Raw genomic sequence first — 905,324 nt, forward strand, 5'->3', positions numbered from 1 at the left:
ACAAGTAAGGCAACCGTCTCGATTAATCCGGGCCGCCACTTCCACCGCTAGGACAACACCATGAATCCCCCGCACGCTTCCGGCCGCACCCCCGCCAAGGCCAGGCTGAGCAGGGAGGTCGTGCTGGCCAAGGCCCTGGAACTGGTTGATGCCGAAGGACTGGATGCACTGACCATGCGCCGCCTGGGGCAGGAGCTTGGCCGGGACCCGATGAGCCTGTACCGCTACGCCGAGAACCGCGCCGCGCTGCTGGACGGGGTTTCTGAGCTGGTGCTCAACCAGCTTCCGATTCATCCGGAGGACCCGGATTGGAAAGCGCAGCTGCGGAGCATCGCCCACAACCTGCGGATGCTGGCGCTCAAGCATCCCAACGTTGTCCCCCTGCTGGTGACCCGGCCCCTCTCCACGCCGCTGGGCATGCGTCCGCTGGGCACGTTGCGGCCATTGGAGCAGATCCTGACCCTGCTGGTGGCGGCAGGATTCGAGCCGGCTGATGCGCTGCACGTCTACCGCGCCTACTACGGCTTCCTCTACGGGCACCTCCTGAACGAACTGCAGGAGTACGTGGTGGACCCGGAAGAGAACGAGGTGCTGCTGCGGCTGGGGCTCCACCGGCTGCCCGCGAAGGAATTCCCCCGGCTGCGTGCGCTGGCGCCGGCGTTGGCTGACTACGACGGCGCCAAGGAGCTTGACCAAGGGCTCACCATCCTGCTGTCCGGGCTGGAAGCCCAGCTTTCACGGCAGGCGGCAGGCTCCAGCGCCTGACGGAGCGGCCGTGTAAAGGCGTGGTCGTTGAGCGGCCGCTATTCGAATGACGCCCGGCGCCGGTCCTGGAGGCGGGTGTTCCAGACGTCCGGGCGGTTCACCTGGAACCTGCGTCCGGTCAGCGCCTTGGCGTTCAGCCTGACGTAGTTTGCCTTTTCGCCGGGCTGCCACGGCTCCAGGCCAAGGCTGTCCACCGCATCTTTGACGGCCTGGTCTTCGATGATCCCGGTATTGCCCCGCGCCACCACGCTCCAGGCCAGTTCGGTGGTGGGGTCGTAGCCGTCGATCTCCAGTGCGGCAGGGCGTTCCATTTTCGCGTCCCACAGTTTTGAGCCGGGTGCCGTGCGGAAGACGATGCTGCGCAGGTGGACAACGTAGTTCACGGGGAAGATTTCCGGATGTCCGTCCACCACGATGGCCAGCCTGCCCACCGTGTCGGTGTCAAGGAGTTCCCAGCAGTCGTCAAAGGACAGTTTTTCGATCGGCAGCTTGTGCGAGTCCATGGTGCACACCTTACGGGTGATGCCGGGGCGGGAAAAGGGCCGGCCCTGCCTGTTGCGGGCTAATGGATGCCGGCGAAAAGTCCGCTCAGTTCTGTGGTCAGTTCCTTTTGCACAGACGGGGTGCCGATCTCCCTGCCGTCAATCCGGTTCACGGGCGCCAGCAGGCGGACACTGGAGATCAGCCAGACCGCGTCTGCGTCCAGGAGGTCCTGTGGCACCAGCGGCCCGTAGCCCAGTTCCCAGCCCGCCGCCTTGGCGGCAGCAAAGAGAGCCCCCTGTGACGTTCCAGGCAGGATGCCGCTGTCCAGCTGTGGTGTGATGAGGCGCTTCACTGTTGTGCCGTCGTCGGACTTCTCCACATGCGCCAGCAGCACCGTGGAGGTGGGCCCTTCCAGGACCCGGCCATCGGAGGACGTGAAGATGACGTCGTCGGCGCCCTGTTTATGCGCGTGGCGCAGCGCTGCCATGTTGACGGCGTAGGAGAGCGTCTTGGCGCCCAGAAGCAGCCAGGGTGCCCGTTCGGCCACGTCACTGTCGTAGCCGCGGTCAAGGAGGATGACGTCGACGCCCGTTTCCCGCTGGCGGCGGGCGGCAGCTCCGGCCGGTGAGGCCTGGACCCAGGCGGTGGGGGCGGGCGCGCCTTCCACGCCGCGGGTCACCACCAGTTTGACCACCAGTTCATCTGCCGCCGGGTCTGCCGGCGGGTTCTCCGAACGGTGCCGGGCAACGGCAGCGGCAATGGCGCGCCGCCACACATCCTGGTCCGGGATGTCCAGGTCCAGCGCCGCGGCGGATCCGGCAAGCCGGTCCAGGTGGGCCTGCATCTTCCGCACCGTTCCCCCAACCGCCAGCATGGTTTCGAACACGCCGTCACCGCGCGTGACGCCAAGGTCCGTGACCAGCAGCTGGGGCTGGGAGGCATCCGCCACCCTGCCGTCGGGGAAGGCGGGGTCAAGGAAAACGAGAACCACGGGGGCTGGAGAGCTCATGGCACCAGCTTAGTGCGGCACCGCGGATAAGCTGGGCAGAGCGCCCCGGCCGGAAACCGTTCCCCGGGGCCCAACCTCCCCGGGAGTTATTGACGTGTTGTGGCCTTTTTCGCTTGCCGGCACCGCGCCGACGTGGGTTGTGGTGCTCCTGGGCTTCGCCGACCTTGTCATCAGGGTCCTGGCACTGGGCATCATCCCCGGCAACAGGCGGCCCACCACGGCGATGGCCTGGCTCCTGGGCATCTTCTTTATCCCATTCGTGGGCATCGCGCTGTTCCTGCTGTTTGGAAACTTCCAGCTGTCCAGCCGCCGCCGCGCCCAGCAGGAGCAGGTCAACGACCGGGTGCGGGCCGGCATCACCGCCCTCTCGGACGTGGACAGCGACTACCCCGGCCCCGAGTGGGTCAAATCCGCCGCCGAGCTCAACCGCACCCTGGGTTCGCTGCCCATGGTGGACAACAACTCCGTTGACCTCATCCCCGGCTACCCGGATTCCATCCTGGCCATGACCCACGCGGTGCGGAAGGCGAAGAAGTTCGTCAACGCCGAGTTCTACATCATGAGCTCCGACCACGTCACCAACGACCTGCTCACGGCCATGGAAGAGGCCGCCGAGCGGGGCGTGGAAGTGCGGCTCCTGTTCGACCACATCGGCACGCTGCGCATCAAGGGCTACCGGAAGCTGCTGAAGCGCCTGAGGGCCGGCAAGATCCAGTGGAAGCGGATGCTTCCCCTCCTGCCCATCCATGGCCAGTGGCGCCGGCCGGACCTGCGCAACCACCGCAAGATCATGGTGATCGACGGCGAAATCGCCTTCACGGGGTCGCAGAACCTGATCGAGCCCTCCTACAACAACCCGCGCCACCGCAAGGCCGGCCGCGAGTGGGTGGAGCTGATGGCGTGCCTGCGCGGGCCCATCGTGACCACCCTGAACGTCGTCTTCGCCACCGACTGGCTGAGCGAGACCGACGAATCCCTGGAACACCAGTTGCAGCTCCCCGCGAATCCGGAGCCCGGCCACGTCACGGCCCAGGTGGTGCCCAGCGGTCCCGGGTTCATCACGGAAAACAACCTCCGGCTCTTCAACACGCTCATCTACTCCGCGCAGCACCGGATCTCCATTTGCAGCCCCTATTTCGTTCCGGACGATTCACTGCTGTACGCCATCACCACCGCAGCGCAGCGCGGCGTCGACGTGGAGCTGTTCGTGTCCGAGAAGGGCGACCAGTTCCTGGTCCACCACGCCCAGCGCTCCTACTATGAGGCGCTCCTTGAAGCCGGCGTGCGGATCTACCTCTACAAGGCGCCGTTCGTGCTGCACGCCAAGCACTTCACCATCGACGACGAGGTGGCCGTCCTGGGCTCCAGCAACATGGACATGAGGTCCTTCTCGCTGAACCTCGAGGTCTCCGTGATGCTCCTGGGCGAGGACATCGTGAACAAGATGCGGGCGGTGGAGGACACCTACCGGGACATCTCCCATGAGCTGAAGCTGGCAGACTGGCTGAACCGGCCGCTCGCCGCGCGCTATGTGGACAACGTGGCCCGGCTGACGGCCACGGTGCAGTAGGACGGCCGTACCTCCCTAAACCCGGGTCAGTCTTCGGGAAACTCCGCCCCCAGGGTGGAGAGCACCCCGTAGGCCTTGGTGCGGATCTCCTCATATTCGTCGTCCGGGTCGGAGTCCGAGGTGATGGCACCGCCGACGCCGAGCGACAGTTCCGCGGTTCCGTCGCCAGCCGTGCTGACCACCAGGGTGCGGATGGCGACGGCGAGATCCGCCGCCGCGTTGAGCGAGAAGTAGCCGATGGCGCCTGAATAGATCCCCCGCGGCCCTGCCTCCAGGTCGTCAAGGATGGCCATGGTGCTGATCTTCGGAGCCCCCGTCATGGAGCCGGCCGGGAAGCAGGCCGCCACCGCCTCTGCCCGTGGTGCTCCGGGCAGGAGGTGGGCGTCGATGGTGCTGACCATCTGGTGGACGGTGGCGTAGCTCTCGATGGCGCAAAGCCTGCTGACCGTAACGGAGCCAGGCATGGCAAAGTGGCTGAGGTCGTTGCGCAGCAGGTCCACGATCATGATGTTCTCGGCCCTGTCCTTGACGGAGGTGGCCAGGTCCGTCCGCAGGCGGCTGTCCTCCTGCGGGTCGGCAGCCCGGCGCCGGGTGCCCTTGATCGGTTCGGCGCGCATTCCGCCGTCGGACCCTATCTTCAGGAACCGCTCGGGCGAGGTGCTGGCCACGGCAACGTTTCCCAGCCGGAGGTAACTGGCGAACGGGGCCGGGTTCCTGCTGCGGAGCGACAAGTAGGTGGCCCATGGATCCAGCGAGCCGGCCGGGACAGTGGCTTCGAGGGTGGTGGTCAGGCACACTTCGTAGGTGTTTCCCTGGGCGATCTGATGCTGTGCGGCGGCAATCTTCTCCCGGTACCGTTCCCCGGTGTCCCGGCTGCGGAAAGTGGGCGGTGTGGTGGGACGCACGACGCCGGTGCTGCCGCCGGCTTCCTGCGTTGGGTCCGCGGCGGCTTCCACGGCTGCCCGCGCCTCCACCAGCCACCCGCCGGCGTCCGGTGCCTCCAGGGCCAGGAGCCAGGCCGTGCCTTCGGCGTGGTCCAGGACCACCGCTCGGCCCGCGAAGATCAGGGCTGCGTCCGGCGTGGGCGCGGAAAGATCGCTGCCGCCGGTTTCGCGTTTCAGCTCATACCCCAGGCAGCCCAGCCAGCCCAGGGTGAATTCGCCGGGGTAGCCCTCGGGGGTCCGCACCGCCCGGCGCCCCCAGACGGTGTCGAGCCAGCGGAAGAAGGGGCCGGGAACGTTGGCAGTGGACGAGCCGGCGCTGATCCGGCTCACACCGCCACGGTGCGTGACGCACTGGCCGAATGTGCCGCCGTCGTCCGCCATGATGCTGAACCGGCTGCGCTCTGCGGCAGTCCGCTGTACAGGATCCGTGCTGTCCGGTCCGCTGCCTGTGTTGGAGGAGTCCAGCCAGACGGCGTTGCCAGAGCCGCCATACAGTGAGTGGAACAGGGTGGGTGCGTCCGGGGCGGCTTCAATGCGCTCGGCGTGAAGGCGAAGGCCGCGGCGGGCTGACAACTCGGGGGCGAGGACCGGAGCCAGGGCGGGCAGGTAGGGGAGGAGTTGGAGGAGGTCCGCGGGGGCTGAGCCGTCGGCGAGGTTCCGGACGCGGAGGTCCGCGTGGCCGGGGACGTCGTCGCGGCCCAGCCACTCTTGCTCCTGGGCTGCCCACAGGTCCCAGTACGGTTCATATGTTGCGCCGTCGCGCTCCAGTGCCCGGGTCCGCCGGACGTCGTCCGGGGATTCCGCCCAGATCACCGCGCCCAGCATGGGGCGGGCGGCCTCGGCGGCGGCCCCCACTCCCTCAACGATGACGATCTCCGCAGGCAGCGTCACCCGGGCGTCGCCGTCGTAGTGGTTAGCCCAGTCCCAGCTGGTCCAGGAGGCCGCCTGCCCCCGGCTCAGCGGGGTGAGGACCGTGGAGACGTAGCGTTCAATGCCCGCCGCCAGTCCGTCCCAGCCCGGGTAGATGTCCTCAAGGTGGAACAGCGAGACCTTGTGGTGCGCCCGGAGCCGGGCCGCGAGCTCGACGGCGAGGGTGGTCTTGCCTGCACCGGAGCGCCCGTCGATGGCGATGATGACGGGGGCTGGGCTCATGGACTAGAGCGTACCGTTTTCCGTTGCACCCTTTCACCCGCGGGGCAGTTGCTGCGCCGATGCGTGACGGCCGCTGCTCAGGTGGCCGCCCAGGAACCCGCTCACCAGCAGCAGGACAGCCCCTGCCCTCGCCAGGCGGCGTTGGCGCCGGCATGCACGATGCCTGCACGCTTCAGGGCGCGGTCCTTGCCGGGCCATGTCGCCCAGCCGGAGACTCTGCCTCTTCCAGTGTGGCGAGGAGCCGTGCGTACTTGCCGGATGTGCTGGGAAGGCCGTCCAGGCAGCAAGAAAATACTCCTGGTGCCGCTGGATTGCACCGTCTCTTGAAGAGTTTTTGGTGCCTAGTGCGGCTGCAGCTGGGTGTTCCGAAGGACCGCGGACCTGATGTGCTGGACCAGGCCGGGCAGGGCTGCATGGATCTGGTGCCAGACGGCGTCGAAATCCGCGTGGCCGCCGTACCAGGGGTCCTCGATGCCCTGATCCAGGCGGTCCCGCTCCGCCATGGTGGGATCGAAGCTGCGGAGCATCCGGATCTTGTCCAGGGATTCCTGGTCCGGCGCCGCCTCGGTGAGCCACGCGTAGTGGTCGATGTCCAGGGCCAGGATCAGGTCGCGCTCGCGGAACCACCCGGGTTCCCACTCGCGGGCCACGTGGTGGTCCGAGGCCAGCTGGGTTGCGGCGAGCCGGCGGGCGGCGCGGGGATCAATGGGCCGGCCCGCCTCGTAACCGGTGGTGCCGGCGGAGTCCACCTCCACCAGGCCGTCAAGGCCCTCGCGTTCAAGCGCTGCCTTGAGCATGAGCTCGGCCATGGGGGACCGGCAGATATTGCCCGTGCAGACGGTGATGACGCGATATGCGCTCGACGCTGAGTTCATGCCCTAAGCATGCGCGCTTCCGAACGCTCTTGGCTAGCCGCCTGTTCACAAAGTTTTACGGGTTTGTAAAGATGCATGACTAACGCCCGAATGGGTACGTCACACGCTGGTGCCGAGTTTGGCGGGTACCTGGTTCAGTGGATCAGGGCCAGCAGGATACCCACACCCACGAACAGGACACCGAACACCCTGCTGAGGACCATTTGGCCCTGTTCCGTGTTGGTGAAGCGCTGGAATGACCTGGCAGCCGCCGCAAAGAAGAACCACATCACCAGGATGTCGATGACAACGATTGTTGCCGTCAACACGGCGTACTGGGTGAACAGGGGCAGGTCGGGCCGGATGAACTGGGGAGTGAAGGCGAGGAAGAACACGATCGCCTTCGGGTTCAACAGATTGACCCAGAAGCCGCGCCGGAAAATGGACCACGCGGGTTCGTTGCGAAGGGCAGCTGCCTGCTCCTGGGCCACCGTGGGCTTGCTCAGGAACTGGCGGATGCCCAGGTACACCAGATAGGCCGCGCCCGCGTAACGGATCACGTTGAAGGCAAGGGGGGAACTGGCCACCAGCACCCCGACGCCCAGGGCCACGATCAGGACGTGCACCATCAGCGCAGCCTGCTGGCCCAGGATTCCCCAGATGGACCGGCGGAACCCCGCGTTCAGCGAGTTGCTCATGGTGTTGATGGCCCCGGCGCCCGGGGTGAAGCTGATCAGGGCGCCGGCACCTGCCAGGGCCAGCCAGAGGGAAAATTGCACTCAACAATCCTACGGTGGCAATTGGCTGCCCCTTTTTCAGTCCCTGTGCTGCTGTCTGGGCAACCAGGGATCAGGCCCGGGCGATGACCTCACCGTTCGGGATCAGGAACCATCCGTCGTCCGTGGAGCCCCAGCGGTGCCAGCCTGCAGAGATACGGGCAAGGTCGGCCGGGTTGGCAAACCCGTACTCCAGCGCCTGCTCGGCGAAGGCTGAGTGGAGCACCCGCTCACCCCAGACGCGCGCCTGCCAGCGCCGCTGCTGCGAGGTGGCGTAAAGCCAGTTGCTGCTGGTGGGGGCGACGTCGGTGAATCCCGCAGCCTGTGCCCAGCTGACCAGCCGCCGCCCGGCATCGGGTTCTGCACCGTTCCGGCGGGCAATCCGCTGGTACAGGTCCATCCACTCGTCCAGTTCCGGAATGGCGGGGTACCAGCTCATGCCGTGGAAGTCGGCGTCGCGCACTGCCACGATGCCGCCGGGCTTGGCCACCCTCCGCATCTCCCTGAGGGCCTCAACGGGATCGGTCAGGTGCTGGAGCACCTGGTGGGCATGGACGACGTCGAACGTTTCGTCGGCGAAGTCGAGGTCGTAGATGTTGCCGGCAACGAATTCAACGTTGGGTACTTCCCGCTCGGTGGCGAGGGCCTGCGCCTGGGCGATGATGTCAGGTGAGCGGTCCAGGCCCGTGACCTTGCCGGGGCTGACCAGGGCGGCGAAGTCGCAGGTGATGGTGCCGGGGCCGCAGCCCACGTCGAGCAGCGACTTACCAGGCGTGAGGTGCGGGAGGACAAACGCCGCGGAGTTTTCGGCGGTACGGGCGGCATGGGCGCGGACCACCGATTCGTGGTGGCCGTGCGTGTAAACGTCGTCTTCAGGCTGCTGCGCACTCATAACCAAACGCTACCCCCAACCTGCATTGCATGAGCGGACGCCCGGTCCGCGTCATGCAGCCCCCGGAAGGCGGGCCCGAAGGTATGGGTGCTATCCCCGTATCCCCCTGCCTGCGGCCGGGAATACGATGGCCCTCCAGCCGGCGCCGGGCTCCTGACCTCGCTGGACGTTCCATGACACCGCCGTTGCCGCCGAACAGGTGCGGCAACCAGTATTGGGGAGGCAAGAGTGACGCTCAAATCGAGGTTGGCTGCCGCATTGACGGTGGGCGGACTGCTGTCCGGACTGCTCGCGGGACTGGGTGCCCCGGCGGCAAACGCGGCCGTGGCGCAGGTGAATGCGACGGTGGAAACTGCCCCAATGCACGGAACGGGGGACGCTGCGGACGACGCAGCGATCTGGATCCATCCCACCGACCCGTCGAAGAGCACCATCATCGGCACGGACAAGAGCACGGATGGCCACGGTCTGGTGGTCTATGACCTGTCGGGCCGGGAACTGTTCTATTACCCCGACGGGCGGATGAACAATGTGGACGTCCGTTACAACTTCCCCCTCGGCAGCAGCCGAGTGGGCCTGGTGGGTGTCAGCAACCGGGTCCGGAGCCTTGACTTCTACAAGGTCAACGAGGCCGACCGTTCGCTCACCAAGGTGGGCAGCTTTGCGCCGACCTCCAACATCGCCACACCCCGCGGGTTCTCTTTCTATCACTCGCCGGACACCGGCAAGTACTTTGCCTACGTCACTGACGTTGGCAAGGTCGAGCAGTGGGAGCTTGACGGCTCCACCGGATCGGTCACCGGCAAGCTCGTGCGCAGCTGGACCGTAAGCGGCCCCGCCCACACCGAGGGCCTGGTGGCCGATGACGAGATGAAACGGCTCTACATTGCGCAGGAGGATATCGGCGGAATCTGGCGGTACGGGGCTGAACCCGGGGATTCAACCGCGGGGACGAAGGTTGTCAGCACCACCGAGAACGGCGGGGACATCGTCCAGGACATCAAGGGCATCAGCATCTACTACGGCAGCGGGGGCGCCGGCTACCTGCTGGCAGCAAGCCAGGGCTCCAACCGGTTCCACGTCTACTCCCGCGACGACAACCGGCCATTGGGGGCCTTCGCCATCCCGGCCGGTAACGGAATCGATGCTGTCACGGGCATGGACGGCATAGACGTCACCAACTTCGGGGTTGGGGGCCCGTTCCCCCAGGGTTTCTTTGTCACCCAGGACACCAGCAACGACACCGGCAAGCAGAACTTCAAGCTCGTACCATGGCAGTCCATCGCAGCCGCCTACGTACCTGCCCTGCTCGTCGATGCGGCCTACGACCCCCGGAAGATCGGGGCCGGCACCTCCACTCCGCCTCCGCCGGGGGACACCACGCCGCCCGAGACAACCATCACTTCCGGACCGCCCGCGACAACGACGTCGACCAGTGCCTCCTTCGCATTCACCTCGAGTGAGGCCAATTCAACCTTCCAGTGCAGCCTGGACGGGGCGGCGCGGACAGCGTGCACCTCGCCACAGACGTACTCAGGACTGGCGGTTGCATCGCATAACTTCAGCGTGTGGGCCACCGACGCCGCCGGCAATACGGACGCCACGGCGGCCACGCAGGCCTGGAGCGTCACCTCCGGCAACACCGGCGGCGGCGGCACCATCGTCCGCGAGTCAGTGAGCCAGGCCGTGAACACCACGGCAACCACCACCCTCAGGATCCCCAAGCCGGCCAATGTCGCCCAGGGCGACCTGCTGGTCAGCTGCGTGTCCCTCACGGGCGGTACCATCGCAACGTCAGGTGTCCCCGCCGGGTGGACAGTGCTGGCATCGGTGACCAATATCGCGAACCCCAAGGTCTACGGCTACTACAAAGTCGCCATCGGGACCGAGCCGGCGGATTATGCCTGGACCACCTCTTCGACGACGAGCGGGGGAGGCATCGCCAGGTATTCCGGCGCCTCAGGGCCCGACACCGCTGCCACGTCCGGCTCGGGCGCGGCGGCATCGTCGGGAACCATTCCAGCGGTGGCCACCACGGCCGCGAACGCGATGCTTGTGGGATGCATGAGCGTCAACTCAAGCTCCGTGACCCTGACTTCGCCGGCCGGGATGTCCCAGGCAGTGGAAACCGGTGCGCGCCGCTTCGAAGTTGCGGATGGCATCCAGGCGGCAGCGGGGCCAAGCGGGGCGAAGACGTGGAACTTCAGTGCGGCCCGCGAGTGGGCCGGGTGGCTGGTGGCGCTTCGACCCAAGGCGCCTTAGTCCCCGGGCGCCGCCCTGATTGGGGGAAGCAGGAAGGGCCGTCTTCGGACATCCGAAACGGCCCTTTCCTGAGCCTTCCGGGAATGTCACCTAGCTATCGGCGGACTCGCTCCGGGCAGCCACCGTGGCCTCCACCATTGCGGTCATGAAGCGTGTGACTGTTTCCAGCTCGTCTTGCGAGAAGTCCGCCATGGCGCTGCCCATGTGCTGGGCCAGGGGAGCGAAGACAGCGCCCCCGTCCTGGAAGGCCTTGGGGGTCATCTTCAGCTGGACCTGGCGCCGGTCCGTGCTGTTCCGCTCGCGCACGATATGCCCCGAGTGGTCCAGTCGGTCGATGAGGGCGGTGGTGGCAGGCGAGCTCAGGTTCAGCTCTTTGCGCAGGACCCCGGGCGTCACCACGCTCCCGGCGGCCGTGTGCCGCATGATGACGGCGAGGGCATTCATGTCCGTGCGGTGCATGTCCTTCCTGCCGCCGGCGACATCCACATAGCGGTTGGCCTCCATGGTGAACTCCTGCAGGAGGCGGATCAGCGGGTGTGGCGGACCACCGGGAGGGCCGCCGGATGGTCCTGGTGCCGCGCCAGCTGACGTCTTGCGTGCCATGCCCACCTCCCTGCCTTCCTGGTTCCACGCCCACACTTCCGTCCGGCCGTACTGACGGATATTACTGCAGGCCCGGCATTCGTCCCCTACCTGCCGAAAAAAGCTTGGCAGCCACTTATCTCTATGGTGGAGATAATCTATGCTGGAACAAATACTACTCCGCCCGCTTATCGATGGAAGGCGCCATGAACCGCAATAAAGTTGCCAAGGAGCGAGTCCCTTTCTGGCTGCGCTGGCTGGTCCCTGTCGTCCTGGTGCTGATCTGGCTGGGTCTCGCCGGGGTCGGCGGCCCCACCTTCGGCCGGTTGGAGGAGGTCTCCTCCAACGACCAGGCGTCATTCCTGCCCGCCAGCGCCGAGGCCACCGAGGCGCAGGACTGGCAGGCAAAGTTCCGGGACTCGGATGAGGTCCCGGGGATCATCGTCATCGAGAAAAGCGAGGCTTTCACTCCCGCCCAGCTGGGGGAGCTGGCCACGCTCAAGACCAGCCTTGAAGACCTCAAACTGGGCAGCACGGTGATCGGCCCGATTCCCTCCAAGGACGCCAAGGCGGTGCAGTTCGTGGTCCCGGTGGGGTCCTCGGTTGAGCTCAAGGATGCGGTCAAGGAACTCCGCGGGACTGTCACAGAAGCGGCCCCGGCAGGTGCCCAGACCTTCGTGACCGGCCCCGCCGGCCTTGCCGCCGACCTCACCGCAGCCTTCGGCGGCATTGACGGCATCCTCCTGCTGGTGGCCTTGTCCGCGGTGTTCGTCATCCTCCTCATCGTTTACCGGTCCCTGCTGCTGCCCATCACGGTGCTGCTGACCTCCGTGTTTGCCCTGTGCGCAGCAATCCTGCTGGTGTTCGGCATGGCCAAAGCCGGCTGGATCCAGCTCAACGGCCAAAGCCAGGGCATCCTCTCCATCCTGGTAATCGGTGCGGCCACGGACTACGCCCTGCTGTTCGTGGCACGCTTCCGGGAAGCGCTCACCCACACCACCAACCGCACCGCGGCTGTCCTGAACGCCTGGAAGGCGTCCTTCGAGCCCATCCTGGCGTCCGGCGCCACCGTGATCATCGCGCTGCTGTGCCTGCTCTTCTCCGACCTGAACTCCAACAAGGCGCTGGGACCGGTGGCGGCCGCAGGCATCCTGTGTGCCCTGTTCGCAGCGCTGACCCTGCTGCCCGCGCTGATGGCCCTGCTGGGCCGGGCAGCCTTCTGGCCGTTCCGTCCCAAGCTCCTCCCTGCAGACCAGCGTGAACCCGAACTGGTTACGGGCCTGGAAGGCCAGAAGGGGCTGTGGCGTGCCACCGGTTCGCTGGTAGCGCGGCGGCCCAGGACCGTCTGGGTGGCTTCGGTCCTCCTGCTGCTGGTTGCGGCAGGCGGCCTGTTCCAGCTGAAGGCCAACGGCGTACCGCAGACCGACGTCATCCTCACCGCCTCCAACGCCGTCGACGGCCAGGACGCACTGGCCCGCCATTTCGACGCCGGCAGCGGGAGCCCCGCCGTCGTGATTGCTGACCAGGCCAAGGCCGCCGAGGTGCTGGACCGCGTGAAAGCGGACGACGGCGTGGGCGAGGCCTACCTGCTGGGACCGGGCAGCGTCCCCATCACCGGAGCCCCCGGGGCTCCCAGCGCCCCGGACGTCCGCGAAGGAAAGGTGATCATCAACGCCACCCTCAACGACGCGGCGGACTCGCTGGAAGCGGAGGAAACCGTCAAGGCGCTGCGGGCCGGAGTGAAGGCCGTCGATCCCGACGCCCTGGTGGGCGGCGTCACCGCTACGGCGCTGGACACCAACACCACCGCCCAGCACGACCTGGTGGTCATCATTCCGGTGGTCCTGGTGGTGATCCTCTTCATCCTGATGCTGCTGCTGCGCTCGATCGTGGCCCCGGTCCTGCTGGTGCTCTCCGTGGTGCTTTCCTACGCGGCGGCGCTCGGTGTGTCGGCCTTTGTCTTCAACAACATCCTTGGCTTCCCGGGCGCGGATGCGACGGTTCCGCTGTTTGGCTTCGTGTTCCTGGTGGCCCTGGGCGTGGACTACAACATCTTCCTGATGAGCCGGGTCCGTGAAGAGTCGCTCAAGCACGGCACCCGGCCCGGCATACTCCGTGGCCTGGTGGTGACCGGAGGGGTCATCACCTCCGCGGGCGTGGTGCTCGCGGCCACATTTGCAGCGCTTGGCGTCATTCCCATCATGTTCCTGGTGCAGCTGGCGTTCATAGTGGCGTTCGGTGTGCTGCTGGACACCGTCCTGGTGCGCTCGCTGCTGGTGCCGGCCCTGGCCTACGACATCGGACCGAAGATCTGGTGGCCCAGCAAGCTGGGGCGCGCGGACGGCGGGAATGCAGCCCGGCCGCGGGAGCCCGGCGTCGAGCCGTTGGAAGAAGTGCCCAGCCGCTGACCCTGCGCCAAAGCGCTAAACCTCGGAGCACTAACCCTGCTGCCGCCACCAGTCCACGGTGGCGGCAGCAGCCGTTTCCAGCGGAGTCGGACCGACTTCCAGGGCAGCCTGGGACGCGGCCGAGTCCATGATGAACGGCCGCTCAAACTGGTACAGCATCTCGGCCAGCTCGCGGGCGTCGGTTGAGAGCATCCCGGCGGTGCGGAGGGTCCAGCCGGGCAGGGCGCGCACCTTGGGCGCCGGCCGTCCTGCCGCGGCGGCGAAGGCGTGGGCCAGCTCCATCTGGGTAAGGGCCGGACCCGTGGGGGCGTGCCATATGGCATTCCAGGCGGAGGGCCTGTCCGCCGCCGCGATCATCGCCGTGGCCAGGTCCGGGACGTACGTGAACGAGTGCGGCTGCCGTGAGCTGCCCACCACGCTGACGTTCTTCCCCGCCAGGATGGGCACCACCATGCGCTCCCCGCCGTGCGCCATCCGGACGCGGGGACCAAAAAAGTCGCCTGCCACCACGCTCACCGTTGGCGTTGTGGCGGCCTCGCGGGCCCGGAGCAGCTCCGTCCGCACCCCGCGTTTGCCGCCCGCAGCGTGGCGCGGGCTGCCCTCCGTCATCACGCTGTCCGGCTCGCTGTAGGAGTAGAGGCTTTCCGGGAATACGACGACGGCACCCGCTTGGTGCGCCGCAGTGAGGACCGCCTGCTCGGCGGCGGGAAGCTCCGCCCGCCATGCCGCGGCGGTGTACGCCGAGCCGTGAATGCAGTGGAAGACGGCCCGGGCGCCGGCCAGGGCTGATCGCAGAACCTCGGGATCCTTCGCATCACCGGCGATGAGCTCGATTAGCGGGTGCTGTGGTCCGATGCCCGACCGCGTGAGGACGCGCACCTGCCGTCCCAGGTCTGCCAACTGTTCGGCCACCGTCCACCCCACCGGTCCCGCTCCGGTTACTACGTACACATCTGCCATTATGGCCTCCTTGTTCCTTTTCCGAGAGCACCGCTCTCGGAAAAAGCATGACCCCATAAGCCGGCTAAGTCAAGAGCGGTGCTCTCTTTTGATTCCGGCGCTCTCGTTTATGGCATGCTGGACCCGTGACTGACGTCGAAAAAACAGCCGGCACTGTTGTCCGCCCCCTCACCCCGCGGCAACGGGCAAGGGCGCAAACCGTGGCGGATATCGTCCGCCTGGGGCGGCAGCACCTGGCAACGCACGGTGCGGCCGCTCTCTCCCTGCGGGCGGTGGCGAGGGACCTCGGGGTGGTGTCCTCCGCGGTCTACCGCTATGTGGAGAGCCGGGACGAGCTCCTGACCTTGTTGCTGATAGACGCCTTCGGCGAGCTTGGGGACGCGGTGGACGCCGCCGTCGCCCAAGCGCCGGAGGATGACCACGCTGCCCGCTTCCGGGCGCTGGGCCGCGCGGTCCGGGAATGGGCCCTGCGCGAGCCTGCCAGCTACGCGCTCCTTTTTGGCAGCCCCGTGCCCGGCTACAGCGCCCCGGCGGAGCGCACGACGGGCCCGGGCACCAGGGTGATCGTCAGCCTCATCGGCATCCTGGATGCAGCTTCCCGGGCAGGGCAGCTGGCAGTTCCGGCCGAAGGCGCACCACAACTGCCGCCAACCCTGGGCAGGGACCTTGCCGCCATCCGTTCCGAGTTTGGCCTGGACCTTCCGGAGGAACTGGTGGCGAGGGGTGTCCTGGTGTGGAGCTCCCTCTTTGGTGCTGTCAGCTTCGAGGTGTTCAACCAGTACGGGCCGGATACCTTCCATGCGCCCGCTGACCTCTTCGACCATCACCTCGCCGTCCTGGCAGGCATCGCCGGCCTGCCGGCAGGGGCCTCCCGATAGGTGCCGGCGAAGCCCTGTTGGTGCGCGCGGGCCGTCGATAGACTGCCAGTGCGCCCGCATGGACGCGGAGCCTCGAAGGAGAGATGCACCATGACCGAGAACCCTGAAGTTGCAGCCGAGGAGCCCCGCAAGGGAAGCAGCGCACCCGGACTGGAGGGTGAGGGCGGGCAGTACGTGGATGGTGACTATGGCGATGCCGGAGCCGTGGAAAGGCCGGCGGGCGAACGGGACGACCAGTATCCGGAAGGCAACTACGGCGATGCCGGAACGGTTGGGGCCCCTGCCGGAGGTGCGGGCGAAGGCGGGCAATACGTGGACGCGGACCATGGCGCCGGCGGTACCGTCAACGGGCCCGGGCGGGACCTTGCCGACGGCGAATACGAGGAAGGCGACTACGGGGAGGCCGGCACAGCCGGCGGTGCCCGAACAGAGGAGGCCGTCCGCGAAGGGCTTACCGACCGCCAGGTCCAGGCGACGGCGGAAGAGCGCGGCCCGCTGCACGGCGACCGGGACACGGAGCGCTGAGTGGCCCGGCGCCGCGTTCTCCTAAAGCGAACCCGCCTTCCGGCGTCGTAATTCTGCGCGCAGAAGCCCGGAAATCCAAGGAATACCGCGGCTGTTATCCGGTGCGGCATCCAAAGTTGAGCGGACTGCACTCAACCTTGGATTGACATCGGTGGCGCCCTGAGTAAAGTTGAGTGCAGAACGCTCAACGCTTAGGGCGCCAACCAGTTTCCAAGGAAAGAAGGAAGCAACACATGTCACGTGCAGTAGGTATCGACCTCGGAACCACCAACTCCGTCGTCTCCGTTCTCGAAGGTGGCGAGCCCACCGTTATTGCCAACGCCGAGGGTGGCCGCACCACGCCGTCGGTCGTTGCATTCTCCAAGTCCGGCGAGGTCCTGGTTGGCGAAATCGCCAAGCGCCAGGCCGTCAACAACATCGAGCGCACCATCGCTTCAGTCAAGCGCCACATGGGCACCGACTGGAAGGTGGACATCGACGCCAAGAAGTACACCCCGCAGGAAATTTCCGCGCGTATCCTCATGAAGCTGAAGAACGACGCCGAGTCCTACCTGGGTGAAAAGGTCACCGACGCCGTCATCACCGTCCCGGCCTACTTCAACGACGCCGAGCGCCAGGCCACCAAGGAAGCCGGCGAAATCGCAGGCCTGAACGTCCTGCGCATCGTCAACGAGCCCACCGCCGCGGCACTGGCCTACGGCCTGGACAAGGGCAAGGAAGACGAACTCATCCTGGTCTTCGACCTCGGTGGCGGCACCTTCGACGTCTCCCTGCTGGAAGTCGGCAAGGACGAAGACAACTTCTCCACCATCCAGGTCCGCGCCACCGCCGGTGACAACCGCCTGGGCGGCGACGACTGGGACCAGCGCGTCGTTGACTACCTGCTGAACCAGCTCAAGGTGAAGGGCATCGACCTCTCCAAGGACAAGATCGCCCTTCAGCGCCTCCGCGAAGCAGCTGAGCAGGCCAAGAAGGAACTCTCCTCCTCCACCAGCACCAACGTCTCGCTCCAGTACCTCTCCGTCACCCCCGACGGCCCGGTCCACCTGGACGAGCAGCTGACCCGCGCCAAGTTCCAGGACCTCACCAAGGACCTGCTGGAGCGCACCAAGAAGCCGTTCCACGACGTCATCAAGGAAGCCGGCATCAAGCTCTCCGACATCAACCACATCGTGCTGGTGGGCGGTTCAACCCGTATGCCCGCCGTCTACGACCTCGTGAAGGAACTGGCCGGCGGCAAGGAGCCCAACAAGGGCGTGAACCCGGACGAGGTCGTCGCAGTCGGCGCAGCCCTGCAGGCCGGCGTGCTGAAGGGTGAGCGCAAGGACGTCCTCCTGATCGACGTCACCCCGCTGTCCCTCGGCATCGAAACCAAGGGTGGCGTGATGACGCACCTGATCGAGCGCAACACCGCCATCCCCACCAAGCGGTCCGAGACCTTTACCACGGCGGATGACAACCAGCCGTCCGTGGCCATCCAGGTCTTCCAGGGCGAGCGCGAGTTCACCCGCGACAACAAGCCGCTGGGCACGTTCGAACTCACCGGCATCGCCCCGGCACCGCGCGGTATTCCGCAGATCGAGGTCACCTTCGACATCGACGCGAACGGCATCGTGCACGTCTCCGCCAAGGACAAGGGCACTGGCAAGGAGCAGTCCATGACCATCACCGGTGGCTCCAGCCTCTCCAAGGAAGACATCGACCGGATGGTCCGCGACGCCGAGGAGCACGCAGCCGAGGACAAGGCGCGCCGCGAGGCAACCGACACCCGCAACACGGCCGAGCAGCTTGCCTACTCCGTGGACAAGCTGATCGCCGACAACGCGGACAAGCTGCCCGAAGAGGTCAAGACCGAGGTCCAGGCCGACGTCGACAGCCTCAAGAAGGCCCTTGAAGGCACCGACGACGCCGCTGTGAAGTCCGCGTTCGAGAAGCTGCAGGCTTCCCAGACCAAGCTGGGCGAGGCCATCTACGCCCAGGCCGGTTCGCCGGACGGCGCAGGCGCTGCAGGTGCTGCAGGTGCTGAAGGTGCCGCCGGAGCTTCGGCAGGTTCCAAGGACGAGGACATCGTCGACGCCGAAATCATCGACGAAGACGAAGCGAAGAAGTAACCCATGCCGCACCACGGTAACGAGGAAGAGCACAACACATCCGCAAGCCAGCAGAACACGCAGGGCAACGGCCAGGAGCCCGTCATCCGGGACAACCGCAAGGTTGACCCGGTGACCGGGCAGGCCCGGCACCCCGAGGGCGGCCAGTCCGCTCCGGGGGCCGGTTCCCGGGCCGGGGCAGCAGATTCCGACGGCGACGCGCTGGCCCAGGCCGAGGAGATTCTCAACGGCGTGGACGTGCCGGCCGAGGAATCCGTGGCCCAGGGTGCGCCCGCAGGGTCCGCCGGCGCCGAGGCAGCCGAACTGCGCAACGACCTGCTCCGCCTTCAGGCTGAGTACGTCAACTACCGCAAGCGCGTTGAACGCGACCGTGCCGTGGCAGGGGAAATGGCCGTCATCGGCGTCCTGAATTCCCTGCTCCCGGTTCTGGACGACGTCGACGCCGCACGGCAGCACGGTGACCTCACCGACGGCCCCTTCGCCGCGATCGCCACCAAACTGGAGAACGCGCTGAAGACCTACGGCCTGGTCCGCATCGACGAAACCGGCGTGGAGTTCGATCCCACGATCCACGAAGCCCTGATCCAGCAGCCCGGCGAGGACATCGAGGTTGACACCGTCAGCCAGGTCCTCCGCTCCGGCTACAAGTCAGGCGACCGTGTCCTCCGCGCAGCCCAGGTGATCGTGGCCGTCCCGGCTTAGTTGCCCCTCGCCTCCGCGGATGAGGGGGTCCCGCCCGGGCCCCCTCATCCGCTCCGGCGTTCAGCGGTAATCTCGCCCTAACGCTTTTGTACTTTGAAAGGAAACGCCATTGGCTAGCCAGGATTGGGTGGACAAGGACTTTTACAAGATCCTTGGTGTTGCCAAGGACGCTTCCGACGCCGACATCAAGAAGGCCTACCGGAAGCTTGCGCGGCAGCACCACCCTGATACGAATGCGGGGAACGCCGCTTCCGAGAGGAAGTTCAAGGACATCTCCGAGGCTTATTCGGTGCTTTCGGATCCGGATGAGCGCCAGCAGTATGACGCCATCCGGGCCATGGGCAGCGGGGCCCGCTTTGCTCCCGGCGGCGCCGGCGCCCCCAACGGCGGGTTCGAGGACATGTTCGGCGGCCTGTTCACCGGCAATACCGGACGGCACGCCGGTGGTTTCAATCCCTCCGCCGGCGGCATCCCGCCCGAGTTCGCCGACCTCTTCGGCGGCTTCGGCGGCGCCCCCGGATTCCAGCGTGCCCCGCAGAAGGGCGCCGACCGGACCGCGTCGACCAGCATCTCCTTTGCCGGCTCCATCCGCGGCACCACCATCGGCCTGCGTGAACCCAGCGGCGAGGTCATCGATGTCCGGGTTCCCGCGGGTATCAAGGACGGCCAGAAGGTCCGCGTGCGTGGCAAGGGCCAGCCCGGTCCTGCCGGCAATGGTGACCTGGTGGTCTCAGTGTCGGTCCAGCCACATGCGTTTTACACGCGCGACGGCGACAACCTCCGGATCCACGTCCCCGTCACCTTCCCGGAGGCTGCTTTGGGCGCGGACATCGAAGTTCCCACCATCGACGGCGACAAGGTCAAGGTCCGCGTCCCGGCAGGCACGCCGTCCGGCCGTACCCTGCGGGTCAAGGGCAAAGGCGTCAAGACGCCCAAGGCCACCGGCGACCTGCTGGTGACGATCGACGTCGCGGTTCCCAAGAATCTCAACAAGGACGCCGAAGCTGCGGTCAAGGCGTTCGCCGAGGCCACGTCGTCGGCGGACGTTCGCGAGGGCCTGGCAGCCAAGGCCCGGCTCTAGGCGCGGAGGTGAGCCGTGGACATCAATGCTGACCAGCCGATCTTTGTGATTTCGGTGGCGGCAGAGCTGGCGGACATGCACCCCCAGACCCTGCGGCAGTACGACAGGCTTGGCATCGTCAAGCCCAGCCGTGCCCCCGGAAAGTCCCGGCGCTATTCGCAGCGTGACGTGAACATGCTGCGGGAAGTGCAGCGGCTGTCGCACGAAGGTGTGTCGCTGGAGGGGATCAAGCGCATCCTGGAACTCGAAAACCAGGTGGCAGCCCTCCAGAGCCGGATCGCTGAACTCACCGAGGAACTCGGGCGGCGGCCGCGTTCCGTGGATTCGCGCATCTTCGCCGCCGGCGCCGCGGGCGATGTGGTGAGCCTGGCCCGTGGCCAGCGCCCCCGGCCCCGGTCACAGGCGGTCATGCTGTGGCGGCCCCGGGCGATCGGACAATAAGTGCGATCGGACAATAACGGGATGCCGGAGAGCAGGTAGCGTTTCCCGGTGCCCCGGACAAATATGAGTACCCGCTACTCGTGACGGAAAAGCCCCCTGGAATTTGAATGGAACCATCGCCGGATCAGCGGCGATGGTTCCGCAATTTCTGGGGGTTTTCGTGTTTAAGGTTCTCAGCGAAGCTGCTTCAACCCGGGTCCGGCCATGAGCCCGGGGATGGAATCCGTGGCCGCGTTCAGCAGCTCCTTGCCGGGGCAGATCCTGCTGGCCATCGGGCAGACCATTGTTGTGGTCTGCGTCTGCTTTGACATGGTCCGTGAATTGTCCGTCCCGCGGTCCCACCGGCGTTACGTGGCCAGCACCGTCTTCCGTACCCTGGCGATCCCGTCGATCGTGGCCAATGCCATGACCGTCTTCATCGCCCTGGTGGTGTCCTCCTGGGTGGACGTGGTGATGGGCATGTTTGTCCTGGTGGCCATTGTTTTCCGGTTCCACCACAACCAGGACGAGGACAACTGGTGGAAGGGCAAGGGCAAGAAACTTGCCCGGTGGGCCCGCCGGCAGTTCGCCGGCCGGACGTCCACGGCCCCGGCCATGGGGTAGCGCCGCGAAGCCCCGGGAGCCCGGCGCCGGCAACCTTGCGTGCCGGGCTCCCGCGTCAACATCAGCCGTTGATCACCTGCGGTACGCCCAGGGCCTTGAGGCCCTCCACGCCGAATTCCACGCCGTAGCCGGACTGCTTGGCGCCGCCGAACGGGATGCGCGGGTCCACGGCGCCGTGCCGGTTGATCCACACGGTTCCGGCCTGGATGCGGGCCGCGACCTCCCGGGCTGCTTCCAGGTTGGGGGACCAGACGGAGGCGCCCAGGCCGACGTCGAGCCCGTTCGCCTTTTCCACCGCCTCGTCGATGCTGCCGTAGCGGATGATCGGCAGGGCGGGGCCGAACTGTTCCTCGGCCACCAGCGGGTTGTCGTTGTCGATGTCCGCCACCAGGGTGGTGGGGTAGAAGTAGCCGGGCTGGCTGGTATCCGGGTTCCCGCCCAGCAGGACGCGTGCCCCGGAAGCCTTGGCCGCCTCCACGAGGGTGGCCACGACGTCGTACTGCGCCTTGTTCTGCAGCGGTCCCAGCACGTTGTTCTCGTCCAGGCCGTTGCCCATGGGCATCTGCTTGGCGACCGCCACGAGCTCGTCACAAACGGCGTCGTAGATGTCGTCGTGGACGTAGAGGCGCTTGAGCGCGGCGCAGGTCTGGCCGGTGTTGAGGAAGGCGCCCCAGAAGATGTCCGTGGCAATGGCCTTGGGGTCGGCGTCGGGCAGGACAATGCCGGCGTCGTTGCCCCCAAGTTCCAGGGTGAGCCGCTTGACGGTGTCGGCGGAGGACTTGATGATGGCGCGGCCGCCGGCGGTGGAGCCGGTGAACATGATCTTGCCGATCGCCGGGTGGTCGGTGAGGCGGGCGCCCACCTCGCGGCCGCAGGACACCACGGACAGGATGCCTTCGGGGAGTTCTTCGTTGAGGACCTTGACCAGCGCCAGCACGGAGAGCGGGGTGTTGCCGGAGGGCTTGACGACGACGGTGTTGCCCATGCGCAGGGCCGGCGCCAGCTGCCAGACGGCGATCATCATGGGCCAGTTCCACGGGCCGATCGCCCCGACCACGCCGATGGGCCGGTAATGCAGCTCAGCGCGGGTCTCACCGTCGTCCACGATGGTTTCCGGTTCCAGCGGCAGGCCGGCCGTGGCGCGGAGCCAGGCGACGCAGGCGCCCACTTCGAAGCGGGCGTTTGGACCGTTCAGCGGTTTGCCCTGCTCGCGGGAGAGCAGCTGGGCGAGTTCCTCGGCGGAGCGTTCGACGGCGTCGGCTGCCTTGAGCAGCGCGGCGGACCTTGCGTCGTGGCCCAGGGCAGCCCAGGCTGGCTGCGCGGCCACGGCTGCGGCCACGGCGCTTTCCAGGTAATCGAGGCTGTGGACGGGGGCTTCGCCTACCGGTTCGCCCGTGGCCGGATTGAGGATGGTCCGGCCAGTGCCGGCAGCGGGGGCAATGGAGGCAAGAAGTGCATCGTACGTTTCCAAGGGATACTCCACATCGAGTAGGCGAGGACGCCAGCCGGTCGGCGTAGCGGGTTACTCCCCAGTTTGGGTGAGTGCCCGCCCCCGCTCTTGTGTTTGTGCGCAGGACTGTTGGCGGAGAGGGAACGGCGTAAAAATCAGCCCGCCTTATTGTGAACTTGTCAGATTAAGCCTTAGGGTGGGGATCAGGCCGGCGAAGCCCTCGAGAACCGCCGGGTAACTCCTCCCCGGATCCAGGCAAACGACCCCGTCAAACGCCCAGCAGCGGTACCGCGGCCCTTATTGCGCCACGGCGCACAGGTGCTGGGTTTTGCGTCGTCGACGCCCCCGACAAGCAGGAGAACACCATGACCGTAGAGTCCGAGCTCACTGAAGCGCCCGCAACAGCACCTACCGACATCTCCCGAGGGGGCAGCTACGTTACGTTGCCACCCGGATCGGAGGTATCGCCGAAGCTTGAGGGCAGCTACGTCACGGGGCCCGGAGCCCTTCCCGGACATGGCAACAGGGCCCAGGGCACGTACGTGACACTTCCCGCGGCGCCGGCGGGGGCGACCGAGATCAGCTACACCCGCGTCGGCTGACCCGCGTCAAGAAGCACCTGCCACCCTTTCGACCAGGGCGGCAGGTGCTTCTTCCCCGCGGTTACCCGGCGTAGGGGTCGGCGATGCCGATGTATTGGGTGGTGGTGTATTCGGCGATGCCTTCGGAGCCGCCTTCGCGGCCCAGGCCGGATTGCTTGACGCCGCCGAAGGGTGCGGCGGCGTTGGAGATGACGCCGGCGTTGAACCCGACCATGCCGAATTCGATCTGTTCCGCGACGCGCAGGAGGCGGTTGAAGTCGCGGCTGTAGAGGTAGGACGCGAGGCCGTATTCGGTGTTGTTGGCGAGCCGGATGGCGTCTTCCTCGGTGCTGAAGGTGGTCACCGGGGCTACGGGGCCGAAGATTTCCTGGCCAAGGATCGCCGCGTGGTTGGGCACGTTGGCCAGGACGGTGGGCTGGTAGAAGTAGCCCGGTCCGTCCACCGGTGCGCCGCCGGTCACGGCCACTGCTCCGGCGTCGACGGCGGCGCTCACCAGTGCATGCACCTCATCACGGGCGCCTGCGTCGATGAGGGGTCCCACCTGGGTGGCCGCCTCGGTGCCGCGCCCGGTGTGCAGGGCGCCCATGGCGGCGGCGAACTTCCGGGTGAACTCCTGCGCCACGGATTCGTGGACCAGGAACCGGTTGGCCGCGGTGCAGGCTTCGCCCATGTTCCGCATCTTGGCTGCCATGGCCCCTTCGACGGCCTTGTCCAGGTCGGCATCTTCGAAGACGATGAACGGCGCGTTCCCGCCGAGCTCCATCGAGGTGCGCAGCACGTTCTGCGCGGCGTCTGCCATGAGGCGCTTGCCGACGGGGGTGGAGCCGGTGAAGGAGACCTTCCGCAGCCTTGAGTCCTTCAGGAGCGGGCCGGAAATCCCGGACGCGGAGGAGGATGCGACGACGTTGAGGACCCCGGCGGGAAGGCCGGCGTCGAGCATGGTCTGGGCGAAGTACTGCGCCGTAAGCGGGGTGAGCTTGGCGGGTTTGAGGACCATGGTGCAGCCGGCGGCGATGGCGGGGGCGACCTTGCGGGTGGCCATGGCGAGCGGGAAGTTCCAGGGGGTGATGAGCAGGCAGGGGCCCACGGGTTTGTGCTGGACCAGGATCTTGTTCCTGCCCTCCGGGGTGGTGAGGTAGCGGCCATAGTCGCGGACGGTTTCCTCGGCGAACCAGCGCAGGAACTCTGCCCCGTAGGTGACCTCACCGCGGGCCTCGGCCAGCGGTTTGCCCATTTCCAGGGTCATCAGCAGGGCGAAGTCCTCGGCCCGCTCGGTCACCAGGTCGAAGGCCCGCCGGAGGATCTCCGCCCGGGTCCTAGGTGCGGTGCGCGCCCAGGACGCCTGCACGGCGTCGGCTGCATCGAGTGCGGCAATGGCGTCTTCGCTGGTGGCGGAGGCGAGGGTGGCGAGCACCTCCCCGGTGGCGGGGTCGTGCACGTCGAACGTGCCGCCGTCGGACGCCTCGCGCCACTGACCGTTGATGAGCAGGCCGGTGGGGACGGAAGCCAGGAGCGAGGCTTCATGCTCCGGCGAAAAGGCAGGGGAGATCGCAGAAAGTGTCATGGGAAGTCCTTAGGAAGGGAAGGTCAGTAGCTGGCGGGGGTGTCGCCGTCGGCGTGGGGAATGTACTTTGCTGCGAGGGCCTCGGAACCGCGGGCGAGGAGTGCGACGTCGGCGCCCACCAGGATGAAGTCCGCGCCGTTGGCGAGGTAGTGCTCGGCCGTGGCGGGAGCGAAGGCGTTGACGCCCCCGGGTTTCCCGGCCGCCTTGGCAACGGACAGGCAGTGTTCGACGGCGGCGCGCACCTCGGGGTGTTCCTGCTGTCCCAGCAGGCCCATGGAAGCGGCGAGGTCGGAGGGGCCCACGAAGATGGCGTCCACGCCGTCGACTTTGAGGATGTCCTCCACAGCCTCGACGGCCGCCGTCGATTCAATCTGGACGGTGACGCTGATGGTCTCGCTGGCCCGGGCGAGGTAGTCCGGGACCCGGTTCCAGCGTGCGGCGCGGGCCAGGGCCGAGCCCACGCCGCGGGCGCCGTGGGGCGGATAGCGGGTGGCAGCAACCGCCGCCTCCGCTTCCGCCACCGAATTCACCATGGGGATCAGCAGGTTCTGAACCCCCAGGTCCAGGTACTGCTTGATCACCACCGTGTCATTCACCGGCGGCCGGACCACGGTGTGGACCGGGTAGCCATGGATGGCCTGGAGCTGGGCGAGGATGGACTCGAGGCCGTTGGGGCTGTGCTCCGCGTCCACCAGCAGCCAGTCCAGCCCTGCCCCCGCGCAGAGTTCGGCGACCAGCGGGCTGCCGGAGCACACCCACATCCCGGCGAGCGGGCGGCCTGCCTTTCCCTTCTGTTTTTGCGCAGCCAGGGCGGAGCGGAAGGTGTCTTCTATTCGAAACGGCATGTCACAGCTCCCAGGGGTCCGTAGTCGGCGTGGACGGTGTCGCCCTTGTACACCCACAGTGGGCGGGTGAACGAGCCGGCCAGGATGATGTCGCCTGCCTTGAGCGCGTCGCCGTGGGCGGCGATCTTGTTGGCCAGCCAGTGCACGCCGTTGGCGGGGTGGTCCAGCACGCCCGCGGCCACGCCGGTTTCCTCCACGGTCTGGTTCTTGTAGAGGATGGCGGAGACCCAGCGCAGGTCAACGGCGTCCGGCTTGACCGGGTTGCCGCCGATCACCATGGCGCCCATGGCGGCGTTGTCCGAGATGGTGTCCACGATGGTCCGGCCCTCCATCTCGATCCGGGAGTCCAGGATTTCGAGGGCCGGAACCACGTAGTCGGTGGCCTTCAGGACATCGAAGATGGTCACGCCCGGGCCCTTGAGTCCGTCCCTGAGGACGAACGCCAGCTCCACCTCCACGCGCGGGTGGGTGTACTGGTCCCACCGAACGGAGCAGCCGGTCTCCAGCACCATGTCATCGAAGATGGCGCCGTAGTCCGGTTCGGTGATGCCGGTGGCGGCCTGCATGGCCTTGGACGTGAGGCCGATCTTGCGCCCCACCAGGGTCCGGCCGGCGTCCTCGTTGCGGCGCCGCCACAGCTGCTGCACCGCGTAGGAATCCTCCACCGTCATCTCCGGGTACCGGGCGGTCAGGCGGGGGACAGGGGTGCGGGTCCGGCCGGCTTCCACCAGCTCGTCCGCGATGGCCTCAATCGTCGTGGGCTCCAGCATGGCTAGACCTGGACTCCCAGCTTGAAGCCCGTCCGGTCGCCTTCGGGCGAGCCGTCCTTGCGGGTGTAGGAGAAGCCGTCGGCGCCCACCGTGACCGCCATCTCGGACTTTTCCTCGCGGACGATGACCGGCTGCGGGTTGCCGTCCAGGTCCAGGACCAGGGAGGCCTCGGTGTACCAGGAGGGGACCACGGGGTTGCCCCACCAGTCGCGGCGCTGGTTGTCGTGGACGTCCCAGGTGATGGTGGGGTTGTCCGGGTCGCCGGTGTAGTAGTCCTGGGTGTAGATCTCAATGCGGTGGCCGTCCGGGTCCAGGATGTAGAGGTAGAACGCGTTGGACACGCCGTGGCGGCCGGGGCCGCGTTCGATCCGGTCGCTGATGCGCAGGGCGCCCATCTTGTCGCAGATCTGGATGATGTTGTGCTTCTCGTGCGTGGCGAACGCGACGTGGTGCATGCGGGGGCCGTTGCCGCCGGTCAGGGCGGTGTCATGGACGGTCTGCTTGCGGTGCATCCAGGCGGCGTAGGTGACGCCGTCGGCATCCTTGATGTCCTCGGAGACGCGGAAGCCCAGGTCCTCCAGGTACTTGCGGCCGCGCGGGACGTCCGGGGTGACCTGGTTGAAGTGGTCCAGGCGGACCAGTTCACCGGCGGAGTAGAGGTCATAGCGCTGGGTGAGCCGCTCCACGTGCTCCACGTCGTAGAAGAACTCGTACGGGAAGCCCAGCGGGTCCTCCACGCGGACGGAGTCGCCGATGCCTTTGGTGAAGCCTTCCTTGCGGCGCTCCACCCGGCAGCCGAGCTCCTTGTAGTAGGCCTCGGCGGCATCCACCTCCGCAGGGGACTTCACCCGGTAGGCGAAGGCGGCGACGGCGGCGATGGGTCCCTTGCGGAGCACCAGGTTGTGGTGGATGAATTCCTCCAGGGAGCGCAGGTAGATCGCGTTCTCGTCTTCCTCGGTGACGTGCAGGCCCAGGACGTCGACGTAGAACTCGCGGGACCTGGCGAGGTCGGTGACCACGATCTCCATGTAGGCGCAGCGGACGATGTCCGGTGCCGGGACGGTGGGGGTGGGAACGAAGTTGGTCATGATGGTCTCTCTTCTTTGAAAGGGGGCTTCTTCCCCAACTGACTGGCAGTAGTTGTCGTTTTGAGGCCTCAAAACGACAACAAATGCGAGCTGGTTGGGTTCAGGCGCCGAATTTGGGGGTGTGGACGGTGCCGAGCGTGATGTGCACGGCCTGCTGGTCGGTGTAGAAGTCGATGGAGCGGTAGCCGCCCTCGTGGCCCAGGCCGGAGGCCTTGACGCCGCCGAACGGGGTGCGCAGGTCGCGGACGTTGTGGCTGTTCAGCCACACCATGCCGGCCTCGACGTTCTGCGAGAAGTTGTGGGCGCGGGTCAGGTTCTGGGTCCAGATGTAGGCGGCCAGGCCGTACTTGGTGTTGTTCGCCAGGGCGAGGGCCTCGTCGTCGTTCTCGAACGGGGTGATGGCCACGACGGGTCCGAAGATTTCCTCCTGGAAGATCCGGGCATCGGGCGCGACGTCGGCGAACACCGTGGGTGCGATGTAGTTGCCTTCGGGCAGGTGGCCGGGGCGGCCGCCGCCGGCCAGGAGCCGGCCTTCGGACTTTCCAATCTCCACGTAGGAGGCCACCTTGTCGTAGTGCTCGGGGTGGACCAGGGCTCCCACTTCGGTCTTGGGGTCATGGGGGTCACCCACCACGATGTTCTTTGCCCGGGCGGCGTACTTTTCGCAGAATTCGTCGTAGATGGCGCGCTCCACCAGGATGCGTGAGCCGGCGGTGCAGCGCTCCCCGTTGAGGGAGAAGACCCCGAACAGGGCGGAGTCGATGGCGGCGTCCACGTCGGCGTCGGCGAACACGACGCAGGGGGATTTGCCGCCGAGCTCCATGGACAGGCCCTTGAGGTTGGCCGCGGCGTTGCGGAAGATCGTCTGGCCGGTGGTGGTCTCGCCGGTGAAGGAGATCAGCGGGACGTCCGGGTGCTTGACCAGGGCGTCGCCGGCCTCCTCGCCCAGGCCGTTGACCAGGTTGAAGACGCCGTCCGGCAGCCCTGCATCCTTGAAGATGGTGGCCCACAGGGAGGCGGACAGCGGGGTGAATTCGGCGGGCTTGAGGACCACGGTGTTGCCGGTGGCCAGCGCCGGGGCGAGCTTCCACGACTCCAGCATGAACGGGGTGTTCCACGGCGTAATCAGGCCGGCGACGCCGATGGGCTTGCGGTTGACGTAGTTGATCTGGGAGCCGGGGACCTTCATGGCGTCATCGAACTGGGCCACGATCAGGTCGGCGAAGAACCGGAAGTTCTCCGCAGCGCGGAGGGCCTGGCCCTTGGCCTGGGTGATCGGCAGGCCGGTGTCGAACGTTTCGAGTTCGGCGAGCCGGGCTTCCTGGGCCTCGACGGCGTCGGCAATCCGGTTCAGGACACGGGCGCGTTCACGGGGCTTCATCCGGGGCCACGGGCCGTTCCCGAATGCTTCACGGGCGGCGGCGACGGCGAGCTCGATGTCTTCCTTCTGGCCGGCCGCGGCGGTGGCGTAGTTGCGGTTGGACACCGGGTCCAGGACATCGAAGGTCTTGCCGGAGATTGAGTCCACGAACTGGCCGTTGATGTAGTGCTGGATGTGGCTGGGCAGGTCATCCGGAACGTAGTGCTTGGTGGTTTCTACTGAGGTCGTCATCGTTGAAGTCCTAACTGTGGTCTCTTCGTACAAGTGGTCGCGTCGTACAACTGGTCTTTTCGTACTAATTGGTTTGGGCGAGGTAAGCGTCCAGGGTCGCCGTGCGGTGCCGGCGGGCTGCCTTCTCGATGTCGTCGGCATCGGCACCGGACTCGATCAGCTTCAGGAGTTCCTCATGTTCCTCCACCGAGTCGCGGGCCCGGCCGGGGACGAAGCGGAAGGTGGAGGACCTGAGTGCGGCCAGCCGGTTCCAGCCGCGGTGTACCAGGTCCAGGATGTGCGGGTTGGGGCAGTGTTCGAACAGGACGCTGTGGAAGTCCTGGTTGAGCTGGGTGAAGCGCACCGGATCGAAGTGCTCCAGGCACTGGCGCATTTCCTGGTTCACGGCACGGGCCCGGGCAATGGCCTGGCCGTCGATCAGCGGTGCGGAGAGTGCCGTGGCGGCACCTTCCACGATGCTGAGGGTCTGCATGGTGTAGAGGTATTCGGTGGGGTCGATGCCTGCCACCGTGGCGCCGACGTTCCGTTCAAACGTCACCAGTCCTTCGGCTTCAAGCCTGCGGATCGCTTCCCGGACCGGAACCACGCTGAAGCCCAGGTCCTTCGCTATGGCACCCAGGACCAGCCGGTAGCCGGGAGTGTAGGTGCCTTCCACGATTCGTGCCTTGACGGCCTGGTAGGCCTGTTGGGACTTGCTGCCGGGAGTGGTTGCCACGCCGGCCACGGCGGTTTCAGTCATGGCGGTTGCCTGCCCATTCCTTGTACCGGGCCTGCCATTCGGCGTTCATCGGGTAGAGGCCGTCCACGCTGTTGCCCTGCTTGACCATCTCGAAGATGAAGGCCTCTTCCTTTTCCTGCTGGATGCAGTCCTCAACGAGTTCTTCGGCGATGGCGGGCGGGATGACCAGGATGCCGTCGGAGTCGGCCACGATGATGTCGCCGGGCTGGACGGTGGCTCCGCCGCAGGCGATGGTGATGTCCGTGTCCCACGGGATGTGCCGGCGGCCCAGCACGGCGGGGTGCGGGTTGGCGAAGTACGTGGGCATTTCCAGGCCGGCCACCGCGGTATAGTCGCGGACGCCGCCGTCGGTGATGATCGCTGCCGCGCCGCGGACCTGGGCGCGCAGGGCCAGGATGTCGCCCACGGTGCCGGTGCCCTTTTCGCCGCGGGCTTCCATGACCAGGATTTCGCCTTCGTTGACGGAATCGATGGCGCGTTTCTGGGCGTTGAAGCCGCCGCCATGGGTCTTGAAGAGGTCTTCCCGGTTGGGCACGTAGCGCAGGGTCCGGGCCAGTCCCACCACGCGCCGGTCCGGGCGGGTGGCCTGGAGGCCGTCGATGCTGACGTTGTTAAGGCCGCGCTTGCGCATCTGGGATGACAGGGTGGCGGTGGCGACCGACTCGAGCTTGGCTTTCAGTTCCGGGGTGAGGGCGCTGGCAGGAGCAGGGAGCCCTGCGGCTTCGCGGGATCCGTAGGCCTCCTCCCGCTGCAGGTCGTCAACCTTGGGCTGGGCGCCAAAGTCCGCGAACGCCGTCGTGCCTTGCTCAACGGTGGTGACCAGGCGTCCGGTGGTGAGGGTGCCATCAATCGTGCCCGCCTCAACCTCCAGGACGTCGCCCGGTGCGGCCACGGAGGCGCCGGCAGGGGTGCCGGTGAGGATGATGTCGCCCTCCTCGAGGGTGAGGAGCTGGGACAGGTCCGCCACCAGCCGGGCGAAGGGGAAGAGCAGGTCAGCGGTTGTGTCGTCCTGGACCAGTTCACCGTTGTGCCAGGTGCGGATGCGAAGTTTGGAAGGGTCGACGGCGTCTGCCGGAAGAAGTGCCGGGCCCACAGGGGTGAACCCGTCCCCGCCCTTGGACCGGAGGTTGGAGCCCTTGTCCGCGTAGCGCAGGTCGTACACGCCGAGGTCGTTGCTGGCGGTGACAGCGGCAACGTGGCTCCAGGCCTCCTCGACCGTGACGCGGCGGGCGGCCTTGCCGATGATGAGCGCAATCTCGCCTTCGTAGCCGAGCAGTTCGCAGCCGGCCGGGCGCTCCACGGGGCTTCCGCTGAGCGCCAGCGAGCTGGAAGGCTTGAGGAAGTAGGACGGTTGGGCCGGGGTGCGGCCACGCTGGGCGGCCCGGCTGGGGTAGTTGATGTGCACCGCGACCACCTTGCGTGCTGCTGCCAGGGTGTCGCCGTTGACCTGCTCCAAAACGTCTCCTCATCAGGTACGAAATCGTATACGATCACTATCCATAGATTTGCAGCTTCCGTCAACCCCCTTGTTTCGGCTGCTTTAGCGGCACTTCCGGAGCCACTTGTCGCCCGCGTCACAACCGGCGTACAGTGGAAAACAAGTTTAGAGTTTTCGATTATCGAATCTACTGTTCTGATATAGAACACGAACTGATGTGAATCATCCACAACGAAGTGAGGAAAGCCCGTGCAGTTCCACCACCACGGATACGTATCCGGTGACCCGCGCATCAAGCCGGCAGCCGGCGTCGGACTGAACCGCCCCGAGGAGCTCCCGGAGGAAGTGGACGTGCTCATCGTCGGCACCGGCCCGGCCGGAATGCTCGCCGCCGCGCAGCTGTCCATGTTCCCCAATGTCACCACGCGGATCATTGACCGCCGGCCGGGCCGCCTCGCTATTGGGCAGGCTGACGGGATCCAGGCGCGCAGCGTCGAAACCTTCCAGGCCTTCGGGTTCGCAGAGCGGATCATCGCCGAGGCGTACCGGATCACGGAGATGGCGTTCTGGAAGCCGGACCCTGCCAACAACGCCAACATCATCCGCGCCGCACGCGCCGTCGACGACGAAACAGGGATCAGCGAGTTCCCGCACCTGATCGTCAACCAGGCCCGCGTGCTGGACTACTTTGCCGAGTTTGCGGCGAACTCACCCACCCGCCTCAAGCCCGACTATGGCTATGACTTCCAAGGCCTCACCGTCGCCACCGAGGGCGACTACCCGGTCACTGTGACGCTGCTTCACACCGCCGGACCCAATGAGGGCCAGGAGCGGATTGTCCGTGCAAAGTACGTGGTGGGGGCCGACGGCGCGCGCAGCAAGGTTCGCCAGGCGATCGGCTGTACGCTGGCAGGGGACCAGGCCAACCACGCCTGGGGCGTCATGGACGTCCTGGCCGTCACCGACTTCCCTGACATCCGCACCAAGTGCGCCATCCAGGCCGAGAAGGGCAGCATCCTGCTGATTCCGCGGGAAGGCGGCTACCTGTTCCGCATGTACGTGGACCTGGGCGAAGTGGATCCTGCCACCCACCACGCCGTCCGCAACACGAGCATCGAGCAGATCATCCACAAGGCAAACGAGATCCTGCACCCCTACACCCTGGATGTACGCAACGTGGCATGGCACAGCGTGTACGAGGTGGGCCACCGCCTCACGGACAGGTTCGACGACGTCCTGCCCGCGGACCGCGGCACCCGCACCCCGCGGGTGTTCATCACCGGCGATGCCTGCCACACCCACAGCGCCAAGGCCGGCCAGGGCATGAACGTCTCGATGCAGGACGGGTTCAACATCGCCTGGAAGCTGGGGCATGTGCTGGAGGGCCGCAGCCCCGAGAGCCTGCTGACCACCTACTCGGAGGAGCGGCAGGTGGTGGCCAGGAACCTGATCGACTTCGACAAGGAGTGGTCCACCATGATGGCCAAGAAGCCCGAGGAGTTCGAGCACCCCTCGGACCTTGAGGACTTCTACGTGCGGACCGCCGAGTTCCCGGCAGGTTTCATGACCCAGTACGCGCCGTCCCTGATTGTTGGCGGCACCGACCACCAGGACCTGGCCGCCGGCTTCCCCGTGGGCAAGCGTTTCAAGTCGGCACCGGTAGTCCGCGTGGGCGACACCAACCCCATCCACCTGGGCCACCACGCCACGGCTGACGGCCGCTGGCGGATCTATGTCTTCGCGGATGCGGCCCAGCCCGGAAAGGACTCCACCACGGACAAGCTTGCCGAGTGGTTCGCGCACTCGCCGGAATCACCCCTGGCAGTAACACCCGCGGACGCCGACCCGGACGCGTGGTTCGATCTGAAGGTCATTTACCAGCAGCCGCACACCGCCGTCGACATCAATGCCGTCCCCTCCGTCTTCAAGCCGCAGGTGGGCCCGTTCAAGCTCACCGACTACGAGAAGGTGTACGCAACCGATCCCACGGCGGACATCTTCGACCTGCGCGGACTGGACCGCAACGGCGTCGTCGTGGTGGTCCGCCCGGACCAGTACGTGGCCAACGTCCTGCCGCTGACCGCAACCGCCGAGCTCGGCGCGTTCTTCGCGCCGCTGCTCAAGGCCGCGCCCGCACAGCCACGTCAGGCGGTGGCTGCCGCCGCCCGGTAGTCAGCCGCGGGGTACACGCCGAGGATCCGCACCTCGGTGGTGAAGAAGTCCAGTTCCTCGAGGGCCAGCTTCAGCGGCAGGTCCTCGGGGTGGCCCTCGACGTCGGCCATGAACATGGTGGCGGCAAACTCGTTGCCCACCATGTAACTCTCCAGACGCGTCATGTTCACGCCGTTCGTGGCAAACCCGCCCAGCGCCTTGTACAGGGCGGAGGGGACGTTGCGGACGCGGAACACGAAACTGGTGACTGCCGGTCCGGGAAGATCCTGCCGGGCCGGCAGTGCCGTTTCCCGGGCAAGGACCACGAAGCGGGTGGTGTTGGAGGGGTCGTCCTCCACGCGCGAGGCCAGCACCTGGAGGCCGTAGATCTCCGCGGCCAGCGGGGGAGCCAGCGAGAGCTTGCGGGGGTCATTCCACTCGGCCACCTCCCGGGCGGACCCGGCGGTGTCACCGGCGATGACCGGCTTGAGGCCGTGGTCGCGGATCAGCTTCCGGCACTGGCCCAGGGCGTGGATGTGGCTGTGCACCTCGGTGGCGCCCTCAATGGTGCTGCCCGGAATGCCCAGCAGGTCGAAATGGATGGGCAGGAAGTATTCGCCCACGATCTGCAGGTTGGACTGCGGCAGCAGGATGTGGATGTCCGCCACCCGTCCCGCGATGGAATTCTCGATGGGGATCATGGCCAGGTCCGCTTCGCCGCCGGACACCAGTTCGAAGGCGTCCTCGAAGCTGGCGCACGGGACGCTTTCCATGTCCGGGAACATCTGCTGACACGCGATATTGGAGTTGGCGCCGGGCTCACCCTGGTACGCAATCTTGGAGGCCATGGTCCGTATGCTTTCACGCGCGCGGGCCCGTTGCGAAAACGGGCCCGCGAGTGCTACGCGGGGGTGACGCGCAGCCAGAGGTACTGCCGGGGGAGGAGGGTGATGCCGTCGTCCAGTTGCAGGGTGGCTTCGGAGAGAAGGTCGACGGCGGCAGGGGAGTACCCGCCAAAGGTTTCCGCCGGGAGGGTCTGGGCGGAGTCGCTGAAATTGGCGAGGGCCAGGACGGTGCTGCCACCGTCCGGACCGCCCGGGCGCTGGTAGCCGAGCACCGAGTGGTTGTTCGTACTGAAATCCACCAGCGTGGTTCCGGCAAATTCAGGAGTGCCGGCCCGGACCTCGATCATGCGCTTCAATCCGGCGTAGACGGCCCCCTCGGGGGTGGAGGGATCGGCACGGCGGGCGTATTGTTCGGCGGGAAAGTGCGGCCGGTGCACCCAGCGGCTGTCCTCCTCGTGGCCGGGCTCGGACGCGTAGGAGTAGTCGTTGACCTGCCCCACTTCGTCACCCAGGTACAGCAGCGGGATGCCGCCGGTGCTGAAGGGCACCGAATGGGCCAGGAGGATCCGTTCCACCGCCTCCGCCGGGTCAACCTCCATCCCGCACAGGGACGCCGTCGTGCCGGAAATCCGGCAGTCACCCGTCTTGGGGTTGTCCTGGAAGGGGACGCCGCGGGCGAAGCTGCCCGGGAACCGGTTGACGTAGAAGGAGTTCAGGAAGCGGCGGTGGTCAAAGCCGTTGATGCCCAGCTCGGCCGCGTCCTCATCGGCGAAGGTCCAGCCGATGTCGTCATGGCTGCGGACGTAGTTCACCCATGCCGTACCGTCGGGGATGTTGTGCCTGCGCTCCAGCGCCTGTGACAGCAGGGACACGTCCCTGGTGGCCAGGGACTCCCAGATCAGGGCCATCTGCAGCGGGTTGTAGGAAAGCTGGCATTCCGCGGGGTCGATGTACAGTGCCACCTCGTCGGGGTGCACGATGGCCTCCGACTTGAACAGCAGCGACGGTGCCGCCAGGCGGCAGACCGCGTTGAACGCCCGGAGCAGCGTGTGCGCCTGGGGGAGGTTTTCGCAGGGCGTCCCCAGCTGCTTCCAGATGAAGGCGACAGCGTCCATGCGCAGGATATCCACCCCCTGGTTGGCCAGGAACAGCATCTCGGCGGCCATGGCCCGGAAGACGCCGGGGTTGGAGTAGTTCAGGTCCCACTGGTAGGTGTGGAACGTGGCCCACACCCACCGGCCGTCCGCCATCTGGATGAAGGACCCCGGATGGTTCTCCGGGAAGATCTCGCGGACATTCGCCTCAAAGGCGTCCGGCATGGTCCGGTCCGGGAAGATCCAGTAGTAGTCGCTGTACTCGGGATCGCCCGCGGCTGCCTTCCGGGCCCATTCGTGCTCGTCCGAGGTGTGGTTGAAGATGAAGTCCACCACCAGGCTGATCCCGTTGGCGCGCAGTTCGGCCGCGAGGGAGCGCAGCTGTTCCATGGTGCCCAGCTTGGGGTTGACCTCCCGGTAGCTCGACACGGCGTAGCCGCCGTCCGAATGCGGTTCGGGCGCCAGGAACAGCGGCATCAGGTGCAGGTAGGTGAGGCCCAGCTCCTTGAAATAGGGAATGCGGCTGCGCACTCCCTCCAGGCTTTCGGCGTAGCGGTCCACATAGCAGACGCCGCCCAGCATGCCGTTGGACTGGAACCAGTCCGGCGCCTCCTCGCGTTCGGCGTCCAGCGCCTTCAGCTCCGGGGAGCGCTCCTGCCACGACCGCGCGCTCTGCACCACCAGGGCGGACAGCTGCTCCAGCCAGTCCTGCCGGGCGCCGTAAAGCGAGTGGAACAGGCTGCGGAGGGTGGGGAAGTGCTCATCCAGCCGCCGGTCAAAGTCCGGATCCGCAGGGAGGCCGAGGTCCCGTTGCCGGGCGAGTGAAGCGATGACGGCCTGGCGCGCCTCTTCGTCCTCGTTAACGGTTTCCTGCATGCCACTGCCCCTTCCAGCCGCCGCCGAGATGTCCGGCCGCACATGTACTGAAGTATTCCATGTCACACATACTGAGCCTGTCCATCCTTGAGCCGCCTGCCGGCAAGGGCGGCGCCCACAACGCCCGCGGCGTTCTCGAGGCTGGCCGGAATGACCGGGGTGCGCAGTGAGAGGCGAGGGAGGTATTCGGTACTGCACGCTGAAATGCCCCCACCGATGATGATGAGGTCGGGCGAGAAGAGGAACTCCACGTGCGACAGGTACTGCTGCAGCCGGTCGGCGTACTCCACCCAGGTGAGGCCTTGGTTCTCCCTGACGACGGCCGATGCCCGGGACTCTGCTTTGCAGCCGCCGATTTCCAGGTGGCCCAGCTCGAAATTGGGAACGAGCCTGCCGTCCACCAGCAGTGCGGATCCGATGCCCGTCCCCAGGGTCAGGACCAGGACAACGCCGCGCTGGCCTTTCCCGGCGCCGTACAGGGCTTCCGCCGTACCGGCAGCGTCTGCGTCATTCACGACGCAAACGGATCGTCCAAGCCGGGACTCCAGGTAGGACTGGACATCAAGTCCCACCCAGCTGCCGTCCATGTTTGCTGCCGACAGCGCCACTCCGCGCTGGACAATCGAGGGGATGGCGACGCCGGCAGCCAGGTTCCCGTGCCCGGGGCTTTCGGATTCGAGCTCACTGATGAGCTGGTCCAGGGTGTCTGCCACGTCATCCACCCTGCCGCTGGACGGGGTCCGCAGGCGGCGGACACCGCCGGCCGGGATGCCGCTGCCCAGGTTGACGAGTGCACCCTTGATCCAGGTCCCGCCAACATCGATTCCTATTCCGAAATCCGGTCCGGAGCCGGCGTCGGCAGGGGCGCTCACCGCAGCCACGCCGTGGCAGCGCCGGGCAGCCGGCCGGCTTCGAGTGGCGAGCTGGAGACCAGCAGCTGGCCCGCGGGCAGCTCGAAGGGTTCGGTACCGAAGTTCGTTATGGAGGTCCAGCCGTTGGGGCGCCGGAAGGCCAGGACGTCATCCCGGCCGGTTTCCAGCAGCTCCAGCGCTTCTGTTGTTTGCAGCTGCGACCGCAGGGCGAGTGCCCGGCGGTAGAGGGACAGGGTTGAATCCCCCTGGCCCTCCTGGGCCTCCACTGAGCTGCCCGCGAACCATTCCGGCTGCGGCAGGTGGGAGCCGCCGGGGCCGAAACCGAATGAGCTGCCCGCCGAGGTCCACGGCAAGGGGACGCGGCAGCCGTCGCGGCCGATCTCCACGCCCTTGTTCCGGAAGAAGGCCGGATCCTGCCGGGCGGAGTCCGGGATTTCATTGCCGACTTCCTGCAGTCCCAGTTCCTCGCCTTGGTACAGGTACGCAGAACCCGGAAGGGCGAACATCAGCAGGGACGCGGCTCGGGCGCGGCGCAGGCCGAGTTCGGCGTCGACATCTTCCTGCCTGCCGCCGGCCAGAAGCCACCGCTTGCCCGCCTGCCCGGCCATGATGTCACCTCCGGCCGAAGGCTCGGACGCGGGGAGGCCGTAGCGCGTGGCATGCCGGACCACATCGTGGTTTGAGAACACCCAGGTGGACGACGCGCCGGATGCTTTGGCCTCTGCCAGGTTCTTGATGATCGTCTTCCGGAACTGGGCGGCGTCGAAGTCCGCCTGCAGCAGGTCGAAGTTGAAGGCCTGGCCCAGTCCCTCCGGGCTGGCGTAGCGGGCGCGGCGGTCGGTATGGACCCAGGCTTCGGCGACGGCGGTGCGCGGCGGGTTGTATTCATTGAACACGCGGCGCCACTCGGCGTAGATTTCGTGGACCTCGTCGCGGTCCCAGTACGGGTGCTGCCCCGTGAGGTACAGCGCCTCGCCCTGGGCCTCGAGGTCCGCCTTGGTGGGCAGGGTTTCTTCCAGGTTCTTCGTCAGGGCGTGGGCGACGTCGATGCGGAAGCCGTCCACGCCCCGGTCCGACCAGAAGCGCAGGGTTTTCAGGAAGTCTTCGCGGACTTCGGGGTTGTCCCAGTTGAAGTCGGGCTGTTCCTTGGCAAAGATGTGCATGTACCACTGCCCGGGGCTGCCGTCGGGTTCGGTGATGCGCTCCCAGGCGGGGCCGCCGAACACCGAGTCCCAGTCCGACGGCGGCAGCTCGCCTTTTTCGCCCAGCCCGTCGCGGAAGATGTACCGGTTGCGCGCCGCGGACCCCTTGGGCGAGGCGAGGGCTTCCCGGAACCACTGGTGCCGGTCCGACGAGTGGTTGGGCACGATGTCCACGATCAGCTTGAGGCCGGCGGCGTGCAGGGCGTTGGCCATCGCGTCGAAGTCCTCCAGCGTGCCCAGCAGCGGGTCCACGTTGCGGTAGTCGTCCACGTCGTAGCCCCCATCGGCGAGTGCGGAGGGGTAGAAGGGGCTCAGCCAGACGGCATCGATGCCCAGGTTTTTCAGGTACGGAACCTTGGCGGTGATGCCGTTGATGTCGCCGATGCCGTCGCCGTTCGAGTCCGCAAAGCTGCGGGGGTAGATCTGGTAGACGGAGGCCTGACGCCACCAGTTGGGGTCGGCCGTGGGGGCGGGGTTGCTTTGGGTTGCCTGGGTGGCGGTGGTGGGCAAGATTGCTTCCTTCAGTTTCAGCTGTATCAGGTGTGTGGGTCCGGAGTTACTTGACGGCGCCCTGGGTGAGGCCGGACATGACCCAGCGCTGGGTAAACAGGTAGACGATGATCGCGGGGGCCATTGCCATCAGGTAGGAGGCGAAGGCCACGTTGTAGCTGTTGCTGAACTGCGTCTGGAAGATCTTTTGCAGCACGGGGATGGTCTGCAGTTCAGGATCGGAAATGATGAGTGACGGCATCATGAAGTCGTTCCATGACGCGATGAAGGCGAAGATGCCCACGGTTGCGCTCATGGGCCCCAGCAGGGGGAAGATGAGCTTCCAAAACACCTGCCACGTTCCCGCGCCGTCCATCCGCATACTTTCCTCCAACTCCAGGGGGATCGAGCGGAGGAAGGCGGTGAAGAGCATGGTGTTGAAGGCCAGGGCGAAAACGATGTGCAGGATGGCCACCCCGAGCGGGTTGTCGAGTCCGACGAGTCCCGTGAGCTGGATCTGCGGCAGCGCCACCACGGGGAACGGGATGAACATTGCCGCGAGCAGGTAAAAGAAGGACCAGCGGAAGAGCCGACGGTCCCAGTTGCGGACGATGGCGTAGGCGGCCAGGGCCGAAACGATGATCTCCCCTGCAACGGCGATCACCGACACGAACACGGAAATTCCAAAGCCGCGGGGGAAGTTTGTGAGCGTCCAGGCCTGGGCAAAGCTGTCGAAGGTCAGGGGGCTTGGCAGGGAGAAGGCGTTGCCGTCCACTGCCTGGCCAGTGGTTTTGAAGGCCATGCTGACCGTGACGTAGAGCGGGACGAGCACGCTGAGCGTGCAGACAATGAGGATGATGGTGGCGGGCCACTGGATGCGTTCGGGCCCGGCGGGTAGGCGGCGGCCCTTGGCGGCCGCCGCGGGTTCTGCCTGGATGATGCTGGGTGCGCTGCTCATGCTGCGATCCCTCCCTTGCCACGTGTGAAGCGAAGTTGGACGAGTGCGATGACGATGCTGATGAGGAAGAAGATCACGGCGTTGGCCATCTGGTAGGCATAGTCGCCGCCTTCGAAGCCGCGGAAGATCGACATCGCGACGCTTCGTGTGGCCACGCCGGGCCCGCCGTCGGTGAGGCCGATGATGATGTCGTAGGCGTTGAGATAGTTCTTGAACCCCAGGACCGTGTTGATCACGGCGTACCCCGCAATGAGCGGCAGGGTGATGTGCCGCAGGTTCTGCCAGGGCGATGCCCCGTCGATGGAGCTCGCCTCGTAGACCTCGGCGGGGACCGTGAGGAGCCCTGCGATGTAGATCAGCATGGCACTCGGGATGGACTGCCACGCCGTGACGAAGACGATCGCAAGCCACGCGAGCTGGGGGTTTGCGAGAAGGCTGGTGGCCAGCGGCTCGATTCCCATGCTTTTGCCGGCAAGGGGCAGCGAGTTCGAGAAGAGGTACTGGAACACGAACGCGATGACGATGCCGGAGATCACCATGGGGATGACGAAGACGGTGCGAAGCGCGGCACGGAAGCGGACGCGGGACGTGAGGCCCAGGGCCAGGAGGAAGGCCACGGCATTCACGACGATGACGGTGACCAGCGAGAAAACGAGGGTGAAGCCGTAGGCGCCGAGGACTCCTTCATCACGGAACACCGCGATGAAGTTCCGGATGCCGATGAAATCGAAGTCACCGAAGCCCACGGAGTTCGTGAAGCTGTAGATGAACCCGAGAACGGCGGGCAGCGTGACGGCCAGCGTGAAGATCACCAGCGAGGGCAGGAGGAAAACATAGTAGAGCGGATCAACGCGGCTTTTGCGCACGCGTGTGGTTCCAGCCGCTGCCGGGGCCGTCACCTCCACCCTGGTGGAAGGTCTCGTCATTGATGACATGGATGGTCCTCGTTTCGTGCTTTGAGAGATCGAAAGTGTGGGTCTAAGCGCGGAAAGCCAGGCGGGCCCAGTCGGCGTCCATCCTGCGCAGCGTGCTCTCGGCATCGGCGCCGCCGATGATCGACTGGATGTAGTTGGCGGCCGGAATCGAGTTCGGAATGAACTGTGAGGCGCCCATGTAGAAGCGGCCCTCGTCGTAGTACTTCTGCATCTCGACGATTCGTGGGTCGGTCACCGGTGGCGCGTCCTTGGTCGTCCCGAAACCCAGGAATTTGGCGTTGTAAGGGTTCTGGATCTCCGGCCGCATCAGGTACTGCAGGAAATCGCGGGCACCCTGCTGCCCGTTGGCGACCTCGGGAACCCAGAGCGAGAGGTCGATGTTGACGCGGACTTTGAGATCTGCGGGATCACCGGTCATGGGCAGCGGGAAAGTTCCCAGATCCAGGTCTTTGCCGGCCTTTTCGATCTCGCCAAAGGCCCAGGGTCCCTGGAAGTACATGGCGGCCTGGCCCTGGGCCATTGCCGTGTTGCCGTCTCCGTAGCCTCGGCTCGCCGCATCGGGATTGACGTATTTGGTCAGTTGGACCATGCGCTTCACCGGTTCGAGCATCGTTTTCTGGAACGAAACTTCCGAATCCGGTCCGACGTTTTCGCCAATCCCATGCATTTTCTGATAAAAGTCGCGCACGTTGACCATGCCGCCCACCGTGTAGTCGAACAATCCCTGTGCCACGGTCCAGGGGTCGCGGAAAGTGCCGTATATCGGCGTGATGCCTGCTGCCTTGAGCACCTCGCACACCTCGATCAGTTCATCCCAGGTTGTTGGGACGGCCACCCCGTTCTCTTCGAAGATGCGGCGGTTGTAGATGACCGAGGCCGCCATGACCGAGTAGGGGATGACGCTGGTGCGGCCGGCATAGGTTGGATACCAGTTGGTGAGGTCCAGCACGTCGTCCCGGATGGAGGCCGCTGCCGGGAGGTCGGAAAGATCCGAGAGCGCCCCGCGCTCCATGAAGCGCGCCATCTCCAGGTTGTAGTTGAGGCATCCGAGGTCCGGGGGACTGCTGCGGACGAAGCTGGCAGAGAGATTTGTGGCCATGTCATGCAGGACGCGCACCCGGTCCTGCGAGTCGGTGAACTTCGCGGCCAGGTCCCGGAAGTATGGAACTGCCTCCGGCTTTGACTGGTGGAACGTGATGGTGGGCCTGGCACTGGCCGGGGCGCAGCCGGCCAACCCGAAAGCGGTGAGCGCACCTCCCGCAGCGGCAAGGAAAGTGCGCCGGGAAACGTGTCTCCCGGCGGACGTCAAAGGTGGCAACATCGGCTCCTCTTGGACTCTCGGATAATTTATATGGGTCTTATATTTAGGACCTATATGAGGATGGGGGACGCAGGGGCTATCGTCAAGGGGTGGACGGAAATACGGCGAGCTCGACACAACTGTTACGGCAGATCAACTCGGAGGCGCTGTTGCGCTTCGCCCTCCAGGAACAGGTGTTTACTGCCGGAGAAGCCATGGCTGCCACCGGGCTTACCCGCGCCACGGTGCTCGGGGTTTGTGACGGCCTGGTTGATGCGGGCTGGCTGGAGGAATTGACTGACGCCCGTACCGAGGCCGGCAGGCTCAAGGGCAGGCCGGCGCGGCAGTACCAGCTGCGCGAAGCTGCGGGTGTGGTTGTGGGCCTGGATGCCGGGGAGGGCTACTTCACAACCATCGTTGCCGACCTGCGCGGCCGCGAGCTGGGCAAGCGCCGCCAAAGCATTGATTCGCACGCGCTGGGACGCGCCGGCCGCGTGGCGAATGCACGGGAGCTGATCCGCCTGACCCTTGAGGATGTTTCATGCACCCCGGAGGATGTCCTGCTCACGGCCGTCGGCGTCCCGGCGCCCATTGACGCGAACGGCGCGTCTCCCGCCGGAGGAGAATTCTGGCAGTTGATGAATTCCGGCTTCGCAGGGCACCTTTGGGGCACTGTCATCGTCGAAAATGACGCCAATCTCGCCGCCATCGCGGAGCAGGCACAGGAGCCGTCAGCCAACGTGGCCACCTTGCTGTCGGGTGAGCGGTTTGGTGCCGGCCTGATTGTCGATGGGCGCCTGCTGCGGGGTCGCCAGGGGGGCGCGGGGGAGATGCGGTTCCTGGATGAGCTGGACAGCAAGTTCGTGCCGGATGAGGGGAGTTCGGACGGGTTCGGAGCACTTGCGCGGAAGTGGGCGCGTGCCCGCATCCATTCCTACGATGGCGAGACGGTGCTGCGGCAAATACCCGAGGAGGACATCAACGCCGAAGATGTCTTCCAGGCGGCCCGCGCGGGAGACCCGCTGGCACAGGACATCATCGCCAGGCTCGGGGTGCGGCTGGCGCGAATCGCTGTGGTGCTCTCCAGCCTTCTTGACATTGAGCGGGTGGTCATCGCCGGCGCGATCTCACGCGCCATCGAACCGGTCCTGGAGCACGCCCGCAGCCTGCTGCCCACGGATTCCGGCCTGCCGCTGCCGGATCTGGTTGCGAGCACTCTCGGGGCGGAATCCGTAGTCCGGGGTGCCATTGAGTCGGCGCTGATGCGGATCAGGCGTGAACCCTCAGCGTTCATTCCGCGGGCGCCCCGTTCCTGAAAGGCGGGCGGGCGGACAGCCTAAAGCACGCTGCGGATGGCCTGCTCGAAACTGGTCACGTGCTCAAGGGCCAGCTTGCCCGCCCGGTCCGAGTCGCCGTCGGCCACTGCCTCCAGCAGTTCCACGTGTTCGGCGATGTGCTCCGCCACTGACGGCACCTTTTCCAGCACCATGCACCAAATGCGGGTGGCCAGGTTGTCGTAACGGATCAGCACGTCCTCGAGGTGGGTGTTGGCGGCGGCCCGGTAGATGAGGCGGTGGACCTTGATGTCATACCGCATGAGGTCATAGGGATCGTCATCCGCCCCCATCCTGGCAATTGCCGCCGCGGTTTCCCGTATTTCCTTGCGCAGGGCAGGGGTTGCCAGCTTGGCGGCCCGGCGGGCTGCCAGGGGTTCCAATGACTCCCGGAGTTCGGAGACGTCCGCGAGTTCGGTGATGTCGACGACGGTGGCGAACGTTCCACGGCGGGGGTACGACACGACGAGGTGGTCACCTTCCAGGCGCTTGAGCGCTTCCCGGACCGGCGTGCGGCCGATCCCGAGCTCGGCGGCGAGCTTGCCGTCGTTGATGGCCTCACCCGGCCGGATGTCGAGCATGATGAGCCGGTCCCGGAGGTGCCGGTAGGCCTGCTCGGCGAGCGAGAGGTCGCCTTCTCCGGCCAGCTGGTTCTCTGTCATTACGCTCATTCCGAGCTCTCCCAAGGTAGCTATTGACTGCCGCGTGATCTACAACATACTATTACGTCAGTTCTAATATATCAGTTACAGATCAGTTATGGATCAGTAACTCCGAAGGGCCCCAGAAGGAGAACCATGCAGGATGTACTGAACGCCTCGCTCGCCACGGTTGACGCCGACGTCGCCGCCGCTGTGGCGCGGGAACTGCACCGCCAGCAGTCCACCCTTGAAATGATCGCGTCGGAGAACTTCGCTCCGTCAGCCGTGATGGAAGCCCAGGGCTCGGTCCTGACCAACAAGTACGCCGAAGGCTACCCGGGCAAGCGCTACTACGGCGGCTGCGAGCACGTGGACGTCATTGAACAGCTCGCCATCGACCGCGTCAAAGCCCTCTTCGGCGCCGAATTCGCCAACGTCCAGCCGCACTCCGGCGCGCAGGCCAACGCCGCCGCCATGTTCGCCCTGCTGAACCCGGGTGACACCATCCTTGGCCTCTCCCTGGCCCACGGCGGCCACCTGACCCACGGGATGAAGATTAACTTCTCCGGCAAGCTCTACAACGTGGTCCCCTACCACGTCCGCGAATCAGACCTCCGCGTGGACATGGCCGAGGTGGAAGCGCTGGCCCTGGAACACAAGCCCAAACTGATCGTGGCCGGCTGGTCCGCCTACTCCCGCCAGCTGGACTTCGCCGAATTCCGCCGTATCGCCGACCTCGTGGGCGCCTACCTCATGGTGGACATGGCCCACTTCGCCGGCCTGGTGGCTGCAGGCCTGCATCCCAACCCCGTCCCGTACGCCGACGTGGTCACCACCACCACCCACAAGACCCTTGGCGGACCCCGCGGCGGCGTCATCCTCGCCAAGGAGGAATACGCCAAGAAGATCAACAGCGCCGTGTTCCCCGGCCAGCAGGGCGGACCGCTGGAGCACGTGGTTGCCGCCAAGGCGGTGGCCTTCAAGCTTGCCGCTGCTCCTGAATTCAAGGAACGCCAGGAGCGCGTCCTGCAGGGAGCAAAGCTGCTGGCAGAGCGACTCCTCCAGCCGGACGTCCAGGCCGCAGGCATCTCCGTGGTCAACGGCGGCACCGACGTCCACCTGGTCCTGGTGGACCTGCGCCACTCCGAACTGGACGGCCAGCAGGGTGAAGACGCCCTCCACAAGATCGGCATCACCGTCAACCGCAACGCCGTCCCGTTCGATCCCCGCCCGCCGATGGTTTCCTCCGGCCTCCGGATCGGCACCCCCGCCCTGGCCGCCCGCGGATTCGGCGCCGCCGAGTTCACCGAAGTGGCCGACATCATCGCCTCCGCGCTGATTGCATCGGCCGGCACGGGCACCCTGCCCGGGGACACCGCCGTCGAACTCCGCGAACGCGTGACGGCCCTGGCCGAAAAGTTCCCCCTTTACCCGCACCTCACCGCCGACGCCGGCCTGGCCGACGCTGAAGCAGACCTGATTGGAGCCGCCCAGTGAGCACCCAGCACCTTCCGGAGCACCCGGACTTCCTCTGGCGGAACCCGGAACCCAAGTCCTCCTATGACGCCGTGATCGTGGGCGGCGGCGGGCACGGCCTGGCCACCGCCTACTTCCTGGCCAAGAACCACGGGATGACCAACATTGCCGTCCTGGAAAAAGGCTGGCTGGCCGGCGGCAACATGGCCCGCAACACCACCATCATCCGCTCCAACTACCTCTGGGATGAGAGTGCGGCCATCTACGAGCACGCCCTCAAGCTCTGGGAGATCCTGCCCGAGGAACTCGAGTACGACTTCCTGTTCAGCCAGCGCGGCGTGATGAACCTGGCCCACACCCTGGGCGACGTCCGCGAAAGCATCCGCCGCGTGGGCGCCAACAAGCTCAACGGCGTGGACGCCGAATGGCTGGACCCGCAGCAGGTCAAGGAACTCTGCCCCATCCTGAACATCCGCGACAACATCCGCTACCCCGTCATGGGCGCCACCTACCAGCCGCGCGCCGGCATCGCCAAGCACGACCACGTGGCCTGGGCCTTCGCCCGCAAATGCGACGAAATGGGCGTTGACATCATCCAGAACTGCGAGGTGACCGGCTTCCTGAAGGAGGGGGACCGCGTGGTGGGCGTCAAGACCAACCGCGGCACCATCAACACCGAAAAGGTGGGCCTCTGCGCCGCAGGCCACAGCTCGGTCCTGGCCGAAATGGCCGGCTTCCAGCTGCCCATCCAGTCCCACCCGCTGCAGGCGCTGGTGTCCGAACTGCACGAGCCCGTCCACCCCACGGTGGTCATGTCCAACCACGTCCACGTCTACGTCTCCCAGGCCCACAAGGGCGAACTGGTCATGGGCGCCGGCGTCGACTCCTACAACGGCTACGGCCAGCGCGGCTCCTTCCACGTCATCGAGCAGCAGATGGCGGCCGCCGTCGAGCTCTTCCCCATCTTCGCCCGGGCCCACGTGCTCCGGACCTGGGGCGGGATCGTGGACACCACCCTGGACGCTTCCCCGATTGTGGGCCTGACCCCGGTGGAGAACATGTTCGTGAACTGCGGCTGGGGTACCGGCGGGTTCAAGGGCACGCCCGCCGCCGGCCTGACCTTCGCGCACACCATCGCCACCGGCGCCCCGCACGCACTGAACAAGCCGTTCTCGCTGGAGCGCTTCGAAACCGGCGCCCTCATCGACGAACACGGCGCCGCCGCCGTGGCCCACTAGCCGCCGCCACCAGAAAAGGACTAACGCACATGCTGCTGATCCCATGCCCCAACTGCGGCCCGCGGGACGAAACCGAATTCCACTACGGTGGCCAGGCCCACGTTCCGTATCCGGAGAACCCGTACGAGCTGAGCGACACCGAATGGTCCCGCTACCTCTTCTACCGCGAGAACCCCAAGGGCATCTTCGCCGAACGCTGGGTCCACAGCACAGGCTGCCGCCAGTGGTTCAACATGCTCCGCGACACCGTGAGCTACGACATCCAGGCCGTGTACCCGATGGGCGTGCCGCGGCCGGCCGCGCCCGTCCCGCCTGCAGCCGATACCGGCACCGCAAGCACCGGCCCGGCGAGCACCACCCCTCTCAGCCCCAGCACCGCCCCGGAAGGAGCGACCAAGTGACTTCCCAGAACGCCCGCCTGGCAACCGGCGGCCGCATCGACCGCACCATTTCCTGGCGCTTCACCGTTGACGGCGAGGAGTTCACCGGGCACCCCGGCGACACCCTGGCCTCGGCACTGCTGGCCAACGGCCACATCGCCGCAGGCAACTCGCTCTACGAGGACCGCCCCCGCGGCATCATGTCCGCCGGCGTCGAGGAAGCCAACGCCCTGGTCCGCGTGGAGGCCCGGTTCCCCGGCCACGTCGCCGAGTCCATGCTCCCTGCCACCACCGTCTCGCTGGTGGACGGGCTGCAGGCCACCCTGCTGAACGGCCTGGGCAAGCTGGATCCGGAAGATGACCGCGCCGAGTACGACAAGAAGTACGTCCACACCGACATCCTGGTCATCGGCGGCGGCCCTGCCGGCCTGGCCGCGGCCCGCGAGGCAGTCCGCAGCGGTGCCCGCGTGATGCTCCTGGACGACCAGCCCGAGCTCGGCGGCTCCCTGCTCTCCGGCTCCACGGCCCCGGGCGTGGCAGAGACCATCGAGGGCAAGCCCGCCCTGGAATGGGTGGCCGACGTCGAAGCCGAGCTGGTGTCCGGCGCGGAATCCACCGTGCTGAACCGCACCACCGCGTTCGGCGCCTACGACGCCAACTACGTCATCGCCGTCCAGAACCGCACCGACCACCTGGGCAGCCCCGCGGCTCCCGGTGTGTCACGCCAGCGGATTTGGCACATCCGTGCCAACCAGGTGGTCCTGGCGCCCGGCGCCCACGAACGTCCCCTGGTGTTCGAGAACAACGACCGCCCCGGCATCATGCTGGCATCGGCCGTCCGCACCTACCTCAACCGGTACGGCGTGGCCGCCGGGAAGCGCGTGGTCATCAGCACCACCAACGACAGTGCCTACGCCGCCGCAGCCGATCTCGCCGCCGCCGGCGTCAAGGTTGCCGCGGTGGTGGACGCCCGCCCTGCGCTGACCGCCGTGGCAACTGCCGCCGTCGAATCCGGAATCCGGGTGCTGATCGGCAGCGCGGTGGCCAACACCTCTGCCGACGCATCCGGCCGGCTGGACGGCGTCACCGTCCGCAGCATCAACGACGACGGCGAGCTCACCTCCGGCATCGAGCAGATCGCCTGCGACCTGCTGGCGGTGTCCGGCGGCTGGAGCCCGCTGGTCCACCTGCACTCGCAGCGGCAGGGCAAGCTGCGCTGGGACGACGAGCTGGCAGCCTTCGTGCCCAGCACCGAAGTGCCCAACCAGCAGACCATCGGCTCCGGCCGCGGCTCCTTCGCCACCGCCGACTGCCTTGCCGAGGGCGTCTCCGCCGGCGCGCGGGCCGCCATCGCCGCGGGCTTCGAATCCGCCGTCGAGCCTTCCGTTTTCGCTGAGCCCAAGGCCGCCGCCCCCACGCGCCAGCTCTGGCTGGTGCCGGGGGAGAACGGCACCCCCGACGACTGGCACCACCACTTCGTGGACTTCCAGCGCGACCAGTCCGTGGCTGATGTGCTGCGCTCCACCGGGGCCGGCATGCGTTCCGTGGAGCACATCAAGCGGTACACCTCCATCAGCACCGCCAACGACCAGGGCAAGACCTCCGGCGTCAACGCCATCGGCGTGATCGCGGCGGCCCTCCGCACGGCCGGCGAGGCCTCGCGCGGCATCGGCGACATCGGCACCACCACCTACCGTGCACCGTTCACCCCGGTGGCCTTCGCGGCACTGGCCGGACGCCAGCGCGGTGAACTGTTCGACCCCGCCCGCATCACCTCCATCCACCCCTGGCACGTCGCCAAGGGCGCACTGTTCGAGGACGTTGGACAGTGGAAGCGGCCCTGGTACTACCCCCAGGGCGGGGAGGACATGGACGCTGCCGTGCTCCGCGAGTGCGCCGCCGTCCGCGAATCCGTGGGCTTCATGGACGCCACCACCCTGGGCAAGATCGAGATCCGCGGCAAGGACGCGGGGGAGTTCCTGAACCGGGTCTACACCAACGCGTTCAAGAAGCTCGCCCCGGGTTCGGCGCGTTACGGCGTCATGTGCACGCCGGACGGGATGATCTTCGACGACGGCGTGACCCTGCGCGTGGACGACGACACCTACTTCATGACCACCACCACCGGCGGCGCCGCGAAGGTCCTGGACTGGCTGGAGGAGTGGCTGCAGACCGAGTGGCCCGAACTGGACGTGCACTGCACCTCGGTGACGGAACAGTGGAGCACCATCGCCGTCGTGGGACCCAAGTCCCGCGAAGTCATCGCGAAGGTGGCTCCGGAACTGGCTGCCAACGGTGGCCTGGAGGCCGAGGCGTTCCCGTTCATGACCTTCCGCGAAACCATCCTTGCCTCCGGCGTGCGGGCCCGGATCTGCCGGATTTCGTTCTCCGGTGAACTGGCCTACGAAATCAACGTGCCGGCCTGGTACGGACTGAACACCTGGGAAGCCGTGGCCGCCGCAGGTGCTGAATTCAACATCACCCCCTACGGCACGGAAACCATGCACGTGCTGCGCGCCGAAAAGGGTTACCCGATCGTCGGCCAGGACACGGACGGCACCGTCACGCCACAGGATGCCGGGATGGAGTGGATTGTCTCCAAGGCCAAGGACTTCATCGGCAAGCGCTCCTACTCCCGGGCCGATGCCCAGCGGGAGGACCGCAAGCACCTGGTGAGCGTCCTGCCCGTCGACGGAACGCTCCGGCTGCCCGAAGGCACCCAGCTGGTGGAAAAGGGCCGCTCAACCAACCCGGCCTACGGCCCGGTGCCGATGGAAGGCTTCGTGACTTCCAGCTACCACAGCGCAGCGCTGGGCAGGTCCTTCGGCCTGGCCCTGATCAAGAACGGCCGCAACCGCATCGGCGAGACCCTGGTGGCCGCCGCCGGCGACCAGCTGGTTGACGTGGTTGTTGCAGAAACAGTGCTTTTTGACCCAGAAGGGACCCGTAAAGATGGCTGAAACAGCAGCATCCCCCACCGCCGCAGACAAGAATCTCGCAGCCCGCGTCAGCCCCGCCAGGCAGCTCGCGGAGGCCTTCGCGGCAGGCTCCCTGGCCGGCACCGTCGAACTTAGGGAGCTGCCCTTCCTCACCATGGTGGGTCTCCGGGCCCAGGCAGGATCGGACACCGCGCAGCGCCTGGCCGCCGTCACCGGCGGACTGCCGGCCGGCGTCAGCGCCGTGGACAGCTCCGGCGACACCTCGGTCCTCTGGCTGGGACCCGGTGAATTCCTGGTGGTGGCACCCACCGAGGCACACGAGTCCCTGGGTGGCGGCCTGATCCCCGCCCTCCGGGACGCGCTGGGCGACGGCGCGGGCCAGGTGGTGGACCTGTCCGCCAACCGGACCACGTTCGAACTGTCCGGCCCCCGTGCCCGGGCGGTCCTGGAAAAGGGCTGCTCGCTGGACCTGCACCCCCGGGTGTTCAAGGCCGGCACCGCCTACTCCACGGAGATCGCCAACATCCCCGCCATCCTGTGGAAGACCGGTGAGGACTCCTTCCGGATCTTCCCGCGGGCATCGTTCGCCGAGTTCCTGGGCCGGTGGCTGCTGGACGCCATGCGGGAGTACGCCTCGCCAGAGGTCCCCTGATGGCGCTCAGCGTCCTGGACCTGTTCTCTGTTGGCATCGGGCCCTCGTCATCACACACGGTGGGCCCGATGCGGGCGGCCAAGCTCTTCGCCGATGGCCTGAAGGGCGACGGCCAGCTGGCATCCACCGTGCGCGTCCAGTCGGAACTGTTCGGTTCCCTGGGCGCCACGGGGCGCGGCCACGGCTCCGACAAGGCGGTGGTCCTGGGACTGCAGGGCCTGGAACCCGAAACGGTGGATACGTTCACCGCGGACGACCAGGTGGCGGCCGCGGCCCTCAACGCTGAACTGCACGTCGCCGGCTCGCACCGCGTGGACTTCAACTGGGAAGAGGACGTGGTGCTCCACCGCCGCAAGTCCCTTCCCGCGCACCCCAACGGCATGACCTTCCGGGCTTTCGACCACACCGGAGCCGTGCTGAGCGAGCGGAGCTTCTACTCGATCGGCGGCGGGTTCGTGGTGGACGGCGACGCGGAAGGCGCGGACAAGGTGGTGGCGGACGACACCGTCCTGCCCTACCCGTTCTCCACGGCGGACGAGCTCCTGCAGATCTGCAGCCGCGAAGGCATGTCCATCTCCGACGTCATGCTGGCCAATGAGCTCACCTGGCACAGCGAAGCCGAACTGCGGGAGAAGCTGCTGGGCCTGTGGGCCGTGATGCGCGAATGCGTGGAGAACGGCTGCAACGCCGAGGGCATCCTGCCGGGCGGCCTCAAGGTACCCCGGCGCGCACCTGCGCTGTTCCGCACGCTGACTGCCTCCGCAGCATCGGCTGAGGCGTCCGCAAAGGCGGCGGCAGCAACGCCGTCGCCCGTCCAGGCGCCGGCGGACCCGCTGCTGGCGATGGAATGGGTCAACCTGTTCGCGCTCGCCGTCAATGAGGAGAATGCGGCCGGCGGGCGGATCGTCACCGCGCCCACCAATGGCGCTGCCGGGATCGTGCCTGCCGTGCTGCACTACTACGTGAAATTTGTTCCGGGAGCAGACGACGACGGCGTGGTCCGCTTCCTGCTGGCGGCTGCCGCCGTCGGAATCCTGTTCAAGACGAACGCCTCCATCTCCGGTGCCGAAGTGGGCTGCCAGGGGGAGGTGGGCTCCGCCTGTTCGATGGCGGCGGCCGGGCTCTGCGAAGTGCTCGGCGGCACGCCCGCCCAGGTTGAGAACGCCGCGGAGGTGGGGATCGAGCACAACCTGGGCCTCACCTGCGATCCGGTGGGCGGCCTGGTGCAGATCCCCTGCATCGAGCGGAACGCGATCGCCAGCGTGAAGGCGATCAACGCAGCCCGCCTGGCCCTGCACGGGGACGGCAGCCACAAGGTCTCGCTGGACAAGGCCATCAAGACCATGCGCGACACCGGAGCCGACATGAAAACCAAGTACAAGGAAACCTCCAGAGGAGGACTCGCCGTGAATGTGATCGAGTGCTGAGCCATGACTGTTACTGAGACCCAGATGCCCGCCCCGAAGGCGCCCACCACCGTGGAACACGTCCTGACCCTCGACTGCGCCGAGGGCCCCGGCATTGTGCATGCCGTCTCCGGCTTCCTGCTGGAACACGGCTGCGACATCATCGACAACAAGCAGTTCGGTGAGCGCTCCGAGGGCCACTTCTTCATGCGCGTCCACTTCGTGTCCGAGGGGGACGAGTCCACGCTGGATACCCTGCGGAAATCGTTTGCTCCCGTGGCGGACAAGTTCGGCATGCGGTGGCAGCTTGAACGCCACGGTTCAAAGCGCAGGGTGCTGATCATGGTGTCCAAGTTTGGGCACTGCCTCAACGACCTGCTGTTCCGGGCCCGCATCGGCGAACTTCCCGTTGACGTGGTGGCGGTGGTGTCCAACCACCGTGACCACCAGGCCCTGGTGGAGTGGCACGGCATCCCGTTCCACCACATCCCGGTCACGGCTGACACCAAGCCCGACGCCGAGGCCAGGCTCATGGAACTGGTTGATGGGCTGGAGGTGGAACTGGTGGTGCTGGCCCGCTACATGCAGGTGCTCAGTGACGACCTGACCCGGAAGCTGGACGGCCGCGCCATCAACATCCACCACTCGTTCCTGCCAAGCTTCAAGGGCGCCAAGCCGTACCACCAGGCCTATGCACGTGGCGTCAAGACGGTGGGCGCCACCGCCCACTACGTCAACGCCGAACTGGACGAGGGACCCATCATCGCCCAGCAGGTGGTGGAGGTGGACCACACCTACGGGCCCGAGGACCTGGTGGCCGCCGGCCGCGACACGGAATGCAAGGCCCTCTCCAACGCGGTGAAATGGCACTGCGAGGGCAGGGTCCTGCTGCAGGGCAACCGGACCGTGGTGCTGCGGTAGGCCGGTACAACTAAACATCACCGGCGCGGCCGGCTGCCCCCAAGGGCGGCCGGCCGCGCTTTGGCGTGCCCGGGCGGTGGCGGCCGCTCACGCCTCCCGCCGCGAAAGCACAACCCGGTGTACCTCCTCAAGGGCCGCGGCAATCTGGTCCCGCCCAACCCCGGCCAGGTACTGCAGCACCAGTCCGTCCAGGGCCGCGAAGAGCGTGCGGGCAACGATGCGGACGTCGCCCTGGACGCCAAAAGCCTGCAGCCCCTCGGCAAGTGCGTTGACGTAGTTTTCGTACAGTTCCGCCACCGGGCCGGCCAATTCGGGGCGCCTGCGTGCTTCCAGGATCATCTCGTACTGGAATACCTGCAGTCCGGGATCCTCCAGCAGCAGCTCCAGCAGTGCTTCGGTGAAGCTTCCCTCCTGCTCCGCTGCCTCCCGCAACCTGGACGCGGCGATGGATTGCTCCGAGGCCCATCGCAGCGCGGCGGCAATCAGCGCATCCCGGGACCCGAAGTGGTGTGCCACCAGGGAATTGTTCACGCCCGCGGCCTCCGCCACTGCCCGGTAGGTAAGCCCGCGCAGGCCCTTTTGCGCCACCACGTCCACCGCGGCGCGCAGCAGGGCTTCACGCCCTTTGCCGTACCCGGGTGTCGCCGCGGGGGCAGTTGAAGCAGTCATGACGACGAGTCTAGCCAGCACCAGGCCGGTTCAAATCCCCTATTGACTTAAAACTAAGCAATTGCTTAGATTGCTTCCATCGGGTGATGCCCATCACAGGCGAACCTGTTCCGTCCCGTTTTCCGGTGACCGCCCCGGCAACAAGCCGGCCCTTCCCTTGGAGCACTTATGACCACAACGACTGCATTCACCACCTCGTCCTCCTTTGACCCCGCCAGGAATGAGCCCTTTGAACTTGGCCGCGTCCAGTGGATCCGCCGCTTTGGCGAGGGCGGCCGGCCTGCCCTCGCCTGCGGCTACTGGCACGTCGACCCCACAGAGGCGCCCGAGCCTTTCGATCTCGTTATGGAGGCGGACGAGACCATCCACATCATCGAGGGCCACCTCCGCATCGAAGTGGAGGGCGGGGATGTGTATGAGCTCACCGCCGGCGGTGCCGCATCCTTCAACAAAGGGGCACGCACACGCTGGGCCGTGCTGGCGCCCACCGTCGAATTCTTCGTCTACTCCTAGGCCGCCCCATGGATCAGGAACGCAGCGCCGTGGAAAACGACGGCCTGGACGTCATTATCGTGGGGGCCGGGTTCGCCGGCCTGACCGCTGCCCGGGAACTGAACCGGCAGGGGTTGTCCGTGCACATCGTGGAAGCCAGGGCCCGCATAGGAGGCAGGACCTGGCTGGACCACCGGCTGGGCCGGGACCTTGAGATCGGCGGAACGTGGGTGCACTGGACCCAGCCTTACGTTTGGGCCGAACTGAAGCGCTACGGCATCGGCACGGTTCCGAGCCCGGAGCCGCAGCAGGCCTTCTGGTGGGCCGACGGCGCCCGCCGGGCAGGTGCCCCCGCCGACCTTCTGGAACTGATCGGCACCTGCAATGCGCAGTTCGTCCAGGACTCGCGCCGCTACTTCCCCGAGCCCTTCAGTCCGTTGGCCAGCGATGACTTCAAGGAGATCGACCACATCGCGGTCCAGGACCGGATCCGGGAGCAGTTCCCCGCGGGGACTGCGCGGGACATCCTGGAATCGTTCTGGGCATTGAACTTCAATGGTCCGCTGGAGGACGCCGCCCTGACCCAGGCGCTGCGTTGGGTGGCCCTGACCAACGGTGACTGGGCCGTCAACTTCGAAGCCTGCGCCACCTACAAGATCCAGGGTGGAACCGCGGCCCTGGCCAACGCCATCCTCCAGGACACACAGGCGGGCATGGACTTCGGCTTCACGGCGGCGGGGATCGTCGACGACGGACATTCCGTGACCGTCCGCAGCACCGGCGGCCGGACGGTGACCGCAAAGACGGCCATTGTGACGGTGCCTATGCATGTCCTCCCGGGAATCGTGTTCGAGCCGCCGCTGCCACCGGCCAAAACGGACGGCGCCCGGCGCGGGCAGATCTCCAAAGGCGTCAAGGTATGGATCCGGCTCCGGGGCGAACGTGCACCCTTTGTCGCGCTGGGGAACGCCGACTGGCCGTTGAACTTCTTCCAGGCTGAATACACGCTCGACGGCGACACGATCGTCGTCGGCTTCGGCCCGGACGCGTCGAAGATCGACGCCGCTGACAGGGCCGCAGTGCAGGCTCAGCTGTCCCGGCTGGTGCCCGGCGTTGAGGTGCTGGAGGTGGCCACCCACGACTGGGTGGCGGATCCGCTGGCAGGCGAGACATGGCCGATGCACAGGACAGGCTTCCTGGCCAACCACCTGGCCGCCCTGCAGGCGGGGCACGGAAACGTCCTCTTTGCCGGCTCTGACATCGCCAACGGCTGGGGCGGCTTCATTGACGGTGCCATCGAGAGCGGCATGGAGGCCGCGCTTGAAGCAGCATCGATTGTCAGCGGCCGGCCGGCACTGCGCTGACGGACAACAACTCATCGCTGGTGGACAAAGCAGCAGCGGGCGCCGCTGCCAAGCTGGATCCCACAGCAATTTTCCCGAACTCATGACCGTTAAGAAGGATCCAATGAGTATTTCGAATTCCGAGGCCCGGACCACTGACGCTCCGGCAAAGGAGCATTCCACGGCCCTCCGCGCCGGCAGCATCGGCGTGCTGGGCATCCTGTTCTTCGTCCTGTCCGCCCAGGCACCACTGACGGGGATCGTCGGCGCAGCGCCGCTCGCCGCAGCGCTGGGCAACGGCGCCGGCGCCCCGGGCGCCTACCTGATCGTGGGCATCGTCATCGTGATCTTCGCCGTGGGTTTTGTGGCGATGAGCCGGAAGATCCAGGCCAACGGCGCCTTCTACGCCTACGTGACGGCGGCATTCGGCAGGCGGACAGGAGCCGGCGCGGCCTGGCTGGCACTGCTGGCCTACAGCACTGTCCAGGCTGCCATGTACGGGCTCTACGGTGCGGCCTTCTCCGGGCTCCTTGCCTCTGCCGGGCTGGACATTCCCTGGTGGTTGCTGGCCCTGGCCACCATGGCCGGCGTCCAGGTACTGGGCTCCCTCAACATCGAACTCGGCGCCCGCGTGCTCGCCGTGCTGGTGGGGCTGGAGGTGGCCATCCTCCTGATGTTCGGCTTCACCGTGCTGTTCCATGGCGGCGGCCCGGAAGGCATCAGCGTGGCCGCGTCCTTCTCCCCGGAAGCCATCGGCGCAGGAGCTCCCGGTGTTGCCATCATGTTCGCGGTGGCCTCCATGTTCGGCTTCGAGTCCACGGCCATCTACTCCGCCGAGGCCAAGGATCCGCACCGCACCGTGGCCCGGGCAACCTACCTGTCCGTCGGCGTGATCTCGGTGTTCTTCGCCTTTATTTCCTGGATGCTGGTCAGCTATTACGGCCCCTCGCAGGTGATGGACGCCGCGGGCGCCGCGCTCGAATCAGGGGATGCCACGTCCTTCGTCCTGGGCCCGCTCGTGGAACTGTTCGGCCCCTGGGCGGGCATCGTGGCCGGCATCCTGCTGGTCACCTCGCTTCTCGCCGGCATCATCGCCTTCCATAACGGCATCAACCGCTACCTCCACTCCCTGGCGCTGCGTGGTTCCATGCCCGCCGTCCTCGCCCGGACCAACCGGCACCGGGCACCTGCCGTGGCAGCCTGGGTCCAGTCCGCCACCGCCGTCGTGCTGGTGGCGCCCTTCGCCATCCTGGCCCTGGATCCCGTCCTGACGCTGTTTTCCTGGTTCAGCGGCCTGGCCGTGGCGGCACTGCTGGTGCTGTACATGCTGTGCTCCGCGGCCGTCGTCGCGTTCTTCCGCCGGGAAAGCGCCGGCGCCCAACTGTGGCAGACCCGCGTCGCTCCCGTCCTGGCGGCGGTCCTGCTGGCCTGGGTTTTGTCCCTGGTGGTCAGCAACTTCACCGCCCTCATCGGCGGCAGCGCCGAGACTGCGACGGCCCTGCTGGTGGCGGTCCCGGTGGTCTTCCTGGCCGGCGTCCTGGTGGAATCGGCCATCCAGCGCCGCCACCACATTGCCACCCTGGGCCACGCGCTCACTTAGCCGGCAGGGACTTCCCGGCACTGGCCCGGCGCGGAACATTCTGTCCGCGCCGGGCCAGTGTGCGTGCTGCCACGAACAGGCCCGCCAGGAGCAACGCGGCCAGCCACGCTACGGCGTCCGATCGCGGCCAGAGGCTGGCCAGGCCAAGAAGCGCCGGAACCGTGGCCGACGCCTGGCTGGTGAGCACCAGGGCCCAGCCCGTGAAGGGTTCGAGCCGCACTGCGTCGAGGGCCATGCGGGCGAACAGCAGTGCCCACAGCGCGGACCAGCACAGCCAAAGAACCGCGAGCAGCGGGTCAACGGTCAGCCAGGCGGCCGCCAGCACCAGCCCGCAGAATGCCACCATCCCGCAGAACCAGCCCAGGCCACGGCCCCCGAGTGCCAGCAGCAGGTCCAGTCCCGAGTACAGGTAGGTCACCGCGAACAGGAACATGCCGGCGGCCGTCATGAGCATCGCCGGAGCGTCCCCGGACGAGGAAAGCTGGACGACGCCGAGCGCCAGTTGGGTGCCCCCGACGACGAGGCTGAGGACGGCGGCGTCGCGGCGGGGGAGGTGCCCAAGGGTGGCGAGGCCGTTGACCAGCAGGGCGGCGCCCGAAAGGAGGAGGCAGACGTACGGCATCAGGGCATCCTGTCCCGGCCACGTGGCTGATGAAATCTCATATATCGGAAAGTTGCTGTCACAATGTGGAGATTAGCGCACGTGGGTGCGCCCGGCTAACGGCGCCCGGTCGCAATCCGATAGGTTGAAGCGTAAACCTATCGGGGCGATGTTGCCTGCCTGGCGGTCGCTCCTGCCCCGGCGCAACGGTAAGGAAAAAGTTCATGGACGCACGGCTGGAAGCCATTAGGGACACCGTCCTGGCACGGAACCCGGGGGAAACAGAATTCCACCAGGCGGTGGTGGAGGTCTTTGAAAGCCTGGGCCCGGTGCACGACCGCCACCCCGAATTCCTGGAAGCCGCGATCCTGGAGCGCCTCTGCGAGCCCGAGCGCCAGATCATCTTCCGGGTCCCCTGGACGGACGACTCCGGCCGCGTGCGGATCAACCGCGGCTTCCGGGTGGAGTTCAACTCCGCCCTGGGCCCGTACAAGGGAGGCCTGCGCTTCCACCCTTCCGTATACCTCGGGATCGTCAAGTTCCTCGGCTTTGAGCAGATTTTCAAGAACGCCCTGACGGGAATGCCCATCGGCGGCGGCAAGGGCGGTTCCGACTTCGATCCCCGCGGCCGCAGCGACGCCGAAGTCATGAGGTTCTGCCAGTCCTTCATGACCGAGCTCTACCGCCATATCGGCGAATACACCGACGTCCCCGCCGGCGACATCGGTGTGGGCGGCCGCGAAATTGGCTACCTCTTCGGCCAGTACAAGCGGATCACCAACCGGTATGAGTCCGGGGTTCTAACCGGCAAGGGCATCTCCTGGGGCGGATCACTGGTGCGGCCGGAGGCCACCGGATTTGGCACTGTGATCTTCACAGAGCAGATGCTCCGGACCCGCGGGACGTCCTTTGATGGCCAGCGCGTCGTTGTCTCCGGATCCGGCAACGTGGCCATCAACGCCATCGCCAAGGCGCAGTCGCTCGGCGCCACCGTGGTGGCCTGCTCCGATTCCTCCGGTTATGTGGTGGATGAGGCGGGCATCGACGTCGGACTGCTCCGCGAGGTGAAGGAAGTGCAGCGGGCGCGGCTCAAGGACTACGCCGAGCGGCGGGCGGGCGTTGCCTACGTGGACGGCGGCTCGGTCTGGGACGTGGACGCTTCGGTGGCGCTGCCGTGCGCCACCCAGAATGAGCTCGACGGCGGTGCTGCCGCCCGGCTGGTGCGCGGCGGCCTGATGGCCGTCGGGGAAGGTGCCAACATGCCGTCCACGCGCGACGCCGTGGCGGTGTTCCAGGACGCCGGGGTGCTCTTCGGTCCCGGCAAAGCGGCGAATGCGGGAGGGGTAGCCACGTCGGCCCTGGAAATGCAGCAGAACGCCAGCCGGGACGCGTGGTCCTTCGAGCATACCGAGGCGCGGCTGACGGACATCATGGTGGGCATCCACGACCGGTGCGCGGCAACCGCCGAGGAATACGGCGAACCGGGCAACTACGTGCTCGGCGCGAACATCGGCGGCTTCATCAAGGTGGCCGACGCCATGTTGGCGCAGGGCTTGATCTAGCAGGGCTTTTTCAAGCAGGGCCTGATTTAGCCGCCGCGGCGCCACTGGGTGGGGGAGACCCCGAACGCGTCCCGGAACGTGCGGCTGAAGTGGGCGGCGTCCAGGAATCCCCAGGCGGCGGCCACGGCGCCCACGGACTTTCCGGCGTGCAGCGGGTCCCGAAGGTCCCGCCGGGCACCGTCCAGGCGCTGGCTCCGGATGAAGCCGGCAACTGTGCTGCCGGACTCGTGGAAGACGTTGTGCAGGTGCCGGGTGGAGATGAAGTGCGCCGCGGCGATTCCCGCCGGTGACAGCAGCGGATCGGAGAGGTTGGCCTCGATGTACTCCCGGATCGACACGGCCAGGAGTGCCTGCGGCTTCATCCTGTCCGGGGAGATGTCCATTTCCGCATGCAGCATGGTGGACACCAGGTCCAGGGCATTCGTGGCCAGCCTGGATCCGCTGGGCCCGTTTAGGACATCCAGGTTCGACGACAGCTGCCGGATGAACTGGCCCACAATGCCGCTGAGGCCGCTGCTGCCCATCCGTACCGCCGCAAGCTGGCCGACGTAATCCGTGGGCAGGGACAGCGCGTCGCAGGGAAACATGAGCACCATGATCCGGGTATGTTCCTCGAAGGCGAGGGTATAGGGCCGGTTGGTGTCGTAGATGGCAAGGTCCCCGGGGTGAAGCACCGCTTCCCGGTTGTCCTGGATCAGCAGGCCCGTTCCCTCCAGCTGCAGGTTCAGCTTGAAGTAGCGCTCGTGGGCCTGGGCGATCAACGCCGGCGTGCGGTGGACCTCGTGGGAGCTGGCGGTGACTTCAACGATGGACATCCGGTCCAGCACCCGCGAACGCATCTGTCCCCGGAAGCCGTCCACGTCGTCGGTCCGCGCTGTGAGGGGCACGAAGGATTCGGCCACCAGGTGCTTCCAGTGGTCGAACGAGCCGGCCACCCTGGAAACAAGGTCCTGCGGTGCATGTCCGGACGTTGCCCGGGTTGGAGCTGTTGCTGGCATGGTGTTCCTCGTTACGTATGCAGCGTGACGTTCCCCCGGCTGTGTCGTGGGACACAGTGAGTCCAGATTAACCCCGGCTCCGTCTTTTTTCAACAGTTGGCGAAAATAAAACTGCGGCTCCGCGCTGGGTAAATTAGGCACGCGCTTCACAGGTGGGCTGCAGCCTCCCGTGGCAGGATCGAGCCATGGACGGAGCAGCTGCCCCCGGGGGCGTCAAGCGGAACTTTAATTCCCCTGCGCACCACTCGCGGCTCAGGATGCTGGTGATGCTGGGCGTGGGCCTGGCTGCCGCCCTGCTGGTGGGCTTTTGGGGCAATTGGGCATACGCACCCGCTCTTGGCTGGGCTGCTGCGTCCGTGACGTACCTGCTGTGGGTGTGGATCGTCATTGGGCGCCTGGGGCCCGCCGCCACCGCGGCCCATGCGTTGCGTGAGGACCCGGGCCGGGTCTTTTCGGATGCGCTGGTGCTAACGGCCACGGTGGCCAGCTTTGCGGGCGTGGGGCTGATCCTGGTGGATGCTTCCAATGCCCAGGGCTACACCAAGGACGCAACCGTGGCCATGGCCCTGGGCAGCATTGCCTTGTCCTGGTTCCTGGTCCACACCCTGTTCACCCTGAGGTATGCGGCCATTTACTACCGGGACGGGACCGGCATTGATTTTAACGAGGAGACCCCTCCCCGGTACGCGGACTTCGCCTACCTGGCCTTCACAGTGGGGATGACGTTCCAGGTGTCCGATACCGACCTCAAAACCAACGCCATCCGTTCCACCGTCCTGCGGCAGGCACTGCTGTCCTACCTCCTTGGTGCGATCGTGCTGGCCACCACCATCAACCTCGTGTCGGGTCTTATCCACTAGCCGCGCCGCCGGGCTGGCGGGACATAGTCTGGGTCCATGGCGGACATCAGAGTCAACTGGCACCGGCGGCACAAGGAAGGGCTCACCCCCGGCGAAAGGGCCGCGGACACCCTCCGGAACGGGATGGGCAGCTGGCCCTTCGTGGGCATCTTTTTGGCTTTCATGATGCTGTGGGCTGCCCTGAACTCCTACGTCCTGGCAACCAGTGCGTGGGACCCCTATCCCTACATCCTCCTGAACCTTTTCCTGTCCATGCTGGCCGGCCTGCAGGGGGCCATCCTGCTGATCGCGGCCAAGCGCCAGGATGCCATTGCCTCGGCGATGGCGCAGCATGACTATGAGACGGACGTGAGGGCGGCGGCGCAGATAGAAATGCTCATGAACATCAATGCCGAACAGTTGAAGCTGCTGCAGGAACTGCGGGACATGAGGAACGGGCCGCCCGCCGAAGGCGCCGGAGCCGAATTCCCCTGAAAACGACAATGGGTGCAGCTCCTGCTGGAGCTGCACCCATTACGCGAGCGTCGATTAATCCTTCTTGAACGCATCCTTGACGTGCTCGCCGGCCTGCTTGAGGTCCGACTTTGCCTGGTCTGTCTGGCCTTCGGCCTTCAGGCTTTCATCGCCTGTGGCGTTTCCGGCAGCTTCCTTGCCCTTGCCGCCGAGCTTCTCTGCTGCGTTGCCAATCTTGTCATCCAAACCCATGGAGATGCTCCTTACAGTTCGTGCTCGCTCCGGTGTGAACCAGAACCTGACCCCTCAATAGTAAGCATACTTTCGAGTATGGCGCTCATTTGCCCGCGGGATTTTTGCCGAGCAGCGCAAGGTAGCCCTCAAGCTGGGCGGCGTGTCCGAAGTCCGTCCTGCCCTCCGGCGCAAGGGCAGCCTCAATCTGCGCGCCGAGGAGCATGTTCAAAAGTTGGCCGGCCAGGACGTGGTCGTCGACGGCGGCGGTCACGTCCCCGCTGTCCCTCGCCTCCGCCAGGTAGCGCCGGATGGCAGCCAGCCATTCGTCCATGGAGCGCTGGTGGATCCCGGCTTTTTCGGCATCGTTGACCGCCCTCTGCCAGAACGGGATAACAATCCGTGCCTCGTTGACGCGCTCCTCATCCAGGGGGAGCACTTCAAGGCAAAAGGCCCGGAGTGCGGCGAGGCCGGACTTGCCCTGCGTGACCTCTGCAATCCGCTGGTTGGTGCGGTTGAACACGTGGCTGAATGCGAACTCCAGCAGTGTGTCCTTGGTGGGGAAGTAGGGTTTCAGTGCGCCGTTGGCGAATCCTGCCTCCATGGCAATCTCCCGCATGGTGGCGCCTTCGAGACCCTGCCGGGCAATGATCCGCCAGGTGGCATCCACCAGTTCCAGGCGCCGCTCGTCATGGTCAACAATCTTGGGCACTGCGGCCACTCCCCGAAAAAATATTGGTCCAGCCTCTTGTGAGCCATGTTACGGACGTTTATTCTCTACAACTATAGAAAATAAACCCAGTGGCCGGAAACGGCCCGGACAAAGGTTCACCCCCATGACGCTTGCCCCAACCGAAACTGTCTCCGCCTTTGGCCTGGCAACCGCCGCCGAAATCCTGCAGGTTCGGGCCATCCTGCAGGCGGAAGGCCACCTGGGCCCGCAGCACAGGATCGCCTACCTTGGCCTGCTCGATCCCGCCCGCGGCGCGGCTCCGGAAACCGCGGACCGCCGCTTCCGTGTGTTCATCCACGACGTCTCCGGCGCGGCCCCCCGCGACGTCATTGTCTCCGCCACGCACCAAAAGGTGGCCTCCGCCGTCGAACTCGACACCGCGGTGACCGGCGAACTGCCGGTCCTGGAGGAGGAATTCGAAGTGGTGGAGTCCCTGCTGGCCACCGATGAACGGTGGCTCAAGGCGCTGGCGGACCGCGGTCTCGCCGTGGAGAAAGTCCGCGTGGCTCCGCTGTCCGCCGGTGTCTTCGAATATGCCGGGGAGAAGGGCCGGCGCATCCTGCGCGGGCTGGCATTCGTCCAGGAGTTCCCGGAGGACAGCGCCTGGGCGCACCCCGTGGACGGCCTGGTGGCCTATGTGGACGTGGTCAGAAAGGAGGTCACCCAGGTGATCGACCTCGGCGTGATGCCCATCCCGGCCGAGCACGGCAACTACACGGATCCGGAACTGACCGGGCCGCTGCGGACCACCCAGAAACCCATCAGCATTACCCAGCCGGAGGGGCCCAGCTTCACGGTGACGGGCGGCAACCACGTGGAGTGGGAAAAGTGGAGCGTGGATGTGGGGTTCGATGTCCGCGAAGGCGTGGTCCTGCACAACCTTGCCTTCCAGGACGGCGGCCGGAAGCGGCCCATCATCAACCGGGCGTCCATCGCCGAGATGGTGGTCCCGTACGGTGACCCGTCACCGGTCCGGTCCTGGCAGAACTACTTCGACACCGGCGAATACCTGGTGGGCCAGTACGCCAACTCCCTGGAACTGGGCTGCGACTGCCTGGGCGAGATCACCTACCTGAGCCCCGTCATCTCCGATGCCTTTGGCAACCCCCGGGAAATCCGCAACGGCATCTGCATGCACGAGGAGGACTGGAGCATCCTCTCCAAGCACTCGGACCTCTGGAGCGGCGTCACCTACACCCGCCGAAACCGGCGCCTGGTCATTTCCTTCTTCACCACCATCGGCAACTACGACTACGGCTTCTACTGGTACCTCTACCTGGACGGCACCATCGAATTCGAGGCCAAGGCCACCGGCATTGTCTTCACGTCTGCCTTCCCCGAGGGCGGCTCGGATAACATTTCGCAGCTGGCACCCGGGCTGGGCGCGCCCTTCCATCAGCACCTCTTCAGTGCCCGGCTGGACATGGCCATCGACGGGTTCACCAACCGCGTGGAGGAGGAGGATGTGGTCCGCCAGCCCATGGGACCCGGCAATGAGCGGGGCAATGCCTTCTCCCGCAGGCGCACCGTCCTGGCCCGTGAATCACAGGGTGTCCGGGAGGCCGACGCGCGCACCGGCCGGACCTGGATCATCTCCAACCCGGACTCCCGGAACCGGCTGGGCGAACCCGTGGGCTACAAGCTGCATTCCCACAATCAGCCCACCCTGCTGGCGGATCCCGGCTCCTCCATCGCCCGCCGGGCCGCGTTCGCCACCAAGGACCTGTGGGTCACCCGCTACGCCGAGGACGAGCGCTACCCCACGGGCGACTTCGTGAACCAGCACGCCGGGGGAGCGGGTCTGCCGGCCTACGTGGCGCAGGACCGCGATATCGACGGGCAGGACATCGTGGTGTGGCACACCTTTGGCCTCACCCACTTCCCCCGCGTGGAGGACTGGCCCATCATGCCCGTGGACACCGTGGGCTTCAAGCTCCGTCCCGAGGGCTTCTTCGACCGCAGCCCGGTGCTGGATGTCCCGGCCAATCCGAACATGCAGGCTGCGGCCTGCCACACCGAGGGCGGCAGCGGTGGCTCCTGCCACTGACCTCCTTGCGCCGGCAGGGAGCACGACGGCGGCAGGACGGGCCGGTGCCAGGGGTCCGGTCCTGCATCCGCGGCTGGTGGCCGTGGTCACCGCCGTCTGCTGCGCGGCACACCTGTGGCTGGCCGCTGCCGGCCGTCATGGGGTGTGGCTGAGTGTACTCATGCTGGCACTCGCCGCCATCTGCATGCCGTGCGCGGTCCACATCTGGCGGCACAACCGCGTGGGCGCCCTGCACCAGGTCACCGCCGCTGCAGTGGCCATGGCCGCCGTGCACGCCGTCCTGCTGCTGGCCGCCGGCGGTGCGGGGCACGCCCATGCCGGCGCCCCGCCGTCGTCCGTTGCCCCTGCGGACGGCGCGGCGGAACTGCTGCTGGTCATCGCACTGGAATTGGCGACAGCCCTGCTGGCCGCCGCGCTGGTGGCACGGCTCCGGCGGGTGCCCGTTTAGCGGGTGCCGCCCGGCCGGAGTCAGCCCGCGGGGACGCCCAGGGGCCGGGCGACGTGCAGCCGCTCATGCTCCACCAGCCATTGGATGGATTCGAAGACGGCCTGCTCCGGCTCATACCGGGGCGCATAACCCAGCACGGACGCGGCCTTTTCAATGCTGAAGCAGTGGCTGCGGTAGAGGTGGCCCCAGCTGGACTCGGCGTAGTCCCGGGAGGTGTTTTCGCGGAAGCGGTCCCACGTCACCGTCTCCAGCACGGCGGCGTGCCCGAACCAGGCGGCCGCGATGTCCGCGTAGCCACGCACGGTCAGGGCCGTCGGGGCCACGATGTTGAAGTCCTCGCCGGCGGCCGCCTCCCGCTGCGCGATGGCCTTTTCGAAAGCCTGGGCGACGTCGTCGGCATGCACGTGGTGCATCAGTTCCGCGCCGCTGCCGGGGATCCGGAGGGGTTGGCCGGCGGAGAGCGTCTGCCAGACGGACGGATCCAGGTTTCCGAGCGGGCCAACGGGGTGCCACCCCGGACCGACGATGTGGCCGGGGTGCAGCGACGTGGTTGCCAGGCCTCCGCTGGCGGTCTCTTCCTTGAGCATCAACGCGATCCGGTTCTTCTGGATGCCGTAGTCGCCAAAGGGTGCTGCGGCGGAATCCGAACCTTCCCGGATGGGCAGCTTCAGGCTTTGCCCGTAGCGCCAGATGGAGCCGCAGTGCAGCAGGTGCCCCACCTCGCCGCGCAACCGGTGCACCAGCGCCGCCGCAGATTCGAGGGTGAAGCAGACCAGGTCCACCACGGCATCCGGCTTGAGCGCGGACACCCGCTCGGCGAACGTTCCGTCCCGGTCTTCCTCCTGCCGGTCCGCGGTGACCTGGTGGACCTGTTGCCATTCGGGCGTGTCCGTGTAGGGGGCGCTGGTGCCGCGGCTGATGTTGGTGACTTCGTGGCCTGCGCGGACCAGCCGGGGGACCAGGAACGAACCGATGTGGCCGCTGCCGCCGATGACGGTGACTTTCATTGCTCTCCGATCGTCGTGTTCCCCTCAACGGTAGGGCCCCGGCGGCAGGAAAGGGAGGTCTGGGGGACCTCCCTTTCCTGCCGGTTCGCCGTGCTTCCGCAGAATCAGGCGGGCTTGGCGTACTCGGCCGCGCTGATGACTTCATACCCAACGAACGTCTCGCCGCCCTCCACCCAGGCGTCGTGCCCGGCCGGGATGGAATAGGCGTCACCGGCGTGGATGGTCTTCTGCGTTCCATCGTTGAGCTGCACCGTCAAGGTGCCGCCGGTGCAGAAGCCCAGATGGTTGTTCTGGCAGCTGTCCGTCTTGACCACCGTCTTCACGGTTTCAGACCAGCGCCAGCCGGGCTCGAAGGTGAACCGGCCAAGGGTGGCGCCGCCAATGCTGACCACATCCACCTGGGTCTTGGGTGGGCGGCGCTTCTCATCGGGCTCGTCGAAAGATTTGGTTGCAAGGTCCGTGACCGTTACTGCGGGCATTTCTGGCTCCTTCATAAGGAGTGGTTATTGAGTTCGTCCGGGGCTGTGTGCGCCGGGAAAGGGGACCGGCAGGGCGGGATGTGCCCGTCCAGAACCTGCCGGTCCCGTGTGCGACGCTCCCAATGTGCTCCCGGACGGACCCGATGTCAATGACGCTTCTCGCAGATCAACCTACTTTTCGCCAGGGCCCAGGTCCGGGGCGCCGGCGAACCCCACCAGCCGTGTGGAGCTGCCGTGCAGTTCCAGGATGGCCAGCTCATTGAGCCCCTGCCGGACGAGCGGCCCGGGTATGTAGAGGGTGCGCTGCGGGCCGCGGCTCCAGTAGCGTCCCAGGTTGACCCCGTTGATAAAGGCGTTGCCCTTGGTCCAGCCGTCGAGCCGGAGGTATCGGTCGCCGGGACCGTCGGCAGCAAACGACCCGAAGGACACGGATGGGCCCGCAACGCCGCCGGAACCTTGGAGTTCCCCGGCTTCCTGCCGGAAGTCACCCAGCGGGGCAAGGTCCACCGGCCGGAGGGCCCAGTCCAGAACCTCTGCGCCATCCAGTAGCGCCGGTGCGATCAGGCCCTTCGCTTCGCCGATCCTGGGCCCGTAGTTGACCCTGCCCTGGTCCTCTACAAGCACCTGCAACAGCCCTTCCCGGGGGATGACGATGGAGCGCTCGCCGAGTTCGCGGCTCAGCGTTCCCAGCGGAAAGCCGTCCAGGAAGAACTGCGCCCGGTCACGTACGTCGGTGAAGGAGAGTACACCGCTGCGGGCAAGGACCTTTTCGTAAAGGAAGAATCCGCGGTATTGGCCGGTGGCTTCGGCGGCTGGAACCGCTCCGGCCACCACCTGGGCCGGACTGCCCAGCCATGAGACATCCAGCAGCGGTACGCTTTCCGTCAATTCCACCCCGGCCTGGGCGGCAACAGGCCGGCGGCCTGGTACTTCGGCCGGAACCGGGAAGTGCTTGGCGATGACACTGCGGAACGCGAAGTACTTTTCCGTAGGGAAGCCGTCTTCGGCCAGGGGGGCGTCGTAGTCGTAGGACGTAATGGTGGGCTCGTAGATGCCCTTGTCATTGGCGCCGTTGGTGAAACCGAAATTGGTGCCGCCGTGGAACATGTAGATGTTTACCGATGCCCCGGCGGACAGCAGGGCGTCCAGTTCCGCTGCAGCGGCGGCAGCATCGGTGGTGTGGTGGTGGGTTCCCCAGTTGTCGAACCAGCCGTTCCAGAACTCGGCGCACATCAACGGCCCCGTGGGCTGCCGCTCCCGCAGGAAGGCCAGCCGTTCATCCGCCCTCGAGCCAAAGGTGCCGGTCTTGTGCAGCCCGGGGAGCGAACCGTCCTCGATCATGGTGCCGAAAGGCTGGTCACAGGTGAACAACGGCACCTCCACGCCCGCCCGCTTGGCAACGTCCACGAGGTGCTGGAGGTATTCCTTGTCCGCGCCGTAGGCTCCGTACTCGTTTTCTATCTGGAGCAGGATGACGGGACCGCCCGTGGTGACCTGCCGTTCAACCACGATGGGCAGCAGCTGGTCCATGAAGGCATCCACGGCGGCCAGGTAGCCGGGCTCACTGCTGCGCACGCCGATGGTGGGATCCGTGAACAGCCACGCCGGCAGCCCGCCGTTGTCCCATTCTGCACAGATATACGGGCCGGGCCGGACGATGGCACGCATGCCCTCGGCCGCCACGAGGTCCAGGAAGCGGCCAAGGTCCAGGCTGCCATCAGTCCGGAAAACGCCTGGGCTGGGGGCGTGTTCATTCCAGGCCACATACGTTTCGATGGTGTTGAGCCCCATCAGCCGTGCCTTGCGGATCCGGTCTGCCCATGAACCCGGGTGCACCCGGAAGTAGTGGATGGCGCCGGAAAGGATTCGAAACGGCTCGCCGTCCAGGAGGAAGTCGCGCTCGCCGATGGCAAAAGAGGTCAATGGGTATCCTGGGGAGTGCGGAGTGCAGCGGAGAAGGCATAATCGGAGTTGCTCCACACCACGAACAGCAGCGGCGCCGGGGCCAGCGCCACGCCGAGGACCGGCTGGAGCAGGGCGGCGGCAGCGATGATTCCCAGAAGCACCAGCATGGCCAGGCTCAGGTACCAGCGCTGCACGGACACGTATAAAGCGGCCTTGACCAGGCCCTTGAGGCCGGCGGCCGGGAAGAGTGCGACGCCGGCAACCGCCATCACGGCAACGGCCACCGTTAGGGCTGCGGCCACCGCGATCACCGGCACCAGCAGCGCCGCGGCCGGCATGGACTGGACGATGGCCAGGTCCACGCCAAGGAACAGCAGTGCCGCCACGGCGGCCAGGCCCAGCAGGGCCGAGCGCCGGAAGCCGTGCCGGTAGCCCCGCAGGAAGGAGGCGACCGGCTTGACCGCAATACCGTCGTCGTTCAATGCCTTGAAGGCGGCGAACAGGCCGGAGAGAGACGGCGGGACGGTGGCCGAAAGTGCCAGGAAGAACGGCCATGCGGCAACAGGGTCCGCTACCAGGGCCAGGCACAGCACCAGCGGGGCGTTGGCCGCAGCCATCAGCACGTTCCCGGCCAGGAACGTATAAACGAACCCGAAGATGCTCCCAAAGGTGTCAAACCCGGGACTCGGAATCCGCCCGGCCAGTCCGCGCCGCGGTGCTGCTTGCTCCCGCACTGCACTCAACCCTTCATGCCGCTCGTTGCGATGCCTTGGATGAAGTACCGCTGGCCAACCAGGAAGATCGCCAGGATGGGGATCACCGAGATGACCGAGCCGGTCATGATCATTGCGTACTCCGCGTCGAACTGTCCTACGAATGAACGCAGTCCCAGCTGGACCGTCCAGAGCCGGTTGGACGTGAGGTAGATGAACGGCCCCATGTAGTCATTCCAGGTGTTCACGAACGTCAGCAGTGCCAGGCTGGCGAGCGCCGGCTTGGACAGCGGCAGGATCACCCGCGCCCAGATGCCGTACTCGCTCAGGCCGTCAATCCGGGCGGCCTCGCACAGTTCATCCGGGATGGTCATGTAGTACTGGCGCATCAGGAACACGCCGAACGCGCCGAACGCCTGCAGCAGGATCAGGGCGTTAAAGCTGTTGGTGAGCCCCAGGTTCTGCATCATGATGTACTGCGGCACCATGTAGGCCTGCCACGGCACAGCGATGGTGCCGATGTAGGCCAGGAACAGGACATCCCTGCCTGGGAAGCGGACCTTCGAGAACCCGTAGGCGGCCAGGGAACCCGTCAGCACCTGCAGGCACGTGATGATCACGGCCAGGTACAGCGAATTCTGCAAGTAGCCCATCATGGGAATGCGGGTCCAGATGTCCGTGTAGTTGCTCCACACGAATTCGCTGGGAATCCACTGGATGGGAACCGTGAGGACCTGGTTGTTCTCCTTCAGCGACGAGGAGACCATCCAGATAAACGGCACCATGAGTGCCACCACCAGGACGGCGAGGACGGAATAGATGACCAGGTCACTGGTGCGCTTTTCCCGCTCCCGGGTCGAGCGTCTGCGGTCAATCCGACGGCGGTCTTCCGTGGCAGGTGCCAGGCCGGCGAGGGGAGCTTCGGTCTTGAGGTCTTCGGCCATGTTGGTCATCAGCGTTCCCTCCGCTGTTGGATCTTGAACTGCAGGACGGTGACCGTCAGGACGATGAGGAACAGCACCAGGGAGATGGCGGACGAGTAGCCGAACTTTCCTTCACCGATGCCTTCCTGGTAGATGAGCTGGGACAGCACGGTGGTGGAGCGTCCCGGTCCGCCGTTGGTCATGACCACGATCAGGTCGAAGACCTTGAAGCTGGAGACTGTCAGCATGACCACCACGAAGAAGGTGGTGGGCCGCAGGGACGGGATGGTGACGTTCCAGAAGCGCTGCCACGCACTGGCGCCGTCCACCTCTGCCGCTTCATACAGTTCGGTAGGGATGGCCTGCAGCCCGGCCAGGTACAGGACCATGTAATAGCCCATATCCCGCCAGACGCTGGTGATGATGACTGCGGGCAGTGCCCAGTCGGAGCTGGAGGTCCAGCCCGGCGCATTGGCGATGCCAATGGCGTGCAGGAACTGGTTGATGGGGCCGTTGTCCGGGCTGAACAGCATGTTCCAGACCACTGCCACCGCCACCAGGGAGGTGATGTAGGGGAAGAAGATGGCCACCCGGAAGAAGCCAATGCCCTTGAGTTTGCGGTTCAGCAGCATGGCCAGCAGAAGGGCCAGGGCCATGGTGAGCGGAACGTGCCCGATGGCGTAGACCACGGTGTTCCGCAGTGCCACCCAGAAGGAATCGCTGGCGAACATCCGCTGGAAGTTGGCCAACCCCACCCATTTGGGGGCGGTGAAGGAGGTCCACTCCATGAAGGAGAGGGCGAATGCTGCCAGCACCGGAATGAGCGTGAAGGCCAGGAACCCCAGGAAGTTTGGCAGGATGAACGTCCAGCCGATCAGGGTGTTGCGCCTGGCCTGCTTCCGGTTGCCCCGGCCGGCGGCCGGGGCAACCTTCGAAGGAATGGTTTCAGTAGTCATGCTGCTGTTACTGACCGAGGACTTCGCTCTTGACGCGCTTGCCCATCTCGGCAATAGCGTCGTCCACCGGGCGTTCACCCACCATGATGAGGTCGTGCTCCTGGTTCAGGACCTTGTCTGTCGCAGCGGACTTGTCGCTGACCGGCATTTCCAGGGCAATCTGGTCCGGGGTGAAGGCCTTCTTGGACAGGTCGTCCGTGGGCATCCCCTCGAGCTTGAAGTAGGCGTCCTTGACGGCATCGTTCTGCAGGGCCGGAACAACGCCGATCCTGGAGATCGCCTTGGCGCCCTCCTCACCGGCTGCCCATTCAATGAACTTCCTTGCCTCGTCCGAGTGCGCAGCGTTCTTGTTTACGGCGAAAGCCGTGGGGGAGCCGAACGTGGTAACCTTCCCGCCCTCGCTCTTCTGGGGCATGGGAGCCAGGCCCCAGTTTACGTTCGTCTTTCCGTCCTTCTTAGCCTGCAAAACTCCTGCGATGTACCAGGTGCCCATGGGCATCATGGCAGCCTGCCCACTTTCAAACATGGTGCGGTAGCTGGTCTTCTGGCTCTTGGCCGTCCCGAAATCCAGTGTGGCGCCGCTCTTCTGGAGGTCCAGTGCGGTGTTGTACTGGTCCTTGAAGAAGCTGTAGTCGCCGCTGTTCTGGTCGGCGTTGTTCTGTGCGGCGGCGATGGCCTGCACCACGGAACGCCAAATGTGGTGGTAGGTGCCGTACACCTTCTTGCCGCCCGCTTCGGTGGTGAGTTTCTTGGCAAGCGCGGTGTACTCGTCCCAGGTCAGGTCCGCCGGGTTCTCCACGCCGGCGGCCTTGAGCAGGTCCTTGTTGTAGTACAGCAGCCAGAAGTCCTGCCGGTACGGCGCGGCGAAGTACTTGCCGTTGATATCGAACGCATCAATGCCGGCCAGGTTGTCCTTGCCCACCTTGTCCACCACAGTGTTTATTTCCTGCAGCTGGCCGTTGTTGGCGTAGCGCGCGTAATCAATGACGTTCTTCATGGTCAGGACGTCCGTGGTGTCGCCGCCGGCCAGCATGGTGGTGACCTTCTGGGGGTAGTCGTCCGCCAGGATGTCCACGGGTTCAATGTCCACCTTGGGGTTGGCGGCCTCGTAGCTGTCGAACAGTGCCTTGAATTCGGGGGTGCCTTCGTAGTTCCACACGGACACGGTAAGGCGGGTCTTTCCGTCCTGGCCTTGGGGTTCGGCCGGGCCGGCTGCCCCGGCGCAGCCGGTGAGTCCAAGGCCGGCAGTCACTGCCAGGGCGATGGCGGCGAGGGTTGTGCGCTTCATTGCGGTCTCCTTACTAGGTTTTCAAATGGGCCGCGGGCTGCGGCGGTTACGTTGTCAGGCGCTGAGTGAAAGGTCCGCGGACACCACTTGCGCGGCCAGCTGTTGTCCGGTGAGGTACCGTTCGAGGTCGTTCAGGGCGGCGTCGGACATGCGGCGGGTTTCGGTGCCCAGCGACCCTGCAATGTGGGGGGTGATCTGGACATTCGGGAGGTCGTACAGCACCGAATCCGCCGACAGCGGTTCGGGCTCAGTCACGTCCAGCAGGGCCTGGATGCGCCCGGTAGCGCACTCGGCTTCGAGGGCCTTCGTGTCCACGAGTGAGCCCCTGGCCGTGTTGATCAGCGTTGCGTTGTCCTTCATGGCCCGTAGTTCGGCCGCGCCGATCATGTGTTTGGTCTCGGGTAGGGCAGGTGCATGCACCGTCACCACGTCCGATGCGGCCATCAACTCCGGGAGGGACACCAGCTGCCCTCCCTCCGCGGCCACGGCGGCGGGATCCGCGTAGGGATCGCTGACTAGGCAACGGACATCCTGCAGTTGCTGGACCAGGTGCACTACCCGGCGTCCAATGCGGGAGAACCCGATGACGCCAATGACCCGTCCAATGTTGCCCAGCTCACCCCGTTTCGTGGTGTAGTTCCAGTCGTCCCGGAAGACCCGGGCATCATTGGCCAGCACGTGTGCCTTCTTTCCAGCCAGCACGATGGACGCAAAGGTGAACTCCGCTACCGGGATGGCATTGGCGTCTGCCCCGTTGGTCACCAGGATGCCCCGCTCCCACAGTTCCGGAGTGACAAAGCTGCGCACGGTGCCTGCGCAATGGAATATTGCACGAAGCTTTGGCATGCGTGCGAGGGCGGCACCGTCGAGCCGCGGCACGCCCCAGCTCGTCAGCAGGATTTCAACATCGGCCAGGCGCCCGGCAAGCGCAGGCCGGTCAAGGGACGCGGTCCAGGGTTCCGGGCCGAGATCTACCAGGCGCGCCAAACGGTCAAGCCGTGTGGAATCGAACTGGTCAGCAAATGTTTTCTGGTTCATGACCAGCAGGGCCTTGGGTTTCCGCGCCACTCGGGCCTCCTTTCCTCCGTGAAGTGAAATGCGGGAATCCGCGTTCCATGTCTTGCATCACATCTAACAATCAGTAGATACTCATGAACAAGACAGAACATTCAACATGGTCATGGTCGTCCTAAAACGATCGTATTCGAACAAGAGAACCGGTTTCTGCATGACAACCACCACAGGCCATTCCGACGCGGAGCGTCCGGCACCGCTCATCTCCGCATGGTGCCAGGCCGCCACCGCTGCGGAGTTGGTCACGTCACTTCAGGGCGCAACTAAGCGACTGTCCGTCCCGCCCGCTGAGGCGTCCGCATGGAGTGCAGTTCCGGCTGACGCCCTACGCATGATCAGGGAGCAGGCCGGCACGGAACGGGGAACTCCGTGGCCGCAGCCCCTGGTGTCCCATTACGCGCGCTTCTTCCGCGACGGGAACCGTACCGCGTACGAAAGCCTGGTGCGTGCACGGCAGCAAAGGCTCACCCGCGCGGTGGTCATGGCCCTGACGTCAGCGGACCGTGAGGCCACCGACCTCTGGCTCGACGAATCTATCGACGGTGCCTATCTCCTGTGCGAACAGAGTTCCTGGAGCTGGGCGGCCCACGATGATGTCTACAGCCGCTCTGGAGAAGTTGTCCCGGACCTGGCCCGGCCCTTCCTGGACCTGGGCGCCGGCGAGGTGGCTGCCCAGCTGGGCTGGCTGGACCACGTGCTGGGCAGTGAACTCGACGCGCGAGCCCCTGGCCTGCGGCGGCGCCTGCGCGATGAGGCGGCTGCACGCGTCTTCCAGCCGTTCCTTGAACGGCTGGACTGGCACTGGCTGGGCCTGGACGGGGACGTCCACAACTGGAACCCGTGGATCCACTCGAACCTGGGCGCCGCCGCACTGTTCCTGGTGGAGGATCCCCACCTCCAGGCACGGATCATGGAACGGTGCATCGAGGGCCTGGACCGCTTCCTGGCCTCAATCCCGGTTGACGGCGCCATCGATGAAGGATTCGCCTACTGGTGGAACGGCGCGGGGCGGGCGCTGGAGGGGCTCAAGCTGCTGGAGGAGGCCACCGGAGGAGCCGTCGACGCCGGACTGCCAGTCGTCCGTGAACTGGTGGCCTTCCCGCACCGCATGCACATCGGAGGTTCCTGGTTCCTGAACGTGGCAGACGGGCCGGCGCGGGCGGCGGACGCCCTCCCCTGGGACATGCTGCACGGCTGGGCGGACCGGCTGGGGGACCAGGATGCAGCGAACCATGCCGCGTCGATGCTCGCCCGGGAGCCGGATGCCGCTGCCGGGCTGGGCCGCGTCCTGCACTCGCTCCTCGCCACCTCACCGAGGCCCGCAGGGATCCCGCCACTGGTTTCCTTCAGCTATCTCCCGTCCGTCCAGATCATGGTGGCCCGCCAGAAGGCCGGGTCTACGGAGGGGCTGCTCCTGGGAGCGAAGGGCGGCCACAATGGCGAGCACCATAACCACCAGGATGTGGGTTCTGTGGTGGTGGCGGTGGATGGTGTTCCCCTCCTGGTGGACGCCGGCCAGCCCACCTACACGGCGAAAACCTTCGGCCCGGAGCGCTACGGCATCCGCGCCATGCAGAGCGCATGGCATAGCGTCCCGGCGCCATGGGGGCTTGAGCAGGGCACGGGCAGCGAATTCACCGCCCAGGTCCTTCGGCAGCCCACGGTCCACCAGCCCCGCCTGGAACTTGCCCTCGGCGCAGCCTATGGCCTCGATCCCGGGCAGTGGGTTCGAACTTTCGATCTCGACAGAAACACCGGCCGCGTCACCATCGGGGACCGCTGGGAGCTTCCGGAGTCCGCGGCACCGGGGACGCCCGACGTCGACATCACCTACCTCACGGCCGGTACCCTGCGCCGTGGACCGGACGGGGCGGCCACTGTGCATCCCGCCGGAATCCCCACCGCCGCAATCCCGGGAAAACCATCGGGCCGCGGAGCCGTGCTGCGCTGGGAGCCGGCCACCGCCGTCGTGCTGGTGGATGAATGGCACCTGGATGATCCGCTGCTGGCGGACATCTGGGGACAGTCCCTGACCCGGCTTCGCTTCCGCATGCCCGCAACAACCGGTGCCGACGGCGCATTCACCCTCACCGTGGAGGCAGCATCATGAGTCCTGACCAACCCGCCGAGCCCGCAGGAAAATCCCTCTTCTCGCTTCAGCGCAGGGAGCGGCTCATGGAGGAGCTGCGCGCCCACGGCGCCATCACCGTCCGGGACATCGCCGGCAAGCTGGGCGTCAGTGAACTCACCATCCGCCGCGACGTTAATCTACTGGCAGATGAGGGCCTGGTGTCCCGCGTGCACGGCGGGGCCACGCTTCCCAGCCCGCTGGACCGGACCGCCGCCGGGCGCGCAGTAACCCACAGCTACTCAATCGGCATGGTGGTGCCGTCCCTGGATTACTACTGGCCGCAGGTCATCAGCGGCGCCCGTGCCGAAGCGGAAGAGCAGAACCTGCGGATCATGGTCCGGGGTTCCACATATGACGCCGCGGACAACCGCCGCCAGGTACAGGCCCTGCTGGACACCCAGAACATTGACGGGCTGATCGTGGCACCTGACATGGGAGGGGAACGCGGCCAGGAACTGCTGCGGTGGCTGAACGCGCTTCCCATTCCCGTGGTGCTGGCCGAACGGCGCGCACCCGCAGAAGTCCCCGCCCACCGCCTGGAATGGGCGGCAACGGACCACGCGTTCGGTGCCGGCATGGCCGTGCGCCACTTGTGGCAGGAAGGGCACCGGCGGATCGGCTGCCTGACCGACTCGTCCAGCCCCACCAGCCCGCACGTGGTCCGCGGTTGGCAGCAGGCCCTGGCGGCGCTGAAAATCCCACTCCAGGAAACCGTCCACGAGGATTCGGTCAAGCAGGGGGACGGCGGGCGCAGCGCCCACTTCGATCATGTCCTGGAGCTCTGCCGCAAAACCGGCACCACGGCCATGCTGGTGCATTCAGACACCCAGGCGGTGGCGTTCGTGCAACATTGCGTGGACCGGGGGCTGGCAGTTCCGGGCGACATCGCGGTAGTGGGCTACGACGACGAGGTAGCCTACCTGGCAGAGCCGGCCATCTCTGCCGTCCGTCCGCCCAAGCACTACGTGGGCAAGGTGGCTGTGCAGCTCATGGCAGCTCGGCTTGCCGAGGGGCGCATGCGCCCGGTGCACCGTGTGGAACTCAACCCCGAACTGATCCTGCGGGATTCCTCAATAGGCGCTCCGCGGCTGCCTGCCATGGGCGTACTCGAGGATTCCCGGTGACCGCCCCGCTGGGCGGTGCGCCCACCGCCCTGCTCCTCACCGGCGAGGGACGGTATGCGGATCCGTGGCACCCGTTCGCTGACACCTCGCATGCGTTGGCAGGCCTGTTGCGGGACACGGGCTTCGACGTCGTCATTTCCGGCGATGTTGACGAAGCGCTGGCCGACCTTGCACATGCGGACGCCGCTGGCCTTCCTTCGGTACTGGCCGTGAACGTCGGCCTGCCCCGTGACGGCCGCCCGTCGCCGGGAACGCCGGATGCCTCGGCAGGGCTAGTGCGGTGGCTGGGCTCGGCCCGGCCAATGCTGGTGACCCATTCAAGCTCCACCAGCTTTGTTGACCTGCCTGCCTGGGAGGACGGGCTGGGCGGCCGCTGGGTCAGGGGCACGTCCATGCACCCGGATTATGGGCCGGCTGCCGTCCGTCTCCTTCATGACTCCGGGCCGGTGGTTGCCGGCATCCCGGATTTCGTGCTGCCGGATGAGCGCTACAGCTATCTCAGCACCTGCCCGGACATCACCGTTCACGCCACCCACAGGCACGACGGACGCGACCATCCGCTGATGTGGTCCCTGCACCGGGGGACCGGCACGGGCGGCAGGCGGGGCCGGACCTTCTATGACGCCCTGGGCCACGACGCCGCCTCGTATTCGTCCCCTGAACACCGTGCCATCCTGCTGCGGGCCATCGCCTGGCTCGGTGGCAACTGAGACAACCCAAGGAATCCATGACCACCTCTGCACTCCCTGCTGCCCTGGTCCTTCCGCCACTGGACCGCGAACTCTCCCCGTTCACCGGCTTGACCCGTGAGCACTGGTGCGCCTGCGCCGACCACCTGCTGCGGTCCGCTCACCGTTACGCCACCGGTGATCACGCCAACTTGTACCTGCCCGGCGCCACCAGCAACTATGGCCCTCGCAGCGACTCCCTGGAGGCCTTCGCCAGGACATTCCTGCTGGCGTCTTTCCGGATCGCCGGCAGCCCGGAGGACACCGGATGGCTTGTGGATTGGTACGCGCAGGGGCTTGACGCCGGAACCGACCCGGCCAACCCTGACCGCTGGCCCACGCCGGGGGAGCTGGGCCAGGCGAAGGTGGAAGCCGCCTCGCTCGCGGTGGGCCTGTCGCTTACCCGGGAGCTGCTGTGGGACAAGCTGCCGCAGCGGGTCCAGGAGCAGCTCATTGCCTGGTTCGAGACCGTGATCGGCGGCCAGTACCCGCCCATCAACTGGGTGTGGTTCCAGATCGTCGTGGAGATGTTCCTGGCCAGCGTGGGAGGCCAGTTCTCCAACGCCGACATCGACGCCGGCCTGGCCATCCACGACTCGCTGTACCGGGGCCATGGCTGGTTCGCCGACGGCCCGGAGCGGGCTTACGACCACTATGTGGGCTGGGCATTCCAGGTCTATCCGCAGCTGCTGCAGCTGATGGTACCGGAGGACCCGCGTGTCCAGGCCAGAACTGCTGTTGACGGGGAACGGCTTGCCGATTTCCTTGATGACGCCGTGCATCTGGTGGGGGCTGACGGCGCCCCGCTGGTCCAGGGCCGGAGCCTGATCTACCGGTTTGCGGCGGCTGCGCCCTTCTGGTCAGGGCAGCTCTTGGGCCATACCCGGCTCAGCCCTGGCCTCTCGCGGCGGGCCGCGTCCGGGATCCTGGGCTATTTCCTGGAACGCGGGGCAGTGAACCGCGACGGTTTGCTGACTATCGGGTTCCACGGCGAGTTTCCCGGCATGAAGCAGGCCTACTCCGGGGCCGGCTCGCCCTACTGGGCGGCCAAGGGGATGATGGGCCTGGCCCTGCCGGCAGACCATCCCGTTTGGACCGCGGTGGAGGAGCCGTTGCCGGTGGAGGTTGGAGACACGCAGCGCTTCATTGTTGCGCCGGGCTGGCAGGTGGACGGGACTGTGGCAGACGGCATCGTCCGGGTCCTCAACCATGGGACCGACCACGCCAACCCCGGCGTCCAGGTGGCCGATTCGCCGCTGTATGCCCGCTTGGGCTATTCCACGGCCACCTTTCCGGACTTGGAGCCGGAGTCGCTCGATAACGCGGTGGTCTTCGAAGATGCCGGCGGCCGGCTGACGCACCGCACGGGATTCGAATTCTTGGGGCACTTCACGCTGGACGGTATTCAGGTGGGAGCCTCCCGGACCGCCACCAGCTGGATCGCCATTGATCCCGACTGCGGTCCCGACCACGGCAGCGGCGCCGCCGGGACCGCAACTCCAGGCCCCGAGGCCACAGTGGTGTCCCTGACGCGCGGTGCCGTAGAGCTGCGGCTGGTCCGCGTCCGTGGCGGGTCCAGCCTTGCCGCCAGGATGAGGATCGGCGGGTGGCCCATCGAGGCAGGCTCCGCGCTTGCCTCCGAGGTCAGGCCCGTCCCCTGGGGAGGGAAGCTCGACGACGGCGGAACCTGGGGACGGCAGGCGCCGTACCCTATGGGATCACACCTGACCATCCCCTGGATCGGCACGTCGGGTGGGGTTGCAGACGGCGACTATGCCGCCGTCGTCGGACTGGGCGGGCAAGGCCTGCATGTGGAACTGGACGGCTCGCACGTCCTGCCGGACGGCCGTTTTGCCTTCGTCGACGGCAGCACAGTGGATCCCATCGACGTCTGGGCCCGGCTCGGGCTGTAGCCGTTTGCGCCTACTACTCCTGGAACCACTCCCGGGCAGGGTTGGTCACCGCCGGGGCTGAACGGGCCAGCTCCGGCTGGGCGGCCCACTTCACGCCGTTGGCCAGGACCCGCTGGATCTGCGGGTGGTGGTACACCGGGTACTCCTGGTCGCCGGGGCTGAAGTAGAAGATGCGGCCCTTGCCCCGGGTGAAGGTGACGCCGGAACGGAACACCTCGCCGCCCGCGAAGGAGCTGATGAAGATGAGGTCGTCCGGCTCCGGGATATCGAACAGCTCGCCGTACATCTCCTGTTCGGGGATGACGATGGGACTGTCCACGCCTTCGGCGATGGGATGGGACGGCTTGACGGTCCAGACCAGTTCGCGCCCGCCGTCGTTGCGCCAGGCGAGGGAGCAGCTGGTGCCCAGGAGTTTGGTGAAGATCTTCGCGAAGTGCCCCGAATGGAGCACAATCAGTCCCATGCCGCCAAGCACGTGCCGGTGGACGCGTTCGACGACGGCGTCGCCCACCTCGGCGTGGGCCATATGGCCCCACCAGAGCAGGACGTCCGTCTCCGCAAGCACCTCCTCGTCAAGGCCGTGCTGGTCGTCGGTAGCCAGGACCGCCGTCGTGATGTCAGCGTCCGGGAAGTAGGAACGAAGTCCTGCCGCAATGGCACCGTGGATGCCGTCAGGATAGATCTCCCCGATGTGCGACGGCTCGTTGATGGCCTCGTGGACGCCCTCGTTCCACACCCGGATCCTCAGTTTGCCGTTCATTAGAGACGAACCTCCCTCTGCTCAAGTGCGGACTGGTAGCACGCGTCGATGATCTGTGCACGGTAGAGCGCGAGGGAGCCGTCATGCCCGGCCCAAACGGCGTCGCCGCCGCGCACTGCCGTAACGAAGTCTTCCACTACTGCGTCATGCGCGCGGCCCGGGAGCACAGTTGGCACGTAGTCTGCGGATTCGCCGTCCTTGTCGGTAAACACCCGGAGCTGGCCGACCGGCGGGAAGGGTGCGCCGTGTACCTTGAGCTCCGCGCCGCCGTCGGTGCCGTAAACCGTGAAATCGAGCAGGTCGTCCTGTTCCCGGTAGGTGGCCCAGCCCGCCTCGATCAGCAGTGTGCCGCCGCCCTCAAGCCGGAGGAACGCTGACGCGAAGTCTTCCACCTCGAACGCGTGGCTGGTGGCCTGGGCCGTATACCGGCTGCCGCCGCCCCTGCCCTGCGGGCCAAGCTCCGAGTGGGTGGCGGCGGAGACAGCCAGCACCTTCGGTTCGCCCAGGAGGTGGAGGGCGTAATCCAGCGCGTGCACCCCGATGTCCGCCAGCGGTCCGCCGCCGGCAAGTTCGGGGTTGGTGAACCAGCTTCCCAGCGTCGGGATGCCGGAGCGGCGCAGCCAGGAAGCCTTGGCGTAGTAGGGCCGGCCCAGCCCGCCGTCGTCGATTACCTCCTTCAACGCCTGGATGTCGCCGCGCCGGCGGTGGTTGAAGGCGACGTCCAGGACACGGCCTGCCTTGCGGGAGGCGTCCACCATGGCCTGGCCCTCGACGGCGTTGCGCGCGATGGGCTTTTCGCTCAGCACGTGGATTCCCCGCTCCAGGGCGGCGATGGCGATGGGTGCGTGGAGGAAGGTGGGCACTGCCACACTGATGGCGTCCAGGCCGCCGTGGTCCAGCATCTCTTCCCATCCGGCGAAACCGTTGGGGATGGCGTACTCGGCCTGCAGGGAGTCACGGAGCTCCTGCTCCATCCCGGCCAGCGACACGATGCGGACACCGTCCAGCTCGGAATAGGCCTTGAGGTGCTGCTGGCCGGCCCAGCCAATGCCCACCACGCCCACGCGCAGTTCCGGGTTTCCTCCTGGCGCTGGCGGCTGCTGGACGGGGGTTTGCTGGTTGTTCACGAGGTTCTTTCCTTTTCCGGGCGGCGTTGGGGTGAGGGTCATGGAATCGATTCCAAAATGGTTTGGGGGTGGATCGAAGAGGTTTTGGAATCGATTCCAAAATCCTTTCAGATACTGCCCCGGGGCGTCAACCCCTGTCAGTTCTGTGTGGAATCCCGGATGACGAGCTCGTGCGGGAGGAACGTCCGGCCGCGGCGGTGGGCCGGGCCGGTCATTCGTTCGAGGAGTGCTTCGAAGGCCACGCGGCCCAGGTCGTACGCCGGTTGCCGGATGGTGGTGAGCTCCGGGACGCACATCTCCGCCTGGATGGAATCGTCGAAGCCGGCAACCGCCACATCGTCCGGCACCCGCAGGCCGGCGTCGATGATTTCCCGGACGCAGCCCGCCGCCACCGTGTCGCTGCCGCAGAACACGGCATCGGGCAGGCGGTCCATGGCCAGCAGTTCCCTGGTGAGGCGGCGGCCGGCGTGGAAATCGAAGTCACCGTTGGCGAACAGGCCCTGTTCCGCGGCCAGGCCCGCCTCGGACAGGGCCTCCCGGAACCCCTGTTCGCGCAGCCTGCCGGAGCGGGCAGCCCGGTTGCCGATGATGGCAAGCCGCCGGGCGCCTGTCCCGATGAGGTGCCGCGTAATGTCGTAAGCGGCCTGCCGGTCGTCAATGGATACACCGAACGCTGCCTCGGAATCGACGATCTCGCAGACCTGGACAACGCTCAGCTGCTCAGCCAGCGCTTCAACGTCGCCGTCCGGCATGGTGGGGGAAAACAGGATCAATCCGTCCACGGACCCGTTGCGCAGCATATCCACGAGCTGCTGTTCCCGCTCGAGGTCGCCGGACGTCGGGGCGATCAGGCTGACATAGCCGGACAAGGCCGCGGCGTCACCGAAGCCACGGAACGCTTCGCTGATGACGGGGGACTCGAGGTTTTTCGAGAGCGCCAGGATGCGCATGGTGCGGTCGCGGCGCAGGTCGCGTGCGGAGGCGAGCGGGCGGTAGTTGAGCTGCCGGATGGCACCGGCCACCTTTTCCCTGCTTGACGCGCTCACGGCCGGGCTTCCATTCAGCACGCGCGATACCGTGCCGACGGACACTCCCGCCGTTTTGGCGACGTCCTGCACAGTTGCTCGAGCCATTCCGATTCGTCCTTCCGCGGCCACTGGCCGAAGCCGCCCTCCACCCGGTGGTTGCGATTTTCAGCTTAGCCGCCGTTGCGGGTGCGGCGGGCCGGCTGCTGCGGCCCCATCATGCCCATCCCTTCCCGTCGGCTGAAACATGCATTTAACCTTCCTGTCCGACGCACGAAATCACTCCTTGGCTAATCTGGTGCAACAAGGTTTACTGATAGCTAACGCCAACCCTGACAGGAATGTTTCGATGACGAGTGTCGCAACCCCTGCTGTGACCCCAATGCCAGAAGGCGGGCTGAAGGCGCCCGCGCCGGCCGAAGAACCAACCATCTCCCTGGCCGATATTGCGCGTGCCCACAACGTCCGCTTCCTGCTGGCCACGTTCGTGGACATGACCGGGAAGCCCTGCGCCAAGCTGGTCCCGGTGGAGGCCGCGGCTGAACTCGAGGACGGCGCCATGGGGTTCGCGGGCTATGCCGCGGGCCTGATGGGGCAGAAGCCGCAGGACCCGGACCTGATCGCTGTTCCCGATCTGGCGTCCTTCACCCCGGTCCCCTTCATCAAGGAAGGCCTGGCCATCATCCACTGCGACCCGCATGTGGGCGGGAAGCCCTGGCCCTACGCCCCGCGCGTCATCCTGAAGAACACGTTGGCCGGCCTGGCGGAGAAAGGCATGCAGGCCAAGGTGGGCGCCGAGGTGGAGTACTTCCTGGTGAAGAAAAACGACGACGGGACGCTGAGTACCGCCGACGACAGGGACGATTCGCCCCGCCCCTGCTACGACGCCCGCGGCGTCACCCGGATGTACGACCACCTCACCTCCATTTCGGAGGCGATGAACTCCCTGGGCTGGGGCAACTATGCGAACGATCACGAGGACGCCGCCGGCCAGTTCGAGCAGAACTTCAACTTCACGGACGCGCTGACCACGGCGGACCGCGTGGTGTCCCTCCGCTACATCCTGAATATCCTGGCCGGGCAGCGCGGCATGACCGCCACCTTCATGCCCAAGCCGTTCACCGACCGCACCGGCACCGGCCTGCACTTCCACTTTTCGCTGTGGGCAGGTTCCGATCCGCTGTTCCCCAGTGAGGGAACGGACGACGGCGGCCGCGGCCTCGGGCTTTCCGGCCTGGCTTGTTCGTTCATCGCCGGGATCCTGGAACATGCTCCTGCGCTGCAGGCCTTCCTCGCCCCCACCGTGAACTCCTACAAGCGGACCGGCGCCACCACCAGCTCCTCGGGTGCCACCTGGTCGCCGCGGAAGGCATCCTTCGGCGGGAACGACCGCACCCACATGATCCGGGTGCCGGACAACAAACGGATCGAACTCCGCTCCGGCGACGGCTCCGCCAACCCGTACCTGGCCATCGCCACCGCCCTTGCCGCCGGGCTGGACGGCGTGGAGAAGTCCCTGGATCCGGGCCCGCCGTCCGGGCCGGGAGAGTCCAAACCCGACGCGCATCTCCTTCCGGCCACGCTGCTCCACGCCGTGGAAGCACTGCGGAAGGACCCCGTGATCCTGGCCAGCCTCAGCGGGGATCCTGCCGTCGGCGGCTACTACGCGGACGCCAAGGAAGAGGAATTCCTCAGCTGGCACAACCAGGTCAGCGACTGGGAAATCCGCATGTACCTGACCTCGATTTAGCAACCCACACATCCAAGAAAAGGACTTTCCATGTGCGGAATCGCCGCGCTGCAGCTGCGCAATCCCTCGCTGCACCCCCAAATGGGCGCCCTGCTGTCCTCCATGCTCTGCCAGATCGTGGACCGCGGACCGGACTCGGCCGGCCTGGCCGTCTACAACACCCCGGGCCTGGTTTCCCCCGGAACCTCCACCCTCAGCCTCCTGGGCAAGGACCAGGGAATGACGCCGGCGGCCATCACCGCCGGCGTGGCCGGCCTCCTCCCGCTGGACGCGGCAGCAGCCGTCCGCGTGGTGGGTGACACCACCCTGGTGAGTGCCGGCGTCGGGACGGACCTCCTGGTGAAGGCCGTCGGCGAAACCCTGCCCGCCGCCACCATCATTGGCCGTGGCGAACACGTGGCCGTGATGAAGAGCGTGGGCCATCCCATGGAGATCGCCGCCGAGCACGGACTTGAGGCGATGGCCGGCAGCCAGGGCCTGTCCCACACCCGGATGGCCACCGAGTCAGCCGTCACCGCCGGGGGCTCGCACCCCTTTTCCGTGGCCGACGACCTCTGCCTGGTGCACAACGGCTCCTTCTCCAACCACGCCACCGTCCGCCGGGAACTCAAGCGCGAAGGCGTGGTGTTCGATTCCGAGAATGACACCGAGGTGGGCGCCCGATACGTAGCCTCCCGCCTGCAGCAGGGCGACACCCTCGAGGAAGCCCTGGTGAACCTGGGTAAGGTCCTGGACGGCTTCTACACGCTGGTGGTCACCACGGCGGACAGCATGGCCGTGGTCCGCGACCCCATCGCCTGCAAGCCGGCCATCATCGCCGAAACGGACGACTACGTGGCCATGGCCTCCGAATACCGTGCCCTGGCCGGGCTGCCCGGCATCGACAACGCCCGCATCTTTGAACCGGAACCCGGAAAGGTCTACACATGGTCACTCTGACGGCCCCCGAAACTTTCGCCCCGACGGCCGCCCCCGATGCCGGGCAGGCAGTGGTTGACCTGGCCATCAGCTCTGTCCGGGAACTGAACCAGGCCATCCACGACGCCGAAGACGGCCAGTCCTGGACCGTCACCAACCCCGGCGGGAAGCACAGCCTGGCCGTTGGCATCGACGCGGACATCGCGGTGGCCATCGACGGCCATGCCGGCTACTACGCAGCCGGGATGCACCAAAAGGGGAGCGTGGCCATCAACGGCAATGCCGGCGTCGGGCTGGCGGAAAACATCATGTCCGGGAAGGTCCATGTGACGGGGGATGCGTCCCAGTCCGCCGCGGCCACCGGGCACGGCGGACTGGTGGTCATCGACGGCAACGCCGGAGCCCGCTGCGGGATCTCCATGAAAGGCGTGGACATCGTGGTGGGCGGCAACATCGGCCACATGTCCGCCTTCATGGCCCAGGCCGGCCGGCTGGTGGTCTGCGGCGACGCCGGTGACGCCCTGGGCGACTCCATCTACGAGGCACGGATCTACGTCAAAGGCACGGTGGCCTCCCTCGGCGCGGACTGCGTCGAAAAGCCGCTGCGCGAAGAGCACCTTGCCGAACTGGCAGAACTGCTCGCCGCCGCCGGGCGTACCGACAACCCGGCCGACTTCAAGCGCTACGGCTCAGCCCGGAACCTCTACCACTTCCACGTCGACAACTCGACTGCCTACTAGGAGGCCCCCATGACCATCACCTCCGTTCCTGCCGCGGGCGCAGCACCTATCCAGGACATTTCTGAACTGGGCCTCCGCGAGTCCGCCACCTTCGACCGCGCCACCATCGCCGACATCCAGCGCGCGGCCGCCACCGGCGTGTACGACATCCGCGGCTGGGGCGCCAAGCGCAAGGTCCCGCACTTCGACGACCTGCTCTTCCTCGGCGCCTCCATGTCCCGCTACCCGCTGGAGGGCTACCGCGAAAAGTGCGATACCGACGTCGTCCTCGGCGACCGGTACGCCAGCCGCCCGCTGCACCTGCAGACCCCGGTGACCATCGCCGGCATGAGCTTTGGCGCCCTCTCCGCCAACGCCAAGGAAGCGCTGGGGCGCGGCGCGTCCGAGGTGGGAACCTCCACAACCACGGGCGACGGCGGCATGACGCCCGAGGAGCGCGGCCAGTCCAGGCACCTGGTGTACCAGTACCTGCCGTCCCGGTACGGCATGAACCCTGACGACCTCCGCAAGGCGGACGCCATCGAGATCGTGCTCGGCCAAGGCGCCAAGCCCGGCGGCGGGGGCATGCTCCTGGGCCAGAAAATCACCGAACGCGTCGCCGGGATGCGCACCCTGCCGGTGGGCATCGACCAGCGCTCCGCCAGCCGCCACCCGGACTGGACCGGCCCGGACGACCTGGAAATCAAGATCGGCGAGCTGCGTGAAATCACCGACTGGAAAACCCCCATTTACGTCAAGATCGGCGCCTCCCGGCCGTACTACGACACCGCCCTGGCAGTGAAGTCCGGCGCGGATGTGGTGGTGGTGGACGGGATGCAGGGCGGAACCGCCGCCACGCAGCAGGTGTTCATCGAGAACGTGGGCATCCCCACCCTGGCCGCCATCCCGCAGGCCGTCCAGGCCCTCCAGGAACTCGGCGTCCACCGCAAGGTCCAGCTCATCGTCTCCGGCGGAATCCGGACGGGGGCCGACGTCGCCAAGGCCATGGCCCTGGGTGCCGACGCCGTGGCCATCGGCACCGCGGCGCTGATCGCGCTGGGCGACAACGATCCCCGCTACGCTGCCGAATACTCCGCGCTGGGTTCCGCCGCCGGCTTCTACGACGACTTCCAGGACGGCCGCGACCCCGCCGGCATCACCACCCAGGACCCCGAATTGTCCTCCCGGCTCGACCCGGTGGTTGCCGGCAAGCGCCTGGCCAACTACCTGCGCGTCCTGACCATGGAGGCCCAGACCATCGCCCGGGCCTGCGGAAAGTCGCACCTGCACAACCTGGAACCGGAGGACCTGGTGGCACTGACCATCGAGGCGGCCGCCATGGCCCGGGTGCCGCTGGCCGGGACCAGCTGGATCCCGGGGGCAGGCCAAGGGGGCTTCTGATGACCGAGGCTTCCGACTATGTGGTGGTGGGTGCCGGCCTGGCCGGCGCCGCCACCGCCTGGCAACTGGCATCCCGCGGCCACCAGGTCACCCTGCTGGAACGCGACATCCCCGCCGCGCACGACGGCAGTTCCCACGGATCCGCCCGGATCTTCCGCTACGCCTACCCGGACCCGTTCTACACACAGGCGGTGCTGGACTCGAAAGTCCTGTGGGACAGGCTCGCCCTGGATGCCGGCACGGAGCTGATCACACCTTTCGGGGCGGTGGACCACGGGTCCAGGCGGCAACCGGACCTGCTCGCCAAGGTGCTCGCCGACGTCGGAATTGACCACGAACTCCTCTCCGCCGCGGACGCCCGGAAGCGGTGGCCGCAGATCGCCTTCGACACGGAGGTCCTCTGGCACCCCGCTGCCGGCGTGATCGACGCCGAAACCGCGGTCAACGCCATGGTGTCCCTCGCCGTCAGGAAGGGGGCGCGGCTACTGACGGGCTGGCACCTGGAGAGCATTGAGCGGGACGGCACCGGCTACCGCCTCTTCTCCTCCATCGGGGAAACGTTCGACGCGGGCCACGTGGTGGTCAGCGCGGGCGGCTGGCTGCCGGAGCTGCTGGGCTCCCTGTCACTTCCGGCGGGCTTCCTGGCCGCGCTCCCGGCGATCACCGTCCGGCAGGAGCAGGCGTTCCACTTCCGGTACAGGGACCACGACGGCGGCGCAGCCCCGGGTGCGGGCCCCTGGCCGACGTTCATCCACAAGGCGGCGGACATCCAGGCCTACGGTCTGCCCGGGGGCCGGGATGCCGGGTTCGCGGGCCAGAAAGTCGCCGAATACAACGGCGGCAGGCTCATTCCTTCCGCGGCAGGCCAGACGGGCCGGGTGGACCCGGCCAACCGCGCACGGGTGGTGGACTACGTGCGCCGCTGCCTGCCCGGCCTGGACCCGGAACCGTACGCCGAAACCACCTGCCTGTTCACCAACACTCCAAACGAGGACTTCCTCATCGACCGCGTGGACAACCTCACCGTCGTCTCGCCGTGCTCCGGGCACGGGGCAAAGTTCGCACCCCTGATCGGCCGGTGGGCAGCGGACGTGGCCACCGGCAGCGGGAATGTTCCGGACCGGTTCCGGAGCGCCTCTTCCACAGCATTCACCACCTAGAACGGACACCGTGAGCATTTCCCAGACAGCACCGGCGGCGGAGGCCCTGCCCTCCGCCGCAGCCGGCACATCCACTGTTACCGGCCTCCTGCAGGACATCTCCACCGTCGGCAGGGATGCCTCCCGCGGCGGCTACTCCCGCCCGGTATTCTCCACCGCCGAGACGGACCTCCGCAGTTGGTTCATTGAGCAGGCGGCCCGGCGCGGGCTGGACGTGCACACGGATGCCAACGGGATTATCTGGGCCTGGTGGGACACAGCAACGGGAGTGCGGAAAGACGCCGTCGCCACCGGAAGCCACCTCGATTCCGTCCCCGGCGGCGGGGCGTACGACGGCCCGCTGGGGGTCGCCTCGGCACTGGTCGCCGTCGACCTCCTCAAAGCGCGGAACTTCCGGCCGCGGCGGCCGCTGGCGATCGCCGTCTTCCCGGAAGAGGAGGGGTCGCGGTTCGGCGTGGCCTGCCTGGGCTCACGGCTCCTCACCGGGGAACTGGAGGCCAACAAGGCGCGCAACCTCAAAGACCCGGACGGCAACACGTATGCGGATGTCGCCGCGGCAAACGGCCAGGACCCGCGGCTTATCGGCGCGGACTACAAGACCCTGCAGCAGCTGGGGATGTTCGTGGAACTGCACGTCGAGCAGGGGCGGGGGCTGATCGACCTCAACCAGCCGGTGGCCATCGGCTCGTCGATCCTGGGCCACGGCCGCTGGAAGCTGAGCATCACGGGGGAGGGGAACCACGCCGGCACCACGCTGATGAAGGACCGCCGGGACCCGATGATCGCCGCGGCCAAGGTGATGGTTTCCATCCGGGACACTGCCCGCAAATACCGTGACGCCCGTGCCACCGTGGGCCGGCTGCAGCCCGTTCCCGGCGGCACCAACGTCATCGCCTCCCGCGTGGACCTGTGGATCGACGTCCGGCACCCGGAGGACTCGGTCACCGCGGCCCTGGTGGAAGCCATCGGGCTCAACGCCCAGGTCCTTGCCGCCGAGGAAAACTGCACGGCGAGCCTGGGCACGGAGTCCCTGAGCCCCACAGTGCATTTTGACGGCGGGCTGCGGGACCGGCTGCGGGAACTGCTGCCTTCCGCGCCGGTGCTGGACACCGGCGCCGGCCACGACGCCGGCGTGCTGGCCGCGCACCTGCCCACCGCCATGCTGTTCGTCCGGAATCCCACGGGCGTCTCGCATTCACCGGACGAACTGGTGGAGGACTGGGACGCCGAAGCCGGCGCGCTCGCCCTGGCGGACTCACTCTCCGGCCTGCTGGGTGAGGCACGGGCGATCGGCTAGCGCCGCCGTCGTCCGTCCACCCGCCTAAGATGGCTGACATGACCGAACAGGCCCGGGACCGCGCAGAAGACCAGCACGCCGGCGACGGATCTGCAGAGGTAGCCGGGCGCCTGGAACAGGTCATCGCGGCGCAGGTGCGGCACTACCGCACGGCCGCAGGCCTGTCGTCCGCTGAGCTTGCCGCCCGCACCGGCCTGTCCAAAGCCATGATTTCGCGGGTGGAAACAGCCACCACATCCTGCTCGCTCACCACTTTGCAGCGGCTGGCGGACGGACTGAAGGTTCCCGTGACCGCGCTGTTCCGCGGCGCGGACACGGACCGGGACGCCACCTTCACCAAGAGCGGCCAGGGAAGCCTCACCGTCCGCAGCGGAACCCAGCATGGCCACGAATACCGTGTCCTGGGCACGCTGAAAGGGCGCACCGACGCCATCGAACCCACGCTGGTCACCCTCACCGACGCCTCCGACGTGTTTCCCCTCTTCCAGCACCCGGGCACCGAGTTCATCTACATGCTCTCCGGCAGGATGGTGTACGGCCACGGCTCCTACGAATACGCCATGGAAGCGGGCGACTCGCTGCTGCTGGACGGCGAAGGCCCCCACGGACCGCTGGAGCTGCTGGACCTGCCCATCCAGTTCCTGGCGATTTCCGCCAAATAGCTTCCTGTTGCCGGCTGTTTCTGCAGCAACTCCTGCGTGCGGCGGGACGCCTGAAACTCGGTGGCGGATGACCGAAACGATCATTTAACACGCCGGAAACCCACCCAGAAACAGCCGCCATACAGTTGGAACCAGACGGCAACAGCCGCCCCTCCGCTGAACGTGGTCTCTCCATCCGCGTCCCTCCACGGAGCGGCTCTGACGGCAACTTACCGTTCTCTCTTCGCATCTTGAAAGGGGTTTCCCATGGATTCGGGAAATGTCGCTTGGATTTTGGCCAGCTCGGCGCTGGTTTGCATGATGATCCCCGCCCTGGCCCTGTTTTACGGGGGCATGGTGGGGTCGCGGCGCATCCTCAACATGATGATGATGTGCTTTGGCGGCGCCAGCCTGGTGGCCGTGCTCTGGGCATTGTTCGGGTACTCGATGGCGTTCGGCAACTCGGTTGGGGGGCTGGGGCTGATCGGTGACGTCACCGAGTTCCCCGGCATGGGGCAGATGCTGGCAAAGGATGACGCAGCGTCCATCCCGGTCATCCTGTTCGCCGCATTCCAGCTGTTCTTCGCCTGCGTCACCACGGCACTGGTTGCCGGCGCGGCGGCCGGGCGCATGAAGTTCGGCGCCTGGATGCTGTTCGCAGGCATCTGGGCCACCGTGGTCTACTTCCCCATCGCGCACTGGGTGTTCGCATTCGACTCGGCGGACGGCAGCACGGCTGGCGGCTGGATCGCCAACGGCATCAAGGCCATCGACTTCGCAGGCGGCACCGCGGTCCACATGAACGCCGGTGCGGCCGCTCTGGCCCTGGCCCTGGTCCTCGGCAAGAGCTCCGGCTGGCCCAAGGTGGAACACGCCAAGCCGCACAGCCGGCCGCTGGTCCTGGTGGGCGCAGGCCTGCTGTGGGTGGGCTGGTTCGGCTTCAACGCCGGTTCCGCCCTCTCCGCCGGCCAGTCGGCGTCGGTGGTCTTCCTCAACACCGCTGTGGCCGCATCCGCCGGCCTGCTCGCCTGGGCCCTGGTGGAGCGCGTCCGCCACGGTGCCGCCACCAGCATGGGCGCCGCCTCCGGCCTGATCTCCGCTCTCGTGGCCATCACCCCCGCCTGTGGTGCCGTCAGCCCATTGGGCGCGGTGGCCATCGGCGCCATCGCCGGCGCTGTCTGCTCCCTGGCCATCGAGCTGAAGTTCCGGCTCGGCTTCGACGATTCCCTCGACGTCGTCGGTGTCCACCTGGTGGGCGGCATCCTGGGAACCCTGCTCATCGGCCTCTTCGCCACCGACGCAGCACCCAACGCCGTCAGCGGCCTGTTCTACGGCGGCGGGGTTGAACTGCTGGGCGTCCAGGCCCTGGCCACCGTCACGGTCCTGGTCTACTCCTTCGGCATCACCTGGGTCCTGGCAAAGATCCTGGACAAGACCATCGGCCTGCGCATCAAGCCAGAGGACGAACTGCGCGGCATCGACCTCGCGGCCCACTCCGAGCTGGCGTACCTGACGGACGAGGACCCGGTGGAGCTGGGCTCGCCGCAGCGCGTCTCGTAAAAGCTGCCGGGCGCCCGCCTGCTGGGGGCGGCGCCCGGTGCAGTGTTCACGCGGAGTGTCCCACGCGCCCCAGCGCACGAGTCAGGGCCAAACCTTGGACCGGTGCCGGCAGCCGCCGGCTTATAGTTCCGGGGTTTGGCCCTTCTGTGTTCAGTGTTCCGTGCAGACCAGGATGCCGTCGCGCACCTCAAGCACCGCGGCCCGTATGTGGCTCAGCCGGGTGCGCGGGTCCGGCGCCATGGTGCCGATGTCCTCGCCGTTCCAGTGCGGGTGCGTGAAGTAGACCAGCAGTGCCCGCTCCGCGCCGCCGTCGCCAGAGTCCCCACCCTCAAGCGAGACCACGTCCGCGTGGCGTCCGACGACGGCCCGCCCGTCCACCGATTCCGGCGCCGTGAGGATCAGCCCGTCCAGGTGCTCCTGCCGGGTCCAGTTTCCGGTAGCGTCGCGGGAGCGGTAGACGCCCTGGCCTCGCCATTCGTCCACGATCATCCAGTACCAGCCGCCCAGCCGGAAGACCTTGGGCCCTTCGTGCGGCCGGCCAGGGATCGCGACGCCCTCGCGGACCCAGGATGCTGGATCCGCCGGGGTCTCCGTCACGGCGCTGTAAGTATTTGAGCCTCGGGTTTCGTCCTTGTACCAGAGCCGGTACCGGCCGTCCCCGCACCGTGCCACGGCGGCGTCGATGACCCGCGGTGAGGCCAGGTCCACGGCGCCCAGGTACTCCCAGTGCTCCAAGTCGCGGCTGGCGAGCTGGACGATTCCGGCCGTCCCGGTCCAGTCGGTGCGCCTGCCGCCGAGGACCGAGAGGTACATGATCCACCGGTCGCCGATGCGTACGACGTCGGGCGCCCAGAGGGTTGCCGGAAGGTCCGTTCCGGGCGGGATAAGTCCTCCGGCGGTGCCTTCGTAGCGCCAGGTGGCGCCGCCGTCGGACGACCTTGCGACGCCAATCCCGGTGCCGTGCACCCATTCAACCCCCGTCAGCCCCGGAGCGGTGGCGCGGCGCTGCGTGTAGAAGAGGACCCACTCGCCCCGCAGGTGGTCCGCCACCAGGACGGGATCTGTGGGGCCGTCCCACACCGGGTCGCGGTACGGGGTGGCAAAGGCGTCAGGACGCAGGTGGGGGAGGGCCGGCGGTGCAGTCATGTGCTGGGACACAATTTCTCCAACGTTGTAGTTTGCGTTGGGCACCAGCATAGGCGTCGATTTTCGACGCGCAAACGCACTTGCGCTGCGCGGATTCGCTGGCGCTACCAAGATGTGGGCCGCGACAGTGAAGATGCGCGTCGAAAACCGGATGCGCGTCGGTAACGACGGGACCTACTCCTTGAACAGGCCCGCCAGGTCCTCGGCCGTGATGGCCCCGCCGGACAGGGCATCGCCCTCCATGACGTCGGCAAACAGCTGCGACTTCCGGGTCTTCAGCGCCATGACCTTCTCCTCGATAGTGTCCTTGGCCACCAGCCGGTACACCATCACGTTCCGGGCCTGCCCAATCCGGTGCGTCCGGTCAACAGCCTGCGCCTCGGACGCCGGGTTCCACCACGGATCGAGCAGGAACACGTAGTCGGCCTCCGTGAGGTTGAGCCCAAAACCGCCGGCCTTCAGCGAAATCAGGAACACCGGCGCGCTGCCGTTCTTGAACTCACTGACCACGTCGGCGCGGTTCCGCGTGCTGCCGTCGAGGTAGCAGTACTCGATGTCCTCCTCGTCCAGGCGCTCCCGGACCTTGCCCAGGAACCCGGTGAACTGGCTGAAGATCAGCGCGCGGTGCCCCTCGGCCACGAGGTCCTCGAGCTGTTCGAACAACACATCCAGCTTGCTGGACCGCACCGCTGACAACGCCGGGTCCACCAGCGACACGTCCAGGCTCAACTGCCGCAGCAGGGTCAGCGACTGGAAGATGGTGAACCGGTTCTTGTTGACGTCCTCGATCAGTCCCAGGATCTTCTGCCGCTCGCGCTGCAGGTGCGTCTGGTACACCTTCTGGTGCCGCGGGTTCAGCACCACTTCAAGGATCTGTTCCTGCTTGGGCGGCAGGTCCTTGATCACCTGGTCCTTGGTTCGGCGCATCATCAGCGGGCGGACCCGGCGGCGGAGTTTTTCCAGCTGCCCCTTGTCGCCGTTCTTTTCCACCGGCTTCTGGTAGTACTCCGCGAAGCGCTTGGGGCTGGAGAACAGGCCGGGGGCCACGATGGAGGTCAGCGCCCAGAACTCCATGAGGTTGTTCTCCAGCGGAGTGCCCGTGATGGCGAGCTTGAACGCGGCCGGCAGCTTCCGTGCACACTGGTACGCCTTGGACTGGTGGTTCTTGACGAACTGCGCCTCATCCAGCACCAGCCCGTTCCAGGTGCGGGAGGCGTAGGCCTCGTAATCGATGCGGAACAAGGCATAGGAGGTGATGACGATGTCGGCACCGTCAAGGGCCTCCGCCACCTCCTGGCCGCTCTTGGCAAAGGTCTCGCCGACCGTCCGAACGGTCAGCCCCGGCGCAAACCGGGCCGCTTCGAGGGCCCAGTTGCCCACCACGCTGGTGGGCGCCACCACCAGGAAAGGCGCGACGGCGGCGGGCCGGCTTTCAGCGGCAGCGGCAGCACCGGCGTTGGTATTCCCGTCGTCGGTGTTCCCGCCGTCGGTATTCCCAAGGGACGAAGCAGCCGCGGCGGCCAGCTCCTTGGCGGCGCACATCAAGGCCAGGGCCTGCACGGTCTTGCCCAGGCCCATGTCGTCAGCCAGGATGCCGCCCAACCCGTGCTTGTACAGGAAGCTGAGCCAGTTGTAGCCCTCCAGCTGGTACGGCCGCAGCTCCGCGTTCAAGGTGGGGGGCAGCGGCAGCCCGTCCGTGCCGCCCTCCAAGAGACCGCCCACGGCGGACCGCCAGGCCGCGGCCTGTTCGTCCACGATTCCCAACTGTGCCAGTTCATCCCAGAGCCCCGCCTGGAACCGGCTGATCTGCAGCGGCGCATCCTTGTTGTCCTGCAGCGCCCTGGCTTCCTCGATCAGGGCCCGCAGCTGGTGCAGTTCCGGGAGGTCAAGGGAGAAGTAGGCGCCGCTGGGCAGCAGCATCTTGGTCTGTCCCGCGGCCAGGGCGGAGAACACGGCGGCGAAGGAAACAGGCTGGCCTTCCAGGGAAATCTGGATGCCCAGGTCGAACCAGTCGCGCTGCTCAGTTGCCTTGGTGGAGATGGACACCACCGGGGCTTCTTCAGCCTCGCGGTAGTCGGCGATGTCGCCCACCGTCTCCACGTCAACGTCCGGCGCCTCCCGCAGCCGCGGCAGCACTTCCTCGGTGAAGGCCAGCGTGTCCAGGCCCGTCAGTTCGGCCGACGCGGCCAGCCGGGGAGTGCCCCAGCCGCCCGTGGCGGACTCGCCCAGCGCGGGCACCACGTCCCACGGACGGCCAATGCCCTCAAGGATGCGGGACTCCGCCGTGTCATCGCGGTAGCCCGCATCGCCGGGGTGCCGCCACAGAGGTTGCGCGGTGACCAGCTTGCCGGTCTTGTAGTGCCACTCCCAGTGCAGCCGCACCCGGTGGTCCGCCCCGTAATTGGCCAGCAGCGACAGGGTGGGGACGGCCAGTTCGGGCAGTTCCACCGACTCGTCGCGGGCCGTCACCCGGGCCGCCTGCTTGAGCTTTGGATAAAAGCCCGTGAGGAAGCGTGACTCGTCCCTGGCAGGTATGTGCAGGGTGCTTGCGGTCGTGACGAACGCCAGCAGTTCCTCGCTGAGCCCGTTCTCCAGCGGCGCCAGGGTGATGGTTCCGTCGGGGTCGGGGACGCCGGGCAGCGCGGCCTCGCCGGATGTGAAGAACAGCCCGTGCGCCGGCCGTCCGATGGTGCCCACCGACGCCGGATCAACCTCAGCGCCCTCCACGGTGATGGTAGGCGACAGCTCCAGCCCGCCGTCGGAGGTCCCGGCGGTGGTGCCGGCCTCAGCGGCGTCCGCCACCGGAGTGCCGTACCGGCTCAGGGAAAGCCCGACGGCGGCAGGGGCCTCGGCCAGCCGGACCGGCCCGGTGCCGCGCGAGTGGACGAGGGCGAGCCCGATCTTCCCGGCCTCGGACAGCAGGCTCCACAGGTTCTTCCCCGAGTAGGAGTTCAGGCTCAGCCACAGTCCCGCGGAGTTGTGCATCCGGCTGGCGGTAGAGGAGTGGCCGGCGAGGAACTCCTGCAGCCATTCCACGTGCGCCTGGTTGGATTCGCGCCGGAAGTTCAGGTAGTTCAGGGTGTTCCAGGAAACGTCGCCGCGGATCCACTTGCCCTTGGCCCCCATGATGACGGGCCGCGCCTTGAGCTGCCGCACCCCGCGCACCGGGTCCCGGCGCCCCGTGTAGGAGAAATGCGGCGGCGGTTCCTCGATCTCGAACTGCAGGGCCAGGGGAACGCCGCTGGTGGAAGGGGCTGAACCGGGCTGGGAAATCAGCGGGCTGAGGGCCTGTTCCCAGTCGGACAGGACCGCCGAGGGTGCGCGGGATACCTGCGTGGAGGTGGACGGCGCCAGCAGCTGCACCCGGATGGACGGGTTGTCCTCAGCCGCGAACAGCAAGGCCGCCACGTGCTTGCAGTCCTTGCGGACCGGGCAGCTGCACACTCCCACGGTGCAGCTCCAGCCGCCCGCCTTCCGGACCAGCTTGGCCGTGGTGGAATAAGGGACCTCCGCGCCGCCCCGGACCTTTCCCAGCATGAGGCCGGTGCCGCCGTCGAACGATATTCCCGAGACCCTGCTCGCCATGGCATAGGCCAGCCCGGCCGCCAGCGAGCGGTCGTTGATGGCGGGTGTCTGTATTGCCAGTTCCGCACTTTCGTCCGGTTGGGATGGCATGTACGCGCTACTTTCGGCAGGTCACGGCGGGGCCGGGTCCGGTGGGTGGTTATCTGATCCATCTTAGTTCGCCCCGCGGCACGCCCATGCCGGGCGCCTTCCCGGCCGGCCCCGAAAACTTCGCTTGACGTTCATTTGTCCGCCGATCCTGCCGTGGCCCGGCCGCCGTAGCGTGAAGGCGTCCGGCGTACCACCACCCCAGCAAGGAGTGCCATGACCACCAGCCAGCAGCCCGTCGTCCTGACCAGCAGCAGCATCGAAGGCAGGGACGAGGAGGTGGTGGAGGCCAACGTGGCCATCATCGATGCAATGCACAACGCCCTGCTGGCCACGGAGGACATGTCCCCCGTGGCCGTCCGCAGCTATTTTGTGGACTTCTACCTTTGCCAGGCCCTGGAGGGCGGGTTCGCGCAATACGCCGTCATGGCGGCCGCACGGTCCGCCATGGACACGCTGGTCCGGGAGGGGATGGCCGGAATGGGCGCCGGCGCGCACCTGGACCTGTTCAACCGCGCCGTGGACGCCTACGACGCACTGACCGCCGAAACAGCTGCCGCCTACCTGGACGGCATCGATGGCATCGGTGCCGTGCCCGACGGCGTCTTCCGGATGGAAGAGCTCGACGGCGAGTATGAAGAGCTGCTGGAACGCGAAAACATCACTGCCCTCAATGCCCGCTGGCTGCGCGCCCAGGCGGACCTTCTGGTGCTGGACGATGAGGAAGTGGGCCCGTATATCCAGCGCCTCGCGGCAACCCTGGTTCCCAGGGAGAAAGAAAATTCGAGGCGCCCGTAACCTTTCCGCAACCGGAGGCGATGTAGTCCGTGATGGGTCCGCCCGGCGGACCCGATCCGATGTGTTGTCTAGGTTTGGAGAAGTTAGATGTCTGTGTTCACCGTTCTCGCCACCAGCAAAGTCGCCGCCGGAGTCCTGGCTGCAGGAACCCTGGCAGTGGGAGGAACCGGCGCCGCCGCCGTCTCGGGCGTCCTTCCCACCCAGGCCCAGCAGACCGCCCACGAGCTCTTCGGCGCACCTGCCCCCAAGCTTGCAGCCGAAGCAGCGGCTGACGCCCAGGCCACCCCGGCGCCCACGGCGACCGAAGCTGTGACCGGTGCCCTGAAGACCGCCGACGCCGATGCTTCCGCCACGGCTTCCGGTTCGGCTGCGGCCTCCGACGACAAGGTCACCGCCGGTGCGACTGCTTCCGCGGCAGCCAACACCGCCGTTGACGCCGCCGGCCCGGCGGCCCTGGGCCTGTGCACCGCCTACACCCACGGTGGCGTGGACGCTTCCTCCAAGGCGTTCTCCTCGCTGTCCATCGCAGCCCAGGGTGAGGCGAACATCGAGGGCTACTGCACCGACGTCGTGGCCAAGGCCGATGCCGCTGCCAAGGCTGCGGCCGAGGCCAAGGGCTCCGCTGCCGTCGAGGCTGAGAAGCCTGAGCTTCCGTCCGCTCCCGCCGTTCCGGCAGTTCCTGCCGTCCCGGGTGCCGACGGCGCAACCGCTGTTCCTGCCGTTCCTGCCGTTCCCGCCGTGGGCGGCGACACCGTGCACGCTCCGTCGGTTTCCACCCGCTAAGGCACGTTGGCTAGTCTGGACTGCGGCCGCCGCTCCGGCTGCGGCCGCAGTCCAGGCAGCCGGCCGGGCGCGCACGCCTTTGGAAGTGCACCCCCGCCAGGCCTGCAAAGAGGCAGCTGGAAGGCCACGGAGACTGGCAGTCCGTACCGGAAACCGGGACAGGGCGCGGGCCGGATCCCGGGATGGAGGAGCCGCTGGTGCTAGACACTTTGGTCCAGGAAGAGATCGACATATTCGACAACGCGGCCGGAACCGATCCGGCCGTGTTGTTCGCGGCTGCCTATCGAACCTTCGCGGGGCCGGTGCACGGCTACCTCAAGGCCCGCGGCCTGGATGATCCCGAAGCTGTCACCCAGGACGTCTTCCTGGCCTTTTATCCCAAAATCGGCAGCCTCACCGGCGGTCTGGCGGGCGCCAAGTCCCTGCTCTTTTCCATCGCGCATGCCCGCATGGTGGACCACTACCGCCGGCTGGAGCGCAGGCCGCAGCTGACACCGTACGATCCCCAGCAGGACGGCCGCACCTCGCCGTCCGCGGAGGACCACGCCGTGGAACTGACCGCCGGGGCCGCGGCGATGCTGGAAGGCCTCAGCGCGGAACACCAGGAAGTGCTGGCCCTGCGTGTCGTGGCGGACCTGTCCATCGACCAGGTTGCCGACATCATGGGCAAGAGCGCCGGAGCCATCAAACAGCTCCAGCGCCGCGCCCTGCAGAACCTCAAGGCCCAAACGCTCAAGAGAAACCAGGCGAACCATGAGTGACACCGCAGGATCCCGCAACGACGGGACCGTTGACCAGCTCCTGCTGGAGGCCGGCGTGGACGACGACGGCCAGCTCCGTGATGCCCTGGTCAACCTGCGCGCCCTCGCGGCAGGCACCCCTGAGCCCTCCGCCGAAATCGCGGCCCTGATGGCGGGAACTTCCACTGCCGGCCCCGCCCCCACCACCGTGCTCTCCGCCGCCGAACCTGCGGCACCGTCCACGCGTCCGGCCGGCCGCCCGGCCGATGAACTCGCCGCGCGCCGCAAGGCCAAGCGCCGGATCACGCTCACCACCTTGTCTGTGGCCGCTTCGCTCGCGGCAGGTGGTGCCGTTGCCGCTGCTTCGGACCAGGGGTTCCGGGAATCCTTCACCCAGCTGAACCACGCCGTCACGTCATTCGTGACAGGGTCCACTGCGGCACCCACCGGCCACGACATGCCGCAGGTGCCCGCGCCACAGCCTGCGGCGCCCGCCCCGCAGGCAACCAGCGGCCCGGACGCCGTCCCGGCGGCACCGGCCCCGGCTTCGGCACCTGCCGGTGCGGCGCCGTCGGGTGTTCCGGCACACGGAAACACGCCCAGCCATGGGGCTGCCACGCAGCAGCCCGCGGCTACGGAGCCGTCACTGCCCGCCACCGTTACGGAGGATGTCAGGAAGGGCCTGGAACCAAGCTCCAAGCTGCCCGTTCCCGTGCCCACGGAAGTCCCCCTCCCGGGCAAGGTCCCGGACGTTCCCCTGAAGTAGGCCCGACCAGTGGGCCTGCAGGCCTAGTAGCCCTGGCCGGCTGCCTTGATCATCGCGCCCGACGGGTCCGACAGGTACCAGACGCCGCCCACACCCTGGCCCAGGATGTCGCCCGGCTTGGTGTCCTTTGCGAAGTAATAGAGTGGCATGCCGTTCAGTGTCACCTGCTTCTTCCCGTCAGGGGTGCTGATGGTGCCCAGCTTGCCGGTCACGCCTTCGCCCGCGGGGGAGCCCGAGGTGGTGGTCAGCGGCGGCCACTGGACCAGGCAGGAGCCGGTGCAGGCGCTGGTGCCGGAGTCCTTGGTGTCCTTGGTGAAGAAATAGAGGCTCATTCCCTTCGCATCCACCACAATGCTGCCTGCGGATGAGGATGCCGTTTTGAGGTCGATGGCGGCGCCCGCCTGGGTCGATGACGCGGAGGCTGAGGCGGTGCCGGACGAAGAAACCGTGGCGGACGCGGTGCTGGAGGCACCCGTGGCCGGGCTGGTGGCCGACGGAGTGGTCCCGGTGCTGCTGCCGCAGCCGGTGAGGGCTGCCGCCAGGGCCAGGATGGCAAGGCCTGGCCCGACATGGTGCTTCATGATGTGCTCCTTGGCTGGTGTTTCCTGCTGATGCTGGTGCAGGCGCCCGGAGCTGAATTGCCGGACGCTAACCCCTACGACGCTTCCAGGTAAAGAATGGTTCACAGGCGCGCTCCGGAGCCGCCCGGTTGAACCTTTTCCTGCTGCCCAACGTGGTAACAGCCGGGAGCGCAGGATGCCGTGGCGTTCCACGCTGTGCAGTGATGTGAACGGGCAGGGACGGGGGAAGCGGGATGCCGCTTGACGACAAGGTGGTGGAAGCCATCTACCGTGAACACGGCGGCGCCCTGCGCCGGTTCGTGCTCAGCGCCATCCGGGATCCGCAGCTCGCGGAGGACGTGGTGCAGGAAACCGTGCTGCGCGTCTGGCAGCATGCGCCGGACATCAACGGCAGCTTCCGCAGTTATCTGTACCGCACGGCCAGGAACATCATGATCGACAATTACCGCCGGAGCCAGCGCCGGCCGAACGAGGCGCTGGAGAGCAGCCTTACCGACCCCGCCGCAGTGATGGGCCGCGTTGACGAGATGCTCAACCGGGTCCTGATGGAGGAAGCGCTGCTGCGGCTGAGCAAGGAACACCGGGACGTCCTGGTGGCCCTGCACTACCGCAGGTTCACGGTCAACGAGGCGGCCGTCCAGCTCAACATCCCCAGCGGAACGGTCAAATCCCGCGCCTTCTATGCGCTTCGGGCACTGCGCACCATCCTGGACGAGATGGGGGTGGAGCGGTGAACACCGACCTCCACCACCTGCTGGGTGCTTACGTCCTGGGCGGCCTGGATCCCGACGACCTCGCACTCTTCGAGGCACACCTCCAGGACTGCGGCGCCTGCCGCAGGGAACTGGCGGTGCTGGAGAAGGTGCCCATGCTCCTTGACTCCCTTCCGGTCCCCGACGCCGTGGCGCTGACCGCCGTCCCCGGCGGCAGCGGGGGTGCCGGCGCCACCCCTGCCCGCCTGCTCGACGAACTGGGCCGCCGGCGTCGGACATTACGACGGCGGTGGGCGGCGCTGGCAGGTGCCCTTGCCGCCGCGTGCCTGGCCGTGGGACTTGCGGTGGGTCCCCTGCTCGCCAGGCCGCCGCATCCGGACGCCACCTACTCGGTGGCATCCGGGGGAGGGCTGCAGGTCAACATCGACATGGCCCGGAAGACGTGGGGAACCGAGCTTGCGGTGAGCGGCAGCAGCCTCCCGGCGGAAGGGACCCTTTCACTGTGGGTGCGCGACCGCGCCGGCGGGGAGGACCGTGCCTGCGCCTGGACGGCCACCCCGAGCGGGAAGGTCAAGGTCACCGGGGCAACCCCCATCCAGCTGGGCAGCATCTCAAGCGTGGAACTGCGCGACGGCGCCCAGCACGCGGTGGCGGTCATTACCGTTCCCTAGGGTGTGAGTCCCCTGAACTCCGCGACCAGTGACTCGTCCTCGCAGGCGCGGGCGAAGGCCTCGATCCGCCGTTCGATCTCGTAGCCCAGCAGCCGGCTGCCGATCCGTTCCATGAGGGGCCGGAGCGCAGCCGGGCGGCACGAAAAGGTGTATTTCCAGACCGCCCGGGTGCCGCCGTCGTCCGCCGTGAAACGCCAGCCGCCGCCGAAGTTGGTGAAGAACCAGGGGCCGGAGACCATGGTCATGCCCACGTTGCGGGGCGGCGCATAGGAGACATACTGGCTCACCATCGCCAGGCCAAGCCGGGACCTGGTGCGGGTGCGGACGCCTTTTCCTGGCGCATGGGCGCCGTCAAGGAAGCCCTGGGCGGAGATGAAAGGGTCCCACTTGAGCCGGAAGTCCCCGGTGGTTTGGGAGAGGGCGAAGGCAGTCTCCGGATCGATGCGGATCAAGCGTTCGGCACGTACCTGGGGCATGCCTCTACCTAACCATGCTGATTGACGGCTTACTTGGTCATTTTGGCCAGCCGCGCGCGCATGATCATGTATGCGCCGTAGCAGACCAGTCCGGCTCCCACCGCGGCCAGCAGGTAGGGGCCCAGCGGCTGGTCGCGGAGGGCCCGCAGCCCGCCGTCCAGGCCGGTGGAATCCTCAGGGTGCTCCTTGAGCGTGGCGATGGCGATAAGCAGTCCGGCCAGCAGCAGCACGGTTCCCTTGGCCAGGTAGCCCGCCACCCCCAGGGCCGTCACCGCTGTCCTGGCCGGGCCGGGGGAAGGCATCCGCAACTGCTTCTCAAACGATTTCTTTGGTCCCCGGATGCCGTACGCCACGCCCGTGACTGCCACCGCCACGCCGATCAGGACGAGCAGCGCCACCCCGCCAGGGGCCTGCATCATGGAAATGGTGAAGTCGCTGGCGGCCTTCCGGTTGTCATCGCCCGTCCCCGTGCCCATGGCGAAGTGCCACAGGGTCAGGGCCAGGACGGCGTACACGATCGCCTGCAGGGCGGCCTTGGCCTTGTTCTTGATCTTCTTCCTGGTGGGCTGGTGGTTGAAGTCGAAGATGGCGTCGCCGGTCTGCCAGAGGGACAGTGCGGCGCAGGCGGCGAAGCTTCCCCACAGCAGGAACGGCCCCACGGGCATGGTGGCAAGTTCGGCAACGGCGCCGCTGAAGTCGGCGTGGCCCGTGCCGCCCATGGCCAGGCGGATGGCGATGGCACCCACCAGCAGGTGCAGGATGCCGCTGGCTGCGAATCCGGACCGTGCCAGGATCTCGAGGACGCGCGAATTGGTGACGTCCTCTGCCGTGTCGACGGCCTGTTTCAGTTCTTCTTTGATCGTCGTTCCTTTGGACAGGCGCGTTGTGCGCCGCTGTGCGTGCCCTTCTTACACGGGTAATCGTGCCATGCCGGCCGGGCCCGGAACAGCCGGCCTGGAACAGCCGGCCCCGAACAGCCGGCCCGGAGCAGCCGGCCTGGAACAGCCGGCCCGGAACAGCCGGCCTCGAGCAGCCCGCCCGGCACGGCTCCACAGGAGACCGGCCACCCGATGCCCGGTTGCACAGGCATCCGCGGGCGATGGGGAGGGATCCCCATCGCCGGGCCCCGGCAGCCTGTGCAACCATAAGGACCAGCGATTGACACGTACCGCACCTTTCCCGGGGGAACCATGACTTTTTACGGCGCAGACACCAGCCAGTTGCGGGCGCTGGCCAAGGCGGCAGACCAGGCAGCGTCGCTGCTGAGCAGCCGGGCAGGGTCACTGCACAGCCAGATCCAGTCCGCGCCGTGGAAGGGCCGGGACGGGGACCGCTTCCGCCAGGAGTGGAGTGCCAGCCACCGGCCCAGCCTGGACAAGGTGGTGGCCAGCCTGCGGGAGAACTCGAAAATCCTGATGAAGCATGCCGACGAGCAGGAAAAGGCGTCGGCCGCCGGCGGGTCCGGCACCAGCGCTTGGGACCGGCTGACGTCGCTGGCCGCGCAGGCCAGGGAATGGCTCAGGGAAAAGGCCGAGGCAGCCAGGGCGGCGGCAGAACACCGCCGGGAGCTCGAGTCCGGGCTGGACCGGATGCTTAACGCCAGCCCGGAAGAGCAGGCGAAGTGGTGGGCCGCCCTCTCCGACGCGGACCGGAAATACCTGATTGAGGGCGAAGGCAGCGACGGCCCTTTCGCCGAGGACCTGATGCGCATGGATGGCGGCATTCCCGCCGCCGCCCAGCAGCTGGCCAAGCAGCACCTGCAGGAGCTGGCAAAGGCGGACATTCCGGTTTACTCGGAGACCGGGAAGGCCTCCATCGAGGCCCGGGTGGCCTGGGTCCATGGCGGTGCCGAGGTGGGGACCGAAGTGGTGGAGAACGCCGATGGTTCCGCCACGATGAAGGTTTACGGAAACATGGGCCTGGGCGTCAACGACACCACCGGTACGGCGGGGGCAACACTGACCGGGGAGGTCTCCCGCGAGTACACGTTCGCCAGCGTTGAGGAAGCGATGGCGGCGCGCCAACAGATGTACCGCGACCTCCCGCCGGACAGCATCGGCGAGATCAAGGACGTGGCGGGCAACCCGCCCGGATACATCCTGGACACCATCAATGATGCGGCGAAGGACAACGGCTCCACAGGGCAGACGGACAAGGCCAAGGGCACGTTTTCGCTGGCTGCCGAGGGTGAGGCCGGCACCGCGTCCGGCGGGGCAAAGCTTGACCTTGCGTACGAGCGGAACCTCACGGACGGTACCTCCACAGCCAGCGGCGAGGTCTCGGCGCAGGGCAAGCTCAACCTGGACGGCAGGGTCTTCGAGGCCTCCGGCAAGGGCGGGCTGCAGGTCACCATGGACAAGGGCAACAACATCGAGTCAGTCTCCGTATCCATGGACGGCACCGTGGCCCAGGGGGTGACCTCCGGCGTGAAATCCGAGGCCGCCAAGTTCGATTCCACCGTGACTGCCGGAACGCAGGGGACGGTGAAGATTGATGTGGACTACTCACCGGAGAACCGGCCCGTCATTGACAGCTACCTTCGCAACGTCGCCCTGGGGAATGAGGCGGGCGCCGCCCGCGACGCCGCCCGCCTGTACGAGGCCGGCTCCGCCACCATCCAGGTGAACTCCGTGCTGACGGCCACCAACGAGGCAGGGTTCGACGTCAAGGTGGGTGAGGTGGAGGTCAAGACCGAGAACCAGTCCACCACCAACGTGTCCACATACTACAAAGTCCCCAATGACACCAAGCTCGAGAGGCTCTGAAACCAATGTCAGTGCACATCGAATCCCCGCTGGGCTTCACCGCAGACTTTCCCGAGCACACCCAGGTTCTGGATGATTCCACGGCCGGGCCCAACAGCGAGCAGTACGGCCTGCTGGGCGGCGTCCTGGTCACGGTGATCAAGGACGATACCTCGGTGCAGGATGCACCGCAGGCCACCGGCTGGGCGCACCTGATGTCAGGGTTCTACCTTGAGGAACGCGGCGGCACCCTCCTGGCGGAGGGCGGGCTGAACCTGCCCGGCAAGGCCGCCTATGCGGTGGTTGTGGGATATGACGACGACGGCGGGCCGGCCAAGGTGGCGGCCACCGTGGGCGTGTGGGAAAGCGGGCGGTTCATTGGCGTGGTGGTCATCTGGCCCTACCTGAACCCGGAGGCCGAACCCCGGCTGGATATGCTCAAGGAGATCGTGGCCTCGATCAGCGTGGCCTGACTGCCGCCCGGCACCCCTCAGCGGCGGCGGTAGCAGAGATCGAAGATCAGGCGGCCTGCCTCGTGGGCCTTCGACTCGAAGCTGGTCCGGATCCTGCCCTCGAAGCGGGGAGCCCAGCCGCCCGTTTCATCCACGCCTTCGTTGGGACCGGTGTGCTCCGTGCTCACCGGTGCGCGTCCCTCGCGGACGGGGGCGCCGCCCACCACCGATTCGACGCCGGACTGCCATACCTGGGTGAGCGGGCTTTCGGGTCCGCGGCGCTCTCCGGTGTGCAGGTTCTCGAAGTCCGCTGAGCCTGCCATGACGTCCCGGACGTGGACGGCATAGTTGGACCAGTCGGTGGCGATCCGGAACAGGCCGCCGGGCTTCAGCGCCCGGGCCGCCAGCTTGGCGAACTCCGGCTGGATGAGCCGGCGTTTGTGATGCCGCGACTTATGCCAGGGATCGGGGAAAAAGACCCACAGTTCGCTGACCGAGCCTTCGGGCAGCATGGTTGCCAGCACCTCCGGGGCATTTGCCTCCACCACCCGGACGTTGTCCAGGCCGCGGCTGTTGATCTTGATGATCGTGTTGGCCAAGCCCGGGGTGTAGACCTCGACGGCCAGGAAGTTGGTGTCCGGGTTCTGTTCGGCCGCATGGCAGATGGCGTCGCCAAGGCCGGAGCCGATTTCGACGATAAGCGGGGCCTCCCGGCCGAACTCTGCGGCCGCGTCGAAGGTGTAGTCGGGGTGGACCGAGGTGTTGGCCACGTGACGTGGAACGTTGACGGCCCAGCGCTCGGCGTGCTCTGCCCAGGCAGCCTGCCGCCGGCCCTGCAGCCTGGTGCCGCGGCGCACGAAGCTGACAGGCCGGCCGCCGTAGGTGCCAAAGGAGGCCTGGGTCCCGGGCGTAACGGGCCTGGGGACATGCGGCTGCTGGGGGTTTTCAGGGGATTCGCTCATCCCTTCCAGAATAGCGCCGCGGGGGCAGCGGAAGATCAGGGCGGTCAGAACAGGCCAATAGCGTCGAGTGCCGGGCCCAAGGCCAGGGCGAAGACCAGGCCGCAGATGCAGAGGGAAACTGCCGCGGCAGACCAGTTGCCCGATCCCCGCGGGGACCCCTTCAGGGCGGGCAGTGCCAGCCGCAGCGCCAGTACGGCGAAGAGGAGAGGCAGGCTGAACAGCACCATGGGGGTTACCCACGGCCTTGGGGACGGCCCTTCGTCCGGGTAGGTCATCAACATGGCGAACATGGACAGCGGCCCGGTGAGGAACATGCTCGCTGGGGCAAGAATCGCCAGGACCAGGCTGTTCGTTCCCTTGTTGCCTGGCCCTGCATTTCCTGTTCCTCCGTTGCCTGTTCCTCCGTTGCCTGGCCCTCCATTGCCGTGCACGCCCGGGGGCAGGGGAGGGTGGGGGTCCTGTGATGGCGTCGTTTCCATGATGCTCCCTCAAGTTGGTGCGGCTTGTTGGTCCAGCCATTTGCCGGCCTGCGGCTGCTTACAACCTATGAAGCTGCAGGGGGTGCGGGAAGGTACCCGGCGTCGTATGTGGAAAACTCCCGGCGGCGCTTCCCTGCAAGAATGGGCGCATGACGGACGCAACGAATGCCGAAGCGAAGAAGCAGCGGCGGGGGGATGCCTCCGCCGACGCCCGGGGAAGGGCCCGGACAGGCAGCAGCGTGGTGGACACCAGCACCCTCGTGGACGCAGAAATCGATGAGCTTCCGGCAGCGGAGCCCACCCGGGTGGGCAGCCGCCGTGCCCTTGCCTATCTGGGGGTGTGCCTGGTCCTGATCGGACTGAACCTGCGCAGCGTCTTTTCCAGCCTTTCCGCGGTCCTTCCGGAGGTGACCTCGCAGGCCGCGCTGCCGGGTTGGTCCGTGGTGGTGCTGACCACCGTTCCCGTCACCCTGCTGGGTGTGTTCGCGCCGCTTGCGCCGGTCCTGGCCCGCCGGTTCGGTGCGGAGCGGGTACTGCTGGGGGCCATGGCCCTGCTGACTGCGGGGCTGCTGCTGCGGCCAGTGGACACCGGTGCTGCCCTGGGCGGCGCCGGCCACCTGCCTGCCCTCCTGGTGGGCACGGCAGCCTGCGGCGCGGCCATCGCATTGTGCAACGTGCTTCTTCCGGGCCTGGTGAAGCGCGACTTCCCGCACCGGCTGGGACTTATGGGCGGCCTCTACACCACCGCGATTTGCGCCTCCGCCGCGCTCGGTGCCGGCTTTACCTACCCGGTCTACACCGCGACGGGGGAGTGGACCAGGGCGCTGTGGGTCTGGGCGGTGCCCGCCGCCGTCGTCCTTCTGTTGTTCCTTCCCGTGGCCGTTCGGCAGGGGACCGTCCGGCACCAGGCGGTCAGGGACGGGGTCAACGTGTGGCGCTCACCCGTCGCCTGGCAGGTGACCATCTTCATGGTGCTGCAGGCCATGATGTCCTTCAGCGGCTTCGCCTGGCTGGCCCCCATCCTCCGCGAGAGGGGTGTTGACGGGGCCACCGCGGGGCTGGTCGTTGCCGTGTGCATCGTGCTGCAGATGCTGGGTTCCCTGTTCGCCCCCGCACTGGCCGCCAGGTTCCGGGACCAGCGCGCCATCAACACGGTGGTGGCGCTGATGACCGGCAGCGGGTTCGTGCTGAGCATCCTGGGCCCGCTGGACCTGGTCTGGGTGTGGGCCGGGCTGCTGGGGCTGGGGCAGGGAAGCCTTACCGCCTGCGCGCTGACCCTGATCATGCTCCGCACGCGCGACGGGCATACCGCCGCGCATCTTTCGGGCATGATGCAGGGTGTTGGCTACGGGGTGGGCTCCACGGGAACCCTCATGGTGGGCCAGCTGCACCAGGCCACCGGGTCCTTCATTCCCGCCGGAGTCCTGTTCATGGTGGTCGGCCTGCTCGCGGCGGTCTTCGGCTACCGCTCCGGCCGGGACCGGTACGTGGGCTAGGGAACGCTGTGCGCGACTCCACCCTCCCGGCCGCCCATCCCGCCACCGGGATCTTCCGGCCCCCGTACTTCTGGGTCACCATCGGCACCTGCGCGCTGGTGTTCCTGGCCGCCTTCGAATCCCTTGCCGTGACCACCATCATGCCCCTGGTCAGCCGGGAACTGAACGGCGGAAGCCTCTACGCCCTGGCCTTTGCGGGACCCTTGGCAACCGGCGTGATCGGCATGGTGGGCGCGGGCAACTGGTCCGACCGCCGCGGCCCGGCCATGCCGCTCTACACCTCCGTGGCACTGTTCGTGGCCGGCCTGCTGATCGCGGGCACCTCAAGCTCCATGCCCGTGCTGGTTGCCGGCCGGCTGGTCCAGGGGCTCGGCGGCGGCGCCCTCACCGTGGCGCTTTACGTGCTGGTGGCGCGGTTCTTTCCCGGGCCGCTGCACCCCAGGATCTTCGCCGCATTCTCGGCCGCGTGGGTGGTTCCCTCGCTGGTGGGGCCCTTCGCCGCCGGCGTCGTGGCCCAGGTCTTCAGCTGGCACTGGGTGTTTCTGGGTGTGGTTGGCCTGGTCATTCCGGCGCTGGCAATGATCGCCCCGGTACTGCGGGGGCTTGCAGAGCGCGAAAAGACAGGAGCGCCGGATAACACTGCTCCGCCCTGGGCCCCCGGACGCCTGGGGTGGGCGGCGCTGGCCGCGCTCGCCGTGCTGGGCCTGAACCTTTCCGCCGACGTCAGCATCCCCGCTTTTCCCGCCGCCACGGCACTCCTGGCGTCCGCCGCCGTCGTCCTTGCCTTGGTGGCTGTCCGGCCCCTGGTGCCCGCCGGTACCCTCACAGCCCGCCGCGGGCTGCCGAGCGTGATCCTGGCGCGGGGCCTCGCCTCGGCGTCGTTCTTCGGCGCCGAGGTCTATCTGCCCTACCTGCTGATCGACCGGTACGAATTCCCGCCCACCCTGGCGGGCCTGACCCTCACCGGGGGTGCGCTGGCCTGGGCCGGTGCCGCCGCTGTCCAGGGCCGGCTGGGCTCCCGGCTCCCGGATCTCCGCGCCGTCCGGGTGGGGTCGCTCATGGTCCTGGCGGCCGTGCTCCTGGCCCTGGCCACCACCGCGCTGCACTGGCCGGCCGCCGTCGCCATCGCCGGCTGGGTCCTGGCGGGCGGCGGCATGGGCCTGCTCTACCCGCGCCTGAGCGTGATGACCCTGGCGCTGTCCACCAAGGAGAACGAAGGCTTCAACAGCTCCGCCATGTCCATCTCCGATTCCCTCGGCGGGGCATTGTCGCTCGCCACCACAGGGCTCGTCTTCGCGGCCTTTACGACGGCGGCCCAGTCCTTCGCGGGCGTCTTCGCCTTCACCGCGGCCATCGGCGTCGCCGCGGCACTGGTGGCACCCCGCGTCACCGCCGGGAAGCCCGCGGGGAACTAGGGCAGGCGGGTGGCGCGCAGGACGACGTCGGCAATGGTCGCCTCCTGCCCCTCCGGCCCGGTCACCGGCCGCTCCCTGCTGGTGAGGACCTCGATCTGCCACCCGGGGCCGTTGAGCTTCAGTTCGCGGACCACGTCATCACCCGTGTAGAACATGTCCAGGTGCTGGTGGTGGTCGTTGCCCCAGGGCGGCAGCCGGTGCGGGTGGTGGCCCACCACCAGCAGGGTTCCGCCGGGCTTGACGGCGGAGGCAGCCGTGCGCAGCGGGATCCGCCAGTCCAGTTCCTGGGAATGCAGGAACTGGGACGTCACCAGGTCATAGGAAGTGCCGGGTTGCCACTGCGTCAGGTCCGCCAGTTGCCAGGTGATCCGGCTGGCGATGTCGCCATTGGACGCGCGTACGCTTTCCCGCGCCAGCTCCGCCAGTTCGTGGGAATGCGCCCGTTCCAGGGCGACGGCGGAAACGTCGACGGCGGTCACGGACCAGCCCTGCTGGGCAAGCCAAATGGCGTCGGCGCCTTCGCCGCATCCCAGTTCCAGCGCCTTGCCCGGACGCAGTCCGCCGGCTTCCCGGACCAGCTGCGGGTTCGGCTTTCCGCTCCAAAGCCGCGCCTTGGTGCGGTACCGCTCGTCCCATGCCGCTGCGGGATCGATGCCGCCGCCGCCCCCTTCCGGCGCGCCGCCGCCGTCGTTCCCGTGATGCCGGTGGGTCTCCTCGTGCTGCGTCTCCTGGCGTCGGCCCGGCTGTTCGCTCATGCCTCAACAGTGCCCCGCCGGAGCCCCGAAGGCAACGCCGGGGTCGGTTACAGGGCCGCGGGGTGCTAGACTGGAGGAACTTGATGTGCAGTGATGCCGCCTGCTCCTGATCTGGAGAACCTTTCCAGGGAGTGGGCTTTCTTCATGTGAGAGGCACATCCTGCGTCGATGAACGCGTTCCATTTGGTCCCTGCCGGCTGTCCTTATTTGCAGCGGCACGGTTGATCACCTGACTTTTCTTCGGCGAACCCCTGGTCCAACCGGCATCGGGGGCCGATATCCGCATGGATACCGCCTGAAAGACCGTAAAAACTACATGACAACTTTTGCTGCCCTCGGTACTCCCAAGGCCCTTGCAGACACCCTTTCCGCCCAGGGAATTGTTGAACCGTTCCCCATCCAGGTGAAGACCCTTCCGGACACGCTGTCCGGTCGTGACGTCCTGGGCCGCGGCCGGACCGGATCCGGCAAGACCATCGCTTTCGCCATCCCGCTTGTAGCAAGACTCGCTGAGCGGGAAGCCAAGCACTTCCGCAAACCCGGCCGCCCCATGGGCCTGGTCCTGGCACCCACCCGTGAACTGGCAACCCAGATCAACGCCACCATCGAGCCGCTGGCCAAGGCCGCCGGCCTGAACACCACCGTGATCTACGGCGGCATCTCCCAGGCCCGCCAGGAAAAGGCGCTGCGTGCCGGCGTCGACATCGTCATCGCCTGCCCAGGCCGCCTGGAGGACCTGATCCGCCAGCGCATCCTGACCCTGGAGGCAGTGGAGATCACGGTCCTGGACGAGGCCGACCACATGGCCGACCTCGGCTTCCTGCCCGTGGTCAAGAAGCTCATGGACATGACCCCCAGCCAGGGCCAGCGCCTGCTCTTCTCCGCCACCCTGGACAACGGCGTGGACAAGATCGTCCAGCGCTACCTGTCCAACCCGCTCACCCACTCTGTGGACGACCCGCAGGCCGCGGTGACCACCATGGAGCACCACGTGCTGGTGGTCAACGACCAGACCGTCAAGAAGCAGCTGATCGTTGAGCTCGCTTCGGGTGCCGGCCGCCGCGTCCTGTTCATGCGGACCAAGCACCACGCCCGCAAGCTGGCCAAGACCTTGACCGACGCCGGCATCCCCGCCGTCGACCTGCACGGCAACCTGTCGCAGAACGCCCGCGACCGCAACCTCGCCGAGTTCTCCAACGGCGACGTCCGCGTCCTGGTGGCCACCGACGTCGCTGCCCGCGGTGTCCACGTCGACGACGTCGAACTGGTCATCCACGTGGACCCGCCCACCGAGCACAAGGCGTACCTGCACCGTTCCGGCCGCACCGCGCGTGCCGGCTCCGACGGCACCGTGGTCACGCTGACCCTCCCGGAGCAGCAGTCCGACGTCAAGAAGCTCATGAAGGCTGCCGGCGTCGACGTGAACTTTGAGCGCGTCACGGCAAACTCCCCGCTCGTGGCCGACCTGGTGGGCGAGATCGCCGACAAGGTCGACCCCCGCACCCGCGCCGCTCTGATGGCCGCCAAGGCTCCCCGCCAGGGCGGCGGCACCTCCACCGGTGCCAATGCTGAGCGCAAGCGTGCACGCCGCCAGGCTGCACCGTCTGCCGGTGGGCGCGGCGGCCGGGGCGGACGCGGCAAGGTTTCGGCCGAACCGGCCCGCACCGATGTTCCCCGCGCCGAGCGCCGGGCCGTGGCCTTCGAGGGCCGCACGGAAGCCCGCGCGGCATTCGACCGCAATGCCGAGCAAAATGAGGACCGCGCGGTGGCAGCAGCCGCTGCCCGCCGCAACGCCCGTGGCCGTGGTACCGCTTCGACCCACCGCAACGACGTCCCCGCAGCAGGTGGCCGCTCATCGGCCGGCCGCGGTTCGGACGGCCGTGCAGCAGAGGGCCGGGGCGATTCCCGGATCACCCGCAGCGACGCACCGCGCGGCGGCACCGGCCGTCCGGCTTCAGGCGGACGGCCCGCCGGCGGCGGCCAGCGCAGCGGCCGCCCCGCAACCGGCCAGCGTGCAGCAGCGGGGGCATCCGGCCAGCGCTCAGGTGCGGGTGCAACCGGCGGCAGCAAGGCTGTCTGGTCCTCCAACACCGGTGGAACCTCAGGCGGCTCCTACAGTGCAGGCAATGGCGGCGGCTCCGGCCGTCCGGCCCGCAGCGGCCCGCGCCGCGCGTCCGCCCCGGCGTCGAACGAACGCCGCGGCCGCTAGCCAATGAACTAGCCAATGAAAATGGCGGGCTCAACCACACGGTTGAGCCCGCCTTTTTTGTATTTGACGTACCTACCAGCCGCGGGCGCGCCACTCTTCCAGATGCGGCCGCTCGGCGCCCAGCGTGGTGGGCTTGCCGTGCCCCGGGTGCACCACGGCGCTGTCCGGGTAGGCATTGAACAGCCGCTCCGTGACATCGGACAGGAGCTGGGTGAACCGGCCGGGATCCTTCTGCGTGTTGCCCACTCCGCCCGGGAACAGCGAGTCGCCGGAGAAGATGTGGGCGGGGCCGTCCGGATCCTGGTAGACAAAAGCGATCGAGCCGGGCGTGTGCCCGCGCAGGTGCACGGCGGTCACGTCGAAGCCGTCGAAATTGCCGACGTCCCCGTGGCCAAGCCGCACGTCCACGGGAACCGGCAACGCATCGGCGTCGTCCGCTCCGGCGGCTGTCCGCGCGCCGGTGGCCTCCACCAGCCCCTTGAGCGCCCGGACATGGTCCCAGTGCTGGTGCGTGGTTGCGACCAGCGCCAGGCGCGGAGTGGCCGATGTGTCCGCAGCGCCGTCCGCGAGCAGCTGCTGGATGGCAGGGAGATCGTCAGCGGCGTCAATCAGCAGCTGTGCCCCGCTTTCCTTGGCGGTCAGCAGGTACACGTTGTTGTCCATCGCACTGACGGAGATGCTGCGGATGGTCAGGGCCGGCAGGTCGTAGCGAAGTGATTCCATGGGCTTTGTTCCAGCCACGGGCTACAGGTCCAGCGGCAGGGTGGTCGAGTAGACCTGCTTGGATGGCGGCGCGGCCAGGACCTCATGCAGCGCGCTCTTGCCTTCCGGTGTTCTCCGCCAGGCCGCGTAGTCGTCATGGTCCTGCGTGGTGGCCCAGGTTTCCACCACCAGGATGTGGCAGGGGTCGGCGTCATCCACCAGCGCTTCGATGCCCTGGTTGCCGGGCCACGCCCGGGTGGCGGCCAGCGTTTCGGACAGGTACTTCGCGGCGTTCTCGCGGTGGGCGGGGTCGATCTGGACTTCGAAGTGGACGATGGCAGGCATGGGGCTCCTTGGGCTGGGTGAGGGACGGGTTTTTGGAGAGCGGCGTTATTCCCGGCCTTCGGACACCCAGGCGGGGTCCGCTGAACGGGAGCCGACGACGGCGTCCGACGCTGCGTCGAGGGCCTCCAGGTGCGCCGGGGTGAGGTCCAGGGCAAGCGCGCCAAGGTTTTCGTCGATGCGTGCGGCCTTGCGGGTGCCGGGAATGGGGACGACCGGCAGGCCGAGCCGCTTGCCCTGGGCGAGCAGCCAGGCCAGGGCCACCTGCGCCGGCGTGGCGGCCAGCTGGTCCGCCACGGCCCGGACGGCGTCCACCACCGCCTGGTTGGCGCTTGCGGCGTCCGGCGCAAAGCGGGGGATGTTCCGCCGGAAGTCCTTCTCGCCCAGGCTTGCGGTATCGACGGTTCCGGTGAGGAATCCGCGGCCCAGCGGCGAGTAGGGGACGAATCCCACTCCCAGGGCGGCTGCGGCGGGAACAACATTGCGTTCCACGTCCCGGCTCCAGATGGACCATTCGCTCTGGACCGCGGCGATCGGGTGGACCGCTGCCGCGTCCTGCAGCTCCTGCGCCGTCACTTCTGACAGGCCCAGGTGCTTGACCTTGCCCTGCTGGACCAGTTCCGCCATGGCGCCCACGGTTTCCTCGATGGGCACCCTGACGTCCCGGCGGTGCATGTAGTACAGGTCGATGGCGTCGGTGCCCAGCCGCTGCAGGCTCCGCTCAACCGCCTGGTGCACGTACCCGGCGTCGCCACGGATGTCCGTGTAGCCGTCAGTCGGCGTGCCCACCAGCGCGAACTTGGTGGCCAGCTGGACCTCGCCCCGCCGGTCCTTGAGCAGCCGGGAAATCAGTTCCTCGTTGCTGCCGCCGCCGTAGATGTCCGCGGTGTCGATGAAGCTGACGCCGGCGTCAACGGCGTGATGCAGTGTCCGCAGTGCCTCGGCGGGGTCAACCTCGCCGTATACGGGGGTAAGGGCCATGCCCCCGAATCCAAGGGGGCTGACGGCCAGGCCGTCGCCAAGCTGGACGGTGCCGCGGCGGTCGGTGGGTGCGTTTGCCATGGGTGCTCCTGTTCGTTTCCTGCTCTTGGAATTGGTTGGCTAAAGCCAGGGGATGATGCGGTCCGCGGCCGGGCGGGTGGCCTGGATCAGCCGGGCATTTGCTTCATCGGGTCCGCCGGCCCAGGCCACCGCAGCCTCCCGGTCCATCCCGAAGGATACGTGCCGGTCCACCAGCCGCTGCAGCCGCAGCGCGGGCGGGGTCTCAAGGAACCAGACCTGGTCCAGTTGCGCCCGTACCTCCTTCCACGGTTCCTGGTCCGCCAGCAGGTAGTTGCCCTCCGTGATGACCAGCGGGACGTCCGCCGGCACGGCAATGGAGGCCGCCACCGGCTCGTCCAGGGCGCGGCGGAACTCCGGTGCGTAGACGACGGCCTCGTCCCGGCGCACCAGGCGGCGCAGCAGCGAAAGGTACCCGCCGGCGTCGAACGTATCAATGGCGCCTTTACGCTGCCGCAGCGGGGTCCCCTCGATGATGGCGTTGCCCAGGTGGAAACCGTCCATGGGAACCACAACCGACATTCCCGGGCCGAACTGCTCCTGCAGCCAGGCGGCAAAGGTGGACTTCCCGGAGCCCGGCGCCCCGGCGATGCCCAGGATGGTCCGCGTTCCGGGCGCTACCCGGTGCCCCAGGGCGTCCAAGGCGTCAGTGATCTCGGGGGAGTCCATGGCAAAAGCCTAACCGCCGGGATCAGCGGCGGCTCGACTCCACGGGATAGTCAGCGGCGGCGTGGTCCCTGGCCGGCAGCGCCTTGAGGCCGGCCGCGCAGCCCACGATGCCTGCGATGAACAGCAGTTTCACCACGCTGAACGGTTCCACCCCGGTGGCCATCGCCCAGCCCACCGTCAATGCGGCGCCAATGCCCACCCAGATGGCGTAGGCGGTGCCGAGCGGAATGCTGCGGATGGACATGCCCAGGCCCAGCATGCTCAGGGCGGCCGTAACGGCGAAGACGAGCGTGGGCAGCGGCCTGCTGAAACCGTCGGACAAGCCCAGCGCCGTGGCCCACACGGCTTCCAGGACAGCGGAGGCCAGGAGCACCAGCCAGGGAAACGGGCGCTTCATCATCACGCCACCACCTTCAGGCCAACCACGCACGCGGCGATGCCGGACAGCAGCAGCAGGCGCGCCGCCGTCGGACGTTCAACCTTGCTGGCCATCGCATAGGCGGAGGTCAGGACCACGCCCACCCCCACCCAAACCGCGTAGGCAGTGCCGGTGGGAATGGACTGCATGGCCACGGCCAGTCCGCCGGTGCTGGCGGCAACGGCCACAAGGAACAGGGCGGCAGGGGCCACGCGCCGGCGGCCGGAAGCCCGGGAGGCGTTGTGCAGGGCGGCTGCCCAGACGGCCTCCAGCGCGCCGGAAAGAAGAAGGATTAACCACGCCATGACCAGATCCTTTGGCCAGTCTTGTCGCGTGCCGGGTACTGAACCGTCGTCCGGAGGCTCGGGGTGGAGCCTTGGATCCCAGCGTAGCAACGCACGACGGCGGGCGGCCACGTTGGTGCCCAACCTCACCACCCGCGGTGGCCGGCCGGATCAACCGGCGCTCTCAGCCGGCGCGTTGCGCCAGCAGCTGTTCCACCCGCTCCGGCGCGTAGAGGCTCTCCTCCACCAGCCGGCACAGGCCCACTGCGGTGGCCTTCCGGCTGTCAGCAGGGACGATCTCCAGATCCACCAGCGAGGGTTCGAAGGCATCGGCCAGGATTTGCTGCCGGCAGGCCTGCAGGAAACCAGGGAGGACCCCCACCAGCCCGCCCACCGCCACCCGGCCGGGGTTCAGCGTTCCCACGATGGCGGCGAGGACGCGTCCGAGCACCCTTCCGGCGTCTGCGACTGCGGCACGGACGTCCGGATCGTCGTCGGCCGCGTCAACGAGCCGCCGCAGCGACCCGTAATGCGCAAATTGCGGGGCGGCAAGCAGCGCGCGCCCGGAGGCCACCGCCGCCAGGCAGCCGTCCCTGCCGCACCGGCACCGGCAGCCGGCGGCTTCCGGGATGCGCACATGCCCGATGTCACCGGCGGCCCCGTGGGCGCCGCGCACCAACGAGCCCCGGACAATGATGCCGGAGCCGATCCCGGTGCTGACCTTCACCGCGACGAGGGAGTCGAGCGGGCCGCGGACCTCCCCCACCGCCATTGACCGGGTGTCGTTTTCCAGCAGGACCGGGCAGTCGAGCCTGGATTCCATGGCCTCCTGCAAAAGCTGCAGGTCCCAATGGGCAAGGACGGTCCGCTCCAGGCCCAGGCGGTGGAGGGGGTCAACGGGGGCGGGCAGTCCCACTCCTGCCCCTACGGGTTGCCGGCCGTCCAGCAGCCGCAGCGCCTCACCCACCACCTGGTCCACCACCACCTCCTGCGCATTCCCGATCTCCACAGGGATGCGGACGGAAGCCACCACCTCCCTGCTCAGGGACAGGAGATGGATTCCGGCGTGCGTATGGCCGATTTCCAGGCACACCACCAGCTTGTCGCGGTCATCGAACCGGAGGGAGCGGGGCGGCCGGCCCCGCTGGGCGCGCAGGGGAGTGGACTCGTAGACAAGGCCCGCCGCGAAAAGTGCATCGAGCCGCTCGTAGAGGGTGGATCGCGCCATTCCGGTGATCTCCAGCAGGTCCGCCCGGCTGTACCCCGCGGTGTTGGAGCGCAGGAGCTGGAGAAGATGCCCGGCGCTGGTGGCCGGCCCCGGCGACGGCTGGGCGGTCTCGCCCACCAGCGTCCTCTGCTCCGTCATGCGGCAGGCTTCCTTTCAACTGCGGGCGCGGGTATGGCCCGTCCATCATTGACGCGATCTGTATCACACAATTATGATCGATCATCAGACAAAATACCTAGCAGCCCTTCACCCCAGGAGGCTCTAATGTCCGTTTCCGCCCACCACGACGTCAGCCGGCGAGCATTGCTGAAGGGGGGCCTGACGGTTTTGGCGGCCGGTCCGGTCCTTGCAGCCTGCGGGGTGAATACCAGCGGGAGCGGAGGCAAGGGTTCGGTCAGCTTCCTCTCCACGCAGTTCTCCCCGGTGGAGGAACGCCAGAAGTACGAGGCCACGCTCAAGAAATTCGCGGGGGACATCAGCGTGGCCTACAACCCCGTTGACACGGGCGTATTCAACACCACGCTGAAATCCCAGCTGGCAGCGGGGAAAGTCGAGGTGGGAATCGCAGGCGGACTGCACGGTGACCTGGCCCCCTTCGCCTCGCAGCTTGAGGATCTCAGCTCGCTCATGAACGACCTCTCCTCGGCGGGCTACTCCAAGGACGTGACCGAGCTGGCCAAGCTGGGCACCGACGTCCCCCGGTACATCCCCTGGATCCAGGCCACCTACGTGCTGGCCATCAACAAGAAGGCGCTGCAGTGGCTGCCGTCGGGAGCTGATGTCAACAAGCTCACCTACGACCAGTACCTTGCCTGGGCCAAGGCCGCCAAGGACGCCAACGGCCGGCCCGTCTTCGGCCTTCCCGCCGGCCCCAAGGGACTCCACCACCGCTTCTACCAGGGCTTCCTGCTGCCCAGCTTCACGGGCGGGCAAATCACCACCTTCCGCAACCAGGACGCCGTCAGCGCCTGGACGTACATGCGCGAGCTTTGGGCCAACACGAATCCGGCGTCCACCAACTACGACTTCATGCAGGAGCCGCTGGCCAACGGCGAGGTCCTGGTGGCCTGGGACCACGTGGCGCGCCTCATCACGGCCGTCAAGGACAAGCCGGACGACTGGCAGATGGTTCCGGCCCCGTCCGGGCCCAAGGGCAGGGGCTACCTCCTGATCGTGGGTGGCATGGCAGTGCCGAAAGGTTCCCCCGAGAAGGACAAAGCCTTTGAGCTCATCAAGGCCCTGTCCAAGCCCGAGGCGCAGATCGAGACACTGAAATCCAACGCATTCTTCCCTGTGGTGAAGACGGACATCGGCGGCGACCTGCCAGGCGGCATCGCCCTTGAAGCGAAGGCCGTCAAGGCACAGCAGGAGGCTTCCGACGCCCTGCTCGCCCTGCCGCCCGTGGGCCTGGGCGACAAGGACCCCCAGGTCTCCCAGCTGTTCAAGAACTGCTTCCAGGAGATCTGCCTGAACAACTCGGACGTCAAGGCCACGCTGGACAAGCAGGGCGCGGAACTGGCCAAGATCATGGACACCCTCAACGTCCCGTGCTGGGCGCCGGATCCCAAGACATCCCCCTGCAAGGTCGCGTGATGGCCGCACCGGACGCGCCGGCGGCAGCCAGGCCGCACGTTCCCCCTGCGGGGCCCAAGGTCCGTGCCCCCAGAAGGAGGGGAAGCTCCGCGGCCCTGCTCCTGATCGCCCCGTCGATCGTGTTCATGACGCTGCTCTTTGGCTGGCCGATGGTCAGCGGCGTCCTGCAGGCATTCGGCGGCCCCGAAGGCTTGACGACGGCGAACTTTACCCGGATGTCCCAGGACCCGTACTTCTGGTCCTCCGTGGGCAACACCCTCCTGCTCATCGTGGTGATGATCCCCATCCAGTTCGTCCTCGCCCTGGCGATGGCCCTGCTGATCCGGGCCAAGCCCCGGGGGGCGTCTGCCTACTTCTACATCTGGGCCATCCCGCTCGCGGTCAGCGACCTCGCCGCCGGCCTGGTGTGGCTGACGGTCTTCACGGACCGCGGCTACCTCAACTCGCTCCTTGCATCCATGGCCCAGCAGCCCGTCTCCTGGCTCGCCTATGACAACTACCCCTCCATGTTCGCGGCGGTGCTCATTGCGGAGGTGTGGCGTGCCACGTCGCTGGTGTTCGTGATTGTCGTGGCCGGCCTGCAGTCCATTCCCAAGGATTACGAGGAAGCTGCCGGGGTCTTCGGGGCCAGCTTCTGGAACCGGCTGTGGCACGTGACCCTGCCGCTGCTGCGTCCCAGCCTGCAAACAGCGTTGATCCTGAGGACCATCCTGGCCTTCCAGACATTCGCCGTTGCCCTTGCCCTCACCGGCCAGAACTTTCCGCTGGTGGTGGGCGAGACCTACCGCTGGTACACAGGCCTGCAGGATCCCAACGTGGCATCGGCGCTGGCGCTGGTGGTCATGTTCGTCTCCATGGTCACGGCCGTGGGCTACCTGAAACTCCTGAGGGACCAGACGGAGGCGGCGCGATGAGCCATGCAACGACGGCCAGGACCACTGCCGGTGCCGACCGGCCCGAACCCGAGGTGGACCGCCGGCCCCTGGCCCGGCAGCGCCGCAACCGGGTGCTCCTCCAGGTGGCCTGCATCCTGATCACGCTCTTCATGGCACTGCCCATCTACCTGATCGCCCTGGCCGCGATGTCCAGCCGGCAATCGCTGCAGAAGTTCCCGCTCAGCTTCATCCCTGACAACTTCTCCACCGAGACCATGCAGACATTCCTGCAGTCCACCGGCATCCTGGGCGGCCTCATCAACTCCGTCCAGGTGGGCGTGTTCACGCTTGTGCTGTCGCTGCTCATCGGCGTTCCGGCAGGATACGCCGTGGCGCGCTTTGCCTTCCGGGGCAGGGAGCCGTACCAGCTCTTCCTGCTGTTCACCCGCGCCCTGCCGATCGTGGTGCTGTCCGTGCCGCTGGCCCAGCTCTTCCTGCAGACGGGGCTGTACGACAGTGCGCTCGCCGTCGTCCTGCTCCACTCGGCGCTGGCCCTGCCCACCACCATCCTGATTACGGCCTCGGTGTTCCTCGGTGTTCCGCGGGACGTGGAGGAAGCGGCGCGGATCTTCGGCTGCAGCCCGGTGCAGGCCTTCCTCAAAGTGGTGCTGCCCATGGCCATACCCGGCATCGCGGCGGCCTCGATCTTCACGTTCGTCATGTCCTGGAACGAGGTCCTGGGCGCGTCGATCCTGACCCTGAACCAGCGCACCCTACCTGCCCAGGTCCTCAGCTCCCTCGCCGAATCGCCACTTGCCTACCGCTTCGCCGGCGGCTTCCTGCTGGTGGTCCCGGCACTGGTCTTCATCTTCTTCATGCGCCGCTACCTCACCAACATGTGGGGCTCCACCATCCGCTGATTGCGTCCCAGAGAGGCCGTCCCATGGCTGACATCTCCATCAAGGGTCTGCACAAGACCTACCCGGGCAGCACCGAGCTGGCCACGAACAACGTCTCCCTCGAGGTTGCCGAGGGCGAGTTCATGGTGCTGCTGGGACCCTCCGGCTGTGGGAAGACCACCCTGCTGCGCATGGTGGCGGGCCTGGACTTCCCGGACCAGGGCAGCATCTCCATCGGCGGGAGGGACGTGACCTACCTGCCCCCGCAGGACCGCAACCTGTCCATGGTCTTCCAGTCCTACGCCGTCTTCCCGCACCGGAACGTCCGCACCAACATCGCGTTCGGGCTGATGATGAAGAAGGTCCCCCGGGAAGAGCTGGAACGGAAGGTGGAATGGGCGGCGGACCTGCTGCAGCTGAGCCCGTACCTGGACCGCTACCCCGCCAACCTCTCCGGCGGCCAGCGGCAGCGTGTCGCCGTTGCCCGGGCCATCGTCATGGACGCCGATGTGCTGCTGATGGATGAGCCCCTGTCCAACCTGGATGCCCTTCTTCGCCTCGACTTCCGCGCCGAGTTGAAGAAGATCGTCCAGCAGCTGGGTTCCACCACGCTGTACGTCACCCACGACCAGGTGGAGGCGATGAGCCTCTCGGACCGGGTGGCGGTGATGAAGAAGGGCCAGATCGCCCAGCTCGGCCACCCGATCACGGTGTACGAGGAGCCGGCCGACCGCTTTGTGGGCGGATTCATCGGATCCCCGCCCATGAATTTCCTGGACGGCCGGATCACCCCGCAAGGTGGCCTGGAAGTGGGCGGCCAGAGCATTGCGGCGCCCGAATTCCTGGCCCGGGCAGCGGCCCGTACCGGCGGCACGGCGGTCATGGTGGGCATCCGGGCCGAGAACATTTCGCTGGAGCAGCGGGGCGCGGAGGGTTCCCTGGATGCGGCCGTGGAGGTGGTGGAACCGCTCGGACACGCCACCTTGCTGACCGTGGACCTGGGTGGGCAGACCGTCAAGGTCCAGGTTCCCTCAACAGCGCGGGTTTCGGCGGGGGACACGGTGGGACTGCGTTTCGAGCAAAGCGCCCTCCGCTTTTTCGACACGGAAACCCAGTTGGGGCTGACGGCGTGAGCGCCGAAGCGGACGCGACTGGTTTTCCGCTTCGGGACCTGGCGGACATGAGGCAGCGGGCCAGGGATGTCCTGGCCGCCAATGACCTGGGCACCATGGTCACCGCCGCGCCGAATCTCTATCCGCACATGTGGAGCTGGGACGCGGCCTTCGTGGCCACCGGCCTGTCCACGGTGAGCGTGGCCCGGGCGCTGCAGGAGCTGGACTACCTTCTCGCGGCGCAGTGGAAAAGCGGGATGATTCCGCACATCGTGTTCTCCGACGTCCCCGGCTACTTCCCGGACGTGGAGCGGTGGGGAACGCGCGGAGCATCGCCCGAGGGGGTGCAGTCCAGCGGCATCTGCCAGCCGCCCGTCCACGCGACGCTGCTGCGCCGCATCGTGGAGCGCGCGACGGCGGCGGGCGGCGAGGACGCCCGGCTCGCCGAAGAGTTCACCCGGCGGACGCTGCCCCAGTGGATCCGCTGGCATGCGTGGCTGCGCACCAGCCGCGGTGGCGACGGCTCGGGCCTGCTCACGATCTACCATGGCTGGGAGTCCGGCATGGATAACTCGCCGCGGTTCGACGGACCATACTCCAGGGTCCATCCCGGGCCGATGGAGCCCTTTGTCCGGACGGACACGCAAAAGGTGACCGACCGGAGCCAGCGGCCCAGCGACGAGGAATACAGCCGCTACCTCTGGCTGGTGCAGCAGATGGCCGACGTCCGGTTTGACGACGCCCGGCTGCCGGAAGTGATGGACTTCCAGGTCAAGGACGTCTTCATGTCGGCGATCTTCGCCGCGGCCAACGAGGACCTGGCCGTGTTGGCTGAACACATCGGCCTGCGCGGGGATGTGGCCCGGTTGCGGGAGTGGGCGGAGGAGTTCCGGGAGGGCGTGGACGCCACCGTGGATGACCAAACCGGGCTGGCGCGGGACCGCGATGTGCTGGCCGGTGAATGGATCGGGTTGCCCACGATGGCCGGTTTCGCCCCGCTCATCTCCACGGCGGATGACTCCCTGTTGCGGCGGCAGCTGGACATCTTCGAAGGACCGGACTGGACCGGCGACCCGCGCCTGGCCTTCCCGCTGCCGGCATCAACCTCCACCACCTATGAGGGCCTCAAACCCCGGCAGTACTGGCGCGGACCGGTCTGGCCGGTGATGAACTGGTTCCTGGCGGGCTGCCTGCGCAGGCGCGGTGACGGGGAACGGTACCTGCGGCTGCGGGACGCTTCCCTTGCCCAGCTGATGGAGGGCCACTTCGCCGAGTACTACGAACCGTTTACCGGCGAGCCGCTTGGCAGCATGGACCAGTCCTGGACGGCGGCCGTTGCCCTGGAATGGCTCGCCGATCCTGACGCCGGCTGACCCGTGGAGGCGCCGCCGTCGTCCCTTCCAGTAACCGCACCACCGGTGCGCCTCCTCATTGCCGGCGCCGGTGCACGGGGTTCCGCCTATGCCCGTCTTGCCGTGGATACCGGCCGGGCCGCCGTGGTGGGGATCGCGGAGCCGCGACGGCACCTGCGCGAAGCCATCGCGGCGGAGCTCCACGTGCCGGCGGAGCGTGTCTTCGAGGACTGGCAGGCCATGCTCCGCAACCGGCTGCCTGCCGACGGCATCATCATTGCCACCCCGGACCGCGACCACGGAAGGCCGTTTGCGGCCGCCGCAGCCCACGGCTACCCGGTCCTCCTGGAGAAGCCCATCGCGCCCGACCCCGCCGGCTGCGCGGAGCTGGCGCGCCTGCAGCAGGAATCGGGAATCAGGGCAGCCGTCTGCCACGTCCTGCGCTACACGCCGCTGACCACCCTGCTGCGGCAACTTCTCTCCGCCGGGGCAGTGGGCCGGGTCATCTCCGTCCAGCACCTGGAACCCGTGGGCTTCTGGCATTTCGCGCACTCCTACGTCCGCGGGAACTGGCGGCGTGAGGCGGAGTCCAGCCCCTTCCTGCTGGCCAAGTGCACGCACGACGTCGACTGGCTCTCCTTCATCATTGGAAGCCGGCCCCTTCGGGTGTCCTCCTTTGGCAGGCTGTCGCATTTCCGTCCGGAGGAAGCGCCGGAAGGCGCGTCAGGGCGCTGCACGGACTGCCCGGCGGAAGCCCGCTGCCCCTATTCGGCCCTGCGCATCTACGCGCCGGGCCGGCCGCCGGACGGTGCCCCTGCGGACCCCGGCAGGGCCTATTTTGCCGACGTGGTGGACCCGGGCGGCACACCGGAATCGCTGTGGAAGGCGTTGGCAACGGGGCCCTACGGGCGGTGCGTCTACTCAGGAGGCAACGACGTGGTGGACCACCAGGTGGTGAACATCGACTACGAGGACGGCACCACCGCCGCCTTCACCGCCACGGCCTTCACCGCCGCAGGCCCGCGCCGCACCAGGATCTTCGGGAGCCACGGAGAAATCTCCATCGAGGCAGGCAGCATCTCGGTCCATGACTTCCTGACCGGGACCACCACCGCCTACCCCGCCCCCGCCGCTGCCCCCACGGTGCCCGGCGAAAAGCATGAAGGCGGCGACCGGGGACTCGTGCAGGCCTGGGTCGCTGCCCTGGCCGGCGGTGACTGGTCCGGAGTGGTGTCGGGGCTGGAGGAGTCATTGGTCAGCCATGCGGTGGTTTTCGCGGCTGAGGAGGCGCGCCGGAGGGGCGCCGTGGTACCGGTGGAAGGGTTCAGTTCCCGGCTGTAACCGGATCGAGCGACACCACGGCCAGGAAGCCGCGGCCCAGGACCTCGGGCGAGTCGGCGTCGGAACCCACCACGGCGTCGTACCTGCCCAGCTCCAGCGGCTCGGTTCCGCTGTCGCTGACCGTCGCCTGCCCCTGCAGCAGCACCGCAAGCTGGCCCTCAAGCACTGGGTGGGCGCGCTTCTTGGACAGCTCGATGATGGACGTGTAGCCCTTGAAGGCGGCCGTTCGCGTGATGACGTTCAGGTCCCGGATGTCACCGGTGGGCAGTTTGGCCACGGTGGCGGCGCCGCCGTCGAACCTGAAGGGACGGTACTTCTCCAGGGGCTGTTCCGCCCCGTCCACGGTGAGCAGCAGCAATTCCCCCTCGATGACCGTCAGGACCCGCTCCATGCCGGGGAACGCGGAGAAGTCCCCGGCCTTGGCCACGTCTGCGATGCTCACACGCCAGTCCCAGCCGCCGTCGGCCGCGCCCTGGCGGGCGATTTCCCTGGTCACCCCGCCGCCGTTGCGCCATGGTTCGGCCTTGAGTTCAGCGAAGCGGATGATCTGCATCAGCCCAGCCTAGTTCGCTGCGGTGGTCACGCGTCGCAGCCCGTACCCTGTCCCTGCTACTCTCCTGCGGGGGGTCATCACGAAAACAGCCTGAAGGAGCCGGGAATGTTCGTTAAAGTGTGTGGTCTCAGCACGCCCGAATCGGTGCGTGAAGCGGTGGATGCCGGCGCGGACGCCGTGGGGTTCGTCCTCACCGCAAGCCCCCGCGTTGTCTCGCCGTCGCAGGTGGCCTCCCTGCTGTCAGGGGTCCCCAAGGGTGTTTCCCCGATCGGGGTCTTCCGGGATGAGCCCGTGGCGGACGCCATCGCCATTGCCCGGGCCGCAGGCCTGGAATGGATCCAGTTGCACGGCCAGCGGTCGCGTGCGGACGTGGCAACAGTGCACGACGCCGGCATGAAGCTGGTCAGGGCCGTCACCATGGGTGCCGCCCAGGATGAGTTCGACGACTGGGGCGAGGACCTGCTCCTGATTGACGCCGCGGTGCCGGGCTCAGGGGAATCCTGGGACTACGCCTCCGTGGCGGACCTGCCGGTGCTGCAGGGACGGAACTGGCTGCTCGCCGGCGGACTGGACGCTGCCAATGTTGGCCAGGCATCAGCGGCCGCGCATGCCTGGGGAGTGGATGTTTCCTCAGGCGTGGAGGCATCCCGGGGCGTGAAGGACCCTGCCAAGATCCGCGCCTTTGTCCACGCCGCAAAGTCGGCCGCCACGGTGTAGGCGCCGCAGCCCGGCCGGGGATCAGGGCAGGATCAGGGGAGTCCCCCAGCGCCGCGTGGCAGGGGCTGGGGGCAGAATGGGTGCATGAAGACACTTCTGAACATCATCTGGCTGGTTTTCGGCGGCCTGTGGCTGGCCCTGGGCTATTTCCTCGCGGGCGTGGTCTGCTGCCTGCTGATCGTCACCATCCCCTGGGGCATCGCCTCGTTCCGGATCGCCGCCTACACGTTGTGGCCGTTCGGCCGGATGGTGGTGGACAAGCCCGGCGGCACCGGTGTCTTCTCGCTGCTGGGCAACGTGATCTGGCTGCTCGTGGCCGGCATCTGGATCGCCATCGGCCACGTGGTGACCGCGTTCGCCATGGCCGTGACCATCATCGGGATCCCGCTGGCCATCGCCAACCTCAAGCTCATCCCGGTATCCCTTATGCCGCTGGGCAAGCAGATCGTGCCCACCAATACGCCGTTTGTGAGCAACTACCCCGTCAGCCGCTACCGCTAGGCGGATCCGTCCGGGCGCATCGCCCGCAGCACGCAGAACTCGTTGCCGTCGGGATCAGCCATGACAACCCAGGTTGCCGCTGCCCCCTGTCCCACCGAGATTTGCCGGGCGCCCAGCTCTTCCAGCCTGGCCACCTCCGCGTCCTGGTCCTCCGGGCGGAGGTCCAGGTGAAGGCGGTTCTTGAGTTCCTTCTGCTCCGGGACCCTGAGGAAAAGCAGGTCCGGCAACACGCCGTCCCCGGCGCTGCCTGCCGGCGGCTCCAGCACGATCTCGTCGTCCTCTTCATGGGTGCGGCGCCAGCCAAGCGCTTTTTCCCAAAAGGCAGCAGGAACCCGGGGGTCGGTGGAATCAATGGCAAGGGCTTGGATGCGCAGGCTCATCCGTGCAGTTTTGCATCCGGTTCCGGCATCCGTAAACCCGTGGAAGCCGCAGCCCCTTAGAGCGGCCGGAACGCCCCGTTGCGCAGGAGGGCCACCGAATCGCTTTGGTCCAGTTCCGCGGCGATGTCCACGTCCTCTGGGTAGCCGGCCCCGGTCAACTCGCGGCCGCTGGAACACAACTGGAGCATCTCACGCAGCCGAGGTTCGGCGGCTTCGAAAACGGCCATGGCAGCTACCGCCTCCGGCGCGTAGCCGTGCCTGCCGTCCCCGGCTTCGTAGCCGCCCCTGCCGGCGGCCGCCAGCCCGGCGATGAACGCGCCCGCCCCGATCTGGTCCTCCACCGCAGGCCGCAGCGTGCCGTCCGGCCAGCGCTCCCCGGCAGCAACCACCGCCAGTACCGCGTCCTCCGGAAGGTTCGCCGCCACCCAGTCGGCCGTGGCTGCGGCGTTCCGGAGGCACACTGCGGCCACCAGCGGTACGTCCCCGGCCAGCGCGTGGCAAAGTTCCGACCCGTTGGGGGAGGGCAGGACCACCTTTCCCAGGGCTTCTGCCGCGCGGAGGCTTGCGGGGGAGAGGCTCAGCCCGCCACCGCCGCGCGGGCCGGCCAGCTGCGCCTGGTGGTGGGCGGCGAAGTCTTCGGCGCTGGTGTCCCGCCACGGGTAGGGAAACACCTCCGCGCCGCGGTCCAGCGCCACACTGACGCAGGTGCTGAAGGAAAAGACATCCACCACCACCGCAATGTCGGCGCCGGACGCCACGGTCCCGGCTCCATCAAGGCCCCAGTCCAGCCTGACCGTGAACGGAAGCTGGCGGTGCGCGGCATTGGCGGAGTGCGTGTGCCGTGAACCGGAGCCCGGGGCGTTCATGCCAGTTCACCTTTCAGGTTCAGGTGCGCGGCGTCCTGCCACAGTTCCCGGGCCCGCGGGTGGTGGAAGAGCGGGTCCAGTTCCAGCAGGTGGCGCACGACGGCGGCCCTGCCGGCTGCGAAGTCGGCGTCACCGATGTGCGCGTAGTCTTTGCGGACAGCGGCAAGGTAGCGGGCGTATTCCTCAGGATCGCCGCCGAGGACCGAGAGGTCCGCGTCGCAGAGGAGGGCGCCGTCGTGGTCCCCTGGTTCGGGCTGGTGGTCCGACGTGAGCCGGACCAGCCGCGCCACTTCCGCCACCTCGTCCGGCGGCAGCCCGGTCCCGGCCAGTCGGCTTTCCGCCAGCCGGGCGGACTCCTCCTCGTCCCTGCCCGCCGCGCCGCGGTACACGGCATCGTGGAACCAGGCCGCCAGCAGCACGGTCCGCGGCGCCTCGCCCGGTTCGGTGAGCAGGTCCAGTGCCTCCAGGACGGAGAGCAGGTGGGTGCAGCCGTGGTAATGGCGGTGTGGTTCGCTCCATCGGTCCAGCAGGTCCAGGAACAGTGCGTCACGGCCCGGCATGATGGCTTCCCAGCGGGTCAGCAGTGGGACCTTCAGCGACTTGTTCCGCCGGCGTGCCGGGATCCGGAGCCCGCTGGCGATCAGTTTGCGGACCAGCACCCTGCCCTCCACCCGGACCGCGCCTGCCGCCACCAGCTCCTCAATGCGGCGTTCCGGCACATCGTAATGGTCGCCGTCGAACGCCCGCTCCGGGATCCCCGCGGCAGCTGCGAACGCATGCAGCTCATCCAGCGAAGAGTCCGAGACCAGGTGCGAGAAATGTGTTCCGTGTGCAGGCCACAGCGGCGGGTCGATGTAGATGGCCATGGAAGGAGTCTAGTGCCGCCCTTCGGGCAGGGGACGCGCAGCCACGGGGCACGCAGTCATTTTGCATATGCTCCCAGAAGCGGAGGCATAATCCGCATCTGCGGACTAGAATCAGGGAATGACCCTTATCCGCGTTTCTGAGGCTGCCCGTCTCCTGGGCGTAAGTGACGATACCGTCCGCCGCTGGACGGAGCATGGAACACTTACCCCGCTCCGGGACGGTTCCGGCCGGCTCGCCGTCGATGGACTCGAGCTGGCCACGCATGCGCAAAAGCTGGCCCAGCTGCCCGATGACCCCAAGAGCGGGAGCAGCTCCGCCCGGAACCGGTTCGTGGGCCTGGTCACCAACGTCATCACGGACAAGGTGATGGCACAGGTGGAACTGCAGTGCGGGCCGTTCCGGGTGGTCTCGCTGATGAGCAGCGAGGCCGTGCGGGAACTGGGCCTGGAACCGGGCTCGGTGGCCACGGCGGTGGTCAAGGCAACAACGGTCATCATCGAATCCCCGAAGGGCAGGGCCACCGCATGACCCGGACCTCCACGCGTACCGCGGTGTCCGCCTCCCTGGCGCGGCTCCTTTCCCTTGCTGTCCTGCCGGCCGCCGTGCTGCTGCTGGCCGTCCTCACCGGCTGCGCTGCGGGCGGAGCGGCCCTGGGCACAGGCCCTGGCGAGGACAACAGCGCGGGCAACAGCGCGGGCAACAGCGCAGCCGGCTCAGGCGCCAAGCCGGAAGGCACCATCACCGTCTTCGCGGCCGCCTCCCTCAAAGGCACCTTCACCGAACTCGCCCGCACCTTCGAGGCGGAAAACCCCGGCACCACGGTTGCCCTGAGCTTTGCAGGGTCCTCGGACCTGGCCAGCCAGATCAGCCAGGGGGCGCCGGCGGACGTTTTCGCGCCGGCGGACCTGGCCAACATGAAGAAGGTTCAGGACGCCGGGCTGGTGGACGGCGCCGCCAGGAACTTCGCCACCAACACCCTCGCCATCGCAGTAGCGCCGGGCAACCCGGCAGGAATCACCGCACTGAAGGACCTTGCCCGGCCGGGCCTCAAACTGGTCACCTGCGCAAGGCAGGTTCCCTGCGGGACTGCCGCGGCCACGGCCGCGGAGGCGGCCGGAGTAGTGCTGAATCCGGTCAGCGAGGAGAACGCGGTCACGGACGTCCTGGGCAAGGTGGCCTCCGGGGAGGCCGACGCCGGGCTGGTCTACGGCACGGACATCAAGGCCGCCGGGTCCAAGGTGGCCGGGATCCAGTTCCCGGAATCAGGGAGTGCGGTCAACACCTACCCGATCGCCGGCGTCGCCGGCGGCCGGAACAAGGCCGCCGCCCGGGCTTTCCTGGACCTGGTCACCGGTCCGGAAGGCCGGCGCGTCCTCGCTGCAGCGGGGTTTGGGCCGGCCGGCGCCGGTGACGGAAGCGTCAAGTGACCCGGAAGCAGGCAGCAAGGCGGCAGCCCTTTCTGCCCATGGTGCGGCCACGCACCCCAAGCCCGGCCTACTCCGGCATCCCCGGCTGGGTCCGCGTGCTGGCCGTCCTGGCCGCCGTCGTCGTCGTGCTTCCGCTGCTGGCGATGGTGCTCCGCGTGGACTGGCCGCGGTTCCTCCCGCTGGTGACCTCCGGGCCGTCGCTGACCGCGCTGGGGCTGAGCCTGCGGACCTCGGCCGCCAGCACCCTGCTGTGCATTGTGCTGGGCGTACCGCTGGCCCTGGTCCTTGCCCGGGGCACCTTCCGCCTGCAGGGGCTGCTGCGCTCGCTGGTGCTCCTGCCGCTGGTCCTTCCTCCTGTGGTGGGCGGCATCGCGCTGCTCTACACGTTCGGCCGGCAGGGGCTGCTGGGGCAGGCGCTGAACGTGCTCGGCCTGCAGATCGCCTTCTCCACCACCGCGGTGGTCCTGGCGCAGACGTTCGTGGCGCTGCCGTTCCTGGTGGTGAGCCTTGAGGGTGCCCTGCGCACGTCGGGCTCCCGGTATGAGGCGGTGGCGGCGACACTGGGTGCCCGGCCCGGCACGGTGTTCCGTCGCGTCACGCTTCCGCTGGTGCTCCCGGGGCTGGCGTCCGGCGCGGTCCTCGCCTTCGCGCGGAGCCTGGGCGAGTTCGGCGCCACGCTGACGTTCGCGGGCAGCCTGCAGGGGGTGACGCGGACCCTGCCGCTGGAAATCTACCTGCAGCGCGAAACGGACCCGGACGCCGCCGTCGCCCTGTCCCTGGTACTCGTGGCCGTCGCCGTGGCGGTGGTTGCCCTTGCATACCGGCGCCCGGCACCGGGCCGTTCCGGGTCAGGCAAAAGGACGACGGCGCCGGCCCCGGCGGGAGGGGGTGTCCGGTGACATTGTCCTTCCACGCAGTGGTGGCCGGGCGCAGCTTCGACGTGGCCCTGAGCGTCCGACCGGGCGAAACCGTGGCCGTCATGGGGCCCAACGGTGCCGGTAAATCAACCCTGCTGGCCGGCATCGCGGGCCTCCTGCGGCCGGACAGCGGGCGGGCCGAACTCAACGGCAGGACCCTCTTTGACCTCGACGGCGGAAAACGTACGTGGGCGGCTCCGCACCGCCGCGGCACCGCCCTGCTGGCCCAGGAACCGCTGCTCTTCCCCCACCTGAATGCCCTGGACAATGTCTCGTTCGGGCCCCGCAGCGCCGGAGTTTCCAAGCGGAATGCGGAGGAGCAGGCGCTGCACTGGCTGGCCGAGGTGGAGGCCGGAGAACTGGCCGGGTGGCGTCCCGCCCAGCTGTCCGGCGGCCAGGCCCAGCGCGTGGCCGTGGCCCGTGCGCTCGCCGCCGACCCCGCCCTCCTCCTGCTCGACGAGCCGCTGGCAGCCCTGGATATCCACTCCGCGCCGCTGCTGCGCCGCCTGTTCAAGCGCGTCCTCGCAGGCCGGCAGGCCATCATCGTGACCCACGACGTACTGGACGCGCTGGTGCTCGCGGACCGGGTGGTCATCCTGGAAAACGGTCGGATCGCGGAGGAAGGCCCCACCCGGGCGGTGCTGGAGCGGCCGCGCAGCTCCTTTGCCGCCGGGCTCGCCGGGCTGAACTTCATTCCGGGCATCCTCGACAGGGCGGGGGTGCGGACCAGCCACGGCCTGCGGATTGCCGGCCACGACGAGGAAGCCGTCCCCGCCGCGGCGTCCGGGGAGCCTGGCCCGCTGCCCAGGGCGGGCGGTCCCGGCGTCGCCGTGTTCCCGCCGTCGGCCGTTTCCGTGTTCCTCGACGATGCGCACGGCAGCCCGCGGAACTCGTTTGCCGTCACCATCACGGACCTCGAGCCGCACGGCGACCAGATCCGCGTCCGGGCCGGCGGCCTGGCCGCGGACATCACCCCTGCTGCCTCCGCCGACCTGGGCCTTGTCCCCGGCATGACGGTGCACTTCGTGGTCAAGGCCGCGGCCGTGTCCGTGTACGGGACCTAGGCGGAGTATGTCCCGGCAGCCGATTGTCCAAGCAGGCCCGGCGGGACCTCCGGCTCTGGACAGCTGTTTCGCCGTGGGCAAACATGGCTAGTGGACGTCGCCGTCCAAAGTTGAGCGTAGTAGACTCAACTTAGTCAACAAGCCCCCGAAAGGAGCTCTCTTTGGACGTCAAATTCACCACCAAGAGCCAGGAGGCTCTTTCCGCCGCGGCAATGAACGCCTCGACGGCCGGCAACCCCCAGGTGGAACCGGCCCACCTCCTCAAGGCGCTGATGGACCAGCGTGAGGGCGTCGCCGTCGCGCTGCTTCGCGCAACCGGCGCCGATCCCGATGCCGTCAGCGTCCAGGCCAGCAGTGCCATCAAGGCACTGCCCGCCACGTCGGGCGGCTCCAGCCAGCAGGCGCAGCTGTCCCGGCCCGCACTGCAGGCCATCCAGCACGCCAAGGAGGAAGCGGACCGTCTGGGCGACAGCTTTGTCTCCACCGAGGTGCTCCTGGTGGGCCTCTCCACCGGCAACGATGCCGCCGCCCGCCTGCTGCGCGACGCCGGCGCCTCCCGCGAGGCACTTCTCGCCGCCCTGCCGGGCGTCCGCGGCGACCGCAAGGTGGACAGCCCGGACCCCGAGAACACCTTCCAGGCGCTCGAGAAGTACGGCACCGACCTCACCGCCATGGCCCGCGCCGGCAAGCTGGACCCCGTGATCGGCCGGGACGCCGAAATCCGGCGTGTTGTCCAGGTCCTGTCCCGCCGCACCAAGAACAACCCGGTGCTCATCGGCGAACCCGGCGTGGGCAAGACCGCCGTGGTGGAAGGCCTGGCCCAGCGGATGGTGGCCGGCGACGTCCCGGAGAGCCTGCGGGGCAAGACCCTCATCTCCCTTGACCTCGGCTCCATGGTGGCCGGCGCCAAGTACCGCGGCGAATTCGAGGAGCGGCTGAAGGCGGTCCTCGAGGAGATCAAGGGCTCAGACGGCCAGATTGTCACCTTCATCGACGAGATCCACACCGTGGTGGGCGCCGGCGCCACCGGCGATTCCTCCATGGACGCCGGCAACATGCTCAAGCCCATGCTGGCCCGTGGCGAGCTGCGGCTGATCGGCGCCACCACGCTGGACGAGTACCGGGAGAACATCGAGAAGGACGCAGCCCTGGAACGCCGCTTCCAGCAGGTGTACGTTGGCGAGCCCAGCGTGGAGGACACCATCGGCATCCTCCGTGGCCTGAAGGAGCGCTACGAGGCGCACCACAAGGTCTCCATCGCCGACTCCGCGCTGGTGGCGGCAGCCACGCTGTCCAACCGCTACATTTCGGGCCGCCAGCTGCCGGACAAGGCCATCGACCTGGTGGACGAGGCCGCGTCCCGGCTGCGCATGGAGATCGACTCCGCCCCGGAGGAGATCGACCAGCTGCGGCGCCAGGTGGACCGGCTCACCATGGAGGAGCTCGCGCTGGAGGGCGAGACCGACGCTGCCTCCGTGGAGCGGCTGGCTGCGCTCCGGGCCGACAAGGCGGACAAGGAGGAGGAGCTCTCCGCGCTCAACGCCCGCTGGGAGGCTGAAAAGGCCGGCCTGAACCGGGTGGGTGACCTGAAGGCCAAGCTCGATGAGCTGCGGTCCGCCGCGGACAAGGCCCAGCGCGAGGGTGATCTGGAGACCGCCTCGCGGATCCTCTACGGGGAAATTCCGGCGCTGGAACGCGAGCTGAACGCCGCTGCCGAAGCGGAGGCCGCCGTGACGGACAAGTCCGCGCAGATGGTGGCGGAGGAAGTGACGGCAGAAGACATCGCGGAGGTCATTTCCGCGTGGACCGGCATCCCGGCCGGCCGCATGCTGCAAGGTGAAAGCCAGAAGCTGCTGCACATGGAGGAGGAGCTCGGCAAGCGCCTCATCGGCCAGGGCAAGGCTGTAGCCGCAGTCTCAGACGCCGTCCGGCGCGCCAGGGCGGGCATCAGTGACCCCAACCGGCCCACGGGTTCCTTCCTGTTCCTGGGCCCCACCGGCGTAGGCAAGACCGAGCTGGCCAAGGCCCTGGCGGACTTCCTGTTCGACGACGAACGCGCCATGGTGCGGATCGACATGTCCGAGTACGGCGAGAAGCACAGCGTCGCCCGGCTGGTCGGGGCCCCTCCGGGATACGTGGGCTACGAGGAAGGCGGGCAGCTGACCGAGGCCGTGCGCCGTCGTCCCTACTCGGTGGTGCTGCTGGACGAAGTGGAGAAGGCGCACCCCGAGGTGTTCGACATCCTCCTGCAGGTGCTCGACGACGGCCGCCTCACCGACGGGCAGGGCCGTACCGTGGACTTCCGCAACGTGATCCTGGTGCTCACCTCCAACCTGGGCAGCCAGTTCCTGGTGGACCAGACGCTGGACGCCGAGGCCAAGCGCAATGCGGTCATGGCCACGGTGAACGCGTCCTTCAAGCCGGAGTTCCTCAACCGGCTCGATGAAGTGGTGCTGTTCGATGCCCTCACGGTGGAGGAGCTGGCGCACATTGTGGAACTGCACGTGGCGGAACTGGGCCGCAGGCTGCACGAGCGCCGGCTCACCCTCGATGTGACCGACAGCGCCAAGGCCTGGCTGGCGCTGTCCGGCTACGACCCCGCCTACGGCGCCCGGCCGCTGCGCCGCCTGGTGCAGCGCGAGATCGGCGACCGGCTGGCCAAGTCCATCCTCGCCGGTGAAATCAGCGACGGCGACACCGTCCTGGTTGATACCGCGCCGGACTTTGGGGAACTGACCGAAGGCAACGTGGACGCGTTGACGGGCGCCCCCAGTTCCGGACTGTCGGTGCGGCGGAAGGACTAGCCGCAGGGCCTCTGAAGCGGGCCGTGCTGCCCTGGCGGGCTGACCGTCAGGGCAGCACGCTCGCGTTAATCACATTGCCGGTGTCTGCCGTGACGTAGCAATCAACCCTGCGGTCGCCGGATTCCCAACTGGTGCTGCTGGGGAAGCTGCGCTGGTAGTTGAGCTGGAAGTTTTTCGCCGCCGGGCCGAGTTTCGCCGCCTGGCAGACTTCCAGTGCCTTGGCCTTGAGCGGCTCCGCCCCCGGGTACTTGGCGCTTTCCGGATATGTCAAGGTGGCCACCAGCTGGGCCGAATGGCCCGTATCGCAGGGCACCAGCGTGGACGTCAGGGCCTGGGGATCGAAATCCTTGAAGCAGTCACCCAGTGCGTACGCCGGGGGTGCGACCCCTTCGCGGGGAAGGGGTTGGGGAGTGGCCGGCGGCGTGACCGCGGTTTGCAGCACGCCCTGTGCGTCATTCTTTGCCGCATCGGTGCCAGGCGAGGAGTTCAACCAGACGGCAAGCCACACCAGTGAGCCGGCAACGGCGAGGGTGACGACGACCAGAAACGCCTTCCACAGGGCAGGCTTCCTGTTGGTGTGTTTTTCCGGCGCAGGATCATGGCGCGGCTGGGACCAGGTAACGGATTCCGGGGCGGGGGCTGAACCGGTCCCACTGTGGATCTTCGGCAGGCTTCCGGTCCGCGGAGGCGAAGCGGGTTTCGGCGGGATGTCCTGGTGGTTCACGGGTGCGCATCCTCCTGGGTTTTGGTGCCACGGCTCGCCAACGGCCAGATAAAATCGGCAGTTCTTAAGCGACTCTACCGAAGAAAAATGCCGGAATCCCGCGGGAGGAGGTGCATCATGGTACCCCACCCGGCCGTTCGGGGCGCCGGGCGGCAAGCGGGGCCCGCCGAAAGCATGTAATCTAGGTGTACGACAAATTGACCAAACATTCCGGGGCCTCACCGATCGCCAAGGTGACCACCTCCGGTCCAAGTACAAAAGGGGGTCACGCCATGGGGCGCGGCCGTCAAAAGGCAAAAGCTACCAAGCAGGCTCGGGACATTAAGTACTACTCCCCGAACACTGACTACTCGGCACTTCAGCGTGAGCTGACGGGCCCTGGAAGTCGTTCAACGAGCCATTACTCGAATGAACCGGTCGAACCGGACTATTCGGCTTATGTGGATAAGTACGCGGATGATTTGGATGACGATGACGACGAGGTAGACAACCGTCGCATCGGCTAGTTGTCGCAAGCCTGCTGTGGCCCCCGGCCCGGCTGCTGTGGCGCCGCCTACGTCATGGAGCCCGCTGCCCCACCGAATTACCGGCAGGGCAGCGGGCTTTCCGTGTTTGGTTGGTAACCTGACCGCATGACTGTTCGGACCACGTACGCCAGCGGCGAGCCCTGCTGGGCGGATCTCCAGACCCCCGATGTTGATGCCGCCAAAGATTTCTACGGCCGCCTGTTCGGCTGGACCTACCAGGACTTCCCCACTCCGGACGGCCGCAGCTACGCGCAGGCCTTTGTCCGCGGGCAGTTGGTGGCCACCATTGCGCCGCAAAATCCCTTGCAGCTTGAGGCCGGCACCGCTGCCGAGTGGAACGTCTACTTTGCGGCCGCAGATGCCGCGGACCTGCTCCAGGAAGCGGGCCATGCCGGCGGAACCGCCCAGTTCGGGCCTGAGAAGGTGGGCGACACCGGGGTGCTGGGCTTTTTGGCCCCTCCCGGCGGCGGAACCACCGGGATCTGGCAGGCAGGTACCCACTTCGGCAGCCGGCTCTTCAACGAGCCGGGCGCCTTGGCCTGGGCTGAGCTCTTTACACCCGAGCCGCAGGCCGCCATCGGCTTCTTCCAGCAGCTTTTCGGCCATGAAGTCACCGAGTACCCCCAGGACGACGGCGGCAGCTACAGCACGCTGCTCATCGACGGCAGCGAGGTGGCCGGCATCGTTCCTGCCGACGAAGGCGAGGAAGCGGACTGGCAGATCTACTTTGGCGCGGCAGATATTGCCGCGGCGGCAGCGGCCGCCCTGGCAGCAGGCGGCGAAGTCCTGGTGGAGCCGGATGACCGTCCCACGGTGGGATCACTGGCCACCATCGAGGACCCGCAGGGCGGTGTGCTGAACCTCATCCAGGTCGCTTAAAAGTGGAGGCTCCCCACCGCGTGCAGTGGGGAGCCTCCAGCAGTTGGCTAGGCGTAGGCGTTGACCAGGCGGACAGCGCCGCCGTCCACGCCCTTGGCGCCCTGGACGTAATCCGGGCCGGACTTCAGGATGGAGTCCGAATCCTCGGTGACCGTGCCCATGATCCAGGACGGCAGGCCCCGGTCGTTCAGGCGGGCAACGGCGGCGTCGGCAGCTTGGGGCGACACGATGGCCACCATGCCCACGCCAAGGTTCAGGGTGCGCTCGAGGTCCGCCAGGGGCACGTTGCCCAGCTCCGAGACCAGCTTGAAGATGGCCGGCAGTTCCCAGGTGGCGCGGTCCACGGTGGCCACGAGGCCCTGGGGGAGGACGCGGGCCAGGTTGGCGGCCAGGCCGCCGCCGGTGACGTGGCTGAAGCCGTGAACAGCCGCTTTGGCGCTGACCGGGAAGGTGCGGGCCAGGTCCAGGCAATCGGCCGCGTAGACGCGGGTGGGTTCCAGGAGTTCCTCACCCAGGGTGCGGCCCAGTTCGGACACCTGGCGGTCCAGGGCCCAGCCGGCGTGGTTGATGACGCGGCGGACCAGCGAGTAGCCGTTGGAGTGGAGGCCGGAAGAGGCCATGCCGATCACGACGTCGCCCGCACGGACGCGGTCCGGTCCCAGCAGGGCATCGGCCTCGACCACGCCGGTGGCTGCGCCGGCAACGTCGTATTCGTGCTCGCCCAGCAGGCCCGGGTGCTCGGCAGTCTCGCCGCCCACCAGGGCGGTGCCGGCCACGGAGCAGGCGGCCGCGATGCCGCGGACAATGCCCGCGATGCGTTCCGGGACCACCTTGCCGCAGGCGATGTAGTCGGTCATGTAGAGCGGCTCGGCGCCTACCACCACGATGTCATCCACCACCATGCCCACAAGGTCGAACCCGATGGTGTCGTGGATGTCCATGGCCTGGGCGATGGCAACCTTGGTGCCCACGCCGTCGGTGGACGTGGCCAGCAGCGGCCTCTTGTAGGTCAGCAGCCGGGAAACGTCGTAAAGGCCGGCGAAGCCGCCCACCCCGCCGATCACCGAGGAGTTGTGGGTTGCCTTGACGGCACCCTTCATGAGCTCGACGGCGCGGTCCCCGGCTTCAACGTCCACGCCTGCGGAGGCGTAGGTGATGCCGGAGTTGTTTGCGGCGGGGCTAACGGAAGTCATACGGACTCTTTCTTATCGGCGCTGGTGGCGGCGGGTACGTCGGGCACAAGGTCGGCTTCGGTCAGCAGGTTCTCGAATTCTGAGTCCGGGCCCGGATCACAGCCGGTAGCCCCGGCCTTCTCAGCGGGGTCCTCGGTGGCGTCAACGGCCAGGGCGGCGGTTTGGCCGGGAAGCGCGGACGGGGAGGGCTTCAGGCCGCCCAGGTCGGTGCGTTCCAGGAGGTTCTTTCCCAGCTTGTCCGCATCCGGGAGCTTGATGGGGTACTTGCCGGTGAAGCAGGCGGTGCAGAGGCGTTCGCGCGGCTGGCGGGTGGCACCGATCATGCCGTCCTCGGAGATGTAGGCCAGCGAGTCTGCGCCGATGGCTTGGGAGATCTCCTCAATGGTGGCGCCGTTGGCAATCAGTTCGGCCCGGGAAGCGAAGTCGATGCCATAGAAGCACGGCCACTGCACAGGAGGGGAGGAAATCTTCACGTGCACTGCGGCGGCGCCGGCTTCCCGGAGCATCCGCACAATGGCGCGCTGGGTGTTGCCGCGGACGATCGAATCATCCACCACCACAACACGCTTGCCGCGGATCACGGATTCAAGGGCGTTGAGCTTGAGCCGGATGCCCAGCTGGCGCAGGGTCTGGGAGGGCTGGATGAAGGTACGGCCCACGTAGGAGTTCTTGACGAAGCCGTGCGCGAACGGGATACCGGATTCTTCGGCGTAGCCAACAGCCGCGGGGGTGCCGGATTCCGGCACGGGGATGACGATGTCCGCCTGCTGCGTGTTTTCGCGGGCCAGCTGGCGGCCCATCTCCACGCGGGACTCGTACACGGAGCGGCCGGCGATGGCCGCGTCCGGGCGCGCGAGGTAAACGTACTCGAAAACGCAACCTGCCGGCGTCGGCTCCGCGAACCGCTTGGACCGCACGCCTTCCTCGTCGATGGCAATGAACTCGCCCGGCTCGATCTCCCGGATGAAGCTGGCGCCCACGGTGGCCAGGGCGGACTGCTCGGAGGCAACCACCCAGCCGCGCTCCAACCGGCCCAGGACCAGCGGGCGGATGCCGAAGGTGTCACGTGCAGCGTAGAGCGTGCCCTCGTCCATGAACACGAAGCAGAAGCCGCCCTTGATCTTGGGCAGGAGTTCGGTGGCGGTTTCTTCCAGGGTCTTGCCGGGCTCGCCCTCCAGCAGGGCGGTGACCAAGGCAGTGTCAGAGGTGTTGCCCTGCTTCATTTCGCCGGTGAGGTGGCCGCCGTTGCGCTCGGTGATCATGGCATTGAGCTCGGCGGTGTTGGTCAGGTTGCCGTTGTGTGCCAGGGCCACCGTGCCGGTGGCGGTGGCGCCAAGGGTGGGCTGCGCATTGGCCCAGTGGCTGGCGCCGGTGGTGGAGTAGCGGCAGTGGCCCACGGCCAGGTGCCCGGTCAGGGTGTTCAGCGTGGTCTCGTCGAAGACCTGGGACACGAGGCCCATGTCCTTGTAGACGTTGATCCGCTTGCCGTCGCTGGTTGCTATGCCAGCCGACTCCTGACCGCGGTGCTGCAGTGCATACAGCCCGTAATAGGTAAGTTTTGCTACCTCTTCGCCTGGGGCCCAGACGCCGAAGACGCCGCAAGCGTCCTGCGGGCCTTTTTCGCCGGGGAGAAGATCATGGGAAAGTTTTCCATCGCCGCGTGCCACTGGTCGATTATCTCACGATATGGGGTATGACTTTTCCGGCCGCCCGTTTGTGACTTGCTACGCCTGGGGATCGGTGTCCGGCTCCGAGTCGGGAACGGCCTCCACGACGGCCCGGTCCTGCCGCTTCAGGCTGCGGCGGTCCAGGACCAGCGCCAGTGCGGCGCCCAGGATTGCGCCGCACGCGGCAAACATCACCAGGAAGAATCCGAAGACAGCGCCGGGGTCGAACGTTGCATCGCCCGGTACCGCGTAGGCAACCACTGCGGCTGCAGCAACACCCACCAGCGCACCCAGGACCAGGAAGGGAACGTACTTGGGTGCCCGGCGGACGGTTACTTCGCGCCGCTCGGCAGCGGATTCTTCAAAAGCCATGCCATCAAGCGTACTGCCGGAGATTTTGGGGACATAACGGGGCGGCCGCCGCCATTGAGCGCCCCGGGCGACCAAAAACGCCCAGGCGGCCAATGCCGGACGCCTATCGCCCCGCTGCCCTGCAACTGATATATCTATTGACACGGGGTGTGGCCGCTGTCATATTGCTAGGTAGCGCTATGTGCATTCTGTTGTGCATTACGCAATTGTTCAGGGGTTGGTAGGCCCAAGATCCCGTCCTTGAACAGCTGCGTCAGCTAGATTGGCACACGTCGCCGACTTACCGGACTGCCAAGGTCCAGGAAAGGAACACAAGAACAATGGTCCACAAGGTTCAAGCTGTCATTGTCCGGGAGAAGGACGCTCCGGTGTCGCTGGAGACCATCCTGGTGCCGGATCCGGGGCCGGGGGAGGCCCTGGTGGACATCCTGACCTGCGGCGTCTGCCACACCGACCTGCACTACAAGCAGGGCGGTATCGGAAACGACTTCCCGTACCTCCTGGGCCATGAAGCCACCGGTGTGGTCAGTGCTGTCGGCCCGGATGTGACCTCGGTGGCCCCCGGCGACCGGGTCATCCTTAACTGGCGTGCCGTCTGCGGGCAGTGCCGTGCGTGTGCCAAGGGCCAGCCGCAGTACTGCTTCAACACGCACAACGCCACCCAGAAGATGACCCTGGAGGATGGAACCGTGCTTTCGCCGGCCCTGGGCATCGGCGCCTTCGCCGAGAAGACGCTGGTCGCCGCCGGGCAGTGCACCAAGGTGGACCCGGACGTTGACGCAGCCGCCGTGGGCCTGCTGGGTTGCGGCATCATGGCCGGCATCGGCGCCGCGATCAACACCGGCGAGGTCAAGCGCGGGGAATCCGTGGCCGTCATTGGCTGCGGCGGCGTGGGCATCGCTGCGGTCGCCGGGGCCAGGCTGGCCGGTGCCACGACGATCATCGCCGTGGACATCGACGACAACAAGATCGACATGGCCAAGTCGCTCGGTGCCACCCATGGCGTGAACTCGCGCCAGGAGGACGCTGTGGAAGCCATCCGTGCCCTCACCGGAGGCCACGGAGCGGACGTGGTGATTGACGCCGTCGGCCGCCCTGAAACCTACAAGCAGGCCTTCTACGCCCGCGACCTTGCCGGCCGCGTGGTGCTGGTGGGTGTACCGACGCCGGAGATGACGCTGGAACTGCCGCTGCTGGATGTTTTTGGCCGCGGCGGCTCGCTGAAGTCGTCCTGGTACGGCGACTGCCTTCCGTCCCGTGACTTCCCGATGCTCGTCTCGCACTACAAGCAGGGCAACCTGGACCTCGATGCCTTCGTGTCCGAGCGGATCACCATCGACCAGGTGGAGGAAGCGTTCGGCAAGATGCACGAGGGCAAGGTGCTGCGCTCCGTCGTCGAGGTCCAGCCGGCCGGGGCGTCCGCATGAGCGTCACCATCGAAAACCTGGTCACCTCCGGCACATTTTCGCTCGACGGCGGCACCTGGGACGTGGACAACAACGTCTGGATCGTGGGCAATGACGAGGAATGCATCATCATCGACGCGCCGCACGACGCCGCCGCGATCATCGCCCAGGTCCGCAGCCGGAAGGTGAAGGCCATCCTGCTCACGCACGCGCACAACGACCACATCGGTGCCGCACGCGAGGTCGCCGATGCCCTGGGCGCTCCGATCCACCTGAACAAGGAGGACCTGGTGCTCTGGGAGCAGGTCTACCCGGACGCCAAACCGGACCACTACCACTCCGATGGCGACGTGTTCCAGGTGGGCGGGGCAACCCTGAAGGCAATCCACACGCCGGGGCACTCGCCCGGGTCCACCTGCTTCTACCTGGAAAGCGAGGGGACGGTCTTCACCGGGGACACGCTGTTCAACGGCGGCCCAGGCGCCACCGGACGGTCCTACAGCGACTACCCCACCATCCTGGCGTCCATCCGGGGGAAGCTGCTGACCCTCCCGGCCGACACCGTGGTCCGCACCGGCCACGGCGGGAACACCACCATCGCCGCCGAGCAGGAAACGCTGGCGAAGGTAGCCCAGTAGCGCGCGACATTCAGTAAGGTGACGTGCCGGAGAAAGGCGCGCCGGGAGGCCCGGCGCGCCTTTCACTGGCCCTCGAACACCACTCGCCTTCGAACACCACTCACCTTCGAACAACACAGGCCGGTAAGGAAGTTGGAACGATGAAGTTCGGTAAGCAGCCCGCCCCCGTCGCGGACATCAATGAGGACAACCTTGAGGTCCACAAGCCCAAGACCGAGGCCGCCGGCGTCAAGGCCGTCATGGTTGCCCTGGAGCGTGCAGTCGCCCAGGCAGGGGTGGCCCGCACGGCGCAGTCGCTGCTGCGGTTGAACCAGCGTGGCGGCTTCGACTGCCCGGGCTGCGCGTGGCCGGAATCGGACAAGAAGCGCAAGACGGCCGAGTTCTGCGAGAACGGCGCCAAAGCGGTGGCCGAGGAGAACACCCTGCGCACCGTAGGTGCGGAGTTCTGGGCCAGGCACTCCATTGCCGAGCTTTCCACCAAGACCGAGTACTGGCTGGGCAACCAGGGCCGGCTTTCCGAACCGGTGGTGATCCGGGAGGGCGAGACGCACTACTCGCCCATCTCCTGGAATGAGGCGTTCGAGCTGATCGGGGAGCACATCCGGGCCAGCACCCCGGACCGCTGCGTCTTCTACACCTCCGGACGCACCGCGAACGAGACTGCCTTCCTCTACCAGTTGTTCGCCCGGTCCATCGGGACGAACAACCTGCCCGACTGCTCCAACATGTGCCACGAGTCTTCCGGCTCGGCGCTGAACCCGACCATCGGCATCGGCAAGGGCACGGTGTCCCTGGACGACATCCACGACGCCGAACTGATCTTCGTCGTCGGCCAGAACCCGGGCACCAACCACCCCCGCATGCTGTCCGCGCTGAAGGAATGCAAGGACAAAGGCGGCAAGGTAGTGGCCGTGAACCCGCTGCCAGAGGCGGGCCTGTTCAACTTCAAGGACCCCCAGACCGTCTCCGGCGTGGTGGGCGGCGGCACCCCGCTCGCGGACGAATACCTGCAGATCAAGGTGGGCGGGGACCTGGCGCTGTTCCAGGCGCTCGGCCACCTGCTCCTGGCGGCTGAAGAAGCCAACCCGGGCACCGTCGTCGACCATTCCTTCATCGCCGCGCAGACGGACGGATTCGACGCCTACCGTGAAGCCCGCCGGACTCTGGACTGGGACGAGACCGAGCGGGCCACCGGCCTGTCCCGTGGGCAGATCGAGAAAGTGGCGTCGATGCTGGTGGCGTCCAAGGCGTCCATCTTCTGCTGGGCGCTGGGCGTGACGCAGCAGCCACACTCGGTGGACACCATCAAGGAGATGGTCAACGTGCTGCTGCTGCAGGGCAACTTCGGCAAGCCCGGCGCCGGCGCCTGCCCGGTCCGCGGGCACTCCAACGTCCAGGGCGACAGGACCATGGGCATCTGGGAGAAACCCAAGGAATGGCTCCTGCAGGCCCTGGACAGCGAGTTTGGAATCACCTCCCCCCGGCACCACGGCTACGACGCCGTGGAATCCATGGAGGCGTTCGAGCGCGACGAGGTGGACGTGTTCGTCTCGATGGGCGGCAACTTCTCGCTCGCCTGCTCGGACACCGAGGCCCTGGAAGCCGGGATGCAGCGGATCGGCCTGACCGTGCACATCAGCACCAAACCCAACCGCTCCCACATCGTGCACGGCCGCACCTCGCTGGTCCTGCCCACACTCGGCCGCACCGACAAGGACGACAAGCACCCCAACGGCGCACAGTTCCTGTCGGTAGAGGACTCCATGTCCGTGGTCCACTCCACCCAGGGCCGCCTGACCCCCGTCTCCGAACACCTGCTCGCCGAGCCCGTCATCGTGGCGCGGATGGCCGAGGCCACCTTCGGCCCGGACCACCCCGTCAACTGGAAGGCCATGGCCGAGGACTACGACGTGATCCGCGACCACATTGCCCGCGTGCTGCCCGGCTTCGAGGATTTCAACGCCCGGGTCCGGACCAAGAACGGCTTCGTGCTGCCCAACGCGCCCCGCGACACCCGCTCCTTCGCCACCGACATCGGCCGCGGCCGGTTCACCGTCAGCCCGCTGGAATACCTCACCCCGCCGCCGGGGCACCTGGTCCTGCAGACCATCCGCAGCCACGACCAGTACAACACCACGTTCTACGGCCTGGATGACCGCTACCGCGGCATCTCCGGCGGCCGCCGCGTGATCCTCATCCACCCCGACGACCTCGCCGAGCAGGGCTTCCAGGACCGGGAACTCGTGGACGTAGTCAGCACCTTCCAGGGCGTGGACCGCCGCGCGGACAAGTTCCGGTTGGTGGCCTACCCGACTGCCAAGGGCTGCGCCGCGGCGTACTTCCCCGAGGCCAACGCCCTGGTCCACAAGGAGAACGTGGCCCGCATCTCCAACACCCCCGGCTTCAAGGCCATGTTCGTCCGCTTCGAGCCGCACAAGGGCGAGGACGCGGTGGCCGAAGAGGCAGGATTGCTGCAGGCCAGCGTGTAGATGGCGCGACAGAGCGCCCCTGCGTCCCCGGCTGGATAACAGCGGGGAGGCGGGGGCGCTCTTCCGTCGTTTACGGCCTAAACAGGGTTGTTTCCGTGGGGCTCGGCCTCCGGATCCAGGTCCTTGCCATAACCGCTGGCCGAGGCAAGCCCCGACACCTGCTGGCCGGCGTTCGTTTGACCGGGGGCAAACTGCCCGTCCTGTGGGTCCTGGGCTTCCCCCTCCGACCCGGGTGCGACATCCTGCCGCAGGTGCTCGTCGGAAGGAACGTTCTTGGATACCTCTTCATCAGCCATGCCAACAGCCAAACACTTGGGTCATAACGGCGGCAAGGGGTAAACGTGGGCCGCGTTCCGGCCATGCTCCCGGCATACAGTCCGCCCAGTAGAACCGTGGGGCACGTCCAAAACAGACCGGGGTGCAGCAGTCCTCATACGGGGGCGTGGAGGAACCGTTCCAAGGCTTCTTCTCCCGGGGACAGCGGAATGAACGCAAGGTCCGGTGGGCCGCCGAGTGACCTTCCGGGGGGTCCCACTATCCGTTTGAGCCACTGGGGCCACCATGGTGGTTCCCAATCCTGGTGTTCGGACGTGTAATGGCGGCCGGTGGGTGAGGTCCAGCCGGGTGGTTCGTTCCTGGTGGCCGGGGTGGGTGTCCAGCCGGTGCTGTGCCGGAGTTTGTGGTGTTTTCGGCAGGGTTGTCCCAGGTTTGAGATCCCGGTGGTGCCGCCGTTGTTCCAGGCGAGGATGTGGTCGGCGTCGTTGTCGAGTGAATTGTTGCTGCAACCGGGGAACGGGCATTTTCCGTCCCGCAGCCGCAGCCAGGCCCGCATCGCGCCCGTGACCCTGTAGCTGGTCCGCCCGATCTCCAGCGGCGCCCCGTCCCGCGGATCCACCAACACCCGGTAGAACGAGCTGGCGCCGTTGGCGACGAGTTGCCTGGCCATGGACGGCGGGATGGGCCCGTAGCCGTCGAGCATGGCTGGTTCATCGGTCAATCCCATCAGCGAGGACACCGGGACGGTGACCAGCACCTGCGCTTGGATCCGTGGCGATGGGACATGTGCTGCTTCACCGTCTTCAACATTCCCGGTTGCGGTGCCGCTGCCCAGAATCGCGTCGGCGAAGGTGTCGGCCCGGAGCTGGGGCATGCTGCGGGGCTCGTCGGGGCCCTGCATGCTCCGGGCGAGGGCGGTGAGCCGGTTCCAGCCGGCCAAGGCTTGGTGGGCGGGCAGGTGTGCGGAGAGCCAGGCCATGCCGTCCTGGTCCGGCCGGAACTCCACCCGCCGATCCGCCACGGACTTAGCGTGGCGTTTTTCGATGCTCTCGGCATGGTGGCGTTCCCGCCAAATCCTTGCCTTGGCCCTGAACCGGTGCGCGGGCATCTGCCCGGCCGGGCAGCCCCGTGCCGGGTCCGGGGCGCCCGGGTCCAGGAAGTGCCCTTCCAGTGCGGCGGCACCGGCGGCATCAAGGCTGGCCGTCTCGTCAACCATGGCCAGGGCATGCTGCCACGACAGGTCCCCGGCTTCCAGTGCCGACAGCGTCCGGGGCAGCGTGGTGGCCAGGGCGTGGGAGGCGGCCAGGAACGACGACGCGGCCCGCGGCCCCAGAGACAGCACACACCCGACCTCAGCCGCGACAGCCATCTCCTGCGCCTGCACCGAAGCATCCGGCCCGGCAACACGATGGGCGCTGTCCGAGTACGTCACCGCGGCCTTCGCCTTCAACGCCGCGAACCCTGCCTCCACCTGACGGGCCCCGGCAAGAATATCAAGGCAACCATCGGCGAGCCCCGCCAAGGGATCAGCCGGCGAGAACGGCTCGGGACCGTGCCCCTCCACCTCGGCATGAAGCACAGCAAGGGCACCACGGATATCCGCATATGCCTTGGCCACCGCTGCTTTCCCCATGAACTAATCATCGGGGGAGGGTCTGACATTAAGAGGAGCGGCCGGACTTTTCACCGGCAGGGGAGATCGGAGCTAAACGACGGCTCCGTCATGGCGCTGCACCCGGCGGGAACGGCGGGGGAGGCGCCAGGCCCAGTACGCAATCATGAGTCCTGCCGTCGCTGCCCCTCCCGCGTATGTCGACGGCGAGGACCAGGACCCTTCGGGGATGGGAACGGCAAAGGCAACCACGACGGCGGCCATGGCCAGGATGACCTCCACAGCCGCCTGCAGCCGCCTCGCCTGGTACCCGGGATAGGCCAGCCGGACCAGGGGAATGATCGGGAGCAGGAACAAGCCGAGGCTGAAGACCGGGTAGATCACGTTGAACGTGAAGATTGCCAGGCCCAGCACCAGCAGGCCCAGGAACTTCAGCAGGTCCAGGGCGCGGAGCCGGTTCTCCGGCGTCCATCGGCTCAACAGCAGCCCCCACGCCGGAAGCCCCAGGAGCCAGCCGCCTGCCCAGAAGCCGACGTTCAGCAGTGCCAGCGGCGCAAGCAGGGCGCCTGGCAGCAGGAACACGACCGCTTGCCGGAGGGACGGCACCTTTCCGGGCGGCCCGAAGATGCACGCCCCGATCAGCAGGTACGCCGCAGCATACGAGGGCAGCAGCTGGATCACTGACCCAGGAGCGGGAGGACCCAGGGACGGGCCGAACAACAGGAGCGTCAGCGAGGTCACCATCACGCAGACCGCGGCGAACGTCCAAGGGCGGCGGCCCGGGCGCTGCTGAATCACGGCAGTGACGCCAGAATGTCATGTGGCCACACCCTGGTCAGCACGCTGTTCCCCCAAACACCTGTTCCCTCAAATTTGTTGTTGCTCCGGTGAGTCTACGTCGCGGTTTTGCCGCGCGAATCAGTGCCCTCCCCGAGGCAGCAAAAAGGGTGGTTGGTCCTGCCGGTCTCAAGCAGGTCCACCCACCCTTTGGGCGGGGCAGGTCAGCCGCGGAGGCGCTCCATGCCGGGATCCACGAGCGGCTCCGCGGTGACGGTGGCGGCCACCCGCCGGCCGAAGTACTCGATCTCCACAGAGTCCCCGATCTCGACGGCGGACGGCAGCCAGGCGTAGGCGATCGGCTTGCGCACGGTGTAGCCGTAAGCGGCACTTGTCACGTACCCAACGGCTTCCCCAGCCACAAACACCGGTTCCTTGCCCAGCACCACGGACGTGCCGTCGTCGACCGTCAGGCAGCGCAGTGTCTTGGCCGCCGGCTGTTCGCGGAGCGACGCCAGGGCCTCGGCACCAACAAAGCCCGTCTTGTCCTTGGCCACGGAGAAGCCCAGGCCGCACTCGTACGGGTGGTGCTCGGACGTCATGTCCGTGCCCCACAGCCGGTAGCCCTTCTCAAGGCGCATGCTGTTGAAGGCACCGCGGCCGGCGGCGACGATGCCGTGCTCCTGGCCCGCCTCGAACAGCAGGTCCCAGAGCTTCAGCCCATATTCGGCCGTGGTGTAGAGCTCCCAGCCGAGCTCACCCACGTAGGAGAGCCGCATGGCCGTAACGGGGATGCCCCCAACGGAGATTTCCTTGGTGCGGAAGTACTTGAGGCCGTCGTTGCTGAGGTCGTCCCCGCTGACCTTGCCGATGACCTCGCGGGCCAGCGGGCCCCAGAGCCCGATGCAGCAGGTGCTGCCCGTGATGTCGGTGACGTGGACCCACTGGGCAGGATCAGCGGCCGACTGCTTCCGGGCCTCCACCCGGAGGTAGTCGAAGTCAACGTTGCTGTTGACGCCCAGCTGGAACTCCTCCTCGGCGAGCCTGGCGACGGTCACGTCACTGCGGATGCCGCCGTCGTCCGCCAGCAGCAGGCAGTACGTCACGGCACCCGGCTTTTTGGCGATATTGCCCGTGCTCAGGCGGTGCAGCAGTGCTTGGGCGCCGGGGCCGGCGACGGAGAGGCGCTTCAGCGGCGTCATGTCGAAAAGTCCGACGGCGGTGCGCGTCTTCCACGCTTCGGCGGCGGAAATGGGGGAGTGGAACATGGCGGACCATTCGTCGCGCCCAGGAGCCCGCCATTCTTCCGGCAGTTCGGCCAGGAGTCCGCGGTTGGCTTCGAACCAGTGCGGGCGCTCCCAGGCGGCGGACTCCAGGAAGAAGGCCCCGAGTTCCTTCTGGCGGACGTTGAATGGGCTGACGCGCAGGTCGCGCGGGGATTCGCGGGGCTGCAGCGGGTGCAGGACGTCGTAGATCTCCACGAAGTTCTGCTGCGACGTCTCGCTGACGTACGCGTCGGAGGTCTGCACCTTCTCGAAGCGTGTCAGCTCGCAGCCGTGCAGGTCGGTCTGCGGCTGGCCGTCGACGAGCAGTTCGGCCATGGCCTTGGCGACGCCGGCCGAGTGCGTGACCCACACTGCCTCGGCCACGAAGAAGCCGTCGAGGTCCGGCGCCTCGCCCATGAGCGGGCCGCCGTCAGGGGTGAAGGAGAAGATGCCGTTGAAGCCGTCCTGGATTCCGGTGCTGCGCAGTGCCGGCAGCAGGTCCTGGCTGTCCTCCCACGCGGGCACGAAGTCTTCAAGGGTGAAGTCCAGGCGGGAGGGCATGCGGTGGTCGGACATCTCCCCGGCCGGGACCTTGGGCAGTGCAGCCATGTCCACGGGCATGGGACGGTGGGCGTAGCTGCCGATGCCAATGCGGTCGCCCCACTCGCGGTAGTACAGGTCCTTGTCCTGGTAGCGCAGAATCGGCTTGCTGGCACCCTTCGGAAGCTCGTTGACGCCCTCAAGTTCGGCAAGGGGCGTGGTGACCACGTACTGGTGGGCCAGCGGCAGCAGCGGCACCTCCAGGCCCACCATCCGGCCGAGCTCACGGCCCCAGAACCCTGCGCAGGACACCACGATGTCGGCTGGAATCACACCGGAGGAGGTCTCGACGCCGGTGACCTTGCTGCCCTCCCGTGCGATGCCGGTGACGGTGGTGGAGCCGAGGTAGGTGACACCGAGTTCGCGCGTCCGCTCGATCAGCAGCTGCACGGCCCGGGCCGCCAGGGCGATACCGTCGGTGGGGATAAGCAGGCCGCCCAGGACCTCGCGGCCGTCGGTAAGCTTGCCGGTGTTCAGCAGCGGGTAGATTTTTTCGCATTCGTCGGCGTCCACGATCCGGCTTTCGACGCCCCAGGAGGTCATCAGGCCCATCTTGCGCTTGAGGTCGGCCAGGCGCTCTGGGGTGGTTGCCAGTTCCAAGCCGCCCACTTGGTTGAAGCAGGACTGGCCGTCCTTGGTCAGGGCGAGCAGCTTGTTAACGGTGTAGGTTGCGAATTCCGTCATGGTCCTGGACGGGTTGTTCTGGAACACGAGGCCAGGGGCGTGCGACGTGGAGCCGCCTGCGAGCTCCAGCGGGCCCTGCTCGACGACGGTGATGTCGTTCCAGCCGCGGCTTGCCAGCTCGTCGGCGAGGTTGGTGCCGACGATGCCGGCTCCGATGATGACGACGCGGGGTGATGCGCTCATAATTCTTGGTTCTCCTGGTTGGTGCTGAAATCCGCCTGGCCGGGGTGATGGAGTTCGCTTCGCTATGAGCAACGCGCATCACTATATGCAACAGGGTGTCTCAGCTCACATAGGATGTCAAGGGTTTCCTGCTTTGTTGCGGGGATGGGCGGTGCTGTGATCACAGGCGGCAAAGAGGCCCCCGCCGCTGGTGCGGCGAAGGCCTCTTTGGTGCAGCTCCGGTTATCCGGCGGCGTGTGTCCGTGCGGTCCCGGTGTCAGTGGGAGAAGTCTGCTGAAATCTCGGCGAGGGTGCGCCCTTTCGTCTCAGGCGCGAGCCATTGCGAGAGGACTGCGCCGAGTAATGCGACGGCGGCGGCTACGACCATGGTTGCGCCCATGCCGATATTGGCGATCGCCCATGGCAGGGCGAAGGTGCCGAGTGCGGCTCCGATCCGGCTGAAGGACGCGGCGAAGCCCATGCCGACGCCGCGCAGGTGGCCGGGGAATACCTCGGCCGGATAGACCTGGGTCATCGTGGTGTAGCCGGCATTGAAGTAGGAGAAGGCGAGAAACAGGACGAGCACGAGGATCGCTGGTGCGTTCCCCCATACTCCGATGACCAGCAGGATGCCCGCGCAGAGCCACTGCCCGGGCACAGTGAGGATTCGGCGGCCGAGCTTATCAATCAGAAGTACGCTGGTGACAACGCCCGCGACCGCAAGTGCGGATAGGCCGACTCCACCGGCCCAGCCGCCGCCGAAGCCGAATTGGTTGAGTACCTCGTCGGCGAAGGTCGCGATCGCGAAGTACGGAGTGACCGCGCAGAACCAAAAACCTGCAGTGAAGACAGTGGCGCGCCAGTACTGCCTCGAGAACAGCATTCCGAAGGAGGCGTTCTTGATTTTGGTCCCACTCTCCGCGGCTTGGGCCTCCTGGAGCATCCTCAGATCCATCTCTCCGGTGATGCTGTCGTGCATCTGCGGCGATTCGACATATCGGTGTGCGATCTCGAGTGCTTCCTTGTGCCGTCCCTTAGTAATGAGCCAGCTCGGCGATTCGGGGAGGCCCATGCGGGCGAGGAACAGAACGAATGCCAGTATCGTGCTCGTGCCGAGTACTAGGCGCCATGGGGTGCCGGCGTCGTGCAGGAGCGTGCCGATGATGAATGCCATCATGAAACCGACGTACCAGGCGATCAGGGTCAGCCCGAGCAACCGCCCGCGGAGCTTGGGTGGGGAGAACTCTGACAGCAGTGGCCCACCGATTGAGTACTCGCCGCCGATCGCGACGCCCATCATGAATCGGATGATGGCCAGCTGGATCACGGCGCCGTCTCCAGAGGTTACGAAGAATTGGGCTCCTGAGGCGACCAGGAACAGGCCCATGTCCACCAGGAACATTGGCTTGCGTCCGAACTTGTCAGTAGCCCAGCCAGCCAGCGGGGAGCCGATGAAGATACCAGCCAGCGGGCCTGCAGCGATCATGCCCAGCGATAGTGCGTCGAGCTGTAGATCTGACCGCATGGATCCGGTGACCGGGCCGATGATTCCGAGGATGTAACCGTCGAGGAACATCCCGCCTATGAAGACCGCTACAAGCCGCATCATGAAGCGGCGCTTGAACTTGGAGCTGGTCTCTTTTGATGAGGAGGTGTCGACGGGGGCCGTCGTCTTGGTTGGATTGATCATTGAGATTCGTTCCCTTCCGGCTTCAGCGCAAACCGCTGAAGGTGCCAGAGCGCTGTTTCCTGGACCCACGGACAGGCTTCGGCGTCGTTCCCCGGTTCCGGCGCCCCGCGCTGCTTAGATCGATGGTGCTGCCATCCCTGATAGTCATAGACAGTTTCCTTTGGTGATCTGGCGCTGCCGCATGGATACTGGCAGCGTTGTGCGGCCGATGCGCGGGCCAGGGCCCCTTTCGGATCGGCCATCATGAATTCGTTCGTCTGTTCCCCAAAGTCATCACGGGTGGAGCCGGGGGACGGGAGGAGCGTATCCGGGCGTGCTCGTTCCGTGATGATCAACAACCTTCGCTGTATGCAACAAAATCGTGCGCTAGCTCACATTCAATGTCAAGAGTGTGACCCCCTAAAGGCAAAGTGTGTAGGCGCTCCTGCTGGGGACTCCGGGTCACACCAAAGGCCCTGACCGCTGGGACAGGGAGACCTCTGCCATATCGAGTGCCTGGTGAGGGGGTAAACAGGGCAAACCTGTGCGTCAGGGTGGGATGGTGGCCTCCGCTCCGGGTGTCCTTGTGGTTTCTGGTGCTGCCCACGGAAGCGGGAGCACGGGAACGGGTCCCCCGGAATCAACACCCTGGGGTGGAACGGCCATGACCGCGTCCGCCCAGGCAAGCCCGCGCATCATGCCGGGCCCGGTGTGCTGGACTGGGAACGCAAGGCCGGACAGGAACCGGCAAGGGACCAGGCGTGTCCTTCCCGGATCGCCCTCGAGGTCGCAGCCGGACATCACGAGCTGCAACGGAGGCAGCTGCGCGCCCCCAAGCGAGGCCATCAGCGGTGCGCCCAGGGTGAGGAGGGCCATCATGGCCGCCAGGGGATTGCCGGGCAGGCCAATGACGAACCGGCCGCCGGGAAGCGCGGCGAGCACTGCCGGGTGCCCGGGACGCATCGCGATGCCGTCCACCAGCAACTGCCCGCCCATGGCGTCGACGGCGGCACGGAAATGGTCGGTGCCGGATTTTCCGGTGCCGCCGGTGGTGATGAGCACGTCTGCGTGCCCGCCATGGGGCATCACCGGGTTCTCCAGGGCAGCCAGCCAATCGCTGAACGAGTCACCGATTCTTTGCGGGCTGTCCGCAACACCGCCGAGCAGGGAAACCACGTGTCCGAGCTGCGGGCCAAAGGTGTCCCGGACCTGTCCCGGGCCCGGAATTCCTTGCGTCACCACTTCGGCGCCGGTGAGTACGACGGCGGCAGCGGGCCGGGCGCGGACCTGGACGGTGTCGTGCCCTGCCGCCGCAGCCAGGGCCACGTGCGCGGGATTAAGGACGGTGCCGGCAGGGATGAGTACGTCCCCTGACCGGGCTTCCTGCCCGGCAGGGCGGATGTGTTGGCCGCTGCACGGCTCACCGGGCTTCGCATCGGCACGCAGCGCCAGGATGTGGTTGCCGTTGGGGTCCCGCACGGCCAGGCCGCTTTCCTTGCGCAGGACGGCGTCGGCGCCGTGCGGTACCAGGCCGCCGGTGGCAATCACGGCGGCACTGTTTGCGGATAAAAATCTGTTGCCCTCACCGGGCAGGGATCCATGCTGGCCGGCTCCGGCCAGCAGCCATGGACCAGGCCCGTTCACGGCCCAACCGTCCATGGCGGACGAGGCATAATGCGGGAGGTCCTGGAGGGCGGTGACATCCCGGCTCAGCGTGCGTCCATTGGCTTCAGCGAGCGGGACTGCCACGGGCGGGAGCGGACCGGCGGAACCGAAGGCCACATGGCGCGCTTCGGACCACGGTATGCACCCGCGTTCCGGGACGGGACCCGGCGCAGCCGTGCTCCTTGAAACGCTGGCTGTCAATCCATTGGCAGGCATCCGGGGCCCCTCCTTGTTAAGTCACCGGCACCATGCCGGTTGCGGGGTCCCGTTTTCCGAAAACGGTGCTTCGATGAGGAATACCTCCCCAGGTCTTAGGCCCATCGAAGCACCTTTCACGGAAAACGGGACGCCCGTTGCTAACGCTGTGCCTTTCCTAGCCCGCGGCTTCCAGGACCTGGGACTCCAGGGGCCCGGCCGCCAGCGGCAGGGAAGACACTTGCCTGCGTGCAGCCTCCACGGTGTGAAGCAGCAGCAATGCCGTGGTCACTGAGCCCACGCCGCCGGGAACCGGGGTGAGCGCCGCTGCCGTCCCGGTGACGCCGGCTTCGTCCACGTCACCCACCAGCGAGCCGTCGGGAAGGACGTTCGTGCCGACGTCGACCACTACCGTCCGGGAGGAGACATGGCTGCCGGTCAGCAGGCCGGCGCGTCCGGCGGCGACCACCACGACGTCGGCATCCTTCGTGTAGCGCTCAAGAGGGCCCGACCTGGAATGGCAGACCGTCACGGCGGCATCGCGTGCCAGCAGCAGGAGGGACAGTGGCTTGCCCACCACGGCGGACCGGCCCACGACCACCACGCCCTTGCCCGCCAGGGGAACCTGGTAATGATCCAGGATTTCGACGACGGAGCGCGCGGTGGCGGGCGCAAAGGCCGGCTGCCCCACGGCAAGGCGACCCAGGCTCAACGGATTTGCGCCGTCAATGTCCTTTTCCGGGGCGATAAGGCCCACCAGGTTGTCCGTCCGGACACCGGGCGGCAGTGGAGTTTGCAGGATGATGCCGTTCACGGACGGTTCGGCGCTCAGGTCCCGCAGGACGCTGGCCAGCACCGGTTCCGTTGCGTCATGGCCCAGGTCGATGATCCGGCAACCCACTCCTGCCCGCTCCGCTGCCCGCTCGATGGAGCGGACGTACCAGTGCGTTGACTCATCGGCGGTCGCCATGACCACCGCCACGACCGGGCGGACGCCGTCCAGTTCAAGCGACCGGACCTGCTCCTGCACTTCCTTGTGGAACAAACCGGCCAAAGGCTTTCCGGAAAGTACTGCGGTGCTCAACCAAGGATCCTTTCCCGCACGCGGGCCGAGAGGGCCTCAGCCGCCAGGACTACCTTTTCCTCAATACCGTCCGTCTGCCGGGCAAGCAGCGCGCGTGCCTCCGGGTCCTTGACCGCCACGACGTTGATGTCGATGTTGACGCGCGCGGTGGCGGCAGCTGCGCGGGCGGCATCGGCAGCCGCTGCCACGTCGCTGATGACGTTCGCGTTGGCCACGTCGAACAGCTCCGTGGCGAGGTCCACGATGTCGCCTGAGACCTTGATGAGCTGGGCGGGTGTCTGTGCAGCCTGGATGAGTGCCGACTGGATCCCGGCCGCGCGCGCGGCCTTGGACTCATCCGTGTCGGACGGCAGCCTGTAGGAGTCGATGACTGCCTGGAAGGCCTGTTCGTCCGCGTCGGCCAGGCGCAGTGCCTCGGTAATGAGATTGTCTGCTGCCTGGGTAATGCGCTGCACCTGGGGTGCGTGCTGTTCGTACCTGGCGCCTGTGGTGTAACGCGCCACCATGGCCACCAGGGCTGCACCCTGGGCCGCATGCAGGGCCGCGGCTGCACCGCCGCCCGGCGTGGGCTGTTTTGCGGCCAGGCGTGTGAGGTAGCTGCTGACTGTCTCTGAGCTGATCATGGCACTACCCGCGGAGCCGGGTCATGGTGGGGTCGTACAGCGGGTCCTGGGTCACCGTGGCAACGATCCGGCGTCCGAAGTACTCGATCTCCACGGAGTCGCCGATCGAAACTTCGGCGGGCAGGTAGGAATAGGCGATCGGTTTCCTGACCGTGTAGCCATAGGCGGCGCTGGTCACGTAGCCAACTGCCTGGTCCTTGTAGAACACCGGTTCCTTGCCGAGCACCAGGCTGCGGCCGTCGTCGACCGTGAGGCAGCGCAGGCGCCGCGCGGAGTTCTCCTCCGTGCGGCCTTCCAGGGCCGCCTTGCCGACGAAGTTGTCCTTGGCCATCTTCACCGCGAAGCCCAGGCCGGCCTCGAAGGGGTCGTGCTCGGTGGTCATGTCCGTGCCCCAGGAGCGGTAGCCCTTTTCCAGGCGGAGCGAGCTGAACGCGGCCCGCCCGGCAGCGATGACGCCAAACGGCTGGCCGGCCTTCCACAGTGCATCCCAGAGCCGCTGTCCGTTGTCGGCGCTGGTGTACAGTTCCCAGCCCAGCTCACCGACGTAGGACAGGCGCATGGCGGTAACGGGGACGCCACCGATGACCACCTTCTTGGCGCGGAAGTATTTCAGGCCATCGTTGGAGAAGTCATCACTGCTGACGGTGCTGACGAGGTCGCGGGCGAGCGGGCCCCACAGGCCGATGCAGCAGGTGCCGCCGGTGGTGTCGCGGACCTGGACCCAGTCGTCGGCGCTGCCGCTTGCTGTCTGGTGGCGGGCTGCGCGTTCAAAGTAGGCGGTGTCGATGTTGCCGTTGGCACCGAGCTGGAAGGTGTCCTCGCTGAGGCGGGCCACGGTGATGTCACTGCGGACCCCGCCCTGCTCGTCCAGGAGCAACGTGTAGGTGACGGCTCCGGGCTTCTTGTTCATTTCCGCGGTGGTCAGTTCCTGCAGCAGCTTCAGGGCGCCCGGTCCGGAGATTTCGAGGCGCTTGAGCGGGGTCATGTCGTACATGGCGACGGCGGTGCGCGTCTTCCATGCCTCGGCCGCGGCAATAGGCGAGCTGAACATGCCGGACCAGGAATCACGGGCCGGCGGCTGCCAGTCAGCGGGCATCTCCTTGAGGAGCTCGGCGTTGGCCTCGAACCAGTAGGGCCGTTCCCAGCCGCCGCCTTCCAGGAAGTAGCCGCCCAGCTGCTTGTGCCTGGCATGGAAGGGGCTGACGCGCAGGTTGCGCGGGGAGAGCTTGGGCTGCAGCGGGTGCAGGACGTCGTAGATCTCCACGAAGTTCTGCTGCGAGGTTTCGCTGACGTATTCGGGGGTCAGCTGCACGTCCTCGAAGCGGTGGATGTCGCAGTCGCCCAGGTCGATGGAGGACTTGCCGTCCACCAGGAGTTCGGCCACAGCGCGCGCGATGCCGGCGGAGTGGGTGACCCAGACGGCTTCGGCCACGAAGAAGCCGTCGAGTTCCCTGGACTCGCCAACGAGGGATCCGCCGTCGGGGGTGAAGGAGAAGATGCCGTTGAAGCCGTCCTCGATCTCGCTTTCGCGCAGGGCGGGCAGGATCTGCTTGGTGGCTTCCCACGCGGGGAGGAAGTCCTCGAGGGTGAAGTCCAGCCGGGACGGCATGTTGTGCTCGCTGATCTCATGCGGCTTGAAGCTGCCGAGTTCGTCGAGGTCCACGGGCATGGGCTTGTGGGCGTAGGAGCCGATGCCGTAGCGGTCGCCGTGTTCGCGGTAGTAGAGGTCCTGGTCCTGGTGCCGGAGGATGGGCAGCCGGGCGCCGTTGGGCAGTTCGTTCTTGCCCTGCTGTGCCGGAACCGGGGTGGTCTTGACGTACTGGTGGGCCAGGGGCAGCAGCGGCACGGACATGCCGATCAGCTCGCCCACCTTTGCACCCCAGAAGCCGGCGCAGGAGACCACGATGTCTGCCGGGATCACGCCGTCGGGCGTCTGGACGCCGGTGACCTGCCTGCCGGACTGTTCGATGCCGGTCACAGTGGTGTTGCCCAAGTACTTGACGCCGGCCGCTTCGGTGCGCTTGATCAGCAGCTGCACCGCCCGCGCCGCGCTGGCCAGGCCGTCGCTCGGGACGTGCAGGCCGCCGAGGATGTCCTCATCGTTGATGAGCGGGTAAAGCTCCTTGCATTCTGCCGGGGAAAGAATGGAGCCTTCGATGCCCCATGCCTGCGCATAGCCGAGCTTGCGCTTCAGGTCCGCGAGGCGGGTCTCGGTGGTGGCAACCTCCAGGCCGCCCACCTGGTTGAAGCAGCTGACGCCGTCTTCGGTGAGGGACAGCAGTTTCTCCACGGTGTACTTGGCGAACAGCGCCATGGACTTGGAGGGGTTGGTCTGGAAGACCAGTCCCGGGGCGTGCGAGGTGGAGCCGCCGGGCATGTTGAGGGGTCCCTGGTCCAGGACGGTGATGTTGTTCCAGCCGCGCGTGACGAGTTCATCCGCGAGGTTGGTGCCGACGATGCCGGCTCCGATAATGACAATGCGTGGTGACGATTCCAAGGAAGTCTCTCCTGCTGCTTTACGGGTTAGGTCTGCGGACGAGGGCTGCTTACCGGAACACCACGGTGCTGGTCTGGTCCAGCAGCACGCGGTGCTGGCAGTGCCAGCGGACGGCGCGGGAGAGGGCCAGTGCCTCGGCGTCCTGGCCCACGGTGGACAGCTGCGCCGGGCCGTAGCTGTGGTCCACGCGGATGACTTCCTGCTCGATGATGGGACCCTCATCCAGGTCCGCCGTGACGTAGTGGGCGGTGGCGCCCACCAGCTTGACTCCGCGGTCGTAGGCCTGGTGGTAGGGGCGTGCGCCCTTGAAGCCAGGGAGGAAGGAGTGGTGGATGTTGATGGCCCGGCCCTCCAGCGCCCGGCAGAGATCGTCGGAGAGCACCTGCATGTAACGGGCCAGGACCACGAGGTCGGCCTCGTACTCCTCCACCAGCTCCAGCAGCCTGCGTTCGGCGTCGGCCTTCGTGTCCGGTGTGACGGGGACGTAGATGAAGGGGAGCCCTGCGGCTTCCGCCATTGCACGGTGGGTCTCGTGGTTGGAAACGACCGCTACCAGTTCGCCGCCAAGGCTGCCGCCGCGCCAGCGGAAGATCAGGTCATTCAGGCAGTGCCCGAACTTGGACACCATCACCAGAACGCGCGGCTGGGTCTTGTCGTGGAAGCTGAAACTCATGTCGAACCGGCCTGCAATGGATGCAAATTCTTCCTCGAGCATCGCCGGCGTGTAGTTGGGGGAGCCGGAGAACGCTGTGCGCAGGTGCAGGGTCTCACGCAGGCTGTCATCGAACTGCTGGTGTTCCTCGATGTTGAAGCCACGCTCGAAGAGGAACGTGGTCACGGCCTGCACAATCCCTGCCTGCTCGCGGCAGGACAAGGTCAGCACGAACTTCTGCGCCTGCTCTTCCTTGAGCGCCGGCAGGGTAGCGGTTGCTGAAGCTGTTTCAATGAGGGTCATGTCCCTCCTCCTTCTAGATATATTCAAAAGCTGCGGACTGATATATTAGATTGGGTGTCAGCGTATACTGGTCTCGAGGCGAGGTCAATAGTTTTTTTTCTGGTTGGGAAGAAGGGGCTCAGCATGGCATTCGAAGCTTTGGCGGTGGCGGACGACGCCGGCAGGAAGTCGCTGGCAGACGTCGCGTACGAGAGCATCCGCGACTGGTTGCTGACCCTTGAAATCAAGCCCGGCGAGCTGCTGAATGACGAGCTCCTTGCCAAGAACCTGGGCGTGGGGCGGACTCCGGTGCGCGAAGCGCTGAAGCGGCTGGAGCTGGACCGGCTGGTGAAGACCTACCCCCGGCGGGGTACCTTCGCCACCAGGGTGGACGTGACCGACCTTTCCTTCATCTCGGAAATCCGGGCCCAGCTCGAGCCCCTTGCTGCCGCACGTGCTGCCCGGGTGGCATCCCCGGCGGTTCGGGACGGGCTGCGTGCCACGCTCGAGAAGGTCGAGGCATTCGATGTTGCCGCAGCAACCGTAACCGAGACGCTGCAGCTGGATGCCCGGGTGCACCAGGGCATTTACGCCGCCGCTGCCAACCCTCACCTGGAGGACATCCTGATCCGCTATGACAACCTGGCAACGCGGATCTGGTGCATGGTCATCGACCGCCTGCCGGACCTGTCCCACCACGTGCGCGAACACCTCGATCTGCTCCGCGCCGTCATTGACGGGGATGAGGAGCGGGCCTCCGAGCTTGCCAAGGCCCACGTGAGTGGATTCGAGCATGCGGTCCGGGAGGCCCTCTTCAAGGCTTAGTCCCGGCCGGTCTGCGCGTCTGTTGACATCGGGTGTGACCTGCACCATACTCTGAATCCAGATTGATATATCAATCAAATATCAGAGTTGGATTCCCATGAGCGGCGATGGCGCCGGCGAACGGAGCGACCAGTGAATTCCCAGGCAACCCTTGAAGCCCCGCGGAGAGCCACCGGCCTTGACCTTCAACAACGGTGCCAGGGCGGCGGCACGTCGAAAAAGGCCCTTGGCCTCCGGACTGACTGGGCGCGCCTGCCTGGCCGCAATGTCGAGGTGTGGCTACTGGGGGAGTGCGTGGCCAGCGGGGTGGTGGACCAGGCTGCGGAGGATGGATCGGTGCTCTGGATAGCCGCCGAGGGCATTAGCACGCGGCGCATCTTCGACAAGCAATCGGGCTACCAGATCTGGGTGTGACCGTCATTAGCCCCGACGCTGCAGGTCCTAACGCAGTCCGTGGCTGTGGGCCAGCGCAATGGCTTCGGTCCGCGAAGCCACGCCCAGCTTCCTGAACAGGTTCCGCACGTGGAACTTGACCGTGTTCTCGCTGATGTTGAGCGCGGCGGCTATGCTTCGGTTGCGTTGGCCCGCAGCCAGCAGTTGGAGGACCTCGAGTTCCCGGGCCGCGAGGTTCCAGCCCGAGACGTCTGCCGGAGAAGCAGGCGGGTCCAGGGGCAGCGTGACGGAAATGTCCGCGCCCCACCCCGGCATGAGATCGACTTCCATGCGGCCGTCCAGTGCCTGGACCCTGCGCTGCAGCCGTTCCATGTTCGGGGCGTCAGCCGAGAGTCCGCCCCGTCCGTCGTCCCGGACATTGATCAGCAGGTTTTCGCCGTCGCAGTCCCACTGGGTCCGCACCCTGCGGACTTCCGGTTGCTCCATCATGGCCAACAGCAGCCCGCGCACTATGGCCCGCGCCGCGATGGCTACCTCGCCGGGCAGCGCCCGGCCATTCAAGGGGGGTTCGATGAATTGCACGTCGATCCCACTGAACCGGGTCAGCGGACGCAGATCCTCGCGAAGCCGTTCGAAGGCGGTGGTCACCGGTTCCTTCACCAGTTCTGCCGTCTGGTCATTGTGCGTGCACAGTTCCACCAGCGCCTTGGCCGCGGCGTCACTGACGGTGGCCCGTGCCGTTGCGTCATCCAGGGAGCCTGACCGTGCGGCCGCCAGGATGGTTTCCAGGGTTGTGGAATGAAGGTCCACCAGCTCGCCCGTGACCCTGATCCGTTCCGCGGATGCTGCCCGTGACTCCAGCAGGTAGGACGGCGGCGCATCCTTCACCTTCTCCTGGATCCGGCGTGCTGCCATTTCCCAGAGATAGGACACGAGGTCCAGGTTCTCCATGTCCCCGGCCTGCTGCCGGCCCCCGGCCGTCCCGGGATAGGTAATGACCAGCAAAGCGTTGCTGGGAGCGTACCTCAGGGCGAAGGCCTGCCGTTGCCTGCCTGCGATTTGTGCCGTTCCCGCCCAAGGCCCCTCAACGGCCACCTGCTCGCGCAGCTGCTGGAGTTCGCTGATCGATACCCGGGCCACCACCTCCCCGTCGCCTGACTTCTTCTGCGGGCGTCCTGTGCATTCCTCGGTGAAGATCACCAGGGCGTCGCCGCCAGTGTAGGGGCGGACAGCTTCGTGCAGCCGTTCGGCAATGGCGGAGAGGGGCGCCTCCGCGATCCGGGCCACCGCGCGGAGCAGGGGCCAGGGCAGGGCGGTTCCGGGGAAGTCCGTAACCAGCCGAACGGGCGGGGTGCTCTCAATCATCTCGACAGATTACGCGAAGAATCCCGTCCTGAACTACCCGAACGGGTGGTTAAAACCATCCCGAATTGGCGTATCACCTACCCGCCCGTCTCGGCACGATGGATGCCAGATACACGATGAAGGAGGAGATATGGACTCAACCGTTCTGACCGCTCCCGCGGTGGAAGCAACCGGCGCGGCCATCACGGGCAATATCTCCCTGGTGTTAAGGGAGATCGCAGACACCGCGGCCCGCATCAGCCCGGACAGGCTGCGCCAGGCGGTCTCGATGCTGGAGAACGCCGACCGCGTCTTTGTGGCCGGGGCAGGCCGCAGCGGCCTGGTGCTGAGGATGGCAGCGATGCGGCTGATGCACCTCGGCCTCGTGGTCCACGTGGCCGGGGACACCACCACCCCCGCCATCCGGAAGGGTGACCTTCTGCTCGTCGCATCGGGCTCCGGCAGCACGTCGGGGATCGTGAAGGCCGCCGAGACCGCCGCCAAGGCGGGGGCCCGGATCGTCGCCTTCACTGCCAACCCCGGTTCGGCACTCGCAGGACTGGCTGACGCCGTCGTGCTGCTCCCGGCCCAGCAAAAGACCGACCACGGCTCGGGCGTCTCCCGCCAGTACTCCGGGAGCCTCTTCGAACAGGTGCTCTTCGTGGCAACGGAGGCGGTGTTCCAAACACTCTGGGACAACGCCGACGTCCCCGCCGAGCAGTTGTGGCTGCGCCACGCCAACCTCGAATAGACCTTTCCCGACTTTCCAGTCCTTTGGACAAAACCCCAACAGAAAGAAGAAGCAATGAAACTTCAGGTAGCCATTGACCTCCTCACCGTCGAGGACGCCCTCGAGCTGGCCGGCAAGGTCGCTGAATACGTGGACATCATCGAACTGGGCACGCCCCTCATCAAGGCTGCGGGCCTCTCCGCCGTTACGGCCATCAAGGAAGCCCACCCGGACAAGCTGGTTTTCGCCGACATGAAGACCATGGACGCCGGCGAACTCGAAGCCGACATCGCCTTCAAGGCGGGCGCCGACCTGGTCACCGTGCTCGGCTCCGCCGATGACTCCACGATCGCGGGCGCCGTCAAGGCCGCAAAGGCACACAGCAAGGGCGTCGTCGTTGACCTGATCGGCATCGCGGACAAGGCCACCCGGGCCAGGGAAGTGCGCGCCCTGGGTGCGAAGTTCGTCGAGATGCACGCGGGCCTGGACGAGCAGGCAAAGCCCGGCTTCGACCTGACTGGACTGCTACGCGCGGGCGAAGAATCGCAGGTGCCCTTCTCCGTGGCAGGCGGCGTGAACGTCAGCACCATCGCAGCCGTCCAGGCCGCAGGAGCCGACGTGGCGGTGGCCGGCGGCGCCATCTACGGCGCCGCAGATCCGGCTCTGGCCGCCAAGGAACTCCAGGCTGCCATCAACTAGGCCCTGGCATACGGCGGCGGCTCCACCTGGACCGGGGTGGGGCCGCCGCTGTGCCATGCCCTCATCGAGCCCATTCCGTGGCGGACGAACCTGGAGAAGGCCATGATCGTTAACCTGCCCGACACCACTACCTCGAAGGTGTCCAAGAAACTCATGGCCCTGCGCGAGCAGGGCGGCGTGATCGCGCTGGGCCGGGTCCTGACCCTGGTGGTCGTGACCAAGTCCGGGCTCGAGGAAGAAGCGATCGAGGCCGCGAACGACGCCAGCCGGGAACACCCCTGCCGGATCATCGTCCTCGCCGACGCCGGGAAGGACGCCGAAGACCGGCTCGACGCGCAGATCCGGGTCGGCGGGGACGCCGGCGCCTCGGAAGTGATCGTGCTGCGCGGCTATGGCCAACTGGCCCACGAGTCCGGGTCCCTGATGGCCGCGCTGCTGCTTCCGGACGCCCCGATCGTGGCCTGGTGGCCGCACGGCGCCCCCGCGAACGCGTGCGAGACCTCCATCGGCGCGATCGCGCACCGCAGGATCACCGACTCCGCGAACGAACCCGACCCCCAGGCCGCACTGGAACGGATCCACCGCACCTACAAGGCCGGCGACACCGACCTCGCCTGGACCCGACTGACCAACTGGCGGATCCAGCTCGCAGCAGCCCTGGACCAGGTCGACCCATCCTTGGTGCTTGCCGCCGAGGTGGAGGGCGCCCCGGATTCCCCCAGCCCGCTGCTGATGGCTGCCTGGCTCAAGCTCGCGCTGGACGTACCTGTGAACAAGGTTGCAGGACCGGCAGGATCGGGCCTTGGCCGAGTGAGCCTCACGCTGGCCGACGGTCGGATTCAGCTTCTCCGCCCCGGAGGCTTCGTCGCCGAACTCACCCAACCCGGCCACCCTGCCCAGCGGATCCCGCTCCCACGCCGCAGCCTCAGCGAATGCCTCGCCGAAGAACTCCGCCGCCTCCAGCCGGACCCTGTTTTCGGTGAGGTGCTGGCCACCGTGGGGCGTTTGTGCGCGGACAGGCAAGTGCAGCCGGTGCCTGAGGCCGGTTACCAGCTGCAGGGTTGCATGGTGGTGGCCTAGCCGCAGGGCCATTAAAGGATTTGGCCCCGGCGCATGATGCGCCGGGGCCAAATTCGGGTGTTTACCTAACGTGTGGCTGCCTTCTCCAGATCCTGCCCCTTGCCCGGGCACCTCTGGCCATCGGCGCACTCTTCTGCGCACTCGTGCTTTGTCACAAGGTCGAACTGCGCGCCCCGGTGTTGCTCCACGCCCGCCCGGATAGCCCGTTCCACCACAGAGTCCGCCAGCCGGCGGCGCAGGGAAAGGGGGTCCCTGCGCAGGTCCTTGGTGATGGCGAAACAAAGCAACAGCATGACGATCACGAAGGGCAGGGCAGCGACGATGGTGATCCGCTGCAGGCCCGACAACGCTTCGGAGGGCTGGTCACCGCCGGCCAAAAGCATGACGGCGGCCACGGCGCCGGTGAGGGCGCCCCAGAAGATGACCAGGGCACGCTTGGGGTCGGAGCTGCCGTTGGAGCTCAGCGACGCCATGATCAGGGAGGCGGAATCAGCACCGGTAATGAAGAAGATTGCCACCAGGACCATGGCCAGGACAATTACGGCCGCAATCATCCACTCCGGCAGGGGGAGGTTCTTCACCAGGTTGAACAGGGCGCCGTCAAAATCGATGGTTGCCTTGCCGTCGGTGACGGTCATTAGGCCCGGCGTGCCGGCTTTGTCAGCTTCCTGCTGGATGTGGAAGGCCGTACCGCCGAAGATGCCAAACCAGATGACGCTGACAATGCTGGGGACCAGCAGTACGCCGGTGACGAACTGCCGGATGGTCCGGCCGCGGCTGATCCTGGCGATGAACATGCCCACGAAGGGCGTCCAGGAAATCCACCAGGCCCAATAGAAGATGGTCCAGCCGGACATCCAGGTCCGCAGCGCCTCGTCGCCAACGGCCTCGGTGCGGGAGGACATTTCGGCCAGGTCGCGCAGATAGTCGCCCACCGCCGAGGGGATGAGGTTGAGGATGAAAAGAGTGGGGCCCGCCACGAAGACGATGGCGGCGAGGACCACTGCAAGGACCATGTTGACGTTGGACAGCCACTGGATTCCACGGCTGATGCCGGACACGGCGGAGGCGATGAAGCACGCTGTCAGGATGGCCACGATGGCCACGAGCACGGGTGTTCCGATCTCGCCTGTCCAGCCGTTCGAGGTGAAGCCGCTGCCGATCTGCAGGGCGCCAAGACCCAGTGACGCGGCGGTACCGAAGAGGGTGGCGAAGATGGCCAGGATGTTGATGACCTTGCCCACCGGCCCCTCAACGGTCCTGATGCCGAACAACGAGGTGAAGGCGGCGGAGATCAGTTGCCTGCGTCCCAGCCGGTAGGTGCCATAGGCCATGGCAATGCCCACCACCGCATACATGGCCCAGGGGTGCAGGGTCCAGTGGAAAATCGAGGTGGCCATGGCAGTCTGGATGGCTGCCGGGGTGCGCCCGTCAACCGTTCCGGGCGGGGGAGAAACGAAGTGGTACAGCGGCTCGGCCACCCCATAAAACATCAGGCCGATGCCCATTCCGGCGGCGAACATCATGGCGATCCATGACACCGTGCGGAATTCGGGTTTCTCACCGTCCTTGCCCAGCGGAATGTTGCCGAACTTGCCCATGGCCAGCCACAGGACAAACACGACGAACAGGGACGCCAGGACCATGAAGAGCCAGCCGGTGTATTCCATGACCCAGTCCAGGGCGTCCTTGGAAGTGGTGGCCAGGCTGTCCTTGTCGGCAAATCCCCACACCACGAAGGCAAGGGCAATGGCGCCGGTGATGCCGAACGTGGCCTTGTCCAGCGTCAGCTTCCGGTCGCGGCGCTGGGAGACGGCCTGCTCCCTGTTACTCAGCCGCAGTTCCGCCAGAATCTGCTTGTGTTCGTTGACGGCGGGAAGGGCCGCTGTCGATTCCTCTTGGTCGGTGTCCAGAGGCTCAGGGGGAGCGCCATCTGAAGGCGGCACTTTTGGCTTGGCGGAGGTTAGATCACTATTAATGGCCATGAAAGCGGGTCCTTTGGCTAGTCCATGGGCTTGCGTTTAGTGCTGGGAATCGGGCAGAGCAATCCGGGGGTGAATTGCCGCGTGGCCGTTCGCCAGCGGTGGCAGGGCCTTGAGCCCCATGGGGAGGTGTTCCGCAAAGATCAACAGAGTTCGCGCTAAGCAACAAGAGTGCTGTACGTCACTTTGAAAGTCAAGGATGCCAGGCAGCATGAACCTCTTGGGGCGCATTGTGTCGCCGGACCGCGCTGTTGCATATTGCGATTGTTGTTGCGCTCCAGCACCCGGGGGTTAGTGCACCGGCAGTGGCTCCCGCATAAGGGAAAGGGCAGGCCAACTGTTTGGGGACACAACAATGGCCCCGGGCACTGCCCGGGGCCATTGTTGTGTCATTTCCGCGTGTACCCCATATTGGCGCTGACCTGGAGCCCGGCTTCCTTGAGCGATTCGAGCAGGCCGGGAATCTTCTCGGGGTCGAACCGGAAGGCCGGGCCGGAGATGCTGAGGGCGCCAATCACGGTGCCCTGGTGGTTGTAGACCGGCACCGCCACGGCATTCAGGCCGATCTCGAACTCCTCGTGCACCACGGCGTACCCCTTGGCGGCTACCTCGAGCAGCTGTGCGTCCAGTTCCTTGCGGCTGGTGATGGTGCGGGCAGTCCGGGCAGCAAGGCCCGTCTCCTTGAGGATACGGTCCCGGTCGTCCGCCTCCAGGGCAGCCAGGAGGACTTTGCCGCTGGACGTGGCGTGCAGCGGGGTGAGGCTCCCCACCCAGTCGTAGGTGGCCAGGGTGGACGGGCCCATGGCCTGGTCCACATTCACCGCGTAGTTCGAGCGCAGGACCGCGAGGTTGACGGTTTCCTTGAATTCGTCGGCCAGGCTTTCCAGGACGGGCCGTGCCTCGCGGACCAGGCTGAGCCGCCCGGGGATGGAACTGGCCAGGCGCAGGATTCCAAAACCGAGCTGGTACTTGCCCCGCTCGCTGTTCTGGTGCACCATCTCGCGGGTCACCAGCGATCCCATCAGCCGGGAGACGGTGGACTTGTGGATCCCCATTTCCTCGGCTATTTCGCTCACGCCCGCGTGCCCTTCCCGGGCGAGGATCTCCAGGACTGTCAGGGCGCGCTCCACGGACTGCACGCCGCCGGACTGGCCGCCTTCGGCATCGGTATCGGATTCAGGGTCTCTATTCGAAGCCATACTTCCTGATCCTATGCCGGAAACTGTGACGGCGGTGACATTGGGTTAACGCGCTTGACACCCGGGCGCCCCCAGGCCGGCCTAGCTGCCGCGGTAGGTGGAGTACGCGAACGGGCTCAGGAGCAAAGGAACGTGGTAGTGCTCCGGGCCGGTGACTTCGAAGACCAGGTCCACTTCCGGGAAGAACGTCGCGGTCTGCAGGCCGGCGTAGTACGTGCCCGTGGCGAAGTTCAACTTGTAGTGCCCGGGCTCCAGCTGTTCAGGCCCCAGGTCCTTCGCCCGGCCGTCGGCGTCCGTGCTGGAGGTGGCCAGCTCGCGCCAGGTACCGCCGTCATTCTTCAAAAGGACGACGGCGACCCCCGCCGCCGGGCGCCCGGCGCCGGTGTCGAGGATGTGGGTGGTCACGTGGGAAACGCTCATTCGCTGATCAGTCCTTCAAGCCGCAGTACGGCGATTTCGCGCAGCTGCTGGGCCACGATGGTGTCTTCCTCCTGCGGGGAATTGCCGAGCCGCTGGTTCAGGGCCTGCAGGATTTCCGGAGCGGTGCGTCCGGCGGCCCGGATCAGGAAGACGCGGCCGAACTTCTGCTCGTACTCGCGGTTCCCCCGGGCCAGGGCTTCTGCTGCCGCAGCATCGGCCGGATCCACCCCGGCCTGCTCGGAACGGGACATGGACGCCTCGGTGCTGGCCGCCGTCGGACGTTCCCCGATCCTGGGGTGGTGGGCCATGGCGGCGTCAACCTCCGCAGGAGTGAAGGGGTTGGCTGCCTGGGCGGCGAACTCCAGCAGCTGGTCCCGGCTGGCGAACGGCCGGGCTGCTGCCACCGCCTCCACCCAGCGGCTGACGTCGATGCAGGGCCGGAGGGTGGCCTGGGCCGCGGCGGAGCCGGCGGCGTTGAATTCGGCAAGCTTCATGCTGGCGTATTCCTCGATGGTCATGCTGGCATCCATGGTGACGGCTATGCGGATGCCGGAGAACCCGGCGCCTGTTCGGGGATTTCCCCAAACAAGGCTTCCGCATCATGGAACTGTTATTTCAGCATACGTAATATTCAAGAACAGCCGCGTGGCCGTGTCAAGCGGCGGCGCGCAGCTCCGGCAGGGGCAGTCCTAATCCTGGGAGGACGTCCTGGAAAGGACCCAGGTGTTGGTGGCACCCTGGCGCTCGAAGGTCACCGTGGTGACCAGCGCCTCGATCAGCGCCAGGCCGCGGCCCGACTCGGCGTCGTCGCCGGGCGTGGCCGGCTCCATGGGGCCGTACGGTGGCTTGGCGTTGTAGGCACTCACCCGGGCCTGCAGCAGCGTGGGCTGCACGGTGGTCTCCACCCCCAGTTCCACCTCCCGGTCCCCGGCGGGCCTTGCGTGCTGGACGATGTTGGAGGCGGACTCGATGACGGCGGTGGTAAACGTCATCTGGTCCATGTCGTTGACGAACGGAACGTCCAGCCAGAGGCTGTCCAGGTCGTTGTGGACCGCTTCGATGGCGTCCTCGGCAGCAGGCCCCCGGAAGCTGCGCGAGGCCAGGACCTCAGTCATTGCCGAACGCCACTTCGGCTGTGGCATACGCCGTAAGGACCTTGTCCATGCTGGTGAGCTTCAGGACCATGTTCACCTGGGGCTGCACCGCCGCGATCCGCAGGTCGCCGCCGGCCTGGCGGGCCGCCTTGAGGCAGCCGATCAGCGCGCCCAGCCCGGAGGAATCCATGAAGGCGGTGTTTTCCAGGTTCACCACGATCCGGTTGGACCCGCCGGCAATGACATCCGTGACGAACTCGCGCAGCTTGGGCGCGGAGACCATGTTGAGCCGCCCGTCCGCCTTGACTTCCGCGTACGAATCTTTGACCTCGTAACTGAACTCCATCAGGGTTCCTCTCTGTTTGCAGGTTCTGCGGCCGGTTCGTACCCCTTGTAGAGCACGGCGCGGACCAGGATGCTCATGACCACCAGGTCGAAAACCACCCAGACAACATTGACCAGGGTGCCCAGCGGTTCCGCCAGCCCGGCGGCAAGGCGGATGATTCCGACGACGGCGGCGACGGCAAGCAGGATGGACACGACGATCTGGGGCCGGATGAGGCTCCAGCTGGGTCCGCCGCTTTGGCGCGCCTTGGGGGTGACCGCGAACCCAAGGGGACGGCCGAACCACACGTTACGGGCCGCCGTCGTGCATGCCTTGATCCAGGTGGGGAACAGCGCCAGGCTGTACTGCTGCCCGCGCCAGGTGGGGATTCCGCGGCCGGCCACGGCGAACAGCAGCTGGTTGACCACCATGAACGGGATGAAGCGGATGAAGAAGTCCCAGCTCAGGCTGCTGACCGGCAGGATGCCCAGCAGCAGGTAGATGATGGGGGCCGCGAAGTAGATGACCGCGGCGAACCCGCTGAGGTAGGTCCACATGGTGGCGAAGTACATCAGGCGCTGGCCGAGCTTGAGGCCCTTCTGGACCAGCGGGTTTTCGCGGAGCAGCACCTGGATGGTGCCCTGCGCCCAGCGGAGGCGCTGGGTGAGCATGGTCTTCAGGTCCTCCGGCGCCAGGCCGTAGGCCAGGATCTCGTGGTGATAGACGCTCTCCCAGCCCATGGCGTGCATGCGCATGGCGGTGGCCATGTCCTCGGTGACGGAGATGGTGGCCAGCGGCATTACCGGCTGGGCCTCGTCGCTGCGCTCCACGGTCAGCGCGTCCAGGACGGCCTGGACGGATTCCAGGGCGCCCAGCGGCGACCAGTCACGGGCGGACATGCGCTGGACGGCGTCGTCGGCCACCACCGGGACGCCGGACTCGCCCACGTGGGCCAGTTCCATGGCGGCGATCTCTTCGAGGTCGGCCTGCAGGGCAGCGACGTCGGCCTGGACCAGGGTCTGGACGGCGGCATCCACGCGGCGGCGGACGCGGTACGTGACCTCGCTGAGGGGCCTGCCGGCGTCCACTTCCTCCTGGGCCTCGCGGGTGGCTGCCTCCACCTCGTCGAGGACCTCGGCCACCAGGGGAGAGTCCACGTCCGCCGACTTGCGGGCCTGCTTGATGGCTGCCCGGGATGCGGCCAGGGCACGGCGGATACTCTTCTCGGTCTCCTTGACGTAGCCCACCAGGCCCAGCTGCATCAGGGCCTCGCGGCGAAGGATGGCGTTGGAGCCGCAGAAGAAGGCAGCGTTCCAGCCGTCCTTGCCCTGCTGGATGGGACCGTAAAACAGGGGCGCCTGGCTGCCTAGCGGATCATCGGCCGGCACATTGCTGAAGTATTGGGGGGTTTGGACCAGGGCCACCCGGCGGTTGTTGAAGTAGCCCAGGGTCTTTTCCAGGATGTCCGGCTCCGGGATCTGGTCCGCGTCCAGGATCAGCAGGAACTCGCCGTGGGTCACCATGAGGGCGTTGTTCAGGTTCCCGGCCTTGGCGTGGCGGGGGAGGTCCTTGGTCCAGTCCTCGCTGCGGGTGACGTAGCCCAGGCCATGCTGTTCGGCCAGGGCCTTGAGCTCGGGCCGGGCGCCGTCGTCCAGGATCCACGTGCTGTGCGGGTGCCGGATCTTCTGGGCCGCCAGTGCGGTGGTGAGGACCATGTCCAGGTCTTCGTTGTAGGTGGTGATGAAGACGTCCACGGTTGCATCGTGCGGCGGCGCGGGAGCGCCCTTGCGGATCCTCAGTTTCCATACGGTCATGCCGAAGAGCATGACGTCGATGAGGCTGTAGGTTTCGGCCACCACCAACGGCAGGGCGATCCACCAGGCGTCCCAGTTGAGGGACGCCATCCAGCGCCACGCGATGTAGTTCAGGCCGGTCAGGACGGTCAGGACAACCACCACGCGGGTCCAGAAGCGGATCAAGCCGGCACCTCCACGGGCAGGCGGCGGACCACAACCACCGTGACGTCGTCTTCGGCGGTTTCTGCGGGGGCCAGGGCCAGGATGGAGTTGCTGGCTTCCTGCGCCGTACCTGCGGACTGCGTTGCGTGCTGCACTGCCTCGGTGAAGTCCTCCACTGACCCGAACACATCCAGCACTCCGTCGCTGACCACAACCAGCGAGTCACCCGGGGCCAGCTCCAGGCCCGCCTGCGGCCACTGGGTCCCCGGCCAGGCGCCAACCGGTGGTCCGCCGGAGGGGAGGCGGTCCGCCGGTCCGGCCGGCTGGACATGCAGCGCAAGGCCGTGCCCGGCGTCTACATAGCTGACCTTGCCTGATGCCGCGTCCAGGCGGGCATGGAACAGGGTGACAAATGAGTTGGAGGAGTCCAGGTCGGCGGCGATCGCCTTGCTGGCGGCGCCGAACCCGGCGTCGAGGTCCTGCCGCAGGCCCGTGGAACGCATCACTGCGCGGACTGTTGCCGCGATCAGCGCCGCCCCCATGCCTTTGCCCATGGCATCGGCGAAAGTGAGGTGGAGCCCGTCCGGCGTCTGGTACCAATCGTAGAAGTCGCCGCCCACGCTTTGGGACGGGCGGAAGAGGCCCGCCACGTCGTAACCGTCAACCCGGATGTCTTCCTTGGGCAGGAGGCTTTGCTGCACTTCGGTGGCGCGTTCCAGCTCGCCCCGGGCGGCGGACTCCGCCGCGGCTGAGGGCCGGCGCCGGAACAGTGCATTGATCCGGGACTGCAGTTCCCGGGGGCTGAACGGCTTGCTGATGTATTCGTCGGCGCCGTTGTCCAGGCCGGTCAGCTTGTCGAGTTCGTCCGCACGGGCGGTGAGCATCACGATGAACGCGTCCGAGAACTCGCGAAGGAGCTTGCAGACCTCCAGCCCGTCAAGGTCCGGCAGGTTCAGGTCCAGGGTTACCAGGTCCGGCCTGGTGCGGCGGACTTCCTCCACCCCCGGGAGCCCTGCCCCGGCCTGGGTGACGTCGAAACCCTGCTTCACCAGGACGCGGACCAGGAGCCCGCGGATGTCGGGGTCGTCTTCGATGACCACGGCACGGCGGGTTTCGGGGGGAGAGACCATAGCTCTACTTCTACAGTATTAAGGCGCACGGGGCATGTCTTAGGCTCCACAGTTTCCGGTGACTTCGCTGACAGAAACGTTGTATGCGGCCCCCTCAGCAGATCTTGCGGAAATCTTGGCATCTGCTTGCCGGGACGTTGAGGAACGGACGTCACACTCGAAGGAACGCAGCAGCGTGCAGGCGGAAAAGCCCGACGACGGGCCACGCGGCGGGCTGCATGGTTGCGGAGAGCGGGGAAGCAGCATGGAACAAGTCAAAAAGAGGGGAGCGGACAAGGCCAAGGCATTGCTTCGCCTCTATTTCCACTCACGAAAAGTGCGGGCAGCGGCCAGGGAACTGGAGAACGCGCTGGCCGAATCGCGGGAAGTTTCCAGCTGGCCCGGAGACCGGCTCCCCGTGGGGGAGGAGATGTCCCGGCACGTGGAGAAACTGACCCGCCGGCTCAAGCTCGAGACCGAGGCGCACCACAGGCTGGGAATCCTTTTCAAGACTGCGGGTGGAGGGCATTCCGTAGCGGCGCTCTAGGTGCCACACTTAGCAGCAATCGATTGGCTGGGGATAGTCAGGAGATTGCTGTGAGTTTGTTTGTCGGTTGGTCGTACCTGATGGCTGGACTCATGACCATGGACGCGATGCTGCTGGCGCTGTGGGCCATGGAAGTCGATTGGCGAAAGTACTGGCACCGGAAGTAGCGCAGTTATTCCAGTTGCAGCCGCATCAGCACCCGGGGGAAGCCGTTGAGCACCGAGGTGGTGTCCGCAGCCTTGGTGAAGCCAGTATCCTCGAACAGCTTCCGGGTGCCCACGTAGGCCATGGTGAGGTCCACCTTGCGGCCGTTGTTGTCCACCGGATAACCCTCGATGGCCGGGGCCCCATAGGAGCGGGCCATCTCCACGGCGCCTGCCAGCAGGACGTGCGAGATGCCTTTGCCGCGGTGGCCGGGACGGACGCGCAGGCACCACACCGACCACACGTCCTGGTTGTCCACATGCGGGATCTTCCTGTTGCGGGCAAAGGCCGTGTCCGCCCGCGGATGGACCGCTGCCCACCCAACGGGTTCGCCGCCGTCGTACGCCACAATGCCGGGCGGGGGATCCTGGGCCACCAACTGGCGGACCAGCTCCCCGCGTTCCCCGCCACGGAGGGAGACGTTCTGGCGGGACGGGATGCGGTAGCTCAGGCACCAGCAGACGGTGGCATCCGGCCGTTTTGGCCCCACCAGTGTCTTCACGTCCTCGAAAATTGTTGCCGGACGAACCTCGATCGCCATGGAACTATCCTGACACCCACGCGCGAAACAGGGGGGACCAAAAGGCGGGCGCCGTCACTACACTGGGACGCATGACCGAGCAGGACCCGGGCAGGGCGGCTGCGGATTCCGACTCCACCGGCACCTTCCTGCGGAGCCCGGCAGAGCGCTCCCGCACCTTCACCGGCATCCTGGTGAACACAGCCCTGGCCAACATCACCACCAGCTATTTGTGGTTCGCGCTGACTTTTTGGTTGTACCTGGAGACGCGGAACGTGATTGCCACCGGGGTGGTGGGCGGCGCGTACATGCTGCTGATTGCCCTCTCCAGCATCAGCTTCGGCACCTTCGTGGACCGCTGCCGCAAGCTGGCCGTGATGCGCTTCGCTGCCTGCTTCACGCTGGTCATGTTCGTGCTGTCCGGGGTGATGTTCCTGCTGGTGCCTGCCGCGTCACTGCTGGACCTGGGGCAGGCATGGTTCTGGATCTTCACTCTGGTCATCCTGGTCGGCGCCGTGGTGGAGAACCTGCGGAACATTGCCCTGTCCACCACCGTCACCATCCTGATCGAACCGGAGCGCCGTGCCAATGCCAACGGGCTGGTGGGGATGGTGCAGGGGCTGATGTTCATTGTCACCTCCCTGCTGTCCGGATTGTCCGTCGGTCTGCTGGGCATGGGCTGGACCATCGCCGTCGCGCTGGTGCTCACGGCGCTGGCCTTCGCCCACCTGCTGACCCTGCGGATGCCCGAGGAGGTGCGGCCCGCGGCAACAGACGCCCGCGGCGGGTTCGACCTGAGGGGCTCGCTCGCGGCAGTGCTGGCCATTTCGGGGCTGTTCGCGCTGATCCTGTTCTCCACGTTCAACAACTTCATCGGCGGCGCGTACATGGCGCTGATGGATCCGTACGGGCTGGAAATGTTCTCAGTGCAGATGTGGGGTGCTGTCTTTGCGGTCGGATCCACCGGGTTCATCATCGGCGGCGCCTTGATCGGCAAGTTCGGGCTCGGCGCCAACCCCCTGCGCACCCTGCTGGTTGCGGTGGCGGCCATGGGAGTGCTGGGTGCGGTCTTCACGCTGCGGGAGTGGGCGTGGCTCTACATCCTGGGGATCTGGCTGTACCTGGTGCTGGTCCCGTTCGTGGAGGCGGCCGAGCAGACCGTCATCCAACGGGTGGTGCCGTTGGAGCGGCAGGGGCGCGTTTTTGGCTTCGCCATGGCATTCGAGTCCGCTGCCGCACCGGTCACCGCGTTCGTCATCGCGCCCATTGCCCAGTTCTGGATCATCCCGTACGCACGGTCAGCGGAAGGTGCAGCCCGACTGGACCCGCTGCTTGGCGGGGGCACCTCCCGCGGAATCGCCCTGGTTTTCCTGGTGGCCGGCATCATCATGATCGCAGCCGCCCTGCTGGCCTTCCTGACTCCCGTTTACCGCCGGGTTTCGGCTTCGTATGCCCACGTGGCGGCGGAAGCGAAGGCAGGTGGTTAAACGCCCGGACGCTCCCGCAGCACGTGCGGAAGCGTCCGGGAAAACCCGCAGCAGGTGATGGATCGTCCTAGACGCCCAGGGCCTCCTTGAGGCGGGCGACGTGGCCGTCGGCCTGCACCTGGTACTGGGCCAGGGTGACTTTGCCTTCGGGGTCCACCACAACGGTGGAGCGGACAATGCCTTCGTGGATTTCGCCCTTGACCAGCTTCTCGCCCCAGGCGCCATAGGCCAGGGCAACGGCATGGTCGGGGTCCGAGAGCAGGGGGAAGGTCAGGGAGAAGTCGCCGCTGAAGCCGGCCAGGGCTTCCTGGGCATCCGGGGAAACCCCGATGACTTCGTAGCCCTTGCCCTGGAGGGAGGCAAGGCTGTCGCGGAAGTCGCAGGCCTCGGTGGTGCAGCCGGGGGTGGCGGCCTTCGGGTAGAAGTAGACAATGACGTTCTTGCCACGGTAATCGGCCAAGGAGGTCTCCCGGCCCTGGGCGTCCCGGAGGGTGAATTCAGGAGCCGGGGTGCCGGGCTGAAGCTTGGTGGTCAGGGTGGGGCTCATGGCGTTCCTTTGTAAGACTCGGTCAGTGATGGCCAAACATCAAGTGAAGCGGGTTGCCGCTTACTGATACAAACCAGCGCGTCATATGCAGTATTCCGCCGGTCCACGAACTGCAGCGTGCGGACCCGGCACAAACTGGTACCCGCCGCCGCGGACAGTTGCCACGGCATGGCGGGCGTTGCCCAGTTTCTTGCGGATCCTGCCCACGTAAACGTCGATGGAGCGTGCCGTGGCGCCGGGGAAATCGAGGGACTCCAGGAACTCCTGCAGTTCCTCGCGGTCCACCGTCCGTGACAGGTGGGTCACCAGGTAGCGCAGCACTTTGTATTCGACGCCGGTCAGGGCCACGGGCCTGCCGTCCAGCAGGACGGTGTCGGCGGCGAGGTCCACGGCGACCCGGCTGACGGGGCCGGCCGACGGCGGCAGGCGGGTGCCGCCGTCGTCATCAGTTGCGCCGGGGTTCTCCGCCGCGGAGGGAGCCGGAGAGGAGTCGGCTGCGGCTCCTTCCGCGGCGGACGTGGGGGCTCCGGCGGCAGGCCAATGGACTTCCGCCTCCGGAGCAGTTTCGAGGGCCCTTGCCAGGACCATTTGGGCGGCGTGGCGCAGGAGTTCCGGGCTGGTTCCTTCGGCCGGAACCACCCACACCGCGAGACCGCGGGCGGCGGCCTTGCGTGAAGGAAATCCCGGCCGCGCCCCCGCCCCCGGATAGTGCGCTTCCACTGCCATGGCGTCTCCCTAGACGCCGCCGCGGCGGATCAGCCTGCCCGTGGGGGTCTGGCCGTCCACTACGGCGCCGCGGAGGAAGGTCTTGCGCACCACGCCGGACAGGGCTTTGCCGTCGTACGGGGTGATGGGGTTCTTGTGCTTGAGCTTGGACACGTCCACCACGAAGGCCTCGTCGGGCGCAAAGACGGCGAAGTCGGCGTCGTAGCCCAGCGCCAGCTGGCCCTTGTTGGTGAGGCGGGCCAGTCCGGCGGGCTTCTCCGCCATCCAGGACACCACCTGTTCCAGCGGGATGCCGCGGTGCCGAGCCTCGGTCCAGATCAGGGACAGGCCCAGCTGCAGCGAGGAGACGCCGCCCCAGGCCACGGCGAAGTCCCCGTTTTCCAGATCCTTCAGGTCCAGCGTGGAGGGGGAGTGGTCAGAGACGATGCAGTCGATGGTGCCGTCCAGGAGGCCCTGCCACAGCAGCTCCCGGTTGGAGGCCTCCCGGATGGGTGGGCAGCACTTGTAGGCGGTGGCACCGTCCGGGATCTCCTCCGCCATCAGGGTCAGGTAGTGCGGGCACGTCTCCACGGTGAGCTTGACGCCGTCGCGCTTTGCGCTGGCGATCATGGGCAGCGCGTCCGACGACGACAGGTGCAGGATGTGCGCACGCGCACCGGTCCAGCGGGCCCGTTCGATGACCTCGGCGATGGCCTTGTTCTCGGCGCCACGGGGGCGGGAGGCAAGGAACGTGGAGTAGTGGTCGCCGCCGGGGTGCGGGGCGCGGTCAATCGCGTGCGAGTCCTCGGCGTGGACGATCATGAGGGAGTCGAAGGACTTGAGCTCGGCCATGTCCTCCTCCATCTCGTCCGCGTCCAGGTGCGGGAACTCGTCCACGCCGGAGTGCAGGAGGAAGCACTTGAAGCCGAAGACGCCCTCATCATGCAGGGGGCGCAGATCGGCCTTGTTGCCGGGGATGGCACCGCCCCAGAACCCGACGTCGATGAACGCCTGGTCTTCGGCCACCTCGCGCTTGAGCTTGAGGTTTTCCACCGTGGTGGTGGGCGGAACGGAGTTCAGGGGCATGTCGATGATGGTGGTCACGCCGCCCGCTGCCGCGGCCCGGGTGGCAGAGGCGAAGCCCTCCCACTCGGTGCGGCCGGGCTCGTTGACGTGGACGTGGGTGTCCACCAGGCCCGGGAGCAGCGTCTCGTCGTCGGCGAGGTCGATGATCTCGGCGCCGGCCAGGCCGTTGCCGAGCGGTTCGAGGGCCACGATCTTGCCGTTGCGGACGCCCACCTCGCGTGGCGCGATGCCGGCGGTGGTCAGGATGCGCCGGCCCCGGATGACGAGGTCGAAACGTTCTTCAGACACGGAGGTCCTCCTTGGTACTTGCGGCGGCAGGCCTGTTGGCTGCCAGCCCCGCACTGATTTGGGTGCCCAGCTGCTCCAGCAGCGGCCCTGCCTCTGCTATGCACCTGTTTACATCGGTTTCGAGCGCCGTCAAAGCGTAAACATCCTCGAATCCTGCGGCCGCTGCCTGGCCCTGGTCCAGGGTGGTCCGGCCGCAGACGGCGATGACCGGAACGCCCTGCGCCGCAGCAGCCCGGGCAACACCCATGGGGGTCTTGCCCAGCAGGCTTTGCTCATCCAGGCTGCCTTCGCCGGTGATCACCAGATCGGCGCCGGCCAGCCGCTGCTCCAGTTCCGTGAATTCAAGGACGACGTCGATCCCCGGCCGCCGCGTGGCGGCCAGGACGGCGATGGCGGCGTAGCCCACGCCGCCGGCTGCCCCGGCTCCGGGAGCCTCGGCAGCCTTGACGGCGCGGAATCCGATTTCCCTGGCCAGGACTTCGACAAACCTGGCCAGGGCGGCGTCGAGCATGCCGACGTCCTGTTGTGTGGCTCCCTTTTGCGGGCCGAAAACCGCCGGGGCGCCCTGGGCGCCCAGCAGCGGGTTGTCGACGTCGGATGCCAGCACAAAGCGGGTGTCCACCAGCCGGGGCTCGAAATCGGTGAAGTCGATGCTGTGCAGGTTTGCCAGCGCAGCCCCGCCCGGTGGAAGTTCGTTGTTCCTGCTGTCCAGGAACCTGGCACCAAGCCCCTGCAGGAGCCCCGCGCCGCCGTCGGTGTTGGCGCTGCCGCCCACGCCCAGGACGATCCGCCGGCAGCCGGCGTCCAGGGCGGCCCTGATGAGCTGGCCCGTGCCCAGGCTGGTGGCTGTGGTGGCGTCAGCCGAGCCCGGCCTGCCGCCGTTCCGGACGCCCGGCATCAGCGCGAGCCCGGATGCCGTGGCCATCTCGATGACGGCTTCGTGCCCGCGGACGGCGAAGTCCGCATCCACGGGCTGCCCGCTGGGACCGGTGACCGTTGCGCTCCGGCGGGTGAAGCCGGAGCCGACGGCGGCGTCGAGGGTGCCCTCGCCGCCGTCGGCCACCGGAATCCGGACCACGTCAAGGTTCCCGCCGGCCCCGCGCTGCAGGCCCCGCTCCAGGTGGCTGCAGACCTCCGGCGCGGACAGCGAACCCTTGAACTTGTCCGGGGCGATAACCACGCGCATGGTTATGCCTGCAGGGCCAGGATGGCGGTGGGTGCGTCTGCGGCGGTCTCGGCCAGGGCCTCGAACTCGTTGACGGCGTTGATTTCCACGCCCATGGAGATGTTGGTGACCTTTTCCAGGATCACTTCCACCACCACGGGAACCTGGAACTCGCCCATGAGCGCCTTGGCCTTGTCGAACGCGGCGGCGAGGTCGTTGGGGTCCTCCACGCGGACGGCCTTGCAGCCCAGGCCCTCGGCCACCTTGAGGTGGTCAACGCCGTAGCCGCGGGTGTCCTCGGACAGGTGTGCGCTGTTGATGTTCTCGAACGCCAGGGACACGTTCTGCTCCATGTTGAACCCGCGCTGGGACTGGCGGATCAGGCCCAGGTAGGAGTTGTTCACCACCACGTGGATGTAGGGGAGGTTGAACTGGGCGCCCACGGCCAGTTCCTCGATCATGAACTGGAAGTCGTAGTCTCCGGAGAGGGCCACCACGGTCTCATCCGGCTTGCCACGGACCACGCCAAGCGCTGCCGGGGCGGTCCAGCCCAGCGGGCCTGCCTGGCCGGCGTTGATCCACTTGCGGGGACCGAACACGTGCAGCATCTGGGCCCCGGCGATCTGCGACAGGCCGATGGTGGACACGTAGATGGTGTCGCGGCCGAAGGACTTGTTCATCTCCTCGTACACGCGCTGCGGCTTGATGGGGATGTTCCCGAAGTGCGTCTTGCGGTGCAGGGAGGCCTTGCGGTCCTGGCACTCGCCAACCCAGGCGCTGTAGTCCGGCAGGGACCCTGCCGCCTTGCGCTCTTTGGCGAGCTCAACCAGCCCTGCCAGCGCCGCGCCGGCGTCGGACGCGATGCCCAGGTCCGGGGAGAACACGCGGCCGATCTGGGTGGGCTCGATGTCGATGTGCACGAACTTGCGGCCGGCGGTGTAGGTGTCCAGGCCGCCCGTGTGGCGGTTGGCCCAGCGGTTGCCGATGCCGATCACGAAGTCGCTCTGCAAATAGTTCTCGTTGCCGTAGCGGTGGCTGGTCTGCAGGCCCACCATGCCGGCCATCAGGCGGTGGTCATCCGGGATGGTGCCCCAGCCCATCAGGGTGGGAATGACCGGAATGTTGAGGGTTTCGGCCAGTTCCACCAGCTGCGCGGAGGCGCCGGCGTTGATGATGCCGCCGCCGGCCACGATCAGCGGGTGCTTGGCCGCGGTCAGCATGTCCAGGGCCTTTTCCAGCTGCTTGCGGGAGGCCTTGGGCTTTTCGACGGGAAGGGGCTCGTAGGTATCGATGTCGAACTCGATCTCGGCCATTTGAACGTCGATGGGCAGGTCCAGGAGAACCGGGCCGGGGCGGCCGGAGCGCATCAGCTGGAAGGCCTTCTGGAAGGCGCCCGGAACCTGGCCGGGCTCCAGGATGGTCATGGCCATCTTGGTGACGGGCTTGGCGATGGATTCGATGTCCACGGCCTGGAAGTCTTCCTTGTGCAGCTTGGCAACCGGGGCCTGGCCGGTGATGCAGAGCATGGGGATGGAGTCTGCCCAGGCGGCGTAGAGGCCGGTGATCATGTCGGTGCCGGCAGGGCCGGAGGTGCCGATGCAGATGCCGATGTTGCCGTCCTTGGCGCGGCTGAAGCCGTCGGCCATGTGGCTGGCGCCTTCAACGTGGCGGGCCAGGGTGTGGCGGATGCCGCCGTGGGCGCGCATTGCGGAATAGAAGGGGTTGATCGCGGCGCCTGGCAGGCCGAACGCCTCGATGGCGCCTTCCTTTTCCAGGATGGCCACCGCTGCATCAACGGTACGCATCTTGCTCATGGGGTGCTCCTTGAAAGCTTGGGAAGTCTGTTTTTGGGTGTGCTGAAGGAAGGCCCGGCGGTCGCGGGGCACTTTGGGAGTGTCGGCGTCGTAAATTACGACGGCGGCCGGCGTGTCCGTGTCAATGTGCCCCGTTTTCGGGGCGGCCGGCTGGGCTGCGTGAGGGTTACTTGCGGCCGCTGAGCTGGAGGACCTGCTTGAAGAGTCCGGAGTGGTCCAATGCGCCGTCACCCTGGTTGACGGTGGCGGCGACGAGCTGGGCGACGACGGCGCCGAGCGGGATGGCCACGTTGGCTTCGCGGGCGGCGGAGGTGACGATGCCCAAGTCCTTGTGGTGCAGGGCCAGGCGGAAGCCGGGATCGAAGTTGCGGTCCAGCATCTTCTGGCCCTTCTGCTCCAGGACCTTGGAACCGGCCAGGCCGCCGCCGAGGACCTTGAGGGCGGCGTCGGTGTCCACGCCGTAGGCCTCGAGGAAGGCGATGGCTTCGCCGAGGACTTCGATGTTGACCGCAACGATCAGCTGGTTGGCTGCCTTGACGGTCTGGCCGGATCCGGAGGGGCCCACGTGGACGATGGTTTTGCCGACGGCATTCAGGACGTCCTGGGCGTCGTCAAAGTCAGCCTTGTCCCCGCCCACCATGATGGAAAGGACGGCGTCGATGGCGCCCTGTTCGCCGCCGGAAACCGGGGCGTCGAGGGGGCGGATGCCTGCTTCCCTGGCCTCCGCCGCGAGGCGGACGGCGACGTCGGGGCGAATGCTGGAGGCGTCGATCCAGAGGGCGCCCTGCTTGGCGTTGGCGAAGACACCATCCTTGCCGCTGACCACGCCCTCGACGTCGGGGGAGTCCGGCACCATGGTGATGACGACGTCGGCATCCTTGACGGCGTCCGCGATGCTGGTGGCGCCCTTGCCGCCTTCGGAGACCAGCTTGTCGATCTTGTCCTGGCTGCGGTTGAAGCCGGTGACGGTGTGGCCGGCCTTGACCAGGTTGATGGCCATTGGCAGGCCCATGATTCCGAGTCCGATGACTGCAACGTTGCTCATGATGGTTCTCTTTCCTGAAAAGTCTGTTCGTGGTTTCCCAACTGACTCGCATTTGTTGTCGTTTTGAACGCTCATAACGACAACTACTGCGAGTTAGTTGGGCGGGTGGGGACTACTTGGCGATGCGTTCGCGGATGGCCCAGCTGAAGGCCGTCTCCTGCGGTTCCTTGTACTCGAGGCCGATGTAGCCCTCGTAGCCGAGTTCGCGGCTGCGGGCGATCCATTCGCCGAGCGGGAGGGTGCCGGTGCCGGGGGCGCCGCGGCCGGGGTTGTCGGCGATCTGGATGTGGCCGAAGTCCTTGGCGTGGTTTTCGATCACGGCCGGGACGTCGTCGCCGTTGACGGCCAGGTGGTAGTAGTCGGCGAGGAGCTTGATGTTGCCGGCGCCGGCCTCGGCCTTGACGCGGGCAATGACCCTGAGTGCGTCGTCGGCGGTGAGGAGCGGGTACCTGGGTGCGCCGCTGACCGGCTCCAGGAGGACGGTGCCGCCGATGCGGGCAACCCCTTCTGCCGCTGCCGCCAAGTTCCTGACAGCCAGTTCATCCTGTTCTTCAGGGGTGAATTCGTCCTGCCTGTTGCCGTAGAGGGCGTTGAAGGCCTTGCAGCCCAGGCGCCCGCCGATGCCGGCAACAACGTCCACGTTGTCCTTGAACTCCGAGCAGCGTCCCTTCCAGGAGACCAGGCCCCGGTCGCCGCCGGGCATGTTGCCGGCGTTGAAGTTCAGCCCGGTGAGCTGGACGCCGGCGTCCATGATGGCGTTCTCGAACTTGGTGATCTCGCTGTCCGCCGGAACGGAGGTCTCGAAAGGCCACCAGAACTCGACGGCGTCAAAGCCGGCTGACTTTGCCGCGGCAGGGCGCTCGAGCAGGGGAAGCTCCGTGAGGAGGATGGAGCAGTTCACTGTGTACGTCATCGTAGGTCCTTCCGAGGAGGGGCTTTGATCTATCTTCCCTTGCTTCCGGCTCCCTTGCGGTTTCCGCTTTGTGGAATTTAGATTCTGCTTTATGAAAAGTGTAGGGAAGGTGGGGTGGGGTAGTCAAGGGGAGCCGGGGGCAGGAGGCTGGTATGAGGTAAGCCCGCTCAACAGGAATGGACTCGAGCGATGACCACCGGTGCCCGCCTGCGTCTCCTGGCCTGGCTCGTTGCCCTGGCCGGATTCCTTGCGGCCTGTGTTCCCGTGGCGGGCCTGCAGGAGACCGCCACGGCTCCCGCTCCGGCTTCGGCCTCCGCGGAGACTGGCCTGCCGGGGGGCGCTGCAGGTGGTGCGGCCCTTACTGCCCCGCCTGTTTCCAGTGATCCGGCGGCTCCGGTCCAGGCTTCCCTCCCCACCTCGGAGCCTTCGCCGGCACCGGCACCCGTCCCTGCTCCGGTGCCGCAGCCGTTCGCCCTGAACCTCTACCGGGAGGGTGACTTCGTTCCGCAGTGCAGTTTTGACTGGTGCGTTGCCGCGAGCATCCAGATGGCGCACAACCTTATTGACGATACGGGCGGGGGCACCTGGGCTGACCGTGCGCAGCAGAATGAACTGTGGGAGATGGCGCGCGCCCGTTCCTCTGATTCGTTCAACGGTGCCAACCCCTTTGGCTGGGCCCAGGTGCTCACCGAATCGGGAATGGGACCGTATCGGGTGGTAAGCATTCCCGACTATCCGGAAGCGGTGAGGACGGCGGCCCGGGCCATTACCGACACGGGCCGGCCGGTGGGACTGGTCATGTGGAGCGGCAGGCACGCCTGGGTGATGAGCGGGTTCGAATCCCTCGGCGACCCCCGGCAATTCTCCGACTTCGCCGTGACCGGCATCCGCGTCCTGGATCCGCTGTACCCGTACGGCAGTGGACAGTGGGGCCCGTCGCCTGTTCCCAACAGCCTGCTGACCCCCGAGGAGCTGGCCACCCAGTTCGTGGTGCGGGAGCCGCGCCGCTGGAGCAGCGGGCTCCCCACCGGCTATCTCCTGGTGCTGCCGGTCACTGCCTGAACCTGCAGGCGGCTTCCCGGGACTTCTTTCTTGGGACTTCTTTCCCTGGACGGTTCTTCCGCTGTGACACTTGACACCTTTCCCCGGTGAAACCTAAAGTAAATGCCAAGTCGTTTTGGCAAAACGATTTTTCACCCCGATAGTCTCTCCGTTTCCGTTCAAGAGAAAGTGAGTCGACAGCGATGTCCACTCGTAAAAACATCAACAGGCTCGCCACCATCGGCGGTATCTGCACCGTCGTCGCCCTGGCTGCCTCCGGGTGCGGCGCAGGGGGCCCGGCATCATCGTCCGGGAGCGCCGGCACCAGCACCGTAAACGTCCTGGTGGAAGCCGGCGGCCACGCCGAGCTGACGGGCGTCGCGGAACAATGCAAGAAGGAAACCGGCGTCGACGTCAACTTCGTCGAACTGCCCTACGACGGCATGTTCAACCGTCTCTCCAGCGAATTTTCCTCCGGCACGGTCTCCTTCGACGTCGCCGCCCTGGACTCCGTCTGGCTGCCCAGCTTCAAGGACGCCGTCCAGCCCATTGACGAACTCTTTACCGATGAGGCAAAGAAGGACATCTTCCCGGCGTTGGTCAAGGAAGCCAACGTGGACGGCCATTTCATCGGGATGCCCGCCTGGACCAACGCGGAAATCATCCTGTACCGCAAGGATCTGTTCGAGGACGCCAAGAACAAGGCTGACTTCCAGGCCAAGTACGGCTACGGGCTCGCCGCCCCTACAACATGGAAGCAGTACCAGGACATTTCCGCGTTCTTCACCAAGGACGGCATGTACGGAACCGACGTCAAGGGCGGTGTGGAAACCGAATGGCTTGCCCACGTCCTGCAGGCCGGCTCGCCCATGGTCCTGGATGCGAACAACAAGGTGGTCATCGACAACGCCGCCCACAAGGAAGCCCTGGACTTCTACACCAGCCTCGTCAAGGACGCGCCCTCGGGTGCCGCACAGGTTGACTGGGCTGCCGCGCAGAACCTGTTCAACCAGGGCAAGACGGCCATGACCCGTTTCTGGGCCCACGCTTACCGCCAGATCCCCAAGGACTCGGCAGTGGCCGGCAAGGTTGGTGCTGCACCCATGATCGCCGGTTCAGCCGGCGTCGGCGGCGTGCCAGGCCCCTGGTACCTGTCCGTACCGAAAGCCACCAAGAACGCGGACGCCGCCAAGAAGTTCGTCAAGTGCGCCTACGACTACAACGACAAAGGCATCGAGTCGAATCTTGGCCTGGCCGCACGCATCTCCGCCTTCGAGAAATACCAGGACAAGCCAGGCTATGAGAGCTTCAAGCCCCTGATCCAGACCCTTAACGGCAAGGCCACGGCCACGCGCCCCGCTACCGAAAAGTGGCAGCAGATCGTGGACACCGTGCTGGTGCCCATGCTCCAGAAGGCTGTCGCCGGCGGTGACTCCACAACACTCCTCGCCGATGCCAAAAAGCAGATCGAGGACCTCCTTAAGTAAGACCCCCGCGGCCGGCGCCTGACTCACCGGCGCCGGCCGCGGCCCCAACCAGCGGAAGAGAAAACCGTGCGTATCTCCGATCGCCGCTTCGCATTGTTCCTGATGACACCAGCGGCGCTGTTCCTGGCAGTTTTTGTGGCCTTTCCGCTGTTCCGCCTGGTGGCGGACAGCTTCTTCAAGATTTCCCCGATTGCCGGCGGCCCCCGCGAGTTCGTAGGCCTGGACAACTACGTCAGGGCCTTCGCCTCGGAGGCCTTCACCGGCGCAGGGTGGCGGACACTTGCCTACACCCTGGTGGTGGTCACGCTGGAATTCGCGCTGGGCCTGGGCATGGCGCTGCTGTTCACCATGCTGGGCAAGAGCTCCCAGATCTGGCGGACCGTCTTCATGTATCCGCTGATGATCGCCCCCATCGTGGCCGGCCTGCTGTGGAAATTCCTGATGATCGACAACTTCGGCCTGATCGGAACCCTCCTGCACCAGGCGGGGATCCTGTCCGACCCCAACCAGATCGGCTGGCTGTCGGACCCGGGCATCGTGCTCTACTCGGTGGCCGTCCCTGACATCTGGCTGACCACATCGTTCATGTGCCTGGTGCTCTTCGCAGGCCTGCAAAACATCCCCGGTGACCTGATCGAGGCAGCACGGCTGGACGGTGCACGCGCACCGGCACTGCTGTTCCGGATCATCCTGCCCCTGCTGCGGCCGGTCATCGCCGTCGCCCTGGTGGTCCGCGGCATCGACGCAGCCCGCGCCTTTGACACCATCCTCATCCAAACCAATGGCGGCCCGCAGTCCGCGTCGGAAACCATGAGCCTGCTGATTTACCGGACCATGATCCGGTTCGGAGACCCCGGGCTGGCAAGCGCCATGGGCACCCTCTACCTGCTGGCCATGCTTGCCGTCGCCTTCGTGGCGGTATCCACCATTTGGCGGCCAGGGAAGGACAACTGATGAGAACCGCAGAAAGAGTCAGGCACGACGGCGGGGCCACGGCCCTGGCGCCCGGGGCACCTTCGGCGCCGGTCGCCACAGGCAAGGAACGCAAGCGCCGCGGTGTGAACCGGGAAGGCCTGGAAGCAGGCCGGCGGGGCACCCGTACCCTGCTGTGGGTCCTCCTGGCGGCAGCGATGGTGCTGTACGGGTTCCCGTTCCTGTACCTGCTGTTCACGTCCTTTAAGACGCCGATCGACACCATCGCGGTGCCGCCCACCATCCTTCCCCGGGAGTGGACGCTGGAGAACTACGCCAATGCGCTGGGCCGCAGCGGCGTGCCGGCGTCGTTCATCAACAGCATCCAGACGGCCATCATCAGTACCGTGCTTTCGCTGGTGCTGGCGGTGCCGGCGGCATACGGCATCACCCGGTACAAGACCCTCAGCGGCCGGATCTTCATCATGGCCGCGCTGGTGACCCGGATGGTGCCGCCGGTGGCCATCGGAATCCCGCTGGCGTCCATGATGGCCTCAATGGGGTTGGCCGACACTCCCATTGCCCTGTCCATCGCCCACACCACCATTTCCTTGCCGCTCTCGATCTGGCTCATGTCCAGCTTCTTCGAAGCGGTGCCGAAGGACCTGGAGGAAGCGGCCACCGTGGACGGGTGCAGCCGGCTGGGAGCCCTGTGGCGCGTGGTGATCCCGGTGGTGTCCGGCGGCATCGCGGTCACAGCCATCTTCGCCTTCCTGGCCTCCTGGAACGAGTTCCTGTTCGCGCTACTGATGACGGCCATCCGCTCCCAGACAACGCCCGTGGTGATCGCGAACTTCCAGACGCAGTTTGGCCTGGACTGGGGATCCATGACGGCCCTCGCCGCCGTGTATTCCATCCCCGTCATCCTCCTCACGCTGCTCCTGCAGCGCAGGATCGTGGCGGGCATGACCCTCGGCGCCGTCAAGGGCTAGATCACCAGCAACGAGTAGCCTACTGGTAGCCCCAGGGGCATCACTGACCATAAGGACGTGGGAGACAGATGAGCAACAAGAACATCGGCATCAAGGACGTGGCCGTGGCCGCCGGCGTGTCCGTCACCACCGTCTCCCATGTCCTCAATGACGTCTCATACGCCAGGGTGAGTCCGGAAACCCGGAACAAGGTGCGGTCCGCCGCCGAGCAGTTGGGGTACGGGCCAAACCGCCTGGCCCAGGCGCTGCGCACGCAGAGGACCGGCATGCTGGGCCTGGTCAGCGAGGATATCGCCACCACGCCGCACGCCGGGCGGATCATCCTCGGCGCCGACGAGGCCGCCAAAGCACGCGGGTACAACCTGATGATCATCAACACCTCCGGCTCGGCCAGCCTGGAGTCCCGGGAGGCCGACGTCGAGGCCCTCCTGGACCGCCGGGTGGACGGAATCCTCTACGCCACCATGTACCACCGCAACGTGGAACTGCCACCCAACCTCGGCAGCGTGCCCTCCGTGCTGGTGGACTCCGTGGCCACCGGCGGAAACATCACCGCAGTGATCCCGGATGAGGAAGGTGGTGCCCGCGCGGCCGTGACCGCGCTCCTCGAAGCGGGCCACACCCGGGTGGGATTCATCAACAACACTGACGACGTCCCCGCGACCCGTCAGCGGCTCCGGGCCTTCCGGGCCACGCTGACGGAAGCAGGGCTCGACGGCGACGCGGCACCTGTCGAGTCCGAGGTTTCCGAGGTGCATGGCGGCTATGAAGCGGCCCGGCGCATCCTGGCAGGCGCCCACCGGCCGACGGGCCTGTTCTGCTACAACGACCGGATGGCCATGGGCGCCTATCGCGCCGCTGCCGAACTGGGCCTGTCCATCCCGGCCGACCTTTCGATTGTCGGCTTCGATGACCAGGAACTGATCGCCGCCAACCTTTATCCGGGCCTCACCACCGTGGCCCTGCCGCACTACGAGATGGGTGCCTGGGCCACCGAGCACCTGATCGACGCCGTCGAGGGGAAGACGGACCTTTCCCTCATGGCCCTTCACCCGACCATCCTGAGTTGCCCCCTGGTGCGCCGCGACTCCATCGCGGCGCCCCGCCAGTAGGCAGCCAGCTCCTTCCACTTCCCAAGGGGAACACCAGACATGTCCAGTTGCCTTGATGCCGCCCGCCCGGAAACAGCTCCGGCAGAAATCTCCAGGTTCCGGCCTGCCATCCACTTCACGGCAAGGGATACCTGGCTGAACGATCCCAACGGCCTGGTGTTCCACGACGGCCTGTACCACCTCTTCTACCAAAACAACCCCTATGGCAGCGTCTGGGGCAACATGTCCTGGGGCCACGCCACCTCCCGTGACCTGCTGCACTGGACGGAACACCCGGTGGCGATTGCGTGCGACGAGACAGAGGACATCTTCTCCGGCAGCGTCGTGGTGGACCGCGGCAACACGGCCGGCTTCGGCACGGCGGACGCACCCGCCCTGGTGGCCATCTACACGAGCGCCTACAAAGCCGCGTCAGAACTGAACGGCACGCAGGCCCAGTCCCTCGCGTACAGCACCGACGGCGGCATGACGTGGCAGAAATACGACGGAAACCCTGTCCTCACCAGGAATTCGGCGAACTTCAGGGATCCCAAAGTGTTCCGCTACCAAGGGGAGCTGGGCGCGTACTGGGTCATGGTCGCGGTCGAAGCGCATCACCAGCAGGTGGTCTTCTACCGTTCGGATGACCTCAAGTCGTGGGATTTCCTGAGTGATTTCGGCCCGGCCAACGCCGATGCCGGTGACTGGGAGTGCCCCGATCTTTTTCCCCTCGCAGTGGACGGGGACCCGGCCAACACCAAATGGGTCCTGATCGTCAACGTCAACCCCGGCGCAGTGGCTGGGGGATCCGGCGGCCAGTACTTCGTGGGCCAGTTCGACGGCGCCCGGTTCGTTCCGGACGCAGGTTCCCTCGTGGCTCCGGTCGGGCTGCGTACCGTCCCGGACCCCTCGGAGGCTTCGGCCGCGCTGCGGCAGTGCCTGTGGCTTGACTGGGGACGCGACTGCTACGCCGCCGTATCCTTCACCGACGCCCCGGATGACCGGCGCATCATCATCGGCTGGATGAACAACTGGGACTACGCCAACGAACTGCCCACAGCCCCATGGCGCTCCTCCATGACCCTGGCCCGCGAACTGCGTCTCACCGCAGTCGATGGCTGCGCCCGCCTGGTCCAACAGCCGGTCCTGCCGCAACCCGGCACAGGGGGAGCACTGCCCGCCGCAGGGGAGCACCTGACCGTGGAAACGGTTGAGCTACGGAACGAAGCCCTCCGCCTGCCGGACCCCGTACCCGGCAGTGCCCAGGTCATCGAGGCTGACATACTGCCCGGCACGGCGGACCGGATCGGGTTCCAATTCTTCGGAAACAGCGACGGCACCGCCGGCGCCATCCTCAGTTACGACCCAGCAACTACCCAACTCATCCTTGACCGCAGGCAGTCGGGAAACACTGGCTTTCACGGGAAATTCGCTTCGGTTGAGTCCGCGCCGGTCCACCTTGAAAACGGTGTCCTGAAGCTGCTGATTGTCGTGGACCACTGCTCGGTCGAAGTCTTCGCCCAGGGCGGCAGGACGGTCCTGACCGATCTCATCTTCCCAGGCCCCGGCAACACGGAGAACCGGCTGACGGTCGACGGAGGCCCGGCAACAATACTCAAGCTCGCCGTCAGTGAACTTGCTTAACGGTTCGCCCTCGCCCAACGAAAGGTCCAAAAAGATGCCAACAGTCCAGCAGACTGCCGACCCAAGGCAGGGCATCGACGTGGTTGTTGTCGGTGAAGCCCTCATGGACATCGTGGTCACGCCGCGGGGCACCGCGGAGCATCCCGGCGGGTCGCCGGCCAACGTGGCCTATGGGCTCGGGCGGCTGGGGGCAAGCACGGCATTGTTCACCTCGATCGGCGACGACCACCACGGCGCCGCCATCGAACAGCACCTCCAAAGCGCGGGAGTCCAACTCCTGCCGGGTTCCCGGGTCCGCGGCGCAACCTCTACGGCCACCGCGGTTCTGGCGTCCGACGGTTCCGCCCAGTACGACTTCAACATCCGGTGGGACCTCCCACGGACCGCCCCGGCGGTCCTTCCCGAAATCCTGCACACCGGTTCGATCGCCTCCTTCCTGGCACCGGGAGCGCAAGGAGTCAGGGAGCTCCTTGAGCAGTCCCACGAGCGCTGCGTGGTCACCTACGATCCCAACATCCGCCCAGCCCTGCTCGGCAGCCACTTTGAGGCAAAGACCGTCTTCGAGGAACTTGTTCCGTTCACGGAGGTGGTGAAACTCAGCGATGAGGACGCCCGCTGGCTCTATCCGCGGCTGGCCGTGGATGAGATCGCACAGCGAATCGTTGGGCTTGGGGCCGGTCTCGTCGCCGTCACCATGGGCGCGGAAGGATCCCTGCTCACAACAGGTGGCGCACGGGTGGAAGTACCGTCCGTCAGGTCGGCGGTGGTGGACACCATCGGGGCCGGCGACTCGTACATGGCTGCCCTCATCTACGGACTGCTTATGCGCGGAGCAGACGGGCGGGCACCGTCGGTGCTGGAGTCCCTGGGCCGCATGGCAGCCAAGGCAGCGGCCATCACGGTGCGCCGCCCAGGGGCCCACCCTCCAACACTGGAGGAACTGCGGGAGGACCTTCCCGAGCATCAGCCGGTGGCCCCATGAACACCACAACACAAAGGGAAGAAGCCATGTCCAGCAACAACTACTACGACGTGACGACGTGGCCTGCCGGCGACCCGTTCGAGGACGTCGGTGAAGTCATCAACAGCATCATCGATGACATCAAGCACCGGCAGGCCGCCACCGATGCGAACAGCGGCGGAAAACCCGGCGCGGTGATCTACATACCGCCGGGGGACTACCGGCTGCGTACCCAGGTGCTGATCGACATCAGCTTCCTCAAGATCCAGGGATCGGGACACGGGTTTACGTCCTCCAGCATCCGGTTCAACGTTCCCGAAGACGACTGGCCCAACCTGCACGAGCTGTGGCCCGGCGGCAGCCGCATCCTGGTGGACATTCCCCTCAGTGGCGGCAGCGGGGAATCCCAAGGCGCCGCCTTCTACGTGGAGCGAACCGGGAACCCGCGGATCAGCTCGGTGGAGTTCTCCAATTTCTGCATTGACGGGTTGCACTTCAGCCCGGACGGCTCGGGGATGCATCCGGAGAACACGTACGTCAACGGCAAGACTGGCATCCATGTGGCGAACGCGAATGACTCGTTCCGCGTCAACGGCATGGGATTCGTGTACCTCGAGAACGCCCTGACCATCTACAACGCTGATGCGCTTTCCATCCACGACAATTTCATCGCCGAATGCGGAAGCTGCATTGAACTGCGCGGGTGGGGGCAGGCGTCAAAGATCACTGACAACCTGATCGGGGCAGGCTTCAAGGGCCACTCGATCTACGCGGAGAAGCATGGCGGCCTCCTGGTCACCGCAAACAACGTCTTCCCCCGGGGTGCCAGCAGCATCCGTTTCAACGGCGTCACGCGCTCAAGCGTCACCAACAACCGCCTGCATTCGTTCTACCCCGGCATGGTGGTGCTCGAAGCGAACAGTTCGGAAAACCTCGTGGCCACGAACCACTTCCTGCGCGACCATGAGCCATGGACCCCGTTCCAGGGAGTCGGGAACGGACTGGACGACCTCACAGGGCTTCTCTGCGTCAGCGGCAACAGCAACTCGGTGATCGGGAACCACTTTTCCGAGGTCATCGACGCGCACAGCGTCCGGCCGGCCGGCGCCACGCCGGTCATCATCCGGCTGATGGAGGGGGCGGGCAACTTCGTTTCCAACAACCATGTGGTGGCCCTTGACGTTAATGCCTCGTCGAGTGACTCCTGCTTCGAGGCCCAGGTGGGCGCCCTGCTGGCCACTGGCGCTGCCGACGGCCTCGCCGTGACGGCCGTCGTGGTCGATTCCGCGTCAACGCGGAACACCATCCTTGATTCCGGAACTGACGCCCAAATCAGCGCTGACAGGGCCGCGAATGCCGTCAGGGCCACCCCAACGGCCGGCTGACAACGACAAGAGGTCCCCGGCGCCGGAATGCTCGCCGGAGACCTCTTGGCAGCGGGACGGTCAGTGCGTCAGGTCCTTGCCCTTGGTCTCAGGGATGGTGAACACAAACGCCGCGCTGACCACCAGCAGCAGCACTGCGTACGCATTGAACACCTGCGGCGCGCCAAGCGAGGAACCCAGCCACTGCTGCAGGTAAGGGGCGGTGCCACCGAACAGGGCCACGCAGATGGAGTAGGGGACGCCCACGCCTACGGTGCGGATGGACGTTGGGAACAGCTCGGCGTACACGGCGGGGACGATGGCTGCGCTCGCGGCGATGAACACCAGCATCACGGACATGGACACCGCCAGCTGCCAGGCCGAATCCTTCAGGAGCCAGGTCATGGGGAAGTGCAGCACTGCCGAGCCGATGGCGCCGGCCCAGAGGACTTTCTTGCGGCCGATGCGGTCGGACAGCTTGCCCCATACCGGCAGCGCGGCGATGAACACGATATTCGCGATGACGCCGGCCCACAATGCCTCGCCGCGGTCGATCTTCAGGGCGGTGGTGGCGTAGCTCGGTGCCACGACGCCCCAGATGTAATAAATGACCGTGAGGCCCACGGTCAGGCCGATGACCTGCAGCGCCTGCTTGCGGTAGCGGACAATCTGCGGCCAGATCCGCGCGCGCTTTTCGGTGACGGCTTCGCCCTGGAAGGCCTCGGTTTCGTGCAGCCGCGACCGCATGATCAGCGCGTACAGGCCCATGGCGGCACCGATGAGGAACGGCACTCGCCAGCCCCACGCGTTCATCGCCTCGGTGCTCAGGGCCATGTTCAGCACGGCTCCCAGCAGCGTGCCGAAGAGGATGCCCACCGTCCCCGACGTGTAGATCAGGGTGGCCCAGAAGCCGCGGTGCTCCTTGGGAGCCATCTCGGACAGATACGTTTGCGACGACGGCAGCTCACCGCCGTGCGCCAGGCCCTGCACCAGCCGGGCCACCAGCAGCATCAGGGAAGCGAACGCCCCGACGCTGGCAAAGGTGGGGGCGACGCCGATCATCAGGCTGCCCAGCGACGCGAGGCCGACGGCGAGCGTCATCGACGTCTTGCGGCCCACCCGGTCGCCGATCCAGCCGAAGAGGAAGCCGCCGAAGGGCCGGGCCACGAAGCCCACGGCGAAGATCGCCAGCGTGGACAGGACGGCCGATGCCGGGTCCGCTTTGCTGAACAGCTGGCTGGCAATGAACGGGGTAAACGTGGCGTAGATGGCCCAGTCGTACCACTCAACGGCGTTGCCGATGCCGGTGCCGACGACGGTCTTGGCGGTGGACATGCGTCCAGTCTGTGGCTTGGTTGCTGCAACGGACATGGTCTTCTTCCTGGTGGGTTGGGGCATGGTGGCGGTGCTGCCGGGCTAGGAGGCCTGCGAAAGGGCGGCCAGCCGGGAGATGGCGAGTTCCGCATAGAGGGCGGCCCCGTCAGCCAGCACGCCGTCGTGGAACGTTGCGTAGGGTGAATGGTTGAACGGCGAGGTTGCCGGATCGCCGCCCGGGGCCACGGCGCTGAGCCCCACAAAGGTGCCCGGTACCTCTTCGAGGACCCGGGAGAAGTCCTCCGAGCCGCTGAGGGGGGTGGCCCAGCGCGAGAGGCGGCGCTCGCCGAAGAGCTCGGTGATCACCTTTTCGGCGGTGTGGGTTTCGTCCTCGCTGGTGATGGTAAGGGGATACTCCTGCAGGTAGTCGACGGCGATCTCCACCCCGTGCGCGGCGGCGATTCCCTTGAGCAGGCGCGGCACGGCGTCCATCATCTTCAGGCGCGATGCTTCGGAGAACGTCCGGATGGTGGCCTCGATGCGGGCCGATTCGGGGATGACGTTCCGTTTGGTGCCGGCATGGAGCACGCCCACGGACAGGACCACGGGATCGAACATGTTGAACTGCCGGGTGACCATGACCTGCAGGGCAGTCACCATCTCTGCCGCCACGGTCACCGGATCCTTCGCCGAGTGCGGGGCCGAGCCGTGGCCGCCGGCGCCCAGCACCGTGACTTCAAGCCCGTCGGAGGCGCTGAGCATGACGCCGGGCTTGGTGCAGAAAGTGCCATGCGGTTCCAGTGAGGAGAACACGTGCATGCCGTAGGCCGCCTGGACGCGCGTGCCCGCGGCGTCCAGGACACCTTCCCGGAGCATGTAGCTGGCGCCGTCGAACCCTTCCTCACCCGGCTGGAACATGAGGACGACGTCGCCACGGAGTTGGTGCCTCTTCTCGGCCAAAAGGGTGGCGGCGCCGGCGAGCATGGAGGTGTGCAGGTCGTGGCCACACGCGTGCATGGCACCGTCAGCCTGGGAGGTGAAGTCCACGCCGGTCTTCTCCTGGACAGGCAACCCGTCCATGTCGGCGCGAAGCAGGACGGCGGGGCGGACCGCGCTGTCCCCGGCATGGCTGTCCCCGGCACTGCTGCCGCCGTTCCCCTGCTCCCCGCCCGGGTGCCCGCCGCGCAGGACCGCGGTGACCGACGTCGTGTCCTTGCCCAGCGTGATCTCGTAGGGAAGTCCGTCCAGCGCCTGAAGGACCCGCTCCTGGGTGCGGGGGAGGTGCAGGCCAATTTCCGGCTGCCGGTGCAGGTCGTGGCGGAGCCGGATGAGGTCTTCCTGCAGGTCCTTGGCGTCGTCGGTTATGGGCACGTGTCACTCCTTGGAAATAGGCATCAGGGCTTGTGGACTATTCTGAAGTGGCGTGGTTCACATCAGACGAAAGCGCTGGAATTATTCGTGGAATGCCGTTTGCTGGCAGAATTCGCGCGTCCAAGAAAGGTGGTCCGATGGAGCTCAGTGAGGATGACCTTGCCCTGATCCAGGTCCTGCAGGCCGCGCCGCGCCTGGGGTGGACGGACGCTGCCAAGGTACTGGACGAGCATGCCACCACGCTGGCGGCCCGCTGGGAGCGCCTGACGGAAAGCGGGGCGGCGTGGGTGACGGCGCACCTGGCGGGTGACCCGAAGCAGATGCTCCTGGCCTACGTGGCGGTGGACTGCGAAATGAACCGCCGGGACAGTGTCACGGCGGAACTGGCTGCTGTTCCCGAGATCGTGACGGTGGAGGAGGCGGCCAGCAACCGCGACCTGATGCTGACCGTCATCACACGTTCACTGGAGGAGTTCAGCGACAAGATCATTACCCGCCTCAAAGCGGTTGAGGGGCTCACAAAATACCAGGTGGCCCTGTGCACCCGGCTGCACAGCAGTGGCGACGACTGGCGGTTGAATGTCCTGAGCCGTTCACAGTTGGCCACGCTGCGGACGCTTGGCTCCCCGGCTGCTCCGGATTCCGCTCGGCCCGGCCACCTTCCGCAGAGCCACCTCGACCTGCTGCCGTTCCTTGCCAGGGACGGCCGCGCGACGGCGGCTGGGATGGCCCGCTCCCTCGGACGGCACCCGGCAACCGTGCAGCGTCAGTTGAACCGCGTGCTGGCAAGCGGCATCCTGTCGTTCCGCTGCGAGATCGCCCAGCGGTATTCGTCGTTTCCGGTGACCTGCCAGTGGTTTGTCAACGTACCAGCGGGCCAGCATGAGGCGGCTGCCGCCGGGATCCGCACCATCAGCAATGTCCGGTTGAGTGCCTCCACCACCGGGCCCACCAACTTTGTCATCATCATGTGGCTCCACACGCTGGCGGATGTCATGTCCGCCGAACTGGCGCTGCAGCAGAAGGTGCCGGGCATCGAGATCGTGGAAAGTGCGGTGATGCTGCGCACCGTCAAGCGGGTGGGCTGGATGCTGAAGGAAGACACGACGGCGAGTGGCGCCGTCGTGCATGCCGGAAGCCTGGGTGCCGCGGAGTGAGCGGGCATTGCGCCGCAACAGCGCACACGTCCCCTGGATAGCACGCTTCATCTTTAATAGTTCCGCATTACGGATTTATCTTTCCGGAAACATCCGTTTCCTACCGTTGGGGTGATCCTGCGGCGTCCGATGGCGCCGCCGTCCGAAGCAGGCGTCCTCCTGGATGACGTCCTCCCTAACGAACAGGCACCCCGCATGAAGACCACCGCGCCCGCACCGCAGCCGCAAGTTCCGGCATCCGCGCCACGCACGAAACCGCTGTACAGGTCCCTCTTCGTCCAGATCCTCGCGGCGGTGGTGGCGGGTATCCTGGTGGGCCACTTCTGGCCGGACCTCGGCGCAGGGCTCCGTCCGCTGGGCGACGGCTTCATCCAGCTGATCAAGATGATCATCGCGCCGCTGATTTTCCTGGTCATCGTCACCGGCATCGCCGCGGTCAGCGACGTGAAGGCCGTGGGCCGGGTGGGTATCAAGGCCCTGGCCTACTTCACGGGTGCCACCCTGTTCGCGCTGGTCTTCGGGCTGGTGGTGGGGAACCTGGTGCAGCCGGGAGCCGGGCTCAACATCGACCCCGCAACCCTGTCCCAGGATGCCCTCAATGCCAAAACCGCCACCGCCCCGCCCAAGGATGCCGGAGCCTTCCTGCTGGGCATCATCCCCACCAGCGTCATTGGCGCCTTTGCCGGCAACAACCTCCTGCAGGTCCTGTGCTTCTCCGTGTTCTTCGGGGCGGCGATCGTCGTCGTCGGACGTGAACGCTGCCTGCCGGTGATCACCCTGATGGAAACGGTGCTGGAACTGTTCTTCAAGATCATGGCCTGGGTGATGCGGGCAGCGCCGGTGGGTGCCTTCGGTGCCATGGCCTTCATCATCGGCCAGTACGGCCTCGATTCCCTGGGGACGTACGCTGTGCTGATTGCGGCCTGTTACGGCGCCGCGGTGGCATTCATCGGGCTGCTGTTCGTGGTGGCGTGGGCCTACCCGCGGGTGCCGCTGTGGCAGTTCATGAAATATACGCGCGAGGAGTTCCTCCTGGCGCTGGGGACGGCGTCCACGGAGTCCGTACTGCCCCGGATCATGACCAAGCTGACCAACGCCGGCTGCTCGCGTGCCACCACCGGGCTGGTGGTTCCCACCGGCTACTCCTTCAACCTTGACGGGGCCGCCCTGTACCTCTCCATCTCGCTGCTTTTCCTGGCGCAGGCATTTGGCTACAGCCTGGACCTGGGCCAGCAGTTGGCGGCCCTGGGAGTCCTGATGCTGACATCCAAGGGCATGGCGGGCGTTCCCGGTTCCGCCTTCCTGGCCCTGTCCGCCACTGCCGGGGCGCTGGGCATCTTCCCGGTGGCCGGCGTCGCGCTGCTGCTGGGCGCCGACCGGCTGATGGACTCCATGCGCGTCGTGGTGAACCTGCTGGGAAACTGCGTGGCCACCTTTGTCGTGGCCAAGTGGGAAGGGCAGTTCGACCGCGCCGCCATGCTACGTGCATTTGCCGGTGAAGGTACGACGGCGGAAGCGGCCGGGCAGCCAGCCCCCACCAAGGTGCCGGAAGAGGAAGCGCCGCGCTCCGCCGTCGGGCCTGCCCACCAAAGCGCCGTGTCAGGCGGCGTCCCTGCGGAGCCCGCCGCGCCGGCGGTGGTCCCGTAAGTTCACCACCTCCTTCAACCCCATGCTGCACAATGTCCCCATGACGTTTGCCAATGTGGGACTTCTTGGAACCAAGCCAGGCCAGCGCGACGCCCTCGTGGCCATCCTGCTCCGGCCCAAGCCCGGGATGAAGGAAGCCGGCTGCCTTCTCTATGAGGTGGGCATCAACGATGACCTGCCGGACACCGTCTTTGTTTCCGAACTCTGGGAATCCGCGGAAGCGCACCAGGCGTCGCTGGAACTGGCCAGCACGCGCGCCGCAATCGCCGAGGCGATGCCGCTGCTCTCAGGGGAGATGGGAGGCCACCGGTTTGCCGTTGTGGGGTCACCCCTGCGCTGACGGCGCCGGAGGCAGCCTGCCCAATAAACGGGTCTCCTGGACAGGGTGTTCTGTGATGAGTGGATTGCGGCGATTGGGGTAAGGGAGGACACATGAAACCGTTGCCCGCACTTGAGCTTGTCACCCGTTTCGAAGATGCCGAATGGCTTGACCCGTTGGCCAGGACTGTCCGGAAAGCCGTCAAGAAAGTCATCAAGCCCCAGTGGGCCCGGGACATCCTGCACGGCGTCCCCATCGGCCACCCGGTCCACCCCCTCGCTGTCCAGGTGCCGATTGGCGCCTGGGTCTCGGCGGGCGTGCTTGATGCCGTTCCCGGTGGCGAAAAAGCTGCCAGGTTGTTGATCGGTGTGGGCACCGCAAGCGTGCTTCCGTCCGCGCTGGCCGGGCTCATGGACTGGTCGCAGCTGCACCCGCAGCAGCAGCGGGTGGGCCTGGTGCACGCGGCGGCCAACGTCACGGCAACCGGCCTCTACATTGCATCACTCGTCCAGCGGGCCAGGGGCGGCCAGGGCGGCGGCAAGGTACTTGCGTACCTGGGGCTCGCCACCGTGGGCGCCGGCGGGTTCCTTGGCGGGCACCTGACGTACCGCCAAGCCGCAGGGGTCAACCACAGCGAGGAGATTCCGCACCGTTTTCCGTCCGGCTGGCATCCGCTGTCCCCGCTGGCCGAACTGCCGGAGGGCGGCCTCCATAAGCGCGTCGTGGCCGGTATTCCGCTGCTGGTCCACCGCGAGGGCACCACCATCAATGTGCTGTCCGATGTCTGCAGCCACCTTTCCGGACCGCTTCACGAAGGCAAGATCAAGGACGTCGGCGGGGACGCATGCGTGGTCTGCCCCTGGCACCGGAGCACGTTCGCACTGCGCACGGGCGAAGTGAAGGCCGGTCCCGCCACGTCCAGGCAGCCGGTCTTCGAAACGCGCGTCACCGGGGACACCGTGGAAGTGTGCCTGCCCGGGGCCGACGGGTAGTGCGGGCGGACGGGTAGTAAGGACATTCGGCCCTACTGGCTGCTGTCACGCCGGGGAAAACTGGCTCCATGGGTTGGCTGCGTGTACGGTGAGTGACCTCCGGCAGGACATTGCGTCTCTCTACAAAACCCGCAAAGGAACTGTCGACTTCGTGGACGTTCCTCCGCTGCTCTTCGCTGTCGTCCAGGGTCAAGGGGACCCTGATGGGCCAGCATTCGCCGGGGCGGTGCAGGGGTTGTTTACCGTCAGCTACGCGGCACACTTTGGTCTTAAGAAGCAGTCCGGTGAGGTGACAAAAGTGATGCCCCTCGAAGCCTTGTGGTGGTTCGAGGACCCGGATCACACGGAGCCGACGGAAGCCGTGAGCGCAGGCTTCACGGGACTCGGGGGCTTTGCCCGGGAGTCATGGCGCTGGCAGGCCATGATGGTGCAGCCTGAACCGATCGATGAAGCCCTTCTTGAGCGGGCCGTGGAAGAAGCCCGTCCCAAAGGGCTTCCCGGTTTGGAGTTGGTCCGCTTCGAGCGTTGGGAAGAGGGCCGCTGCGCGCAGGCGCTCCATATCGGTCCCTACGCGGATGAAGGCCAGACCATCGCCCTTCTGGACGCGGCCATCACGGCCGCCGGATTGAAGGTCCGGGGGCGGCACCATGAGATCTACCTCGGCGATCCGCGACGCAGCGCACCGGAAAAGCTGCGCACTTTGCTTCGCCACCCAGTGGTGTGATTCATGATGGTGCGGATTTCAGAACCACGGGAGATTGCCTCCGGAGTGGTCCTCATGACCACCGGTTCAGGGCCCATGGCCTCAAATCTCTACCTTGTGAGGTCAGGTTCCGCGTGGGTGATGGTTGACTGCGGATGGGCGGCCAGTGCGGAGCCGGTCCGCAAGGCTGTGGAAGACATGCTCGGATCCGGGACTGCGCCCGCAGCCATCTTCCTGACGCACATCCATCCCGACCACTCGGGCGCTGCCGGGGCCCTGGCACGGCGGTGGGACATCCCGGTGTTCGTCCACCAGGCTGAATTGCCCATGGCTGCCGGGCGGTACATCCCTGAGTTCTCCATGCCGTTGGACCGGTGGCTCATCGCCCCGTTCCTGTGGTCCCTGCCTGCCCGTGCACGCCGGCGGGTTGAAGCAGCCGGCGACATCACCGACGTGGTGCAGAGCCTGCCCCGGGATGGAAAAATGCCAGGTTTACCCGAGTGGGTCGCCGTCCCAACGCCCGGCCACACTGCCGGACACGTGGCCTACTGGCGATCCCGCGACGGTGTCCTGATCACTGGTGATGCTGTTGTGACGGTCAACTTGAACTCGATTCGCGGGCTCCTGCCGGGAAGACAGGATCTGTCCGGGCCTCCCTGGTACACCACGTGGAACTGGAAGCTGGCCATGGAATCAGCCAGGCGCCTGGCGGAGCTGGGCCCACGGTTGCTGGCACCCGGGCACGGACCGCCCCTTGCTATGGGGGTGGTGCCCCGGCTCCGGGCCCTGGCCGCCAGGGAGCGTGCCTTGCGGATTCCACTTCGTCGCCGCCTTGGGGGAGCGCCCGAGGCTGCATAGCCACATGGGCGTCGGCAGTAAACCAGGCATGCGTAACCGCTGCTCCGCCGCAGCCTGACAGTCAGTCTCAACCTACGTGGCCAGTCTTAGACGGCGAGGCGCTCCAGGAGCGCTTCCTCTAGGAGGCTTCGTTGCCCCGGGAGGGTGCCTGGCGGCCAGTGGGTTGGTTCGGGGTCTTGGTGTTCGGGGTTGTAGTGGCGGCCTGTGGGTGAGGTCCAGCCGGGCGGTCCGTTGTTGGTGGCGGGGTCGGGGGTCCAGGTGCGGGCGTGTTTCAAGCGGTGATGTTTGGGGCATAGCTGGGCCAGGTTCCGGACGGCTGTTCTGCCGCCGTGTTCCCAGGCTGTGAGGTGGTCGGTGTGGTTGTCGGGGGTGTGGTTGGTGCAGCCGGGGAAGGTGCATTTCCGGTCCCGCATGCGGATCCATTGTTTGATGATTTCGGGGAGCCGGTAGCGGGTGCGTCCGATCTCCAGGGGTGCCCCGTCGCGGGGGTCGACCAGGACCCGGTAGAACGACTCCGCCCCGTCCGCGACAAGCCTCCGCGCCATCGACGCCGGGATGGGGCCCAGGCCGTCCAGCACGGCCGGCTCATCGGTGAGTCCGAGCAGGGCGAAGACCGGGACGGTGACCAGGACATCGGCCCGCGGGGTGGGAACCTTTCCAACACCACCGCTACTCCCGGTAGTTGTTCCCGCAGGATCACCCGTGGCCGTGGCGTTTCCGGTGCCGAGGAGGAGTGCTGCTGCGATGTCGGGGCGGAGTTGGGTGAGGGTGCGGGGCTCGTTAGGGCCTTGGAGGCCGCGGGCGGTGGCGGTGGTGCGGTTCCAGATGGCGCAGGCGGTGTCGCCGGGGAGGTAGAGCGAGAGCCAGGCCATGCCGTCGCGGTCCGGGGTGTATTCCATCCGCCGGTCCGCGACGCCTTTGGCGTGGCGTTTGGCGAGGGTTTCGGGGTGGTGGCGTTCCCGCCAGGCGCGGACCTTGGCGCGGAACCGGGCGGGGACGAGTTCGCCGGGCGCGGCGCCGCGGGCGGGGTTGGGGGCGTCGGGGTCGAAGAAGTGCGCCACCAAGGCAGCAGCCCCGTCGGGGGTGAGCCCCTCGGTTTCATCGGCGACAATCCTGGCATGCTGCCACGACAGGTCACCGGCTGACAGGGCGCCCAGGAGCGGCGGCAGGGAACACACCCGGCGGGATTGTTCCACCAAAGCACCCGCGGCCGCCGAACTGATGCTCAGGACACCGGCGATCTCCTCCACCGTTGACGTCTCCGAAAACATGCGCTCATCCACCGGGGCGTCGGGGGCAAGGAGTGCCTGCTGGATTTCGACGCACTCCGCCACATCGCGCGCCTTCACCGCCGCGAGCTGAGCCTCCAACCGCCACACAGCCGCCAACCGCTCCAGACACAACTCATACCGCCGCTGCAACACATCAACAGCGGCACCTGCGACGGCCCCCAAACCAGCTGAGTCGAGGGAAGCGTCTTCCAGAACCAGTACATCCAACGCAGCAACGGAGGCACGAACGGCCTCCATCACCGCCGCCAGGTCAGTACTGATTTCCATAAAAACATCGTCCTACGAGGCACTGACAATAATAGGTCGTGGGTAGGCCACGGCAGCAGACGCCCATCGCCGCAATGCAGCTCAGCCGGGTGCGGTGACCCATTCGCCGCTTCGCAGCACTGCCTTCAGGTTCAGGTCCTGGTCAAGAACGACGACGTCGGCCTGCATTCCGGCGCGCAGGTCGCCCGCATGCGCCGAGAGACCCAGCAACGATGCCGGGACTGCCGACGCGGAGGTGACGGCATCCCGCAACGGAACTCCGGCAGCAACGCAGGAGCGGATGACGTCCAGCAACGTGCTGGTGCCGCCGGCAATGGCGCCAGTGGCGTCAACCCGGGCTACGCCGCCAGCAACTGTGACGGAGAGGGACCCCAGCCTGTACTGTCCGTCCTTCAGCCCGGTGGCGGCCATCGAATCGGTCACCAGCGTGATGTTGTGCGGCCCCACAAGGTCAAACACCAACTTCACGGTTTCCGGTGCCAGATGCACGCCATCGGCAATCAGCTCCACCACAGCCTGCCCGGCCTTGGCTGCGCTGAGGCTCGCCGATACTGGCCCGGGGGAGCGGTGGTGAAGCGGAGGCATGGCATTGAACAGGTGGGTTACCGTTGGGCGGTTCCTGCCGGTGGAATTGCCGGCCGAGTCCAAAGCCGCGGCCGCGCGCGCCAGGAAGGCTGCCGCCGTCGCATGGTCCGCGGCGGTGTGGCCCAGGGATGGGATGATGCCGCGGGCCGCAAGCTGGGCGGCAAGTTCGGAGGCGCCGGGCAGCTCGGCCGCCAAGGTCATGGAGGCCAGGGTTGGCCCTGCCGCGGCCAGCATGCGGGCCACCACCTCAGGATCCGGTTCCAGGAGCAGGACGGGATCGTGCGCGCCACACTGCTGGCCTGAGAGGAATGGACCTTCCAGATGCGATCCGGCAATCAGCCCCAGGCCTGCCAGCTCCCGCAGTATCTCCAGGTTCCGGACCAGGTCCCCGGGCTCTCCGGTAACCAGGCTGGCCAGCAGCGTGGTGGTCCCACGGCTGTGCAGGTAGCGTGCCGCCCGCTCGGCGCCGTCGGGATCGCCCTCCGAGAAATCCGAACCGTAGGCGCCATGGCAGTGCACGTCCACCAGTCCGGGCACCAGGATGCGTCTGGCGGGTGCGTCCGGCGGAAGTACCCCGGGGAAGTCCTGCGCCGGGCCCGCGAAGGTGACCAGGCCGCCGTCGGCCGCCACCACCCCGTCCGCAATATCCAGCGAGGCGGTGACGATGCGGCCGCGAAGAAACAGTTCCTTGCCCATCGTTTACCGTCCTTCGTTCGTGGGTTGGGGCAGCGGCACGGCCGCCACGGCGGCAGCCATGCGGGCGGCCAGTCCGTGGTCCGCGGCGCCGGCGCGGTCCCCGCCCGCCCCGCCCCCTTCCCGGGGCCGCGCCGAGGTGTGCACGGCATGGACTCCCGCTTCAAGGAGCGACGGTACCAGCGCCAGGGTGACACCCCCACCGGCCATGATCTGGACCGAGGGAGCACTCCGGCGTCCCTGCCGCACAATCCTGCGCAGCATCTCCAGCCCCGCGGCGCAGTCGGGGGCCCCACCACTGGTGAGGACCCGGTCCACCCCTGCGTGCTCCAGCCGGGAGAGCGCCCCGGCAGGGTCCAGGCCGGCGGCCAGGGCTGCGTCGAACGCGCGGTGGAACGTGACTTCGGCATCCGGCCTCACGGCCCGCGCTGCTGCCACAATGTGCCGGATTGCCTGGACATCCGGGCCGCCGTCGGATGCCAGGACACCAACCACCACGCCCGCGGCTCCGGCACCCAAAGCCGCAGCGGCATCGCGCTCAATGACATCGAGCTCGCCGGGCGAATAGGTGAAGTTGCCCGGCCGCGGACGCACCAGGACATGGACGGGAAGGCCCAGGCCGCACGCCTGCCCGATGGTGCCGATGCTTGGCGTGACGCCCTCTGTCTCCGCCAGGGCGGCGCACAGTTCAACCCGGGCCGCGCCCACGGCGGCGGCCAGCCGGACGCCGTCGGCATTCTCCACGGCCAGCTCAAACTGCGGCGCGGTGCATTCCACGGACACAAGCCTGCCGCTCAGAGTCCCTGCCATGCCGGCTTCCGGCCGAAGGTGTCCTGGTAATACTCGCGGTGGGCGAGCCGGGAGGCTGCGGCCTCGTCCACCAGTACCGAGACGTGCGGGTGCAGCTGGAGGGCCGACGCCGGGCAGATGGCCGCTACGGGACCTTCGACGGCGGCAGCCACAGCCTCTGCCTTGGCCTCCCCCATGGCCAGCAGCAGCAGGTGCCGGGCCTCACGGATGGTTCCCAGGCCCTGGGTCAGCACATGGTCCGGCACCTCCTCCGGTGCATCAAAGAAGCGGGCGTTGTCCAGGCGCGTCTGCCGGGTGAGCGTCTTGATCCGCGTACGGGAGGCCAGCGAGGACATGGGTTCATTGAAGCCCACATGGCCATCCGTCCCGATGCCCAGAATCTGGATATCCACGCCGCCCGCGGCGGCGATCCGGGCCTCGTAAGCGGCGGCCTCCGCCTGCGGATCCCGGGCCATGCCGTCCAGTCCGCGGACCGCGCCGTCGCCGAAGTCCACGCTGGTCGTGAATTCCTCCCGGATGACCGAGTGGTATGACTGCGGATGCCCGGCAGGCAGTCCCACGTACTCGTCCAGCAGGAACGCCTGGGCCTGCGCGAAGCTCAGGCCGCCGCTGCGGTGCCGTTCGATAAGTTCCTGGTAGGTGCCCAGCGGGGTGGACCCGGTGGCCAGTCCCAGGACGGACGGGCCGCGGCGGACCTGGTCCTCGATGGCATCAGCGGCCGTGCGGGCCACGTCGTCAGGGGTGGGAAGGATGATGATTTCCATGCGCTCTGGGTGCTTCCGGTTGCAGTTGCGGGAGATGGGGATGAAATAGGTGGCGCTACTTGGCGGCGTCGGTCTCCACGGTGACTTCGTCGTCCTCGCGGCCGGGGGTGCGCAGATTCCAGCGCTTGATGACGAAGGAGAAGAGGAAGTAGTAGATCGCCGCGTAGCCAAGTCCTATGGGGATGAGCAGCCAGCCGTTCTGTGATTTGCCGAAGTTGAGGACAAAGTCGATCAGGCCTGCAGAGAATGTGAACCCGTGATGGATTCCCAGCGCGTTGACCAGGGCCATGGACGTTCCGGTCAGGACGGCGTGGACGATGTAGAGCGGGAAGGCCACGAACATGAAGGAGTACTCAAGCGGTTCGGTGATGCCGGTGAAGAAGGCGGTCAGTGCGGTGGAGAGCATGATGCCGCCGACGATCTTCTTCTGCGAGGGCTTGGCGTGGCGCCAGATGGCAAGCGCTGCTGCAGGCAGGCCGAACATCATGATGGGGAAGAAGCCGGTCATGAAGATGCCTGCGCTGGGGTCTCCGGCGAAGAAGCGGTTGAGGTCACCGCGGACCAGGTGGCCCGAGGCGTCGGTGTAGTCGCCGATGAGGAACCAGACGCCGGAGTTCAGGATGTGGTGCAGTCCCGCGGGGATCAACATGCGGTTGGCGAAGCCGTAGATGCCGCCGCCGGCAACAGCATTGCTGGCCACGGCCTGGCCCACCGCGGAAAGGCCGGCGTTGAAGAGCGGGTAGGCCAAGGCAAGGACGACGCCGGCTACCAGGCTGGAAACGGAGGTCAGGATGGGCACCAGGCGGCGGCCGCTGAAGAATCCAAGGAAGTCCGGCAGTTTTGTGCGGTAGAAGCGCTGCCACAGCGATGCGGAAAGCAGGCCCACCACAATGCCGGCCAGGACGCCGTAATTGATCATCGCCTGCTTGCCGGCCGGGTCAACCTGTCCTGCCAGGACCAGCGGGGACATGGCCTTGAAGACGCCGTCGATCACCATGTAGCCAACGACGGCGGCCAAAGCAGTGGAACCATCGGCCTTCTTGGCCCAGCCGATGGCAATGCCCACCGCAAAAATGAGCGGCAGCCAGGTGAAGACCGCATTGCCGGCTGCGGAGATGACGGCGGCGCCGCCTTCGAATCCAGGAACGGCGCCAAGCAGGTCGGCCTGGCCAATGCGCAGCAGGATGCCTGCGGCGGGAAGAACGGCGATGGGCAGCATCAGGGTGCGGCCAAGGCGCTGCAGTGTGGCAAACGCCTTGTTTGGCTTCTTTTCGGGAGCCAAGGCGGCGGTCTCGGATGTTGACATGGTTGCACCTCTGCGGGTTCGGGTGGGGCTTGTAAAGGAGGGGTTCCAGCCGGTACTGTCTGGTTATGACCAGTTCAGTGTGATTCATCCCACGAGTACCTGTCAAGGCAATGGGAAATCCCGCCGGGCCATTCAAAAGGCCGGTGGTGGAAGCCATAATTGGTCGCACTTGGGCCGCCGGCCCCGGTGAGGAAGCAGTGCTCCCAGCGGGCACCATCAGAAAGGGCAACCATGTCCAAAGCAGAAAAGATCATTGAAGGACTGGGCGGCGCCGGCAACATCGTGGAGATTGAAGCCTGCATTACCCGCCTTCGCACGGAGGTTAAAGATGGTTCCCTCGTGAACGAGGCCTCCTTGAAGGCCGCCGGAGCCCACGGCGTGCTGACCTCCGGCACGGCTGTCCAGGTCATTGTTGGCCCGGAGGCCGACAACCTGGCCGAAGACATCGAGGACCTCCTCTAGTGGGTCAGTCCCTGGTGGTGCTGGCACCCATCGCGGGTACGGTAATTCGCCTTGCCGAAGTCCCGGACCCTGTGTTCGCCGGCCAGATGGTGGGTTCCGGCGCCGCAGTGGAACCGCCGGCGGGCGAGATGTTCGACGTCGTGTCCCCCGTGGCGGGAAAGGTGGTCAAGCTGCTGCCGCACGCCTTTGTTGTGGTTGAGTCCTCGGGGCGCGGCGTCCTCACCCATGTGGGCATCGATACGGTCAAGCTCAAAGGCGAAGGCTTTAAGCTTCTGATTGCCCAAGGCGACACTGTCGACGCCGGCGCTGCCGTCATGCGTGTCGATCCCACCGCCGCCCTTGCGGCAGGTTACTCGATGGTGAGTCCCGTCGTCGTCCTCGATACCAAGCCGGACGTGGCAACGCTTACTGGAGCCGGCACCGTCACCGCCGGCCAGGAGCTGTTCTCGCTGGACTAGGGATTTGCTTCTAGAGCCGGACTTCCATGTTCAGCGAGTAGCGGTCGGAGCGGTACCACGAACGTGAATGTTCGATGGCAAGGGGGCCTGAATAGGACACCCGGTCGAAGGCCAGCACCGGCGCCCCCGTGCCGGTTCCGAGGAGCGCCCCCACATCCGCGGGGGCGCCCTCGGACCGCACGCTCTGCCGTGCCCTGTCGATCTGGTGCCCGAACTGCGCGGCGAGGGCTTTGTAAACCGAGCCGGTCAGGTCGATGTCCAGAAGGCCGCGGGCATGTTCGGGGTTGTACCAGGCGTCATCCACGCTGACCGGCCGGCCGTCTGCCAGGCGGAGGCGCTTCAAGTGGATGGCCTCGGAGCCCGGCGGCAGGCTGAGCGCCTCTGCCGTATCCGTGGGGGCAGCGCCCGCTTCGGCCACCAGCACCACCGTACTGGGCACGTGTCCCATCGCCTCCATTTCCTGCGTGAACGAGGCCAGGTGGAGTGTTGACTGCACTGGGGAATCCGCCACGAAGGTACCCTTCGCCGGAACCCGGACCAGGTGCCCCTCGTTGACCAGGCGGCCGATGGCGGCGCGGACTGTAATGCGGCTGACACCGTAGGAGTCCATGAGCGTCCGCTCGCTGGGAAGCCGGGCGCCGGGCTCCAGTTCCTCTTTGGCGAGCTTGAGTATGATCAACCGCAGCTGCTCGTGCTTGGGGACCTGGGTGTTATTGATGGCCTTGGCCGCCGCTCCGGCGGTGCTCCTTGATGTGGCGGACAATTGAGGCCCCTCCTGCTGCTGGATAAGTCCGGTCCGGACCACCTGCTTGGATTATTCCACAGGCGCGGGCCGCGGGGGGCCGCCCGGCCACCTTTGTTGCCGGGCCGGGCGTTAGCGCACCAGTTCCGCATCGCGGGGCGCGGCAGGCTGCCGCACTGCCCTGGTGCGCAGTGCGAGCATGAGCACCGCACCCAGCAGGGCGGGCGCCGCGAAGGCAATGGCGGCTACGGGGACGCCGCCGCCTAAGCCCACCAGCAGTGCGCCGTAGGTTGGGCCCGCGATGGCTCCGATGCGTCCCACAGCAAGTGCCCAGCCAAGGCCGGTGGCGCGGGTGGCGGCAGGGTAGAACTGGGCGATGTAGTCGTTGATCATGTTCTGCGTGCCCAGGCCGCCGAAACCTGCGACGGCGGCGAGCACCGTCATGAGCGCGGCCGGCGGGTTGGCGGACATCAGGAGCAGGGCTGCCGCTGCACCGGCGAACCCCACCACCACCAGCGGCCCGGGCCCGAACTTCTGGCTGGCCACAGATGCGAGGACGGTGCCGACCACGGCACCCACCGAGTAGGCCAGCAGGAATGACACAGAGGATCCGACGCCGAACCCGGCAGTGCGCATGATCTGCGGCAGCCACGTGCTGACGCCAAAGATGGTCAGCAGGCTCAGGAGAGTGATGCCCCACAGCAGGACTGTGGTCTTGCCGGTGCCGTTGGCGAATAGGGCGCGCGTGGGAGAGACCCGCACGGCTGTGGCCGGGACTTCCGTGGTGCGGGGCAGCCCGTAGGCGGCCTCGATGCTGTCGGCCTCTGCGGTGCGGGACCGGGTCCGCAGGAACGACGGTGACTCCGGCAGCAGGAACCAGGCGAAGGGAACGATCAGCAGCCCTGCGGCACCGATCGCGTACACCGGGCGGAAACCACTGGACTCCAGGACAGCGAGGGACGTCAGCGAAGCGGCAACAGTACCCGTTGCCGGCCCGGTCAGCACCGCACCGAGGACCAGTGACTTCTTCCCGGGCGGAGCGAATTCATTGGTGAGAGCTACCGCCGTCGGCAGCAGGCCGCCCACGCCGAAGCAGGCGATGAAGCGGAACGCTGCGAAGAGCTCCCAGCTGGGTGCCATGGCGCAGGCGAGTATGGCCAGCGAGAACAACGCCAGGGCGGACACAAAGATCCGGCGGCGGCCAAGCCGGTCCGTGAGCGTACCCACGATGAGTGAACCGAGCAGCATCCCCACCAGCGCCAACGAGCCCACCGCGCCTGCCGCGGCGGGCGTGACATTGAAGGGCGGCTGCCCGATAAGGGCGGGGAGGGTGGCGCCGTAGACGTAGAGGTCGTAGCCGTCGGCGAGCAGGCCAAGCCAGCACAGCACGAAGATACCGGCCAGGGATTTGCTGGGGGCATTGGAGTTCATCATTGATTCCAATCGGGTCAAGGGACGCTGGCTGTATGCCTGCGGGACGTCCATCAGCTTGGCCTGCTGCAGCAGCCCTGCGAACGGTCTTTTCACTGGGTGAAAAGCCACTTTGTGGCGGGGCCCACACAGCCCAGGCTTGAAGGACGCAACGGATGGAGGCGGAGATGGCGGGAGCGGGCAGGACGGCAGCCGCCGTGCCCACAGAGGCCGCCGCCGGTCTTCCGGGCACGCCCGTACTGGTGCGGGCTCTGAGCCTGCTTGCCCAGTTTACGGAACAGCGCCGTGCCCTGAATCTGTCCGAACTGTCCCGCCAGGCCGGACTTGCCCCTGCCACGGCCCTGCGGCTGGTGCGGCACCTGACGGAGTGGGGCGCGCTGGAACGCCTCGAGGACGGCCGCTACGTGGTGGGTGTGCGCCTCTGGGAAATTGCCTCGCTCTCGCCGCGGGGCCACGGGGTGCGGCAAATCGCCCTGCCTTACCTTGAGGATCTGTACGAGGTCACCCGGCATCACGTGCTGCTTGCCGTCCGCGAAGGCACGGACGCAGTCCTGATCGATCGGCTCTCTTCCCGGACCGCGACGGAGGTGGCCTACCGGGTTGGCGGACGCATGCCGCTGGGGACCACCGCCGTCGGGCAGGTCCTGCTGGCCCACGCCGCTCCGGAGCTGCTGCAGGAACTGCTTTCGCAGCCGGCGCCCCCAGGGGTGCCGGGCAGTGTTTCGGATGCCGGGAGTCTCCCGGTGGCCCGGCTTCGCGGTGTCCTGGCAAACGTAAGGCAATCCGGGGTCGCAGTGGTTCGGCGGGACCACCCCTCCCGCACTGTCTCCCTCGCCGCACCCATTCATGGGGCTGCCGGCGATGTAGTGGCTGCATTGTCCATTGTGGTCCCGGATGCCCAGACGCCGGCGCATGAGCTGGTGCCGCTGGTCAGGGCCGCCGCGCGGGCCATCTCGCGAAGCCTCGGCCACCAGGCGAAGGCCAGCGGAGCATGGCGGCACCCGCAGCTCCAGGAGCCGGGCCACCCCCCCGGCCTGACACTTGGCGTCCTCCCGGCGCTCGCCAGTCCCGCCGGTTTTGAGACCGTTCCGTTATTTGCGTCCCGCCTTTCACCCTTTACGCTTGAAACTACTAAGCATGCTGTCTATTTCGGAGGTTAACCCTGATGCGAAAAGTTTCTGCGCTTGGAGTGGTAACTGCGGCGATGCTGGCCTTGGCCGGCTGTTCGGGAGGAGGCGGCGGAACTGCCAGCCCGTCAGGCACGGCAACGACGTCGGCATCCGCCTCTGCCAGCCAAACCGCCAACGCCAAGGTGTACTCGGAGGACGAGCTCCGCGACCTCATTTCGGGCATGAAGGACGCTGACGGCAACGAACTCAAGCTGTACTCCAAGGAGCAGGTTGACCAGGGCGGAAACATTGCCAACCTGCTCATGAGCACGGCAACCATCGACCCCAAGGACTGCAAGGACATCGCCACCGCCGGCTTGCTGGACAAGGTGGAAAGCGGCGACGTAGCCGTGGCCCTTTCCGAGGGCAACCAGCCGCGCACGCTGTCAGCACAGTCCGGCAGCCAGGGCCCCGACGCCGTCAAGACACTGAGTGACATCAGCGGCAAGATGAACCAGTGCGCCAAATTCTCGGTCTCCGCCCTTGGCCAGAAGTACGACGTTTCCAGCCAGGAGCTGAAGGCGGACACTGACGCTGATGAGACCTTCGCAACCGTCAGCACCCGCAGCGGCGACAACCAGCAGAAGCTGATGCAGGTTTCCGCTGCCCAGGGGCGCCTGTTGGTGGTTGCCACCAAGGGCGGCACCGATCTGGGCGACAAGGACCAGAAGGAGCTTGAGGAGCTCATTAACGACGTGTTGAAGAAGGCCGAAGGCGGCGCAACGTCCAGCCCCACCTCCACTAGCTCGTCCGGTTCTTCCGGCACGTCATCGCCGGGCAGCTCGGCGTCGTCCACCGCCTCGTCCACCTCGTCGGCGACGATGACCTCGGGCAGCGGTTCCTCGTCGTCGGCCTCCCCGACGGCATCGCGGTAGCGGCACCAACTCCGCAATATTGAAAAGGGGCGGGCCAGGACAATTACTGTCCTGGCCCGCCCCGTTCTCTCGTTGCCCGGCGCCCTACTTGGCTTTGCCGCTCAAGCCGACGCTGGCGCTTGTGTTTACCGGCAACTCGGAGACGACCTCCCGTGTTGGTGCGCCCCGGAACTTCGGTGATGGGTCCTGTCCCGCTGTAAGCCGCTGCAGCTCCTGCCCCTCAAAATCCTCTTCCTTGCCCAGCAGGATCGCAGAGTCGTGGTTGGTGATCTCACCCTTGAAGGCGCGCAGCATGACGCTGCGGTCAAACTGGCCTTCCCACTTCGAGACAACGAAGGTGGCAACACAGTTGCCCAGCAGGTTGACTACGACGCGCATTGAGTCCATGAGCCGGTCTGCGCCAAGGAGCAGTGCCACGCCGGCCACCGGGAAGATACCCAGTGCTGCAGCAGTGGCGGAAAGCGCGAGGAATGAGGAGCCGGGAACCCCCGCCATGCCCTTGGATGTCAGCAGCAGTACGCCAAGGGCGGCCAGCTGTTGGCCAAGGTCAAGGTGGTGGCCGAAGGCCTGGGCCAGGAACAGCAGGGAGATCGAAAGGTAGATCGCTGCGCCATCGAGGTTGAAGGAGTAACCGGTGGGCACCACAAGGCCGGTGGTGGCACGGGAACAGCCCGCGTTGGTCAGTTTGGTCATGATCCTGGGCATCACCGCTTCGGTTGATGCGGTGCCCAGGGCCAGGAGGAACTCCTCCCGCGTGTACTTCAGGAACTGCCAGAGCGGCACCCGGGCAAACCCCCAGGCCACGACGAACAGCAGGCCGATGAAGACCAAAGCGGCGCCGTAGCAGGCTGCGATCAGGACCGCGTAGGTGCTCAGGGTATCCAGCCCGTACTGGCCGATGATGAATGCCATGGCGCCGAAGGCGCCCAGCGGGGCGACCTTCATGATCCATGCCATGATCTTGAAGATCAGTTCCAGGATGGTTTCCATGACGTTGATGACCGGCAGGCACTTTTCGCGCCCGATCACTACGATGGCAGCACCAAAAAACACTGAGAAGAAGAGCACTTGCAGGAGGCTGTTGCTGGCAAATGCGCCGATGACGCTGGCCGGGATGATGTCCAGAATGAAGGACGCTGCATCCTTGGGTGCCGCGGACCCGGTCTTTGCGTCCAGGTCTGCCTGGGAGAGCGTCGACGGGTCGATGTTCAGGCCGGCTCCGGGCTGGACGATGTTTCCCACAATGAGTCCGAAGACCAGGGCGAACAGGGTTGCTCCCGTGAAGTAGAGCAGGGCCTTTACCCCAACCCTTCCGACCGCCTTGACGTCGCCTACGGCTGAAATTCCGGTAACGATCACCAGGAAGATCAGCGGCGCGATGATCATTTTGATGAGTTTGATGAAGCCATCTCCGAGCGGCCTCAGTTGTGATCCAAGGTCCGGCCAGAAATGCCCGATGAGGACACCTGCCACGACGGCGATCAGAATCTGGAAGAAGAGCGACTTGTACAGCGGCTTCCTCTTCGCGGGCACCGAACTCGCCTTCAGTGCCTCAGGGTTTGGGATCTTCATTGACCTTTGCCTATCAATCGGGAACAGCCCGTTTTCGGGGCCGTTTCCAACGTAATCCTCGTCACACTAATTCCGCAAGAGGAAAACCAAATTCCGCTATGTGGAATGTTAAATAGTGTTTGTGACTGCGACCCCGTCGAGTCGTGAGCGCAACTCGGCCATCAACTGCTGTGCGGGGACGGAGGCGTCCAGCTTCACGAAGCGCGCGTACTCCGGCAGGTCCCGGTATCCCGACTGGAATGCGGCGAGGTCATCAAGGCTCTCTGAGTCAGTGCCCCGGACAATGATGCGGTGGTGCGCCTCGACGGGGTCGATGTCCAGATGGAAGATGGCGTCCGGTTCCGGCAGGCGGGCCAGCAGCCACGGAAGGAACCGGCCGCGTGGCAATCCGTTGGCGGTCCGCAGTGCCAGCTGGCAGTGGAGGTGCCGGTCCATGATTACCAGGCCGTCGAACCGGCTGGCGCGCAGGTGCGATACCAGTACGTTGCCCACCCGGAGGGCGGTTTCGACGGCGTCGGCCAGTTTGGCGGGCAGGCGCACTCCCAGCCTGGCGGACAGCAGGGACATGACCCGCCGGCCCGCGTGGTTGCTCAGGAGCAGCGCACGGCCGCCCTCCGCCCGCACCGACGACGCCAAGGCGCGGGCCGCCGTCGACTTCCCTGATCCGTCGATACCCGTCAGCACAATGATCATCCGGCCTCCTCCCGCCGCCTTGTTCAACGCCGGGGGAGGGCGCAACGTCCCGGGTGAGCTGCAATTCACAGCTGGGGGACAGAGTCCGGGGCGGCAGGTCAAGGAAGTGAACAGCAAAGCGGGCCGCTAGATGCTGACGGGCCGCCTGATGGTGGAAAAGGACCTACATGATGCCGGTGGGTACCAGCAGGGCCCACGCCAGTGCCGGTGCCACCAGCACCACGCCGCCTGCGTAGAACATCAGCTGCTTGTAGACGCGCTGCCGGTCGTCGTCGCGGGCGTTGGCCACTACGAGTGCTCCGTCCGTGGAGAAGGGGGATACGTCGACGACGGTGGCTGCGATGGCCAGCGCGGCCACGGTTCCGGAGGCGCTGAGCGAGCTGGTGGCCAGGAGTGGGCCGGCCAGCGGGATGAAAGCGGTCAGCAGGGCGGTGGAGGACGCGAAGGCCGAGCCGACACCGATCACGTAGCAGAGGACCAGGGCGATCAGCAGCGGAGCCCCCAGGGCCAGGGCGTGCTCGGCAAGCGTGTCGATGACGCCCACGTGCGCCAGCAGGGATACGTACGTGATCATGCCTGCCACCAGCAGGACGGTGGACCAGGAGATGCCGCCGATGAAGGTCTTGTGTTCCTTGATGTTGATGAACGCGAGCAGGAGGCCGGCGGAGAGGGCCACGAAGCCGATGGGCATGTGGAAGCCGAGGGTGCACACCAGCATTGCCGCGATCAGCGCCAGCGTCAGAATCTGCTGGCCGTGCGGGCGTCCGGCGGAGGAAGTGTCGATGTCCACGTGCAGCCCGCTGGCACCGTCGCGCAGTTTGCCGATCAGGGCGAACAGGACGATGGTCAGCACCGAGAGGATGAGGTTCAGGGCGAAGCTGGCAATGAACAGGCCGCCCTGGGAAATCGGGAAGTCGTTCTTCAGTGCGATGTTGTGGACCAGCACGCCGGCCACTGACAGCGGGGAGAATCCGCCGGCGTGTGCGCCGTTGATGATGAAGGCGCCCATGACCACGGGGTGGATGCGCGATTCGTAAGCGAACCCGATCGCGGCCGGTGCCAGCAGCGCGATGGCGGCCGGGGAGAACGTTCCGAGCGAGGTCAGCGCGGCGGCGACCAGGAAGAACACCCACGGCAGCAGCATCGTCTTGCCGCGGACAATCCGCACACATCCCTTGACGATGATCTCGACGGTGCCGTTGCGCTGGGCCATGCTGAAGAAGTAGGTGACGCCGATGATGGTGAGGACGATGGTGGCCGGGAACTCCTCGAGGATCTGCTTGTCAGACATCCCGAGCATGAAATAGCCGACGCCGAATGACGCGACTAGTCCCATCACCCCGATGTTCAGCGGCCATTTGGTGGCCACGACGAACATCACCACGAGGATCACCAGCGGGATGATCTGGACAGCGGTCATGGTCGGCTCCGGGTCCGTGGCGGCCGCCTGGTTGAACATGCCGCCGGCAACGAGGGCAATCACGCCCAGGATGGCCAGGCCGGCCACCACCCACAGCAGGATACGACGGCGGAGGTTGCCTTCCACTCAACACTGCTGGAAATCGCGCGGGAACGGGCCGGCGACTACCTCCAGACCGTAGGCTGGAAGCCGGTCGGGGGTTCCCCGGCCGGTACAGCAGTTCCCAGGTGAAAGGCAGGACCATGACCGTTTCCAGCGACGATCCCCAGAACACCGCAGACCTCCGCGGGCCGGGCGACCCGGACGGGGCCAAGGACGAAACCAAGGACGACGTCACCAAGGCCCCGCAGTCCGGCCAGCACCTGGAACAGCCGGGAGCATCCAACATCCGCGAGGAACAGCAGGGCCATGCTGCCGGAACGGTCCCGGCATCGTATGTGGGCGGCGAAGAGGCCGACCCGGAACAGAAGCCCGAAGAGGCGCTGGCGGAGCCGGGCACCTGGGATGACGAAGTCTGACAATGATCACCCGCGCTGACATCGACCAGGCCGCGCAGCGGACAGCGGGCCTTGTCCGCAGGACCCCCGTCCTGCAGGCGGATGCGGGCACCGCCGCCGGCCCGGTCTGGTTCAAATGCGAGTTCATGCAGCACACGGGCACGTTCAAGGCCCGGGGCGCGCTGAACCGGATCCTGGCCAGCAAGGAACGGGGTGAACTGCAGGCGGACGTGGGGGTGGTTGTTGCATCCGGCGGGAACGCGGGCCTGGCCAACGCCTATGCGGCGGCCCAGCTCGGGGTGCCTGCAACGGTCTTCGTTCCTGAAGCGGCACCGGCCGTCAAAGTCGGCAAGCTCAGGGCCATCGGTGCCACCGTGGTCCAGGGCGGTTCAGAGTACGCGGCCGCCTACCAGGCCGCCATTGCGCACGCAGAGAAGACCGGCGCCATCTACTGCCATGCCTACGACCAGCCGGAAATTGCCGCCGGCGCCGGGACGGTGGGCTCCGAATTGCTGGAACAGGTGCCGGACGTGGACACCGTCCTGGTGGCCGTGGGCGGTGGCGGCCTGATGGCGGGAGTAGCCGCCGCCGTCGAAGGCTTTGCCAAAGTGGTGGCTGTGGAACCGGAAACTGCGCCCACCCTCCACGCCGCCCTGGCGGCAGGGGAACCGGTGGACGTCCCGGTATCGGGCGTCGCCGCGGACTCCCTGGGTGCCCGTAGCGTTGGTGACATCGGCTTCTCCGTCGCGGTCCGCTGCGGCGTCGGGAGCGTCCTGGTCTCCGATGAACAGATCATCGCCGCCCGCTCCGCGCTGTGGAACGACTACCGGATCGTGGTGGAGCACGGTGCCGCAGCCGCCTACGCCGCGCTCGCCTCCGGCGCCTACGTGCCCGGAAAGGACGAACGCGTTGCCGTCATCCTTTGCGGCGCCAACACGGATCCGGCCACGCTCTAGGCCGGAGACAGAGATAGGCCGGAGACAGAGAAAGGACCGGCCGCCTGTCCCGCAGGCGGCCGGTCCCTTCAGAAGATTGTCTAGCCGCCGGCCTGGCCGCAGAACTTGCTGTAGGTGCTGCCGGCTTCCTGGTAGCCCGACTGCAGATCGGCCAGCTTGTCCTTGTCCGGGTTTTCCTTGGCCTGCTCGTCCGTGTACGCCAGGATCGAGGCCAGGGCGGGCTTGAGATCGTCCGAAGCAACGGCGTGGATGGGTCGGATCTGGTTGGCGAGGTTGTTCATCCCCGTCTTGCCGGCGTTGTTGGCGGGGTTCGACACAACGGCCTGGATCCGCTCGCAGGTTTCAGCGGTGGACAGTTGGTGCGTGGCGGAGCAGGCCGTGGCGGAGGCAACGAGGCCGGCGGCAAACAGGGCTGTGGCGAATTTCTTCATGGGTCCCTCAGTAGTGGTCAGAGGTTTCGATTGTAAGCAGATTGGGTAGGCCGATGCCTTCGCAAGCCCAATACATGCGCTTAAACTGGCAGCACCAATCGTGCGGAGCTTCCGCAGATGGGCCCCGCGCGCATCGACCCAGACTAAGGAACCAGCATGCGCCATCCAGTACGCCACGGTGCCGCCGCAGGGCTCGTGGCCTCTTTTTCATTGCTTCTTCCCACTGCCCTTCCGGCGTCGGCTGCTCCACCGTCCGGGGAGATAGTGCTCGACGGCGCCACCTCCGCCGAAGGCATCGCGGCAGGGGAGGGCAGGACTTTCTATGCAGGGGAACTCACCACGGGCGATATTTTCCGCGGCGACATCCGCAAGGACACGGCAACCCGCTTCATCGATGCACCGGCCGGCCGCGCCGCCGCCGGGATGAAGGCCGATCCCTGCCACCACCTGCTGTTTGTGGCGGGAGCCAACACCGGCAAGGCATTCGTCTACAACACCGACACGGGCAAGCCGGTTGCCGATATCCGCCTGGCCCAGGGATTCATCAACGACGTCACCCTCACCAGTGACGGGGCCTGGTTCACCAACTCAGCCGCCGCGGAGCTCTACTTCCTGCCGGTCGGCGGGGACGGGGAACTGGGCAAAGTGAAGACCCTCAAGCTCAGTGGCCCGGCGGCGGACGTCAAACAGGGGTTCAACCTCAACGGCATTGCGGCCGTGCGGGACGGCAAAATGCTCATCGTGGCCCACTCCCTCAACGGAGCCCTCTACACGGTGGACCCCAGGACCGGGGATAGCGCTGCGATCAAGGGCGTCAAAGTTCCTTATGTTGACGGCATCCTGGTGCGCGGCGACAACCTTTGGGCCGTCCAGAACCAGCTGAACCAGATAGCGCGCATCGACCTCTCCGGCGACCTGGCTTCCGGCGAGGTACGGGACACGATCAAGAGCAGCGACTTCAATGTGCCTACAACGGTCGCCTTGTTCGGGAATACGCTCGCCGCGGTCAACGCCCAGTTCAACCAGCCGCCCAGCCCGTTCGAAGTGGTGCTGGTACCGGCCTGGAACCGTTAAACACAGAACTGGCTGGCAGTAGGCACTGCCAGCCAGTTGTCGGACGGGACGAATCAGAGAGTCCGAGTAGCCTTTTCCAGGTTGTCCTTCAGCTCAACGGCGTTCTGCCTCTTCACGTAGGCAGGACGGTCCCGCTCCACGCGCCAGCTCTCGGACAGCGGCCCCACGTTAACCGTGTCGAAACCGAATTCGTCGTACAGCCGGGTCACCAGGTCCGCGGCTTCCTGGTAGTCGCTGGCGGTGGCCAGGGCGCGCCGGTTTTCCGTGCCGTCCGGAGTTCCGTCCGTGGTGATGTCCTTTGCCATGATGTGGTTGAAGCCCTTGGCCACCTTTGACTGCGGGAGGTGCTCCTGCAGCAGACCGGAGGTGGTGGCTTCGCCGTTGTCCAGGGCGGGGATCCTGCCGTCCCGCTCCCAGTAGTAGTTGTTGGTATCGATCACGATCTTGCCGGCCAGCGGCTCCACCGGGATGTCCTTGTAGTTCTTCAGCGGCACCGTGACCACGGCGAAGTCGCCGGCCGCTGCTGCTTCAGCCGGCGTGGCGGCCCGCGCCCTGGGGCCAAGTTCCGAAACCAGCTCCTGGAGGGTTTCGGGCCCACGGGAGTTGCTGATGACTACGTCGTAGCCCAGCTCCACGGCCTTCCGTGCAACCTGGCTGCCAATATGTCCTGCACCGATGATTCCGATTGTTGTCATATGGGCGGCAACGCAGGTCCCCGCGCAGATATTTCAGCGGCCTGCAGGGAATAAAAAGCCGGTAAGCCGCCTACTTTCCCAGGTACCGGCCCGGCCGGTGGTTCAGGGCGAGGACCAGGTTCAGGAGGGTGGCGCCGGCCGCGGACAGCAGCACCGTCAGGGGCGGAACGAGTGCCAGGGCCGCCAGGACGATGGCCACGTCCAGCACCATCTGCACGTACCCTGCGCGCCATTTCAGCTTTTCCTGCAGCAGCAGGGCCAGGATGTTGAAGCCGCCCAGGCTTGACTGGTGCCGGAACAGGATCAGGAGGCCGACGCCGGCGAGCAGGTTTCCGCCCAGCACGCCATACACGGGGTCAATGTGCAGGGACCCCAGGGCCGCCGGGTGCAGGCTGGCCATCACGGACACCAGGGAGATCGCGGCGCCGGTGCGGAGGGCGAAGTTCCAGCCCTTCTTCCACACTGCCAGGGCGAAGAACGGCAGGTTCACTGCGAAGAAGATGACGCCAAACGGCAGTGCGACCGAATAGCTGAGCAGCAGTGCGAGGCCGGCGGTGCCGCCCGTCACGGCCCCGCTCGACTTGAGCAGGAACAGCCCCAGCGACGCCGCGAAGGTGCCGGTCAGGATGCCCAGGACGTCCTCAACCACGGAATGACGGACGGCCGACGGCGGCGCTGAAGGTGCCGCCGTCGGCCCTTCCATGTGCCGGGCTGGGGCAGGGGTTGCGGCAGCCGGTGTTTCTGTTGTGGTGCTCACTGGGCCGCGGCCGCCTCACGCAGGAACCGCCCGCGGTTGGCCAGGACAGCAAGGACCCTGTCGTTGGTGGCCCGGTCCGCCAGCGTGATGCGGACCCCGTCCACGGCGTAGCCGCGCACCAGGATGTCGGCGTCGGCCAACGCGTCCAGGAGCTGCACACGCAAATCATCGTCGGCACGCAGCCAGTAGAAGTTGGCCTGGCTGTCCGGCACATCCCAGCCATAGTCCCGTAGCGCGCCGATGACCCGGGTGCGTTCCCGGGCCACCGCCTCGGTCCGCTCAAGAATTTCGTCCCCGGCGGCCAGCGAAGCAACCGCGGCCGCCTGCGCCATCCTGTTCACGCCGAAGGGGACGGCCGTCCGGCGGAGGCCCTCAGCAATTTCCGGCCGGGCAATGGCGTATCCGATCCGCAGGCCCGCCAGCCCGTATGCCTTGGAGAAGGTGCGCAGAATGCACAGGTTGGGGTGGCGGCGGTAGAAATCGAGCGAGTCGACGCCTGGTCCGCGCTGGAATTCGACGTAGGCCTCGTCCAGTACCACCAGCACCCGCGGCGGAACGGAGCGGAGGAACTCCTCAAGGTCCGCGGGGCTGATGGACACACCCGTGGGGTTGTTGGGCGAGCACAGGATGACCAGGCGAGTGCGGTCCGTGATCGCGGCGGCCATGGAGTGGAGATCGTGCTGCTCGGTGGCCAGCAGCGGCACGGGGACCGAAACGGCGCCCGCCACTGCCACCAGGATGGGGTAGGCCTCGAAGGAGCGCCACGCGTACACCACTTCGTCGCCGTGGCCGCAGACTGCGGAAATGATCTGCTGCAGGACGCCGGAGCTCCCCGGTCCGGCGGCGACTTCCCCGGCGCTGACGCCGAACTGCTGGGCAATGGCGTCCCGCGCCTCCACCGCACCCATGCTTGGGTAACGGTGGATCCTGCCCGCCTCGGCCGACATTGCCTCAATGACGGACGGCAGGGGAGCAAAGTGGCTTTCATTCGAGGCCAGGGCGGCGGTCAGGTCAGACTGCGCGCTCTTGCCGGCCACGTAGGCGGGAAGTTGGGCGACGGCGGTACGGACCTCGGGTGCCTGGGTTTCGGGAAGGGTGCTGGTCATGGAGAGCATGCTCCCGGAGCGCAGGACGTTTGCGCAACACAACTGTGTGCAGGAGGACAGATCCGGTGCTCAGGGACTGCAGGGGTGGCAAAATGCTCAGTATGCACCGCATTGATGCCCTTGACGCTGAGATCCTCCTCACACTTGACCGGGATCCGCAGGCCACGGTCCTGTCCCTCTCCAGGACGCTGGGCGTTGCCCGCAATACGGTGCACGCCCGGCTCCGCCGGCTTGTCAACGACGGCAGCCTGGCGCCCTTCAGCCAGCGGGTGCGAACGGAAGCGCTGGGCCTGCCGCTGATTGCCTTCATCTCGATCTCCATCAGCCAGTCCGCCAGCGACATTGCCGTGGCGGCGCTGCAGACCATTCCGGAAATCATCGAGATGCATGCCACCACCGGGGACGCGGACCTGCTCGCCAAGGTGGCCGCAAGGGACCCCGCCGACCTGCACAGGATCACCAACGCGATGCTGGCGATTGACGGCGTCGTCCGCACCAGCACGGCCATGTCCCTGGTGGAAGTCATGCCCACCCGCACCCTGCCGCTGCTGCAGGCGGCGACGGGGAAGCAGTGAATCCAACGAGATGGGAAACAAACGCAATGAAACAAAATCTCCCAATTACTTACGTCACACTATTGACCATATTTGTCATGCGCTGATAAACCTAAAGGGCAGAAAGCGTTTCCCCGCAGCTTCCATCCCTCCTCCACATCACTCGGGAGGGAGATCCTTGGCGTGAATGAAACGTTCCAAACTGACGTGCGGCAGACTCAGCTGCCGCCGCATCAAAGGAGATGTTCTTTTGGCACAACCCTCAATGTGTTCCCCGCAATCCCCAGCGGGCAGGGCCTGGAAGGCCGCGCCGGCCGCAGCGGCGGCAACGCTCGCCGCAGCACTGGCCTTCACTGGCGTCCCGCTTGCTGCTGCTGATCCCGGCCAGGCCGGGCCGGCCGCCCAGGCCAGCCCCGCCGCCCCGGCACCGTCCGGGCCCACCCGCCAGGTGGAAACCCTGGACCGTGCCCCCGTGGCTGTGCTCACGGACCGGGGCGTCACCCTGGGTTGGCGGATGCTCGGCCTGGACAAGGACAGCGTGGGCTTCCACGTCATCCGTGACGGCGTCCAGATCACCGACGAGCCCATCCGCAGCACCACCACCTATGTGGATCCTGCGGGAACGGCGGCCTCGAAGTACGTCATCAAGACGGTCGGGAACGGCAACGGGCAGGACAAGCTCAGTGCCGAATTCAGTCCGCTGGCGCAGAACTACCTGCCCATCAAACTGGACAAGCCCGCCGACGGCGTCAGCAGGGACGGCAAGCCGTACACCTATACGGCCAACGATTCGAGTGTGGCGGACCTGGACGGCGATGGGGCCTACGAAATCATCCAGCTCTGGAACCCGTCCAACGCCCAGGACAACTCCAAGTCCGGCTACACCGGCAATGTGTACGTGGACGCCTACAAGATGGACGGCACCAAGCTTTGGCGAATCGACCTTGGCCGCAACATCCGTGCCGGCGCCCATTACACCCAGATGCTGACCTATGACTTCGACGGCGACGGCACAGGCGAAGTGGCCTTCAAAACTGCGGACGGCACCACCGATGCGGCAGGGACCGTCATTGGCGATGCTGCGGCTGACTACCGCAACAGCGCCGGCTACGTCCTGTCAGGGCCGGAATTCCTCACTGTGTTCAACGGTGCCAGCGGCACCATTATGGATACGGTTCCCTATGATCCGCCGCGCGGGAGCGTAGCCGCCTGGGGTGATAGTTACGGCAACCGCGTGGACCGTTTCCTTGCCGGAGTGGCGTACCTCGATGGTGAGCACCCGTCCATGATGTTCAGCCGCGGCTACTACACCCGCACGGTCCTGGTCACCTACGACCTGGTCAACGGCAAACTGGTCAAGCGGTGGAAGTTCGATTCCGACGTGGCCGGGGCCGAATACAAGGGCCAGGGCAATCACAACCTGTCTGTGGCGGACGTGGACCAGGATGGCAAGGATGAGTTCGTCTTCGGCTCCATGACGATCGACGACGACGGCACGCCGCTGTACAACACCAAGCTGGGCCACGGCGACGCCATCCACACCGGCGACCTTGACCCCTCGCGGCCGGGCTTTGAGACGTTCGCCGTACACGAGAGCATGTCCGCGAGCGGCAATCGCGGTGCCACCTTCCGCGACTCCGCCACCGGTGAAGTGCTCTGGAGCATTCCCGCTGTCAAGGACACCGGCCGAGGCGCCACCGGCGACATCGACCCCCGGTTCCCAGGCTCGGAAAGCTGGGCCGTGGGCGGTGACGCTGCCTGGAACTCACCGGCGGGGTTCCTGATGTCGGCCAAGGGCGAGCGGGTTTCGGACAAGATCCCGGCGGCCAACTTCATGGCCTGGTGGGACGGCGACCTGCTGCGGGAAATCGTTGACCACGACTTCAATGCCGAGGCAGGCGTGGGCGTACCCACCATCTCCAAGTGGAACTGGGAAACCGAAACCAGCGACCGGCTCCTGACAGCCACCGGCGCTAGGACCAACAACGGCACCAAGGGCAACCCGTCACTGCAGGCCGACTTGCTGGGTGACTGGCGCGAGGAACTGGTGTTCCCCTCCGCCGACAGCACCGAGCTGCGGATCTACACCACCACCTCTCCCACCGAGGTCCGGCTCCGCACCCTGATGCACGACCCCATGTACCGGACCGGCGTGGCCCGCGAGACGGTCGGCTACAACCAGCCTCCGCACCCCAGCTTCTTCATCGGTGAGGGCATGCAGACGCCGGCCTCACCGGCTGTCTTCTACGCAGGCAAGGCCAGGTAAGCCGCCGGACTCCGGCGAAGTCATCATGCAGATGCAGCCTGATTAAGGGCTATATGGAGGATCGGGAAGGGCGCGCTCAGCTACTCGGGGCGCGCCTTTTTCATGTCGTCGATCGGGAGGCCAGAGCCCAAAGATTTGGCGCTGCCATAGGTGCGGAGGGGTGCTGTGGGACGACGACGGGCCCCCGTTCCGACGCAGTGCGCTGGAACGCGGCGCGTGCTTAAGCGTCTGCCCGTCTGGCGGCGGGGGGCGCAGTTGTTCCCGGCTCGCGGCAAGGCGGCCACGGCGGGGCACCAATAGCCGCCGGAATGCTTCACGCTAGTGAGGATTCTTCATCTCGTCGACAAACTCCTGCGCTATCTGCGACATCAGGGTCAGTGCCTCTTCCTCAGTTATCGCCGCACCTGTGTTGGCACCCATGTCCAGAGACACCGTTCCGGCAAGGACGCGGAGCCCCGACCCCAACAGCGTTGCCGTCGAAGGATTCCTTGGTCAGGTACGCCTTCTCACCAATGTCCGGACCAGGGAGAAGTTGAATGGTGAACCTCTGGGGTCCATTGGCTGAGGAAAGTGTCTGGTCAAACATGGCGCAGCGAGCCATCAGCTCCGGGCTGTAGTCAAAGTCCGCTTTGGCGAGCGTCTCCCGAGGCGCGCTCCGCACATCAAAGAGAACCATGCCCATGCCTCGATTGCCGGCGTTGAAGATCTCGGCCAGCGCGAAGCCCATGGAGGGATCCAATTGCGCCTCGTGCTGCCACGACCTGTGGAAGACGTTGCATTCACCTGGCTCGGTCGGACCGAGGATCGGCGGAGTCGATCCAGACGCCGGTGGTTGGGTGATCAAGGCATAGGACTTGCGGACCATGGCTGTGTCTTCGGCCCTTCCGCCGTAAGGCTCCAGCACTTTGCTGCTGGCTTCTGGATGCATCGGGGTCCTCCTCCTGTTGGTTTCCGTCCCAGAGCTTGTTGGGGCGGGCAGGGGCTGTCTCAGAAGTCGATCCCCTTGACCAAGGTGACGAACTGTTCCTTAACCTGCTCTTCGGTGGGTCCAGCTGGTGAGATCAGGATCTCTGCGACGAATATGGCCATGTTCTGGCCGCGGGCCACCATCAGTGACATGTAGGTAACCGGTACATCACTTGGCGGCCGGAGAGCCTTGGGTCCGCCCGGGTCTGATCGGATTAGCAGGATTGCTTTGTCTCCAACGCCTTCGATGCTTTGGCCATCAGGCGGCATAGGCCCCGAGAGCGCGGACGCACCGCCTTGATGGAGCTCGATGGCGAATTTGAGCGAGTCCGCCCCGGGCGTACCCAGAGCACCAAATTGGTACCGACAGTTACCCTCACCCGGGAGAACCTGCGCCTGCGTTGTGGTGCCAAAGGCCTGCTTGAGCGCGTCTACGCTTACCAAGGCACATACGGGATTGTTCGTCTCAGTCTGGGGACCGACGGGCGGGGCGGGCGGTACACGGAGTTCAGCCCCGTTGCCCCACCCGCCCTCGACAAGGGCCTGGGCAAGTGCGCGCGCCGCGGCGTCGCCGTCCGGTCCCGGGGTGTCCGGTGACATTGGCGGCATGGCCACGATCCGCAGGTCGAGCGACTCGTTGCCGCGGACAGCCTTGAGCACCGTGTTTGCCGACGCCCCGCCGGACTCGCCGCGGAACCAGCCCGACCACTGCATGCATGCGAAATCACCGATGCCCTCAATGACCGAGCAGTCCGGTGTCTTTTTCGTTTCGGCGATCTCCGCCGCCGACGCGGGTGAGGTCAGTGAAACGGTGAGCGCAAGGACCTTCTCCGCCTTGCTCATGTAACTGCACACATACCCCTGGCTCCCCGCCGGTTTGCCCCCTGGGCCCATTTGGGCCAAACCAGGATCGATCTTTACGGCGATCTCGGGTGTGATCAGGTCACAGGCCGGACTGCCCGACTTGGCTGAAGCTGACCGCGTTGGTCCGGACAAGGGGGACTGCATTGGTTCGGATGAGGGCGACGCTGTTGGTGACGGAGGCGCACCGCCTTGCGCGCACCCTCCGAGGAGAAGGGCCTGTGCCGCGACAAGCGCAAGACCTTTCCACGGGGAAAGTTTCCGGTCAGCGCTCATTGCTTTCCCCTCCACCTCCAAAAAGCTGCCAAGCATCCGGCTGTTCTAATGCGCTGATGCTATGGGTGTGAAGGGCGGGTCGAAAGAGGCTAAGGACCCGCTGAAAAGAGAAGACGTGAACCGCTGAACATCACCGTGAGTTGTTCCGATGAAGCCGCGCGCACATCAGTACCGATACACCGGCCACCCACCTGAACGACTACCTCTGCCGGTCCTATCATTGGGCAGCTTATGAACTGGGCCGCGGGTGCATGATCCGCATCTGGTCCCAGGTGCGTTCCGAAGCCGCGATACTCCGCGTCGACCGATCGCGATCCAAGGAAGCGAGCTCAACAGCCACAGCCTGCACCGCCGCCACTGCGCCCGTCAGGGAGGGGAAGAAGCCCGCACTTTCGGCAGGCACCACAATCCGGTCCGTTGCATGTTCCGCAACCGGTGAGCTGGCGGTGTCCGTGATGGTAACGATCCTGGTGCCGAGACTGTGTGCGATGTCCACGGCCCGGACGGTGCTGTCATAGACGCGCCAAAGGCTGATGGCAATGACCAGATCGTCCGGCGTCAGGCGAGCCACAGCATTGGTCAGTGCCGCCACGTCGGCGTCGAACAGCCTGACGTCGTACCCGGCAATGATGGCGTTGTGTTCCAGCGCCTTACCCGGAATGGCATAACTGCCGGCAGCAATAATGAGGGTTTGCCGCGCACCTGCGATGGCCTCGGCAACCGCATGGACCACGCCCGGATCCACGGTCCGCTCCAGGTGCGCCAGGTTGGACCGATCGGTGGTCAGCGAGGCCTGCGCCGGGCTGCTGACGTGGCCGTTGTGTTCGGCGGCGATTTCGACTGCGCTCAGCGATGCGAGGAACCGGGAGCGGAGCTCGAATTGAAACTCAGCCCACCCCTTGAAACCAAGCGTTTGGGCGGTGCGGGTCACGGTCGACGCGTTCGACGATGCCGCGGCCGCTATGTCGCTGACTGAACCGTAGGAGGCCAGCCGGGGCTGGGATCGAAGGACACCCAGTACCTGCAGCTGCCGGGCTGCAAGCTTGCGTCCCTGGGCCTGGCCGTCGAGCCATTCGGTCAAGGTGGCGCTGTTAACTTCTTGTTTCACCTATTGACCTCCGCAAGTGATCCACGTAACTTCAATCTACATGCACGGATCTGTGCAAATTCTAAAAACTGTACAACTTGGCCCACTTCGGCAGGATTCCCATGTCTCTAACAGCTCGCCTGGACCGGCTCCCACTCAGTCGTCCACACTACAAGCTTCTCCTTATCGGAGGGCTTGGATACTCCTTTGACGGCATGGACGGCGCGGTCGTGGCTTTCCTGCTGCCCCGCATCCAGGAACTCTGGGGCCTCAGCACGGCGTCCCTGGGCCTGGTTGGCTCCGCTGCGCCGCTGGGCTTCTTCTTTGGCGCTATTCTTTCCGGCTGGATGGGGGACCGGTTCGGGCGCAAGAAGGTCATGCTGTGGGCCCTTGCCTTCTACTGCGCCATGTCCGTGGTTGCTGCCATGGCGCCCAATTTTGAAGTCTTCCTCGTTGCACGTGTCCTTGCAGGGCTCGGCGCTGGAGCGGAAAGCGTCATCATCGCCCCGTTCCTCTCAGAGTTCATCCCGCCCAAGCGGCGTGGCTGGTTCATCGGGACGCTGGCCGGGTTCTTCTCCTTCGGCTTCGTTGCCGCCGCATTCATCGGACGGTTCGTCGTCCCCGTGGGCGACGACGGATGGCGGTGGGCGCAGGTCATCACGGCAGTTCCCATCCTGCTGCTCCTCTGGTGGCGCCGCAGCCTGCCTGAATCACCCCGCTTCCTCATGAGTCAAGGCCGTGCGGCGGAAGCCCAACGCGTGGTTGAAGGCTTCGAGCAGAAGGTCCTCCGCGCAACAGGCAAGGAGTTGCCGGCAGCGGAGGAAGGCGTCGAGGATATTGCCAAGCATGGGCAAAAAATCAGCATTTGGAACGCCCTGAAGGTCATGTGGTCGCCTGCCCTCCGTCGCAGGACCGCCGTGATCTGGCTGATTTGGTTCGTCATCACCTTCTCCTACTACGGATTCTTCTCCTGGATCCCCACCCTTCTTGTGGGGCGCGGAATCACGGTCACCAAGAGCTTCGAATACTCCATCATCATTTACCTGGCCCAAATCCCCGGCTACTTCTCCGCCGCCTGGCTCTGCGACCGCGTCGACCGCAAGAACACCATCGCCCTGTACCTGGCGGGCTCGGCCCTCAGCGCGTTCTGGCTCAGCCAATCCAGCGATGCCGGGATGATCCTGGTGGCGGCAGCAACGCTTTCCTTCTTCCTCAACGGCACCTACGCCGGCGTTTACGCATACACGCCGGAACTTTTCCCCACGTGGATGCGGGCTACCGGCGTAGGGCTGGCAAGTGCCGTTGGCAGGGTGGGAAGCATCCTGGCCCCGTCCATCATCGGTGTGTTCGCCGCAACCCTGGGCTTCGGCGGTGTCTTCACCATGACCACGGTGGTCCTGGCAGTCGGCGTTCTGGGTGTGGTCATCTTTGGAACGTCGACAGCGGGCAAGTCCTTGGAAGATATCAACGCCCGCACTGAACCGGAGCGCCCGGCCGCAGTGGGAGGCGGCAAATGAACGGATCGAAAGTCGACGCAGCACTCCAGGCCGTCTACGGAGAATTGCGCCAGGATCCTGGAGTCATCCTGTTCACCGCACTCCGTTGGCTGCAGGCAGACTCCGTATTGCGGCGTGTGTTCACCAGCCATCCAGAGGAGTACCCGCTGGGTGCTGAAAAGTCAGTGGAAATCTCTGCAGGCTGGCTGGAAACCGTCATAGCTAAGCAGCAGCCATTCCTGGCACCCGATCTGGAGTCGCTGGCCGAAGTGTTTACTGATGTTGCCCTGATTCAGTCCCTCGGATGCGGTGCGGTCATCAATATTCCCGTGGTCTCCGGCGGTGCGGTGGTGGGTGTGTTGGCACTGCTTGATGCCGAAGGAAAGTACACCGATCGGAGCCTCAGCACCGCATCAGCAGTTGTGTCCGCTGCGACCGAAGAGATCGCATCGGCCTTTATCAATTCAGACCAAACCGTCTTTACCGGAAAGGAAGCAGTCCGCCCGTGACTCAATCCACCCAACCACTTGTCATTAGGAACGCCAGTGTCCTGGACGTTCACGGCGGCACCTTCTCGGTCGCCGACGTAGTCACAGCAGGCGGAAAAATCAGGAGCGTAGAGAAGGGTGCGGATGCTCCGGAAGAAGCGCAGATCATCGACGGAACGGGCAAATATGTCATCCCGGGCCTCATTGACGCCCACGTGCACGTCGTGGCCTCGAGCGCGGACTTCCGTTCGCTGACCTGGACTCCGCCCTCCTATGTGTATGCGCAGACCGCCCGAATCATGCAGGGTATGCTGCGGCGGGGCTTCACCACCGTCCGTGACCTTTCAGGTGCAGATTTCGGCCTGGCGAAGGCGCAGGCCGAAGGGCTTCTTGAGGGTCCCAAGCTTCACTTCTGCGGGCGGGCCCTCAGCCAGACGGGTGGCCACGGCGATATGCGCCTTCCCGGCGAGGACCATGAGCCCAACCGCAAAGGCTGCTGCGGGATCGGCCGGGTTGCCGATGGTGTGGACGCCGTGCGCGCCGCGGCCCGTGACGAGCTCCGCAAGGGAGCCCACCACATCAAAATCATGGCCTCAGGAGGGGTATCGTCCCCCACCGATCGCATCGACTCCACCCAGTACTCGCGCGATGAAATGCGGGCCGCCGTGGAGGAAGCGGAGGCGGCCAACCGGTACGTCGCCGCGCACGCCTACACTGCCCGCGCCATCAACCGGGCCCTGGAGGCAGGAGTCAGGTCGATCGAACACGGCAACCTTCTTGATGACGAGAGCCTTCGTCTCTTCCTGGAAAAGGACGCCTTCCTGGTGCCCACCCTGGTGACATATTGGGCCCTGAAGGAAGAAGGCCGGGAGTCCGGGCTGACGGAGGAGATGTGGGCCAAAGTGGATTCTGTCCTAAACAGTGGACTTGAAGCCATTGCCCAGGCCCACGAAGCAGGCGTGAAGCTGGTCTACGGTTCAGACCTGCTGGGCGGCATGCATCGTCACCAGAACGAACAGTTCAGGCTGCTGGGAAAGGTCCAGCCGGCCATCGACGCTATCCGTGCCGCGACCACCACGGCCGCCGAGTTGCTGGGAAGGCCCGGTGAAATTGGAATTATCGCGCCCGGAGCGGACGCCGACATGCTCGTCCTGACGGCTGATCCGGTACAGGACATTGCTGTGCTTGCCGACATGGCTGACCATCTTGAGTTCGTCATCCAGGACGGCGCCGTCATCCCGGGGGCCGCAAACTAAGCAGTGACGGCAAAGCGCCGCCCGCCTTTGGGGGAAAGGCGGGCGGCGCTGGTTCTTCGGTTGGGACGGGTCAGTGGCCGCCGAGGTTGCCACCCACAGGCGGAAGGCCGCCGTCGGCGTTGCGGTCGTCCTCGCGCCGTTCGCCGGCGCTCAGGTTTTCGCCGGCAACCGTGTCATCGGACTCGCCGGTGGTGTCCACGAGGCCGTTGGTCTGGTCAAAAGCGTGGCCGATCCTGTCATCGCCCAGGTCGGCGACCGAGCCGGTGGAGCCGGCCCCCGACGTCGTGCCTGGGGTTGTGGTGTCAGTTGTCCCCGTGCCCGGGTAGGCGCTGCCGGTGGTGGCGCCGGTGGTGAGGGGCTCCGCGGGCACAACCGGTTCTGCCGGGACCGCGGGAGTGGTCTGCGTAACCGTCACGTCACGCGTTTCGGTGTCTTCCTTGTTGCCGCTGGCAGCCATGGCCGCTGCTGCGCCCGCAGCCGCTGCGATGCCGACGCCGGCCGCAACCTTGCCGGAGACGCCGGCCTTGCCGGAATCGCCGCGGGAGCCCCCTGCATGTTCAACACCGGGCGTGCCCACAGCTGAGCCGGCATTGACGGATCCGCGCCAGGCGCCGCTGGCGTAGCCTTCGTCCTCAATAAATTCCTTGAACTTCTGCAGGTCCGATTCCGCCTGCCGGTCCACGACGTTGAGCTTGTCGCCCACCTTCTCGATCAGGCCTTCGGGCTCGTATTCGAGGCTCAGCCGGATGGAGGTCTGGCCGCCTCCCACGTCCTCGAACTCCACAGCGCCGGCGTTCGTGGCACCTTCGGTCGCGGCCCACGCAACTTTGCGGTCCGGGACCTGCTCCAAAATCTTGGCTTCCCATTGCCTGCGGACGCCGCCGATCTCGGCCACCCATTCCAGCCGGTCGTCACTGAGCTGGGTCACGCTCTTGACGCCGCCCATGAAGTGCGGGAATTCCTCGAACTGGGTCCACTGGTTATAAGCGGTGCTCACCGGTACGTTCACCAGAATGCGTTTTTCCACCTTCGTGCTCATAACGTCTCCTTCGCTTTGCTACCGGAAACCAATGACTCGGGAAGAATCATCAGCATGCTTACTAACATACCTTTTGATCTTGGATGTTTCCAGAGTCCAACTTGGTCATGGGGGAAAACGGACGACGGCGGCACCCGGCCAGGTGCCGCCGTCGCGGTTTTGTGCCACGCAGGAGTGTCAGTCCAGGTACCGGCCCACGAGCGCCAGGTTCTGGATGACTGCCAGCCCGAACTGGGCGGTGTCATTGGTGGACACCGTCGGCGCCTCGTCCACGGGCGCCAACACGTGGGGCGGCTCGATTTTCCGCAGGGTGAAGGCCGATTCGTGGTTCAGGTGCTCCCCGCCTTCGGCAAAGCTTTCCCATGCCCGGGCTGCCAGTTCTGGGTCCTGCAACCTTGCCGCCGCGTAGGCCGTCAGCCTGCTGTGGGCCTGGGTGAGATGGATGCCGTCGAGCGGCTGGCCCACGGCTTCCACCTGTTCCTCCTTCGATGCCAGAAAGAGCCGGCAGTACTGCAGCCAGGACCGCTCGAACTCCGGGTCCGGCACCAGGTCCACCAGCTCGCTGCAGATTTCCACCAAGCCGAACACCGCGCTGAGGTGTGAGACCTGGATCTGCTCGCGGCCGGAGTCGAACCGGCCCTTGTCCAGGTCATACAGCGCTTCACCGGTGAGGAAGCCGTACTTGAGCGCCCCGATGTCCGCCATGGTGCCCAGCAGCCGGTCGCGGGAACGCGGGTTGCCGGTGCGTTCCCAGTCCGTCAGCCAGGTTGCGGCGAGGGAACCCCAGTCCGTCCCCAGCCCCACGCCAAGTGCGCCGCGGTTGGGGCGGTAGGTGTCGGCATCCGTGCGGACCTTGCGCACGGGGTCAAGACCCAGGAAGTTCTGGTCGCTGTCCACCAGTTCGGTCAGCAGGTCCCCGGTGCGCTCGTCCGCCGTCAGGTAGTAGTAGAAACGCCGGTAGGCCGGCGTGCTGATCCGCAGCTGCTTGGCGCTGCAGCCCCAGTGCTGGACGTTGTGCCGTGAGCCGAGCCCCTTCCAGGGACCCAGGTGGTAAACGTCCACTTCTCCCGTGTGCCGGGTCATGGCCTCGGCAAAGCGGAAGACTTCCGCCCGGCCGGAGCGCAGGTAGGAGTACCAGAGCCACAGGTCGGGGGACAGTTCCGAATTGTCCCAGGCGTAGCCGCCCACGTCGTACCGCCACACGTGCCGGTCAAAGTCGTAGGTGTGCATCACGTCGCCGTAGTTCCAGAAGCCGTACCAGCGCCGCTGTTCCACCTGGCCGGCGTAGAAATCGAACAGGAAGTCCAACCGGTCTTCAAGCACGGCCCGCGCGGGAGTGCTCCGGTCCACCGGATCCCAGTCGCCAAAGACGCCCGCCGAGTGCAGATACTCCGGTGTGGCCTGCAGCAGGGCCGGGGTGGCGGCGGAGGCGGCGTCGGCCGCGAGGGTTTCGGTGGGCGGGGTGGCATCGTAGGCGAACAGGGTCAACTCGTGGGTGCGGGCAATTCCCGTGGGGTTGCCGAAGCCCGGCTCATAGTCCTCATACGTGATTTCCAGGCCGTCGAGCTGTTCCTCGAACGTTTCCTGGCCCAGGCCGTCGTGGTAGAAACGCAGGTCCATGGGCTGGGCCTCGGGGGAGAACAGCCACGCCGTGAGCGAGGCCTCGCCGGTGGCGGCGCCGCGGATGTCCAGCTGGCCCGGGTGGGACTGCCAGAAGTCCTTGATGCCCACCCCGAGTCCGCCGTGGGTATCGCTCAGGGAGCAGAAGCCGCCGGCGCGGGTGCCGCCGGTGATTCCCACCCAGCCGTGGCCGGCGGCGGTGCGCTTGCGCAGCTCGAATCCGTCGGCGCTGAGCTGGCTGAGGGTGTAGTCGCCCCACGTGGGAACCAGGTGGAGGCGGGTCGAGACGTCAGGGTTCCAGGTATCCGGCGGGGGAGTGGGGCGGCCGTTAATCTGCGCCTCCCGTACGTCCTCGCCCGGGTCGCGGCGGAGTCCGGTGAGGCCGCGGACTGCCTCGGCGAGGAACCCGCCGTCGGCTCCGGCGATGCGGATGTGCCGGTTGTGCAGCTCCGCCGCCAGTGGCACCGTGAACCGCACGCCCAGTCCTGCCAGGAAGTCCTGGTCCGCGTCTCCGTCCCAAATGAAAGAGTGCACCATCCGCACGCTGCGGGCGTTGGCATGGAAGTAGAAGCGGACCACAAACGGCAGCCAGTCCCGCTTTCCGCTTTCTGGAGTGTCCGGACGGTGGTTGCCTTCCAGCCGCACCACCGCCCGCACGGGGCCGCTTTGTTTCAGGACGACGGCGGTGACCCCGCCGGTGAAGGCGTCCCGGCCAACCGTTCCCGCGCCCTCGGGGACGCTGTCCTGCAGCAGGCTGACCAGCCGGGCGTCCCGGGCAACTTCCCGCCCGTTCCGGGAAAGGGTGCTGAACAGGGTGGAACCGCCGCGGTTGATCACCATCTGCAGGACGCCGGTGTCCACGGTGAGGGTGTCGGCACTTTCGGTGACCGTGACGGACGCGCCGGCCGACGACGGCTGGCTGGGTTCGGCGGCCGTGCCGCCGTCGGCCCTCACCTGATAGGTGTCCGAGGGCGTGTCCGTTGCCGGCAGCGCAATGCCCGCCCACTTCAGGGACCCGTCCGGCCAGGTGGCCAGGGGCCAGGCCTGGCTGGGGACCGGCGTGCCGCTGCCGTCCGCAACTGACAACGCCTCCACACCTTGCGCGGTGCCGCGCGGGAACGGCATCCCCCACGTGGTTCCGCCGCTGATTTCTGCGGGTGCCTGCCCGTCGATCCACCTGATGAGGGTGTTGTCCGTCATGTCATCCAATTCCACTGGTGATTGCTGCGCGCGGAAGTCCCGATAGTGGGAAAGCGCTTTCTCGATGACCTACAACGTAGTAGACAGGTGGCGTGCGTGCAAGGGGATTTTGCCAGGCGGGACGGTTGGCTGCTGGGCCGGGGCTGGCGTCCGGGCGGCTATTTCCTGGCGGGGTCCCCGTCGTCGTCTGCTCCCTCGGCGGGGTCCTGGGAGTGGACGCGGATGTCGGCAGGGTCGGCGTCCGGATCGCCTTCGGCGGGCGATTCAGCGTGGACCCGGTCGTCGTCGTCGTTCCGTGAGCGATCTTCAGTCATGGCTGCTCCTCGTGGCGCTGGTTCGCGGTACCCCTCATTCAGCGCTCCGCTCCATGACGTGTCAAGGACCTCCCACGCACTCTGGCCGCAGCAGGGCTTGTGTGCTGGACTGGTGAAGCAGTGAGCACCAACCGCCGTTTCTTCGCCCCTCCGGGCTGCTGGGACGGCGCCATTTCCAACCCAAACCGACCCAGCCGGCGCGGCCCGGCTGTTGGAAAGGACCACTCATGGCAACGTACAAGATCGGATATTTCGTGGGCAGCCTGGCCAGCGGCTCCATCAACCGGGTTCTGGCCAAGGCCCTGATCAAACTCGCGCCCGGGGAACTGGAATTCACGGAGATCCCAATCAAGGACCTCCCGCTGTACAGCTACGACTATGACGCCGATTTCCCGCCGGAGGGCCGGGCCCTCAAGGAAGCCATTGAGGCCGCGGACGGGATCCTCTTCGTGTCCCCGGAATACAACCGCTCCATCCCGGGAGCCCTCAAGAACGCCATCGACTGGGGATCCCGGCCCTGGGGCACCAACTCCTTTGCCCGCAAGCCCACCGGCATCATCGGCGCCTCACCTGGCAGCATCGGGACGGCCGTGATGCAGTCCTCCATGCGGGCCGTCCTGAGCTTCCTGGACGCACCGCAGCTGAATGCGCCGGAGGCCTACGTCAAGTACGATCCCAAGGTTTTCGGCGACGACGGCGAGGTCAAGGACGGGTCCACCGCCAAGTTCCTCAGCCACTACATGGAAGAGTATGCGGCCTTCGTGGCACGGGTCCTGGCCGCCAACGCGCCCGGTCACATCGGCGACCTGGAACCGGACGCCGCCAAGCTTTCCCGCTGATTCCCTGGCGGGTCTTCATAAGGCGTACGGATGCCCGCCGTCCCAGCAACGGCGGGCATCCGAGTCTTTATGCCGGCATCGCGAGCCGGCGGGTCAGTCCAGCGGCAGCGTCACCGTCACGCTGGTGCCCTGGCCGGGGCTGGAACTGATCTCCACTGCGCCGCCCGCTTCCTGCACGGCGACCGCCATGAGCCGCAGGCCGTAGCCGTGGTGCCGCCCGCTCTTGGCGAGGATGCTGTCGAAGCCCGTGCCGTCGTCGGCCACTACCAAGCGGATGCCGTGGTCAACAGCCGCCAGCTGGATGCTGAGCGTGGACGCGGACGAGAATTTGAACGCGTTGCTGAGCGCCTCCCGGGCCGACTGGTACAGGAGGGACGCGCAGTCCGCCGGGATCTCGACGCCCCAGTGCGGAGTATCCCAGTGGACCGAGGTCCCGCGCTGCCTCAGAGGGGCGGTAAGCCGGTCAATGCACCCGGCCAGTCCCAACGTGTGGAAATCCAGCGGCTGCTTGTCCGTCAGCACGCCTCCCACGGTTGTGACCTCGTTGTCCAACGCTGTTCTGCTTCCCATGACTTCCTGCTCCCCACAAGCTGGTTTGGTCCTATGGCTAAAGCGTGGACCTGCAATGTCTAGGGATGGCAAGGTTTGCCTCAAGATCCCATCAATTCTGCGCGTGGAGGGTGACCGGGTGCACTGCTGCCCCTTGTTTCATTGCCGCCGCGCTGGGGACGGAAGAGGTATGCCTACCTGGTTGATGTCACTTGTATGGGGCACCGGTGCCGGTGCTGCCCTGGTCCTGGGAGCTGCCGTGTCCTGGCGGTGGTCCATCCCCTCCAAAATCGTCTCGACGGTCATGGCTTTCGGCGCAGGTGTGCTGATCTCGGCCCTTGCCTTTGAACTGGTGGACGAGGCGGTCAAGGGCGGTGGCCTTTGGCCCACGGTGGCGGGCTTCCTGGCGGGGGCAGTGGTGTACGTGGGCGCCAACGTGCTCCTGGCCAGGGCCGGCGCCAAGCACCGCAAGCGGTCCGGGGACCAGCAGCCCTCCGAAAAGGACAATCCGGGCAGCGGCACCGCCATCGCCGTCGGTGCACTGCTGGACGGCGTCCCGGAATCGGTGGTCCTGGGCGTCGGCCTGCTGGCCGGCGGAGCGGTGAGGTCCTGCCATGCTGGCAGCCGTCTTCATCTCCAACGTGCCGGAGGGCCTGTCCGGCACCGCCGGCATGAAGAAGGCGGGCCGGAGCAGGGGGTACGTGTTCGGGCTCTGGGGCGGCATTGCGCTCCTGAGCGGAGTGGCAGCGCTGCTGGGATATGTGGCGCTGGAGGACGCCCCGGATGAGCTGGTCGCATTCATCACCTCCGTTGCCGCCGGCGGCATCCTGGCCATGCTGGCGGACACGATGATTCCCGAGGCCTTCGAGGAGCACCACAACCTGACCGGACTCACCGCGGCCGTGGGGTTCCTGACGGCGTTTACGGTGCACCACCTGGGGTGAGGACAGGGGCCCCTACGCCCCCGTCAGCACCGGCGCCGTCAGCCTGCCGTCCCGCATGGTGGCCACCACGTCCGTCAGCGGCACGAACTCGGTGTCATGGGTGACCATCACGGTGGCCACCCCGAACCCGGTGGTTACCTGGCGGAGGAGCCCGATGATCGAGGCGCTGCGTTCATGGTCCAGAGCGGCGGTTGGCTCGTCCACCAGCAGCACCTTGGGGCTGCCCATGAGTGCCCGGGCGATGTTCACCCGCTGGCGCTGGCCGCCGGAGAGCTGGTGCGGCAGTTTCCTGGCGCTCGCGGAGAGGCCAACGACGTCCAGCAGTTCCGCGGCCTTCGTCCGAGCCGCCTTGGCAGGCTTTCCGCGCAGGTGGTCGCTGATGATGAGCTGTTCGACGGCGGTGAGCGAGGGCAGCAGGTTGGGCTGCTGGAAGATGATGCCCACCTTGTGCCGGCGCAGCGCGGTGAGCTCCTTGTCCCTGAGGCCACCGGTATCGGTGCCGTCAATCATGACCTGCCCGTGGGAGGGGCGGACCAGGGTGGCGGCGACGGCCAGGAGGCTTGATTTGCCGGAGCCCGAAGGGCCCACGAGCGCAACCAGCTGGCCGGCCGGGGCCGTGAGGCTGACCCGGTCCAGGGCGGTGGTGGTTCCGCCGCCGTCCGGATATTCGAGGGTGACGTTGACCAGGCTCAGGGGAGCGGGGGTGGGGGAGGGCATGATGGCGTTCCTTTCGTAAGGGTGGATTAGTTGCCGCCGAGCGCCAGGAGCGCGTCGACCTTGGTCACGCGGCGGACCGCCAGTGCGGCGCCGGCCAGGCCCAGGGCAACAATCCCGACGACGGGAAGCACCGTGGTGCCCGCGTTCAGCAGGAACGGGGCAGCCTGGGCGGCAAGGGAACCGGCCGCGACGCCCACGGCTCCACCGACGGCGGCACCGGCGGTGAGGACGATCGCGGCCTGGGTCAGGGCGTCCCGGAGGATGTAGGCACCGGGCGCACCCATGGCTTTCAGCACGGCAATGTCCCGGGTCCGCTGGATGGTCCATACGGTCAGGAATGCCACGATCACCAGTGACGAGATCCCGTACAGGAACGCCTGCATCAGGGTCAGGGACCCGTTCTCGCTCTTGAAGGAGCCCAGCGCCTGGAAGGACCCGGCGCGTGAGGCGCTGACTGTATGCACGGCTGCGTCGACGGCGGCGCCGTCCACCGTGGCCCCCGGGGCGTAGGTGACGGCGACGACGGTCGCCAGCTGTCCGCCGTCGGACACGTGCGCTGCCCTGGCCCACGCCGGCAGGGCCGTCCACACCACGCTGGTATGTGCGTACCACTGATCCGGCACCACCGCGGCGACGGAAAGCTCCACGCCGCCCAGGGAGACTTTGTCGCCTTGGCCGGCCGACAGAGCCTCCGCAACCGAGGTACCCAGCACCGCGGTGCCGGCGGACACCTCAACGGGTGCCAGCGGGCTTCCCGGGGAAACGCCGAAAACCGCCACGTTGGCCGTGCCCGACCCCTTGACGGTCTGGGCCCGGGTCTGGGTAATGCCCAGCGGCTCTGCGGACCTGACGCCGGGCTGGTTCTTCCAGCGCTCCACCTGGGCGGCCGTCACGGAGCTTTCCGTGTAGGACGCCTTGGGGGTGGCGGAACCGGGAGCGCCGAAGACGATGGTATCCACCGGCCTGGTGCCGGCCGCGCCCAGCTTGTCGATGGCCGACGTCGACTGCTCGGCCAGGCCCGCTGTCAGGCCTGACAGCATGACCAGCAGGAGGGTGATCAGGGCTACGACGCCGCCCATCATGGCGAACCGGCCTTTGGCGAAGCGGATATCGCGGATTGCCAGGAACACGTTGTTTCTTCTCTCAGCAGGGGTGGATTCTTGTGTCCTTCCACTCTCCCGGGGGCTGCCCCCGGCGGCATCGCGGGGACGGTTGATCCTCCGGGATGGAAGGGTTGAGCCGGGAGTCAACCGTTCGGTTGATCCCCTGCAGGCGGTCCCGGCATAAGCTGGGGAAATGCCTGCCACGCCCCTGCCGCAACCACCGGAGAAGGCCGGCGGCATCCCCGCGAAGGGGCCGTTGAATGCGCTGGAAAACGCATCGTCGGCGGCAATCCTTCGGGTCCTGCGGGTCACCCTGCACACGGGGTTCGCGGTGCTGCTGGCCGTGGCCCTGGTCCGGATGCTGATGTCCGGTGGTTCCCTGCGCTGGCTGTGGGCGGGCGCCGCCGTGGTCCTCGCTGCTGTGTACCTGGCCGGAACGGTCCTCGAAAAGCGCCACGCGGAAGCCCGGATCGGCTTCAACCCCCGCCGTTACGGCCTGCTCTGGCTGACCCTGGTCACGGGCTTGTGGGCGTTGCTGCTTGCCGGGAGTGCGGACTTTGCGTGGCTGGCGTTCCCCATCTTCTTCCTGCACCTGCACCTGCTGCCCCGGCGGGCTGCGCTGCTGACCATCGCGCTGATGACGGTGGCGGTGGTTGCCTCCCAGTGGGCTGCCAGCGGCGCCCCGGTGCCGCACGCCGCGGCCGTGGTGGGCCCTGTGCTGGGTGCGGTCTTCTCGGTAATCACCGGGTTGGCGTACGCGGCCCTGTACCGCGAGGCCGAAAACCAGCGGCGTGCGGCCGACGAACTGCGCCGGACGCGGCAGGAGCTGGCCAGGTCCCAGCACGACGCCGGGATGCTGGCGGAGCGGGAGCGGCTGGCCCGGGAAATCCACGACACTCTGGCCCAGGGCCTGTCCAGCATCGTGCTCCTGGGACGGGCGGCGGAGCAGTCCCTCGCCGACGGTGATGCCGCGACCGCATCCTCACGGCTGGCGCTGGTGCAGCAGACCGCCGCCGACAACCTTGCGGAGGCGCGCAGCTTCGTCCGCGGCCTGTCCTCGCCACAGCTGGAGGGGACCACTTTGGTGGAGGCCCTGCGCCGGTTGTGCGGCAAGACGGAGGCAGGCGCCGCGGCCGCTGGGGTGGCGCTGCGGTGCCGGCTGGAGGTGGACGGTGAGCCGCAGGATCTGCCCCAGCCGGTCCGCGTGACCCTGCTGCGGGCGGCTCAGGCGAGCCTCGCGAATGTCCGCGAACACTCCCGGGCAGCGAACGCCGTCGTCACCCTTGCCTTCCTGGGCACCGAGGTGACCATGGACATTTACGACGACGGCACGGGCTTTGATCCCGCCGCTGCGGCCGGTGCCGCGGACGCAGCGGACGGCAGCGGGTTCGGGCTGCGCTCGCTGCGGGAGCGGGTCACCGGATTGAACGGGACGCTTGCACTGGAGTCCGCGCCCGGCGAGGGCGCCGTGGTGGCCATCCGGCTGCCGCTGGACGGTGGTCCCCGTGGGTGAGGTGCGCGTCCTGCTGGTGGACGACCACCCCGTGGTCCGTGCCGGGCTGCGTGCCATGCTCACCGGAATCGAGGGCATCTCCATCGCCGCCGAGGCCGCTGACGGGGCCGCTGCGCTGAAGGAACTGGCCCGGCTGACGGCGCTGGGCGAGGCGCCGGATGTGGTCCTCATGGACCTGCAAATGGGCGAGGGGATGGACGGTGTCACGGCCACTGCCGAGATCCGCAAACTTCACGCCGCTCCGCCGGTACTCATCCTCACCACGTACGACACCGACGCGGACATCCTGGCGGCCGTCGAGGCGGGAGCCAGCGGGTACATGCTGAAGGACGCGCCGCCGGACCAGCTCCGGCAGGCGGTTTTGCAGGCGGCTGCTGGCGGGACGGCCCTGGCGCCGCGGGCGGCTGCGCTGCTGATGGACCGGATCAGCAACCCCGGCACTTCGCTGACCCCCCGGGAGGTGCAGCTGTTGGAGCTGCTGGCCACGGGCCTGTCCAACCGCGCCATCGCCAGGCAGGTCTTCATTTCCGAGGCGACGGTGAAGACCCACCTGGTGCACATCTACGGCAAGCTCGGCGTGGACAACCGCACCGCCGCCATCGCGGCCGCTGCCCAGCGGCGCATCATCAGGCCGCCGGGCGCCAGGGGCTGACCTGCAGTACGTTTATTCCACTGCGTTACAGAGGCCGCTGTTTCCAGGTGCCGCTGTTCCAGGTCACATTGTTCAAAGGAGAATGAATGTCCCGTCCGGTCCCAGCCGTTGATGCCCTTCTTTCCACCTACGGTGCGGCCGACGCCTGCGCGGCCGAACTCCTGTGTGACAGCCACGATCCCAACGCCGTTGCCTTTACGGTGGTTGCTGCCGACCTCTCCGCCGAGGACATCACCTACGGCGAGCTCCGGGAACGCTCGGAACGGGGAGCCGCCGCCTTGGCGGAGTTGGGAATAGGTCCGGGAGATGCGGTGGCCACCCTGATGGGAAAGTCGGCGGACCTGGTGGTCATGCTCCTGGCTATTTGGCGCCGCGGTGCCGTCCACGTGCCGCTGTTCACCGCCTTCGCGTGGCCGGCCATCGAGCTTCGCCTCACAGCCTCCGGCGCAAAGGCTGTGATCACCGACGCCGACCAGCGGGCGAAGATCCACGAAACCGAGGCCGCCGTCGTGGTTGCCGGCGCAGAAGCATCCCTGCCGGACCTGGCGCTCACGCCGCTCCTTGCCAGGCAGCAACCGGGGATCGCGGCCGAAGCTGTGGGAGGTGACGGTGATTTGGTGCTGATCTTCACGTCCGGAACCACCGGTGCACCCAAGGGCGTACCGGTGCCCGTCCGGGCGTTGGCCGCGTTCCGCCAGTACGTCGAGCTGGGCCTGGACGTCAGTGACGAGGATGTTTTTTGGAATGCCGCAGATCCCGGCTGGGCCTACGGCCTGTACTACGGGATCCTCGGTCCCATGGCGGCAGGGCGGCGGAACCTCCTGCTGCGCCCGGGTTTCTCGCCGGAACTCAGCTTCAAAGTGCTGGAGGCGTTTTCCGTCACCAACTTCGCGGCTGCCCCCACCGTGTACCGCACCATGCGCGCGAAAGCCGGCGCCGGAATCAGTCCTTTCCACCTTCGGCGCGCCTCGTCCGCCGGCGAACCGCTGACCCCGGAGGTGATCAGCTGGGCCCGGGAGGTGCTGGGGGTTCCGGTACGGGACCATTACGGACAGACCGAACACGGGATGATGATCATCAATGCCTGGCATGACGACGTGCGGACGGAACTCAGGCCGGGTTCCATGGGCCGGCCCCTGCCGGGGTGGAGCTGTGCGGTCCTCAAGGACAACGCCGACGAGCCGGCCGCGCCGGGTGAACTGGGCCGGGTTGCCGTCAATGTGGCAGACAGCCCCATGATGTGGTTCAAGGGGTACCAGGACGCACCGGAAAAGACGGCGGAAAGATTCAGCGCGGACGCCAAGTGGTACCTGACCGGCGACGCGGGCACGGTGGACGCGGACGGCTACTATTTCTTCTCCTCCCGTGATGACGACGTGATCATCATGGCCGGCTACCGGATTGGCCCTTTCGATGTGGAGAGCGTCCTGGCCACCCATCCGGCGGTCCTGGAAACTGCCGTGGTGGGCGCTCCCGACGAACTGCGCGGAGAAGTCCTGGAGGCTTATGTTGTCCTGGCGGAAGGGACCACCGGCAGTGATGCCCTGGTGGCCGAACTGCAGACCATGGTCAAGACGCAGTTCGCCGCACACGCCTACCCGCGCCGCATCCACTTCGTTGAGGACCTGCCAAAGACGCCGTCGGGCAAGCTGCAGCGCTACATCCTGAGGCAGCAGCGGGCCGCGGAACTGGGCCGCTGACTTCAGGAGATGGCCGCCTTCCGGCGCCTTTTGGGTCGGGGGCTGTTAGCGTGGAGGCCCAGCCACAGAAGGAGGAGCGATGTCCATCAATTCACCTGATTCACTGCCCGGGGATGAGCCGCAGGAAGGCTCGGCGGCCGGCAAAGGCAATGCCGACGGCGGGATCCCCGGTGGTAAGGACGGCGTCGGGATTTCCGACGGCGCCGAGCCCAACACCTTTGAACCGGAAGAGGATCCGGATGCCGCGGCGGGGCCAACGGACTGAGTTCCGATGAGATCGCGCAGTGAGCTCCGCTCAAGGTTGGCTCAAGATTGGCCGAAGGTGCCGGTTTTGGGCATTTAGGCAGGCTACCGACCGGTAATTTCTTAACTGCTTCCACGTCAGTTCCCCGGCAGGAAGCATTGGAGGCCCCTGCGCTGGAGCTAGACTCGCGCGGGGGCTTCCCCCCATGGGCTAGGCGTTCTCTATCCAATAGCGGCGCTTGCCGTTGCGCGTGTCTTCGTACTGCCCGCCATTTTTTTCAATGGTGGCCCTCGATCCGGCATTGGCCTCGTCGCAGGTCAGGAGCACCCGTTCGATCCCCAGCGTCCGCGCCACGGGAAGCGCGTCTGCCAACGCTTTCGCTGCATGGCCGCGCCGCCTCGCGGAGGGCCTGACGCTGTAGCCGATGTGCCCGCCTTCGTTGAGGAGGTAGTCGTTCAAGCTGTGCCTGATGGCCAGCGAGCCGAGGAACGTGCCGCCGTCGACAATCCACAGGTAGGTGCAGGGCACGTAGCCGGGCTTCCGCACCGTTTCCGGCCTGGCGTCTTTGATGAGGACGTCAACGAACCGGCTGAACGCCTGTGCACCGATGAGATCGTCCGGGGACCAGCTGTCTGCGCCCGCACCGTCCTGCCGGGCACCGGCAAACTCTGCCGCTGCCTCAAGCCAGGATGAGTGGAGGCTGACGTCTGGTGCGATGAGCTGGGCCATGAGAAGATCCTATGCTGCGGATGTGCCTGCGTTCCGGCCGTGCACGGTGAGCGCGTTCCCGGGAAATCGCTGCTGGCCTGTACTATCGGCCCCGGACCCAAATTTGCGGTCTGAAAGGGGACAATTCATGGCGCGCACTCAGACGGTAACTGCAGCTCCCGCGGATCCGGCCGGGCGGGACGAACTGCTGCAGGAATACGGGTTCGCCTTTGCCGCTGACGAAGGATCCACGCACACCCCTGACGAGCTGTCTACGGAACCCCTGAAGAACCTGGTTCAGTTGGCCGCCAAACTTTGCGGCGTCCCCTTCGGCGTGATCAATGTTGTCACCTCCGATCAGCAACAGCAGGTGGCGGCCGTCGGCTTTGAGGCCGCCGTCTGTGCCCGCGAAGATTCCATGTGTTCACAAGTCTTCCTTTCGGGGAAGCCAACCGTTGTCCCCGACGCATCCCTGGACCCCCGCCTCGCATCGAATCCGTTTGTGACAGGGGAGATCGCCTCCGTGCGGTACTACGCGTCGGTGCCCCTGGAGACCGCGTCCGGGTTCGTGCTGGGCTCCCTCTGCGTCTTCGCCAATACCCCGGGCACCCCTGGGAAGGACCACCTGGGCATGCTGGAGATCCTGGCCCGCCAGGCCGTCCAGCTCCTGGAACTCCAGCGGCGAACCCTCCAGCTGAACAGCGCCCTCAGCGAGGTGCGCGAAAGCAATGCCAAACTGGCGGAGTTCGCGGGACGTGTCAGCCACGACCTGCGCGGACCCCTCACCACCATGCTGGGCTACGTGGAGATGGCCGGGGACGAGGTGGACGGCGACCACCCTGCGGCCGAGTACCTGCAGATCATCGATGCCAGCGGGCACCGGATGCTCGCCATGCTTGAAGACGTCCTGACCTACTCCCGGATGGGCGGTGCCCTCCAGCGGCAACGGGTCTCCCTCCAGACGGTGGCAGCAGAGGTCGCCAAGGATCTGGGCCTGTCCTTCGGCAGTGGCGCCGTCCTGGACGCCGAGGCTATGAAGCTCCATGTGGATCCCGGCCAGCTGCGCACGCTCCTGCAGAACCTGGTGGCCAACGCAGTGAATTACCGGAGCCCGGACCGGGACCTCAAGGTCCGCATCAGCGGTATTTCCAACTACCACGGAACCACGGTGTTTGTGGCGGACAACGGCAAGGGGATCGCCCCGGAGGACCGGCAGCGCGTCCTGGAACCCCTCGTCCGGCTCCACAGGGACGGTGACGGACACGGCTCGGGTCTGGGCCTGGCAATCGCCCGGCGCGTTGTGGAAGCCCACGGTGGAGAGCTGAGCCTGAAAGAGACGCCGGGCGGCGGCACCACCGCGGTGATCAGCTTTCCCGCCGGACCCTGACAATCGCTTCAAAGGAGTCAGGGCCGGCTGCGGTATGCAGCCGGCCCTGACTTAGGGGTCTAGTTCAGGTCGAAGCGGTCCAGCTCCATGACCTTGGTCCAGGCGGCCACGAAGTCGTTGACGAACTTCTCCCGGGCGTCGTCGCTGGCGTAGACCTCGGCGAGGGCGCGCAGTTGCGAGTTGGAGCCGAAGACCAGGTCCACGGGGGTGGCCGTCCACTTCAGCTCACCGGTGGCGGCATCGGTAATTTCGTAGACATTTTCCTCCGACTCGGACGCCTTCCATTTGGTGCCTGGTGAGAGAAGGTTGACGAAGAAATCGTTCGTCAGGACCTGCGGCCTGTCCGTAAGCACGCCGTGGCCGGCGCCGCCCACGTTGGTGCCCAGGGCACGCATGCCGCCCACCAGCGCCGTCATTTCCGGCGCGGAGAGGTCCAGCATGTAGGCCTTGTCCAGCAGGAGGGTCTCTGGCTGGAGCTTCAGGCCGGCCCGCAGGTAGTTGCGGAACCCGTCAGCCCGCGGCTGCAGGTACTGGAATGATTCGACGTCGGTCTGCTCCTGGGTGGCGTCCGTGCGGCCGGGCCGGAACGGCACAGTCACGGGGAACCCTGCGTCGGCAGCGGCCTTTTCCACCGCAGCCGCGCCGCCCAGGACGATCAGGTCGGCGAGGGACACCTTCTTGCCGCCTGCCTGGGCTGAATTGAACTCATCCTGGACACGCTCAAGGGCCTGGAGCACGGTGGACAGCTGCTCCGGTTCGGAGACGTCCCAGCTGCGCTGCGGCTCCAGCCGGATCCGGGCACCGTTGGCGCCGCCACGGCGGTCCGTCTTGCGGTAGGTGGCAGCCGAGGCCCAGGCCGTGCCGGCCAGTTGCGGGATGGTCAGGCCGGAATCCAGCAGCTTGGCCTTCAGGGAGGCGACGTCCTGGTCGTCAATCAGTTCATGGTCGACGGCGGGAACAGGGTCCTGCCACAGTTGCGGCTCCGGGACCCACGGGCCCAGCATGTGGGGCCCCACCGGGCCCATGTCGCGGTGCAGCAGCTTGTACCAGGCCTTGGCGAACGCCAGGGCGAACTCGTCCGGGTTCTTGAGGAAGCGCCGTCCGATAGCCTCATAGACGGGGTCGAAGCGCAGCGACAGGTCCGTTGTCAGCATGGTGGGCCGGTGCTTCTTAGCGGGATCGTGGGCGTCCGGGATGATCTCGGGGGCGTCCTTGGCCACCCACTGGTGGGCGCCACCCGGGCTCTTGACCAGTTCCCACTCGTACTCGAACAGGATCTCCAGGAAGCGGTTGCTCCATTGCGTAGGCCTGTCCGTCCAGGTGACCTCAAGGCCCGAGGTGATGGTGTCGCCACCCTTGCCGCTGCCGTAGGTGCTGAGCCAGCCCAGGCCCTGTGCCTCAAGGTTGGCGGCTTCCGGTTCGGGACCCACATGAGCATCGGCGGGGCCGGCGCCATGGGTCTTGCCGAAGGTGTGGCCGCCGGCGATCAGCGCGAAGGTTTCTTCGTCGTTCATTGCCATCCGCTTGAAGGTCTCGCGGATGAACGCGGCAGCGGCCACCGGGTCCGGGTTGCCCTTGGGGCCTTCGGGGTTGACGTAAATCAGGCCCATTTCGGTGGAGCCGACCTCTTCGGACATCTGCCCTTCGCCGACGTAGCGCTCGTCGCCGAGCCAGGCATCCTCCGGGCCCCAGAAGATCTGCTCGGGCTCCCACACGTCCTCCCGGCCAAAGGCAAAGCCGAAGGTCTTGAAGCCCATCGATTCCAGGGCAACGTTTCCGGCCAGGACCAGCAGGTCGGCCCAGGAGAGCTTCTGGCCGTACTTCTGCTTGACCGGCCACAGCAGGCGCCGGGCCTTGTCCAGGTTGGCGTTGTCCGGCCAGCTGTTCAGCGGGGCAAACCGCTGGCTGCCGTCACCCGCTCCGCCGCGGCCGTCCTGGACGCGGTAGGTGCCTGCGGCGTGCCAGCTCAGCCGAATCATGAGGCCGCCGTAGTGGCCGAAGTCCGCCGGCCACCAATCCTGCGAGGTGGTCAGGACCTCGGTGATGTCACGCTTGAGTGCCTCCACGTCCAGCTTCTGGAATTCCTCGCGGTAGCTGAATGACGGGCCCAGCGGGTTGCTCGCCTGGCTGTGCGCATGAAGCACGGAAAGGTCCAGCTGGTTGGGCCACCAGTCCTGGTTGGTCCGTGGCCGGTGCCCCTTGGGCTGCGGCGTGTCAATCGCCGGGTTTTCACTTTCGCTGCCCTGGGCCGTGGCGCTGCCATGGGCTACGGGGCACCCACCCTCAACCTTCTGGTCCAGGCCCTGTGCGCTCCCGGGCGTGGGGACCGGGGGATGGTCTTGGGGTTCGGTCATGTGCTTCTTCCTTCCGTTGGGCCGAGGCCGCGGTTGGACTCGGGCAGCCGGTGCAACCCTCCTATTGGAACATAGACGCGGGGGAGGGAAACCCCTCTTTTCCAGGAGGGATCCGTTCTCCAAGTGAGGGAACGTAATAGTTGGTCAACCGGTTGGGAGGCTGCCGCTGCCCCCAGCCATAATCAAAGTGCGGGTCCTCTCTCAGTAAGTCCGCACTCTCCATTTCTTCCCACCCTTTTGCGTGGGACTTTCGAAATTTCAGGAAACAACTTCATGGACGGTTCAAGCCTTGTAGCCCTCTTCCTTGCGAGGAGCGACGACACTGCCACCAGCGCGCTGCCGCGTGCGCCCAAGAGGGTTCGGGTAAAGAAGCCCGGCCTGTCACCCTGGTCAATCCTGCGGGGCCGGACGGCAAGTGTGCTGCACCGCCTTGCGTGGGCGATTGAGCCTGACACGGAGGGCAGCTTCTAGCCCCCTCCGCCTACACCTCGACTGAGCGGCGGAATATCTGCCTGACGCTGGGGCTTGTCGCAAGGGGGCGTCGTCGGACAACCCTGCAGCAGAAGGAGCACTATGACCATCGGTTCAGGAACAGCAGCGGGTTCAGGATCAGCAGCGGGCAACGGGCGGACTGCCCTGGTGGTGGGTGCCACCGGCATCGCGGGGTCCGCGCTGGTGGATACTTTGGTTGGCGAAGGCTGGGCTGTCCTTGCCTTGTCCCGCAGGCCCGGAGCTGAGCGCCCTGGCGTCCGGTGGCTCTCGGCGGACCTGACCTCAGCTTCCTCCCTGGCGGCTGTGCTTGGTCCGGAGAACCCCTCCCATGTCTACTTCACCGCGTGGTCGCGCCGGGCCACCGAGGAAGAGAACATCGCCGTCAATTCGGGCATGGTTCGTGATCTCCTCTCAGCACTGCAGGGCAAGGCCGTGGCCCACGTTGCCCTGATGACCGGACTCAAGCATTACCTGGGACCGTTCGAGGCGTACGCCGCCGGGGAAATGCCGGACACCCCCTTCCATGAGGAAGAACCGCGCCTTCCGGTGCCGAACTTCTATTACGCCCAGGAGGACGAGCTGTGGGCGGCAGCGGCCCGGCAGGGGTTCACCTGGTCCGTGCACCGCGCCCACACCGTCATTGGGCATGCGGTGGGCAACGCCATGAACATGGGCCTCACGCTCGCTGCGCAGGCCACCCTGTGCCGGGACAGCGGGCAGCCGTTCGTGTTCCCGGGATCCGAGACGCAATGGAACGGCCTCACTGACATGACGGATGCAGGCCTGCTGGCCGAGCACATGCTCTGGGCCTCCACCCCCCCGGAAGCCGCAAACCAGGCCTTCAACATCGTCAACGGTGACGTGTTCCGCTGGAGGTGGATGTGGCCGAAACTCGCCGCCTACTTCGGCGTGGAGTGGGAGGGTTATCAGGGAGAGCCCCGTCCCCTGGAGCAGTCCATGGCGGGGCGCGGGGACCAGTGGCGGCAGCTCGCCGCCCACCACAACCTCAGCGAGCCGGAGCTGGACCGGGTGGCATCCTGGTGGCACACGGACGGTGACCTGGGACGCGGCATCGAGGTGGTGACGGACATGGGCAAGAGCCGGGACGCCGGCTTCATGGGATACCGGCGGACGCTGGATTCCTTCACGGCCCTGTTCGACCGCTACCGCGCCGATAGCCTGATTCCCTGATCAATGAGGCCCAAAGAGCTGTTCGGAGGGCCCGCGTACGCCGTCAGTGAACCCTGAAAGTTCTGGCTCGAACCCCCGGTTAAGTCCCAGCCTCCGGACGTACACTGACCTTCGCACCACGTTTGTGGACACTCCGTCAGGTGAGGGCTTGTACGTATGCTCTGGAAGTTGCTTGTCGAATACCTGCGGCCGCACCGGCCGCTGCTGGTCGCCGTCGTGGTTTTCCAGCTGGCGCAGTCCATCGCGTCGCTGTACCTGCCAACGCTGAACGCGGACATCATCGACCAGGGTGTGGCCCGCGGCGACACCGCCTACATCATGTCCACGGGCAGCGTCATGCTGCTCATCACCCTCGCGCAGATTGCCTGCGCCGTGGTGGCCGTGTACTTCGGTGCCAAGGCCGCGATGGGCCTGGGCCGGGACCTGCGCGGCGCCATCTTTGACCGCGTGGGCGAGTTTTCCGAGCAGGAGGTCACCCGCTTCGGCGCCCCGAGCCTGATCACCAGGTCCACCAATGACGTCCAGCAGGTCCAGCAGCTGGTGCTGATGTCCGCCACGCTTCTGGTGGCCGCGCCCATGCTCAGCATCGGCGGCGTGATCATGGCCATCCGGCAGGACGCCCAGCTGTCCTGGCTCATTGCCGTGTGTGTCCCGGTGCTGCTGATCGCCGTCGGGCTCATTGTCACGCGGATGGTGCCGCTGTTCCGCAAGATGCAGGCCCGGATCGACACCGTGAACCGCGTGCTGCGCGAACAGCTCGCGGGCATCCGCGTGGTGCGGGCATTCGTGCGGGAGGACATGGAAACGGCGCGGTTCGCCCAGGCCAACACGGACGTCACGGACGTTGCCCTCCGCGCCGGACGCCTGATGGCGCTCATGTTCCCCACCGTCATGCTGATCCTGAACGTATCCAGCGTGGCGGTTATCTGGTTCGGCGCCTTCCGGATCGAGGACGGGTCCATGCAGGTGGGCACCCTGATCGCGTTCTTGAGCTACCTGATGCAGATCCTCATGTCCGTCATGATGGCTACCTTCATGGCGGTGATGATCCCGCGCGCGTCGGTGTCCGCGGACCGGATCGGCGAGGTGCTGGGCACCAGTTCCAGCGTCCTGCCGCCGGAGAACCCGGTCACCAGCGCGGCGTTCGCCGGCAGGCAGCGGCGCGGCGAGTTGGAGATGCGCGACGTCGGATTCGCCTACCCGGGTGCCGACCAGCCGGTCCTGTCAGGCATCAGCTTCACCGCCCGCGCTGGGCAGACGACCGCGATCATCGGCAGCACCGGCTCCGGCAAGACCACCCTGGTGAACTTGATGCCGAGGCTCTTCGACGTCACCTCCGGCGCGGTGCTGATGGACGGAGTGGACGTCAGGGACCTGGACCCGGACCTGCTCTGGGGGCACATCGGCCTGGTGCCACAACGGCCATACCTGTTTTCCGGCACCGTGCGCAGCAACCTCCTGTACGGCAACCCGGACGCCACCGAGGACGAGCTGTGGACCGCGCTGGAGATCGCCCAGGCCCGGGACTTCGTGGAGCAGATGGAGGATGGGCTGGACGCGGCGATCTCGCAGGGCGGCACCAACGTCTCCGGCGGGCAGCGGCAGCGGCTGGCCATCGCCCGGGCCCTGGTGAAGCGGCCCGAGCTCTACATCTTTGACGACTCGTTCTCGTCCCTGGACACCGGCACCGACGCCCGGCTGCGCCAGGCGCTCAAGCGCAGCACTGCCGGTGCCACCATGGTCATCATCGCCCAGCGCGTGTCCAGCATCGTTGACGCGGACCAGATTATGGTGCTCGACGACGGCAGGATCGTTGCGCACGGCACGCACCATGAGTTGCTGGAGACATCCGAGACGTACCGTGAGATTGTTTCGTCCCAGCTGGCAGCGGAGGAAACGGTATGAGCACCCAACACCCGGGGACCCGTCCCGCTCGCGGCACCAAAACCGGGCCCGGCTCCGGAGCCGGCCAGGCCGACGTCGTACGCATTCCCCGGCCGCGCGGCGGCCCAGGGCACGGCGGACCGTTTGCCGGGATGAACGTCCCGACAGAGAAGGCGATGAACTTCAGCGGTTCGGCCAAACGGCTGCTGGGCACCCTGCGGCCGGAACGGCTCTGGCTGGTGCTGGTGCTGGTCATGGCCGTGGCGGGCGTAGTGCTGCAGGTGATTGGGCCGCGGCTGCTCGGCGAGGGCACCAACCTGATTTTCGCCGGTGTGGTGTCCAAGCAGCTGCCGCCGGGGATGACGCAGGCGCAACTGATTGCGCAGCTGCGGGCGGCGGGGGAGAACCTGAAGGCGGACATGCTCGGCGCCATGACGCTGACGCCGGGTGCGGGGATCGACTTTGCGGCGCTGGCCAGCGTGCTGACGTGGGCGCTGGTGCTGTACGTGCTGGGGTCGGCGTTCATGTGGGGGCAGGCGTATGTTCTGAACGGCGTGGTGCAGCGGACGGTATTTGGGCTGCGCGAGAAGATCGAGGCGAAGATCAACCGGCTGCCGCTGCGGTATTTCGACTCGATCCAGCGCGGTGAGCTGCTCAGCCGGGTGACCAACGACGTCGACAACATTTCGCAGAGCCTGCAGCAGTCCATCAGCCAGGCGGTGACGTCGTTGCTGACGGTGGTGGGCGTATTGGTGATGATGTTCATCCTGTCCCCGACGCTGGCGCTGATCGCGCTGGTGACCATTCCGCTGACGCTGGGGATCACGGCGCTGATTGCCAAGCGCTCGCAGAAGCTGTTTGTGCAGCAGTGGAAGAACACCGGTGAGCTGAATGGGCAGATTGAGGAGACCTACACCGGGCATGCACTGGTAAAGGTGTTCGGCCGGCAGCGCGAGGTGGGGGAGCGGTTCCGGCAGAAGAACGTGGAGCTGTATGAGGCGAGTTTCGGGGCGCAGTTCATTTCCGGGCTGATCATGCCGGCCATGACCTTCATCGGGAACCTGGTGTACGTGGGGATTGCCGTGGTGGGCGGCCTGCAGGTTGCGTCCGGGGCCATGCAGTTGGGTGACGTGCAGGCGTTCATCCAGTACTCGCGGCAGTTCACCCAGCCGCTGGCGCAGCTCGGCTCGATGGCCAACCTGCTGCAGTCCGGCGTTGCGTCGGCTGAGCGGGTGTTCGAGTTGTTGGATACGGAGGAACAGTCTGCCGATCCTGTGGGTGCTTCTTTGCAGAGTCCTGATGGTGCCGGGCGCGGGCGGCTGGTGTTCGAGGACGTGTCCTTCTCGTATTCGCCGGACAAGCCTCTGATTTCCGGGTTGTCTTTGGTGGCGGAGCCGGGGCAGACGGTGGCCATTGTGGGGCCGACGGGGGCGGGCAAGACCACGCTGGTGAACCTGATGATGCGGTTCTACGAGCTGGATGCCGGCCGGATCACGTTGGACGGCGTGGACATCACCACCATGACCCGGAACGACCTGCGCTCGCGGATGGGGATGGTGCTGCAGGACACGTGGCTGTTCGGTGGGACCATCCGGGACAACATTGCCTACGGCCGGCCCGCTGCGTCTTCTTCGGAGGTGCTTGAGGCCGCGCGGGCGACGTACGTTGATCGCTTTGTGAAGTCCCTGCCCGAGGGATACGACACCGTGCTGGACGACGAAGGGTCCAACGTGTCCGCCGGCGAGAAACAGTTGCTGACGATTGCCCGGGCGTTCCTGGCGCGGCCCTCTGTTTTGATCCTGGACGAGGCGACGTCTTCGGTGGACACCCGGACCGAGGTGCTGGTGCAGAAGGCCATGAGCGCCCTGCGGTCCGACCGTACATCGTTCGTGATCGCCCACCGCCTGTCCACGATCCGCGACGCCGACCTCATCCTGGTGATGGAGGCCGGCCAGATCGTGGAGCAGGGGACCCACTCATCACTGCTGGCCGCCGGCGGGGCTTACGCACGGCTGTACGAGGCGCAGTTCGCGGCGCCGGTTGCGGAGGTTTAGGACAGCGTGCCTCCCATTTTGGGACACAGCCGTCATTGAATCTGACCCCATGCCGGCGCCCATGACCGACCGGAGTGCAAAACCCTGGCGGGTGGGGAACCGAAGCGGGCGCGATGACGGATACTCGGTTCTGCTGTGGGTGGAACTCGAAATGTCAGACCCCAGTGACAGCATTTGGGTATGGAAACCGGAGCGGTTGTGGACGCGGGACGCAGGGCCGGGTTGCCGGCCGCCGTCACCTCCCTGGCCGGACTGGTGAACGAGTTGGCCGGAGTCCTTGCCCGTTCCTCGGAAGCGTCGGCTCGTGGAGACGGACTCTCTGGCCATGATCCTCTGCGGGAACTTTCCGAGTCCTGCCTGGACGGCCTGGCGGTGGTGGCCCGGATCGAAGCTGCCACAGCCGCGGCGAAGGTCCAATTGCTGGCCGGTTACGCAGAGGCGTCAGATGCGTTGGAAGGGCCGGCGCAAAGTGCCTATGAATCGTCGGCGCGGGAAATGAGCATGGTGGCAGAGGTTGCCTGCGTCCTCACCATCGGTGAACGTGCCGCGTCTGCACTTTTGGGGGAAGCCCAGGCGCTGACCAGCTCTTTGCCGTCGACGCTGGATGCGCTGCAGGACGGAAGCATTTCCTGGCAGCACGCACGGATCCTTGTGGACGAAACCTCTGGCCTCAACCCCGCTGCGGCCGCTTCATTGGAGGCTCACTTCCTTGACCCGGAGGCACCGAACGCGGCCAGGGGAGCCGCTGCTGGCGAATTGGTGCCGGCCCGCTTTCGTCGGAAAGTCCGTTCCTGGCGGGAACGGCATCACCCGGAGTCCCTGGATTCGAGGCACGCGAAGTGCGCAGGGGACCGGCGGATGGAGTACTCCCTGGACCGGGACGGAATGGCATGGGTCTCGCTGTACATGCCCGCGGACACGGCATGCGCGGTCTGGAACAGGATGTCCGCCATGGCCCGCGGCCTGCAGGGCCCGGATGAACCGCGGACGCTTGCCCAGCTCAGGGCGGATGTGGCTGCGGGGTTGCTGTTGGGCAATCCAGCCCAGGCAGTTGGCGCGGCGCCCTCCCTTAAAGCCGACGTGCTGGTCACCGTGCCGGTGTTTTCACTCCTCGGAACCGCGGACGAGCCCGCAGAGCTTGACGGTTACGGACCCATCCCGGCGTCGATGGCCCGAAGGCTCGTCACGGAAGGTGCCGGCTCGTTCTACCGGGTCCTCGTGGATCCCCGGGACGGGGCACCGCTGGAAATCAGCCGGACCAGCTACCGCCTTCCGGAATCACTGAAGCGGTGGTTGCGGATGCGCGATGGAAAATGCACTTTTCCCGGCTGCAGCAACGCCAGCCTGGATAATGAATCAGACCACCTCACAGCCTGGGAACATGGCGGAACTACCGGAATCAGCAACTTGGGTCAGCTGTGCCCCAAGCACCACAGGCTCAAGCACCGAACGGGCTGGAGCCCCGGACCAACCGCCAGGAACGAACCACCCGGCTGGATCTCGCCCACCGGGCGCCAATACAACGCCGAACAACCGGACCGGGAACCGCCACTGTGGCCGCCGGGCTTCCTGCCCGGAGAAGGAAGCCTCTTGGAAGCAGTATGCGTGGATTATCTGGCTGCGTCATAGCCGGGGTATTCATGCTCTCCGTCGGCGTGCTCCGTTGGTGTGCGCCCCGGCACAGCCAGGACCGCGTCCAACCACGGCGCCACGTGCAGCAATCATCCGTGCCGGTCTTGGAAGTGAAGTAGACATCCGTGCCGGTCTTGGAAGCAGGCTGCCGGTCCTGTAGGGACCGGCCTGTTGTTCCCTTCCGTTTACCCACCATCAACCAAAGCGCTCCAAACCGTTCCAGCAGGCACAGCAAGCTGTTCGGGCACCCTTCCGCCCGTCACACCCCGGCCGGGCAGACATCCCCGACGCACCAGGAGTACTCCGTGTTCGTGAAAAGCACCCTCGCCACCGTCGCCATCCTCGCTTCCCTTGCCGGGACAGCCGTAGCCCCCGCCCAGGCGCAGACTCAAGCCCCGGCTGAGGCACCCAGGCCGGCTCCCGTCGTCGTCGGCCAGCCGCTTGCCGGGACACACGCCCACAATGATTACGAGCATGACCAGCCCCTGTTCGACGCCCTGGAGCACGGCTTCACCAGCGTCGAGGCGGACGTGTGGCTTGTGGACGGCGAACTGCGGGTGGCCCACGACCTCGCCGACGCCAAGCAGGGCGTCACGCTCGAGAGCCTCTACCTCGACCCGCTCCAGGACCTGGTCCGCAGCCAGCCCGGCCACAGCGTCTACCCCCAGTGGGACGGCAGCCTCCAACTCCTGATCGACATCAAGAGCGAAGGCGAGGCCACCTACGCCGCCGTCGAACAGGAACTGTCCGAGCACCGCGGCATCATGAGCCGCTACACCAACGGCAACGTCAAGACCGGCCCGGTGACCGCCGTCATCAGCGGCAACCGCCCACTGGCCACCATGCAGGCACAGACCCAGCGCTTCAGCTTCTACGACGGCCGCTCTACGGACCTCGCCTCAGGTCTCCCCGCCGCCCTGATGCCCCTGGTCAGCGACAACTGGACCAAGCTCTTCACCTGGCAGGGCGTGGGCCCCATGCCCGAATCCGAGCGGACCAAGCTGCGCGCCTTCGTTGCCACGGCCCACGCCAACGGCTACCGCGTCCGCTTCTGGGCCACCCCGGACCACCCCGGCGCCGCCCGCGACGCCGTCTGGACCGAACTGGCCGACGCCGGCGTGGACCACATCAACACCGACGACCTCGCCGGCCTCCAGCAGTTCCTCACCGCCCGCGGCGCCTAGGCATTTAGCAGAAACAGGAGCAATCACATGCCCACAAAGACTTTGAAAATAACGACGGCGGCACTCACCCTGGCGCTTGGCCTCCTTGCGTCCCAGCCCGCATTCGCCGGAACACAGGCTGCGGACAGCAGCAGCGACAACAACCAGGCCTTCACCTTCGCCGCGATCGGCGACATCCCCTACGGCGCAACCGAGATCGCCAAGTTCCCGTCCCGCATCCAGGACCTCAACGCCGACAAGGACCTGAAGTTTGTAGCACACGTGGGCGACATCAAGAACGGCTCCTCCGTCTGCTCCGACGGGTACTTCTCCTACATCCGCTCCCAGTTCGACACCTTCACCCACCCGCTGGTCTACACGCCTGGCGACAACGAATGGGTGGACTGCCACCGCGCCAACAACGGCGCCTACAACCCGCTGGAACGTCTGGACAAACTGCGGGAGGTCTTCTTCAACCAGCCCGGCAAGACACTCGGCGCCACCATGCCGGTGAAGTCCCAGGCGAACCTGGGCCTGCCCGAGGACGTCCGCTTCACCAAGAACCGGTGGCCTTCTCCGTCCTGAGCGTCCAGGGCAGCAACAACTCCCTCCTGCCGTGGACGGGCCTGGGCAAGACAGAACCCACCCCGGAGCAGCTGGCGGAGGTGGAGCACCGGACGGACGCCGTCATCACCCAGATCCACCAGACCTTCGCCGACGCCAGGCGCAGCAATGAGCGCGCGGTGGTGCTCATGCAGCAGGCCGACATGTTCGACCCTTCCCTCCTGGCCGACGCCACCGCCAATCCCGAAACCGTCTCCGGCTTCCGCGGGATCGTGCAGGCGATCGTCGAGGAAACCAACCACTTCGACGCACCGGTCTACCTCATCAACGGTGACAGCCACGTCTTCGCGGAGAACCAGCCCCTCGCCGCGGGATCGCCGTGGCTGGGCATCTACGGCTCGGCCCCAGCGGACAACCTGCGGCGCATCACCGTGGACGGCGCCAACAACGCCGTGGACTATGTGCGCTTCACTGTGGCCGGCAACAGCGCCACGGGTGAGGACGTCCTGAGTTGGGAAAAGGTCGCCTTCAGCGGGTAGGCACCAACCGGAAGCGGACGACGTCGGGCGCCCACCCGCCGTCGTCCGCTTGGGAATTCCAAGGCTCTGGACACAGATAGCTGCCGGACTTATCGTGCTGGGGTGGCGGCTGCCTGACTGGCAGGAAGGCCAGTGCTGCCGGTCTGTCGCTGCGGCCGTCCGTCATAGGGAGGAAGCAGATGGAACACTTCGAAGAGGTTGAAGAGACCGTTGAAGTCGCCGTCCCGGTGGGTACCGCTTACAACCAGTGGACCCAGTTCGAATCCTTTCCGCGGTTCATGTCCGGAGTGGAATCGATAACCCAGCTGACGGACACCACCAACCACTGGGTTACCAAGGTGGGTGGCGTCAGGCGGGAGTTCGACACTGAAATTGTCGACCAGGAGCCCGATGACCGGATCGCCTGGCGCAGCGTCGACGGCAAGTCGCATGCCGGTATCGTCAGGTTCACGCCGCTGGACGCTACTCACACCAAGGTCAAAGTCCATTTCGAATGGGCCCCGGAAACCGTCACCGAAAAGGCAGGCGCGGCGCTGAAGATCGACAAGATGCAGGTCAAGGCGGACATGCGCAAGTTCAAGGACTTCGTTGAATCGCGCGGCACCGAAACCGGAGGCTGGCGTGGCGAAGTCAAGGACAGCGGCCCCACCGGCCAGTTGTAGACCTGGCAAACAGAAACGTACGACGGCGGGTGCCCACCCGGCGTCGTACGTTTCCTTGTTTTTGTGGTTGTGGTGCGGGTCAGGGCGAGAGTTCCTCGAGGACCCGGCCCTTGGTTTCGATGGCGAAGAAGATGGTGACCAGTCCACCGATGAGCGCGACTGCGGCGAAGACCGTGAAGACGTAGCTGACCCCGTAATTGTCCACGATCCAGCCGACCAGGATGGGCCCGATCGCGGAGCCTGCCCGAAGCCAGGCACTTCCGAATCCGGTGCCGATGGCGCGGAGACGCGTCGGGTAGAGCTCGGCCGAGTAGAGGTAGAGGGAAAACGAGATGGTCTGGAGGATGGCGTAGGCGATGCTGGCGAACACCACCACCTGCGTGGCGGAGACGGCGCCGAGGGCGGTGAGCACTACCAGCGGGACCGTAGCGGCGAGGAATGCCCATGAGTACCAGCGCTTGCGGCCCACGCGGTCGATGAGGAGCGCGCACAGGATGGACGCCACGACGCCTACTGCCGATGTCACCCAGCCGTAGGCAAGGCTGGCCTGAAGCGGGAGGTTGAAGGTCTGCTTATAGAGCGTTAGGAGCCAGGTGATAAGGCCGTTGTTGACCATGTAGACGCAGATCCAAAGCATCCAGATCATGAGCGTGCGTTTGCGGTAGATGCCTGAGAAGAGTTCGCGCCAGTCGGTCCGGGCGGTCGCTTTCGGGTCCACGGGGCGCACAACGGGCTCGGAAAGGGCGTGGCCTGCTTTTCGGGCTTCATTTTCCAGCATGGTGACAACCATGTCAGCCTTGTTTACGTGTCCCCGGGAGGCGAGCCAGCGGGGGGATTCGGGCATCAGCCAGCGCATGGGAATGGTGAGCAGGGCGGGGACGATGCCGACGATAAACATCGCCTTCCAGCCCACCACCGGGACCAGGAAGTACCCGGCGATGCCGGCGAACATGAGGCCCACGGGGAAGATGACCTCGTAGAGGAGGAAGAACCTGCCGCGCTTTTTCGCCCCAACGAATTCGTTGATGTAGGCGCTGGCCACCGGGACCTCACCACCGGTTCCAATGCCCTGGATGAAGCGGAAGACGATCATCGACGCGGCGCCCCACGCGAACAGGCAGGCGACGTCCATGGAGACGAAGAGCAGGATGGTGATGAGCAGGACGGGAAGTCTGCCGATCCTTTCGGCCAGCTGGCCAAAGAAGAGTGAGCCGAAGATCTGGCCGACGTATCCGGCTGACAGGATCATCCCGATCTCCCCGGCCGTCAGGTGCCATTCCGTGGACAGCTGCGGCATGGCGAAGGCGATGGCCAGGACGGTATAGGCGTCGAAGAACGTGGCGGACCCGATGATCACGCGGATCAGGGTCAGGCGCCGGGTGAGCGGGAGCCTTTCGAGACGGGCTACGAGCTCTGCATTTATCCGGGCGGCGTTGGGGCCGCCAGCCATGGTGGTGGTGTTGTTCGGCTCGCGCATTGCGAGTCCTCCTTCTCCAGCGCGGTGCTGGGGTCCTCATTGACCAAGAGTGGAGATGGCAAAAGCCTAGGGGAGGATGGCGGGAGTTGTCCCCGCCATCCTCAGGATCCGTGGATCAGACAGTGGCGGTGACCTTGCCGATGTTTGCGGCGGCGAAGGCTTCCGCAATTTCGGTCTCGGCGCCTTCCGGCAGGGGCAGGAGCGGGGTGCGCACTGTTGCGTGCTCGAGGATACCGCGGTTCACCAGGCCCCACTTCAAGGCGACGGTGCCCTCCATGTGGGAGCCGCGGTGGTAAACGTTCTTGGTCACTGGCAGCAGCCGCTCATGAATGGCGTGGGCACGCTTGTAGTCCTGCGCCTTGCCGGCCTCGATCAGTTCGACGAGCAGTTCGGGGGCGATGTTGCCGTAGCCGACGAGCAGACCGTCGACATCGAACATTGTCGGGAGCAGGTACTCGTCATGGCAGGACAGCACCTGCAGCTCGGGGTACGCGGCGCGCAGTGCGGGAATCTCGGTGTACCACCGGCGCATGTTGCGGACACCGTTCTTCGTGGCAAAGACGCCCTCCTGGCCGGCGATCTCCAGCTGGGTGTCGAGGTCGTAGGTCGCCTTGGTGTTGTCGGGGTACTGGAAGAGGATCAGCGGCAGGCCGGACTCTTCGTAGATCTCCTGGTAGCGCGACTGCGGGGCACCCTTCTGGTATCCGAAGCGCAGCCACCCGTGCGAGGGGTAGACGAGACCAGCTGACGCGCCGGCCTCGACGGCCTTCCTGGCCTCGAGGGCCGCGGTCTTGTTGCCCTCCTTCGTGATGCCCGCCACGACCGGAATGCGGCCGTCGGTGGACGCCACGAACGCGCGGATGACGTCCAGCTGCTCCTCTTCGGTAAGGAACGTGCCTTCGCCGGCGTGGCCCAAGACGACGAGACTCTTCACGCCCTCAATCGATCCGAGCCACGAACCCAGACGCTGGATTGCAGCGAAGTCGACAGCGCCATCTTCGGTGAACGGGGTGACAGGTGCGGGGCTGAGTCCGCGGAGATCGAGTGTCATTACAGCTACCTTCTTCTCTTCTTTGATAGTTGGCAGTTCCGCTAGTATGGGAACGTTTGCAGGAACGTTTTCAAGTTTGCACGTGTCGCAGCTCACTGTCAAGGGAACGTTTGCAAGTTGGAGGAATAGAGTGTCTGTTACACCCTTGCTGAAGAGGAGAACCGCGATGGAACGGGCCTTACCGGCTGAGATCGTTACCCTGAAGGACGTCGCAGCTGCCAGTGGCGTCAGCATCTCCACGGCCAGCCGGGCCCTGGATGAACGCATCCCGTCCCGTTCAGCGGCCGCAATACACGTCCGGAAAATCGCTGAGGAGCTCGGCTATCGGCGGAACTCCTTCGCCTCAAGTCTTCGCCGCGGCGAGACCCGGACGTTGGGTGTCTTGGTCCCCCGCCTGAGCGACACCGTCATGGCCCTGATGTTCGAAGAACTCGAAAAGGCCGCCTCTTCCCGCGGCTACTTCGCCATGGTCGCTACCAGTGGGGATGACCCTGAGGATGAACGACGCGCAGCCGAAACACTCCTGGACAGAAACGTCGACGGGTTGATTCTCGCCACGGCACGCCTCGATGACGAACTCCCCCGGCGGCTGCGTGAGCGCCGGGTAGCCCATGCGCTGGTGCTGCGCACCGACGGTATCAGCCCCTCCGCGCTCGGAGACGACGAGATTGGTGGATACCTCGCCGTACGCCACCTCATAGACCTCGGTCACCGTGACATTGCTGTTGTTACCGGTCCCGCCTTCACATCAACCGGAACCGCACGCCTGGCAGGAGCCCGGAAAGCACTGGGCGAAGCAGGGATACAGCCGCGCGAAGAATGGCTGATCGCAGCCGGATACGGCATCGAGAATGGATATTCGGCAGGTGAAACCCTGCTTGGACACACTGCGGGAAACCGACCCACAGCCATATTCGCAGCCAATGACAACATTGCCATGGGGGTCATTGCCGCGGCGCACCATCACCGGATCGAGATAGGGAAAGACCTGGCCCTCGTGGGCTATAACGACATCCCCCTGGCTGCCAGGCTCTCCACGCCCCTGACGTCCGTGCGGGTACCCCTGGACCAGATCGCCGCCACCGCGATCGACCTCATTATGAATCCCGGAAAGGAACCGCGCATACGGAAATCCCTTCCAACGCTCATTCCCCGCGAATCCAGCGGCGCCCCCAAACACTTTCCGCGGTAAGGGGGCGTCTACGCCTGGAGCCTCAGCTCCATGAACACGCTGTTGGGGTCCAGGACATAGTCGGCGAAGGGCGGGCACTCGGTGAAACCGTGCCGGGCGTAGAGACGCCGTGCGGGCGCGAAGTAATCCTCTGTTCCGGTCTCCAGGAAGACGTGCCCAAGGTTCCGGGCACGGGCGTCCTCAAGGATATGCCGAATCATGAGGGTGGCCACACCCCGTCCCCGCGCCGTTGCCGTGGTGCGCATCGACTTGATCTCGCCGTGCCTTGCGGCGCCGGCGGGGGAGGGCAAAAGTTTGAGGGCGCCGCACCCCAGCAGCGCGCCGTCCTCGCGTGCGGTCCAGAACGAGATGGACGGCGCGGACAGCGCGGAATGGTCCAGCGCGTGGACGCTTTCAGCGGGCGAGGTGGCGAACATGTCCGCCAGGTGCTCGCTCAGGAGCAGACGGACGTCATCACGCGCGGGGCTGTCCCGCTCAATCAAAATCATCGCTACAAATTTACCCGTTGCGCCCGGCCCCGCAGGTGTGCCAAGATTCCCATGATCGTGACCAGGCCGCAGGAGGTGAGACCCATGAATGCTGTATCCGCAATGGGTGCTCCCCGCAGTCCACGATCGAGCGGCTGAACTAGTCGCCACCGGGAGCGCCGAATCAGGCAATTCGCGAAGGGCGACTCCCATGAACTCAACACCTTCTTTAACTCCGCACGGCACCTTTGCGGTGTCTTCCGGGCGGGCACTGGTCCTTGGCGGCGGCGGCTCAACAGGAAATGCATGGCTGATCGGCGTCCTCGCCGGGCTGGCCGATGCCGGTTTGGACGTGGCCGGCGCCGAGCTGGTCATCGGCACCTCCGCCGGGTCAACAGCTGCAGCCCAGATCGCCGGCGCCCCTCCCGCCGAACTCTATGCGGCCGTCCTTGACGCTGCGCCGCAGCAACGAACGGCTCCGGCCGGAGCAGCTGCTGGGGTGAGTCCCGCCAGGCCGGTGTCCGACCACCTCGAGCGGACTGACCGGATCATCGCCTCAGCTGCAGATCCAGCCGACATGCGCCGCAGGATGGGCGCGCTGGCGCTGGACCTCGCTTCCGCGCATGACGCCACCGGGCGGTGGCGCGAAACCGTCGCCAGCCGGCTGCCAATCCGGGAGTGGCCGCAGCACAGGCTGCTCATTACGGCGGTCGATGCCCGCACCGGCGAACCGGCCGTCTTCGACCGCAACAGCGGCGTGGACCTGGTGGACGCCGTCGCCGCCAGCTGTGCCAGCGGGTTCGCCTACGGGATCGGGGACAGGCGCTATATCGACGGCGGCTACCGGCGCAACGAGAACGCCGACCTTGCCGCGGGGCACGGGCGCGTCCTGGTGCTTTCGCCCTTTGGCGGCAGGACCCGGATGCCGCTCGAATGGGGCATGCAGCTCACCGCGCAGATGGCGGAGCTGACCGCAGGTGGGAGCAGGGTGGAAACGGTCTTCCCGGACAGCGGTTCCGAGCACATGTTTGGCGCCAACGCCATGGATCTGTCACTTCGTCCGGCCGCGGCCCGGGCTGGGTTCAGCCACGGTGAAAAGCTGGCCCCGCAGCTCACTGAATTCTGGCTTTGAGTGGGTGGTTTTCCTGCGGCAATTTCGGAAATTTCGGCGCCATGCCCAAATCAGCAGAATCATCAATTTAATGTTTTTGTACTCCGCTCCGAAAAATGATTTGACCCCGCCGCAGGGCAGGCGGAGGCGGCTGCGTGGGGCGATTTTGGGAGGGCTGGATAAATATATAAAACGGCGTAGGGTGGCGGGTATCGCAAGCAAGGAAAGGCGTGATTCCGATGTCCGGAAAATCTCCCAGGGGCTCCGCTGCCAAAAAGGTCGGCAAGTCGATTCTTGAAAAACGGGCCGACAAAAAAGCGAAACATGAAAGCGGCGTACTCAACATCGTGAAGCCGCGCAAGAACCAGCGCTGACAGGCCCGCGGGCGGCCGGAACTCCTAGCCCGGCCGCCCGCTGCTGACGGCCGGGATCAAAGCAGGAAGGGCGACGGCGGGTGCCTACCCGCCGTCGTCCTTCCTGCCTGACTGCCAGTCCTCGATGGTGACGCCGCGCCAGAAGGTGTTTTTGCCGCTCTCCCGCAGGTAGCCGGCGTTGACAGTGTCGCGCGGGAAGTAGTGGTGCCGGCGGCGGGCTTGTTTCCGGTGACGGCGCTATCGCGGGCTTTTGTCGATGACGCAGAACCGGTTCCCGTCCGGATCCTCCAGGACCACGAAGTCCGGGTCATCCGGGTACAGGTCCCAGTCCACCCGCTGGGCGCCCAGCGAGACCAACCGGTCAACCTCCGCAGCCTGGTCATCCGCGTAGAGGTCCAGGTGGATCCGCGGGTGGTCCTGGACGGGCGTTTCGCTGAGCTGGAGGGACAGTTCCGCGCCAGGGCCCGACGCCGGCACGAGGGTCACCCACGTGTCGTCGCCAGGTTCCCGCGGGACGTAGCCGATGGCGGCGTTCCAGAAGTTGGCGGCGGCGGCAACGTCGTTGACGCCGAGGACGATGGTTCCGATGGTCAACATCCGCCCAGCCTAAACCCGGTCCTTGGGGACCGGCCAGGTTCCTGCGCATGGGGGAGCGCCGGTGTCTGCGAAAGCTGCGCGTCCACGGCAATAGGCACGAAAGAGTAAATTCTGAAGATATGACAGAGATCCGCTGGCTGGAAGCATTTGTTGCGGTTGCCGAAGAACTGCATTTCGGCCGTGCCGCACAGCGCCTGCACACTTCGCAGTCGCCGCTGAGCCAGACCATCCTGAAGCTGGAGGCGGACCTGGGGACGCGTCTCTTTGAACGCAACACCAGAAGCGTAGCCCTCACACCGGCAGGGTATGCCCTGCTGCCGCGGGCGTACCGTGTGCTCCATGAAATGCGCCTTGCCCGGGAGGCGGCCCAGACCGAGGAGGCGGGCATCCGTGGCAACATCAGGATTGGATTCTCAGGTGCTGTAAACCATCTCACTCTTCCGCCGCTCACCCGCGCCGTCCGGCGTCGCTATCCCGACATCAAGATGGACCTCACCAGCCGGGTCCGAACGGCTGATGGACTGGCCAGCGTCGCGAAGGGCGCTCTCGATCTTGCTTTCGTTGGCCTTCCCGAATCCCCGCCAGCGTCGGTGATGACCAGGCTGGTTGCCAGTGAGGAAGTCGGCGCGGTACTTCCTTTGGACCATCCGCTGGCCCAGGAACAGTCCATCCCATTGAAGTCACTGGCAACCGACGACTTCATTTCCCCGCCGCTGGATGGCTCATCGTCAATGACCGACGTGATGCTCGCGGCCTGCCAGGCGGCGGGATTCCGTCCCCGCATCGTCCAGGAGTTGTCAGACCCCTACATGGTGTTGACCTTCGTCGCCGCCGGTGTGGGGGTCACCCTGATGAGCAGCGGGATAGCGGGCATCATTCCCTCCGGAGCCACATACGTGGCCCTGGATGACCCGCCGCATTTCATGAACGCGTGGTCGGCGGAGAACGATTCAGCCGTCCTGGCCGCTGTGCTCGGAGTTGTCGAAGAGATCTTTCCGGAGATCCCCGCTGACGGCACCTAACTCCACTTAGTGGAATAGCAGCATAGTGATAGATCATTTTAGTCGTGGACTAGCTAAGTGATGACAGCCACACTGGATGGAGCAGCCGCATCAAGCGGCGAACCACAAGAAAGGGAACTCCATGTCAGTGTCGACATCGGCTCCAGCACGCCCCAAAAACAACGCGAAAATCGCGGCCGTATCCGGCTTCGTGGGCAGCGCACTTGAGTACTACGACTTTTTCATCTTCGGCTCCGCGGCAGCGCTGATCTTCGGCAAGCTGTTCTTCGCGCCCGGCCCCTCCGCCATGCTGCTGTCCTTTGCAACGGTGGGCGTCGCCTACATCGCCCGCCCGCTCGGAGCAGTGGTCTGCGGGCACCTCGGCGACAAGTTCGGCCGCAAGCGGGTCCTGCTCCTGACCCTGCTGCTAATGGGTACCTCGACCTTCCTCATCGGCTGCCTGCCTACCTATAGCCAAATCGGGATGGCAGCGCCCATCCTCATCGTGGTTCTTCGCCTTGTGCAGGGACTTTCGGCGGGCGGCGAATCACCCGGATCAAGCTCACTGACCCTTGAGCACGCCCCTGACGGGAAGCGCGCCTTCTACACCAGCTGGACGATGAGCGGCATCATGTTCGGCATCGTGCTTTCCACCCTCGTCTTTATTCCGGTGGCATCCATGCCCGAAGACCAGCTGTTCTCCTGGGGCTGGCGCATCCCCTTCCTCGCCAGCGCAGTAGTCACAGTCATCGCCTTTATCCTCCGCCGCCTCCTCGAAGAGCCTGCCGTCTTCGAGGAAGTCAAAGAGCACGACGCAGTGGTCAAGGTACCGCTTGTTACGCTGTTCCGGCATCACTGGGCAACCGTCATCCGCGTCACGGCAATGTCGCTGTTCACCATCATCAACACCATCATCAACGTCTTCGCCCTCTCCTACGCCACCTCGGTGGTCGGCGTGGAAAAGGGACTCATGCTGACGGTGATCGCCGTCGCGAACCTTGCCGCCGTCGCCATGGGTCCGCTGGCAGGCATGCTGTCGGACCGGATCGGCCGCAAACCCGTCTTCGTCTCCGGGCTGCTGCTGCAGATCGGCATGATCTACGTGTTCTTCATGGCCCTCTCCGCCGCGAACGTCCCGCTGATCTTCCTCACCGGCATCCTGCTGATCGGTGTCGCCTACACGTCCACCAACTCCATCTACCCCGCCTACTTCCCGGAGCAGTTCCCGGTCAGGGTCCGGTACTCGGGCATGGCCATCAGCCTCATGTTCGGACTGCTCCTGGCCGGATTCGCCCCGGTCATTTCCGAGCTGCTGATCGGTGGGGACAAAGCCAACTGGGTGCCGGTCGCAACCTTCGCCGCGGTGGCCTGTGCCATCTCCGCGGTCGCTGCGCTGATGGCACCCGAGACCTTCAAGACTCCAACTGCCCAGCTGGGACTCAAGAAGTCTGACCTGGCGCGCCACCCGGCGTCGTCCGCCATTCCTGCGGCAGCCACCGCCAAGGTGCAGGCATGAGCCAGCTCGCGCTGCCTGGCCTGTGGTCATTCCAACCACGTGAAGCCGATACCGGCCACCGGTTTGTCGTCGGACTGCTCGGATCGGGGATCGGCGGCTCACTGACCCCGGCCCTACATGAAGCGGAAGCCGATAGCCTGGGCCTTTCCTACACGTACCGAGTCATCGATCTGGACGTCATCGGAGAACCCGCAGAGCGGTCCGCGGCACTGGTGCGGCGCGCAGCAGACCTCGGATTCGACGGCCTGAACATCACCCATCCGAGCAAACAACTGGTGCAGGACGGCCTCGACGAACTCTCACCCGAAGCCCGGATCCTCGGTGCCGTCAACACCGTCACTTTCCACAACGGAAGGGCGGTGGGCCACAACACGGACCACGTTGGCTTCATCGGCGGTCTCCGGGCCGGCCTTCCGACCGCAACGACCGGCTCGGTGGTTCAGATCGGTGCCGGGGGAGCCGGTGCGGCAGTGGCCTTCGGGCTGCTCAGCGCCGGAACCAGGAACCTGGTCATTGCTGATATTGAACCGGCAAGGGCCGAAGATCTCGCCGCCAGGCTCGCCCGGCACTTCCCGGGCAGCCAGCTGTCAGTGAGCGGGACGGATGCCATCGCCGGAAGCCTCCGGGAGGCCGACGGGCTGGTGAACTCCACGCCCATCGGCATGACAGGCCACCCCGGTACACCGGTGGATCCGGACCTCATCCACCCCGGCCTGTGGGTGGCGGACGTGGTCTACCGGCCGCTCGAAACCCAATTGATCAGGGCAGCGCGTGGCAAGGGCTGCGCTGTACTTGACGGCGGCCGCATGGTGGTTGGCCAGGCAGCCGCCGCCTTCGAACTCTTCACCGGGATTCCCGCAGACGCTGACCGCATGCTTGCCAACTTCCGACGGGCGGTTAGCCGATGACACGCCAGGCACCGGCCACCATCACCGGGTCCCGCTGCCTGGTGGTCGGGGCAGCCAGCGGCATCGGGCGTGCGACGGCGTCATGCCTTCGGGCGTCCGGAGCGGCGGTGGTCGGCGCCGACCTGCCCTCGGCAACCTGGCCCGGAGAAGCCGGGACCTCGTCACTGGCCATGGACGTCACCAACCCGAAGTCCGTTGCTGCGGCCGTGTCCGCCGCAACGGAGGACATGGGAGGGCTCGACGCGGTGGTGAACTGCGCCGGCATCCTGGGTCCCGTGTCCCCTGCGGCGGACATGTCCGTGGAAGACTTCGAACGCATCATCAGGATCAACCTGACCGGGGCGTTCATCGTCTCCCGGGCCGTCCTGCCGCGAATGGCAGAAGCAGGCTACGGCCGGCTGCTCCACATTTCCTCGACAGCCGGCAAGGAAGGCGTGGCCAACATGGCCGCCTACTCTGCCAGCAAAGCCGGGATCCTGGGCCTGGTCAAGTCCCTCGCCAAGGAGTTTGCGCTGTCAGGGGTCACCGTCAACGCCCTCGCCCCGGGCAATGTTGTAACCCCGCTCTTCGCCGAAGTTCCGCAGGAACAACAGGCAGCCCAGGCCGCCAAAATCCCGATGGGCAGGTTCGGCACGCCCGCCGAGGCGGCCTCGCTCATCCAATTCATCATTTCGCCGGCGGCCTCCTACACCACTGGCTTCGTTTTCGACCTGTCCGGCGGCCGCGCCGCCTACTAGGCCGGAACCAGCCGGCCGCCCGGACCCACACACTTTCCCACCGCACCAGAAAGACGGCACCAGTCGATGAACACCGCACCACCTCCCACCGCCCGCCCTCTCCGGATTGGAATCGCAGGATGCGGCGCAATCTCCCGCAACCACCTGGAGGCCTTCCGCGCCCTTGACCACGTCACCATCGCCGGGGTCTGCGACATCGACCTGGACCGTGCGCGTGGCACTGCCGGGGCGTGGGGGATCCCGGCGGCAGTGAACACCGTCCGGGAGCTCCTGGACCTGGGCCTGGATATCATCTCCGTCTGCACGCCGCACCCCACCCATGAGGATGTGGTGTTGCAGGCCGCTGCGGCAGGGGTCCATGTTCTTTGTGAAAAGCCCATCACCATTGAGCTGGCATCGGCTGAGCGGATGGTGAAGGCCTGCGGGGATGCCGGTGTGAAGTTGGGCGTCCTCTTCCAACGCCGGTTCTGGCCTGCCGCGCAGCGCATCCGTGCAGCGATTGACGACGGCACGCTGGGCCGGCCCATCATGGGCCAATGCTCGGTGATGTTGTACCGCGAACCGGAGTACTACTCCCGGGATGCCTGGCGCGGAACGTGGGCCAACGACGGCGGCGGCGTCCTGATGACCCAGGCCATCCATTACATCGACCTGCTGCAGTGGTTCATGGGAGATGTGGCAGAGGTCTACGGGAAGATCACCACCTACAAGCACGGCGGGCACATCGAAGTGGAGGACTCAGCGACGGCCGTCATTACCTTCACCTCCGGTGCCATGGCCACCCTTGAAGCGTCGACGGCGGTGTCCCCGAGCCTTGGCGTGCAGGTCCGGATCACGGGGGAGACCGGTGCCTCCGCGTCCCTCACCGAATTCCCGGAAGGCAGCGACGGGCGGGTGGACCTGTGGGCAGTATCCGGGACGGTCAGCACCGAGCCTGCCTACCCGGAAGGAATGCAGGGGAACGTTCCCCTGGAAAGGATCAATGGCCAACTCATCCCCCACCACACCTCCCAGGTCAAGGATTTTGTCCAGGCCGTCCGTGAAGGAGGCGAACCGGCCATCACAGGCCGGGACGCCACGAAGGCCCTGCGGATCCTGCTGGCGGTTTACGAATCGTCCCGTACCGGCAAACCCGTCCACTTCACCCAACTGCCGTCAGATACCCTGCCCCGTGTTCGGGTTGGAGGCTAAGGAACGTCATGGAATCCAACGCACGCCACGCCGCCCGTCCGCTCACCCTGGGCCGCAACGGCCGCACCCCAAAAACTCTCCGTAACCGCCTCGCCTCCGCTCCCATGGAACGCAATTACGGAACCGCCGACGGCCGGATCACCGAGCAGTACATCGACTATCTGGTGACCCGCGCCAAGGCCGGGCTGGGGATGGTCACCACCGAGGCCACGTATGTCCGCGCCGACGGCAAGGGCCGCACCCACCAGCTGGGCCTGCACAGTGATGCCATGATCCCGGGTTTGCGCAGACTCACGGACGCCCTGCACGCGGAAGGCGCGCTGGCCGCCGTCGAACTCAACCATGGTGGGCGCACCGCCCAGGCCGCCGTGTCCGGTCTCCGGAACGTGGCGCCCTCACCGGTGGCGTGCGAGGTGGCCGGCGGCGAGGTTCCGCGTGAACTCACCGTGGAAGAGTGCCACGAACTGGCGGAAGCCTACGCCCACGCCGCCCGCCGGGCGGTCCAAGCAGGGTTCGACGTCATCAACATCCACGGCGCCCACGGCTACCTGATCCATCAGTTCATGTCGCCCATTTCCAACCACCGCACGGATGAATTCGCCGCCCCGGAACGTTTCATGAACCTGGTCATCGATGCAGTGCGGGCGGCTGTCCCGGACACCATTGTGGGCATGAGGGTGTCAGTTGTTGAAGGTCCAGCGGACGGCATCACCGCCGAGCAGCAGGTGGCCATCATCGCCAGGGCCCACCTGGAGCACCTGGACTTCCTGGACCTCTCCGCCGGCAGCTACGAAGCCGGCGAATGGATTGTGCAATCCGGCGAATGGAAACCTGGAATCCTCGCTGACTACGCCAAGGCGTACCGACAGTTCGGCCTGCCCCTTGGGATGGCGGGGCGCCTGAACTCCCCGGCCATCATCGAAGAAGTACTCCGGGAGGAAACCTGCGATTTCGTCAGCCTTGCCCGCGCCATCCACGCCGACCCGGCTTTCGTCGGCGGCGTCCTCCAGGGCGGCCGCTACCGTCCCTGCATCGCCTGCAACGTCTGCATCGACAACCTGGGGCTCGGCCAGGTGACCTGCACCGTTAACCCGGCCGTGGGACGTTCCCGCGTTCCCGTTCCCACACCTGCCGTTCGCGAAGGATCCCGCGTTGTCGTGGTGGGTGCCGGCCCTGCGGGCCTTACGGCAGCCCGGGAACTTGCTGAAGCGGGAGCGCAGGTGACCGTCCTCGACGACGGCGCCCGCGCGGGCGGTCAGTTCGCCCTCGCCGAGCGGATGAAGTCCACGCCGGACTTCCACCGTTTTGCCGAATGGTCCGCGGAGGAGAATACACGGCTGGGCATCGATGTCCGGCTGGGGGTCCACGTGAATACCGGCCGCCTGGACGACCTTGTCCGCGGCATGGAAGCAGACGCCGTCGTGCTGGCAACGGGGGGTCTCCGACCCGCGGCAGGATTCACCGGGGCAGACTCCGCCAACGTTCTGGATGTCCGCGAGTGGCTCGCCAAGCACCCGGAGGTTCTCGGCGCCGGTCCGTCAGACAGTGAAGTCCCTGATGCCGTGACCATCTGGGGAGCGGACTCCGTCGCCATGAGCGTCGCTGACACTTTGGCCCACAGGGGGACGGCTGTCCTGCTGGTGGGCCCGCAGGAGGCCATCGCGCCGGAATCCGGGCGGAGGGCCAAGATCCTGGCCGTGCCCCGGCTTGAGGCCAACCCACGGGTACGGATCCGGCTTGGCTCGACGATTGAAGAGTACGACGGCGGCCGGGTCCTGATCAGCGGTCCGGGCCTGGCTCCCGAGGGGGAGTGGCTGGACGCGCCGGGACCGCTCCTGGTTTCGCGCTCCGTGGTTCCGCTTGACGGGTCCGTCCCGGCGCGGATCCGGGACGGAGAGCTGGGCCGCCAGGCCACCGTGCCGGTGACGCTGGCCGGGACCGTGGCGGACCAGGCCCCGGCCATTGCCTCCAACGCCGTCAAGAGCGGCTATGACGCAGCGCAGAGGATCGCCGGGCTGCTGGCGTCCAGCGCCGCCGCAAACACCGAATTGAGCCTGAACGGAGCATCGTCATGACCGGAAATGCGCACAGGCCCATCGGCCTGGCCCAGCTGTCCCTGCTGAACACGGCCCCGCCTGAACTTGTGGGCGTGGCAGCCCGGGCGGGCTTTGATTTCGTCGGCGTCCGGGTCCGGCCCGTAACGCCGTCCGAACGGCGTTACGATCTGCAGCCCGGTTCACCGATGCTGCGCGAAACGCTGGCCCGGATCAAGGACACGGGCGTCGGCGTACGGGACATCGAATTCCTGCTTCTTGACGGAAGCGACCAGCGCGACGCGTGGCTGCGGATGATGGAAGCCGGCCAGGCACTCGGTGCCAGTTCCCTGACGGTGGCCGGCGGCGATCCGGACAGCACCCGCCTGACGGACACACTGGCGCGGATGACCGAGGACGGTCGAGGTTTCGGCATCACACCCACCCTGGAGGCGATCTCCTACCAGCCGGTCGCCTCCATCGCCCATGCAGCTGGCATCGCGCGACAGGCGGGCTGCGGGATCGTGGTGGATACCCTCCATTTAAACCGCTGCAGCGGTCCGGGCGCGGCCGCCCAGTGGAAGGAGCTGCGCGCCAACGCGGACCTCGTGCCGCTCCTGCAGTTGTGCGACGGGCCGGCAGCACAGCCGGTCAGCCGTGAGGCGCTGGTCTTAGAGTCGCGGTCTGAGCGCGGGATTCCCGGCGAGGGCGGGTTCGGCCTTGCGGAGGCGGTTGCCGCGGTGCCGCCCGGACTTCCGGTCAGTGCGGAGGTGCCCTCGGACCGGCGCGTGGCGGAATTCGGCGAGCTCGGCTGGGCACGCAGGCTCAAGGCAGGCGTTGACACTGTGCTGGCGCAGGCCGGCAGCAGGCAGTCGAACAGCTCTGTCCGCGCGGCGGCCGCGACATGAGCGCCACCACAAGCGAGATCACGACGGCGGAGCTTACGCCGGGTGTGCGCATTCCGCTCGTCGGCCTGGGAACATGGCCCTTGACTGGTGAGGGCGCCGCAGCGGCGGTGCAGCAGGCCATCGGCAACGGCTACCGGCATATCGATACGGCCGAGAACTACGGCAACGAAGAAGCGGTGGGGGAGGGGATCCGCCGCAGCGGTATCGGGCGCGGAGACCTTTTCCTCACCAGCAAATTCAACAGCCGGTGGCACAGCCGCAGCGGAGTGCGTGATGCCTTCGGCGAGGCTGTAAAGCGGCTCCGCGTCGACTACCTGGACTTGTTCCTGGTTCACTGGCCCAACCCAACCCAGGGGAGGTTCGTCGAAGCCTGCGAAGGACTGCAGGAACTTGTCAATGACGGCTCCATCAGGGCCTGGGGCGTCTCCAACTTCAAGCCGGCGCATCTACGGCTCGTTCAGGACGCAGGCCTTGCCGTCCCGCTGAACCAGGTCCAGGTGGACCCCGAGCACGGCCAGCCGGCGCAACTGGCCTGGCACCGTCGGCACGGGATAGTCACTGCCGCCTACAGCCCGTTGGGCCGCAACGGTAAGTTCCTCGGCCATCCTGCGGTGACCGGACCGGCGCGGCAGCTCGGCAAAACCCCCGCCCAAATTGTCCTGCGCTGGCATGTCCAGCAGGGCCGGGTGGCGGTGCCGAAGTCCGCGGACGGCCAACGCCAGCGCGAGAACCTGGACGTTTTCGGCTTTGCCCTGGCACCGGAACAGCTTGAGGCCATCGACGCCCTGGAGACCGGCGCGCCGCCGCGCCTGGACTCCGACACCTTCTTCCATTAAGAAAGCACCGAAATGACTGCATCATCAACAACACCTTCATCTGCCCTGCCGACGATAGACTGCGACGTCCTGGTAGTCGGCTCCGGGGCCGGCGGCCTGTCCGCCGCCGTCACGGCTGCCTACCACGGCTTAAAGGTCATTGTGGTGGAAAAAGCCGAGGTCTGCGGCGGGGCCACATCATGGTCCGGTGGGTGGGCCTGGACGCCCGGAAATCCATTGGCCAAGGCCGACGGCGTCGCCGAGGACCGGGAACTGTTCCGTACGTACCTGCGCCACTGTCTCGGCCGGAATTATCAGGAGGAGCGGGTAGAGGCCTTTCTGGAAGCGGTCCCGCACATGGTTGGCTTCTTCCAGAACAAGACAAGCCTCCAGTTCGTGCCGGGAACCAAGATCAAGGACATCTACGGCAACACCCCGGGCGCGGGCGCCGGCCACCGCTCAGTGGGGCCCAAGCCAATGAACGCCCGCCGGATCAAGCCAGAGCTGCGCGCCAAGATGCGCCACCAGCTCTACGAAACCTCGTTCCTGGGAATGGGGATCATGGCGGGTCCTGACCTGACCAAGTTCCTCTCCGCCTCCCGGGGCAACATCAGGGGCATCGTCCATGCAGGTTGGCGGGTGGGCTTCCACCTCCTGGACCTCCTCACACACCGCCGGAACATGCAGCTTGTCAACGGCACGGCCCTCACCGGGCGCCTGCTGAAGTCGGCAGATGACCTGGGGGTGGAAATCCGCGTCTCCAGCCCAGCCAAGCACCTGCTTACCGACGGTTCCGGCACGGTGACGGGCGCCGTCGTAAGTTCCCCGCAAGGTGAGCTGCAGATCAATGCCTCCCGCGGCGTCGTCCTGGCCGCAGGCGGCTTCCCCAATGACATCTCCCGGCGCAAGGCGCTGTTCCCCGGGAACCCCACGGGCCGGGAGCATTGGACACTGGCACCGAAGGAAACCACCGGGGACGGCATCACCATGGCCCAGGCCATTGGGGCACGCTTCGAGACCGATGTCGCGTCGCCCGCTGCATGGTGCCCGGTGTCGCTGGTCCCGTACCGGAACGGACGGACCGGTACGTTTCCGCACATCATGGACCGTGCCAAGCCGGGCAGCATCGGAGTCCGCCGGGATGGCAAGCGGTTCGTCAACGAGGCAAACGGCTACTACGACTACGTTGAAGGCCTGCTCAATGCGACCCCCGAGGGTGAGCCCGTAGAGGCGTGGCAAATCGCCGATGCCGCGTTCGTGCGGAAGTTCCCCCTGGGCATGGCGAAACCCCTGCCGGTGCCTCTCTTCCCGTACATACGGTCCGGCTACCTCAAGAAGGGCAACACCATTGAGGAACTGGCGGCAGCATGCGGGATTGATCCACAAGGGCTAACGGCCACAGTGGCAGCCTTCAACGCCAATGCCCACCTGGGCATCGACCCCGACTTCAACCGCGGAGAGACCGAGTTCAACAGGTACGGCGGCGACCCCGGAAACACCCCCAACCCTTCACTGCGTCCCCTGGAAAAGGGCCCCTTCTACGCAGTGAAAATTGTCCCCGGATCCTTCGGTACCTTTGCCGGACTCGCAGCCGATCATCACGCACGGGTCCTGGATACGCAGGGCCAGCCCATCAGCGGCCTTTACGTTGCGGGCAACGACCAGGCCTCAGTCATGGGTGGGCACTACCCGGCTGGCGGAATCAACCTGGGCCCCGCGCTGACCTTTGGGTACATTGCGGGGCGCCACCTCGCGGACGCTACGGAGTATGAAGACGACAACACCCCCGAACCGGGAGTACAGGGGAGCCAAGTTCATCCAGGCTGAGAGACGTGCAAGCTGCGAGAGCCCGGCTCCCCTGCCGGAACCGGGCTTTCCCGTCCCGGGACTAAACGGCAGGCACCACGCTGCAATCCGCCCTTGAACCAGCGAGCTGCGGCGCCCACCCGTCACTTCCCTGCAGGTAGGTCCTGGTCGTGTACTTGGCCGCCTCAGCCGCGGGCAACTGCGGACGGTCGGGGGTAACCTGCGCGCCGGGGCCGTGGTTGTTGTACTCATGGAACCGCGCCTCGCGCCAGGAGAAACCGCTCATGTCCGTCCACGGCGTGCCGGAGATGTGGGCGCCAAGCCAGGAGTCCCGCACCAGGACCTGGGCAACGGCTTTCGGGTCGCCGCTGGGATGCCACGGCCTGCCGAGATGGACGGTGTCCCTCGCCGCGTCCGACACCAGCCGGCACTGGTCGAAGAGGTAACCGTGCGGGATGGACAGGTCCTGGCTGCCCGCCGTCACGTAACCGTTGTTGGTGGCGGAACCCCGATCCAGGGATTTGATTTCGCAGCCTCTGAAGACGGCCGTTCCGCGGCCGAAGATGAAGTCCACGTCGCCTTCCACATAGCAGCCGTCAAAGTAGAAACGGGCCTGGACGCCTGCAGCCGGTGAGTTGACCAGCAGGGTGTCCTGGTTGCCCAACAGCCTGATGTTGGACAGCACCGACCGGTCCGCCGTGATGTGCAGCGCCACGGCCTGGCGGTCCTTCATCCCCGTGTTGGCTGCCTCGTCGAAATCGTTGCTGATGGTCAGGTTCCGGGCCACAAAGTCCGGCCCGTCGATCCGGACGGACGCGCTGCCGGAGGTGCCAAAGTTCCCGCTGCCACCCGGCTTGGGGGTGCCGGACGCGTTGTTGAAGACCAGCACCACCTCCTCGGGACGTCCGCCCTGGCCGATGAAGGAGATCCGCGGCTTGTCAGCCGGAACCCGCACGGCTTCGCGGTAGGTGCCGGGCTGGATCCTGATGACGGCCCGCTGGAGGCTCCCCGCAGGCGCGGAATCCACGGCGGCCTGTACGGTAGCGAACGTCCTGCCGGGTCCGACGTCGAGCGTCATCGGGACGTCGATGGGCCGCTCGGCCGGCCAGTACATGTCGAGCAGGGGTTCCGTGACGGCATCGATGTTCTGGAAATAGCCCGGCGGGACGATCTCCTTGGACTGCAGTTCACGTGCCACGAGGCGGGCCACCGCCACCGCGCCGGCGGCCTGGAAATGCGTGTTGTCCTCCGAACCCTGAGGGTACTGCGGGTGCTCGCCGGGAGCCAGGAAAAGGAACTGCGACTTGGTTCCTTCCGGCCCCAGCTGCTGCCAGAGCTGCTTCGAGGACGCGGTGAGGTCCACCAAAGGAGTGCCGGACGCGGCGGCAAGCTCCCGGACAGCCTGCGGATACGCTCCGTGGGAGTCCTTCGCATTGCCGAACGAGTCGAAGCGGCGGCGTTCCACCGGGGTGACCAGCACAGGTTTTCCCCCGCGTGCCCTGGCCCCGTCGATGTACCTGCCCAGGTACTCCTTGAACGTGGTGTCCGGGAGCGTTCCGCGCGCTGGGTCCGCCACCTTTTCGTCATTGTGGCCGAAAGAGACCAGCAGGTAATCGCCCGCCTGCATCAAGGTCAGCACCTGGTCCAGCAGCCCGGCGTCGGCAAAGCTCTTCGAGGAGGCGCCGGACCATGCGTAATCAAAGACGGTTGCCTGCGACCCCAACAGGAGTGGCAGGGCCTGGCCCCAACCGGCGCGGGGGCGCTCGGACTGCTGGTAGGCCGACGACGTCGAGTCCCCGACCACGAAGATGACCGGCCTGTTGCGGGGTTTCGTGGGGTCGGGGCCAGCTTGGGCGAAGGCCGCCGCCATGCCCGTTCCAGGGAAGGCTGCGGCGCCGGCGGTGAGTGCCAGCGCTGTCAGGACGCTGCGGCGGCTGGGCAGGATGGCAGCCATCAGAGGTCGCCTCCGGCCGTGAAGACCGGGCCCGTGGAGTCCTTGAGCAGTGCCGGCACGGCCTGGGCCGGGTGGACCTGGGTGCGCAGGGCAGGTATCCAGGACGTGTCCTCGGCCAGCTGGTCTGCGGGCGCCGCGGCGGCGTTGTACTCGGCGCGAATGTCGGTGATCTTGCCATTGACTGCATTGGCGGTGGTGGTAATGGCCGTTCCCTTGTAGCGGCCGATGATCTCCGCCGCATCAACGCCGGCTGGAAGCGTGAAGGCGTTCGCCTCCGCGTAGAGGTGTGAGCTGAACCCGGCGCCCAGGCTGTATTCGTAGGGGATGGCGCTGTCTTCGGTCACCTTAAAGTGGTTGTTGTACACGTCCACGTGGCCGAACCGGACGCGTGGCGCGCGCTGGCCCACATTTTCAAAGACGTTGTGGTGGATGGTGACCCGCAGTTTGCCGGGGTCCCCGCGCGTGGGCGAATCGGTGGAGCCGATCAGCAGCAGCTTGTCGTGGTCGGAGAACCGGTTGTAGGACATGGTTACCAGGTCCGATCCGTTGGTGACATCGACGGCGCCATCATGCACCTGGTAGGGGCGGCCGAAGTAGAGCGGCTGGGAGCTGTCGAGATTGGGGGCGTCCGTGAAAGCAGAGTGGTCGATCCAGACGTGCGTGGCCTTGTTGATGACTTGCAGCAGGTCGTATTCGCTGTTCCAGTTCCCCTCAGTGCCATCTGTGGGATCCCACGCGGGAAAGCAGTCGGCAGCGTCCCGCAGGGTGAGGTTACGGACGATGACATTGCTGGCTCCGTTGATGCGGAGGGCTGCGCCGGTGATGCTGCTGCCGGGAGTGGCACCGACGATGGTGGTGTTGCCTGGGATGTCCCACCGGATGGTCTTCGCCTGCTTTGCGGCGGCCAGGCGCCTCGCGTCCTCCTGCGGGCCCTCCGGCTTGCGGTCCCGGCCGTAGGTTGCCGGATCAAAATCCTCGAGGTACTGCGCCAGGCTGTAGTTCGTGCCGCCCGCGTAGCTTTCGCAGGTGAGTGGCGAACCATCCGCGGCAGTGTTGGCGTCGATGCTGCCGTGGACACGGACAATCTTGGGCTGGTTGCCGCCGGTGGCGAATGCACCCAACAGTTCCGCCTTTGTGGAGACGTCGTAAACATTGGCGGCCTTTGCTGCCGAGCCGCCGGTGGTTCCAGTACCTTCGGATGCCCAGCCGTTTCCATTGGGAAGAATCTGGCGCTCAAGCGGCGTCTGGGCGGTCTGGGCCGTGGGATCCGCCACTGGAACTGGGGAAGCTCCTGCCGGTCCGGCAACGAGGAGTGCTCCTGCAATGGCAATGGCTGCAGACATGGACAAGTGCGTACTGCTTTTTCGCATGTTCTCTCTTCCGTCATTGGAATGAACTGCGCCCAGGACCGGGGGGCCACTATGCCGCCGACATTTGTGAGCGCTGACAAGGACCATATCCAGAAAACGGTTTCTCGGCAATAGTTCTACTCCGGCTAGACTCGCCTGCATGGGGGAGAACAACATGCCTGACGAGCGCCAACCGTCCAAACGCGGCAAGCTTCCAGCCGCCGTCGTGCCAGTGCTCGGTGCTGCGGCGGTGATGCTTGGCTGCCTGATCGCGTACCTGAACCGGAACTTCACCGGCTGGTCTGCCTATGCGCCGCTGAGCAAGACGCCCTTCAGCGCCAACGGCGCGGCCTTCGTCACCCAAGGGACCCAGATAGGCCTGGCCATCATGGCCGCCGGGCTGCTGGTGCTCGCATTCTGGGCCGGCTACCGGTTGGGACGGCGGGCGAAGCCCGGACGCTAAGGCGTCGCCAGACCCGAGCCAGCGGAGCCGCCCAGCGGAACCCGCCTTGATACGTCGGGAAATTCCGACATATACTTTGGGTGTGCTTCCCGATGTCTTTGCCGCCGTAGCCAACCCGGCACGGCGCACCATCCTGGACGAGCTTCGGCAGGGACCGCGGACGGCAGGTGAGCTTACCGGCCTGCTGGACCTCAGCCGCCCCGCCGCGTCCGAACACCTGGCCGTGCTTCGCGAGGTGGGGCTGGTCCGCGAGGAGCGGCAGGGCCGGAACCGGGTGTACCACCTCCAGCCTGCCGCCCTCGCCGAGGTCGGCGGCTGGGTAAAGAACTTTGAGCACTACTGGAACCGGCGGCTGGACGCGCTGGCAGACCTTTTGGACGAGGAGAATCCGTCATGACCGAGAATGCCATCCGGCTGGAACGCCACTACCCGCACCCTGCCCCGGCGGTGTGGGCTGCACTGACCACACCGGAACTGCTGGCGCGCTGGTGGGCGCCCGGCGATATTGAGCCCGTGGCGGGACATCGTTTCACCATGGACATGGACGCCTGGGGCCGGCAGCAGTGCGAGGTCCTTGCCGTGGAGGAGGGCAGCTCCATCAGCTTCCTCTTCTCCGAAGGCCAGCTGGACACCACCATCACCTGGCGGCTCGAACCGGTCGACGGCGGTACCGTCCTCCACTTCGAACACGCGGGCTTCCAAGTCGATACCCCTATGGGCCGCCATGCCATAGAAGGCATGGGCAACGGCTGGCCGGGCCTGCTGGCCCGCATTGACGGGATCCTCGCCGAAGTCTCCTGACGCCTAGGGGGAGCGGACGACGGCGGGACGCGCCCGCCGTCGTCCGCTCCCTTCGGCGCCTTCCGCAGGTTTACCGCCCGAAGGAGAAGGGTAACGATGGAGTATGACTGATTCAGGAGCGGGCGGCGCCAACGACCCCTTTGACGGCAGCGACGGGATCGTGGCCGGAACCGAGCACCTTGAGACGCCTGAAAGCATCGCCGAGGATGTCCGCCACGACATCCAACTGGGCCACGTCCAGGACGATGTTACCCACGTCCTTGAGGAGCGGTTCGAGGAAGCAGGCATTGAGGCCCGCCCTGAGGAAGTGGATGACCTCGCCGAAGAAATCGAGCGGGACGCATCAAGCTAAAACCCCTGGCATCGACGCCAAGGAGCAGGTGCTTCACCGAGCAGGACGGGCCTGAAACGGCAGGTAACAACCTGGTCCAGTGCGCTGGCCGTGTTGGGCGCATGGCTTGAAGGAGTCATACCGGTGGTCCAGGTGGCCCGCCCCTCAACAGGGTGGTTGCGGCTTAGGGCCAATCGGCCCGGGTGAAGCGTATGGGGCTCCGCAGTGTGAGAAGGCAATCGGATGTCCACTCGGCGACATTGCCTTGTGAGTCCTGTGCATTGGGCGCTGCGACCTGCTGCACGTCCTGGTTTGCAGCGTCTTGAGGACCATCGGCGATGCTTTTCATTTATCCCCCTTGGCAAGCGTGTGTGCCCACCCTAGGCACCCCGGAATGCCAAAGGAAGAGGGTTAATCCACCAGCGGGATAAACTGCGCAAATCTTGAGTATCACGCTACTCGGCACCAGGAACGGTCCGTGTTCGCGCTGTGGTTGCTGCCTTCCAGGGCCCCGCCCCGGCGGCAACCAGCGGCGTGACTTCCAGCCGGGTTCCCGGCCCTGCCACCACCAGGACATGCTGGGCTGCCACGCCCTCCAGGGCGGCAGCCACCTGCGGGACGATGTCCTCCACCCCGGCAGGAAGGACGGACGACGGCGGAAGTCCGGAGCCGCCGTCGTCCGCCCTCAGCCACGTGGTCACCTTGGCGCCGCCGGTGGCATCAGCGATGCCACGTGCCAACGCCTCCGGGTCCACGGTTCCCGGCGCGTAGCCGCTGATGAGCGTGACCCGCTCAATCACCCGTTTATGGATGGGTGCGGCGGCGGCAAGCAGGGCCCGGTCATGCCGCCACAGCCCAAAGTGGTAACCCGCCACCAGCCCGGCCGCCACCAGGAGGCCCAGCGGGGCCCGGATCCGGTCCAAAAGGCTGCCGCCCGAAACGTCACCCAGGAGGAATTCGAAGAGCCGGTAGCCAATGACCAGCAGCGTAATGAGCGCCACCACCGCACTGACACCGAAAAACGCCACCAGGTAGACGCGCCGGCCGGGAGGGATATCGGCTGCCGTCCGCGGCTGGTGCCTCGGCTTCCAGGCCTGCCACCAGACCGGGCCGCCGACGGCGAGGGAACTGATGCCGCCCAGGAGCAGGGTGCGCGTGGCACCACCGGCCAGTGGCGATACCGCAGCGGCCAGCAACGCGTTCACCACCACCCCGATGCCGGACGCGGCCGCGGCAAGCGCCACGGCCGACGTCACCAGGAGACTGGCGCGGCGGGTCCGGGGTGATCGGTGGACGGACGTGGTGCGGTGGTACCGCCACACCAGGGCGCCGATGACGGCGGCCGCAATGGCCGGGGCGAGCGGTTCGAGCAGGTCGTTCAGCGGGTCGCTCCGGTCAAACGCCAGCCGCAGGAGGACAAACAGGATGACACCCAGCCCGCCCAAAGCGGAGATCCCGGCGACGAAGATGCCGACAACGATGATGGTGACGTCCACCAGCCCCGTTTGGTAGCGCCGGCCACCCTCCCGGAACCAGTGCCACCACCACACCACTGCTCCGCCGGCGGCCCAAATGAGGGACCGGAGGGCGTCGACCCACCACGGCTCAAAGGTGGCGGTGGCCGTGAAACCGCGGATGGCGACATCCAGCAGCGTACTGAGCGCGGCAATCGAAGCGCCGGCGGCCAGCAACAGGCCAAAGACGAAGCCGACGACGGCGCGCACGTCCTCAAGGTGCGATGACGGTTTGCGGGGGTGCTTCCACATCCACCGGTGCCACCACCAGATAGCTGCCCACACAAGGGCGTTGGCCAACGGGGACTGCCACTGGCTTTCCTTCGCATCAACAAAAGATGAGGCGAGGTCCAGCAGCGATGTGGTGCCGATGATGAGCGAGACCGCGTACATACCGGTCAGGTAGAGGCCCCACCCGGGCGCAGTTCGCTCCGATTCGTCGTCGAGCCTCCGCCACACGAACCACCAGAGAAGCAGTGCCAGCGGTCCGCCGATCAGGGTGAAGGCCAGCGACAGGGCCAGCCCGGCCACGTCGCCCGCCGCCAGGACGGACGCCGTTCGGAACAGCCGTTCCAGCAGTCCGCTGAGGCCTGACGCCGTGATGACCACCAAGGCAAACAGCAGAACGTACAGGATCAGGCGGCGAAGTGTGGCCAGGCCGCTGGCGGGAGCGGGAGCCAATGGTGCTGCCGGCGCCGTCATTGCTTCACCGGCGTCACGGTGCAGGCCATCAGGGGGTACGGCGGCTGGTCGATCATCCATGTCCCGTTCACCTTGAGGAGCGAGAAGGCGTCCTCCATCTCATACTCTGAGGGGCCGAACGGTCCGCCCTGTGACGACCGCACGATCGAAACTTTGATGGTGGCTGAATCGGTGCGCTCCGTCGTCGAAATCAACACCACCCGGGCAGGGCGCGGTTCGCCCGGATAGGACCCACTGCACCTGCTCCGGGCACCCTCGGTGAGGAAGGACTGCGCGGTGGGGATGTCGCCGTCGATCACGGCTTTGCTGTACTGCTGGACCACTCCGGCGGGGCTCGCCTTATCCAGCGGTGCCGGCTCACCCCGGGTAAATACCACGGCCAGCGCAACCACCACCAGCACCACCACAACGCCCGCCAGCGCGAGCAGGATCCGGTCCGGTTTTCGCGCTGCGTCATCCATGGCGCAAGTATGCGGCAGGGCGGCGGCTTTCGCCCGTGCCTTAGGACCTGATTTTCCGCCGCCACTCCAAAACTCAACAACGTTGCGCCTCACGCAACGTCCTCGGGCATTGCTGGCCGATTGCGTTCGTCCTGCGACGGCGTTGCCACTCCCTGGAATAGGCTAAGAAACTTTATCGGCGGCTATTGACTGTGGCACGCGTCACGGCCTATCTTGAAACAACCATGTTGCAACAGCTGCAACTCCTACTTCTACTGGTGGTTCCATGAGTAACGAATCAAACTCACCCGTCGCAGGAGTCATTGCCAATGACGTTGATGCTCCTTCCGCGGCAGGCCACGGCGCGGACAACCCGGTGGCCAGCAAGGACGTTCGACGCCGGGTGGTCACGGCGAGCTTCATCGGCAACTTCGTCGAGTGGTTCGACTACGCCGTGTACGGCTATCTCGCGGCCGTAATTTCCTCGGTATTCTTTCCCGAAGCCGACCGGCAGACCGCGCTGCTGGCAACCTTCGGCGTCTTTGCCATTTCCTTCTTCGTCCGGCCCCTGGGCGGCTTCTTCTGGGGCCACATCGGCGACAAGCTGGGCAGGCGCAAAGCCCTGTCGCTCTCCATCGTCATCATGTCCGTCTCCACCTTCTGCATCGCCCTCATTCCGGGATACTCAACCATCGGCATGCTGGCTCCGGTCCTGCTGCTCCTGGTCCGCGTGGTGCAGGGCTTCTCGGCAGCCGGCGAATACGCAGGCGCCTCAGCCTTCCTGGTGGAATACGCCCCGGCCAACCGCCGCGGACTCTACGCCGCGGTGGTCCCGGCCAGCACCGCAGCGGGCCTGCTCCTGGGTTCCCTGATCGCTGCGCTCCTCAGCTCTGTGCTCAGCACCGAACAGCTGCACGAGTGGGGCTGGCGGCTGCCGTTCCTCCTGGCGGCCCCCATGGGCCTGATCGGCCGCTACATCCGCACCAAGCTGGAGGACACACCCGCCTTCCGCGCCCTGGCCGACCAAGCCGAATCAGCGCCTAAGGCTCCTGCGCTGGACATGTTCCGGACCTACCGCAAGCAGCTGATCATTGCCTGCGGGGCAGTGCTGCTCAACGCCGTCGGCTTCTACGTCATCCTCAGCTACATGCCCACCTACCTTTCCGAGGAACTGGGCTTCGGGCCCACCGAATCCTTCCTGGCCACCACCATCGCCCTGGCCAGCTACATCGGATTCATCTTCCTGACCGGCATCGCATCGGACCGGTTCGGCCGGAAGAAAATGCTGATCACCGCCTCCGTGCTGTTCATCCTCCTGACCGTCCCCGCCTTCATGCTCCTGGACACCGGCAACTTCCTGGTCATCGTCCTGGTCCAGATCCTGCTGGGCGGCATGCTCACCCTGAACGACGGCACCCTGCCCAGCTTCCTTGCCGAACTGTTCCCCACCAAGGTCCGGTACAGCGGATTCGCCGTCAGCTTCAACCTGTCCAATGCATTGTTCGGCGGCACCGCACCCTTCATGGCCACACTGCTGATCGGCCTGACGCAGAGCAAGCTGGCCCCCGGCTGGTACCTGGTGGCGGCCTCTGTCGTATCCCTGGTGGCCGTGCTGTTCGCCGCCGAAACGTCGCGGAAGCCCCTTAAACACCTCTGAGCGACCAGAGGTCCCTCAACCAACCCCTCGCACAAACAACACCAACTGCAGCGCAATCACCTGCCGCGGCATGCCCTGGCAGCAGCTGCATCCATTAGAAAGGCACACCCGTGACCATCACTGCCGACAACGCCTCATCCATCACCGAGCTGGAACGCCTCAAGGTCCTGCACAACGGCACCAAGGGCAAGCTCACGTTCTCCGACGCAGAGTTCGAGCGCCGCCTGGGCGGGCTCCGCCGGATCATGGCCGCCAAGGACCTGGACGCTGTCATCCTCACCAGCTACCACGGCATCAAGTACTACTCCGACTTCCTGTACACCACGTTCGGCCGCAACTACGCCCTGGTGGTCACCGCTGACGACTCCGTCACCGTCACGGCCAACATCGACGCCGGCATGCCCTGGCGCACCTCCTACGGCGAGAACATCGTCTACACCGACTGGCGCCGCGACAACTTCTACTTCGGCCTGCAGGAGGCACTGCGCCAGCGCGGCGTCAAGGCCTCCCGCCTGGGCGTCGAGGACGACTTCCTCCCCGGCCTGACCCGCGAGAAGATCGCCGCCGCCTTCCCCGGAGCGGAACTCCTGGACGTTTCGCAGGACGCCATGCGCCAGCGCATGATCAAGTCCGCCGAGGAGATCGAGGTCATCAAGCACGGCGCCCGCATCGGCGACCTGGGCGGCGAAGCCATCCGCAACGCCATCCGCGAGGGCATCACCGAGTACGAGGTGGCCCTGATCGGCACCGAGGCCATGGTGCACGAAATCGCCCGCACGTTCCCGCACCGTGAGGTCCGCGACACCTGGGTGTGGTTCCAGTCCGGCATCAACACCGACGGCGCCCACAACTGGGCCACCACCCGGAAACTGCAGCAGGGCGACATCCTCTCGCTCAACTGCTTCCCGATGACCTCCGGCTACTACACCGCCCTGGAGCGCACCCTCTTCCTGGGCCAGCCGGACGAACGCTCCCTGGAACTGTGGAACATCAACGTGGAGGTGCACCGCCGCGGCCTGGAACTCATCAAGCCCGGCGCCGTCTGCAAGGACATCGCCGCCGAGCTCAACGAGATCTACATCAGCCACGGCCTGCTGGCCAACCGCACCTTCGGCTACGGACACTCCTTCGGCGTCCTCAGCCACTACTACGGCCGCGAAGCCGGCCTGGAACTGCGCGAGGACATCGACACCGTCCTGGAACCCGGCATGGTGGTCTCCATGGAACCCATGATCACGGTGGCGGACGGCCTGCCGGGCGCCGGCGGCTACCGCGAGCACGACATCCTGGTCATCGGCGAGGACAACACGGTGGAGAACATCACCAAGTTCCCGTTCGGCCCGGAACACAACATCATCCAGGCATAACCATCACACTGGGAGGCGGCGCCACGGACACGTGGCGCCGCCTCTGCCGTCCATGAGGAAAGATGGTGTCCACCATGACTCCTGCAAAAACCTCCGACAGCAACGGCAACGGGACCGGCACCAACGGCGGGACGGACGCGAAAGGCGCCTCCGTCGTCGTCAATGCCATCGCCGTCCTGCGCACCTTCACGGCTGACGAACCCCTGCTGGGCGTCACCGAAATCGCCAACCGCGTAGGCATGCACAAGAGCAGCGTCTCCCGGATCCTGGCCACCTTCGAGCAGGAAAACCTGGTGGAACGGGACCCCGAAACCAAGCGGTTCCGGCTGGGACTGGGACTCATCGCCGTCGCCGGCCCGCTGCTGGCCGAGATGGAGGAACGGCGCGTGGCGTACCCGGTCCTGCGGCAATTGACCGAGCAGACCGGGGAAACCAGTGCGCTGATGCTCTGGAACGGGGATGAGGCCATCTGCGTGGAGCAGATCGCCAGCCACCATCAGATCAAGCACACCACGCCTTTGGGGGCGCGCTACCGGGACGCCATGAGCGCCTCCGTCCAGGTATTCCTCTCCACCCTCCCGGCCGAGCGGGTACGGGAGCTGCTGCGCAGCGGAACCATCACCTTTCCAGGACTGGACGACGCCGGACTGACAGCTTACGAAGCCAGGCTCCAGGATGTGGCGGAGCGGGGATGGGCGGGAAACTACGGCGAATCGTCCATGGACGAGGTTGGCGTCGCCGCCCCCGTCCGGGACCACCGCGGCGACATAGTGGCCGCCGTCCTCATCCCAGCCCCCCGCTTCCGGGTATCGAAGGAACAGTTCGAAAGCCTGGGGGAGGCCTGCGTGGCCGCCGCCGCCAAAGTCACCACCCGCCTGGGCGGGCGCCCCACAACCTGAAGCGGCGTGGCGGTGTTGTGCGTCTTTTAGCTGGGGTGTTCGAGCGAGATGGTTTCCAGGTGCTCGGGGACGCGGGCTTTCCAGCCAAGTTGGCGCTTGATGCGGGCCCGGAGGGTGTCTGCGGCGTCCGGTTCACCATGCGTGACGTAGGTCATGGCCGGCGCCTGGGAAGCGGTCTTCATCCATTGGATCAGCTCGTCGGAATCCGCATGGGCTGACAGTCCTTCCATTTGGATGACTTCTGCTCCGATTTCAACGTCCTGTCCGTAGATGCGGAGGTGTTTTTCACCCGCGGCGAGCGATGCTCCGCGCGTGCCTCCGGCCTGGTATCCGCTGAGGATGATGGCGTTGCGCCGGTCCGGCCCGTAGGCCGCGAGGTGGTGCAGGATCCTGCCGCCAGTGAGCATGCCGCTGGCGGAGATGATGATCATGGGTCCGCCGCGAAGGTTGAGCAGCTTGGATTCGTCAGCGCTTCGGACGGGCGTAGCCACTTTGTACATGCTTTCGAATTCGTGCTGTTTGAGCCTGTGTTCCTCGCGGTGGCGCTGGTACATACCGGAGGCGTCAATGGCCATCGGGCTGTTGAGGTAGATCGGGATGGAGGGGATGGCATTCCTGGCCAGAAGGCGTGAGAGGTGCAGCAGGACTGTTTCGGCCCGGCCGACGGCGAACGCAGCGATCATGATGACGCCGCGTCGTTTGGCCACCCGGCTGATGATCTCGCCCAGTTCGGTTTCAGGGTTCCCCGCGGGATGTGCCCTGTTGCCGTAGGTGGATTCGGTGACCAGTACGTCCACGGGCTCAAGGTCACGGGGCGGGTACATCAGCGGGTCGTGGGTGCGGCCCAGATCCCCGGTGAAATGGATCGTCCTGCCGCCGAGTTTGAGGTGCACCTGTGCGGCGCCCAGGATGTGGCCGGCGGGAAGGAATGTCGCTTCGATGCCCCCGGGCAGGGAAAACGGGGAGTCGAAGCCCTGGGTCCTGAAACTGTTGAGCGATCGGACGGCGTCTTCTGCAGTGTAGAGGGGCACTGGCGGATGATGTGTTGATGATGCTGTGCGGTTCGCATACCGGGCTTCCTCTTCCTGGAGGTAACCGCTGTCGGGAAGCAGCAGTGAACACAGTTCTGCCGTACCAGGGGTCGCATAGACAGGGCCGTTGAAACCGTCGCGGACCAGGGCAGGAACATACCCGGTGTGGTCCAGGTGGGCATGTGTGAGGACAACGGCGTCGATGTTCGCGGGGCTGACCTGGAACGCTACCCGGTTACGGTCGCGGAGGTGTTTATAGCCTTGGAACAGACCGCACTCGATCAGGACCCGGTGGCCGCGTGAACGGATCAGGTACCTGGAACCCGTCACAGTGTCGGTTGCACCGAGGAACTGCAACGTCGGGGGATGCTGGTCCCTTGGCTGGGGCACTGCCCGTTACCCGCGGGTGATGGGAAGTTTTTTCGGTTCGGTGGGTTGGGCCTGCTCGGGCAACGGGGTGCGGACTTCCAGGACCCCGTTGGTGTAGGTGGCTTTGATGTCTTCTTCCTTGACCCCGTCAGGGAGCGGGATGTTCCGGCTGAAGGACCCGTAGCGGAACTCTGACCGATAGCTGCCTTTGTCCTTGTGTTCTTCCTTTTCCTGGCGTTCAGCGCGGATCCGCAGGAACCCGTCATCCATTGTCACTTCAATGTCTTTGTCAGGATCGACGCCGGGCATCTCGGCACGCACCACAAGGGTCTTGTCGTCGACGAACTCTTCGACCCTGATCGGGGCAGGGCTGGCCGGTGACTCAAACATGCGCTCTATGGAGTCCAGCAACTCCGCCGGGGAGCGCAGGGCAGACGTGAAGGGGGAGGGCCACCGGGAGGCTGCGAAGGGGGACCATTTGAGCAGATCAGACATGACAAAAACTCTCCAGATTCGGTGCGGAGGACGCCCGGAAGGGGCCGTATCAATCCAGTAAATACCCGTGCAGCCGGGGCTGGCAGGGGCAAAAGACCCGCCCGCCCGGAGCCCTCACGCACAGCCCTGAAATTCATGGATACCTGAGGACTAAAGCCTCTGAAGGCAAGACGCGCCCGGCTCGAAGCTGGAACCATAGGGAGGCTTGCCCCACCCCGGCAGCCGAACTTAAACACAACAATTTCCCTCCCCGCGTACAAGGAAGCAAGCCATGTCTGCATCATCAGCACATCCGGGCGTAGGCGCACGTCACCACCGCACGGCCATCGAAATGACTGCCCTGGCGGCGGGAGCAGTTTTCGCCCTGGTGGGCGTTCTCGGTTTCATCCCTGGAGTCACCACGAACTATTCGGAACTAAGTTTCGCCGGCCCCGACTCCGGCGCGATGCTCCTGGGTGTCTTCCAGGTATCCATCCTGCACAACATTGTTCACCTCCTCTTTGGAGCAGCCGGCCTGCTCATGGGCAGGACCGCCTCCCAGTCGAAGTACTACCTCATCGGCGGCGGCGCCCTCTACCTGGTTATTTGGCTCTACGGACTCCTGATTGACCAGGCATCCTCGGCCAACTTCATCCCGGTGAACACCTCAGATAACTGGCTCCACGTGGTGCTGGGAGTCGTCATGCTCGCAGTGGGGATTGTGCTTGGCCGCGGAACCGGCCCGGCGAAAGCACCCTGATCCCTCTGACCCAGTACGGCTCGGGGCAGTGAAAGGAAAGACGAATGACCAGCACTGGTCCATTCCTGATTGTTGTCGGCTTTGACGGTTCCGAACCCTCCCAGGCAGCACTGGACTGGGCGATGGATGAGGCCCGCCAACGCAATGGCCAACTCCGCTTCGTCACCGCCTGGAACAAGCCGCCAATGGCGTGGTATCCGGCTGTCCTGGAAACGGCCGCAGGTGAAATTGCCGCCGAAGAGTCTCCGGAGCACATCGCCCGGACGCTCCAGAGTGAGGCGCTGAAGGCCGCCGCAGATGGCGGCGTGACCGCTTCGGGGCAACTCGTAGACACCCATTCACCTGCTTCGGCGATTCTTGACGCCGCCAAGGACGCGGATCTCATTGTCGTCGGCTCCCGGGGCCATGGGGGATTTCCAGGGCTGCACTTGGGCTCCGTATCCACCCAGGTGGTCAACCACGCCCCCTGTGCTGTCCTGGTGGTCCAATCCAAGGCGTAATGCCCCTGGAGCCTGCTCAGCTGGGCCCCGTCAGCCGCTGCAGCTGGGCGCGTGGAGGGGACGCACACCAAAAGTTCAAGCGGAATGCGCTCTACCTCTGGTGGAGTGCCGGGGCCGGTCGTAGAGTGGAAGTGCCTGCAGGTAACCATCAGATGACGCCGGGTTGTTCAGGACATGAGAATGTCCGAGCCGTCTCTTAGCGAGATCGCGAAGGTACCTGCAGGTTCTGCGTTTAAACACTTTTCTCCGCTGGAAATTTGGCTCTTGCGTCCCCGCAAAACCAGGCGTAACACTGTTAATACGTTCTTCGAAAGAAGGGCGGGAACGGACAACAGGGAACCCTGGAACACACCGTGGATCTGATCCAGGTGGTCTGCCGGTGACGAGGCAGGAAGCACCAGGATTCCCGCAAGTTCGGGAGATGATGTTCGTCATAACGGAATCAAAACAGTCGAAGCCCCTTCAGCATTGCTGGTGGGGCTTCCCCTATGTACTGCCAGGTCAGGGCAGTCCGGCCATCCGGGCCGCCAGGTGCAGTGCCGCCAGCCGGCCCGTGCCGCGCGGATCACCGCCGCACAGCTCGAAAATGCGCTGCAACCTGTGGTGCATCGACTGGCGCTCCAGGTGCAGTTCCCGTGCAGACTGCGCTGTGTTGCAGCCTGAGTCCAGCCACACCTGCAGGGTCTCCAGCAGCTGGGACTGCCGCTGCGCATCATGCTCAAGGACCGCCCGCAGCTGCCGGTTGACGAACGCCTCCCGTGATGAGGCATCAAGGCAGGTCAGGGACAGGCTCTCCACGGCAGCGTCCTCCGCATCCACCACCACCAGGCCGCGGGCCGGATAGCGCCTGCGCGCCGACGCGTTCCTGCGCCGGATCTGGCGCACCTCCAGGGTGCGGCGGGCTTCGGCCAGGGACCAGGCGGCTTCCGCCACGCCGCCGGCCAGGGGACCGACGGCGATCACCGCATCATGGTCCCCTTCCAGCCCCTTCAGCGATTCCACTAGCTGCCGCCGTTCACCGACAGTGTCAGCGCAGGGCAGGCCGATCATCACCACCAGTTCGGCATCATCCAGATAGGCGGCGCACGGAATGCGCCGTGAGCTGAGGAAGCTTTCGACGGCGCCACGCAGCTCCTGCGGTGACGCGGCGTGGATTGCCGCCACCACGGAGGGGGAGTCCGTGGGGAAGCCGGCACCCGGGGCCAGCTGCTCAAGGCGCCACTCCGGAGCTGCGTTCAGGACTGCCCGCATCAGTTCGGCGCCAGCCAGGGCATGCAGTCCGGGAGGCGTGTGCTGCAGCAGCGCCAGGCCCAGGATGTCCACGGCGCGTTCCCCCGCCACCTGCGCCAGGGCCACGTCCGCGGCATCCGGAACCCGCACCTCCAGGCGGCCCATGAGGACACCCCGCACGGGAATGTCCACGGTGATCACCGTTCCGCCGGCCCTGCCGTGAAAGCCGCCGTGCCCGCCCGGCCCGGAGCCGCCGTCGTCCGCTGTATCGCCAGCTGCCGCCGCCCCGGCTTCCGCGCCAATGTCACCGTTCCAGCCCTCGGGCATGGCGCTGCCCATGGTGACTCCCCAGGGGGAGGTGAGCTTCACCGCGGAGCTGGTCATGCCGGCCAGTACGCCCAGGATCTTGTCGAGTGAAGCGCCGTGGGCCAGCTCCGCCGCCATGGCCCGGGTGGCAGCGTCAGCCTGCTGGAGGTGTCCCACGGACTCGCTCACAAGCAGGGAATTGATGGCCTGCATGACGCCCACGAACGGCACCACCTTGCGCAGCTCCACCACCGGAAGGCCATATTCCTCGGCCTTTTCGAGCATGTTGGCCGGGATCTCCGGCAGGGCGCCACCGGTCTCGATGGCGAGCGCTGCAATCCCGCGCTGGGCCAGTTCGCGCACGTAGTCCTCGCGCTTGGCAGGCGTGGCCGTGGCCAGGGTGATCCCGCCGCACAGCAGCAGTTCGCCGCCCCGGAGCAGGGGTGCAATGTCAAGCACTTCGCTGGAGTGGACCCAGCGGACCGGTTGCGCGTCGGCCGCCACACCCAGGGGGTGGACCACGGGATCGGCGGCGGCGAGGGCGGGGTGGGCGAGTATTTCGCCAAGAAACACTGACACGACAGTCCGTAACGTAGTAGGGGAATCTGTTCGACACATCGTATCTTGTTCCTTGTGATGGGGGCCACATAGCCTTTTGGTACTTATCCACCTCACGGAGGCCCCCATGCAAGAAAAGCTTTCACCAGCCACGCACGGCCAGCCCGGCCAGGCCACGCAGGACCACAACGCCGTGGACCACGAAGCCTGGCTCCAGCCCATCCCCGAATCAGCACGCACACGCAAGGTTTCCGGCCAGTTCTGGATCTGGGCGGGCGCCAACCTGGCACCCATCAACTGGGTGCTGGGGGCACTCGGGATCCAGCTGGGACTCGGGTTGGCGGACACCGTCACCGTCCTGGTCCTGGGCAACCTGATCGGCATGCTGCTCTTTGGCTGCTTCGTCCTCCTGGGCCAGAAGACCGGCGCCACTGGCATGGTCCTGGCCCGCGCCGCATTCGGACGGCGCGGCAATTACCTCCCGGCCGCCATCCAGGCCCTCCTGGTCATCGGCTGGTGCGCGGTGAACACCTGGATCATCCTGGACCTGGTCATGGCGCTCTTCGGAACCCTTGGGTGGGTTGACCCGGAAGCCCCCAACTACGCCTGGAAGATCGGCGTCGCCACCTTCATCATGGCCCTGCAGGTAGCCATCGCCTGGTTCGGCTACAAGGCCATCGCGGCCTTCGAAAAATGGACCGTACCGCCCACCATCCTCATCCTGGCCGTCATGTCGGCCGTCGCCTGGTTCGGCATGGACATCGACTGGGGCTACGCCGGACCGGCCGGCGCCATCCTGGAAGGCTCGGAGCGGATCGCCGCCATGAGCGCCGTCATGACCGCCATCGGCATCGGCTGGGGCATCACCTGGTTCACCTACGCCGCGGACTACTCCCGGTTCGTCAGCACCAGCGTCCCCAAGAAGAAGGTCTACCTCGCCTCGGTCCTTGGCCAGTTCATCCCGGTGGTCTGGCTGGGTGTCCTGGGCGCCAGCCTGGCCACCAACTCCGGGGAGATCGACCCCGGCAAGCTGATCGTCCTCAACTTCGGCGCCATGGCGCTGCCGGTGCTGCTCATGGTGCTCCACGGCCCCATCGCCACCAACATCCTCAACATCTATACGTTCTCCGTCGCAACCCAGGCACTGGATATCTCCATCAGCCGCCGCAAGCTCAACCTGTTCGTCGGCGTCTTCTCGCTGGCCGCCGTCGTCTTCTTCATCTTCCAGGAGGACTTCGCCGCGGTACTCGACGCCTGGCTGATTGGCCTGGTGGCCTGGGTGGCCGCCTGGGGCGGCATCATGCTGGTGCACTACTTCTGGCTGGACAAGCGCTGGCCGGGCGAGCCGGAGCGCCTGTTCGACGCCGTGGGCACCAAGCGGCTGCCCGGCGTCAACTGGGCCGGTGTCATCTCCCTGGTGGCCGGGATTTTCGCAACGTGGCTCTTCATGTACGGCCTGATCCCCATCATGCAGGGCCCCATCGCGGTGGCGCTGGGCGGCTGGGACCTGTCCTGGCTGGCCGGTGGACTGACCAGCGCCGGGGTGTACGCCATCCTCGGGCCGCGGCAGCACATCCGCTACCTGGCCCTGCAGCCCCGCATCAAGGAGGCGGCGGACAGCGCCCCTGGAGCGGACGGCAAGGCAGCGGACAGCGCGCCCGCCCTTCCCGCCCTCTAAACGGCCCTGCCCTTCTTCCCCAGCACCTGGCGGGCGCACTGCGCCCGCCGAAAGGATTTCCCATGAACCAGCCCGCCATCGCAGACCCGCTGCACCCCATCATCTGGCCCGACGGTGCCAAGGCCGCCGCATCCTTCACCTTCGACGTGGACGCAGAGTCCTGCACCATCGCCCACAACCCCACCAGCACCCGGCGCATGTCCCTGATGAGCCACCAGTCCTACGGCCCCAAAATCGCGGTGCCGCGGCTCCTGGCCATCCTGGCGCGCCAGGACATCCAGGCCACCTTCTTCATCCCGGGCTTCACCGCCGAGTCCTACCCGGACGTGGTGCGGCAGATCGTGGACGGCGGCCATGAAGTGGCGCACCACGGCTACCTGCACGAACCCATGCAGGGCATCGACGCCGCCACCGAGGCAAGCTACATCGACCGGGGCCTTGAGGCCCTGGCCACGGTGGCCGGAGTCCGGCCGGTGGGCTACCGGGCACCGTGGTGGGAGCTGAACTGGCACTCGCCGGGTCTGCTGGCCGACCGCGGCTTCCTCTACGATTCCAGCCTGCTCGACGGCGACGCCCCCTACCGCTTCGCCGTCGCCGCCGATGATCCCCGGGACATTGTGGAGATTCCGGTGGACTGGACCCTTGACGACTGGGAGCAGTACGCGTTCTATCCCGGCGTGACGGGCAGCGGGGTGATCGAGAGCCCGGCCAAGGTCCTGGAGATGTGGACCCTTGAAGCCGAGGCCCACCACTCCCAGGGCAGCTGTTTCGTGCTGACCAACCACCCGTTCATCTCCGGCCGGCCGTCCAAGGCGGTGGCGCTGGAGCAGCTGATCGAGCGGGTTAAGGCGATGGACGGCATGTGGGTAACCACCATGGAACAGATTGCCCGGCACACCAAGGAAACCGTGACGGAGGTCCACACCCACGCTCGGATCGACGTGCCGGTATTCCCGGGCGCGGGTGCACAGTTCCAGCCCGCCTTGGTGCGGCAGGGGGTGCTGGCCTAGCGTCCTGGGGTAGCGCCCGGGGCAAGCGTCCCGGGCGAGGAAAGCGGCCGACGGCGGGAGTTCCCGCCGCCGGCCGCTTTCGGTTGTTTACGACTGGTCAGCCGTGGTCATCAGGGACTGCATCTGGGCTGCGGCGCCGCTGCCCGGGGCGGGCGTGTAGACAACGATGTGCAGGTCCGGCCGGTCCGAAGGCGACACTTGGTGGTGTTCCAGCTGGAGGACTCCGACGGCGGGGTGGTGGAAGAGCCGCTCGCGGGATTCGAAGCCCAGGATGTCGTACAGGTCCCAGCCCTGGCGGAACTCGGGGCTTGCCTCCTTGAGCCGTTCCACCTGGTACTGGATGTCCGGATCACCCAGCCGCTGTCCGGTTTCGGCGCGGAATTCGGCAAGGAAACGCTTGCTGGTGGTGTCCCAGTCCGGGAGCAGGTCCCGGACGTAGGGGTCGGTGAACACCAGCCACAGCAGGTTCCGGTCCGCCGGGGGCACGGTGGCGATGTTGGGGTACAGCGCCGCATAGGCCTTGTTCCAGCCGGCTACGCCCCAGTCCGGGAACAGGGCAAAGGACGGATTGGGATCAAGTGCATCCAGCAGCCGCTGGATGTGGGGCGGAGCAGTATCGGCGGCGGGGCCCGAGGGCGCCGCGGACGCATACCCGCCCAGGGACAGGACATAGCCAAGGCCGGTGGTGGAAAGATGCAGCGCGCGGCTGACGGCCTCCAGGACCTGGCGGGAGGGGCTGATGTCCCTGCCCTGCTCCAGCCAGGTGTACCAGGTGACGCTGACACCGGAGAGGAAAGCCACCTCCTCGCGGCGCAATCCCCGGTCGCGCGAGCGGCCGATCGGCGGCAGGCCATAGTCGGCCCGCAGCGCCTGGTCGCGGCGGGCGCGCAGGAAGAGGCCAAGTTCCCTGCGCCGTCCGGGATCACTCACCCGGAAATACTATTACTCTGGTACTCCTACTACTAGTAGCAAGAGCGTCTTCCACCCCGCCCTATGAGCCCGCAGGATGGTAGGCATGCCTGCACTTCGCTCTAAAACAGTCACCCATGGCCGCAACATGGCCGGCGCCCGCGCACTGCTGCGCGCTTCCGGCGTCGCCAATTCGGACATCGGAAAGCCGATCATCGCCGTGGCCAACTCCTTCACCGAGTTCGTCCCCGGCCACACCCACCTCGCCCCCGTGGGCCGGATCGTCTCCGACGCGATCCTCGCCGCCGGTGCCGTGCCGCGCGAGTTCAACACCATCGCCGTGGACGACGGCATCGCCATGGGCCACAGCGGCATGCTCTACTCGCTGCCGTCCCGCGACCTGATCGCCGACTCCGTGGAGTACATGGTCAACGCACACTGCGCCGACGCCCTGGTATGCATCTCCAACTGCGACAAGATCACCCCCGGCATGCTCATGGCCGCGCTGCGCCTGAACATCCCCGTGGTCTTCGTCTCCGGCGGCCCCATGGAAGCAGGGCGCGTGACCCTGACCGACGGCTCCGTCCGCTCCCTGGACCTGGTGAACGCGATTGCCGATGCCGTGGACGAGTCCATCTCCGATGCCGACATCAACCTCATCGAAGAGAACGCCTGCCCCACCTGTGGCTCCTGCTCCGGCATGTTCACCGCCAACTCGATGAACTGCCTCACCGAGGCCATCGGCCTGTCCCTGCCGGGCAACGGGTCCGTGCTCGCCACCCATACCGCACGCAAGGCCCTGTACGAGAAGGCCGGCGCCACCGTCGTCGAACTCGTCAAGCGCTACTACGACGGCGACGACGATTCCGTGCTGCCGCGCTCCATCGCCACCGCGAAGGCCTTCGATAACGCCATGGCCCTGGACATCTCCATGGGCGGCTCCACCAACACCATCCTGCACCTGCTGGCCGCCGCCCAGGAGGCCGGCGTGGACTACGGCCTGGCCGAGATGGATGCCAAGTCCCGCCAGGTGCCCTGCCTGGCCAAGGTGGCTCCGAACGTGGCCAAGGACAAGACCTACTACATGGAGGACGTGCACCGCGCCGGCGGCATCCCCGCCCTGCTGGGCGAGCTGAACCGAGGCGGCCTCCTGCACAAGGACGTCCACTCCGTGCACTCCGATAACCTGGACGGCTGGCTGGATGACTGGGACATCCGGGGCGGCAAAGCCACCGAGGAAGCAAAGGCCCTGTGGCACGCCGCTCCCGGCGGCGTCCGTTCCTCCACCGCGTTCTCCCAGTCGAACGAGTGGACCTCCCTGGACACCGACGCCGCAGAAGGCTGCATCCGCTCGGTGGAGCACGCGTACTCCAAGGACGGCGGACTGGCCGTGCTCCGCGGCAATGTGGCCATCGACGGCGCCGTGGTGAAGACCGCCGGCGTGGACGAGTCCATCTGGACCTTCTCGGGCCCGGCCGTGGTGTGCGAATCCCAGGATGAAGCCGTGGAAAAAATCCTGAACAAGACCGTCAAGGAAGGCGACGTGGTGGTCATCCGTTACGAAGGCCCCCGCGGCGGCCCCGGCATGCAGGAAATGCTCTACCCGACGTCGTTCCTCAAGGGCCGCGGCCTGGGCAAGAAGTGCGCCCTCATCACTGATGGCCGTTTCTCCGGCGGCACGTCCGGCCTGTCGATCGGGCACATCTCGCCGGAGGCTGCCTCCGGCGGCGCCATCGCCCTGGTGGAGGACGGTGACATCATCAGCATCAACATCTCGCAGCGTTCCATGCAGCTTGAGGTCTCGGACGAGATCCTGGCCGAACGCCGCGAGAAGCTGGAGGTCAACGGCGGCTACAAGCCCAAGGACCGGGACCGCCAGGTCTCCGCTGCACTGCGCGCCTACGCCGCCATGGCCCTGTCCGCGGACAAGGGCGCAGTACGGGACGTGTCGCTGGTAGAGCGGTAAGGCGTCCACGGCGGGAGAGGGGAGAAGCAGGTCCTCCGGCCCTCCCCCGCCCGGGCCCGGCGCGCCACACTTGAAGGGTCATCGGCAGGCCCAAAGGAGGGTGTGGTGCGCAGGCTCATCACGGCGTTTTCGGCAGCGGCCCTGGCAATGCTGTTCCTGGCCGGCTGCTCACCGCAGCCGGGAAGTCCACAGCCCTCGCCATCCACGGCGGGCTCTGCCGCCACGTCAGCAACGGCCACCGGTACGGCCGCCGGGCCGACGCCGTCGAGCGTCCCTTCCACACCAACAGCCGCGCCCGGCACTTCTGCGGCCGGTTCTGCCGCGGCTGCCTGGACCACGTTCACGACGGCGGATGGCGCCATGGCGTTCGACTTACCTGCCGCCTGGAGCGTCAAGGATCCGGCAGGGGAGTTGGCGGAGGGCGGAGGGGCCTTTGCGGAGGTGCGGAACCAGGCCGGAAAGGTGATGGCCACGCTGCGGACCAACATGGCCACCGGCTCCACGTGTACCGAGAGGTACCCGTATGAAGTCCTGGACAGCGCGGACATCCCGGTACTGGTCCAGGGCGGAGTGGTGCCGCAGTTCGTGTTCGAGACCCGCGCAAACGCCGCGGCGCCGGGCATGTACCGCACCCCGGCGGCCGGCTACGGCATTACGTCCGGCCCTCCGCCGAGCGGTCCCGACGCCTGCCCCATCTTCCAGTTTTTCCGGTGGCCGCCCAACGCTGCCATGTTCGGCGCCTCCTACGACCCGGAAATCAACGCGACACCCGGCGACCAGTCACTGCCGTACCTTGAGCTGGCGCGGAAATACCGGGACACGGCCGAGTACGCGGACATCAAGAGAATGATCACCTCGCTGCGGCCGGTAAACCGCTGACCGGACGATACGTGGGCCTGGCCCCTTGTCAACGGGCCAAAGGACCGGTCCTGCCGTCCTGCCGTGACGGTACCCTGTTGACATGGTGCAGGAATTTTCCGACTACCGGGCGGAAGGCATCCTGCTTGCTGGGGCAGGGCGGGCCATACTGCTGCAGCTTGCCAATCCGGCCATTGGCCGGGGCGTGGCGGAACACAGCACGTTCACTGAGCGCCCCGTCAACAGGCTCAAAGGCACACTGACGTATGTCTACGCGGTCGTCTATGGAAACGACGCCCAGGTTAACGAGGTCCGCCGCAGGGTTAACCGGGCTCATGTTCCGGTGCACGGCACTGCGGACAAAACGTCCGCCGGGTACAACGCCTATGATCCGGAACTGCAGCTCTGGGTGGTGGCCACACTCTACGACACCGCTCTGACCATCATCGAGAAGATCTACGGCCCGCTGGACGATGCAGCTGCCGACGCCATGTACCTGGACTACGCGCGGATCGGCACCGCGCTGCAGCTTCCGCCGGGCATGTGGCCCAAGGACAGGGCGGAGTTCGGCCGCTACTGGGCCGAACACGTCTCCACCCTGCACGCGGAGGCCCCCGGGGTCCGCGTTGGACGCGGCCTGCTGTTTCCCAAGCACACAGCCCTGTGGTACCGGGCCATCATCCCCCCTGCCAGGTTCCTCACCGCCGGACTCCTTCCCCACCAGTTGCGGAAAGACTTCGGCCTCGGCTGGAGCGACCGGCACGAACGGCGCTTCAACCGCACCTTTCGCATCCTGGCCGTTGCCTACCCGCGGCTGCCGCGGGGCATCAGGTACTGGTTCAAGAACTACTGCCTGCGCGAACTCGACAGGGACCTGAAGAGGAACACCCGGCCAAGCCAGCGCCAGGGGATCAGTGCCTAGCCCCAGACGCGGTTCACCACCGGTGGAGCAGCGGATCGACGAACGGGCCAGGAGGTTCCTGGCAACTGCTCCGGCCGGCGGCGGCAAAACAAGACTCACTGAGTTCGTGGTCTTTGGCCTCAAGCAGGGCTGGGCCTGCATCTTCGGCGCGGCGCTCCTGGCAGTGCTCATGGCCGCCAGGATCTGGTATCCGGACACTGCCGGCCTGGCGCGCAACGACTTCCTGACGATCGCCGCCGTCGTCATCCAAATCCTGATGGTGGCGTTCAAGCTGGAAACCCTGCGGGAACTGCGGGTCATCGTCCTGTTCCATCTGGTGGGGACCGTCATGGAACTGTTCAAGACGGACGTGGGTTCGTGGTCCTACGATGCCCAAGGCTTCCTGCGCATCGGGGCCGTGCCGCTCTTCAGCGGGTTCATGTATGCCGCCGTGGGCTCGTACATGGTGCGCGTCTACCGGCTGTTCGACCTGAAGTTCGCCGCCTACCCCCGGCGCTGGATCACCGCCGTCCTCGCCGCCGCGATCTACGCCAACTTCTTCACCCACCACTACATCTGGGACCTGCGCTGGGTGCTGCTCGCCGCCGTCGTGCTCATCTACGGCCGGTGCGTCATGCACTTCCGCGTGTTCCGCCGGGAGTTCCACATGCCGCTGCCGGTCTCTTTCCTGCTGGTGGCGCTGTTCATCTGGCTCGCCGAGAACATCGCCACCTGGTCCGGCGCCTGGCTCTACCCCAGCCAGGTGGACGGCTGGCACCCGGTGGGCCTTGAAAAACTCGTGGCTTGGTTCCTGCTAATGATCATCTCTGTGGTGCTGGTGGCCTGGGTGTACAAGCCGCAGCCCCCGGTGGCGGCCACGGGAGGGCGGCGGGAGGCCCCGTCGTCCGCTGTGCTGCGGTAAGGGGGGTCTGCCAAGACCCGTTTCAGCAGGGCCCTCGCTAGGGCTTCGGAAGCGCGCTTTGATGGAGGCTATGGCCTCCGAAACAACCGTCATCAACACCAGCGGGCAGCAGCGACCAGGCATCCCCGGGCACCAGCAGGCCCACTGGGGAGGCGTCTTCGCGATGTCGCTGTGCGTCTTCGCGCTGATCGCCTCCGAGTTCATGCCGGTCAGCCTGCTCACGCCGATGGCCTCGGAACTGCAGGTTTCCGAGGGCATGGTGGGACAGGGCATCGCGGTCTCCGGCGTGCTGGCCGTCCTGACCAGCCTGTCCGTGTCCACTCTGGCCGGCGGCATGAACCGCAAGACCCTGCTGCTGGGCCTGACGGCGCTGATGGCCGCCTCCGCGGCGCTGGTGGCCACGGCCCCGGGGTACCTGCTCTTCATGATCGGCCGCGCCCTCATCGGCGTGGTGATCGGGGGGTTCTGGTCCATGTCGGCAGCCACCGCCATGCGGCTGGTGCCGGCCCACCAGGTGGCGCGGGCCCTGGCCATCTTCAACGGCGGCAACGCCCTCGCAACCGTGCTGGCTGCACCGCTGGGAAGCTACCTTGGCTCCGTCATCGGCTGGCGCGGGGCGTTCTTCTGCCTGGTGCCGGTGGCCGTGCTCGCGCTTCTCTGGCAGTGGATCAGCCTGCCGTCCATGAACGTCCAAAGGCACGCGCGTGCAGCGGGAAACATCTTCGGGATCTTCGCCGCGTTCAAGAGCCGGCCGATTGCCTGGGGCATGGCCGCCTGCGGCGCCTTCTTCATGGGGCAGTTCGTCCTGTTCACCTACGTCCGCCCGTTCCTGGAAACGGTGACCCGCGTCGATGCGGGCATGGTGTCCCTGGTGTTGCTGGTCATCGGTGCGGCGGGATTTGCAGGCACCCTGCTGATCGGCCGGTTTCTCGGCACCGGACTGTACCGGACGCTGGTCTTTATTCCGGCGCTCATGGCGGTCCTTGCCGCAGCGCTCGTTCCCTCCGGCGGGTGGATCGCCGCCGTCGTGGTTCTCCTGGGCCTGTGGGGCCTGATGTCCACGTCCGCGCCGGTGGGCTGGTGGAGCTGGATTGCGAAGGCGATGCCCCACAACGCGGAGGCGGGCGGCGGCCTGATGGTGGCCGTCATCCAAACATCAATCGCCATCGGATCCACGCTGGGCGGAGTGCTGTTCGACTGGGCCGGCTACCGCGTCACCTTCCTGGTGGCCGCAGCGGTCCTTGCGGCGGCGTCCGTCCTGGCCTTCGTGACGTCCCGGGCCACGCCTGCCGGCCCCGGGCAGACAGCATGACCAACGCACACCTTCCCATCTACCCGAACCACCAGGAGGAGAACATGAAGTACACCCAGAGCGGCGGCCAGACGGCGGCCGGGCCCACGGAATGGTTCACGGGTACGGTCCAGATCGACGGGATCCGGAATCCGGATGAACAGTCAGCCATTGGCTGCGCGCACGTCCGGTTCGCGCCCGGCGCCCGGACCGCCTGGCACCACCACCCCATGGGCCAGACCCTTTACGTGACGGACGGCATCGGCCTGGTGGCCCGCCGCGGCGGCGAGGTCCAGGAAATCCGCCCCGGCGATGTGGTCTACATCGAACCCGGCGAGGAGCACTGGCACGGGGCCACCCCTGAGCGGTTCATGGCACACATCGCCATGCAGGAAGCCGACGGGAACGGACAGGTTGTCACCTGGCTCCGCCACGTGACCGATGAGGAGTACGGGGCGTAACTGACCGTTGCGCAGAAGGAGGGCGGACGACGCCGGGAGTTCCCGCCGTCGTCCGCCCTCCTTGTGTGTGGGGCAGGTCAGTCCTCGTACGTGTTCGCGATGTAGACATCGCAGGGGGCATTGTGCGCCACACTGTTGGCGACGCTGCCCAGGAGCCGGCCGATGCCGCGCATCCTGCGGTTGCCCACCACGATCAGCCGGGCATCCAGGCGGATGGCTTCCTTGATGAGGGAATCGGCCGGCTTGCCGCGGGCAGCGAAGTGGGTAATCTCCACTCCCGGCCGCGAGGCGCCGAGCGACTTTGCCACCATCTCCGAGCTGTCCGCGTTGGAGATGCGCACCTTGTCCGAGCCCACCCCGAAGGTTTCGGCGTTCTCCATTTCAAAGGCGGTCACCACATGGAGTGTCGCTCCCAGCGACTCCGCCAGCCCCAGCGCCACTTCCGCAGCCTTCCGTGCGGACGGGCTGGCGTCCACACCTACAACGATTACACCGCTCATGTCCTGCTCCTTCGTCCAGTCCTGGCCTTAATGTTCACTGCCAGTCTAGGGACTACCCCTCCCGGGCCCTCGTATCACACGGTCTGGGGCACCGTCTCATGGATCCCGGCAGTCAGAACGCGGATCCAATCGAGGCAAGGCCGGCGGCGGACGCCCCCGCGTACCGGTTGGCCGGCCGTGGCAGGCCGTAGTGCTCCCTCAGGGTCCGGCCCGTGTATTCGGTCCGGAACAGGCCGCGCTCCTGCAGGATGGGCACCACCTGGTCCACGAAGGTTTCCAGCCCGGACGGGAGCACCGGCGGCATGATGTTGAAGCCGTCCGCCGCTCCGCCGTCGAACCATTCCTGGATGGCGTCCGCCACCTGCACCGGGGTGCCGGTGAAGGTGCGGTGCCCGCGGCCGCCGCCCAGGCGGCCGATCAGCTGCCGCACGGTGAGCTGCTCCCGGCGCGCCAGCTGGACGATCAGGGTGTAGCGGCTCTTGGCGCCCTCGATCTCATCCTCGCTGGGCAGGTTGTCCGGCAGTTGCCGGTCCAGCGGCAGGTCCTCCGGGTCCACGCGCAGGGTCTTGGCCAGCTGGATCCGGGCGTATTCGGGTTTGATCAGCCGGTCCAGCTCGCGCTCCAGCTCCTGGGCTTCCTCCGCTGTGGCACCAATGACCGGCACGATGCCCGGCAGGATCTTGATGGCCTCCGGATCACGGCCGGCGGCCGCGGTGCGGGCCTTCAGGTCGCGGTAGAACTCCTGCGCATCGGCAAGGGTCTGGTGGGCGGTAAAGACGGCGTCCGCGTACCGGGCAGCGAGGTCCTTGCCGTCCTCGGACGAGCCCGCCTGGACGATCAGCGGGTGCCCCTGCGGTGAGCGGGGAACGTTCAGGGGACCGCGGACCTTGAAGTGCCTGCCCTCGTGGTCGATGGCCCGGATCTTGTCCGCGTCACCCCACACGCCTTCGGCCTTGTCGGCCAGCACGGCGTCGTCCTGCCAGCTGTCCCACAGCTTCTGCGCCACCTCGATGAACTCTGCGGCGCGCTCGTACCGGACAGCGTGGGCGGGCTGGTCGTCCACGCCGAAGTTGCGGGCGGCGTCCGGGCCGGCCGTGGTCACCACGTTCCACCCTGCCCGTCCGCCGCTGGCCCAGTCCACGGACGCGAAGCGGCGGGCCAGGTTGAAGGGCTCGTTGTAGGTGGTGGACGCGGTGGCGATCAGCCCGATCCGTTCGGTGGCGCCGGCGATCGCCGTCAGCAGCACCGTGGGCTCGAGCTTGCCGGCAGGACGGCGGCCCACCTCGCCGAACAGGACGGGGGAGTCGGCAAAGAAGATGGAGTCCAGCTTGCCGCGCTCGGCAGTCTGGGCGAGCAACTTGTAGTGCCCAATATCCGTGCTGGCCTGCGGATCGCTTTCCGGCAGCCGCCATGAGGCCTCGTGGTGGCCGGTGCTCATCAGGAACGCGTTCAGGTGGAGCCGGCGCCGGGGAGGGTTGTTGGAAGTCATGGGTAGTCCTTCGGGTCTGGTGGTTCAGTGGGTGGCGCCGACGACGCCAAGATCGGTGAGGAGGCCGCGGCGGAGGGCTTCATGCCCGGCCGCATCGGCGGAGGATCGGATCTCCGGCGTTACCGGGCGGACGGTGGCGATGCGGCCGTGGTCCAGGACCACGATCCGGTCTGCAAGCGCGATGGCCTCGTCCACGTCGTGCGTGACCAGCAGGACGGCTGGGCGGTGCGCGGCCACCAGGTCCTGGAGCAGCCCGTGCATCCTGATCCGGGTCAGCGCATCCAGGGCGCCGAACGGCTCGTCGGCCAGCAGCAGCTGGGGTTCGCGGACCAGTGAACGGGCCAGCGCCACGCGCTGCTGTTCGCCGCCGGACAGCTGGTGCGGCCATGCTTTTTCACGTCCGGCGAGCCCCACTTCGGCGAGGGCCTTGCGGGCGCGGGCTTCGGCGTCGTGCTCCCGGACGCCCAGGGTGACATTGCCCAGCACGCTGTCCCAGGGCAGGAGCCGCGAGTCCTGGAAAACCACGGAGACGCGGTCCGGGACGCTGATCACGCCGCTGCCCCGGACGTTGTGGTCCAGGCCGGCCAGGGCGCGCAGCAGGGTGCTTTTGCCGCAGCCGCTGGGTCCCAGCAGGGCCACGAACTCGCCGGGGGCGATGTTCAGGTCAACGCCGTTCAGGACACTCTTGGTACCGAAGCTGCGGATAAGCCCGCGGACTGAAACGGCGGAACGTACGGGACGTGCGGGGCCGATGGCGGTCAGCCCGCCAGGGTGCGCTGCCATGAGAGGGCCTTTCGTTCGATGAAGCGGACAATGCCGTCGGAGAGGAGGCCAAGGATGCCGTAGACGGCCAAGCCCAGGACGATGATGTTGGTCTGGCCGTAGGTGCGGGCGAGCTCCATCATGTAGCCGATGCCGCTGGTGGCGTTGATCTGCTCCACCACCACCAGGGACACCCAGGCGCCGGTCACGGCGAAGCGCAGGCCCAGGAAGAACCCGGGCAGGGCACCGGGGAGGACCACCTTGCGGATGAAGCCGGCCCGGCTGAGCCCCACGGTCTGTGCGAGCTCCACGAAGCGCAGGTCGATGCCGCGCAGGCCCGCATGCGTCTGCAGGTACACCGGGACAAAGACGCCCAGGGTGATGGTGAGGACCTTCATGGTCTCGTCGATGCCGAACCACAGGATCAGCAGCGGGATCAGGGCCAGGCCGGGGATGGCGCGCTTGATCTGCACGGGCCCGTCGATGAGGGCCTCACCCACCCGGCTCAGCCCGGACAGGAGCGCCAGGACGGCGCCCACCAGGATGCCGAAGAAGAGCCCCAGGCCGGCGCGCTGGGCGGAAATGGCCAGGTTCTCCTGGAGCCGGCCGTCCGCGATGAGCTCACCGGCGGTGGCCACCACGGTCCAGGGTTCGGAAAGGATGCGCGGGTCCAGGAGCCCTGTTGCGGAAGAGACTGTCCACAGCAGCAGCAAGGCGGACGGGCCCACCCAGGCGAGCTGCCGGCGTCGTCCGGGCCCCAGCCGCTTCCCTGCGGGCCGCACATCCGGCCGCCCTGCCGGTGCCGGATCCTGGTGGGCTGCCACCACGGGCCGGTCCAGTACGGCGCTCATGCGGCACCTGCCTTTCCGGCGGGCGCAAATGCCGTGCCGGCGAGGGCTTCAAACCTGCTGTCGTACAGGTCGGCCGCCGTCAGCTGCGGCTTCTTCTGCTCGCGGGCCAGGAGGTCGATGGTTTCCTGGTGCCTGGCGATCGCTTCGGTCCAGGCGGTGGGCAGGTCGCGCTTGCCGGTTGCATCGATCAGGTATTGGCCGTCCTCGCGGGACAGCCCCTGGTCCTTGACGTAGTAGCCGTCAAGCCACTGCGCCGGGTGGTCTTCGATCCAGCGCTGCGCCTTGCCCCAGACCTTCACGTAGGCGGCCAGGGCGGCGGCCTTGGCCGGATCGGCCAGGACCTTGGCGGGGGAGTAGAGGAGGCTGGGATCATCGCGCAGCCCGTGGCGGATGGTGGTGGCGCCGTCGGCCTTGAACTTGGCCAGGTAGCGCTTGATCTGGACCCCGCCCAGGGGAGCGGCGTCCACCTGTTTGCTGGCGAGTGCCGTGGCATAGGCGTCCCCGGTGCTGGGCAGCTCCACCAGCTTGACGTCCTCCTGCCTGAGCCCGGCCTTGTCCAGGATCCGCAGCACCAGCGCACCCTGCGCCTGGCCCGGGCTGTAGGCCACTTTCTTGCCGCGCAGGTCTTCCAGGCGGCTGATGCCCGCTCCCGGGGCGACGCCCAGCTCATAAATGGGATGGTTCACGGCATCCTGGCGGTAGCCCGCGGCGATGATGCGGACGTCGAGGCCGGTCCAGGTGGCGTGGATGGGCGGGATGTCCGCCACGGACCCCACGTCCAGGGCGTTCGCCCGGAACGCCTCGGTTGTCTGCGGGCCGCCGGAGATGTTGGCGAACTCCACCGTGAAGCCGTCCAGGTCCTTGATCAGGCCGGACAGTTCCAGCGCCACTTTGATGCTGGGATCGCCCACCTTGATGGTGGTCCCGGCGGGCACCGAGGCAGCCAGCGGTTCCAGGGCGCCCTGGCTGATGCGGGCGCCGCCTGCGGTGGCGGTCCCGCCGCAGGCGGACAGCAGGCCGACGGCGGGAATCGCCAGAAGTGCGCCCAGCGCACGGCGGCGGGTGAATGCCGGGGAGCCGGGGCTGGAGTGGGGCGGGGGTGCTGGGAAGGACATGGTGTTCCTTTCGGGGAAAGATTCCGGGTACGACGACGGCCCCCGGGGTGTGTGCCCGGGTGGACGTGTGAGGTGGGTGGGGCCGTCGGCGCGGCGGCGTGCCCGCGCTTTGGGCTGGTGCTTACGGCCTGGCCGGTGCCGTGAAAACACTCAAGCACGGTCCGCAGGGCGTTGGCCAGCAGCACGCAATGGAGGCTAAACGCTGCGAAACGGCGCTACTTATGGCGCCATCCGGCCGACAAACGCGGACCAATGGGGACAAGCCAGGCAACGCGGAGCCACGAACCGCAACGGAGGTTAATGTGACTGGACGGCAAGGCGCGGGCGAAGGCCGGCGGCCGGTGAAGCCCTGTGGCCTAGGCGCGGACTTGGCCCTGGGCCATGTCCGCGATCTTTTCGGTGGCCGCCCAGGAGGCCAGGAGCTTGAGGGCCTCCTCGGAAGGGCTGCCGGGAGTGGCGGGATACACGGTGAGCGTGTGCCCGGGGTCCTCTTCCAGGCCCAGGACCTGGTAGTTCAGTTCCAGGAGGCCCACCACGGGGTGCTGGAAGAACTTGGTCCCCGCGTAGTGGCGGCGGACGTTGTGCGCTGCCCAGAGCGTGCGGAACTCGTCACTCCGCATGGACAGCTCACCGATGAGTTCGGCGATGCCCTTGTCATGCGGGTTGCGGCCCGCCTCGCGGCGGAGGATGGCCACATTGGTGTTGGCGGCCCGGTCCCAGTCGGTGTAGAAGTTGTGGGCCCGGGGGTCAAGGAAGATGAACCGGGAGTGGTTGGCCGGCCGTGACGGGGCACGGTACATGTCCGAGTAGAGGGCGTAGCCCAGGGTGTTGGCGGCCACGATGTCCATCCGGTTGTTGCCGATGAACGCAGGTGCCCCGGTGATGGTGTCCAGGAGGTACTGCAGCTCGGGCCGCACTTTCGAGGGCGCGGACCCGCCTGCGCCCGCAGCCCTCTTCCGGCCCGACGTGTTGGCCGCCCGGGCCAGGTCGTAGAGGTGGTCGTGTTCCGCGCGGTCCAGTTCCAGGGCACCGGCAATGGCATCCAGGACACTGTCCGAAACGCCGCTGAGGTTCCCGCGTTCCAGCCGGGTGTAATAGTCCACGCTGACGCCCGCCAGCCGGGCCACCTCCTCGCGGCGCAGCCCCGGTACGCGCCGCCGGCCGCCGTACGGTTCGATGCCGGCCTGCTCAGGGGTGATGCGCCCACGGCGGGAGGACAGGAACTGTCGGACCTCGGCTCGGTTATCCATGGGGACCACGTTACGACCATCGGCATCGCCCTAAGGAGGTTCTGCCAGAACCAGTTACAGCAGGGCCCTCGCTAACGTTCCCCGGGCCGGGTTTGATGGGATTGTCCGTTTTCAGCTTTCCACCCCTTGGAGGACCCAGCATGCGCGCAGCCATCATGCACGCCCCCGGAGACGTGCGCGTCGAGGACCGTGACAAACCCGCCATCAGGCAGCCCAGCGACGCGGTCATCAAACTCGTTGCCGCCTGTGTCTGCGGGTCCGACCTCTGGCCCTACCGGGGCGCAGACAAACTGGCCAAACCCATGCCGATGGGCCACGAATACGTGGGAATCGTCGAAGAAGTGGGCGCCGACGTGAAGAATGTCCGCCCCGGCCAATTCGTGGTTGGCTCCTTCTTCGCCTCGGACAACACCTGTGAGATCTGCCGCTCCGGCTACCAAAGCGGCTGCGTCCACCGGCAGGGCGTGGGCGGTGCGCAGGCTGAGTACCTGCGCGTCCCGCTGGCGGACGGCACCCTGGTGGCCACGCCGGAGATGCCCGACGCCGGCATGGTTCCGTCGCTGCTTGCCGCCTCCGATGTCCTGGGCACGGGATGGTTTGCCGCCAAGGCGGCCGAAGCGGGACCAGGCAAAACCGTGGCGGTGGTGGGCGACGGCGCCGTGGGGCTTTTGGGGATCCTGGCCGCACAGCAGATGGGCGCCGAACGCATCATTGCCATGTCCCGCCACGCCGACCGGCAGGCCCTGGCCCGCGAATTCGGCGCCACCGACATCGTCGAGGAGCGCGGGGACGCAGGCGTGAAGAAGATCAAGGAACTCACGGGCGGGCTCGGCGCACACTCGGTCATCGAGGCCGTTGGCACGCAGGAATCCATGCTGCAGGCAATCCACGCCACCCGTGCCGGCGGCCATGTGGGCTTCGTCGGTGTCTCCCATGACGTGGCGCTGCCAGGCCGGGACCTGTTCTACTCGCACGTCCACCTGCACGGCGGTCCCGCTCCGGTGCGGCAGTACCTTCCCGAGCTGATCGACCTGATCCTCCGTGGCGACATCAACCCCGGAAAGGTGTTCGACCTCGAACTCCCCTTGGACCAGGCAGCAGAGGCGTACAAGGCCATGGACGAACGCCGCGCCATCAAGGTGCTCCTCCGGCCCTGACGTTTCACCGGCTTGGCCAGGCTGCAGAGGGTAGGACTGCCAAGACCAGGTACAACAGGGCCACGCTGGCCCCACCTTTTCCGGGGTTTGATCCGAACAACCCCGGTAGCATTTCAGTTATCCCCCAACAGATCACAGGAGAACCATGACTACCGTCAAGGCTTATGCATCCCCGTCCGCCACGGAGGACCTGGTGGCAACCACCATTGAGCGCCGCGAGGTGGGTCCCCACGACGTCATGATCGACATCAAGTTCGCCGGCATCTGCCACTCGGACATCCACACTGTCCGCGGCGACTGGGGCCCGCAGCAGTACCCGCTGGTTCCCGGCCACGAAATCGCGGGCATCGTTACAGAGGTGGGCTCCGCGGTGACCAAGCATGCCGTTGGCGACCGTGTTGGTGTTGGCTGCATGGTCAACTCCTGCAAGGAGTGCGCCAACTGCCAGAAGGGCGAGGAACAGTACTGCCTCAAGGGCAACGTTGGCACGTACGGCGCCGTTGACCGCGACGGCACCATCACCCAGGGCGGCTACTCCACCCACGTTGTGGTGACCGAGGACTTCGTGGTGACCATCCCCGAGGGCATCGAACTCGATGTGGCCGCACCGTTGCTGTGCGCCGGCATCACCACCTACTCCCCGCTGCGGCACTGGGGCGCCGGTCCCGGCAAGAAGGTCGCCGTCGTCGGCCTCGGCGGCCTGGGCCACATGGCCGTCAAGCTCGCCCACGCCATGGGCGCCGACGTGACTGTTCTGTCCCAGTCGCTGAAGAAGCAGGAAGACGGCCTGCGCCTGGGCGCTGACAGCTACTACGCCACCAGCGATCCCGCCACGTTTGAGGTGCTCGCCGGCTCCTTCGACCTCATCATCAACACGGTCAGCGCTTCAATCGACATCAGCTCCTACCTCGGCCTGCTGAAGCTTGACGGCGCACTGGTCAACGTTGGTGCTCCTGCCGAGCCGCTTCCCGTCAATGCGTTCGCACTGATCGGCGGCCGCCGCTCCTTCGCCGGTTCCATGATCGGCGGCATCCGCGAGACCCAGGAGATGCTCAACTTCTGCGCCGAGCACGGCCTGGGCGCCGAGGTCGAGGTCATCCCGGCTGAGAAGATCAACGAAGCCTACGAGCGCGTCCTTGCCTCGGACGTCCGCTACCGCTTCGTGATCGACACCGCCACCCTCTAAAGCACCACCGCCGCGCGGCGGGCCGGCTCCGAAAGGGGCCGGCCCGCCGTCGTCCGTGGCAGAAGCAGCAGCCGTGGCAGAAGCATCAACCCGCTACGGGGCGAGACTCTTGAGGATTGCCGCCGCGGGGCCGTCCACGGCATGCCGGTAGTTGATGCCGGCCCACAGGTTCAGCCAGTCCGGCTCGCCGGCGGCTGCAGCCGCTGCCCGCAGGGGAGTGGTCAGGTGGTGGATCTCCGGGTAGCCGTAGGGGGCATCGGGGTCGTGGCGGCGCATGAATTCGTTGTAGAGGCCGCGGGCGTTGCGGCCCGAGAAGGCGCGGGTGACGGCGGTGGTGGTGAACCGCTCCGATGACGACAACGCGGCCCGGTGCGCCGCCTTGGTTCCCGCTTCATCCGCGCGGAGGAAGGCGGTTCCGGCCTGGACCGCCGCGGCACCCACGCCGAGGGCAGCCCGCGTGTCATCGGGCGTGGCAATCCCGCCGGCCGCGATGAGCGGCACCTCAAGGTCGGAGAGCTCTTCGAGGATGCCATGCAGGGGCACCTCGGGAGGCGGAACATCCGCCTTGAACGTCCCGCGGTGGCCGCCGGCTTCCGGGCCCTGGACGCACAGGGCGTCGGCGCCTGCTTCAAGCGCCTGAAGCGCTTCGCCGCGGTCCGTCACCGTGGCGACCACATACACACCCTGCTTTTGGAGGGCCTGGACCACCCCGGTAGCGGGAACGTCGAAGGTGAAGGACACAACGGCCGGCGCGAGCTCCAGCAGGACCTCGAGCTTTTTGTCCCAGTCGTCATGGTCATGCCGTGGCTCGCCCAGGCTGACACCGAAGCGCTCGGCGTCAGGGACCAGGGACGCCGCGTACTGCTGAAGGGACGCCGGGCTGATGACCGACGGCTGGGGAACGAACAGGTTGACCCCGAACGCCCGGCTGGTGAGTGAGCGCACCGTCTCAATCTCGGAGCGCATCGCCGCGGCGGTCTTGTATCCGGCCGCGAGGAAGCCGAGGCCGCCGGCGGCAGTGGCGGCCGCCGCGAGCTGAGGTGTGGAGGGCCCGCCAGCCATCGGCGCCTGGATGACCGGCACTGCCAGGGACCCGAGGCTGAACCGGCCGGGCTTTTGCTGGGTATCCATGTTTCCTCCCCGTCCTGCTGCGCGTACCTCACGAATGCTACGCCGTTCCGCGCTCCCGCTCGACGGGGCAGTGGGAACCGCCCGCGTCAGGGTGACCCGGCTTCGACCAGGAGCTTTAGGTTCTCAAGCGTCTGTTGGCGTGCCCGTTCCTGCATGCGCTCGATGATGAGTTCATCCGCAAACTTTCCTATTGCGCTCCCGGGCACGTTGTAGTCGAACTCAGCCGTCACCAGCGTTCTGCCGCTCCCATCGGGGGCGTAGTCCCACGTCTGCCAGCCCTTGAGGGGGCCATCGAACTCGAGGCGCACCCGCTGTCCACCGTCCGCGGTCTGCTCCCTGCCGGTTACCCGCGTGGTGACGTGGAAGGGAACGCCGGCCATGAGGTATTTGTGCTCGACGACCGTGCCCACGCCGCCGTCGCCCTCGATCTTTTCGGCCTCGCCCAGGTTGACCCACCACGAGGCCCAGTGCCTGGGGTCGGATGCCACCTCCACGACGCGCTCCACGGGTGCTTGAATCGGCATGCTCACCTTGATATGCCCCATCGGATCCTCCTCGTGTTCTCTGCCGGCTTGTTTGGGGATGGCCAGGTGCCGCTGGCGGCCCCTGGCCATCGACGCTATAGGTGCCGTGCGGGGGCGGCTAGGGGCCTAAGCCCTGGGGCTTGCACATCTGCGTGGTTGTTCCGTCGCTGAATTTATGCGATTGGTGCCACTGCTGCTGCGGGCAGCAAAAAAGGCGCGGACGACGGCGGGTGGTTCCCCGGCGTCGTCCGCGCCCCCTGGTGGTGGGAGTGCCTAGAGGGCCAGTGCCGCCTCGTCGCCGCGCACACTCAGGGTGAAGGTGTTGGGCCCGCTGCACGTGACAGCGATGCGGCAGGTGGTGGTGTTGTGGCGCGACGACAGGTCGCTGACCGCGGAATCGAGGGTCTCGTGGAGTGAGGTACGGTCCCAGATCTTCAGGGTCACGGATTCGGCAGTATTAAACGTCATTGTTCAGACTTTCCTGTATCAAGCCGGCGCTGCGTCCGGTCAATTGGCCTGTCCGCGCTCAGAGGATCGGTGGCCGGTGCTCACCGGTGGGCCTCATTGCGTCACCAGGATGTCGAGGGCCGATGTGTCCGGCCCTGCCCTTCCATAGTGCCCATGACGAAAGTGCCTGCTCAACCAGAATGCCCTATTATTGCGAGTGATTCTCATCACTTGTGAGCGGGCGCACAGTCCGCTCCGGCGTTTACGGAAGCGCAGTGCTGCTCCACGCCTTTGCTCGTCGGCTTCGATCAGCTGGTCCGGCCCCCGGTCCATTTGGCATTCATCTTTTACCCCCACCCGGATCGGCATTAAGGCTGCCCCTCGCCACGATCTCCTGCGCAATCTCCTGGATCCGGCGGTTGCCGGATGCGGCAGCGGCCTGGAGGAGGTCCAGTGCGCCGTCCCGGCCGCCGCGGGCCTGGAGCATAACCAGCGCAATGGCCGCGTCAACCACCGCGCGCGACTTCAGTGCGGCCCGCAGGTCCTCGGAAAAGACCTCAGGGGCGTGGAGCCGCAGTGCGAGCCGAAGGATGCGGGACATCGACGCCGCCTGGTCCTCCACCAGCTTGACGGTCTCGGGGTCGAAGGCATGGACAGCATGGGCGTAGCAATTGAGGGCCGCTTGGGAAAGGGGCTCCGTGCGGATGGGTACCGCCAAAACCGAGCGCACACCCAGCTTTGCAACGGCATAGGTGTACGGTGCCCACCTCTGGTCAAGCTGCAGGTCGTCGATCAATACGCTGCGCTGCTCCCTGAGCGCGGCGAGGCATGGGCCTATGCCAAAGGCGTACTGGGTCTCGTCCAGCCGGCGGCCCTCTTCGCTGCTGTAGGCAAACGTGGACAGGGCGCCGTCGCGCTCCACGGTGACCGTACATGCCACCGGCGCCCCGTCGCCCCCCAGCTGCGACGCGGATATGGTCGCAAGGCCCAGGAGGAACTGCGAAAATTCCGGGGTGTTGAGCAATAAATCCTGATACTGGTCTGCGGTGGTGACTGCATCGTTGTTGGCCATAAGGCCTCAATCCCTAGTTGCGCCAGTGATCCTTTATTCGACACTACGCCTGTAAAGGGGATTCCGAACAGGGTTTGATGCCCGTCTCACTGATGCTGCTTCAGGGGCCTGGCGCGGCGGCGCCTGGTTCGCTGCCGCCGTCGTCATCCCCTTCCGCATCCCCATCCGCATCCTCTTCCCCGTCCTCCGGCCTGGATGTGAAGTCATTGGAGTAGGGCGCACGGGGCCGCGGCCGCTCGTCAATCAACTCGTTCGCCGCAAGCGCCAGCAGGTCGCGCTGGATCGGCGGCAGCGAGAGAAGGCCCTGCAGGTAGGCCTCCACCTCATATTCGCCTGCGTCTCCGGACATGCCAAAGTACTTCAACCACAGCTCCGACACGGAGATATCCGCTGCCCTGAGGGCTGCACGGAGCCGGCGCCTTTGTTCCGGTTCGTGTGGATCGAAACCCATCCGCGCTGCCTAAATCCCGGACGCCGGCGTCCCGGCCAGAATGGATTCGCTGATGTTCAGCAGGGTGGTGCGCTCGTTCCGCGCCTGGTTCATCAGCTGTTGCAGCGCCGCCTTGTGCGTCGTGCCCAGGCGTTCCATCACCACACCGCAGGCGCGGTTGATGACATCCCTGCTGTGGAGCGAAGTCTGCAGCCCTTCCGTCATTTTGCGCGGAGCTTCGCTTCCTTGGACGTGCGACAGAAGGGTCGCGGCCGGCCCGGCGAACAGTTGAATCAGCCGCACGCTGGTTTCGTCGTAGCCGGACGGTGTGGCGGCATACAGTTTGAGGGCGCCGATCGCTTCCTTGCCGGCCATCAACGGTGCACTCACCACTGACCGGATGGGCAGTTCCCGGACCGAGTCCCGCCATAGCGGCCACCGCATGTCGTCGTGGAGGTCCTGGACCAGGACGGGAATCTCTGCCGCCCAGGCTGTCAGGCAGGGACCTTCGCCATGGCGGTACTGTTCGGCGTCAGCCTGTTCCACCACCCCGTCGGTGTAGCCGCTGCTGGTCCGCCGGCCCCGGGAGTCAAGCAGGGACACGCCAGCACCGATGGTGCCCGGGACTGACTCCTTGGCGGCCCGCGCCAGGAGGCTGACCGCGGTGCCCACCTTTTCCTCTGTCAGCAACAATCCCTGAATCCGAGCAATCACAATGCTGAGCTCGTCAATGGGCAGGTGCTGGGGCATCTCTCCAGCATATGTTAACCACTTGGCGTCTCCACGCGCCGCTTGGCTGCAACAGTAGGATTGCAGCATGTCGACATCAGCAGATAACGAGTCGGTCCGTCAGCTGCAGGAAATCCTGGTGGGCGCGGAGGGCATTGTGGATTTCCTGTCCGGGCTGTCGGGCATGGCTGCCGCAGCGGTCTCCGAAGCTGCGAACGACACGATCGAGTGTGCTGTCACCCTCAAAGTCCGGCGGCGTCCTGCCACTGCAGCCGGCAGCAGCGACCGTGCGCTGGAGCTCGACCACATAGAGCAGCTGTTGGGCGACGGGCCTTGCGTCCGTGCCCTCCGGGAGATGACTCCGATCATGATTGACGACGTCGCAGAAGACCCGAGATGGCCGGACTTCAACAAGAAGCTGGCCGAACACAGCGTGCGCAGCAGCCTTGGCGTGCCGTTGGTGATAACCGGTGATGCAAGGGCGGCGTTGAACTTTTTCGCCGCCAAACCCCACGCGTTCACCGCTGATGTATACGATAAGGCAGTTGGTTTCGCTGGTGCCGCCCACAACACCATGCAGCTCTCCGTGCGCATCAACACGAGCGAAAACCGGGCCGACGACCTGGAAGCCGCCCTTGAGAGCAGGACCGCCATCAATCTGGCCTGCGGCGTGATCATGGCGCAGAACCGGTGCTCGCAGGAAGAGGCGATGGAGATCCTCACCAAGGTCTCAAGCAACCGCAACCGTAAGCTCCGGGATGTTGCCAAGGAACTGATTGAGCAGTTGTCCGGCACCAGCGTCCGCACGCACTTCGACTCGTAGCCGGCAGGTTGCCAACCTGATCCCGGCCCGGTCAGTATGCAGATCTTACGGATACGACGGCGGTCCCTCCGCTTCGGTGAACGTCCCAACAGTGGCCGCTGCCGATGACGTCGTAGTCCCCGTCGCCCAAGGCCGCTAAAACCACGGCTGTTTGCTCGTCAATGGCCACCGTCCTTTCCACCAGGCCAGCTGCCACGGCGCCCACGGCACGGCTCAAGGTCCCGGCCTGGGCGGCATGGACATCCACGGAAAACCCGGCCAGCCCCAGACCCTCGCGGATATCCACTGAGTCCAGGCCCTCCGAGCACTCTTCGCCGCAAACTTCCACTCCGTTGACCTTGTATCCGCCAACCAACGCCCGCCGGGGTGCCACCATGGCGCCGGCGGAAAACCCCAGATAGGGTGCGCCGTCGGCAACCAGGCGCCGTATCGTTGCGGCCGCGGGGTGCAGGGCCTCCCAATAGGCCGGTGTGAGACCGCCGCCCACCACCACCGCATCGACTTTCGCGAAAGCGCCGGGGTCGGCAGGCTTGCCGTCTGGAAGCGGTACGGCAGCAATTTCGCACTCGATCCTGGCCTGGAGGGGTTCGGCGCAGGCGGCCACGAGTTCCTGCAGGTTGCCGCCGCGTTGGTGCACGGCTACGGCGATGCGGGGAGTCCGGCGGCCGGCATGTTCCCGGACGTCGAGTGCGAACCGGTCGAAGACCTCCTGGAATGCCAGCGGATCCGGGCCCGCCCCGGCGAGGAAGATGCTCATGGCCTTCAAGATACCGGCACGGCCGGGGTGCCCACGGCAGGACCATTGACGCACGTCCAACTGAGGGCTAATCTACAACCAAATGGTTGTAGATACGCTGACTGAGACTGAACTGGACCGCCTCTTCCAGGCGTTCGCCGATTCCACCAGGCGGGACATCGTCCGCCGGGTGACTGTCGGCGAGTACTCCGTTTCCGGCCTGGCAGCGCTTTATGCCATGAGTTTTGCGGCCGTCCAGAAGCATGTGGCGGTGTTGGCGCGGGCATCCCTGGTCACCAAGGAAAAACGCGGAAGGGAGCAGATCGTGCGGGGCAATCATGAAGGACTGCGGAAAGCCCGGCAGCTGCTCGACGAATATGAACAAATCTGGCGGCAGCGCGCCGCCAGGATGGCAGACATTCTCGCTGAAGGTTAGGAAGGCATTGCCATGGCAGTCATCACTATGGACAAGAACCCGGAGGCGCTGACCCTCACCCTGGTCGCAGAGTTCGACGCCGGCGTCGATCGTGTGTGGCAGCTGTGGGAGGACCCCCGCCAGCTGGAGCGCTGGTGGGGCCCACCCACTTGGCCGGCCACATTCCACAAACTGGAATTCGTCCCCGGCGGCCGTGCCAACTACTACATGACCGGCCCGGAGGGGGAGAAGGCCCACGGCTGGTGGGAATTCACAGCGATTGATGCCCCGCGGACGCTGCAGTTCGACGACGGGTTCGCGGACGACGACGGCAATCCCACCGGCGACCTGGGCGTCACCCACGCCACGGTCACGTTGGAGCCGCTGGGGGAGCGTACCCGCATGACCATCCAATCGTCCTTTGAATCCGAGGAGCAGTTGGAGCAGATGGTGGCCATGGGCATGGAGGAGGGCCTGAAGGGAGCCGTGGGCCAGATCGACGGCATCCTCGCCGAGCACGCCAACGCCTGACTGCACGGTTGCCACGACGAACTCCCGCCACAGCATCTGGTGGGCGGACGACGGCGGGACGTCCCGCCGTCGTCCGCCCACCTTTGCCGTTGAACAAGGAAGCCGCCCGTTGAAATACTTGAAGGTGGTTCAGGCCGAGGGAAGGCGGTGGCAGCAATGAGCGGCGGGACAGGGGATTTCCGGAAGCGCCTGGAGAGGGCAGTGGAGCTCCGTTCATACCGCGGCGCCGGCATCAGTGCCGAGGAGGAAGCCGCGCTGGACGCCCTCGACGAGAGGGAGCGTGAGAAGCGGAGGAAAGTCAGTGATGCCGCCCGCGCCGAGTACCTGGTCCGGGACGCCATGGCACAGGGCAAGTTCGACAACCTCAAGTACGCGGGCAAACCGATCCCCGGCCTGGGGGACTCGTACGATCCCGACTGGTGGGTCAAGGGGCTGATCCAGCGGGAACATATCAGCGGCCTGGGCCCGGCTGCCATCCTGCTCCGCGCCGAGGACGCTGAGCTCGAAGCCAAGCTGGATACCCAGTACACCGAGCAGCAGGTCCGGGACCTCCTTCAGGATTTCAACCGGCGCGTGATCGATGCCCGCCGCCAGCTGCAGGGCGGGCCGCCGGTGGTCACCAAGACCCGTGACGTGGAGGAGGAAGTGGAGCGCTGGCGCAGCCGGCGTGCGGCGCGGAGTGTGGAAGTTCCTGCCGAACCGGAGCCCCAGCGTTCCTGGTGGAAGCGGTTATGGAAGGGGACGGGCCAGGAATAAGGGTTCCACTGCTCATGGAGCCGACTGGCAGATGGGGGGACAGTTAACGGCGGTCAGCTGGTTTTCCACATAGGGCTTTTGGGTGGCTGTCGCTGTCGGACCCTGAGGTCTGCCGCTCCGCTGAAGCCAGGGCCTACGGCTTCGGGGTAGGGCTGGGACCAATCATCGAAGCGGGAGGCGGCGCGAACGGGGTTGCGGGATAAAGCGGCGCCACCTTGAGCATGTAGTTGGCCCACTGTGGACCGGCGATCATGTATCCGTCCAGCCGGGGGTAGAAGGTGCCGTTGATGGTCACGTTTTGTCCTGGCCGCTTTTGGCCTTCCAGGGCATCCCCGAAGAAGGAAGCGGTGACCATGCCGGTGGTGTATCCCACCACCCAGGTGGAACCGTTGTTGTTCGAGGTCCCGGTCTTGGCTGCGGTGGGGACCTTGTCATGGACCTTCGGGTTGATCCAGACACCGGAGCCCTTCTTCAGGACATCCTGCAGTACCGAGTTGACGCCGCGGGCTACGTCCGGTTTGACGGCATCGTGGCAGTCCGGGGCCTGGGCGGGCAGCTTCGCCCCGGCTGCATCCGTGACATCAACCAGTCCAATGGGTGCGCAGAAGCGGCCGTCCGTGGCGAAAGTGGCAAAGGCATTGGCAAGGGTAAGGGGGGCAACGCCGGTTCCGCCCAGCAGGTTGCCCAGCTGGTGCATGTTGACCGGGGTGCTGTCGAGGCCACTGTGCAGCCCGACGGCATCCACCATTTTCTGGATGCCGCAGAAGTCCAGCTGTGCCGCCGCGGCGAAGGTGGCGGTATTGATCGAGTTGTACAGGCCGTAGTTGACGGGCATCGGCCGGTAGAAGCCGTCCTCGGCATTCTGCAGGTCGTCGGCAGCACCAAGGGCGGGGTTTGCCTGCGCGGTGCTGTAGGCTCCCAGCACCTTTCCGCAGCTGTCCTTCCACGGGAACCCCAGGGGATAGACGCGGCGTGAGGCGTCCACTTCGGCGGTGATCGACTTTCCCTCGTTCAGCCACTCCGCAAAGGTGAAGGGCTTCATGGTGGACCCGGGCTGGAAACCTCCGGCGCCGTTCAGGTCGTTGCCCTGGGCGTCCTTGGCATCCACGTTGAAGTTGAGGTTGGTGTCGAACTTGCCGGGTTGCGGAAGGAACACCGTGTTTTGGGCCATCGCCAGGATCTTGCCGCTGCCGGGCTGGATGGTTAGCAGCGAAGCTGCCCACCGGTCAGGATTTGCGCCTGCGGTTCCGTCAACCTGGGCCTGTGCGGCGGCCTGAAGCCTGCTGTCCAGGGTGGTGACGATAGTGAGCCCACCCCGGTACAGCCTTCGTTCCCGCTCAGGTTCCGTCGGGCCGTAGGCAGGATTGTTGAGGATCAGGTGCGAGATGTAATCGCAGAAGTACGGCGCGATGGCCGCATTGGCGCAACCCTGCTGCTGGGGCGTGATCTTCAATTCAATCGGAGCGGCCACGGCCTCGTCATGCTGGGCCTGGGTGATCTTGCGCAGGCGCAGCATCTCGGACAGGACCTGGTTGCGGCGCACAATGGACTTGTCCGGGTTGGTGGCCGGGTTGTACAGGGTTGGGCTGTTGACCAGCCCGGCCAGCAAGGCTGCCTGGGGAAGGGTGAGGTCTTTCGCGCTGGTGCTGAAGAAGTAGCGTGCCGCGGCTTCAATTCCGTAGGCGTTGCTGCTGAAGAACACGATGTTGAGGTAACCCTCAAGGATCTGGTCCTTGGTGTACTTCTTCTCCAGCGTGATGGCGAGCTTCATTTCCCGCAGTTTGTCGCCAAGGGTCTTCTGCCCGTTCAGCACCACCGCGTCCGGCCTGTCCTGTGAGAGCTGTGCCTCGTTCAGGACGTTGGTGACGTACTGCTGGGTGATGGTCGAGGCGCCCTGCTCGCCGCCCTTGGTCAGGTTGGACACCATCGCCCGCAGGATCCCCTGCGGATCAACACCCGCATGGTCGTAAAACCTGCTGTCCTCGATGGCGACAATGCCGGTCTTGATGAAGGGCGACATCTGGTCCAGCGGTACCCGCACACGGTTCTCCGCGTAAAACGTGGCGATCGGTTGCCCATCGGCGGTCAGGACCTTCGTAGCCTGCGACGGCGGCTGCACCGTCAATTCCGCCGGCAGGCTTTCGAAGAAGCCAATGGAGGAACTGACGCCCATCCCGGCGGCTGCCACAGCCGGAACCACCAGGCTGGCTGCCAGCACGCCGCACATGACGCTCGCTGCAAGGAACCCCAGGATCCGTCCCAGGGCCGCGCCAAAACCGCCCCTGCGCTTCCGCTTCTTCACCATTCCTCAGCCCTCGTCCTGTGAGGTGGGAACAGGATACGCCCCTGCCAAGGGCCGAAACAGTGGCGGAAGGTCAGGATTTGGTCACACCAAACCATTGACCGAGCGATAGTTACCGACATATCGTTAACTATCGCTGAACAAAACAGCGAGCTTCTGAAAACGAAAGGACCATGCCACCATGAAAGGCATATTTGATGACAGGAATCCCGGCCCGGAATTCGGCAAGGGCCGCTTCGAGCGGGGGAGGGGCCACAGGGGACCGCACGGGCACCGGGGTCCGGGCTTTGGTCCCGGTTTCGGACCTGGTTTTGGACCTGGTTTCGGACCCGGATTCGGGCCGGGCTTTGGCCCGGGTTTCGGGCGGGGCGGCCGGCGGGCCAGCCGGGGCGATGTCCGTGCAGCCATCCTCTCGCTCCTTGCGGAGGCGCCATCCAATGGTTACGGACTGATCAAGACCATCGCCGCAAAGACCGGCGGAATGTGGCGGCCAAGCCCGGGATCCATTTACCCCACGCTCCAGCAGTTGGTGGATGAGGGCCTGATCGAGGCGCTCAGTGAAGGCCGCGGGACCGAGTTCGCACTCACGGACGCAGGCAGGGCCTATGTGGCAGAGCATGCCGAGGAGATGGAGAACGCCTGGAACGCCGAACCGGACAGCGCCGACAGGGACTTCCACCAAAGCATCGGCAAGCTCCTGGGCGCCATCCATCAGTTCCGCACCGGCGTGACCCAGGAACAGCGTGCTGCTGCGATCGAGAAGATGGACGAAACCCGCCGGGCGCTTTACAAAATCCTTGCGGACTAGATCCTTAGGCCGCGGCTGCGGAAGCTACGCGAAGGAGTCTTCCCGGGCGTGCCGCTCCGCGGGAGCAGCAGCGGTTGGGATGTGCGCAGCTGCCTGGCGCAGGGGGTTGAAGCCTGCTCCGATCTCGCCGAACGCGTAGGCGGTCTCGGCGTGCTCGGACAGGTCCACGCCGGCGGTCTCGGCCTCGTGGCTGACGCGGAAGCCCACCGCCTTGTTGATGACCCGCGCAATGACCGCCGTGCCAAGTCCGGACAGCAGCAGGGTGATGACGACGGCGGCTGTCTGGGCGATGAGCTGCTGGACACCGCCGCCGTAGAAGAGGCCGCCGCCCTGGCCGTTCACGGGGAGGGCGATGAATCCCAGGGACAGGGTGCCAATGAGGCCGGCCCCCAGGTGGACGCCCACCACGTCCAGGGAGTCATCAAGGCCGAACCGGTACTTGAGGTCCACGAATACGCAGCATGCCGCTCCCGCCACCAGGCCCAGGCCGATTGCTGCCACCGGGCTGACGTTGGCGCAGGAAGGGGTGATGGCCACAAGGCCGGCCACAACGCCGGAGGCGGCGCCCAGGGAGGTGGGGTGCCCGTGGCGGATCTTTTCGGTGATGAGCCAGGTGAGCATGGCCGCGGCGGGGGCCACCAGCGTGTTGATCCAGATGAGGCCGGCCTGTTCAGCGCTGGTTGCGGCGCCGCCATTGAAGCCAAACCAGCCGAACCACAGGATGGCCGCGCCCAGCATGATGAAGGGCAGGTTGTGGGGGCGGTGATTGGGGTCCTTAGCGAAGCCGTGGCGCTGGCCCACGATGATGGCCAGCACCAGCGCGGCAGTTCCTGAACTGATTTCCACCACGGCGCCACCGGCGAAATCGATGACCTGGCCGAAGATTGCGGTGACGGCCCCGCCTGCACTCATCAGCCCGCCACCCCAGATCATGTAGGCGAGAGGGCAGTAGATCAGGGTGATCCACACGGGAACGAACAGTGCCCATGCGCTGAACTTCGCGCGGTCGGCGATGGCGCCGCTGATCAGGGCCACGGTGATGATGGCGAAGGTGGCGCTGTAACCGGCCTTGAGGAGGTCCGGCGAGCCCATCAGGTTCTGCAGGCCGAAACTCGTGAAGGGATTGCCGAAGAGCCCCAGGATGCCGTCTCCGGTAGTCATGGAGTAACCCCAGAGAACCCACACCACGCCCACGATCCCGGCGGAGATGAAGCTCATCATGATCATGTTCAGCGCGGCCTTGGCGCGGGTCATGCCGCCGTAGAAGAGGCCGAGCCCAGGGGTCATCAGCAGTACCATGGCGGCCGAAATCATCAGCCAGACGTGTTGGGCAGTGATTTCCACCGGTGGGTCCCTTCGCAACGTGATCTTGGTCCGGGGCCCGTTTTGGCCCCAAGCATTTCCCCCGGGATCCATTTTTGGCGTCGCGTGTTTCAGTCAATGCCGCTTAAAGTTGCAGGCACGTTACACAAATCGCTCCCGCGTGAAGTTCACGTATCCGGTATGTTTCGGGAATGTAAACGGCTTCTCTGGCCGGAGCCACCCACGCTGGCACCTTCCCAAAACTTCCCCGCCGGCACAGGCGACGCAGCGCACCTAAGGTGAGAAACGCCGTCGTACCCTGCTTGGCCTTCTGTTTCAGAGCTATGAACGGCAGCTCACAGGTCAGAACCTGCGCGCGTTGGCCAGGACCGGCAGGTTGGCCCGTACGTCGGCCACCGTGGCGGGGTCAATATCGACGACGGCGAGTTCGGGTTTTCCGCCAAGGGTCACCAGCGGTTTGCCGAGTGGGGTCACAACCGCGCTGTGGCCGATTCCCGTGGGTGCTGTTCCGGCGGGACCAGCGCCGACGGTTTCGGGATCCCCTTGGCCGCAGGCAATCACGAACGCGGTGCTGTCCAGCGCCCGTGCGCGAACCAGCAGGTCCCACTGCTCGGCCTTGCCCTCCCCGGCGCCCCAGGATGCGCACACGATGTTCACCTGCGCCCCCGCGTTCGCGTTTGCCGTGAACAGGCCGGGAAAGCGCACGTCGTAGCAGGTGGCAAGGCCGAAGACGGTCCCGTCGAGTTCGAACGTAACCGGCCCTTCCCCTGCGTCCACTGTCTTGGACTCCGTGAACCCAAAGGCATCGAAGAGGTGGATCTTGTCGTAGGAAGCATCCACACCGGGTCCGGTGACCAGCAGCGTGTTGCGGACGCGGCCGTCCTTCCCCGGCGTGAACATGCCGGCCACAATCGTGATCTCCAGCTCCCGGGCCATCCTGCGGACCTCGCTGGCCCACGGGCCGTCGAGGGGCTCGGCAATGTCCCTGAGGGAGTGCCCGAACGCGCGCATCGTCGCTTCGGGAAACACAACCAACTGCGCGTCCGCATTACTGGCCTGCGCGGCGTAGTCCCACATCAGTTCAAGGTTGGCGGCGGTGTCTGCACCGCTGATGATCTGCGCTACTGCAATACGCATTACTGCCGGTAGCCCTCAACCTCGCTGATGGGGCGGGCCTCGGCGTCGTTCGGGTTCTCCCCGGAATCCTTCTTGGCCCGGCGCTGGCGCAGCAGGTCCCAGCACTGGTCCAGGCTTTCTTCCACGTACTTCAACCGCGCCGGGTCCGGGGCCTGCCCGCTGCCCGATCCCTCGCGCAGCGAGTGCTCCTCCTCCACCAGGGCCTGGATGTGCGTCAAAATGTCCTGATCATTCATGGCTTCCCCTAACTCCGGACCGGTCACCTTCAGCGTACGGATCAGGTGCTGAAGCCACCAGTCCCCGCGCGGTACCATCAACTTCATGCCCACTGCGCTCGATATGGCAGGTCCCATCCTGGAAGTGCTCACCTGGTTGTGCCTGCCCGCCGGGCTGGGACTGCTTTTCTACACCGGCTTCCTCCGCCGCTTCGTGCACCCCTGGGACGTGGCCGAGGCCGTGGTGTACTCCGATTCCACCGGCGTGGGGTTCCGCTGGTTCGACCGGAAGCACCAGGTCCACAACGCCCCCATGTCTCCCTACGACATCAGGGACATGGCGGCGGGAGACACCCTCCCCATCTATTACCACCCCAAGCGCCCAACGCAGTGGCAGACCACCGCGCCGGAGGAAGCCGGCAGGACAGCCTCGGTCCTGGGCCGCTGCCTGACGGCGATCGGCTCGGTAGCGCTCCTGGCCGGCTTCGTCCTGCCGATGTTCTAGGAACCGGCTGTGTTCTACGGACTGATCAGGACCACAACAATGCCAAGTCCGCCAAGGACCACTCCGGCGAGAGCGGTCCAGAGCACGGCAGGCAGGTCCGCTTCGATGCTTTCGCCTGCCAGGCCATGGGACCTGGCCCGGTACCGGCGGCGCTGCGTGAGGTAGATGGCAAGGGCGGCGCCGCCGGAAATCGCCGGCAGCATCAGGATGGGTAACCCGTAGACGGGTAGCCAGCGCAGGAAGAAGGCGCTCGCCGTCACCAACGCCAGCATGGTGCGGCCCCATGCCAGGGCGGTCCGCTCGGGCTGGAGGCCGGGATCGCCGTGGGGGCTGGGAGCATGGGCTGCCACAGGCTCAGCGCCAGAGGATAAAGACCAGGACGACGGCGGCAGCCAACGCGCCTGCCCCGGCCAACAGGGGCACAAAAAACGGCAGGGGCAGCGGGGCCCTGGTGCGCATGCTCCGCTCCACCCGAAGCCACCGCACCGCGGCACCACCGCTGAGCATCATGCCCAGCAGCAGCAGGAGGACGGCGAGGCCTTTACGGACAGGCTCAACAAAAAGTCCGGACGTGAACGCCTCAACGGCAATGCCGCCTGCCAGCAGCGCCAGCGACGTGCGGATCCAGGCGAGGAAGGTGCGCTCGTTGGCAAGCGTGAAGCGGGGGTCCGGTTCCTCGCCGCCGGGGAGCAGCCGTTCGGCCATTTTTCCGCGCGGGGGCGGGCCGGGCGGCTGCTCACTGTTGGTCACCCGGCCAGTTTAGCCGCCGCTCCGCGGGGCAAACATGATCACGGCGACACCCAGCAGGCAAACCAGGGAGCCTGTGATATCCCACCTGTCAGGGCGGAAGCCGTCAAAGACCATGCCCCATGCCAAGGAACCTGCCACAAACACCCCGCCATAGGCCGCCAGGATCCGGCCGAAGTGCGCGTCCGGCTGCAGGGTGGCCACGAAGCCGTAGGCGCCGAGCGCGACCACGCCAAGTCCGGCCCACCACCAGTCCCTGCCTTCGCGGACGGACTGCCACACCAGCCAGGCGCCGCCCATCTCCGCTGCCGCGGCCAGCACGAACAACACAATGGCCTTGAAAATACTGACGGTTTCCTCCGGAATGCCCACGGAGCCATCATTCCAGCCGGGAATGCCACCGGTATCCGGACAGTTGGGCAAGGTATGCAGCGCATAGGATTCCTTTCATTCGGCCACTGGGGCCCCGGCCAGGGCTCGCGCACCAGGACGGCGGCGGACGCCCTGCTCCAGGGGATCGAACTGGCGGTTGCCGCTGAAGAACTCGGCGTGGACGGGGCATTCTTCCGGGTCCACCACTTCGCCAGGCAGCAGGCATCACCTTTCCCACTCCTGTCAGCCATCGCCGCCCGCACCCGCCGGATCGAAATTGGCACCGGCGTCATCGACATGCGCTACGAAAATCCCCTGTACATGGCGGAGGAGGCTGCAGCGGCAGACCTGATCAGCGGTGGCAGGCTGCAGTTGGGCATCAGCCGCGGGTCACCCGAGCCGGCCCGGGAAGGCGCGTCGGCATTCGGCTACCGGCCGCAGCCGGGGGAGACCGACGCCGACATGGCCCGGCGCCACACCGCCGTCTTCCGCAAGGCCATCACGGGTGCCGGCATGGCTGAGGCGGACCCCAGGTACGCCGGCGGCGCCACCGGCCTCCTCCCCGTCCAGCCCCAGTCCCCGGGCCTCGCGGAACGGATCTGGTGGGGCGCCGGCAGCAGGAAGACCGCCGTCTGGGCCGCGGAACTGGGCATGAACCTGATGAGCTCCACACTGCTCACCGAGGACACCGGTGTCCCCTTCCATGAACTCCAGGCCGAACAGATCCAGCTGTTCAGGGACGCGTGGGCGGCAGCAGGACATACCCATGCCCCGCGTGTTTCGGTCAGCCGCAGCGTCCTTCCCATCGTGGATGAAGAGGACAACTACTACTTCGCCGGCAGCGCCCTTCGTGACGGCCGCGACCAGGTGGGCGTTATCGACGGACTGACTGCCAGGTTCGGCAAGAGCTACGTGGGCGCGCCGGACCTCCTGGCGGAACAACTCGCAGCCGATGCGGCAGTGCAGGCAGCGGACACCCTGCTGCTGACCGTTCCCAACCAATTGGGCGTGGACTTCAACGCCAAGTTGCTGGGAAACATCGCCGGGCACGTCGCCCCGGCCCTGGGCTGGAGCCGCCAATAAGGTGCGGAAACCAGGTGCGGGAACAATTTGTGAGACCGAACCGTTACTCTTATAGTGCGGCGTGGGGGCTTCGCGCCCTTAACTAGTGTGTGACTGCGGAACGGTCATATGACGGAGAGAGAGATATATGGCTCGCACCGCTCTAGGCTTAACCGTATGATCCGGCTACGTCAGCTGGCCCAGGCGGCCTCAGTGCTTACCACCCCTTTGGCGCCGGAAGACATTCTGGCACTTTTCAACCCTGTCTATTCAGCCAGGCAACTGCGCGGCGTGGTCACCCGCGTGGTCCAGGAGACGGCCCAGTCGGCCACGATCTTCTTCCGCCCCGGCCGCGGCTGGAAGGCGCACCTTGCCGGTCAGTGGGCCCGCATCGGCGTCGAACTGGACGGCGTCCGGCACTGGCGCTCCTATTCGCTCAGCGCTCCGGCAGGCAAGGATCCTGCCATCACCGTCACGGACGTCGGCGCCGTGTCCGGCACGCTGGTGCGCACCACCAAGCCCGGCGATGTCCTGTTCCTGGCTCCGCCGCAGGGCGACTTCGTGCTTCCGGAGCACCCCCGGCCCCTGCTGATGGTTACGGCGGGCAGTGGCATCACCCCGGTGATGTCCATGATCCGTACGCTTGTGCCGCGGCGTCCGGATGCCGACGTCGTGCTGGTCCACTCCGCACGCACCCCGGGCGACAGCCTGTTCCGTGAAGAGCTGGCCGAGCTTGCGGACCAGTTCCCCAACTTCCGCCTGGCCCACTGGTACACCGGTGAACAGGGGCGGATGGACTTCTCCAGCACCAAGGAGTTGGACGAAATCTGCCCCGACTGGAAGGACCGGGCTGCCTACGCCTGCGGTCCGGACAGCTTCCTGGACGACGCCGAGGCCCTCTGGAAGCGCGCTGCGCTGACCACCCGGGCGCCGGGGACCGACGTCGCCGTTGCCGGAGACGCCGGCAACCTCATGATCGAGCGCTTCAACACCACCTTCAACGCCGGTGTAGGGCACGACGGCGGCTTGGTCACCTTCGAAGCCTCGGACCGGGAGGTGGAGGCCGACGGCGACACCCCCATCCTGGACATCGGCGAGGACGCCGGGGTGCTGATGCCCAGCGGCTGCCGGATGGGCATCTGCCACAGCTGCCTCACACCGCTCCTGGCCGGCCAGGTCCGCGACCTGCGGACCGGGGAAATCCATGGCGAACCAGGCCAACTTATCCAAACGTGTGTCTCGGCAGCCGCCGGACCCGTCAACCTCGAACTCTGAGGAGCAGTACCGTATGACTGTCATCTCACCCACAAAGACCACGGCCGCCGGAGGAGCCAGCGCCGGCACCTCACGGACGCGCCCGGGCAAACTCGCCGAATCCGGCAGCCCCACCGTCCGCCCGCCGGCCGCCGCGCACCTCAGCGACGAGCAGGTAGCTGAACTCGGCCGCGAACTGGACGCCATCCGGGACGAGGTCCTGGCCAAGCGCGGGGCCGAGGATGCTGCCTACATCCGCCGGATGATCAAGATCCAGCGCGGCCTGGAGATTTCCGGCCGCGCCGCCCTCCTGGTCAGCAAGAACAAAGCCGCCTGGGTTACCGGCACCACCCTGCTGAGCCTGGCCAAGATCCTGGAAAACATGGAGCTGGGCCACAACATCCTGCACGGCCAGTGGGACTGGATGCGGGACCCGGACATCCACTCCACCACCTGGGAATGGGACTTCGTCACGCCCTCGCGGTCCTGGCAGCACACCCACAATGACCTGCACCACCGCTGGACCAACGTGGTGGGCAAGGACAACGACGTCGGATACAACCTTCTGCGCATGGACGAGAACCAGCCGTGGAAGCCCATCAACCTGGCCAACCCGCTGTTCAATGCCATCCTGGCGCCGGTTTTCGAGTGGGGCATCGCCATCTACGACCTCGAGCTGACCGAGTACAAGGAAGGCACCAAGTCCAAGGAAGCCCTGCTCAAGGACCTCAAGGCGCTGGGCAAGAAAGTCGTTACCCAGTTCACCAAGGACTACGCGGCCACTCCTGCCGTCGCCATGCTGACCGGATCCGGCAAGCAGGCGCTGTTCGGCACGATCACTGCCAACGCCGTCCGCAATGTGTGGGCCCACGCGGTTATCTTCTGCGGCCACTTCCCGGAAGGAACCGACACCTTCACCGAAGAGATGGTTGACGGCGAAACCCGCGGTGACTGGTACGTGCGGCAGATGATCGGCTCGGCGAACATCTCGGGCTCCAAGTTCATGCACCTCATGACCGGCAACCTCTCGCACCAGATCGAGCACCACCTTTTCCCCGACCTGCCCTCCAACCGGTACGCCGAGGTGGCGCCCAAGGTCCGCGAGATCTGCCAGCGCTATGGCCTGAAGTACACCACCGGCCCGCTGCTGAAGCAGGTGGGTTCGTCCTGGGCCAAGGTCTTCAAGCTGGCCCTGCCCGGCAAGGCTGCGCGGGCCTAGAAGCCTCAAAGCAAAACCCGGGAAGTGACCCGGCCGGCGCTGCCCGGCCGGGTCACTTCTGCGTTGGCGGCCTTTAGCGCCGGGTGCCTGGAACCAGGAGCACGTGGTCCAGCTTGGGCAGTGCATGACGCAGTCGGTGTTCGGCGCTTTCAAGGACCGCTTCCGCCCGGGACAATTCCGTGTCCGCCAGGTCAATCCGTGCCGAGCCCTGCAACCGGTGCCCGGACCACCGCAGCTGCAGGTGCCGGACTGCCAGGACGCCCGGCGTCGCCGCCAGCGCGGCTTCGGCACGCGACACCAGGTCCGGCTCGATGCCATCCATGAGCCGGCGCCCAATGCTGCGGACCGTTCCCCACAGCAGGACCATGATGGCAGCGGAGATGATCAGCCCGACGATCGGATCAGCCAGCGGGAAACCCAGCATGACCCCCACCGCTCCGATGACCACCGCGAGCGAAGTGAAGCCATCCGTCCTGGCATGCACACCGTCCGCCACGAGCGCCGCGGAACCGATCCTCCGGCCAACCCGGATGCGGTAGATTGCCACGGCCTCATTCCCGGCGAAGCCGATCAGGCCGGCGGCGATGACCCAGCCGAGGTTTTGCAGCGGCTGGGGATGGATCAGCCGGTCCACGGACTGCCAGCCGGCCACCACTGCGGAGAGGGCCACCACGGCCACGATGAACAGTCCGGCCAGGTCCTCAGCCCTGCCGTAGCCATACGTGTAGCGGCGGGTGGCGGCCCTGCGTCCCAGGATGAAGGCCACCCACAGGGGCACCGCGGTCAGGGCGTCCGAGAAGTTGTGGATGGTGTCCGCGAGCAGGGCCACCGAACTGCTGAACAGGACCACCAGGAACTGCAGCGCCGTCGTGGCCAGCAGGACGAACATGCTGATCTTCAGCGCCCTGATGCCCTCGGTGCTGGCCTCCATGGCATCGTCAATGGAATCAGCGGCGTCATGTGTGTGCGGAACGAAGAGCTCGAACAGCCAGCCCTTGAAGCCGGTGTGGTGATGATGCTCGTGGTCGTGGTCGTGGTCGTGGTCGTGGTCGTGGTCGCCGTGGTCCGTCCCGTGCGGGTGGCCGTGGCCGTGCGTTGACCCGCGGTGCGGGCCGGTCACGACGCGTTCCCCTGTCCGGTGTGGACGAAGCCCTGGTCGTGGGGGACCTGCTTGTGGGGAGCGCGGTGGTGGGCAGGTTCGCCGCCGAGTGCATGCTCGGCCTGGAAGATGGCGTCCGCCACCAACTGCCGCGCGTGTTCATTTTCCAGCCGGTAGAGCACCCGGGTCCCGTCCTGCCGCGTGGAAACCATTCTTGCCAGCCGCATCTTGGCCAGGTGCTGGGACACGGCGGCGGGGGACTTGCCCACCACGTCCGCCAGGGCACCCACCGCCATCTCGCCGTCACGGAGGGCCAAAATGATCCGCACCCTGGTGGCGTCCGCCAGCATGGCAAAGACCTCCACGGCCAATTCCACGTACTGGCTGTCCGCCTTCAGTGAGCAAGCATTACTATCTGCATTCATGCGCATATAGTGTCACACTACTTCACAGCAGCGCATCCAGGCCGCCGCGGGCACCGAACGGCGCGACGAATCGAGGCTGCTGGAGCGGGGGCCGCCCCCTAGAGTAGGAGGTGCAGGGCCGGCGTTCCGCCGGGCTGCTCCGATCAGATCAGTCTCGAAAGGAACTTGCCTCCATGGCTTTCATTACCGTAGGTACCGAGAACAGCACTGACATCGAGCTCTACTACGAGGACCACGGCTCCGGCCAGCCCGTCGTGCTGATCCATGGCTACCCGCTGGACGGATCATCCTGGGAAAAGCAGACCGCCGCCCTCCTGGATGCCGGGTACCGTGTCATCACCTATGACCGCCGAGGCTTCGGAAAATCCAGCAAGCCCACCGAGGGCTACGACTACGACACCTTCGCAGCGGACCTCAACACCCTGCTCAACACCCTGGACCTGAACAACGTGGTGCTGGTGGGCTTCTCCATGGGCACGGGAGAGGTGGGCCGCTACCTCGGTACGTACGGCTCGGCCCGCGTGGCCCGCGCGGCGTTCCTCGGGTCCCTGGAGCCCTTCCTGCTCAAGACCGATGACAACCCCGACGGCGTACCGCAGGACGTGTTCGACGGCCTCAAGGAAGCGGTCACCGCCGACCGCTACGCCTTCTTCACCGAATTCTTCAAGAACTTCTACAACTCCGACACCTTCCTGGGCACCCAGCGGCTCAGCCAGGAAGCCGTCAACGCCAGCTGGAACCTGGCTGCCGGCGCCGGAGCGCATGCTTCTGTTGCAGCGCAGCCCACCTGGCTTACGGATTTCCGCCAGGACATCCCCAAGATCGATGTTCCGGCGCTGATCCTGCACGGCACCGCTGACAACATCCTGCCCATCGATTCCACCGGCCGGCTGTTCGCCAAGGCCCTGCCGAGTGCCGAGTACGTGGAGATCGAGGGTGCACCGCACGGCCTGCTCTGGACGCACGCCGCGGAGGTCAACGAAGCGCTGCTGGCCTTCCTTTCGCAGTAGGGGGTCAAACGGACAAACGGCGACGACGGTATGCCGCCGTCGCCGTTTGCTCACCACCGCGGTCCGCTGAGGTGTCATGCCTCATGTCCAGGAGGCGAACTTAGCAGGCGGGTTTGCCCGTTATGTGCGGCTCCTGGGAAACCGGCGGCGGTGTCACCAGTTGTACGGCGAGATCCCGGAGCTCCTGCGGACGGAAAGGCTTGGTGAGGTACCCCGCGGCCCCCGATGCCATGCCGGCCAGCACATCGTCCTGCTCGGAACGGGCCGTGAGGAACAGCAGGGGCGCGCTGGTAAGGGCGCGGAGGGCGCGGGCCACCACGTACCCGTCCATATCCGGCAGCCCAACGTCCAGGGTCACCAGGGCGATGGCGGGATCAGCCGCGGCGGCAATGGCCTCGGCCCCCGTGCCCACCATCCTGACCTCAAAGCCCGCGCGCGACAGGACCACTTCGATCAGTCCGCGGATATCGTCGTCATCCTCCACGACAAGGCAAACACGCTGCTGTTCCATCAAGCCCCCCGGCGAAAAGTTGGCACCAGTCTACCTGCGGGAACGCTGCCGGCATGACCGACGCAAAAGATGGCCGCTATCCGTCGTAATGCGTGCGCGCCGGGCCCTGGCCCAGGGCGTTGACGACCGCCGCGGCCACATCATGCAACTTGGTGTTCCGGGTGCTGGAAGCGGTCTTCAGGATGTCGAAGGCTTCCTGCTGGCTGCACCGGTTCTGGGCCATGATGATGCCGACAGCCATGTCAATGACCGTGCGGGACTCAAGGGTGGCCCGAAGGTTCGCGGCCGTTTCGCTGTAGTGCGCGAACCGCACCGCAAGGCGGAGCGCCAGCGAGGTCTGGCTGACGAAATCCTCGGCAAACTTCAGCACGCGGCCCTCGAACCGGTGCGGGCGGCGGGAGTACAGCAGCAGCGATGCCTTGGTTTCCCCCTCAAGCCGGAACGGAACTGCCGCCACGGAGCGGATCCCCTCGGCAGTCGCGGCGGCGGCGTACTCAGGCCAGCGGCCATCCGCGGTGAGGTCCGGAGCGTGCACGATCTCCTGGGCCGTGGAAGCCGTGAGGCCCGGGGTGTCGCTGTACCTGTGTTCAAGCCGTCCGATGGACTTTGCATCCGGGCTGCTGCTGGCGACCGTGGCGGCCTTGCGTTGCCGGAGGAGGGTGATGGCGCACAGCATTTCGTCGCCGGGCTCGGAGAGATTGCGTGCGGAGACCTGTGCCAGTTCATTAAGGAAGTCCTCAACGTCGGAGCTGTTGAGGACAAGTTCATGCAGGTGCTCAGTGATGGATGTATCGGTTTTTGCTGTTGACTCGCTGGCCACGATTTTCTGGTGCCATTCGCTCAGGTCAAAACGAGCCGGCAACACGCCAACACCCCGCAACTGGGCGGGGAGCCGGTGATGGTCGCTGGATCGACGAACTTTCCAACGGCCTGCTGCTAAACCGATAACCAGAAGTATATACATCCCCGTGCCGCCCAAAGCGTCATATATGGCTGCCCCGGAGCGGGCAAAGGCTGGCGCGGGGCCGGGCATACCGGCACAATGAAGCAGGCGCCGGTGCTGCTGCGGGCTGGCCGCGGGACCAGGGGCTGCTCAGCGGCGGAGGGACAGGAACATGACCAGGCTGCTCATCATTGGACCACCAGGGTCCGGCAAGGGAACCCAGGCCGAACACCTCGCGCGGCACTTCCGGGTCCCTGCCGTTTCCACCGGGGATATTTTCCGGAGCAACGTCAGCCAACAGACCGACCTGGGGAACCAGGCCGCCCGGTACCTGGATGACGGCCATTTCGTACCGGACCACCTCACCAACGCGCTGGTCAAGAACCGTCTCCTCGAAAGCGACGCGATGCACGGGTTCCTGCTGGACGGCTATCCGCGGACAGCTCAACAGGTACTGGAACTCGACCGCATGCTTGAGGCACAGGGGCATGCGCTGGACGCCGTGATCGAACTGCAGGCGCCCGACGAGGAACTGGAGCAGCGGATGCACCGCCGCGCCCTGGAGCAGGGGCGCACGGATGACACCATCGACGTCTTCAGGCGCCGGCTGGACCTCTACCACCGCCAGACGCATGAAGTAGTCTCGGTGTACGCGGGCCGGGGCATTCTTGTGTCCGTCAACGGCAGCGGGGACCCGGGCGGGATAACTGCACTGGCAATCGCCGCCGTCGAAAAGTTCCTTGCAGCCCCGCAACCCCCGTCCTGACCGAAAACACCGCACGGTGAACGCACTCGAGCAAAAGGAAACAGTGATGAGAATTGCCGTTACAGGCGGAAGCGGAAAACTGGGGCGGCACGTGGTGCGCCGGCTGACAGGCGACGGCCACCAGGTCCTCACCCTGGACCGTGCGGGTGCCCGCAGCCCGGAACTGCTGGTGGTTGACCTGCGCAACTACGGCCAGGTGGTGGACGCGCTGCTGGGCGTTGATGACCGGCATGACGGGTTCGACGCCGTGGTGCACCTGGGTGCCATTCCCGCCCCGGGCATCCTTCCGGACGCAGCCACCTTCGAAAACAACATGCTGTCCACCTACAACGTCTTCCAGGCGGCGCGGCGCGCCGGCATCAAGAAGGTGGTGTACGCCTCCAGCGAGACGGTCCTGGGGCTGCCGTTCGACATCGACCCGCCCTACATCCCGGTGGATGAGGAGTACCCGCCGCGGCCGGAAAGCACCTACTCGCTGGTGAAGACGCTGGAGGAGCAGATGGCTGTGGAGATGACGCGGTGGGACCCCGAACTGAGCATCACCGGCCTGCGGTTCTCCAACGTCATGGACGAGGCCGACTACGCCAAATTCCCCTCCTTCGACGCCGACGCGACGCTGCGGAAGTGGAACCTGTGGGGCTATATCGACGGCAGGGACGGCGCGCAGGCCGTGGTACGTGCGCTGGAGAACGCCAAACCAGGGTTCGAAGCCTTCATCATCGCCAACGCTGACACGGTGATGAGCCGGTCAAGCGCCAGCCTGGCGGAAGAGGTCTTTCCCGGCGTCAAGGTCACCAAGGACCTGGGAGAGCACGAAACGATGCTGTCCATCGACAAGGCGCGGCGCCTGCTCGGTTTCGAACCCGAGCACAGTTGGCGTAACCACGCGGCGGCCGGCTCCAACACGGTGGAAAGCCAGCGATAACCACCGGTCCGCAGGAATCGCCGAGGGTTCGCGAAGGATCATCCAAGGAGCCGGAAGCCGTGTGCTTCCGGCTCCTATCCTTTTGGTATCCCCCCTTGCCCCGCCACCACAAGGACCCCAAAATTCGTACCCGATTCTTCGTGCTGCCGGCCCTCACGGCGCTGCTCTCCGCCGTCGGCCTTTCCACCGTGTCCCTGCCGGCGGCTGCTGCTCCTGCCCCCGCCGCCGCAACCGGCCGTTACATCGTGCAGTACGCCGCCACTGCCGACCTCGCAGCCGAGGTGTCCGGGCTGCGCGGCCAGGGCCTCGCCGTCGGCCGTACCTTCGAGCATGCAGTCCGCGGCGCCGTCGTCACGGCCAACCCCGCGCAGGCGGCAGCCCTTGCCAGGTCCGGGAAGGTGCTGTCCGTGGAGCCCGACGCCCCCGTCAAGGTTTCCGGGACCGAGCAGCCCGCCCCCTGGGGCCTGGACCGCGCAGACCAGCGGACCCTTCCGCTCTCCGGTTCGTACTCGTGGACCGCGGCGGGCGCCGGGGTGACCGCCTACGTGGTGGACACCGGCATCCTGGCATCGCACACCGACTTCGGTGGCCGGGTTGCGGCAGGCTGGACAGCGGTGGCGGACGGCAACGGCACCACCGACTGCAACGGCCACGGCACCCACGTGGCCGGAACCGTGGCCGGAGCCACGTATGGCGTCGCCAAGAGCGCCACGCTGGTGCCCGTGAGGGTGCTCGACTGCAGCGGGTCCGGCTACAACTCGGACGTGGTGGCCGGCCTGGACTGGATCGCCGCCAACCATGCGGCCGGAACCCCCGCCGTGGCAAACCTCAGCCTGGGCGGAGCGGCCAGCAGCACCGTGGACGCCGCCATCCAGGCAGTTCTTGACGACGGCGTCACCACAGTGGTTGCCGCAGGAAACTCCGCCGTGGATGCCTGCACCGCTTCGCCCGCCCGCGTCCCCGGGGCTGTCACGGTGGCAGCCAGCGACTCCGCCGACAAGCAGGCTTCGTTCTCCAACTTCGGGTCCTGCGTGGACCTGTATGCGCCCGGCGTCGGCATCACCTCCGACTACTACACCTCCACCACCGCCACCGCATCCATGTCCGGAACCTCCATGGCCGCGCCGCACACCGCCGGAGCAGCCGCCGTCCTGCTGTCGCAGAACCCTGCCCTGGCACCGGCCGACGTAGCAGCGGCACTGGTAGCCAATGCCACGTCCGGCGTCATCGCCGGCGCCTCCGCGGGAACCCCGAACCGCCTGCTGTACACCGGCGCAACGGCACCTGCACCTGCGCCTGCCCCTGCACCCGCTGTCACGTCTGTTTCACCGGCCGCCAAGGCCACCGCCGTGGCAGCTGGAACGAACGTCACGGCCACCTTCAGCACCGCTGTTCAGGGCGTGAGCGCCGGGACGTTCGTGCTCAGGAATGCAGCCGGCAACAGCATCGCGGCCACCGTCACGTACAACGCCACCACCCTGGCCGCCACCCTTGACCCGGCAGCAAGCCTTGCCCCCGATGCCAGCTACACCGCAATCCTGACAGGAGGAGCCTCGGCCATCCGCGATGCCGCAGGTACCCCGCTGGCGTCCACCAGCTGGACGTTCACCACTGGCCCCGCGCCCACCGTCACCAGCTACTCGCCGGGCAGCAACGCCCTCCTGGTCCGCAGGAGCAGCAGCATCAGCGCCACCTTCAGCGAGGCGGTCCAGGGCGTTAACACCACCACGTTCACCCTGAAGAACCCGGCCACCGGCGCCGTGGTGGCAGCAACGGCCTACCGCAACGGCACCACCAACCAGTGGATCCTTGACCCCCGGGAGACCCTCGCCGCCAAGACGCGGTACACCGTGACCCTCACGGGCGGGACCAGCGGCATCCGGGACCTGGCCGGCAACCCCCTCGCCAGCCGGAGCTGGCAGTTCACCACCGGCTCCTTCTAGCCGCCTGATGGAGTGAATGGGCCGTGGCCGGGATAATCTTCACCCTAGGCATTCATCACGGCACGCATCTTCCGCGGCGTAGGGACGGGCAGCACATTGGCACAGAAATCAGCAGGTTCCGCAGTCTCTGAACGGAAAGCGGGAAGGTGGCACGCCTTCCACGAGAAGTTCGTGGTGGAGGAACGCTACGTGGACCCTGCCGACCGGCGGGGCCTGTACCGCGCGTCGATCATCCTGGCCGTCGTGGGGCTGGCACTCTTCATTGCCACCCTGGTCAGCGTGGTGCAGGCCGACGGCCTTTCCGTTGCCGACACTCCCGTGCATGACTGGCTGCTGACCACCCGTTCAGCGGCCGTCACTGCCATCATGATCTTCCTGGCGGTGATCTTCGGCCCCATCGCGCTGCCCATCATCGTGCTGGTGGTGATCCTTGTCTGGGGATTCGCAGCCAAGCACGCCTGGCGCCCCATCCTGCTCGCCTCCGCGATGCTGACCGGAGTGATCATCTCGCAGATCATCCTGCACATCGTCCAGCGCTCCCGGCCCCCCGTGGACCAGATGCTGTTCGGCGCGGACCAGACCTTCTCGTTCCCGTCCGGGCACGTCCTGGGGGCCTGCGACTTCCTGCTGGTGGGCGCCTACCTGATTTTCTCCCGGCGCCGGAACCCGCGTGCCGCGGTGTTCGGCTTCATCGGGGCCGGGATCGGCATCATCCTCGCTATCGCCAGCCGGTTGTACCTTGGCTACCACTGGCCCACGGATGCGTTGGCGTCGTTCGCGCTCTCGCTGCTCATCCTCTCCGGGGTCATCGCGCTTGACACGTGGCGGACGGCCAGGATTCCGGGGGAACCGATCACCGGAGAGCTGTCAAGGGCCGAATCCACCGGAGAGTAGGAACTTACCGGGAGCAGTCCAGGAACCGGATCCCGCTTACTGGGCCGCTTCCTGGCCCACTTATTGCGGCCGCGATTTTGCCCGCTTGAGTGCCCGGTGCAGCTTCACGATGGCTGCCTCCAGCTCCAGTACCTTCGCAACGCCCGCCAGGTTCAACCCCTCCTGCAGGAGTTCGCCGATCCGCAGCAGTACGGCAATATCGTCGTCGCTGTACTGCCGCGTGCCGCCCGCCGTCCGCGAGGGCGTCAACAGTCCCTTGGTTTCGTACAGCCTGATGTTCTGCTGTCCGGTTCCCGTGAGCTCCGCCGCCACCGAGATGGCGTACAGGGCCCGTGAACCGGGGGAGCGGCCAGCCCGACCTGCTTCAGGATCCGCCATTCTTTCTCCCAAAGATCGCTTCCGCTGGTACCTTGCTTCAGTTTTGCACGAGTGCTATAAAAAATCTATATCCACCACCATAGATTAAAGGAGATGGTGGGTAGCTGCAGATCCAGCACCTGGAAGCTAAAGGAGTGGGAAATGATGTTGATGCGTACGGACCCGTTCCGTGAGCTGGACCGGCTCACGCAGCAGGTCTTTGGAACCTCCGCCCGCCCGGCAGCCATGCCCATGGACGCGTGGCAGGAAGACGGGGAATTCGTGGTGGCGTTCGACCTTCCCGGTGTGAACGTGGATTCCCTGGACCTGAACGTTGAGCGGAACGTCCTGACCGTCCGGGCGGAGCGCAAGGACCCCACGCAGCCCAACGTGGAGCTCGTGGCCTCTGAGCGTCCCCGGGGCGTGTTCAGCCGCCAGTTGATCCTGGGTGACACCCTGGACACCGAGCACATCAAGGCCAGCTATGAACAGGGTGTCCTGACCCTGCGGATTCCGGTTGCCGAGCAGGCCAAGCCGCGCAAGATCGAGATCCAGACCCAGCAGGGCGAGAAGCACCAGATCGGCAGCTAGGACCATGCTTTCGTGCCGGCGCCCCTGACCCTCCGGGCGGGGCGCCGGCGAAACAGGAGGCAGGATGACTGATCTCCCCGACTACTACGCCATCCTGGGCGTAGGCCGGGACGCCGGCCGCCAGGAAATCTCGCATGCCTACCGCGCCCTCATGCGCACCCACCATCCGGATATGGACGGCGGGCGGGCTTACGAAGGCATGGAGACCATGGGGGATACGACGGCGGAGAAGGGCAACACTGCACAGGGGGAGGAACTTCTCCGGATCATGCAGGCGTTTAACGTGCTGCGTGACCCCGGGCGCCGCGCTGACTACGACAGGAAGCTGGCGGCAGCTGCGCCCACCATCATTCCGGTCCGGAAAGTCCGCAGCCGTGGCGGGCAGTCCGGACCTCCCATCCGCGTCACCCCGGTGCGGTGGGAAAGCGGGCCCTGGTCCTGATCCAGGCCCTGGGCCATTGATCCAAGGAGGCGGAAAACTGCATGGGCGACTGGCGGCGCTACGATTCACACCTCATTCCTGCATTCTTCGAACGCTTTGAGCAGCGGTGGGGCGAGGGAACCGCGCCCTTCCTGGACCCGGAGGCGCACGAACAGCCTCTGCCGCGGGCACAGTGGATCAACCCCACTACGGGTGCTGCGCTGGCGGTGGTTCCGGTATGGACCGCCGATGAGAGGCAGCAGCGTTCCTTCGGCGTGTTCTACCTCCCGCCGGGCGGGGACATCTGGGTCCTGCGGCCCGGGTACACCGGCTACCTGGAGCCGTCCGACGACGACACGGAACACCTGGTGACGCTCCGGAATGATGCCTTCCGCAAGGCAGTGGCGCACGCCAAGGAGTTCCTGTTCGGCACCCAGTAGTTGCCGGCGCAGGGAGCGGAGTTACTGCTCGTCAGCCGACCTCCGCTGTGACATTCTGGGACGTACCCTAACTACCGTGACCAAAGGCTGGACCCCAATGCACATCACCGCCAAGGACCTCGCAGCGCTCATCCCCCCGGGGTTCACGCTTGGCGTCGCAACCGCAGCATTCCAGATCGAAGGGGCGCTGGACGAGGATGGGCGGGGACCGGCGGGCTGGGACAGGTTCGCTGCCCGGCCCGGTGCCATCGTTGAGGACCACAGCCCGGTGGTGGCCACGGACCACTACCACCGGATGCCGCAGGACGTGGCCCTCCTGAAGCAGCTCGGCGTTGACTCCTACCGGTTCTCTTTCTCCTGGCCGCGCATCCAGCCGGGCGGCACCGGCCCGGCCAACCGCGCAGGCATGGCGTTCTATGACCGGCTCCTGGACGAGCTCCTGGCCAACGGAATTTCGCCCATGGCCACCATCTACCACTGGGATACGCCCCTGGAACTGGATGAGGCCGGCGGCTGGATGAACCGGGACACCGCATACCGGCTGGGGGAGTACGCAGCGCTGGTGGCGGATGCCTTCGGTGACAGGGTGGCCCGGTGGGTCACCATCAACGAGCCGGCAACGGTGAGCGCCAACGGCTACTCGCTGGGGCTGCACTCCCCAGGCAAGGAGTTGGCCCTGGGTGCCTTCCCCACGGTCCACCACCAGCTGCTGGGCCACGGGCTCGCCGTCCAGGCCCTTCGCGCGGCGCGGGTGCCCGGCGAAATCGGCATGACCAACGTCTACTCACCCATGGTGCCCAACTCCATCAACCCGCTGGACAAGATCAGCGCGGGACTTATGGACCTGGGGCAGAACCGGCTCTACGCGGACCCTGTCCTGACGGGCAGGTACCCGGACCTCATCCGCGCGGCCAAGTTCTTCAGCTCCTTCGAACATCCCGAAGAGGACATGGAGATCATTTCCCAGCCCCTCGATTTCTACGGGCTCAACTACTACATGCCCACCAAGGTGGCCGTTGGGCCGGGCAACGGCGCCGTGCCGGCCAGCATGGCCGAGGCCATGGGCAGCGACCTCAGCGCGGCCGGAAACGGCGCTACGCCCTTCCACGTGGAGACGTGGCCGGAAGCGGACGTCACCGCATACGGCTGGCCGGTCAAGCCGGAGTACATGGCCGTGGCCCTGAAGGAGATGGCGGAGCGGTACCCCAACCTGCCGCCCGTGATCATCACCGAGGGCGGAGCCAGCTTCGAGGACATCATTGTCCGGGACAAGTCCACCAACACCAGGTTCATCCCGGACGAGCGGCGGCTGAAGTACATTTCAGACCACCTTGAAACCGCGCTCCGGGCCACGGCGCCCGGTGGGGTGGCCGAATCCGTGGACCTGCGCGGCTACTACGTGTGGTCCTTCCTGGACAACTTCGAGTGGTCCGCCGGCTACAACCAGCCGTTCGGCCTCCTGCACGTGGACTTCGAAACGCTCGACCGCACACCCAAGGCGTCCTACTTCTGGTTCCAGGAGCTCATCGAGGAACGCGACCTGGCTGCCGCGGCCGGGGCGGCCATCGCGCAGGCAGCGGTTCCGGAGCTGTTGGACAGTGAATTGCCCGACGACGGCGCACCCCTGGGTGCCAACGCGCAGTAAGGCTGCGCAGCCGGGAGCCGTTCAGCCCCGGAGCAGGTCCAGCATGGCCAGCTGCTTGGCGATGCCGGCGCCGTCGGGCGAGTAGATCCACGGCACGCGGGAGGTGGTGTGGTCGCCGTCCTCGGAGTGGCCGCCGGCGAACACGGATTCGCTGACGGACAGTTGCCGGATGGCGATTGCTGCAACCTTGTCCGGGTTTTCGGCGGCAAAGGCGGAGTAGATGGCCTCGTCATGCTGTCCGTTGTCGCCGATCAGGAGCCACCGCATGTCCGGGAATTCCTGGGCCAGCCGCTCCAGGTTGCGGTGCTTGTGGTCCTGGCCGCTGCGGAACCAGCGGTCCTGGGTGAGTCCCCAGTCCGTGAGCAGCAGCGCGCCCTTGGGGTACATGTTGCGGGTCAGGAACCGTGCCAGGGTGGGGGCCGCGTTCCAGGGGCCGGTGGACAGGTAAATGACCGGGGCTTCAGGGTGCTCGATGGTCAGCCGGTCCAGCAGCACGGCCATCCCCGGAGTGGCCATGCGCGCCCGTTCGCTGAGCACGAAGGTGTTCCACAGGGCCAGGAAGGGCCGGGGCAGGGCGGTCACCATGACGGTGTCGTCGATGTCCGAGACGATGCCGAACTGCACGCCCGGAGCGATCACCTGGATCAGTGCCTCCGCCGGCTCGGTTCCCTCGGCCCGCAGCACGGCAGTGTGCCAGCCGGGGGACAGCTGCACGTCCACCTCTGTGTCGATCAGCCCGCCCCGGTCCGCCGTGACGTGGGTGACCACATCACCGATGGTGATTTCGACGTCGGAAAACTGCAACGGCACCCCCGTGAACGCCCGCCAGCCGCGGATGTTCTGGTTGCCGTTCCTGGCCGCGTGCTCGGCCTTGCTTCCGGGCGGCGGCTTCTGTGTCAGCAGTACCCTGCCCAGGACGCGCACCCGGGTGGTGGAGCCATAACCCTGGTACGCGATGGTCTGCGGCACGAACTTCCACCGCTTGGCGAGCTGGATCCGGACGTCGTTGACCGCGTCCGACAACCGGTGTGCCAGCCGGAAGAACTGGCTTCCGGACAGGGCGGTGCGGCCCTTCGTGTTCCGCCGGGGTGGGCGTGCCGTGTCCTGGTCGGGGTTCTGCGGGGCCGAGTCCATGCCACCACTCTGCCACAGGGCGGCAGCGGGCATCAGCCGTTGCCGAGGATCGCGCGCAGGGTCCGGGCGTTCCACACGGCGTTCCCGCCGCCGTCGTTGTTGAAGTACGCGTAGACATCGATGCCCGCGCCGTCCCACTCACGGATCCGGTCGGCCCACCAGTGGAGGTCGGCGTCCGAGTAGGAGCCGCCGTAGAGGTGCTGGTGGTCGGGTCCGTGCAGCCGGACATATGCGAACGGGGCGGTGGTCCGCAGGATGCAGGGCAGGTTGGCGCCGCTCATGATGCAGTAGGCGGCCTGGTGCCGCTCCAGCAGGGCAAACACCTCAGGGCAGTCCCAGCTGGGGTGCCTGAACTCCACGGCAACCCTGATCCACGGCGGAACCGCAGCGAGGAAGTAGTCCATCCTGGCGTCGTCGCGCTCCAATTGGGGCGGCAGCTGGACCAGGAGCACGGCACGTTTGTCCCCCAGTTCGTGCCAGCAGCGGGCAATCCGCTCCACCCAGACTTCCGGTGAATACAGTTTCCGCGCGTGCGTGAGTCCCCTGGGAGCTTTGACGGACATGGCGAACCCGGGCGGCAGGCGCCTGTTCCATCCGGCGAAGGTGGTATCCCTGGGCCAGCGGTAGAAGCTGGCGTTCAGTTCCACCGTGCTGAATTCGGCGACGTAGCACTGGAGCCGGTCCCGCACGGGCAGCCCGGGCGGGTACAGGACGTTCTCCCAGTGGTCGTAGCTCCAGCCGGAGGTGCCGATGTGGATTCCCATTTGCCTCAGGCTACACCGGGCTTCCCCTTCCGTTCGGGCCCGGGTGTGGCAGGGTAATGTCATGGCGCGAATCGAAGATTATGCGGTTGTTGGCGACCTTCAAACCGGAGCCCTGGTCAGCAGGGAAGGCTCGATCGACTGGCTCTGCCTCCCGAGGTTCGATTCCCCTGCCTGCTTCAATTCGCTGTTGGACACGCCGGACTCGGGGCGCTGGCTGCTGGCTCCGGAAAGAGGGGGCGAATGCACCCGCCGGAGCTACCGCGAGGGCACCCTCATCCTGGATACGGAGTGGGAGACGCCGGACGGAACCGTGCGCATCACCGATTTCATGCCGCCGCGTGATTCCGTCGCTGACATCGTCCGGATTGTGGAAGGCATCAGCGGCAGCGTCAGGATGCACGGCGAACTGGTCCTGAGGTTCGACTACGGGCACATCATTCCGTGGGTGCGCAAGGACAAGCGCGGGCTGCACGCGATCGCCGGTCCGGATGCCGTCTACCTGGTCACTCCGGCACCCCTGCATGGCGAGAACATGCACACTGTCAGCGACTTCACCGTGAATGCAGGCGAAAAGGTACCTTTCGTGCTGACCTGGGCGCCCAGCCATGTGGGACGCCCGGTATCCGTGGACGCGGAAGTAGTCCTTGACAGCACCTTTGCATTCTGGCGGGGCTGGTCCTCGCAATGCACCGTCAAGGGCAAGTACCGGGAGGCCGTGGTCCGTTCCCTGATAACGCTCAAGGCGCTGACGTATGGCCCTACCGGCGGGATCGTCGCGGCCGTCACAACGTCGCTGCCGGAGCAGCCGGGCGGCCAGCGTAACTGGGACTACCGCTACTGCTGGCTGCGGGACGCCGCCATGACGCTGCAGGCGCTGCTGGCGGCCGGCTACACCGCGGAGGCCGCGGCCTGGCGGGACTGGCTGCTCCGGGCCGTGGCCGGCGACCCCGCCGACCTGCAGATCATGTACGGGATCCATGGCGAGCGGCGGCTGCCGGAAATGGAGTTGCCGTGGCTGAAGGGTTACGAGAACTCGGTACCGGTGCGGATCGGGAATGCGGCGGCTGAGCAGTTTCAGCTGGATGTATGGGGTGAGGTCCTTGACTGCCTGGCGCTGACCCGGAACTCGCTGCTGACGCATACGGACGAGGCCTGGGACGTGCAGATTGCGCTGATGGAGCACCTTGAAACCATCTGGGACCAGCCGGACAACGGGCTCTGGGAGATGCGTGGGCCGCGCCGGCATTTCACCCACTCCAAGGTCATGGCGTGGGTGGCTGCGGACCGGATGGTGAAGGGTGTGCGCGAGTCCGGCCTGCCGGGCCCCGTGGAGCGCTGGGAGCTGCTGCGGGACGAGATCCGCAAGGACATCATGGCCAACGGCTTCGACGCGGAGCGCAATACGTTTGTCCAGTCCTACGGCCGTCCGGAGCTGGACGCCAGCCTGCTGTTGATTCCCAGGGTGGGGTTCCTGCCGCCCGATGATCCCAAGGTGGTGGGAACCATCGAAGCAATCCAGCGGGAGCTGACCCAGGACGGGTTTGTGCTGCGGTACCGGCCGGAGCAGAGCGACGACGGCCTGCCGGGCGACGAGGGCGTCTTCCTGGCGTGCTCGTTCTGGCTGGTGGAGGCGCTTTTGGGGGCGGGCCGCCATGAGGAATCCCGCGAACTCTTTGAGCGGCTGCTGGAACTGCGCAACGACGTCGGGCTGCTAAGCGAGGAATGGGCGGTGAAAGCCAAGCGTCAGCTGGGCAACACGCCGCAGGCGTTCAGCCATTTTGCCCTTGTGACTAGCGCCCTGGAGCTGCATCAGGATACGGTTCGGCGCAGTGACAGCCCCATTCCGCCTGAAGGGGTGGATTCGCGCTGAGGCGGCGCGGACCGGGGCTGGAACTTCTCCTTCGCAGGATAGATAAGTATACTTACTAATACCTCATGGAGTGCCCCCAAGCACAGCGCCGTGATTGATGGAGGAGTGATAGTTATGGCCGGATATTTTGAGCTCGTTGATGCCCCCGACGGCGGGTACCGGATCAGGATGATGGACGGAAGCGGGAACCTGATGGCCATCTCGGTAACCTTTCCCACCAAGAGGGCTGCTGTGGCGGGCGTCGCGATGGCCCGGGAAATTGCCGGCACCGGCCTGATCCGGGACAAGAGCCTGGACGGGGCCGGATCGGTCATCCGCGACCGCGTGCGGCCCGTCAACTCCCCCAAGGAGGAGGCGGCCCGGCGGAAGAAAGCGCCGGAGGCACGACGGGCAGCGGTGAGCTGATGCCGGGTTCCACTCCACCCCCCGGCGGCCCGCGCCGGGGGGTCCTCTTTGACGTTGACGGGACGCTGATCGACTCGTCCTACATCCACACCGTCGCCTGGTGGGGGGCGTTCCGCCAGTACGGCCACGACGTGCCCATGGCCTCCATTCACCAACTCGTTGGCATGGGTGGCGCCCGGCTGGTGGACAATCTCCTGCCGTCCGGCCGCGACCGCGGCGAGGATGAGGACATCATGGCCAGCCACGGCGCGCTGTATGCCTCGCACTGGCCCTCCCTCCGCGCCCTCGACGGGGCCAAGGAACTGTTAGGCCGGTGCCATGCAGGCGGGCTGGCCGTGGCCCTGGCATCCTCGGCGAGGGACCGCGACCTCCAGGTGATGCGGTCCGTCCTCGACGCCGACCCCTTCATCGATGCCGCGACCAGCGCGAATGATGCGGAGGAAAGCAAGCCTGCGCCGGACATCCTGGAGGCGGCCCTGGCGGCCACCGGCCTCGATGCCGCAAACGTTGTCTACGTCGGGGACGCGGTATGGGACATGAAGGCGGCGGCGGCGCTGGGGATCCCTTCCATCGGCGTGACCTGCGGTGGAATCCAGGCCGGCCAGCTGCGTGACGCCGGCGCGGTGGAGGTCTACCAGGGACCGCGCGACCTGCTGGAAAACCTGGGCTCAAGTGCCATTGGCCGGCTGCTCGCGCTCCAGCCGAACGCCTGACAGCACCCCGCTTGACGGCACCCACGCCTGGCGGCGGTCATAACGGCTGGCCGCCGGGCACCGAATCCTCGTTGCCGGCGACGGCGGGCTTCGTCCACGACACCACCACCTTCACCGAGCCGTCGTCATTCCGCTCGATGTCAGTGGCCACCTCTGCTGCGGGCGCGCCCATTTCCGCGATCCGCGCGCGGTAGGTGCTGACCAGCTCAGCCAGGCTTTCTTCCGTCCATTCACCCGGACGCATGCGGGTGGAGATCTCGACTGGTTCCGGCTGGTACAGCGACATGGCATTCCTCTTTCCCGTTGTCTTTTGCCTGCCCTTCCTACGCTAGGAGCAGTCGACGGCGGTCACAAGGTTTTCATCAGCATGCTTACTTTTTTCCCCTAAAACAGATAGCGTCGAAGAAAGGGTGCCTGCAGGCGCCCTCCGCACGCACCCGGAGAGAGCCCGGCGGCAGGACAGAGTGAAAGGGAGACTGTGAAAGCACTGACGTGGCAAGGAAAACGGTCGGTAAGCGTTGAAGAAGTACCCGATTCCGTCATCCAGGAACCGACGGATGCGATCGTCCGGATCACCTCCACAGCCATCTGCGGCTCGGACCTGCACCTCTACGAAGTCCTGGGGCCATACATGCACAAGGGCGACGTCATCGGCCACGAGCCGATGGGCATCGTGGAAGAAGTGGGAAGCGGCGTCACCAACCTCCGCAAGGGCGACCGCGTGGTGATTCCCTTCAACATCTCCTGCGGTTCCTGCTTCATGTGCAGCCAGGGCCTGCAGTCGCAGTGCGAAACCACACAGGTGAAGGAGAAGGGTTCCGGCGCGGCACTGTTCGGTTTCTCCGAGCTGTATGGATCCGTACCCGGCGGGCAGGCGGAATTCCTTCGCGTCCCGCACGCGGATTATGGCCCCATCAAGGTGGGCAGCGAGCTACCGGATGAACGCTACCTGTTCCTTTCCGATATCCTGCCCACGGCGTGGCAGGGCGTGGAGTACGCCAATGTCCAGCCCGGTGGCACCTTGACGGTTTTCGGGCTGGGGCCCGTAGGCCAGTTCGCCACCCGGATCGGGATCCACCGCGGTTACCGGGTCATTGGTGTGGACCCGGTCCCGGAGCGGCGTGAAATGGCCGCCCGCCACGGCGTGGAAACCCTTGACTACAGCAAAGGCGTTGCCGACGAACTGCGGGAGATAACAGACGGCAGGGGCCCGAACGGCATCGTGGACGCCGTCGGTATGGAGGCGCACGGTTCCCCGGTGGCCGGCTTCGCCCACCAGGCCCTTGGCCTCCTGCCGGACAAGCTCGCACAGAAAGCGATGGAGACTGCCGGCGTGGACAAGCTGGCCGTGCTGCATACCGCAATCGACGCTGTCCGCCGCGGCGGCACCCTGTCGCTGAGCGGCGTCTACGGCGGCGAAGCCAGCCCCATGCCACTGATGACCATGTTCGACAAGCAGCTCCAGCTGCGCATGGGCCAGTGCAATGTCCGTAACTGGACGGACCAGCTCATCCCGCTGGTGGAGGACGACGCCGATCCGCTTGGCGTCATGGACCTGGTCACCCACCGCTCCGGCCTGGAGGGTGCGCCCGCCCTGTACGAAAAGTTCCAGAAGAAGGAAGACGGCTGCATCAAGGTGGTCCTCAACCCCGGCGCCTGATGCCCGGGTGTCTGTACACACAAGCAGGGGCGGTTACGGAAATCCGTAACCGCCCCTGCTCCTGTCCGGACAGGCCGGAAAACTCCTAGGTGAGCTTCACCTGGCGGTTCATGTCCTTGTAGAGCAGGTAGCGGAACTCACCCGGGCCGCCGGCGTAGCAGGCCTGCGGGCAGAAGGCACGCAGCCACATGAAGTCGCCGGCCTCCACCTCCACCCAGTCGTTGTTCAGCAGGTACATGGCCTTGCCCTCCAGGACGTACAGGCCGTGCTCCATGACATGGGTTTCCGGGAACGGGATCACGCCGCCCGGCTGGAAGGTCACGATGTTGACCTGCATGTCATGGGCGAGGTCGCTGGAGTCCGTGAAGCGGGTGGTCTTCCAGACGTCGTTGGTGTCCGGCATGGACGTGGGCGCCACGTCCTTTTCGTTGGTGACGAAGGACTTGGCCTCATAGCCTTCCAGGCGCTCGTAGGCCTTGCGGATCCAGTGGAAGGACACGATGTCGTCGGAGATGTTCTCCAGCCCCCACTGCGCGCCGGCCGCCAGGTAGGCGTAGCCGCCCTCCTCCAGCTGGTGCAGCTCGCCGTCGAGGGTCAGGTTGACCGTGCCCTTGGTGACGAAGATGACGCCCTCAACGCCTTCCTCGAACTCCGCCTTCGGCGCCCCGCCGCCGGGAGCGATTTCCACGATCAGCTGCGAGAACGTGGTGGCGAAACCGGAGATGGGGCGGGCAATGATCCAGGAGCGGGTCTTCGAGAAGCCGGGCAGGTTGGACGTGACGATGTCCGTCAGCACGCCCTTGGGGATGACCGTGTAAGCCTCGGTGACGATGGCGCGCTCGGTGGTGAGGTGGGTCTGCGGCGGCAGGCCGCCTTGCGGGTAGTAGTACTTGCCCATGAACGAAGGTCCTTTTCTTAGGAGTTTGACGTGGTGGCGAGCCGCGGGTGCGCCAGCGCGGTGAGCTGCGGAATCCCGACGCCGGCAAGCGCCTGGACTTCATCCGCACCGACTGCGCCGCACTGGACGCCGCGGAGCACGAAGGCGGCCAGGGCCCGTGCGGTGGCGGGCTCGTCCATGACGCCGCCTTCGGTCCGCTCCACATAGTTCCGCAGGCGGGCGGCGGCGGCCGGCAGGCCCTCGCGGTAGAACGCATAGGTGGCGGCAAACCGGCTGGGAAGCTGGGCCGGATGCAGGTCCCAGCCCTGGTAGTAGCCGCGTTCCAGCGACCGGCGGACCAGGCGCCCGTGCAGCTGCCAGGCGTTCTCCACGTTGTCGCCCACCGGGATGATGTTGGTGGACCCGTCGGAGAGCCTGATGCCGGTGCCGGCGACGGCCAGCTGCATGACCTCCTTGGCGAAGTCGGCCACCGGGTGCTCCATGGACTGGTACTCGGCAGAGATCTGCAGCGACGCCGAGTAGTCGTAGGTGCCGTAGTGCAGCCCGCTGATCCGGCCCGGCACGGCATGCGGCAGCTGCGCCACCGGGGAGGTGCCGTCGGGGCCGAGGATCAGCTGTGGCGTCTCCACCTGGACCTCGAAGCGGAGCCGTCCGGCGGGCAGCGAGTGGACTTCCTCCAGCCGCGACACCGCGTAGTCCATTGCCTGGACCTGGGCCACGGTGGTGACCTTGGGCAGGGTCAGGACCAGGCCCTCCGGCAGTTCGCCGGCGGCGGCGAGGCCGGAGACAAACAAGTCCAGGGTGCGCAGCCCCCGCGCACGGGTGGCCGCCTCGAAGCACTTGAAGCGGATGCCGATGAACGGGGGAGCGGACCCGGCCGAGACGGCGGCGGCCACCGCGGACGCCGCGGCAACCGCGGCGGCGTCCTCGGCGTCGTCGCCCCGGTCCCCGAAGCCGTCCTCAAAATCGAGGCGCAGGTCCTCGATAGGTTCGCTGGTGAGCTTCGCTTCCACGCGCCCGGCGACTGCTTCGGCGAGGCTGCCTTCCTGGCCCAGGAGCCGGCCCAGTGCTTCCAGGCCGCCGTGGGCGTTGGGCACAGCCAGCGCCTGGGCGCCCCAGTCGGCAGCGAACGACGGCGTGAACCGGTCCGCGGGCACGTAGACCGTATGCACGGGCTGGCGGGAGCCGTCGTCGCCCGGGTAGTTGCGCTCCAGCAGCCGGTCGGTGGCGGCCAGCTGCCCGTCGATGTGCGCGAGGTCCCCTGCGGACAGCGAGGGCCTGGATGCTGCGGCCATGCCTCAGCCCACCAGTTCGTAGGCCGGCGTGGTGAGGAAGTCCGTGTAGTCGTCGGAGAGGCAGATGTCCGCGATCAGTTCGCTGGCCGGCTGGTAGTAGCGGCGGAACGCTTCGTCGCCGAACTCCGTGCGGAGCCGTTCCGTCTCCTCGGCCAGGATCCGCTCCACCAGTTCCCTGGTCACGGTGTTGCCGGTGTCGGCCAGGACGGACTTGTTGCGGATCTGCTGCCATACCTGTGAGCGGGAGATTTCCGCGGTGGCGGCGTCCTCCATCAGGTTGTGGATGGCCACGGCACCGTTTCCGGACAGCCAGACGGCCGTGTAGGCGACAGCCACGTAGAGGTTCAGGCGCAGGCCGGCCTCTGTGACCTGGCCGTCGGCGGAGGAAACATCCAGCAGCTGTTCCGCCGTGACCGAGACGTCCGGGCGCTGCTTGTCCACCTGGTTGGGCTTGTCGCCCAGCACCGAGTCGAAGACTTCGCGGCAGGTGGGGACCAGGTCCGGGTGGGCAACCCAGGAGCCGTCGAAGCCGTCGTTTGCCTCGCGGGTCTTGTCCGCCCGCACCTTTTCGAAGGCAGCCTCGGTGACTTCCGGGTGGCGCCGGTTGGGGATCACCGCGGCCATGCCGCCCATGGCGAAGGCGCCGCGCTTGTGGCAGGTCTTGACCAGGAGTTCGGTGTAGGCACGCATGAACGGCGCGGTCATCACCACGGAGGCGCGGTCCGGGAGGACGAATTCCTCGCCGGCGTCCCGGAAATACTTGATGATGCTGAACAGGTAGTCCCAGCGGCCGGCGTTCAGGCCGGAAGCGTGGTCCCGCAGTTCGTACAGGATCTCGTCCATCTCGAAGGCGGCCGGGATGGTCTCGATCAGCACGGTGGCGCGGATGGTGCCCTGGTGCAGTCCCAGGAAGTCCTGCGCGAAGACGAACACGTCGTTCCACAGCCGGGCTTCAAGGTGGCTCTCCATCTTGGGCAGGTAGTAGTACGGCCCCTGGCCGTTGAGCACCAGCTGCTTGGCGATGTGGAAGAAGTGCAGGCCGAAGTCCACCAGCGCACCTACGGCCGGCTCGCCGTTGACCAGCAGGTGCTTCTCCTGCATGTGCCAGCCGCGGGGGCGGGCCACCACCACGGCGAGCGGCGCGTCGGTGCGGAGGCGGTACTCCTTGCCTTCCTCCGAGGTGTAGCTGAGGGTGCCCTGGGCGGCGTCCCGGAGGTTCAGGATGGCGTCGATGACGTTGGCCCAGGTGGGTGTGCTGGCGTCCTCGAGGTCCGCCAGCCACACCTTGGCGCCGGAGTTCAGGGCGTTGATGGCCATCTTCGCCGGCGAGGCGGGCCCGGTCATCTCAACCCGGCGGTCCTGCAGGGCTGCCGGTGCGGGCGCAACCTTCCAGTCGCCGTCGCGCACGTCCTTGGTTTCCGGCAGGAAATCCAGCTTGCCGGTTTCTGCCACCCGCTGCCGCTTGACGGCGCGGGCCGCCAGCAGCTCGTTGCGCGTGCCGGCGAACCGATTGTGAAGTTCCTCCACGAAGGCCAGTGCCTTGGGCGTGAGGATCTCCTCTGCGCGTGCGATGGGCCGGGGGTCTGTGACGGTGATGGCCATTTCTGGTCCTTTCCTTTGGCTGGACGTCGGGCGGTCAGGCGGAAGCCAGTGCTGCTGCTGGTTCCAAGGCGGAATCGGCCGGTTCAGCCGTTGCAACGTGTGCGGACCGGGCGGCCGCGGCCACCGCTGCGGCAACGTCGGCAGCCACATGGGGATCGAAGACGCTGGGGATAATGTAGCTGGCATTCAGCTCATCGTCAGCCACGCGGTTGGCAATGGCCTCCGCGGCGGCCACCAGCATGTCCGGTGTGATGTCCGAGGCTCCGGCGTCCAGCAGGCCGCGGAAGAAGCCGGGGAATGCCAGCACGTTGTTGATCTGGTTGGGGAAGTCGCTGCGGCCGGTGGCCACCACGGCGGCGTGCCGGGACGCGATGACGGGATCGATCTCGGGCGTGGGGTTGGCCATGGCGAACACGATGGCGTTCTCCGCCATGGCTGCCACCTGCTCCTCGCCGATCACGTGCGGTGCACTGACGCCGATGAAGACGTCCGCGCCCACGAGGGCCTCGTGCAGGCTACCGGCAAAGCCTTCCCCGTTGGTGTTCGCGGCGATCCACCTGCGGTGCTCATCCCCGTAGGTCTCGCCGGAGTGGATGGCACCGGAGCGGCCGGCGGCGATGATGTGCCGCGCACCCTGGGCTTTGAGGAGCTGGATGATGGCGGAGCCGGCGGCGCCGACGCCGGAGACCACGATCTTGACGTCCTCCAGCTTCTTGTCCACTACGCGCAGGGCGTTGACCAGGGCTGCGAGCGTGACGATGGCGGTGCCGTGCTGGTCATCGTGGAACACGGGGATGTCCAGCTCCTCGCGGAGCCGGTTCTCGATCTCGAAGCAGCGCGGGGCGGCGATGTCCTCAAGGTTGATGCCGCCGTAGACGGGGGCCATGGCCTTGGCGATCATGATGATTTCTTCGGTGTCCTGGGTGTCCAGGCAGACCGGCCACGCGTCCACGTTGGCGAACTGCTTGAACAGGGCAGCCTTGCCCTCCATTACGGGGAGGGCTGCGGCGGGGCCGATGTTGCCCAGGCCCAGGACGGCCGAACCGTCGGTGAGGACGGCGATGGTGTTGCGCTTGACCGTCAGGTTGCGGGCTGCCGCGGGATCCTCGGCAATCGCCAGGCAAACGCGGGCGACGCCGGGCGTGTAGGCGCGGGAGAGGTCGTCCCGGTTGCGCAGGGCTACCTTCGGGACGACCTCGAGCTTGCCGCCCAGGTGCATCAGGAACGTGCGGTCCGAGACGTGCTGGACCGTGACGCCGTCGAGCGCGTCCAGGGCGTCCTTGACGCGGGCGGCGTGGGCGTCGTCGGTGGTGTTGCAGGTGACGTCCACCACCAGGGTCTCGTGGTGGGATTCGCTGACGTCCAGGGCGGTGATTGCTGCGCCTGCGGCTCCCACGGCTGCGGCGAGTTCGCTGGTGGCGCTGAAGCTTGACGGTGCTTCCACGCGCAGGGTGATCGAATTTCCGGGGCTGGGGTTCGCCATTGAATGTCCTCCTGTTGGGCCTTGGGCCGGCTGCTGCTCGGATCCGAATGTTTTCGTATTATGGATATTATTATCTACTTTATGGAAACACAACCCCTCCGATTGCGACCGGAGGCCAACGTCGCCGTGGAAACCCGCGTGCTGTATCTTGGGTGTTCTAAGCAATTCTTTTCACGATGCGGATAAGAGTTGTCGGATTCCGAGCCGTAGGAGACAACGGAATGGCAGAAAAAGCCTCTGGTGGGGTGCAGTCGGTGGAGCGCGTCTTCGAACTGCTGGAACTCATCACCGATGCCGGCGGCGACGTCACGCTCAGCGAGCTGTCGTCCTCCACGGACCTGCCGCTGCCCACCATCCACCGCCTGCTGAGGACCTTGGTGTCGCTGGGCTACATCCGGCAGCTGCCCAACCGGCGCTACGCCCTTGGTCCCCGGCTCATCAGGCTGGGGGAGGGTGCCAACAAACAGCTGGGTGCCCTGGCCCAGCCGCAGCTGAAGATCCTGGTGGACCGGCTGGGGGAGACCTCCAACATGGCTGTGCTGGACTCGGACATGGTGATCTACGTGGCCCAGGTGCCGTCGCTGCATTCCATGCGCATGTTCACCGAAGTGGGCCGGCGCGCCCATACCCATGCCACCGGCGTGGGCAAGGCCATCCTGGCCCAGCTCGACGACGACACGGTCCGCGGCATCGTGGCCAGGGCCGGGATGCCCACCCCTACCGCCAAGAGCATCGGAGACGTGGACGAACTCCTGGCGGACCTTAAGCTCATTCGCGAGCGGGGATACTCCATTGACGAGGAAGAGCAGGAACTGGGTGTCCGCTGCTTCGCCATGGCAGTACCCAACGCGCCCACCCCCACGGCGATTTCCGTATCCGGTCCCGTGTCCCGGGTGGACGAGGACTTCGCCGACAAGGCCGTGCCGGTCCTCCGCGAAGCGGCCGAGGCCATCTCCCGCGAGCTCAACCGCACCTGACGCACCTGCCCTGCGCGGGCGGTGCCAACCACGCGCGACGGCGGCCCCTCCTTTCCGGAGCGGGCCGCCGTCGTCGTTTGCGTGGAAGGTCAGTGCTCTGTTGCCTTGCCGGCTGACTGGATGGGGACTTCCTTACCGTCGCAGTCGATGAGCTTGCCGTTCTCGAAGCGGTCGCCTTCGGCCAGGCACCGGAGGTCCTCCGAGCGCACCAGCCGCTCCGTGCCGGCCACGAAAACGGACTGGTTGTCCGAATTTCCGGCCCGGAGATGGTTGAACAGCAGGTTCAGCAGGATGGCCATCACGGCGGCCGAGCTGATGCCGGAGTGGAAGATGGTGCCGAACCAGGACGGGAACTGGTCGTAGAAGGCCGGGGCGGCGATGGGGATCATGCCGAAGCCGATGGAGGCGGCCACCACGATCAGGTTCATGTTGTTCTTGTAGTCCACCTTGGACAATGTCCGGATGCCGCTGGCCGCAACTGTGCCGAAGAGCACGACGCCGGCACCGCCCAGGACGGGGGTGGGCACCGCGGCCACCACCCGGCCAAGGACCGGCAGCAGGCCAAGGACCACCAGGATCACGCCGCCGGCGCTGACCACGAACCGGCTCTTGACGCCGGTGATGGCCACCAGTCCCACGTTCTGCGCGAAGGCGCTCTGGGTGAAGGAGTTGAACAGCGGGGAGACGGCGCTGGACAGCATGTCCGCCCGCAGGCCGTTGCCGATCCGCTTGGAGTCCACCTTGGTTCCAACGATCTCGCCCACGGCAATGATGTCTGCGGAGGTCTCGGTGAGGGTGACCAGGATGACGATCAGCATGGAGATGATGGCGGCGAGTTCAAACGTGGGCGGTCCGAACGCGAAGGGGGTGGGGAAGGCGACGATCCCGCCCTGGCCCACCTTGGAGAAGTCGGCCATGCCGAACGCGACGGCAATCAGCGTGCCCAGGACCATCGCCAGCAGGATGGACAGCCGGGAGATGGCGGCGCTGCCCACCTTGCTCAACAGCAGGACGATGCCCATGGTGGCTGCTGCCAGGCCGATGTTCGCAACGCTGCCGTAGTTGGGCGCCTTGTTGTTGCCGCCCATGGCCCAGTTTGCGGCAACCGGCATCAGCGTCAGGCCGATGGTGGTGATCACCGTGCCGGTGACCACCGGCGGGAAGAACCGGATGATCTTCGAGAACAGGGGGGTGATCAGCAGGCCGATCAGGGAGGCCGCGATGACCGAACCGAAGACGGCCTGGATGCCCCCGCCGCCGTGGACGATAGCCACCATCGTGGAGACCCCTGCGAAGGAGACGCCCTGGACCAGCGGCAGCTGCGAACCGAAGAAGGGGACGCCGACCGTCTGCAGGATGGTGGCCAGGCCGCCGACGAAAAGGCAGGCCGCAATGAGCAGGCCAATGTCCTGGGAGTTCATGCCTGCGGCCGCGCCGATGATCAGGGGCGGGGCAATGATGCCGCCGTACATTGTGAGGACGTGCTGGAAGCCGTAGGCAAACATGCTTCCGATCGGGAGGCGCTGGTCCTCGGGGCGGGCGGGCCGTGCGCCTTTTTCGGCGGCTGCAGTGGCCAGTTTCTTCTTGGTGTTCATGGCAGACTTTCTTGGTTCATGGCAGACGTCATCGTCTGGCTAACGTTGTCTGGCTAACAGGTGAAGCTGTGGGGTGGCCTCGACGGGCCCAGCCGCCAATGGTGGTTGGGCCCGTCGAAACCTGTTGTCGTGCTTTAGCAGAAGCCGGCGATACCCGACCAGGCGGCCGGGGCCGCCGCAGCGTCCTCGCGCTGGACGGTGGCCTCGATCAGGCCGTACGGGCGGTCGGCCGCGTAGAAGACCTCATTGGGGTTGTCCAGACCGAATGGGGAAAGGTCCACCAGGAAGTGGTGCTTGTTGGGCATGGAGAACTTGATCTCGTCGATTTCGCTGTGCGCCTCCAGGACCTTGGCGCCCATGTCGAACAGGGTCTGCTGCAGTGCATGGGAGTACTTTTCCGTGAAGCCTTCGAGCAGGAGGCCCTTGACGTCGTCGTAGCTCTTGTTGAAGTCCAGCGCGCTGAAATCGGTGCCGGTCTTGAAGCGCCAGCGGGCCGAAACGTCCGTTGCAAGGATGCGGTCGGTGGTCTCGGGAAGCGTGGTGTAGCGGTCCCGGGGGTAGCCGACAAAGCCGGACTGGGTGGACTTGAGGACGGTGAGGTCCTTCAGCCCGGAAATCAGGTGGCTGGTGGCCCCGTCACGGACCAGGACGGCGGTCCGGACTTCCTGGCCGTTGCGGACGAACGAGTGGTCGTGTTCGCTGCCGTGGGCCTGGATCCGGTTCCATGCGTAGGACTCGGCTTCCCAGCGGCCCCCGGTGACCCAGTCGAAGCTGGACGTGAAGTGCTCGCCGAGGCGCAGCAGGAACGCTTCCGGCGAGCCGATGCCCTCACGGGCGAAAGCGTAGATGGTGTTTTTCTGGGTGTCCGTGGCCACCACGTGGGCGTTGTCGCCCTCAAGGTGGGCCGCGGCAAAGTCGCCCCGCAGCTGCGAGGTGACGTTCAGGTCCTCGATCTCGTGGCGGTTGGTGTCGCGGGTGATCTTGACGACGCGCACTTCTGCCTTGCCGTACTGGTTTTCGCCGAGGATGATCTTGCTGCTCATGGTCTTTTCCCAACTTCCGGTAAGTGGAACCTAGGTTCCATCACTGAAATTAAGCGCGCATTTCATGCGCGTTTCCGATGGAGCCGACCCAACAAAAAAGAGCCGGCATCCGTTGATGCCAGCTCATTACGACCCTGCCTGCTGCTCCCAGGTTACGTGACGTGCGCCACGAGTTGCCTAACAGCGTACCTCCGCAAACCGGTGGTGTACATCACAAGGCCAAAAATCATTTTATGACTGCCGTATGCCCAGCCGGCCCCGGAGCGCCATTGACGGCACCGTTGACGGCAAGCTGCTCCACTACCTACACTTTTCATATAGCAATAAATAAATTCCGAGATACGGAAACGCTATAGGAACAGGAGGAGCAGATGAACCCCCAGGAACAGAACCAGGTTGTGGAATTCCCGGCGCCGGGCCAGGAGTTGTACCTGCCCTTCGGAGCCAGTGATCCCGACTTCTACATTCCGGCCGACCACGAGCGGCGGTCCGGAGGCATTTCACGCTGGCTCCGCGCCCTTCCGGTGTTCGGGCGCCGCTGACCCCGGCCGCCGCTGACCCCTGGCCGGGCGTCAGGAGCCGGGGCCTCCGGGCCACTGCTTGCCCGCCCAGGGGTCGTAGTCCGCGACGAGCTCCTCCTGGGGCGGCCGGTCCGCCTCGGGTACATGCTGCAGGTTTACCCGCACCCGGTACCAGAGCGAGCTGGATCCACGCATCCCGTCCACAAGGACATCGGCGGGCTGAAGGGCCGCCACGACTCCGGCGTGCCGGGACCTCCATTCATCGAGCGCGGCGAGCGCCTCGGGCTTGGTCCTGGTCCGGGCCACTTCGATGAGCGGCATCACCGACTGCCGGCGTCCGGATCCGTTGCCGCCGCGCGGTGCCTTCTCTGCGGGACCCAGTTTTTCGGCAAGGGCCAGGAGTCCATCGAGCCTGCCCACCGCGCCGTCAATACCCGCATGCGGATCGCCGATCTCGGCGAACCGCTCCAGGACGGTGGGCACCGTGAACTGTTCCGGCCTGGCGGTGCGCACCTCTTCCCAGGTAAGCGGCGCCGAGACCCGGGCATCGGGCAGCGGCCTGACTGAATAGGCGGAGGCCACGGTGCGGTCCTTGGCGTTCTGGTTGAAGTCCACGAACACGCTCTCGCCGCGCTCCTCCTTCCACCACCGTGCCGTGGCGAGTCCGGGAGCGCGGTTTTCCACCTCCCGGGCCAGGGTTTCCGCAGCGAGCCGGACATCGCGGTAGGACCACTCCGGGGCAATGCGCACCAGGATGTGCAGCCCCCGCGAACCGCTGGTCTTCGGCCACCCCTCCAGGCCCACGTCCGCCAGGACCTCCTGCGCCACGTAGGCCACGTCCACGATCTGCGGCCAGTCCACTCCCGGCATGGGGTCAAGGTCCACGCGGAGTTCGTCCGGGTGTTCCAGGTCCTCTGCCCGGACCGGGTGCGGGTTCAGGTCAAGGCAGCCGAGATTGATCACCCAGGCCAGGCCGGCCGCATCGCGGATCACTGCCTCCTCCGCCGAGGTCCCGGACGCGTAATGCAGCGTGGTGGTGTCAATAAAGGGCGGGTGGTTTTCCGGGACGCGCTTCTGGAAGAACGGCTCCGCGTCGATCCCCTTGGGAAACCGCTTGAGCACCATCGGCCGCCCTCCCGCACCCCGCAGCGCTCCGTCCGCCACAGCCAGGTAATAGCGCACCAGGTCAAGCTTGGTCAGCCCCGGCTGGGGGAATACCACCTTGTCCGGGCTGGAGATCCGGACCTCAACACCCTCGATATCCAGGACTTCGGCCGGCGTCTTTGACGGAGTCATGCCGCCACGGTAGCAGCGGCCAGTATCCCTGTCAGCCGTTTATCAGGCGCCGTGCCGCGGCGGAGTGCTCCGCGATGAGCCCCGCCACGTCCAATCCCGGAACCTGGCCGTCCACCACACGCCACTGCCCGCCGACCATCACCCGGTCCGCCCGGTCCGCGGCGCACAGGAGGAGGGCGGCCACGGGATCGTGGCTGCCGGAGAAACGCAGGTCATCGAGCCGGAAGAGTGCCAGGTCCGCCTGCATCCCGGGTGCCAGCTGGCCCAGTCCGGTTCTGCCCAGGACCGCGGCGGATCCGCGGGTGGCCCAGCCCAGGGCCCGTTCCACCGGTACATCGGCCCCGTACCGCAGCCGCTGGAGGTAGAGGGCCTGCCGCGCTTCCAGGATCATGTTGGAGGCGTCATTGGATGCCGAACCGTCAACGCCCAGCCCCACCGGAACCCCGGCGTCTTCCAGTTCCAGGACCCGGGCGGTGCCTGACGCCAGACGCATATTGGAGGTGGGGCAATGCGCCACCGCGGTCCCCGCGGCACCCAGCCGGGCGATCTCCGCGTCGCTGAAATGGATGCCGTGGCCCAGCCAGGTGCGGTCCGTCAACCAGCCGACGCTGTCCAGGTAGTCCACCGTCCGCAGCCCGAACATCTCCCGGCAGAAGTCCTCCTCGTCGAGGGTTTCTGCCAGGTGGGTGTGCAGCCGGACGTCCAGCCGCCCGGCGAGGGCCGCGCTTTCGGCCATGATCTCCTTGGTTACCGAGAACGGGGAGCACGGCGCCAGCGCAATCTGGATCACCGCGTCATCGCCGCGCTCGTGGTACCGGCCCACCAGGCGCTCGCTGTCCGCCAGCACCACTTCCGGGGCCTGCACGGTGGACTGCGGCGGCAGGCCGCCGTCGTCCGTTCCCAGCGTCATGGACCCGCGGGTGAGGGTGGCCCGCATGCCCAGCCGGCGCACCGCCTCCACTTCAATGTCAATGGCGTCCTCAAGGCCCGCGGGAAAAAGGTAGTGGTGGTCGGCAGCGGTGGTGCAGCCCGAGAGCAGCAGTTCGGCAAGGGCCACCGTGGTGGCCAGTTCCAGGTCTTTCGGCGTCAGCCGGGCCCACACCGGATAAAGGTTCTGCAGCCACGGGAACAGCGGGGCGTTGGCCACCGGACCCCAGGCCCGGGTGAGGGTTTGGTAGAAGTGGTGGTGCGTGTTGACCAGGCCCGGCAGCAGGACGTGGCTGCCGGCGTCGAACGTTTCGGTGCAGGGCGCGGCCGGCTTCTGCCCCGCTGCCAGGACTTCTTCAATCACTCCGCCGTTGACCACCACGCCACCCGAGGCGTCAAGAGTGTTGGCGGTGAAGGCGGCCAGGGGGCTCCGGATCCACAGGCGGGAGGCGGGCGCTGGATGGGGCTGGGGCATGGGATGTCCTGTTCTGGGCGCAGTGGCAGTTGTTCCAGCTCAGTGAGGCCCTGTCTGCTGATCCAGGTGCCCGCCACCTGCGAGCAGGACGGGTGGGATCAGACTAGGAAAACGCCTCCACCTGCGTCAATGGAAGTGATTGTGACTGCGTGGCGGCATCCGACGTGAAGGCGTCGAAACATGGATTTCACATTGCGAAATTAAATTTCCAGAAAACTATGGCGCAGCCCACAAAGCGGTGCTAATCTCGATTCTGCCAAAGGCGGGCGCCCCTCCTCGGGGAAGCTATCTACCAGGCGCAACTTAACCTTCACAGCACATGCTGAAGCCTGGTAACCGTTCGCACCTGGTTCTACTGGTACTGCACGGCATCAAGCTTCCCGGCAAAAGGAAGTCGCATCATGAGTACCACCGTCACGGCCGAACAATTTCTGGCCCGCTCCATCCGGCTGGCAACGGCCAACGTCCTTAACAGCGGAGGCCCGTTCGGCGCCATGATCGTCACGGCGGACGGCCAAACGTTCGACGGCGTCAACCGTGTCACAGCGGACAACGATCCCACCGCCCACGCCGAAGTCACCGCCATCCGCACCGCCTGCCGCGAACTGGGCACCTTCGACCTCAGCGGCGCAGTCCTGTACACCAGCTGCGAGCCATGCCCCATGTGCCTGGCGTCCGCACTTTGGGCCCGGGTGGGCCGCGTGGTCTACGCCGCGGACCGCCACGACGCCGCCTCCGTCGGCTTTGACGACGCCGTCTTCTACGAATACTTCGAAAACCAGGACAGGGACTCCCTGATGCCGGTATCCAAACTGGAGCTGGGCGATCCCCAGGCCCCGGCACCACTGGAGCCGTTCAACACCTGGAACACGCTCGAATCCAGGATCGACTACTAGGCGGCTGGGATGACCATCCTGGACCATTCCCACGAGGAGCATCCGGCTCCAACCACCAGCACCTCCCGGCGGGCGCCGCGCACTTCGGCACAGGGACCGCACGTCCCGCTGCCGCCGGCCCCGGAATCCTTCCTGGACCGCTTCTTCCAGGTCACCCGGCGCGGCTCAACCCTTGCCCGCGAATTCCGCGGGGGCCTGGTCACCTTCTTCACCATGGCGTACATCGTCATCCTGAACCCCCTCATCCTCGGCGGGTTCAGCGCGGACAACGCCCCCACCGACGTCGCCGGGGGCTGGCTATCCGCAGCCCAGGTGGGTGCCGTCACCGGCCTCACCGCCGGCGTCATGACCATCCTCTTTGGCCTCATCGCCAACCTGCCCTTCGGACTTGCCGCCGGCCTGGGCATCAACTCCTTCCTGGCGGTCTCGGTGATCCAGGAAGTCACCTGGCCCGAGGCCATGGGCCTGGTGGTGATCAACGGCATCCTGATCGTCCTCTTCGGCGTCACCGGCGCCCGGACCGCCATCTTCCGGGCAGTGCCCAAGGAACTGAAGGCCGCCATCACCGTGGGCATCGGCCTGTTCATCGCCTTCATCGGCTTCGTGGACTCCGGCTTCGTCCGGCCCACGGCAGGCGGTCCGCCGGTCCAACTGGGCGACGGCGGCTCCATCACCTCGGTACCCACGCTCGTCTTCGTCATCGGCCTCCTTGCCATGGGGATCCTGGTGGCGCGCAAGGTCCAGGGCGGCCTGCTCATCGGCATCGTCGGCACCACCGTGCTGGCCGCCGTCGTGGAAGCCGTCCTGAAGCTTGGCCCGGCCAGCGCCACCAACCCCGGCGGCTGGCACCTGAACACCCCCGTCCTGTCCGGCCGGCTGGTCTCGGCACCGGACCTCGGTTTGGTGGGGCAGTTCGACCTGTTCGGCTCGTTCGCCCGGATCGGCGGCCTGGCCGCCACCATGCTGGTGTTCACGCTGGTGTTCACCAACTTCTTCGACGCCATGGGAACCATGACCGGCCTGGCCAGGAGCGCCGGCGTCGCCCACAAGGACGGCACGTTCCCGCGGCTGAAAGCGGCCTTCATCGTGGAAGGCTTCGGCGCCGTGGCGGGCGGGGCAACCTCCGGTTCCTCCAACACCGTGTACATCGACTCCGCCGCCGGCATCGGCGAAGGGGCACGGACCGGCCTGGCCTCGGTGGTCACCGGCGTGCTGTTCCTCGGCTCGATGTTCCTCACCCCGCTCACCAGCGTGGTGCCGCTCGAGGTCGCGGCCGCCGCCCTGGTGGTGGTGGGGGCGATGATGATGGCGCAGATCCGGGAGATCAAGTTCACCAAGTTCACCGTGGCCCTGCCGGCATTCCTGACCATCGTCACCATGCCGCTGACCTACTCGATCGCCAACGGCATCGGTGTTGGCTTCGTGAGCTGGGCCGTCATCGGGGCTGCGTCAGGCAAGGCGAAGAAAATCCATCCGCTGATGTGGGTGGTGAGCATCGGGTTCCTGGTGTACTTCGCCCGCGGTCCGATCAACCACCTGCTCGGAGGCTGAGCTTGCGCCAGCCACACCGGGGGCCGGGCCAACCCTTGGCCCGGCCCCTGCCAGGACCGACAATGGACACCACCGCCGCGCGGAAGAAGGAGTGCCGCCATGCTTGACCTGATCCCTTCGCTGGGCCCGTGGCTGCACCGGCTTGCAGACGGGCAGTTCGCCGTTGCCACCATCGTGGCGGCGTCCGGTTCCGTGCCCCGGCCGCTGGGAACATCCATGCTGGTCACCGAATCCGGCGAGGTGCTGGGCAGCCTCTCCGGCGGCTGCGTGGAAGGCGCCGTGGTGGTGCTCGCCCAGGAGGCAATGGACGACGGCGGCCCGCGCCTTGAGTCCTACGGGTTCAGTGCCGCCGACGCCTTCGCCGCCGGGCTCACCTGCGGGGGACGGCTGGACATCCACATCCAGCCGGTGCCCGCCGCGGTTCCGGGCGAACCCGCCCATCCGCTGCGCACTGCCCTGCTGCAACTCGCCGAACCCGGCCCGGACCAACCCATGGCCCTGGTACGGCTGCTGGGCAGCCCGGGAGGCGCCGCCGTCGTACTGCACCACCCCGCCACGGCCGGCGTGGCCGCATCCCCGGAGCTGTCCTTCCTCCAGGGGGAGGCGGCACTGCAGGTGGAGGCCATCCTGCGCCTCGGTGGCACCGGCCTGGTCAGTATTCCCGGGGCAGGGGACTGTCTGTCAGACCGGACAGGGCAGCCTATGGACGGGTCCGCCGTCCTCGTGGAGTCGCGGCTGGCCCCGCCGCGGATGCTGGTGTTCGGCGCCAACGACTTCGGCGCGGCACTGGTACCGGCTGCGAAGCTGCTGGGCTACCACGTGACCCTGGTTGATGCCCGGGCCGCCTTCGCCAGGCAGCCCCGTTTTGCCGCCGCCGACCAGGTGGTGGCCGAGTGGCCGCACCGGTACCTGGCGGCGGAAGCGGCTGCAGGCAGGACGGACCACCGCACCGTGGCCGCCGTCCTGACCCACGATCCGAAGTTCGACATCCCGTTGCTGGAAGCCGCGCTGGCCCTGGACCTCGCCTACGTTGGCGCCATGGGCTCCCGCCGGAGCCACCTCCAGCGGGTGGGCGAACTCCTCAGCGCGGGTGTCCCGCCGGAGCGGATCGCCCAGCTGCACTCACCCATCGGGCTGGACCTTGGTGCCGCCACCCCCGCCGAAGTGGCGGTGTCCATCACCGCGGAAATCATCGCAGCCCGCAACCGCGCCGCCAGCTGCCTGCCGCTGCGCGAAACCTCCGGCACCATCCACCCCCACCCCGCGCCCACGCCGGCGCCTACAGACTCTGACAAGCAGGAGATCGCATGGACATGAACACCATTGAGGCGGTGGTCCGCACCACCGACCCCGCGGAATGGCGCGACGGCGACGCCTGGCTTGCCGGCGGGACGGTCCTTTTCTCCTACGGCAGCTACGCCTTCGGGCCCCAGCCGCTCAAACGGCTCCTGGACCTCGGCGCCGCAGGCTGGCCGCCGATCACCGTCACCGACGACGGGATCGAGCTTGCCGCCACCTGCACCATCGCCGGGCTGTACAGCCTTCCCGGGCTTCCGGACGTGTCGGACCGCGGCTGGCCGGCGCTGGACCTGGTCCGGGCATGCTGTGACTCCTTCGTGGCTTCCTTCAAGGTGTGGAACATGTCCACCGTGGGCGGCAACCTCTGCACCTCGCTGCCCGCCGGCCCCGTCATTTCGCTTTGCGCCGGACTGGACGGCACAGCCACCCTCATCGCACCGGATGGCGGCAGCTGCACCCTTCCGGTGGCGGACTTCATCACCGGCGACGCGAAAAACGCCCTGGCACCCGGTGAGCTGCTCCGCAGCGTCCACCTCCCGGCGTCGGCCCTTTCCGCCCGCGTGGCGTTCCGCCGCCTGTCCCTGAGCAACCTGGGCCGGTCCGGCGTGCTGCTCATTGGAAGGCTCGACGGCGGCACCTCCCTGGTGCTGACCGTCACCGCCGCCACCAAGCGGCCCGTGCAGCTGCGCTTCGACGCGCTGCCGGACGCGGACCGGCTGGCGGCCGGACTTGATGACCATATTCCGGCGGAGCTCTACCACGACGACATCCACGGGCTGCCCGCCTGGCGCCGCGACATGACGTACCGGCTGGCCGAGGAAATCCGCGGCGAGCTGGCAGCGCCGCAGGGAACGCCGGGACTGGCTGTGTCCGGGGACTTCTGGCCGCCCCGGACCGGCGGGATGCCGGGGCCCGGGCCCACAACTCTTTCGAAAGGGGCCTGAGCATGGCCATCGAGATTAACGGAATTTCCGCGGACGCGGCACCCCGTCCCGGGCAGTGCCTGCGCACGTTCCTGCGGGAGCAGGGAAACCTTGGGGTAAAGAAAGGCTGTGACGGCGGCGACTGCGGTGCCTGCACGGTGCACGTGGACGGCACCCCGGTCCACAGCTGCATCTACCCGGCTGTCCGGGCGGAGGGCCATGCCGTCACCACTATCGAGGGGCTCGCGGGTGCCGGCGGCCCCGACGGGCAGCTCCACCCGGTGCAGCAGCAGTTCCTGGAGCGCCAGGGCTTCCAGTGCGGCTTCTGCACGGCCGGCATGATGATGACGGCCGCCACCTTCACAGATGAACAGAAGGAGAACCTGCCCCGGAACCTCAAAGGCAACCTCTGCCGGTGCACCGGCTACCGTGCCATCGCGGATGCCGTCTGCGGGGACGCCGGGCACCCGGATCCCCAGGGGCCGGGCTCCGGCATCGCAGGGGACGGGCAGCCGGATCCGGAGCCGGGCCGGCTGGGCGATGACGTCCCGGCGCCGGCCAGCCGCGCAGTCGTCACGGGCGCTGCCCGGTACACCCTGGACGTGCCGCCGGAGCAGCTGCAGGGGCTGCTGCACCTGAAGATCCTCCGTTCGCCCCATGCCCACGCGCGGGTGGTGTCCATCGACAAGGCTGCGGCGCTGAGGGTTCCCGGCGTGGTAGCCGTCTTCACCTCCGAAGACGCCCCGGAACAGCTGTTCTCCACCGCACAACACGAGCTGTTCACGGACGACCCCGATGACACCCGGGTGCTCGATGACGTGGTCCGGTTCATTGGGCAGCGGGTGGCCGCCGTCGTGGCTGAATCGGTGGGCGCCGCGGAAGCTGGCGTCCGTGCCCTCCGGGTGGACTATGAGGAACTCCCGGCGGTCCTCTCACCGCAGGATGCACTGCTGCCCGGCGCCCCGCTGGTCCACGGTGGCAAGGATGCTGCAGGCTCCCGGATCGCCCGGCCTGATCGGAACGTGGTGGCGGAGCTCCACTCGGAGCTGGGCAGCGTGGCCGACGGTTTCGCTGCCGCCGACTTCATCCACGAAAAGACCTACCAAACCCAGCGGGTCCAGCACGTGGCACTGGAAACCCATGCAGCCATCGCCTCGGTGGACGCTGAAGGACGGCTGCAGGTGCGCACCTCCAGCCAGGTCCCCTTCCTGGTCCGCCGCACCCTGTGCCGGATCTTCGGCCTGGAAGAGGACAAGGTGCATGTGGTGGCCGGCCGCGTGGGCGGCGGGTTCGGCGGCAAGCAGGAAGTGCTCACCGAGGACCTCGTGGCGCTCGCGGCCCTCAAGCTCGGGCGGCCCGTCCAGCTGGAACTGACCCGCACCGAACAGTTCACCGCCACCACCACCCGGCACCCCTTCACCATCAAGCTGAAGGCCGGAGCCAGCAAGGACGGGAAGCTGACGGCCCTGGAGCTGGACGTGGTGACCAACACCGGCGCCTACGGAAACCACGGCCCCGGCGTCATGTTCCACGGCTGCGGCGAATCGCTGGCGGTCTACAACTGCGCCAACAAGAAGGTGGACGCGCATTCTGTGTACACCAACACCGTGCCGTCCGGAGCTTTCCGCGGGTACGGGCTGAGCCAGATGATCTTCGCCGTCGAGTCCGCCATGGATGAGCTCGCCGCCGGGATCGGCATGGACCCGTTCGAGTTCCGCCGCCGGAACATGGTCCGGGAAGGGGACCACATGCTGTCCACCCAGCCGGACCCGGAAGAGGACGTCCATTACGGCAGCTACGGGCTGGACCAATGCCTGGACCTGGTCAGGGACGCGCTGGACCGCGGCCGCGAACGCTACCGGCAGGCCGGCCTTGAGGACCTGGGGCCTGACTGGATGGTGGGTGAAGGCACGGCCCTGTCCATGATCGACACCGTGCCGCCGCGCGGCCACTTTGCCCATTCAAGGCTCCGGCTCCTGCCGGACGGAACGTACCAGGCCGACGTCGGGACCGCCGAGTTCGGGAACGGCACCACCACGGTGCACGCCCAGCTTGCCGCTACCGCCCTCTCCACGGAAGCGTCCAGGGTGGCGGTGCGGCAATCGGACACGGACCTGGTGGAGCACGATACCGGCGCCTTCGGCTCGGCCGGCACCGTAGTGGCCGGCAAGGCCACCCTCGCCGCAGCAGAGGAACTGGCCGTCCGGATCCGTGCATTCGCCGCCGGCATCCGGCAGACCCAGGCGTCCGCCTGCGTCCTTGAGGACGACGTCCTGGTGGTCGACGGGACTCCCGTGGCACTGTCTGAACTGGCCCAGGCCGCGGAGAGTGCCGGCGTCGAACTCGCCGCCGAGGGGCGCTGGGGCGGGACTCCGCGCTCCGTCGCATTCAATGTGCACGGCTTCCGGGTGGCGGTGAACCGCGGCACCGGCGAGCTGAAGATCCTGCAAAGCGTGCAGGCGGCCGACGCCGGCGTGGTGGTCAACCCGCGGCAGTGCCGCGGCCAGATCGAAGGTGGGATCGCCCAGGCCCTTGGCGCCACGCTCTACGAGGAGGTGGTGGTGGACGACGCCGGAAAGGTCACCACGGACATCCTGCGGCAGTACCACATCCCTACTTTTGCGGACGTGCCGCGCAGCGAGGTGTACTTCGCGGACACCAACGACAAGATGGGGCCGCTGGGGGCCAAGTCGATGAGCGAAAGCCCCTTCAACCCGGTGGCGCCGGCGCTGGCCAACGCCATCCGCAACGCCACGGGCGTGCGCTTCGCGTCGCTGCCAATTGCCCGGGACCGCATCTACCTGGGGCTGAAGGAGGCGGGGCTGGTGCCCAAGCTCGAGCACGCCCGGTCATAACCCCGGGGCCCTGCCCGCACCGTGCGTGCGGAAGGCCCAAAAGGTGTTCGCAGCGGGGCAACCTGACTGCGGGTTGCATCGTTGCATATAGTCAGGGGATGGAACAGCGGATTTTAGGCAAGACCGGACGGAACGTCTCCATCGTGGGGCTCGGCACCTGGCAGCTCGGCGCGGACTGGGGCAACGTGGACCCGGCACAGGCGCAGGCCATCCTCGCCGCCTCCGTGGAGGCCGGGGTCACCCTCTTCGACACCGCAGACGTGTATGGCGACGGCAAGAGTGAGCAGGCTATCGGGAAGTTCCTGGCGGACAACCCGGGCCTCGGCGTCACGGTGGCCACCAAGATGGGCCGCCGGATGGAACAGCGGCCGGAAAACTACACGCTGGCCAATTTCCGCCAATGGGTGGACCGCTCAAGGAAAAACCTGGGCATGGACACCCTGGACCTGGTCCAGCTGCATTGCCCGCCCACCCCGGTCTACAGCAACAACGAGGTCTACGACGCCCTGGACACCCTTGTGGCCGAAGGCGCCATCCGTAACTACGGCGTCAGCGTGGAGCGGACGGACGAGGCCCTCGAAGCCATCCGCCACGAGGGAACTGCCTCGGTGCAGATCATCCTGAACGCCTTCCGGCTCAAGCCGCTGGACGAGGTGCTTCCGGCCGCCAAAGCGGCGGGGGTGGGCATCATCGCCCGCGTGCCGCTGGCGTCCGGCCTGCTGTCCGGGAAGTACTCGAAAGAGACCACCTTCGCGGAGAACGACCACCGGAACTACAACCGCAAGGGCGAGGCGTTCGACGTTGGCGAGACTTTCTCCGGCGTGGACTACGAACTGGGCCTGAAGGCCGTGGCGGAGTTCGAACAGCTGGTGCCGGAGGGCGCCACCACCGCGCAGGCGGCCATTGCCTGGATTGCCGCGCAGGACGGCGTCACCTCGGTGATCCCCGGCGCGCGCAACGTGGATCAGGCCAGGGCGAACGCCGCTGCGGCCACGGTCAGCATCAGCGAAGAGTTCGACGCCGGCGTCCGCTGGATCTACGACCACTACTTCCGTGAGGCCATCCACCCCCGCTGGTAAGGCAGCACCTGTGGGCGGCAGGGAGTTGAACGATGACCAAGACGTCGGACTACCGGGCGGTCCTGGAAGCGCTGCCGTCGGCGCAATGGGAGGCGTACCTCCAAGCCGAGTCAGGATTGCCGGGGCCGCGCGGCAACCTTGAACTGGTTGCGGCGTTCGCCGACGTGGCGGATCCCGGCCTCATCCGACGGCTCGTTGACAGTCCGGACGAGTACCTTGCCATGTGCGCAGCTGTCGGCCTCGGCCGCCTGCTTGCCGCGGGTGACCAGCGCGCCGCGGAAACACTAAGGGTCTTAGCGGAGGACGGGCGCTGGCGGGTTCGTGAAGGTGTTGCCATGGCCCTGCAGCGGCTGGGAGACGCGGACATGCGGGCACTGTGGGCGTTGGCCAGGGAATGGGTGGACGGGAAGCCCCTGGTCCAACGTGCCCTTGCAGCCGGGGTCTGCGAACCACGGCTGCTCCGCGTACCGGAAGATGCAGCCAAGGCAGTGGAAACCCTCGACCGGATCACGGCGTCGGTCGAAGGAACCGGCCCGGAATCGCGGAAGCTGGATCAATTCCGCGTGCTGCGCCAGGGGCTCGGCTATTGCTGGAGCGTTGCCGCGGCCGCTTCCCCTGCCCTGGGCTTCGCGCGGCTGGAGCGGTGGGCAGCCAGCCAGGACAAGGATGTCCGCTGGATCGTGCGCAAAAACCTTCGGAAAGCCCGGCTGTCCCGCGCGGACGCACCGGCAGCGGAACGCGTTGCGGCGATCCTGGACCACTCCGGCGGATGACAGCGCCAGCAATTCAAGCCTTCGTTGAGCGGCTGGCCGCCGTCGAGGCCGGGCCGGCCTGCAACAACTTCTTCAACCGTTCCGTCCCGGCGAATGAGCTGCGCCGGCGCAACCTTGAGATCTACCTGCAGGAAATGCTGGACCGGCGGACCAGGGTACTGCTGGTGGGGGAGGCCCCGGGCTTTAGGGGCATGCGGATCACGGGCGTGCCCTTCACCAACAGGACCATCATCGAAGGTCCCGTCAACAGGTTTGGACTCTTTGGCCCCGGCAAAGGCTATGTGCTGCCGCCGGACGCCGCGGGAATAGCCGCCGAACCTACTGCAACGGTGCTGTGGCAAGTCCTCGAAGAAGTGGACTTCGTACCGCTGCTCTGGAGTGCTTTCCCCTGGCACCCCCACCAGCCCGGCAAGCCCTTGTCCAACCGCACACCAAAACCCTCGGAAACTAAGCTCGGAACATCCTTCTGGCAGGAGCTCGCGGAGATCTTCGGGATCAGCTCCATCGTGGCAGTGGGAAATGTGGCCCAGCACAGCCTGCAGCGCAGCGGCCTGGCTGCCCCTAAGATCCGGCATCCTGCCCATGGCGGCCGGTCCGGCTTCAAGCGGGGACTTGAGGAGTTGCTTGAGGGAAGGCTGCAGGATTGACCTGACTCTTCACGGCCAGAATGTCGGACCCCCTTGTCATGATGGGTTTATGGGGAAAGCGGCGGTGGTGAGGGCGTTCGAGGAGATCCGTGCTGCCCTTGCTGTGCTTCAGGCTGAGGTGGATGGGGAGGGTCTGGAGGCGTTCGCGGATGCTGATGCGGTTTCTGATCCGCTGGCCGGTCTGGCCGATGGCTGCCTGGAGATTCTTGCAGGGGCCCGGGAGGTGGAGGCGCGGGTTGCGAGGGTGAAGGCGAAGGCTGCGGTGGGGTACGCGGAGGCTGCGCATGCTGTGGCGGGCCCGGATGCGCCGGTGGTGGCGCAGGAGATGGCGGTCGCGGCGGAGATCGGGTGCGTGCTGGCGTTGGGTCCGCGGGCCGCCGGGTCGTTCCTGGCCACGTCGCACGCCCTGACCAGCAGCTTGCCGCGGACTTTGGAGGCGTTGCAGTCCGGGACCCTGTCATGGCAGCACGCGCTGGTGCTGGCCGACGAAACGGCGTCCCTTGATGCGGCCGGGGCGGCGGCGTTGGAGGCGCATTTCCTGCCACCCGATACACCGGACCCGGACGCCCCTAACCCGGCTCGCGGCTGCCCGGTTGGGGAGCTGCCGGCGCACCGGTTCCGGGTCAAGGCCCGGACCTGGCGGGAACGCCACCACGCCGAATCGATGGAGAAGCGGCACGCCAGGGGTGTGGCGGAGCGGCGGGTGGAGTTCCGGCCGGACCGGGACGGGATGGCGTGGCTGGGCGCGTACCTGCCCGCGGACCAGGCCATGTCTGGGTGGAACCGGCTCACCGCTGCCGCGCGGAGTTTGCAGGGGCCGGGCGAGGACAGGACCATGCCCCAGCTGCGCGCGGACAGTTTCGCCGCAGCCATCCTCGGCAGCGGCAACACCCGGGGCGGCAGCACCAGTCTCACCAGTGCCAGTGCCACTGCCAGTGCCACTGCCGGCGTCCTGGCTGCTGCGGGGCCGGGCGCCGGTGCCGGTGGCACTGACGGCGCCGGGCCGGGACACTTGCCATCGGTCCGCGCCGAGGTGCTGGTTACGGTTCCGGTGTTCGCGCTGATGGGTTTGACGGATGAGCCGGCGATGCTGGACGGGTATGGTCCGGTGCCGGCGTCGATGGCGCGGCGACTGGTCGCGGACGGGGCGGGCTCGTTTTACCGGGTGTTGGTGGACCCGCGGGACGGGGCGCCGTTGGAGATTGGCCGGAAGAGTTACCGGGTTCCCAGGGCGATGCGGGCCTGGCTGCGGATGCGGGACGGGAAATGCCCGTTCCCGGGCTGCAGCAACACCTCCCTGGACACGGAGGCCGACCATCTTCTCGCCTGGCACCACGGCGGCACCACCGGAATCAGCAACCTGGGACAGCCCTGCCCGAAACACCACCGGCTCCGGCACACCACCGCCTGGAAACCCACCCCGGCCAGCACGAACGAACCACCGGGCTGGACCTCGCCCACCGGCCGCCACTACACAAGCGAACACCAGGACTGGGAACCACCAAGGTGGCCGGAACGACCACGGCCGGGCAGCATCGACATCGTTCACCACGGCACGTCCCCCTGGGAGGATGCCCTTGAGAAGTTCCTGCACGCCCATGCCTGACCACCCTCGGTTGCTAACGGAGAAGCCCCAACTGGTCCGGGGTATCCACATCCTCACCCGTTGATTGGTCGCTGCAATCCACCTCATCCACCAGTTCCGGATGCGCCCGCAGGAAGCCGCGTGCGCCGGCGTCGCCCTTCACTGTTACACACACCGCTTCCCGCAGGGACACGTCGATGAGCAGGGGATGGCCGCGCTGGAGTTCAGCGTCCCCGCCCTCGCCGGGGCCGTCGCGTCGGCGATAGGCGGCAGCGGTAATCCGTCCGGGGCGGTGGCGGTCCAGCAGCCGCTCCACGGTTTCGGAGGTCAGGCCCGGCTGGTCCACCAGCGCAACCAGCAGGTGATCCTGCGGAGCCGCGGCCTGGTTCCCGAGCAGGAAGGAACTGCCCATGCCTGACTGCCATTCCACGTTGGTCAGCACGCGGCACTGGTCCAAACGGGCAGCAGCCTCAACATCAGCTGCTCCAGCCCCCAGGACCACCACCACTTCCCGGCAACCGCCGTCGAGCAGCCTGCCTGCGATGGCCTCAACCAGTGGCCGACCACGATACGGCAACAGGGCCTTGGGGCCCAAACCCAGCCGTGTCCCGCCTCCGGCTGCCAGCACAATGCCCGTCACCCCGGGGCCAGCCGATTCCGTTCCGCGGGCATCCATGCTCGTCATAGCTGCACTGTAGTGCTTCCGAGGCGGTGGCCTTTTACACACCAAGTTCCCGGGCACGCCGCAATGCGCCAACGGCTCCAGCCACGAGCTCCTGCACGATCCCTGCGGCCGGGAGAATGCTGCTGACCAGCCCCGCGGACTGGCCGGTGAATGGTACATACTCCTCCATCCGCCCCTCCCGGATTCCCGTTCCAATATCTTCCTGGAGCCGGGCCGACTGCTGCACCGCTCCAGCCCGGTTGGGTTGCCACTGATCTATGAAAGGGGTCCGCAGGGCGCGGGGAACCACATCGAAGGCACCGCTCCCCGGTTTCGTGAAGATATCGTCCCAGACCTCCACCTTGACGGCGTCCTGGGCTTCGGCGGCTACCAGGGAGCGTTTCCAGCCTTCGCTGATCGATGCTTCTGTCGACGCCAGGAAACGCGTCCCCATATTGGCTCCCTGGGCGCCCAGCATGAGGGCAGCCGCCAAGCCCCTGCCGTCTGCAATTCCACCCGCAGCCAGAACCGGCAAGGGATTCACCGCATCCACCACCTGCGGCACCAGGACCAACGTGGAGATACTCCCGCCGAACCCGCCGGCTTCAGCTCCCTGGGCAATGATCACGTCCGCGCCGCGGTCCGCAGCCAGCCGGGCCTGCTGGACAGTGTGGACCTGCTGTACAAAAAGGCCACCCGCTGCATGCACCTTTGCCGGGAACCCGTACGGATCGCCCAGCGCCATGGAAATCACAGGCGCCTGCATCTCCACAGCTATGTCGAAGGACTCGGGGTGGCCCCGCAGCCAGGGCTGGGTGAAGTTCACCGCGAAAGGCCGCCCGGTGAGCTCCCGGATTCGCCGGATGCTGCCGCGAAGATCCTCGGCGGTGCGAAGTGCACCGCCGAGGCTGCCCAAAGCGCCTGCGTTGGAAACAGCAGCAGCCAGTGCTGCATCGCTCCCGAAGGGCCCCATTCCCGCCTGCATGATGGGGTAGTCAATTCCGAGGAGTTTACAAAAAGACGTCCGCAGCATCGAACTCCACCGCTGCTCCTTCACACAACAGGGACGGGCTTACAGGGCAAGTACAGACCGCAGCTGCACCGTCGTCAATAGGCCCAAAGGCCTCCGGAATTTGGCGCGGTTCCCCGTCTCAGGCGTCGCCGCCCGCGCCACCGGTGGTGCCGGCGTTGACGTCCAGGAGTTTGTAGCGGTCCAGGGCATACGACGGCGCGCCCTCCTCAACCTCGCCCCTCGCCGCCAGCATTTGCAGCACTTTCACCACGATGGAGTGGGTGTCGTTCTTGAAGTAGCGGCGCGCTGCTGCGCGGGTGTCGGAGAAGCCGAAGCCGTCGGCGCCGAGGGTGGCGAATTCGTTGGGGACGAACTGCCGGATCTGGTCGGGGACGGCTTTCATGTAGTCGGAGACGGCGACGATGGGGCCGGTGGCGCCTTCGAGTTGCTGGGTGACGAACGGGGTGCGGGCGGGTTGGCCGGGGTTGAGGAAGGCTTTTTCTTCGGCGGCGAGGCCGTCGCGTCGCAGTTCGTTCCAGGAGGTGACGGACCAGACGTCGGCGGAGACGTTCCAGTCGTCGGCCAGGACGCGCTGGGCTTCGATGGCCCAGGGCACGGAGACGCCGGAGGCGAGGATCTGGGTGCGGGGGCCGTCGATCTTTGCCGGTGCGAGCAGGTAGATGCCCTTGATGACGCCTTCGATGTCGAGGTTTTCGGGTTCGGCGGGCTGGACGATGGGTTCGTTGTACACGGTGAGGTAGTACATGACGTTCTTGTCCGTTGAGTCCGGCCCGTACATGCGTTCGAGGCCGGAGCGGATGATGTGGCCGATTTCGTAGCCGTAGGCGGGGTCGTAGGTGAGCACGGCGGGGTTGGTGGAGGCGAGCAGGGGGGAGTGGCCGTCGGCGTGCTGGAGGCCTTCGCCGGTGAGGGTGGTCCGGCCTGCGGTGGCGCCGATGATGAAGCCGCGGGTCATTTGGTCTGCTGCGGCCCAGAAGGCGTCGCCGGTGCGCTGGAAGCCGAACATGGAGTAGAACACGTAGACCGGGACCAGGGGCACGCCGTGGGTGGCGTAGGAGGTCCCGGCGGCGGTGAAGGCTGCCACGGCGCCGGCTTCGTTGATGCCGGGGTGGATCAGTTGCCCGGCGGGGGATTCCTTGTAGGCCAGGACCAGGTCGCGGTCCACGGAGAGGTAGTTCTGGCCCTCGGGGTTGTAGATCTTCGCGGTGGGGAAGAACGCATCCATGCCGAACGTGCGTGATTCATCCGGCACGATGGGCACAATCCTGCCCCCGAACTTTTTGTCACGGAGCAAATCCTTGAGCAGGCGGACGAAGGCCATGGTGGTGGCCGCCTGCTGCTTGCCAGAACCCCGCCTGGCTACCTCGTAGGACTTTTCATCCGGAAGCTCCACAGCACTGTATCGGCTGCGGCGCTCGGGAACCGATCCGCCCAACGCCCGCCGCCGTTCAAGGAGGTAGGCGATCTCGGGTGCATCCAGGCCCGGGTGGTAATAGGGAGGCCGGTATGGGTCGGCGTCCAGTTGTTCGTCCGAGATGGGGATCCGCAGGTAATCCCTGAAGTCCTTGAGATCCTCGACCGTCAGCTTCTTCATCTGGTGCGTGGCATTCCTGCCTTCAAACCGCGGTCCCAGGCCGTAGCCCTTGACGGTGTGGGCGAGGATGACGGTGGGTTTGCCCTTGAATTCGGTGGCGGCTTTGTAGGCTGCGTAGACCTTGCGGTAGTCGTGGCCGCCGCGTTTGAGGTTCCAGATCTGGTCGTCGGTGAGGTCCGCGACGAGGTCTTTGGTCTGCGGGGTTTTGCCGAAGAAGTGTTCGCGGACGAACCCGCCGGATTCGGCTTTGTAGGTCTGGTAGTCCCCGTCGACGGTTTCGTTCATGATTTTCACCAGGGACCCGTCGGTGTCGCGGGTGAGCAGGTCATCCCATTCCCGGCCCCAGACGACCTTGATCACGTTCCAGCCCGCGCCGCGGAAGAACGCTTCGAGTTCCTGCATGATCTTGCCGTTGCCGCGCACCGGCCCGTCCAGGCGCTGGAGGTTGCAGTTGATCACGAAGTTCAGGTTGTCCAGGTTTTCGTTAGCCGCCAGCTGCAGCAGGCCGCGGGATTCGGGTTCGTCCATTTCGCCGTCGCCCAGGAACGCCCAGACCTGCTGGTCGGAGGTGTCTTTCAGGCCACGGTTGTGCAGGTACCGGTTGTTCTGGGCCTGGTAGATCGCGTTCATCGGGCCGATGCCCATGGACACGGTGGGGAATTCCCAGAAGTGCGGCATCAGGCGCGGGTGCGGGTAGGAGGACAGGGCGTGGCCCTCGCGGGACTTTTCCTGCCGGAACCCGTCCAGGTCCTCCTCGGAGAGGCGTCCTTCCATGAACGCCCGGGCGTACATGCCGGGGGAGGCGTGGCCCTGGAAGAAGACCTGGTCCCCGCCGCCGGGGTGGTCCTTGCCGCGGAAGAAGTGGTTGAACCCGACCTCGTACAGGGTCGCGGCACCGGCGTAGGTGGAGATGTGCCCGCCGACGCCGATATCGGGCCGCTGCGCCCGGTGGACCATGACCGCAGCGTTCCACCGCATGTAGGCCCGGTACCGGCGCTCGTACTCCTCGTTGCCCGGGAACTGGGCTTCCTGGTCCACCGGGATCGTGTTCACGTAATCGGTGGTGGTCACCATCGGCACCCCGACGCTCTGCGCGCCGGCGCGCTGCAGCAGGCTCCGCATGATGTATTGGGCACGCTCGGTGCCCTGTTCCCTGATCAACGCATCCAGGGACTCAACCCACTCGGCAGTCTCTTCCGGATCACGATCAGGCAGCTGGTTAGTCAACCCGCTGAGGATATGGGAGGTATCTTCTCCTGCAGCCACGGCAGCCTCTTTTCATCTTCGAATGCTCGGCTTAAGTTTTCATATTACGAGAAAACATTATTGCTAGATGAGATTAGTCAGACGCGGGGGTATGGTCAATGTGACCGGTGCCCCTGAGCCCGCAGAGTGCGCAGGCCGGGAGGAAGAAACAGTTTGTGACTGCCCGCCCATGCTGGCATTGCTTGACGCCCCCGTGACGCAGGTCATACTCTTATTTCACTATTCAATATCTCGATTCCGCAATGTGGAATAACAGAAACGACCCAAGGTCGGCCTCACCACGCGGAATCCACCAAAGAATTGAGACCCCTATGCAGACCCCTCCATCGGCGGGCGTTGACGCGGACCTGGACCTGACAGCGCCGTCAGCCGGGCCGGTCCACCCGGCCGGCAGTGTCGAAGCCCTGTGCGAATCGGCCAGCGCGGCTTCCGGCAAGAGCATCAGCCCTTCCCTCTACAATGCAGACCTTGCCCCCACCAAACGCACGGGCCGCAGCTGGACGAGCTACAGCATCTTCACCCTGTGGGCCAATGACGTGCACAGCCTGGGCAACTACGCCTTCGCCATTGGGCTGTTCGCTTTGGGGCTGGGCGGGTGGCAGATCCTGATGGCACTCGGCATTGGTGCCGCGCTGCTGTTCGGCCTCCTTACCCTTTCCGGCTTCATGGGGGTGAAGACCGGCGTCCCCTTCCCGGTCATGAGCCGCATCAGCTTCGGCATCAGGGGCGCCCAGATCGCCAGCCTCCTCCGCGGCGCGGTGGCCGTGGCCTGGTTCGGCATTCAGACGTACCTGGCGTCCGTTGTCTTCCGCGTCATGCTCGTGGCCATGTTCCCGGGCCTCCACGACCTGGACCAGGACTCCCTCCTGGGGCTGTCCACGCTGGGGTGGATGGCATTCGTGGCCCTCTGGGTGGTCCAGCTGGTCATCGTCAGCTTCGGCATGGAGATGATCCGCAAATACGAGGCCTTCGCCGGCCCCGTCATCCTGGCCACCATGGCCGCAATGGCTGTCTGGATCTTCGTGGAGGCCGGCGGAAGCATCGCCTGGTCCTCCAACAAGGCCCTGGAAGGGCCGGAAATGTGGCTCACGATCTTCGCCGGCGGCGCCCTCTGGGTTTCGATCTACGGCACCTTCGTCCTGAACTTCTGCGATTTCACCCGCTCAGCCGTCTCAAAGAAGGCCGTGGTCCGCGGAAACTTCTGGGGCATCCCCATCAACATGCTCGTGTTCGGCGCCATCGTGGTGGTCATGGCCGGTGGCCAGTTCAAAATCAACGGGACCATCATCAAGAGCCCCTCGGATATCGTCCAGACCATCCCCAACACGCTCTTCCTGGTCCTTGCGTGCCTTGCCCTGCTGATCCTGACCATCGCAGTGAACCTCATGGCCAACTTCGTCGCCCCTGTCTACGCCCTGACCAACCTGTTCCCCCGGCGGTTGAACTTCCGCAAGGCAGCAATGGTCTCCGCCACCATCGGCCTGGTCATCCTGCCCTGGAACCTCTACAACAACCCGCTGGTCATCGTGTACTTCCTGGGCGGCCTCGGTGCCTTGCTCGGCCCGCTGTTCGGCGTCGTCATGGCTGACTACTGGCTGATCCGCCGTGGCAAGGTCAACGTCCCCGAGCTCTACACGGCATCACCGGAGGGCGCGTACTTCTACAGGAAGGGCGTCAACCCCCGGGCGATCATCGCCATGGTTCCGGCCGCCGTCCTTGCCCTGCTGATCGCCTTCGTACCGGCACTGGCTGCCGCGGCACCCTTCGCCTGGTTCTTCGCAGCGGGCATTGCGGCGGCACTGTACTTCTTCATCGCCGACCGCAACCAAAGGCTGGACGACCACGACGGGGAAGCCATCGCCGTCGTCAGTACCCACTGAGCCAGTCACAAGCAAGGACCTACCCAATGCGCATACTTGTCGCCAACGTAAACACCACGCAATCAATGACGGACTCCATCGCGGCCTCGGCACGCAGTGTTGCCGCTCCCGGCACGGAAATCGTGGGAATCACCCCGAGGTTCGGCGCGGACTCCTGCGAAGGCAACTTCGAAAGCTACCTGGCTGCCATCGCCGTGATGGACGCCGTCACCTCCTTCCCGGGAACGTTTGACGCCGTCATCCAGGCCGGCTACGGCGAGCACGGGAGGGAAGGGCTCCAGGAACTGCTGGACGTGCCGGTGGTCGACATCACCGAGGCTGCCGCCGGCACAGCCATGTTCCTGGGCCATAAGTACTCGGTGGTCACCACGCTGGACCGGACGGTTCCCCTCATCGAGGACCGGCTGAAGCTGGCCGGCCTGGACGCAAGATGTGCTTCCGTCCGTGCCAGCGGAATGGCGGTCCTGGAACTCGAGGAGGAACCGGAACGCGCCGTTGAGGCAATCATCAACCAGGCCATGCTGGCCGTCACTGAGGACAAGGCCGAGGTGATTGTCCTTGGCTGCGGCGGGATGGCGGGGCTGGACGAACAGATCCGGCAACGGGCAGGCGTTCCCGTAGTGGACGGTGTGGCCTCGGCCGTAACCATCGCCGAATCGCTGGTCCGGATGGGCCTTTCCACCTCCAAGGTGCGGACCTTCGCTGCGCCGCGTCCCAAGACCGTCATAGGCTGGCCGCTGAACAAGCCGGCCGTGCCGGTGCAGTTTTAGGCCAGGAGACCGCATGACCACTTCCCTTCCCACAGCACGCGTCGCCGTAGTGACCGGGGCCGGCTCCGGCATTGGCCGGGAGGTTGCCCGGCAGATGCTGGCCGACGGCTACCGCGTGGTGCTGGCCGGCCGCCGCGAGGCCCAACTTGCTGAAACGGCGGACGGCCACGCGGACGCCCTGGTGGTGCCGTGCGACGTCACCCGGCGCGACGACGTCGAACGGCTTTTCGAGGCAGCGCGCCGGAAGTGGGGGCGGGTGGACGTCCTGATCAACAATGCCGGCGTGTTCGGTCCCGCCGCCGGGGTGGATGAGATCAGCCTGGAAGACTGGAACGCCACCCTTGCCGTGAACCTCACCGGGTCCATGCTGTGCGCCGCCGCGGCGGTAAGGACCATGAAATCGCAGGAACCGCAGGGCGGCCGGATCATCAACAACGGCTCCATCTCGGCGCATTCACCGCGGCCGCGGACGGTGGCGTATACGGTCACCAAGCATGCCATGACAGGCCTGACCAGGAGCATCGAACTGGACGGCCGGGGCTACGGCATCACCTGCGGGCAGATCGACATCGGCAACACCGCCACCGACATCATGGACACCATCGGCGTCGGCTCGGGGGCCCTGCAGGCAGACGGCAGCCGCAAGGTGGAGCCCATGTTTCCGGTGGCGGACGCGGCCCGCGCAGTACTGATGATGGCCAACATGCCGGCCTCGGCCAGCGTGGGGTCAGTAGTGGTCACCGCTGCGGGCATGCCCTTCATCGGTCGCGGCTAAGGCTTCTGCCGGGCCGGAGCAGCGCGAAGGGCCGGAGGGGCTAGAGGGGCAGCAGGGCTGACAGGTCCGCGCGCAGCCCGGACGCGGCCACCTTGCCGGCGCTGACTGCGTCGGCCCACTCCATCTGTCCCGTCACCATCGCAAGCCAGGTGGCGGCGTCGCACTCAATCACGTTGGGCGGGGTGCCGCGCGTATGCCGCGGGCCCTCAACGCACTGGGTGACGCCGAACGGCGGGACGCGCACCTCCACGGAGTTTCCCGGTGCACGCGCCGTCAGCTCCTCCAGCGAGTACCTGACGGCAGTGGCCAGGACGGTTCGCGGCAAGGGAGCGTCCGACGACGGCTGGGCAGCTTCCAGCCATGCGTTCAGTGCTGCTTTGCCTTGCTGGACGTCAATACGACGGCGGGCTACGGCCATGCGGTCAGCCTTCCTTTGATGTCTGGTGTGGGAAGGGGTGTCAGTCCAGGAGGGCGGAAACAGCAGGGCCCAGGCGGATTTTCCCTACCGGCCGTCCGCCGCCCATCACCGGTTCCACCACCTGCTCCAGGACGCTGGCAACTCCCGGGATCTCCACGGCCCCCGCCGCGGCGAGCAGCGTCAGGGCCACCAGCGAGGTGGCCCTGATGTTTCCGTCCAGGATCTTGACGGCCACGGACACGCCCTGCGGAGTGGCCATGGCCAGCACCCCCTCTGCCCCGATCTTGGCGATGATCTCCAGCTCGTCCATCACCAGGGTGTTGGCCTCGCCACGGCCCTGTACCGCCCATGGGTAATCGAGCATCGAAGTGGCGATGGTGGCGGCCCTGGCGCTGAAGCTCTGGTCCCCGGGAGCCTTGGCGAGCTGGGAGTAAGCCCTGGCCAGGCCTTTCAGGGAGACAGCCGCCACGGGGGCGCCGCAGCCGTCGATCCCCAGGTGGGCGATCTTCTCACCCGTGTATTCCTCCACAACGGTGCGCACGCGCTGCTGCAGCGGGTGGTTCGGCTCCAGGTAGCTGTGCGTGTCCCACCCGTTTTCCGTGCAGGCCCACAGGAAAGCGGCGTGCTTTCCGGAGCAGTTGTACGCCAGCCGCGACTTGCCCTTTTCGGAGCGCACCAGCCAGTTCCGGGCCGTTTCATCCTGCGGCCAGGCCTCGGGGCACTGCAGCTGGTCTTCACGGACTCCGGCGGCCTTGAGCATGCCCGCCACCACGTCCATGTGGTCCAGGGAGCCCGTGTGGCTTCCGCAGGCAATGGCCACCTGGGCGCCCCGCAGCGGAACCCCGGACTGCATGGCGGCCAATGCCTGGAACGGCTTGAGCGTGGACCGCGCGAAGATGGGCGTGTTGATGTCTCCGAGTTCGGTGACCACCGAGCCGTCGGCGGACAGGAGCACGGCGGAACCGATGTGCCGCGACTCCACAAAGCCGCTGCGTTCGATCACGGCCAGTTCGACGGCGGAGTCAACAGTGAAGGTGGCATGCGGATTATGCGGCATACTGCCAGTCTATGGGCCAGCCCCGCAGAAGCCCGGGCACTCCGGGCTGCGGCCTACTGCACGGTGACCATTATCGACTGCCAGCCCGACGCACCGTCAGGCACGGGATCTGCGCGCTGGTCGGTTTGGACCGCCCCGGTCCCGTCGGTTGCCCGTACCTTGATGTAGTGGGGGCCGGGCGTGGCGTCCCACTCATAGGACCACTGGCGCCAGGTAACGGTGGACGCTTCGGCGGAGAGGGTGGCTTCCGCCCACCCGCCGTTGTCGATCTGGATTTCCACTTTGCTGATGCCGCGAGTTTGGGCCCATGCGGTGCCGCCCACCGCGACTTTCCCGGCCGGCACCTTCGCGAAGGACTTGGGCACGTCCACGCGGGCCATCGTCTTGATGGGGCCGCGCTCGGACCAGCCGCGCTCGGTCCAGTAGGCCTTGCTGTCCGCGAAACGGGTGACCTCCAGGTCCACCACCCATTTGGTGGCGGACACAAACCCGTACAGTCCGGGGACCACCATCCGCACGGGGTAGCCGTGCTCCAGCGGAAGCGGCTCACCGTTCATGCCGATGGCCAGCATGGCGTCCCTGTCATCCTGCAGGACCTCAAGGGGAGTGGAAGCGCTGAAGCCGTCGATGGACTTTGACAGCACCATGTCTGCTCCGTCTTTGGGCTTGGCGCGCGCCAGCACCTCACGGATGGGCAGGCCCAGCCACTTGGCGTTTCCGGCGAGGTTGCCGCCCACTGGATTGGACACGCAGGTGAGCGTGACGTGGGATTCGATGAGCTCGGCGTCGAGCAGGTCCTGGAAGGTGAGCGTCACTTCCTGCTCCACCAGCCCGTGAACGCGCAGTTCCCAGTCGTCAACGTTGATTTCCGGCACGCTCAAAGCCGTATCGATCCGGTAGAACTCGCCGTTGGGCGTCAGCCACGGCGGGACGCCGGGGACCGTGGACTGGACCCCGCCCGGTACGGCGGCTGCAGCTTTCGCCGGCGTTGGCAGGCTCAACGCTTCACGGGCCTGGGCCACATTGCTGCGCGCCGCAGCCAGCAGCCGCCCACCGGTGGCGGCGATGCCCGCGGCTACGGCCGTGATCCCGGCAGTGGCGAAGAAGCGCCGGCGGCTGGTGCCTTCGCCCCCAGGCCGTTCGCCGCCGTCGGACGCTGTATCCGCCGGCGCTTCCGGCCACGCCTTCAGCCCCCACAGCGGCACCATCAGGCGGTGCAGGACCACCAGTCCGGCCAGGGTTCCCAGCACCGAAGGGATGGCGTCAGCGGCGCCGACGCCGGCGCGGGTCACCACGCTGGCCACGATCACGGCCCCCATGAAAAGTACACCCAGGACGCCGAGGGCCCATTTCCGGTAGGCCACCACGCCCAGGATGCAGGCGAGCACCGCAATGGTCAGGCCCATGCCCACGAATAGCGCTGTCTTGTCGTTGGTGCCGAACGTGGCGATCGCAAAGTCCTTGAGCCACGGCGGCGTGAAGTCGATGAAGGTGGACCCCAGGGCAAAGAGGGGGGTGGCGCGGGCGGTAAAAAATGCGCCAATCAGCTCCGCAACGGCAAGTACGACGGCGGCTGCCACCACGCCTGCCAACGCGGCCATGGTTCCGGCGCCTGTCATCCTGTTTCGCAGCTTTGTCATATGTATGGTTCGGAGCGGGCGGGACTCCGGATTGACCAGGCGGGGGAGGACACAGCTTAGGAGCGGGGAGGGTGCACAAAGTACCCTTGGACACTGTGAAGGTACTCGTCATTGGCCCCGGAGGCCGCGAACACGCCATTGTCCGCTCCCTGCTCGCCGACCCCAACGTGTCCGAGGTCCACGCGGCACCTGGCAATGCCGGCATCAGCAAACTGGTTCCCACCTACGACATCAACGGAAACGATCCCGACGCCGTCGCCGGGCTGGCCGCACGGCTCGGTGTGGACCTCGTGGTGGTGGGCCCGGAAGCTCCGCTGGCCGCAGGCGTATCGGACGCCGTCCGCGAAGCCGGGATCCCCGTCTTCGGACCCAGCAAGGCAGCAGCCCAGCTGGAGGCCTCAAAGGCCTTCGCCAAGGAGGTCATGGCGGAAGCCGGCGTCCCCACGGCGATGGCCATGGTGGCCACCAACGCCGAGGAAGCAGCATCGGCACTGGACACCTTCGGCGCCCCCTACGTGGTGAAGGACGATGGACTCGCCGCGGGCAAGGGTGTTGTTGTCACCCGCAACCGCGATGAAGCTTTGGCGCATGCCCAGTCCTGCTTCGACGCCGGCGGCTCCGTGGTCATCGAGGAGTTCCTGGACGGCCCGGAGGTTTCCCTGTTTGTGCTCTGCGACGGGCAGAACACGGTGGCGCTCTCGCCCGCCCAGGACTTCAAGCGCATCTTCGACAATGACGAAGGGCCCAATACCGGCGGCATGGGTGCCTATACCCCGCTTGAGTGGGCCCCCGAGGGGCTGGTGCAGGAAGTCCTTGAACGCGTGGCCCAGCCCACCGTCAACGAGATGGCCCGCCGCGGCACCCCTTTCGTCGGCGTGCTGTTCGTCGGCCTGGCCCTCACGTCACGCGGCACCCGCGTGATCGAGTTCAACGTCCGCTTCGGCGACCCGGAAACCCAGGCCGTCCTCGCCCGGCTCAAGACCCCCCTCGGTGCGCTGCTGATGGCCGCCGCCAAGGGCGAACTGGACAAGGCTGAGGAGCTGCGGTGGTCCAAGGAGGCCGCCGTCGCCGTCGTTATTGCCTCCGAAAACTACCCGGACACGCCCCGCACCGGTGACCGGATCCGTGGCCTCAAGAAAGTGGAGGCGCTCGACGGCGTGCACGTTATCCACGCCGGAACCGCCCTGGACAAGGAAGGCAAGGTGGTGTCCGCCGGCGGCCGTGTCCTGGCGGTTGTCGCCCTGGGCAGTGACCTGGTGGAGGCGCGCGAGAAAGCGTACGACGGCGTGGAGCTGGTCCAGCTGGACGGGGCGCAGTTCCGCACCGACATCGCCCGCAAAGCCGCCCGTGGCGAGATCAAGGTTCCTTACGGCGCCACCGGTTCGATGCCCATCGTGAAAGCAAAGGCCTGACATGACTGAAAACCGAGAGAACCGCGGCTACGCCACCAAAACACTGGATCTTCCCGGCTGGACCCACGTCTACTCCGGCAAGGTACGCGACCTCTATGAGCCCGCCGACGAATCCATCCTGCAGCGCGTTGGGCAGGACTGCGTGCTCATGGTGGCCAGCGACCGCATCAGCGCCTTTGACCATGTGCTGTCCAGCGAAATCCCGGACAAGGGACGCATCCTCACGCAACTGAGCCTCTGGTGGTTCGACCAGTTGGGCGTGGAACACCATGTGCTCGGCTCCACGGTGGAGGACGGCGTCCCGGCCGAGGTTGAAGGCCGGGCCATGATCTGCAAGAAGCTGGACATGTTCCCGGTGGAATGCATCGCCCGCGGCTACCTCACGGGCTCCGGCCTGCAGGAGTACAAGGCCTCCGGAACCGTATGCAACATCCCGCTGCCGGAAGGGCTGGTGGACGGATCCCGGCTGGAGCACGCCATCTTCACGCCGTCGGCCAAAGCGCTGATCGGTGAGCACGATGAGAACATCACCTACGACGCCGTAGTGGCGCTGGTGGGCGACGACATCGCGGGCCGCCTCAGTGAGTTGACGCTGAAGATTTACACGACGGCGGAAAAGATCGCCCGGGAGCGCGGCATCATCCTGGCGGACACCAAGGTGGAGTTCGGCTACGACGCAGCCTCCGGGTCGATCACCCTGGGCGACGAGGTGCTGACCCCGGATTCCTCGCGTTTCTGGGACGCTGCCACCTACAAGCCGGGCCAGGCCCAGCCGTCCTACGACAAACAGTATGTGCGGGACTGGCTGACATCGGCGGAGTCCGGCTGGGACAAGGCCTCGGACACGCCGCCGCCGGCGCTCCCCGCTGAAGTAGTGGACCGGACCCGCAGCCGCTACGTCGAAGCATACGAGAAGATCACGGGGAAGGCGTTCTCCTAGAACAACCGGAAGCCAGGTAAGCCCGCACTGCGGGTTTACCTGGCTTGGTCAGCTGGCTTTCGCAGCCGCAGCGGCGGCGCGTTTCTGCGCCAGCTTAATCTCGAGGATCGCGTCCAGCGCCTGTTGAACCCGGTCCTGGGCGCCGGCAGTGGCGAAGGCCTTTTGGGCTTCCTCGAGATGCACCAGTGCTTCGTCCGTATCACCCGCGGCCTTGAGGGACTTGCCCAGGAGGAGGGAAACTTCACCCGCGGTGTGCTTGGCGAGCTCCGCGCGTTCGGCGTGGATTTCCCGCAGCTTTTCGACGGCGGCCACAATGTCCCCGGTCAGGTACAGCCAGCGGGCACGGATGAAGGCGACCTCCAGCTGATCGGACTTGTTCCCACCCACAATCGACAAGGCCAGTTCGGCACGTTCGATTGCCGACAGGGTCTCCGGCTCCACGATGCCCGAGGAAAGCCGGACGGCTGCGGAGGCCTTGTTGAACCGTGCCCACAGTTCGATGTCATTGGCGGGGGAGAGCAGGCGTGCTGCCCGCTCATGGTGTTTGACGCCTTCCGTGTAGTCATGCCGCATGAACGCAACGTTCCCCACAACCCAGGCCACCTCGCCGGCGAGCTGCGTCATGGAAAGCTCATCCACGTGGTCGATCATGGCCTGGCAATACTTCCAGGCCTCGTCGAGCCGCCCGCTTTCTGCAAGCGCCCCGATCAGCGCGTGATGGGCGTTGATGATCAGGGTGGATCCCTTGGGAAGCTGCCTGCAGAGGTCCACTGCCTGGATCCCCTGGTCCACGGCAAGGCTCAGCTGGCCTTGTCCCTGGTAGATACCCGCCAGCATCTGGTGTGCCCGTACGGCAAGGCCGGCGGATTCCCTGGCCATGGGGTGCTCCAGCAAGTGCTCCATGATCTTCTGGGCTTCGCGCCAGTTTCCCTGTTTGATGAGGCATTCGGCCTGCATATAGGTCATGTTCCACCAGGCGCTGGTGTTCCGCCCCTCGAGGGCAATCTTCGCGGCCGTGGCAGCGTGGCTTGCCGCCAGTGGATAATCACGAAGGTCCCACGCCTGGCGGGCATAGAGGCCTGCCAGCACGTACTCGGCGTCGCTCACGGAAATTGGCTGGCTCCAAGCCTCCAGCGCCTTGGGGGCCAGTTCCAATCTGCGTGCCAATTCTTCAATTACTTCGGCTGTCGGCTCCCGGCGGCCGGTTTCCAGCAGCGAAATGTAGCTGGGTGAATACAGGTCCTTGCCCAGTTCGGCCTGTGTCAGTCCACGCTCCAGGCGCTCCGCGCGGAGCTTTTCTCCGAACCCGTTGCCCACGCGTTTCCTCCTTCTGGACACTTGGGCTGCCGAATGCTTGACAGTCCCTGTGGAAAATATTTTACAATGTGTGTCAACAAGGACAGTGCTGGCTTTGTAACGAATCCGACTCGTATTGAGGAACTTATATGTTGAAGAAGATCGCAACCGCGGCCATCCTGGCTGGGGCCCTGGCTTTTTCTGCGGCGGCTCCGGCCGTCCTGGCTTCAGGTTCCGTCGCCGATAATTCGGGTGTGTCGGTAGCTGTTGGTAACTGGCCTGATCCCGCCTCAGCAAAGGTGAAGAAGGACAAGAAGACCGATACTACCTACACAACGTACGTGGGCAACTGGCCTGATCCCGCTTAAACAGCTTCCTCACACAGGAGGCGGGAGTGGCCCCGGAGCAACAGCTCCGGGGCCACTCGTTTTAACCCCGGTGTGCCGGGCCGTGACCACATCGAGACAAAAAAGAGGGCCTCCGCAAGGAGACCCTCTTTTCGTTATGGTCGGGATGACAGGATTTGAACCTGCGACCTCTTCGTCCCGAACGAAGCGCGCTACCAAGCTGCGCTACATCCCGATCCGCTGCAAAAGCAACTTTACAAGGATAGCCGATTCCGGGTCCCGATGCGAAATCCTGCCCGGTCCGGGGCGGGACGCGGGTCAGACCAGGGAGTCCTTCCACGCCCCATGCAGGTCGGCGAAGCGTCCGCCGCCGCCGATCAGTTCCTCCGGCGTGCCGTCCTCCACGATCCGCCCGTCGTGCACCACCAGGACACGGTCCGCCGTCTCCACCGTGGACAAGCGGTGGGCGATGATCAACGCCGTCCGGCGTCTGGCTTCCGTGCCGGCCAGCAGGCGGGCCAGTCCGGCCTGCACCAGGCGCTCGGACGGGATGTCCAGTGAGGAGGTTGCCTCGTCCAGGATCAGCACGGCCGGCTGCGCCAGGAACGCCCTGGCAAAGCTGATCAGCTGCCGCTGGCCGGAGGAGACCCTGCCGCCGCGCTTGTTGACGTCGGTGTCGTAGCCCTCGGGAAGTTCAAGGATGAATTCGTGGGCGCCAACTGCCTTGGCGGCCTCTTCGATTTCGGCGCGTGATGCCTCCGGCCGGCCCAGGGCGATGTTGTCCGCCACCGAGCCGCTGAACAGGAAGGCCTCCTGGGTGACCATGACGATGTTCCGGCGGAGGTCGGTGGTGGCCAGGTCGCGGAGGTCCACGCCGTCCAGGGTGAGCGTTCCCGAGGTGACGTCGTAGAACCGGGCGATGAGTTTGGCCAGGGTGGATTTTCCAGCGCCCGTTTGTCCCACCAGCGCCACTGTCTGTCCGGCCGGGATGTGCAGGTCCAGGCGCGGCACCACCAACGGACCGTCGCCATAGCGGAACTCGACGCCGTTGAAGTCGATGCGTCCCGTGGCGCTGGGCAGGGCCACCGGGTTCCTGGGTGGCCGGACCGTGGGAACCTCTTCGAGCAGTCCGGACACCTTCTCCAGTGCTGCCTGCGCGCTCTGGAATGAGTTGTAGAACATGGCCATCTGGTCCACCGGCTGGAAGAACCGCTTGGTGGACAGGATGAGGGCCAGGAGCACGCCCACTGCCAGGCCGCCGTCCAGCACCCGGAATCCGCCGAAGAGCAGGACCACGGCAACGCAGACGTTGCCAATCAGCACCAGTCCCGGTTGGAAGATGCCGTTGAGGTTGATGGAGCGGACTGTGACCAGGCGGTAGTCCTCGGCGAGTTTCCCGTAGCGCTCCGAGTTCTCCTTCTCCTTGCGGAAGGCCTTGACGGCGCGGATGCCGGTCATGGTCTCCACGAAATGCACGATCAGCCGGGCGGAGACCACGCGGGACTCCCTGAAGGCAATCTGCGAGTGCTTCTGGTACCAGCGAGAAAGGAAGAACATCGGCACGCCGGCGGCCAGCACCAGCAAACCGCTCCGCCAGTCCAGGGCAAAGATGGTGACGGCGGTGAAGGCCATGAAGAGCATTCCCGAAGCCAGTGAACTGACCCCCGAGTCGAGGAGTTCGCGCAGTGCTTCAAGGTCTGAGGTCTGCCGGGCGATGATCCTGCCGGAGGTGTATTTCTCGTGGAACTCCAGGCTGAGCCGCTGCGTGTGCCGGAAGACGCGCACCCTGAGGTCCAGCAGCATCGCCTGGCTGAGCCGCGCCGTGGAGGTGACGTACAGGGCGGTGAGTCCCGCCGTCGCAATGGCTGCCAGAAGGTAGGCGACGCCGGTGAACACCAAGGGGGCGTTGTTGCCGGCCTGGAGGGCGGGAAGGGCATGGTCGATCCCGAACGCGATCAGTGCCGGGCCGGCCACCCGCGCGGCCTGGGACAGGACCACCATGGCGATGGTCAGCCAGAACCGGGCCCGCACGGGACGGATCAGCGATCGCAGCAGGGCAAGTGAACGCCGTCGTACTGCCCGGCTGTCGCTCTTGCTGAGGTGGGCATTGTCTTCATTGGCGGTGCCGAACGTTGCAGTGCTCATCGGGACACTTCCTCAGCATTGTCTTCAAGTGCCGACAGTTCAGAGTCCAGGTCCCGCGGCTCCCGGTCCAGGCTGGCGATGACGTAGCGGTAGTGCTGGTTATGGGCCAGCAGTTCGGTGTGCGTTCCGACGGCGGCGATGCGGCCGTCCTCCAGCAGGGCCACCCGGTCCGCGAGGGCCACGGTGGACGGCCGGTGGGCCACGATCAGGGTGGTGGTGTCCTTCAGGACCTCGCGGAGGCGGGCCTCCACCAGCTCCTCGGTGTGGACGTCCAGGGCTGACAGCGGGTCGTCCAGGACCAGGATCCGCGGACGGGCGGCGATGGCACGTGCCAGGGCGATCCGTTGCCGCTGGCCGCCGGACAGGCTCAGGCCTTCCTCGCCGATCAACGTGTCCACACCCCCGGGCAGGGAATAGGCGAAGTGCGCCTGCGCCACATCGAGGGCCTCGTCCAGGACCTCCTCTGTGCGGGCCGGGGCGCCGAGCAGGACGTTGTCCCGCACGGAATTGGAAAAGAGCGTGGTGTCCTCGAAGGCCACCCCCACGATCCGGCGCAGCTCCTCCACGCCGAAGTCCCGGATGTCGACGCCGTCGATGGTGATGGCGCCGCCGGTGACGTCGTACAGGCGCGGCACCAGCTGGATCAGCGCACTCTTGCCGCTGCCGGTGATGCCCACCAGGGCCATGGTTTCGCCGGGCCGGATGTCCAGGTTGATGTCCTTGAGAATGGGCTTGTCCGGGGCGTCCTCGAAGGCGAAGGTTGCGTTGTTGAAGCGCAGTGCCCCGGCCAGCTCAGCCGGCCGGCGGGGCTGGGCGGGACTGGTGATGGTGTTTTGCGTGTCCATCACTTCGTAGTGGCGGTCGACGGCGGTCTTGGCGGTGAGTGCCATGGCCAGCAGCATGCCGGAGAATTCCACGGGGGAGGCGATGACTGCCGCGGTGGCGAAGAACGCCACCAGGGAGCCGATGCTCAACTGGCCGCTGGCGCACAGCATGACCCCGACCACCAGGCCGGCTCCCAGGGCGAGTTCAGGAAGCAGGGTGACCACCATGGTGAACGTTGCCTGGTGGCGTGCCTTCTCGATCTCTGTCTGGCGCAGGCCTTCTGCCTGCTCGTTGAAGTTTTCCAGGGCTTCCCGGCTGCGTCCGAAGGCCTTGAGCACGCGGATGCCGTGGACCGATTCCTCCACGGTGGTGGCAAGGTCGCCGGCCTGGTCCTGGCTTCGCCGCGCCACCTTGCTGAACCGGGTGCGGAACCGGAAGCTGTTGATGGTGATGGGAACGGCGGCGGCCAGGAAGATCAGGGCCAGCTGCCAGCTCATGGCGAACATGGCCACGACGCCGATGATCACCGTCAGGGTGGTGACCACCAGCATGATGGCGCCAAAAGCCATCCAGCGGCGCAGGAAGTTCAGGTCCGTCATGGCCCGGGACAGCAATTGGCCGGATCCCCACCGGTCGTGGAAGGAGACGGTCAGGTCCTGCAGATGGTTGTAGAGGGACACCCGCATGCGGGTCTCCACGGTGGTGGCGGGGTTGATGACGAACTGCCGGCGCAGCGCCACCAGTCCGGCTTCAGCGATGCCCAGGACCAGGATGACGGCAGCCGACACCCAGACCGCCTCCGGCGTGGCCCCTGGCTGCAGCGCGGTATTGACCAGGACCCGCAGCACCTGGGGGATGGTCAGCGCCACGACGCTGGCGAGCAGGGCGCACAGGAGTCCCAGCAGGAGCCTGGGGATGATGGGCCGGACGTGCGGATAAAGACGGCTGATGGATCGGAAAAATGGAGTCTGCTTGGCCATGCCCGCTTCTCAAGCTCTAAAACGAATGTAGTTTCCTCTAGCAACTACCCTATGCCATTGGCGTGAGGCGGTTCACAGGGATTTGCGGTGCTGGCCGGCTGCTTGCCCAGTTATTGCAGACCGTAATGCTTTCGGTTCAGTTGGGGGAGGTAAGGGTCAGCAGGACGGCCTCGGGTTTGCAGGCGATCCTTACCGGGGCGAAGCGTGAGGTGCCGATGCCGCCGGACACGTTGACCGGCGTCGTGCTTCCGTTGCTTGTCCAGTCGTTGAGGCCCTTCGCCCGCCAAGTGGGGAGGTCGCAGTTGGCCACGAGGGCGCCATACCCGGGGATGCACAGCTGGCCGCCGTGTGTGTGGCCGGCCAGCAGGAGGTCCGCGCCGTTTTCGGTGAAGTGGTCCAGGACCCGCTGGTACGGTGCATGGATGACCGCGATCCTGAGGTGGTCCTTGGCATCCTGGCTGACCGTTCCACGGGGCCAGCCGGCGTACCGTTCCCGGTTCAGGTGCGGGTCGTCGACGCCGGAGAAATCGAAGCGCATGCCGTTGAGGACCAATGACTGGTGGCGATTGGTCAGGTCCACCCAGCCGCTCATGCCGAAGCCGGACCGCAGGCGCGGCCAGTCGAGGGCAACCGGCTTGGGCTTCGCCTTGGACGGCCCCAGCAGGTAGGACGCAGGGTTCTTTGGGCTGGGCGCGAAGTAGTCGTTGGACCCGGGGACAAAGACGCCGGGGAACTGCAGCAGCGGTTTCAGGGCATCCAGCAGCGGGTCCACAGCCTTCACGTGGCTGAGGTTGTCGCCGGTGTTCACCACCAGGTCCGGCCTGAGGTCCGCCAGGGACCTTAGCCAATCAGCCTTCTTCCGCTGCCCCGGCACGAAGTGGATGTCGCTCAGGTGCAGGATGCGGAACGGACCGCGGCCGGGAGGGAGGATGGCCAGGGTTTCCTCCCGGAGGACGAACTGGTTCTTCTCCCACAGGCCGTAGCCGAAGGCTGCCATTCCGGCCGCGGCCCCGGCGCCTGCAGTGACGGCAAAGCCGCGCCCGATTGCGCGGGCGCGGCCTGCCAGGCTGTCGATGCTCATGCGTGCTTAGCCGTTGCCCTTTCCATTCCCGTTGCCATTGCTGGTGGGGGCGGGGGCCGGCGCCTGGGTGGCGGGCGCCTGCGTTGCCGGCGTGGACGGTACGGGAGCCTGGGTGGCCTGCGGGGTGGTCCTTCCAGGCGAAGTAGTGGTTGTTCCGTTGACCATGTTGCTCGGCGGTGCCGGGAACGGGTTGGTGCCGTATGCCGGGGCGATCTTCGCCATGTAGCTGGAGAACATGGGACCGGCGATCATGTAACCATCGATGCCTTTATAGAACTTGCCGTTGACCGTGATGTTCTGCCCTGCACGGTCCTGTGCTCCCAGCGGGTCGCCGAACCAGGCGGCCGTTGCCAGGCCGGTGGTGTGCCCAACAACCCAGGTGGAGCCGTTGTTGTTGGACGTACCGGTCTTGGCGCCAATGGGGAAGCTGGTCTTGGTGGAAATCCGGGGCTGGATCAGCGAACCGGAGCCCCTGTTCAGCACTTCCTGGAGCGCGTAGTTCACGCCGCGTGCAACCTCCGGTTTGATGGCGTCACGGCAGCTGCTGGACTGTGCCGGGAGCTGCTTGCCGGTGGCGTCCGTCACCGAGGTGATGGCGATGGGCTCGCAGTACTTGCCGTCGTTAGCGAAGGTGGCAAACGCGCTGGCCATGGTCAGCGGAGAGGTCTGCGTGGACCCCAGCAGGTTGCCCAGCGTCATCATGTTCACCTTGGGGTTCGGCTCGCTGCCGTCCGCTGAGGGCAAGCCGCTGTGCAGTCCCACCGCATCGGCGATCTTCTGGATGCCGCAGAAGTCCAGCTGTGCCGCGGACGCAAACGTCACCGTGTTGATCGAGTTGTAAAGGCCCTCCAGGACCGACAGCGGCTTGTACCACTGGGGCTCGGCGTTCTGGAGGTCGTCTGCCGCGTCCAGGCCCGCGTTCTTCTGCGCCGTGCTGTAGGCACCCTGGACCTTGCCGCAGGTGTTGCGCCACGGATAGCCGATCGGGTAGACGCGCTGGGCCGCGTTGACCATGGTGTTCATGGACTTGCCCTCGTTGAGCCACTCGGCAAAGGTGAACGGCTTCATGGTGGACCCGGGCTGGGCGCCGCCCATGCCGTTGAGGTCGTTGCCGTCCTTATCCAGCTTGTCCACGTTGAAGTTGAGCTGGGAATCGAAGCCCTGGCCGGGCAGGAATGTGGTGTTCTGGGCCATTGAGATGATCTTGCCCGTACCCGGCTGCACCGACACCATGGAGGCGCCCCACTTGTCGGGGTTGGCGCCGGCGGCGGCATTGGCCTGCTCCTGGGCCGTGGCCTGGGCCTTGGGGTCCAGTGTGGTGGTGATGGTCAGCCCGCCGCCGTAGATCAGCCGCTGGCGCTCCTTGACGTCCGCGCCGTAGGCAGGGTTGTTCTCCAGCAGGTGCAGGATGTAGTCGCAGAAGTACGGGGCCGAGGCCGCGTAGGCGCAGCCCTGCTTGGGCTGGGTCACCTTGGGCTCCACCGGAGTGGCGACGGCCGCGTCGTGTTCCGCCTGGGTGATCTTCTTCTGGTCAAGCATCAGTCCCAGCACCAGGTCCCTGCGCTGCTTTGACTTCTCGGGATTGATGATGGGGTCAAAGGCGGAGGGGCTGTTCACCAGGCCGGCCAGCAGCGCTGCCTGGGGGAGCGTCAGGTCCTTGGCGGTGGTGCTGAAGAAGTACCTGGAAGCGGCCTCGATGCCATATGCATCACGGTTGAAGAACACGATGTTCAGGTAGCCCTCAAGGATCTGGTCCTTGCTGAACTCCTTCTCCAGGGCGATGGCGAGCTTCATCTCGCGGAGCTTGTCACCAACACCCTTGTTGACGCCGTTCAGCTTGATCTGGTCCTCCTCGCCGGCGGCGGCGAGGTTGGCGTTGAGAACGTTGTTGACGTACTGCTGCGTGATGGTGGAGGCACCCTGCTTGTTGCCTCGGATGGTGCTGACCAGCGCGCGGAGGATACCGGTGGTGTCCACGCCGCCGTGGTCATAGAACCTGCTGTCCTCGACGGCGAGGATGGCGTTCTTCATGTTCGGTGAAATCTGGTCCAGCGGAACCTTGGTGCGGTTCTCGGTATAGACGCTGGCGATCTCGCTGCCGTCGGCAGCCAGGATCCGGGTGGTCTGGCTGGGGGGATCTACCTTCAGCTCCGCCGGAAGGGAATCGAAAAAGTCGATGGAACCGCTTGCCGCGCTGCCGGAGACGGCCGCGGCAGGCACCAGGAGGCCTGCCACGAGGACACCGCAAATTGCGCTCACACCAAGGAAAAGAAGGATCTTACCCAGTGTGGTGGCAGTGTCGAATAAGGGGTTCTTGCGAGTCGCCATGTTTTCCACTTTACCGGCAAGGGCTACGCTTTCTTTCATGACCAAATGGGAGTACGCGACGATTCCGCTCATTATCCACGCCACAAAGCAGATCCTGGACCAGTGGGGAGAGGACGGCTGGGAGCTCGTCCAGGTAGTCCCCGGACCTGACGGCAACGGCCTTGTCGCCTACCTCAAAAGGGAGAAGCAGTAGCATGAGCACCCCCGCAGAAGCCCAGTCCAGCGCCGCAGCGGCGCCCGTATCCGCCGTCGAGCAGCGCCTCGCGGAACTCGGCATCACCCTGCCCGAGGTCGCCGCCCCGGTGGCCTCCTACGTTCCCGCCGTCGTCTCCGGAAGCCATGTCTACACCTCGGGCCAGTTGCCGTTTATTAACGGCAAACTCGAAGCTACGGGCAAGGTGTCCGCGGGCACCGAAGGGTACGCCGACGAGCCCACCGTTTCCCCGGAGGACGCGCAGCGCTTCGCAGCGGTGTGCGCCGTCAACGCCCTGGCTGCCGTCAAGAGCGTCATCGGGGACCTGGACCGGATCACCCGGATCGTGAAGGTGGTGGGATTCGTCGCTTCGGATCCCTCGTTCACGGGCCAGCCCGCCGTCGTCAACGGTGCCTCGGAACTGCTGGGCCGCGTCCTCGGTGACGCCGGGCAGCACGCACGTTCCGCCGTCGGCGTTGCCGTTCTTCCGCTCGACTCTCCCGTAGAGGTCGAGCTCATTGCCGAATTCAGCTAAGACCGGACACTTCCCTTGCCGCACCTCGCACGACGCCTTTTTGCACTTCCCCAAGACCTTGAAGGGGCGGCGCAAAGCTGGCTCGAACACGGCGAGCGCACCCCCCGGGCCGCGCGCTACGCCTCATCCGTAGTCCTCCTGCGTGATTCACCCACCGGCCTGGAGACTTGGCTGGGTTACCGGCCCGGCTCCTCGCCGCTGGGCGTCCTGGCGTTCCCCGGCGGGTCCCTTGACCCGGCCGACGACGACGCCATGGGTTGGCTGGGACCCTCACCGCAGCATTGGGCCGAGCAGATGGGAACGGACGATGTCGGGCTGGCCCGCCGCCACGTGGTGGGCGCCATCCGGGAACTCTTCGAGGAGACCGGCGTGCTCCTGGCCGGTCCCGACATGTCCAGCACGGTGGAGGCCACGTCCACGTCCGAGTGGATGCGGGCACGCGTGGCGGTGGCCGACCAGGAGAAGACGCTTGCCCAGGTGCTGGGCAAGCGCGGGCTCTCCCTGCGCACCGACCTGCTCAAGTCCCTCGTCAACTGGCGCAGCCCCGACTTCGCGCACCGCCGCTTCGACACCCGCTACTTCGCCGCCACGGTGCCGCTGGGCCAGGAACCTTCGCTGCTGGACGGCAAGGGCGTGTGGGGCAGGTGGGTCAACGCCGCGCAGTTGATCCAGGAGCGGAACTCCACGGCGCTGGGCGACGAGGCAGGCCAGGAGAACACGGTGGGCCGCCCGCTGGGCGAACTGCTGGTCCCGGGTTCCGAAATCATGCTCGAGAAGATGGCCGCGGCCAACGGCTGCATTGCCTACCTGAGCTACAAGCGCAAGCCCCACGTTTACCAGCCAACCCTGGTTGAAGAGGACGGCAGGCTCATGCTCGAAGTCGAGGCTGCCAAGACCGTCGCGGGGGACCACCAGCGCGAACGCTGACGCTCCACGGAGCCGGGTAAAATCTTCACCAAAGCCACACCGGGAGCAAGGGGGCGCCTTTGCGCGCAACGGTCAAGGACGTAGCGCGCCTCGCAGGGGTTTCGCCAAAGACCGTCTCGAACGTCATGAACGGCATTGTTCCGGTCAGCGGCCCCACCAGGATCAAGGTGGAGCAGGCCATGGCGGAACTGGACTACGTTCCCAACCTCTCTGCCCGGGGACTGCGCAACGGAAGGTCGGGCGTCATCGCCCTGGCCCTGCCCGATCTGGCCACGCCGTACTCCGCCGAGATCGCACACAGCGTGGTGGAGGTGGCCCACGAGCAGGGGTGGAGCGTGCAGATCGAGGAGACGGGGTCCGATCCCACGCGCGAATACGAGCTGATGTCGCGGGCGCGGTCCAACCTCATCGACGGGCTCATCCTCAACCCCGTGGTTTTGGACGAGAGTGCCGTGAAGGTGGGGGTTGCCCTGCCTCCGGTGGTCCTGCTGGGTGAGGTGACGCAGAAACTGGCTGACCGTGTATGGGTGGACAGTGTTGCCGCCGCACGGGACATGACGCTGGCGCTGGGCAGCACCGGCAGGCGCCGTATTGCCGTGCTGGGGGCCGCGGAAGGCAGGGGCTCGGCGGCGGCCGTCCTCCGCACCCGTGGGTACCAGGCTGCACTCGAAGAACTTGGCATTGGCTGGGATGACTCACTGATCATCCCCTGCGAAAAGTGGAGCCCGGATACGGCGGCGAAAGCGCTGTCCACCTACCTTGACTCGCATCCCCTGCCCGAGGCCTTGTTCTGCTTCACCGACTCCATGGCCATCGGGGCCCTCAGTGTGCTGTGGAAGCGGGGCATCAGGGTGCCCGACGACGTGGCCGTTGCCGGCTTCGACGACATCGCCGACGCCAGGTATGCAGTGCCGTCACTGACCACCGTTTCCTTTGACAAGCGCCAGGTGGCCAGGGAGGCCTTGCGCCTCCTGACCGAGCGCATGGCCGACCGTGAGGGCCCGCAGAAGGTAGTGGCCATCGATTACCGGATCGTGGAACGGCAGAGTACCTCCTAGGCTCCTGCCCTCCGACCGGGATCCTGGCGCGGGAGCCCTAATCGAGAGTGGCGGGTCACTTTGCGAACGCTAACAATTATCCATTGCGGTGGCCATTACATCGATGTAATGTGAGGCGTGCGTCACACCGGGGCCCCGCGGGGCATGGCTGCCCAGCATGCGGCAGCAACGGTTTGTGGCGCGGGAATGACTTTCAGCGGACCCATCCAAAGGAGTGACGGGTGAAGCAGTTTGATTTTTTCGCAGGCAGGCAGCTGTCGAGACGGCAGCTGTTGTCGGGAACCGCAGCAATGGGCAGCGTCATTGCTGCGGCGGGCCTGGCAGGGTGCGGTGGGAATGCCTCCGCAGCGGCCGCCAGGGACATCCAGTTCTGGCATCTGTTGTCCGGCGGCGACGGCATCAAGATGCAGGCCATGATCAACAAGGCGAACGAAGCCAACCCCGGGTTCAAGGTGCACCCGACCGTCCTTGCGTGGGGCCCGCCCTACTACACCAAGCTCGCCATGGCCTCGGCCGGCGGCCGGCCGCCGGAGTTGGCCATCATGCACGCCAGCCGTGTCCCGGGCTACGCCCCGGGCGGCCTGATTGAGCCCTGGGACCTCTCGCTGCTGGCAGAGCACGGCGTCACCGGCGCCGACTTTGCCCCGCGGATCTGGCAGAAGAGCCAGCAGGACGGCAAGGTGTTTTCCATCGCCCTGGATTCGCACCCGTTCATCATGTTCTACAACACGGACGTTGCCCGCAAGGCCGGCGTCCTGGGTGGTAACGGGCAGCTGCAGGAGGTCACGTCCCCGCAGGGGTTCATGGCCATGGCCAAGGAAATGCAGAAGGTCACGCAGGCCCACGGGTTGTCCTTTGGCTACCTCGGCAGCGGATCCCAGATGTGGCGGCTGTTCTACACGCTCTACAAGCAGCACGGCGCCGACATGACGCTGACGCCGGGCCAGCCGATGAAGGTTGACCGGGACGCCGCCATTGAGTCGCTGGAATTCATGGCATCGCTTTTCGACGACACCATTGCGGCAAAGAGCGGCGACATCAGCACCGGCATCGCGGAATTCGCCCGCGGCGGCTCGGGCATGCTGTTCAGCGGCGTCTGGGAACTGCCGACCATGAAGAAGGCAGGCCTCCCGGTGGACGCTGCAACGATCCCCACGCTCTTTGGCACCCCGGCCGCGTACGCGGACTCGCATTCCTTCGTCCTGCCACGGCAATTGAACGTGGACGATACGAAGCGGCGCGATGTCTACAAGTTCGTCAGCGACATCCTCAAAGGATCGCTGTCCTGGGCGGAGGCAGGACACATCCCCGCCTACCAGCCCGTGGTCCAGTCCCAGGCGTATAAGGCCCTCACACCGCAGGTGCATTACGCCAACGCCGCGGACGTCATTGCCTACGATCCCGAAGCCTGGTTCAGCGGCTCCGGTTCCGACTGGCAGACCTACTTTGCCGAAAACGTCCAAAACGTCCTCCTAGGCCGCGACAAGGCAGCGGCCGGATGGGACGCCTTCGAAAAGCGCACCAACACCCTTCTTTCCCGGCCAAATCCGGTCTAACCGCCCGAGCGACAAAGGAGTCCTTCATGAGTTCTTCACCAGCAGCCCGGCGCAGGACCGGGAGCCTCGCCAGGAGCAACCTCAGCGGTTGGGGGTTTGCGGCGCCCTTCCTGGCTTTCTTCGTCGTCTTCCTGGTGTGGCCGGTTCTTTACGGCATCTATATGAGCCTCACCGGCAAGTCCCTTACCGGAGCCAACGACAGCGTGATCGGTTTCGCGAACTACGCCGAAGCCTTCGCCGATGCCGACATGTGGCGTTCGCTCGGCAACACCCTCTACTTCACCGTCATCAGCACGGTCCCGCTGGTGCTGGTCGCTTTGGTGATGGCGGCACTGCTCAACGCCGGCCTGCCGGCGCAGTGGCTGTGGCGCCTGTCCTACTTTGCCCCGTACCTGCTCGCGTCCACCGTCGTTTCGCTGTTCTTCAGCTGGATGTACAACCCGCAGCTGGGCCTCATCAACGATTCCCTGTCCAGGATCGGCATCCCCAAAGTCGCCTGGCTCAACGACCCCAACGTGGCCATGTGGGCCATCGTCATTGCCACGCTGTGGTGGACGGTGGGGTTCAACTTCCTGCTGTACCTGGCGGCCATGCAGAACATCCCGCAGCAGCACTATGAGGCGGCATCCCTCGACGGCGCCGGAGCCTGGCGCCAGCTCTTCTCGATCACCTTGCCGCAACTGGGCCCCACCACCGTGATGATCGTGCTCCTCCAGGTCCTTGCCTCGCTCAAGATCTTCGACCAGGTGTACCAGATGACCGCCGGCGGGCCCGGAGGGTCCACCAGGCCGGTGGTGCAGTACATCTTCGAAACCGGGTTCACCGGCTACCGGCTGGGCTATTCCGCAGCCATCTCCTACATCTTCTTCGGACTGATCGTGGTCGTCTCGGTCATGCAGTTCGTCATCACCCGCCGCAGGAGTGCATAACCATGGCAACCCAGACCATCAGCCGGCCCCGGCCGGGCACCAACACCAGCCAGGAATCCCGCCAGCCCCGCAAGACGATGACCCCGGGCAAGATCGCCACCCTGGTGGTGGCCGCGGCCATCGCGGTCCTGTGGCTGGTCCCGTTCGCCTGGGCCACCGCCACCGCCTTCAAGAGCGAGACGGATGCCGCAGCTCCGAAGGTCAGCTGGCTGCCGCCGTCGGGCTTTACTGCCGACGCATTCGTCAAGGTCTTCCAGGACGGAAACATCCCGCTTTGGACGTGGAATTCCCTCTATACCTCGGCCGCTATCACGGCCATCACCCTGGTGATCTCGGCGCTCGTGGCCTACGCCTTGTCCCGGATCGACTTCAAGGGCAAGAAGGTGCTGATGACGGTGATCATCGCCTCCATCATCGTCCCGCCGCCGGTCCTGATCATTCCGCTCTTCTACCAGATGCTCGCCCTGCACATGGTGGACACGTCATGGGCCATCATCCTGCCCCAGGTCATCCACCCGGCCATGGTGTTCGTACTCAAGAAGTTCTTCGACCAGATTCCCCGCGAACTTGAGGAGGCCGCGGTGATGGACGGTGCCAGCCGCATGAGGATCTTCACCCAGATCATCCTGCCGTTGTCCCGGCCCATCCTGGCCGCCGTCGCCATCTTTGTGTTCATCGGCGCATGGAACAACTTCCTGTGGCCGTTCATCGCCACCAACGACGCCTCGCTGCTCACCCTCCCGGTGGGCCTGCAAACCATCAAGAGCGCCTACGGCATCCAGTACGCGCAGAACATGGCGTCCGCCCTGCTCGCGGCGCTGCCGCTCATCCTCGTGTTCCTTTTCTTCCAGCGCCAGATCATCAAGGGCGTCGCGACGACGGGCCTCGCCGGAACCTGAGCCGGCACCTTCCGCCCATCCAGACCCACACCTGCGAACCAACCACAACCAAGGAGATGTCCCACATGTCCCGCGCACGGATCACCCTCGACCGCGACTTCACCATCGGCGAAGTCCCCCGACGCCTCTTTGGCTCCTTCGTGGAGCACATGGGCCGCTGCGTCTACACCGGCGTCTACGAACCGGGCCACCCTGAAGCAGATGAGCACGGCTTCCGGCAGGACGTCCTCAAACTCGTCAAGGAACTCGGCGCCACCGTCATCCGCTACCCGGGCGGCAACTTCGTCTCCGGCTACAACTGGGAAGACGGCATCGGCCCCCGCGAAAACCGGCCCCGCCGGCTGGACGGCGCCTGGCACACCGTGGAGACCAATGCGTTCGGCCTCCACGAATTCGTGGACTGGTCCCGCCAGGCCGGCACGGAAATCATGGAAGCCATCAACCTGGGCACCGGGGGAGTGGACGCGGCCCGCGAGATCGTCGAGTACGCCAACCACCCCGGCGGCAGCTACTGGTCCGACCTCCGCGCGAAGAACGGCCACAAGGATCCGTTCAACATCAAGCTCTGGTGCCTGGGCAACGAGATGGACGGGCCGTGGCAGATCGGCCACAAGACCGCAGAGGAATACGGCCGTCTGGCCCAGGAAGCCGCCAAGGCCATGCGTTTCGTGGACCCGGACATTGAACTGGTGGCCTGCGGAAGTTCCAACTCCGGCATGCCCACCTTCGGCGCCTGGGAGCAGACTGTCCTGACCCATGCCTACGACGAGGTGGACTACGTCTCCCTCCACGCCTACTACCAGGAGCACGACGGCGACGTGGGCAGCTTCCTCGCCAGCGCAGTCGACACCGACTATTTCATCGAGTCAGTCATCGCAACCGCCGACGCCGTCCGGGCGAAGGGAAAGCACAAGAAACACATCAACCTTTCCTTCGACGAATGGAATGTCTGGTACCAGCGCGGCCGGGACACCGAGGACCAGCTGCGCAACGTCGCCAAGGCCGGCTGGCGCGAGCACCCCCGGCTCATCGAGGACAAGTACAACGTGACGGATGCCGTGGTGGTGGGAACCCTGCTGAACTCGCTGCTCCGCCACGGCGACCGCGTCAAAATCGCCAACCAGGCGCAGCTGGTCAACGTCATCGCCCCGATCTTCAGCGAGGAGAACGGCCCGGCCTGGCGCCAGACCATCTTCCACCCGTTCGCCCGGATGGCAGAGCTGGCCAAGGGCCAGATCCTGCGGTTGTCCGTGGACTCGGACCAGTACGCCAACAGCCGGTTTGGTGACACGGACCTGGTGGATGTCAGCGCCACCTGGAACGAGGAAACCGGCCGCGTGGCCCTGTTCCTGGCCAACCGCGGCCTGGAAGAGGCCGCGGACGTGGAGGTCAGCCTGCGGGGCTTCGACGCACGGCGGGTGGTCAGGGCCGAGGTGCTCGAGATCCCGGAAGGCGGCGACCGCTTCACCATCAACAACCAGGAAAAACCCGACCGGGTGGGCCTGAAGCCGCTTGAGGGAGCCAAGGCAACCGGATCTGAGCTCCGGCTGGGACTTCCCGCCCTGTCGTGGGCTGTGGTGGAACTGGACGTGGCGAAGAACTGACCCACGTTCCAGGCACAAAAGGTCAGGCACAAAAGGTCAGGCACAGGAAAGGCCGCCCCGAGTGAACTGCTCCCCGAAAGTTGGACTGAGAAATCAGTTCTGACTTTCGGGGAGCAGTTTTATGCATGGAAGAAGTTCGTTGTCCGAGGAACAGCGCGAGGCCGCGGTGGCGCTGTTTGAGATCGGGTGGGGCTCCAGAGCTGTAGCAACCAGGCTCGGGGTGGGTCGGAAGCCGATCCTCCGGTTGCACGACAGATGGCGCGTTCGTGGAGATACTGCTCTTGTGACCAAACCAGGCAACCGCGTGTATTCATTCGAGCTCAAGCTCAACGCCGTGCAGCGATATATCTCCGGCGAGACCAGGGTCGCACTGGCCAAAGAGCTCGAACTATCCTCGCCACACCTGATAGCCGTGTGGGCGATGCGGTACCGGGCTCAGGGCGAGGAAGGCCTCCGTCCGAAACCTAAAGGCCGCCCAAGGAAGAACCCAGATACCCCGCCGCAGCAGGAACCGGAGCTGCAGCGGCTGCGACGTGAGAACGAACGCCTTCGTGCAGAGGTTGCTTTCCTGGGAAAAGTAAACGCCTTGAGGGACAGGGAACAGCGCTAAAGGTTCGCGCTGTCATCGCTCTCAAGGCTGAGCACCGATTAGAGGTTCTGCTGGACGTGGCCGGGTTAGCCCGGTCCACGTTCTTCTACCACCAAGCCAAACTCAATGGCCCCGATCCACGGGCGTCCCTGAAGGCCGCTGTCACTGACATTTTTACGAAGAACCACGGCCGGTACGGGCATCGCCGGATCCATATTGAACTGTTGAAGCAAGGATGGACGGTCGCCAAGAAGACGGTTCTGAAGCTGATGCGTTCCCTCCGGCTGGTCTGCAAGGTCCGAAGCAGGAAGCGGTACAACTCCTACCAGGGCGAGCATGGCATCGTGGCCCCGAACCTGCTGAAACGCCAGTTCGACGCGGACGCCCCAGACCAGAAGTGGGTTACCGATGTGACCGAGTTCAGCGTCGGCGACAGGAAACTCTACCTCTCACCGATCATGGACCTGTTCGACCGGCAGATCATCTCCTACGCCATTGGGACCTCGCCCAACCTGGAACTGACCAACTCCTCATTGCGCGGCGCCTTGGCCACGCTGGAGAACGGGGAGAAACCCTTCGTCCACTCAGACCAAGGGTTCCAGTATCAGCACAACTCCTGGCGCACACTCCTGGAGAACGCCGGCGCCGTCCAATCAATGTCACGCAAAGCCAACTGCTACGACAACGCCGTCATGGAGAACTTCTTCGGACACCTGAAGGAAGAGCTCTTCCACCGCGTCCGGTTCCTCAACACCGACGCACTCGCATCAGCGCTGCACGCATACATCAGCTGGTACAACACCGAAAGAATTTCCACCAAGCTCAAGGGCTTGAGCCCGGCACAGTACCGTGCTCAGATGCTTGCGGCTTAGGTCCCAATTAGAAGCACAGCTGGACTAGGGTCCCCCCATTAGACCGCAGCCGAACGCGCCCTTGCCTGTCTGCACGACGATAAACACTCTGGCTTCGGCAGAAGGCTCCTGAGCAAATATCTCGCCCCCTCCGGCTGTCCTGCCTTGAGAGGTTAGGGCGGATACATCGTGTTCGGCGGGCTGTGGGTTGGGACCACAGTTATATTCGCGGTCGGCAAAGTGCACTTTGGACGGAACTTCCTTGGGCGACAGGACCCAGTCCGATGTCTGTTGATGGACGTTCCATAGCCGGACGCCGGCAAAAATGCCCGCCAGCACCAACACGGAAACCATCAAAGACAAAGCGATTCGCGTCCCCCGGCTCATGGACCAAACGATCCACGAATACGGCATGAAGGTCAATGAACGGGCTAAACCCAGGTGCAGCTCTCGTACCCCTTCGCTTGGCAGGTAGTACAAACACGCAGAAGTCCCCGCCCCAAATGAACTGCTCCCCGGAAGTTGGACTGAGAAATTCAGTTCCGACTTCCGGGGAGCAGTTTTATGCATGCACGTAGTTCGTTGTCTGAGGTTCAGCGTGAGGCCGCTGTAGCGTGGTTTGAGAAGGGCATCGCGGATAGTGCGGCGGCGACGTTGCTAGGGGTGTCCCGCCCGCCGATAAGGGTTCTCTATCGGCGGTGGAAGATCCATGGTCGAGGAGCGCTGGTGGCCAAGCCGACGAAACAGGTGTACTCGTTCGAATTCAAGCTCGCGCTGGTTGAACGGTTTATCGCCGGTGAGACTGCCCCGGATCTCGCGGCGGAGGTGGGTTTGTCCTCGCCCACGCTACTGAAGACGTGGGCCCGGGCGTATCGCCGCGAGGGCCCGGACGCATTACGTCCCAAGTCCAAGGGCAGGCCTAAGGCACCTGATGCCCCGCAGCCGGCCGAGGTATCGGAACTGGAGCGGTTACGGCGGGAGAACGAACGGTTGCGGGCGGAAGTGGCTTACCTGGGAAAATTGCGGGCCTTGAGGGCGCAGGAACGACGGTGAAGGTCCAAGCCCTCATCGCTCTCAAGGCTGACTTCCCGCTTCCGGTCCTGCTGCAGGCAGCATCTCTTGCCAGATCGACGTTCTTCTATCATCAGGCACGCATCCAAGGCCCTGATCCGCAGGAGTCCATCAAGGCCGCTGTCAGGGAAATTTTCGAGAAGAACCATGGCCGGTACGGGCACCGGCGGGTCCACACCGAGATGGTCAAGCAAGGGTGGACGGTCGCGAAAAAGACCGTTCTGAAGCTCATGCGGTCCCTGAATCTGGTGTGCAAGGTCCGGCGGAAGAAGCGTTATAACTCCTACCAGGGCGGGCAGGGCCGGGTTGCTCCGAACGTGTTGAACCGGGAGTTCGAGGCTGATGCCCCGAACCGGAAGTGGGTAACGGATGTGACGGAGTTCAGCGTCGGCGACCGTAAGCTCTACCTTTCGCCGGTTATGGATCTTTTCGACCGGCAGATCATCTCCTACTCGATCAGCCCGTCTCCGAATCTGGAGCTCACCAATAATTCGCTGCGCCAGGCCCTTGCCTGCCTTGAGGATAACCAGCAGCCACTCGTGCATTCGGACCAGGGCTTCCAGTACCAGCACGTCTCGTGGCGAAAACTCTTACAGGAAGCCGGCGCGAGCCAGTCGATGTCACGCAAGGGCAACTGCTACGACAACGCCGTGATGGAAAACTTCTTCGGCCACCTTAAGGAAGAGCTCTTTCACCACGTGCGATACCTCAGCACCGACGCCTTGGCAGGGGCACTGCACGAATACATCCGCTGGTACAACACCGAAAGAATCTCGACAAAGCTCAAGGGCCTGAGCCCGGTGCAATACCGGACCCAGACCCTCGCGGCTTAGGCTCTTATTTAGTCAGTCCAACTTCCGGGGAGCAGTTCAAAATGGGACGGGGACTTCTGCGAAGAGCCGATCGCTGGCCGCTAAGGTGGATACATCGCATTTGCGAGTCCAACTTTCGGGGACCAGTTCAGAGGGGCGGCCTTTCCTGTTGGGCCTGGTTTTTGTTGGGCCTGGTATTTCTTGGTTCTGGTTTTTGTTTGTCCTAGCGGGAGCGCTGGCGGAGGCGCTGCATGTCCAGGATGACCACCGCGCGGGCTTCGAGGCGCAGCCAGCCGCGCTGGACGAACTCGGCCAGGGCCTTGTTGACCGTTTCGCGGGAGGCGCCCACCAGCTGCGCCAGTTCTTCCTGCGTGAGCTCGTGGGCCACCAGGACGCCGTCGGTAGCCGGCCGGCCGAAGCGGTCCGCCAGGTCCAGCAGCGCCTTTGCCACGCGGCCGGGGACGTCGGAGAACACAAGGTCCGAGAGGGAGTCGTTGGTGCGGCGCAGGCGGCGGGCCAGGGCCTGCAGCAGCTGGGCCGAAACCTCCGGGCGGGTGCGCAGCAGGGCGTTCAGGCTCTCGTTCTTCAGCCCGGCCAGCCGGGTTTCGGAGACCGCGGTGGCGGTGGCGGTGCGGGGGCTGGGGTCGAACAGCGCCATCTCACCAAAGAGCTCGCCCGGGCCGAGGATGGCCAGGAGCGATTCACGGCCGTCGGGCGAGGTGCGGCCAAGCTTTACCTTGCCGGAGACGATGAAGTACAGCTGGTCACCCTGGTCACCTTCGCGGAACACCGAAGCGCCGCGGGACAGGTCCACCTCGGTGAGCTCGTCCGTCAGCAGCCGGAATGCGTCGTCGTCGAGCGTGGCGAAAAGGGGTGCTCGGCGCAGTACCTCGATGTCCATGAAATCTCCTGAGTAAAAGTATCGGCTGTGGCGCTTGTGCCATTGTTTCAGAATTTTCAACGTTCTGTGACGAACTTGGCAGCCGAAACGCCTGCGGGCAACCGAATGCAGGTCTGCCGGAGGGCGGTGCACGCCACAGAAGATTGTCAGCGTCCGCCACTAGAATGGGGGTTCAACTGTAAATAAGGAGCCTTTGTGGTCGGCCTGACTGTCCTGGACATCGTCCTGATCCTGGCGCTGCTGTCATACCTGATCTATGGCCTCCGCAACGGGTTCCTGGTCACTGTCGGCGGCCTCGCCGGGTTTGCTGCCGGTGCCATCGCCGCATTCTTTGCCGTCCCCCTCGTCAGCACCTTTGTCGAGGACTCCGGGTGGAGGCTTACCGCCATCATCGCTGCCGCCGTCGTGCTGATGGCCGTGGGACATGGCCTGGGCACCATGGCCGGGCGGCAACTGCGCGGCGTGGTGCGGATCCGTCCCTTGCGGGCGGTGGACCGGCTGGTGGGCGGGGCGCTGAACCTGGTGGTCTCCGCGCTGGTCATGTCCATGCTGGCGTTCAGCGTCAGCTCCCTGGGCGTGCCTTTCGTGTCCCAGCAGCTGGCCGAGTCCAAGGTGATCCGCTTCATCGACGGGCTCACCCCCACCCCCGTCAAGGCCACCATGGCGCAGCTGCGGTCCACCGTGATCGGCAACGGCATTCCCACGTTGATCGAAGGGCTGGACCAGGGCCAGGCGGTCCAGGTGCCCAACACCAGCACCAACACTCCGGCGCTGAACAAAGCGGCGCAGTCCGTCCTGAGGATCGCCGGCACTGCCTACGAATGCGGCCAGAACCAGACCGGCAGCGGCTTCGTGGTTTCCCCGGACCGCGTGGTGACCAACGCCCATGTCGTTGCGGGCGTGTCGCAGCCGGTAGTGGAGATGCCCGACGGCGGTGCGATGCCCGGCCGCGTGGTCTACTTCGACACCAAGCGGGATCTGGCGGTCCTGGCGGTGGACAACCTGCCGTCCCGGCCGCTGCCGCTGAGCCGCGACCTGCCCGGCGGCAGCCAGGCCGCGTTCGCCGGGTACCCGCACGGCGGGCCTTTCCAGTCCAAGCCCGCCACCGTGCAGGACATTGCCACGGTCCTGGTCCCGGACATCTACGGGAACAACCCGTCCCCGGAGGACATCTACCGCCTTGCCGGGGACGTGCAGCCGGGAAACTCGGGCGGCCCGCTGCTGACCACTGACGGCCAGGTGGCCGGGGTGGTCTTTGCCAAGGCAACCTCTGACGCCGAGGTGGGGTTCGCCATCACCATGAACGATCTTGACCCGGTCGCGGAGCAGGCACCCGCATTGTCCACACCCGTCTCCTCCGGGCAGTGCATCCAGAAGTAGCGGCTCCCGGCTACAGGACCTCGGCCAGGTAGTCGATGGCAAGTTTGTAGCCGAACACCCCGGCACCAACGATCACCGCCGCGCAGACCGGCGACAGGTAGGAGTGGTGCCGGAATTCCTCGCGCTGGTGCACGTTGGTGATGTGCACCTCGACGGCGGGCACCTGCACCGCGGCCAGGGCGTCACGAAGAGCAACGGACGTGTGCGTGAAGGCGCCGGCGTTCAGGACAATGCCCACCGCGGTGGCCCGGGCGGCGTGGATGGTGTCCAGCAGGACGCCTTCGTGGTTGGACTGGACGCACTCCACTGCGAAACCGTGCCGCTCTCCGGCGGAAGCGGCCAGCCGCTCCACATCGGCAAGGGTGGAGGTGCCGTACTTCTCCGGCTCCCGCGTACCCAGCAGGTTCAGGTTGGGGCCATTGATGACCAGGATGGTGCCGCGGCCGGCTTCGACGGTGGAGGAGGCTTCAGTCATGCCTGCAAATCTATCGGTTGGCCCTGCCCGCCGCGCATTCTTACGTCCGGATGCGCGGCGGGCAGGGGGTCCAATGGCGGTTTAGAGGGCCGTCGCCTTCAGCAGCAGGGCATGCTCGGGGTTCAGCACCGGCATCGGCAGCCCTACCTCCGCCAGGAAACGGCCGTTGGCAACGGCTCCACCGGCAAGCCACACCGGCGGTTGCGCCTGGGTGAAGGTGTGCGCGTAGTCGGCGTCCTCCTGGACGGGGGCGAGGACCTCAACCCGGTAATTCCGCTCCGGCTCCAGGCCGGGGAGGCCCATGCGTCCGGGCTGCTCCGCGGCAGAGGTGCGCGTGCCCACGACGGCGAACAGGGCCGCCGTCGTGCTGTCCGCGATGGACCCGTCCGCCACCACGCCGTGCAGCAGGAAGGCATCATCGGCGACGTCCGCGTGGACACGGCGGCCGCTGTGGATCAGGTCCCGGTGTTCCTTGTACAGGCCCACGATGCGCCGAAGTTCGTCGCGCTCCTTGCCCTGGACGCTCCGGACGTCCCATTCCATGCCAAAGTGGCCGAACAGGGCGGTGATGGCCCGGAAGGACAGGTCGTGCGTGCGGGCGGTGGTGTGCGACGTGGTGGGGCCGATGTGGCTGCCCACCAGCTCGGGCGGGACCACCGCGCCGGTCCAGCGTTGGATGGTCTGCCGTTCCAGCGCATCGTTGCAGTCCGAGGCCCAGATCCGGTCGGTCCGCTCCAGGATGCCCAGGTCCACGCGCGCGCCGCCGGAGGAGCAGCTTTCAATCTCCACGCCGGGGTGTGCCTTGCGGAGCTCGTCGAACAACCGGTACGCGGCGAGGGTCTGCGCGTGGACGGAAGGGGCGCCGGCGTGGCCGTGTTCCACGAGGTCGCGGTTCTGGTCCCACTTCAGGTAGCTGATGTTGTTGCCGGACAGGAGCCCGTCGATCCGGTCGTAGATGTACTGCCACGCGTCCGGGTTCACCAGGTCGATGACGTGCTGGTTGCGCCACTCCAGGGGCAGCCGGCCGCCGTCCTTGTGTGCCTTCGCCGACGGGCCCACGATCCAGTCAGGGTGGGCGCGCGCGATGTCCGAGTCAAGGTTGACCATCTCCGGTTCAACCCACAGCCCAAACTCCATGCCGCGGGAGGTGACGGCGTCGATGAGGGGGGCCAGGCCGTTGGGCCACAGGGTTTCGTCCACGTACCAGTCGCCCAGGCCTGCATGGTCGTCCCGGCGGCCGCGGAACCAGCCGTCGTCGAGCACGAAGCGCTCCACGCCGAGGTCGGCGGCCGATTCCGCCAGTTCGGTCAGGATGTCCAGGTTGTGGTTGAAGTAGACGGCCTCCCAGACGTTGAGGACGACGGGCCGCGGCTTGCCGGCGGGCAGGCCGGTGGACGCGGCGGGCAGGACATGGTGGGGACGGGAGCGGAACCAGCTGTAGAACGCCTCGGTAATGCCGTCCAGGCCGTGGTCGGAGTAGGCGGCGAACAAAGCGGGGGTGGTGTAGCGGGCACCTGGTTCAAGGATGACTTCGGCGGGACCCAGCAGCTCGGAACCGCCGATCATGGTCCGGCCGTCGCCGATGGTGTCGGCGAACTGTTCATGGTTGCCGCTCCAGGCCAGGTGGGTGGCCCACACCCTGCCGTGCCGGTTGCCGAAGCCCTTGGTGCCGGCGGCGAACAGCAGGGAGGAATCGTGGCCGGTGCGGCCGTGCCGGCCGGTGCGAACCCAGGTGCCCTGCTGGATGGGGCGGCGCTGGGGATGCCGCTCGCGGCACCAGCGCCCGGTCAGGTCAAGGAGTTCGACGGCGTCCGGTGCCACGGGCAGGACGGTCGCCAGCTCGTCCACCTGGAAAGGCGTGGTTCCCTCATTGGTGATGGTGTGGCGCAGTTCCAGCAGGCCGCCCGCATGAAGCGCAAGGGACGTGGCGACGCTCAGGCCCGTGTCGCCGTCGGCCTGCACGATGGTGGCGCAGGATCCTTCGGTGCTGACGGAGGTGACGCGGAGGCGGGAGGAGAAGTCCAGGCCGGCGCCGCTGTCCGTGATCCTGTGGCCACGCAGGGCCGGGCGCCCGCGCCAGGCCGAGGAAGCCTGGGGGAGGAGGCCCGCGGGAACGCGGACGTCGATCGACGAGGGCGGCACCGCAGCCGTGAGGATGGCCAGGTCCGGCAGGTCTGCGCCCAGCTCGGCGCCCCAGTGGATGACTTCGGCCTCTCCGCTGTCGAAGCTGATCACCAGGCTGGTGCCGGCGGAACGGAGGTGCAAGGGATCCATAGGGAAGTCTCTTTCAGTGTTCAGGGATTGCGTCGTCACGAACGCGCAAAAGGAAAATCACGGGAAGGGGAGGCCGGGTGCCGCCGCCGCGAGGAGGGGACGGCGGCACCCGGCCGGGTGGCTGCGACCACATACGCAGCCACGTGCGGGGGTTACTTGAAGAGGGCGTTGACCTGGTCGTTGGCGGCCGTCAGGGAGCTGGCCTTGGATTTGCCGGAGACCACGGAGTCCATGGCCGGCTTCATGATGCCGTCAACCTTCGCGGCGTTGTCAGCGATCGGGTAGAGGAACGTGGTGCCGTCCTTGACCTGCTGGCTGAAGGGGGTGACGTCCACGCCCCTGGCCTTGAAGGCTTCCACGGCCTTGTCTGCGGAGGTCTTGATGGCGGGGAAGACGACGGCCTTGGAAGCCACCACGTCCTGGCAGGCGGCGGAGCCGAGGTATTCGACCCACTTGATGGCGGCTTCGGGCTTCTTGGTGCCGGCGTAGATGGAGTCCGCCAGGCCGTTGTACATGCTGGCGCGCTTGCCGTTGACACCCACCGGGGTGGGGGCGATGCCCACCTTGACGTCCTTGTAGCCGGTGTACTGGCCGATCATCCAGGAGCCGTTGGCGTTGATGACGGACTTGCCGGCGGCGAAGGTATCGGCCATGCTGGCGCCCACCGTGGTTTCGAGCTTGGGCATGTAGCCCTTCTCCACCAGCCCGGCGAACCAGTCGATGCTTTCCTGGAACTTGGGGTCGTCGTAGTTGAAGTGCTTGCCCCACGGGTTCTTGTCCGTGTGCGTCCAGCCGGTGGTGCCGGTCAGGTAGCTCCATTCGGTCTGGCCCTGGCCGGAACCGGAGCCGTTGAGGCCGAGCCCGTAGACGGCAACGTTGTTCTTGTCGAAGCCGGGCTCGTCGCCGCGCTTGCCGTTCTTGTCCACGGTCAGGTGGGCGATGGTCTTTTCGTACGAACCGCCGTCCTTCGGATTCCACGTCAGGTTGGCCATCTGCTCCGGGGTGACGCCGGCGTCCGCGGCAAGTTTGGTGTTGTAGAACAGCGCGATGGTGTCCCAGTCCTTGGGAAGTCCGTAGCGCTTGCCGTCCTGGCCCACCCAGAGGTCCGCCAGGCCGGAGTTGTAGATGCCGGTGTCGATGTTGTCCTTCTTGACGGCGTCGTCCAGGGCGAGCAGCTGCTTGTTCTTGATGAATTCGGGGTACTTGCCCAGGTGGTCGGTGAAGACGTCCGGGGCGGTGCCTGCCACGAATCCGTTGGTCAGGGTGCCCCAGTAATCGTCCCAGCCGCGCTGGGTGACCTTGACGGTGATGTCCGGGTTGGCCTTGTGGAAGTCGTCGGCGCACTGCTTGTAGGCGGGGAGCTGGTTGGCGTCCCAGAGCCAGTAGTTGATCTCGCCCTTGCCGGCTTCCGCGGAGCCGCCGCCTCCGCAGGCGGAGAGGGCCAGGACTGCTGCCGCGGCTGCTGCGAGGGAGCCGAGTGCTTTCTTGTTCAGGTTCATGGGGGTCCTTTCAGGGTGCTTCCGGGCAGGCCGCCGTGGCGCGCGCCGGGAGGGGGAATTTCGAGGGAAGGGGTGATTACTTGATGCCGGAGAAGCCGATGGAGTTGACGATTTTCTTGCCGAAGATGGCGAACAGGATCAGGACGGGAAGGGCGGAGACCAGCGTGGCCGCCATGAGGCCGGACCAGTCCGGCGCTCCCTGCGGCGATTGGGACTTGAACACGCCCAGGCCCACCGTGAGGACGCGGACGGACTCCTCCTGGCCCACCAGCAGCGGCCAGAAGTACTCGTTCCACTGGCCGATGAAGGTGAGCAGGGCCAGGGTGGCGATGGGGGCTGCGGCGTTTGGCAGGATGATCTGGAAGAAGATCCGAAGGTGCTTGGCGCCGTCGAGCATTGCCGCTTCCTCCACCTCGCGGGACATGTTCAGGAAGAACTGCCGGAGGAAGAAAATGGCGAACGGGGTCATGAAGATGTAGGGGAGTACCAGCCCCGCCATGGTGTTGAGCAGGCCCAGGTTCTTGATCAGGAGGAAGTTGGGCAGCGCGGTGAAGATCGGCGGCACCATCATGGTGGCCAGGAACAGGCTGAAGACCAGGTTCCGTCCCCGCCACCGCAGCCGGGCGAAGGCGTAGGCGGCCATGGCGCTGAAGAACACTGCGCCGGTGGTGGTGATGGAGGCAAAGAGCACGGAGTTGCGCAGGTAGATCCAGAAGTCGATTTGCGCGCCGGATCCGCCCTGGGACACTGCCTCTTCGGGGGACTGCAGGCCGAAGACGCGCTGGAATGCGCCCAGGCTGAATTCTGCGGGCAGCAGGTTGGTGGCGTTGCCGGCCAGGGCCCCGTTGGTGGACAGTGCCGTCCGGAGGATCCAGTAGAAGGGGAGGACCGAGACGGCCACGGCGATGGCCACAAGGAACCAGGCGGCGGTGCGGCGCCAGTTGAACGGACGACGGCGGGTGGCGGGCCGGGCGGGTGCGGAGACTTTTGCGGTGGTCATGGAAGTGTCCTTAATCCAGGTCTGATTCGTTGCCCTTGAGGAACTTCATCTGGATGAAGGCCACCAGGGCGAGGATGACGAAGAGGATGACCGCCAGGGCGGAGCCGTAGCCGAAGTCCGATTCCGTGAAGGCCTTTTGGTAGATGTAGAACTGCAGCACCCGGCTGGCATTGACGGGTCCGCCCAGGGTGGTGACGGCAACGGTGTCGAACACCTGGAAGGAACCGATGACGGTGACGATCAGGACCAGCGCGAGCACCGGGCGCAGCAGCGGCATGGTGATCTTGCGGAATGTTTGCCAGGGTGAGGCGCCGTCCAGGTTGGCCACTTCGTAGACGTGGCTGGGAATGGCCTGCAGGCCGGCGAACAGCAGCAGGGCGGTGTAGCCCATGTGCCGCCAGGTGTTGATGAGGGCCTGGGTGGGGATGGCCCATTCCTCGCTGCCGAAGAATGCCACCTTGGGCAGGCCGATGGCGTCGATGAAGTAGTTGACGATGCCGATCTGGTAGTCCAGAAGCCAGAACCAGAGGAGGGCGGCGATCACGTTCGCCATCAGGTACGGCAGCAGGAGCGCGCCGCGGATCACGGTTGATTTGGCTACCCGGTGCATCAGCAGGGCAAGCCCCAGCGCGAGCGTGGTCTGGAGGAGGATGTTGATCAGGACGTACTGCCCGGTGACAGCCAGCGCATTCCAGAACAGGGGGTCCTTGGCGATGGCCTCGTAGTTGGCGGCACCGATCCACGTCGGGTCGCCGAGGATGCTGTATTCGGTGAAGCTGAGGTAGATGCCCCGCAGGGTGGGCACCAGGTAGAAAACGATAAATCCGATCATCGCCGGGGCTATGAAGAACAATGCGATCTTCAGGTCGCTCTGTCCCCGGCGCTTCAGCGGCCGGTGCGCTGCGTGCACTGCCGGGCTGGCGTTCCTGGTAAGGGTGGTCATCGTCGACCCTTTCCTGAGTGTGATGGAAGTAACAGGCTGGAAAGAAATCTACACGAGTAGATATTGGACGGCAAGGGCTTATTTCAATGTTTCAAAACCAGGGCAATTACGCCAGTGACTGGATATTGACTCGAGTAGATGCGGGTGAAACACTCGGAGAAACTTCAATCGGAAGGCAGACAATGACGTTCTCCATCGGCATCGTGGGCGCGGGCCAGTTCGGCAGCCAGTTCGCACACCTGTTCAACCTGCATCCCGGCGTCAGTGCGGTCTATGTTGTGGACGAGCTGCCGGAGCGGGCTGAATCCGTGGTCCGAAGGCTGGATCTTGCCGGCGTCGTGCCCGACTTTGACGCCCTTCTGGCCTCCGACGTCGACGCCGTGGCGGTCTTCACCCAGCGCTGGACGCACGGACCCCTGGTGGAGCGTGCTCTCCGCGCCGGCAAGCACGTCTACTCAGCCGTGCCCATGGCGGTTGCCGAAGAGGAGATCGCCCGCATCATCCAGGCCGTCCGGGACACCGGCAAGGTGTACATGATGGGTGAGACCAGCTACTACAACCCCGCCACCGTGTATGCCCGCGAACAGCAGGCGGCCGGCAGGTTTGGCCGGGTCTTCTACTCCGAAGGCGACTACGTCCACGACATGGACCTCGGCTTTTATGACGCCTACCAGTACAGCGGGGGCGAGCGGTGGAAGGAGACGGCAAGCTACCCGCCAATGCTCTACCCCACCCATGCGATCGGCGGGGTGCTGGGGGCCATCCCGACGCACGCCGTCAGCGTCAGCTGCGTGGGCGTCAAGGACCAGCGGGATGACGGGGTATTCGACAAGGACGTCAGCATGTTCGGCAATGACTTCTCCAACGCCACGGCGCTCTTTGAACTGAACGACGGCGGCGTGATGCGCACCAACGAGATGCGCCGCGTGGGCTATCCGTCCCACATCCGCGAATCGCGCTTCCGGTTTTTTGGCACGGAGGCAAGCTTTGAACAGCTCGCCAGGGTCACCGTCTGGCAGGACAAACAGAATGTCCACGACATCTCCGAGCAGATGGAAACCCGGCCCAGCATGTCCCTGGACGATCCCTCACTGGCCAACGTGGCCCCGGAACTCCGGGACGCATTCGTGTCGGGACTCGCTCCCGTCCACGACGCCGGACGGTTGCCTGAGGAGTTCCGCGGCGCACCGAACGGGCACGAGGGAAGCCACCATTTCCTGGTGGACGACTTCGTCACGGCGGTCAATGACGGCACACTGCCGCCCGTGAATGCGTGGGTGGCCGCCCGCTTCACCCTCCCGGGCATCGTGGCCCACCAGTCCGCCCTGCAAAACGGCGTACGGCTTCCCATCCGTGACTTTGGGGATGCGCCGGGTATGAGTGGTTAGCATGGACAGCATGACTTCCCCGGCCGCGCAGGCCTCCCGCGGCGGCCCGGTGACCCGCAAGGATGTGGCGCGCTATGCCGGCGTCAGCACCGCCGTCGTCAGTTACGTGGTCAATGGCGGACCCAAGAAAGTGGCGCCGGCCACCGAAGCCAAGGTCCAGGACGCCATCCGCGTCCTGGGCTACCGGCCCAACGCCGCCGCGCGGGCGCTGAAGCTCGGCTCAAGCGAGACCCTGGGGCTTATCGTCCCGGACATCTCGAACCCGTTCTTCTCACTGTTTTCGCACGCCGTGGAGGATGCCGCCGCAGACCTGGGGTACGCGCTGGTGCTGAGCAACTCGGACGGAAACCTGGCCAAGGAACGCCGCAACATCCGGAACCTCGCCGCCCGGCAGGTGGACGGCGTCCTGCTGGCCAGCGTCCTTTTCGAACCCGATCTCGAGGCGCTGGAAACGGCGGACATCCCGTCCGTGCTGCTCAACCAGGAACGTGACGCCCCGGGCTTCAACAGCATCGGTGTGGACCTGGCGGCCGGAGCCAGGATCGCGGTGGAACACCTGATCAGCCATGGCCACACCAACATCGGCCTGGCCATGGGAACCAACGTCTCCGGGGAGACCGACGGCCGTGAAGTAGGTTGGCGGCAAGCGCTCCAGGAAGCTGGTCTGCCCGAGGGGCCCATTGCCTACAGTGCCTTCACCCGGCCCGGAGGGTACGTGGCCGGGCAACGCCTCCTGGCGTCAGTGAACCGGCCAACGGCCGTCTTCGCCACGTCCGATATGCAGGGGATTGGACTGCTGCGGGCCATCCATGAAGCGGGACTGTCTGTTCCGGGCGACATTGCCGTGGCGTCTTTTGACGGCTCGGCCGACTCTGAATACTCCTGGCCGCCGCTGACCACCGTTGAGCAGCCGGTGGCGGCCATGGCGGAGGCTGCCGTGGCGGCACTCGTTGGAGCCAGCCGGGGGGAGGACCCGCGGCACCGGATCTTTCCCACCAAACTGCACGTACGCCAATCCTGCGGCTGCCCCTAGCCGGCCGACTGCATGGCGGGCAGGCGCAGCCTGGTCCGCTCCTGCAGGACCCGCCGGGCCTCCGGGCCAAGTCCGGAATCGCTGATGACCTCATCCACGTCATCCAGGGCGGCGATGGAACTGATGCCCAGCATTCCCCATTTGGTGTGGTCGGCCAGCACCACTGTCTTGCGCGCTGCTGCCATGAAGGCCCGGTCGGTTTCGGCTTCGAGCAGGTTGGGTGTGGTGAAGCCCGCCTCGGCATCCATCCCGTGGACGCCCAGGAACAGCACGTCCAGGTGCAGTTGCTTGAGGGCGCCCGTTGCGATGGGCCCCACCAGGGCGTCTGAGGGCGTGCGCTCGCCGCCCACCAGGATCACGGTGGAGGAGTAACGGGCCGAGCCGGACGAGGCAGCGTGGTGGAAGAGGTCCGCGATCCTGACAGAGTTGGTGACCACCGTGATCCGCGGCCCTCCAACCAGTTCCTTGGCCAATGCCCACGTGGTGGTGCCGGCACCCAGGCCGACCGCCATGCCCTCGTGGACCAGGGCGGCCGCCTCCACGGCGATGGCGCGCTTCTCCGCGGTCAACTGCGTGGACTTCAGCTCGAAACCGGGCTCATGCGTGCTTGCATCCCCCGGCAGCTTGGCGCCGCCGTGGATTCGTTCCAGCTTGCCGCCCTCCTCGAGCAGCTCGATGTCCCGCCTCACCGTCATCAACGAGACGCCAAGCTGGGTGGCGAGGTCCGAGACCCGGACCACCCGCTCCCGCTGGACGGCATCCAGGATTGCTTGGTGTCGGGCGGCAGGCAGCATGGAGGCGGATCCTTCAACGCGGGTGGCAAGGGTGCTCCCAGCATACGGCGACGGCGCCTCCCCGGCTGGGGAAGCGCCGTCGCCGTATTGCTACTTCCGGAGGCTGGCCGCGATCTGCTGCATGATCGTGGGGTCGGACAGCGTGGTGGCGTCGCCCGGGTCGCGGCCTTCCGCCACATCCTTGAGGAGCCGGCGCATGATCTTGCCGGACCGGGTCTTGGGCAGTTCGGGCACCACCAGGATGTTCTTGGGCTTGGCAATGGGCCCGATTTCCTTGCCCACGTGGTTGCGCAGCTCCTGTACGGTGGCGTCGCCGTTGTTCACGGCATCGCCGCGGAGGATCACGAACGCAACCACGGCCTGGCCGGTGGTTTCGTCCGTGGCGCCCACGACGGCGGCCTCCGCCACGGCGGGGTGGCTCACCAGGGCGGATTCGATTTCTGTGGTGGAGAGCCGGTGCCCGGAGACGTTCATGACGTCGTCCACGCGGCCCAGCAGCCAGATGTCCCCGTCTTCGTCCTTCTTGGCGCCGTCCCCGGCGAAGTACATGTTTTCGAAGCGGGACCAGTAGGTGTCCTTGAACCGCTGCGGGTCGCCCCAGATGCCGCGCAGCATGGCCGGCCAGGGTTCGCGGATCACCAGGAAACCGCCGTGGCCGTTGGGGACGGACTCGCCCATTTCATCCACCACATCCACGGCGATACCGGGCAGCGGCACCTGGGCGGAGCCGGGCTTGGTGGCGGTGACCCCGGGAAGCGGGGCGATCATCTGTGCGCCGGTTTCGGTCTGCCACCAGGTGTCCACGATGGGCGCCTTGTCGCCGCCGATTACCTTGCGGTACCACATCCAGGCCTCGGGGTTGATGGGCTCGCCCACCGAACCCAGCACCCGCAGGGAGGAAAGATCGTACTTCGCCGGGATCTCCGCGCCCCACTTCATGAAGGTGCGGATGGCGGTGGGAGCGGTGTACAGGATGGAGACCTTGTACTTTTCCACGATCTCCCACCAGCGGCCCTGGTGCGGGGAGTCCGGCGTGCCCTCGTACATGACCTGCGTGGCGCCGTTGATGAGCGGGGCGTAGGCGACGTAGGAGTGGCCGGTGACCCAGCCGACGTCGGCCGTGCACCAGTACACGTCCGTTTCCGGATGCAGGTCAAAGACCGCCCTGTGGGTGTAGGCGGTCTGGGTGAGGTAGCCGCCGGTGGTGTGCAGGATGCCCTTGGGCTTCCCGGTGGTACCGGACGTGTAGAGGATGTAGAGCGGGTGCTCCGAATCGTGGCCCACTGCGGTGTGCTCTGCGCTGGCCGTCCCCACCGTGTCCGCCCACCAGTGGTCCCGGCCCTCGTGCCAGTCCACGTCCTGGCCGTTGCGCTTGACCACCACCACGTTCTGGACCGTGTGGCCATCGTGGGCCAGGGCATCATCGACGGCCGGCTTCAGGGGGCTCGGCTTGCCTCGGCGGTAGGTGCCGTCGGCGGTCACCACCAGCTTGGCTTCGGCGTCGTCGATCCGGGACCGGAGGGCCTCCGCCGAGAATCCACCGAACACCACCGAGTGGACCGCGCCGATGCGTGCGCATGCCAGCAGCGTGATCACGGCCTCCGGGATCATGGGCAGGTACACCGCAACCCGGTCACCCTTGGCAACGCCCAGGGACTCGAAAGCGTTGGCCGCCTTCTTCACTTCCTCGGTCAGCTGGGCGTAGGTATAGGTGCGGGTGTCGCCGGGCTCGCCCTCGAAGTAGATGGCCACGCGGTCGCCGTTGCCGGCCTCCACATGCCGGTCCAGCGCGTTGTACGCCGCGTTGATTTCGCCGCCAACGAACCACTTGGCGAACGGCGGATCAGACCAGTCCAGCGCCTGTGTGAAGTCCTTGGACCACGTCAGCAGCTCCCGGGCCTTCTTCGCCCAAAACGCGGGCCGGTCGGCGTTCGCCTCCCCGTACTCGGCGGCGGTGACAACGGCGTCGGCCGCGAATTCCGGGGAGGGTGGAAAGGCCCGCGTCTCATGCAGCAGGTTCGCGAAGGCGTCGCCCTGGTGGCCTTGCTGTCCTGCCGGCTGGGCGGAAGCGGACGGAACGGTAGCCGTGGAGCTGGGAGTGTCCTGGGACATGTGAACCTCATCATTCATCGATCTTTGCCGCGCGGGACGCCGCCACCGCATGGCCCGCCGATCGCACGGCATTGGGCTCCAGCCGGGGGCGGGCATACCGCAAAGAGCTGTTCCGCAACCAAGCCTAATGCTTACGGTGCATCCGCTGTGTGCCCCGTCACATACGCGGCCATGAGCGGCATTTTTTATGCGGTGAATGGTCTCTTCATGACTCGCCAGGCACCGCCGGAGGCCTGCCCCAGCTAGTGATCGGCCGGGCCGTTGACTAGGCTGAGATGGAATTGTGACTTCACTTCGGACCTCTCCGGCCGGGCGCAAACAGCGCCTTGCCGGGCCCGGACCGCATGTCAAGACGGCACAGTTTTCGGGTCCGGACCGGGCCCGGTGCCGCCACGCTAAGGAGAGCAGAATGAACCAGCAGAGTTACGGCCAGCGAACGGGTCCGGACACCAAGGCAGGGCCAGGAGCCTCCGGGCCTGCCGTGGGAGGATCCGCGCACGCGACACCGGCCGGCAACGCCGCCAAGGGGCAGGCTGCAGGGCAGAAGGCCGGCTCCGGGAAGATCGACCCGAACGCCAACCAGGCGGTCCTCGGTCCGTTCACCGTGCGCGACCTGGCCGTCTTCGCAGGCACCCTGATCCTCTTTGTCGCGTCCCTGCTTCCCCTCTTCGGCGCCCGGTACAACCTGTGGAACCTCAACAACCTGTTCTTCCTGGGACTGGGCATCGTCCTGCCGCTGATCGCCAGCGCATTGTTCGCGGCGCGCCGCCTGGCACCCGCCACAAGGATCCGCGTGGGGTCGCTCTCGATCGACCAGTTCGCCTCCGTTGTGGCCTCCTTCGCCCTGGCCTTCTTCTTCCTGTCCGTTGCAGGCGGCTACGTCACCAGCCTGCTGGTGGGCCTGATCGGCTCGCTCGTCCTCTTCGCCGCCACCGTGCTGGGCCGGTTCCTGCCGTACCTTTCCGGTGACTTCAAGGACCGGCCAGAGACGCCGGCGCACATTGTGGCCCGCGAGGCCGCGGTCCCGCTGCGGAAGCCGCGCACCCCCAAAGCCCCCAAGCCGGAGTCCGGCTCCAACCAGTCAAAGGGCGGCTTCAAAGGTGCCACCCTGTTCGGTGGGGCCGGTGCAGGTTCCTCCGCCGTCGAGCCGGGATCTTCCAGCCCCAACCCTGCGCCGGCGCGTTCCACCCACACGCCCGCCACTGCCGCCGTCCCCGTGGCCAATGCCGGGGCTGCCGTTGCAGGGACCGGCGCTGCAGCTGCCGGCGCTCCAGCTGCGGGCACCGTCGCGGGTCCGGCTGCCTCGACCCCCGCGGCGCCAACCGCCCCTGTATCAACCAGCCCTGTATCAACCAGCCCTGTATCATCCACCCCTGTATCAACCGCCCCCGAAGCCGCTGACCGGGATGCCGGCACACCGCATGTGGACGCCGGGCCGCCCACCCAGGCGGCCGACGTCGTCCGTCCTGGCTCAACCCCGGCCCCGGCAGCCGAGGAGACCCAGCACGGTGCCGTCCCCGCCGCGGGCGCTCCGCAGGCAGCGTGGGAGCCGCCGGCCGCCACCGCTGTCCACCAGCAGGTCCGTTCCGAGCAGCCCATCGGCGCGACGGTGGACCCGTCCACCCGCCATGACGAGACCGACGGGCAGCCCATCCATGAGGCATTCTGGTTCGCCGTCGCCCAGCACCGCACCGCCTACGACCCCCGCACCGGTGCGCCTGCCTTCGTGATCGAGCCCGGCGGCTGGGTACTGGCGCTTGAGGACCGGGGCCACGAATTCCTGGTCCAGCACACGGACGGACGGCTGGGCGTCCTGCGCGACCTCAGCAACATCGAGCGCGGCTGACGCCGTGGCCGGGCCACGCAGCAAGAACGGGCAGGCCGCGGGGATGCCCGTGGTCTCGTCCGAATCCGTCCTGGCGCTGAAACGGCGGGCACGGCGCATCCACCGGGCCCTGGCCGAAAAATATCCCTACGCCCACGCGGAACTGGACTTCCGCAACCCCTTCGAACTGCTGGTGGCCACCGTGCTGTCCGCCCAGACCACCGACGTCACGGTCAACCAGGTCACCAAAGTGCTGTTCGCACGCTGGCCCAATGCCCGGTCCCTGGCCGAGGCGGACCCCACGGAGCTTGAAACCATCCTCAAGCCCACGGGGTTCTTCCGCGCCAAAGCGAGGAACGTCCTGGCGCTGTGCACCCGCCTGGTGGATGACTTTGACGGCGAGGTCCCGGGGCGGATGGAAGACCTGGTCACCTTGCCCGGGGTGGGCCGCAAAACCGCCAACGTGGTGCTGGCCAACGCCTTCGGCATCCCGGGCATCTCCGTCGATACCCATTTCGCCCGGCTGGCCAAGCGGTTTGGGTGGACCCAGTCCGAGGACCCTGTGCAGATCGAACAGGACGTGGCGGAGTTGTTTGACCGCAGGGACTGGACCATGCTGTCCCACCGTGTGATCTTCCACGGCCGCCGCGTCTGCCACGCCCGGAAGCCCGCCTGTGGTGCCTGTCCCGTGGCTAATTGGTGCCCGAGCTATGGCCTGGGGGAGACCGACCCCGTCAAAGCAGCCAAGCTCCTCAAGTATGAACTTGCGCCCGGCAGCGAGGCGTTGCTGGAGCAGTACCTGTCTGAACAGCAGCGGGCTGCGGAGATCCGGATGGCCTCCCAGGCGAGGGCCACGTGAGCGCAAGGGAAGACCTGGCCGCGCTGGTCCAGCGGGCGGAAGCCGGGACGGCCGGGCCCCCTGATCCACGCTGGGCTGCACTGACAGTAGATGCCTCCCGCGCCCGCAGGGCCGCGGTCCTGATGCTTTTCGGGGTGCTCGACGACGTCCCGGCCGCGTCCGGCAAGCCACTGGCGCCGGCGGATCTGGACGTCCTGCTCCTGGAGCGCGCCCACACCCTGGGTTCGCATCCAGGGCAGGTGGCGTTTCCCGGCGGCAGCATCGACCGGGGCGAAACGCCGGTGGCGGCTGCGCTTAGGGAAGCCGAGGAGGAAACCGGACTGGACACCGGCGGGGTGGAAGTCCTCGGCACGCTCCAGGAACTGGGCCTGGCGCACAGCAACTTCCTGGTGACGCCGGTGCTCGGATGGTGGCACTCGCCGTCGCCGGTACGGGTGGTGGACTACGCCGAATCCGCCCAGGTATTCCGCGTCCCGGTCAGGGACCTCCTGGACCCGGACAACAGGGTGATGGCCACGGTGCACCGCGCAGGCCGCACGTTTGACAGCCCTGCCTTCACTGTCAACGGCGTGGTGGTGTGGGGCTTCACCGGCATTGTGCTGAGCGGCCTCTTCGACCAGCTCGGCTGGTCCGTTCCATGGGACCGTACCAGACTGCACCCGATCGGGGTCTAGTTTTCAGGCCTGCTGGTGGCGCAAATCCACCACGATTCCGGTGGCGGCATTCTCGCGCATGGCGTTGATCCCGTCGCGGAGCAGGCTGAGGGACCTGAAGGTTGGTGACACCGCAACGATATTGCCTTCGGCGTCGGTCAGCCGCAGCCGGTACGACTCATCGCCTGCACGGTGAATTTCAAATCTTCCCGCCATGGACGGGGACCTCCCTGGTATGCGTCGTTGCATCAGCGTGTGGACCGGTCTGCATCAGCCCCGCTTCGACTGTAACGTCCGTCACCGGGCGCGCATAGCTACCGCCGGGTAGATTACTTATCGTCTCGACGACAGTAAAAGAGGCAGCACGGGATGCCCTCCGCCCTATTTGGCGAGGTCGTAGGAGTCCACCACGGCCATGCTGACGGGGAACTCCACGGGGATGGGACCGAACAGCAATTCCTTGGCGGCCTTGGCCGATTCCTCGATTGCCGCGATGCAGGCTTCGACGCGGTCCGAGGGCGCGTGCACCATGACTTCGTCATGCAGGAAGAAGGCGAGTTGGGCCCCCACAGGTCCGCCGCTGCCGCCGGTTCCTGCCGGCCGCAAGGCGCGCAGCCGCCGTCGCAATTCTGCCAGCCAGCAGGCCGCCCAGTCCGCTGCCGAGCCCTGGACCACGAAGTTCCGGGTAAACCGCCCGCGGGACCGCGCGATCGACTCTGCCCTCCGCTGCTCCTCCGCCGTGGCCGAGCGCTGGCTGAGGAACCACTGCCCGGACGGCGGAGGGCTGCTGCGGCCCAGCCTGGTGGTGACCGTCCCGCCCGCTTCGCCCGCCCGTGCCGCCCGCTCCACAAAGTCCACGGCACGCGGGTAGATGCGGGCCAATTGCGGCATGAGGCGGCCGGCCTCGCCGGAGGTGGCGCCGTACATGGCGCCCAGCAGGGCCATCTTCGCCTTGGCCCGGTCGCCGCCAAATCCCTTGGCGGCGATCCCGGCGTACAGGTCCTGGTCCCGCGCCGCCTCAGCCATGGCCGAGTCCTGCGCCAGGGCCGCCAGGACGCGCGGCTCCAGCTGCGAGGCGTCCGCAACGATGAGCTTGTGGCCAGGGTCGGCGTGCACCGCGCCGCGGACCTGGCGCGGAATCTGCAGCGCCCCGCCGCCGCGGGATGCCCAGCGGCCCGACACCACGCCTCCCACCACGTATTCCGGGCGGAACCGGCCGCCGTCCACCCACGCGTCCAGCCAGGACCAGCCGTTGGCGGTGTGAAGGCGGGAAAGCCTCTTGTACTCCAGCAACGGCTCGATGGCGGGGTGGCTGGACTCCCTCAGCTCCCACTTGCGGGTGCTTTTGACCTCGATCCCGTTGCGGTGCAGGGCGCGCATCAGGTCCTGCGGGGAGTCCGGGTTGAGCCCGGGTGAGTTGAGCATGACGCGCAGCTCCGCCGCCAGCGCCTCCAGTTTCACGGGACGCTGCCCGGCGGGCGGGCGGGGTCCCAGATGGCCGGCCAGGATCTGTTCGTGCAGGTCTTCCCGCCAGGGGACCCCGGCGTGCTGCATCTCGGCGGCCACAATAGCTGCCGCCGACTCCGCCGCGAGCAGCAGCTGGAGGCGGTTCCGGCGGTTTTCCTCCGTGCCCACGCCTGCCAGCGCACTCTGTTGGGCTGCGTATTCGGAACGGAGTTCCTCGAGCGGCGCCCCCGGCGGCGGCCCGGTTGCGGGATCATCGAACAGCGCGCCCTGGTCTGCAGGGGGACGCGGCGGCTGCAGCGACTTAGGCGGAAGAGCGGGATCCTCCACCGGTACCCTGTCCGTGTTCCGGGCGTAGTCGGTGTGCGCGCTGAACTGCGAGAAGGCCAGGATGTTGCCGCACAGGGTGAGGTCGTAGCAGCGCTCCACCTCCACCCCGGATGCGAGCAGCGCCGGGTACCAGTCCTGGGTCCGGTGCCATATCCAGCGGGGCGGTTGGCCACCGGGGCGCCGTGCCTCCAGTTCGCGGACGACGGCGGCAAGGTCGGTGAGTGCCACAACGCGGGGTTCGGGATTGGCCGGCTGGGCGAGGCCCGCCAGCGTCAGTTCCTGGAGCGCCGCGCCGCGGGGGTGGGCGGCGAGCAGCAGGTACATGTTCCCATTGTGCCTTGTTGGAGGCTGTGCCTCGTTGGAGGGTTGGGCCTTGTTGAGGTGTCCGCGCTGCAGGTTGTCCACATACGGGACTTGCTCCCTTAACCAGGCCGCACCGCCGCGGCAGAGTGGCTCCATGAGCAGGCACCAGCTGAACGCATCCACATCCGGTCCGGGACCGGCCTCCGGCTCCTCGTGGCGGCCAACGAACACGGCGCCACCATCCCGCGGGGGTCCTGTTGCGGACAGCGGGGAAGCGTCCGAAGCCGCCTGGCTGCCGGAGCATTCAAGGCCTGTCGGTTCAGGGCTAAGGGGTTCAATGCCTGGGGGTTCAATGCCCGCCGGGATTCGGCCGGATGGTGCAGGAGAGGTTCTGCTGGTGACCTCCTCCGGCGTCCTCCGTGCCGAAGTGGAGCGTATTGTGGCAGCCGCCGGCGCGCACCTGCACGTTGTCCCGGACGCAGTGGAGGCAGGCCGCTACTGGGAGGCGGCAGCTGCCGTCCTGGTGGGCAGTGACGTGCGTGAACTGCCGCCCCGGCGCAGCACGCCTGCGGTCATGGTGGGCCTCGACGGCGAGGGCGACAGCCTCTGGCACCTGGCGGCGGCCCTCGGGGCAGAGCGTGTTGCTGTACTGCCGGATGCCGCCGCCTGGCTGGCTGACCATCTGAGCCGGTCGCGGTCGCCGGGCCCGGGCGGAATGGTCCTTGGCATCACGGGCGGTTGCGGCGGTGCAGGAGCCACCACTGCCGCCATCTGGATAGCGCAGGCGGCAGCAGGGCTGGGGGTACGGGTCCTGCTGGTTGACGGCGACCCATGGGGTGGCGGCCTGGAGCTGGCGCTCGCAGCAGAGGAAGCCCCCGGGCTCCGATGGCCGGACCTCGCCGAGGCCAGGGGAAGCATCGACCCCCTGCAGCTCTCGGATTCCCTACCCGTTGCGGGAGGCTTTTCCTTCCTGTCCTGGCCTGCCACACGGGAGCAGACCCTTCCCGTTGCCGCCGCAGCCGCAGCAGGTGTGCTTGATGCTGCGCGCCGTGGCTATGAACTGGTCCTGCTCGATGTGGGAAGGGGGGCAGAGCCGCTCCATACGGTGGCCTGGGACTGCGACCGGATCATGATGGTGGTACCCGCACAACTGAAGGCAGCAGTGGCGGCCGTACGCCTGATGCAGGAGCTTCCGCCGGTGGAGGCGGCCCTGCTGGTGCGGGGCCGGCCGGGCTCCGCGCTGGACAGTTCGCTGATCGCTGACGCCGTGGGACTGCCGGTCCAGGGCCGGATACCAGAACTCCGCGGCGTCGGCGGAGCCATGGAATCCGGCCGGCTGCTGGACCTGGGGAAGCGCCGGAACATCCGGCGCTTCGCTGCATCTGTGCTCGATTGGCTTGGCGATGACCTGCCGGCTGGAGAGTTGGCATGAGCCCGGCGCCGGGTAATCCGTCGGCTCCGGCCGGGAAAGCGGGCAGCGCAGCGGGGGCGGGAGGCCTGGGCTCACGGCGCAGCGTCCGCATCCTGGAAGCAAACCAGGCAGGCCGCCTGAGGCGCAGCAGGGGAAGCGCCGGCAGCGGCAGGACCATCGATTCAGGGCTGCTGGAATCCGTCCGCGAATCGATGATGGCAGAGGCCGGTGCCGTGACGCCGTCTCGGGTTGCCGCGGCAGTCCAGGCCACCGGCAAGCTGTTGGGCACCGCAGGATCCCTTGCCGCCGTAGAGCGGATCAGTGCCGAACTCAACGGGCTGGGGCCGCTGCAGGAGCTCACCCGGGATCCCGCCGTCACCGACATCTTCGTCAACGCTCCCCACTCCGTCTGGGTGGACCGGGGCCGCGGCATCGAGCGGGTCCCCGTCCTGTTCGACGGCGAGGCACAGCTGCGGGCGCTGGCCTGCAGGCTCGTCGCTGCAGGCGGGCGCCGCCTCGATGACGGCTCGCCCTGTGTCGATGTCAGGCTCGCCGGCGGCTACCGTGTCCATGCCGTGTTGCCGCCGGTTTCCACGTCCGGGACGCTGCTGAGCGTCCGGATCCGCAGGGAGAAGGTCTTCAGCATGGAGGAGCTGCGCGCCGGGGGCATGTTCGGCCCGGGAGTGCAGGCGGTGCTTGAGAAGGTCGTGGACAGGAGGCTGAGCTTCCTGATCAGCGGTGCCACGGGTTCCGGGAAGACCACGCTGCTGTCTACGCTCCTGGGATTGTGTGCGGCGGAGGAGCGGCTGGTCCTGATCGAGGATGCGTCCGAACTGAATCCTGTCCACCCGCACGTGGTCGCGTTGGAATCACGGCACGGAAACCTCGAAGGCGGCGGGACAGTGGACCTGGGGGAACTCGTCAGGCAGGCACTGCGCATGCGTCCGGACAGGTTGGTGGTGGGCGAGTGCCGGGGCGCGGAAGTCCGCGAGCTCCTTACCGCGATGAACACCGGGCACAGCGGCGGTGGAGGAACCATCCACGCCAACACGGCAGCAGCAGTCCCCGCAAGGCTCAACGCCCTGGGCGCGCTCGCCGGGCTGGGACCCGAGGCTGTTCGGCTCCAGGCTGCCAGCGCCCTTGACGCTGTGATCCACGTGGGCAGGACGTCCCGGGGGAGGGAAGTCCTTTGCATCGGACTGATCGGCGACGGCCCGGAGGGGCTGACGGTGGAGCCGGCGGTTGAAGAATCGGGGGTGGCAGGTCCCGCATGGCCGGCGCTGGCTGCCCGTTTGGGAATGGACTCCGGGGTCACCCTGTGACGATCCTCCTCATCGGAGTCCTGGGCGCCGCTGTGGTGCTGCTCCTCAAGCCGCCCCTGGATGCTGCGTCCAGGTTGCGTGCAGCAGGCGGCAGCAGCCAGAAGGCACCGGGATCCCGGCAGGGCCGGATACTGCGCTGGGGCAGCGCAGGCGGACGGGACCCGGCGAAAGTGCGGGGCCCTGGACTGACCCTGGTGGTGCAGCAGCTGGCGGCGCTGCTCAGGGGCGGCCGGACACCCGGGCGGCTGTGGGACGAGCTGTGGACCATGTACGGCACGCCGCAGGACGGGCAACGGCATGACCACGCCGCGCTCCCATCCCCAGCGCTGTCAGAGGGTTCAACTGCCGTCCTGGCTTCCGCACGAGCGGCCGCGGCAACCGGAGCCCCTGTCTCGGAGGCCATCCGGCGTGCGGTTTCCACGGCGTTGCCTCACAGGGACCGGGAGGCCAGGACCTGGTCTGAGCTTGCTGCCTGCTTTGACATCGCCGAAGCCAGTGGATGTCCGCTCGCCGACGTGCTGACCCGGTTCGTGGCCCAGCTGGAAGCGGAGGATGATGCGGATGCAGCCAGGCAGACCGCCCTCGCCGGCCCCAAAGCCACGGTCCGTCTTTTGACCTGGCTTCCATTGATGGGTCTTGGACTGGGTGCTGCCCTGGGCGTGGATCCATTGGCCACCCTGCTGGGAACACCCCTGGGACTGGCCGCATTGTTCAGTGGCGCGGTGCTCACGGCAGCAGGAAGGGCGTGGTCCGCCAGGCTTGTTGCGGCGGCCGCAGGGACAGGAGTGCCATGACACCGGGTTTGGCTGCAGGCTTTGCACTGTTCCTGCTGCTCGCCGCAAGTGCCTGGCTTGCCTGCTCCGGCTCTAACCGGTCGCATCACCGGCTCCGCCATCTGTTTCATGCCGGCCCGGGGGCGCAGCAGGTGGCCGAAGCCGAGTGGCCCGCAGGGAGCCGCGGCGAAGGCCTGAAGGACACTGCCATGATGCTCGAACTCGTGGCGGCGATGCTGGATGCCGGAGCCGGCATCGGGCGATCGCTCGAACTGGTGGCTGCCTCGGCCGCGCCGCAGTACAGGGACTCACTGCGGCCGGTGGTCTCGGCGCTGGCCATCGGGGCCGACTGGGAAACAGCGTGGCGCAGCTCCGCCGTCCGGCTCCCCGAAATCCTGGAGCTCCGGGATGCGCTGGGCTTCGCCGCGCTCACGGGGGCGCCATCGTCTGCAATCCTCTACGCCCAGGCAGCAAGGCTTCGCCGGGAACGGTTCCGGGCCGCGGAAAAGCGGGCCGCTTCGCTTGGCGTGAAGCTGGTGGTTCCGCTGGGCCTGTGTTCACTCCCTGCCTTTATCTGCCTTGGCGTCGTCCCCGTGCTGCTTGCCCTGGTTCCCACCGGGTAACCTGCCGCTGCCGTGGCCACCGCGAAGGCCGATCCCTTCCTCCACAACACCGGGACGGCCCACCTTTTCCACTTAGCGCATCCCCTCCCTTACCTGCTCCCGTTGGGCGGGGAAGAGTCAAGACAGCCGGGAAACCACCGGAAACCAATGGAAAGGAAAACCACATGTCCATCCACCACCGCCGTCACTACACGGCAGGAACCTCCGCGTTCGCCGCGTCCGGCCAGAAGCCCACGAAAAAGGACGGCGCCCCGCGCAGCACCAGCAGCATCCCATCCGCTTCCGCCCCTGCCTTGGGCCCAAAGACTTCCCTCCCGGAGGCAGGCAGGATCGTCGAACTCCACCCTGGTTCGGGAAGTCTCCGGCCCAAGACATGGCGCCCCACGGGGCTGCTGGGTTCCCAGGCCGGCATGGCCACCGCGGAATATGCCATTGCTACCCTGGCCGCCGTCGGGTTCGCCGGGCTGCTTGTGTTCATCCTCCGCAGCGACGAGGTACGTGGTTTCCTGCTCAACCTCATCCGCACCGCGCTGGCGCTGCCGTGACACCTCTGCCGGCGGGGCTGCGAATTCATGGACCCCTCACGGCCGTCGTCGGCAGCAGCGCCGGCGGCAACGATGACCGGAAGACGGCGGACGCCGGTGCAAACGCCCGCGGCGCGGTTACCGCAGAGTTCGCCGTGGCACTGCCTGCCGTACTGGCATTGCTGGCCATGCTGCTTGCAGCAGCCGCCGCGGGGATGACGCAACTGCGCATCGAGGAGGGAGCCAGGGCCGGTGCCAGGGCGCTGGCCCGGGGTGATGACACCGCGGCAGTGGAACGGACGGTCCGGACGCTCGCCGGCGGTTCGGCGGCTGCGTCAGTTGCTGCAGACGGCGAGTGGTTCAACATCACGGTCACGGACCGCGTGCCTGGGCCATTGGGAGCATCCATCCCGTGGACCCTCACCGCGCGGGCGTCAATGCGGAGCGAAACAGCCGGGACGGGAGCCGGCATCGGCGCCGGTGCCCTCAGGGGCTCCACGCATGGCCAGGCCGCCAAATGATGGCCGATGCCGGACGGCCCCACCCTGCCGCCGCCAGGCGCCACACCACCAAGGGCCGGCGCGGGGCGGGAAGGCATGACGGCCGCGAACGCGGTTCGGGCACAGTCCTGGCCGCAGGGCTGGCCCTTGTGGTCATGACGGCCATGGCCGTCATGCTGCTGCTGGCCCAGTCCGCCGTGCTGGCCAGCAGGGCGGCAGCGGCTGCGGACCTGGCGGCCCTTGCCGCAGCGGATGCGCTCCGCGGCATCACCACGGGCGAGCCCTGCAGTGTTGCCGCCGAGGTCGCCGCGCGGCACGCCGCCACGGTCCTTAGCTGTACCGAGGGCGCGGGCCAGACCATTGAGGTGCGGACCCGGCTCGGCGAGCGCCCGCTGCTGGGAGCCGCAACCGGACATGCCCGGGCAGGGCCGCCGCCATAGCGATGACGCCGGCCTCGGGCGTCAGCTCCTCGCCTCCACATCCACACGGGACGTCTCGGAGGCATCCTTGAGCAGGACATCCAGCAGGGTCACCGCGGCGGCCTTGTCCAGCGGATTGTTCTTGTTGCCGCACTTGGGGGACTGCACGCAGGACGGGCAGCCGGACTCGCACTCGCAGGCCTTGATGGCGTCCCGGGTTGCCGCCAGCCACACCATGGCCTTGTCGAAGCCCCGTTCGGCAAACCCCGCCCCGCCGGGGTGCCCGTCATACACGAAGATGGTGGGCACCCCGGTGTCCGCATGCAGTGCCGTGGAGACCCCGCCGATGTCCCAGCGGTCGCTGGAGGCGACGAGGGGCAGGAGCCCGATCGCGGCGTGCTCGGCGGCGTGGAGGGCACCGGGGAACTGGGCTTCGATGAGGCCGGCCCCCGTCAAGGAACGGTTGTCCACCACGAACCATACGGCCTTGGTGAAGAGCTCCCGGGCACCCAGCTCAAGGGGCTCCTCACCCAGGACTTCGTTGGAAATCAAGGCCTTGCGCTGGAACGAGACAACCTGCGTGGTGACCTTCACATCGCCGAAGTGGACGGTTACATCGCCCCATTGCATGGTCCGCACCGTGTCCAGGACCTCGATCTGGGTCACGTCCCGTGCTGTGGTGTAGTAGTCGGGGTTTGCCCGGCGAACCATGACAGAGTGGTCGTCTTCGTTCAGGTCCTCCACCACGTAGGTGTCGCCCTGGTGGACGTATACCGCGCCCGTGTGGGCCTGGTAATGGGTCTGGGGCGAGTCCATGGTCCCCAGCAGCGAGCCGGTCTCGGCGTCAACGATGCTGACCGGACCGCCGCCGTCGGCCCGGAGATTGACCATGGCCGCGGCGCTTTGCGAGTGGGTCCAGAACCAGCCGGCGGGACGCCGCCGCAAATATCCCTGCGCCACCAGACGGTCCAGGAGCTTTTCGGCAGTTCCGCCAAAAAGGTCCAGCTCCGCCGGTCCCAGGGGGAGTTCCGCTGCCGCGGCGCAGAGGTGTGGTCCCAGCACATAGGGGTTGGACGGGTCGAAGACCGTGGCCTCCACCGAGACATCGAAAATCGCCTCCGGGTGGTTCACCAGGAAGGTGTCCAGCGGATCATCGCTGGCCACAAATGCGGCGATGGCATCCTGGCCCGCCCTGCCGGCGCGGCCAATCTGCTGGAACAGGGAAGCCCGCGTCCCGGGCCAGCCGGCCACCAAGACCGCATCGAGACCGGAAATGTCGATTCCCAGCTCCAGGGCGGACGTGCTGGAAACGCCCAGCAGCTGGCCCGACCGCAGCGCCTTCTCCACCGCGCGCCGCTCTTCCGGAAGGTATCCGGAGCGGTAGGCGGCCACCCGCTGCGGGAGGCTGGGGTCCACCTCGTCAAGGAGCCGCTTGGTGATGGCGGAGATGGTCTCGGCGCCGCGGCGGGATTTGATGAAGGCAATGGTCCGGATCCGGGCGGACACCAGGTTGGCGAGCAGGTCAGAAGTTTCGGCCACTGCCGTCCGCCGCTCCTTGGCCCCGTTCTCGCCCCGGACCTCGGTCAGCGCCGGTTCCCAGAGCGCCACGGTGGTGGCCCCGTGGGGCGAGCAGTCCTCGGAGACCGCCTTCACGGGGGCGCCGATGAGGCGTGAGAAGGAGACATCAGGCTCGGAGGCGGTGGCGGAAGCCGCGATGAAGACCGGTTCGGGGAACGAGGTGCCCGCGCCGTAGTACGCGCAGATCCGGCGGAGCCGGCGCATCAGGTTAGCAACATGCGATCCGAAGACGCCACGGTAGCTGTGTGCCTCGTCCACGATGACGTAGCGCAGCCGGCGGAAGAACCCGGCCCACCAGGCATGGTTGGGAAGGATGCCGAAATGCAGCATGTCCGGGTTGGCCAGGATGAAATTCGCGTGGTCCCGGATCCACCGCCGGGCGGCCGGATCCGTGTCGCCGTCGTACGTTTCCGCCCGTACCGTGGGCAGCCTCAGGGCCCGGATGGCGTTCAGCTGGTCGGCCGCCAGCGCTTTGGTGGGGGAAAGGTAAAGGGTGACGGCACCGTCGTCGTGGATCTTTCCCGGCTCCGCCAGCACGCGCAGCTCGGAACGGTGGATCGCATCCAGCGCCGGCAACTGGTACGCCAGCGACTTCCCGGACGCGGTTCCGGTGGCCACCACAACGTGCTTCCCGGCATATGCTGCATTGGCCGCGTCCACCTGGTGCCGGTACGGCTCGCGGATGCCAAGCGACCCGTACGCCCCGAGAATGTCCGGGTGCACCCAGGCCGGCCACGGCGCGTGGATTGCCTCCCGCGCCGGGATCCTGCGGACATGACGGAGCTGTTCCGGGTCCGGGCCGCGGCCCAGCAGAGGAATCAGGGAGTCATGGGGGTTCACCCCACCATTCTTTCATCCGATGCACCGCGGCAGGCCACGGGTCACCAACGGGAACCCCGCAGCCCGGCTCCGCCGGACGGCCCGGCTCAGCTCAGCGACAGATCCGATCCGTCATGCGATGCCGAAAGCATCAGGACCCGGGCAATGGTGCTCCAGCCGAGGTGCGAATAGAGCTTCTGCCCGTCCACGGACGCCAGCAGGAGGCCGGTCCGGATGCCGCGGCCGGACGCCTGCGCCGCCAGCGCCCGCATGATCAGGCTCCCCAGGCCCCTGCGCTGGAATGCCGGCTGGGTGATGATCTTGTCAAAGACGGCGGTATCACCCACCACGAAGGCCCGGCCGCCCGCCGCGACCGCGTCCCCCGAAAGGACTTCGGCGTAATACACGCCGTCCCTTTCGTACGTGGAAAGTCTCAGGTCGTCATCGGAAAGCCACGGGTCCTCCGCGTCCTGGGTTTCCATGTCAACGATCATCATCGCCTGCGAATCCGAGGTGACATTCAGGCCCTGCCGGCCTGCCATTGCCGCATAGCGGGAGGGGTCATTGGTAAGGATGGTCAGCACCCGCGCGGGGGTTTCTGCGGTTCGGGCGGCCAGCGTGGCGAACTCGTCATCAGTAGGTTCTGAGGCGAAGACTTCCCACTCGCCGCTGGTATCAGCACGGAGTGCTGCCGGGAAGCGGCCCTCCTTGGCGGTCTGGTAACCGCGACACCCGGCCCAGCCCGCAACCCACACCTCAAGCAGGCCAGTGATGTCTTCAACTGCGGTTTCCGGACTCATGGCAAGAAGACTATTCCAGCCCGATCGCCAGCAACAGGGGGTAGGGAATCGCTTATGCAATCGTAATGAGGCCCTCCTCAGGGCATTGTGAAGCAGGACCAGGGCGCCGCTGCAGCCGGTACCCTTAAATGCGTGGCTTTGAACAAAATTGTGCTTTTCTACGGCTTCACCCCCATCACCGATCCGGACGCCGTCCGGCTCTGGCAGCGCGCCCTCTGCGAGAAGCTGGGCCTTACGGGCCGCATCATCCTCTCCAAGGACGGAATCAACGCCACCGTGGGCGGGGAAATCGGCGCCGTTAAGCAGTACGTCAAGACCACGCGCGAATACGCCGGGTTCCGCGGCATCGACGTCAAGTGGTCCGACGGCGGAGCAGAGGACTTCCCCCGGCTCAGCGTCAAGGTGCGGGACGAGATCGTCTCCTTCGGCGCACCCGGAGAACTCAAGGTCGACGCCAACGGCGTGGTGGGCGGCGGAAAGCACCTCAAACCCGAGGAACTCCATGAACTGGTGGATGCCAGGAAGAAGGACGGCGAGGACGTCGTCTTCTTCGACGGCCGCAACGCGTTCGAAGCTGAGATAGGCCGGTTCAAGGACGCTGTAGTCCCGGACGTGGCCACCACCCACGACTTCATCAAGGAACTGGACTCCGGCAAGTACGACTCCCTGAAGGACAAGCCGGTGGTCACCTACTGCACCGGGGGCATCCGCTGCGAGGTGCTCTCCAGCCTGATGGTGAACCGCGGCTTTAAAGAGGTGTACCAGCTGGACGGGGGCATCGTGCGCTACGGCGAAGCCTTCAAGGACCAGGGACTGTGGGAAGGCTCGCTCTACGTCTTTGACAAGCGCATGCACCTGGAGTTCAGCGACGACGCCAAGACCATTGGCCAGTGCGCCCGCTGCTCCGCGCCGACCAGCAAGTTCGAGAACTGTTCCAATCCCAGCTGCCGCACGCTGACGCTGTACTGCACGGAGTGTGCCGCCAGTCCCGAGACGTTGCGCTGCCCCCAAGGCTGCACCGCCGCCTGAGGACGGTGCCGCCCCGGACGGAGGTGCCAAGCCAGGGTGAGGCCCCCGCCGGGACAACCCCGGCCGTCAGAGCCGGTACACGCGGAACGCATAGTTGGCCGCGGTCCTGGCCTCCACCCTGACCGTCAGGACGCTGTCCGTGGACAGGTAGATGACGTTTTCGCGGTTGATGCCGCACCGCAGGCCCAGGTCCACCAGTGTGAGGGTCTCAGTGCGCACCGTGAAGGTCACCCGGCGCTGGCTCCTGCAGGCGATGGCCAGGGTGTAGGTTCCGGTCTTCAGGACCGGTGAGGAGATGGTCCGCACTTCCGCGGGGGCCAGGAGTCCGGCATCGGCCTGGACCACCGGACCGGTGCCGTCGGGGAGCGCCCGCGACACCCAATCGCCCAGTTCCGCCTCGCTGACCGGGTCCTGCTGCAACGGGTCACGGGTGAAGGCCGGCACCGGGGCGGCGCTGGCGGTTCCCTGCACGGTGCCGGTCCGGGCGTCGTCGTACGTATATTCGCAGCCGGCCAGCGCACCTGCCGCAAGCACCAGCCCAAGGGCGACGGCGGCGGCGGGCTTCGGTGCCAGCGGCGCCCGTGCTCTCCCTCGGGGAAGGGGCGCGGAGATTCTCCGCACACTGGGCATAGTCAGACTTTATGCCCGCAGCGGGCGGCGGACCATAGCCCGAGCGGGCGTTATTGGGCCGGTACCAGCTGGTAGGCGTAAAGCAGCGGAGCGTCCACGCTGGAGCTGCTGATTTCTACCCGTCCGGCAGCCGGCAGGCTGATTTTCGTGGTCTCGCGCCGGCCGTTGCAGGCGGCCCCGGCTTCCGCCACGGGCTTGCCGTCCAGCGTCACCGCGAAGAAGGCCTTCCCCGTCCCGTCACAGACTGCCGTCAGCGTGTAGCTTCCGGCAGGCACCCTTGCGGCCGCCTGCACGATCCGGTCGCGATTAAGGATCTTGCCCGAGTCCTGGAGCACAACGGCCGCTGAGGAAGAGGGCAGGGCCGTGGCCCGCCACTTGGGGACATCCGCATTCTCCACGGAGGTCCCGGGCGAACACCCCGCAACGGCCAGGGCGAGGACCGCGGCAAACAGAGTCCCCGGCAGCGGCCGGCGCACCGCAGCGGCTGCCATGCGGGCGCGCGGAAGGAGGGCAGGACGTGAAGGCATGGCTCCACCGTACCGCGCAGGCAGGCCGGACTAAACTTGAGCGGTGCCTAGATCCCCTCACGAGTTCACCGCCGGCAACACCCCCGACGCTCCCCGCAGCGACCTTCCCGGCCTGCTGGCGGCGCTCGCCGCAGACCTCCGCCGCCTCGATTACACGCTCGACGGCGTCGCCCGGCTGCTTGGCCCCACCGCCTCCGCGGCACTGAACCGGGACCAGATCATCCCCGCGCTGCTCGCTGCCGAGCGGGCAGTGCGGCAGGACAACCAAGCAGCGCCGCTTGCCGCCGTCGTCCGTCTGTGGCTCCTTGCCGAGCCCCAGGAACGGGAAACGCTCGACGCCGCCCTGCCGGGCACAGGCGTGGAAGGCCTCCTCGAGCTTGGGCTGGTGCAGCCCGTTCCCGGCTCGGGCCTGCTCACCGCCAAGGCCGACCTGCGGCCGTACGGATGGGACAGGAATGACGACGGCAGCGGCGGCGCCGAGCTGTGGGTGGCCAGCGACCTTGCCGCCCACCAGCAGGCCGGGGTGCTGCGGCACGACCACGTCCTGGGCATCGGGCAGGCCTCCACCACCCTGGTGCAGACCACCATCCGCCGCCACACCGAGCGCGCCCTGGACCTGGGAACCGGCTGCGGCATCCAGGCCTTCCACCTGCTCCACCACTGCCAGCACGTGACCGCCACCGACATCTCCGAGCGAGCCCTGGCCTACGCCCGGTTCAACATCCTGCTCAACGCAGAGGCGCTGTCCGTCGATCCCGACCGGCTCGAGGACAGGGTGAGCCTGCGCCTGGGTTCCCTCCTGGAGCCCGTAACCGGTGAGGAATTCGGGCTGGTGGTCTCCAACCCGCCGTTCGTCATCACCCCGCGCAGTTCCGGCGAGGATGCCGCGGACCAGTTCACCTACCGCGACGGCGGCCTCCCGGGCGATGACATCGTCGCCTCCCTGGTGGCAGACCTGCCCGGGATCCTGGCCCCCGGCGGTTCGGCACAGATGCTGGGCAACTGGGAAGTCCCGGCCGGCTCTGGCTGGGACGAGCGGCCAAAGTCGTGGGTGCGGGCGGGAACTGACGCATGGTTTATCCAGCGCGAGCAGGTCAGCCCGGAACAATATGCCGAAACCTGGCTGCAGGACGCCTCGGAATCCCGGGACCGGCAGCACTACCGGGACGCGTACGCCGCCTACCTTGACGACTTCGCCTCCCGGAACGTGGCAGGGATCGGTTTCGGCATGGTGTGGCTGCGGCGCCCCGCCCACGGCGGCCCGGCCGCCATCAGCCGTTTCGAGGAAATCAGCTACCCCGTCGAGCAGCCCATCGGACCCCACCTGGGTGCCGCCGTCGAACGCAGCGACTGGCTGGCCGCGCATGATCTTGCCGGCACGCACCTGCTGGTGGCCGACGACGTCACCGAGGAGCGCCACCAGCGCCCCGGCGCCGAACACCCGGGCGTGATCCTGCTCCGGCAGGGTGCCGGGCTTCGGCGCACCAACCTGATGAGCACCGAGCTGGCGGGCTTCGTGTCCGCGTGCGACGGCGACCTCACCGCCGGTCAGATCGCCGGTGCCCTGGAGGCCCTCCTGGGTGGGGCCCTGGACGCCGGCGGGGACGGGGAGGAAGGGTTCGACGCCGGATCCTTCCAGGGTGCGCTGCTCGCCGACGTGGCCAACCTGGTCCGCGACGGCTTCCTCATTCCGGCAGGGAGCCCAGCCTGACGGGAGGCCCCCTAAGACGCTCGCCGGAACCCCGTCTTTTCCACATGAATGCGCACGATTCCCCAAAATATGGTGAACTAGGCGAACATGGGCTCATCTGCCCCAGCAACCTTTTTCTGTAGGAGCACAGTGCCAAGCAAGGCCAAAACCGGCAAGAAACTCGTGATTGTGGAGTCTCCGGCCAAGAGCAAGACCATCGCCAAGTACCTCGGCGAGGGCTTCATCGTTGAGGCCTCCATTGGTCACATCCGCGACCTGCCGCAGCCGTCCGAACTCCCTGCCGAGCTGAAGAAGACCTCGGTGGGCAAGTTCGCCGTGGACATTGAGCACGACTTCAAGCCGTACTACGTGGTGTCCCCGGACAAGAAGAAAAAGGTGACCGAGCTCAAGGCTGCGCTCAAGGACGCCGACGAACTCTATCTCGCAACCGATGGGGACCGCGAAGGCGAAGCCATCGCGTGGCACCTGCTGGAAGTGCTGAAGCCCAAGGTCCCGGTGTACCGGATGACGTTCGGCGAAATCACCAAGGAAGCCATCCAGCGCGCCATGGGCAACCTGCGCGACGTGGACCAGGACCTGGTGGATGCCCAGGAAACCCGCCGCGTGCTTGACCGGCTCTACGGCTACGAAATCTCCCCCGTGCTGTGGCGCAAGGTGGCGCGGGGACTGTCCGCCGGGCGCGTGCAGTCCGTGGTCACCCGCATGGTGGTGGACCGTGAACGCGAACGCATGGCCTTCAAGGCAGCCTCCTACTGGGACCTGACCGGCCAGTTCGGTGCCGACTCCGGCTCCTTTAAGGCCAAGCTTGCCGCCGTTGACGGCGCCAAGGTGGCCACGGGCCGCGATTTCAACGACAACGGCGAACTCACTTCCCGGAACGTGGCCCACCTCAACGAGGAACTGGCAACGTCCCTGGCGGCAGGGCTGCAGGATGCGGAGTTCCGGGTCCGCTCCGTTGACACCAAGCCGTACACCCGGCGTCCCGCGGCGCCGTTCACCACCTCCACGCTGCAGCAGGAGGCGGGCCGGAAGCTGCGCTTCTCCTCCAAGAGCACCATGCAGATCGCCCAGCGGCTGTATGAAAACGGCTACATCACCTATATGCGTACGGACTCCTCCGCGCTGAGTGACGAAGCCATCACCGCTGCCCGCCGGCAGGCTTCGGAGCTGTACGGCCCCGAGTACATCCCGCAGTCACCGCGCGTGTACACCGGCAAGGCAGCGAACGCGCAGGAGGCACACGAGGCCATCCGCCCCGCCGGCGACTCGTTCCGCACCCCGGCCCAGGTGGCCAAGCAGCTGTCGGGCGACGAATTCCGTTTGTACGAACTGATCTGGAAGCGCACCGTCGCCTCCCAGATGGGCGACGCCAAGGGTTCGACGGCGACCATCCGCCTGGGTGCCGTGGCCACCGACGGGCGGGACGCGGAATTCTCCGCCTCCGGCACCGTGATTACCTTCCCCGGCTTCCTCGCCGCCTACGAGGAAGGCAAGGACGAGACGCGCGGCGACGACGACTCCGACGAAGCGCGCCGCCTGCCCAACGTGGCCAAGGGCGACTCCCTCACCGCTGCGGACATCCAGGCCGTGGGCCATGAGACCTCCCCGCCTCCGCGCTACACCGAAGCATCCCTGACCGCGGAACTGGAAAAGAAGGGCATCGGCCGCCCGTCCACCTACGCCTCCACCATCTCCACCATCCAGGACCGCGGCTACGTCCGGAAGCAGGGCTCCGCGCTGGTGCCCAGCTGGATCGCCTTCTCGGTCATCCGGCTCCTGGAGCAGCACTTCTCCGACTACGTGGACTACGAGTTCACCGCCGACATGGAAGGCGATTTGGACAAGATCGCCAACGGCCAGGAAGCCGGCGCGTCATGGCTGCGGCACTTCTACTTCGGCGAGGACTCCGACCCCGGCCTGCTGAGCATCGTGAACAACCTGGGCGAGATCGATGCCCGGGAAATCAACTCGATCCCCATCACCGACGACATCACCCTCCGGGTGGGCAAGTTTGGCCCCTACCTGGAAAGCTCGGCGGCAGTGGTGGACCCGAAGACCGGCGAAATCGTCGAATCGGCGCGCGCCAATGTGCCCGAGGACCTGGCCCCCGACGAGCTCACCGCCGCCAAGGCCATCGAACTGATGGAGACGGCGGCGCCGGAGGAACGCGTGCTGGGCACCGACCCGCACACGGGCCACACCGTTGTTGCCAAGAACGGCCGCTACGGAGCCTACGTCACCGAAATCATCCCGGAGATGACCGAGGAACAAATTGCGGCGCAGCCGGTGGAGTACTACAAGAACGGCAAGCCCAAGCCGCCCAAGAAGCCGGTCAAGGCCAAGCCGCGCACCGGTTCGCTGTTCAAATCCATGACCGTCGAATCGGTCACGCTGGACGAGGCGCTGCAGCTCATGAGCCTGCCCCGCGTCCTGGGCGAGGACGCCGAGGGCAACCTCATCACGGTGCAGAACGGCCGGTTCGGCCCGTACCTGAAGAAGGGAACCGACTCCCGGTCCATCGGCTCGGAAGAGGAAATCTTCACCATCACGCTGGAGCAGGCGCTGGAGATCTACTCCCAGCCCAAGCAGCGGGGCGCCCGCGCCGCGGTTCCGCCGCTGGCAGAGTTCGGCCCGGACCCGGTGTCCGAGAAGAACATCGTGGTGAAGGAAGGCCGGTTCGGCCCCTACATCACCGACGGGATCACCAACATCACGGTTCCGCGGGCCACGCCCCTCGAGGAACTGACGCGCGAACAGGCCGTGGAACTCCTGGCCGAGAAACGCGCCAAGGGTCCGGTCAAGCGGACCGCCACCCGCAAGGCTCCGGCCAAGAAGAAGGCAACGGCGAAGAAGTAGCCCGTGGCCGGCGCGTTTGCGCCGGCCACCGGATCGTGATCGGCTAGTCGTATGACTGAACAGCCAGCGCACACGGACCTCCAGCCGCTCAACGACCTCGAAGAGAAGCTCGCCACCGGCGGACAACCCGACGCGAACCCTGTGGACGTCATCCTGTCGTTCCTGAACAGCGAGGTCTACATCATCAGCTCGGACACGGTTGAGGGCATTGACTCCCAGGTGGAGCCCCTGGTCCTTGCCAACGCCGACGGCGACCCCGTCCTTGCCGTGTTCTCGCACCCGAGCCGGGTGGACCAGCAGTACCTGGAAGCTGCACCCAACGTGCTGGGCACCCAGGGCGCCGCCATCATCGCCAACCTTGGCGATGAACTCGGCATGGTGATCAACCCCGGTGCTGCCTATGGTTTCGAGATCAACCCCGAAGGCGTGGCCAACATCAGGCGCGACTTCAAGCGCGCTGACGAGCAATAATGTCCCCATGCGTCTAGGCGTCCTCGATATCGGTTCCAATACTGTCCATCTGCTCCTGGTGGATGCCCACCCCGGTGCGCAGCCGGTCCCGTTCGCGTCCCACAAGCGGCCGGTGTCCCTGGTCCAGTACCTGGAGCCGGACGGCAGCATCAGCGACGAGGGCCAGCACGAGCTGACCGAGTTCGTGCTGGAAGCGTGGGAATTTGCTGCCCGGCACAAGGCCGAGGACCTGCTGGCCTTCTGTACGTCAGCCATCCGCGAGGCCACCAACGGCCCGGCAGTGCTGGCCCGGGTCAAGCACGAAACCACGGTGACCCTCCAGGAACTCACCGGAAGCGAGGAAGCGTCCATGACGTTCTTCGCGGTGCGGCGCTGGCACGGGTGGGGCGCCGGACCCATCCTGAACCTGGACATCGGCGGCGGTTCCTTTGAAATGGCTTTCGGCCAGGACGAGCTCCCCGAAGTGGCCACGTCCGTGCCGCTCGGCGCAAGCCGCCTCACCCGGGACTGGCTCGCCGAGGATCCGCCGTCGGCCAAAAGCGTCAAGGAACTCCGGCGCTATATCAGGGCGACGCTCAAGCCCGCCGTCCGCGGGTTCGACGGCCTGGGCCGGGCCAATGTGGTGGCCGGCACCTCCAAGACCTTCCGCTCCCTGGCCCGGATCGCCGGGGCTGCCCCCAGCGCTGAGGGCCCGTACGTCAAACGGGAACTGCACGCCTCGGACCTGGGGATCTGGACCCAGCGGATCTCGGCCATGAGCTCGGAGGACAGGCTGCACCTTCCCGGCGTCTCCGAGGCGCGGGCCCATCAGCTCCTGGCCGGCGCGCTGGTGGCCGAAGCCGCGCTTGAGATGTTCAAGTTCAAGAAGCTCCGCATCTGCCCCTGGGCACTGCGTGAAGGCCTCATCCTCCGGCGCCTGGACCAGCTGGTATTTTCCGGTCCGCTGGAGCCGGCACCGCATGTGGCCGCTTCCCGGCCGGTGGAAGCACCGGTCTAGGGGCCCAACGCCCCCGCTGCCGCGGCCGTTAAAAGCGGAAGCACCGGGGCGGGCAACAGGAAAATGGGGGAAAACCTGTCGCCGCGCCGCCGGTGCCCTGGCAGGCATCCCCATGCCTGCCGCATCACTCGCACCCTCAATGAGGTAATAACTACGTTAGGACCGCAAGTTGTGTGCTGCCTGCGGTGAAGATGGGAGTTGCCTGTGAATGCCTGCCTCCTGCAATGATGGAGGCATGAGCAACCGAATCGCATTCCTTGGCTGTGGATCCATGAACGAGGCCATTCTTGGCGGCCTGCTGGAGGCAGGGACGGATCCCGGGGATGTGGTGGCCACTGTCCGCCGCGCGGAGCGTGCATCCGAGCTGGCCGAGCGCTACCCGGGGATCACTGCCATTGCCGGCGAGGAGGAACCTGACAATAACAGGCAAGCCACCAAGGGGTCCGCCGTCGTCATCCTTGGCGTCAAGCCGGTGGGCATCGCGGACCTTGCCCGGGAGATCAGCCCGGCACTTTCGCCGGACACCGTGGTGGTCAGCGTCGCCGCCGCGGTCTCGATCGCCCAACTCGAGGCAGCCCTCCCGGAAGGGCAGCCGGTCATCCGGACCATGCCCAACACGCCGGCAAAACTGGGGCGCGGCGTCGTGTCCGTCTCGCCAGGAACCCACTGCAGCCCTGGGCAGCTCCAGAAGGTCAAGGACATCCTCCAGGGAGCAGGCACCGTGGTGGAGGTCCCGGAGGAGCAGGTGGACGCGCTCTCCGCCATCAGCGGGTCCGGCCCGGCCTACGCTTTCTACCTCGCAGAGGCCATGGCGTCCGCCGGGGAGGAACTGGGCCTGGACCGGGAGTTGTCCCTGTTGCTGGCGCGCGAAACGGTTGCCGGTGCGGGCCTCATGCTCGCCCAGCCCGGAGCGGACCCGGCAGCGCTGCGCAAAGCCGTGACCAGCCCCAACGGCACCACCGAACGCGCCATCGCCACCTTCGACGAACAGGGCATCCCGGCCATCATTGCGGCCGGTGCCCGCGCGGCAGCCGACCGGGCAGCGGAGATTACCAGGCAGCTCGGCTAGGGCCGCGCGGCGAACCGTTCGAGCAGGTCCACGTGGCCGGAGACGATGAGCATGTCGCGGGAGGACACCTTGGTCTCGGGCCGGGCATAGGTGAAGTCCTCGCCGGGGGACTTCACGCCCACAATGGTCACGCCGTACTTGGAACGGACCTTTGACTCGTCCAGGGTGAAACCCACGGTTTCGCGCGGCGGGTACATTTTCACGATGGCAAAGTCGTCGTCGAACTCGATGAAGTCCAGCATGCGCCCGGAGACCAGGTGCGCGGCGCGGACACCGGCGTCGGCTTCCGGGTAGATCACGTGGTTGGCGCCGATGCGGGTCAGGATCTTGCCGTGGGAGGGCGTAATGGCCTTCACCCACAGGTGCTCGATGCCGAGGTCCACCAGGTTGACGGTAATCAGCACGGAGGATTCGATGGAGGTGCCCACACCCACGACGGCGGAGCTGAACTCCTGGGCGCCGAGCTGGCGGAGCGCATCGATGTTGGTGGCGTCCGCCTCCACCACGTGGGTCAGGAGGGGCGCCCATTTCTGCACCAGGTTCCGGTCCCGTTCGATCGCGAGGACTTCCCGGCCCTGCTTCACCAGCTGTTCAGCCGTGGATGATCCGAAGCGGCCCAGCCCGATCACCAGTACAGGGGCATTGTGGGCGGGGCGCCGGGGGGCGTCTGTGGAACTAGCCAATGATCGGCCTCTCTTCGGGATAGTGGTACAACTGGCTGCGCTGGCGCAGGGCCAGGGCAGCGGCGAGGGTAACGGTACCCACGCGGCCCGCGAACATCAGCGCCGTGAGGACGTAGACGCCGGCGGGCGGCACCTCCGCGCTGAGGTTGGTGCTGAGTCCCACCGTGGCGAACGCGGAGATGGTTTCGAACAACACACGGTCAAGTGACTGGCCGCTGATGTGCAGCAGCAGGAAAGCCGACACGGAAACCAGGGTGGCGCCGGCGACGATCACAGAGATGGCCACCCGCATGCTGCCCTGCGGGATGGTCCGGCCGTAGACCTTGACGTCGGCGTCGCCACGGGCCTCGGCGACGATGGCCAGGAACATGACGGCGATGGTGGTCACCTTGATGCCGCCGGCCGTGGAGGCGGAGCCGCCGCCGGCAAACATCAGGGCATCGGTCAGCAGCATGGTGGTGGAGTCCATTTGGTTCTGGTCCACCAGGTTGAATCCGCCCGAACGCGTCATCACGGACGCGAAGAGCGCGTGGGTGATCTTGTCGCCCACGCTCATGGTGCCGATGGTCCGGGCGTTGTCCCACTCCATCAGCGCCCACAGGAACGCCCCTGCCGCCAGGAGGATCAGGGAAACCTGGATGGTGAGCTTGGTGTGGAGATTCCACTTCTTCCAGTTCAGGCCGTTCTGCTGCAGGACCATCACCACGGGGAATCCCAGGCTGCCCATGAAGACCCCCACCATGAGGGGGATCAGGATCCAGAGGTCCGTCTCGTAGGGCACGATCCCGTCCGAGTGCGGCGTGAAGCCGGCGTTGTTGAACGACGAGATGGCATAGAAAATACCGTGCCACACCGACTGCCAGAAGGGCTCACCCAGGGTGAGGAACCGGGGGACCAACGCGAGCGCCAGGACACCCTCGATGACCACGGACGTGGTGATGACAATCCGCAGCAGGGTGCCCACCTCGCCCAGGCGCCCGGCGTTGTTCATGGACTCCGCCGCGATGATCTTGCCCCGGACACCCAGCCGCTTGCTCACCATCAGTGCCAGCAACGACGCCAGCGTCAAGGTGCCCAAGCCGCCGATGAAGATGCCCACCAGGATCACCAGCTGGCCGAAGAAGGACCAGTGGACCGCCGTCGACACCACCGTGAGCCCCGTGACGCACACCGCAGAGACCGCGGTGAACAGCGCCTGGTGGATAGGCGTGGGGGTTCCGTCAGCTGAGGAGACCGGCAGGGACAGCAGGAACGTGAACACCGTGCAGACGGCGGCGAACGCCGTCAGCGCCAGCCGTGCGGGTGTGGTGTTGGCAATGTCGTCAATGAAGTCGCGCAGCCGCGTGAGGACCCGGAGGCCCTCCCGCTCCTGCGCCGGGGGGTGCCAGGTGGCCGGCGTCCGGGGCCTCGACTGGCTCTGGGTCATGTGTGGCTTTTCCTCGGTTGTAACGGCTTCCCCCAGTAGTAAACCACTAAAGCCCGCGTCATGGCCGGGTGGGCGGCCGTGCGGGCTCGGGTAGCCTGTGATTGATGACATACCTGCCCGGCCTCAGCCAGCCCGCGCCGCCAACGATGGTGGCGTGGAGTCCTGACATGACAGCCTACAACTTTGGTCCGGGCCACCCCATGGCGCCGGAGCGGATGGACCTGACGGCCCGCCTTGCCCGCAGCCTGGGTCTGTTCGACCTGGACCATGTTGACGTCGCGGCGCCGGAGGTGGCCTCGGACGCCGACCTGCAGTCCGTTCACTCGCCGGAATACGTGGCGGCGGTCCGCCGTGTCAGCACGGACCCCTCCCGGCCGGACGAGTCCCGGGGACTGGGAACTGAGGACGATCCCGCGTTCGCCGGCATGCATGAGGCCGCGGCACGCCTGGCCGGCGGATCCCTGCTGGCGGCATCGCGCGTGCTGGAGGGGTCGGCCGTCCACGCCGTCAACTTCGGCGGCGGCATGCACCACGCGTCCCGGGACCGTGCCAGCGGATTCTGCATCTACAACGACGCAGCGGTTGCGGTGCAGAAGCTGCTCGACGGCGGCGTACGCAAAGTGGCCTACATCGACGTGGACGCCCACCACGGTGACGGCACCCAGAACATCTTCTGGGATGATCCCCGGGTCCTCACCCTCTCACTGCATGAGACAGGGCTGACCCTCTTTCCCGGGACAGGGTTCGCCAACGAGATCGGCGGCCCGGCGGCAGAAGGAACCGCAGTGAATGTAGCCCTGCCTGCGGGCACCGGTGACGCCGGGTGGCTCCGCGCCTTCTACGCCGTGGTGCCGCAACTGGTGGGCGCCTTCGAACCCGAGGTGATCGTGAGCCAGCACGGCTGCGATTCACACCGCAGCGATCCCCTGACGCACCTCAACCTCAGCGTGGACGGACAGCGGGAGGCAGCGAACGCCGTCGGGCATCTGGCCGAGCGCTACTGCGGTGGCCGGTGGATCGCCACCGGCGGCGGCGGCTACAACGTGCTGGACGTGGTGCCGCGGGCCTGGAGCCACCTGGTGGCCATCGCCGCCGGACGGCCCGTGCCGCTGCGGACGCCCGTGCCCGGGGACTGGCGGCAGTATGTGACGGAGAAGTTCGGCAGGGAGGCGCCGGCCCTCATGGGGGATGACGTGGAGCTGTGGTGGCGGTCCTGGGAAGTGGGCTTCGACCCCAACGACGCCGTGGACCGCACTGTCATGGCCACCCGCAAGGCAGTGTTCCCGCTGCACGGGCTGGACCCCTGGTTCGACTAGGCTCCCTGGCGGCCGAAATAGTTGATGCCTTTCGGGGCATATGTCGCTAGGGTGGGAGGCATGGTGACAGACGACGTATTTGCCGTCATAGCGGAATCCACCCGGCGGGATATCCTGGTGGCCCTCCGGGCAGGAGACAAGGCCGTGGGGGAGCTGGTGGAGGAACTGGCGGCGAGCCAGCCCACCATTTCCAAGCACCTGAAAGTCCTTCGTGAAGCACAGCTGGTCAGCATGCGGGCCCAAGGCCAGAAGCGGTACTACGCGTTGAACCGCGGGCCGCTGGAGGGCATCGCCAGCTGGCTGGAGACGTTCGACGTCGGCCCTGGAGCCAAAGCCGCCACGGCACCGCGTGGCCATCATCAGGAAATCCCGGATCAGGCAGTCCCGGCCCAGGCGGGCAGTGCCACAGCGGGCGCTGCCCACCTGACCGAAGGCGTCGCCGCCGCGGCCCCCTCCCTGTCCCGGGCCGCCGGCGCTGCCGGGCCAGGCACGTCGCAGACCCGGGAGGAAGTCCCGGCGCCCGTCCTGGTGCGCGAAGGCGCCGAGCTGAGCCCCGCCGTCGTGATTCCCGGCGGGACGGCCGCCCCGTTGAGCGATGACAGCGTGCCCCAGCAGATCGGCAGGACTGTTGGCCGCGCCGCCACCAAGGCCGCCGACCTGCTGGCGAACCTGCCCAACCTCCCTAAGTTCGGCCGCAAGAAGTAATCCCTGCGGAGCGGTAAGCGCAGCGCAGCCTACTTGGCCAGCAGGCGCACGTGGTCCGGGGTGAGTTCGGACACCTTGCTGACGCCCAGCAGCGCCATGGTCCGCGCCATGTCCTTCTCGAGGATCTGCAGGGTGCGGTCCACTCCCGCCCGTCCGCCGGCCATCAGGCCGTAGAGGTAGGCGCGGCCGATCAGGGTGAAGTCCGCGCCCAGGGCCAGGGCGGCCACGATGTCCGCGCCGCTCATGATGCCGGTGTCCAGGATGATGGCGGCATCGCGGTTGTCCGCGGTGAAGGCCTCCTTGACCCCGGGGAGCAGGTGGAACGGGATAGGTGCCCTGTCGAGCTGGCGGCCGCCGTGGTTGGACAGGACCACGCCGTCCGCGCCGTGGTCCACTACCTTGCGGGCGTCCTCAACGGTCTGGATGCCCTTGACCACCAGCTTGCCTTTCCAGGTTTCGCGCAGCCAGTCCAGGTCCTCGAACGTGAGGGTGGGATCGAACATGGAGTTGATGAGATCGGCCACGGTGCCGGTGTAGCGGGAGAGCGAGGCGAACGTGAGCGGCTCGTGGGTGAGGAAGTTGAACCACCAGGCCGGCCGGTAGGAGGCATCCAGGACGGTCTTCACCGTGAGCGCCGGCGGGATGGTCATGCCGTTGCGGACGTCGCGCAGGCGGGCGCCGGCCACGGCAGTGTCCACGGTCACCATGAGGGTGTCGTTGCCCGCCCTGGCTGCGCGCTCGATCAGTTCCAGCGACCGGTCCCGGTCCGTCCACAGGTACAGCTGGAACCAGTTGCGCCCGTTGGGTGCGGCAGCGGCGACGTCCTCGATCGAGGCGGTGCCCATGGTGGACAGGGTGTAGGGGATGCCTGCGGCCTCCGCTGCCTGAGACCCTGCGTATTCGCCCTCGGACTGCATCATCCGGGTGAACCCTGTCGGTGCGATGCCAACGGGAAGCCGCGAAGGCTTTCCCAGGATCTCCGTACTGAGGTCGATGGCGGAGACGTTCCGCAGGATGCCCGGCCGGAACTCGATGTCCAGGAAGGCCTGGCGGGCGCGGCGGAGCGTGATCTCCTCTTCAGCCGCGCCGTCGGTGTAGTCGAAAGGCGCCTTGGGGGTGCGGCGCTTGGCGATGTCGCGGAGCTCCCAGATGGTGCTGGCCCGCTTCAGCCGCGCCTCCTTGCTGAACTCCGGCTTCTTGAACTGCATCAGCGGCGCCAGGTCCGAGTACTTGGGAATGCGGCGCTTCAGGGCTGCGGGCAGCGCGGACGACGACGGTGCCGGGGCGGGTGCCGGCGCTGCGGGGATGTCGGTGGTGTCCGGCGCCGGGGTCGCCTCAGGGTTGTTGGGCTGGATGGTATGCGTCATGGGTCCTCCTATGGTCCAACCACACTCTAGGTGATGTGGTCCAACCACATCAAGTACCATTGGCCTATGCGTACCCATCAGCTGGTCCTGTCCTGGATCGAGGACCAACTCTCGGCCGGCCGGTTGGCCGTGGGTGGAAGGCTGCCGGCGGAGCGCACCTTGGCCGAACAGCTCAAGGTCTCCCGCACATCGGTCCGCGAAGCGATCCGGATTCTGGAGGCAATGGGAGTGGTCCGCGCGGGCGTCGGGTCCGGGCCGGAAGCCGGGACGGTGGTGATTTCGGACCCCACCGCGGCGCTGGGCTCCGCCCTGCGGCTGCACGTGGCCACCCAGCACCTGCCCGTGGCGGACATCGTGGAAACGCGGGTCCTGCTGGAGTCATGGGCTGCGGCGAAAGCCCCGCAGGACGCACCCGAACTTGACGGGGCGGCCGCGCTCCTGGCGGCCATGGATGCCCCGGACGGACTCTCGGCCAGCGATTTCCTGGCCCTCGATGTCCGGTTCCACCTGGCCCTGGCCAACGCCGCCGGCAATGCGGTGGTCAGTGCCATGATGGGGTCGCTCCGGGAAGCCATCCAGGGCTACGCTGCCGAACTCACGGCCACCTTGCCGGACTGGGAAGCCACAGCGTCGCGCCTGCGCACCGAACACCACGCCATCCTCGCTGCGGTCAGGAATGGCGACGGCGCCCGGGCCGCGGAACTCGTGGCGGCCCACATCGAGGGATTCTACAAAGAGGCCGGGCTGGGCGCGGGATAAACCTGGGCGGAGCGTACAGAAAGGCTCAGCCGTGGACCGTGCTGCGCGGCGCCTTGGCCGGCCCGGTGCTGGCCCGCACTTCCAGCCGCGGCTGGTAGCGGCTGCCCGTGGACGCATTGCCTTCCTTCCGGATCAGCGCCCGGAGCTGGTGCCATGCCTGCTCGCCCAGTTCGGTGATGGGGACCGCGCCGGTGGTGAGGGCCGGCGTCGTGTACCTGGCGAAGGGGATGTCATCGAAGCCGGTCACTGAAATGTCCCCGGGGACGTCCAGGCCGCGCTCATGCAGTCCGCTCATCAGGCCCATTGCCACCAGGTCATTGAATGCCAGGATGCCTGTGGCCCCGCTCGCCAGGACGGCATCCACCGCTTCGTGCCCGGTGTCGAAGTCGGAGCCGCCCTCCAGCATGGTCACCTCCACCTCGGGGTGGGCGGCCCTGAAGGCCTCCAGGCCCTTGAGCCGCATCTCATTGGAGGCGCTGCGGGGCGGGCCCGCGAGGAAGGCCAGGCGGGTGTGGCCCAGTTCCACAAGGTGCCCCGCGATGTCCTGGACGCCCTGGCCGTAGTCCACCACCAGGCTGGGCACGTTCGGAGTGGAGGTGGTGCGGTTGATCAGCACCAGCGGGTGCAGCGAGGGTGCGATCTCCTCCAGTTCCGCATCGGACATGCGCGGGGCGCACAGGACCAGCCCGTCGCAGCGCCGGCGCGCCTCGCCCGCGAGGATGGACTCCTCGCTGGACACTTCGAATGAGTCCGCGATGAGCACGCGGTAACCGTCCTGGGCGGCTGCCCGGCTCAGGCCGCGGAGGATCGCCTGGAAGGTGGGGTTGGCCAGGTCCGGCACCACAATGCCGATGGTGTCCGTCTTGCCCAGGGCCAGGCTGCGGCCCACGGGATTGGGCTGGTACTTCAGTTCGGCGGCCGCTGCACGGACCCTGGCGGCAATGTCCGGGTCCACGGTGAAGTTTCCGTTCATGACACGCGAAACGGTGGCATGGGAGACTCCCGCCTTCACGGCGACATCTGCGATGCCGATCCTGCCGCTTGCCGATTTCCTGGCCATGGGGAACCCTTCGTTTGCGCCGTCCGCCGGAGCTGCCGCGACCGGTTGGTGCCCGGGCGGCCGGCCGTGATGGCAACCTGCTTTGAAAGACAGCATATACGGGCGCAGGAAAGCGATTTCTATGCTTTTCCCAGCCGTTTTCCCGGACCGCCGGCAGATGTCCTGCGCCGGGAGCGAAGAAAGCGCTTTCCCTCAGCGCGGGAAATGGTTGACGAATGCCCCGCGGGGTTGGTACAACTTTTATAGACAACTGAGAAAACGCTTTCTCGCCTGCTTTTCCAACCGGTGCAGCAGAGTGCCGCCGCTGATCCACAGCCGCCGTTCCCACGGCCGTTCAATGAGCTTTCGAAAGGGACCCCATGGTCAACACAGCCGAGACGACGTCGGCCGCAGCTGCCGCCCAGGCCACTGCCAAGGACGGCGGGAAGACCCGCATCGCCCTGATCGGCACCGGTGGCCGCTCCGAGATGTACATCCGGGCCATCTTCGGCAAGCACGCCGATACCGCCGAACTGGTGGCGTTCTCCGACGTGAATCCCGGACGCGTGGAGTTTTACCAGAAGCTCATCCAGGAACTGGGCGCGCCGGGACCGGTGGCGTCCTTTGATCCCGCGGACCTGACAGCGTTTATCCAGGCCAACGGCATCGACCGGATTATTGTCACCACCCCGGACTACACCCATGCGGACTATATTGTTGAGGGTCTTCGTGCCGGAGCGGATGTCGTGGTCGAAAAGCCACTGACCATCGATGCCGAAGGCTGCCGCCGCATCACCCAGGCCGTCCAGGAAACCGGCCGGAACGTGGTGGTCACGTTCAACTACCGCTACTCGCCCCGCAACAGCGCGCTCAAGGAAATCATCCAGAGCGGCGTGATCGGCAAAGTCACGTCCGTCGACTTCAGCTGGGTCCTGGACACCGTCCACGGCGCGGACTACTTCCGCCGCTGGCACCGTGAGAAGAAGAACTCCGGCGGGCTGCTCATCCACAAGGCGTCGCACCACTTTGACTTGGTCAACTGGTGGATCGACGACGTCCCGGAGCGGGTCTTCGCTTCCGGTGGCCTGAAGTTCTATGGCGACAAGAACGCTGCCGAGCGCGGCCTTGGCCCACGCCCGGAACGGGGAACGCCCGACGCCGATGCCCCCGCCGGCGCGAAGGACCCCTTCGCGCTGGACCTGCGCGAGGACGAGCGGCTCAAGGCACTGTTCCTGGACAACGAACACTACGACGGCTACCGCCGCGACCAGGATGTCTTCACCGCCGGCATCACCATTGAGGACAACCTGGCCCTGGTGGTGGAATACCAGGGTGGGCCGCGCCTGAGCTACTCGCTGAACGCGCACAGCCCCTGGGAAGGCTACCGGGTGGCGGTCAACGGCACCGAGGGCCGGGCGGAGCTTGAAGTGGTGGAACGCGCCGCCGTCCTGCACAGCACCGACCAGAAAACCGTCGTGGACCCTTCCGCGACACCGGTGGAGGAAGAGGACGCCGTGCGCCGCAACGGCGAGCGGCTGGTGGTCCAGCGCCACTGGGAGGCCGCCTACGAGGTGCCGATCGTCAACGGCGAAGGCGGGCACGGCGGCGGTGACGAACTGCTGCTGTCGGACCTCTTCAACGGACCGGGCGAGGACCCCCTGGGCCGTCCCTCCGGTTACCTGGACGGCCTGCGTTCAGTGTCCGTGGGCATCGCAGGCAACCGCTCCCTGGAATCGTCCCTGCCCGTCCGGGTCGAGGACCTGGACCTCGGCGTCGACCTTCGCCGCGCCAAGTAGAGGAAAAACCATGAGCAGGATATTCGTGACCGGCGGCGCGGGCCGCCTTGGCCGCAGCGTGGTGGCGGGGCTGGCCCAGGCGGGCCATGAGGTGGTCTCGGTGGACCGTGACGCCGTCCCCGCCGGGCTCCTGCCGGCCGGCGTCGTCCAGGAGACCGCGGACCTCCTGGCGCCGGGCGAGGCACTGCGCCTCCTTCGGGCTGCAAGGCCCGACGCCGTCATCCACCTTGCGGCGATCGCGGTACCGTTCAGCGCACCCGAGGACGTCATTTTCGCCACCAACACCCGGCTCGCCTTCGCGGTCATCAGCGCCGCAACGGAACTGGGCGTTGGCAAAATCATCACCGCCAGCAGCCCCACGGTCCTGGGCTACGGATGCCCGGCAGGGTGGCTGCCGCCGTCGTTCCCGTTGGACGAGCGCACGCCGCCCAAGCCCTGGAACGCCTACGCGCTGTCCAAGCTCATCGCCGAGCAGACCATGCAGATGTTCGCCACGGCGCAGGGAGAGAAGATCCGGTACGCGGCGTTTCGCCCCTGCTTTGTCATCTCGCCGGAGGAATGGGACGGTGCCCCCACCCAGCAGGGGCACACGCTCGCCGAACGCCTGGCCGACCCAGCCCTCTCCGCTCCGGCGCTGTTCAACTACGTGGACGCCCGGGATGTGGCTGATTTCCTGGACCTGCTGCTGCAGAAAATGGCAGACATTCCGAACGGGGAAACCTTCTTCGTAGGGGCAGCCGACGCACTGGCCACCGCGCCCCTGGCGGAGCTGATGCCAAAATTCCTGCCGGGAAGCGAAGCGCTCAGCGCCGGCCTCACCGGAACCAACCCGGCGTTCACCATTGCCAAGGCCCGGGAACTGCTCGGCTGGCAGCCCAAGCGCAGCTGGCGCACAGAACTCAAGTCCCACCCAACCCTCAACGACGAGGCTTCCACGCTGGTTACCGCCAGCGCCGGAGGCAAGGAGACATCATGAAATTCGACGGCGTACTGTTCTTCCCCGTCACCCCGTTCACGGCCGAAGGTGCCGTTGACGTGGAACTGCTCAAGGAACACATCAGCTCCCGGCTGCCTTTCGGCCCGGGCGGCGTCTTCCCCGCCTGCGGCACCGGCGAATTCCACGCCCTCAGCATCGGGGAGGTCCGCACCGTGGTGGCGGCCGCCGTCGAGGTCGTTGCCGGGCGAGTCCCTGTGGTGGCCGGTGCGGGCGGACCCCTGGGCCACGCCCTCGCAGCCGCCCGGGCTGCCGAGGAAGCAGGCGCCGACGCGCTGCTGGTGCTTCCGCCGTACCTGGTCACCGGCCCCGCGGACGGGCTGGTGGCCTACATCGAGGCCGTGGCCAACGCCAGCAGCCTGCCGGTCATCGTGTACCACCGCGGCAACGCCAAATTCACCGCGGCGTCAATGGCCAAGCTCGCCGCCAACCCCAAGGTCATCGGTTTCAAGGATGGTCTTGGCGACGTGGGCCTCGCCCAGGAAATCGTGTCCGCGGTCAAGGCAACGGGCCGCAAGGACTTCGCCTTCTTCAACGGCCTGCTCACCGCCGAACTGACGCAGGGCGCGTACCGCGGTCTGGGCATCCCGCTGTACTCCTCGGCGGCTTTCGCCATGGCCCCGGAGATCGCCAAGGCCTACTATGACGCCTACGCTGCCGGAGACGAGGAACGGCGCAACGCCCTCCTTGAGGGTTTCTACGCACCCCTGGTACGCCTGCGGGACCAGACCCCCGGCTTCGGCGTTTCCCTGATCAAGGCGGGCCTCCGGCTGGGCGGAATGCCGGTGGGTTCCGTCCGCCCGCCGCTGGTGGACCCCACGGAGGAACAGCTCGTGGAGCTCAAGGCCATCCTGGCCAAGGGTTACGAGCTGGCCGGGCACTGATGGGCGCACCGGCGGCCGAAGCCGTCCGTACCGTTCCGCGCATCACCGGCCTGTCGACGCGGCTCCTCACCGTTCCGCTGCGCCGCAGCTGGGGCGCAGAGGCGCCGGAGAACCACGTGATCGCCACGGAGGTTCACACGGACGACGGCGGCACGGGCTTTGGTTTCTCCTGGACGCCCACCATCGGTCCCCAGGCAGTCAAGGCGCTGCTTGATCACGACATCGCCCCTTTCATCGCCGGTCTGCCCGCCACCCCCGAGGGGGTGTGGGACGTGCTCTGGAAGCGGCTGCACGAGGCCGGCGGCGGAGGGCTCACCACCATCGCCATGGCTGGTGTGGACCTGGCGCTGTGGGACCTGCAGGCCCGCCGTGCCGGGACGTCGGTCACCGGCCTGCTGGGCCAGCGGCAGGAATCAGCCGAGGTTTACGGCTCCGGCGTGAACCTGCACTACACCCTGGACGAGCTGGTGGCGCAGGCTGAACGCTGGGTTGCCGCCGGCCACCAGGCAGTGAAGATCAAGGTGGGCAAACCGGACCTCCGCGAGGACCGCGAACGCGTTGCCGCCGTCCGCTCCGTCCTGGGCCCGGACCGCAGGCTCATGATCGACGCAAACCAGCGGTGGGACCTGCCCACCACCTTCCGGGCCCTCGATGTGCTGGCCGAATTCGGGCTGGAATGGCTGGAGGAACCCATCCGCGCGGACGATCTCTGGGCCTACCGCAGGCTCCGGAAGCACTCGCCCGTGCCCATCGCCCTTGGCGAAAACCTGCACACCATCTACCGGTTCCGCGATTTCATAGAGGCGGAGGCGGTGGACATCATCCAGCCCAACATCATCCGGGTGGGCGGCATTACCCCGTTCCGGCGGATCGTTGAGCTGGCACGGACCAACAGCATCAAGATCATGCCGCACCTGCTGCCCGAACTGTCCGGGCAGCTGGCCCTGACCCTGGCGGAGCCCACCATGGTGGAGGACGTCGAGGAGGCATCCTTCGAACAGTTGGGGATCCTGGCCGGCCCGTCGCCGGTGCGGTTCGCCAACAGCAGGGTGGCCCTGGCGGACCGGCCCGGACTGGGCTTCCGCTTCCGGGAAACCCCGCAGCCATGAACTTCCATACGACGAACAGGTACCTGACGTGACAACTGCAACGCTTTCCCTGACAGAGCTCACCGCTGCGGCCACAGCAGCAGCCAGGATCTCGGCCGCAGCCCCTGACGCAGAGCGCGCCGGCTGGCTGAACGCGGTGGCTGACGCCCTGGACGCCAATGCTGCTGAACTGGTGGACATCGCGGACGCCGAGACCAGCCTGGGTGCCCCGCGGCTGACGGGGGAGGTGGCCCGCACCACCGGCCAGCTGCGCCTGTTCGCCCGGGTGATCACTGAGGGTTCCTATCTTGAAGCCATCATCGACCACGCGGATCCCGCTGCCACCCCGCCCAGGCCTGACCTCCGCAGGATCCTCAAGCCCATCGGCCCTGTTGCCGTCTTTTCCGCCTCCAATTTCCCGTTTGCCTTCTCCGTGGCAGGCGGTGACACCGCCTCGGCCCTCGCCGTCGGGTGCCCGGTCATCGTCAAGGCACACTCAGGCCACCTGCGGCTGTCCGAACGCACGGCGGAGATCGTGGCGGAGGCGCTTCGCGGCGCGGGTGCACCGGACGGCCTGTTCGCCCTGGTCCACGGCCGTGAAGTGGGAACAGCCCTGGTCCAGGACCCCGCCATCAAGGCCGTGGGCTTCACCGGGTCCATCCCCGGCGGCCGGGCCCTGTTCGACCTTGCCACCTCCCGCCCCGACCCCATCCCGTTCTACGGGGAACTGGGGAGCCTGAACCCCGTGGTCATCACCGCGGCGGCACTGGAGGCACGCTCCGCGGAACTCGCCGCCGGACTGGCGGGCTCCTTCACCCTTGGGGCGGGCCAGTTCTGCACCAAGCCGGGCCTGGTGTTCATCCCCGCGGGGACGCAGTTTGCCGGGGCCGTGGCGGAGGCCAGCAAGGACAAGCCAGCCCTGGGCATGCTCACCAGCCGGATCGCGGAAGCCTACCCGGACGGGTTGCGCGCCTTCGCGTCAGTCGACGGCGTGGAGGTGGTCAGCGGCACCGTGGACCAGGACGCGGCCGCCAACGGCGCCGCTCCGGTGGTCTTCTCCACCACCGCCGCCAAGGTGCTGGAACGCCCGGAGCAGCTGCTGGAGGAGTGCTTTGGCCCCACCACCATCCTCATCGAATACACGGGCCAGGACGAACTGTCCGCCGTCCTGGCCAAGGTCCCGGGGAGCCTGACCGGCACCCTGCACGCCCAGCCCGGTGAGGACATCGCAGGCCTGGTGGAGCAGCTGTCCGGACTTGCAGGACGCGTCCTGTTCGAAGGCTGGCCCACGGGCGTGGCCGTCAACTGGGCCCAGCAGCACGGTGGCCCGTACCCGGCCACCACGTCACTGTTCACCTCGGTGGGCGCGACGGCGGTCCGCAGGTTCCAGCGGCCGGTGGCCTACCAGGACGCCCCGGAGGCAGTGCTGCACCCGGCACTGCGTGAGGACAACCCCCTGGGCATCCCGCGCCGCGTGGACGGTGAACTGCAGCTTCCGTAAGCCAAGGGCCGGCAGGACCATCAACTAAGCCCCGGGACCGCAAGGTCCCGGGGCTTACGTGATGCCTGCAGAAGCGCCTTACAGCTGCAGCGTCACCGGCCGGTCCAGCCCATTCACGGTGGCCACAGGCCAGCGCGGGTCCACGGTGAGCACTCGAAGTCCGGATTCCGTGAGCTGTACCGTGTCTTCGATCTTGACGCCGGGGCCGGAAGGGTTCCAAGTGAAGGCCTGGTCCAGCACCACAGTGTCGGTGGCTTCGGATGTCACCCGCGGGTCACGGCCCGCGTAGCCGGCCGGACCACCCTGGTGGTGCTGCTCCCACTGGTCCGCCCCGAAACCGTGCCGCACGTAGGATGCCTGGATCTCGGCGAAAATCCTGTCCAGCCCGACTCCCGGGACGGTGGCGTCAAAAACATCCGCTTCCACTGCCGCGATGCGCGCCTCGGCGTCGCGCTCTTCCTGGGTGCCGGCGTCGAACCTGATCCAGCGGGTGATGTTGGCAACCAGGCCGTCGCGGCGGGCGCACACGACGGCCATGGCACGCCTGCCGAGGGGGGAGTGCGTGGCCAACGGGTGCCGGAAGGTGGTGCGGGAGCTGCCGTTGCACAGCAGGACCAGCGGCTCCGCGCCGGCGGCCACCACCCGGCCCGCCAGGGCCGAAACCAGCTCGAATTCCGTGGTGTCGGGGCGGGCGGCAGACAGGACATCGGTCATCATGGCGGCCAGTTCCGCGCTGAGGGTGGAATAGCGGGCGCTTTCAGCGGGAAGGAGCCGCTGGCGGGCGGCCCGCAGCTGCGAAGAGACGTCCGCTTCCGCCAGCGGCCGGGAGCCGTTTCCGACGGCGGCCGCGGCCTGGTGCAGGTTCCCGTACCAGGGCACGGTGTGCAGGTTGACGCCGCCGGGAAGCTCCTCGGCCGCGATCCTGCCGGCTTCGTTGTTGAACGTGACCAGGTGGTCGCCGTCCCGGTCCACCAGCAGGGCGGCGATGGGATCGCCGGCCAGGCTGATGTGGACGCGGCTGCCGTCCAGGTACCACGTCAGGGCGGTGTTCGTGGTGAGAAGCACGGAGTCATGCCCGGCGGCGTCGAGAATGTCCAGGACACGCTGGCGCTTGATGGCCCGGTCCGTCCTGGACCCGGGAGCCACCCGCGCCTCCCGCCCGGAAACGGCTGATGTTGTTGTTTGGCTCATGACGGCTCCCCCTGCTGGTTGGTCAAATCTTCGATGTCGGTTGTGGACAGGATTCCGTCGGCCACAAAGACGGTGACGCGCCGCCGCACGGGACTGCCCGGCCGGGCCATCACGGGGGCGTCCCATGCCAGGGACTGGCCCACTCCGGGGTAGCCGTCCACCCGGACAAACCAGGGATCCGTGGACCCTTCCGGTGCGACGAACACCAGGGTGGCGGGCCCGCCGTCGAACTTTCCTGACCAGGCGAGCCAGGGCGTGACGCTTCCGTGGGTCTCCGCCTCGCCGGAACCGGCGGGCGTCCAGACCGCGGCGTCACCGCAAGGGGGCAGGCGCCAGAAGAAGCCACCGTAACCGCCCTCGAAGCGTCCGTTCGATCCCGGGCTGCCCAGGCTGACCGGCTTGTCACCGGCGGGGGACAGCGCGAAGTCGAGGGACAGCCGCCAGATGGAGGGCGCGACGCCGGACCACGCCCAGGAGCGCTCCTCCACCAGGATGGGGGCACCGTCGGGCCCGTTCCAGTCCAGGGTTTCCTGGAGCTTGCCCGCACGCCCTTCGCCGGCGTCGGCCTGCACCGCCGTGGTGGCGGTGCGGACGATGCTGCCATGGTCAGGACGCCAGACGTACTGCCCGGCTTCCCGGGTATAGGTGCGGCCGCCCCAGAAATTCACCCCGTCCACGTCCTGCAGCGCCACCCCAACCCCCAGGTGCCACACGTGGTCCAGCGGCTGGTGGTCCGTCACCACGGTTCCGGCCAGTGTCCGGACCGGGTGCAGGTAGGGGCGGGGGGAGGACACTGCACGGATGTGGCTGCCGTCCTGGTAGTCCGCCACCGGGTGCCCGTCCAGGGTCAGGGTGCGGGCGGGCGGCAGGGTGCGGGCCCAGGGGACGCCGAGTTCGGCGAACGTTGCCTGCGCCTTGACGGCGCGGGCCATCAGGTCGGTGATGCCCGGGACCACGGGGTGGGCGTCGTCGCCCCCGCCCTCCCAGGAGACGTACCGGGCGTCGATCGGGGCCGGTGCCGGAGAGGTGCGGATGGCCTCCAGGACGGCAGTGAACGCGCCGGTGTCCTCAAGGGCGCAGAGCAGGGGAGCCCCCGTGGCCCGGGCCTCGAGCAGGTTCTCCAGCAGGTCCGTCCGCGCGTAGGTCTCCCGGCGCTCGCCGTCGGGCGTGGTGATGACCACCTCATCGCTGGTGTAGGAAAGGGTGATTTCACCCAGGGTTCCGTGCACGGTCACGGTGGGGTCCAGCTGTTCCGGGGCGCAGAGCGTGAGGGCGCACAGCAGCGTGGTTCCCTGGGAAGTGCGGACGCGCAGCACGGAGGTGTCGTCGCTTTCGGTCTGGTTGGCCCGGTACAGGTCCGTTTCCACGGAGGCAATGTCCGCCAGGGTGGGTGCCCCGGCCAGATGCAGGGCGGTGGCCACTGCGTGTGCCAGGGCATTGGTGGCCACGCCGTCCACCACGTCCACGCCGTCGAGGCTGCGCTTCCCGGCCCAGCGCGAGCGCTTGAAGTATGCCGTGGTCCGGAGCCACTGGCCGGTGGCGCTGATGCCCAGGACGGTGCCGATGTCCCCGGCGGCCACCAGGTCCCTGATGGCGGGCAGGGCGTGCGATCCCAGGCTCTGGAAGCCTACCTGGACCAGGCGGCCCGCTTTCCCGGCGGCTGCCAGCACGTCCTGGAACTGGGCGAGGGATGCTACCGGCGGCTTTTCCACATACACGTCCTTGCCCGCTGACAGGGCGGCGAGGGCCAGGGGAGCATGGGTCTGGATGGGGGTGGCAATGATGACGACGTCGACGCCCGGCTGGGCGGCCAGCAGCCCGTCCATGTCCGGGTACACAGCCACCGAACCGGCCAGGCTGCCGGGCTGCGGCGGGTTGGGATCGGCGACGGCCACCAGTTCAAGGGCGCCTGCCTGTTCAAGGCGGGCCAGGTTGGCAAGGTGCCGCTCGCCGAAGCCGTGCACGCCCACCAGGGCCACCCTGGGGAGGTCTGTGGACGGGGGCTGCCGGTGTGTGGATTCCGCCGAATGCTGTGTGGTCACGTGGGTCCTTGGGGAGGTTGTGGAAGAGGGTCAGAAGGCCAGCGTCTTGGCCAGGAACTCAAGGGCTTCGTCCTGCATGGGCGCGGTGAAGACGTGCCCGCCGGGCCAAAAGCTGCCCGTGTACCTGTCGGTGCCCCCGTACAGGGATTCCAGTATCCGGTGCGCCTGGCGCATTCCGTCTTCCGGAAAGAGATCGTCGGCCAGGGCGTACTGCACCAGGAACCGGGCGGCTCCTGCGCGGGCGGTGAGTTCGGGCCAGTCGCCCAGCTTCCACAGCCCGGGAGTCTGCAGCAGCCACGAATGGGCGTCCAGGTAGGCCGGGAGCAGGGACTCGAAGGTGGTCATCATGCAGGACACCACGGCGGCCCGGATACGCGGACTAAGGACTGCCAGGGCCAGGGAACGGCCGCCGCCGCCGGAGAATCCGATGCAGCCCAGCCTGTCCTGGTCGACGTCCGGCAGGGACGCCAGGATGTCCAGCGCGGCGAGGTCGTCGTGTGCCACCATGCCTGCCAGGCTGCTGCCGAGCAGCCCTGCGGCCTTGGCCACCGTGTCCTCGTGAAAGCCCGCAGCAGCGTTGTAATCGTCCGCGTCGGAAGGTACGACGCCGTCCTCCCGCCATTGTGCCCGCCGCGCGTCCAGTGCGGCGGAAGTGCGCCAGGGGGGAGCAGAAAGGTCGAATTTGCGGCTGCCCCAGGCGAAAGAGTCATGGGCCAGCACAGCGAAGCCGCGGCGAGCGGTGTCGGTGGCCAGGGCGTGGCCGTCGTAGTGGCCGGCGCGGGCTGCCGCCGCCGACGGATGGTTGTCCGGCAGTTCCACCAGCCGGTCGGCGCCGCCGAACTTGTTGCCGCCGTGGCAGTGCAGCGCCAGGACCCCCGGCAGGGGCCCGGAGCTTCCGGCCGGCCGGACCAGCCAGCCCGTGGTCCGTGGGCCGAAGCCCAACTGCCAGCTGAGCTGGGAGGTGGTGGCGCCGTCGTGCGTTTCCTCCCAGTGCACGGTTAGTCCGGAAGGTGCGCATGCGCCGGGAACACCCAAGGCGTCCGAGAACTCCTGCGCAGGAGGGGCCGAGGCCTGATGCCGTGGATGGTTCCGGACGTAGGCAGGCCAGTCTTCATAGCCGGCAATGGCACTGGGGCGTGCTGTCGGGGTCATCCAGCCTGCCTCCTTTCGGCGGTGATTCTGCTATTACAGCGCGGTCGGTCCGGTTCACGCGAGGTTCTGATTAACCTCGGAGATCATGCCCTTGGCTGCGTCCCTTGGGGAGATCTTCCCGAAGAGTACATCCGTGTTGTAACGGTTCAAAACTTCCAGGGTTGCGGATGATCCTGCCGGGAACGGCTTGGGGGCCTCGACCTTCAGGGCGGCGATGCGGTCCAGGTACGCTGCCTCCTTCTGCTGTGTTTCCTTGAGCAGGGGAGTGATGCCCGCCTTCAGCTCGGTGTTGGCAGGCATGCCCCGGTCGCTCTTGATCTTGGACGCTGCATCCATGTTGTTGACCAGGTAGTTGATGAAAAGGGCCGCTTCCTTGGGCTGCGCGGACTTGGACGAGATGGCGTATTCCATCGAGGACCGCAGCCAGGCGCCAGGCTGTTTGCTCTCACCCGGCAGCTTGGCCATGACCAGGGGTGCACCCGAGTAGGACGTCATCTGGTTGCTCCAGGAAATCTTCATGCCTTGTTTCCCCTGTCCCATCAGCGTCAGTTCCGGCTGCGCGGAACCGTCCTCAACGGTCTGGGACGCGGAGGGGGCGCCTCCGGTTTCCATCAGCTTCTTGTTGAGCTCAAACCACTTGGCGAGCGTGTCCTCGCTGATGCCCATTTTCTTGCCGTCGTCCGTGTAGAGCTCCTGGCCATTCTGGCGCGCCCAGACGGCAAGGAAGGAGTCGTTGGCCATGGGGGTCGTGCCGAAGGTGCCGGCGGGCGACTTTTTGGTGATTTCCGCGGCGATCCGCGCGTAGTCGTCCCAGGTCCAGGTTTCGTCGTCCGGCAGCGGCACCCCGGCGGCCTCGAAGACCTTGGGGTCCAGGACCATGGACATGGAGTTGACGCCCGCCGTAATGGTGTACTGCTTTCCGTTGATCTTGCCCAAGTCAACGGTCCCGTCGGCGAACTTCGAGGTGTCGATCTGGTCCTTGACCTTGTCGAGGTCCAGGAGGACGCCGCGGCTGGAGTATTCGCTGGGGTAGGCGCCGCTCATGGCGATCACGTCCGGGGTGGTTCCGCCGGCGATCTGGGTGGCCATCTTGTCCCAGTAGGAACTGAATTCGGTGTTCTCGCCCTGGACCTTGATGGTGGGGTTGGCGGCTTCGAAGGCTTTGATGACCTCCATGGTGGTCTTTGCCCTGGAGTCGTTGCCCCACCATGCGAACCGGATCGTGACGGGATCCTCCGCAGTCCCTACTTTCCCGGCCTGCGGGCTGTTGCCGCAGCCGGTAAGAACCATAGCCAGTGCGGCGGCGGCGCCGGTGATTCCCATTACCGATTTCCTGAGACCAAACCTCATTGTTGTCCCCTCATATTTGGTAGTCACGTCCCCCTGCCACATGTAACAGAAAACGTTTTCTCAAAACTAACAAAGGGCTGTACAGGAGTCAAGAAACCGTTTACTTTGGTACGGAGCCGCTTTCTAAAACGACGCTCCCGGCGGGCGGAACCGCTCCAGCCCTGGCGGGCATGCAGCGGGCCCGCAAAGGGAGTCCCGATCCCCCATCGCCTGGCGATGACCGAAACGTGGAGGCCACGATGACCGAAGGAGACCACATGGCCGCAAAACATATTCCCAGGACGCGCCGTCCGGCCCAGTTGCCGGCGGCAGCGTGCCTGCTGTCCGTGACGGAGCAGCAACCGTGAGCGCCATCAGCGAACTGTCTTCGCTGAGCCGGCGGAAGGGCAAAGCCACCGCTGAGGAGAAGAAGGCCAACAGGCGGGACAACAAGGCCGCCTACATCTTCCTGCTCCCGTGGCTGGTGGGCCTGGTGGCCATCACCATCGGCCCCATGTTGATGTCCCTCTACCTGTCCTTTACGGACTACAACCTGCTGCAGCCGCCTGAATGGACGGGGCTGGACAACTTCACCAGGATGCTCAGCGATGCCCGGCTGCACAACTCGTTGCGGGTTACGTTCACGTACGTCCTGGTGGGTGTTCCACTGCAGCTGGCTGTTGCACTGCTGATCGCGCTCGTCCTGGATAAGGGGCTCCGCGGCCTTCCGTTCTACCGCTCGGTGTTCTACCTTCCGTCGTTGCTGGGCGGTTCGGTGGCCGTCGCCATCCTGTGGAAGCAGATTTTCGGTACCACGGGCTTGGTCAACCAGGTGCTGGCCATGTTCGGGATCCAGGGTCCCGGCTGGATCTCGGATCCCAGCACCGCCCTGGGATCCATCATCCTGCTGCACGTCTGGACCTTTGGCGCTCCCATGATCATCTTCCTCGCGGGGCTGCGACAGATCCCAAATATGTACTATGAGGCGGCCAGGGTGGATGGTGCCACCACGCTGCAGCAGTTCTGGCGGATCACCATGCCGATGCTGAGCCCGATTATCTTCTTCAACCTGGTGCTGCAGATCATCGGTTCGTTCCAGTCCTTCACCCAGGCGTTCATCGTCTCCGGCGGCAACGGCGGACCTTCCGACTCGACGATGTTCTTCACCCTGTACCTCTACCAAAAGGGCTTCGGCCAGTTCGACATGGGCTACGCCTCAGCCATGGCGTGGGTGCTGCTGCTTATCATCGGCGTTTTCACTGCCATCAACTTCATCGCTTCTAAGTATTGGGTTTTCTATGACGACTAAGCTTGAGACGCTGCCCACCCCGGAGAAGAAGTCCGGGGGCGCCGGCAAGCCTACGAACCGCAAGCCCAGGGTCCGCGAGTCCCGGGGAACCCTGGCCTTCAGCCGTGCCCAGCGCAGCAAATCGCTGATGAAGCACGGCATTCTGATCCTCGCCGGCACGCTGATGATCTACCCGCTGCTGTGGATGGTGGTGTCCTCGCTGCGCCCGAACGAGATGATCTTCCGTGAACCGGGCCTGTGGCTGAACAGCCTGGAAATGAGCAACTACACGTCCGGATGGTCGGCCCTGACCCATCCGTTCGGCCACTACATGATCAACTCCGCGATCGTGGTGATTGGATCGATCCTGGGCAACCTGGTCTCATGCTCGATGGCTGCCTACGCGTTCGCCCGCCTGCAGTTCACCGCCAAGAAGCTGTTCTTCGGCATCATGCTGCTGACCATCATGCTCCCGTTCCACGTGGTGATCGTTCCGCAGTACATCCTGTTTTCGCAGATCGGCTGGGTGAACACCTTCTGGCCGTTGATCGTCCCCAAACTGCTCGCCACGGATGCGTTCTTCGTCTTCCTCATGGTGCAGTTCATCCGCGGCATCCCCAAGGAGCTTGACGAGGCCGCCAGAATCGATGGAGCCGGCCACCCGCGCATCTTCCTTCGCGTGATTCTGCCGCTGATGGTGCCGGCCCTGGCCACCACCACCATTTTCACCTTCATCTGGACCTGGAACGACTTCTTCGGCGCCCTGATCTACCTCACGGACCCGGACATGTTCACGGTTCCGGTGGCCCTGCGGGCCTTCGTGGATTCGCAGTCGGCCACGAGCTGGGGCTCCCTGTTTGCCATGTCCATCGTGTCCCTGCTGCCGGTTTTCCTGGTCTTCCTCTTCGGCCAGCGGTTCCTCATCAAGGGCATCGCCACCACCGGAATCAAATAACGGCAGGCCTCGCCCGTCGCCGCGCTACCACCCTGCACTATCTGTTCGAACGGCCCGTCGCCAGCGACGGGCCGTTCGTGCGTCACAGGACGGGCGCAGTTCGTCCGCATCTTGTAATACAAGTAATGAACTTGTAGCATTAGGTACAGAAAGCGCTTTCGCGGACTGTGGCCGGCCTTCGAAACCTCGACGGCTATGCCACCGGCCAGCCCCAACATCACCGCACCTGGATCAAAGAAGATCGGAGTCAAACAGTGCCGCTATTTCCCCGTCCTGCATCCGCTGCCAAGCAGCCGGCAGGGGTACCACCTTCACGCCCATTGCGCCGAACCCGTACAGCAGGTGCGGTCGCCGCTGCCGTCGCCGCCGTCCTTGCCCTCAGCGCCTGCGGCGGGGGAGCCACTCCCCAGAACGCTGACGGAACCGTTGAGCTTCGCTTCTCCTGGTGGGGCGGCGACAAACGCGCCCAACTGACGCAGGAAGCCATCAAGCAATTCGAAGCCGAAAATCCCAAGATCAAGATCAAGCCGGAGTTTGGGGACTGGAGCGGCTACTGGGACAAGTTGGCCACGCAGGTGGCAGCCAACGATGCCCCGGACATCATTCAGATGGACGAGAAGTACATCACGGAGTACTCCAGCCGCGGCGCCCTTCTTGACCTGTCCAAGTACGACATCGACACGTCCAAGCTGGACGAGGCAGCACTCAACGCAGGCAAGGGCGAGAAGGGGCTGACGGGGATTGCCGCCGGCATTAACGCGGCCACCATCCTGGCCAATCCTGCCGTCTTCCAGGCTGCCGGGGTTCCGCTCCCGGACGATAGCAAGTGGACCTGGGACGACTTTGGCCGCATTGCCGCTGAGATCACCGCCAAGTCGCCCAAGGGGACCTACGGCGCTGCAGCCTATGGAACTGACGAGGCGTCCCTGGGTGTCTGGCTTCGGCAGAACGGCAAATCCCTGTATACCTCCGATGGAAAGCTGGGCTTCGAGCCGAGCGATATCGCCGAGTGGTGGGCATTCCTGAAGCAGCTGAGCCAGAAGAAAGCAGTCCCATCCGCGTCCGAGGTAGTGGAAGCCGAGGCTGCCCCGCTTGACCAGAGCGGATTGGCAACAGGCAAGAACGGAATGGCCTTCTGGTGGTCCAACCAGGCGCCGGCCCTGGAAAAGGCAAGCGGCGGGGACCTGAAGATCCTGCGGTTCCCCACCAAGACCGGCTCTGCCGCTGATGCAGGCCTCTGGTACAAAGCGTCGCAGTTCTGGTCAGCTTCCTCGCGCACCAAGCACCCGCAGGAAACGGCCAAGTTCATCAACTTCCTGACCAACAATGTCAAAGCCGGCGAGGCCCTCCTCGCTGACCGGGGTGTCTACCCCAACTCCGACGTGCGGGCCGCGATCCAGCCGAAACTCACCCCGGCCGATGTCAAGGTGGTCAAGTTCATCGACCAGATCAAAGACGAGCTCGGCGAGGCGCCGGCGCCGCCGCCGAAGGGAGCCGGTGCCATCCAGGAGATCATCAAGCGTTACACCTCTGAGGTCCTCTTCGAGCGCTTGTCCCCGGATGATGCCGGCAAGAAGGCCACCGACGAGATGAAGTCGGCCATCAGCAAGTAGGACTCCACACCGCCAACACGGCTCCGGACAACATGGGTGGGTGCCTCCCCACCCAGATGTCCGACGGCGGGTGGCAGCTCCGCCCCGGCGGGAACCGATGGTTCCTTTCCGGGGCGGAGTTGTTTAAAGCGCAGTTGTACGGCTGCCGGCTTGCTGCGCCTGGCTTTCAGCCACCACTGCGACGCCGCCGGCAGGAACTGTACCCGGAAACTGCTCACCGGTCAGCAGGTCCACACCGGCGGCTGTGACGGCGGCATCCGCCCGCGTGTGGTTGATCGCGAAGAGGAAGCTGCGCCCGTCGGCGGACCGGCGTCGCACCACTTCCACCCCGGGATCGGCAGTGGCAACGGCGGATACGCCTGATTCGGCCAGCAGTTTGTCAACCAGGGCCTCAATCCCGTCGGCATCGGGGAACGTGGCCAAGTACCAGGCAGCCCCGGAACCCACGGGCCGGCGGGTGAGGGAAGGGATGCCCTCCAGTGGGTATTCGGTGAAGGTCTGGATGGCCTCGGCGCCGGCAAGGTGCAGGTGTTCGCTCCAGACGGATGACACAGTGCCGTCGCCCAGCTTCAGCTGCGCCCCGGCCAGCAGCGGATGGAACTCCTCCACGCTTACGCCCAGGAGCTCACGGAAGGCGCCCGGATAGCCGCCCAGCCGCACATGGTCCTGCATGTCCACGATCCCGCTGAAGTAGCTGACCAGCACCGTTGCGCCGGAGTCGGCCGCAGCGGCGACATTGTCAGCGGACTCATCGGACACGGCGTACAGCGTGCACACCAGCACCAGGTCGTAGCCTTGCAGTGACGTTGACGGATGCACCAGGTCCACGGAGACTCCGCGCAGGACCAACGACCGGTGGAACGCCCGCAGCAGGTCCAGGTACTTCACGTCGATGCTCGGCTTGGAGTCGATCTCAGTGGCCCACCAGGCCTCGTAGTCGAACACAATGGCGGTACGCGACTGGACCCGCGAACCGCGCACGGGTTCGAGGCGTTTCAGTGCCGCGCCGAGCTCCACCACCTCACGCCACACCCGCGTGTCCCGTCCGCCGTGCGGGACCATCGCTGAATGGAATTTCTCGGAGCCCACATAGCTCTGCCGCCATTGGAAGAACATCACGGCGTCGGCCCCGCGTGCCACGTGCGACAGTGAATTGCGCAGCATCTCGCCGGGCATCTTGGGCTGGTTGCGCGGCTGCCAGTTAACGGCCGACGTCGAATGCTCCATCAGGATCCACGGGTCGCCCCCCGAGATACCACGGGTGAGGTCCGCGCTGAACGCGAGTTCCAGGTGGCGTTCCGGGTCCGCGGCCACAAGGTAGTGGTCGTTGGCGATGACGTCCAGGTCTTTGGCCCAGCTGAAGTAGTCCATGGATTTGGTGGCACTTGAGGCCATCAGGTTGGTGGTGCAGGGGATGTCCGGGGTCACCTCGCGAAGGACGGCCACCAGCTCCCGGTAGTAGTCCATCAGCGCCCACGAGTTGAACCGCTGAAAGTCCAGTTGCTGGCCCGGGTTCAGGGTGGACGGGGCGACGGCGGGCGGCAGGATTTCGTCGAAGGAGCCGTAGTTCTGGGACCAGAATGCCGTGCCCCAGGAGGCGTTCAAGGCATCGATGCTCCCGTACCGGCGTTCGAGCCAGGCGCGGAAGGCGGCTGCGTCCTCTTCCCCGTAGAACTCCGAGACGTGGCAGCCCAGTTCGTTGTCAACGTGCCACAGCGCCAGCGCGGGGTGGTTCTTGTACCGTTCGGCGAGTGCGCGCGTGATCCCGGCGGCGTAGCGGCGGTACACGGCCGACGACGGCGTGTAGTGCCGCCGTGAGCCTGGTCCCAGCACGGTCCCGTCAGCCGTTACCGGCAGGATTTCCGGGTGTTTGCGGACCAGCCAGGCGGGAGGCGCGGCGGTGGCGGTGGCCAGGGCCACTTTTACGCCGACCCCGGCGAGGTTGTCCATGACTTCGTCCAGCCAGCCGAACTCGTAGTGCCCTTCCGCGGGTTCCAGCAGGGCCCAGGAGAAGATGCCGATGCTGAGGAAATTCACGCCCGCTTCCTGCATGAGTTCCAGATCCTCCAGCCGGACACCCGCGGGCCATTGCTCGGGGTTGTAGTCGCCCCCGAATGCGATGCCCCCGACGTTGCTCCAAACTTTGGACGGGCGGGTGCTTTCCTGCTGTGTCATGGGACTCCTTTGTCGACTGAGGTGCTGCCTTACAGTGAGGAAACGCTTTCTTGGAAAACGCTTGCCTGTGGGCTTGGAAAACGCTTGCCCATTGCTCCGAATGCAGCTATTGTATCGTTTCAGACGCCATGTTAGCCAGCTCACTACTTACGTTGTAGACCGAGCCGGGCCAGGCACCCGTAGAGCAAGGAGGCTCCCGTGATCAACAGAAGGCATTTCCTCACAACCGTGGCCATCGGCACCGCATCTGCCGCAGCCCTGGCAGCCTGTGGGAACGGAGGCAGCTCGTCCGGCCAGACCGGATCCGCTGAAAAACCCGTGACCATCAACTACACCTGGTGGGGCAACGACGACCGCGCCGAGCGGACCCGCAAAGCCATCGCCCTGTTCGAGTCGAAGAACCCGGACATTAAGGTCAACGGCAACTTCACGGACTTCGCCGGCTACTGGCAGAAGCGCGCCACCGAAGCGGCAGGCGGCGGCCTGCCTGACGTGATGCAGTGGGACCTGTCCTACCTGCGCGATTACGGCCAGCGCAACCAGCTCCTGGACCTGGGCACAGTGAAGATCGATACCTCCGCGTTCGAGAATTCACTCCTGCCGTCCGGCCAGATCAAGGGCAAGACCTACGGCATCCCCACCAGCACCAACGCCTTCGCGGTCTACTACGATCCCGCCAAGCTGGCTTCCCTGGGCATCGCCGAACCCACCGGTAAGTGGACCTGGTCCGAATTCCAGGCATTCCTGAAGGAAGTTGGGGACAAAGGCAACGGCACCCTGTACGGCTCCACGGACTTCACCGGCGTGTGGTGGCAGTTCAACATTTGGCTCCGGCAGAAGAACATCCAGGCTTTCACCAGCGACGGGAAGCTGGGATTCAGCAAGGACGACCTGAAGACCTGGTGGAACCTCAACTCGAAGCTGCGCGGCACCCAGGCCCTCGTGCCGGAAGACCGGGTAACCCAGCTCAAGCCCAAGTCGCCGTTCGGCTCCAACGTCAGTGCCGCCGAGGTTACCTGGGACAACTTCATGGCCGGATACCTGGCCGACAGCGGTGCCAAGCAACTCAAGCTGGTACCGGTACCCTCGGACGACCCGAACAACCTGGGCCTGTTCCTGAAGCCGTCCATGCTGATGGTGGCCAGCGCCAAGACCAAGTTCAAGGACGCTGCCGCACGCTTCATCGATTTCATGGTCAACGACCCCGAGGTGGGCCAGATCTTCAAGACCTCCCGCGGCGTTCCGGCCTCCAAGACCCAGCGCGACGGCACCACGTTCGATGGCGCCGACAAGCTGGTGGTTGATTACGAGAAGTCCATCGAGCAGTACCTCAAGGACGCACCCGAGCCGCCCATCGTTGGTTTCGGCACGCTCGAAGCGTCGTTCGGCCGGATCGCCTCCGACCTCAACTACGGCAAGCTCACCGTTGACGGTGCCGTCGACGCGTGGTTCAAGGAAGCCGAAGACCTCATCAAGCAGAATGCCTGATCCGGCCAGTGCCGATCGAGTGTTCACGACTGACGGATTGAACTCGTGACTCAAAGCCCAACCCTGAGCAGGCGCCAGGGGCACTCCGGTACCGCGCTGCCGCGCAAGTCGCGGCAGCGCGGGGCGGATGCCCGCGCCGGTTACACCTTCCTGCTGCCCTGGCTGCTGGGTTTCATCGCCCTGACGGTCGGGCCGATGATCTCCTCGCTGTACCTGTCGTTCACCAACTACAACCTGTTCGAGCCGCCCAAGTGGATCGGCTTCGACAACTACGCCACCCTCTTCCAGGACGAGCGGTTCCTGCAGTCCGTGGGCGTGACCCTGTCCTACGTGGTCTTCGGCACCCCGCTCAAGCTCGCCGCGGCCTTGGCGGTGGCGATGCTGCTGAACAGCAAGCGCCGCGGCCAGGGCTTCTACCGGTCGGCTTTCTACGCCCCGTCCCTGATTGGGGCCTCGGTGTCCATCGCGATCGTCTGGAAGGCCATGTTCGGCGATTCCGGACCCGTTGACCAGGGCCTGTCCTTCTTCGGGATCAACATCGGCGGCTGGGTGGGGAATCCGTCCATGACCATGCCCATGATGATCCTGCTGACCGTGTGGCAGTTCGGCGCCCCGATGGTGATCTTCCTGGCCGGCCTGAAGCAGATCCCGGGCGAACTCTACGAAGCAGCATCGATGGACGGTGCCGGTCCTGTCCGGAAGTTCTTCAACATCACCTGGCCCATGCTCTCCCCGGTGATCTTCTTCAACCTCCTGATGGAAACCATCCACGCGTTCCAGATCTTCGCGTCGGCGTACATCATTTCCAACGGTGAAGGCGGCCCCGCCGGATCCACCCTCTTCTACACCCTCTACCTGTACCTGCGGGGCTTCAGCGACTTCCGGATGGGCTACGCCTCAGCCATGGCATGGTTGCTGGTGATCGTGGTAGGCATCATCACCCTGATCTTCTTCCGCACGTCCAAGTCCTGGGTCCACTACAGCGGTGATGCAAAATGACAACCACGGCAACCCCCGTCCAGCCGGCCCCGGGCGCCACCGCCCCGGCCTACAACCCGAAATCCGAATCCAGCAGCGCAAAACGCGCCAAGAGCACCATCTTCCACGCCGCAGCGCTCGTGCTGACCTGCGTGGTGCTCTACCCGGCCCTGTGGATGATCGCCTCCGCGTTCAAACCCAACTCGGAAATCGGCGGCCAGAACACCTCGCTGTGGTCCAACAACTTCAGCCTTGACAACTTCGCCACCGCGATGGACGGCATCGGCGGGGTCTCCACCCTGCAGTTCTTCACCAACTCGCTGATCCTGGCCGTCGGCGCCGTCGTGGGCACCATCCTCTCAGCGAGCGTGTCCGCCTACGCCTTCGCCCGGATCAAGTTCCCCGGACGCAGCGTGTTCTTCGGCATGATGATCGCCACCTTGCTGCTGCCGTTCCACGTGGTGATCATCCCGCAGTACATCATCTTCCAGCAGCTCGGACTGGTGGACACCTACGTCCCCCTGCTCATCGGCAAGTTCCTCGCCGGAGACGCGTTCTTCGTGTTCCTCATGGTCCAGTTCATGCGAAACCTCCCCGCCGAACTCGACGAAGCAGCCCGCATCGACGGCGCAGGGCACGTCCGGATCTTCACCTCCATCATGCTGCCCCTGATGAAACCGGCCCTGATCTCCACCTCGATCTTCTCCTTCATCTGGAGCTGGAACGACTTCCTGGGCCCGCTGCTCTACCTGAACACCCCCGACAAATACCCGCTGCCCCTGGCCCTGCGCCTCTTCGTGGACCAAACCCAGTCTTCGGACTACGGCGCCATGATCGCCATGTCCGTCCTGGCCCTGCTCCCCGTGCTGATCTTCTTCCTGATCTTCCAGCGGTACATCGTCGAAGGCGTTTCCACCCAGGGCCTCAAGGGCTAACGGTCAACGGAGAGAAAAATGAGCATCATGGACAGCACCACACCGGCAGCCCACCAGCACGAGCCCATCCCGGTGAACAGGTTTGCCCTGTTCTCCGAAACCCTCCTGGCAGGACTGCTGGTGCTGGTGCTGTCCATCCCGCTGGTCACCATCCCCGCCGCCTACGCCGCCGGCATCGCCCACCTGAAACGCCACCTGGCGGGCCGGGATGATTCGGTCCGCGGACTCTGGAGCCTCTTCAAGGAGGCCCTGCCGGGCAGCTGGAAGCTGGGCCTCACGACGGCGGCAGCCGCCGTCGTGATTGTCCTCAACCTCCTGCTGGCCTGGGTGGGACAGCTTCCCGGCCGTGGTGTGGTGCTGCCTGCCACCCTGGTCCTGGCGGCCGGGGCGGCGATCGTGCTGCTCCGCACCGCCTCCGCCTGGTCCGACGGCCAGCCCACCGGCGCCACCGGCAACAACATGTGGCACCAGGCCCTCCGTACCGGCAAGGACATCTCCCTGCGCGACTGGACCGGTTCGCTGCTTCTTGCGGCCGCGCTGTTCTGCGCAGTGGTGTTCGTCTGGATGCTTGCGGCGCTCTTCGTGGTGGTCCCCGGCACCCTGATCCTCGCCGCGGCCGCAGTCAAACTCCGTTCCCACCGCACCCTCCGGTAGCTGTGCCTTCCCGACGAACCCGTTCCGGACCCGCCGCCAGTCCCGGTACCACCCGGGCCCGCTGGTACCACCCCCTCAGCCAACACAATTACCGTCTGTTCCTGGCCATGCAGCTGGCCGGGAGCCTTGGCGTGTGGATGCAGCGGCTGGCGCAGGACTGGCTGGTGCTGCAGCTGACCGGAAGCCCCGCGGCGGTGGGGGCCGCCGTCGCCCTGCAGTTCCTGCCCATGCTGGTGGTGGGCCCGCTGGCCGGACTGGTGGTGGACCTCTTCCCCAAGCGCCGGATCATGATGGTGTGCCAGTCCGTCATCGTGCTTCTGGGCCTTGGGCTGGCGGCATGGGCGGCAAGCGGCACCCTGACCGTCTGGGTGGTCTACGGCAGCTGTATCGCCCTGGGCGTCACCGCCGCAGTGGACCAGCCCACCAGGCAGGTCTTCGTCAATGAAGTGGTGGGCGACGCCGCCCTGCGCCCGGCGATCGGACTCAACAACGCCCTGTCCCAACTGGGCGCCATGGCCGGGCCTGCGCTGGGCGGCATCGTGATTGCGCAGGCAGGACCGGCGGCCGCGTTCGCTTTGAATGCGTTGATCGGGGTTGTGGTGCTCGGCCTGATTGCCGGCATCCGGTTGCACGAACTGCACCCCGGCGCACCGGCCGAAAGGGGCCGGGGCCAGGTCCTTGCCGGCTTCCGGTATGTCCGGGAGAGGCCGCGCCTGCTGCTCCTTATTGTGTTGGCCGGGCTGCTGGGCGCCTTTGGCATGAACGGGCCGGTGGTCCTTGCCGCCTTTGCCGAGCGGGTGTGGCACAACGGGGTGGAAGGCTTTGGCCTGTTCAACACGGTCAGCGCCTTGGGCGCACTGGCAGGCGCACTCCTGGCGGCACGGCTGGGCAGCATGGGCCGAAAGGGCATCGTGGCCGCGGCGGCCCTCTTCGGGTTGTCCCAGCTGGTGGCCGCGCTCATGCCCACCCTGGTGCTGTTCGTGGCGATGCTGCTGGTGGTGGGTGTGATGACGCTGCTGTTCCTGACCTCCGCCGCCACGGCCGTCCAGCTCGAAGCCGGTCCCGCTATCCGCGGCCGGGTGATGGCCCTGTATTTGCCGCTCCTGCTGGGCGGGCATGCCTGCGGCGGCCTCCTGGCCGGCTGGCTGACCGAGCAGTTCGGTGTCCGGGCCGGGCTGGTGGTCACCGGCTGCCTGGGCATGCTGTCCGCCGTGGTCATCGGCTTCCTGCTCTGGCGGCACGGGCGGCGCACCCGTCCTCCCGTGGCAACTACCGGGCCGTAAACGTCCAGGTGCCGGTGTGCACGCGGAATTCCCTGGCGGCGCCGGCCGCTGCGAGCAACGGGACGGAAGGTACGACGACGGCATCCGCGGAGGGCCCCTTCACCCCGTAGGCGCCGTCGGGCAGCCGGACGATTGCCGTGGTTCCGGGTGGAATGGTGCATTCCAGTTCCACCAGGCCGCCGCGCCGGTGCCAGCCGGCCTGAACGTATCCGTTGCCGGTAGGGACGCTGCCGCGGGCATGCTCCAGCCGGCAGAGCGGTGGTTCGACCACTACTTCGGTGCCGCCGGCCACGGCGTACCGGATGCCGAGCAGGTGCTCAAGGATCTCCTTGAGCACGGACGCGGACCAGGCATGCGACTGGCTGTAGTCGCTGCCGTCAACCAGGTCCCACGCCTCCCACGTGAAGGTGGCCCCGCGGTCCAGGAGCCGTGCCCAGCCGGGCTGCCCCTTGCCGGAGAGCAGGTCCAGCACGGCGTCCGTCATGCCCTGGTCCACCAGCGCGCGGACCAGCCGGTGGACCGTCATGGGTCCCTGCCGCATTCCCATTCCGGCAATCCGGGCGGCATCCGCAGCAGCATAGGCGGGGTCAGTGATGCCGAGCGACAGCGGGAAGGACGTGGCGTGCTGGGCAGCGTGGGAACTGGGTGTCCCGTCCTCGTGGAGCCCGTCCACCATCACCCCGCCAACGCGCAGCCGGCTGCGGATGGCCGCTGCCAGCGAACGGGCGGCGGTGGCGTAGCAGACGGCTGAGTCTTCCTCGCCGGCCGCGCCGCAGAGCCGGGCGGTGGACACCAGGGCCGAGTAGGCCTGGGCGTTGACGGTGGTTTTGGCCGCGCAGTCCATGTCGTAGCCGAACCGGCCGGGCGCCGGCCAGTCGACGATGCCGTGCAGGTAGGGTCCGGAGCCGCCGCCCAGCCTGGTGACCAGTCCCGCCGTCGGGCCCTCCGCCGGAATGTACCGGAGCGCATAGTCGGCCGTGTCGCGCAGGTGCGGCAGCAACTCCCGGACCAGGGCAAGGTCACCCGTGCGCAGGTGATACTCCTCCGCCCATTCCGGCAGCATCAGTGAAAAATCGGGGATGTCGCGCTTCCCGTCGCCGTTGGGATAGACAGCGTTGTAGCGCCCCTTCTCTTCCCCGTCATGCCAATAGCGGCAGGCTGACCAGGCGAACTCCCGGAGCGCCTGCGCCGTATAGGCGTGTTCGCCGAACAGCGCCATGGTGGCATAGGAAATGTTCGCGGCGTCGGCCAGGAACTGGCCTTTTTCCCGGGTGGGAGTGTCCACGAACTGTTCCTGGATGCCATGCAGCGCAGAATCGCGGAGCAGGCCGAACACCGCGTCCAGGGTTGGGTCCGAACTGCTGAAGCTGCCCTCGGCGGGGTGGCTGGCATGGACGGTAGCGGCGCCAACGCGTGAGACTTCCGCGGCATCCACGCCGGGAAGCTCCAGGTAACGGAAGCCCAGATGCACTGAGGCCCGGTACTGCTGGGGCCCGGAAGCCTGGGTGTAGGGGAAGGACATGTCGGTGTTCTGGCTGGCGGTCTTCCCGGCGTCCACCCTGCCATCGGGGCGCAGGACGTAGCCGGCCCGGAGCATCACGGTGCGCCCGGGCACCCCGTCCAGGAAGTCCACCTCCGGCCGCGCGGCGATGACCTGGCCAAAGTCGGCAACCATTGTGCCGTCGTCGGCCATCAGGAACTGCCGTGGCGCCACGAACCCGCCGGCAAGGAAGGTCCTGCGGGGGTGCAGCCGGGGAAAGTCCGACGACGGGTGGCCGGCAATGGGGATGGCGGCCGGCAGGTCAAAAGCCGCGTCAAGGGACGCGGCTGCCTGTCCGTCGAGGTGCTCGACGGGATCGCCCTCGTCGTTGCGGTAGCCGGCCTGGCGGTACGGCGCCTCGCCGGCGGACCAGCCAGGGCCCGAGGTAAGGATTTCCCGGCGCCCGTCGTCGTAGTCCACGGTGAGCCGGATCAGGAGGCCGGGGATGCCGGCGGCGCGGCCTTGGCCCGGGCCGTACCAGTGAAGCAGGGCCGTCACCGGCACGGGCGTGTCCGTGGGGTGTCCGGCGAGGAGCTCCGTAAGGTCGGCGGCGTCGTAATAGCCCTCGCCGGGGTAGCCGAACGAGGTGGTGCTGAGGCAGTGCGTTCCTGCCACGGAGAACTGGGCGTGATGGTGGGCTGCGGCGTAGAGCCGGGCACGCCGCACGGTCCCGCCGAGTGTGAAGGTGGTCCGGAACAGGGTCCACTCATCCGGCTGGCGGTGAAGGGTGGTTCGGGGCCAGTGCGCCAGGCATGCCAGGGCCTGGTCAGCGTCCGTGTCGAAACGGTGGTCCAGCAGCAGGTTTTCGCGTCCACCGGCAGTCCCGGCGACGCGCAGGGAGGCGTACTCGGCCTGGCTCCGCGGGCCCTGGTGCAGCGCAAGCATGGCTGCGCCGCCTTCGTCAACAGGGAGGTCAACCGCCAGCAGTTCGGCGCCGTCCACGGCGACGCGGATGATCCGGCCATCATCGCTGACCGCAAGGTTCCGCCAGGCGCCGCCGGACGCCGCGTTGGTGGCCTGGGCGCTGGCTATTAATGCCGTCTCCGGAGCCGCGGGGGAGGGGATCTCCCATGCCGGGGCGTGGCGGAGCACCACTTCCCCCGTGGCACCCAGTTCCAGCAGCAGGCCGGTTCCGGGGCAGCTGCTGCGCAGGAGCAGGCCGGCCCGGCCCATCACGGGGCGTACCCGGGCCTCAAGCCGGAAGCTGGGCAGCGCAGGGCAGGGAACAGGGAGGAAGGGGGAACCTGCCACCCGGAGTGCGTGGTCGAGCACTTCCAGCGGGGCCCGTCCACCCGGGGCCCGTCCCATCCAGCCGGCCCGCCACGAACTGTCCGTGAGGCCGGTGCTGAAGGGCTGGAGGGCGGACCAGGGACCGGGGACACCGGTGGCGTCCCGGATGCGCACGCGCCAGGCGTAGTCGGTGTCCTCGTCAAGGCGGGAACCGCCGTACGGAACGCCACGCTGGGAGGAGGCCGGCACCTGCCCCGAGTTCCACAGCACGGCGCCCAGGGCATCCTGGACCTCAAGCTCGTAGCCGGTCTGCCGCGCAAGGGCGGGATCGCCGTCGTCGTCCTGCCCCAGCTGCCAGCTGAACTGAGGTGACAGTGCGGCGGTCAGGCACGAGGCAAGCCCGTCCGTCAGGAGGTTGATGGCGTGGAGCTGCCCTGCGTCTTCCGAAATCGCTGCGGCCTCGCGGTCTGGGGCTTCCTCCACGCCCCTCATGAGGCCGGGATTTCGAAGAAAGTTGGTTTGGCGGCAGCCCAGGGGAGGCCAAGCTCACTGAACGTGGCATGCTGCCGGCCCGCGCGCTCCAGGGCGTCCTCGATGCCAACCACCACGGCATGGGCTGCATCGCCTTCGCCTTCCCATCGGACATGCGCTGGATCGATGGGAACGGGAAGCGGTGCTGTCCTGACGGCCTCAAGCACCAGCATGAACGCCCCGCTGTCCACCAGGCTGCTGATCAGCGGAACGCCGTGGGCCCGGTGGGCCAGGAGGTTCTCCGTCAGGTCGTCGCGGCCGTAGGTCTCCTCCGTGCGCCCGGACGCCGTCTCGATGGTGAGCCGGTCCTCGGTGTAGTGGAACACCGCACTGCCGGCCGAGCCCTGAAGGGTGACATAGGGCTCCACGGATTCCGACGCGCAGATGGTCAGGGCGCAGGTGATCGGCAGGCCCGTAGCGGTGCGGATCCGGATCACGGACGTGTCATCCGACTCGATGTCGTTGGCACGGTACAGCTCGGTCTCCACGGAAGCGAGGTCCGCGGTGGTGCGCGCCCCGGCGATCCGCAGCGCGGTTGCCACGGCGTGCGCAAGTGGATTGGTGGCAACACCATCCACCACGTCCACCCCATTGATGCTCCGTTTTCCCGCCCAGCGGGAGCGCTTGAAGTAGGCCTTGTCCCGCACCCAGCGGCCGGTGGCGGAGATGCCTTCCAGGGTTCCGATGGTTCCGGCGGCAACCAGTTCTTCGATGGCTTTCAGGGCGTGCGAGCCGAGGCTTTGAAAGCCGATTTGTACCTCCCGGCGCGGTTGCGATGCCGCCGAACACAGCCGGTTGAAGTCCACGAGGGAGGCCACGGGAGGCTTCTCCAGGTACAGCTCAGCGTCCGTTGAGAGGGCGGCCAGGGCCAGCGGGGCATGGGTCTGGATGGGCGTAGCCACAATGATCAGGTCCAGGTCCCGGGTCGCCTCGAGGAGGTCATCGAGCCCCTGGTAAACAGCGGCCGCCGGCGGGACGGCGCCGGGTGCCGGCGGCTGCGGGTCCGCCACGGCCACCAGTTCAACGCTCCCGGCCGCCTGGAGGCGTTCGAGGTTCCGAAGGTGATGGGTGCCAAAGCCGTGCACCCCCACCAGGGCAATCCTTGCCGCAGCAGGTGCGGTGACTGTCCCGGCGCCGCCGCCGGCGGCTTCCGTTGCTGTTCCCAATGGTTCTCCGTTCTGCCCGGGCACCGGCCTGCGGGTACCAGCATCGAGGTGCGCAGCAGTCCAGCAAGCGCTTTCCACCTTTTAGTGTGCGGTATGCAGGCGTCCCCCGTCCAGCTATGTAACGATTCAAAATTCCGCTTGACCCGGGTGTGGAGGGAGGGCTAGATTTTCGAGGAACCGATTACTGGCGTGATGCGGACCACTTTCCGCTTCGCCTCTGCAACGATGGAGAAGGGGGATTGCGGCATGCTGTCCGGAACCTTGAGTGCGCGCGCCTACTCATTTTTTGACACGCTCGTATGGATAGCCTGCCTCAATCTGCTGTGGATCGCCTTCACCGTTCTGGGTCTGGGGGTCTTCGGTGCTGGACCGGCTACTGCCGCCGCCCAGATTGCGGTGCGCAAGCGGGCCGCTGGGGACGCCGCTCCTCTGCTGCGTGGCTTCACCGCCGCATACTTCCGGAGCTTCCCCAGGGCGAACATGCTTTCACTCCCGGTCATGGCCATCGCAGCGGCGCTTGTCCTGAACTGGAACTACTTCTCCCGGGGCGCAGGCCTCTTTTCGCAGCTCATGGCGGCCGGCATTTTCGTTGCGGCGATCTTCGTGGCCGGTGCCGCCTGCTATGTGTTCCCCATGTATGCGCGGTATGAGCTCCCAATGGCGCAGTACCTGCTGGTGTCCTCCCGGTTTGCGGTGCGGCACCTGGCGGGAACGGTGATCCTGCTCTTTGTTTCGGCCGCGGTGGTTTATGCCAGCGGCAGCCTTCCGGGCCTGATCCCGTTCTTCAGTATCGGCGTCTGGCTCTACCTCACCGGCTGGTTGTGTGACCGCTTCTTCACCGCCAATGACGCGGCCGTAGCAGCTGTGGCGGAACCAGCCGTCCCGCCAGCCCTCCAGCAGGCCTCGACTGCCTGACTTCCCCCGGGCAGCCGGCCGCTTGCATTGATGTGGCCCAGACCTGCCCGGACACGTGACTGAAACGTATCAACAAGGGGCGGAACAACCCCCAAGTACCCCAACGAAGTGGAAAAGGAAGAATATGATCCGCAGGAAACTTTCCCTGGCCGCCGCCGTCGTCACCGCCACGGCACTGAGTCTCACGGCCTGCAGCGGGAGCAACACTCCCGCTGCGGACCTCACCTCGGTCTCCATCATGGCCCCGTTCCTGGAGGCGCAGCCGCCAGCAGCGGACGGCGCGGTCCAGAAGAAGCTGGAAGAACTGACCGGCAAACAGGTCAAGATCAACTGGGCCCCCAACGCCTCCTATGAGGACAAGACCAACATCACGCTGGCCGGATCCGACATCCCGCAGGTCATGGTGATCCAGGGCAAGACACCCGGCTTTGTGAAGAACGCCCAGGCCGGCGCCTTCTGGGACCTCACGGACAAGCTGGACAAGTACCCCAACCTCAAGACAACTCTTCCGGACATCCAGAAGAACGCCAGCGTCAACGGCAAGGTCTTTGGGGTATTCCGGGGCCGCGCCCCCATGCGTACGGCCGTCATGTTCCGGCAGGACTGGCTGGACAAGCTGGGTCTCCAGCCGCCCAAGACCGCGGAGGACCTGTACAAGGTGGCCAAGGCCTTCACCGAGCAGGACCCGGACGGCAACGGCCAGAACGACACCTACGGCATCACCATCCCTAAGTGGGGTGCGCTGGGCACCAACAGCCCCTACGACGTGATTGAGGAGTGGTACGGCGCGGGGAACCGCTGGACGGAGCGGGACGGGAAACTCATCCCCAGCTTCGAAACGGACGAATTCCTCGAGGCGGACCGGTTCATCAAGAAGATGGTGGACGAAAAACTCATCAACCCGGACTTCGCCACCTTTGACAGCACCAAGTGGAACGAACCGTTCTTCAACGGAAAGGGCGGCATCATTGTCGACGTCGATTCCCGGGTGAGCGTGCTGATCAACCTGTTCAAGCAGGCAGACCCCAACAACTTCCAGAACAAGGTGGGCTTCGTGGGCAACCTCGAAGGACCCGACGGCGAACTGCACGCGCACCCCACCGACGGCTACTCAGGATTCCTGGCCATTCCCAAGGCCAGTGTCAAGAGCGAGGCCGAGCTGGGCAAGGTCCTGCAGTTCCTGAACACCATGAACGGCAAGGACGTGGCCGTCCTGCTGAACAACGGCATCGAAGGCGTGAACTTCACGGTGGAGGACGGCAAAGCGGCCACCATCAAGCCCGAGACCGCTGAGGGCAAGGCTGTGACCACCGATATCAAGAGCTACGCGCAGCTTGGCATGAATGTGGCGGGCAACCAGTTCTACCCGGTCAAGCAGCCCACCGACTACGAGCAGCAGGTGTTCGACAAGCGCACCGAAGTGATGGCGGAAGACTTGAAGAGCGCCGTCTACAACCCGGCCGCCCCCTACGTCTCAGAAACCTACGTTGCCAAGGGTGCGCAGCTGGACAACATTGTGGCCGATGCGCGCATCAAGTACCTCGCCGGCCAGATCGATGAGCAGGGCCTCAAGGACGCCATCAAGCTGTGGGGCACCAGCGGCGGCAACAAGGTCAAGGAAGAGATCAACAAGCTGTGGCAGGACAACAAGTAAATGGCAGCCCCTGTCATTGACACCCTCGCCGGGGAGCAGACGCGCGGGAATGCCACCGCTCCCCGGACCGGGGGCAGGTTCTCTGTCCATTTCGCCCACTACAAGTGGCTGTACCTGCTGCTCCTGCCCGGTGTGGTGTACTTCGCGGTGTTCCGCTACGCCCCCATGTACGGGGTGTCCATCGCGTTCAAGGATTACGTCCCGTTCCTTGGCGTGAACGGCAGCCCCTGGGTGGGATTCCGGAACTTCGAGGACTTCTTCGCGAACCCCGACTTTCCCCGGCTGCTGGGCAACACCCTGATCCTGGCCTTCCTGAACCTGGGCGTGGCCTTTCCGCTGACCATCATCCTGGCGCTGCTGCTCAACGAGGTCCGGCTGTCCATCCTGAAGCGTACGGTCCAGACGCTGGTGTATATCCCGCACTTCCTGTCCTGGACCATCGTGGCATCGCTGAGCTTCCTGCTGTTCGCGTTGGATATTGGCCCGCTGTTCCAGCTCCTGAACAACGTCCTGGGCACCCACATTGATTTCCTGTCCGACCCCGCGTGGTTCCGGCCCCTGATCGTGCTGCAGGAAATCTGGAAAAACACGGGCTGGGGGACCATCATCTTCCTGGCGGCTCTGTCCACCGTGGACCAGGACCAGTATGAGGCGGCGATCATCGACGGCGCCGGCCGGTTTCGGCGGGTCTGGCACATCACCCTTCCCGCGATCCGTTCCACGATCATCGTGATGCTGATCCTGGCCATCGGGCAGATGCTCAACACGGGCTTCGAGCAGATCTACCTGATGACCAATGCCCTGAACCGGGAAGTGGCGGATGTCTTTGACACCTACGTCTACTTCGTGGGCATCACCCAGGGTGCCTACAGCTACTCCACCGCGGTGGGCCTGTTCAAATCCCTGGTGGGCATTTTGCTGATCTTCGGCACCAACGCCCTGGCCAAGCGATTCAACCAGAGCGGACTGTTCTAGCCATGAAAATCCACAACACCCGCGGCGGCCGCGTCTTCGATGCCGTCAACTACGTCTTCCTGTCCCTGATCGGCATCATCACGCTGTTGCCGTTCGTCTACGTCTTCGCCGGGTCCTTCGCCAACGAAGCCGAGATCACCCGCCGGGCCTTTTTCGTGTGGCCGGAGCAGTTCACCCTGGGCTCCTACGAATACATCTTTGCCACCCCGGCGTTCATCCGCGCTCTGGTGACCACCATCCTGGTCACCGCGGTGGGCACCCTGGTCCAGCTGGCCTTCACCGTGACCATGGCCTACCCGCTGGCCAAGAAAACCCTCCGCGGCAGGAACGTCATCCTGTCCCTGGTGGTTTTCGCAATGGTCTTCTCCGGCGGCATGATCCCTACCTTCCTGCTGGTCAAGGACCTGGGCCTGCTCAACACCTACTGGGCCCTGATCCTGCCCGCGGCCATCAACCCGTTCAGCCTGATCATTATCAAGAACTTCTTCCAGGAACTCCCCGCGGAGCTTGAGGAATCAGCCAAGATGGACGGCGCCACCGAGATTGGGATTCTCTGGCGGATCCTGCTGCCGCTGTCCAAACCGGTCCTGGCAACGTTCGCGCTGTTCTACGCCGTGGGCATCTGGAATGACTTCATGTCGCCCCTGCTCTACCTCAGCGACAACTCCAAGTGGACGCTCCAGATGTACCTCCGCCAGGTCACCGCCGCCTCGGACCTGCTGGGAACCGGCAACGTGGACCCCAACTACATTCCGCCGGAACAGGGCATCAAGTTCGCCGTGATCGTCGTGGCTACTTTGCCCATCCTTATTTTCTATCCGTTCCTGCAAAAGCACTTCGCCAAGGGCATGCTCATCGGTTCCGTGAAAGGCTGATCCGCCCGTTGAGGAAAGACACCATGAAGATCCTGCTGGCCGGAGATTCCACCGTGGCCAACTGTCCCACCCATGAGTTCCCCATGAGCGGCTGGGGTGCACACCTGCCTCCGCTCACGTACAGGTGGGGAGCGGTCCACAACTTCGCCAAGGGCGGGGCCAGCACGGAGTCCTTCCGCGATGACGGGCTGTGGGCGGCGCTGCTGGCGGAGGCCGGTGAAGGCGACGCGGTGCTCATCCAGTTCGGCCACAACGACCAGAAGAAGCAGCACCTGGCCGCCCGGACCGGCTACGCGGCCAACCTGCGCGCCATGGTGGGGGAGGTCCGGGACCGGGGCGCGGCTGCGGTGCTGTGCACCTCCGTGGAGCGGCGGCACTTCCTGGACGCGCCGTCGTCGGACGCTGTCCTGGCGGAAAGCCTGGAGGACTATCCGGAGGTGGTCCGCGAACTCGGCCTGGAGCTGGCGGTCCCCGTCGTGGACCTGAATGCCTGGACCCGGCGCCTGTACCGCCGGCTGGGGCCGGACAGATCCCGGGAGCTCTTTTGCCACTTCGGGCCCGGGGAGCACGCACATTGGCCTGCCGGCCTGGCGGACAACACCCATTTTTCCCAGTCCGGGGCTGCGTTGGTGGCGGGGGAAGTGGCCCGGCAGCTTGGTTCGCTGGGATACGGCGCGGCCGGCACCAAAGAGTTAAGTACGACGGCGGGACGCGGCTAGGTGGGCACGACGGGCTTGGAGACGGGCATCCTCTACAGCAACCCGCTGGCAGGACCGGATGACGTGGCCGGTTGGGTGGCGGAAGGGCCGCTGCGGATGGGGAGCCATGAAGGAGCCCTGGAGCTGTCCGGCGCACTGGACGACCAGGAGTTCGGCGACCACGCGCATTGGACGGTCTGGTGCCCCCGGGACTTCCCGGACGGCATCCGCATCAGCTGGGACTTCCGGCCGCTCGCGGAGCCCGGCTTGGCCATGCTGTTCCTTGCAGCCACAGGACAGGCCGGGCTGGACCTGTTCAGCCCGGCCCTTGCGCCCCGGACGGGCTTCTATCCCCAGTACCACTCCGGCGACATCAACACCCTGCACGTCTCCTACTTCCGGCACAAGCACCCGTCCGAGCGTGCCTTCCGTACCTGCAACCTGCGCAAGAGCGCGGGATTTGAGCTGGTGGCGCAGGGTGCGGACCCGTTGCCGCCCGCGGAGGATGCCGCCGGCTTCTACCGGCTGGAGGTGGTGAAGGACGGGCCCCGGGTGGCATTCTCCATCAACGGCCTGCTCCTTTTTGAGTGGGACGATCCCTCGGGAAGGGTGCTTGGCGGCGGCCGGATCGGCTTCCGGCAGATGGCTCCGCTCCGGGCTGCCTACCGGAACCTGGTGGTGGAGAGGCTTTAGGGACAGCGCAAAAACTTGGGGGGACAGCGCAAAAGCGGACGGCCTCGAAGGGCCGCCCGCTCTTGGCAATACCTGGTTGTTGGAGTGCTGGGAGACTACAGTCCCAGGACCCGGTTGAGCAGGTTGGCCAGGCCGCTCAGGCCGGTCCCGCCGTCCAGGAGTCCGGTGATGGCGCACAGGAGGTTGCCCACCAGCTTGCCTGCGCCGGACTGCGCCACGATGTCCAATACCACCTGGTTCAAGTCGACGTTGAGTCCCAGGACATCGAGGTGAAGCGGGCCGAGGACAAGGTTCACCACGTCGCAGCCGCCACCGCCGCCGCCGGCCATGGTGGTGGGTGCAGCAGCGGCGGTTGTGGTTACCGTCTGGCTCACCTGGGTGGCCTTGCCGGCGAGGTCGGTGAAGGTGCCCTGCACCAGGCCGGTGACCATGAGCTGGCCGTCCTGGGCATCGAAGCCGGTGGGAGTGAAGGAGCCCGCAAAGCTGCCTACGCCCTCGATGGTCTGGTTGATGGTGCCCGTAACGCCGGCAACCTTTGATGACTGGGAGGCGGCAGAAGGAGCCGCGGGTGCTGCTGCCGTGGCCGGGCCTGCCATGCCAAAGAGCATGGCGCCGGAGAGGGCGAGAGCGGTGATTGAAGCTGAGACCTTGGTTCGCATTTTCGGTAAATCCTTTCAGCGCCGGGTGGCGGCGCAATGAATCCTCCGAGGCTCCGCCCCCATGGAGAACCCCGGCGGAACTGTTTATTTCAAATGCAGTTCATTTCAAATGCAGCCCTGGCGGGCCGCGACACGTGGCGTTTGACTGGTGATCCAGGCCACGGGCACGTCGACCAACCTATTAGTAAGCATGCTGATCAGTCAAGCCCGTCGGAGGGCAGGCCCGTGGTCCGGGGAGTGGCGCGCGCCTGGCTGTCCATGCGTGGGGCAAGATAGAGGGGTTCAGCAACTGCCCACTGGAGGGAGGCGGCGTCATGGAGCCCGTAACGGTCGACGGTGGCAAGGGCACCGTGGAATTGCGCACCGATGGCATCATCCATCTCATTTGGGAACCTCGTGTCCGGATAGAACTCCAGGATGCGCAGGCGGCCATGGCGACGGTGAACCGGATAGCCGGGGATGGCAGCTACCCCATGCTGGTGGATATGGCCACCACGGAGGCCGTCAGCAGGGATGCGCGGTCGGTCTTCTCCATTCCATGTGCGGCCAACCGCATCGCGCTGCTCGGGGCAAGTCCGGTGGACCGGATCATCGCCAACTTCTTCCTGGGAGTCCATATTCCACCTTGCCCCACCCGCTTTTTCACTTCGCGGGATGAGTCCATGAAGTGGCTGCAGCAGGGCGGAAACTAGCCTGGCCGGTGGGGTTGTCAGCCGGCGGTCGTTGCCGTGCTCTGCCGGATGACAAGCTCAGGCGTGAAGACCACTGACCGGTGGACGGGGTTCTGGGACTCCACTTCTTCGGCCAGCAGCTCGATGGCTGTCCGGCCCAGCAGCTCGGTGGGCTGGCGGATGGAGGAGAGCGGCACCACGGCGGAGACGGCAAAATCGATGTCGTCGTAGCCGATCAAGGCCACGTCCTCAGGAATGCGGAACGTGTGCGTCATGGTCAGTGACTGCATGACACCCAGGGCCAGAAGATCGTTGGCGCAGAAGATCCCGTCCGGCAGTTCCGCCCGGCCGCGCTGCACCAGCATGTCGCCCACGCTGCGTCCCGCAAGGACCGTCTGCCCCTTTGAATCCAGCACCTCCAGCGTGGCGTCCGGCTCCTCCTTCACGGCCCGCCGGGCACCCTGGAGGCGGTCCGCCACCTGCCGGATGGAGGTGGGGCCGCCAACGAAGGCGAGCCGGCGGCGGCCGGTGTCCAGCAGGTGCCGGGCTGCGAGGTACCCGCCGGCGTCGTCATCCACTGCGACTGAACTGAACTTTGATTCGTCAGCCAGCCGGTCCACCAGCACCGTGGGCACCCCGCGCTCGCGGAGGAGGTCCAGCCGCTCCGTGATGTCCCCCACCGGCGAAATCAACAGGCCCTGGACACGCTGCTCCTGAAAGAGGTCGATGTAATTGGCCTCCCGGCCGGCGTTGTGGCCGCTGTCGCCCAGCAGGACGGCGCTTCCCTGCAGTGCGGCAGCGTCCTCGGCGGCGCGGACCACGGAGGTGAAGAAGGGGTTGCCGACGTCCAGGACAATGAGTCCGATGGTGCGGCTGTGGCCCGCGCGGAGTTGCCGGGCGGCGTCGTTTCGGACAAAGCCAAGTTCATCGATGGCGCGCAGGACCCGTTCCTTGGTCCGTGCCGACACCCGGTCCGGATAATTCAGGACGTTCGACACCGTCCCCACGGCCACGCTTGCATGGTTGGCCACGTCCTTGATACTGGCTGTGCGGTTCATCGATTCTCCGTGCTGACTTGCCCGCTGCAGGAGGTTCCGTGCGGGAGATCAAAAGTTCCTGTCATTGCTTGACAGCTGCTCAAGTCCAAGAGTACTTTGAATCGTATTAATGAAACGATTCAAAGATCAACGTTTGAAAAAGGAGTCCCAATGAGGGTGTGCTTCCGTTCCTCGGTGCAGCCGGCGCTGATCGATGAATACCGTCGCCGGCACGCCGCGGTGTGGCCGGAGATGCTGCATGCGCTCAAGGAAGCGGGATGGCATAACTACTCCCTCTTCCTGGCGGAGGACGGCCTCCTGGTGGGCTACGTGGAGTGCGACGACTTTGACGCCGTCCGCGCCCGCATGGCCCTGACCGAAGTCAACGCCCGTTGGCAGGCGGAAATGGCAACCCTCTTTGCAGATTCCGGCCAGGCGCCCGACGAAGGGTTCCAGGTCCTGGAAGAAGTTTTCAACCTTGACAGCCAGTTGGCCGCACAGCCCTCGGCGGGCTGACGGGCTGAAGCAGGCAGCCCGCCGTCGAATCCGTCGGGCACCACCACCAGCACGGCTCCAGCAGCGGGGCACCCATCCACAACGCATCAGACAGACGCTCAGACACCGGAAAGAACCATCATGAATGACGTAGCAAAGGCGCTGGGCAGGCTCGGGGAGCTTGCCATCGAGGTCCCATCGTGGGCTTATGGAAATTCAGGCACGCGGTTCAAGGTGTTTGGCACACCCGGTACGCCGCGGACGGTCCAGGAAAAGCTGGCCGACGCCGCGAAGGTCCACGAGTTGACCGGGCTGGCTCCCACCGTGGCCCTGCATATCCCGTGGGACAAGGTGGACGACTACTCCGCACTGAAGGATTACGCCGCCGGACTGGGGGTGGGGCTGGGCACCATCAACTCCAACACCTTTCAGGATGATGAGTACAAATTCGGTTCACTGACCTCCTCCAACGAGTCGGTCCGCCGGCGGGCCATTGACCACCACCTGGACTGCATCGACATCATGCACGCCACGGGTTCGAAGGACTTGAAGATCTGGCTGGCGGACGGCACCAACTACCCGGGCCAGGACGACATGCGCGGCCGCCAGGACCGGCTGGCCGAGTCCCTGCAGGAAATCTACGCGGCCCTGGGGGATGGGCAGCGGCTGGTACTGGAGTACAAGTTCTTTGAGCCGGCTTTCTACCACACCGATGTTCCGGACTGGGGCACTTCCTACGCCCAGACCCTGGCCCTGGGTGAGAAGGCGTTTGTCTGCCTCGACACCGGCCACCACGCGCCGGGCACCAACATCGAGTTCATCGTGATGCAGCTGCTGCGCCTGGGCAAGCTGGGTTCCTTCGACTTCAACTCGCGCTTCTATGCCGACGACGACCTGATCGTGGGTGCTGCGGACCCGTTCCAGCTCTTCCGCATCATGTGCGAGGTGATCCGCGGTGGCGGCTTCGGCAAGGATTCCGGTGTGGCCCTCATGCTGGACCAGTGCCACAACCTGGAGGAGAAGATTCCTGGCCAGATCCGTTCCGTCCTGAACGTCCAGGAAATGACCGCCCGCGCCCTGCTGGTGGACACCGCGGCGCTGGCCGAGGCGCAGCGCGCCGGCGATGTGCTGGCCGCCAACGGCATCTTCAACGATGCGTTCTACACCGACGTCCGCCCGGTCCTTGCCGAGTGGCGTGAATCCCGCGGCCTGCCCGCGGACCCGATCGCTGCCTTCAAGGCCAGCGGCTACCAGAAACAGATCAACGAGGACCGCCTTGGCGGCCAGCAAGCCGGATGGGGCGCATAACCAGCCATGAGCAACAAGACTGTTGAAGACCTGATTTCCCGTTCCAACCGCCTGGGTGCGGACAAACGGAACACCAACTTCGCCGGTGGCAACACCTCCGCCAAGGGCACGGAGAAGGACCCGGTCACGGGCGAGGATGTACAGCTTTTGTGGGTCAAGGGTTCCGGTGGTGACCTGGGCACGCTGAAGGCACAGAACCTGGCGGTGCTCCGGCTGGACCGGTTGACCGCCCTGAAGAACGTGTACCCGGGTGTTGAGCGTGAAGACGAGATGGTGGCGGCTTTCGATTATTGCCTGCACGGCAAGGGCGGCGCCGCTCCGTCGATCGATACGGCGATGCATGGTTTGGTGGACGCCGCGCATGTGGATCACCTGCACCCGGACTCCGGCATCGCCATTGCCACCGCCGTTGACGGGGAAGCACTGACCACCAAGATCTTCGGCAACAAGGTGGTCTGGGTTCCCTGGCGCCGTCCCGGATTCCAGCTGGGCTTGGACATCGCCGCCATCAAGGACGCCAACCCGCAGGCCATCGGCACCATCCTGGGCGGCCACGGCATCACCGCCTGGGGCGCTACGTCCGACGAGGCCGAGCAGAACTCGCTGTGGATCATCGACCAGGCGGAGAAGTACATCCGGGACAACGGCAAGGCCGAGCCTTTCGGACCGAAGCTGCCCGGCTACGGCGCCCTGCCCGAAGCTGAGCGCCGCGCCAAGGCCGCAGCCCTGGCGCCTGTGATCCGCGGCCTGGCCTCCACGGACAAGCCGCAGCTGGGGCACTTCAGTGACGACGCCGTCGTCCTGGACTTCCTCGAAGCCGCCGAGCACCCGCGCCTGGGCGCCCTGGGCACCTCCTGCCCGGACCACTTCCTGCGCACCAAGGTCAAGCCGCTGATCCTGGACCTTCCGGCCGACGCCTCCATTGAGGATTCGATTGCCCGGCTGCAGGAGCTCCACGCCGGCTACCGCGAGGACTACCAGGCCTACTACGACCGCCACGCGGATGCCGATTCGCCGGCGCTGCGCGGCGCCGACCCGGCCATCGTGCTCGTGCCCGGCGTGGGGATGTTCTCCTTCGGTGCCAACAAACAGACCGCCCGGGTTGCCGGCGAGTTCTACATCAATGCCATCAACGTCATGCGCGGCGCCGAGGCCATCTCCACCTACGCACCCATCGAGGAATCCGAGAAGTTCCGGATCGAATACTGGGCGCTGGAGGAAGCCAAGCTGGCCCGGATGCCCAAGCCCAAGTCGCACGCCACCCGCATTGCGCTGGTGACCGGCGCGGCATCCGGGATCGGCAAGGCCATCGCCACGCGCCTCGCCGCGGAAGGCGCGTGCGTGGTCATCGCCGACCTGAACCTGGAGAACGCGCAGAAGGTCGCTGAGGAACTCGGCGGCCCGGATGTCGCGGTCGGCGTCCAGGCCGACGTCACCGACGAAGCCCAGGTCGCCGCGGCGATCGACGCCGCCGTGCTGGCCTTCGGCGGCGTGGACCTGGTAGTCAACAACGCCGGACTGTCCATCTCCAAGCCGCTGCTGGAAACCACCGAAAAAGACTGGGACCTGCAGCACAACGTCATGGCCAAGGGCTCCTTCCTGGTGGCCAAGGCCGCCGCCAGGGTGATGATCGCCCAGGGCCTGGGCGGGGACATCATCTACATCTCCTCCAAGAACTCCGTGTTCGCCGGCCCCAACAACATCGCCTACTCCGCCACCAAAGCAGACCAGGCCCACCAGGTCCGGCTCCTCGCGGCCGAACTGGGGGAGCACGGCATCCGCGTCAACGGCATCAACCCCGACGGCGTGGTCCGCGGCTCCGGCATCTTCGCCGGCGGCTGGGGCGCCAAGCGCGCAGCGGTCTATGGCGTTGACGAGGAGAAACTGGGCGAATACTACGCCCAGCGCACACTGCTCAAACGTGAAGTCCTGCCCGAGCACGTAGCCAACGCGGCCGCCGTCCTCACCAGCAACGAACTGTCCCACACCACCGGCCTGCACATCCCCGTGGACGCCGGAGTAGCCGCAGCCTTCCTCCGATGAGTGCGGCTGTGATTGCCGCCGTCGACATCGGTGCCTCCTCCGGGCGGGTCATGCTGGGCCGGGTCTCCCCGGACTCGGGGGTATCGCTGGAGACCGTCCACCGGTTCCCCAACGGTGTAGTGGAGCTCGACGGCGGCCTCCGCTGGGACTTCGACGCCCTGTTCGCGGAGGTCCTTGCGGGCCTCCGCGCCGCGGCTACGGCGGCGGCGGCGCAGGGCGAAACAATTGCCAGCATCGGCATCGACACGTGGGCCGTGGATTACGGCCTGGTGAACAAGGCCGGCGAGCTGGTGGCACAGCCCTTCAGCTACCGCGATGACCGGAGCAGGGCCGCCGTCGCGCCGGTGCACGCCAAGCTGGACCCTGCACGGCTCTACCGGACCACCGGGCTGCAGTTCCTCCAGTTCAACACCATCTACCAGCTGGCCGCCGAGCGTAACCTGGCCGGGCTGAAGGCCCTGTTGATCCCGGACCTGATCGCGTTCCTGCTCACCGGGGTGCGCCGGACCGAGGCCACCAACGCCTCCACCACAGGGCTGTTCGATGCCGTCGCGGGGGAGTGGGCCACCGATTTCTTCACCGCCCTCGGGCTGCGGAAGGACCTGTTCCCGCCGCTGATCCAGCCCGGGGAACCCTACGGGTACCTCCTGCCGGACATCGCCGCGGCCCTGGGACTGCCGCGTGAAACCACGGTGGTGGCGGTAGGTTCGCACGACACTGCGTCCGCCGTCGCCGCAGTCCCCGCGCAGGGCGAAAACTTTGCCTACATCTCCTCCGGCACCTGGTCCCTGGTGGGGCTGGAGCTGCAGCAGCCCGTCCTGACCGAGGCCAGCCGGGAAGCGAACTTCACCAACGAACGCGGCGTGGACGGCACCATCCGCTACCTGCGCAACGTGGGCGGACTCTGGCTCCTGAGCGAGTGCCAGCGGACCTGGGCGGGCGAGGGTTTCCAGCCTGACCTGGCCGCGCTGCTCTCCGCTGCCGCAGCCCTGCCTGCCGGCGGTCCCCAGGTCAACGCCGACGACCCCTACTTCATCGCCCCGGGCGATATGCCCGAGCGCATCCGGGCAGCAGTCCGGCGAACCGGGGACGTCCTGCCCAACGAGCCCGCGGCGATCACCCGCTGCATCATGGACAGCCTCGCAGCTGCTTATGCCAGGACCATCACCACGGCCGAACGCCTGGCAGGCCGTGAGGTGGACGTGGTGCACGTGGTGGGCGGCGGCTCGCAGAACACCCTGCTCTGCCAGCTCACCGCCAACGCCACCGGCCGCCCGGTCATCGCCGGTCCGGTCGAAGCCACCGCCCTGGGAAACGTGCTCATCCAGGCCCGCGCCGCCGGGGCTGCCACCGGGGGCCTGCCACTCCTGCGCGGAATCATCGCCGCCGGAACGGACCTTCGACGGTACGAACCCCAGGAGCTGACACTGAACGCCGCCAGGAATTGAACTCCTGGGTGTCCACAGGCCCAGGCGGCGGGATGGCGTCATCGTGCGCTAGAAATAGAGGAGCGTCCCGCTGGGGCGCCAACAACCGAAAGCAGGACGGACAACGATGCCCCTCTTCGACCTACCCCTGGCCCAGCTCCGCAGCTACACCTCCGACGTCACCCCGCCGGAAGACCTGGATGCGTTCTGGGATGCCACCCTGGCGGAGGCCCGTGCCTTCCCGTTGAACCCCGCGTTTGAGCCGGTGGAGAACTACCTGGCACTGATCGACACCTTCGACGTCACGTTCGCCGGCTTCGGCGGGGCACCGGTCAAGGGCTGGCTGCACCTTCCCGCCAACCGGGACGAGGGGGCCCGGCTACCGGTGGTGGTGAACTACATCGGCTATTCCGGTGGCCGCGGCCTGGTCAACCAGGACACGCGCTGGGCGCAGGCCGGGTACGCGCACTTCATCATGGACACCCGCGGCCAGGGGTACGGCGGCACCCTGGGCCACACCGCGGATCCCCACCCCTCGGCGGGGGATGTGGCGCACGCAGGCCTGATGACCCGGGGCATCGCGGCCCGGGAGGAGTACTACTACCGCCGGGTCTACGTGGATGCCTTCCGGGCGGTGGAGGCGGCCCAGGCCCACCCCGCGGTCGATCCGTCCAAGGTGGTGCTGGCCGGAGTCAGCCAGGGCGGCGGCCTGGTGGTGGCCACGGCAGGGCTTACCGCGGGACGGCTCGACGGCGTCATCGCCGCGCTGCCCGACGTCCCCTTCCTCCAAGACTTTCCCCGCGCCATCGACATCACCCCGCGCGGGCCGTACCCGGAGATTGCCCAGTTCCTGGCACGCCACCGGGACCGCTATGAGTCCACCCTTGCCGTCCTCAACTACTTCGACGGCGTCAACCTGGCCGGCCGCGCCACCGCCCCGGCACTGTACTCCGCGGCGCTGATGGACGACATCTGCCCGCCGTCCACCGTTTTCGCCAGCTTCAACGCCTACGGTTCCGGATCGGGCGCCTCCTCCGCCAGCGGGGCGGACAAGGAGATCGAGGTGTACCGGTTCAACAACCATGAAGGCGGCCAGGAACATCACTGGATCCGGCAGCTCCAGTACCTCCGCAAACTCCTCGGCTGAGCCCGGGCACTGGGCCGGAAAAGCCTAAGCTTGTTCGCGGATCCGCACCTTGTGCGTCCGGATCCGCGAACAAGCCCGGGATGGAATGTGACGGAAGCTGATTTTGCTCCCGCGGCGGCCCGGGTTTATGGTCTTTTCCATGACTAACCGTTGGTATGCGTATTTTTCGTTGGCTCTGGAGGGGCCCGCGTCTAACTGACACGCATCCAGCATTCCTTCAGAGCCAACAGGGCAGAGATTATTCTCTGCCCTTCGCCGTTTCTCCGGCGGGTTCTGAAATCCGGGCCCGCTTCCCATCTGGAACAGGACCCGAACATGAGCACCGCAACAGCACCGGCACAAACCACCTCAAACCAGCGCGCCAGCGACACCAAGTCCACGTCCAACCTGCGCGTCAGCGAGTTCACTCCGCTGCCCACTCCTTCCGACCTTCTCGCGGAACTGCCGCTGGACGCCCGGGCCGCTGCCGTCGTCGAACGCGGCCGCGACGAAGTGCGCGCCATCATGGACGGCGTGGACGACCGCCTGCTGGTCATCGTGGGTCCCTGCTCCATCCACGACCCCAAGGCAGGGCTGGAATACGCCCGCCGGCTGGTCAGCCAGGCGGAGAAGCACAAGGAAGACCTGCTGATCGTCATGCGGACGTACTTCGAAAAGCCGCGCACCACCGTGGGCTGGAAGGGCCTGATCAACGATCCACGGCTGGACGGCACCCATGACATGGTCACCGGCCTCCGCACCGCCCGGCTGTTCCTGCAGCAGGTCACCGCGCTGGGCCTCCCCACGGCAACGGAGTTCCTCGAACCGATCAGCCCCCAGTACATGGCGGACCTGATCTCGTGGGGTGCCATCGGTGCCCGCACCACCGAGAGCCAGATCCACCGGCAGCTCGCCTCCGGGCTGTCCATGCCCATCGGCTTCAAGAACGGGACCGACGGCGGCCTCCAGGTGGCCATCGATGCATGCGGTGCCGCGGCGGCGGCGCAGGCCTTCCTGGGGATCGACGGCGACGGCCGGGCTGCGCTGGTGGCAACGGCTGGAAACCCGGACACCCACGTGATACTGCGCGGCGGCCGCAAGGGACCCAACTACTCAGCGGCCGATGTGGAACGCGCCTCCGGTGAACTGGCAGGCAAGGGGCTGAACCCGCGGCTGATCGTGGATGCCAGCCATGCCAACAGCGGCAAGAGCCACCACCGGCAGGCTGAGGTGGCCCTGGAGATTGGCGCGCAGCTGGAGCAGGGCGGGGCTGCCGCGCGGTCCGTGGCCGGCGTGATGCTGGAAAGCTTCCTGGTGGGCGGCGCGCAAAACCTGGATGTTGCCGAGCACGCGGCCGGACGCGCGGAGCTGGTGTACGGGCAAAGCGTCACGGATGCGTGCATGGACTGGGACGTTTCCGCGTCCGTCCTTGAGCAGCTGGCGGCATCGGCACGGAAGCGGCGGCAGTCAGATTAGGGGCTGAAATAGGGGAAGCACTACTTTCACATCTGCCACATGAACATCTAGAGTATCTTTTTAGGTGGTTGGTGGATGGCTCAGCATCGTAACACCGCATTGGCACGTACCTGGGGTCACTGTTGTCCATCCGTCAGCAAAGGAAAATAGGGAAATGTCGGCAGAACAGAACTTCTCCAACGCGAAGTTCCTGACCGTGGCTGAAGTAGCCGAGGTCATGCGGGTCTCCAAAATGACTGTTTACCGGCTGGTCCACTCCGGCGAAATGCCGGCGGTGCGCTTCGGCCGCTCCTACCGGGTCCCCGAAAACGCCGTCGAACAGTACCTCAGGGGTGCTGTCGTGGAAGGCCACACCGAAACCGCCTGAGACTGCCTGTCCTGAGCGGCTCCCGATAAGCGGTACCCTGTTAAGGAACGTTTTACGTCATTGTAAGAATCTGTCAGTTGTTCAGTTCGTAGCTTTGTCCACGGACATTCTCCATCAGACAGGTACTGCATCTAGTTTGTAAGGAACTTTCGTGGGTTCAGTTATTAAGAAGCGTCGCAAGCGTATGGCCAAGAAGAAGCACCGCAAGCTGCTTCGCAAGACCCGTCACCAGCGCCGCAACAAGAAGTAGCGATACTTCAAGCAGCGTGGAAATGCCCGTCGCCTTCCAAGGCGGCGGGCATTTCGTTTAACCCGGCAAGAGGTAAGAATTATGCCCGCGGGCCGCGGATGCGGGCGAAGCCCTTCCAGAGGCCGTAGATGGCCCCGCCGAAGGTGGCCGCCTTGAGTCCCAATGTCGCGGCACGGCGGCCTGCGCGGAAATCGTAAACCGGCCAGTTGCGGTCGCGGGCGTGGCGTCGCAGCCTGGCGTCCGGATTTATGGCCACCGGATGGCCCACCAGCGACAGCAGCGGGACGTCGTTGTAGGAGTCGCTGTAGGCCCAGCAGCGCTTGAGGTCCAGGCCCTCATCATCGGCGATGGCCTGCACGGCCACGGCCTTGGCCGAGCCGTGCAGGATGTCTCCCACCAGCCGCCCGGTGTACAGGCCGTCCGAGACCTCCCCCACGGTCCCCAGGGCTCCGGTCAGTCCCAGCCGGGTGGAGATTACGGTGGCCACTTCGATGGGGGTGGCTGTCACCAGCCAGACGCGGCGGCCCACCCTCAGGTGCTGTTGCGCCAGCGCTTTGGTGCCGGGCCAGATCCGGGACGCGATCATCTCGTCATAGACTTCTTCGCCCAGCGCCTTGATGTCATCCACACTGATGCCTACGGCCAGGGTCAGGGCCGAGTCCCGGACGGCATGGACATCGTCCATGTTCTCGCCGCGGGCCACAAACTTGAACTGCTTCCAGGCCATACCCGCCGCCTGCCTCAGGGTGAAGGCTCCCCGCTGGTGCATCTTGCGGGCCACATGGAACAGGCTGGCACCCCGCATCAGGGTGTTGTCCACATCGAAGAACGCCGCCTCGCCGGGCTGCGGCGCAGCAACCGGCCGTGTGACTACGGCGACGTATTTCTCCTGGGGCATGGAGTTGAGTCTAGTCAATCCACTGGCCCGCCGCCGTCGGCGTCAGCCTCACGCCGGGAACGGCGATACCGTTAAGCCATGGCTACACCCCGCGTCGTCCTGGTCACCAAAGCTGACTGCCACCTTTGTGAGGAGGCGCGCGACGCCGTCGGCCGGGTCACTGCCTCATTGGGCCTTACCTGGAGCGAAGAGCTGGTGGACAACCAGCCTGAACTGCGGGAGCGCTACGCCGAAGAGATCCCGGTGGTCCTGGTGGACGGCGTGCAGCGCGACTTCTGGAAGATCGACGAGGTCCGGCTGGCACGCGTGCTGCAGCGCGCCATGGGCCGGTAGGGCAGTGGCGGCAGTTTCTGATGGTCCTGGTTTTGAAGGCATGAGCGGCAGGGACCTAGAGTGGACTCACAACGCGACGCAAGGGAGGTGCGGGTGACATCCCTGGGTTCTTCGCCCCAGTCTGTCCCGGACCTTCCGGATGCCACGGGCGCATTGACCAAGCAGATACCTCCTGCCGCCGTGGCCCGGCTCACCATCTACCTCCGTGCCCTGAACACATTGCTGTCCGAGGGCGTGGAGCGCGTTTCCTCCGAATCCCTGGCAGAAGCCTCCGGCGTCAGTTCTTCAACCCTCCGCAAGGACCTCTCCCATGTGGGGTCCTATGGCACCAGGGGCGTCGGTTATGAGGTGCAGTACCTCAGCCGCCACATCGCCGCCGCGCTCGGACTGACCCACGACTGGAAAGTGGCCATTGTGGGCGCCGGCAACTTGGGCAAGGCGCTGGCACGCTACGGCGGCTTTGAGTCGCGCGGGTTCGATGTGGTGGCCATCTTCGACGCCGACCAGATGGTGGTGGGCAACGAGGTGGGATGGCTGCGCGTCAGCGACGTGGCAGACCTGGAGACCGTCCTGCACCGCACCGGGGCCAACATGGTGGTCCTGGCCCTTCCCGCGGCCGTCGCGCAGGGCGTTTGCGACCGTGTGGTGGCGGCAGGCGTGCGCAGCGTGCTGAGCTTTGCACCCGTGATGCTGCAGGTTCCCGAAGGGGTCAATCTTCGCAAGGTGGACATGGCCACTGAACTCCAGATCCTGGCCTACCACGCCCAGCGGGCCCAGACGCCCGGGCAGACGGCCTAGGGTTTCCCTGGAAGTTTTCCCCCGGCCCAAGTCTTGGCGGACCCGTTAAAGCAGGTGGCCCGGGATGCGAATGATGCATCCCGGGCCGCGTGCAGTGTCAGCGGGCGGAGTGGCTACCGCCCGTAGGGGTTGCCGAAGCCGCCCGAATAGGGGTTGGCGAAAGGCTGCTGCTTCCGGAAGTACGGGGCGGCTGCCGGAAGGTAGAGCAGCACGATGGCCGCAATTCCCAGGAGCGTTCCGATGGTGGCAAAGCTGGGGGGACCAAAGAGTCCGAAGACGGACAGTGCAGCGAAGACCGTTCCCAGGATGCGGGCCCAGTTCTTGCCCTTTCGGACGAAGAAGGCCACCAGCAGGTAGAGGGCCACGCCAATGATCGCGAACACCACCAGGGTGCCGGCGATGACCCCCTTAATGTCGTCATAGGTGACTCCACTGGCGCCTCCGGCCGCCATCTGGTCCTCGAATGTCCGCCGGAACACCGGATCATCCAGCTGCGTCAGCCCGGTCAGCAGGGAGATCACGAAGATCACTGCCGACGCGATCAACAGCCAGAACGAGATGTTCACCAGCTGCGGGACGCCGTTGCCTCCGGCCGGCTGCGGCTGCTCCGACGGGTACTGGCCGTAGGGGGACTGCCCGTAGGGCGGCTGGCCGTACTGGGGTGCATTCTGCCCGAACTGGGCGCCATACTGCGGCGGGTTCTGGCCGTAGCCCGGGGCCTGCGGCGCATTCTGGCCGTACTGGGGCTGGTTTTGGCCGTACTGCGGCGCTGCCGGCGGCTGGTTCTGGCCGTACTGGGGCGCGTTCTGCCCATATTGCGGGGCGTTCTGGCCATACTGCGGCGCATTCTGCCCGTAGCGGGGCTGCTGCTGGTCTCCGGACTGGGGGCTGCCGGCCTGTTCATGCCCCGGCTGGTCGTTGCTGGGGTCTTGGGGCGACGGGGGCGGGACGGGAGGAGTACTCATGGCGTTCCTTCTGCAGGTCGGGATCCGGGTAGGCTGCCGGGAATCAGTCCTCTGCCTTCCCCCAGCATGGCTTAAGTCCACCGTACCCCCGGCGGGCGGCGTTGTGGGTGATTCAGCGGGTATTGGCGCAGGTGGTTGCCGTTAAACAGGGAACCCCGGCGCCAGGCCGGGGAGGCCTGGCGCCGGGGTTGTGCCCTGGCGGGCGGAACTACGCTGCGGGGGCGATGAAGGCGAGTTCAAGGTTGATGGCAACCTTGTCGCTGACCAGCACGCCGCCGGCTTCCAGGACGGCGTTCCAGGTGAGGCCGAAGTCCTTGCGGCTGATGGTGGTCTCGGCGGAGACGCCGGCGCGGGTGTTGCCGAACGGATCAACGGCAACACCGTTGAATTCGGTTTCCAGGGTCACCGGGCGGGTGACACCCTTGATGGTCAGGTCGCCGGTGAGCTCGTAGCTGTTGCCCTTGGCCACCAGGCCGTTGGATACGAAGGAGATCTCGGGAAACTTCTCCACATCGAAGAAGTCCTCGCCCTTGACGTGGCCGTCGCGGTTGGCGTCGCCGGAGTCGAAGCTGGCGGTCTGGATGGTGGCGTTGATCCTGGACTCAGCCACATCCTGGCCCAGGTCCAGCGTGGCGGCGGCCTCTTTGAACTGGCCGCGGACCTTGCTGATGCCGGCGTGCCGGACAGTGAAGCCGATCTCGCTGTGGGAGTTGTCCAGGGTCCAGGTGCCGGTGGTGACGTCTGCGGGAAGTGCCATGATGTTGCTCCTTGTAAAGGTGTATGTACTGAGGTCCTGCCGTTGAACCTTCATCTGTTGAAGCCTCAACTAACTTGCTGCATCCAGTATAAACATGCATTTGCATGTTTTGTTCCCGTCCACGGAACATTTCTTCAAAAACTTAAGTTCTACTCTTTGTAGAAGGAGCGGCCCGAGATTTCGGATCGCACGCCATCTTTGAGAAACTGGTAAACATGCCCCAAGCCACTGTCCATCTGCTCCGCCACGGCGAGGTCCATAACCCCGAGGGCGTTCTCTATGGACGGCTTCCCGAATTCCACCTCTCCGAACTGGGGCAGGAGATGGCCCGGACGCTCGCCGAATACTTCCGGCAGCGCGCCGAACGCGGCGCCCGCATCACCTACCTGGCCGCCTCACCACTGGACCGCGCGCAGGAAACGGCACGGCCGACGTCGGAGGCCCTGCAGCTGCAGATCCACACCGACGAGCGGATCATCGAAGCGGAAAACTACTTTGAGGGCATGAAGGTCACCAAGGCCGAACTCCGCCGGCCCAGGCACTGGCCGCACCTGGTCAACCCGCTGCGCCCCTCCTGGGGCGAACCGTACAAGGAGCAGGCCGCGAGGGTGGCGGCCGCGGCGCAGGACGCCCGGCTGCGGGCCATCGAGCTTGCTGCCGGCGACTTCGGTGCCCACGGCCCCGAGGCGATCCTGGTGAGCCACCAACTGCCGATCTGGGCTGCCCGGCTCAGCGCCGAAGGCCGGCCCCTGTGGCACGACCCACGCAAGCGCGAGTGCACCCTGACGTCCGTCACGTCCCTGGTGTTCGACGACGACGGCTCGCTTTTGCGGGTCGAGTACAGCGAACCCGCGGCGTCCCTTCTTCCCGGTGCCGCCAGCACCCCTGGAGCCTAGAAGTGAGCAACAACAACCTCCCCTCCCGCCGCAGCATGCTCGCCGCCGGCGGCATGGCCCTGACCGCACTGACCCTGGGCCTCTCCGGCTGTGCCCAGGAGGATGCGCTGGCCAAGCAGGCCAAGGCGGGGGACAACAAGAACTATGTGGCCGGCGACGGCTCCGTGACAGAGTTCGCCGCCGGGGACCGCAAGGAAGCCGTGCAGATCCAGGGTGCGCTTTTCAACGGCACTGCGGTAACCCCGGCCGACTTCCAGGGCAAGGTGAGCGTCCTGAATTTCTGGTTCGCCGCCTGCGCGCCGTGCCGCGTGGAAGCTCCCCTCCTGGAAGCGCTGCACCAGGAGTTCAAGGACCAGGGCGTGCAGTTCTTCGGCGTCAACCTCCGGGACGAGAAACCCACGGCGGAGGCGTTCGAAAAGACCTTCAACCTGACCTACCCGAGCTTTGACGACAAGGACGGAAGCGTCCTGCTGTCCGTGTCCGGCCTGGTACCGCCCGGCGCCGTGCCCACCACCCTGGTCCTGGACAAGCAGGGACGGGTGGCCTCGCGCGTCCTCGGCGAGATCGAGAAGGGCACCCTGAAAGCCCTCATCACCGCCGCCGTGGCCGAGTAGGGCGGGCCGGGACCATGAACAGCCCCTTCGCCGAAGCCATCCTCAGCGGCTCCATCCTGCTGGCCATTCCGGTGGCACTGCTTGCCGGACTGGTCTCCTTCCTTTCCCCCTGCGTCCTTCCCCTGGTTCCTGGCTACCTGGGTTACGTCACGGGCCTGAGCGGCGTGGACCTGCAAAAGCAGAAGCGCGGCCGGATGCTGGCCGGGATCGGGCTCTTCGTCCTGGGATTCTCGGTGATCTTCGTCCTGCTGGGCGGCGCATTCGGCCAGTTGGGCACCCTCATTACCGGCAGCCAGAATGCCTGGATCACCCAGCTCCTGGGGGTCCTGGTGATCATCATGGGCATTGTCTTCATGGGCGGCTTCAGCTGGCTCCAGCGGGACGCAAAGATCCACGCCAAGCCGCCCGCCGGGCTCTGGGGAGCACCGCTGCTGGGCCTGACCTTCGGCCTGGGCTGGGCGCCGTGCATCGGCCCCACCTACTCGGCCGTGCAGCTCCTCAGCCTTTCCGGCGGCTCCTCGGCCGCCAAGGGCGCCTTCCTGGCATTCGTCTACAGCCTGGGACTGGGCATTCCGTTCCTGTTGATCGCGCTGGCCCTGCGCCGCGGAATGGGCGTCATGGCGTTCTTCCGCAAGCACCGCCTTGCCATCCAGCGGACCGGCGGCGGAATCCTGGTGGTGCTGGGCCTGCTGATGGCCACCGGCGTATGGGGAGCCTGGGTAACCGGGCTGCAGTACTGGTTCCAAACCGACGTGAAGTTGCCGATCTGATGAGCGAGCGTGTGAACGTAAAGAAGAAGCAATCCGCCCCCGTAGCGGAGGCAAAAGCCCAGGCCGCCCTTCCGGCCCTGGGCCCCAAGGGCATGCTGCGGTGGGCCTGGACCCAGCTGACCAGCATGCGCACCGCGCTGTTCCTGCTGCTGCTCCTCGCCGTCGCCGCCGTCCCCGGATCCCTGTTCCCGCAGCGGCCCGCCAACCCGGCCGTGGTGACCCAGTACATCAAGGACCATCCGGACTACGGCAAGCTGCTGGACTCCCTGCAGCTCTATGACGTCTACTCCTCGGCCTGGTTCTCGGCGATCTACCTCCTGCTGTTCATCTCGCTGATCGGCTGCGTGGTGCCGCGTGCCATCGCCCACTACAAGGCCATGCGCTCCCAGCCGCCACGGACGCCGCAGCGCCTGTCCCGGCTGCCGGAATACGGCACCCTGGTGATTCCCGCCCGCACCGGCATCCCGGCGTCGGAGGCCATCAACAGTGCGGCCGGACTGCTGCGGAAGCGCGGCTACCGGGTGGAGGTCAGGGACGCCGACGGCAACCGCCCGTCCCTGGGGGCCGAGCGCGGCTTCCTGAAGGAAGTGGGCAACCTCGTCTTCCACACCTCGCTCATCGGCGTGCTGGTGGCCGTGGCCGCAGGCGGCCTGTTCGGCTACAGCGGCCAGCGCATCCTGGTGGAAGGCGACACGTTCGTGAACACCCTGGTGGGCTACGACCAGTTCAACCCGGGCACCAACTTCCAGTCCAGCCAGCTGCAGCCGTACTCGCTTCAGCTGGACAAGTTCAACATCACGTTCGACCGCGAATCCAGGGGCAAGTTCGGCCAGCCCATCGACTTCGCCGCCACGGTGACCACCAAGGAAAACCCGGACGCTCCAGCCAAGCAGGAAATCCTGAAGGTCAACGATCCCGTGACCCTGGGCGGCACCAGCATCTACCTCACCGGCAACGGCTACGCACCGGTGGTGACCGTACGGGACGGCGCCGGCAACGTGGCCATGCAGGGCCCGGTGGTGGCCAAGCTGCAGGGCGATAACTACTACTCGTCCGTGGTGATCAAGGTTCCGGACGCCCAGCCGGACCAGCTGGGGTTCGTGGGCTTCTTCCTCCCCACCGCGTTCGTGACGGACAAGAACGTTTCGTTCAGTGCCGACCCCGAACTGTTCAACCCCCAGCTGACCCTGAACTCCTACTACGGGGACCTGGGCCTGAACACCGGTGCCCCGCAGAACGTCTTCGAACTGGATGTCAAGAACCTGACGCCGCTCAACGCCAGGAACCTCGCGGCCGGCGGCATCACGCTGGCACCCGGCTCCACCTTCACACTGCCGGACGGCAAGGGCACCATCAGTTTCGACGGCGTGAAGCGGTACATCGGCGTGGACATCCACCACAACCCCGGGCAGGTCTACGCCCTGGTCTTCGCTTTGCTGGCCGTGGCCGGCCTGATCCTCTCGCTCTACGTCAATCGCCGGCGCGTCTGGGTACGGACGGGCACCGCCGCGGACGGCCGCACCATGGTGGAATACGGACTCCTGGCCCGCGGCGAGGATCACCGCCTCGCGGGCGAGGCGGCAGCGCTCCGGAAACTGTTTTCCGCCGAGTGGCAGTTGCCGGAAGACACCGAAGACACGGGCCAGTCCCAGCAAACTCCCAGCCGGCGGGGCGATAATGTCGCAGGCTCCGCCGCTAATGCCGCAGGCTCCGTCACCACCCCAGCAGGCCCCACCGGGCCCGAAAAGGACCAGTAATGCCATTTGGAATCAATGAAACCATGGGCCAGTACAGCGAACTCTTCATGCTGCTGGCGGCGGGTACCTACACGGTGGCCTTCATCGCCTTCGCCTGGGACCTGGCCAAGAGCAGCAAGGCGCTGCGCGCTGTGGACCTCAAGGCCGCGCAGGCCGGTGCTGGCGCCAAGGTCCCCGTAACCGCCGGCGTTGCTGCCGGAGCAGGGGCGCGCGAAGGATCCCGCGGTGTTGAGGCCCGACTGGACGGGCCGGCCGGACGGGCCGAGCGCCCGTCGTCGTCCGCCGCCAAAGCCAGCGGTGCAGGAACCGGAGGCTTCATGACTGCCGACGGCGACATGAAGTACGCCGCCGAGCGCCGGGTTCCGGCGCGTGTTGCGGTGGCCGTGACCACCCTTGCTGTCGTCATCCACGGCGCCGGCGTGGTCACCAGGGCCCTGGGCGCAGGCCGGGTGCCGTGGGGCAACATGTACGAATTCCTCACAACCGGCGCCTTCCTGGTGGCGGCCGTGTTCCTGCTCTCGCTGATTCGCCGCGACCTCCGCTTCCTGGGCACCTTCGTGGTGGGCCTGGTGATCATCATGCTGGTGGCTGCCTCGGTGGCGTTCTGGACCCCCGTGGGACACCTGGTTCCCGCCCTGCAGAGCTACTGGCTGGTCATCCACGTTTCCATCGCCGTGCTCTCCTCGGCGCTGTTCACCCTGACCTTCGCGATGTCCGCACTGCAGCTGGTGCAGACCCACCGGCAGAAGACCGTGGCCGCCGGCGGTGCCGACAAGCTCGGCTTCATGCGCCTGGTGCCCTCCGCGCTGAGCCTGGAAAACCTGTCCTACCGCATCAACGCCATCGCCTTCATCGGCTGGACCTTCACCCTCATGTTCGGTGCCATCTGGGCAGAAAAGGCCTGGGGCCGGTTCTGGGGGTGGGACACCAAGGAGGTCTGGACCTTCGTGATCTGGGTTGTCTACGCCGGCTACCTGCACGCCCGGGCCACCCGCGGCTGGACCGGAACACGGGCCGCCTGGCTGTCGATCGTGGGCTACCTTTGCGTGATCTTCAACTTCACCATCGTCAACCAGTTCTTCAACGGACTCCACTCCTACTCCGGCCTTTAAACAAGGGCCTTTCGGCCCCTAAAACGGGGGTTTCCGGGTCCTAAAACCGGGGGCGCAGTCGAGAGACGGCAACGGTCCGATAAATAACCATTCGATGTAGCAACAGGGGTGTTCCCCGGTCCTTCGGAAATGCTACGTTGGTGACGTTCCCTGTGATGAAGCTTGCAGGTGGACCACCAGCCTTTCGAGGTACCCCAATGAGCTACGCTCTCGCCGTTGACGTCGGGACCAGTTTCACGGCAGCTGCCGTGGTGCGCTTTAACCAAGGTCCCAACGCCGTGCCCGAATGCCTGCCCCTGGGCACGCGTGGAGCGTCTGTGCCCTCCGTGGTGTACTACCCGGAGGAAGGCGCGGTCCTGGTGGGGGAGGCGGCAGAACGCCGAGGACTGGACTCTCCGGAACGCGTGGTCCGGGAATTCAAGCGCCGGATTGGCGACGACGTACCCTTCGTCCTGGGCACCCTGGTCCTGCGGCCGGAGGACGTCTATGCCACCGTTGCCCGCTGGGTGGCGGACCGGGCCACCGAGCGTGAGGGGGGCCCGGCGTCGGCCATTTTCCTGACCCACCCCGCAGCCTGGGGCAACCACCGGCTTTCCGTCGTCCGCGACGCCCTCGCCGCGCATGGCCTGGAGAACGTCACGCTCCTTCCCGAACCCGAGGCCGCAGCCCTGCATTACGCCTCCCAGGTGCGCGTGGAGGAAGGCAGCACCATCGCCGTGTACGACCTCGGCGGCGGCACGTTCGACACCGCCGTGCTGAGGAAGTGCGGCAGCAGCCGCTTTGAGCTCCTGGGGCACCCGGAGGGCATCGAGGACCTGGGCGGCGCCGACTTTGATGCCGCAGTGTTCCGGTACGTGGCTGCGCACACCGGGAACGCCCTGGACGATCTGGACACTGGTGACCCGGCGGTGCTGGGGGCCCTCACCCGGCTCCGCCGCGAATGCGTCGAGGCCAAGGAAGCACTCTCCGCGGACAGCGAATCCACCATTCCGGTGCTCCTGCCCGGCATCCAGCAGCAGATCCGGCTGGTCCGTTCAGAATTCGAGGCGCTGATCGAAGAGCCCGTACGGGAAACAGTGGAGGCGCTGGAGCACTCCCTGGCCCAGCTCCACCTGGTACCGGCAGACTTGTCCACGGTGCTGTTGATCGGGGGATCGTCCCGGATCCCCCTGGTGGCCCAGGTGGTGTCGGAGGAGCTGGACCGGCCTATCGCTGTGGATGCCGATCCCAAGTCCTCCATCTGCCTGGGGGCGGCAGTGGCAGCCGTCCTCGCCCACACGGCCGCAGTGGCGGCAGCAGCTGACCCGGCAGAAACTGAAGCGGACGCCCGGGAGGCGCCGGCCGCCGTCGTACCCTCCGACGTGCCGCCCGCTCCAACCGGCCCGGGCAGGCCCAGTTGGTCGCGGAAATATACGACGGCGGCAGGCGCCCCGGCAGGGCCCGTCGCCGTCCGCGGTGCCCGGCGCGGGGCGCGGGGCGCGCACGCTCCGAAGCCCACCGTCCGCGTGACCGCCGTGGCCGCGGCTGCTGCGGTCCTGACGGTCCTCACGGCAACGGCCGCGCAAAGCCCGGACGGTTTCGGAAGCCTGACTGCCATGTTCGTGCCGCAGGCCGGTGCCAGTACCACGGGAGGCTCCGCCGGCACCGATGCGGGCGGTTCGGACGCCGCCGGTGCAGGGGAGTCAGCAACCCCGGCCGCGGTGGCCCAACCACTCGCGGGCATCGAGGCCAGCGCCAGGAAACCCCTTGCTCCAGGGACCGGACTGGAAGCATCTGCCACGCCCCCCGGCGGGCAGGCGGCCGGCAACGACGTGCCGGCGGCTGGAAGCAGCGCGATTGCCGACGGACCCGTCGTGGCAGCGGCGGCAGCCCCCGATGCGCTCGCCGGCTCCGGGGGGACAACGGGCGGGTCAGGCGTTGCCCCCGAGGCCGTTACGGTAGTTCCCACGCCCGCTTCCGACACCCCGCAGGCAGGCGGTTCCGCCGACCCCACACAGAGTGAAGGCACCCCAACGCCCACCGACTCCGGGACGGCTGACCCGACGACTCCTGCGGCGACTGATTCGCCCACGGCAACTGAATCGCCTACACAGGACGACACCAGCCAGCCCACGCAGACAGAGAGCCCAAGTGCCACAACTGCCCCGGATCCCTCGATGACACCAACGGAGGTGGCCGTGGAAGCTACCGGCAGCCCAGCGCCGCAAGTAACACCGCTTGAACCCGAAACCACGTCCGCCGCAGCCGCCGTTGAAACGGCCACGACCGCCGCTCCGGGGGCCTGAGATGGACGGGCAGCTTCAGGACGGACAATTCCAACGGGAGGAACAACCCGGGGCGGCGTCTACGGGACCGGACCACCAAGGGCACCCGCTGCACGCTGCCGAGCAGATGGCCAAGCAGCTGAAGGGTGCCAACGCCGTGGTGCGGGAACTGCTGCTGGCGCTCTCGGTGGGCTTCGCCTTGCCGGGGCCGCTGCCTGCGGACCTGCAGCAAAAGTTCGGCAGCGGCGGGGCGGAGGACCTCGATGTCCTGGTGGACCGGGCCGAGGCCGCGGGACTGCTTGGGCCGGACGGCACCGTGGTGGGGACGGCGCAACACGCACTGCTGGCTGCCACACCTATTGCCAAGGTGCACGCGCTGCAGCGTGAGCTCGTGGGCGTCTACACGGCCGCCGGACAGCGGTTGGGTAATCTCGCCCGCGAGCTTGCCCGCGGCGGGCTCACCGACCCCCGGGTGGCTGCTGAACTGGAGCTGGCCGCGGACAGTGCGTTGGAGCATAACCCCCGGCTCGCGTCGCAGCTTTACGAGGAGGCCCTCCTGGCGGGCGCCGATCCGGTAGCGACGGCAGCCCGCCGCGCGCAGGCGGCGGCCGGTGATGGTGAGCTTGATGCGGCTGCGCGCATCATTGACACCCTCCTGGTCAGCGCCGACCCGCGGGATGTGCGCCGGGGTGCGGATGTGGCCGCCTCCGTTTGGGCGCAAAGGGGCATGCTGGCCCGCGGGGCCGATGTTTACAACTGGTTGGGCCCCGAGCGTGTGGGCGTATCAGCGCCCCTCGCCGCCGTTGTCCTGATAGGAGTCGGAGACCGGTCTGGGGCGGAGGCGTTCTTCCAGCCCGCCGCGCCGGCAGCTTCCCCCACCCTGCTTGCCGCCACGCTGGTCCAGACGGGGCAGGGGGTCTTCGCATCCCTGGGGGAGAAACCACAACAGGGCATCTCCGTGCTGATCCATGCCTCGGACATGCTGAACTCGGCAGGCATATCGCTTCCGCTGCCGGAAACGCCGGCTGCGCTGGCAGCCCTGCTGGCCCTGCACACCGGTGAGCCGCACCTGGCGGAAACCGTCTGCCGGGCAGCGGCCGCTGCCGGGCAGGGAGGCAATGCCGCACAACCCAGGCTCCTGCTGCTGCAGGCCTGGGCGGAGATGATGCAGGACAAACTCGAGGATGCCCGGCTTGCCGCCACGGAAGCCGCCAAGGCCAACCATTGGCCGCTGGTCCCGCGCGACGAGTTCATGTGCGCTGCACTTGAGGTGGGGCTAGCCCGGCGGAACGGTGACGTGCCGGAGCTCCTCAGGGCGTGGGAGCGGGCCCGCGAGGCCATGCTCCATACCTCGGTGGACCTCTACAACCTCCTGCCGTGGGGGGAAATGCTGATTGCTGCTGCCCGCCTGCGCGAAACGCGGCGCGTGGCGCACTACCTGGAAGAAGCCTGGAAGCTGCTGGGGCGCCTGGACGAACCCGCGCTGTGGGCCGTTCCCCTGCACTGGGCCGGCGTCCAGGCCGCACTGCTGAATGAAAGCCCCGCCGATCTTGCTCCGCATGCCACTGCACTGGCCCGGGCCTCCGTCCACAGCCAGCTTGCCGCAGTCTTGGCCACCGCGGGAAAGGCCTGGGTTTCGGTGCTCGCCGGCCGCTTCCGTACTGCCGACGTGGAGGGCGCGGCCCGGCTGCTGGGCGCTGTAGGAATGCCCTGGGAGGGTGCAAGGCTGGCCGGCCACGCTGCCGCACGTGCTGACGAGCGGCGGGACATGATGCGCCTGCTGTCCTGCGCCCGGGACCTCCACCCGCAGGGCAACCCGGCCGGTGCCGCGTCAGGGGCCGCCATCCAGGCAGGAACCCCCGCCGACAACGGCGGCAGGGCGCACCAGCCGGACGGCTCCGGACTGAGTGAGCGGGAAAAGGAAGTTGCCAGGCTGGTGCTTGAGGGCAAAACCTACCGGGAAATCGGTGAGGCCATCTACATCTCGCCCAGGACGGCAGAACACCACATTGCCCGGATACGCCGCCGCCTGGGCGCCGAAAACCGGTCTGACCTGCTGGCCCGTTTACGGGTGGCCTTGGGCGTTGAGAATTCCCAGCACATGAACCCGCAACAGGAGTAGTCCCTAATGCCCCTAGCCGCGGACCCGGGAGCACCCCGGTACGGCTTCCACCGGTAGGGGGAATGCGCCCGATGCCCAGTCTCCGGCAGCGAACCTAGTTTTGAAGCAGCCAGACACGTTCCGCCGGATGATCCGCAACTCGACGAAGATGTGAGGACCACTCATATGCCAACACTCGCAAACGACCTTGTTCAATTCCTGATGCACCTCTTTAACAGCCGCAAGGCAATCCAGGCGTTCCTGGACAACCCGGAGAAGACGCTGGCCGAACACGGCCTGGGCAACGTGTGCTTGGCCGACGTTGACGCTGCAATGCCTGTTGTCCTCGACTACGCTCCCATCACCGTCAACGCCTCGTCGTTCGAACGCGAATACAACACAGGCGGCAGCAGCGCATGGGCGGGCGCAGGTGCGTCGGCTGGCTCTGTGTCAGCGGGTTCTGTGGGGGGCGCAACAGCCATCCACGCCGGAAGCCAAGGAATGGTACATGGCATCCCGAACTACGACCAGGACGACCACGCCCACGCAGTACAGCAACTGCACAACGTGATAAACCACTTCTCCTACACCACCAGCACCACCACGGTTGACGACCGGGACACCATGACCGACCAGTCCGTCAACCAGAACATCTGGGCGCACGGAGACGTGGAGCAGTGGTTCGACAACGACGCCGTGGTGGCCACCGGGGACCGGGCCGTCGCCGCCGGCGATGACGCCGATCTCAGGGACTCGAACAACATCAGGGATTCCTACAACACCGATAACTCCACGGATAACTCCACGGACAACTCCATCCACGCCGGCGGGGACGTCGGCATCGGCAATGAGGAGACTGACATCTCGGACTCCTTCAACACCGACGTCGGCCTGGATGTTGACGACTCCTTCAACGACAACTCGGACAACTCCGACTACTCGGACCATTCGGACCACTCCGTCAGCACCGATACTGACCTCGATGTCCGCGACTCGTTCAACGACAATTCCGACAACTCCACCCAGGCCTCGGTGGAGGTGGAGGACTCCTTCAATCAGGACAGCTCCAGCACCACGACGCTGGAAGATTCGTTCAACCAGGACAACTCCACCGCCAGCACAGTGGATGTCAACGTGGAGGACTCCTTCCAGGACAATTCGGCCACGAGCATCGTGGAGGACAACGTGGTGGTGGCAGACAACCAGTTCGATTTCACGGAGGACAATTCCAGCCACACCGATATCGACCAGGACTACCACACCACCATCGACGATTCAGTGGTTGACGACTCCACCGTCCTGTAACACGCTGTTTCCGGGAGGCGAACCGCCCGGCAGGAGGCATCCCACCTTCTGCCGGGCTCTTCCCGTATTACCGAAGGCGCACTGGACACATTTTCCGCACTGGAACGAGGGGCACGCTGTGGCAGAAGCAGGACCGGCAAGGGCAGCGGGGCCCATGACGGCCGGCCAGCTGGTGAGGCTTGTTGACGAGGGCCTGCAGCTGGTGGGCGGCGGGGAGCGTGCGGACCTGCGCAGGAGGCTGGAGCAGGCCATGGCACGGCTGCAGGATCCCAGCATCCGGGTGATTGTGGTGGGGGAGTTCAAACAGGGGAAGAGCAAGCTCATCAATGCCCTGGTGAACGCGCCGGTGTGCCCGGTGGATGACGATATTGCCACCTCGGTTCCCACCATCGTCCGCTATGGTGAACCGGCCTCGGCCGCCGTGCTGGTCCCGGCAGCTGAAAAGGCGCCCGGGGAGGCTGCCGCCGACGGCCGGGAAGGAAACGTTGAGCGCCGGCCCGTCGACCTGGCAGAACTGCCGGCCCTCGTCTCGGAGCAGGGCAATCCGGGAAACAGCCTGAAGCTTGCGGCCGCGGAGGTCTGCCTGCCCCGACGGATCCTCACCGGTGGGCTCACCATCATCGATTCCCCTGGGGTGGGCGGCATGGGCTCCACCCACACCCTCACCACCCTTACCGCCCTTCCCACCGCGGATGCCATGCTGCTGGTCTCGGACGCCTCCCAGGAATACACGGAACCGGAACTGCGGTTCCTGCGCCAGGCCATGCGGATTACGCCCAGCGTTGCAGCCGTCCTTTCCAAGACGGACCTCTACCCGGACTGGCGCCGCGTAGGGGAACTGGACAGGACACACCTGGACCAGGTGGCACCGGACATTCCCCTGTTTCCCGTCTCCGCGGACCTCCGCCTTGAGGCCTCCCGGCTCCAGGACAGCGAGCTCAACGCGGAATCGGGCTTTCCCGGCCTGGTGGCCCATCTGCGCAACGATGTGGTGGGCAAGGCGCAGCGCATCCAGCGCCGCTCCGTCAGCCAGGACCTGCTGTCCGTGACGGACAACCTGCGGCTGTCCCTGCAGTCCGAGCTTGAGGCCCTGGAGAACCCTGCGGGTACGCCGCAGATGCTCGCGGACCTTGAGCAGGCGAAAACAGAGGCGGACGACATGCGGAAACGGTCTGCGCGCTGGCAGCTGACCCTCAGCGACGGCATCAACGACCTCATTGCCGACATGGAATACGACCTCCGGGACCGCCTGCGCCGGATCCAACGGGAAGCCGAGTCGGCCATCGACCAGGGCGATCCCGGGCCGGTCTGGACGGAATTTTCCCAGTGGCTCGAAGATTGCGCCGCCGCGGCGGTGTCGGACACCTTTGTCTGGACCAGCGAGCGGTCGCAGTGGCTGGCGGCGCAGGTGGCGGAACATTTCGCTGCCGACGAAGTATCGCTGCCCGTCCTGCACGTTGCCGATTCAGGGGACGCGCTGGATCCGGTCGACCAGATGGCGGAACTGGACCCGGGCCGGGTCAACCCAATCCAGAAAGTCCTGATCGGCATGCGCGGCTCCTATGGCGGCGTTCTGATGTTTGGCCTCCTCACAGGTATTTTCGGGATGGCCCTGATAAATCCCCTGTCGGTGGGCGCCGGACTGCTGCTGGGGCGCAAGGCCTACCGGGAGGACAAGGAAACGCGGCTCAAGCGGCGCCAGGGCGAGGCCAAGGCGCTGGTGAGGCGCCAGCTCGACGACGTGACGTTCCAGGTGGGAAAGCAGCTCAAGGACAGGCTGCGCCTGGTCCAGCGGACCATCCGGGACCACTTCACCGACATCGCGGACGAGTACCACAGGTCATTGTCGGATTCGGTGGCCGCGGCCCAGAAGGCCGCCAAATCGTATGCCGAGGAGAGGGAAGGGCGGATCCGGGAGATCAGGGCCGAACTCAAAAAAGTGGATGCGCTGCACCGGGCCGCGGAAGCCGTGGCCGCGGAGGTCATGGCCGCCGGGACCCGTGCCGGGGCGGGCGTTGGATGACGCCGTCCACCACGGCCGGGGCATCCGGACTGATCCGGGAAGCACTGGAGGTCTACGGCGACGACACCCAGGCTGCCGAAGCGCTGCGCGGCTACGCGCGGCGGCTTGCCGAGCCATTGCGGATTGCCATTGCCGGCATGGTGAAGGCAGGAAAGTCCACGCTCCTAAACGCCATCATTGGTGAGGAGATCGCGCCGACGGACACCGGCGAATGCACGCGGATCGTCACCTGGTACCGGCACGGCCACACTCCCCGCATCACGCTCCACCCCGTCACTGGGGAGCCCCGGAACCTGCCGTTGAAACGCGTGGACGGGCGCCTGGTCTTCGCCCTCGACGGCGTCGAGGCGGAGGAAGTGGAACGGCTCGACGTCGAATGGCCTGCGCCGGCCCTGCAGGCCATGACGCTGATCGACACCCCCGGCATCGCTTCCGTGTCCCAGGACGTGTCCGCACGGTCCATACGTTTCCTGACTCCGGAGGATTCGGCGTCGGAAGCTGATGCCGTCATCTACCTGATGCGCCACATGCACGCGTCCGATCTGAGGTTCCTGGAATCCTTCCGCGACACCGCGGCGGGCCGCTCGGGTACGGTCAACGCCATCGCGGTGCTGTCCCGTGCCGACGAGGTGGGAGCCGGACGGATCGACTCCCTGTTGTCCACCGGCAGCATCGCGGAAAGGTACAGCCGGGACCCCAACCTCCGGAAGCTGGCACTCGGCGTTGTCCCGGTGGCCGGACTCCTGGCCCAAAGTGCCCGCACCCTGCGCCAGCCGGACTTTGAAGCCCTCCAGTTGCTGGCCACCCTGGACCGGGCCGCGCGCGAACGGATGTTGCTGTCCGCCGACAGGTTCCGCCGGTCCAGGGAACCCGTGGCACTGACGGAAGAGGCACGGTCCTCACTGCTGGAGCGCTATGGGCTTTTCGGTATCCGGCTGGCCGTGGTCCTTATCCGCAATGGCTACCCCGAGCCAACGCCCCTGGCCCATGAGCTGGCCCGGCGCAGCGGCCTGGATCCGCTGTTGGAGGTGCTGGACCGGCAGTTCCAGGCGCGGGCGGAAGCGTTGAAGGCCAGGACCGTGCTGGTGGCGGTGGGGAACCTCCTGGACAGCCGCCCCCGCGAGGGAACGCAAGAGTTGGCGGCGTCCCTGGAGCGCGTCCAGGCCAACGCGCATGAGTTCCGCGAACTCCGGCTGCTGGCGGCCCTGCGCACTGCCGGAGTGGACCTGGCCCCCGAACTGGCGGCGGAAGCTGAACGGCTCATTGGCGGCCGCGGCGCGGCGGCATCCCTGCGGCTCGGCATGGCGCCTGACTCCGGTCCGGACGTGCTGGCCGCTGAGGCGCGGCGCTGCCTGGCGCGGTGGCGCAGGGTTGCTGAAAGCCCGCTGACGGCCAGGTCCGCTGTTGAAACGTGCCGGGTGGTGATCCGCAGTTGCGAGGGTGTCCTTGCGGATTTCGCAGCCAGGGACGCCCAGGCGCAGTCAGCGTAGGGCTCAGGCCTGCGTGGCCTCCCGCTTCAGCCAGGAGCCGGCGGACGGCAGGAACAGAAGCACCAGCCCGGCGAACGCCAGGAGCAGGCCGGCACCCCACAGCATCACCACGTAGCTGCCGTCGGCGCCGTTTGGGACCAGGAAGGCGGATGCCAGGAGCAGGACGGGAAGGTGGGCGGCCAGCAGCAGGACCAGGACCCAGCGGGCCCAGTTTTTGCGGCCCAGCGCCGCGGCCAGGACAGCAGCTTCAAGCACGGTCACCAGCAACAGGGCGCCGATGCTCCCCCAGAAGACGATCTCCGCCGCGGTCCCTACTGACCCGGCGTCGCTGCCCGCAGCCATGTCCGCCACTACGCCACGGAGCCGCTGCAGGTTGGAATCCCGGGCCACGAAGGATCCCAGCAGGACGGCCAGGCCCGCCACGAAGCTCAAGATCCAGAGCGTGCGGGCCGTCCGGACAACCTGGGGTACCGGGGGAGTGACGGGGATGGGCGGCGGCGCGGAGTAGGACAGGCCGGGCCTCGGTGGGGGAGCCGGCACGCGCCGCTCTTCTCCGCCGGGTTGGAACGCCATAAGCGTTATTTCAGTCCGTCGGTATCGTGTTCATCGGTGCCGCGCTGGCCTTTGCCGCCGTCCTCCTTGGCTTTTGCGTCCAGCTCGTCCCGGAGTTTCTTGAGGCGCTCCGTTTCGGCCTGCTTGCGGCGCCGTGCCTCAAGGTTGCGGAGGAAGTCCGGGTCATCGTCCGGAGCCACGGGATGCGGGTAGCTGGGCCGGGGCTGCTCAGTACCGCGCGGCCTGCCAATCAGCAGCCACAGGATGGCTCCCAGGACGGGCAGGACAATCTGGACGATGATCCAGGCCGGTTTGGAAATCCCGCGGGTCAGTCGGCCCTCAGTGCGAATCACGTCCACCAGGCCATACACGAAGATGACGAGGACTGCGACGGCCAAAGCCACACGGAAGAGCATGCCATTAAGTCTATCGTCAGGACGCGCAGGGGCCGCTGGCGGAGGCGGCTAAACTTGAATAGTGGCCTTTTTGAAATATTCCCTGATCCGGCTGGCAATCTTCGTGCCCCTGTTTGCCCTGTTCGCGCTTCTGCAGGTGGGGGTGCTGATGTCCGTGATCTGCGCCGCGCTCATTGCCTTTGCCATCAGCTACCTGTTCTTCCAGAAGCAGCGCGACGCTGCCGCCGCGGCCCTGCAGCACCGCTTCTCCGGGAAGGCCAAGCCGCTGCGCTCCGCCGGCGAAGTCCAGGACGCCAACGCCGAGGACGCCCTGCTGGACGCCAACCCGGACATCACCATCAACAACGCCAAGGGCAGCAACAACAACAAGCGCTAGAACCCGTGGCTGAGGATCAGCCCCAGTGAGAACAGCACGCTGTAGCCAAGGTTGATCAGGCCGGTCTGCTTCAGGACCGGGATCAGGCTTTTGCGCTTGCGCCCGTTGATCATCAGCCAGGCCGGCATCAGGCAGGCCGGAATGAGCAGCAGCACGATCAGGATCCACGGCCGGCCCGGTGCCAGGATCACCACCAGCAGGATGGCGACGGCGAGCATCAGCACGTAGCTTTCCCGCGCATGCTTGTCGCCCAGCCGCACCGCCAGGGTCTTCTTGCCGGCCTGCATGTCGGTGGGGATGTCCCGGACGTTGTTGGCCATGAGCAGCGCCGTGGCGATAAGGCCGGTGCCGATCGCTCCGATGACCGCGGACAGGCTGATGTGGCCCGCCTGCGTGTAGGTGGTGCCCAGGGTGGCCACCAGGCCGAAGAAGACGAAGACAAACAGGTCGCCCAGGCCCATGTAGCCGTAGGGGTTCTTGCCGCCGGTGTAGCCCCAGGCGGCCATCACACAGCCGAGCCCCACCAGGATCAGCCACCAGGCCTGGGTGAGGACCACCAGGACCAGGCCGAACACCATGGCCAGGGCGAACGTTCCCAGCGCCGCCCACTTGACGTGTTCAGGCTTGGCGGCGCCCGAGCCCACCAGCCGCAGCGGTCCCACGCGGTCGTCGTCGGTCCCGCGGATGCCGTCCGAGTAGTCGTTGGCATAGTTCACGCCCACTTGGAGCAGGAGCGCCACCAGAGCCGCAAGGATGGCGTTGGGCAGGAGGAACGAGTCCATTTCGTAGGCGGCGGCGGTGCCGATCAGCACTGGCGCGATCGCTGCCGGCAGCGTCCGGAGTCGGGCGCCTTGGATCCATTGGGCGGCTGTTGCCACGGTTAGTACCTCGTGTTGTTTCGGTAAGACGGCAGGATGGAACGTGCGCACCCGCCGCGGTGGTGCAGGTCCAACTCTACTTTCCCCCGTGCAGGGCGCTGAGTTCGGCGGTCATGGCGAGCCGGTCCGGTTTGCCGTTGGGCAGCATCCGCAGGGCCGGTGCGGTGAGGACGGTCTTGGGCGCCAGGACGCCCAGTTGCTGCTGCCACAGTTGTTGGAGCACGACGGCGGCGTCCCCGGCTTCCTGCCCGGACGCGCCTTCGGGGGTGAGCGCCACGTAGGCGGCCACGGCCTGCCCCCACTCCGCGGACGGCACACCGGCCACGAAAGCCGCGGCGACGGCGTCGGATTGTTCCAGCTGCTCCTGGACGTGCCCGGCGGAGACCTTCACGCCGCCGGTGATGATGACGTCGTCGGCCCGGCCCAGCACGGTGAGCCGGCCGTCGTCGTCAATGGAGCCCAGGTCGCTGGTGCGGTACCAGCGCACGCCGTCCTCCTCGAAGAACGTCCCGGTTTCCTCGTCCGGCGCCTCGATGTAGCCTGCGGCCACCGTGTCCCCGCCCAGCAGGATCCGGCCGTCCTCCGCCACGCGGACCGAGACGCCTTCAAGGGGGTAGCCGTCGTAGACGCAGCCGCCGGAGGTCTCTGCGGAACCGTAGGTGGTGATGACCCTGGCCCCGGCGTCCCGGGCGGCTGCCAGCAGGGCCGGCGGGGCCGGGGCGCCGCCCAGCAGGATGGCATTGAAGCGGCGCAGCACGGCGAGCGTGTCCGGTGACGGGTGGTCCAGGAGCCGCTGCAGCTGGGTGGGAACAAGGGAGGTGAACCGGATTTTGTCCGTCAGTTCCAGCGCGGCGGCCGTGAACGCCTCCGGGGTGAAGCCGCCGGACATGTCCATGACCCAGGGCCGGGTGCCGGCGAACAGGGAGCGCACCAGCACCTGGATGCCGGCCACGAACTGGACGGGCAGCGCCAGCAGCCACTGGCCTTCGCCCTTGAGCCGCAGGGCGGTGGCCATGGAGGAGGCCGCCAGGGATTCCACGGTCAGCACTGTTGCCTTGGGTGTGCCGGTGGAACCTGACGTGCGGACCACGGCTACGGCGTCGTCGCAGCCCGGCGTCTCCACGTGGCCCACGACCAGGCTGCCGTCCGGGCCCAGGGACAGTTCGACGGCGGGGCCCTCACCATGGAGGGCGGCCGCGAGGGCTTTCAGGGCGGGTTCGATATTCAGTGGCCCGGTGGGGACGGGCGCCGGTGTTGCTTCGCTGTTCATTGCCGTCCTGCCTTAGAAGTAGTGCGGGAAGCGTGACCAGTCGGGGTCGCGTTTTTGCAGGAAGGCCTCCTTGCCCTCCACGGCTTCATCCGTCATGTACGCCAGGCGGGTGGCTTCGCCGGCGAACACCTGCTGGCCGGCCAGGCCGTCGTCCGCGAGGTTGAAGGCGAACTTCAGCATGCGGATGGCCTGCGGGGACTGGCGGGCGATGTCCGCGGCGTACTCCAGCGCCACTTCCTCGAGCCGCGCGTGGTCCACGGCCTCATTCACTGCACCCATGCGAACCATGTCCTCTGCGGAATATTCGCGGGCCAGGAAGAAGATCTCCCGGGCTGTCTTTTGCCCCACCTGGCGGGCCAGCAGCGCGGAGCCGTAGCCGGCGTCGAAACTTCCCACGGTGGCGTCTGTCTGCTTGAACTTGCCGTGCTGCCGGGAGGCGATGGTGAGGTCGCTGACCACGTGCAGTGAATGTCCGCCGCCGGCGGCCCAGCCGTTGACCACCGCGATGACCACCTTGGGCATGGTGCGCATGAGCCGCTGGACTTCCAGGATGTGGAGCCGGCCGGCGCGGGCGGGGTCGATGGTTTCCTGCGTCTCGCCGTCGGCGTACCGGTAGCCGTCCCGGCCCCGGATCCGCTGGTCGCCGCCGGAGCAGAAGGAGTGGCCGCCGTCCTTGGGGGAGGGGCCGTTGCCGGTGAGGAGCACGGTGGCCACGTCGGGGGTCATCCGGGCGTGGTCCATGGCGCGGTAGAGCTCGTCCACGGTACCCGGCCGGAACGCGTTGCGGACCTCGGGCCGGTTGAATGCGATGCGGACCGTGGGCAGGTCACGCACCCAGCCGCCGTCGGAATCCCGCTCCACCTGCCGGTGGTAGGTCATGTCCTGGAAGTCCTCGAAGCCGGAGACCACCCGCCAGCGCGTGGGATCGAAGACGTCGGACACCGGGGCGGGGATCTGGTTGCTCACCGTCCAAGTCTAGTAATCGGCATCAGCTGATGCAGAACTCGTTGCCCTCGGGGTCCGCCATGGTGTGCCAGGAATGGGGCCCCTGCCGCGCCGACCACAGGAAGGAGGCGCCGCGGGCCTCAAGCTCGCGCCGCACTTCGTCCTTGTCCCGGCCGTCCAGCCTGACGTCCCAGTGCACCCGGTTCTTCACCGTCTTTCCCTCCGGGACCGACTGGAACAGCATGCGCCGCGCAGGCGCCTTGGCCTCGATCTCCTCCGGCGGCCGGATGGCAGCGCCGTCCTTCCACACCAGGTTCCCGCGGTGCGTCATGGTCTGGTCCTCCGTGGCGAAGCCCTGGTCGATCATGGAGCGGATGAACCCGGCGTCCTGCGGTTCCACGGCCCACTGCAGGGTTTCCGCCCACCAGTCGGCGAGCTCGTGCGGCCTGGCGGAATCAATGACTATCTGGATATTCAGTCCCATCCGTCCACCGTAGAGGCGCCCGGGGCGGTGCGGAAGATGTTGTGGAGCGGGCCTATGCCTGGATGTTCTGCATCTGCTCGAAGAGTTCCGGCGGGATGGCGTAGACCAGGATTACCGCCAGCAGGTTCTTGGCGGCGTGCACGAAGTAGGAGAACATCACGTTCTTCCCCGTCCACACGTAAACGAACACCAGCGTGGCGCCCATGGCCAGGTAGGGGAGCAGTGCGGTGAGGGTGATCGCTTCCTGCCCCACGATGTGGAGCGCTGCGAACAGCAGGACGGACAGGGCACAGCAGATCCAGATGTTGAGGCGCCTGCTGAGCTTGCCGATCAGCAGGTGGCGGAAGATGTATTCCTCCACGAACGGGCCCACCACCACCAGCAGCGGAACCATGAGCCACGCGGGAACCTGCTGCATGAGCGCCTGCAGGCCTGCCTGGTTCGCGGAGGTCTCCACCTGCCCGTTGGCGGCCACCACAATTGCGGTGAGGATCATCATGGCGATCACGGCCGCCGGCACCATCAGCAGCGTGAACCAGGGCCGGGTTGCCAGGACCTTGAGGTCCCGGACCACCACTTTGCGGGCGGCCAGCAGCGCCAGTATTCCCACCGAGGCATAGAACAGCAGGTTCACGGCGTAGGTGGCGGCGGCGGGGGACGGTGCGATCTGCCGGACGAAGGGAACCACCAGATCGCCGGCAACCGCGAAGAACCCTGCGATGGCAACGTAGAGGCACAGCGTGGCCAGGTCCATGGGGGAGAAGCGGTACAGCTGGGGCTGTGGCGCGGGCGGTACGCGGTGGACTGTTGCCATGCTTTCAGCCTATCCCCCAACCAGGCAGCAGCAGGTGCCGGTATCCGGGCTGACGGAACGGTGAGAATCGCGTAAAGCAGTCTTTACCGGGGGACCGGCGGCCGGAAACATCGGCGGCGGAAGATGGACCCATGCCCGTCTTTCCGCCGGCCGAAAGGATCTGTCCGTGATCACCAAGAACCTTTTCCTGCAAGGCATTTACCACTTCCAGGGCGTGGGAATGGAGAAGCCCGTCCCCCTGCACAGCGAACTCTCGCACTACGTCCCGGACGGGGTGATCAACCAGGCGCTGTACTTCCGCGGCGGCAACTCAAGCAGCGAACTGATCGCCGTGGTGCTCATGCGCAACGGCGTTCCGATGCGGTACTTCCCCATCGGAGCCAGGAACGAGGTCCATGTTCCGCTGCGCGTGGTGGAGGACATCGACGGCGGCTCGGTGATTGAGCTGTACCTGGCGGCGCCCGAGGGAGTCCACGGATCCGTGGTGATCGACCTGGGGATGGTGGAACACTGATGGGCAGCATGGCGGAGCAGACGCAAACCGGGGCGCAAGCCGCAGCCCGACCCAGGCCCCGGTCCCGCGCAGGGGACAGCCGCCGGCGCCTCGTGGTCATCGGCAACGGCATGGCCGGCGCCCGGGCGGTGGAGGAGATCCTGGCCCGGGGCGGTGCGGAGCAGTTCAGCATCACCATGTTCGGGGACGAGCCGTACGGAAACTACAACCGGATCATGCTCAGCCACGTCCTTTCGGGCGAGGAGAGCGACGCGGACATCTTCCTCAACCCCCTGTCCTGGTACCAGGACAACGGGATCACGCTGCACGCGGGCGTCCGGGCGGACAGGATCGACCGGTTCGCCAAGCACGTGTTTTCCAGCGACGGCCGGGTGACGCCCTACGACACGCTGATCATCGCCACGGGAAGCCGCTCCCACCTTCCTCCCCTGGACGGCCTTCACACCCCCGGCGGGTCGGTGAAACAGGGCGTCTTCGGCTTCCGCACCATCGATGACACCCGCAAAATGGCTGCCCACGCACAGCAGGAACACCACCGGCACGCCGTGGTGATCGGCGGGGGCCTGCTGGGGCTGGAGGCCGCTGCCGGGCTGCGCAGCTTCGGGCTGGGCGTGGACGTGGTCCACTCCGGCGGCCACCTGATGAGCGCACAGATGGGGCCCGACGGCGGTGCGGTGCTCCGCCGGAGCGTTGAGGCCCTGGGCATCGGGGTACTGACCGGCTGCCGGACCACGGCCGTCCTTGGCAGGGAGAGGGTGACCGGCGTCAGCCTCCGCGGCCGGCCGGACATTGCGTGCGACATGGTGGTGGTGGCGGCCGGGATCCGTCCCAACGTGGACCTGGCTGTCCTCAGCGGGCTCCCGGTGGAGCGGGCCATTGTGGTGGATGACAGCCTGCGGGTCCAGGACGAGGACGACATCTACGCGGTGGGGGAGTGCGTCCAGCACCGCGGTGAGGTGTACGGGCTGGTGGCCCCGCTGTGGGAGCAGGCGGTGGTGCTGGCCAACCATGTGACGGGGACGGACACGGGCGCCGCGTACCTGGGCTCGCGCACCGCCACCAAACTGAAGGTGGCCGGCGTCGAGGTGGCTTCCATGGGCCTGCACGGGCCGGAACTTGAGACGGACGAACACATCGTCTTTTCCGAGCCCAGCCGCGGGGTCTTCAAGTCCATCGTGGTGCGGGACAACAAGATGGTGGGCGCCACGCTGCTGGGGGACAGCCGCAAGGTGGCCTACCTGACCCAGGCGTTCGACCGCGGGCTTCCGTTGCCCGAGGAACGGCTCGGGCTGATGTTCGATCTTGGCGCGCCCGGGGAGGAGACCGGAGTCGCGGAGCTCGACGGCGAAGCACAGGTCTGCAACTGCAACGGCGTCAGCAAGGAAGACCTGGTGGGCGCGGTGAAGGGCGGCTGCACCTCGGTGTCCGGGGCCATGGAGGCCACCCGTGCCGGCAAAGGGTGCGGCTCCTGCAAGCTCCTGGTGCGGCAGGTGGTGGAGTGGGCGGCCGACGGAGCGGTGGAAGAGGATCCCGCTGCCGGCTACTACGTTCCCGGCATCCCCCTGGACAAGCAGGCCCTGATGGCAGAAATCCGGGCACGCGGCCTGCGGTCGGTTTCGGCCGTGTTCCAGGCGCTGGCGCCGGGCGGCGCCGAGGATGCAAAGTCGAAGATGGGGCTCGCCTCGCTGCTCAAGATGATGCTGGGGGACCGGTACATCGACGAACGCGACGCCCGCTTCATCAACGACAGGGTCCACGCCAACATCCAGCGGGACGGCACCTTTTCCGTGGTGCCCCAGATGAAGGGCGGCGTGACGTCGGTCCAGCAGCTGCGGCGGATCGCAGATGTTGCGGAGAAGCACAACGTCCCGCTGATCAAGCTCACCGGGGGGCAGCGCATCGACCTGCTGGGGATCCGCAAGGAGGACCTGCCGCAGGTGTGGGCGGACCTGGACATGCCCTCCGGCTATGCCTACGGCAAGAGCTTCCGCACCGTGAAAACCTGCGTGGGAAAGGACTTTTGCCGTTACGGCACCGGCGACTCCACCAAACTGGGCATCGAGATCGAATCCCGCTTCCAGGGCCTCGAGGCGCCCGCCAAACTCAAGCTCGCAGTCTCCGGGTGTCCCCGGAACTGCGCCGAATCGCTGGTGAAGGATGTGGGCGTGGTGGCAGTGGAGGGCGGCCGCTGGGAGATCTATGTAGGGGGAGCCGCCGGTGCCCACATCCGCAAGGGAGACCTGCTGGCCACCGTGGACGATCCGGAAGAGGTGAAGGTCCTTACCGGCCGTTTCATGCAGTACTACCGCGAACAGGCCAACTGGCTGGAACGGACCTATGCCTTCGTCCCGCGCGTGGGCATCGAGCACCTGCGGGCCGTGATTGTGCAGGACGCAGAGGGGATCGCCGGACGGCTTGACGAGGCGGTGCAGGCCTCCGTGGACAGCTACGTTGATCCGTGGCAGGAACGCGATGACCCGCGAACGCCCGGCCAGTTCAGGACTTCGCTGCCCCTGACCGTCCTCCCTCAGGTGCCGGTCCGATGAGCGGCGCCGGAACAGGTGCCGGCGCCCATGTCCTGGGGCCGGTCGACCAGATTCCCCTGGGCGAGGGAAGGGCCTTCGGAGTCGGGAGCGAACAGGTGGCCGTCTTCCGGCTGCGGGACGGTTCGTTGCGGGCGGTCTCCGGGGTCTGCCCCCACCGCGGCGGCCCTGTTGCGGACGGCACCGTGGACCGGCAGGTGGTGATTTGTCCGCTGCACCAGCACGCGTTCGACCTCACGTCGGGATGCTCCACCACCGGAGCGGAACCCCTGCGGACCTACCGGATTTCCCTGGATCCGGAGCAGAATCTGGTGCTGGAGACGGCTGAGATGTAGTGCGCGTCACGTACCACTCCGGACTGTCTTGTAGGATGGTCAGGTCGCGTGAAGCTTCGGCAGTTCGACGATCCGCCCACACATCTGCAGGTTCAACGGCCCAGAGGCCGAATTTTGTGAGCTTGATCATACGAAGTCCGGATGCGGCCAACCCCCAACCCACAAGGAATCGTTGTGCCTCAAAGTACCCCCACAGATCTCGAGAACCGCACGGCCCCACCCGTCGCCGTCGACTCATCCCTCAGCGCCGAGGGCTACAGCAAGACGCTCGGCCGGCGCCACGTCACCATGATCGCCATGGGCGGCGCCATCGGCGTCGGCCTCTTCATGGGAGCCGGCGGCCGCCTCGCCTCCACCGGCCCGGCCCTGATCTTCTCCTACGCCATCGCCGGCGTCATCGCCTACCTGCTCATGCGGGCCCTGGGCGAACTCATCATGTACCGCCAGACCTCCGGCTCCCTGGTGAGCTACTCCGGTGAGATGTTCGGCCAAAAGGGCGCCTACCTGTCCGGCTGGATGTACTTCATCAACTGGGGCATGACCGGCATCGCCGAGCTCATCGCCATCGGCCTGTACTTCCAGTTCTTCTTCCCCAATGTCCCCGTGGAAGCGTCGGCCATCGCCGCCCTGGCGCTCCTGGTGGCCGTCAACCTGCTGAGCGTCAAAGCGTTCGGCGAGTTCGAATTCTGGGCCTCCTGCCTCAAGGTCGGCGCAATCGTCATCTTCCTGGCCGTGGGCACCTTCATGGTGGTCACCAACGCCAAGGTGGGCGACGGCCACGCGTCCGTGTCGAACCTCTTCGCGGCCGAGGGCGGCATGTTCCCCAAGGGCGCGCTGGTGATGGTCCTGGTCCTCAATGCCGTTATCTTCGCCTACAACGGCATCGAACTGGTGGGCGTCACCGCCGGCGAGATGGAAAAGCCGGAACGCGAAGTGCCCAAGGCGATCCGCGCCGTCGTGCTGCGCATTGTGGTGTTCTACGTAGGGTCCGTCCTGCTTCTGGCCATGCTGCTGCCGTCCGACCAGTACAAGGCCGGCACGTCCCCGTTCGTGACCGTCTTCGGCCAGATGGGCCTGGGCTGGGTGGGCGACGTCATGAACATGATCGTCATCACCGCCGCCCTCTCCTCCTGCAACTCCGGGCTGTACTCCATCGGCCGGGTCTTCCGCACCATGGCCAACAACGGCCACGCCCCGCAGTGGCTCACCAAAATGTCCAAGCGGCACGTCCCGTATGCAGCCATCCTGGCCATCGCCGCGTTCTACCTCGTGGGCATCCTGCTGAACATCTGGCTGGGCGGCTCGCACGCGTTCGACCTGGCGCTCAACAGTGCCTCCATCGGCGTGATCTTCTGCTGGGGCTCCATCTTCGCCAGCCAGATCGTGCTGCGGCGCCGCAAGGGCGTCACTTCCACCCTGCCCATGCCCGGCTCGCCGTGGACCAGCTGGGCGGGCATGCTGGGCCTGCTCGCCATCACCGTGCTGATCGGGTTCGACACCATGACCAGCAAGGACGGCGAGGTGTTCTACCTGGGCCTGTGGACCCTGGCCACCATTCCGTTCTTCGCGCTGGTCCTGTGGCTGGGCTGGCAGAAGGTCAAGAACAACCAGCCCAAGAGCCAGCTCTTCAGCTAGCCCTTCCGGCCCCAGCAGCACGGACGACGGCGGGACTCCCCTTGGCGGGAGACCGCCGTCGTCCGCGTTTGGGCCACGTGGCCTCGCTCCGTCCAGCCAGGCGGCCCGTCAGCCGCGAAGGTACCTGGCGAAGTGGTCCTCAATGCGCTGCCAGGCTTCGGGCGAGGACTCCGGGTCCGGTCCCACGCCCATGACGCGCATCAAGGGCCGGAGGAGGACCGGACCCAGCTCTTCATCATTGAGGAACGCGTGGCCGGCCGCAGGGAATTCCTTGACGCTGTGCTCGATGCCCAGCTGGTCCAGGGCTGACTCCAGCCGTGCTGCGGCTCCCTTCAGTGACTTGTCAGCACCGCCATAGTTGGCCACGATCGGACAGGCTCCGCGCAGCGCTTCCACCAGGTCCTCCTGCTGCTTTCCCGGAAGCCGGCCGTAATTGACGGAGGCGGCATCGAACCCGTCACGGGCCACCAGCAGGGCGAACCCGCCGCCCATGCAGAAGCCGATCACCCCTGTCCTGCCGTTGCCGAGTTCCGATTCCGCAAGCCATTTCCGGGCCGTGGCGATGTCGATGAAGGGCCGGCCCCTGCGGGCCGCCATGGCTCGCATGGTTCCCACCAGGCACCGCCGCCGTCCGCCGTCGCTGAACAGGTCCAGGGCAAGTGTGAGGTAGCCGGCGCGGGCCAGCCTGTCCGCGTGCCGGCGGGTCTGGTCATCCAGGCCGAACACCTCGTGGATCATGACGACGGCGGGAAAAGGGCCTTGGCCTTCAGGTACCGCCAGATAGCCGCGCAGGCCGGGGGAGCCGCCCGCGGCGGCGCTCCCTGGGCCCAGGTCAACGATGGTCATCGGCCAAGGCTAACCGGCCGCCCCGGGGAAATCCCGCCTTTTGCGTTCCAGCCCTGAAGGGATGCGGGAAAGATGGCCTGCGGCGCCCGGCCGGGGCAGACTGGGCATGTGAGCGAACCATGGGTGCTGCATGTGGACCTGGACCAGTTCATCGCTGCCGTCGAGGTGCTCCGCCGGCCGGAGCTTGCGGGCAAGCCGGTGATCGTGGGCGGCCGCGGTGATCCCACCGAGCGGGCGGTGGTGTCCACGGCGTCCTACGAGGCCAGGGCCTACGGCGTGGGCTCCGGCATGCCGCTGCGCATCGCCGCGCGGAAAGTGCCGGACGCGGTCATCCTTCCCGTGGACCACGAGGCGTACCTGGAGGCGTCGGAGAAGGTCATGGCAGTGCTGCGCTCGCAGCCCGGGGCAACGGTGCAGGTGCTCGGCTGGGATGAGGCGTTCGTTGGCGTCGAGACGACGGATCCGGAGGCCTGCGCCCGGCAAATCCAGCAGGCCGTCCTGGCGGAAACGCGCCTCCACTGCAGCATCGGGATTGGCGACACCCTGGTCCGTGCCAAGGTTGCCACCGGATTTGGCAAGCCCGCCGGCATCTTCCGGCTGACGGAAGGCAACTGGCTTGACGTCATGGGGGGCCGTCCCACGATTGAGCTGTGGGGCATTGGTGCAAAGGTCTCCCAGCGCCTGGCCAAGCTGGGCATCAAGACTGTCGAGGCGCTCGCAGCCGCGGACCCCGGTGACCTGGTCCCCGAGTTCGGTCCCAAGATGGGTCCCTGGTACGCCCAGCTTGGGCGGGGTGACGGCGCGCGGGTGGTCGACGATACTCCCTGGGTGGCCCGGGGGCACAGCAGGGAGACCACCTTCCAGCGCGACCTGACGGATGCGGCGGAAATTGACGACGCCGTTAGGGAGTTGGCCGCGCGGGTGCTGGAGGATGTTGCTGCCGAGGGGCGGCCGGTGATTGGCCTGACGTTGAAGGTGCGGTACGCCCCGTTCAGCACCACGACCTACGGACGGAAGATCCCCGCGACGTCCGATCCGGGCGAAGTACTGGCCCGGACCTTCGACCTCCTGGCGAAGATCGAGCCGGGCCGGCCCATCCGGTTGCTCGGCCTCCGGGCCGAGATGACCATGCCCGAGGATTCGCGAAAGGGGCACACGCCCACCCGCAGTGGATGGTGAGGGCTGGTGCAGCACGCCGTTCGCTGCGGCCGCACCAGCAAGGAACTAGTCCCGCTTGAACTCGTCCTTCACACTCTCGCCGACCTTCTTGGCATCGGCTTTGACCTGGTCGGCCTGGCCCTCTGCCTTCAGCCGGTCATTGTCGGTCGCGGTTCCTGCAGCTTCCTTGGCCTTGCCGCCAAGGTCCTCTGCCGCGTTACTGATCTTGTCTCCGAGGCCCATGGTTCCGGCCTCCTTTCGTTTCCGTCGATCAACCGTGCTCTCTCACAATATGCAAAGCTTGCTTACTATTTCAAGCCCCTGGCCCTGGGCGTGCTGTTCCTTGTCGGTGCCGGCCGTTAGGCTCGGGCCATGGATAAAGTGCGAGGCAAGGGGGTGGCCAAAGTGGCGCCGCCCCGGCTCTCCCCGGTGGAACTGCAGGGTCTTGAGGACCGCCCGGACCTCGAGTTCCGGCGTGGCGGGAGGCATGAGAACGCCCGGTTCAGCCGTCCCGCCGCCGACGGCCTGGACCTGGGCGGTGCCGTCTTTTCCGAGTGCGTCTTCGAGGCCGCGTCCTTCAATGAGACCCAGCTTCGCGGTGCCTCGTTCCGCGACTGCATCCTGGCCGAACTGTATGCGCCCGTCTTCCGGGGCGCGCGGAGCACCTGGCAGGAGGTGGAGTTCCGCAATCCGCGCCTGGGCTCTGCCGAGCTCTATGAAAGCGGCTGGCGGTCCGTCCGGATCGACGGCGGCAAGCTGGACTTCCTCAACCTCCGCGGCGCCAAGCTCACGGATGTGCTGATCACCGGCTGCATCATCAATGAACTTGACCTTGGTGCCGCCGTGGCAACCCGCGTGAAGCTTGTGGACTGCACGGTGGGATCGCTGGACCTGGCTGGAGCCAAGCTGAAGGACTTTGACCTCAGGGGCACGGAATTCCGCAAAATCAGTGGACTCGGCAGCCTGGCCGGCATGGTGATTGACGATTACCAGCTGGGACTCCTCGCGCCACTCCTTGCCGCCCACCTGGGGGTGACAGTCCTGTAACTGGATGCGCATGCACAGCATCGCCGTGTACCATTTACAGAACGAACGGTCGGTAAGTGGAGGATTCCGCTGTGCCGGCCGCCGATGACAGTGCTGTTTATCGCGTGAAGGGTGTTTCCATGGCTGCAACCGCAGGTCCGCAGGCTTTCCTTGTTGGCGGGGTCCGAACGCCCGTGGGCAGGTACGGAGGCGCGCTGTCCGCCGTGCGCCCGGACGACCTCGCCGCCCTGGTGCTCCGCGAGGCCGTGGAACGCGCCGGCCTGGATCCCGAGAGCATTGACGAAGTAATTCTCGGCAACGCGAACGGCGCGGGGGAGGAGAACCGGAACGTGGCCCGGATGGCCACCCTGCTTGCCGGGCTGCCGCTGCACATCCCGGGCATAACGGTCAACCGGCTCTGTGCCTCCGGCCTGAGCGCCATCATCCAGGCCAGCCATATGATCAAGGCCGGCGCCGCGGACATCGTGATTGCCGGCGGGGTTGAGTCCATGAGCCGGGCACCCTGGGTGCAGGAGAAGCCCACCGCCGCCTTCGCCAAGCCGGGCCAGATCTTTGACACCTCCATCGGCTGGCGGTTCACCAACCCCCACTTCCAGCACGGCGGGCTGTCCCGCGACGGCAAGATGACCTACTCCATGCCTGAAACGGCAGAGGAAGTGGCCAGGGTGGATGGCATCTCCCGCGAGGACGCCGATGCATTCGCCGTCCGCTCGCACCAGCTTGCCCTGGACGCCATCGAAGCCGGCCGCTTCAAGGACGAGATCGTTCCCGTGACCGTCAAGACACGCAAATCCGAAACGGTGGTGGATACGGACGAAGGCCCGCGCCCCGGCACCAGCATGGACGTTCTTGCAGCGCTGAAGCCGGTGGCGCACGGCGGATCCGTGGTGACGGCCGGGAACTCCTCGTCCCTCAACGACGGCGCCTCGGCGATCATTGTGGCGTCGGAGGCAGCCATCGAGCGGTTGGGCCTGACACCCCGGGCGCGCATCATCGACGGCGCGTCTGCCGGCTGTGAACCCGAGATCATGGGCATTGGTCCCGTCCCCGCCACCCAGAAAGTACTCAAGCGCAGCGGCCTGGGCGTCGGTGACCTGTCCGCCGTCGAACTTAATGAAGCCTTTGCCACGCAGTCCCTGGCCTGCATCCGGCGCCTGGGGCTGGAGCCGGAAATCGTGAACCGCGACGGCGGAGCCATCGCCCTGGGGCACCCGCTTGGTTCCAGCGGCTCACGGATTGCCATCACCCTGCTGGGACGGATGGAGCGTGAGGACGCCCGAATCGGCCTTGCCACCATGTGCGTGGGCGTCGGCCAGGGCACCGCCCTGCTGCTGGAGAAAATCTGATGGCGGCCTGGGTGGACTTGGCGGCGGAAGAGTTCACCGCCCTTTTGGTGGAGGAGCGGGACGACCGCGTGGTGGTGCTGCTCAACCGGCCCGAGGTGAAGAACGCAATTGACCAGCAGATGGTGGATGAGCTCCATGTTGTCTGCACAGCGCTGGAACAGAACCCCAAGGTGCTGATCATTGCCGGCGTGGAGGGTGTCTTCGCCTCCGGCGCGGACATCGCGCAGCTTCGCGAAAGGCGTCGGGACGATGCCCTGCAGGGGATCAACTCCACCATCTTCGTCCGGATCGCCAAGCTGCCCATGCCGGTCATTGCCGCACTGGACGGTTACTGCCTGGGCGGCGGGGCGGAGCTTGCCTACGCTGCGGACTTCCGGATCGGCACCCCCAACGTGCGGATCGGCAACCCGGAAACCGGGCTGGGAATCCTCGCCGCGGCCGGTGCCAGCTGGCGGTTGAAGGAGCTGGTGGGCGAACCGATGGCCAAGCAGATCCTCCTGGCCGGCCTTATCCTCGGCGCCGATGAGGCCAAAGCGGCCAACCTCATCACCGAAATCCACGATCCCGCGGAGCTTTTGGATGCAGCCCACGGCCTGGCCAACAGGATCGGGCGGCAGGACCCGCTGGCCGTCCGCATTACCAAATCCGTGTTCCACGCCCCTGCCGAGGCGCATCCGCTGATCGACCAGCTGGCCCAGGGCATCCTGTTCGAATCCCAGGCCAAATTCGACCGGATGCAGGCGTTCCTGGACCGGAACGCAGCCAAGAAGGCCAACGCCGCCTCCGCCAATCCAGCCGACGGAAAGTAGACCATGAGCAACATTGAAGTCCCCGCCAACCTTCCCACTTACGTGGGAGTGCTGGGCGGCGGCCGCATGGGCGCCGGTATTGCCCACGCTTTCCTGATTAAGGGCGCCGACGTGCTGGTGGTGGAGCGCGACGACGTCTCCGCCCAGGCCGCCCGGGAACGGGTGGAGTCTGCGGCCGCGAAGAGCATTGAGCGCGGCGGTGTGGACGCCAACTTCGAAGAGCTGGTGTCGCGGCTCACCGTCAGCACCGACTACGACTCCTTTGCAGGCCGTCAGCTGGTGGTGGAAGCCGTCCCCGAAGACTGGGACCTCAAGGTGACGGCGCTGCGCGGGATCGAGGAACGGCTGACGGAGGATGCCTGCATCGCGTCCAACACCTCGTCGCTGTCCGTTAACGGCCTGGCCCGTGAACTGAAGCGGCCGGAGAACTTCCTGGGCCTTCACTTCTTCAACCCCGTGCCGGCCTCCACCCTCATTGAGGTGGTGCTGGGTGAGCGCACGTCTCCCGAACTTGCCGCCGCGGCGAAAACGTGGGTGGAGGCACTCGGCAAGACCGCCGTCGTCGTCAATGATGCCCCGGGTTTCGCGTCATCCCGGCTTGGCGTGGCCATCGCCCTCGAAGCCATGCGGATGGTGGAGGAAGGCGTGGCGTCCGCTGAGGACATCGACGCCGCGATGGTGCTCGGCTACAAACATCCCACCGGACCGCTCAGGACCACGGACATCGTGGGCCTGGATGTGCGGCTGGGCATCGCCGAATACCTGCACTCCACCCTGGGCGAGCGGTTCGCGCCGCCGCAGATCCTCAAGGACAAGGTGGCCCGCGGTGAACTGGGACGCAAGACGGGCAAGGGCTTTTTCGACTGGCCCAGCTAGAAACGCTGCCTAGTCGAAGAAGCCCACAATGTAGCCGATGAAGTACAGGAGGCACAGCAGGACCACGACGCCGATAACGGCGATCCACAGGAACTGCGTGCCCTTCCCGGGCCCGCGCTCCTCATGGCCCTGCGGGCCGACGGTGGATGCTTCCCCCGGCGGAGTTTCGCCCGGCGGAACCCCGCCGCCCGGCTCCAGGCCGGTGATCTTGTCGTCCTCGGGATCCGGGTTGGTTCCTGACACAGTAACTCCCTCGCTCGACGCCGTGGTGCTGCCCCCAAGCGTAACCCGCCTGCCGGCGGCCCTAGGCTGGTGCAGTGACTTTCCTTGAACCCCTTACCCTGACCGGCCGCTACGTAATCCTGGAGCCGCTCGCGGAGGAGCACCACGACGGCCTGGTGGATGCGGCCAGTGACGGCGAGCTGTGGAAGCTTTGGTACACGTCTGTCCCGGCTCCGGACGCCATGGCGGCGGAGATCCGGCGCCGCCTGTCCCTGCAGGAGCAGGGATCAATGCTCCCCTTCACCACCCGTGTGATCGACGCCGCCAGCGGCGGGCCGGGCCGCATCATCGGCATGACCACCTACATGAACATCGACCCCGCCACGCCGCGCGTGGAGATCGGCTCCACCTGGAACGCCGCCTCCGCGCAGGGCACCGGCACCAACCCGGACTCCAAGCTCCTGCTGCTTCGGCACGCCTTCGAGGTGGTCGGTTGCCCGGCCGTGGAGTTCCGCACCCACTGGCTGAACCACCAGTCGCGGGAGGCCATCGCCCGGTTGGGCGCAAAGCAGGACGGCGTGCTGCGCAGCCACTCACGGACCAGCGACGGGAACCTGCGGGACACCGTGGTGTTCTCCATCCTGGACCATGAATGGCCTGCCGTCCGTGCCGGGCTGGAGTACCGGCTGGCCCGGCGGACGTAGGGCGGGATGGCTACCGCACGAGTTGGCCGAGCCTCACCGACGCGAGTAATGCAGAGGCATAGGCCCGGTGTCCGGCCTTGTTCGGGTGGAAGCTTCGCGGATCAAGCTGAACCGTGCCGGTTGAATCGACATAAGCGGCAAAGAAGATCCAAGGATCCCCGGAATTGACCTCGTGCCCGGCGAACCGGTCAGTCACGTCAACGTAAACGGCGTTCGTGCCGTAGTTCACATTTGCGAAGTTCACCGCATCCATAATCGCCCCATTAATGGCCAATGTTCCGAGGTTGATTAGCTCCTGACTCGTCAGGGGGATGGGGAGTGGAACAACCGGGTCAGTTGTATCGAACAGTTGCGGGTAACCCAACACGACCACCGTCGCATGCGGTGCGGCTGCCTGGATCGCCTTGTATGTGTCTGCCAGCGCCAGGGTGAGGGCACCGAGGCTGGCCTCTGAAGTGGCCGCAGTGACGGCATTCCTGCAATCCGTCGGGCTCAAGGTCGCGCAGATTCCGATTATTTGTGCAAAACCCAAATCGTTCGCGCCTGCTGTGATACTCACCAGTTCGGCATCCGCCAAAGCGGCCTGCGTCTTGGGGTCGCTTAGCTGTGCGGCCACGCTTGTTGGCCCGCCAGTGAGCTCCGCACCGCTACAAGCGGCGTTCACGAGCAGGTTCACACGGCCTGTCTTAGCCACAATGTCCACATAGCCGCCGGGGGTCTGGATGCAGGTTTTGGTCTCGTCATAGGGCCCGGCGCCAATGCCAGCGGTATAGGAATCTCCCAGCGCGACATAGTCGATTGGGGGAGGCGCTGCCTGCGCCGGAATGGCCGCAAGGCCCAACGCCATGGCCATGCTGGCAAGGCCGGCCGCTATAGCCGGGAGTCGGCGTCGTAGTACAGCATTTCCCACTGGAGTCCCCTTTGAACATCAGTCACATGAAGTAGCTAGTGCCCGCAACAGTATTGCCCAGCGGGTGGAAGCCAGGAGGCCTTTGTACCCTTCCCTGTTGTGACCTTTTGTGCTGCAGCATTCAGGAGCTTGTGGTTAGCTGTGCGGATGAGTGAGCGTGGCAGGCCCATGGACTGGGACGGAGCTGTCAACGCGTGGCACGTTTCCGGGGGCATCTACCGGATGGGCCGGCGTGAATGGCTGACCGGGGCGGGATGGAAGCAGGTGTTCGACGACGGCGTCCGCACGGTGGTGGATCTCCGTAACACCGCCGAGGGGCGGCGCCGGGACAACGACCCGGTGGTGCCGGAGGAGGCGTGGACGGGGATCGACATGGTGCAGGCACCCACGGAGGATCCGGATGACCCGCGCTTCACCGCGATTACCGGACTCTACCTGAATGATCCCGCGCATTACGCCGCGAATGCCCGTTTTTTCCCCGAGAAGCTGGTGGGCGTCTTCCGGAGCATCGCCCTGGCCGCGCCCAAGGGGAACGTCCTGCTGCATTGTGCCGCAGGCCGGGACCGCAGCGGGCTGGTGGCCGCCATGGTCCAGGACCTCGCGGGGGACTCCGACGACGCGATCGCCGAACGGTACCGGCGGGCTGCCCGCGGCATCAACGAGCGCTACCGCACGCACGGTCCGCCGCACAGCCGGGAACGCTGCCTGCCCGAATCGGAACTGGCTCCGCTGCTGGAGCAACGCGGGCTGGCGGTGGTCGCGTTTGTCCGCGGCCTGGACACCCGGAGCTATTTGCTGGCGAACGGATTGAGCCCTGCGGAATTGGATGCCGCTTCCGGCCTTGCACGCCAAAAGGATACTCTTGTGACTTGAGTGACAGGTGTGGTTGCTGTGACCTGTGCGACCGCGCCGTCATCCCAGCGCGTGTATACGCAGATGCGGACGAGCGGAACGGCGATCCCAATGAAAAGAATTACTGCCACAGGAACGGTAGCCGGCGTGGCACTGGCCTTGGGCCTCGCTGCCGGGCCCGCTGCGGCCTTCCCGGCACCCGCCGGCTCCGAAAACCCGTCGCCGGCTCCGGGAACCTCCGCAGGGACGTTCACGTCTTCCGGTGCAACACCAGGCGCGGGCACAACCACCCTGTCAGAGGCAGCGCTGGACGATGCGGTGCAGCGGGACCTCAAGCTGACTCCCCAGCAGTTCGAGGCCGCGGGCGAGTTGGGTGCGCAGGCGGCTGCCGCGGCTGTTCAGTTGCGCCAGGTCCCGGGCTACGCAGGAATCCGGATCGACGGCCGCACCATCATCGTGACCGGATCCGGCGATGCGCTTGGGAGGGCGGTTGCCGCCCTTGCCGGCAATACATTCCCCATGTTGCTCGAAGCACCCGCGGCGGAGCCGCCCACGGCGGCGCCGGCTCCGTCACCCTCGACGGCTGCGGACGGCTCCAGGGCACAACTGGCAGTGAACACGGAGCAGCTGTTCCAGGCATACCTCCGCGACGTCGGCCCGCAGGGTTTGCAGGCCGTCATGTCCGCGGGGGGAAAATTCGTGATCCGAACCGGCGGAATCAACACGCCGGAGGCGCTTTCCGCCGTTTCCCCCGCAGCCGGGGCAGACGCAGCCGGCAAGAGCACCGGCAAGGTTTCCCCTGAACAGTTTGTGTCCCGTTACGCCAACGTGGAGCTCGACGGCGGGACTCCGCTGAAGCCCGAGGCGGACGTTCCCGGCGGCATTGGATACCAGACGGACATCGGCTTCGTCTGTTCCACAGGCTTCTCGGCATTCGACCCCGCCGGGCTTCCCACCGTCCTGACTGCCGGCCACTGCGCATCGGATGGTGCCGCCAAGACAGCAACCCTGGAATTCCAGGGGGTACCGGCCGGGCCCCTGGGAAAGTTCGGCTTCAGCCAGTTCGGTGGCCCGGGCAACTCACCGGTTATTGATCCCAGTATGCCTTCAGGCCCTGATTACACCGCCATCACAGACCCCGGGAATGTCGGAACGGACATATCTGTCATCCAGTCACTAAGACAGGACATCGATCCGCTTCCTGCTGCCAGTACCTGGGGCGACCCTTCAGCGCCCGGGCCGGACGTGAAGATCGTTGGTTCGGCGGACCCGGTGGTTGGGATGCCTGTTTGCCGGTCCGGCAGATCCTCAGGCTGGTCCTGCGGAACCGTCGACGCAGTGGGGATCTTCCTGGTGCCAGGACCTGACTATAAGAAGAACGCCAACGACATCCGGGCCTTTGATGGATTTCTGTCCTACGGAGTACAGTCCAGCGGCGGGGACTCCGGCGGACCATACCTCAGTGGGAACTACGCCCTGGGCACCCACTCCGCGGGGGATACGCCGGATGCGAATGGCAATGTGGTGCAGAATTTTGCTGTCGCAGCAACCCTGCGGGACAGCCTGGCTGTGCTGCCCGGCTACCAGCTGGAAGTGTTCCTCAACAAGCCTGCCATCACGGCACCAGCGCCCGGCGAAACCTACAAGCCCGGCCAGGTCCTTTCCGGCCAGGTTCCTGCCGCGCCCGCTTCGGCCGTCGCTGCCGGGTCCAGCGTCAGGATTACAATCCAAGGGAAGGACCCGTTCGACGTGCCCGTGGACGCGGCCGGAAAGTGGAGTTTCACGGCTCCGCAGGGTGCGGACACGCTACGGTTCACCGCTGAGACGGTCAATGGGTTCAGCCGGTCCGGGGTCAGCAGTTTCGAGTTCGCGGCCGCCACAACGGGACCGCCGACTCCAACGCCAAGCCCGACGCCGACTGCGCCGACAGCGAGCAATCCAGTGCCAAGCAGCCCTGGCCCTGCTCCAACCACACCTGCTCCCATCGCCCCTGCCCCCGCCGACCCGTCGCCTGCCCTGCCGACTGTAACGGCCGCCGTCGTACCTCCGACGGCGGCCAGCCCGACTCCCAGCGCACCACCTGCGGACCTTGCCAACACCGGTGGACACGATGATCGTGGCGCCGGCGGCCTGGCCTACACCGGAGCGTCCGGGTTGATTACCGCAGCGGCCTGGGCGGCGGGAGCCCTCGCCGTCGGACTCCTGCTCATGGTCCTTGTCCGCCGGCGGAACAGGCGTGCATCACGGTAACCGGACCCGGGCAGGGCCCCGCCAGGGGGCCTGCCCGCAGCCATAGCGCTGTGGATGGTAACTGCGTGGTTAGTCGTGCTCGTCGCACTTCTCCTTGCCGCCAACCACCTGGACGGCCAGTTTCAAGGTGTTGTCGGCCAGGCTTCCCCACGCGTAGACGATGGTGTTCTTCCCGGCTTCGACGGTGATGTCCGCTGGGCCGATCACGGGATCGGTGGTTCCGGCGGCGGCTACCGCTGCTGAAATGGTCCCGGCCTTCAGCTTCAGGGTGGCCTCGTCCGGGTTGCGGAGGTCCTCGATCACTGCCGATCCGCCGGCCAGCACATCCACGGCGGGGGCTGCGGCCACGTGCCGGACCGTCAGCTTGCCCTTCTTGTCGTTGCGGGGCGCCTTGGTGTCGTTCGTGAAGAGCGATGCGGTGGGTGCCCCATCAGCGCTGAGGTGCGCCACGGCAGTGTAGTTGCGGCCCTCGTCGAGTTCCACGTCGACCGGCCCGATCACCGGGTTCTCCGCACTGGTGGCATCCGATGCCGTGATGGCGATCCGGTAGTCACCGGCAGCCAATTCCAGCGGGCCGGCCAGGGTCCCTGGTGTGAAGTCATCGAGGGTGAGCTCGCCGTTCACCCACACGTCGACGGTCAGGCCGGGAACCCCGTGCAGGACGGACAGCAGGGCGGGATCGTCATGGTGGTGCCGGCCGCCTGCCTGGGCGGGGGCGGCGAAAGCCAGCGAAGCGGCAAGGGAAAGCGCTCCAGCGGCGTAGGTCATTTTGCGCATGTCGAACTCCTTGAGGGAAGCCCGGTAGCCGGGCAGAGGATGCTTACGCGCTTACTACCGCCGCAACACCGTCCCTGGATGCACGGCCCGGCATCTTTTTTAGATCAGCTTTTTCTTTTCATCAGCAGGTTGGTGATGCGCAGGGTGCACAGCCGCTGGCCCGCCTCGTTGGTGATCAGCACCTCGTGCGTGGCCAGGGTGCCGCCCAGGTGGATGGGGGTGGCGGTGATGGTGATCTGGCCTTCGCGTGCGGAGCGGTGGTGGGTGGCGGAAACGTCCACGCCCACCGCCGTCTTGCCCATGGTGCTGGCGTGGATGACGGCAGCCCAGGATCCCACGGCCTCGCCCACGGCAAGGGAGGCGCCGCCGTGCAGCAGTCCGAAGGATTGCCTGTTGCCCTCCACCGGCATGGTGGCCACCACGCGTTCAACGGACTCCTCCAGGATCTTCACGCCCATCTTTTCGTCCAGCTCGCCGAGCGTGATCTTCCACAGCTCGTGCGCATCGGGCTGGTTCCCGGCAGCATCCATGGGGGTTGGGGCGCTCATACGTTCTCCTTTGGGTGGCCGAATTCAGTCCCGGCCTTCTAGTGTGCAGCACGGCACTTCATGTATGGTGAATATATTACCGAACGGACGGTCAGTAATGACCCGTCCTGTTTGCCTGCCCCCTTGTTGGAAGGACCGTCAACGATGACCACCACCGCCACAGCTCCCCAGGCCACGGTCGACACCGTGGAGACAGTGCCCAGCTTCATCATGGATGCATGGTGGACGCCCGACGCCGGGTCGTCGGCTTCGGCAGTCCCCGTCCGTGATGCGAGCACCGGGGAGATCCTGGCGAAGGTGAGCACGGAGGGCCTGGACCTGGCCGCCGTCGTGGACTACGGCCGCACCACCGGCCAGGCCGAACTGGGCAAGCTGACCTTCCACCAGCGGGCGCTCAAGCTCAAGGAGCTGGCGCAGTACCTGCACGCCCGGCGCGAATACTTCTACACCTTCTCGGCCCAGACCGGTGCCACCAAGGTGGACTCCATGATCGACATCGACGGCGGCATCGGCGTCCTCTTCACGTTCGGGTCCAAGGGTCGGCGTGAACTTCCCAATTCCCAGGTGGTGGTGGACGGGCCCATGGAGGTGCTGTCCAAGGACGGCTCCTTCGCCGGCGAGCACATCTACACCCGGATCCCCGGCGTCGCCGTGCAGATCAATGCGTTCAACTTCCCGGTCTGGGGCATGCTCGAGAAGTTCGCGCCCGCCTTCATCGCCGGCGTGCCCACCATCGTCAAGCCCGCCACGCCTACCGGCTACGTGGCCGCGGCCGTGGTCAAGGCCATCGTCGAGTCGAACATCCTGCCCAAGGGCTCGCTGCAGCTGGTCTCCGGTTCGGTCCGCGGGCTGCTGGACGTCCTGGACTACCGCGACCTGGTGGCCTTCACCGGCTCCGCGTCCACCGCACTGTCGCTGAAGTCCCACCCCAACGTGGTCCAGGGCGGCGTCCGCTTCACCTCGGAAACCGACTCCCTCAATGCCGCCATCCTTGGCCCCGACGCGGTGGAGGGCACACCGGAATTCGACGCCTTCGTCAAGTCCGTGGTCACCGAGATGACGGCCAAGGCCGGGCAGAAGTGCACGGCCATCCGGCGCGCCATCGTGCCGCAGGAACTCGTTCCGGCCGTCTCCGCCGCCATCGGCAAGCGCATCGCCGAGCGCGTCGTCCTCGGTGACCCCCGCGCTGACGGCGTCACCATGGGCGCCCTCGCCTCCGTGGAGCAGCTGAACGATGTGCGCGCGGCCGTGCAGTCCATGCTCGACGCCGGCGGTGAGCTTGCGTACGGAACGCTGGATTCGCCGTCGGTCACCTCAGCCGACGGAACCACCGGCGTGGTGGAGGGCGGGGCATTCATGGCGCCCGTCCTGTTGAACTGGCAGGACCCGGAAGCGGAGGAAGTCCACTCTCTGGAGGCCTTCGGTCCCGTTTCGTCCGTGATCGGGTACAAGGACATTGCCGACGCCGTCCGCCTGGCCGCCCGCGGCAGCGGCTCGCTTGTTGCCTCGGTGTGCACCAATGATCCTGACGTGGCTCGGGAACTGGTCACGGGAATCGCAGCGCACCACGGACGTGTCCTGATGCTCAACCGCGAGGACGCCCGCAGCTCCACCGGGCACGGTTCGCCCGTGCCGCACCTGGTGCACGGCGGTCCCGGCCGCGCCGGTGGCGGCGAGGAACTGGGCGGCATCCGTTCGGTGATGCACCACATGCAGCGCACCGCCATCCAGGGTTCGCCCAACATGCTCACCGCCGTCACCGGTGTGTGGCACACGGGCGCGGACCGCAACTTCACGGTGGAAACCGAGGGGACGCACCCGTTCCGGAAGTCCCTGGAGACGCTGCGGATCGGTGATGCCGTCCGCTCGGACCTGCGGCAGGTCACCCTCGAGGACATCACTGCTTTCGCCAACTCCACGGGCGACACGTTCTACGCCCACACCAACCGGGAAGCCGCCGAAGCCAACCCGTTCTTCCCGGGCATCGTGGCCCACGGCTACCTGCTCCTCGCCTGGGGCGCCGGACTGTTCGTCGAGCCCGCCCCGGGCCCGGTCCTGGCCAACTACGGGCTGGAAAACTGCCGCTTCACCACCCCCGTGGCCGCAGGTGATTCGATCCGGGTGACCCTGACCGCCAAGAAGATCACTCCCCGTGAAACGGACGAATACGGCGAGGTGGCCTGGGACGCTGTGCTCACCAACCAGAACGACGAGATCGTGGCCACTTACGACGTCCTCACCCTCGTGGAGAAGTAGCCTCCAACGCCCAATCACCTGCTGCGGGTTTTTCCCCAACGCCCCATCACGTTCCGTTAGGAGGTGATGGGGCGTTTTGGGTTTTGGTGCGGGAGGTGATGGGGCGTTTGGGGGAGGGTCTTTTTCGGCAGCCCGGGCGTAAGATTCTTCCCGTAGGAGGTGGCCCACATGAACCTTAAACTGAGCACAGCCACAACCATCCTGCCCGTCGATGATGCAGCCCGCGCCCGCAGTTTCTACACAGAAAAGCTCGGGCTCCCGCACCGCGGCAAGGCGGACGACGGAAGCGAATTACTCGGCACCGGCGGCGGCCCCCTGCTGCAGCTGATGCCGGTCGCGGACGGCAAGCACTCCGATCACACTGCGCTGAGCTTTGAGGTCCCGGACATCGAGGCAACTGTCAGGGACATGGAAGCCAAGGGTGTGGTGTTCCAGGACTATGACCTGCCTACGCTGCGGACGGAGAACCACATCTGCACCACGGACTCGGAGAAGTGCGCCTGGTTCATGGACACGGAGCACAACATCCTGTGCGTCCACCAGAACCTCGGCAGCGCCCTCGAGTACCAGGTCTAGGCGAGTACCAGGTCCGGGCGCGGCAGCTGCAGGCAAGCCCAAACTGAAGCAGCAGAGGTGTCCCGGTCGGATCGGGGCACCCCTGCTGCTTGTCTTGGTTCGCCGGCGTCAGCTTTCGGCGCCGCCGTGCAGGCTGTCGTCGCTGCTGTCATCCTCGCGGCCGGTGCCGTGGCCGTCCTCGCTGCGGTCGGAGAGGTCCATGTTGCCGCGGGCCTCGTCCATGGTGGGGCCGCCGGAGGGAATGCTGTAGGTGTCCGGGCGGACGCCGTGCGACTGTTCCTCGATCAGGGCCTGCTCCTCGCTGAAGCGGATCACGTTGGCCTCGTCGCCGGCGTCGCCGGGAACGTCCTCGCGCATTTTTGAGGGGTCCGGGATGATGAATCCTGCGTCGGGCTCTTCCTTGGGGTGGCTCATATTCTTTTCCTTCCTATCGGGTGGTTGTGCTGGCAGGCCGGTCGCTCAGGTCCACCTTGATATCCAAACTTTGATCGCCGCGCTTGACCTTGAAGCCTACGGTGTCCCCTGGGTTGCGCTTGCGCAGTTCCGCCAGGAGCTTCTCCGGGGTGGTCAGCTCCACGCCCTCCATGGACTGCAGGACGTCGCCCGGCCGGATCCCCGCGCGCCCGGCAGGACCGTCACCGTCGGCAGCGAGCACCACGACGCCGGCCCCTTCCTGGATTCCCAGTTGGTCCGCAATCTGGGCCGTCAGCTCGCCGGGCGTCAGCCCCAGGTAGGCGTGTTTTGCGGTGCCGTTGGCCAGCAGTTCTTCGGCGACGTCCACGGCGGTGGCGGCCGGGATGGCGAAGCCAAGGGAGACCGCGCCGGCTGACGGCGGGATGTAGGCCTCGCTGATCCCGATCACCTCGCCGCGCATGTTGATAACGGCACCGCCGGAGTTGCCGGGGCTGATGGGTGCGTCCGTCTGGATGAGGTCCACCAGGGAGAGGCTGTTGGACGCGGAGCCGGGGATGGAGCGGTGGAGTCCGGAGATGATGCCGGCGGTGGCCGTGTTTTCAAAGCCGAGGGGTGAGCCCAGGACCAGGGCGCCTTCGCCCACCTTGGGCAGGTTGCTTTGATAGGTGGGCTTCGGCAGGCCGGTGCGTTTGGCCTGCACCAGCGCAAGGTCCGTCACCGCGTCGCTGGCCTTCACCGTTCCTTCCACCCGCTGACCGTCCGCGAACCCCACCTCAACCTTGGTGGCGCCGCGGATCACGTGCTCGTTGGTCAGGATCAGGCCGTCGGCCGAGTACACCACCCCGCTGCCCAGGCCGCCCTCCGTGAAGATGGTGACAACCGACGGCGACAGGTTTTCCACGAGTTGCGGCAGGTTTCCGGCCGCTGTCCCGGAGTTGCCGCCTTCCGTCCCGGTCGAACCGGAGGTGGGGGGAGCGGGCGTGGAGTTGGCGGAGGCCGACGGCGACGCCTGGCTTGGGGAGGTGCCGCTGGGGGCCGGGGGGCTTGGCGTACCGGTGCAGCCGCTGAGTGCCAAGGCGGCCGCCAGGGCGCCGCCGGCAAGCACTGTCCGGGGGCGCCGTGAACGCCGTGGATCTGTGGCCTGGCCCATCGGTACCTCCCTGCGGATGCTGGTTTTCTACCACCGTAGCCGGGGAGCAGGAAAATACCAAGCACACTTATTATTGATGCCTGGGCCGGCCCGGCTGCCGCCTACACGTCAGCATGCAGGCCGTCGAACGCCATGGTAATGACGTCGTCAGCCAGCCGCTGCGGGGACAGGGAGCCGCCGGGCTTGTACCACTCGACGATGGAGTTGATCATGCCGAACAGGAGCCGTGAGACGGTCCGCGGGTCGATGTCCTGGCGGAGCGAGCCTTCGTCGCGCGCGGCGGAGATCAGGGCCGCCACCTTGTGGTCGAAGGTGCGCCGGCGCTCCAGCGCATCCCGTTCGATGTCCGTATTCCCGCGGAGGCGCAGGAGCAGCGTGACGAAGGGCAGGCGGTCCACCAGCACCGCCACGGTCTGCCGCAGCACAAACTCCAGCCGTGCGTCGGCTGCCCCGGAGGTAGCCTGGGGCTGCTCCAGGATGGCCTCGAGGCCGCCCAGGGCGTGGTCCAGGGCAAGCTTGAGGAGGTCGCCCTTGGACGGTACGTGGTGGTAGATCGCAGACTTGGAGATGCCCAGGTTCTCGGCCAGGATGCCCATGGAGGTGGCATCGTACCCGTGGCGGTTGAATACGTCGACGGCAATCAGCAGCACCGACTGCTGGTCATACCCGGGCCGGCCGCGCTTTGCAGGAGCATCTGTGGAAGACATAGCCGCCATTTTCTCATGAACGTTCGGTAATCGGCCGGAGCCCGGCCGCCGGGTCCGGCAGCGCTGGAGCCGGTGGCAGCGGCCCCGGCCGACCGTGGAGAACTGACTCCTAGCCCTTTGGGCGCAGGTCGTAGATCCGGCGCAGCTTGCCGTTGGACCGCTCCAGCGACCCCGGCTCCACCACGTCCACCGTGCACGAAGAACCCACGTGGATCTTGATCTGCTCCTTCAAGGTGCGTGCCGCCGTCGTGCCCTGTTCAATGCTCACCGCGTCGCGGCGCTCGATGCGCACGGTCAGCTGGTCCATCCGCTGGCCTTCGGGGCGGGTGAGTTCGAGCTGGAAGTGCGGGCTGAGCTCAGGGATCCGCAGGGCGATTTCCTCGATCTGGGACGGGAAGAGGTTCACGCCGCGCAGGATGATCATGTCGTCGCTGCGGCCGGTGATGCGGCCCATCCGGCGGTGCGCTGGGCGGGCCGTGCCGGGCAGCAGGCGGGTGAGGTCTTTGGTCCGGTAGCGGATGATGGGCAGCGCTTCCTTGGTGAGGGACGTGAACACCAGCTCGCCGTGTTCGCCGTCGCGCAGGACGTTCTCCTTGCCCGCCACCGGGTTGAAGGGGTCGATGATTTCGGGGCGGAAGTGGTCCTCCCAGATGTGGCTGCCGTCCTGGGTCTCCACGGCCTCGCCGGCCACGCCCGGGCCCATGACCTCGGACAGCCCGTAGATGTCGCATGCCTTGAGGTTCATGGTGACCTCAAGTTCATGCCGCATCTCCTCGGTCCACGGCTCGGCGCCCAGCACCGCATACTTCAGCGATGTGGAGGCGGGATCGATGCCCATGTGGGCCATGGCGTCGGCGATGGTGAGCAGGTACGTGGGCGTGGCCAGGATGGCGTCCGGCTTGAAGTCCTGGATCAGCTGGATCTGGCGTTCGGTCTGGCCGCCGGAGATGGGGATGACGGTGCAGCCCAGGGCTTCGGCCCCGGCGTGGGCGCCCAGGCCGCCGGTGAACAGGCCGTAGCCGTAGGCGTTGTGGACCTTCATGCCCGGGCGGATGCCGGAGGCGCGGAAGCTGCGGGCCACGAGCTTCGCCCAGTCTGCCAGGTCCTGCTTGGTGTAACCCACCACGGTGGGGCGGCCCGTGGTGCCCGAGCTCGCGTGGACGCGGGCCACTTCGTGCTGCGGTACCGCGAACATGCCGAACGGGTATTCCTCGCGCAGGTCGTCCTTGGTGGTGAACGGGAAGTTGCCCAGGTCGCTCAGTTCACGCAGGTCGTTGGGGTGGATGCCGGCGTCGTCGAACTTGCGCTTGTACAGCGGCACGCGCTCGTAGGCGTAGGCCACCGTGTGCTGCAGGCGGCTGAGCTGGAGGGCCTCGAGCTCATCGCGGGAGATGGTTTCCTCGCGGTCCAGGCCGGGGTCGATGCCGGCAGCGGCGGGGGTTTCGGGGGCATGCAGGGTCATGGTTTCCTACTTCTTGGGAATGGTGCGGCTGCGTCCGCGGAACTCGGCGATGAGCTCGCCCGGGGAACTGGGTTGGGTTTCGGAAGCCGGCGCGGCGGCGTCGGCCGCGAAGATCTGGATGTCGTACAGTCCGCTTCGCCCGGCACTGGAGCGGCGGTCTGCGACGGCGGTCAACACCTGGCCGCGGAAGGCGGGCTTGAGGAAGTTGATGTCGACGCCGGAGGCCACGGTGATGGTGCCTTCCTCGCCGGGTGCAGGGCGGATGGGGTTGCACGCGAGGGCGAAGGCGGTGTCCCCGAACGCGAAGATCATTCCGCCGTGGGCCATCCCGAAACCGTTGAGCATTTCCTGTCGGAGGGTCATCCGGATGGTTGCATGGCCGTCGCTGAGGGCGAGGACCTGGATTCCCATCCATTCGGAGGCGTAGTCGTTTTCCAGGATGGGGTGGGTGGCCCCGGAAAGTGTTGCTTCAGCCATGCGTCATTGCCTCCAGCTTTATTTACCGAATGTTCATTAGGTAATCCCATGAGGGGGTCCGGTGTCAAGGGCAGCGTGCGTAGGCCGGGAGGGCATCCGGGGTGGAATGCCCGACGGCGGCGCGCGCCACGGGGCCTGAAGTGCAAGGATGGGAGGACACGCACCAGCAAGAACAGCAAAGGGCGGACCATGGCCAAAGGCATCTACGTCAGCGCAACCACCCCCGGCTCGGGCAAGTCCCTGGTAGCCCTGGGCCTGGCGGACACCCTGCACCGGCACGCGGACCGGATCGGCTTCTTCAAGCCCGTGGTCCACGGCCCCTCGGCAGCCGAGGACCCCATGGTGGCGCTGATGAAGTCCCGGTTCGCCCTGGACGATGACCGGTGCCGCGGCGGCCTGACCTACGCGGAGGTCCGCACGCTGCTCGCGGAGGGAAACCGGGCCGAGATCGATGCCAGGTGCGTGGAGATCTTCGCCGACATCGCCCGCCTCTGCGACGTGGTGATCGTCGAAGGCACAGACCTGGTGGGCCAGGACTCCGCCGTCGAATTCGACCTCAATGCCCGGCTTGCCAACAACCTGGCCACGCCCGTGGTGGCCGTTGTGGGCGCCAAGGGGCGGACCGTTCCGGAGACCGCTGCAGCCGTCGAAGTGGCGCGCAAGGAACTTGCCGCGGAAAAGTGCTCACTCCTGGCCATCATGGTCAACCGGGCAAACGCTGATGACCTGGACGCCATTGCGGCGGCCCTGAAGCCCGGTGCCTCCGGCCGGCCCGTGTACATCCTGCCGGAACTGGAGGAGATCGCCCGGCCCACCACCGGGGAGGTGGCCATGGCGCTGGGCGTGCGGCAGATCGCCGGCACGCCGGACATGGAACGCGACGTCAGGGACATCAAGGTGGCCGCCATGAATGTGGGCAACTTCCTGAACGTGCTGGATGAAGGCGCCCTGGTGATCGTGCCGGGGGACCGGGCGGACGTGATGGTGGCCTGCCTGGCATCCTCCTTCTCACCCGAGTTCCCGGTGGCGTCGGCGCTCATCCTCACCGGCGGCCTGGCCCCGGATGCCAACATCTACCCGCTCCTGGCGCAGGCACCGTTCCCGGTGTTCGCCACCGGAGATGACACCTACCAGACCGCCCGCCGGGTCTCCGAGGTCCGCAGCGAGATCTGGTCCGGGCACCGGCGCAAGGTGGCCTCGGCCTTGGGGCTCTGGTCCCGGCGGGTGGATGAAGCCGAACTGGTGGAACGCCTCCACCTGCCCAGGCCCGAGCGGATGACCCCGCTGCGGTTCCTGCACGACCTCATCGAGCGGGCCCGGTCGCAGCGCCGCCACGTTGTCCTGCCGGAGGGAACCGATGTCAGGATCCTGCGCGCAGCCGAAATCCTGCACCGCCGCGATGTCTGCGACCTGACGCTGCTGGGCCCCGAATCCGCCGTCCGGGAACTGGCCGCCGCGAACGGCATCGACCTCACCGGGATCAACGTCATTGACCCTGCCACCTCCGAGCTTCGTCTCACGTTCGCGGGGAAGTACGCCGAACTGCGGGCGCACAAGGGCGTGGACCTGCCCAAGGCGCTGGAGATCATGCAGGACGTGAGCTACTTCGGCACCATGATGGTCCAGCTGGGCGTGGTGGACGGGATGGTCTCCGGCGCGGCGCACACCACGGCGCACACCATCCGGCCGGCCCTGGAGTTCGTGAAGACCCGGCCGGGCGTGAAGATCGTGTCCTCGGTGTTCCTGATGCTCATGCCGGACCGCGTGCTGGTCTACGGCGACTGCGCTGTGAACCCGGACCCCAACGTGGAGCAGCTGGCGGACATTGCCCTGGCCTCGGCCGAGACCGCCGCCCAGTTCGGCGTGGAGCCGCGGGTTGCCATGCTCTCCTATTCCACCGGAGGCTCAGGATCGGGTGAGGCGGTGGACGAGGTGCGGCAGGCCACCGAGCTGGTCCGCCGGCGCCGCCCGGACCTCGCCGTGGAGGGCCCCATCCAGTACGACGCCGCCGTGGATGCCTCCATTGCCGCGTCCAAGATGCCCGGCTCCTCGGTGGCGGGGCAGGCCACGGTGTTCATCTTCCCGGACCTGAACACCGGCAACAACACGTACAAGGCGGTGCAGCAGAGCTCGGGTGCCGTTGCCGTGGGCCCCGTCCTGCAGGGGCTGCGGAAGCCGGTCAACGACCTCTCCCGCGGCTGCACGGTGGAGGACATCGTGAACACCGTGGCCATCACCGCCATCCAGGCGCAAAGTGCTGCGAAAGCCCAGGTGCAGGAACAGGCGCAGGTCTCTGCAGAGGCACCGGCCTCCTAGGGCACCACGCAGAAAACGTACGACGCCGGCACTTTGGTAAGTGCCGGCGTCGTACTTTTGCCTGGCGGCTGGGAAGGCCTAGGCGGCTGCCTTGACCTTCAGCGGCTCGATCTTGCCAATGACGAACAGGTAGTTGGCTGCGCCAATGAGGGAGATCGCGCCGATGACGGCCAGCGGCGCCACGAAGGATCCGGTCTGGTCCACCAGTACGCCGATCAGGATCGGCGTGAAGATGCCGGCCAGGTTGGAGGCGAAGTTCTGCAGGCCGCCGATGGAGCCGACGTGCCGTGAACTTGGGGCAACGTCCGCCGGCAGGGACCAGATTCCGGTTGCCGCCACGGTGAGGCTGGAGTAGGCGACGGACAGGAGGGCAAGGGCCATCCAGGCTTCCGGGACCAGTGCGGCAAACATGATGACGGAGCCGCCTGCCAGGCCGCCGGCGATGGCCGTTTTGCGGACCTTGCTGACCGGGGACCCGGCGCGCACGGCACGGTCGGCCAGGTAGCCACCCAGCCAGCCGAACAGGACGGCGCAGATGCCGGGGATGGCGCCGAAGAAGCCGAGCTTGAGGAGGTCGAAGCCGCGTTCCTTGACCAGGTAGCTGGGGAAGAACGTGATGAAGAAATAGATGGCGCTGTTCAGGCAGAAGAAGCCGAACATCATGCTCAGGATGGTGCGGTACTTGAAGAGCGAACGCCAGGGGAGTTTGGCCGCGCTTTCGTCGTCGCTTGCCGCGCCGCGGGCGCCGCCGTCCTGGATGTAGCTGACTTCGGCGGCGTTGGCGCCGGCGTGCTCCTCCGGGCCGCGGTAGTACTTCCACCACACGGCGGCCCAGATGATTCCAAGGACACCGATGATGATGAACACCGCGTGCCAGGAGGTGAAGGCGACGATCAGGGTGACGATCGGCAGGGCGATGACGGCCCCGACGCGCGAGCCGGAGTCCCAGATGCTGGTGGCGAAGGCGCGTTCGCGGACCGGGAACCAGGTGGCCACCACCTTGGCGGCTGTGCTGGGCGCCGGGCTTTCACCCACGCCGAGGAGGAAGCGCGCCGCGAAGAGGGACCAGAAACTGGATGCGGCGGCGGTGACCATGGTGAAGACGGACCACCACACGGCGGCCAGTGAGAACGAGCGGCGCGGGCCTACCTTGTCCACGTACCAGCCCGCTGCGAGCTGGAAGAAGTCGTAGGCCCAAAAGAAGGCGGCAAAGATCAGGCCCTGTTGGGTGGCGCTGAGTTCAAAGTCCTTGCCCATGAAGGGCAGTGCGACGCTGAGGCTGGAACGGTCCAGGTAGTTGATGCTGAGGCCTATGAAGGCAAGCCAGATGATCACCCAGCGTTTGCGGGTCATCAGGCGGGGCTGCCGGGCTGGAGTGCCAAGGGTTGTTTTACTTCCGAGCGTAGTCATGCGGTCTCCTTCGACATATACATGGCTTCGGGTGCGGTGCGCACGTGCGGGAGGGGGAGACGCGGAAGATATCTGCGCCAAAATCATATAGGAATCGGGTTAATCATATAGATTTTGTGATCCAGATCAAGTGTTGCTTTTGGAAAGCCTGCGGAGAAGCTGCCGGCGGCGGGTGGCTTATGATTCCCCCAGCAGCTTCACTCCAACCGGCGCCCGTGCAACCGGGTGCCCCGGTTCAACCCGGTCCACTCCAGTTCAAGAGGTAATTGCGTGCCCCCACGTCAACCATCCGAAGTTCCGCGCGGCAAAGCAGCCGTTCCCGACGTCTACACGGCCATGCGCGCCTCCATCCTGGACGGCGGGATTGCTCCGGGCACCCGCATCAACATTGATGCCGTGGCCCGCAGCCTTGGCGTCTCGCAGACCCCGGTCCGTGAGGTGCTCCAGCGGCTCGAGGGCGACAACCTGGTGGTGTACAACCCCGGCCGCGGCTACAGCACCACCCCGCTCCTGGACCTGCCGGAATTGCGCTCGCTGTTCGAGTTCAGGCTCCTCGTGGAGCCTTGGGCGGCACGGGCGGCGGCGGTGGACCGCCTTGCCAATCCGGCCGCCGCGCTGGAAAAGGAGCTGGCGGGCTTCCGGGGCACCATGAAGCGCAGCAAGGACCTGAGGCAGGATCTGGTGGCGCACGACACCCGCTTTCATGACACCATCCTGGCCGCCTCCGGAAATCCTGTGGTCCGGCACGCCTTTGCCCAGACGCACTGCCACCTGCACACCTTCCGGCTCTACCCGGCAGATGTGGACGGCGCCATCACGGTGGCTGAGCATACGGCCGTGCGTGAGGCGATCGAAGCCTGCGATCCGGAGCGGGCCGAGGCGGCCATGACCACCCATATCCGCAACTCCTTCGACAGGTTTGCCCAGGCCTTCGAAGGTGAACTTGCCCCCCTGGAGGACAGCGGCCCGCCGCGCAGGCGGATCATCACCGGCTAGCCCAGTGCGGCGCAGCCCCGGCCCTGCAGGGCCGGGGCTTTTGTGTGCCCGGGCAAGCGAATGCCTGCCGGGCAGGTCTTGACCTGGATCACATGTCCTATATGATTTTAGAAATTCGTATAGGAATCGAATCTTTCCCCTCCCAGCAGTCGTAAACCGAAAGTTGAGTTCCATGCCTTCCATCACGTCCATCAAGACCCAGGACGTTCGTTTCCCCACATCCCTCGAACTTGACGGTTCCGATGCGGTCAACGTCGACCCTGACTACTCCGCCGCCTACGTTGTCATCCGCACCGACGCGGGCGATGAGGGCCACGGCTTCATCTTCAGTTGCGGCCGCGGCAATGAAATCCTCACGTCCGCGATTGACGCCTACGCACGCCTGCTGGTGGGCCGCGACATCGACGAGCTGATTTCTGACCTGGGCGGCGCGTCCAGGCTCCTGGTCCACGACTCCCAGCTCCGCTGGCTGGGACCCGAGAAGGGCGTGACCCAGATGGCCTGCGGCGCCCTGGTCAGCGCTTTGTGGGACATCCGTGCCCGCCGTGAAAACAAGCCGTTGTGGCTCCTCCTTGCCGAAATGACACCGGAGGAACTGGTCAGCGTGGTGGACTTCACCCACATCCGTGACGCCCTCAGCCCCGAGGAAGCCCTGGAGATCCTCCGCGCCGGCCAGGAAGGCAAAGCCCAGCGCATCGAGTCGCTCCGGAACAACGGGTTCCCCGCCTACACCACCTCCCCGGGCTGGCTGGGCTACAGCGACGAGAAACTGGTCCGGCTGAGCAAGGAGGCGGCCGCGGAAGGCTTCTCCATGATCAAGCTCAAGGTGGGCGGCGACATCAACGACGACCGCAGGCGCATGGCCCTGGCCCGTGAGGCGGTGGGCGCCCTGCCCATCGCCATTGACGCCAACCAGCGCTGGGAAGTCTCCGAGGCCATCGAGTGGGTCAACCAGCTGGCCGAATTCAACCCCTACTGGATCGAAGAGCCCACCAGCACGGATGACATCCTGGGCCACGCCGACATCCGCAAGGGTGTCACCCCCGTACGGGTGGCAACCGGAGAGGCCGTGGCGAGCCGGATCGTCTTCAAGCAGCTCCTCCAGGCCGGCGCCATCGACGTCCTGCAGCTGGACTCCACCCGTGTGGCCGGTGTCAACGAGAACATCGCCATCCTGCTGCTGGCAGCCAAGTTCGGGGTCCCCGTCTGCCCGCACGCCGGGGGAGTGGGCCTGTGCGAACTGGTCCAGCACTTCTCCTTCTTCGACTACGCCGTGGTGGGCCGCAGCCAGGAAAACCGCATGATCGAATTCGTGGACCACCTGCACGAGCACTTTGCCGAACCCGTCCGGATCATCGACGGCCGCTATGCCGCCCCGGCACTGCCCGGCACGGGCGCCGAGATGCTCACCGCCTCCCGCGCCCGCTGGGAATTCCCCAACGGCGCAGGCTGGCAGGAAGTGGGCAACCGGGCCGCCGTCACCGGCGGATCCCTGGCCGCGGCGGCAGGAGCCGGCCGATGACCGCGGCCCCCCACGCAACGGCCGTCCTCGCCGGACCCACCACCGCAGGGGAGCTCGACGCCGCCGTCGGCGCCGCCCACCGTGCCTTCGAACAGGCCCGTTTGGCGGACCCGCACCGGCGCGCCGGCTGGCTTGAAGCCATTGCCGCCGGCCTGGAGCAGGACGCTGCGGGACTTGTGCAGACCGCCGTGGCCGAGACACACCTCGGGACGGCCAGGCTGGAAGGGGAACTGAAGCGCACCGTGTTCCAGCTGCGGCTCTTCGCGGCGGAAATCCGCCTCGGGGAGCACTTCGACGCCACCATCGACCACGCCGACCCCAACTGGCCCATGGGCCCGCGCCCGGACCTTCGGCGCTACAACGTCCCGCTCGGCGTCGTGGGCGTCTTCGGCGCCTCCAACTTCCCCTTTGCGTTCAGCGTGATGGGCGGGGACAGCGCGTCGGCCCTGGCGGCCGGCTGCGCCGTCGTCCACAAAGCCCACGACGCCCACGCCGGGCTTGCGGCCCGGACCGCGCGGACCGTGATCGATGCGCTGGAAGGTGCAGGTGCGCCGTCGGGCCTGTTCTCCATGGTGACCGGGCGGCAGGCAGGCGAGGCGCTGGTGGACCACCCCCAGGTGAAAGCCATCGGTTTCACCGGCTCCACCGCGGGCGGCCGCGCCCTGCTCGACCGCATCGCTGCCCGCCCGGAGCCCATTCCGTTCTTCGGTGAACTGGGCGGCATCAACGCCGTCTTCGTCACGGGCAGGGCCTGGGCCGCGCGGCGGGCGGACATCCTCGCCGGCTATGCTGCCTCGTTCACCCTGGGCATGGGCCAGTTCTGCACCAAGCCCGGGCTGCTGTTCGTCCCCGCGGGGCAGGCCGATGACGTTCGCCGCGCACTGGCGCAGGCCCTGGCAGGTTTCACGCCCGCCCGGCTGCTCAGCCCCCGCCTGCACGACGGGTACAGCGATGCCGTCAGCCGGCTCCGGGACACCGACGGCGTGGACGTCCTGGTGGAAGGCGACTTTGCCGAGGAGCCGGCCCCCACCGTCCTGCTCACCACTGCCGACGAGGTCCGGAAGAATCCGGAACTGCTCCGCCAGGAGATGTTCGGGCCGGCCAGCATGGTGGTCGCGTACGACGACGAATCCGGGTTGCCGGCCCTGGCCGGGCTGCTGGAAGGGCAGTTGACCACCACGCTCCAGGCGGAAGCGGACGACGACGTCGCCGCGCTCGCTGCCCGGCTGGCGGACATCAGCGGCCGGGTCCTGTGGAACGGCTGGCCCACCGGAGTTACCGTCAGCTACGCCCAGCACCACGGCGGGCCATACCCCGCCACCACCTCGGCCACCACGTCGGTGGGCACGGCGGCGGTCCGCCGGTTCCTGCGGCCGGTGGCATACCAGGACTTTCCCGCGGACCGGCTGCCCGAACCCCTGCAGGACAGCAATCCCTGGCAGGTTCCGCAAAGGGTGGATGGCGTCTGGCAGCGCCCATCCGCCGCCGCAGCCGGGGTTGTGGCCACCCAGGAGGACAAGCAATGAACGCCACAGGCCCGGAAGACGTCCACGCCATACTCCCCGAGGACGCGGACCAGGCCCTGCTGATCGGGCGGGTCTGGGATGTGGAGAGCGGGGGACCACGCGTTGTGGCCGTCAGCGGGGGCAGCGTCTTTGACCTGCACCGCCTGGCCGGAACGGTCGCGGATCTCCTGGAGCTGCCCGATCCCGCTGCCGCCGTCCGCTCAGCCCTGGCAGATCCCGGCCTGGCGGAACCGCGTTGGGACACGGCCGGCGTCGTCAAGGCGTCCCTGGAGGGTGGCAGCACCCGGACCCGGTTGCTGGCCCCCGTGGACCTCCAGGTCATCAAGGCCTGCGGCGTCACGTTCGTGGACAGCATGATCGAGCGCGTCATCGAGGAGCGCTGCGCCGGCGACGCCGGACGCGCGGCCGGGGTGCGGGAACTGGTGGGCCGCGCCCTGGGTGGAAGCATTTCCGCCCTGCGGCCGGGATCGCCGGAAGCCGCCGAAGCCAAACGCGTCCTGATCTCCGAAGGCCTGTGGTCGCAGTACCTGGAAGTGGGGATCGGTCCGGACCCGGAAGTCTTCACGAAGGCCCCGGTCCTCTCCTCGGTAGGCCTGGGCGCGGGCATCGGCATCCCGGCCTTCTCGTCCTGGAACAACCCGGAGCCGGAGCTGGTCCTGATCGCCACCTCCGGCGGCACAGTGGTGGGTGCGACGCTCGGCAACGACGTGAACCTGCGTGATGTTGAGGGCAGGAGCGCGCTGCTGCTGGGCAAGGCCAAGGACAACAACGCCTCCAGCGCGCTGGGACCGCTGATCCGGCTGTTCGACGGCCAATTCACCCTGGATACGCTTCGCGGCGAGGAGATCCTGCTGCGCGTCGAAGGCCCGGACGGCTACCTGCTGGAGGGCCGGAACAGCGTGTCCCGGATCAGCAGGCCCTTCGAGGAGCTCGTGGCGGCGACGCACGGGAAGCACCATCAGTACCCGGACGGATTCGCACTGTTCACGGGGACCCTGTTTGCGCCCACACAGGACCGCGACGTGCCCGGACAGGGCTTCACCCACAAACACGGTGACCGGGTGACCATCCGCAGCCGGCACCTGGGTGCCCTGATCAACCGGGTGGGGCCCTGTGAGGAACTGCCGGAGTGGTCATTCGGCCTGCGCCGGCTGTTCGCATACCTGGCCGCGCAGCAGCAGGAGGCGCGGGCCTAGCTGTGGTGCAACAACGTACGACGCCGGCACTTTGGTGAGTGCCGGCGTCGTACGTTGTTCATGGGGTGCTTTGGTGCCTGCGGTGCTTAGCTGTTGTCCGGCTTGGCCAGGCTCTCCTGATCCTCTTCCTTGGCAGGCTCGTCGGAGAGGCCCTGCGGGGTGAGGTCCAGGTCCTCCCGGTTCTCGGGCGCCTCCGGCGCTTCCCCGGTCTCTGCGGCCTTGAGGTTGCCGGTGTCGTCCAGGGCCGGATTGGCGCCCTCCACTCCCGTGGGATCACCCTTGCCGCCGGATCCCGTTCCGGCGTTAAGCGGGGCGGTGCTGCTGGATCCCGTGTTGGTGGGGTCGTTCTCGTCGATCGAATTGGGCTCGTTCGTCATGGAATTGTCCTCTCGGCGTGGTCCAGCCTTGTCCGCCGACCATAGGCACAGCGGGGCCTGATCCGCAAGGAAGGGCCCGACCCGACGTTCCCCTCGGCTAACATCGCTGGCATGCCCGGTACAGCCATCACCACTGCCTTCATCCCTGTCCGCAACCCACACGCCGCGGCCGACTGGTACCGCCGGTTTCTTGGACTCAGCGTCGCGGAGGCGAACACCTTCTCAGCAGTCCTCACCGCTGCGGGAACCGCGTCCGTCACGCTGATGGGCCCGGACAGCGGCATCAAGGCCGCCCCCGGGCTGGCGTGGGCAACCTGCAATTTCATGGTGGACGACCTGACTGGAACGCATGCCGTGCTGGCGGAAAGCGGTGTTCCGGTCGGTGCCATCGAGGGGTCTCCGGAGGTATGCCTCTTCTTCACGGCGCAGGACCCGGACGGCAACACGCTGCTGCTCACCGACCGATAGCGGCTCAACCTATAGTGGGGGTTGAACTGCAGACGCCAGGCTGAGGAGGCCCCGCATGCTCGTGCTCGTCATCAACTCCGGTTCGTCCTCCCTGAAGTACCAGGTCCGTGACGTGGCAGCCGGAACGGTCCTCACCGAGGGGCTGATCGAGAAGATCGGCATGGGCAACGGCGGCGGCGGGGACGGCGAGATCGAGGGCCCGCGGGACCACGCGGAGGCGCTGGAGCAGGTGGACGCGGCCATCCACCGGGAACTGGGCGGCCTTGAGCTCGGTGCGGTGGGGCACCGGGTGGTCCACGGCGGCGAGCGGTTCGCCGAACCCGTCCTGGTGGACAACGAGATCACCCGCGCCATCGAACGCCTCAACCCGCTGGCGCCGCTGCACAACCCCGCCAACGTGCTGGGCATCCGTGCCATCACCAAAAAGTGGCCCAAAATGCCGCAGGTGGCCGTGTTCGACACCGCCTTCCATCGCACCCTGCCCGAGCACGCGTGGCGCTACGCCGTCCCGGACGAGCTGTACACCAACCACGGCATCCGCCGCTACGGTTTCCATGGGACCTCCCATGAGTACGTGGCGCGCCGGTCGGCCGCCCTGCTGGACCTTCCCGCTGAGGAGTTCGACGGCGTCATCGCGCACCTGGGCAACGGTGCCTCCGTGACCGCCATCAGCGGCGGGAAGTCGGTGGACACCTCCATGGGCTTCACCCCGCTGGAGGGCCTGGTCATGGGCACCCGCTCCGGCGACCTTGACCCTTCCATCCTGGTGTTCCTTGGCCGCGCCGGCTGGACGCCCGAGGACATCGACACCATGCTCAACCGGGAATCGGGGCTGAAGGGCCTGGCCGGCAACAACGACATGCGCTCGGTAGTGGAAGCCTCCGAGTCCGGGAACGAAAAAGCCACGATGGCGCTCGCGGTGGCATCCTACCGGCTGGCCAAATACATCGGCGGCTACCATGTGGCAGTCGGTGGGGCCAAGGCTCTGGTGTTCACCGCGGGGATCGGCGAGAACTCCTCCCAGTTCCGGGCGCAGGTGGCGGACCGGCTGGGCGCCCTGGGCATCGAGCTCGACGGCGGCCTGAACTCCCAGCGGTCCAAGGAACCGCGCGTCATTTCCACGCCCTCGTCCGCGATTCCCGTCCTGGTGGTCCCCACGGATGAGGAACGCGCCATCGCAGAGGCAACAGCCGCCGTCGTCTCCGCCGGCCGATAAGCCCCATGCCTGACATTTCCCTGCCGATCCGCACCGAACGGCTGGTACTCCGCCGTTTTGACGGCGGTGACCTTGAAGCCTTCCACGCCTACCACTCGTTGCCGGAGACCGCCCGGTTCCTGCCCGGCCCGGCCAAGAGCTACACCCAGTCGATGGAGCGGGTGGGCCGGTACGCCAACTTTGCCTTCGAGAAGGAGGGCGACTGGGTGGCCCTCGCCATCGAGGCAGCGAATGAGCCCGGGCTGCAGGGGGAGGTGGTGCTCAAATGGCTGCCGGGACTCGGCCAGGGCGAAGTCGGGTGGACACTGGCGCCCGGAGCACGCGGCAAGGGTTACGGCACGGAGGCCGCCCGGGCCATGCTCCATCTGGGCTTCGGGGAACTGGGCATGCACCGGATTGAAGCCCGGCTGGATGAACTCAATGTGGCGTCGGCGTCAGTGTGCGGCCGGCTGGGCATGCGGCTGGAGGCGCGGCACATCGACAAGTGGCATTACAAGGGCCAGTGGGCCACCGAGCTCATCTATGCCATCCTGGCCGATGAATGGCGCATCGGTTCCGGCGGTGAGCTTTAGGCCCTGCCCTTGAGGATCAGGTTCCAGTAGATCTTCGGGAACAGGTCCCGGTCCACAACCCATGACAACTTGCTTTCGTTCCAGGTGGGCACCCGCGGAATGGTGGGCATGGGGCGGTAACGGTCATCGAACTCGGCGAACACCACCGTGTCCCGTGACACCGTGAACGGGCACACCGAGTAGCCGTTGTACTTCGCCGGCAGCCGCTTGCCTTTCCGGGCTGCCACCAGGTTCTTGGCCACCACTTTGGTCTGCTTGCGCAGCGCCCCGCCGGATTTGGAGTTGGTGGTGCCTGCGGCATCGCCCAGGGACCACACGTTGGGGTAGCGGAGGTGCCGAAGGGTCTGCCGGTCCACCTCCACGAAGCCGCCCGTGTCACCGGCGGCCGGCAGGTCCGTGGCCTTGAGCCAGTCCGGGGCCGACTGCGGCGGGACGGCGTTGAGGACGTCGTAGTGCAGGTTCTCCACGGTATCGGCGGCAAGATCCCGGATGGTGGCTGTTTGGCCTGCAGCATCCACGCCAACCAATTCGCTGTTGGTCCGCAGTTCGATGCCGTACTCCGCAATCTTGCGGTCCAGTTCGCGGTCCACCTCCGGGACCCCGAAAACGGTGGGGCAAGGCTGGACCATCACCACGCGGATCCGGTCCAGGAGGCCCTGTTCCCGCCAGTAGTCGCAGGCCAGGTACATGGGTTTCTGGGCAGCGCCGCCGCACTTGATGGGGCCCGCCGGCATGGTGAAAACGGCGGTGCCGGACGTCATGCTGCGGAGCAGCGTCCAGGCCTTGGACGCCAGTTCGAACTCGTAGTGCGAGGCGCCGGAGGGCGAGTGCACGGCCTCGGCCAGGCCCGGTACCGCGTCCCAGTCGTATTGCAGCCCGGGGCACACCACCAGCTGCCCGTAGGCCACGGTGGAACCGGACGCCAGGGTGACCGTGTTGGCGGCGGCGTCAATGCCTGCGGCGGCGTCATGGATCCACGTCACGCCCTGGGGCGTCACGGATTCCTGCGAGCGGATGGCTTCCTGTGCCTGGGCGCGGCCTCCTGCGATATGCGAAAACAGCGGCTGGTAGAGGTGATGGTCCTTGGGCTCGATCACAGCCACGTCTTTAACCCCGTACCGCTGCAGCCGGGCCGCCAGGGAGATGCCGGCGTTTCCGCCGCCGATGATGACTACCTCGTGCTGGGCAGCCACGGCGCTACTTCTTCTCGGTCAGCGCGGATGCCTTGTGCGCCGCCCGGGCACCCGTCTTGTCCGACTCCACCACATACTGAGGTTCGTCCTCACTGGCGCGGTGCGTGTTGCCGTCGAGTTCAAAGTCGCTGGTCTTTTTTTCGACGATTTTGCCGTGCGTCTTGCCCTGCGAAGTGTTCCACTCCACGTGCGTTCCCTTGCTCAATGACATGCCTGCTCCTCTGGGATCCCTGCGGAAAACAAGTGCCCCCCAATAGTAAGCATGGTTAGCTTATGGGCGCATTGACAGGGAATTTCTCTGTCACCGCCTCTGAGCAGGTGGGCGGTGGTCCCGTCGCGAAGGGAACCAGCCCTGAAGCAGTGCCTGCCGCAGGGCTGGCGAAGGAAAGCGTACGACGGCGGGACGCGCCCGCCGTCGTACGTTTCAGTCCTGCTTCAGGCCGGCTCCGGGCAGCAGTTCTGTTGCGCCCAGGGAATCGGCGATGAAGGCGTAGTCCCAGGCCCTCTCGCGCCACTGGACGTACCGTCCGGACGCGCCGCCGTGGCCACCGTCCATCTCGATCTTCATCACGATAGGTTCGGACCCCGTGGTCTTGTTCCGCAGTTCCTGCACCCACTTGGCCGGCTCCACGTACAGGACCCGGGTGTCGTTGAAGGACGTCACCGCGGCGATCTTGGGGTAGGCCACCGCCCGCACGTTTTCGTAGGGGGAGTAGGACTTCATGTAGGCGTAGGCCAGCGGGTCCGTGATGGGATTGCCCCACTCCTCCCACTCCAGCGCGGACAACGGCAGGTCCGGATCCAGGATGCTGGTGAGCGGGTCCACGAACGGCACCTGCGCCACGATGGCCGCGTACTTCTCCGGTGCCATGTTGGCCACGGCACCCATCAGGAGTCCGCCGGCCGAACCGCCCAGGGCGGCGATGCGGGAGGGATCCACCCAGCCCGAGTCCGCCAGCCAGTCGGTGGCGTCCACGAAGTCGGTGAAGGTGTTCTTCTTGGTGAGCTTCTTGCCGTCCTCGTACCAGTGCCGGCCCAGCTCGCCGCCGCCGCGGATGTGGGCGATCACGAACACCACACCGCGGTCCAGCAGGGACAGCCGTGCTACTCCGAAGCCGGGGTCCATGCTCATCTCGTAGGAGCCGTACCCGTACACCAGGCCGGCCGCCGTCGAATCCTGTTTGACGGCCTTGTGACGCAGGACCGACAGCGGGATGCGCGTGCCGTCACCTGCGGTGGCCCATTCCCGGGTGGCCACGTAATCGCTTCCGTCATAGCCACCCAGCACGGGGCTCTCCTTGCGGAGCAGCAGTTCGCCGGTGGGCTGCTCCGGGGTGGGCAGGACGAAGTCGTAAATCCGGGACGGCGTGAAGTAGGACGTGTAGCCCAGCCGGATCACGGGTGCCTCGTAGTCCGAACCGCCCACCCCCGCCGTGTACAGCGCCTCGTCGAACGCCGGCTCCACCGGCGCCTGCTGCGCAGGCGTGCCCAGCCCGGCCAGCCCCATCACCTGGACGCGCTCGATGGTGTCCTTGCGGATGGACACGACCAGGTGCGTGGCGGTGACACCGGCGCCGTTGACGCGGACGTCGCCGGAATGTTCCACGACAGTCTGCCAGGTCTGTTCTGCCAGCGGCTTGTGGAGTTCTTCCGCGTCAGCCAGGGAGACCATGGAGTTGATGGCGCCGTGGTTGTGCGTGAGCAGGATTTTCTCGGTTTTCCCGTCGGGGCCGTCGAGCAGGAAGGGCTCGGCCTCATACAGGATGCGTTCATCCCGCGAGATCACCGTGCTGACGGTTCCGGTGGGGTCGTCGAAACGGAGCAGCCGGGTTTCGCTGTACTCCGAGCATCCAATGCCCAGCACCAGGTAGCGCCGGTCCGCGGAGAGCTCGAAGCCCAGCCACATGGCGGGGTCGTCCTCCTGGTACACCACAACGTCGTCGGCCACGGGTGTGCCCAGGACGTGCGCCTTCACCTGGTACGGGCGCCAGGACTCGTCCACCACTGTGTAGAAGATACGGGTGCCGTCCGGGGAGAACGCCACGCCGTAGAAGATGTTTTCGATGGCATCCGGCAGCAGTTCACCGGTGCGGAGATCCTTGATCCGGAGGGTGAAGCGTTCGTCTCCGGAGTTGTCCACTGCGTAGGCATAGAGGGTGCCGTCAACCGTGACGGCGGTGCCGCCTATGGAGAAGAACGGCTTGCCTTCGGCTTCCACGTTGCCGTCCAGCAGGATTTCCTCGCCGGGGATCTGCAGGCCGGGTTCCACGGCGGGCGGAGTCCAGTCCGCCACCTTGTCTCCGGTGTCCTGCGCCTTGACCCGGCAGTGGATGCCGTATTCCTTGCCCTCCGCGGAGCGGCTGAAGTACCACCAGCCGTCCTTGCGGTGTGGAACGGAGAGGTCTGTTTCCTGGGTGCGGCCCTTGATCTCCTGGAAGATGGCCTCGCGGAGCGGCTCCTGGTGCGCGGTGACGGCTTCCTGGTACGCGTTTTCGGCCCGCAGGTGCTCCACGACCTCCGGCGATTCCTTGTCCCGCAGCCACTCGTAGTTGTCCACGAACGTCTCCCCGTGGTGGGTGCGTTCGGTGGGGATCTTCTTGGCAACCGGGGGCGCCGGGGTGGCAGTGCCGGTGGAATCCTGCAGGGAGGTGGAGGTCATGGATTCAATATATAGACCAGCCCGGACAAGTCGGCAGGCCGTTCGCTACCGGGGGAGAAGGGACGCCCCGAATGGGGCGAAAGACTCTGGGATCCTGCCCGCGGTTCCCGGCACCCTGAAAGGGTCCTGCAGGGAAAAGGAGAAACCATGACCCCCGAATCCGGACCGGCTCCCCGCGCCAAAGCATGGCTGGCGGTGACCCGCTGCATGGGAACGTCGTGCGTGATGCTGGTCCGCAGGCAGGTGCATCTTCCCAAGGAAAACGTGGGCCGGGTGCTGCGCTTCGCTGACGGCAGCACCTCGCGGGTCTACCGGGAGACCGCCGTCGACCGGCAGCCCGGTGAGCCCTGCATCCTGGTGGTGGCCTTCACGCTGCGCCTGGTCCGGGGCCGGATGCACCGCCTTTTCGAGGCGGAAAGCCTGCTGAACACCCCGCTCTTCGTCGGGTTCCCGGGCTTTGTTTCCAAGCTGTGGTGCGCCCACGACACCTTCGGTGCCTACCGCGGCCTGTACGAATGGGACGGTGCCGAGCGGGCGCGAAGCTACGCTGCGGCCCTCTGGCGGGTCCTGGAACTGGTCAGCGTCCCCGGGTCCATCAGCTACAAAGTGGTTCCCGGGCTGCGCCGCGACGAGGTGCTCGCAAACCCCGCCCGGATGCAGGAAGCAGCAGCCGCCCAGGACCACGCCTGGTGGCGGCTTCTCGGCCAGGCATGACGGCCGGGCGGGTATGGCAGGCAGGCAACGCACGACGGCGGACACCGACCTTCTGGTGGTAGGCGCCGGTCCCGCCGGGCTCACCACGGCCCTCCAGGCGCACGCCCACGGAGCCACGGTCCGGGTGGTGGACCGGCGCGAACACCGTGTCCGGCCGTCCCGGGCGATGATGCTGCATGCACGGGCACTGGAGGGCCTTCGCCCGCTGGGCGTGACCGACGCGTTGCTGGACCGGGCCGACACCACGCCCCTGGCACGCATCCACTTCGGCCGGCGCGTGGTCGAAGCCCGGTTGGGCCACGCGGACCTCCCGGATACCGCCTTTCCGCACCTGACCCTGGTCCGGCAGGCCGACGTCGAGGACGTGCTCTGGCAGGCACTGCAGGCCAGGGGCGTGCCGGTGGACTGGGGCGTGGAGTTCTGCGGACTGGGACCGGAGGGCACCCTGGATACCGGCGGTGGCCCGGGGCCTGGCCTGGTGCATGCAGAGCTTCGCGACGCCGGGGGCGGAGCCGGCGGCCACACTTCCCGGTTCCTGGCCGGATGCGACGGGCAGTCCAGCACGGTCCGCGGCTTCACTGGCGCGCAGTGGCGGGGTGCCCCGTACCGGGTGGAAGCGGTCCTGGCAGACCTGGAGCTTGATGGCGCCCTGGACCCTGGCCTGCTGCACGTGGCCGTCGGGACCGGGGGACTGGCCTTCCTCTTCGCGCTGGGCGAGGGCGCCACCTGGCGGATGCTGGCCACCCGGCCGGCGCTGCGGCAATCCACCGCCGGCTTCGGACAGCTGGGTCCGCCCGTTCCGCCGGATGAAGTGGCCCGCCTGCTCCGGGAGTCGGGACTGGGTGCTGCCGTCCGGGACGTGCGCTGGTCGGCCCAGGTCCCGCTTCAACACCGCCTGGCCAGTACGTTCGGAAACACTCCGCTCTTCCTCGCCGGCGACGCCGCGCACGCCCACTCGCCTGCGGGCGGGCAGGGCATGAACAACGGCATCCTGGACGCCCTCAACCTCGGGTGGAAGCTCGGTTTCGCCTCGACGGCAGGCGGGCCGCTCCCGGAACTGCTGGCAACCTATGGGCACGAGCGGCGGCTCGCGGCCCGGCGCGTGCTGGCGCTGACGCACGTCATCTTCTTCGGCGAAGCCTCGCCGCACCCGGTGGCCCGCCTGGCCCGGAGCCTCCTGCCCGTCTTCGCTCCGGTCCTGCCGGTGCTGCTCCGCCGGCAGTGGCTCACCTCCCAGGGCATCAGGCTGTTGTCCCAGCCATTCGTTCGCTACCGGAACAGTGCCATCTCCCTGGACGGCACGCCGCGCGCGGCCGGGTGGCCGAGGCCCGGCGAGCGGCTGCCGGATGCGCCCGTGACGGTCGGCGGGCGGGCGGCCCGCCTACACGAACTGACCGCCGTGCCCGGCGTCCACCTTTTGCTGGAACGCGACGCCGGCACTGGCACCTTGGGTGAAGACCCCACCCTGCGGGCAGGGGCGGGACCCGGTCCCCTGCTTCATGTCCACCGCCTCGACAGCCACCCGGGCCGGGGCGTTGTGGCCGTCCGCCCGGACGGATACGTCGGTTTCCGCTGTGGGGAGGCAGGCTCCGCCCAGGTCAGCGCCTGGCTGCGGCTGGTCGGCGCCGTCCCGGACCAATCAGCGCTGTACTAAACGGGGCCTGACTGGAGGGTAGTTGCCGGCGGGCCGCAGGCGTATTCTGTTCAGTTCAAGGCACATCCGCCCAGCGTGAGAGGGGAAGTTCCATGACCATCCCGCCAGTGCACGAACCCGAGCCGTTTCCGCCCGAACCCGGTCCGGAGCCCACATCGCCGGATCCCACCCAGCCGCGCCCGCCCGGCCCGCCGTCTCCCAATCCGTTCCCCGCACCGGCGCCCCCAGGCCCGCTGCCCGTCCCGGATCCAGGGCCCGCACCGCTGCGTCCGGACCCCACCAGGGACTGACCGGAGAAGCCAGAACCTAGTCCGGAAGGGGCCGCTTGCACAGCAGGAGCTGTGCAAGAGGCCCCTTCCGTGCGCCCGGGCCAAGGCGGAAATCCGAAGCCTGCAGGACCCAAAAATTCTTCAGGAATCGGCACCCAACCCCTTGCGGACCTGCTTCCACGGTGCTAAAAAATCTATGTCAGCGAATATAGATCGACTGACGTGGATGTTGGATCAACTCTCACGAGGAGGGAAGCCATGTTGATGCGAACCGATCCGTTCCGCGAGCTGGACAGGCTAACCCAGCAAGTCCTCGGAACCACTGCACGTCCGGCGGCGATGCCGATGGATGCATGGCGCGAGGACCAGGAATTCGTCGTGGCCTTTGATTTGCCGGGTGTCACGGCGGACTCGGTGGACCTGGATGTCGAACGGAACGTCCTGACGGTGCGGGCGGAGCGTCCCGATCCCGCTGGCAAGGATACCGAGCTGATTGCCGCTGAGCGGCCGCGCGGCGTCTTCAGCCGCCAGCTGATTCTTGGCGACACCTTGGACACAGAGAAGGTGAAGGCCAGCTATGACGCCGGTGTCCTGACGCTGCGGATCCCGGTCGCCGAAAAGGCCAAGCCGCGCAAGATCGAAATCGAAACGAAGGGGGAAAAGCAGGAAATCGCTGCCTAGACCTTAAGGACCGCGAGGCGGCCATATCTGTTGACTGCCTTTTTGGGGCGAATCGCCATTCTGTGCACGCCACAGCGCCAAACAGCGCAACGGCAGCGTAGGCCCTGACCTCCCGACACGGCGGCCCCCGGCTTTGGCCGGGGGCCGTCCGCATGTCCGGGCGGTCCACGTCAAGGGTCAGGTGCCCAGTTCCAGCATCAGCGCCGGCAGTTCGTCGGCAAGTTCACGGGCCAGGAACCCCAGCGGGCCCAGCCTGCTGGCCAGCCTGTCTGCCGCGGCTGCGTGCAGGTGGGTACCCCAACAGGCTGCCTGCGCGCTGCTGGTTCCCCGGGCACGAACCCCGGAAATGGCCCCGGCCAGCACGTCCCCGCTGCCGGAGGTGCCCAGTCCGCCGTACCCCGTGGTGATCTTCCACAGGTCCGGCTCGTCGGGGTTCAGCCCTGGCGGCTGGGTGATCAGCCCCTGGCAGCTGACTACGGCGTCGAACCGTTCGGAGATTTCGGCCAGGTCCTTCTCGAGGTCATCCGTGTCCCGCCCCAGCAGGATGCCGGCCTCCGTGGGATTCGGTGTGAGGATGAGGCGGCCGCGCCACGGGTCCAGCTGGTCCTCCAGGTGTACCAGCGCGGCCAGCGCGTAGGCATCGAGGACGACGGCGGCGCCTTGCCTGCTGCCGGCGCCACCACCGGGGTTGCCGCCACCGCCGTGGCCGCCGCCGGCCTCGCGCTTAAGCAACGCCTCCAGCAGTTCACCGGCAAGGTCGGGGTCGTCCAGGCCGGGCCCCACCAGGAGGGCATCCGCCTGGTCCACGTAGGAGTGGATGCTGTCCAGTTCCGGTTTGACCGAGCCGCCGGCAGTCTCCGGCAGGCCGATGGAACCGCACTCGGGCAGCGCGACCCCCAGCTGGACGGCCACCGACCCGGCAACGGCCAGGGTCAGCTTTCCGGCGCCCGCGCGCAGCGCTGCGGTGCCGGCCAGCAGGGCGGCGCCGGGGGTGGCCCGGGCACCGCCCACCACCAGCACTGAGCCACGGGAATACTTGTCCGCGCCCGGTGCCGGCAGCGGCCAGTCCCGCAGGAGCGACGGCGTCACCAGGGTGGCGCCGGAGGATTCACCGCGGCCGGACACTGGTGTCTCGGGCATGCTCGGTGACGGTGACGCCCTGCTCGGCCAGGTGGTCGGCAACGTTGAAGCTCTCCAGCGTCCACGGCCCAACGCCGGAGGGGCGGACGAACCGGGTCACCGAAGCGTTGAGGATGGCCTCCGTGGCTGCCAGGTCCAGCAGTTCCTTCTCGCTCAGCCCCTCCAGCACGTACCGGAACAGCATGATCACGGCGTCGTGGCACACCAGCATCACCCGCTGGCCGGTGCCCAGGCCGTTCAGCTCTGCCAGGACGGACCGCAGCCGCAGCGCCACGTCCGCCCAGGATTCCCCTCCCGGCGGCCGGTAATACAGTTTTCCCAGCCAGTCCCTGCGTTCGGATTCCTCGGGGTAGCGGCTCTCCACGCCCAGCCGCGTGAGCCGGTCCAGGATGCCGAGTTCGCGGTCGCGGAGCCGCTCGTCCGTGCGCACCTGCAGCGGCCAGCCGGCTGTTTCCACCGCAATCTCAGCGGTCTGGCGGGCACGGGCATAGGGGGAGGACACCACGGCGTCAGGGCGGAACTCCCCGGCGGTCCGGCCCAGGGCGATACCCAGCGCCTTGGCCTGTTCCCTCCCGGTTGCCGACAGGTCCACGTCCGCATCGCGGGCCGGAACCTCGATGACTTCCACTCCGGCCGCACGGGCCTCGGTGGCCGCCACGTTGCCTTCGCTCTCGCCGTGCCGGACCAGGAGCAGCTCCACGGCCCCGGCCTGCTGGACGGCCTCCGTCAGGCCGTCGTCTTTTGCTGATTCACCCTTCAAGAAACCACCCCGTCCTCGCCGTGCCCGAATGCCGTGCCGATTTGCAGGAACACTACCAACGGCGTACCCAGGGGGCGGCGGAAAATAACGGCCGCCGTCGGCGCAGCAACAGTGCCGCGGGGGACCTGAAGCTACGGCTCCGGCGTCAGGACCTTGGAGAACACCGTGGCTCCGTTGGCGTTGCGAAGGCTCACGGTGAAGCTGTTGTTCGCATCCAACTGGACGTGCCCGAAGAACTGGTTTTCGCCGCCGCGCGGGGACTCCCCGGCAAAGCGCCCTGCCTTGGAGAACACCACCTCGGGCCCGAACGTGCCGTCCATCGTGTTGGGGCCGAATGATCCCGCGGCGATGGGCCCGGCCACGAACTCCCAGAACGGATCGAAGCCGGTGAAGGCTGCCCGTTCGGGGGAGTAGTGGTGGGCGGCGCAGTAGTGCACATCGGCGGTGAGCCACACCGTGTTCTTCACGCCGTTGCGCTTGAAGGCGCTCAACACCGCGGCAATTTCCAGCTCACGGCCCAACGGGGCGCCGGCGTCGAGGTTGGACAGGCTCTCCTGGTTGACCGGGCCGTCCGGCACCACGATGCCCAGCGGCAGGTCCGCGGCGATCACCTTCCAGGTCGCCTTTGACTTCGAAACTTCGCGGATCAGCCAGTCCACCTGCTCCTGGCCCAGGATGGAGGTGGCGTAAGGCTCCTTGCCGTCCGTGTTGGGCGATTTGAAGGTGCGCATGTCCAGGCAGAAGACGTCCAGCTGCGGTCCGCGGCTGATTTTCCGGTAGATCCGGGCGGGCTGGTACTGGCCGGCGTCGTCGAACGTTCCCGGGCGCCAGACGGCCGAGCTGTCCGCGACGGGCATGTTTTCCTGCCATGCCTGCCGGCCGCGGGCAGCCAGGGTGTTGACGTCCCGCACCGTGTAGCGGGAGTCATCGATGATCTGGCCGGGGTACCAGTTGTTGTGGGTCTCGTGGTCGTCCCACTGGGCGATCACGGGGACGTCAGCGAACATGGCCCGCATGTTGGCGTCCATGGAGTTGTACCGGTGCCGGCCGCGGAACTCGGTGAGCGTTTCGGCCACCTTGGAGACCTCCTCTGTCACCAGGTTCCGCCACACCTGGCCGTCCTTTTCCACCACGCTTTCGGCGATGGGCCCGTCGGCGTAGATGGTGTCGCCGGAGTGGATGAAGAAGTCCGGGCGGGTCTGGTGCATGGCCCGGTAGCCGCGCATCCCGCCGATCTCCTCGTTGATGCCCCACCCCTGGCCAGCGGTGTCGCCGGTCCACACAAAGCTTTGGGCAGACGACGCCGGGACGTCGCCGCCGCTGCTGGTGCCACCGGTGCGGCCCGTGCCGTTGATCGTTCCGGCGTCCGGCGCCGTGCGGAAGCTGCCGCGGACCGTCTCGCCGGCCGCCCCGCCGTCGTCCTCGAAGCTGATGTCCAGTGCGAAGCGGGTGTTGGACGGCAGGTTTCCCGCATGGATCTTGGCGGTGAAATCGGACGCCTGGGTGGCCCGGGGCCCGCGGAGCACCCGCTCAAAGGCGCCGCGCCCGCGCAGGACCTGGCCGCCGTCGTCCACTGCCCGCAGGACTGCCGTCATCCGGCCGGCGCCGGACGCGCGGGACCACAGGACGGCTGAATCGGAGGTGACGTCGCCGGTGGCGATGCCGCTGGGCAGGGTCAGGCGGTTGCGGACCAGCGCGACGCCTGACGGTGTGGTGCCCGCCTGGGCAGCGGCCGGGACGGATGCGAGCGCGGCGGCCAGGACCGACCCCTTGACGACGGTGCGGCGTGAAACGGTGGCGCGGGAGTTCTCAGTCATGCCCTCAGGTTCGCTCCGGCGGGCGCACAGACTCTGTCCCGCTGGTGAACCCCGGGTAAGCCGCTGCTGAACAAGGCGTGGCGGCCGCGTCCGGAGCGTATTGCCGCAGTGGCGACGCGCAAATTCCGCTGCGACGCCCAAAGTCATCGGCGCACCCCAAATATTGCCGCGCCGGGGAATATGCGCGTCGCCAGTGACTAAGCGTGTCGCTGGCGTGCCCTAAGGCCTCGCGAAGTCGCCGATCCGGCCCTCCCGAAGTGCCGCCCCCACGGCCGCGATCCCTCCATAGTCGGGAAACAGCACGGACTGCCCGGCAACGAAGCCGGAGCCCGCCGTCGGAAGCGTCATGGTGCCGATGGCGTTAGTATCCAGATTGCGCAGGCTGTAGGCCAGGATCGCTGCCTGGACGGGATCGAAACCCTTGTCCACGGTGAGGCAGCAGGAGGCGAAATCAACCAGCGACCGCACCGCGTTCACGTCGTTCAGGGCACTGCCCCCGGTGAGGCGGGCCAGGATGGCACGGAGCATGATCTGCTGGTCGCGGACCCGTTGGAAATCGCCGTCGGAGAACGCGTAGCGCTCGCGGGAAAATTCCAGGGCGGCTTGTCCGTCCAAGTGGTTCATGCCCTGGGTGAAGACGTGCTGGGTTTCGATCGAGGACTGGAAGGACATCGGCACATTGACGTCGATGCCGCCCAGGCCGTCCACCAGGAGCTTGAACCCGCCAAAGTCGAGCATCAGGGTGTGGTCGATGGTAATTCCCAGCAGCTGCTGCACCGTGGCGGTTTGCAGGTCGATCCCGCCATACTGGAGCGCGGAATTGATCTTGGCGCTGCCGAAGCCGGGGATGTCCACCCAGTTGTCGCGGTTGATGGAGACGAGGTAGAGGTTCCGGCGGTCGGCAGGGACATGGACCACCATCAGGGTGTCCGCCCTCTGGTCTGAGGGTTCACCGGTGGCTGCAGTGTGGGCGGCGGCGTCGCGTGCGGGAGTGTCACGGATGTCGCTGCCGATGACGAGGATGTTCATCGGGGTGGCGGGCAGGTCCGGGATCGGGGCAGGCGGCGGTGGGGGAGCAGGAGCGGGCGGGGGAGTTTCAGTGGGGGCCGGGGTGGGCGTGGGCGTCGGCGTCGGGATGGGCGACTCGGTTTGGGTGGCTGCAGGCTGTGCTTGCTGGCCGGAGCGGCTCAGGCTGAAGACCGCGACTCCGGCAGCCACCACAAGTGCCAGCACCACCAGGGCGGCGACCCAGCGGCGGCGGCCCAGAGCCGCCAGCCAGGCCGGCCGGTGGGAACCGGAGGAACCCGGCGGCAGGGAACCGGAGTTCCCGGAGTTACCGGGCCCGGATGGATCAGAACCGCCTGGGATGCTCATGACGCCTCCACCTCATTGTGTTTGGTGGGTTCAGTGTGCGTCGGGCACGCCCCGGTTGGCTACAAGGTTATCCAAACTGTCACCTGCGAAGGTTCCATCCGGTTCGGCGTCGAGCTGCTGTAACGCTGTTCCGCTAGGGCGACTGGGGCGCGGTCCCGGGGACCGGGGCGTTGAGGCGGGCATGGCGCAGGATGGAGACAATGGCGGGGGCCAGTTGGTCCTCCATCTCCCGGTACACCTCCGGCGCACGGCGGTACGGGTCCACGATGTCGTTGTCTGCGGAGTCGGCGGGGAGCGAAAGGTGGCGCACCCCGGCGGCCCGTGCCGGCAAGCCGCGCCACAAGGCGGCGTTGGCAGCCAGCCGGGCGTCGCCGTCGGACGCGTCGCCGCCCGGAAGCGCACCTGGGGAAGATTCGACGGCGGCCCGCTGGGCATCTGTCCCGGAGGCCCGTTGGGCCAGGACATCAAGCATCCGGGCGAACTCGCGGATGGTGAACGTCCGCTTGAGCAGGGAGGCATCAAGCTGCAGGACCTCGCCGCGGTGCCCGGACGTCATGGTGAGCACCAGGTCAACGCCCCGCAGGATCCTGGGCGTGAGCTGCCGTGCCGCGAACCCTTCGGGATCACCGCCAAAGGTCCGCACGATGTCCGCTGAAATGGGCTGCATGGGTTCGCCCACCAGGGCGCGGGTGCCGGCGCTGGACACCTGGAAACCACCCGGCACCACCTGGTCGAGTCCTGCCTGCAGCAGCCGTTCGGCCACCGGCGAGCGGCAGATGTTGCCGGTGCAGACGGTCAGGATTCGTACTGGTGCGGAAGTGTCCAAGGAGATGTCTCTTTTCCCAGCTGCTGGCGGATCCGGTCCGGACCCGTGCCTTTCAACTTAACACGCAACGGCGCGGCGGCGGGCTCCCGAGGTCAGGTGCCGCCGCCGCGCCGCAGGACTGCCCGGCGGCCGGAAGTGCCGGTTACAGGGTGGTCAGCAGCTGCTTCATCTGCGTGATTTCCGCCTGCTGCGCGTCCACGATGTCGTGGCCCAGCTTCACGGCGTCCGGGAATTTGCCGGCGCTGATCTCCTGCTGGGCCATGTCGATGGCGCCCTCATGGTGCCCGATCATCTGCTCGAGGAACAGCCGCGCGGCCTCGGTACCGGTGGCAGACTTCAGCTTCTCGATGCCGTCGTCGTCCACCATGCCGGTCATGCCGTGTCCGGAGTGGTCGCTCATCATGGTGGGCACGTTCCACCCGCTGAGCCAGCCGGTCATCTGCGCGATCTCCGGTGCCTGCGCCGCCTTGATCTTGGTGGCGAGCGCGGTCACCTCTGCCGGCATGTCCGGCTTGGCCAGGATGATGCCGCTCATCTCCACCGCCTGGGTGTGGTGCGGGATCATCATCTGGGCAAACATGATGTCCGCCTGGTTATGGTCGGCGTTGGCGCTGGGCATGGTGCCGGCGCTTGGCATCGTGCTGGACATGGGGTTGGAGCTGCCGTGGTCCATGGGCATGCCGTTGCCGGAGCCGGCATTGGCCGCGCATCCTGCCAGGCCGAGGGAAGCCGCCAGGGCAGCAGCAATGGACAGGGTTTTGATAGTGGTGTTCATGGGTCCTTCAGGGATGTAGTGGAACTGGGCCGGGGTACAGGGCGCAGTCCGGTTTACGTCCGGCTGATGGAGAGGTCGCACGGTGATGGGCTGGGCGGCAGGTACCCGTAGGAAGAGCCTGGGTTGCCGGCCGCCGGCAGCAACGGAAGGACGGCAAGGGTTGCCTGCGGCGGGAGGACCGTCACGGGGCCGCCGGGGACCGACGGCACGCAGGGCGCCCCCGACTCCTGCGCCCCCGGGCAGGAGTTGCCGCAGGTGCCCGGCGCCAGGGCCGGCGGGTCGGTGGAAGCCGGGGCGGCCGCGTGGCCGGGATGGTCCCCAACCGCGGAATGCACGACGGCGGCGGCCCCGGCCGGTGCCGCGGGGGAGTCAGCGCTGTGGGAGGCCATGCTGTGGGAGGCCATGCTGTGCGACGCCGCGCTGTGCGTATCCATGCCCTGGGCAACAGGCCCGTGCGAAGCATGCCCGGCGGTCAGCACGTGCATGCCCAGCAGCCCGGCGATGACGGCCAGGGTGGCGGCCAGCAGCCAGGCTGCGCGGAGGAAGGACGCCACGGCGCGGGTGGTCATGGCTGTCCCTCCTTCCGATCTGTCCATGCTGTTCAACGTACCTCAGACGGGTTCAGTTTCAGGCGCCGGAGCAGCTGGGCGTTCAGGGCCACCACGATGGTGGACGCGGACATCATCACAGCCCCGGCAGCCGGGGACAGAACCACCCCGGCGAACGCCAGGACGCCCGCGGCCAGCGGCACGGACAGGATGTTGTAGCCCGTGGCCCACACCAGGTTCTCCCACATCTTGCGGTAGCTGGCCCGGGACAGGTCCACCATGGACAGCACTGCGCGCGGATCGTTCCCCGCCAGCACCACGCCCGCCGATTCCATGGCGACGTCGGTTCCGGCGCCAATGGCGATGCCCACCTCCGCGCGGGCCAGCGCCGGCGAGTCGTTGACGCCGTCGCCCACCATGGCCACCTTCAGCCCGCGGCCCTGCAGCTCGGCCACCTTCTTGTCCTTGTCCGCGGGCAGGACCTCGGCGAACACTTCGTCAATGCCCAGGTCCGCCGCCACGGCCTGCGCCACCTGGTGCGCATCACCGGTGACCATGGCCACCTTGACGCCCCTCCGTTGCAGGGCGGACACAGCCTGCCGCGACTCCGGCCGCACCGCGTCCTCCATGCTCACGGCACCCAGGACTGTGCCGCCGTCGACAACGTGGAGCACGGCGGCTCCGCGGTCCATCCACGCCCGGGTGCTTGAGGCCAGGGCCTCGGGTTCGACGACGCCAAGCTCGCGCAGGAGCGCAGGCCCGCCCACGTGCACGGTGCGGCCGTCCACGCTGGCCCGGACGCCCCGGCCCGGCAGCGAGGTGAAACCGGTGGCTTGGGGCAGTGGCAGGCTCCGGGCCCTGGCGGCGCGGACGATGGCCCGCGCCACGGGGTGCTCGCTGTCCGACTCGACGGCGGCGGCGAGGGCCAGCACGGCGTCCGCCCCGACGCCGCCGGCCACGGCAACGTCCTTCAGCTCCGGCTCACCGGTGGTCAGCGTGCCGGTCTTGTCGAACAGGACCACGTCGATGGTGCGCATCCGTTCAAGCGCCATCCGGTTCTTGATCAGCACCCCGGCCCGGGCCGCCTGCTCCGTGGAAATGGCGATCACCAGGGGTATCGCCAGACCCAGGGCGTGCGGGCAGGCGATGACCAGGACGGTGACGGTGCGGGTGACGGCGTCGGGAACGCTTCCCAGCAGTGTCCAGGCGATGAAGGTCAGGACACCGGCGCCGGCGGCGAAGTAGAAGAGGAAGGCCGCTGCGCGGTCTGCCAGTGCCTGGGCACGCGACGACGACGCCTGCGCCTCTTCCACCAGCCGCTGGATCCCGGCCAGGGCGGTCTGGTCGCCCACGGCGGTGACGCGCACCCGGACACTGCTGTCCGTGGCCACGGTTCCGGCCACCACCGGGTCGCCGGCGCCGCGTGCCACGGTTTTGGATTCCCCCGTGATCATGGACTCGTCGAACTCAGCCTGCCCGTCCACCACGGTTCCGTCCGCGGGCATGCGGGCGCCGGGGCGGACCAGGACCAGGTCGCCGGTCTTGAGGTGGGAAACGGGGACGGTTTCCGTGCCGCCGTCCGTAATGCGTTCGGCCTCGTCCGGGAGCAGAGCCGCGAGGGCATCCAGGGCGCCCTGTGCCGACCCGAGGGCACGCATCTCGATCCAGTGGCCCAGCAGCATGATGGCCACCAGCAGCGCCAGCTCCCACCAGAAGTCCAGGTCGAAGCCGCCGATGCGCAGGCTGGTGACCCAGGAAGCGGCAAAGGCCACCGTGATGGCCATGCCGATCAGCAACATCATTCCCGGAGCGCGGTCCTTGAGCTCCTGCAGGCCGCCTTTGAGGAACGGCTGGCCGCCGTACAGGAAGATGACGGTGCCCAGGACCGGCGGGATCCAGGCGGAACCGGGGAATTCGGGCGGCATGTAGCCCAAAAGGTCGCCCATCATGGGGCTGAAATAGACCACGGGAACGGCCAGGACCAGCGTCAGCCAGAACCGGTCCTTGAACATGGCTGTGCTGTGCCCGGCGTGCTGGCCGTGCGTGTGGACGGCATGGTCGTCGTCGCTGTGGCCGCCGTGTTGTCCATGCCCGGCGCCGTGCGCCGGCGGCTGGGTCAGGGTTCCGCTGGGTGGCTGGTGATGGTCGTGCGGGCCGCCCTGGTGCTGCATGTCGTGATGGTCCTGCATCATTCCTCCTTCGAGGAAGCCGCTGCCAGGCGATCGGAATTTCCGACGGCGGCAGGGCGCTTTTGTGCCTCAGGCGCGGGCAGGGTGGTGGCCGGTTCCGCGGCGCCGGCAGGGGCGCAGCAGCTGCAGCCGGAGGAAGCGAGGGGGAGCTCGGGGCGGTTCCCGGTGTTCATGTCAGTTCCAATCCGTTGAGGGAATCAAGGGGCGCTGGGGTTGAACGGCTGTGAAGGCCGGTGTGGGCACCAGCCGGGACATACCACTTCACTGACAACACCACCAATATACCCCCTAGGGGTATAAGTGGCAAGGGTCCCTACTCTATGTGTCCGCTGCATCCATAGGGCATCCCGCCCTACCTTCCGGCGCGTGGGGCGACCATACTGGGAGTAGTGACGAGAGCCCGCTCCCACAGGGGGGGCTGGCCGGTGTGCGGGAGGGTGGACCTGTGATGGAGCTCAGCGATCTATACACGTATTCGAGTGCGCTCGGAGACAGTGAAAGCGATGCGGGCATCTTCAGGGTGGAGATGGGGCCTGCAGGCCCAACCTTCCACTGGTCGGACGGGATGTTCCGGCTGCACGGCTACCAGCGCGGCGATGTTGTCCCCAGCATGGAACTGATCTTGTCCCACAAGCACCCGGATGACCGGGAGCGGTGCGAGGAGATCCTGGCGCAGGTATCGACCACCGGCGGGTTCTTCTGCATGTACCACCGGATCGTCGATGCCCGCGGCCGGACCAGGCGTGTGCTCACCTCCGGCGAGGCGATCCTGGCCGCTGATGGAACGCTGGCGGCGTTCGAAGGCGTGACGGTGGACCTCAGCCGGACGCTGCAGCGCGAAACTGAAGAGGCTGCGCGCGAGGCCGTGGTGGGTGCCACCGCAACCCGCACGTTGATCGACCAGGCCAGGGGCATCCTCATGGGGCAGCTGAAGCTCGGCTCCGACGACGCCTTCCAGATGCTGGTCAGCACCAGCAGCCACCGCAACGTCAAGCTGGTGGTGGTGGCAGCGGAGTTGGTGCAGCTGGCCAACTCCCCGGAGGCGCGAACTTACCTCGACCGGGCCGTGCGGGCCATCCAGTTGAACGGCCGGGCAGAACGCATGAACGGCCGGGCAGACCGCACTGGAGGCCGCCGCGCCGGGTAGCCGGTACCCGGTAGGATATGGGGAGGTGCGCCGGGAAGTCTGGTCGGCATGGATTTGCCGAACCCGGATTTAAGGACGCCTTCATGACCTCCACCCCGCCCACGCCCAGCAGGAACAAGTTTTTCGGCTCCACCGTCTTCGCCCGCGGCAGCTACGCCGAAGCCCTGCGCATCGGGGAGATCCTCCGCAAGGAAACCGTGGGTGGAGCCCTCCTGGTCCTGGCTGCCGTGATTGCCCTCATCTGGGCCAACTCCCCGGCGTCGGACAGCTACTTTGCCCTCCGGGATCTCAGGGTGGGCTATGGGCCGTGGCACCTGGACCTGAGCCTGGGGGCCTGGGCAGCGGACGGGCTGCTGGCCATCTTCTTCTTCCTCGTGGGCCTGGAACTCAAACGCGAATTCGTTGCCGGCGACCTGCGGCAAGTCAGCAAGTCCATCGTGCCCGTGGCGGCCGCCGTGGGCGGCGTGGCTGTCCCGGCGGTGATTTACGCCGTCGTCAACCTCGCCAGCCCGGAAACTCTGCGCGGCTGGGCCATCCCCACCGCAACGGACATTGCCTTTGCCGTCGCTGTCCTGGCCATCATCGGATCCCACCTCCCCAGCGCCCTGCGGATCTTCCTGCTGACGCTGGCCGTGGTGGATGACCTGATTGCCATCACCATCATCGCGTTCTTCTACTCCAGCGACATCCAGGCCGCGCCGCTGCTCCTGGCCCTCATCCCGCTGGCCGTCTACACCTTCCTGGCCCAGAAGTACCGCCGGTTCTTCGGCCGCCACGCAGTTGCAGCCTGGCTGATCCTGCTGCCGCTGGGTGCCGCGACCTGGGCGCTGGTGCACGCCTCCGGAATCCACGCCACCGTGGCCGGGGTACTCCTGGGCTTCGCCATTCCCGTGATCCGGTCCCGGGCCTCCGGCGGCCCGGAGGCAGGGCCCGGACTGGCCGAGATCTTCGAACACCGGTTCCGTCCGATTTCCGCCGGCGTGGCCGTTCCCATCTTCGCGTTCTTCTCCGCGGGCGTGGCCGTTGGCGGGTGGGAGGGCCTGGGCTCGGCCCTGACGGACCCGGTGGCGCTGGGTATCATCCTGGGCCTGGTCCTGGGCAAGCCGGTGGGCATCATGGGCACCACGTGGATCCTGACCAAGGCCACCAGGGCCAGCCTGGACAGCTCCTTCAAATGGATCGATGTGTTTGGCGTGGCGCTGCTGGCAGGGATCGGGTTCACCGTGTCCCTGCTGGTGGCGGAGCTCAGCTTCGGCCATGGCAGCCTCCATGACGACCACGCCAAGGTGGGCATCCTGGCTGCGTCACTGATCGCCGCGCTGCTGGCCACGGCTGTGCTGCGGACCCGGAACCGGCAGTACCGGGTCGCCGAAGAGCTTGAGAGGGTGGATTCGGACCACGACGGCGTCCCGGACGTCTACCAGGAACGCACCTGACCCTTCGCCGGGCTTCAGGCGGGGGCGAGTGGTTTTGCCTGGGTCTTGGCTGATACCTGGGTTCCCGTTTCGGCAGGGGCTTCCACGTGGCGGATCTCCAGGGCCTCGGGGTCCAGCAGCTTGCGGGTGCCGGTGCGGGCGTCCAGGATCCAGAAGAGTTCCAGGTGCGGGACGACGTCCGTCACCCGTCCCTTGTGGAAGAGCCTGCCGCGGTGCCATGCCTCAATCTGGTCCCCGATGCGGAGCTGGGCGGTACGTACTCCTTGTGCCTCCATGTGGGCTGCCTCCTGCTGTTGTATCCCCGTAAGCACAGCTTGCCCTGACGAGGTTGCCGGAGTGTTTCCGCCCGGTGTTTTTTCTGTGTCAGCAGGGGCGGGCGCACCGATCAGAAGCTTGTTCGTCCATCTGTGCCCTGTAGCTTCGGATGTGCGGACTAGCTTCTGATACGCCGCTGAGCGCGGCGGGCCGGAGCTCATTCCTCGATCGTGAACGCGACGGCTTCGCCCACAACCCGCAGGCACAGCTCCATGCCGGGCCGCGCGATCGACGCGTTCCAGTGCCGGATGGTGATCACTTCGCCGCCGCCGGGGTAGCGGTGGTCGGCGTGCTCTGCCACTTCCTGGGGCACGTTCAGCTTCAGCCGCACCGTGGTTTCGGGCCCGAAGTAGTCGGTGTCCACCACCACGCCGCGGATGGGGCCGTCTTCGGCGATGCGGATCTGTTCCGGCCGCAGCATCAGCTGCACCCGTCCCTGCGCCGGCGGCCTGCGCACCGGGATGCCGCCCAGGGAGCAGGTGGCCAGGGACCCTTCCAGCCAGGCGTCCAGGATGACGGCGTCGCCCAGGAATTCTGCGGTGGCGCGGTCCGCGGGGCGGGTGTACACCACAAAGGGGTTGCCGATCTGGGCCAGCTTGCCGCCGCGCATCACGGCCACCTGGTCGGCGAAGGAGAGGGCCTCCGCCTGGTCGTGCGTGACCAGGATGGTGGTGACGCCGGCCTCGGCCAGCACCTTGGCCACGGCGCGGCGGGTGGCCACGCGGAGCCCGGCATCCAGGGCGGAGAAGGGCTCGTCCAGGAGCATCAGCTCCGGCTCACGGGCCAGCGCCCGGGCCAGGGCAACCCGCTGCTGCTGGCCGCCGGAGAGCTGGTGCGGCCGGCGCTTGGCCATGGCGGCATCCAGGGACACCATTTCCAGGAGTTCGGCAACGCGTGCTGCCACGGCCCGCCTGCCGCCTTCAAGCTTTGCCGCATCAAGGCCGAAGGCAACGTTCTGGCCCACGGTGAGGTGCGGGAACAGGGCACCGTCCTGCGCCACGTAGCCGATCTGGCGCTTGTGCGCCGGCAGCCAAGCGCCCTCACCCGCCACCAGGGTCCCGTTCAGCGAGATGCTGCCGGTGTCCGGATGCTCAAACCCGGCGATCAGGCGCAGGAGCGTGGTCTTGCCGGAGCCTGACGGTCCCACGATGGCGGTGGTTCCGCCCTTGGCCACGGACAGGTTGACGCCCCTCAGGACCGCCTGCGATCCGAAGTTCTTGGTGACGTCCGTGATCTGCAGGTGGCTGTTGGTGGTTGCGGCCACTGAGGGTGCCACCCGCGGCTCGGGCAGCCTGCGGGTCGATGGTGCTGTCACTGTCCGGCTACTTTCTTGGACTGTTGGAAGAGGAGATAGGTCATGGGTGCGGAAAGCAGGATCATCAGCAGGGCATAGGGTGCGGCGCCGGCGTAGTCGATTTCGCTGCTCTTGCTCCAGAACTCGGTGGCCAGGGTCCGGGTGCCGTTGGGGGACAGGAGCAGCGTGGCGGTGAGTTCGTTGGCGATGGCCAGGAACACCAGGGCAGCCCCGCCCGCGGCGGCCGGAGCCGTGAGCCGCAGGGTGACACGGATGAAGGCCAGCAGCGGCGGCTTGCCCAGCGCCTGTGCTGCCTCGTCGAGTTCCTTGGGCGCCTGTGCCAGGCCGGCCCGGAGGTTCACCAGGGCCCGCGGAAGGAACAGGAGAACATATGCGGCCACCAGCACTCCCGCCGTCTGGTAGATCCCCGGTACCAAGCGGATGCTGACGGTGACGAAGGCCAGGGCCACCACGATGCCGGGCATGGAGCTGGTGACATAGTTGGACAGTTCCAGGGACTTGCTGAACCAGCCGGGCCTCCGGACCGCGAGGTAGGCCATGGGGAAGGCGACCACGATGGTGGCTGCGGCGCCGAGGAGCCCGTACCAGAACGTGGCAAGGAGTGCGGGGAGGAATTCGGTGGCGGTCCAGGCCTCGGCCCCGCCGGCCAGGATCCACTTCAGCACGTAGAACAGCGGGAGGCCGAACGCCAGGGCGGTCAGCGCCAGCAGGAAGAGCTGGGCGGGGACGTGGTAGGCATGCAGGGGGAGCCGCAGGGCCTTGGCCTGCACGCCTGAACCGATCCTCGCGTAGCGTGCCGTGCCGCGGCTGCGGACTTCGGCCACCAGCAGCAGCAGGCAGAAGAACACCAGCACGCTGGCCAGCATGTTCCCGGCGGCGCCGTTGAACGTGGACCGGTACTGGGTCATGATCGCGGTGGTGAAGGTGTCGAAGCGGATCATCGCGAAGGCGCCGTATTCGGCCAGCAGGTGCAGCCCCACCAGCAGCGCGCCGCCCGTCAGTGCGATCCGCAGCTGGGGGAGCACCACCCGGAAGAAGGCCCGCCAGGCGCCCAGTCCCAGCGCGGCGGCCGACTGCTCTATGGCCGGGTCCAGCCGGCTCAGGGTGGCTGCCGCCGGAATGTAGACCAGCGGGAAGTAGGAGAGGGTGGAAATCAGGATCCCCGAGCCCAGGCCGCCCAGCGACGGGATGGCCGACACCCAGGCGTAGCTGTTCACGAATGCCGGGACGGCCAGCGGCGCGGCCAGCAGGACTGCCCAGATTCGGTGGCCGCGCAGTTTGGTCCGTTCCACCAGCCACGCCCCCGCAACGCCAAGCAGCAGGCACAGCGGGATGGTGGCAGCCATCAGGAGCAGGGTGTTCAGCAGCAGTTCGCCCACCCGGGGGCGCAGGATGAGGCCGACGGCGGTGTCCCACCCGGTTGCCACCGTCATGTAGGCCACGTACCCCAGCGGGATGAGGGAGAAGAGGGCGATCAGCACCGCCACGACGGACACCGCGGAAACGCCGAAAGGCGGGCGGGGGCGTGTGCCCCGGCCCGCCGTCGTCGTGCTCCGCCGTGGGGGAGCCGATAGATCGGAGGTCACGGAATTACAGTAGTCCTGCCTGGGTCATCAGATCGCTGACCTTCTGGGAGTTGAGTTTCGCAGCGTCCACCTTGGGGGCCTGCAGGTCCTTGATGGGAACCAGCTTGTCGTTGGCAGGCACATCAGAGCCGATGGCGTACTCGAAGGACGTGCCGTTCTTCAGGACTTCCTGCCCCTTCTTGCCGGTGATGAACTTCAGGAAGGCCTGCGCGGCTGCAGCGTTCTTGGACGACTTGAGCACGCCGCCGCCGGAGACGGACAGGAACGCGCCCGGGTCCTCATTCTTGAAGTAGTAAGGCGTGACGTTGTTGGAGTTCTCGCCGGTCTTGGCCTGGTCGCCGTAGTAGTAGTAGTGGTAGATCAGCGCGGCATCCACTTCACCGGCGTTGACTGCCTTCATGGCCGTGCTGTTGCCTTTGTACGCCTTGGAGTTGTCCTTCATGGCCTTGAGCCAGTCCTCGGTGGCGGACTCGCCCTTCAGTTCCAGCAGTGCGGAGACAATGGCCTGGAAGTCCGCGCCGGTGGGCGACGCAGCCCAGCGGCCCTTCCATTCGGGCTTGGCCAGGTCAAGCATGGACTTGGGCAGCTGGTCCTCGGTGAGCTTGGTCTTGTTGTAGACCAGGACGGTGGAGCGTGCGGCGATGCCCGTCCACTTCCCGGTGGAGGGGGTGAATTCGGAGGGGACCTGGGCCAGGGTGTCCTTGTTGACGTCGGCGAACAGGCCGGCGTTCTCCACCTGGGTCATGGCGGGGGAGTTTTCGGTGAGGAACACGTCCGCGGGGGACGCCTGGCCTTCCTGGATGATCTGGTTGGACATCTCCGTGTCATCGCCCTGCCGGAGGGTAACCTTGATGCCGGTTTCGGCCGTGAAGGCATCCACCCATTCCTTGGTGAGGCTCTCGTGCTGGGCGTTGTACACCGTAATCCCGCCCGCGGCGGCGCCGCCGGAAGCGGAAGACGAGCCGTTGCCGGCGGGGGTGGCGCCGCCGCAGGCGGTCAGGCCAAGAGCGGCGGTGGCGGCGAGTGCGATGCCGGCCAGCGCGCTGTTGCGGATCTTCATTGAGGCTGCTTTCGGTGGGGAAAAAGTCTGCTTGAACCTAAGTCCTGATGGGCGCCGGTAAACGGTGCCTATGTCAGGAAACTGTAGGGTAGGCAAACCTAAGCTCCAAGCCGGAAAGCGCTTTAAGTGATGAGGTTCACATCAATTACGCAAACAAGGCGTGACGTAATTCTGATGGTCCGCTAGGTGTTCGGGTTGGGGTCGTGGACGTCGTGCTCCCCGATGTCCGCGGCACCCAGGAGGCTCTCCCCGGGGGCGTTTTCGGACGGGTGGAGCCGGACGCTCAGCTCCGGGTGGTGCAGGTCCAGGGCGGGACGTTCCGAACGGATCCGGGGCAGCGAGGTGAAGTTGTGCCGCGGCGGCGGGCAGGAGGTGGCCCACTCCAGCGAAGCGCCGAAGCCCCAGGGATCGTCCACGGTGACCTTCTTGCCGGCGCGCCAGGTGATGTAGACGTTCCAGAAGAACGGGATGAGGGACGCGCCCAGGAGATACGACCCGATGGTGGAGAACTGGTTCATTCCGGTGAAGTTGTCCTCCGGCATGTAGTCCGCGTACCGGCGGGGCATGCCCAGGACACCCAACCAGTGCTGGATGAGGAACGTGGCGTGGAAGCCCAGGAACAGCATCCAGAAGTGGATCTTGCCCAGGCGCTCGTTGAGCATGGTGCCGGTGAACTTGGGCCACCAGAAGTAGAACCCGGCGAACATGGCGAACACCACCGTGCCGAACACCACGTAGTGGAAGTGCGCCACCACGAAGTAGGTGTCCGAGACGTGGAAGTCCATGGGCGGCGAGGCCAGGATAATCCCGGTGAGGCCGCCGAACAGGAACGTGGCCAGGAACCCCATGCTCCAGAGCATCGGCGTTTCGAAGGTCAGCGACCCGCCCCACATGGTGCCGATCCAGTTGAAGAACTTCACGCCGGTGGGCACCGCGATGAGCATGGTCATGAAGGCGAAGAACGGCAGGAAGATCGCGCCGGTGACGTACATGTGATGGGCCCACACCGTCACGGACAGGGCTGCGATGGCGATGGTGGCGTACACGATGCCCTTGTAGCCAAACAGGGGTTTGCGGCTGAAGACCGGGAAGATCTCCGACACGATGCCGAAGAACGGCAGCGCAATGATGTACACCTCCGGGTGGCCGAAGAACCAGAACAGGTGCTGCCAGAGGATGGCGCCGCCGTTGGCCGGGTCGAAGATGTGGGCGCCGAACTTGCGGTCCGCGCCAAGCGCGAACAGGGCGGCGGCCAGCGGCGGGAACGCCATGAGCACCAGGATGGCGGTGACGAGGGTGTTCCAGGTGAAGATGGGCATCCGCCACATGGTGAGCCCCGGGGCGCGCATGCAGATGATGGTGGTGATGAAGTTGACGGAGCCCAGGATGGTGCCGAAGCCGGACAGTGCCAGGCCGAAGACCCACAGGTCCCCGCCGATGCCCGGGGTGAACGTCGTGTTCGACAGCGGCGCATAGGCGAACCAGCCGAAGGACGCTGCGCCCTGCGGGGTGATGAAGCCGGACACCGCGATGGTGGAGCCGAACAGGAAGAACCAGAAGGCCAGCGCGTTCAGGCGCGGGAAGGCCACGTCAGGGGCGCCGATCTGCAGCGGCATGATCACGTTGGCGAACCCGGCAAACAGCGGGGTGGCGAACATCAGCAGCATGATGGTGCCGTGCATGGTGAACAGCTGGTTGTACTGTTCCTTGGTCTGCAGGATCTGCATGCCGGGCTCGAACAATTCGGCACGGATCAGCAGGGCCATCACGCCCCCGGCGCAGAAGAACACGAAGGACGAGATCAGGTACATGTACCCGATGGTCTTGTGGTCGGTGGAGGTGATCCAGTTGACGATGATGGTGCCTTTGGAGCGCCGGACCACTGCCGGTGCGGCCGTGGCTGCGGTTCCGCCCATTCTTTGGCCTGTGGTGGTCATGTTCGGTGCCCTCCTTTACTGTGCTGCGTCCGGGGCCTGCGGTGACGGGGCCGACATCGGTGCCCTGTTGTAGTCGGCGCCCAGGTTGCCCGTGTTGCCCTTGGCCTTCAGGTCCGCGATGTGGCTGTCATACTCCTGCTGGCTGACCACCCGGACCTTGAAGAGCATCTCGGAGTGGTACTCGCCGCAGAGTTCGGCGCACTTGCCCATGTATTCGCCCACGCGGTTGGGGGTGATGTTGATGTAGGGGTTGTACTGTTCGTGGCCCGGATACAGGTCGCGTTTCTGCAGGAAATCCACCACCCAGAAGGAATGCTGCACGTCGCGCGACTGCAGGTGCAGTTCCACTTTCTTGCCCACCGGCAGGTAGAGGGTGGGCAGCCGGTCGGGGGTGCCCCAGTCGCCGGTCAGGTGGGCCTGCTGTCCGGCGTCCTCGTGGACCTGTTCCTTGACGTAGTTGAAATCCCAGGACCACTGCTTGCCGAAGACGTCGATCACCACGTCCGGGTTGGGGTAGCGTGCATCGATGGCCCGCTGTTCCCGGTCCGTGAAGACGAACAGGACGCCGATGACGATCAGCGGGATGGCCAGGTAGAACACTTCCAGCGGAAGGTTATAGCTCAATTGCGCGGGGAACCCTACGGTGTTCTTCCGGCGCCGGTAGGCAACGATGACCCAGATCATCAGTCCCCAGGTGATGATGCCCACCACCAGTGCAGCGATCCAGGAGTTGACCCACAGGTCCGTGATCAGCGCGGTGTTGTTGGTGGTGTCACGGTTCCCGGGCAGGAAGCCGCGGGACACTTCGGCGGAGCAGGAGGCCAGCAGCGGCAACACACCAAGGCCAGCGCCCAGTCCTGCCAGGCGCCGCATGCTTTGGTTTTTGAATGGTTTCCTACCCACCTGTGGTCCCTCCGGCATGCTCCAGAAGCCCAACTGCATGAGCCCACTGCTGGCCCCGGGACCAGCAGTTGTGTGCCCCACCCTACGCCGGGGCGGATGGTGATGGGAAGAGGTTTTCGGGGGGGCTGCGCTAGCGGCTGCCGGCCCAAACGGACACTGCTCCCGAATGGCCGGTCACGATGCTTTGGTACACCAGGAACAGTCCCGCCAGTACGCCCAGCACCGAGGTGGCGGGGAGCAGCCAGCGGGACTCCAGGAGCCCGCGGAGACCGTGGAAGGCGGGCCGGCGTGTCAGGAGCGTGGGGAAGGCTGCGGTGATCTGGGCACCCACGGCCACCAGGAACAACACTGTGACGTAGCGGAGGAAACTCCCCTGGTGGGCGTGCTCCTCAACCAGTTGTGACGCGCCCCTGGCCTTTTCCAGCTGTTCCCCCGCTTCGGCGGTAAGGACGGACAGCGGAACCAGCAGCAGTGCCAGGACTCCCATGGGCCAGGCCAGGTAACGCCTGGTGCGCCGGAGCAGGGCGAAAACCACTGCCGAGACCCCGGCCAGCGGAGCCAGGACCACCACGCCGTGGATCAACAGAATATGGGCCGGAAGGCCGGCGATCTCCAGCACGGGAAACTCCTGATCAGTAGCGGGCAGCGGAATGTGGGAAGTGGCTGGGTTCGAGAAGGGCTAGGCGATGCCGGTGGTGCCCAGGAGGCTTCCCACTGCGAACGTGAAGGCCATGGCAAGCGCCCCGCCAACCACCAGCCGGATGGTGGCCTTGCGCTTGGAGCTGCCGCCGATTTTGGCGCTGACGGTGCCGGTCAGCGCGAGCGCCAGGATGACGGCGACGAACGTGACCGGGATGCGCGCCCCTTCGGGCGGGAAGATGATGGCCAGCATAGGCAGCACGGCGCCGACGGTGAACGCGATGGCGGAGGCGAAGGCCGCGTGCCAGGGGCTGACCACTTCCTCTTCGTCGATGTTCAGTTCGGCAGACAGGTGTGCCTTCAGTGCGTCCTTTGCCGTCAATTCTTCGGCAACTGTCCGGGCCGTGGCTTCGCTGAGTCCCTTTGCCTGGTAGATGTGCGCAAGCTCTGCCAGTTCGCCGTCGGGATCGTCCCTGAGCTCCTGGCGTTCCTTTTCGATCAGTGCCCGCTGGCTGTCGCTTTGGCTGCTCACGGAAACGTATTCGCCCAACGCCATGGACACGGCGCCGCCCACCACCGCCGCGGTGCCTGCCACCAGGATTGGCGCGAGGTCGTTGGTCACCCCGGCCACGCCCACCACAGTTGCCGCCACGGAGACGATGCCGTCGTTCGCGCCCAGGACACCGGCCCGCAGCCAGTTCAGGCGGGATGCCACGCTGCTGTCGTGCGGTTCGTTGCGGCTCAGCTTGAGAGTTTCAGACATGCTGGCAGTAAAGCACTGCAGGGACCCCTCTGCCACGAAGGTTTGCATCCCCTAACCACACGGGCATGCCTGGTGCAGACCCTGTACCAACTGCAGTCCTGGGCGTACCTTAAAACAAATAAGTTTACTTACTAGTCCTGAAAAGGCAGGATCCAGGCCTGGACGCTCCATGAGCAGGCAACGGGAGAAGGACGACGGCGATGGACACCTACGGCAATGACGGCAACGGAGGCGCGGGCGCAGGCAGGCGGACGTTCGGCGTCGAGGAGGAGCTGCTCCTGGTGGACCCCGCAAACGGGGAAGCCGTGCCGATGGCCGGAGCACTCCTGAACCTGTACGTCCGCCCCCTGCAGGCCGGAGCCGGGCCCGTCCTGGCCGCTGAGTTCCAGCAGGAAATGATCGAGGTGGTCACCCCGCCCCACGCCACCCTGGCACGGCTGGAACAGGACATCATTGCCGGGCGGGGTATCGCCCGGCAGGCGGCAGGGGACATCGGCGTCAGGGTGGCCGCGTTGGGCACCTCGCCGCTCCCGGCCGACCCGCATCCCGTACAGCTCCGGAGATTCAGGGCAATGACGGAGGAATACGGGCTGACCGCCAGGGAACAGCTCACCTGCGGGTGCCACATCCACGTTTCGGTGGAGTCGCCGGAGGAAGCCGTGGCCGTGCTGGACCGGATGCGTATCTGGCTGCCGGTGCTTATCGCGCTCAGCGCCAACTCACCGTTCTGGCACGGCCAGGACAGCGGCTACGCCAGCTACCGCTCCCAGGTCTGGAACCGCTGGCCCTCGGCCGGTCCGCTGGACATCCTGGGGACCCCGGACGCCTACCACCAGCTGGTGCACGACATGGTGAGCACCGGCGTCGCCCTGGACGAGGGCATGGTCTACTTCGATGCCCGCCTCTCGCGGCACTACCCCACAGTAGAGATCCGCGTGGCCGACGTGTGCCTGCGGCCGGAGAACACCGTCATGCTGGCGGGAATTGCCAGGGGCCTGGTGGAAACGTCCGCGCGGGAATGGCGCGAGGGCATCGAGCCGGTGTCGGCGCCCTCGGCGCTGCTTCGGCTGGCCGCCTGGAAAGCAAGCCGGTGGGGGCTGCGGGGAGAACTGCTGGACCCGCACACGCACCGCCCGGCGTCCGCGCTCGCCGTCGTGAATTCCCTGCTGAACCACATCCGTGGGGCGCTGGAAGACATGGGTGACCTGCCCCGGGTGGAGGCCCTGGTGGACGCGGTACTCAACACCGGCACCGGCGCCGTGCGGCAGATGGAGGTGCTGCACCGCACCGGCGACCTGGAGCAGGTAGTACAGGATGCGGCTGACTGCACTGCCGGCTCCTCCTGGGAGCCGCGTCCTGGACGCAGGCGTCAGTAGGTGGTGGCGTTGGGCAGGATCAATGGCGGCAGCGGTGTCTGGTTGAAGTCGAAGGCGTTGGCCAGATCGCCCAGTTGCGGGTTGTTCTCCCGGACCCCGGGGCGGTTGTCGGGCCGGCCGTCGGTGGCGGGGTCGATCCTTTCGCCGCCCAGGAAATCGTCCTCGATGAATTTGAAGTAGGCGTCCTGGCTGAGGATCTGATGGTCGATGTAGCCCTTCTTCGCGTAGGGGCTGATGACCATGGCGGGGACGCGCAGGCCGTAGCCGCTGTTGTCCACCGCAGGTGGCTGGACATGGTCATAGAACCCGCCCCAGTCGTCCCAGTTCAGGAAGATGGCGGTGCTGTCCCAGTCCGGGCCGCTCATGATCGCGTTGACCAGCCCGGCAACATACTGCTGGCCGGTGCTGACCTTGGCCGGGGGATGTTCGCTGACCTCGTCGCTGGGTGCCACCCAACTGACGGCCGGCAGCCTGCCCTGCCTGGCGTCGTCGTAGAAACCGGCAAGCGGTTTGATGTTGCCTTGCTCGCCGTCCTCCTTGACCGTGTCGAAGTACGGCAGCGGATTCCACCGCCCCGGCGTTTCGGCATCCTGCTCAACGGGGGCGCACGTGGCGGCATCGTTGCGGCAGTCCGGCTCGGTGCCGCTGAAGACGTAGTAGGCCCACGGCACATTGTGTTTGTGGAGCAGGTAGGTCAGGTCGGTCCAGGCGTAATTGGGCTGTTTCAGGTTCTTGGCTGCTGCTGCCAGCTTCTCCTTCAGCGCGGCCGGGAATGGTGCTGCGTCGACGGCGGCCTTGCAGGTGGCGTAGGAATCGGTGCGTTTGCAGCTGGCCGTTGCCAGCTGCTGGGTTTGGACGGCAAGGTCGGGGCCACTGCCTGCCTCCCCGAGGGCGTCGCGGCAGGTCTGCAGGTCCTGGTCTGCCTGGCATTCGCCGATCAGGCTGTCATCGAACTCCGCCTTTTCAGGTTCATTGTCCAGGCCATCCAGTGCATCCACGCACGACGACGGCTCCCCGGGCTTCGTGCACTTGGCCGACCACTCGGACACCATGTAGAGGTGGGCCTGCAGGCTTCCGGCTGCGGCGGAGGTGAACATGTGGTCCTGAAGCACGAAATTGTCGGCGTATGTCCAGTAGGTCGGCAGCTGTTTTCGGTCGTGGTAGCCCATCACGTCGGTGCGCCTGGTCTTGTACGTGCAGTCGGTGGCGGTCGCCTCGCAATGGGCAATGCCCTTTTCCGCCTGGGCCACGAACCCGTCCATGGCACCGTTGTTGATGTCAGCCGCCGCGTCGGCCGGACTGTGCGGGCCGCCGTCGTTGCTGTCTGATGAATCGTAGAACGGCGCAACGCAACCTCCGCGCGCCGGGTCCGGCAGGCAAACGGCAGGCTTGCCGTCCTGCATGGGAATGCCGTCGGCACCCGGGTAGGTGCCGAAGTAGCTGTCGAAGGACCTGTTCTCCTGGGTAATGATCACCACGTGCTTGATCTTGGAGATCCCTCCGTTGGTTCCGGACGAGGTCCCGGGGCGCAGGGCAACGGGAACCACGACGGCGAGCAGCACCAGGGCCGCCACGGTCAAGGCGGCGGCCGGGACACCGGGCCGTCGTCCCTGCCCCGGGAAGCCCATCTTAGGAAGCCTGCCGGAAGACATCGCCGCCAAAGGCCTGCACGCCCGGGTCGCCGGCCATCCCGAGCCGCGGCAGGTGGAAGATGTCCTCCATGGTGGCCAGCAGGCTGTAGTGGTTGTACGGCTGGTCCGATGTGGCCCCTGCCGGGCTGAACGGGGACAGCACCAGGGCACCCACCTTGCCGCCGGCTGCACCGCCTCCGGGGCTCCCGGCGTCTCCGGCGGACGGCCCGGCCGTGTCGCCCTCGGCCTCGTCGAAGGTGATGACCAGCACGCCGTCCTGCTTGTATGCGGGGGAGGACAGGATGGCCGGCACATGGGCCTTAAGCCACGAGTCCACGGCCCTCAGTCCCCCGCGGGTGCCGTCGGCGCAGGATTCGTCATGCCCGTCGTGGCAGAGGTTGGGCGTGATGTAGGCAAGGTTTGGAGTGGTGGCTGCGGATTTCAGGTCTTTTGCCAGCGCCGAAAAGTTCACCACGTTCTTCACGCAGTCCGGGGACGACGTGATGGCGTGGAAGTAGACGAAGGGGTTGTGGTGCGTGGAGTACATCTCATCGGCGGTCGCCCGGATGTGGTTGTCGGGTTCGCCGGGGACAGGGTGCTCACAGGGCTGCTGCATGTCCTCCATGTACCCCTTCCACGTCTTGCCAGACGCGCTCAGCTGCCCGGCGATGGTCTGCGCCTGGTCCGGGTAGAGGCAGCCGTTGCCCTGCAGGGTGCCGTCCCCGTCGCTGCCCGTGGTGTTGAACTCCGTGTAGGTGCGGCAGTCCTGCTCCGTATTGTCGTTGGGCCGCTGGCCGGAAATCTGGGCCAGGTAGTTGGGCAGCGAGTTGTGGGCGATGCCGTAGTAGTTCTGCAGCAGCACGCCCTTCTTCCGGAGGGTTCCGGACAGGTAAGGCGCGGCGGAGTTGCCACCCCACACGGAGTCGTAGCTCTTGTTCTCCAGGTTGATCACGAATACGTGGCCGGGGGCTCCGGCGGCCGTGGGGGTGCCCTGCGGATCGACGGCGGTGCCTGGGGTCTCTGTGGGTGTTGGGTCCGCCTCGGGGCTTTCGGATGGCGTGGCGCTTTGGGAATCGGGAGGCGATGCCGGTGCTGGACCCTGGCAGGCCACGAGCGCGAACAGCAGCAGGGCCAGCAGTGGCAGCAGCGCGGGTGAGGGCCGCCGCCGAACAGCGGTTGAGCGGGCTGATATTCGGTACACACGCGGCCCCTGTCGTCGGTCTCTACAGCGCCCCAGCGTTGACGCCACTCTTGCATACAGATGCCGAGTTGTGCAGGGGCAATCGCTGTGAGTTGGCAGTGAATCAGGTTCCGGGTTGCCGCCGGTGCCGGGTTCAGGTGAACTTTCGGCGGTATACGGCGGCGGCGACTGCGCTGGCTGCCACGAGAAGTCCCGCCAGCCAGGCCAGGGCCGTCCAAATGCCGCTGCCCACGGCTTCCTGCGCCAGCAAGGCACGGATGGCATCGACGATGGACGTCACCGGCTGGTTCTCGGCGAACCAGGCCACCGGGCCGGGCATGGAACCGGTGGGAACAAAAGCGGAGCTGATGAACGGCAGGAAAATCAGCGGGTAGCTGAAACCGCTGGCCCCGTCCACGGTTTTCGCCAGCAGCCCGGCGATCACGGCGATCCAGGTCAGTGCCAGCGTGAAGAGGGCGAGGATTCCGACGACGGCGAGCCAGGCGGCCACGGAGGCTCCGCTGCGGAATCCCATCAGCAGCGCAACGCCCACCACGGCGGCCAGTGCCCCGAAGTTGGCGGCCAGTGACGTGAGCACGTGGGCCCACAGGACGCTGCCCCTGGCCACCGGCATGGAGGTGAACCGTTCGAATATGCCGCCCTGCAGGTCCAGGAACAACCGGTAGGCGGTGTAGGCGACGCCGGACGAGATGGTGATGAGCATGATCCCGGGGAGCAGGTAGTTGACGTACGGGCCGCCGGAGCCGGTGTTGATCGCGCCGCCGAACACGTAGACGAACAACAGCATCATGGCCACCGGTGTGACGGCGGTGGTGATGATGGTGTCCGGGCTGCGCAGGATATGGCGGAGCGAGCGTCCGGCCAGGACCCGTGTGTCGCTGAGGATATGGGTGGTCATGGCATTTCCTTTCGTGCGCCGGTGGTGCTTTCGGAGCCGTCCTTGGCCGGGTCCCCGACGAGGGCGAGGAAGACGTCCTCCAGCGAGGGCTGCTTCTCGACGTATTCCACCGTGGCGGCCGGAAGCAGCCGCTTGAGTTCGGCCAGGGTTCCGTTCCTGATGATGGTGCCCTGGTGCAGGATGGCTATCCGGTCGGCCAGGTGTTCGGCCTCCTCGAGGTACTGCGTGGTGAGCAGCACCGTGGTTCCGCGGGCAGCAAGTTGGCGCACGGTCTGCCAGACGTCAAGGCGGGCCTGCGGGTCCAGGCCGGTGGTGGGCTCGTCCAGGATGATGACCGGCGGGCTGCCAACCAGGCTCATGGCGATGTCCAGTCTCCGGCGCATCCCGCCGGAGTAGGTGGACACCCTGCGGTTCCCGGCCTCGGTGAGGGAAAACCTGGCAAGGAGCTGGCCGGCAATCTCCCCAGGGCTCCGCAGGTGCCGCAGCCTGGCCATCAGCACCAGGTTCTCCCGCCCGGTCAGCACGTCGTCCACCGCGGCGAACTGGCCTGTGAGGCTGATGGAGCCGCGCACGCCCTCCGGCTCCGCGCCGGCGTCGTACCCGTTCACCATGGCGGTGCCCGCATCCGCCCGCAGCAGCGTGGACAGGATGCGCACCAGCGTGGTCTTTCCGGCGCCGTTGGAGCCCAGGAGCGCGAAAATGCTTCCCGGCGGCACGTCGAAGTCGACGCCCCGCAGAACGCGCAGGCCCTTGAACGACTTTTCGATGCCCTGTACCCGGATGGCGGGTGCCGGGGCCTGGTCATGGGTCATGGCCGGTCCTTTCCCTTGGCGGTGGTCAGGCGCCGTCGGCGGCGGCCCTGTTGATGGAGTCCGTCAGGCGCTGCCGCTCCTTGTTGATCCACTGGCCGTCGGAGTAGTTGCTGATGAAGGTTTCGGCGAACTCCACCGGATCGTCCCCCACGATGTCCCGAATGGCCGTACCGTCAGCGGCGGCCCCTTCCACCAGGTCCGCCAGGTCTTCGAGCATTTGCATGAGGACGTCGCCCTTGACGATGGCCCCGGCATAGGTGAAATAGCGCTCAAGGGCGTCAATGGTGGTGCGGTAGCTGCCGGGCAGCTGCTCTTTGCGCGCCTTGTACTGGCGCCAACGCTTTTTGTCGTCGAACGGGCCGGTGACTTTCTCGATCCATCCCTGCGTCATGGTTGTTCTCCTTGTTCCTGTGGCTGGTTTTTGTTGTGGTGGAGGTGCTCTATCCGTTCGGCGATGAAGCTCCAGGTGCTCCAGAACTCGTCCAGGTAGGCGCTGCCTGCCGTGTTCAGTGTGTAGACCTTGCGGGGTGGCCCCTTTTCGGATGGGACCTTTGCGACGTCCACGAGGCCGCGCTGTTCTATGCGGACCAGCAGCGCGTACACCGTGCCCTCGACAATGTCGGCGAAGCCCTCCTCCCGCAGCCGGGCCGTTATTTCGTACCCGTAGGCGGGCTGCGCGGCGAGGATGGCAAGGACGATGCCCTCCAGGGTGCCCTTGAGCATCTCGGTCATTTGCTTGCCCATTGGGGACTCCTCATTGCTACTTAGTGCTGCTGACTACCAGTAGATAGTAACACTGAGTACCAGGACCGCAAGGGCCTCGTAGGTCTTTCTGCCCTAGCACCCCGCTGTTGCCGGGCGTTGACTTAAACCGCGGGAAGCTGGGGCCTGCGGGGCGGACACGCACAGGGCGTGCCGCCCGCAACAGAAAGGAAAGTTCAGTGAAAAAGTGGTATCGGTGGCAGGACTACGTAACAGTCGCCGCCGGTCTCTTCACCGCTATTGCGGTCCTGTGGACGCGGCAGCAAAGCATGTCCACCACGCTCATGCTCCTCTTCGGCGGGCTCCTGGTGGTCAGCGGCGTCATCAACCTGGCCATGCCGGGAATGCCGGCGATGGAATGGGCACAGGCCGTGCTGGCCGCTGCGCTGGTCCTCTCGCCGTGGGTGGGGTCCTACACGGGCGCGACGGGCGCTGCATGGACATCGTGGATCGCCGGGGCAGTAGCGCTGGTGGTCACCGCGGTGGCCATTAAGCCCAGCACGGAAGCCCATCACAATCTCCGCATCTCGCATTAGCGGAGGCATCCGCCATGACTGAAGTGCTGCGTTACGAAGTGGGCTCCGGAACAGTGCTGGTTGAGACTGCGGACGACAGCTACGGCGTGGACCATCCTGCCCGCAATGAACAGGGGATCCTGGACACAGGCAGGCGGCTGGAAGACGCTCTTGCCAGCGTCCGCCCGGCCGCCCGCGCAGCACTGGAGGCCATGGCGGAACTCACCCCCGAACAAATAGAGATCGAGTTCGGGGTGAAGCTCGCGGGGGACGCAGGGGCGGTGATTGCAAAGAGCAGTTCCGACGCCCATTTTGTCCTTCGAATGTCCTGGAGCCCGGCGGCTGGAGCCCTGCCCGGGGAAGAAATCACGCATAACGGGTGATGGCTATGGTTGCGTTTCATGACAGGTCCGACGCCGGGCGGCGGCTGGGTAAACGGCTCGCCCCCCTGCGCGGAAAGGACGTTGTGGTGCTGGGACTGCCCCGGGGCGGCGTCCCGGTGGCGTTCGAGGTAGCCAAGGCCCTGGACGCGCCGCTGGATGTGATCGTGGTGCGGAAACTGGGGGTTCCGTTCCAGCCCGAGGTGGCCATGGGAGCCATCGGGGAGGGCAATGTCCGGGTCCTGGATCCGCGCACCATTTCCATGGCCCGGGTGACCCAGGAGGACCTGCAGCAGGTTGAACGCCATGAACGCGCCCTGCTGGAAAGCAGGGTGGCGAGGTTCCGCCAGGGGCGCCGGCGCATCGACCTCACCGGCCGCACGGCCATCATCGTGGATGACGGCATCGCCACCGGCTCCACCGCCAGGGCGGCCTGCCAAGTGGCCCGGCAACTCGGTGCGGCAAGAGTCATCCTTGCCGTTCCTGTTGCCCCTGCCCGCGCCGTCGTGGAGCTCAAGGAACCGGACGACGTCGTCTGCCTGCTTTCACCCCAAAACTTCCAGGCCGTGGGCTACTACTACCACGACTTCTCGCCCACGGAGGATGGCGAGGTGGTGCAGCTGCTCGACGCCGCCGCGTCCCCGCCCCGCCACCGCGCCGAGGAAGGGGAAGACGGGAGCCTGGAAGAGAATGTTGAGATTCCGGCGGGAACGGTGACACTGCGGGGCAGCCTCTACCTGCCCGCCAGGTGTGACGGCACGGTCCTCTTTGCCCACGGCAGCGGCAGCAGCCGGCACAGCCCGCGCAACCGCTTCGTGGCCTCCGTCCTGCATGGGGTTGGCCTTGGCACCCTGCTCCTTGACCTGCTCACACCCACGGAGGAGGTGAACCGGGCCAACGTGTTCGATATCGCCCTGCTGGCCCAGCGCCTCTCCTCCGCCACCCATTGGCTGGAAGCGCGCCACGACGGGTCCGCCGGCCGGATCGGCTACTTCGGCGCGAGCACCGGGGCCGGCGCCGCTCTGTGGGCTGCAGCCGAGCCCGGCGCCCAGGTTGAGGCCGTCGTCTCCAGGGGCGGCCGGCCGGACCTTGCCGGGCCGCGGCTTCCCGCCGTGAAGGCCCCCACCCTGCTGATCGTGGGCGGGGCGGACACCCAGGTGCTGGCCCTCAACCGCCAGGCCATGGCGCAAATGCATGCCCCCACGCGGCTGGAGATCGTTCCCGGGGCCACCCACCTGTTCGAGGAACCGGGCACCTTGGCCATGGCGGCCACCCTGGCCGCGGACTGGTTCCGGCAGTACCTCCTGCCGTCCCCGGTGGGGCGCGCCCGGCCGGAGACCAGGGAATGACGGCGGCCCAGGGCCACCGGGATGAACACGGCGGGGAACGGGCGGCGGGAGCCACGAGGACCTCCTCCACGAGGCGCTGGGCGAACCGTCGGTGCTGGTGTTCGGTCCGGAACGGGCCGGGCGGTGGCTGACGTCCTGGCGCGGGCACCGGGCCATCGGCGTGGTGTACAACCCACGCCGGGAGAGGGGCAACTATGTGCCCACCCGGATGGGCGACCGTTACGACGCGCTGTTCTGGCATCCGCGGACCGAGGCCCTGCGGCCGCTGCACCACGAGTACCAGCCCGGCGAACCGGAGCTCGAAACCGAGCCCTCGGGGTTCTAGCCCACAGCGGTTCCACCCATAACAAAGGAACATGATGGACCAGAGGAGCACCATGGCCACCGGAACCGAGGGGTCCACGCGCTGGCCTGCCATCACCAAGGACGTGGCAGCCTTCCCGGTCCAGCCCAATTTGGCCGATTATGATGCCGCCCGGCGGGACTTCAGCTGGGACCAGGCACGGCAGGCGCTGGCTGGGCTGCCCGGCGGCCGCGGCCTCAACATTGCCTACGAAGCCATTGACCGCCACGTTGCGGAAGGCCGCGGCGGCAAGGAAGCCCTGCGCTTTGTGCAGGCCGACGGCGGCACCCGGTCCCTGAGCTACGGCGACCTTGCGGACCAGACCAACAGGTTCGCCGCCGTACTTCGAAGCCTTGGGGTGGGGCGGGGCGAGCGGGTCTTCTCGCTCCTGGGCCGCAGCCCCGGGCTGTACGTGGCCGTGCTGGGCACCTTCAAGAACGGCAGCGTCTTCTGCCCGCTCTTTTCCGCCTTTGGCCCCGAGCCTGTCCGGCAGCGGCTGCACCTGGGGGCCGGCCGGGTACTGGTGACCACCAAAACGCTCTACCGCAAAAAGGTTGCGCCGCTCCGGGACACCCTTCCCGAACTCCGCCACGTCCTGCTGGTGGACGCGGACGGCAGCCCCGAACCGGGAACCCTGGACCTGGCCCGGCTCCTGGCTGGGGCTGACCCAATCGACGCGGTCGCGGACACCCAGCCGGAGGACATGGCCCTGCTGCACTTCACCAGCGGCACCACGGGCACGCCCAAGGGTGCCATCCATGTCCATGGCGCCGTCGCGGCCCACTATGCCACCGGCCTCTACGCGCTGGACCTGCACCCCGATGACATCTACTGGTGTACCGCCGATCCCGGCTGGGTGACCGGCACGTCCTACGGCATCATCGCGCCGCTGGTGCACGGGGTCACCGCCATCGTGGACGAGGAGGAGCTGGACGCCGACCGCTGGTACCGCATCCTCGCGGAGCAGCGCGTCACCGTCTGGTACACCGCCCCCACGGCCCTGCGGATGCTCATGAAGGCAGGCGCGGAACGAGCCGCCGGCCATGACCTCTCCGCGCTGCGCTTCATCGCCAGCGTGGGGGAGCCGCTGAACCCCGAGGCAGTGGTGTGGGGCCAGGACGTGCTGGGCCTGCCGGTGCACGACAACTGGTGGCAGACCGAAACGGGCGGGATCATGATCGCCAACTACCCCGCCATGGACATCCGTCCGGGCTCCATGGGCCGGCCACTGCCCGGCATCGAGGCCGCCCTGGTGGCCCGGGACGCCGACGGCAAGCCCGTGCTCCGGGACGGCAAGGCGGTCCTGGTTACCGAGCCGGACGCCATGGGTGAGCTGGCGCTGCGGCCCGGCTGGCCGTCCATGTTCCGCGGCTACCTCAACGAGGAGGAACGGTACCGGCGGTGCTTCGCCGGCGGCTGGTACCTCACCGGGGACCTGGCAAAGCGCGACGGCGATGGCTACTTCTGGTTCGTGGGCCGCGGCGACGACGTGATCAAGTCCTCCGGCCACCTGATCGGGCCCTTCGAAGTGGAAAGCTGCCTGATGGAGCACCCGGCCGTCGCCGAAGCGGGCGTGATCGGCGTGCCGGACCCCGTGGCCGGCGAAGTGGTCAAGGCCTTCGTGGAGCTCAAGCCTGGCAACGAGCCCACGGAGGAGCTGCAGCTGGACATCATCGGGTTCGCACGGAAACGGCTCGGCGCCGCCGTGGCACCCCGGCTGCTCGACTTCACCGCCACCCTGCCCAAGACCCGCAGCGGCAAGATCCTGCGGCGGCTCCTCAAATCCCGCGAGCTGGGGCTGCCCGAAGGCGACACCTCAACACTCGAGTCACCGGCAGGACCGGCCATGACACTGAAGGACCAGCCGTGAGTACCCTCAAGAACCAGGCCGTCCCGGACGCGGAGCATGCCCTCCACCTGCTGCGGCAGATGCTGCGGGTGCGCCGGCTCGAGGAAAAATGCATCGAGCTGTACAGCGCCGCCAAAATCCGCGGCTTCCTGCACGTCTACATCGGCGAGGAAGCCGTGGCGGCCGGGGTAATGGAAACCCTGGCACCCGAGGATGCCGTGGTGGCCACCTACCGGGAACACGGGCACGCCCTCCTTCGCGGCGTCTCCGCCGGAGCCATCCTGGCCGAAATGTACGGCCACGCGGAAGGATGCTGCCGCGGCCGCGGCGGATCCATGCACCTCTTCGACGCCGCCACCCGCTTCTACGGCGGAAACGCGATCGTGGCAGGGGGCCTGCCGCTTGCCGTCGGCCTGGCGCTCGCGGACCGGATGTCCGGGCGCCAGCGGGTCACCGTCTGCTTCTTCGGCGAAGGCGCGGTGGCCGAAGGCGAGTTCCACGAAAGCATGAACCTGGCAGCGCTGTGGCAGCTGCCGGTGCTGTTCTGCTGCGAAAACAACCTTTACGCCATGGGAACCGCGCTGGGCCGTTCCGAGTCCCAGACGGACATCGCGCTCAAGGCCGCCGGGTATGAAATCCCCGCCTGGGCCGTGGACGGCATGGACGTGCTCGCGGTCGAGGAAGCAGCCAGGCGTGCCGTGGACGCCGTCCGGTCCGGCGGCGGCCCGCACTTCCTGGAACTGCGCACGTACCGCTTCCGCGCCCACTCCATGTTCGATCCGGAGCTGTACCGGGAGAAAGCCGAGGTGGCGCAGTGGATGGAACGGGACCCCATCAGCCTGCTGCAAGGTGCCATGCGGGCGGCGGGACGGCTGCCGGAGAAAGACTGGGCCGCACTTACGGCGGACGTGGACGCGGAGATCAGCACCGCCGTCGGGTTCGCCGAGAACGGGACGCCGGAACCGGTGTCCGAACTGGCACGGTTCGTGTACAGCGACCGGGCCGAAAGCGACAGTGGCAATGTCAGTGCCGGCGACGGGGCCGGGAAAGGCAGGGCGGAAGGATGAAAACCACCTACCGGGAAGCCATGCGTGCCGCGCTGCGCGAGGCCATGCAGCGGGACGAACGGGTGTTCCTCATGGGCGAGGACGTGGGCCGGTACGGCGGCAGTTTCGCCGTGAGCCTGGGGCTGCTGGAGGAATTCGGGCCTGAACGGATCCGCGATACCCCGCTGTCCGAGTCCGGCTTCGTGGGGGCAGGGATCGGGTCTGCGCTGGGCGGGATGCGGCCCGTCGTCGAGATCATGACCGTCAATTTCAGCCTGCTGGCGCTGGACCAGATCATCAACAACGCGGCCACCCTGCTGCACATGTCCGGCGGCCAGTTCAACGTGCCCATCGTCATCCGGATGACCACCGGCGCCGGCCGTCAGCTCGGGGCCCAGCACTCGCACAGCCTGGAGGGCTGGTATGCCCACATTCCGGGGCTGCGCATCCTTGCCCCGGCCACCCTGGCCGACGCCCGCGGTATGCTCTGGACCGCGCTGCAGGACCCGGACCCGGTGCTGATCTTCGAGCACGGTTCCCTGTACAACGTGGCCGGCGAGCTCGACGACGATGCCGGCGCCGTGGACATCGACAAGGCGGCGGTCCTGCGGCAAGGGAACGGAGGCGGGCAGGGCCTGACGCTCATCACCTACGGCGGCACCTTGCCCATGGTGCTGGACGCGGCCGGTCAACTGGCCGGGGAAGGGATCGACGCCGACGTCATCGACCTCCGCTCCCTCCGCCCACTGGACATGCACACCGTCCTCGCCAGCGTGGAAAAGACGCACCGCGCCGTGGTGGTGGACGAAGGCTGGCGCAGCGGCAGCATCTCGGCCGAGATCGCGGCCAGGATCGCCGAGCAGGCCTTCTTCGACCTGGACGCGCCGGTGGAGCGGGTGTGCAGCCTGGAGGTCCCTGTCCCGTACGCCAAGCACCTGGAGCAGGCCGCGCTGCCGTCCGTGGAGCGGGTCATGGCCGCCGCGCGAAGGGCCGTGGGCGCCGGTGGCTGAGTTCCGGATGCCGTCACTGGGCGCGGACATGGAACACGGCAAGGTGGTGGAATGGCTGGTCAAGCCCGGGGACTACATCCACAAGGGTGACCTGGTGGCGGCCGTGGACACCGACAAGACCGTGATGGACATCGAGTCGTTCCAGGAAGGCGTGCTGGCCGAGTTCCTGGTGGACATCGGCGACACCGTGGACGTGGGCACCCCCATCGCCCGGATCACCGCCACGCCCGCCGAACTCCCGCCAGCCCCGCCCGCGGACCGCGAGGCAAAGGCAGCACCTCCGGTCCGGCACCTTGCGCACACGCTGGGGGTCGACGTCGGACGCATCAGCGGCAGCGGCACGGACGGCGAGGTGACCAGGGCCGACGTCGAACGCGCCGCAGCGGCGTCCGGCACCAGGGCGCCGGAGCCGGCACCAGCACCCGAAGCGCACCGCATCCGGTCGTCGCCGCTGGCCCGGCGGCTGGCCGCCGAACTCGGCGTCCAGCTGTCCGCGGTCACGGGGACGGGCCCGGGCGGTGCCGTCACCGAGGAGGACGTGCTCGCCGCCGTTCCGCCCCGGGGGCGGCCAGCTAAGGAAGCCGGCGCGGAAAAGCCCGCGGCAGCACCGCCGTCGGAAGCCCAACCGGTGGAAGCCCCAACCGTGGAAGCGCCGCGCGGAACCCCGGAGGAGGAGCAGCCCGGGCGGAACCGGACGACGGCGGCGGGCGGCAAGGCGGAAACCCTGCGGCAGGCCATCGGCGCGCTGATGTCCCGCTCCAAGAAGGAAATTCCGCACTACTACCTGTCCACCACCCTGGACCTGGCGGCGGCGATGGCGTGGATGCAGGCGGCGAACCAGCAGCGGCCCGTGTCATCGCGGCTGGTGCCGTCGGCCCTGCTGCTGAAGGCCACCGCGCTGGCGGCGAAGGAAGAACCGGACATGAACGGGTTCTTCACCAAGGGCGCGTTCCATCCCAGCAGTGCCGTCCACCTGGGCGTCGCCGTTGCCCTGCGGCACGGCGGGATCGTGGCCCCGGCGGTGCACCACGCGGACACCCTCAGCCTGGACCAGCTGATGGACCAGCTGCGGGACCTGGTCGGCCGGGCCAGGGCGGGGCGGCTTCAGCGCGCGGAGATGGCCGATCCCACCATCACAGTGACCAACCTCGGGGACCTCGGCGTGGAAAGCGTGTACGGGGTGATCTACCCGCCGCAGGTGGCCATGGTGGGCTTCGGCAAGGTGCTGGAGCAGCCGTGGGCGCACAACGGGATGCTCGGCATCCGGCACGCCGCCATCGCCACCCTGTCCGCGGACCACCGGGTCAGTGACGGGCTGCGCGGCGGGCGTTTCCTGGCCCGCATCGACGAACTGCTTCAGGCGCCGGAAAAGTTGTGAGCAGCGGGAGCCGGACGGATGAGGAGCCATGAACGAACAGGATGCGCGCCAGGCGGTGGAGGCCGCCATCGGCAAAGTGGCGCCCGACGTGGGGCCCGAAGACCTGGAGGGCAGCGCCAGGCTGCGCCAGGACCTGGAACTGGACTCGCTGGATTTCCTCCGCCTGGTGGAGGTCATCGCGGAGGGCACGGGAGTGGACATCCCGGAGGCCGACTACCCTGCGGTGGCCACCGTGGACGGCCTGGTCACGTACCTGGCAGGGCACGGATGAAGCTGGGGTTTGTCATCCCGCAGCGTGGTCGCTGCCGCGCATCCGGACGGCAACCACGGCGCCGGAGGCTGCGGTAAGGATCGCGACGGCGGCGATCGCGGCGGGGATGCCGTAGAAGTCGGCGAGGACTCCCGAGAGGAGGGCACCGACGGCGAATCCGCCGTCGCGCCACAGCCGGTAGACCCCCACGGAGCGGGCCCGCCAGGCCGGGTGGGCCACGTCTCCGATGGCGGCCAGCAGGGTGGGGTAGACCATGGCGGTACCGAGGCCCAGCACGACGGCGGCGGCGAGCCACGGCCCGAAGCTGTGCGCTGATGCGACCACTCCCAGTGCCACGGCCTGCACCAGCATGCCGGCCGCGATGAACCATTTCCGTCCCCACCGGTCCGACGCGGCGCCGGTGGCCAGCTGGGCGGCACCCCAGGCGGCGGGGTACGCGGCCGCCAGGATGCCGATCTGGCCGAGGTCCAGGCCTGCGCCGGCGAACAGGACGGGGAAGAGGCCCCAGGCCAGGCCGTCGTTGAGGTTGTTGACCAGGCCGGCCTGGCTGGCTGCCGAAAGGGATCGGTCCCTGAAGCTGGTGAGGGTAAACACCTGGCCCGTGGAGAGGCCGGCATGGGCGTTGCTCTGGACGCCGACGTGTTGTGAGGCCTCGGCCATGGCATGGTGGTGGGTCTCCCGGACGGCCACGACAGTCAGGCCCAGTCCCAGGGCAATGAACGCGGCACCCAGCAGGAACGGGGCCGGGCGGAGGCCGTAGGCAGTTGCCAGGTAGCCGGTGGCCAGCGCGGTGGCGGCGACGCCCAGGTAGCCCGCCGCCTCGTTGAAGCCCATGGCCAGGCCACGCTGCCTGGGGCCGACGAGGTCCATCTTCATGATCACGGCCGTGGACCAGGTGAGGCCCTGGCTGATGCCCAGCAGCACGTTGGCCGCCACGATCCAGCCCCAGGACTGGGCGAAGATGAGCATCAGCGGTACGGGCACTGCCACCAGCCAGCCCGCCACGAGGACGGGTTTCCGGCCGTACCTGTCCGAGAGCGTGCCGGCGAAGTAGTTCATCGCGGCCTTGGACAGGCCGAAGGCCAGGATGTAGGTCAGCGCGCCCGTGTACAGGTCCAGGTGGAACGTCCGGGATGCGAGCAGGGGCATGACGGTGCGTTCCTGGCCCAGGGTGCCGCCCACCAGCGCGTTGACAGCCACCAGCAGCATGAACTGGGCCAGGTTCTGCCGCAGGCCCAGCACGGCACCGGCTGTTCCGGTGGCATGGCGGGGGAGGGTCCTGCCCGGCATGGGGTGCTCCGTTCGTGGGGACGTAAGGTGGCCCGGGCGTGCGGGGGCACGCCCGGGCCGGGTCCGGACGCGCGGGGGACGCGCCCGGACCTGAACCCGGGCACGAGGGGGGGGGTCCTGCCCGGGTGGTCTTGGGTGGAGTGGCTAGGCGGCGGGGACGCTGTTCTGCCAGGCTTTCCAGGCGGCGTAGCTGCCATCGAGTTCGACGACGTCGTACCCGGCCCGGCGCAGGGCGCTGGCGGCGACGGAGTTCCGGACGCCCGACTGGCAGTAGGACACGATGGTGCCGCCGGCCGGCAGTTCATCCAGGTGCCACATGAGGCGGCCGCCGCTGAGCTGGTACGCGCCCGGGACATGCCCGGCCTTGTACTCGGTCTTGTTGCGGACGTCCAGGAGCATCGCGGCGTCGAACTTCCCGAGTTCCTCCGGCTGGATCAGCTTGGGAGTGAAGGTGGGCAGGCCGTCCATGCCGGTGACGTAGCCGGCCACGTTGTCGATGCCCACCCGGACCAGATGGTCCCACATGTCCTGGGCCTGGTCCCGGTCCTTGGCAAGGAGCACCAGCGGGTTCTTGTCCGTTTCCGGGTTGACCACCCAGGCGCCGTAGCTGGCCACGGACTTCCCGGCGGGGACGTTCAGGGACCGGGCCACAGTGCCGCGGTGCACTTCGTCATTGGAACGGGTGTCGATGAACGTCAGCGTGTCCTCCGCCAGGCCCTTGGCCACGACGGCGGTGTCCAGTTCCTTCAGCGGAGCGCGTTCGCCCACGACGGCCGGCCCCACGCGGTTTTCGCGCTTCATGCGGCCGAAGTAGGCGTGGGCGTCGGGCTGGCCGTCCAGGAGTTCATCGATGAAGCCCTGCTCGTCATTGGCGGCGAGGTACGGGCCCCACCAGGCGTAGAGGCGTTCGTAGCCCACGGTGGAGGACGGGATGGCGCCGAGGGCCTTGCCGCAGGCGCTGCCCGCGCCGTGCGCGGGGTGGACCTGGACGTAATCCGGCAGGGTCAGGAACTTGTCGCGCAGGCTGGCGAAGAGCTGCCTGGCGCCCACGAAGCGGGTGTCCACGCCGCCGGCTGCTTCGTCCAGCAGGTCAGGCCGGCCCAGGTCGCCGGAGAACACGAAGTCGCCTGAGAGCAGGTAGCCGGGCTGGTTGCTGAACGCGCCGTCGGTCACCAGGAAGGACAGGTGCTCCGGGGTGTGGCCCGGGGTGTGGACCGCCTTGATGGTGATGTTGCCCAGGGTGATGGTGTCGCCGTCGTACAGCCGCTCGCCGTCGAATTCGTACTGCCAGTCCGGGCCGCCCTCGCCGGAGACGTAGATCCTGGCGCCGGTGGCAGCGGCAAGTTCGCGGGTGCCGGAGAGGTAGTCGGCGTGGATGTGGGTCTCGGTGACGGCCACGATCTTCATGCCGTTTTTCGCGGCGAGGTCCTGGTAGACGGCGATGTCGCGGCGGCCGTCCACCACGATGGCTTCACCCTTGGCCTGGCAGCCGATCAGGTAGCTGGCTTGGGCCAGGTCTTCGTCGTATATGCGTTCGATAAGCATCTGGTGCTCTCCTTCGGGTGAAAGGGGATGGAGGGGGTTCTGAATCAAGTATAGATACCCCCCGGGGTATAACGCAACGAGGGGAACAGGACTGATGTGCCGCCGGTGGCTCAGGCGTGCTGGTGGCCGGCTTTGGCGCGGAGTTTGGCCATGTCCAGGTTCTTGACGGCCTGGATGACTTCCTCGAGGCCGGTGGCGTTGAGTGCTCCAGGCTGGGAGAAGACGAGGGTCTTGTCCTTGAAGGCCATCAGGGTGGGGATGGAGGTGATGTTTGCTGCGGCGGCGAGGGCCTGTTCGGCTTCGGTGTCCACCTTGGCGAAGGTGATGTCCGGGTGGCGTTCGGCGGCGGCGCCGTAGGTGGGGGCGAACATGCGGCAGGGCCTAGGTGGTGGGGAGTCCGGCGCGGGTCCACGCGGTCATGCCGCCGGCCATGGTGTCCGCCTTGTAGCCGACGCCGTTGAGGGCTTCAGCGACGGCGGCACTGCGGTTGCCGCTGCGGCAAATGGCGATCACGGGCACGGCCGGGTCCAGTTCGGACAAGCGGGCCTGCAGCTCGCCCATGGGGATGTGCAATGCGCCGGGGATCATCCCTTCGGCGACTTCGAAGTCCTCGCGGACGTCAAGGATCCGGGCGGTGGAGCGGCGCTGGTCGGTTTCGGTGATGGTGATTTCAGCCATGGTGGTTCTCCTTTGAAGTGGTTTCGGCTGGGTTGCCGGGTGGTGTTGCTTGCCTAGCGGACGGGCTCGCCGGCTTGGCGCCATGCGGCCATCCGCCGCGTACCGAGTAGGCGTCGTACCCCCTGGCGGCCAGGAGGCGTGCTGCTGAGGCGGACCGTACTCCGGAGGCGCAGACGGCGATCACGGGGCGGGTCTTCTGGATCCCGGCGGTGCTGGCCTGCAGCCGGTCCAGGGGGACGTGCTTGGCCTGCGGCGCCCGGCCGGTCCGCCATTCCTGGGCTGACCTGACGTCGATCAGGGTGGCCCCCGAGCCCAGGAGTTCCTTGGCCTGCGCCACGGATACCGTCTTGTAGGGCTTGCTGAAGGCTTTTTTGAGGGAATCGATGAGTCCCATGGTGTTCTCCTCTTGGTGGGTCAGGCGGTGACCGTGCCGGCGGTGACCCATGCCGCGACGGCGAAGATGAGTACCGCGAATGAGATGCGGATGTGCTTGTCATGCAGGCGGCGGGCCAGCCGCGCGGCGACGACGGATCCCAGGATTGCCGGGACCGCGAACGCCAGGGTGGTGGCCCAGTCGACGGTGTAGCCGGCGGCGTGGGCGCTGAAGCCGGCAGCGGAGTTGACCACGATGATTGCCAGTGACGTTCCGACGGCCTGCTTCATGCGCAGGCCCAGGAAGATGGTCAGCGCCGGGGTGATGAGGAAGCCGCCGCCCACGCCGAGCAGCCCGGTGAGGAACCCGACGAGCAGGCCAACGCCTACGGCCTTCGGGGCGCAGGAGCGGAACGCCCGGTGCGGCCCCGTGCTGCAGGACCCTTCGGTTTCACGGGGTTTCATCAGCATCCGGATGCCTGCGGCCACCATGATTCCGGCGAACGCCAGCATCAGGAGGTTCGGGTCCAGCAGCTTGCCCACGGCCGCGCCGGCCCAGGCCGCCGGAATCCCGGCGCCGCCGACCAGGGCGATCACGGGCCAGTTCAGGCCCTCCCGGATCCTGGGGAGCAGGGCCGTGAGCGAGGATACGCCCACCACCAGCAGCGACGTCGGAATCGCCTGGGCGGGGCTCATGCCCACGCCGTACACCAGGGCCGGAACGGCGATGATGGAGCCGCCGCCGCCCACGACGCCCAGGACGATGCCGACGACAAGCCCCAGGCCCAGGGCCGGAATCATGCCGCGGCGTCCTCTTCTGCTGCCGGAACGGGAAGCTGGAGGATGGCGCTTTCGCGGGTGGGCTCCTTGGCGGCCTTGTTCCACGGCATGGCCGAAAGGGCCTTGCCCATGGCGCAGGTGTTGGTTGCGGCCGAGAACGTCAGGCCGGTTCCGATGGCGCCGGCAAGCATGCGGACCTTGGGGGAGACGAACTTGCCGCCCACCAGGCCCAGCATCACCAGGGAGCCGGCGGCCAGGCGGACCTGGCGCTCCAGGTCCCAGCGGTCCTTGCCCTTGACCACGTCGCCGCCCGCGGCGGCGAAGCCCGGAACGCCGCCGGTGAGGACGTAGGCGGTGTCGAGGCCGACGGTGGCCATCCGCTGCCGGGCCTGCTCGGCGCGGACGCCGGACTGGCAGACCAGGACCACGCGTGAACCCAGCCGGGCGGCGAGCTCATCGGTGTGCTCCGAGAGCAGCGGCAGCGGCACGTTGTAGGAGCCGCGGATGTGCATGGACTCGAATTCGGCGGCGGAGCGCACGTCGATGACCACGAGGTCCTGGTGCTCCGTGAACCAGGACCGGAGGGTTTCGGGGGCAAGCGCTTTAACGGCGGTTGCTTTTGAAGGGGAAGTCATTGATGCCTCTCGGAAGGGATGGGCTGGATACCCCACCGAGTATCACAGATACCCCCGGGGGTAGTCAAAACACCCGGAGGGGTATACAGTTGACGGGAGCACCCCATCAATGGAGACCCTTCTTATGGAACTGAACCCAACCGAACTCACGCCCGTGATCAACCGCCTCAAGCGCGCCCAGGGACAGCTCGCCGCCGTCACCCGGATGCTTGAAGAAGGCCGGGACTGCAAGGACGTGGTCACCCAGCTGGCCGCCGTGTCCAAAGCCCTCGACCGCGCCGGCTTCGCCATCATTGCCACCGGGCTGGAGCAGTGCATCACGCAGAAGGACCAGACCATGGACCGGAAGGACCTGGAGAAGCTCTTCCTCTCCCTGGCCTAATCAGCCTGCATTATCAGCGGACCGTCGAATATCCCGAGGAGCACCATGACGTACACCCTGGCCACCACCGTGTCCCTGCCCTGGGCGGAAGCGCTGGAGCGCACCCGCGAGGCCCTTGCGGCACAGGGCTTCGGGATCCTGACGGAAATCAACGTCCGGTCCACCTTCGAAGCCAAGCTGGGCGCCGAGGCCGCGGACGCCGTCGGGGATTACGTCATCCTGGGCGCCTGCAATCCGGCCCTTGCCAGCCGTGCCCTCGCAGCCGAGCCGGAAATGGGTGCGCTGCTGCCCTGCAACGTGGTGGTGCGGCGTAAGGCCGATGCCACCGAGACCACCGTCGAGGCCATTGACCCGCAGACCATGGTCCAGCTCAGTGACGCTGCCGCGGTCAAAGAGGTTGCGGACGACGCCGGCGCGCGCCTTCGGAAGGCCCTCGCCAGCCTGGGGTGAGGCAGGGGAAGTCCGCACCAGACTTCTTGTGGCGACGCGCTTGAACACCTGCGACGCGCATATTCCCTAGCGCTCGGGCTATTCGGGCAGCGCCGGGGAATGTGGGTGTCGAAAGTGAGCGTGGGCAGCGGGAAGCTCTCGGGAGCGGTGGCGGATCTCCAGCTGGACCACATCGCGCGTGAAGGAATACGTGAGCAGCGCCAGCGCCACCGCCGGGAAGGCGGCAGCCCACGGGATACCAGGGACAAGCGCCACCAGCAGCGCCAGCGGTTGGAAGGCCCCGATGGCCTTGCGGGAAACACTGGGCGGCAGCGGCTCACGCAGGTGCGGCCGGAAGAATCCCGTGGCCGTGAACACGTAGTACATGCCCCCGATCGCCAGTGTCCACGTGCCCGCCACCGCCGCGGCCGCGATGGACAGCACAAGCACCAGCGCGGCGTCGGTGGCGGCATCGAAGCGTGCCCCCGCCGGGGATGCGGTTCCGGTCCGCCGCGCCACGGCGCCGTCCAGCCCGTCCAGCAGGAAGGCGACGCCGCCCAGGGCCGGCACCAGGAAACTGCTGCGCCCGGTGAACAGTTCCGGGACGGCCACCACGGCGCAGAGTGCCACCAGGACGGCACGCAGCAGGGTGACGCGGTCTGCCGGAGTTGAGAGGCGCGGGATGCGCCGCAGGACAGAGCCGACGGCGGCCGCGGTCACCAGGGCGCCCGCACACAGGCCTGCCATTTGGAGGACCGGTCCGGAGGCGGACAGGGATGACAGCCACAAGGCCGGGAGCGCGTAGGCGGCCAGGGTTGCCACCGCGTCAGGCATCGCGTGCCCGGACATCGCCCATCCGGCTGCGCCCATCTGCCACCTCCCCCGCATGCTGGCAACTGACCCGGCGATCGTCACGGCCGGCGACGCCCGGCACGGACCCCCGTGCCGTCGTCGGCCCTTCTCCCGCGGCCGCTACGGACCAGGCCCGCCAGAGCCAGCAGCGATCCCGCCCCTTCGGCGACGGCGCTGAGGGTTTTCGAGAAGAACCATACGGGATCGTACATTGCCGGAATCGGACCTATGGCCGGGATGTCCACGTATCTGTAGAGCATGACGGCGGCGAAGGCGCTCAGTGCCACCGCCAGGGCGAGTGCGTAGGCGGCGCGGCTGCCGCGGACCAGGACATAGAGGCCGGCCACCAGGGCCGCCGCGGCTTCGAGCAGGAACAGGGTGCCCTGGCTGATGGTGCCCGGCTGCGCGGCCTGGTAGCCCGGGGCCAGGAAGAGATGGACGCCGGCATCGATGAACAGCGCCAGGGCGGTCAATAAACGTAGAGCCACGTCTATGTATACGCCCGAAGTTCCCTCCCGGTTCACCCCGGACCCTTATATCTGCGGGTTTTATGGGGAATATTTAGGGGCATCCGCAGTCTTGCCCCTGTAGCGGGCAGCGAAGCCTGCGGCCCTACGAGTAAGGAGAATGACAATGACCCTTCCCCAGGAACTCACGCCGGGAACATGGCTCCTGGACATGTCCCACAGCGAGATCGGCTTCAGCGTCCGACATGCCGGAATCAGCAAGGTCCGTGGCCGCTTTACCCAGGCCAGCGCCGAAGCCAGGGTGGGGCGGTCCCTGGAGGAGTCCTCGGTGCATGCCACGGTGTCCACGGCAAGTTTTGACTCCGGTGACGCCAACCGTGACGCGCACGTGAAGGGCGCGGACTTCTTCGACGTCGAAAAGTATCCCGAAATGACGTTCCGCGGCACCCACATCGAAGGGGACGGGGAGGAATACACCCTGACGGGGGACCTGACCATCAAGGGCGTGACCCGGCCGGTGGAGCTTGAGGTTGAGTTCACCGGCGTCGCCGTGGATCCCTTTGGCGCCACGCGGGCAGGATTCTCCGCGGAAGCCGAAATCAGCCGCAAGGAGTTCGGGCTCACCTGGAACGCCGCGCTGGAAGCCGGCGGCGTGCTGGTCAGCGACAAGGTCAAGATCAACCTCGAGGCGGCTCTGGTCAAGCAGGGCTGACAGGCCGGACCGCGGCAAGGCAACGTCAGGCAACCGCCGTGGACCTCCGCCTGGTCCCCCGCGTGCTGTTCCTCCGGGCTGCGTGGCGGAAACGGGACCGCTGGGACGCCGCCCGGATCGCCGCACACCAGGACCATGCCCTGACGGAACTGCGCCGGGCGGCCTACGCCGGCTCGGAGTTCTACCGCCGCCACCATGCCGGCCTGCACGACGCTCCGCTGGACCGGCTGCCGCCCGTGACCAAAGCAGACCTGATGGAGCACTTCGATGAGGCCATCACCACCCCGGACCTGACGCTGGCGGAAGTGGAAGGCCATCTGCGGTCGCTCGTCGAGAGCGGTGGAGACCCCGGACTGCCATGGAAGGGCCGCTGGTGGGCGGCGGCGACAGCCGGGACCACCGGCCGGCGCGGAACGTTCGTCTGGAACCGCGCGGAGTGGGCTACCGTCCTGGCCTCGTACGCCCGCGCGAACGACTGGGCAGGGTTTACCCTGGGGCAGACCCGGCCGCTGAAGGTGGCCCTGGTCAGCTCGCGGGTCCCCACCCACCAGTCAGCCGTCGTCGGCGCATCGGTGCGCTCCGGAGTGGTCCCCACCCTTCGCCTGGACGTCACCGCACCCATGGAGGAGAACGTCGCCGCCCTCAACCGGTTCCAGCCCCGGGTCCTCGTCGGTTACGCCTCAGCGCTCAAACCCCTGGCCGCGGAACAGCTGGCAGGGCGGCTGCACATCGCGCCGCAGGGGGTGATGTCAGCCTCCGAGGTGCTCAGCGCCCAGGCCGCAGCGGAACTGGAATCCGCGTGGGGCAGCGCCCCTTTCGACGTCTACGCCGCCACCGAAACGGCGGGGATCGCATCCCCCTGCACCTACCGGAACCGCCACGTTTACGAGGACCTCCTCATCATCGAACCCGTGGACCAGGCCGGCAACCCCGTCCCGGCGGGGACAACCGGGTCCAAGCTCCTGGTCACCGTCCTGTTCTCCCGGACCGTGCCGCTGATCAGGTACGAGATGTCGGACACCGTAAGGCTCGGCGGCAGGGGCTGCCCCTGCGGACGCAGTTTCACCGTCATGGAGGATATCGAGGGGCGCATCGAGGACGTCCTGCAACTGCCGGGCAGGACCGGCACCGTCAACGTGCACCCGAATGTCTTCCACCAGGTCCTGGACCAGGCGGCCGTCGCAGGCTGGCAGGTCATCCAGGAACCGTCCGGGCTGCGGGTGCTGCTGGCCGGACTCGCACCCGGGCAATCCGAGGAAGGCGTCCGGGCTGCGGTGACCGCCGCCCTTATGGCTGCCGGCGCGGCGCACATGCCCGTGGACATCCGGCTGGTGGAGCGGCTTGAACGGACCGCCCTGGGGAAAGCACCATTCGTGCGCGCCTGGAAAAACCGGCCGTAAGGTGCCCCCGGACGGAGGCAACCGGCCCGTTGACGCCCGGCCTACACCGGTTCCGGCCGCACCTTCACGTTGCCCAGCGAGCGGATCAGAGCGACGGCGGTGATGGACCCGGCCGCCATGATCGAGGCCAGCACCACCACCTGGAACCGGCCGGCCTCCAGGGGTGAGGCGCCGCCGAAGATCGCGCCCACGAACGCGCCGGGAAGGGTGACCAGCCCGGTGGTCTTGGTTTGGTCAGTGGACGGGATCAGGGCCGAGTGCACTGCCTGCCGCGCCTGGAGCAGGGTGGCCTGCCGGGGCGTCGCCCCCAGCGCCAGCCAGCCCTCCACCTGGTCCCACTGCTCCAGGACGGCCTCGAAGAAACGGCGTCCGGCCAGGGTGGCGATGGTCATCGAGTTGCCGATCACGATCCCGCCCACGGCCAGCAGGTACCGCGGCGCGAATTCGATGGCGCCCGTTCCAAACACGACGGCCACCGTCACCAGGATGCCGGCAGCCATGGTCACCGCCACCAGGGCGAAGCGGCGCCAGGACCAGCTGAGCCTTCGTGTTGCCGTCACGGACGCCACGGTGAACATGACCAGCAGGGCCACCCCCACCCACAGCGGGTTGCTGATGACGCCGCCCAGCACCAGGCTGATGGCAGCGAGCTGGGCTGCCCCGCGGAGGATGGCCAGGGCAGGGGAGAGGTACGACGGCGTCCGCGCGCCCCAGAGGATTCCCACCGTGAGTGCCGCCAGGATGGCAAGGGCCACCAGGGTGGGCAGCAGGGCGGAAAGGGCGGGCATGCCGCCAGCTTACTGAGCTACCGCGGCTGCCCCTGCCACGCCCGCTCACACCCGGCAGGTTTTGCTCGAGCGCCCGCCCACGTCTGACCCGCGGAGGCAGCGGGTTGGTCAGTATGGCCGGAGGGGATAAGACTGTGGGTATGGCACGGGGAACGCTTCGGATCTTCCTGGGTGCGGCCGCGGGGGCCGGCACCACGTACTCCATGCTGCGCGAGGCGCACCAGATCCTGGCCGGCGGCAGGGACGTCGTGGTCGGCATCGCCGCCGCGCACGGGAGGCCTGACACCGGGCAGCTCCTTGACGGGCTCGACGTCGTGGCGCCGCGCCTTCTGCCCGACGGCAACGGGGCGGAGGTACCCGAGCTTGACCTGGACGCTGTGCTGGCAAGGAAACCGGAGGTGGCCGTCGTCGACGAGTATGCGCACGTCAATGCTCCGGGCAGCAGGAATACCCGCCGCTGGCAGGACATCGAGGAGCTTCTGGCGGCGGGGACGGACGTGCTCACCACGCTTGCCGTCCAGCATGTGGCATCGCTGAAAGACGTCGTCGCCGCAATCACCGACGAACCAGACGGGGAACCGGTCCCGGACGCCGTGGTGCGGCGGGCAGACCACATCGAGCTGGTGGACATATCGCCCGAACTCCTGCGCCAGAGGGTTGCAGACGGGAAGGTTGTGCCCAGGGACAGGATCGACGCTGTCCTGGCCAACGAATTCCGGCTGGGCAATCTCATTGCCCTGCGTGAAATCGCCTTGATCTGGCTGGCGGACCGGGTGGACGAAGGGCTGGCGGGCTACCGGAAAAGCCAGGGGATCACCGCCACCTGGCCGGCCCGCGAGCGGGTTGTCGTCGGACTCAGTGGAGGCCCCGAAGGGGAGCTGCTCATCAGGAGGGCGGCCCGGATCCTGTCCCGGGTCAACGGCGGGGACCTGCTGGCGGTTCACGTCCGGCGCGCCGAAAGCACGGCCGCGACGCGAGGGCAGCTGCTGGACGCGCAGCGGCGCCTCGTCGCCGACCTCGGCGGCACCTGCCATACGGTGTCCGGCGAGGACGCAGCGGGGTCCCTCCTGGAATTCGCCCGCAGCGTCAACGCCACCCAGATCGTCATCGGCGCCTCACCAGGGACGCTCCGGAGCAGGATCCTCGGTATCGGTGCAGGCGCCAAAGTGGTCCGGGGCTCGGGCGATATCGACGTGCACATCGTCTCCCTTCCCCAGGGCGGCCCTGGATTGCCGGGGCCATCTCCCGCGGCGCTCAGCGGCAGGCGCACGCTGATCGGCTTCGTCCTGGCTGTGGTCCTCCCGGTCCTGGTAACGGCGGCGCTGTCCCGCAATCCGGAGCTCAACCTCGCCACCCACGCACTGGTCCATCTGACCGGGGTGATGGCCGTGGCGTTCATCGGCGGCCTGTGGCCTGCGGTGCTCGCCGCCGTCCTGGACTCGCTGCTGCTGAACTACTTCCAGACGGACCCGGTGGGAACGCTCAATATCAGCGACCCGCAAAACGTCTTCGCGCTGCTGGTCTTCCTCAGTGCCGCGGTGGCCGTGTCACTGGTGGTGGGCCTGTCCGCAAGGCGCGCCCGGGAAGCCGCACGGGCCCGCGCGGAAGCCGCCACCCTCGCGGACCTCGCCCACGATGCCCTCCTGGCCGATGACACCGTTGCAGCGTTCATGGGCAAGGTCCGGGAAACCTTCCAGGTCCGTTCGGCCGGGCTCTTCACCACATCCGGGGACAAAGACGCAGCATGGGAGCTCCAGGCGTTCTCCGGGGAGGCGCCTCCTCCCTCCCCGGACACGGCAGGGTTGACGGACAGCGTGGAACTCGCCGACGAACGGACAGCCCTGGTCCTCTCCGGGCGAACCCTCACCGCCGGGGACCGGCTCCTCCTGTCCGCCCACGGCGCCCACCTCCTGTTGCTGCGCCAGCGCCATGCCCTTCAACGGACACTGCAAAGCACCGCCAAAATGGCCGAGGGCAACAACGTCCGCACGGCCATCCTGCGGGCGGTCAGCCATGACCTGCGCACGCCGCTGGCGGGGATAAAACTGGCCGTAACGGCCCTGCGGCGCCAGAGCCGCAGGCTTCCCGATGAGGTGCAGGCCGAGATGCTCGAGACCGTCGAGTCCTACACCGAGCGCCTGGACGCCCTGATCGCCAACCTCCTGGACATGTCCCGGATCTCCAGCGGTTCGGCTGCGCCACTGACAGCGCCCGTCACGTGGCGTGATGCAATCGAGGACGCGCTGCGCGGCCTCCCGGCGGACCGGATCCGGGTGGAGCTTCCCCCGGACATGCCTGCGATCTATGCCGACCTGGGGATGTTGGAGCGGGTCATCGCCAACATCGTGGAAAACGCGCTTAAATACGCGCCGGCGTCCGACGTGGCCATCGTCGGCGTTTCGACGCGAACCAGGGGAGTGGTCGACGGCGGCGCCCCCTTTGGCGAGTTGCACATCGTCGATCACGGGCAGGGCGTGCCCGCTGCCGCCGTCGAGGGCATGTTCCAGCCCTTCCAGCGCCTCGACGACGCCCCCGCGGGACTCGGGATGGGGCTTGGCCTCGCCGTCGCGAAAGGCTTCACCGAGGCCATGGGCGGTCACCTGCTGGCCGAGCCGACCCCGGGCGGGGGACTGACCATGGTCATCCGCCTGCCCCAGGTTGCCGCACCGGACGTTTCCACCCCTCGCCGGAAAGCAGGCACCAGCACCTCATGAGGACAGTATTGATCGTTGACGACGAGCCGCAGTTCCTGCGTGCCCTCCAGGTCAACCTGGAGGCTGAGGGCTACCGGGTGCTGACCGCCCTGGACGGGGTGGCCGCCCTGAAGCACGCGGAAGGCGGCCATCCGGATGCCATGGTGCTGGACCTCGGACTGCCGGACATCAACGGCGTGGACGTGATCACCAGGATCCGCCGCACCAGCAGCATGCCCATCATCGTGCTTTCCGCCCGGCACGGGTCCGTGGACAAGGTCCGGGCCCTGGACGCCGGGGCGGACGACTACGTCACCAAGCCGTTTGGCCTGGACGAACTCCTGGCCCGGCTGCGCGTTGCCGGCCGCCGGAGCGGCACGCTGGACGTGGCGGACGGCGGGGCCGCCATCGATGTGGGTGACTTCCAGGTGGACCTGGCCAACCGGAAGGTGACCCGGGCGGGGGACCCGGTCCGGCTCACCCCCCGCGAGTGGGCCATCCTGGAAATGCTGGTGCGGAATCCCGGCCGGCTGATAACGCAACAGCAGATGCTCGCCAGGGTCTGGGGTCCCGGCTATGACAACGAGACCCACTACCTGCGCGTCTACATGGGCCAACTGCGGCGCAAACTGGAGGCGGATCCCGCCCGCCCCCGCCACCTGCTGACCGAGGCCGGCATGGGCTACCGCTTCGAGCCGTGACCTGCCGCCGGACCGCTCCGGCCGCCGTCGAACATCACGCGTAAAGGAAACATCAAGAATTCCCTTTCTGGCGCTTCCGCCAATTTCGCCGGTGCTAGCTTCGCAATGATCGCGGTGCAACGGGCAGCGCGGAAAGGCAGACATGACCACGTTGAGCAGGCCCCCGGCGGATCCTTCCGCCACCCACCCGCACGGAAGGGAGGCGCTGAAGGACTGGCTGCTGTTCGGGCTGCAGGACAGCAAGGGCACCCACCAGGGCCCCGGCGGTGTTCCCACCCAGCACGAAAAAAAGCACTCGTGGTGGCAGGTCATGTGCCTTACCGGCGTGGACTACTTCTCCACCCTGGGCTACCAGCCGGCCATCGCCGCGCTGGCAGCCGGTGTCATCTCCCCGCTGGCCACCCTGGTCCTTGTGGCCGTGACACTGTTGGGTGCCCTGCCGGTCTACCGCCGGGTTGCCGGTGAAAGCCCCCGCGGTGAGGGCTCCATTGCCATGCTGGAGCGGCTGCTGCCCCGCTGGGGAGGAAAGCTCCTGGTGCTGGTCCTGCTCGGGTTCGCCGCCACCGACTTCATGATCACCATGACGCTCTCGGCCGCCGATGCCACCGCACACCTGATCGGCAACCCTGTTGCCCCCGGTTGGCTCCAAAACCAGAACGTCCCCGTAACGCTTTTCCTGCTGGCCCTGCTGGCTGCCGTCTTCCTGCGCGGGTTCAAGGAAGCGATCGGCGTCGCCGTCTTCCTGGTTGTCCTGTACCTGGGCCTTAATGCGGTGGTGGTGGTTGCCACCCTGATGCAGGTGGTCTCCCACCCGGTGGCGATGGGCGACTGGTGGACGAATCTGTGGGTGTCCCACGGCAACCCCCTGATGACAGTGGCCATCGCACTGCTGGTGTTCCCCAAACTGGCGCTGGGCCTGTCCGGCTTCGAAACCGGCGTTGCCGTGATGCCGCAGGTCCGCGGAGCGGCGGATGACACGGAGGAGAACCCGGCCGGCCGAATCCGCGGAGCCCGGCGCATGCTCACCACGGCTGCGGCGATCATGAGCGTGTTCCTGCTGACCACCAGCTTCATTACCGTTGTCCTGATTCCGGAACAGGAATTCCAGCCCGGCGGCCAGGCGAACGGGCGTGCCCTGGCCTACCTGGCGCACGAATACCTGGGCGTGGGCTTCGGCAGCGTCTACGACATCAGCACCATCGGCATCCTCTGGTTTGCCGGTGCCTCGGCCATGGCCGGCCTGCTGAACCTGGTTCCCCGCTACCTGCCCCGCTACGGCATGGCCCCGGAGTGGGCCAAGGCTGTCAGGCCCCTGGTGCTTGTGTTCACCTTGGTCGGGTTCCTCATCACCTTCATCTTCAACGCCGACGTCGACGCCCAGGGCGGTGCCTACGCCACCGGCGTCCTGGTGCTGATGACCTCCGCCGCGGTGGCCGTCACGTTGTCGGCGCGCCGGCGCGGGCAACGGAACCTCACCTTCGGCTTCGGTGCCATCTCCGTGGTGTTCGCGTACACCACGGTGGCCAACATCTTCGAGCGGCCCGAAGGCATCCGGATCGCGGCGATCTTCATCCTGGGCATCATCGTCATCTCCCTGCTGTCCAGGGTCCGCCGGTCCTTTGAGCTGCATGCAACCCGGGTGCACCTGGACCAGCAGGCCCTGGAGTTCATGTCCAGCACCCTGGACGGCCCCATCGCGATCATCGCGCACGAGCCGCTGCGGATGTCTGCGGAGGCATACCGGGACAAGCTTGAGTCGGCCATCGAGGTCAGCCACCTCCCGCTGGCAGGCGATGCCCTGTTCCTGGAAGTGATCGTGGATGACTCCTCCGACTTCGAAACGGAACTGTACGTCCGTGGCGTGAACCGCCACGGGTACCACATCCTGGAAGTCCACGGGCCGGTTGTTCCCAATACCATCGCCTCGGTACTGCTGCATATCAGGGACGTCACGGGGCTCATGCCGCACATCTACTTCCGCTGGACTGAGGGAAATCCCATCACCAACCTGGTGCGGTTCCTGTTCCTGGGCGAGGGCGAAATCGCGCCCGTGACCAGGGAGGTGCTGCGCGAGGCCGTCCCGGACGTCACCCAGCGCCCGTGGGTCCACGTCGGCTGACCGGGGGATACGTCGTCGTCCCGTCCCTGTGCGCAGGGGCAGCCACGTGCGGCACTGTTGCCGCCACCCGCGCGGCGTCCGCCAGGCTGACCGGGACGTCCGCGCGGAAGGCGGCCTCGGCGTCGTCCTCCCGCACGCCCGCCGCCAGCACTATCACATGCACCATGTCGCCGTAGGAATCGTTGCAGGCCAGGATGTCGCCGGGCACTCTGTGCCCCTGCCCGCCCGTCGAGGGCCACGGCTGGAAAATGACCCACCACCCCTCGCCGTCCTGGTCGGGGAAAAGGTAGCCGCCGGCCGGGTGGAGGGCGCGGCCGTTCAGTGCGCGCCCGCCGTAGCCCTCCACGGCCTCGGCTGCCGCGGCAAACCTGACCCTGCCACGGTCATCAGGCGCCTCATCCCACCGCATCTCCGCTCCTCGCCGTCGCGTGCATGTGCTGACCTGCCTCCATCAAAGGACGGTGCACGCGCGGCCGGGGCGGCAGGGCCGTTTTATTGACGGAATATTTACAGCCTGTCCCGCCGGGGAGGTGCCTGGCCCACCACCGCCGTGGTCGGCCACCATAATGGAACCCATGCACAGCCCCGTCACCATCCGCCCCATGTGCCCCGAGGACTGGGACGCCGTCCACGCGATCTACGCCGCCGGCATCGCCACGGGGGAGGCGACGTTCGAGAGCGAGCCGCCCACCTGGGAGGCGTTCGACGGCGGCCGGTTGCCCGGGCACCGGCTGATCGCCGAGGACGCGGGCCGGGTTCTGGGCTGGGCCGCCGTGACGTCCGTTTCGTCCCGGGAGGTCTACCGGGGCGTCGTGGAGCACTCCATTTACGTGGCGCCGGAAACGCACGGCCGGGGCGTGGGCAGGCTGCTCCTCGGTGCACTGATCGATTCCACGGAGGCGGCAGGAATCTGGACCATCCAGTCCAGCATCTTCCCGGAGAACACGGCCAGCCTGGCGCTGCACCGGAAGCTCGGCTTCCGGGTGGTGGGAACCAGGGAACGGATCGCGCGGATCAGCCACGGACCCAAGGCCGGGCACTGGCAGGACACCCTGCTCCTGGAACGCCGCAGCGCGGTGGCCGGGACGGAGTAAGGCCTACCTCGAAGGCAGCGTCAGGATCTCGGCTCCGTCCTCCGTGATGGCGATGGTGTGCTCGGTGTGGGCCGTCCTGCAGCCGGTGGCGCTCCTTAGCGTCCACCCGTCGTCGTCCGTCACCAGCTGGTCCGTGTCCGCCATGATCCATGGCTCCAGCGCGAGCAGAAGCCCGGGCCGCAGCTTGAAGCCGCGGCCGGGCCGCCCGGTGTTGGGCACGTGCGGGTCCTGGTGCATGGTGGAACCGATGCCGTGGCCGCCGAACTGCGTGTTGACCGGATACCCCGCATCAATGAGGACGCGGCCGATGGCGTACGAGATGTCCCCGATCTTCGCTGCCGGCCCTGCGGCGGCGATCCCGGCTGCCAGGGCGCGTTCGGTCGCCTCGATCATGGCCACGCTCTCCGCCGGCCGTGATTTGCCCACGATGAAGCTGATGGCGGCGTCCGCGGCCATCCCGTTCTTGACGACGGCGAGGTCCAGGGTCAGCAGGTCGCCGTCGGCCAGTGCGTAGTTGTGGGGCAGCCCGTGCAGCACGGCATCGTTGACGCCCGTGCAGATGTAGTGGCCGAAGGGACCCCGGCCGAAGGACGGCGCGTAGTCCACGTAGCAGGATTCCGCCCCCGCGTCGGTGATCATCTCCTTGGTCCACTGGTCGATGTCCAGGAGGTTGGTGCCGACGGTTGCACGGCTTTTCATCGCCTGCAGGATGTCAGCCACCAGGGCGCCGGTCTCCCGGGCGCGGGCCACCTCAGCCGGGGTGAGGATCTCGATCATGGTGCGCCCTTCGTGTGCGGCGGTTAGCTCCAGGTGCCATCCTATTTGCCCGTGCGCAGAAGGGTGCAAGGGGCTCTTTCGTACAGCGGAATGTTGGGGTTGCCAAAGACATAGATGAGTGTAAATATTTACGTGTGTCTATGTCTTTGGAGTTGACCCCGGTCCAGGCGGTGGCGTGCTGCGCGCCGCTGGCCCGGGAGCCTTTGTCCCTGCCGGAAGCTGAAGGGATCGCCCCCTTGCTGAAGGCCCTGGCGGATCCGGTCCGGCTGCGGCTGATGTCCATGGTCGCCTCGCATGAGGGCGGCGAAGCCTGCGTCTGCGACCTCAACGATGCCTTCGAGCTGTCCCAGCCCACCATCAGCCACCACCTGAAGATCCTGCATGAGGTGGGTCTGCTGGAGCGGGAAAAGCGCGGCGTGTGGGTTTACTACCGGGCCCGCACCGAGGCCCTGCAGAACCTGGCCGCCCTGATCGGCGGGCAGGCCGCATGACCGGTCTGGCCCGGCGTGCCACGGCAGAGTTTCTCGGCACCGCGTTCCTGGTCATGGCCGTGGTCGGCTCGGGCGTGATGGCCTCCAGGCTGTCACCGGACGACGTCGGCCTGCAGCTTTTGCAGAACAGCCTCGCCACGGGTGCCGCGCTGGTGGCGCTGATCATGGCACTGCAGCCGGTGTCGGCGTCGTTCAATCCGGTGGTGACCCTGGTGGAACGGGCGCTGGGGATGATCGACACGACAACGGCGGCCGGCCTGGTTGCGGGGCAGATCCTGGGCGGCCTGGCCGGCACGGTGGCCGCCAACCTGATGTTCGGGCTGGACGCCGTCAGCTGGTCCACGCACCAGCGCACCGGCGTCCCGCTCTGGCTGGGGGAAGTCATTGCCACGGTGGGCCTGCTGCTGGTCATCTTCGGCACCGTCCGGTCGGGCCGTGCTGACCGCGTGGCGTTCGCCGTCGGCGGCTACATCACGGCCGCCTATTGGTTCACCAGCTCCACCAGCTTCGCCAACCCTGCGGTGACCATGGCGCGCACCGTCACGGACACCTTTGCCGGCATCGCGCCGCCGTCGGCCCCTGCCTTCATCCTGGCGCAGCTGCTGGGCGGCGCCGCCGGTTTCCTCCTGGTCCGCTTCCTCTACCCCTCCTTTGCTGCTGTTTCCGCCGCCCCGGCGGCCGACCGAAAGGTGCTCTCATGAGCCACAAGGCAAGCTCCGCATCCCTCCCCGTGGCCGTCATCGGCGCCGGGCCCGTCGGCCTGGCCGCGGCCGCGCACCTGATGGAACGCGGACTGGAACCCATCGTGCTCGAGGCCGGGCCCACGGTGGGTGCCGCCATCCGCGAGTGGGGCCATGTGCGCGTCTTCTCCACGTGGAAGTACAACCTGGATGCCGCCGCCGTGCGCCTGCTGGAACGGGCCGGCTGGGAAGCGCCCCGCCCCACCGCGCTGCCGTACGGCTCCCAGATCGTCTCCGACTACCTGGAACCGCTGGCCGCCACACCGGAACTCAAGGACCGGATCCGGACCGGGGCGAAGGTAGTTGCTGTCAGCCGGCAGGGCATGGACAAGGGCCGCAGCCAGGGCCGCGACGCCGCCCCATTCCTCCTGCGCATCCAGGACGGCAGCGGGGAAACGTCGGAGCTCCTGGCCCGCGCCGTGATTGACACCTCCGGAACCTGGACCACGCCGGCGCCCTTGGGAGCTTCCGGCCTGCCCGCCCCGGGTGAGGCGGAAGCCCGGGCCGCCGGGCTGGTCACCGGGCCCCTGCCGGACGTGACCGGCGGCGGATTCGCCGGCCGCCGCACCCTTGTCATCGGCTCCGGACACTCCGCCGCCAACATGGTCCTGGACCTGGCCCGCGTGGCCCGCGCCAACCCGGGAACGGAAGTCTTCTGGGCCATCCGGGCCGCCACGCCTGCCCGTGCCTACGGCGGCGGGGACGCCGACCAGCTGCCCGCCCGCGGCCAGCTGGGCGCCCGGCTGCACACCGCCGTCGACACCGGTGCCGTCCAGCTCCTCACAAACTTCCACACCGGCCGCCTCGAAACCCGTGACGGCAAGGTCACCGTGCACGCAACGGATGGCCGCAGCCTCACCGTGGACAGGGTCATCCCGGCCACAGGGTTCCGGCCAGACCTGTCCATCCTGTCCGAGCTGCGGCTGGACCTGGATCCGGCCGTCGATGCCCCCAAGGCCCTGGGCCCGCTGATCGATCCTGACTTCCACAGCTGCGGCACGGTTCCGGCCCATGGCGCCAGGATCCTGGAACAGCCGGAAAAGGACTTCTACCTGGCCGGCATGAAGTCCTACGGCCGGGCGCCCACCTTCCTCATGGCCACGGGCTATGAACAGGTCCGCTCCATCGCCGCAGCCCTGGCAGGTGATACCGAAGCCGCGGACGCCGTGGAACTCGAACTGCCGGAGACCGGGGTGTGCTCCACCAGCCTCCCTACCGAGGCCGGTGACGCCGCCGACACCGCCGGGGACTCCTGCTGCGGAACGTCCGCGCCGGTGCCCGTGACCATCGGCTTCGCCACGGGCCTGCAGCACGGACGCACCGCCGAACCTGCCAGCCTATGATGTGACCACCGGCTGATGCCCAAGGACGGGAGGCCCCGATGACGGAACCGGACAGTGACCCAGTGAAGGCGGACCTGCTGTGGATCGCGGCCGACTTCCGGAACATCGTCCTGGGCGCCAGCGATGACGAGCTGGACCTCCCGTCCATCGGAACGCGGTGGACCAACCGGCAACTGCTCTTCCACATGGTCCTCGGCCAGAACATCACGCTGGCGGGCATACCGCTCCTGGGGCTGTTCTCGCACCTGCCGCCCCTGGCCTCCCGGACCTGGAGCCGCCTCCTGGATTCGTTCGCCCGCCCGTACAACTGGGTGAACTGGGCCGGGAGCGCCGCCGGGGGCCGGGTCCTGAAGCCGGCCGGCATGCTCCGGATGATGGACCGGACTACGGCGGTGATCGTGAACTGGTACGGCCACGCCAACCAGGATGCGCTGGGCCGCGGCATGACGATGCCCACCGCGTGGGACCCGTATTTCATGCCGTGGATGAGCCGCCGGGACGTCCTGGAGTGGGCGCCCAAGCACTACCGTCACCACCGCGCGCAGCTCAGCCTGACCACGCTGCCGTCCCTGCCCCCAGGTAGGTAGCGCGAACTCACCCTCGCACCGGGCCTGCGCCGTTTTGCTGCGACGCGCCTCTTCATTTCCGACGCGCACATTCCCCTTCGCGGCCCTGATTTGGGCTGCGTGGGGGAATATGAGCCGCGAAGATGAAGTTGCGCGTCGCTGAAGCCAGCCCGGCCGGTGGCTGACCGGCTCAGTCCGTGATGTCGGTGCTGGTGCTCAGCTCCTGCCACTGCTCCAGCTCGGCGCGCTGGGCTTCCGCCACCTTGCCGAACGCGCCGAAGGCGTCGGTGCCCAGGACCAGGAGGCCCGGCGGGTTGGCGGATTCGACGACGGCGATGATGGCCCGGGCGGCCTTGTCCGGGTCGCCGGGCTGGTTGCCGTGGGCGGTGTCGTGTTCCTTGCGGCGCTTGCCGGCCGTGTCCGCGTAGTCGTCGATCGCCGTCGAGGACTGGGTCAGCGAGCGGCCCGCAAAGTCCGTCCGGAAGCCGCCTGGTTCGATGACGGTGACGTTGATGCCCAGCGGTTTCAGTCGTTGCGCAGCGACCCTGACATGCCCTCCAGCGCCGCCTTGGTGGCCGCGTAGTAGCCGGAGCCGGCGGGGGTGATCCGGGCGCCGATGGATGAGATGTTCAGGATGGACCCGGCCTTGTTGGCACGCATGCCCGGGAGGACTGCCTTGATCATGTCCACGGCCCCGAAGAAGTTGGTGTCGAACAGGCGGCGGATGTCGCCGTCGTCCGCTTCCTCCACGGCGGCCCGGTAGCCGTAGCCGGCGTTGTTGACCAGCACGTCGATGCTGCCGAACTTTTCCTCCGCCGCCTTGACCGCCGCGCTGATCTGCGCCTTGTCCGTGACGTCCAGCGGGAGTGCCAGCGCGGTGTCCGGGAAGCCGGCCGTGACCTCCTGCAGCGTTTCCACCTTGCGGGCGGTGACGACGGCGTTGTGCCCGGACGCGAGCACGGCTTCCGCCAGTGCCCGGCCAAGTCCGGTGGAGCAGCCTGTAATGAGCCACGTTGCCATGGTTTTTCCTTTCATAGGGGGTTAGAGAGTGAGGCGGGCGCCGGCATTTAAGCCCGGTGCCGCCGTCGTGCCTGTGCCGTCAGTTCATGGGCGCCGTAGCTGTTGTCGTCCGGGTTGACGGTGACGCCGGGCGCCACCAGCTGGTCGATGCGGTCCAGCACCTCGGGCGCCAGCTTGGTGTCCGCCGCGGGGAGGTAGGACTCCAGCTGCTCCATGGTGCGCGGACCCACGATGGCGGAGGTAACGCCGGGGTGGTTGATCACGAACGCGATGGCCAGCTCGATCATGGTGACGCCGGCCCATTCGGCCACCTGGGCGAGCTCCTCCACGATGTCCAGCTTGCGCTGGTTGGCGGGCTGGGTCATGTCGAACCGGGCGCTGGGACGGGCACTGGAAGTGGGCCTGGATGCCGAGTCCTTCCGCCACCGGCCGGAAAGCCAGCCGCCGGCCAGCGGGCTGTAGGTCAGTGTCCCCATGCCGTGCCGCTGCACGGTGGGCAGCACATCCTCCTCGATGCCGCGGGTCAGGATGGAGTACGGCGGCTGCTCGGTGACGAACCGCTCCAGGTTCCGCTCGCGGGACGCCCACTGCGCCTCCACGATCTGGGAGCCGGAGTAGGACGAGGAGCCGATGTAGCGCACCTTGCCCTGGCGGACCAGGTCGGTGAGGGCGCCCAGGGTTTCCTCCACGTCGGTGTCAGGGCTGGGCCGGTGCACCTGGTACAGGTCGATGTAGTCGGTGTTCAGCCGGCGCAGCGAGTCCTCTACCGCGCGCATGATCCAGCGGCGGGAGCCGCCCCGGCGGTTGGGGCGGTCCTCATCCATGGGCATGAAGAACTTGGTGGCCAGGAAGACGTCATCGCGGCGGCCGGCCAGTGCCTCCCCGACAATCTCCTCGGAGGCCCCGGCGGAATAGACGTCCGCGGTATCGACGAAGTTGATGCCGGCATCCAGGGCGTGGTGGATGATGCGGGTGGCGTCGGCGCGGTCGTTGTTGCCCCACGGGCCGAACATCATGGCACCGAGGCAGAGGGGGCTGACCTGCACACCGGTGCGGCCAAGCGGGCGGTATTCCATGCTGGTTCCTTCTCTTCTTGGGCTTCTAGGCTTCGGGGATGACCATGGCGAACCGCTCGGGGCGGGCCACGTCCGGGTCGGGACCGCTGCGGACGCCGGTGTCCAGGGCGTCGATGGCGGCGAGCTCGGCCGCGGAAAGCTCGAAGCCGAACACGTCGAAGTTCTCCGCGATGCGGGCCGGGTTGGTGGACTTGGGGATGGCGGAGCGGCCCTGCTGCAGGTGCCAGCGGAGCATCACCTGGGCGGGGGTCTTGCCGTGGGCCTGCGCGACGGCGGCGATCGCCGGGTCCCGCATGACGTTCTTCCGGTTCTCGCCCCAGCCCGGGTAGAACGTGATGCCGCCGATCGGCGACCACGCCTGGGTGAGGATGCCGTGCTCGGCGTCCGCGGCCTGGACGTTCCGCTGGGCGAAGTAGGGGTGCAGTTCGATCTGGTTGACGGCAGGGACCACGTCGGTTTCCTCGAGCAGCTGCGCCAGGTGGTGAGGCATGAAGTTGCTGACGCCGATGGCCCGCACCCGCCCGTCCTTGAGCAGGGTCTCCAGCGCCTTGTACGCGGCGATGGTCTTCTCGAACCGGTCCGGGGCGGGCTGGTGCAGGATGAACAGGTCCAGCTGCTCCACGCCCAGCTTGCCGGCGGCCTTGTCCCAGGCGTGCAGGGCCCGGTCGTAGCCGTAGTCGCTCACCCAGATCTTGGTCTCGATGAACACGTCGGCCCGGTCCAGGCCGGAGCGGCGGATGCCCTCGCCAACCTCCCGCTCGTTGCCGTAGGCGGCGGCGGTGTCGATGTGCCGGTAGCCCACCTCGAGCGCTGTCTGGACCGCCGCCGTGGTCTCTTCCGGGGGACTCTGGAAGACGCCCAGGCCGAGCGCCGGCATTGTGATTTTGTTGTTGAGCGTGAGTTCCATAACCATGCCTTTCACGGTATTGGGGTGGACGGGTTTGTGGGAGGGGCTGGCAGTCCCTCCCTTGGGATATTTGCCCGGCGTAGCGTGGGAGCCATGACGAACAGCGATGACGTGCGGAAGTTCCTGACCTCCCGCCGCGCCAGGATCACACCGGACGACGCCGGGCTGCCCGCGTACGGCGGCAACCGGCGGGTTAAGGGCCTGCGCCGGGAGGAGGTGGCCATGCTCGCCGGAATGAGCATCGATTACTACATCCGGCTGGAGCGGGGAAATCTGTCCGGAGCGTCGGACAGTGTCCTGGAGTCCCTGGCCCGCGCCCTGCAGTTGGACGACGCCGAGACAGCCCACCTTTTCGACCTGGCCCGCGCGTCCACGGCTGCTCCGCGGGCACGGCGCAAGCGGAGCCCGCAGACGGTGCGGCCCAGCGTGCAGCGGGTGATCGATGCAATTACGGCGGCGCCGGCCTGGGTCCGCAACGACCGCGGCGATGTGCTGGCGTCCAATGAGCTGGGCCGGGCCCTGTACCTGGAGATGATGACCGACGGCGGCACCCCACCCAACAGCGCACGGTTCACCTTCCTGAGCCCGAAAGCGCGGGAGTTCTTCGCCGACTGGGAGCGCGCCGCTGACGACATCGTGGCCGTGCTGCGGTCCACGGCCGGGAAGAACCCGTACGACAAGGACCTGTCCGACCTGATCGGGGAGCTCTCAACGCGCAGCGAGGAATTCCGCGTCCGCTGGGCCCGGCACGACGTGAAGTACCACCGCACCGGCCGCAAACGACTCCACCACTCGATCGTGGGGGACCTGGACCTGGCCTACGAGGCGATGGAGCTCCCCGCGGATCCCGGGCTGCGGATCAACATCTACACCGCCGAGCCAGGCAGCCCGTCCGAGGACGCGCTGAAGGTCCTCGCCAGCTGGGCGGCTACGCAGGCGGCGGCCGGGGTTCCGGCCCAGGAGAAGGCCACCTGAGCCAGCCTGCGCTGCGCAAACCCGTTCTCGACGCGCATATTCGGTTGCGCTCCCCACATCCGTCCTCGACGCGCATATTCGTAAGCGCACCCCATATTTGGGCCGCGCCAGGGAATGTGCGCGTCGTCAGCGGCTTTGCGCGTCAGGACTGCGCGTTGATGAACCCAATGATGATCGCCGTCCACCAGCAGAGCTGCGAGACCACCAGGCATGACATCAGGTGGACGCGCTGGCCAGTGGATAAATCCTTGAACGCAGTCCTGGCAGGGAGCCGCGCGAGCCGCCGCATCAGGGGGATCAGCATGATTCCGTTCAGGCTGAGCACCAGGACCGCCGCGAGCTTGACCTCTGTCATCGGGCTGTCCAGGTGCGGACTCAGGAACACCCCGGTGGCAAGCATGCCGGCCAGGCCACCCCAGATTAACGGTGTTGCTGCCCCATCGAGTCGAATGATTTCACCGAGTGTCCGCCGGCCGATCAGCCACAGGAATCCATGCAAGTCGACCAGGATGATGGCGCCGAATGCCACAACGAGGAAAAGGTCATGCACCACCAGATCGACGTCGTGGACGAAGCCGTCAACGCTGACCGCGGCTGACAGCAACACGGACAATAGCCACGCCGCGATGGCAACACCGGACAGGGCAGCAACAAGGCGCCGCGTGGACCGCTCGGATTCACGGTGCAGCCTGATGGTGCGTCTGCTGACGGGGACATAACTCATGACATACCTCTGCGAGACCTGTCAGCGATGGCCGTCCCAGCCGGGCCCGGGCGTAGCTCCAACATAGCCCCGTCGCGTGGCCGTCAACAAGGAAAAATCACCCGCTGATGCACCGCCCGCTCCTGGCCCCGCTTCGGTGCACGGCCGCCGTTTTCGACGCGCATATTTGTCGCCGCCACGCATACTCCCTTGCGACGCTCGTATACGGGGCGCGGGAAGGGATATGCGCGTCAGAGGCGGTTTTGCGCGTCGATAACGGCGGAGCGAGTACGACGGCGGCCCACACCTGCCGCCGCCAGCTTCCGTTCCAGCGTCCCGGGCACCTTGAGGTCGGCCCAGTCCCAGCGCACCACGTTGCAGCCCAGGGCGCGGATCCGGTTTTCGCGCTGCTTTTCAGCCACAACAGCCTGGGATGCGGTCAGGCCCTTGAGGAACTCGGACTTGAGGTACTTTTCCTCGCCGTCGAATTCGCCAACAACCCTGGACTCCTTCCAGTGGAAATCCGAGTAACCAACCAGCCCGTCCGCGTCGGAAAACCGCTGTTGGAGGACCGGGGGTTCGAAGCGGGCCGCATGGATCAGCGCCCGGCTCCAGGACTCCCCGGCCGAGCCTGAAGCGGGATCGGCAAACTCGATGGCCGCCCGGATTCTCCGCGTGGCAGCGGCGGAGTAAACCGATCCCATCCCGCTCTCCAGCTCAGCCTTGGTGATGGCAGGCAGCTGCCGGCGCGGATCCGGCCGGAGCACATGGTCCAGCGGCACAACGGCCTCGGCGAAGGGGCTGAAGGCCGCCAGGTCCAGGACGGTCCGGATGCGGTCGGTGACCAGGAGGCCCTCCAACCGGACCACCTTCAAATCCGCCCGCGCCGCAAAGTGCCGGCTGACCCCGGCACGGGACCGGCCGCCGTCGTTCTTCAATGTGAGTGCCTGGACCGGGTGATGAAAGCCGATGGTGGGGATTTCCCACACGCTTGCCGCGGAATGGCGGCCGAAAACTGTGGGCTTCTCGAATGCTTCCGCGGCCGCCTGGATGCGGAGCCGGTACTGTTCCCACGGCTTCATGGCCCGCCACGCTGGGCCGTCGATGTAGATGCCGTGCCGCACCCGGACCAAAGCGCCGGACCGCACGCGTTTGGCGAGATCGTTGGCACTCAACCCGTGCAGGTTGCGGTCGCGCGACAACAGCAACGGTGGAAGATCGGTCATGCAACCACATTGCCCGGCACACCTTCGCTGCAGGAGTGGAGAGTGCCGCTATGTGGAAAAGCCCCGGCGACGCGGCCGCCCATTTTCGACTCGCATGCTCCCCGGCGCACGCAACATACGGTCTGCGCAGGGGAATCTGCGCGTCGAAAACCGGTCTGCGCCCAACCCGCTACATAGCGGCCGGCTCAACCGAGGCGCGGGAGAGGGACCGCCGCCGCTTGATCCACCGTTCCGCCGCACCCATGGCCCGGGCGGCCCCTGCCCAGTAGAGGACGCCGCAGACCAGGGACGCCAGCACGGCCAAACCTTTGTCCGCCCGCTCGAAGAGGTCAACGGAATCAAACAGGGGATACACCAGCCAGTGGGTGACGTAGATGTAGAGCGAAGCGCTCGCCAGCAGCGCCATGATCCGGTGGAGTCCCCGGGGCACCCGCAGCGTGGGCAGCCAGAGCAGGATGAGGCATCCTGCCAGGATGGTGGCGCTGCGGTACGGGTTGTCGAAGGAGGCCGGAGCCGCCAGGACGGCGAGAACCGTAACGGCTGAACGTTGCCACAGGGTGCGGGACGCGGCGGCCGCCCAACCCAGCCCGAACAGCCACAGGACCGGCCCCTGCCCCGGGTACCGGCTCTCCACCAGGCCAAAAAGCAGGGGCAGATCCACCAGGACCAGGGCCACCCCAAACGCCCACGGCCAGCGCCGCACCGCCCGGTCAACGGCCGGTACCGCCAGCAACAGGGCCAGGCCCAGCAGGATGTGGACCAGGACCTCCACGAACCAGAACCGCGAGTAGTCGCTCCACCCCGCCGGCCCCACCAGTGAGTTCAACAGGAAAACGTTGTGCAGGGCGTACTTGTCCGTCACGGCGAAGGCCAGCGCGATCACGGCAACGCTCGGCACCAAGATCCGCGCGACGCTGCGCAGGTGCCGCCGGAACCGTTCCGTTCGTTCCCCCGACAGCTGGAAGCGGGCGAAGTTGTAGCCGGCCACCGCCATGAGCACGTGGGCCGTGCCTTGCCAGTGGAAGAACCCAATATGCGTGGAGACGATCGCGATGATGGCGACGGCGCGCAGCACTATCCCGGTCTCCATCGGCGCGAGCAGCCTCCGCCGGGCCCTGCGCACCCAATTGCCGGAAGCAGTGCCGGAAGGCCCGGCAATTCCGGAAGGCCCGGCAATTCCGGAAGGCCCGGCACTGCCGGGAGGCGCGACGGCGGCGGGCACCACGTGCGGCGATGGCGACAGTTCGCAGACCGGCATCAGGTGCCAGCCCCCGGGAAGGTAGCCCAGGGCCCGCTCCAGCCGGACGGACGCCGCCACATAGGACAGTGAATCGCCGCCCAGGGACACGAACGAATCGGTCCCGGCAACCTCGTCCACCTCCAGCACCTCGGCGAAGATGCGCCGCACGTCATCCGAGCCCGCGTCCACAACCCCGGCCGGGCCGCCGTCGTCCGCTTCTCCTCCACAGGCGAGCGCGGCGACGGCAGGATAGTCCGGCTTTCCGTTGCCCAGGCGCGGGATGGCTTCCACCGGGTAAAGGTCGACGGCGGCGCGCGGCAGGCCCAGGCCCTGCGCAAGGGTTTTGGCGAGCAGCGCTACGTCGTGGTCGCCTTCGACGGCGGCCACCACCGCGTCGTCGGAGCCTGCGGCCGCAGCCGTCACCCCGAGGTCGGCCAGCATCCGCTCCACCTGGCCCAGATCCACGCGGAGCCCAACGATCTTCACGAACCTGCTGCGCCGGCCCACAATCTCGTAGAGCCCGTCCGGGCCGCGGCGCGCCAGGTCGCCGGTGCGGAGGTCGGTGACCACCCGGCCCAGGCCGAGGTCCGCCGGCTGTTCGGCGTACCCCAGCATCACGTTGGGGCCGGAGTACACCAGCTCGGACGCGCCCAGGCCGGGCGCCGGCTCAAGCCGGAAGGACCCGCCCGGGATGGGCACGCCGATGGCCTCCGGGCGCTCCAGGGCCTGGTCCGGCGGCAGGTAGGCCATGCGGGCGGTGGCCTCGGTCTGCCCGTACATCACGAACAGGTCCCACCCCTGCCGCCGGCCCAGCTCAGCGTAGGCGCGCACGCGGTCGGGGGCCAGCTGTCCGCCGGCCTGGGTGATATACCGCAGGCTTGGCACATCCATGTCCTTGAAGCCCGCCCGGTCCAGCAGGTCGAAGGTGTACGGCACTGCCGCGAAGGATGTCACGTGTTCCCTGCGGACCAGGTCCCAGAAGCAGGGGTCCACCACCGAGAGGTCGGTCAGCGCCAGGGATGCGCCCGCCAGGAGGTGGCTGTTCACCACGCTCATGCCGTAGCAGTAGGAGAGGGGCAGGGTGGTGGCCGCTGTGTCGCTGGGGCGCAGCTGCAGGTACTCCGCGATCGCGGCGGCGTTGGCCTGGATGCCGTCGGCGGAAAGCCGGACGAGTTTGGGGGAGCCGGTGGACCCGGACGTGCTCAGCAGCAGCGCGAGTTCCGGGTGCAGGTCGTGCCGGGTCTGCTGCCGCCGGACATCCAGGACCGCTTCGCCGTCCGACGCGCTGACAACAACGTCGGGGTCGTAGGCGGCCACCAGTGCGGCCGCGGCTGAGTCCCCCGCGGGCAGGATCAGTAACGGATTGCCGGAGGACAGGGCCGCCAGGTACGACACCAGGGCCGGCAGGGTGTTCCCGGCTTCCAGCGCAATGAGGCGCCGGCCCGGCCCGAACGCCCGGACCATGTCCTCCACCTGCCGGGCCAGTTCCCGGTAGCTCAGCGACCGGCCGTGGGCGCTGACGGCTTGGCGGTCGCCGAAGCGGGCCAGGTCCGCGGCGAACGGAACCCCGGCGAGCTTTGTCTCTGTAGTCACCGGAGAACCATAGAAGGGTAACCTAACCTAACTCAAATGGATTAGGAAAGATTTTTGTGCCGTAAAGCCGTCGGTTAGTGGTGTTCCACCCAGCAGGCCAGGATCGTCGTCGAAAGCTGGTAGGCCAGGGCGTTGCGGGTGATGCTGTCCGGCCCCAAGGTGGGGGGAAGACCCGACGCGTCAACGTGCAGCACGAAGCTGTCCTTCTGGAAGACGGCGGATCCGTCGGCCGTTTCGTATGCCGGAAAACCAAGATTTGCCAGGCCGTCGATGGGTGTTGCGCCTTTTGCGAGGGCCTGCATTGCGGTGAAGTACTTGAGTGCCGATGCCTTGTCCGCCGTTTCCTGGACAGAAATGACAAGCGATCCCTCGGCCAGATGGTAGGTGCAGGTGAAGGTGCTGTCCGCCCAGCTGTCCACGGTGTGCGGGTTCGTAGCCAGGTCCAGGATGGACCGCAGCCTCTCCTTCGGCTGGTCGCCGCAAACCATCAGGGCAGCAGCGCTCGGCCCGCCCGCCGGCGGACCTGGGGATGCTGACCCCTGGGCGTGGTGGCCGCCGCCGTCGTGGCCCACCGCCGGTGACGTTGCCGGTGGGGCCGCCGTCGAACTGCCTGCTGCGGTGACGGATCCCGCCGCTGTTGCACAGCCGGAAAGCAGCAGGGTGCATAGGGCCACGGAGGCCAGCAAGGACTTGTGCTGTTTCATGGCGCATCCAATTCTGCCGGCCCCTGGGAGTGGGGTGCGCGGCTGTTGTCAGGCTTTGAGCTTGGCGTAGATCACGTAGTTGTCATCGAAGAGCCCCGTTGCGGGGTCGTAGCCGTCGCAGGTGATGAGCCGAAGCTCTGCACCGGCAGTGTTGCCGTAAACCTCGAGGGTGGGGAATTCGTTTTTGGAGTAAAGGGCCCCGTGGTCGACGGTGAAGACGGCAGTGCTGCCATCGGCCCGTGAAACGTTGACCTCGGCACCGGGCCCGAGCTTCCGGAGGTCAGCAAACACACCCTTGTGCCCTCCGAGGGCGTTGACGTGGCCCAGGATCACCGAGGGGCCCCGTTCGCCGGGCGTGGGGGAACCGTTGTACCAGCTGGCCGGTGCGCCGTTGCCCACATCCTCCGGCACTTTCAGCGAACCGTTCTCCTCCAGTCCCAGGTGGAGAAGGTCCGTCCGCACCCCGATGGAAGGAATGCTCAGGACAGCAGGAGGCGAGGCATCCAGCACGGCCGGCGGCTGCGGCGCAGCCGGGGCCTCAGGTGGAGAAGGGGCTGCTGGTGGAACAGGGGGCGCCGGTGCCGTTGATGTAACCGCGGGGGAAGCCACTTGTGGTGCGGAGGCGGAAGGGGAAGGCCTGGGGTCTGAAGTAGTGGCGCTCCCGGCGGCACAGCCCGCCAGGGAAAGCGCGAGCAGAACCCCGGCCACCGCAGAGGCCCCGGGACCTCCACGGCGGCCGAAATTCCTTGATGTCACAGAATTGATCCGTTCAGCCTTGGCTATGCTGCCGCGTTCCGGCGGCGGACGGCGTAAGCTCCGCCTGCGAGGGCAACCAGGGCCAGGCCGCCGCCGATGGCGAGGGCGCCGGTGTCGGTGCCAGAGCCGGGTTCAGAGGGGATGCCGGTGTTGGCGCCGCCTGCAGGCATCTTCATTTGGCCGGCCGTAAGCGTTCCGCACAGGGCGGGGGACGTAGCCGCCAGCGGCAGTGATGGAACCAGGTCACTCTTGGCGGCCTGGCCTGCGGCGCTGAGGGTGGCGGGGTCAAGGCCGTGGACCACAACCACTGCCGTTCCGGATTCCAGGGCCGCCTTGGTTTCGGCGTTCAGTTCGAACGTGCGGTCCACCGTATAGGAAGCGCCCTGTCCGGCGACCTTCAGGTCAAGGCCTGCTGCCTTACTGGTATCGCCGCTGGTGGAAAGGGTGGTGACGATGCCACCGTATGAGGGTGCGCCCTCGGTGGTGGAGATGACTTTGTCGCCGTCCTTGTCCGCAGAAGGGTCGGGGCAGACGCCCTTGGCCCCGCCGTGGATGTGCTGGACGTGGGGGTACGGCGCATCCATGAAGGTGGCGGGCAGGCCCGACACCTTGAGGACGACGTGGGCCTGGTTGCCCATGACATCAACTGTTACGGTGCCTGATCCGGCGCTGCCGTTGATCTGCTTCAGCGTTGACTGGTACGAGCCGTCGGCGGCCATTGCAGGTGAACCGGACAGGGCGAGTGCGGCGAGGGCAAGGGTGGGGACTGCCATAAAGCGAAGTGACTTATTCATTCGGAAAATCTCCTCATTCACGTCCGTGTGATGGTGGCGTCCCCAGACAGGAGACACCGGTACTTCGCGGCGGCACCATCAGCGGATGGGTGTGGACGTGGCCTGATTCACTTTTTCCGTGTGGTCAATGCTCTTTTGGTGGAGGCTGTGGCGGTCACTTCACCGTCAGCGTTCCCGTCATTCGGGAATGGAAGCTGCAGACGAACCCGTACTCCCCGGGTGAGTCGGGCGCTTTGAAAATTGCGGTTTCACCGGGATCGACCGCAACGTCGAACCCACCATTGTCCTTTGCCGTCACCGTGTGCGGGGCGCTGTCGGCGTTCGTCACCGTCACCATCGATCCCGGTCTGACCGTGGTGGGGACCTCGAACTTGAAATTCCGTATCGTGATCACCGAAGTGGCGGCTTGCGCCGATCCCTCCGCCGACGATCTGGGGGAACCAGCTGAAGGCGCGGCAGGAGTATTCCCACTCCCGGCAGCGCACCCGGTGATCCCGACCAAGGCGATGGCCATAGTGACGGCCCGGATCCGAGAAGAAGCTTTCATGGCAATCCCTTTCAGGAGGGATGCGTCCGTTGCCCGCCGGATGGCGGGCCTTCAGGAAACTACCCTGTGCGCCCTATTCGTTGCCCCCGGCCTCCAGGATGGGGGGTCAGTTCGCCACCGTAAAGGGCACAACCATCACCCCGGAGTTGGTGGAGCCCAGCTTGTCGTCCCGGCAGGACGTCCGGAGGTGCAGCTTGTGCACGCCGTTGGCCAGGCCACGGGTGTCGATCGCGAGGGGAGCGGCCCCGAAGGGCTCGGGTCCGAAGGCGCCCGCCGAGTCCCAGAGGACCAGCCCCGGGTTGGCCGGAACCGCGTGGAAGTCCGGGTCTACCGAGATGAAGGAGTGGGTAGCCGGCCGCGAGCCGTCCGTGTGGCTGGTCAGGCCCACGAGGGGAGCCCAGACTCCCGACACCGGTCCGTCGGGAAGGGGCAGGCTGCGGACCGAGGACTCGCAGTATCCGGCGTGGGTGTACCAGCCCTTGCCCCGCAGGAAGGGGTCCCTGGTCACATCGGAGGCGGACTTGCCGTTCTGGATGTTGACCTGCCAGTTGAAGTTGGCCCTCATTTCGTTGCCGTCCGGCTCGGAAACGAACCCGCGGAAGCGGACCTCCTGCGTGCCTGAGTGGTTGAAGCCGGAGATGGGTGCGGAGAAGGTGAGCCAGCGCTCGCAGGTGCCGGTGCACGTGAAGTCGCCCCCGCCGGCGCCGGCCGGCCCCGGGCAGCTGAAGTCCGGTGCCGCGGCCCGCAGGTAGCATTTCTGGACGGTGGTTTCCCGGTCCGAGGTTTTGAACACCATGGCCACGTAGTCGGCGGTGCCCGGGTTGTCGTGAAGGATCACCCGGACGTTCACGGTGAGGTTGCCCGAGCTGATCGTTTCCCGTTCCGGGACGCAGGCCCCCAGGTGGAGGTGGCCGGTGTTGGTGACGGAGTTGTTGGCCTGGTCAGCGTCCGGCATCCACCACGACTGCGTATCCACGAACTGCCGGGTCTCCGCGTACACGGTGCCGTCGGCAGGCGGCGCACCCATGCACAGCCCGGCCGCAGCCCTGGCGGTACCGGGACTCAACCCGGTCATGGCAATGAAGGCCAGCGCAACAGCAGATACCAGGGCAAGGAACCGTCTCAAGAGCATCCATCCTTCACGGAGAAACTGCGCGCATTGCTGTCGCCGGCATCGGAACGCCGAACCATGGGATGTTTCGTTATTTGGGCCCGGTAGGGCGTGGAAAGTATAAGACCGGACTCATCGCCAAAACCAGAGTTGACAGGCCATTACGACGGCGGCACGCACCTTTTGCGGGACCTGATGGGGCGTTTGGGGAAAGGGTGCAGGAAGTGATGGGGGATCGCGGGAAAGGGGGCAGGAAGTGATGGGGCGTCGCGAGGGGGAGGGGGACGCTTGACGAGGTCCGGCGCTCCCGCATATCCTGAACGAACGGTCGGTAAATAATTCGGCACGTCCCAGACGGTCTTTGCATAGGAGCAACCATGGCAGCGCAGAACCTGCAGTCAGTGCCCGCTGAGCTAACCCCGGAAGAAGAAGCCGCAGGCCAGGCCCACTTCGACCGGATCATCGCCGAGGACTCGCGCATCGAGCCCCGCGACTGGATGCCCGCGGCCTACCGCAAGACCCTGCTCCGCCAGGTGTCCCAGCACGCGCACTCCGAGATCATCGGCATGCAGCCGGAAGCCAACTGGATCTCCCGCGCCCCCAGCCTGAAGCGCAAGGCCATCCTCATGGCCAAGGTCCAGGACGAGGCCGGCCACGGGCTCTACCTCTACTCCGCCGCCGAAACCCTGGGCCAGTCCCGGGACAAGATGATGGACGACCTCATCGCCGGCAAGGCCCGCTACTCCAGCATCTTCAACTACCCGGCCCTGACCTGGGCGGACATGGGCGCCATCGGCTGGCTGGTGGACGGCGCAGCCATCTGCAACCAGGTCCCGCTGTGCCGCGCCTCCTACGGACCCTACGGCCGCGCCATGGTGCGCATCTGCAAGGAGGAGTCCTTCCACCAGCGCCAGGGCTTCGAGATCCTCCTCGAACTCTCCAACGGCACCCCCGAGCAGAAGCAGATGGCCCAGGACGCCGTGAACCGCTGGTACGCCCCGGCCCTGATGATGTTCGGCCCGCCGGACGACGATTCCCCCAACTCCAAGCAGTCCATGGCCTGGAACATCAAGCGGTTCAGCAATGACGAGCTCCGCAGCCGCTTCGTGGGCATGATGGTGGAGCAGGTCAGGGTCCTGGGCCTCACCCTCCCCGATGACCAGGTCCGCTTCAACGAGGACACCAAAAAGTGGGAGCACGGCCCGCTGGACTGGCACGAGTTCCAGGAAGTCCTGGCCGGCCGCGGTCCCTGCAACGCCCAGCGCCTTGAGCGGCGGAGGGCAGCGCACGACGACGGCGCCTGGGTCCGCGAGGCAGCGGCGGCTTACGCAGCAAAACAGTCAGCAAAGCAGCAGAAGGAATACGCAGCATGAGCCCGCACGGCAACCCGGAAACCCCGGCCAGCTCCGCCACCGAGATCAACCGCGAAGCCCCCAAAGCGTCGCCAGCCCCGCAGGAACACCATGACAAGAGCGCGTGGGGCCTCTGGGAGGTCTTCGTCCGGTCCAGCCGCGGCCTGAGCCACGTCCACGCCGGATCCCTGCATGCCCCGGATGCCGCCATGGCCCTGCGGAACGCACGGGACCTCTACACCCGCCGCAACGAGGGCGTCTCCATCTGGGTGGTCCCCGCGGACGCCATCGCCGCCAGCGATCCCGACTCCAAGGGCTCGTTCTTCGAGTCCCCGCAGGGCAAGGACTACCGGCACGCCACGTACTACACCAAGAGCGAAGGGGTGAAGCACCTGTGAGCAGCGCCCACACCAGCCCCGAAACCACAGGCCACGGCGACATCTCCACCGGCGTGGCCGGCGGCGACTCCAACGCCTCCGCCACCCGCATCACCCCCGGCAACGCCCTGCGCCCGGAGGACATCGCGCTCGAGGTCCGCACCGGCCTGGTCAAGCCCTCGGAGGACATCGCCGAGTACGCCCTCCGCCTGGGCGACGACGCCCTCATCCTCGCCCAGCGCCTGGGCCACTGGATCTCCCGTGCCCCCGAGCTTGAGGAGGACATCGCCCTGGGCAACATCGCCCTGGACCAGCTGGGCCACGCCCGCAGCTTCCTCACCTACGCCGGCGCCGCGTTCACCAACGAGGACGGCTCGGCCAAGTCCGAGGATGACCTGGCGTACTTCCGCCGCGAGCACGAGTTCCGCAGCGTCCAGCTGTTCGAGCAGCCCAACGGCGACTTCGCGGCCACCATCGCCCGCCAGTTCGTGGTGAGCTACTACCAGTACGAGCTCTACCGCCGCCTCACCGGATCCACCGACGCAACCTTGGCAGCCATCGCCGCCAAGGCCGTCAAGGAAGTGGACTACCACCGGGACCACAGCGCCCAGTGGGTGCTGCGCCTGGCCGGCGGCACCGAGGAATCCCGCAAGCGGATGATCCACGGCCTGCGCCTCATGTGGCCGTACGTCAACGAACTGTTCCAAGACGATGACCTGACGCTGCGCCTCGCTGAGGTGGGTGTCGCCGTCGCGCCTTCCTCGCTGAGGGAGGACTTTGACCGCCTCACCGCGGAAATCCTCACCGAGGCCGAACTGGAGGTCCCGGACGTGCCCGCAGCCCCGGGCGGCGGCCGGTACGGCAAGCACTCGGAGTACCTGGGCTACATCCTTGCGGAGATGCAGGTGCTGGCCCGCGAGCATCCCGGGGCCAGCTGGTGACAGCCATGTACGTCTCGGACTTCGAAACCCGCACCCGGACCCCGCAGCAGCGGGCCTGGGACATCGCCGCCACCGTGGTGGACCCGGAGATCCCGGTGCTCACCATCGCGGACCTGGGCATCCTCCGCAACGTGGACGTGCAGGGCAAAAGCGTCACCGTGACCATCACGCCCACGTACTCGGGCTGCCCGGCCATGGATGCCATCCGCGACGACGTCTACGCCGCCTTCAAGAAGGAGGGCTACGAGGACGTGCACGTGGACCTGGTCCTGGCCCCGGCGTGGACCACGGACTGGATGACAGAGGCCGGAAAGCAGAAGCTGCAGCAGTACGGCATCGCCCCGCCCACCGGGCACAGCAACGCCGGGGGCCACTCCGGCCCGGTCCGGCTGAGCCTGGCCGTGAAGTGCCCGCAGTGCAACAGCCTCAACACCAAGGAACTCACCCGCTTCGGTTCCACGTCCTGCAAGGCGCTGTATGTGTGCCAGGACTGCAAGGAACCGTTCGACTACTTCAAAGTCCTGTAAGGAAGCCCCATGCCTGTTGTCCGCCAGACCGCCGCCGAAGAGGCTGAGCTGACCGGCCGCCGTCGTCCGTCCTTCCACACCCTGGCCGTGAAGGAGGTGCGCCGGCTCACCGACGATGCCATCGAGGTCAGCTTCCATGTGCCGGCGGAGCTCGCCGGCAAGTTCGACTACCTGCCCGGCCAGTACGTGGCCCTGCGCACCACGCTGCCGGATGAGAACGGCGAGCCCAAGGAGATCCGCCGCAGCTACTCCATCTGCGCCGAGCCGCGCAGCTTCGCGGACGGCACCAGCGAAATCCGCGTGGCCATCAAGAAGGACCTGGGCGGGCTGTTCTCCACGTGGGCCAACGCCGAGCTGAAGGCGGGGGACACCCTGGACGTGATGAGCCCCATGGGCGCGTTCGTGTCCAAGCACGGCCGTGACGGCGTGGCCGTGGAGCAGAACGTCATGAACTCCATGAACCACCCGGAGGACCTGGCGGGGGAGCCGGGGAACTTCGTGGCCATCGCCGCCGGTTCCGGAATCACCCCGGTGATCGCCATCGCCCGGACGCTGCTGGCCGCCAACCCGGACACCCGGTTCGACCTGATCTACGCCAACAAGGCCGCCATGGATGTGATGTTCCTGGAGGAGCTGGCGGACCTGAAGGACAAGTACCCGCAGCGGCTGGCCATCCACCACGTGCTCTCCCGCGAGCAGCGGATCGCGCCGCTATTGAGCGGCCGGATCGACGCCGAGAAGCTGCAGCAGCTGCTGGGCACCGCCCTGCACGCGGACGATGTGGACGAGTGGTTCCTGTGCGGGCCGTTCGAGCTGGTGCAGCTGTGCCGGGACACCCTGGCCGAGCGCGGGGTGAAGCCGGAGAACATCCGGTTCGAGCTGTTCACGTCCGGCAAGCCGGACCGTCCGGAGGGGCAGGCCGGCCGTCCCGTGGTGGTGGACGAGTCCAAGGAGACGTACAAGATCACGTTCAAGCTGGACGGCCTGCAGGGCGAGGTGGCCAGCCCCACGCACGCCCGCGAGTCCATCCTCAACGCGGCCCTGCGGGTCCGCCCGGATGTGCCGTTCGCGTGCGCCGGCGGAGTGTGCGGCACCTGCCGGGCCAAGGTGGTCACCGGCAGCGTGACCATGGACGAGAACTACGCGCTGGAGCAGGATGAGCTGGACAGGGGCTACGTGCTGACCTGCCAGAGCCACCCCACCAGCAAGGAAGTCACGGTCGACTTCGACGTCTAAGTTGTTACTCACTAAAGGAGCCCCATGATTTCCCTTTCCATCAGCAACGGTGTTGCAGAAGTCGTCCTGGACGCACCCCACAAGCTGAACTCGCTGGATGAGCAGGCGCTGCGGGATTTAGCACAGGCGTACGACGACGCTGCTGCCGCCGCCTCACGCGGTGAGGTGCGGGCGCTGCTGCTGAGGGGGGAGGGCCGCGCCTTCTGCGCGGGCCGGGACATCGCGGGCGTCACCCCGGAGAGCGACGACGCCGCCGCCTACCTGGGCGGGCTGGTGGAGCCGCTGCTGAAGAAGATGGCTTCATTTCCCGCACCCACCTTTGCCGCGGCGCAGGGCGCGTGCCTGGGCGTGGGGCTGGGCCTGCTGCTGGCCACGGACGTGGTGTACGTGGCGGAGAACGCCAAGTTCGGCTCGCCGTTCGCCAAGCTGGGGGCCACGCTGGACTCGGGCGGGCACTGGTACTTCACGGAGCGGATGGGCATGCACCGGACGCTGGACCTGATCTACACGGCGGACCTGATCTCCGGTGCGGAGGCGGTGGCGCAGGGGATGTTCAGCCGTGCCATGCCGGCCGCCGAGCTGCTGGACTCCACGCGGGCGATCGTTTCGCGCGTTGCTGCCGGTGCCACCGAGGCGTTCGTTGCCTCGAAGGAGCTGGTGGCGCACATCCGCGACCAGCGGCTGGGTCTGTGGCAGGCCATGCAGGAGGAGAACGAGGAGCAGGCTCGCCTCTGCAAAACCGACGACTACGCGGAGGGTTTCCGGGCCTTCCAGGAGAAGCGCGAGCCGAAGTTCACGGGGGGCCACTGATTACACCTCCTCGATTGGTCCGCAACTGTCCTTTCCGGGGCCGAAAACGGCAGTTACGGAGCAATCGATGAGGCTGGAGGTCCGCCGCCGCATTGGCGCCGGGCCTCCAGCCGTCTAACGGTTGAAACCGCCCAGGCAGGTACCCCTACCGGGCCGCCATCTCCGATTCCAGTAGCTCGTAGGCCGGTGTGGTGAGGAAATCGGTGTAGTCCTCGGACAGGCAGATCCGGGAAATGATGCCGGATGCCGGTCCGTAGTACCGGTTGAACAGATCGTCGCCCACCTCGTTCCGGAGCTTTTCCGTTTCCTCGACCAGCAGGCGCTCAACCAGTTCGCGGGTTGCCGTGTTCCCCGTGTCGGCGAAGACTACCCCGTTGCGGATTTGCTGCCAGACCTGCGACCGGGAGATTTCCGCCGTCGCGGCATCCTCCATCAGGTTGTGGATGGCAACTGCCCCGTTCCCGGACAGCCACACTGCGGTGTAGGCGACGGAAACGTACAGGTTCCCGCGAAGACCGGCTTCGGTGGCGTCGCCGGGTGCCGACTCGATGTCGAGCAGTTGTTCGGCGGTGACGTGGACCTCTGGGCGGGTCCGCTGCACCTGGTTGGGGGCATCTCCCAGGACCTGGTCGAATACCTCCATGCAGATGGGAACGAGGTCTGGGTGTGCAACCCAGGAGCCGTCGAATCCGTCGTTGGCCTCGCGGGTCTTGTCTGCCCGTACTTTTGCGAACGCCTCTTCCGTGACTTCGGGCTCGCGGCGGTTCGGAATGACTGCTGCCATGCCACCCATAGCAAACGCGCCGCGCTGGTGGCATGTCTTGACCAGGAGTTCGGTGTAGGCGCGCATAAAGGGAACGGTCATCGATACCGCTGCACGGTCAGGCAGGGTGAATTTCGAACCGGAATCGCGGAAATACTTGATGATGCTGAACAAGTAGTCCCAGCGCCCCGCGTTGAGGCCGGAGGCGTGGTCCCGCAGTTCATACAGGATCTCGTCCATCTCGAAGGCCGCGGGAATGGTTTCCACCAGGACGGTGGCCCGGATGGTTCCCTGCGGGATGCCGAGGGCGTTCTGTGCGAAAACGAAGATGTCGTTCCACAGCCGGGCTTCAAGGTGGCTTTCCATCTTCGGCAGGTAGTAGTAGGGGCCGTGGCCGTTCTCAAGGAGCTGCCTGGCGTTGTGGAAGAAGTGCAGTCCAAAGTCCACCAGGGCGCCGATGGCGGGCTTGCCGTCGAATTCCAGGTTCCGCTCCTCCATGTGCCAGCCGCGGGGGCGCATGATGACGACGGCGGTGGGCGCGTCGGTTCGAAGGGCGTACGTCTTGCCCTCGGGGGACGTGTAGGCCAAGGTTCCGCGTGCGGCGTCGTACAGCGAGAGTTGGCCGTCGATGACGTTGAACCAGGTGGGGCAGCTGGCGTCCTCCAGGTCTGCCAGCCATACTTTTGCCCCCGAATTCAGGGCGTTGATCGCCATCTTGGCGGGGGAGCAGGGGCCGGTGATTTCCACCCGGCGGTCCTGGAGGGCGGGCGGCGCCGAGGCAACGGTCCAGTCGCCGTCGCGGACGGCTGCTGTCTCCGGCAGGAAGTCCAGGGTTCCGGTCTTTGCGGCTTCTGAACGGCGCTCCTGCCGTGCAGCAAGGCGGGCATCGCGTTCGGCGGCGAAGCGTCCATGGAGTGCGGCGAGGAACTCCAGGGCTTCCGGTGTCAGGATTTCGGCGGCGCGGTCAAAGGGCAGGGCAGCGGTTCGGGTCAGGGGCATTGCTTGGTCCTTTCGAGGAGTTTCACGATACGGACATTATGTTCTGCCAGATGAAAAAACAAGAGCTTCAGAATAATCGGTCAGACCATTGACTAGCGGTCAGACCAATACATACAGTTTGTCCACGAGGCAATATCTCAATCTCACATTGTGGAATTCCCGCTCGGCGTTTCTTATCCCATTCATCGCGCCCCACCCTCCCCGCTCCAAATACAAAGGAGTTTTTTGTGAGCACTTACCAGCAAGTCGTGGACCCCCTCTGGGGTTCACTCGGCCTGTCCGCGCTCTGCGCGGCGTTGCCGTTGATTCTCCTGTTTGTCCTGCTGGGCGTCTTCCGGGTGAAAGCGGCTATAGCCGCGATCGCCAGCCTGGCGCTGTCCATCCTCCTGGCCCTGATGGTCTGGCGTATGCCTGTGGACCAGGTCTTCAGCGCCACGGCAGAAGGAGCCTTCTACGGCCTGTTCCCCATCCTGTGGATCCTCATTAACGCGCTCTGGCTCTACAAACTCACGGTGGCCACGCCTTGGTTTGATGCCCTGGGCCGGACCATCCGCTCCATCTCCAACGATCTGCGGATCCTGTCGATCCTGATTGCGTTCTGCTTCGGCGCGCTCCTCGAATCACTCGCCGGTTTCGGCGCCCCGGTTGCCATCACCTCGGCGATGCTGATGGCCGCCGGCATGAAGCCGCTGAAATCCGCCATCGTCTCGCTGTTGGCCAACACCGCGCCGGTGGCCTTCGGTGCCATGGCCGCGCCCATCATCGCCCTGAACGGCGTGACCGGCCTGTCGCTGCACGACCTGTCCTCGATGGCCGGCCGCCAGACCCCCTTCATCGCCCTCATCGTGCCGCTGCTCCTGGTCTTCATCGTGGACGGCAGGCGCGGCCTCAAGCAGACCTGGCCCGTTGCACTGGTGGCCGGCGCAGTCTTTGGCATCTTCCAGTTCATCACGTCCAACTTCATCGCTGTGGAACTGACCGACGTCGTGGCTGCGGTGGCTACCGTGGCCGCCGTGCTGCTGATGCTCCGTGCCTGGCAGCCGCGGGAAATCATTGATATGTCCGGGCAGTCCGGCGGGTCGGGCGATCTTGAGGAAGGACGTCCGTCCGGCCCGTCATCCTCCAGCCGCGGTTCGGCAAGGATACCGGCATCCGCATCGGTTACGGAGGCTGTCTCCGCGGCTGCGACCACCCGGGTCGCGGTGCGGCCCAGCGCCACGGAGCGGCCCGTCCGCCGGGAAATCTGGATGGCTGTGGCGCCCTACCTGATCATCATGGCCGTCTTCTCCATCGCCCAGATCCCCGCAGTCAAGGACTGGCTGAGCGCCAACGGAAGCGTCAGCTTCGCCTGGCCGGGCCTGGACGTCGTGGACGCCGGCGGGAAGCATGTTGCCGCGCAGAAGTTCAAGTTCGACCACCTCAAAGCCACCGGAACCCTGCTTCTGGTCTCCGGCCTCATCACCATGATCCTGTACCGCCTGTCGGCAGCCCAGGGCCTGCGCATTTACTGGGAAACCCTGAAGCAGCTGCGCTGGACCATCCTCACGGTCACCACCGTCCTGGCCCTGTCCTTCGTCATGAACCTGTCCGGACAGACCACCTCCCTGGGCCTCGCCCTCGCGTCCGCCGGCGGCTTCTTCGCCTTCCTCTCGCCGCTGATTGGCTGGATCGGTGTTGCCCTTACCGGATCGGATACCTCGTCCAACTCACTCTTCGGGCAGATGCAGGCCACCGCCGCCGCGCAGACCGGCCTCCCGCCGGTGCTGATGGCTGCCTCCAACTCCTCGGCCGGCGTGATGGGCAAGATGCTTTCGCTGCAAAACCTGGCCGTCGCCTCAGCGGCGGTGGGCCTGGAGGGCGCCGAGGGCACGCTGTTCCGCAAACTGATCGGCTGGAGCCTGGGCCTGCTGGCCCTGATCACGGTGCTGATCGTCCTGCAGTCCACCCCGGTACTCGGCTGGATGATCCCCTAGCCGGCGCCACCCTTGCACACCGGGAATACGGCCGGGCGGAGCGGTTCCGCCCGGCCGGGTGCCCAAAGAACCCACCTAGAAAACAAAGAGGTTTCCTTCCCATGAGTACAACTACAGCTGTCACAGCATCAGCAGCGCTTTTGGCTGCAAGCGCTCACACCTCCACAGACCTGGATGAGCGGGTCAGGGTAAGCACGGACCGTTCCGGCTACGTTCCGCCGAGCCTGCCCGATGGCGTCGTTTATGCCACCAGTGCCGAAGAAGTTGTGGCAACCATGAAGCTTGCCGCGGCCCACAATGTCCCGGTGGTTCCCCGGGGAGCCGGAACGGGCCTTGCCGCCGGAGCTTCCGCGCAGGCCGGGGAAGTAGTCCTTGACCTGGCCCGGATGAACCGGATCCTGCACATCGATCCCGTGGAGCAGTTGGCCGTGGTTGAACCCGGCGTCCTCAACGCGGAGGTGAATGCGGCCGCGGGGGAGCATGGACTCTTTTATGCACCGGACCCGGCCAGCACGGCAATCTGCTCCATCGGCGGCAACATTGCCACCAATGCCGGCGGAATGTGGTGCGCAAAATATGGGGTTACACGGGAATCCGTGCTCGCCCTCCGCGTGGTCCTGCCCGACGGCCGGGTGCTGCGGACCGGGCGGAACACCATCAAGGGCGTCACGGGATACGACCTGAACGCGCTGATGATCGGCTCCGAGGGAACGCTGGGCGTGGTGGTCGAAGCTACGCTCCGTCTGCGGCCCAAACCCATCCAGACCGCCACCGTCGCCGCCTATTTCCCGGACGTGGACGCCGCCGCGCTGGCAGCATCCGCCATCATCGCCGCCCGGCTGCAGCCCTCGGTGCTGGAACTCATGGACGGCCCCACGCTGGAAGCCGTCGATACCGTGCATGGCACCAACCACCGGTCCAAGGGCGGCGCCTTCCTGCTGGCGCAGACTGACGGGTACGGCGCGTTCCTAGAGCAGGACGTCCTCCTCAAAGCCATTGAACCCTTCGCCAGTCACGTCGAGAAGGCAGTGGACACGTCGGCTGCGGACGCGCTCGTGGCCACCCGGCGGGAAGCGATTCCCTCGCTTGAGACGTTGGGCCGCGTGTCCATTTGCGACATCGGCGTGCCGCGGAACCGGCTGGCAGATGTCTTTGCGGGGCTGGAGGACATCTCCCGGAAGACGGGGGTCCGGATCTTCAATGTGGCCCACGCAGCGGACGGCAACCTGCACCCGATGATCGTCGTCAACCCCGACCAATCCATCACGGAAGGACCGGCCAAAAAGGCCCTTGGCGACATGTTCTACCTGGCACAGCGCCTGGGCGGCACGCTGACCGGGGAACACGGCGTCGGCCTGCTCAAGCGCGATTGGCTCGAGGATGAGCTCGGCAGCACCTCGCTGGAACTCCAGCGCGCCATCCGCAATGTCTTCGACCCCCAGGGAATCCTCAATCCCGGCAAGGCAATCTGAGCCGGACAACCCGTCCCACGGTTCCTTGATCCGCTTCTGTCCTGCTGCGCCGGTTTTCGGTGGCGCAGCAGGACAGGACAGGACAGGACGCAGGTGCTGGTTGTTAGGGCAGGATGGATCCATGACCAAACCTTCGGTGGCACCGGGATCCAGGCGGACGTACGACGTCCTGGTAGAGGATATTGAGGCGGGGCTGCGCTCTGGCCGGTTCAAAATCGGGGATCAGCTGCCAGGTGAACGGATACTGGCGGAAACCTACGGCATTTCGCGCGCTTCAGTGCGCGAAGCCATGCGCCTGCTGGACGCCATGGGGGTCCTTCGAAGTTCCAACAGGTCCGGCCCCAAGTCTGGCTCGGTCATCGTTTCCGAGCCGTCAGCCGGCTTGTCCGCCACCCTACGCCTGCACATTGCCAGCAGCCGTCTTCCGGTTGAGGAGATCGTCGAAGCCCGGATTCTTCTGGAAACCTGGGCAGCCAGGACGGCGGCCCTGCACGACGACCCGGCCGGGATCCAGCGGGCCAGGGAACTGCTCGAGGCCATGGATGCCCCGGACATCGATCCGGAAACATTCCACGCCCTCGACGCGGAGTTCCACCTGGCCCTCAGTGCCATGGGCGGTAACACGGTTATCGAAACGATCATGGAGTCGCTCAGCGGCTCAATCCGTGGCTACCTCAAGGACGCCCTGGATGCCCTTGGGCAGTGGCCCATAGTGCTGGAGCAGCTGAGGGCCCACCACCACGGGATCTTCGATGCTGTGGAGGCAAAGGACGCCGAGCGCGCCGCGGAGCTGCTGCGGAGCCATATCGCATGGCTGTACGAACAGACAGCTGACAGGGTGCGCTGAGTTACTGCCGCACCGGCATGGACGGCAGGTCCGCTTCCGGGCCCGCCTCGCCGCCCATCGCGGCCACCAGGCGCTCGCGCGCGCGTCCCAGGTGCTGGTCCAGGAGCTGGGCGGCCTCTTCGCCTTGTCCGGCCTCGATCAGCTTCAGGAGCTTTTCGTGTTCAGCCTGGATCAAAGTGGTGTCCAGGAGGTGCAGCGACTGTACCCGGGACATGCACAGGCGTACTTCGGCCACGAGGGACGAGTACATCCTGCTGATCCGCTCGTTCCCCACGGCGTCGATCAGGCTGGTGTGGAACCGCATGTCCGGTTCCACCACGTCCAGCGGCGCTCCGGTGGCCAGCGCAGCGATATCCCGGTTGGCCTGTACCGCCCCAGCGGGCACTGTGCGTGCGGCGGCGAGCCGGCGAAGCACTTCGCTCTCCAGGTACGCCCGGGCCAGGTAGATATCCCGCACCGATTCCGGTCCCAGGTCCGCCACCCGGGCGGTCTTGTGCGTGCCGCGAACCAGCAGGCCCTCGGCCACCAGCTTCTCGATGGCTGCCTTCGCGGTGGGGCGAGCGACGTCGTAGGACGTAGCCACGTCCGTCTCCGTCAGCGCGTGGGCGGAGGGTAGCTCACCGGAGAAAATGCGGAGCCGCAGGTCCGAAGCCACCGCTTCCACAATCGAGACAGCTGCAATACGGCCGGCCACAGATCTCCGTTCCAACAAACAAGTTTCGAGCAAACAAGGGCGTCTCCATCCCATTTTGCCAGACAAGTATTCATCGCTCTTGACGGACATGTGTACTTGTTAGACAATCGATGAGTCGTCACGCCGATGTGGCGCTGCTCACCATCTGGAGTCCAATGTTTCAGCAGATCCTTGACCCCATCGCCGGGTCCCTCCTGCTTTCCGCCCTGTGCGCGGCCCTTCCCCTGGTCCTGCTGTTCGTCCTGCTGGGCGTCTTCCGGGTCAAAGCCGCCAAAGCTGCCATCGCCAGCTTGGTCCTGTCCTTCGTCCTGGCCGTCGCAGGCTGGCAGATGCCCCTGGACCAAGCCCTCAGCGCCACCGCCGCGGGCATCTTTTACGGGCTGTTCCCCATCCTGTGGATCCTGGTCAATGCGCTCTGGATCTACAAGCTCACGGTGGCCACGCGCTGGTTCGATGCCCTGGGCCGGACCATCCGCTCCATCTCCAACGACCTGCGGATCCTCTCGATCCTGATTGCGTTCTGCTTCGGGGCTCTCCTCGAATCGCTGGCAGGCTTCGGCGCGCCCGTCGCGATCTCCGCAGCCATGCTGATGGCCGCCGGCATGAAGCCGCTCAAGTCCGCCGTCGTCTCGCTGTTGGCCAACACCGCCCCGGTAGCCTTTGGCGCCATGGCCGCGCCCATCATCGCCCTGAACGGCGTCACCGGCCTGTCGCTGCACGATCTCTCTTCAATGGCGGGCCGCCAAACCCCCTTCATCGCCCTCATCGTGCCGCTGCTCCTGGTCTTCATAGTGGACGGCAGGCGCGGCCTCAAGCAGACCTGGCCCGTTGCACTGGTGGCCGGCGCCGCGTTCGCCGCCGCGCAGTTCATCACGTCCAACTTCTTTGCCGTGGAACTGACCGACGTGGTGGCCGCGGTGGTCACGGTGGCGGCGGTGCTGCTGATGCTGAAGGCCTGGCAGCCGAAGGAGTCGGTGCGCGCGGAAGGGTCGGTACAGGATGTGTCAATTCCAGCCATGGCCGGCCGAAAGAGTGCGGTCGGTAACGGCACGCAGGTAAGCACGACGGTGGGTGCCCGGCAGGGGAGTGTTCCGGACCGTTCCGGAGTCCCCACGGACAATTCCCGCCCGGCGCCCCGTGAGGTGTGGCTCGCCGTCGCGCCCTACCTGATCATCATCGCCGTGTTTTCCATCGCCCAGATCCCGTTCATCAAAACCTGGCTGGGGCAGGTGGGCACCGTGACGTTCGCCTGGCCCGGCCTGCACATTGAGGACTCGGAGGGCAAAGCGGTAGCGGCCACCAAGTTCAAGCTGGACCACCTCAAATCCACCGGGACGCTGTTGTTGCTCTCCGGCCTGCTCACCATGGCGCTGTACAAAATCCCGGTTGGCAAAAGCCTGCGCGTCTATTGGGAAACCCTGAAGCAGTTGCGCTGGACCATCGTCACGGTCACCACCGTCCTGGCCCTGTCCTTCGTCATGAACCTGTCCGGACAGACCACCACGCTGGGATTCGCCCTTGCCTCGGCCGGCGGCTTCTTCGCCCTCCTTTCGCCGCTGATCGGCTGGATCGGCGTGGCCCTCACCGGCTCGGACACATCATCCAACTCCCTCTTTGGCCAGATGCAGGCCACCGCCGCCGGGCAGACCGGACTCTCCCCGGTACTGATGGCCGCCGCCAACTCCTCGGCCGGCGTCATGGGCAAGATGCTCTCCCTGCAGAACCTGGCCGTCGCCGCCGCCGCGGTGGGGCTGGAAGGCGCAGAGGGAACCCTGTTCCGCAAGCTGATCGGCTGGAGCCTGGGCCTGCTGGCCCTCATCACGGTACTGATCTTCCTGCAGTCCACCCCCCTACTCGGCTGGATGGTTCCCTGATGCAGAAACTCGAATTTTTCCGGCAGGCCGTGGCCGATCCCGCACAGGTGAAGACCCGTGCCATCGACCTGCACGCCAACGCCCATGACGCCTCGCACTTCCTGCTCATCCCCCAGGCGGTGGCCGTGGCCAAGGACGCCGCGGAGGTGGGCGCGCTGCTCCGGGCCAGCGCGGCGCAGGGCGTTCCGCTCACCCTTCGTTCCGGCGGCACCAGCCTCAGCGGACAGGCCGTCACGGACGGCGTGCTGGTGGACGTGCGCCGCAACTTCCGGGATGTTGAAGTGCTCGACGGCGGTGCGCGGGTCCGCGTGCAGCCGGGAGTCACGGTGCGGGCCTTGAATGCGCGGCTGGCGCGCTACGGGCGCAAGTTCGGGCCGGACCCGGCCAGCGAGGCCGCGTGCACCATCGGCGGCGTGGTGGCGAACAACTCCTCGGGCATGAACTGCGGAACGGTGGACAATGCGTACCGCACGCTCGAGTCGCTCACCGTGGTGCTGCCGTCCGGGACGGTAATTGACACTGGGGCGATGGACGCGGACACCCGGCTGCGGACGCTGGAACCGGAACTGTATGACGGCCTGGTGCAGCTCGCGGCAAGGGTGCGGGGGAACAGCGATTCCGTGAACCGCATCAGGCAGCAGTTCAGCATGAAGAACACCATGGGCTACGGCCTGAACTCCCTGCTGGACTATGAGCGCCCGGTGGAAATGCTGGCGCACCTGATCGTCGGCAGCGAAGGCACCCTGGGCTTCGTGGCAGAGGCGGTGTTCCGGACCATCCCGCGGCTTTCGCACTCCGCCACCGGCTTGCTTGTCTTCCCGGACCTGCAGGCCGCCAACGCCGCATTGCCGGCGCTGGTGGACACCGGCGCCGCCACGGTGGAACTCCTGGACGCGCTCTCGCTCAAGGTGGGCCAGGCGCTGAAGGGAACTCCCGCCGTCGTACGCGACCTTGCGGTGCACGAACACGCGGCGCTGCTGGTGGAATACTCCGCCGGGCAGCCGGATCAGGTTGCGGCACTGCGTGAGGTGGGCGAACGCGCCCTCGCCGGCCTCAAGCTGGCTGCCCCGGCGCAGTTCACTGCTGATGCGTCCGCCCGCGCCCAGCTGTGGCACCTGCGCAAGGGCCTGTACGCCTCCGTGGCGGGTGCCCGGCCGCAGGGGACCACGGCACTGCTGGAGGACATTGTGGTGCCGGTCCCGGTCCTGGGCCGCACGTGCCGTGAATTGATAAGGCTGTTCGACAAGTACCGGTACGAAAACAGTGTGATCTTTGGGCATGCGAAGGACGGCAACGTCCACTTCATGCTCACGGACGGCTTCGCCACGGCGGAGGAGCTGGACAGGTACAGCGCGTTCACCGAGGACATGGTGGACCTGGTCCTGGGGGAGGGCGGCTCGCTCAAGGCGGAGCACGGCACCGGCCGGGTGATGGCACCGTATGTGCGGCGGCAGTACGGGGGCGAGCTGTACGGCGTAATGCGCCGGATCAAGGAGCTGTTCGATCCCGCCGGCATGCTCAATCCCGGCGTGCTCATGGACGATGATCCCAAGGCGCATCTGCGGCACATCAAGACGGCGCCGCCGGTGGCTGAGGAAGTGGACCGCTGCGTCTCCTGCGGGTACTGCGAGCCGGTGTGCCCCAGCAAGGACCTGACCCTGACGCCCCGCCAGCGCATCGTCACCCTGCGCGCCATCGAGGCAGCACGGCTCGCCGGCGACACGGCGTTGGTTAAAGAGCTGGAGCGGGACTACGACTACGAGTCCGTGCAGACCTGCGCCGTGGACGGCATGTGCCAGACGGCCTGCCCCGTGGACATCAACACCGGGTTGCTGGTCAAGCGGTTGCGCCGCGAGGACGCCGGTCCGGTGGCCAACGCGGCCTGGAACGCTGCGGCCAAGCACTGGGGCGGGGTCACGCGCGGGGCTTCGCTGGCCCTGACCGTGGTGGACAGGCTGCCAGCCCCGGCCGTCGTGGCGCCCAACAAGGCGGCGCGTGCGGTGCTGGGCACGGACACGGTGCCCCTGTACTCGCCCGAACTGCCCGGCGGCGGTTCCGCACGCAAGCGCCCGACGCCGGACCGGGCACCGGACGCCGTCTACTTCCCCGCCTGCGTGGGGACGATGTTCGGGCCGGCCGGTGCGGGTTCCCAACCCGGTGGTCCCGCTGGCGGACGGGGCGTCCAGTACAGCCTGGAGCAGCTGTGTGAACGGGCTGGGATCACGCTGCTGGTCCCGGAGGGCATCGATTCCCTCTGCTGCGGGACGCCGTGGTCTTCGAAGGGAATGGGGGCCGGCCAGGCGACCATGAAGGAGAAGACCCTGGCAGCGCTGCGGGAGGCAACCCGGAACGGCGAGCTGGCCATCATTTGTGATGCGTCGTCCTGCACCGAGGGCCTCCGGCAGGTGGTGGAAGCCGACGACCCACGGGTAGGTCAGCGGCCGTTGCGGATCGTGGATGCCGTGGACTTCGTCGCCGAGCGCATCCTGCCCAGGCTGCCGGAGCACGCAAAGCTCGAGTCCCTGGCCTTGCACCCCACCTGCTCTTCCACACGGATGGGGATCAACGGTGCCTTGGAATCGGTGGCCCAGGCCGTGGCGGAGAAGGTGGATGTGCCGGTGAACTGGGGCTGCTGCGCCTTCGCGGGGGACCGCGGAATGCTCCACCCCGAGCTCACGGCATCCGCCACCCGGAAGCAGGCTTTGGAAGTGGAGCAACTGGACGCGACGGCGCACGCCTCGTGCAACCGCACCTGCGAGCTGGGCATGACCCGCGCCACGGGCCAGGACTACCGGCACGTGCTGGAACTCCTGGAAGAGGTCACGCGATCGCCTCTGCAGGACCGTTGATTACGCGGAGGGTTTCCGGGCCTTCCAGGAGAAGCGCGAGCCGAAATTCACCGGCGGTAAATTGCCTTTGTCTGCCGCTGATTTGTAAGGTTCAGCTATGACTAAGGGGAAAGCTATTACCAAAGCCGTCATTCCTGCTGCCGGATTGGGGACACGCTTCCTGCCCGCCACCAAGGCAATGCCGAAGGAAATGCTGCCGGTGGTTGATCGCCCGGCCATCCAGTACGTGGTGGAGGAAGCGGTTGACGCAGGCCTCACGGACCTGCTGATGATCACGGGCCGCAACAAGCGCGCCCTGGAGGACCACTTCGACCGCGAGCCGGGTTTGGAGGCTGCGCTCGAAGCCAAGGGGGACAAGACGAAGCTTGGCATGGTGGAGTACGCCTCCAACCTGGGCCCCATCCACTACGTCCGCCAGGGCGAGGCCAAGGGCCTGGGGCACGCAGTGCTCTGCGCGCAGCAGCACGTAGGCGACGAGCCCTTTGCAGTACTGCTGGGTGACGACCTCATTGATGAGGCTGAGAACCTGCTCAGTACCATGATGGAGGTGCAGCAGAAGACCGGTGGTTCCGTTATCGCACTGATTGAGGTCGATCCCTCGCAGATCAGCGCATATGGCTGCGCCGACGTCACTTCCGTGGATGGCGAGGACTACGTCCGCGTCAACAGCTTGGTGGAGAAGCCATCTGCCGCTGACGCACCGTCCAACCTCGCGGTCATTGGCCGCTACGTGTTGCACCACAAAGTGTTCAGTGTCCTGGAGAACACAGAGCCGGGCCGCGGCAACGAGATTCAGCTGACGGACGCCTTGCAGACTCTAGCTGCCAGCGACGGTGAGGGCTCTGGTGTGTACGGTGTGGTATTCAAGGGACGCCGTTACGACACGGGTGACAAACTGAGCTACCTCAAGGCCGTCATCACCCTTGCGTCCGAGCGCGTGGAGTTCGGTGAGGATTTGAAGACCTGGATGAAGGGATTCGTCGGCTAACCATCGCTTTGGGAGGCCCGGCGCGAAAAGGCTCCGGGCCTCCTTCCCTTTTTCGGTAGGGCGGCTAGCAAAGAGCCAAGAACGGCCCCGCAGGAGTTCGCCACGATGTCCCAGAGGCTCGCGGAGCGGGCATGAAGAAACAGGAACTGCCCCAGCTCGATGGAGCCGGAAACTAAGAATCCGAACGCGCCAATGTGCCACCAGCGCGTCCTCGGAAATGCAAATGCACCCACAAGACCGAACGGCATAAAAAGGACGACGTTACCCGAGGCTTCTACGAATCCGTAGTTGACCCACCCAGGGATACCCTGGCGGCGCAAAAATCCCAGTATGATCGAGAGCTGTCCAGTCATGGGGTGATCTACTGGTGACGGCCAGAAGGCGATGAAGCCGAGTGGGACCGCCAAAGCGGCAAGCACCACTTTCCACAGGCTGTGGTCATCGAGGAGCCTCAAGCGGTCCTCAGGAGGTCTGCAGAAGGGCAAACGCGGCCATCCCGATGGACGATCCAGCAAGCAGCAGAAGAAGTAGGTAACGAAGTACTTGCGGCTGCGGAAGCGGAATCGAAAAGTCATACTGCCGCGGCGTTCTGCTCCAATGTCTCCCCATACATCAAATAGATACCACACAAAGCAGAAGGTGGGCTGTTCTCCCTATAGGGAAAACAGCCCACCTTTTGATGCTAGGAGGTTTTACAACTAGGGGGCATCAACCTTGGCCCGACGACGAACGACTACCACCGAAGTTGCGCCGGCGGCCAGGGCGCCCGCACCAACCAAGGTCCAAAGAACCAGGTTGGAGTCGGCTCCGGTGTTGGCCAGGCCTCCGGTGTTGGCCAAAGGAGCGCCAGCAATGTCCCCACCCGTGTTAGCCAAGGAAGCAGCCACCGTAACTACAACAGGGCCAACCGTGATGCCGGAAGTGTTTCCGGTCGCCGTGATTGAGTATGTTCCTGGCTCGTTAATGGCGATCGGCACTGCCACCGCGCCCTGGGCGTCAGCCGTTGCTGAGAGGGTCTGAGCCTCTGTAACTACACTGATGCGACCTGCAACAGCTCGGCTACCAGCGATATTTGCACCATTTGAAGCTGGAGCCTGGCCAGGGGTGACGCGGATTGTCAGGGTTTCACCGGCAAGGAAGCCCTGACCCCTGAAGATGAATGTTTCGCCGGGTCCAACCACGCCGTCGGACACTGCGGCCTGCGGCGGAAGGGGTGGGTAAGTTGCCGCCACCGCAGGGGCGGTGCCAATGAGAGCGATGGAACCAGCAAGTGCGAGTGCTGCGAGTGTTTTTTTCATGTGTCCCCCCGGAGACGTATAAGTTTTCCTGAATACCCGACATTGGGGAGTCCCCCATCCACACGAGACCATGTGCAGAACTACGGATACATATCCCGAAAAGACGTTATCACCTGCTGTTACTTATGAGCAATCTGGGACGCAGGTAACAGCTGGTCTAAATTTTTTCATTCCTTAGTTGCAGTCAGCCGCTTCTGGAGGAAGGATGACGTCTTTGACATTCTGGACGCTAGGCGTGACAACGATGTGGGATTGCGTTCCCTGCGGGATCTGTGAGAACTCAAATTCAACAGTGTGGCTTTCGCCAGGAGCGACTCTAATCGAAACCATCCCGACCGGACGGTTTCCGTGAATGAAGGGTGAAAAATCAGACTTGGTGCCATCCAACTTCGCTGTATTGACACGTGCCTCTGGTGGCCCGTAAACGACCACATTCGTCTGGACCACTCCGGGCGGCACTCCATAGGCGCCACCACCGGTTACGCCAGCAGGCAAGGATGTTGCAGCATCGGTGGGTGCAGTGTTGGTCAGGGATACTTTGACTGTTGTTTGCCCATAGCCGTTAACGGCGCATTGAGGCACAAGCTGGATCTTCTGCCGGACGTAATAGTCCATCTTCGAGCCAGTCCCATCGTTGAAATAGACACCGAAAGATCCGGGCGAAGCGTCCGGCCCTGACATCACGGATCCACCTATTGCGGAAGAAGCCAGAACCTGCTGTTCCTGTTTCCGCGAACTCCAAACCCGAAGTCGGTCTTCGCCCGCACTCTGGGCCACAGCTTGCATGAGTTCCACCCCCGGGGCTTTTCCGGATGTAAGTGCTTCGAACACTCGCTTTGCTGCATCTGCAAAGTAATTATCCTGATCCGCATAGTTCAGCGTTGTATAGGCATCGGCCAGAAGGACCTTGGTGACGTTGTCGGCTGTGAGAGTGGTTGGTAAGGAACCGTGCAGGCTTGTACCGGGGAGCGAATCAAGGCGAAGAGGACCAGTAGCTTTAAGGAGGTGGGAGAGGACGATGGGATCGAGGGCTACCACACCATCTATGGCAGTGCCGTAACGGGTTTCCCACATCGACTTCGCTGTTTGAGCTGCTGTGGGGAAGTCTGGTGTCAGGTTTGCGCCACTAATTTGCTTACCCAGCTTGTTGGAATATATGTGTTCCTGGTCTGCATCTACAACGATCGGAGGGACGAACTTCCCGAGTGCCGAGGCGGTGGTTTGAGCAGTCAACTCTATCTTCCCCTGGTCTACCCTGACGACTGCGAGTGCACCAGCAAGGCCTCCTGTGGCCCTCAATTCGGCGTTGTTCTGAATCAGTAAGAGATAGTTCCGTGGTTCACCTGAGCCGAGCATTTCAGGAAGCGGCCGGCTGAGCATTGCGGCTTCGTTGAGAGGTCCCCGGGCAGACTGCAGCAGTTGAAGGACCCCCTCGAAGGGACTGGAAATCTGCGGAAGCAGATGGCTCTTGTCCACGGACTCAAGACGGGTGGTGGCTGCTTCGGTTGTGCTGGCAGCCTTCACTATGTTGGGTACTGCATCCCTTAGTACGCCTAGATTGATGCCGCCATCTTTAGGGGTTAGCTCCCCTGAGGAAAGGGAGTCGAAAGTATCCAATAGAGGTCCCGCCGCTTCCGAGGCGACGGAATCAGCTGCTTGAGCCAACTGCCCCACAGCAGCGAAATTCGTACCAAGTAGTGGTACGCCACTCGATAATTGCCAAAGGGGATCTTCTACATCAGAGCGAGCAGCCCGTGTATGGTCCTGAACTTCCCGCAGTAGGCTTTTCGATTCTGATATCTTGCCATCGGCCAGTTGGGTCTTCATTTGAGTCACCAAGGATGCCGCGGACGTCAAATGGCTCTTCGCGTCCATAGCGCGAAATATAAGCCAACCGCCTCCGCAAAGCAGCAGTAGAGCTAGCACGATGGCAGCGTACGCCACCCTCCGCCTGATGCTGCGGCCGGCCTTTCCCTTGCGGTCTTTCGAGTGGCGATGAGGGACAGCTCTCGCATGTCCGGTCCCTTGTCCTACCGGTGTCTGCTCGACTGACATATTTCCCTCTTCTGGCGGTGTAGTCTTTCCCGGTTATACCCTGCTTTCGCGACTACGTCTTTTGGCGAGCGGCGGCTCTGTTTCATTCGGAAAGGGGCCGCGAGGAGGGCCCGAGGTTAGCGCCGATGACCAGAACTTACCTTACTTCACCGTTAGTCACATCTCTTCAACGGATCAGATGGTACCCGCCGAATAATGGTCAGTAAGCTGATGAAACTTTAGGTTTCGATTGTCAATCGAGGAAGCGATTGTGAAGCCCTTCGTGACAAGTTGACGGAGGCGGAGAACAACGTGCGCTGCGTGTAAAATCGTCCGCGGGGGTGTTCTGATCTCCTAAAACCTACTTAACAGAGCTGCTTCGGCGGCGGGACTTGCCGGGGAACATATGGAGTTGAAGGACTATTTGCGTGTCGTCCGGCGGCGGTGGATTTCCATCGTGGCTGTGACCTTGATCGGCTTGGGACTGGCGGCTGGTTACACGTTGATGCAGACTCCGCAGTTTCAATCGAAGAGCCAGCTATTTGTTTCTGTAAAGGCGGGAGCCTCGGCGGCGGACGTTTCGCAGGGTAACGCATTCGCGGAAAAGCGAGTCACTTCATACGTAAGTTTGGCGACGAGCCCGCGAGTTCTCCAGGCAGCAGCGCAGCAGCTCCGCCTGGGCGATGGTAAGGCCTTGGCCGGCAAGGTGACGGCCACCTCTCCAACGCAAACCGTTCTCATCAACGTATCCGCTTCTGACTCCAGCCCCGAACTGGCAGCCGATATTGCCAACGCGGTGGCAACCGAACTCATTGCAGCCGTGAATGAAGTCGAGGATGTAAATATCGTTCACCTGAGCGTATTTGAGCAGGCGATGCCGGCGACCGCGCCATCGTCTCCGAAGGTCCCAATCAACCTCGCGCTCGGAGCTCTCCTCGGACTGTTGATAGGCGCAACGTATGCGCTGCTGCGGGAGCTTCTGGATACGAGAGTCCGTGGCTTGGATGATGTTGAACGAACTGTTGGAGCGGGCGTTCTTGGCACATTCTCCACCGACACCAGTGTGGAAAGTGAGCCGCTAGTTACGCAGGGAGACCAGTTCAGCCAGCGAGCGGAAAGTTTCCGGCAACTCCGCACGCATCTCCAGTTCACAAACCTTGACGGCGGTCCTCAGACCGTGGTGGTTTCTTCCGCTATTGCCGGAGAGGGTAAAACATCCACGGCCGTCAACCTCGCCATTATGCTGGCGGAAGGCGGAAGCCGGGTACTCCTTGTCGATGCAGACCTCAGACGACCGCGAGTTGCAAGGGCCCTGGGTATCGAAGGGTCTGTTGGGCTATCGGGTGTCCTCTCGCACACAGTCGAGTTCGAAGATGCAGTCCAGCTTTGGGGACGGGGCGAGGCTCTACATGTTCTAGCTTCTGGACGGTCAGCTCCGAACCCGAGTGAATTGCTCGGCTCCTCGACGATGGCAAAACTCATCAGTCGTTTCGAGGACACATACGAAGTGGTTATTATCGACGCTCCGCCTCTCCTGCCCGTCACGGATCCGGCAGTACTGGGAGCTATGTCCAGTGGCGTGGTCCTCGTCGTCAGTGCTGACGGTCGCACCAACAGGGCCGACGTCGTGCAAGCGGTTGCAAATCTGGAGTCGGTCAAAGCACGGCTACTCGGCGTAGTCGTGAACCGGCTGGAAAAAAAGGCTAACACCCACGCCTACTACGACTACCGCCCTGAATCCCAAGAGTCGGGTAGGCGGGGCAAATCAAAGATGCCGAAGAATGCTCTCCGGTCCAAAGCTCAGTACTAGCTCCTGTTCGCGCTAGTCCTTAACGATCGATATTCCTATGGGGGAAATTACATAATGAGCCACAATAGTTTTCCGTTCCGGAGAGCCATGATATTCCGGTGGCGTGAGTATCTTTTGGATGCCTGTATTTGGGCACTTGCGCTCCCAATCGCCACCCTCATTCGTCTAGATTTTGATCCGTCCCGAGTGGCTCCTGTCTTTGTGGGTGGAGTCGTAGTTATGGCTGCGATTTTGCAGGCCATTGCTGGCTGGGTTCTCGGACTCTACCGCTACCGCCACCCTTATGGATCCAGGCACGATGCCAATAATCTCATGCTGGTTGTGGTGTTCGTCGGAGTGGTTTTGACGGTGGGTCGACTCTTGGTTCCTGCATCGGATGACTTTCCTCGGAGTGTTCCATTTATTGGCTTGCTTGTTGCTTTTGTCCTGATGGCTGGGCTTCGTCTACTTCACAGATATGTATCGGAGCGCAACAGCCGCCCGTCCGAAACAGCATCTGCAGCTCTTGTCTACGGCGCTGGACACCTAGGACAGCACGTAATTCAGCAAATGAATCGCGATAGGTATTCGCCGTATCGGCCAGTTGGGATTATCGATGATAATCCTCGCCTCCACGAGTACCGAGTGGAAGGCGTGCGTGTAGTGGGCGGTCGAGATGATTTGAACCGGGCAGCGCGAGATTCGGGTGCTGAGATTTTGATATTTGCGATTGCCCGCGCTGACGCAGTACTTATGCGCGAAGTTTCGGATGCCGCCGATGCGGCAGGCTTACGTCTCCTCGTACTGCCGCTACTGGCTGAAGTCCTTGAGGGTCATTCGCAATTGGGGGACCTGAGGGACGTTTCAATTGACGACATAATAGGTCGCCATCCCATCGATACCGAGCTGGACGCCATCGCGAGCTTCGTAACAGACAAACGCGTGCTAGTGACCGGAGCCGGAGGGTCCATCGGTTCCGAACTTTGCCGGCAACTAGTTCGATTCTCGCCAGCAGAAATCATCATGCTCGACCGTGATGAGACAGGCCTGCAAGGAACGCAGATTTCGATATTTGGACATGGCCTTCTTGATACTAAGGAGGTTGTGCTTGCTGACATACGCGATGCTGCAACAATTACGGAAATTTTCAACCGACGTCGTCCTGAAATAGTTTTCCATGCCGCTGCCTTGAAACACCTGCCCATGCTGGAGCAGTATCCAAGTGAAGCTTGGCAGACAAACGTCCTCGGCACTCTCAACGTCTTGAACGCGGCAAGATCTGCCGGAGTGGAAACCTTTGTAAATATATCCACCGATAAGGCTGCCAACCCTACAAGCATCCTTGGTCACTCTAAGCGTCTCGGGGAAAAGCTGACTGCCTGGTTTGCCAAGGAGACTGAGCGCTCGTACCTCTCAGTTCGATTTGGAAATGTCATCGGCAGTCGTGGATCAATGCTGCCAACATTCACCACCCAGATTGAAGCGGGGGGACCTCTGACCCTCACACATCCTGACGTGACTCGTTACTTCATGACCATCCCGGAAGCTTGCCAGCTTGTCATCCAAGCCGGAGCTATCGGGGACCCTGGAGAGGTGCTGATCCTGGATATGGGTGAACCTGTCAGGATCATGGACGTCGCAGAACGGATGATCGCCAAGTCTGGCCGGGACGTCGAAATCGTCATTACTGGTCTACGCCCCGGCGAAAAGCTGCATGAAGAGCTGGTGGGCCTTGGGGAAAACGATGAACGCCCTAAGCATCCGAAAATCAGCCATACAGGTGTACCTCCTCTCTCACCCGACGAACTACAGGAACAGCACTGGGAGGACAGACAATCGTCCCTCGGACAGCCCGAAAGTTATAAAGACGAAGCAGGCTTGATCTCTGCTGCCCTCAGTACGGATGCAAGGAGCAACGAGCCACGATGAAAAACAAGCTTTATCTTTCGTCTCCCGATGTAGGCGCTACTGAGGAGCAATACCTGATGGAGGCCTTCCGCTCGGGGTGGATTGCACCATTGGGACCTGATGTTGATTCCTTCGAGCACGAGATGGCTGAGCGGGTTGGGGTCCTTCACGCTGTGGCGCTCAGTTCCGGGACTGCAGCCCTGCACCTGGCACTCATAGGCCACGGGGTAGGAGCCGGAGACGTAGTCGTAACTTCTACGATGACATTTGCAGCTACAAGCAACGCGATCCGCTACGTAGGCGCGGAACCATATTTTATAGATGCAGAGCCGGAGACCGGAAACATGGATCCAGATCTGCTCGAGAGGGCACTAAAGCAGCTGGCTCATGATGGGGTCAAGGTGGCAGCGGTTGTTCCTGTAGACCTGCTCGGGAAGGCAGCCAATTACACTCGAATTTGCGCGATAGCGCGCGAATTCGAACTGCCTGTCATTGCCGACTCCGCTGAGTCTCTGGGCGCCTCCCATGCAGGGAAAAGTGCCGGCGCCTGGGGCGACACGTCTATTCTTTCCTTCAACGGCAACAAGATAATGACAACCTCGGGCGGCGGCATGCTGCTGACAAATGACGCCTCCTTTGCCTCCCGAACTCGGTACCTTGCAACCCAAGCAAGGCAACCCGTTGCCCACTATGAACATACGGAAGTGGGATACAACTACAGGCTCAGCAACCTTCTCGCTGCCTTGGGCAGGGCCCAGCTTTCCCGGTTGGATGAGATGATCGAGCGTCGGAAGCTCGTTCGACACTTCTACCGGGACCTCTTTTCCGAAGTTCCGGGAGTGCAGATCTTCGGCGGGCACAGCGACGGAGAAGATAATTTCTGGCTCACATCGATTGAAGTCGATAGCGCAAATGCTGGCTGGTCGGCTGACGACCTCCGGCGATGGTTGGAACAAGAGAACATCGAAAGCCGGCCCTTGTGGAAGCCCATGCATCTGCAACCCGTATACAGAGATGCGCCGGCACTTCTCACAGGAGTATCTCAGCGGCTTTTCGAATCGGGACTGACCCTGCCGAGCGGCTCTGTTTTGCGCCAACAAGATCTCGAACGGGTAGCTTGCGCAGTCCGAGGCTTTCTGGCCAAGCCGGTCCTGACGTGAAACATGGACCGGACTACGACCGTTTTAAACGTCTGATGGACGTCAGTATCGCGCTCGTAGCTTGTATAGTTTCCCTGCCCCTTCAAGGCGTAATCGCATTTCTTGTTTTCAAGAATCTAGGGCGCCCGATTTTGTTCCGCCAGGCACGTCCGGGGAAAAACGGAAAGATATTCATGCTGCTCAAGTTCCGCAGTATGAATCCGCTGACGCCTGGAACCCGGATCCAGGCTGATGCTTCGCGGCTTACGCCATTTGGACGTGCACTAAGGGCAAGCAGTCTCGACGAGCTTCCGTCACTGTGGAACGTAGTCAAGGGCGATATGAGCCTCGTCGGGCCGCGTCCACTGCTGCCTCAATACCTGGAGCGGTATACGCGTGAGCAGAACCGTCGCCATGAAGTCCGGCCGGGCATCACGGGACTGGCCCAAGTGGCAGGACGGAATGGGATTGGGTGGGATGAGAAATTTAAGCTCGATGTGGAGTACGTGGATTCTCGTTCTCTAAAGCTCGATTTCCGCATTCTTACTAAGACCGTTCTCAAAGTTCTTCGCCGTGAGGGCATCTCCCAGGCCGGAATGGCGACGATGTCTGAGTTCATGGGCAGTTCCCTACCAACTCATGGCGGTTCGCCGGAGAATGATAACGGTTCGAATTCACCATCTGCATGACATCCCAATTGGTTTGGTGGCCAACCTCCCGTAGTTGATTGGCTTGCTCGACCTTCAGTTGGTGTTTTGAATATAATTTTTAGGAGTATTCATGAAAGTTTTGATTACTGGCGGCGCTGGTTTTATTGGCTCCAATCTTGTTGCCTACTTCAACCGGCATAGCCCGGACGCTGAGGTGTGGGTTATCGATGATCTCAGCACGGGTCGCATTGGAAATCTCGATGGTCTTACAGTCCGATTCACCGAAGGTTCGATTCTCGATTATGAACTCCTCAACAGCATCATGCAGGGGGCTGATGCTGTTATCCACCTTGCGGCGATTGGAAGTGTTCCTCGTTCAGTTGGCGCCCCGCGACCCAGCCATGACGCAAATGCAACCGGTTCTCTCAATGTGCTCGAAGCCGCACGTGGAAACGGGATCTCGCAGGTCATTGTTGCCTCGTCTAGCTCGGTCTATGGCAGCAACAAGGTCTTGCCTAAGTCTGAGTTTGACTGGACCCGGCCGATGAGCCCGTATGCGGTCAGCAAGCATGCAACTGAGGGCTACGCGATTGCCTACGGATTTTCATATGGCATGAAAACGCTAGCGTTCCGCTTCTTCAACGTGTTCGGCCCGGGACAGCCGGCGGACCACGATTACGCAGCAGTGATACCTAGATTCCTCGACGCAGCCCTCAAGGGTGAACCTGTAACCGTTCACGGCGACGGCCTTCAGTCACGGGACTTCACTTATGTAGAGACCGTTTGTGCTACCATCTTCGACGCTGTGCGGAGATCTGTCTCTTCGCTCGACCCCGTCAACCTCGCCTTCGGGACTAACACCACGCTCATGGACCTGCTCCAGCGAATGGAGTCGGCGCTGGAGTGCAAAATTGATGTTGAGCACGTCGAACCACGCGTGGGTGATGTGCGCGCCTCCCAGTCGGATGGCTTGCGAGTCAAGGAACTGTTTCCTGCGATCGTGCCGGTAGAACTTGATGAGGGGTTGGCAAAAACCATCCAGTGGTTCCGAGGGCTCAGGGCATACTCGTGAATCGGTTGAAACCAAGAATTGTCTTTGGCGTCACCTCAGATATGTCGATCCGGCTTATGTCCGGTTTTCCGCAGTATCTTGCGAGCCGCGGTTGGGATGTGCACGTCGTGAGTTCGCCTGGCTCTTTACTGAACCAGCTTCGCGAGGAATCTGCAGTCACGACGCACGCCATAAAGATGAATCGCAAACCTGCGCCCCTTGCCGATTTGCTGTCTCTAGCCAGGTGGGTACTTCTACTGCTCGTCTTAAGGCCTGATATCACTTCTGTAGGAACTCCGAAAGCTGGACTCCTGGGAGGTATCGCCGGGTGGCTCACAAGAGTTCCGGCCCGCGTCTACCTGTTGCGGGGACTTCCGCTGGAAACCACAAGTGGGGCAAAATTCAGGATCCTCGCTGCCCTTGAGAGACTCTCTTTTGCCACTGCGCACCGGGCTCTGGCAGTTAGCCATAGTTTATGTGCTCGGGTAGTGGAGTTTGGTCTGGTCCCTCCCCACAAGATTCAAGTACTGGGAGAAGGCAGCTCCAACGGTGTCGACGTAGTCCGCTTCAGTCCGACTGAAACCAAGTCCGAAAAACTTGGGGGCGAGTCTACGATATGTGCGGCGCTCGGACTGGAGCCCGGCATTCCAGTTATTGGTTTTGTCGGCCGTTTGACGGAAGACAAGGGTTTGGCACACTTGGCAAGTGCGCTCGACATCCTGCACAGCAGGGGCCTTGACCATCAGCTGTTAATTGTCGGGGGAGTGGATGACCCCGAGGCGTCACATGCGTTGGAGCGCCTCGCCCACGCGGGAAGGCCGGCAGTTCAAACCGGCCACGTACACGATACAGCGCCCTTTTATCGCCTCATGGACGTTTTGTGCCTGCCGACTCGAAGGGAAGGTTTTCCCAACGTTGTCCTCGAAGCTGCAGCAACGGGAGTTCCCACGGTAACAACCGATGCAACTGGGGCCATCGACTCTGTCGTGGACGGTGAGACAGGTTATGTAACTCCAAAGGAATCGGCGGCCCTGATGGCTGATGCTCTCGCTCTGCTGTTGGAAGATCCCACGCGGCGGCGAACTATGGGAGAAGCGGCACGGCGGCGCGCCCTGGCGTATTATCGCCAACCGCTCGTTTGGGAGGCTTTAGCGGAGTTCTATATGCAGTCCCTGGGGCCTGCATCGTATCCTTCCGCTGATGTCGCTGCTGGATCAGTGGAGCGCGAACTGTGATGCGCCGTGAAGCAAACCCATCTCTGGTATCGGTTCCGATTGTCATATCCCGCTATGGGGCGACTGGCGCCAGCACGAGAGTTCGGCTAGATGACTGGCTCAACCATCTCGGCCTCAAAGCTGAGCGATGGGACTATCTTGGCGAGTCCAACAATCAAATGCGTACCCTACTTCCTCGACCACTGGCAGTAACGCGCGAGGAGATCCGGTTGCGCCTTTCTTCCTCTGACCTCGCTGAACGCACTGTCGTCATGAGTCGGGGCGCGTCCCCGTTCAGCTCGGGAGCGCTTGAGGAGTCAATTCTTCGGCGTGCCAAAACCTCTGTTTATGACTTTGACGACGCCATATACACGCCCTCAAAGTCCCTCCTCCGCCGCGTGTGGTCGGAAAAAAAGGTTTGGATGCGGTCAGTGCAAGCGGCCGACACAGTAATTGCTGGAAGCGAAGTACTCGCAGAATCGGCGTCCAAATTTAGCAACAACGTGACTCTGATTCCGAGTTGCGTTGAACCTGATAACTACGTTCGTAAACAAAACTATGCAATCAACGGCAGTCCCACCGCGGTGTGGATAGGTACCCCGTCTACAGAACCCTTCCTGCTGGGCATTGCGGATGCGCTGCTTTCTCTACACGACCGTATCGGCTTACGCTTGCGTGTGATCAGCGCAGGTGCTGGCAACCTCGGTCCTCTAGAGTCAATTGTCGACCGCGTTCCTTGGGGCTTGCATACTTTCGCTGGCGATCTTGCAACTGCTGACATCGGTCTCATGCCTTTGCCGTACACTCCCTTTGAGCGCGGCAAGTGCGCATACAAACTTCTTCAGTACGGAGCAACTGGACTTCCTATGGTAGGGAGTCCAGTTGGGGCTAACGTACAGGCATTAGCCCGGCTAGGTGGGGTTTCTTCCGCTTCTACACCGAAATCTTGGGAAGAATCGATCTCCTCCATCATTGGCGCCTCTAGCCGCGAGCGGGAGCTGATGGGGGCCGCCGGTCGCCTAGGGGTTGAAGCACATTACAGCTACCAAGCGTGGTCGGACACATGGCTTCGCGCGACGGGGCTGGGAACGATGCAAAAGTAAATTTCGGTAGTATTACCACGGGGGGCGGTCATGGACTGCGTCTACAACTTAAGTGAACTGAAATGGACATATCTATGACTGCTCAGCAGGAAAAAATCGTTATTGTGGGCCAGGGCTATGTGGGTCTGCCTGTCGCCATCCGCGCGAATGAAGTTGGATACAACGTCGTCGGTGTCGACGTCGACAAGCGTCGAGTTGATGACCTGCAGGCGGGTCGGTCCTACGTGGACGACATCAGCCATTCTTCGCTGCAAAGGGCAACTGACTCTGGCCGTTATCTCCCCACTGCAAACTACGACGACGTCGCCGATTTCGATGTAGCTGTGATTACGGTTCCTACACCTCTGAGTGAGAGCCTGCCGGACCTTTCATACATAGAAGAGTCGGCTCGTTCGTTGGCTGTCCACCTTAAGCGTGGTGCAACCGTAATCCTCGAGTCCACTACCTATCCTGGTACTACAGAGGAACTCCTCGTGCCGATCTTGGAGGCCGGCTCGGGATTGAAGGCTGGCAGGGACTTCTACGCGGGCTATAGCCCGGAACGAATCGACCCTGGTAACAAGCGGTGGGGCTTTGTTGAGACACCCAAAGTTGTATCCGGTATTGACACCGCATCCCTGCAGAAAGTGCAAGAGTTCTACGGTCGCCTCGTTGACCAAACCGTCCCGGTAGGCAGTCCGAAGGAAGCCGAACTCACCAAGCTCCTTGAGAACACATTCCGCCACGTCAACATTGCTCTGGTGAATGAGCTTGCGATATATGCCCACCAACTTGGTGTCAATATTTGGGAGGCCATCGAGGCCGCCTCCACAAAGCCTTTCGGTTTCATGAAGTTCACACCTGGTCCAGGCGTCGGAGGGCACTGCCTTCCCGTTGATCCGAGCTACCTATCTTGGCAGGTCCGCCGTAAACTCGGGCAGAACTTCCGGTTTGTGGAACTGGCAAATGACATAAACGACCATATGCCGGACTATGTAGTACAGCGCCTTATGCTCATGCTGAATAAGAAGCAGCGTTCTATTTCGGGCTCAACCGTACTGCTAGTTGGCCTAGCGTATAAGAAAAACACTGGGGATATTCGCGAGTCGCCTTCTCTTCGACTAATTGAACTCCTATTAGATGCTGGCGCCAATCTTATTGCTGTTGACGATCATATTGAAAGTCATCGCTGGCCTACAGGAGTGAAGAAGGTTGCTTTGGATGAAGCAAGTATTTCCGCTGCGGATATAGCAGTGCTTCTCACCGATCACGATGACCTCGATCTAACAATGCTCGAGGAGTCTGTGCTTCCACTACTCGATACCAAAAACAGGATGAGTGGCGGAAATATCGAGCGGTTGTAGTGGCTCGTTGATGCCCGTAATGCAGGGAGGGGTGGGGGCTGGGGTGCTTGAGTGCGCGTTCTAGCCCTAGCCTCGTCGGCCCTTTTTGGAGCTTTTGCAGGTGCTCTATTGCCTGTCGTAGCGTTGCTATCGCTCAAGCCGGTCGAATATGGCTCCTTTTCTACCATTTATCTAATTTTTGCCTACGGTATTTCCTTGCAGTATTCGATCGTGAGCGAGGCTTGGGCCAGAGCGCGAGGGAGACATCGTAAATCTGCAAATTGGTCTAGCTACTCCGCTGCCCTCATTACCTTGGGGATCACCCTAGGGCTCATCGCAACCCTTGTTGCGCTCATCCTTCCTGAGACGCGCGCAACAGCCTGCTGGCTTGGCCCTGCAGTTTGTTTCGGTGTTTATCGGAGCGGAGCAAGGTACCACAGGATGGCGCTAGGGCTGATTCGCCGAGTAATTTTCGCTGATCTTTCCGCCAGTATTGTGTTTGTGATCGTATTCCTGCTGATGATTCATGAGCCCGGCCGGGTCGCCGCTTTGGCCATTGCTTGGCTCGCCTCAGGGTCAATAGCGTTCATTGTGCTTGGACTTCCAGTGCTACTTCGGGGCTATGGTCCTATCCGCTGGTGGAAGACACACAGACGGGAAATAACTCCGCTTCTAGCCGACTCCACGCTGATGGATCTGGGTGCTCTCGGAGCACCGTTCTTACTCGTCGGATTTATGGGGCCAAGAAACTTCGGCCTCTACAGGGGCATCGCGAATACCGCAATGCCAGTCAGGCTTTTGCTGGATCCACTTCGGCCAGTGATTGGACGTAAGCCTGCCCGATACTTTTACCGTCAGCCAATGCTCTGGATGATAGTTCTAACCGCGATAGTCATCGCTGGGACTTGTTTCATTGCTCTCGAACTAGTGGTTCCGCGCCTCCCAATGCGACTCGGTACACTTTCTGAGCTCGTAGTATTTTCTTGTCAAGCGGCAATTTTTGCTGCCGCAAGTTTCTTGGGAACGCTTTTTTATGTTATATGTCGTAACACTGCAGCTAAGGGAACAATTCTGGTCGGCAGAATTTCGCAGACGTTGTTGGTTCTAATCATGCCCGTTGTTGGATTTTTTTTGATGGGGTTGGACGGAGCGGTTTGGGGTTTTTCGCTTTCGGCCCTCGTTAGTGGAGTGATTTGGCTGTTCTTGGCAGCTCCAAGGACTGCAACTGCAGCTGAGGAGACCCCTGCTCTCGAGGGCTTGCAGTCGTAGCGAAAGGCAGTGGGTCGTCTAGGTTTGCCCAGCGGATACAGCTCGCAATACTGGGCTAACAATTTTATTGCTAAGTTTGGTGGAGGCTGTAGCAGCCTTTTGTACCAAGGACGAAAGGAAGTTGTGTGCTGAAACCTGTCGTTGTAGTAGGCGCGGGCGGGTTTGGCCGAGAAGTTCTCGACGTTCTTGAAGCCATTAACCATCGTTCAGGTGTAGAACGTTATGAAATTCTGGGAGTGATCGACGATAGCCCGAGTGCTGCGTCTCTAACGCGGCTAGCAAAGAGGGGCTACAGACACCTGGGAAGGCTTGACGATTGGTTGGGGCGGAGAACTTCAGAACTATACGTGGTTGCGATCGGGAACCCCGCGGTCCGTAAGAGAATCTGCGTACGCGTTGCTTCGGGAAAGGTTTTAGAACCGCTCACCGTGGTCCATCCAAATGCGGTAGTTGGTTCGGAGGTGCGAATAGGAAAAGGTTCTGTTATCTGTGCAGGGGTCAACGTGTCCACGAATGTCGACATTGGTGACCACGTGCATCTCAACCCAGGCGCCATCATCGGCCACGACACAACAATTCGAAATTATGTCTCCATAAATCCCGGAGCAGTCGTATCCGGTGAGTGAATATTCGCGCTTTTGGGGTCCATCCGTCGTGTGTTCGGGGGCCAACGGCCAGAGCGCGCAGTAGCGGTCCTGGGTGCCGGTAGTGGCGTGCTTGGGGGCCACCCCAATCTAGGCTCCTTCCGTCGTGTGTATAGGGCGCACGGCGGAAGGAGTAATCATCAATGGTACGGAAGATCAGAGCGAAGCTCGTGCTGCAGTTGCGCGCCGAAGGCCTGTCAGGCCGGGCAATCGCTGCGTCGCAGGGCATGTCCCGGAAGAGCATCACGGCGGTGCTGGAGGCTGCCGACGCGGCCGGCATGGCGTGGGACGATATCGCCGACAATTCAGAGGGCGAGGTCTATGCCCGGCTGTTTCCTGGGCGGGGTGAGCATCAGAGTGTGTTCGCGCAGCCGGACTGGGACCAGGTGCATAGGGAGATGGCCCGGGTCGGGGTGACGCTGAAGCTGCTGCATGGCGAGTACGCGGATTCACGCGCGGCTGCCGGTGAGCCGGTGATGGGTTATGACCGGTTCTGCAGGACCTATCAGCGGCATGTGCTGGTCACTGGGGTGGCATCCCGGGTCGGGCACAAGGCAGCGCAGACGGTGGAGGTCGACTGGTCGGGCCCGACGATGCAGCTGACAGATCCCGTGACGGGCAAGCCGAGGACGGTGTATTTGTTTGTGGCTTGCCTGCCTTTCAGCCGGTACGCGTTCGTTGAACCTGCCCTGGACATGAAGCAGGACACCTGGTTGCGGGCCCACGTGGCGATGTTCGAGGCCTTTGGCGGTTCGGTGCCGCGGATCGTTCCGGACAACCTGAAGACCGGTGTCATTAAGCATCCCCGCGAAGGCGAGGTCGTGCTCAATGACGCTTACCGGGAGATGGCGGCGCACTATTCGGCGGCCGTGCTGCCCGGCCGTATCAGGGCACCGAAGGACAAGGCGAGCGTGGAGAACACGGTCGCCCACGTGGCTACCTGGGTCATTGCCGGGCTGCGCCAGCAGCAATTCACCGCGTTGCCGGAGCTCAGGGCCGCCATCACCGACCGGGTAGCTGCGTATAACGCGGAGCCGTTCCAGAAACGGCCAGGGTCCAGAGCCAGCGTGTTCGCGGCCGAGGAGCAGCCCCTGCTGACGGGGTTGCCGGCGGCGGCCTATGAGATCAGCCGGTGGGCCTACGGGCGCCGGGTGGGCCGGAACGGGCACGTGGTCTGGGAGAGGAACTACTACTCGGTGCCCTTCGCCCATATCGGCACCACGGTGGACCTGCGGATCACCGACCGGGTGCTTCAGGCGTACCGGGGCCACGAACGGTTGACCAGCCACCTGCTGCTGCCCGAGGGCGCGGCGAACGAGTACCGCACCAATGATGCCGACCTGCCGGCCGGCGAGCAGTACCGGCAGTGGGATCCGGAGCGGGTGCGGGAATGGGCTGGACGGATCGGCCCGGCGGCGGTGACGGTGGTCAATCGGATCTTCGAGTCCGTCCCGATCGCCGAGCAGGGCCTGGACGCGGCCCTTGCCGTGTTGCGGCTTTCCCGGCGCTATTCGGCCGAACGGGTGGAGGCGGCCTGCCGGCTTGCGTTGGCAGGCCGGGTGCGGTCCCCGAGGTATGCGCATTTGAAACCGATCCTTGCCACGGAGCAAGACAAAGCCGCCGGGTTCAGGCCTCCACGGGATGAAGGAATCGAACACGGCGGCTACGTGCGCGGCGCCGAGTACTACGCAGGCGGCGCCAAATGAGCGGGATCGATACTGAAACCAAGCGCAAGCTCCGTGAGATGGGTGCCGTCCCGATGCTCGAAGCGCTCGAGGCCCAGGACGAGGCACTCATGCTCGGCATGACCTTCGAGGAACGGCTCCGCCTGGTCGTGGACGAGGCCCACTCCGGGTTCAATCACGCCAAGGTCGAGGGGCTGATCCGACGGGCCGGGCTCCGCTACCCGGGCGCGGACCTACGCCGGCTCGACCTCGTGGACGAGCGCGGCCTCGACCGGAGCCTGATCGCCCAGCTCGGCACGTGCTCCTTCATTGAACGGCAACAGAACGTCGTCTTTCAGGGATTCACCGGGTCCGGGAAGTCCTACCTCGGGTGCGCTCTGGCCAAGCAGGCCTGTCTGCACCGGATCCGGGCCCACTACGTCCGAATGCCCGACCTCGAGGAAGCCTGGGCGCTGGCGAAGGACAAGCCCTTGGGGGCCACGAAGTTCCTGAAAAAGTACGCGGCCTTCACTTTGCTGGTGATCGACGAGTGGCTTCTCGACCACCCCGACGAGGGCATGCGCAGCATGCTCCTGGAACTGCTCGAGCGCAGATACGACACAGCTTCCACCGTGTTCTGCACCCAATACGCCAAGAAGGACTGGCACCAGCGGCTCGGCTCCGGGGTCCACGCCGATGCGATCATGGACCGCATCGTGCACAACACCATCTGGGTCGATACCGGCAACCACAACATGCGTGAACACACCACCATGACGCAATGAGAAAACGCCGGTGGGAGCCGGTGGCCCCCACGCATGCGGCCGCTGGCCCCCACCGGCAATATCACTGGCCCCCTACGGCAAGATCGACTGGCCTCCAAGCCTTCAAATACTCAGTGAGGTCACGGTGGAGTCCGGATCGCTTATTGGTGCCGGTGCGACTGTGCTACAAGGGCTGACGGTTGGAGCCGGATCAACTGTAGGCGCAGGAGGCGTAGTCACACGGGACGTGAAAACTGGTCTTGTGGTGAAAGGCGTTCCCGCCCGTTAGGGAGACGGAGTCTGGGCGGTGAAGAGGAGGCCTTAATCAGCAAGGCCCGGGCCGAGTGCAAGTGCCCTTGCCAGCTCAGGGGAGTCAGAGCTCGGTGCGCTACCGCGATGTACACCTCTAAAGCTGGGCGACGCCGTTCTATTGCTCTTTGCGTGCCAGCCACGTACGTAACGCGAGCCGTCCTGTAGGTCGCCTGATAAACTAGAAAATGACGGGGACCAGAGAATGGATCGGGCTTGAACTCTACGTGGGCGCTTTTCGTGTCTTTTATACTAATAATTTCTTCTGTTGTAGCCCGCGGAATAAATCGCGACGGAAGTCGTCCTTTGATTTGGCACAACAACGTGTGGCTCGTGACGCTTCTGTTATATGCGACAAATTTAATCGCGTACGACAGCGCATCCTCTACCGCTTGGTTGGTCCTGCTATCAGGCCTAGTGGCGTTTAACGTTGCGGCGATAATCGCTCTTCCGCGCTCTCGTGGTGGATATAGCGTAAACGAGGAAATGTTCATGGCTCAGGCGCTTGTATCGCGCCGTGTTCTGCTCTTGGCTTGCTTGGTTTATTTCATATCTTTCAGCATATATTTGTACAGCATATCCACCAACTATGGGTTGAGCGTATTGTTTAGCGATCCCGGCAGTATCCGTGCTATATCGCTCGACGGCGAGAGTTACCTTTCTAGAACGCCACAATTGGCACGATTAGGCCTCAACCTTGGGCCTGTTCTGTTTGTAATATTTGCTGTCAGGGAGTCAGTGGAAAGGCCGCTTAGGTTTTTTCCGCGGTCGTTCATGCTTGTCACCATTGTGTTCACAATGCTAGCCATGCTGCAAAGGACGAACCTGTTCATGGCTATATTGTGGTATCTAGCCTACGTTATGTCCAAGCGCTACAGCCAGGATGCGAGAACAGGTGTGCAATTTGTTGACCCAGTTAGTCGCGCGGATCGTAGTCTGAACCCCACTAAACGGCGCGGAGGGTTTGTTGTAGCCGCTATTGGCGGTTTCTTGGTTCTCATCTTGGCGTTCCAACTAATGGGAAATGCCCTCGGTAAGACTGGGCAGCAAGCCTTGTCTACTGACCGCGTAAGTTCTGAACTGGAGGCTTCGGGGCTTTCGAATATTTTCGTCTACGCGACAGCAGGAATTCCCGCATTTCTTGAGCTCGTGGATTCACCCAATGAGCAGTGGCCGCCGGACCGGGTGCCAGGACGTCAAGTTGTGGGGGACTACAACCCACAAACTTATGGAGTCGCGACCTTGGGTCCCCTGACGGATTTCATCCCCGGTATTCGTCAGTGGAATCCGATTGCTCCGTTTATGAATGTCGGAATCCTTACAAATGTTTTCACTTGGTTTGAGCATCCCTATCGCGATTTCCGGTTGGGCGGGGTGGTTGTTTTTGCGTTCCTGATGGGGTTCCTATCAACGCGGATGTACATGTATCGGTTTGCTAGTGCGCGACTGTATTGGATTTCGGCCGCCTTTTTTTCCACTCTCTTTCTATCGACTTTTGTTGCCAAAACTGGAACGGCGATTTTTTGGACGGGCATACTTTTTGTCGTGATGGTCAGCTGGCGCGGTCGTGTCGACAGTTCTCGCCACCCAAGAGTTCTGTCGCAAGAATAACGGTTATGCCAGCGGTCAGCGCTAGCAGCCGGTCGTGCTTTTCGAATTAATGTGTTCAGGTTTGGGTGCGCGGTGTGCTTGTTATAGGATGCCGACGAGTCCGTTAGTTTCCGACCTATTCAAGTCTGGGTAAGGCTGTCTAAATCGTGAATGGTATAAATTGGTTATGAAAGTTCTGCTGCCTCTTTTGGAAGGCGACGTCCCTTTAGACTGTCCCCACCGATATGTTGGTACTTGCCCGGATTGTCAGAGTGAAGGGTTGGCAGATCAAACGCCTTTTATCGTCCCCAAGCCACTGGGCACTGCCTTAGCCCGGCACCCCAAAATCGCGGTTATCTGCCTGCCCAACGTGGACTCCCAGAAATAGGTTAGAGGTTGATATGTGTGGAATCGTGGGGTATGTAGGCCGTTCGACTGACGGTGCAATTAATGGTCACAGTGCGTTGGACGTTGTCCTTGAGGGACTGCGCCGCCTGGAGTACCGCGGTTATGACTCTGCCGGTGTGGCTGTGGTGTCTGATGGCACCATTGAGGCCCGTAAGAAGTCCGGGAAGCTGAGCAACCTGATTGGTGAGCTGGAGGCCCGGCCGCTGCCGGAGACCCTGACCGGGATCGGGCACACCCGGTGGGCGACGCACGGCGGCCCGACGCACCGTAACGCGCACCCGCACCTGGCGGACGGCGGCAAGCTCGCCGTGATCCACAACGGCATCATCGAAAACTTCGCCGAACTCAAGCAGGAGTTGCTGGAGAAGGGCGTGACGTTCCTGTCCGAGACGGACACCGAGGTCGCCGCCGCGCTGCTGGCCGACATCCTGCGCAACCAGTTGGGCGGGGACCCGGCCAACGGTGGCCTGACCCGCGCCATGGAGCTGGCCTGCCAGCGCCTGGAGGGCGCCTTCACCCTGCTCGCGGTGCACGCGGACCAGCCCGACGTCGTCGTGGCCGCCCGCCGCAACTCACCCCTGGTGGTGGGCTTGGGCGAGGGGGAGAACTTCCTGGGCTCGGACGTGTCCGGGTTCATCGACTACACCCGCCGCGCGGTGGAGCTGGGCCAGGACCAGATCGTGACGATCACCGCGGATTCGGTGGCGATCACCGATTTCTTCGGCAACCCGGCCCAGGGCAAGGAATACCACGTGGACTGGGACCCGGCCTCGGCGGAAAAGGGCGGCTTCTCCTCGTTCATGGAGAAGGAAATCCATGACCAGCCCGATGCGGTGGCGCAGACCCTGCTGGGCCGGTCTGACCTGGACGGCAAGCTGACCCTGGATGAGCTGCGGATCGATCCGGAGCTGTTGAAGCAGGTCAACAAGATCATCGTGCTGGCCTGCGGCACCGCCGCGTATGCGGGTACGGTGGCGAAGTACGCGATTGAGAACTGGTGCCGGATCCCCACCGAGGTGGAGCTGGCGCACGAGTTCCGCTACCGGGACCCGATCCTGGACGAGAACACCCTGGTGGTGTCCATCTCCCAGTCCGGGGAGACCATGGACACCCTGATGGCCGTCCGGTACGCCCGGGAACAGGGTGCGAAGACCATTTCGATCTGCAACACCAACGGCTCCACCATCCCGCGTGAATCCGATGCCGTGCTGTACACGCACGCCGGCCCGGAGATCGCGGTGGCCTCCACCAAGGCGTTCCTGGCCCAGATCACCGCCGCGTACCTGCTGGGCCTGTACCTGGCGCAGCTTCGCGGGAACATCTTCTCCGGGCAGATCAAGGACGTCCTGGCGGACCTGAACAAGATTCCCGCCAAGATCCAGACCATCCTGGACAACGCCGGCCCGCTGCGCGAACTGGCCCGCAGCATGGCGAACGAGAAGTCCGTGCTGTTCCTGGGCCGCCACGTGGGCTACCCCGTGGCCCTCGAGGGCGCGCTGAAGCTCAAGGAAATCGCGTACATCCACGCCGAAGGGTTCGCCGCCGGTGAGCTCAAGCACGGCCCCATCGCCCTGATCGATGAAGGCCAGCCGGTGTTCGTCGTTGTCCCGTCCCCGCGCGGCCGCGACTCGCTGCACGCCAAGGTGGTCTCCAACATCCAGGAAGTCCGCGCCCGCGGCGCCCGCACCCTGGTCATCGCCGAGGAAGGCGACGAAGCCGTCAAGGCCTACGCCGAGTACGTCTTCTACGTCCCCGAAACCCCCACCCTGCTCATGCCCCTGCTCACCACCGTCCCGCTGCAGATCTTCGCCGCGGAACTCGCCGCAGCCAAGGGCTACGACGTGGACCAGCCCCGCAACCTCGCCAAGAGCGTCACCGTCGAATAACCGTTGCAAACTACAACTTTGCCGTCGGCCTCGCCAGCCGGAGGAGTTGATACCTGAGTACTCAGCTAGCAACTATTAGCGGAAACACAGGTACCGGGTACTGGTGTGGCGCTCGACCACGCGAACCTAGCTTTTCAGGTATGTATAGAGGCGATTACAGGTCGTTCCACTGCACGAGTTTCGCCTGGACTTCGTGATGGACGGACACGCGAAGCGTGACTGCGCCCTTTTCGGGTTTCGCGGACGCGAGGTATGGGTTTCGGATGAGACGTTCGTAACCCAGCAGGATGGGGGACTGTTGGTCGAACGGTGGGTGGGGGCATCTGTGATTTCTGTTCTTGTACGTCCAGGGGAAAGTGAAAGTATGGCTGCTGCGTGGGCGAAACTAAGCGCGCTTGCCATGAAGCCTTGATCCTTCGCTGAAGCCGTGCGCACAAGTTGACCGATGTGCCAAGAGCGTCTGGGTACAATCGGTCACCAAGACGAACACACGCTGCTTTGCTGGGAGTACGGAGAGATAATGTCGAAATGGCTCGAGGTCGGCACGGACAATCATGTACTAGTCACCGAAGGCTCCACACTAAATACCGGCTTGATTGTTGGCTCCGAACGCGCCATGGTTGTCGACACCGGTTGCGGTCCGCGCCAAGGACACGAGATCTTAGCCGAGGTCCGTCAGAAGACGGACCTCCCCCTCGTAGTGGTCAACACTCACGCGCACTACGACCACTTTTTCGGCAATGCAGCGTTTGCCCAGGCCGGCGTGACCGAGTTCTGGGCGCACCAGAACGCCGCCACTGAAATCGGCCAGCGGGGCGATCTGCAACGTCGACACGTTGCAACGCTGGAGCCTGAGATGTTCGCCGGTGAGGGAAACAGTGTTGCACTCGTGGTGCCAAACGCCATCGTCAAGGACCAACCCGTTCTCGTCGACTTGGGCGGCCTAACTGTAACCCTGTTTTATCTAGGCCGCGGCCATACCGACGGAGACCTACTGGTAGGCACACCCACGACTTTGTATGTTGGCGACCTCGTGGAGCAGGGTGCTCACCCCTCCTTCGAAGACTCCTACCCCGAAGAGTGGGCAGATGTGCTCCGACACATCTCTGCCCTGAGGCACCGCTACGAGTTCCTGATCCCGGGACATGGGACGCCGTGCAGCGATCAGTTCGTCAAAACCATGGCCAATACCATGAGCACGGCTGTTCGACAGGCCCGTCAGTCCATCCGTGACACTCCCAACGACGCCACGAAGGCCATTCCGGTTCTGCCTTATGGCCCGGAGCAGTCCCGCTGGTTCATCAGGCGACTCCAAGAGAACTGGGGCAGTAGCCAGAATGCGACATAACAAACTAAGGGCTTTTTCGACGAACCCTTGAGGTTGCTTTCCTAGTTTCTCTGCACGGGTAGTGATGGGAGCCGTACAAGCCGTGACGCGTACGTCAAACAGGTTACGGGTGGACAACCTGCCTGGTCTTGGCCAGCATTGCCACTGCCGCTTTCATAGTGGTCCTCGGCGCGATTGAATGCATTGAACCGACGTTCTCGGTGGATAAACCCGAATCTTCCCTGGTGTAGACCCGCTTCAAGAAATTGCGATCGGTTCAGGGCACGAGCCACCGCAGCCGTGGTCTCCGCCGCGCTCATCCACCATTGAACTGCACCTTTGGTCTGACGCCTGCTGGGCAGTAGCCCCGGGCCGAACCCCCTAGACTTACTGATTGAACCAGTGCCGCAGAACCGTTTGCCGAAACGTCCGGGGGGACAGACATGCCAGATCCGGCTGATCAGACTGCAGGCGCCCCAGCAGAAGATGCAGGGCAGCCGCAGCTGCGCCGACGCCGCGACCTTCGTCGTGCCGACGGCTCAGTTCAGGATGCCTGGACAGGAACCATGCCAGCCGTAACGCCCAACACCCCCAGCTCCAGCGACGCCGGGAAACCGGCCACGCGCCGCTCCTCCTGGGCGGAGGCAGCAGCGGCAGCCGACGCCACCAAGCCGTCACGCGCACCTTCGGCTGCGTCTCCGGTGTCTCCTTCCTCTTTTGCGAACCCTGCTCCGGCGAGGCCTGCTGCTGCACCGATTGCCGCAGTGCCCTCTGCCGCTTCCAGCTCAGGTGAGGTGGCTGCTGAAGCTGCCGCGCCGCCGTCGGACGCTTCCGCCGCAACGCCCTCCTTCCGCCGCAGCCGGCCCACGGTGGCCGACACGATCGCGGACGCATCGATGCCGGACTTCATCAGCTCGCCGGGGCTGTTCGTCAAGGAACAGAAGCCGCGCCCGGTTGGTGGTTTTCGCGGCGCGCTGTACAACCTGACCGGCGGCGCCTGGAACCTGGGCCCCGGACCCAAGCAGCGCCAGGAGGACGAGCTGGGCCGCCGGATTTCCCGGCAGCTCCAGGGCAGCTACAACACTGCGATCCTGAGCCTCAAGGGCGGCATCGGCAAGACCTCCACCACCGTGGGCGTGGGCCTGACCCTGGCCGAATACCGCGGTGACGCGCCCTGCGCCATCGATGCCAACCCGGACTCCGGCGATTTGGTGGAGCGCGCCCTGGGTGAGGGCATCTACCAGCAGGCCAGCCCGCGGACCATTACGGACCTGCTGGAGAACATTGAATCCATTGACTCGCTGACGGCTCTTGCCCGGTACATGCACCATGCCGGCCGGCTGCACCTGATCGCGGGGGAGCAGGACCCCGAGGTCTCGGACTCCCTGACGGCAGAGGAGTACCTGCGGATCCGCAAGCTCATCTCCGGCTACTACTCGGTGGCGCTGACCGACTGCGGCACCGGCGTAACCCACAACGCGATGAGCGGCATCCTGCAGTCGGCCGACAACCTGGTGATCGCCGCCGGCTATGCCGTTTCAGGGGCCAAGCGGGCCCGCAGCACCCTGCACTGGCTGGCCAGCCACGGCTATGAGGACCTGGCGCGGAACGCCATTGTGGTGATCACGGACAAGGACGAGGTGTCTTCGCGGGTGGACAAGGACGCGATTGAGGAGCACCTGGCAGGGATCTGCCGCGAACTCATCGCTGTGCCGCACGACCGTGGTGTTGCCGATGGTGATCTGGTGACCCTCGATGTGCTGAAGCCGGAGACACGGCGGGCCTACAAGGAAATTGCCGCTGCGATTGTGGACGGGTACCGGTAGCCACGCGGCCCGCCCTTGCGGACGGACTTGGGCATCGCTTTCAGCGACTTCCGCTCCCAGTAGTGCCGATTCCAAAGACAGGTAGCCGGTACCGGGGTAATCCGTGCTGTGGGCTCCTAGCCTTTCACCATGATGGAACTCATGGATGGCGGACGGCGCCCCCGGCGCGTGCCGAAGCGGGAAACTTTGCAGCTGGTGGGCTTCACCGCATTGTCGGTTGCTGCTGCAGCCGTGTTGCTTCCTGCCATCGGCGTCAAGGCCGTTGTGAGCGCCCTGCCGTTTGTAAGGAACACGGCGCGCCCATCGCAGCATGAGGACACTTACCTCATCAACTAGCGGTCGGCTGGTTATGTGTGTGCCGCCGTCGTCCTTCTCCCGCGCCCAAACCCGCCATCCCCGCTGCCGTTTGCTCGGGGTGCATGAATAACACCGAGTGCTGGGAACAGCGGAAGCGCAGCGTCCCGCGCTTGACTGCGGCCGCAACTCGCGCCTGAACCTGGCCACGTTCGTGGGGCCTGGATGGAACAGAAGGCCCCCAGCTCCACGCGGAAGCGTTCGACAAGAACTGCCCGCCTCCCGTCGGGGAAGCGGGCAGTTACTGAAGACAAATGCTTCTACACGAGCAGGCTCTCGGGTACGGCTGCCGTGCTGCGCCCTGCAAAGATGCTGCTGTCCAGGTCCGCAACTGAGGACTTGCCCACGAACCCCATGGCCCCCTTGAGCTCGTCCTGGAGGATTCCGAACACCCGGTTCACCGCCGGCTCCCCGCCAGTGGCAAGGGCGTAGGCGAACGGGCGCCCGGCCAGTGCTGCCTTGGCTCCCAGCGCCACTGCCTTGACGATGTCGTGGCCGCGCCGGATGCCGCCGTCGAGATAGATCTCCGCCCGGCCGCCGACAGCGTCCGCGATGGAGGGCAGGACATCGATGGTGGCGGGTTGGGAGTCGAACTGCCGGCCGCCGTGGTTGGACACAAAGATGCCGTCCGCGCCCTCGTCCACGGCCCGGGCCGCGTCCTCGGCGTCCATGATGCCCTTGATCACCAGGTTCCCCTTCCACTCGGACCGGAGCCTGGCGAAGTCCTCCCAGGTGGCACCCGGGTTCTTGTTGGTTGCCATCCAGTTGTTCATCTCGCCCATGCGCAGCGGGCGGCCGTTGATCTGGTAGTTCCCGTAGGTCATTTTCCGGCCCGTGAGCCAGCGCCACAGCCAGGCCGGGCGGGTGGCGGCATTGAAGTAGTCCGCCACCGGCGGGCGCGGCGGCATGGACAGTCCGTGGTGCAGGTCCCGTTCCCGCTTGCTCGATGAACCCACGTCACCCGCCACCACCAGGGTCTCCACCCCCACTGCCCGGGCCCGGTTGATGTAGCTGGCGGTTTCCTCCGGATCCTTCCAGAAAGCGATCTGCGCCCACAGATTGTTGGGGGCCACCTTGGCAACCTCTTCCAGCGAGCAGCCGGCCCACGCACTGTGGATGAAAATCGACCCCGCCCTGACGGCGGCCCTGGCTACGGCAGGATCCGAACCCGGGTGGAAGATGGTGAGCATGCCCATCGGTGCCACCATCAGCGGCAGCGCCAGGGAATGGCCCAGCACGGTGGTGGACGTGTTCAGGCCCCGGAGGTCCACCATTGACCGTTGGCGAAGCATCAGGGCATCGAACCGGTCCTCGTTGGCGCGCATGGTTGTCTCGTCCAGCGCGCCGCCCTCCAAGTAGTCCGAGATCATTTTCGGAAGCTGTTTCCGGGAAGCCTTGCGGTAGTCATCGATGCTGACAATCCATTTGTTTCTCAAGGGTCCTGCTCCAATGTGAAGGTCTAAATTACTTTCGCCAAGAATTGTTTGGTGCGTTCATGCTGTGGGTCGCGCAGGACGGTCCGGGGGTCGCCCTGCTCCACGATGCCGCCGCCGTCCATGAAGATCAGGTGGTCGCCCACTTCCCGGGCGAAGCCGATCTCGTGCGTGACCACGATCATGGTCATCCCGCCGTCCGCGAGCTTGCGCATCACGTCCAGCACCTCGCCCACCAGCTCCGGATCCAGGGCCGATGTTGGCTCGTCGAACAGCATCAGCCTTGGCTCCATGGCCAGTGCCCTGGCGATGGCCACGCGCTGCTGCTGGCCGCCGGAAAGGGACGCCGGGTAGGCATGCACCTTCTCGGAGAGCCCCACCCGCTCCAGGAGGACGCGGGCCCGGTCCTGGACGGCCTTCCGGTTCTCCCTCTTCACCCTGACCGGCGCCTCGCAGATGTTCTCCAGCACCGTCATATGGGGGAAAAGGTTGAAGCTCTGGAAGACCATGCCGATGTTCTCGCGCATCCTCGCCGCCTCAGCGTTGTTCTGCGCGTGCAGCCGGCCTTTCCTGATCTTCACGCCAACCGGCTGTCCGTCCACAAGGATGAACCCGCCGTCGAGCGTTTCCAGCTGGTTGATGCAGCGAAGGAACGTCGACTTGCCCGAGCCGGACGGCCCGATAATGCAGGTCACACTGCCCTTGGGAATGGTGAGGTCGATGCCCTTGAGGACTTCGAGGTCGCCGAAACTCTTGGTCACCCCCTGTGCTTCGATCATCACGTCACTCATGGCCGGGCCTCCTCTGGTGTGGTGCGGGCGTTCGCCGCCCTGGGCTTGCGGGGCCGCCGGGGGCTGCGTCCGGAAGTGATTCCGCCCCGGTTGAAGTGCCGTTCAATGAAGAACTGTCCAAGGCTCAGAACGCTGGTCACCAGCAGGTACCACATGCTGGCGGCGATAAGCAGCGGAATGGTTTTGAAGTTGGCGCTGTAGACCAGCTGCGCTGAATAGAGCAGCTCGGGGAAGGCCAGGACGCTCACCAGGGAGGTGGTCTTCAGCATGGAGATGGTCTGGTTGCCCGTTGGCGGGATGATGATCTTCATCGCCTGCGGCAGGACGATCCGGGAAAGTATCGCGAACCGGCGCATGCCCAGTGCCGTGGCCGCCTCCGTTTGTCCACGGTTGACGCTCAGGAGCCCTGCCCGGACGATCTCCGACATGTAGGCGCCTTCATTCAGGCCCAGGCCAAGTATTGCCGCCATGAAGGGGGTGATGAGCACGTTGGCATCCACCGAGAAGAACTCAAGCCCGAACGGCACGCCCACCGCAATCCGTGGGTAGATGGCGGCGATGAAACCCCAGAACAGGAGCTGGACGAAGACCGGAACCCCGCGGAAGAGCCAGACCAGGAACGCAGCGGTCCCGGCCACGATGGCGTTCGGGGCGAGCCTGGCCAGCGCCAGCAGGACGCCGACGACGATTCCCACAGCCATGGAGATGGCCGTCAGTCCCAGCGTGCGCAGGAGGCCTGTGAACAGCCGCTCCGAGGTGAACCAGCCGAAGACCACGTTCCACTCGAACCGCGGATTGGTGACGAGGGAGTAGCCCACCAGGAAGATCGCGAACAGGACGATTGCCGCCGTCAGCCACAACCCTCCGTGGCGCTGGTGCGGACGGCCCAGGAGAAGCTGGCGGTCCAGCGCGTCACCGGCGGGTGCCTTGGCGTCGGGTTCCGTGGCTGTATTGGCCATCTGGCTACTGCGCTTTGTTGAAGGCGAAGTCAGAGATTGCACCGGTGCCCACGCCCCACTTGTCGAGGATCTCCTTGTACTTGCCGCTCTTCGCGAGAGACTCCATGCCCAGCTGCACTGCCTTTTCCATGCCCGCCCCCTTCTTGAAGCCGATGCTGACGGGGGAGACGTCCTTTTCGCCGAGCAGTTCGATCTGGCCGCCCTGCTTGATGGCGTAGCCCAGGGTGGGTCCGTCGATGTAGACCGCATCGATGCGTCCGGCCGTCAGTGCAAGATTGGGGGCCTGCATATCGGGGTAGGTCATGGCCTCGATGGCTGGGCTGCCGGCGGCAGTGCACGCCTGGGACAGGGCAGGCAGGCGCTTGAGGTCCTGGAACGAACCCTTCAGCACGCCAACACGCTTCCCGCAGAGTGTGTCCAGCGTCAGGTGCTGCGGGTTGCCCGGAGCCACACCAATGCCGCTGCCTGACTGGTAGTAGTCGACGAAATCAAGCACCTTCATGCGTTCCGTCGAGGGAGACATCTGGGAAATGGCCATGTCGAACTTGCCGGCAGCAATACCGGGGATGATGCCGTCGAAGGGGCCGCTCTTAACCTCCGTCTTCAGGCCCAGCGTCTGGCCCAGGGCCATGGCAATTTCCGGGTCAATACCTTGAATGGTTGTCCCGTCCGCGGCCATGAAGTGCAGGGGAGGCGAGCTCTGGCTCATGGTGACGGTCAGGGTTCCCCTGTCCCGCGCCTCCTTGGGGAGAGCTGCGGCGGCAGCTTCGTCGACTTTGACGGCCTCCGCGGAGCTTGGGCTTTTAGGGGCATCGGACTGGGCTGAGCTGGTCATTTCGGGGTTGGAGCACCCGGAGAGAAGCACGCTCGCCATGGAAACTGCGGCGACGGTCACCAACATCGATCGAAACTGAATCATCTACACGCCTTCGGAAGTGGGGGAGGAGGGGTGGTAGGAGAGCTTCCAACCTTGATGGGCAGCTTGGCTGTGTTACAGATCACTTCGCTGTCCGGTATCATGTACCGTACATCATGCACGATTTTCTGCAAACACCCTTTTCGCCGTGTTTGGTTTGTGACGACGCGCTCGTGGAAGTGGTGTTGCGGCTGCATGCGACTGACCGAAAAATTCACATAGGATTCCGAAATGAACGCCGCTTCACCTGAAGAAGAAGTCCTGATCCCCGGCAGGCCCATGCTGGTCGACCAGGTGTTCGAGGCCATCCTGTCCCTGTTGCTCGACGACAAGATCTCCACCGGATCGCCGTTGAGCATTGACGGATTGGCCAAGCGCTTTAAAGTTTCTTCGACTCCCGTGCGGGAAGCCCTGGCACGCCTGGAAACCACCGGCATGGTCAGGCGGGAAGCCCTGCGCGGCTACAAGGTTGCGCCGGAGCCCACCGCCAGCGACATCGCCGCGCTTCTGACGTCGAGGCAGATCCTCGAGCCTGCATGCACCAGCATCGCCTGCACCAACTCAACACAGGAGCTGGTGGCGGACCTGGAAGGGTTCCACCGCGACCTTGAGGCGTCACGCCATGGCGGCGACACCTTCGCGGGGTACCGGGCCTACTGGAAGGCCGACGAAAACTTCCACCGGCGGATCGTGGAGGCAACGGACAACGAGTTCCTGCTCCGGGCCTACGGGTCCATCGAGGGAAGCATCCAGCGCTTCAGGCTGATGGTGCACAACGACATGAGCGGTGACCACACGGTGCAGGAGCACCAGGCCATCATTGATGCCTTCAAGGCCGGGGACTGCGCAGCGGCCACCGCCGCGATGAACAACCACATCGAGGGGATCAGGTCCCGCTCGCTGAGCCTGAAGAAATTCGGCCAGCAGTAGGTCTCTGCCGGCCCTTTTGTACGGTGCGGCTGGCACCCTGGTGCGTCCCGCCGTCGTACTCCTGCCGCGCCCAAACCCGCCGCCCTGCTGCCCTATGCTCCGGGTGCATGAATAATACGGAGTGCTGGGAACAGCGGAAGTGCGGCCCCAGGCGCCTGCCTGCGGACGACGGCGGGCGAAGGAACTGGACATGACGAGGTCACACCGGAGCGAACGGCACGAGCCCGAAACGAGCGTGGAGCTGAACCCGTTGTTCAGCCGGCCGGGGGAGTCCACCCTCTTTCCGCGCTTCACCATCCCGGACGGGGAATCGCTGCCGGGCACCGCCTACCAGGTGGTCCACGACGAGGTGATGCTGGACGGCAACTCGCGCCTGAACCTGGCCACGTTCGTGGGGACCTGGATGGAACGGGAAGCATCCCAGCTGTACGCGGAAGCGTTCGACAAGAACATGATCGACAAGGACGAGTACCCGCAGACCGCGCTGATCGAAACCCGGTGCTGGCGGATGCTCGCGGACCTGTGGAACGCCCCGGATCCTGCGGCGGCCATCGGCACCTCCACCATCGGCTCCTCCGAAGCCTGCATGCTGGCCGGCCTGGCCCTCAAGCGCCGGTGGCAGCACCGCCGCCGCGCAGAGGGCAAGCCCACGGACGCACCGAACATCGTCCTCAGCTCCGCCGTGCAGGTGTGCTGGGAGAAGTTCTGCAACTACTGGGAGGTGGAAGCCCGCTACGTCCCCGTGTCCAGGGAACACCCCACCCTGGACGGCCATGACCTGGACCGCTACGTGGATGAGAACACCATCGGCGTGACGGCCATCATGGGAGTCACCTACACCGGCGCCTACGAACCCGTGGAGCAGATCTCCGCCGCGCTGGACCGCATCCAGGCCGCCACGGGCCTGGACATCCCCATCCATGTGGACGGCGCCTCCGGGGCCATGGTGGCGCCGTTCCTGCAGCCGGAACTGGTGTGGGACTTCCGGCTCCCCAGGGTGGCCTCCATCAACACCTCCGGCCACAAGTACGGGCTGGTGTATCCCGGCCTGGGCTGGATCGTCTGGCGGGACGAACAATCCCTCCCCGACGACCTGGTGTTCCACGTCAGCTACCTGGGCGGGGACATGCCCACCTTCGCCCTGAACTTCTCCCGGCCCGGCGCCCAGGTGCTGCTGCAGTACTACCTGTTCCTCCGCCTGGGCTTCGCCGGCTACAAATCCGTGCAGGCCAGCTCCCGCGACGTCGCCCTGTACCTCTCCCACGAGATCGGGAACATGGACGCCTTCACCCTCTGGAGCGACGGCTCCGATATCCCGGTCTTCGCCTGGCAGCTCACCGACGGCCACGCCAGAAACTGGGACCTGCACCACCTGTCCGAACGCCTGCGCATGAACGGCTGGCTGGTCCCGGCCTACGCCCTGCCCGAAGGGCTCAGCGGCATCACGGTGCAGCGGATCGTGGTCCGCAACGGCTTCACCCGGGACCTCGCCTCCAGCTTCCTGGACGACCTCAAGAAAGAAGTGGCCTACCTGGACGCCCTGGCCTCGCCCATGCCCACCGACAAGCACAAGGAAGCGTTCCACCACTAGGTATCGCTGTCCGCAGATTGAAGTATCTGGTTACTGGTCCAATTTTCCGGCCAGGCGCATAACCTTCATCCATGCTGAACACCATGCTTAGGAGCCTTCGACCCAAGCCAAAATGCAAGGTTTGCGGCTCGGACCTGCCTCCAACTCCCTCTGCGCTGTTTTGCTCCCGCGACTGCTACGACCGCTATCAGGCCATGGATCACACATCCCGCCACTAGCCCGTTGCCGGGAGGAGCGCTCCATGTGCCGGTTGTTCGGGCTGCATGCCGGATACCGGCCCGTCCGCGCCACCTTCTGGCTCCTTGACGCCCCGGACAGCCTGTCCGAGCAGAGCAGGAAGGAGCCCGACGGCGCCGGGATCGGCACGTTCGATCCCGACGGCCGCCCGCGGGTCACCAAACGGCCGCTCGCCGCATGGGAGGACCACGCCTTCGCCCGGGAGGCGAGGGAGCTGCGGAGCACCACCTTCCTGGCCCACGTCCGGTACGCCAGCACCGGTGCGCACACCCTGGTGAACACGCACCCGTTCGAGCAGGACGGCCGGCTGTTCGCCCACAACGGCGCCTTCCACGGACTCGACCGGCTCGACGCGCGGCTGCGCGAGTTCGGCGTGGCGGAACTGGTGCAGGGCCAGACCGACAGTGAGCGGCTCTTCGCCCTCATCACGGCAGAGAGCCGCAGGGCCGGCGGGGACGTGGCCGAGGGCATCTCCCGGGCGGTGGGCTGGGTGGCCGCCGAACTGCCCGTCCTGGCGTTGAACATCATCGTGACGACGGCCACCGACCTCTGGGCGCTCCGCTACCCGGCAACCCACCCGCTGTATGTGCTGGAACGCGACCCCTTGACCGAACCCGCTCCGGTGGCACCGCTGGACGCCAGAAGCCCCCGGATCCACTCGCGAAGCACCGAACTGGCGGCTGCCCGCTCCGTGCTCTTCGCCACCAAACGGATGAACCAGAACCCCGGCTGGCGCCCCATGGCGCCGGGGGAGCTGGTGCACGTTGGCCCGGACCTGGCGGTGACGTCCACCTTCCCCTTCCCGGACCAACCGGCCCACCCGCTCACGCTCGCCGACCTGGAACCGTCCGCGGCGGCGTCGCAAATGTCCTGACGGTGTATCTCCGGAAGGCGCGGCTTACGTGGACGGCGCCGCGGCAGCCTTCTTCGCCAGCGCCTGGGCCATCTTCTGCACCTTGGCACCGTAGCCGCCGTTGATGGCGGTGTCCTTGATCTTGTTCGCCTGGGCATCCAGGTCCGCCGGGGCGGCGTTCTTGAGTGCGGTCAGGTCCGCCTGGAGGTTGGCCGGGAGCTTGGCGAACAGCTTGGGGTGGTTGATGAGCTGGTCGGCCACCTTCTGAAGCCCGGCGCCGGGATTGTCCGAGTTGAACGCGGTGCGCAGCTCCTGGCGCAGGCCGGCCAGGCCGGTGGCCGCCTTCTCCAGCGCTTCGGCTCGCTTCTGGATCTCGGCACCGTACCCGCCGGACAGGGCGGTGGTCTTGATCTTGTAGGCGTCCTTCACCCGGTCCGCAGGTGCGGCATCTTTGAGGGTGGTCACGTCGGCCTGGAGGGCGGCGGGGAGCTTGGCGAAAAGCTTGGGATGGTTGACCAGCGCCGCGGCTGCTTCCGCCGCGCGGTCCCCGGCCGCCGGTGGGCTGTCAGCGGTCAGGGTCAGGAAGGCCTTCAAGCCGCCGGCGCCCTTTGCTGCCTTGACGTCGCTGGATGCTGTGGTTGAGGTTGCAGACACGGATGTTGGGCTGGGGGATGCGGACGCGGCACCCACGCCCGCGGCGGCCATGGCAGCGGCGGCCAGGACTGCTGCCGCTCCGACGCCGATGCGGGCCCTCATTGACGGAATTGATGGCTTCACCACGGTGTGTTCCTCCAAATTTGCGCGTGGGTCCACCCGACGGGTTGGACCGGCAGGCTTCACTGTAGGACCGCAGGCTGGGGAAATGCTGAATGCCGGTCCTCCACCTTTATCTCCACCTTTACCCGGGCTCGGATTATGCTCGGCCTATGAAGATGCGTGATCCCCAGGCGAAGCCTGTTCCTGCCGGCAAACTGGGTTTTTGGCAGCAACGGACGTGGCTGTGGATTGTCGCCGCGGGATTCGACGTGTACATCCTTGGTTTCGTCATCGGGTTGCAGCCGTCCGGCCCGCTCTGCGGCAGCCCGTTGCTGCCCAACAGCCGCGCCGCCGAACTGGCTGACGTGGAAGAGGCCGGCAGGGGGGCCGCGGCCACGTGCTACCGGACCATCGACTCCGATTCCGTGCCCGTGTGGAGCCTCATGGCCCTGGGAATCGGCCTGGTTCTGCTGGGAGTGGTGGTCCGGATAGTCCGTATCCGGCTTTTCGCCGGCGCTGCCGACGCCGTGAAGGCCGGCTAGGTGCGGTAGGCACCCAAAGACAGGAAAGCTCCCGGCCCTGCGCCGGGAGCTTTCGTGTGCTTGCTGAAGGGACGGATGGTGCCCGCTACTCCGCGAGCTTGGCGACGGAGTGCGCCCAGAGGAAGAACTTGTTGGTGCCCAGGTCCTTGACGGTCTTGATGTTCAGCGCCTCTTTGAGCTTCTGCGCGTCGCTTTCGGACAATCCCTTCAGCGCCTCCACGGGCGCCTTCGCCAATTCGTCGATGCCCTTGTCGAGGTACTCCTTGTCGAACTTTGCGTTGATTCCAGCCATAGTGTCCTCCTGGTGCTCGGATGGGTCCTGACTGTGCTCTGGGGCACAGTGGTCATTCAACCACGAACCGACGCACGCGCCGCCGTAGGCGGCTTCTTGACCGTGGCGAGCAGGAAAACGCCGGCGACGGCGGTGGCCCCGGACAGGAGGAACAGGACGATTGCCAGCGGGGGTGCTGCGTCCGCCTCGCCCAGGATGGTGATGCCGATGGCGACGGCGACGAGGGGATCGATGACGGTCAGGCCGGCCACCACGAGTTCGGGGGTTCCCCTTGTGTGGGCGTTCTGGACCAGGAAGCTGCCGGCCAGGGCGGCGATGAGCAGGCCTGCCAGGCATGTCAGCGACAACCACTCGAAGTCGCCCTGGAACAGCCGGGCGATGACGGTCTTGGCCAGGGCCGCGACGAACCCGAAGAGGATCCCGGCTCCGGCGGTGAACACCACGGCACCCGACCGGTGGCGCCACAAGGCGAAGGCCACGGCAACACCGGCCAGGACCACGGCGAGCACGATCAGGATGGTGATCAAGTGCCGGTCGCTGACCTCCACGTCCTCCGCGGACAGCGCCGCCACGGCAACGAACACACCCACGCCGCCAACGCATAACGCCACTGCGGTGAGGGCCCGCCGCCCGGGGGACCGGCGGGTCATCCGGGCCGTTGCCAGGGTGGTGACCACCAGGGCAATGGCGCCGATGGGCTGCACCACAATCAGGGGCGAAAACCGCAGGCTGGTGAGCTGGAGGAGGATGGCGGCGCCGAGCATCCCCGTCCCGGCCAGCCACACCGGCCTCCGGACCAGGGCCTGCAGGCGTCCGCCGCCCATGCTGCCCGCCGCGCGCCCGGCTGCAGCCGGCTGGTCTTCCACGGCGCGGTGCTGGAACAGCGTTCCCAAGGCAAGCAGGACGGCGCCGGCCGCGGCAATCGGGATGCCCAGCCAGTGGTAGGACGACAGCGCGGACACGGCCGCAGCCTGCTGGATCATGATCAGACCTTACCCAACCCGGACCCAGCTACCCACCCGGGCGGCCACCCGCCGTCGGGCCTTTTCCCTCTACAGCCTGCCCGGCTACAGCAGGCTGGGCCGGCTGGCGAGGATGTAGTCCACGGCCGCGGGGCCGGTCATACACAAATCCGGCCACTCGGTCCGGCCGGCGCGGTGCTGCTGCAGGTACCCTTCCTGCCGTACGGCTGCCCACAGCGACGCGATGGGGCCGGGCTTCCGGGCATTGAGCAGGCACCAGCTCAGGTACAGCCCGTACAACTCGTCGTCGCTGAGGCCCGGCTGCTTTGCGGGGACGGGGACAAGGCATTCGGACAGGAATTGTCGATGATTCGGGGCGCTCATGTTTGGCCCTTCAGCCGGGTGCGGCCGTATGCTCACACATGCTGCATTCGTAGCCGCGGGTGCCCCGGATGGGTTTGCTCCCGGCATTCCTTTTGGCCTGGAAATCCGGCAACCCCTCGCCGTGCGCCACGCCGCCCCCAGCTTGCTTATTACTGGGTCTACACCTAAAGTCTACAGTGTAGAGAAATTGTCGACATGGTTTTAGTCAAGGGATCAGAGTTTGCATGGCCGCTACGGCTGCTCACACACATCCCACGAAAACTACATGGCCCCCCTTCTCCTCCCACCCCACGTTTGATTTTCACTGCCGGGCACTCACAGCTCCCCGCAAACCCGCCCGGTGCACTGTGCAAGGCTCCGGGTTTGAACCGCTGTAGCCGAACGGCGAACAACTGCACCTTGTTTGAAAAGAGCCACCATGGCGCAATCACAGTTCGACCAGTTCCTCACCGAAGCCACCTGCCCGGACCACGAGTCCGGGAGCAGCCTTGACGACGACACCCTGTACGGCCTCTACACCAGCTGGTGCAACCTGTCCCAGCAGGAGCCGCAGGACGAGTACGTCTTCTTTGAGGCGATGAGCCGACGCGTCCGCCCCGACGCCTGCCTGCGCATGACCGGACCGGCGGCCGCCGACTACATCCTGTGCAGCTACCGGGCCGTGGTGTGACAGTCCTCGTCACCCAGGCCTCCAACAGCTACGTGCCCAGGCACACCCTCCAGCCCCACGGAAAACGCCCCTGGTGCGCCCGCTGCGACACGGACTTCCACCTGTTCGTTGACTCGCCGCCCGTCCTGAACCGCCGCGCCTCAACAGTTGCCGTGGCCATCCACTGTTCCCAGTGCCGCCATTCCCGGGTCCTGGAGACCACGGCAGAGCACGTGGCGGCGCTTCCCGCGCACACCCCCATTCCGCATGAAACGTAAGGAATTTCACACCCATGATGAACAACACCCATACCCCGCACGGCCCCGCCGCCGCCCGCGAAGCCCGTGCCGCCGTCGAGCATTTTGACCTCACGCCCGCCGGCCTGGCCGACGCGCCTGCCCAGCAGCTGGACCTGGACAGCCTTGTCCACACCGGCAACAGCTAGGAACCGGCGCATGGGCACGCCGCGGTCGCTCGACGCCGACACGCAGGTCACCGTCCATAGCGCACCTGCCGCGCTGGCCACTTTAGGGTAGGAACCGCTCGATGGATTTGAACTTGAAAAGGACTGCCGGTGCACGCCGCAACCGACCAACCACCCGCCGCTGAACCCGCGCGCCGCCCGATGCACCTGCCCGGCATGCGGCCCTGCCTTACGCCCCGGATTGTCGCCGCCGGCGGACTGACCTCACACGTGTACCTCCTTGCCGGCCCTGCGGGTTCCCCGCGACCGGTCTTCGTGCTGCTGCACGGCATTGGAATGTCGCACCGCTATTACCGGCGGCTGCAGGCGCTGCTGGCCCGGCACGGGGACACCTACGCCGTGGACCTCCCCGGCTTCGGTGGCACCCCCACCCCGGACCGGCAGCTGTCCGTGGCCGACTACGCCGCGCACACGGCTGCGGTGCTGGAAAAGATGGGTGTTTCCCGTGCCGTGGTGGTGGGGCACTCCATGGGCACCCAGTTCGCCACCGAGCTGGCGGTCCAGCGGCCGGACCTGGTGTCCCATGTGGCGCTGCTGGGCCCGGTAGTGGACCCGACCCGCCGGACCGTCCTGGAGCAGTCCCTGGCCCTTGGCCTGGACGGGCTGAAGGAGAGCCCGCTGGGCAATGCCATCGTCTTCACCGACTACATCCGGTCCGGGCTCCGCTGGTACCTCACCGAGCTGCCCGTCATGATGGGCTACGACCTGGACGCGCGGCTGGCCCTGGTGAGCCAGCCGGTCCTTGTGGTCCGCGGCTCCCGCGACCCCATCGCCCCGAGGGACTGGTGCGAGAAGCTGGCCGCGACGGTCCCCAACGGCACCTTCCTGGAAATTCCCGGCAAGCCGCACATCGTCCAGCACGGTGGCGCTGCCGGGACCGCGGCTGGGATCCTGGGGCTCTCCCGGAGTTAGTTCCAGCTGCTGGTCGCGGAACGTAGAAGGCCCCCGTCCCGGAAACTCCGGAACGGGGGCCTTCTGCGGGTGCGGAGAGGTTCAGCCCGCTGCCGTTGCTGATGCTCCGGGTTCCAGCGTGTACTGCTTGGGCAGCTTCAGCGACCGTTCGGCCATCACGTCACGCAGCAGGTTGGGGTAGTCGGTGATGAGCCCGTCCACACCCACGTCCATCAGGGCGCGCATGGTGGGCTTGTCGTCCACCGTCCAGGGGATGACCTGCATTCCCTTGGCGTGGGCCCGGTTCACCATGTCCGCGGTGACGTACGGGACGTAGCCGGGATCGGTGACGGTTCCGTTCTGCGGTGTGCCGTGAACCGGCGAGACGGCGTCGAAGCCCAGGGAAGCGGCTGCATCGACGAGGTCACCGCCGAAGTCGTCGGCGTCGATGCCGCCCAGCCAGGGTGAGGCGCCGGGCATGCCGGCCTGCAGGAAGTCCTTGTTGGTCAGGGCCACCGTGCGGATACCGGGCTGGCGTTCCTTCACCAGGCGCAGGGCGCCCCAGTCGAAGCTCTCGATGGACACCCGCTCGGCCATGTTGGCGGCGTTGATCTCGCGCAGGGCCACGTCCACGAACTGTTCACGCGGCGCCGTCTGCTCGGGAGCCCCCGCCTCCACCTTGGTCTCGATGTTGAACTTGACCTGGCTGGCGCGGTACTGCCTGGCCAGGTCGAAGACCTCGGCGAGGGTGGGCATCTTGGCGGCGGGGGAAGCCTGCTGGCCGGGGAACTGCGGCAGGGTCTTTGAGCCGCAATCAAGGCTGCGGACCTGGGCGAACGTGAGGTCCTTGATGTATTTGCCCACGTAGGGGAACTGCGGATCCCCGGGGGTGACGGGTGCGGTGTCCTGGCACTTCTGGCCGCTGATCTTGCGGTCGTGGGTGATGACTTCGCGGCCGTCCTTGGTGATCTGCAGGTCCAGTTCGAGGGTGGACACGCCCGTTTCGATGCCCTTGGCGAAGGACGCCAGCGTGGACTCGACCGTCAGGCCGATCCCGCCGCGGTGGGCCTGGAGGTCAAAGTGGTTTTCGGTGCCGTTGGGGTTGGTGTCCGCTGCGTGGGCCGGGAGGGATGTTCCCATGGCCAGGCCGGTGCACACGGCGGCTGCGGTCAGCAGCTTTGCATACTTCATCAGACAAGTCTCCAAATGTGGGGGAGGGGGAGCCCCGGGGCGGGGCCTTCGCCACTGTTCCCACCCACGGCAAATGTCCGGCGACGCCCAGGCAAACTGCACGTGGCCGTCGCGCGAACGGGGAAACCCCTTCCGCCGGACGGCTGACCAGCCCAAACGCCTGCCCTGGAAGGTGATCCGTGTAGCCATCTGGAGTTCACCTACCTGCCAACAGGCATTAATTACCGCTAAGTAACTTGGGGACCTCTTGCTACGACCCATCTTTGAGAGGCTCCCCCAATGAGCACGTCCCCTACCCGAGGCATTCTCACGGCCGCCGCAGCCATCATCCTGGCGGCGTCGGCACTCGGCGGCACCGCCGTCGCCCAGGCAGCAGGCAACAGCACCGCCAAGGCCGGCAACGAATCCGGCGACCATAAGGAAGCCGACACTGCCCTGGCCGAAGCCTTCACCGGCGTGGACCGGGGCACCAAGTGGCAGCAGACCTCCAAGCTGAAGCTGAATTTCCCCACCTACCACACCGAGGGCATGGCCTACAGCGAGGACCACATCTTCCTGTCGGCCGTCCAGATCACCGAGCCAACCACCAAGTTCCCCACCCCGCAGGACGGATTCGACCGCACCCCGGGCAAGGGCATCGGCCACCTCTTCGTCATGGACAGGGCCGGCAACCTCCAGAAGGACATCGTCCTGGGCGAGGGGGACATGTACCACCCCGGCGGCATCGACTTTGACGGCACCAACGTCTGGGTCCCCGTGGCCCAGTACCGGCCCGACAGCAGTGCCATCATCTACCGGGTGGACGCCACCACCCTGGACGTGCACAAGCAGTTCGAAGTGGCAGACCACTTCGGCGGCGTCGTGATGGACAAGAAGACCGGCCACCTTGTGGGCAACACCTGGGGATCGCGCCGGTTCGCGGAATGGGACCTCCAGGGCAAGCAGCTCTCCACCTGGGAAAACCCCAACTACTTCATCGACTACCAGGACTGCCAGTACGTGCCCGACTCCAAAATGCTCTGCGGCGGGATCACCAACCTCCCGCAGACCCCGGCCGCCGGCGGCACCGGTGCCACCTACGAACTGGGCGGCATGGCGATGATCGACCTGAAGTCCCGCAGCGTGAGCCGCGACGTGCCGTTCCAGCAGTGGTCCTCAGCAGGCCATGTGGCCACGCGCAATCCCTTCAAAATGACCGCCGACGGCGGCCACCTCACCATGACGGTGGCCCCGGACAACGGCGAAGAAGCCAATGGCACCGAAATCCTCACCTACGAAGCCACCGTCACCCCCGCCCCGTAGCCCGCAGCACCAGGAACGAACGGATTCAACCATGCCCCAATCACGACGACGGTCCACACCAAAGCGGGTGGCCGCGGCCACCGGCGCCACGGCCCTGGCGGCCTCGGCACTGACGGCCGGGTTCTTCGGCCTCGGCGCGGCACCCGCCACCGCCGGCGACAACACCGCGACGCCGATCAAACACGTGGTGGTGATCTTCCAGGAAAACGTCTCCTTTGACCACTACTTCGCCACCTACCCCAACGCCGCCAACACCCCGGGTGAAACGCAACAGGGCTCGGGCGCCAAAGCGGCCCCCTTCACTCCTGATGAGGACACACCCAAGGACATCAACACCCTTGCCAACGCGGGGCTGCTGGCGCCGAACAACCCCAATTCCGCCCAGCCCGCCCGGCTCTCCCCGATGCAGGCCGTCACCTGCGACCAGGACCACGGGTACAACGCCGAACAGAAGGCTTACGACGGCGGCCTCATGGAGAAGTTCGTCCAGTACACCAGCCGGGACGCCTGCGGCACCAACCAGTACGGGCGCCCCGGGCTGACCATGGACTACTACGACGGCAACACCGTGACCGGCATCTGGAACTACGCCCAGAACTATTCCATGAGCGACAACCACTTCAGCACCGTCTTCGGCCCCTCCACCCCGGGCGCCCTGAACCTGGTGTCGGGGCAGACCCACGGCGCCAAGGAATACACGGCGGACGGACAGCCCGCTGCCACTCCGGCCACCGGGAGCACTGCCGTCCGCCAGCCCGACGCAAACGGGGTGGGGACCGTGATCAACGACCCCGACCCCGTCTACGACGACTGCTCCAATAACAGCCACGCCAAGTCGAACAACCTGGCCGGCATGACTGGCACCAACATCGGCGACCTGCTCACCACCAAGGGCGTCTCCTGGGGCTGGTTCCAGGGCGGGTTCACGCCCACCACCCCCGCGTCGGCCACCGGACCGGCATCGTGCCTGTCCACGCACACCAATGCCGCCGGTGCCGGCGTGACGGACTACTCCCCGCACCACCAGCCGTTCCAGTACTACGCCTCCACCGCCAACCCGCACCACCTGGCGCCAGCCACAGATGCGGAAATCGGGCACAACGGGCAGGCCAACCACCAGTACGACCTGACCGATTTCACCAAGGTGCTAAATACGGACAACATGCCCGCCGTGTCCTTCCTCAAGGCCGGCATGTACCAGGACGGCCACGCCGCCTACTCCGACCCCGTGGACGAGCAAAACTTCATCACCAAGACTGTCAACGAGATCCAGCAGTCCAGGAACTGGGAGGACACCGCCGTCGTGCTCGCCTACGACGACTCCGACGGCTGGTACGACCACGCTGCCGCGAAGGTGAAGAACTCATCCAACACCGCGGATGACGCCGCATGGTGCCAGGACGCCGCGGCCAGCGGAGTCCCCATGGCCGGTGGCTACGCAGACCGCTGCGGCCCGGGCCCCCGCCAGCCGCTGGTGGTCATCTCCCCGTATGCGAAGAAGAACTTCGTGGACCACACCGAAACGGACCAGGCCTCCATCCTTCGCTTCATCGAGGACAACTGGAACACCGGCCGGATTGGCGATGCCTCCGCTGACGCCGCTGCGGGTTCGCTGGGTGCCATGTTCAACTTCCACCACCAGCGCAACGACAAAGTCCTGCTCAACGAACAAACCGGAGCCATTGACTCGGTCAGCCATACTCCTCTTCCCTCTGCACAAAACTAATAATCATGCTTACTATTGTGTGGCGCGGGCTGTCCGCTGGGGGCAGAGCACCCGCGCCGCACCGGAGGTCTCTCAAGCATGGACAATGAAATGCGTCCCCTCACTGATGAAGAACTGATGTCGGAACAGGCCACCGCGCTTCCGGACAAGGAAGTGGCATCCGTCCTGGACCTGAACGCGGACCTGGACCTTGGTATCAACGCCGCCGCGCCCATCGACCTGGCCGTCGCCGCCAACGCCAACGTGGCGGCACCGATCGACGCCGCCGCTTCGGCCAACATCCTGTCCTTCGGCTCGGACGCGCAGGCACTGTCCAGCCAGGACGCCGCCATTGACCAGGGCATCACTGCCGACGCGAACGCGGACTCCACGCAGGACAGCGTCATTGGCCAGGCTGATGGCACCGCTGACGGGGGTACCACCGATACCGGAACCACGGACGGGACCACGGACGGAACGTCCGGTTCGGTGACGGTTCCCTCGGGCACCGGCGGGCTGACGGATGCAGCGGGCGCCCTGAACGGCAACCTTCTGAACGTCGACGTGAACCTGGACGCCGACGCCGCCATCGCGGCACCCATCAACGGTGCCGTGGCCGCCAATGCCAACGTTGCCGCTCCCATCGACGCGGCGGTGGCCGCGAACATCGGCTCCATCGACAGCCAGGCCTACGCCATCTCGGACCAGAGCGCCACCATCTCGCAGCACATCGACGGCGAGGCCAACGCCACGGCCGATCAGCAGTCCGACCTGCAGCAGTAAGGCAGATGACCCAAACCCACGGCGGGCCGCCTCCCGAGGCGGCCCCGCCGTCGTCACGCGCCACCCTTGCCCAGGACCCGCCGGGCCAGACCATTACGACGGCGGGCGGCCACCTTCCAGCCCTGGCCGACGGTGTGCAGCTGCTTGGCCCCGCCGAAGGATCCGGCTACCGCGAACCGCCCGCCTTGGTTCGGCGCGCCGACGGCCAGACCCTGCAGCTGACCAGGCTCCTGTACCTGGTGCTGGAAGCCGCCGACGGGACGCGGGACCTTGAGGGCATCGCCCGGCACGTCAGCGAAGGCTCCGGACGGCTGGTCAGCGCGGACAACGTGCGCACCCTGATGGACACCCAGCTGCTCCCGATGGGCCTGCTCCGGCTCGCCGACGGCACCCAGCCCGAAGTCAGGAAGGCCAACCCGCTGCTGGGCCTGCGGTTCCGCTACATCGTGTCCGACCCCCAACGCACCCGCAGGATCACGGCCCCGTTCGCTGTCCTCTTCAACCCGCTGATCGTGGTGGCCGTGACCGCGGCGTTCCTGGCCGCCTGCTGGTGGGTGCTCATGGTCAAGGGCCTGGGCTCGGCCACCCACGAGGCGTTTGCCCAGCCCGCCCTCCTGCTGCTGATCCTCGCCGTCACCATCCTCTCCGCCGGCTTCCACGAATTCGGCCATGCCGCCGCCACCCGCAAGGGCGGGGCAACACCCGGGGCAATGGGCGCCGGGCTGTACCTGCTGTGGCCCGCGTTCTTCACGGACGTGACCGACTCATACCGGCTGGGCCGCGGCGGCCGGATCCGCACGGACCTGGGCGGCCTGTACTTCAACGCCATCGTTGCAGTGGCCATCATGGGACTGTGGTGGGCCACCGGCTTTGATGCGCTGCTGCTGGTGGTGGTCACGCAGATCCTGCAGATGGTCCGCCAGCTGATCCCGCTGGTGAAGTACGACGGCTACCACATCCTGGCCGACGCCACCGGCGTGCCCGACCTTTTCCAGCGGATCAAGCCCACCCTCCTGGGGATCCTTCCGTGGCGGTGGGGCAACCCTGAAAGCAAGGTGCTCAAGCCCTGGGCCCGGGCCGTGGTCACCGTCTGGGTCCTGGTGACCGTTCCGGTGCTGCTGTTCAGCATGGTGATGATGGTGCTTTCCCTGCCGCGGCTGCTGGCGACGGGCTGGGCGAGTGCGGTCAAGCAGCAGGAAATGCTGGCGGCGAGTCTGTCGTCCGGCGACGTTTTGGGCGCGGCGGTGCGGGCACTGGCGGTTGTTGTGGTGGCCGTGCCGGTGCTGGGCGTGCTGTACATCGTGGTGCGGCTACTGCGGCAGCTGGTGACCGGGCTGTGGCAGAAAACGCGCGGCAAGGCGGTGCAGCGCACCGTTGCCATGGCCGCCGTCGCGGCTCTTCTGGCAGGGCTCGCCTGGGCATGGTGGCCCGACGGCGGGACCTACCGTCCGGTCCAAGCTTACGAACGCGGGACACTGGGGGACGCCACCCGCGCAATCCTTCCCCAGCGTGAGCGCGGGGCGCTCCGGCAGGGAGCAACCGGGCAGACCGTTGCGCTGTGGCCGGCCGGCGCCACCAAGCCCACGCGGGACAACCCGCAGCTGAGCATGGTGCTGGTACCCGCAGATGCCGCTGGTACCGGGGCGTCCTCCACCGGCGGCGCTTCTTCCGCTGCGGCGCCGTCCTGGGTGTTCCCGTTCGACCGGCCCGCCGCCCCGGAGGGCGACGGAAACCAGGCGCTCGCGGTCAACACCACCGACGGCTCGGTGACGTACAGCGTGGCGTTCGCGCTGGTGTGGGCCGAGGACGGCAATCCCGTCACCACCACCAACGAGGCCTACGCGTTCGCCAACTGCACGGGCTGCGCCGCCGTGGCTGTCGGATTCCAGGTGGTCCTGGTGGTGGGGCAGGCGGACGTCATCGTCCCGCAGAACCTCTCCGCGGCGGCGAACTACAACTGCCTGGACTGCCTGGCCTACGCCCTGGCCAGCCAGCTGGTCCTGACCCTGGACGGGCCGCTGGATCAGGCCAGCAAGCAGCAGCTCGAGGCGTTGTGGGCACAGATCGCCGAGTACGGCCGGAATCTCCAGGACGTGCCGCTCTCCGATATCCAGGCCACGTTGAACGGCTACAAGGAGCAGATTACGGCCATCGTGAAGGGCACTTCCGGGACGTCGTCCTCCGGACCGACAGCTCCGGCATCAGCAGGACCCTCCCCGGGCCCCACGACGTCCAGTTCCCAAACCGAACCCAGCGTCCCGGCCCAACCGTCGGCCCCGGCCGGTGTGCCCAACCCGGCCGCGACTGAGGTGGCCACAGCGCCGGCGGGCCAGGACGGGGAAGGCGGGCAGCCGACGTCGTCCGTTGACGAGGCAACGCCGGCACCCACCGTGGATTCCGGCGGAGGGGGGACCCCCGCACCAATCCCGACCTCAAGCGCAGGCTGAGCCGTTTACTTCAGGCCAGCATGCCTTTCCTTCAGCGGCATATTGCTGTGGTGCGGGCCGTGCTGCAGCTGGAGGGCGCAGTGGATGAGCGGGAAATGGCTGAATGCCTGGGGCGTATTGCCCAGCTGGCGGTTGTTGCGGGGGTCCCATTCCTCACTGAGCAGGCCCACGTCGTTGCGCAGCGAAAGCAGGCGTTCAAACAGGTCCACGGCCTCGTCCCGGCGGCCGATGCCCAGCAGCGCGTCGGCGAGCCAGAAGGAGCATGCCAGGAAGACGCCTTCGGTGCCAGGCAGCCCGTCATTGCTGGCCTCGGGGTGGTACCGCAGGACGAACCCGTCCTCGGTCAGGTTCTTCTGGACCGCGTCCACCGTGCCCACGACGCGGGGATGGTCATGGGGAAGGAACCCGACGCGGGGGATCAGCAGCAGGCTGGCATCGAGTTCGCTGCTGCCGTAGGACTGGACGAAGGTGTTGCGTTTTTGGTCGAAGCCGTGCGTCATGACGTCGTCGTGGATCTGCTTGCGCAGTGCGGCCCAGCGCCCCCCGGGTCCGGGAAGGCCGGATTCCTGGACGGCCTTGACCATCCGGTCCGCGGCCACCCAGGCCATGACCTTGGAATGGGTGAAATGGCGCCGGGGCCCCCGCATCTCCCAGAGCCCGTTGTCCGGCTGGTCCCACGCGCCCTCCAGGAACTCCATCAACGCCACCTGGATATCCCAGGAATCATCCGTGGTGCCGGGGTCCGCGGCCCGGGTGAGGGCCAGGCCGTCCAGGACCTCTCCCCACACGTCCAGCTGCAGCTGCGGGGCCGCGGCGTTGCCGGTCCGGACAGGCTTGGAACCTTCGAACCCTCCAAGCCACGGCAGCTCGGCCTCGGGCAGCCGGCGTGTCCCGTCCAGCCCATACATAATCTGCAAATCCGCGGGGTTGCCGGCCACCGCACGCAGCAGCCATTCCCGCCACGCCGCTGCTTCATCCTTGTAGCCGCAGGCCAGCAGGGACTGCAGCGTCAGGGTGGCGTCCCGCAGCCAGCAGAAGCGGTAGTCCCAGTTGCGGCTGCCCCCGGGGTTCTCAGGCAATGAGGTGGTTGCGGCGGCCACGATGCCTCCGGTCGGGGCGAAGGTAAGTGCCTTGAGGGTGATCAGGGACCGTTCCACCGCGTCTTTGTAGTCGCCGGCCATGGAGTTCCGGCCGGTCCATTGCTCCCAATACTCCTGCGTGGAGGCCAGCGCCTTCTCCGGCTCGGTTTGGTCCGGGACGGGCTTGTAACTGTGTGCCCAGCGCAGGACGAACGGGATGCGGTCACCGGCGTTGACGGTGAATTCACTGACGGTCCGCATGTCCTTGCCCTCCAGCGGCGCGGGGGTGCTGAGGTAGGCGGCGTCAGGGCCCGCGATGGCGCTGATGCCGTGGCTGGTCCGCCGGACCCACGGAACGATCCGGCCGTAATCGAAGCGCAGGGACAGTTCGCCCTGCATGGCAACGCTCCCCTTCAGGCCCTCCACCATGCGCACCACGTCAGCGGAACCATCGCGGACCGGCATCAAGTCCGTTACCCTGACGCTTCCGTCCGCCGTGTCCCATTCCGTCTCCAGGATCAGCGTGCCGGGCCGGTAGCGCCGCCGGGTGCAGTCACCGGCTCCGGCCGGGGCCAGCCGCCACCGCCCCGCCTCCGGCGAGTCCAGCAGGGCCGCGAAGCATGCCGGTGAATCGAAGTTTGGCATGCACATCCAGTCGATGGACCCGCTGCGGCCCACCAATGCAGCCGTGTGCAGGTCACCGATGATCGCATAGTCTTCGATCCTTGCCATCTGTTCCTCCGGGTTTCGTATCCGACATGGTGCGGCTTCCCGCCAGTTGGGAAGCCGGGAAGCTATCCGCCCACCTGGTCCACGGTGAATGCCGCCAGGAATCCCGCGGCGGCGATCAGGCCGGTAAGCAGGTGATGCTCCTCGAAGGCCTCGGGAATCATTGTGTCGGCGAGCATCGCCAGGATGGCGCCGGCCGCAACGGCGGTGATGAAGGCGACCAGTTCCCCGGGGGCGTCCTGCAGGACCAGGAACCCGACCAGCGCGGCAAGCCCGGAGAGGACGGCGATGCCGCCCCACACGCCGAACACGTAGCCAGGCCCGCGGCCGGCCCTTTTCATCCCGGCTGTGCTGGACAGTCCCTCGGGGACATTGGAGATGAAGACGGCGGCCAGCATGGCAGGGCTGACCGCGCCCGCTGTCACCAGCCCCACCCCCAGGACCACCGATTCCGGGATGCCGTCCAGCAGCGCGCCGATGGCGATGGCCGTCCCGCTGCCCGGCTTTTCCTTTTCGGAGGGCTGCTTGCCGCCCGACCGCTTCCGATGCTTCGCGCCCTTGCTGGCCAGCACGGCATTGGCAGCCACATACACCAGGGCGCCGCTGGCGAACCCGGCGATGGTGGGCCACAGTCCGCCGCCGTTGACGGCCTCCTCCACGAGCTCAAACGACAGCGCAGAAATCAGCACACCGGCGCCGAACGACATCACAGAGGACACCACCTTTGGCGGGATCTTCCATTTCCACGCCAGCGCGCATCCCACCACCAGCGCCCCGCCGGCGATGGTGCCCCACATCCATGCCTGCAGCCATGCCGGCATTAGGCACCACCCGCCGTCGAACGTCCGCTTCTCCAGCGCCGTGCGTTCCTCGCCGCCCGGACCGCCGCAAAGGCCAGGCCCGCGGCCGCGCCTGACGCCGCCACGGCAAGCATCCGCCGCGCCGCACGGGTGCTTTCCAGCACGGCCCGGGCATCGGGGCCCGGCTCCGGCCTTCTGCCGGTGACGTCGCTCTCATCCAACTCCCAGGCCGACGCGGGAGGAAAGATCCCCGACGGCAGTTGTTCCTTCCGCAGCTCCCGGCGTACGGCCAGCCGCTCCCGTACCTCCTGGTTGGGGGCGGGCACCGCACCCTCCGCCGCCAGGGCTGCGGGGAGGTCGATGATGTACGGCTCTCCATAGAACGCCGCGGAAGCCACCGAGTCCAGCCATGCATTGGTAGGTGCCGCCACGCCGGCGCGCGCGAAACCTGACTGCAGCATGTCCCGGATATCCGCCAGCCCCCGGCCTTCGGTCTCCCGTGCGACCTCGAAGATCACCGCCTGCAGCAGCGCTTTCTGCCTCCCGCCGGGGTCCTCGGCGCTCGGATCCTGGCCTGTGGGGTCAGGGTCAAGTGGCTTTGCCCCGGAGGGGTTCGCGTTGCCTGGGCTGGTGCTCATGGGCTTCCTTTCGGTCCTGTCATGGTTGGCGGGTACCTGCTTTCACTGGACCCGGTAAGGGCGGGCGTCGGCAGCGCGGAAGGCCAGCCCGTTGCCGGGGACATCCGACGGCCATACCCATCCGCCGTCCGGGTCAAGCGTTCCGTCTAAGAGCATGTTTTCGATCCGGACGTGGTCGTGGAACCATTCCAGGTGCCGGAAATTGGGGGTGGCTGCGGCGACGGCGGCACTGAGGTGGGGTGCGCAGTGGCCTGAGATTTCCAGTCCGTGGGCGGCAGCGACGGCGGCCACGCGCAGCCATTCGCTGATCCCGCCGCACCTGCTGACATCGGCCTGGAGGCAGTCGACGGCGTCCGCGCTGCACATGCGCCGGAAGTACACCAGTCCCGTTCCGTACTCCCCGGCGGCCACGTCGGCGTCGACGGCGGCGCGCACCGCCCGCAGTCCGGCGAGGTCGTCGCTGGAGACGGGTTCTTCGAACCAGGTGACGTGCTCATCTGCTGCGTCCCGCATCACCCGGATTGCCTGCTTGGCGCTGTAGCCACCGTTGGCGTCCACGAACAGTTCCGTGCCGGGCCCGATGGCGGCACGCGCCTGGCGGATGCGCTCCAGGTCCCGCGCGACGTGCGTCCCGCCGTCCTGGCCGATCTTGATCTTCACCCGGGGGATGTGCTGGCCCTGGGCCCAGCCCTGGAGCTGGTCCCGCAGCTGGTCGTCGGAGTAGGTGGTGAACCCGCCGCTGCCGTACACGGCCACGGAATCCCGGACAGCGCCCAGGAGTTTATGCAGCGGCACCTCCAGCAGCCGGGCCTTCAGGTCCCACAGGGCACAGTCGACGGCGGACACGGCATAGGATGCCAGGCCGGTCCGGCCAGGGTTGCGCACCGTCCGCGCCATCGCAGCTGCCGCGGCCGGCACGTCCAAAACGTCAATGCCCTGGACGGCCGGGGCCAGCAGGCCTTCCACCAGGGCCGCCGCCGGCACCGGGGCGTAGGTCCAGCCCAACCCGGTCTTCCCGCCGCCGTCCGCTTCCACCAGGACCAGGGTGGTGGAGTCCCAGCTGTAGGTGCCGTCCGCTTCGGGTGCGTCGGTTGGAACCGTGAAGGCGCTTGCCCGGATGGCGGTGACCGGGGTGGCGGCGGCGGACACGGTTCAGCCCTCCTTGTGCGGCAGGAATTCCTGGATCTTGGTCTTGACCCCTTCCTTCACCACGCCCCAGGCGCTGTCGTCGCCCTTGACCATGGCCTCCGCAGTCTTCCGCGCCTGTTCAAAGGTGGCGTGCGGCGGGATCGGCGGAATATCGGGGTCGGTGCGGACGTCCAGGAGGGTGGGCCGGTCCGCGGCGAGGGCCTTCTCCCAGGCCGGCCCCACGTCGTCGGGGTCCTCAACGTGGATGCCCTGCAACCCCAGGCTCTCCGCAAAACCCGCGTAGTCGACGTCGGGCAGGGCCTGGGACTCGCGGAAGGCCGGCACCCCGCCCATGGCCCTCATTTCCCAGGTGACCTGGTTCAGGTCATTGTTGTGCAGGACGGCCACCACCAGCCGGGGATCATTCCATTCGCGCCAGTAGTGTTTCACCGTGATGAGCTCCGCCAGCCCGTTCATCTGCATGGCGCCGTCCCCGGCGAAGGCGATGGCGGGCCGGGCCGGAAAGGCGAACTTGGCGCCGATGGCGTAGGGCACACCGGGGCCCATGGTGGCCAGGTTACCGGACAGCGAGCCCCGGACGCCTTCCCGGAACTTCAGCTGCCGCGCGTACCAGTTGGCTGAGGAGCCGGAATCGGCGCTGAGCATCGCGTCCGCCGGCAACCGGGTGGAGAGTTCGGCGAACAGCCGCATGGGGTTGACCGGGTTGGCGCTGACCATGGCTTCGTCGTGCATGGTTTCCCACCAGCGGCTGATGTTCGATTCCAGGTTTTCCCGCCAGGACCGCTCCTGCTTGCGGGCCAGGTGCGGAATCAGGGCGCGCAGGGCGGCAGCGGCGTCGGAGACGATGTTGAATTCGTTGGTGTAGCGCAGCCCGATCATCTTGGGGTCGACGTCGATCTGCACGCCACGCGCCTGGCCCGGTTCAGGCAGGAACTGCGTGTACGGGAAACTGGATCCCACCGTGAGCAGGGTGTCGCAGTCCCGCATCATCTCGTAACTGGGGCGGGTGCCCAGCAACCCGATGGAGCCGGTGACGTAGCGAAGGTCATCGGGCAGGGCGTCCTTGCCCAGCAGCGCCTTGGCCACCCCTGCTCCCAGCAGTTCAGCCACTTCCCGGACCTCCGCGGCCGCGCCCCGCGCCCCTTGTCCGATCAGGATGGCCACCTTGGAGCCTTCATTCAGGAGTTGCGCGGCACCGCGGATCGAGTCGGTGTCAGGCTGGATGTCGGGCCAGCGGACACCGACGCTGGAAGGGACCATCTTGAAGTCGTGGGTGGGGGCGGCATACTCGAGTTCCTGCACATCGGCCGGGATGATCACAGCGGTGGGTGCCTGTTGGGCCTCCGCGATCCGGATGGCGCGGTCGATGACGTTGGGCAGCTGCTGGGGGACGGTCACCATCTGGACGTAGTCGGAAGCCACGTCCTTGAAGAGAGTCAGCAGGTCAACCTCCTGCTGGTAGGAGCCGCCCATGGCGCTGCGTGCCGTCTGTCCCACGATGGCCACCACCGGAACGTGGTCCAGCTTGGCGTCGTAGAGGCCGTTGAGCAGATGGATGGCTCCGGGCCCGGAGGTGGCCATGCACACGGCCACGCGGCCGCCGAACTTGGCGTAGCCCACGGCCTCGAACGCGGCCATCTCCTCGTGCCGTGCCTGGATGAATTTCGGCTGGTTGCCGGCCTTGCCAAAGGCGGCCAGGATGCCGTTGATACCGTCTCCGGGGAAACCGAAGACCTTGTCCACACCCCACTCACCGAGGCGTGCGAGCAGGCAGTCGGCCACTGTGGTTGCCATGATCAGTCTTCCTTTGCGCTCATCGTGGCGCCGCGGCGGGCGCCTTGGACCAGGACACGGGCGGCGCGGGCCGCCAGCGCCATGATGGTCAGGGCGGGGTTGGCGCTGCCCTGGGTGGGCAGCACGCTGCCGTCCGTGACCAGGAGGTTGCGTACCGCGAAACTGCGGCAGTTCCGGTCCACCACACCGGCGTCCTGGGTGGCTGCCATCCGGGCCCCGCCCACCAAGTGGGCATAGCGGTTGATGGTGATGACTTCCTCTGCCCCTGCAGCGGTCAGGATTTCTTCCATGACCTGCTGTGCTGCGGACATCAGCTGCCGGTCGTTGTCGCACTGGCCGTAGCTGAAGCGCGCCACGGGAATGCCGTGCCGGTCCGTCTCGTCAGCCAGCGTTACCCGGTTCTCCTTCAGGGGGAGGAATTCGCACAGGGCGCCCAGGCAGGCCCAGTGCGGGTAGTCGCTCATGTAGCGGCGCAGCGCCGGGCCCCAGTGCCCTTGCGCGGCAACATGCTCGGCCCAGGTAATGGGCAACGGGGACACGCACTGGATGGAGAATCCCCGCTTGTATGGCTTTGCCGGGTCCGTTTCGTAGAAGTCCTCCGTGCTGACTTCGGGGGGAGGAGCCTTCCACATCCGCACCTCGGCCTGGAACCGCCCGGCGGTTTGGGGCGCGCCCTGGACCATCAGGTACCGTCCCACCTGGTCGAAGTCGTTGCACATCCCGTCCGGGAAGCGCGGCGTGGCGGAGTTCAGCAGCAGCCGCGGGGTTTCTATCGAGTAGCCGGCCACGGCCACCAGGCGGGCCCGCTGGAACTTCGTGACGCCGCCCTGGACATATTCGACGCCAGTTGCCAGCCCGCTGCGTTCGTCAAAGCCGATCCGGGTGGCCATCGAGTCGGGGCGGATTTCGGCGCCGTGGGCCAGCGCGTCCGGGACATGCGTGATCAGCGGGGATGCCTTGGCGTTGACCTTGCAGCCCTGGAGGCAGAATCCCCGGTAGATGCAGTGCGGCCGGTTGCCGAACCTGCCGTTGGCGATGGCCACCGGACCCACCTTCGCGGTGATGCCGCGGGCGTTGCCGCCGCGCAGGAACAGCTCGCCGTTGCCGGACACAGGATGCGGCCGGTGCGGGTAGCCGTGCGGGTCGCCCCACGGCCAGCGCTCCCCGGCGACCGGCAGTTCCGCTTCGATGTCTTCGTAGAACGGCCGCAGTTCCGCGTACTCCAGGGGCCAGTCGGCGCCCACCCCATCAGCAGTGAAGGTCCGGAAATCGCTGGGGTGGAAACGTGGCGTGTACCCGGCGAAGTGGACCATGGAGCCGCCCACCCCCCGGCCCGAGTTGTTTGACCCCAAGGGCACGGGATCAGTCCCGGCAATAACCCGTGGTTCGGTCCAGTACAGGTGGTGGGATCCGGCTTCATCGCTGACCCAGTCCTGCTCGGGTTCCCAGAACGGACCCGCCTCCAACGCCACCGCCCGCCACCCGGCCCGTGCCAGGCGCTGCAGCAGCGTGGAACCTCCTGCTCCGCAGCCCACGATGACCATGTCCACCTCATCGGTTTCGGCGTACCGCCGCATGTTCTCCCGCAGCCGAAGGTTGCTGCCGGGTCCGGAAGGGAGCAGCCACGCGGACTCATTGCGTTCGCGGACCCTGTTCACCGGTCTGCCCCGTGGCCTGCGTCGTGGGTTGGCCCGTGGGTGGGGTCAGCATCGGGGCGGATGTCGCGCACCTCGAACGGCTCCAGGCGGTTCACACCCAGGTTCTTGTAGCCGCGCGGGTAGGCCGGTCCCGCGAAGCCGATTTCGTCCCAGGCCAGGGGATGCGAGTAGAAGGCGGTGCAGGCGTACCGGGTCCAGAGGCTCCACACCCGGTCCGCCGGCAGGCCGTGCCAGAGTTCCCGGTGCAGATTGCAGATGTCCTGCAGGAGCCCGGCCTGCTGCTCTGGATCCAGGCCGGCAAAGGTGGAGCCGGCACGGGAGTGCGCTTCACGGTCCAGCGCCGCGAGCGTTGCCCGCCACGCTTCGCCGTCCCTCGGCATGTTGTCATAGTGCCAGCCGTCGGTTTGCTCATCTGCCAGGCGGGCGTCCACCATGTTCACCACCGGCACCCGGGGCTCGCCCTGCTGGCCCAGTAACTGGTCGAAGAGGGCGCGCGCTGCGGCCTCCTCTGCGGGCGTGAAGAAACGGACGTCCGGCGGCATACCCAGGCGGGACTCGACGACGGCGGCTGTCGCCCGGTCCCAATGGCCCGCCTGGGCGCGGGCGCTGAAGCCGGGGTAGCGGCCGCCGCCGTCGGACATGTCCAGTGGGAGGCTGCTCATGGTTCCCGCCTCAGGACGGAGGCCAGCACCCCCATTCCGCCCACCAGGGTGACCAGCAGCGGCGCGAACAGCGGCGGACCCATCTCCAGGTTGTAGCGCAGGTTGGACAGGCCGCCCGGTTTCTGCCGGATGCCCTGCAGGTGCAGCCAGGTTCCTTGCAGCCCGTTGGCAATGATCGCGGCGCTGGCCAGCGGGAGGGCGGTCTTTGCCATGCGGCGGCTGAATACGCCGGCTACTCCCGCGGCGGCACCCAGCGGGCCCAAGGCAACGGGAACCCACATCCACTTGTTGCCGAAACTGGCCTTGTCATGTTCCAGATAGATTTCCGCCGCCGTGACCAGGGCACCGGCAGCCGTCAGGCCTGACAGGGAGCGCTCAAACCTCCCCGTCTGCACATTCCGTACAAGCCGGTCGATGCCATTCACCGTGCTGCGGACCGGATCTGCCGGGTGTTGCGTCTTCATGATTCTCCTTCGGGCCGCCTGCGAACAGACGAGGGAAGCTGGCAAACTTTGCGGGACAGCAACCATTAGAGGAAACTGGTGCCCATGGATACATCTGCCGGATCTGCGTTGATCCCTGAACCTTCAAGTCGGGAAGTCGAAGCGGTGATGGGCGCCGCCGACACTCTTCTGCGCGTGGTGGCCCGCTCTGTTGCTGAGGTTGAGGACATCGTCAATACGCCACAGCTGCGGGTGCTGGTCCTTATCCATACCCGCGGACCACAAAACCTCGGCGGCGTCGCCGCAGAGCTTGGCGTGCACGCATCCAATGCCACCCGCATCTGCGACCGGCTGGTAGCGGCTGACCTGCTGCAGCGCCGTGAAGACCCCGCGGACCGCCGATACATCCGGTTGGAGTTGACCAGCAAGGGCAAGGAACTGGTCAACTCCGTGTTGGAGCACCGGCGGCAGGCCATCGCAGAGGTGATTTCCAGGATGCCTGCGGGCCGGCGTCCTGCGCTGGCCGCAGCGCTGGAGGCCTTCGCAGCCGCCGCCGGCGGCCAGGGTACCTCCGACGGTCGCTTTACGTTGGGAGCCGGTACGTGACGTGACCGGATCCTGGTGCGGCAAGCCATGTTTTCATTGAAACCCAATATTTGCGTTTGCGCAATAGTTGGCAAAAGTGGGATGTCTTCTCTGCTGGAACCGGATCGGCGGAGGGAATCCTTCAGGCTGGCTTGATGCCCCACTGTCCGGTGTGGGATTGCCCGGGGTCCAGGGTGATCAGGCCTTCGCCGGAGTTGAAGGCGTCAGGGGCGCACGTCATGGGCTCCACGCCCAGCCCGGTCCGGCGGCGGTCCCGTTGGGGGAGGGTGTCCCCGGTGAAGATCTCCAGGTAGGGGTATGTGTCGTCCACCCACAGCTCAACTCCTCCGGAGCGGTCCGGGCGCAGCAGCCTTACGCGGGCGCGCCCATCCCCGCCGCGGAGAAGGTCGGTGTAGGCCACGTCGATGTGCCGGCCACCAAGTTGCTGGAGTTCCCGCAGGTCGTACTTTGTGCCGTCCACACGCTCGTGCCCGGTGGGGATGCCGCGTTCATCCACGGGCAGGTACGTCCGCCCCGGCACCTGGACCAAGGCGGTGTCGATAGCGCCCGCGCGCACCGTTCCTGTGCTGAGGTAAGGATGCGCCCCAGTCCCGTAGGGGCACGGTGAGTCGCTCCGGTTCACCGCCGTGCTCCGCACCGTCAATCCGTCCGGACCGAGTTGATAGTCCAGCCGGCAGTCGAGGACCCAGGGCCAGCCGTGGCAGGCGTGCAGGGTGTAGGCGAAGGAGATGGAGTCGTCGGTCTGCTCCACAACCGGGGCATTCCAGTTCCGCCAGCGGGTCAGTCCGTGGATGGCCCCGCCTTTGTCCGGCTCGCTCAGGTCAAGCTGGAGCCGACGGCCTTCCCACTCATAGCTGCCGGCCTTGATCCGGTTCGGCCAGGGGATGAGCGACTGACCGCGTGCGCCCGTGCACATCTCATCCGGTCCATACCCGTCCAGCAAGGTGCGGCCGTCCAGCAGGTAGTCCCGCAATGCCCCGCCAACCTCCGTGAGGTGCGCGGTTTGCCCGCCGTACCGGATTTCGTACTGGAGCCCGGACGGGTGCCGGTGGTCGATGGTGGCTTCTGTTGGTTCCCGGCGGGGAATCATCGCTGGTCGCCTCTGCCGCCGCGGGACTTTTGCAGGTCCAGCACAACCTTGACGTCGTCAGGCCTGTGATGGAAGGCCTCAGCGTAGTTTTCGAGGGGTACCCGGCGGCTGATGAGGCGGCGCAGCCAGTCGGGGTTGGCAGAGGACAGGGCCTTGGCGCCGGCATCGTAGTGGCGCCGGTTGGCGTTGACGCTGCCGAAGACCACGCCGTTCATCAGCACTTCCTCGCGGTTGAGGGCGCCGACATCCACTTCCGTTTGGTTCCCGGTTCCCGAGACGCCGGTCAGGCAGGTGATGGCGTCCTGGGCGCGGCAGCGCAGTGCGTCCAGGACCACGGGGGTGACGCCCGTGCACTCAACCAGGACGTTCGGTTTCAGGCCGGAGTCCGGCAGTGATTCGCTGTGGTAGATGGCTCCGAGGTCCCGGACCAGCTCCGGCTTGGGCCCGTCCTTGACGATGTCGAAGACGTGGACTTCCAGGCCCTGCTGGACGCCCAGAAGTGCGGCGAGCAAGCCAACGGGTCCGGCTCCGGTCACCACGGCGATATGAGGGTCGAAGAAAGCCCGCTGCCCGATCCTGGTGATCTGTTCCCAGGCCTTGGCCACGATGGTGGTGGGCTCCAGCAGCACACCCACGTCTTCCAGCCCCGCCTGCAGTTTCACTATGGACTGCGGGTCGGCGCGCCATTGCTGGCGCGCGAATCCGTCCAGGCCTTTGATGCCGTGCTCGGTGTACTTGCCGTTCAGGCACATGTCCCACTCGCCGGCGGCGCAGGCTTTGCAGGGTTCGGGATCGGGCCTGCGGACAATGCCCACCACCAGGTCTCCCTCGGCGAGGCCGGAATCCCGCGGAGCTTCCCGCACCCGGCCCAGGTTTTCATGGCCCAGCACCAGGTAGTCCTGGCCCGGCGGAGCCTTGCCGTAATCTGCCGCGATGATCTCGGCGTCGGTGCCGCAGAGGCCAACCGCCAGGGCATCCACCAGCACTTGTCCTTCACCCGCTGCCGGTTCCGGAATGTCGCGCAGGTGGAGGGAGTCCTTGACTCCCGGGGTCACTGTCAGCGCACGCATGATGTCTCCCTTTAGCCGTGGTTGTCCTGGCCAGTGTCTCGCTTTATTTGCGATGACGCAACAGTGTGGGGGAAGCAAGCGCTAACGTCCATCGAGCCCGCTCAGCAGCCGGGCAGCCAGTCGGCTTTCGCACTCATTGTTCTGCCGCATGGCAGCCGCGGTTGATATCCAGCATGATCACGACCGCGAGGAGAACCACGGAGATGGAGGCGGACGCGAGCGTATCTGTAAACCAGTGATAGCCGAGGTAAACGCGGCTTGCTGCTTCCAGTGTCAGGCCTCCGGCTGCAGCGCTGAAGGCAACGATTACGGAAACCGTGCGGGAGGAGCGGGAATAGAGCAGGTATGCGCCGATCAGCAGAAAGTTTGAGGCACCGACGACGTGCCCGGAAGGAAACGATGAAGTGGCATCGGCGCCCAGCATCATCAGTGCCGCTGGGGGACGGGAACGTCCCACGGCGTGGGCGATGACCTCCGTAATGATGACCCCCGTGAGCATCGACCCGGCGAGCAGCAAGGGGCGCCAAAGGCGGCGGGTAAAAAGGGCCCAGGCCGTGGTGGCGAGCAGTGTTATCAGCGGAAGGGCGACCGGGCCGAACACAATGGCGAGTCCCGCCAGAACCATGGTGGCAGCAGTGGTCCGGTGATTCACGAACCACTCGGTCATGGGCCCGTCAGCCGCTGTGACGCCATTGCCGTGAAGCACTTCCCCCAGCGTCAGCAAGAAGGAAGCGGCGCCGGCCAGGGCCAGCGCAAGTGACACTGCGCTCAGGACGAGGAACCGGCCTGGGGGAACAATGAATCCGTCGCCTAAGCGAAAAGCCAAGGATTGAGACTGCGACTCTTTTACATCAGGGCGGACATCGTCGTAATCGCTTGCCACGGCGGCACCCATTCCTCCTGCTGGACTGGTTCCTCGTCGTTGGGGAACTTTCGCGGTTTGGGAAGTGAAGCTCGTGAAAAAGCCACCGTTGCTTCACCGAGTATCAATGAACGATAGCGCAATAATTGTAATTGCGCAATGGAATACGGGGCTGGCCCGCCCCCGTCAGCGGAGCATTGATGGTGGTGGCGAGGGAAAAGGGCCGCCTGGGTATTTTGGGGCCGCGGCGTTCATGAGGTGGGCCCACTGGGTGCCGGCGATGTTTGCTCCGTCCAGACCGGCGTAGTACTTTCCGTTGATGGTGATGTGCTCATTTGCCCATTCCGGCCCGAATCCTTTGTAGCTTCCGAACCATGAGGCGGTGGCGATGCCTGTGGTGGCGCCAACGGTCCATGTCTGGGTGTGTCCGTCGGTGGTGCCGGTTTTGGCGAAGATGTCCTGTTCCTTGTTCACGGGAATGTTGTAGCCCGATCCTTTGGTCAGTACTGGCTTCAGGGCGTACGTGACGCCGGCAGCGACGTCCGGGTCGATGGTCTGGGTGCAGTCCGCGGCTGGCACCGGGTAGTGGTGTCCGCCGGGTCCGGTGACCGTCTCCAAGGCGACGGGTCTGCAGCGGATTCCTCCGGCCGCGAAAGTTGCGTAAGCGGTAGCCATGTCCAGCGGCGCGACATCCTGGGTGCCGATCAGGTTGGCGATACTGGAGAGGTCGTAGGGCTTGTTGGTGTGGCCGTCCTTGATGCCCGCCGCTGTGGCCATCTTCTGGATGTTGCAGAAATCCAGCTGCGTTGCTGACTGGAACGTGATGGTGTTGATGGAGTGGTACAGGCCTTCCAGGACACTCATCCGATAGTAGTGGTAGGGGTCGTCGTTGGGCAGGGGTGTCTGGCCGAGGGCGGGATCGTAGGACCCGGCCGTCGTGCCGCAGCTGTTTTTCCATGGGAAGCCGGCCTTGTAGGTGCGGACCGAGCCGTCCAGCCGGACAGCCATGGACCGGCCGGAATTGAGCCATTCAGCAAAGACGAATGGTTTCATCGTGGAACCGATCTGGAAGCCGCCGGCACCATGGAGCGGCTTACCGCGGCTGTCCGTTTCTGGGAGGGCGAAGTTGCCCGTGTAGTGTCCGGGCCCAGGCGCCGGGTTGTATATGGTGTTTTGGGCCATGGCGAGGATCTTGCCCGTCCGGGGCTGGACGCTGACAAGGGCGGCCCCGCGCTGCAGGGGATCCGCCGGGGGAAGCGAGGCATTGACCTGTCCCTGGGCCACTTTTTGCAGGTCCGGGTCCAGAGTGGTGTGGATGGACAGCCCACCCTGGTACAAAAGTCTGCGCCGGGCCGTCTCGTCGGCCCCGAAGGCGGGGTCGTTGAGGATCAAACGTTGGACGTAGTCGCAGAAGTATGGAGAAGTCGCCGCGGCGCATCCTTGGACGGTTGGCTGGACGTTCAAGGCGAGGGGCGCGGCGGTAGCCTTGTCGTGCTGGACCGTGGAGATGTAACCCTGTTGGAGCATTTGGTCCAGAACTTCATTGCGCCGGGCCACCACATGGCCTGGTTCGGTGATCGGATCGTAGTACAGGGGCCTGTTGACCACTCCTGCCAGGGCGGCGGCTTGGGTAAGGCTGAGGTCGCTTGCGGGGACGCCGAAATACTCTTTGGCTGCCGACTGGATGCCGTAGGCTCCGTTGCCGAAATACACCAGGTTCAGGTAGCCCTGAAGGATCTGGTCCTTGGAGTACTTGTCCTCGAGGCTGACGGCGAGTTTCATCTCCCGAAGTTTGTCGCCGATGGTCCTGGCCGCGCTGGACTTGACCTCGTCCGCCCTGCCGCTGGAGATCAGCGCCTGGATGAGCACGTTCTTGACGTACTGCTGGGTGATGGTCGATGCGCCCTGCCGGCCGCCCAAGGTGTCCACGTAGAGGGCCCGGAGAATGCCCGCTGGATCGATGCCGCCGTGCTCATAGAAACGGGAGTCCTCGATGGCCACGATCCCGTCGCGCATAAACGGTGATACCTGCTCCAGTTCCACCGGCACGCGATTCTGCGAATAGAACGTGGCGATGACCGACCCATCTTTAGCCAGCACCTCCGAGTTCCGGGCCGGGGGGTTCAGATCCAGCACTGAGGGCAGCTGCTCGAAAAGCTTGGTGGATGTAGCGGCCAGGGATGAGCCCAACGCCGCCGCGGGGACCAGGAGCCCGGTGACCAGGAAGCCGCCGATGACGCAGGCAGCCATGAAGGCGGCAGCCTTTCGCCACAGTTTGTCTCTAAGGAGCATGCAGGAGAATTCCTTGTCGTGTCGTCACTGCACTTCGATCAAGGCGTCGCATGGACAGGGGCGCCTGGAAGCAACCCCTCCTGGGTCTAGTGCCGCTTGTCTCGGAATGATTGCCAATGTGCAAACAATGCTATGTCCCGAATCTGCATCGACAGGGCTGAATCCGGTAACAGGAGGGCAACAATTCAGAAAAGTGGAACTTGCTAAGTGGATAGTGATTGCGTTGGCGCAAGTGCTGCGCCACACTGAGGGAGGGGATATACCGGGGAAGCCCACGGATGAAGCCCTAAAGCTAACCACGGTGGGGCAGGGGAAAAGCTGTACTGGGCTGCCAGGCGACCTGCGCCATCTCCGCCGCATTGTCACCTGCAGATCTCATGCAGGCTTCTGTTTTGACCAGCCGGCAGCATCTCAACGCCAGGGAAAGGAACATCCATGAAACCCGCCCACGGCACCATACGGTTTTTCCGCCTCCTGCCCGTCCTGGTGATCTCGGCCCTTCTGGCTACCGGCTGCTACAACCCTTCCGAAGGGGACCGCGATCCCATTGCGCTCGGTTCCGACTTGAACTTTGCCGGGCTGGAGTTGCGAAGCGTTCTGCTTGTGACATCAGGGCAAAATGAACCCGCACGCGTGTTGGGAACGATCATCAACACCACGGCTGCTGATATTGAGATGGTCCTGGCCGACTCCGACGAGCAAGTCCAGGTCAGGATCCCGGCAAGCGGGAACAAGGAGTTTGACCAGACGCCCCTCATTCTCAACAGTGCCGCGGAGGCTCCCGGGGCGCGCACTGACCTGACAGTAAGCGTGAAGGGGCAGGAAACCAGAATCAACGTCCCCATTCAGGACGGGACTTTTGACCAGTACCAGCCTTATGTTCCTTCGCCCAGCCCTTGACGCTGGCAGCAGCCCTGCTGGGCAAGACAGGCGACCGCCCTTCCCGGGCGATCTCTCAAAGAGGAGGTATCCAATGAGGTTAAGACTCTACGCGGCGGCTGGAATGACCGCAGCGGCGCTGACGCTGACGGGCTGTACGGGAAACCCGGCACCGGGGCCCGGTTCCTCCACTGCATCACCGGACGCATCCAAGGCAAGCCTGTCGGGCGGCGGCGGCCTGGCCGCGGTTCCCGGCGTGGTCAGGGAGGTCGAACCATCCGTGGTCACCATCAGGACTGCTGTCGGCCTTGGCAGCGGTGTCATCTACGACGGCAATGGATCCATTGTCACAGACGCCCATGTCGTGGAGGACCAGCAAAAACAGCCCTTTAAGAACGTTGAGGTCCAGTTCGCTGATGGCTCTCAGTCCCAAGGCACAATAGTTGGCGTTGACGACGTCACGGACCTTGCTGTCCTCAAGGTCGACCGCACCGGCCTTCCGGCCGCAAAATTTGCTGCAACAGATCCGGAGGTGGGTTCGATGACCGTTGTCATCGGAAGCCCGCTGGGGTTGGAGGAAACCGTCACTGCCGGAATTGTCTCGAGCCTGCACCGGAACATGCCGCCGTCGAAGGAATCACCCCACGGCGCCATCGACCTGCTGCAGACCGATGCGCCGATTTCCCCCGGTAATTCCGGCGGTGCGGTGGCGAATGCCGGCGGACAGGTAATCGGTCTTTCCGAGGCTTACCTTCCACCCAGCACCGGAGCCGTAGCCATCGGGTTCGTTACGCCATCCTCCACTGTCACCGACGTTGCAGACCAGCTGTTGGCCAGCGGATCGGTCAAACACGCCGCCCTCGGTGTGGTCCCCACCGACATCACGCCGCAACTCGCCCAACGGTTCTCCCTGCCCACGACGGCGGGGGCGCTGATCGTGAGCGTTTCGCAAGGAAGCCCAGCGGAACAAGCCGGCATGAAGGCAGGAGACATCATCACCAAGTTCGCCCAGGCAGACATTGGAAACGTGACGGACCTGCTGGTGGCCCTCAGGAAACAGGACCCCGGGCAGCAGGTGGACGTCATCGTGCAGCGCGGCTCAGCATCCCAGAACCTGCACGTCACCCTTGGCGACCTGGCTAAATGACTTATTGCGTTAACGCAATAGTTGCGTAAAAATAAGAAAATGCTGCTCGGGTAAGGATCGCCAACTCAAGGCGTAAAAGCCTGCAACGTCAGGTCCGCTCTATCCGAACAAGTCCCGCTCGTTCCGCCGCTTGGCGGAAAGCGAACCCCGACGAGGTCCGCGGGAGAGCAGTAGCTTTACTGGGGGGGCGGTCTGACCAGCCATATCGCGAAGGAGCATTTCCAATGGCACAGAACGTCAAATCAGCAACGGCAGAGGGCAATGCCCGGTGGAAGCGGTTGATTCCCGTCGCCATTGTCGTCTACATCATTTCGTTTATGGACAGGACCAATATCGGGTTCGCCCTGAACGGACTCCATCAGGACCTGGGCATCGACGCCGCCCAGCAGGGCCTGGCTGCAGGCATCTTCTTCATCGGCTATCTCGTCCTGCAAATTCCAGGCGGCCACCTCGCCGAGCACTGGAGCGCGAAGAAGTTCGTCGGAATCATGGTGCTCATCTGGGGCGTACTGGCCGTTCTTTCCGGATTCATCCAAAATTTCACGCAACTGCTGGTGGTGCGCTTTTTCCTGGGTGTCGCCGAGGCCGGAATCTGGCCTGCGATCCTTGTCCTGATCAGCCACTGGTTCCCGGCCGCTGAGCGGGCACGGGCCTACGCATTCTGGATGATGAACATCGCCATCGCCTCCATCATTACGGCCCCCCTCTCCGGCTGGATTCTCTCCTTCTCGGACTGGCGGTGGCTGTTCATCATCGAGGGCATCTTCCCCTTCGTCATCGCCGCACCCCTGTGGTGGGCCCTGATCGCTGACCATCCGCGCGAGGCGGCATGGTGCTCGGTCCAGGAGCGTGAGTACATCGAGAATGGGCTCGCTGCGGATGCAAGGGAACATCCTCAGCAGGAGAAACTGGGCCTGCGCCACGTTATGTCCAACACGGTTGTGTGGCGACTGACCTTGGTGTACTTCCTCATCCAGATTGGCTTCTATGGCATCAACATCTGGCTGCCGCACGTGATCAAGACAATTACCTCCGGATCGTCTATGGAGGTGGGGCTCATCACCGCAGTTCCGTACGTGCTGGCGATGGTAGGCCTCTGGTACAACGCCAAAGCGGCCGACCGTTCCGGCCGCTACTCCACTCACGTGCTGCTGTCGATGGCAGTCGGTGCTGTTGCGCTGGTGGTCTCGGTAGCAACCGGAGACAATATGCCGTTCCTTGCGGTTACCCTCATTAGCATCGCCGTCGCCGGGGCCTTGGCCTACGACGGTCCATTCTGGGCTTCAGCGTCCCGGGCCATGCCGGTGGCCGTCGCCGGCACCGCTATGGGACTGATCAATGCGGTAGGAAACCTCGGCGGATTCGTTGGACCCTACGTTGGTGGTTTCCTGCAGGATGTGACGCACGGCAGTTTCCTGGCCACGTCCATCTTCCTGGCATGTTGCCTCCTGGCTGCAGGCCTGGTGATGCTGACATTGCGGCGAAGCGGTGACAGGCCGCTGTCCGGTGCCCGGCTGCAGGGTGCCCTCTCCGGCGGGGCAGAGGCAGAAGCAACCAGGAAGAAAACATCCTGACGGGCGCCCTTGCAGCACGGGCAACTGCGCCGGTAGCGGGATGCCGGTCGCAGCCTCGTCACTGGTAGGCGCTCGGCACGGTAACTCAGCGGTGAAGGTGGGCCATTCCGAGACATGACCCACCCCCGCATCAGTTGCGCCAGTGCAACGGATTGTGGGTTTGTGGGGGAGGGGAGTCCGCATATCCACGCGAACAACTAAGGGCCGGAGAAGGTTCCGGAGGGGTGGGTGTTGGGGGATAAGCCTCCAGGAGGAGGGGATTTTCCTTTCGTTGCGTAGGCCCACCCCGCGCCCGTTCCCGGGATTGCGGGAGTCATGATTGGGTAGGCCGTGCTGCATAAGGGGTGCCCGGGACCCTTATGGCTGCCCGGGCGGTTCATGTACTTTGGTCCTGCCGGAGAGTCCTGAGCTGGCAGGATTCGCATTTTGGGGAATCGGCTGGGGACCCAGTTGCGCCCGCCCTGGTTCAGGGCCGGCCGCCCTTCCATCTCCGTTGCCGCATCCAAGGAGCCCCCCGTTGCACAAGCGCACTGTCCCGGTCATCGCTGCCGTTTTTCCGGCACTCTTCCTCTCCGCAGGGCCAGCCCCGGCCACCCCGGGCTATGACGAGGAAGTCCTTAACACCTACGTGGATTGCCCGCTGGAGCGCATCGGCACCCAGCTGGTCCGCTGCGACAACCTCACAGGAGCGGGGGTGAATGCCCCGTTCTGGATACCCGAGCAGAAATAGGCAGCGGCTGCCGGTGCAGATGCACCAGCCCGCAGCGGGGCGCATGATTGTCGCATGCAGAGAATTGCAGGCTGGCTGGCGGCCGCTGTCATCATCACGCTCGTTTTCGCGGCCGTGTATCTGACGCTGCAGCAAAGTGGCCGCCAGGCAGTCAATACAGCGCCGGCGGCTGCGGTGGCAGCACAGGTCCAGCAGATCGGATCAGATCCCGCGACGGGGCCGCGCCTCGAACTAACGAGTGACAGCGGGCCGTTCATGATCATCTACGGGGAGGACAACAAGGCAGTGTTCACAACGGTGACTCTGCATGGGGAAGTGCCGAACCTGCCGGTCGGCGTCCTGGACACCACACGGTCCGCTGGAACTGATGTTGTCACCTGGCAGCCGGAACCTGGCCTGCGGATGGCCGTCGTCGCCCGGCAGGCCGCCGGCAAAGTGGTTGTTGCAGGGCAATCCCTTACCCCTTTTGAAAACGCCGACAAGAGAACGCAACTTGTACTGACGGCAGGATGGCTGGCCAGCCTGATGGTGCTCGTTGCCGCCTACGTTGTGGCGGGCTTGTACAGCCGCCGCCGGACGCCCGACCTGGACAGGCCGGCACCTGCAGGGGAGTGAACCGCAGTGCCTGCTATTTCTTGCCCGCCTTGAGGTCCTCCAGCGTCTTTGCCACCCGCCGTGATCGGGTTTCTGCCGTCTTCGCGTCGTTGATTGGCTCCACGTAGCGCCGCTGGCTGCTGTAGTTCAGCGTCTCGTAAAAGGCCTTTGCTTCCGGTTCGGATTCCAGGGCGCTCGCGAGGTCTTCGGGAACGTCAACGGTCCGCGGCTGGGTGTCCACTTCGATGTCCACCTCCACGGTGTCGCCGGCGGATACGCCGGTCAGCTCCCGGTTGGCGGCGCTGGTGGGTATCGGTGTACCGAGTGGGTTGCCGGCCACGCCACTGAGGAAGACGGCCGGACGTATGCTGTTGCCGTCTGTAACGATGTATCGCTGAAGAGGAGTTCCGGATGCTCGACGGTCCTACGGCAGGGATCAGCATCGGCGCGTTGGTGGCGGTGGCCGTTGCCCTGTACATCGTGCTCGTGGTGCGCCGCAGGAAGTGACCCGCGACGCGCTTCCCGATTTTCGACGCGCATATTCCGTGGCGCGGCTCGAACGTGGGCGGCGAAAGGGACTGTGCGCGTCGTGGGCGAATATGCGCGTCAATCAACGCAGGGACGCGAGCGTACGACGGCGGCCGCGTCCCGCCGTCGTGTGTCCCACTTGGGGTGCGGGGGCCGGCGGCTTTTTCGGATCGACGCTGATCCGTGCCTCCGCCGCAGGCCCCTGGTCTTGTGTGGAAAGTTGAGTTGGATGCCTGGCGGCGCCCTTGCTTAGCGCCGCCAGGCTTCTGAGACCGTCGGTGTTATCCGACGCAGGCGCGGGTTGACTGGGACCCAGTACCCAGGTGCATCAGCGATGCGCTCCCGTCCTTCACGCATCACTTTGGAGTGAACGCCTCAAGGACGTCCCCGGATCCGGTCAAGAATTCATCAAGGTCGGCTCAATATTGGCCGCTTGATTTCGGTGCGCGGCAGCGAGGAAGGCCGGCTTACCGCGTATCCACGTCCTCGAACACCAGGAACGTCTGCGTGTCCAGCACGCCCGGCATGGTCTGCAGCTGGTCGAAGATGACGCGGCGCAGGTCGATGTTGTCCACGGCCCGGACCAGCAGGATCACGTCGAAGTCGCCGCCCACCAGCGCGATGTGGTGGACCTCCGGGATGGCGCCCAACTGGTCGCGGAGTTCCCGCCACGAATCCTGCTTCAGCTTCAGCGTCACGTAGGCGGAGGACTTCAACCCTGCCTTGATGGGATCCACCAGCGCGGTGAACCGGGTGAGCACGCCGTCACCGGTCAGCCGGGCAATGCGGGAATAGGCATGCGCCCGGGAAATATGCACGTTTTCCGCCACCTGCGTGACGGACATACGGCCGTCCCGGGTGAGTTCGCTGATGATGCGCCGGTCGATCTCATCCAGCGGAACCTCGGCCGCCACATCCTTGCCCGCCATTGTGCCCACGGCTCCTGTCGGTAGTCCACCTCACGAATACAAATCGTCTTCCATAGTAGGCAGATTTGAGGAGAGTCTCCGTGGCCGGAGCGCGCGGGAATACAAAACCGGCAGCAGGAACGCCGCTGGAACGAATGATGTTCAACCGGTCGGCCTTTCCCGGGCCGGTTGGGGGGGGTGGATCAGGACCCGTGGTGGCGGGTCCCGGTCCCCTCCGCTGCGCCGCGGATGAAGTCGCAGTCGCCGGGGGAGAGCACGGTTTCGCCATGCCTGTCCTGTTCGAATTCGACTCCGGTGCTCTTCATGATGGCCGCCGCGACGGTGCGCGGAAGGATCTTGCAGCCGGGATTATCAACCAGCCATTGCCGCGTGTCCGGGTCGAGCCTGGCCCACAATTTGGCTATTTCCATAGCGAACGCCCCCGCCTGTCACTGCTGTTAGGAAAATGCCGCAGTCCCGGATGTCCCGGGACGGTGCGTACCCGCATCATCCGAGTGTGGGCCTTCGGGAGACAGGGGTCAATGCACTTCTTTCCGTTGGCCGCCAGGCTTTCGCGCCCGGATGGAAGCAGGTGCAGTTTCCCTGCCCGCCATTTTGTCCACGGCGCGGGTCGGTAATCCACGTCACAGTTACAAATCGTCTTCCAAACCCGGCACTTCAGGGCAGCTTCTCCACGATTTGCGGAGGTGCTGGATACGAAACCTCGCCCGGGACAATACTGGGAGGGAATAGTGGCTACCGAAGGACGGACCAATGACGATCTCCGCAGACCACACCGCGCCGGACACCGCCAGCACCGAGCCCGCAGACGATGCGCTCACGGAAGCTGTGAAGAAGTTCGGCATCACGGTGGAGGACTACATGCTCCCCGCCCGGCACCAGATCCAGATGGTGGATCCGGACGGCCGGCTCATCCCGGACAGCGAGCAGGGCACCCAGCCCGGCCACGAATACCCTGTACCCGGCGATGACGAACTGCTGGCAGCGTACGAACGCCTCGTCGTCGGACGCCGCGTCAACGACCAGAACTCCGCCCTGGTCCGGCAGGGCCGCATGGCCGTCTACCCCTCCAGCCACGGCCAGGAAGCCTGCCAGGTGGCCGCCGCCCTCTGCCTGTCCGAGCGTGACTGGATGTTCCCCACCTACCGCGACGCCGTGGCCGTGATGACCCGCGGCGTGGACCCGGTACAGGTGATGACCATCTTCCGCGGCGACTGGCACGGCGGCTACGACCCCCTCAAATACAAGGTGGGCATCCAGTGCACGCCGCTGACCACCCAGTTGCTGCATGCCGTGGGCGTGGCGCACGCCGCCAAGCTCCGCGGCGAGGACACCGTGGTGCTGGCCATGTGCGGTGACGGTGCCACCAGCGAAGGCGACTTCCACGAAGCCCTCAACTTCGCCGCCGTCTTCCACCTGCCGGTGGTCTTCTTCGTCCAGAACAACAAGTACGCCATCTCGGTGCCCCTGGCGCACCAGTCCGTGGCGCCGTCGCTGGCGCACAAGGCCGTGGGCTACGGCATGGCCGGCGAACGCGTGGACGGCAATGACGTGGTGGCCCTCCTCGCCGTCCTGGACCGCGCCGTGAAACTCGCCCGCGAAGGCTCCGGACCGCTCCTGGTGGAAGCCAACACCTACCGCATGCAGGCCCACACCAACGCCGACGACGACACCCGCTACCGGGAAAACAGCGAGGTTGCGGAGTGGCGGGCCAAGGATCCCGTCAACCGGATGCGGACGTACCTGACGGACCGGGGGCTGCTGGATGACGACGCCGAAGCACGCATCGCTTCCCACGCTGAAGCGGTTGCCGCCCAGCTGCGCGAGGGCCTGAGCGAGGACGTGCAGGTGGACCCGCAGGAACTGTTCCGCCACGTCTTCGCCCGGCAGACGCCGCAGTTGAAGGAACAGTCCGCCATGCTCGCCGACGAGCTGGCCCGCGACGCAGCAGCTACTGATTCACAGGAGGCCGGCAAGTGAGCCCCACCATCACCACCTCGTCCGAAGCCAACGGCAACGTCAGTGCCGCCACCGCCCGGGCCGCAGCCTCGGCCGCCGCGTCCGCCGAAGCCGCGGGTCCCCAGCCCGTCACCATGGCCAAGGCCCTCAACACCGCCCTGGCGGACGCCATGCACGCCGACTCCTCCGTCCTGGTGTTCGGCGAGGACGTGGGCATGCTGGGCGGGGTCTTCCGCATCACCGACGGCCTCACCGCCACGTTCGGCGAACAGCGCTGCTTCGACACCCCGCTGGCCGAGTCCGGCATCGTGGGCATGGCCGTGGGGATGGCCATCAACGGGATGCGCCCTGTCATCGAGATGCAGTTCGACGCGTTCGCCTACCCTGCGTTCGAGCAGATCGTCAGCCACGTGGCCAAGATGCACAACCGCACCAAGGGGGCCGTGAAGCTGCCCATGGTGATCCGCATCCCGTACGGCGGCGGCATCGGGGGAGTGGAGCACCACTGCGACTCCTCCGAGTCCTACTACGCGCACACCGCGGGCCTGAAGGTCTATACCCCGGCCACGGTGGCGGACGGCTACCGGATGCTGCGCGAAGCCATCGACTCCGACGACCCCGTCGTCTTCATGGAGCCCAAGAAGATGTACTGGACCAAGGACTCCGTGGACCTTCCCGAGCTCCGCCGCCTTCACGAGGAAGGTGCTTCCGTGGAAGGCTCGACGGCGGGACGCACCTCCGAAGGCCGTGCCGCCGTCGCACGTCCCGGCACGGACGCCACGCTGATCGCCTATGGCCCGTCCGTCCCCACCGCGCTCGCCGCCGCCGAAGCGGCCGCGTTGGAAGGCCGCTCGCTGGAGGTCATCGACGTGCGGACCATCGTCCCGTTCGACGACGACACCGTGTGCGCGTCCGTCCGCAAGACCGGCCGGGCCGTGGTGATCGCCGAGGCGCACGGCTTCGCGTCCGTGTCCTCCGAGATCGTGGCCCGGGTCCAGGAACGCTGCTTCCACTACCTGGCCGCCCCCATCCGCCGCGTTACCGGATTCGACGTCCCCTACCCGGCACCCAAACTCGAGAAGTACTACCTGCCCGGCGTGGACCGCATCCTCGACGCCGTTGACGACCTTCAGTGGGAGAACTGACCATGAGCGAACCACGTGTGTTTTTGCTGCCCGACCTCGGCGAGGGCCTTACCGAAGCTGAACTCGTCTCCTGGCACGTTGCCGTGGGCGACGAGATCGCCGTCGACCAGCCGATTGCCGAGGTGGAGACCGCCAAATCCGCCGTGGAGGTACCGTCGCCGTATGCCGGAATCGTCACCGAACTGCACGGCCAGCCCGGCGAGACCCTGGACGTGGGGAAGCCGCTGATTACGGTGACGCCTGTTGGTGCTAATGCCGGGGCCGCCGCGGATGATGCCGCCCCCGCCCCTTCGGCCCAGCCGGAAGTCCAGCCCACAGAGACCGAGCTTGCCGAGCCCAAGCCGGCCAATGCGGCAGCCGAAGCCTACCGGGAAGAGGAGAAGGCCGGATCCGGCAATGTGCTGATCGGTTATGGGACTCCCGGCGGACACGGTGTTGCCCGGCGCACCCGTGCCCGGAAAACCGCCGTCGCCCTCGCTGAGCCGGCTGAACCGAAGCCCACCGAGGACGACCTCACCCTCCTGCGCACCCGCGTCCCCGGCAAGCTCGGAGCCGTGATCTCGCCGCTGGTCCGGCGCATGGCCCGGGAGCACGGCGTCGACCTCGGGGACATCTCAGGCTCCGGCGACAGCGGCCTGATCATGCGGCGCGACGTTGAGGCTGCGCTGCGGACCACTGCACCGGTGGAAGCCCCCGCAGCCAAGCCCGAGGAGGCCAAGCCCGCCGAAACGCGGCCGGCCACGGCGCCCCGGGAAGCCACCCCGGCCAACGGCGTGGACGCCCGCACCGGGCTTGGCATTGCCACCCGCACCCCGGTCCGTGGGGTCCGCAAGGCCGTGGCCGCCAACATGGCCCGCAGCCGGTCCGAGATCCCGGAAGCAACCGTATGGGTGGATGTGGACGCCACCGCATTGCTGGAGCTCCGCGAGGGACTTAAGGCCAACGGCGCCGAGGCTCCTGGCCTGCTGGCATTCATCGCCCGTTTCGTCACCGCAGGGCTGAAAAAGTACCCGGAGCTGAACACCCGGATCGAAGCCGCGGAGGACGGGTCGCAGGAGATTGTCGCGTTCGACGGCGTCAACCTGGGCTTCGCGGCGCAGACCGACCGGGGCCTGGTGGTCCCGTCCGTCCGCGGCGCCGAGAAACTCAGCGCCAGGGAGCTCGACGGCGAGATCCGCCGCCTCACCCAGGTGGCCCGGGACGGCAAGGCGACCCCCACCGAGCTGGGCAGTGGCACGTTCACCCTGAACAACTACGGCGTGTTCGGCGTGGACGGGTCCGCGGCGATCATCAACCATCCGGAGGTGGCCATCCTCGGCGTCGGCCGGATCATCGACAAGCCGTGGGTGGTCAACGGTGAGCTGGCGGTCCGCAAGGTCACCGAACTCACGCTGACCTTCGACCACCGCGTCTGTGACGGCGGCACCGCCGGCGGCTTCCTCCGCTTCGTGGCAGATGCCATCGAAAACCCCACGTCGCTGCTGGCCGACATCTAGTGGCCGCTGTTTGAGGGACGAATTCTTGGCGCAATTCGTGGCGCCATTTTCCCTAATGGAAATCTGAATTAGGGTAAGAGGCACCACGCGGTAAACCTTTGTGGGCCTTTCCAGGGGCCGCCCCTGGCGGGGTATATATGTGCCATCTGGAAACGAACCAAGGAGATTCTGATGTTGCTTTGGATAGCCATTATCATCGCGGTCCTCTGGCTTCTGGGCCTGCTCGCCAATATCGGCGGGGGACTGATCCACATACTTCTGGTTGTCGCCGTGGTGGTCCTGATCTTCCATTTCCTGCGTGGCAGGACCCGCGCCTGACATTCCTGCAAAGGCCCGTCCGTCACGCAAAGGCCCGGTCCCGGTAGTCGGCTAGCACCCGCAATCCAGGGCCGGGCCTTTGCGTGGGCTCGTGCGGGGCCCCGCACCAAAATGTCAGGGAATCATCATCCTGTAGACACCCGGCAGTCAGCTTGCGCAGGAAGGATATGAGACAGGGGGATCTGTAAGCCAAGAGAAAAGGATGAGTCGTGACAAGTCTTGCCCCCCATGTCGTTGGATCCTGCAGTGAGCTCGTTTCCGGCGATGCGATCGAAGCTTTCTACCAGAACACGTTGATTCATCGGGGCCCGGTGACGGACACAGACCCGGAATACGGGCGGTTTTGGATTCTGGACACATTGACCGGAAGCAGGTGTCTGCTCGATATCTTTGAACTCGAAATTGTCCGTATTCCGCCGCCTATGGCCGAGTCAGGGACAGGGCTTTTTTCCCGTAACGCGCACCAAAAGGAAACCGGCGCAACCTCATACTGGCGCACGGTATCCCCATTGGGCTGACGGTCCTCCCCGTAATCAACCTAACGCGTAGCCCCCTCAAGGCCCTGAACGGAAATATGAGTACCCACTACTCGTGACCGAATGCGCGGCTTGTCCGTAGGCTGAATTGACTAGGGGGACCAGGCTCCCGTCCAAGGTCTTCTGGGAGGAGCGAAACTCTTGAAGAGGATTCAGCATCGTGCATGGACTTGCGTCGTCCTCGTCTTGGTTATGACGCTTTTATCAGCTGTGGCATGCGGCGACCTCAGGCGTGCTCCAGGTTCATCGCCGCCCCAGGGAGCCGAACCGGAGAGCACGGTCTCCGATTCTGCGCAGGCGGCGACGGACGTCCCTTCCGCGGCCTCTGAGTCAGCACAGCCACCAACAGAGGAGCCATCGCCTGGTTCGGTACCGCCCCTTGTCCTCGATCGACCCTCAGACCCTTCTGCAGCCTCCCTGTCCGTGCCAGTGGGAGACCTGCCTGGCTGGAGGCAGGTTTTTGTTGAGGACTTCGCCGAAGGAGACGTTGGCACTGGCGGATTCCCGGGCCCCGTCTACGGCACGCGCTGGAGCGCCAACTACGCGGACGGCACGCCGGACACAGCCGCCCAGCAGCAAAACAAGGGCGAACGGACATCCGGGTATTTCCCGTCGAAGGTCCTGAGTGTCCACGATGGCGTCCTGGACTTCTACCTGCATTCTGAAAACGGTGTGGCAATGGGTGCTGCTCCGTCACCGAAACTGGATGGGGCCAGCCAGCGGCCGTACAACAGCTTGGTGTACGGGCGCTATTCGGTCCGCTTCAAGGCCGATGTCCTGCCGGGATTCAAACTGGCGTGGCTGCTGTGGCCGGACAGCAAGCGATGGCCCGAGGACGGCGAGATCGATTTTCCCGAGGGAGACCTGTCAAAGCTCATCTACGCAGCCGTACACGGCGTGGAGAACGACGTGCACCGTTGGGACGCCCTACGTCCGGAAGTACCGTACGGGGACTGGCATATCGCTACTACTGAGTGGCGTGCCGACGGCATCGAATTCTTCCTTGATGGAAATTCGATCGGTGTGTCCAGGTCGTTCGGACTGAACACACCCATGCACTACATCCTGCAGACCGAGTCCTGCTCGCCAAAATGCCCGCTGCCCGAGACCAGCGGCCACGTCCTGGTCGACTGGGTGTCCATCTGGGCTAAGTCCTAGCCACGGCGAAGGCTTGGACTGACCCAACCAGCCATGGCACGACGGCGGCCCCGCGCCGTCGTCGTTCCTTTCAAGTTTTTCGGCACAAGGGTCTTTACGCACTGGCCACATGTTATTAAAGTGGGTTGGGTCATAGTCCGGATGGGCGCCGGGGGCGTCCGGGAAGGGGGAGTGCATCACCACTGACCGTTACCTACAGACAAATGACCACTACGTTGAAAGCCCCTCCTAGGAGGGGCTTTCCCTTTGCCCGGAACAGGACAGGAACCGGCGATGGCTACTCCACGAGTTGACCCAGGCGGGCCCGGAGGGCACGCCGCTCCGCCTCATTGCCGGTGAGGATCAGGGCTTCCTGGAACGCCACCCGCGCCTCCTCCGGGTGCCCAAGCCGGGCCAGGAAGTCGGCCCGCGCCGCGGCAAGATACGGGTACCGGGCGAGCTGCGGCTCGGCACCGAGCGCATCCAGCTCCGCCAGGCCTTCCGCATAACCCACGGCGAAGCCCAGCGCGATGGCCCTGTTGAGCTGGACCACCGGGGACGGCCACCTTTCCATCAGCAGGTCATACAGGACCAGGATCTCCTGCCAGTCGGTGTCGGACCAGGATCCGCTTTCATCGTGCACAGCGGCAATCGCGGCCATCAGGGCGAACCTGCCGGGAGGCCGCGAAACCAAGGCCTCCCGCAACAGCCCAACACCTTCCGCGATGGCACGCCGGTCCCATTTCGACCGGTCCTGGTCCTCGAGCAGAACCTGGTCGTCGTGCTTGTCCACCCGGGCGTCCCTGCGGGCGTCCGTAAGCAGGACCAGGGCCAGCAGGCCGGCAACATCGGGGTCAGCGGGTAGCAGGACCCGCAGTGTCCTGGCCAGCTCCAAACCGCGTTCGGCAAGGTCGCGGCGCATCAGGTCCGAACCTGACGGGGAGGTGTGCCCCGTCGTGTACACCAGGTACACGACCGACAGCACGCCGTCCACGCGTTCGTGCAGCTCAGACACCGGCGGTACCCGGTAGGGGATGCCGGCGGCGGCAATCTTCTTTTTCGCGCGGGTGATCCGTGCCGCCATGGTGGCTTCCGGGACCAGGAACGCGCGCGCCACATCGGCGGTGGACAGTCCGCACAGCAGCCGCAGCGTCAGCGCCACCTGGGCTTCGAGCGCCAAGGCGGGATGGCAGCAGGTGAAAATCAGCCGGAGCCGGTCGTCCGGGATGTCATCAGCGTCCGGCGCGTCGTCGCCATACTCCTCAGGTTCCAGCAGCTTGGGCAGGGCCCGCTGGAGGGTGGCCACGCGGCGCCGCATGTCCAGGGCCCGCCGTCGTGCCGTAACCGTAAGCCAGGCCCCCGGATTCCTGGGGATTCCGTTCACGCCCCACGTGGACAAAGCACTGGCATACGCGTCCTGGACCGCCTCTTCGGCGGCGTCGATATCCCCGGCAACACGCACCGTGGCCGCCAGCACGAACCCCCATTCGCGCCGGTGGGCGTCGGCCACCGCCGCGGCGACCTCGGAGCTGGCGGCGTGCGGCATCAGCTGACCACCCGAACGGGCCAGACCTCGACTCCAACCCCGGCGGGTACCTCCTTGGCGATTTCGAGGGCTTCATCCAGGTCGGCTGCCTCCACCAGGTAATAGCCGCCCAGGGTTTCCTTCGACTCCGCGAACGGACCATCCGAGACCAGGAACCCGCCCGACCCATCACGCCGGACGGACGTCACGGTCGAGGATGGCTGCAGGGCGGCCCCGTTGATCAGGTTGGAACCGCGCCGCTGCATGAACTCCTGGTAGCTGGCGCTGATCGACTCGCCTTCGGCCTGCCGCGCTACCGCCTCATCCTGGAAAATCAGGATCAAATACTTGGACATGTCGTGCTCCCTTCGCTGTTGGCCGGAGCCCTTCAGTGGAGCCCCTACCCATACGACGCGCACCGGAAGCGAAAATCGACAGCAGCGCGGGAATCCCCTTCCATTTCCAAGGTACCCCGCCGCGGGGGCCTTGCCGCAAGGCCCCGGGGGTGCCGCATACTGGCGGTCGACTATTCGTGGATTGAGGGGGACGGCATGCATGACGTGGTGATTGTGGGGAGCGGGCCCACGGGGTTGATGCTGGCGGGCGAGCTGCGGCTGGCGGGGGTGGACGCCGTTGTCCTTGAACGGCGGGAGTCCCAGGAGTTGGCGGGCTCCCGCGGGGGCGGAATCCATTCCCGCACCCTTGAACTGCTGGACCAGCGCGGCATCGTGGACAGGTTCCTTGCCGAGGGCAAAACGATTAACGCGGCCACGTTCGGCAACACACCGCTGGACCTGGGCGGGCTGCCCACCCGGCATCCATACACGCTGGCGCTGTTCCAGAACCACATTGAGCGGCTGCTGCTTGAGTGGGTGGAGGAGCTGGGCGTGCAGGTCCGGCGCGGTGTAGAGGTCACCGGCGTGGAGGCGGACGACGGCGGCGTGGACGTTCAGCTTGGCGCCGGCGGATCGCTGCGGGCCCGGTATGTGGTGGGCACCGACGGGGGCCGCAGCACGGTGCGGCGTTCGGCGGGCATCACGATGGCGGGCCCGGACGCAACCCGGAGCAGCCTGATTGCCGAGGTGAAGGTGGCGGGGGAGCCTGTCCAGCAGGGAAAGGTGGACGCCCGCGGCATCCACGGCCTCTACCCGATGGGGGACGGCACGGTCCGCGTGGTGGTGACCGAGGCTGTGCTCGGTCCAACCACCGAGCCCACCCTGGCGGACCTGCGGCAGGCGCTGACCGACGTGTTCGGCACCGACTTCGGCGTGCACAGTCCCACCTGGCTGTCACGGTTCACCGACGCCACCCGCCAGGCGGAGACCTACCGGAAGGGCCGGGTGCTGCTGGCCGGCGACGCGGCGCATGTCCACTCACCGACAGGCGGGCTCGGTATTGGCCTCGGCGTGCAGGACGCGGTCAACCTTGGGTGGAAGCTGGGGCAGGTGGTGCGGGGCCTCACCGGCGAGGAACTGCTGGACACCTACCACGCGGAGCGCCACCAGGCGGGGGAGCGGGCGCTGAAGTACACCATGGCGCAGTCGCTTTTCCAAAAATCAGACCCCCGGCAGGAGGCGCTGCGCGACCTGCTGGGCGAGGTGCTCCGCGTGGAGGGGGCCGGGGTTCCCATCGCGGCGCTTGTGACAGGGCTCGACGTGGCCTACGACCTGGGCGCCGGCCATCCGCTCCTGGGTCGCCGGATGCCGGACCTGGAAGTCACCACTGCCGAAGGTCCCATCCGGGTCTTCGAACTGCTGCACCAGGCGCGGCCCCTGCTGCTGGACTTCAGCGGGCAGGAGTTGGGTGCGGGCCTTTCCAACGGCAGGGTGCGGCATGTTCCGGCCACGTACGACGGCGGCTGGCAGCTTCCCGTGCTGGGTGCTGTGGGTGCGCCCGCCGCAGTCCTGGTGCGGCCGGACGGGTACGTCGCCTGGGTGGGCGCGGGCTCAGCAGACGGGCTTGCCGAGGCCCTGGACACTTGGTGCGGCAGGGCCGGCGGCTGACCTCTCAGCGCAGGTTACTGCTTCGGCCCGGCGATGTTCACCAGCCACTGGACACCGAATTTGTCGGTGCACATGCCAAAGGTGTCACCCCAGATGGCTGTGTTCAACGGCATTGCTACCGTGCCGCCGTCGGACAACTTCTCCCAGTAGCCCCTGAGTTCCGCGTCGTCACCGCCGCTGAGGGAGATGCTGAACGTGTTTCCGGGCGTGTAGTCCATCCGCTGCGGGGTGTCCGACGCCATCAGGGTCAGCCCCGTTGGGGTATCGAGTTGTGCGTGCATGACCAGCTGGTCTTCGGAGGGATCCTGGCTGGCCTGGAATTCCGCGAACGTGCCGATGTTCAGTTCACCGCCAAAGACGTCTTTGTAGAATTCCATGGCTTCACGGGCATTGTTTCGAAAGCTCAGATAGGGATTGAGCCGGGTGGGCATACGGGGACTCCTTTTGTGAGCGGGACTTCGTTGTCGGCACGCGCCATGCTAACAGGGCCCTCCCCAAGCGGGAAGGGGTTGGGGTGAAGCCTCAGTCGTCGAAGTGGGCCTCAGCTGTTCCAGGGCCCGAGAACCGGTCCACCAGCGTTTCGGCGAGTTCGTTGAGCTTTTGGTTTCGGGTGCTGGAGGCGTTGCTGAGAAGGCCGAAGGCGGCATCCCTGCTGCAGTTGTTCTGGGCCATAATGATGCCGCAGGCCAGGTCGATGGCGGTCCTGGTGTCCATGGCCGACTTCAAGTGCTCGGCCCGCTGTTCCGCAGCCACGATCCGGACTGCGAGCCGCAGGGCCTTTCCCGCCATCTCGGCGAACCGGAGCCCATCAGACACCGCCTGCTCAGTGAAGCACCCCGTGGAGGGGGCGAAGAAATCCAGGACTGCCCCGGCGTCGTCATTCATCTTCATGGGGATGCCAAGGGCACTGGCAACCCCCGCGGCAGAAAGGGCGCTCCGGTATTCCGGCCACCGCAGGTCGGACGAAACGTCTCCCAACAGGACGGGAACTCCGCTTTCCAACGCTTCCACGCAGGGCCCGTCTCCCAGCGTTTGTTCAATCCGGTCAAGCACCGCGGCCCTGCCGCTGCTGCCGCCGATGGTGGCCGTACGCTTGCGCCGGTGCAGGGTGACAGCGCATTCGATGGGCACTCCGGTAGTGCTGGTCATGCTGGCTGCCGCGAAGCCGGTGAGTCCATCCAGCACCGACTTGATGTCCTCCGTCCCGGCGATCAGATCCACAATCCCTTCAAAGTCGTCCGCCATGTCCTGGTCCACCATCTGTTCAATGTAGAAGCAGCAGGAATCAGCCACAAGGGCGGGATCAGCGCACCGATACCAGCCTTCTCCAAGCCCGCGCACAGCGCAGTTATGGAAACGTTATATATGCTTGCTTAGTGGTTTTTAGGTCCAGCAGCGGAAATTTGTCAGTACCGGAACGCCCGTCGGCGCCCCAAACGGGGCTGATCGCGGGGCGCAAGCATGCCCTGGATGGGCTCCGGAGCATCGCCGTGGCGGGCGTGTTCTTTTTCCATACCGCCACCGACTCCATGCCGGGTGGATCCATCGGTGTTGACGTGTTCTTCACGCTGAGCGGCTTCGTGATCACGCTGCTGATCATGAAGGAACGGATCGCCACCGGCCGGCTCCACCTGGGCGTCTTCTACGCCAAGCGCCTGGCCCGGCTTTGGCCGGCGCTCCTGGCACTCTGCGCGGTGATCGTCGCCGTCGGCCTTCTGTTCCCGGCGTCAGGCTGGGGCGGCCAGGCGGGGTTCGTCCTTCCCGCTGCCGCGTACGTGATGAACCTGGCGCACTTTGGCATGTTCGGCGAGTCCATCGCGGGTGAAACCCTCGGCCCCACCTGGACCCTCGCCGTGGAAGAGCAGTTCTACCTGGTGTGGCCGCTGCTCCTGCTGCTGATGCTCCGCTTCTGGAAGGTCCGTACCTCAGCCTTGGCCACCGTCGCCCTGGCCGCCGTCTTCGTACTGAACCGGTTCCTGCTGGTGAACGCGGGCGAGCCGCTGGACCGCATCTACAACGGACCGGACACCCGGGCGGACGAACTGCTGATCGGCTGTGCGCTCGCCTTGATGTTCACGGCCGTGCGGGACGGTTCCCGGCTGCACCGCGCACTGGTGTCCGCTGCCCGCTGGGCTGCACCGCTGGCCGGCATCTCCCTGGTGGCAGCGCTGTTCCTGCTTAAGGAGCCGGACACCCCCGGCGACTGGTTCAACCTGTTTTGGACGTGGGGGCCCGCGGCGCTCGCGTTGTTGTCCGCGGTACTGATCGGTTCCCTGGTGCTCCAGCCGGCCGGGTTCCTCTCCCGTATCCTCAGCCACCCCTGGCTGGCCCGCCCCGGCCGCGATCTGTCCTACGGCCTGTACCTCTGGCACCTGCCGGTCTACCTGCTGCTGATGCCCCTGATCCCGGCGCTGCCGCTCCGCATCGCACTGACCGCAGCCCTCACGGTATTGCTGGCGTACGCGTCCTTCCGCTTTGTTGAGCGGCCGCTCCGGGGATGGGCGAACAAAAGGCTGGAGCCCGCCGTCGACCGTTCAACGCCTGCAGGTTCCACTCCCGGGACTCCGGGCCGCGCGCCTTCCGCGCCCCATGCTTCCAAGCAACCAGCGCAGGAACCCGAGCCTGCCGGCCAATTGACCAACTGACGCCTGAAGCTGCAGGTCAGTCCTTTCGGATGCCGGGCATACCCATGGGCTCCGGTTGAGCGGTGCTGGAACAGTCCGGGCAGCACGCAGTGTTTTCGGCTTCTTCAGCCACCACGTGGGGAACGGCGCAGCAGGCGTCCCCGCGCCACGCGTTGACGCCTTCACGCACCGCAATGCCGGCGATCACCAGCGCCGCGCCGGCGTCTGCCCACCACCAGCCCAGGGTGCTGTTCAGGACCAGGCCAACCAGCAGCACGGCGGAGAGGTAGGTGCATAGCAGCGTCTGCTTGGAATCGGCCACCGCTGTCCGTGATCCCAGTTCCCGCCCAGCCCTGCGTTGGGTCCAGGACAGGACCGGCATGACGGCCAGGCTCAACGCCGCGATCACGATGCCGGGCACCGAGTGCTGGGCTTCTCCCGCACCCGCCAAAGAGCGGATGGCATTCACAGCCACAAATGCGGCCAGGGCGAAGAATGAGATGGCGATGATCCGCAGGGTCAGATGCTCACGCCGCTCCGGGTCCTTGGCGGAGAACTGCCAGGACAATGCCAGTGCGGAGGCTACTTCGATCACCGAATCCAGGCCGAAGCCGATCAGCGCCGAGGAGTCGGCCGCGCCGCCCGCCCACAGGGACACGACGGCCTCGACGACGTTGTAGGTGATGGTTGCTCCCGCCAGAAGCCGGATTCGCCGGCTCAGCACCCTGCGGCGTTCCACGGTGGGGGAGTTAAGCGCAGCGGTCATGCGAAGCACTCCCCATTCGGGGCGCAGCAGGCTGGGTCCACCGCGAGGACAACATTGATGAGGTCCTTGATAGCGTGGCCGATCCGGGCGTCCGCCAGTTCATAACGGCTCCGCCGCCCGTCCGGCACCGCAACCACCAGTCCGCAGCCGCGCAAACAGGTCAAGTGATTGGACATGCTCTGCCGGGACACCCCTAAGTTTTCCGCCAGGTCGGAAGGATAGGAGGGGGCGTCTGCAAGTGCCAGCAGGACTCGGGCGCGGGTAGGGTCCGACACCGCATAGCCAAAACGGGCCAGCACAGGGGCGTGGGTGAGGGTCTGCATGGGCTGGAGGGTTTGCACGGTTTTAGAGTACATCCATCACTGTATTCAGGTGAAGATGAACTGTAATCCCAGTCCCCGCGTCAAGTTTTCGGCTTGAACAACCGCCGCTGAAGTGGAGGGGGCGGTTAACTTTCGGTGGCGCGCCGGCAATTGTCAGACCCCCTTGTCATGATGGGTTTATGGGGAAGGCGGCGGTGGTGAGGGCGTTCGAGGAGATCCGTGCTGCCCTTGCGGTGCTTCAGGCTGAGGTGGATGGGGAGGGTTCGTTGCCGTTCTCGGATATTGATGCGGTTTCTGATCCGCTGGCCGGTCTGGCGGATGGGTGCCTGGAGATTCTTGCAGGGGCCCGGGAGGTCGAGGCGCGGGTTGCGGGGGTGAAGGCGAAGGCTGCGGTGGGGTACGCGGAGGCTGCGCATGCTGTGGCGGGGCCGGACGTGCCGGTCGTGGCGCAGGAGATGGCGGTCGCGGCGGAGATCGGGTGCGTGCTGGCGTTGGGTCCGCGGGCGGCGGCGTCGTTCCTGGCCACCTCCCATGCCCTGACCAGCAGCTTGCCGCGGACTTTGGAGGCTTTGCAGGCCGGGGTGATCTCGTGGCAGCACGCGATGGTGCTGGCAGACGAAACGGCGTCCCTTGATGCGGCAGGGGCGGCGGCGTTGGAGGCGCATTTCCTGGACCCTGAAGCACAGGACGCCGCCCGCGGCTGTCCTGCCGGGGAGCTGCCGGCGCACCGGTTCCGGGTCAAGGCCCGGACCTGGCGGGAGCGCCACCATGCCGAATCGATCGAGAAGCGGCATGCCAGGGGTGTGGCGGAGCGGCGGGTGGAGTTCCGGGCGGACCGGGACGGGATGGCGTGGCTGGGCGCGTACCTGCCCGCGGACCAGGCCCAGGCTGGGTGGAACCGGCTCACCGCTGCCGCACGGGGCCTGCAGGGCCCGGCCGAGAACAGGACAATGCCCCAGCTGCGGGCCGACAGTTTCGCCGCAGCGATCCTCGGCAGCGGCAACACCCGGGGCGGCAGTACCAGCAGGAGCGGGACCAGCGCCGCACCGGGAACTGGCCACCGGCCGTCGCCGGTCCGCGCCGAGGTGCTGGTTACGGTTCCGGTGTTCGCACTGATGGGTTTGACGGATGAGCCGGGGATGCTGGACGGGTATGGTCCGGTGCCGGCGTCGATGGCGCGGCGACTGGTCGCGGACGGGGCGGGCTCGTTTTACCGGGTGTTGGTGGATCCCCGGGACGGGGCGCCGTTGGAGATCGGCCGGAAGAGTTACCGGGTTCCCAGGGCGATGCGGGCCTGGCTGCGGATGCGGGACGGGAAATGCCCGTTCCCGGGCTGCAGCAACACCTCCCTGGACACGGAGGCCGACCATCTCCTCGCCTGGCACCACGGCGGCACCACCGGAATCAGCAACCTGGGACAGCCCTGCCCGAAACACCACAGGCTCCGGCACACCACCGCCTGGAAACCCACCCCGGCCAGCACGAACGAACCACCCGGCTGGACCTCACCCACCGGCCGCCACTACACAAGCGAACACCAGGACTGGGAACCACCAAAGTGGCCGCCAGGGTTCCTGCCCGGCGAACGAAGCCAGTCCCGCCAACGAAGCCGGGCCCGCGAACGAAGCCTGCCCGGCGAACGAAGCCTCCCGGAGAAGCACGCCTTCAGCCCCATGCCGTGTGAGCCGCCGCGCCGGTAGACCGGCCTGTAGTCCTGCTACCCCAGGGGGTTGGCCGATTGGCAGGTCTGGTCGCTGCCCGTCTGGGCCACCACGCCGCCTGAGGAGTCGGCGGACGACGGCGGTGCGGCGGGTTTGGTGCCGGCGGCAAAGTCCGTGCCCGCGTACAGTTGCACGCCCTGGATGTTCGCCACCTGCTGCACGTTGCCTGCGGGCAGGCCGAACAGCGCGGCCACGTCCGCGGCCACGTCCTCGAACCCGGCCGAGTAGTAGACCATGGTCTTCTCCTGCGCCTGGGCCTGCAGCTTGGTCAGGTTGGTGAAACCGGCCTCAGAGAGCAGCCCGGCAATGGCATTGCTCCGCCCCGTCACGCCGGTGCCGTTGGCAATGGAGACGGGCTGCAGCGACTTGTCGTAGGCGGGTGCCGCGGGAGTTGCGGGCGCCTCCGTGGGGGAGGCGGAGGAGGGCTGGCTCAGGTCCGGGCTGCTTCGGAGCGCGGCGAAGAAGTTGGAGGCTGTCGGCTCATTCAGTGCCAGCCGGTTGGGGTCCGCCGGCGCCGGCACCGTGGGCGTGGTGATGAAGTTGATGTTGGCCGGGTCGATGTTCTTCAGCCGGTTGGCGATGGTCAGCAGTGATGGGATGGAGGACAGGCCCGAGTCAACGGTCAGGTTCCTGGTGATGGTGTCGGCAATGGTCAGGGTCTTCTGCGGATTGCCCAGAGTGCCCTCGGACTTGAGCTTCCGGCTGAGCGAAGCCAGGAAGCCCTGCTGGGCCTGAATGCGCCCCAGGTCCCCGCCGTTGGCGAAAGCGTGCCGGGTCCGCAGGAACGCCAGCGCCTGTTCGCCCTGCACCTGGGACGTTCCGGCAGGCAGGTTCAGCCCGCTGTCCGGATCGTGCACGGCATCGCTGACGCAGACCTCCACGCCACCCACGGCATTGGACAGTTCCTTTACCGCGTTGAAGTCGGCCATCATGAAGTGGTCCACCTCCAGGCCGGTCAGTTTGTTCACGGTGTCCACGGCGCAGCCGATGCCGGCCTGTGCCATGGCGCTGTTGATCATCACGTCCTGGCGGGCCGGATATGCCTGCTTGGTTTTGGGGTCCGTGCACGCCGGCACGTCCACCAGCAGGTCGCGCGGGAAGCTGACCACGTTGACGTGCTTGTTGTCCGCGGAAATGTCCAGCAGCATCATGACGTCGGACTGGCCGTAGCCGGAGGAGTCCTCCGCGCTGCCGTACTGGCTGTTGCTGCCGTCCCGGGTGTCGGAGCCCAGGACCAGGATCTGCATCCGGTCCGTGCTGTCGTTCACGGTCCCTTCGGTCCGCTCTCCACCCGCCGTCAGTTCAGACGTTGTGATGTTCGACTGCAGGCGCCACGCCCAGTAGCCGCCGAAGGCCACGGCACCGACGAGCAGGGCGGACACCACGGCGGTAACGGCCTTGAGCCAGCGCGGGACACGGCGTACAGGCCGACGGCGGCGCAAACTGGCGGCGTACAACTCGCCTTGGCCGGGGTAGGCGCCGGGGGCGGAGCCAACCTGATCCGGGTCGGGGGATTTTCTGGAACCGAACACGAAAAAATGACCTTCGGGAGGGGACAGGTTTCGGCTACCCTACAGGCCCAAGCTGGCAATTCCCCAAGAACGGCAGCCTGCAGCCGCGCCGTCCCGGTCCTGGCGGCGGCAGAGGGCGTACTCTTTTTTCTCGGCGGGTACCCGCCCCGGAGATGGGCCCGGCCATGGGGAAAGCCCTGCTGTGCAGGCTGAGGAACGGACAGATGAATACAGGACAAAAGCAGCGCGTGGCGGGCCGTCCTGCCCGGCGCGGGCTGGGCAAAGTGGCGGTGTGGCTGGTGGATGACTCCCCGGGACGCCTCCGGCCGCTGATCCTGGCGGTGGTCCTCACGCTCTCGGCGATCGGACTCGTGGAGGTGGCATCGGCGTCGTCCGTGGAATCTGTGGCGGCAGGAAACAATCCGTACGACCTGCCCCTGAAGCAGGCCATGTGGACCGTGGCTGGCGTGGTGATCATGCTGGTGCTGGCCCGGATGCCCGTGCGGCGGATCCGATGGCTGGGTTGGCCGCTGCTGATCGGCTCCCTTGTTGCCCTGGTGCTGGTGTTCACACCGCTGGGAATGTCCGTCAACGGCAACCGGAACTGGCTGAGCGTGGGAGGTTTCACCGCGCAGCCCTCCGAGTTCGCAAAGCTCTCGCTGATCGTCTGGGCCGCCGCCATCCTGGACCGCAAGCAGGCCCTTTTGGGGCAGTGGAAGCATGCGGTCATTCCGTTGGCACCCGCAGGGGGACTGATCATGCTGATCGTGGCGCTGGGGCACGACCTGGGCACCACCATGATCATCATGATGATCCTCGCCGCCACCATGTTCTATGGCGGAGTCCGGATGAAGGTGTTCTCGGTTGCGGGGCTGGTCTGCGCGGTGGCAGCGCTCCTGCTCGCGGCCACCAGCGGCAACCGGATGGGGCGGATCTCATCCTGGCTGGGCATGGGATCCGACGAGGACGCGCAGGGAATGGGCTACCAGGCGCAGCACGGCGCGTACGCCCTGGCCTCCGGCGGCTGGTTTGGCGTGGGCCTGGGACAGAGCCGGCAGAAGTGGAACTGGATCCCCGAAGCCCACAACGACTTCATCTTCTCCATCCTCGGCGAAGAACTCGGCCTGGCCGGAACCCTGCTGGTGCTGGGGCTGTTCGCCATCCTGGCCATCGCGGTGTTCAAGACCATTGCCCGCACCACGGACACCTTCTCGCGGATCGTGGCCTGCAGCGTGATCACCTGGATCCTGGGACAGGCCGTGATCAACATCGCCATGGTCAGCGGACTGCTGCCGGTGATCGGCGTGCCGCTGCCGTTCATCTCCTATGGCGGATCGGCCATGGTCTCCTCACTGGCCGGCATCGGGGTGATCCTGGCGGTAACGCGTCCGGAAGGTGTACACCCTCACCCCACCCGGTCCCGTCGCGCCGGACCCGGCCGTCCCGTGTCAGCCCGGCCCGTGTCAACCCGAGCTGTGTCCGGCCGGGGCGTGAAGCAGGCCCGGGAGCATGCGTACCAGCGGTAGCGCCGGCGGGACACCTCCTCCGGCGCCCATGACTGCCATCCGCTTCATCCTGGTCTTCGGGGTGGTCAGTGCGCTGATGGACATGGTCTACGAAGGGGCGCGGAGCGTCACCGGCCCTTACCTGGGTGCGCTGGGCGCGTCCGCGCTCCTGGTCAGCGTGGTCACGGGGGCTGGTGAAGCGGTGGCCTTGGTGCTCCGCCTGGTGTTCGGGCGGCTGGCCGACCGGCCGGCGCTGCGATGGACGCTCGCACTCAGCGGTTATGCCCTGACCGCGCTGTCCGTGCCGTTGCTGGGGATCAGCGATGCGCTGTGGATAGCCTGCCTGCTGGTCCTGGCGGAAAGGCTGGGCAAGGCGGTGCGGAGCCCGGCGAAGGACACCATGCTGGCCGAGGCCGGTTCAGCGATGGGGCAGGGCAAGGCGTTCGCGCTGCACGAGGCGCTGGACCAGGTGGGGGCGCTGGCGGGGCCGCTGCTGGTGGGGGCGGCCCTGGCGCTGTCCGGCAGCTACGGTCCCGGGTTCCTGCTCCTGGCTGTTCCGGGGATTGCTGCCATGCTGATTCTGTTCCGCCTCAGGCGACGCGTTCCCGACCCCGGTGTCTACGAGCCTTCCGCCGCGCCGCCAGCCCCACCCAGCCCCGCTCCCGCCAGCCCCGTTCCCGCCAGCCCCGTTCCCGCCAGCCCCGTTCCCGCCCAGGACACAATTGCTGGGAAGCCGGCCCCAATGCCGCGCCAGTACTGGCTCTACGCAGCCTTCAGCAGCCTGACCATGTTCGGCTATGCCACGTTCGGCCTGCTGTCGTTCCATCTGGTGGCCACCGGACTCCTGCCGCCCTCATTGGTCCCGGTGCTTTACGCCGCGGCCATGGGAGTGGATGCCGTGGCGGCATTGGTTTCCGGCTGGCTTTTTGACCGGGTGGGGTTGAAGGTTCTCCTGGCCCTTCCGGTCCTGGCCGCCGCGGTCCCGTGGCTGGGCTTCAGCAACAGCACGGCGCTTGCGGTGGCGGGGGTGCTGCTGTGGGGAGCAGCGATGGGTGTCCAGGAAAGCACCATGCGGGCCGGGGTGGCGGGCCTCGCTCCGGTGGCCCGGCGGGGGAGTGCTTACGGGATGTTCACTGCCTGCTACGGCCTTGCCTGGCTGGCCGGCAGTTTCGTCATCGGCCTGCTCTACGAGATCTCAGTTCCTGCACTTGCGGTTACCGTCACGGTGGTCCAGGCCGCGGCCCTGGCGGTCTTCGCCGTCGTGCGTCCGCACGCCTCCGGCATGGAAGGCCAACTGCCGTCTTCGGGGAACGAAACTACCTAGGCGACCGCCCCGGCAATCTCGGGGCACTCAACGCAGCGGACGTCCGCAACCAGGGACCCGGCGTCGTCCTTTTGGAAATGGGTGACGTGATTGGTGGTCCTGCCGCAGGTGGGGCAGAAGCTCTGGCTTTGTTTTGTCCACATGCATGAATAATACGGAACGCCCCTACAAAGAGAAGATCGCGGGGCGAAGTATGTGGATCGCCGCAGTTTTCCTTTACCGGATCTTGACCAAAGCTGCTGGCGATCCTTCAGGAAATGCTGAGTTTCGCCGCATAGCTTGGCTCATCAGGCAGTACGGAAGGAGCGCAGGACAATGACCATTACCGATTACTTTGTGGCTCTCGGCGGCATGCTGGCTTCACTCGGAGGTGCAGGGCTGGTGGCGGCCGGCCTTATCAGGGCACGGGCACGGCACTAGGATTTTCGCCGCAGTTCCTACGCGATTGCCGGGGGCTCGAACCGTGTTCCGGGCGTGCCGCTGGGCAGTGACCTCAGGATGTTCTCCGCAACGCTGCGGACCTTCAGGTTCCGGTGCCGTGAGGTGCCGGCAAGCTTGCTGAACGCCTCCGTGTATGAGCAGCGGTTCTGCGCCATGAGCACGCCGCAGGCCACGTCGATGCTGGTCCGGCTCTCCAGTACCTGTTTCAGGTTGTCCCCGGCGCGGATGACGCCGTGCACGTCGAGGGCCAGCTTCAGGCTGTGCGATGCCACCTCGCCAAACCAGGCTGCCTCGTTGATCACCTTGGCGTTGAAAACGTAGTTTGCCGGTCCCAGGAACACGAGGGCTCCAGCCGAGCCCGGCTGCAATTCCAGGGGAACGGCAAGCGCTGAGCCGAAGCCTTTGTCCAGCAGCCGCCTGCGGTACGCCTCCCAGCGGGCGCCGGCCTGGTTGATCACTGCCGGCGCCATCAGCGGCGAACCAAGAGCGGTGGGGCTGTCCCCGTGCTCGTCCTCCGATGCCACGCTGGCCGCGGCCGGAGTGCTGCCGGCGGTGGCAAAACAGGACCGCTGCCGGTGCAGGACGGCGGCGCACTCCAGTGCCCTTCCGGCGGAAGTGCTGATCCAGCGGGCGGCAGCATCGGTGAGCTTCTGCAGGGACCCTGCATCGCCGTCGGCCCCTGTCACCAAATCCAGCAGGAACCCCTGCCGTTCGGGCTCCACATTGTCTGCCGGGCCAACCGCCACCCTGCACCCCCGTCTCGTCACGCCCCTTGGCCGTGGCGCCGCGGGTTGGAAGAAACTTATTGGGCCGGGACGGTGTGCGGCACGAGTAGCCGGTACTCTACTTTTCCCGTGCCGCCCGCCCGGGTACTTGCCTGCTGCTTTTCAACGTTGTGGAGGTGGCGGGGGAACAAGTGGGCTACCATGGGTTTGTTAGACAGCCAAGCAAGTAGGATATCGAAGGAATTCGCATGAACCCGCATGGTGCAAGCGAAGGCTACTGGTACCCACCCGTTGAGGGCGTCGAGCCCGGGGCTGTTGATGTCATCAACGCGCTCCGCGAATTCCGGACCTCGGAGAGCGCTATGAGAAGGCGCACCCGCTCGTCCGCCGCAATGGGGGAGACGGACCTCCTGGCGCTGCGGTACCTCATCGATGCAGAGGCTGCCGGCGTGGGAATCCGACCCACGGAACTTGCAGCCCGCCTGTGCATCACGTCCGCCTCCATGACCAGTCTTGTGGACCGTCTGGTGTCCGGCGGCTACGTCACCCGGGAGCCCCACCCCTCGGACCGCCGCGCCGTCATCCTGCGGCCTACTCCCGGCGCCGACGAGGAAGTCCGGCACAACCTGAACCAGATGCACAAGCGCATGCTGGAAGCCGCCGAATCGTTGTCTTCCGAAGAAATCAAGGCCGTCATGCACTTCCTGGTGCGCATGCGGGAAGCAGTGGACGCCGTCAACTCCGGCCCCGGCATTACCGGCCGGTAGACAAAGAGATAATCCTAGTTAGACTAGCTACATTGTTAGTTAACTATCGGACGGCGGATTGCATGACTGCAGTACTTGAACCTCAGGCGCCGGGGCAGTCGACCCGCGTTGAGCATTACGAAGAACTCCCGCTTCAGCCCGCACCCTCCATGATTGGCGACCCCGCGGCACCCTTTCACTGCGGCGCAGCGATGGCGGCCGGCCCCGTACCGATAGCGTCGCTGGGGTGGGCGCCATTGGAGCTTGGCTCGGCGGAATGGTCCTGCGCATGCGGTTACAGGATCGTCGACGGCGGCACTGCCGGTGATCCGCTGGAGGCCGTCCAGTTGGCTTCCGCAAGGGTGGAGAGCCTCCAGTGGGAGCTGGATGCGGCGCAGGAGCGGTTTGAGCATGCAGTCCAGAGCGCCGCGAGGCTGGGTGCAGGGCAGGAGGACCTGGGCAGGGCCGCCGGCCTCACCGTTGAGGAGCTTCAGGACATCCTGGTTGCCAAGGACCAGCTCCGGTAAAACAAAAACTGCTCCACCATCCCGAAGTGCAGCCATCCGTTTGTTCAGATGCAGCTGCACTTCGGGCTGTTGGAGCGGAAAGAGAAGCGGTGGTCGGCCTGCTCTGGCCCGAAAAATGGGCGCGGCGAGCGGCCGGGAAATTTATGCGGCCAGGCGGCCGGCCGTGTGACGCGGATGTCGGCGGTCAGCCAGCACGCTGATGGTGCAGGGAGCCTGTTCCGGATCGATTTTGGCTGGAAGGTGCCTTGTTTCAGAGGCGGCGCGGAGCATTTCCAGTGCTTCCTCGTCCACCCAGGCGCTGGAAACGTCCAGTTCCAGGTCCAGGCCTCCCCTGAGGGAGTTGGCACGCTTTGCCACTACATAGAGGGCGTTGACGCTGTGAATGGTGATATGCCCCGTTGCAATCACCTTGGCCTTGCTGTGGTCCAGATCCACCCGGACTACGATGTTCAGCTTAGAGTTCAAGTTGTAAAGCCTTCCCCGGCATTGGCTGCGACGCTGCAGCTTCTTGCATGGCCCGTTTGCATGAGCCTCAATTAGATTAGGCAACAAATGTGACCTGCGCAACACGGGGGGCCTTTATTACACCGAACGTAGTTTCCTACCAGTTTGAGGAGTGCCATGAGCATCGACCCCGCAGGAAAGCCTTCCGTCCTCTTTGTCTGCGTCCACAACGCCGGCCGGTCCCAGATGGCGGCAGCGTTCCTCACCTCCTTGTCCAGGGGAGCCGTCGAGGTGCGCTCCGCCGGTTCCCAGCCGGCCGACAAGGTCAATCCGGCGGCGGTGGAGGCCATGGCCGAGGTAGGCATCGACATGTCCGCAGAGGTCCCCAAGGTACTCACCACCGAGGCAGTGAAAGAATCGGACGTGGTGATCACCATGGGCTGCGGTGACGAGTGCCCGTTCTTCCCGGGCAAGCGCTACGAAGACTGGGTCCTGGAGGACCCGGCAGGCAAGGGCGTTGAGTCCGTCCGTCCAATCCGTGATGAGATCAAGGCACGCGTTGAACAACTGATCACCGAACTCCTGCCCGCGCAGCACGCGGACGCCCAGTAGTACCGCCACCGAAGGACAATCCATGAGCAAAGAACAGCTGATCATCATCGGCTCCGGCCCCGCCGGCTACACCGCCGCCATCTACGCCGCCCGCGCGGGCCTGAACCCCCTGGTCCTGGCCGGCTCCGTCACCGCCGGCGGCGCGCTGATGAACACCACTGAAGTGGAAAACTTCCCGGGCTTCCCCGGCGGCATCCAGGGCCCTGAGCTGATGGACGGGCTGCAGCAGCAGGCGGAAAAGTTCGGCGCGCGCATTGAGTACGACGACGCCACGTCCGTTGACTTGAGAGGTTCCGTTAAGCGCGTGGTCACCGGCGGCGGGGAGACTTACGAGGCTACGGCCGTCATCCTGGCCACCGGCTCTGCGTACAAGGAACTCGGCCTGCCTGAGGAGAAAAAGTTCAGCGGCCACGGTGTTTCCTGGTGTGCCACCTGCGACGGGTTCTTCTTCCGTGACCAGGACATCATCGTGGTTGGCGGCGGCGACTCCGCCATGGAGGAAGCCACCTTCCTGACCCGGTTCGGCAAGACCGTGACCGTGGTGGTGCGCAAGAACGAGCTGCGCGCCTCCCGCATCATGGCGCAGCGGGCCAAGGACAACCCCAAGATCCGCTTCGCCTGGAACTCTGCCGTTACCGCCATCCACGGCGACGGCAAGGTCACCGGCGTAACCCTCACAGACACCCGTTCCGGTGAGACCCGGCACCAGGACGCCACCGGCATCTTCGTGGCCATCGGACACCTGCCGCGGACCGAACTGGTGGCGGGCCAGGTGGACCTGGACGAGGAAGGCTACATCAAGGTGGACGCCCCCACCACGTGCACAAACCTGCCGGGCGTCTTTGCCTGCGGCGACGCCGTGGACCACCGTTACCGGCAGGCCATCACCGCCGCCGGCACCGGCTGTGCCGCCGCCCTGGACGCAGAGCGGTTCCTGGCCGCACTGGAGGACGCGGCCAGCATCGCCACCGCCCTCGTGGAAGAACCCACGCACAGCTAAGTACTCCTGCCCGGGCACTCACTGTTGCCCGGGCAGGCTTCATTCCGCGGGTCAGACGACTTCGGGAAGCCGTCCGGTTAATACTGAAACTGGAGCTGCGGACCAGCGTTCACGCTCCGGCTCGTAGGAGATCACCATGGACGCGTCGTTCTCGCGCGCCTCGTCGATGGCCAGCAGCAGGGCGTCTTCCATATGCCTGGCGTATTCCAGCCGTTCGGGCAGGGACCCCTGCAGCCCGCCGTCGTCAATCAGCACGTGGCCCTTGCCGTCCACGATCACTTTCAATGAATACCCGCTGTCCTCATGCAGGGACCCGCGGGTAGATGAAATCTCCGTGACTCGATCTGCCCGGACCAGCCCGTTGCCCAGCGTGCGGATCCACACTTCGCCCATGAATTGACCTCCCCTTGGCTGCGGGCGCGGATCAGCGCCCATAAGGCGAACGCTACTCCTCCGCGCGGCTTTTGTGACCCCCCGAATCCGCCTGCTGCGCCAGCGGATATGGCAACCAGCGGCCGCCGGATTCAGCTATTGTTGTGCGAGAAAACCCGCACTGGGTATGTGAGTTTTGGAGGAATGCATGTGGTCGAAGTTGGATGCGTACCTCTTTCCGCTGCCGATCACTGCCGTCTGTCCGTCGGGGACCTTTGAGCTGGACGTTGCCTCAGGAAGCATGAACTGGTCCGAGGGCATGTTTGGCATTCACGGGCTGCAGCCAGGTGAGGTGGTGCCCACTTTTGACGTGCTGATGGCCCACAAGCACCCGGGGGACCGGGAACCGGTGCGCGCGCTGTGGGCGGACCTCCTTGAGGGCGGTGGCCAGGGTGCCCTGCTGCACCGGATCATTGACGTCCGCGGCAGGGAGCGGCGCGTCTTTTCTGCGATCCAGGCCGTCGCCGCGCCTTCCGGGCGCGTAGAGCTGGCCCGCGGCTTCATGGTGGATGTGACCCAGAGCCTGCGCATCGAGTCCCAGCATGCCGCGACGGAGGCCATCGAGGGTGCGTTCGGGCACAAGGCGGTCATTGAGCAGGCGAAAGGCATTGTCATGGCCCTGCACAGTGTGGATGCCGAATCGGCGTTCCGGGTGCTGGCCGCCAGAAGCCAGCACGCCAACGTCAAGCTGCACCTCGTGGCGGAGGAGTTGACCAGCGCGGCGGCAAACGGGAAGGCCAGGGAAGTCCTGGAGGGTTACTGATTCCCGGTTATCCCATGACCTGCTGGTTCACCCACCGCTCCAGCGACGGGACCAGCAGCAACACCGCGACGCCGGCCACCATCAGGACGTGGACGAACACATTCCACGCCGTGGTCCCGACAGTTTCGCCCCCGCCGATGGCTGCGAACCAGAAGGGCGCCAGGGCCACAAGCCCAAGTGCAGCCGACGCGAGGGCCGCATTTTCCCACCAGCTCCACCGGGCAAACAGTCCCCACGTGGCCACCAGGAACCCCAAGACGGTCAGCAGCGCAAGCACCATGGTGATGTTCCACCAGATACCTGACGTGTTGACCCCGCGGGTGGCGAAGGTGGGCGTAATCCACAACCAGCTGCTCCCGGCCATCAAGAGGGCGATGCCGCCCAGGGTGCGAAGAGTAAACATCTTCCACCACCTCCTTCAGCCAGCGTGGTTGCCCTGGGCGTCGGCGAAACAGGGCCGAAGGGCCCGCCGTTGTCCGGTTCGTGGATCCATGGGTTCTCGGCGGCTGGGCGGTAGGGCTGGGCGGTGGGAGGAAGGCGCCGCCGGGGGACCTTCGGCACTTTCGGGCATGGTCCCTATGCCGGACCCTGTTGCCATGGCGGACAGGACAACCACCAGCCGCAGCGGCAACCTTGGCTCAGCCATCGTCAACGCCCTGCTGCTGTACGGGATCAACATGTGGCCTGGGTGGCAGGTGCTGCCGTTCCTGACAGCCGACATGTCCCGCGTCCTTGACCTCATCAACGCGTCCCTGATCGCGGGCATCATCGTCAACCTCGTCTGCGTGGTGATCCACGCACGTACCCTCGTGGCGCTGGGCAACCTGGTGGTCATAGGCTTCGGGGTTGCCGCCATACTGCGCCTGTCGGAGGTATTTCCCTTCGACTTCGGCACCGGCTGGTCCGGCTGGCCGGTGCTGGTGCGGGTGCTGCTGGTGCTCGGCATCGTGGGCTCGGCCATCGGGGCGGTGGTGGAAGTCGTCAACCTGTTCCGCGCCCTGGCCGGGTTGGAACCAAGGGCCCGTTGATCCACTCTCCGCGGAGGCCACTGTGAGGCCCTGTCCGCTGCGTCACACTGCAGCCTCCCCAGGGAGGGGGCGGCCATAGGATAAATCTGATGACTTCCCCGGACCCTTCCCAGCCCTTCAGCCTGCGCAGCATTGCGGTCGCCGCTTTCGGACCCACACTGCTCTTCGGAATTGGGCAGGGCGCCATCCTTCCGGTGGTGGCATTATCTGCCCGCGAGTTGGGCGCTTCGGTGGCAGTGGCGGCCCTGATCGTCACCCTCATCGGACTGGGATCCTGGTTCTTCAACCTGCCGGCGTCGCTGGTAACCCTTCGCTTCGGTGAACGCTGGTCCATCGTGGGCGCCGCCGTCGCCGGTGGCCTGGCGCTGGCAGCCGCCGCCACCTCCGCCCTGGCCCCGAACGGACTGTGGCTGCTCGCCGTGGCGATGGCCGTCGTCGGGATGTCCGGGGCGGTGTTTGGCCTGGCCCGCCAGAAGTACCTGACGGAGGCGGTGCCGGTGGCCTTCCGCGCCCGGGCGCTGTCCACGCTGGGCGGCGTGAACCGCATCGGCGTGTTCATCGGCCCGTTCGCGGGCGCGGCGGTGATGCAGTTCTTCGGCATCGCCGGCGCCTACTGGGTGGGGGTGGTGGCCATGGCGGCCGCCGCGCTGCTGTCCCTCACCATCCCGGACCTTGCGACGCCGGATGTCCCCTTGGGCGGGGACGCGGGCCCCCAGCCCACGCTTCGGAGCGTCGCGGTGTCGCATGCCGGCGTGTTCCTTTCGCTGGGCGTGGGCATCCTGCTGCTCAGCGCGCTGCGGTCCTCCCGGCAGGTGGTGATCCCGCTCTGGGCCGACCACCTGGGCATGGACGCCACGTCCGCATCCCTGATCTACGGGCTCTCCGGTGCCATCGACATGCTGGTGTTCTATCCCGCCGGGAAACTGATGGACCGGAAGGGGCGGCAGTGGGTGGCGATTCCCTCCACGGTGCTCATGGGGACTGCGCTGCTCCTGATCCCGCTCACCGGTTCCTTTGTGGGACTGCTGCTGGCGGCGCTGCTGATCGGCTTTGGCAACGGCATCAGCTCCGGCCTGGTGATGACGCTGGGCGCCGACTTCTCGCCGGACCGGGGCCGCGGCCAGTTCCTTGGCCTCTGGCGGTTCATGGCGGATGCCGGCTCCACAGGCGGCCCGGTCCTGCTGTCCGGGGTGACCGCCCTGGCCTCCCTGGGCCCGGGGATCTCAGCCACAGGCCTGCTGGGGTTCGCGGCGGCGGCCGTGTTCGGCGTCGTCATTCCCCGCCTGAAGCACCGCCGCAACTACTGACCGCAGGAACTGCTGACCGCCGCAACTGCTGACCGCCGGGACGCCACCCCAAGGCTGGCGTCCCGAACCGGTTCCCCGGGTCAGCGAACGATCTTGAAGTTGAACTCGGGTGTGCCGAGGGCGCCCCAGAGGCGAAGCCAGACAGGGAGGAGCATCTCCGTGCCACGGGCGGTCGAGATGTCCCCGAGGTCGATGACGTCCTGGTGGCCGAAATCCTTCAACAGTTCCGTGACCATGTGCTTGGCGTCCGCGTCGTTTCCGGAGACGAAGACAGTGCTGGCCTCGGGAAGGGTGTCCGGACGCGCCATGAGGTCGGCATTGAGGGTGTTGAGGGACTTCACCACGCGGGCGGTGGGGAAAGCGCGCTGGATCTGCTCACCGAGTGAATCGGTGTCCTTGACGAACAGGGTGGGCGGCATGCCCTGGCTGAAATCGAGCGGGTTGGCGATATCCAGAATGACCTTGCCGTCAAGGTTCTCCGCGCCTACCTGTGCCAGGGCATCCAGGGATCCGTTGCCGTTGGTGGCGTTGACGATGAGCTCTGCCCCGACGGCGGCCTCTGCGTAGCCGGCCAGCGTGACGCCCGAGTTTGCTGCAGCCCAGGTGGCGAAGGGTGCGTTGCCCATGGCGTCGGCCTCAGTGCGGCCGAGCGTGGCTTCGGGGCTGCGGGTGCCAATGGTCACGGTATGTCCGAGCTCTGCCAGGCGGGTGGCGATGGTGCGGCCGACAGTGCCGGTTCCGAGGACAGCAGTCTTCATGGTGGTTCCCTTAGCTTCATATTTAACGGGGTCGGATCCGATGTGACGGATCGTTCTCATTAGTTTGTGACGGATCGATCCGTCTGTCAAACTAAAGGCGGTACATTTTTTGGCTTGGGTTTTGGAAGGGTGGGGTTTGCCGTGGCGCGCAAGAGCGGCGAGGAGAACCGGCGCAATGTGCTTGAGGTGGCCACGCGCCTGTTCTACCAGCGGGGAATCCGCGCGGTCGGGATGGATACGGTGGTCAAGGAATGCGGGGTGGGAAACGCCACCATTTACCGCCAGTTCCCCACCAAGGACGCTCTCGCCACAGCGTTCGTTCAGGGACGCGCGGACGCCTGGTTCGAGCGGATGCGGCAGGCGGCCGGGGAACGCGACGACGCCCGGGAGAAACTCACTGCCGTTTTTGAGGTGTTGGCCGGAGATACCGCCGGTGCTACCTACCGCGGCTGCCCGATGCTGAACACGAACACCGAGTTCCCGGAGGGCAACCACCCGGCCCATCTGGTGGCGGCAGCGCACAAGCAGCAGGTGCGGGACTGGTTCCAGTCGCTGGCAGCCGACGCCGGTGCGCAGGACCCTGGCGAGCTGGCCGAGGAGTTGCTCATCGTCCTCAACGGGGCCTATGCAACAGGCGCGGTTCTCGACGGTGCCCGCTACGGCAAGCGTGCTCTGAACCTGGCCCGGCGCCTCGTGGACGACGCCTGCACCCAGCGCTAGTCACGGTGAAGCTGGTCGGGGCTAATACGCCAGGTCCAGCTGCGGCTCCACTTTCCCCCGGGCCGTCATTGCGGGAAGTGTCGCAGGAGCGCGTTATTCTCGACACATGAGTGATCCCGGCGCTGAAGCCCGCATCAGCCCGCTGCAAAAAGCCGTGTGGTGGGCGCAGGACTATGTTTATGCCGCGGGCTGGCAGGTCCGCGGATTCCTGTCGCGCGTGCAGCCGGAGTCCTTCCGCAACGGCACCCGGCAGCCCGTGCTGATCATTCCCGGCGTGTACGAAAACTGGCAGTTCATGATGCCGCTCATCCAGGCCATCCACGACGCCGGGCATCCCGTGCACGTGGTCACGGTGCTGCAGCGCAACAAGATGAAGGTCCCGGACGCTGCAAAGCTGGTGGCCCAGCACCTGGAGGAGGCGGGACTGCGCGATGCCATCCTGGTGGCGCACAGCAAGGGCGGCCTGATTGGGAAGTACGCCATGCTGTCCCTGGACCCGGAGCACCGGATCGACCGGATGATCGCCGTGTGCGCACCGTTTTCCGGCTCGCGCTACGCACGGTACATGCTGCTGCCCAGCCTCCGGATCTTCTCGCCGCGCAACGCCCTGACCCTCCAGATGTCCCGTGAACTGACCATCAACAGCCGCATCACGTCCATCTACGGGCCGTTTGATCCGCACATTCCGGAGGGGAGCGTCCTTCCCGGGGCCACCAACATTGAACTCCCAGTGGCGGGACACTTCAGGATCCTGGGCGACCCCGGAACCGCGCGGATCATTGTGGAGCAGCTGAACCTTCCGGCCTGACGCCGGCCGGTGCCTGTGTTGCCGTGGATGCCCTGGTTGCTGCGATGCGCTTGGCGATGAACGCTGCGTCCGTGCCTACGCCGTGGACCATGGAGGACGCCAGCGACTGCTGGAAGATGGCGCCCAGGAAGTAGAGCCCCGCCTGCGCCCTTGCGACGCCGCGGTCCTGCTCCGGCTCGCCGTCCGGGCCGAACACTGGCAGACGGATCCACTCCAGCGCGGGCCGGAAGCCGGTGCACCACATGACGTTGGCGACCTCAAGGGTCCGGCCGTCCGCCAGCAACGGGCGGCCGTCCCTGACGCCTTCCGTCCTGGGGACGCGTTCGACGCCGGCACGCACCAGGTCCCGGTTTTTCACCCTGACCAGTGGTCCGCTGTGCGCAAGGATTTGTGGGCGGGCCTTGCGGCCCATCGGCGTGTTGAGCGTCAGGACGTGGGAGAAAGCGAAGAAGACCGCGAGGGTCAGTGGCCTTGCTGCCACGGCGTCGATGGGCCAAGGAATCTCGCCGGGATGCCTGCCGGAGAGATATGTCGTGCGGCTGGTGGCCAGCTCCAGGGCAATGTCCGCGCCCGAATTGCCCGCGCCGACCACCAGGGCCGGGCCCGGGGCGAGGTCTTCTGGGTTCCTGTAGCTTGCCGCCGTGAACTGCTGGATGTCAGGGTTGAGGTGATGTGCGAATGCCGGAACTTTTGGCTTCCGGTCCCAGCCGGCGGCGACCACCACGTTGTCCGCCTCGAACTGCCGGCCGCTCTCGGTTTCAATGACGAAGTGATGTCCGCTGCGGCTGAGGCTGGTGACCCGGACGTTGTTCCGGATCGGCAGCGCGAATCTTTCCGCGTAGCTGCTCAGGTAACCGGCAAACTCCTCCCGGGACGGGTAGGACCACGGGGGAGCCGGGTAGCGGCTGCCGGGAAGGGCGTCGTACCGGGCCGGGGTGAACAGCCGGAGGGAGTCCCAGCGGCTGCGCCAGCTGTCCCCGGTACTGGCGTTCTCATCCAGGATGACGTAGGGACGCTTGAGGCGGGACAGGTGGTAGCCCATGGCCAAACCCGCCTGGCCGCCGCCGATGACGACCGTATCGAAGTGCTCTGACATGACGCCTGCCCTTCCGCCCCGGACTGCTGTGAGCCTGCCACGGCGTTGCGGCTTTTGCCGCCGCCTTGCGGGTTCGCTACTGCCTGTCCGGGCTTCCTGCTAAGATTCATCCGAATATACTTCGGATGAAATTAGGGTAGGCCTCCCGATGGATGCAGTCAATGCCCCGGCCCGCCGCTATCACTCGCCGCTCCGGAAGGAACAGGCGGCGGCCACCCGCGACGCTGTGTTGGCTGCTGCCCGTGAACTTTTTGTGGGGGAGGGCTACCGTTCCAGCACCGTGGCCGGCATCGCACGGAGGGCTGGCGTCGCCGTCGACACCATCTATGCCACCATCGGCCGAAAACCGGACCTCCTGCGGGAAGTGGTGGAAACGGCCATCTCCGGGACCGGCCAGGCGGTGCCCGCCGAGCGCCGCGACTATGTAATCCGAATGCGGGAGGCGAAGGCTGCAGCCGAAAAGATTTCCATATACGCCCATGCTCTGGCCCGCATCCAGCCGCGCCTTGCTCCGGTATACGTGGCGTTGCGCGATGCCGCCGGCACGGATCCCGACTGCGCAGCACTGTGGAAGGAAATCTCGGACCGGCGCGCGGCCAACATGCTGAAGTTCGTTGAGGACCTTGCCTCCACCGGGGAACTGCGGACGGACCGGCCTGCCGAAGAGCTTGCCGACGCCGTATGGAGCATGAACGGGCCCGAATACTGGGTGCTGCTGGTGGACCAGCGCGGGTGGAGTCCGGAACGGTTCGCAGACTGGCTGACCGATGCCTGGTGCCGGCTATTGCTGGAGCAGAAATAAGCTGCATTCCGATAGAAGTGCAGGTCAGGTGCTGGTTGAAATTTCAAATAACTTGAGCTTTCGTTGACGTTTTACCCCCTCACTTCCTGAGCTTGGCACGGCAATGTTGTCCCCAGCTAGACAAAACGCACACACAAAAAGTCTGAGGGGACATCATGAAGAACAGCACTCTGATTAAGGGAACCGCAGCCATCGCCGTTGGCGCAGCACTGTTGCTGGGCGGCGGGGGAACCCTGGCCAACTGGAACGCGGAGGCAATTGCGGCTCCGGGAACCATCGTTGCCGGTGACTTGAACGTTGCCAAGACTGCATCCGGTGTTTGGAAGGACCGTGCGGGCACCACGATTGCCGACATCAGCACCTACAAGGTGGTCCCGGGCGACAAGCTCACCTTCACCCAGGATCTGACGGTAACCCTGGTCGGCAACAAGATGGCCGCCAACGTGGCAACCACTGGCATCACCGCGACCAACGGCTTCACGACCGCCAACGTGTCTGTGACTGGTCCGGCTCTTACCGTTGCCGGCGCGCCCGTAGCCAACCCCCTGCTGCCGACGGGTTCAGCCCAGACGGTCACCGCGACAATCACCTTTGAGTTCCTGTCCAGCACTGCCGGCCGCGCGGACACCACAGCGAATTACAACTTCAACAACGTGGCGTTCCAGCTGACCCAGGTGACCCAGACCGGTCTTTCCTAGCCTTGCGCAGGCGGGTGGCCTCAAGGTCACCCGGCTGGATTGACCGAAGCCCGGAATCAGGACCCAGGAGGAACCATGCGCACCAAGCGCAGGCTGCAGGCGGCAGCGCTGACCGCCGTTGCAGTGGTCCTGGGACTGTTCACCGTTCAGGGAACCTACGCGTTGTGGAGCGCGGCGGCATCAGCCTCCCCTGGGACCATCACGTCGGCGTCGTTCGATACGGCGCTGACGGCGGTCAACACGGGACAAACAACCACAATGACCCTTGCTGACGGTTCGGCTGCCACCTTGACCCTTTCTCCCGCAGGGACACTGGGCCCGGGCACCTCGGTCTACGGCGGCGTGGTGGTCACCAACAACACCAACGCCGGCGGCCAGTTCAACACGGCGATCACGGCAGGCCAGCCCACCATCGCAAACGTCAGCGGCGGAACCCTCGCCGGTTACGTCACCGTCAACGCGAAAACTGCGGCTTCCTCCGCGGAATGCAGCACCGCCACAGGCTTCGCGTCAATCAGTACCGCAGGGCTTGTCTCGCCCACGGTTGCCAAAGGCGGTTCCACCGTCTTCTGTTTCCAGGTGAGCCTGAGCACCAGCGCCCCCTCCACAGTGAAAGGACAGGCAGTGAACATCTCGCTCCAACTCACCGCACGTCAGCTCTGCGGGGTGCCCAGTGGCTGCTGACCTGACCGAACGCCTGCTGGGCGGCGAAGCCGACCCGACAGAACCGCGGAGCGGGACTCCGGCAACCACCCGGCAGCGTGGACGAAGGCGCACTGCCGCCTGGGCCGTCGTCGGACGTTTCCTGAGCATGGCAGCCATGCTGGTGTCACTGTTCGCCGCCCTGGTCCTCATCGTGGTTCCGGCGGCGACGGGTTCGCAGACCTACACGGTGCTGACCAAATCCATGGCGCAGAAGTACCCGCCGGGCACGTTCATGGTGATGAAACCTGCCCCGTTTGATGAGCTGAAATATGGTGACGTCATCACTTTCCAGCTCTACTCAGGCCGGCCCGATGTGGAGACGCACCGGATCGTGGGGTTCGGGTCCACCCAGCAGGGCGAGAAGACACTGATCACCAAGGGCGACAACAACGGCGCCAACGATGAGAACCCCGTCCGCGCCATCCAGGTCAAGGGCAAGCTGTTCTACGCAGTCCCGTACGTGGGTTTCGTGGCCAACTTCCTGGGGAATTCCGACCGTGGGACCTGGACAGTCATCGCTGCCGTGGCACTCATCGGCTACGGAGCCATCACCGTGTACAGGTCGGTCCGCAAGACCCGTTCCCGGGACAACGCGGCCGCCGGGGCGCAGTAGATGGCACGGATCCGGAATGCTCCCGGTGCGGGCCTCGCCGTCGGGGCCTTCATCCTCACGGTGCTGCTGGGCATAGGCGGCGCCTCGGCCTCGGCCCTCTGGCAGCAGAGCGCCACGGCCACCATGACCGTCACTGCCTCCGGCGCGTGGCCGAACCAGTTCTCGGGATTCACCTGCACCAATGACAACCCGCGGCAAACCGCAACCTTGTCAGCGGTGGGGACGACGGCGCCAACGACACTTACCTACGCCGCACTCCAGTCGAACGGCACGTATGGGCCCTCCTACAACGAGTCCGTAAGCCTGGGAACAACCAGCACCATCACCCTGACCATCAACTCGCAGATCGTGCTGGCCAACAGGACCACCACCCCACTGACCATCCGTGTCACAGCGACATACGCGAACCAGGTGCAGACCACCGCGTCAGCCACCGTGTCACTGGAACAAGGAAACAACAGCAACAAAGTCACCTGCTTGTCCACAACCTTCTAGGCGCCGGTCCACCGCCAGCCCGACGGAAGAAGGCGCCGCTGCTAACACCCCCCACGCAGCGGCGCCGCCTCCCGCCGGGCTGGGGCTTGCCCGTCCAGCGGTGGTTCTGCCCGCCCTCGTCACGACGCGCATATTCACTTTCGACCCGCAGTTACCTTTGCGCCCCGGATATTTGGGCCGCGGAGGGGAGTATCCGTGTCGAGAACAACCCTGCGCGTCGAGAACAACCCTGCGCGTCGAGAACAACCCTGCGCGTCGAGAACAACCCTGCGCGTCGGGAAAGGCGATGCGCGTCGAAGGTGAGTTCCCGCGCGAGGTGCGTGCCGCCGTCGTGCCTTCCGGTCCGTGTCCGCCCGCACGCAGCCGCGGCCCGTCCGTACACTGGCACCATGTCATGCCGTATCAGCGAACTGGTCCTGAACTGTGCCGACCCGGAACTGCTTGCGCGGTTCTGGAGCGGGGTCCTGGGTTATGTGGAGATCGACCGGGAGGATGGTGCGATTGAGATCGGACCGCCCGATGCCGGCTTTGGCGGTCTGCAGCCCACCATCTTCCTGAGCCCCAGCAGCAATCCGCGGGTGGGGAGGCTTCCGCTGCATATCGACGTCAACCCCGTGGACCGGGACCAGGACGCGGAGCTGGAACGCCTGCTGGCCCTCGGCGCACGGCCGGCCGACGTGGGGCAGACCGGCGACGAGCAGTGGCACGTGCTGCAGGACCCGGAAGGCAACGAGTTCTGCCTCCTGCGCAAGCGGCTCGATCCCTGAGACCTCCGCCGGAGAGGCTGCAAGCGGGAGAACAGTGGGGGTACCGGGCGGCGCCCACTTCAAGACGCCGCCCGGGCACCTGCAACTATCCCGGGCATGGCTCAAGCCAGGGGGTATCAATTCCTCAAGATTTGCTCAAAACCCCGCTGCCGGCGGCCGCTCCGTGCTACTGGGCGCGTCCCGCCGTCGTGCCGCGTAGGCGAACAGGGAGGTTGTGGCAACGGTGGCCAGGTATCCCGCGATCACAATCAGGGAGATGCCTGCCCAGAAGTAGTTGGTGGTGCTGGCCTCCTGCCACGGACTGGGCGCAATCCGGATCAACGAATACACCGCCACCACGGCCGAGGCCAAGCCGATCAGCACCGGCAGCGTAAGCCAGATCCGGGCGGATCCCACATGCTCGCCGAACCCGTCCCATTCGTTCCATGAACCACGGCGGAGGATCAGCCAGCCGGCAGGGATCATGAACGCCCCCACCAGCAGGAAGGCTGCCACCACGTCGGCGGGCCGGTGCCATTGGTTGATCAGCGTGGACACCCCCGAGGCGATGGCAAAGGTGCCGCCAATGAAGCCGGCCATGGGGCGCCAGCGCGGCGACGCCATCAAAAACACCGCAGCCGCCGCGGACGCGGCCAGAGTGGTATGCCCCGACGGCAGCGAATTCAGCTCCAGCGTCAACACGCCTTTGTCCGGGCGCGGCGGCAGGAGGTCCTTCAGTACCTGGGTTGCCACGTTGGCGCCGATGCACGCGGCCACGGCGATCCCTGCCTCCGTCCAGTGCCGCCGGATCACCGTCACAAAAAGGACCACGACGGCGGCCATCACCAGCGAGATGGTGGGCAGCAGGTCCAGGAACCGGGTGGCGGCCTTGCCGGCGGGGCCGTGGATCTCCACGGCCTCCACCAGCGCGGACTCGTCAATGAACTGTCCGGTGGTGGTCTGGACGAAGAAGTAGTAGGTGGCAACCAGCCCGGCAATGCACGCCAGGGTGGACAGCACGAACAGGAACGCCGAGCCCGGGGCAGGCCGGGCCGGGGTCCTGGTGGGTAGTTGCCGTGAAGAAGTCATCGCGGTTAAGGGTGACACAGAAAGCTGGAAGACCTCTCAAGCGTTGAAACTGGCTCGCACTAACTGTCGTTTTCAGGGCTCAAAACGACAGTTACTGCGAGCTAGTTGGGCCGCGGGGGGTTGATTGGGCCGCGGTGGGTGGGTTGGACCGGGTCCAGCCGGGGGATGGCCGCCGCGGCCACCAGCAGTCCCAGCACACCCAGCCCGAACGGAAGCGCCGTGGCCGTGGCGATGCCGCCCACCAGCAGCGGCCCGCCGGCGTCGCCCAGTTCGCGTCCCAGTTCCGCCGAGCCCATGGTCCTGCCCATCCGCTCGGGGGGCGTGGTGTCCGCCAGGTGGGCGAAACCGAGGGGGGTCACCGTGCCGATCCCGACCCCGATGAACGCCGCGGCAACGAAGATGGTGACCACTCCCGGGGCGGCCGCCACCAGGCCGACGCCCGCGGCAATCAGCAGCAGGCCCGTCGTCGTGCCCCTGTTGTCCGTGACGGCGTGCCGGTCCCGCAGCCGCCCGATCCACGGCTGGGTCAGCACCGAGCCCAGCGCCACCACGCTCACCGCCGCCGTCCCGGCGAAGGCGTCCAGGCCGTGCCGGGTGGCCAGCGCCGGAAGGAAGCCGACGGCGGCACCCAACGCACCCGTTGAGGCGGCCAGCACCAGCGTGGGGACCAGGAACCGGCGCTCGCCCACCTGCCGCGCCAGGTCCAGCACCGTGTACCGCTTCCGCGACAGCGGCGCCAGATGCGGCACGGACACCAGCACCCATACCGCAGTGACAGCGGCCAGCGCCGACAGCGTGCCGAACAGCAGCGGGAAACCGCCGGCCAGGATCAGCCCCGCGCCCAGCGGTGGGCCGATGATGTATCCCAGGCTCTTCCAGGACCCGTACCGGCCAAAGTAGGTGCCGGCCTTCCCGCCGCGGGCCATCCTTGCCACCATGGCGGACGACGCCGGCGAGAAGGCCGACGCCGCCGCGCCCTGTCCCAGCCTGGCCAGGGCAAGGATCAGCTGGTCAGCTGCGCCAAGGCCGATCAAGGACAGGGCGGCAAAAGCGAAGAGGCCGCCGACGACGACGGGTTTGGCGCCGATCCGGTCGCTGAGCGCACCGAAGACGGGCTTCAGGAAGACCTCGGCAACGTCGTAGAGGGCCAGCAGGATGCCCAGGTTCAGCAGGGTCAGCCCGATGTTTCCGCTCTGCGCGCCCAGCCCGGCCGCGATGCTGTGGGCACCGAAAGCGGTGACGAACCCCGCGGCATACAGCGGTGCCGAGGACGAGCTGGCGGCCTTGCCGCTGGACTGGGGGTGGCCGGTGCTCATAGTGGGGACTTTAGTACCTTCACAAATTTGTGAAAACTTCGAAGACTTGAACCATGAACACCGTTGTCCACACAGCGAACCTGCACAAGCACTTTGGGCACGTCAAGGCCCTTGACGGCCTCGACCTGGAAGTCCAGCGCGGTGAGATCCACGGTTTCCTGGGTCCCAACGGCGCCGGGAAATCCACCACCCTGCGCATCCTGCTGGGGCTGGCCAGGCCCACGTCCGGCTCCGCGTCCGTCCTGGGTTTTGAGCCCTGGACACAGGCGGTGGAGCTGCACCGCCGGCTGGCCTACGTTCCCGGCGACGTCCGGCTCTGGCCCAACCTCTCCGGCGGGGAAACCATCGACCTGCTGTCCCGGCTGCGCGGCGGCACCGCCGACGGCGGTGCGTACAGGCGTCGAAAGGACCGGCTGTGCCAGGTCTTCGACTTCGATCCCGCCAAGAAGGGACGCGCCTACTCAAAAGGCAACCGGCAAAAAGTGGCCCTGATCGCGGCCCTCGCCACCGAAGCCGAGGTGTACCTGCTCGACGAACCCACCAGCGGCCTTGACCCGCTCATGGAGGAGGTCTTCCGCAGGGAGCTGCTCACCGCCGTCGACCGCGGAGCCACCGTGCTCCTCTCCAGCCACATCCTCTCCGAGGTGGAGGTGCTGTGCCACCGGGTGAGCATCATCCGCGCGGGCAGGATTGTCGACGGCGGGACGCTGGACTCCCTGCGGCACCTCACCAGGTCGGAGGTGTCGTTCGCCGCTGACGGTTTGGACCCCGAGGCCCTGGCCCGCCTGGGGGCTGTGCATGACCTGACGGTCGACGCCGGGCGGATCCGGTTCAGCGCCGACACCGACCGGATCGCGGAGGTGCTTCCCGCCCTGGGCGCCCTGGGCGTTCAGGGCCTGACGATTGTTCCGCCGTCCCTGGAGGAACTGTTCCTGCGCCACTACGGCGACAGCGCCGGTACCGCCGGGCCACAGGCTGATGCGCCCGACGGCGGACATGGCTCCCGGCGCCACCTGCTCGGCGCGAGGGGGCGGGCCTGACATGGCCGTCCTCCTGATCCTTTGGGGCCAGCGGCTGCGCCGGGACCGCTGGCAGCTGGTGAGCTGGGTGGCGGCCATCGGGGCGTTCGCCTGGTTCGCAGCCGCCGCAGTGACCCAGACCTACGGCAACGTGGTCAGCCGCACGGAAATCCTGCAGGTGGCCATCGCCACGCCCGCCATCCTGATGCTGCGCGGCCTGCCCCGTGGCGCCGACCAGGGGGCCTTCACGTTCTTCCTGATCTACGCGTTCCTTGCCCTGCTGGCAGGCCTGATGAGCACCTTCCTGGCGGTACGCCACACCCGGGCGGACGAGGAGACGGGGACGGCGGAACTGGTGGCCGCCACGCCTGCCGGCCGCCTGCTGCCCAATACCGCCACCCTGCTGCACGGCGTCACAGCCAACATCCTGGTGGCGCTCGCGGTGTTTGGCGGATTCGCCGCCCAGGGGCTGGACGCGCAGGGTGCCCTGACCGCCGGGGCCGCAGCGGGCGCCGCCGGCCTCGCCTTCCTTGGCGTGGGACTGCTGGTGGCCCAGTTCATGGGGACTTCGCGCGGTGCGAACGGGGTCTCGGCCGCGCTGGTGGTCCTGGCCTATGTCCTGCGTGGGATCGGGGACGCCACCGGAACGCCCGGCGCCGACGGGACCACTATGACTGAAGGGGCTGCCAGCTGGTTCTCACCGATCGGCTGGGGCCAGCAGACGTTCGCGTTCTCCGGCAACCGCACCTGGCCGCTGCTGCTGCCGGTGGGGCTCGCCGCCGGCTGCCTCGCGGCCGCCTGGCTCATCCTCCGCACGCGGGACAGCGGGGCCAGCGTCTGGGGTGCCAGGCCGGGACGCGCCGCCGCCCGGCCGGGGCTGCGAAGCCCCGTGGCCCTGGCGCTGCGGCTGCAGTCCGGGTCAATCATCGGCTGGGGGTTCAGCGGCCTGGCCCTCGGGCTGCTGGCGGGGTCGCTGGGAAAGGCGATTGCCGCCGTCGACACCCCTGACACCAACATCACTGCCGTGATGCGGGCCATGCTCCAGTCGCAGGGCACATCACTGACCCAGCTCATGGTGTCGGTACTCTTCTCGATGGCCGGGGTCCTGGCGGCGGCGTGCGCCCTCCAGGCGGTGATCAGGCTGCGGCAGGAGGAAGCCGCCGGAACCGCCGAACTCCTGCTGGCCGCACCGGTGGGCCGGGTCCGGTGGCTGGCCGGCTACCTGCTGCTGGGCGCGGGGGCCGTGGTGCTGGTGGTGGGTCTGGCCGGGGTGGGGGCGTGGGCCACGCTCACCGGTTCCGGGGATACCTCAATGCCGGCCGATGCGCTGTGGGAAACCGCGCTGGCCCAGCTGCCCGCAGCGTTGATCTACCTTGCCGTTCCGGCGCTGGTGTTCGTCCTGTGGCCTGCCGGGACCACCGCCACCAGCTGGGCGTTGCTGGCCCTGGGCGTGATGCTGGGAATCTTCGGGGGCATGCTGGGGCTGGACCAAAGCCTGCGCGACCTGTCCCCGTTCACCCACACACCGGTACCGCACGGGGACGCCACGGACTGGAGCGGCGCATGGTGGATGCTGGCCATCGCCGCGGCTGCCGCCGCGCTGGCCATTGCGGGCATGCGGCGGCGGGAAGTGGGGTCGGCATGAGCACCCGAGCTGAGGTGGCGGCTGCCCGGGACACGCTGGCCGCCGCGGCTTCCACCGCCGCCGCTGCCGAAATAACTGCCGCTGCCTTCGCCGCCGCCGGTTTCCCCAAGATGCCGGCACGGACCCTGCTGGCACTGGTGTCCTCCGAGCAGGGGAGCCTCACGGCTGCGGAACTTTCGGAGCGGCTGGGGGCCAGCGCCGCGGCGGTCTCCGGGGCTGTGCGGTACCTGCAGACGGTGGGCTTCGTCCATCGCGTCTCCCAGCCCGGCAGCCGCCGCGACCTCTACGCCCTGCATGAGGACGAGTGGTACGTGGTGTCCATGCGGAACAGCCCCATCTACGAAAAGCTGGCGGCCCTGACCGACGCCACGGCGGAAACCCTCCCGGAGGGATCAGCGGCCCGGGCCCGGGTGGCGGACATGGCCCGGTTCTACCGGTTCCTCAATGCGCGGATGCCGGCCCTGCTGGACGACTGGGAGCGCGAACGGGCCAGGGAGGCCACGCCGTGACCATCATCGACAACGCCGTGTACGTGAACGGGCTGCGCACCGAGGACCCGGAAGACCTTGACGAGACCTACTTCCTGCTCCGCCAGCGGGAGGGGATGGCGTGGATAGGGCTGTACCGGCCTGACGCAGAGGAACTGCAGTCCGTCGGCGAGGAATTCGACCTCAACGCGCTGGCCATCGAGGACGCACTTGCCGGCCACCAGCGGGCCAAGCTGGAGCACTACGGCGAGTGCCTGTTTTTGGTGCTGAGGCCAGCCCGGTACCGTGACGACGAGGAAAGGGTGGACTTCGGCGAGATCCACGTCTTCGCGGGCGACGAGTACGTGGTCACCGTCCGGCACGCCGAGTCCCCGGATTTGGCCAAGGTCCGCCGCCGGATGGAGTCGATGCCGGAATTCCTGGCCCTGGGACCGGACGCGGTGCTCTACGGGATCCTGGACCAGGTGGTGGACGAATACGAGCCGGTGGTGGCGGGCCTGGAAAACGACATCGACGAAATTGAGGATGACCTGTTCGGTGCGGATCCGGACGTATCCCGCCGCATCTATGAACTGTCCCGGCAGGTCATCACCTTCCAGCGGGCCACGAGTCCGCTGGCGGGGATACTGCAGGCCCTGATCGCCGGGGCCCCGGACCGCGAACAGTCAACCGAGCTTCGGGACCACTACCGCGATGTCCTGGACCACGTCCTCAGGATCAATGAACGCGTGGCATCCTTCCGGGCCCTGCTCCAGAACGCGCTCGCCGTCAACGCCGCCCTCGTGGCCCAGCGGCAAAACGATGAAATGCAGCGGATGACAGAGTCCAGCTTTGAGCAGAACGAGCAGGTCAAGCGCATCTCCTCCTGGGCTGCCATCCTGTTCGCCCCCACGCTGGTGGCGTCCATCTACGGCATGAACTTCGTCAACATGCCCGAACTGGCGTGGACCTATGGCTACCCCTATGCGCTGGGTGTGATGGCGGCCATGGGGCTGGCCCTTTACCTGGCGTTCAAGCACAACAAGTGGATCTGACGTCCTTCGCTGGCCCTGCGCCTCCTCGACGCGCAAAATTCGCAGTGAGGTGCGGCTACAGTAAACGGCATGCTTGACGAACTCCTGGCCAGCGCGCATGTGGTCAGCCTGCCCATGCGCGTGAAGTTCCGGGGCATCATGGAACGCGAGTCCCTCCTGCTCCGCGGGCCGGCGGGCTGGGGCGAGTTCTGCCCCTTTCCCGAGTATGGCGACGCCGAGGCATCGCACTGGCTGGCCGCCGCCATCGAGGCGGGCTGGCAGGGGTTCCCGGCCCCGCTGCGGGACAGCATCCCGGTGAACGCCACCGTGCCGGCTGTCTCCGCGGACCGGGTGCCCGACGTCCTGGCCCGGTTCGGCCGCGTGGACGCCGTCAAGGTCAAGGTGGCGGAGCAGGGCCAGTCGCTTGACGACGACGTCGCCCGGGTCCGTGCCGTGCGCGCCGCTTTGCCGGACGCGGCCATCCGCGTGGACGCCAACGGCGGCTGGGACGTGCCCGGCGCCGTGGAGGCGTTGACCCGGCTGGCGCCTGTTGGGCTGGAATACGCAGAGCAGCCGGTGCCTTCCATCGAGGGCCTTGCCGAGGTCCGGTCCCGGCTTCGGGACGCCGGGACGCCGGTGTTGATCGCGGCCGACGAAAGCGTCCGCAAGGAAACCGATCCGCTCCGGGTGGCCCGGGCGGGCGCGGCGGACCTGATCGTGGTCAAGGTGGCACCGCTTGGGGGAGTGCGGCGCGCCCTGGACATCGTGGCACAGGCCGGACTCCCCGCCGTCGTCAGCTCCGCGCTGGACACCTCCATCGGCATCCGCGCGGGCCTTGCCCTCGCCGCCGCCCTGCCCGAGCTGCCCTACGCCTGCGGCCTGGGAACGGTGTCGCTGTTTGACTCGGACATCACCACGGACCCCCTAGTGGCCGACGACGGCGCCATCGGCCTGCGCGACGTTGCCGCCGACGCCGGGCTGCTTGAGCGGTTTGCGGCTCCCGCGGACCGGCGGGACTGGTGGCTGGACAGGCTCCGCCGTGTCCACGCCCTCCTCACCCGAGCGACTGCTGAGTAGCTGCCGTTTTCACGCCCCAAACGGCAGTGCCGGCATTGGATGTCGCTGCAGGGTGGCGTCCTGCGGGTGATTGCCGGAGGGTTGCGTGGCTCCTATCATGGTTCCACCGGTTCCTCCCTGCACCGAACAGGGACGTTATTTAAGGTCGCGAGTGCCATGGTGAAGATACCTTTCAGGCATCAGGCGGATGAATCGAAAAAGCGGGAAAACTCCGGGGAGCATCACCGGCTGCACCTGGCGGAATGGCTGAGGCGGGAGGACGAGGGCATCGAGCGTGCCTCCAGCAGTATCTTCCTCAGCAGCCATGACCGGCCACTTGCCCCGCAACGGACCTGCATCCAGGGGCATGAGATCCTGCCGGGGGAGGACCTCTGCTCGCACGGGCATCCCGTGGGTTGAGGAAGACGGCCACCAATCGGGGAGTGTTGTTTCCTCATTTGGCCGGCGCGCACAGCCGGTCAAGGGCCTCGTTAAGGGTTGACTCGATTTGGCCGACCAGGAGTTCGCGCATGTTCTGGGTGGACTCATCCTCCAGCTCTGTCGGAAGCGGCGGGGTGGTGACGGTCATCGCGGCCTGGTAGCGCCCGTCGCTGCTGCTGATCGCCACAGTCTGATAGTCCCAGAAGAGCCCCCTGCCCGCGTAGCGCGGCTGGGGCGAGCAGCCATCTGCGTGTTCCCAGAGGCCCAGCCCGTACGGCGAGAAGACGGTCTTCGCCGTCATCGCGCCCAACGACGCGGCGGAGATTGCCCGGCCCTGGAAAAGGGCCGCCATGAAGTGGTTCATGTCCTCCACTGTCGAAACGGCGCCCACGGCCGGCGAACCGGCACTGAAGATGTTGTCAGTGGTATCGATCCGGTCACCCCGGAGGGTCACATAGCCGTGGAGAAGCCCGGATTCGAGCGGGTCGAGGTGGTCCAGGGTGGTGCTCTTCAAACCAAGCGGACCAAAGATCTCCTCACGCATGACGCTGGTGAAGGGCTTATGCCGCAGTTCCTGGATAAGCAGTCCGAGTGCGAGGTAGTTCGTGTTCGAGTACCTAAAGGAGCCGACGCTGGACCCATCCCACGGGAGGGTGCGGGCCAGCTGCAAACCCCGCTCCATCGTCATCGTCCGGGAAACACTTGGGCGGAAGTCGACGTCGCGCGGCAACGCATCGTTGGCCTCCGGCATGCCAGACGTGTGGCTGAGCAGCTGTCTCACCGTGATGGGGCCCGGAGGATTGAGTGCTGTGAAGCCGGGGATGACATCGTTTACGGGGTCGTCCAGGCCGATGGGGTGGTCGTCGACGAGTTTGAGTACTGCCACGGCCGTCATCGTTTTGGTGACGCTGGCGATCTGCACACGGTCGGTGGCCTGTGCCGGGGTCCTCGTTTCAAGGTCGCGCATGCCAAAGGCCTTGGACCACTCACCTTCCGGCCATTTGACCTGCACGACGGTGGCCACCGCGCCGTCGTTCATGAACAGCTTCACCTGGTTCTCAAGGGAACCGAAGGGGTTGGGGGAGCTTGGGGAGGGGACGGGCTCGTCCGGGGTGTAGGTGCAGCCGGTCACGGCGAGGACGGCGGCGAAGACCGCCCGCCGCCAGGCAGGTCTGTTCGTGCTCATGCCGGGGCATCCGCTCTGGACAGGGTGACGTGTTTGGGCCGCCTGCAGCGCCGTGTCCGGCCAAACCTCTGATGGCGCCGTCCGCCCAGCACTCCAATTTTAAGTCCGCCCACCGCCAGCGGGAAGCAGCCGCGGCATGCTCAGCCAACCCACGGAACGGGCGGTACCACCTGCATTGACGGATGAAACGTTCCTGCAGGTCACGGGCGGTTCACCATAACTTCATCCAATTGATGGCTTCCTGTAGGAACCGGCTGGAAGGGTGATCGGGCACCCCAGCGAGAATTCTTGGAAGGTTCCCATGTCTGAAACTGCCCGCAAGTTCACCCTGCTGCCCATGCTCGGCCATACCAAGGGCAAGCGCAGCCCCGTCACCTGCGCGCTCAAGTGCGACAACGCCTGCGCCGGTGACGTCTGCAACACCAGCTCCAACAGCTACTTCCGCGACATCGCCTCCGCCACCCTGTCCCGCCGCGCCGCCCTGGGCATGGGAGCCGCCGGTGCACTCGCCGTCGTCCTCGGTTCCGCGGTGAGCTCCGCCGAACCCGCCTCCGCTGCGGGCCTGTCCAAGGCCGCCAAGGAAGGCTTCGGCAACTCCAAGCTGCAGTTCACCGCCATCAAGCCCGTGGACAAAGCCGTCGACGCCTTCACCGTTCCGGAAGGTTTCACATGGCAGCCGATCATCCGCTGGGGCGACCCGCTGTTCGCTGACTCGCCGGACTTCGACCTCAACAACCAGACTGCCGCAGCCCAGGCCCGCCAGTTCGGCTACAACAACGACTACACGGACATCGTGGAAATCCCGGGCAGCAAGGGCCGCCGCGCGGTACTGTTCACCAACCACGAATACACCAACGAGAACATCATGGTCCCGGCCGGCTACGACGCCGCCGAAACCCGTGCCATCGGCCGCGCAGCGCACGGCCTGGCCGTGGTGGAACTCGAGCGCAAGAACACCACCAAGCCGTGGAGCTACGTCAAGGGCGCCCCGCTGAACCGCCGCTACCTCTCCGATACCACCTTCGAACTGACCGGCCCCGTCGCCGGCTCGGCCCTCGTCAAAACCGTCGCCGATCCCTCCGGCCGCGCCATCAAAGGCACGTTCGGCAACTGCTCCGGCGGCACCACCCCCTGGGGCACCATCCTCTCCGGCGAGGAAAACTTCAACGGCTACTTCGTGGCCGGCGGCACTTCCGCCAGCGACAAGCGCTACGGCCTCACCGCCAAGCCCACCGCCCGCAAGTGGGAGCTGGACGATCCCCGCTTCGACACCCGCAACGCCGGCTACGAAAACGAAACCAACCGCTTCGGCTGGATCGTGGAAGTCGACCCCTTCGACCCCACCTCAACGCCCAAGAAGCGCTCCGCGATGGGCCGCTTCAAGCACGAGGGTGCCAACGTGATCGTGGCCGAATCCGGTCACGTGGTGGCCTACATGGGCGACGACGAGAAGTTCGACTACCTCTACAAGTTCGTCTCGGCGGAGAAGTACCGTGAGGGCGACCGCAGGCACAACATGGACCTGCTGTCCGAGGGCGATCTGTACGTCGCCAAGTTCACCGGCAACTCGCCCGCCGCGGAAATCACCGGAACCGGGGCGCTTCCCGCCGACGGCGCGTTCGACGGCACCGGCGAATGGCTGCCCCTGGTGGTCGGCGGCAAGTCCGCCGTGCCCGGCATGTCCGTCGAGGAGGTCCTGGTGTACACCCGACTGGCCGCGGACAAGGTGGGACCCACCAAGATGGACCGGTGCGAGGACGTCCAGCCCAGCCTGCACACCGGCAAGGTCTACGTGGTCTGCACCAACAACTCGGACCGCGGCACCGGCACCAAGGAGGGCGCCACCGAAGTCAACCCGCGCACCCAGAACCGCGACGGGCACATCGTGGAAATCACCGAAACCGGCGACCAGACCTCCACCAAGTTCAACTGGACCCTCCTGATGGTCTGCGGCGACCCCGCCCAGGGCGACGTCACGTACTTCTCCGGCTACCCGGCGGACAAGGTCTCGCCCATCTCCTGCCCGGACAACGTGGCCTTCGACTCCGTGGGCAACCTCTGGATCTCCACCGACGGCGCGCCGTCCGGCATCGGCTACAACGACGGCCTCTTCAAGGTCACCTTGGACGGCGCCGAGCGCGGCAAGGTGGAGCAGTTCCTCTCCGTTCCCCGCGACGCCGAAACCTGCGGCCCGGTCATCCACGACGACGAGCGCATGGTGTTCGTCTCCGTGCAGCACCCGGGCGAGGAAGGCACCTTCGAGGCGCCGCACTCCTACTTCCCGGACTACGTCCCGGCAGGCACGACGCCGGCACCCGGCCAGGTGCGCGCGCCCCGTCCCGCGGTGGTCCAGGTGTTCCGCGGCTAGTCTTCCTTAAGACTGGAAACGCCCGCTCACCTTTGACGGGTTTTCTGGAAACGCCCGCTCACCTTTGACTCCTAATGGGGCCCGGAGGTGAGCGGGCGTTTGGTTTTGGGCGACCAAAGGTGAGCGGGGGTTGGGAGATTGTTTGCCATACATGAGCGGGCGTCGCGGGGTGGCAGACTGGTTGGGTGACTTTGCCGAACGAACCTGCCCCGGAGGCCACCCCTGGATTCCCTGACGGGGATGACCCGGAAGCCCAGTTGAGCGCCCTGGCTGCGGCGCGGATCGCCGTCGACGTCCTGCTCGACGGCGGTGTGCGGCACGTGGTGGTATCGCCTGGTTCCCGGTCGGCCCCCATGGCGTACGCCCTGGCCGAGGCCTCCGCGGCTGGCCGGGTGGACCTGCTGGTCCGGATCGACGAACGGTCCGCCGGGTTCACGGCCCTGGGCCTGGCCCTGTCCACCGGCTCGCCCGCAGCCGTGCTCACCACGTCCGGGACCGCCGTCGGAAACCTGATGCCGGCGGTGATGGAGGCCAACCACGCCGCCGTCCCGCTCATCGTCCTGTCCGCGGACCGGCCGGAGGAGCTGCGCGGAACCGGCGCCAACCAGACCACCGTGCAGCCGGACCTGTTCGGTGACCAGGTCCGGTTCGCGGCCGACATACCCGCCGGAACCAGTCCGGAGCGGGCCATTCAAACCGGGCTTTCCGCGGCAACCGGCGCCTTCCCGGACCTGCCGCCGGGCCCGGTCCAGCTGAACCTCGCGTTCCGCGACCCCCTGGTCCCGTCCCCCGAAGAAGGTCTGCCGGAAGCGGTGGAACGGACGCGCTACCGGGTGGGCACCGAGCCCCTGGTCATGAACCTGCCCCCGGCAGCGGACAGCCTGCCGGAGCGGCGCACCGTGGTGCTGGCAGGGCACGACGCCGGGCCGGTCGCCGAGGCGTTCGCCCGCGCCCACAACCTGCCGCTGCTCGCCGAACCGTCCTCCAATTCCCGGTTCGGACCCAACGCCGTGGGCCCGTACCGGCTGCTGCTGGAGCATTTCGGACCCAGCTCGGCGCAGCCGATTGAGCGCGTGGTGCTGTTCGGCCGGCCCACCCTGTCCCGTCCCGTGGCCGCGCTGCTGGCCCGCGACGATGTTGAATCCGCCCTGTACCAGCCGGTTCCGGTCGCATGGTACGAGCCTGGCCGGCGCACCGAGCTGCCGCTGGAGAACCTGGCCGACCTTGCCGATTTCGCCGGCCGGGGCACCTCCGCCTGGCTGGACACCTGGCTCCTCGCCGGCTCGGCTGCCCAGCATGCCCTGGACCAGGTGGTCTCCGCAGAGGCCGCCGCCACCGGCCCCTCCGTTGCCTCACAGGTCTGGAAGCATGCACGCGGCCAGCTGCTGCTCGGGTCCTCCAATGGCATCCGGGATGTGGACCTGGCCGGCGTGCCCGCCACTGATCCGTCCGCCACCGTCTACGCAAACCGGGGCCTTGCCGGGATCGACGGCACCATTTCCACAGCAACCGGCATTGCGCTGGGCGGCCGGCAGGAGACCACCGCCCTCATGGGCGACGTGACCTTCCTCCATGACGCCGGCGGACTCCTCCTCGGCGCGGGGGAGGAGCAGCCGGACCTGCGGATCGTGGTCCTCAATGATTCCGGTGGCGCCATCTTCGGGCTGCTGGAGCACGGGGGAATCCAGGAGGGCGGCCGCTACGGGGACGTCGTCGAGCGCCTCTTCGGTACGCCGCACTCAGTGGACATCGCGGCACTCGCCGCAGCGTACGGCGTCGCACATTCACTGGTAAGTACGACGGCGGGACTCGCCGAAGCGCTGGCCCGGCCTGTGCAGGGGCGCAGCATCGTGGAGGTCCGGACGGACCGCCGGTCGCTGCGGCAGCTCCACGCCCGCATCAAGGAAGCGGTGGCCGCGGCAGTTGAGGGCGTGCTGGCCAGCCGGTAAGCGCTGGGGGGCGTGCGCACGTCCTCGACCCACATATTCCCTCTGGAAGCACAAATTCCCTGGCGCTACCGAGATAACGGCAGCGCCAGGGAATTTGGGCTTCGAAAGCGGACGAAGCTACAGCACGCGGCTGAGGAACTCCTTGGTGCGCGCATGCTGCGGGTTGGCGATGATCTCGCGGGGATCGCCCGACTCCACCACCACGCCGCCGTCCATGAAGGTCAGGGTGTCGCCCACTTCGCGGGCGAAGCCGATCTCGTGGGTCACCACGATCATGGTCATGCCGGACTTTGCCAGGTCCTTCATCACGTTCAGGACGTCGCCCACCAGCTCCGGGTCCAGGGCCGAGGTGGGCTCATCAAAGAGCATGAGCTCAGGCTCCATGGCCAGCGCCCGGGCGATGGCCACGCGCTGCTGCTGGCCGCCGGAAAGCTGGGACGGGTAGTGGCCTGCCCGGTCGCCCAGTCCCACACGGTCCAGCAGCTCAAGCGCCCGCTTCTGGGCCTCGGCCTTCGGCTGGCCCTTCACATGCACCGGTGCTTCCATGACGTTCTGGAGCGCGGTCTTGTGCGGGAACAGGTTGAACCGCTGGAACACCATGCCGATTTCCCGGCGCTGGGCGGCGATTTCCTTGGTCTTGAGGTCGTGGAGCCGGCCGTTGACCTCGCGGTAGCCGATCAACTGACCGCCCACGGAAATCCGCCCGGCACTGATCGTTTCCAGGAGGTTCACGCAGCGCAGCATGGTGGACTTGCCGGAACCCGAAGGCCCGATCACCACGGACACCTCGCCCTGTTTGACGGTCATGTCGATGCCCCGCAGCACGTGGTGGTGCCCGTAGTACTTGTGGAGGCCCTCGATCTGGACCAGCGGCTTTTCTGCTGTGATCGTCATCGTGCGCTCTCCTCGGGGAAGTCCGTCTTCATTGACCGGTGTGCATCGGCACCGGCCGCGGCAGCCTTGGCAGCAGCCGGGTTGACACCGGCTGCGGGGGCCTGGTTGTCCACGCCCCTGCCGTAGTAGGCCTCGATGAAGTGCTGACCCACCATCAGGATGCTGGTGATTACCAGGTACCAGATGGCTGCCACGATCAGCAGCGGCACGGGCAGATATGTGCGGTTGGCCAACGCATTGGTGGCAAATGTCAGGTCCAGGGTGAACGGGACCGCCAGGACCAGCGAGGTGGTCTTCAGCATGCCGATGGTTTCGTTGCCGGTTGGCGGCACGATCACCCGCATGGCCTGTGGCAGGATGATCCGCCACATGATTTTGCCCTTGGACATGCCCAGCGCCTCGGCGGCTTCCTGCTGGCCCCTGTCCACGGACTTGAGGCCGGCGCGGAAGATCTCCGCCAGGTAGGCGGATTCGTTGAGACCCAAACCGAGGATGGCAGCCACCGTGGCAGTGATGACTGCGGAGGTGTCCAGGCTGAAGAATTCAGGTCCAAACGGAATGCCCGCACTGATCTTGGGATAAAGGACCGAAATCAGGCCCCACAACACCAGCTGGGTATAGACGGGTGTGCCGCGGAAGAACCACACCCAGACCCAGCTGGACCAGCGGAATATGGGGTTGTCGGACTGGCGCATGAATGCCAGCAGGATGGCCAGGACGATGGCCAGGACCATCGAGGCCACGGTAAGCAACAGCGTCCAGCCCACACCCTGGACCACCTTGACGTCCAGGATGTAGGTGCCCACAACGTCCCAGCGGAAGTTGGGGTTGGTGAACAGGCTCTGCAGGAACACTGCTACGACAGCGAGGATGATGAGGGCGCTGATCCACCGGCCGGGGTGGCGCACCGGCACTGACTTGTTCAGTACCGGCGCATCCCGGTGTTGAGGGTGTTCCATATGCACGCCTGACTTGTCGTCGGTAACGCGAAAACTCAAGACTTGACCGCCGGGTTGACCTCGGACTTGGTGATGGCGCCCTCAGAGTTGCCCCAGCCCTCAAGGATCTTCTTGTAGGAGCCGTCCTCCATCAGCTTGGTGACGGCTTTCTGGATGACCTCAGCCCAGGCGGTGTCAGCCTTGGCCACGGCGATGCCCTGCGGAGCGGAGTCATAGACGTCGCCCAGCTTTTCCAGCTGTCCATTGGTCTGGGTCAGCGCGTAGCCGATGATGGGGGAGTCGGCGGTCATGGCGTCGATGCTGCCGTTCACCAGTCGGGTGGTCACATCCGTCTGGTTCTTCAGGGTGACGATGTCAATGGGCTTCTTGCCGTCCGCGACGCACTTCTTGTTGCGGTCCGAAAGATCCGGGTCTTCCTGGACGGTCCCGGTCTGCACACCGATGGACTTGCCGCAGACATCGTCCAGGGAGAACTTCTTGGGGTTGCCCTTCTGCACGGCCCAGGCGGTGCCGGCGTTGAAGTAGCTGACCATGTTCACGGCGCCCAGTCGCTCCGGGTTGATGGTGAACGAGGAGATGCCCAGATCGTACTTGGGGCCGAGGGCCGGAAGGATGCCGGTGAATTCGGCAGTCTGGACCTGGACCTTGAGGCCCAGCGTGGCGCCGATGGCCTTGGCGATGTCCACGTCGTAGCCCACGGGAGTCTGGCCGTCCGGACCCAGGAATTCGGCCGGTGCGTAGCTGGTGTCGGAGCCTACCGTGATGGTGCCCTTGGACTTGATGGTGTCCGGGACCATGGCAGCGAGGGCGTCGTCCTTCTTAACCGTGGACGGATCAAAGCTCGCGCTGGCCTTGCCTGAGGACGTGGCCGCGCCGGAGGGACCCGTTTCCGAGGCGTTCGTGCATGCTGAGAGGGCCAGGGCGCTGATGGCGATCATGGTGGCAGCGGTCAGCTTGGAAGTGCCCAGGAGGGTACGGGGAGTCTGCATTTCTTACCTTTTGTTGCAGGGGCTATGAGGTACTAACGCGGCTTATAGTGTAACGCTCAACAAGAGAGGTACGTCACACGCAACTAAGTTTCACTATTGGATAACTGTAGCGGGGGCAAAAGCAAGCCTTTAGGAGCGGGAAGAGTCTGTGATCCCAGACTTCGTACCCAGTCCGGGGAAGAATCAGCTCTTGATGCCCAGCGATTCCAGCATGGGCCGGAACTTGGCCCACGTTTCGGCCAGCTCGGCTTTGGGCTGCGAGCCGTCAACGATGCCGCAGCCGGCATATAGCCTCACGGTGTCGGTCGACTCGATGACCGCACCTCGCAGGGCGATGCCCCATTCGCCGTTCCCGGCGGCATCCAGCCAGCCCACCGGCCCGGCATAGGGGCCGCGGTCAAGATGTTCCAGCTTCCGGATCAGTTCGCCCGCCACCAGGGTGGGGGTTCCGCAGACAGCTGCCGTGGGATGCAGGGCGTTGATCAGGGCCAGGCAGGTGGGCACGTGGCCCTCCACCTCGGTGAGTTCCGCCTTGACGTCCGAGGCCAGGTGCCACACGTTGGGCAACTCCAGGATGAAGGGCTCATCATGCGCATTCATGGCCTCCGAGAACGGCGCCAGCTGCCTGGTCAGGGACTGGATGGCAATCTCGTGCTCATGCCGCTGCTTCTCGGAGCCGGCGAGCACGCGCGTAGCGTAATCCATGGGCGGACCGTCCTCGCCGTGCGCGTCGCGGCGGTCCAGGGTGCCGGCCAGCACGCGCGCCTGCGCGGTGCGGCCCTCCACCTGGATCAGCATCTCGGGCGTGGCCCCCACCAGCCCGTCCACGCCGTACGTCCAGCATTCGCGGTACCGTGCGGCAAGTTCGCGCAGCACGTCCGCGGCATGTACGCCGGAAGGAATTGTAGCCACAACGTCCCGCGCCAGCACCAGTTTCTCCAGTGCCCCCGTGCGGATCTCGGCAACACCGGCGGCCACGGCCTCCATCCAGGCTTCCTCACTGAGGGAACCGGTGTGCAGCGTTGCGCCGGCCGCCAGGGGGAGGGGGCGTACGACGGCGCCGCGGGCCTTGCCGGGCACGCCGCCCAGGGAAGCGTCCCCGGCGGAGTCCGCTGCCGCCGTCGTGCCTTCAACGTCCGGGTCTTCGGCGGGAGCACCGCTGAGCCAGCGGTCCAGTGCGGCGAGGGCCGACTCTTCGGTGAGCTGGCCGTCGTCGAACGTCAACTGCGTGAGCCATGCCTGGTTGTCCCGCACGCCCACCACGATCTCGGGCACGATCAGCCGCGACTCGTGGGCGGAAGTCTTGGAAAAGGCAAAGGAGCCGAAGGCGACGGGGCCAGTGCCGGGCAGCTCCACGGAGTCCGCGACCTCAGCCTCGAGGACCAGGTGCCGCCACCAGATGTCCGCCTCCAGGAACCGGTCCGGCCCGGTGGCAGTGAAGCGGGCAATCTCGCCAAACCCGGCCAGCCCGGCTTCCCTGCGGGTCCAGCACAGGACATCGTCCCTGACCAGAAACGAAGGCAGCCCCCCGGGGAACGCTTTGCCATCCAGGGGGACTGTCAAGGTGCGGAACGTGCTCGTCATGATGAGACAACACTACTCCCGCGTACACGGTGGCCTCCCCGGCGCCCTGATGCAGGCTTGAGTGGGCAAAAAAGGGCTGGTCAGCACGCACGGGAACATTTGAGACAATGTCATGGTGAACCGAGCATCCTTGGATAAGCGTCCGGACGAAGTAGCCACGATGTTTGACGACGTCGCACCGAAATACGACGTCGTCAACGATGTCCTCTCCATGGGGCAGACCCGCCGCTGGCGGAAGATCGTGGTGGACGCGATGGAAGTCTCCAAGGGCCAGCGCGTCCTGGACCTCGCGGCCGGAACGGGGACCTCCAGCGAGCCATATGCCGACGCCGGCATAGACGTGGTGGCCTGCGACTTCTCCCTGGGCATGCTCAAGGTGGGAAAGCGCCGCCGCCCGGACATCAACTTCATTGCCGGTGACGCCACCAACCTGCCGTTCGCTGACAACACGTTCGATGCCACCACCATCTCCTTCGGCCTCCGCAACGTGAACGAGCCCAAGAAGGCGCTGCTGGAGATGCTGCGCGTCACCAAGCCCGGTGGCCGGCTGGTCATCGCCGAGTTCTCCCAGCCCGTGGTCCCGCTGTGGCGCACTATGTACACCGAATACCTGATGCGGGCCCTGCCGGCCATCGCCGTCAAGGTCGCCTCCAACCCGGACGCCTACGTTTACCTGGCCGAGTCCATCCGTGCCTGGCCGGACCAGGACCACTTGGCCGCCTGGCTGCAGGAGGCCGGCTGGGAGAACGTCACCTACCGGAACCTCACCGGCGGCATCGTGGCAGTCCACCGTGCGTTCAAGCCCGCCTCGCCGTCCAACGGCGGCGCTGCCGCCATCGCCGCGCACAAGGGCCCGGTGGCCAAGCTGCGCCGCAACATCGTCCGCTGACCTGTGAAGGTACTGATTGTCGGTGCCGGCCCTGCCGGGTCCACCGCCGCGTACTACCTCGCCAAGGCCGGCCTCGATGTCACGGTCCTGGAGAAAACCAGCTTCCCGCGCGAGAAAGTCTGCGGCGACGGACTCACGCCCCGGGCCGTCCGCGAGATCCAGAAGCTCGGCCTGCCGCACCCTGAGAACGACGGCTGGCGGCGGAACAAGGGCCTGCGCCTGATCGCCGGCGGCCGCACCATCGAACTGCCCTGGCCCGAGGTGTCCGACTTCCCGCAGTACGGCCTGATCCGCACCCGGCTTGGCTTTGACGAGGAACTGGCCCGGCACGCCCAGGCCGCGGGTGCCACCATCCTTGAGCGGCACAGCGTCACCGATGCCCTCCGGGACGACGACGGCCGGGTCACCGGGGTCCGCGCAGCGCTCCTTGACGAGTCCGGACGCAAGACGGGACAGACGCACGACTTCAGTGCCGACGTCGTCCTGGCCGCCGACGGCAACTCCACCCGCACCGCCGTGTCCCTCGGCATCCAGAAGCGCGACGACCGGCCGCTCGGCGTCGCCGTCCGCACCTACTTCACCTCGCCGCGCACCGACGACGACTGGATGGAAGGCTGGCTGGAACTTCCCGGCCGTGACGGCAAGCTGCTGCCCGGCTACGGCTGGGTGTTCGGGGTGGGCGACGGCACCTCCAACGTGGGCCTGGGCATCCTGAACTCTTCCAAGGAATTCGGCAAGCTCGACTACAAGCAGGTCCTGCGTGAATGGACCGCCGGCATGCCCGCCGACTGGGGCTTCACACCGGAAAACCAGGTGGGGGAGATCCGCGGCGCCGCGCTGCCCATGGGCTTCAACCGCACCCCGCACTACTCGCCGGGACTCCTGCTGCTGGGCGACGCCGGCGGCATGGTGTCCCCGTTCAACGGTGAGGGCATCTCCTACGCGATGGAGTCGGCGCGTTTTGCCGCGGAGTTCATCATCGACGCCTCCTCGCGCTCCATGGCAGCAGGCGGAACGTACGACGCCGACGCGCACCTTTCGCTGTACGCGGACTACGTGCGGGACCAGTGGGGCTCGCACTTTACCCTCGGCCGGGCCTTCGCCGCGCTGATCGGCAAGCCGGCCGTCATGAAACTCGCGCTGCGGACAGGCATGCCATTCCCAGTGCTGATGCGGTTCGTGGTCAGGCTCCTTGCCAACCTCACGGACCCCACCGCCAAAGGCTTCGAGGACCGGGTGATCCGCGTCCTGGAATCGCTGGTTCCGGCCACGTCCAATACCCCGTCAGCTCCGAATCAGCGGTATCCGCAACAAAAAGTTAGGGTTAACCCGTGACCAAATCCGCAGACCACAGCTGGACGCACGCCGGGCACGGCCTGCCGGACTCCGAACCCAGCCTCAACACCACCGCCATTGCCACGGGCCTCCAGCTGCCGGCAGGCTTCGCGGCCATCGCGGGGGACGCCGAGCTGGGGCCGGCCATCACCAACAACCTGGCCAAGGTGGAGAAGAAACTCCGGGAAGCCATCGCCAACTCGGATCCGCTGGCTGACGCAACGTCGCGCCACCTGGTGGAAGCCGGCGGCAAGCGCATCCGGCCGCTGCTGACCCTGCTCTGCGCCCACCTCGGGGACGCATCCCTGCCCGCAGTGGTGCAGGCCGCCGTCGTGGTGGAACTGACGCACCTGGCAACCCTGTACCACGACGACGTCATGGACTCGGCCCCGTTCCGCCGCGGCGCCCCTACGGCCCACGAAGTATGGGGCAACTCCGTGGCCGTCCTGACGGGCGACCTGATCTTCGCCAGGGCCTCCATCCTGGTGTCCGAACTCGGTGGGCGTGCGCTGGGCATCCAGGCCCGCACGTTTGAGCGGCTGTGCCTGGGCCAGCTGCACGAAACGGTGGGGCCCCGCCCTGACGAGGATCCGGTGGAGCACTACCTCTCCGTGATCGCGGACAAGACCGGCTCGCTGGTGGCAGCTTCCGGCCAGTTCGGTGCCATCTTCTCCGGCGCCGACGAGGCCTTTGAGGACATCCTGGTGGAGTACGGCGAGAAGGTGGGCGTCGCGTTCCAGCTGGCCGACGACGTCATCGATGTAACCGGCGTGAAGGTGAAGTCCGGCAAGTCGCCCGGAACGGACCTGCGTGAAGGCGTTCCCACCCTGCCCGTCCTGCTCCTGCGCAAGGCTGCCGCTGACGGTGACCAGTCCGCCGTCGACCTTTTGACGCTGATTGACGGCGACCTGTCCTCTGATGATGCACTGGCTGCCGCTGTGGCCGGGCTGCGCGAGCACCCTGTCACTGCTCAGTCCTGGGTGGTGGCACGCCGCTGGGCCGACGAAGCCATCGCTGCCCTGGCCCCGCTGCCCGAGGGCGTGGTCAAGGAGTCGCTGTCCAACTTCGCGCTGGCCGTGGTGGACCGCGCCAGCTGATCCTTGGTTTTTAGGAGCCCGGTTCCCCTGGTTCATCCAGTTGGTGCCGGGCTTCTTCTTGTGCCCCCGCTTAACGGGACAGCCCCGGTCCTCAACAACCGAAGCTGCTGTGAACCGGGGCCATCTCTCCGTTCGCATCAGACCCGCCGGAGGCGTTTAGCGGATCCGTGAATAGCTTATGACAGCTTTGTCATAACGCGCAAGTCCCTTGTTACTGCCGGTGTCAAAGATTTTTCAGGGCTGCCTTTGCGGCCGTCGTGGGGCACATTGAGGGCCGCCCCCTGCATACAGGGCTGAACCCGTGGCGGGTCCGTGTCGAAGTGCCCCACGACTGCAGGTTCTCCACATGGCGCGGCCCGGAACTGTCGCTTGCGGCAAGGTGCAGGGGACCGTGGAGCCATGGATATTGAGGCTTTTCTCCGTCGCCGGGGAGGGGTGGCCCGGACTGCAGCACTGCACCGGGCGGGGTTCCCCAGAACGCGGGTGGACAAGTTCCTGGCAGCAGGCCTCATCGTGAGGTTCCGGCGGGGTGTTTATGGCCTGCCGGTGGAAGGCGGCGTGCTCGGTTTGGCGCTGCAGCACAATGCGCTCGTGACCTGCCTTTCCGCTGCCCCCGTTTATCAGCTGTGGACCCTGGAGAAGGCGGGTGTGGTCCATCTGAGCCCTGGGCACAGGAAGACAGTGCCGGACACCCTCACCCACGGCCGGATCCGCCACCCTGTCCATCCCTTGCTGCCGGTGGCAGGCCTGGCCGACGTCCTCATCCATGCCCTGCACTGCCTGCCGGAACTGGAGGCGCTGGTAATGGTCCAGTGCGCCGCGCAACGCGGAGATGTGACGGTGGACTTCCTGCGGCGCAAGCTTCCCGGGAACCGCAACGCCCGTGCCCGGTCAGTCCTGGATCACGTAATTCCGCGGGCGGACTCGCTCCTGGAAGTCTTGGCCAACTACCACTTCCACAGGGCCGGCCTCCATGTCCGCCGGCACGTGGAGCTCCCGGGGGTGGGTGAAGTGGACTTCCTGATTGAGGATTTCCTGGTGGTGGAAACCGACGGCGCCAGCCACCTGAAGGCAAAGCAGGTTAAGAAGGACAGGGCACGCAACAATGCCACAGTGATTGGCGGGCGTCTCTGCCTGAGGTTCGGCTATGCGGATGTGGTCCACCATCCCGAGGTGATGGTGGACCAGGTCCTGGCGGTGCTGGAACAGAGCCGGCGGGGATCATTCAGTGCGCGGTGAGTTCCCGCGGCCGCGGGGCACTTTGGCCGCGACAGTTGGCAAAACAGGCTGGCATCACGGCGTGTCCGTGTCAAAGTGCCCCAGGACCGCAGCAAGGCAGCCCAGCCGAGGCGGGGAGTCCCTACTCTTCCTCTTCGTCCTCGAACGCCCACTCGAACATGTCGAAGACGAATTCGGAGAAGGTGCCTTCCTCGGACTTCCACTGGCCGCGGGCATTGTTACGGCGGTACACGATGGGATCGGGGACGCTGAGGTCTCCTACGCGGAAGCCCCAGGTGAACTGTTCCTCTTCGTCCTCGAGGAACATGAGGAAGCCCTCGTCGTCGACCTCGAGCTCTTCGGGGTCCCAGAAGTAGTGGTAGGCCTCCATGAGGTCCTCGCAGCCGCCAAGGGCCAGGTAGAACTCGCGCAATACCAGGGGGATCTGGAACTGGTGCCCGGCGAGGGCCTTATCCAGTTCCTCCGGGGTCAGGCCGTCCTCTTCCTGCCATTCATCCTCGAGATACTTCGGAACAAGCGCACGGAACTTCTCGAGGAACATGTCAGTCATGCTCATATCCTAGCCAATGCGGAGCACCCCAAAATGACACCGGGGCAGCACTCACAGCCCTGGATCGGTGCCGCGCCGGTGCCACCCGCGGACTGCGAGGGGGGCCTGCCAGGAACGCCGCCACGCCAGGACCCGGAACGTGAAAACCACTGCCGCGATGGCGGCCGCCGTCAGGACGTTGAACACGCCGAAGACCCAGAGCACGGCAGTCATGGCAGCCCCTACAAATGCCGGCAGCGCGTAGATGTCCTTGGGGTTGAACAGTTCGGGAACCTCATTGGCGGTGATGTCCCGCAGCAGCCCACCGCCCACCGCCGTCGTCACCCCCAGCAGCACGGACGCCACCGGGTTAAGGCCCGTTGCCAGCGCCTTGAGCGTGCCGGTCATGCAGAACAGGGCCAGGCCCGCGGCGTCGAACAGGATCAGCAGGGACGTGTAGCGCTGCACGCTGGAGAACAGGAAGAAGACCAGCACGGTGGCCAGCAGCGGCGGGGCCAGGTACGCCGGATTGGTGAAGGCCGCCGGAACAATGGCCAGGATGATGTCCCGGATGACGCCTCCGCCGAGCCCCACCAGGGAAGCGAGCAGCAGCGATCCCACAATGTCGATCTGCTTCCGCGCCGCCAGCAGCGAGCCCGAGACGGCAAAGAAAAACACGCCCAGCAGATCCAGCCACACCGGGGAGTTGTCAAAGGCGAATGTCATGGGGCGTCCCGGTATTTCAAAGAGGGCGGACAGGGCGGCTCCAACGTTACGCTAGCCCCTATGAACAGCCCCATCATGATCGCCTGTGCCCATGGGACGTCCAACACACAGGGGGCCGCGGAGGTCAACGCCCTGCGCGCCGCCATTGCTGAACTGCGGCCAGGCCTCGACGTCCGGGAAGCCTATGTGGACGTCCAGCAGCCGGACCTGGTGGATGTGGTGGCGGGCCTGCCGGAGGGGGAGGCCGCCGTGGTGGTTCCCTTGCTGCTCAGCGTTGGCTACCACGTGAAGGTGGACATCGCGCGGGCCGTGAAGAGCCGTCCGGGCAGTGCGGCCGCCGCACCGCTGGGCCCCGACCCGCGGCTCGCCAGACTGCTGGACCAGCGGCTGCGCGAAGCCGGGACCACGGACAACGACGTCATCGTCCTTGCCGCCGCCGGCTCGTCCAACCCCAACGCCGCCGTCAGCGTGGAGGAGCTGCTGCGCCAGCTCCAGGAGCTCCGGTCCAACCGGATCGTGGCCGCCTACGGTGCCTCGGCCAAGCCCTCAGTGCCCGACGCCGTCGCGATGCTTCGGGAGGAACTTGAAGGAGGTGCCGGGGCGGGGGAGTCCGCCGGGGCCGTCGACGTCGGCGGAAGGGTGGTGATTGCCTCCTACCTCCTGGCGCCGGGCTTCTTCCACGACCAGCTGGCCAAGGCAGGAGCCGACGTCGTGACCGAACCCCTGCTGCCGTCCCCCGTGCTCGCCGAGATCGCGCTGGACAGGTACGACGCCGCCGTCGCAACGATGAACGGGACCCCTGCGGAAGCACCGGCAGCGGCACCCCTGGAAGCCGCCGCACCGGCCCCGGCCGCACCCGCCGCGGATGCACAGGAGGGTGGCATCTTCAAGGCCCTCCGGCGTTTCGTGACGAAATATTTCCCTAGGTGACTTAGCGTTTCCGGCCCTTTGTGACGCAATTCGGGCGGGACCTACAGTCGATGCATGACTGATACAGCTCTAGCCGGAGCGTCCGCGGACTCCGCTGCCACCAAGCGCCCCGCCCGCCCGTCCCGTCCTGCTGCGAAGCCGCACGGGCAGTGGAAGGTGGACGGCAAGACGCCCCTGAATGCCAACGAAACCTGGAAACAGGAAGACGACGGCCTGAACGTGCGCGAGCGTATCGAGACCATCTACGCCAAAGAGGGCTTCGACGCGATCCCCGGCCAGGACCTGCACGGCCGGTTCCGCTGGTGGGGCCTGTACACCCAGCGCAAGCCCGGGATCGACGGCGGCAAGACCGCAACGCTTGAGCCGCACGAGCTCGAGGACAAGTACTTCATGCTGCGCGTGCGGATCGACGGCGGCGCCCTGACCACCGAGCAGCTGCGCGTCATCGGCCAGATCTCCGTGGACTTCGCCCGCGACTCCGCCGACCTCACCGACCGCCAGAACATCCAGCTGCACTGGATCCGCGTGGAGGACATCCCCGAGATCTGGAACCGCCTGGAAGGCGTGGGCCTGTCCACCACCGAGGCCTGCGGGGACGTTCCCCGCGTCATCCTGGGCTCGCCCGTGGCGGGCATCGCCAAGGACGAGATCATCGACCCCACCCCGCTCATCGAGGAGCTGGGGGAGCGGTTCATCGGCAACCCGCTGCTGTCCAACCTCCCGCGCAAGTACAAGACCGCCATCACCGGCCACCCCAGCCAGGACGTGGTGCACGAGATCAACGACTGCGCCCTGGTTGGCGTGAAGCACCCCGAATTCGGCGCCGGCTACGACCTGTGGGTGGGCGGCGCGCTGTCCACCAACCCGATGCTCGGCAAGCGGCTGGGCGCGTTCGTGAAGCCGGAGCAGGCCGCGGACGTGTGGCTGGGCGTCACCAGCATCTTCCGTGACTACGGCTACCGCCGCATGCGCACCAAGGCCCGCCTGAAGTTCCTGCTGGCTGACTGGGGTCCGGAGAAGTTCCGCCAGATCCTCGAGGACGAATACCTGGGCTACAAGCTGGCCGACGGTCCCGCCGCGCCCAAGCCCACCGCACCGGGCGACCACATCGGCGTGCACGAGCAGAAGGACGGCAAGTTCTTCATCGGCGCCACCCCGCTGGCCGGCCGGCTGTCCGGGGCCCAGCTGGTTAAGCTCGCGGACACCCTTGAGGCCCGCGGCTCCCGGCGCCTGCGCACCACCCCGCACCAGAAGCTGGTGGTCCTGGACGTCGAGAAGGAACAGGTTGAGCCCCTGGTGGCTGAACTGGACGCCCTGGGCCTGTCCGCCCGCCCGTCCGTGTTCCGCCGCGGCACCATCGCCTGCACCGGCATCGAGTACTGCAAGCTGGCCATTGTGGAGACCAAGCACACCGCCGCCACGGCCGTGGCCGAGCTGGAGCGCCGCCTGGCCGACCTCGCAGGCTCGGGCCAGCTGCCGCAGGCACTTTCGCTGCACATCAACGGCTGCCCCAACTCCTGCGCCCGCATCCAGACGGCGGACATCGGCCTGAAGGGCATGATGCTGCCAACGCCCGACGGCGACCCCTCCCCGGGTTTCCAGGTCCACCTGGGCGGCGGCCTGGCTTCCAACGACCGCGAGGAAGCAGGGCTGGGACGCACCGTCCGCGGCCTGAAGGTGTACGTGGACGACCTGCCCGACTACGTGGAGCGGGTGGTCCGCCGGTTCGTGGCCGACCGTGCCGAAGGCCAGACCTTCGCCGAATGGGCCCACGCAGCAGACGAGGAGGCATTGCAGTAATGGCAAAACACCTGGCACCCGCACCCGCCAAGCGTCCCGTCGAGGAGCTCAAGGCGCTGGCTGAAGCCGGCGCGGCCGAACTCGGCTGGGACGCCCCTGCCCGCGATGTCATCGCCTGGGTGGAGCGCAACTTCGAACTGCCCGCCGTCGCCGTCGCCTGCTCCATGGCCGACGCCGTCCTGCCCGCCCTGGTGGCGGACCAGATGCCCGGCGTCGACGTCCTCTTCCTGGAAACCGGCTACCACTTCCCGGAAACCTACGCCACGCGTGACGAGGTGGCCGCGAACCTCCGCGTCAACGTGGTGGACGTGCTCCCCGAAAACACTGTGGAGCAGCAGGACCGGCTCCTGGGCAAGGACCTCTTTGCCCGCGACGCCGCCCAGTGCTGCGCCCTCCGCAAGGTGGCCCCGCTGCAGCGCACCCTGGCCGGCTACGAGCTCTGGTTCACCGGCGTCCGCCGCGACGAAGCCCCCACCCGGACCAACACGCCGCTGATCGGCTGGGACGAGAAGAACGGCCTGGTCAAGGTCAACCCCATGGCCGCCTGGACATTCGACCAGCTGGTCCAGTACTCCGACGACAACCTCCTGCCCGTCAACCCGCTGCTTTCCCAGGGCTACCCCTCCATTGGCTGCCAGCCCTGCACCCGCAAGGTGGCACCCGGCGAGGACCCCCGCGCCGGCCGCTGGGCAGGAACCGACAAGACAGAATGCGGACTACACGTATGAGCACTTCACTTACCGAGGAGACCCAGGTGACTGACGCCGCCGTATCCACGCGCCTGTCCAGCCTGGACACCCTGGAGTCCGAGGCCATCCACATCATCCGCGAGGTTGTTGCCGAGTTCGAGAAGCCCGCGCTGCTGTTCTCCGGCGGCAAGGACTCCGTGGTGATGCTGCACCTGGCCACCAAGGCGTTCTGGCCCGGCAAGGTGCCGTTCCCCGTGCTGCACGTGGACACCGGCCACAACTTCCCCGAGGTCATCGACTTCCGCGACCGCACTGTTGAGCGGCTGGGCCTGAAGCTGGTGGTGGGCTCCGTCCAGGAGTTCATCGACCGCGGCGAGCTGGCCGAGCGCGCCGACGGCACCCGGAACCCGCTGCAGACCGTCCCCCTGCTGGACGCCATCCAGCAGAACAAGTTCGACGCCGTGTTCGGCGGCGGCCGCCGCGACGAGGACAAGGCCCGCGCCAAGGAGCGCATCCTGAGCCTCCGCGACGAGTTCGGCCAGTGGGACCCGCGCAACCAGCGCCCCGAGCTGTGGAACCTCTACAACGGCCGCCACACCGTGGGCCAGCACGTCCGGGCCTTCCCCATCAGCAACTGGACCGAGCTGGACATCTGGCGCTACATCGAACGCGAGAACATCGAGCTGCCGGGCCTCTACTACGCCCACGAGCGCGAGGTCTTCGCCCGCGACGGCATGTGGCGCGCGGTGGGCGAAGTGTCCCAGCCCCGCGACGGCGAGGAAGTCATCACCAAGACCGTCCGCTACCGCACAGTGGGGGACATGTCCTGCACCGGCGCTGTGGAATCCAACGCCTACACCGTGTCCGACGTCGTGGTGGAAGTCGCCGCCTCCACCCTGACCGAACGTGGCGCCACCCGCGCAGATGACCGCATCTCCGAGGCCGCCATGGAAGACCGCAAGAAGGACGGGTACTTCTAATGACCACCGAAGCAGTTCTCCCGGCAGACCTGGAAACGGCCCTGCCCACCACGCTCTTCCGCTTCGCCACGGCAGGATCGGTCGACGACGGCAAGTCCACTCTGGTGGGCCGCCTCCTTCACGATTCCAAGGCCATCCTGGCTGACCAGCTCGACGCCGTCGCCCGCACCTCGGCCGACCGCGGCTTCGGCGGCGACAAGGGCGGCATCGACCTGGCCCTGCTGACCGATGGCCTGCGCGCCGAGCGCGAACAGGGCATCACCATCGACGTGGCCTACCGCTACTTCGCCACCGACCAGCGCAGCTTCATCCTGGCCGACTGCCCCGGGCACGTGCAGTACACCAAGAACACGGTGACCGGCGCGTCCACTGCGGATGCCGTCGTCGTGCTCATTGACGCCCGCAAGGGTGTGCTGGAGCAGACCCGCCGGCACCTGTCCGTGCTGCAGCTGCTGCGCGTGGCGCACGTGATCGTGGCCGTGAACAAGATCGACCTGGTGGACTTCAGCGAGTCCGTGTTCCGCGGGATCGAAGCCGACGTGCAGCAGGTGGGCCGCGAACTGGGCCTGGGCGCCGACGGCATCAGCGACCTCCTGGTCATCCCGGTCTCCGCTCTCGACGGCGACAACGTGGTGGAGCGCTCCGAGCGCACCCCCTGGTACACCGGCCCCGCACTGCTTGAGGTCCTGGAGACCCTGCCCGCCGCCGATGAACTGGAAAGCCACCTGGAAAGCTTCCGCTTCCCGGTGCAGCTGGTCATCCGGCCGCAGGGCGCCCTGGCCCCCGACGCCGTCGCCGCCGGCCTGGATGTGGAGGCGTTCCGCGACTACCGCGCCTACGCCGGCCAGATCACCGAAGGCTCCGTAAAGGTGGGGGACCAGGTGTCCGTGCTGACACCGGGCCAGGCGCCGCGGACCACCACCGTGGTGGGCATCGACTTTGCCGGGGCTTCCCTGCAGGAAGCCGCCGCCCCGCAGTCGGTGGCCATCCGGCTGGCGGACGAGTTCGACGTCGCACGCGGTGACACCATCGCGGCCGCCGGCACCGTCCGCGAGGCTTCCGCCGACCTGTACGCCGCCCTGTGCTGGCTGTCCCCGAAGCCGCTCCGCGAAGGCCAGAAGGTGCTGGTCAAGCACGGCACCCGGACGGTGCAGGCGATGGTCCGCAGCGTCTCAGGCAAGCTGGACCTGGCCACCTTCAAGCTTGAAGGCGCCTCCAGCCTGGAACTGAACGACATCGGGCACGCGCAGCTCCGGCTCGCCGCCCCGCTGCCGCTGGAGAACTACCTGCACCACCGCCGCACCGGCGCATTCCTGGTGATCGACCCGCTGGACGGCAACACGCTGGCCGCCGGCCTGGTCAAGGACCACCCGGGCGACCACGAGGACGAGCGCTACAGCATCTAGGTACTCCTTTCGAAACCGCGGCTTGTTCGCAGATCCGGACCGTGAAGGTTCTGACGCGCGAACAAGCCGCGGTTTTGCCGTCTCGTAAGGTTGTCAGAGGAGGCGAAAGCATGGAGACCATCAGCCCGAAGCTCCTCAACTGGGCGTCCATCCTGGATGACAAGACCCGCGAGCAGGCAGTGATGACCGCGGCCCTGCCGTTCATCTACCCGCACCTGGCGCTGATGCCGGATGCGCACCTGGGCATGGGCGCCACCGTGGGGTCGGTCATCCCCACGCTGCGTGCCATCATTCCGGCGGCCGTTGGCGTGGACATCGGCTGCGGCATGATCGCGGTCCGCACCCAGTACTCCGTGAAGGACCTGCCCAAGGACCGCAAGCGCCTCCGGGAGGACATCGAGCGGGTCATCCCCTTATCGGCAGGGCACAACAACAAGCAGGTCCTTCCCACGGCGCAGCCGCGGATCGCGGAGCTGAAGCAGCGGGCCGCGAAGGCCGGTTTCAACCCTGCCCAGTACGTTCCCAAGTGGGAGCTGCAGCTGGGGTCCCTGGGCTCGGGGAACCACTTCATCGAGGTCTCCGCAGACGAGGACGACGGCGTGTGGCTCTTCCTGCATTCGGGCTCGCGGGGCATCGGTAACAGGATCGCCCAGCACCACATCGGCGTCGCCCGGCATATCAGCCGCAAGAACCAGATTTACCTGCCGCACCCGGACCTCGCGTACCTGGACGAGGGAACCCCGCAGTTCGAGCGGTACATTGCCGAGCTGCGCTGGGCCCAGCACTTCGCCCTGCTGAACCGGGAGGAGATGATGGACCGCGTAACAACCCAGTTCAGCCACTGGGTGGGCGGGCCGGTCCGGGAACGCGAGCGGATCAACTGCCACCACAACTTCACCGAGCAGGAAACGCACTACGGCAAGTCCGTGTGGGTGTCCCGCAAGGGCGCCATCAAAGCCGCCCCCGGAGATCCCGGACTTATCCCCGGGTCCATGGGGACGGCGTCGTATGTTGTGGTGGGCCGTGGCAACCCGGCGTCGCTGAACTCCTCACCGCACGGGGCGGGGCGTGAGTACTCCCGGAACGCTGCCCGGAAGGCCTTCACGCTGGAGGAGCTGAAGCGGGCCATGCGGGGCATCGAGTTCCGCGCCTCGGAGGCCTTCATTGACGAAATCCCGGCCGCGTACAAGCCGATCGACCAGGTCATGCAGGATGCCGCGGACCTGGTCACGGTGCGGCACAAGCTGCGGCAGCTGGTCAACGTCAAAGGCAACTGAATCTGCGAAACAGGGCAGGAGTGCGCCAAATGTGACGCTAGATGAACGTGCGTGACCCCCCGTTTCCGCGTCGTTGAACGGGTTTGGGCCACTCCCTATGGTGAAACAATGACTAGTTCCAAGCCCGGGATGACCCGCATCGTGGCAGGCGAAAGCGCGGTTCCCACGCGCAGGCGCGCCGTCGAGGCTGCCTTGGCCATTGGGCTGGTCCTGCTGATCGCCGTCGGCGCCATCGTGGCCTCGAACATTTCCCGCAACAGCGAGGCGCAGGCCGCCGAGCCCACCCCGGCCGCGGAACTGAAGCTGGGCTACTTCGGCAACGTCACCCACGCCGCGGCCCTGGTGGGCCTCAAAAAGGGGTTCCTCGCGCACGCCCTGGGCAGCACCAGGCTCAGCACCGAAACCTTCAACGCCGGCCCGGCAGCCATCGAGGCCCTGAATGCCGGTGCCATCGACGCCGCCTACATCGGCCCCAATCCGGCCATCAACTCGTTCGCCAAGAGCCAGGGCCAGTCCGTGCGGGTGATTGCGGGCGCCGCGGCGGGCGGTGCACAGCTGGTGGTCAGGCCCGGGATCAACTCCGCCGCCGACCTCAAGGGCAAGACGCTCGCGTCCCCGCAGCTCGGCGGCACGCAGGACGTGGCCCTCCGGGCCTGGCTCAGCAAGCAGGGCTACAAGACCAACGTGGACGGCAGCGGCGATGTCGCCATCAACCCCACAGACAACGCCCAGTCCCTCAAGCTGTTCCAGGACGGAAAGCTCGACGGCGCGTGGCTGCCTGAGCCGTGGGCCTCACGATTGGTGCTCCAGGCCGGCGCCCAGGTGCTGGTGGACGAAAAGGACCTGTGGGACGGAACCGGCACCGGCAAGCCGGGCGAGTTCCCCACCACCATCCTGATCGTGAACCAGAAGTTCGCCGCGGACCACCCGGACACGGTCAAGGCGCTGCTGAAGGGGAACGCGGAATCGGTAGCGTGGCTCAATTCGGCGCCGGCCGGCCAGAAGGCGGAGCTCATCAACTCCGCCCTGCAGGAAACCGCCGGGGCAGCACTGCCGGGAGACGTCCTTACCAGGTCGCTGGCCAACATCACCTTCACCCTGGACCCCCTGGCCGGCAGCTACTCCAAGCTCCTCCAGGACGGCGTGGAGGCCGGCACCACCAAGAAGGCCGACATCAACGGCCTCTTCGACCTCCGTGCCCTCAACCAGGTCACCGGCGGTACCGACAAGATTTCTGCGGCCGGACTCGGCCAGGACTGACCCACCCCCACTACCTAAGGACGGCACCATGCCAGTCGTACTGGAACACCTGGGCAAGCGCTTCGGCGACGGCGCCCCGGTACTGGACGACGTCAACGCCAACATCAAGCAGGGCGAGTTCGTTGCCCTCCTCGGTGCCTCCGGCTGCGGCAAATCCACCCTCCTGAACATCATCGCGGGACTCGAAGCGCCGACGTCGGGCGCCCTGGAAGTACCCAGCGACGGCGCCGCCTTCATGTTCCAGGACGCCGCCCTCTTCCCGTGGCTCACCGCCCGGGAAAACATCGAGCTGGCCCTCAAGCTCCGCGGGGTGGGCAAGGCCGAGCGCAAGGCCAAGGCCCAGGAGCTCCTGGAACTGGTGCACCTGGGCGCGGCGGGGGACAAGCGCCCGCACGAGCTCTCCGGCGGCATGCGCCAGCGCGTGTCCCTGGCCCGTTCGCTGGCACAGGACCGGCAGCTGCTGCTCATGGACGAGCCGTTCGCCGCCCTGGACGCCATCACCCGCGACCTGCTGCATGACGAGCTGGAGCGCATCTGGAAGGAAACCGGACGCACCATCGTCTTCGTCACCCACAACGTCCGCGAAGCCGTCCGGCTGGGCCAGCGCGTGCTGCTGCTGTCCTCCCGGCCCGGCCGCGTGGTCCAGGAATGGGCCGTCACCGAGGAACACCGAACCGACGCCGGGCTCGCCGGCCAGCTGACCGGGGTCATCACCGCCCGGCTGCGGGAGGAGATTCGCCGCCATGCCAAGTAACCCCAGCCCCGTTGTCGAGGAGAATCCGGTGGCCGAATCTGTCGAAACCGGACCCGCGAAACACCGCGAGCATGTCCATGCCGCCCTGACCCGGACCTCCACCGGCAACGAGGACCTGCGGGAGCTCGAATCCGGGCTCGACTCGCTGCAGTCCGACACCGTCCGCAAGCACCGCATCGACTGGACCCGCATCCTGCTGCCAATCGCGGCCCTGGTGGTCCTGGTGCTGATCTGGCAGTTCTACGTCTCCCTGGGCCTCAAGCGCCGCGACCAGGTGCCCGGGCCCCTGGACGTGCTGAACCAGATGGGGGTTCTCTGGGGCGAGGGCAAGGTGCAGGAATCCGTGTGGACGTCGCTGCAGCGCGGCATCGCCGGGTTCGTGATCAGTGTGGCCATCGCCACCCCCGTGGGCCTGCTGCTGGCACAGGTCGCTCCGCTGCGCCGCGCTTTCGGTCCGCTGATCTCCGGCCTGCAGGTGCTGCCGTCCGTGGCGTGGGTGCCGGCGGCCATCATCTGGTTCGGCCTCACCGACGCCACCGTCTACTTTGTGGTGTTTATGGGCGCCATCCCCTCCATCATCAACGGCCTGATTTCGGGTGTGGACCAGATCCCGCCGCAGTACCGCCGCGTGGGCACCGTCCTGGGCGCCTCACGGCTCCAGATGGCGCTGCAGGTCATCCTTCCCGCCGCACTGCCCGGCTACCTGGGCGGCCTCAAACAGGGCTGGGCGTTCTCCTGGCGCTCCCTGATGGCCGCGGAAATCATTGCGGTTGGCGGCACCATCGGCTTCGGCCTGGGCTCCCTGCTGGACCAGGGCCGCCAGCTCTCGGACATGGCCGTGGTGATGGCGGCGATCCTGCTGATCCTCGCCGTCGGTATCCTGATCGAGTTGCTGGTCTTCGGCCCCATCGAGAAGCGGCTCCTGCGCCGCCGCGGGCTCCTGGCCGGCAGCACCCGCTGACCCGGCCCGCTCCACACTTAAAGCAGAAAGCCCGACGGCGACCTCCCGCCGTCGGGCTTTCTGCTATTTCCTGGGCGCGTGGCAACCAAATGGGGCACTTTGACACGGACACGCCGGGGAAAAAGCCTCCTGCCCATAGATTCCCCGCTAATGTGCCCCACGACGGCAGGGACGGCCCTGCCGAAGAATCAATGGCAGACTGGCGCCATGACCGCATGCTTCGTGTGCCGCACCGCGTCCCCGCTCCCCGTGGAGCAACTCTTCGACCGGGCGCGCAGCATTGACATCCACTTGGAGTCGCAGCGGTCAGCGGGCGAGCGGGCGGTGGGAGGGGTGACAACCGGGCTTATCGGGGAAGGCCGGGAAGTAACGTGGCGAGCCAGGCACCTCGGCATACCGCTCACCATGACCAGCCGCATTACCGCCTTCGATTACCCGCGCAGTTTTACCGACGAACAGGTCAAGGGCCCCTTCAAGGCCTTCCGGCACGTCCACGAATTCGCGCCTACTGCCACGGGAAGCCTGATGGTTGACCGGGTGGAGTTCACCGCCCCGCTGGGGGTCCTGGGCCGCGCCGTCGAGCGCCTGTTCCTGGCCCGGTACCTGGAGCGCCTCATCGTCCGCAGGGGCAGGTTCCTCGCCGCCGCGGCTAAACGTTTGTGACGCAGCATTACCTTACGTGAACTGGTGTTGCTCGGCCTTTGTGGGCGAATGTGACGCGGACCTACCGTTGATTCATGGCAATTCAGGACATTTACCCCACGGCGCTGCGGCTGCTCGGCCGCCCGGTGCTGGTGGTGGGCGGCGGCCCCGTTGCCGCCCGCCGCGCCAAGGGGCTGCTCGACGCAGGGGCCGTGGTCACCGTCGTGGCTCCGGTTGCCTCGCCCGCGCTGCTGGAGATGGCCGGCGCCGGCCTGCTCACCTGGGAAGCGCGGCCCTACCTTTCCAGCGACGTCGACGGCGTGTGGTTCGTCCAGACCGCCACCGGCGATTCCGCAGTGGACGCCCAGGTGTCGGCCGACGCCGAGGCACAGCGCGTTTGGTGCGTCAACGCCTCCAACCATGAAGCTTCCGCCGCCTGGACTCCCGCCGTTGCGGAGGTCGACGACGTCAAGATCGCCATCAACGCCGGGGGAGACCCGCGGCGGGCCATGGCCGTGCGCGATGCCGTGGCCACCGCCCTCGAAACCGGCGACCTGCCGCTGCGCCGCCGCCGCGCACACCAGGGATCCGTCGCGCTGGTTGGCGGCGGTCCCGGCGATACGGGCCTCATCACGGTCCGCGGCCGCCGTCTCCTGGGCCAGGCCGACGTCGTGGTCGCCGACCGCCTGGGCCCCCGCGGGCTGCTCAACGAACTCGCCCCGGACGTCCGGATCATCGAAGTCGGCAAGACCCCCGGCCACCACCCCGTTCCGCAGGCTGGGATCAACCGGATCCTCGTCGAGGAAGCCCTCAAGGGACACCGCGTTGTCCGGCTCAAGGGCGGGGACCCCTACGTGCTGGGCCGCGGCGGCGAGGAAGCCGAATACTGCCGCCAGCACGGCGTCGAGGTTGAAGTGGTCTCCGGCGTCACCTCGGCAATCTCCGTTCCCGCAGCAGCCGGCATTCCCGTCACCCACCGCGGCCTGGCCAAGGGCTTCAGCGTGGTCACCGGCCACGAGGAACTCTCCGAGGTACCCGCCCGTCCGGACCACACGATCGTCCTGCTCATGGGCGTCGGCCAGCTGCGCGAATCCGCGTCCGCGCTGGGCGAAGCCGGCCTGCCGCAGGACACTCCGGTTGGTATCGTGGAAAACGGCTATTTGCCGGACCAGCGCGTCACCATTGGCACGCTCGGTTCCATCGCCGACCAGGCCCAGGCGGCCGGCGTCGCAAATCCTGCCGTGATTGTCATCGGTGACGTGGTGCGCGTGAGCCCCTTCGCGCCGTCGCACTTCAAAACCGCTGACTACAGCACCACCACCCCGAACAGCCCCCGCAAGACCGTCCTCACCACCTAGCCCCACCCAACTGACTGGCAGTTGTTGTCGTTCTGAGCCGTCAAAACGACAACAAATGCGAGCCAGTTGGGCCGGAACGAAGAAAAGGAACACAGCCGTGTCATCCAGCACCACCGTAGGAACTGCTGCGCGTCCGCTGCGCGTCGCCGTCGTGGGCTCCGGCCCGGCCGGCGTCTACGCCGCCGACATCCTCACCAAGAGCGAAGCCGTCAAAAGCGGCGAGCTGACCGTCAGCATCGACCTCTTTGACCGCTACCCGGCACCCTACGGCCTGATCCGCTACGGCGTGGCCCCGGACCACCCCCGCATCAAGGGCATCGTGAACGCCCTGCACAAGGTGCTGGACCGCGGCGACATCCGCTTCTTCGGCAACGTGGACTACGGCACGGACCTCACCATCGAGGACCTCCGGACCCACTACGACGCCGTCATCTTCGCCACCGGCGCCATCAAGGACGCGGACCTGAACATCCCCGGCATCGAGCTGGAGGGCTCGTTCGGCGGCGCCGACTTCGTCTCCTGGTACGACGGCCACCCCGATGTCCCGCGCGAATGGCCGCTCGAGGCCAAGGAAATCGCGGTGATCGGCAACGGCAACGTGGCCCTGGACGTGGCCCGCGTGCTGTCCAAGCATGCCGACGACCTCCTCACCACCGAGATCCCGGACAACGTCTACGCCGGCCTGAAGGGTTCCCCGGTCACCGACGTGCACGTCTTCGGCCGCCGCGGCCCCGCCCAGGTCAAGTTCACCCCGCTGGAGCTGCGCGAGCTGTCCCACTCCAAGGACGTGGACATCATCCTGTACCCGGAGGACTTCGAGTTCGACGAGGAATCGGACCGCCAGATCCAGACCAACAACCAGACCAAGACCATGGTGGGCACCCTCACCAACTGGATTGCCGAGCAGCCCGAGGACGTCTCCGAGCTCAAGGCGTCCCGCCGCCTGCACCTGCACTTCCTGCACAGCCCGGTGGAGATCTATGACGACGCCGAGACCCCGGGCAAGGTGGCCGGCATCAAGTTTGAGCGCACCGAGCTGGACGGCACCGGCAACGCCCGCGGCACCGGCGAGTACGTGGACTACCCGGTCCAGGCCGTCTACCGAGCCATCGGCTACTTTGGTTCCGCCCTCCCGGACGTGGAGTTCGACCACAAGAAGGGCGTTGTGGTGAACGACGGCGGCCGCGTCCTGGACTCCGACGGCAACCACGTGCCGGGCATCTACGCCACCGGCTGGATCAAGCGCGGGCCGGTCGGCCTCATCGGCCACACCAAGGGCGACGCCCTGGAGACCGTCACCTACCTGCTGGAAGACCGCGAAAACCTTCCCGTCGCTTCGGCACCGGAGGAGGACGCCGTCACCGAACTCCTCGACGCACGCGGCGTGAAGTTCACCAGCTGGGAAGGCTGGCTGGCGCTGGACGCGCACGAACTCGCACTGGGTGCAGCTGCCACTGAGGCCGGGGGATCGCACGGCGTGGAGGTCAAGCGTGAGCGCATCAAGGTGGTGCCGCGCGAGGACATGGTGGACATCTCCCGCGACGGTGTGGCCGCGCAGGTCTGACGCACCGATTCAACGCACCATCAGACAGGAACCGCGGGGGCCATTGGTCCCGCGGTTCCTGCTTTAATATGCCCTACCCCTGTTGCTTACCAGCGCCGCCAACGGCCATGAGCTCCAGCCGACGCAGGGTCTCGCGGTTCCGCGCCGAAATCAGCGGGTCCCGCAGGAATTTCGGCATCAGCCTGCCGGGCCCGCGGATGGCATCCTCGGCGATGGTCACCAGGCACTGGTCGCCCCGGTCCTCCAGCGTGATCTCCACCTTGGCCTCGCCCATCGGCCAGCCCCGCGCCACCAGTTCCAGAGAGCGGCCTGGCTCGACGGCCGCCACGCTGGTGCTGTCATCAATCACCAGCGGCCAGGCGCCCACTGAGTGGTGCAGCCGGGAACCCTGCCGGGGCCATTCGGCGTCCACGTCCCTGATCCGGGATGCGCCCACCACCCAGCCGGAATACAGCCAGCCGTCGGCGATGACCCGCCAGACGTCGGCCGCGGGGGAGGTGAACAGTTGCGAGACGGTGGACATGGAGTTCCTTCCGGTTCCGGTCATGCTTTGGTGGGGTGCTTCGGCGGACCCCGTCGGGTGTCCGGGGTCCTTCAAGTGTCCGACGGCGGGAGGTGCGGGCCGCCGTGCGGCCCGGTAGGACGGCTTCCGCAGGCGGCGGGTCCAGGCGTACGTCCGGGCGCCCGGCGGCTGGTTCTCAAGGGGGTCGAAACGCAGCGGGATGTCCGCGGGGTCCGCACCCGCGTTCAGCCGCAGTTCACCGCACGCCCGCCACGGCCCTCCGGGTCTGGCCCAGGACAGTCCCAGCACCCATTCGCCGGAGGCCGGCGACCCCGAAGGCAGGTTCAGCGTCCGCAGTCCCAACAGCACCGGGCCCGTCCGGCCGCGGTACGGCATCAGCGTGGTCAGGGTGGCTCCCGCAATGTCCAGCCGCGGCATCAGGAGGAACCTGCCCGGCAGTCCCCAGCCGGTGGAGGCAAACAGGACGTCCGCGGGGTTGGTACCGGAGGCAGCGGCAGGGGTCGAGGAACCGGCGGAAGCACTGGTCGGCGAAACCCGGAGCGCCAGGCCCAGGATGTCCGGCAGCGCCTGCGGCAGGCCCAGGGACCGTGAAAAGCGGGCCACCACCTGGTCGGTCCCCGGGGAATCGAGCCAGTCGATGCCGCTGGGCTGTGCGGGGTTGCCGGTCCTGGTGAGCTGTCCGGCCAGGCCCAGGCCCTGGGGGTGGATGGGCCGGTCCGGCTGGCCGGTCCGGCCGCGCGAGTTTGAGGAGCCGGAAGAGGGCGGCAAAGGCCTGCCCGGCACTCCCGGTGACGGTGGAAAGAACGCGCGGCTGCTGGGTCATACTTCCTTCCTACCCATAAAGCGGCGGACTACATGCGCCCGAACCGGGCCCGGATCAGCGCGAAAATCCCGTAAGCGATGAAGCCGGCGCCAATGGCCACCAGGAGGGTGGGCCCGAACGGGTGGTGCTGCAGGGCCTTGAGGCTGCCGTCCAGGCCGGTGGATTCTTCAGGCCGGTGCTTGGCCGCGGCGATCACGAACAACAGGCCCGTGAGGTCCAGCGCTATCCCTTTGGCCACATGGCCGGTGACGCCCAGGCTGTCGATAAGCCTGCCGCGCCGGGTGCCGTCGAAGTGGAACAGCTCCTCCTTGAAGCCGCGGCGGATTCCCTTGACGATGAAGTAGATGCCGATGCCCAGGATGGTCAGCCCCAGCGCCACCAGGACCCACGGCCCCAGGGGGTTGGCCATCAGGCTGGCACTGAAGTCCCGGGTGTTATCTCCCGAGTCGCTGCGCTGGCCCAGGGCGAAGCCGGCGAACGTAAGGCCCACACTGCCGTATGCGATGGCCAGGAATCCCGAGGAGACCAGCTTGGCCAGCCGTTCCTTGCGGGCCAGGCTCCGAGCGCGCAACGTCGCTTCGCTGGCCTGCCACAGGGCAAGGCCCAGGCAGGCCGCCACGCACCCCCACATGACCACGGGTCCCCACGGGTTGTCCGCGAGCTGGGCGATGGCGCCGGTGGGTTCGGCATCGCCCGGATGGCCGAGGGCGATGGCAACGGCGATGGCCCCAACGATGATGTGCAGCACCGCCATGACGGCAAATCCGGTGCGGGCCAGGACGTCCAGGGCCTTGTGGTTGGACGCCTCCTCGACAGCGTCTGCTGCCTGGCTGAGGGTGGAATCGCCGTCGGACATGGTTCAGCCGTTCATGGGCCCTTCGGCCCTCAGCTTCTCCGCGCCCGGTCCCTCCACGTGCACGGTGCAGCGGACCACCAGCTGGCCCGGGGCGTTGTCCAGTTCCACCAGGGAATCGTCCGCGCTGAGGACGGTGAACACCTCGGACCCGGTGACCGCCTCCACGCCCTTGGCTTTGGCGGTTTCCCGCGCATTCCTGAGCGCCTCGCGCTGCAGGCCGTCCACGTAGCCGCCGTCACTTTCACGGGCGGGGTCCCCGAAGGCCCAGCCGAACAATGTTCCTGTTTTTCCCATGGCGACGATATTACGCGGTTGCCCCCGCCCGGGACGGGGTTTCGTAATATTAGTAAGTGTGCTTACCATGGGCGCACCATACCTCGATGGAACAGGCAAGCGAAGTCCGCTGCACAGCGGCAAAACCCGGAACCAGTTCACAACGTTAGGAACGCACATCATGGCAGGAAACCTCATTGCCCGTTCAGTTCACGACCTGACCGCGGCAGCATGGTTTGGCGGATCACTCATGGGCGCCATCGGACTCAACGGCGCGGCGGCCCAGGCCAAGGACCCCGCCGAGCGCACCCGGCTTTCCAGTGCCGGCTGGATGAAGTGGGCGCCGTTCCAGACGGCGGCTTTCGCCTCCCACCTGGTGGCGGACCTCGCCATCGCCTGGGAGAACAAGGGCCGCATCGCCAAGCAGGAGGGCGTGGCCCGCGACACCGTCATCAAGACGGCGGTCACCGTGGTGGGCGCCGCGGTGACCCTGTACTCGGGCATCCTGGGCAAGAAGGTGGAAAAGCTTGCCGGTGAAGGCGCCGAAGGCGCAACGGAGCCGCACGGCGCGGCCTCGGACGAATTGAAGACGGCCCAGCAGCAGCTCAAGCTCCTGCAGTGGGCCATCCCCGGTTTCGCTGCCCTGGTGATCATCCTCGGCGCCAAGCACGGCGAGATGCAGCGGCCCAAGAACGTGTTTGCAGGCCTCCGCGGCGAGTAGGGCGGACGCGCAGTAAGAAGCTGACGACGGCGGCCCGGCACGTAAGTGCCGGGCCGCTGCCGTGTCCGGGGTGCTTGGGGCGGAGTCCGCTAGACCGGTTGCGTATTGGCCGGGGGCAGGTCCGGGTTCATGTCCTTCAGGTCCGGGTCCTCGGCTGTCCACACTTGGATGATGGCCCAGGCCACCGCCGCCAGCGGCACGGACAGGACCGCGCCCACGATCCCGGCCAGGATGGTGCCGGCAGTCAATGCCATGAGGATCACCAGGGCGTGGAGCTGAAGCGACTTGCCCATGACGACCGGCTGCAGGAGGTCGCCTTCCAGCTGGTTGACCGCGACGACGACGGCCACCACAATGAGGGCCACCACCGGCCCGTTGGCAACAAGCGCCACGAGGGCGGCCAGGATGCCTGCGACCGTTGCCCCCACCAGCGGGATGAAGGCGGTAATGAAGACGATGATGGCCAGCGGAATGGCCAGCGGTACCTGCATGATCAGCAGCGCCGCACCGATGGCCACGGTATCCACCAGGGCCACGATCGCGGTGCCGCGGACGTAGCCGCCCAAAACCTCGAGCGTGCGGCGTCCGGACCGGCGCAGCTTGGCTTCACGCTGGCCGGAGAAGGGGCGGAGGAAGAAGTCCCAGATCTTGGCGCCGTCCTTGAGGAAGAAGAACCGGATGACCACCATGAGGCTGGCCCCGGCAATAAATTCAGTCACCACGGACAGCCCGGTGACCGCGCCGGAGCGGACCTGGCTGCTGGTGGCAAACTGCACCACCGCCTCCCGTGCCTGGTTGAGCTGTTCCTGCTCGATGGGGATGGGCCCCGTCAGCAGGAACTGCTCCAGCTCGTCGAGGCCGGAGGAGGCCTGCGCCGCCAGTTCGCCCCACTGGTTCCGGACGGAGAAATAGATGACGGTGGACACGCCGGCCAGGATCACCAGCAGCGCCACGAACGCCATGCCGGTGGCCAGGCCGCCCGGTATCCCGCGGCGGCGGAGCATGTTCACGAACGGGCCGATCGCTGCTGCCAGGATCAGGGCGATCAGGGCGGGGATCACCAGGAGCTTGATCTGCATCAGCGCGAAGACGGAGACGGCGACCACCAGCACAACCAGCAGAACCTGGGCCGCGCGGGTGCCTGCCCTGCCCAGGCCGTCAGACCAGAGCGCGCCCGGCGGCCTGGAGCCCGATGCTTTCCCGATGGTGCCTGCGCGCTGCCCCTGGCGGGCTGCACCGCCCGGCCGCCCGGCATCGGTATGTGCCCCATCGGCAGCCGCTGCACCGTCCTGCGCCTGCCGGAGGGGCTCGTTGCCCAGCTCTTGATCACTAAGGCGTGTTGATCGCGCCATGGGTACTCCTCATCGTCCGGAGGGTGCCCTGCGCCACGGGATGCGGCGCAAGGCAGAACAACCTTCGTCAGATGGTAAGCCTACTGATGGTTTGGGGGGTGCGGAAACCCCGGAGCGGGCCCTTCCCCGCAGGGTGTGCCGCCGGGACTACTCGGCCAGCCACTCCGCGCAGGAGTTCAGGTTCCGGTTCACCGTGGCGACGGCAGCGTCCTCATCGCGCCGCTCGATCGCAGCGAGCAGCGTCTCGTGGCCGTCCCGCGGAAGCCCGTTGAAGCCGGGCCGGCCCTGCTGCTTGAGGAGATCCCGGTGGAACGCGGTTCCGAAGCTGGCGTAGAGCTCGTGCAGCAGCGGGTTCCCGGACGCCCGCGCGATGCCTTCGTGGAAGTGCCAGTCGGCGTCCGCCCAGGCGTCGACGTCCCCGTTGTTCCAGGCCCGGTCCCGGCTGGCGAGCAGGGCACGCAGGGCCGTGACGTCGTCGTCCGTGGCATTGCGGGCGGCCAGCCGGGCCGCCTGGGTGTCCAGGCCCAGCCGCACCTCAAGGATGTGCTGCTCGGTGTGGTCCTGGTACATCCGCTGCGCGGCGCCGGACATCTCGCTTGTGGCGCGTACATAGGTGCCGTCCCCGCGCCGGACCTCCAGCATGCCGCCGTGGGCAAGGGCCTTCACCGCTTCACGGAGGGTCCCGCGGGAGACGCCGAGCCGGGCCATGAGTTCCGGTTCGGGCGGGATGCGCTGGTTCAGGGCCCACTCGCCGGAATGGACCATCCCCCTCAGCTTGGCCGTGACTTCGGCGGCGAGCGGCGGCCGGACTGACGGGCTCAGGGACATGGCGTTACTTCCTTCCATCCGCAGCCCGGATCGGAGCTGCCCCTGCGGGCTTTCCGGTCATAGCGCGGCCGGTAATCAGGTGGGATACCACAATCTGTACCAGGGCCAGTGCCAGCAGCAGCACCAGCGGCAGGATCCAGCCGCCCGTGGCGCTGTGCAGCAGGCCCATGCCCAACGGGCCCACCGTGGCCAGCAGGTAACCCGACGACTGGGCCAGCGTGGACAGTGCAGTGGTTTCGGCGGTGCTGGTGCCGCTGCGGCTGATCATGACCATCACCAGCGGGAAGATGCCCAGGCCAAAGCCCAGCAGGACGGCGGGGACGGCCGCCAGCCCCACGGGAAGGACCAGGAGCGCCAGGATTCCCACGGCCATGGTGATGCTCACCAGGTAGAACGCCGGGCGCAACATCCGCGGGCGGGAACCGATGGCGATCAGCACCATGCCCGCCGGAACGGAGACCAGCTGCATGAGCCCGAACATCAGTCCGCTGTCCGAGGCACTCAGGCCCATGGTGGTGAGCATGTACGGAAACCAGCTGAGCAGGGCGTATGCGAGCAGGGCCTGAAGGGCAAAGATCGCGGTGAGGAGTTGACCTTTGCGGGTCCGCAACAGCGGCCAGGGGGACACGCGCAGGCCCGTGGCCGGGGCGGCGTTGCGGTGCGCGTGCAGTGCCACGGGCAGGAACCCCAGGAAGGCGGCCACGGCAGCGATGCCCACGGCGCCCACCGCGGCGGACGGGGATCCGAGGGCTTGGGCCAGGGGTACGACCAGGACGGAGGTCAGGGTGCCACCGGTGGTCATGGTCACGGTGTAGACGGCGGTCATGAGCGAGGTGCGGGAGGCGAAGTGCTCGCGGATGAAGGACGGCATGGCCACGTTGCAGATGGCCAGTCCGGACATGCCCACCACGCTGCCGGCCACGAGCATGCCGGTGGCGGGGATGCCGCGCAGCAACAGGCCGCCGGCCAGCAGGGCCAGCGACAGCAGGATGCCTTTCTCCACACCCACCTTGCCGCTGAGCCAGGACGTCGCGGCGCCGGCCACCGCGAAGCAGAGTGTGGGAATCGACGGAATGATGGCCGCCACCAACGCCCCGTAGCCCAGTACCGACTGGAGGTCGTGCAGCAGGGCTGACGCCCCGGTGATGCCCGCGCGGAGGTTCAGCCCGATCAGCACCAACGCAATGACACCGAACACGACGGCGGAGCGTGGCTTGGCAGGCGCCATGCCGGGTGCCGGCGCGGCGGGGGCTGCGGCGGGCGCCTGGATGCTTGCGGGCGGGGAGGCGGGTGGAGTGGCGGCCATACCCTCCACCCTAAAGGTTAGACGTTTGATGTTTGCGCTTTTGTGGCCAACCTCTCCCGGTCCGGCGCCGCTGCAATAGACTGCCAACGGACTGTCGGAGGGCCTGGCGCGGACCAGGTGGTGCGGAAGGACGGCTGTGGAGGCTTCCCGGGGACTCGAGATCGAGAAAAAATACGACGTCGACACTGGCGCCGCAGTGCCCGCATTGGAGCAGGCGGCAGGGGTGGCCCGCGTGGGCAAGCCGCATACCGATCTCCTTGAAGCGGTCTACTTCGACACGCCAAAGCATTCCCTCGCCGCCCGGCGCATCACCCTCCGCCGGCGAACGGGCGGGAAGGACGCCGGGTGGCACCTGAAGCTGCCACCCCAGGCCGCCGCCGCAGCCGGGGAAGGCCCGCAGCAACGCACGGAACTGCACGCACCCCTGGGCCGCCCGGACGTGGTCCCGGACGCCCTGCTCACCCACCTGCATGCCTACCTCAGGGGTGCCGTCCCGGTGCCGGTGGTCCGACTGCACACGCGGCGCACCACCTACCCCCTGTACGGTGACGACGGCGTGCACCTCGCCGACCTCGCCGACGACCAGGTCACCGCCGAACGGCTGCAGGATGGGGCCGCAGCCACCCGGCAGCAGTGGCGCGAGTGGGAACTGGAACTGGTCCACGGCGACCCAGGCCTCTTTGGCCCGGTGGAGGAACTGCTTGCCGCTGCCGGCGCCCGCCCCGCAGGCCACGCCTCCAAGCTGGCCCGCGCACTGGGGCCGGGCAAGGCGGCCGGAACGCGGTCCCCCGGCAGCGGGGACGCCGCCGGCCCCGCCGGCGACGAAGGCAGCCCGGCGCTGCTGGCTGGAAAGCGCGCCCCCGCAGCCGCCGTCGTCACCGTTTACGTGGGGGCGCAGATTGAGCAGATCCTTGCCACCGACGCCGCTGTCCGGGGCGAGGAGCCGGAAGCGGTCCATGCCATGCGCTCGGCAATGCGCCGGATCCGCTCGGTCCTGGGCGCCTACGGGAGGCTGTACCGGGCGTCGCCGGTGCGCAAGCTGCGGAGCGAGCTGAAGTGGCTGGGCCAGCTGCTGGGCCGGCCGCGCGACGCTGAAGTCCTGCGGGAGCAGCTCCGCGGAGAGCTGGCCGGGCTGCCGCCCGGGGACGGTGTTGCGGGAGCAACGGCAGGGCTGGAACAGCGCACGGCCGCCGATTACGACGACGCGTACCGGCTCCTGCGCGAAGCCCTGGGAACGGAGCGCTACTTCCGGCTCCTGGACAAGCTCGAGGACTTCCGGGACAACCCACCGGTGCGGGCCGAAGCGGTTACGCCCGGCCGGCGGGCGGCGGCAAAGGCGGTGGACAAGGCCGCCAAACGGCTGCGCCGCTCACGCAAGGCTGCCAAGGGGGCACGGCGCGGCAGGGAACAGGAACTTGCCCTCCACCGTGTCCGCAAGGACGCCAAGCGGCTGCGCCACGTGGCCGAATCAGCCGCGCTGGTACATGGCAAGCGTGCGGGCAAGGTGGCAAAGGCCGCCCGCCGGCAGCAAAAGATCCTGGGCAGCTTCCAGGACGCCGCAGTGGCCCGTGACCTGCTTGCCGGTGTCGCCGCCGACAACACCGACGCGGCCGCCGCAGGCATCTATGCCCACCTGCTCAGCCGGCAGGAAGAACGGATGCTGGCAGCCCGGGCCGGCTTCCGGAAGGCCTGGAAGAAATCCCGCGACCTGTTGGGGCACGGCGTCATCTGATCCGGCAGCAGGGCGCTGCCGGCCCCCTTTTCCGCCTCCCTGCCTACCTGCCCTGGCGGGCCGACAACCGGGCCACGGCCAGGGCGAGCCACAGCTGCACCCGGTCGGCGGTGACGGCGGGGTCGTACCCCGTCAGTTCGGTGATCTGGGCCAGCCGGTAGCGGACGGTGTTGCGGTGCAGCGTGAGCTCCTCCGCCACCGCGGCCACCGAGCCGTTGTTGTTCAGGTAGCTCTCCAGCGTGGCCATCAGCTCAGAGCCGTGTGCGGCATCGAAGGACCGCAGGGGGTTCAGTGATTCGTGGGCCATATCCGCCAGCGGCACATCCTCGCTGGCCAGCAGCAGCGACGTCAGGCTGAGCCGCTCGGGTTCGTTGACGGGCAGGCCGTGGCTGGCGGCGTCCCGGGCCTCGAAGTAGCTCCAGCGCAGGCCGTTCGGCTTGGTGTACGCCCCGCCGATGCCGATCGTGGCGTGGATCCCGGCTTCGGCGAGGTGGTCGCTGAGCTTCCGTGCCAGCGCCGGCGCCGTCCCGCCGTCGTCATTGACCACCAGTACCAGGTCCTTGCCCACGACGGCGGCAACGGCCTTTTCCAGTTCCAGCGGCACCGAGGTGCTCCCCAGGGCCTTGCCGTGGGCGGCCGATACAGCGAGCAGCACCACGTTCTTGCGGGTGCTGTTCACGCCCACGCCGGCCAGGCGGCGCTGCGCCTCGCTGGTCTCCAGCGCGCCGTGGATCACGTCCTCCAGCACCTGGCCGCAGAGGGCACGCTGGGCCTGCCGCTGCTTGACCATGTTGTTCAGCTCCACGCTGATCAGGTTCTGCGCGTAGCCAATGATCCCTGTGTCCTCGAACGGCTGGCGCACCCACAGCGTGCACGCATCGCGCCGCCCGGTAGGGACGGGATAGCTGGACCAGGTCTCCGCCGACGGGCTGGCGGTGCTGCTGTTGTACAGCTGCGCCGTGAACTGCGTGAGCGCGATGTCTGTACGCAGCATGCCCCCCAGGTTCTTCAACAGCTCGGAAAGTCCGCCGCCGGTCAGCAGCGCCCGCGCCAGCACCTGGTGCCCTGCGATCAGCCGTTCCAGCTTGGCGTAGTGGTCCGCCGACTGGGCGTCCGCCACCAGCTTGGTGATGGCAATGAAGGGGGTCTCGTACGGCACCTCCACCACGGGCAGGCCCCAGCGGTTGGCCTCCGCCAGGAGGGCCGGCGGCACCGCCTCATGCGAAAGGCCCACGCCGAAACCGATGCCCACCGCGCCGGCGCGCTGCACCTGGCGGACAAAACGGCGCTGCTCAGGGGCGGAACGCAGCCGCAGGCCGGTGGTGAGGACCAGCTCGCCGCCGTTGAGGAACCGCTGGGGATCCTCCAGCTCCGTGACGGCAACCCAGTTGATGTCCTGGTTCCAGGTAGTCTCCGCCACGCCCGCCTTGGACAGCTTCAGGGAGGACACGCCCACCAGGGCAGCAAGGGAAATGGCCATGAAGCAAGGATAAACGTGAGCTGGGCAACCGCACTAAACCTCTTTGGCAAGGGTGTGCAGGTGGCTATTCACCCCGCTTGGGCGCTGGCATAGGCTCAAGGCAGTTCCATCCATCCGTCGTGGTCTCCGCCCGGCCGCCGATGGCCCTTACGAAAGAGGTTGCACACCGTGGTCCAAACCTTGCAGAACTTCATCAACGGGAAGTTCGTCACCCCCGCCGGCACCACCCTGCTGGACGTGGTCAACCCCACCAACGGCGACGTGGTGGCGCAGGCCCCCGTTTCCGTGCAGGCGGACGTCGATGCCGCCATGGCGGCTGCCAAGGACGCCTTCAGGACCTGGAAGCATGTCACCCCGGGCCAGCGCCAGCTGCTGCTGCTCAAGCTCGCCGACGCCATCGAGGCCAACAGCGACGAGCTCGTCGAAGCCCAGCACCGCAACACCGGCCAGGTCCGCTCCCTGATCGCCTCCGAGGAAGTGGCTGCCGGCGCCGACCAGCTCCGCTTCTTCGCCGGCGCCGCCCGCATCATGGAAGGCAAGTCCGCGGGCGAGTACTTCGAGGGCCACACCTCCTACGTCCGCCGCGAACCCATCGGCGTGGTGGCCCAGGTGGCGCCCTGGAACTACCCGTTCCTGATGGCGATCTGGAAGATCGGCCCCGCGCTCGCGGCCGGCAACACCGTGGTCCTGAAACCGTCGGACACCACCCCCGAATCAACCCTGGTCCTGGCACGCCTGGCCGGCGGCATCTTCCCGGCCGGCGTGCTGAACGTGGTGCTCGGCACCGGCGAAACAGGCGCCATGATGGTGGAGCATAAGGTCCCCGGCCTGGTGTCCATCACCGGTTCCGTGCGCGCCGGCATCGCCGTTGCCTCCGGTGCCGCAAAGGGCCTGAAGCGTGCACACCTTGAGCTCGGCGGCAAGGCGCCGGCCATCGTGTTCAAGGACGCCGACATCAAGAAGAGCGCCGCGGCCATCGCCGAGTTCGCCTTCTTCAACGCCGGCCAGGACTGCACCGCCATCACCCGCGTGCTGGTGGAGGAGTCCGTGCACGACGACGTCGTGGCCGCCATGGTGGAGCACACCAGGACCCTGCACACCGGCTCGCAGAACGACGAAGACAACTACTTCGGCCCCCTGAACAACGTGAACCACTTCAACGCCGTCACGTCGGTGGTGGAGAACCTGCCGGCCAACTGCCGGATCGAAACCGGCGGCCACCGCGCGGGGGAGAAGGGCTACTTCTTCGAACCCACCATCATCACCGGAGCAAAGCAGACCGACGACGTGGTGCAGAAGGAAACCTTCGGCCCGGTCATCACGGTGCAGAAGTTCAGCACCGAAGAAGAGGCAGTGGCCATGGCCAATGACGTGGACTACGCCCTGGCCTCCAGTGTCTGGACCACCAACCACGGCACCGCCATGCGGCTGAGCCGCGACCTGGACTTCGGCGCCGTCTGGATCAACACCCACATCCTGCTCACCGCCGAAATGCCGCACGGCGGCTTCAAGCAGTCCGGCTACGGCAAGGACCTCTCCATGTACGGCGTGGAGGACTACACGCGCATCAAGCACGTGATGTCCGCCCTCGACGCGTAAAACCACCCACCGCCAGGCTTCAAAGAAAGGCCTTCCCATGACCACCACCGCATCAGACATCACCTACCGCCTGGAGCAGAAGCGCAACGTCCAGGCCGACTTCCCGGGCCCCAAGTCCGTGGCACTGACCGAACGCCGCAAGTCCGTGGTGGCTGCCGGCGTCGCCTCCAGCGTCCCGGTCTACGTTGCAGACGCCGACGGCGGCATCATCCACGACGTCGACGGCAACTCCTTCATCGACCTCGGCTCGGGCATCGCCGTGACCAGCGTGGGAGCGTCCGATCCCGCCGTCGTCGGCGCCGTCAAGGAAGCGGTGGAGCACTTCACCCACACCTGCTTCATGGTCACCCCGTACGAAGGCTACGTGGCGGTCGCCGAGCAGCTGAACCGCCTCACCCCGGGCGACCACGAAAAGCGCACCGTCCTCTTCAACTCCGGCGCGGAAGCAGTGGAAAACGCCGTCAAGGTGGCCCGCCTGGCAACCGGCCGGGACGCCGTCGTCGCCTTTGACCACGCCTACCACGGCCGCACCAACCTGACCATGGCGCTGACCGCCAAGGCCATGCCGTACAAGACCAACTTCGGACCGTTCGCTCCCGAGGTCTACCGCATGCCCATGAGCTACCCGTACCGCGAGGAAAACCCCTCCATCACCGGTGCCGAGGCCGCCAAGCGTGCCATCACTATGATCGAGAAGCAGATCGGCGGCGACCAGGTGGCCGCGATCATCATCGAGCCCATCCAGGGCGAGGGCGGCTTCATCGTTCCCGCCGAGGGGTTCCTGCCCGCGCTGGCCGCCTGGGCCAAGGAAAAGGGCATCGTCTTCATCGCGGACGAGGTCCAGTCCGGCTTCTGCCGCACGGGCGAATGGTTCGCAGTGAACCACGAGGGCGTCGTCCCGGACATCATCACCATGGCCAAGGGCATCGCCGGCGGCATGCCGCTGTCCGCCATCACCGGCCGCGCCGACCTGCTGGACGCCGTCCACCCCGGCGGCCTGGGCGGCACCTACGGCGGCAACCCGGTGGCCTGCGCCGCGGCGCTGGCCTCCATCGGCTCCATGGAGGAGTACGACCTGAACGGCCGTGCCCGCCACATCGAGGAACTCGCGCTGGGCCGGCTCCGCGGCCTGCAGACTGAACTGGCCGGCTCCGGCACCGCCGTGATCGGCGACGTCCGCGGCCGCGGCGCCATGCTCGCCGTCGAACTTGTCCAGGCAGGGTCCAAGGAGCCGAACCCGGAACTGACCAAGGCTGTTGCCGCCGCCTGCCTCAAGGAAGGCGTCATCATCCTCACCTGCGGCACCTACGGCAACGTCATCCGCCTGCTGCCGCCGCTGGTCATCACCGACGAACTGCTGAACGACGGCCTGGATGTCCTCGCCGCCGCCATCAAGGCCAACGCCTAACCGGAACGACTCCCTCCGGCAACGCAAAGAAGGTGGGCTCCCGGTTGGGAGCCCACCTTCTTTGTCATCGGACGCTATCTAGGCGGCCTGGCGGAGCGCTGCCCGGCGGGCCACCGAGTTCCTGCGCGCCGTCCGCAGCATGTCCAGGGTCAGCAGGAGCAGTGCCAGCCACACCACCCCGAACCCCATCCAGCGCTCCACGGTCATGGCCTCCCGGAACACCAGCAGCGCCACCAGGAACTGCAGCACGGGGGCAAAGTACTGCAGCAGCCCGATGGTGGTCATGGGCAGCCGCCGCGCGGAGGCGCCGAAGAAGAGCAGCGGAACGGCGGTGATCACGCCGGACGCCAGCAGCAGCCAGAAGTGCCCGGGCCCCTGGGAAGTCAGCGTGGAGCTGCCGTTCGCGGCCAGGACCACCATGGCCACGGCGGCCAGCGGTGCCAGCACCATGGTCTCCACGCTGAGGCTGGTGATGGCGTCCACCCTCGACCCCACCCGGTTCTTGACGAAGCCATACAGGCCGAAGCTGAACGCCAGCGTCAGCGCAATCCACGGCAACTTCCCGTAGGAGTAGGTGAGGACGCCCACGGCCACGAAGCCCACGCCCACCGCGGCCCACTGGAGCGGACGCAGCTTCTCCTTCAGGACCAGCACGCCGAGGAGCACCGAGACCAGCGGGTTGATGAAGTAGCCCAGTGACGTTTCCACCGCCTGCCCGGTGGTCACGCCGTAGGTATAGGTCAGCCAGTTGATGGCGATCAGGAAAGCAGCCAGCGCCAGGGAACCAAACACGCGGCGGTCCTTCAGCGCCGCAGTCAGCACCCCCCACGCCCGGGTGACCGTAATCAGGAGGGCGCAGAACAGGAGCGACCACACCACGCGGTTGGCCACGATCTCGACGGCGCCGGCCGGCATCAGGATGAAGAAGTACAGCGGGAGCAGCCCCCACAAAACGTACGCGCCGATGCCGAACAGCATTCCCGCCGTCGAATCCCCGGCGACTGCCTTGGGACCCGCGGGCACCGCATCACCTGCCGTGGAGCGTGACGTGGGGGAGGTGGCTACGGGGGTTCCTTCTGGCATGGGCACGCTTTCCATAACAGCAGCCCGCGGGCAGGTATTCCGGGACGCAGGCGGGAAAACCGGAAAATAGTCAGTAGGCTTTCTTTCATGACATGTGCCCGTACCCCGCAGCCGGCCCCATGAGGCTCCGGCGCAGCAACGCCTCGGGCCGCGGCTACCGCAGGGTACCGGCAGGCAAAGGCTTCAGTTACCGGGACCTGGACGGCTCCACCCTGCCGCCCGGTCCCGTCCGTGACCGGCTGGAGAGCATCGGCATCCCGCCCGCGTGGACGGACGTCTGGATTGCCCCGTTTGAGAACGGCCACATCCAGGCCACCGGGGTGGACGCGGTGGGCCGTCGCCAGTACATCTACCACCCGGAGTGGCGTGAGCGTAAGGATCGGGTGAAGTTCGACCGGTCCCTCCAGTTGGCCGAATCGCTGCCCGCGGCACGCCGCATGGTCACCATGGACCTGCGCAGCGATGGCTTCACGCGCGAGCGGGTCCTGGCGGCCGCGTTCCGGATGCTGGACAGCGGATCCCTGCGCGTGGGGTCCGAACGCTACACCAATGAAAACGGCAGCCGGGGCCTGGCCACCCTGCTGTGCGCCCACGTCCAGGTCCGCAAGGACCGCATCCTGCTGCGCTTCCCGGGCAAGAGCGGCAAGGACTGGGAATCGGAGATCCGCGACCCGGACCTCGCCGTCGTGCTGCGCCTCCTCAAGCGCCGCGGGCCCAACGCCCGGCTCCTGGCCTACAAGGAGGGCAGGACCTGGCGTCCGGTCACCAGCGCGGACATCAACGCCTACGTGAAGGAGCGGACCGGATCGGACTTCACCGCCAAGGATTTCCGCACCCTTCGCGGGACGGTGGCCGCGGCGGCAAGCCTTGCCCGGACCGGCCCCCAGCGCACGGCGGCCAAACGGAAACGGGCCATCAGCCGGGCCATGCACGAGGCCGCGGAGACGCTGGGCAACACACCCTCCATCGCCCGGAAGAGCTACGTGGACCCCCGCGTCCTGGACCACTTCCATGACGGCGAAACCATCGATCCAAAGCGCCTGGACTCGGCGGAGGCCGAACTCCGGGCACTCCTGTACCGCGAAGGCAAGGTGGTGGCCCTGGCCGCCAACTAGAATGGGGGACTGTGCGCTGCATGACGCGGCGCAGTCTCATGAAACGTGAGCAGGACCAGTTCAGAAGGGCTCCCGGTGTCCAACAAGAGCGAAACCGCCAACCGTCCCCTCCGCGTCGCCATCGTCGGCGCAGGACCGGCAGGAGTCTATGCTGCGGACATCCTCACCAAGTCCAGCGGGGTGAAGGACGGCGACTTCCAGGTCAGCATCGACCTCTTCGAGGCCTACCCCGCGCCCTACGGACTGATCCGTTACGGTGTGGCCCCGGACCACCCCCGCATCAAGGGCATCGTGAACGCCCTGCACAAGGTCCTGGACCGCGGGGACATCCGGTTCCTGGGCAACGTGACCTACGGCCGGGACCTTACCCTGCACGATTTCCGGGCCTTCTATGATGCCGTGATCTTTTCCACGGGCGCCGTGAAGGACGCGGACCTGGACATTCCCGGCATCAACCTCCAGGGTTCCTTCGGCGGCGCCGACTTCGTGTCCTGGTACGACGGGCACCCCGATGTTCCCCGGGAATGGCCGCTCGAGGCCAGGGAAATCGCCGTCATCGGCAACGGCAACGTGGCCCTGGATGTGGCCCGCATGCTGGTCAAGCACCCCGAGGAGCTGCTGAGTACCGAGATTCCGGACAACGTCTACCAGGGCCTGAAGTCCTCGCCCGTCACGGACGTCCACGTTTTCGGCCGCCGCGGACCGGCCCAGGTTAAATTCACCCCGCTGGAACTGCGCGAGCTCAGCCATATGGACGACGTGGACATCGTCCTGTATCCGGAGGACTTTGAATTCGACGAGGCCTCGGATGAGGCCATCCGCAGCAACAACCAGGTCAAGACCATGGTGAACACGCTCACCAATTGGCTGGTTGAGGAGCACGCGGAGTCGGAGAGCCCCTCCTCCCGCAGGCTGCACCTGCACTTCCTGCACAGCCCCGTGGAAGTGCTCGACGACGGCACGGGCAGGGTGGGCGGCATCAAGTTTGAGCGCATGCAGCTGGACGGGACCGGCAACGCCAAGGGCACCGGGGAGTACGTCGAATACAACGTCCAGGCTGTCTACCGGGCCATCGGCTATCACGGCTCCGCCCTGGACGAACTGGAGTACGACGCCAAGCGCGGCGTCATCCCCAATGAGGGCGGACGCGTCCTGGATGCCGACGGGAACCCCGTCCCGGGCATCTACACCACGGGCTGGATCAAGCGCGGACCCGTCGGGCTCATCGGCCACACCAAGGGCGATGCGCTGGAGACCATCGGCTTCCTGCTGGAGGACCGGCCGAACCTCCCCGCTGCACAAAACCCGGATCCCCAGGCCATCATCGACTTGCTCGAGGAACGCGGTATCGAATACACCACCTGGGAAGGGTGGAACAAGCTCGACGCCCATGAGGCTGGACTCGGGGCCGCTTGGACCGGACCCGAAGGCCTGGACCACGTGGTGCGCGAACGGATCAAAGTGGTGCCGCGCGAGGACATGATCCGCATCTCCCGCGGCTGACTCCGGCCGCACTCCGCCAGCAGGTGGTTACTTAGGGAGGGCCATCAGCAGGAACGTCATTCAAACCACTTTTGACGGCTTCATGAAGGTGCGGGATTCTCGAAGCACAGCGGATCCTGGTACCGCGACACCGATGACGTGATCACTGTGGCCGAATTGCAGAAATCGCAGTATGGACTGCAGTACTACGTGAACATTGCACTGTGGCTGCGCCCTCTGGGAGAGGCGAAAACCCCCAAAGCGCAGGCCTGCCACGTTCGCAGCCGCCTCTCACTGCTTGTTGGAAGCGCGGACGGGCAGCTGGAGGCGCTGGCCGTGAAGGGGCCATCTGATGGGTCGGGCGGGCCCTGGTTGTAAACCTGGCCCTGTGACCTCTGGCCGCAGAGCCGTATTCAAGTTAGTCTGATTAACATGAATATGGCGGGAACCCGTGCCTACGACTCCCGGAAGCGTGCGGCCTCTGCCGCCGCAACCGGGCGCCGGATCCTGCAGGCAACGCTGGACCTCTTCATGGAGGGGCCGCTCGCCGGCGTGACGCTGAACGCCGTTGCTGAACGGGCCGGGGTGACCGTCCAGACCGTCATCCGCCGCTTCGGCGACCGCCCGGGCCTGATCCACGCCACGGCGGAATTCGCGTCAGCGCAGGTTGCCGGCCAGCGCGGTGCCGCTCCTCCCGGCGACGTACCCGCCGCCGTCGACAATCTCCTGGAACACTACGAAACCACCGGCGCCCTGGCCCTGAAGATGCTGGCCGAGGAGGAAACGTCCCCTTTCCTCGCAGAGATCACCGAAGGCGGCCGGCAGCTCCACCGGCAGTGGTGCGAACGCGTCTTCGCGCCCTTCCTGGCAGATGACTTCCTGCCGGACGGGGTAGAGCGGAAGCGCCGCCTTGCCCAGTTCGTCGCCGTCTGCGACGTTTACACCTGGAAGCTGCTGCGCCTCGATGCCGGGCTCAGCCGCGACCACGTGGCCCACTGCCTGCTCGAAATGCTGGAACCCTTCATCCGGAGGCCCTGATGTCCACCGTCCTTGCCTACACCTCTCCCGCCATCGGCCACCTTTTCCCCATGGTCCCGCTGCTCCAGGAGCTGACGGCCCGCGGCCATGATGTCCACGTCCGTACCCTGCGCCGGCAGGTCCCGCTGCTCATGGAGGCGGGGTTCCATGCCGGACCGGTGGATGACCGGATACTTGCGGTCGAGGCCACTGACTACCGCGCCAACAACGCGAAGGCGGCCCTGGCTTCCAGCGTGGAGACCTTCACGGCCCGCGCCCGGTTCGACGCCCCGGACCTGCAGCAGGCCATTGATGACGTTCGCCCGGACCTGCTGCTCATCGACATCAACGCCTGGGGAGCCCGCATCCAGGCCGAATCCTCGGGGCTGCCGTGGGCCACCTTCAGCCCCTACACCCCGCCGCTCCAGTCGAGGGGAACGCCGCCGTTCGGACCCGGGCTTGCCCCCATGTCCGGCCCGCTGGGGAGGGCCCGTGATGCACTGGCCCGCCGCCTGGTGACCGGCGCCGTGGAAAAGCTGATGCTGCCGCACATCAACGCGCTGCGGGCGGAGCTGTCCGCCGGCCAACTGCCACCCGTCAGCGGTGCGGACGAGATGTTCCGCACCGCGCCGCTGATGCTTGTGGCCACGTCGCAGCCGTTCGAGTATCCCCATCCGGACTGGGGGCCGGACGTGCGGATGATCGGCGCGCTCGGCTGGGAACCGCCCGCGGAGCCTCCCTCCTGGCTCGGGGATGGCCAGGACCCCGTGGTCCTGGTGACCACATCCTCCGAATACCAGGCCGACGAAGCCCTGGTACGGGCGGCGCTGGCCGGCCTGGCCGCTGAACCCTTCACCGTGGTGGCCACCCTGCCGGCAGCGGACACCGGGTCCGCCGGGGCGCACCGGGCATCCGGCGCCGAAGCCTTTGCGTCCGTCCCGGCCAATGCCCGGCTGGAACACTTCGTGCCGCACGGCCCCGTCCTTGACCGCGCCGCCGTCGCCATCACGCACGGCGGCATGGGGGCGACGCAGAAGGCGCTCGCCAAAGGGGTGCCCGTGGTGGTGGTTCCGTTCGGCAGGGACCAGCACGAGGTGGCGGCGAGGGTGGTGGCCGCCGACGCCGGGGTGCGGCTGAGCCGGAAGCACCTCACCCCGGAAAGGCTCCGCGCCGCCGTCCACCAGGCCCGGACCAAGGCGCCGGGGGCGCGGCGGGTTGCGGAGGGCTACGCTGCCGCGGGTGGAGCAGTGGCAGGGGTGGATGCGCTGGAGGAACTGGTACGGCTAGACTAGCCGCGCCAGAAGCCTGCACTTTCCGGGAGTTCGATGACGAACCTGCTCCAGCCTGAACCGCGCCAGCGCGCCGCGCTGGCAGGTCACGAGCGCCTGGACGGTGCCATTCCAGAGATGCCGGGCCTGGGCGATGCCACGCCCGAAATCCCCGGCCTGCGCAAACTCATCAGGGAATCGTGGCTACGGTCCGCCGGCTTTAAAGCCAATCCTGACAATGCGGCCGCGCCGCTTGCCTTCGACTGGGACGAGCTGGAGGACTACCGCCGGCAGCACCCCCTTGCAGCGATCATGCCGGTCATCAACAAACTCCTGGTCCAGCCCAGCCATGACAGCGGCCTCCTGGTGGCCGTAGGCGATGAGGTGGGCAGGCTCCTGTGGGTGGACGGCGACCCCACGCTCCAGCGCCGCGCCGAAGGCATGATGTTCGTCCCCGGTGCCGACTGGTCCGAGGCCAGTGTTGGCACCAGTGCCCCGGGAACGGCCCTGGCCCTGGGCAAGGGGATCCAGATCGCCGGCGCCGAGCACTACCAGCGGGCCGTCCATCCCTGGAGCTGCACCGCCGTCCCCTTCCACGACCCCGATTCAGGCGCCGTGCTGGGCGTCGTGGACATCACCGGGACAGCCACCGCGGTGGCGCCGCATACGCTGTCGCTGGTGGAAGCCACCGTGGCGGCCGCGCAGGCGCAGCTGCGGGTGGAGCGCCTGCAGCGCGCGGCGGAGCTGGCCAGGAAGCCCGTACGACGGCGGTCCCCGGCGTCCGCCGGCAGGCAGGGCCAGGGTGCCAAGGAAGGCAGCCTCTACCGGAACAGCCTGCAGCTGCTGGGCCGCGACCAGGCGCTGCTCAGCCTGGGCGGCAGGACGGTTTCGCTGTCCGCCCGGCACAGCGAGATCCTGGCCCTGCTCAGCACCCACCCGGACGGGCTCACCGCGGAGGAACTCAGCTCCCTGCTGTATCCCGGGGACGGCCCTACCATGACGCTGCGCGCCGAGATGGTCCGCCTGCGCAAGGTCATCCAACAGCTTTCCCCGGATGCTGTTCCCGGCTCGCGCCCCTACCGGCTGCCTGTCGACCTGGTGCCGGATACCGGCCAGGTGCTTAGTTGCCTGCAGCGCGGTGCACACCGGATTGCCCTGGAGATTTACCGCGGCGGCGTGCTCCCGCGCTCCGAGGCGCCCGGCATCATCGAGCTGAGGAACAGGGTCTCGTCCCTGCTCCGGGAGGCCGTTCTCACGGATGGAAGTGCCGAGTCCCTGCTCAAGTACGCCGCGCTTCCCGAGGCAAGTGACGACGTCGGAATCCGCCGCGCCGCGCTCCGCCTCCTGCCGCCGCGCTCACCCAAGCGGGCCGCTGTCGTGGCCGACCTGGAACGGCTGGAAGCCGAACTGCGCGCCTGACAACGCCCCCCTGTGACACCGGCCACAGGCCTGCAACCTGGCTGCAACCTGCCAACTCCTACGCTGTCTCCAACGGCGAACGGCCCCTGGGGCCCGCCTTCTGCACAGCAAAGGAGCTAAGCACATGACCGTTTACGCACAGCCGGGAACCGACGGTTCGAAGGTCACCTTCAAGGACCGTTACGAAAACTGGATCGGCGGCGAATGGGTGGCCCCCGTGAAGGGGCAATACTTCGACAACATCACTCCGGTGACGGGCAAGGCGTTCTGCCAGGTGGCCCGCGGCACGGCCGAGGATATCGAACTGGCGCTGGACGCGGCGCACAAGGCGGCACCGTCCTGGGGCAAGACCTCAGCAGCGGAACGTGCCGCCATCCTGAACAGGATCGCCGACCGCATCGACGAAAACCTGGAAATGCTCGCCGTCGCCGAAACCTGGGACAACGGCAAGCCGGTCCGGGAAACCCTGAACGCGGACCTGCCGCTGGCGGCGGACCACTTCCGCTACTTCGCCTCAGCCGTCCGTGCCCAGGAAGGCAGCCTCTCCCAGCTGGACGAGAACACCACCGCATACCACTTCCACGAACCGCTCGGCGTGGTGGGCCAGATCATTCCCTGGAACTTCCCCATCCTTATGGCCGTCTGGAAGCTGGCACCCGCGCTCGCCGCCGGAAACACGGTGGTCCTCAAGCCCGCCGAACAGACGCCAAGCTCCATCCTGGTGCTGGTGGAACTCATCGGGGACCTGCTGCCCGCCGGCGTGCTGAACGTGGTCAACGGCTTCGGCGTGGAGGCCGGCAAGCCGCTGGCCTCCAGCTCCCGGATCCGGAAGATCGCGTTCACCGGCGAGACCACCACCGGCCGGCTGATCAGCCAGTACGCCAGCCAGAACCTCATCCCCGTCACCCTGGAACTGGGCGGCAAGAGCCCCAACATCTTCTTCAACGACGTTGCCCAGGAGAACGACGCGTTCTACGACAAGGCCCAGGAAGGTTTCGCGCTGTTCGCCTTCAACCAGGGCGAAGTCTGCACCTGCCCGTCCCGGGCGTTGGTCCAGGAGGACATCTACGACTCCTTCATGGCGGACGCCGTGGCGCGGGTGGAAAAGATGGTCCAGGGCAACCCGCTGGACACCGATACGCAGGTTGGTGCACAGGCCTCCAACGACCAGTTGGAGAAGATCCTGTCCTACATTGACATCGGAAAGCAGGAAGGCGCCAGGATCCTCACCGGCGGCGCCCGCGCCGAACTCCCGGGCGATTTGGCGGGTGGCTTCTACGTCCAGCCCACCGTGTTTGAGGGCCACAACCGGATGCGGATCTTCCAGGAGGAGATCTTCGGGCCCGTGGTGGCGGTGACCAAGTTCAGCGACTACAACGACGCCATGGGCATCGCCAACGACACCCTCTACGGGCTGGGCGCCGGTGTCTGGTCCCGCAACGGCAACGTGGCCTACCGCGCCGGCCGGGAAATCCAGGCCGGCCGTGTCTGGGTCAACAACTACCACGCCTACCCGGCGGGTGCCGCCTTCGGTGGCTACAAGTCCTCGGGCATCGGCCGTGAAAACCACGCCATGATGCTGGACCACTACCAGCAGACCAAGAACCTGCTGGTCAGCTACGACGAAAACAAGCTGGGCTTCTTCTAGGCCAGCACTACCCCCCGCTACAACGACGCAAGGATTTCGCCAATGACGACGACAATGCAAGCAGCAGTAGTAACCAAATTCGGTGCCGACCTGTCCGTCCAGGACGTCGCCATGCCGGTACCCGGGCCCGGCCAGGCACTGGTCAAAGTCTTGACCACCGGCGTATGCCACACCGACCTCCACGCAGCAGAAGGGGACTGGCCGGTCAAACCCGCCCCGCCGTTCGTTCCCGGCCACGAGGGCGTGGGGGAGGTGGTGGCACTGGGTGAAGGCGTCACCGACCTCCGCATCGGAGACGTGGTGGGCAACGCCTGGCTGTGGTCCGCCTGCGGTGACTGCCAGTACTGCCGCACCGGCTGGGAGACCCTCTGCGAGGCCCAGCAGAACGGCGGCTACACGGTGGACGGGTCCTTCGGGGAGTACATGCTCGTGGACTCACGCTTCGCGGCGCGCATACCGGCGGGATCCGACCCCGTCGAGGTGGCGCCGGTACTCTGTGCCGGCGTCACCGTCTACAAGGGCCTGAAGATGACCGAGACCCGGCCGGGGCAGTGGGTCACCATCTCCGGCATCGGAGGGCTGGGGCACATCGCCGTCCAGTACGCCGTCGCCATGGGCCTGCGGGTGGCCGCCGTGGACGTCGCGGACGACAAGTTGGCCCTGGCCAGGACCCACGGAGCGGAAGTGACCGTCAACGCGCTGCATGAAGATCCGGTAGAGGTGATCCAGCGTGAAACAGGAGGGTGCCATGGGGTGCTGGTTACGGCGGTGCATCCGTCAGCATTCGGACAGGCCATTGGCATGGCCCGCAGGGGCGGCACCATCGTGTTCAATGGACTGCCTCCGGGGGACTTTCCGGCGCCGATCTTCGACATCGTGCTCAAGGGGCTGACGGTCCGCGGTTCCATCGTCGGAACCCGGCAGGACCTTGAGGAAGCGCTGGATTTCTACGCCAGGGGAAAGATCCGCCCCACAGTGTCCGTCCGGGAGCTCTCCGAGGTCAACGCCGTCTTCGATGAGATGAAGCACGCCAAGATCGACGGCCGCGTGGTGCTGAGGTTCTGATGCCGGACCACGGGATGGACGCCGCCGTGACGCTGCCCGGGGAAGACTTTTCCCGGGTGGCGCTCACGCCGGCGGCCGTGGACCTGCTGCGGATGCTCTGGGACCGGCACGGACCGCTCATGTTCCACCAGTCCGGAGGCTGCTGCGACGGGTCCTCACCCATGTGTTACCCGGCAGGGGACTTCATCACGGGGGACTCGGACGTCCTCCTGGGGCTGTTCGACCTGTCCGACGGCCTGCAGCCACTTCCGCTGGAGTTCTGGATGTCCCGGGAACAGTTCAATTACTGGAGCCACACCCACCTGACCGTGGACGTTGTACCGGGCCGGGGGAGCGGCTTTTCGGTGGAAGCGCCGGAGGGCAAACGCTTCCTGATCCGGTCAACGCTGATGGACTGGCCTACCTAGCAAGTTCGACGCTTTACGCCTCAGGGCTCTCCATTAGGAGGGCCCCGAGTGCGTTGGCGGAAGAATATTCGGCGCAGAGGCCGTCTCACTATTCGGGACGATTGGGGCCGTCCAGTGGATGGACACTATCGTTGATAGGTCTGTTTCCATCACAAACCAGGATTGTGACCCCCCTTATGAATCTTCTGCGGACAAAATCCATCGAGCAGTCGATTGCCGACGCCGATGAGCCAGGGCGCAAACTCAAGCGTTCCCTCAGCACCTGGGACCTCATGATCATGGGCGTCGCCGTTGCTGTGGGCGCCGGTATCTTCTCGGTGGGCGCCAAGGCCGCTGCCAACTTCGCGGGCCCCGCCGTCACCGTCTCCTTCGCCATCGCCGCCGTCACGTGCGCGCTGGCCATCATGTGCTACGCCGAGTTCGCCACCGCCATCCCCGTGGCCGGATCGGCCTACGTCTTCACCTACGCCACCATGGGCGAACTCCTTGCCTGGATCATCGGCTGGAACCTGATCCTCGAGCTGTTCACGGCCGCCGCCGTCATCGCCAAGTACTGGGGCATCTACCTCAGCAAGGTGTTTGCCCTCACGGGCCTCGACATCCCGCCGGCCCTCTCGCTGGGCGGCGTGGACCTCTACTGGGGCGCCTTCCTGATCGTGGCCATCTTCACCGTGCTGCTGGTGCTGGGCACCAAGCTGTCCGCCCGCGTGGGAAACATCTTCACCCTGATCAAGATCGGCGTGGTGCTGTTCGTGATCGTGGTGGGCTTCACCTACGTGAAGCTGGAGAACTACAGCCCGTTCGTTCCCGCCGCCCAGCCCACGGCAGGCACCGGCGCCGCGGACGTCCTGAAGCAGTCCTTCTTCGGCTTCCTGACCGGTGCCGCGCCCGCCCAGTACGGCACCATGGGCATCTTCGCCGGGGCCGCACTGGTGTTCTTCGCCTTCATCGGATTCGACGTGGTGGCCACCTCCGCCGAGGAAGTCAAGAACCCGCAGAAGACGCTGCCCCGCGGCATCTTTGGCGGCCTGGCCCTGGTGACGCTGCTCTACATCCTCGTGTCCCTGGCCCTGACCGGCATGGTGTCCTACACCCAGCTGGCCGAGGCCAAGAGCCCCACCCTCACCACTGCCTTCGAGGCCGTGGGCGACACGTCCGCCGCCAAGGTCATCGCCTTCGGTTCCCTGGTGGGCCTGACCACCGTGATCATGGTGCTCCTCATGGGCCTGTCCCGCGTGGTGCTGGCCATGAGCCGCGACGGACTGCTGCCCCGGTCGCTGTCCAAGACCAGCGACAAGCGTTCCACCCCGGCGCGCCTCCAGATCATCTGCGGCGCCGCGGTTGCCCTGGTGGCAGGCCTGACCAACGTGGACCTGCTCGAGGAAATGATCAACATCGGCACTCTGTCCGCGTTCGTGGTGGTCAGCCTGGGCATCCTGGTGCTCCGCAGGAAGCGCCCGGACCTGAAGCCCGCCTTCCGCGTCCCGTTCGGCAAGGTACTGCCGGTTGTCTCCGCGGTGCTGTGCCTGTACCTGATGACCAACCTCGCCGTGGAGACCTGGATCTTCTTTGCCTTCTGGCTGGTCATTGGCCTGGCGATCTACTTCGCGTACGGACAGCGGCACTCCCGGCTCAACGAGCGCTTCGCCGAGGCCAACACCAGCGTCAACGGCGCGGCCGGCGCCGCTGCAGCCCCCGCCGCTGAACGGGACGAGGATGAGCTGAGCCGCACCTGACGGCCTGCCACCCACGCCTCCTGAACTGCCCGCCCGGCCTGTGCCTGGCGGGCAGCCGCAGTTAAGGCAGCCACGTTTCAGGGTGCGGCGTACCGGCCCACCCATTCCACGAGCGGCCGGAGCTGCCGCCACCGTTCCGCGATCCGCTCCTTCGCGGCGGGTGTGGAGACCCACTCCGGCCGGCCCACCTCGACTCCGGCGGAGAGCGATTTGTGCTTGAGCAGTTCGGCGCGGGGATGGTCTTTGTCGAATCCCCGCGGGACGGTTTTCAGCGTCTCGCCCTCGATGGCAAAACCGGCGCCGGCCACGGCATCAACAATGTCCTGCAGGGCGGCGCCGCTGGCGGAAGCGTCGGCGGCCGCGCGGAACCGTGCCAGCTGGGCGGGAGTGTGGGAGTGGTAGCCCCCACCGATCAACAGCCCGTCAGCATTGATTTGGAGATAGAAACCCACGCCTTCCTGGCGCGCAGCGAATGCTCCCTGGGCAGTTTTGTAGGGCGACTTGTCCAGTGAGAAGCGGACGTCGCGGTTGGGGCGGAAAAGCTTGGCCGGTCCGAACTCGGGTTCCAGCTCGGAGAGCAGGAGGGTGAGTGGTGCCTTGACTGATTCCTCGTACGTTGCCTTGTGTGCCAGCCACCAGTCGCGGTTGTTGTTGTCCTCCAGCTGTGCGTAGAAGCGGAAAGCTTCGATGGGGATGCCTGCGAAAGTGTTCATCTACGGAGCCTAGGGCTGCCGCCCGCAACCAGCCAGGTCTACGCCGCCGTATGTGCAAAAGCGGCCTCGACAGCAGAACACCCCGCCACGGAGGCCCGTGACGGGGTGTTCTTTCGGTTCAGCCGGCAGGAAGCCTGGTCAGCCGATCTTGTTGGCGGACTCTGCATCCGAGGCCGGAGCGGAGGGGGCATCCCCTGCGCCGAGGTTGGCGCGCAGCTTGGCGCCGAGTTCGGCATCAACGTTGGTCCAGTACTGGATGGCGCGTTCCTTGATGCCCGGGCTCTGGACGCCGCCCACGGCACCGGTGATGGTCTCCAGGAAGCGGGCCTTGGCGGCCTCGTCGTAGACCTCGCGGTACAGCGTGCCGGCCTGGACGAAGTCGCCGTCCTCGGCGTGGAGGGAGTGCGCAGCCAGGGTCAGCTCGCCGTCGTTCTCCCAGCCGCCGGCCGGGTTCTGCGGCTCAACGGCAGCCGGGCCGCCCACGGAGTTCGGTGCGTAGACCGGAACGGAGGGGGCGTTGAACAGGTAACGTCCGGCACCGTCCTGGCTGTAGTTGTTGACCTGGTTCTTGGGCTGGTTCACCGGGATCTGCGCGTGGTTGGTGCCCACGCGGTAGCGGTGTGCGTCCGCGTAGGAGAAGATGCGGGCCTGCAGCATCTTGTCCGGCGAGGCGGCGATGCCCGGCACGAAGTTCGACGGCGCGAAGGTGGCCTGCTCGATCTGCGCGAAGTAGTTCTCCGGGTTCCGGTTCAGCTCCATGGTGCCCACCTTGATCAGCGGGTAGTCGCCGTGCGGCCACACCTTGGTCAGGTCGAACGGGTTGAAGCGGTAGGTCTTGGCATCCTCGTACGGCATGACCTGCACGTGCAGGTCCCAGGACGGGAAGTTGCCCGCGGCGATGTTCTCGGACAGGTCGCGGATGTAGAAGTCCGCGTCAGAGCCGGCCAGCTGTTCGGCCTGCTCGGAGCTCATGGAGTTCACGCCCTGGTTGGACTTGAAGTGGTACTTGACCCAGAAGCGCTCACCGGCTTCGTTAATCCACTGGTAGGTGTGCGAGCCGTAGCCCTGCATTTCGCGCCAGGAGGCCGGCAGGCCGCGGTCACCCATGAGCCAGGTGACCTGGTGGGCGGACTCGGGGGACAGGGTCCAGAAGTCCCACTGCATGTCGGCGTCGCGGAGGTGCGTGCCCGGCAGGCGCTTCTGGGAGTGGATGAAGTCCGGGAATTTGATGCCGTCGCGGATGAAGAAGACGGGGGTGTTGTTGCCCACGAGGTCGTAGTTGCCCTCGGTGGTGTAGAACTTCACGGCGAAACCGCGGGGGTCGCGCCAGGTGTCCGGGGAGCCGTTCTCGCCCGCGACGGAGGAGAAGCGGATCAGCATCTCGGTCTCGACGCCGGGCTGCAGGAACGCGGCCTTGGTGTACTTGGAGATGTCTTCGGTGGTCTTGAACGTGCCGAATGCGCCGCCGCCCTTGGCGTGCACTACGCGCTCCGGAACCCGCTCGCGGTTGAACTGCGCGAGCTTTTCAACGAGGTAGTGGTCGGTCAGGATGATGGCACCATCGGCACCAACTGACTTCGAGTGAGCGTCGGATGTAACCGGCGCGCCTGACTGGGTTGTGGAAACGGCAGTCATTGTTCTCCTATTTCTCTTTTTCTTGCGAGGGACTGTGGGGAGGAAGTTGCTGGGCCTGCTGGCATTCCTGGCAGATGCCCTGGTACATGACGTCCGCGATCTGGATGGTCATGGGCTTGGCGTCCGGGTTCCAGTGCGGCGTGAGGCAGGGGGCGTGGCCGACGGCGCAGTCCACGTCCTCCACCCGGCCGCAGCTGATGCAGATGGCGTGGTGGTGGTTGTCGCCCACGCGCGTCTCATACAGGGCAGGGGAGTGCGGCGGCTCGAAGCGGCGCAGCATGTGCAGGTCCGTCAGGTCGCCGAGGACTACATAGACGGACTGGGCCGTCAGTTCGGGCAGCTCGGCCCGGGCGGCGGCAAGGATGCTTTCGGCAGGCGAGTGGGGGTGGCGTTCGACGGCGGCAAGGACGGCCAGCCGCTGCTTGGTCACCCTGCGGCCGTGGGCGCGCAGGGCTGCAGCCCACGCTTCCTGGCCGTCAAAGTGCTCCATCATGGCTCCATTGAAACACTTATTTTTAGCAACTCACAATAAGGCGGGGCTTACCTTCCCGTGTCGCCCGCTAGTGTTACGGGGGTGGGGAAACTGCTTGCCGATGTCACACCGCTCAGGGAAAGCCCGGCATTCCGCCGGTTGTGGCTCGGATCGGCGGTGTCCGCCGTCGGCAGCCAGCTCACCCTGGTGGCAGTGAGCCTCGAGGTGTACCGCCTGACGCAGGACAGCTTCTACGTGGGCCTGCTGGGCATCTTCGCGCTGGTTCCCCTCGTGATCGGTGGCCTGATGGGCGGCTCCATCGCCGACGCCCACGACCGCAGGCGGATTGCCCTGCTGGCCACCACCGTGCTCTGGCTGACCACCGGCCTGATCGCACTGCAGGCCTGGGTGCAGCTCGGCAACGTGTGGGTGCTGTACCTGCTGGTGGCACTGCAAAGCGGGGCCCAGGCCATCAACCAGCCGGCACGCAGCGCCATCATCCCCACGCTCATCCGCAAGGAACTCCTGCCGGCCGCCAACGCGCTGAGCATGCTGACCCTGGGCCTTGCCATGACCGCGGGGCCGCTGCTGGCCGGCCTCCTGGTGGCGTGGCTCGGGTTCGGCTGGACCTACACCATCGACTTCGTGAGCTTTGCCTTCGTCCTATGGGCTGTCTACCGGCTGCCACCCATGCCGCCCACCGGTGGACACAGCAAGGCGGGGATCCGCTCCGTCATCGAGGGGTTCCGGTTCCTTGGCACGCGGCCCAACCTCCGCATGACCTTCATCATCGACCTCATCGCCATGGTCCTTGCCCAGCCGCGGGCGCTGCTGCCCGCAGTCGCGGCCCTCATGATCGGCGGCGGCGAGGCAACCGTGGGCATCCTGCTGGCCTGCACCGCCGTCGGGGCCTTCCTGGCCGGCTTGTTCTCCGGTCCGCTGGGCAGCGTGCGCCGCCAGGGGACCGCCGTCGTCGTTTCGGTGATGGGCTGGGGCGCGTCCATCGGGGCGTTCGGCCTGGTGGTGCTGCTGGCCGGTCCCGCGCCGGCCGGGGCGGTGACCCTGTGGCTCCTGCCCGCCGCCGTCTGCTGTGTCCTTGCAGGCATTGCCGACTCCATCAGCAGCGTCTACCGCAACACCATCCTGCAGGCCGCGGCCCCTGACCACCTCCGCGGCCGGCTGCAGGGCGTGTTCATCGTGGTGGTGGCCGGCGGCCCTCGAATCGGGGACCTGCTGGCGGGTGGCGCGACTAAGATTTTGAATGAGGGCTGGGTCCTGCTGCTCGGCGGTGCGCTGTGTATTGCGGGGGCCTTGCTGGCGGCGAAACTGCAGCCGGGCTTCCGGACGTACGATGCGCGGAACCCGGTTCCCTAGCCGGCCGTTCCTTTTAACGAGGAGGAAACGTGCATAACCATCACAACGGACTGAAGACCGCGGCACTGTTCGGGGTGCTGTGGGCGGTGCTGCTGGGCCTTGGCGGGCTCATCGGCGTGGGGACACGCAGCTCGGCCCCCATCTGGATCATGGCCCTGATCGGCGTCGGCACCACCTTCTACGGGTACTGGAACAGCGACAAGATTGCCATCCGGGCCATGCAGGCCATCCCGGTCTCCGAAGCCCAGGCGCCGCAGCTCTACCAGATTGTCCGCGAGCTTTCGATGCGCGCCAACCAGCCCATGCCGCGCATCTATGTGTCGCCCACCATGAACCCCAACGCGTTCGCCACCGGACGCAATCCGCAAAATGCCGCGGTCTGCTGCACCGAGGGCATCCTCCAGCTCCTGGACGCCCGTGAACTCCGCGGCGTCCTGGGACACGAACTGATGCACGTCTACAACCGGGACATCCTCACCTCATCCGTGGCTGCCGCCGTCGCGGGCGTCATCACGTCCGTGGGGCAGATGCTGCTGTTCTTTGGCGGCGGTGACCGGCGCAACGCCAACCCCCTGGCCATGATCGCCATGGCACTGCTGGCGCCGTTCGCGGCGTCGCTGATCCAGATGGCCATCTCCCGCACCAGGGAGTACGACGCCGACGAGGACGGTTCGCAGCTCACGGGCGATCCGCTGGCGCTCGCCTCGGCACTGGCCAAGATCGAACGCGGCGTCACCATCGCGCCCCTGCCGCAGGACCAGCGGCTGGTCAACGCCTCCCACCTCATGATCGCCAACCCCTTCCGCGGCGGCGCCATGAACAAGCTGTTCGCCACCCACCCGCCCATGCGGGACCGGATCGCCCGGCTGGAGCGGATGGCCGGCCGGCAGACGTAGCCGGTTGCCCGCCGTCGGACCTGTATGCCGATGCCCTGCCTTCAGCAGCGACCCGCGCCTTCGCCGGCGACGCGCACCTTCATTTTCGCTGCGCAGATTCCTTGGCGCCCCTGGTATTTCGGGTGCGCCAAGGAACCTGCGCAGCGGTTAGCCTTTGGCGCGTCGGGAACGACGGCGGGGCGGGGCCGGCATGGGCGGTCCCGCTACGCGAAGAGGCCTTCGCCGATGAAGCCGCCGGGCTTCACCCCGCCCGGCACCGCGAAAAGTCCGGAGCCCGTGTGCTTCAGGTACTCCACCGCCAGGGTGTCGCCCTTGGCCATCGCCATCTGCATGGGGACATAGTGGGTCCGTGGATCGGTGACGAACGCAATGAAGAACAGCCCGGCGTCCAGGTGCCCCAGGCCGTCGGAACCGTCGGTGTAGTTGTAGCCCCGGCGCAGCATCCGCACGCCGCTGTTCTGGCTGGGATGTGCCATCCGCATGTGGGAATCGAGGGGGATCAGGGGTTTTCCGCCCTTGCCCTGCCGCGCGAAATCGGGCTCGGTGAACTCCCCGCCGCCGGACAGGGGTGCACCCGTTCCCTTGGTCCGGCCGATCAGGCCTTCCTGTTCGCCCAGGGACGTGCGGTCCCAGATCTCGATGTGCATGCGGATCCGGCGGGCCACCAGGTAGCTGCCGCCTGCCATCCAGGCATCCTGGGGCCGGGCGGCCGCTGCCCACACATGCTGGTCCAGCAGTTGCTGGTCCTCCACCTTCAGGTTGTTGGTGCCGTCCTTGAACCCGAAGAGGTTCCGCGGGGTCTCCTGCGTGCGGGACGTGGACGATGTCCGGCCGAAGCCCAGCTGGGACCACCTGACCCGCACCTTGCCGAAGCCGATCCGTGCCAGGTTTCGGATGGCGTGCACCGCCACCTGGGGGTCGTCCGCGCAGGCCTGCACCACCAGGTCGCCGCCGCTGCGGGCGGGGTCCAGGTCCTCGCCGGGGAAGTGCGGCAGGTCGGCCAGGGCCTCGGGCCGGCGTCCTTCCAGTCCGAAGCGGGCCACGCCGTCCTTTTCGAACAGGCCGGCGCCGAAGCCGAAGGTCAGGGTCAGCTTTCCCGCGTTGAGGTCCAGCGCCTCGCCGGTGTCCTCCGGAGGGGCACCATAGGGTCCGTCCACGGCGCCGGTTGCGCCCGCAGGGCGGCCCTCGGTCAGTGCTTCCGCAGCCCGCGTCCAGTCCTTGAGCAGCTGGACCAGTTCCTCACGCTTCGTCGTGGTGACGTCGAACGCGGCCATGTGCAGGCGGTCCTGGGCGGGGGTGGTAATGCCGGCCTGGTGGTGGCCGTGGAAGGGGACCACCGGGCTGTCGGCGGCCGGCGGCGCGGCAGAGGCGGCCACGGCGTCGTGCCCCAGGAAGCCTGCGGCGAGCCCCGCTGCCGCACCGCCCAGTCCGGCGATGCCAAACAGGCCGCGCCTGCTTAGGCGGGCTCCCGCCGTCGGCTGTTCCCGGTCCCCGCCATCCTGCGCCGCCCCAGGTGAAGCGGCAGGTTCATCCGGCGCGGAGGCCTCCGGCGGCCGGCCGCCAAAGGGGCAGCCGGTCACAGGACCACCGCCGCCGTCAGCCGGGACAGCGGTTCGCCGAGCGCGTCAACCAGTGACGCCAGCCGCTGGACCTGCTCAGGGGCCAGCTTGTCGTAGGAGGCGAAGCCAGTGCCCTGGGCGTGCGTGGCCAGCTCCGCCTGCAGTGCGGCGAATTTCTCATCCAGGGAGGAGGCCAGGGCAGCGTCCTTCCGAAGCAAAGCAGGCTTCAGGCTTTCGAAGGCGATGCGGGCGCCGTCGACGTTCGCCTGGAAGTCCCAAAGATCCGTGTGCGACCAGATCTCCTCCTCCCCGGTCACCTTTCCGGTGGCAACCTCGTCCAGCAGTTCCTTGGCGCCGTTGCCCAGCATGTCCGCGGAAATCTCCAGGGTGCGGGTGCGCTCCACCAGGTCCTTGGTGTCGGCCACCATCCGGTCTGCGATCGAGGACCGTTCCGCTGCCGTCAACGCCGTGTAGTCCGCCGGCGGGAACAGGTCCTTCTCGGCACGGTGCCAGCCGGTCCACTCCTGGCCCGGTTCGAGATCGGCTTCACGGGCATCAAGTTGCGGGTCCAGGTCCCCAAAGGACTCGGCCACGGGCTCGATCCGTTCCCAGTGCTGGCGCGTTGCCGCGTACAGGGAGCGCGCCTCCTCCGCGTTGCCGGCCGCGAAGGCGGCGGCGAACTGCTGGGTGCCGGTGAGCAGCTGCTCGCTCTGGTCCTTGACGTAGGAGGCGTACTGCCCGGTGGCGGTGTCCAGGAGGTGCTGGAAGTCCGTGTCGGCCGACGGCTGGTTTCCGGACTGGGTGACTTCCAGGGCGCCCCTGATCCCGTCGCCTTCCATGCCCGGCTTGCAGGCTGTCGTGTAGGTGCCTGCCGGGGCGGTGACCACCAGGTTGCGGGTCAGGCCGGGGCCGATGTTCTCCACCTCGCCCAGGATGCGCAGCCCGTCCGCTGCCAGCAGGTAGAACTCGGTGACCTCCGTGCCCTCGTTCTTCACGGAGAAGCTGAGGTTTCCGCTGGGCACGCTGCCGGCCGAGACCTTGCACTCGGTATTTGAGCTGACAACCTCGATGGCGCCACCCGAGGTGTCCGCTGCCTTGGTGTTGTCCGTGCAGCCGGTGAGGAGCAGAGGGACGGCCACGACGGCGGCAGCAAGGGCGGCGGGCTTGTTTCGGAAGACGTACCGGGGTGTTTTGGGCAGGGTGAAGCCGGGCATTGGGTTGTCCTTTGGGTGCGGGTGCGGAGGTCTTTTGGCGGTCAAGCAGTCGGTCAGGCAGCGGCCGGGGCTTTGGCGGCGTGGTTGTTGCCGGCCATGGTCCTGCCTGGCGGCACCGACGTGAAGTGCGTGCGCAGGTAGAGGAACAGCACGGGCAGTACGTACACAAGCCACGCCGCGGCTTCCAGCCAGGTGGTAGCCGGGGAGAAGTTCAGGGTGCCCTTGAGCAGGGTGCCGTACCAGGACGACAGCGGTACCGTGGCGCTGATATCGAACGCCAGGGAGTGCAGGCCCGGAAGGAGCCGGGCCTCCTGAAGATCATGGACGCCGTAGGACAGCACGCCGCCGGCGATGACGATCAGGGCGGCGCCGGTCCAGGTGAAAAAGCGGGAGAGATTGACCTTCAGGACGCCGCGGTGCAGCAGGTAGCCCAGGCCGGCCGCGGTTGCCAGGCCAAGCAGGGCGCCCAGCAGTGGCTGGGTGGTCTCACCGGTGGCCTTGGCCGCCGCCCACAGGAAGAGGGCCGTTTCCAGGCCTTCCCGTCCCACGGCGATGGCTGCCACCACGGCCAGGCCCCAACCGGCCCCGCCTGCGGACCGGTCAACGCGCGACTTCAGGTCGCTGCCGAGTGTCCGCGCGGTGCGGGCCATCCAGAAGACCATCCAGGTGACCAGGCCGACGGCGAGGATGGACAGGCTGCCGCCAATCGCCTCCTGCGCCTCAAACGTGAGGCCCTTGGGGCCGAAGGTCAGGAGGGCCCCGAACCCGACGGAGACAGCCACGGCCGCCGCAACGCCTGTCCACAGCCGGGGGATGAGGTGGCGGCGGTCCGTCTTGGCGAGGTAGGCCATGAGGAGGACCACCACCAGGGTGGCTTCGAGTCCTTCGCGCAGGCCGATCAGGTAGTTGGCAGTCATGGAGGTTCTTTCGCTCAGGTAAGCCTTACTTAGGCAGGCCTAAGGATGAGATTACCCGGCGCCGGCAATTACGCAAACTAAACGTGCTGTAATTTCGTGTTCGTTACGCATGGCGGGGCCGCAGCGGAATCGGCGACCGGCTCCGCCGCCCGCGACACGCAAAGCCGTCCGCGACACGCAAAGCCGTCCGCGACACGCAAAGCCGTCCGCGACACGCAAAAAGGCCGGCGCCCCCCGTATATCGGGTGCGCCGGCCGTTAGGCGTAGCGGAGGAAATTATCCGCGTCGAAATCGACGGCGGGGAGGGCTAGCTGCGGAAGTTCACAAACTGCAGGTCGGCTTCCTCGAAGTCCTTCAGCAGCGCCATGGTGGCCTGCAGGTCATCGCGGGACTTGGAGGAGACCCGCAGTTCGTCGCCCTGGATCTGGGACTTCACCGATTTGGGCGCCTCGTCCCGGATCAGCTTGTTGATCTTCTTGGCCAGGTCCTGCGCAATGCCTTCCTTGATGGAGGCTTCCAGGCGGAACTCCTTGCCGGATGCGTAGGGCTCGCCGGTATCCAGCGACTTTAGTGAGATTCCGCGGCGGATCAGCTTGGACTGCAGTACGTCCAGGACCGCCAGGACGCGTTCCTCGGAGTTGGCCTTCATGAGGATCTTCTCGCCGCTGAAGTCCACCTCGGCCCCGACGCCCTTGAAGTCGTAGCGCTGGGCGAGTTCCTTCTGGGCCTGGTTGAGCGCGTTGGCCACTTCCTGCTTGTCCACTTTGCTTACGACGTCGAACGTTGACTCGCCTGCCATGACTCTCCTTTGTTGATGGGGCGCCCCGTGCGGAACAGGGCCAGGATCACTGGAATCCAGCCTAGTACGGATGCCCGGACCGGTGGGGGCCGCGGATTCACAGTTCCCTCTCAGCGGACGCACCGGGGGAACGAAGGCGCGCTGGCGAGAGTTGGAGCAGTTGTACTGAAGTTCGAGAGGAACACCATGCACCGCAAGGCCGCCCGTTATGTCACCCGGACCACATCAGCAGCAGCGGGGGCGGTGGCCACGGCGGCGACCTCGGTGGCGGCGGCAGCGCTGGCAGCCTCCATCATCTTCAGCCCGGTGGCCGACGCCTCCTCCCGCATGGATGGGGTACGGGCGGACCTTCAGCGGGCCGTGCAGTTGAACCAGATCACCGAGGAGCAGGCCCTGAGCTTCGAGGCCAAGCTGGCCGGACGCATCCTGGGCCAGGAGGCATAAAACAGCGGTTTTCCGGCGCTGGTTCGCGGCTTTTGGGGCTGCCCGGGGCTCGATTCGATTCTTCGGCGGAAGTTCTGTAAAGTTGTCTTGCCCGCGGTTACTGAAGCGGAACGGACGGAAACGGACGCTCCGAACACTGCATCAGCGGGTACTTCTTTTGAAGTTCGGCAGATTACCCGAGCGGCCAAAGGGGGCTGACTGTAAATCAGCTGGCAACGCCTACGGGGGTTCGAATCCCTCATCTGCCACCCAAGGAAAGCCTCCGGAACCACCAGGTTCCGGGGGCTTTTTCGTGTCTCCAGGCAGGGTCGGAGGCCGCCTGGAAACGGTGCCAAACCGTCGTCGACACCATGGGGGTGCGGGCGTAGTCTGACAGAATCGGCGCACGTGCCCCGATGCCCTGCGTCGATAAATCCATCGATGAAGGAGGATTCAATGAGTGCTGTACGTGAATTCATGACCACGGATGCGCGATGTATCCGTGAAGGCGAGTCCCTTGTGGACGCCGCCCGGATGATGCAGGACCTGGACTGCGGCGCCCTCCCCATCTGCGGGGATGACGGCAAGTTGAAGGGCATGATCACCGACCGCGACATTGTGCTCAAGTGCGTCGCCGCCGGCCGTGACCCGGGCCAGATGATGGCCCGCGACCTCGCCTCCGGCAAGCCCTACTGCGTCGACGCCGACGCCAACGTCGATGCAGCCATCGACATGATGGAAAAGCACCAGGTCCGCAGGCTTCCGGTGATCTCCGACCACAAACTGGTGGGCATCATCAGCCAGGGCGACATTGCGCGCAACTACTCCGAACAGCGCGTAGGCGAACTGGTGGAGCACATCTCGGAGCGCCACGGGGTGTAGGGCCGGCGACACGTCATGGCCTTGTCCGCGGATCCAAGCCGTAAAAGGTTCGGACCCGCGGACAAGCTTTTGATAACCCGGGTCAGCTCCCGGGTTCATGTGCATTCAGTTCAGTGCGATCAGCAGCATCTGGCTGGTGCCCGGGATGCAGGTCTGCAGGATCGCCCGGGGGAAACCGCCGAACACCGCAATCACGTCGTTGGTGGTTCCGGGATTGGGGACCGTCCCGCGCCCCGTTACCGTGAAGGTTCCATAGCCCGGGATGCTCACCGTCTCACCCACGCTGATCCCGGAGAACCGGGCCCAGCCGCCGCAGAAATCATGCTCGGTGATGAACAGCGAATAGCCGTCGTTGGGGGTGAAGTGGATGGGCCCGATGCAGGCGTCCACCATGGACTGGCCGCCGGAGCCGGCAACGTAAATGGTCCGGATTGCAGGCGCTGCGGGGACGGGAGCCGGAGCAGGTGCCGGTGCGGCCGCTGGAGCCGGGGCCGCGGCAGGTGCCGCGGCCGGAGCCGGGGCGGGTGCGGCCACTGCGATGGCCGGACCGGTCAGCAGGAGCGTCTGGCCAGGGTAGATGATGCTGTAGGCGCTGAGCCCGTTGGCCGCGAGCATGGCGTTCATGTCCACGCCATGGCCGGCAGCAATCGCGCCCACGGTGTCGCCCGGGACCACGGTGTACACGTTGGGGTCACCGGCAGGCGCGGGGGCCGGTGCGGGGGCCGGTGCGGGCGCAGGTTCGGCTGCTGCCGGTGCGGGGGCAGGCGCCGGGTCGGCGGCCGGCGCAGCAGCCTGTGCCGCCACCGCCGATGCCGCACCCGGATCGCTTTGTCCGGATGCCACGGCGTCCGTGGCTGTTTCGGCTGCGGCGCTTGGCGACGGTGGTGAGGCGGCCTCTGCCACCTGGGCCGCCGCCGTCGTGCTTCCGCCGAGGGTAGCGGGCGGCGCTGCCATGGCGCCCACGCCTACCGCGGCCACAACGGCCGCCGTGGCCATGCCGGCCCATAACTTGTTGCTGATGACCGGCCGGCCGCTGTTGAGGTCAGTCCGTGGTTCGTCGGTGGCGAAGCTTCTGCTGGTGCCCTCGGGGGAGGGGATGAAAGGCTGTTTCATGGAGTTGGCCCATCTGGGTTCGGTCCAGCCAGGTTGTGCTGCTGCACACCGGTGCGCCGGACGGATGGCGAAGTCATTGCACCGCCGGCCCCGGCAGTTGCCGGAGCCGCAGGCGGCACAGGGTGGAGGCATCCGCATACCCAGAAAATGCGGAACTCCGCGTGAAGGCAGGAACGTCCGGAAGCCACCCGGGGGACCTGCCAGTGCGTGTTGGTCCTAGGAATCCCGAGTCTAGGAATCGCCCCAAGGCCGGGGCACCAGTAGGAATTACCCGAGTTTTCGGGGCCGGTACCCGCCCGCGGCAGCGAAGCTACTCAGCATCCGGAAGCCCAATACTTGCCACCGGCCGTGACCTGGAGGGCGCAGGCCAACCACCAAACGGAATCTCTCAATCCCCGCTTCTACGGCGTCCGGCGTTCCCGCAGCTCGGCGATTTCCCGGCGCAATGAGGCAATCTCGGCCACCAGTTCCGTCACTTCAACCCGCAGCGGCTCTTCCACGGCCTCCGCCACCGTTTCCGCTGTATCCTCAACCCGCTGGACGAGCCAGGAGGCAATGGACGCCGTCACGACACCCAGCACGGCGATGCCGCTCATCATCAGCGCCGTGGCCACCAGCCGGCCGATGGGCGTCACCGGGTACATGTCCCCATAGCCCACCGTGGTGATGGTTGCGGTGGCCCACCACAGGGCATCGCCGAACGTGGTGATCTTGGCGTCCGGCGCCCATTGTTCGACGTCCAGCACAGCCAGCGCACCGACAAAAACCAGCAGCGCCGCGGACCCCGCCACATACGTGACCACGCGGCCGCGCAGCGTTTCGCCCACGGTACGGTGCAGGACGGACAACAAGGTGACCAGGCGCAGCAGGCGCAGCGGCCGGAAGAACGGCAAGGCCACGATCACCAGCTCGTGCAGGTTCCGGATGAACCACTGCCGCCGGTCAGCCGAGAGCCACAGGTTTGCCGAGTAGTCCAGGACGAAGACGAACCAGGTCACCCACATGACCGCCTCAAGCCAGTCCGCCCCACTGCCCTCGACCCTGCCGATGACCTGCCAGGCGTACGCGCCGAGAAATACCAGTGCCGTCGCCATCAGGGGCCACTCCGCCAGGGCCCGGTAGCGTTGCTGCGTCATGCAGAAAATCCTAAGGGGATGGACCGCGGCACAGCAGGCCAAAAGATGTTACCGGCGGGTAACATTGAGGCATGCACCTGCTCCTGAGAACACTGCTTCTGCTTTTCCGGTCGAAACGGCGGCCGCCGCTCACCGTATGGGAACCGGCATCCCTGCCATTGCGCGTCCTGCCCACGGACATCGACATCGCCATGCACGTCAACAACGGCATGTACCTGTCCCTGATGGACCTGGGCCGGTTCGACCTCATGGTGCGCAGCGGCGTCTGGAAGCGGATGCGCCGCCGCGGCTGGAGCCCGGTGGTGTCGGCGGAAACCATCTCCTTCCGCAAATCCCTGCAGCTGTGGCAGGACTACGCCATCGAGACCCGCATCATCGGGCTGGACACCAAGGCGATCTTCTTCGAGCAGCGCATGGTGGCCGACGGCGAGATTTACGCACGTGCCTACATCGCCACCCGGCTGGTCACCAAGACCGGCCCGGTCAGCCAGGAGGAGATCATCGCGGAGTTCGGGACACCGCCCGGGGACCTGGTGCTGCCCGAGTGGATCCATGAGTGGCGCGCCTCCAGCGCCCTGCCCGGCAGCCGCACGCCTTCCCCGCACCTGTGGGATGCCAACCGCTGAACCCCCGTGCCGGCGTCGTCCTTCCCCTATTCCCGATGACGCGGGGAGCGAACACGGGCGACAGCCGGGGCCCCGGCGCGTAGCGTGGACACATGGCTACCCTCGACATCACAGGTGAACAGTTCGCATCCACGATCGAAGGCAACGACATTGTCCTGGTCGATTTCTGGGCAGAATGGTGCGGCCCCTGCAAGCAGTTCGGCCCCACCTACGCAGCAGTTTCCGAGAAGCACCCTGACGTCGTGTTCACCAAAGTGGACACCGAAGCAGAGCAGCAGCTGGCGGCGGAGGCAGGCATCACCTCCATCCCCACCCTGATGGCCTTCCGTGAAAAGGTGCTGGTGTTCTCGCAGCCCGGCGCCCTGAACGCCCAGCAGCTGGAACAGGTGGTGGACGCGGTGAAGGCACTGGACATGGACGAGGTCCACGCCCACGTGGCCCGCCAGCGGGAAGAAGCGGCAGCGGCGGCCAGCCAGCCTGCCGGCCCCCGGGACGGCACGCAGGACGGCACCCAGATCCCCGACTTCTAAGACTCTGACAGCACAAAAAATGCGGGACCTCCCACTGGAGGTCCCGCATTTTTGCGTTCAGGCTGCGTCAGACGCGTTCCAGCTTGACCGGTTCGGCCAGCAACGCGCTCAGCGACTCGTTCAGGTCCTGCACAGCGGTGCCCTTGGAGTGCTTGTCCAGGTCCTCCTCGGACGCCCACTGTTCGGTCAGGACCAGCTTCTCCTCCGTGGCTTCGGTCAGCTCGTAACGGATGCAGCCTGGCTCGTTCACCACCTCATCGATCGCGATTTCCAGGGCCAGCTTGACGCGGAAGAACTCGCCGTCGTTGGGAATGAACGTTGCTATCAGGTCAATGGGTGCACTCATGCGTTTCACAATACCGGGGCTGCAGGTGGCGCCCCGTTGTGTTGCGCCCGTTTCCCCGCCTGTCTTCCTTCTCCTGCAGGGATCCTGTTGGTAGCGTGCCATCATGCGTGCTTATACAGCCGGGGACACTGACGTCCCGCTCCTGGAGGAAACCATCGGCGCGAACTTCGAGCGCGTGGCCGCCCAGTTCCCCCTCCATGACGCCTTGATTGAGGCCGCACCGGTGCCGGGCGCCGATGCCCGCCGCTGGAGCTACACAAAGATGAACGACGACGTCGACCGGCTGGCGCGTGCGCTCCTCGCCCTGGGCATCGCCAAGGGGGAGCGGGTGGGCATCTGGAGCCCCAACTGCGCCGAATGGACGCTGCTGCAGTACGCCACCGCCAAGGCCGGCGCCATCCTGGTCAACGTCAACCCGGCCTACCGCAGCCATGAACTGGAATTCGTGGTCAAGCAGAACGGCATGCGCATGCTGTTCACGGCGCCGTCGGACAACAACAGCGACTACGTGGCCATGGCGCGGCAGGCCCTGCTGACTTGCCCGGACCTGCGGGAGCTGGTCTTCCTGCCGGACCACGGCCTGGAGGGGCTGACGGCCGGGAGCCCCCAAAGCGATGCCGAACTGACGTACGCCGAACTGCTCAAGCGGGCGGACGACGTGAGTCACGCTGCCCTGAAGGCCCGCATGGCCGAACTCCACCCGCACGATCCCATCAACCTGCAGTACACGTCCGGCACCACGGGCTTTCCCAAAGGCGCCACGCTCACGCACCACAACATCCTGAACAACGGCTACGCCATCGGTGAGCTGCTGGGCTACACGGACCATGACCGGGTGGTCATCCCGGTGCCCTTCTACCACTGCTTCGGGATGGTGATCGGCAACCTCAATGCGCTCAGCCACGGCGCCGCCACCATCATCCCTGGCCGCGGCTTCTCGCCGCCGGCCGCGCTTGAGGCAGTGCAGGACTTCGCCGGAACATCCCTCTACGGGGTTCCCACCATGTTCATCGCCGAGCTCGCGCTGCCGGACTTCGCCTCCTATGACCTGTCCACGCTCCGCACGGGGGTGATGGCCGGTTCGCTGTGCCCCATCGAGGTGATGAACCGGGTGATCTCCGAAATGAACATGGTGGATGTGGCCATCTGCTACGGCATGACCGAGACCTCGCCCGTGTCCACGATGACCCGCAAGGGGGACACCCTCCAGCAGCGCACCGAGACCGTGGGCAGGACCATGCCGCAACTGGAGAGCCGGATCGTTGACCCTGCCACGGGGGAGGAACTGGAGCGCGGGCAGATCGGTGAGCTCTGCACCCGCGGCTACGCGGTGATGGCCGGGTACTGGAACCAGCCTGACAAGACGGCCGAAGCCATCGACGCCGACGGGTGGATGCACACCGGCGACCTCGCCCGGATGGACGACGACGGGTACGTGGTGGTGGAGGGCCGGATCAAGGACATGGTGATCCGGGGCGGGGAGAACATCTACCCCCGGGAAATCGAGGAGTTCCTGTACACGCACCCTGCCATCCAGGACGTCCAGGTGATTGGGGTTCCTGATCCCACATATGGGGAGGAGCTGATGGCCTGCATAATCCTCAAGCCGGGCGCGGAACGGCTGGACGCCGCAGCGGTGGCCGAGTACTGCCGGGGGAGGCTGGCCCACTACAAGATCCCGCGCTACGTGGAGGTGCGCGAGAGTTTCCCCATGACGGTCTCAGGGAAGGTCCGCAAGGTACAGATGCGCGAGGAAGCGGTGGCCCGGCTGGGGCTCTGACTAGCGCGGCTGCTGCACCAGGTCGAATCGGACTTCGCCCTCGCAGATCGAGGTGATCCTGATGGTGTAGCCGTCAAATGTGGCTTCCTGCCCGAGTGCCAACCCCGGAAAGTCTTTCGATGCCGGGCTGCTGACCTCGAACAAGGCTACCGACAGGTCCACCGTCGGCGGGTCATTCTTCAGGTGTGTGCTGGACAGTCGCACGAGCGGTGTGGCATCCGAGCCCCGCGGGGAGTCCGGCAGAAGCGGAAAAGAGCCATTTGCAGACGGGATGATCCGGTAAATTCCAGTGTTGGTGCAGCTTGCCGTTGACGTCATGGCGGGCTCCTTTGATGCTTGGGGTGAGTGCTGTTGGGACGGCTCTGCGGAGGGGGAGCAGCCGCTCAGAGAGAGTGCCAGAGGCAAAACCGTGCAAGCGAGAATGCGGCCACGAAGCCGCAGGGCTGGACGCGGCATCAGCGCGCCACCGTGGCATCGCTGAAGAGCTTGGTGAATTCGTCCTGCGAGATGTACATGCGCGGCTCGGAGGGGCCCCATGGGTTTTGAAGGATGATGTTCCCCCGCTCGTCAACTCCGGTAACGAAATAGGCGTGGCCGGCACGGTATCCGTTGGGCGCCTCCTCCGGCGTTTCACCCAGTGTTGTGACCAAGGCCGGACGTCCCCGGCCGGCCGCCTCCCACAGCTTCCCGGCGTCGTCGGTGCGTTCCACGTCCGGTCCTGCCAAAAACTGGAATGCGTCGGGACCCCAGTTGCCTTCAAGGGCGCGGTAGTTGCCTGGCGGATACGCCTGGTCCGGGGGCGCCCCTTCCGCTGTCCCGTCGTTTCTGTCGTCCTCGGTGTAAACCTGTGCCAGCGCTTTCTCGACATAGGCAGGCCAGTTGCCGCCAAACCCTGCTTTGGCTCCCATCTGTGCGCCCTTGCTGTTTGCCGGCAGGTCCGAGGTGACGGTGACCCACTGCTCCTCTCCGTTCTTGTCGAACAGCAGGACGGAAACCGTGCCGTTGCCGTTGTCCGTTACGTGCTCGCGGGCCCAACCCGAATCGGCATTGATCATGGCCCCGGCGGCGGCCAAAACCACGCAGTCCCCGTACTGCCCCTGCCTGATGTCGTCAGTGCCCGGGCGTTGTCCGATCACCGGCCACTTGGGTTCCATCCACCGGTTCGTGCTGCTGGCGTCAGGGCCATCAGGCCTCGCTGCATCTCCCATGGCCTGCCCGTCCGGCTGGGCCCACGGGATGAGGTCCTTCAGGCGCCCCACCTGCTCTGCTGACGCCTTGGACAGGAGCTGGTCCAGCAGTTGCTGACGTTCGAAAGGCGTGGTTCCCTCCCAGTTGAACAGTCCCTTGCCGTCGGTCGCCGCGCCGCTGCCCAGGCTTCGGAGCTCATCATCGGTTAACGACTCCAGCAACTGGTTCAGCTGGGCAGGTTTGAGCCCGGTCAAGGCGTCGCGGAGCTTGTTGACGTCCGAATCGTTGCCCACAAAGAAGTTGTCGCCCGACGCAGCGTCCCTGACCAGGCCCTGTAGCCTGTCCAGTTCGGGCGCGGCAAGGTTCGCTTCGCCGCGGTCGGGGTGGCGCGCCACAGAATGCTCCCCGCCGGTCAGGTAATCGGACGTCGCATCCCCGGCGGCCTTGCCGGGAAGGCCCCCTGCCGTACTGGTCCGGCCTGACGCGCCACCGGCGCCGCTGGCGCGTTCCTGCTCGTCCGCGTGCCGTGCGGCTGCCTTCCCTGCGTCCGCAAGGGCCTCAATGACGCGGCCCAGCAGGAGGCTGTGCGTGCCATTCCAGTCGTTCCGGAACCTCTCGGCGTCGGCCCCTTTCCAGGTGCCCGGCTCGCCCACGTTCCTCGACAGCGCCGTGGCAGTGGACATCAAGCGCGCGGAAGAGGCAGTAAGGGCCTTTCCCAGGGCGCGAAGTTGGGCGACGTCCGCCCCGTAAATGCCTGCCATTATTCCCCCCAATATCCAGGCTCGAGCTTACGCGAGGCGCGCCGCCGGAGGCATGGGGAGAACTGCCCGCTAGCTACTGCGGCCGGTTGGGCGGCGGGATAGCCGTAGCGCCACAACGGCCACGACGGCGCCCGCCGCCAGTGCGACCAAGGCCAGGACCGCTGCCCCGTTCCTTCCGGCCATGGTGGCCTGTCGCGTCCTGCCGCCGGTGACCTCGTTGGCGGGAATGTGCCACTCGGACGGAGCCGGAAGGATCCCCTGCGGCAGTTGGGTCTCGCGCAGTTTCCGTCGGGCGGCCAGCCGCTCCCGCACCGTCTCATCGGGGGCAGCCTCCAGATCGTCGGCGGCGATGGCTGTTGGGTAGTCGATGATGTAGGGCTCACCGTAGAACGCCGACGACGCCACGGACTCCACCCAGGTGAACGGTGGTGGGGCAACGTCCCGCGCGGTGAACGCGGTCAGCAGCATCTCCCGGATTTCCTCAAGGCTCTTGCCCGTGGCCCCGCGGCGAGTCACGTCGAAGATGGCCAGTTGCAGCTTCAATTTGGCATCCCCGTCAGGATCGTGCGCCTCCGGGTCCACCACCGCGGGGTCTTGCCCGGTTGGATCCACGTCCAGGGGTTCCCCGCCGGCGTAGTTGGTGCGTCCAGGATCGGAGCTCATGGATTCCTCTCAATCGTGGTCCGGCCGTGCCTGGCTGGACGCCACACCGTAGCCTTACCCATCGCGGTCCGGATCAAGCACCCGTTGACCTGCCGTGGCAAGCCTCAGTGCCCCCGGTGGTCCTGGATGGTCATCCGCGGGCCAAAAGTGGGCTTGCGGTAACCGGTGCTCTGGATCATCCGGACCACGCGCTGCCGGTGCCCCCGCCAGGGTTCCAGCAGCCGGAGCATCCCGGCGTCGTCCGTCCTGCGTCCGGTGAGCGCCGCCCCCACGTAGGCGGCGAGGTGGTAGTCGCCCACGGAGATCGAATCCGGGCAGCCGTGGGTGCGCTGCACAACCTCGGCGGCGGTCCATACCCCGATGCCCGGAATGACCTGCATCTTCCCGGCAGCCTCCGCGGCCGGCAGCGCGGCGAGCCGTTCAAGTGCGGCGGCGGAGCGCAGCGCGCGCATGACGGTGGCTGAGCGCTGGGGACCCACGCCGGCCCTGTGCCACTCCCAGCTGGGAACCTGCAGCCACTGCGCTGCCGTTGGCGCCACCACCAGCCCGGCCGGGGTGGACGTACCGGCCCGGGGCGCCGGGGTTCCGTACCGGTGCACCAGATAGCGGTAGGCGCGCCGCGCCTCAATGACCGTCACCTTCTGTTCCAGGATGATCGGCACCAGCTGGTCCACCATGCGGCCGCTGGACGGCAGCCGCACCGCCAGGCTGCGCCGCCGGGCCTCCCGGACCATGTGGGGCAGTGTGGCATGGAAGGAGGGTTCGTCGAAACCCCGCCAGTCGTCGTCGTCCCCCAGGAGCCGGGGCGCTGCCCTGACGGCGGCCGCGGCACCGGGACCCCAGGCCTGGATGTCCACCAAGGGGGCGCCTGCTGCCTCGCCGCCCGCCGGGGCGAGCCGCATTGTTGCCGGACCGGCCGGCGTCGTAAACGCATTCCAGATAACGTCGCCTTGAACGCAGAAGGAAGGATCACTGTTGCCCCGCAGAAGAGGCGCAAGCGTGCGGGAAAGGCTGTACGGAGCCTCCGGATACCACCGCAGGGACACGTCCGCCGCGGCTGCCACCCGGGGAGGTGCCTCTGCGATCGTCATGCCTTCAATCGTCCCACGGACCACTGACAGCGGCGGGACAACCAGCCGGCCCATAAGCCAGCCGGGGGAGGAAAACGGCCGGAAGTAAAGGTAGAACGGCCCTAATTCGCCGCCCGGGCAAAACCTAGAATCCACCCTGTGGCGCGGAACAGACTGCGCCGCAACCCGACACGGCAGGAGGGCCATGATGGGCGGAGTGGTGCATTTCGAAATCCCCGCGGACGACCAGGACCGGGCCAGCAAGTTCTACCGGGAAGCCTTGGGCTGGCGGATCGAACCAGTGCCAGGGATGGACTACAGCATGGTCATCACCGCGGACATGGATGACAACGGCCAGCCAGTGGCCGCCGGTGCCATCAACGGGGGCATGATGGCCAGGGAGGGGGAGATCACCAACCCGGTGGTCACGGTGGACGTCCCGGACATCAATGCCACCCTCAAGAGGGTGGAGGAACTGGGTGGATCAGTGGTGGTACCGAAGAACGAAATTCCCGGCATGGGCTACACGGCCTACTTCAGGGATTCCGAGGGCAATGTGATGGGCCTCTGGGAGAATCTCCCGGCCGAAGGGGACGCCCAGCGCGGCTGACAGCCTTCGCTGTACGGTGCCGTTTCACGGGTGCCGGTCCGGGGCTGCCGTTTCACGGGTGCCGGTCCGGGGGTTCACGGTGTGCCGGAAACCAGCCACAGCGCCAGGACGGCCAGCGGCACCGTCAGCACCACGGCCACCAGGCCGGCCAGGGCGAACCCGCCCCACCGGATGGGGACGTTCAGCACCCGCAGCCGCTCATGCCAGAGCAGCGTGGCCAGCGACGCCCACGGAGTCACCAGCGGCCCAAGGTTCACTCCGATGAGCAGTGCCGCAAGCCTTGCCGGCGATCCCGCCACCGGTTCCAGTGCCAGGTAGGCGGGCAGGTTGTTGGCGGCGTTGGCGGCACCGGCGCCCAGCCCGGCCAGCTGCAGGAGCGCAGGCAGGCTCTCACCGGAACCGGCAACACCCGCCAGCAGTGCGGTCAGGCCGTGCGCGTGCAGTGCTTCCATGAGCATGAACAGGCCCACCGTCAGCATCAGCGGCCGCCATGGCACCATTGACCACCGCAGGACGGACGGCCGGCGGCGCAGGAAGACCACCAGGAGGAAGGCCGCGGCTGCCAGTGCCGGGTACTGCACCGGCACTCCGGACACCAGCGCAGGCAACAGGACCAGGAGCGTGACGGCAGCGGCCTTCAACAGGGTGCGGTCGCGGATGGGATGCGCAGGCTGCGGCCCGTATGTTCCGCGCAGGTCCCGCCGGAAAGCCAGCCACAACAGGACCAGGGGGACCAGAAGGCCCACCAGGGCAGGCGCCCACACCAGCCCCGCAAAACGCCAGGGGCTCAGGCCCAGCCGGTCCTGGGCCAGGAGGTTGGTGAGGTTGGAAACGGGAAGCAGCAGTGAAGCGGTATTGGCCAGCCAGATGCTGGTCAGCGCAAACGGCAGCGGCGGGATCCGGGCATGGACGGCCAGCAGGACCACCACGGGCGTCACCAGCACCGCCGTCGTATCCAGGGACAGGAACACGGTGGACACCGTGGCCACCGCCACCACCAGCAGCCACAGCTGGAAGACCCGGCCACGGCCCAGGGCCGCCAGCCTGTCCGTCACCACCCGGAACAGTCCTGCCTCGTCCACCAGTTCGGTGACCAGGGACATGGCCAGCACGAAGGCCAGGATGGGAATGGTCCGGGAAGAAAGCTCCCCGAACGCGGGCAGGGGGAGCGCACCGAGTGCCAGGGTGGCTATACCTGCTGCCAGCGTTCCGCCGGGCAGCAGGTAGCTCCGGGCGGCTTTCAGCCATGCGAACTGCTTCACCGGCCTATCCTCGCATCCCGCACCGGGGCGGGCGCGCAGGAAGCGGTAGCTTAGTACCTATGAAGTACGCCCAGTCCATCCTGGACCTCATCGGCAATACCCCGCTCATCAAACTCAACCACGTGACCGACGGCCTCAAGGCCACCATCCTGGTCAAACTTGAGTACCTGAATCCGGGCGGATCCATCAAGGACCGCATCGCCGCGCAGATGATCGAGGACGCCGAGCGCGAGGGCAAGCTGAAGCCCGGCGGCACCATTGTGGAGCCCACGTCCGGCAACACCGGCGTGGGCCTGGCCCTGGTGGCGCAGCAGAAGGGCTACAAGTGCATCTTCGTGGTCCCGGACAAGGTGGGCGAGGACAAGCGTGCGGTGCTGCAGGCGTACGGCGCGGAAGTGGTGGTCACGCCCACCTCCGTTCCGCCGGACAGCCCGCAAAGCTACTACGGCGTCTCGGACCGCATCACCCGGGAGACGCCGGGCGCCTACAAGCCGGACCAGTTCTCCAATCCCGCCGCCCCGGGCAGCCACTACAAGACCACCGGCCCGGAGATCTGGCGCGATACCGACGGCAAGGTCACGCACTGCGTTATCGGCGCGGGCACGGGCGGCACCATCACCGGCACCGGGCGGTACCTCAAGGAGGTTTCGGCGGACCGGCCGGAGTCCGACGGCGGCGTGGTCAAGATCATCGGCGCGGACCCCGCGGGCTCGGTCTACTCCGGCGGGACCGGGCGCCCCTACTTCGTGGAGGGCGTTGGCGAGGACATGTGGCCGGCCAACTACGACAAGTCGGTCCCGGACGAGGTGATCGCCGTCAGCGACGCCGATTCCTTCGCCATGACCCGCCGGCTGGCGCGGGAGGAGGGGCTGCTGGTGGGCGGCTCCTCCGGGATGGCCGTGGTAGCCGCGCTGCAGGCGGCCCGGGACCTGCCGGAAAGCGCCGTCGTCGTGGTCATCCTCCCAGACTCAGGACGCGGCTACCTGGCCAAGATCTTCAACGACCAGTGGATGCGCTCCTATGGTTTCCTCTCCGGCGGCGAGGAAACCTCCGTGGGGGAGGTCATCAAGTCCAAGAACGGCGAACTGCCGGACCTGGTGCACATCCACCCCAACGAGTCTGTCCGCGACGTCATCAACATCATGAACGAGTTCGGCGTCAGCCACATCCCGGTCCTGTCCCAGGAACCGCCCGTGGTCATGGGCGAGGTCCTCGGCGCCGTGGACGAGCGCACACTGACTGCCAAACTGTTCCGGGGCGAGGCCAAGCTGACGGACAAGATCTCCGAGCATATGGGACCCAAGTTGCCCGTCATCGGATCGCTGGAAACCATCTCTGCCGCCAGGGAACTGCTGTCTGACACGGACACCCTGATGGTCACGTTCGTGGGTGCGCCCGTTGGCATCCTCACCCGGCACGACCTGCTGGCCTACCTCAGCAACTGATCTGCGTTACCCGCAAAGGAGCACCATGTCCCTGCCTGAAAACCAAGGTTTCAACACCCGCGCCGTCCACGCCGGCCAGGACTTCGAGCCCCGCACCGGAGCCGTGGTGCCGCCGCTGCACTTCAGTTCCACCTATGCCCAGGACGGGATCGGGGGACTGCGCAGCGGCTACGAATACGGGCGCGGCGGAAACCCCACCCGGGACGCGCTGCAGGAACAGCTCGCGTCGCTGGAACTGGGCACCTCCGCCTACAGCTTCAGCTCCGGCCTGGCCGCGGAGGACGCCCTGATCCGCGCGCTGACCCGCCCCGGGGACCACATCGTGCTGGGCAATGACGCCTACGGTGGCACGTACCGGCTGATCAGCCGGGTGCTCGGCGACTGGGGAATTGGCAACACCCCCGTGGACATGGCCAACCTGGACATGGTCCGCGACGCCGTGGCCTCCCATAAGACCCGCTTCCTGTGGGTGGAGACCCCCTCCAATCCGCTGATGAAGATCACCGACATCGCAGCGCTCGCGGACATAGCGCACGACGCCGGGGCCCTCCTGGTGGTCGACAACACCTTCGCGTCCCCCTACCTGCAGACCCCGCTCGCCCTGGGTGCGGACGTGGTGGTCCACTCCACCACCAAGTACATCGGCGGCCACTCCGACGTGGTGGGCGGCGCCGTCGTGGTGAAGGACGCCGAACTGGCGGAAAAGATCGGCTTCATCCAGTTCGCCGTGGGCGCCGTGTCCGGGCCCATGGACGCCTTCCTGACCACCCGCGGACTGAAGACCCTGGGCGTCCGCATGGACCGGCACAGCGAGAACGGGCAGGCCGTGGCGGAGTGGCTGCTGGAACGCCCGGAGGTTGAGGCCGTCCTGTATCCGGGCCTGCCCAGCCACCCCGGCCATGAGCTCGCCAAAAAGCAGATGCGGAAGTTCGGCGGCATGGTCTCGGTGCAGTTCAAGGGCGGTGAGGCGGCGGCCCGGAAGGTGGCGGAGTCCACGTCCGTGTTCACGCTCGCCGAATCCCTGGGCGGGATCGAGTCGCTGATGAACTACCCCTCCGAGATGACCCACGCGTCCGTCAAGGGCACCGAGCTGGCTGTCCCGGTAAACCTGCTGCGGCTGTCCTGCGGCATCGAGGACGTGGAGGACCTGATCGCGGACCTGGACCAGGCGTTCTCGGCCATCCCGTAACCACGAAAGGGTCTGGCTTTCTTGAGGAAAGCCAGCTAGGGTTTTCCCTATGCCTCTTCGATCCGACTGGTCCCAACGCAGCTGCAGCATGGCCCGCGGCCTGGACATCCTGGGCGACCCATGGAGCATCCTGGTGCTGCGCGAGGTCTTCTTTGGGAATGGCCGCTTCGACGCCATGAAAAGCCGGCTGGAAGTGGCGGACTCGGTGCTCACCAAACGCCTGGCAGGCCTGGTTGAGTCCGGGCTGCTGGCCAGGAAGGCCTACGACGACGGCGGCCGCACACGCCAGGAGTACGTCCTCACCCCCAAGGGTGAGGACGCCCTGCCGGTGCTGAACGCAGTCACCATCTGGGCGGAAAAACACCTGCCCGCGCCGTCGGACCAGGCCCACCTTTACGTGATCCACACCGGCTGCGGGAAACCCACCACCTCGGCGGACACCTGCACCGAATGCGGCGCGCGGCTGACGGCGGCCAACACCAGCTGGCACAGCCAGTCCAGGTCCGATCAACCCATCCGGCTGTCCACCGCATCCGGGAAGGGAGCGGCATCGTGAGCACCCTGCCCGAGGAAACGGCCGGAACTCCCTCGCAGACCACCATTCTTCAGGCGCCCGGACCTCGACGCCGCCTGCACCCGGCCTGGATCGTCGCCGCCGTGGCATTCCTTGCCTTGGTTGGGGCAGCCGGATTCCGGGCCGCCCCGGGCGTCCTCATGGTGCCGCTCCAGCAGGAGTTCGGCTGGTCCACCACCGTGCTCTCGGCGGCCGTCAGCATCAACCTGGTGCTGTTCGGCCTCACGGCTCCGTTTGCCGCCGCCCTGATGGAGCGGTTCGGCATCCGGGCCGTCACATCAACAGCCCTGGTCCTGATCGGCATGGGCAGCGCGCTGACCGTGCTGGTCAACCAGTCATGGCAGATCCTCCTCACCTGGGGGCTGCTGATCGGGCTCGGCACCGGCTCCATGGCACTGGTCTTCGCCGCCACCATCGCCAACACGTGGTTTACGAAAAGCCGGGGCCTGGTCATCGGCATCCTGACGGCCGGCAGCGCCGCCGGCCAGCTGGTCTTCCTGCCCTTCATCGCCCTCCTCGCGCAGGATCCCGGGTGGCGCCAGGCCTCCCTGCTGATCGCTGCCGGGGCGCTTGCCGTGGTCCCGCTGGTGCTGAAGTTCCTCAAGAACTCGCCGGCCGACGTCGGGGTGCTGCCCTACGGCGCGGAAGGGCCAGCCATTGAAGAACAGGCTGGTTCCCAGGCAGCGGCTCCGGAAGGCGCCCCGCGCAGCAACGCCGCCGTCCGGGCGCTCCAGGTCCTCAAGCGCGCCAGCAGGGTGCGCACGTTCTGGGCGCTCGCGGCCGGTTTCGCCATCTGCGGCGCCACCACCAACGGCCTGATCGGCACCCACTTCATCCCCTCCGCCCATGACCACGGCATGCCCGAAACCACGGCCGCGGGCCTGCTGGCCGTCGTCGGAATCTTCGACATCATCGGGACCATCGCCTCGGGCTGGCTGACGGACCGCTTCAACCCCCGCGTCCTGCTCGCCGTCTACTACCAGTTCCGCGGCATCGGGCTGCTGGTGCTGCCGCTGCTGCTGAATGCAGACGTGCAGCCCAGCATGATCGTGTTCGTGGTGATCTACGGATTGGACTGGGTGGCCACCGTTCCGCCCACGGCCGCCATCTGCCGTGAAACGTTCGGTGCTGACGGCAGTGTGGTGTTCGGATGGGTCTTCGCCGCCCACCAGCTGGGCGCCGCCGCGGCGGCCATCGCGGCCGGGGCCCTGCGGGATGCCACCGGCCACTACACCTACGCCTGGCTGGGAGCCGCAGCCATGTGCACCATCGCTGCGGTCATCAGTGCCACCATCCGCCGGCACCACAGTTCGCGGGAAGCGGAGCCGGCAGCGGCTTGATCTGGGGCGCGGCTAGGCTGGTCGGATGGAACCCGTCGCACCCGCCCCTGTCCGTCCCGTTGCCCTGGTCACCGGCGTGGGACGGCTTGCCGGCATTGGGGCCGGCATTGCCCGGCAGCTCGCGGCGGACGGCTGGGACCTGGCCCTGTCCTACTGGGCCGACTACGACGCCCGCATGCCGTGGGGGAGCGAACCCGAGGACGTGGTCCGCCTCACCGCCGAGCTGGAAGCGATTGGCGCCAAGGTCCAGGTCTTGTCGGCAGACCTCCAGGATCCCGGCGTCCCGGACAGGCTGGTGGCCGAGGCCAGGCAGCTGGCGGGCCCGCTTCAGGGCCTGGTGCTCAGCCACGCTGAATCGGTGGATTCGGGCGTGCTGGACACCAGTATCGAATCCTTTGACCGCCACTTCGCCGTCAACACACGCGCCAGCTGGCAGCTGATCGCCGCCTTTGCGGGGCAGGCACCGGACGACGGCGGCGCGATCGTTGCGCTGACCAGTGACCATACGGCGTTCAACCTTCCGTACGGTGCCTCGAAGGGTGCCCTGGACCGGATCGTCATCGCCGCCGCCCGCGAGCTGGGTCCGCAGGGGATCTCGGCCAACGTGCTCAACCCGGGGCCGGTGGACACCGGCTGGATGTCCCCGGAGGTCCGCCGGGAGCTCACCGCGCGCCAGCCCACCGGGAGGCTCGGCACCCCGGCCGATGTCGCCGGCACCGTCGCGTTCCTCCTGTCCCCGGCCGGCCGCTGGGTATCCGGGCAGCTGATCAAGGCCGACGGCGGCTTCTCGGCCTGAGTGCCCTGCACCCCTCTCCCCACGCCCTCCCAACTGACTCGCAGTAGATGCCGTTTTGGGCCCCCAAAACGGCATCTACTGCTAGCTGGTTGGGGGAGGGGTCAGTGAAAGGCGTCCAGGCCGGTGATGTGCCGGCCAAGGATCAGGGTGTGCACCTCGTCCGTGCCCTCATAGGTGCGGACCGACTCCAGGTTCGCGGCGTGCCGCAGCGGTGAATAGTCCGTGGTGATGCCGTTGCCGCCCAGGATGGACCGCGCCTCCCGGGCCACGGCAATCGCCTCGCGGACGTTGTTCAGCTTGGCCAGCGAAATCTGCTCCGGCCGGATGCTTCCGGCGTCCTTCAGCCGGCCCAGGTGCAGCGCCAGCAGGGTGCCCTTCTGGATTTCCACCAGCATGTTCACCAGCTTCTCCTGCGTGAGCTGGTAGCCGGCCAGCGGCCTGCCGAACTGCAGCCGCTCCTGCGAGTACGCCAGGGCGGCTTCGTAGGAATCCCGGGCGGCGCCCATGGCACCCCAGGCGATGCCGTACCGGGCCTCGTTCAGGCAGGTGAACGGCCCACGCAGCCCCCGCGCTCCCGGGAGCAGGGCCTCGGGACCCAGCCGGACGTCGTCGAACACCACATCGCACTGGATGGAGGCGCGCATGGACAGCTTCTGCCGGATAGGCGTGGCAGTCACGCCGGGGGTGCCCGCCGGAACAAGGAAGCCGTGGACGCCGTCGTCCGTCATGGCCCAGACGACCATCACCCCGGCCACTGAGGCGAGCCCGATCCAGCGCTTGGCACCGTTGAGCACCCAGCCGGCGTCATCCCCGCTGCCGTCCCGCTCCGCGAAAGTGGCCATGGAGGCGGGATCTGAACCCGCCGTTGGCTCGGTCAGGGCGAAGCACCCGATGACCTCCCCGGCCGCCATCCGGGGCAGCCACTCCTGCTTCTGCTCCTCGGATCCCCAGGTATGGATGGCCGTCATGGCCAGCGAGCCCTGGACGGACACGAAGGTGCGGATGCCGGAATCGCCGGCCTCCAGCTCCATGGCCGCCAGGCCGTATTCGACGGCGGACCGGCCCGGGCAGCCATAGCCGTCCAGGTGCATCCCCAGGACGCCCAGCTCACCCAGTTCCGTCGCGAGGTCGAGGGGAAAGACGGCGTCCTCATACCAGCGGGCGATGTCCGGTTTGATCCGCTGCCGGGTGAAGTCGCGGACCTTTTGCCGGAGCTCCAGTTCGTCCGCGGACAGCAGGGAGTCGAGGTCCAGGACATCGGACGGGCCCGCGGTCACGGCTTCACCCGGCATTTTTTCACCAGTCATTTCTTCACCTGGAAGTATCTGCGGGTGGACGGCATGAAACGGCACGCGGCCGCGAGGACCACGCCCAGCGCCAGCAGCAGCACCCCGCTCACAAAGGCGCCGCCGACACCGAAGATTTGGGTGTCGCCGTACGCCGGGTCCCACATCTGGACCGCCGAGATGAAGAAGGCGGCGGTCAGGAGCAGCGCGCCGGCGAGGGGGAGGATGCCGCGGAACCAGAGGTTGCGCGCCGATGCCCGCAGGGTTCCGCGGAAGTACCAGAAACAGGCGAAGCCGGTCAGGGCGTAGTAGAACGCGATGAAAAGGCTGATGGCACTGATGGAGTCCGCCAGCAGGTTCTCGCTCAGGAAGCTCATGGCCACGTAGTAGGCCGCGGCGGCGCCTCCCATCACCTGGGTGGAAAATCCCGGGGTCTGATTGCGCGGATGCACCTCTGCGAACTTTGCCGGCAGCGCGCCGTGGACCCCCATGGAGAGGGTCCCGCGGGCCGTGGGCAGGATGGTGGTCTGGGTGGAGGACAGCACCGAGGCAAGAACCGCGACGACGATCAGCCAGCCCCACGGGCCCAGCACCACGTCCTTCATGGCCAGGAACACATCGTCCTGGTTGGCCTCGTTGCCCAGGCCGATTCCTTCCGAGCCCACGGTGGCGTACATCATCACCAGCAGTGCCACGGAAACGTAGATTGCCACCAGGACGAACGCCGAGATGACGGCGCCGCGGCCGGGTGTGGTGGACGGGTTCTCGGTCTCCTCGTTCACGGCCAGGCAGGTGTCCCAGCCCCAATAGATGAACAGGGCAAGGAGGGCGCCGTGTACTACGGCGCCGGGGTCGGTAAAGGCGCCGGCCGGGTTGAACCATTCCAGGTCAAAGGCCTGCCCTTCCGGTGCCCCGCCCACGATCCGCACCACGATGGCCAGTGCGAAAATGCCCAGCGCAATGTACTGCACGTAGGTCAGCACGCGCTGGACGTGCTCGCCGAGCCGGATCCCGCGGTAGTTCACCAAGGTCATGAGGATGATGAACAGCAGCCCCGTGCCGGTGACCAGCAAGGTGTTCTCCGCCAGCGATCCGTCGCCCACCAGCAGCCAAAGATACTTCCCCGCTACCTGGGCGAGGTTGGCCAGGACCACGATTCCGGCCAGGGCCACGCCCCAGCCGCCCAGCCAGCCTGCCCAGGGGCCGAAGGCCTGGCGGGACCAGGTGAAGGTGGTGCCGCAGTCCGGGATGGCGCTGTTCAGCTCGCGGAACGCGTAGGCGATGAACAGGACCGGGATGAAGCCCAGCAGCAGGATCAGGGGAGTGTAGTTGCCGTTGACTGCAACGATCAGGCCCAGGGTGGCGGCGAGGGAGTACACCGGCGCGGTGGAGGCCAGCCCCAGCATCACGGAGTCGCCCAGGTCCAGGATGCCGGCCCGCAGTCCCTTGGCCGGCACGGTGGTGCCGGTCCCGCGCCCGGGGCCGCCCGTCGTCGTCATGTCCGTGCTCATGCTGTCACCGGTTTCATAGAACGATTCCTGCCTTGGTGGAGTCCGCCACCGCCGAAAGCGGCGCCGGCGCGTCAATGGTGTTGGGGACGAAGCGGCAGAAGTAGTCCGTGACCGGCCCGTCCGATTCCCGGATGCCGCAGCCCACGGACTCGCCGTCCACCACCCAGAGGCCCAGCACCGGATGGTTGCCGTCGAAGTCCGGCAATGGGTGGTACTGCTGGTAGCACCAGCCCTCCCGCCCGTAGCCGCCGGGCTGCTCCAGGCTGATCCCGTCCGCGTGGATCCGGATGTTGTCGCCTTCACGGCCGTGGAGGGGCTTGCCCACCCACTCCTTCAGCGGCCCCGGATCCGTGAGGTACGCGGGCAGCAGGTTGGGATGGCCGGGGTACAGATGCCACAGGGCGGCCAGCAGGGCCTTGTTGGAGAGGAGCATCTTCCAGGCGGGTTCCACCCAGCGCGGGTTGTGCGCCCGCTCCAGCAGGCGGGGCCCGAACTCCTCCTTCATCATCAGCTCCCAGGGATAGAGCTTGAAGATGGTGTTGATCAGGAAGTTGTCCAGGTCCACGAAGCGGTTCAGGTTGGGGTCCCAGCCGATATCGGACATGTTGATCCCGATGGTGGTCCACCCCGCCTGGCCGGCGACGTCGCGCATGTACGCGGCGGTCATCCAGTCCTCGCCGGATTCCTCCACCTCGGAGTGGGCCACGTGGAGGGTGCTCATGCCGGTGCGGTACTGGAATTTCTTCCACTGCCGGATGAGGGCCTCGTGGATGCCGTTCCACTGGTCCTTCTCCGGAAACACGTCCTGGAGCCAGAACCATTGGGCGACGGCGGCCTCGATGAGTCCGGTGGGGGTGTCGGCGTTGTATTCGAGCATCTTGGCCGGCCCGCCCCGGCCGTCGTAGATGAAGTCGAACCGGCCGTAAACATCCACGTCGCCGGCCTGCAGCGATGCGGCCGCCAGTTCCAGTGCCTGGGGGCCGATGCCGATGCTGCCCATGGCCCCGGTGGCCAGGAACTTCGCGGCTTCCAGGCACATCCGGTGCATTTCCTCGGCCGCCACTTCAAGGGTCTCCACCTCGTCCATGGTGAACTCGTAGTACGCGGATTCGTTCCAGTACTCGATCCGGCGCCCGTCGTCCATGGTGGTGGTGGAGAACACCAGGCCCTGCTCTTCGATCTTCTGCTTCCAGCCCGGCCGGGGTTCGGACAACATCCTCTTCATCCGTCAGCCCCCCGAGACCTTGCCGCCGCCACCGCTTGAGCCGCTCTTGGCGCTGGAGCCGAAGCCGCCGCGGCTGACCGTGCCGCCCTGGCTGCTGTACCCCGTGGAGGCTTTTGCGCCGCTGGGGACGGTCCGCGTGTAGTTGGGCGCGGTGGACCGGTTCTGGCCAATGGGCGGAACACTTGCCCCGCGGGAGTAGAAGTACCAGGCGTAGATGCCGCCCCCGCGGCCCGCAGAGCTATCGCAGTTGGTGTCCGGCACGCGCTCGCCGGTTTCGTCGTTGAAGCACACCTGCGCGTACTCGGGATCATCCTCATTGCTGGCCACCACGGCTGTGATGGTCCCGGCCAGGAGGGCTGTCACGCCCAGGCCCACCACCACGGTGCGCCGCTGGGAACGCTTCTTCCGTGCGGCCGCGTCATTGAGCTGCTTTTCCCGCTCCCGCGCGAACGGATCGACAGGGGTGACCGGTTCATTGAGGAGTTCGGGGCGCAGGTCCGGCTTGGGGACCTGCCAGGGCGGAGGCTTGGCGGTGCTGCTGCCGGTTCCCGGTTGCGGCCGGCCGGACGCGCCGTGCTGCGCCTCGGAAGCGTTGTCCGGCTCCTTGCTGGGATCCTCGTTCGGGTCCATGGTGTTTGAATCCACAGCGTCCCCTTCAGTTGTCCACGTGAATTGGGCACAGCGCTGCACCCCCAATTGCAATCCTCGGATCAGCGTAATCCCTGGGCAGGCCTGCTGCGAGCAAAACCGCGCTCGACGGCAGGGGAGAACTGCCCATCCCCGCGCCGCAGGGAGCCCGCCGCGGGGGAACCCTAGACTGGATGCCATGGAATCTGGTTCTGTCCTTGCTGTCTGCCGCGTCCACCAGCTCATCGCGGACCAGGGAAACGTTGGCGTGACGGCCATCGACAAGCGCCCGGCGGACGGCCCGGTGAAGGTCCACAAGCTGGGCCTGCGCGGAGACATCCAGGCCAACCGGGTGCACCACGGCGGAGAGGACCAGGCCGTCTACGCCTATTCCCAGGCCGACGCCGACTTCTGGGCGCGCACCCTGGGACGCGAACTGCCGCCGGGCATGTTTGGTGAGAACCTGCGGGTGGCCGGCATCGAAGCCACCCACGCCGTCATCGGGGAGCGCTGGAAGGTGGGGGCCGACGTCGAACTCGAGGTCACCTCCCCGCGCGTCCCCTGCGCCACGTTCCAGCGCCGGATGAAGGAACCGCAGTGGGTGAAGCGGTTCACCGAGGAGGGGCGGGTGGGGACCTACCTGCGCGTCATTCGCACCGGCAGCATCCGCGCCGGCGACCCCATCCAGCGGACCTTCGTGCCGCGCCACGGCATCACGATCGGCCAGTGGTTCAGTGAGCCGGACGCGGAGGTCATCGAGGCGCTCCGCAATGCAGAGGCCGACGGCGAGATCCGGCTCCAGGACGAATACCACACAAAGTTTGGGCTGCTGCTGCGGCGGCTGGGGCAGTAGCATCCCTGCCCGGGGCGGGCTGTGTGCGCAAGCTCACCGCCGCCGTCGGGCATTGAATTGGCGGTCAATGGCGTCCGTACCTTACACTTGAAATATCCCCCACTCCGGAAATCCCTTATTCCTGCCCAATTTTTGAGGCAGGACTGGCAAGTGTTGGGGCCCGCACAAGCGATGCGGGCATTTTCATAGGGAGAGCCGGCTAAAGAAAACGCTGTACAGACTGCTGGGATAGCAGCCAAGAGATGCAGCGCGAAGTCCTGCCACGGGATTGCGAAAGCGCCGGACTTCTGTGACCGGCCGGTCAACGTTTGCCCGGCATCATCGGCACGCGTACTGCGGCTCCGCTCACCTCGGGTAGTGCCGCCTGGCCCCCTATGGATGAGGAATATCCCCCTATGCCCGAAAACCAGAACGAAACCACCGCCGTTGTTGAGGATGCCCCCGTGGCTCCCGCCGCCGAGGCTCCTGCAACCGCTCCCGCCGCCGAGGCTCCTGCCGCTGCGGACGCCCCTGCCGCTGAGGCAGAAGAAAACACCGTGAAGTTCGCCGACCTTGGCATCGACGGCCGCGTCCTGGCCGCCCTGCAGGACGTTGGCTACGAAAAGCCTTCCCCCATCCAGGCAGCAACCATCCCGCTGCTGCTTGAAGGCCGCGACGTCGTGGGCCTCGCCCAGACCGGCACCGGTAAGACTGCAGCATTCGCAGTACCGGCACTGTCCCGCCTGGCCGAGCTCCACGACCTCAACGGCCCGTCCCGCAAGACCCAGGCCCTGGTCCTGGCACCCACCCGCGAGCTGGCCCTCCAGGTGGCCGAGGCCTTCACCTCCTACGCCAAGCACATCGACGACTTCACCGTCCTGCCCGTCTACGGCGGCTCCGCCTACGGGCCCCAGCTGGCCGGCCTGCGCCGCGGCGCCCAGGTGGTTGTTGGTACCCCCGGCCGCGTGATCGACCACATCTCCAAGGGTTCCCTGGACCTGTCCGAACTCCAGTACCTGGTGCTGGACGAGGCCGACGAGATGCTGCGCATGGGCTTCGCCGAGGACGTTGAGCAGATCTTCCAGCAGACGCCGTCGGACCGCCAGGTGGCACTGTTCTCCGCCACCATGCCGAGCCAGATCCGCCGCATGTCCAAGCAGTACCTGAACGATCCCGCCGAGATCTCCGTCAAGTCCAAGACCACCACCGGTGCCAACACCCGCCAGCGGTACCTGCAGGTCATGGGCCCGCACAAGCTCGACGCCATGACCCGCATCCTCGAGGTGGAAGACTTCGACGGCGTCATCGCCTTCGTGCGCACCAAGATGGCCACCGAGGACCTTGCTGACAAGCTGAAGTCCCGCGGTTTCCAGGCCGCCGCCATCAACGGTGACATCCCGCAGCAGCAGCGCGAGCGGACCGTCGACGCGCTGAAGGAAGGCCGCATCGACATCCTGGTGGCCACCGACGTCGCCGCCCGTGGCCTTGACGTGGAACGCATCAGCCACGTCATCAACTACGACATCCCGCACGACACCGAGTCCTACGTGCACCGCATCGGCCGTACCGGCCGTGCAGGCCGTTCCGGTGACGCCATCCTGTTCATGACGCCGCGGGAGAAGTACCTGCTGCGTTCCATCGAAAAGGCCACCCGCCAGCCGGTGGAGCAGATGCACCTGCCCACGGCCGAGACCGTCAACACGCTGCGCCTGGGCAAGTTCGCCGAGCGCATCACCGAGACCCTCGCCTCCGAGGACGTCGCGGCGTTCCGGGACCTCATCGCCTCCTACGAGGAGGAGCACAACGTTCCCGCAGCAGAAATCGCTGCCGCCCTTGCCGTGATGGCGCAGGGCGGGCAGCCGCTGCTGGTCAAGGAACTGCCTGCCGCTCCTGAATTCCAGAAGCGCGAGCGCTCCAAGGACGGCTTCGGCTCACGTGGGCCGACCCGTGCGCTGACCGAGGGCAATGCCACCTACCGGATCGCGGTGGGACGCCGCCAGCGCGTCATGCCCGGCTCCATCGTGGGCGCCATTGCCAACGAAGGCGGCATCTCCTCCGCGCAGATCGGCGGCATCGACATCCGCTCGGACCACTCCCTGGTGGAGCTGCCCGCGGACCTGAGCCCCGACCAGCTGAAGGCCCTGTCCCGCACGCGGATCGGCGGCGAGCTGATCCACCTCGAACTGGACAACGGCCGCAAGCCGTCCGGTGACCGCGGCGCCTACCAGGGCAGCCGCGGCGGCGACCGGGGAGGCAACTTCAAGGGCAACGGCGGGTTCAAGAAGGAATTCCGCAAGAACGACGGCGAGCGGTCCTCCGCTGACCGCGGCGGCCGTTCGTACAGCGAGCGCTCCTTCAGCGACCGCGGCCAGTCGGGCGACTCCCGCTTCGGCGGCCACGGCGACGGCTCCCGCAAGCCCCGCAGCGGCAGCGAGGGCGGGCACCGCGACTTCAACCGCAAGGGCAAGTGGTAAACCCCCGGCGTTGAGGAATTGACGACGGCGATGGGCCGGCTTTCGAGCCGGCCCATCGGCGTTTAACCGCACGGGTGTGGGACTCGCCACATTCGGGCTTCGGCACGGTGGCGAGGGGCCCTGGGAAGGCGCCTGCCGCCGTCGTCCGCCCTGCTTCCCATCACCCCTCCAGCCCCGGAATTCCGCGGAAAAACACGCTTCCGCAGCCCGGAAAAGCACTTGCCCGACCGTCCGGAAGGGGCTCCGGGCGCCGATTTGTTGGTGCGTAAATCTTCCGGTAGAGTATTTACTCGTTGCCCCCCTAGCTCAGTGGTAGAGCGCGTTCTTGGTAAGAACGAGGTCACCGGATCGATTCCGGTGGGGGGCTCTGAATGAGGGCCTGCGTCAAGGCGGTTTGACCGGCTTGACGCAGGTTTTTCTCATTCGTGGCGGTGTAGCTCAGTTGGTTAGAGCGCACGACTCATAATCGTGAGGTCGGGAGATCGAGCCTCCCCACCGCTACAGGCTAAGCCCCCGGGATCCATGGATCCCGGGGGCTTTTCTGTTTGCTGCAAGTCCATCCATCTCTAGCGGCGTCTCGACTTCAAGGCACTTATCTAAGCGGCCGGTGTTGACTGCTCAGCATGCTTACTATTAGGTTGGACTGAGCAGAAAAGTGGCATATGTCACGCCATATTAGGGCCCGTCAGGGCACAACAGGCTGCTTGGCCTGTAGATAAAGTACCCAGCCGCTGGCTTTGACTCCCCAGCTGCTGGACGAGGCGGGTGGTTCCTTACGGCGGCCGCCCGCCTCACCACACCAGGAAGCTCCGTGGACGCCCTATTGGGAAGGTGGAAGCATGGGCACTACGTCATCTGACGGGCACGAGGGCTGGATTCTGCCTTGGTGGGGCTTCATCCTCGGCTTATGCCTGCTTATTCCAACCCTGGTGCGGTTCGATTGGGAAGGCTGGACCGGGGTCGATATTTTTTTCGCGGCAACAGGCACGGTTCTGGTCATCGCCTGCGTGAGCAGGCTTGGGATCATCCTGAGCCGTGCGCGGCACTATCGGGTGAAATCAGAAACTGAAGGGCGTGACGCTCTGTAGGCCCCGCAGGTCGAGATTGAGCCATGTCGTTCACCTACTTATCGATTTCTGCCGCGATTATCGTGGCCTCGCTGGTGCTGTACGATCAGTGGCTCATGGCAGACCAGCGGGGCAAAACCAGGCAGTACAAGAAGACACGCCTGATCAGCATGTGGATCGGCTTAGCCATGGGTGCGGCCTTCCTCTTCCTCTTCCTTTTCGTCCAAACAGACTGAAGATTCATCCTGCATGTCCCACACACGGGGCCGAGGGGCCGCTGAACGTCCTGTCTGCCCCCTTGGCCTTCCCCAAACCAATACCTGTCTGCGGCGGCCAAGCCCCCGGAATCCGCAAGGTTCCGGGGGCTTTCCTGTTTCCCGGATCCGCAGTAGCTTGGCAGCAATTGGCGGACGGGGGATCGGTGGACTTTTTCACGGCGGTGATGCAGCCGTTCCGGTGGCTGGTGTCCGCCATCATGGTGGCTTTCCACGACGGGCTGGCCGCCGTGGGCATGCCGGCGGCGGGCGGCTGGACCTGGACGCTGTCCATCATCGGGCTGGTCCTGGTCATCCGCGCAGCACTAATCCCGGTGTTCCTGGCCCAGGTGAGGGCCCAGCGCAGGATGCGGCTCCTGCAGCCGGACCTGAAGGAGCTCCATGACAGGTACAAGGGCAGGACAGACCCTGCGTCCCGGCAGGCCATGGCCCAGGAACAGATGGCCCTTTACAAAAAGCACGGCACCAACCCGTTCTCTGCATGCCTGCCGCTGTTGATCCAGGCACCGTTCTTCCTGGCGCTTTTCCAGGTGCTGTCCGGAATTTCCAACGCCTCGCGGCAGGGCGAAGGCATTGGCGTGATGGGACACGACCAGGTGGTCCAGTTCGATTCCTCCAGCATCTTCGGGGCACCTCTGTCAGCCTCCCTGCTGCACGGCGCAGGCGACCCGGCCGCCGTGGCTGTGCTCGCCGTCGTCATGATCCTGGTGATGATCGCCAGCCAATTCCTGACGCAGAAACTTGTGGCCGCACGGACCATGGACGGCCAGGACAGCGACAGTCTCCTGATGCGCCAGCAGCAAGTCCTGCTGTACGTCCTGCCCGTGGTCTTCGGCGTGGGCGGGATCTTCTTCCCCATCGGAGTCCTGGTCTACTGGACGGTTTCCAACCTCTGGACCCTGGGACAGCAGTACCTGGTGTCGCGGCAGCAGTAAGGCTTTGCCGGATGCTGCGGTCCTAGCCTTGTTCGCAATGACCCGAGTAGAAGGCACGGATGTGCGAACAAGCCCAGGAATGCCGCAAGCAGCGCCGAAAACCTATGCGGGCCTGATATCCGGCGGCAGAATGGGGCCATGGCGAAGCTGATCTACTCCGCAATCATGTCCCTCGACGGCTACACGGCAGACAAGGACGGCAACTTCAACTGGTCCGCGCCGGATGTGGAGGTCCACGGTTTCATCAACGACCTGGAGCGGGATGTGGGCACCTACCTCCTGGGGCGGCGGATGTACCAGGTGATGTCTGTCTGGGAAACCATGGGCACGTCCGGGGATCCTTCGGTGATCCAGGACTATGCCCGGATCTGGCAGGGGGCGGACAAGGTGGTGTACTCGACGACGCTGGCCATCGCTCCCACGCCCCGCACCAGGCTGGAGCGGCAGTTCCGCCCGGAGACGGTGCGGGACATGAAGGCCGGCACGGACAGGAACATCAGCATCGGCGGCCCCACGCTGACGGCACACGCCCTCAACGCCGGCCTGGTGGACGAATGCCAGTTCTTCATCACCCCGGTTGCCGTGGGCGGCGGCCTGCGCTTCCTGCCGGACGGACTGGAGGCCCGGCTGGAACTGCTGGAGGAACGCCCGTTCGGAAACGGCGTGGTGTACCTGCGCTACGGAGTCCTCTGAACCGCCGGCGCACCCGTCCTGGGCTGGACCGCGAAGAGGGTGAACAACAGGGCCACCAGCGCGGTGCCCACCAGCAGGAGCAGCCCGATCGAATAGCTGCGGGTCGCTGCGTCATAGGTGGCGCCCATGACCAGAGGGGGGAAGTATCCGCCCAATCCGCCAGCGGCGCTCACGATGCCGCTGATGCTGCCCACCTTCCCCGCCGGTGACAGGACGCCGACCCACGCAAACACGCCGCCCGTTCCCAGACCCAGCGCCGCCGCCATGGCAACGAATGTGGCACCGGCGGGGACTTCGCCGTCGGGCCGCATGTTCACCACCCAGCCCAGGACCGCGACGGCGGCAAGGGCGGTGAGGACTACCGGTTTCGGGCCCAGCTTGTCAGCCAGGACCCCGCCCACCGGACGGGCCAGGACAGCGGCCAGGGCAAACCCGGCGGTCCGGGCGCCGGCGCCGGAGGGATCGAAACTGTACACGTCCCGCAGATAGGTGGGCAGGTAGGTGGCGAAGGAAACGAAACCGCCGAAGACCACGGCGTAGAGGAAGCACATCTTCCAGGTGACTGCCGTCCTGGCAGCGTCGAGGAGTTTGGGCAGCACCGGCAGGTGGCTGGGCGCCCAATCCGGGGATTCCTTCATGGCGAACCACACCAGCGCCGCCATCACGGCCAGGACGCCGGCGATCAGCAGGTGCGTCTGAAAGTATCCGATCCCGGCCACAAGCCGGGGATTCAGGAATGCCGCCAGCGCCGTGCCGCCCATCCCGGCGCCGAAGACACCGGTGGCGAACCCGCGCCGGGCTGGTTGGTACCAGGCGCTGACGAACGGGATCCCGACGGCGAAAACGGTCCCTGCCACGCCGAGCAGCAGCCCGGCCCCCAGTACCAGCGCGAAGGAACTCAGGAGGCCGCCGACCGACACCAGGAGGAGGGGAGGGATGGCGGCCAGGAGCACGAAGGTGAACATGGCCCTGCCGCCGTACTTGTCCGTGAGCGTGCCCACCACGATCCGTCCCAGCGAACCGACGAACACCGGCATGGCCACCAGGATCCCGGTGCTGGCCGGCGTCAGGGACAGGTTCTGGACGTAGAAGGCGCCCAGCGTGGCCACGGAGTTCCATGCCCAGAAACCTGCCACGGATGCCGCCGTCGCCAGCGCAAGGTTCAGCGCCCTCCAGGTGCCCGGCGCTGCGGTCATTCCGGCCACTTCCTGCTCCTCACCATGATCCAAACGCACCGCCGGTCAGCGGTTGCGGGTGTCCCTGTCCGGCGTGCCAACGGCGGACCAGCCCCGGCCCTTCGTTTCCCTGTCCCGCGAGCGGTAGACGATGTACGGGCGGAAAAGATAGTGCAGGGGTGCCGTGAAGGCGTGCACCAGGCGCGTGAACGGCCAGATGACGAACAGCGCCATGCCCACCAAGGTGTGCAGGTGGAAGGTGAACGGCGCAGCGGCCATCGCCGCGATGTCCGGCTGGAAGATGAACAGCGACCGGAACCACGGCGCCACCGTTTCCCGGTAGTTGTGCCCGTGTTCTCCCTCGAACACACTGGCCAGGGTGGTCCACAGGCCAAAGACGATGGCCGCGGTCAGCACCACGTACATGGTCTTGTCGTTCCTGGTGGTCGCCATGAAGACCGGGCCGGTGGTGCGCCGCCGGTAGATCAGCAGCGCGATCCCGCCCAGCGTTCCCACCCCGGCGATGCCGCCCACCAGCAGGGCGTTGAAGTGGTAGAACTCCTGGCTCATGCCCGCCGCCGCCGTCCAGGCCATCGGGATCACCAGGCCGAAGAAGTGCCCGGCGATGACCGCAAGCAGCCCGAAGTGGAAAAGCGGGGAGGCGATCCTCAGGAGCCGGGATTCGTAAAGCTGGGAGGACCGGGTGGTCCAGCCGAACTGGTCGTACCGGTAGCGCCACACCAGCCCGCCCACCAGCACCACCACCATGACATAGGGCAGGACGCCCCACAGGACGGTATCCCAGGCGTTGAGTACGACGGCGGGTCCCGGCTCCGCCACGGTGGACGCCTTGAGTGCGGGCATGGTCAGGCCCTCCTGACCGGCAAAAGCCGCGGATCGTAGGGATCCAGTCCCACGCTTTCGGAGGGTGGACCGTATCCGGCCATGCGCATCACTTCCTTCTCGTCCTGGGGTGACTTCCCGGGCAAGGTGGCGCAGATGGCCGCCAGGATCGTGGCATGCGGCAGGTTGTCCCGAAGCAGCCCCAGCCGAAGCATCTCCAAGCTGGCCCGGTAACGCTTCAGCAGGGTGCGTCCGGCCGCGGAATCCACCCGGGCAGCGAATTCCAGCACCATGGGCAGGTAGTCGGGAAGTTCCCCGTCCAGGTCCACCAGGGCGCCGCTGTGCCGGTAGGCCTCCTTGAAGAAGCCCAGCACCTCACCGCGGCGCCGGGTGTCGCCATCGGTCCAGTAGCTCAAATGCAGCGCGTGCCGCCGGCCGAGATCGAACTCGCGGACATATTGGGCCTGCAGTTCCATGGGCGGGGTGGCCTCGAGAAGGTCCAGTACCGGCGCAAATGCCGGCAAAGCCCCGGGAAACTCGGAAAGCGCTGCCCGGACCAGGGGAACCCGCTGCACCAGGTCCTCATCGGGATAGGACAGGCACCAGGCCGCTGCCAGGTACACCACCTGGTCGTGGCGGTTCACGGCTGGTCCTCCGCAGCGTCGAGGGTATCCGCTTCGTGCCCCTTGTCCGGGAACAGGCCGGGCGGCGCCCCGCGGCCGTCCCAGTTCAGCAGGTTCACCCTGCCCTTCAGGCCCGTCCCCGCGGAGACCTCGTCACTTGTCTGCCGGTCGCGCAGGGCGTGGAAGGTGTCCACGGCCACCGGGACGGGCCTGCCGCTCGCCTCCCCGAAGGGTGCCGAATCCTGCATGCCAGGGCCGCCGTCGAAATCCAGCGAGCAGCCCATCTCCTCCAGGTCGTGGGCCTGCTCCACGTGCGCCTTGGGAATGACGTACCGTTCGTCGTATTTGGCAATGGCCATCAGCCGGTACATCTCGTACATGGTCTGGCCGTCCATGCCCACGGCCTCGGGGATCGAGTCGTCCGGGTCGTTGCCGAGGCTGATGCCGCGCATGTAGGAACGCATGGCGGCCAGCTTCTTCAGTACGGCCGTGACCCGGTCCGCATCGCCTGCGGTGAACAGTTCCGCGAGATACTCCACCGGGATGCGCAGCGCATCAATGGCGCCAAAGAGATTGCCGTGGTCCTCGCCGTCGTGCCCCTGGTCCCGCAGCAGGTCCACAACGGGTGAGAGCGGCGGCACGTACCAGACCATCGGCATGGTGCGGTACTCGGGGTGCAGCGGGAGTGCCACTTTGTAGACCTTGGCCAGGGCGTAGACCGGCGAGCGCCGCGCGGCGTCGATCCAGTCCTCGGGGATCCCCTGGGCGCGGGCCTCGGCCTGAACGGCGGGGTCGTTCGGGTCCAGCAGCACGTCCATCTGGGCGTCGTAGAGTTCCTTGGGGTCGGTGACCGCGGCCGCCGCGGTGACGGCGTCGGCGTCGTACAGGAACAACCCCAGGTACCGCAGCCGGCCCACGCAGGTCTCCGAACAGACCGTCGGCAGCCCCACCTCCACCCTTGGATAGCAGAAGGTGCACTTCTCGGCCTTGCCCGTCTTGTGGTTGAAGTAGATCTTCTTGTACGGGCAGCCGGTGACGCACTGCCGCCAGCCACGGCACTTGTCCTGGTCCACCAGCACAATCCCGTCCTCCACCCGCTTGTAGATCGCGCCGGAGGGGCAGGACGCCATGCAGGACGGGTTCAGGCAGTGCTCGCAGATCCGCGGCAGGTAGAACATGAACGTCTGCTCGTAGGCGAACTTGATCTTGTCCTCGGACTCGCGCCGCACCTTCTCCACGATCGGGTCCAGGTGGCCGTTTTCGGTGGAGCCGCCCAGGTCGTCGTCCCAGTTCGCGGACCACGTGATTTTCGTGTCTTTGCCGGTGATCAGGGACTTGGGCCGGGCCACCGGGAAGTCGTCGCCCAGCGGCGCGTCCACGAGGGTCTTGTAATCGTAGGTCCACGGCTCGTAGTAGTCCTTGAGCTCGGGCTGGACGGGGCTGGCGAAGATCCCCAGGAGCTTCTTCACCCGGCCCCCGGCTTTCAGCACCAGCTTGCCGCGCTTGTTCAGCACCCAGCCGCCGTGCCACCTCTCCTGGTCCTCGTAGCGGCGCGGATACCCCTGCCCGGGCCGGGTTTCCACGTTGTTGAACCAGACGTACTCGGTGCCCGCACGGTTGGTCCAGGCCTGCTTGCAGGTCACGGAACAGGTGTGGCAGCCGATGCATTTGTCCAGGTTCATGACCATGCCCATTTGAGCCATGACACGCATCAGTACTGCACCTCCTGGGAACGACGGCGGACGGTGGCAACCATGTCGCGCTGGTTCCCGGTGGGGCCGAGGTAGTTGAACGCGTAGGCCAGCTGGGCGTAGCCGCCGATCAGGTGCGAAGGTTTGACCAGCAGCCGGGTCACCGAGTTGTGGATGCCGCCGCGCCGTCCCGTGGCTTCGGACTTCGGTACGTCGATGGTGCGTTCCTGTGCGTGGTGGACGTAGACCACGCCGGCCGGCATCCGGTGGCTGACGATCGCCCGGGCCACCAGGACCCCGTTGATGTTCAGGCACTCCACCCAGTCGTTGTCCTTGACCTGGATCGCCTCGGCGTCGGCGGGGCTCATCCAGACCGTGGGGCCGCCGCGGGAGAGCGAGAGCATCAGCAGGTTGTCCTGGTATTCGGAGTGGATGGACCACTTGGAATGCGGCGTCAGGTACCGGACCACCACTTCCAGCTCCCCGTTCCGGCCCAGTTTGGGTTCGCCGAAGAGCCGGTGCATGTACAGCGGCGGCCGGTAGATGGGCAGCCCCTCGCCGATGTCCGTGATCCAGTCGTGGTCCAGGAAGAAATGCATCCGCCCCGTCAGGGTATGGAAGGGCTTGAGCCGTTCGATGTTGATGGTGAACGGGGCGTAGCGCCGGCCGCCCGTTTCGGAGCCTGACCATTCCGGCGACGTGATCACGGGGACCGGTCCGGCCTGGGTCTGGGCGAAGGTGATGAACTTTTCCTCGGAGCCCTCGGACAGGTCCGCCAGCTTCCTTCCGGTGCGGACTTCGAGGTCTTTGAAGCCCTGCACGGACAGCGCACCGTTGGTGGTGCCGGAGAAGGCCAGGATGGCCTCGGCCATTTTCGCGTCGGTGTCGATCGCCGGCCGCCCGTCCGCTGCGCCGCCGAGCATCACGCCGTTGGAACGGCTGAGCCGCTCCAACGGGCCGGCGAGTTTGTACGTGACGTTCTTGACGGTGAAACCGAGCTTGTCGGCCAGGGGCCCGACGGCGGCGAGCTTGTCCGCGATGGCCGTGTAGTCCCGCTCCACCACCGAAAAGGCGGGCATGTTCTGGCCCGGTACGGCGGGAATGTCCGTGTCACGCCAGTCCCGCACGATCCCCCCGGGCTGGGCCAGCTGGCCCGGGGTGTCGTGCTGCAGCGGCACGCTGACCAGGTCCCGGCGGACGCCCAGATGGGTCTTGGCCATCCGGGAGAACTCCCGGGCCAGCAGGTCGAACATCTCGAAGTCCGTTTTGGTTTCCCACGGCGGGTCGATTGCTGGGGTGAAGGCGTGCACAAACGGGTGCATGTCCGTGGAGGACAGGTCGTGCTTCTCGTACCACGTGGCGGCCGGGAACACGACGTCGGAGAGCAGCGTGGTGGAGGTCATCCGGAAGTCCGCGGAGACCAGGAAGTCCAGCTTTCCTTCCGGCGCCTTTTCGTGCCACTTCACATCCTTGGGTTTAAGTCCCTCGGCATCCGTGCCCAGGACGTTGTTGTGGGTGCCCAGCAGGTTCCGCAGGAAGTACTCATTGCCCTTGGCGGAGGAACCGAACAGGTTGGAGCGCCACAGGACCAGCGTGCGCGGCCAGTTCTCCGGGGCGTCCACGTCCTCGATGGCCGGGTTCAGTGTCCGGTTCTTGAGTGCGTCCGCGATATAGCTGGGGGTGTCCTTGGCGGTTCCGGCGGCGACGGCGGCCTCCGCCTCGTCGGCGAGGTCCAGGGGGTTGCGGTCGAACTGCGGGTAAAACGGCATCCATCCAAGCCGCGCGGACTGGGCGATGGCGTCCGCGGTGTGCAGGCCGTCCAGGGCGCCGGTGGACAACGGGGACTTCAGCGCATCCGCTGAATATCCGTCCTGGCGCCACTGGTCCGTGTGCATGTACCAGTACCCGGTGCCGATCATGGTGCGCGGCGGCCTGGACCAGTCCAGGGCATTGGCCAGCGACACCCAGCCGGTGATGGGGCGGGTCTTTTCCTGCCCCACGTAGTGCGCCCAGCCGCCCCCGTTCCGTCCCATGCAGCCGGTCAGCATCACCAGCGCCAGGATGGCCCGGTACGTGGTGTCGCCGTGGAACCACTGGCAGATGCCGGCGCCCATGATGATCATGGACCGGCCCTTGGACTGCTCGGCGTTGCGGGCGAACTCGCGGGCCACCCGGATGCAGGCCTGGGCGGGTACGGAGGTGATCTCCTCCTGCCATGCCGGGGTGTAGGGCGTGGCGGCGTCGTCATAGCTGGCGGCCCAATCCCCGGGCAGCCCGTCGCGGCCCACTCCGTACTGCGCGAGCATGAGGTCGAACACCGTGGTGGCCAGCTGGCCTTCCACCTCGATGACGGGCACGCCGCGGCGGAGCACGCTGCCGGTGCCGTCCGCCTGCTCGAAGCACGGGAGCAGGACCTCGGCGCTTTCTCCCGAGACCTCCCGCAGCGACAGCGCCGGTTCCATCCCCTCGAGGTCCAGGTTCCACTTGCCCTCGCCGCTGCCGGAGTAGCGGAAGCCCAGGGACCCGTTGGGGACGGCCGGACGGCCGGCCTTCTTGTCGAACAGGACGGTGCGGAACGCAGCGTCCTCTGCCCCGGACTCCGCCGGGATGTCACGCGCAGTGAGGAATTTTGACGGCGTCAGCGCGCCGTCGTCGTTCCTCACCAGCCGGACCAGGAACGGAAGGTCCGTGTACTGCTTCACGTAGTCGGTGAAGAACGGCACGTCCCGGTCCACGAAGAATTCCTTCAGCATGACGTGCCCCATCGCCATCGCCAGGGCAGCGTCCGTTCCCGCCTGGGCGGGAAGCCATTCGTCCGCGAACTTGGTGTTGTCCGCATAGTCCGGGCTGACCGTGACCACCTTGGTGCCGCGGTACCGCACCTCGGCCATCCAGTGCGCGTCCGGAGTTCGGGTGACCGGGACGTTCGATCCCCACATCATGAGGTAGCGCGCGTCCCACCAGTCACCGGACTCGGGAACGTCGGTCTGGTCCCCGAACACCTGCGGGCTGGCGACAGGCAGGTCAGCGTACCAGTCGTAGAAGGACGTCATCACCCCGCCGATCAGCTGGATGAAGCGCGTTCCCACGGCGTGCGAAACCATTGACATCGCGGGGATGGGCGAGAAGCCGGCGCAGCGGTCCGGGCCGTAGGTCTTGATGGTGGTCACGTGGGCGGCGGCGGCAATCTCGATCGCTTCCTGCCAGGAGACCCGGACCAGGCCCCCCTTGCCGCGGGCCTGCTGGTAGCGCCGGCGCTTGTCCGGGTCGGCCGCTATCTCGGCGAAGGCCAGGACCGGGTCGCCCAGGCGTGCCTTCCCTTCCCGGTACATCTCCACCAGTACACCGCGTGCGTAGGGAAAGCGGACCCGGGTGGGGGAGTAGGTGTACCACGAAAAGGCTGCCCCGCGCGGGCAGCCTCTCGGTTCGTATTCGGGACTGTCAGGGCCCACCGACGGGTAGTCGGTCTGCTGGGATTCCCAGGTGATGATGCCGTCCTTGACGTACACCTTCCAGGAGCAGGAACCGGTGCAGTTCACCCCGTGGGTGGAGCGGACCACCTTGTCGTGGCTCCACCGGTCGCGGTAGAAGATGTCGCCCTTGCGGCCCCCCTCCCGGAAGACGGCCCTGCCGTCGTCGGTCTGGTCCCACCGGGTAAAGAAACGGCCCAGCTTCAACATTGCTTCTGATGCGGGTCCATCTAACCCCGCACGGGGTCCGGCAGCCATGCCCCCAGGCTAGGCGGGAGCCGGAAACGCGGAACAGGGCACAAAGGCCCTGTTCCGTGGACCATGGCTGCTCCGAATCCCTCCCGGGGCGGGCAGAATGGGTGCATGACACGCATCGCCATCATCGGCGGCCACGGGAAAGTGGCCCTCCTCCTGTCCCAGCTCCTCACCGGCGAGGGCCACTCCGTCACCTCGTTCATCCGCAATCCGGACCATGCGGACGACGTCGCCGCCACTGGCGCCACGCCGTCGGTCCTGGACGTGGAAAATGCCACGACGGCGGCCATCGCCGATGCCTTGGCCGGGCATGACGCCGTGGTCTGGTCCGCCGGGGCTGGCGGCGGCAACCCCGGCCGCACCTACGCGGTGGACAGGGACGCTGCCATCCGCTCCATGGATGCGGCGGCCCAGGCAGGGGTGGACCGGTACGTGATGGTGTCCTACTTCGGTGCGGGCAAGGACCACGGAGTGCCGGAAGACAACAGTTTCTTCGCCTACGCCGAAGCCAAGGCGGCCGCTGACGAGTACCTGCGCGGCAGCGGGCTGGCGTGGACCATCCTGGGGCCCGGGGCACTGACCGACAAGCCGGGGACCGGGCTGATCGACGTGGACCCGTCGCCGGATGGGGACCGTGACACGTCACGTGCCAACACGGCGATCGTGGCCGCGGCGGTGCTGGACCTGCCCCAGACCGCAGGCCGGACCATCGAGTTCCGCGACGGCACGCTGCCGGTGGCAGCGGCCCTGGAACCGGGCGCGTAGACCCCGGCGGGCAAGGGGCGCGTGGCCTCGGTTATGCCGGGGCGACCGGCGCGGCCAGCTCCAGGTCCAGGTCCAGGGAATTCTGCTCCACGTAGTCCAGGGCGCAGCGCACGGCACCCACCGTGACGATTGAGTCGCCCAGCGGGGAGACCGCCACCCGCGCGGGGGTGGCGGTGAAGTCTTTCAGGCGCTCGCTGATGGGTGCAAGGAGTACGCCCGCGGAATCGGCCACCCCGCCGCCGATCACCACCAGCTCCGGATTGAGCAGGGTGGCTACGGTTCCCACCACCCGTGCCATCCTGTCCGCCAGCCGGTCCATGATGCCAAGAGCCACGGCGTCGCCCTGTTCCGCCGCCGCAAAGACCTGCTCAGCTTCCAACCGCCCGTGGGGGACGGAGCGGAGGGCGGTGGGGACCGGGGTGGCCAGGGCTTCGGCGGCCCAGGTCCGCGCCAGGTGGGCGATGCCGTAGGTGTCGCCCACGCCTTCCACCAGGTCCAGGTACGCCAGCTCCCCGGCGCTGCCCCGCGTTCCGTGGACCAGCCGGCCGCCCTCCACGATGCCCGAACCCAGCCGTTCGCTGGCCAGGATCACCACCACGTCGTCAATTCCCGCGGCCGCCCCCTGCCAGCGTTCGCCCAGGGCCGCAAGGTTGGCGTCGTTTTCCAGCAGCACCGTCCAGCCCCGGGTTTCCTTGAGGGCCGCCCCCAGTCCCAGGTCGAACAGCCCCCAGAACTTCTGCGTGGCCACCACCTCCCCGTGCCGGTCCACGGGTGCGGCAACTCCGGCGCAGACGGCCAGTACCCGGCCGGGCTCCGTTCCTGCGGACCGCAGGGCCGCCTGGGCTACGCCGTCGATGAAGGCTATGCGTTCCCGGGAACCGACGTCTCCCGCCTGGAAAGGCCGGCTGGACCGTCCCAATGTCTTGCCCCGGAGGTCGGAAACCACCACGATGACCTTTGAATAGCCGATGTCCATGCCCAGGACCACGCCTGCGCGCTCGTTGAGTTCGAACCGGCGGGCGGGGCGGCCCTTGTGGTACCCGCCGAATTCGCGCTGGTTTTCCCGCTCCAGGACCCAGCCGCGCCGGACCAGGTCCTCGCAGACGGCGATGGTGGTGGCGCGGGTCAGGCCCGTGGCGGCCATGACGTCCGTGACGGTCACCGCGGCCGAGGCGCGGAGGAATTCGAGGACCGCGCCGGCACTGACCCGCCGCAGCAACTGTGGAGTCGCCGGAACCAGTTCAGGCATGCTGTTGACCTTCCTGAGCAAAGCACCAGATAATACTTGGGAAAGTAAATTTAGATTCAATATAAATGTACCTGCTGCAAAGAAAAGGACCACCCCTTGTCCACCACTGCCACGCTGGCAACCCTGTCCGACTCCGACCGTCCGGCCGACCCCAACTGGTGGCGCCAGGCCTCCGTATACCAGATCTACCCGCGCAGCTTTGCCGATTCCAACGGCGACGGCATCGGTGACCTGAAGGGCATCACCGCCAAGGTCCCGTACCTGAAGTCGCTGGGCATCGACGCCGTCTGGCTGAGCCCGTTCTACCCCTCCGCGCTCGCCGACGGCGGCTACGACGTTGACGACTACCGCGACGTGGATCCCAAGCTGGGCACCCTGGACGACTTCGACGAGATGGCCAAGGCCCTCCACGAAGCCGGCATCAAGCTGATTGCGGACATTGTCCCCAACCACTCCTCCAACCGGCACAAGTGGTTCCAGGAAGCGCTGGCCTCGCCGAAGGGTTCGCCGGCCCGCGACCGCTACATCTTCCGTGACGGCAAGGGCCCCAACGGCGAGTTCCCGCCGTCGGACTGGGACTCTGTGTTCGGCGGCCCCGCCTGGGAGCGCATCACCGAACCGGACGGCACCCCGGGCCAGTGGTACATGCACATCTTCGCCAAGGAGCAGCCGGACCTGAACTGGTCCAACCGCGAAATCCGGGATGACTTCCTGAAGACGCTGCGGTTCTGGTCCGACCGCGGCGTGGACGGTTTCCGCGTCGACGTTGCCCACGCCCTCACCAAGGACCTCACCGAGCCGCTGCTCTCCAAGCTGGAACTGAGCGCCGCCAACACCGGAGTGGACGGATTCGACGACGGGACGCACCCGTTCTGGGACCGCGACGAAGTGCACGAGATCTACGCCGAATGGCGCGCGGTGTTCAACGAGTACAACCCGCCGCGCACCGCCGTCGCCGAAGCCTGGGTGCACGCCACCAGGCGTGCCCGCTATGCCAGCCCCCAGGGCCTGGGCCAGGCGTTCAACTTCGACCTGCTGCAGGCCGACTTCGACGCCGCCGAGTTCAAGGAGATCATCACCCGCAACCTGGCCGAGGCTGCCGCCACCGGCGCCTCCTCCACGTGGGTGTTCTCCAACCACGACGTGGTACGGCACGCCACCCGCTACGGGCTGCCGCAGGTGGCCAAGGAAAAGGCCGGCGCCAAGGGCCAGGACGGCAAGGACTGGCTGCTGGCCGGCGGCCCCAAGGACCAGCTGGACGTTGAACTGGGCGAGCGCCGTGCGCGGGCCGCCACCCTCCTGATGCTCGCCGTTCCCGGCTCCGCGTACCTGTACCAGGGCGAGGAACTGGGCCTGCAGGAAGTGGCCGAGATTCCCGAATCGGAACGGCAGGACCCGTCCTTCTATCGCAACAAGGGCGTGGAGATTGGCCGCGACGGCTGCCGCGTGCCGCTGCCCTGGAAGGTGGAAGGCACCTCCTTCGGCTTCGGCGACGGCGGCTCCCACCTGCCGCAGCCGGATTGGTTCAGCAAGTACGCCGTGGAGGCCCAGGACGGCACCGAAGGTTCCACCCTGGAGCTCTACCGCGAGGCCCTGAAGCTCCGCCGTGAACTGCAGACGGACGAGGACCTCGAATGGGTTGCCACCGGCAACCCGGACGTCCTGCACTTCAAGCGCCCCAACGGGTGGCAGTCCGTGACCAACTTCGGGAACACCGCCGTCGACCTTCCGGCCGGCAAGGTGCTGGTCAGCAGCGGCCCGCTGGAGGACGGCAAGCTGCCGGCCAACACCACCGCGTGGTTGCGCTGATGGGCGTGAACCGCCGGCGTGGGCGGGCCTGATGCAGGAGGTCATCTACGGATGCATGGGACTGGGCGGCAGCTGGTCTGACGAACCACATGGCAGCCACCATGTGGACCAGGCCGCCGCTGCCGTCCAGGCCGCCCTGGACGCCGGGATCACCCTGTTCGACCACGCGGACATCTACCGCAGCGGCAAGTCCGAGGCGGTGTTCGGCGAGGTCATGGCCGCCACTCCGGGTCTGCGGGAACGGATCCGGCTGCAGACCAAATGCGGCATCCGGCTGAACGAACGCGGCCTTCAGACCCACTACGACCTGAGCCGGGACGCCATCCTGGAACGGGTCAACGGCAGCCTGGAACGGCTCCGGACGGACTACGTGGACATCCTCCTGCTGCACCGCCCGGACCCCCTGGCGGACCCCGCGGAGGTGGCCTCCGCCGTCGGGCAGCTCATGGACGAAGGCAAGGTCCGGCAACTGGGCGTGTCCAACATGTCCGCAGCGCAGATCGAGGCGCTGCGGGACCGGCTGGAGACCCCGGTGGTTGCCAACCAGCTGGAAATGAGCCTGCTCAAGCGGGCATGGCTGGAAAGCCAGGTCCTGGTCAACCACCCGGAGCACCTGGACTACAGCTTCCCGCACGGGACGCTTGAGTATTGCACCCGGAACAACGTCACCCTGCAGGCGTACGGCGCCCTGGCCCGCGGCGTCTACACCGGCGCCGAACCGGACAGTCCCACCTCAGCCGATGCGGCAACGGCCGAACTCGTGGCGGGGCTTGCGGGGGAGTACGGCACCTCCGGCGAGGGTGTCCTGCTGGGCTGGCTGATGAAGCACCCGGCCGGAATCGCGCCGGTCATCGGGACCGTCAACCCGGACCGCATCCGGGCCTGCGGCGACGCAGCCCGGGTGGCGCAGGCCCTCACCCGCGCCGACTGGTACAAACTCTGGGTCACGGCTCGCGGGAGCAACATCCCCTGACCCTTCCCATGCGGGCAGCAGCAAGGGCCGTTGTGCAGGTCACAACGGCCCTTTCTGCTGCCCGCATTTAACCGGAGACACAGTCATATCCCGTTTAGTTCGTATTGATCCTCACAAGCTGGCCGATTTCTTCGCCTTGCCGCTTGCGGGGCGGATACTGTAGAAAGCATGACGTCTACCATCGCCGCCGAAACTGTTAGGCCGGAACGCAATATCCCCGCAGAGATCGCCCGTTCCTGGCTGCTGGTCAATGCCATGAAGCCGGAGCTGTTCGACCAGTCGGCCGTTTCCCGCGCCGATTCGATCATCCTGGATATTGAAGATGCGGTGGACCCGTCCCAGAAAGACCAGGCCCGCGCCAACGTGATCGACTGGCTGACCGGCGGCGGCAAGGCCTGGGTGAGGATCAATGACGCCACCAGCCCGTTCTGGGCTGATGACCTTGCCGGGCTGCGCGGCACCCCGGGCCTGCTGGGCGTCATGCTCGCCAAGACCGAATCCGCGGACCAGGTCACCGAGAGCTTCCACCGCATGGACGGCAAGACCCCCGTGATCCCGTTGGTGGAATCCGCCCTGGGCATCGAGGAAGCCAACCATATCGCCAAGGCCCAGGGTGCGTTCCGCCTGGCCTTCGGTTCCGGCGACTTCCGCCGCGACACCGGCATGGCCGCCACCCCGGAGGCCATGGCCTACCCGCGGGCCAAGCTCGTGGTCGCCAGCCGGGTGGGCAACCTGCCGGGCCCCATCGACGGCCCCACCGTCGGCACCAACCACCCCATCCTGCGCGAGCAGACCGGCATCACCGTGATGATGGGCATGACCGGCAAGCTGTGCCTGGCCATTGACCAGACGCCGGTGATCAACGAGGTCATCAGCCCCACGCCGTCGGACGTCGCGTGGGCCACCGACTTCATGAACGACTTCGAAGCCAACGGCCGCGTCATCCGTGACGGCTCCGACCTGCCCCGCCTTGGCCGCGCCGAGAAGATCATGAAGCTCGCCGTAGCCTTCGGGGTGCAGCCCGCGCTGTAGCACCCACCCGCCACTTCAGGAGACCCCGTGACCGATACCCGCTATCTGGTCCACGGGGTCTTTTGGGATGCGCTGCCGGGTTCCAGGGCGCCGGAGGGTTCCAGGGCCGCGGACGACGGCGGCGGCGCGGTTTTGCGCCTCCAGTCACCGGAGGGGGACTTCCGTCAGCTCAGCCTTAGCCCCGGCCGGCGCCTCGGCTTCGAGGTGGTGGAACCGGGCAGGTCCTGCCTGGGCCACATCCGGGTCCAGTCGGCAACCTCGCGGAGCCACGTCCTCTGCGCCTCCGCTGCCCCGGCCCTGCGGGGAAAGCAGTGCGAGCGGTGCTTTGTGCTGGACGAGTCCCGGCTCATGCACGACTTCCACCGGGGCGGCAGGGTCACTCCGGGCCTCCGTGACTACCTGATGCAGGAACACTGGCTGTACGTTGCCACGTTCGCGGGCGGTGCCACCAAGGTGGGAACGGCCTCCGGCCCGCGGAAGTGGAACAGGCTCGCGGAGCAGGGGGCCGCTGCGGCCGCTTATGTTGCCCGGGCCCGGGACGGCCGGGTGGTGCGGATCCTGGAGGACCTGGTGACAGCCGAGGTGGGCCTGACGCAGCAGGTGCGGTCCGCAGCCAAAGCGGACGCCCTCCTGCAGCCGCTCCCGGAACGGGGCCTGCAGGCCGCCAACGCCCGCGCGGCCGGCGAGGTGCGCACACTGCTGGCACGCACCGCCGTCGACGGTTTTGTAACTGTGGAGGAGCAGTGGGCGAGGCCGGCGCACGCTGAAGCCCTCTACGGGCCCGCCCAACGCCATGCCTACCCGCACGCACTGGACCAGGGGCAGCACGGCTTCACGGTCACTGCCCTGAGCGGGGCAAATGCTCTGGCCCGGCTGGATGGAACGGACGCCGCGTTCGTGGTCAACCTCTCCCAACTGGCCGCCCGGACCATCATCCTGGGCGGCTACGCCTCGGAGGTCCCGGCGGTGCAGGAATCCCTGTTCTAGCGGTATCCGGCAGGCCCGGCGGGTAGACTTGCACGGTGCTGAACGAATTCTGGGCCACCGCGCCAACCCGTTACAAAGTCCTGGTCTTCAGCGCGATGGGACTGATCGCCGTCGGCATCATCCTGAACATCATCGGCAACACCGGCGGCAACCAAACGCTGGCCTGGGCCTCCCTGCCGCTGATCGGACTGGGCCTTGTCCTGCACGTCGTGGGCATCGTGGTCCGCGGCCAGGCCATCCGGAAGAACCTGCGCCGGTAGCGCCCGCCGTAACGGTTGCGGCGGGCCTTTTCTGCCCGCCAACACGCGGGCGATAGGCTGGAATCCATGACTATCAATCCGGATCTGCAGGGCCGAAGCTACCCTGCCGCAGAGGTGTACGACGTTGGCCGCGAGAAAATCCGCGAGTTCGCCCGCGCCGTGAAGGCCACCCACCCCGCGCATTTCGACGTCGACGCCGCCGAGGCGCTGGGCCACACGGACCTGGTGGCGCCGCCCACCTTCGCGATCATCATCGCCCAGCGGGCCGACGCCCAGCTCATCGAGGATCCGGAATCCGGCATCGACTTCTCCCGCGTGGTCCACGCGGACCAGCGCTTCACCCACCACCGGCCCATCATTGCCGGGGACCGCCTCGTCGCGGAACTGCATGTCGACGGCGTCCGGGCCATGGGCGGCGGTGCCATGATCACCACCCGCTCGGAGATCTTCGCCCTCGGTTCCGGCGGTTCACGGGAACCGGTCACCACCACCACGTCATCCATCCTGGTCCGCGGAGAGGGACAGTAACCATGAGCCCCAGCTTCAATGAACTCAGCGCCGGCCAGGAAATCGGGAGCCGCACCATCGAGGTCACCCGCACGGACCTGGTCAAGTACGCCGGTGCCTCCGGCGACTTCAACCCCATCCACTGGAACGAGGCCTTTGCCACCAGCGTGGAGCTGCCGGGCGTCATCGCACACGGCATGTTCACCATGGGCTCAGCCGTCCAGCTGGTGACCGACTGGGCAGGCGACCCCGCCGCCGTCGTCGATTTCCAGACCCGCTTCACCAAGCCGGTCCTGGTCGCGGACACCACCGGAACGGACCAGCCCGGCGCCACCATCGAAGTCAGCGGCACCATCGGAAAGCTCGACGCCGACGCACGCACCGCCCGCGTTGACCTCACCGTTGTCTCCGCAGGGCAGAAGGTCCTGATGAAGGCCCAGGCCCTCGTCAAGCTGTCCTGATGCGCGCTTGGTGATGATGGGCTGCACCCGTTGACCTCCGCTCCCAAAACCGGGGCTACCGCCGCCCAGGTCGCCCACTGGCGCAACGCCGTCGTGGTGGCCTACGGCGCCAGCGGCCTGGCGTTCGCCTCCTGGGTGTCCCGGCTGCCCGCCATCCGGGACGCGCTGGACCTGAGCCCGGGCAACATCGGCGTGATCCTGCTGTGCATGACGCTGGGCTCCTTCGCCTCTGTCTCGGCCTCCGGGCTGATCGTCCTGCGGTTGGGGTCCAAACGGACCATCCGCACCGGCAGCATCATGGTGGGGGCCGGGCTGCTGACCGCCGGTTTTGGCACAACCGTGCTGGCAAGCCCGGTGGCAACGGCCATAGGCCTGGCCATCATCGGCCTGGGGACGGGGAGCTGGAACACCGCGTCCAATGTGGAAGGCGCAGCCGTGGAACGTGCAGTGGGCCGCCACATCATGCCCCGGCTCCACGGTGCCTTCAGCCTTGGCACGGTGGCGGGTGCGGGTCTTGGTGCCGCTGCGGCGGCAGTGTCCCTGCCAGTGTTCTGGCACCTTGCGGCGGCGGGGGCCGTGGTGGCCGTGTCGGTGGCGACGGCGGCGTCCTGGTTCCGCGCCGACGTCACCCCGGTGGCGGGGGAGCGCACCTACTCCCCGGACAACTTCGAAGACCCCATCACGGGCCCCATCCCCCTGATCCGCGCCGGGAGCACGGCGGAGGCGCCGCTGGACAACAAGCGCAAGATCGCGCAGGCGTGGCGGGACCGCCGGACACTGCTGCTGGGCGTCCTGGTGCTCGGCCTCGCCCTTGCCGAAGGCGCCGCGGGGGACTGGGTGGCCCTGGCCCTGGCGGACGGCCACGGCCAGAGCGATGCCGCCGGCGCCGCCGGATACGGCCTGTTTGTCACGTTCATGACCATCGGCCGGTTCGCCGGGACGCCGCTGCTGGACCGGTTTGGGCGGGTACCCGTCATGCGCTGGTGCGCTGCGATGGCTGTCCTGGGCCTGGCCGTCTTCGTGTTCGCCCCGGCGCCGTGGCTCGCCTATGTTGGCCTCGCCGCGTGGGGCCTGGGTGCGTCCCTGGGCTTCCCGGTGGGCATGTCCGCAGCAGCCGACGATCCGGCGAAGGCAGCGGCCCGGGTATCGGTGGTGTCCACCATCGGCTACGGGGCGTTCCTGTGCGGGCCGCCGCTGCTGGGCCTGCTGGCCGAACACGTGGGCATCCTGCACTCACTCCTTGCCGTGGTGGTGATGCTGGCCGTGAGCTTCGTGCTGTCCCCGGTGGCCCGGAAGCCCGCCTAGGTTTCCCTAGTATTGTTGATGGGTGACTCCCACCCTGCTTTCCTCCCTGACCACGTCCGCCGTAGGCGGCCCCGCCGGCAAGTTCATTGAGGCCCGGACCGAGGCAGAGATCATCGACGCCGTCCGGTCCGCGGACGCGGCCGGCGAGCAGGTCCTGATCATCAGCGGCGGGTCCAACCTCCTGGTGTCCGACGACGGGTTCCCCGGGACCGTTGTCAGGATCGCCTCGGAGGGGTTCACGGTCAACGCCGAGGACTCGTGCGGTGGCGTGGCAGTGGTGGTCCAGGCCGGCCATAACTGGGACAAGCTCGTGGAGCACGCCGTCCGCCACGCGTGGTCCGGGATTGAGGCATTGTCCGGGATCCCCGGCTCAACGGGTGCCACGCCGGTCCAGAACGTGGGGGCGTACGGCTCTGAGGTCTCGCAGACCATTGCCGCCGTGCGCACCTGGGACCGGGAACGCAACGCCGTGCAGACCTTCACCAACTCCGAACTGAAGTTCGGCTACCGGGATTCCATCCTCAAGCAGACCACCGTCAACGGCTCGCCCCGGTACGTGGTGCTCACTGTGGAATTCCAGTTGCCGCTGGGACGGATGAGCGCCCCCATCCGCTACGCCGAACTGGCCCGATCCCTCGGGGTGGAGGTGGGCAAGCGCGCCTACGCCAACGACGTCCGCCGTGAAGTGCTCCGGCTGCGTGCCTCCAAGGGCATGGTGTGGGACGCCGCCGACCGTGATACGTATTCCACGGGTTCCTTCTTCACCAACCCCATCGTCCCGGCCGCTGTCGCGGACACGCTGCCCGAAGCAGCGCCGCGGTATCCGGCAGGCCAGGACGGCCTGGTGAAACTTTCCGCCGCGTGGTTGATCGACCAGTCTGGGTTCGGCAAGGGCTTTGGCCTGGAACCGGATGGCGTGGCCGGTGGCCGCGCCTCACTGTCCACCAAGCACACCCTGGCCATCACCAACCGCGGCTCAGCCAGCGCCGCCGACATGGTGGCTGTGGCGCGGGAGGTGCGGGCCGGCGTCGAACGCCGCTTTGGCATCCAGCTGCACCCGGAGCCGCTGCTCATCGGCCTGGAACTGTAGGCATCCTGCCACCGCGGTCCCCGGCCTAGGATGGGCGCATGGCTGCATCTGGTTCCGTGCGCGACCACAGGATGATCGGCAGGCTCCGGCTGGTGTCGCAGCGTCTCACCGGGGACGGTGCCGCCTCAGTACCGGAACTGGTCCGGTGGATGACCGCCATGCAGGCGCAGGACCTGCCGGCGGCGCTGTGGGCAGTGGGGGTCCGGGTACCCGGTGCGGGGATCGCCGACGTCCGCACTGCCATCGATTCCGGGAGTGTGGTCCGGTCGTGGCCCATGCGTGGAACGCTGCACCTGGTTGCCCCCGAGGACCTGCGCTGGATGCTGGACCTCACCGCCGAGCGGCTTACCCGGAGCATTGCGGCCAGGCACCGGCAGTTGGAGATTGCCTGGGCTGATATTGAGAAGGCGCGCGACCTGGCGCTGGACCGCATCCTGGCCGATGGTCCCGTCAGCCGTTCCGACCTGTTCGAGGTTTTCGATGCCGGTGGCCAGCCAACGCAGGGCCAGCGCGGCATCCATCTCCTGGGTACGCTGTGCCGGCACGGCTGGCTGGTTCCGGGGCCGCTTTCGGGTAACCAGCAGCTGATCGCGGCTTTCGACGAGTGGATTCCGGCGTCACGCCTTCCCGGGCGCGAGGAGGCCATCGGTGAGTTCATGGTTCGGTACTTCCGGAGCCATGGCCCGGCCACCGTGCGCGACTTTGCCTGGTGGACCCAGCTGCCGCTGACCGAGGTGCGCGCCGCGTTCCAGCACGTGCAGGGCCAACTGGTGGAGCTGGACATCGATGGCACCAGCTACTGGCTCTCACCGGAGGTGGCGTCCCTCCTGGATTCCGGTGTTCCCGGTGGCCGCTCCCTTCACCTGCTGCCCGGGTTCGATGAGTTCGTCCTCGGCTACACGGACCGGACTCCCGTCCTGGCGCCGGAGCATTCGGACCTGATAGTTCCCGGCGGCAACGGAGTCTTCAAGAAGACGGTGGTTGCGGCGGGGAAGGTGGTGGGCACCTGGGCGCTCCAGGGCACGGGCAGCAGTGCCGCCGTCGTGCCCGAACTCTTCGACGAGACCCGGCAGCTGGGTCCGGCAGCCCAGGCAGCCCTCACCAGGGCCGCCCGGCGGTATCTAACGTTCCTTGCCACGTGAGCGGTGCTGCCCCGCATAACCGGTGCTGGGCAGCAACGGTATTGCGGGCAAGGGCCGCTCAGGCTAGCGACAATCCACATGGCGGTGGGGGCGGCTGTCGCCAGGCCTGCACGCCAGCGACGCTTGAACGATGAAAGCCGAGACAGTACGTGCCCTGGTTTACGATCGCTGGCCTGAAGGAGCCGTTGCATCCACCGCACAGCTGGCCGCTGCCGGGCTGGATGACCGGGTGGTGACAGCAGCAGTGAAGAGCGGTGCCCTGCTCCGCGTGCGGCGGGGAGCATATGTCCTTGCCGCACACTGGAACACCATAAAACCGTGGGACCGGGACCAGCTCCGAATCATGGCGCACTTTGAGTCGACCTCGGGACGGGCCCGCTACAGCCATGCGAGCGCGGCACGGCTGCACGGCTGCCATGTGTGGAACGCCGGATCCCTGGTCCACGTGACAACGCAGTACTCCAATTCGCGGGCCAGCGCCGGCCAGGACGTCCAGACCCACCGCCTCCCGCTCACAGAAGAAGAACTGGCTTCATTGTGGACGCCCGACGGACGCGAAATCCTGACCACTTCCATCGAAAGGACCGTGCTGGACTGCGCCCGGACCCTGCCCCTCGACAAGGCTGCCGTCATCGGCGACCACGCCCTCCGCAAGGGCGCATCATTGGCCACCATGCGGCGGCTGCTGGAGGAAAGCCATGTCACGCGCGGGGGCAGGCGCGCTTCGGACCTGCTGCAGGTTCTGGATGCGAGATCGGAATCGGCCGGGGAGACCAGGACCAGGCTGCTGCTCTGCTCGTTCGGTCTGGCCACATTCAAGCCACAGGTGGAGATCACGACGACTGCGGGCCTCTTCCGGGCAGACTTCGCCGATGCTGAAACCCGGGTGATCGTCGAATTTGACGGCGCCGTCAAATACACGGACCACAAACCGACACAGGAAGTGCTGCTCGCGGAGCGTTGGCGGGAAAATGCGCTTGTGGAGGCCGGGTGGCGGGTCTTTAGGCTGCACTGGAATCACTTGGACCGGCCCGGGGAGCTCCGTGCCCGGCTGACGGCGTTCCTCGGACAGCCCGGAACACACAAACGGCCCCTGCCCGCATGAACGGCGCTGGGGAGCACCGTTCATGCGGGCAGGGGCCGCTCGTGGGCAGCTGTACGCCTTTACAGGTTGCCGGTGGCGATGTTGAGCATGCGGCGCAGCGGCTCGGCGGCGCCCCAAAGGAGCTGGTCGCCCACGGTGAAGGCGCTGATGTACTGCGGGCCCATCTCCATCTTGCGGATGCGGCCCACCGGGATGTCCAGGGTGCCGGAGGCGGCCACGGGGGTCAGGTCCGCCATGGAGGCTTCCTTGGTGTTCGGAATGACCTTGGCCCACTGGTTGTCCTCGTCCAGGAGCTTTTCGATTTCGGCGACGGACAGGTCGTCACGGAGCTTGAGCGTCAAAGCCTGGGAGTGGGAGCGCATGGCGCCGATGCGGACGCAGAGCCCGTCCATGATCACGTGGTTTTCCTCGGAGGTGCCCAGGATCTTGTTGGTTTCCACCCCGGCCTTCCACTCTTCCTTGGACTGCCCGTTGCCCAGATCGGCGTCGATCCAGGGGATCAGGGACCCGGCCAGGGGAACGCCGAACTGGGTCGCGTCGATGTCCGTGCGCTGGTGGGCCAGGACCTTGCGGTCAATGTCCAGGATGGCCGACGCCGGGTCGTCCAGTTCCGTGCTGACCTCGGCGTTGAGCGTGCCGAACTGGCTGAGCAGCTCACGCATGTGCCGGGCACCGCCGCCGGACGCCGCCTGGTAGGTCATGGAGGTGCCCCACTCCACCAGGCCGTTCTTGAACAGGCCGCCGAGGCCCATCAGCATGCAGGAAACGGTGCAGTTGCCGCCGATGAAGTCCTTGGTGCCGTTGACCAGGCCCTTGTCGATGACGTCGCGGTTGATGGGGTCCAGCACGATGATGGAGTCGTCGCTCATGCGCAGGGTGGAAGCGGCGTCGATCCAGAGGCCGTCCCAGCCGCGGCTGCGCAGTTCGCCGTGGACCTGCTTGGTGTAATCGCCGCCCTGTGCGGTGACGATAATGGGCAGCTTTGCCAGCGTGTCGACGTCGAACGCGTCCTCGAGCTTGCCGGCGCCTTCAGCGAAGGAAGGCGCGGCACCTCCCGCGTTGGAGGTGGAGAAGAACACCGGGTTGATGTTGGCGAAGTCGCCCTCGTCCTGCATGCGCTGCATCAGGACGGAACCGACCATGCCGCGCCATCCGACCAGGCCGACGGAAGGGGTAGCTGCTGTAGTCATTGGTCCAGTTTAGACTTCGGAACCGGCAGGTCGCAGTCGGTTACGTCACGCCGCCGGCAGCCCGGAAAGGTACGACGGCGGCCTGCGTGAGGGGCCCGTTGTCCCGGCTACGCCTTGCGGGTCATTTGCTGACGTGTCCTGCTCCAGGTTCGGGTGCTGCCGCTCCTTGCGCAGCTCGTTGGCCTGGTCCCGGCAAGCGGCCGGGAAAGTTCGGTGTATCAAGGAACTGCCAGCTCCTAGAATCAGTGGGTGAACCTTTCGCATCTCGGCGCGCCGATCGGGCCGATGATTCGCGTCCACGGCGGGTTCGCCAACCGGGTGTACCGACTCGACACTGACCAGGGGTCGTTCGCGGTGAAGGAGTTGAACCTCGTCGACCGCCGCTGGACCTATCGCGTCGAGGATGTGTTCAGGTTTGAGCGGGCTGCGTTCGCTGCCGGCATTCCGATGCCAGAGCCGATCTCGGCCAGCCACCATACACTCGTTCACCGATGGGTCGAAGGCGAGAAGCTGCCCGAAGCGCCGGTGTCGGCGGAGTTCGCGTTTGAGATCGGTGAGATCCTCGCGCGCATCCATGCACTCGACATCCCATGGTCGCAGGTGCCGGTCGAGGACCCGGTGCCACGGGACTGGCCCGAACTCGCAGCGCGGGCGGCGGCGACCGGACAACCGTGGGCCGACGAGCTCGCTTCTCACGTCGAGACGTTCCTCGAGATTGCCCGCTTCGTCGACACCTGCGAACGGCCAGGCCCCGTCGTACTGACCCACGGGGACATCCAACCATGGAACCTGCTCACTAGAGAGCGTCGGCCGGTGGTGCTCGACTGGGAGCTCTCCGGCATGCTCGACCTGTCCGGTGAGCTCGGCTCGACCGCGCTGAGCATCGCGAAGGGGTGTGGTTTCGACGACATCAAGCCCAGCATTTTCCGCTCGGTTCTCGAGGGCTATGTCGCGGGGGACGGAACCCTGCCGCCTTCAGGTCCAAGCTGGTTTGTATTGATGATCGGCGGCTGGCTGGGGCACACAAGGTGGAACATCCTCCGGTGCCTCGCCGGTGTCGAGGCGGGCACCGGCCCTGACCTCCCGCTGTCGCACGAGGCTGTGCGCAACGGGGTGCGCGGCCTCCCCGACCTGTTCGGCCGACTTCCGGAGCTCGAGGCGCTGCTCGTTTGACAGCAACCTGCGTCGGTCCGTGGTACGCGGCGTAAGGCGCGCTCCGGATTCCGCTCGGTGCCACCGGCCCCTTGCGGGCAGCACCAAGTCAATGAAGTGAGCGGCGCCGACGCCACTTCTTTTTTCGCGGATGAAGATCTTCACGGCAGACAACCAGAGGCATCGCCTTCTCGCCGCTGTGCCGGGACCGCTTTCAGGGCTCCCGCTGCAACTCACAACCCTGGCATAACCGAGCTTGTGGAGCGCATCGCGATTCCTCGCCACACCTAAACCACTTCCTCGCCGCCCCAGCGTGCCAGCGCGACGATCGCCTCGCGCAAGGCGAGCCCCCGGTCGGTCAGCGCATAGGCCCGGGTGTTGTGCCGGAGGGGCAGACGGGACAGTACGCGGGCGGCCTCAAGCTCGCGCAGGCGGGTCGCGAGAATGTTGGTCGGCACTCCGAGGTCGCGCTGCAGATCGCCGTAGCGCTGTGGCCCGTCGAGCAGCCGCTCTACGATGAGCAGGGCCCACCGTGCTCCGACGACGTCGAGGGCCGCGGCGAGGTCGCTCACTCGGTCGCGTCGGTGTCCGGCTTCATCCAAAACGGCGAGTAGTGGTAGCCGTCGGGGTCGTCGAACTGGCGCTGGTACATGAAGGGGTAGTCGTCGGTGTCACCGATCCGCCCGCCGGCTGCGCCGGCGCGTTCGGTGAGCTCGTCGACCGCCTCGCGGCTGCCGAGGTCGAATGAGACCGTGATCTTCGAAGGAGTGTCGGGTCCGCCGACCAGCTCCTCGGCGCCGCCGACGCTTGCGTACATCTCGCGGCTTCCGAGCATGACGTACTGCTCGGGCGCAATCTGGAAACATGACACGTTGTGATCGGACATCTCGGCGTTAAGGGTCCAGCCCAAGGCGGTGTAGAAGGCGGTTGCGCGCTCGACGCTCTCAACCGGGCAGGTGATGAAAAGGCTCATGCGGCTCATACTTGCAAAATGCAAGTACATCGTCAAGCCTCTATGTGTGGAGATAGTGGTCCATGATCCGTCGCCGCCATTCTTCACGGAAAGGGTCTGTACGGTGGGATCCTCGCGGCGGGCGAAGAGTGACGCCGCCCTCTAGGTTGCTGCCAAGGTGCTGCTTGATAACCATGAGGTTGGCTTCGGGATCAGTGAGCCAGTCCGCGCCTTTCCACGCCGGAATGTTGTTGATCTGGCTGCCCAGCTGTGTCGATTGCTGCTGCAGCAGGTCCGCGGTTTTGCTGAAGTGCTGCGCGAGGGTGCGCAGTGGATCGACGTCGGCACCCCACAAAGTCCCTGCCACCAGGATTCCCCCAATTTTCATCCCGCAGCAGTTCAGCGCGCTGCAGGCCCCAGCCTAAGGCAGGATCACTACGGCCGCGTTGGGTTGTCCTGCCCATGCACGGCAGTATGCACTAACCCCGGTCCGACTCCTCCAGCACGGCAGCCTTCCGTGCCCGCAGCGCGAAGAACGCGCCGAAGGCGAAGGCTTGGGTGACGACAACCAGCACGATTGCACCGGCGATCTTGTTGCCGCCCAGGATCATGGTCAGGCCGACGATCGCGGACAGGAGCGCCAGCAGGGGCAGCAGCATGTAGCCCAGGACAAACAGGGTTTCGGGTTTCTTCAGCATGTTCCTAGCCCTCGGTCCGTGACCATTTGGTGAATCGGTAGCGCGTGCCGTTGGCGGCTGTCAGCCAGCCGTCCGGCGGGACGGAGGCGGACGCCACCCAACTGGGACCAAGCTCGGGAGCGAACGTGTCGCCGTCGGCCTTCATGTCGATGGTGGTGACCACGGCAACGTTGGCGAGGTCCGTGGACTGGCGGAAAACATCGCCGCCGCCCAGGATCCAGACCGTTTCGCCGCCGTCGACAAACTGCGACTCAAGGAGCGCGTCATCCAGCGAGGGAACCACGACGGCGCCCTCCGCCTCAGGCGTACTGGCCCAGCTTTTCTGCCGGGTGATGACGATGTTCGTGCGGCCGGGCAGGGGGCGGTACTTGTCCGGGAAGGACAGCCAGGTCTTGCGGCCCATGATGACCGGGTGCCCGGTGGTGAGGCGGGTGAAGTGCTTCAGGTCCTCGGGCAGGTGCCAGGGCATGTCCCCGTCCTTGCCGATGACGCCGTCGGACGTCTGAGCCCAGACCAGGCCGACGCCGGTGATGGAGGCGGCGAGCTCCTCCGTGAAGGACTGGGGATCGGTGAAGTTTTCGGTGCTCATACGGCGATCGGTGCCTTGATCGTGGGGTGGTGCTTGTAGCCCACCACCTCAAAGTCCTCCAGCGTGTAATCGAAGATCGAGGCCGGCTTGCGGGCGATCTTCAACCGCGGGTATTCGTACGGCTCGCGTTCCAGCTGCTTGAGGACCTGGTCCATGTGGTTCTCGTAGATGTGCACGTCGCCGCCGGTCCAGACGAATTCGCCGGGCTCAAGTCCCACCTGCTGGGCCACCATGCAGGTGAGCAGTGCATAGGAGGCGATGTTGAACGGGACGCCCAGGAACATGTCCGCCGACCGCTGGTAGAGCTGGCAGGAGAGCTTGCCGTTGGCCACGTAGAACTGGAAGAACGCGTGGCAGGGCGGCAGCGCCATGTCGTTGAGTTCGGAGACATTCCAGGCGGAAACAAGGTGCCGCCGGGAGTCCGGGTTGGACTTGAGGTTCTCGATTAGTTCGGCGATCTGGTCGATGTGCCCGCCGTCCGGTGTGGGCCAGCTGCGCCACTGCACACCATAGACCGGGCCCAGGTCGCCGTCCTGGTCCGCCCATTCGTTCCAGATGGTGACGCCCTGGTCCTGCATCCACTTGATGTTGGTTTCACCGCGCAGGAACCACAGGAGTTCAACGGCAACGGACTTGAAGTGGACCCGCTTGGTGGTGATCAGCGGGAAGCTCTTGGCCAGGTCAAAGCGCATCTGGCGGCCGAAAACGCTGGTGGTTCCGGTTCCCGTGCGGTCCGACTTATGGGTGCCGGAGGCCAGGACATCGCGCAGGAGGTCTTCATAGGGAGTAGGGATGCTCACGCCCCAAGTCTACTGGCTGCCTAGTCGTCGAAGGGCTTGAACTGCTCCACCGCCACGACCCGTTTCTTTCCGCCGTTGGCCACGTGGCACACCACCACCTCGCCGGGGGACAAGTAGGGCTCGCGGCCGGGCAGGAGCTTCGCCAAGGGTGCCGGCGTATGGGTGGCCACCTGCTTGAGGACGGTGGGCAGTGCCGGCCGGTGCGTGCAGACAACCACGGGCCGCTGCTTATCGAAAAGGGATTCGATGACGGCCGCGGTCTTCTTGGGACTGCGCTGGTGCTTGTGTTCGGTCAGGCCTTCCGCCAGCTTCACTTTCGCCCCCGCCGCCCGCGCGTAGGGGGCCACGGTTGCCACGCAGCGCAGCCATGGGCTGGTGACCACCCGCATGGGCTTCCACACATCCAGGAGCCGGCCGACGGCCTGTGCCTGGCGGTTGCCTGTGGCCGCAAGCGGACGCTCGCCCTCTGCCTTGCTCCAGGATGAGCGCGGCTTGGCTTTGGCGTGCCGGAGCACCAGCAGGGGCCACGTGTCCAGGGTGCCCGCTTCGTGCGCGTCCCGCAGGTGTTCAAGAGGCGCGACGTCGGAAGGGTTGGACAGCAGGCCGGCCGCCTTTTCTGGGGCGCACCACATGACGCTGTCCACCTCCTTGCCGTCCGGAACCAGGGTGTTGCCGTTGACTTTGACCGCCCAGTAGTAGACCTTCTTGAGGCCCGACGCCACGTGGTAGTGGATAGGCGGCAGCGGTATGCCCAGGGGCGCGCGGAGGCCGATCTCCTCCCACACCTCACGGACGGCGCATTCGGGAATGGTCTCGCCGTTGTCGATCTTTCCCTTGGGCCAGGACCAGTCGTCATAGCGCGGGCGGTGGATCAGCGCGACTTCCAGGAGGTCCTTGTTGACCCGCCACGGGATGGCGCCCGCAGCGGTCACGGCTACGGGTTCCCCCGGGTGGTCAGTCTGGTCGGCTACGAGTGCATCGCTCGACAACGCGGCTGCCTATCGCCGGCTCAGGCTGCGTTGACGCGGCCGGGACGCCAACAACCAGGACTGGACATCCTCAAGCGGCTTCCCGTCCTCGGACAGGTGGTGCCGGTTCCAGCGGCCCTCGTTGTCCAGGTGCCAGCTGGATGTTTCCGGCGCCATGTAGCGCTTCATGAGGTCCAGGACATAGGCGATGTCGTCCGCGCTGGCCAGCTGGACCAGCGCCTCCACCCTGCGGTCCAGGTTGCGGTGCATCATGTCGGCCGAACCGATGTACACCACGGGATCCCCGCCGTTGGCGAAAGCGAACACCCGGGAGTGCTCCAGGAACCGGCCCAGGATGGACCGGACAGTGATGTTGTCGCTCAGCCCGGGAACGCCGGGGCGCAGCGAGCAGATGCCGCGGACCACCACATCCACCTTGACCCCCGCCTGCGAGGCGCGGTAGAGGGAATCGATGATGGCCTCATCGACCATGGAGTTCACCTTGATCTGCACATGTCCCGGCACGCCGGCCCTGGCGTTGCGGATCTCGGTCTCGATCCGGTCGATAAGTCCCGACCGGACGGAACGGGGTGCCACCAGGAGCCGTTTGAAGGTCGATTTCGGTGCGTAGCCGGAAAGCTGGTTGAACAGCTTGGACAGGTCCTCGCCCACCTGTTCGTTCGCCGTCAGCAGGCCCAGGTCCTCGTAGTAGCGGGCGGTCCGCGGGTGGTAGTTGCCGGTGCCGATGTGGCAGTAGCGGCGGAGCCCGTCCACTTCCTGGCGGACCACCAGCGACAGCTTGCAGTGCGTCTTCAGGCCCACGATCCCGTACACCACATGCACGCCGGCCTGCTCCAGTTTGCGGGCCCAGGAGATGTTGGCCTGCTCATCGAAGCGCGCCTTGATCTCCACCAGGGCCAGGACCTGCTTGCCGGCCTCGGCGGCATCAATCAGCGCGTCAACGATGGGGGAGTCGCCGGAGGTGCGGTACAGGGTCTGCTTGATGGCCTGCACCTTGGGATCCGCCGCGGCCTGTTCCAGGAACGCCTGCACCGAAGTTGAGAACGAATCGTACGGGTGGTGCAGCAGGATGTCGCGGCGGCGCATGGCGGCAAAGACGTTCGCCGCCTTGGAGGTCTCGGACTCATTCAGGTACCGGGACGTGTGCGGCACGTGCTTGGGGTAATGCAGGTCAGCGCGGTCGATTCCGGCGATGACGGACAGGCCGCGAAGGTCCAGCGGAGCCGGCACCGAGTAGACCTCGGATTCCTCCACGCCCAGCTCGCGGATCAGCAGGGCCCTGATGTTGGGGTTGATGTCGTTGGCCACCTCCAGCCGGACGGGCGGGCCGAAGCGGCGGCGCAGGAGTTCCTTCTCCAGGGCCTGCAGGAGGTTTTCGGCGTCGTCCTCCTCCACCTCCAGGTCCTCGTTGCGGGTGACCCGGAAGGTGTGGTGTTCCAGCACCTCCATGCCCGGGAACAACTTGTCCAGGTGGACGGCGATGACTTCCTCCAGCGCAATGAACCGGGCCACCCGCCCGGGCACCGCGCCGGCGCGGGGGCCGTCGATGGAGATCAGGCGGGGCAACTGGTCCGGCACCTTCAGGCGGGCGAAGAGCTCCTTGTCGCTGACAGGGTTCCGGACCACCACGGCCAGGTTCAGTGACAGGCCCGAAATGTAAGGGAAGGGGTGGGCAGGGTCAACGGCCAGCGGGGTGAGGATGGGGAAGACTTTTTCCGCAAACATCACGCTCAGCTGCTGCTTGGCGGCGTCGTCCAGTTCGTCCCAGTGCATGAGGTGGATGTGCTCGTAGGCCAGGGCCGGGCGGATCTGGTCAGCGAACACCTGGGCGTGCCGTGCCTGGAGCCGGTGGGCTTCCTCGCTGATCCGCTCCAGCACCTCGACGGGGCTCAGGCCGGCGGGGGAGGGGACGGCGAGTCCCGTGGCGATACGGCGCTTGAGGCCAGCCACGCGGACCATGAAGAACTCGTCCAGGTTCGACGCGAAAATGGAGAGGAAGCTGACGCGTTCCAGCAGATGCAGGGTGGGGTCCTCGGCCAGTTCCAGGACCCGCGAATTGAACGCGAGCCAGCTCAGCTCGCGGTCCAGGAACCGGTCAGGCCGGATGTCGCCTTCCGGCTGCAGGTTCGGCGCGAATTCAGGGATGTCAATGCGGTCCTGGGTGGCCCTGGAGGCCGGTACCTCGGAGGAGCCGAAGCGTGCCCGTACAGGCGCCGCAACATCCTGGGACGTAGCTGTTCCGGAGGGTTCCGGGTTCATGGCTTCTCCTTTAGCTGGCGCGTTGGTGCCGGCGCTTCCGCCCCGCGCGGTTCCCTTTCAACCTTACAAGCATTCACCCACGCCACGGCCCCTGTTTCACGCGGGCGGGGGATTCTTCCGGCTGGTCCTGCCTACCCCGCCGCCGGGCCATACATGACGTCCATGTCCCAGCGCGTAAAGCCGAGCCGCCGGTAGAGGGCAACGGCCGCGGCATTGTCGGCGTCCACATAGAGCATGACCCCGTTCAGCCCGGAGTCGCGGAGGTGCCTGATGCCGGCGATGGTCAATGCCTTGCCCAGGCCCATGCCCTGGGCTTCGGGTGTCACGCCCACCACGTACACCTCGCCGATGGCTGGGTGCGAGCCGTGCCGGGGGTGGACTTTGGTCCAGTGGTAGCCCAGAAGGCGGCCGGCCCGGTCCTCCGCCAGGAAGAACCCGGCCGGATCGAACCAGTCCTCCGCCATGCGCGCCTCGAGGTCCGCCCGGGTGAGGTTCCCCTGTTCCGGATGGTGGGCGAAGGCGGCCCTGTTGGCGGCCAGCCAGGCGTCCTCATCCTTGCCCGGCACGAAGGTGCGGATGGCCACCCCGTCCGGGAGGCCGGCGTCGGGAAGCTCCGCGCCCGCCGTCGTCATCCGCATCTTCCACAACTCACGCACCGGCGCATAGCCGTACCGCGCAGCAAGGTCGGCAGCTGCCTCGTGGTTGCCGTGGGACCAGGCGTTCAGCCCGCCAAAGCCCCGGACCTCCTTGAGGGCCCCCACCAGGCGGTCCGCTACGCCCTGGTTCCGGTAGGAGGGGTGGACGGCGATCTCCAGGATGCCGTGGCCGTCCGGCTCCTCAACCACGACGGCGAAGCCCGCCAGGTCCTGTCCGGTCGCCGGATCGGAGTCCTCGTCGGGTGCATACAGGGCCAGCGTCAGCAGGGTGTGCTCCGCGGAGTCCCCGGCGCGCATGGTCACCAGGGTCTGCTCGGAGATGGAAGGGTTTCCATCCGATTCCTCAGCCGCGGCCAGGAGGTCGCGGCAGTCCTTCAGGAGTTGCTGGTCAACTCCGCCCCGGACGACATGGACGGGCCACTTCTGCGGATGCGCTGGAGTCATGAGCCAAGGCTATACGTCAATGGCGCGCCGGGGCTTAGGCCTCGGTGAGTTCGTCTTCCTGCTGCCGGACGAGGGTGAGGCGGTAGCCGACGTTCCTGACCGTGCTGATCAGGTTCTCGTGGTCCGCGCCGAGCTTTGCCCGGAGGCGCCGGACGTGGACGTCCACGGTGCGGGTGCCGCCGTAGTAGTCGTAGCCCCAGACTTCGGTGAGGAGCTGCTGCCGGGTGAACACGCGGCCTGGATGCTGGGCCAGGTATTTCAGGAGCTCGAACTCCTTGAACGTCAGGTTCAGCGGGGCGCCGTTGACGCGTGCCGTGTAGCTTGCCTCGTCGATGATGACGCCGGCGGCGCGGATCTCACTCGGAGCGTCTTCCTGCTCGGGGACTGCCCGGGCAACGGACAGCCGGATACGCGCCTCCACTTCGGCGGGTCCGGCGGAATCGAGGACGATGTCGTCAACGGCCCACGCGGAGGAAACGGCGGCCATGCCGCCTTCTGTGAGGATCAGGACCAGGGGAGCGCTCAGCCCGGTGGCTTTCAGGAGCTGCGTGAGTGAACGGGCGCCCACCAGGTCCTTGCGGGCATCCAGCAGGACGACGTCGCAGGGGTCTGTCTCAAGGAGGGCCGTGGGCTCGGCCGGGAGGATGTGGACCCTGTGGTTCAGCAATTCGAGGGCAGGCAGGATGTCCACCGAAGAACCGGTGCTGTTGGTCAGTAACAGGATGTGCGACATTGTTCCTCCAAGGGCCGTCCGCGCATCATTGGGCGACTGAACCGGATTCTCACCGGCCGGTACTGGCTTCCTGCACGAGGCTCTGGGCCGTCAGCACGCCGCCGGCCAGCTACCTCAGCAGGGAGCGTAGCTGAACCTTGAGTATACCCGGCGGCCTCCTCCAGGCCACAGATCCAGGCCGCGGACGGGAGCGTTTTGCGACATATGCCCTTCACATAAGGCAGGATTGAAGCAGGGCGGACCAGCCCTGCCATGAGAGGGCGGACCAGCCTTCCGGCCAACGCCAGGATGGGAAAACAGCGCAGTGAGTGCACCGACGAAGCACAGGCCGGGCCCTGCATGACGGCGGACCTGCAGGCACCCGTGCGTTCGCTGGGTTCCTGGACCATCGGCGTTGTCGGCATCGCCGGCCTGGCCGCCATCATCGCCGGGGTCTATGCCTCGCCTGAAGCACTCGTCGCCGTCGGTGTCGCCATCGCCGCCGCTGTGGGGATCGGGTGGCCGCATTTCCTCCGCATCCCCGCCAAGAAGACCCTTGCCGCCGTCATCGCCCTGCCGGGCGCAGGCGCTGCCGTGGCGGCCGGCGTGGCGCCGGCCCCGGGCTACCTGGACTGGACACCGGCCTTCGTGGCGCTGGGAATGATGGCGGTGTTTGTGGTGCAGTTGGTCCGCGGTACGGGACAGGCCCAGCGGCTGGAGTCCACACTGGGCTGCTGCGCCGGTGTCCTGCTGTCCTGCCTCGGCGCCGGCTGGGTTGCCGGAGCGCGGTTCAACGGCGTCCGCGAAATGCTGCTGGTAGCGGCAATCAGTGCCGCGGTGGCCCTGCTGGCCGGCCTTATCCGCTGGCCGGACAGCATCATTGCTCCGCTGGGCATTGTCCTGGCGGGCCTGGCCGGGCCGCTCGCCGGACTGGTCCTGTCGGACATCGCCGTCCTGCCGGCCGCGGTCTTCGGCGTGGTGGTGGGCGCGGTCCTGGCAAGCTTCCGCAGACTGGCCACGCTCCGCGGCGCCCCGCTGAATTTTGCGGCCGCACTGAGCATGGGCCTGGCCCCCGTCTCAGCGGTGGGATCCCTCGCTTACTTCATAGACAAACTACTCATCTACTAACGGGTTAGGATGGCACCATGTCCGTACTTGCTTTTGAAATCTTCTTCCTTGTCCTGCTCGGCATCGCGAGCCTGTCCATGGCCTGGTTCGCCGGATTCGTGGTCTACCGCCTCTTCAAGGGCCAGAAGTAGCCACCCCTCTTCCGGAGCCGGCCGTATCTCGAGGTAGTACAAATGCCCATTGAGATTCCTACAGATCTGACCCCTGAACTCGTCCCCCTTTCGTGGCTCATTGGCGAGTGGGAGGGCCGCGGCCGGCTGGGCAGCGGCGACGAGGATTCGGAACACTTCCTGCAGCACGTCTCCTTCACCCACAACGGCCTGCCGTACCTGCAGTACCGGGCCGAGAGCTGGTTGACCGACGACGAGGGCACGCGCCTGCGGCCGCTCACCGTTGAGACCGGCTTCTGGGCGCTTGAACGCAAGCAGCTGGATGCCGACGGCGGCCCGGGCCTGGTGCCTGCCGACATCGTCCCGGTGTTGAAGAGTGCCGATGAGGTGGAGGCGCTGCGCAACAAGGACGGCGGCTTCGACATCTCGGTGTCCATCGCCCACCCAGGCGGCATCACCGAGCTGTACTACGGCCAGATCAAGGGCCCGCAGATCCAGTTGACCACCGACATGGTGATGCGTGGCAGCCACTCCAAGGAGTACAGTGCGGCCACCCGGATCTTTGGCCTGGTGGATGGCAACCTCCTGTGGCGGTGGGACGTGGCGACAGGCGGCGAAACCGGCAAGGGCCTTGAAGCCCACGCCTCCGCGTTCCTGCATAGAGTCTCCTGAACAGGAAAGAAACCTCATGGAAGACGGCACGGATCAAGCACGAAAGCCCAGCGGCTACGGCGACCTCAAGGCCGTCTTCTTCAACGGCACCCTGAAGAAGTCGCCGCAGACATCCAACACGGACGGGCTGATTGCCATCAGCCGCCGCATCATGGAAAAGCAGGGTGTCAGCACCAGGGTGATCCGTACCGTGGACCACGACATCGCCAGCGGTGTCTACCCGGACATGACCCAGTACGGGTGGGCCACGGACGAGTGGCCGGATCTCTATCCCGCTGTCCAGGAAGCTGACATCGTGGTGGTGGCGGGCCCCATCTGGCTCGGTGACAACTCGTCGCAGACCAAGAAACTTATCGAGCGCCTCTACGCCCACTCCGGCCAGCTCAATGACAGGGGCCAGTGGGCCTTCTATCCAAAGGTGGGCGGCTGCCTGATCACCGGCAACGAGGACGGCATCAAGCACTGTTCCATGAACATCCTCTACAGTCTTCAGCACATCGGCTTCAGCATCCCGCCGCAGGCCGACGCGGGCTGGATCGGGCCGGTTGGTCCGGGCCCAAGCTACCTGGATGAAGGCTCCGGCGGCCCGGAGAGCGACTTCACCAACCGCAACACCACCTTCATGACCTGGAACCTCCTGCACCTGGCAAAGATGCTGAAGGATGCGGCTGGCTACCCGGCCTACGGCAACCTGCCCAACGAATGGAACGCCGGTACCCATTTCGATTTCGAAAATCCGGAATACCGTTAGCCTCCAAGGACTTCTACTTCATATGACTACGCCCAGCCCCTTGTTGTCGCGCCCCGGCGCCGTCGAGGCCGGCGGCCCTGACGCCGGAGTCGCCGCCCACTACGGCGAGCCGCTGCGCGAGCAGCGCGCGCTCGCTGCCGGAACCGCCGTCGTCGACCTTTCCCACCGCGGCGTGGTCACCGTCACCGGCCCGGACCGGCTGAGCTGGCTTAATACCCTGTCCTCCCAGCAGGTGACCGCGCTGAAGCCGGGGGAGTCCAGCGAGCTGCTGCTCCTCAGCGTCCAGGGCCGCATCGACTTTGACGCCCGGGTTGTCGACGACGGCGGGACCACGTGGCTGATCGTTGAGGCCGCCGAGGCAGCGCCGCTGGCGGAGTACCTCAACCGGATGAAGTTCATGCTGCGGGTGGAAATCGCCGACGTCTCGTCCGACTGGGCAGTCGTGGGCAGCACCCGGGCCGTCCCGGAGTGGTCCGGCCGCCTCGCCTGGCAGGACCCGTGGCCGCACGTATCCGCCGGCGGATACTCCTATGCCACCGTGTCGGAGGAGAACCATCCGGGGCTGGAGCGCCCCTGGTTCGAGTACCTCATCCCGGCCGCCGAACTGGAAGAGGCCGTTGCGGGGCGGTCTCTGGCCGGTGTCCTCGCCGCGGAAGCCCTGCGGGTCGCCGCCTGGCGCCCCCGGATCGGTGCCGAGACGGATGACAAGACCATCCCGCACGAGCTTGACCTGCTGCGCACCGCGGTGCACCTGGCCAAGGGTTGCTACAAGGGCCAGGAGACCATCGCCCGCGTCCACAACCTGGGCCACCCGCCCCGCCGGCTGGTCTTCCTGCAGCTGGACGGCTCGCAGCACACCCTCCCCGCCGCCGGCAGCCCGGTCATGGCAGGGGACCGGAAAGTCGGGACCGTCACCTCCGTGGCGCAGCACTACGAGATGGGTCCTGTGGCCCTGGCAGTCATAAAACGTTCCGTGGCCGCGGATGAGATACTGACCGTCCTGGACGGCGATGAGCCGTATGCCGCCGTCCAGGAAATCATTGTTGCCCCCGATGCCGGCCAGGTGGTGGGGCGCCAGACCGGATTCCTGAGGGGGCCACGCTGATGACCGAGCACACCGGGACCACGCCTGCCGGCGTTGGGACGACGGCAGCGGAAGGGCACGACGACGACGCGCTGGCTTTGGCGCAGGCGCTCTTCGAGGCTGCGCGTGAGGGGAGCGACGCCCTGCTGGGTGCCTACCTGGACGCCGGGGTTCCCGCGACCATGACCAACTCCGCCGGTGACTCCCTGCTCATGCTGGCCGCCTACCACGGCCACGCCGGCACCGTTGGGCTGCTCCTGCAACACGGCGCCGACGCCAACGCCGCCAACGACCGGGGCCAGACCCCGCTCGCAGGCGCCGTATTCAAGGGCTACACGGACGTGGCCCGGGTCCTGCTTGACGCCGGAGCGGATCCGGACGCCGGTGCGCCCTCGGCACGCGCCGCGGCGCAAATGTTTGCCCGCACGGAGATCCTGGACCTGCTGGGCTAGCTCTGCCCGGGTTCCGCCCGGCACCAACAAAAACTCCTGAAGGATGACCGAGTGGAAAACGTAGCAAAGCCCTGGCCGGCACTGTGGTCCCTGGTGATCGGGTTCTTCATGATCCTGATCGACACCACCATCGTGTCCGTGGCCAACCCCCGCATCATGGAGGGGCTGGACGCCGACATCAACTCGGTCATCTGGGTGACCAGCGCCTACCTGCTGGCCTACGCCGTCCCGCTGCTCATCACCGGCAGGCTGGGCGACAGGTTCGGGCCCAAGAAGCTCTACCTCTCCGGCCTGGTGGTCTTCACCCTCGCCTCGCTGTGGTGCGGCCTCTCAGGCGACGTCCGGATCCTGATCGCCGCCCGTGTCCTCCAGGGCCTTGGCGCCGCGATGATGACGCCCCAGACCATGGCCGTGATCACCCGGATCTTCCCGCCGGACCGCCGCGGCTCAGCCATGGCGGTCTGGGGCGCAACAGCGGGCATGGCGACGCTCGTCGGGCCCATCCTTGGCGGCGTCCTGGTGGACGGCCTGGGCTGGGAGTGGATCTTCTTCATCAACGTGCCCATCGGCGTCGTGGGCTTCATCCTGGCGCTGCGCAACGTCCCGGCCCTGAGCACCCATCCGCACCGCTTCGATATTCCCGGCGTCCTGCTGAGCGCCGTCGGGCTGTTCCTTCTGGTGTTCGGGATCCAGGAGGGCGAAACCTACAACTGGGGCACCATCACCGGGCCCATCAGCGTGTGGGGCCTGATAATCGCCGGCATCGTGGTGCTGGCTGTCTTCGTCCTGTGGCAGCGGTTCAACAAGGGCGAGCCGCTGCTGCCGCTGGCGCTGTTCCGGGACCGCAACTTCTCGCTGGCCAACATCGGGATCACCACCGTCGGCTTCACGGTGACCGCCTTCAGCCTGCCGCTGATCTTCTACTACCAGCTGGTCCGGGGCCTAACCCCCACACAGTCCGCCCTCATGATGGTGCCCATGGCACTGATCTCCGGCGGGCTTGCACCCGTGGTGGGCAAGCTGGTGGACCGCGTGAACCCGAAGTTCATCACGGCCACCGGGCTGGTGCTCATGGCGGTGGCGCTGCTGTGGAACTCGGTCCTGATGCAGCCGGATACGCCCATCCTGATGTTCCTGCTGCCCAGCGCCGTCCTGGGCTTCGCCAACGCCGGCATTTGGGCCCCGCTGAGCACCACTGCCACCAGGAACCTGCCGCCGCGCCAGGCGGGTGCCGGTTCGGGCGTGTACAACACCACCCGCCAGATCGGCGCGGTGCTGGGCAGTGCGGCCATCGCTGTGTTGATCCAGTCGCGGCTGGCCGCCGAGCTTCCCTCGGGAGGGCCGGGCGGGTCCGCCGGGGAAGGACTGGCAATGGGTGGCTCGCTGCCCGGGTTCCTGCACGCCGGATTCTCGACCGCGATGGGCCAGTCCATCCTGCTGCCCGCCGGAGTGATCCTGGTGGGGGCGGCGGTGGCACTGTTCTTCGCCAAGCCGCAGCCGGTCCAGGGCTGGGGGACGCAGGGCCAGGACCAGGCGTCAGCGAAGGTGGACGCTGGTCTGGATTCCGCCGGCTGAGAGGCCAAGCTGCCTGGCCAGTGCCAGGCAGCCGGTGTTGCTGACGTCCGCACGCCACTGCAGCGTCAGCCCGGCGGCGAGGGCCTCGTGCGCCGCGATGGACGCGGCCAGCGAGCCCAGGCCGCGCCGCCGCCATTCCGGGTCCACCAGTACGCCCATGTTGGCCAGCAGGCCCTCCCATTCGCCGTACGCACCGCAGGCCAGGGGCACGCGCCTGCCGTCCTGCTCATGCACGATGGTGTAGCGGTTTTCGAGGTCGGAGAGCCCCACTTCGTTGACGTCGTCCGGCGGGCAGCGGCCCTCCAGTTCAATGGCCTCCGGGTTCCCGTGCGAGACCGTGAGTTCCCCGGAGGGCTGCTGCAGCGGCAGGTCGTCGGCGAAGAACAGGGCGGCAGCGCCGAGCCCATGGCCGCCCCGGTCCCTGGTCAGTTTCAGCAGCGTGACGTGCTGGGCCATCTCCTCGTCCGGAATGTCCGTTGCGGCTTCGATGACGCTCTGCGGGCCCACCAGCGCGGAACTGCCAAACAACCGGACGAACTCGACGGTCCGGGCCGATTCGTCCGCCCGGACGATCCTTGCCCCGGAGACCAGGGCGTCCCCGAACGCGTCGTCGTCAAGGCCCAGCCGGCGTGCCCACGCCAGCTGGATGATGGCCGCTGAGCCGGGATCGAGTGTCATGGTCCCAGCCTAGGGCGGCCCACTGACTTAGCCGAACAGGACCGCGGCTTCGTCGTAGCGGTTTTGCGGGACGGTCTTCAGCTGGCCCAGGGCCTCTTCGAAGGCAACGTGCCGGATGTCGGTGCCCTTGAGCGCCACCATGGTGCCCCAGTAGCCTTCCACCACGGAATCGATGGCAGCCATGCCAAGCCGGGTGGCCAGGACCCGGTCGAAGGCCGACGGGACGCCGCCGCGCTGGATGTGGCCCAGGATGGTGGCGCGGGTTTCAATGCCGGTGCGTGCCTCCAGTTCGGGGGCGAGCTGGTCCGCGATGCCGCCCAGCCGGGGACGGCCGAAGGTGTCCAGGCCGCGCTCGGAGTGCGGGCTTTCCATGTGTTCGGGTACGAAGCCTTCGGCCACCACCACCAGGGGCGCGCGGCCACGATGATGGGCTTCCTTGACCCATTCGGTGATCTGCTCGATGCTGACCTTCTGCTCCGGGATCAGGATGGCGTGCGCGCCTGCGGCCATGCCGGCGTGCAGGGCGATCCAGCCCACGTGCCGGCCCATCACTTCGGCGATCATGCAGCGGTGGTGGGATTCGCCGGTGGTGCGGAGCCGGTCGATGGCTTCGGTGGCGATCTGCACGGCAGTGTCGAACCCGAAGGTGTAGTCGGTGGCGTCAAGGTCGTTGTCAACGGTCTTGGGGACGCCGACGATCTTGAGTCCGGCGTCGGTCAGGCGCTTGGCGGCGGCGAGTGTTCCCTCACCACCGATGGCGATGATGGCGTCGATGCCCAGCCGGTCCATGTGGGCCTTGATGGCCTCGGGGCCGCCGCCGTTTTCGAACGGGTTGGTGCGGGAAGTGCCAAGGATGGTGCCGCCCTGCTTGGCGATGCCGCGGACCATGGTGCGGGGGATGTCGATGATGTCCCCCTCCACCACACCCCGCCATCCATCGCGGAATCCGACGAATTCCTGGCCGTGGACGGCGATGCCCTTAAGCACGGCGCCTCGGATCACGGCGTTCAGTCCGGGGCAGTCGCCACCGCTGGTGAGGATTCCAATTTTCATGTTCGGCTCAAATCCTGGAGAGAAGGTTTACAGGCAGAGCGCCACGCTGAGCTCACCTAGAAGTGTAATGGGGTGTGTGGGGTACGACACAAACCGGTTACATGGGGGTGCCCGGGCCGGGCAGTGCCGGGACAGGAAAGGCCCCTGCTGTCGGGGAGTGTCCGCGAAAGCAGGGGCCGTGGTCGTGGCCGATTTATGGTGCCGGCGCCAGTGTGTCCGGCGCCGGCGACTTGGCTGGTCAGGGCCGGTTGAGCGACCGGCGGTCCAGGAACGTCTGGAGCAGGATCTCGTTGCGCTGGTCCGGGAGGATCACCCAGGCCAGGAGGTAGAAGATCACGGCAGGTCCGGGGAGCAGGCAGAACAGCAGGAATGCGATGCGGACGTAGGCGACGTCGACGTTGAGCTTGGCCGCGATGCCGCCCAGCACTCCGCCGAGCCACCGCTGTGGGCCGCGCTGCAGGCCAAGGCCCCTGACAATGCTGAAGAACTTATCCATGGTTCAAGACTTCCCTGTAGTTGATGCGTTGTCACGTTTGCGGGCTGAGAGCAGGCCGCCGGCCACCAGGGCCACACCTGCGCCGATCATGAGGCCGATCAGGACGTAGGTGCCATTGAGTGTCACGATGCCCAGCTGCGCCACGATGATGAGTGCGGCCAGCGCCAGGACGATCAGTCCCCACACCACCGTCCCCACCCTCGCCGGTGCCGGTCCGGCGGGGTCTTGGCCCGCCGTCGTCGGAATGTTGCTGCTGTCCATGTCAGTTGCCTTCCTGGATTGTGACGTTGCTGAACGTGCCGTCGATCCGCACCACCAGGTGGTTGCCGGGCTTGTCCGCGTTGTAGCTGCTTTCGCGGGTGGTGGTGCCGCCGCGCTGGCCGGTGGCCTCGTTAAGGTTTCCCATGGTCATGTCCGCCTTGATGTCGACGGGCAGGTTCTGCGGGATCACCACGGTCACGTTGCTGGCGGTGATGTCCAGGGGAACCACGACGTCGGACGTCAGGGGGGCGGTGGGTGACAGGCCCGTGAGGTCCACGGTGCCCCGCCCGGCGGTGATGTCGATGCCGCCGCGTGCCTCCTCAATGCTTGCCGGGTTCCAGTCCACCTGCTGGAAACGCATCCGGCCGTCGTCCAGCGTGTTGTAGATGCCGCCGGTAACCAGGGCGATTACGGCAAAGAGGCTCAGGACGCCGGAGGTGCGGCCGCGGAAACCCGCCACCAGGATGCCCAGGCCTAGCACTGCTGCCGCGCTGGCCCACACGATGGCGTTGGCGGAGCCGCCCAGGTCGATGATGTTTGCGGCATCCAGCGCCTTGAGGCCACCGCCCACCACCAGGGCCGAGCCCGTGGCGATGGCGACGGCGGGAGCGCCGGGGCCGGACGGTCGGGGCTTTGGCGGTTGCGGGGGCACCCACGGTGCGGGGTAGCTGCTTCCACCGGGAACGCCGCTGCCCGGCCCGCCTGGGCCCGGCCCGCCGCTGCCCGGCCCGCCTGTGCCCGGCCCGCCTGGGCCTGTGCTGCCTGAACCGGAGCCGTTTGGGCCGGCGGAGGTGCCTCCGACGGGAACACCGGTTCCGATAGGAGTGCCGTGTCCGCCCGGGCCATAGATACCGGTGGACGCTGAGCTGGTGGGGCCGCCGCTGTACCGGGGCGCCGCCGGGAAGCCGGGCGCCGGCCCGGAGGGCGTGCCTGCGGAGAACGACGAGGTGTAGTCCGCGCCCGGGCGTCCGGCCGGGTGGCCCGCGCCGGGGGCTGCCGGCGTGTGGCCGGCCATGGTGGGGTGGGACTTGTTGCGCTGGGAAAGGTAGTAGACCAAATAGATTGCGCCGGCCACCCAGAAGACGGTCCAGAGCAGTCCGCTGAGGCCGTTATGGCTCCAGCCCCAGAAGCCTCCGCCCAGGCCGGTGAGACCCAGGACCGTGGCAATCAGGGAGCCCGTCATGCCACTGGACCAGCGTCCGGCGCCGGCTTCCTGGACGTGGATCCGGCCGTCCGGTTCCGGCAGGAACGCCCATGCCAAGCCATAGAAGAACACGCCAATGCCGGCCAGGAGAGTGAGGACAATGAAGGCGCCGCGGATGATGATCGGGTCCACGTTCAGCCGGTGGGCGATTCCGCTGCAGACGCCGCCGACCCAACGGTCGTTGCCCCGGTAAATGCCGTTGCTGCGGATCCAGCCGAAGAAGTCGGTGGAAGGAGTTGGGGCGGTGGGGCTGCTGCGGTAGGCATAGCCCTGGGTGTTATCAGCGGGATCAGGGCCCGGTCCGGCACCCGGATCAGCTGAGGGACCGGCGCCAAGACCACCTGACGGGCCGGCCGCGGGACCGGCACCCGGGCCAACCTCAGGCTCCGGAGGCGTTGCAGGGGAGGACGGCAGCGGCTCCGTGGGCCGCTCGCTGTCGGATCCGGGGATGGCCCCGGCAGGGTGTTCGTCGTCAGGGGAGGGGGTCTGCGAGTTCATACCTTGATCCTCCCGTCCGGGCCCGTCGCCGCTCTACTGGGGGATACCCTGAACGGCCCCTGAGCTGTCCCCGGTAAGCGGCCGGATACAGTCCGGGCAACCCTGATCCGTGTTTGGATTGATCCATGACAACCCTCCCGGTGCGCCCGCCCCTGGCACGGAGCAGCGACCGTGTCATCGCCGGCGTCTGCTCCGGCCTCGCCGCGCACCTGGGCTGGCCGGTCAAGAATGTCCGGCTGGGCATGGTCCTCGCCTCCTTCGCCGGCGGGGCCGGCCTGGTCTTCTACGCATGGCTCTGGATCATGGTGCCCACCGCGGATGAGGCCGCGCGCCGCAACGCCCGCCGGCCGGCGTCGCCCATTGCTCCCGCCGTCAGCCAGCTGGGACCGGGCCAGCAGCAGCAGGCCCAGCCGGCGCAGGAGACGGCGTCCGACGGCGGAGCACCAGCAGGTGCCGATGGGCCCGTTCCGGCCGGAGCGGGAGCCTCCGGAGAGCCCCCTTGGTTCCGGGCGCGCGGGATGCGGTACGGCAAGGAAATCCTGCTGGGCTGCGGGCTCCTGCTGGTGGCCGGCATCATGATTGCCCAGATGCTGGGCGTGGACGTGTCCCTGGGGACGCTGATCCCGGCTGCAGCTGTGCTGGGCGGCGCGTCGATCGCCTGGATGCAGCTGGATGAGACGCGCCGCGCAGGGCTGGTGGACAAGACCAAAGCGGACCAGGCCGGCGGGTGGGGCAGGCTCGCTGCAGGACTGGCGCTGGTGGTGGCAGGGGTCCTGGTGATGGTTTCCGGCTCGGGCTCCTGGGAACAGACCTGGCTGGCGCTGTTGGCGTCCGTGGCCGTCCTGGGCGGCGTGGTGCTGGTCCTGTTGCCGTGGGCGCTGAAGTTCTGGCGGGACCTGGAATCGGAACGAGCCGGCCGGATCCGGGAGACGGAACGGGCGGAGATCGCTGCCCACCTCCACGATTCCGTGCTGCAGACACTGGCCCTGATCCAGCGGCGCGCCGGCAACGAGCATGACGTGGTCCGCCTGGCCCGTGCCCAGGAACGCGAGCTGCGCGGCTGGCTGTTCCAGGACCCCGGCCGTGAAAGCGGTCAGCTTTCAGACCGGATCAAGGCTGTTGCGGCGGAGGTGGAGGACCTGCTTGGCAACGCCGTGGAGGTGGTCACCGTGGGTGACGCCGCCATGACCGAGGCGCACGAAGCAATGGTCCAGGCAAGCCGGGAGGCCATGCTCAACGCCTCGCGGCACGGCGGCGGAACCGTCTCGGTCTACCTTGAGGCATCGGACGGGCAGGCTGAGATCTTCATCAAGGACAGGGGACCCGGTTTCCAGCTGGGGGACGTCCCGGCGGACCGCCTCGGTATCAGGGAATCGATCATCGGCAGGATGAAACGGCATGGCGGCTCGGCGGCCATCCTCAGCACGGGGGATGGTACCGAGGTCCGCCTGAGGCTGCCGGCTGCAGCAGAACACGCGGAAGGAAAATCATGAACACGACCCAGGGGACAAGTACCGGAAGCGCCCGGCCGGCAAACTCCGTGAGGGTGGTCATCGTGGACGATCACGCCATCTTCCGGTCCGGGCTGAAAGCTGACCTCGACGCCGGCATCCAGGTGGTGGGGGAGGCCGCCACCGTTGAACAGGCCATTGCCGTGATCGCCCAGCAGCGGCCCGACGTCGTTCTTCTCGATGTCCACCTGCCCGGAGGACTGGGCGGCGGCGGCCGGGAAGTCATCGCCGGCTCCGCCGCGCTCCTGTCCACCACCCGTTTCCTGGCATTGAGCGTCTCCGACGCTGCGGAGGACGTGGTGGCCGTCATCCGCGCCGGTGCCCGCGGATACGTCACCAAGACCATCTCCGGTGCCGAGATCACCGACGCCGTGTTCCGGGTGGCCGGCGGCGACGCGGTCTTCTCCCCACGCCTTGCCGGGTTCGTCCTGGACGCCTTCGGCACCGCTCCTGCGGATATTGCCGATGACGAGCTGGACAAGCTCTCCGCCCGGGAACTTGAGGTCATGCGCCTCATCGCCCGCGGCTACAGCTACAAGGAGGTGGCCAAGGAGCTCTTCATCAGCATCAAGACGGTGGAGACCCACGTGTCAGCCGTGCTGCGCAAGCTCCAGCTCTCAAGCCGCCACGAACTGACCAAGTGGGCAGCCGAGCGCCGCCTCCTCTAGACGCCCCATCAGATCCTGCGCCTTAAACCCAAACGCCCCATCATCTTTCGGGCCTTAAAACCAAACGCCCCATCAGATCCTGCGCCTTAAACCCAAACGCCCCATCACCAGGTGATGGGGCGTTTGGGTTGTTCCTGCGGAAGGTGATGGAGCGACTACTGGGCCTTGCCCAGGAAGTCCTGCAGGCGCTGGACGCCCGTGGCGAGGTCGTCGTCGCCCAGGGCGTAGGACAGGCGCAGGTAGCCCGAGGGGCCGAAGGCTTCGCCGGGAACCACTGCCACCTCAACCTCGTCAAGGATGAGCGAGGCCAGTTCCGCGGAGGTCTGCGGCGTGGCCGTACCGGACGCGGTCGGGAATTCCTTGCCCAGCAGGGCACGGACGTCCGCGTACACGTAGAAGGCGCCCTTCGGCGTCGGGCATTCCACTCCGTCGATCGCGTTCAGTCCTGCCACGATCGCCTTGCGCCGGCGGTCGAACGCAACCTTCATTTCGTCCACGGCGGTCAGCGGACCCGACACGGCGGCGAGGGCGGCGATCTGCATGATGTTGGACACGTTGGAGGTGGCGTGCGACTGCAGGTTGGTGGCAGCCTTGATGACGTCGGCCGGGCCGATCATCCAGCCCACGCGCCACCCGGTCATGGCGTACGTCTTGGCAACGCCGTTGAGGATGACCACCTTGTCGCCCAGTTCGGGGGCCGCGGTGGCGATCGACGTGAACGGCACGCCGTCGTAGGTCAGGTGCTCATAGATTTCGTCCGTGACCACCCACAGGCCCTTGGCGGCGGCCCACTTGCCGATTTCCGCCACCTGCTCAGGGGAGTAGACGGCGCCGGTGGGGTTCGACGGCGAGACGAACAGCAGGATCTTGGTGCGGTCCGTCACGGCTGCTTCGAGCTGTTCGACGGTCACCAGGTAGTCCTGTTCGGGGCCGGCGAAAACCTCCACGGGGACGCCGCCGGCGAGCCGGATGGCCTCCGGGTACGTGGTCCAGAACGGGGTGGGAACGATGACTTCGTCGCCCGGATCCACCAGGGTGGCGAAGGTGTTGTAGACGGCCTGCTTGCCGCCGTTGGTGACCAGGACCTGGGAGGGGTCCACCTGGTAGCCGGAATCGCGGAGGGTCTTCTCGGCGATGGCCTTCTTCAGCTCGGGCAGGCCGCCGGCGGGGGAGTAGCGGTGGAACTTGGGCTGCCCTGCAGCCTCGATGGCCGCCTGCACGATGTAGTCCGGGGTGGGGAAGTCGGGTTCACCCGCGCCGAAGCCAATAACGGGCCGGCCAGCTGCCTTCAGCGCCTTGGCCTTGGCATCGACGGCCAGGGTTGCGGATTCGGCAATTGCGGAAATGCGTTGGGAAACGCGGGCGGCAGACATGGCAGGTCCGTTCTTCGCTTGCAGCCGGGTGGCTGGAATGTGGGATTCGACGAGTTCTACTCTATGCTGTTCACCGGACCCTCCGGGGAGCCGGTTTTGATTTATGACTGCCCTGCGCAGCACCTTTCAGGCCGGACTTCGGACGGACCGGGCCGGGCTGGTTTTACCTACGCGAAGTTCTTGCGTAGACTGGTTCACCGGTGTTGAAACACGGATGATGACGTGCGCCCCAGTTCAAGCTGGTGTTGGGTCGTCAAAGAGTGGAATTCACTCCATAGGGTAGTGGCGCAATTGGTAGCGCAGCGGTCTCCAAAACCGCAGGTTGCAGGTTCGAGTCCTGTCTGCCCTGCGCAAGCTGCTCCGGGCGAAAGCCCGGGGCAGGCGCAGCAACCATGGTTCTGATCAGGGCCGGGTAATCCACCATTGCAAAGATGAGCGAGGACCAGGTGACCGAAACAGCTGCCAGCAGCTCCAAGGGCCGCCCAGCTAAGAAGGAAGCCAAGGCAAACTTCTTCGCCCGCATTGCACTCTTTGTCCGCCAGATTATCGGCGAACTGAAGAAGGTTGTTGCCCCCACCCGCAAGGAACTGATCAACTACACGCTCGTGGTGCTGGTGTTCGTGGCCATCATGATGGTCATCGTCAGCCTGCTGGACATTGGTTTCGGAACCGCTGTCAGCTGGATCTTCGGCGGTACCGGCCCCAAGGACAGCTAAGGCTGCACAGTCCGCAGGCCGCGTGTTCCATCCGGGAAACCGGAAGGGATGCGCCGGTGTGCGGGATTGAGCCATTTAAATAGGCATGTTAGGCAATGAGGAAGCAGGAGACCAAGTGTCTGAGCAGGAGCTCGAGGTAACCGAGACGGGGCTGGAAGAATCCCCGGACGTCACGGCAGAAGCCGGTGAAGAGTCCGAGGTTGAGTCCTCCACGCCCGAATCCGACGACGCCGCCTCCGACGTGGTAGTTGCTGCCGAAGGCGATGCATCAGACGCTGACGGGGAAGACGAGTCCGCCGACGCCCTCGCCGCCGCGGCAGCAGCTGCAGCCGTGGATCCCGCTGAGGAGTTCAAGGCCAAGCTGCGCCGCCAGGAAGGTGACTGGTACGTCATCCACTCGTACGCAGGTTACGAAAACCGCGTGAAGGCCAACCTTGAAACCCGCATCCAGACCCTGGACATGGAAGATTACATCTTCGAAATCCAGGTGCCCATGGAAGAAGTCGTGGAGATCAAGAACGCCCAGCGCAAGGTGATCAACCGCGTCCGCATCCCCGGCTACGTCCTGGTCCGCATGGACCTGACCGACGCCTCCTGGGGCGCCGTCCGCCACACCCCCGGCGTCACCGGATTCGTGGGCAACGCCCACAACCCGGTCCCGCTGCGCCTTGACGAGGTCTTCTCCATGCTCGCCCCTGTCTTCGAAGAGGAACAGGCCGAGAAGGGCAAGCCGGTCAACAAGCAGAACCAGGCTCCCGTGGCCGTCGACTTCGAGGTCGGTGAATCCGTCATCGTCAAGGAAGGTCCCTTCGAGACCCTTCCCGCCACGATCTCCGAGATCAAGCCCGAGTCCCAGACCCTCGTGGTGCTGGTCTCCATCTTCGAGCGCGAAACGCCCGTCACCCTGGCGTTCAACCAGGTCACCAAGATCTGAGAATCCTAGAATTCGTCCCGGCGCCGCCCGCTTAGCTGCACCGGAACGGCCGGCCGCCTTGCCATGGCGGCCAAAAACCTGAGGCACGCTCCTGTGCCCCAGGACGTTATTGAGAGAAGGACCCTACATTGGCTCCCAAGAAGAAGGTCACCGGCCTCATCAAGCTGCAGATCCAGGCAGGTGCCGCCAACCCGGCCCCGCCGATCGGTCCTGCGCTTGGCCAGCACGGTGTCAACATCATGGAATTCTGCAAGGCGTACAACGCTGCGACGGAAGCCCAGCGCGGAAACGTCATCCCCGTGGAAATCACGGTCTACGAAGACCGTTCCTTCACGTTCATTACCAAGACCCCGCCGGCTGCAGAACTCATCAAGAAGGCTGCAGGCGTCGCCAAGGGTTCAGCAACCCCGCACACCGTCAAGGTTGCCAAGCTGACCCAGGCCCAGGTCAACGAGATCGCCTCCACCAAGATGGAAGACCTCAACGCCACCAGCCTCGAAGGCGCAGCGAAGATCATCGCCGGCACCGCCCGCTCCATGGGCATCACCGTCGAGGGCTAACCACCCTTCCCGCTGTCCAGCGTCAGGTAGTTGACGACGACGGGCGGCACCGCCGGGACACCGGCACCAAACACATTGAAATGTTGGTCATCCGGGCCGGATAACGAACCGGATCACCGACTGTGGCAGGGCCCAGCGCGGTCCGCAGACCACAACTGCACAAGGAGAAATAAGCAGCATGGCAAAGCGCAGCAAAGCATATGAGGCAGCAGCCGCCAAGATCGACGCGGAGAAGCACTACGCACCGTTCGAGGCAGTAACGCTGGCCAAGGACACCAACCCGTCCAAGTTCGACGCCACGGTTGAGGTTGCCTTCCGCCTCGGCGTTGACCCCCGCAAGGCCGACCAGATGGTCCGCGGCACCGTCAACCTGCCCCACGGCACCGGTAAGACGGCCCGCGTCCTGGTCTTCGCCACGGGCGACAAGGCTGAGGCCGCAATCGCAGCCGGCGCCGACTTCGTTGGTTCCGACGACCTGATCGAAAAGATCGCCGCCGGCTGGACGGACTTCGACGCCGCCGTTGCCACCCCTGACCTCATGGGCAAGGTTGGCCGCCTCGGTAAGGTCCTGGGTCCGCGTAACCTGATGCCGAACCCCAAGACGGGCACCGTGACCCCCGACGTCACCAAAGCCGTCAACGACATCAAGGGTGGAAAGATCGACTTCCGCGTCGACAAGCACTCCAACCTGCACTTCATCATCGGCAAGGTTTCCTTCGACGCCGTGAAGCTGGCCGAGAACTACGCAGCCGCACTGGAAGAGGTCCTTCGCCTCAAGCCGTCCGCATCCAAGGGCCGCTACATCCAGAAGGCCACCGTGGCCACCACGTTCGGCCCGGGCATCTCCGTTGACCCCAACGTCACCAAGGTGCTCACCGAGGCGTAAATCCTCAGCAGCGTCCCGTGCCTTCCGGCACTTCTGAAGGGACCGTCCGGCTACCAGCCGGGCGGTCCCTTCAGGCGTTAAACGCCGCTTGCGCACCCTCGACAGCCGTCCACGGCTGGCTACGCTTGGGGAATGACGCAGCCGAACGCCCTGGTGATTTCCGCCGTCGTTGTTCCTCCGTCAACCGAGGGCGGCAGCGACTTTCAGGACTTCAACGACTGCCGGTCAATGCGGGAAGCGCACGAACTGCAGACATGGGGCGACCTTGACCGTGGCTACACCTACGCGGAGGAGGTGGAACACTGGCGCGGCACCGCATACGAGGCGCGGCACCTCTTTGTCGCCCGGCTGGGCAAGGAACCGGTGGGCATGTGTTCGGTGACGCTGCCCCTGCGGGAGAACACCGCCACGGCAGGGATCAACGTCCTGGTGGCGCCGGCCTTCCGGCGGCGCGGGCTGGGGCGGCGGCTCCTTGACCACGCGGAGAAGGTGGCCCGCGCCAACAACCGGACGTCGCTGGATGGCTACTTTGAACTCCCTGCCCGCCTGGTGGATGACGCGGGTCCGCTGGTACCTGCCATGTCGGGGGCCGGGGGACTTCCTTTGGCTGACCCGGCCACCTCCTTCGCCCTGTCCGCCGGGTACCGGCTGGAACAGCTGGAGCGTTCCAGCCGGCTCGACCTCCCCGTTCCGGGACAACTACTGGCGCGGCTGGAGGCTGATGCCCTCAGCCACGCCGGCGATTATCGGCTGACGGCCTGGGACGTGCACTGTCCGGACCCGTTGATCGCCCGGTACGCCGCCCTGCGGGCACAAATGAGCACCGATGCGCCCACCGCCGGGATGGACTGGGAACGCGAGGACTGGGACGCCGCCCGCGTGCGGGACGACGAGCAGGCGCTGGCCAGGAGCGGCGTGCACTCATCCGTGGCGGCGGCCCTGCACCGCCGCACCGGTGAGCTGGTGGCCTATACCGTCCTGACCTGGCGGCCGCTGGTGCCGGGGTCGCTGCTCCAGCAGGACACCCTGGTGTCGGAGGAACACCGCGGCCACCGGCTGGGCATGCTGGTCAAGGTGGCCAACCTCCGCCGCGCACAGGAAAAGTGGCCCCGGGCGCGCTCGGTCCTGACATGGAATGCCAGCGAAAACCAGCATATGCTGGCGATAAATACCGCACTTGGATTCAGGCCCGCTGGCTATGAAGGTGAGTGGCAGAAACGGCTGGGATGATGCCCGAATGGCAATAGACGTAAAGATCGAGCAGCTTTGGATCCCCGACTCACTGGACACCCCCGACGCAGCGGACTTCCTTGCCGCCGTCGAAGTCGGCCGCGAGGTGCGGATGGCCACGTGGGGCAGCGACGATCTGGCTTACGGTCCACTGGAGAAGCTGCTTGAGTTCGCGGATCCGTATGAGCGCCAGCTGATCCTCGTGGCCAAGGTGGATGGCACCATTGTGGGAACGGTGGACATCGCACTGCCGCTGACTGACCACCTGGACCTCGCCGAACTCACTTTGGACATCCTCCCCGAGTACCAGCGGCAGGGCGTGGGACGGCGGCTGCTGGAGGCAGCCGAACAACTGGCAAGGGGGGAAGGGCGCAGCATGATCCTGGTGGACACCAACCACCCCGGCGCGTCCCTGTCTGAGTTTGAACAGGCCCTGCTGGTTCCCGGTACCGGCCAGGGGTTCGTGCCGCTGGAGAGCCGCGAAGTGGAGTTCGCGCAGAAGACCGGATACACGCTGCAGCACATCGAGCAGTTCAGCTCCTGCCGCTTGCCGCTGGACAGCAAGGTGGTGGCGGACCTCCAGGCTGAGGCCGACGAAGCAAACAACGGCAGGTACAGGCTGCACTACTGGACCGACCGCTGCCCGGAACGCTGGCTGGAGGCCGTGGCCGTCCTGGAAAACCAGGCCGGGGCCGATTTGGATCCCTCGCTGGACGCGCCCGTTGAGCAGGAGATGGTGTTCGACGGCGGCATCCTGCGGGAGGCGGAGGACGTCGCCATCGCGCAGGGCCGCAGGACGGTGGTCACCGCCGTCGAGCACATCGCCACCGGAGCCCTGGTGGGACTGACCACCATCACCGTGCTGGCGCACCGGGCCGACGTCGTGTTCCAGGACGACACCCTGGTGCTGCAGGAACACCGCGGCAACAAGCTGGGCCTGCTGATTAAGGTGGCCAACATGGAGCGGCTCAGCGAGCAGTTTCCTGACGCCCGCATCATCTACACCTGGAACGCGCCGGAGAACCGGTACCTCCTGACCGTCAACAGGCAGCTCGGCTTCCAGACGGCCGGCGTCACCGGGATCTGGCAAAAAGAGCTCCCCACGTTGCACGCCAGTACCAGCTGAGCCCCCGATTTGGCGGAGCGGCAACGCCTCGCGTAAGCTGGGAGTACCAAAGACCGTCGGTTGTTGGAAATCCACTCTCCTGAACATGGCTCAACTCTGCAGTTGTGCTCCGGGGACCACAGTGGCTTTCCGGACGAAGGACCCTCAACGCAGGGCGGCCGGCGCAGGTGAACGAAGCAAAGCTCCGCGGTACAGCCGTGTTGAGCCAAGCCCCGTGCATCTGCGCGGGGCGTTTTTAGTTTTAGCTCTCTTGAGCGGGGACCGTCGAATACCGGCACTATCCCCGGAAGGAGGGTTATGGCAACGCCTACCAAGGTTTCAGCAGTAGCTGAGATCACTAACGATTTCAAGGAATCGAACGCCGCTGTCCTGACCGAATACCGCGGGCTCACCGTTGCACAGCTCAAGCAGCTGCGTGTTTCTCTCGGCCAGGACACCAAGTTCGCGGTCGTCAAGAACACCCTGACCGCCATTGCAGCCAAGGAAGCCGGCGTCGAAGCATTCGACGGCCAGCTTGCCGGCCCCACTGCAATCGCGTTCATCAAGGGTGACGCAGTTGCCGCTGCCAAGAGCCTGACGGATTTTGCCAAGGCCAACAAGCAGCTGGTCATCAAGACCGGTTACTTCGAGGGCAAGGCCCTGGACGCCACCGAGGTTGCCGCACTTGCTGCCCTCGAGTCCCGTGAGCTGCAGCTCGCCAAGGTTGCAGGTGTCCTCAAGGCACCGGCCGCCGCAGCTGCACGCATCATCGACGCACTGCGCCTCAAGCTTGAAGAAGAGAACGGTGCACCGGCAGCTGCCGAAGCGCCCGCCGCTGAAGAAGCCCCCGCCGCTGAAGCTGAAGCTGCCGCTGAAGCTCCCGCTGCCGAAGAGAACTGATTCTCTTACCCCCACCAGACTCCGGTGCCCCTCAGGCCATGCGCCATTGCGGACACCACAACAGGAAGGACGCCTACCATGGCGAAGCTCAGCAACGAAGAGCTCATTGAAGCTTTCAAGGAACTGACCATCATCGAGCTCTCCGAGTTCGTCAAGCTCTTCGAAGAGACCTTCGAAGTTACCGCCGCTGCTGTTGCAGTTGCCGGCCCCGCCGGTGGCGGAGCTGCTGAAGAGGTTGAAGAGAAGACCGACTTCGACGTCATCCTCGAAGCTGCCGGCGACAAGAAGATCGCAGTCATCAAGGAAGTTCGCGCCATCACCTCCCTCGGCCTCAAGGAAGCCAAGGACCTGGTTGACGGTGCCCCCAAGGCTGTCCTCGAAGGCGCCAACAAGGAAGCTGCCGAGAAGGCCAAGGAGCAGCTCGAGGCTGCAGGCGCCACCGTTACCCTCAAGTAACAACGCCTTTTCCTCAGGAAACCCCGTCCACTCCGGTGGGCGGGGTTTCCTGCTTTAAACGGGTCTCCCGCGTTACGCGGGGTCGCTGATATCCGCCACAACCGCGTCCAGGGCTGCGGTCAGGGCATCGGCGTCAACGAACGCACTGTAGCCATGGGCGCCGGCCCCCATGGAGATCCGTCGCCCAGTGATCGTGGCGTCGGCATAGACCGGCCAGGCGGTGGTGCTCCCCAGCGGAGTGATGGTGCCCCGCTCATAGCCGGTTGCCTCCAGCGCGGCAGCGGCGGGCGGGAGGGACAGCTTGTTGACGCCTACCAGGGCGCGGAGCTTGGGCCAGGAGATCTGCCGGTCGCCCGGGACCAGGGCGAACAAAAAGGTGCCGTCCTTGTGCCTGACCACCAGGGATTTGACGATGTCGGCCGGGCTGATGCCCAGGATGCCGGCTGCCTCTTCGAGGCTCTTTGCTGCCGGGCGCTGCACCACGTCAACCTGCAGGCCGCGGGCCGCGGCGTCGGCCAGGAAGCGTTCCCGTCCGACGCCGTCCGTTCCGTTTCCGGATGCGCCCGCCATCAGTCGCGGTACAGCAGGAGGGCCTCGCCCTGCCCGCCCCCGCCGCAGAGGGACACGGCGGCTTTGCCCGTTCCGCGCCGTTTCAGCTCATGGGCCGCATGGGCCGCCAGCCGTGCGCCCGAGGCCCCGATCGGATGTCCCAGCGCGATGGCACCGCCGTGTATGTTGCACTTTTCCAGGGGGTAGTCCAGGTCCTTCAGGGACTGTACCGCCACGGACCCGAAGGCCTCGTTGATCTCGATGAAGTCAAGGTCCGCAGTGCTCCACCCGGCCTTGCCCAAGGCGTTCATGATGGCGTTTGACGGCTGGGAATGCAGGGAGTTGTCAGGGCCGGCCACCTGTCCCGGCTTTCCCACCACGGCCAGGTACTCCAGCCCGTTCTCCTCCGCGTAGCCTCGGGATGCGAGCACCAGGGCGGCGGCGCCGTCGGACAGGGGAGAGGAGTTACCGGCGGTGATGGTGCCATCGGTGACGAACGCTGCGCGCAGGCCTGCCAGCGACTCCACCGAGGTGTTGGGGCGGACGCCCTCGTCGGAATCCACCACCAGGGGCTCGCCCTTGCGCTGCTTCACCCTGATGGGTGCGATCTCGCCGTCGAACGTTCCGTTCTTTGCCGCCAGCGCCGCGCGCTGGTGGGACTGGGCGGCAACGTTGTCCTGCGACGTGCGGTCAATGCCCAGCGTGAGGTTCCGTGTTTCCGTGGACAGGCCCATGGACTGGCCGTCGAAGGCATCGGTCAAGCCGTCATGGGCGGCAGCGTCCAGCGCCTGGATGGAGCCGTACGTCCATCCTTGGCGGGACCCCGGGAGCAGGTGCGGCGCGCGGCTCATCGACTCCTGGCCGCCGGCCACCACCACCGCGGCCTCGCCGGCACGGATCATCCGGGCGGCGTCGATCACCGCCGTCAGGCCTGAAAGACACACCTTGTTGACTGTGACCGCGGGGACGTTCCAGCCGATGCCGGCGCCGACGGCGCTCTGCCGCGCTGGATTCTGCCCCGCACCGGCCTGAAGCACCTGGCCCATGATCACGGCCTCCACGTCGCCGGTGCCGACGCCGCTGGATTCCAGTGCGGCTTTGATGGCGTGGGCGCCAAGGTCCACGGCGGTGAGACTCGAGAGCTGGCCGTTGATCCGGCCCTGCGGAGTCCGTGCTGCCCCGAGGATGACAACGTCACTGTTGTCGGGAGAGTTGCCCATGGTTTTCACTTTCAGTCCGGTTCCGGTGTAAGCCACCAAGGCTATCGTGACCCTGGTCACCCAACTATTCAAACGCTGGAACCCCTATGTGCATTCCTGAATCAGTTCGTTCCACACGCGGCAGGGGAGAGGTACCCATCGGCAGCGTTGTGCACGACGGCGGCCTCTTGCGTAGGGTGGACGGCGAGGCTTTGCAGGGGCACATGCTTTGCAGGGGGACAGATGGTCCGGAGCCGGGACGGACGGAGCGACACAGTGAAGACGACAACTATCGCGGCAGCCACGGCAGCCACCGCCTTGCTGGTGGGCGGAATGATGGCAGCCTGCTCGGTGTCCACCCCGGCGCCGGCGGAATCGGTCCAGTCGACCGCATCGCCGGAGCAGACCCGGGATGCGGCCGGCAGCAGCCCCCTGGCCACCGGCGGCACGGCAAGCCAGGGTGCCAGGGCGGGCGGAACCCGGGAAGCCTGCGAGCTCTTCAACAGGCTGGTGGCGGATTACTCCGCTGTTGCACCCACTGACTCCAAGGGCTATGAGGACGTGTACCTGAAGGCCCAGGACGCCAAGGACACTGTCTCCGGGGATCTGCAGGGACTGTTTGCCTCCCTGAGCCTGCTGGCCATCGACCACTCATCCGCGGCGGAGGCCGGAGCCAAGCCGGCGCCGGAGTCCCAGGACGCGGTGCGGGACGCCGTCTTCGCCAACTCCGCGGCTTGCACGGCGGCGGGCGTCACGCTCAGGCTCTAGCATCCGGGCGGCGCCCTAGGGTTCCCCAAAAATCAGGTGCTTGCAATCCGGCCGGATGTGGGGTAGACACGTAGGTTATTTTGCCGTATCGTAGATATTTGCGTCTTCCCTGTTTACCTTCAGCCTTCATATAGCGGTGGGCTTTGCCTGGCAGCTGGCAATCAACGTGCCGTAACAACGGTCACAGCATAGTCAGTATCAGGTCCCGGGTCATATAGCGGAACCGGATGGTAGCGCTGCGGAGTCACTCCGCAGGGTGCACAGCGGGGGAGATCTGAAAACGCCTGAAGGTCTGTGGAAGGATCCCTCTTGGTCGCCTCGAGCACCTCTAATAACGAAACCGCTAACACTGCCGACAGCACTGATGGTGCCACTCGCCGGCTCTCATTCGCAAAGATTCACGAACCTCTTGACGTTCCGAATCTGCTTGCCCTGCAGACGGACAGCTTTGACTGGCTGGTCGGCAATGAGCGCTGGCAGGCACGCGTGGCAAAGGCTGTCGAAGAAAACGATCTCAGCGTCGCCACCACGTCCGGCCTGTCGGACATCTTCGAAGAGATCTCCCCGATCGAGGATTTCCAGGGCACTATGTCCCTGAGCTTCTCCGATCCGGAGTTCGCTGACCCCAAGTACACCATGGCCGAATGCAAGGACCGGGACGCAACGTACTCGGCTCCGCTGTACGTCAAGGCCGAGTTCATGAACAACAACACGGGCGAAATCAAGCAGCAGACCGTGTTCATGGGTGACTTCCCGCTGATGACCGAGAAGGGCACCTTTGTCGTCAACGGCACCGAGCGTGTCGTCGTCTCCCAGCTGGTCCGTTCCCCGGGCGCCTACTTCGAGCGCGCCGCTGACAAGACCAGCGACAAGGACATCTTCACCGCGAAGATCATCCCGTCCCGCGGTGCCTGGTTTGAGCTCGAGATCGACAAGCGCGACCAGGTCGGTGTCCGCCTCGACCGCAAGCGCAAGCAGTCCGTCACCGTCCTGCTGAAGGCCCTTGGCTGGACCGAAGGCCAGATCCTCGAAGAGTTCGGCCAGTACGACTCCATGCGGGCAACCTTGGAGAAGGACGCCACCGAGACCCGCGAAGACGCCCTGCTGGACATCTACCGCAAGCTGCGTCCGGGCGAGCCGCCCACCGTCGAGGCTGCCCAGTCCCTGCTGGACAACCTGTACTTCAACTCCAAGCGCTACGATCTGGCCAAGGTTGGCCGCTACAAGATCAACCGCAAGCTGGGCATCGACCGCTCCCTTGGCGACAAGGAAGCTTCTGTCCTGCACGTTGAAGACATCGTTGCCATGATCAAGTTCCTCGTCGCGCTGCACGCCGGCGAGAAGACCATCAAGGGCACCCGCGATGGCCAGGAAGTGGACCTGCGCGTCGAAATCGACGACATCGACCACTTCGGCAACCGCCGCATCCGCGCCGTTGGCGAGCTCATCGAGAACCAGGTCCGCACGGGCCTGTCCCGCATGGAGCGCGTTGTCCGCGAGCGTATGACCACCCAGGACGTCGAGGCCATCACGCCGCAGACCCTGATCAACATCCGCCCCGTGGTCGCAGCCATCAAGGAGTTCTTCGGAACCTCCCAGCTGTCGCAGTTCATGGACCAGAACAACCCGCTCTCGGGCCTGACCCACAAGCGCCGCCTGTCGGCCCTTGGCCCCGGTGGTCTGTCCCGTGACCGCGCCGGCATGGAAGTCCGTGACGTGCACCCGTCCCACTACGGACGTATGTGCCCCATCGAAACCCCTGAAGGCCCCAACATCGGCCTGATCGGTTCGCTGGCATCCTACGGACGCATCAACCCGTTCGGGTTCATCGAAACCCCGTACCGCCTGGTCAAGGACGGCGTCGTGTCCGACGACGTCCAGTACCTGACAGCCGACGACGAGGCCGAGGTCCTGATCGCCCAGGCCAACGCGCCGCTGGACGAGAACAACAAGTTCGCTGAAGACACCGTGCTGGTCCGTGCCCGTGGTGGTGGGGGCGAGCCCGTCCTGGTTCCGGCCGCGGACGTTGAGTTCATGGACGTCTCCCCGCGCCAGATGGTGTCCGTGGCTACCGCCCTGATCCCGTTCCTGGAGCACGACGACGCCAACCGCGCACTCATGGGTGCCAACATGCAGCGCCAGGCTGTGCCGCTGGTCCGTTCCGAGGCTCCGTTCGTGGGCACCGGCATGGAGCGCGCTGCCGCCGTCGACGCCGGTGACGTTGTCATCGCCAAGAAGGCCGGTGTGGTCACCGAGGTTTCCGCCGAGCTCGTCATCATGCTCAACGACGACGGCACCGAGACCAACTACCGCATCAACAAGTTCGCCCGCTCCAACCAGGGCAACTGCTACAACCACCGCGTCCTGGTGAACGAAGGCCAGCGCCTGGAAGTTGGCGGCATCATCGCCGACGGCCCGGCAACGGACCAGGGGGAGCTCGCACTGGGCAAGAACCTGCTCGTGGCATTCATGTCATGGGAAGGCCACAACTTCGAGGACGCCATCATCCTCTCGCAGCGCATCGTTGCCGAGGACGTCCTTTCCTCCATCCACATCGAGGAGCACGAGATCGATGCCCGCGACACCAAGCTTGGTGCCGAGGAGATCACCCGTGACATCCCCAACGTGTCCGAGGAAGTCCTTGCAGGCCTGGACGAGCGCGGCATCATCCACATCGGTGCCGAGGTTGAAGCAGGGGACATCCTGGTTGGAAAGGTCACCCCGAAGGGTGAAACCGAACTGACCCCGGAAGAGCGCCTGCTGCGCGCCATCTTCGGTGAGAAGTCCCGCGAAGTCCGCGACACCTCCCTGAAGGTGCCCCACGGCGAGTCCGGCACCGTCATCGGCGTCCGCGTCTTCGACCGCGACAACGACGACGAGCTGCCCCCGGGCGTGAACCAGCTGGTCCGCGTCTACGTGGCCGCCAAGCGCAAGATCACCGACGGCGACAAGCTCGCCGGCCGCCACGGCAACAAGGGTGTTATCTCCAAGATCCTCCCCGTTGAGGACATGCCCTTCCTTGCAGACGGCACCCCCGTTGACATCGTCCTGAACCCGCTGGGTGTTCCGGGCCGTATGAACGTGGGGCAGGTGCTCGAAACCCACCTTGGCTGGGTTGCCAAGACCGGTTGGAAGATCGAAGGCGAGCCGGAGTGGGTCAAGCAGCTGCCGAACCTGCCGCGCGAGAGTGGTCCCACCACTGTTGCAACGCCGGTGTTCGACGGTGCCCGCGAAGAGGAAATCACGGGCCTGCTGGATTCCAC

General features: G+C 66.4%; 850 protein-coding genes, 5 tRNA genes, 4 pseudogenes and 1 riboswitch (1 of these 860 running past the window's edge). Of the genes and pseudogenes, 478 read left to right on the top strand and 381 right to left on the bottom strand.

Translation table 11 applies throughout. The features are described from left to right. The first annotated feature begins 60 nt into the window (after positions 1-60). Positions 61-765 carry a TetR/AcrR family transcriptional regulator C-terminal domain-containing protein gene (locus ACV095_RS01535; RefSeq protein ID WP_056391914.1) on the top strand — a complete coding sequence of 235 codons (705 nt, stop codon included), beginning with the start codon at positions 61-63 and terminating at the stop codon, positions 763-765. Between the two features lie 38 nt (positions 766-803). Here the strand turns inward: ACV095_RS01535 and ACV095_RS01540 are convergent, their stop codons facing one another. Together ACV095_RS01540 and ACV095_RS01545 are read right to left on the bottom strand one after the other, a co-directional pair. Next, positions 804-1,268 (bottom strand): pyridoxamine 5'-phosphate oxidase family protein, encoded by a 465-nt coding sequence (locus tag ACV095_RS01540; RefSeq protein ID WP_018769992.1) that lies wholly within the window; start codon positions 1,266-1,268, stop codon positions 804-806. Between the two features lie 59 nt (positions 1,269-1,327). Continuing rightward, positions 1,328-2,257, bottom strand: coding sequence for an aminodeoxychorismate lyase (locus ACV095_RS01545; RefSeq protein WP_056391913.1), 930 nt, complete (start codon positions 2,255-2,257; stop codon positions 1,328-1,330). 94 nt (positions 2,258-2,351) lie between these two features. On the opposite strand from ACV095_RS01545, the gene cls reads away from it, so the two are divergent. Then, positions 2,352-3,827 (top strand): cardiolipin synthase, encoded by a 1,476-nt coding sequence (gene cls, locus ACV095_RS01550; protein ID WP_026265885.1) that lies wholly within the window; start codon positions 2,352-2,354, stop codon positions 3,825-3,827. Between the two features lie 26 nt (positions 3,828-3,853). Here cls and pabB read toward each other — a convergent pair whose 3' ends face one another. From pabB to ACV095_RS01570, 4 genes are all read right to left on the bottom strand, one after another. Further along, positions 3,854-5,923: an aminodeoxychorismate synthase component I gene (gene pabB / locus ACV095_RS01555; RefSeq protein WP_478222759.1), complete on the bottom strand. Its 2,070-nt coding sequence runs from the start codon at positions 5,921-5,923 to the stop codon at positions 3,854-3,856. Positions 5,924-6,264: 341 nt separating this feature from the next. After that, a complete protein-coding gene (locus tag ACV095_RS01560) occupies positions 6,265-6,798 on the bottom strand; it encodes a low molecular weight protein-tyrosine-phosphatase (RefSeq protein ID WP_134165020.1) in 534 nt (177 codons plus the stop codon). A gap of 134 nt (positions 6,799-6,932) precedes the next feature. Continuing rightward, entirely contained in the window at positions 6,933-7,556 is a 624-nt protein-coding gene (locus ACV095_RS01565) for a LysE family transporter (RefSeq protein WP_018769997.1), read from the bottom strand. Positions 7,557-7,626: 70 nt separating this feature from the next. Continuing rightward, the gene (locus ACV095_RS01570; RefSeq protein WP_018769998.1) at positions 7,627-8,445 is read right to left on the bottom strand and encodes a methyltransferase domain-containing protein; all 819 of its coding nucleotides are present in this window, start codon (positions 8,443-8,445) and stop codon (positions 7,627-7,629) included. A 228-nt stretch (positions 8,446-8,673) separates the two neighbouring features. Between ACV095_RS01570 and ACV095_RS01575 the strand changes: the two genes are divergently transcribed. Then, positions 8,674-10,707, top strand: a complete 2,034-nt coding sequence (locus ACV095_RS01575) for a phytase (RefSeq protein WP_478222760.1) — start codon at positions 8,674-8,676, stop codon at positions 10,705-10,707. A 90-nt stretch (positions 10,708-10,797) separates the two neighbouring features. Here ACV095_RS01575 and ACV095_RS01580 read toward each other — a convergent pair whose 3' ends face one another. Beyond that, positions 10,798-11,310, bottom strand: a complete 513-nt coding sequence (locus ACV095_RS01580; protein ID WP_051081386.1) for a MarR family winged helix-turn-helix transcriptional regulator — start codon at positions 11,308-11,310, stop codon at positions 10,798-10,800. Between the two features lie 185 nt (positions 11,311-11,495). Here ACV095_RS01580 and ACV095_RS01585 point away from each other — a divergent pair, with 185 nt between their 5' ends. Beyond that, positions 11,496-13,697 (top strand): MMPL family transporter, encoded by a 2,202-nt coding sequence (locus ACV095_RS01585; RefSeq protein WP_478222761.1) that lies wholly within the window; start codon positions 11,496-11,498, stop codon positions 13,695-13,697. Between the two features lie 30 nt (positions 13,698-13,727). On the opposite strand, the gene ACV095_RS01590 is transcribed toward ACV095_RS01585, so the two are convergent. After that, the gene (locus ACV095_RS01590; RefSeq protein ID WP_478222762.1) at positions 13,728-14,657 is read right to left on the bottom strand and encodes an NAD-dependent epimerase/dehydratase family protein; all 930 of its coding nucleotides are present in this window, start codon (positions 14,655-14,657) and stop codon (positions 13,728-13,730) included. 125 nt (positions 14,658-14,782) lie between these two features. Between ACV095_RS01590 and ACV095_RS01595 the strand changes: the two genes are divergently transcribed. The 7 genes from ACV095_RS01595 to ACV095_RS01625 all read left to right on the top strand — a co-directional run bounded on the left by ACV095_RS01595 (position 14,783) and on the right by ACV095_RS01625 (position 20,998). After that, entirely contained in the window at positions 14,783-15,535 is a 753-nt protein-coding gene (locus ACV095_RS01595; protein ID WP_478222763.1) for a TetR/AcrR family transcriptional regulator, read from the top strand. A gap of 90 nt (positions 15,536-15,625) precedes the next feature. Next, positions 15,626-16,060: a hypothetical protein gene (locus ACV095_RS01600; RefSeq protein WP_478222764.1), complete on the top strand. Its 435-nt coding sequence runs from the start codon at positions 15,626-15,628 to the stop codon at positions 16,058-16,060. 233 nt (positions 16,061-16,293) lie between these two features. Further along, a complete protein-coding gene (gene dnaK, locus ACV095_RS01605; protein WP_018770004.1) occupies positions 16,294-18,171 on the top strand; it encodes a molecular chaperone DnaK in 1,878 nt (625 codons plus the stop codon). A gap of 3 nt (positions 18,172-18,174) precedes the next feature. Beyond that, a complete protein-coding gene (locus ACV095_RS01610; protein WP_018770005.1) occupies positions 18,175-18,873 on the top strand; it encodes a nucleotide exchange factor GrpE in 699 nt (232 codons plus the stop codon). A 109-nt stretch (positions 18,874-18,982) separates the two neighbouring features. Continuing rightward, on the top strand, positions 18,983-19,954 hold the full coding sequence (locus ACV095_RS01615; protein ID WP_026265889.1) for a DnaJ C-terminal domain-containing protein: 972 nt from the start codon (positions 18,983-18,985) through the stop codon (positions 19,952-19,954). 15 nt (positions 19,955-19,969) lie between these two features. Then, the gene (locus ACV095_RS01620; protein WP_018770007.1) at positions 19,970-20,395 is read left to right on the top strand and encodes a heat shock protein transcriptional repressor HspR; all 426 of its coding nucleotides are present in this window, start codon (positions 19,970-19,972) and stop codon (positions 20,393-20,395) included. Positions 20,396-20,611: 216 nt separating this feature from the next. Further along, entirely contained in the window at positions 20,612-20,998 is a 387-nt protein-coding gene (locus ACV095_RS01625; RefSeq protein WP_018770008.1) for a hypothetical protein, read from the top strand. A 61-nt stretch (positions 20,999-21,059) separates the two neighbouring features. Here ACV095_RS01625 and ACV095_RS01630 read toward each other — a convergent pair whose 3' ends face one another. Continuing rightward, complete coding sequence (locus tag ACV095_RS01630) at positions 21,060-22,469, bottom strand: aldehyde dehydrogenase family protein (protein WP_478222765.1); 1,410 nt, start codon at positions 22,467-22,469, stop codon at positions 21,060-21,062. Positions 22,470-22,813: 344 nt separating this feature from the next. Here ACV095_RS01630 and ACV095_RS01635 point away from each other — a divergent pair, with 344 nt between their 5' ends. After that, positions 22,814-23,050, top strand: a complete 237-nt coding sequence (locus tag ACV095_RS01635; RefSeq protein ID WP_478222766.1) for a hypothetical protein — start codon at positions 22,814-22,816, stop codon at positions 23,048-23,050. A gap of 61 nt (positions 23,051-23,111) precedes the next feature. Here ACV095_RS01635 and ACV095_RS01640 read toward each other — a convergent pair whose 3' ends face one another. From ACV095_RS01640 to ACV095_RS01670, 7 genes are all read right to left on the bottom strand, one after another. Beyond that, a complete protein-coding gene (locus tag ACV095_RS01640) occupies positions 23,112-24,614 on the bottom strand; it encodes an NAD-dependent succinate-semialdehyde dehydrogenase (RefSeq protein ID WP_056391902.1) in 1,503 nt (500 codons plus the stop codon). Positions 24,615-24,637: 23 nt separating this feature from the next. Continuing rightward, the gene (locus ACV095_RS01645) at positions 24,638-25,459 is read right to left on the bottom strand and encodes an HpcH/HpaI aldolase family protein (RefSeq protein ID WP_478222767.1); all 822 of its coding nucleotides are present in this window, start codon (positions 25,457-25,459) and stop codon (positions 24,638-24,640) included. Next, positions 25,444-26,229 (bottom strand): 2-oxo-hept-4-ene-1,7-dioate hydratase, encoded by a 786-nt coding sequence (gene hpaH, locus ACV095_RS01650; protein WP_056391900.1) that lies wholly within the window; start codon positions 26,227-26,229, stop codon positions 25,444-25,446. Before hpaH ends, ACV095_RS01645 begins: the two co-directional genes overlap by 16 nt. Before the next feature lie 2 nt (positions 26,230-26,231). Next, on the bottom strand, positions 26,232-27,317 hold the full coding sequence (hpaD, locus tag ACV095_RS01655) for a 3,4-dihydroxyphenylacetate 2,3-dioxygenase (protein ID WP_018770014.1): 1,086 nt from the start codon (positions 27,315-27,317) through the stop codon (positions 26,232-26,234). Between the two features lie 100 nt (positions 27,318-27,417). Further along, positions 27,418-28,929 carry a 5-carboxymethyl-2-hydroxymuconate semialdehyde dehydrogenase gene (gene hpaE / locus ACV095_RS01660; protein ID WP_478222768.1) on the bottom strand — a complete coding sequence of 504 codons (1,512 nt, stop codon included), beginning with the start codon at positions 28,927-28,929 and terminating at the stop codon, positions 27,418-27,420. Positions 28,930-28,993: 64 nt separating this feature from the next. Next, complete coding sequence (locus tag ACV095_RS01665) at positions 28,994-29,668, bottom strand: GntR family transcriptional regulator (RefSeq protein ID WP_478222769.1); 675 nt, start codon at positions 29,666-29,668, stop codon at positions 28,994-28,996. Next, positions 29,661-31,124, bottom strand: a complete 1,464-nt coding sequence (locus ACV095_RS01670; RefSeq protein WP_478222770.1) for a fumarylacetoacetate hydrolase family protein — start codon at positions 31,122-31,124, stop codon at positions 29,661-29,663. The genes ACV095_RS01665 and ACV095_RS01670 overlap by 8 nt, the downstream gene beginning before the upstream one ends. A gap of 231 nt (positions 31,125-31,355) precedes the next feature. Between ACV095_RS01670 and ACV095_RS01675 the strand changes: the two genes are divergently transcribed. Next, on the top strand, positions 31,356-33,278 hold the full coding sequence (locus ACV095_RS01675; protein WP_478222771.1) for an FAD-binding monooxygenase: 1,923 nt from the start codon (positions 31,356-31,358) through the stop codon (positions 33,276-33,278). Here the strand turns inward: ACV095_RS01675 and ACV095_RS01680 are convergent. The 7 genes from ACV095_RS01680 to ACV095_RS01710 form a co-directional block, all read right to left on the bottom strand. Further along, positions 33,251-34,105 carry a prephenate dehydratase gene (locus ACV095_RS01680; RefSeq protein ID WP_478222772.1) on the bottom strand — a complete coding sequence of 285 codons (855 nt, stop codon included), beginning with the start codon at positions 34,103-34,105 and terminating at the stop codon, positions 33,251-33,253. The genes ACV095_RS01675 and ACV095_RS01680 overlap by 28 nt on opposite strands. Before the next feature lie 53 nt (positions 34,106-34,158). Beyond that, complete coding sequence (locus tag ACV095_RS01685; protein WP_478222773.1) at positions 34,159-36,072, bottom strand: amylosucrase; 1,914 nt, start codon at positions 36,070-36,072, stop codon at positions 34,159-34,161. Positions 36,073-36,134: 62 nt separating this feature from the next. Then, a complete protein-coding gene (gene ppgK / locus ACV095_RS01690) occupies positions 36,135-36,953 on the bottom strand; it encodes a polyphosphate--glucose phosphotransferase (RefSeq protein ID WP_478222774.1) in 819 nt (272 codons plus the stop codon). Beyond that, complete coding sequence (locus ACV095_RS01695; RefSeq protein WP_478222775.1) at positions 36,941-38,656, bottom strand: glycoside hydrolase family 13 protein; 1,716 nt, start codon at positions 38,654-38,656, stop codon at positions 36,941-36,943. Before ACV095_RS01695 ends, ppgK begins: the two co-directional genes overlap by 13 nt. Before the next feature lie 46 nt (positions 38,657-38,702). Then, complete coding sequence (locus tag ACV095_RS01700) at positions 38,703-39,593, bottom strand: carbohydrate ABC transporter permease (protein ID WP_142070541.1); 891 nt, start codon at positions 39,591-39,593, stop codon at positions 38,703-38,705. Next, entirely contained in the window at positions 39,590-40,528 is a 939-nt protein-coding gene (locus ACV095_RS01705; RefSeq protein ID WP_026265892.1) for a carbohydrate ABC transporter permease, read from the bottom strand. Before ACV095_RS01705 ends, ACV095_RS01700 begins: the two co-directional genes overlap by 4 nt. A gap of 43 nt (positions 40,529-40,571) precedes the next feature. Further along, positions 40,572-41,849 carry an ABC transporter substrate-binding protein gene (locus tag ACV095_RS01710; protein ID WP_196804766.1) on the bottom strand — a complete coding sequence of 426 codons (1,278 nt, stop codon included), beginning with the start codon at positions 41,847-41,849 and terminating at the stop codon, positions 40,572-40,574. Positions 41,850-41,938: 89 nt separating this feature from the next. On the opposite strand from ACV095_RS01710, the gene ACV095_RS01715 reads away from it, so the two are divergent. After that, positions 41,939-43,144: an ROK family transcriptional regulator gene (locus ACV095_RS01715; RefSeq protein ID WP_166673105.1), complete on the top strand. Its 1,206-nt coding sequence runs from the start codon at positions 41,939-41,941 to the stop codon at positions 43,142-43,144. Positions 43,145-43,164: 20 nt separating this feature from the next. Here the strand turns inward: ACV095_RS01715 and ACV095_RS01720 are convergent, their stop codons facing one another. Continuing rightward, positions 43,165-43,824: a GntR family transcriptional regulator gene (locus tag ACV095_RS01720; protein ID WP_082581758.1), complete on the bottom strand. Its 660-nt coding sequence runs from the start codon at positions 43,822-43,824 to the stop codon at positions 43,165-43,167. Between the two features lie 135 nt (positions 43,825-43,959). On the opposite strand from ACV095_RS01720, the gene glyA reads away from it, so the two are divergent. Genes glyA through purU (ACV095_RS01755) form a run of 7 tightly spaced genes read left to right on the top strand, consistent with a single transcriptional unit; the run spans position 43,960 to position 52,815 of the window. Then, the gene (gene glyA / locus ACV095_RS01725; protein ID WP_018770028.1) at positions 43,960-45,300 is read left to right on the top strand and encodes a serine hydroxymethyltransferase; all 1,341 of its coding nucleotides are present in this window, start codon (positions 43,960-43,962) and stop codon (positions 45,298-45,300) included. Next, positions 45,297-46,517, top strand: coding sequence for a sarcosine oxidase subunit beta family protein (locus tag ACV095_RS01730; RefSeq protein WP_018770029.1), 1,221 nt, complete (start codon positions 45,297-45,299; stop codon positions 46,515-46,517). The genes glyA and ACV095_RS01730 overlap by 4 nt, the downstream gene beginning before the upstream one ends. 29 nt (positions 46,518-46,546) lie before the next feature. Continuing rightward, on the top strand, positions 46,547-46,918 hold the full coding sequence (locus tag ACV095_RS01735) for a sarcosine oxidase subunit delta (RefSeq protein WP_018770030.1): 372 nt from the start codon (positions 46,547-46,549) through the stop codon (positions 46,916-46,918). Continuing rightward, complete coding sequence (locus ACV095_RS01740) at positions 46,915-49,857, top strand: sarcosine oxidase subunit alpha family protein (RefSeq protein ID WP_478222776.1); 2,943 nt, start codon at positions 46,915-46,917, stop codon at positions 49,855-49,857. Before ACV095_RS01735 ends, ACV095_RS01740 begins: the two co-directional genes overlap by 4 nt. Continuing rightward, complete coding sequence (locus ACV095_RS01745) at positions 49,850-50,488, top strand: sarcosine oxidase subunit gamma (protein ID WP_478222777.1); 639 nt, start codon at positions 49,850-49,852, stop codon at positions 50,486-50,488. The genes ACV095_RS01740 and ACV095_RS01745 overlap by 8 nt, the downstream gene beginning before the upstream one ends. Next, positions 50,488-51,915 (top strand): L-serine ammonia-lyase, encoded by a 1,428-nt coding sequence (locus ACV095_RS01750; protein WP_134165037.1) that lies wholly within the window; start codon positions 50,488-50,490, stop codon positions 51,913-51,915. The genes ACV095_RS01745 and ACV095_RS01750 overlap by 1 nt, the downstream gene beginning before the upstream one ends. A 3-nt stretch (positions 51,916-51,918) precedes the next feature. Continuing rightward, on the top strand, positions 51,919-52,815 hold the full coding sequence (purU, locus tag ACV095_RS01755) for a formyltetrahydrofolate deformylase (RefSeq protein WP_056391878.1): 897 nt from the start codon (positions 51,919-51,921) through the stop codon (positions 52,813-52,815). An 87-nt stretch (positions 52,816-52,902) separates the two neighbouring features. Here purU (ACV095_RS01755) and ACV095_RS01760 read toward each other — a convergent pair whose 3' ends face one another. After that, entirely contained in the window at positions 52,903-53,484 is a 582-nt protein-coding gene (locus tag ACV095_RS01760) for a TetR/AcrR family transcriptional regulator (protein WP_056391876.1), read from the bottom strand. Positions 53,485-53,652: 168 nt separating this feature from the next. Between ACV095_RS01760 and ACV095_RS01765 the strand changes: the two genes are divergently transcribed. From ACV095_RS01765 to ACV095_RS01775, 3 genes are all read left to right on the top strand, one after another. Beyond that, positions 53,653-53,997: a cupin domain-containing protein gene (locus tag ACV095_RS01765; protein WP_056391874.1), complete on the top strand. Its 345-nt coding sequence runs from the start codon at positions 53,653-53,655 to the stop codon at positions 53,995-53,997. 8 nt (positions 53,998-54,005) lie between these two features. Further along, complete coding sequence (locus ACV095_RS01770) at positions 54,006-55,340, top strand: flavin monoamine oxidase family protein (RefSeq protein ID WP_478222778.1); 1,335 nt, start codon at positions 54,006-54,008, stop codon at positions 55,338-55,340. A gap of 103 nt (positions 55,341-55,443) precedes the next feature. Beyond that, positions 55,444-56,919, top strand: coding sequence for an APC family permease (locus ACV095_RS01775; RefSeq protein ID WP_223992881.1), 1,476 nt, complete (start codon positions 55,444-55,446; stop codon positions 56,917-56,919). On the opposite strand, the gene ACV095_RS01780 is transcribed toward ACV095_RS01775, so the two are convergent. Continuing rightward, complete coding sequence (locus ACV095_RS01780) at positions 56,912-57,541, bottom strand: AmiS/UreI family transporter (protein ID WP_018770039.1); 630 nt, start codon at positions 57,539-57,541, stop codon at positions 56,912-56,914. The two genes, ACV095_RS01775 and ACV095_RS01780, sit on opposite strands and share 8 nt — an antisense overlap. Before the next feature lie 203 nt (positions 57,542-57,744). Between ACV095_RS01780 and gdhA the strand changes: the two genes are divergently transcribed. Beyond that, on the top strand, positions 57,745-59,082 hold the full coding sequence (gdhA, locus tag ACV095_RS01785; RefSeq protein ID WP_018770040.1) for an NADP-specific glutamate dehydrogenase: 1,338 nt from the start codon (positions 57,745-57,747) through the stop codon (positions 59,080-59,082). Positions 59,083-59,108: 26 nt separating this feature from the next. Here gdhA and ACV095_RS01790 read toward each other — a convergent pair whose 3' ends face one another. Then, positions 59,109-60,080 carry an AraC-like ligand-binding domain-containing protein gene (locus ACV095_RS01790; RefSeq protein WP_134165040.1) on the bottom strand — a complete coding sequence of 324 codons (972 nt, stop codon included), beginning with the start codon at positions 60,078-60,080 and terminating at the stop codon, positions 59,109-59,111. 185 nt (positions 60,081-60,265) lie between these two features. Here ACV095_RS01790 and ACV095_RS01795 point away from each other — a divergent pair, with 185 nt between their 5' ends. Together ACV095_RS01795 and ACV095_RS01800 are read left to right on the top strand one after the other, a co-directional pair. Further along, positions 60,266-60,940, top strand: a complete 675-nt coding sequence (locus ACV095_RS01795; protein WP_478222779.1) for a DUF1345 domain-containing protein — start codon at positions 60,266-60,268, stop codon at positions 60,938-60,940. A gap of 36 nt (positions 60,941-60,976) precedes the next feature. Beyond that, positions 60,977-61,414, top strand: coding sequence for a DUF1003 domain-containing protein (locus tag ACV095_RS01800; RefSeq protein ID WP_018770043.1), 438 nt, complete (start codon positions 60,977-60,979; stop codon positions 61,412-61,414). A 54-nt stretch (positions 61,415-61,468) separates the two neighbouring features. Here the strand turns inward: ACV095_RS01800 and ACV095_RS01805 are convergent, their stop codons facing one another. Both ACV095_RS01805 and ACV095_RS01810 read right to left on the bottom strand, forming a co-directional pair. Next, positions 61,469-61,645 carry a CsbD family protein gene (locus tag ACV095_RS01805; protein WP_018770044.1) on the bottom strand — a complete coding sequence of 59 codons (177 nt, stop codon included), beginning with the start codon at positions 61,643-61,645 and terminating at the stop codon, positions 61,469-61,471. 85 nt (positions 61,646-61,730) lie between these two features. Continuing rightward, on the bottom strand, positions 61,731-62,336 hold the full coding sequence (locus ACV095_RS01810; protein ID WP_056392088.1) for a TetR/AcrR family transcriptional regulator: 606 nt from the start codon (positions 62,334-62,336) through the stop codon (positions 61,731-61,733). A 124-nt stretch (positions 62,337-62,460) separates the two neighbouring features. Here ACV095_RS01810 and ACV095_RS01815 point away from each other — a divergent pair, with 124 nt between their 5' ends. Together ACV095_RS01815 and ACV095_RS01820 are read left to right on the top strand one after the other, a co-directional pair. Next, positions 62,461-64,404, top strand: coding sequence for a primary-amine oxidase (locus tag ACV095_RS01815; RefSeq protein WP_478222780.1), 1,944 nt, complete (start codon positions 62,461-62,463; stop codon positions 64,402-64,404). Then, positions 64,388-64,852 (top strand): hypothetical protein, encoded by a 465-nt coding sequence (locus ACV095_RS01820; RefSeq protein ID WP_478222781.1) that lies wholly within the window; start codon positions 64,388-64,390, stop codon positions 64,850-64,852. The genes ACV095_RS01815 and ACV095_RS01820 overlap by 17 nt, the downstream gene beginning before the upstream one ends. A 20-nt stretch (positions 64,853-64,872) precedes the next feature. Here ACV095_RS01820 and ACV095_RS01825 read toward each other — a convergent pair whose 3' ends face one another. From ACV095_RS01825 to ACV095_RS01860, 8 genes are all read right to left on the bottom strand, one after another. After that, on the bottom strand, positions 64,873-65,859 hold the full coding sequence (locus ACV095_RS01825) for an NAD-dependent epimerase/dehydratase family protein (RefSeq protein WP_478222782.1): 987 nt from the start codon (positions 65,857-65,859) through the stop codon (positions 64,873-64,875). Between the two features lie 104 nt (positions 65,860-65,963). Further along, complete coding sequence (locus ACV095_RS01830) at positions 65,964-66,338, bottom strand: cupin domain-containing protein (protein WP_018770049.1); 375 nt, start codon at positions 66,336-66,338, stop codon at positions 65,964-65,966. Positions 66,339-66,509: 171 nt separating this feature from the next. Beyond that, positions 66,510-68,261, bottom strand: a complete 1,752-nt coding sequence (locus ACV095_RS01835; RefSeq protein WP_056391854.1) for a glycoside hydrolase family 35 protein — start codon at positions 68,259-68,261, stop codon at positions 66,510-66,512. Beyond that, complete coding sequence (locus ACV095_RS01840; protein WP_235509809.1) at positions 68,258-68,977, bottom strand: hypothetical protein; 720 nt, start codon at positions 68,975-68,977, stop codon at positions 68,258-68,260. Before ACV095_RS01840 ends, ACV095_RS01835 begins: the two co-directional genes overlap by 4 nt. 5 nt (positions 68,978-68,982) lie before the next feature. Beyond that, positions 68,983-69,909: a carbohydrate ABC transporter permease gene (locus tag ACV095_RS01845; protein WP_082581756.1), complete on the bottom strand. Its 927-nt coding sequence runs from the start codon at positions 69,907-69,909 to the stop codon at positions 68,983-68,985. Next, on the bottom strand, positions 69,909-70,835 hold the full coding sequence (locus ACV095_RS01850; RefSeq protein ID WP_056391847.1) for a carbohydrate ABC transporter permease: 927 nt from the start codon (positions 70,833-70,835) through the stop codon (positions 69,909-69,911). Before ACV095_RS01850 ends, ACV095_RS01845 begins: the two co-directional genes overlap by 1 nt. A 7-nt stretch (positions 70,836-70,842) precedes the next feature. Further along, on the bottom strand, positions 70,843-72,123 hold the full coding sequence (locus ACV095_RS01855; RefSeq protein ID WP_056391844.1) for an ABC transporter substrate-binding protein: 1,281 nt from the start codon (positions 72,121-72,123) through the stop codon (positions 70,843-70,845). Between the two features lie 54 nt (positions 72,124-72,177). After that, positions 72,178-73,191, bottom strand: a complete 1,014-nt coding sequence (locus ACV095_RS01860; RefSeq protein ID WP_134165047.1) for a hydroxyacid dehydrogenase — start codon at positions 73,189-73,191, stop codon at positions 72,178-72,180. 160 nt (positions 73,192-73,351) lie between these two features. On the opposite strand from ACV095_RS01860, the gene ACV095_RS01865 reads away from it, so the two are divergent. Genes ACV095_RS01865 through ACV095_RS01880 form a run of 4 tightly spaced genes read left to right on the top strand, consistent with a single transcriptional unit; the run spans position 73,352 to position 79,093 of the window. Further along, on the top strand, positions 73,352-75,307 hold the full coding sequence (locus tag ACV095_RS01865) for a heparinase II/III family protein (RefSeq protein WP_478222783.1): 1,956 nt from the start codon (positions 73,352-73,354) through the stop codon (positions 75,305-75,307). Further along, the gene (locus ACV095_RS01870; RefSeq protein ID WP_056391843.1) at positions 75,304-76,452 is read left to right on the top strand and encodes a LacI family DNA-binding transcriptional regulator; all 1,149 of its coding nucleotides are present in this window, start codon (positions 75,304-75,306) and stop codon (positions 76,450-76,452) included. Before ACV095_RS01865 ends, ACV095_RS01870 begins: the two co-directional genes overlap by 4 nt. Next, on the top strand, positions 76,449-77,162 hold the full coding sequence (locus ACV095_RS01875; RefSeq protein ID WP_478222784.1) for a ThuA domain-containing protein: 714 nt from the start codon (positions 76,449-76,451) through the stop codon (positions 77,160-77,162). Before ACV095_RS01870 ends, ACV095_RS01875 begins: the two co-directional genes overlap by 4 nt. Positions 77,163-77,179: 17 nt before the next feature. Continuing rightward, entirely contained in the window at positions 77,180-79,093 is a 1,914-nt protein-coding gene (locus tag ACV095_RS01880; RefSeq protein ID WP_056391834.1) for a DUF2264 domain-containing protein, read from the top strand. A gap of 13 nt (positions 79,094-79,106) precedes the next feature. Here the strand turns inward: ACV095_RS01880 and ACV095_RS01885 are convergent, their stop codons facing one another. The 3 genes from ACV095_RS01885 to ACV095_RS01895 all read right to left on the bottom strand — a co-directional run bounded on the left by ACV095_RS01885 (position 79,107) and on the right by ACV095_RS01895 (position 82,113). Then, positions 79,107-79,853, bottom strand: coding sequence for a ThuA domain-containing protein (locus ACV095_RS01885; RefSeq protein ID WP_223992865.1), 747 nt, complete (start codon positions 79,851-79,853; stop codon positions 79,107-79,109). After that, positions 79,853-81,022 carry a Gfo/Idh/MocA family protein gene (locus ACV095_RS01890; RefSeq protein ID WP_478222785.1) on the bottom strand — a complete coding sequence of 390 codons (1,170 nt, stop codon included), beginning with the start codon at positions 81,020-81,022 and terminating at the stop codon, positions 79,853-79,855. Before ACV095_RS01890 ends, ACV095_RS01885 begins: the two co-directional genes overlap by 1 nt. A gap of 95 nt (positions 81,023-81,117) precedes the next feature. Further along, entirely contained in the window at positions 81,118-82,113 is a 996-nt protein-coding gene (locus ACV095_RS01895) for a LacI family DNA-binding transcriptional regulator (protein ID WP_478222786.1), read from the bottom strand. 241 nt (positions 82,114-82,354) lie between these two features. Here ACV095_RS01895 and glnT point away from each other — a divergent pair, with 241 nt between their 5' ends. The 8 genes from glnT (at position 82,355) to ACV095_RS01935 (ending at position 91,451) form a co-directional block, all read left to right on the top strand. Then, the gene (glnT, locus tag ACV095_RS01900; RefSeq protein ID WP_224084142.1) at positions 82,355-83,755 is read left to right on the top strand and encodes a type III glutamate--ammonia ligase; all 1,401 of its coding nucleotides are present in this window, start codon (positions 82,355-82,357) and stop codon (positions 83,753-83,755) included. Positions 83,756-83,785: 30 nt separating this feature from the next. Then, the gene (locus ACV095_RS01905) at positions 83,786-84,694 is read left to right on the top strand and encodes a class II glutamine amidotransferase domain-containing protein (RefSeq protein WP_223992856.1); all 909 of its coding nucleotides are present in this window, start codon (positions 83,786-83,788) and stop codon (positions 84,692-84,694) included. Continuing rightward, positions 84,682-85,413 (top strand): protein glxC, encoded by a 732-nt coding sequence (locus ACV095_RS01910; protein ID WP_478222787.1) that lies wholly within the window; start codon positions 84,682-84,684, stop codon positions 85,411-85,413. Before ACV095_RS01905 ends, ACV095_RS01910 begins: the two co-directional genes overlap by 13 nt. Before the next feature lie 9 nt (positions 85,414-85,422). Then, positions 85,423-86,793 (top strand): FMN-binding glutamate synthase family protein, encoded by a 1,371-nt coding sequence (locus tag ACV095_RS01915; RefSeq protein ID WP_018770056.1) that lies wholly within the window; start codon positions 85,423-85,425, stop codon positions 86,791-86,793. Next, positions 86,793-87,953, top strand: coding sequence for an FAD-dependent oxidoreductase (locus ACV095_RS01920; protein ID WP_478222788.1), 1,161 nt, complete (start codon positions 86,793-86,795; stop codon positions 87,951-87,953). The genes ACV095_RS01915 and ACV095_RS01920 overlap by 1 nt, the downstream gene beginning before the upstream one ends. Before the next feature lie 10 nt (positions 87,954-87,963). Next, the gene (locus ACV095_RS01925; protein ID WP_478222789.1) at positions 87,964-89,250 is read left to right on the top strand and encodes an allantoate amidohydrolase; all 1,287 of its coding nucleotides are present in this window, start codon (positions 87,964-87,966) and stop codon (positions 89,248-89,250) included. Positions 89,251-89,288: 38 nt separating this feature from the next. Next, positions 89,289-89,912, top strand: coding sequence for a helix-turn-helix domain-containing protein (locus tag ACV095_RS01930; RefSeq protein ID WP_018770059.1), 624 nt, complete (start codon positions 89,289-89,291; stop codon positions 89,910-89,912). 246 nt (positions 89,913-90,158) lie between these two features. After that, on the top strand, positions 90,159-91,451 hold the full coding sequence (locus ACV095_RS01935) for an ammonium transporter (RefSeq protein WP_018770060.1): 1,293 nt from the start codon (positions 90,159-90,161) through the stop codon (positions 91,449-91,451). 150 nt (positions 91,452-91,601) lie between these two features. Here the strand turns inward: ACV095_RS01935 and ACV095_RS01940 are convergent, their stop codons facing one another. Further along, positions 91,602-92,648: a family 43 glycosylhydrolase gene (locus tag ACV095_RS01940; protein WP_478222790.1), complete on the bottom strand. Its 1,047-nt coding sequence runs from the start codon at positions 92,646-92,648 to the stop codon at positions 91,602-91,604. Positions 92,649-92,771: 123 nt separating this feature from the next. Next, the gene (locus ACV095_RS01945) at positions 92,772-96,272 is read right to left on the bottom strand and encodes a DEAD/DEAH box helicase (RefSeq protein WP_478222791.1); all 3,501 of its coding nucleotides are present in this window, start codon (positions 96,270-96,272) and stop codon (positions 92,772-92,774) included. A gap of 213 nt (positions 96,273-96,485) precedes the next feature. On the opposite strand from ACV095_RS01945, the gene ACV095_RS01950 reads away from it, so the two are divergent. From ACV095_RS01950 to ACV095_RS01965, 4 genes are all read left to right on the top strand, one after another. After that, a complete protein-coding gene (locus tag ACV095_RS01950) occupies positions 96,486-97,067 on the top strand; it encodes a DMP19 family protein (protein ID WP_235509806.1) in 582 nt (193 codons plus the stop codon). Between the two features lie 87 nt (positions 97,068-97,154). After that, positions 97,155-97,850 carry a hypothetical protein gene (locus ACV095_RS01955; RefSeq protein WP_056391814.1) on the top strand — a complete coding sequence of 232 codons (696 nt, stop codon included), beginning with the start codon at positions 97,155-97,157 and terminating at the stop codon, positions 97,848-97,850. A gap of 182 nt (positions 97,851-98,032) precedes the next feature. Further along, the gene (locus ACV095_RS01960) at positions 98,033-98,611 is read left to right on the top strand and encodes an RNA polymerase sigma factor (protein WP_018770065.1); all 579 of its coding nucleotides are present in this window, start codon (positions 98,033-98,035) and stop codon (positions 98,609-98,611) included. Further along, a complete protein-coding gene (locus tag ACV095_RS01965; RefSeq protein ID WP_478222792.1) occupies positions 98,604-99,356 on the top strand; it encodes a hypothetical protein in 753 nt (250 codons plus the stop codon). The genes ACV095_RS01960 and ACV095_RS01965 overlap by 8 nt, the downstream gene beginning before the upstream one ends. Before the next feature lie 23 nt (positions 99,357-99,379). Here ACV095_RS01965 and ACV095_RS01970 read toward each other — a convergent pair whose 3' ends face one another. After that, positions 99,380-99,937 carry a COG4315 family predicted lipoprotein gene (locus ACV095_RS01970; protein ID WP_478222793.1) on the bottom strand — a complete coding sequence of 186 codons (558 nt, stop codon included), beginning with the start codon at positions 99,935-99,937 and terminating at the stop codon, positions 99,380-99,382. 233 nt (positions 99,938-100,170) lie between these two features. Here ACV095_RS01970 and ACV095_RS01975 point away from each other — a divergent pair, with 233 nt between their 5' ends. Continuing rightward, complete coding sequence (locus tag ACV095_RS01975; RefSeq protein WP_478222794.1) at positions 100,171-100,671, top strand: sigma-70 family RNA polymerase sigma factor; 501 nt, start codon at positions 100,171-100,173, stop codon at positions 100,669-100,671. Continuing rightward, a complete protein-coding gene (locus ACV095_RS01980; protein ID WP_478222795.1) occupies positions 100,668-101,321 on the top strand; it encodes an anti-sigma factor family protein in 654 nt (217 codons plus the stop codon). The genes ACV095_RS01975 and ACV095_RS01980 overlap by 4 nt, the downstream gene beginning before the upstream one ends. On the opposite strand, the gene ACV095_RS01985 is transcribed toward ACV095_RS01980, so the two are convergent. Next, on the bottom strand, positions 101,318-101,797 hold the full coding sequence (locus ACV095_RS01985; RefSeq protein ID WP_478222796.1) for an SRPBCC family protein: 480 nt from the start codon (positions 101,795-101,797) through the stop codon (positions 101,318-101,320). The genes ACV095_RS01980 and ACV095_RS01985 overlap by 4 nt on opposite strands. Positions 101,798-101,826: 29 nt before the next feature. Beyond that, the gene (locus ACV095_RS01990; protein ID WP_043425048.1) at positions 101,827-102,645 is read right to left on the bottom strand and encodes a DUF1206 domain-containing protein; all 819 of its coding nucleotides are present in this window, start codon (positions 102,643-102,645) and stop codon (positions 101,827-101,829) included. A 342-nt stretch (positions 102,646-102,987) separates the two neighbouring features. On the opposite strand from ACV095_RS01990, the gene ACV095_RS01995 reads away from it, so the two are divergent. Together ACV095_RS01995 and ACV095_RS02000 are read left to right on the top strand one after the other, a co-directional pair. Next, entirely contained in the window at positions 102,988-104,562 is a 1,575-nt protein-coding gene (locus ACV095_RS01995; RefSeq protein WP_268002084.1) for a fimbrial protein, read from the top strand. 5 nt (positions 104,563-104,567) lie between these two features. After that, on the top strand, positions 104,568-105,014 hold the full coding sequence (locus ACV095_RS02000) for a hypothetical protein (RefSeq protein ID WP_018770073.1): 447 nt from the start codon (positions 104,568-104,570) through the stop codon (positions 105,012-105,014). 17 nt (positions 105,015-105,031) lie between these two features. On the opposite strand, the gene trmB is transcribed toward ACV095_RS02000, so the two are convergent. Both trmB and ACV095_RS02010 read right to left on the bottom strand, forming a co-directional pair. After that, positions 105,032-105,955, bottom strand: a complete 924-nt coding sequence (gene trmB, locus ACV095_RS02005; RefSeq protein ID WP_018770074.1) for a tRNA (guanosine(46)-N7)-methyltransferase TrmB — start codon at positions 105,953-105,955, stop codon at positions 105,032-105,034. Positions 105,956-105,999: 44 nt separating this feature from the next. Then, a complete protein-coding gene (locus ACV095_RS02010) occupies positions 106,000-106,434 on the bottom strand; it encodes a hypothetical protein (protein ID WP_478222797.1) in 435 nt (144 codons plus the stop codon). A gap of 149 nt (positions 106,435-106,583) precedes the next feature. On the opposite strand from ACV095_RS02010, the gene ACV095_RS02015 reads away from it, so the two are divergent. After that, positions 106,584-107,930: an MFS transporter gene (locus tag ACV095_RS02015; RefSeq protein ID WP_478222798.1), complete on the top strand. Its 1,347-nt coding sequence runs from the start codon at positions 106,584-106,586 to the stop codon at positions 107,928-107,930. An 8-nt stretch (positions 107,931-107,938) separates the two neighbouring features. After that, on the top strand, positions 107,939-109,345 hold the full coding sequence (locus tag ACV095_RS02020; RefSeq protein WP_018770077.1) for an MFS transporter: 1,407 nt from the start codon (positions 107,939-107,941) through the stop codon (positions 109,343-109,345). Here the strand turns inward: ACV095_RS02020 and ACV095_RS02025 are convergent. Beyond that, positions 109,342-110,100, bottom strand: a complete 759-nt coding sequence (locus ACV095_RS02025) for an SAM-dependent methyltransferase (RefSeq protein ID WP_223992840.1) — start codon at positions 110,098-110,100, stop codon at positions 109,342-109,344. The genes ACV095_RS02020 and ACV095_RS02025 overlap by 4 nt on opposite strands. A gap of 316 nt (positions 110,101-110,416) precedes the next feature. Between ACV095_RS02025 and ACV095_RS02030 the strand changes: the two genes are divergently transcribed. Next, on the top strand, positions 110,417-112,309 hold the full coding sequence (locus tag ACV095_RS02030) for a DEAD/DEAH box helicase (RefSeq protein ID WP_018770079.1): 1,893 nt from the start codon (positions 110,417-110,419) through the stop codon (positions 112,307-112,309). 72 nt (positions 112,310-112,381) lie between these two features. Here the strand turns inward: ACV095_RS02030 and ACV095_RS02035 are convergent, their stop codons facing one another. The 7 genes from ACV095_RS02035 to ACV095_RS02065 form a co-directional block, all read right to left on the bottom strand. After that, complete coding sequence (locus tag ACV095_RS02035; protein WP_018770080.1) at positions 112,382-113,032, bottom strand: MBL fold metallo-hydrolase; 651 nt, start codon at positions 113,030-113,032, stop codon at positions 112,382-112,384. Positions 113,033-113,053: 21 nt separating this feature from the next. Next, a complete protein-coding gene (locus tag ACV095_RS02040) occupies positions 113,054-113,356 on the bottom strand; it encodes a putative quinol monooxygenase (protein ID WP_018770081.1) in 303 nt (100 codons plus the stop codon). A gap of 45 nt (positions 113,357-113,401) precedes the next feature. After that, positions 113,402-114,415 carry an aldo/keto reductase gene (locus ACV095_RS02045; protein ID WP_018770082.1) on the bottom strand — a complete coding sequence of 338 codons (1,014 nt, stop codon included), beginning with the start codon at positions 114,413-114,415 and terminating at the stop codon, positions 113,402-113,404. 39 nt (positions 114,416-114,454) lie between these two features. Next, entirely contained in the window at positions 114,455-115,081 is a 627-nt protein-coding gene (locus ACV095_RS02050) for a nucleoside/nucleotide kinase family protein (RefSeq protein ID WP_478222799.1), read from the bottom strand. Positions 115,082-115,103: 22 nt separating this feature from the next. Next, complete coding sequence (locus ACV095_RS02055; RefSeq protein ID WP_056391787.1) at positions 115,104-115,481, bottom strand: DMT family transporter; 378 nt, start codon at positions 115,479-115,481, stop codon at positions 115,104-115,106. After that, positions 115,481-115,804 (bottom strand): DMT family transporter, encoded by a 324-nt coding sequence (locus ACV095_RS02060; RefSeq protein ID WP_056391785.1) that lies wholly within the window; start codon positions 115,802-115,804, stop codon positions 115,481-115,483. The genes ACV095_RS02055 and ACV095_RS02060 overlap by 1 nt, the downstream gene beginning before the upstream one ends. A 10-nt stretch (positions 115,805-115,814) precedes the next feature. Further along, positions 115,815-115,880: riboswitch (guanidine-III (ykkC-III) riboswitch) on the bottom strand. A gap of 87 nt (positions 115,881-115,967) precedes the next feature. Continuing rightward, positions 115,968-117,149 carry an ROK family transcriptional regulator gene (locus tag ACV095_RS02065; RefSeq protein WP_056391782.1) on the bottom strand — a complete coding sequence of 394 codons (1,182 nt, stop codon included), beginning with the start codon at positions 117,147-117,149 and terminating at the stop codon, positions 115,968-115,970. Between the two features lie 126 nt (positions 117,150-117,275). Between ACV095_RS02065 and ACV095_RS02070 the strand changes: the two genes are divergently transcribed. From ACV095_RS02070 to ACV095_RS02095, 6 genes are read left to right on the top strand one after another with little or no spacing between them, the layout of a single operon-like run. Continuing rightward, positions 117,276-118,604, top strand: a complete 1,329-nt coding sequence (locus ACV095_RS02070; protein ID WP_018772145.1) for an ABC transporter substrate-binding protein — start codon at positions 117,276-117,278, stop codon at positions 118,602-118,604. Then, positions 118,604-119,518, top strand: a complete 915-nt coding sequence (locus tag ACV095_RS02075) for a carbohydrate ABC transporter permease (protein WP_478222800.1) — start codon at positions 118,604-118,606, stop codon at positions 119,516-119,518. The genes ACV095_RS02070 and ACV095_RS02075 overlap by 1 nt, the downstream gene beginning before the upstream one ends. Then, positions 119,515-120,399, top strand: a complete 885-nt coding sequence (locus tag ACV095_RS02080; RefSeq protein ID WP_144600154.1) for a carbohydrate ABC transporter permease — start codon at positions 119,515-119,517, stop codon at positions 120,397-120,399. Before ACV095_RS02075 ends, ACV095_RS02080 begins: the two co-directional genes overlap by 4 nt. A 23-nt stretch (positions 120,400-120,422) precedes the next feature. Further along, positions 120,423-121,511 carry an ABC transporter ATP-binding protein gene (locus tag ACV095_RS02085; RefSeq protein ID WP_144600155.1) on the top strand — a complete coding sequence of 363 codons (1,089 nt, stop codon included), beginning with the start codon at positions 120,423-120,425 and terminating at the stop codon, positions 121,509-121,511. After that, positions 121,508-122,863, top strand: coding sequence for a glucosylglycerate hydrolase (ggh, locus tag ACV095_RS02090; RefSeq protein ID WP_478222801.1), 1,356 nt, complete (start codon positions 121,508-121,510; stop codon positions 122,861-122,863). The genes ACV095_RS02085 and ggh overlap by 4 nt, the downstream gene beginning before the upstream one ends. A 45-nt stretch (positions 122,864-122,908) precedes the next feature. Continuing rightward, complete coding sequence (locus ACV095_RS02095) at positions 122,909-124,183, top strand: Gfo/Idh/MocA family protein (RefSeq protein ID WP_478222802.1); 1,275 nt, start codon at positions 122,909-122,911, stop codon at positions 124,181-124,183. Here the strand turns inward: ACV095_RS02095 and ACV095_RS02100 are convergent. After that, on the bottom strand, positions 124,167-124,736 hold the full coding sequence (locus ACV095_RS02100; RefSeq protein WP_478222803.1) for a HutD/Ves family protein: 570 nt from the start codon (positions 124,734-124,736) through the stop codon (positions 124,167-124,169). The genes ACV095_RS02095 and ACV095_RS02100 overlap by 17 nt on opposite strands. Positions 124,737-124,841: 105 nt before the next feature. Here ACV095_RS02100 and ACV095_RS02105 point away from each other — a divergent pair, with 105 nt between their 5' ends. Beyond that, a complete protein-coding gene (locus ACV095_RS02105; protein WP_268002074.1) occupies positions 124,842-125,453 on the top strand; it encodes a phosphoribosylanthranilate isomerase in 612 nt (203 codons plus the stop codon). Positions 125,454-125,537: 84 nt separating this feature from the next. Beyond that, on the top strand, positions 125,538-125,954 hold the full coding sequence (locus tag ACV095_RS02110) for a YccF domain-containing protein (protein WP_134165067.1): 417 nt from the start codon (positions 125,538-125,540) through the stop codon (positions 125,952-125,954). Here ACV095_RS02110 and ACV095_RS02115 read toward each other — a convergent pair. The 3 genes from ACV095_RS02115 to ACV095_RS02125 are packed head-to-tail and all read right to left on the bottom strand — an operon-like array spanning position 125,951 to position 128,066. Beyond that, positions 125,951-126,334 (bottom strand): VOC family protein, encoded by a 384-nt coding sequence (locus ACV095_RS02115; protein ID WP_018772136.1) that lies wholly within the window; start codon positions 126,332-126,334, stop codon positions 125,951-125,953. The two genes, ACV095_RS02110 and ACV095_RS02115, sit on opposite strands and share 4 nt — an antisense overlap. A gap of 56 nt (positions 126,335-126,390) precedes the next feature. Further along, positions 126,391-127,200, bottom strand: coding sequence for a 2-phosphosulfolactate phosphatase (locus ACV095_RS02120; protein WP_018772135.1), 810 nt, complete (start codon positions 127,198-127,200; stop codon positions 126,391-126,393). Further along, a complete protein-coding gene (locus ACV095_RS02125) occupies positions 127,197-128,066 on the bottom strand; it encodes a DUF4031 domain-containing protein (protein ID WP_268002072.1) in 870 nt (289 codons plus the stop codon). The genes ACV095_RS02120 and ACV095_RS02125 overlap by 4 nt, the downstream gene beginning before the upstream one ends. A gap of 118 nt (positions 128,067-128,184) precedes the next feature. Between ACV095_RS02125 and ACV095_RS02130 the strand changes: the two genes are divergently transcribed. The 5 genes from ACV095_RS02130 (at position 128,185) to clpB (ending at position 134,279) form a co-directional block, all read left to right on the top strand. Continuing rightward, the gene (locus tag ACV095_RS02130) at positions 128,185-128,595 is read left to right on the top strand and encodes a TOBE domain-containing protein (RefSeq protein ID WP_268002071.1); all 411 of its coding nucleotides are present in this window, start codon (positions 128,185-128,187) and stop codon (positions 128,593-128,595) included. Beyond that, positions 128,592-129,494: a molybdate ABC transporter substrate-binding protein gene (modA, locus tag ACV095_RS02135; protein ID WP_478222804.1), complete on the top strand. Its 903-nt coding sequence runs from the start codon at positions 128,592-128,594 to the stop codon at positions 129,492-129,494. Before ACV095_RS02130 ends, modA begins: the two co-directional genes overlap by 4 nt. Positions 129,495-129,532: 38 nt before the next feature. Next, the gene (locus ACV095_RS02140; RefSeq protein ID WP_478223403.1) at positions 129,533-130,393 is read left to right on the top strand and encodes an ABC transporter permease; all 861 of its coding nucleotides are present in this window, start codon (positions 129,533-129,535) and stop codon (positions 130,391-130,393) included. Further along, entirely contained in the window at positions 130,390-131,475 is a 1,086-nt protein-coding gene (locus ACV095_RS02145; protein ID WP_478222805.1) for a sulfate/molybdate ABC transporter ATP-binding protein, read from the top strand. Before ACV095_RS02140 ends, ACV095_RS02145 begins: the two co-directional genes overlap by 4 nt. 161 nt (positions 131,476-131,636) lie before the next feature. Then, positions 131,637-134,279, top strand: a complete 2,643-nt coding sequence (clpB, locus tag ACV095_RS02150; RefSeq protein WP_018772129.1) for an ATP-dependent chaperone ClpB — start codon at positions 131,637-131,639, stop codon at positions 134,277-134,279. 46 nt (positions 134,280-134,325) lie between these two features. Here clpB and ACV095_RS02155 read toward each other — a convergent pair whose 3' ends face one another. After that, complete coding sequence (locus ACV095_RS02155; protein WP_478222806.1) at positions 134,326-135,003, bottom strand: septum formation family protein; 678 nt, start codon at positions 135,001-135,003, stop codon at positions 134,326-134,328. 272 nt (positions 135,004-135,275) lie between these two features. On the opposite strand from ACV095_RS02155, the gene ACV095_RS02160 reads away from it, so the two are divergent. Together ACV095_RS02160 and ACV095_RS02165 are read left to right on the top strand one after the other, a co-directional pair. Continuing rightward, positions 135,276-135,509 (top strand): DUF3073 domain-containing protein, encoded by a 234-nt coding sequence (locus ACV095_RS02160; protein ID WP_018772127.1) that lies wholly within the window; start codon positions 135,276-135,278, stop codon positions 135,507-135,509. Between the two features lie 126 nt (positions 135,510-135,635). Then, positions 135,636-136,409: a VOC family protein gene (locus ACV095_RS02165; RefSeq protein WP_478222807.1), complete on the top strand. Its 774-nt coding sequence runs from the start codon at positions 135,636-135,638 to the stop codon at positions 136,407-136,409. 47 nt (positions 136,410-136,456) lie between these two features. Here the strand turns inward: ACV095_RS02165 and purM are convergent, their stop codons facing one another. From purM to ACV095_RS02180, 3 genes are read right to left on the bottom strand one after another with little or no spacing between them, the layout of a single operon-like run. Further along, the gene (gene purM, locus ACV095_RS02170) at positions 136,457-137,602 is read right to left on the bottom strand and encodes a phosphoribosylformylglycinamidine cyclo-ligase (protein ID WP_056391760.1); all 1,146 of its coding nucleotides are present in this window, start codon (positions 137,600-137,602) and stop codon (positions 136,457-136,459) included. Beyond that, entirely contained in the window at positions 137,599-139,269 is a 1,671-nt protein-coding gene (gene purF, locus ACV095_RS02175) for an amidophosphoribosyltransferase (RefSeq protein WP_018772124.1), read from the bottom strand. The genes purM and purF overlap by 4 nt, the downstream gene beginning before the upstream one ends. A gap of 57 nt (positions 139,270-139,326) precedes the next feature. Further along, positions 139,327-139,641: a hypothetical protein gene (locus ACV095_RS02180; protein ID WP_018772123.1), complete on the bottom strand. Its 315-nt coding sequence runs from the start codon at positions 139,639-139,641 to the stop codon at positions 139,327-139,329. A 320-nt stretch (positions 139,642-139,961) separates the two neighbouring features. Here ACV095_RS02180 and ACV095_RS02185 point away from each other — a divergent pair, with 320 nt between their 5' ends. The 3 genes from ACV095_RS02185 (at position 139,962) to ACV095_RS02195 (ending at position 144,174) form a co-directional block, all read left to right on the top strand. Further along, positions 139,962-141,068, top strand: coding sequence for an S-(hydroxymethyl)mycothiol dehydrogenase (locus ACV095_RS02185; RefSeq protein WP_377204746.1), 1,107 nt, complete (start codon positions 139,962-139,964; stop codon positions 141,066-141,068). Next, on the top strand, positions 141,065-141,685 hold the full coding sequence (locus tag ACV095_RS02190; RefSeq protein WP_478222808.1) for an MBL fold metallo-hydrolase: 621 nt from the start codon (positions 141,065-141,067) through the stop codon (positions 141,683-141,685). Before ACV095_RS02185 ends, ACV095_RS02190 begins: the two co-directional genes overlap by 4 nt. Positions 141,686-141,825: 140 nt before the next feature. After that, positions 141,826-144,174: an FdhF/YdeP family oxidoreductase gene (locus ACV095_RS02195; protein WP_478222809.1), complete on the top strand. Its 2,349-nt coding sequence runs from the start codon at positions 141,826-141,828 to the stop codon at positions 144,172-144,174. A gap of 77 nt (positions 144,175-144,251) precedes the next feature. Here the strand turns inward: ACV095_RS02195 and ACV095_RS02200 are convergent, their stop codons facing one another. The 10 genes from ACV095_RS02200 to purU (ACV095_RS02245) form a co-directional block, all read right to left on the bottom strand. Next, entirely contained in the window at positions 144,252-144,470 is a 219-nt protein-coding gene (locus ACV095_RS02200; protein WP_056391747.1) for a hypothetical protein, read from the bottom strand. A 134-nt stretch (positions 144,471-144,604) separates the two neighbouring features. Next, positions 144,605-146,083, bottom strand: coding sequence for an HNH endonuclease signature motif containing protein (locus tag ACV095_RS02205; protein ID WP_478222810.1), 1,479 nt, complete (start codon positions 146,081-146,083; stop codon positions 144,605-144,607). Positions 146,084-146,155: 72 nt separating this feature from the next. Further along, a complete protein-coding gene (locus ACV095_RS02210) occupies positions 146,156-146,860 on the bottom strand; it encodes a hypothetical protein (RefSeq protein WP_478222811.1) in 705 nt (234 codons plus the stop codon). Positions 146,861-147,063: 203 nt separating this feature from the next. After that, positions 147,064-149,571 carry a GcvT family protein gene (locus ACV095_RS02215; RefSeq protein WP_478222812.1) on the bottom strand — a complete coding sequence of 836 codons (2,508 nt, stop codon included), beginning with the start codon at positions 149,569-149,571 and terminating at the stop codon, positions 147,064-147,066. A gap of 256 nt (positions 149,572-149,827) precedes the next feature. Then, entirely contained in the window at positions 149,828-151,240 is a 1,413-nt protein-coding gene (locus tag ACV095_RS02220) for an MFS transporter (RefSeq protein ID WP_018771783.1), read from the bottom strand. Between the two features lie 528 nt (positions 151,241-151,768). Further along, on the bottom strand, positions 151,769-153,100 hold the full coding sequence (locus tag ACV095_RS02225) for a molybdopterin molybdotransferase MoeA (RefSeq protein ID WP_478222813.1): 1,332 nt from the start codon (positions 153,098-153,100) through the stop codon (positions 151,769-151,771). A gap of 157 nt (positions 153,101-153,257) precedes the next feature. Then, positions 153,258-154,163, bottom strand: coding sequence for a bifunctional 5,10-methylenetetrahydrofolate dehydrogenase/5,10-methenyltetrahydrofolate cyclohydrolase (locus tag ACV095_RS02230; RefSeq protein ID WP_018771781.1), 906 nt, complete (start codon positions 154,161-154,163; stop codon positions 153,258-153,260). After that, positions 154,160-154,786: a cyclodeaminase/cyclohydrolase family protein gene (locus ACV095_RS02235; protein WP_134165081.1), complete on the bottom strand. Its 627-nt coding sequence runs from the start codon at positions 154,784-154,786 to the stop codon at positions 154,160-154,162. The genes ACV095_RS02230 and ACV095_RS02235 overlap by 4 nt, the downstream gene beginning before the upstream one ends. Positions 154,787-154,790: 4 nt before the next feature. Continuing rightward, the gene (locus ACV095_RS02240) at positions 154,791-157,283 is read right to left on the bottom strand and encodes a GcvT family protein (RefSeq protein ID WP_478222814.1); all 2,493 of its coding nucleotides are present in this window, start codon (positions 157,281-157,283) and stop codon (positions 154,791-154,793) included. A 49-nt stretch (positions 157,284-157,332) separates the two neighbouring features. Further along, positions 157,333-158,238, bottom strand: a complete 906-nt coding sequence (gene purU / locus ACV095_RS02245; RefSeq protein ID WP_018771778.1) for a formyltetrahydrofolate deformylase — start codon at positions 158,236-158,238, stop codon at positions 157,333-157,335. Between the two features lie 123 nt (positions 158,239-158,361). Here purU (ACV095_RS02245) and ACV095_RS02250 point away from each other — a divergent pair, with 123 nt between their 5' ends. Beyond that, positions 158,362-159,042, top strand: coding sequence for a GntR family transcriptional regulator (locus ACV095_RS02250; RefSeq protein WP_018771777.1), 681 nt, complete (start codon positions 158,362-158,364; stop codon positions 159,040-159,042). 132 nt (positions 159,043-159,174) lie between these two features. Beyond that, positions 159,175-159,456 (top strand): hypothetical protein, encoded by a 282-nt coding sequence (locus ACV095_RS02255; protein WP_478222815.1) that lies wholly within the window; start codon positions 159,175-159,177, stop codon positions 159,454-159,456. A 27-nt stretch (positions 159,457-159,483) separates the two neighbouring features. Here the strand turns inward: ACV095_RS02255 and ACV095_RS02260 are convergent, their stop codons facing one another. After that, positions 159,484-160,800 carry a helix-turn-helix transcriptional regulator gene (locus ACV095_RS02260; RefSeq protein WP_478222816.1) on the bottom strand — a complete coding sequence of 439 codons (1,317 nt, stop codon included), beginning with the start codon at positions 160,798-160,800 and terminating at the stop codon, positions 159,484-159,486. Positions 160,801-160,930: 130 nt separating this feature from the next. Here ACV095_RS02260 and hxlB point away from each other — a divergent pair, with 130 nt between their 5' ends. From hxlB to ACV095_RS02275, 3 genes are all read left to right on the top strand, one after another. Further along, positions 160,931-161,530, top strand: coding sequence for a 6-phospho-3-hexuloisomerase (gene hxlB, locus ACV095_RS02265; RefSeq protein WP_018771774.1), 600 nt, complete (start codon positions 160,931-160,933; stop codon positions 161,528-161,530). Positions 161,531-161,584: 54 nt separating this feature from the next. Continuing rightward, positions 161,585-162,208 (top strand): 3-hexulose-6-phosphate synthase, encoded by a 624-nt coding sequence (gene hxlA, locus ACV095_RS02270; RefSeq protein ID WP_018771773.1) that lies wholly within the window; start codon positions 161,585-161,587, stop codon positions 162,206-162,208. Positions 162,209-162,310: 102 nt separating this feature from the next. Continuing rightward, on the top strand, positions 162,311-163,288 hold the full coding sequence (locus tag ACV095_RS02275; protein WP_478222817.1) for a glucose-6-phosphate dehydrogenase assembly protein OpcA: 978 nt from the start codon (positions 162,311-162,313) through the stop codon (positions 163,286-163,288). A 65-nt stretch (positions 163,289-163,353) separates the two neighbouring features. On the opposite strand, the gene ACV095_RS02280 is transcribed toward ACV095_RS02275, so the two are convergent. The 8 genes from ACV095_RS02280 to ACV095_RS02315 form a co-directional block, all read right to left on the bottom strand. Beyond that, positions 163,354-165,273 carry a BCCT family transporter gene (locus ACV095_RS02280; protein WP_056391711.1) on the bottom strand — a complete coding sequence of 640 codons (1,920 nt, stop codon included), beginning with the start codon at positions 165,271-165,273 and terminating at the stop codon, positions 163,354-163,356. 386 nt (positions 165,274-165,659) lie between these two features. Next, positions 165,660-166,469 (bottom strand): IclR family transcriptional regulator, encoded by an 810-nt coding sequence (locus ACV095_RS02285; RefSeq protein ID WP_478222818.1) that lies wholly within the window; start codon positions 166,467-166,469, stop codon positions 165,660-165,662. A gap of 81 nt (positions 166,470-166,550) precedes the next feature. Then, positions 166,551-166,889, bottom strand: coding sequence for a hydroxyisourate hydrolase (gene uraH / locus ACV095_RS02290; RefSeq protein ID WP_018771769.1), 339 nt, complete (start codon positions 166,887-166,889; stop codon positions 166,551-166,553). Continuing rightward, a complete protein-coding gene (gene uraD / locus ACV095_RS02295; protein WP_478223404.1) occupies positions 166,886-167,383 on the bottom strand; it encodes a 2-oxo-4-hydroxy-4-carboxy-5-ureidoimidazoline decarboxylase in 498 nt (165 codons plus the stop codon). The genes uraH and uraD overlap by 4 nt, the downstream gene beginning before the upstream one ends. A 195-nt stretch (positions 167,384-167,578) precedes the next feature. Beyond that, positions 167,579-168,004, bottom strand: a complete 426-nt coding sequence (locus ACV095_RS02300; RefSeq protein ID WP_018771767.1) for an ATP-binding protein — start codon at positions 168,002-168,004, stop codon at positions 167,579-167,581. Continuing rightward, positions 167,997-168,329: an STAS domain-containing protein gene (locus tag ACV095_RS02305; protein WP_268002057.1), complete on the bottom strand. Its 333-nt coding sequence runs from the start codon at positions 168,327-168,329 to the stop codon at positions 167,997-167,999. Before ACV095_RS02305 ends, ACV095_RS02300 begins: the two co-directional genes overlap by 8 nt. Beyond that, positions 168,329-170,287 carry a glycosyltransferase family 2 protein gene (locus ACV095_RS02310; protein ID WP_018771765.1) on the bottom strand — a complete coding sequence of 653 codons (1,959 nt, stop codon included), beginning with the start codon at positions 170,285-170,287 and terminating at the stop codon, positions 168,329-168,331. Before ACV095_RS02310 ends, ACV095_RS02305 begins: the two co-directional genes overlap by 1 nt. Further along, the gene (locus ACV095_RS02315; protein ID WP_018771764.1) at positions 170,284-171,396 is read right to left on the bottom strand and encodes a PP2C family protein-serine/threonine phosphatase; all 1,113 of its coding nucleotides are present in this window, start codon (positions 171,394-171,396) and stop codon (positions 170,284-170,286) included. Before ACV095_RS02315 ends, ACV095_RS02310 begins: the two co-directional genes overlap by 4 nt. A 244-nt stretch (positions 171,397-171,640) precedes the next feature. Between ACV095_RS02315 and ACV095_RS02320 the strand changes: the two genes are divergently transcribed. Further along, positions 171,641-171,922, top strand: coding sequence for a hypothetical protein (locus ACV095_RS02320; protein ID WP_223992807.1), 282 nt, complete (start codon positions 171,641-171,643; stop codon positions 171,920-171,922). Positions 171,923-172,094: 172 nt separating this feature from the next. On the opposite strand, the gene ACV095_RS02325 is transcribed toward ACV095_RS02320, so the two are convergent. After that, positions 172,095-172,667 (bottom strand): GNAT family N-acetyltransferase, encoded by a 573-nt coding sequence (locus ACV095_RS02325; RefSeq protein ID WP_018771761.1) that lies wholly within the window; start codon positions 172,665-172,667, stop codon positions 172,095-172,097. A 71-nt stretch (positions 172,668-172,738) separates the two neighbouring features. Here ACV095_RS02325 and ACV095_RS02330 point away from each other — a divergent pair, with 71 nt between their 5' ends. After that, positions 172,739-174,133: an MFS transporter gene (locus ACV095_RS02330; RefSeq protein WP_478222819.1), complete on the top strand. Its 1,395-nt coding sequence runs from the start codon at positions 172,739-172,741 to the stop codon at positions 174,131-174,133. 67 nt (positions 174,134-174,200) lie between these two features. Here ACV095_RS02330 and bcp read toward each other — a convergent pair whose 3' ends face one another. From bcp to ACV095_RS02365, 7 genes are all read right to left on the bottom strand, one after another. Continuing rightward, positions 174,201-174,680 (bottom strand): thioredoxin-dependent thiol peroxidase, encoded by a 480-nt coding sequence (gene bcp / locus ACV095_RS02335; protein ID WP_018771759.1) that lies wholly within the window; start codon positions 174,678-174,680, stop codon positions 174,201-174,203. A gap of 81 nt (positions 174,681-174,761) precedes the next feature. Further along, positions 174,762-175,406 carry a winged helix-turn-helix domain-containing protein gene (locus ACV095_RS02340; protein WP_056391697.1) on the bottom strand — a complete coding sequence of 215 codons (645 nt, stop codon included), beginning with the start codon at positions 175,404-175,406 and terminating at the stop codon, positions 174,762-174,764. 9 nt (positions 175,407-175,415) lie between these two features. Then, positions 175,416-176,759 carry an allantoinase AllB gene (gene allB / locus ACV095_RS02345; protein WP_056391695.1) on the bottom strand — a complete coding sequence of 448 codons (1,344 nt, stop codon included), beginning with the start codon at positions 176,757-176,759 and terminating at the stop codon, positions 175,416-175,418. Beyond that, positions 176,752-177,945 carry a glycerate kinase gene (locus tag ACV095_RS02350; RefSeq protein ID WP_478222820.1) on the bottom strand — a complete coding sequence of 398 codons (1,194 nt, stop codon included), beginning with the start codon at positions 177,943-177,945 and terminating at the stop codon, positions 176,752-176,754. Before ACV095_RS02350 ends, allB begins: the two co-directional genes overlap by 8 nt. Positions 177,946-177,947: 2 nt before the next feature. After that, positions 177,948-179,738, bottom strand: coding sequence for a glyoxylate carboligase (gene gcl, locus ACV095_RS02355; RefSeq protein WP_478222821.1), 1,791 nt, complete (start codon positions 179,736-179,738; stop codon positions 177,948-177,950). Between the two features lie 166 nt (positions 179,739-179,904). Then, complete coding sequence (locus ACV095_RS02360; RefSeq protein WP_478222822.1) at positions 179,905-180,783, bottom strand: 2-hydroxy-3-oxopropionate reductase; 879 nt, start codon at positions 180,781-180,783, stop codon at positions 179,905-179,907. Positions 180,784-180,895: 112 nt separating this feature from the next. Continuing rightward, positions 180,896-181,696 carry a hydroxypyruvate isomerase family protein gene (locus ACV095_RS02365; RefSeq protein ID WP_478222823.1) on the bottom strand — a complete coding sequence of 267 codons (801 nt, stop codon included), beginning with the start codon at positions 181,694-181,696 and terminating at the stop codon, positions 180,896-180,898. Between the two features lie 189 nt (positions 181,697-181,885). Here ACV095_RS02365 and ACV095_RS02370 point away from each other — a divergent pair, with 189 nt between their 5' ends. From ACV095_RS02370 to ACV095_RS02405, 8 genes are all read left to right on the top strand, one after another. Continuing rightward, positions 181,886-182,758: a hypothetical protein gene (locus ACV095_RS02370; RefSeq protein WP_478222824.1), complete on the top strand. Its 873-nt coding sequence runs from the start codon at positions 181,886-181,888 to the stop codon at positions 182,756-182,758. 182 nt (positions 182,759-182,940) lie between these two features. After that, entirely contained in the window at positions 182,941-184,224 is a 1,284-nt protein-coding gene (locus tag ACV095_RS02375; RefSeq protein WP_478222825.1) for an ABC transporter substrate-binding protein, read from the top strand. Between the two features lie 66 nt (positions 184,225-184,290). Next, positions 184,291-185,178, top strand: coding sequence for a carbohydrate ABC transporter permease (locus ACV095_RS02380; RefSeq protein ID WP_268002051.1), 888 nt, complete (start codon positions 184,291-184,293; stop codon positions 185,176-185,178). Then, positions 185,178-186,128, top strand: coding sequence for a carbohydrate ABC transporter permease (locus ACV095_RS02385; protein ID WP_478222826.1), 951 nt, complete (start codon positions 185,178-185,180; stop codon positions 186,126-186,128). Before ACV095_RS02380 ends, ACV095_RS02385 begins: the two co-directional genes overlap by 1 nt. 68 nt (positions 186,129-186,196) lie before the next feature. Then, positions 186,197-187,240, top strand: a complete 1,044-nt coding sequence (locus ACV095_RS02390; protein ID WP_018771749.1) for a LacI family DNA-binding transcriptional regulator — start codon at positions 186,197-186,199, stop codon at positions 187,238-187,240. Between the two features lie 39 nt (positions 187,241-187,279). Then, complete coding sequence (locus tag ACV095_RS02395) at positions 187,280-188,863, top strand: glycoside hydrolase family 32 protein (RefSeq protein WP_478222827.1); 1,584 nt, start codon at positions 187,280-187,282, stop codon at positions 188,861-188,863. A gap of 34 nt (positions 188,864-188,897) precedes the next feature. Further along, on the top strand, positions 188,898-189,845 hold the full coding sequence (locus tag ACV095_RS02400) for a carbohydrate kinase family protein (RefSeq protein WP_478222828.1): 948 nt from the start codon (positions 188,898-188,900) through the stop codon (positions 189,843-189,845). A gap of 26 nt (positions 189,846-189,871) precedes the next feature. After that, a complete protein-coding gene (locus tag ACV095_RS02405; RefSeq protein ID WP_478222829.1) occupies positions 189,872-191,209 on the top strand; it encodes a NosD domain-containing protein in 1,338 nt (445 codons plus the stop codon). 60 nt (positions 191,210-191,269) lie between these two features. Here ACV095_RS02405 and ACV095_RS02410 read toward each other — a convergent pair whose 3' ends face one another. Continuing rightward, on the bottom strand, positions 191,270-192,559 hold the full coding sequence (locus ACV095_RS02410; RefSeq protein WP_026266147.1) for an MFS transporter: 1,290 nt from the start codon (positions 192,557-192,559) through the stop codon (positions 191,270-191,272). Between the two features lie 45 nt (positions 192,560-192,604). Further along, positions 192,605-193,873: a M20 metallopeptidase family protein gene (locus ACV095_RS02415; protein WP_478222830.1), complete on the bottom strand. Its 1,269-nt coding sequence runs from the start codon at positions 193,871-193,873 to the stop codon at positions 192,605-192,607. 137 nt (positions 193,874-194,010) lie between these two features. Between ACV095_RS02415 and ACV095_RS02420 the strand changes: the two genes are divergently transcribed. The 6 genes from ACV095_RS02420 (at position 194,011) to ACV095_RS02445 (ending at position 199,549) form a co-directional block, all read left to right on the top strand. Further along, positions 194,011-195,030 (top strand): Lrp/AsnC family transcriptional regulator, encoded by a 1,020-nt coding sequence (locus ACV095_RS02420; RefSeq protein WP_144600185.1) that lies wholly within the window; start codon positions 194,011-194,013, stop codon positions 195,028-195,030. Between the two features lie 195 nt (positions 195,031-195,225). Then, on the top strand, positions 195,226-196,677 hold the full coding sequence (locus ACV095_RS02425) for a cation:dicarboxylate symporter family transporter (RefSeq protein WP_144600312.1): 1,452 nt from the start codon (positions 195,226-195,228) through the stop codon (positions 196,675-196,677). A 40-nt stretch (positions 196,678-196,717) separates the two neighbouring features. Then, a complete protein-coding gene (locus tag ACV095_RS02430) occupies positions 196,718-197,017 on the top strand; it encodes a putative quinol monooxygenase (RefSeq protein ID WP_026266145.1) in 300 nt (99 codons plus the stop codon). Positions 197,018-197,109: 92 nt separating this feature from the next. Beyond that, positions 197,110-197,988, top strand: a complete 879-nt coding sequence (locus ACV095_RS02435) for a Rieske (2Fe-2S) protein (protein ID WP_134165102.1) — start codon at positions 197,110-197,112, stop codon at positions 197,986-197,988. A 151-nt stretch (positions 197,989-198,139) separates the two neighbouring features. Continuing rightward, the gene (locus ACV095_RS02440; protein ID WP_478222831.1) at positions 198,140-198,712 is read left to right on the top strand and encodes a GyrI-like domain-containing protein; all 573 of its coding nucleotides are present in this window, start codon (positions 198,140-198,142) and stop codon (positions 198,710-198,712) included. A gap of 3 nt (positions 198,713-198,715) precedes the next feature. Next, on the top strand, positions 198,716-199,549 hold the full coding sequence (locus ACV095_RS02445) for an MBL fold metallo-hydrolase (protein WP_018771738.1): 834 nt from the start codon (positions 198,716-198,718) through the stop codon (positions 199,547-199,549). An 86-nt stretch (positions 199,550-199,635) separates the two neighbouring features. Here ACV095_RS02445 and ACV095_RS02450 read toward each other — a convergent pair whose 3' ends face one another. From ACV095_RS02450 to ACV095_RS02470, 5 genes are all read right to left on the bottom strand, one after another. After that, the gene (locus tag ACV095_RS02450) at positions 199,636-201,108 is read right to left on the bottom strand and encodes an HNH endonuclease signature motif containing protein (protein WP_478222832.1); all 1,473 of its coding nucleotides are present in this window, start codon (positions 201,106-201,108) and stop codon (positions 199,636-199,638) included. 81 nt (positions 201,109-201,189) lie between these two features. Continuing rightward, positions 201,190-202,389: an N-acetylglucosamine-6-phosphate deacetylase gene (locus tag ACV095_RS02455; RefSeq protein ID WP_478222833.1), complete on the bottom strand. Its 1,200-nt coding sequence runs from the start codon at positions 202,387-202,389 to the stop codon at positions 201,190-201,192. A gap of 3 nt (positions 202,390-202,392) precedes the next feature. After that, a complete protein-coding gene (locus ACV095_RS02460; RefSeq protein ID WP_056391658.1) occupies positions 202,393-203,196 on the bottom strand; it encodes a copper homeostasis protein CutC in 804 nt (267 codons plus the stop codon). Further along, entirely contained in the window at positions 203,181-203,960 is a 780-nt protein-coding gene (gene nagB, locus ACV095_RS02465) for a glucosamine-6-phosphate deaminase (RefSeq protein ID WP_478222834.1), read from the bottom strand. The genes ACV095_RS02460 and nagB overlap by 16 nt, the downstream gene beginning before the upstream one ends. Positions 203,961-204,015: 55 nt before the next feature. Then, positions 204,016-205,266, bottom strand: coding sequence for a PTS transporter subunit EIIC (locus tag ACV095_RS02470; protein WP_478222835.1), 1,251 nt, complete (start codon positions 205,264-205,266; stop codon positions 204,016-204,018). Positions 205,267-205,497: 231 nt separating this feature from the next. Here ACV095_RS02470 and ACV095_RS02475 point away from each other — a divergent pair, with 231 nt between their 5' ends. Next, positions 205,498-205,728: a PTS sugar transporter subunit IIB gene (locus ACV095_RS02475; RefSeq protein WP_018770722.1), complete on the top strand. Its 231-nt coding sequence runs from the start codon at positions 205,498-205,500 to the stop codon at positions 205,726-205,728. Continuing rightward, positions 205,728-206,186, top strand: a complete 459-nt coding sequence (locus ACV095_RS02480) for a PTS sugar transporter subunit IIA (protein ID WP_018770721.1) — start codon at positions 205,728-205,730, stop codon at positions 206,184-206,186. Before ACV095_RS02475 ends, ACV095_RS02480 begins: the two co-directional genes overlap by 1 nt. Before the next feature lie 10 nt (positions 206,187-206,196). On the opposite strand, the gene ACV095_RS02485 is transcribed toward ACV095_RS02480, so the two are convergent. Then, on the bottom strand, positions 206,197-206,949 hold the full coding sequence (locus ACV095_RS02485) for a GntR family transcriptional regulator (RefSeq protein ID WP_478222836.1): 753 nt from the start codon (positions 206,947-206,949) through the stop codon (positions 206,197-206,199). Between the two features lie 111 nt (positions 206,950-207,060). After that, a complete protein-coding gene (locus ACV095_RS02490; protein ID WP_478222837.1) occupies positions 207,061-208,455 on the bottom strand; it encodes an MFS transporter in 1,395 nt (464 codons plus the stop codon). A 59-nt stretch (positions 208,456-208,514) separates the two neighbouring features. Between ACV095_RS02490 and ACV095_RS02495 the strand changes: the two genes are divergently transcribed. Next, entirely contained in the window at positions 208,515-209,519 is a 1,005-nt protein-coding gene (locus ACV095_RS02495) for an IclR family transcriptional regulator (RefSeq protein WP_478222838.1), read from the top strand. 5 nt (positions 209,520-209,524) lie between these two features. Continuing rightward, positions 209,525-210,403, top strand: a complete 879-nt coding sequence (locus tag ACV095_RS02500) for a hypothetical protein (protein ID WP_223992792.1) — start codon at positions 209,525-209,527, stop codon at positions 210,401-210,403. 84 nt (positions 210,404-210,487) lie between these two features. On the opposite strand, the gene ACV095_RS02505 is transcribed toward ACV095_RS02500, so the two are convergent. The 3 genes from ACV095_RS02505 to ACV095_RS02515 form a co-directional block, all read right to left on the bottom strand. Continuing rightward, a complete protein-coding gene (locus ACV095_RS02505) occupies positions 210,488-211,975 on the bottom strand; it encodes a cation:dicarboxylate symporter family transporter (protein ID WP_478222839.1) in 1,488 nt (495 codons plus the stop codon). Between the two features lie 108 nt (positions 211,976-212,083). Beyond that, on the bottom strand, positions 212,084-212,668 hold the full coding sequence (locus ACV095_RS02510) for a dTMP kinase (RefSeq protein WP_056391648.1): 585 nt from the start codon (positions 212,666-212,668) through the stop codon (positions 212,084-212,086). A 163-nt stretch (positions 212,669-212,831) separates the two neighbouring features. Continuing rightward, positions 212,832-214,214 (bottom strand): SLC13 family permease, encoded by a 1,383-nt coding sequence (locus tag ACV095_RS02515; protein ID WP_478222840.1) that lies wholly within the window; start codon positions 214,212-214,214, stop codon positions 212,832-212,834. Between the two features lie 116 nt (positions 214,215-214,330). Here ACV095_RS02515 and ACV095_RS02520 point away from each other — a divergent pair, with 116 nt between their 5' ends. Continuing rightward, on the top strand, positions 214,331-214,606 hold the full coding sequence (locus tag ACV095_RS02520) for a hypothetical protein (protein WP_018760893.1): 276 nt from the start codon (positions 214,331-214,333) through the stop codon (positions 214,604-214,606). 2 nt (positions 214,607-214,608) lie between these two features. Beyond that, on the top strand, positions 214,609-215,541 hold the full coding sequence (locus tag ACV095_RS02525; RefSeq protein WP_478222841.1) for a threonine/serine dehydratase: 933 nt from the start codon (positions 214,609-214,611) through the stop codon (positions 215,539-215,541). An 80-nt stretch (positions 215,542-215,621) separates the two neighbouring features. Here the strand turns inward: ACV095_RS02525 and ACV095_RS02530 are convergent, their stop codons facing one another. Then, the gene (locus ACV095_RS02530; protein ID WP_018770711.1) at positions 215,622-215,972 is read right to left on the bottom strand and encodes a hypothetical protein; all 351 of its coding nucleotides are present in this window, start codon (positions 215,970-215,972) and stop codon (positions 215,622-215,624) included. A 156-nt stretch (positions 215,973-216,128) separates the two neighbouring features. Between ACV095_RS02530 and ACV095_RS02535 the strand changes: the two genes are divergently transcribed. After that, positions 216,129-217,046: an SMP-30/gluconolactonase/LRE family protein gene (locus ACV095_RS02535; protein WP_478222842.1), complete on the top strand. Its 918-nt coding sequence runs from the start codon at positions 216,129-216,131 to the stop codon at positions 217,044-217,046. 53 nt (positions 217,047-217,099) lie between these two features. Here the strand turns inward: ACV095_RS02535 and ACV095_RS02540 are convergent, their stop codons facing one another. From ACV095_RS02540 to hisC, 3 genes are all read right to left on the bottom strand, one after another. Next, positions 217,100-217,741 carry an NADPH-dependent F420 reductase gene (locus ACV095_RS02540; RefSeq protein ID WP_056391642.1) on the bottom strand — a complete coding sequence of 214 codons (642 nt, stop codon included), beginning with the start codon at positions 217,739-217,741 and terminating at the stop codon, positions 217,100-217,102. Between the two features lie 70 nt (positions 217,742-217,811). Then, on the bottom strand, positions 217,812-218,444 hold the full coding sequence (locus ACV095_RS02545; protein ID WP_478223405.1) for a YitT family protein: 633 nt from the start codon (positions 218,442-218,444) through the stop codon (positions 217,812-217,814). Between the two features lie 50 nt (positions 218,445-218,494). After that, positions 218,495-219,613: a histidinol-phosphate transaminase gene (gene hisC / locus ACV095_RS02550; protein WP_478222843.1), complete on the bottom strand. Its 1,119-nt coding sequence runs from the start codon at positions 219,611-219,613 to the stop codon at positions 218,495-218,497. Positions 219,614-219,705: 92 nt separating this feature from the next. On the opposite strand from hisC, the gene ACV095_RS02555 reads away from it, so the two are divergent. Further along, a complete protein-coding gene (locus tag ACV095_RS02555; RefSeq protein WP_018770706.1) occupies positions 219,706-220,179 on the top strand; it encodes an Lrp/AsnC family transcriptional regulator in 474 nt (157 codons plus the stop codon). A gap of 244 nt (positions 220,180-220,423) precedes the next feature. Then, positions 220,424-222,424: a rhamnogalacturonan lyase gene (locus ACV095_RS02560; protein WP_478223406.1), complete on the top strand. Its 2,001-nt coding sequence runs from the start codon at positions 220,424-220,426 to the stop codon at positions 222,422-222,424. Between the two features lie 388 nt (positions 222,425-222,812). Here ACV095_RS02560 and ACV095_RS02565 read toward each other — a convergent pair whose 3' ends face one another. The 3 genes from ACV095_RS02565 to ACV095_RS02575 form a co-directional block, all read right to left on the bottom strand. After that, positions 222,813-223,352 carry a hypothetical protein gene (locus tag ACV095_RS02565; protein ID WP_134165512.1) on the bottom strand — a complete coding sequence of 180 codons (540 nt, stop codon included), beginning with the start codon at positions 223,350-223,352 and terminating at the stop codon, positions 222,813-222,815. Positions 223,353-223,411: 59 nt separating this feature from the next. Then, positions 223,412-224,233: a hypothetical protein gene (locus tag ACV095_RS02570; protein ID WP_224084126.1), complete on the bottom strand. Its 822-nt coding sequence runs from the start codon at positions 224,231-224,233 to the stop codon at positions 223,412-223,414. A 523-nt stretch (positions 224,234-224,756) separates the two neighbouring features. Further along, entirely contained in the window at positions 224,757-225,635 is an 879-nt protein-coding gene (locus ACV095_RS02575) for a MurR/RpiR family transcriptional regulator (protein ID WP_026265989.1), read from the bottom strand. Positions 225,636-225,736: 101 nt separating this feature from the next. Here ACV095_RS02575 and ACV095_RS02580 point away from each other — a divergent pair, with 101 nt between their 5' ends. Genes ACV095_RS02580 through ACV095_RS02590 form a run of 3 tightly spaced genes read left to right on the top strand, consistent with a single transcriptional unit; the run spans position 225,737 to position 228,854 of the window. Next, complete coding sequence (locus ACV095_RS02580; protein WP_478222844.1) at positions 225,737-227,131, top strand: MFS transporter; 1,395 nt, start codon at positions 225,737-225,739, stop codon at positions 227,129-227,131. After that, complete coding sequence (locus ACV095_RS02585; protein ID WP_018770699.1) at positions 227,128-227,619, top strand: GAF domain-containing protein; 492 nt, start codon at positions 227,128-227,130, stop codon at positions 227,617-227,619. The genes ACV095_RS02580 and ACV095_RS02585 overlap by 4 nt, the downstream gene beginning before the upstream one ends. Next, the gene (locus ACV095_RS02590) at positions 227,616-228,854 is read left to right on the top strand and encodes a metal-dependent hydrolase family protein (RefSeq protein ID WP_018770698.1); all 1,239 of its coding nucleotides are present in this window, start codon (positions 227,616-227,618) and stop codon (positions 228,852-228,854) included. The genes ACV095_RS02585 and ACV095_RS02590 overlap by 4 nt, the downstream gene beginning before the upstream one ends. 70 nt (positions 228,855-228,924) lie before the next feature. On the opposite strand, the gene ACV095_RS02595 is transcribed toward ACV095_RS02590, so the two are convergent. From ACV095_RS02595 to ACV095_RS02605, 3 genes are all read right to left on the bottom strand, one after another. Further along, on the bottom strand, positions 228,925-229,893 hold the full coding sequence (locus ACV095_RS02595; protein WP_056391636.1) for an SRPBCC family protein: 969 nt from the start codon (positions 229,891-229,893) through the stop codon (positions 228,925-228,927). A 177-nt stretch (positions 229,894-230,070) separates the two neighbouring features. Beyond that, entirely contained in the window at positions 230,071-232,713 is a 2,643-nt protein-coding gene (locus tag ACV095_RS02600; RefSeq protein ID WP_478222845.1) for an exo-rhamnogalacturonan lyase family protein, read from the bottom strand. A 158-nt stretch (positions 232,714-232,871) separates the two neighbouring features. After that, the gene (locus ACV095_RS02605) at positions 232,872-233,027 is read right to left on the bottom strand and encodes a hypothetical protein (protein WP_018770695.1); all 156 of its coding nucleotides are present in this window, start codon (positions 233,025-233,027) and stop codon (positions 232,872-232,874) included. Positions 233,028-233,254: 227 nt separating this feature from the next. On the opposite strand from ACV095_RS02605, the gene ACV095_RS02610 reads away from it, so the two are divergent. Continuing rightward, entirely contained in the window at positions 233,255-233,866 is a 612-nt protein-coding gene (locus tag ACV095_RS02610) for an NADPH-dependent FMN reductase (protein WP_018770694.1), read from the top strand. Positions 233,867-233,959: 93 nt separating this feature from the next. On the opposite strand, the gene ACV095_RS02615 is transcribed toward ACV095_RS02610, so the two are convergent. Further along, positions 233,960-234,436 carry a sensor histidine kinase gene (locus ACV095_RS02615; protein WP_018770693.1) on the bottom strand — a complete coding sequence of 159 codons (477 nt, stop codon included), beginning with the start codon at positions 234,434-234,436 and terminating at the stop codon, positions 233,960-233,962. Positions 234,437-234,605: 169 nt separating this feature from the next. On the opposite strand from ACV095_RS02615, the pseudogene ACV095_RS02620 reads away from it, so the two are divergent. After that, positions 234,606-235,359: pseudogene (locus ACV095_RS02620) on the top strand (ZIP family metal transporter). Positions 235,360-235,371: 12 nt separating this feature from the next. On the opposite strand, the gene ACV095_RS02625 reads toward ACV095_RS02620, so the two are convergent. Both ACV095_RS02625 and ACV095_RS02630 read right to left on the bottom strand, forming a co-directional pair. Continuing rightward, positions 235,372-236,076 carry an ABC transporter ATP-binding protein gene (locus ACV095_RS02625; RefSeq protein WP_018770691.1) on the bottom strand — a complete coding sequence of 235 codons (705 nt, stop codon included), beginning with the start codon at positions 236,074-236,076 and terminating at the stop codon, positions 235,372-235,374. A gap of 26 nt (positions 236,077-236,102) precedes the next feature. Next, positions 236,103-237,206, bottom strand: coding sequence for an ABC transporter permease (locus ACV095_RS02630; RefSeq protein WP_018770690.1), 1,104 nt, complete (start codon positions 237,204-237,206; stop codon positions 236,103-236,105). A 166-nt stretch (positions 237,207-237,372) separates the two neighbouring features. On the opposite strand from ACV095_RS02630, the gene ACV095_RS02635 reads away from it, so the two are divergent. The 4 genes from ACV095_RS02635 to ACV095_RS02650 all read left to right on the top strand — a co-directional run bounded on the left by ACV095_RS02635 (position 237,373) and on the right by ACV095_RS02650 (position 241,309). Further along, positions 237,373-238,692 carry a sensor histidine kinase gene (locus ACV095_RS02635; RefSeq protein WP_478222846.1) on the top strand — a complete coding sequence of 440 codons (1,320 nt, stop codon included), beginning with the start codon at positions 237,373-237,375 and terminating at the stop codon, positions 238,690-238,692. Next, positions 238,685-239,344 (top strand): response regulator transcription factor, encoded by a 660-nt coding sequence (locus ACV095_RS02640; RefSeq protein ID WP_056391624.1) that lies wholly within the window; start codon positions 238,685-238,687, stop codon positions 239,342-239,344. The genes ACV095_RS02635 and ACV095_RS02640 overlap by 8 nt, the downstream gene beginning before the upstream one ends. Positions 239,345-239,430: 86 nt before the next feature. After that, a complete protein-coding gene (locus tag ACV095_RS02645; protein WP_478222847.1) occupies positions 239,431-241,044 on the top strand; it encodes an AMP-binding protein in 1,614 nt (537 codons plus the stop codon). A 79-nt stretch (positions 241,045-241,123) separates the two neighbouring features. Further along, the gene (locus ACV095_RS02650) at positions 241,124-241,309 is read left to right on the top strand and encodes a hypothetical protein (RefSeq protein WP_018770686.1); all 186 of its coding nucleotides are present in this window, start codon (positions 241,124-241,126) and stop codon (positions 241,307-241,309) included. A gap of 189 nt (positions 241,310-241,498) precedes the next feature. Here ACV095_RS02650 and ACV095_RS02655 read toward each other — a convergent pair whose 3' ends face one another. Next, positions 241,499-242,017, bottom strand: coding sequence for a GNAT family N-acetyltransferase (locus tag ACV095_RS02655; RefSeq protein WP_056391615.1), 519 nt, complete (start codon positions 242,015-242,017; stop codon positions 241,499-241,501). 127 nt (positions 242,018-242,144) lie between these two features. Between ACV095_RS02655 and ACV095_RS02660 the strand changes: the two genes are divergently transcribed. Next, positions 242,145-243,383: a sensor histidine kinase gene (locus ACV095_RS02660; protein ID WP_134165505.1), complete on the top strand. Its 1,239-nt coding sequence runs from the start codon at positions 242,145-242,147 to the stop codon at positions 243,381-243,383. A gap of 59 nt (positions 243,384-243,442) precedes the next feature. Here ACV095_RS02660 and katG read toward each other — a convergent pair whose 3' ends face one another. Further along, positions 243,443-245,737 (bottom strand): catalase/peroxidase HPI, encoded by a 2,295-nt coding sequence (gene katG / locus ACV095_RS02665; protein WP_478222848.1) that lies wholly within the window; start codon positions 245,735-245,737, stop codon positions 243,443-243,445. A 573-nt stretch (positions 245,738-246,310) separates the two neighbouring features. On the opposite strand from katG, the gene ACV095_RS02670 reads away from it, so the two are divergent. The 8 genes from ACV095_RS02670 to ACV095_RS02705 all read left to right on the top strand — a co-directional run bounded on the left by ACV095_RS02670 (position 246,311) and on the right by ACV095_RS02705 (position 255,918). Beyond that, the gene (locus ACV095_RS02670; RefSeq protein WP_478222849.1) at positions 246,311-247,420 is read left to right on the top strand and encodes an SDR family oxidoreductase; all 1,110 of its coding nucleotides are present in this window, start codon (positions 246,311-246,313) and stop codon (positions 247,418-247,420) included. A 156-nt stretch (positions 247,421-247,576) separates the two neighbouring features. Then, complete coding sequence (locus ACV095_RS02675) at positions 247,577-249,325, top strand: ABC transporter ATP-binding protein (RefSeq protein ID WP_478222850.1); 1,749 nt, start codon at positions 247,577-247,579, stop codon at positions 249,323-249,325. Next, on the top strand, positions 249,322-251,358 hold the full coding sequence (locus ACV095_RS02680; RefSeq protein WP_478222851.1) for an ABC transporter ATP-binding protein: 2,037 nt from the start codon (positions 249,322-249,324) through the stop codon (positions 251,356-251,358). The genes ACV095_RS02675 and ACV095_RS02680 overlap by 4 nt, the downstream gene beginning before the upstream one ends. A gap of 180 nt (positions 251,359-251,538) precedes the next feature. After that, a complete protein-coding gene (locus ACV095_RS02685; RefSeq protein WP_478222852.1) occupies positions 251,539-252,987 on the top strand; it encodes an HNH endonuclease signature motif containing protein in 1,449 nt (482 codons plus the stop codon). A gap of 308 nt (positions 252,988-253,295) precedes the next feature. Continuing rightward, positions 253,296-254,174 carry a phosphatidylinositol-specific phospholipase C/glycerophosphodiester phosphodiesterase family protein gene (locus ACV095_RS02690; RefSeq protein ID WP_223992745.1) on the top strand — a complete coding sequence of 293 codons (879 nt, stop codon included), beginning with the start codon at positions 253,296-253,298 and terminating at the stop codon, positions 254,172-254,174. A 27-nt stretch (positions 254,175-254,201) separates the two neighbouring features. Then, positions 254,202-254,738: a hypothetical protein gene (locus ACV095_RS02695; protein ID WP_478222853.1), complete on the top strand. Its 537-nt coding sequence runs from the start codon at positions 254,202-254,204 to the stop codon at positions 254,736-254,738. After that, the gene (locus ACV095_RS02700) at positions 254,720-255,256 is read left to right on the top strand and encodes a hypothetical protein (RefSeq protein WP_478222854.1); all 537 of its coding nucleotides are present in this window, start codon (positions 254,720-254,722) and stop codon (positions 255,254-255,256) included. Before ACV095_RS02695 ends, ACV095_RS02700 begins: the two co-directional genes overlap by 19 nt. Positions 255,257-255,435: 179 nt before the next feature. After that, positions 255,436-255,918 carry an SRPBCC family protein gene (locus ACV095_RS02705; RefSeq protein ID WP_018770662.1) on the top strand — a complete coding sequence of 161 codons (483 nt, stop codon included), beginning with the start codon at positions 255,436-255,438 and terminating at the stop codon, positions 255,916-255,918. A 79-nt stretch (positions 255,919-255,997) separates the two neighbouring features. Here the strand turns inward: ACV095_RS02705 and ACV095_RS02710 are convergent, their stop codons facing one another. Further along, positions 255,998-257,395, bottom strand: a complete 1,398-nt coding sequence (locus ACV095_RS02710; RefSeq protein ID WP_478222855.1) for an MFS transporter — start codon at positions 257,393-257,395, stop codon at positions 255,998-256,000. Positions 257,396-257,510: 115 nt separating this feature from the next. Then, positions 257,511-258,446 carry a dihydrodipicolinate synthase family protein gene (locus ACV095_RS02715; protein WP_026265982.1) on the bottom strand — a complete coding sequence of 312 codons (936 nt, stop codon included), beginning with the start codon at positions 258,444-258,446 and terminating at the stop codon, positions 257,511-257,513. Between the two features lie 166 nt (positions 258,447-258,612). Here ACV095_RS02715 and ACV095_RS02720 point away from each other — a divergent pair, with 166 nt between their 5' ends. After that, positions 258,613-259,638 (top strand): LacI family DNA-binding transcriptional regulator, encoded by a 1,026-nt coding sequence (locus tag ACV095_RS02720; protein ID WP_478222856.1) that lies wholly within the window; start codon positions 258,613-258,615, stop codon positions 259,636-259,638. Positions 259,639-259,646: 8 nt separating this feature from the next. Here ACV095_RS02720 and ACV095_RS02725 read toward each other — a convergent pair whose 3' ends face one another. Beyond that, a complete protein-coding gene (locus tag ACV095_RS02725; protein WP_478222857.1) occupies positions 259,647-260,126 on the bottom strand; it encodes a GNAT family N-acetyltransferase in 480 nt (159 codons plus the stop codon). Positions 260,127-260,316: 190 nt separating this feature from the next. Between ACV095_RS02725 and ACV095_RS02730 the strand changes: the two genes are divergently transcribed. Together ACV095_RS02730 and ACV095_RS02735 are read left to right on the top strand one after the other, a co-directional pair. Further along, positions 260,317-261,237: a patatin-like phospholipase family protein gene (locus ACV095_RS02730; protein WP_478222858.1), complete on the top strand. Its 921-nt coding sequence runs from the start codon at positions 260,317-260,319 to the stop codon at positions 261,235-261,237. 209 nt (positions 261,238-261,446) lie between these two features. Beyond that, positions 261,447-261,590, top strand: coding sequence for a hypothetical protein (locus ACV095_RS02735; RefSeq protein ID WP_478223495.1), 144 nt, complete (start codon positions 261,447-261,449; stop codon positions 261,588-261,590). A gap of 237 nt (positions 261,591-261,827) precedes the next feature. Here the strand turns inward: ACV095_RS02735 and ACV095_RS02740 are convergent, their stop codons facing one another. After that, complete coding sequence (locus tag ACV095_RS02740) at positions 261,828-262,187, bottom strand: VOC family protein (protein WP_018770654.1); 360 nt, start codon at positions 262,185-262,187, stop codon at positions 261,828-261,830. 119 nt (positions 262,188-262,306) lie between these two features. Here ACV095_RS02740 and ACV095_RS02745 point away from each other — a divergent pair, with 119 nt between their 5' ends. The 9 genes from ACV095_RS02745 to ACV095_RS02785 all read left to right on the top strand — a co-directional run bounded on the left by ACV095_RS02745 (position 262,307) and on the right by ACV095_RS02785 (position 273,123). Beyond that, positions 262,307-263,209, top strand: coding sequence for a LysR family transcriptional regulator (locus ACV095_RS02745; protein ID WP_478222859.1), 903 nt, complete (start codon positions 262,307-262,309; stop codon positions 263,207-263,209). A 121-nt stretch (positions 263,210-263,330) separates the two neighbouring features. Further along, entirely contained in the window at positions 263,331-264,704 is a 1,374-nt protein-coding gene (locus tag ACV095_RS02750) for an MFS transporter (RefSeq protein ID WP_018770652.1), read from the top strand. Then, on the top strand, positions 264,701-265,612 hold the full coding sequence (locus tag ACV095_RS02755) for a shikimate dehydrogenase (RefSeq protein WP_018770651.1): 912 nt from the start codon (positions 264,701-264,703) through the stop codon (positions 265,610-265,612). Before ACV095_RS02750 ends, ACV095_RS02755 begins: the two co-directional genes overlap by 4 nt. Further along, complete coding sequence (locus tag ACV095_RS02760) at positions 265,609-266,349, top strand: SDR family NAD(P)-dependent oxidoreductase (protein ID WP_223992734.1); 741 nt, start codon at positions 265,609-265,611, stop codon at positions 266,347-266,349. The genes ACV095_RS02755 and ACV095_RS02760 overlap by 4 nt, the downstream gene beginning before the upstream one ends. Before the next feature lie 66 nt (positions 266,350-266,415). Continuing rightward, complete coding sequence (locus ACV095_RS02765; protein ID WP_478222860.1) at positions 266,416-267,540, top strand: Gfo/Idh/MocA family protein; 1,125 nt, start codon at positions 266,416-266,418, stop codon at positions 267,538-267,540. 8 nt (positions 267,541-267,548) lie between these two features. After that, positions 267,549-269,615: an FAD-dependent oxidoreductase gene (locus tag ACV095_RS02770; RefSeq protein ID WP_478222861.1), complete on the top strand. Its 2,067-nt coding sequence runs from the start codon at positions 267,549-267,551 to the stop codon at positions 269,613-269,615. Further along, entirely contained in the window at positions 269,612-270,481 is an 870-nt protein-coding gene (locus tag ACV095_RS02775) for a sugar phosphate isomerase/epimerase family protein (protein WP_478222862.1), read from the top strand. Before ACV095_RS02770 ends, ACV095_RS02775 begins: the two co-directional genes overlap by 4 nt. Beyond that, the gene (locus tag ACV095_RS02780; RefSeq protein ID WP_478222863.1) at positions 270,478-271,317 is read left to right on the top strand and encodes an aldo/keto reductase; all 840 of its coding nucleotides are present in this window, start codon (positions 270,478-270,480) and stop codon (positions 271,315-271,317) included. The genes ACV095_RS02775 and ACV095_RS02780 overlap by 4 nt, the downstream gene beginning before the upstream one ends. Before the next feature lie 12 nt (positions 271,318-271,329). After that, entirely contained in the window at positions 271,330-273,123 is a 1,794-nt protein-coding gene (locus ACV095_RS02785; protein ID WP_478222864.1) for an FAD-dependent oxidoreductase, read from the top strand. 61 nt (positions 273,124-273,184) lie between these two features. Here ACV095_RS02785 and ACV095_RS02790 read toward each other — a convergent pair whose 3' ends face one another. Beyond that, the gene (locus tag ACV095_RS02790; protein WP_478222865.1) at positions 273,185-275,056 is read right to left on the bottom strand and encodes a pectinesterase family protein; all 1,872 of its coding nucleotides are present in this window, start codon (positions 275,054-275,056) and stop codon (positions 273,185-273,187) included. Next, positions 275,056-276,399: a pectate lyase family protein gene (locus ACV095_RS02795; RefSeq protein WP_478222866.1), complete on the bottom strand. Its 1,344-nt coding sequence runs from the start codon at positions 276,397-276,399 to the stop codon at positions 275,056-275,058. Before ACV095_RS02795 ends, ACV095_RS02790 begins: the two co-directional genes overlap by 1 nt. Before the next feature lie 166 nt (positions 276,400-276,565). Here ACV095_RS02795 and ACV095_RS02800 point away from each other — a divergent pair, with 166 nt between their 5' ends. From ACV095_RS02800 to ACV095_RS02815, 4 genes are all read left to right on the top strand, one after another. After that, positions 276,566-276,868 (top strand): hypothetical protein, encoded by a 303-nt coding sequence (locus ACV095_RS02800; RefSeq protein WP_478222867.1) that lies wholly within the window; start codon positions 276,566-276,568, stop codon positions 276,866-276,868. Positions 276,869-276,950: 82 nt separating this feature from the next. Further along, positions 276,951-277,265, top strand: coding sequence for an ArsR/SmtB family transcription factor (locus ACV095_RS02805; RefSeq protein ID WP_478222868.1), 315 nt, complete (start codon positions 276,951-276,953; stop codon positions 277,263-277,265). After that, the gene (locus tag ACV095_RS02810) at positions 277,262-277,669 is read left to right on the top strand and encodes an SRPBCC family protein (RefSeq protein ID WP_478222869.1); all 408 of its coding nucleotides are present in this window, start codon (positions 277,262-277,264) and stop codon (positions 277,667-277,669) included. Before ACV095_RS02805 ends, ACV095_RS02810 begins: the two co-directional genes overlap by 4 nt. 103 nt (positions 277,670-277,772) lie before the next feature. After that, positions 277,773-278,021, top strand: a complete 249-nt coding sequence (locus ACV095_RS02815; protein WP_018770639.1) for a hypothetical protein — start codon at positions 277,773-277,775, stop codon at positions 278,019-278,021. Between the two features lie 434 nt (positions 278,022-278,455). Here ACV095_RS02815 and ACV095_RS02820 read toward each other — a convergent pair whose 3' ends face one another. Together ACV095_RS02820 and ACV095_RS02825 are read right to left on the bottom strand one after the other, a co-directional pair. Continuing rightward, complete coding sequence (locus tag ACV095_RS02820; RefSeq protein ID WP_478223407.1) at positions 278,456-280,216, bottom strand: DUF5671 domain-containing protein; 1,761 nt, start codon at positions 280,214-280,216, stop codon at positions 278,456-278,458. Beyond that, positions 280,213-280,677: an LpqB family beta-propeller domain-containing protein gene (locus ACV095_RS02825; RefSeq protein WP_478222870.1), complete on the bottom strand. Its 465-nt coding sequence runs from the start codon at positions 280,675-280,677 to the stop codon at positions 280,213-280,215. The genes ACV095_RS02820 and ACV095_RS02825 overlap by 4 nt, the downstream gene beginning before the upstream one ends. A 265-nt stretch (positions 280,678-280,942) precedes the next feature. Here ACV095_RS02825 and ACV095_RS02830 point away from each other — a divergent pair, with 265 nt between their 5' ends. The 3 genes from ACV095_RS02830 (at position 280,943) to ACV095_RS02840 (ending at position 284,579) form a co-directional block, all read left to right on the top strand. After that, positions 280,943-282,313 (top strand): MFS transporter, encoded by a 1,371-nt coding sequence (locus ACV095_RS02830; RefSeq protein ID WP_018770636.1) that lies wholly within the window; start codon positions 280,943-280,945, stop codon positions 282,311-282,313. A gap of 110 nt (positions 282,314-282,423) precedes the next feature. Next, positions 282,424-283,680 (top strand): aminopeptidase P family protein, encoded by a 1,257-nt coding sequence (locus ACV095_RS02835; RefSeq protein ID WP_478222871.1) that lies wholly within the window; start codon positions 282,424-282,426, stop codon positions 283,678-283,680. Between the two features lie 62 nt (positions 283,681-283,742). Beyond that, on the top strand, positions 283,743-284,579 hold the full coding sequence (locus tag ACV095_RS02840; protein WP_478222872.1) for an IclR family transcriptional regulator: 837 nt from the start codon (positions 283,743-283,745) through the stop codon (positions 284,577-284,579). Positions 284,580-284,605: 26 nt separating this feature from the next. On the opposite strand, the gene ACV095_RS02845 is transcribed toward ACV095_RS02840, so the two are convergent. Together ACV095_RS02845 and ACV095_RS02850 are read right to left on the bottom strand one after the other, a co-directional pair. Further along, the gene (locus ACV095_RS02845) at positions 284,606-285,940 is read right to left on the bottom strand and encodes an MBL fold metallo-hydrolase RNA specificity domain-containing protein (protein WP_478222873.1); all 1,335 of its coding nucleotides are present in this window, start codon (positions 285,938-285,940) and stop codon (positions 284,606-284,608) included. A gap of 66 nt (positions 285,941-286,006) precedes the next feature. Further along, positions 286,007-286,474, bottom strand: coding sequence for an Hsp20/alpha crystallin family protein (locus ACV095_RS02850; RefSeq protein WP_018770632.1), 468 nt, complete (start codon positions 286,472-286,474; stop codon positions 286,007-286,009). A gap of 271 nt (positions 286,475-286,745) precedes the next feature. Between ACV095_RS02850 and ACV095_RS02855 the strand changes: the two genes are divergently transcribed. Beyond that, positions 286,746-287,213 (top strand): DUF4383 domain-containing protein, encoded by a 468-nt coding sequence (locus ACV095_RS02855; protein ID WP_018770631.1) that lies wholly within the window; start codon positions 286,746-286,748, stop codon positions 287,211-287,213. A gap of 44 nt (positions 287,214-287,257) precedes the next feature. Beyond that, entirely contained in the window at positions 287,258-287,713 is a 456-nt protein-coding gene (locus ACV095_RS02860) for a universal stress protein (RefSeq protein WP_478222874.1), read from the top strand. A gap of 501 nt (positions 287,714-288,214) precedes the next feature. Here ACV095_RS02860 and ACV095_RS02865 read toward each other — a convergent pair. After that, on the bottom strand, positions 288,215-289,828 hold the full coding sequence (locus ACV095_RS02865; RefSeq protein ID WP_018770629.1) for a PucR family transcriptional regulator: 1,614 nt from the start codon (positions 289,826-289,828) through the stop codon (positions 288,215-288,217). A 106-nt stretch (positions 289,829-289,934) separates the two neighbouring features. On the opposite strand from ACV095_RS02865, the gene ACV095_RS02870 reads away from it, so the two are divergent. Together ACV095_RS02870 and ACV095_RS02875 are read left to right on the top strand one after the other, a co-directional pair. Continuing rightward, entirely contained in the window at positions 289,935-291,485 is a 1,551-nt protein-coding gene (locus ACV095_RS02870; protein WP_144600233.1) for a purine-cytosine permease family protein, read from the top strand. A 62-nt stretch (positions 291,486-291,547) separates the two neighbouring features. Beyond that, on the top strand, positions 291,548-292,495 hold the full coding sequence (locus tag ACV095_RS02875) for a polysaccharide deacetylase family protein (protein WP_268002005.1): 948 nt from the start codon (positions 291,548-291,550) through the stop codon (positions 292,493-292,495). An 87-nt stretch (positions 292,496-292,582) separates the two neighbouring features. Here ACV095_RS02875 and ACV095_RS02880 read toward each other — a convergent pair whose 3' ends face one another. Continuing rightward, a complete protein-coding gene (locus ACV095_RS02880) occupies positions 292,583-293,425 on the bottom strand; it encodes a helix-turn-helix transcriptional regulator (protein ID WP_268002004.1) in 843 nt (280 codons plus the stop codon). Positions 293,426-293,510: 85 nt separating this feature from the next. Between ACV095_RS02880 and ilvD the strand changes: the two genes are divergently transcribed. From ilvD to ACV095_RS02910, 6 genes are all read left to right on the top strand, one after another. Then, positions 293,511-295,370 carry a dihydroxy-acid dehydratase gene (gene ilvD, locus ACV095_RS02885; RefSeq protein WP_134165483.1) on the top strand — a complete coding sequence of 620 codons (1,860 nt, stop codon included), beginning with the start codon at positions 293,511-293,513 and terminating at the stop codon, positions 295,368-295,370. Between the two features lie 105 nt (positions 295,371-295,475). Then, positions 295,476-296,249, top strand: a complete 774-nt coding sequence (locus tag ACV095_RS02890; protein WP_018770624.1) for a hypothetical protein — start codon at positions 295,476-295,478, stop codon at positions 296,247-296,249. 82 nt (positions 296,250-296,331) lie between these two features. Then, positions 296,332-297,150 carry an oxygenase MpaB family protein gene (locus ACV095_RS02895; RefSeq protein ID WP_056391521.1) on the top strand — a complete coding sequence of 273 codons (819 nt, stop codon included), beginning with the start codon at positions 296,332-296,334 and terminating at the stop codon, positions 297,148-297,150. Beyond that, positions 297,143-298,051 carry a DUF817 domain-containing protein gene (locus ACV095_RS02900; RefSeq protein WP_134165480.1) on the top strand — a complete coding sequence of 303 codons (909 nt, stop codon included), beginning with the start codon at positions 297,143-297,145 and terminating at the stop codon, positions 298,049-298,051. The genes ACV095_RS02895 and ACV095_RS02900 overlap by 8 nt, the downstream gene beginning before the upstream one ends. Before the next feature lie 70 nt (positions 298,052-298,121). Beyond that, on the top strand, positions 298,122-299,363 hold the full coding sequence (locus tag ACV095_RS02905) for an MFS transporter (RefSeq protein ID WP_018770621.1): 1,242 nt from the start codon (positions 298,122-298,124) through the stop codon (positions 299,361-299,363). Positions 299,364-299,407: 44 nt separating this feature from the next. After that, on the top strand, positions 299,408-299,803 hold the full coding sequence (locus ACV095_RS02910; protein WP_478223408.1) for a (R)-mandelonitrile lyase: 396 nt from the start codon (positions 299,408-299,410) through the stop codon (positions 299,801-299,803). A 77-nt stretch (positions 299,804-299,880) separates the two neighbouring features. On the opposite strand, the gene ACV095_RS02915 is transcribed toward ACV095_RS02910, so the two are convergent. The 6 genes from ACV095_RS02915 to ACV095_RS02940 form a co-directional block, all read right to left on the bottom strand. Further along, positions 299,881-300,303: a universal stress protein gene (locus tag ACV095_RS02915; protein WP_018770619.1), complete on the bottom strand. Its 423-nt coding sequence runs from the start codon at positions 300,301-300,303 to the stop codon at positions 299,881-299,883. A gap of 112 nt (positions 300,304-300,415) precedes the next feature. Further along, complete coding sequence (locus ACV095_RS02920) at positions 300,416-301,792, bottom strand: LLM class flavin-dependent oxidoreductase (RefSeq protein WP_018770618.1); 1,377 nt, start codon at positions 301,790-301,792, stop codon at positions 300,416-300,418. Positions 301,793-301,816: 24 nt separating this feature from the next. Further along, on the bottom strand, positions 301,817-302,575 hold the full coding sequence (locus ACV095_RS02925) for an ABC transporter ATP-binding protein (RefSeq protein ID WP_478222875.1): 759 nt from the start codon (positions 302,573-302,575) through the stop codon (positions 301,817-301,819). Then, complete coding sequence (locus ACV095_RS02930; RefSeq protein ID WP_223992704.1) at positions 302,551-303,405, bottom strand: ABC transporter permease; 855 nt, start codon at positions 303,403-303,405, stop codon at positions 302,551-302,553. The genes ACV095_RS02925 and ACV095_RS02930 overlap by 25 nt, the downstream gene beginning before the upstream one ends. Then, positions 303,402-304,520, bottom strand: a complete 1,119-nt coding sequence (locus ACV095_RS02935; protein ID WP_056391507.1) for an ABC transporter substrate-binding protein — start codon at positions 304,518-304,520, stop codon at positions 303,402-303,404. Before ACV095_RS02935 ends, ACV095_RS02930 begins: the two co-directional genes overlap by 4 nt. 356 nt (positions 304,521-304,876) lie before the next feature. Further along, positions 304,877-305,770, bottom strand: coding sequence for a helix-turn-helix transcriptional regulator (locus ACV095_RS02940; RefSeq protein WP_026265975.1), 894 nt, complete (start codon positions 305,768-305,770; stop codon positions 304,877-304,879). Between the two features lie 140 nt (positions 305,771-305,910). Between ACV095_RS02940 and ACV095_RS02945 the strand changes: the two genes are divergently transcribed. Then, positions 305,911-306,927, top strand: a complete 1,017-nt coding sequence (locus ACV095_RS02945; protein WP_018770613.1) for a zinc-dependent alcohol dehydrogenase family protein — start codon at positions 305,911-305,913, stop codon at positions 306,925-306,927. Positions 306,928-307,072: 145 nt separating this feature from the next. Beyond that, a complete protein-coding gene (locus ACV095_RS02950) occupies positions 307,073-308,113 on the top strand; it encodes an NAD(P)-dependent alcohol dehydrogenase (protein WP_018770612.1) in 1,041 nt (346 codons plus the stop codon). Positions 308,114-308,206: 93 nt separating this feature from the next. On the opposite strand, the gene ACV095_RS02955 is transcribed toward ACV095_RS02950, so the two are convergent. From ACV095_RS02955 to ACV095_RS02980, 6 genes are all read right to left on the bottom strand, one after another. Beyond that, entirely contained in the window at positions 308,207-309,244 is a 1,038-nt protein-coding gene (locus ACV095_RS02955; protein WP_478222876.1) for a nitronate monooxygenase, read from the bottom strand. A gap of 86 nt (positions 309,245-309,330) precedes the next feature. Beyond that, a complete protein-coding gene (locus tag ACV095_RS02960; protein ID WP_478222877.1) occupies positions 309,331-309,768 on the bottom strand; it encodes an SRPBCC family protein in 438 nt (145 codons plus the stop codon). A 273-nt stretch (positions 309,769-310,041) separates the two neighbouring features. Continuing rightward, the gene (locus tag ACV095_RS02965) at positions 310,042-310,236 is read right to left on the bottom strand and encodes a hypothetical protein (protein ID WP_018770610.1); all 195 of its coding nucleotides are present in this window, start codon (positions 310,234-310,236) and stop codon (positions 310,042-310,044) included. Between the two features lie 319 nt (positions 310,237-310,555). After that, the gene (locus ACV095_RS02970; RefSeq protein WP_018770609.1) at positions 310,556-311,287 is read right to left on the bottom strand and encodes a GAF and ANTAR domain-containing protein; all 732 of its coding nucleotides are present in this window, start codon (positions 311,285-311,287) and stop codon (positions 310,556-310,558) included. A 100-nt stretch (positions 311,288-311,387) separates the two neighbouring features. After that, positions 311,388-311,738 carry a hypothetical protein gene (locus ACV095_RS02975; RefSeq protein ID WP_478222878.1) on the bottom strand — a complete coding sequence of 117 codons (351 nt, stop codon included), beginning with the start codon at positions 311,736-311,738 and terminating at the stop codon, positions 311,388-311,390. Between the two features lie 9 nt (positions 311,739-311,747). Beyond that, positions 311,748-312,467, bottom strand: coding sequence for a GAF and ANTAR domain-containing protein (locus ACV095_RS02980; protein WP_223992695.1), 720 nt, complete (start codon positions 312,465-312,467; stop codon positions 311,748-311,750). 67 nt (positions 312,468-312,534) lie between these two features. Here ACV095_RS02980 and ACV095_RS02985 point away from each other — a divergent pair, with 67 nt between their 5' ends. Continuing rightward, the gene (locus tag ACV095_RS02985; protein WP_018770606.1) at positions 312,535-313,269 is read left to right on the top strand and encodes a GAF and ANTAR domain-containing protein; all 735 of its coding nucleotides are present in this window, start codon (positions 312,535-312,537) and stop codon (positions 313,267-313,269) included. Positions 313,270-313,300: 31 nt separating this feature from the next. Here the strand turns inward: ACV095_RS02985 and ACV095_RS02990 are convergent, their stop codons facing one another. Continuing rightward, positions 313,301-314,026: a Type 1 glutamine amidotransferase-like domain-containing protein gene (locus ACV095_RS02990; protein ID WP_478222879.1), complete on the bottom strand. Its 726-nt coding sequence runs from the start codon at positions 314,024-314,026 to the stop codon at positions 313,301-313,303. Between the two features lie 82 nt (positions 314,027-314,108). On the opposite strand from ACV095_RS02990, the gene ACV095_RS02995 reads away from it, so the two are divergent. From ACV095_RS02995 to ACV095_RS03005, 3 genes are all read left to right on the top strand, one after another. Further along, a complete protein-coding gene (locus tag ACV095_RS02995) occupies positions 314,109-314,441 on the top strand; it encodes an ArsR/SmtB family transcription factor (RefSeq protein WP_018770604.1) in 333 nt (110 codons plus the stop codon). A 12-nt stretch (positions 314,442-314,453) separates the two neighbouring features. Continuing rightward, positions 314,454-314,951: an SRPBCC family protein gene (locus ACV095_RS03000; RefSeq protein WP_018770603.1), complete on the top strand. Its 498-nt coding sequence runs from the start codon at positions 314,454-314,456 to the stop codon at positions 314,949-314,951. Between the two features lie 156 nt (positions 314,952-315,107). Continuing rightward, positions 315,108-315,707 (top strand): DnaJ family domain-containing protein, encoded by a 600-nt coding sequence (locus ACV095_RS03005; RefSeq protein ID WP_018770602.1) that lies wholly within the window; start codon positions 315,108-315,110, stop codon positions 315,705-315,707. Positions 315,708-315,840: 133 nt separating this feature from the next. Here ACV095_RS03005 and ACV095_RS03010 read toward each other — a convergent pair whose 3' ends face one another. Next, the gene (locus ACV095_RS03010; RefSeq protein WP_478222880.1) at positions 315,841-318,012 is read right to left on the bottom strand and encodes a transglycosylase domain-containing protein; all 2,172 of its coding nucleotides are present in this window, start codon (positions 318,010-318,012) and stop codon (positions 315,841-315,843) included. Between the two features lie 178 nt (positions 318,013-318,190). On the opposite strand from ACV095_RS03010, the gene ACV095_RS03015 reads away from it, so the two are divergent. Next, a complete protein-coding gene (locus ACV095_RS03015; RefSeq protein WP_018770600.1) occupies positions 318,191-318,817 on the top strand; it encodes a PadR family transcriptional regulator in 627 nt (208 codons plus the stop codon). Between the two features lie 24 nt (positions 318,818-318,841). On the opposite strand, the gene ACV095_RS03020 is transcribed toward ACV095_RS03015, so the two are convergent. The 3 genes from ACV095_RS03020 to ACV095_RS03030 all read right to left on the bottom strand — a co-directional run bounded on the left by ACV095_RS03020 (position 318,842) and on the right by ACV095_RS03030 (position 321,513). Continuing rightward, complete coding sequence (locus tag ACV095_RS03020) at positions 318,842-320,161, bottom strand: ammonium transporter (protein WP_018770599.1); 1,320 nt, start codon at positions 320,159-320,161, stop codon at positions 318,842-318,844. A 321-nt stretch (positions 320,162-320,482) separates the two neighbouring features. Beyond that, positions 320,483-321,277 carry a carbon-nitrogen hydrolase family protein gene (locus tag ACV095_RS03025; RefSeq protein ID WP_142070975.1) on the bottom strand — a complete coding sequence of 265 codons (795 nt, stop codon included), beginning with the start codon at positions 321,275-321,277 and terminating at the stop codon, positions 320,483-320,485. Further along, entirely contained in the window at positions 321,277-321,513 is a 237-nt protein-coding gene (locus ACV095_RS03030; RefSeq protein WP_026265973.1) for a DUF2630 family protein, read from the bottom strand. The genes ACV095_RS03025 and ACV095_RS03030 overlap by 1 nt, the downstream gene beginning before the upstream one ends. An 85-nt stretch (positions 321,514-321,598) precedes the next feature. Here ACV095_RS03030 and ACV095_RS03035 point away from each other — a divergent pair, with 85 nt between their 5' ends. Next, entirely contained in the window at positions 321,599-321,997 is a 399-nt protein-coding gene (locus ACV095_RS03035) for a hypothetical protein (RefSeq protein ID WP_018770596.1), read from the top strand. 14 nt (positions 321,998-322,011) lie between these two features. Here the strand turns inward: ACV095_RS03035 and ACV095_RS03040 are convergent, their stop codons facing one another. From ACV095_RS03040 to ACV095_RS03050, 3 genes are read right to left on the bottom strand one after another with little or no spacing between them, the layout of a single operon-like run. Beyond that, positions 322,012-322,347 carry a DUF202 domain-containing protein gene (locus tag ACV095_RS03040; protein WP_144600246.1) on the bottom strand — a complete coding sequence of 112 codons (336 nt, stop codon included), beginning with the start codon at positions 322,345-322,347 and terminating at the stop codon, positions 322,012-322,014. A gap of 4 nt (positions 322,348-322,351) precedes the next feature. After that, a complete protein-coding gene (locus ACV095_RS03045) occupies positions 322,352-322,747 on the bottom strand; it encodes a YidH family protein (RefSeq protein WP_056391475.1) in 396 nt (131 codons plus the stop codon). 9 nt (positions 322,748-322,756) lie between these two features. Beyond that, complete coding sequence (locus ACV095_RS03050; protein ID WP_478223409.1) at positions 322,757-323,044, bottom strand: YnfA family protein; 288 nt, start codon at positions 323,042-323,044, stop codon at positions 322,757-322,759. A 126-nt stretch (positions 323,045-323,170) separates the two neighbouring features. Between ACV095_RS03050 and ACV095_RS03055 the strand changes: the two genes are divergently transcribed. The 3 genes from ACV095_RS03055 (at position 323,171) to ACV095_RS03065 (ending at position 326,651) form a co-directional block, all read left to right on the top strand. After that, positions 323,171-324,199 carry an LLM class flavin-dependent oxidoreductase gene (locus ACV095_RS03055; protein WP_223992675.1) on the top strand — a complete coding sequence of 343 codons (1,029 nt, stop codon included), beginning with the start codon at positions 323,171-323,173 and terminating at the stop codon, positions 324,197-324,199. A 156-nt stretch (positions 324,200-324,355) separates the two neighbouring features. Continuing rightward, the gene (locus ACV095_RS03060) at positions 324,356-325,453 is read left to right on the top strand and encodes a ferredoxin reductase (protein ID WP_056391470.1); all 1,098 of its coding nucleotides are present in this window, start codon (positions 324,356-324,358) and stop codon (positions 325,451-325,453) included. 13 nt (positions 325,454-325,466) lie between these two features. Further along, entirely contained in the window at positions 325,467-326,651 is a 1,185-nt protein-coding gene (locus ACV095_RS03065; RefSeq protein WP_056391468.1) for a fatty acid desaturase family protein, read from the top strand. 73 nt (positions 326,652-326,724) lie between these two features. On the opposite strand, the gene ACV095_RS03070 is transcribed toward ACV095_RS03065, so the two are convergent. Beyond that, positions 326,725-327,771: a cation diffusion facilitator family transporter gene (locus tag ACV095_RS03070; protein WP_478222881.1), complete on the bottom strand. Its 1,047-nt coding sequence runs from the start codon at positions 327,769-327,771 to the stop codon at positions 326,725-326,727. Beyond that, positions 327,768-328,175 (bottom strand): ArsR/SmtB family transcription factor, encoded by a 408-nt coding sequence (locus tag ACV095_RS03075; protein ID WP_144600249.1) that lies wholly within the window; start codon positions 328,173-328,175, stop codon positions 327,768-327,770. Before ACV095_RS03075 ends, ACV095_RS03070 begins: the two co-directional genes overlap by 4 nt. Positions 328,176-328,348: 173 nt before the next feature. Between ACV095_RS03075 and ACV095_RS03080 the strand changes: the two genes are divergently transcribed. Then, entirely contained in the window at positions 328,349-329,185 is an 837-nt protein-coding gene (locus ACV095_RS03080) for an alpha/beta fold hydrolase (RefSeq protein WP_144600250.1), read from the top strand. Between the two features lie 100 nt (positions 329,186-329,285). Here the strand turns inward: ACV095_RS03080 and ACV095_RS03085 are convergent, their stop codons facing one another. Both ACV095_RS03085 and ACV095_RS03090 read right to left on the bottom strand, forming a co-directional pair. Continuing rightward, complete coding sequence (locus ACV095_RS03085) at positions 329,286-329,696, bottom strand: response regulator transcription factor (protein WP_478222882.1); 411 nt, start codon at positions 329,694-329,696, stop codon at positions 329,286-329,288. Positions 329,697-329,772: 76 nt separating this feature from the next. After that, the gene (locus ACV095_RS03090) at positions 329,773-330,516 is read right to left on the bottom strand and encodes a GAF and ANTAR domain-containing protein (protein WP_018770584.1); all 744 of its coding nucleotides are present in this window, start codon (positions 330,514-330,516) and stop codon (positions 329,773-329,775) included. Positions 330,517-330,811: 295 nt separating this feature from the next. Between ACV095_RS03090 and ACV095_RS03095 the strand changes: the two genes are divergently transcribed. From ACV095_RS03095 to ACV095_RS03110, 4 genes are all read left to right on the top strand, one after another. Beyond that, positions 330,812-331,405 (top strand): adenylate kinase, encoded by a 594-nt coding sequence (locus ACV095_RS03095; protein ID WP_056391456.1) that lies wholly within the window; start codon positions 330,812-330,814, stop codon positions 331,403-331,405. A 46-nt stretch (positions 331,406-331,451) separates the two neighbouring features. After that, complete coding sequence (locus ACV095_RS03100) at positions 331,452-332,330, top strand: NAD-dependent epimerase/dehydratase family protein (protein WP_478222883.1); 879 nt, start codon at positions 331,452-331,454, stop codon at positions 332,328-332,330. 95 nt (positions 332,331-332,425) lie between these two features. Further along, positions 332,426-334,273 carry a S8 family serine peptidase gene (locus tag ACV095_RS03105; RefSeq protein WP_478222884.1) on the top strand — a complete coding sequence of 616 codons (1,848 nt, stop codon included), beginning with the start codon at positions 332,426-332,428 and terminating at the stop codon, positions 334,271-334,273. A 96-nt stretch (positions 334,274-334,369) separates the two neighbouring features. Further along, positions 334,370-335,167, top strand: coding sequence for a phosphatase PAP2 family protein (locus ACV095_RS03110; protein WP_018770580.1), 798 nt, complete (start codon positions 334,370-334,372; stop codon positions 335,165-335,167). A gap of 60 nt (positions 335,168-335,227) precedes the next feature. On the opposite strand, the gene ACV095_RS03115 is transcribed toward ACV095_RS03110, so the two are convergent. Next, entirely contained in the window at positions 335,228-335,545 is a 318-nt protein-coding gene (locus ACV095_RS03115; RefSeq protein ID WP_018770579.1) for a MerR family transcriptional regulator, read from the bottom strand. 144 nt (positions 335,546-335,689) lie between these two features. On the opposite strand from ACV095_RS03115, the gene ACV095_RS03120 reads away from it, so the two are divergent. From ACV095_RS03120 to ACV095_RS03135, 4 genes are all read left to right on the top strand, one after another. Next, a complete protein-coding gene (locus tag ACV095_RS03120) occupies positions 335,690-336,115 on the top strand; it encodes an Hsp20/alpha crystallin family protein (protein WP_478223410.1) in 426 nt (141 codons plus the stop codon). 64 nt (positions 336,116-336,179) lie between these two features. Then, positions 336,180-336,557, top strand: coding sequence for a J domain-containing protein (locus ACV095_RS03125; protein WP_018770577.1), 378 nt, complete (start codon positions 336,180-336,182; stop codon positions 336,555-336,557). A gap of 41 nt (positions 336,558-336,598) precedes the next feature. Then, entirely contained in the window at positions 336,599-336,976 is a 378-nt protein-coding gene (locus ACV095_RS03130) for a hypothetical protein (protein WP_018770576.1), read from the top strand. Positions 336,977-337,073: 97 nt separating this feature from the next. Continuing rightward, positions 337,074-338,621 carry a glycoside hydrolase family 1 protein gene (locus ACV095_RS03135; protein WP_478223411.1) on the top strand — a complete coding sequence of 516 codons (1,548 nt, stop codon included), beginning with the start codon at positions 337,074-337,076 and terminating at the stop codon, positions 338,619-338,621. Between the two features lie 21 nt (positions 338,622-338,642). Here ACV095_RS03135 and ACV095_RS03140 read toward each other — a convergent pair whose 3' ends face one another. After that, on the bottom strand, positions 338,643-339,755 hold the full coding sequence (locus ACV095_RS03140) for an App1 family protein (RefSeq protein ID WP_261377375.1): 1,113 nt from the start codon (positions 339,753-339,755) through the stop codon (positions 338,643-338,645). A gap of 32 nt (positions 339,756-339,787) precedes the next feature. After that, positions 339,788-340,519: a DUF72 domain-containing protein gene (locus ACV095_RS03145; RefSeq protein WP_223992668.1), complete on the bottom strand. Its 732-nt coding sequence runs from the start codon at positions 340,517-340,519 to the stop codon at positions 339,788-339,790. A gap of 61 nt (positions 340,520-340,580) precedes the next feature. Here ACV095_RS03145 and ACV095_RS03150 point away from each other — a divergent pair, with 61 nt between their 5' ends. The 3 genes from ACV095_RS03150 (at position 340,581) to ACV095_RS03160 (ending at position 343,507) form a co-directional block, all read left to right on the top strand. Next, positions 340,581-342,389 (top strand): glycoside hydrolase family 15 protein, encoded by a 1,809-nt coding sequence (locus ACV095_RS03150; RefSeq protein ID WP_478222885.1) that lies wholly within the window; start codon positions 340,581-340,583, stop codon positions 342,387-342,389. A gap of 114 nt (positions 342,390-342,503) precedes the next feature. Further along, positions 342,504-342,794, top strand: a complete 291-nt coding sequence (locus tag ACV095_RS03155) for a hypothetical protein (protein WP_018770571.1) — start codon at positions 342,504-342,506, stop codon at positions 342,792-342,794. Further along, the gene (locus ACV095_RS03160; protein ID WP_134165449.1) at positions 342,794-343,507 is read left to right on the top strand and encodes an HAD family hydrolase; all 714 of its coding nucleotides are present in this window, start codon (positions 342,794-342,796) and stop codon (positions 343,505-343,507) included. Before ACV095_RS03155 ends, ACV095_RS03160 begins: the two co-directional genes overlap by 1 nt. Before the next feature lie 37 nt (positions 343,508-343,544). Here ACV095_RS03160 and ACV095_RS03165 read toward each other — a convergent pair whose 3' ends face one another. Then, on the bottom strand, positions 343,545-343,793 hold the full coding sequence (locus ACV095_RS03165; protein WP_056391418.1) for a hypothetical protein: 249 nt from the start codon (positions 343,791-343,793) through the stop codon (positions 343,545-343,547). A gap of 192 nt (positions 343,794-343,985) precedes the next feature. Between ACV095_RS03165 and ACV095_RS03170 the strand changes: the two genes are divergently transcribed. Further along, positions 343,986-345,167, top strand: coding sequence for a zinc-dependent alcohol dehydrogenase (locus ACV095_RS03170; RefSeq protein WP_478222886.1), 1,182 nt, complete (start codon positions 343,986-343,988; stop codon positions 345,165-345,167). Between the two features lie 85 nt (positions 345,168-345,252). Here the strand turns inward: ACV095_RS03170 and ACV095_RS03175 are convergent, their stop codons facing one another. Genes ACV095_RS03175 through ACV095_RS03190 form a run of 4 tightly spaced genes read right to left on the bottom strand, consistent with a single transcriptional unit; the run spans position 345,253 to position 350,445 of the window. Beyond that, positions 345,253-346,065, bottom strand: coding sequence for a bifunctional allantoicase/(S)-ureidoglycine aminohydrolase (locus tag ACV095_RS03175; RefSeq protein WP_478222887.1), 813 nt, complete (start codon positions 346,063-346,065; stop codon positions 345,253-345,255). A 17-nt stretch (positions 346,066-346,082) separates the two neighbouring features. Then, a complete protein-coding gene (locus ACV095_RS03180) occupies positions 346,083-347,360 on the bottom strand; it encodes a DUF6986 family protein (RefSeq protein WP_478222888.1) in 1,278 nt (425 codons plus the stop codon). Positions 347,361-347,363: 3 nt separating this feature from the next. Beyond that, positions 347,364-348,962, bottom strand: coding sequence for a malate synthase A (aceB, locus tag ACV095_RS03185; protein ID WP_056391409.1), 1,599 nt, complete (start codon positions 348,960-348,962; stop codon positions 347,364-347,366). A 34-nt stretch (positions 348,963-348,996) separates the two neighbouring features. Further along, positions 348,997-350,445 carry an NAD-dependent malic enzyme gene (locus ACV095_RS03190; RefSeq protein WP_268001984.1) on the bottom strand — a complete coding sequence of 483 codons (1,449 nt, stop codon included), beginning with the start codon at positions 350,443-350,445 and terminating at the stop codon, positions 348,997-348,999. A 221-nt stretch (positions 350,446-350,666) separates the two neighbouring features. Between ACV095_RS03190 and ACV095_RS03195 the strand changes: the two genes are divergently transcribed. After that, positions 350,667-351,422: an IclR family transcriptional regulator gene (locus ACV095_RS03195; RefSeq protein ID WP_018769696.1), complete on the top strand. Its 756-nt coding sequence runs from the start codon at positions 350,667-350,669 to the stop codon at positions 351,420-351,422. Positions 351,423-351,511: 89 nt separating this feature from the next. On the opposite strand, the gene ACV095_RS03200 is transcribed toward ACV095_RS03195, so the two are convergent. Continuing rightward, positions 351,512-353,017 (bottom strand): nucleobase:cation symporter-2 family protein, encoded by a 1,506-nt coding sequence (locus ACV095_RS03200; protein WP_018769697.1) that lies wholly within the window; start codon positions 353,015-353,017, stop codon positions 351,512-351,514. 134 nt (positions 353,018-353,151) lie between these two features. Next, positions 353,152-354,060 (bottom strand): factor-independent urate hydroxylase, encoded by a 909-nt coding sequence (pucL, locus tag ACV095_RS03205; RefSeq protein ID WP_018769698.1) that lies wholly within the window; start codon positions 354,058-354,060, stop codon positions 353,152-353,154. A gap of 371 nt (positions 354,061-354,431) precedes the next feature. Between pucL and ACV095_RS03210 the strand changes: the two genes are divergently transcribed. Further along, the gene (locus tag ACV095_RS03210) at positions 354,432-354,602 is read left to right on the top strand and encodes a hypothetical protein (RefSeq protein WP_268001983.1); all 171 of its coding nucleotides are present in this window, start codon (positions 354,432-354,434) and stop codon (positions 354,600-354,602) included. A 30-nt stretch (positions 354,603-354,632) separates the two neighbouring features. Here the strand turns inward: ACV095_RS03210 and ligD are convergent, their stop codons facing one another. Beyond that, the gene (ligD, locus tag ACV095_RS03215; RefSeq protein WP_018769700.1) at positions 354,633-355,877 is read right to left on the bottom strand and encodes a non-homologous end-joining DNA ligase; all 1,245 of its coding nucleotides are present in this window, start codon (positions 355,875-355,877) and stop codon (positions 354,633-354,635) included. Between the two features lie 31 nt (positions 355,878-355,908). Continuing rightward, positions 355,909-357,279, bottom strand: a complete 1,371-nt coding sequence (locus ACV095_RS03220; RefSeq protein ID WP_018769701.1) for an 8-oxoguanine deaminase — start codon at positions 357,277-357,279, stop codon at positions 355,909-355,911. A gap of 401 nt (positions 357,280-357,680) precedes the next feature. On the opposite strand from ACV095_RS03220, the gene ACV095_RS03225 reads away from it, so the two are divergent. From ACV095_RS03225 to ACV095_RS03265, 9 genes are all read left to right on the top strand, one after another. Then, positions 357,681-358,175, top strand: coding sequence for a nucleoside deaminase (locus ACV095_RS03225; RefSeq protein ID WP_018769702.1), 495 nt, complete (start codon positions 357,681-357,683; stop codon positions 358,173-358,175). 9 nt (positions 358,176-358,184) lie between these two features. Beyond that, on the top strand, positions 358,185-359,726 hold the full coding sequence (locus tag ACV095_RS03230) for an NCS2 family permease (protein ID WP_056391396.1): 1,542 nt from the start codon (positions 358,185-358,187) through the stop codon (positions 359,724-359,726). A 99-nt stretch (positions 359,727-359,825) separates the two neighbouring features. Continuing rightward, positions 359,826-361,043, top strand: a complete 1,218-nt coding sequence (locus tag ACV095_RS03235; RefSeq protein ID WP_478222889.1) for an XdhC family protein — start codon at positions 359,826-359,828, stop codon at positions 361,041-361,043. Then, positions 361,034-361,969 carry an FAD binding domain-containing protein gene (locus ACV095_RS03240; protein ID WP_478222890.1) on the top strand — a complete coding sequence of 312 codons (936 nt, stop codon included), beginning with the start codon at positions 361,034-361,036 and terminating at the stop codon, positions 361,967-361,969. The genes ACV095_RS03235 and ACV095_RS03240 overlap by 10 nt, the downstream gene beginning before the upstream one ends. Positions 361,970-361,971: 2 nt before the next feature. Next, positions 361,972-364,803, top strand: coding sequence for a molybdopterin-dependent oxidoreductase (locus ACV095_RS03245; RefSeq protein WP_478222891.1), 2,832 nt, complete (start codon positions 361,972-361,974; stop codon positions 364,801-364,803). A 98-nt stretch (positions 364,804-364,901) separates the two neighbouring features. Next, positions 364,902-365,882 (top strand): aldo/keto reductase, encoded by a 981-nt coding sequence (locus ACV095_RS03250; RefSeq protein WP_018769707.1) that lies wholly within the window; start codon positions 364,902-364,904, stop codon positions 365,880-365,882. Between the two features lie 32 nt (positions 365,883-365,914). Next, positions 365,915-366,655 carry a HEAT repeat domain-containing protein gene (locus ACV095_RS03255; RefSeq protein ID WP_478222892.1) on the top strand — a complete coding sequence of 247 codons (741 nt, stop codon included), beginning with the start codon at positions 365,915-365,917 and terminating at the stop codon, positions 366,653-366,655. Next, a complete protein-coding gene (locus tag ACV095_RS03260; protein WP_478222893.1) occupies positions 366,652-367,302 on the top strand; it encodes a uracil-DNA glycosylase in 651 nt (216 codons plus the stop codon). The genes ACV095_RS03255 and ACV095_RS03260 overlap by 4 nt, the downstream gene beginning before the upstream one ends. 49 nt (positions 367,303-367,351) lie before the next feature. After that, complete coding sequence (locus tag ACV095_RS03265) at positions 367,352-368,908, top strand: HNH endonuclease signature motif containing protein (protein WP_478222894.1); 1,557 nt, start codon at positions 367,352-367,354, stop codon at positions 368,906-368,908. 13 nt (positions 368,909-368,921) lie between these two features. Here the strand turns inward: ACV095_RS03265 and nboR are convergent, their stop codons facing one another. The 3 genes from nboR to aceE form a co-directional block, all read right to left on the bottom strand. Then, on the bottom strand, positions 368,922-369,572 hold the full coding sequence (gene nboR, locus ACV095_RS03270) for a nicotine blue oxidoreductase (RefSeq protein WP_478222895.1): 651 nt from the start codon (positions 369,570-369,572) through the stop codon (positions 368,922-368,924). A gap of 34 nt (positions 369,573-369,606) precedes the next feature. Next, positions 369,607-370,536: an NAD(P)H-dependent flavin oxidoreductase gene (locus ACV095_RS03275; protein ID WP_478222896.1), complete on the bottom strand. Its 930-nt coding sequence runs from the start codon at positions 370,534-370,536 to the stop codon at positions 369,607-369,609. Between the two features lie 166 nt (positions 370,537-370,702). Further along, positions 370,703-373,444, bottom strand: a complete 2,742-nt coding sequence (gene aceE / locus ACV095_RS03280; RefSeq protein ID WP_478222897.1) for a pyruvate dehydrogenase (acetyl-transferring), homodimeric type — start codon at positions 373,442-373,444, stop codon at positions 370,703-370,705. A gap of 311 nt (positions 373,445-373,755) precedes the next feature. Between aceE and ACV095_RS03285 the strand changes: the two genes are divergently transcribed. From ACV095_RS03285 to ACV095_RS03295, 3 genes are read left to right on the top strand one after another with little or no spacing between them, the layout of a single operon-like run. Then, on the top strand, positions 373,756-375,324 hold the full coding sequence (locus tag ACV095_RS03285; protein ID WP_478222898.1) for an NCS1 family nucleobase:cation symporter-1: 1,569 nt from the start codon (positions 373,756-373,758) through the stop codon (positions 375,322-375,324). Between the two features lie 26 nt (positions 375,325-375,350). Then, positions 375,351-376,094, top strand: coding sequence for an aspartate/glutamate racemase family protein (locus ACV095_RS03290; RefSeq protein WP_056392547.1), 744 nt, complete (start codon positions 375,351-375,353; stop codon positions 376,092-376,094). 13 nt (positions 376,095-376,107) lie between these two features. After that, a complete protein-coding gene (locus ACV095_RS03295; protein WP_478222899.1) occupies positions 376,108-376,869 on the top strand; it encodes an SDR family oxidoreductase in 762 nt (253 codons plus the stop codon). A gap of 40 nt (positions 376,870-376,909) precedes the next feature. Here the strand turns inward: ACV095_RS03295 and ACV095_RS03300 are convergent, their stop codons facing one another. From ACV095_RS03300 to ACV095_RS03310, 3 genes are read right to left on the bottom strand one after another with little or no spacing between them, the layout of a single operon-like run. Then, on the bottom strand, positions 376,910-377,287 hold the full coding sequence (locus ACV095_RS03300; RefSeq protein WP_018768993.1) for a sterol carrier family protein: 378 nt from the start codon (positions 377,285-377,287) through the stop codon (positions 376,910-376,912). 40 nt (positions 377,288-377,327) lie between these two features. After that, a complete protein-coding gene (locus ACV095_RS03305; RefSeq protein WP_268001972.1) occupies positions 377,328-378,344 on the bottom strand; it encodes an asparaginase in 1,017 nt (338 codons plus the stop codon). A 53-nt stretch (positions 378,345-378,397) separates the two neighbouring features. Continuing rightward, positions 378,398-379,984 carry a molybdopterin-dependent oxidoreductase gene (locus ACV095_RS03310; protein WP_478222900.1) on the bottom strand — a complete coding sequence of 529 codons (1,587 nt, stop codon included), beginning with the start codon at positions 379,982-379,984 and terminating at the stop codon, positions 378,398-378,400. Between the two features lie 95 nt (positions 379,985-380,079). On the opposite strand from ACV095_RS03310, the gene purD reads away from it, so the two are divergent. Then, positions 380,080-381,396 (top strand): phosphoribosylamine--glycine ligase, encoded by a 1,317-nt coding sequence (gene purD / locus ACV095_RS03315; protein WP_018768990.1) that lies wholly within the window; start codon positions 380,080-380,082, stop codon positions 381,394-381,396. 1 nt (position 381,397) lies between these two features. After that, positions 381,398-382,336, top strand: coding sequence for a phosphoribosylaminoimidazolesuccinocarboxamide synthase (locus ACV095_RS03320; protein WP_478222901.1), 939 nt, complete (start codon positions 381,398-381,400; stop codon positions 382,334-382,336). A gap of 48 nt (positions 382,337-382,384) precedes the next feature. On the opposite strand, the gene ACV095_RS03325 is transcribed toward ACV095_RS03320, so the two are convergent. Further along, positions 382,385-383,653: a helix-turn-helix domain-containing protein gene (locus tag ACV095_RS03325; RefSeq protein ID WP_018768988.1), complete on the bottom strand. Its 1,269-nt coding sequence runs from the start codon at positions 383,651-383,653 to the stop codon at positions 382,385-382,387. 128 nt (positions 383,654-383,781) lie between these two features. Between ACV095_RS03325 and ACV095_RS03330 the strand changes: the two genes are divergently transcribed. Then, positions 383,782-384,000: a hypothetical protein gene (locus ACV095_RS03330; RefSeq protein WP_478222902.1), complete on the top strand. Its 219-nt coding sequence runs from the start codon at positions 383,782-383,784 to the stop codon at positions 383,998-384,000. A 137-nt stretch (positions 384,001-384,137) separates the two neighbouring features. Here ACV095_RS03330 and ACV095_RS03335 read toward each other — a convergent pair. From ACV095_RS03335 to ACV095_RS03355, 5 genes are all read right to left on the bottom strand, one after another. Then, positions 384,138-384,214: transfer RNA gene (locus ACV095_RS03335), tRNA-Pro, on the bottom strand. Positions 384,215-384,297: 83 nt separating this feature from the next. After that, positions 384,298-386,124 carry an ABC transporter ATP-binding protein gene (locus ACV095_RS03340; RefSeq protein ID WP_478222903.1) on the bottom strand — a complete coding sequence of 609 codons (1,827 nt, stop codon included), beginning with the start codon at positions 386,122-386,124 and terminating at the stop codon, positions 384,298-384,300. Then, complete coding sequence (locus tag ACV095_RS03345) at positions 386,121-387,929, bottom strand: ABC transporter ATP-binding protein (protein ID WP_056392563.1); 1,809 nt, start codon at positions 387,927-387,929, stop codon at positions 386,121-386,123. The genes ACV095_RS03340 and ACV095_RS03345 overlap by 4 nt, the downstream gene beginning before the upstream one ends. A gap of 136 nt (positions 387,930-388,065) precedes the next feature. Next, positions 388,066-389,010, bottom strand: a complete 945-nt coding sequence (locus ACV095_RS03350) for a metallophosphoesterase (RefSeq protein WP_056392564.1) — start codon at positions 389,008-389,010, stop codon at positions 388,066-388,068. 6 nt (positions 389,011-389,016) lie between these two features. Then, positions 389,017-391,338 (bottom strand): transglycosylase domain-containing protein, encoded by a 2,322-nt coding sequence (locus tag ACV095_RS03355; protein ID WP_043424879.1) that lies wholly within the window; start codon positions 391,336-391,338, stop codon positions 389,017-389,019. Positions 391,339-391,375: 37 nt separating this feature from the next. Here ACV095_RS03355 and ACV095_RS03360 point away from each other — a divergent pair, with 37 nt between their 5' ends. From ACV095_RS03360 to ACV095_RS03415, 12 genes are all read left to right on the top strand, one after another. Continuing rightward, a complete protein-coding gene (locus ACV095_RS03360; RefSeq protein WP_009359196.1) occupies positions 391,376-391,531 on the top strand; it encodes a Sp36 family protein in 156 nt (51 codons plus the stop codon). Position 391,532: 1 nt separating this feature from the next. After that, positions 391,533-392,066: a RidA family protein gene (locus ACV095_RS03365; RefSeq protein WP_018768982.1), complete on the top strand. Its 534-nt coding sequence runs from the start codon at positions 391,533-391,535 to the stop codon at positions 392,064-392,066. A 15-nt stretch (positions 392,067-392,081) separates the two neighbouring features. After that, positions 392,082-392,993, top strand: a complete 912-nt coding sequence (locus ACV095_RS03370; RefSeq protein ID WP_478222904.1) for an NUDIX hydrolase — start codon at positions 392,082-392,084, stop codon at positions 392,991-392,993. A gap of 59 nt (positions 392,994-393,052) precedes the next feature. After that, positions 393,053-394,051, top strand: coding sequence for a LacI family DNA-binding transcriptional regulator (locus ACV095_RS03375; RefSeq protein WP_026265720.1), 999 nt, complete (start codon positions 393,053-393,055; stop codon positions 394,049-394,051). A gap of 290 nt (positions 394,052-394,341) precedes the next feature. Further along, positions 394,342-395,607: an extracellular solute-binding protein gene (locus tag ACV095_RS03380; RefSeq protein WP_478223412.1), complete on the top strand. Its 1,266-nt coding sequence runs from the start codon at positions 394,342-394,344 to the stop codon at positions 395,605-395,607. 26 nt (positions 395,608-395,633) lie between these two features. Further along, on the top strand, positions 395,634-396,536 hold the full coding sequence (locus ACV095_RS03385; RefSeq protein WP_018768978.1) for a carbohydrate ABC transporter permease: 903 nt from the start codon (positions 395,634-395,636) through the stop codon (positions 396,534-396,536). Positions 396,537-396,538: 2 nt separating this feature from the next. Next, complete coding sequence (locus tag ACV095_RS03390) at positions 396,539-397,435, top strand: carbohydrate ABC transporter permease (protein WP_478222905.1); 897 nt, start codon at positions 396,539-396,541, stop codon at positions 397,433-397,435. 65 nt (positions 397,436-397,500) lie between these two features. Then, positions 397,501-399,039 (top strand): arabinosylfuranosidase ArfA, encoded by a 1,539-nt coding sequence (arfA, locus tag ACV095_RS03395; RefSeq protein ID WP_478222906.1) that lies wholly within the window; start codon positions 397,501-397,503, stop codon positions 399,037-399,039. A 139-nt stretch (positions 399,040-399,178) separates the two neighbouring features. Further along, positions 399,179-399,649: a helix-turn-helix domain-containing protein gene (locus tag ACV095_RS03400; RefSeq protein WP_478222907.1), complete on the top strand. Its 471-nt coding sequence runs from the start codon at positions 399,179-399,181 to the stop codon at positions 399,647-399,649. Between the two features lie 50 nt (positions 399,650-399,699). After that, positions 399,700-400,500 carry an IS3 family transposase gene (locus ACV095_RS03405; RefSeq protein WP_263422050.1) on the top strand — a complete coding sequence of 267 codons (801 nt, stop codon included), beginning with the start codon at positions 399,700-399,702 and terminating at the stop codon, positions 400,498-400,500. 705 nt (positions 400,501-401,205) lie between these two features. After that, positions 401,206-401,532 (top strand): helix-turn-helix domain-containing protein, encoded by a 327-nt coding sequence (locus tag ACV095_RS03410; protein WP_018772270.1) that lies wholly within the window; start codon positions 401,206-401,208, stop codon positions 401,530-401,532. Continuing rightward, positions 401,529-402,383 (top strand): IS3 family transposase, encoded by an 855-nt coding sequence (locus ACV095_RS03415; RefSeq protein WP_056388138.1) that lies wholly within the window; start codon positions 401,529-401,531, stop codon positions 402,381-402,383. Before ACV095_RS03410 ends, ACV095_RS03415 begins: the two co-directional genes overlap by 4 nt. A 202-nt stretch (positions 402,384-402,585) precedes the next feature. On the opposite strand, the gene ACV095_RS03420 is transcribed toward ACV095_RS03415, so the two are convergent. Then, the gene (locus ACV095_RS03420; RefSeq protein ID WP_011775987.1) at positions 402,586-403,263 is read right to left on the bottom strand and encodes a Crp/Fnr family transcriptional regulator; all 678 of its coding nucleotides are present in this window, start codon (positions 403,261-403,263) and stop codon (positions 402,586-402,588) included. Between the two features lie 195 nt (positions 403,264-403,458). Here ACV095_RS03420 and ACV095_RS03425 point away from each other — a divergent pair, with 195 nt between their 5' ends. Then, complete coding sequence (locus ACV095_RS03425; RefSeq protein ID WP_134164154.1) at positions 403,459-404,643, top strand: MarP family serine protease; 1,185 nt, start codon at positions 403,459-403,461, stop codon at positions 404,641-404,643. A gap of 10 nt (positions 404,644-404,653) precedes the next feature. Here the strand turns inward: ACV095_RS03425 and aroQ are convergent, their stop codons facing one another. The 5 genes from aroQ to ACV095_RS03450 form a co-directional block, all read right to left on the bottom strand. After that, positions 404,654-405,118, bottom strand: coding sequence for a type II 3-dehydroquinate dehydratase (gene aroQ / locus ACV095_RS03430; RefSeq protein ID WP_478222908.1), 465 nt, complete (start codon positions 405,116-405,118; stop codon positions 404,654-404,656). 81 nt (positions 405,119-405,199) lie between these two features. Continuing rightward, entirely contained in the window at positions 405,200-407,392 is a 2,193-nt protein-coding gene (locus ACV095_RS03435) for an alpha-galactosidase (RefSeq protein ID WP_478222909.1), read from the bottom strand. 152 nt (positions 407,393-407,544) lie between these two features. After that, entirely contained in the window at positions 407,545-408,891 is a 1,347-nt protein-coding gene (locus ACV095_RS03440; protein ID WP_478222910.1) for an ABC transporter substrate-binding protein, read from the bottom strand. Positions 408,892-408,967: 76 nt separating this feature from the next. Next, positions 408,968-409,891: a carbohydrate ABC transporter permease gene (locus ACV095_RS03445; RefSeq protein WP_478222911.1), complete on the bottom strand. Its 924-nt coding sequence runs from the start codon at positions 409,889-409,891 to the stop codon at positions 408,968-408,970. 10 nt (positions 409,892-409,901) lie between these two features. Further along, entirely contained in the window at positions 409,902-410,834 is a 933-nt protein-coding gene (locus ACV095_RS03450) for a carbohydrate ABC transporter permease (protein WP_018768970.1), read from the bottom strand. 182 nt (positions 410,835-411,016) lie between these two features. Here ACV095_RS03450 and ACV095_RS03455 point away from each other — a divergent pair, with 182 nt between their 5' ends. Both ACV095_RS03455 and ACV095_RS03460 read left to right on the top strand, forming a co-directional pair. Further along, positions 411,017-412,222, top strand: a complete 1,206-nt coding sequence (locus ACV095_RS03455) for a Gfo/Idh/MocA family protein (RefSeq protein ID WP_478222912.1) — start codon at positions 411,017-411,019, stop codon at positions 412,220-412,222. Between the two features lie 10 nt (positions 412,223-412,232). Then, on the top strand, positions 412,233-413,255 hold the full coding sequence (locus ACV095_RS03460; protein ID WP_018768968.1) for a LacI family DNA-binding transcriptional regulator: 1,023 nt from the start codon (positions 412,233-412,235) through the stop codon (positions 413,253-413,255). Here ACV095_RS03460 and ACV095_RS03465 read toward each other — a convergent pair. Together ACV095_RS03465 and acs are read right to left on the bottom strand one after the other, a co-directional pair. After that, complete coding sequence (locus ACV095_RS03465; protein ID WP_018768967.1) at positions 413,252-414,049, bottom strand: DeoR/GlpR family DNA-binding transcription regulator; 798 nt, start codon at positions 414,047-414,049, stop codon at positions 413,252-413,254. The two genes, ACV095_RS03460 and ACV095_RS03465, sit on opposite strands and share 4 nt — an antisense overlap. Positions 414,050-414,139: 90 nt before the next feature. Beyond that, a complete protein-coding gene (gene acs, locus ACV095_RS03470) occupies positions 414,140-416,161 on the bottom strand; it encodes an acetate--CoA ligase (protein WP_134164195.1) in 2,022 nt (673 codons plus the stop codon). A gap of 409 nt (positions 416,162-416,570) precedes the next feature. On the opposite strand from acs, the gene ACV095_RS03475 reads away from it, so the two are divergent. Genes ACV095_RS03475 through ACV095_RS03485 form a run of 3 tightly spaced genes read left to right on the top strand, consistent with a single transcriptional unit; the run spans position 416,571 to position 419,519 of the window. Next, entirely contained in the window at positions 416,571-418,007 is a 1,437-nt protein-coding gene (locus ACV095_RS03475; protein ID WP_478222913.1) for an energy-coupling factor transporter transmembrane component T family protein, read from the top strand. Positions 418,008-418,050: 43 nt separating this feature from the next. Further along, positions 418,051-418,845, top strand: a complete 795-nt coding sequence (gene nth / locus ACV095_RS03480; protein WP_018768965.1) for an endonuclease III — start codon at positions 418,051-418,053, stop codon at positions 418,843-418,845. Continuing rightward, on the top strand, positions 418,842-419,519 hold the full coding sequence (locus ACV095_RS03485) for an NUDIX hydrolase (RefSeq protein ID WP_056392582.1): 678 nt from the start codon (positions 418,842-418,844) through the stop codon (positions 419,517-419,519). Before nth ends, ACV095_RS03485 begins: the two co-directional genes overlap by 4 nt. Before the next feature lie 3 nt (positions 419,520-419,522). On the opposite strand, the gene ACV095_RS03490 is transcribed toward ACV095_RS03485, so the two are convergent. Together ACV095_RS03490 and ACV095_RS03495 are read right to left on the bottom strand one after the other, a co-directional pair. After that, positions 419,523-419,714 (bottom strand): YegP family protein, encoded by a 192-nt coding sequence (locus tag ACV095_RS03490; protein WP_018768963.1) that lies wholly within the window; start codon positions 419,712-419,714, stop codon positions 419,523-419,525. Positions 419,715-419,879: 165 nt separating this feature from the next. Further along, the gene (locus ACV095_RS03495) at positions 419,880-421,616 is read right to left on the bottom strand and encodes a bifunctional 3'-5' exonuclease/DNA polymerase (protein WP_478222914.1); all 1,737 of its coding nucleotides are present in this window, start codon (positions 421,614-421,616) and stop codon (positions 419,880-419,882) included. A gap of 331 nt (positions 421,617-421,947) precedes the next feature. Between ACV095_RS03495 and ssd the strand changes: the two genes are divergently transcribed. The 7 genes from ssd (at position 421,948) to ACV095_RS03530 (ending at position 427,188) form a co-directional block, all read left to right on the top strand. Then, on the top strand, positions 421,948-423,027 hold the full coding sequence (gene ssd, locus ACV095_RS03500; RefSeq protein ID WP_478222915.1) for a septum site-determining protein Ssd: 1,080 nt from the start codon (positions 421,948-421,950) through the stop codon (positions 423,025-423,027). Further along, positions 423,024-424,328, top strand: coding sequence for a TadA family conjugal transfer-associated ATPase (locus tag ACV095_RS03505; RefSeq protein WP_478222916.1), 1,305 nt, complete (start codon positions 423,024-423,026; stop codon positions 424,326-424,328). The genes ssd and ACV095_RS03505 overlap by 4 nt, the downstream gene beginning before the upstream one ends. Further along, positions 424,325-425,122, top strand: coding sequence for a type II secretion system F family protein (locus ACV095_RS03510; protein ID WP_478222917.1), 798 nt, complete (start codon positions 424,325-424,327; stop codon positions 425,120-425,122). The genes ACV095_RS03505 and ACV095_RS03510 overlap by 4 nt, the downstream gene beginning before the upstream one ends. Further along, positions 425,119-425,724 carry a type II secretion system F family protein gene (locus ACV095_RS03515; RefSeq protein ID WP_268001964.1) on the top strand — a complete coding sequence of 202 codons (606 nt, stop codon included), beginning with the start codon at positions 425,119-425,121 and terminating at the stop codon, positions 425,722-425,724. Before ACV095_RS03510 ends, ACV095_RS03515 begins: the two co-directional genes overlap by 4 nt. A 164-nt stretch (positions 425,725-425,888) precedes the next feature. Then, on the top strand, positions 425,889-426,269 hold the full coding sequence (locus ACV095_RS03520) for a DUF4244 domain-containing protein (RefSeq protein WP_018768957.1): 381 nt from the start codon (positions 425,889-425,891) through the stop codon (positions 426,267-426,269). After that, positions 426,266-426,769 carry a TadE family type IV pilus minor pilin gene (locus ACV095_RS03525; protein WP_268001945.1) on the top strand — a complete coding sequence of 168 codons (504 nt, stop codon included), beginning with the start codon at positions 426,266-426,268 and terminating at the stop codon, positions 426,767-426,769. Before ACV095_RS03520 ends, ACV095_RS03525 begins: the two co-directional genes overlap by 4 nt. After that, on the top strand, positions 426,766-427,188 hold the full coding sequence (locus ACV095_RS03530; protein ID WP_268001944.1) for an Rv3654c family TadE-like protein: 423 nt from the start codon (positions 426,766-426,768) through the stop codon (positions 427,186-427,188). The genes ACV095_RS03525 and ACV095_RS03530 overlap by 4 nt, the downstream gene beginning before the upstream one ends. A 21-nt stretch (positions 427,189-427,209) precedes the next feature. On the opposite strand, the gene ACV095_RS03535 is transcribed toward ACV095_RS03530, so the two are convergent. Together ACV095_RS03535 and ACV095_RS03540 are read right to left on the bottom strand one after the other, a co-directional pair. Beyond that, positions 427,210-429,585 carry a DEAD/DEAH box helicase gene (locus ACV095_RS03535; protein ID WP_478222918.1) on the bottom strand — a complete coding sequence of 792 codons (2,376 nt, stop codon included), beginning with the start codon at positions 429,583-429,585 and terminating at the stop codon, positions 427,210-427,212. Between the two features lie 86 nt (positions 429,586-429,671). Beyond that, positions 429,672-430,364, bottom strand: coding sequence for a GNAT family N-acetyltransferase (locus ACV095_RS03540; RefSeq protein ID WP_018768953.1), 693 nt, complete (start codon positions 430,362-430,364; stop codon positions 429,672-429,674). 132 nt (positions 430,365-430,496) lie between these two features. On the opposite strand from ACV095_RS03540, the gene trhO reads away from it, so the two are divergent. Next, entirely contained in the window at positions 430,497-431,393 is an 897-nt protein-coding gene (gene trhO / locus ACV095_RS03545) for an oxygen-dependent tRNA uridine(34) hydroxylase TrhO (protein ID WP_134164140.1), read from the top strand. A 66-nt stretch (positions 431,394-431,459) separates the two neighbouring features. Here the strand turns inward: trhO and ACV095_RS03550 are convergent, their stop codons facing one another. Both ACV095_RS03550 and ACV095_RS03555 read right to left on the bottom strand, forming a co-directional pair. Continuing rightward, positions 431,460-432,023: a hypothetical protein gene (locus tag ACV095_RS03550; RefSeq protein WP_478222919.1), complete on the bottom strand. Its 564-nt coding sequence runs from the start codon at positions 432,021-432,023 to the stop codon at positions 431,460-431,462. A gap of 50 nt (positions 432,024-432,073) precedes the next feature. Continuing rightward, on the bottom strand, positions 432,074-432,550 hold the full coding sequence (locus tag ACV095_RS03555; RefSeq protein ID WP_018768950.1) for a hypothetical protein: 477 nt from the start codon (positions 432,548-432,550) through the stop codon (positions 432,074-432,076). 43 nt (positions 432,551-432,593) lie between these two features. On the opposite strand from ACV095_RS03555, the gene ACV095_RS03560 reads away from it, so the two are divergent. The 5 genes from ACV095_RS03560 to proC all read left to right on the top strand — a co-directional run bounded on the left by ACV095_RS03560 (position 432,594) and on the right by proC (position 439,654). Then, complete coding sequence (locus ACV095_RS03560; RefSeq protein WP_478222920.1) at positions 432,594-434,261, top strand: DUF7059 domain-containing protein; 1,668 nt, start codon at positions 432,594-432,596, stop codon at positions 434,259-434,261. 129 nt (positions 434,262-434,390) lie between these two features. Continuing rightward, positions 434,391-437,117, top strand: a complete 2,727-nt coding sequence (gene topA, locus ACV095_RS03565) for a type I DNA topoisomerase (protein ID WP_018768948.1) — start codon at positions 434,391-434,393, stop codon at positions 437,115-437,117. Between the two features lie 51 nt (positions 437,118-437,168). Beyond that, positions 437,169-437,588 carry an SseB family protein gene (locus tag ACV095_RS03570; protein ID WP_018768947.1) on the top strand — a complete coding sequence of 140 codons (420 nt, stop codon included), beginning with the start codon at positions 437,169-437,171 and terminating at the stop codon, positions 437,586-437,588. A gap of 7 nt (positions 437,589-437,595) precedes the next feature. Next, positions 437,596-438,585, top strand: a complete 990-nt coding sequence (locus ACV095_RS03575) for a Ppx/GppA phosphatase family protein (RefSeq protein ID WP_478222921.1) — start codon at positions 437,596-437,598, stop codon at positions 438,583-438,585. A gap of 235 nt (positions 438,586-438,820) precedes the next feature. Beyond that, positions 438,821-439,654, top strand: a complete 834-nt coding sequence (gene proC, locus ACV095_RS03580) for a pyrroline-5-carboxylate reductase (protein ID WP_018768945.1) — start codon at positions 438,821-438,823, stop codon at positions 439,652-439,654. On the opposite strand, the gene ACV095_RS03585 is transcribed toward proC, so the two are convergent. After that, on the bottom strand, positions 439,651-440,337 hold the full coding sequence (locus ACV095_RS03585) for a potassium channel family protein (RefSeq protein WP_026265713.1): 687 nt from the start codon (positions 440,335-440,337) through the stop codon (positions 439,651-439,653). The two genes, proC and ACV095_RS03585, sit on opposite strands and share 4 nt — an antisense overlap. After that, positions 440,330-441,763, bottom strand: a complete 1,434-nt coding sequence (locus ACV095_RS03590) for a TrkH family potassium uptake protein (protein ID WP_018768943.1) — start codon at positions 441,761-441,763, stop codon at positions 440,330-440,332. The genes ACV095_RS03585 and ACV095_RS03590 overlap by 8 nt, the downstream gene beginning before the upstream one ends. A gap of 104 nt (positions 441,764-441,867) precedes the next feature. Between ACV095_RS03590 and ACV095_RS03595 the strand changes: the two genes are divergently transcribed. Further along, complete coding sequence (locus ACV095_RS03595) at positions 441,868-443,079, top strand: acetoin utilization protein AcuC (RefSeq protein WP_056392604.1); 1,212 nt, start codon at positions 441,868-441,870, stop codon at positions 443,077-443,079. Positions 443,080-443,139: 60 nt separating this feature from the next. Then, positions 443,140-443,784 carry an ArsR/SmtB family transcription factor gene (locus ACV095_RS03600; protein ID WP_018768941.1) on the top strand — a complete coding sequence of 215 codons (645 nt, stop codon included), beginning with the start codon at positions 443,140-443,142 and terminating at the stop codon, positions 443,782-443,784. Positions 443,785-443,813: 29 nt separating this feature from the next. Here ACV095_RS03600 and ACV095_RS03605 read toward each other — a convergent pair whose 3' ends face one another. Then, positions 443,814-445,151 carry an alpha-hydroxy acid oxidase gene (locus ACV095_RS03605; protein WP_478222922.1) on the bottom strand — a complete coding sequence of 446 codons (1,338 nt, stop codon included), beginning with the start codon at positions 445,149-445,151 and terminating at the stop codon, positions 443,814-443,816. A 66-nt stretch (positions 445,152-445,217) separates the two neighbouring features. On the opposite strand from ACV095_RS03605, the gene ACV095_RS03610 reads away from it, so the two are divergent. Continuing rightward, complete coding sequence (locus tag ACV095_RS03610) at positions 445,218-445,910, top strand: FadR/GntR family transcriptional regulator (protein WP_026265711.1); 693 nt, start codon at positions 445,218-445,220, stop codon at positions 445,908-445,910. Between the two features lie 25 nt (positions 445,911-445,935). Here the strand turns inward: ACV095_RS03610 and ACV095_RS03615 are convergent, their stop codons facing one another. Next, positions 445,936-446,970 carry a LacI family DNA-binding transcriptional regulator gene (locus tag ACV095_RS03615; RefSeq protein ID WP_018768938.1) on the bottom strand — a complete coding sequence of 345 codons (1,035 nt, stop codon included), beginning with the start codon at positions 446,968-446,970 and terminating at the stop codon, positions 445,936-445,938. 359 nt (positions 446,971-447,329) lie between these two features. Here ACV095_RS03615 and ACV095_RS03620 point away from each other — a divergent pair, with 359 nt between their 5' ends. From ACV095_RS03620 to ACV095_RS03640, 5 genes are read left to right on the top strand one after another with little or no spacing between them, the layout of a single operon-like run. Then, entirely contained in the window at positions 447,330-448,745 is a 1,416-nt protein-coding gene (locus ACV095_RS03620) for a Gfo/Idh/MocA family protein (RefSeq protein WP_056392612.1), read from the top strand. A gap of 10 nt (positions 448,746-448,755) precedes the next feature. Next, positions 448,756-449,721 (top strand): NAD-dependent epimerase/dehydratase family protein, encoded by a 966-nt coding sequence (locus ACV095_RS03625; protein WP_478222923.1) that lies wholly within the window; start codon positions 448,756-448,758, stop codon positions 449,719-449,721. After that, positions 449,718-450,623: a 5-dehydro-4-deoxyglucarate dehydratase gene (locus ACV095_RS03630; protein ID WP_056392616.1), complete on the top strand. Its 906-nt coding sequence runs from the start codon at positions 449,718-449,720 to the stop codon at positions 450,621-450,623. The genes ACV095_RS03625 and ACV095_RS03630 overlap by 4 nt, the downstream gene beginning before the upstream one ends. Continuing rightward, entirely contained in the window at positions 450,623-451,732 is a 1,110-nt protein-coding gene (locus tag ACV095_RS03635) for a mandelate racemase/muconate lactonizing enzyme family protein (protein WP_018768934.1), read from the top strand. Before ACV095_RS03630 ends, ACV095_RS03635 begins: the two co-directional genes overlap by 1 nt. Positions 451,733-451,760: 28 nt before the next feature. Then, positions 451,761-453,212, top strand: a complete 1,452-nt coding sequence (locus ACV095_RS03640; RefSeq protein WP_018768933.1) for an aldehyde dehydrogenase (NADP(+)) — start codon at positions 451,761-451,763, stop codon at positions 453,210-453,212. 78 nt (positions 453,213-453,290) lie between these two features. On the opposite strand, the gene ACV095_RS03645 is transcribed toward ACV095_RS03640, so the two are convergent. From ACV095_RS03645 to ACV095_RS03660, 4 genes are read right to left on the bottom strand one after another with little or no spacing between them, the layout of a single operon-like run. Next, a complete protein-coding gene (locus ACV095_RS03645) occupies positions 453,291-454,403 on the bottom strand; it encodes a M24 family metallopeptidase (RefSeq protein ID WP_026265710.1) in 1,113 nt (370 codons plus the stop codon). Continuing rightward, positions 454,400-456,445, bottom strand: a complete 2,046-nt coding sequence (locus ACV095_RS03650) for a DUF6807 family protein (RefSeq protein WP_018768931.1) — start codon at positions 456,443-456,445, stop codon at positions 454,400-454,402. Before ACV095_RS03650 ends, ACV095_RS03645 begins: the two co-directional genes overlap by 4 nt. A gap of 30 nt (positions 456,446-456,475) precedes the next feature. Beyond that, complete coding sequence (locus tag ACV095_RS03655) at positions 456,476-457,597, bottom strand: acetylxylan esterase (RefSeq protein ID WP_134164128.1); 1,122 nt, start codon at positions 457,595-457,597, stop codon at positions 456,476-456,478. A gap of 54 nt (positions 457,598-457,651) precedes the next feature. After that, complete coding sequence (locus tag ACV095_RS03660) at positions 457,652-458,920, bottom strand: ABC transporter substrate-binding protein (protein WP_018768929.1); 1,269 nt, start codon at positions 458,918-458,920, stop codon at positions 457,652-457,654. A 370-nt stretch (positions 458,921-459,290) separates the two neighbouring features. On the opposite strand from ACV095_RS03660, the gene ACV095_RS03665 reads away from it, so the two are divergent. The 3 genes from ACV095_RS03665 (at position 459,291) to ACV095_RS03675 (ending at position 462,782) form a co-directional block, all read left to right on the top strand. Continuing rightward, the gene (locus ACV095_RS03665; RefSeq protein ID WP_018761806.1) at positions 459,291-460,235 is read left to right on the top strand and encodes a carbohydrate ABC transporter permease; all 945 of its coding nucleotides are present in this window, start codon (positions 459,291-459,293) and stop codon (positions 460,233-460,235) included. Continuing rightward, positions 460,225-461,169 (top strand): carbohydrate ABC transporter permease, encoded by a 945-nt coding sequence (locus ACV095_RS03670; protein ID WP_018768928.1) that lies wholly within the window; start codon positions 460,225-460,227, stop codon positions 461,167-461,169. The genes ACV095_RS03665 and ACV095_RS03670 overlap by 11 nt, the downstream gene beginning before the upstream one ends. A 254-nt stretch (positions 461,170-461,423) precedes the next feature. Further along, positions 461,424-462,782, top strand: coding sequence for an ABC transporter substrate-binding protein (locus ACV095_RS03675; protein WP_026265709.1), 1,359 nt, complete (start codon positions 461,424-461,426; stop codon positions 462,780-462,782). Between the two features lie 123 nt (positions 462,783-462,905). Here ACV095_RS03675 and ACV095_RS03680 read toward each other — a convergent pair whose 3' ends face one another. After that, positions 462,906-464,957 (bottom strand): beta-galactosidase, encoded by a 2,052-nt coding sequence (locus ACV095_RS03680; RefSeq protein ID WP_478222924.1) that lies wholly within the window; start codon positions 464,955-464,957, stop codon positions 462,906-462,908. A 198-nt stretch (positions 464,958-465,155) separates the two neighbouring features. Here ACV095_RS03680 and ACV095_RS03685 point away from each other — a divergent pair, with 198 nt between their 5' ends. The 5 genes from ACV095_RS03685 (at position 465,156) to ACV095_RS03705 (ending at position 470,295) form a co-directional block, all read left to right on the top strand. Next, the gene (locus ACV095_RS03685; RefSeq protein WP_478222925.1) at positions 465,156-466,445 is read left to right on the top strand and encodes an ABC transporter substrate-binding protein; all 1,290 of its coding nucleotides are present in this window, start codon (positions 465,156-465,158) and stop codon (positions 466,443-466,445) included. 45 nt (positions 466,446-466,490) lie between these two features. Then, positions 466,491-467,444 carry a carbohydrate ABC transporter permease gene (locus tag ACV095_RS03690; RefSeq protein ID WP_018768924.1) on the top strand — a complete coding sequence of 318 codons (954 nt, stop codon included), beginning with the start codon at positions 466,491-466,493 and terminating at the stop codon, positions 467,442-467,444. Then, positions 467,441-468,358 (top strand): carbohydrate ABC transporter permease, encoded by a 918-nt coding sequence (locus ACV095_RS03695; RefSeq protein WP_056392638.1) that lies wholly within the window; start codon positions 467,441-467,443, stop codon positions 468,356-468,358. Before ACV095_RS03690 ends, ACV095_RS03695 begins: the two co-directional genes overlap by 4 nt. An 18-nt stretch (positions 468,359-468,376) precedes the next feature. Continuing rightward, the gene (locus ACV095_RS03700; RefSeq protein ID WP_018768922.1) at positions 468,377-469,012 is read left to right on the top strand and encodes a hypothetical protein; all 636 of its coding nucleotides are present in this window, start codon (positions 468,377-468,379) and stop codon (positions 469,010-469,012) included. Positions 469,013-469,119: 107 nt separating this feature from the next. Then, positions 469,120-470,295: an MFS transporter gene (locus tag ACV095_RS03705; protein WP_018768921.1), complete on the top strand. Its 1,176-nt coding sequence runs from the start codon at positions 469,120-469,122 to the stop codon at positions 470,293-470,295. On the opposite strand, the gene ACV095_RS03710 is transcribed toward ACV095_RS03705, so the two are convergent. Both ACV095_RS03710 and ACV095_RS03715 read right to left on the bottom strand, forming a co-directional pair. After that, positions 470,282-473,548: a family 78 glycoside hydrolase catalytic domain gene (locus ACV095_RS03710; protein ID WP_478222926.1), complete on the bottom strand. Its 3,267-nt coding sequence runs from the start codon at positions 473,546-473,548 to the stop codon at positions 470,282-470,284. The genes ACV095_RS03705 and ACV095_RS03710 overlap by 14 nt on opposite strands. Positions 473,549-473,553: 5 nt before the next feature. Beyond that, positions 473,554-474,762 (bottom strand): Gfo/Idh/MocA family protein, encoded by a 1,209-nt coding sequence (locus ACV095_RS03715; protein ID WP_478222927.1) that lies wholly within the window; start codon positions 474,760-474,762, stop codon positions 473,554-473,556. Between the two features lie 192 nt (positions 474,763-474,954). Here ACV095_RS03715 and ACV095_RS03720 point away from each other — a divergent pair, with 192 nt between their 5' ends. The 6 genes from ACV095_RS03720 (at position 474,955) to ACV095_RS03745 (ending at position 480,572) form a co-directional block, all read left to right on the top strand. After that, the gene (locus ACV095_RS03720) at positions 474,955-475,677 is read left to right on the top strand and encodes a YesL family protein (protein WP_223992630.1); all 723 of its coding nucleotides are present in this window, start codon (positions 474,955-474,957) and stop codon (positions 475,675-475,677) included. A 124-nt stretch (positions 475,678-475,801) separates the two neighbouring features. Further along, a complete protein-coding gene (locus tag ACV095_RS03725; protein ID WP_478222928.1) occupies positions 475,802-477,331 on the top strand; it encodes an extracellular solute-binding protein in 1,530 nt (509 codons plus the stop codon). Beyond that, positions 477,332-478,306, top strand: a complete 975-nt coding sequence (locus ACV095_RS03730) for an ABC transporter permease (protein WP_018768916.1) — start codon at positions 477,332-477,334, stop codon at positions 478,304-478,306. 2 nt (positions 478,307-478,308) lie between these two features. Continuing rightward, positions 478,309-479,181: a carbohydrate ABC transporter permease gene (locus ACV095_RS03735; protein WP_018768915.1), complete on the top strand. Its 873-nt coding sequence runs from the start codon at positions 478,309-478,311 to the stop codon at positions 479,179-479,181. Between the two features lie 23 nt (positions 479,182-479,204). Further along, the gene (locus ACV095_RS03740; protein WP_018768914.1) at positions 479,205-479,900 is read left to right on the top strand and encodes a rhamnogalacturonan acetylesterase; all 696 of its coding nucleotides are present in this window, start codon (positions 479,205-479,207) and stop codon (positions 479,898-479,900) included. Beyond that, positions 479,901-480,572, top strand: coding sequence for a DUF1961 family protein (locus ACV095_RS03745; protein ID WP_134164117.1), 672 nt, complete (start codon positions 479,901-479,903; stop codon positions 480,570-480,572). Positions 480,573-480,667: 95 nt separating this feature from the next. Here ACV095_RS03745 and ACV095_RS03750 read toward each other — a convergent pair whose 3' ends face one another. Next, complete coding sequence (locus ACV095_RS03750) at positions 480,668-481,231, bottom strand: ABC transporter substrate-binding protein (protein WP_223992628.1); 564 nt, start codon at positions 481,229-481,231, stop codon at positions 480,668-480,670. A 197-nt stretch (positions 481,232-481,428) separates the two neighbouring features. Beyond that, entirely contained in the window at positions 481,429-481,611 is a 183-nt protein-coding gene (locus ACV095_RS03755) for a hypothetical protein (RefSeq protein WP_018768911.1), read from the bottom strand. Here ACV095_RS03755 and ACV095_RS03760 point away from each other — a divergent pair. Beyond that, positions 481,546-481,923, top strand: coding sequence for a DUF7793 family protein (locus ACV095_RS03760; protein WP_043424831.1), 378 nt, complete (start codon positions 481,546-481,548; stop codon positions 481,921-481,923). The two genes, ACV095_RS03755 and ACV095_RS03760, sit on opposite strands and share 66 nt — an antisense overlap. A gap of 17 nt (positions 481,924-481,940) precedes the next feature. Here ACV095_RS03760 and ACV095_RS03765 read toward each other — a convergent pair whose 3' ends face one another. Further along, the gene (locus ACV095_RS03765; protein ID WP_018768909.1) at positions 481,941-482,960 is read right to left on the bottom strand and encodes a LacI family DNA-binding transcriptional regulator; all 1,020 of its coding nucleotides are present in this window, start codon (positions 482,958-482,960) and stop codon (positions 481,941-481,943) included. A 150-nt stretch (positions 482,961-483,110) separates the two neighbouring features. On the opposite strand from ACV095_RS03765, the gene ACV095_RS03770 reads away from it, so the two are divergent. The 8 genes from ACV095_RS03770 (at position 483,111) to ACV095_RS03805 (ending at position 491,431) form a co-directional block, all read left to right on the top strand. Beyond that, positions 483,111-483,455 (top strand): L-rhamnose mutarotase, encoded by a 345-nt coding sequence (locus ACV095_RS03770; protein ID WP_018768908.1) that lies wholly within the window; start codon positions 483,111-483,113, stop codon positions 483,453-483,455. Positions 483,456-483,575: 120 nt separating this feature from the next. Beyond that, positions 483,576-484,742: an L-rhamnose isomerase gene (rhaI, locus tag ACV095_RS03775; RefSeq protein ID WP_144601091.1), complete on the top strand. Its 1,167-nt coding sequence runs from the start codon at positions 483,576-483,578 to the stop codon at positions 484,740-484,742. Between the two features lie 6 nt (positions 484,743-484,748). Further along, a complete protein-coding gene (locus tag ACV095_RS03780) occupies positions 484,749-486,785 on the top strand; it encodes a bifunctional aldolase/short-chain dehydrogenase (RefSeq protein ID WP_478222929.1) in 2,037 nt (678 codons plus the stop codon). Then, positions 486,782-488,233, top strand: coding sequence for a rhamnulokinase (locus tag ACV095_RS03785; protein WP_478222930.1), 1,452 nt, complete (start codon positions 486,782-486,784; stop codon positions 488,231-488,233). The genes ACV095_RS03780 and ACV095_RS03785 overlap by 4 nt, the downstream gene beginning before the upstream one ends. A 106-nt stretch (positions 488,234-488,339) precedes the next feature. Next, a complete protein-coding gene (locus ACV095_RS03790; RefSeq protein ID WP_478222931.1) occupies positions 488,340-489,359 on the top strand; it encodes an acetylxylan esterase in 1,020 nt (339 codons plus the stop codon). A gap of 315 nt (positions 489,360-489,674) precedes the next feature. Further along, positions 489,675-490,814, top strand: coding sequence for a 3-deoxy-7-phosphoheptulonate synthase (locus tag ACV095_RS03795; protein ID WP_478222932.1), 1,140 nt, complete (start codon positions 489,675-489,677; stop codon positions 490,812-490,814). A gap of 154 nt (positions 490,815-490,968) precedes the next feature. Next, positions 490,969-491,181 (top strand): helix-turn-helix domain-containing protein, encoded by a 213-nt coding sequence (locus ACV095_RS03800; protein ID WP_018768902.1) that lies wholly within the window; start codon positions 490,969-490,971, stop codon positions 491,179-491,181. 151 nt (positions 491,182-491,332) lie between these two features. Next, positions 491,333-491,431, top strand: coding sequence for a 30S ribosomal protein bS22 (locus ACV095_RS03805; protein ID WP_003792170.1), 99 nt, complete (start codon positions 491,333-491,335; stop codon positions 491,429-491,431). A 79-nt stretch (positions 491,432-491,510) separates the two neighbouring features. Here the strand turns inward: ACV095_RS03805 and ACV095_RS03810 are convergent, their stop codons facing one another. Continuing rightward, complete coding sequence (locus tag ACV095_RS03810) at positions 491,511-492,329, bottom strand: HAD family hydrolase (RefSeq protein WP_018768901.1); 819 nt, start codon at positions 492,327-492,329, stop codon at positions 491,511-491,513. 78 nt (positions 492,330-492,407) lie between these two features. Here ACV095_RS03810 and ACV095_RS03815 point away from each other — a divergent pair, with 78 nt between their 5' ends. Continuing rightward, complete coding sequence (locus ACV095_RS03815; protein WP_018768900.1) at positions 492,408-492,662, top strand: glutaredoxin family protein; 255 nt, start codon at positions 492,408-492,410, stop codon at positions 492,660-492,662. Between the two features lie 93 nt (positions 492,663-492,755). After that, a complete protein-coding gene (locus tag ACV095_RS03820) occupies positions 492,756-493,460 on the top strand; it encodes a redox-sensing transcriptional repressor Rex (protein ID WP_018768899.1) in 705 nt (234 codons plus the stop codon). Positions 493,461-493,573: 113 nt separating this feature from the next. On the opposite strand, the gene ACV095_RS03825 is transcribed toward ACV095_RS03820, so the two are convergent. Beyond that, positions 493,574-494,425, bottom strand: coding sequence for a hypothetical protein (locus tag ACV095_RS03825; RefSeq protein ID WP_018768898.1), 852 nt, complete (start codon positions 494,423-494,425; stop codon positions 493,574-493,576). A gap of 208 nt (positions 494,426-494,633) precedes the next feature. Then, entirely contained in the window at positions 494,634-495,182 is a 549-nt protein-coding gene (locus tag ACV095_RS03830) for a YceI family protein (RefSeq protein ID WP_018768897.1), read from the bottom strand. A gap of 215 nt (positions 495,183-495,397) precedes the next feature. Between ACV095_RS03830 and ACV095_RS03835 the strand changes: the two genes are divergently transcribed. From ACV095_RS03835 to ACV095_RS03880, 10 genes are all read left to right on the top strand, one after another. Continuing rightward, positions 495,398-496,078, top strand: a complete 681-nt coding sequence (locus tag ACV095_RS03835) for a histidine phosphatase family protein (protein ID WP_142071195.1) — start codon at positions 495,398-495,400, stop codon at positions 496,076-496,078. 35 nt (positions 496,079-496,113) lie between these two features. Next, complete coding sequence (locus tag ACV095_RS03840; protein WP_056393113.1) at positions 496,114-496,692, top strand: TlpA family protein disulfide reductase; 579 nt, start codon at positions 496,114-496,116, stop codon at positions 496,690-496,692. Positions 496,693-496,706: 14 nt separating this feature from the next. After that, positions 496,707-497,462: a cytochrome c biogenesis CcdA family protein gene (locus ACV095_RS03845; RefSeq protein WP_018768893.1), complete on the top strand. Its 756-nt coding sequence runs from the start codon at positions 496,707-496,709 to the stop codon at positions 497,460-497,462. Continuing rightward, on the top strand, positions 497,462-499,219 hold the full coding sequence (gene resB / locus ACV095_RS03850; RefSeq protein ID WP_478222933.1) for a cytochrome c biogenesis protein ResB: 1,758 nt from the start codon (positions 497,462-497,464) through the stop codon (positions 499,217-499,219). The genes ACV095_RS03845 and resB overlap by 1 nt, the downstream gene beginning before the upstream one ends. After that, on the top strand, positions 499,219-500,331 hold the full coding sequence (ccsB, locus tag ACV095_RS03855) for a c-type cytochrome biogenesis protein CcsB (protein ID WP_478222934.1): 1,113 nt from the start codon (positions 499,219-499,221) through the stop codon (positions 500,329-500,331). Before resB ends, ccsB begins: the two co-directional genes overlap by 1 nt. A gap of 197 nt (positions 500,332-500,528) precedes the next feature. Continuing rightward, positions 500,529-502,616, top strand: coding sequence for an Hsp70 family protein (locus tag ACV095_RS03860; RefSeq protein WP_478222935.1), 2,088 nt, complete (start codon positions 500,529-500,531; stop codon positions 502,614-502,616). A 1-nt stretch (position 502,617) separates the two neighbouring features. Continuing rightward, positions 502,618-504,717: a LuxR C-terminal-related transcriptional regulator gene (locus ACV095_RS03865; RefSeq protein WP_478222936.1), complete on the top strand. Its 2,100-nt coding sequence runs from the start codon at positions 502,618-502,620 to the stop codon at positions 504,715-504,717. 165 nt (positions 504,718-504,882) lie between these two features. Then, positions 504,883-506,001 (top strand): IniB N-terminal domain-containing protein, encoded by a 1,119-nt coding sequence (locus ACV095_RS03870; RefSeq protein WP_478222937.1) that lies wholly within the window; start codon positions 504,883-504,885, stop codon positions 505,999-506,001. 154 nt (positions 506,002-506,155) lie between these two features. After that, positions 506,156-508,024 (top strand): dynamin family protein, encoded by a 1,869-nt coding sequence (locus ACV095_RS03875; protein WP_018768887.1) that lies wholly within the window; start codon positions 506,156-506,158, stop codon positions 508,022-508,024. Next, on the top strand, positions 508,021-509,514 hold the full coding sequence (locus tag ACV095_RS03880) for a dynamin family protein (protein ID WP_478222938.1): 1,494 nt from the start codon (positions 508,021-508,023) through the stop codon (positions 509,512-509,514). The genes ACV095_RS03875 and ACV095_RS03880 overlap by 4 nt, the downstream gene beginning before the upstream one ends. A gap of 3 nt (positions 509,515-509,517) precedes the next feature. Here the strand turns inward: ACV095_RS03880 and ACV095_RS03885 are convergent, their stop codons facing one another. Both ACV095_RS03885 and ACV095_RS03890 read right to left on the bottom strand, forming a co-directional pair. Further along, positions 509,518-510,087, bottom strand: a complete 570-nt coding sequence (locus tag ACV095_RS03885) for a hypothetical protein (RefSeq protein ID WP_235509832.1) — start codon at positions 510,085-510,087, stop codon at positions 509,518-509,520. A 5-nt stretch (positions 510,088-510,092) separates the two neighbouring features. Beyond that, positions 510,093-510,482: a PLD nuclease N-terminal domain-containing protein gene (locus tag ACV095_RS03890; RefSeq protein ID WP_018768884.1), complete on the bottom strand. Its 390-nt coding sequence runs from the start codon at positions 510,480-510,482 to the stop codon at positions 510,093-510,095. Between the two features lie 61 nt (positions 510,483-510,543). Here ACV095_RS03890 and ACV095_RS03895 point away from each other — a divergent pair, with 61 nt between their 5' ends. Continuing rightward, complete coding sequence (locus ACV095_RS03895) at positions 510,544-510,858, top strand: DUF4229 domain-containing protein (RefSeq protein ID WP_018768883.1); 315 nt, start codon at positions 510,544-510,546, stop codon at positions 510,856-510,858. Here the strand turns inward: ACV095_RS03895 and ACV095_RS03900 are convergent. The 5 genes from ACV095_RS03900 to ACV095_RS03920 all read right to left on the bottom strand — a co-directional run bounded on the left by ACV095_RS03900 (position 510,855) and on the right by ACV095_RS03920 (position 515,249). Beyond that, complete coding sequence (locus tag ACV095_RS03900; RefSeq protein ID WP_026265707.1) at positions 510,855-511,736, bottom strand: 1,4-dihydroxy-2-naphthoate polyprenyltransferase; 882 nt, start codon at positions 511,734-511,736, stop codon at positions 510,855-510,857. The two genes, ACV095_RS03895 and ACV095_RS03900, sit on opposite strands and share 4 nt — an antisense overlap. Positions 511,737-511,812: 76 nt before the next feature. Beyond that, on the bottom strand, positions 511,813-513,006 hold the full coding sequence (locus ACV095_RS03905) for an AMP-binding protein (RefSeq protein WP_223992608.1): 1,194 nt from the start codon (positions 513,004-513,006) through the stop codon (positions 511,813-511,815). A gap of 12 nt (positions 513,007-513,018) precedes the next feature. Next, positions 513,019-513,972: a 1,4-dihydroxy-2-naphthoyl-CoA synthase gene (locus tag ACV095_RS03910; protein WP_018768880.1), complete on the bottom strand. Its 954-nt coding sequence runs from the start codon at positions 513,970-513,972 to the stop codon at positions 513,019-513,021. Positions 513,973-513,994: 22 nt separating this feature from the next. After that, a complete protein-coding gene (locus tag ACV095_RS03915) occupies positions 513,995-514,435 on the bottom strand; it encodes a VOC family protein (RefSeq protein WP_142071216.1) in 441 nt (146 codons plus the stop codon). 52 nt (positions 514,436-514,487) lie between these two features. Further along, a complete protein-coding gene (locus tag ACV095_RS03920; protein WP_018768878.1) occupies positions 514,488-515,249 on the bottom strand; it encodes a CPBP family intramembrane glutamic endopeptidase in 762 nt (253 codons plus the stop codon). 166 nt (positions 515,250-515,415) lie between these two features. Between ACV095_RS03920 and ACV095_RS03925 the strand changes: the two genes are divergently transcribed. The 4 genes from ACV095_RS03925 (at position 515,416) to ACV095_RS03940 (ending at position 520,276) form a co-directional block, all read left to right on the top strand. Then, complete coding sequence (locus ACV095_RS03925; RefSeq protein ID WP_018768877.1) at positions 515,416-515,763, top strand: hypothetical protein; 348 nt, start codon at positions 515,416-515,418, stop codon at positions 515,761-515,763. Positions 515,764-515,873: 110 nt separating this feature from the next. Continuing rightward, the gene (gene nirB, locus ACV095_RS03930; RefSeq protein WP_478223413.1) at positions 515,874-518,309 is read left to right on the top strand and encodes a nitrite reductase large subunit NirB; all 2,436 of its coding nucleotides are present in this window, start codon (positions 515,874-515,876) and stop codon (positions 518,307-518,309) included. Next, positions 518,306-518,641, top strand: a complete 336-nt coding sequence (locus tag ACV095_RS03935) for a Rieske (2Fe-2S) protein (RefSeq protein WP_018768875.1) — start codon at positions 518,306-518,308, stop codon at positions 518,639-518,641. Before nirB ends, ACV095_RS03935 begins: the two co-directional genes overlap by 4 nt. 174 nt (positions 518,642-518,815) lie before the next feature. Then, positions 518,816-520,276: an amino acid permease gene (locus ACV095_RS03940; protein WP_056392681.1), complete on the top strand. Its 1,461-nt coding sequence runs from the start codon at positions 518,816-518,818 to the stop codon at positions 520,274-520,276. Positions 520,277-520,384: 108 nt separating this feature from the next. Here ACV095_RS03940 and ACV095_RS03945 read toward each other — a convergent pair whose 3' ends face one another. After that, positions 520,385-521,122 carry a dienelactone hydrolase family protein gene (locus tag ACV095_RS03945; RefSeq protein WP_478222939.1) on the bottom strand — a complete coding sequence of 246 codons (738 nt, stop codon included), beginning with the start codon at positions 521,120-521,122 and terminating at the stop codon, positions 520,385-520,387. 72 nt (positions 521,123-521,194) lie between these two features. Between ACV095_RS03945 and ACV095_RS03950 the strand changes: the two genes are divergently transcribed. Next, positions 521,195-522,301, top strand: coding sequence for a DNA polymerase IV (locus ACV095_RS03950; protein WP_442852633.1), 1,107 nt, complete (start codon positions 521,195-521,197; stop codon positions 522,299-522,301). A gap of 45 nt (positions 522,302-522,346) precedes the next feature. On the opposite strand, the gene ACV095_RS03955 is transcribed toward ACV095_RS03950, so the two are convergent. Next, positions 522,347-522,523, bottom strand: coding sequence for a CsbD family protein (locus tag ACV095_RS03955; RefSeq protein WP_018768872.1), 177 nt, complete (start codon positions 522,521-522,523; stop codon positions 522,347-522,349). A 129-nt stretch (positions 522,524-522,652) separates the two neighbouring features. Between ACV095_RS03955 and ACV095_RS03960 the strand changes: the two genes are divergently transcribed. From ACV095_RS03960 to ACV095_RS03975, 4 genes are all read left to right on the top strand, one after another. Then, a complete protein-coding gene (locus ACV095_RS03960; RefSeq protein ID WP_043424827.1) occupies positions 522,653-523,327 on the top strand; it encodes a pentapeptide repeat-containing protein in 675 nt (224 codons plus the stop codon). A gap of 119 nt (positions 523,328-523,446) precedes the next feature. Beyond that, a complete protein-coding gene (locus ACV095_RS03965) occupies positions 523,447-524,673 on the top strand; it encodes a thiolase family protein (protein WP_026265702.1) in 1,227 nt (408 codons plus the stop codon). Beyond that, entirely contained in the window at positions 524,673-525,482 is an 810-nt protein-coding gene (locus ACV095_RS03970) for an enoyl-CoA hydratase/isomerase family protein (RefSeq protein WP_018768869.1), read from the top strand. The genes ACV095_RS03965 and ACV095_RS03970 overlap by 1 nt, the downstream gene beginning before the upstream one ends. A 3-nt stretch (positions 525,483-525,485) precedes the next feature. Further along, a complete protein-coding gene (locus ACV095_RS03975; RefSeq protein ID WP_018768868.1) occupies positions 525,486-526,358 on the top strand; it encodes a 3-hydroxyacyl-CoA dehydrogenase family protein in 873 nt (290 codons plus the stop codon). 9 nt (positions 526,359-526,367) lie between these two features. Here ACV095_RS03975 and ACV095_RS03980 read toward each other — a convergent pair whose 3' ends face one another. After that, positions 526,368-526,601, bottom strand: coding sequence for a DUF6480 family protein (locus ACV095_RS03980; protein ID WP_018768867.1), 234 nt, complete (start codon positions 526,599-526,601; stop codon positions 526,368-526,370). Between the two features lie 74 nt (positions 526,602-526,675). Here ACV095_RS03980 and ACV095_RS03985 point away from each other — a divergent pair, with 74 nt between their 5' ends. Next, positions 526,676-527,284 (top strand): GNAT family N-acetyltransferase, encoded by a 609-nt coding sequence (locus ACV095_RS03985; RefSeq protein WP_018768866.1) that lies wholly within the window; start codon positions 526,676-526,678, stop codon positions 527,282-527,284. Between the two features lie 10 nt (positions 527,285-527,294). Here the strand turns inward: ACV095_RS03985 and ACV095_RS03990 are convergent, their stop codons facing one another. Beyond that, on the bottom strand, positions 527,295-528,137 hold the full coding sequence (locus tag ACV095_RS03990; RefSeq protein ID WP_018768865.1) for an SGNH/GDSL hydrolase family protein: 843 nt from the start codon (positions 528,135-528,137) through the stop codon (positions 527,295-527,297). Positions 528,138-528,341: 204 nt separating this feature from the next. On the opposite strand from ACV095_RS03990, the gene ACV095_RS03995 reads away from it, so the two are divergent. Together ACV095_RS03995 and ACV095_RS04000 are read left to right on the top strand one after the other, a co-directional pair. After that, complete coding sequence (locus ACV095_RS03995; RefSeq protein ID WP_018768864.1) at positions 528,342-529,067, top strand: tyrosine-protein phosphatase; 726 nt, start codon at positions 528,342-528,344, stop codon at positions 529,065-529,067. A gap of 90 nt (positions 529,068-529,157) precedes the next feature. Next, complete coding sequence (locus ACV095_RS04000) at positions 529,158-531,296, top strand: S1 family peptidase (RefSeq protein WP_478222940.1); 2,139 nt, start codon at positions 529,158-529,160, stop codon at positions 531,294-531,296. A gap of 69 nt (positions 531,297-531,365) precedes the next feature. Here the strand turns inward: ACV095_RS04000 and ACV095_RS04005 are convergent, their stop codons facing one another. Both ACV095_RS04005 and ACV095_RS04010 read right to left on the bottom strand, forming a co-directional pair. After that, the gene (locus ACV095_RS04005) at positions 531,366-532,073 is read right to left on the bottom strand and encodes a DUF4397 domain-containing protein (RefSeq protein ID WP_134164097.1); all 708 of its coding nucleotides are present in this window, start codon (positions 532,071-532,073) and stop codon (positions 531,366-531,368) included. A gap of 104 nt (positions 532,074-532,177) precedes the next feature. Beyond that, the gene (locus tag ACV095_RS04010) at positions 532,178-532,621 is read right to left on the bottom strand and encodes a PaaI family thioesterase (RefSeq protein ID WP_051081334.1); all 444 of its coding nucleotides are present in this window, start codon (positions 532,619-532,621) and stop codon (positions 532,178-532,180) included. 144 nt (positions 532,622-532,765) lie between these two features. Here ACV095_RS04010 and paaZ point away from each other — a divergent pair, with 144 nt between their 5' ends. After that, a complete protein-coding gene (paaZ, locus tag ACV095_RS04015; RefSeq protein ID WP_478222941.1) occupies positions 532,766-534,877 on the top strand; it encodes a phenylacetic acid degradation bifunctional protein PaaZ in 2,112 nt (703 codons plus the stop codon). Between the two features lie 168 nt (positions 534,878-535,045). After that, on the top strand, positions 535,046-535,453 hold the full coding sequence (locus tag ACV095_RS04020; RefSeq protein ID WP_478222942.1) for a VOC family protein: 408 nt from the start codon (positions 535,046-535,048) through the stop codon (positions 535,451-535,453). Positions 535,454-535,561: 108 nt separating this feature from the next. On the opposite strand, the gene ACV095_RS04025 is transcribed toward ACV095_RS04020, so the two are convergent. From ACV095_RS04025 to ACV095_RS04045, 5 genes are all read right to left on the bottom strand, one after another. After that, the gene (locus ACV095_RS04025; RefSeq protein WP_018768858.1) at positions 535,562-535,867 is read right to left on the bottom strand and encodes a hypothetical protein; all 306 of its coding nucleotides are present in this window, start codon (positions 535,865-535,867) and stop codon (positions 535,562-535,564) included. 13 nt (positions 535,868-535,880) lie between these two features. Beyond that, positions 535,881-537,017: a S1C family serine protease gene (locus tag ACV095_RS04030; RefSeq protein ID WP_478222943.1), complete on the bottom strand. Its 1,137-nt coding sequence runs from the start codon at positions 537,015-537,017 to the stop codon at positions 535,881-535,883. Between the two features lie 101 nt (positions 537,018-537,118). Next, positions 537,119-537,724, bottom strand: a complete 606-nt coding sequence (locus tag ACV095_RS04035; protein WP_478222944.1) for a TetR/AcrR family transcriptional regulator — start codon at positions 537,722-537,724, stop codon at positions 537,119-537,121. Positions 537,725-537,833: 109 nt separating this feature from the next. Further along, entirely contained in the window at positions 537,834-539,186 is a 1,353-nt protein-coding gene (gene paaK / locus ACV095_RS04040; RefSeq protein WP_134164093.1) for a phenylacetate--CoA ligase PaaK, read from the bottom strand. Positions 539,187-539,192: 6 nt separating this feature from the next. Continuing rightward, entirely contained in the window at positions 539,193-539,663 is a 471-nt protein-coding gene (locus tag ACV095_RS04045; protein WP_478222945.1) for a hotdog fold thioesterase, read from the bottom strand. A 189-nt stretch (positions 539,664-539,852) separates the two neighbouring features. On the opposite strand from ACV095_RS04045, the gene pta reads away from it, so the two are divergent. Then, complete coding sequence (gene pta, locus ACV095_RS04050) at positions 539,853-541,979, top strand: phosphate acetyltransferase (RefSeq protein WP_478222946.1); 2,127 nt, start codon at positions 539,853-539,855, stop codon at positions 541,977-541,979. 78 nt (positions 541,980-542,057) lie between these two features. Here pta and ACV095_RS04055 read toward each other — a convergent pair whose 3' ends face one another. Further along, on the bottom strand, positions 542,058-543,389 hold the full coding sequence (locus ACV095_RS04055; protein ID WP_018768852.1) for an MFS transporter: 1,332 nt from the start codon (positions 543,387-543,389) through the stop codon (positions 542,058-542,060). Between the two features lie 270 nt (positions 543,390-543,659). Here ACV095_RS04055 and ACV095_RS04060 point away from each other — a divergent pair, with 270 nt between their 5' ends. The 4 genes from ACV095_RS04060 (at position 543,660) to ACV095_RS04075 (ending at position 548,629) form a co-directional block, all read left to right on the top strand. Next, positions 543,660-544,385: a GntR family transcriptional regulator gene (locus ACV095_RS04060; protein ID WP_043424825.1), complete on the top strand. Its 726-nt coding sequence runs from the start codon at positions 543,660-543,662 to the stop codon at positions 544,383-544,385. A 172-nt stretch (positions 544,386-544,557) separates the two neighbouring features. Further along, positions 544,558-545,907, top strand: coding sequence for an L-fuconate dehydratase (locus tag ACV095_RS04065; protein WP_478222947.1), 1,350 nt, complete (start codon positions 544,558-544,560; stop codon positions 545,905-545,907). Further along, entirely contained in the window at positions 545,904-547,433 is a 1,530-nt protein-coding gene (locus ACV095_RS04070; RefSeq protein ID WP_478222948.1) for an aldehyde dehydrogenase (NADP(+)), read from the top strand. The genes ACV095_RS04065 and ACV095_RS04070 overlap by 4 nt, the downstream gene beginning before the upstream one ends. Then, the gene (locus ACV095_RS04075; RefSeq protein ID WP_478222949.1) at positions 547,430-548,629 is read left to right on the top strand and encodes a fumarylacetoacetate hydrolase family protein; all 1,200 of its coding nucleotides are present in this window, start codon (positions 547,430-547,432) and stop codon (positions 548,627-548,629) included. The genes ACV095_RS04070 and ACV095_RS04075 overlap by 4 nt, the downstream gene beginning before the upstream one ends. An 86-nt stretch (positions 548,630-548,715) precedes the next feature. On the opposite strand, the gene ACV095_RS04080 is transcribed toward ACV095_RS04075, so the two are convergent. Continuing rightward, positions 548,716-549,006 carry a hypothetical protein gene (locus ACV095_RS04080; protein WP_018768847.1) on the bottom strand — a complete coding sequence of 97 codons (291 nt, stop codon included), beginning with the start codon at positions 549,004-549,006 and terminating at the stop codon, positions 548,716-548,718. A gap of 111 nt (positions 549,007-549,117) precedes the next feature. Here ACV095_RS04080 and ACV095_RS04085 point away from each other — a divergent pair, with 111 nt between their 5' ends. Genes ACV095_RS04085 through ACV095_RS04095 form a run of 3 tightly spaced genes read left to right on the top strand, consistent with a single transcriptional unit; the run spans position 549,118 to position 551,262 of the window. Beyond that, positions 549,118-549,474, top strand: a complete 357-nt coding sequence (locus ACV095_RS04085) for a VOC family protein (RefSeq protein WP_223992593.1) — start codon at positions 549,118-549,120, stop codon at positions 549,472-549,474. A gap of 55 nt (positions 549,475-549,529) precedes the next feature. Continuing rightward, positions 549,530-550,690, top strand: a complete 1,161-nt coding sequence (locus ACV095_RS04090; RefSeq protein WP_478222950.1) for an acetate kinase — start codon at positions 549,530-549,532, stop codon at positions 550,688-550,690. 5 nt (positions 550,691-550,695) lie between these two features. Further along, entirely contained in the window at positions 550,696-551,262 is a 567-nt protein-coding gene (locus ACV095_RS04095; protein WP_018768843.1) for a GNAT family N-acetyltransferase, read from the top strand. On the opposite strand, the gene ACV095_RS04100 is transcribed toward ACV095_RS04095, so the two are convergent. The 3 genes from ACV095_RS04100 to ACV095_RS04110 all read right to left on the bottom strand — a co-directional run bounded on the left by ACV095_RS04100 (position 551,259) and on the right by ACV095_RS04110 (position 555,114). Beyond that, on the bottom strand, positions 551,259-552,455 hold the full coding sequence (locus ACV095_RS04100; protein ID WP_478222951.1) for an NAD(P)/FAD-dependent oxidoreductase: 1,197 nt from the start codon (positions 552,453-552,455) through the stop codon (positions 551,259-551,261). The two genes, ACV095_RS04095 and ACV095_RS04100, sit on opposite strands and share 4 nt — an antisense overlap. Positions 552,456-552,459: 4 nt before the next feature. After that, a complete protein-coding gene (locus ACV095_RS04105; RefSeq protein ID WP_056392720.1) occupies positions 552,460-552,666 on the bottom strand; it encodes a hypervirulence associated TUDOR domain-containing protein in 207 nt (68 codons plus the stop codon). A gap of 213 nt (positions 552,667-552,879) precedes the next feature. Next, positions 552,880-555,114, bottom strand: coding sequence for a S9 family peptidase (locus ACV095_RS04110; RefSeq protein ID WP_478222952.1), 2,235 nt, complete (start codon positions 555,112-555,114; stop codon positions 552,880-552,882). 147 nt (positions 555,115-555,261) lie between these two features. Here ACV095_RS04110 and ACV095_RS04115 point away from each other — a divergent pair, with 147 nt between their 5' ends. The 3 genes from ACV095_RS04115 to ACV095_RS04125 all read left to right on the top strand — a co-directional run bounded on the left by ACV095_RS04115 (position 555,262) and on the right by ACV095_RS04125 (position 558,432). Then, a complete protein-coding gene (locus tag ACV095_RS04115; protein ID WP_478222953.1) occupies positions 555,262-555,828 on the top strand; it encodes a hypothetical protein in 567 nt (188 codons plus the stop codon). A 13-nt stretch (positions 555,829-555,841) separates the two neighbouring features. Continuing rightward, positions 555,842-557,482 carry an FAD-dependent monooxygenase gene (locus tag ACV095_RS04120; protein ID WP_056392728.1) on the top strand — a complete coding sequence of 547 codons (1,641 nt, stop codon included), beginning with the start codon at positions 555,842-555,844 and terminating at the stop codon, positions 557,480-557,482. Between the two features lie 527 nt (positions 557,483-558,009). After that, positions 558,010-558,432, top strand: coding sequence for an Hsp20/alpha crystallin family protein (locus ACV095_RS04125; RefSeq protein ID WP_018768837.1), 423 nt, complete (start codon positions 558,010-558,012; stop codon positions 558,430-558,432). Positions 558,433-558,609: 177 nt separating this feature from the next. Here ACV095_RS04125 and ACV095_RS04130 read toward each other — a convergent pair whose 3' ends face one another. The 9 genes from ACV095_RS04130 to ACV095_RS04170 form a co-directional block, all read right to left on the bottom strand. After that, positions 558,610-559,557, bottom strand: coding sequence for an NAD(P)H-hydrate dehydratase (locus ACV095_RS04130; RefSeq protein WP_186447822.1), 948 nt, complete (start codon positions 559,555-559,557; stop codon positions 558,610-558,612). Continuing rightward, the gene (locus tag ACV095_RS04135; RefSeq protein WP_478222954.1) at positions 559,541-560,332 is read right to left on the bottom strand and encodes a histidine phosphatase family protein; all 792 of its coding nucleotides are present in this window, start codon (positions 560,330-560,332) and stop codon (positions 559,541-559,543) included. Before ACV095_RS04135 ends, ACV095_RS04130 begins: the two co-directional genes overlap by 17 nt. Positions 560,333-560,463: 131 nt before the next feature. Beyond that, on the bottom strand, positions 560,464-562,149 hold the full coding sequence (locus tag ACV095_RS04140; RefSeq protein ID WP_478222955.1) for an alkaline phosphatase D family protein: 1,686 nt from the start codon (positions 562,147-562,149) through the stop codon (positions 560,464-560,466). A gap of 219 nt (positions 562,150-562,368) precedes the next feature. Further along, positions 562,369-563,523: an LCP family protein gene (locus ACV095_RS04145; RefSeq protein ID WP_478222956.1), complete on the bottom strand. Its 1,155-nt coding sequence runs from the start codon at positions 563,521-563,523 to the stop codon at positions 562,369-562,371. A gap of 133 nt (positions 563,524-563,656) precedes the next feature. Then, positions 563,657-564,349, bottom strand: a complete 693-nt coding sequence (locus ACV095_RS04150) for an arsenate reductase/protein-tyrosine-phosphatase family protein (protein WP_056392737.1) — start codon at positions 564,347-564,349, stop codon at positions 563,657-563,659. Between the two features lie 142 nt (positions 564,350-564,491). Beyond that, on the bottom strand, positions 564,492-565,124 hold the full coding sequence (locus ACV095_RS04155; protein ID WP_478222957.1) for a DUF305 domain-containing protein: 633 nt from the start codon (positions 565,122-565,124) through the stop codon (positions 564,492-564,494). A 53-nt stretch (positions 565,125-565,177) separates the two neighbouring features. Beyond that, entirely contained in the window at positions 565,178-565,693 is a 516-nt protein-coding gene (locus ACV095_RS04160; RefSeq protein ID WP_144601115.1) for a hypothetical protein, read from the bottom strand. 32 nt (positions 565,694-565,725) lie between these two features. After that, on the bottom strand, positions 565,726-567,861 hold the full coding sequence (locus ACV095_RS04165; protein ID WP_478223414.1) for a heavy metal translocating P-type ATPase: 2,136 nt from the start codon (positions 567,859-567,861) through the stop codon (positions 565,726-565,728). Next, entirely contained in the window at positions 567,861-568,034 is a 174-nt protein-coding gene (locus ACV095_RS04170; RefSeq protein WP_018768828.1) for a hypothetical protein, read from the bottom strand. Before ACV095_RS04170 ends, ACV095_RS04165 begins: the two co-directional genes overlap by 1 nt. Before the next feature lie 275 nt (positions 568,035-568,309). On the opposite strand from ACV095_RS04170, the gene ACV095_RS04175 reads away from it, so the two are divergent. Both ACV095_RS04175 and nhaA read left to right on the top strand, forming a co-directional pair. After that, positions 568,310-569,008 (top strand): PAS and ANTAR domain-containing protein, encoded by a 699-nt coding sequence (locus ACV095_RS04175; RefSeq protein WP_478223415.1) that lies wholly within the window; start codon positions 568,310-568,312, stop codon positions 569,006-569,008. 83 nt (positions 569,009-569,091) lie between these two features. After that, the gene (nhaA, locus tag ACV095_RS04180; protein WP_478222958.1) at positions 569,092-570,444 is read left to right on the top strand and encodes a Na+/H+ antiporter NhaA; all 1,353 of its coding nucleotides are present in this window, start codon (positions 569,092-569,094) and stop codon (positions 570,442-570,444) included. 14 nt (positions 570,445-570,458) lie between these two features. On the opposite strand, the gene ACV095_RS04185 is transcribed toward nhaA, so the two are convergent. The 8 genes from ACV095_RS04185 to ACV095_RS04220 all read right to left on the bottom strand — a co-directional run bounded on the left by ACV095_RS04185 (position 570,459) and on the right by ACV095_RS04220 (position 578,962). Next, on the bottom strand, positions 570,459-570,719 hold the full coding sequence (locus ACV095_RS04185) for a hypothetical protein (RefSeq protein WP_018768825.1): 261 nt from the start codon (positions 570,717-570,719) through the stop codon (positions 570,459-570,461). 197 nt (positions 570,720-570,916) lie between these two features. Next, entirely contained in the window at positions 570,917-572,074 is a 1,158-nt protein-coding gene (locus ACV095_RS04190) for an ABC transporter ATP-binding protein (protein WP_478222959.1), read from the bottom strand. Next, positions 572,071-573,660, bottom strand: coding sequence for an ABC transporter permease (locus tag ACV095_RS04195; protein WP_223992569.1), 1,590 nt, complete (start codon positions 573,658-573,660; stop codon positions 572,071-572,073). The genes ACV095_RS04190 and ACV095_RS04195 overlap by 4 nt, the downstream gene beginning before the upstream one ends. Positions 573,661-573,664: 4 nt before the next feature. After that, complete coding sequence (locus ACV095_RS04200) at positions 573,665-574,720, bottom strand: iron ABC transporter substrate-binding protein (RefSeq protein ID WP_018768822.1); 1,056 nt, start codon at positions 574,718-574,720, stop codon at positions 573,665-573,667. A gap of 182 nt (positions 574,721-574,902) precedes the next feature. Further along, complete coding sequence (gene ctaD, locus ACV095_RS04205) at positions 574,903-576,657, bottom strand: aa3-type cytochrome oxidase subunit I (RefSeq protein ID WP_186447817.1); 1,755 nt, start codon at positions 576,655-576,657, stop codon at positions 574,903-574,905. 15 nt (positions 576,658-576,672) lie between these two features. Further along, on the bottom strand, positions 576,673-577,530 hold the full coding sequence (gene ctaC, locus ACV095_RS04210; RefSeq protein WP_018768820.1) for an aa3-type cytochrome oxidase subunit II: 858 nt from the start codon (positions 577,528-577,530) through the stop codon (positions 576,673-576,675). A 160-nt stretch (positions 577,531-577,690) separates the two neighbouring features. Continuing rightward, positions 577,691-578,179, bottom strand: coding sequence for a hypothetical protein (locus tag ACV095_RS04215; protein WP_018768819.1), 489 nt, complete (start codon positions 578,177-578,179; stop codon positions 577,691-577,693). A gap of 60 nt (positions 578,180-578,239) precedes the next feature. After that, positions 578,240-578,962, bottom strand: coding sequence for a VIT1/CCC1 transporter family protein (locus ACV095_RS04220; RefSeq protein WP_134164075.1), 723 nt, complete (start codon positions 578,960-578,962; stop codon positions 578,240-578,242). Between the two features lie 200 nt (positions 578,963-579,162). Between ACV095_RS04220 and ACV095_RS04225 the strand changes: the two genes are divergently transcribed. Next, a complete protein-coding gene (locus ACV095_RS04225; protein WP_018768817.1) occupies positions 579,163-580,338 on the top strand; it encodes a carboxylate-amine ligase in 1,176 nt (391 codons plus the stop codon). Here the strand turns inward: ACV095_RS04225 and ACV095_RS04230 are convergent. The 6 genes from ACV095_RS04230 to ACV095_RS04255 form a co-directional block, all read right to left on the bottom strand. Then, entirely contained in the window at positions 580,332-581,966 is a 1,635-nt protein-coding gene (locus ACV095_RS04230) for a phospholipase C (protein WP_056392752.1), read from the bottom strand. The two genes, ACV095_RS04225 and ACV095_RS04230, sit on opposite strands and share 7 nt — an antisense overlap. 1 nt (position 581,967) lies before the next feature. Beyond that, positions 581,968-583,170 carry an alkaline phosphatase family protein gene (locus ACV095_RS04235; RefSeq protein ID WP_478222960.1) on the bottom strand — a complete coding sequence of 401 codons (1,203 nt, stop codon included), beginning with the start codon at positions 583,168-583,170 and terminating at the stop codon, positions 581,968-581,970. A 133-nt stretch (positions 583,171-583,303) separates the two neighbouring features. Beyond that, complete coding sequence (locus tag ACV095_RS04240) at positions 583,304-584,068, bottom strand: ABC transporter permease (RefSeq protein WP_018768814.1); 765 nt, start codon at positions 584,066-584,068, stop codon at positions 583,304-583,306. After that, positions 584,065-584,880 (bottom strand): ABC transporter ATP-binding protein, encoded by an 816-nt coding sequence (locus ACV095_RS04245; RefSeq protein ID WP_478222961.1) that lies wholly within the window; start codon positions 584,878-584,880, stop codon positions 584,065-584,067. The genes ACV095_RS04240 and ACV095_RS04245 overlap by 4 nt, the downstream gene beginning before the upstream one ends. Before the next feature lie 25 nt (positions 584,881-584,905). Further along, positions 584,906-585,271: a DUF1048 domain-containing protein gene (locus ACV095_RS04250; protein ID WP_018768812.1), complete on the bottom strand. Its 366-nt coding sequence runs from the start codon at positions 585,269-585,271 to the stop codon at positions 584,906-584,908. After that, positions 585,268-585,624: a PadR family transcriptional regulator gene (locus tag ACV095_RS04255; protein ID WP_056392760.1), complete on the bottom strand. Its 357-nt coding sequence runs from the start codon at positions 585,622-585,624 to the stop codon at positions 585,268-585,270. Before ACV095_RS04255 ends, ACV095_RS04250 begins: the two co-directional genes overlap by 4 nt. A 197-nt stretch (positions 585,625-585,821) precedes the next feature. Between ACV095_RS04255 and ACV095_RS04260 the strand changes: the two genes are divergently transcribed. From ACV095_RS04260 to ACV095_RS04300, 9 genes are all read left to right on the top strand, one after another. Then, entirely contained in the window at positions 585,822-586,178 is a 357-nt protein-coding gene (locus ACV095_RS04260) for an SPW repeat domain-containing protein (protein WP_144601347.1), read from the top strand. A gap of 14 nt (positions 586,179-586,192) precedes the next feature. Continuing rightward, complete coding sequence (locus ACV095_RS04265; RefSeq protein ID WP_018768809.1) at positions 586,193-586,540, top strand: CU044_2847 family protein; 348 nt, start codon at positions 586,193-586,195, stop codon at positions 586,538-586,540. Positions 586,541-586,545: 5 nt separating this feature from the next. Continuing rightward, positions 586,546-587,886: a phosphoribosyltransferase family protein gene (locus tag ACV095_RS04270; RefSeq protein ID WP_478222962.1), complete on the top strand. Its 1,341-nt coding sequence runs from the start codon at positions 586,546-586,548 to the stop codon at positions 587,884-587,886. A gap of 91 nt (positions 587,887-587,977) precedes the next feature. After that, positions 587,978-588,211, top strand: a complete 234-nt coding sequence (locus ACV095_RS04275; RefSeq protein ID WP_478222963.1) for an erythromycin esterase family protein — start codon at positions 587,978-587,980, stop codon at positions 588,209-588,211. A 52-nt stretch (positions 588,212-588,263) separates the two neighbouring features. After that, positions 588,264-590,099 (top strand): acetate--CoA ligase, encoded by a 1,836-nt coding sequence (gene acsA / locus ACV095_RS04280; protein WP_478223416.1) that lies wholly within the window; start codon positions 588,264-588,266, stop codon positions 590,097-590,099. After that, positions 590,096-591,145: a pyruvate dehydrogenase (acetyl-transferring) E1 component subunit alpha gene (gene pdhA, locus ACV095_RS04285; protein ID WP_223992554.1), complete on the top strand. Its 1,050-nt coding sequence runs from the start codon at positions 590,096-590,098 to the stop codon at positions 591,143-591,145. The genes acsA and pdhA (ACV095_RS04285) overlap by 4 nt, the downstream gene beginning before the upstream one ends. Continuing rightward, positions 591,142-592,134: an alpha-ketoacid dehydrogenase subunit beta gene (locus ACV095_RS04290; RefSeq protein ID WP_223992553.1), complete on the top strand. Its 993-nt coding sequence runs from the start codon at positions 591,142-591,144 to the stop codon at positions 592,132-592,134. Before pdhA (ACV095_RS04285) ends, ACV095_RS04290 begins: the two co-directional genes overlap by 4 nt. Further along, positions 592,127-593,512, top strand: a complete 1,386-nt coding sequence (locus ACV095_RS04295; protein WP_223992552.1) for a dihydrolipoamide acetyltransferase family protein — start codon at positions 592,127-592,129, stop codon at positions 593,510-593,512. The genes ACV095_RS04290 and ACV095_RS04295 overlap by 8 nt, the downstream gene beginning before the upstream one ends. Before the next feature lie 28 nt (positions 593,513-593,540). Next, on the top strand, positions 593,541-593,783 hold the full coding sequence (locus tag ACV095_RS04300) for an acyl carrier protein (RefSeq protein WP_056392768.1): 243 nt from the start codon (positions 593,541-593,543) through the stop codon (positions 593,781-593,783). Positions 593,784-593,795: 12 nt separating this feature from the next. Here ACV095_RS04300 and ACV095_RS04305 read toward each other — a convergent pair whose 3' ends face one another. The 7 genes and pseudogenes from ACV095_RS04305 to ACV095_RS04335 form a co-directional block, all read right to left on the bottom strand. Beyond that, complete coding sequence (locus ACV095_RS04305) at positions 593,796-595,073, bottom strand: MFS transporter (RefSeq protein WP_478222964.1); 1,278 nt, start codon at positions 595,071-595,073, stop codon at positions 593,796-593,798. A gap of 144 nt (positions 595,074-595,217) precedes the next feature. Beyond that, positions 595,218-596,618 carry an MBL fold metallo-hydrolase gene (locus ACV095_RS04310; protein ID WP_478222965.1) on the bottom strand — a complete coding sequence of 467 codons (1,401 nt, stop codon included), beginning with the start codon at positions 596,616-596,618 and terminating at the stop codon, positions 595,218-595,220. A 110-nt stretch (positions 596,619-596,728) separates the two neighbouring features. After that, a pseudogene (locus ACV095_RS04315) lies at positions 596,729-596,998 on the bottom strand (thioredoxin family protein); the annotation flags it as partial. Position 596,999: 1 nt separating this feature from the next. Continuing rightward, positions 597,000-597,296 carry a rhodanese-like domain-containing protein gene (locus tag ACV095_RS04320; RefSeq protein ID WP_018768797.1) on the bottom strand — a complete coding sequence of 99 codons (297 nt, stop codon included), beginning with the start codon at positions 597,294-597,296 and terminating at the stop codon, positions 597,000-597,002. A gap of 53 nt (positions 597,297-597,349) precedes the next feature. After that, positions 597,350-597,690: pseudogene (locus ACV095_RS04325) on the bottom strand (rhodanese-like domain-containing protein). 20 nt (positions 597,691-597,710) lie between these two features. Then, positions 597,711-598,469: a sulfite exporter TauE/SafE family protein gene (locus ACV095_RS04330; RefSeq protein ID WP_018768795.1), complete on the bottom strand. Its 759-nt coding sequence runs from the start codon at positions 598,467-598,469 to the stop codon at positions 597,711-597,713. Then, a complete protein-coding gene (locus ACV095_RS04335) occupies positions 598,466-599,083 on the bottom strand; it encodes a rhodanese-like domain-containing protein (RefSeq protein ID WP_018768794.1) in 618 nt (205 codons plus the stop codon). The genes ACV095_RS04330 and ACV095_RS04335 overlap by 4 nt, the downstream gene beginning before the upstream one ends. Before the next feature lie 124 nt (positions 599,084-599,207). Here ACV095_RS04335 and ACV095_RS04340 point away from each other — a divergent pair, with 124 nt between their 5' ends. Together ACV095_RS04340 and ACV095_RS04345 are read left to right on the top strand one after the other, a co-directional pair. Beyond that, positions 599,208-599,465 carry a metal-sensitive transcriptional regulator gene (locus ACV095_RS04340; protein WP_018768793.1) on the top strand — a complete coding sequence of 86 codons (258 nt, stop codon included), beginning with the start codon at positions 599,208-599,210 and terminating at the stop codon, positions 599,463-599,465. A gap of 45 nt (positions 599,466-599,510) precedes the next feature. Beyond that, entirely contained in the window at positions 599,511-599,915 is a 405-nt protein-coding gene (locus tag ACV095_RS04345) for a DUF302 domain-containing protein (protein WP_056392781.1), read from the top strand. Positions 599,916-599,993: 78 nt separating this feature from the next. Here ACV095_RS04345 and ACV095_RS04350 read toward each other — a convergent pair whose 3' ends face one another. Both ACV095_RS04350 and ACV095_RS04355 read right to left on the bottom strand, forming a co-directional pair. Next, on the bottom strand, positions 599,994-600,764 hold the full coding sequence (locus tag ACV095_RS04350) for a CDP-alcohol phosphatidyltransferase family protein (protein ID WP_478222966.1): 771 nt from the start codon (positions 600,762-600,764) through the stop codon (positions 599,994-599,996). A gap of 41 nt (positions 600,765-600,805) precedes the next feature. Next, on the bottom strand, positions 600,806-601,219 hold the full coding sequence (locus ACV095_RS04355) for a hypothetical protein (protein WP_018768790.1): 414 nt from the start codon (positions 601,217-601,219) through the stop codon (positions 600,806-600,808). A gap of 160 nt (positions 601,220-601,379) precedes the next feature. Between ACV095_RS04355 and ACV095_RS04360 the strand changes: the two genes are divergently transcribed. Both ACV095_RS04360 and ACV095_RS04365 read left to right on the top strand, forming a co-directional pair. Continuing rightward, on the top strand, positions 601,380-601,925 hold the full coding sequence (locus ACV095_RS04360) for a YceI family protein (RefSeq protein WP_018768789.1): 546 nt from the start codon (positions 601,380-601,382) through the stop codon (positions 601,923-601,925). Between the two features lie 38 nt (positions 601,926-601,963). Further along, positions 601,964-603,325: a phenylacetate--CoA ligase family protein gene (locus tag ACV095_RS04365; protein WP_478222967.1), complete on the top strand. Its 1,362-nt coding sequence runs from the start codon at positions 601,964-601,966 to the stop codon at positions 603,323-603,325. A 41-nt stretch (positions 603,326-603,366) separates the two neighbouring features. Here the strand turns inward: ACV095_RS04365 and ACV095_RS04370 are convergent, their stop codons facing one another. Continuing rightward, positions 603,367-604,113: an ABC transporter permease gene (locus ACV095_RS04370; RefSeq protein WP_478222968.1), complete on the bottom strand. Its 747-nt coding sequence runs from the start codon at positions 604,111-604,113 to the stop codon at positions 603,367-603,369. A gap of 140 nt (positions 604,114-604,253) precedes the next feature. Here ACV095_RS04370 and ACV095_RS04375 point away from each other — a divergent pair, with 140 nt between their 5' ends. The 3 genes from ACV095_RS04375 to ACV095_RS04385 all read left to right on the top strand — a co-directional run bounded on the left by ACV095_RS04375 (position 604,254) and on the right by ACV095_RS04385 (position 609,626). Next, complete coding sequence (locus ACV095_RS04375; protein WP_478222969.1) at positions 604,254-606,827, top strand: DUF4118 domain-containing protein; 2,574 nt, start codon at positions 604,254-604,256, stop codon at positions 606,825-606,827. After that, entirely contained in the window at positions 606,824-607,507 is a 684-nt protein-coding gene (locus ACV095_RS04380; protein WP_144601359.1) for a response regulator, read from the top strand. The genes ACV095_RS04375 and ACV095_RS04380 overlap by 4 nt, the downstream gene beginning before the upstream one ends. 142 nt (positions 607,508-607,649) lie before the next feature. Beyond that, positions 607,650-609,626, top strand: a complete 1,977-nt coding sequence (locus tag ACV095_RS04385) for an APC family permease (protein WP_018768784.1) — start codon at positions 607,650-607,652, stop codon at positions 609,624-609,626. On the opposite strand, the gene ACV095_RS04390 is transcribed toward ACV095_RS04385, so the two are convergent. Further along, a complete protein-coding gene (locus ACV095_RS04390; RefSeq protein ID WP_478222970.1) occupies positions 609,595-610,035 on the bottom strand; it encodes a hypothetical protein in 441 nt (146 codons plus the stop codon). The genes ACV095_RS04385 and ACV095_RS04390 overlap by 32 nt on opposite strands. A 166-nt stretch (positions 610,036-610,201) precedes the next feature. Here ACV095_RS04390 and ACV095_RS04395 point away from each other — a divergent pair, with 166 nt between their 5' ends. After that, positions 610,202-610,720 carry a GNAT family N-acetyltransferase gene (locus ACV095_RS04395; RefSeq protein WP_018768782.1) on the top strand — a complete coding sequence of 173 codons (519 nt, stop codon included), beginning with the start codon at positions 610,202-610,204 and terminating at the stop codon, positions 610,718-610,720. 3 nt (positions 610,721-610,723) lie between these two features. Here ACV095_RS04395 and map read toward each other — a convergent pair whose 3' ends face one another. Continuing rightward, positions 610,724-611,497 (bottom strand): type I methionyl aminopeptidase, encoded by a 774-nt coding sequence (gene map / locus ACV095_RS04400; protein ID WP_478222971.1) that lies wholly within the window; start codon positions 611,495-611,497, stop codon positions 610,724-610,726. A 140-nt stretch (positions 611,498-611,637) separates the two neighbouring features. Between map and ACV095_RS04405 the strand changes: the two genes are divergently transcribed. Genes ACV095_RS04405 through ACV095_RS04420 form a run of 4 tightly spaced genes read left to right on the top strand, consistent with a single transcriptional unit; the run spans position 611,638 to position 614,658 of the window. Beyond that, positions 611,638-611,988 (top strand): ArsR/SmtB family transcription factor, encoded by a 351-nt coding sequence (locus tag ACV095_RS04405; RefSeq protein ID WP_018768779.1) that lies wholly within the window; start codon positions 611,638-611,640, stop codon positions 611,986-611,988. Further along, complete coding sequence (locus tag ACV095_RS04410) at positions 611,985-612,689, top strand: aquaporin (protein ID WP_478222972.1); 705 nt, start codon at positions 611,985-611,987, stop codon at positions 612,687-612,689. The genes ACV095_RS04405 and ACV095_RS04410 overlap by 4 nt, the downstream gene beginning before the upstream one ends. Further along, the gene (locus ACV095_RS04415) at positions 612,686-614,071 is read left to right on the top strand and encodes an FAD-dependent oxidoreductase (RefSeq protein WP_478222973.1); all 1,386 of its coding nucleotides are present in this window, start codon (positions 612,686-612,688) and stop codon (positions 614,069-614,071) included. Before ACV095_RS04410 ends, ACV095_RS04415 begins: the two co-directional genes overlap by 4 nt. A gap of 38 nt (positions 614,072-614,109) precedes the next feature. Further along, a complete protein-coding gene (locus tag ACV095_RS04420) occupies positions 614,110-614,658 on the top strand; it encodes a DinB family protein (protein WP_478222974.1) in 549 nt (182 codons plus the stop codon). Between the two features lie 169 nt (positions 614,659-614,827). Here the strand turns inward: ACV095_RS04420 and ACV095_RS04425 are convergent. The 3 genes and pseudogenes from ACV095_RS04425 to ACV095_RS04435 form a co-directional block, all read right to left on the bottom strand. Next, positions 614,828-615,657 (bottom strand): annotated as a pseudogene (locus tag ACV095_RS04425) (oxidoreductase). A 47-nt stretch (positions 615,658-615,704) separates the two neighbouring features. Further along, positions 615,705-616,733: an aldo/keto reductase gene (locus ACV095_RS04430; RefSeq protein WP_144601364.1), complete on the bottom strand. Its 1,029-nt coding sequence runs from the start codon at positions 616,731-616,733 to the stop codon at positions 615,705-615,707. A 25-nt stretch (positions 616,734-616,758) separates the two neighbouring features. Then, the gene (locus ACV095_RS04435) at positions 616,759-617,640 is read right to left on the bottom strand and encodes an aldo/keto reductase (protein WP_268001876.1); all 882 of its coding nucleotides are present in this window, start codon (positions 617,638-617,640) and stop codon (positions 616,759-616,761) included. Between the two features lie 93 nt (positions 617,641-617,733). Between ACV095_RS04435 and ACV095_RS04440 the strand changes: the two genes are divergently transcribed. After that, positions 617,734-618,615 (top strand): helix-turn-helix transcriptional regulator, encoded by an 882-nt coding sequence (locus ACV095_RS04440; RefSeq protein WP_056393152.1) that lies wholly within the window; start codon positions 617,734-617,736, stop codon positions 618,613-618,615. A gap of 142 nt (positions 618,616-618,757) precedes the next feature. On the opposite strand, the gene ACV095_RS04445 is transcribed toward ACV095_RS04440, so the two are convergent. The 8 genes from ACV095_RS04445 to ACV095_RS04480 all read right to left on the bottom strand — a co-directional run bounded on the left by ACV095_RS04445 (position 618,758) and on the right by ACV095_RS04480 (position 627,310). Further along, positions 618,758-619,339, bottom strand: coding sequence for a hypothetical protein (locus ACV095_RS04445; protein WP_478222975.1), 582 nt, complete (start codon positions 619,337-619,339; stop codon positions 618,758-618,760). Between the two features lie 230 nt (positions 619,340-619,569). After that, positions 619,570-620,544 carry a hypothetical protein gene (locus tag ACV095_RS04450; RefSeq protein ID WP_478222976.1) on the bottom strand — a complete coding sequence of 325 codons (975 nt, stop codon included), beginning with the start codon at positions 620,542-620,544 and terminating at the stop codon, positions 619,570-619,572. 169 nt (positions 620,545-620,713) lie between these two features. After that, positions 620,714-623,377 (bottom strand): AMP-binding protein, encoded by a 2,664-nt coding sequence (locus tag ACV095_RS04455; RefSeq protein WP_478222977.1) that lies wholly within the window; start codon positions 623,375-623,377, stop codon positions 620,714-620,716. A gap of 74 nt (positions 623,378-623,451) precedes the next feature. Beyond that, positions 623,452-624,081: a hypothetical protein gene (locus ACV095_RS04460; RefSeq protein WP_478222978.1), complete on the bottom strand. Its 630-nt coding sequence runs from the start codon at positions 624,079-624,081 to the stop codon at positions 623,452-623,454. A 48-nt stretch (positions 624,082-624,129) separates the two neighbouring features. Then, the gene (locus ACV095_RS04465) at positions 624,130-624,591 is read right to left on the bottom strand and encodes a sortase domain-containing protein (protein ID WP_223992519.1); all 462 of its coding nucleotides are present in this window, start codon (positions 624,589-624,591) and stop codon (positions 624,130-624,132) included. 269 nt (positions 624,592-624,860) lie between these two features. Further along, entirely contained in the window at positions 624,861-625,631 is a 771-nt protein-coding gene (locus ACV095_RS04470; protein ID WP_026265692.1) for a CHRD domain-containing protein, read from the bottom strand. A 154-nt stretch (positions 625,632-625,785) separates the two neighbouring features. Further along, positions 625,786-626,025: a cupredoxin domain-containing protein gene (locus tag ACV095_RS04475; RefSeq protein ID WP_478222979.1), complete on the bottom strand. Its 240-nt coding sequence runs from the start codon at positions 626,023-626,025 to the stop codon at positions 625,786-625,788. Positions 626,026-626,284: 259 nt separating this feature from the next. Then, positions 626,285-627,310 carry a hypothetical protein gene (locus ACV095_RS04480; RefSeq protein ID WP_268001871.1) on the bottom strand — a complete coding sequence of 342 codons (1,026 nt, stop codon included), beginning with the start codon at positions 627,308-627,310 and terminating at the stop codon, positions 626,285-626,287. Positions 627,311-627,666: 356 nt separating this feature from the next. On the opposite strand from ACV095_RS04480, the gene paaA reads away from it, so the two are divergent. Genes paaA through ACV095_RS04510 form a run of 6 tightly spaced genes read left to right on the top strand, consistent with a single transcriptional unit; the run spans position 627,667 to position 632,532 of the window. Next, a complete protein-coding gene (gene paaA, locus ACV095_RS04485) occupies positions 627,667-628,662 on the top strand; it encodes a 1,2-phenylacetyl-CoA epoxidase subunit PaaA (protein ID WP_134164041.1) in 996 nt (331 codons plus the stop codon). Then, positions 628,659-629,039: a 1,2-phenylacetyl-CoA epoxidase subunit PaaB gene (gene paaB, locus ACV095_RS04490; RefSeq protein WP_223992514.1), complete on the top strand. Its 381-nt coding sequence runs from the start codon at positions 628,659-628,661 to the stop codon at positions 629,037-629,039. The genes paaA and paaB overlap by 4 nt, the downstream gene beginning before the upstream one ends. After that, entirely contained in the window at positions 629,036-629,959 is a 924-nt protein-coding gene (gene paaC, locus ACV095_RS04495) for a 1,2-phenylacetyl-CoA epoxidase subunit PaaC (protein WP_478222980.1), read from the top strand. The genes paaB and paaC overlap by 4 nt, the downstream gene beginning before the upstream one ends. A 5-nt stretch (positions 629,960-629,964) precedes the next feature. Continuing rightward, positions 629,965-630,486 carry a 1,2-phenylacetyl-CoA epoxidase subunit PaaD gene (gene paaD, locus ACV095_RS04500; RefSeq protein ID WP_156400238.1) on the top strand — a complete coding sequence of 174 codons (522 nt, stop codon included), beginning with the start codon at positions 629,965-629,967 and terminating at the stop codon, positions 630,484-630,486. A gap of 9 nt (positions 630,487-630,495) precedes the next feature. After that, a complete protein-coding gene (gene paaE / locus ACV095_RS04505) occupies positions 630,496-631,722 on the top strand; it encodes a 1,2-phenylacetyl-CoA epoxidase subunit PaaE (protein WP_224084104.1) in 1,227 nt (408 codons plus the stop codon). 24 nt (positions 631,723-631,746) lie between these two features. Then, complete coding sequence (locus tag ACV095_RS04510; protein ID WP_224084103.1) at positions 631,747-632,532, top strand: enoyl-CoA hydratase/isomerase family protein; 786 nt, start codon at positions 631,747-631,749, stop codon at positions 632,530-632,532. A 145-nt stretch (positions 632,533-632,677) separates the two neighbouring features. Here the strand turns inward: ACV095_RS04510 and aceB (ACV095_RS04515) are convergent, their stop codons facing one another. Next, on the bottom strand, positions 632,678-634,294 hold the full coding sequence (gene aceB, locus ACV095_RS04515; protein WP_478222981.1) for a malate synthase A: 1,617 nt from the start codon (positions 634,292-634,294) through the stop codon (positions 632,678-632,680). A 227-nt stretch (positions 634,295-634,521) separates the two neighbouring features. On the opposite strand from aceB (ACV095_RS04515), the gene ACV095_RS04520 reads away from it, so the two are divergent. The 3 genes from ACV095_RS04520 (at position 634,522) to ACV095_RS04530 (ending at position 638,586) form a co-directional block, all read left to right on the top strand. After that, the gene (locus ACV095_RS04520) at positions 634,522-636,267 is read left to right on the top strand and encodes an L-lactate permease (protein WP_478222982.1); all 1,746 of its coding nucleotides are present in this window, start codon (positions 634,522-634,524) and stop codon (positions 636,265-636,267) included. A gap of 101 nt (positions 636,268-636,368) precedes the next feature. Beyond that, the gene (locus ACV095_RS04525; protein ID WP_026265688.1) at positions 636,369-637,739 is read left to right on the top strand and encodes an FAD-binding oxidoreductase; all 1,371 of its coding nucleotides are present in this window, start codon (positions 636,369-636,371) and stop codon (positions 637,737-637,739) included. Between the two features lie 121 nt (positions 637,740-637,860). After that, positions 637,861-638,586 carry a FadR/GntR family transcriptional regulator gene (locus ACV095_RS04530; protein WP_377204436.1) on the top strand — a complete coding sequence of 242 codons (726 nt, stop codon included), beginning with the start codon at positions 637,861-637,863 and terminating at the stop codon, positions 638,584-638,586. 1 nt (position 638,587) lies between these two features. Here the strand turns inward: ACV095_RS04530 and ACV095_RS04535 are convergent, their stop codons facing one another. After that, entirely contained in the window at positions 638,588-639,280 is a 693-nt protein-coding gene (locus ACV095_RS04535) for a GntR family transcriptional regulator (RefSeq protein ID WP_018768753.1), read from the bottom strand. A gap of 155 nt (positions 639,281-639,435) precedes the next feature. Between ACV095_RS04535 and ACV095_RS04540 the strand changes: the two genes are divergently transcribed. The 3 genes from ACV095_RS04540 to galU all read left to right on the top strand — a co-directional run bounded on the left by ACV095_RS04540 (position 639,436) and on the right by galU (position 644,991). Beyond that, a complete protein-coding gene (locus ACV095_RS04540) occupies positions 639,436-641,154 on the top strand; it encodes an L-lactate permease (protein ID WP_478222983.1) in 1,719 nt (572 codons plus the stop codon). After that, positions 641,154-644,003, top strand: coding sequence for an FAD-binding and (Fe-S)-binding domain-containing protein (locus ACV095_RS04545; protein ID WP_478222984.1), 2,850 nt, complete (start codon positions 641,154-641,156; stop codon positions 644,001-644,003). The genes ACV095_RS04540 and ACV095_RS04545 overlap by 1 nt, the downstream gene beginning before the upstream one ends. Positions 644,004-644,100: 97 nt before the next feature. Then, positions 644,101-644,991, top strand: a complete 891-nt coding sequence (gene galU / locus ACV095_RS04550) for a UTP--glucose-1-phosphate uridylyltransferase GalU (protein WP_478222985.1) — start codon at positions 644,101-644,103, stop codon at positions 644,989-644,991. Here the strand turns inward: galU and ACV095_RS04555 are convergent. The 3 genes from ACV095_RS04555 to ACV095_RS04565 all read right to left on the bottom strand — a co-directional run bounded on the left by ACV095_RS04555 (position 644,988) and on the right by ACV095_RS04565 (position 648,164). Next, the gene (locus ACV095_RS04555) at positions 644,988-645,566 is read right to left on the bottom strand and encodes a VanZ family protein (RefSeq protein WP_478222986.1); all 579 of its coding nucleotides are present in this window, start codon (positions 645,564-645,566) and stop codon (positions 644,988-644,990) included. The two genes, galU and ACV095_RS04555, sit on opposite strands and share 4 nt — an antisense overlap. A 123-nt stretch (positions 645,567-645,689) precedes the next feature. After that, positions 645,690-646,289, bottom strand: coding sequence for an LPXTG cell wall anchor domain-containing protein (locus ACV095_RS04560; protein ID WP_478222987.1), 600 nt, complete (start codon positions 646,287-646,289; stop codon positions 645,690-645,692). Positions 646,290-646,463: 174 nt separating this feature from the next. Continuing rightward, positions 646,464-648,164: a DUF4012 domain-containing protein gene (locus ACV095_RS04565; protein ID WP_478222988.1), complete on the bottom strand. Its 1,701-nt coding sequence runs from the start codon at positions 648,162-648,164 to the stop codon at positions 646,464-646,466. A 565-nt stretch (positions 648,165-648,729) separates the two neighbouring features. Here ACV095_RS04565 and ACV095_RS04570 point away from each other — a divergent pair. From ACV095_RS04570 to ACV095_RS04650, 17 genes are all read left to right on the top strand, one after another. Further along, positions 648,730-650,133 (top strand): tyrosine-protein kinase domain-containing protein, encoded by a 1,404-nt coding sequence (locus ACV095_RS04570; protein WP_478222989.1) that lies wholly within the window; start codon positions 648,730-648,732, stop codon positions 650,131-650,133. A gap of 219 nt (positions 650,134-650,352) precedes the next feature. Further along, entirely contained in the window at positions 650,353-652,041 is a 1,689-nt protein-coding gene (locus ACV095_RS04575) for a polysaccharide biosynthesis protein (protein WP_478222990.1), read from the top strand. After that, on the top strand, positions 652,038-653,180 hold the full coding sequence (locus tag ACV095_RS04580) for a DegT/DnrJ/EryC1/StrS family aminotransferase (RefSeq protein WP_478222991.1): 1,143 nt from the start codon (positions 652,038-652,040) through the stop codon (positions 653,178-653,180). Before ACV095_RS04575 ends, ACV095_RS04580 begins: the two co-directional genes overlap by 4 nt. Further along, on the top strand, positions 653,177-653,848 hold the full coding sequence (locus ACV095_RS04585; RefSeq protein WP_478222992.1) for a sugar transferase: 672 nt from the start codon (positions 653,177-653,179) through the stop codon (positions 653,846-653,848). The genes ACV095_RS04580 and ACV095_RS04585 overlap by 4 nt, the downstream gene beginning before the upstream one ends. Before the next feature lie 91 nt (positions 653,849-653,939). Beyond that, entirely contained in the window at positions 653,940-654,881 is a 942-nt protein-coding gene (locus ACV095_RS04590) for an NAD-dependent epimerase/dehydratase family protein (RefSeq protein ID WP_478222993.1), read from the top strand. Next, a complete protein-coding gene (locus tag ACV095_RS04595) occupies positions 654,878-656,095 on the top strand; it encodes a glycosyltransferase family 4 protein (protein WP_478222994.1) in 1,218 nt (405 codons plus the stop codon). The genes ACV095_RS04590 and ACV095_RS04595 overlap by 4 nt, the downstream gene beginning before the upstream one ends. A gap of 410 nt (positions 656,096-656,505) precedes the next feature. After that, entirely contained in the window at positions 656,506-657,177 is a 672-nt protein-coding gene (locus ACV095_RS04600; protein ID WP_478222995.1) for a glycosyltransferase family protein, read from the top strand. Positions 657,178-657,251: 74 nt separating this feature from the next. Further along, on the top strand, positions 657,252-658,520 hold the full coding sequence (locus ACV095_RS04605) for a nucleotide sugar dehydrogenase (protein ID WP_478222996.1): 1,269 nt from the start codon (positions 657,252-657,254) through the stop codon (positions 658,518-658,520). A 480-nt stretch (positions 658,521-659,000) separates the two neighbouring features. Beyond that, entirely contained in the window at positions 659,001-659,768 is a 768-nt protein-coding gene (locus ACV095_RS04610; protein ID WP_478222997.1) for a hypothetical protein, read from the top strand. Positions 659,769-659,893: 125 nt separating this feature from the next. Then, positions 659,894-660,394 carry a PglD-related sugar-binding protein gene (locus ACV095_RS04615; RefSeq protein WP_478222998.1) on the top strand — a complete coding sequence of 167 codons (501 nt, stop codon included), beginning with the start codon at positions 659,894-659,896 and terminating at the stop codon, positions 660,392-660,394. A 161-nt stretch (positions 660,395-660,555) separates the two neighbouring features. Beyond that, complete coding sequence (gene istA, locus ACV095_RS04620) at positions 660,556-662,118, top strand: IS21 family transposase (protein WP_478222999.1); 1,563 nt, start codon at positions 660,556-660,558, stop codon at positions 662,116-662,118. Next, complete coding sequence (locus ACV095_RS04625; protein WP_462071341.1) at positions 662,115-662,861, top strand: ATP-binding protein; 747 nt, start codon at positions 662,115-662,117, stop codon at positions 662,859-662,861. The genes istA and ACV095_RS04625 overlap by 4 nt, the downstream gene beginning before the upstream one ends. Positions 662,862-663,482: 621 nt before the next feature. Beyond that, positions 663,483-664,760 (top strand): O-antigen polymerase, encoded by a 1,278-nt coding sequence (locus ACV095_RS04630; RefSeq protein ID WP_478223000.1) that lies wholly within the window; start codon positions 663,483-663,485, stop codon positions 664,758-664,760. Between the two features lie 380 nt (positions 664,761-665,140). Continuing rightward, on the top strand, positions 665,141-667,033 hold the full coding sequence (gene glmS / locus ACV095_RS04635; RefSeq protein ID WP_478223001.1) for a glutamine--fructose-6-phosphate transaminase (isomerizing): 1,893 nt from the start codon (positions 665,141-665,143) through the stop codon (positions 667,031-667,033). Positions 667,034-667,553: 520 nt separating this feature from the next. Then, positions 667,554-668,381 carry an MBL fold metallo-hydrolase gene (locus ACV095_RS04640; protein ID WP_478223002.1) on the top strand — a complete coding sequence of 276 codons (828 nt, stop codon included), beginning with the start codon at positions 667,554-667,556 and terminating at the stop codon, positions 668,379-668,381. 422 nt (positions 668,382-668,803) lie between these two features. Next, a complete protein-coding gene (locus ACV095_RS04645; protein ID WP_478223003.1) occupies positions 668,804-670,186 on the top strand; it encodes a MinD/ParA family ATP-binding protein in 1,383 nt (460 codons plus the stop codon). 129 nt (positions 670,187-670,315) lie between these two features. Then, on the top strand, positions 670,316-670,522 hold the full coding sequence (locus ACV095_RS04650; protein ID WP_478223004.1) for a hypothetical protein: 207 nt from the start codon (positions 670,316-670,318) through the stop codon (positions 670,520-670,522). A gap of 278 nt (positions 670,523-670,800) precedes the next feature. Here ACV095_RS04650 and ACV095_RS04655 read toward each other — a convergent pair whose 3' ends face one another. The 4 genes from ACV095_RS04655 to ACV095_RS04670 are packed head-to-tail and all read right to left on the bottom strand — an operon-like array spanning position 670,801 to position 674,642. Then, positions 670,801-671,976 (bottom strand): alpha-hydroxy acid oxidase, encoded by a 1,176-nt coding sequence (locus ACV095_RS04655; RefSeq protein ID WP_478223005.1) that lies wholly within the window; start codon positions 671,974-671,976, stop codon positions 670,801-670,803. A 23-nt stretch (positions 671,977-671,999) separates the two neighbouring features. Continuing rightward, positions 672,000-672,764, bottom strand: coding sequence for an amino acid ABC transporter ATP-binding protein (locus tag ACV095_RS04660; protein ID WP_478223006.1), 765 nt, complete (start codon positions 672,762-672,764; stop codon positions 672,000-672,002). Beyond that, positions 672,761-673,723, bottom strand: a complete 963-nt coding sequence (locus ACV095_RS04665) for an amino acid ABC transporter permease (protein WP_478223007.1) — start codon at positions 673,721-673,723, stop codon at positions 672,761-672,763. The genes ACV095_RS04660 and ACV095_RS04665 overlap by 4 nt, the downstream gene beginning before the upstream one ends. A 4-nt stretch (positions 673,724-673,727) precedes the next feature. Beyond that, complete coding sequence (locus ACV095_RS04670; RefSeq protein ID WP_026265685.1) at positions 673,728-674,642, bottom strand: ABC transporter substrate-binding protein; 915 nt, start codon at positions 674,640-674,642, stop codon at positions 673,728-673,730. 228 nt (positions 674,643-674,870) lie between these two features. Here ACV095_RS04670 and ACV095_RS04675 point away from each other — a divergent pair, with 228 nt between their 5' ends. The 3 genes from ACV095_RS04675 (at position 674,871) to ACV095_RS04685 (ending at position 678,271) form a co-directional block, all read left to right on the top strand. Then, positions 674,871-675,569, top strand: a complete 699-nt coding sequence (locus tag ACV095_RS04675; protein WP_018768725.1) for a GntR family transcriptional regulator — start codon at positions 674,871-674,873, stop codon at positions 675,567-675,569. Positions 675,570-675,759: 190 nt separating this feature from the next. Next, entirely contained in the window at positions 675,760-677,160 is a 1,401-nt protein-coding gene (gene gad / locus ACV095_RS04680; protein WP_478223008.1) for a glutamate decarboxylase, read from the top strand. Positions 677,161-677,401: 241 nt separating this feature from the next. Further along, positions 677,402-678,271 (top strand): class II glutamine amidotransferase, encoded by an 870-nt coding sequence (locus tag ACV095_RS04685; RefSeq protein WP_478223009.1) that lies wholly within the window; start codon positions 677,402-677,404, stop codon positions 678,269-678,271. Between the two features lie 24 nt (positions 678,272-678,295). On the opposite strand, the gene ACV095_RS04690 is transcribed toward ACV095_RS04685, so the two are convergent. Beyond that, on the bottom strand, positions 678,296-679,030 hold the full coding sequence (locus ACV095_RS04690) for a hypothetical protein (protein ID WP_478223010.1): 735 nt from the start codon (positions 679,028-679,030) through the stop codon (positions 678,296-678,298). A 146-nt stretch (positions 679,031-679,176) separates the two neighbouring features. Between ACV095_RS04690 and ACV095_RS04695 the strand changes: the two genes are divergently transcribed. Continuing rightward, positions 679,177-679,548 carry a hypothetical protein gene (locus tag ACV095_RS04695; protein ID WP_478223011.1) on the top strand — a complete coding sequence of 124 codons (372 nt, stop codon included), beginning with the start codon at positions 679,177-679,179 and terminating at the stop codon, positions 679,546-679,548. Positions 679,549-679,633: 85 nt separating this feature from the next. Here the strand turns inward: ACV095_RS04695 and ACV095_RS04700 are convergent, their stop codons facing one another. The 3 genes from ACV095_RS04700 to ACV095_RS04710 form a co-directional block, all read right to left on the bottom strand. Continuing rightward, positions 679,634-679,840, bottom strand: a complete 207-nt coding sequence (locus ACV095_RS04700; protein WP_018768720.1) for a hypothetical protein — start codon at positions 679,838-679,840, stop codon at positions 679,634-679,636. Positions 679,841-679,896: 56 nt separating this feature from the next. Further along, on the bottom strand, positions 679,897-680,823 hold the full coding sequence (locus tag ACV095_RS04705) for a multidrug DMT transporter permease (RefSeq protein WP_134164007.1): 927 nt from the start codon (positions 680,821-680,823) through the stop codon (positions 679,897-679,899). Positions 680,824-680,907: 84 nt separating this feature from the next. Next, positions 680,908-681,186: a hypothetical protein gene (locus tag ACV095_RS04710; RefSeq protein WP_478223012.1), complete on the bottom strand. Its 279-nt coding sequence runs from the start codon at positions 681,184-681,186 to the stop codon at positions 680,908-680,910. 418 nt (positions 681,187-681,604) lie between these two features. Here ACV095_RS04710 and ACV095_RS04715 point away from each other — a divergent pair, with 418 nt between their 5' ends. The 4 genes from ACV095_RS04715 (at position 681,605) to ACV095_RS04730 (ending at position 683,231) form a co-directional block, all read left to right on the top strand. Beyond that, a complete protein-coding gene (locus ACV095_RS04715) occupies positions 681,605-681,856 on the top strand; it encodes a hypothetical protein (protein WP_268001825.1) in 252 nt (83 codons plus the stop codon). Next, positions 681,853-682,113, top strand: a complete 261-nt coding sequence (locus tag ACV095_RS04720) for a hypothetical protein (protein WP_478223013.1) — start codon at positions 681,853-681,855, stop codon at positions 682,111-682,113. Before ACV095_RS04715 ends, ACV095_RS04720 begins: the two co-directional genes overlap by 4 nt. A gap of 14 nt (positions 682,114-682,127) precedes the next feature. Next, positions 682,128-682,280 (top strand): hypothetical protein, encoded by a 153-nt coding sequence (locus ACV095_RS04725; RefSeq protein ID WP_018768715.1) that lies wholly within the window; start codon positions 682,128-682,130, stop codon positions 682,278-682,280. 129 nt (positions 682,281-682,409) lie between these two features. Then, positions 682,410-683,231 (top strand): alpha/beta fold hydrolase, encoded by an 822-nt coding sequence (locus ACV095_RS04730; protein WP_478223014.1) that lies wholly within the window; start codon positions 682,410-682,412, stop codon positions 683,229-683,231. An 81-nt stretch (positions 683,232-683,312) separates the two neighbouring features. Here the strand turns inward: ACV095_RS04730 and ACV095_RS04735 are convergent, their stop codons facing one another. After that, complete coding sequence (locus ACV095_RS04735) at positions 683,313-684,401, bottom strand: glycerophosphodiester phosphodiesterase family protein (protein WP_478223015.1); 1,089 nt, start codon at positions 684,399-684,401, stop codon at positions 683,313-683,315. A 279-nt stretch (positions 684,402-684,680) separates the two neighbouring features. Here ACV095_RS04735 and ACV095_RS04740 point away from each other — a divergent pair, with 279 nt between their 5' ends. The 4 genes from ACV095_RS04740 (at position 684,681) to ACV095_RS04755 (ending at position 690,638) form a co-directional block, all read left to right on the top strand. After that, positions 684,681-685,703: a DUF6454 family protein gene (locus tag ACV095_RS04740; protein WP_478223016.1), complete on the top strand. Its 1,023-nt coding sequence runs from the start codon at positions 684,681-684,683 to the stop codon at positions 685,701-685,703. 31 nt (positions 685,704-685,734) lie between these two features. After that, positions 685,735-687,429, top strand: a complete 1,695-nt coding sequence (locus tag ACV095_RS04745) for a phospholipase C (protein WP_478223017.1) — start codon at positions 685,735-685,737, stop codon at positions 687,427-687,429. Positions 687,430-687,519: 90 nt separating this feature from the next. Beyond that, positions 687,520-688,191 carry a hypothetical protein gene (locus tag ACV095_RS04750; RefSeq protein ID WP_018768710.1) on the top strand — a complete coding sequence of 224 codons (672 nt, stop codon included), beginning with the start codon at positions 687,520-687,522 and terminating at the stop codon, positions 688,189-688,191. Between the two features lie 5 nt (positions 688,192-688,196). Further along, complete coding sequence (locus ACV095_RS04755) at positions 688,197-690,638, top strand: zinc metalloprotease (RefSeq protein ID WP_478223018.1); 2,442 nt, start codon at positions 688,197-688,199, stop codon at positions 690,636-690,638. A gap of 5 nt (positions 690,639-690,643) precedes the next feature. Here ACV095_RS04755 and ACV095_RS04760 read toward each other — a convergent pair whose 3' ends face one another. From ACV095_RS04760 to ACV095_RS04795, 8 genes are all read right to left on the bottom strand, one after another. Beyond that, positions 690,644-692,449, bottom strand: coding sequence for a glycoside hydrolase family 15 protein (locus ACV095_RS04760; protein ID WP_134163999.1), 1,806 nt, complete (start codon positions 692,447-692,449; stop codon positions 690,644-690,646). A 62-nt stretch (positions 692,450-692,511) separates the two neighbouring features. Further along, entirely contained in the window at positions 692,512-693,267 is a 756-nt protein-coding gene (locus ACV095_RS04765; protein ID WP_144600885.1) for a ZIP family metal transporter, read from the bottom strand. Next, a complete protein-coding gene (locus ACV095_RS04770) occupies positions 693,267-693,884 on the bottom strand; it encodes a hypothetical protein (RefSeq protein ID WP_144600884.1) in 618 nt (205 codons plus the stop codon). Before ACV095_RS04770 ends, ACV095_RS04765 begins: the two co-directional genes overlap by 1 nt. Positions 693,885-693,926: 42 nt before the next feature. Then, a complete protein-coding gene (locus ACV095_RS04775; protein WP_478223019.1) occupies positions 693,927-695,033 on the bottom strand; it encodes an enolase C-terminal domain-like protein in 1,107 nt (368 codons plus the stop codon). 3 nt (positions 695,034-695,036) lie between these two features. Beyond that, positions 695,037-696,827 carry a thiamine pyrophosphate-requiring protein gene (locus tag ACV095_RS04780; RefSeq protein ID WP_478223020.1) on the bottom strand — a complete coding sequence of 597 codons (1,791 nt, stop codon included), beginning with the start codon at positions 696,825-696,827 and terminating at the stop codon, positions 695,037-695,039. Between the two features lie 2 nt (positions 696,828-696,829). Further along, on the bottom strand, positions 696,830-698,485 hold the full coding sequence (locus tag ACV095_RS04785) for a GMC family oxidoreductase (protein ID WP_478223021.1): 1,656 nt from the start codon (positions 698,483-698,485) through the stop codon (positions 696,830-696,832). Further along, positions 698,482-699,147, bottom strand: coding sequence for a gluconate 2-dehydrogenase subunit 3 family protein (locus ACV095_RS04790; RefSeq protein WP_478223022.1), 666 nt, complete (start codon positions 699,145-699,147; stop codon positions 698,482-698,484). The genes ACV095_RS04785 and ACV095_RS04790 overlap by 4 nt, the downstream gene beginning before the upstream one ends. Then, entirely contained in the window at positions 699,144-699,611 is a 468-nt protein-coding gene (locus ACV095_RS04795) for a hypothetical protein (protein WP_018768701.1), read from the bottom strand. The genes ACV095_RS04790 and ACV095_RS04795 overlap by 4 nt, the downstream gene beginning before the upstream one ends. 84 nt (positions 699,612-699,695) lie before the next feature. Between ACV095_RS04795 and ACV095_RS04800 the strand changes: the two genes are divergently transcribed. Further along, positions 699,696-700,196 (top strand): MarR family transcriptional regulator, encoded by a 501-nt coding sequence (locus tag ACV095_RS04800; RefSeq protein WP_051081332.1) that lies wholly within the window; start codon positions 699,696-699,698, stop codon positions 700,194-700,196. A gap of 121 nt (positions 700,197-700,317) precedes the next feature. Here the strand turns inward: ACV095_RS04800 and ACV095_RS04805 are convergent, their stop codons facing one another. The 4 genes from ACV095_RS04805 to ACV095_RS04820 form a co-directional block, all read right to left on the bottom strand. After that, positions 700,318-701,286 carry an aldose 1-epimerase family protein gene (locus ACV095_RS04805; protein WP_478223023.1) on the bottom strand — a complete coding sequence of 323 codons (969 nt, stop codon included), beginning with the start codon at positions 701,284-701,286 and terminating at the stop codon, positions 700,318-700,320. Then, on the bottom strand, positions 701,283-702,356 hold the full coding sequence (locus ACV095_RS04810; RefSeq protein ID WP_478223024.1) for a glucose 1-dehydrogenase: 1,074 nt from the start codon (positions 702,354-702,356) through the stop codon (positions 701,283-701,285). Before ACV095_RS04810 ends, ACV095_RS04805 begins: the two co-directional genes overlap by 4 nt. Before the next feature lie 133 nt (positions 702,357-702,489). Further along, a complete protein-coding gene (locus ACV095_RS04815; protein ID WP_478223025.1) occupies positions 702,490-703,239 on the bottom strand; it encodes a phosphatase PAP2 family protein in 750 nt (249 codons plus the stop codon). A gap of 165 nt (positions 703,240-703,404) precedes the next feature. Beyond that, positions 703,405-705,510 (bottom strand): transglycosylase domain-containing protein, encoded by a 2,106-nt coding sequence (locus tag ACV095_RS04820; RefSeq protein ID WP_056392909.1) that lies wholly within the window; start codon positions 705,508-705,510, stop codon positions 703,405-703,407. A 435-nt stretch (positions 705,511-705,945) separates the two neighbouring features. Here ACV095_RS04820 and ACV095_RS04825 point away from each other — a divergent pair, with 435 nt between their 5' ends. From ACV095_RS04825 to ACV095_RS04845, 5 genes are all read left to right on the top strand, one after another. Continuing rightward, positions 705,946-706,410, top strand: a complete 465-nt coding sequence (locus tag ACV095_RS04825; RefSeq protein WP_018768695.1) for a hypothetical protein — start codon at positions 705,946-705,948, stop codon at positions 706,408-706,410. Positions 706,411-706,483: 73 nt separating this feature from the next. Further along, on the top strand, positions 706,484-707,536 hold the full coding sequence (locus tag ACV095_RS04830; RefSeq protein ID WP_223992434.1) for a S1C family serine protease: 1,053 nt from the start codon (positions 706,484-706,486) through the stop codon (positions 707,534-707,536). 224 nt (positions 707,537-707,760) lie between these two features. After that, positions 707,761-709,110 (top strand): MFS transporter, encoded by a 1,350-nt coding sequence (locus ACV095_RS04835; protein ID WP_478223026.1) that lies wholly within the window; start codon positions 707,761-707,763, stop codon positions 709,108-709,110. 517 nt (positions 709,111-709,627) lie between these two features. Further along, positions 709,628-709,840 (top strand): hypothetical protein, encoded by a 213-nt coding sequence (locus ACV095_RS04840; RefSeq protein ID WP_478223027.1) that lies wholly within the window; start codon positions 709,628-709,630, stop codon positions 709,838-709,840. Positions 709,841-709,894: 54 nt separating this feature from the next. Further along, positions 709,895-710,455, top strand: coding sequence for a hypothetical protein (locus tag ACV095_RS04845; protein ID WP_478223028.1), 561 nt, complete (start codon positions 709,895-709,897; stop codon positions 710,453-710,455). A 13-nt stretch (positions 710,456-710,468) separates the two neighbouring features. Here the strand turns inward: ACV095_RS04845 and ACV095_RS04850 are convergent, their stop codons facing one another. The 3 genes from ACV095_RS04850 to ACV095_RS04860 form a co-directional block, all read right to left on the bottom strand. Then, positions 710,469-710,774 (bottom strand): YdeI/OmpD-associated family protein, encoded by a 306-nt coding sequence (locus ACV095_RS04850; RefSeq protein ID WP_478223029.1) that lies wholly within the window; start codon positions 710,772-710,774, stop codon positions 710,469-710,471. 655 nt (positions 710,775-711,429) lie between these two features. Then, positions 711,430-711,891 carry an Lrp/AsnC family transcriptional regulator gene (locus ACV095_RS04855; RefSeq protein ID WP_018768683.1) on the bottom strand — a complete coding sequence of 154 codons (462 nt, stop codon included), beginning with the start codon at positions 711,889-711,891 and terminating at the stop codon, positions 711,430-711,432. A 182-nt stretch (positions 711,892-712,073) separates the two neighbouring features. Then, positions 712,074-712,301, bottom strand: coding sequence for a hypothetical protein (locus ACV095_RS04860; RefSeq protein WP_478223030.1), 228 nt, complete (start codon positions 712,299-712,301; stop codon positions 712,074-712,076). Positions 712,302-712,644: 343 nt separating this feature from the next. Here ACV095_RS04860 and pdhA (ACV095_RS04865) point away from each other — a divergent pair, with 343 nt between their 5' ends. The 6 genes from pdhA (ACV095_RS04865) to ACV095_RS04890 all read left to right on the top strand — a co-directional run bounded on the left by pdhA (ACV095_RS04865) (position 712,645) and on the right by ACV095_RS04890 (position 718,503). Beyond that, positions 712,645-713,871, top strand: a complete 1,227-nt coding sequence (gene pdhA, locus ACV095_RS04865; protein ID WP_018768681.1) for a pyruvate dehydrogenase (acetyl-transferring) E1 component subunit alpha — start codon at positions 712,645-712,647, stop codon at positions 713,869-713,871. Beyond that, positions 713,868-714,995, top strand: a complete 1,128-nt coding sequence (locus tag ACV095_RS04870) for an alpha-ketoacid dehydrogenase subunit beta (protein WP_478223031.1) — start codon at positions 713,868-713,870, stop codon at positions 714,993-714,995. Before pdhA (ACV095_RS04865) ends, ACV095_RS04870 begins: the two co-directional genes overlap by 4 nt. A gap of 2 nt (positions 714,996-714,997) precedes the next feature. Next, positions 714,998-716,491, top strand: coding sequence for a dihydrolipoamide acetyltransferase family protein (locus ACV095_RS04875; protein WP_478223032.1), 1,494 nt, complete (start codon positions 714,998-715,000; stop codon positions 716,489-716,491). A 171-nt stretch (positions 716,492-716,662) separates the two neighbouring features. Continuing rightward, complete coding sequence (locus ACV095_RS04880; RefSeq protein ID WP_018768678.1) at positions 716,663-716,809, top strand: lmo0937 family membrane protein; 147 nt, start codon at positions 716,663-716,665, stop codon at positions 716,807-716,809. A gap of 209 nt (positions 716,810-717,018) precedes the next feature. Continuing rightward, positions 717,019-717,327: a hypothetical protein gene (locus ACV095_RS04885; RefSeq protein ID WP_478223033.1), complete on the top strand. Its 309-nt coding sequence runs from the start codon at positions 717,019-717,021 to the stop codon at positions 717,325-717,327. A 441-nt stretch (positions 717,328-717,768) separates the two neighbouring features. After that, complete coding sequence (locus ACV095_RS04890; RefSeq protein ID WP_478223034.1) at positions 717,769-718,503, top strand: family 16 glycosylhydrolase; 735 nt, start codon at positions 717,769-717,771, stop codon at positions 718,501-718,503. A 277-nt stretch (positions 718,504-718,780) separates the two neighbouring features. Here ACV095_RS04890 and ACV095_RS04895 read toward each other — a convergent pair whose 3' ends face one another. After that, entirely contained in the window at positions 718,781-720,028 is a 1,248-nt protein-coding gene (locus tag ACV095_RS04895) for an RNA polymerase sigma factor (protein ID WP_018768676.1), read from the bottom strand. Continuing rightward, a complete protein-coding gene (locus tag ACV095_RS04900) occupies positions 720,028-720,363 on the bottom strand; it encodes a YciI family protein (protein WP_018768675.1) in 336 nt (111 codons plus the stop codon). The genes ACV095_RS04895 and ACV095_RS04900 overlap by 1 nt, the downstream gene beginning before the upstream one ends. A gap of 195 nt (positions 720,364-720,558) precedes the next feature. Here ACV095_RS04900 and ACV095_RS04905 point away from each other — a divergent pair, with 195 nt between their 5' ends. After that, positions 720,559-722,010 (top strand): FAD-dependent monooxygenase, encoded by a 1,452-nt coding sequence (locus tag ACV095_RS04905; RefSeq protein WP_478223035.1) that lies wholly within the window; start codon positions 720,559-720,561, stop codon positions 722,008-722,010. A gap of 14 nt (positions 722,011-722,024) precedes the next feature. On the opposite strand, the gene ACV095_RS04910 is transcribed toward ACV095_RS04905, so the two are convergent. Both ACV095_RS04910 and ACV095_RS04915 read right to left on the bottom strand, forming a co-directional pair. Further along, complete coding sequence (locus ACV095_RS04910) at positions 722,025-722,441, bottom strand: VOC family protein (protein WP_478223036.1); 417 nt, start codon at positions 722,439-722,441, stop codon at positions 722,025-722,027. A 91-nt stretch (positions 722,442-722,532) separates the two neighbouring features. Next, positions 722,533-723,270: a GAF and ANTAR domain-containing protein gene (locus ACV095_RS04915; protein ID WP_261377404.1), complete on the bottom strand. Its 738-nt coding sequence runs from the start codon at positions 723,268-723,270 to the stop codon at positions 722,533-722,535. A gap of 143 nt (positions 723,271-723,413) precedes the next feature. On the opposite strand from ACV095_RS04915, the gene ACV095_RS04920 reads away from it, so the two are divergent. Beyond that, on the top strand, positions 723,414-724,655 hold the full coding sequence (locus ACV095_RS04920; RefSeq protein WP_478223037.1) for an acyltransferase family protein: 1,242 nt from the start codon (positions 723,414-723,416) through the stop codon (positions 724,653-724,655). A 16-nt stretch (positions 724,656-724,671) separates the two neighbouring features. Here ACV095_RS04920 and ACV095_RS04925 read toward each other — a convergent pair whose 3' ends face one another. Both ACV095_RS04925 and ACV095_RS04930 read right to left on the bottom strand, forming a co-directional pair. After that, the gene (locus tag ACV095_RS04925; protein ID WP_268001809.1) at positions 724,672-725,400 is read right to left on the bottom strand and encodes a cation diffusion facilitator family transporter; all 729 of its coding nucleotides are present in this window, start codon (positions 725,398-725,400) and stop codon (positions 724,672-724,674) included. Next, complete coding sequence (locus tag ACV095_RS04930; protein ID WP_478223417.1) at positions 725,397-725,723, bottom strand: ArsR/SmtB family transcription factor; 327 nt, start codon at positions 725,721-725,723, stop codon at positions 725,397-725,399. Before ACV095_RS04930 ends, ACV095_RS04925 begins: the two co-directional genes overlap by 4 nt. 179 nt (positions 725,724-725,902) lie before the next feature. Between ACV095_RS04930 and ACV095_RS04935 the strand changes: the two genes are divergently transcribed. Further along, a complete protein-coding gene (locus tag ACV095_RS04935; RefSeq protein ID WP_478223038.1) occupies positions 725,903-727,423 on the top strand; it encodes an HNH endonuclease signature motif containing protein in 1,521 nt (506 codons plus the stop codon). Between the two features lie 17 nt (positions 727,424-727,440). Here the strand turns inward: ACV095_RS04935 and ACV095_RS04940 are convergent, their stop codons facing one another. Continuing rightward, the gene (locus tag ACV095_RS04940) at positions 727,441-728,976 is read right to left on the bottom strand and encodes an LCP family protein (RefSeq protein ID WP_478223039.1); all 1,536 of its coding nucleotides are present in this window, start codon (positions 728,974-728,976) and stop codon (positions 727,441-727,443) included. A 203-nt stretch (positions 728,977-729,179) separates the two neighbouring features. Here ACV095_RS04940 and ftsW point away from each other — a divergent pair, with 203 nt between their 5' ends. Then, a complete protein-coding gene (ftsW, locus tag ACV095_RS04945; protein ID WP_268001805.1) occupies positions 729,180-730,481 on the top strand; it encodes a putative lipid II flippase FtsW in 1,302 nt (433 codons plus the stop codon). Beyond that, positions 730,465-731,784, top strand: a complete 1,320-nt coding sequence (locus ACV095_RS04950; RefSeq protein WP_478223040.1) for an MFS transporter — start codon at positions 730,465-730,467, stop codon at positions 731,782-731,784. Before ftsW ends, ACV095_RS04950 begins: the two co-directional genes overlap by 17 nt. On the opposite strand, the gene ACV095_RS04955 is transcribed toward ACV095_RS04950, so the two are convergent. Together ACV095_RS04955 and ACV095_RS04960 are read right to left on the bottom strand one after the other, a co-directional pair. Beyond that, the gene (locus tag ACV095_RS04955) at positions 731,781-731,927 is read right to left on the bottom strand and encodes a hypothetical protein (protein ID WP_155845532.1); all 147 of its coding nucleotides are present in this window, start codon (positions 731,925-731,927) and stop codon (positions 731,781-731,783) included. The genes ACV095_RS04950 and ACV095_RS04955 overlap by 4 nt on opposite strands. Before the next feature lie 294 nt (positions 731,928-732,221). Further along, a complete protein-coding gene (locus ACV095_RS04960; RefSeq protein WP_018768663.1) occupies positions 732,222-732,971 on the bottom strand; it encodes an ANTAR domain-containing protein in 750 nt (249 codons plus the stop codon). A 227-nt stretch (positions 732,972-733,198) separates the two neighbouring features. Between ACV095_RS04960 and ACV095_RS04965 the strand changes: the two genes are divergently transcribed. Together ACV095_RS04965 and ACV095_RS04970 are read left to right on the top strand one after the other, a co-directional pair. Next, positions 733,199-733,717 carry a MarR family winged helix-turn-helix transcriptional regulator gene (locus ACV095_RS04965; protein WP_018768662.1) on the top strand — a complete coding sequence of 173 codons (519 nt, stop codon included), beginning with the start codon at positions 733,199-733,201 and terminating at the stop codon, positions 733,715-733,717. A gap of 62 nt (positions 733,718-733,779) precedes the next feature. Next, the gene (locus ACV095_RS04970; RefSeq protein WP_478223041.1) at positions 733,780-734,223 is read left to right on the top strand and encodes a hypothetical protein; all 444 of its coding nucleotides are present in this window, start codon (positions 733,780-733,782) and stop codon (positions 734,221-734,223) included. A gap of 141 nt (positions 734,224-734,364) precedes the next feature. On the opposite strand, the gene ACV095_RS04975 is transcribed toward ACV095_RS04970, so the two are convergent. Continuing rightward, positions 734,365-734,688: an aminoacyl-tRNA hydrolase gene (locus tag ACV095_RS04975; protein WP_018768660.1), complete on the bottom strand. Its 324-nt coding sequence runs from the start codon at positions 734,686-734,688 to the stop codon at positions 734,365-734,367. Between the two features lie 156 nt (positions 734,689-734,844). Between ACV095_RS04975 and ACV095_RS04980 the strand changes: the two genes are divergently transcribed. Both ACV095_RS04980 and trxB read left to right on the top strand, forming a co-directional pair. Beyond that, the gene (locus ACV095_RS04980) at positions 734,845-735,279 is read left to right on the top strand and encodes an arsenate reductase ArsC (protein WP_134163971.1); all 435 of its coding nucleotides are present in this window, start codon (positions 734,845-734,847) and stop codon (positions 735,277-735,279) included. 22 nt (positions 735,280-735,301) lie between these two features. Beyond that, positions 735,302-736,279: a thioredoxin-disulfide reductase gene (trxB, locus tag ACV095_RS04985; protein ID WP_142071539.1), complete on the top strand. Its 978-nt coding sequence runs from the start codon at positions 735,302-735,304 to the stop codon at positions 736,277-736,279. A 51-nt stretch (positions 736,280-736,330) separates the two neighbouring features. Here the strand turns inward: trxB and ACV095_RS04990 are convergent, their stop codons facing one another. Further along, on the bottom strand, positions 736,331-736,672 hold the full coding sequence (locus ACV095_RS04990; RefSeq protein WP_018768657.1) for a thioredoxin domain-containing protein: 342 nt from the start codon (positions 736,670-736,672) through the stop codon (positions 736,331-736,333). Between the two features lie 187 nt (positions 736,673-736,859). On the opposite strand from ACV095_RS04990, the gene ACV095_RS04995 reads away from it, so the two are divergent. Continuing rightward, positions 736,860-737,474, top strand: coding sequence for a PAS and ANTAR domain-containing protein (locus ACV095_RS04995; protein WP_056392957.1), 615 nt, complete (start codon positions 736,860-736,862; stop codon positions 737,472-737,474). Positions 737,475-737,481: 7 nt separating this feature from the next. Here ACV095_RS04995 and ACV095_RS05000 read toward each other — a convergent pair whose 3' ends face one another. Next, positions 737,482-737,877, bottom strand: coding sequence for a hypothetical protein (locus ACV095_RS05000; RefSeq protein WP_223992407.1), 396 nt, complete (start codon positions 737,875-737,877; stop codon positions 737,482-737,484). A 193-nt stretch (positions 737,878-738,070) separates the two neighbouring features. Between ACV095_RS05000 and ACV095_RS05005 the strand changes: the two genes are divergently transcribed. Both ACV095_RS05005 and ACV095_RS05010 read left to right on the top strand, forming a co-directional pair. Beyond that, positions 738,071-738,502 carry a hypothetical protein gene (locus ACV095_RS05005; protein ID WP_478223042.1) on the top strand — a complete coding sequence of 144 codons (432 nt, stop codon included), beginning with the start codon at positions 738,071-738,073 and terminating at the stop codon, positions 738,500-738,502. An 89-nt stretch (positions 738,503-738,591) separates the two neighbouring features. After that, entirely contained in the window at positions 738,592-739,809 is a 1,218-nt protein-coding gene (locus tag ACV095_RS05010) for an MFS transporter (protein WP_478223043.1), read from the top strand. An 80-nt stretch (positions 739,810-739,889) separates the two neighbouring features. Here ACV095_RS05010 and ACV095_RS05015 read toward each other — a convergent pair whose 3' ends face one another. Continuing rightward, positions 739,890-740,567 (bottom strand): NADPH-dependent F420 reductase, encoded by a 678-nt coding sequence (locus tag ACV095_RS05015; RefSeq protein ID WP_478223044.1) that lies wholly within the window; start codon positions 740,565-740,567, stop codon positions 739,890-739,892. Positions 740,568-740,681: 114 nt separating this feature from the next. On the opposite strand from ACV095_RS05015, the gene ACV095_RS05020 reads away from it, so the two are divergent. Next, entirely contained in the window at positions 740,682-741,287 is a 606-nt protein-coding gene (locus tag ACV095_RS05020; protein WP_261377403.1) for a TetR/AcrR family transcriptional regulator, read from the top strand. 106 nt (positions 741,288-741,393) lie between these two features. Further along, on the top strand, positions 741,394-742,095 hold the full coding sequence (locus tag ACV095_RS05025) for an esterase/lipase family protein (protein WP_018768650.1): 702 nt from the start codon (positions 741,394-741,396) through the stop codon (positions 742,093-742,095). Here the strand turns inward: ACV095_RS05025 and ACV095_RS05030 are convergent. Beyond that, a complete protein-coding gene (locus tag ACV095_RS05030; protein ID WP_478223045.1) occupies positions 742,064-743,191 on the bottom strand; it encodes a flavin-containing monooxygenase in 1,128 nt (375 codons plus the stop codon). The genes ACV095_RS05025 and ACV095_RS05030 overlap by 32 nt on opposite strands. 148 nt (positions 743,192-743,339) lie before the next feature. Between ACV095_RS05030 and ACV095_RS05035 the strand changes: the two genes are divergently transcribed. From ACV095_RS05035 to ACV095_RS05060, 6 genes are all read left to right on the top strand, one after another. After that, the gene (locus tag ACV095_RS05035) at positions 743,340-743,993 is read left to right on the top strand and encodes a TetR/AcrR family transcriptional regulator (protein ID WP_478223046.1); all 654 of its coding nucleotides are present in this window, start codon (positions 743,340-743,342) and stop codon (positions 743,991-743,993) included. 155 nt (positions 743,994-744,148) lie between these two features. After that, a complete protein-coding gene (locus tag ACV095_RS05040) occupies positions 744,149-744,691 on the top strand; it encodes an alternate-type signal peptide domain-containing protein (RefSeq protein WP_018768647.1) in 543 nt (180 codons plus the stop codon). Between the two features lie 75 nt (positions 744,692-744,766). Beyond that, the gene (locus tag ACV095_RS05045) at positions 744,767-745,375 is read left to right on the top strand and encodes a hypothetical protein (RefSeq protein WP_478223047.1); all 609 of its coding nucleotides are present in this window, start codon (positions 744,767-744,769) and stop codon (positions 745,373-745,375) included. Then, a complete protein-coding gene (locus tag ACV095_RS05050; RefSeq protein ID WP_478223048.1) occupies positions 745,365-746,009 on the top strand; it encodes a signal peptidase I in 645 nt (214 codons plus the stop codon). The genes ACV095_RS05045 and ACV095_RS05050 overlap by 11 nt, the downstream gene beginning before the upstream one ends. Then, positions 746,010-746,504 (top strand): hypothetical protein, encoded by a 495-nt coding sequence (locus tag ACV095_RS05055; protein WP_018768644.1) that lies wholly within the window; start codon positions 746,010-746,012, stop codon positions 746,502-746,504. A 389-nt stretch (positions 746,505-746,893) separates the two neighbouring features. Next, on the top strand, positions 746,894-747,271 hold the full coding sequence (locus tag ACV095_RS05060; RefSeq protein ID WP_018768643.1) for a VOC family protein: 378 nt from the start codon (positions 746,894-746,896) through the stop codon (positions 747,269-747,271). A gap of 135 nt (positions 747,272-747,406) precedes the next feature. On the opposite strand, the gene ACV095_RS05065 is transcribed toward ACV095_RS05060, so the two are convergent. Continuing rightward, positions 747,407-748,339 (bottom strand): phosphatase PAP2 family protein, encoded by a 933-nt coding sequence (locus ACV095_RS05065; protein WP_056392974.1) that lies wholly within the window; start codon positions 748,337-748,339, stop codon positions 747,407-747,409. Positions 748,340-748,440: 101 nt separating this feature from the next. Beyond that, positions 748,441-749,655 (bottom strand): MFS transporter, encoded by a 1,215-nt coding sequence (locus tag ACV095_RS05070; protein ID WP_478223049.1) that lies wholly within the window; start codon positions 749,653-749,655, stop codon positions 748,441-748,443. Positions 749,656-749,708: 53 nt separating this feature from the next. Between ACV095_RS05070 and ACV095_RS05075 the strand changes: the two genes are divergently transcribed. The 6 genes from ACV095_RS05075 to ACV095_RS05100 all read left to right on the top strand — a co-directional run bounded on the left by ACV095_RS05075 (position 749,709) and on the right by ACV095_RS05100 (position 755,296). Continuing rightward, positions 749,709-750,695 carry an ABC transporter ATP-binding protein gene (locus ACV095_RS05075; protein ID WP_478223050.1) on the top strand — a complete coding sequence of 329 codons (987 nt, stop codon included), beginning with the start codon at positions 749,709-749,711 and terminating at the stop codon, positions 750,693-750,695. Between the two features lies 1 nt (position 750,696). Then, positions 750,697-752,319, top strand: a complete 1,623-nt coding sequence (locus tag ACV095_RS05080) for an ABC transporter permease (protein WP_478223051.1) — start codon at positions 750,697-750,699, stop codon at positions 752,317-752,319. After that, a complete protein-coding gene (locus ACV095_RS05085) occupies positions 752,316-752,828 on the top strand; it encodes a GbsR/MarR family transcriptional regulator (protein ID WP_134163956.1) in 513 nt (170 codons plus the stop codon). The genes ACV095_RS05080 and ACV095_RS05085 overlap by 4 nt, the downstream gene beginning before the upstream one ends. After that, positions 752,825-753,841: a magnesium/cobalt transporter CorA gene (gene corA / locus ACV095_RS05090; protein ID WP_018768637.1), complete on the top strand. Its 1,017-nt coding sequence runs from the start codon at positions 752,825-752,827 to the stop codon at positions 753,839-753,841. The genes ACV095_RS05085 and corA overlap by 4 nt, the downstream gene beginning before the upstream one ends. A gap of 69 nt (positions 753,842-753,910) precedes the next feature. Next, complete coding sequence (locus ACV095_RS05095; RefSeq protein WP_478223052.1) at positions 753,911-754,897, top strand: o-succinylbenzoate synthase; 987 nt, start codon at positions 753,911-753,913, stop codon at positions 754,895-754,897. Positions 754,898-755,053: 156 nt separating this feature from the next. Beyond that, positions 755,054-755,296, top strand: a complete 243-nt coding sequence (locus ACV095_RS05100) for a hypothetical protein (RefSeq protein ID WP_478223053.1) — start codon at positions 755,054-755,056, stop codon at positions 755,294-755,296. A gap of 34 nt (positions 755,297-755,330) precedes the next feature. On the opposite strand, the gene ACV095_RS05105 is transcribed toward ACV095_RS05100, so the two are convergent. Then, positions 755,331-756,503, bottom strand: a complete 1,173-nt coding sequence (locus ACV095_RS05105) for a serine hydrolase domain-containing protein (protein WP_478223054.1) — start codon at positions 756,501-756,503, stop codon at positions 755,331-755,333. 301 nt (positions 756,504-756,804) lie between these two features. Between ACV095_RS05105 and ACV095_RS05110 the strand changes: the two genes are divergently transcribed. Continuing rightward, positions 756,805-758,871: a PhoX family protein gene (locus ACV095_RS05110; RefSeq protein ID WP_478223055.1), complete on the top strand. Its 2,067-nt coding sequence runs from the start codon at positions 756,805-756,807 to the stop codon at positions 758,869-758,871. Between the two features lie 191 nt (positions 758,872-759,062). Further along, complete coding sequence (gene menD / locus ACV095_RS05115; protein WP_478223418.1) at positions 759,063-760,820, top strand: 2-succinyl-5-enolpyruvyl-6-hydroxy-3-cyclohexene-1-carboxylic-acid synthase; 1,758 nt, start codon at positions 759,063-759,065, stop codon at positions 760,818-760,820. A gap of 117 nt (positions 760,821-760,937) precedes the next feature. On the opposite strand, the gene ACV095_RS05120 is transcribed toward menD, so the two are convergent. From ACV095_RS05120 to ACV095_RS05135, 4 genes are all read right to left on the bottom strand, one after another. After that, positions 760,938-761,714, bottom strand: coding sequence for an amino acid ABC transporter ATP-binding protein (locus ACV095_RS05120; RefSeq protein WP_018768631.1), 777 nt, complete (start codon positions 761,712-761,714; stop codon positions 760,938-760,940). Then, positions 761,711-762,673 carry an amino acid ABC transporter permease gene (locus tag ACV095_RS05125; RefSeq protein ID WP_018768630.1) on the bottom strand — a complete coding sequence of 321 codons (963 nt, stop codon included), beginning with the start codon at positions 762,671-762,673 and terminating at the stop codon, positions 761,711-761,713. The genes ACV095_RS05120 and ACV095_RS05125 overlap by 4 nt, the downstream gene beginning before the upstream one ends. A gap of 35 nt (positions 762,674-762,708) precedes the next feature. Beyond that, positions 762,709-763,662 carry an ABC transporter substrate-binding protein gene (locus tag ACV095_RS05130; protein ID WP_478223056.1) on the bottom strand — a complete coding sequence of 318 codons (954 nt, stop codon included), beginning with the start codon at positions 763,660-763,662 and terminating at the stop codon, positions 762,709-762,711. Between the two features lie 183 nt (positions 763,663-763,845). After that, a complete protein-coding gene (locus tag ACV095_RS05135) occupies positions 763,846-765,246 on the bottom strand; it encodes an isochorismate synthase (RefSeq protein WP_018768628.1) in 1,401 nt (466 codons plus the stop codon). 115 nt (positions 765,247-765,361) lie between these two features. Here ACV095_RS05135 and ACV095_RS05140 point away from each other — a divergent pair, with 115 nt between their 5' ends. The 4 genes from ACV095_RS05140 to ACV095_RS05155 all read left to right on the top strand — a co-directional run bounded on the left by ACV095_RS05140 (position 765,362) and on the right by ACV095_RS05155 (position 769,806). Beyond that, complete coding sequence (locus ACV095_RS05140; protein ID WP_377204606.1) at positions 765,362-766,135, top strand: demethylmenaquinone methyltransferase; 774 nt, start codon at positions 765,362-765,364, stop codon at positions 766,133-766,135. Between the two features lie 3 nt (positions 766,136-766,138). Further along, positions 766,139-767,470: a geranylgeranyl reductase family protein gene (locus ACV095_RS05145; RefSeq protein ID WP_478223057.1), complete on the top strand. Its 1,332-nt coding sequence runs from the start codon at positions 766,139-766,141 to the stop codon at positions 767,468-767,470. Further along, positions 767,467-768,567, top strand: coding sequence for a polyprenyl synthetase family protein (locus ACV095_RS05150; protein WP_056392994.1), 1,101 nt, complete (start codon positions 767,467-767,469; stop codon positions 768,565-768,567). The genes ACV095_RS05145 and ACV095_RS05150 overlap by 4 nt, the downstream gene beginning before the upstream one ends. A gap of 399 nt (positions 768,568-768,966) precedes the next feature. After that, complete coding sequence (locus ACV095_RS05155; protein ID WP_478223058.1) at positions 768,967-769,806, top strand: type IV toxin-antitoxin system AbiEi family antitoxin domain-containing protein; 840 nt, start codon at positions 768,967-768,969, stop codon at positions 769,804-769,806. Between the two features lie 121 nt (positions 769,807-769,927). On the opposite strand, the gene ACV095_RS05160 is transcribed toward ACV095_RS05155, so the two are convergent. After that, the gene (locus tag ACV095_RS05160) at positions 769,928-770,356 is read right to left on the bottom strand and encodes a hypothetical protein (protein WP_056392997.1); all 429 of its coding nucleotides are present in this window, start codon (positions 770,354-770,356) and stop codon (positions 769,928-769,930) included. A gap of 51 nt (positions 770,357-770,407) precedes the next feature. Then, entirely contained in the window at positions 770,408-771,061 is a 654-nt protein-coding gene (locus ACV095_RS05165) for a trimeric intracellular cation channel family protein (protein WP_018769000.1), read from the bottom strand. A gap of 60 nt (positions 771,062-771,121) precedes the next feature. Between ACV095_RS05165 and ACV095_RS05170 the strand changes: the two genes are divergently transcribed. The 12 genes from ACV095_RS05170 (at position 771,122) to ACV095_RS05225 (ending at position 784,682) form a co-directional block, all read left to right on the top strand. Continuing rightward, positions 771,122-771,991, top strand: a complete 870-nt coding sequence (locus ACV095_RS05170; RefSeq protein WP_018769001.1) for a sirohydrochlorin chelatase — start codon at positions 771,122-771,124, stop codon at positions 771,989-771,991. A gap of 54 nt (positions 771,992-772,045) precedes the next feature. Next, on the top strand, positions 772,046-773,791 hold the full coding sequence (locus ACV095_RS05175; protein WP_056393000.1) for a nitrite/sulfite reductase: 1,746 nt from the start codon (positions 772,046-772,048) through the stop codon (positions 773,789-773,791). Continuing rightward, on the top strand, positions 773,791-774,519 hold the full coding sequence (locus ACV095_RS05180) for a phosphoadenylyl-sulfate reductase (protein WP_018769003.1): 729 nt from the start codon (positions 773,791-773,793) through the stop codon (positions 774,517-774,519). Before ACV095_RS05175 ends, ACV095_RS05180 begins: the two co-directional genes overlap by 1 nt. Continuing rightward, positions 774,516-775,460 (top strand): sulfate adenylyltransferase subunit CysD, encoded by a 945-nt coding sequence (cysD, locus tag ACV095_RS05185; protein WP_018769004.1) that lies wholly within the window; start codon positions 774,516-774,518, stop codon positions 775,458-775,460. The genes ACV095_RS05180 and cysD overlap by 4 nt, the downstream gene beginning before the upstream one ends. Further along, complete coding sequence (locus tag ACV095_RS05190) at positions 775,460-776,866, top strand: sulfate adenylyltransferase subunit 1 (protein WP_056393001.1); 1,407 nt, start codon at positions 775,460-775,462, stop codon at positions 776,864-776,866. The genes cysD and ACV095_RS05190 overlap by 1 nt, the downstream gene beginning before the upstream one ends. 110 nt (positions 776,867-776,976) lie before the next feature. Beyond that, positions 776,977-778,143, top strand: a complete 1,167-nt coding sequence (locus ACV095_RS05195; protein WP_268001787.1) for an RtcB family protein — start codon at positions 776,977-776,979, stop codon at positions 778,141-778,143. Between the two features lie 129 nt (positions 778,144-778,272). Beyond that, positions 778,273-779,403, top strand: a complete 1,131-nt coding sequence (locus tag ACV095_RS05200; protein ID WP_478223419.1) for an ABC transporter substrate-binding protein — start codon at positions 778,273-778,275, stop codon at positions 779,401-779,403. Positions 779,404-779,431: 28 nt separating this feature from the next. Further along, the gene (locus ACV095_RS05205; RefSeq protein ID WP_478223059.1) at positions 779,432-780,157 is read left to right on the top strand and encodes an ABC transporter ATP-binding protein; all 726 of its coding nucleotides are present in this window, start codon (positions 779,432-779,434) and stop codon (positions 780,155-780,157) included. Then, on the top strand, positions 780,147-781,118 hold the full coding sequence (locus tag ACV095_RS05210) for an ABC transporter permease (protein WP_478223060.1): 972 nt from the start codon (positions 780,147-780,149) through the stop codon (positions 781,116-781,118). Before ACV095_RS05205 ends, ACV095_RS05210 begins: the two co-directional genes overlap by 11 nt. 207 nt (positions 781,119-781,325) lie before the next feature. After that, on the top strand, positions 781,326-781,781 hold the full coding sequence (locus ACV095_RS05215; RefSeq protein ID WP_478223061.1) for an SRPBCC family protein: 456 nt from the start codon (positions 781,326-781,328) through the stop codon (positions 781,779-781,781). A 74-nt stretch (positions 781,782-781,855) separates the two neighbouring features. After that, complete coding sequence (gene cobA / locus ACV095_RS05220) at positions 781,856-783,118, top strand: uroporphyrinogen-III C-methyltransferase (protein WP_018769011.1); 1,263 nt, start codon at positions 781,856-781,858, stop codon at positions 783,116-783,118. A 97-nt stretch (positions 783,119-783,215) separates the two neighbouring features. Further along, on the top strand, positions 783,216-784,682 hold the full coding sequence (locus tag ACV095_RS05225; RefSeq protein WP_478223062.1) for an FAD-dependent oxidoreductase: 1,467 nt from the start codon (positions 783,216-783,218) through the stop codon (positions 784,680-784,682). A gap of 73 nt (positions 784,683-784,755) precedes the next feature. Here ACV095_RS05225 and ACV095_RS05230 read toward each other — a convergent pair whose 3' ends face one another. The 3 genes from ACV095_RS05230 to ACV095_RS05240 all read right to left on the bottom strand — a co-directional run bounded on the left by ACV095_RS05230 (position 784,756) and on the right by ACV095_RS05240 (position 787,178). After that, the gene (locus tag ACV095_RS05230) at positions 784,756-785,973 is read right to left on the bottom strand and encodes an SRPBCC family protein (protein WP_478223063.1); all 1,218 of its coding nucleotides are present in this window, start codon (positions 785,971-785,973) and stop codon (positions 784,756-784,758) included. 83 nt (positions 785,974-786,056) lie between these two features. Continuing rightward, positions 786,057-786,884 carry a DUF1206 domain-containing protein gene (locus ACV095_RS05235; protein WP_018769014.1) on the bottom strand — a complete coding sequence of 276 codons (828 nt, stop codon included), beginning with the start codon at positions 786,882-786,884 and terminating at the stop codon, positions 786,057-786,059. 3 nt (positions 786,885-786,887) lie between these two features. Beyond that, positions 786,888-787,178, bottom strand: a complete 291-nt coding sequence (locus ACV095_RS05240; protein ID WP_026265726.1) for a hypothetical protein — start codon at positions 787,176-787,178, stop codon at positions 786,888-786,890. Positions 787,179-787,338: 160 nt separating this feature from the next. Between ACV095_RS05240 and ACV095_RS05245 the strand changes: the two genes are divergently transcribed. Beyond that, positions 787,339-787,878 carry a hypothetical protein gene (locus ACV095_RS05245; protein ID WP_018769016.1) on the top strand — a complete coding sequence of 180 codons (540 nt, stop codon included), beginning with the start codon at positions 787,339-787,341 and terminating at the stop codon, positions 787,876-787,878. A gap of 89 nt (positions 787,879-787,967) precedes the next feature. Here the strand turns inward: ACV095_RS05245 and ACV095_RS05250 are convergent, their stop codons facing one another. The 3 genes from ACV095_RS05250 to ACV095_RS05260 form a co-directional block, all read right to left on the bottom strand. Then, positions 787,968-789,230, bottom strand: coding sequence for an AI-2E family transporter (locus ACV095_RS05250; RefSeq protein ID WP_478223064.1), 1,263 nt, complete (start codon positions 789,228-789,230; stop codon positions 787,968-787,970). 147 nt (positions 789,231-789,377) lie between these two features. Continuing rightward, entirely contained in the window at positions 789,378-790,058 is a 681-nt protein-coding gene (locus ACV095_RS05255) for a FadR/GntR family transcriptional regulator (RefSeq protein ID WP_478223065.1), read from the bottom strand. A 4-nt stretch (positions 790,059-790,062) separates the two neighbouring features. Further along, a complete protein-coding gene (locus ACV095_RS05260; protein ID WP_478223066.1) occupies positions 790,063-791,364 on the bottom strand; it encodes an MFS transporter in 1,302 nt (433 codons plus the stop codon). A 136-nt stretch (positions 791,365-791,500) separates the two neighbouring features. Between ACV095_RS05260 and ACV095_RS05265 the strand changes: the two genes are divergently transcribed. Next, on the top strand, positions 791,501-793,096 hold the full coding sequence (locus ACV095_RS05265) for a CYTH and CHAD domain-containing protein (RefSeq protein ID WP_478223067.1): 1,596 nt from the start codon (positions 791,501-791,503) through the stop codon (positions 793,094-793,096). A 43-nt stretch (positions 793,097-793,139) separates the two neighbouring features. Here the strand turns inward: ACV095_RS05265 and ACV095_RS05270 are convergent, their stop codons facing one another. Further along, the gene (locus tag ACV095_RS05270) at positions 793,140-794,576 is read right to left on the bottom strand and encodes a PucR family transcriptional regulator (protein WP_018769021.1); all 1,437 of its coding nucleotides are present in this window, start codon (positions 794,574-794,576) and stop codon (positions 793,140-793,142) included. A 168-nt stretch (positions 794,577-794,744) separates the two neighbouring features. Between ACV095_RS05270 and ACV095_RS05275 the strand changes: the two genes are divergently transcribed. Next, entirely contained in the window at positions 794,745-796,175 is a 1,431-nt protein-coding gene (locus tag ACV095_RS05275; protein ID WP_134163938.1) for an aminobutyraldehyde dehydrogenase, read from the top strand. A gap of 37 nt (positions 796,176-796,212) precedes the next feature. Further along, the gene (gene gabT / locus ACV095_RS05280) at positions 796,213-797,583 is read left to right on the top strand and encodes a 4-aminobutyrate--2-oxoglutarate transaminase (RefSeq protein ID WP_018769023.1); all 1,371 of its coding nucleotides are present in this window, start codon (positions 796,213-796,215) and stop codon (positions 797,581-797,583) included. A gap of 78 nt (positions 797,584-797,661) precedes the next feature. Here gabT and rarD read toward each other — a convergent pair whose 3' ends face one another. Further along, a complete protein-coding gene (rarD, locus tag ACV095_RS05285; RefSeq protein WP_478223068.1) occupies positions 797,662-798,666 on the bottom strand; it encodes an EamA family transporter RarD in 1,005 nt (334 codons plus the stop codon). Positions 798,667-798,785: 119 nt separating this feature from the next. Here rarD and ACV095_RS05290 point away from each other — a divergent pair, with 119 nt between their 5' ends. The 10 genes from ACV095_RS05290 to ACV095_RS05335 all read left to right on the top strand — a co-directional run bounded on the left by ACV095_RS05290 (position 798,786) and on the right by ACV095_RS05335 (position 809,823). After that, the gene (locus ACV095_RS05290) at positions 798,786-799,781 is read left to right on the top strand and encodes a DNA topoisomerase IB (protein WP_134164166.1); all 996 of its coding nucleotides are present in this window, start codon (positions 798,786-798,788) and stop codon (positions 799,779-799,781) included. A 75-nt stretch (positions 799,782-799,856) separates the two neighbouring features. Continuing rightward, on the top strand, positions 799,857-801,284 hold the full coding sequence (locus tag ACV095_RS05295; RefSeq protein WP_018769026.1) for an FAD-dependent oxidoreductase: 1,428 nt from the start codon (positions 799,857-799,859) through the stop codon (positions 801,282-801,284). A 147-nt stretch (positions 801,285-801,431) separates the two neighbouring features. After that, positions 801,432-801,641, top strand: coding sequence for a DUF4304 domain-containing protein (locus ACV095_RS05300; RefSeq protein ID WP_478223420.1), 210 nt, complete (start codon positions 801,432-801,434; stop codon positions 801,639-801,641). Between the two features lie 54 nt (positions 801,642-801,695). Further along, positions 801,696-802,301, top strand: a complete 606-nt coding sequence (locus ACV095_RS05305) for a TetR/AcrR family transcriptional regulator (RefSeq protein WP_478223069.1) — start codon at positions 801,696-801,698, stop codon at positions 802,299-802,301. Further along, the gene (locus ACV095_RS05310; RefSeq protein ID WP_478223070.1) at positions 802,301-803,572 is read left to right on the top strand and encodes a glycosyltransferase; all 1,272 of its coding nucleotides are present in this window, start codon (positions 802,301-802,303) and stop codon (positions 803,570-803,572) included. Before ACV095_RS05305 ends, ACV095_RS05310 begins: the two co-directional genes overlap by 1 nt. 33 nt (positions 803,573-803,605) lie before the next feature. Beyond that, complete coding sequence (locus ACV095_RS05315) at positions 803,606-804,967, top strand: helix-turn-helix domain-containing protein (RefSeq protein WP_056393038.1); 1,362 nt, start codon at positions 803,606-803,608, stop codon at positions 804,965-804,967. Between the two features lie 124 nt (positions 804,968-805,091). After that, complete coding sequence (exaC, locus tag ACV095_RS05320) at positions 805,092-806,615, top strand: acetaldehyde dehydrogenase ExaC (protein ID WP_018769031.1); 1,524 nt, start codon at positions 805,092-805,094, stop codon at positions 806,613-806,615. A gap of 42 nt (positions 806,616-806,657) precedes the next feature. Continuing rightward, the gene (gene adhP / locus ACV095_RS05325) at positions 806,658-807,680 is read left to right on the top strand and encodes an alcohol dehydrogenase AdhP (RefSeq protein ID WP_026265728.1); all 1,023 of its coding nucleotides are present in this window, start codon (positions 806,658-806,660) and stop codon (positions 807,678-807,680) included. Next, a complete protein-coding gene (locus tag ACV095_RS05330) occupies positions 807,680-808,087 on the top strand; it encodes a DUF779 domain-containing protein (RefSeq protein WP_478223071.1) in 408 nt (135 codons plus the stop codon). Before adhP ends, ACV095_RS05330 begins: the two co-directional genes overlap by 1 nt. A 176-nt stretch (positions 808,088-808,263) precedes the next feature. Next, complete coding sequence (locus ACV095_RS05335) at positions 808,264-809,823, top strand: amino acid permease (RefSeq protein ID WP_134163931.1); 1,560 nt, start codon at positions 808,264-808,266, stop codon at positions 809,821-809,823. Between the two features lie 77 nt (positions 809,824-809,900). Here ACV095_RS05335 and ACV095_RS05340 read toward each other — a convergent pair whose 3' ends face one another. The 3 genes from ACV095_RS05340 to ACV095_RS05350 all read right to left on the bottom strand — a co-directional run bounded on the left by ACV095_RS05340 (position 809,901) and on the right by ACV095_RS05350 (position 812,664). Next, positions 809,901-810,536 carry a DUF2461 domain-containing protein gene (locus tag ACV095_RS05340; RefSeq protein ID WP_478223072.1) on the bottom strand — a complete coding sequence of 212 codons (636 nt, stop codon included), beginning with the start codon at positions 810,534-810,536 and terminating at the stop codon, positions 809,901-809,903. A 138-nt stretch (positions 810,537-810,674) separates the two neighbouring features. Next, positions 810,675-812,171 carry a catalase gene (locus tag ACV095_RS05345; protein WP_478223073.1) on the bottom strand — a complete coding sequence of 499 codons (1,497 nt, stop codon included), beginning with the start codon at positions 812,169-812,171 and terminating at the stop codon, positions 810,675-810,677. Positions 812,172-812,178: 7 nt separating this feature from the next. Continuing rightward, positions 812,179-812,664, bottom strand: a complete 486-nt coding sequence (locus ACV095_RS05350; protein ID WP_018769037.1) for a Fur family transcriptional regulator — start codon at positions 812,662-812,664, stop codon at positions 812,179-812,181. 81 nt (positions 812,665-812,745) lie between these two features. Between ACV095_RS05350 and ACV095_RS05355 the strand changes: the two genes are divergently transcribed. Beyond that, positions 812,746-814,017, top strand: coding sequence for an MFS transporter (locus ACV095_RS05355; protein ID WP_026265730.1), 1,272 nt, complete (start codon positions 812,746-812,748; stop codon positions 814,015-814,017). A gap of 29 nt (positions 814,018-814,046) precedes the next feature. After that, positions 814,047-814,913, top strand: coding sequence for a zinc metalloprotease HtpX (htpX, locus tag ACV095_RS05360; protein ID WP_018769039.1), 867 nt, complete (start codon positions 814,047-814,049; stop codon positions 814,911-814,913). A gap of 203 nt (positions 814,914-815,116) precedes the next feature. Here htpX and efeB read toward each other — a convergent pair whose 3' ends face one another. The 4 genes from efeB to ACV095_RS05380 all read right to left on the bottom strand — a co-directional run bounded on the left by efeB (position 815,117) and on the right by ACV095_RS05380 (position 819,402). Next, positions 815,117-816,493 carry an iron uptake transporter deferrochelatase/peroxidase subunit gene (gene efeB, locus ACV095_RS05365; protein ID WP_478223074.1) on the bottom strand — a complete coding sequence of 459 codons (1,377 nt, stop codon included), beginning with the start codon at positions 816,491-816,493 and terminating at the stop codon, positions 815,117-815,119. Next, entirely contained in the window at positions 816,490-817,686 is a 1,197-nt protein-coding gene (efeO, locus tag ACV095_RS05370) for an iron uptake system protein EfeO (protein ID WP_018769041.1), read from the bottom strand. Before efeO ends, efeB begins: the two co-directional genes overlap by 4 nt. A gap of 53 nt (positions 817,687-817,739) precedes the next feature. Beyond that, positions 817,740-818,603, bottom strand: coding sequence for an iron uptake transporter permease EfeU (gene efeU / locus ACV095_RS05375; protein WP_018769042.1), 864 nt, complete (start codon positions 818,601-818,603; stop codon positions 817,740-817,742). A 307-nt stretch (positions 818,604-818,910) separates the two neighbouring features. Beyond that, positions 818,911-819,402, bottom strand: a complete 492-nt coding sequence (locus tag ACV095_RS05380; RefSeq protein WP_018769043.1) for a YajQ family cyclic di-GMP-binding protein — start codon at positions 819,400-819,402, stop codon at positions 818,911-818,913. 186 nt (positions 819,403-819,588) lie between these two features. Here ACV095_RS05380 and ACV095_RS05385 point away from each other — a divergent pair, with 186 nt between their 5' ends. From ACV095_RS05385 to ACV095_RS05395, 3 genes are all read left to right on the top strand, one after another. Next, positions 819,589-819,846: a hypothetical protein gene (locus ACV095_RS05385; protein WP_018769044.1), complete on the top strand. Its 258-nt coding sequence runs from the start codon at positions 819,589-819,591 to the stop codon at positions 819,844-819,846. Between the two features lie 166 nt (positions 819,847-820,012). Further along, positions 820,013-820,094: transfer RNA gene (locus ACV095_RS05390), tRNA-Tyr, on the top strand. Positions 820,095-820,281: 187 nt separating this feature from the next. Beyond that, positions 820,282-820,707 (top strand): CBS domain-containing protein, encoded by a 426-nt coding sequence (locus ACV095_RS05395; protein WP_056393052.1) that lies wholly within the window; start codon positions 820,282-820,284, stop codon positions 820,705-820,707. A gap of 105 nt (positions 820,708-820,812) precedes the next feature. Here the strand turns inward: ACV095_RS05395 and ACV095_RS05400 are convergent, their stop codons facing one another. After that, the gene (locus tag ACV095_RS05400) at positions 820,813-821,820 is read right to left on the bottom strand and encodes a LysM peptidoglycan-binding domain-containing protein (protein ID WP_478223075.1); all 1,008 of its coding nucleotides are present in this window, start codon (positions 821,818-821,820) and stop codon (positions 820,813-820,815) included. A 401-nt stretch (positions 821,821-822,221) separates the two neighbouring features. After that, on the bottom strand, positions 822,222-822,956 hold the full coding sequence (locus ACV095_RS05405) for an ion channel (RefSeq protein ID WP_018769047.1): 735 nt from the start codon (positions 822,954-822,956) through the stop codon (positions 822,222-822,224). Positions 822,957-823,027: 71 nt separating this feature from the next. Here ACV095_RS05405 and ACV095_RS05410 point away from each other — a divergent pair, with 71 nt between their 5' ends. Beyond that, positions 823,028-823,582: an acyl-CoA thioesterase gene (locus ACV095_RS05410; RefSeq protein ID WP_056393057.1), complete on the top strand. Its 555-nt coding sequence runs from the start codon at positions 823,028-823,030 to the stop codon at positions 823,580-823,582. A 92-nt stretch (positions 823,583-823,674) separates the two neighbouring features. Continuing rightward, entirely contained in the window at positions 823,675-824,112 is a 438-nt protein-coding gene (gene trxA, locus ACV095_RS05415; RefSeq protein ID WP_018769049.1) for a thioredoxin, read from the top strand. Positions 824,113-824,179: 67 nt separating this feature from the next. Here trxA and ACV095_RS05420 read toward each other — a convergent pair whose 3' ends face one another. Continuing rightward, a complete protein-coding gene (locus ACV095_RS05420; RefSeq protein WP_018769050.1) occupies positions 824,180-824,458 on the bottom strand; it encodes a putative quinol monooxygenase in 279 nt (92 codons plus the stop codon). Between the two features lie 103 nt (positions 824,459-824,561). On the opposite strand from ACV095_RS05420, the gene ACV095_RS05425 reads away from it, so the two are divergent. Next, the gene (locus tag ACV095_RS05425) at positions 824,562-826,238 is read left to right on the top strand and encodes an AMP-binding protein (protein WP_478223076.1); all 1,677 of its coding nucleotides are present in this window, start codon (positions 824,562-824,564) and stop codon (positions 826,236-826,238) included. Here the strand turns inward: ACV095_RS05425 and ACV095_RS05430 are convergent, their stop codons facing one another. From ACV095_RS05430 to ACV095_RS05445, 4 genes are all read right to left on the bottom strand, one after another. Next, positions 826,239-826,556, bottom strand: coding sequence for a hypothetical protein (locus tag ACV095_RS05430; protein ID WP_018769052.1), 318 nt, complete (start codon positions 826,554-826,556; stop codon positions 826,239-826,241). Positions 826,557-826,693: 137 nt separating this feature from the next. Continuing rightward, positions 826,694-828,187 (bottom strand): calpain family cysteine peptidase, encoded by a 1,494-nt coding sequence (locus tag ACV095_RS05435; protein WP_478223077.1) that lies wholly within the window; start codon positions 828,185-828,187, stop codon positions 826,694-826,696. Between the two features lie 69 nt (positions 828,188-828,256). After that, positions 828,257-828,850 carry a hypothetical protein gene (locus ACV095_RS05440; protein WP_223992354.1) on the bottom strand — a complete coding sequence of 198 codons (594 nt, stop codon included), beginning with the start codon at positions 828,848-828,850 and terminating at the stop codon, positions 828,257-828,259. Positions 828,851-828,954: 104 nt separating this feature from the next. Next, the gene (locus ACV095_RS05445) at positions 828,955-829,941 is read right to left on the bottom strand and encodes a DNA-3-methyladenine glycosylase family protein (protein WP_478223078.1); all 987 of its coding nucleotides are present in this window, start codon (positions 829,939-829,941) and stop codon (positions 828,955-828,957) included. A 184-nt stretch (positions 829,942-830,125) separates the two neighbouring features. Between ACV095_RS05445 and ACV095_RS05450 the strand changes: the two genes are divergently transcribed. After that, positions 830,126-830,530, top strand: a complete 405-nt coding sequence (locus tag ACV095_RS05450; protein ID WP_018769056.1) for a VOC family protein — start codon at positions 830,126-830,128, stop codon at positions 830,528-830,530. A 74-nt stretch (positions 830,531-830,604) separates the two neighbouring features. On the opposite strand, the gene ACV095_RS05455 is transcribed toward ACV095_RS05450, so the two are convergent. Beyond that, positions 830,605-831,792: an ArsB/NhaD family transporter gene (locus ACV095_RS05455; RefSeq protein WP_223992351.1), complete on the bottom strand. Its 1,188-nt coding sequence runs from the start codon at positions 831,790-831,792 to the stop codon at positions 830,605-830,607. A 59-nt stretch (positions 831,793-831,851) separates the two neighbouring features. Between ACV095_RS05455 and ACV095_RS05460 the strand changes: the two genes are divergently transcribed. The 5 genes from ACV095_RS05460 to ACV095_RS05480 are packed head-to-tail and all read left to right on the top strand — an operon-like array spanning position 831,852 to position 837,136. Beyond that, positions 831,852-833,237, top strand: coding sequence for a cystathionine beta-synthase (locus tag ACV095_RS05460; protein ID WP_018769058.1), 1,386 nt, complete (start codon positions 831,852-831,854; stop codon positions 833,235-833,237). Positions 833,238-833,262: 25 nt separating this feature from the next. Further along, on the top strand, positions 833,263-834,426 hold the full coding sequence (locus ACV095_RS05465; protein ID WP_478223079.1) for a cystathionine gamma-synthase: 1,164 nt from the start codon (positions 833,263-833,265) through the stop codon (positions 834,424-834,426). A 49-nt stretch (positions 834,427-834,475) separates the two neighbouring features. Continuing rightward, on the top strand, positions 834,476-834,982 hold the full coding sequence (locus tag ACV095_RS05470; protein WP_186447798.1) for a winged helix-turn-helix transcriptional regulator: 507 nt from the start codon (positions 834,476-834,478) through the stop codon (positions 834,980-834,982). Further along, the gene (locus ACV095_RS05475; protein ID WP_478223080.1) at positions 834,979-836,340 is read left to right on the top strand and encodes an MFS transporter; all 1,362 of its coding nucleotides are present in this window, start codon (positions 834,979-834,981) and stop codon (positions 836,338-836,340) included. The genes ACV095_RS05470 and ACV095_RS05475 overlap by 4 nt, the downstream gene beginning before the upstream one ends. Before the next feature lie 25 nt (positions 836,341-836,365). Continuing rightward, positions 836,366-837,136, top strand: coding sequence for an SDR family oxidoreductase (locus ACV095_RS05480; protein ID WP_478223081.1), 771 nt, complete (start codon positions 836,366-836,368; stop codon positions 837,134-837,136). A gap of 101 nt (positions 837,137-837,237) precedes the next feature. On the opposite strand, the gene ACV095_RS05485 is transcribed toward ACV095_RS05480, so the two are convergent. From ACV095_RS05485 to ACV095_RS05500, 4 genes are read right to left on the bottom strand one after another with little or no spacing between them, the layout of a single operon-like run. Next, positions 837,238-838,443, bottom strand: coding sequence for an acyl-CoA dehydrogenase family protein (locus ACV095_RS05485; RefSeq protein ID WP_223992348.1), 1,206 nt, complete (start codon positions 838,441-838,443; stop codon positions 837,238-837,240). Then, entirely contained in the window at positions 838,440-839,933 is a 1,494-nt protein-coding gene (locus ACV095_RS05490) for an APC family permease (protein ID WP_018769064.1), read from the bottom strand. Before ACV095_RS05490 ends, ACV095_RS05485 begins: the two co-directional genes overlap by 4 nt. A gap of 13 nt (positions 839,934-839,946) precedes the next feature. Then, complete coding sequence (locus ACV095_RS05495) at positions 839,947-841,158, bottom strand: glutathionylspermidine synthase family protein (RefSeq protein WP_026265733.1); 1,212 nt, start codon at positions 841,156-841,158, stop codon at positions 839,947-839,949. A gap of 3 nt (positions 841,159-841,161) precedes the next feature. Further along, positions 841,162-841,803, bottom strand: coding sequence for a hypothetical protein (locus ACV095_RS05500; RefSeq protein WP_018769066.1), 642 nt, complete (start codon positions 841,801-841,803; stop codon positions 841,162-841,164). A gap of 181 nt (positions 841,804-841,984) precedes the next feature. On the opposite strand from ACV095_RS05500, the gene ACV095_RS05505 reads away from it, so the two are divergent. The 8 genes from ACV095_RS05505 to ACV095_RS05540 all read left to right on the top strand — a co-directional run bounded on the left by ACV095_RS05505 (position 841,985) and on the right by ACV095_RS05540 (position 848,061). Continuing rightward, complete coding sequence (locus tag ACV095_RS05505; RefSeq protein WP_018769067.1) at positions 841,985-842,638, top strand: MOSC domain-containing protein; 654 nt, start codon at positions 841,985-841,987, stop codon at positions 842,636-842,638. Positions 842,639-843,033: 395 nt separating this feature from the next. Continuing rightward, complete coding sequence (locus ACV095_RS05510) at positions 843,034-845,091, top strand: DEAD/DEAH box helicase (protein ID WP_018769068.1); 2,058 nt, start codon at positions 843,034-843,036, stop codon at positions 845,089-845,091. A gap of 295 nt (positions 845,092-845,386) precedes the next feature. Continuing rightward, positions 845,387-845,458, top strand: a tRNA-Thr gene (locus ACV095_RS05515). Positions 845,459-845,518: 60 nt separating this feature from the next. Next, positions 845,519-845,592 (top strand) — tRNA-Met (locus ACV095_RS05520). A 338-nt stretch (positions 845,593-845,930) separates the two neighbouring features. Then, positions 845,931-846,179 (top strand): hypothetical protein, encoded by a 249-nt coding sequence (locus ACV095_RS05525; RefSeq protein WP_056393080.1) that lies wholly within the window; start codon positions 845,931-845,933, stop codon positions 846,177-846,179. 23 nt (positions 846,180-846,202) lie between these two features. Beyond that, on the top strand, positions 846,203-846,394 hold the full coding sequence (locus ACV095_RS05530) for a hypothetical protein (protein WP_018769070.1): 192 nt from the start codon (positions 846,203-846,205) through the stop codon (positions 846,392-846,394). A 185-nt stretch (positions 846,395-846,579) separates the two neighbouring features. Next, the gene (gene yidC, locus ACV095_RS05535; protein ID WP_478223082.1) at positions 846,580-847,368 is read left to right on the top strand and encodes a membrane protein insertase YidC; all 789 of its coding nucleotides are present in this window, start codon (positions 846,580-846,582) and stop codon (positions 847,366-847,368) included. Positions 847,369-847,506: 138 nt separating this feature from the next. Next, positions 847,507-848,061: a dihydrofolate reductase family protein gene (locus tag ACV095_RS05540; RefSeq protein WP_268001758.1), complete on the top strand. Its 555-nt coding sequence runs from the start codon at positions 847,507-847,509 to the stop codon at positions 848,059-848,061. Here ACV095_RS05540 and ACV095_RS05545 read toward each other — a convergent pair. From ACV095_RS05545 to ACV095_RS05565, 5 genes are read right to left on the bottom strand one after another with little or no spacing between them, the layout of a single operon-like run. Next, on the bottom strand, positions 848,046-849,257 hold the full coding sequence (locus tag ACV095_RS05545; protein ID WP_478223421.1) for an MFS transporter: 1,212 nt from the start codon (positions 849,255-849,257) through the stop codon (positions 848,046-848,048). The two genes, ACV095_RS05540 and ACV095_RS05545, sit on opposite strands and share 16 nt — an antisense overlap. Positions 849,258-849,302: 45 nt before the next feature. After that, a complete protein-coding gene (gene narI / locus ACV095_RS05550) occupies positions 849,303-850,100 on the bottom strand; it encodes a respiratory nitrate reductase subunit gamma (protein ID WP_018769074.1) in 798 nt (265 codons plus the stop codon). Positions 850,101-850,102: 2 nt separating this feature from the next. Next, on the bottom strand, positions 850,103-850,723 hold the full coding sequence (gene narJ / locus ACV095_RS05555; protein WP_223992337.1) for a nitrate reductase molybdenum cofactor assembly chaperone: 621 nt from the start codon (positions 850,721-850,723) through the stop codon (positions 850,103-850,105). Then, the gene (gene narH, locus ACV095_RS05560) at positions 850,720-852,414 is read right to left on the bottom strand and encodes a nitrate reductase subunit beta (protein WP_043424889.1); all 1,695 of its coding nucleotides are present in this window, start codon (positions 852,412-852,414) and stop codon (positions 850,720-850,722) included. Before narH ends, narJ begins: the two co-directional genes overlap by 4 nt. Then, positions 852,414-856,121, bottom strand: a complete 3,708-nt coding sequence (locus ACV095_RS05565) for a nitrate reductase subunit alpha (protein ID WP_478223083.1) — start codon at positions 856,119-856,121, stop codon at positions 852,414-852,416. The genes narH and ACV095_RS05565 overlap by 1 nt, the downstream gene beginning before the upstream one ends. A 105-nt stretch (positions 856,122-856,226) precedes the next feature. Here ACV095_RS05565 and ACV095_RS05570 point away from each other — a divergent pair, with 105 nt between their 5' ends. Beyond that, positions 856,227-856,883, top strand: coding sequence for an SDR family oxidoreductase (locus ACV095_RS05570; RefSeq protein ID WP_018769078.1), 657 nt, complete (start codon positions 856,227-856,229; stop codon positions 856,881-856,883). A gap of 31 nt (positions 856,884-856,914) precedes the next feature. Here the strand turns inward: ACV095_RS05570 and ACV095_RS05575 are convergent, their stop codons facing one another. Continuing rightward, positions 856,915-858,132 (bottom strand): ROK family transcriptional regulator, encoded by a 1,218-nt coding sequence (locus ACV095_RS05575; RefSeq protein ID WP_144600787.1) that lies wholly within the window; start codon positions 858,130-858,132, stop codon positions 856,915-856,917. 96 nt (positions 858,133-858,228) lie between these two features. Here ACV095_RS05575 and ACV095_RS05580 point away from each other — a divergent pair, with 96 nt between their 5' ends. The 11 genes from ACV095_RS05580 (at position 858,229) to ACV095_RS05630 (ending at position 868,803) form a co-directional block, all read left to right on the top strand. Then, the gene (locus tag ACV095_RS05580; protein ID WP_478223084.1) at positions 858,229-859,941 is read left to right on the top strand and encodes a glycoside hydrolase family 13 protein; all 1,713 of its coding nucleotides are present in this window, start codon (positions 858,229-858,231) and stop codon (positions 859,939-859,941) included. Between the two features lie 31 nt (positions 859,942-859,972). Beyond that, a complete protein-coding gene (locus tag ACV095_RS05585) occupies positions 859,973-860,914 on the top strand; it encodes an aldo/keto reductase (RefSeq protein WP_478223085.1) in 942 nt (313 codons plus the stop codon). A gap of 168 nt (positions 860,915-861,082) precedes the next feature. Then, entirely contained in the window at positions 861,083-861,946 is an 864-nt protein-coding gene (locus tag ACV095_RS05590; protein WP_134163680.1) for an HpcH/HpaI aldolase/citrate lyase family protein, read from the top strand. 27 nt (positions 861,947-861,973) lie between these two features. Beyond that, entirely contained in the window at positions 861,974-862,933 is a 960-nt protein-coding gene (locus tag ACV095_RS05595) for a DUF2797 domain-containing protein (protein WP_478223086.1), read from the top strand. Positions 862,934-862,968: 35 nt separating this feature from the next. Further along, positions 862,969-863,193 (top strand): DUF3188 domain-containing protein, encoded by a 225-nt coding sequence (locus ACV095_RS05600; protein ID WP_018769084.1) that lies wholly within the window; start codon positions 862,969-862,971, stop codon positions 863,191-863,193. Between the two features lie 66 nt (positions 863,194-863,259). After that, positions 863,260-863,721 carry an FAS1-like dehydratase domain-containing protein gene (locus ACV095_RS05605; protein WP_018769085.1) on the top strand — a complete coding sequence of 154 codons (462 nt, stop codon included), beginning with the start codon at positions 863,260-863,262 and terminating at the stop codon, positions 863,719-863,721. 2 nt (positions 863,722-863,723) lie between these two features. Continuing rightward, entirely contained in the window at positions 863,724-864,161 is a 438-nt protein-coding gene (locus ACV095_RS05610; protein ID WP_018769086.1) for a MaoC family dehydratase, read from the top strand. Between the two features lie 30 nt (positions 864,162-864,191). Further along, on the top strand, positions 864,192-865,466 hold the full coding sequence (locus ACV095_RS05615; RefSeq protein ID WP_478223087.1) for an MFS transporter: 1,275 nt from the start codon (positions 864,192-864,194) through the stop codon (positions 865,464-865,466). A gap of 22 nt (positions 865,467-865,488) precedes the next feature. Then, on the top strand, positions 865,489-866,556 hold the full coding sequence (locus tag ACV095_RS05620; protein WP_144600775.1) for a UDP-N-acetylmuramate dehydrogenase: 1,068 nt from the start codon (positions 865,489-865,491) through the stop codon (positions 866,554-866,556). Between the two features lie 38 nt (positions 866,557-866,594). Then, complete coding sequence (locus ACV095_RS05625; protein ID WP_478223088.1) at positions 866,595-867,698, top strand: winged helix DNA-binding domain-containing protein; 1,104 nt, start codon at positions 866,595-866,597, stop codon at positions 867,696-867,698. A 130-nt stretch (positions 867,699-867,828) separates the two neighbouring features. Then, positions 867,829-868,803 carry a type IV toxin-antitoxin system AbiEi family antitoxin domain-containing protein gene (locus ACV095_RS05630; protein WP_478223089.1) on the top strand — a complete coding sequence of 325 codons (975 nt, stop codon included), beginning with the start codon at positions 867,829-867,831 and terminating at the stop codon, positions 868,801-868,803. Between the two features lie 59 nt (positions 868,804-868,862). Here ACV095_RS05630 and asd read toward each other — a convergent pair whose 3' ends face one another. Then, positions 868,863-869,993 carry an aspartate-semialdehyde dehydrogenase gene (gene asd, locus ACV095_RS05635; RefSeq protein WP_377204608.1) on the bottom strand — a complete coding sequence of 377 codons (1,131 nt, stop codon included), beginning with the start codon at positions 869,991-869,993 and terminating at the stop codon, positions 868,863-868,865. 249 nt (positions 869,994-870,242) lie between these two features. Here asd and ACV095_RS05640 point away from each other — a divergent pair, with 249 nt between their 5' ends. Beyond that, positions 870,243-871,166 carry a phosphotransferase family protein gene (locus tag ACV095_RS05640; protein WP_478223090.1) on the top strand — a complete coding sequence of 308 codons (924 nt, stop codon included), beginning with the start codon at positions 870,243-870,245 and terminating at the stop codon, positions 871,164-871,166. A gap of 266 nt (positions 871,167-871,432) precedes the next feature. Here the strand turns inward: ACV095_RS05640 and ACV095_RS05645 are convergent, their stop codons facing one another. The 10 genes from ACV095_RS05645 to ACV095_RS05690 all read right to left on the bottom strand — a co-directional run bounded on the left by ACV095_RS05645 (position 871,433) and on the right by ACV095_RS05690 (position 879,265). Further along, positions 871,433-871,717 carry a winged helix-turn-helix transcriptional regulator gene (locus ACV095_RS05645; RefSeq protein ID WP_018769093.1) on the bottom strand — a complete coding sequence of 95 codons (285 nt, stop codon included), beginning with the start codon at positions 871,715-871,717 and terminating at the stop codon, positions 871,433-871,435. Beyond that, complete coding sequence (locus tag ACV095_RS05650) at positions 871,714-872,118, bottom strand: VOC family protein (protein WP_018769094.1); 405 nt, start codon at positions 872,116-872,118, stop codon at positions 871,714-871,716. Before ACV095_RS05650 ends, ACV095_RS05645 begins: the two co-directional genes overlap by 4 nt. 40 nt (positions 872,119-872,158) lie before the next feature. Next, entirely contained in the window at positions 872,159-872,485 is a 327-nt protein-coding gene (locus ACV095_RS05655) for a WXG100 family type VII secretion target (RefSeq protein WP_268001745.1), read from the bottom strand. Between the two features lie 91 nt (positions 872,486-872,576). After that, positions 872,577-872,795, bottom strand: coding sequence for an NF038396 family protein (locus tag ACV095_RS05660; protein ID WP_018769096.1), 219 nt, complete (start codon positions 872,793-872,795; stop codon positions 872,577-872,579). A 4-nt stretch (positions 872,796-872,799) separates the two neighbouring features. Beyond that, the gene (locus tag ACV095_RS05665) at positions 872,800-873,384 is read right to left on the bottom strand and encodes a dihydrofolate reductase (protein ID WP_018769097.1); all 585 of its coding nucleotides are present in this window, start codon (positions 873,382-873,384) and stop codon (positions 872,800-872,802) included. Next, the gene (locus ACV095_RS05670) at positions 873,381-874,184 is read right to left on the bottom strand and encodes a thymidylate synthase (RefSeq protein ID WP_268001744.1); all 804 of its coding nucleotides are present in this window, start codon (positions 874,182-874,184) and stop codon (positions 873,381-873,383) included. The genes ACV095_RS05665 and ACV095_RS05670 overlap by 4 nt, the downstream gene beginning before the upstream one ends. 20 nt (positions 874,185-874,204) lie before the next feature. Then, positions 874,205-875,173 carry an NUDIX hydrolase gene (locus tag ACV095_RS05675; protein ID WP_134163692.1) on the bottom strand — a complete coding sequence of 323 codons (969 nt, stop codon included), beginning with the start codon at positions 875,171-875,173 and terminating at the stop codon, positions 874,205-874,207. Positions 875,174-875,182: 9 nt separating this feature from the next. Then, positions 875,183-877,432, bottom strand: coding sequence for an RNA degradosome polyphosphate kinase (locus tag ACV095_RS05680; protein WP_018769100.1), 2,250 nt, complete (start codon positions 877,430-877,432; stop codon positions 875,183-875,185). A 131-nt stretch (positions 877,433-877,563) separates the two neighbouring features. Beyond that, positions 877,564-878,532, bottom strand: a complete 969-nt coding sequence (gene mshD, locus ACV095_RS05685) for a mycothiol synthase (protein WP_018769101.1) — start codon at positions 878,530-878,532, stop codon at positions 877,564-877,566. A 34-nt stretch (positions 878,533-878,566) separates the two neighbouring features. After that, on the bottom strand, positions 878,567-879,265 hold the full coding sequence (locus ACV095_RS05690) for a winged helix-turn-helix transcriptional regulator (protein WP_478223091.1): 699 nt from the start codon (positions 879,263-879,265) through the stop codon (positions 878,567-878,569). A 339-nt stretch (positions 879,266-879,604) separates the two neighbouring features. Between ACV095_RS05690 and ACV095_RS05695 the strand changes: the two genes are divergently transcribed. From ACV095_RS05695 to ACV095_RS05720, 6 genes are all read left to right on the top strand, one after another. Then, a complete protein-coding gene (locus ACV095_RS05695) occupies positions 879,605-880,372 on the top strand; it encodes a hypothetical protein (protein ID WP_043424912.1) in 768 nt (255 codons plus the stop codon). Between the two features lie 173 nt (positions 880,373-880,545). Beyond that, positions 880,546-881,154 carry a nitrobindin family protein gene (locus tag ACV095_RS05700; protein ID WP_018769104.1) on the top strand — a complete coding sequence of 203 codons (609 nt, stop codon included), beginning with the start codon at positions 880,546-880,548 and terminating at the stop codon, positions 881,152-881,154. A 16-nt stretch (positions 881,155-881,170) separates the two neighbouring features. Then, the gene (locus ACV095_RS05705) at positions 881,171-881,905 is read left to right on the top strand and encodes a flavodoxin family protein (RefSeq protein ID WP_478223092.1); all 735 of its coding nucleotides are present in this window, start codon (positions 881,171-881,173) and stop codon (positions 881,903-881,905) included. Between the two features lie 22 nt (positions 881,906-881,927). Continuing rightward, positions 881,928-883,010 (top strand): CAF17-like 4Fe-4S cluster assembly/insertion protein YgfZ, encoded by a 1,083-nt coding sequence (ygfZ, locus tag ACV095_RS05710; protein WP_478223093.1) that lies wholly within the window; start codon positions 881,928-881,930, stop codon positions 883,008-883,010. Further along, positions 883,010-883,441, top strand: a complete 432-nt coding sequence (locus ACV095_RS05715; protein ID WP_018769107.1) for an ankyrin repeat domain-containing protein — start codon at positions 883,010-883,012, stop codon at positions 883,439-883,441. Before ygfZ ends, ACV095_RS05715 begins: the two co-directional genes overlap by 1 nt. Positions 883,442-883,492: 51 nt before the next feature. Next, positions 883,493-885,016 (top strand): DHA2 family efflux MFS transporter permease subunit, encoded by a 1,524-nt coding sequence (locus tag ACV095_RS05720; RefSeq protein WP_018769108.1) that lies wholly within the window; start codon positions 883,493-883,495, stop codon positions 885,014-885,016. On the opposite strand, the gene ACV095_RS05725 is transcribed toward ACV095_RS05720, so the two are convergent. From ACV095_RS05725 to ACV095_RS05745, 5 genes are all read right to left on the bottom strand, one after another. Then, positions 884,978-885,694, bottom strand: a complete 717-nt coding sequence (locus tag ACV095_RS05725) for a GNAT family N-acetyltransferase (protein WP_134163695.1) — start codon at positions 885,692-885,694, stop codon at positions 884,978-884,980. The two genes, ACV095_RS05720 and ACV095_RS05725, sit on opposite strands and share 39 nt — an antisense overlap. A gap of 27 nt (positions 885,695-885,721) precedes the next feature. Further along, the gene (locus ACV095_RS05730) at positions 885,722-886,747 is read right to left on the bottom strand and encodes an ATP-dependent 6-phosphofructokinase (protein WP_018769110.1); all 1,026 of its coding nucleotides are present in this window, start codon (positions 886,745-886,747) and stop codon (positions 885,722-885,724) included. Between the two features lie 238 nt (positions 886,748-886,985). Continuing rightward, positions 886,986-887,243 carry a PspC domain-containing protein gene (locus ACV095_RS05735; protein ID WP_018769111.1) on the bottom strand — a complete coding sequence of 86 codons (258 nt, stop codon included), beginning with the start codon at positions 887,241-887,243 and terminating at the stop codon, positions 886,986-886,988. Positions 887,244-887,246: 3 nt separating this feature from the next. Further along, positions 887,247-887,504, bottom strand: a complete 258-nt coding sequence (locus tag ACV095_RS05740; RefSeq protein WP_018769112.1) for a hypothetical protein — start codon at positions 887,502-887,504, stop codon at positions 887,247-887,249. Position 887,505: 1 nt separating this feature from the next. After that, the gene (locus ACV095_RS05745; protein ID WP_478223094.1) at positions 887,506-889,206 is read right to left on the bottom strand and encodes a PspC domain-containing protein; all 1,701 of its coding nucleotides are present in this window, start codon (positions 889,204-889,206) and stop codon (positions 887,506-887,508) included. A 125-nt stretch (positions 889,207-889,331) separates the two neighbouring features. Here ACV095_RS05745 and ACV095_RS05750 point away from each other — a divergent pair, with 125 nt between their 5' ends. Next, complete coding sequence (locus ACV095_RS05750) at positions 889,332-890,699, top strand: ATP-binding protein (protein WP_478223095.1); 1,368 nt, start codon at positions 889,332-889,334, stop codon at positions 890,697-890,699. Next, a complete protein-coding gene (locus ACV095_RS05755; protein WP_018769115.1) occupies positions 890,696-891,385 on the top strand; it encodes a LuxR C-terminal-related transcriptional regulator in 690 nt (229 codons plus the stop codon). The genes ACV095_RS05750 and ACV095_RS05755 overlap by 4 nt, the downstream gene beginning before the upstream one ends. Before the next feature lie 155 nt (positions 891,386-891,540). Here the strand turns inward: ACV095_RS05755 and ACV095_RS05760 are convergent, their stop codons facing one another. Next, positions 891,541-892,758 carry a pyridoxal phosphate-dependent aminotransferase gene (locus tag ACV095_RS05760; protein WP_018769116.1) on the bottom strand — a complete coding sequence of 406 codons (1,218 nt, stop codon included), beginning with the start codon at positions 892,756-892,758 and terminating at the stop codon, positions 891,541-891,543. Between the two features lie 276 nt (positions 892,759-893,034). Between ACV095_RS05760 and ACV095_RS05765 the strand changes: the two genes are divergently transcribed. The 9 genes from ACV095_RS05765 to rplL all read left to right on the top strand — a co-directional run bounded on the left by ACV095_RS05765 (position 893,035) and on the right by rplL (position 899,545). Further along, positions 893,035-893,107, top strand: a tRNA-Trp gene (locus tag ACV095_RS05765). An 82-nt stretch (positions 893,108-893,189) separates the two neighbouring features. Then, positions 893,190-893,474, top strand: a complete 285-nt coding sequence (gene secE, locus ACV095_RS05770) for a preprotein translocase subunit SecE (RefSeq protein WP_056388913.1) — start codon at positions 893,190-893,192, stop codon at positions 893,472-893,474. A gap of 115 nt (positions 893,475-893,589) precedes the next feature. Further along, entirely contained in the window at positions 893,590-894,408 is an 819-nt protein-coding gene (nusG, locus tag ACV095_RS05775; protein WP_018769118.1) for a transcription termination/antitermination protein NusG, read from the top strand. A 128-nt stretch (positions 894,409-894,536) separates the two neighbouring features. Further along, entirely contained in the window at positions 894,537-894,968 is a 432-nt protein-coding gene (gene rplK / locus ACV095_RS05780; protein WP_003803853.1) for a 50S ribosomal protein L11, read from the top strand. A gap of 178 nt (positions 894,969-895,146) precedes the next feature. Continuing rightward, complete coding sequence (gene rplA, locus ACV095_RS05785; RefSeq protein ID WP_018769119.1) at positions 895,147-895,854, top strand: 50S ribosomal protein L1; 708 nt, start codon at positions 895,147-895,149, stop codon at positions 895,852-895,854. Between the two features lie 132 nt (positions 895,855-895,986). Next, positions 895,987-897,084, top strand: a complete 1,098-nt coding sequence (locus tag ACV095_RS05790; protein ID WP_478223096.1) for a GNAT family N-acetyltransferase — start codon at positions 895,987-895,989, stop codon at positions 897,082-897,084. 7 nt (positions 897,085-897,091) lie between these two features. Then, positions 897,092-898,210 carry a GNAT family N-acetyltransferase gene (locus tag ACV095_RS05795; protein ID WP_478223097.1) on the top strand — a complete coding sequence of 373 codons (1,119 nt, stop codon included), beginning with the start codon at positions 897,092-897,094 and terminating at the stop codon, positions 898,208-898,210. A 297-nt stretch (positions 898,211-898,507) separates the two neighbouring features. Beyond that, entirely contained in the window at positions 898,508-899,089 is a 582-nt protein-coding gene (rplJ, locus tag ACV095_RS05800) for a 50S ribosomal protein L10 (RefSeq protein ID WP_018769122.1), read from the top strand. A gap of 78 nt (positions 899,090-899,167) precedes the next feature. Continuing rightward, positions 899,168-899,545 carry a 50S ribosomal protein L7/L12 gene (gene rplL / locus ACV095_RS05805; RefSeq protein WP_018769123.1) on the top strand — a complete coding sequence of 126 codons (378 nt, stop codon included), beginning with the start codon at positions 899,168-899,170 and terminating at the stop codon, positions 899,543-899,545. 72 nt (positions 899,546-899,617) lie between these two features. On the opposite strand, the gene ACV095_RS05810 is transcribed toward rplL, so the two are convergent. After that, positions 899,618-900,115, bottom strand: a complete 498-nt coding sequence (locus ACV095_RS05810; protein ID WP_018769124.1) for an aminoacyl-tRNA deacylase — start codon at positions 900,113-900,115, stop codon at positions 899,618-899,620. After that, positions 900,115-901,314 carry an acetyl-CoA C-acetyltransferase gene (locus ACV095_RS05815; protein WP_478223098.1) on the bottom strand — a complete coding sequence of 400 codons (1,200 nt, stop codon included), beginning with the start codon at positions 901,312-901,314 and terminating at the stop codon, positions 900,115-900,117. Before ACV095_RS05815 ends, ACV095_RS05810 begins: the two co-directional genes overlap by 1 nt. Positions 901,315-901,569: 255 nt before the next feature. Here ACV095_RS05815 and ACV095_RS05820 point away from each other — a divergent pair, with 255 nt between their 5' ends. Continuing rightward, entirely contained in the window at positions 901,570-902,061 is a 492-nt protein-coding gene (locus tag ACV095_RS05820; RefSeq protein ID WP_478223099.1) for a hypothetical protein, read from the top strand. A gap of 309 nt (positions 902,062-902,370) precedes the next feature. Further along, a protein-coding gene (gene rpoB / locus ACV095_RS05825; RefSeq protein ID WP_018769127.1) for a DNA-directed RNA polymerase subunit beta crosses the window boundary here: on the top strand, positions 902,371-905,324 show its 5' portion. Its footprint extends 556 nt past the window's final position; the window shows 2,954 of its 3,510 coding nt (coding positions 1-2,954); the start codon lies at positions 902,371-902,373; the stop codon falls past the right edge of the window.

It is taken from the genome of Arthrobacter sp. JDC6, assembly GCF_056484025.1.

Excerpts from the sequence above, each read along its gene's own strand:
- ACV095_RS01535 (WP_056391914.1), top strand. The coding sequence starts at position 61 with ATGAATCCCCCGCACGCTTCCGGCCGCACCCCCGCCAAGGCCAGGCTG.
- ACV095_RS01540 (WP_018769992.1), bottom strand. The coding sequence starts at position 1,268 with ATGGACTCGCACAAGCTGCCGATCGAAAAACTGTCCTTTGACGACTGC.
- ACV095_RS01545 (WP_056391913.1), bottom strand. The coding sequence starts at position 2,257 with ATGAGCTCTCCAGCCCCCGTGGTTCTCGTTTTCCTTGACCCCGCCTTC.
- pabB (WP_478222759.1), bottom strand. The coding sequence starts at position 5,923 with ATGAGCCCAGCCCCCGTCATCATCGCCATCGACGGGCGCTCCGGTGCA.
- ACV095_RS01560 (WP_134165020.1), bottom strand. The coding sequence starts at position 6,798 with ATGAACTCAGCGTCGAGCGCATATCGCGTCATCACCGTCTGCACGGGC.
- ACV095_RS01570 (WP_018769998.1), bottom strand. The coding sequence starts at position 8,445 with ATGAGTGCGCAGCAGCCTGAAGACGACGTTTACACGCACGGCCACCAC.
- ACV095_RS01580 (WP_051081386.1), bottom strand. The coding sequence starts at position 11,310 with ATGGCACGCAAGACGTCAGCTGGCGCGGCACCAGGACCATCCGGCGGC.
- ACV095_RS01585 (WP_478222761.1), top strand. The coding sequence starts at position 11,496 with ATGAACCGCAATAAAGTTGCCAAGGAGCGAGTCCCTTTCTGGCTGCGC.
- ACV095_RS01590 (WP_478222762.1), bottom strand. The coding sequence starts at position 14,657 with ATGGCAGATGTGTACGTAGTAACCGGAGCGGGACCGGTGGGGTGGACG.
- ACV095_RS01600 (WP_478222764.1), top strand. The coding sequence starts at position 15,626 with ATGACCGAGAACCCTGAAGTTGCAGCCGAGGAGCCCCGCAAGGGAAGC.
- dnaK (WP_018770004.1), top strand. The coding sequence starts at position 16,294 with ATGTCACGTGCAGTAGGTATCGACCTCGGAACCACCAACTCCGTCGTC.
- ACV095_RS01610 (WP_018770005.1), top strand. The coding sequence starts at position 18,175 with ATGCCGCACCACGGTAACGAGGAAGAGCACAACACATCCGCAAGCCAG.
- ACV095_RS01625 (WP_018770008.1), top strand. The coding sequence starts at position 20,612 with ATGGAATCCGTGGCCGCGTTCAGCAGCTCCTTGCCGGGGCAGATCCTG.
- ACV095_RS01635 (WP_478222766.1), top strand. The coding sequence starts at position 22,814 with ATGACCGTAGAGTCCGAGCTCACTGAAGCGCCCGCAACAGCACCTACC.
- ACV095_RS01640 (WP_056391902.1), bottom strand. The coding sequence starts at position 24,614 with ATGACACTTTCTGCGATCTCCCCTGCCTTTTCGCCGGAGCATGAAGCC.
- ACV095_RS01645 (WP_478222767.1), bottom strand. The coding sequence starts at position 25,459 with ATGCCGTTTCGAATAGAAGACACCTTCCGCTCCGCCCTGGCTGCGCAA.
- hpaH (WP_056391900.1), bottom strand. The coding sequence starts at position 26,229 with ATGCTGGAGCCCACGACGATTGAGGCCATCGCGGACGAGCTGGTGGAA.
- hpaD (WP_018770014.1), bottom strand. The coding sequence starts at position 27,317 with ATGACCAACTTCGTTCCCACCCCCACCGTCCCGGCACCGGACATCGTC.
- hpaE (WP_478222768.1), bottom strand. The coding sequence starts at position 28,929 with ATGACGACCTCAGTAGAAACCACCAAGCACTACGTTCCGGATGACCTG.
- ACV095_RS01665 (WP_478222769.1), bottom strand. The coding sequence starts at position 29,668 with ATGACTGAAACCGCCGTGGCCGGCGTGGCAACCACTCCCGGCAGCAAG.
- ACV095_RS01680 (WP_478222772.1), bottom strand. The coding sequence starts at position 34,105 with ATGGCCTCCAAGATTGCGTACCAGGGTGAGCCCGGCGCCAACTCCAAT.
- ACV095_RS01685 (WP_478222773.1), bottom strand. The coding sequence starts at position 36,072 with ATGCAGGAAACCGTTAACGAGGACGAAGAGGCGCGCCAGGCCGTCATC.
- ACV095_RS01700 (WP_142070541.1), bottom strand. The coding sequence starts at position 39,593 with ATGAGCAGCGCACCCAGCATCATCCAGGCAGAACCCGCGGCGGCCGCC.
- ACV095_RS01705 (WP_026265892.1), bottom strand. The coding sequence starts at position 40,528 with ATGTCATCAATGACGAGACCTTCCACCAGGGTGGAGGTGACGGCCCCG.
- ACV095_RS01710 (WP_196804766.1), bottom strand. The coding sequence starts at position 41,849 with ATGTTGCCACCTTTGACGTCCGCCGGGAGACACGTTTCCCGGCGCACT.
- ACV095_RS01720 (WP_082581758.1), bottom strand. The coding sequence starts at position 43,824 with ATGACAGAGAACCAGCTGGCCGGAGAAGGCGACCTCTCGCTCGCCGAG.
- glyA (WP_018770028.1), top strand. The coding sequence starts at position 43,960 with ATGCAGGATGTACTGAACGCCTCGCTCGCCACGGTTGACGCCGACGTC.
- ACV095_RS01735 (WP_018770030.1), top strand. The coding sequence starts at position 46,547 with ATGCTGCTGATCCCATGCCCCAACTGCGGCCCGCGGGACGAAACCGAA.
- ACV095_RS01745 (WP_478222777.1), top strand. The coding sequence starts at position 49,850 with ATGGCTGAAACAGCAGCATCCCCCACCGCCGCAGACAAGAATCTCGCA.
- ACV095_RS01750 (WP_134165037.1), top strand. The coding sequence starts at position 50,488 with ATGGCGCTCAGCGTCCTGGACCTGTTCTCTGTTGGCATCGGGCCCTCG.
- purU (WP_056391878.1), top strand. The coding sequence starts at position 51,919 with ATGACTGTTACTGAGACCCAGATGCCCGCCCCGAAGGCGCCCACCACC.
- ACV095_RS01760 (WP_056391876.1), bottom strand. The coding sequence starts at position 53,484 with ATGACTGCTTCAACTGCCCCCGCGGCGACACCCGGGTACGGCAAAGGG.
- ACV095_RS01765 (WP_056391874.1), top strand. The coding sequence starts at position 53,653 with ATGACCACAACGACTGCATTCACCACCTCGTCCTCCTTTGACCCCGCC.
- ACV095_RS01770 (WP_478222778.1), top strand. The coding sequence starts at position 54,006 with ATGGATCAGGAACGCAGCGCCGTGGAAAACGACGGCCTGGACGTCATT.
- ACV095_RS01775 (WP_223992881.1), top strand. The coding sequence starts at position 55,444 with ATGAGTATTTCGAATTCCGAGGCCCGGACCACTGACGCTCCGGCAAAG.
- ACV095_RS01780 (WP_018770039.1), bottom strand. The coding sequence starts at position 57,541 with ATGCCGTACGTCTGCCTCCTCCTTTCGGGCGCCGCCCTGCTGGTCAAC.
- gdhA (WP_018770040.1), top strand. The coding sequence starts at position 57,745 with ATGGACGCACGGCTGGAAGCCATTAGGGACACCGTCCTGGCACGGAAC.
- ACV095_RS01790 (WP_134165040.1), bottom strand. The coding sequence starts at position 60,080 with ATGCCAGCAACAGCTCCAACCCGGGCAACGTCCGGACATGCACCGCAG.
- ACV095_RS01795 (WP_478222779.1), top strand. The coding sequence starts at position 60,266 with ATGGACGGAGCAGCTGCCCCCGGGGGCGTCAAGCGGAACTTTAATTCC.
- ACV095_RS01800 (WP_018770043.1), top strand. The coding sequence starts at position 60,977 with ATGGCGGACATCAGAGTCAACTGGCACCGGCGGCACAAGGAAGGGCTC.
- ACV095_RS01805 (WP_018770044.1), bottom strand. The coding sequence starts at position 61,645 with ATGGGTTTGGATGACAAGATTGGCAACGCAGCAGAGAAGCTCGGCGGC.
- ACV095_RS01815 (WP_478222780.1), top strand. The coding sequence starts at position 62,461 with ATGACGCTTGCCCCAACCGAAACTGTCTCCGCCTTTGGCCTGGCAACC.
- ACV095_RS01825 (WP_478222782.1), bottom strand. The coding sequence starts at position 65,859 with ATGAAAGTCACCGTCATCGGCGGCAGCGGCCACATCGGTTCGTTCCTG.
- ACV095_RS01830 (WP_018770049.1), bottom strand. The coding sequence starts at position 66,338 with ATGCCCGCAGTAACGGTCACGGACCTTGCAACCAAATCTTTCGACGAG.
- ACV095_RS01845 (WP_082581756.1), bottom strand. The coding sequence starts at position 69,909 with ATGACCAACATGGCCGAAGACCTCAAGACCGAAGCTCCCCTCGCCGGC.
- ACV095_RS01850 (WP_056391847.1), bottom strand. The coding sequence starts at position 70,835 with ATGACTACTGAAACCATTCCTTCGAAGGTTGCCCCGGCCGCCGGCCGG.
- ACV095_RS01855 (WP_056391844.1), bottom strand. The coding sequence starts at position 72,123 with ATGAAGCGCACAACCCTCGCCGCCATCGCCCTGGCAGTGACTGCCGGC.
- ACV095_RS01865 (WP_478222783.1), top strand. The coding sequence starts at position 73,352 with ATGACAACCACCACAGGCCATTCCGACGCGGAGCGTCCGGCACCGCTC.
- ACV095_RS01870 (WP_056391843.1), top strand. The coding sequence starts at position 75,304 with ATGAGTCCTGACCAACCCGCCGAGCCCGCAGGAAAATCCCTCTTCTCG.
- ACV095_RS01880 (WP_056391834.1), top strand. The coding sequence starts at position 77,180 with ATGACCACCTCTGCACTCCCTGCTGCCCTGGTCCTTCCGCCACTGGAC.
- ACV095_RS01885 (WP_223992865.1), bottom strand. The coding sequence starts at position 79,853 with ATGAACGGCAAACTGAGGATCCGGGTGTGGAACGAGGGCGTCCACGAG.
- ACV095_RS01890 (WP_478222785.1), bottom strand. The coding sequence starts at position 81,022 with ATGACCCTCACCCCAACGCCGCCCGGAAAAGGAAAGAACCTCGTGAAC.
- ACV095_RS01895 (WP_478222786.1), bottom strand. The coding sequence starts at position 82,113 with ATGGCTCGAGCAACTGTGCAGGACGTCGCCAAAACGGCGGGAGTGTCC.
- glnT (WP_224084142.1), top strand. The coding sequence starts at position 82,355 with ATGACGAGTGTCGCAACCCCTGCTGTGACCCCAATGCCAGAAGGCGGG.
- ACV095_RS01905 (WP_223992856.1), top strand. The coding sequence starts at position 83,786 with ATGTGCGGAATCGCCGCGCTGCAGCTGCGCAATCCCTCGCTGCACCCC.
- ACV095_RS01910 (WP_478222787.1), top strand. The coding sequence starts at position 84,682 with ATGGTCACTCTGACGGCCCCCGAAACTTTCGCCCCGACGGCCGCCCCC.
- ACV095_RS01915 (WP_018770056.1), top strand. The coding sequence starts at position 85,423 with ATGACCATCACCTCCGTTCCTGCCGCGGGCGCAGCACCTATCCAGGAC.
- ACV095_RS01920 (WP_478222788.1), top strand. The coding sequence starts at position 86,793 with ATGACCGAGGCTTCCGACTATGTGGTGGTGGGTGCCGGCCTGGCCGGC.
- ACV095_RS01930 (WP_018770059.1), top strand. The coding sequence starts at position 89,289 with ATGACCGAACAGGCCCGGGACCGCGCAGAAGACCAGCACGCCGGCGAC.
- ACV095_RS01935 (WP_018770060.1), top strand. The coding sequence starts at position 90,159 with ATGGATTCGGGAAATGTCGCTTGGATTTTGGCCAGCTCGGCGCTGGTT.
- ACV095_RS01940 (WP_478222790.1), bottom strand. The coding sequence starts at position 92,648 with ATGCTGGTGCCCAACGCAAACTACAACGTTGGAGAAATTGTGTCCCAG.
- ACV095_RS01945 (WP_478222791.1), bottom strand. The coding sequence starts at position 96,272 with ATGCCATCCCAACCGGACGAAAGTGCGGAACTGGCAATACAGACACCC.
- ACV095_RS01950 (WP_235509806.1), top strand. The coding sequence starts at position 96,486 with ATGACCACCAGCCAGCAGCCCGTCGTCCTGACCAGCAGCAGCATCGAA.
- ACV095_RS01955 (WP_056391814.1), top strand. The coding sequence starts at position 97,155 with ATGTCTGTGTTCACCGTTCTCGCCACCAGCAAAGTCGCCGCCGGAGTC.
- ACV095_RS01960 (WP_018770065.1), top strand. The coding sequence starts at position 98,033 with ATGGAGGAGCCGCTGGTGCTAGACACTTTGGTCCAGGAAGAGATCGAC.
- ACV095_RS01965 (WP_478222792.1), top strand. The coding sequence starts at position 98,604 with ATGAGTGACACCGCAGGATCCCGCAACGACGGGACCGTTGACCAGCTC.
- ACV095_RS01970 (WP_478222793.1), bottom strand. The coding sequence starts at position 99,937 with ATGAAGCACCATGTCGGGCCAGGCCTTGCCATCCTGGCCCTGGCGGCA.
- ACV095_RS01975 (WP_478222794.1), top strand. The coding sequence starts at position 100,171 with ATGCCGCTTGACGACAAGGTGGTGGAAGCCATCTACCGTGAACACGGC.
- ACV095_RS01985 (WP_478222796.1), bottom strand. The coding sequence starts at position 101,797 with ATGCCCCAGGTACGTGCCGAACGCTTGATCCGCATCGATCCGGAGACT.
- ACV095_RS01995 (WP_268002084.1), top strand. The coding sequence starts at position 102,988 with ATGACTTTTTACGGCGCAGACACCAGCCAGTTGCGGGCGCTGGCCAAG.
- ACV095_RS02000 (WP_018770073.1), top strand. The coding sequence starts at position 104,568 with ATGTCAGTGCACATCGAATCCCCGCTGGGCTTCACCGCAGACTTTCCC.
- trmB (WP_018770074.1), bottom strand. The coding sequence starts at position 105,955 with ATGAGCGAATCCCCTGAAAACCCCCAGCAGCCGCATGTCCCCAGGCCC.
- ACV095_RS02010 (WP_478222797.1), bottom strand. The coding sequence starts at position 106,434 with ATGGAAACGACGCCATCACAGGACCCCCACCCTCCCCTGCCCCCGGGC.
- ACV095_RS02015 (WP_478222798.1), top strand. The coding sequence starts at position 106,584 with ATGACGGACGCAACGAATGCCGAAGCGAAGAAGCAGCGGCGGGGGGAT.
- ACV095_RS02025 (WP_223992840.1), bottom strand. The coding sequence starts at position 110,100 with ATGAGCGAACAGCCGGGCCGACGCCAGGAGACGCAGCACGAGGAGACC.
- ACV095_RS02030 (WP_018770079.1), top strand. The coding sequence starts at position 110,417 with ATGACAACTTTTGCTGCCCTCGGTACTCCCAAGGCCCTTGCAGACACC.
- ACV095_RS02035 (WP_018770080.1), bottom strand. The coding sequence starts at position 113,032 with ATGGAATCACTTCGCTACGACCTGCCGGCCCTGACCATCCGCAGCATC.
- ACV095_RS02040 (WP_018770081.1), bottom strand. The coding sequence starts at position 113,356 with ATGCCTGCCATCGTCCACTTCGAAGTCCAGATCGACCCCGCCCACCGC.
- ACV095_RS02045 (WP_018770082.1), bottom strand. The coding sequence starts at position 114,415 with ATGGCAAACGCACCCACCGACCGCCGCGGCACCGTCCAGCTTGGCGAC.
- ACV095_RS02050 (WP_478222799.1), bottom strand. The coding sequence starts at position 115,081 with ATGGACTCCCCCGAGATCACTGACGCCTTGGACGCCCTGGGGCACCGG.
- ACV095_RS02055 (WP_056391787.1), bottom strand. The coding sequence starts at position 115,481 with ATGATGAAGCGCCCGTTTCCCTGGCTGGTGCTCCTGGCCTCCGCTGTC.
- ACV095_RS02060 (WP_056391785.1), bottom strand. The coding sequence starts at position 115,804 with ATGGCGTGGTTAATCCTTCTTCTTTCCGGCGCGCTGGAGGCCGTCTGG.
- ACV095_RS02065 (WP_056391782.1), bottom strand. The coding sequence starts at position 117,149 with ATGACGGAGCAGAGGACGCTGGTGGGCGAGACCGCCCAGCCGTCGCCG.
- ACV095_RS02070 (WP_018772145.1), top strand. The coding sequence starts at position 117,276 with ATGTCCGTTTCCGCCCACCACGACGTCAGCCGGCGAGCATTGCTGAAG.
- ACV095_RS02075 (WP_478222800.1), top strand. The coding sequence starts at position 118,604 with ATGGCCGCACCGGACGCGCCGGCGGCAGCCAGGCCGCACGTTCCCCCT.
- ACV095_RS02080 (WP_144600154.1), top strand. The coding sequence starts at position 119,515 with ATGAGCCATGCAACGACGGCCAGGACCACTGCCGGTGCCGACCGGCCC.
- ACV095_RS02085 (WP_144600155.1), top strand. The coding sequence starts at position 120,423 with ATGGCTGACATCTCCATCAAGGGTCTGCACAAGACCTACCCGGGCAGC.
- ACV095_RS02100 (WP_478222803.1), bottom strand. The coding sequence starts at position 124,736 with ATGCAGATCATCCGCTTCGCTGAACTCAAGGCCGAACCATGGCGCAAC.
- ACV095_RS02105 (WP_268002074.1), top strand. The coding sequence starts at position 124,842 with ATGTTCGTTAAAGTGTGTGGTCTCAGCACGCCCGAATCGGTGCGTGAA.
- ACV095_RS02110 (WP_134165067.1), top strand. The coding sequence starts at position 125,538 with ATGAAGACACTTCTGAACATCATCTGGCTGGTTTTCGGCGGCCTGTGG.
- ACV095_RS02115 (WP_018772136.1), bottom strand. The coding sequence starts at position 126,334 with ATGAGCCTGCGCATCCAAGCCCTTGCCATTGATTCCACCGACCCCCGG.
- ACV095_RS02120 (WP_018772135.1), bottom strand. The coding sequence starts at position 127,200 with ATGAACGCCCCGGGCTCCGGTTCACGGCACACGCACTCCGCCAATGCC.
- ACV095_RS02125 (WP_268002072.1), bottom strand. The coding sequence starts at position 128,066 with ATGGCCATCTACATCGACCCGCCGCTGTGGCCTGCACACGGAACACAT.
- ACV095_RS02130 (WP_268002071.1), top strand. The coding sequence starts at position 128,185 with ATGACCCTTATCCGCGTTTCTGAGGCTGCCCGTCTCCTGGGCGTAAGT.
- modA (WP_478222804.1), top strand. The coding sequence starts at position 128,592 with ATGACCCGGACCTCCACGCGTACCGCGGTGTCCGCCTCCCTGGCGCGG.
- ACV095_RS02140 (WP_478223403.1), top strand. The coding sequence starts at position 129,533 with ATGGTGCGGCCACGCACCCCAAGCCCGGCCTACTCCGGCATCCCCGGC.
- ACV095_RS02160 (WP_018772127.1), top strand. The coding sequence starts at position 135,276 with ATGGGGCGCGGCCGTCAAAAGGCAAAAGCTACCAAGCAGGCTCGGGAC.
- ACV095_RS02165 (WP_478222807.1), top strand. The coding sequence starts at position 135,636 with ATGACTGTTCGGACCACGTACGCCAGCGGCGAGCCCTGCTGGGCGGAT.
- purM (WP_056391760.1), bottom strand. The coding sequence starts at position 137,602 with ATGACTTCCGTTAGCCCCGCCGCAAACAACTCCGGCATCACCTACGCC.
- ACV095_RS02180 (WP_018772123.1), bottom strand. The coding sequence starts at position 139,641 with ATGGCTTTTGAAGAATCCGCTGCCGAGCGGCGCGAAGTAACCGTCCGC.
- ACV095_RS02185 (WP_377204746.1), top strand. The coding sequence starts at position 139,962 with ATGGTCCACAAGGTTCAAGCTGTCATTGTCCGGGAGAAGGACGCTCCG.
- ACV095_RS02190 (WP_478222808.1), top strand. The coding sequence starts at position 141,065 with ATGAGCGTCACCATCGAAAACCTGGTCACCTCCGGCACATTTTCGCTC.
- ACV095_RS02195 (WP_478222809.1), top strand. The coding sequence starts at position 141,826 with ATGAAGTTCGGTAAGCAGCCCGCCCCCGTCGCGGACATCAATGAGGAC.
- ACV095_RS02200 (WP_056391747.1), bottom strand. The coding sequence starts at position 144,470 with ATGGCTGATGAAGAGGTATCCAAGAACGTTCCTTCCGACGAGCACCTG.
- ACV095_RS02205 (WP_478222810.1), bottom strand. The coding sequence starts at position 146,083 with ATGGGGAAAGCAGCGGTGGCCAAGGCATATGCGGATATCCGTGGTGCC.
- ACV095_RS02215 (WP_478222812.1), bottom strand. The coding sequence starts at position 149,571 with ATGAGCGCATCACCCCGCGTCGTCATCATCGGAGCCGGCATCGTCGGC.
- ACV095_RS02220 (WP_018771783.1), bottom strand. The coding sequence starts at position 151,240 with ATGATCAATCCAACCAAGACGACGGCCCCCGTCGACACCTCCTCATCA.
- ACV095_RS02225 (WP_478222813.1), bottom strand. The coding sequence starts at position 153,100 with ATGCCTGCCAATGGATTGACAGCCAGCGTTTCAAGGAGCACGGCTGCG.
- ACV095_RS02235 (WP_134165081.1), bottom strand. The coding sequence starts at position 154,786 with ATGATCAGCTCAGAGACAGTCAGCAGCTACCTCACACGCCTGGCCGCA.
- purU (WP_018771778.1), bottom strand. The coding sequence starts at position 158,238 with ATGACCCTCATTGAAACAGCTTCAGCAACCGCTACCCTGCCGGCGCTC.
- ACV095_RS02250 (WP_018771777.1), top strand. The coding sequence starts at position 158,362 with ATGGCATTCGAAGCTTTGGCGGTGGCGGACGACGCCGGCAGGAAGTCG.
- ACV095_RS02260 (WP_478222816.1), bottom strand. The coding sequence starts at position 160,800 with ATGATTGAGAGCACCCCGCCCGTTCGGCTGGTTACGGACTTCCCCGGA.
- hxlB (WP_018771774.1), top strand. The coding sequence starts at position 160,931 with ATGGACTCAACCGTTCTGACCGCTCCCGCGGTGGAAGCAACCGGCGCG.
- hxlA (WP_018771773.1), top strand. The coding sequence starts at position 161,585 with ATGAAACTTCAGGTAGCCATTGACCTCCTCACCGTCGAGGACGCCCTC.
- ACV095_RS02275 (WP_478222817.1), top strand. The coding sequence starts at position 162,311 with ATGATCGTTAACCTGCCCGACACCACTACCTCGAAGGTGTCCAAGAAA.
- ACV095_RS02280 (WP_056391711.1), bottom strand. The coding sequence starts at position 165,273 with ATGGCCATTAATAGTGATCTAACCTCCGCCAAGCCAAAAGTGCCGCCT.
- ACV095_RS02285 (WP_478222818.1), bottom strand. The coding sequence starts at position 166,469 with ATGGCTTCGAATAGAGACCCTGAATCCGATACCGATGCCGAAGGCGGC.
- uraH (WP_018771769.1), bottom strand. The coding sequence starts at position 166,889 with ATGAGCGTTTCCCACGTGACCACCCACATCCTCGACACCGGCGCCGGG.
- uraD (WP_478223404.1), bottom strand. The coding sequence starts at position 167,383 with ATGAAGCTTGCCGAATTCAACGCCGCCGGCTCCGCCGCGGCCCAGGCC.
- ACV095_RS02300 (WP_018771767.1), bottom strand. The coding sequence starts at position 168,004 with ATGACTGAGGTCCTGGCCTCGCGCAGCTTCCGGGGGCCTGCTGCCGAG.
- ACV095_RS02305 (WP_268002057.1), bottom strand. The coding sequence starts at position 168,329 with ATGGAGTTCAGTTACGAGGTCAAAGATTCGTACGCGGAAGTCAAGGCG.
- ACV095_RS02315 (WP_018771764.1), bottom strand. The coding sequence starts at position 171,396 with ATGGTCTCTCCCCCCGAAACCCGCCGTGCCGTGGTCATCGAAGACGAC.
- ACV095_RS02320 (WP_223992807.1), top strand. The coding sequence starts at position 171,641 with ATGGAACAAGTCAAAAAGAGGGGAGCGGACAAGGCCAAGGCATTGCTT.
- ACV095_RS02325 (WP_018771761.1), bottom strand. The coding sequence starts at position 172,667 with ATGGCGATCGAGGTTCGTCCGGCAACAATTTTCGAGGACGTGAAGACA.
- ACV095_RS02330 (WP_478222819.1), top strand. The coding sequence starts at position 172,739 with ATGACCGAGCAGGACCCGGGCAGGGCGGCTGCGGATTCCGACTCCACC.
- bcp (WP_018771759.1), bottom strand. The coding sequence starts at position 174,680 with ATGAGCCCCACCCTGACCACCAAGCTTCAGCCCGGCACCCCGGCTCCT.
- ACV095_RS02340 (WP_056391697.1), bottom strand. The coding sequence starts at position 175,406 with ATGGCAGTGGAAGCGCACTATCCGGGGGCGGGGGCGCGGCCGGGATTT.
- ACV095_RS02350 (WP_478222820.1), bottom strand. The coding sequence starts at position 177,945 with ATGCGCGTGGTTATCGCCCCGGACAAGTTCAAGGGTTCGCTGTCCGCG.
- gcl (WP_478222821.1), bottom strand. The coding sequence starts at position 179,738 with ATGAGCAAGATGCGTACCGTTGATGCAGCGGTGGCCATCCTGGAAAAG.
- ACV095_RS02360 (WP_478222822.1), bottom strand. The coding sequence starts at position 180,783 with ATGAGCAACGTTGCAGTCATCGGACTCGGAATCATGGGCCTGCCAATG.
- ACV095_RS02365 (WP_478222823.1), bottom strand. The coding sequence starts at position 181,696 with ATGACGTACACAGTGAACTGCTCCATCCTCCTCACGGAGCTTCCCCTG.
- ACV095_RS02370 (WP_478222824.1), top strand. The coding sequence starts at position 181,886 with ATGACCACCGGTGCCCGCCTGCGTCTCCTGGCCTGGCTCGTTGCCCTG.
- ACV095_RS02375 (WP_478222825.1), top strand. The coding sequence starts at position 182,941 with ATGTCCACTCGTAAAAACATCAACAGGCTCGCCACCATCGGCGGTATC.
- ACV095_RS02385 (WP_478222826.1), top strand. The coding sequence starts at position 185,178 with ATGAGAACCGCAGAAAGAGTCAGGCACGACGGCGGGGCCACGGCCCTG.
- ACV095_RS02390 (WP_018771749.1), top strand. The coding sequence starts at position 186,197 with ATGAGCAACAAGAACATCGGCATCAAGGACGTGGCCGTGGCCGCCGGC.
- ACV095_RS02395 (WP_478222827.1), top strand. The coding sequence starts at position 187,280 with ATGTCCAGTTGCCTTGATGCCGCCCGCCCGGAAACAGCTCCGGCAGAA.
- ACV095_RS02400 (WP_478222828.1), top strand. The coding sequence starts at position 188,898 with ATGCCAACAGTCCAGCAGACTGCCGACCCAAGGCAGGGCATCGACGTG.
- ACV095_RS02405 (WP_478222829.1), top strand. The coding sequence starts at position 189,872 with ATGTCCAGCAACAACTACTACGACGTGACGACGTGGCCTGCCGGCGAC.
- ACV095_RS02410 (WP_026266147.1), bottom strand. The coding sequence starts at position 192,559 with ATGTCCGTTGCAGCAACCAAGCCACAGACTGGACGCATGTCCACCGCC.
- ACV095_RS02420 (WP_144600185.1), top strand. The coding sequence starts at position 194,011 with ATGGAGCTCAGTGAGGATGACCTTGCCCTGATCCAGGTCCTGCAGGCC.
- ACV095_RS02425 (WP_144600312.1), top strand. The coding sequence starts at position 195,226 with ATGAAGACCACCGCGCCCGCACCGCAGCCGCAAGTTCCGGCATCCGCG.
- ACV095_RS02430 (WP_026266145.1), top strand. The coding sequence starts at position 196,718 with ATGACGTTTGCCAATGTGGGACTTCTTGGAACCAAGCCAGGCCAGCGC.
- ACV095_RS02435 (WP_134165102.1), top strand. The coding sequence starts at position 197,110 with ATGAAACCGTTGCCCGCACTTGAGCTTGTCACCCGTTTCGAAGATGCC.
- ACV095_RS02445 (WP_018771738.1), top strand. The coding sequence starts at position 198,716 with ATGATGGTGCGGATTTCAGAACCACGGGAGATTGCCTCCGGAGTGGTC.
- ACV095_RS02450 (WP_478222832.1), bottom strand. The coding sequence starts at position 201,108 with ATGGAAATCAGTACTGACCTGGCGGCGGTGATGGAGGCCGTTCGTGCC.
- ACV095_RS02455 (WP_478222833.1), bottom strand. The coding sequence starts at position 202,389 with ATGGGCAAGGAACTGTTTCTTCGCGGCCGCATCGTCACCGCCTCGCTG.
- ACV095_RS02460 (WP_056391658.1), bottom strand. The coding sequence starts at position 203,196 with ATGGCAGGGACTCTGAGCGGCAGGCTTGTGTCCGTGGAATGCACCGCG.
- nagB (WP_478222834.1), bottom strand. The coding sequence starts at position 203,960 with ATGGAAATCATCATCCTTCCCACCCCTGACGACGTGGCCCGCACGGCC.
- ACV095_RS02470 (WP_478222835.1), bottom strand. The coding sequence starts at position 205,266 with ATGTCAACATCCGAGACCGCCGCCTTGGCTCCCGAAAAGAAGCCAAAC.
- ACV095_RS02475 (WP_018770722.1), top strand. The coding sequence starts at position 205,498 with ATGTCCAAAGCAGAAAAGATCATTGAAGGACTGGGCGGCGCCGGCAAC.
- ACV095_RS02495 (WP_478222838.1), top strand. The coding sequence starts at position 208,515 with ATGGAGGCGGAGATGGCGGGAGCGGGCAGGACGGCAGCCGCCGTGCCC.
- ACV095_RS02500 (WP_223992792.1), top strand. The coding sequence starts at position 209,525 with ATGCGAAAAGTTTCTGCGCTTGGAGTGGTAACTGCGGCGATGCTGGCC.
- ACV095_RS02505 (WP_478222839.1), bottom strand. The coding sequence starts at position 211,975 with ATGAAGATCCCAAACCCTGAGGCACTGAAGGCGAGTTCGGTGCCCGCG.
- ACV095_RS02510 (WP_056391648.1), bottom strand. The coding sequence starts at position 212,668 with ATGATCATTGTGCTGACGGGTATCGACGGATCAGGGAAGTCGACGGCG.
- ACV095_RS02520 (WP_018760893.1), top strand. The coding sequence starts at position 214,331 with ATGACCGTTTCCAGCGACGATCCCCAGAACACCGCAGACCTCCGCGGG.
- ACV095_RS02525 (WP_478222841.1), top strand. The coding sequence starts at position 214,609 with ATGATCACCCGCGCTGACATCGACCAGGCCGCGCAGCGGACAGCGGGC.
- ACV095_RS02530 (WP_018770711.1), bottom strand. The coding sequence starts at position 215,972 with ATGAAGAAATTCGCCACAGCCCTGTTTGCCGCCGGCCTCGTTGCCTCC.
- ACV095_RS02535 (WP_478222842.1), top strand. The coding sequence starts at position 216,129 with ATGCGCCATCCAGTACGCCACGGTGCCGCCGCAGGGCTCGTGGCCTCT.
- ACV095_RS02540 (WP_056391642.1), bottom strand. The coding sequence starts at position 217,741 with ATGACAACAATCGGAATCATCGGTGCAGGACATATTGGCAGCCAGGTT.
- ACV095_RS02545 (WP_478223405.1), bottom strand. The coding sequence starts at position 218,444 with ATGGAAGGGCCGACGGCGGCACCTTCAGCGCCGCCGTCGGCCGTCCGT.
- hisC (WP_478222843.1), bottom strand. The coding sequence starts at position 219,613 with ATGCTCTCCATGACCAGCACCCTTCCCGAAACCCAGGCACCCGAGGTC.
- ACV095_RS02555 (WP_018770706.1), top strand. The coding sequence starts at position 219,706 with ATGCACCGCATTGATGCCCTTGACGCTGAGATCCTCCTCACACTTGAC.
- ACV095_RS02560 (WP_478223406.1), top strand. The coding sequence starts at position 220,424 with ATGTGTTCCCCGCAATCCCCAGCGGGCAGGGCCTGGAAGGCCGCGCCG.
- ACV095_RS02565 (WP_134165512.1), bottom strand. The coding sequence starts at position 223,352 with ATGCATCCAGAAGCCAGCAGCAAAGTGCTGGAGCCTTACGGCGGAAGG.
- ACV095_RS02570 (WP_224084126.1), bottom strand. The coding sequence starts at position 224,233 with ATGAGCAAGGCGGAGAAGGTCCTTGCGCTCACCGTTTCACTGACCTCA.
- ACV095_RS02580 (WP_478222844.1), top strand. The coding sequence starts at position 225,737 with ATGTCTCTAACAGCTCGCCTGGACCGGCTCCCACTCAGTCGTCCACAC.
- ACV095_RS02585 (WP_018770699.1), top strand. The coding sequence starts at position 227,128 with ATGAACGGATCGAAAGTCGACGCAGCACTCCAGGCCGTCTACGGAGAA.
- ACV095_RS02595 (WP_056391636.1), bottom strand. The coding sequence starts at position 229,893 with ATGAGCACGAAGGTGGAAAAACGCATTCTGGTGAACGTACCGGTGAGC.
- ACV095_RS02600 (WP_478222845.1), bottom strand. The coding sequence starts at position 232,713 with ATGACGGACAACACCCTCATCAGGTGGATCGACGGGCAGGCACCCGCA.
- ACV095_RS02605 (WP_018770695.1), bottom strand. The coding sequence starts at position 233,027 with ATGACTGAAGATCGCTCACGGAACGACGACGACGACCGGGTCCACGCT.
- ACV095_RS02610 (WP_018770694.1), top strand. The coding sequence starts at position 233,255 with ATGGCAACGTACAAGATCGGATATTTCGTGGGCAGCCTGGCCAGCGGC.
- ACV095_RS02615 (WP_018770693.1), bottom strand. The coding sequence starts at position 234,436 with ATGGGAAGCAGAACAGCGTTGGACAACGAGGTCACAACCGTGGGAGGC.
- ACV095_RS02625 (WP_018770691.1), bottom strand. The coding sequence starts at position 236,076 with ATGCCCTCCCCCACCCCCGCTCCCCTGAGCCTGGTCAACGTCACCCTC.
- ACV095_RS02635 (WP_478222846.1), top strand. The coding sequence starts at position 237,373 with ATGCCTGCCACGCCCCTGCCGCAACCACCGGAGAAGGCCGGCGGCATC.
- ACV095_RS02645 (WP_478222847.1), top strand. The coding sequence starts at position 239,431 with ATGTCCCGTCCGGTCCCAGCCGTTGATGCCCTTCTTTCCACCTACGGT.
- ACV095_RS02650 (WP_018770686.1), top strand. The coding sequence starts at position 241,124 with ATGTCCATCAATTCACCTGATTCACTGCCCGGGGATGAGCCGCAGGAA.
- ACV095_RS02655 (WP_056391615.1), bottom strand. The coding sequence starts at position 242,017 with ATGGCCCAGCTCATCGCACCAGACGTCAGCCTCCACTCATCCTGGCTT.
- ACV095_RS02660 (WP_134165505.1), top strand. The coding sequence starts at position 242,145 with ATGGCGCGCACTCAGACGGTAACTGCAGCTCCCGCGGATCCGGCCGGG.
- katG (WP_478222848.1), bottom strand. The coding sequence starts at position 245,737 with ATGACCGAACCCCAAGACCATCCCCCGGTCCCCACGCCCGGGAGCGCA.
- ACV095_RS02670 (WP_478222849.1), top strand. The coding sequence starts at position 246,311 with ATGACCATCGGTTCAGGAACAGCAGCGGGTTCAGGATCAGCAGCGGGC.
- ACV095_RS02675 (WP_478222850.1), top strand. The coding sequence starts at position 247,577 with ATGCTCTGGAAGTTGCTTGTCGAATACCTGCGGCCGCACCGGCCGCTG.
- ACV095_RS02680 (WP_478222851.1), top strand. The coding sequence starts at position 249,322 with ATGAGCACCCAACACCCGGGGACCCGTCCCGCTCGCGGCACCAAAACC.
- ACV095_RS02685 (WP_478222852.1), top strand. The coding sequence starts at position 251,539 with ATGGAAACCGGAGCGGTTGTGGACGCGGGACGCAGGGCCGGGTTGCCG.
- ACV095_RS02695 (WP_478222853.1), top strand. The coding sequence starts at position 254,202 with ATGCCCACAAAGACTTTGAAAATAACGACGGCGGCACTCACCCTGGCG.
- ACV095_RS02705 (WP_018770662.1), top strand. The coding sequence starts at position 255,436 with ATGGAACACTTCGAAGAGGTTGAAGAGACCGTTGAAGTCGCCGTCCCG.
- ACV095_RS02710 (WP_478222855.1), bottom strand. The coding sequence starts at position 257,395 with ATGCGCGAGCCGAACAACACCACCACCATGGCTGGCGGCCCCAACGCC.
- ACV095_RS02715 (WP_026265982.1), bottom strand. The coding sequence starts at position 258,446 with ATGACACTCGATCTCCGCGGACTCAGCCCCGCACCTGTCACCCCGTTC.
- ACV095_RS02720 (WP_478222856.1), top strand. The coding sequence starts at position 258,613 with ATGGAACGGGCCTTACCGGCTGAGATCGTTACCCTGAAGGACGTCGCA.
- ACV095_RS02725 (WP_478222857.1), bottom strand. The coding sequence starts at position 260,126 with ATGATTTTGATTGAGCGGGACAGCCCCGCGCGTGATGACGTCCGTCTG.
- ACV095_RS02730 (WP_478222858.1), top strand. The coding sequence starts at position 260,317 with ATGAACTCAACACCTTCTTTAACTCCGCACGGCACCTTTGCGGTGTCT.
- ACV095_RS02740 (WP_018770654.1), bottom strand. The coding sequence starts at position 262,187 with ATGTTGACCATCGGAACCATCGTCCTCGGCGTCAACGACGTTGCCGCC.
- ACV095_RS02745 (WP_478222859.1), top strand. The coding sequence starts at position 262,307 with ATGACAGAGATCCGCTGGCTGGAAGCATTTGTTGCGGTTGCCGAAGAA.
- ACV095_RS02750 (WP_018770652.1), top strand. The coding sequence starts at position 263,331 with ATGTCAGTGTCGACATCGGCTCCAGCACGCCCCAAAAACAACGCGAAA.
- ACV095_RS02755 (WP_018770651.1), top strand. The coding sequence starts at position 264,701 with ATGAGCCAGCTCGCGCTGCCTGGCCTGTGGTCATTCCAACCACGTGAA.
- ACV095_RS02760 (WP_223992734.1), top strand. The coding sequence starts at position 265,609 with ATGACACGCCAGGCACCGGCCACCATCACCGGGTCCCGCTGCCTGGTG.
- ACV095_RS02765 (WP_478222860.1), top strand. The coding sequence starts at position 266,416 with ATGAACACCGCACCACCTCCCACCGCCCGCCCTCTCCGGATTGGAATC.
- ACV095_RS02770 (WP_478222861.1), top strand. The coding sequence starts at position 267,549 with ATGGAATCCAACGCACGCCACGCCGCCCGTCCGCTCACCCTGGGCCGC.
- ACV095_RS02775 (WP_478222862.1), top strand. The coding sequence starts at position 269,612 with ATGACCGGAAATGCGCACAGGCCCATCGGCCTGGCCCAGCTGTCCCTG.
- ACV095_RS02780 (WP_478222863.1), top strand. The coding sequence starts at position 270,478 with ATGAGCGCCACCACAAGCGAGATCACGACGGCGGAGCTTACGCCGGGT.
- ACV095_RS02785 (WP_478222864.1), top strand. The coding sequence starts at position 271,330 with ATGACTGCATCATCAACAACACCTTCATCTGCCCTGCCGACGATAGAC.
- ACV095_RS02790 (WP_478222865.1), bottom strand. The coding sequence starts at position 275,056 with ATGGCTGCCATCCTGCCCAGCCGCCGCAGCGTCCTGACAGCGCTGGCA.
- ACV095_RS02795 (WP_478222866.1), bottom strand. The coding sequence starts at position 276,399 with ATGTCTGCAGCCATTGCCATTGCAGGAGCACTCCTCGTTGCCGGACCG.
- ACV095_RS02800 (WP_478222867.1), top strand. The coding sequence starts at position 276,566 with ATGGGGGAGAACAACATGCCTGACGAGCGCCAACCGTCCAAACGCGGC.
- ACV095_RS02810 (WP_478222869.1), top strand. The coding sequence starts at position 277,262 with ATGACCGAGAATGCCATCCGGCTGGAACGCCACTACCCGCACCCTGCC.
- ACV095_RS02815 (WP_018770639.1), top strand. The coding sequence starts at position 277,773 with ATGACTGATTCAGGAGCGGGCGGCGCCAACGACCCCTTTGACGGCAGC.
- ACV095_RS02820 (WP_478223407.1), bottom strand. The coding sequence starts at position 280,216 with ATGACGGCGCCGGCAGCACCATTGGCTCCCGCTCCCGCCAGCGGCCTG.
- ACV095_RS02825 (WP_478222870.1), bottom strand. The coding sequence starts at position 280,677 with ATGGATGACGCAGCGCGAAAACCGGACCGGATCCTGCTCGCGCTGGCG.
- ACV095_RS02830 (WP_018770636.1), top strand. The coding sequence starts at position 280,943 with ATGAGTAACGAATCAAACTCACCCGTCGCAGGAGTCATTGCCAATGAC.
- ACV095_RS02840 (WP_478222872.1), top strand. The coding sequence starts at position 283,743 with ATGGTGTCCACCATGACTCCTGCAAAAACCTCCGACAGCAACGGCAAC.
- ACV095_RS02850 (WP_018770632.1), bottom strand. The coding sequence starts at position 286,474 with ATGTCTGATCTGCTCAAATGGTCCCCCTTCGCAGCCTCCCGGTGGCCC.
- ACV095_RS02855 (WP_018770631.1), top strand. The coding sequence starts at position 286,746 with ATGTCTGCATCATCAGCACATCCGGGCGTAGGCGCACGTCACCACCGC.
- ACV095_RS02860 (WP_478222874.1), top strand. The coding sequence starts at position 287,258 with ATGACCAGCACTGGTCCATTCCTGATTGTTGTCGGCTTTGACGGTTCC.
- ACV095_RS02870 (WP_144600233.1), top strand. The coding sequence starts at position 289,935 with ATGCAAGAAAAGCTTTCACCAGCCACGCACGGCCAGCCCGGCCAGGCC.
- ACV095_RS02875 (WP_268002005.1), top strand. The coding sequence starts at position 291,548 with ATGAACCAGCCCGCCATCGCAGACCCGCTGCACCCCATCATCTGGCCC.
- ilvD (WP_134165483.1), top strand. The coding sequence starts at position 293,511 with ATGCCTGCACTTCGCTCTAAAACAGTCACCCATGGCCGCAACATGGCC.
- ACV095_RS02895 (WP_056391521.1), top strand. The coding sequence starts at position 296,332 with ATGGTGCAGGAATTTTCCGACTACCGGGCGGAAGGCATCCTGCTTGCT.
- ACV095_RS02905 (WP_018770621.1), top strand. The coding sequence starts at position 298,122 with ATGGCCTCCGAAACAACCGTCATCAACACCAGCGGGCAGCAGCGACCA.
- ACV095_RS02910 (WP_478223408.1), top strand. The coding sequence starts at position 299,408 with ATGAAGTACACCCAGAGCGGCGGCCAGACGGCGGCCGGGCCCACGGAA.
- ACV095_RS02915 (WP_018770619.1), bottom strand. The coding sequence starts at position 300,303 with ATGAGCGGTGTAATCGTTGTAGGTGTGGACGCCAGCCCGTCCGCACGG.
- ACV095_RS02920 (WP_018770618.1), bottom strand. The coding sequence starts at position 301,792 with ATGACTTCCAACAACCCTCCCCGGCGCCGGCTCCACCTGAACGCGTTC.
- ACV095_RS02925 (WP_478222875.1), bottom strand. The coding sequence starts at position 302,575 with ATGGCAGCGCACCCTGGCGGGCTGACCGCCATCGGCCCCGCACGTCCC.
- ACV095_RS02930 (WP_223992704.1), bottom strand. The coding sequence starts at position 303,405 with ATGAGCGCCGTACTGGACCGGCCCGTGGTGGCAGCCCACCAGGATCCG.
- ACV095_RS02935 (WP_056391507.1), bottom strand. The coding sequence starts at position 304,520 with ATGTCCTTCCCAGCACCCCCGCCCCACTCCAGCCCCGGCTCCCCGGCA.
- ACV095_RS02940 (WP_026265975.1), bottom strand. The coding sequence starts at position 305,770 with ATGGATAACCGAGCCGAGGTCCGACAGTTCCTGTCCTCCCGCCGTGGG.
- ACV095_RS02945 (WP_018770613.1), top strand. The coding sequence starts at position 305,911 with ATGCGCGCAGCCATCATGCACGCCCCCGGAGACGTGCGCGTCGAGGAC.
- ACV095_RS02950 (WP_018770612.1), top strand. The coding sequence starts at position 307,073 with ATGACTACCGTCAAGGCTTATGCATCCCCGTCCGCCACGGAGGACCTG.
- ACV095_RS02955 (WP_478222876.1), bottom strand. The coding sequence starts at position 309,244 with ATGGATACCCAGCAAAAGCCCGGCCGGTTCAGCCTCGGGTCCCTGGCA.
- ACV095_RS02960 (WP_478222877.1), bottom strand. The coding sequence starts at position 309,768 with ATGCCGATTCAAGCACCCGTGGAGCGCGTCGTGGAGGTGGCATCCGAC.
- ACV095_RS02965 (WP_018770610.1), bottom strand. The coding sequence starts at position 310,236 with ATGACGTTTAATACTGCCGAATCCGTGACCCTGAAGATCTGGGACCGT.
- ACV095_RS02970 (WP_018770609.1), bottom strand. The coding sequence starts at position 311,287 with ATGGCCAACAACGATGCAGTCACCACCGCAGACCAGTATCAGGATTTA.
- ACV095_RS02975 (WP_478222878.1), bottom strand. The coding sequence starts at position 311,738 with ATGGGTTTCGATCCACACGAACCGGAACAAAGGCGCCGGCTCCGTGCA.
- ACV095_RS02980 (WP_223992695.1), bottom strand. The coding sequence starts at position 312,467 with ATGCCCCAGCACCTGCCCATTGACGAGCTCAGCATTGTGATTGCTCGG.
- ACV095_RS02985 (WP_018770606.1), top strand. The coding sequence starts at position 312,535 with ATGTCGACATCAGCAGATAACGAGTCGGTCCGTCAGCTGCAGGAAATC.
- ACV095_RS02990 (WP_478222879.1), bottom strand. The coding sequence starts at position 314,026 with ATGAGCATCTTCCTCGCCGGGGCGGGCCCGGATCCGCTGGCATTCCAG.
- ACV095_RS02995 (WP_018770604.1), top strand. The coding sequence starts at position 314,109 with ATGGTTGTAGATACGCTGACTGAGACTGAACTGGACCGCCTCTTCCAG.
- ACV095_RS03000 (WP_018770603.1), top strand. The coding sequence starts at position 314,454 with ATGGCAGTCATCACTATGGACAAGAACCCGGAGGCGCTGACCCTCACC.
- ACV095_RS03005 (WP_018770602.1), top strand. The coding sequence starts at position 315,108 with ATGAGCGGCGGGACAGGGGATTTCCGGAAGCGCCTGGAGAGGGCAGTG.
- ACV095_RS03010 (WP_478222880.1), bottom strand. The coding sequence starts at position 318,012 with ATGGTGAAGAAGCGGAAGCGCAGGGGCGGTTTTGGCGCGGCCCTGGGA.
- ACV095_RS03015 (WP_018770600.1), top strand. The coding sequence starts at position 318,191 with ATGAAAGGCATATTTGATGACAGGAATCCCGGCCCGGAATTCGGCAAG.
- ACV095_RS03025 (WP_142070975.1), bottom strand. The coding sequence starts at position 321,277 with ATGCGTATTGCAGTAGCGCAGATCATCAGCGGTGCAGACACCGCCGCC.
- ACV095_RS03030 (WP_026265973.1), bottom strand. The coding sequence starts at position 321,513 with ATGAATGATCAGGACATTTTGACGCACATCCAGGCCCTGGTGGAGGAG.
- ACV095_RS03035 (WP_018770596.1), top strand. The coding sequence starts at position 321,599 with ATGCCCACTGCGCTCGATATGGCAGGTCCCATCCTGGAAGTGCTCACC.
- ACV095_RS03050 (WP_478223409.1), bottom strand. The coding sequence starts at position 323,044 with ATGGGCGGCGCCTGGCTGGTGTGGCAGTCCGTCCGCGAAGGCAGGGAC.
- ACV095_RS03055 (WP_223992675.1), top strand. The coding sequence starts at position 323,171 with ATGCAGCGCATAGGATTCCTTTCATTCGGCCACTGGGGCCCCGGCCAG.
- ACV095_RS03060 (WP_056391470.1), top strand. The coding sequence starts at position 324,356 with ATGATCCGGCTACGTCAGCTGGCCCAGGCGGCCTCAGTGCTTACCACC.
- ACV095_RS03065 (WP_056391468.1), top strand. The coding sequence starts at position 325,467 with ATGACTGTCATCTCACCCACAAAGACCACGGCCGCCGGAGGAGCCAGC.
- ACV095_RS03075 (WP_144600249.1), bottom strand. The coding sequence starts at position 328,175 with ATGAATGCAGATAGTAATGCTTGCTCACTGAAGGCGGACAGCCAGTAC.
- ACV095_RS03080 (WP_144600250.1), top strand. The coding sequence starts at position 328,349 with ATGGCTTTCATTACCGTAGGTACCGAGAACAGCACTGACATCGAGCTC.
- ACV095_RS03085 (WP_478222882.1), bottom strand. The coding sequence starts at position 329,696 with ATGGAACAGCAGCGTGTTTGCCTTGTCGTGGAGGATGACGACGATATC.
- ACV095_RS03095 (WP_056391456.1), top strand. The coding sequence starts at position 330,812 with ATGACCAGGCTGCTCATCATTGGACCACCAGGGTCCGGCAAGGGAACC.
- ACV095_RS03100 (WP_478222883.1), top strand. The coding sequence starts at position 331,452 with ATGAGAATTGCCGTTACAGGCGGAAGCGGAAAACTGGGGCGGCACGTG.
- ACV095_RS03115 (WP_018770579.1), bottom strand. The coding sequence starts at position 335,545 with ATGGCGGATCCTGAAGCAGGTCGGGCTGGCCGCTCCCCCGGTTCACGG.
- ACV095_RS03120 (WP_478223410.1), top strand. The coding sequence starts at position 335,690 with ATGTTGATGCGTACGGACCCGTTCCGTGAGCTGGACCGGCTCACGCAG.
- ACV095_RS03125 (WP_018770577.1), top strand. The coding sequence starts at position 336,180 with ATGACTGATCTCCCCGACTACTACGCCATCCTGGGCGTAGGCCGGGAC.
- ACV095_RS03130 (WP_018770576.1), top strand. The coding sequence starts at position 336,599 with ATGGGCGACTGGCGGCGCTACGATTCACACCTCATTCCTGCATTCTTC.
- ACV095_RS03135 (WP_478223411.1), top strand. The coding sequence starts at position 337,074 with ATGCACATCACCGCCAAGGACCTCGCAGCGCTCATCCCCCCGGGGTTC.
- ACV095_RS03140 (WP_261377375.1), bottom strand. The coding sequence starts at position 339,755 with ATGGACTCGGCCCCGCAGAACCCCGACCAGGACACGGCACGCCCACCC.
- ACV095_RS03145 (WP_223992668.1), bottom strand. The coding sequence starts at position 340,519 with ATGGGAATCCACATCGGCACCTCCGGCTGGAGCTACGACCACTGGGAG.
- ACV095_RS03150 (WP_478222885.1), top strand. The coding sequence starts at position 340,581 with ATGGCGCGAATCGAAGATTATGCGGTTGTTGGCGACCTTCAAACCGGA.
- ACV095_RS03155 (WP_018770571.1), top strand. The coding sequence starts at position 342,504 with ATGGCCGGATATTTTGAGCTCGTTGATGCCCCCGACGGCGGGTACCGG.
- ACV095_RS03160 (WP_134165449.1), top strand. The coding sequence starts at position 342,794 with ATGCCGGGTTCCACTCCACCCCCCGGCGGCCCGCGCCGGGGGGTCCTC.
- ACV095_RS03165 (WP_056391418.1), bottom strand. The coding sequence starts at position 343,793 with ATGTCGCTGTACCAGCCGGAACCAGTCGAGATCTCCACCCGCATGCGT.
- ACV095_RS03175 (WP_478222887.1), bottom strand. The coding sequence starts at position 346,065 with ATGGGCAAGTACTACTACCCGCAAGGCGGCCTGCCGCCGCAGACCCAC.
- ACV095_RS03180 (WP_478222888.1), bottom strand. The coding sequence starts at position 347,360 with ATGGCCGCAGCATCCAGGCCCTCGCTGTCCGCAGGGGACCTCGCGCAC.
- aceB (WP_056391409.1), bottom strand. The coding sequence starts at position 348,962 with ATGGCCATCACCGTCACAGACCCCCGGCCCATCGCACGCGCAGAGGAG.
- ACV095_RS03190 (WP_268001984.1), bottom strand. The coding sequence starts at position 350,445 with ATGGCGAACCCCAGCCCCGGAAATTCGATCACCCTGCGCGTGGAAGCA.
- ACV095_RS03195 (WP_018769696.1), top strand. The coding sequence starts at position 350,667 with ATGGCAGAAAAAGCCTCTGGTGGGGTGCAGTCGGTGGAGCGCGTCTTC.
- ACV095_RS03200 (WP_018769697.1), bottom strand. The coding sequence starts at position 353,017 with ATGAACACCAAGAAGAAACTGGCCACTGCAGCCGCCGAAAAAGGCGCA.
- pucL (WP_018769698.1), bottom strand. The coding sequence starts at position 354,060 with ATGAGCAGCAAGATCATCCTCGGCGAAAACCAGTACGGCAAGGCAGAA.
- ACV095_RS03210 (WP_268001983.1), top strand. The coding sequence starts at position 354,432 with ATGAACCCCCAGGAACAGAACCAGGTTGTGGAATTCCCGGCGCCGGGC.
- ligD (WP_018769700.1), bottom strand. The coding sequence starts at position 355,877 with ATGACTCCGTCAAAGACGCCGGCCGAAGTCCTGGATATCGAGGGTGTT.
- ACV095_RS03220 (WP_018769701.1), bottom strand. The coding sequence starts at position 357,279 with ATGCCCCAGCCCCATCCAGCGCCCGCCTCCCGCCTGTGGATCCGGAGC.
- ACV095_RS03225 (WP_018769702.1), top strand. The coding sequence starts at position 357,681 with ATGAGTACCACCGTCACGGCCGAACAATTTCTGGCCCGCTCCATCCGG.
- ACV095_RS03230 (WP_056391396.1), top strand. The coding sequence starts at position 358,185 with ATGACCATCCTGGACCATTCCCACGAGGAGCATCCGGCTCCAACCACC.
- ACV095_RS03235 (WP_478222889.1), top strand. The coding sequence starts at position 359,826 with ATGCTTGACCTGATCCCTTCGCTGGGCCCGTGGCTGCACCGGCTTGCA.
- ACV095_RS03240 (WP_478222890.1), top strand. The coding sequence starts at position 361,034 with ATGGACATGAACACCATTGAGGCGGTGGTCCGCACCACCGACCCCGCG.
- ACV095_RS03245 (WP_478222891.1), top strand. The coding sequence starts at position 361,972 with ATGGCCATCGAGATTAACGGAATTTCCGCGGACGCGGCACCCCGTCCC.
- ACV095_RS03250 (WP_018769707.1), top strand. The coding sequence starts at position 364,902 with ATGGAACAGCGGATTTTAGGCAAGACCGGACGGAACGTCTCCATCGTG.
- ACV095_RS03255 (WP_478222892.1), top strand. The coding sequence starts at position 365,915 with ATGACCAAGACGTCGGACTACCGGGCGGTCCTGGAAGCGCTGCCGTCG.
- ACV095_RS03260 (WP_478222893.1), top strand. The coding sequence starts at position 366,652 with ATGACAGCGCCAGCAATTCAAGCCTTCGTTGAGCGGCTGGCCGCCGTC.
- ACV095_RS03265 (WP_478222894.1), top strand. The coding sequence starts at position 367,352 with ATGGGGAAAGCGGCGGTGGTGAGGGCGTTCGAGGAGATCCGTGCTGCC.
- nboR (WP_478222895.1), bottom strand. The coding sequence starts at position 369,572 with ATGACGAGCATGGATGCCCGCGGAACGGAATCGGCTGGCCCCGGGGTG.
- ACV095_RS03275 (WP_478222896.1), bottom strand. The coding sequence starts at position 370,536 with ATGCAGGCGGGAATGGGGCCCTTCGGGAGCGATGCAGCACTGGCTGCT.
- ACV095_RS03285 (WP_478222898.1), top strand. The coding sequence starts at position 373,756 with ATGCAGACCCCTCCATCGGCGGGCGTTGACGCGGACCTGGACCTGACA.
- ACV095_RS03290 (WP_056392547.1), top strand. The coding sequence starts at position 375,351 with ATGCGCATACTTGTCGCCAACGTAAACACCACGCAATCAATGACGGAC.
- ACV095_RS03295 (WP_478222899.1), top strand. The coding sequence starts at position 376,108 with ATGACCACTTCCCTTCCCACAGCACGCGTCGCCGTAGTGACCGGGGCC.
- ACV095_RS03300 (WP_018768993.1), bottom strand. The coding sequence starts at position 377,287 with ATGGCCGTAGCCCGCCGTCGTATTGACGTCCAGCAAGGCAAAGCAGCA.
- ACV095_RS03305 (WP_268001972.1), bottom strand. The coding sequence starts at position 378,344 with ATGCCGCATAATCCGCATGCCACCTTCACTGTTGACTCCGCCGTCGAA.
- ACV095_RS03310 (WP_478222900.1), bottom strand. The coding sequence starts at position 379,984 with ATGACAAAGCTGCGAAACAGGATGACAGGCGCCGGAACCATGGCCGCG.
- ACV095_RS03320 (WP_478222901.1), top strand. The coding sequence starts at position 381,398 with ATGACTGAAAACCGAGAGAACCGCGGCTACGCCACCAAAACACTGGAT.
- ACV095_RS03330 (WP_478222902.1), top strand. The coding sequence starts at position 383,782 with ATGTTGAAGAAGATCGCAACCGCGGCCATCCTGGCTGGGGCCCTGGCT.
- ACV095_RS03340 (WP_478222903.1), bottom strand. The coding sequence starts at position 386,124 with ATGAGCACTGCAACGTTCGGCACCGCCAATGAAGACAATGCCCACCTC.
- ACV095_RS03345 (WP_056392563.1), bottom strand. The coding sequence starts at position 387,929 with ATGGCCAAGCAGACTCCATTTTTCCGATCCATCAGCCGTCTTTATCCG.
- ACV095_RS03350 (WP_056392564.1), bottom strand. The coding sequence starts at position 389,010 with ATGAGCATCGACAGCCTGGCAGGCCGCGCCCGCGCAATCGGGCGCGGC.
- ACV095_RS03355 (WP_043424879.1), bottom strand. The coding sequence starts at position 391,338 with ATGGCGACTCGCAAGAACCCCTTATTCGACACTGCCACCACACTGGGT.
- ACV095_RS03360 (WP_009359196.1), top strand. The coding sequence starts at position 391,376 with ATGACCAAATGGGAGTACGCGACGATTCCGCTCATTATCCACGCCACA.
- ACV095_RS03365 (WP_018768982.1), top strand. The coding sequence starts at position 391,533 with ATGAGCACCCCCGCAGAAGCCCAGTCCAGCGCCGCAGCGGCGCCCGTA.
- ACV095_RS03380 (WP_478223412.1), top strand. The coding sequence starts at position 394,342 with ATGGGCAGCGTCATTGCTGCGGCGGGCCTGGCAGGGTGCGGTGGGAAT.
- ACV095_RS03385 (WP_018768978.1), top strand. The coding sequence starts at position 395,634 with ATGAGTTCTTCACCAGCAGCCCGGCGCAGGACCGGGAGCCTCGCCAGG.
- ACV095_RS03390 (WP_478222905.1), top strand. The coding sequence starts at position 396,539 with ATGGCAACCCAGACCATCAGCCGGCCCCGGCCGGGCACCAACACCAGC.
- arfA (WP_478222906.1), top strand. The coding sequence starts at position 397,501 with ATGTCCCGCGCACGGATCACCCTCGACCGCGACTTCACCATCGGCGAA.
- ACV095_RS03420 (WP_011775987.1), bottom strand. The coding sequence starts at position 403,263 with ATGGACATCGAGGTACTGCGCCGAGCACCCCTTTTCGCCACGCTCGAC.
- aroQ (WP_478222908.1), bottom strand. The coding sequence starts at position 405,118 with ATGACTGAAGCCTCCTCCACCGTCGAAGCCGGCCGCGGCACCATCCTG.
- ACV095_RS03435 (WP_478222909.1), bottom strand. The coding sequence starts at position 407,392 with ATGGATCCCTTGCACCTCCGTTCCGCCGGCACCAGCCTGGTGATCAGC.
- ACV095_RS03440 (WP_478222910.1), bottom strand. The coding sequence starts at position 408,891 with ATGAACCTGAACAAGAAAGCACTCGGCTCCCTCGCAGCAGCCGCGGCA.
- ACV095_RS03445 (WP_478222911.1), bottom strand. The coding sequence starts at position 409,891 with ATGACCACCGCAAAAGTCTCCGCACCCGCCCGGCCCGCCACCCGCCGT.
- ACV095_RS03450 (WP_018768970.1), bottom strand. The coding sequence starts at position 410,834 with ATGACCACCCTTACCAGGAACGCCAGCCCGGCAGTGCACGCAGCGCAC.
- ACV095_RS03455 (WP_478222912.1), top strand. The coding sequence starts at position 411,017 with ATGACGTTCTCCATCGGCATCGTGGGCGCGGGCCAGTTCGGCAGCCAG.
- ACV095_RS03460 (WP_018768968.1), top strand. The coding sequence starts at position 412,233 with ATGACTTCCCCGGCCGCGCAGGCCTCCCGCGGCGGCCCGGTGACCCGC.
- ACV095_RS03465 (WP_018768967.1), bottom strand. The coding sequence starts at position 414,049 with ATGCTGCCTGCCGCCCGACACCAAGCAATCCTGGATGCCGTCCAGCGG.
- acs (WP_134164195.1), bottom strand. The coding sequence starts at position 416,161 with ATGTCCCAGGACACTCCCAGCTCCACGGCTACCGTTCCGTCCGCTTCC.
- ACV095_RS03475 (WP_478222913.1), top strand. The coding sequence starts at position 416,571 with ATGAACCAGCAGAGTTACGGCCAGCGAACGGGTCCGGACACCAAGGCA.
- nth (WP_018768965.1), top strand. The coding sequence starts at position 418,051 with ATGCCCGTGGTCTCGTCCGAATCCGTCCTGGCGCTGAAACGGCGGGCA.
- ACV095_RS03490 (WP_018768963.1), bottom strand. The coding sequence starts at position 419,714 with ATGGCGGGAAGATTTGAAATTCACCGTGCAGGCGATGAGTCGTACCGG.
- ACV095_RS03495 (WP_478222914.1), bottom strand. The coding sequence starts at position 421,616 with ATGTACCTGCTGCTCGCCGCCCACCCCCGCGGCGCGGCGCTCCAGGAA.
- ssd (WP_478222915.1), top strand. The coding sequence starts at position 421,948 with ATGCCCGCCGGGATTCGGCCGGATGGTGCAGGAGAGGTTCTGCTGGTG.
- ACV095_RS03505 (WP_478222916.1), top strand. The coding sequence starts at position 423,024 with ATGAGCCCGGCGCCGGGTAATCCGTCGGCTCCGGCCGGGAAAGCGGGC.
- ACV095_RS03515 (WP_268001964.1), top strand. The coding sequence starts at position 425,119 with ATGACACCGGGTTTGGCTGCAGGCTTTGCACTGTTCCTGCTGCTCGCC.
- ACV095_RS03520 (WP_018768957.1), top strand. The coding sequence starts at position 425,889 with ATGTCCATCCACCACCGCCGTCACTACACGGCAGGAACCTCCGCGTTC.
- ACV095_RS03530 (WP_268001944.1), top strand. The coding sequence starts at position 426,766 with ATGATGGCCGATGCCGGACGGCCCCACCCTGCCGCCGCCAGGCGCCAC.
- ACV095_RS03540 (WP_018768953.1), bottom strand. The coding sequence starts at position 430,364 with ATGAGTCCGGAAACCGCAGTTGAAGACATCACTGGCCTGCTTGAGGTG.
- ACV095_RS03550 (WP_478222919.1), bottom strand. The coding sequence starts at position 432,023 with ATGCCCAGTGTGCGGAGAATCTCCGCGCCCCTTCCCCGAGGGAGAGCA.
- ACV095_RS03555 (WP_018768950.1), bottom strand. The coding sequence starts at position 432,550 with ATGCCTTCACGTCCTGCCCTCCTTCCGCGCGCCCGCATGGCAGCCGCT.
- ACV095_RS03570 (WP_018768947.1), top strand. The coding sequence starts at position 437,169 with ATGACTGAACAGCCAGCGCACACGGACCTCCAGCCGCTCAACGACCTC.
- ACV095_RS03575 (WP_478222921.1), top strand. The coding sequence starts at position 437,596 with ATGCGTCTAGGCGTCCTCGATATCGGTTCCAATACTGTCCATCTGCTC.
- proC (WP_018768945.1), top strand. The coding sequence starts at position 438,821 with ATGAGCAACCGAATCGCATTCCTTGGCTGTGGATCCATGAACGAGGCC.
- ACV095_RS03590 (WP_018768943.1), bottom strand. The coding sequence starts at position 441,763 with ATGACCCAGAGCCAGTCGAGGCCCCGGACGCCGGCCACCTGGCACCCC.
- ACV095_RS03595 (WP_056392604.1), top strand. The coding sequence starts at position 441,868 with ATGACATACCTGCCCGGCCTCAGCCAGCCCGCGCCGCCAACGATGGTG.
- ACV095_RS03600 (WP_018768941.1), top strand. The coding sequence starts at position 443,140 with ATGGTGACAGACGACGTATTTGCCGTCATAGCGGAATCCACCCGGCGG.
- ACV095_RS03605 (WP_478222922.1), bottom strand. The coding sequence starts at position 445,151 with ATGACGCATACCATCCAGCCCAACAACCCTGAGGCGACCCCGGCGCCG.
- ACV095_RS03610 (WP_026265711.1), top strand. The coding sequence starts at position 445,218 with ATGCGTACCCATCAGCTGGTCCTGTCCTGGATCGAGGACCAACTCTCG.
- ACV095_RS03615 (WP_018768938.1), bottom strand. The coding sequence starts at position 446,970 with ATGGCCAGGAAATCGGCAAGCGGCAGGATCGGCATCGCAGATGTCGCC.
- ACV095_RS03620 (WP_056392612.1), top strand. The coding sequence starts at position 447,330 with ATGGTCAACACAGCCGAGACGACGTCGGCCGCAGCTGCCGCCCAGGCC.
- ACV095_RS03625 (WP_478222923.1), top strand. The coding sequence starts at position 448,756 with ATGAGCAGGATATTCGTGACCGGCGGCGCGGGCCGCCTTGGCCGCAGC.
- ACV095_RS03630 (WP_056392616.1), top strand. The coding sequence starts at position 449,718 with ATGAAATTCGACGGCGTACTGTTCTTCCCCGTCACCCCGTTCACGGCC.
- ACV095_RS03635 (WP_018768934.1), top strand. The coding sequence starts at position 450,623 with ATGGGCGCACCGGCGGCCGAAGCCGTCCGTACCGTTCCGCGCATCACC.
- ACV095_RS03645 (WP_026265710.1), bottom strand. The coding sequence starts at position 454,403 with ATGAGCCAAACAACAACATCAGCCGTTTCCGGGCGGGAGGCGCGGGTG.
- ACV095_RS03655 (WP_134164128.1), bottom strand. The coding sequence starts at position 457,597 with ATGACCCCGACAGCACGCCCCAGTGCCATTGCCGGCTATGAAGACTGG.
- ACV095_RS03660 (WP_018768929.1), bottom strand. The coding sequence starts at position 458,920 with ATGGGAATCACCGGCGCCGCCGCCGCACTGGCTATGGTTCTTACCGGC.
- ACV095_RS03670 (WP_018768928.1), top strand. The coding sequence starts at position 460,225 with ATGACGACTAAGCTTGAGACGCTGCCCACCCCGGAGAAGAAGTCCGGG.
- ACV095_RS03680 (WP_478222924.1), bottom strand. The coding sequence starts at position 464,957 with ATGACACAGCAGGAAAGCACCCGCCCGTCCAAAGTTTGGAGCAACGTC.
- ACV095_RS03695 (WP_056392638.1), top strand. The coding sequence starts at position 467,441 with ATGACAACCACGGCAACCCCCGTCCAGCCGGCCCCGGGCGCCACCGCC.
- ACV095_RS03700 (WP_018768922.1), top strand. The coding sequence starts at position 468,377 with ATGAGCATCATGGACAGCACCACACCGGCAGCCCACCAGCACGAGCCC.
- ACV095_RS03705 (WP_018768921.1), top strand. The coding sequence starts at position 469,120 with ATGCAGCTGGCCGGGAGCCTTGGCGTGTGGATGCAGCGGCTGGCGCAG.
- ACV095_RS03720 (WP_223992630.1), top strand. The coding sequence starts at position 474,955 with ATGCGGACCACTTTCCGCTTCGCCTCTGCAACGATGGAGAAGGGGGAT.
- ACV095_RS03725 (WP_478222928.1), top strand. The coding sequence starts at position 475,802 with ATGATCCGCAGGAAACTTTCCCTGGCCGCCGCCGTCGTCACCGCCACG.
- ACV095_RS03730 (WP_018768916.1), top strand. The coding sequence starts at position 477,332 with ATGGCAGCCCCTGTCATTGACACCCTCGCCGGGGAGCAGACGCGCGGG.
- ACV095_RS03735 (WP_018768915.1), top strand. The coding sequence starts at position 478,309 with ATGAAAATCCACAACACCCGCGGCGGCCGCGTCTTCGATGCCGTCAAC.
- ACV095_RS03740 (WP_018768914.1), top strand. The coding sequence starts at position 479,205 with ATGAAGATCCTGCTGGCCGGAGATTCCACCGTGGCCAACTGTCCCACC.
- ACV095_RS03750 (WP_223992628.1), bottom strand. The coding sequence starts at position 481,231 with ATGCGAACCAAGGTCTCAGCTTCAATCACCGCTCTCGCCCTCTCCGGC.
- ACV095_RS03760 (WP_043424831.1), top strand. The coding sequence starts at position 481,546 with ATGGAGCCCGTAACGGTCGACGGTGGCAAGGGCACCGTGGAATTGCGC.
- ACV095_RS03755 (WP_018768911.1), bottom strand. The coding sequence starts at position 481,611 with ATGGATGATGCCATCGGTGCGCAATTCCACGGTGCCCTTGCCACCGTC.
- ACV095_RS03765 (WP_018768909.1), bottom strand. The coding sequence starts at position 482,960 with ATGAACCGCACAGCCAGTATCAAGGACGTGGCCAACCATGCAAGCGTG.
- ACV095_RS03770 (WP_018768908.1), top strand. The coding sequence starts at position 483,111 with ATGAGGGTGTGCTTCCGTTCCTCGGTGCAGCCGGCGCTGATCGATGAA.
- rhaI (WP_144601091.1), top strand. The coding sequence starts at position 483,576 with ATGAATGACGTAGCAAAGGCGCTGGGCAGGCTCGGGGAGCTTGCCATC.
- ACV095_RS03780 (WP_478222929.1), top strand. The coding sequence starts at position 484,749 with ATGAGCAACAAGACTGTTGAAGACCTGATTTCCCGTTCCAACCGCCTG.
- ACV095_RS03785 (WP_478222930.1), top strand. The coding sequence starts at position 486,782 with ATGAGTGCGGCTGTGATTGCCGCCGTCGACATCGGTGCCTCCTCCGGG.
- ACV095_RS03790 (WP_478222931.1), top strand. The coding sequence starts at position 488,340 with ATGCCCCTCTTCGACCTACCCCTGGCCCAGCTCCGCAGCTACACCTCC.
- ACV095_RS03795 (WP_478222932.1), top strand. The coding sequence starts at position 489,675 with ATGAGCACCGCAACAGCACCGGCACAAACCACCTCAAACCAGCGCGCC.
- ACV095_RS03800 (WP_018768902.1), top strand. The coding sequence starts at position 490,969 with ATGTCGGCAGAACAGAACTTCTCCAACGCGAAGTTCCTGACCGTGGCT.
- ACV095_RS03810 (WP_018768901.1), bottom strand. The coding sequence starts at position 492,329 with ATGCCCCAGGAGAAATACGTCGCCGTAGTCACACGGCCGGTTGCTGCG.
- ACV095_RS03815 (WP_018768900.1), top strand. The coding sequence starts at position 492,408 with ATGGCTACACCCCGCGTCGTCCTGGTCACCAAAGCTGACTGCCACCTT.
- ACV095_RS03825 (WP_018768898.1), bottom strand. The coding sequence starts at position 494,425 with ATGAGTACTCCTCCCGTCCCGCCCCCGTCGCCCCAAGACCCCAGCAAC.
- ACV095_RS03830 (WP_018768897.1), bottom strand. The coding sequence starts at position 495,182 with ATGGCACTTCCCGCAGACGTCACCACCGGCACCTGGACCCTGGACAAC.
- ACV095_RS03835 (WP_142071195.1), top strand. The coding sequence starts at position 495,398 with ATGCCCCAAGCCACTGTCCATCTGCTCCGCCACGGCGAGGTCCATAAC.
- ACV095_RS03840 (WP_056393113.1), top strand. The coding sequence starts at position 496,114 with ATGCTCGCCGCCGGCGGCATGGCCCTGACCGCACTGACCCTGGGCCTC.
- ACV095_RS03845 (WP_018768893.1), top strand. The coding sequence starts at position 496,707 with ATGAACAGCCCCTTCGCCGAAGCCATCCTCAGCGGCTCCATCCTGCTG.
- resB (WP_478222933.1), top strand. The coding sequence starts at position 497,462 with ATGAGCGAGCGTGTGAACGTAAAGAAGAAGCAATCCGCCCCCGTAGCG.
- ccsB (WP_478222934.1), top strand. The coding sequence starts at position 499,219 with ATGCCATTTGGAATCAATGAAACCATGGGCCAGTACAGCGAACTCTTC.
- ACV095_RS03860 (WP_478222935.1), top strand. The coding sequence starts at position 500,529 with ATGAGCTACGCTCTCGCCGTTGACGTCGGGACCAGTTTCACGGCAGCT.
- ACV095_RS03865 (WP_478222936.1), top strand. The coding sequence starts at position 502,618 with ATGGACGGGCAGCTTCAGGACGGACAATTCCAACGGGAGGAACAACCC.
- ACV095_RS03870 (WP_478222937.1), top strand. The coding sequence starts at position 504,883 with ATGCCAACACTCGCAAACGACCTTGTTCAATTCCTGATGCACCTCTTT.
- ACV095_RS03875 (WP_018768887.1), top strand. The coding sequence starts at position 506,156 with ATGACGGCCGGCCAGCTGGTGAGGCTTGTTGACGAGGGCCTGCAGCTG.
- ACV095_RS03880 (WP_478222938.1), top strand. The coding sequence starts at position 508,021 with ATGACGCCGTCCACCACGGCCGGGGCATCCGGACTGATCCGGGAAGCA.
- ACV095_RS03885 (WP_235509832.1), bottom strand. The coding sequence starts at position 510,087 with ATGGCGTTCCAACCCGGCGGAGAAGAGCGGCGCGTGCCGGCTCCCCCA.
- ACV095_RS03890 (WP_018768884.1), bottom strand. The coding sequence starts at position 510,482 with ATGCTCTTCCGTGTGGCTTTGGCCGTCGCAGTCCTCGTCATCTTCGTG.
- ACV095_RS03905 (WP_223992608.1), bottom strand. The coding sequence starts at position 513,006 with ATGAACAGCGAAGCAACACCGGCGCCCGTCCCCACCGGGCCACTGAAT.
- ACV095_RS03915 (WP_142071216.1), bottom strand. The coding sequence starts at position 514,435 with ATGGGACTGAATATCCAGATAGTCATTGATTCCGCCAGGCCGCACGAG.
- ACV095_RS03920 (WP_018768878.1), bottom strand. The coding sequence starts at position 515,249 with ATGGCAACAGTCCACCGCGTACCGCCCGCGCCACAGCCCCAGCTGTAC.
- nirB (WP_478223413.1), top strand. The coding sequence starts at position 515,874 with ATGGCCGGCGCCCGGGCGGTGGAGGAGATCCTGGCCCGGGGCGGTGCG.
- ACV095_RS03935 (WP_018768875.1), top strand. The coding sequence starts at position 518,306 with ATGAGCGGCGCCGGAACAGGTGCCGGCGCCCATGTCCTGGGGCCGGTC.
- ACV095_RS03945 (WP_478222939.1), bottom strand. The coding sequence starts at position 521,122 with ATGACCATCGTTGACCTGGGCCCAGGGAGCGCCGCCGCGGGCGGCTCC.
- ACV095_RS03950 (WP_442852633.1), top strand. The coding sequence starts at position 521,195 with ATGGCCTGCGGCGCCCGGCCGGGGCAGACTGGGCATGTGAGCGAACCA.
- ACV095_RS03955 (WP_018768872.1), bottom strand. The coding sequence starts at position 522,523 with ATGGGCCTCGGAGACAAGATCAGTAACGCGGCAGAGGACCTTGGCGGC.
- ACV095_RS03960 (WP_043424827.1), top strand. The coding sequence starts at position 522,653 with ATGGATAAAGTGCGAGGCAAGGGGGTGGCCAAAGTGGCGCCGCCCCGG.
- ACV095_RS03965 (WP_026265702.1), top strand. The coding sequence starts at position 523,447 with ATGGCTGCAACCGCAGGTCCGCAGGCTTTCCTTGTTGGCGGGGTCCGA.
- ACV095_RS03970 (WP_018768869.1), top strand. The coding sequence starts at position 524,673 with ATGGCGGCCTGGGTGGACTTGGCGGCGGAAGAGTTCACCGCCCTTTTG.
- ACV095_RS03975 (WP_018768868.1), top strand. The coding sequence starts at position 525,486 with ATGAGCAACATTGAAGTCCCCGCCAACCTTCCCACTTACGTGGGAGTG.
- ACV095_RS03990 (WP_018768865.1), bottom strand. The coding sequence starts at position 528,137 with ATGGCCATGGCGTTGGGCCTTGCGGCCATTCCGGCGCAGGCAGCGCCT.
- ACV095_RS03995 (WP_018768864.1), top strand. The coding sequence starts at position 528,342 with ATGAGTGAGCGTGGCAGGCCCATGGACTGGGACGGAGCTGTCAACGCG.
- ACV095_RS04000 (WP_478222940.1), top strand. The coding sequence starts at position 529,158 with ATGAAAAGAATTACTGCCACAGGAACGGTAGCCGGCGTGGCACTGGCC.
- ACV095_RS04005 (WP_134164097.1), bottom strand. The coding sequence starts at position 532,073 with ATGCGCAAAATGACCTACGCCGCTGGAGCGCTTTCCCTTGCCGCTTCG.
- ACV095_RS04010 (WP_051081334.1), bottom strand. The coding sequence starts at position 532,621 with ATGAGCGCCCCAACCCCCATGGATGCTGCCGGGAACCAGCCCGATGCG.
- paaZ (WP_478222941.1), top strand. The coding sequence starts at position 532,766 with ATGACCACCACCGCCACAGCTCCCCAGGCCACGGTCGACACCGTGGAG.
- ACV095_RS04020 (WP_478222942.1), top strand. The coding sequence starts at position 535,046 with ATGAACCTTAAACTGAGCACAGCCACAACCATCCTGCCCGTCGATGAT.
- ACV095_RS04025 (WP_018768858.1), bottom strand. The coding sequence starts at position 535,867 with ATGAGCCACCCCAAGGAAGAGCCCGACGCAGGATTCATCATCCCGGAC.
- ACV095_RS04030 (WP_478222943.1), bottom strand. The coding sequence starts at position 537,017 with ATGGGCCAGGCCACAGATCCACGGCGTTCACGGCGCCCCCGGACAGTG.
- ACV095_RS04035 (WP_478222944.1), bottom strand. The coding sequence starts at position 537,724 with ATGTCTTCCACAGATGCTCCTGCAAAGCGCGGCCGGCCCGGGTATGAC.
- paaK (WP_134164093.1), bottom strand. The coding sequence starts at position 539,186 with ATGACCCTGCATGCCCCCGAAACCCCCGCCGCTGCCGGCATCGACCCC.
- ACV095_RS04045 (WP_478222945.1), bottom strand. The coding sequence starts at position 539,663 with ATGGCTGAAGCAACACTTTCCGGGGCCACCCACCCCATCCTGGAAAAC.
- pta (WP_478222946.1), top strand. The coding sequence starts at position 539,853 with ATGGCCAAAGGCATCTACGTCAGCGCAACCACCCCCGGCTCGGGCAAG.
- ACV095_RS04055 (WP_018768852.1), bottom strand. The coding sequence starts at position 543,389 with ATGACTACGCTCGGAAGTAAAACAACCCTTGGCACTCCAGCCCGGCAG.
- ACV095_RS04065 (WP_478222947.1), top strand. The coding sequence starts at position 544,558 with ATGCCTTCCATCACGTCCATCAAGACCCAGGACGTTCGTTTCCCCACA.
- ACV095_RS04070 (WP_478222948.1), top strand. The coding sequence starts at position 545,904 with ATGACCGCGGCCCCCCACGCAACGGCCGTCCTCGCCGGACCCACCACC.
- ACV095_RS04075 (WP_478222949.1), top strand. The coding sequence starts at position 547,430 with ATGAACGCCACAGGCCCGGAAGACGTCCACGCCATACTCCCCGAGGAC.
- ACV095_RS04080 (WP_018768847.1), bottom strand. The coding sequence starts at position 549,006 with ATGACGAACGAGCCCAATTCGATCGACGAGAACGACCCCACCAACACG.
- ACV095_RS04085 (WP_223992593.1), top strand. The coding sequence starts at position 549,118 with ATGCCCGGTACAGCCATCACCACTGCCTTCATCCCTGTCCGCAACCCA.
- ACV095_RS04090 (WP_478222950.1), top strand. The coding sequence starts at position 549,530 with ATGCTCGTGCTCGTCATCAACTCCGGTTCGTCCTCCCTGAAGTACCAG.
- ACV095_RS04095 (WP_018768843.1), top strand. The coding sequence starts at position 550,696 with ATGCCTGACATTTCCCTGCCGATCCGCACCGAACGGCTGGTACTCCGC.
- ACV095_RS04105 (WP_056392720.1), bottom strand. The coding sequence starts at position 552,666 with ATGTCATTGAGCAAGGGAACGCACGTGGAGTGGAACACTTCGCAGGGC.
- ACV095_RS04110 (WP_478222952.1), bottom strand. The coding sequence starts at position 555,114 with ATGACCTCCACCTCCCTGCAGGATTCCACCGGCACTGCCACCCCGGCG.
- ACV095_RS04115 (WP_478222953.1), top strand. The coding sequence starts at position 555,262 with ATGACCCCCGAATCCGGACCGGCTCCCCGCGCCAAAGCATGGCTGGCG.
- ACV095_RS04120 (WP_056392728.1), top strand. The coding sequence starts at position 555,842 with ATGGCAGGCAGGCAACGCACGACGGCGGACACCGACCTTCTGGTGGTA.
- ACV095_RS04125 (WP_018768837.1), top strand. The coding sequence starts at position 558,010 with ATGTTGATGCGAACCGATCCGTTCCGCGAGCTGGACAGGCTAACCCAG.
- ACV095_RS04140 (WP_478222955.1), bottom strand. The coding sequence starts at position 562,149 with ATGACTGAGAACTCCCGCGCCACCGTTTCACGCCGCACCGTCGTCAAG.
- ACV095_RS04145 (WP_478222956.1), bottom strand. The coding sequence starts at position 563,523 with ATGAGCATCCCAGGCGGTTCTGATCCATCCGGGCCCGGTAACTCCGGG.
- ACV095_RS04155 (WP_478222957.1), bottom strand. The coding sequence starts at position 565,124 with ATGAACACCACTATCAAAACCCTGTCCATTGCTGCTGCCCTGGCGGCT.
- ACV095_RS04160 (WP_144601115.1), bottom strand. The coding sequence starts at position 565,693 with ATGACCACCCGCGCCGTGGCGTCCTTCCTCCGCGCAGCCTGGCTGCTG.
- ACV095_RS04165 (WP_478223414.1), bottom strand. The coding sequence starts at position 567,861 with ATGCAGGACCATCACGACATGCAGCACCAGGGCGGCCCGCACGACCAT.
- ACV095_RS04170 (WP_018768828.1), bottom strand. The coding sequence starts at position 568,034 with ATGAACACCGGGAACCGCCCCGAGCTCCCCCTCGCTTCCTCCGGCTGC.
- ACV095_RS04175 (WP_478223415.1), top strand. The coding sequence starts at position 568,310 with ATGGAGCTCAGCGATCTATACACGTATTCGAGTGCGCTCGGAGACAGT.
- nhaA (WP_478222958.1), top strand. The coding sequence starts at position 569,092 with ATGACCTCCACCCCGCCCACGCCCAGCAGGAACAAGTTTTTCGGCTCC.
- ACV095_RS04185 (WP_018768825.1), bottom strand. The coding sequence starts at position 570,719 with ATGGAGGCACAAGGAGTACGTACCGCCCAGCTCCGCATCGGGGACCAG.
- ACV095_RS04200 (WP_018768822.1), bottom strand. The coding sequence starts at position 574,720 with ATGAAGATCCGCAACAGCGCGCTGGCCGGCATCGCACTCGCCGCCACC.
- ctaD (WP_186447817.1), bottom strand. The coding sequence starts at position 576,657 with ATGACCACCACAGGCCAAAGAATGGGCGGAACCGCAGCCACGGCCGCA.
- ctaC (WP_018768820.1), bottom strand. The coding sequence starts at position 577,530 with ATGCGGCGCCTGGCAGGACTGGGCGCTGGCCTTGGTGTGTTGCCGCTG.
- ACV095_RS04220 (WP_134164075.1), bottom strand. The coding sequence starts at position 578,962 with ATGTCTGAAACTCTCAAGCTGAGCCGCAACGAACCGCACGACAGCAGC.
- ACV095_RS04225 (WP_018768817.1), top strand. The coding sequence starts at position 579,163 with ATGGACACCTACGGCAATGACGGCAACGGAGGCGCGGGCGCAGGCAGG.
- ACV095_RS04230 (WP_056392752.1), bottom strand. The coding sequence starts at position 581,966 with ATGGGCTTCCCGGGGCAGGGACGACGGCCCGGTGTCCCGGCCGCCGCC.
- ACV095_RS04240 (WP_018768814.1), bottom strand. The coding sequence starts at position 584,068 with ATGACCACCCATATCCTCAGCGACACACGGGTCCTGGCCGGACGCTCG.
- ACV095_RS04245 (WP_478222961.1), bottom strand. The coding sequence starts at position 584,880 with ATGACCCATGACCAGGCCCCGGCACCCGCCATCCGGGTACAGGGCATC.
- ACV095_RS04250 (WP_018768812.1), bottom strand. The coding sequence starts at position 585,271 with ATGACGCAGGGATGGATCGAGAAAGTCACCGGCCCGTTCGACGACAAA.
- ACV095_RS04255 (WP_056392760.1), bottom strand. The coding sequence starts at position 585,624 with ATGGGCAAGCAAATGACCGAGATGCTCAAGGGCACCCTGGAGGGCATC.
- ACV095_RS04265 (WP_018768809.1), top strand. The coding sequence starts at position 586,193 with ATGACTGAAGTGCTGCGTTACGAAGTGGGCTCCGGAACAGTGCTGGTT.
- ACV095_RS04270 (WP_478222962.1), top strand. The coding sequence starts at position 586,546 with ATGGTTGCGTTTCATGACAGGTCCGACGCCGGGCGGCGGCTGGGTAAA.
- acsA (WP_478223416.1), top strand. The coding sequence starts at position 588,264 with ATGGCCACCGGAACCGAGGGGTCCACGCGCTGGCCTGCCATCACCAAG.
- ACV095_RS04290 (WP_223992553.1), top strand. The coding sequence starts at position 591,142 with ATGAAAACCACCTACCGGGAAGCCATGCGTGCCGCGCTGCGCGAGGCC.
- ACV095_RS04300 (WP_056392768.1), top strand. The coding sequence starts at position 593,541 with ATGAACGAACAGGATGCGCGCCAGGCGGTGGAGGCCGCCATCGGCAAA.
- ACV095_RS04305 (WP_478222964.1), bottom strand. The coding sequence starts at position 595,073 with ATGCCGGGCAGGACCCTCCCCCGCCATGCCACCGGAACAGCCGGTGCC.
- ACV095_RS04310 (WP_478222965.1), bottom strand. The coding sequence starts at position 596,618 with ATGCTTATCGAACGCATATACGACGAAGACCTGGCCCAAGCCAGCTAC.
- ACV095_RS04320 (WP_018768797.1), bottom strand. The coding sequence starts at position 597,296 with ATGGCTGAAATCACCATCACCGAAACCGACCAGCGCCGCTCCACCGCC.
- ACV095_RS04330 (WP_018768795.1), bottom strand. The coding sequence starts at position 598,469 with ATGATTCCGGCCCTGGGCCTGGGGCTTGTCGTCGGCATCGTCCTGGGC.
- ACV095_RS04335 (WP_018768794.1), bottom strand. The coding sequence starts at position 599,083 with ATGACTTCCCCTTCAAAAGCAACCGCCGTTAAAGCGCTTGCCCCCGAA.
- ACV095_RS04340 (WP_018768793.1), top strand. The coding sequence starts at position 599,208 with ATGGAACTGAACCCAACCGAACTCACGCCCGTGATCAACCGCCTCAAG.
- ACV095_RS04345 (WP_056392781.1), top strand. The coding sequence starts at position 599,511 with ATGACGTACACCCTGGCCACCACCGTGTCCCTGCCCTGGGCGGAAGCG.
- ACV095_RS04350 (WP_478222966.1), bottom strand. The coding sequence starts at position 600,764 with ATGGGCGCAGCCGGATGGGCGATGTCCGGGCACGCGATGCCTGACGCG.
- ACV095_RS04360 (WP_018768789.1), top strand. The coding sequence starts at position 601,380 with ATGACCCTTCCCCAGGAACTCACGCCGGGAACATGGCTCCTGGACATG.
- ACV095_RS04370 (WP_478222968.1), bottom strand. The coding sequence starts at position 604,113 with ATGCCCGCCCTTTCCGCCCTGCTGCCCACCCTGGTGGCCCTTGCCATC.
- ACV095_RS04375 (WP_478222969.1), top strand. The coding sequence starts at position 604,254 with ATGGCACGGGGAACGCTTCGGATCTTCCTGGGTGCGGCCGCGGGGGCC.
- ACV095_RS04380 (WP_144601359.1), top strand. The coding sequence starts at position 606,824 with ATGAGGACAGTATTGATCGTTGACGACGAGCCGCAGTTCCTGCGTGCC.
- ACV095_RS04385 (WP_018768784.1), top strand. The coding sequence starts at position 607,650 with ATGACCACGTTGAGCAGGCCCCCGGCGGATCCTTCCGCCACCCACCCG.
- ACV095_RS04390 (WP_478222970.1), bottom strand. The coding sequence starts at position 610,035 with ATGCGGTGGGATGAGGCGCCTGATGACCGTGGCAGGGTCAGGTTTGCC.
- ACV095_RS04395 (WP_018768782.1), top strand. The coding sequence starts at position 610,202 with ATGCACAGCCCCGTCACCATCCGCCCCATGTGCCCCGAGGACTGGGAC.
- map (WP_478222971.1), bottom strand. The coding sequence starts at position 611,497 with ATGATCGAGATCCTCACCCCGGCTGAGGTGGCCCGCGCCCGGGAGACC.
- ACV095_RS04405 (WP_018768779.1), top strand. The coding sequence starts at position 611,638 with ATGTCTTTGGAGTTGACCCCGGTCCAGGCGGTGGCGTGCTGCGCGCCG.
- ACV095_RS04410 (WP_478222972.1), top strand. The coding sequence starts at position 611,985 with ATGACCGGTCTGGCCCGGCGTGCCACGGCAGAGTTTCTCGGCACCGCG.
- ACV095_RS04415 (WP_478222973.1), top strand. The coding sequence starts at position 612,686 with ATGAGCCACAAGGCAAGCTCCGCATCCCTCCCCGTGGCCGTCATCGGC.
- ACV095_RS04420 (WP_478222974.1), top strand. The coding sequence starts at position 614,110 with ATGACGGAACCGGACAGTGACCCAGTGAAGGCGGACCTGCTGTGGATC.
- ACV095_RS04430 (WP_144601364.1), bottom strand. The coding sequence starts at position 616,733 with ATGGAATACCGCCCGCTTGGCCGCACCGGTGTGCAGGTCAGCCCCCTC.
- ACV095_RS04435 (WP_268001876.1), bottom strand. The coding sequence starts at position 617,640 with ATGGAACTCACGCTCAACAACAAAATCACAATGCCGGCGCTCGGCCTG.
- ACV095_RS04440 (WP_056393152.1), top strand. The coding sequence starts at position 617,734 with ATGACGAACAGCGATGACGTGCGGAAGTTCCTGACCTCCCGCCGCGCC.
- ACV095_RS04445 (WP_478222975.1), bottom strand. The coding sequence starts at position 619,339 with ATGAGTTATGTCCCCGTCAGCAGACGCACCATCAGGCTGCACCGTGAA.
- ACV095_RS04450 (WP_478222976.1), bottom strand. The coding sequence starts at position 620,544 with ATGACCGATCTTCCACCGTTGCTGTTGTCGCGCGACCGCAACCTGCAC.
- ACV095_RS04460 (WP_478222978.1), bottom strand. The coding sequence starts at position 624,081 with ATGAAACAGCACAAGTCCTTGCTGGCCTCCGTGGCCCTATGCACCCTG.
- ACV095_RS04470 (WP_026265692.1), bottom strand. The coding sequence starts at position 625,631 with ATGAATAAGTCACTTCGCTTTATGGCAGTCCCCACCCTTGCCCTCGCC.
- ACV095_RS04480 (WP_268001871.1), bottom strand. The coding sequence starts at position 627,310 with ATGCTCTTGAGACGGTTCCTTGCCCTGGTATCTGCTGTTGCGCTGGCC.
- paaA (WP_134164041.1), top strand. The coding sequence starts at position 627,667 with ATGGCAGCGCAGAACCTGCAGTCAGTGCCCGCTGAGCTAACCCCGGAA.
- paaB (WP_223992514.1), top strand. The coding sequence starts at position 628,659 with ATGAGCCCGCACGGCAACCCGGAAACCCCGGCCAGCTCCGCCACCGAG.
- paaD (WP_156400238.1), top strand. The coding sequence starts at position 629,965 with ATGTACGTCTCGGACTTCGAAACCCGCACCCGGACCCCGCAGCAGCGG.
- paaE (WP_224084104.1), top strand. The coding sequence starts at position 630,496 with ATGCCTGTTGTCCGCCAGACCGCCGCCGAAGAGGCTGAGCTGACCGGC.
- ACV095_RS04510 (WP_224084103.1), top strand. The coding sequence starts at position 631,747 with ATGATTTCCCTTTCCATCAGCAACGGTGTTGCAGAAGTCGTCCTGGAC.
- aceB (WP_478222981.1), bottom strand. The coding sequence starts at position 634,294 with ATGCCCCTGACCCGAACCGCTGCCCTGCCCTTTGACCGCGCCGCCGAA.
- ACV095_RS04525 (WP_026265688.1), top strand. The coding sequence starts at position 636,369 with ATGAGTACAACTACAGCTGTCACAGCATCAGCAGCGCTTTTGGCTGCA.
- ACV095_RS04530 (WP_377204436.1), top strand. The coding sequence starts at position 637,861 with ATGACCAAACCTTCGGTGGCACCGGGATCCAGGCGGACGTACGACGTC.
- ACV095_RS04540 (WP_478222983.1), top strand. The coding sequence starts at position 639,436 with ATGTTTCAGCAGATCCTTGACCCCATCGCCGGGTCCCTCCTGCTTTCC.
- ACV095_RS04545 (WP_478222984.1), top strand. The coding sequence starts at position 641,154 with ATGCAGAAACTCGAATTTTTCCGGCAGGCCGTGGCCGATCCCGCACAG.
- galU (WP_478222985.1), top strand. The coding sequence starts at position 644,101 with ATGACTAAGGGGAAAGCTATTACCAAAGCCGTCATTCCTGCTGCCGGA.
- ACV095_RS04555 (WP_478222986.1), bottom strand. The coding sequence starts at position 645,566 with ATGACTTTTCGATTCCGCTTCCGCAGCCGCAAGTACTTCGTTACCTAC.
- ACV095_RS04560 (WP_478222987.1), bottom strand. The coding sequence starts at position 646,289 with ATGAAAAAAACACTCGCAGCACTCGCACTTGCTGGTTCCATCGCTCTC.
- ACV095_RS04565 (WP_478222988.1), bottom strand. The coding sequence starts at position 648,164 with ATGGACGCGAAGAGCCATTTGACGTCCGCGGCATCCTTGGTGACTCAA.
- ACV095_RS04570 (WP_478222989.1), top strand. The coding sequence starts at position 648,730 with ATGGAGTTGAAGGACTATTTGCGTGTCGTCCGGCGGCGGTGGATTTCC.
- ACV095_RS04575 (WP_478222990.1), top strand. The coding sequence starts at position 650,353 with ATGGCTGCGATTTTGCAGGCCATTGCTGGCTGGGTTCTCGGACTCTAC.
- ACV095_RS04580 (WP_478222991.1), top strand. The coding sequence starts at position 652,038 with ATGAAAAACAAGCTTTATCTTTCGTCTCCCGATGTAGGCGCTACTGAG.
- ACV095_RS04590 (WP_478222993.1), top strand. The coding sequence starts at position 653,940 with ATGAAAGTTTTGATTACTGGCGGCGCTGGTTTTATTGGCTCCAATCTT.
- ACV095_RS04605 (WP_478222996.1), top strand. The coding sequence starts at position 657,252 with ATGACTGCTCAGCAGGAAAAAATCGTTATTGTGGGCCAGGGCTATGTG.
- istA (WP_478222999.1), top strand. The coding sequence starts at position 660,556 with ATGGTACGGAAGATCAGAGCGAAGCTCGTGCTGCAGTTGCGCGCCGAA.
- ACV095_RS04625 (WP_462071341.1), top strand. The coding sequence starts at position 662,115 with ATGAGCGGGATCGATACTGAAACCAAGCGCAAGCTCCGTGAGATGGGT.
- glmS (WP_478223001.1), top strand. The coding sequence starts at position 665,141 with ATGTGTGGAATCGTGGGGTATGTAGGCCGTTCGACTGACGGTGCAATT.
- ACV095_RS04640 (WP_478223002.1), top strand. The coding sequence starts at position 667,554 with ATGTCGAAATGGCTCGAGGTCGGCACGGACAATCATGTACTAGTCACC.
- ACV095_RS04645 (WP_478223003.1), top strand. The coding sequence starts at position 668,804 with ATGCCAGATCCGGCTGATCAGACTGCAGGCGCCCCAGCAGAAGATGCA.
- ACV095_RS04650 (WP_478223004.1), top strand. The coding sequence starts at position 670,316 with ATGATGGAACTCATGGATGGCGGACGGCGCCCCCGGCGCGTGCCGAAG.
- ACV095_RS04660 (WP_478223006.1), bottom strand. The coding sequence starts at position 672,764 with ATGAGTGACGTGATGATCGAAGCACAGGGGGTGACCAAGAGTTTCGGC.
- ACV095_RS04665 (WP_478223007.1), bottom strand. The coding sequence starts at position 673,723 with ATGGCCAATACAGCCACGGAACCCGACGCCAAGGCACCCGCCGGTGAC.
- ACV095_RS04670 (WP_026265685.1), bottom strand. The coding sequence starts at position 674,642 with ATGATTCAGTTTCGATCGATGTTGGTGACCGTCGCCGCAGTTTCCATG.
- ACV095_RS04675 (WP_018768725.1), top strand. The coding sequence starts at position 674,871 with ATGAACGCCGCTTCACCTGAAGAAGAAGTCCTGATCCCCGGCAGGCCC.
- gad (WP_478223008.1), top strand. The coding sequence starts at position 675,760 with ATGACGAGGTCACACCGGAGCGAACGGCACGAGCCCGAAACGAGCGTG.
- ACV095_RS04685 (WP_478223009.1), top strand. The coding sequence starts at position 677,402 with ATGTGCCGGTTGTTCGGGCTGCATGCCGGATACCGGCCCGTCCGCGCC.
- ACV095_RS04695 (WP_478223011.1), top strand. The coding sequence starts at position 679,177 with ATGAAGATGCGTGATCCCCAGGCGAAGCCTGTTCCTGCCGGCAAACTG.
- ACV095_RS04700 (WP_018768720.1), bottom strand. The coding sequence starts at position 679,840 with ATGGCTGGAATCAACGCAAAGTTCGACAAGGAGTACCTCGACAAGGGC.
- ACV095_RS04705 (WP_134164007.1), bottom strand. The coding sequence starts at position 680,823 with ATGATCCAGCAGGCTGCGGCCGTGTCCGCGCTGTCGTCCTACCACTGG.
- ACV095_RS04710 (WP_478223012.1), bottom strand. The coding sequence starts at position 681,186 with ATGAGCGCCCCGAATCATCGACAATTCCTGTCCGAATGCCTTGTCCCC.
- ACV095_RS04715 (WP_268001825.1), top strand. The coding sequence starts at position 681,605 with ATGGCGCAATCACAGTTCGACCAGTTCCTCACCGAAGCCACCTGCCCG.
- ACV095_RS04725 (WP_018768715.1), top strand. The coding sequence starts at position 682,128 with ATGATGAACAACACCCATACCCCGCACGGCCCCGCCGCCGCCCGCGAA.
- ACV095_RS04735 (WP_478223015.1), bottom strand. The coding sequence starts at position 684,401 with ATGAAGTATGCAAAGCTGCTGACCGCAGCCGCCGTGTGCACCGGCCTG.
- ACV095_RS04740 (WP_478223016.1), top strand. The coding sequence starts at position 684,681 with ATGAGCACGTCCCCTACCCGAGGCATTCTCACGGCCGCCGCAGCCATC.
- ACV095_RS04745 (WP_478223017.1), top strand. The coding sequence starts at position 685,735 with ATGCCCCAATCACGACGACGGTCCACACCAAAGCGGGTGGCCGCGGCC.
- ACV095_RS04750 (WP_018768710.1), top strand. The coding sequence starts at position 687,520 with ATGCGTCCCCTCACTGATGAAGAACTGATGTCGGAACAGGCCACCGCG.
- ACV095_RS04755 (WP_478223018.1), top strand. The coding sequence starts at position 688,197 with ATGACCCAAACCCACGGCGGGCCGCCTCCCGAGGCGGCCCCGCCGTCG.
- ACV095_RS04760 (WP_134163999.1), bottom strand. The coding sequence starts at position 692,449 with ATGGCAAGGATCGAAGACTATGCGATCATCGGTGACCTGCACACGGCT.
- ACV095_RS04765 (WP_144600885.1), bottom strand. The coding sequence starts at position 693,267 with ATGCCGGCATGGCTGCAGGCATGGATGTGGGGCACCATCGCCGGCGGG.
- ACV095_RS04770 (WP_144600884.1), bottom strand. The coding sequence starts at position 693,884 with ATGAGCACCAGCCCAGGCAACGCGAACCCCTCCGGGGCAAAGCCACTT.
- ACV095_RS04780 (WP_478223020.1), bottom strand. The coding sequence starts at position 696,827 with ATGGCAACCACAGTGGCCGACTGCCTGCTCGCACGCCTCGGTGAGTGG.
- ACV095_RS04790 (WP_478223022.1), bottom strand. The coding sequence starts at position 699,147 with ATGAGCAGCCTCCCACTGGACATGTCCGACGGCGGCGGCCGCTACCCC.
- ACV095_RS04795 (WP_018768701.1), bottom strand. The coding sequence starts at position 699,611 with ATGAAGACGCAACACCCGGCAGATCCGGTCCGCAGCACGGTGAATGGC.
- ACV095_RS04800 (WP_051081332.1), top strand. The coding sequence starts at position 699,696 with ATGGATACATCTGCCGGATCTGCGTTGATCCCTGAACCTTCAAGTCGG.
- ACV095_RS04805 (WP_478223023.1), bottom strand. The coding sequence starts at position 701,286 with ATGATTCCCCGCCGGGAACCAACAGAAGCCACCATCGACCACCGGCAC.
- ACV095_RS04810 (WP_478223024.1), bottom strand. The coding sequence starts at position 702,356 with ATGCGTGCGCTGACAGTGACCCCGGGAGTCAAGGACTCCCTCCACCTG.
- ACV095_RS04820 (WP_056392909.1), bottom strand. The coding sequence starts at position 705,510 with ATGCTCCTTAGAGACAAACTGTGGCGAAAGGCTGCCGCCTTCATGGCT.
- ACV095_RS04825 (WP_018768695.1), top strand. The coding sequence starts at position 705,946 with ATGAAACCCGCCCACGGCACCATACGGTTTTTCCGCCTCCTGCCCGTC.
- ACV095_RS04830 (WP_223992434.1), top strand. The coding sequence starts at position 706,484 with ATGAGGTTAAGACTCTACGCGGCGGCTGGAATGACCGCAGCGGCGCTG.
- ACV095_RS04835 (WP_478223026.1), top strand. The coding sequence starts at position 707,761 with ATGGCACAGAACGTCAAATCAGCAACGGCAGAGGGCAATGCCCGGTGG.
- ACV095_RS04845 (WP_478223028.1), top strand. The coding sequence starts at position 709,895 with ATGCAGAGAATTGCAGGCTGGCTGGCGGCCGCTGTCATCATCACGCTC.
- ACV095_RS04855 (WP_018768683.1), bottom strand. The coding sequence starts at position 711,891 with ATGGCGGGCAAGGATGTGGCGGCCGAGGTTCCGCTGGATGAGATCGAC.
- ACV095_RS04860 (WP_478223030.1), bottom strand. The coding sequence starts at position 712,301 with ATGGAAATAGCCAAATTGTGGGCCAGGCTCGACCCGGACACGCGGCAA.
- pdhA (WP_018768681.1), top strand. The coding sequence starts at position 712,645 with ATGACGATCTCCGCAGACCACACCGCGCCGGACACCGCCAGCACCGAG.
- ACV095_RS04875 (WP_478223032.1), top strand. The coding sequence starts at position 714,998 with ATGAGCGAACCACGTGTGTTTTTGCTGCCCGACCTCGGCGAGGGCCTT.
- ACV095_RS04880 (WP_018768678.1), top strand. The coding sequence starts at position 716,663 with ATGTTGCTTTGGATAGCCATTATCATCGCGGTCCTCTGGCTTCTGGGC.
- ACV095_RS04895 (WP_018768676.1), bottom strand. The coding sequence starts at position 720,028 with ATGCCGCACGCCGCCAGCTCCGAGGTCGCCGCGGCGGTGGCCGACGCC.
- ACV095_RS04900 (WP_018768675.1), bottom strand. The coding sequence starts at position 720,363 with ATGTCCAAGTATTTGATCCTGATTTTCCAGGATGAGGCGGTAGCGCGG.
- ACV095_RS04905 (WP_478223035.1), top strand. The coding sequence starts at position 720,559 with ATGCATGACGTGGTGATTGTGGGGAGCGGGCCCACGGGGTTGATGCTG.
- ACV095_RS04910 (WP_478223036.1), bottom strand. The coding sequence starts at position 722,441 with ATGCCCACCCGGCTCAATCCCTATCTGAGCTTTCGAAACAATGCCCGT.
- ACV095_RS04915 (WP_261377404.1), bottom strand. The coding sequence starts at position 723,270 with ATGGTGGACCAGGACATGGCGGACGACTTTGAAGGGATTGTGGATCTG.
- ACV095_RS04925 (WP_268001809.1), bottom strand. The coding sequence starts at position 725,400 with ATGACCGCTGCGCTTAACTCCCCCACCGTGGAACGCCGCAGGGTGCTG.
- ACV095_RS04930 (WP_478223417.1), bottom strand. The coding sequence starts at position 725,723 with ATGCAGACCCTCACCCACGCCCCTGTGCTGGCCCGTTTTGGCTATGCG.
- ACV095_RS04935 (WP_478223038.1), top strand. The coding sequence starts at position 725,903 with ATGGGGAAGGCGGCGGTGGTGAGGGCGTTCGAGGAGATCCGTGCTGCC.
- ftsW (WP_268001805.1), top strand. The coding sequence starts at position 729,180 with ATGAATACAGGACAAAAGCAGCGCGTGGCGGGCCGTCCTGCCCGGCGC.
- ACV095_RS04950 (WP_478223040.1), top strand. The coding sequence starts at position 730,465 with ATGCGTACCAGCGGTAGCGCCGGCGGGACACCTCCTCCGGCGCCCATG.
- ACV095_RS04955 (WP_155845532.1), bottom strand. The coding sequence starts at position 731,927 with ATGTGGACAAAACAAAGCCAGAGCTTCTGCCCCACCTGCGGCAGGACC.
- ACV095_RS04965 (WP_018768662.1), top strand. The coding sequence starts at position 733,199 with ATGAACCCGCATGGTGCAAGCGAAGGCTACTGGTACCCACCCGTTGAG.
- ACV095_RS04970 (WP_478223041.1), top strand. The coding sequence starts at position 733,780 with ATGACTGCAGTACTTGAACCTCAGGCGCCGGGGCAGTCGACCCGCGTT.
- ACV095_RS04980 (WP_134163971.1), top strand. The coding sequence starts at position 734,845 with ATGAGCATCGACCCCGCAGGAAAGCCTTCCGTCCTCTTTGTCTGCGTC.
- trxB (WP_142071539.1), top strand. The coding sequence starts at position 735,302 with ATGAGCAAAGAACAGCTGATCATCATCGGCTCCGGCCCCGCCGGCTAC.
- ACV095_RS04990 (WP_018768657.1), bottom strand. The coding sequence starts at position 736,672 with ATGGGCGAAGTGTGGATCCGCACGCTGGGCAACGGGCTGGTCCGGGCA.
- ACV095_RS04995 (WP_056392957.1), top strand. The coding sequence starts at position 736,860 with ATGTGGTCGAAGTTGGATGCGTACCTCTTTCCGCTGCCGATCACTGCC.
- ACV095_RS05000 (WP_223992407.1), bottom strand. The coding sequence starts at position 737,877 with ATGTTTACTCTTCGCACCCTGGGCGGCATCGCCCTCTTGATGGCCGGG.
- ACV095_RS05005 (WP_478223042.1), top strand. The coding sequence starts at position 738,071 with ATGGCGGACAGGACAACCACCAGCCGCAGCGGCAACCTTGGCTCAGCC.
- ACV095_RS05010 (WP_478223043.1), top strand. The coding sequence starts at position 738,592 with ATGACTTCCCCGGACCCTTCCCAGCCCTTCAGCCTGCGCAGCATTGCG.
- ACV095_RS05015 (WP_478223044.1), bottom strand. The coding sequence starts at position 740,567 with ATGAAGACTGCTGTCCTCGGAACCGGCACTGTCGGCCGCACCATCGCC.
- ACV095_RS05025 (WP_018768650.1), top strand. The coding sequence starts at position 741,394 with ATGAGTGATCCCGGCGCTGAAGCCCGCATCAGCCCGCTGCAAAAAGCC.
- ACV095_RS05030 (WP_478223045.1), bottom strand. The coding sequence starts at position 743,191 with ATGTCAGAGCACTTCGATACGGTCGTCATCGGCGGCGGCCAGGCGGGT.
- ACV095_RS05035 (WP_478223046.1), top strand. The coding sequence starts at position 743,340 with ATGGATGCAGTCAATGCCCCGGCCCGCCGCTATCACTCGCCGCTCCGG.
- ACV095_RS05040 (WP_018768647.1), top strand. The coding sequence starts at position 744,149 with ATGAAGAACAGCACTCTGATTAAGGGAACCGCAGCCATCGCCGTTGGC.
- ACV095_RS05045 (WP_478223047.1), top strand. The coding sequence starts at position 744,767 with ATGCGCACCAAGCGCAGGCTGCAGGCGGCAGCGCTGACCGCCGTTGCA.
- ACV095_RS05055 (WP_018768644.1), top strand. The coding sequence starts at position 746,010 with ATGGCACGGATCCGGAATGCTCCCGGTGCGGGCCTCGCCGTCGGGGCC.
- ACV095_RS05060 (WP_018768643.1), top strand. The coding sequence starts at position 746,894 with ATGTCATGCCGTATCAGCGAACTGGTCCTGAACTGTGCCGACCCGGAA.
- ACV095_RS05065 (WP_056392974.1), bottom strand. The coding sequence starts at position 748,339 with ATGACTTCTTCACGGCAACTACCCACCAGGACCCCGGCCCGGCCTGCC.
- ACV095_RS05070 (WP_478223049.1), bottom strand. The coding sequence starts at position 749,655 with ATGAGCACCGGCCACCCCCAGTCCAGCGGCAAGGCCGCCAGCTCGTCC.
- ACV095_RS05075 (WP_478223050.1), top strand. The coding sequence starts at position 749,709 with ATGAACACCGTTGTCCACACAGCGAACCTGCACAAGCACTTTGGGCAC.
- ACV095_RS05080 (WP_478223051.1), top strand. The coding sequence starts at position 750,697 with ATGGCCGTCCTCCTGATCCTTTGGGGCCAGCGGCTGCGCCGGGACCGC.
- ACV095_RS05085 (WP_134163956.1), top strand. The coding sequence starts at position 752,316 with ATGAGCACCCGAGCTGAGGTGGCGGCTGCCCGGGACACGCTGGCCGCC.
- ACV095_RS05095 (WP_478223052.1), top strand. The coding sequence starts at position 753,911 with ATGCTTGACGAACTCCTGGCCAGCGCGCATGTGGTCAGCCTGCCCATG.
- ACV095_RS05100 (WP_478223053.1), top strand. The coding sequence starts at position 755,054 with ATGGTGAAGATACCTTTCAGGCATCAGGCGGATGAATCGAAAAAGCGG.
- ACV095_RS05105 (WP_478223054.1), bottom strand. The coding sequence starts at position 756,503 with ATGAGCACGAACAGACCTGCCTGGCGGCGGGCGGTCTTCGCCGCCGTC.
- ACV095_RS05110 (WP_478223055.1), top strand. The coding sequence starts at position 756,805 with ATGTCTGAAACTGCCCGCAAGTTCACCCTGCTGCCCATGCTCGGCCAT.
- ACV095_RS05120 (WP_018768631.1), bottom strand. The coding sequence starts at position 761,714 with ATGACGATCACAGCAGAAAAGCCGCTGGTCCAGATCGAGGGCCTCCAC.
- ACV095_RS05125 (WP_018768630.1), bottom strand. The coding sequence starts at position 762,673 with ATGGAACACCCTCAACACCGGGATGCGCCGGTACTGAACAAGTCAGTG.
- ACV095_RS05130 (WP_478223056.1), bottom strand. The coding sequence starts at position 763,662 with ATGCAGACTCCCCGTACCCTCCTGGGCACTTCCAAGCTGACCGCTGCC.
- ACV095_RS05135 (WP_018768628.1), bottom strand. The coding sequence starts at position 765,246 with ATGACGAGCACGTTCCGCACCTTGACAGTCCCCCTGGATGGCAAAGCG.
- ACV095_RS05155 (WP_478223058.1), top strand. The coding sequence starts at position 768,967 with ATGGATATTGAGGCTTTTCTCCGTCGCCGGGGAGGGGTGGCCCGGACT.
- ACV095_RS05160 (WP_056392997.1), bottom strand. The coding sequence starts at position 770,356 with ATGACTGACATGTTCCTCGAGAAGTTCCGTGCGCTTGTTCCGAAGTAT.
- ACV095_RS05165 (WP_018769000.1), bottom strand. The coding sequence starts at position 771,061 with ATGACATTCGCCTTTGACAACTCCCCGGTGTGGCTGGATCTGCTGGGC.
- ACV095_RS05170 (WP_018769001.1), top strand. The coding sequence starts at position 771,122 with ATGAACAGCCCCATCATGATCGCCTGTGCCCATGGGACGTCCAACACA.
- ACV095_RS05175 (WP_056393000.1), top strand. The coding sequence starts at position 772,046 with ATGACTGATACAGCTCTAGCCGGAGCGTCCGCGGACTCCGCTGCCACC.
- ACV095_RS05180 (WP_018769003.1), top strand. The coding sequence starts at position 773,791 with ATGGCAAAACACCTGGCACCCGCACCCGCCAAGCGTCCCGTCGAGGAG.
- cysD (WP_018769004.1), top strand. The coding sequence starts at position 774,516 with ATGAGCACTTCACTTACCGAGGAGACCCAGGTGACTGACGCCGCCGTA.
- ACV095_RS05190 (WP_056393001.1), top strand. The coding sequence starts at position 775,460 with ATGACCACCGAAGCAGTTCTCCCGGCAGACCTGGAAACGGCCCTGCCC.
- ACV095_RS05195 (WP_268001787.1), top strand. The coding sequence starts at position 776,977 with ATGGAGACCATCAGCCCGAAGCTCCTCAACTGGGCGTCCATCCTGGAT.
- ACV095_RS05200 (WP_478223419.1), top strand. The coding sequence starts at position 778,273 with ATGACCCGCATCGTGGCAGGCGAAAGCGCGGTTCCCACGCGCAGGCGC.
- ACV095_RS05205 (WP_478223059.1), top strand. The coding sequence starts at position 779,432 with ATGCCAGTCGTACTGGAACACCTGGGCAAGCGCTTCGGCGACGGCGCC.
- ACV095_RS05210 (WP_478223060.1), top strand. The coding sequence starts at position 780,147 with ATGCCAAGTAACCCCAGCCCCGTTGTCGAGGAGAATCCGGTGGCCGAA.
- ACV095_RS05215 (WP_478223061.1), top strand. The coding sequence starts at position 781,326 with ATGACCGCATGCTTCGTGTGCCGCACCGCGTCCCCGCTCCCCGTGGAG.
- cobA (WP_018769011.1), top strand. The coding sequence starts at position 781,856 with ATGGCAATTCAGGACATTTACCCCACGGCGCTGCGGCTGCTCGGCCGC.
- ACV095_RS05235 (WP_018769014.1), bottom strand. The coding sequence starts at position 786,884 with ATGTCCGACGGCGATTCCACCCTCAGCCAGGCAGCAGACGCTGTCGAG.
- ACV095_RS05240 (WP_026265726.1), bottom strand. The coding sequence starts at position 787,178 with ATGGGAAAAACAGGAACATTGTTCGGCTGGGCCTTCGGGGACCCCGCC.
- ACV095_RS05245 (WP_018769016.1), top strand. The coding sequence starts at position 787,339 with ATGGCAGGAAACCTCATTGCCCGTTCAGTTCACGACCTGACCGCGGCA.
- ACV095_RS05250 (WP_478223064.1), bottom strand. The coding sequence starts at position 789,230 with ATGGCGCGATCAACACGCCTTAGTGATCAAGAGCTGGGCAACGAGCCC.
- ACV095_RS05255 (WP_478223065.1), bottom strand. The coding sequence starts at position 790,058 with ATGTCCCTGAGCCCGTCAGTCCGGCCGCCGCTCGCCGCCGAAGTCACG.
- ACV095_RS05260 (WP_478223066.1), bottom strand. The coding sequence starts at position 791,364 with ATGGCCGCCACTCCACCCGCCTCCCCGCCCGCAAGCATCCAGGCGCCC.
- ACV095_RS05270 (WP_018769021.1), bottom strand. The coding sequence starts at position 794,576 with ATGGCCATTTCCCTTGCTGCCCTGGTGGGCGTGTCCTCCCTGAAGCTG.
- gabT (WP_018769023.1), top strand. The coding sequence starts at position 796,213 with ATGACCACCACCGCATCAGACATCACCTACCGCCTGGAGCAGAAGCGC.
- rarD (WP_478223068.1), bottom strand. The coding sequence starts at position 798,666 with ATGCCAGAAGGAACCCCCGTAGCCACCTCCCCCACGTCACGCTCCACG.
- ACV095_RS05290 (WP_134164166.1), top strand. The coding sequence starts at position 798,786 with ATGAGGCTCCGGCGCAGCAACGCCTCGGGCCGCGGCTACCGCAGGGTA.
- ACV095_RS05305 (WP_478223069.1), top strand. The coding sequence starts at position 801,696 with ATGAATATGGCGGGAACCCGTGCCTACGACTCCCGGAAGCGTGCGGCC.
- ACV095_RS05310 (WP_478223070.1), top strand. The coding sequence starts at position 802,301 with ATGTCCACCGTCCTTGCCTACACCTCTCCCGCCATCGGCCACCTTTTC.
- ACV095_RS05315 (WP_056393038.1), top strand. The coding sequence starts at position 803,606 with ATGACGAACCTGCTCCAGCCTGAACCGCGCCAGCGCGCCGCGCTGGCA.
- exaC (WP_018769031.1), top strand. The coding sequence starts at position 805,092 with ATGACCGTTTACGCACAGCCGGGAACCGACGGTTCGAAGGTCACCTTC.
- adhP (WP_026265728.1), top strand. The coding sequence starts at position 806,658 with ATGACGACGACAATGCAAGCAGCAGTAGTAACCAAATTCGGTGCCGAC.
- ACV095_RS05330 (WP_478223071.1), top strand. The coding sequence starts at position 807,680 with ATGCCGGACCACGGGATGGACGCCGCCGTGACGCTGCCCGGGGAAGAC.
- ACV095_RS05335 (WP_134163931.1), top strand. The coding sequence starts at position 808,264 with ATGAATCTTCTGCGGACAAAATCCATCGAGCAGTCGATTGCCGACGCC.
- ACV095_RS05340 (WP_478223072.1), bottom strand. The coding sequence starts at position 810,536 with ATGAACACTTTCGCAGGCATCCCCATCGAAGCTTTCCGCTTCTACGCA.
- ACV095_RS05345 (WP_478223073.1), bottom strand. The coding sequence starts at position 812,171 with ATGACTGCCGTTTCCACAACCCAGTCAGGCGCGCCGGTTACATCCGAC.
- ACV095_RS05350 (WP_018769037.1), bottom strand. The coding sequence starts at position 812,664 with ATGATGGAGCACTTTGACGGCCAGGAAGCGTGGGCTGCAGCCCTGCGC.
- efeO (WP_018769041.1), bottom strand. The coding sequence starts at position 817,686 with ATGCCCGGCTTCACCCTGCCCAAAACACCCCGGTACGTCTTCCGAAAC.
- efeU (WP_018769042.1), bottom strand. The coding sequence starts at position 818,603 with ATGACTGCCAACTACCTGATCGGCCTGCGCGAAGGACTCGAAGCCACC.
- ACV095_RS05380 (WP_018769043.1), bottom strand. The coding sequence starts at position 819,402 with ATGGCAGGCGAGTCAACGTTCGACGTCGTAAGCAAAGTGGACAAGCAG.
- ACV095_RS05385 (WP_018769044.1), top strand. The coding sequence starts at position 819,589 with ATGCACCGCAAGGCCGCCCGTTATGTCACCCGGACCACATCAGCAGCA.
- ACV095_RS05395 (WP_056393052.1), top strand. The coding sequence starts at position 820,282 with ATGAGTGCTGTACGTGAATTCATGACCACGGATGCGCGATGTATCCGT.
- ACV095_RS05400 (WP_478223075.1), bottom strand. The coding sequence starts at position 821,820 with ATGAAACAGCCTTTCATCCCCTCCCCCGAGGGCACCAGCAGAAGCTTC.
- ACV095_RS05405 (WP_018769047.1), bottom strand. The coding sequence starts at position 822,956 with ATGACGCAGCAACGCTACCGGGCCCTGGCGGAGTGGCCCCTGATGGCG.
- ACV095_RS05410 (WP_056393057.1), top strand. The coding sequence starts at position 823,028 with ATGCACCTGCTCCTGAGAACACTGCTTCTGCTTTTCCGGTCGAAACGG.
- trxA (WP_018769049.1), top strand. The coding sequence starts at position 823,675 with ATGGCTACCCTCGACATCACAGGTGAACAGTTCGCATCCACGATCGAA.
- ACV095_RS05420 (WP_018769050.1), bottom strand. The coding sequence starts at position 824,458 with ATGAGTGCACCCATTGACCTGATAGCAACGTTCATTCCCAACGACGGC.
- ACV095_RS05425 (WP_478223076.1), top strand. The coding sequence starts at position 824,562 with ATGCGTGCTTATACAGCCGGGGACACTGACGTCCCGCTCCTGGAGGAA.
- ACV095_RS05430 (WP_018769052.1), bottom strand. The coding sequence starts at position 826,556 with ATGACGTCAACGGCAAGCTGCACCAACACTGGAATTTACCGGATCATC.
- ACV095_RS05435 (WP_478223077.1), bottom strand. The coding sequence starts at position 828,187 with ATGGCAGGCATTTACGGGGCGGACGTCGCCCAACTTCGCGCCCTGGGA.
- ACV095_RS05440 (WP_223992354.1), bottom strand. The coding sequence starts at position 828,850 with ATGAGCTCCGATCCTGGACGCACCAACTACGCCGGCGGGGAACCCCTG.
- ACV095_RS05445 (WP_478223078.1), bottom strand. The coding sequence starts at position 829,941 with ATGACGATCGCAGAGGCACCTCCCCGGGTGGCAGCCGCGGCGGACGTG.
- ACV095_RS05450 (WP_018769056.1), top strand. The coding sequence starts at position 830,126 with ATGATGGGCGGAGTGGTGCATTTCGAAATCCCCGCGGACGACCAGGAC.
- ACV095_RS05460 (WP_018769058.1), top strand. The coding sequence starts at position 831,852 with ATGAAGTACGCCCAGTCCATCCTGGACCTCATCGGCAATACCCCGCTC.
- ACV095_RS05465 (WP_478223079.1), top strand. The coding sequence starts at position 833,263 with ATGTCCCTGCCTGAAAACCAAGGTTTCAACACCCGCGCCGTCCACGCC.
- ACV095_RS05470 (WP_186447798.1), top strand. The coding sequence starts at position 834,476 with ATGCCTCTTCGATCCGACTGGTCCCAACGCAGCTGCAGCATGGCCCGC.
- ACV095_RS05480 (WP_478223081.1), top strand. The coding sequence starts at position 836,366 with ATGGAACCCGTCGCACCCGCCCCTGTCCGTCCCGTTGCCCTGGTCACC.
- ACV095_RS05485 (WP_223992348.1), bottom strand. The coding sequence starts at position 838,443 with ATGACTGGTGAAAAAATGCCGGGTGAAGCCGTGACCGCGGGCCCGTCC.
- ACV095_RS05490 (WP_018769064.1), bottom strand. The coding sequence starts at position 839,933 with ATGAGCACGGACATGACGACGACGGGCGGCCCCGGGCGCGGGACCGGC.
- ACV095_RS05495 (WP_026265733.1), bottom strand. The coding sequence starts at position 841,158 with ATGAAGAGGATGTTGTCCGAACCCCGGCCGGGCTGGAAGCAGAAGATC.
- ACV095_RS05505 (WP_018769067.1), top strand. The coding sequence starts at position 841,985 with ATGGAATCTGGTTCTGTCCTTGCTGTCTGCCGCGTCCACCAGCTCATC.
- ACV095_RS05510 (WP_018769068.1), top strand. The coding sequence starts at position 843,034 with ATGCCCGAAAACCAGAACGAAACCACCGCCGTTGTTGAGGATGCCCCC.
- ACV095_RS05525 (WP_056393080.1), top strand. The coding sequence starts at position 845,931 with ATGGGCACTACGTCATCTGACGGGCACGAGGGCTGGATTCTGCCTTGG.
- ACV095_RS05530 (WP_018769070.1), top strand. The coding sequence starts at position 846,203 with ATGTCGTTCACCTACTTATCGATTTCTGCCGCGATTATCGTGGCCTCG.
- ACV095_RS05540 (WP_268001758.1), top strand. The coding sequence starts at position 847,507 with ATGGCGAAGCTGATCTACTCCGCAATCATGTCCCTCGACGGCTACACG.
- ACV095_RS05545 (WP_478223421.1), bottom strand. The coding sequence starts at position 849,257 with ATGACCGCAGCGCCGGGCACCTGGAGGGCGCTGAACCTTGCGCTGGCG.
- narI (WP_018769074.1), bottom strand. The coding sequence starts at position 850,100 with ATGCCCGCACTCAAGGCGTCCACCGTGGCGGAGCCGGGACCCGCCGTC.
- narH (WP_043424889.1), bottom strand. The coding sequence starts at position 852,414 with ATGCGTGTCATGGCTCAAATGGGCATGGTCATGAACCTGGACAAATGC.
- ACV095_RS05565 (WP_478223083.1), bottom strand. The coding sequence starts at position 856,121 with ATGGCTGCCGGACCCCGTGCGGGGTTAGATGGACCCGCATCAGAAGCA.
- ACV095_RS05570 (WP_018769078.1), top strand. The coding sequence starts at position 856,227 with ATGACACGCATCGCCATCATCGGCGGCCACGGGAAAGTGGCCCTCCTC.
- ACV095_RS05575 (WP_144600787.1), bottom strand. The coding sequence starts at position 858,132 with ATGCCTGAACTGGTTCCGGCGACTCCACAGTTGCTGCGGCGGGTCAGT.
- ACV095_RS05585 (WP_478223085.1), top strand. The coding sequence starts at position 859,973 with ATGCAGGAGGTCATCTACGGATGCATGGGACTGGGCGGCAGCTGGTCT.
- ACV095_RS05590 (WP_134163680.1), top strand. The coding sequence starts at position 861,083 with ATGACGTCTACCATCGCCGCCGAAACTGTTAGGCCGGAACGCAATATC.
- ACV095_RS05605 (WP_018769085.1), top strand. The coding sequence starts at position 863,260 with ATGACTATCAATCCGGATCTGCAGGGCCGAAGCTACCCTGCCGCAGAG.
- ACV095_RS05610 (WP_018769086.1), top strand. The coding sequence starts at position 863,724 with ATGAGCCCCAGCTTCAATGAACTCAGCGCCGGCCAGGAAATCGGGAGC.
- ACV095_RS05625 (WP_478223088.1), top strand. The coding sequence starts at position 866,595 with ATGGCTGCATCTGGTTCCGTGCGCGACCACAGGATGATCGGCAGGCTC.
- ACV095_RS05630 (WP_478223089.1), top strand. The coding sequence starts at position 867,829 with ATGAAAGCCGAGACAGTACGTGCCCTGGTTTACGATCGCTGGCCTGAA.
- asd (WP_377204608.1), bottom strand. The coding sequence starts at position 869,993 with ATGACTACAGCAGCTACCCCTTCCGTCGGCCTGGTCGGATGGCGCGGC.
- ACV095_RS05650 (WP_018769094.1), bottom strand. The coding sequence starts at position 872,118 with ATGAGCCTTTTCATCACCTGCCCGGTTGAGAGCGTCGAGCGCGCAACC.
- ACV095_RS05655 (WP_268001745.1), bottom strand. The coding sequence starts at position 872,485 with ATGAAAATTGGGGGAATCCTGGTGGCAGGGACTTTGTGGGGTGCCGAC.
- ACV095_RS05660 (WP_018769096.1), bottom strand. The coding sequence starts at position 872,795 with ATGCTGAAGAAACCCGAAACCCTGTTTGTCCTGGGCTACATGCTGCTG.
- ACV095_RS05665 (WP_018769097.1), bottom strand. The coding sequence starts at position 873,384 with ATGAGCACCGAAAACTTCACCGATCCCCAGTCCTTCACGGAGGAGCTC.
- ACV095_RS05680 (WP_018769100.1), bottom strand. The coding sequence starts at position 877,432 with ATGAACCCGGAACCCTCCGGAACAGCTACGTCCCAGGATGTTGCGGCG.
- mshD (WP_018769101.1), bottom strand. The coding sequence starts at position 878,532 with ATGACTCCAGCGCATCCGCAGAAGTGGCCCGTCCATGTCGTCCGGGGC.
- ACV095_RS05690 (WP_478223091.1), bottom strand. The coding sequence starts at position 879,265 with ATGTCGCACATCCTGTTACTGACCAACAGCACCGGTTCTTCGGTGGAC.
- ACV095_RS05695 (WP_043424912.1), top strand. The coding sequence starts at position 879,605 with ATGACGGCGGACCTGCAGGCACCCGTGCGTTCGCTGGGTTCCTGGACC.
- ACV095_RS05700 (WP_018769104.1), top strand. The coding sequence starts at position 880,546 with ATGCCCATTGAGATTCCTACAGATCTGACCCCTGAACTCGTCCCCCTT.
- ACV095_RS05705 (WP_478223092.1), top strand. The coding sequence starts at position 881,171 with ATGGAAGACGGCACGGATCAAGCACGAAAGCCCAGCGGCTACGGCGAC.
- ygfZ (WP_478223093.1), top strand. The coding sequence starts at position 881,928 with ATGACTACGCCCAGCCCCTTGTTGTCGCGCCCCGGCGCCGTCGAGGCC.
- ACV095_RS05715 (WP_018769107.1), top strand. The coding sequence starts at position 883,010 with ATGACCGAGCACACCGGGACCACGCCTGCCGGCGTTGGGACGACGGCA.
- ACV095_RS05725 (WP_134163695.1), bottom strand. The coding sequence starts at position 885,694 with ATGACACTCGATCCCGGCTCAGCGGCCATCATCCAGCTGGCGTGGGCA.
- ACV095_RS05730 (WP_018769110.1), bottom strand. The coding sequence starts at position 886,747 with ATGAAAATTGGAATCCTCACCAGCGGTGGCGACTGCCCCGGACTGAAC.
- ACV095_RS05735 (WP_018769111.1), bottom strand. The coding sequence starts at position 887,243 with ATGGATAAGTTCTTCAGCATTGTCAGGGGCCTTGGCCTGCAGCGCGGC.
- ACV095_RS05740 (WP_018769112.1), bottom strand. The coding sequence starts at position 887,504 with ATGGACAGCAGCAACATTCCGACGACGGCGGGCCAAGACCCCGCCGGA.
- ACV095_RS05745 (WP_478223094.1), bottom strand. The coding sequence starts at position 889,206 with ATGAACTCGCAGACCCCCTCCCCTGACGACGAACACCCTGCCGGGGCC.
- ACV095_RS05750 (WP_478223095.1), top strand. The coding sequence starts at position 889,332 with ATGACAACCCTCCCGGTGCGCCCGCCCCTGGCACGGAGCAGCGACCGT.
- ACV095_RS05755 (WP_018769115.1), top strand. The coding sequence starts at position 890,696 with ATGAACACGACCCAGGGGACAAGTACCGGAAGCGCCCGGCCGGCAAAC.
- ACV095_RS05760 (WP_018769116.1), bottom strand. The coding sequence starts at position 892,758 with ATGTCTGCCGCCCGCGTTTCCCAACGCATTTCCGCAATTGCCGAATCC.
- secE (WP_056388913.1), top strand. The coding sequence starts at position 893,190 with ATGAGCGAGGACCAGGTGACCGAAACAGCTGCCAGCAGCTCCAAGGGC.
- rplA (WP_018769119.1), top strand. The coding sequence starts at position 895,147 with ATGGCAAAGCGCAGCAAAGCATATGAGGCAGCAGCCGCCAAGATCGAC.
- ACV095_RS05790 (WP_478223096.1), top strand. The coding sequence starts at position 895,987 with ATGACGCAGCCGAACGCCCTGGTGATTTCCGCCGTCGTTGTTCCTCCG.
- ACV095_RS05795 (WP_478223097.1), top strand. The coding sequence starts at position 897,092 with ATGGCAATAGACGTAAAGATCGAGCAGCTTTGGATCCCCGACTCACTG.
- rplJ (WP_018769122.1), top strand. The coding sequence starts at position 898,508 with ATGGCAACGCCTACCAAGGTTTCAGCAGTAGCTGAGATCACTAACGAT.
- rplL (WP_018769123.1), top strand. The coding sequence starts at position 899,168 with ATGGCGAAGCTCAGCAACGAAGAGCTCATTGAAGCTTTCAAGGAACTG.
- ACV095_RS05810 (WP_018769124.1), bottom strand. The coding sequence starts at position 900,115 with ATGGCGGGCGCATCCGGAAACGGAACGGACGGCGTCGGACGGGAACGC.
- ACV095_RS05815 (WP_478223098.1), bottom strand. The coding sequence starts at position 901,314 with ATGGGCAACTCTCCCGACAACAGTGACGTTGTCATCCTCGGGGCAGCA.